General features: G+C 39.9%; 732 protein-coding genes, 5 tRNA genes, 1 other RNA gene and 1 pseudogene (1 of these 739 cut by a window edge). 350 read left to right on the top strand and 389 right to left on the bottom strand.

Features of this window, described 5'->3' with window-relative positions; translation table 11 throughout:
- Window positions 1–192: 192 nt before the first annotated feature.
- Window positions 193–603, top strand: coding sequence for an acyl-CoA thioesterase (locus HW120_RS17665; RefSeq protein ID WP_177736084.1), 411 nt, complete (start codon window positions 193–195; stop codon window positions 601–603).
- Window positions 604–619: 16 nt separating this feature from the next.
- On the opposite strand, the gene HW120_RS17660 is transcribed toward HW120_RS17665, so the two are convergent.
- The 3 genes from HW120_RS17660 to ribD are packed head-to-tail and all read right to left on the bottom strand — an operon-like array spanning window position 620 to window position 2,873.
- The gene (locus tag HW120_RS17660; RefSeq protein WP_177736081.1) at window positions 620–1,228 is read right to left on the bottom strand and encodes an IMPACT family protein; all 609 of its coding nucleotides are present in this window, start codon (window positions 1,226–1,228) and stop codon (window positions 620–622) included.
- Between the two features lie 9 nt (window positions 1,229–1,237).
- On the bottom strand, window positions 1,238–1,837 hold the full coding sequence (locus tag HW120_RS17655; protein ID WP_177736078.1) for an HAD family hydrolase: 600 nt from the start codon (window positions 1,835–1,837) through the stop codon (window positions 1,238–1,240).
- Entirely contained in the window at window positions 1,830–2,873 is a 1,044-nt protein-coding gene (ribD, locus tag HW120_RS17650; protein WP_177736075.1) for a bifunctional diaminohydroxyphosphoribosylaminopyrimidine deaminase/5-amino-6-(5-phosphoribosylamino)uracil reductase RibD, read from the bottom strand. Before ribD ends, HW120_RS17655 begins: the two co-directional genes overlap by 8 nt.
- A 141-nt stretch (window positions 2,874–3,014) precedes the next feature.
- Here ribD and HW120_RS17645 point away from each other — a divergent pair, with 141 nt between their 5' ends.
- Complete coding sequence (locus HW120_RS17645; RefSeq protein WP_177736072.1) at window positions 3,015–3,500, top strand: GNAT family N-acetyltransferase; 486 nt, start codon at window positions 3,015–3,017, stop codon at window positions 3,498–3,500.
- Between the two features lies 1 nt (window position 3,501).
- The gene (gene prmC / locus HW120_RS17640; protein ID WP_177736068.1) at window positions 3,502–4,356 is read left to right on the top strand and encodes a peptide chain release factor N(5)-glutamine methyltransferase; all 855 of its coding nucleotides are present in this window, start codon (window positions 3,502–3,504) and stop codon (window positions 4,354–4,356) included.
- Window positions 4,357–4,361: 5 nt separating this feature from the next.
- Here the strand turns inward: prmC and HW120_RS17635 are convergent, their stop codons facing one another.
- Complete coding sequence (locus HW120_RS17635; protein WP_177736065.1) at window positions 4,362–5,603, bottom strand: ABC transporter permease; 1,242 nt, start codon at window positions 5,601–5,603, stop codon at window positions 4,362–4,364.
- 243 nt (window positions 5,604–5,846) lie between these two features.
- On the opposite strand from HW120_RS17635, the gene hisS reads away from it, so the two are divergent.
- A complete protein-coding gene (hisS, locus tag HW120_RS17630; RefSeq protein ID WP_177736062.1) occupies window positions 5,847–7,217 on the top strand; it encodes a histidine--tRNA ligase in 1,371 nt (456 codons plus the stop codon).
- Window positions 7,218–7,256: 39 nt separating this feature from the next.
- On the opposite strand, the gene HW120_RS17625 is transcribed toward hisS, so the two are convergent.
- The 3 genes from HW120_RS17625 to HW120_RS17615 all read right to left on the bottom strand — a co-directional run bounded on the left by HW120_RS17625 (window position 7,257) and on the right by HW120_RS17615 (window position 16,685).
- The gene (locus HW120_RS17625; RefSeq protein WP_177736059.1) at window positions 7,257–7,940 is read right to left on the bottom strand and encodes a carboxylesterase family protein; all 684 of its coding nucleotides are present in this window, start codon (window positions 7,938–7,940) and stop codon (window positions 7,257–7,259) included.
- A gap of 96 nt (window positions 7,941–8,036) precedes the next feature.
- Complete coding sequence (locus HW120_RS17620; RefSeq protein ID WP_177736055.1) at window positions 8,037–12,578, bottom strand: LamG-like jellyroll fold domain-containing protein; 4,542 nt, start codon at window positions 12,576–12,578, stop codon at window positions 8,037–8,039.
- Between the two features lie 81 nt (window positions 12,579–12,659).
- Window positions 12,660–16,685, bottom strand: coding sequence for a M14 family zinc carboxypeptidase (locus HW120_RS17615; protein ID WP_177736052.1), 4,026 nt, complete (start codon window positions 16,683–16,685; stop codon window positions 12,660–12,662).
- Window positions 16,686–17,421: 736 nt separating this feature from the next.
- On the opposite strand from HW120_RS17615, the gene HW120_RS17610 reads away from it, so the two are divergent.
- The 7 genes from HW120_RS17610 (at window position 17,422) to HW120_RS17580 (ending at window position 23,648) form a co-directional block, all read left to right on the top strand.
- Complete coding sequence (locus HW120_RS17610; RefSeq protein WP_177736049.1) at window positions 17,422–17,988, top strand: hypothetical protein; 567 nt, start codon at window positions 17,422–17,424, stop codon at window positions 17,986–17,988.
- Between the two features lie 99 nt (window positions 17,989–18,087).
- On the top strand, window positions 18,088–19,299 hold the full coding sequence (locus HW120_RS17605) for an ankyrin repeat domain-containing protein (protein ID WP_177736047.1): 1,212 nt from the start codon (window positions 18,088–18,090) through the stop codon (window positions 19,297–19,299).
- Window positions 19,300–19,315: 16 nt separating this feature from the next.
- On the top strand, window positions 19,316–19,852 hold the full coding sequence (locus HW120_RS17600) for a hypothetical protein (RefSeq protein ID WP_177736045.1): 537 nt from the start codon (window positions 19,316–19,318) through the stop codon (window positions 19,850–19,852).
- A complete protein-coding gene (locus HW120_RS17595) occupies window positions 19,852–20,466 on the top strand; it encodes a hypothetical protein (protein WP_177736042.1) in 615 nt (204 codons plus the stop codon). Before HW120_RS17600 ends, HW120_RS17595 begins: the two co-directional genes overlap by 1 nt.
- Before the next feature lie 2 nt (window positions 20,467–20,468).
- Window positions 20,469–22,124 (top strand): hypothetical protein, encoded by a 1,656-nt coding sequence (locus HW120_RS17590; RefSeq protein ID WP_177736039.1) that lies wholly within the window; start codon window positions 20,469–20,471, stop codon window positions 22,122–22,124.
- Window positions 22,121–22,795 carry a hypothetical protein gene (locus HW120_RS17585; protein ID WP_177736036.1) on the top strand — a complete coding sequence of 225 codons (675 nt, stop codon included), beginning with the start codon at window positions 22,121–22,123 and terminating at the stop codon, window positions 22,793–22,795. Before HW120_RS17590 ends, HW120_RS17585 begins: the two co-directional genes overlap by 4 nt.
- Window positions 22,796–22,898: 103 nt before the next feature.
- Window positions 22,899–23,648, top strand: a complete 750-nt coding sequence (locus HW120_RS17580; RefSeq protein ID WP_177736035.1) for a hypothetical protein — start codon at window positions 22,899–22,901, stop codon at window positions 23,646–23,648.
- A 243-nt stretch (window positions 23,649–23,891) separates the two neighbouring features.
- On the opposite strand, the gene HW120_RS17575 is transcribed toward HW120_RS17580, so the two are convergent.
- Window positions 23,892–23,965 (bottom strand) — tRNA-Met (locus HW120_RS17575).
- A 148-nt stretch (window positions 23,966–24,113) separates the two neighbouring features.
- Here HW120_RS17575 and HW120_RS17570 point away from each other — a divergent pair.
- Window positions 24,114–24,506 carry an START-like domain-containing protein gene (locus HW120_RS17570; RefSeq protein WP_177736033.1) on the top strand — a complete coding sequence of 131 codons (393 nt, stop codon included), beginning with the start codon at window positions 24,114–24,116 and terminating at the stop codon, window positions 24,504–24,506.
- Window positions 24,507–24,558: 52 nt separating this feature from the next.
- Complete coding sequence (locus tag HW120_RS17565) at window positions 24,559–25,398, top strand: aminotransferase class IV (protein ID WP_177736031.1); 840 nt, start codon at window positions 24,559–24,561, stop codon at window positions 25,396–25,398.
- Here the strand turns inward: HW120_RS17565 and HW120_RS17560 are convergent.
- The 5 genes from HW120_RS17560 to HW120_RS17540 all read right to left on the bottom strand — a co-directional run bounded on the left by HW120_RS17560 (window position 25,395) and on the right by HW120_RS17540 (window position 29,970).
- Complete coding sequence (locus tag HW120_RS17560) at window positions 25,395–25,955, bottom strand: YqgE/AlgH family protein (protein ID WP_177736029.1); 561 nt, start codon at window positions 25,953–25,955, stop codon at window positions 25,395–25,397. The two genes, HW120_RS17565 and HW120_RS17560, sit on opposite strands and share 4 nt — an antisense overlap.
- 118 nt (window positions 25,956–26,073) lie before the next feature.
- Entirely contained in the window at window positions 26,074–26,349 is a 276-nt protein-coding gene (locus HW120_RS17555; RefSeq protein WP_136402359.1) for an HU family DNA-binding protein, read from the bottom strand.
- Window positions 26,350–26,527: 178 nt separating this feature from the next.
- On the bottom strand, window positions 26,528–27,475 hold the full coding sequence (fmt, locus tag HW120_RS17550) for a methionyl-tRNA formyltransferase (protein WP_177736027.1): 948 nt from the start codon (window positions 27,473–27,475) through the stop codon (window positions 26,528–26,530).
- The gene (locus HW120_RS17545; protein ID WP_177736025.1) at window positions 27,475–29,367 is read right to left on the bottom strand and encodes a RecQ family ATP-dependent DNA helicase; all 1,893 of its coding nucleotides are present in this window, start codon (window positions 29,365–29,367) and stop codon (window positions 27,475–27,477) included. The genes fmt and HW120_RS17545 overlap by 1 nt, the downstream gene beginning before the upstream one ends.
- A gap of 63 nt (window positions 29,368–29,430) precedes the next feature.
- On the bottom strand, window positions 29,431–29,970 hold the full coding sequence (locus HW120_RS17540) for an AAA family ATPase (protein WP_177736022.1): 540 nt from the start codon (window positions 29,968–29,970) through the stop codon (window positions 29,431–29,433).
- Between the two features lie 147 nt (window positions 29,971–30,117).
- Between HW120_RS17540 and HW120_RS17535 the strand changes: the two genes are divergently transcribed.
- The 4 genes from HW120_RS17535 to HW120_RS17520 all read left to right on the top strand — a co-directional run bounded on the left by HW120_RS17535 (window position 30,118) and on the right by HW120_RS17520 (window position 33,300).
- On the top strand, window positions 30,118–30,402 hold the full coding sequence (locus HW120_RS17535; protein WP_177736467.1) for a DUF493 family protein: 285 nt from the start codon (window positions 30,118–30,120) through the stop codon (window positions 30,400–30,402).
- A gap of 12 nt (window positions 30,403–30,414) precedes the next feature.
- Complete coding sequence (locus tag HW120_RS17530) at window positions 30,415–31,140, top strand: DUF4290 domain-containing protein (RefSeq protein WP_177736020.1); 726 nt, start codon at window positions 30,415–30,417, stop codon at window positions 31,138–31,140.
- Between the two features lie 14 nt (window positions 31,141–31,154).
- A complete protein-coding gene (gene murA / locus HW120_RS17525) occupies window positions 31,155–32,462 on the top strand; it encodes a UDP-N-acetylglucosamine 1-carboxyvinyltransferase (protein ID WP_177736018.1) in 1,308 nt (435 codons plus the stop codon).
- Window positions 32,463–32,529: 67 nt separating this feature from the next.
- The gene (locus HW120_RS17520) at window positions 32,530–33,300 is read left to right on the top strand and encodes a sulfite exporter TauE/SafE family protein (RefSeq protein WP_177736016.1); all 771 of its coding nucleotides are present in this window, start codon (window positions 32,530–32,532) and stop codon (window positions 33,298–33,300) included.
- A gap of 44 nt (window positions 33,301–33,344) precedes the next feature.
- On the opposite strand, the gene HW120_RS17515 is transcribed toward HW120_RS17520, so the two are convergent.
- From HW120_RS17515 to HW120_RS17505, 3 genes are all read right to left on the bottom strand, one after another.
- Entirely contained in the window at window positions 33,345–35,828 is a 2,484-nt protein-coding gene (locus tag HW120_RS17515) for a DUF5686 and carboxypeptidase regulatory-like domain-containing protein (protein ID WP_177736014.1), read from the bottom strand.
- A 75-nt stretch (window positions 35,829–35,903) separates the two neighbouring features.
- Window positions 35,904–36,317 carry a type II 3-dehydroquinate dehydratase gene (locus HW120_RS17510; RefSeq protein WP_177736012.1) on the bottom strand — a complete coding sequence of 138 codons (414 nt, stop codon included), beginning with the start codon at window positions 36,315–36,317 and terminating at the stop codon, window positions 35,904–35,906.
- Between the two features lie 107 nt (window positions 36,318–36,424).
- Window positions 36,425–36,979: a porin family protein gene (locus tag HW120_RS17505; RefSeq protein ID WP_177736010.1), complete on the bottom strand. Its 555-nt coding sequence runs from the start codon at window positions 36,977–36,979 to the stop codon at window positions 36,425–36,427.
- A 172-nt stretch (window positions 36,980–37,151) separates the two neighbouring features.
- Between HW120_RS17505 and HW120_RS17500 the strand changes: the two genes are divergently transcribed.
- The 3 genes from HW120_RS17500 to HW120_RS17490 all read left to right on the top strand — a co-directional run bounded on the left by HW120_RS17500 (window position 37,152) and on the right by HW120_RS17490 (window position 41,139).
- Window positions 37,152–37,739, top strand: coding sequence for an outer membrane beta-barrel protein (locus HW120_RS17500; protein ID WP_177736008.1), 588 nt, complete (start codon window positions 37,152–37,154; stop codon window positions 37,737–37,739).
- Window positions 37,740–37,889: 150 nt separating this feature from the next.
- Window positions 37,890–40,349 carry a T9SS type A sorting domain-containing protein gene (locus HW120_RS17495; RefSeq protein ID WP_177736005.1) on the top strand — a complete coding sequence of 820 codons (2,460 nt, stop codon included), beginning with the start codon at window positions 37,890–37,892 and terminating at the stop codon, window positions 40,347–40,349.
- 241 nt (window positions 40,350–40,590) lie between these two features.
- Window positions 40,591–41,139, top strand: a complete 549-nt coding sequence (locus tag HW120_RS17490) for a porin family protein (protein ID WP_177736002.1) — start codon at window positions 40,591–40,593, stop codon at window positions 41,137–41,139.
- Window positions 41,140–41,191: 52 nt separating this feature from the next.
- Here the strand turns inward: HW120_RS17490 and HW120_RS17485 are convergent, their stop codons facing one another.
- Window positions 41,192–41,779, bottom strand: coding sequence for a porin family protein (locus HW120_RS17485; protein ID WP_177735999.1), 588 nt, complete (start codon window positions 41,777–41,779; stop codon window positions 41,192–41,194).
- 89 nt (window positions 41,780–41,868) lie between these two features.
- On the opposite strand from HW120_RS17485, the gene xerD reads away from it, so the two are divergent.
- Window positions 41,869–42,768 (top strand): site-specific tyrosine recombinase XerD, encoded by a 900-nt coding sequence (gene xerD, locus HW120_RS17480; RefSeq protein WP_177735996.1) that lies wholly within the window; start codon window positions 41,869–41,871, stop codon window positions 42,766–42,768.
- 81 nt (window positions 42,769–42,849) lie between these two features.
- On the opposite strand, the gene rny is transcribed toward xerD, so the two are convergent.
- The 4 genes from rny to HW120_RS17460 all read right to left on the bottom strand — a co-directional run bounded on the left by rny (window position 42,850) and on the right by HW120_RS17460 (window position 45,219).
- The gene (rny, locus tag HW120_RS17475; protein WP_177735993.1) at window positions 42,850–44,415 is read right to left on the bottom strand and encodes a ribonuclease Y; all 1,566 of its coding nucleotides are present in this window, start codon (window positions 44,413–44,415) and stop codon (window positions 42,850–42,852) included.
- 50 nt (window positions 44,416–44,465) lie between these two features.
- Window positions 44,466–44,571, bottom strand: a non-coding RNA gene (gene ssrS, locus HW120_RS17470) — 6S RNA.
- Window positions 44,572–44,626: 55 nt separating this feature from the next.
- Window positions 44,627–44,920, bottom strand: a complete 294-nt coding sequence (locus HW120_RS17465) for a cell division protein ZapA (RefSeq protein WP_177735990.1) — start codon at window positions 44,918–44,920, stop codon at window positions 44,627–44,629.
- A gap of 8 nt (window positions 44,921–44,928) precedes the next feature.
- Complete coding sequence (locus HW120_RS17460) at window positions 44,929–45,219, bottom strand: hypothetical protein (protein WP_177735987.1); 291 nt, start codon at window positions 45,217–45,219, stop codon at window positions 44,929–44,931.
- A gap of 190 nt (window positions 45,220–45,409) precedes the next feature.
- On the opposite strand from HW120_RS17460, the gene HW120_RS17455 reads away from it, so the two are divergent.
- From HW120_RS17455 to HW120_RS17445, 3 genes are read left to right on the top strand one after another with little or no spacing between them, the layout of a single operon-like run.
- Window positions 45,410–47,128, top strand: a complete 1,719-nt coding sequence (locus HW120_RS17455) for a M23 family metallopeptidase (RefSeq protein ID WP_177735984.1) — start codon at window positions 45,410–45,412, stop codon at window positions 47,126–47,128.
- Entirely contained in the window at window positions 47,112–49,583 is a 2,472-nt protein-coding gene (locus tag HW120_RS17450) for a TonB-dependent receptor (RefSeq protein ID WP_246297013.1), read from the top strand. The genes HW120_RS17455 and HW120_RS17450 overlap by 17 nt, the downstream gene beginning before the upstream one ends.
- Window positions 49,584–49,630: 47 nt before the next feature.
- Complete coding sequence (locus tag HW120_RS17445) at window positions 49,631–50,353, top strand: hypothetical protein (RefSeq protein WP_177735981.1); 723 nt, start codon at window positions 49,631–49,633, stop codon at window positions 50,351–50,353.
- Between the two features lie 3 nt (window positions 50,354–50,356).
- On the opposite strand, the gene HW120_RS17440 is transcribed toward HW120_RS17445, so the two are convergent.
- The 5 genes from HW120_RS17440 to HW120_RS17420 are packed head-to-tail and all read right to left on the bottom strand — an operon-like array spanning window position 50,357 to window position 56,156.
- Window positions 50,357–51,061 carry a hypothetical protein gene (locus tag HW120_RS17440; RefSeq protein ID WP_177735979.1) on the bottom strand — a complete coding sequence of 235 codons (705 nt, stop codon included), beginning with the start codon at window positions 51,059–51,061 and terminating at the stop codon, window positions 50,357–50,359.
- Between the two features lie 10 nt (window positions 51,062–51,071).
- Complete coding sequence (locus HW120_RS17435; RefSeq protein WP_177735976.1) at window positions 51,072–52,898, bottom strand: ABC transporter ATP-binding protein; 1,827 nt, start codon at window positions 52,896–52,898, stop codon at window positions 51,072–51,074.
- Window positions 52,899–52,900: 2 nt separating this feature from the next.
- Window positions 52,901–54,628: a phospho-sugar mutase gene (locus HW120_RS17430; protein ID WP_177735973.1), complete on the bottom strand. Its 1,728-nt coding sequence runs from the start codon at window positions 54,626–54,628 to the stop codon at window positions 52,901–52,903.
- Between the two features lie 32 nt (window positions 54,629–54,660).
- Window positions 54,661–55,617, bottom strand: coding sequence for a glycosyltransferase family 2 protein (locus HW120_RS17425; RefSeq protein ID WP_177735970.1), 957 nt, complete (start codon window positions 55,615–55,617; stop codon window positions 54,661–54,663).
- Between the two features lie 8 nt (window positions 55,618–55,625).
- Window positions 55,626–56,156 (bottom strand): DUF4199 domain-containing protein, encoded by a 531-nt coding sequence (locus HW120_RS17420; RefSeq protein ID WP_177735967.1) that lies wholly within the window; start codon window positions 56,154–56,156, stop codon window positions 55,626–55,628.
- Between the two features lie 237 nt (window positions 56,157–56,393).
- On the opposite strand from HW120_RS17420, the gene HW120_RS17415 reads away from it, so the two are divergent.
- From HW120_RS17415 to aspA, 3 genes are all read left to right on the top strand, one after another.
- The gene (locus HW120_RS17415) at window positions 56,394–56,645 is read left to right on the top strand and encodes a type B 50S ribosomal protein L31 (protein ID WP_177735964.1); all 252 of its coding nucleotides are present in this window, start codon (window positions 56,394–56,396) and stop codon (window positions 56,643–56,645) included.
- Between the two features lie 106 nt (window positions 56,646–56,751).
- Complete coding sequence (locus HW120_RS17410; protein WP_177735961.1) at window positions 56,752–57,927, top strand: GlmU family protein; 1,176 nt, start codon at window positions 56,752–56,754, stop codon at window positions 57,925–57,927.
- A 151-nt stretch (window positions 57,928–58,078) separates the two neighbouring features.
- The gene (gene aspA / locus HW120_RS17405) at window positions 58,079–59,470 is read left to right on the top strand and encodes an aspartate ammonia-lyase (RefSeq protein WP_177735958.1); all 1,392 of its coding nucleotides are present in this window, start codon (window positions 58,079–58,081) and stop codon (window positions 59,468–59,470) included.
- Between the two features lie 59 nt (window positions 59,471–59,529).
- Here aspA and HW120_RS17400 read toward each other — a convergent pair whose 3' ends face one another.
- From HW120_RS17400 to HW120_RS17385, 4 genes are all read right to left on the bottom strand, one after another.
- The gene (locus HW120_RS17400; RefSeq protein WP_177735955.1) at window positions 59,530–59,982 is read right to left on the bottom strand and encodes a PepSY-like domain-containing protein; all 453 of its coding nucleotides are present in this window, start codon (window positions 59,980–59,982) and stop codon (window positions 59,530–59,532) included.
- A gap of 87 nt (window positions 59,983–60,069) precedes the next feature.
- Window positions 60,070–61,362, bottom strand: coding sequence for a sensor histidine kinase (locus HW120_RS17395; protein ID WP_177735951.1), 1,293 nt, complete (start codon window positions 61,360–61,362; stop codon window positions 60,070–60,072).
- A 2-nt stretch (window positions 61,363–61,364) separates the two neighbouring features.
- Entirely contained in the window at window positions 61,365–62,036 is a 672-nt protein-coding gene (locus tag HW120_RS17390) for a response regulator transcription factor (protein WP_177735947.1), read from the bottom strand.
- Window positions 62,037–62,095: 59 nt separating this feature from the next.
- Entirely contained in the window at window positions 62,096–63,715 is a 1,620-nt protein-coding gene (locus tag HW120_RS17385; RefSeq protein ID WP_177735944.1) for an ABC transporter substrate-binding protein, read from the bottom strand.
- A gap of 170 nt (window positions 63,716–63,885) precedes the next feature.
- On the opposite strand from HW120_RS17385, the gene mtaB reads away from it, so the two are divergent.
- Window positions 63,886–65,214, top strand: coding sequence for a tRNA (N(6)-L-threonylcarbamoyladenosine(37)-C(2))-methylthiotransferase MtaB (gene mtaB / locus HW120_RS17380; RefSeq protein ID WP_177735942.1), 1,329 nt, complete (start codon window positions 63,886–63,888; stop codon window positions 65,212–65,214).
- A gap of 57 nt (window positions 65,215–65,271) precedes the next feature.
- On the opposite strand, the gene HW120_RS17375 is transcribed toward mtaB, so the two are convergent.
- Window positions 65,272–65,553 carry a GNAT family N-acetyltransferase gene (locus HW120_RS17375; RefSeq protein WP_177735940.1) on the bottom strand — a complete coding sequence of 94 codons (282 nt, stop codon included), beginning with the start codon at window positions 65,551–65,553 and terminating at the stop codon, window positions 65,272–65,274.
- A 147-nt stretch (window positions 65,554–65,700) separates the two neighbouring features.
- Between HW120_RS17375 and HW120_RS17370 the strand changes: the two genes are divergently transcribed.
- Complete coding sequence (locus tag HW120_RS17370) at window positions 65,701–66,372, top strand: alpha/beta fold hydrolase (RefSeq protein WP_177735938.1); 672 nt, start codon at window positions 65,701–65,703, stop codon at window positions 66,370–66,372.
- A 9-nt stretch (window positions 66,373–66,381) separates the two neighbouring features.
- A complete protein-coding gene (locus HW120_RS17365; protein ID WP_177735935.1) occupies window positions 66,382–67,278 on the top strand; it encodes a lytic transglycosylase domain-containing protein in 897 nt (298 codons plus the stop codon).
- On the opposite strand, the gene HW120_RS17360 is transcribed toward HW120_RS17365, so the two are convergent.
- Both HW120_RS17360 and HW120_RS17355 read right to left on the bottom strand, forming a co-directional pair.
- On the bottom strand, window positions 67,275–67,976 hold the full coding sequence (locus HW120_RS17360) for a TlpA family protein disulfide reductase (protein ID WP_177735933.1): 702 nt from the start codon (window positions 67,974–67,976) through the stop codon (window positions 67,275–67,277). The two genes, HW120_RS17365 and HW120_RS17360, sit on opposite strands and share 4 nt — an antisense overlap.
- A 149-nt stretch (window positions 67,977–68,125) precedes the next feature.
- Entirely contained in the window at window positions 68,126–68,641 is a 516-nt protein-coding gene (locus HW120_RS17355; RefSeq protein ID WP_177735931.1) for a DUF2892 domain-containing protein, read from the bottom strand.
- Window positions 68,642–68,900: 259 nt separating this feature from the next.
- Here HW120_RS17355 and rpmH point away from each other — a divergent pair, with 259 nt between their 5' ends.
- Entirely contained in the window at window positions 68,901–69,062 is a 162-nt protein-coding gene (gene rpmH / locus HW120_RS17350; RefSeq protein WP_026979292.1) for a 50S ribosomal protein L34, read from the top strand.
- A gap of 102 nt (window positions 69,063–69,164) precedes the next feature.
- Window positions 69,165–72,017 carry a carbamoyl-phosphate synthase large subunit gene (gene carB / locus HW120_RS17345; protein WP_177735928.1) on the top strand — a complete coding sequence of 951 codons (2,853 nt, stop codon included), beginning with the start codon at window positions 69,165–69,167 and terminating at the stop codon, window positions 72,015–72,017.
- A 45-nt stretch (window positions 72,018–72,062) separates the two neighbouring features.
- On the opposite strand, the gene HW120_RS17340 is transcribed toward carB, so the two are convergent.
- Window positions 72,063–72,380, bottom strand: coding sequence for a hypothetical protein (locus HW120_RS17340; RefSeq protein WP_177735913.1), 318 nt, complete (start codon window positions 72,378–72,380; stop codon window positions 72,063–72,065).
- Between the two features lie 97 nt (window positions 72,381–72,477).
- Here HW120_RS17340 and HW120_RS17335 point away from each other — a divergent pair, with 97 nt between their 5' ends.
- Entirely contained in the window at window positions 72,478–73,434 is a 957-nt protein-coding gene (locus HW120_RS17335; RefSeq protein WP_177735910.1) for an ion channel, read from the top strand.
- An 82-nt stretch (window positions 73,435–73,516) separates the two neighbouring features.
- Window positions 73,517–75,715 carry a B12-binding domain-containing radical SAM protein gene (locus HW120_RS17330; protein WP_177735907.1) on the top strand — a complete coding sequence of 733 codons (2,199 nt, stop codon included), beginning with the start codon at window positions 73,517–73,519 and terminating at the stop codon, window positions 75,713–75,715.
- Window positions 75,716–75,778: 63 nt separating this feature from the next.
- Here the strand turns inward: HW120_RS17330 and HW120_RS17325 are convergent, their stop codons facing one another.
- The 3 genes from HW120_RS17325 to HW120_RS17315 form a co-directional block, all read right to left on the bottom strand.
- On the bottom strand, window positions 75,779–78,040 hold the full coding sequence (locus HW120_RS17325; protein ID WP_177735904.1) for a T9SS type A sorting domain-containing protein: 2,262 nt from the start codon (window positions 78,038–78,040) through the stop codon (window positions 75,779–75,781).
- Between the two features lie 96 nt (window positions 78,041–78,136).
- A complete protein-coding gene (locus HW120_RS17320; RefSeq protein ID WP_177735901.1) occupies window positions 78,137–78,898 on the bottom strand; it encodes a LytR/AlgR family response regulator transcription factor in 762 nt (253 codons plus the stop codon).
- Window positions 78,898–80,928 carry a tetratricopeptide repeat-containing sensor histidine kinase gene (locus HW120_RS17315; protein WP_177735898.1) on the bottom strand — a complete coding sequence of 677 codons (2,031 nt, stop codon included), beginning with the start codon at window positions 80,926–80,928 and terminating at the stop codon, window positions 78,898–78,900. Before HW120_RS17315 ends, HW120_RS17320 begins: the two co-directional genes overlap by 1 nt.
- A 221-nt stretch (window positions 80,929–81,149) precedes the next feature.
- Here HW120_RS17315 and HW120_RS17310 point away from each other — a divergent pair, with 221 nt between their 5' ends.
- The gene (locus HW120_RS17310; RefSeq protein WP_177735895.1) at window positions 81,150–82,493 is read left to right on the top strand and encodes a T9SS type B sorting domain-containing protein; all 1,344 of its coding nucleotides are present in this window, start codon (window positions 81,150–81,152) and stop codon (window positions 82,491–82,493) included.
- A gap of 16 nt (window positions 82,494–82,509) precedes the next feature.
- Here HW120_RS17310 and HW120_RS17305 read toward each other — a convergent pair whose 3' ends face one another.
- Together HW120_RS17305 and HW120_RS17300 are read right to left on the bottom strand one after the other, a co-directional pair.
- Window positions 82,510–83,199 carry a response regulator transcription factor gene (locus HW120_RS17305; RefSeq protein WP_177735892.1) on the bottom strand — a complete coding sequence of 230 codons (690 nt, stop codon included), beginning with the start codon at window positions 83,197–83,199 and terminating at the stop codon, window positions 82,510–82,512.
- Window positions 83,199–84,458, bottom strand: a complete 1,260-nt coding sequence (locus HW120_RS17300) for a sensor histidine kinase (RefSeq protein WP_177735890.1) — start codon at window positions 84,456–84,458, stop codon at window positions 83,199–83,201. Before HW120_RS17300 ends, HW120_RS17305 begins: the two co-directional genes overlap by 1 nt.
- A 170-nt stretch (window positions 84,459–84,628) precedes the next feature.
- Here HW120_RS17300 and HW120_RS17295 point away from each other — a divergent pair, with 170 nt between their 5' ends.
- Window positions 84,629–85,033 carry a DUF1573 domain-containing protein gene (locus HW120_RS17295; RefSeq protein WP_177735887.1) on the top strand — a complete coding sequence of 135 codons (405 nt, stop codon included), beginning with the start codon at window positions 84,629–84,631 and terminating at the stop codon, window positions 85,031–85,033.
- A 172-nt stretch (window positions 85,034–85,205) separates the two neighbouring features.
- On the opposite strand, the gene rimO is transcribed toward HW120_RS17295, so the two are convergent.
- The 3 genes from rimO to HW120_RS17280 form a co-directional block, all read right to left on the bottom strand.
- Entirely contained in the window at window positions 85,206–86,522 is a 1,317-nt protein-coding gene (gene rimO / locus HW120_RS17290) for a 30S ribosomal protein S12 methylthiotransferase RimO (RefSeq protein ID WP_177735884.1), read from the bottom strand.
- A gap of 154 nt (window positions 86,523–86,676) precedes the next feature.
- Window positions 86,677–88,203, bottom strand: a complete 1,527-nt coding sequence (locus tag HW120_RS17285; RefSeq protein WP_177735882.1) for an OmpP1/FadL family transporter — start codon at window positions 88,201–88,203, stop codon at window positions 86,677–86,679.
- Window positions 88,204–88,234: 31 nt separating this feature from the next.
- The gene (locus HW120_RS17280; protein WP_177735879.1) at window positions 88,235–89,320 is read right to left on the bottom strand and encodes a hypothetical protein; all 1,086 of its coding nucleotides are present in this window, start codon (window positions 89,318–89,320) and stop codon (window positions 88,235–88,237) included.
- A gap of 101 nt (window positions 89,321–89,421) precedes the next feature.
- On the opposite strand from HW120_RS17280, the gene proS reads away from it, so the two are divergent.
- The 6 genes from proS to typA all read left to right on the top strand — a co-directional run bounded on the left by proS (window position 89,422) and on the right by typA (window position 93,536).
- Window positions 89,422–90,900 (top strand): proline--tRNA ligase, encoded by a 1,479-nt coding sequence (gene proS / locus HW120_RS17275; RefSeq protein ID WP_177735877.1) that lies wholly within the window; start codon window positions 89,422–89,424, stop codon window positions 90,898–90,900.
- Between the two features lie 91 nt (window positions 90,901–90,991).
- Window positions 90,992–91,063: transfer RNA gene (locus HW120_RS17270), tRNA-Glu, on the top strand.
- Between the two features lie 44 nt (window positions 91,064–91,107).
- Window positions 91,108–91,179: transfer RNA gene (locus HW120_RS17265), tRNA-Glu, on the top strand.
- A 43-nt stretch (window positions 91,180–91,222) separates the two neighbouring features.
- A tRNA-Glu gene (locus HW120_RS17260) sits at window positions 91,223–91,294 on the top strand.
- A gap of 42 nt (window positions 91,295–91,336) precedes the next feature.
- A complete protein-coding gene (gene rpsT, locus HW120_RS17255; RefSeq protein WP_177735875.1) occupies window positions 91,337–91,591 on the top strand; it encodes a 30S ribosomal protein S20 in 255 nt (84 codons plus the stop codon).
- 145 nt (window positions 91,592–91,736) lie between these two features.
- Entirely contained in the window at window positions 91,737–93,536 is a 1,800-nt protein-coding gene (typA, locus tag HW120_RS17250) for a translational GTPase TypA (RefSeq protein ID WP_177735873.1), read from the top strand.
- A gap of 196 nt (window positions 93,537–93,732) precedes the next feature.
- Here typA and HW120_RS17245 read toward each other — a convergent pair whose 3' ends face one another.
- The 17 genes from HW120_RS17245 to HW120_RS17165 all read right to left on the bottom strand — a co-directional run bounded on the left by HW120_RS17245 (window position 93,733) and on the right by HW120_RS17165 (window position 115,550).
- The gene (locus tag HW120_RS17245; RefSeq protein ID WP_177735871.1) at window positions 93,733–95,622 is read right to left on the bottom strand and encodes a DUF349 domain-containing protein; all 1,890 of its coding nucleotides are present in this window, start codon (window positions 95,620–95,622) and stop codon (window positions 93,733–93,735) included.
- Between the two features lie 241 nt (window positions 95,623–95,863).
- A complete protein-coding gene (locus tag HW120_RS17240) occupies window positions 95,864–96,616 on the bottom strand; it encodes a shikimate dehydrogenase family protein (protein WP_177735870.1) in 753 nt (250 codons plus the stop codon).
- 72 nt (window positions 96,617–96,688) lie between these two features.
- Window positions 96,689–98,092 carry a tetratricopeptide repeat protein gene (locus tag HW120_RS17235; RefSeq protein WP_177735867.1) on the bottom strand — a complete coding sequence of 468 codons (1,404 nt, stop codon included), beginning with the start codon at window positions 98,090–98,092 and terminating at the stop codon, window positions 96,689–96,691.
- Between the two features lie 118 nt (window positions 98,093–98,210).
- Window positions 98,211–99,398 (bottom strand): aspartate aminotransferase family protein, encoded by a 1,188-nt coding sequence (locus tag HW120_RS17230; RefSeq protein WP_177735865.1) that lies wholly within the window; start codon window positions 99,396–99,398, stop codon window positions 98,211–98,213.
- Between the two features lie 49 nt (window positions 99,399–99,447).
- Complete coding sequence (locus tag HW120_RS17225) at window positions 99,448–101,103, bottom strand: OstA-like protein (protein ID WP_177735864.1); 1,656 nt, start codon at window positions 101,101–101,103, stop codon at window positions 99,448–99,450.
- Window positions 101,104–101,231: 128 nt separating this feature from the next.
- Window positions 101,232–102,503, bottom strand: coding sequence for an adenylosuccinate synthase (locus tag HW120_RS17220; protein ID WP_177735862.1), 1,272 nt, complete (start codon window positions 102,501–102,503; stop codon window positions 101,232–101,234).
- Between the two features lie 59 nt (window positions 102,504–102,562).
- Window positions 102,563–103,012, bottom strand: coding sequence for a Fur family transcriptional regulator (locus HW120_RS17215; RefSeq protein ID WP_177735860.1), 450 nt, complete (start codon window positions 103,010–103,012; stop codon window positions 102,563–102,565).
- A 188-nt stretch (window positions 103,013–103,200) separates the two neighbouring features.
- A complete protein-coding gene (locus HW120_RS17210; RefSeq protein WP_177735858.1) occupies window positions 103,201–105,420 on the bottom strand; it encodes a RelA/SpoT family protein in 2,220 nt (739 codons plus the stop codon).
- Window positions 105,421–105,548: 128 nt separating this feature from the next.
- A complete protein-coding gene (locus HW120_RS17205; RefSeq protein WP_177735856.1) occupies window positions 105,549–107,093 on the bottom strand; it encodes a serine hydrolase in 1,545 nt (514 codons plus the stop codon).
- 18 nt (window positions 107,094–107,111) lie between these two features.
- Window positions 107,112–107,909 carry a TrmH family RNA methyltransferase gene (locus HW120_RS17200; RefSeq protein ID WP_177735854.1) on the bottom strand — a complete coding sequence of 266 codons (798 nt, stop codon included), beginning with the start codon at window positions 107,907–107,909 and terminating at the stop codon, window positions 107,112–107,114.
- Window positions 107,910–108,073: 164 nt separating this feature from the next.
- Window positions 108,074–109,291 (bottom strand): porin family protein, encoded by a 1,218-nt coding sequence (locus HW120_RS17895; protein ID WP_177735852.1) that lies wholly within the window; start codon window positions 109,289–109,291, stop codon window positions 108,074–108,076.
- A 25-nt stretch (window positions 109,292–109,316) separates the two neighbouring features.
- Window positions 109,317–110,648: a DUF58 domain-containing protein gene (locus tag HW120_RS17190; RefSeq protein ID WP_177735850.1), complete on the bottom strand. Its 1,332-nt coding sequence runs from the start codon at window positions 110,646–110,648 to the stop codon at window positions 109,317–109,319.
- Window positions 110,649–110,685: 37 nt separating this feature from the next.
- Entirely contained in the window at window positions 110,686–111,705 is a 1,020-nt protein-coding gene (locus HW120_RS17185; RefSeq protein WP_177735848.1) for an AAA family ATPase, read from the bottom strand.
- 1 nt (window position 111,706) lies between these two features.
- Window positions 111,707–112,900: a DUF4350 domain-containing protein gene (locus HW120_RS17180; protein WP_177735846.1), complete on the bottom strand. Its 1,194-nt coding sequence runs from the start codon at window positions 112,898–112,900 to the stop codon at window positions 111,707–111,709.
- Window positions 112,900–113,661: a DUF4129 domain-containing protein gene (locus tag HW120_RS17175; protein WP_177735844.1), complete on the bottom strand. Its 762-nt coding sequence runs from the start codon at window positions 113,659–113,661 to the stop codon at window positions 112,900–112,902. The genes HW120_RS17180 and HW120_RS17175 overlap by 1 nt, the downstream gene beginning before the upstream one ends.
- Window positions 113,642–114,586, bottom strand: coding sequence for a hypothetical protein (locus tag HW120_RS17170; protein WP_177735842.1), 945 nt, complete (start codon window positions 114,584–114,586; stop codon window positions 113,642–113,644). The genes HW120_RS17175 and HW120_RS17170 overlap by 20 nt, the downstream gene beginning before the upstream one ends.
- A complete protein-coding gene (locus tag HW120_RS17165) occupies window positions 114,570–115,550 on the bottom strand; it encodes a stage II sporulation protein M (RefSeq protein WP_177735840.1) in 981 nt (326 codons plus the stop codon). The genes HW120_RS17170 and HW120_RS17165 overlap by 17 nt, the downstream gene beginning before the upstream one ends.
- A gap of 27 nt (window positions 115,551–115,577) precedes the next feature.
- Between HW120_RS17165 and HW120_RS17160 the strand changes: the two genes are divergently transcribed.
- Together HW120_RS17160 and HW120_RS17155 are read left to right on the top strand one after the other, a co-directional pair.
- Entirely contained in the window at window positions 115,578–116,321 is a 744-nt protein-coding gene (locus tag HW120_RS17160; RefSeq protein WP_177735838.1) for an RDD family protein, read from the top strand.
- A gap of 40 nt (window positions 116,322–116,361) precedes the next feature.
- Window positions 116,362–116,973, top strand: coding sequence for a trimeric intracellular cation channel family protein (locus HW120_RS17155; RefSeq protein WP_177735836.1), 612 nt, complete (start codon window positions 116,362–116,364; stop codon window positions 116,971–116,973).
- Here HW120_RS17155 and HW120_RS17150 read toward each other — a convergent pair.
- Entirely contained in the window at window positions 116,970–118,754 is a 1,785-nt protein-coding gene (locus HW120_RS17150; protein ID WP_246297012.1) for a T9SS type B sorting domain-containing protein, read from the bottom strand. The two genes, HW120_RS17155 and HW120_RS17150, sit on opposite strands and share 4 nt — an antisense overlap.
- 141 nt (window positions 118,755–118,895) lie before the next feature.
- On the opposite strand from HW120_RS17150, the gene HW120_RS17145 reads away from it, so the two are divergent.
- From HW120_RS17145 to HW120_RS17125, 5 genes are all read left to right on the top strand, one after another.
- Window positions 118,896–119,873, top strand: a complete 978-nt coding sequence (locus tag HW120_RS17145) for a GNAT family protein (protein WP_177735834.1) — start codon at window positions 118,896–118,898, stop codon at window positions 119,871–119,873.
- Window positions 119,870–120,967 carry a DegT/DnrJ/EryC1/StrS family aminotransferase gene (locus HW120_RS17140; RefSeq protein ID WP_177735832.1) on the top strand — a complete coding sequence of 366 codons (1,098 nt, stop codon included), beginning with the start codon at window positions 119,870–119,872 and terminating at the stop codon, window positions 120,965–120,967. Before HW120_RS17145 ends, HW120_RS17140 begins: the two co-directional genes overlap by 4 nt.
- A 22-nt stretch (window positions 120,968–120,989) precedes the next feature.
- Entirely contained in the window at window positions 120,990–122,240 is a 1,251-nt protein-coding gene (locus HW120_RS17135) for an O-antigen translocase (RefSeq protein ID WP_246297011.1), read from the top strand.
- Window positions 122,241–122,321: 81 nt separating this feature from the next.
- On the top strand, window positions 122,322–123,251 hold the full coding sequence (locus HW120_RS17130; protein WP_177735828.1) for a hypothetical protein: 930 nt from the start codon (window positions 122,322–122,324) through the stop codon (window positions 123,249–123,251).
- A 2-nt stretch (window positions 123,252–123,253) separates the two neighbouring features.
- Window positions 123,254–125,068, top strand: a complete 1,815-nt coding sequence (locus tag HW120_RS17125) for a S8/S53 family peptidase (protein ID WP_177735826.1) — start codon at window positions 123,254–123,256, stop codon at window positions 125,066–125,068.
- A 19-nt stretch (window positions 125,069–125,087) separates the two neighbouring features.
- Here the strand turns inward: HW120_RS17125 and HW120_RS17120 are convergent, their stop codons facing one another.
- A complete protein-coding gene (locus HW120_RS17120) occupies window positions 125,088–126,242 on the bottom strand; it encodes a glycosyltransferase family protein (RefSeq protein WP_177735824.1) in 1,155 nt (384 codons plus the stop codon).
- Window positions 126,243–126,286: 44 nt separating this feature from the next.
- Here HW120_RS17120 and HW120_RS17115 point away from each other — a divergent pair, with 44 nt between their 5' ends.
- Entirely contained in the window at window positions 126,287–127,132 is an 846-nt protein-coding gene (locus HW120_RS17115; protein ID WP_177735822.1) for a glycosyltransferase family 2 protein, read from the top strand.
- The gene (locus HW120_RS17110) at window positions 127,125–127,535 is read left to right on the top strand and encodes a sugar 3,4-ketoisomerase (protein ID WP_177735820.1); all 411 of its coding nucleotides are present in this window, start codon (window positions 127,125–127,127) and stop codon (window positions 127,533–127,535) included. The genes HW120_RS17115 and HW120_RS17110 overlap by 8 nt, the downstream gene beginning before the upstream one ends.
- On the opposite strand, the gene HW120_RS17105 is transcribed toward HW120_RS17110, so the two are convergent.
- The 5 genes from HW120_RS17105 to HW120_RS17085 form a co-directional block, all read right to left on the bottom strand.
- Window positions 127,521–128,444 (bottom strand): glycosyltransferase family 2 protein, encoded by a 924-nt coding sequence (locus HW120_RS17105; protein ID WP_177735818.1) that lies wholly within the window; start codon window positions 128,442–128,444, stop codon window positions 127,521–127,523. The two genes, HW120_RS17110 and HW120_RS17105, sit on opposite strands and share 15 nt — an antisense overlap.
- Before the next feature lie 8 nt (window positions 128,445–128,452).
- Window positions 128,453–129,337 (bottom strand): glycosyltransferase family 2 protein, encoded by an 885-nt coding sequence (locus HW120_RS17100; protein ID WP_177735816.1) that lies wholly within the window; start codon window positions 129,335–129,337, stop codon window positions 128,453–128,455.
- Between the two features lie 108 nt (window positions 129,338–129,445).
- Window positions 129,446–130,753, bottom strand: a complete 1,308-nt coding sequence (locus HW120_RS17095) for a hypothetical protein (RefSeq protein ID WP_177735814.1) — start codon at window positions 130,751–130,753, stop codon at window positions 129,446–129,448.
- Window positions 130,746–131,477 (bottom strand): glycosyltransferase, encoded by a 732-nt coding sequence (locus HW120_RS17090; RefSeq protein ID WP_177735812.1) that lies wholly within the window; start codon window positions 131,475–131,477, stop codon window positions 130,746–130,748. The genes HW120_RS17095 and HW120_RS17090 overlap by 8 nt, the downstream gene beginning before the upstream one ends.
- 6 nt (window positions 131,478–131,483) lie before the next feature.
- A complete protein-coding gene (locus HW120_RS17085; protein ID WP_177735810.1) occupies window positions 131,484–132,167 on the bottom strand; it encodes a cell division ATP-binding protein FtsE in 684 nt (227 codons plus the stop codon).
- Between the two features lie 195 nt (window positions 132,168–132,362).
- Here HW120_RS17085 and HW120_RS17080 point away from each other — a divergent pair, with 195 nt between their 5' ends.
- The 14 genes from HW120_RS17080 to HW120_RS17015 all read left to right on the top strand — a co-directional run bounded on the left by HW120_RS17080 (window position 132,363) and on the right by HW120_RS17015 (window position 151,650).
- On the top strand, window positions 132,363–135,377 hold the full coding sequence (locus HW120_RS17080; protein WP_177735808.1) for a tetratricopeptide repeat protein: 3,015 nt from the start codon (window positions 132,363–132,365) through the stop codon (window positions 135,375–135,377).
- A gap of 42 nt (window positions 135,378–135,419) precedes the next feature.
- Window positions 135,420–137,174: a porin family protein gene (locus HW120_RS17075; protein WP_177735806.1), complete on the top strand. Its 1,755-nt coding sequence runs from the start codon at window positions 135,420–135,422 to the stop codon at window positions 137,172–137,174.
- A gap of 125 nt (window positions 137,175–137,299) precedes the next feature.
- Window positions 137,300–137,749 (top strand): hypothetical protein, encoded by a 450-nt coding sequence (locus HW120_RS17070; protein ID WP_177735805.1) that lies wholly within the window; start codon window positions 137,300–137,302, stop codon window positions 137,747–137,749.
- Between the two features lie 11 nt (window positions 137,750–137,760).
- Window positions 137,761–139,389, top strand: a complete 1,629-nt coding sequence (locus HW120_RS17065) for an amidohydrolase (protein ID WP_177735803.1) — start codon at window positions 137,761–137,763, stop codon at window positions 139,387–139,389.
- 29 nt (window positions 139,390–139,418) lie between these two features.
- Window positions 139,419–139,673, top strand: coding sequence for a DUF6576 domain-containing protein (locus HW120_RS17060; RefSeq protein WP_177735801.1), 255 nt, complete (start codon window positions 139,419–139,421; stop codon window positions 139,671–139,673).
- A 273-nt stretch (window positions 139,674–139,946) separates the two neighbouring features.
- Entirely contained in the window at window positions 139,947–141,566 is a 1,620-nt protein-coding gene (gene asnB, locus HW120_RS17055) for an asparagine synthase B (protein WP_177735799.1), read from the top strand.
- 220 nt (window positions 141,567–141,786) lie between these two features.
- Window positions 141,787–143,727, top strand: a complete 1,941-nt coding sequence (gyrB, locus tag HW120_RS17050) for a DNA topoisomerase (ATP-hydrolyzing) subunit B (RefSeq protein WP_177735798.1) — start codon at window positions 141,787–141,789, stop codon at window positions 143,725–143,727.
- A 152-nt stretch (window positions 143,728–143,879) separates the two neighbouring features.
- Window positions 143,880–144,815 carry a malate dehydrogenase gene (gene mdh, locus HW120_RS17045; RefSeq protein ID WP_177735797.1) on the top strand — a complete coding sequence of 312 codons (936 nt, stop codon included), beginning with the start codon at window positions 143,880–143,882 and terminating at the stop codon, window positions 144,813–144,815.
- A gap of 139 nt (window positions 144,816–144,954) precedes the next feature.
- On the top strand, window positions 144,955–147,912 hold the full coding sequence (gene secDF, locus HW120_RS17040) for a protein translocase subunit SecDF (protein ID WP_177735796.1): 2,958 nt from the start codon (window positions 144,955–144,957) through the stop codon (window positions 147,910–147,912).
- Between the two features lie 178 nt (window positions 147,913–148,090).
- On the top strand, window positions 148,091–148,795 hold the full coding sequence (locus tag HW120_RS17035; RefSeq protein WP_177735795.1) for a MotA/TolQ/ExbB proton channel family protein: 705 nt from the start codon (window positions 148,091–148,093) through the stop codon (window positions 148,793–148,795).
- A complete protein-coding gene (locus HW120_RS17030; protein ID WP_177735794.1) occupies window positions 148,795–149,190 on the top strand; it encodes an ExbD/TolR family protein in 396 nt (131 codons plus the stop codon). The genes HW120_RS17035 and HW120_RS17030 overlap by 1 nt, the downstream gene beginning before the upstream one ends.
- Before the next feature lie 209 nt (window positions 149,191–149,399).
- Window positions 149,400–150,296 (top strand): ATP-grasp domain-containing protein, encoded by an 897-nt coding sequence (locus tag HW120_RS17025; protein WP_218618734.1) that lies wholly within the window; start codon window positions 149,400–149,402, stop codon window positions 150,294–150,296.
- Between the two features lie 41 nt (window positions 150,297–150,337).
- Window positions 150,338–150,943 carry a hypothetical protein gene (locus HW120_RS17020; RefSeq protein ID WP_177735793.1) on the top strand — a complete coding sequence of 202 codons (606 nt, stop codon included), beginning with the start codon at window positions 150,338–150,340 and terminating at the stop codon, window positions 150,941–150,943.
- Window positions 150,940–151,650: a hypothetical protein gene (locus HW120_RS17015; protein ID WP_177735791.1), complete on the top strand. Its 711-nt coding sequence runs from the start codon at window positions 150,940–150,942 to the stop codon at window positions 151,648–151,650. Before HW120_RS17020 ends, HW120_RS17015 begins: the two co-directional genes overlap by 4 nt.
- A 105-nt stretch (window positions 151,651–151,755) precedes the next feature.
- Here HW120_RS17015 and HW120_RS17010 read toward each other — a convergent pair whose 3' ends face one another.
- From HW120_RS17010 to HW120_RS16985, 6 genes are all read right to left on the bottom strand, one after another.
- Window positions 151,756–153,198, bottom strand: a complete 1,443-nt coding sequence (locus tag HW120_RS17010) for a hypothetical protein (RefSeq protein WP_177735788.1) — start codon at window positions 153,196–153,198, stop codon at window positions 151,756–151,758.
- Between the two features lie 149 nt (window positions 153,199–153,347).
- The gene (gene tpiA / locus HW120_RS17005; RefSeq protein WP_177735786.1) at window positions 153,348–154,100 is read right to left on the bottom strand and encodes a triose-phosphate isomerase; all 753 of its coding nucleotides are present in this window, start codon (window positions 154,098–154,100) and stop codon (window positions 153,348–153,350) included.
- Entirely contained in the window at window positions 154,100–154,600 is a 501-nt protein-coding gene (locus tag HW120_RS17000; protein ID WP_177735784.1) for a TlpA family protein disulfide reductase, read from the bottom strand. Before HW120_RS17000 ends, tpiA begins: the two co-directional genes overlap by 1 nt.
- 60 nt (window positions 154,601–154,660) lie before the next feature.
- On the bottom strand, window positions 154,661–155,737 hold the full coding sequence (locus tag HW120_RS16995) for an ABC transporter permease (RefSeq protein ID WP_177735782.1): 1,077 nt from the start codon (window positions 155,735–155,737) through the stop codon (window positions 154,661–154,663).
- Window positions 155,738–155,749: 12 nt separating this feature from the next.
- Window positions 155,750–156,850, bottom strand: a complete 1,101-nt coding sequence (locus tag HW120_RS16990; protein WP_177735780.1) for a BT_3928 family protein — start codon at window positions 156,848–156,850, stop codon at window positions 155,750–155,752.
- Window positions 156,851–156,911: 61 nt separating this feature from the next.
- A complete protein-coding gene (locus HW120_RS16985; RefSeq protein ID WP_177736454.1) occupies window positions 156,912–157,454 on the bottom strand; it encodes a DUF1599 domain-containing protein in 543 nt (180 codons plus the stop codon).
- A 111-nt stretch (window positions 157,455–157,565) separates the two neighbouring features.
- On the opposite strand from HW120_RS16985, the gene folP reads away from it, so the two are divergent.
- Both folP and HW120_RS16975 read left to right on the top strand, forming a co-directional pair.
- Window positions 157,566–158,387, top strand: a complete 822-nt coding sequence (folP, locus tag HW120_RS16980; protein WP_177735778.1) for a dihydropteroate synthase — start codon at window positions 157,566–157,568, stop codon at window positions 158,385–158,387.
- 3 nt (window positions 158,388–158,390) lie between these two features.
- Window positions 158,391–159,035, top strand: a complete 645-nt coding sequence (locus HW120_RS16975) for a hypothetical protein (protein ID WP_246297010.1) — start codon at window positions 158,391–158,393, stop codon at window positions 159,033–159,035.
- Here HW120_RS16975 and rlmH read toward each other — a convergent pair.
- From rlmH to HW120_RS16945, 6 genes are all read right to left on the bottom strand, one after another.
- Window positions 159,029–159,502 carry a 23S rRNA (pseudouridine(1915)-N(3))-methyltransferase RlmH gene (rlmH, locus tag HW120_RS16970; protein WP_177735776.1) on the bottom strand — a complete coding sequence of 158 codons (474 nt, stop codon included), beginning with the start codon at window positions 159,500–159,502 and terminating at the stop codon, window positions 159,029–159,031. The genes HW120_RS16975 and rlmH overlap by 7 nt on opposite strands.
- A 70-nt stretch (window positions 159,503–159,572) precedes the next feature.
- Window positions 159,573–161,054 carry an XAC2610-related protein gene (locus tag HW120_RS16965; RefSeq protein ID WP_177735774.1) on the bottom strand — a complete coding sequence of 494 codons (1,482 nt, stop codon included), beginning with the start codon at window positions 161,052–161,054 and terminating at the stop codon, window positions 159,573–159,575.
- A 69-nt stretch (window positions 161,055–161,123) separates the two neighbouring features.
- Window positions 161,124–161,507, bottom strand: coding sequence for a response regulator transcription factor (locus HW120_RS16960; protein ID WP_177735772.1), 384 nt, complete (start codon window positions 161,505–161,507; stop codon window positions 161,124–161,126).
- 104 nt (window positions 161,508–161,611) lie between these two features.
- On the bottom strand, window positions 161,612–162,874 hold the full coding sequence (locus HW120_RS16955) for a YaiO family outer membrane beta-barrel protein (protein WP_177735770.1): 1,263 nt from the start codon (window positions 162,872–162,874) through the stop codon (window positions 161,612–161,614).
- Window positions 162,861–164,315: a glycosyltransferase family 2 protein gene (locus tag HW120_RS16950; protein ID WP_177735768.1), complete on the bottom strand. Its 1,455-nt coding sequence runs from the start codon at window positions 164,313–164,315 to the stop codon at window positions 162,861–162,863. The genes HW120_RS16955 and HW120_RS16950 overlap by 14 nt, the downstream gene beginning before the upstream one ends.
- Window positions 164,312–165,367 (bottom strand): HEAT repeat domain-containing protein, encoded by a 1,056-nt coding sequence (locus HW120_RS16945; RefSeq protein WP_177735766.1) that lies wholly within the window; start codon window positions 165,365–165,367, stop codon window positions 164,312–164,314. The genes HW120_RS16950 and HW120_RS16945 overlap by 4 nt, the downstream gene beginning before the upstream one ends.
- 489 nt (window positions 165,368–165,856) lie before the next feature.
- On the opposite strand from HW120_RS16945, the gene HW120_RS16940 reads away from it, so the two are divergent.
- The 3 genes from HW120_RS16940 (at window position 165,857) to HW120_RS16930 (ending at window position 169,203) form a co-directional block, all read left to right on the top strand.
- On the top strand, window positions 165,857–166,321 hold the full coding sequence (locus HW120_RS16940; protein ID WP_246297009.1) for a glycosyl-4,4'-diaponeurosporenoate acyltransferase CrtO family protein: 465 nt from the start codon (window positions 165,857–165,859) through the stop codon (window positions 166,319–166,321).
- A 318-nt stretch (window positions 166,322–166,639) separates the two neighbouring features.
- Window positions 166,640–167,581, top strand: coding sequence for a helix-turn-helix domain-containing protein (locus tag HW120_RS16935; protein WP_246297008.1), 942 nt, complete (start codon window positions 166,640–166,642; stop codon window positions 167,579–167,581).
- A 152-nt stretch (window positions 167,582–167,733) separates the two neighbouring features.
- The gene (locus tag HW120_RS16930) at window positions 167,734–169,203 is read left to right on the top strand and encodes a serine hydrolase domain-containing protein (RefSeq protein ID WP_177735762.1); all 1,470 of its coding nucleotides are present in this window, start codon (window positions 167,734–167,736) and stop codon (window positions 169,201–169,203) included.
- A 127-nt stretch (window positions 169,204–169,330) separates the two neighbouring features.
- Here the strand turns inward: HW120_RS16930 and HW120_RS16925 are convergent, their stop codons facing one another.
- Complete coding sequence (locus HW120_RS16925) at window positions 169,331–170,125, bottom strand: TIGR02757 family protein (RefSeq protein ID WP_394353032.1); 795 nt, start codon at window positions 170,123–170,125, stop codon at window positions 169,331–169,333.
- Between the two features lie 7 nt (window positions 170,126–170,132).
- Window positions 170,133–170,795, bottom strand: a complete 663-nt coding sequence (locus tag HW120_RS16920; RefSeq protein WP_177735760.1) for an ABC transporter ATP-binding protein — start codon at window positions 170,793–170,795, stop codon at window positions 170,133–170,135.
- Between the two features lie 161 nt (window positions 170,796–170,956).
- Between HW120_RS16920 and msrA the strand changes: the two genes are divergently transcribed.
- Both msrA and HW120_RS16910 read left to right on the top strand, forming a co-directional pair.
- Window positions 170,957–171,601 (top strand): peptide-methionine (S)-S-oxide reductase MsrA, encoded by a 645-nt coding sequence (gene msrA / locus HW120_RS16915; RefSeq protein ID WP_177735758.1) that lies wholly within the window; start codon window positions 170,957–170,959, stop codon window positions 171,599–171,601.
- A 46-nt stretch (window positions 171,602–171,647) separates the two neighbouring features.
- Window positions 171,648–171,941 (top strand): hypothetical protein, encoded by a 294-nt coding sequence (locus tag HW120_RS16910; protein WP_177735756.1) that lies wholly within the window; start codon window positions 171,648–171,650, stop codon window positions 171,939–171,941.
- Window positions 171,942–171,968: 27 nt separating this feature from the next.
- On the opposite strand, the gene HW120_RS16905 is transcribed toward HW120_RS16910, so the two are convergent.
- From HW120_RS16905 to HW120_RS16875, 7 genes are all read right to left on the bottom strand, one after another.
- Window positions 171,969–172,274 carry a DUF6787 family protein gene (locus HW120_RS16905; protein WP_177735754.1) on the bottom strand — a complete coding sequence of 102 codons (306 nt, stop codon included), beginning with the start codon at window positions 172,272–172,274 and terminating at the stop codon, window positions 171,969–171,971.
- A 32-nt stretch (window positions 172,275–172,306) separates the two neighbouring features.
- Window positions 172,307–172,753: a DUF6146 family protein gene (locus HW120_RS16900; protein WP_177735752.1), complete on the bottom strand. Its 447-nt coding sequence runs from the start codon at window positions 172,751–172,753 to the stop codon at window positions 172,307–172,309.
- Between the two features lie 103 nt (window positions 172,754–172,856).
- Window positions 172,857–173,414: a DUF937 domain-containing protein gene (locus HW120_RS16895; RefSeq protein ID WP_177735750.1), complete on the bottom strand. Its 558-nt coding sequence runs from the start codon at window positions 173,412–173,414 to the stop codon at window positions 172,857–172,859.
- Window positions 173,415–173,463: 49 nt separating this feature from the next.
- Window positions 173,464–174,429 carry a D-2-hydroxyacid dehydrogenase gene (locus HW120_RS16890; RefSeq protein ID WP_177735748.1) on the bottom strand — a complete coding sequence of 322 codons (966 nt, stop codon included), beginning with the start codon at window positions 174,427–174,429 and terminating at the stop codon, window positions 173,464–173,466.
- A gap of 23 nt (window positions 174,430–174,452) precedes the next feature.
- Window positions 174,453–175,523: a 3-phosphoserine/phosphohydroxythreonine transaminase gene (gene serC, locus HW120_RS16885; protein ID WP_177735746.1), complete on the bottom strand. Its 1,071-nt coding sequence runs from the start codon at window positions 175,521–175,523 to the stop codon at window positions 174,453–174,455.
- 8 nt (window positions 175,524–175,531) lie between these two features.
- The gene (locus HW120_RS16880) at window positions 175,532–175,933 is read right to left on the bottom strand and encodes an LNS2 domain-containing protein (protein ID WP_177735744.1); all 402 of its coding nucleotides are present in this window, start codon (window positions 175,931–175,933) and stop codon (window positions 175,532–175,534) included.
- A 66-nt stretch (window positions 175,934–175,999) separates the two neighbouring features.
- Window positions 176,000–177,058 carry an acyl-CoA reductase gene (locus HW120_RS16875; protein ID WP_177735742.1) on the bottom strand — a complete coding sequence of 353 codons (1,059 nt, stop codon included), beginning with the start codon at window positions 177,056–177,058 and terminating at the stop codon, window positions 176,000–176,002.
- A 60-nt stretch (window positions 177,059–177,118) separates the two neighbouring features.
- On the opposite strand from HW120_RS16875, the gene HW120_RS16870 reads away from it, so the two are divergent.
- Window positions 177,119–177,469 carry a 4Fe-4S dicluster domain-containing protein gene (locus HW120_RS16870; RefSeq protein ID WP_177735740.1) on the top strand — a complete coding sequence of 117 codons (351 nt, stop codon included), beginning with the start codon at window positions 177,119–177,121 and terminating at the stop codon, window positions 177,467–177,469.
- A gap of 45 nt (window positions 177,470–177,514) precedes the next feature.
- On the opposite strand, the gene HW120_RS16865 is transcribed toward HW120_RS16870, so the two are convergent.
- A complete protein-coding gene (locus HW120_RS16865) occupies window positions 177,515–178,054 on the bottom strand; it encodes a hypothetical protein (protein WP_177735738.1) in 540 nt (179 codons plus the stop codon).
- 181 nt (window positions 178,055–178,235) lie between these two features.
- On the opposite strand from HW120_RS16865, the gene ychF reads away from it, so the two are divergent.
- From ychF to HW120_RS16835, 6 genes are all read left to right on the top strand, one after another.
- Window positions 178,236–179,330 carry a redox-regulated ATPase YchF gene (gene ychF, locus HW120_RS16860; RefSeq protein ID WP_177735736.1) on the top strand — a complete coding sequence of 365 codons (1,095 nt, stop codon included), beginning with the start codon at window positions 178,236–178,238 and terminating at the stop codon, window positions 179,328–179,330.
- 112 nt (window positions 179,331–179,442) lie between these two features.
- Window positions 179,443–179,970 carry an NADPH-dependent FMN reductase gene (locus tag HW120_RS16855; protein ID WP_177735734.1) on the top strand — a complete coding sequence of 176 codons (528 nt, stop codon included), beginning with the start codon at window positions 179,443–179,445 and terminating at the stop codon, window positions 179,968–179,970.
- 75 nt (window positions 179,971–180,045) lie between these two features.
- Window positions 180,046–180,732 carry a TIGR02117 family protein gene (locus HW120_RS16850; protein ID WP_177735732.1) on the top strand — a complete coding sequence of 229 codons (687 nt, stop codon included), beginning with the start codon at window positions 180,046–180,048 and terminating at the stop codon, window positions 180,730–180,732.
- Between the two features lie 6 nt (window positions 180,733–180,738).
- Window positions 180,739–181,044 carry a hypothetical protein gene (locus HW120_RS16845; RefSeq protein ID WP_177735730.1) on the top strand — a complete coding sequence of 102 codons (306 nt, stop codon included), beginning with the start codon at window positions 180,739–180,741 and terminating at the stop codon, window positions 181,042–181,044.
- A 107-nt stretch (window positions 181,045–181,151) separates the two neighbouring features.
- Window positions 181,152–183,008 carry a DNA topoisomerase IV subunit B gene (locus HW120_RS16840; RefSeq protein ID WP_177735728.1) on the top strand — a complete coding sequence of 619 codons (1,857 nt, stop codon included), beginning with the start codon at window positions 181,152–181,154 and terminating at the stop codon, window positions 183,006–183,008.
- A 40-nt stretch (window positions 183,009–183,048) separates the two neighbouring features.
- On the top strand, window positions 183,049–185,694 hold the full coding sequence (locus HW120_RS16835) for a DNA gyrase/topoisomerase IV subunit A (protein ID WP_177735726.1): 2,646 nt from the start codon (window positions 183,049–183,051) through the stop codon (window positions 185,692–185,694).
- A gap of 32 nt (window positions 185,695–185,726) precedes the next feature.
- On the opposite strand, the gene HW120_RS16830 is transcribed toward HW120_RS16835, so the two are convergent.
- The 7 genes from HW120_RS16830 to HW120_RS16800 all read right to left on the bottom strand — a co-directional run bounded on the left by HW120_RS16830 (window position 185,727) and on the right by HW120_RS16800 (window position 190,127).
- The gene (locus tag HW120_RS16830) at window positions 185,727–186,497 is read right to left on the bottom strand and encodes a TerC family protein (protein ID WP_177735724.1); all 771 of its coding nucleotides are present in this window, start codon (window positions 186,495–186,497) and stop codon (window positions 185,727–185,729) included.
- A gap of 52 nt (window positions 186,498–186,549) precedes the next feature.
- The gene (locus HW120_RS16825; RefSeq protein WP_177735722.1) at window positions 186,550–186,921 is read right to left on the bottom strand and encodes a DNA topoisomerase IV; all 372 of its coding nucleotides are present in this window, start codon (window positions 186,919–186,921) and stop codon (window positions 186,550–186,552) included.
- Window positions 186,918–187,493 (bottom strand): DUF1572 family protein, encoded by a 576-nt coding sequence (locus HW120_RS16820; protein ID WP_177735720.1) that lies wholly within the window; start codon window positions 187,491–187,493, stop codon window positions 186,918–186,920. Before HW120_RS16820 ends, HW120_RS16825 begins: the two co-directional genes overlap by 4 nt.
- A 2-nt stretch (window positions 187,494–187,495) precedes the next feature.
- Window positions 187,496–187,723 carry a DUF6095 family protein gene (locus HW120_RS16815; RefSeq protein ID WP_177735718.1) on the bottom strand — a complete coding sequence of 76 codons (228 nt, stop codon included), beginning with the start codon at window positions 187,721–187,723 and terminating at the stop codon, window positions 187,496–187,498.
- A gap of 21 nt (window positions 187,724–187,744) precedes the next feature.
- A complete protein-coding gene (gene murQ / locus HW120_RS16810; RefSeq protein WP_177735716.1) occupies window positions 187,745–188,560 on the bottom strand; it encodes an N-acetylmuramic acid 6-phosphate etherase in 816 nt (271 codons plus the stop codon).
- Window positions 188,561–188,695: 135 nt separating this feature from the next.
- The gene (locus HW120_RS16805; RefSeq protein ID WP_177735714.1) at window positions 188,696–189,394 is read right to left on the bottom strand and encodes a ZIP family metal transporter; all 699 of its coding nucleotides are present in this window, start codon (window positions 189,392–189,394) and stop codon (window positions 188,696–188,698) included.
- Window position 189,395: 1 nt separating this feature from the next.
- Window positions 189,396–190,127 carry a class I SAM-dependent methyltransferase gene (locus HW120_RS16800; RefSeq protein ID WP_177735712.1) on the bottom strand — a complete coding sequence of 244 codons (732 nt, stop codon included), beginning with the start codon at window positions 190,125–190,127 and terminating at the stop codon, window positions 189,396–189,398.
- 196 nt (window positions 190,128–190,323) lie between these two features.
- On the opposite strand from HW120_RS16800, the gene HW120_RS16795 reads away from it, so the two are divergent.
- The 10 genes from HW120_RS16795 to HW120_RS16755 all read left to right on the top strand — a co-directional run bounded on the left by HW120_RS16795 (window position 190,324) and on the right by HW120_RS16755 (window position 203,295).
- A complete protein-coding gene (locus tag HW120_RS16795; RefSeq protein ID WP_177735710.1) occupies window positions 190,324–191,490 on the top strand; it encodes a THUMP domain-containing class I SAM-dependent RNA methyltransferase in 1,167 nt (388 codons plus the stop codon).
- Between the two features lie 17 nt (window positions 191,491–191,507).
- A complete protein-coding gene (locus HW120_RS16790) occupies window positions 191,508–191,741 on the top strand; it encodes a hypothetical protein (RefSeq protein WP_177735708.1) in 234 nt (77 codons plus the stop codon).
- A 494-nt stretch (window positions 191,742–192,235) separates the two neighbouring features.
- Window positions 192,236–193,762 (top strand): hypothetical protein, encoded by a 1,527-nt coding sequence (locus tag HW120_RS16785; RefSeq protein WP_177735706.1) that lies wholly within the window; start codon window positions 192,236–192,238, stop codon window positions 193,760–193,762.
- An 11-nt stretch (window positions 193,763–193,773) separates the two neighbouring features.
- The gene (locus HW120_RS16780; protein WP_177735704.1) at window positions 193,774–194,394 is read left to right on the top strand and encodes a DUF6705 family protein; all 621 of its coding nucleotides are present in this window, start codon (window positions 193,774–193,776) and stop codon (window positions 194,392–194,394) included.
- Between the two features lie 125 nt (window positions 194,395–194,519).
- The gene (locus HW120_RS16775; RefSeq protein ID WP_177735702.1) at window positions 194,520–195,137 is read left to right on the top strand and encodes a DUF6705 family protein; all 618 of its coding nucleotides are present in this window, start codon (window positions 194,520–194,522) and stop codon (window positions 195,135–195,137) included.
- A gap of 18 nt (window positions 195,138–195,155) precedes the next feature.
- On the top strand, window positions 195,156–195,329 hold the full coding sequence (locus tag HW120_RS16770) for a hypothetical protein (RefSeq protein WP_177735700.1): 174 nt from the start codon (window positions 195,156–195,158) through the stop codon (window positions 195,327–195,329).
- 4 nt (window positions 195,330–195,333) lie between these two features.
- On the top strand, window positions 195,334–195,522 hold the full coding sequence (locus HW120_RS17775; protein WP_246297069.1) for a hypothetical protein: 189 nt from the start codon (window positions 195,334–195,336) through the stop codon (window positions 195,520–195,522).
- Window positions 195,523–195,790: 268 nt separating this feature from the next.
- Entirely contained in the window at window positions 195,791–196,234 is a 444-nt protein-coding gene (locus tag HW120_RS16765; protein ID WP_177735698.1) for a T9SS type A sorting domain-containing protein, read from the top strand.
- A gap of 3 nt (window positions 196,235–196,237) precedes the next feature.
- Window positions 196,238–202,750 carry a polymorphic toxin type 23 domain-containing protein gene (locus HW120_RS16760; protein ID WP_177735696.1) on the top strand — a complete coding sequence of 2,171 codons (6,513 nt, stop codon included), beginning with the start codon at window positions 196,238–196,240 and terminating at the stop codon, window positions 202,748–202,750.
- Window positions 202,744–203,295 (top strand): hypothetical protein, encoded by a 552-nt coding sequence (locus HW120_RS16755; protein WP_246297007.1) that lies wholly within the window; start codon window positions 202,744–202,746, stop codon window positions 203,293–203,295. The genes HW120_RS16760 and HW120_RS16755 overlap by 7 nt, the downstream gene beginning before the upstream one ends.
- Before the next feature lie 112 nt (window positions 203,296–203,407).
- Here the strand turns inward: HW120_RS16755 and HW120_RS16750 are convergent, their stop codons facing one another.
- From HW120_RS16750 to rlmD, 3 genes are read right to left on the bottom strand one after another with little or no spacing between them, the layout of a single operon-like run.
- Window positions 203,408–204,121 (bottom strand): DUF6048 family protein, encoded by a 714-nt coding sequence (locus HW120_RS16750; protein WP_177735694.1) that lies wholly within the window; start codon window positions 204,119–204,121, stop codon window positions 203,408–203,410.
- Complete coding sequence (locus HW120_RS16745) at window positions 204,093–204,623, bottom strand: DUF6452 family protein (RefSeq protein ID WP_177735692.1); 531 nt, start codon at window positions 204,621–204,623, stop codon at window positions 204,093–204,095. Before HW120_RS16745 ends, HW120_RS16750 begins: the two co-directional genes overlap by 29 nt.
- A 10-nt stretch (window positions 204,624–204,633) precedes the next feature.
- Window positions 204,634–206,046, bottom strand: a complete 1,413-nt coding sequence (rlmD, locus tag HW120_RS16740) for a 23S rRNA (uracil(1939)-C(5))-methyltransferase RlmD (RefSeq protein ID WP_177735690.1) — start codon at window positions 206,044–206,046, stop codon at window positions 204,634–204,636.
- A gap of 128 nt (window positions 206,047–206,174) precedes the next feature.
- Between rlmD and HW120_RS16735 the strand changes: the two genes are divergently transcribed.
- A complete protein-coding gene (locus HW120_RS16735) occupies window positions 206,175–207,239 on the top strand; it encodes a sensor histidine kinase (RefSeq protein ID WP_177735688.1) in 1,065 nt (354 codons plus the stop codon).
- Entirely contained in the window at window positions 207,232–207,783 is a 552-nt protein-coding gene (locus tag HW120_RS16730; RefSeq protein ID WP_177735686.1) for a DUF1697 domain-containing protein, read from the top strand. The genes HW120_RS16735 and HW120_RS16730 overlap by 8 nt, the downstream gene beginning before the upstream one ends.
- Here HW120_RS16730 and HW120_RS16725 read toward each other — a convergent pair.
- Both HW120_RS16725 and HW120_RS16720 read right to left on the bottom strand, forming a co-directional pair.
- Window positions 207,780–209,564, bottom strand: coding sequence for a cytochrome c peroxidase (locus HW120_RS16725; RefSeq protein WP_177735684.1), 1,785 nt, complete (start codon window positions 209,562–209,564; stop codon window positions 207,780–207,782). The two genes, HW120_RS16730 and HW120_RS16725, sit on opposite strands and share 4 nt — an antisense overlap.
- Before the next feature lie 73 nt (window positions 209,565–209,637).
- The gene (locus HW120_RS16720; protein WP_177735682.1) at window positions 209,638–211,092 is read right to left on the bottom strand and encodes an alkaline phosphatase PhoX; all 1,455 of its coding nucleotides are present in this window, start codon (window positions 211,090–211,092) and stop codon (window positions 209,638–209,640) included.
- A 228-nt stretch (window positions 211,093–211,320) separates the two neighbouring features.
- Here HW120_RS16720 and HW120_RS16715 point away from each other — a divergent pair, with 228 nt between their 5' ends.
- The 5 genes from HW120_RS16715 (at window position 211,321) to HW120_RS16695 (ending at window position 215,229) form a co-directional block, all read left to right on the top strand.
- The gene (locus HW120_RS16715) at window positions 211,321–212,268 is read left to right on the top strand and encodes a helix-turn-helix transcriptional regulator (RefSeq protein WP_177735679.1); all 948 of its coding nucleotides are present in this window, start codon (window positions 211,321–211,323) and stop codon (window positions 212,266–212,268) included.
- A gap of 80 nt (window positions 212,269–212,348) precedes the next feature.
- Window positions 212,349–212,846, top strand: coding sequence for a DinB family protein (locus HW120_RS16710; protein ID WP_177735677.1), 498 nt, complete (start codon window positions 212,349–212,351; stop codon window positions 212,844–212,846).
- Window positions 212,847–213,065: 219 nt separating this feature from the next.
- Window positions 213,066–214,310, top strand: coding sequence for an ornithine--oxo-acid transaminase (gene rocD / locus HW120_RS16705; protein ID WP_177735675.1), 1,245 nt, complete (start codon window positions 213,066–213,068; stop codon window positions 214,308–214,310).
- 189 nt (window positions 214,311–214,499) lie between these two features.
- Window positions 214,500–214,682 carry a hypothetical protein gene (locus tag HW120_RS16700; protein ID WP_177735673.1) on the top strand — a complete coding sequence of 61 codons (183 nt, stop codon included), beginning with the start codon at window positions 214,500–214,502 and terminating at the stop codon, window positions 214,680–214,682.
- The gene (locus HW120_RS16695; RefSeq protein WP_177735671.1) at window positions 214,675–215,229 is read left to right on the top strand and encodes a Smr/MutS family protein; all 555 of its coding nucleotides are present in this window, start codon (window positions 214,675–214,677) and stop codon (window positions 215,227–215,229) included. Before HW120_RS16700 ends, HW120_RS16695 begins: the two co-directional genes overlap by 8 nt.
- 60 nt (window positions 215,230–215,289) lie before the next feature.
- Here the strand turns inward: HW120_RS16695 and HW120_RS16690 are convergent, their stop codons facing one another.
- The gene (locus HW120_RS16690) at window positions 215,290–216,249 is read right to left on the bottom strand and encodes a hypothetical protein (protein WP_177735669.1); all 960 of its coding nucleotides are present in this window, start codon (window positions 216,247–216,249) and stop codon (window positions 215,290–215,292) included.
- Between the two features lie 123 nt (window positions 216,250–216,372).
- Between HW120_RS16690 and HW120_RS16685 the strand changes: the two genes are divergently transcribed.
- The 4 genes from HW120_RS16685 (at window position 216,373) to HW120_RS16670 (ending at window position 220,958) form a co-directional block, all read left to right on the top strand.
- Window positions 216,373–218,133, top strand: a complete 1,761-nt coding sequence (locus HW120_RS16685) for an MFS transporter (protein WP_177735667.1) — start codon at window positions 216,373–216,375, stop codon at window positions 218,131–218,133.
- Between the two features lie 75 nt (window positions 218,134–218,208).
- Complete coding sequence (locus HW120_RS16680) at window positions 218,209–219,111, top strand: EamA family transporter (protein WP_177735665.1); 903 nt, start codon at window positions 218,209–218,211, stop codon at window positions 219,109–219,111.
- A gap of 2 nt (window positions 219,112–219,113) precedes the next feature.
- Entirely contained in the window at window positions 219,114–220,238 is a 1,125-nt protein-coding gene (locus HW120_RS16675) for a cysteine desulfurase family protein (protein WP_177735663.1), read from the top strand.
- A 78-nt stretch (window positions 220,239–220,316) separates the two neighbouring features.
- On the top strand, window positions 220,317–220,958 hold the full coding sequence (locus tag HW120_RS16670; RefSeq protein ID WP_177735661.1) for a porin family protein: 642 nt from the start codon (window positions 220,317–220,319) through the stop codon (window positions 220,956–220,958).
- A gap of 53 nt (window positions 220,959–221,011) precedes the next feature.
- Here the strand turns inward: HW120_RS16670 and HW120_RS16665 are convergent, their stop codons facing one another.
- The 3 genes from HW120_RS16665 to HW120_RS16655 form a co-directional block, all read right to left on the bottom strand.
- Window positions 221,012–221,461 (bottom strand): GNAT family N-acetyltransferase, encoded by a 450-nt coding sequence (locus HW120_RS16665; protein ID WP_177735659.1) that lies wholly within the window; start codon window positions 221,459–221,461, stop codon window positions 221,012–221,014.
- Between the two features lie 19 nt (window positions 221,462–221,480).
- Entirely contained in the window at window positions 221,481–222,149 is a 669-nt protein-coding gene (locus HW120_RS16660) for an ATP-binding cassette domain-containing protein (protein ID WP_177735657.1), read from the bottom strand.
- A 374-nt stretch (window positions 222,150–222,523) separates the two neighbouring features.
- On the bottom strand, window positions 222,524–222,817 hold the full coding sequence (locus HW120_RS16655) for a DUF3861 domain-containing protein (RefSeq protein WP_177735655.1): 294 nt from the start codon (window positions 222,815–222,817) through the stop codon (window positions 222,524–222,526).
- 88 nt (window positions 222,818–222,905) lie between these two features.
- Here HW120_RS16655 and nadC point away from each other — a divergent pair, with 88 nt between their 5' ends.
- The 4 genes from nadC to priA all read left to right on the top strand — a co-directional run bounded on the left by nadC (window position 222,906) and on the right by priA (window position 227,731).
- The gene (gene nadC / locus HW120_RS16650) at window positions 222,906–223,763 is read left to right on the top strand and encodes a carboxylating nicotinate-nucleotide diphosphorylase (RefSeq protein WP_177735653.1); all 858 of its coding nucleotides are present in this window, start codon (window positions 222,906–222,908) and stop codon (window positions 223,761–223,763) included.
- Window positions 223,764–223,813: 50 nt separating this feature from the next.
- Entirely contained in the window at window positions 223,814–224,737 is a 924-nt protein-coding gene (locus HW120_RS16645) for a YihY/virulence factor BrkB family protein (protein ID WP_177735651.1), read from the top strand.
- 22 nt (window positions 224,738–224,759) lie between these two features.
- The gene (locus HW120_RS16640; protein ID WP_177735649.1) at window positions 224,760–225,191 is read left to right on the top strand and encodes a DUF2147 domain-containing protein; all 432 of its coding nucleotides are present in this window, start codon (window positions 224,760–224,762) and stop codon (window positions 225,189–225,191) included.
- 89 nt (window positions 225,192–225,280) lie between these two features.
- Entirely contained in the window at window positions 225,281–227,731 is a 2,451-nt protein-coding gene (priA, locus tag HW120_RS16635) for a replication restart helicase PriA (RefSeq protein ID WP_177735647.1), read from the top strand.
- On the opposite strand, the gene HW120_RS16630 is transcribed toward priA, so the two are convergent.
- Window positions 227,728–228,423, bottom strand: coding sequence for a LytR/AlgR family response regulator transcription factor (locus HW120_RS16630; RefSeq protein WP_177735645.1), 696 nt, complete (start codon window positions 228,421–228,423; stop codon window positions 227,728–227,730). The genes priA and HW120_RS16630 overlap by 4 nt on opposite strands.
- A 176-nt stretch (window positions 228,424–228,599) precedes the next feature.
- On the opposite strand from HW120_RS16630, the gene rpsF reads away from it, so the two are divergent.
- From rpsF to HW120_RS16600, 6 genes are all read left to right on the top strand, one after another.
- Complete coding sequence (gene rpsF, locus HW120_RS16625) at window positions 228,600–228,941, top strand: 30S ribosomal protein S6 (RefSeq protein ID WP_177735642.1); 342 nt, start codon at window positions 228,600–228,602, stop codon at window positions 228,939–228,941.
- A 4-nt stretch (window positions 228,942–228,945) separates the two neighbouring features.
- Window positions 228,946–229,242: a 30S ribosomal protein S18 gene (gene rpsR / locus HW120_RS16620; protein ID WP_035132889.1), complete on the top strand. Its 297-nt coding sequence runs from the start codon at window positions 228,946–228,948 to the stop codon at window positions 229,240–229,242.
- Window positions 229,243–229,257: 15 nt separating this feature from the next.
- Window positions 229,258–229,701: a 50S ribosomal protein L9 gene (gene rplI / locus HW120_RS16615; protein WP_177735640.1), complete on the top strand. Its 444-nt coding sequence runs from the start codon at window positions 229,258–229,260 to the stop codon at window positions 229,699–229,701.
- 114 nt (window positions 229,702–229,815) lie between these two features.
- Window positions 229,816–230,289 (top strand): DUF6495 family protein, encoded by a 474-nt coding sequence (locus HW120_RS16610; protein ID WP_177735638.1) that lies wholly within the window; start codon window positions 229,816–229,818, stop codon window positions 230,287–230,289.
- 83 nt (window positions 230,290–230,372) lie between these two features.
- Complete coding sequence (gene ligA / locus HW120_RS16605; protein ID WP_177735637.1) at window positions 230,373–232,373, top strand: NAD-dependent DNA ligase LigA; 2,001 nt, start codon at window positions 230,373–230,375, stop codon at window positions 232,371–232,373.
- A 224-nt stretch (window positions 232,374–232,597) separates the two neighbouring features.
- Window positions 232,598–233,233: a lysoplasmalogenase family protein gene (locus tag HW120_RS16600; protein WP_177735635.1), complete on the top strand. Its 636-nt coding sequence runs from the start codon at window positions 232,598–232,600 to the stop codon at window positions 233,231–233,233.
- Here the strand turns inward: HW120_RS16600 and HW120_RS16595 are convergent.
- Together HW120_RS16595 and HW120_RS16590 are read right to left on the bottom strand one after the other, a co-directional pair.
- On the bottom strand, window positions 233,223–234,140 hold the full coding sequence (locus HW120_RS16595; RefSeq protein WP_177735633.1) for a metallophosphoesterase: 918 nt from the start codon (window positions 234,138–234,140) through the stop codon (window positions 233,223–233,225). The genes HW120_RS16600 and HW120_RS16595 overlap by 11 nt on opposite strands.
- Before the next feature lie 12 nt (window positions 234,141–234,152).
- Window positions 234,153–234,935 carry a 5'-nucleotidase C-terminal domain-containing protein gene (locus HW120_RS16590; protein ID WP_177735631.1) on the bottom strand — a complete coding sequence of 261 codons (783 nt, stop codon included), beginning with the start codon at window positions 234,933–234,935 and terminating at the stop codon, window positions 234,153–234,155.
- 48 nt (window positions 234,936–234,983) lie between these two features.
- Between HW120_RS16590 and HW120_RS16585 the strand changes: the two genes are divergently transcribed.
- The 14 genes from HW120_RS16585 (at window position 234,984) to HW120_RS16520 (ending at window position 247,489) form a co-directional block, all read left to right on the top strand.
- Complete coding sequence (locus tag HW120_RS16585) at window positions 234,984–235,502, top strand: DUF6913 domain-containing protein (RefSeq protein ID WP_177735629.1); 519 nt, start codon at window positions 234,984–234,986, stop codon at window positions 235,500–235,502.
- Window positions 235,503–235,513: 11 nt separating this feature from the next.
- Window positions 235,514–236,395 carry a 4-hydroxy-tetrahydrodipicolinate synthase gene (gene dapA, locus HW120_RS16580; RefSeq protein WP_177735627.1) on the top strand — a complete coding sequence of 294 codons (882 nt, stop codon included), beginning with the start codon at window positions 235,514–235,516 and terminating at the stop codon, window positions 236,393–236,395.
- A 24-nt stretch (window positions 236,396–236,419) separates the two neighbouring features.
- Window positions 236,420–236,932, top strand: coding sequence for a ferritin (locus HW120_RS16575; RefSeq protein ID WP_177735625.1), 513 nt, complete (start codon window positions 236,420–236,422; stop codon window positions 236,930–236,932).
- A gap of 166 nt (window positions 236,933–237,098) precedes the next feature.
- Entirely contained in the window at window positions 237,099–237,908 is an 810-nt protein-coding gene (locus tag HW120_RS16570; protein ID WP_177735623.1) for an outer membrane protein assembly factor BamD, read from the top strand.
- Between the two features lie 7 nt (window positions 237,909–237,915).
- Window positions 237,916–238,233: a DNA-directed RNA polymerase subunit omega gene (locus HW120_RS16565; RefSeq protein WP_177735621.1), complete on the top strand. Its 318-nt coding sequence runs from the start codon at window positions 237,916–237,918 to the stop codon at window positions 238,231–238,233.
- Between the two features lie 8 nt (window positions 238,234–238,241).
- Complete coding sequence (coaBC, locus tag HW120_RS16560) at window positions 238,242–239,453, top strand: bifunctional phosphopantothenoylcysteine decarboxylase/phosphopantothenate--cysteine ligase CoaBC (RefSeq protein ID WP_177735619.1); 1,212 nt, start codon at window positions 238,242–238,244, stop codon at window positions 239,451–239,453.
- Window positions 239,446–240,333 carry a type IX secretion system protein PorD gene (gene porD / locus HW120_RS16555; protein WP_177735617.1) on the top strand — a complete coding sequence of 296 codons (888 nt, stop codon included), beginning with the start codon at window positions 239,446–239,448 and terminating at the stop codon, window positions 240,331–240,333. Before coaBC ends, porD begins: the two co-directional genes overlap by 8 nt.
- A 31-nt stretch (window positions 240,334–240,364) precedes the next feature.
- The gene (gene recN, locus HW120_RS16550; protein ID WP_177735615.1) at window positions 240,365–242,020 is read left to right on the top strand and encodes a DNA repair protein RecN; all 1,656 of its coding nucleotides are present in this window, start codon (window positions 240,365–240,367) and stop codon (window positions 242,018–242,020) included.
- An 11-nt stretch (window positions 242,021–242,031) separates the two neighbouring features.
- The gene (locus HW120_RS16545) at window positions 242,032–242,556 is read left to right on the top strand and encodes a tetratricopeptide repeat protein (RefSeq protein ID WP_177735613.1); all 525 of its coding nucleotides are present in this window, start codon (window positions 242,032–242,034) and stop codon (window positions 242,554–242,556) included.
- Between the two features lie 10 nt (window positions 242,557–242,566).
- Window positions 242,567–243,394: an enoyl-ACP reductase FabI gene (locus HW120_RS16540; RefSeq protein ID WP_177735610.1), complete on the top strand. Its 828-nt coding sequence runs from the start codon at window positions 242,567–242,569 to the stop codon at window positions 243,392–243,394.
- Window positions 243,395–243,526: 132 nt separating this feature from the next.
- Window positions 243,527–244,525: a glycosyltransferase gene (locus HW120_RS16535; RefSeq protein ID WP_177735608.1), complete on the top strand. Its 999-nt coding sequence runs from the start codon at window positions 243,527–243,529 to the stop codon at window positions 244,523–244,525.
- 3 nt (window positions 244,526–244,528) lie between these two features.
- A complete protein-coding gene (coaE, locus tag HW120_RS16530) occupies window positions 244,529–245,113 on the top strand; it encodes a dephospho-CoA kinase (protein WP_177735606.1) in 585 nt (194 codons plus the stop codon).
- A 71-nt stretch (window positions 245,114–245,184) separates the two neighbouring features.
- On the top strand, window positions 245,185–246,768 hold the full coding sequence (locus tag HW120_RS16525) for a sensor histidine kinase (RefSeq protein ID WP_177735604.1): 1,584 nt from the start codon (window positions 245,185–245,187) through the stop codon (window positions 246,766–246,768).
- Window positions 246,769–246,772: 4 nt separating this feature from the next.
- Window positions 246,773–247,489: a response regulator transcription factor gene (locus HW120_RS16520; protein ID WP_177735602.1), complete on the top strand. Its 717-nt coding sequence runs from the start codon at window positions 246,773–246,775 to the stop codon at window positions 247,487–247,489.
- A gap of 53 nt (window positions 247,490–247,542) precedes the next feature.
- On the opposite strand, the gene HW120_RS16515 is transcribed toward HW120_RS16520, so the two are convergent.
- The 9 genes from HW120_RS16515 to HW120_RS16475 all read right to left on the bottom strand — a co-directional run bounded on the left by HW120_RS16515 (window position 247,543) and on the right by HW120_RS16475 (window position 255,818).
- A complete protein-coding gene (locus HW120_RS16515; protein ID WP_177735600.1) occupies window positions 247,543–248,289 on the bottom strand; it encodes an acyl-[acyl-carrier-protein] thioesterase in 747 nt (248 codons plus the stop codon).
- A gap of 2 nt (window positions 248,290–248,291) precedes the next feature.
- A complete protein-coding gene (gene miaA, locus HW120_RS16510; RefSeq protein ID WP_177735598.1) occupies window positions 248,292–249,221 on the bottom strand; it encodes a tRNA (adenosine(37)-N6)-dimethylallyltransferase MiaA in 930 nt (309 codons plus the stop codon).
- On the bottom strand, window positions 249,214–250,053 hold the full coding sequence (locus HW120_RS16505) for an ion transporter (RefSeq protein ID WP_177735596.1): 840 nt from the start codon (window positions 250,051–250,053) through the stop codon (window positions 249,214–249,216). The genes miaA and HW120_RS16505 overlap by 8 nt, the downstream gene beginning before the upstream one ends.
- Window positions 250,054–250,066: 13 nt before the next feature.
- A complete protein-coding gene (locus HW120_RS16500) occupies window positions 250,067–251,428 on the bottom strand; it encodes an exonuclease domain-containing protein (RefSeq protein WP_177735594.1) in 1,362 nt (453 codons plus the stop codon).
- A 29-nt stretch (window positions 251,429–251,457) separates the two neighbouring features.
- Window positions 251,458–252,117 carry a YggS family pyridoxal phosphate-dependent enzyme gene (locus HW120_RS16495; RefSeq protein WP_177735592.1) on the bottom strand — a complete coding sequence of 220 codons (660 nt, stop codon included), beginning with the start codon at window positions 252,115–252,117 and terminating at the stop codon, window positions 251,458–251,460.
- 31 nt (window positions 252,118–252,148) lie between these two features.
- Window positions 252,149–253,369 (bottom strand): DUF1015 domain-containing protein, encoded by a 1,221-nt coding sequence (locus HW120_RS16490; protein ID WP_177735590.1) that lies wholly within the window; start codon window positions 253,367–253,369, stop codon window positions 252,149–252,151.
- 71 nt (window positions 253,370–253,440) lie between these two features.
- Entirely contained in the window at window positions 253,441–254,328 is an 888-nt protein-coding gene (locus HW120_RS16485; protein ID WP_177735588.1) for a 3-hydroxyacyl-CoA dehydrogenase family protein, read from the bottom strand.
- Window position 254,329: 1 nt separating this feature from the next.
- Window positions 254,330–254,842, bottom strand: coding sequence for a mechanosensitive ion channel family protein (locus HW120_RS16480; RefSeq protein WP_177735586.1), 513 nt, complete (start codon window positions 254,840–254,842; stop codon window positions 254,330–254,332).
- 10 nt (window positions 254,843–254,852) lie between these two features.
- A complete protein-coding gene (locus tag HW120_RS16475; protein WP_177735584.1) occupies window positions 254,853–255,818 on the bottom strand; it encodes a Gfo/Idh/MocA family protein in 966 nt (321 codons plus the stop codon).
- A 168-nt stretch (window positions 255,819–255,986) separates the two neighbouring features.
- Here HW120_RS16475 and HW120_RS16470 point away from each other — a divergent pair, with 168 nt between their 5' ends.
- Complete coding sequence (locus HW120_RS16470) at window positions 255,987–256,628, top strand: protein-L-isoaspartate(D-aspartate) O-methyltransferase (protein WP_177735582.1); 642 nt, start codon at window positions 255,987–255,989, stop codon at window positions 256,626–256,628.
- Window positions 256,629–256,662: 34 nt separating this feature from the next.
- On the opposite strand, the gene HW120_RS16465 is transcribed toward HW120_RS16470, so the two are convergent.
- Together HW120_RS16465 and smpB are read right to left on the bottom strand one after the other, a co-directional pair.
- Window positions 256,663–257,715 carry a Fic family protein gene (locus HW120_RS16465; protein WP_177735580.1) on the bottom strand — a complete coding sequence of 351 codons (1,053 nt, stop codon included), beginning with the start codon at window positions 257,713–257,715 and terminating at the stop codon, window positions 256,663–256,665.
- Between the two features lie 67 nt (window positions 257,716–257,782).
- Window positions 257,783–258,235 (bottom strand): SsrA-binding protein SmpB, encoded by a 453-nt coding sequence (gene smpB / locus HW120_RS16460; protein WP_177735578.1) that lies wholly within the window; start codon window positions 258,233–258,235, stop codon window positions 257,783–257,785.
- A gap of 150 nt (window positions 258,236–258,385) precedes the next feature.
- Between smpB and HW120_RS16455 the strand changes: the two genes are divergently transcribed.
- The gene (locus HW120_RS16455; RefSeq protein ID WP_177735576.1) at window positions 258,386–259,075 is read left to right on the top strand and encodes an OmpW/AlkL family protein; all 690 of its coding nucleotides are present in this window, start codon (window positions 258,386–258,388) and stop codon (window positions 259,073–259,075) included.
- Between the two features lie 64 nt (window positions 259,076–259,139).
- Here HW120_RS16455 and HW120_RS16450 read toward each other — a convergent pair whose 3' ends face one another.
- Window positions 259,140–259,622, bottom strand: coding sequence for a phosphoglycerate mutase family protein (locus tag HW120_RS16450; protein ID WP_177735574.1), 483 nt, complete (start codon window positions 259,620–259,622; stop codon window positions 259,140–259,142).
- A 179-nt stretch (window positions 259,623–259,801) separates the two neighbouring features.
- Between HW120_RS16450 and HW120_RS16445 the strand changes: the two genes are divergently transcribed.
- Window positions 259,802–261,322, top strand: a complete 1,521-nt coding sequence (locus HW120_RS16445) for a S8 family peptidase (protein WP_177735572.1) — start codon at window positions 259,802–259,804, stop codon at window positions 261,320–261,322.
- 54 nt (window positions 261,323–261,376) lie between these two features.
- Here HW120_RS16445 and HW120_RS16440 read toward each other — a convergent pair whose 3' ends face one another.
- The 14 genes from HW120_RS16440 to HW120_RS16375 all read right to left on the bottom strand — a co-directional run bounded on the left by HW120_RS16440 (window position 261,377) and on the right by HW120_RS16375 (window position 275,162).
- Complete coding sequence (locus HW120_RS16440) at window positions 261,377–261,928, bottom strand: GNAT family N-acetyltransferase (protein ID WP_177735570.1); 552 nt, start codon at window positions 261,926–261,928, stop codon at window positions 261,377–261,379.
- A gap of 61 nt (window positions 261,929–261,989) precedes the next feature.
- Entirely contained in the window at window positions 261,990–264,314 is a 2,325-nt protein-coding gene (locus HW120_RS16435) for a T9SS type B sorting domain-containing protein (protein WP_177735568.1), read from the bottom strand.
- 16 nt (window positions 264,315–264,330) lie between these two features.
- Complete coding sequence (locus tag HW120_RS16430; protein WP_177735566.1) at window positions 264,331–265,170, bottom strand: ABC transporter permease; 840 nt, start codon at window positions 265,168–265,170, stop codon at window positions 264,331–264,333.
- Between the two features lie 23 nt (window positions 265,171–265,193).
- Window positions 265,194–266,090, bottom strand: a complete 897-nt coding sequence (locus HW120_RS16425; protein WP_177735564.1) for an ABC transporter ATP-binding protein — start codon at window positions 266,088–266,090, stop codon at window positions 265,194–265,196.
- Between the two features lie 71 nt (window positions 266,091–266,161).
- Window positions 266,162–268,018 carry a BamA/TamA family outer membrane protein gene (locus HW120_RS16420; protein ID WP_177735562.1) on the bottom strand — a complete coding sequence of 619 codons (1,857 nt, stop codon included), beginning with the start codon at window positions 268,016–268,018 and terminating at the stop codon, window positions 266,162–266,164.
- Between the two features lie 108 nt (window positions 268,019–268,126).
- Window positions 268,127–269,185 carry a nucleoid-associated protein gene (locus tag HW120_RS16415; protein WP_177735560.1) on the bottom strand — a complete coding sequence of 353 codons (1,059 nt, stop codon included), beginning with the start codon at window positions 269,183–269,185 and terminating at the stop codon, window positions 268,127–268,129.
- 217 nt (window positions 269,186–269,402) lie between these two features.
- Window positions 269,403–269,948: an IS1096 element passenger TnpR family protein gene (locus HW120_RS16410; RefSeq protein WP_177735558.1), complete on the bottom strand. Its 546-nt coding sequence runs from the start codon at window positions 269,946–269,948 to the stop codon at window positions 269,403–269,405.
- Between the two features lie 153 nt (window positions 269,949–270,101).
- Window positions 270,102–271,331 (bottom strand): T9SS type A sorting domain-containing protein, encoded by a 1,230-nt coding sequence (locus HW120_RS16405; protein WP_177735556.1) that lies wholly within the window; start codon window positions 271,329–271,331, stop codon window positions 270,102–270,104.
- Window positions 271,332–271,407: 76 nt separating this feature from the next.
- Window positions 271,408–271,797 carry an SMU1112c/YaeR family gloxylase I-like metalloprotein gene (gloA2, locus tag HW120_RS16400; RefSeq protein ID WP_177735554.1) on the bottom strand — a complete coding sequence of 130 codons (390 nt, stop codon included), beginning with the start codon at window positions 271,795–271,797 and terminating at the stop codon, window positions 271,408–271,410.
- A gap of 51 nt (window positions 271,798–271,848) precedes the next feature.
- Window positions 271,849–272,160: a hypothetical protein gene (locus tag HW120_RS16395; RefSeq protein WP_177735552.1), complete on the bottom strand. Its 312-nt coding sequence runs from the start codon at window positions 272,158–272,160 to the stop codon at window positions 271,849–271,851.
- A gap of 317 nt (window positions 272,161–272,477) precedes the next feature.
- Window positions 272,478–273,077 (bottom strand): HPP family protein, encoded by a 600-nt coding sequence (locus HW120_RS16390; protein WP_177735550.1) that lies wholly within the window; start codon window positions 273,075–273,077, stop codon window positions 272,478–272,480.
- Between the two features lies 1 nt (window position 273,078).
- Window positions 273,079–274,341 carry a chloride channel protein gene (locus HW120_RS16385; protein ID WP_317168397.1) on the bottom strand — a complete coding sequence of 421 codons (1,263 nt, stop codon included), beginning with the start codon at window positions 274,339–274,341 and terminating at the stop codon, window positions 273,079–273,081.
- A gap of 87 nt (window positions 274,342–274,428) precedes the next feature.
- On the bottom strand, window positions 274,429–274,800 hold the full coding sequence (locus HW120_RS16380; RefSeq protein WP_177735545.1) for a VOC family protein: 372 nt from the start codon (window positions 274,798–274,800) through the stop codon (window positions 274,429–274,431).
- A gap of 17 nt (window positions 274,801–274,817) precedes the next feature.
- The gene (locus HW120_RS16375; protein WP_177735543.1) at window positions 274,818–275,162 is read right to left on the bottom strand and encodes an MmcQ/YjbR family DNA-binding protein; all 345 of its coding nucleotides are present in this window, start codon (window positions 275,160–275,162) and stop codon (window positions 274,818–274,820) included.
- A gap of 165 nt (window positions 275,163–275,327) precedes the next feature.
- On the opposite strand from HW120_RS16375, the gene HW120_RS16370 reads away from it, so the two are divergent.
- The 7 genes from HW120_RS16370 to HW120_RS16340 all read left to right on the top strand — a co-directional run bounded on the left by HW120_RS16370 (window position 275,328) and on the right by HW120_RS16340 (window position 281,517).
- The gene (locus HW120_RS16370) at window positions 275,328–277,478 is read left to right on the top strand and encodes a TonB-dependent receptor (RefSeq protein WP_177735541.1); all 2,151 of its coding nucleotides are present in this window, start codon (window positions 275,328–275,330) and stop codon (window positions 277,476–277,478) included.
- Between the two features lie 135 nt (window positions 277,479–277,613).
- On the top strand, window positions 277,614–278,243 hold the full coding sequence (locus HW120_RS16365; RefSeq protein WP_177735539.1) for a tetratricopeptide repeat protein: 630 nt from the start codon (window positions 277,614–277,616) through the stop codon (window positions 278,241–278,243).
- A gap of 1 nt (window position 278,244) precedes the next feature.
- Window positions 278,245–278,691, top strand: a complete 447-nt coding sequence (locus tag HW120_RS16360) for a GNAT family N-acetyltransferase (RefSeq protein ID WP_177735537.1) — start codon at window positions 278,245–278,247, stop codon at window positions 278,689–278,691.
- Window positions 278,692–278,694: 3 nt separating this feature from the next.
- Complete coding sequence (locus tag HW120_RS16355) at window positions 278,695–280,035, top strand: 2TM domain-containing protein (RefSeq protein WP_177735535.1); 1,341 nt, start codon at window positions 278,695–278,697, stop codon at window positions 280,033–280,035.
- A 28-nt stretch (window positions 280,036–280,063) separates the two neighbouring features.
- Window positions 280,064–280,369, top strand: a complete 306-nt coding sequence (locus tag HW120_RS16350) for a 2TM domain-containing protein (protein WP_177735533.1) — start codon at window positions 280,064–280,066, stop codon at window positions 280,367–280,369.
- Window positions 280,370–280,381: 12 nt separating this feature from the next.
- Window positions 280,382–280,717 carry a 2TM domain-containing protein gene (locus HW120_RS16345; protein ID WP_177735531.1) on the top strand — a complete coding sequence of 112 codons (336 nt, stop codon included), beginning with the start codon at window positions 280,382–280,384 and terminating at the stop codon, window positions 280,715–280,717.
- 44 nt (window positions 280,718–280,761) lie between these two features.
- Entirely contained in the window at window positions 280,762–281,517 is a 756-nt protein-coding gene (locus HW120_RS16340) for a LytR/AlgR family response regulator transcription factor (RefSeq protein ID WP_177735529.1), read from the top strand.
- 5 nt (window positions 281,518–281,522) lie between these two features.
- On the opposite strand, the gene HW120_RS16335 is transcribed toward HW120_RS16340, so the two are convergent.
- The 3 genes from HW120_RS16335 to HW120_RS16325 form a co-directional block, all read right to left on the bottom strand.
- Complete coding sequence (locus HW120_RS16335; RefSeq protein ID WP_177735527.1) at window positions 281,523–282,539, bottom strand: COX15/CtaA family protein; 1,017 nt, start codon at window positions 282,537–282,539, stop codon at window positions 281,523–281,525.
- A gap of 81 nt (window positions 282,540–282,620) precedes the next feature.
- Window positions 282,621–284,054 (bottom strand): CCA tRNA nucleotidyltransferase, encoded by a 1,434-nt coding sequence (locus HW120_RS16330; RefSeq protein ID WP_177735525.1) that lies wholly within the window; start codon window positions 284,052–284,054, stop codon window positions 282,621–282,623.
- A 37-nt stretch (window positions 284,055–284,091) separates the two neighbouring features.
- On the bottom strand, window positions 284,092–284,652 hold the full coding sequence (locus HW120_RS16325; RefSeq protein WP_177736438.1) for an L-threonylcarbamoyladenylate synthase: 561 nt from the start codon (window positions 284,650–284,652) through the stop codon (window positions 284,092–284,094).
- Window positions 284,653–285,236: 584 nt separating this feature from the next.
- On the opposite strand from HW120_RS16325, the gene pseB reads away from it, so the two are divergent.
- Genes pseB through HW120_RS16290 form a run of 7 tightly spaced genes read left to right on the top strand, consistent with a single transcriptional unit; the run spans window position 285,237 to window position 294,381 of the window.
- Window positions 285,237–286,247, top strand: a complete 1,011-nt coding sequence (gene pseB, locus HW120_RS16320) for a UDP-N-acetylglucosamine 4,6-dehydratase (inverting) (protein ID WP_177735523.1) — start codon at window positions 285,237–285,239, stop codon at window positions 286,245–286,247.
- Window positions 286,248–286,249: 2 nt separating this feature from the next.
- Window positions 286,250–287,440 (top strand): UDP-4-amino-4,6-dideoxy-N-acetyl-beta-L-altrosamine transaminase, encoded by a 1,191-nt coding sequence (gene pseC, locus HW120_RS16315; protein ID WP_177735513.1) that lies wholly within the window; start codon window positions 286,250–286,252, stop codon window positions 287,438–287,440.
- 2 nt (window positions 287,441–287,442) lie between these two features.
- Window positions 287,443–288,291 (top strand): aldo/keto reductase, encoded by an 849-nt coding sequence (locus HW120_RS16310; RefSeq protein ID WP_177735511.1) that lies wholly within the window; start codon window positions 287,443–287,445, stop codon window positions 288,289–288,291.
- Window positions 288,288–290,378 carry a glutamate-1-semialdehyde 2,1-aminomutase gene (locus HW120_RS16305; protein ID WP_177735509.1) on the top strand — a complete coding sequence of 697 codons (2,091 nt, stop codon included), beginning with the start codon at window positions 288,288–288,290 and terminating at the stop codon, window positions 290,376–290,378. Before HW120_RS16310 ends, HW120_RS16305 begins: the two co-directional genes overlap by 4 nt.
- A 2-nt stretch (window positions 290,379–290,380) precedes the next feature.
- Window positions 290,381–291,814 carry a UDP-2,4-diacetamido-2,4,6-trideoxy-beta-L-altropyranose hydrolase gene (gene pseG / locus HW120_RS16300; RefSeq protein ID WP_177735507.1) on the top strand — a complete coding sequence of 478 codons (1,434 nt, stop codon included), beginning with the start codon at window positions 290,381–290,383 and terminating at the stop codon, window positions 291,812–291,814.
- A 2-nt stretch (window positions 291,815–291,816) separates the two neighbouring features.
- Window positions 291,817–292,875 carry a pseudaminic acid synthase gene (gene pseI, locus HW120_RS16295; RefSeq protein ID WP_177735505.1) on the top strand — a complete coding sequence of 353 codons (1,059 nt, stop codon included), beginning with the start codon at window positions 291,817–291,819 and terminating at the stop codon, window positions 292,873–292,875.
- A 24-nt stretch (window positions 292,876–292,899) separates the two neighbouring features.
- The gene (locus tag HW120_RS16290) at window positions 292,900–294,381 is read left to right on the top strand and encodes a capsular polysaccharide export protein, LipB/KpsS family (RefSeq protein ID WP_177735503.1); all 1,482 of its coding nucleotides are present in this window, start codon (window positions 292,900–292,902) and stop codon (window positions 294,379–294,381) included.
- A gap of 3 nt (window positions 294,382–294,384) precedes the next feature.
- Here HW120_RS16290 and HW120_RS16285 read toward each other — a convergent pair whose 3' ends face one another.
- The 7 genes from HW120_RS16285 to HW120_RS16255 all read right to left on the bottom strand — a co-directional run bounded on the left by HW120_RS16285 (window position 294,385) and on the right by HW120_RS16255 (window position 302,127).
- Window positions 294,385–295,395, bottom strand: a complete 1,011-nt coding sequence (locus tag HW120_RS16285) for a glycosyltransferase family 2 protein (protein ID WP_177735501.1) — start codon at window positions 295,393–295,395, stop codon at window positions 294,385–294,387.
- Between the two features lie 31 nt (window positions 295,396–295,426).
- Window positions 295,427–296,614 carry a glycosyltransferase family 4 protein gene (locus HW120_RS16280; RefSeq protein WP_177735499.1) on the bottom strand — a complete coding sequence of 396 codons (1,188 nt, stop codon included), beginning with the start codon at window positions 296,612–296,614 and terminating at the stop codon, window positions 295,427–295,429.
- Between the two features lie 9 nt (window positions 296,615–296,623).
- Window positions 296,624–297,616 (bottom strand): hypothetical protein, encoded by a 993-nt coding sequence (locus HW120_RS16275; RefSeq protein ID WP_177735497.1) that lies wholly within the window; start codon window positions 297,614–297,616, stop codon window positions 296,624–296,626.
- Between the two features lie 62 nt (window positions 297,617–297,678).
- Entirely contained in the window at window positions 297,679–298,452 is a 774-nt protein-coding gene (locus HW120_RS16270) for a glycosyltransferase family 2 protein (RefSeq protein WP_177735495.1), read from the bottom strand.
- Between the two features lie 11 nt (window positions 298,453–298,463).
- The gene (locus HW120_RS16265) at window positions 298,464–299,351 is read right to left on the bottom strand and encodes a glycosyltransferase family protein (protein WP_177735493.1); all 888 of its coding nucleotides are present in this window, start codon (window positions 299,349–299,351) and stop codon (window positions 298,464–298,466) included.
- A gap of 60 nt (window positions 299,352–299,411) precedes the next feature.
- Window positions 299,412–301,307 (bottom strand): glycosyltransferase, encoded by a 1,896-nt coding sequence (locus HW120_RS17825; protein ID WP_177735492.1) that lies wholly within the window; start codon window positions 301,305–301,307, stop codon window positions 299,412–299,414.
- Window positions 301,308–301,311: 4 nt separating this feature from the next.
- Window positions 301,312–302,127, bottom strand: coding sequence for a 2,3,4,5-tetrahydropyridine-2,6-dicarboxylate N-succinyltransferase (locus tag HW120_RS16255; protein ID WP_177735490.1), 816 nt, complete (start codon window positions 302,125–302,127; stop codon window positions 301,312–301,314).
- A 131-nt stretch (window positions 302,128–302,258) separates the two neighbouring features.
- Between HW120_RS16255 and HW120_RS16250 the strand changes: the two genes are divergently transcribed.
- The 3 genes from HW120_RS16250 to guaB all read left to right on the top strand — a co-directional run bounded on the left by HW120_RS16250 (window position 302,259) and on the right by guaB (window position 305,939).
- Window positions 302,259–303,278: a quinone-dependent dihydroorotate dehydrogenase gene (locus HW120_RS16250; RefSeq protein WP_177735488.1), complete on the top strand. Its 1,020-nt coding sequence runs from the start codon at window positions 302,259–302,261 to the stop codon at window positions 303,276–303,278.
- 202 nt (window positions 303,279–303,480) lie between these two features.
- Window positions 303,481–304,344, top strand: coding sequence for a hydroxymethylglutaryl-CoA lyase (locus HW120_RS16245; protein ID WP_177735486.1), 864 nt, complete (start codon window positions 303,481–303,483; stop codon window positions 304,342–304,344).
- Between the two features lie 122 nt (window positions 304,345–304,466).
- Window positions 304,467–305,939 (top strand): IMP dehydrogenase, encoded by a 1,473-nt coding sequence (gene guaB / locus HW120_RS16240; RefSeq protein ID WP_177735484.1) that lies wholly within the window; start codon window positions 304,467–304,469, stop codon window positions 305,937–305,939.
- Window positions 305,940–305,996: 57 nt separating this feature from the next.
- On the opposite strand, the gene HW120_RS16235 is transcribed toward guaB, so the two are convergent.
- From HW120_RS16235 to HW120_RS16215, 5 genes are all read right to left on the bottom strand, one after another.
- Window positions 305,997–308,237: a cation:proton antiporter domain-containing protein gene (locus HW120_RS16235; protein WP_177735482.1), complete on the bottom strand. Its 2,241-nt coding sequence runs from the start codon at window positions 308,235–308,237 to the stop codon at window positions 305,997–305,999.
- 189 nt (window positions 308,238–308,426) lie between these two features.
- A complete protein-coding gene (purB, locus tag HW120_RS16230) occupies window positions 308,427–309,770 on the bottom strand; it encodes an adenylosuccinate lyase (RefSeq protein WP_177735480.1) in 1,344 nt (447 codons plus the stop codon).
- Window positions 309,771–309,837: 67 nt separating this feature from the next.
- Window positions 309,838–310,539 (bottom strand): SIR2 family NAD-dependent protein deacylase, encoded by a 702-nt coding sequence (locus tag HW120_RS16225; protein ID WP_177735478.1) that lies wholly within the window; start codon window positions 310,537–310,539, stop codon window positions 309,838–309,840.
- On the bottom strand, window positions 310,540–311,328 hold the full coding sequence (locus tag HW120_RS16220; RefSeq protein ID WP_177735475.1) for an anti-sigma factor: 789 nt from the start codon (window positions 311,326–311,328) through the stop codon (window positions 310,540–310,542).
- Window positions 311,328–311,858: an RNA polymerase sigma factor gene (locus HW120_RS16215; RefSeq protein ID WP_177735473.1), complete on the bottom strand. Its 531-nt coding sequence runs from the start codon at window positions 311,856–311,858 to the stop codon at window positions 311,328–311,330. The genes HW120_RS16220 and HW120_RS16215 overlap by 1 nt, the downstream gene beginning before the upstream one ends.
- 59 nt (window positions 311,859–311,917) lie before the next feature.
- On the opposite strand from HW120_RS16215, the gene HW120_RS16210 reads away from it, so the two are divergent.
- Window positions 311,918–312,586: a TrmH family RNA methyltransferase gene (locus tag HW120_RS16210; protein ID WP_177735471.1), complete on the top strand. Its 669-nt coding sequence runs from the start codon at window positions 311,918–311,920 to the stop codon at window positions 312,584–312,586.
- A 32-nt stretch (window positions 312,587–312,618) separates the two neighbouring features.
- On the opposite strand, the gene HW120_RS16205 is transcribed toward HW120_RS16210, so the two are convergent.
- The 5 genes from HW120_RS16205 to HW120_RS16185 all read right to left on the bottom strand — a co-directional run bounded on the left by HW120_RS16205 (window position 312,619) and on the right by HW120_RS16185 (window position 317,719).
- Window positions 312,619–313,488 (bottom strand): YARHG domain-containing protein, encoded by an 870-nt coding sequence (locus tag HW120_RS16205; RefSeq protein WP_177735469.1) that lies wholly within the window; start codon window positions 313,486–313,488, stop codon window positions 312,619–312,621.
- Complete coding sequence (locus HW120_RS16200) at window positions 313,485–314,132, bottom strand: DUF2306 domain-containing protein (protein WP_246297006.1); 648 nt, start codon at window positions 314,130–314,132, stop codon at window positions 313,485–313,487. The genes HW120_RS16205 and HW120_RS16200 overlap by 4 nt, the downstream gene beginning before the upstream one ends.
- 18 nt (window positions 314,133–314,150) lie before the next feature.
- Window positions 314,151–314,912 (bottom strand): carboxypeptidase-like regulatory domain-containing protein, encoded by a 762-nt coding sequence (locus tag HW120_RS16195; protein WP_177735466.1) that lies wholly within the window; start codon window positions 314,910–314,912, stop codon window positions 314,151–314,153.
- A 78-nt stretch (window positions 314,913–314,990) separates the two neighbouring features.
- Entirely contained in the window at window positions 314,991–316,868 is a 1,878-nt protein-coding gene (locus HW120_RS16190) for a DEAD/DEAH box helicase (RefSeq protein ID WP_177735464.1), read from the bottom strand.
- Between the two features lie 278 nt (window positions 316,869–317,146).
- The gene (locus HW120_RS16185; protein WP_177735462.1) at window positions 317,147–317,719 is read right to left on the bottom strand and encodes a non-canonical purine NTP diphosphatase; all 573 of its coding nucleotides are present in this window, start codon (window positions 317,717–317,719) and stop codon (window positions 317,147–317,149) included.
- A gap of 182 nt (window positions 317,720–317,901) precedes the next feature.
- Between HW120_RS16185 and HW120_RS16180 the strand changes: the two genes are divergently transcribed.
- From HW120_RS16180 to HW120_RS16145, 8 genes are all read left to right on the top strand, one after another.
- Window positions 317,902–318,759, top strand: coding sequence for a bifunctional helix-turn-helix domain-containing protein/methylated-DNA--[protein]-cysteine S-methyltransferase (locus HW120_RS16180; RefSeq protein WP_177735460.1), 858 nt, complete (start codon window positions 317,902–317,904; stop codon window positions 318,757–318,759).
- The gene (locus HW120_RS16175) at window positions 318,759–319,472 is read left to right on the top strand and encodes a 2OG-Fe(II) oxygenase (protein WP_177735458.1); all 714 of its coding nucleotides are present in this window, start codon (window positions 318,759–318,761) and stop codon (window positions 319,470–319,472) included. The genes HW120_RS16180 and HW120_RS16175 overlap by 1 nt, the downstream gene beginning before the upstream one ends.
- A 7-nt stretch (window positions 319,473–319,479) precedes the next feature.
- The gene (locus tag HW120_RS16170; RefSeq protein ID WP_177735456.1) at window positions 319,480–319,728 is read left to right on the top strand and encodes an Ada metal-binding domain-containing protein; all 249 of its coding nucleotides are present in this window, start codon (window positions 319,480–319,482) and stop codon (window positions 319,726–319,728) included.
- A complete protein-coding gene (locus HW120_RS16165) occupies window positions 319,728–320,336 on the top strand; it encodes an alpha-ketoglutarate-dependent dioxygenase AlkB family protein (protein WP_177735454.1) in 609 nt (202 codons plus the stop codon). Before HW120_RS16170 ends, HW120_RS16165 begins: the two co-directional genes overlap by 1 nt.
- Before the next feature lie 214 nt (window positions 320,337–320,550).
- Window positions 320,551–320,973 carry a hypothetical protein gene (locus tag HW120_RS16160; protein ID WP_177735452.1) on the top strand — a complete coding sequence of 141 codons (423 nt, stop codon included), beginning with the start codon at window positions 320,551–320,553 and terminating at the stop codon, window positions 320,971–320,973.
- 2 nt (window positions 320,974–320,975) lie between these two features.
- Window positions 320,976–321,623 carry a hypothetical protein gene (locus tag HW120_RS16155; protein WP_177735450.1) on the top strand — a complete coding sequence of 216 codons (648 nt, stop codon included), beginning with the start codon at window positions 320,976–320,978 and terminating at the stop codon, window positions 321,621–321,623.
- A 98-nt stretch (window positions 321,624–321,721) separates the two neighbouring features.
- Window positions 321,722–322,384 carry a sensor histidine kinase gene (locus tag HW120_RS16150; RefSeq protein ID WP_246297005.1) on the top strand — a complete coding sequence of 221 codons (663 nt, stop codon included), beginning with the start codon at window positions 321,722–321,724 and terminating at the stop codon, window positions 322,382–322,384.
- 13 nt (window positions 322,385–322,397) lie between these two features.
- On the top strand, window positions 322,398–323,033 hold the full coding sequence (locus HW120_RS16145) for a response regulator (RefSeq protein ID WP_177735446.1): 636 nt from the start codon (window positions 322,398–322,400) through the stop codon (window positions 323,031–323,033).
- Between the two features lie 53 nt (window positions 323,034–323,086).
- Here HW120_RS16145 and HW120_RS16140 read toward each other — a convergent pair whose 3' ends face one another.
- From HW120_RS16140 to HW120_RS16065, 16 genes are all read right to left on the bottom strand, one after another.
- On the bottom strand, window positions 323,087–323,911 hold the full coding sequence (locus tag HW120_RS16140; RefSeq protein WP_177735444.1) for an N-acetylmuramidase domain-containing protein: 825 nt from the start codon (window positions 323,909–323,911) through the stop codon (window positions 323,087–323,089).
- A gap of 39 nt (window positions 323,912–323,950) precedes the next feature.
- Window positions 323,951–326,122 carry a hypothetical protein gene (locus HW120_RS16135; RefSeq protein ID WP_177735442.1) on the bottom strand — a complete coding sequence of 724 codons (2,172 nt, stop codon included), beginning with the start codon at window positions 326,120–326,122 and terminating at the stop codon, window positions 323,951–323,953.
- An 85-nt stretch (window positions 326,123–326,207) separates the two neighbouring features.
- The gene (locus HW120_RS16130) at window positions 326,208–328,229 is read right to left on the bottom strand and encodes a hypothetical protein (RefSeq protein ID WP_177735440.1); all 2,022 of its coding nucleotides are present in this window, start codon (window positions 328,227–328,229) and stop codon (window positions 326,208–326,210) included.
- Window positions 328,230–328,307: 78 nt separating this feature from the next.
- The gene (locus tag HW120_RS16125; protein WP_177735438.1) at window positions 328,308–328,526 is read right to left on the bottom strand and encodes a hypothetical protein; all 219 of its coding nucleotides are present in this window, start codon (window positions 328,524–328,526) and stop codon (window positions 328,308–328,310) included.
- A gap of 396 nt (window positions 328,527–328,922) precedes the next feature.
- A complete protein-coding gene (locus HW120_RS16120) occupies window positions 328,923–330,650 on the bottom strand; it encodes a HAMP domain-containing sensor histidine kinase (protein ID WP_177735436.1) in 1,728 nt (575 codons plus the stop codon).
- Window positions 330,651–330,700: 50 nt separating this feature from the next.
- Window positions 330,701–331,828, bottom strand: coding sequence for a sensor protein KdpD (locus HW120_RS16115; RefSeq protein WP_177735434.1), 1,128 nt, complete (start codon window positions 331,826–331,828; stop codon window positions 330,701–330,703).
- Window positions 331,829–331,848: 20 nt separating this feature from the next.
- A complete protein-coding gene (locus tag HW120_RS16110) occupies window positions 331,849–332,940 on the bottom strand; it encodes a porin (RefSeq protein WP_177735432.1) in 1,092 nt (363 codons plus the stop codon).
- A 1-nt stretch (window position 332,941) separates the two neighbouring features.
- Window positions 332,942–333,502: a K(+)-transporting ATPase subunit C gene (locus HW120_RS16105; protein WP_177735430.1), complete on the bottom strand. Its 561-nt coding sequence runs from the start codon at window positions 333,500–333,502 to the stop codon at window positions 332,942–332,944.
- Between the two features lie 71 nt (window positions 333,503–333,573).
- Complete coding sequence (gene kdpB, locus HW120_RS16100; protein WP_177735428.1) at window positions 333,574–335,619, bottom strand: potassium-transporting ATPase subunit KdpB; 2,046 nt, start codon at window positions 335,617–335,619, stop codon at window positions 333,574–333,576.
- A gap of 40 nt (window positions 335,620–335,659) precedes the next feature.
- Window positions 335,660–337,348: a potassium-transporting ATPase subunit KdpA gene (gene kdpA / locus HW120_RS16095; RefSeq protein ID WP_177735426.1), complete on the bottom strand. Its 1,689-nt coding sequence runs from the start codon at window positions 337,346–337,348 to the stop codon at window positions 335,660–335,662.
- Between the two features lie 79 nt (window positions 337,349–337,427).
- Window positions 337,428–337,505, bottom strand: a complete 78-nt coding sequence (locus tag HW120_RS17875) for a potassium-transporting ATPase subunit F (RefSeq protein ID WP_177736432.1) — start codon at window positions 337,503–337,505, stop codon at window positions 337,428–337,430.
- An 84-nt stretch (window positions 337,506–337,589) separates the two neighbouring features.
- The gene (locus tag HW120_RS16085; RefSeq protein ID WP_177735424.1) at window positions 337,590–337,871 is read right to left on the bottom strand and encodes a DUF7674 family protein; all 282 of its coding nucleotides are present in this window, start codon (window positions 337,869–337,871) and stop codon (window positions 337,590–337,592) included.
- A 173-nt stretch (window positions 337,872–338,044) separates the two neighbouring features.
- Window positions 338,045–339,397: a sigma-54-dependent transcriptional regulator gene (locus HW120_RS16080; protein ID WP_177735422.1), complete on the bottom strand. Its 1,353-nt coding sequence runs from the start codon at window positions 339,395–339,397 to the stop codon at window positions 338,045–338,047.
- 153 nt (window positions 339,398–339,550) lie between these two features.
- Window positions 339,551–340,966, bottom strand: a complete 1,416-nt coding sequence (locus tag HW120_RS16075; RefSeq protein WP_177735420.1) for an alkaline phosphatase — start codon at window positions 340,964–340,966, stop codon at window positions 339,551–339,553.
- Between the two features lie 123 nt (window positions 340,967–341,089).
- Window positions 341,090–342,301, bottom strand: a complete 1,212-nt coding sequence (lysA, locus tag HW120_RS16070; RefSeq protein WP_177735418.1) for a diaminopimelate decarboxylase — start codon at window positions 342,299–342,301, stop codon at window positions 341,090–341,092.
- Between the two features lie 286 nt (window positions 342,302–342,587).
- A complete protein-coding gene (locus tag HW120_RS16065; protein ID WP_177735415.1) occupies window positions 342,588–343,613 on the bottom strand; it encodes a threonine aldolase family protein in 1,026 nt (341 codons plus the stop codon).
- Window positions 343,614–343,662: 49 nt separating this feature from the next.
- On the opposite strand from HW120_RS16065, the gene prfB reads away from it, so the two are divergent.
- Window positions 343,663–344,761 (top strand): peptide chain release factor 2 gene (prfB, locus tag HW120_RS16060; RefSeq protein ID WP_177735413.1). Its coding sequence is split into 2 segments (ribosomal slippage): window positions 343,663–343,725 and window positions 343,727–344,761, totalling 1,098 coding nucleotides; the frame shifts between segments, so codons are not numbered across the junction.
- A gap of 40 nt (window positions 344,762–344,801) precedes the next feature.
- On the opposite strand, the gene HW120_RS16055 is transcribed toward prfB, so the two are convergent.
- Window positions 344,802–345,872, bottom strand: coding sequence for an endonuclease (locus tag HW120_RS16055; protein WP_177735411.1), 1,071 nt, complete (start codon window positions 345,870–345,872; stop codon window positions 344,802–344,804).
- A gap of 260 nt (window positions 345,873–346,132) precedes the next feature.
- On the opposite strand from HW120_RS16055, the gene HW120_RS16050 reads away from it, so the two are divergent.
- The 4 genes from HW120_RS16050 to HW120_RS16035 all read left to right on the top strand — a co-directional run bounded on the left by HW120_RS16050 (window position 346,133) and on the right by HW120_RS16035 (window position 349,458).
- A complete protein-coding gene (locus HW120_RS16050; protein WP_177735410.1) occupies window positions 346,133–346,627 on the top strand; it encodes a hypothetical protein in 495 nt (164 codons plus the stop codon).
- A 4-nt stretch (window positions 346,628–346,631) separates the two neighbouring features.
- Complete coding sequence (locus tag HW120_RS16045) at window positions 346,632–348,419, top strand: tetratricopeptide repeat-containing sensor histidine kinase (RefSeq protein WP_177735408.1); 1,788 nt, start codon at window positions 346,632–346,634, stop codon at window positions 348,417–348,419.
- A gap of 3 nt (window positions 348,420–348,422) precedes the next feature.
- The gene (locus tag HW120_RS16040; RefSeq protein ID WP_177735406.1) at window positions 348,423–349,034 is read left to right on the top strand and encodes a response regulator transcription factor; all 612 of its coding nucleotides are present in this window, start codon (window positions 348,423–348,425) and stop codon (window positions 349,032–349,034) included.
- Between the two features lie 184 nt (window positions 349,035–349,218).
- Complete coding sequence (locus HW120_RS16035; protein WP_177735404.1) at window positions 349,219–349,458, top strand: hypothetical protein; 240 nt, start codon at window positions 349,219–349,221, stop codon at window positions 349,456–349,458.
- 101 nt (window positions 349,459–349,559) lie between these two features.
- On the opposite strand, the gene HW120_RS16030 is transcribed toward HW120_RS16035, so the two are convergent.
- The gene (locus tag HW120_RS16030) at window positions 349,560–350,441 is read right to left on the bottom strand and encodes a T9SS type A sorting domain-containing protein (RefSeq protein WP_177735402.1); all 882 of its coding nucleotides are present in this window, start codon (window positions 350,439–350,441) and stop codon (window positions 349,560–349,562) included.
- Window positions 350,442–350,604: 163 nt separating this feature from the next.
- Window positions 350,605–352,311: a tetratricopeptide repeat protein gene (locus tag HW120_RS16025; protein WP_246297067.1), complete on the bottom strand. Its 1,707-nt coding sequence runs from the start codon at window positions 352,309–352,311 to the stop codon at window positions 350,605–350,607.
- A 130-nt stretch (window positions 352,312–352,441) separates the two neighbouring features.
- Between HW120_RS16025 and HW120_RS16020 the strand changes: the two genes are divergently transcribed.
- Window positions 352,442–352,963: a hypothetical protein gene (locus HW120_RS16020; protein WP_177735400.1), complete on the top strand. Its 522-nt coding sequence runs from the start codon at window positions 352,442–352,444 to the stop codon at window positions 352,961–352,963.
- A 65-nt stretch (window positions 352,964–353,028) separates the two neighbouring features.
- Here HW120_RS16020 and HW120_RS16015 read toward each other — a convergent pair whose 3' ends face one another.
- A complete protein-coding gene (locus HW120_RS16015; RefSeq protein ID WP_177735399.1) occupies window positions 353,029–353,577 on the bottom strand; it encodes an inclusion body family protein in 549 nt (182 codons plus the stop codon).
- A gap of 321 nt (window positions 353,578–353,898) precedes the next feature.
- Here HW120_RS16015 and HW120_RS16010 point away from each other — a divergent pair, with 321 nt between their 5' ends.
- The 15 genes from HW120_RS16010 (at window position 353,899) to HW120_RS15940 (ending at window position 368,615) form a co-directional block, all read left to right on the top strand.
- Window positions 353,899–356,088: a glutamine synthetase III family protein gene (locus HW120_RS16010; RefSeq protein WP_177735398.1), complete on the top strand. Its 2,190-nt coding sequence runs from the start codon at window positions 353,899–353,901 to the stop codon at window positions 356,086–356,088.
- Between the two features lie 306 nt (window positions 356,089–356,394).
- Window positions 356,395–357,213 (top strand): hypothetical protein, encoded by an 819-nt coding sequence (locus HW120_RS16005; RefSeq protein WP_177735397.1) that lies wholly within the window; start codon window positions 356,395–356,397, stop codon window positions 357,211–357,213.
- A 64-nt stretch (window positions 357,214–357,277) separates the two neighbouring features.
- The gene (locus tag HW120_RS16000; protein ID WP_177735395.1) at window positions 357,278–357,766 is read left to right on the top strand and encodes a hypothetical protein; all 489 of its coding nucleotides are present in this window, start codon (window positions 357,278–357,280) and stop codon (window positions 357,764–357,766) included.
- Between the two features lie 4 nt (window positions 357,767–357,770).
- Entirely contained in the window at window positions 357,771–358,493 is a 723-nt protein-coding gene (locus HW120_RS15995) for a CsgE family curli-type amyloid fiber assembly protein (RefSeq protein WP_177735393.1), read from the top strand.
- A 17-nt stretch (window positions 358,494–358,510) separates the two neighbouring features.
- Window positions 358,511–358,963, top strand: coding sequence for a curli production assembly/transport component CsgF (locus HW120_RS15990; RefSeq protein ID WP_177735391.1), 453 nt, complete (start codon window positions 358,511–358,513; stop codon window positions 358,961–358,963).
- 1 nt (window position 358,964) lies between these two features.
- Window positions 358,965–360,401, top strand: coding sequence for a CsgG/HfaB family protein (locus tag HW120_RS15985; RefSeq protein ID WP_177735389.1), 1,437 nt, complete (start codon window positions 358,965–358,967; stop codon window positions 360,399–360,401).
- Window positions 360,402–360,412: 11 nt separating this feature from the next.
- The gene (locus tag HW120_RS15980; RefSeq protein ID WP_177735386.1) at window positions 360,413–361,900 is read left to right on the top strand and encodes a carboxypeptidase regulatory-like domain-containing protein; all 1,488 of its coding nucleotides are present in this window, start codon (window positions 360,413–360,415) and stop codon (window positions 361,898–361,900) included.
- A gap of 148 nt (window positions 361,901–362,048) precedes the next feature.
- Entirely contained in the window at window positions 362,049–362,876 is an 828-nt protein-coding gene (locus tag HW120_RS15975; protein ID WP_177735384.1) for an OmpA family protein, read from the top strand.
- Between the two features lie 86 nt (window positions 362,877–362,962).
- The gene (locus HW120_RS15970; RefSeq protein WP_177735382.1) at window positions 362,963–364,141 is read left to right on the top strand and encodes an AIR synthase related protein; all 1,179 of its coding nucleotides are present in this window, start codon (window positions 362,963–362,965) and stop codon (window positions 364,139–364,141) included.
- Window positions 364,142–364,262: 121 nt separating this feature from the next.
- Window positions 364,263–364,703, top strand: coding sequence for a hypothetical protein (locus HW120_RS15965; protein ID WP_177735380.1), 441 nt, complete (start codon window positions 364,263–364,265; stop codon window positions 364,701–364,703).
- 54 nt (window positions 364,704–364,757) lie between these two features.
- Window positions 364,758–365,321: a Crp/Fnr family transcriptional regulator gene (locus HW120_RS15960; RefSeq protein ID WP_177735379.1), complete on the top strand. Its 564-nt coding sequence runs from the start codon at window positions 364,758–364,760 to the stop codon at window positions 365,319–365,321.
- Window positions 365,322–365,390: 69 nt separating this feature from the next.
- Window positions 365,391–365,717: a DMT family transporter gene (locus tag HW120_RS15955; protein ID WP_177735377.1), complete on the top strand. Its 327-nt coding sequence runs from the start codon at window positions 365,391–365,393 to the stop codon at window positions 365,715–365,717.
- 106 nt (window positions 365,718–365,823) lie between these two features.
- Complete coding sequence (locus HW120_RS15950; protein WP_177735375.1) at window positions 365,824–366,567, top strand: class I SAM-dependent methyltransferase; 744 nt, start codon at window positions 365,824–365,826, stop codon at window positions 366,565–366,567.
- A 10-nt stretch (window positions 366,568–366,577) separates the two neighbouring features.
- On the top strand, window positions 366,578–366,994 hold the full coding sequence (ruvX, locus tag HW120_RS15945) for a Holliday junction resolvase RuvX (RefSeq protein WP_177735373.1): 417 nt from the start codon (window positions 366,578–366,580) through the stop codon (window positions 366,992–366,994).
- A 106-nt stretch (window positions 366,995–367,100) separates the two neighbouring features.
- A complete protein-coding gene (locus tag HW120_RS15940) occupies window positions 367,101–368,615 on the top strand; it encodes a malate:quinone oxidoreductase (RefSeq protein WP_177735371.1) in 1,515 nt (504 codons plus the stop codon).
- Window positions 368,616–368,664: 49 nt separating this feature from the next.
- Here HW120_RS15940 and HW120_RS15935 read toward each other — a convergent pair whose 3' ends face one another.
- Complete coding sequence (locus tag HW120_RS15935; protein ID WP_177735369.1) at window positions 368,665–370,884, bottom strand: FUSC family membrane protein; 2,220 nt, start codon at window positions 370,882–370,884, stop codon at window positions 368,665–368,667.
- A 201-nt stretch (window positions 370,885–371,085) separates the two neighbouring features.
- On the opposite strand from HW120_RS15935, the gene def reads away from it, so the two are divergent.
- The 5 genes from def to HW120_RS15910 all read left to right on the top strand — a co-directional run bounded on the left by def (window position 371,086) and on the right by HW120_RS15910 (window position 374,485).
- Window positions 371,086–371,673 (top strand): peptide deformylase, encoded by a 588-nt coding sequence (def, locus tag HW120_RS15930; RefSeq protein WP_177735367.1) that lies wholly within the window; start codon window positions 371,086–371,088, stop codon window positions 371,671–371,673.
- Window positions 371,674–371,733: 60 nt separating this feature from the next.
- Entirely contained in the window at window positions 371,734–372,168 is a 435-nt protein-coding gene (locus HW120_RS15925) for a DUF5606 family protein (protein WP_177735365.1), read from the top strand.
- Between the two features lie 73 nt (window positions 372,169–372,241).
- On the top strand, window positions 372,242–373,015 hold the full coding sequence (gene mazG, locus HW120_RS15920) for a nucleoside triphosphate pyrophosphohydrolase (RefSeq protein WP_177735363.1): 774 nt from the start codon (window positions 372,242–372,244) through the stop codon (window positions 373,013–373,015).
- Window position 373,016: 1 nt separating this feature from the next.
- Complete coding sequence (locus HW120_RS15915) at window positions 373,017–373,334, top strand: antibiotic biosynthesis monooxygenase family protein (protein ID WP_177735361.1); 318 nt, start codon at window positions 373,017–373,019, stop codon at window positions 373,332–373,334.
- 14 nt (window positions 373,335–373,348) lie between these two features.
- On the top strand, window positions 373,349–374,485 hold the full coding sequence (locus tag HW120_RS15910) for a PI-PLC domain-containing protein (RefSeq protein WP_177735360.1): 1,137 nt from the start codon (window positions 373,349–373,351) through the stop codon (window positions 374,483–374,485).
- A gap of 78 nt (window positions 374,486–374,563) precedes the next feature.
- Here the strand turns inward: HW120_RS15910 and fabF are convergent, their stop codons facing one another.
- From fabF to HW120_RS15885, 5 genes are all read right to left on the bottom strand, one after another.
- Entirely contained in the window at window positions 374,564–375,802 is a 1,239-nt protein-coding gene (gene fabF / locus HW120_RS15905) for a beta-ketoacyl-ACP synthase II (protein WP_177735358.1), read from the bottom strand.
- A gap of 50 nt (window positions 375,803–375,852) precedes the next feature.
- Window positions 375,853–376,398: a TetR/AcrR family transcriptional regulator gene (locus HW120_RS15900; protein ID WP_177735356.1), complete on the bottom strand. Its 546-nt coding sequence runs from the start codon at window positions 376,396–376,398 to the stop codon at window positions 375,853–375,855.
- A 102-nt stretch (window positions 376,399–376,500) separates the two neighbouring features.
- Window positions 376,501–376,935 (bottom strand): PaaI family thioesterase, encoded by a 435-nt coding sequence (locus tag HW120_RS15895; protein WP_246297004.1) that lies wholly within the window; start codon window positions 376,933–376,935, stop codon window positions 376,501–376,503.
- An 18-nt stretch (window positions 376,936–376,953) separates the two neighbouring features.
- Complete coding sequence (locus HW120_RS15890) at window positions 376,954–378,132, bottom strand: acetyl-CoA C-acyltransferase (RefSeq protein ID WP_177735354.1); 1,179 nt, start codon at window positions 378,130–378,132, stop codon at window positions 376,954–376,956.
- 44 nt (window positions 378,133–378,176) lie between these two features.
- Entirely contained in the window at window positions 378,177–378,761 is a 585-nt protein-coding gene (locus HW120_RS15885; RefSeq protein ID WP_177735352.1) for a TetR/AcrR family transcriptional regulator, read from the bottom strand.
- Between the two features lie 126 nt (window positions 378,762–378,887).
- Here HW120_RS15885 and HW120_RS15880 point away from each other — a divergent pair, with 126 nt between their 5' ends.
- On the top strand, window positions 378,888–379,490 hold the full coding sequence (locus tag HW120_RS15880; protein WP_177735350.1) for a DapH/DapD/GlmU-related protein: 603 nt from the start codon (window positions 378,888–378,890) through the stop codon (window positions 379,488–379,490).
- 34 nt (window positions 379,491–379,524) lie between these two features.
- Here HW120_RS15880 and HW120_RS15875 read toward each other — a convergent pair whose 3' ends face one another.
- The 8 genes from HW120_RS15875 to HW120_RS15840 all read right to left on the bottom strand — a co-directional run bounded on the left by HW120_RS15875 (window position 379,525) and on the right by HW120_RS15840 (window position 386,406).
- Complete coding sequence (locus HW120_RS15875) at window positions 379,525–380,175, bottom strand: DUF6705 family protein (RefSeq protein ID WP_177735348.1); 651 nt, start codon at window positions 380,173–380,175, stop codon at window positions 379,525–379,527.
- Window positions 380,175–380,819: a DUF6705 family protein gene (locus HW120_RS15870; RefSeq protein WP_177735346.1), complete on the bottom strand. Its 645-nt coding sequence runs from the start codon at window positions 380,817–380,819 to the stop codon at window positions 380,175–380,177. Before HW120_RS15870 ends, HW120_RS15875 begins: the two co-directional genes overlap by 1 nt.
- On the bottom strand, window positions 380,819–381,469 hold the full coding sequence (locus tag HW120_RS15865; protein ID WP_177735344.1) for a DUF6705 family protein: 651 nt from the start codon (window positions 381,467–381,469) through the stop codon (window positions 380,819–380,821). The genes HW120_RS15870 and HW120_RS15865 overlap by 1 nt, the downstream gene beginning before the upstream one ends.
- The gene (locus HW120_RS15860) at window positions 381,469–382,083 is read right to left on the bottom strand and encodes a DUF6705 family protein (protein WP_177735342.1); all 615 of its coding nucleotides are present in this window, start codon (window positions 382,081–382,083) and stop codon (window positions 381,469–381,471) included. The genes HW120_RS15865 and HW120_RS15860 overlap by 1 nt, the downstream gene beginning before the upstream one ends.
- Window positions 382,083–382,691, bottom strand: coding sequence for a DUF6705 family protein (locus tag HW120_RS15855; RefSeq protein ID WP_177735339.1), 609 nt, complete (start codon window positions 382,689–382,691; stop codon window positions 382,083–382,085). The genes HW120_RS15860 and HW120_RS15855 overlap by 1 nt, the downstream gene beginning before the upstream one ends.
- On the bottom strand, window positions 382,691–383,305 hold the full coding sequence (locus HW120_RS15850; RefSeq protein WP_177735337.1) for a DUF6705 family protein: 615 nt from the start codon (window positions 383,303–383,305) through the stop codon (window positions 382,691–382,693). The genes HW120_RS15855 and HW120_RS15850 overlap by 1 nt, the downstream gene beginning before the upstream one ends.
- Window positions 383,306–383,312: 7 nt before the next feature.
- Window positions 383,313–384,821 carry a hypothetical protein gene (locus HW120_RS15845; RefSeq protein WP_177735334.1) on the bottom strand — a complete coding sequence of 503 codons (1,509 nt, stop codon included), beginning with the start codon at window positions 384,819–384,821 and terminating at the stop codon, window positions 383,313–383,315.
- Window positions 384,822–385,227: 406 nt separating this feature from the next.
- Window positions 385,228–386,406, bottom strand: coding sequence for an MFS transporter (locus HW120_RS15840; RefSeq protein ID WP_177735332.1), 1,179 nt, complete (start codon window positions 386,404–386,406; stop codon window positions 385,228–385,230).
- Window positions 386,407–386,710: 304 nt separating this feature from the next.
- Here HW120_RS15840 and HW120_RS15835 point away from each other — a divergent pair, with 304 nt between their 5' ends.
- The 15 genes from HW120_RS15835 to HW120_RS15765 all read left to right on the top strand — a co-directional run bounded on the left by HW120_RS15835 (window position 386,711) and on the right by HW120_RS15765 (window position 400,399).
- Entirely contained in the window at window positions 386,711–387,115 is a 405-nt protein-coding gene (locus HW120_RS15835; protein WP_177735330.1) for a hypothetical protein, read from the top strand.
- Window positions 387,116–387,320: 205 nt separating this feature from the next.
- Window positions 387,321–388,031 carry a hypothetical protein gene (locus HW120_RS15830; protein ID WP_177735328.1) on the top strand — a complete coding sequence of 237 codons (711 nt, stop codon included), beginning with the start codon at window positions 387,321–387,323 and terminating at the stop codon, window positions 388,029–388,031.
- A gap of 108 nt (window positions 388,032–388,139) precedes the next feature.
- Window positions 388,140–388,469, top strand: coding sequence for an ArsR/SmtB family transcription factor (locus HW120_RS15825; protein WP_177735326.1), 330 nt, complete (start codon window positions 388,140–388,142; stop codon window positions 388,467–388,469).
- A gap of 62 nt (window positions 388,470–388,531) precedes the next feature.
- Window positions 388,532–389,005, top strand: coding sequence for a DUF6428 family protein (locus tag HW120_RS15820; protein ID WP_177735324.1), 474 nt, complete (start codon window positions 388,532–388,534; stop codon window positions 389,003–389,005).
- A 12-nt stretch (window positions 389,006–389,017) separates the two neighbouring features.
- The gene (gene arsB, locus HW120_RS15815; protein WP_177735321.1) at window positions 389,018–390,079 is read left to right on the top strand and encodes an ACR3 family arsenite efflux transporter; all 1,062 of its coding nucleotides are present in this window, start codon (window positions 389,018–389,020) and stop codon (window positions 390,077–390,079) included.
- Entirely contained in the window at window positions 390,042–390,470 is a 429-nt protein-coding gene (locus HW120_RS15810; RefSeq protein ID WP_177735319.1) for an arsenate reductase ArsC, read from the top strand. The genes arsB and HW120_RS15810 overlap by 38 nt, the downstream gene beginning before the upstream one ends.
- Window positions 390,471–391,328: 858 nt before the next feature.
- On the top strand, window positions 391,329–391,505 hold the full coding sequence (locus tag HW120_RS15805; RefSeq protein ID WP_177735317.1) for a histone H1: 177 nt from the start codon (window positions 391,329–391,331) through the stop codon (window positions 391,503–391,505).
- Window positions 391,506–391,746: 241 nt separating this feature from the next.
- Entirely contained in the window at window positions 391,747–392,157 is a 411-nt protein-coding gene (locus HW120_RS15800) for an HYC_CC_PP family protein (protein WP_177735315.1), read from the top strand.
- A gap of 76 nt (window positions 392,158–392,233) precedes the next feature.
- The gene (locus HW120_RS15795; protein WP_177735312.1) at window positions 392,234–393,619 is read left to right on the top strand and encodes a TolC family protein; all 1,386 of its coding nucleotides are present in this window, start codon (window positions 392,234–392,236) and stop codon (window positions 393,617–393,619) included.
- An 11-nt stretch (window positions 393,620–393,630) separates the two neighbouring features.
- Window positions 393,631–396,780, top strand: coding sequence for an efflux RND transporter permease subunit (locus HW120_RS15790; RefSeq protein WP_177735310.1), 3,150 nt, complete (start codon window positions 393,631–393,633; stop codon window positions 396,778–396,780).
- 4 nt (window positions 396,781–396,784) lie between these two features.
- Complete coding sequence (locus HW120_RS15785; protein ID WP_177735308.1) at window positions 396,785–397,873, top strand: efflux RND transporter periplasmic adaptor subunit; 1,089 nt, start codon at window positions 396,785–396,787, stop codon at window positions 397,871–397,873.
- A 105-nt stretch (window positions 397,874–397,978) separates the two neighbouring features.
- The gene (locus HW120_RS15780; RefSeq protein WP_177735306.1) at window positions 397,979–398,413 is read left to right on the top strand and encodes a hypothetical protein; all 435 of its coding nucleotides are present in this window, start codon (window positions 397,979–397,981) and stop codon (window positions 398,411–398,413) included.
- Between the two features lie 199 nt (window positions 398,414–398,612).
- Complete coding sequence (locus HW120_RS15775; RefSeq protein WP_177735304.1) at window positions 398,613–399,185, top strand: Crp/Fnr family transcriptional regulator; 573 nt, start codon at window positions 398,613–398,615, stop codon at window positions 399,183–399,185.
- A 65-nt stretch (window positions 399,186–399,250) separates the two neighbouring features.
- The gene (locus HW120_RS15770; protein WP_177735302.1) at window positions 399,251–399,667 is read left to right on the top strand and encodes a VOC family protein; all 417 of its coding nucleotides are present in this window, start codon (window positions 399,251–399,253) and stop codon (window positions 399,665–399,667) included.
- A gap of 183 nt (window positions 399,668–399,850) precedes the next feature.
- Window positions 399,851–400,399, top strand: a complete 549-nt coding sequence (locus tag HW120_RS15765) for a GNAT family N-acetyltransferase (RefSeq protein ID WP_177735300.1) — start codon at window positions 399,851–399,853, stop codon at window positions 400,397–400,399.
- Window positions 400,400–400,431: 32 nt separating this feature from the next.
- Here the strand turns inward: HW120_RS15765 and HW120_RS15760 are convergent, their stop codons facing one another.
- Entirely contained in the window at window positions 400,432–400,911 is a 480-nt protein-coding gene (locus HW120_RS15760; protein ID WP_177735298.1) for a DUF1572 domain-containing protein, read from the bottom strand.
- A 168-nt stretch (window positions 400,912–401,079) separates the two neighbouring features.
- Between HW120_RS15760 and HW120_RS15755 the strand changes: the two genes are divergently transcribed.
- The 3 genes from HW120_RS15755 to HW120_RS15745 all read left to right on the top strand — a co-directional run bounded on the left by HW120_RS15755 (window position 401,080) and on the right by HW120_RS15745 (window position 403,084).
- The gene (locus HW120_RS15755) at window positions 401,080–401,619 is read left to right on the top strand and encodes a DUF2975 domain-containing protein (RefSeq protein WP_177735295.1); all 540 of its coding nucleotides are present in this window, start codon (window positions 401,080–401,082) and stop codon (window positions 401,617–401,619) included.
- Between the two features lie 3 nt (window positions 401,620–401,622).
- The gene (locus HW120_RS15750) at window positions 401,623–401,838 is read left to right on the top strand and encodes a helix-turn-helix domain-containing protein (RefSeq protein ID WP_177735293.1); all 216 of its coding nucleotides are present in this window, start codon (window positions 401,623–401,625) and stop codon (window positions 401,836–401,838) included.
- A 220-nt stretch (window positions 401,839–402,058) separates the two neighbouring features.
- Window positions 402,059–403,084, top strand: coding sequence for an NAD(P)-dependent alcohol dehydrogenase (locus HW120_RS15745; RefSeq protein WP_177735291.1), 1,026 nt, complete (start codon window positions 402,059–402,061; stop codon window positions 403,082–403,084).
- A 107-nt stretch (window positions 403,085–403,191) separates the two neighbouring features.
- Here HW120_RS15745 and HW120_RS15740 read toward each other — a convergent pair whose 3' ends face one another.
- The 5 genes from HW120_RS15740 to HW120_RS15720 form a co-directional block, all read right to left on the bottom strand.
- Window positions 403,192–403,965, bottom strand: a complete 774-nt coding sequence (locus tag HW120_RS15740) for a phosphatase PAP2 family protein (RefSeq protein WP_177735289.1) — start codon at window positions 403,963–403,965, stop codon at window positions 403,192–403,194.
- A 26-nt stretch (window positions 403,966–403,991) separates the two neighbouring features.
- Window positions 403,992–406,445 (bottom strand): outer membrane beta-barrel family protein, encoded by a 2,454-nt coding sequence (locus tag HW120_RS15735; RefSeq protein ID WP_317168392.1) that lies wholly within the window; start codon window positions 406,443–406,445, stop codon window positions 403,992–403,994.
- A 62-nt stretch (window positions 406,446–406,507) separates the two neighbouring features.
- A complete protein-coding gene (locus HW120_RS15730; RefSeq protein WP_177735287.1) occupies window positions 406,508–407,794 on the bottom strand; it encodes a sensor histidine kinase in 1,287 nt (428 codons plus the stop codon).
- Window positions 407,791–408,465, bottom strand: a complete 675-nt coding sequence (locus tag HW120_RS15725; RefSeq protein WP_177735285.1) for a response regulator transcription factor — start codon at window positions 408,463–408,465, stop codon at window positions 407,791–407,793. Before HW120_RS15725 ends, HW120_RS15730 begins: the two co-directional genes overlap by 4 nt.
- 98 nt (window positions 408,466–408,563) lie before the next feature.
- Window positions 408,564–409,301 carry a hypothetical protein gene (locus tag HW120_RS15720; protein WP_177735283.1) on the bottom strand — a complete coding sequence of 246 codons (738 nt, stop codon included), beginning with the start codon at window positions 409,299–409,301 and terminating at the stop codon, window positions 408,564–408,566.
- A gap of 723 nt (window positions 409,302–410,024) precedes the next feature.
- On the opposite strand from HW120_RS15720, the gene HW120_RS15715 reads away from it, so the two are divergent.
- The 12 genes from HW120_RS15715 (at window position 410,025) to HW120_RS15660 (ending at window position 429,266) form a co-directional block, all read left to right on the top strand.
- Window positions 410,025–411,494, top strand: a complete 1,470-nt coding sequence (locus HW120_RS15715) for a transcriptional regulator (protein ID WP_177735281.1) — start codon at window positions 410,025–410,027, stop codon at window positions 411,492–411,494.
- A gap of 15 nt (window positions 411,495–411,509) precedes the next feature.
- A complete protein-coding gene (locus tag HW120_RS15710; RefSeq protein ID WP_177735279.1) occupies window positions 411,510–412,979 on the top strand; it encodes a transcriptional regulator in 1,470 nt (489 codons plus the stop codon).
- 376 nt (window positions 412,980–413,355) lie between these two features.
- On the top strand, window positions 413,356–413,493 hold the full coding sequence (locus HW120_RS15705; RefSeq protein WP_177735277.1) for a hypothetical protein: 138 nt from the start codon (window positions 413,356–413,358) through the stop codon (window positions 413,491–413,493).
- A 971-nt stretch (window positions 413,494–414,464) separates the two neighbouring features.
- On the top strand, window positions 414,465–417,599 hold the full coding sequence (locus HW120_RS15700; RefSeq protein WP_177735275.1) for a hypothetical protein: 3,135 nt from the start codon (window positions 414,465–414,467) through the stop codon (window positions 417,597–417,599).
- A 213-nt stretch (window positions 417,600–417,812) separates the two neighbouring features.
- Window positions 417,813–419,879 (top strand): hypothetical protein, encoded by a 2,067-nt coding sequence (locus HW120_RS15695; RefSeq protein WP_177735274.1) that lies wholly within the window; start codon window positions 417,813–417,815, stop codon window positions 419,877–419,879.
- Window positions 419,880–420,052: 173 nt separating this feature from the next.
- Entirely contained in the window at window positions 420,053–421,519 is a 1,467-nt protein-coding gene (locus tag HW120_RS15690) for a thioredoxin-like domain-containing protein (protein ID WP_177735273.1), read from the top strand.
- 42 nt (window positions 421,520–421,561) lie between these two features.
- On the top strand, window positions 421,562–422,782 hold the full coding sequence (locus HW120_RS15685) for a gliding motility-associated C-terminal domain-containing protein (protein WP_177735272.1): 1,221 nt from the start codon (window positions 421,562–421,564) through the stop codon (window positions 422,780–422,782).
- Between the two features lie 63 nt (window positions 422,783–422,845).
- The gene (locus HW120_RS15680; protein WP_177735270.1) at window positions 422,846–423,760 is read left to right on the top strand and encodes a PorP/SprF family type IX secretion system membrane protein; all 915 of its coding nucleotides are present in this window, start codon (window positions 422,846–422,848) and stop codon (window positions 423,758–423,760) included.
- A 21-nt stretch (window positions 423,761–423,781) separates the two neighbouring features.
- Window positions 423,782–425,995, top strand: a complete 2,214-nt coding sequence (locus HW120_RS15675; RefSeq protein ID WP_177735268.1) for an OmpA family protein — start codon at window positions 423,782–423,784, stop codon at window positions 425,993–425,995.
- A 413-nt stretch (window positions 425,996–426,408) separates the two neighbouring features.
- Window positions 426,409–426,813: a hypothetical protein gene (locus HW120_RS15670; protein ID WP_177735266.1), complete on the top strand. Its 405-nt coding sequence runs from the start codon at window positions 426,409–426,411 to the stop codon at window positions 426,811–426,813.
- 283 nt (window positions 426,814–427,096) lie between these two features.
- A complete protein-coding gene (locus HW120_RS15665) occupies window positions 427,097–428,626 on the top strand; it encodes a hypothetical protein (RefSeq protein ID WP_177735264.1) in 1,530 nt (509 codons plus the stop codon).
- Window positions 428,627–428,639: 13 nt separating this feature from the next.
- The gene (locus HW120_RS15660; protein WP_177735262.1) at window positions 428,640–429,266 is read left to right on the top strand and encodes a DUF6705 family protein; all 627 of its coding nucleotides are present in this window, start codon (window positions 428,640–428,642) and stop codon (window positions 429,264–429,266) included.
- 195 nt (window positions 429,267–429,461) lie between these two features.
- Here the strand turns inward: HW120_RS15660 and HW120_RS15655 are convergent, their stop codons facing one another.
- Window positions 429,462–430,589 carry an AraC family transcriptional regulator gene (locus HW120_RS15655; RefSeq protein WP_177735260.1) on the bottom strand — a complete coding sequence of 376 codons (1,128 nt, stop codon included), beginning with the start codon at window positions 430,587–430,589 and terminating at the stop codon, window positions 429,462–429,464.
- 10 nt (window positions 430,590–430,599) lie between these two features.
- Window positions 430,600–431,757 (bottom strand): AraC family transcriptional regulator, encoded by a 1,158-nt coding sequence (locus HW120_RS15650; RefSeq protein ID WP_177735258.1) that lies wholly within the window; start codon window positions 431,755–431,757, stop codon window positions 430,600–430,602.
- Between the two features lie 1,359 nt (window positions 431,758–433,116).
- Between HW120_RS15650 and HW120_RS15645 the strand changes: the two genes are divergently transcribed.
- The 7 genes from HW120_RS15645 (at window position 433,117) to HW120_RS15615 (ending at window position 444,971) form a co-directional block, all read left to right on the top strand.
- Window positions 433,117–434,613, top strand: coding sequence for a hypothetical protein (locus HW120_RS15645; RefSeq protein ID WP_177735256.1), 1,497 nt, complete (start codon window positions 433,117–433,119; stop codon window positions 434,611–434,613).
- Between the two features lie 127 nt (window positions 434,614–434,740).
- Window positions 434,741–436,237 (top strand): hypothetical protein, encoded by a 1,497-nt coding sequence (locus tag HW120_RS15640; RefSeq protein ID WP_177735254.1) that lies wholly within the window; start codon window positions 434,741–434,743, stop codon window positions 436,235–436,237.
- A gap of 181 nt (window positions 436,238–436,418) precedes the next feature.
- On the top strand, window positions 436,419–438,443 hold the full coding sequence (locus HW120_RS15635) for a DUF6630 family protein (RefSeq protein ID WP_177735252.1): 2,025 nt from the start codon (window positions 436,419–436,421) through the stop codon (window positions 438,441–438,443).
- A 194-nt stretch (window positions 438,444–438,637) separates the two neighbouring features.
- Entirely contained in the window at window positions 438,638–439,069 is a 432-nt protein-coding gene (locus HW120_RS15630) for a hypothetical protein (RefSeq protein ID WP_177735250.1), read from the top strand.
- 169 nt (window positions 439,070–439,238) lie between these two features.
- Window positions 439,239–440,324: an efflux RND transporter periplasmic adaptor subunit gene (locus tag HW120_RS15625; RefSeq protein ID WP_177735248.1), complete on the top strand. Its 1,086-nt coding sequence runs from the start codon at window positions 439,239–439,241 to the stop codon at window positions 440,322–440,324.
- A 23-nt stretch (window positions 440,325–440,347) separates the two neighbouring features.
- Entirely contained in the window at window positions 440,348–443,539 is a 3,192-nt protein-coding gene (locus HW120_RS15620) for an efflux RND transporter permease subunit (RefSeq protein WP_177735246.1), read from the top strand.
- Entirely contained in the window at window positions 443,532–444,971 is a 1,440-nt protein-coding gene (locus HW120_RS15615) for a TolC family protein (protein ID WP_177735244.1), read from the top strand. Before HW120_RS15620 ends, HW120_RS15615 begins: the two co-directional genes overlap by 8 nt.
- A gap of 128 nt (window positions 444,972–445,099) precedes the next feature.
- On the opposite strand, the gene HW120_RS15610 is transcribed toward HW120_RS15615, so the two are convergent.
- Window positions 445,100–445,504 (bottom strand): nuclear transport factor 2 family protein, encoded by a 405-nt coding sequence (locus tag HW120_RS15610; protein WP_177735242.1) that lies wholly within the window; start codon window positions 445,502–445,504, stop codon window positions 445,100–445,102.
- A 126-nt stretch (window positions 445,505–445,630) separates the two neighbouring features.
- On the opposite strand from HW120_RS15610, the gene HW120_RS15605 reads away from it, so the two are divergent.
- The 7 genes from HW120_RS15605 to HW120_RS15575 all read left to right on the top strand — a co-directional run bounded on the left by HW120_RS15605 (window position 445,631) and on the right by HW120_RS15575 (window position 450,974).
- Entirely contained in the window at window positions 445,631–445,948 is a 318-nt protein-coding gene (locus HW120_RS15605) for a winged helix-turn-helix transcriptional regulator (RefSeq protein WP_177735240.1), read from the top strand.
- 3 nt (window positions 445,949–445,951) lie between these two features.
- The gene (locus HW120_RS15600; protein ID WP_177735238.1) at window positions 445,952–446,815 is read left to right on the top strand and encodes an AraC family transcriptional regulator; all 864 of its coding nucleotides are present in this window, start codon (window positions 445,952–445,954) and stop codon (window positions 446,813–446,815) included.
- Window positions 446,816–446,906: 91 nt separating this feature from the next.
- A complete protein-coding gene (locus tag HW120_RS15595; RefSeq protein ID WP_177735236.1) occupies window positions 446,907–447,131 on the top strand; it encodes a hypothetical protein in 225 nt (74 codons plus the stop codon).
- 108 nt (window positions 447,132–447,239) lie between these two features.
- Window positions 447,240–448,148 carry an NAD(P)/FAD-dependent oxidoreductase gene (locus HW120_RS15590; protein WP_218618732.1) on the top strand — a complete coding sequence of 303 codons (909 nt, stop codon included), beginning with the start codon at window positions 447,240–447,242 and terminating at the stop codon, window positions 448,146–448,148.
- A gap of 11 nt (window positions 448,149–448,159) precedes the next feature.
- A complete protein-coding gene (locus HW120_RS15585; RefSeq protein WP_177735231.1) occupies window positions 448,160–448,798 on the top strand; it encodes a class I SAM-dependent methyltransferase in 639 nt (212 codons plus the stop codon).
- A gap of 15 nt (window positions 448,799–448,813) precedes the next feature.
- Entirely contained in the window at window positions 448,814–449,407 is a 594-nt protein-coding gene (locus HW120_RS15580) for a short chain dehydrogenase (protein ID WP_177735229.1), read from the top strand.
- A 202-nt stretch (window positions 449,408–449,609) separates the two neighbouring features.
- Entirely contained in the window at window positions 449,610–450,974 is a 1,365-nt protein-coding gene (locus tag HW120_RS15575; RefSeq protein WP_177735227.1) for a hypothetical protein, read from the top strand.
- 114 nt (window positions 450,975–451,088) lie between these two features.
- Here the strand turns inward: HW120_RS15575 and HW120_RS15570 are convergent, their stop codons facing one another.
- On the bottom strand, window positions 451,089–451,469 hold the full coding sequence (locus HW120_RS15570) for a hypothetical protein (RefSeq protein WP_177735225.1): 381 nt from the start codon (window positions 451,467–451,469) through the stop codon (window positions 451,089–451,091).
- A 103-nt stretch (window positions 451,470–451,572) separates the two neighbouring features.
- Window positions 451,573–452,202: a hypothetical protein gene (locus HW120_RS15565; RefSeq protein WP_177735223.1), complete on the bottom strand. Its 630-nt coding sequence runs from the start codon at window positions 452,200–452,202 to the stop codon at window positions 451,573–451,575.
- 727 nt (window positions 452,203–452,929) lie between these two features.
- On the opposite strand from HW120_RS15565, the gene HW120_RS15560 reads away from it, so the two are divergent.
- The 3 genes from HW120_RS15560 (at window position 452,930) to HW120_RS15550 (ending at window position 458,450) form a co-directional block, all read left to right on the top strand.
- A complete protein-coding gene (locus HW120_RS15560) occupies window positions 452,930–455,560 on the top strand; it encodes a T9SS type B sorting domain-containing protein (protein WP_177735221.1) in 2,631 nt (876 codons plus the stop codon).
- Between the two features lie 74 nt (window positions 455,561–455,634).
- Window positions 455,635–456,555 carry a PorP/SprF family type IX secretion system membrane protein gene (locus tag HW120_RS15555; protein ID WP_177735219.1) on the top strand — a complete coding sequence of 307 codons (921 nt, stop codon included), beginning with the start codon at window positions 455,635–455,637 and terminating at the stop codon, window positions 456,553–456,555.
- Window positions 456,556–456,575: 20 nt separating this feature from the next.
- Complete coding sequence (locus HW120_RS15550) at window positions 456,576–458,450, top strand: OmpA family protein (RefSeq protein WP_177735217.1); 1,875 nt, start codon at window positions 456,576–456,578, stop codon at window positions 458,448–458,450.
- Between the two features lie 205 nt (window positions 458,451–458,655).
- Here HW120_RS15550 and HW120_RS15545 read toward each other — a convergent pair whose 3' ends face one another.
- Window positions 458,656–459,426 (bottom strand): class I SAM-dependent methyltransferase, encoded by a 771-nt coding sequence (locus HW120_RS15545; protein ID WP_177735215.1) that lies wholly within the window; start codon window positions 459,424–459,426, stop codon window positions 458,656–458,658.
- 447 nt (window positions 459,427–459,873) lie between these two features.
- Here HW120_RS15545 and HW120_RS15540 point away from each other — a divergent pair, with 447 nt between their 5' ends.
- The 5 genes from HW120_RS15540 (at window position 459,874) to HW120_RS15520 (ending at window position 469,626) form a co-directional block, all read left to right on the top strand.
- A complete protein-coding gene (locus HW120_RS15540) occupies window positions 459,874–461,478 on the top strand; it encodes a T9SS type A sorting domain-containing protein (RefSeq protein ID WP_177735214.1) in 1,605 nt (534 codons plus the stop codon).
- 3 nt (window positions 461,479–461,481) lie between these two features.
- A complete protein-coding gene (locus HW120_RS15535; RefSeq protein ID WP_177735213.1) occupies window positions 461,482–464,754 on the top strand; it encodes a hypothetical protein in 3,273 nt (1,090 codons plus the stop codon).
- Between the two features lie 4 nt (window positions 464,755–464,758).
- Window positions 464,759–468,286, top strand: coding sequence for a DUF6443 domain-containing protein (locus HW120_RS15530; protein WP_177735212.1), 3,528 nt, complete (start codon window positions 464,759–464,761; stop codon window positions 468,284–468,286).
- A 4-nt stretch (window positions 468,287–468,290) separates the two neighbouring features.
- Complete coding sequence (locus HW120_RS15525) at window positions 468,291–468,917, top strand: hypothetical protein (RefSeq protein ID WP_177735211.1); 627 nt, start codon at window positions 468,291–468,293, stop codon at window positions 468,915–468,917.
- Between the two features lie 223 nt (window positions 468,918–469,140).
- Window positions 469,141–469,626: a hypothetical protein gene (locus HW120_RS15520; RefSeq protein ID WP_177735210.1), complete on the top strand. Its 486-nt coding sequence runs from the start codon at window positions 469,141–469,143 to the stop codon at window positions 469,624–469,626.
- A gap of 97 nt (window positions 469,627–469,723) precedes the next feature.
- Here the strand turns inward: HW120_RS15520 and HW120_RS15515 are convergent, their stop codons facing one another.
- On the bottom strand, window positions 469,724–470,290 hold the full coding sequence (locus HW120_RS15515) for a hypothetical protein (RefSeq protein WP_177735209.1): 567 nt from the start codon (window positions 470,288–470,290) through the stop codon (window positions 469,724–469,726).
- Window positions 470,291–470,711: 421 nt separating this feature from the next.
- Here HW120_RS15515 and HW120_RS15510 point away from each other — a divergent pair, with 421 nt between their 5' ends.
- Genes HW120_RS15510 through HW120_RS15490 form a run of 5 tightly spaced genes read left to right on the top strand, consistent with a single transcriptional unit; the run spans window position 470,712 to window position 474,193 of the window.
- Window positions 470,712–470,897 (top strand): hypothetical protein, encoded by a 186-nt coding sequence (locus HW120_RS15510; RefSeq protein ID WP_177735207.1) that lies wholly within the window; start codon window positions 470,712–470,714, stop codon window positions 470,895–470,897.
- Complete coding sequence (locus HW120_RS15505; protein ID WP_177735205.1) at window positions 470,897–471,466, top strand: ABC-three component system protein; 570 nt, start codon at window positions 470,897–470,899, stop codon at window positions 471,464–471,466. The genes HW120_RS15510 and HW120_RS15505 overlap by 1 nt, the downstream gene beginning before the upstream one ends.
- A 1-nt stretch (window position 471,467) precedes the next feature.
- Window positions 471,468–471,971 carry an ABC-three component system middle component 5 gene (locus tag HW120_RS15500; RefSeq protein ID WP_177735203.1) on the top strand — a complete coding sequence of 168 codons (504 nt, stop codon included), beginning with the start codon at window positions 471,468–471,470 and terminating at the stop codon, window positions 471,969–471,971.
- Between the two features lie 10 nt (window positions 471,972–471,981).
- Window positions 471,982–473,859 carry a hypothetical protein gene (locus tag HW120_RS15495; protein ID WP_246297003.1) on the top strand — a complete coding sequence of 626 codons (1,878 nt, stop codon included), beginning with the start codon at window positions 471,982–471,984 and terminating at the stop codon, window positions 473,857–473,859.
- Between the two features lie 4 nt (window positions 473,860–473,863).
- Window positions 473,864–474,193 carry a hypothetical protein gene (locus HW120_RS15490; protein WP_177735199.1) on the top strand — a complete coding sequence of 110 codons (330 nt, stop codon included), beginning with the start codon at window positions 473,864–473,866 and terminating at the stop codon, window positions 474,191–474,193.
- 82 nt (window positions 474,194–474,275) lie between these two features.
- Here HW120_RS15490 and HW120_RS15485 read toward each other — a convergent pair whose 3' ends face one another.
- The 5 genes from HW120_RS15485 to HW120_RS15465 form a co-directional block, all read right to left on the bottom strand.
- Entirely contained in the window at window positions 474,276–474,545 is a 270-nt protein-coding gene (locus tag HW120_RS15485; RefSeq protein ID WP_177735197.1) for a hypothetical protein, read from the bottom strand.
- A gap of 34 nt (window positions 474,546–474,579) precedes the next feature.
- A complete protein-coding gene (locus HW120_RS15480; RefSeq protein WP_177735195.1) occupies window positions 474,580–475,008 on the bottom strand; it encodes a hypothetical protein in 429 nt (142 codons plus the stop codon).
- 16 nt (window positions 475,009–475,024) lie between these two features.
- Entirely contained in the window at window positions 475,025–475,318 is a 294-nt protein-coding gene (locus tag HW120_RS15475; RefSeq protein ID WP_177735193.1) for a hypothetical protein, read from the bottom strand.
- Between the two features lie 123 nt (window positions 475,319–475,441).
- Window positions 475,442–475,690, bottom strand: a complete 249-nt coding sequence (locus tag HW120_RS15470; protein WP_177735191.1) for a hypothetical protein — start codon at window positions 475,688–475,690, stop codon at window positions 475,442–475,444.
- Between the two features lie 71 nt (window positions 475,691–475,761).
- Window positions 475,762–476,319 (bottom strand): hypothetical protein, encoded by a 558-nt coding sequence (locus tag HW120_RS15465; protein ID WP_177735189.1) that lies wholly within the window; start codon window positions 476,317–476,319, stop codon window positions 475,762–475,764.
- Window positions 476,320–476,894: 575 nt separating this feature from the next.
- Between HW120_RS15465 and HW120_RS15460 the strand changes: the two genes are divergently transcribed.
- Together HW120_RS15460 and HW120_RS17890 are read left to right on the top strand one after the other, a co-directional pair.
- Window positions 476,895–477,200, top strand: a complete 306-nt coding sequence (locus HW120_RS15460) for a hypothetical protein (RefSeq protein WP_177735187.1) — start codon at window positions 476,895–476,897, stop codon at window positions 477,198–477,200.
- A gap of 155 nt (window positions 477,201–477,355) precedes the next feature.
- Window positions 477,356–477,532 carry a transposase gene (locus HW120_RS17890; RefSeq protein ID WP_317168391.1) on the top strand — a complete coding sequence of 59 codons (177 nt, stop codon included), beginning with the start codon at window positions 477,356–477,358 and terminating at the stop codon, window positions 477,530–477,532.
- A 483-nt stretch (window positions 477,533–478,015) separates the two neighbouring features.
- Here HW120_RS17890 and HW120_RS15450 read toward each other — a convergent pair whose 3' ends face one another.
- Both HW120_RS15450 and HW120_RS15445 read right to left on the bottom strand, forming a co-directional pair.
- On the bottom strand, window positions 478,016–478,450 hold the full coding sequence (locus HW120_RS15450) for a DUF1801 domain-containing protein (RefSeq protein WP_177735185.1): 435 nt from the start codon (window positions 478,448–478,450) through the stop codon (window positions 478,016–478,018).
- 18 nt (window positions 478,451–478,468) lie between these two features.
- Window positions 478,469–478,651, bottom strand: a complete 183-nt coding sequence (locus HW120_RS15445; protein ID WP_177735183.1) for a hypothetical protein — start codon at window positions 478,649–478,651, stop codon at window positions 478,469–478,471.
- 346 nt (window positions 478,652–478,997) lie between these two features.
- Between HW120_RS15445 and HW120_RS15440 the strand changes: the two genes are divergently transcribed.
- The gene (locus tag HW120_RS15440) at window positions 478,998–479,426 is read left to right on the top strand and encodes a lipocalin-like domain-containing protein (protein ID WP_177735181.1); all 429 of its coding nucleotides are present in this window, start codon (window positions 478,998–479,000) and stop codon (window positions 479,424–479,426) included.
- Window positions 479,427–479,600: 174 nt separating this feature from the next.
- Here the strand turns inward: HW120_RS15440 and HW120_RS15435 are convergent, their stop codons facing one another.
- From HW120_RS15435 to HW120_RS15425, 3 genes are all read right to left on the bottom strand, one after another.
- Window positions 479,601–480,722: an ankyrin repeat domain-containing protein gene (locus HW120_RS15435; protein ID WP_177735179.1), complete on the bottom strand. Its 1,122-nt coding sequence runs from the start codon at window positions 480,720–480,722 to the stop codon at window positions 479,601–479,603.
- A 32-nt stretch (window positions 480,723–480,754) separates the two neighbouring features.
- On the bottom strand, window positions 480,755–481,261 hold the full coding sequence (locus tag HW120_RS15430; protein ID WP_177735177.1) for a hypothetical protein: 507 nt from the start codon (window positions 481,259–481,261) through the stop codon (window positions 480,755–480,757).
- 87 nt (window positions 481,262–481,348) lie between these two features.
- Window positions 481,349–481,663 (bottom strand): aminoacyl-tRNA hydrolase, encoded by a 315-nt coding sequence (locus HW120_RS15425; RefSeq protein ID WP_177735175.1) that lies wholly within the window; start codon window positions 481,661–481,663, stop codon window positions 481,349–481,351.
- A 433-nt stretch (window positions 481,664–482,096) separates the two neighbouring features.
- Here HW120_RS15425 and HW120_RS15420 point away from each other — a divergent pair, with 433 nt between their 5' ends.
- From HW120_RS15420 to HW120_RS15360, 13 genes are all read left to right on the top strand, one after another.
- The gene (locus tag HW120_RS15420) at window positions 482,097–483,092 is read left to right on the top strand and encodes an RNA ligase family protein (RefSeq protein WP_246297002.1); all 996 of its coding nucleotides are present in this window, start codon (window positions 482,097–482,099) and stop codon (window positions 483,090–483,092) included.
- A gap of 4 nt (window positions 483,093–483,096) precedes the next feature.
- Complete coding sequence (locus tag HW120_RS15415; RefSeq protein WP_177735170.1) at window positions 483,097–484,230, top strand: WG repeat-containing protein; 1,134 nt, start codon at window positions 483,097–483,099, stop codon at window positions 484,228–484,230.
- Window positions 484,231–484,331: 101 nt separating this feature from the next.
- Entirely contained in the window at window positions 484,332–485,462 is a 1,131-nt protein-coding gene (locus HW120_RS15410) for a WG repeat-containing protein (protein WP_177735168.1), read from the top strand.
- 340 nt (window positions 485,463–485,802) lie between these two features.
- Entirely contained in the window at window positions 485,803–486,516 is a 714-nt protein-coding gene (locus HW120_RS15405; protein ID WP_177735166.1) for a phage tail protein, read from the top strand.
- Window positions 486,517–486,543: 27 nt separating this feature from the next.
- Entirely contained in the window at window positions 486,544–487,233 is a 690-nt protein-coding gene (locus HW120_RS15400) for a hypothetical protein (RefSeq protein WP_177735165.1), read from the top strand.
- A gap of 145 nt (window positions 487,234–487,378) precedes the next feature.
- Window positions 487,379–490,645: a DUF6603 domain-containing protein gene (locus HW120_RS15395; protein ID WP_177735163.1), complete on the top strand. Its 3,267-nt coding sequence runs from the start codon at window positions 487,379–487,381 to the stop codon at window positions 490,643–490,645.
- 28 nt (window positions 490,646–490,673) lie between these two features.
- The gene (locus tag HW120_RS15390) at window positions 490,674–492,872 is read left to right on the top strand and encodes a hypothetical protein (RefSeq protein WP_177735161.1); all 2,199 of its coding nucleotides are present in this window, start codon (window positions 490,674–490,676) and stop codon (window positions 492,870–492,872) included.
- A complete protein-coding gene (locus tag HW120_RS15385; protein ID WP_177735159.1) occupies window positions 492,865–496,422 on the top strand; it encodes a hypothetical protein in 3,558 nt (1,185 codons plus the stop codon). Before HW120_RS15390 ends, HW120_RS15385 begins: the two co-directional genes overlap by 8 nt.
- Window positions 496,423–496,432: 10 nt before the next feature.
- Window positions 496,433–498,229: a hypothetical protein gene (locus HW120_RS15380; RefSeq protein WP_177735157.1), complete on the top strand. Its 1,797-nt coding sequence runs from the start codon at window positions 496,433–496,435 to the stop codon at window positions 498,227–498,229.
- A 23-nt stretch (window positions 498,230–498,252) separates the two neighbouring features.
- Window positions 498,253–500,295, top strand: coding sequence for a PQQ-binding-like beta-propeller repeat protein (locus HW120_RS15375; RefSeq protein ID WP_177735155.1), 2,043 nt, complete (start codon window positions 498,253–498,255; stop codon window positions 500,293–500,295).
- Window positions 500,296–500,324: 29 nt separating this feature from the next.
- Window positions 500,325–501,218, top strand: coding sequence for a tail fiber domain-containing protein (locus HW120_RS15370; protein ID WP_177735152.1), 894 nt, complete (start codon window positions 500,325–500,327; stop codon window positions 501,216–501,218).
- Between the two features lie 68 nt (window positions 501,219–501,286).
- Window positions 501,287–501,811 carry a phage tail protein gene (locus HW120_RS15365; protein WP_177735150.1) on the top strand — a complete coding sequence of 175 codons (525 nt, stop codon included), beginning with the start codon at window positions 501,287–501,289 and terminating at the stop codon, window positions 501,809–501,811.
- 210 nt (window positions 501,812–502,021) lie between these two features.
- The gene (locus tag HW120_RS15360) at window positions 502,022–503,008 is read left to right on the top strand and encodes an SH3 domain-containing protein (protein ID WP_177735148.1); all 987 of its coding nucleotides are present in this window, start codon (window positions 502,022–502,024) and stop codon (window positions 503,006–503,008) included.
- A gap of 42 nt (window positions 503,009–503,050) precedes the next feature.
- Here the strand turns inward: HW120_RS15360 and HW120_RS15355 are convergent, their stop codons facing one another.
- From HW120_RS15355 to HW120_RS15330, 6 genes are all read right to left on the bottom strand, one after another.
- The gene (locus HW120_RS15355) at window positions 503,051–503,977 is read right to left on the bottom strand and encodes a hypothetical protein (protein ID WP_177735146.1); all 927 of its coding nucleotides are present in this window, start codon (window positions 503,975–503,977) and stop codon (window positions 503,051–503,053) included.
- A 69-nt stretch (window positions 503,978–504,046) separates the two neighbouring features.
- Window positions 504,047–504,340, bottom strand: a complete 294-nt coding sequence (locus HW120_RS15350; RefSeq protein WP_177735144.1) for a type II toxin-antitoxin system RelE/ParE family toxin — start codon at window positions 504,338–504,340, stop codon at window positions 504,047–504,049.
- Window positions 504,333–504,581: a type II toxin-antitoxin system ParD family antitoxin gene (locus tag HW120_RS15345; RefSeq protein WP_177735142.1), complete on the bottom strand. Its 249-nt coding sequence runs from the start codon at window positions 504,579–504,581 to the stop codon at window positions 504,333–504,335. Before HW120_RS15345 ends, HW120_RS15350 begins: the two co-directional genes overlap by 8 nt.
- 203 nt (window positions 504,582–504,784) lie before the next feature.
- Window positions 504,785–505,387 carry a hypothetical protein gene (locus tag HW120_RS15340; protein WP_177735140.1) on the bottom strand — a complete coding sequence of 201 codons (603 nt, stop codon included), beginning with the start codon at window positions 505,385–505,387 and terminating at the stop codon, window positions 504,785–504,787.
- Window positions 505,388–505,424: 37 nt separating this feature from the next.
- The gene (locus tag HW120_RS15335; protein WP_177735138.1) at window positions 505,425–505,895 is read right to left on the bottom strand and encodes a hypothetical protein; all 471 of its coding nucleotides are present in this window, start codon (window positions 505,893–505,895) and stop codon (window positions 505,425–505,427) included.
- A 141-nt stretch (window positions 505,896–506,036) separates the two neighbouring features.
- Window positions 506,037–506,447, bottom strand: coding sequence for a hypothetical protein (locus HW120_RS15330; protein WP_177735136.1), 411 nt, complete (start codon window positions 506,445–506,447; stop codon window positions 506,037–506,039).
- 183 nt (window positions 506,448–506,630) lie between these two features.
- On the opposite strand from HW120_RS15330, the gene HW120_RS15325 reads away from it, so the two are divergent.
- The 3 genes from HW120_RS15325 (at window position 506,631) to HW120_RS15315 (ending at window position 508,776) form a co-directional block, all read left to right on the top strand.
- Entirely contained in the window at window positions 506,631–507,176 is a 546-nt protein-coding gene (locus HW120_RS15325; protein WP_177735134.1) for a hypothetical protein, read from the top strand.
- Window positions 507,177–507,244: 68 nt separating this feature from the next.
- Window positions 507,245–507,880, top strand: coding sequence for a hypothetical protein (locus HW120_RS15320; RefSeq protein WP_177735132.1), 636 nt, complete (start codon window positions 507,245–507,247; stop codon window positions 507,878–507,880).
- Between the two features lie 116 nt (window positions 507,881–507,996).
- The gene (locus HW120_RS15315) at window positions 507,997–508,776 is read left to right on the top strand and encodes a hypothetical protein (RefSeq protein ID WP_177735130.1); all 780 of its coding nucleotides are present in this window, start codon (window positions 507,997–507,999) and stop codon (window positions 508,774–508,776) included.
- Window positions 508,777–509,078: 302 nt separating this feature from the next.
- Here the strand turns inward: HW120_RS15315 and HW120_RS15310 are convergent, their stop codons facing one another.
- The 4 genes from HW120_RS15310 to HW120_RS15295 all read right to left on the bottom strand — a co-directional run bounded on the left by HW120_RS15310 (window position 509,079) and on the right by HW120_RS15295 (window position 512,933).
- Window positions 509,079–509,501: a hypothetical protein gene (locus tag HW120_RS15310; RefSeq protein WP_177735128.1), complete on the bottom strand. Its 423-nt coding sequence runs from the start codon at window positions 509,499–509,501 to the stop codon at window positions 509,079–509,081.
- Complete coding sequence (locus HW120_RS15305) at window positions 509,498–510,328, bottom strand: DUF4747 family protein (protein ID WP_177735126.1); 831 nt, start codon at window positions 510,326–510,328, stop codon at window positions 509,498–509,500. Before HW120_RS15305 ends, HW120_RS15310 begins: the two co-directional genes overlap by 4 nt.
- Before the next feature lie 518 nt (window positions 510,329–510,846).
- Window positions 510,847–512,016: an MFS transporter gene (locus HW120_RS15300; RefSeq protein WP_177735124.1), complete on the bottom strand. Its 1,170-nt coding sequence runs from the start codon at window positions 512,014–512,016 to the stop codon at window positions 510,847–510,849.
- A complete protein-coding gene (locus HW120_RS15295; protein WP_177735121.1) occupies window positions 512,013–512,933 on the bottom strand; it encodes an alpha/beta hydrolase in 921 nt (306 codons plus the stop codon). Before HW120_RS15295 ends, HW120_RS15300 begins: the two co-directional genes overlap by 4 nt.
- A 96-nt stretch (window positions 512,934–513,029) precedes the next feature.
- On the opposite strand from HW120_RS15295, the gene HW120_RS15290 reads away from it, so the two are divergent.
- A complete protein-coding gene (locus tag HW120_RS15290; RefSeq protein ID WP_177735119.1) occupies window positions 513,030–513,413 on the top strand; it encodes a winged helix-turn-helix transcriptional regulator in 384 nt (127 codons plus the stop codon).
- A gap of 469 nt (window positions 513,414–513,882) precedes the next feature.
- On the top strand, window positions 513,883–515,316 hold the full coding sequence (locus HW120_RS15285) for a S41 family peptidase (RefSeq protein WP_177735117.1): 1,434 nt from the start codon (window positions 513,883–513,885) through the stop codon (window positions 515,314–515,316).
- 32 nt (window positions 515,317–515,348) lie between these two features.
- On the opposite strand, the gene HW120_RS15280 is transcribed toward HW120_RS15285, so the two are convergent.
- The 4 genes from HW120_RS15280 to HW120_RS15265 form a co-directional block, all read right to left on the bottom strand.
- A complete protein-coding gene (locus HW120_RS15280; RefSeq protein WP_177735115.1) occupies window positions 515,349–515,741 on the bottom strand; it encodes a DUF6966 domain-containing protein in 393 nt (130 codons plus the stop codon).
- 164 nt (window positions 515,742–515,905) lie between these two features.
- The gene (locus tag HW120_RS15275; protein ID WP_177735113.1) at window positions 515,906–516,280 is read right to left on the bottom strand and encodes a hypothetical protein; all 375 of its coding nucleotides are present in this window, start codon (window positions 516,278–516,280) and stop codon (window positions 515,906–515,908) included.
- 787 nt (window positions 516,281–517,067) lie between these two features.
- On the bottom strand, window positions 517,068–517,598 hold the full coding sequence (locus HW120_RS15270; protein ID WP_177735111.1) for a hypothetical protein: 531 nt from the start codon (window positions 517,596–517,598) through the stop codon (window positions 517,068–517,070).
- Window positions 517,599–517,775: 177 nt separating this feature from the next.
- Complete coding sequence (locus HW120_RS15265) at window positions 517,776–518,612, bottom strand: hypothetical protein (RefSeq protein WP_177735110.1); 837 nt, start codon at window positions 518,610–518,612, stop codon at window positions 517,776–517,778.
- Between the two features lie 31 nt (window positions 518,613–518,643).
- On the opposite strand from HW120_RS15265, the gene HW120_RS15260 reads away from it, so the two are divergent.
- The 4 genes from HW120_RS15260 (at window position 518,644) to HW120_RS15245 (ending at window position 525,441) form a co-directional block, all read left to right on the top strand.
- Window positions 518,644–519,426, top strand: coding sequence for a protein rep (locus HW120_RS15260; RefSeq protein ID WP_177735108.1), 783 nt, complete (start codon window positions 518,644–518,646; stop codon window positions 519,424–519,426).
- 130 nt (window positions 519,427–519,556) lie between these two features.
- Complete coding sequence (locus tag HW120_RS15255) at window positions 519,557–521,674, top strand: hypothetical protein (RefSeq protein ID WP_177735106.1); 2,118 nt, start codon at window positions 519,557–519,559, stop codon at window positions 521,672–521,674.
- Between the two features lie 23 nt (window positions 521,675–521,697).
- Entirely contained in the window at window positions 521,698–524,745 is a 3,048-nt protein-coding gene (locus HW120_RS15250; RefSeq protein WP_177735104.1) for an Eco57I restriction-modification methylase domain-containing protein, read from the top strand.
- Window positions 524,746–524,757: 12 nt separating this feature from the next.
- Window positions 524,758–525,441 carry a hypothetical protein gene (locus HW120_RS15245; RefSeq protein ID WP_177735096.1) on the top strand — a complete coding sequence of 228 codons (684 nt, stop codon included), beginning with the start codon at window positions 524,758–524,760 and terminating at the stop codon, window positions 525,439–525,441.
- 79 nt (window positions 525,442–525,520) lie between these two features.
- Here the strand turns inward: HW120_RS15245 and HW120_RS15240 are convergent.
- From HW120_RS15240 to HW120_RS15160, 17 genes are all read right to left on the bottom strand, one after another.
- Window positions 525,521–525,605 (bottom strand) — tRNA-Ser (locus tag HW120_RS15240).
- 146 nt (window positions 525,606–525,751) lie between these two features.
- Window positions 525,752–526,888, bottom strand: a complete 1,137-nt coding sequence (gene ribB / locus HW120_RS15235; protein WP_177735095.1) for a 3,4-dihydroxy-2-butanone-4-phosphate synthase — start codon at window positions 526,886–526,888, stop codon at window positions 525,752–525,754.
- Window position 526,889: 1 nt separating this feature from the next.
- Window positions 526,890–528,326: an LptF/LptG family permease gene (locus HW120_RS15230; protein WP_177735091.1), complete on the bottom strand. Its 1,437-nt coding sequence runs from the start codon at window positions 528,324–528,326 to the stop codon at window positions 526,890–526,892.
- A gap of 7 nt (window positions 528,327–528,333) precedes the next feature.
- Window positions 528,334–528,978, bottom strand: coding sequence for a LolA family protein (locus tag HW120_RS15225; RefSeq protein WP_246297001.1), 645 nt, complete (start codon window positions 528,976–528,978; stop codon window positions 528,334–528,336).
- A 1-nt stretch (window position 528,979) separates the two neighbouring features.
- A complete protein-coding gene (locus HW120_RS15220) occupies window positions 528,980–531,493 on the bottom strand; it encodes a DNA translocase FtsK (RefSeq protein ID WP_177735087.1) in 2,514 nt (837 codons plus the stop codon).
- A 34-nt stretch (window positions 531,494–531,527) separates the two neighbouring features.
- Window positions 531,528–531,896 carry a diacylglycerol kinase family protein gene (locus HW120_RS15215; protein WP_177735085.1) on the bottom strand — a complete coding sequence of 123 codons (369 nt, stop codon included), beginning with the start codon at window positions 531,894–531,896 and terminating at the stop codon, window positions 531,528–531,530.
- 8 nt (window positions 531,897–531,904) lie between these two features.
- Entirely contained in the window at window positions 531,905–532,402 is a 498-nt protein-coding gene (tpx, locus tag HW120_RS15210) for a thiol peroxidase (protein WP_177735083.1), read from the bottom strand.
- Between the two features lie 421 nt (window positions 532,403–532,823).
- A complete protein-coding gene (locus tag HW120_RS15205; protein WP_177735081.1) occupies window positions 532,824–533,327 on the bottom strand; it encodes a hypothetical protein in 504 nt (167 codons plus the stop codon).
- A gap of 432 nt (window positions 533,328–533,759) precedes the next feature.
- On the bottom strand, window positions 533,760–534,344 hold the full coding sequence (locus HW120_RS15200) for a hypothetical protein (RefSeq protein ID WP_177735079.1): 585 nt from the start codon (window positions 534,342–534,344) through the stop codon (window positions 533,760–533,762).
- A gap of 130 nt (window positions 534,345–534,474) precedes the next feature.
- Window positions 534,475–535,059, bottom strand: a complete 585-nt coding sequence (locus HW120_RS15195) for a hypothetical protein (protein WP_218618731.1) — start codon at window positions 535,057–535,059, stop codon at window positions 534,475–534,477.
- A 207-nt stretch (window positions 535,060–535,266) separates the two neighbouring features.
- On the bottom strand, window positions 535,267–535,620 hold the full coding sequence (locus HW120_RS15190; RefSeq protein ID WP_177735075.1) for a DUF1493 family protein: 354 nt from the start codon (window positions 535,618–535,620) through the stop codon (window positions 535,267–535,269).
- A 234-nt stretch (window positions 535,621–535,854) separates the two neighbouring features.
- Window positions 535,855–536,292, bottom strand: a complete 438-nt coding sequence (locus HW120_RS15185; protein ID WP_177735072.1) for a hypothetical protein — start codon at window positions 536,290–536,292, stop codon at window positions 535,855–535,857.
- A 6-nt stretch (window positions 536,293–536,298) separates the two neighbouring features.
- Complete coding sequence (locus HW120_RS15180) at window positions 536,299–539,925, bottom strand: DUF6443 domain-containing protein (RefSeq protein WP_177735070.1); 3,627 nt, start codon at window positions 539,923–539,925, stop codon at window positions 536,299–536,301.
- Between the two features lies 1 nt (window position 539,926).
- Window positions 539,927–543,211, bottom strand: coding sequence for a hypothetical protein (locus tag HW120_RS15175; protein WP_177735068.1), 3,285 nt, complete (start codon window positions 543,209–543,211; stop codon window positions 539,927–539,929).
- Between the two features lie 13 nt (window positions 543,212–543,224).
- Window positions 543,225–544,829 (bottom strand): T9SS type A sorting domain-containing protein, encoded by a 1,605-nt coding sequence (locus HW120_RS15170; protein WP_177735066.1) that lies wholly within the window; start codon window positions 544,827–544,829, stop codon window positions 543,225–543,227.
- A 736-nt stretch (window positions 544,830–545,565) separates the two neighbouring features.
- Window positions 545,566–546,024 (bottom strand): GyrI-like domain-containing protein, encoded by a 459-nt coding sequence (locus HW120_RS15165; protein ID WP_177735064.1) that lies wholly within the window; start codon window positions 546,022–546,024, stop codon window positions 545,566–545,568.
- A gap of 56 nt (window positions 546,025–546,080) precedes the next feature.
- On the bottom strand, window positions 546,081–546,710 hold the full coding sequence (locus tag HW120_RS15160) for a hypothetical protein (protein WP_177735062.1): 630 nt from the start codon (window positions 546,708–546,710) through the stop codon (window positions 546,081–546,083).
- 136 nt (window positions 546,711–546,846) lie between these two features.
- Between HW120_RS15160 and HW120_RS15155 the strand changes: the two genes are divergently transcribed.
- A complete protein-coding gene (locus tag HW120_RS15155) occupies window positions 546,847–547,659 on the top strand; it encodes a helix-turn-helix transcriptional regulator (RefSeq protein WP_177735060.1) in 813 nt (270 codons plus the stop codon).
- A 65-nt stretch (window positions 547,660–547,724) separates the two neighbouring features.
- Window positions 547,725–548,645, top strand: coding sequence for a tetratricopeptide repeat protein (locus HW120_RS15150; RefSeq protein ID WP_246297000.1), 921 nt, complete (start codon window positions 547,725–547,727; stop codon window positions 548,643–548,645).
- Window positions 548,646–548,808: 163 nt separating this feature from the next.
- Here the strand turns inward: HW120_RS15150 and HW120_RS15145 are convergent, their stop codons facing one another.
- The 3 genes from HW120_RS15145 to HW120_RS15135 form a co-directional block, all read right to left on the bottom strand.
- Entirely contained in the window at window positions 548,809–549,681 is an 873-nt protein-coding gene (locus HW120_RS15145) for a cation diffusion facilitator family transporter (protein ID WP_177735058.1), read from the bottom strand.
- 120 nt (window positions 549,682–549,801) lie between these two features.
- The gene (locus HW120_RS15140; protein ID WP_177735056.1) at window positions 549,802–550,614 is read right to left on the bottom strand and encodes an alpha/beta hydrolase; all 813 of its coding nucleotides are present in this window, start codon (window positions 550,612–550,614) and stop codon (window positions 549,802–549,804) included.
- Window positions 550,615–550,712: 98 nt separating this feature from the next.
- Window positions 550,713–551,204, bottom strand: coding sequence for a DUF2867 domain-containing protein (locus tag HW120_RS15135; protein ID WP_177735054.1), 492 nt, complete (start codon window positions 551,202–551,204; stop codon window positions 550,713–550,715).
- A 74-nt stretch (window positions 551,205–551,278) separates the two neighbouring features.
- On the opposite strand from HW120_RS15135, the gene HW120_RS15130 reads away from it, so the two are divergent.
- A complete protein-coding gene (locus HW120_RS15130; protein ID WP_177735052.1) occupies window positions 551,279–551,899 on the top strand; it encodes a TetR/AcrR family transcriptional regulator in 621 nt (206 codons plus the stop codon).
- 48 nt (window positions 551,900–551,947) lie between these two features.
- Here the strand turns inward: HW120_RS15130 and HW120_RS15125 are convergent, their stop codons facing one another.
- From HW120_RS15125 to HW120_RS15085, 10 genes are all read right to left on the bottom strand, one after another.
- The gene (locus HW120_RS15125) at window positions 551,948–552,319 is read right to left on the bottom strand and encodes a nuclear transport factor 2 family protein (RefSeq protein WP_177735050.1); all 372 of its coding nucleotides are present in this window, start codon (window positions 552,317–552,319) and stop codon (window positions 551,948–551,950) included.
- 78 nt (window positions 552,320–552,397) lie between these two features.
- Window positions 552,398–552,835, bottom strand: coding sequence for an SRPBCC family protein (locus HW120_RS15120; RefSeq protein ID WP_177735048.1), 438 nt, complete (start codon window positions 552,833–552,835; stop codon window positions 552,398–552,400).
- Window positions 552,836–552,976: 141 nt separating this feature from the next.
- Window positions 552,977–553,105, bottom strand: a complete 129-nt coding sequence (locus HW120_RS17800) for a hypothetical protein (RefSeq protein ID WP_262888425.1) — start codon at window positions 553,103–553,105, stop codon at window positions 552,977–552,979.
- Between the two features lie 116 nt (window positions 553,106–553,221).
- Window positions 553,222–553,680: an SRPBCC family protein gene (locus tag HW120_RS15115; RefSeq protein WP_177735045.1), complete on the bottom strand. Its 459-nt coding sequence runs from the start codon at window positions 553,678–553,680 to the stop codon at window positions 553,222–553,224.
- An 18-nt stretch (window positions 553,681–553,698) separates the two neighbouring features.
- Complete coding sequence (locus HW120_RS15110) at window positions 553,699–554,562, bottom strand: alpha/beta hydrolase (protein WP_177735043.1); 864 nt, start codon at window positions 554,560–554,562, stop codon at window positions 553,699–553,701.
- 33 nt (window positions 554,563–554,595) lie between these two features.
- Entirely contained in the window at window positions 554,596–555,078 is a 483-nt protein-coding gene (locus tag HW120_RS15105) for a VOC family protein (RefSeq protein WP_218618730.1), read from the bottom strand.
- Window positions 555,079–555,276: 198 nt separating this feature from the next.
- On the bottom strand, window positions 555,277–555,789 hold the full coding sequence (locus tag HW120_RS15100) for a VOC family protein (RefSeq protein ID WP_218618729.1): 513 nt from the start codon (window positions 555,787–555,789) through the stop codon (window positions 555,277–555,279).
- Window positions 555,790–555,865: 76 nt separating this feature from the next.
- On the bottom strand, window positions 555,866–556,795 hold the full coding sequence (locus HW120_RS15095) for a helix-turn-helix domain-containing protein (protein WP_177735041.1): 930 nt from the start codon (window positions 556,793–556,795) through the stop codon (window positions 555,866–555,868).
- Between the two features lie 119 nt (window positions 556,796–556,914).
- Window positions 556,915–557,508, bottom strand: coding sequence for a CHAP domain-containing protein (locus HW120_RS15090; protein ID WP_177735039.1), 594 nt, complete (start codon window positions 557,506–557,508; stop codon window positions 556,915–556,917).
- 176 nt (window positions 557,509–557,684) lie between these two features.
- Complete coding sequence (locus tag HW120_RS15085) at window positions 557,685–558,626, bottom strand: NADP-dependent oxidoreductase (RefSeq protein WP_177735037.1); 942 nt, start codon at window positions 558,624–558,626, stop codon at window positions 557,685–557,687.
- Between the two features lie 89 nt (window positions 558,627–558,715).
- Between HW120_RS15085 and HW120_RS15080 the strand changes: the two genes are divergently transcribed.
- On the top strand, window positions 558,716–559,555 hold the full coding sequence (locus tag HW120_RS15080; RefSeq protein ID WP_177735035.1) for an AraC family transcriptional regulator: 840 nt from the start codon (window positions 558,716–558,718) through the stop codon (window positions 559,553–559,555).
- On the opposite strand, the gene HW120_RS15075 is transcribed toward HW120_RS15080, so the two are convergent.
- The 4 genes from HW120_RS15075 to HW120_RS15060 form a co-directional block, all read right to left on the bottom strand.
- Entirely contained in the window at window positions 559,544–560,125 is a 582-nt protein-coding gene (locus tag HW120_RS15075; RefSeq protein WP_177735033.1) for an AAA family ATPase, read from the bottom strand. The genes HW120_RS15080 and HW120_RS15075 overlap by 12 nt on opposite strands.
- A 121-nt stretch (window positions 560,126–560,246) precedes the next feature.
- Window positions 560,247–560,690 (bottom strand): hypothetical protein, encoded by a 444-nt coding sequence (locus tag HW120_RS15070; RefSeq protein ID WP_177735031.1) that lies wholly within the window; start codon window positions 560,688–560,690, stop codon window positions 560,247–560,249.
- A 279-nt stretch (window positions 560,691–560,969) separates the two neighbouring features.
- Window positions 560,970–563,375: an alpha-ketoacid dehydrogenase subunit alpha/beta gene (locus tag HW120_RS15065; RefSeq protein ID WP_177735029.1), complete on the bottom strand. Its 2,406-nt coding sequence runs from the start codon at window positions 563,373–563,375 to the stop codon at window positions 560,970–560,972.
- 199 nt (window positions 563,376–563,574) lie between these two features.
- Window positions 563,575–566,355: a gluzincin family metallopeptidase gene (locus HW120_RS15060; RefSeq protein WP_246296999.1), complete on the bottom strand. Its 2,781-nt coding sequence runs from the start codon at window positions 566,353–566,355 to the stop codon at window positions 563,575–563,577.
- Window positions 566,356–566,662: 307 nt separating this feature from the next.
- Between HW120_RS15060 and HW120_RS15055 the strand changes: the two genes are divergently transcribed.
- Complete coding sequence (locus HW120_RS15055; RefSeq protein ID WP_177735027.1) at window positions 566,663–568,627, top strand: endonuclease; 1,965 nt, start codon at window positions 566,663–566,665, stop codon at window positions 568,625–568,627.
- Between the two features lie 78 nt (window positions 568,628–568,705).
- Here the strand turns inward: HW120_RS15055 and HW120_RS15050 are convergent, their stop codons facing one another.
- Together HW120_RS15050 and arsC are read right to left on the bottom strand one after the other, a co-directional pair.
- On the bottom strand, window positions 568,706–571,183 hold the full coding sequence (locus HW120_RS15050) for an outer membrane beta-barrel family protein (RefSeq protein ID WP_177735025.1): 2,478 nt from the start codon (window positions 571,181–571,183) through the stop codon (window positions 568,706–568,708).
- Window positions 571,184–571,279: 96 nt separating this feature from the next.
- Window positions 571,280–571,621: an arsenate reductase (glutaredoxin) gene (gene arsC / locus HW120_RS15045; protein ID WP_177735023.1), complete on the bottom strand. Its 342-nt coding sequence runs from the start codon at window positions 571,619–571,621 to the stop codon at window positions 571,280–571,282.
- 117 nt (window positions 571,622–571,738) lie between these two features.
- Between arsC and HW120_RS15040 the strand changes: the two genes are divergently transcribed.
- Both HW120_RS15040 and HW120_RS15035 read left to right on the top strand, forming a co-directional pair.
- Window positions 571,739–572,644 (top strand): CPBP family intramembrane glutamic endopeptidase, encoded by a 906-nt coding sequence (locus tag HW120_RS15040; protein WP_177735021.1) that lies wholly within the window; start codon window positions 571,739–571,741, stop codon window positions 572,642–572,644.
- 11 nt (window positions 572,645–572,655) lie between these two features.
- Window positions 572,656–573,696, top strand: coding sequence for an AMP-binding protein (locus HW120_RS15035; protein WP_177735019.1), 1,041 nt, complete (start codon window positions 572,656–572,658; stop codon window positions 573,694–573,696).
- Between the two features lie 90 nt (window positions 573,697–573,786).
- Here HW120_RS15035 and HW120_RS15030 read toward each other — a convergent pair whose 3' ends face one another.
- The 3 genes from HW120_RS15030 to HW120_RS15020 form a co-directional block, all read right to left on the bottom strand.
- Window positions 573,787–574,212 (bottom strand): DoxX family protein, encoded by a 426-nt coding sequence (locus HW120_RS15030; RefSeq protein ID WP_177735016.1) that lies wholly within the window; start codon window positions 574,210–574,212, stop codon window positions 573,787–573,789.
- Between the two features lie 117 nt (window positions 574,213–574,329).
- Window positions 574,330–575,961: a M1 family metallopeptidase gene (locus tag HW120_RS15025; RefSeq protein WP_177735014.1), complete on the bottom strand. Its 1,632-nt coding sequence runs from the start codon at window positions 575,959–575,961 to the stop codon at window positions 574,330–574,332.
- A 133-nt stretch (window positions 575,962–576,094) separates the two neighbouring features.
- On the bottom strand, window positions 576,095–577,723 hold the full coding sequence (locus HW120_RS15020) for an acyl-CoA carboxylase subunit beta (protein WP_177735012.1): 1,629 nt from the start codon (window positions 577,721–577,723) through the stop codon (window positions 576,095–576,097).
- Between the two features lie 181 nt (window positions 577,724–577,904).
- On the opposite strand from HW120_RS15020, the gene HW120_RS15015 reads away from it, so the two are divergent.
- On the top strand, window positions 577,905–578,549 hold the full coding sequence (locus HW120_RS15015) for a DUF47 domain-containing protein (protein WP_177735010.1): 645 nt from the start codon (window positions 577,905–577,907) through the stop codon (window positions 578,547–578,549).
- Between the two features lie 30 nt (window positions 578,550–578,579).
- On the top strand, window positions 578,580–579,647 hold the full coding sequence (locus tag HW120_RS15010; RefSeq protein WP_177735008.1) for an inorganic phosphate transporter: 1,068 nt from the start codon (window positions 578,580–578,582) through the stop codon (window positions 579,645–579,647).
- A gap of 71 nt (window positions 579,648–579,718) precedes the next feature.
- Here the strand turns inward: HW120_RS15010 and HW120_RS15005 are convergent, their stop codons facing one another.
- Entirely contained in the window at window positions 579,719–580,135 is a 417-nt protein-coding gene (locus HW120_RS15005; protein WP_177735006.1) for a hypothetical protein, read from the bottom strand.
- Window positions 580,136–580,273: 138 nt separating this feature from the next.
- Between HW120_RS15005 and HW120_RS15000 the strand changes: the two genes are divergently transcribed.
- The 3 genes from HW120_RS15000 to HW120_RS14990 are packed head-to-tail and all read left to right on the top strand — an operon-like array spanning window position 580,274 to window position 583,004.
- Window positions 580,274–581,290 (top strand): DHH family phosphoesterase, encoded by a 1,017-nt coding sequence (locus HW120_RS15000; RefSeq protein ID WP_177735004.1) that lies wholly within the window; start codon window positions 580,274–580,276, stop codon window positions 581,288–581,290.
- Window positions 581,291–581,294: 4 nt separating this feature from the next.
- Window positions 581,295–581,873: a gliding motility-associated peptidyl-prolyl isomerase GldI gene (gene gldI / locus HW120_RS14995; protein WP_177735002.1), complete on the top strand. Its 579-nt coding sequence runs from the start codon at window positions 581,295–581,297 to the stop codon at window positions 581,871–581,873.
- Window positions 581,874–581,903: 30 nt separating this feature from the next.
- Complete coding sequence (locus HW120_RS14990; RefSeq protein WP_394353031.1) at window positions 581,904–583,004, top strand: peptidylprolyl isomerase; 1,101 nt, start codon at window positions 581,904–581,906, stop codon at window positions 583,002–583,004.
- A gap of 106 nt (window positions 583,005–583,110) precedes the next feature.
- On the opposite strand, the gene creD is transcribed toward HW120_RS14990, so the two are convergent.
- From creD to HW120_RS14970, 4 genes are read right to left on the bottom strand one after another with little or no spacing between them, the layout of a single operon-like run.
- On the bottom strand, window positions 583,111–584,448 hold the full coding sequence (creD, locus tag HW120_RS14985; RefSeq protein WP_262888424.1) for a cell envelope integrity protein CreD: 1,338 nt from the start codon (window positions 584,446–584,448) through the stop codon (window positions 583,111–583,113).
- Between the two features lie 15 nt (window positions 584,449–584,463).
- Window positions 584,464–584,919 carry a hypothetical protein gene (locus HW120_RS14980; RefSeq protein ID WP_177734998.1) on the bottom strand — a complete coding sequence of 152 codons (456 nt, stop codon included), beginning with the start codon at window positions 584,917–584,919 and terminating at the stop codon, window positions 584,464–584,466.
- A 53-nt stretch (window positions 584,920–584,972) separates the two neighbouring features.
- A complete protein-coding gene (locus tag HW120_RS14975; RefSeq protein WP_177734996.1) occupies window positions 584,973–585,269 on the bottom strand; it encodes a winged helix-turn-helix domain-containing protein in 297 nt (98 codons plus the stop codon).
- Between the two features lie 5 nt (window positions 585,270–585,274).
- Complete coding sequence (locus HW120_RS14970) at window positions 585,275–585,883, bottom strand: hypothetical protein (RefSeq protein WP_177734994.1); 609 nt, start codon at window positions 585,881–585,883, stop codon at window positions 585,275–585,277.
- Window positions 585,884–586,023: 140 nt separating this feature from the next.
- Here HW120_RS14970 and HW120_RS14965 point away from each other — a divergent pair, with 140 nt between their 5' ends.
- Both HW120_RS14965 and HW120_RS14960 read left to right on the top strand, forming a co-directional pair.
- Complete coding sequence (locus tag HW120_RS14965) at window positions 586,024–586,290, top strand: hypothetical protein (RefSeq protein WP_177734992.1); 267 nt, start codon at window positions 586,024–586,026, stop codon at window positions 586,288–586,290.
- A complete protein-coding gene (locus HW120_RS14960; protein ID WP_177734990.1) occupies window positions 586,290–586,643 on the top strand; it encodes a DUF1801 domain-containing protein in 354 nt (117 codons plus the stop codon). Before HW120_RS14965 ends, HW120_RS14960 begins: the two co-directional genes overlap by 1 nt.
- Window positions 586,644–586,691: 48 nt before the next feature.
- Here the strand turns inward: HW120_RS14960 and HW120_RS14955 are convergent, their stop codons facing one another.
- The 4 genes from HW120_RS14955 to HW120_RS14940 form a co-directional block, all read right to left on the bottom strand.
- Window positions 586,692–587,537, bottom strand: a complete 846-nt coding sequence (locus HW120_RS14955) for a hypothetical protein (protein ID WP_177734988.1) — start codon at window positions 587,535–587,537, stop codon at window positions 586,692–586,694.
- A gap of 15 nt (window positions 587,538–587,552) precedes the next feature.
- The gene (gene kdsA / locus HW120_RS14950; RefSeq protein WP_177734986.1) at window positions 587,553–588,371 is read right to left on the bottom strand and encodes a 3-deoxy-8-phosphooctulonate synthase; all 819 of its coding nucleotides are present in this window, start codon (window positions 588,369–588,371) and stop codon (window positions 587,553–587,555) included.
- Between the two features lie 94 nt (window positions 588,372–588,465).
- Window positions 588,466–588,930, bottom strand: coding sequence for a 2-dehydro-3-deoxyphosphooctonate aldolase (locus tag HW120_RS14945; RefSeq protein ID WP_177734984.1), 465 nt, complete (start codon window positions 588,928–588,930; stop codon window positions 588,466–588,468).
- Window positions 588,931–588,932: 2 nt separating this feature from the next.
- Window positions 588,933–589,418, bottom strand: coding sequence for a DUF4199 domain-containing protein (locus HW120_RS14940; protein ID WP_177734981.1), 486 nt, complete (start codon window positions 589,416–589,418; stop codon window positions 588,933–588,935).
- A gap of 119 nt (window positions 589,419–589,537) precedes the next feature.
- Between HW120_RS14940 and HW120_RS14935 the strand changes: the two genes are divergently transcribed.
- Complete coding sequence (locus HW120_RS14935; protein ID WP_177734979.1) at window positions 589,538–590,095, top strand: YeeE/YedE family protein; 558 nt, start codon at window positions 589,538–589,540, stop codon at window positions 590,093–590,095.
- 9 nt (window positions 590,096–590,104) lie between these two features.
- Complete coding sequence (locus HW120_RS14930) at window positions 590,105–590,518, top strand: DUF6691 family protein (RefSeq protein WP_177734977.1); 414 nt, start codon at window positions 590,105–590,107, stop codon at window positions 590,516–590,518.
- A 45-nt stretch (window positions 590,519–590,563) separates the two neighbouring features.
- Here the strand turns inward: HW120_RS14930 and HW120_RS14925 are convergent, their stop codons facing one another.
- Entirely contained in the window at window positions 590,564–590,839 is a 276-nt protein-coding gene (locus tag HW120_RS14925; RefSeq protein ID WP_177734975.1) for an ATP-dependent Clp protease adaptor ClpS, read from the bottom strand.
- A gap of 28 nt (window positions 590,840–590,867) precedes the next feature.
- On the bottom strand, window positions 590,868–591,701 hold the full coding sequence (prmA, locus tag HW120_RS14920; RefSeq protein ID WP_177734973.1) for a 50S ribosomal protein L11 methyltransferase: 834 nt from the start codon (window positions 591,699–591,701) through the stop codon (window positions 590,868–590,870).
- Window positions 591,702–591,790: 89 nt separating this feature from the next.
- On the opposite strand from prmA, the gene HW120_RS14915 reads away from it, so the two are divergent.
- The gene (locus tag HW120_RS14915; protein WP_177734970.1) at window positions 591,791–593,008 is read left to right on the top strand and encodes a porin; all 1,218 of its coding nucleotides are present in this window, start codon (window positions 591,791–591,793) and stop codon (window positions 593,006–593,008) included.
- A gap of 261 nt (window positions 593,009–593,269) precedes the next feature.
- Here the strand turns inward: HW120_RS14915 and HW120_RS14910 are convergent, their stop codons facing one another.
- Entirely contained in the window at window positions 593,270–596,332 is a 3,063-nt protein-coding gene (locus HW120_RS14910; protein WP_177734968.1) for a choice-of-anchor I family protein, read from the bottom strand.
- Between the two features lie 314 nt (window positions 596,333–596,646).
- Here HW120_RS14910 and ccsA point away from each other — a divergent pair, with 314 nt between their 5' ends.
- Window positions 596,647–599,778 (top strand): cytochrome c biogenesis protein, encoded by a 3,132-nt coding sequence (gene ccsA / locus HW120_RS14905; RefSeq protein ID WP_177734965.1) that lies wholly within the window; start codon window positions 596,647–596,649, stop codon window positions 599,776–599,778.
- A 169-nt stretch (window positions 599,779–599,947) separates the two neighbouring features.
- Window positions 599,948–600,235 (top strand): hypothetical protein, encoded by a 288-nt coding sequence (locus tag HW120_RS14900; RefSeq protein WP_177734955.1) that lies wholly within the window; start codon window positions 599,948–599,950, stop codon window positions 600,233–600,235.
- Between the two features lie 32 nt (window positions 600,236–600,267).
- Here the strand turns inward: HW120_RS14900 and HW120_RS14895 are convergent, their stop codons facing one another.
- Together HW120_RS14895 and HW120_RS14890 are read right to left on the bottom strand one after the other, a co-directional pair.
- Window positions 600,268–601,500, bottom strand: a complete 1,233-nt coding sequence (locus HW120_RS14895) for an MFS transporter (protein ID WP_177734953.1) — start codon at window positions 601,498–601,500, stop codon at window positions 600,268–600,270.
- A gap of 93 nt (window positions 601,501–601,593) precedes the next feature.
- Entirely contained in the window at window positions 601,594–602,787 is a 1,194-nt protein-coding gene (locus HW120_RS14890; RefSeq protein ID WP_177734951.1) for a thioredoxin family protein, read from the bottom strand.
- A gap of 460 nt (window positions 602,788–603,247) precedes the next feature.
- On the opposite strand from HW120_RS14890, the gene HW120_RS14885 reads away from it, so the two are divergent.
- The gene (locus HW120_RS14885) at window positions 603,248–603,988 is read left to right on the top strand and encodes a hypothetical protein (protein ID WP_177734948.1); all 741 of its coding nucleotides are present in this window, start codon (window positions 603,248–603,250) and stop codon (window positions 603,986–603,988) included.
- Between the two features lie 98 nt (window positions 603,989–604,086).
- Here the strand turns inward: HW120_RS14885 and HW120_RS14880 are convergent, their stop codons facing one another.
- From HW120_RS14880 to clpB, 7 genes are all read right to left on the bottom strand, one after another.
- Window positions 604,087–604,884 (bottom strand): alpha/beta hydrolase, encoded by a 798-nt coding sequence (locus HW120_RS14880; RefSeq protein WP_177734946.1) that lies wholly within the window; start codon window positions 604,882–604,884, stop codon window positions 604,087–604,089.
- Between the two features lie 75 nt (window positions 604,885–604,959).
- Window positions 604,960–605,535 carry a Crp/Fnr family transcriptional regulator gene (locus tag HW120_RS14875; RefSeq protein ID WP_177734944.1) on the bottom strand — a complete coding sequence of 192 codons (576 nt, stop codon included), beginning with the start codon at window positions 605,533–605,535 and terminating at the stop codon, window positions 604,960–604,962.
- 23 nt (window positions 605,536–605,558) lie between these two features.
- A complete protein-coding gene (locus tag HW120_RS14870) occupies window positions 605,559–606,059 on the bottom strand; it encodes a GyrI-like domain-containing protein (protein WP_246296998.1) in 501 nt (166 codons plus the stop codon).
- A complete protein-coding gene (locus tag HW120_RS14865) occupies window positions 606,043–606,423 on the bottom strand; it encodes a VOC family protein (RefSeq protein WP_177734942.1) in 381 nt (126 codons plus the stop codon). Before HW120_RS14865 ends, HW120_RS14870 begins: the two co-directional genes overlap by 17 nt.
- A 45-nt stretch (window positions 606,424–606,468) precedes the next feature.
- Window positions 606,469–607,095: a hypothetical protein gene (locus HW120_RS14860; RefSeq protein WP_177734940.1), complete on the bottom strand. Its 627-nt coding sequence runs from the start codon at window positions 607,093–607,095 to the stop codon at window positions 606,469–606,471.
- 23 nt (window positions 607,096–607,118) lie between these two features.
- A complete protein-coding gene (locus HW120_RS14855) occupies window positions 607,119–607,796 on the bottom strand; it encodes a hypothetical protein (protein WP_177734938.1) in 678 nt (225 codons plus the stop codon).
- 170 nt (window positions 607,797–607,966) lie between these two features.
- Window positions 607,967–610,579, bottom strand: a complete 2,613-nt coding sequence (gene clpB / locus HW120_RS14850; protein ID WP_177734936.1) for an ATP-dependent chaperone ClpB — start codon at window positions 610,577–610,579, stop codon at window positions 607,967–607,969.
- Between the two features lie 157 nt (window positions 610,580–610,736).
- Between clpB and ytxJ the strand changes: the two genes are divergently transcribed.
- The gene (gene ytxJ / locus HW120_RS14845) at window positions 610,737–611,126 is read left to right on the top strand and encodes a bacillithiol system redox-active protein YtxJ (protein WP_177734934.1); all 390 of its coding nucleotides are present in this window, start codon (window positions 610,737–610,739) and stop codon (window positions 611,124–611,126) included.
- 51 nt (window positions 611,127–611,177) lie between these two features.
- On the opposite strand, the gene HW120_RS14840 is transcribed toward ytxJ, so the two are convergent.
- From HW120_RS14840 to fahA, 14 genes are all read right to left on the bottom strand, one after another.
- Complete coding sequence (locus tag HW120_RS14840) at window positions 611,178–612,329, bottom strand: hypothetical protein (RefSeq protein WP_177734932.1); 1,152 nt, start codon at window positions 612,327–612,329, stop codon at window positions 611,178–611,180.
- The gene (locus tag HW120_RS14835; RefSeq protein ID WP_177734930.1) at window positions 612,313–613,308 is read right to left on the bottom strand and encodes a DUF2157 domain-containing protein; all 996 of its coding nucleotides are present in this window, start codon (window positions 613,306–613,308) and stop codon (window positions 612,313–612,315) included. Before HW120_RS14835 ends, HW120_RS14840 begins: the two co-directional genes overlap by 17 nt.
- 120 nt (window positions 613,309–613,428) lie before the next feature.
- Window positions 613,429–614,709 carry an argininosuccinate lyase gene (gene argH, locus HW120_RS14830; RefSeq protein WP_177734928.1) on the bottom strand — a complete coding sequence of 427 codons (1,281 nt, stop codon included), beginning with the start codon at window positions 614,707–614,709 and terminating at the stop codon, window positions 613,429–613,431.
- 11 nt (window positions 614,710–614,720) lie between these two features.
- Entirely contained in the window at window positions 614,721–615,794 is a 1,074-nt protein-coding gene (locus tag HW120_RS14825) for a M20 family metallo-hydrolase (RefSeq protein WP_177734926.1), read from the bottom strand.
- A 3-nt stretch (window positions 615,795–615,797) separates the two neighbouring features.
- Complete coding sequence (gene argB, locus HW120_RS14820; protein WP_177734924.1) at window positions 615,798–616,586, bottom strand: acetylglutamate kinase; 789 nt, start codon at window positions 616,584–616,586, stop codon at window positions 615,798–615,800.
- Window positions 616,573–617,526 carry an N-acetylornithine carbamoyltransferase gene (locus tag HW120_RS14815; protein WP_177734922.1) on the bottom strand — a complete coding sequence of 318 codons (954 nt, stop codon included), beginning with the start codon at window positions 617,524–617,526 and terminating at the stop codon, window positions 616,573–616,575. The genes argB and HW120_RS14815 overlap by 14 nt, the downstream gene beginning before the upstream one ends.
- A gap of 6 nt (window positions 617,527–617,532) precedes the next feature.
- Complete coding sequence (locus HW120_RS14810) at window positions 617,533–618,669, bottom strand: aspartate aminotransferase family protein (protein WP_177734920.1); 1,137 nt, start codon at window positions 618,667–618,669, stop codon at window positions 617,533–617,535.
- A gap of 98 nt (window positions 618,670–618,767) precedes the next feature.
- Entirely contained in the window at window positions 618,768–619,733 is a 966-nt protein-coding gene (gene argC / locus HW120_RS14805; RefSeq protein WP_177734918.1) for an N-acetyl-gamma-glutamyl-phosphate reductase, read from the bottom strand.
- Window positions 619,726–620,940, bottom strand: a complete 1,215-nt coding sequence (locus HW120_RS14800; protein WP_177734916.1) for an argininosuccinate synthase domain-containing protein — start codon at window positions 620,938–620,940, stop codon at window positions 619,726–619,728. Before HW120_RS14800 ends, argC begins: the two co-directional genes overlap by 8 nt.
- Before the next feature lie 4 nt (window positions 620,941–620,944).
- Window positions 620,945–621,562, bottom strand: coding sequence for a GNAT family N-acetyltransferase (locus tag HW120_RS14795; protein ID WP_177734914.1), 618 nt, complete (start codon window positions 621,560–621,562; stop codon window positions 620,945–620,947).
- A gap of 462 nt (window positions 621,563–622,024) precedes the next feature.
- Complete coding sequence (locus HW120_RS14790; RefSeq protein ID WP_177734912.1) at window positions 622,025–623,488, bottom strand: N-acetylmuramoyl-L-alanine amidase; 1,464 nt, start codon at window positions 623,486–623,488, stop codon at window positions 622,025–622,027.
- A 4-nt stretch (window positions 623,489–623,492) separates the two neighbouring features.
- Window positions 623,493–624,341 (bottom strand): TolB-like translocation protein, encoded by an 849-nt coding sequence (locus HW120_RS14785; protein WP_177734910.1) that lies wholly within the window; start codon window positions 624,339–624,341, stop codon window positions 623,493–623,495.
- Window positions 624,342–624,518: 177 nt separating this feature from the next.
- Complete coding sequence (locus HW120_RS14780; protein ID WP_177734907.1) at window positions 624,519–625,703, bottom strand: hypothetical protein; 1,185 nt, start codon at window positions 625,701–625,703, stop codon at window positions 624,519–624,521.
- 114 nt (window positions 625,704–625,817) lie between these two features.
- Complete coding sequence (gene fahA, locus HW120_RS14775) at window positions 625,818–627,101, bottom strand: fumarylacetoacetase (RefSeq protein ID WP_177734905.1); 1,284 nt, start codon at window positions 627,099–627,101, stop codon at window positions 625,818–625,820.
- A 110-nt stretch (window positions 627,102–627,211) separates the two neighbouring features.
- Between fahA and glyA the strand changes: the two genes are divergently transcribed.
- Together glyA and HW120_RS14765 are read left to right on the top strand one after the other, a co-directional pair.
- On the top strand, window positions 627,212–628,486 hold the full coding sequence (gene glyA / locus HW120_RS14770) for a serine hydroxymethyltransferase (RefSeq protein WP_177734903.1): 1,275 nt from the start codon (window positions 627,212–627,214) through the stop codon (window positions 628,484–628,486).
- 594 nt (window positions 628,487–629,080) lie between these two features.
- Complete coding sequence (locus HW120_RS14765; protein WP_177734901.1) at window positions 629,081–629,773, top strand: hypothetical protein; 693 nt, start codon at window positions 629,081–629,083, stop codon at window positions 629,771–629,773.
- Window positions 629,774–629,812: 39 nt separating this feature from the next.
- Here HW120_RS14765 and HW120_RS14760 read toward each other — a convergent pair whose 3' ends face one another.
- From HW120_RS14760 to truA, 8 genes are all read right to left on the bottom strand, one after another.
- Window positions 629,813–630,256, bottom strand: a complete 444-nt coding sequence (locus HW120_RS14760) for a carboxymuconolactone decarboxylase family protein (RefSeq protein ID WP_177734899.1) — start codon at window positions 630,254–630,256, stop codon at window positions 629,813–629,815.
- A 76-nt stretch (window positions 630,257–630,332) separates the two neighbouring features.
- Entirely contained in the window at window positions 630,333–630,908 is a 576-nt protein-coding gene (locus HW120_RS14755; RefSeq protein WP_177734897.1) for a Crp/Fnr family transcriptional regulator, read from the bottom strand.
- A 107-nt stretch (window positions 630,909–631,015) separates the two neighbouring features.
- Window positions 631,016–631,468 (bottom strand): GNAT family N-acetyltransferase, encoded by a 453-nt coding sequence (locus HW120_RS14750; RefSeq protein ID WP_177734895.1) that lies wholly within the window; start codon window positions 631,466–631,468, stop codon window positions 631,016–631,018.
- Window positions 631,469–632,647, bottom strand: coding sequence for a retropepsin-like aspartic protease (locus HW120_RS14745; RefSeq protein ID WP_177734893.1), 1,179 nt, complete (start codon window positions 632,645–632,647; stop codon window positions 631,469–631,471). It abuts the gene before it with no gap.
- 151 nt (window positions 632,648–632,798) lie between these two features.
- Complete coding sequence (locus HW120_RS17760; protein ID WP_246296997.1) at window positions 632,799–633,359, bottom strand: DUF4377 domain-containing protein; 561 nt, start codon at window positions 633,357–633,359, stop codon at window positions 632,799–632,801.
- A 270-nt stretch (window positions 633,360–633,629) separates the two neighbouring features.
- Window positions 633,630–635,018 carry a dihydrolipoyl dehydrogenase gene (gene lpdA / locus HW120_RS14735; protein WP_177734891.1) on the bottom strand — a complete coding sequence of 463 codons (1,389 nt, stop codon included), beginning with the start codon at window positions 635,016–635,018 and terminating at the stop codon, window positions 633,630–633,632.
- 188 nt (window positions 635,019–635,206) lie between these two features.
- Window positions 635,207–636,955, bottom strand: a complete 1,749-nt coding sequence (locus HW120_RS14730; RefSeq protein ID WP_177734889.1) for an ABC transporter ATP-binding protein — start codon at window positions 636,953–636,955, stop codon at window positions 635,207–635,209.
- A 2-nt stretch (window positions 636,956–636,957) separates the two neighbouring features.
- Complete coding sequence (gene truA, locus HW120_RS14725) at window positions 636,958–637,704, bottom strand: tRNA pseudouridine(38-40) synthase TruA (protein ID WP_177734887.1); 747 nt, start codon at window positions 637,702–637,704, stop codon at window positions 636,958–636,960.
- A gap of 153 nt (window positions 637,705–637,857) precedes the next feature.
- Between truA and HW120_RS14720 the strand changes: the two genes are divergently transcribed.
- Entirely contained in the window at window positions 637,858–638,355 is a 498-nt protein-coding gene (locus HW120_RS14720) for a metallophosphoesterase family protein (protein ID WP_177734885.1), read from the top strand.
- Between the two features lie 2 nt (window positions 638,356–638,357).
- Here the strand turns inward: HW120_RS14720 and HW120_RS14715 are convergent, their stop codons facing one another.
- From HW120_RS14715 to HW120_RS14700, 4 genes are all read right to left on the bottom strand, one after another.
- Window positions 638,358–640,112, bottom strand: coding sequence for a tetratricopeptide repeat-containing sensor histidine kinase (locus HW120_RS14715; RefSeq protein ID WP_177734883.1), 1,755 nt, complete (start codon window positions 640,110–640,112; stop codon window positions 638,358–638,360).
- Between the two features lie 2 nt (window positions 640,113–640,114).
- Window positions 640,115–640,396 (bottom strand): hypothetical protein, encoded by a 282-nt coding sequence (locus HW120_RS14710; RefSeq protein WP_177734881.1) that lies wholly within the window; start codon window positions 640,394–640,396, stop codon window positions 640,115–640,117.
- Window positions 640,397–640,408: 12 nt separating this feature from the next.
- Window positions 640,409–641,071 carry a response regulator gene (locus HW120_RS14705; RefSeq protein WP_177734879.1) on the bottom strand — a complete coding sequence of 221 codons (663 nt, stop codon included), beginning with the start codon at window positions 641,069–641,071 and terminating at the stop codon, window positions 640,409–640,411.
- Window positions 641,072–641,264: 193 nt separating this feature from the next.
- The gene (locus tag HW120_RS14700) at window positions 641,265–641,675 is read right to left on the bottom strand and encodes a DUF4293 domain-containing protein (protein WP_177734877.1); all 411 of its coding nucleotides are present in this window, start codon (window positions 641,673–641,675) and stop codon (window positions 641,265–641,267) included.
- Window positions 641,676–641,860: 185 nt separating this feature from the next.
- On the opposite strand from HW120_RS14700, the gene rho reads away from it, so the two are divergent.
- A complete protein-coding gene (gene rho / locus HW120_RS14695; RefSeq protein WP_177734875.1) occupies window positions 641,861–643,597 on the top strand; it encodes a transcription termination factor Rho in 1,737 nt (578 codons plus the stop codon).
- Window positions 643,598–643,667: 70 nt separating this feature from the next.
- Here rho and lgt read toward each other — a convergent pair whose 3' ends face one another.
- From lgt to HW120_RS14670, 5 genes are all read right to left on the bottom strand, one after another.
- The gene (gene lgt, locus HW120_RS14690) at window positions 643,668–644,597 is read right to left on the bottom strand and encodes a prolipoprotein diacylglyceryl transferase (RefSeq protein WP_177734872.1); all 930 of its coding nucleotides are present in this window, start codon (window positions 644,595–644,597) and stop codon (window positions 643,668–643,670) included.
- Window positions 644,598–644,682: 85 nt separating this feature from the next.
- On the bottom strand, window positions 644,683–644,910 hold the full coding sequence (yidD, locus tag HW120_RS14685) for a membrane protein insertion efficiency factor YidD (RefSeq protein ID WP_177736405.1): 228 nt from the start codon (window positions 644,908–644,910) through the stop codon (window positions 644,683–644,685).
- 57 nt (window positions 644,911–644,967) lie between these two features.
- On the bottom strand, window positions 644,968–646,449 hold the full coding sequence (gene cysS / locus HW120_RS14680) for a cysteine--tRNA ligase (RefSeq protein ID WP_177734870.1): 1,482 nt from the start codon (window positions 646,447–646,449) through the stop codon (window positions 644,968–644,970).
- Between the two features lie 49 nt (window positions 646,450–646,498).
- Window positions 646,499–647,170 carry a GTP cyclohydrolase I FolE gene (gene folE, locus HW120_RS14675; RefSeq protein ID WP_177734868.1) on the bottom strand — a complete coding sequence of 224 codons (672 nt, stop codon included), beginning with the start codon at window positions 647,168–647,170 and terminating at the stop codon, window positions 646,499–646,501.
- 171 nt (window positions 647,171–647,341) lie between these two features.
- Window positions 647,342–647,782, bottom strand: a complete 441-nt coding sequence (locus tag HW120_RS14670) for a hypothetical protein (RefSeq protein WP_177734866.1) — start codon at window positions 647,780–647,782, stop codon at window positions 647,342–647,344.
- Between the two features lie 210 nt (window positions 647,783–647,992).
- Between HW120_RS14670 and HW120_RS14665 the strand changes: the two genes are divergently transcribed.
- Window positions 647,993–654,268 carry a T9SS type B sorting domain-containing protein gene (locus HW120_RS14665; protein WP_177734864.1) on the top strand — a complete coding sequence of 2,092 codons (6,276 nt, stop codon included), beginning with the start codon at window positions 647,993–647,995 and terminating at the stop codon, window positions 654,266–654,268.
- A 149-nt stretch (window positions 654,269–654,417) separates the two neighbouring features.
- On the opposite strand, the gene HW120_RS14660 is transcribed toward HW120_RS14665, so the two are convergent.
- Entirely contained in the window at window positions 654,418–655,611 is a 1,194-nt protein-coding gene (locus tag HW120_RS14660; protein WP_177734862.1) for a pyridoxal phosphate-dependent aminotransferase, read from the bottom strand.
- A gap of 125 nt (window positions 655,612–655,736) precedes the next feature.
- On the opposite strand from HW120_RS14660, the gene HW120_RS14655 reads away from it, so the two are divergent.
- Window positions 655,737–657,065, top strand: coding sequence for a PDZ domain-containing protein (locus tag HW120_RS14655; protein WP_177734860.1), 1,329 nt, complete (start codon window positions 655,737–655,739; stop codon window positions 657,063–657,065).
- A gap of 49 nt (window positions 657,066–657,114) precedes the next feature.
- Here the strand turns inward: HW120_RS14655 and HW120_RS14650 are convergent, their stop codons facing one another.
- Window positions 657,115–657,549, bottom strand: coding sequence for a DUF1573 domain-containing protein (locus HW120_RS14650; protein WP_177734858.1), 435 nt, complete (start codon window positions 657,547–657,549; stop codon window positions 657,115–657,117).
- Between the two features lie 301 nt (window positions 657,550–657,850).
- Here HW120_RS14650 and HW120_RS14645 point away from each other — a divergent pair, with 301 nt between their 5' ends.
- Window positions 657,851–660,484: a valine--tRNA ligase gene (locus HW120_RS14645; protein WP_177734856.1), complete on the top strand. Its 2,634-nt coding sequence runs from the start codon at window positions 657,851–657,853 to the stop codon at window positions 660,482–660,484.
- Between the two features lie 155 nt (window positions 660,485–660,639).
- Complete coding sequence (uvrB, locus tag HW120_RS14640) at window positions 660,640–662,628, top strand: excinuclease ABC subunit UvrB (RefSeq protein ID WP_177734854.1); 1,989 nt, start codon at window positions 660,640–660,642, stop codon at window positions 662,626–662,628.
- A 30-nt stretch (window positions 662,629–662,658) separates the two neighbouring features.
- Here the strand turns inward: uvrB and HW120_RS14635 are convergent, their stop codons facing one another.
- Window positions 662,659–663,060 (bottom strand): TerB family tellurite resistance protein, encoded by a 402-nt coding sequence (locus HW120_RS14635; RefSeq protein WP_177734852.1) that lies wholly within the window; start codon window positions 663,058–663,060, stop codon window positions 662,659–662,661.
- A gap of 89 nt (window positions 663,061–663,149) precedes the next feature.
- Here HW120_RS14635 and HW120_RS14630 point away from each other — a divergent pair, with 89 nt between their 5' ends.
- Together HW120_RS14630 and HW120_RS14625 are read left to right on the top strand one after the other, a co-directional pair.
- Window positions 663,150–663,578 (top strand): DUF1456 family protein, encoded by a 429-nt coding sequence (locus HW120_RS14630; RefSeq protein WP_177734850.1) that lies wholly within the window; start codon window positions 663,150–663,152, stop codon window positions 663,576–663,578.
- A gap of 4 nt (window positions 663,579–663,582) precedes the next feature.
- Entirely contained in the window at window positions 663,583–664,107 is a 525-nt protein-coding gene (locus tag HW120_RS14625; RefSeq protein WP_177734848.1) for a DUF4269 domain-containing protein, read from the top strand.
- A 51-nt stretch (window positions 664,108–664,158) separates the two neighbouring features.
- Here HW120_RS14625 and sucC read toward each other — a convergent pair whose 3' ends face one another.
- From sucC to HW120_RS14605, 4 genes are all read right to left on the bottom strand, one after another.
- On the bottom strand, window positions 664,159–665,352 hold the full coding sequence (gene sucC, locus HW120_RS14620; protein ID WP_177734846.1) for an ADP-forming succinate--CoA ligase subunit beta: 1,194 nt from the start codon (window positions 665,350–665,352) through the stop codon (window positions 664,159–664,161).
- Between the two features lie 253 nt (window positions 665,353–665,605).
- Window positions 665,606–665,863: a DUF6952 family protein gene (locus HW120_RS14615; protein WP_177734843.1), complete on the bottom strand. Its 258-nt coding sequence runs from the start codon at window positions 665,861–665,863 to the stop codon at window positions 665,606–665,608.
- 2 nt (window positions 665,864–665,865) lie between these two features.
- Window positions 665,866–666,174, bottom strand: a complete 309-nt coding sequence (locus HW120_RS14610) for a thioredoxin family protein (RefSeq protein ID WP_177734841.1) — start codon at window positions 666,172–666,174, stop codon at window positions 665,866–665,868.
- Window positions 666,175–666,191: 17 nt separating this feature from the next.
- Complete coding sequence (locus HW120_RS14605; protein ID WP_177734839.1) at window positions 666,192–666,827, bottom strand: peroxiredoxin; 636 nt, start codon at window positions 666,825–666,827, stop codon at window positions 666,192–666,194.
- A gap of 264 nt (window positions 666,828–667,091) precedes the next feature.
- Here HW120_RS14605 and HW120_RS14600 point away from each other — a divergent pair, with 264 nt between their 5' ends.
- The 3 genes from HW120_RS14600 to HW120_RS14590 all read left to right on the top strand — a co-directional run bounded on the left by HW120_RS14600 (window position 667,092) and on the right by HW120_RS14590 (window position 670,332).
- Window positions 667,092–669,044: an amino acid permease gene (locus HW120_RS14600; RefSeq protein ID WP_177734837.1), complete on the top strand. Its 1,953-nt coding sequence runs from the start codon at window positions 667,092–667,094 to the stop codon at window positions 669,042–669,044.
- A 66-nt stretch (window positions 669,045–669,110) separates the two neighbouring features.
- Window positions 669,111–669,956, top strand: a complete 846-nt coding sequence (locus tag HW120_RS14595; RefSeq protein WP_177734835.1) for a BadF/BadG/BcrA/BcrD ATPase family protein — start codon at window positions 669,111–669,113, stop codon at window positions 669,954–669,956.
- Window position 669,957: 1 nt separating this feature from the next.
- On the top strand, window positions 669,958–670,332 hold the full coding sequence (locus HW120_RS14590; RefSeq protein ID WP_177734833.1) for a methylglyoxal synthase: 375 nt from the start codon (window positions 669,958–669,960) through the stop codon (window positions 670,330–670,332).
- Here the strand turns inward: HW120_RS14590 and HW120_RS14585 are convergent.
- On the bottom strand, window positions 670,313–670,696 hold the full coding sequence (locus HW120_RS14585) for a RidA family protein (RefSeq protein ID WP_177734831.1): 384 nt from the start codon (window positions 670,694–670,696) through the stop codon (window positions 670,313–670,315). The two genes, HW120_RS14590 and HW120_RS14585, sit on opposite strands and share 20 nt — an antisense overlap.
- An 18-nt stretch (window positions 670,697–670,714) precedes the next feature.
- The gene (locus HW120_RS14580; protein WP_394353030.1) at window positions 670,715–673,249 is read right to left on the bottom strand and encodes a putative LPS assembly protein LptD; all 2,535 of its coding nucleotides are present in this window, start codon (window positions 673,247–673,249) and stop codon (window positions 670,715–670,717) included.
- A 270-nt stretch (window positions 673,250–673,519) separates the two neighbouring features.
- Here HW120_RS14580 and HW120_RS14575 point away from each other — a divergent pair, with 270 nt between their 5' ends.
- From HW120_RS14575 to bshA, 8 genes are all read left to right on the top strand, one after another.
- Window positions 673,520–674,686, top strand: a complete 1,167-nt coding sequence (locus tag HW120_RS14575; protein WP_177734827.1) for an N-acetylmuramoyl-L-alanine amidase family protein — start codon at window positions 673,520–673,522, stop codon at window positions 674,684–674,686.
- A gap of 53 nt (window positions 674,687–674,739) precedes the next feature.
- A complete protein-coding gene (locus HW120_RS14570) occupies window positions 674,740–675,708 on the top strand; it encodes an MlaD family protein (protein ID WP_177734825.1) in 969 nt (322 codons plus the stop codon).
- A gap of 20 nt (window positions 675,709–675,728) precedes the next feature.
- Window positions 675,729–677,057, top strand: a complete 1,329-nt coding sequence (locus HW120_RS14565; RefSeq protein WP_177734823.1) for a (Fe-S)-binding protein — start codon at window positions 675,729–675,731, stop codon at window positions 677,055–677,057.
- Between the two features lie 42 nt (window positions 677,058–677,099).
- Complete coding sequence (locus tag HW120_RS14560; protein ID WP_177734821.1) at window positions 677,100–677,891, top strand: (Fe-S)-binding protein; 792 nt, start codon at window positions 677,100–677,102, stop codon at window positions 677,889–677,891.
- A 2-nt stretch (window positions 677,892–677,893) separates the two neighbouring features.
- Complete coding sequence (locus tag HW120_RS14555) at window positions 677,894–678,376, top strand: ABC transporter ATPase (protein ID WP_177734819.1); 483 nt, start codon at window positions 677,894–677,896, stop codon at window positions 678,374–678,376.
- 82 nt (window positions 678,377–678,458) lie between these two features.
- Entirely contained in the window at window positions 678,459–681,362 is a 2,904-nt protein-coding gene (locus HW120_RS14550; RefSeq protein ID WP_177734817.1) for a glycoside hydrolase family 3 N-terminal domain-containing protein, read from the top strand.
- Window positions 681,363–681,394: 32 nt separating this feature from the next.
- Entirely contained in the window at window positions 681,395–681,850 is a 456-nt protein-coding gene (locus tag HW120_RS14545; protein ID WP_177734815.1) for a DUF1801 domain-containing protein, read from the top strand.
- Between the two features lie 84 nt (window positions 681,851–681,934).
- The gene (bshA, locus tag HW120_RS14540) at window positions 681,935–683,068 is read left to right on the top strand and encodes an N-acetyl-alpha-D-glucosaminyl L-malate synthase BshA (protein ID WP_177734813.1); all 1,134 of its coding nucleotides are present in this window, start codon (window positions 681,935–681,937) and stop codon (window positions 683,066–683,068) included.
- 35 nt (window positions 683,069–683,103) lie between these two features.
- On the opposite strand, the gene HW120_RS14535 is transcribed toward bshA, so the two are convergent.
- The 3 genes from HW120_RS14535 to HW120_RS14525 all read right to left on the bottom strand — a co-directional run bounded on the left by HW120_RS14535 (window position 683,104) and on the right by HW120_RS14525 (window position 685,374).
- The gene (locus tag HW120_RS14535) at window positions 683,104–683,598 is read right to left on the bottom strand and encodes a hypothetical protein (protein ID WP_177734811.1); all 495 of its coding nucleotides are present in this window, start codon (window positions 683,596–683,598) and stop codon (window positions 683,104–683,106) included.
- Window positions 683,599–683,704: 106 nt separating this feature from the next.
- Window positions 683,705–684,499, bottom strand: a complete 795-nt coding sequence (locus HW120_RS14530) for a hypothetical protein (protein WP_177734809.1) — start codon at window positions 684,497–684,499, stop codon at window positions 683,705–683,707.
- 44 nt (window positions 684,500–684,543) lie between these two features.
- Entirely contained in the window at window positions 684,544–685,374 is an 831-nt protein-coding gene (locus HW120_RS14525; protein WP_177734807.1) for a UDP-2,3-diacylglucosamine diphosphatase, read from the bottom strand.
- Window positions 685,375–685,518: 144 nt separating this feature from the next.
- Between HW120_RS14525 and aroC the strand changes: the two genes are divergently transcribed.
- Both aroC and HW120_RS14515 read left to right on the top strand, forming a co-directional pair.
- Window positions 685,519–686,568: a chorismate synthase gene (aroC, locus tag HW120_RS14520; RefSeq protein WP_177734805.1), complete on the top strand. Its 1,050-nt coding sequence runs from the start codon at window positions 685,519–685,521 to the stop codon at window positions 686,566–686,568.
- Window positions 686,569–686,734: 166 nt separating this feature from the next.
- Entirely contained in the window at window positions 686,735–687,571 is an 837-nt protein-coding gene (locus tag HW120_RS14515; RefSeq protein ID WP_177734803.1) for a T9SS-dependent choice-of-anchor J family protein, read from the top strand.
- 42 nt (window positions 687,572–687,613) lie between these two features.
- Here HW120_RS14515 and HW120_RS14510 read toward each other — a convergent pair whose 3' ends face one another.
- The 3 genes from HW120_RS14510 to HW120_RS14500 all read right to left on the bottom strand — a co-directional run bounded on the left by HW120_RS14510 (window position 687,614) and on the right by HW120_RS14500 (window position 690,416).
- On the bottom strand, window positions 687,614–687,757 hold the full coding sequence (locus HW120_RS14510) for a hypothetical protein (protein ID WP_177734800.1): 144 nt from the start codon (window positions 687,755–687,757) through the stop codon (window positions 687,614–687,616).
- Between the two features lie 70 nt (window positions 687,758–687,827).
- On the bottom strand, window positions 687,828–688,241 hold the full coding sequence (locus HW120_RS14505) for a thiol-disulfide oxidoreductase DCC family protein (RefSeq protein ID WP_177734798.1): 414 nt from the start codon (window positions 688,239–688,241) through the stop codon (window positions 687,828–687,830).
- A gap of 3 nt (window positions 688,242–688,244) precedes the next feature.
- Window positions 688,245–690,416, bottom strand: a complete 2,172-nt coding sequence (locus tag HW120_RS14500) for an endonuclease MutS2 (RefSeq protein ID WP_177734796.1) — start codon at window positions 690,414–690,416, stop codon at window positions 688,245–688,247.
- Between the two features lie 91 nt (window positions 690,417–690,507).
- Here HW120_RS14500 and HW120_RS14495 point away from each other — a divergent pair, with 91 nt between their 5' ends.
- Window positions 690,508–691,173, top strand: coding sequence for a uracil-DNA glycosylase (locus tag HW120_RS14495; protein WP_177734795.1), 666 nt, complete (start codon window positions 690,508–690,510; stop codon window positions 691,171–691,173).
- Here HW120_RS14495 and HW120_RS14490 read toward each other — a convergent pair whose 3' ends face one another.
- From HW120_RS14490 to HW120_RS14480, 3 genes are all read right to left on the bottom strand, one after another.
- The gene (locus HW120_RS14490) at window positions 691,174–692,106 is read right to left on the bottom strand and encodes a transglutaminase-like domain-containing protein (RefSeq protein WP_177734794.1); all 933 of its coding nucleotides are present in this window, start codon (window positions 692,104–692,106) and stop codon (window positions 691,174–691,176) included. It lies immediately after the preceding gene.
- Between the two features lie 24 nt (window positions 692,107–692,130).
- Window positions 692,131–692,976 (bottom strand): substrate-binding domain-containing protein, encoded by an 846-nt coding sequence (locus HW120_RS14485; RefSeq protein ID WP_177734793.1) that lies wholly within the window; start codon window positions 692,974–692,976, stop codon window positions 692,131–692,133.
- Between the two features lie 153 nt (window positions 692,977–693,129).
- Window positions 693,130–694,641: a succinate CoA transferase gene (locus HW120_RS14480; RefSeq protein WP_177734792.1), complete on the bottom strand. Its 1,512-nt coding sequence runs from the start codon at window positions 694,639–694,641 to the stop codon at window positions 693,130–693,132.
- Between the two features lie 158 nt (window positions 694,642–694,799).
- Here HW120_RS14480 and HW120_RS14475 point away from each other — a divergent pair, with 158 nt between their 5' ends.
- Entirely contained in the window at window positions 694,800–695,630 is an 831-nt protein-coding gene (locus HW120_RS14475) for a helix-turn-helix domain-containing protein (protein WP_177734791.1), read from the top strand.
- Here HW120_RS14475 and HW120_RS14470 read toward each other — a convergent pair.
- From HW120_RS14470 to HW120_RS14450, 5 genes are all read right to left on the bottom strand, one after another.
- Complete coding sequence (locus tag HW120_RS14470; protein WP_177734790.1) at window positions 695,627–696,160, bottom strand: GNAT family N-acetyltransferase; 534 nt, start codon at window positions 696,158–696,160, stop codon at window positions 695,627–695,629. The genes HW120_RS14475 and HW120_RS14470 overlap by 4 nt on opposite strands.
- Entirely contained in the window at window positions 696,144–696,599 is a 456-nt protein-coding gene (locus tag HW120_RS14465; RefSeq protein ID WP_177734789.1) for a DinB family protein, read from the bottom strand. The genes HW120_RS14470 and HW120_RS14465 overlap by 17 nt, the downstream gene beginning before the upstream one ends.
- Window positions 696,600–697,472 (bottom strand): nucleoside phosphorylase, encoded by an 873-nt coding sequence (locus tag HW120_RS14460; RefSeq protein WP_177734788.1) that lies wholly within the window; start codon window positions 697,470–697,472, stop codon window positions 696,600–696,602.
- A 14-nt stretch (window positions 697,473–697,486) separates the two neighbouring features.
- Window positions 697,487–697,837, bottom strand: a complete 351-nt coding sequence (locus tag HW120_RS14455) for a translation initiation factor (protein ID WP_177734786.1) — start codon at window positions 697,835–697,837, stop codon at window positions 697,487–697,489.
- A gap of 118 nt (window positions 697,838–697,955) precedes the next feature.
- The gene (locus tag HW120_RS14450; RefSeq protein ID WP_177734784.1) at window positions 697,956–698,906 is read right to left on the bottom strand and encodes an isopenicillin N synthase family dioxygenase; all 951 of its coding nucleotides are present in this window, start codon (window positions 698,904–698,906) and stop codon (window positions 697,956–697,958) included.
- 219 nt (window positions 698,907–699,125) lie between these two features.
- Between HW120_RS14450 and HW120_RS14445 the strand changes: the two genes are divergently transcribed.
- The 3 genes from HW120_RS14445 to HW120_RS14435 all read left to right on the top strand — a co-directional run bounded on the left by HW120_RS14445 (window position 699,126) and on the right by HW120_RS14435 (window position 702,204).
- Window positions 699,126–701,102, top strand: a complete 1,977-nt coding sequence (locus tag HW120_RS14445) for an alpha-ketoacid dehydrogenase subunit alpha/beta (protein ID WP_177734783.1) — start codon at window positions 699,126–699,128, stop codon at window positions 701,100–701,102.
- A gap of 195 nt (window positions 701,103–701,297) precedes the next feature.
- Window positions 701,298–701,792: a hypothetical protein gene (locus tag HW120_RS14440; RefSeq protein ID WP_177734782.1), complete on the top strand. Its 495-nt coding sequence runs from the start codon at window positions 701,298–701,300 to the stop codon at window positions 701,790–701,792.
- Window positions 701,793–701,919: 127 nt separating this feature from the next.
- A complete protein-coding gene (locus HW120_RS14435; protein ID WP_177734781.1) occupies window positions 701,920–702,204 on the top strand; it encodes a hypothetical protein in 285 nt (94 codons plus the stop codon).
- Between the two features lie 100 nt (window positions 702,205–702,304).
- Here the strand turns inward: HW120_RS14435 and HW120_RS14430 are convergent, their stop codons facing one another.
- The 4 genes from HW120_RS14430 to HW120_RS14415 form a co-directional block, all read right to left on the bottom strand.
- Window positions 702,305–702,757 carry a GNAT family N-acetyltransferase gene (locus tag HW120_RS14430; RefSeq protein ID WP_177734780.1) on the bottom strand — a complete coding sequence of 151 codons (453 nt, stop codon included), beginning with the start codon at window positions 702,755–702,757 and terminating at the stop codon, window positions 702,305–702,307.
- A 282-nt stretch (window positions 702,758–703,039) separates the two neighbouring features.
- A complete protein-coding gene (locus HW120_RS14425; RefSeq protein ID WP_177734779.1) occupies window positions 703,040–703,492 on the bottom strand; it encodes a RidA family protein in 453 nt (150 codons plus the stop codon).
- A 115-nt stretch (window positions 703,493–703,607) separates the two neighbouring features.
- Window positions 703,608–705,914, bottom strand: coding sequence for a hypothetical protein (locus HW120_RS14420; protein WP_177734778.1), 2,307 nt, complete (start codon window positions 705,912–705,914; stop codon window positions 703,608–703,610).
- A gap of 189 nt (window positions 705,915–706,103) precedes the next feature.
- The gene (locus tag HW120_RS14415; protein WP_177734777.1) at window positions 706,104–706,760 is read right to left on the bottom strand and encodes a suppressor of fused domain protein; all 657 of its coding nucleotides are present in this window, start codon (window positions 706,758–706,760) and stop codon (window positions 706,104–706,106) included.
- A gap of 669 nt (window positions 706,761–707,429) precedes the next feature.
- Between HW120_RS14415 and HW120_RS14410 the strand changes: the two genes are divergently transcribed.
- Entirely contained in the window at window positions 707,430–709,061 is a 1,632-nt protein-coding gene (locus tag HW120_RS14410) for a SulP family inorganic anion transporter (protein ID WP_177734776.1), read from the top strand.
- 56 nt (window positions 709,062–709,117) lie between these two features.
- On the top strand, window positions 709,118–709,447 hold the full coding sequence (locus tag HW120_RS14405; RefSeq protein WP_177734775.1) for a DMT family transporter: 330 nt from the start codon (window positions 709,118–709,120) through the stop codon (window positions 709,445–709,447).
- A gap of 2 nt (window positions 709,448–709,449) precedes the next feature.
- Here the strand turns inward: HW120_RS14405 and HW120_RS14400 are convergent, their stop codons facing one another.
- The 3 genes from HW120_RS14400 to HW120_RS14390 form a co-directional block, all read right to left on the bottom strand.
- On the bottom strand, window positions 709,450–709,833 hold the full coding sequence (locus HW120_RS14400) for a DUF3037 domain-containing protein (protein WP_177734774.1): 384 nt from the start codon (window positions 709,831–709,833) through the stop codon (window positions 709,450–709,452).
- Window positions 709,811–710,593: a HipA family kinase gene (locus HW120_RS14395; RefSeq protein ID WP_177734773.1), complete on the bottom strand. Its 783-nt coding sequence runs from the start codon at window positions 710,591–710,593 to the stop codon at window positions 709,811–709,813. The genes HW120_RS14400 and HW120_RS14395 overlap by 23 nt, the downstream gene beginning before the upstream one ends.
- Window positions 710,594–710,719: 126 nt before the next feature.
- Window positions 710,720–711,277 carry a helix-turn-helix domain-containing protein gene (locus HW120_RS14390; RefSeq protein WP_177734772.1) on the bottom strand — a complete coding sequence of 186 codons (558 nt, stop codon included), beginning with the start codon at window positions 711,275–711,277 and terminating at the stop codon, window positions 710,720–710,722.
- 197 nt (window positions 711,278–711,474) lie between these two features.
- On the opposite strand from HW120_RS14390, the gene HW120_RS14385 reads away from it, so the two are divergent.
- On the top strand, window positions 711,475–713,451 hold the full coding sequence (locus HW120_RS14385; RefSeq protein WP_177734771.1) for a PKD domain-containing protein: 1,977 nt from the start codon (window positions 711,475–711,477) through the stop codon (window positions 713,449–713,451).
- Window positions 713,452–713,520: 69 nt separating this feature from the next.
- Here the strand turns inward: HW120_RS14385 and HW120_RS14380 are convergent, their stop codons facing one another.
- From HW120_RS14380 to HW120_RS14335, 10 genes are all read right to left on the bottom strand, one after another.
- Entirely contained in the window at window positions 713,521–714,198 is a 678-nt protein-coding gene (locus HW120_RS14380) for a type 1 glutamine amidotransferase domain-containing protein (protein WP_177734770.1), read from the bottom strand.
- Between the two features lie 110 nt (window positions 714,199–714,308).
- A complete protein-coding gene (locus HW120_RS14375; RefSeq protein WP_394353029.1) occupies window positions 714,309–715,277 on the bottom strand; it encodes an aldo/keto reductase in 969 nt (322 codons plus the stop codon).
- A gap of 8 nt (window positions 715,278–715,285) precedes the next feature.
- Window positions 715,286–716,407 carry an alkene reductase gene (locus tag HW120_RS14370; RefSeq protein WP_177734769.1) on the bottom strand — a complete coding sequence of 374 codons (1,122 nt, stop codon included), beginning with the start codon at window positions 716,405–716,407 and terminating at the stop codon, window positions 715,286–715,288.
- Entirely contained in the window at window positions 716,397–717,395 is a 999-nt protein-coding gene (locus tag HW120_RS14365; RefSeq protein ID WP_177734768.1) for a TIGR03571 family LLM class oxidoreductase, read from the bottom strand. The genes HW120_RS14370 and HW120_RS14365 overlap by 11 nt, the downstream gene beginning before the upstream one ends.
- A gap of 2 nt (window positions 717,396–717,397) precedes the next feature.
- Window positions 717,398–718,621, bottom strand: coding sequence for an MFS transporter (locus tag HW120_RS14360; protein ID WP_177734767.1), 1,224 nt, complete (start codon window positions 718,619–718,621; stop codon window positions 717,398–717,400).
- Between the two features lie 239 nt (window positions 718,622–718,860).
- A complete protein-coding gene (locus HW120_RS14355) occupies window positions 718,861–719,430 on the bottom strand; it encodes a Crp/Fnr family transcriptional regulator (RefSeq protein ID WP_177734766.1) in 570 nt (189 codons plus the stop codon).
- 179 nt (window positions 719,431–719,609) lie between these two features.
- A complete protein-coding gene (locus HW120_RS14350) occupies window positions 719,610–720,980 on the bottom strand; it encodes a T9SS type A sorting domain-containing protein (RefSeq protein WP_177734765.1) in 1,371 nt (456 codons plus the stop codon).
- Window positions 720,981–721,128: 148 nt separating this feature from the next.
- Window positions 721,129–725,052: a Dyp-type peroxidase gene (locus HW120_RS14345; RefSeq protein WP_177734764.1), complete on the bottom strand. Its 3,924-nt coding sequence runs from the start codon at window positions 725,050–725,052 to the stop codon at window positions 721,129–721,131.
- Between the two features lie 532 nt (window positions 725,053–725,584).
- Window positions 725,585–726,280 (bottom strand): LytR/AlgR family response regulator transcription factor, encoded by a 696-nt coding sequence (locus HW120_RS14340; RefSeq protein WP_177734763.1) that lies wholly within the window; start codon window positions 726,278–726,280, stop codon window positions 725,585–725,587.
- Window positions 726,277–727,290 carry a sensor histidine kinase gene (locus tag HW120_RS14335; RefSeq protein WP_317168390.1) on the bottom strand — a complete coding sequence of 338 codons (1,014 nt, stop codon included), beginning with the start codon at window positions 727,288–727,290 and terminating at the stop codon, window positions 726,277–726,279. The genes HW120_RS14340 and HW120_RS14335 overlap by 4 nt, the downstream gene beginning before the upstream one ends.
- Before the next feature lie 167 nt (window positions 727,291–727,457).
- Here HW120_RS14335 and HW120_RS14330 point away from each other — a divergent pair, with 167 nt between their 5' ends.
- Genes HW120_RS14330 through HW120_RS14320 form a run of 3 tightly spaced genes read left to right on the top strand, consistent with a single transcriptional unit; the run spans window position 727,458 to window position 733,217 of the window.
- Window positions 727,458–728,843 (top strand): TolC family protein, encoded by a 1,386-nt coding sequence (locus tag HW120_RS14330; protein ID WP_177734761.1) that lies wholly within the window; start codon window positions 727,458–727,460, stop codon window positions 728,841–728,843.
- A gap of 11 nt (window positions 728,844–728,854) precedes the next feature.
- A complete protein-coding gene (locus HW120_RS14325) occupies window positions 728,855–732,139 on the top strand; it encodes an efflux RND transporter permease subunit (RefSeq protein ID WP_177734760.1) in 3,285 nt (1,094 codons plus the stop codon).
- Entirely contained in the window at window positions 732,129–733,217 is a 1,089-nt protein-coding gene (locus HW120_RS14320; RefSeq protein ID WP_177734759.1) for an efflux RND transporter periplasmic adaptor subunit, read from the top strand. The genes HW120_RS14325 and HW120_RS14320 overlap by 11 nt, the downstream gene beginning before the upstream one ends.
- Window positions 733,218–733,264: 47 nt before the next feature.
- On the opposite strand, the gene HW120_RS14315 is transcribed toward HW120_RS14320, so the two are convergent.
- Window positions 733,265–733,675 (bottom strand): SRPBCC family protein, encoded by a 411-nt coding sequence (locus HW120_RS14315; protein WP_177734758.1) that lies wholly within the window; start codon window positions 733,673–733,675, stop codon window positions 733,265–733,267.
- A gap of 26 nt (window positions 733,676–733,701) precedes the next feature.
- On the opposite strand from HW120_RS14315, the gene HW120_RS14310 reads away from it, so the two are divergent.
- The gene (locus HW120_RS14310; RefSeq protein WP_177734757.1) at window positions 733,702–733,839 is read left to right on the top strand and encodes a hypothetical protein; all 138 of its coding nucleotides are present in this window, start codon (window positions 733,702–733,704) and stop codon (window positions 733,837–733,839) included.
- Window positions 733,840–733,851: 12 nt separating this feature from the next.
- Here the strand turns inward: HW120_RS14310 and HW120_RS14305 are convergent, their stop codons facing one another.
- The 4 genes from HW120_RS14305 to HW120_RS14290 are packed head-to-tail and all read right to left on the bottom strand — an operon-like array spanning window position 733,852 to window position 736,531.
- Entirely contained in the window at window positions 733,852–734,529 is a 678-nt protein-coding gene (locus HW120_RS14305) for a response regulator transcription factor (protein WP_177734756.1), read from the bottom strand.
- Between the two features lie 8 nt (window positions 734,530–734,537).
- Entirely contained in the window at window positions 734,538–735,287 is a 750-nt protein-coding gene (locus HW120_RS14300) for a sensor histidine kinase (protein WP_177734755.1), read from the bottom strand.
- Complete coding sequence (locus HW120_RS14295; RefSeq protein ID WP_177734754.1) at window positions 735,245–735,910, bottom strand: hypothetical protein; 666 nt, start codon at window positions 735,908–735,910, stop codon at window positions 735,245–735,247. Before HW120_RS14295 ends, HW120_RS14300 begins: the two co-directional genes overlap by 43 nt.
- A gap of 3 nt (window positions 735,911–735,913) precedes the next feature.
- On the bottom strand, window positions 735,914–736,531 hold the full coding sequence (locus HW120_RS14290) for a hypothetical protein (RefSeq protein WP_177734753.1): 618 nt from the start codon (window positions 736,529–736,531) through the stop codon (window positions 735,914–735,916).
- Between the two features lie 345 nt (window positions 736,532–736,876).
- Between HW120_RS14290 and HW120_RS14285 the strand changes: the two genes are divergently transcribed.
- Window positions 736,877–737,362: a DNA-deoxyinosine glycosylase gene (locus tag HW120_RS14285; RefSeq protein ID WP_177734752.1), complete on the top strand. Its 486-nt coding sequence runs from the start codon at window positions 736,877–736,879 to the stop codon at window positions 737,360–737,362.
- A gap of 93 nt (window positions 737,363–737,455) precedes the next feature.
- Here HW120_RS14285 and HW120_RS14280 read toward each other — a convergent pair whose 3' ends face one another.
- The 6 genes from HW120_RS14280 to HW120_RS14255 all read right to left on the bottom strand — a co-directional run bounded on the left by HW120_RS14280 (window position 737,456) and on the right by HW120_RS14255 (window position 743,014).
- Complete coding sequence (locus tag HW120_RS14280; protein WP_177734751.1) at window positions 737,456–738,142, bottom strand: CPBP family intramembrane glutamic endopeptidase; 687 nt, start codon at window positions 738,140–738,142, stop codon at window positions 737,456–737,458.
- 79 nt (window positions 738,143–738,221) lie between these two features.
- Window positions 738,222–738,803 carry a Crp/Fnr family transcriptional regulator gene (locus HW120_RS14275; protein ID WP_177734750.1) on the bottom strand — a complete coding sequence of 194 codons (582 nt, stop codon included), beginning with the start codon at window positions 738,801–738,803 and terminating at the stop codon, window positions 738,222–738,224.
- 151 nt (window positions 738,804–738,954) lie between these two features.
- Window positions 738,955–739,347, bottom strand: coding sequence for a hypothetical protein (locus tag HW120_RS14270; RefSeq protein WP_177734749.1), 393 nt, complete (start codon window positions 739,345–739,347; stop codon window positions 738,955–738,957).
- A 16-nt stretch (window positions 739,348–739,363) separates the two neighbouring features.
- Entirely contained in the window at window positions 739,364–740,458 is a 1,095-nt protein-coding gene (locus tag HW120_RS14265) for a hypothetical protein (protein WP_177734748.1), read from the bottom strand.
- A gap of 3 nt (window positions 740,459–740,461) precedes the next feature.
- Window positions 740,462–741,055 carry a hypothetical protein gene (locus tag HW120_RS14260; protein ID WP_177734747.1) on the bottom strand — a complete coding sequence of 198 codons (594 nt, stop codon included), beginning with the start codon at window positions 741,053–741,055 and terminating at the stop codon, window positions 740,462–740,464.
- A gap of 3 nt (window positions 741,056–741,058) precedes the next feature.
- Window positions 741,059–743,014, bottom strand: a complete 1,956-nt coding sequence (locus tag HW120_RS14255) for a hypothetical protein (protein WP_177734746.1) — start codon at window positions 743,012–743,014, stop codon at window positions 741,059–741,061.
- A 285-nt stretch (window positions 743,015–743,299) separates the two neighbouring features.
- Between HW120_RS14255 and HW120_RS14250 the strand changes: the two genes are divergently transcribed.
- The 4 genes from HW120_RS14250 to HW120_RS14235 are packed head-to-tail and all read left to right on the top strand — an operon-like array spanning window position 743,300 to window position 745,990.
- Window positions 743,300–743,923, top strand: coding sequence for a hypothetical protein (locus HW120_RS14250; RefSeq protein ID WP_177734745.1), 624 nt, complete (start codon window positions 743,300–743,302; stop codon window positions 743,921–743,923).
- Window positions 743,916–744,560 carry a hypothetical protein gene (locus tag HW120_RS14245; RefSeq protein WP_177734744.1) on the top strand — a complete coding sequence of 215 codons (645 nt, stop codon included), beginning with the start codon at window positions 743,916–743,918 and terminating at the stop codon, window positions 744,558–744,560. The genes HW120_RS14250 and HW120_RS14245 overlap by 8 nt, the downstream gene beginning before the upstream one ends.
- Entirely contained in the window at window positions 744,550–745,320 is a 771-nt protein-coding gene (locus HW120_RS14240; protein WP_177734743.1) for a sensor histidine kinase, read from the top strand. The genes HW120_RS14245 and HW120_RS14240 overlap by 11 nt, the downstream gene beginning before the upstream one ends.
- 10 nt (window positions 745,321–745,330) lie before the next feature.
- Window positions 745,331–745,990 (top strand): response regulator transcription factor, encoded by a 660-nt coding sequence (locus tag HW120_RS14235; protein WP_177734742.1) that lies wholly within the window; start codon window positions 745,331–745,333, stop codon window positions 745,988–745,990.
- 48 nt (window positions 745,991–746,038) lie between these two features.
- On the opposite strand, the gene HW120_RS14230 is transcribed toward HW120_RS14235, so the two are convergent.
- Window positions 746,039–746,728, bottom strand: coding sequence for a Bax inhibitor-1/YccA family protein (locus HW120_RS14230; RefSeq protein ID WP_177734741.1), 690 nt, complete (start codon window positions 746,726–746,728; stop codon window positions 746,039–746,041).
- Window positions 746,729–747,216: 488 nt separating this feature from the next.
- Here HW120_RS14230 and HW120_RS14225 point away from each other — a divergent pair, with 488 nt between their 5' ends.
- Entirely contained in the window at window positions 747,217–747,447 is a 231-nt protein-coding gene (locus HW120_RS14225) for a hypothetical protein (protein ID WP_177734740.1), read from the top strand.
- Between the two features lie 64 nt (window positions 747,448–747,511).
- Here HW120_RS14225 and HW120_RS14220 read toward each other — a convergent pair whose 3' ends face one another.
- The 6 genes from HW120_RS14220 to HW120_RS14195 form a co-directional block, all read right to left on the bottom strand.
- Entirely contained in the window at window positions 747,512–747,850 is a 339-nt protein-coding gene (locus tag HW120_RS14220) for a hypothetical protein (protein WP_177734739.1), read from the bottom strand.
- A gap of 248 nt (window positions 747,851–748,098) precedes the next feature.
- Window positions 748,099–749,160: an NAD(P)/FAD-dependent oxidoreductase gene (locus HW120_RS14215; protein WP_262888441.1), complete on the bottom strand. Its 1,062-nt coding sequence runs from the start codon at window positions 749,158–749,160 to the stop codon at window positions 748,099–748,101.
- 26 nt (window positions 749,161–749,186) lie between these two features.
- On the bottom strand, window positions 749,187–751,061 hold the full coding sequence (locus tag HW120_RS14210) for a LodA/GoxA family CTQ-dependent oxidase (RefSeq protein WP_177734738.1): 1,875 nt from the start codon (window positions 751,059–751,061) through the stop codon (window positions 749,187–749,189).
- Between the two features lie 9 nt (window positions 751,062–751,070).
- Window positions 751,071–752,093 (bottom strand): catalase family protein, encoded by a 1,023-nt coding sequence (locus HW120_RS14205; RefSeq protein ID WP_177734737.1) that lies wholly within the window; start codon window positions 752,091–752,093, stop codon window positions 751,071–751,073.
- A gap of 201 nt (window positions 752,094–752,294) precedes the next feature.
- Window positions 752,295–753,278 (bottom strand): alpha/beta hydrolase, encoded by a 984-nt coding sequence (locus HW120_RS14200; RefSeq protein ID WP_246296996.1) that lies wholly within the window; start codon window positions 753,276–753,278, stop codon window positions 752,295–752,297.
- A gap of 106 nt (window positions 753,279–753,384) precedes the next feature.
- Window positions 753,385–753,795, bottom strand: coding sequence for an OsmC family protein (locus tag HW120_RS14195; protein ID WP_177734735.1), 411 nt, complete (start codon window positions 753,793–753,795; stop codon window positions 753,385–753,387).
- Window positions 753,796–753,931: 136 nt separating this feature from the next.
- On the opposite strand from HW120_RS14195, the gene HW120_RS14190 reads away from it, so the two are divergent.
- The 3 genes from HW120_RS14190 (at window position 753,932) to HW120_RS14180 (ending at window position 756,341) form a co-directional block, all read left to right on the top strand.
- Window positions 753,932–754,078: a hypothetical protein gene (locus HW120_RS14190; RefSeq protein ID WP_177734734.1), complete on the top strand. Its 147-nt coding sequence runs from the start codon at window positions 753,932–753,934 to the stop codon at window positions 754,076–754,078.
- Between the two features lie 156 nt (window positions 754,079–754,234).
- Window positions 754,235–755,695 (top strand): glycosyltransferase, encoded by a 1,461-nt coding sequence (locus HW120_RS14185; protein WP_177734733.1) that lies wholly within the window; start codon window positions 754,235–754,237, stop codon window positions 755,693–755,695.
- 241 nt (window positions 755,696–755,936) lie between these two features.
- Entirely contained in the window at window positions 755,937–756,341 is a 405-nt protein-coding gene (locus tag HW120_RS14180) for a DoxX family protein (RefSeq protein WP_177734732.1), read from the top strand.
- Between the two features lie 91 nt (window positions 756,342–756,432).
- Here the strand turns inward: HW120_RS14180 and HW120_RS14175 are convergent, their stop codons facing one another.
- Together HW120_RS14175 and HW120_RS14170 are read right to left on the bottom strand one after the other, a co-directional pair.
- Window positions 756,433–756,942 (bottom strand): contractile injection system tape measure protein, encoded by a 510-nt coding sequence (locus HW120_RS14175; RefSeq protein ID WP_177734731.1) that lies wholly within the window; start codon window positions 756,940–756,942, stop codon window positions 756,433–756,435.
- 74 nt (window positions 756,943–757,016) lie between these two features.
- The gene (locus HW120_RS14170) at window positions 757,017–757,391 is read right to left on the bottom strand and encodes a hypothetical protein (RefSeq protein WP_177734730.1); all 375 of its coding nucleotides are present in this window, start codon (window positions 757,389–757,391) and stop codon (window positions 757,017–757,019) included.
- A gap of 205 nt (window positions 757,392–757,596) precedes the next feature.
- Here HW120_RS14170 and HW120_RS14165 point away from each other — a divergent pair, with 205 nt between their 5' ends.
- The 6 genes from HW120_RS14165 (at window position 757,597) to HW120_RS14140 (ending at window position 767,966) form a co-directional block, all read left to right on the top strand.
- Window positions 757,597–758,091, top strand: a complete 495-nt coding sequence (locus HW120_RS14165; protein WP_177734729.1) for a T9SS type A sorting domain-containing protein — start codon at window positions 757,597–757,599, stop codon at window positions 758,089–758,091.
- Between the two features lie 186 nt (window positions 758,092–758,277).
- The gene (locus HW120_RS14160) at window positions 758,278–762,531 is read left to right on the top strand and encodes a T9SS type A sorting domain-containing protein (RefSeq protein WP_177734728.1); all 4,254 of its coding nucleotides are present in this window, start codon (window positions 758,278–758,280) and stop codon (window positions 762,529–762,531) included.
- A gap of 650 nt (window positions 762,532–763,181) precedes the next feature.
- A complete protein-coding gene (locus HW120_RS14155) occupies window positions 763,182–765,173 on the top strand; it encodes a GAF domain-containing hybrid sensor histidine kinase/response regulator (protein ID WP_177734727.1) in 1,992 nt (663 codons plus the stop codon).
- A gap of 77 nt (window positions 765,174–765,250) precedes the next feature.
- Window positions 765,251–765,616, top strand: a complete 366-nt coding sequence (locus HW120_RS14150; RefSeq protein ID WP_177734726.1) for a response regulator transcription factor — start codon at window positions 765,251–765,253, stop codon at window positions 765,614–765,616.
- A 93-nt stretch (window positions 765,617–765,709) separates the two neighbouring features.
- A complete protein-coding gene (locus tag HW120_RS14145; protein ID WP_177734725.1) occupies window positions 765,710–766,531 on the top strand; it encodes a hypothetical protein in 822 nt (273 codons plus the stop codon).
- A gap of 4 nt (window positions 766,532–766,535) precedes the next feature.
- On the top strand, window positions 766,536–767,966 hold the full coding sequence (locus HW120_RS14140; protein WP_246296995.1) for a glycosyltransferase family 2 protein: 1,431 nt from the start codon (window positions 766,536–766,538) through the stop codon (window positions 767,964–767,966).
- 49 nt (window positions 767,967–768,015) lie between these two features.
- Here the strand turns inward: HW120_RS14140 and HW120_RS14135 are convergent, their stop codons facing one another.
- The gene (locus tag HW120_RS14135) at window positions 768,016–768,726 is read right to left on the bottom strand and encodes a transglutaminase-like domain-containing protein (RefSeq protein ID WP_246296994.1); all 711 of its coding nucleotides are present in this window, start codon (window positions 768,724–768,726) and stop codon (window positions 768,016–768,018) included.
- A gap of 217 nt (window positions 768,727–768,943) precedes the next feature.
- A complete protein-coding gene (locus HW120_RS14130) occupies window positions 768,944–769,309 on the bottom strand; it encodes a winged helix-turn-helix transcriptional regulator (RefSeq protein ID WP_218618728.1) in 366 nt (121 codons plus the stop codon).
- A gap of 90 nt (window positions 769,310–769,399) precedes the next feature.
- Between HW120_RS14130 and HW120_RS14125 the strand changes: the two genes are divergently transcribed.
- The 3 genes and pseudogenes from HW120_RS14125 to HW120_RS14115 form a co-directional block, all read left to right on the top strand.
- Window positions 769,400–770,260 (top strand): DsbA family oxidoreductase, encoded by an 861-nt coding sequence (locus HW120_RS14125; protein ID WP_246296993.1) that lies wholly within the window; start codon window positions 769,400–769,402, stop codon window positions 770,258–770,260.
- Window positions 770,244–770,528: an NAD(P)-dependent oxidoreductase gene (locus HW120_RS14120; RefSeq protein ID WP_317168389.1), complete on the top strand. Its 285-nt coding sequence runs from the start codon at window positions 770,244–770,246 to the stop codon at window positions 770,526–770,528. Before HW120_RS14125 ends, HW120_RS14120 begins: the two co-directional genes overlap by 17 nt.
- A pseudogene (locus HW120_RS14115) lies at window positions 770,504–771,097 on the top strand (5-methyltetrahydropteroyltriglutamate--homocysteine S-methyltransferase); the annotation flags it as partial. The gene HW120_RS14120 and the pseudogene HW120_RS14115, both read left to right, overlap by 25 nt.
- 304 nt (window positions 771,098–771,401) lie before the next feature.
- On the opposite strand, the gene HW120_RS14110 reads toward HW120_RS14115, so the two are convergent.
- The 4 genes from HW120_RS14110 to mnmE all read right to left on the bottom strand — a co-directional run bounded on the left by HW120_RS14110 (window position 771,402) and on the right by mnmE (window position 775,377).
- Window positions 771,402–771,686, bottom strand: a complete 285-nt coding sequence (locus tag HW120_RS14110; RefSeq protein ID WP_177734723.1) for a hypothetical protein — start codon at window positions 771,684–771,686, stop codon at window positions 771,402–771,404.
- Window positions 771,670–772,299 (bottom strand): nucleotidyltransferase domain-containing protein, encoded by a 630-nt coding sequence (locus tag HW120_RS14105; RefSeq protein ID WP_177734722.1) that lies wholly within the window; start codon window positions 772,297–772,299, stop codon window positions 771,670–771,672. Before HW120_RS14105 ends, HW120_RS14110 begins: the two co-directional genes overlap by 17 nt.
- Window positions 772,296–773,366 carry a pentapeptide repeat-containing protein gene (locus tag HW120_RS14100; RefSeq protein ID WP_177734721.1) on the bottom strand — a complete coding sequence of 357 codons (1,071 nt, stop codon included), beginning with the start codon at window positions 773,364–773,366 and terminating at the stop codon, window positions 772,296–772,298. Before HW120_RS14100 ends, HW120_RS14105 begins: the two co-directional genes overlap by 4 nt.
- Window positions 773,367–773,985: 619 nt before the next feature.
- Window positions 773,986–775,377: a tRNA uridine-5-carboxymethylaminomethyl(34) synthesis GTPase MnmE gene (mnmE, locus tag HW120_RS14095; RefSeq protein WP_177734720.1), complete on the bottom strand. Its 1,392-nt coding sequence runs from the start codon at window positions 775,375–775,377 to the stop codon at window positions 773,986–773,988.
- Window positions 775,378–775,554: 177 nt separating this feature from the next.
- On the opposite strand from mnmE, the gene HW120_RS14090 reads away from it, so the two are divergent.
- From HW120_RS14090 to HW120_RS14070, 5 genes are all read left to right on the top strand, one after another.
- Window positions 775,555–776,385: a universal stress protein gene (locus HW120_RS14090; protein WP_177734719.1), complete on the top strand. Its 831-nt coding sequence runs from the start codon at window positions 775,555–775,557 to the stop codon at window positions 776,383–776,385.
- A gap of 175 nt (window positions 776,386–776,560) precedes the next feature.
- Entirely contained in the window at window positions 776,561–776,785 is a 225-nt protein-coding gene (locus tag HW120_RS14085) for a hypothetical protein (protein ID WP_177734718.1), read from the top strand.
- Window positions 776,786–776,970: 185 nt separating this feature from the next.
- Window positions 776,971–778,269 carry an anthranilate synthase component I family protein gene (locus tag HW120_RS14080; protein WP_177734717.1) on the top strand — a complete coding sequence of 433 codons (1,299 nt, stop codon included), beginning with the start codon at window positions 776,971–776,973 and terminating at the stop codon, window positions 778,267–778,269.
- A gap of 88 nt (window positions 778,270–778,357) precedes the next feature.
- Window positions 778,358–779,671: a tRNA lysidine(34) synthetase TilS gene (gene tilS, locus HW120_RS14075; RefSeq protein WP_177734716.1), complete on the top strand. Its 1,314-nt coding sequence runs from the start codon at window positions 778,358–778,360 to the stop codon at window positions 779,669–779,671.
- A gap of 57 nt (window positions 779,672–779,728) precedes the next feature.
- On the top strand, window positions 779,729–781,732 hold the full coding sequence (locus tag HW120_RS14070) for a protein-disulfide reductase DsbD family protein (RefSeq protein WP_177734715.1): 2,004 nt from the start codon (window positions 779,729–779,731) through the stop codon (window positions 781,730–781,732).
- A gap of 42 nt (window positions 781,733–781,774) precedes the next feature.
- Here the strand turns inward: HW120_RS14070 and HW120_RS14065 are convergent.
- Both HW120_RS14065 and HW120_RS14060 read right to left on the bottom strand, forming a co-directional pair.
- Window positions 781,775–783,000, bottom strand: a protein-coding gene (locus HW120_RS14065; RefSeq protein WP_394353028.1) for an IS3 family transposase whose coding sequence is annotated in 2 segments (ribosomal slippage) — window positions 781,775–782,652 and window positions 782,652–783,000 — 1,227 coding nt in all. Because the reading frame shifts where the segments join, the coding sequence is not laid out codon by codon here.
- 77 nt (window positions 783,001–783,077) lie between these two features.
- A complete protein-coding gene (locus HW120_RS14060; RefSeq protein WP_177734713.1) occupies window positions 783,078–783,455 on the bottom strand; it encodes a PH domain-containing protein in 378 nt (125 codons plus the stop codon).
- 160 nt (window positions 783,456–783,615) lie between these two features.
- Between HW120_RS14060 and HW120_RS14055 the strand changes: the two genes are divergently transcribed.
- The 3 genes from HW120_RS14055 (at window position 783,616) to HW120_RS14045 (ending at window position 786,970) form a co-directional block, all read left to right on the top strand.
- On the top strand, window positions 783,616–784,266 hold the full coding sequence (locus HW120_RS14055) for a DUF6624 domain-containing protein (RefSeq protein WP_177734712.1): 651 nt from the start codon (window positions 783,616–783,618) through the stop codon (window positions 784,264–784,266).
- A gap of 227 nt (window positions 784,267–784,493) precedes the next feature.
- Window positions 784,494–785,060: a YdeI/OmpD-associated family protein gene (locus HW120_RS14050; protein WP_177734711.1), complete on the top strand. Its 567-nt coding sequence runs from the start codon at window positions 784,494–784,496 to the stop codon at window positions 785,058–785,060.
- A gap of 374 nt (window positions 785,061–785,434) precedes the next feature.
- Window positions 785,435–786,970 (top strand): YifB family Mg chelatase-like AAA ATPase, encoded by a 1,536-nt coding sequence (locus HW120_RS14045; protein ID WP_177734710.1) that lies wholly within the window; start codon window positions 785,435–785,437, stop codon window positions 786,968–786,970.
- 34 nt (window positions 786,971–787,004) lie between these two features.
- Here the strand turns inward: HW120_RS14045 and ypfJ are convergent, their stop codons facing one another.
- From ypfJ to panB, 5 genes are read right to left on the bottom strand one after another with little or no spacing between them, the layout of a single operon-like run.
- Complete coding sequence (ypfJ, locus tag HW120_RS14040) at window positions 787,005–787,859, bottom strand: KPN_02809 family neutral zinc metallopeptidase (RefSeq protein ID WP_177734709.1); 855 nt, start codon at window positions 787,857–787,859, stop codon at window positions 787,005–787,007.
- Between the two features lie 18 nt (window positions 787,860–787,877).
- A complete protein-coding gene (locus HW120_RS14035; RefSeq protein ID WP_177734708.1) occupies window positions 787,878–788,663 on the bottom strand; it encodes a DUF2189 domain-containing protein in 786 nt (261 codons plus the stop codon).
- Between the two features lie 42 nt (window positions 788,664–788,705).
- Window positions 788,706–790,034, bottom strand: coding sequence for a hypothetical protein (locus HW120_RS14030; protein ID WP_177734707.1), 1,329 nt, complete (start codon window positions 790,032–790,034; stop codon window positions 788,706–788,708).
- Window positions 790,035–790,079: 45 nt separating this feature from the next.
- Window positions 790,080–790,775, bottom strand: coding sequence for an RluA family pseudouridine synthase (locus HW120_RS14025; RefSeq protein ID WP_177734706.1), 696 nt, complete (start codon window positions 790,773–790,775; stop codon window positions 790,080–790,082).
- A gap of 27 nt (window positions 790,776–790,802) precedes the next feature.
- The gene (gene panB, locus HW120_RS14020; RefSeq protein ID WP_177734705.1) at window positions 790,803–791,621 is read right to left on the bottom strand and encodes a 3-methyl-2-oxobutanoate hydroxymethyltransferase; all 819 of its coding nucleotides are present in this window, start codon (window positions 791,619–791,621) and stop codon (window positions 790,803–790,805) included.
- Between the two features lie 100 nt (window positions 791,622–791,721).
- On the opposite strand from panB, the gene HW120_RS14015 reads away from it, so the two are divergent.
- The 4 genes from HW120_RS14015 to HW120_RS14000 all read left to right on the top strand — a co-directional run bounded on the left by HW120_RS14015 (window position 791,722) and on the right by HW120_RS14000 (window position 794,420).
- Window positions 791,722–792,153, top strand: coding sequence for a nuclear transport factor 2 family protein (locus HW120_RS14015; RefSeq protein WP_177734704.1), 432 nt, complete (start codon window positions 791,722–791,724; stop codon window positions 792,151–792,153).
- Window positions 792,154–792,358: 205 nt separating this feature from the next.
- Window positions 792,359–792,766, top strand: coding sequence for a hypothetical protein (locus HW120_RS14010; RefSeq protein ID WP_177734703.1), 408 nt, complete (start codon window positions 792,359–792,361; stop codon window positions 792,764–792,766).
- A 638-nt stretch (window positions 792,767–793,404) separates the two neighbouring features.
- Entirely contained in the window at window positions 793,405–793,992 is a 588-nt protein-coding gene (locus HW120_RS14005; protein WP_177734702.1) for a bacteriocin fulvocin C-related protein, read from the top strand.
- Window positions 793,993–794,009: 17 nt separating this feature from the next.
- Complete coding sequence (locus HW120_RS14000; RefSeq protein WP_177734701.1) at window positions 794,010–794,420, top strand: DUF1573 domain-containing protein; 411 nt, start codon at window positions 794,010–794,012, stop codon at window positions 794,418–794,420.
- Window positions 794,421–794,515: 95 nt separating this feature from the next.
- Here the strand turns inward: HW120_RS14000 and HW120_RS13995 are convergent, their stop codons facing one another.
- Window positions 794,516–795,937 (bottom strand): L-serine ammonia-lyase, encoded by a 1,422-nt coding sequence (locus HW120_RS13995; protein ID WP_177734700.1) that lies wholly within the window; start codon window positions 795,935–795,937, stop codon window positions 794,516–794,518.
- A 130-nt stretch (window positions 795,938–796,067) separates the two neighbouring features.
- Here HW120_RS13995 and HW120_RS13990 point away from each other — a divergent pair, with 130 nt between their 5' ends.
- The gene (locus HW120_RS13990; protein WP_218618727.1) at window positions 796,068–797,324 is read left to right on the top strand and encodes an NHL repeat-containing protein; all 1,257 of its coding nucleotides are present in this window, start codon (window positions 796,068–796,070) and stop codon (window positions 797,322–797,324) included.
- Between the two features lie 168 nt (window positions 797,325–797,492).
- Window positions 797,493–799,088, top strand: partial view of a molecular chaperone DnaK gene (gene dnaK, locus HW120_RS13985; RefSeq protein WP_177734698.1) — the 5' portion only. 294 nt of this gene lie beyond the right edge of the window; only the first 1,596 of its 1,890 coding nucleotides appear in the window; the start codon lies at window positions 797,493–797,495; its stop codon lies off the right edge, out of view.

The raw sequence follows: 799,088 nt of genomic DNA, 5'->3' as shown, positions 1-799,088 counted from the left end.
ATATTCGGGCATAATTAATGTTTTTTTAAAAAGTTGAATTCAAAAAGTAAGTCAGATACTTTCATTGAAATTGGGAAGACAAATATGTGGACAATTTTTTTCAAAAAAAAATATAACGTGTATTGATTTTATGAAAAAAATATTGTAAGTACATTTAAAAATGTTTTTAAAATAAATTAACAAAAAATTAATATGAGAGATTATCAATTTCAGGTTCGTGTCCGATACGCCGAAACAGACCAGATGGGAGTGGTTTATCACGGAAATTATGCACAGTATTTTGAGATGGGACGTGTGGAATGGCTTAGAAACCTTGGGCTTTCTTATAAATGGATGGAAGAAAACGGAATTATGCTTCCGGTGGTTTCTTTGAGCATGAGTTACAAAAAACCGGCACTTTATGACGACCTGCTAACGGTGAAAACAATATTCAAAAGTCAGACCTCTGTTAAGATAGAATTTGACTACGAAATCTACAATGAAGCAGGTGAGTTATTAACAACGGGGAACTCCATTCTGGTGTTTGTAGACATGAAAACCGGAAAGCCGACTTTGCCTCCGGCGTATGTTACCGAAAAGTTAACGGCGTTTGTTGAAAGCTAAAAAGCAACATTGAAAATTACTCTTTTTCAAGAATAGTTACTTCATAAAGATTGGAAAAAATGTCGAAAATCATTTCGGCATTTTTTTTGCGCGTAGCGATTTCAATCTCACAACTCATTTCCATTTTCTGAGCGATAATGTCCAGATTTTTTTCTTTGATAACCCGCATCACTTTGTTCATATTTTTATAATCAAAACGAATGAGGTAATGAATGTCGATTGTCTTTTCGATTATTTCGGAAACTTCCAGCGCCATCTGGGCAGCTGTTTTGTAAGCGGATATTAAACCGCCTACGCCGAGTTTTACGCCACCGAAATACCGTACGACTACTATGAGTACGTTTGTTACGTCAAACGACTGTATCTGACCGTAAATGGGCATTCCTGCCGAGTTATTGGGTTCGCCGTCGTCGTTGGCACGGAAGTATATTTTTTCGGTTCCGGTCTGGAAGGCATAACACCAGTGTCGCGCGACATGATGCTGCTTCCGGAGATCTTCCAGAATCGGTTTGACATCCTCTTCTGTTGCTATAGGAAAGGCATAGCCGAAAAATTTACTGTTTTTTTCTTTGTAGAGAACTTCTTCGGACGGTATGGCTAAGGTTTTGTATGTGTCTTTTTCCAATGCTGTTAATTACCATTTTTTATCCAGCAAATCTACAACATCTTCTTTACCCACCTGCAGGTTCCAGATATTTAATCCCAGGTTGGCAGCCACTTCGGTATTGTGCTTGTTGTCGTCCACAAAAAGGGTTCTTTTAGGGGATAACTCGTGTTTCTTGATGATGTAGTTGAAGATTTCCGGATCGGGTTTTCTAAGGCCTATTTCGAACGAAAAATACACCTTTTCAAAGCATTGGTAAAACTCGCGGCTGAATGTTTCGCCCACTTTGCTTTCAAATTTTTCAATATGGGTAGCATCGGTATTGCTCAACAGGAATAAACGGTACTGCGACGATAAACGCTGTAAAAACTCCAGGCGGTAAAGCGGGAAATCCAGCAGTATGGCATTCCAGGCATCGCGAATCTCTTTTAAATCTTTGTTCGGGATGTATTTATGAAGACCGTTGAAAAAATCAGCTTCTTTGATTTTTCCCTTTTCATATCTTTTGTTCAGATTGTCTAAATCCTCGTTCCAGCAAACCAGTCCTAATTTTCGCATGTGTTCAAAAGGGGCTTCTTCTGCCAGATTAATAAAAACATTGCCAAAATCGAATATGATAGTATCAATCATTGTGTGTGAAAATTAGAAGTTCGTCGTTTAGTATCGTCTGTTTCTCTTGTAATGTACCGGTTATAAACGGTGCTGCTGTGCCGCTTTGCAGTGTTACAGCGCCTTTAAAAACCCGTGCTTCATCCCATAATCCTGCGTCGATAAAGGTTTGCAGCGTCTGCTTTCCTCCTTCAATAAGTAAGGATTGAATATCGTATTGCTGTAAAATCGATACAATTGAAAAAGGGAGCGTATTATCAAAGATACAATTTTCGAAAAAAACTGATGTAGAATTTTTTAAATTTTGATTTTCCGTGATGATTATGGTTTTTACACTGCCGTCCTTTACAAAATAATCTTCCGGAATCCTTCCGGATTTATCCAGCACGATGCGCACAGGATTTGTACCGGTCCAGTTCCTTACATCCAGTTTGGGATTGTCGTCAATAACGGTTTGGGTTCCCACTAAAATAGCCTGTTCCTCACTGCGCCATTTGTGAACCAGCTGGCGGGAATATACATTGGAGATCCATACCGGTTTTTGCTCCGCTCTGGTTTCCGGCGCAATAAAACCGTCACTGCTTTCTGCCCATTTCAGGATGATATACGGGCGCTTTTTCTGGTGGAATGTAAAAAAACGTTTGTTGAGCTCGTTACAGGCGTCCTCCAGTATACCAACGGTAACATTTTTACCGGCTTCGATCAGTTTTTTGATGCCGTTTCCGGCAACTTTGGCAAACGGATCAATGGTGCCGATGACAACGTTGGGGATTTTATGCTGAATGATCAGATCACAGCAGGGAGGTGTTTTGCCAAAATGACTGCAGGGTTCCAGACTTACATAAATAGTAGCTTTGGATAGAAGGGATTTGTCCTTAACGGAGTTTACCGCATTCACTTCGGCATGCGGTTCGCCGGCTTTCCGGTGCCACCCTTCTCCGATAATTTCATTATTGTATACGATAACACTGCCCACCAAAGGGTTGGTGTATGTTGTGCCCAAACCGTTTTTAGCCAATTCAACACAGCGGTTCATGTAAAATTCATGGGTGTTCAAAAGCGTATCGTATTAAATTTGTAAAATTATTCTAAATGTTTATGAACTGTCAGGGAAGCTGCTTACATTCGTCCTGATTTTGAACAAATCGAACAGTATTCCTGTTGTCCGGAAGCTGCAAAAATAAACTATTCCTTAAAAATGGATACAATCGAGATACGGGAAATTCAAAAAAATGACAATGAGGCGGTCGCAGCCTTAATACGAACAGTATTAGTGGAGCATGAAGTGCCTAAAGTAGGCACGGCTTATGCCGATGCTTCGCTGGACAGGATGTTTGAAACGTATGCGACTCCGCAGTCGGCTTATTTCCTGGTTGTCAAAGACGGGGAGATTATTGGCGGTGCCGGAATTGCACCATTGGAAAATGGAGCGGCCACGATTTGTGAGCTGCAAAAAATGTACTTTTTACCCGTGTCCAGAGGTTTGGGACTGGGAGCAAAAATGATCGGGAAGTGCCTGGAACAGGCAAAAGCTTTCGGCTTTAAACAATGTTATCTGGAAACACTTCCAAACATGACGGCTGCCCGGAAATTATATGTAAAATCCGGATTCCGGTATCTGGAGGCTCCGTTGGGAGATACCGGTCATAACTCCTGTCCGGTATGGATGCTTAAAGATTTATAAGATGCTAATCAAAGACTATCGCAATTATTTTAAAGAAGAACTGTCGGCTCTTTATGATGAAAAAGAGATCGAAAGCTTTTTCTATATCATTTTAGACGCTTTTCACCAGATGAAACGGGTGGATATGGTGCTGAAAGCCGATTTTGAACTGGATGCCATGCAGTTGCTGCAATGGGAAACAGTGCTGCATCAGCTGAAAGCGGAAAAACCGATCCAGTATATTTTTGAGGAAACCGAATTTTTCGGACTGCCTTTTTATGTCAATGAAAACGTTTTAATCCCGCGTCCGGAAACGGAAGAACTGGTGGAGTGGATCCTGCAATCCGTTTCGGAACTGCCCAAAGAACAGCCGCTTAAAATATTGGATATCGGAACAGGCAGTGGTTGTATTGCCGTTTCGCTGGCTAAAAAGCTGCCGCAGGCCCGGGTATTTGCAATCGATGTTTCCGAAAAAGCACTGGAAGTAGCCAGAAGGAATGCAAGGCAAAACCAGGCAAACGTGGTGTTTTTACACAAAAACATTCTTGAAACCAGTATGTTGCCGGAACAGTTTGATATTATCGTGTCCAATCCGCCCTATGTGAGAAACCTGGAAAAAGAGGAAATAAACAAAAACGTATTGGAATTTGAACCGCATTTAGCCTTGTTTGTTGAAGACCATGACCCGTTGCTTTTTTACCGCAAAATCACGGAATTAGCCGCGCAGCATTTGGTAAAAAGCGGGCAGCTGTATTTCGAGATCAATCAGTATCTCGGGCCGGAAATGCTGGCATTGCTAAAGGAATACCATTTTAAAAACGGAGAACTGCGTAAGGATATTTACGGCAATGACCGCATGACAAAAGCAATACTGTAAACGGATTATTCGTACCGTAAAGCTTCTACCGGATCCAGTTTGGATGCTTTGATGGCCGGGTACAATCCGGAAACAATAGCTACAAGGAAAGTCGTGGCAAAGGCGGCAAAAATAGCCTGCCACGGAATCACAAAGCTGAATTTAATCGCAGCGGATATTCCGAAACCAACCAAAATTCCGAGGATAATACCTACTAATCCGCCCAACTGACCGATTACCAGGGTTTCGGTAAAAAATTGCCAGGCAATGGTACTTCTTTTGGCTCCTAATGATTTTCGCACGCCGATTTCACGGGTTCTTTCGGTAACGGAAACCAGCATAATATTCATCAGGGCGATAGAGGAACCAAAAATGGTAATTACCCCGACAGCCCAGGCGATATAGCCTAAAAACTGGGTATTGGAAAGTAAGGTGTTTATCAGGTCGTCACTGCGCTCAATCCCGAAGTTATTCTTTTCTACCGGATTGAGTTTTTTAATTTTTCGCATGGTAATAATGGCATCATCAACCGCCTGGTTGATCATTTCTTTCTGCCCGATCATCACACTTAAATCGTAGTTGATGTTGGGAGCCGAAAAGATGGAACGGGCAATCTGATTCGGGATCAATACCCGTAAATCCTGGCTGTTGCCGAAAGTGGATCCCTTTTCTTTCAGGATCCCGATTACTTTAAATTTGGCCCCGCGAATCGATATGGTTTTGTCTATGGCATTGATATCTTTAAAAAGCCCTTTTTCGAAATCGGATCCTAAAATGCAGACATAATTATTGTTTTTAATATCAAATCCGGTAAAGTTACGTCCTCTTGTGGTTTCCAGTCCTTTGTTAGGCAGGAAGTTTTCATCAACACCTACGATGCTTATTTCCGGGTCGGTTTTTTGCGCTTCATATTTTACTTCGGCCTTGGTGGTGGCGGTAAACGAAAGGGAAGAAGTCGATAAAGGATATTTGTATTTTTCCTGAAAAGCACGGGCTTCCGGATAGCTGATAATCGGATTGATTTTCTGGTTGGAATTCTGGTTGTTGATCTGTGAGGATAAATCATACTGACTGATGGAAAAGGTATTGGCACCCATGGATGCGAAATCTTTCGCAATGGTGTTTTCCAATGCCGAAACCACGGTAAGTATTCCAACGAGCGCGGTGATCCCGATGGCTATGATCATTACGGTTAATATCGTACGAAGTAACTGACTTTTAATTGCGTCTAAAGCAATTTTAGTATTTTCTCTGAATAGTCCAAGCATAATGCTAATTTGTCACTAAAGTACAGTTTTTGTTACATATTTTTTTGGAAAAACAGGAAGAATATTAAAAGCGGGAAAGGGAGTTGTAAAACAGGGAGCTGCTTCCGGAATAAATTATCACAGTATTTTATTGAAAATGGATGAAGATAATTTTAAAAAGTAAGATATTTGCAGTGTAGTGAAAAAGAACGACGCTTTTTCAGATGTAGCTGGACAGTTTAAATTAAATTTTCAATTCTAAAAATGGCACAAAAACCAAGTATACCGAAAGGGACCCGTGATTTTTCACCAATTGAGGTGGCAAAGCGTAATTATATTTTTTCGATCATCAAATCGAATTTCGAAAAATTCGGCTTTCAGCCTATTGAAACACCGTCTTTTGAAAATTCCGAAACCTTAATGGGGAAATATGGCGAAGAAGGGGACCGGCTGATTTTTAAGATTTTGAATTCGGGCGATTTTTTAGCCAAAGCAAATGAGGCTTTTTTAGAGGCGAAAGACAGTTTGAAACTTACCGCACAAATCTCGGAAAAAGCCCTGCGTTATGATTTAACGGTTCCTTTTGCCCGTTATGTGGTGCAACACCAGAATGAGATAGAATTCCCGTTTAAACGCTACCAGATCCAGCCGGTATGGAGAGCAGACAAGCCGCAGAAAGGCCGTTTCAGAGAGTTTTATCAGTGTGATGCCGATGTGGTTGGTTCTACCTCATTATGGCAGGAAGTGGAGCTGGTACAGTTGTATGACAGTGTGTTTTCGGCTTTGGGACTGGAAGGGGTGACAATAAAAATCAACAACCGGAAAATCCTGTCCGGTATTGCTGAAGTGATCGGTGCCAAAGACAAGCTTATTGATTTTACGGTGGCTTTGGATAAACTGGACAAAATTGGGGAAGACGGAGTAAAGAAAGAAATGTCCGGTAAAGGCATTTCGGAGGAAGCGATTGCAAAAGTACAGCCGTTATTTAATTTCACCGGTTCGATTTCGGAGAAAATAACCAAACTGGCAGCCTTATTGGCTTCTTCGGAAGAAGGTATGAAAGGAGTGGAAGAGCTGACGTTTATTTGTGATAACGTAGCGGCATTAGGTCTGGATAAAGCAATCCTGGACCTGGATGTAACACTGGCAAGAGGACTGAACTATTATACGGGAGCTATTTTTGAAGTGGCTGCCCCGAAAACCGTTGCGATGGGTTCCATTGGCGGGGGCGGTCGTTATGATGACCTGACCGGAATTTTCGGATTGAAAAATATGAGTGGCGTGGGAATCTCTTTCGGACTGGATCGTATTTACCTGGTACTGGAAGAATTGAACCTGTTCCCGGAAACGGTTACCGCTACTTCTAAAGCCATATTCCTGAATTTTGGCGATGCAGAAGCATTATATTCGATGAAAGCGATTATGCAATTGCGCAAAGCCGGTATAAAAGTGGAATTGTACCCTAGTAATGCAAAAATCGGAAAGCAGTTTCAACATGCCGATAAAAGAGGTATTCCGTATGCTGTGATTGTAGGTGCCGAGGAAATTGAAAGCAACCAGTTTGCTTTGAAAAACCTGGGTTCAGGCGAACAGCAAAAAGTAAGTCTGGAAGAACTGAAAACAATATTACAATAACAAAAAAGGCTATCGTGAGATAGCCTTTTTTGTTTGATATTATTTTTTGACCTGTTTCAGCATCCAGTCGTAGACTTCGTCTTTTCGGAAGATGTTCTCCACATTGCTGTGATTGCCTCCGGGGATAACAGTAAAGGTTACATCGGCATCCGGTTTGCAGGCTTTGATTGCTTTTACAATTTTTTTCGACTCCGAAATCGGTACGATAAAATCCCTGTTGCCATGCTGGATCCAAAGCGGGATCGTTGCCAGTTTGCAGGCATCATTTACATTTCCGCCGCCGCATATCGCTACAGCTGCCGTGATCTTATCGGCATATTTTCCGGCAAAATGCATGGTTCCGTAACCGCCCAGACTCATACCGCATACATAAACGCGGGACAAATCAGTATTGTAATGTTGCTGTACATATTCGAGTACGTTCAATACTTTATCCGGATTCCAGGGACCGGAAGGCAGCTGCGGGGCAACAACGATGGCCGGAATCTTTTTCCCGTTTTCTATTGCTTTCAGTACGCCGTATCGTTTCACTCTTTCCAGATTGGTACCGGATAAACTTCTGCCATGCAAAAAGAGAATAACCGGGGCTTTATTGTCCAGTACTTCCTGTTCCGGAAGGTGAATGTAGAACGGATAATCGGCTTGATCGGTAATGGCTTGAAGTTGTGCGTGTGAAAGGGATATACAGCAAAAACAAAGAAGGAATAAAAAACAGGCTTTCATGCGGATAAAAATATATAGAAAGACAAAGTTACTTTTTTTAAAGCAGAATTAAAATCTAAAAATGACAACAGCCCCAAAACGGGGCTGCTGTTTTTATTATCTGATGATTGTTTTCTGGCTGAGCGAACCTTTGTTAGTGTCGGCTTTTATAATATAGGTACCGGTGCTTACATTGCGAACCGGCAGCAGGATTTCCTGCTGGTCCATGTTGTCTGTTTTCCACGTGCCAAGCAGCTGTCCAGTTATATTGTAAAGCATTACTTTTTCGATACGGGTGCCATCTGTAAGCCCGTTATTGATCTTAATCTGGTTGTTCCCCTGAAGGTAAGTCATCTTAACCGCGCTCCAGTCAAATTCTGTAACGGCAAGTTTTTGTTTTTCAAAACGTAATGAAAAACGGCTTGTGTTTTCTCCTGCCGGAATTTCAAGAGCAAAAGGAGCATTTCGGATATCATGGTATCCATTTGTAACGTTGTCATAAATATAGATAGGCTGATTCGGGTTAAAGTTTTCCAGTTCATCGATCATGAATTTTACTTCACCGGCAACATCGGTTCTGACCAATAACGGGTAAATAGCGCTTGCATTGAAGTAACCGACACCCTGGATAACTAATTTTTTATCGTCCAGAAGGAATAACATATCCTGTACTAAATCGTCGTCAAGAACAATGCCGTCGTAACCGTAATCCCATCCGTCTGTTGCATGTTCTTCCATAAAGGCAAGTAATAACTGTCTGTGATTACCATTGTGGGAAGTGAAGCCCAGGCGTATTCTGGCAAATGTGTCTTCGGCGGTAGTGCTGTCATTCGTATTGTCGTTAAAATGATCTGAAGTCGACATCTGGGTATTGGCGCCGGAAGCGTTTTTAAACATGATGTTCGATGTTGGGGCATCTTCTTTAACAAAGGTTCTTTGGTTATTGTCGAACACAATAGTTCCTCCGGTAGCATTTGCCTGTATAAAGAAGCCCTGCCCAACCGGGATATAACGGTTCGGAACCCTTGCGCTGGATCCTAATCCGCTGATGCCAAACGGCGCTACCGGCGGTGTTCCGCCAGAAAAGTTCCGGGTGGCATAACCGCCCTGATACTGAAGCAATACATGGGTGTTGTTCGTAGGATAGTGTTCCCAGAAGTAAATCGATCCGTTAATAACAGCAGCATTATCGGTAATGAACTGTTGGGCATCTAAAGCTGAGGCATAAGGGTTTCCGCTTAAATTAATATTGTTGGGCGAAACGGTGCCGTTTATTCTGCCGTTGTATGGTTTTCCGACAAACACATAGTTTTGTGTTGCAGTAGCCGTTCCGCTGCCTTTCATGGTAAATCCGTTTGAAGGCGCCAATATTCCGGTTTCGAATATTTGTGTCCAGTTTGCATAAAGGTCAGAAAGGTTCTGGAATTTATAAATCCAGCGTCTTGCCAGGTTAATTGGTGTTCCTGTGGAACCGTCCATACCGTTTACCCAGTTTATGGCAACTGGTGTTGCGGTGTTTGTTCCGTCTCTTAGAACACCATTTACCGTATAGTTATTGTTGTTGGTCGTGCTGTTGATCGCGCCAACGGGTGACGACCAGTAGTTGTAGTTGTAAATGCTTTTCTGTCCTTGCTGATCGCGTTCAATAGAACCGGAACTGGTAGGGTCAAGATCGGAATTAAAGGTTTGCACCAATTGGGATTTGCCCTGTAAGTCAATTTTTCCGTTTAGCCTTAAAAAGTGGCTGATCTCTATTTTGGAATCGTTGGCAGCATTAACGGTATTGGCGTTTACAAAGAATCCTAACAGCGTTTTGTTACCATTGGAAGTAATGGTGTGTGAGGTTCTCACAATGTTCCAGTCAATGGTCGTGCTGTTGTCTATTATCGACAATGCCGACGGTAAGGCAAAGGTGGTTCCGTTAGTCCATGTTGCGGTATCCGACCAAAGACCATTGGCAGCACTGTCATAAGGCATTGGTGCTGTCTGGGTATTGACACCGGTTTTATCCGGAGTAACCAGGCTTCCTCTGTTGTTGTTTACAGAATCGTCATTAATATGGGTGCCAATGTAGGTATTCATCGAATAATAAGCGGTCAGGCTCGCCCATGTTAGTGCGCTGATGTCATTTTTGGTAACCGTTGAAGGCATGATTTTACCAATCGTATTGGCTCCGGAGTTATTGATCTCCTGGTTCATGATAAAGCGCAGCTCGGCTAAAGTGATGGCTCTGTTCCAGAAACGCAGCTCGTCTATGTCTCCTTTAAACACATTTACGGTGCTGCTTTTACTTCTGTATTCGGCACCGATGGTAAAGATGCTTGTTGTAGCCGTTGGTGCCGTTATGCTTCCGGATTTGTCCAAAACACCGTCAATGTATAAGGACAGCGTCCCGGAATTGTAAATTGCGGCAATATTGTGCCATTCGTTATTCGGTAAAGTGGTATTGGAAACCAAAGAAGTTCCGTTCCACTCCATTCTGATTTTATTATCGTTTTGTATTACCAGACGATATCCGGTTGTTCCGTTGTGTTTGGAAACAATTGTTTTGTCGGAAAGCGCAGTGTTCGCTCCTGTAGGTCTTGCCCATACCATGATACTGAAAGCTCCGGTAAGGTCGTTTGCGTTGCTTACTTTTACGGCATCATCAACGCCGTCAATAGTAATGTGTCTGGACGCAATTACTTCGTGGGCTACCCCAAACGCAATATATTTTGTACCGTCAAAATCGTAAAAACATTCCTGATTGGATCCGTTTGTGTTCAGGAAAACGGTTTCTACGCCGGTTGTAAATGCCGCATCGCTGGCAACGATCATTACATAGGCATCGTTTCCGGATAGAGCCGGTAAACTGGCCAGATCTGTTGTAGCCAGCGAAACCTTAACGGTAGCAACATCACCGCCGGTTTCCACAACCTTCCATTTTTTATTGGTAACATCCGTTGAGGTGGTAACGGTTGAAGGACCGAAGCTTACGGTTACCGGAGAACCGCTGTTGGTCATCGCAAGTCCGTTACTGCCCCATACAAGGCATCTTCTGTCGGCGCCAAAAGTATTGGTGTTTGCAGCGTTGGTCGTAAAGATATCTCCGAGTCCCATTGTGATGACCGCTCCGGAGTTTATACTTTTGGATTGTTTCTGATTTAATTGTGCGGCATCGTCTCTTCCGATTCCGGCAATGTCATAATTGAATCCTGTTGGTGCGATGTTCCATATTGTCGTACCGGCAGAGTTCACATAGTTTTGACTGGTACCGTTAGTGCCTAAAGTGATACCGTATTTAATGGCTAAATAGGATTCAATTCGGTTGCGTTCTGTAGCGTCATTTTTTCGGGCAGAATAGGAGATTACTTCTGCAATCCTGCCGCCGAAACTACCATCAAAAAGCTGGCTTCTGCCCAGCCAGAATCTTTTGTTTTGTACTGCAACCCAGGCAGGCGTACCTACTTCTGTATTGGATATGCTCAGGGCATTGCTGTGTAATTCCTGTTTGGTATTGGTGCTGTTGTGCCGGCTGTTGATGATGTTAACGCCGGAAAAGGTTCCGTTTACCTGGGCCAGACCATATCCTCTTGTATTAACATCGGGATCTACGGGATCCGGCGTGGTACCAATACAGTAGCTTACTACTTCATTGTCAAGACGAATAGAATACTGTCCGAAACCAATTCCGGTACCATCTTTGGCATAAGTGGTCGAAGCCGGGGACTGGGAACAGAATAAATCGACACTGGATGAAGTGGATACAAGGGAAGCCGGGTTGTCGTTAATGACTACAATAAAGAGATCGTTACTGTAAAAACCGGATGTTCCCTGTAATTCGGCTTTGTTCGATAAATAGGTATAATTGGATGCCGATGCGGAAGGCGTGTTGCCAAACTCAACCACCGGATTGAAGTTGATATTTTTGGAGGCGTTATTTCGGTAGACAGGTTTTACGGTCAGGGCAGCGTTAGTGGCGTCAATAACTTTGGCATCGTGACCTTTTCCTTTGTCGGTCCAGATGTTCACGTTTGCACCGTCGGTACCGATAGTGACCCCGTCTACCAGGTCGGCTCTCAGCCACATTTCCAGATTGCTGGTAATGCCGCCGGGTCCGGTAGCAATGGTATTGTCTTTTGTACCGCTAACCGTGATGTAGTCAATGTAAAACTGCCGGGAAGAAGATCCTGATGTGGTTACAAAACGGAATTGCGAGGTGGCGGCAAATGTGGAGCTGGTTGAAAAAATAGTTCCGACAAGCGCATGGTAATTGGTGTTGTCATTGATATCTCTATAGGAGATTCCGCTTGGGGTTCCTTTTTCGACAACTCTGACGTCCGACCATGAGGCAAGGGAATTATCCCTGTATTGCAGCGTTATTTTGTCACCGGCGTTTGCATTGTTGCTTTTCACAAAGAAGCGAACATCGATTTTGTTGTAGCCTGTCGTGTTAATAACAGGCGAGGTAATGGAACTTCCATTAACCGGGATGACAGCTTTGTAAGTGCCGTTGTAGGCATTGGTTGTGGTAAAGGTAGCGCCAGAAGCTGTCCAGGTACTTGCTGATTCAAAGTTTTCCTGCTGTAATTGTGTGGTCTGTCCCGATAAAAAATTGGGAAGAAAACTAAGTCCTACAATCAGTAAGTGTTTTACTAATGTGGTCATTGTTGCTTTCATAGTTGTAAGTAGTTTTTTTCATTTTGTAGAGGATGGATTGTTAATAATTTTATTTGGCTCCTAGTGGAAGAGCCAAATAATCTAGATTACTTTTTTAAAAATGGGTTGATTGGTCTGGGTAATTACTTTCACTAATAAAACGGCTTTGCTTGTCATTAAATGGGCCGTAAATAGCGGTGTGTCAATATTGTCAGCCTGGTAAATGACTCTTCCTAATAAGTCATAAACCGCAACTGATTTTAAATTTTCTTTAGACGATTTTACCGTAAGAACACCGTCGGTTTTGCTGATGCTGATTGTTCCGTTATCGGCAGCAGGATCGATAGTCCCTAAGATGCTGTTTTTAAAGATTAATTCAAACCGGTTGTTGAATGTCCCTTCGTTTGCAGCGAAAGTATAATTACCGGTTTTAAGATTGTGTACAGTATTTAAAACGTTGTCTTTAATAAAAATGACCTGATTGTCCGTGAAGATACCGTCAAAGTGATCAAGGGAAAGCGTGTAATTTCCGGCTGCCGGAACGTTAATTCCTAAAGGAACGATATCGTTCTCGGTAAAAGGAACGGCACGGCCCTGAATGGCATAGGCTTCATCGTTAATAACATTGTATAAGGAAGCACCGGCAGTTCCGAAATCTTTGGCGTCTATTCCATAGTCGATATTGTTGGTTGCTCCGGTCATGTACCCGATCAGGATTTGACTGAAAGCGTCGTTATCGCCGCTTAAATTCAGCCAGATACGGTGTTTTTCAATGGTTTCGTCTGCAGTAAAGGCAGGCAGGTTGTTTACTTTAAAGAACTGATTGGCATTGTTAATGAGTCTCATGCTGTTTCTGAAAGAAACCGTTCCGTTGGTTACCGCATTCACAATAAAGCCCTGTCCGACCTGTATGATTCCGTTTGGTGTGGCTCCGCCGGCTTGGGCAGCGGTACCGCCTAATTTTGTGAATTTAGCATAGTTGTTTAAAGGGTATAAACCGGTTGTCGGACTGGACGGCGTAGCATGTGTCCAGAAATACAGACTGCCGTCAATAGTCGTGTTGATTGTTCCGGTGCCGCTGATGTTGGCATTGATAAAGTCTACAGCATTAATAGTGGATGGATAAGGGTTACCAATTAAATTGTACCCGGTAGTGGTTCCTTTAACGGCGTTGATATTGATTGCACCATTATTCAGCACTCCGGTGAAATGTCCCGGGAAAACCGCAGGAGTTGTACTCCAGCTGTTTGGTGTGCGTATCAGGTAGCCTTTGGCTGCCGTAAACTGGTTTGTAGCCGGATTAATGGTTTCGTAAGCGCCGATAGAACCGTTTAAAGGATTGTAAACATAAAAACGGTTGGTCAGCGTTTGTGGTGAAAAAGCCAGCAGGTTTTGTGCCGCTACCGGTGAGGACCAGTTGGTATAGTCTAAACGGATGGCCGGAGCACTATTCCGGTAAACATTACTATTTCCGGTATTGGTGCTGTTTTCAAGCTGTACCAGATTGGCATTATTCTGAATAACAAGATTGGCACCCGAAGCAATCGTAACAGCTCTGGTGATTATAAAGTTATGCCCGGACTGAACGGTAACCGTTGCGGTTCCGTTGATGGTTAAAGAACAGGCTTCCAGATTGGCCGATGAGGTATAGTTTCCGTTGATAACGGCATGAACATCGTTATTCGGAGCGCCGTTATTCCAGCTGCTGCCACTCCATGTTGTGGTGGTTGCACACGGTACTCCCTGAATCGTGAAATTGGTTACCGGTGATACATAATTGTTGCAGTTGTTCAAAACGGTTACCGGAACCGTTCCGTCGTTTGCAATATCTGCCGCCAGGATTGTAGCCGATAATTGGGTATTGCTGATAAAAGTCGTTGTTTTGTTCACACCGTTCCATTGGATGATCGATTCGCCGTTTACAAAATTTGTTCCGTTTACGGTCAGGGTGAAATTTGCACTTCCTTCAAGAGCGGTGTCAGGAGTAAGGGTGGTGATGGCCGGATCGGGTTTTACGATAACCTGTACTTCTTTCCGGGCACTTTTTGCCGGGGCAAATTTCCAGTTAAAGAACTGAAAAAAGGTACCGGTTCCGCTGTTGCTTTTTATCGAAACGGTTCCGTTAGACATCGGGTAGGTAATTCCGCTGGTGGCAACAGTAAGATTGTAACCGTTAATTTCTCTTGAAATCAAGCGAAGGTTGTTTTGTGCCGGAAGGAAAAAATCCAGATCGATGTCCTGTTCTCCGGTTGCCGTTATACGGATCATTTTGGATTCCAGCATTGCTCCGGAACTATCCTGTAATTCTACCATGATTTCTCCGGTAGCACTGGTTTTAATCGCAACCGATTTTAGTTTTGTAGGTTTGGTACAGTCAAAAGTCAGGTATTTGTTTGCAACGGTAGCTTTTGCGGTAGCGGTTCCGGTGGCACTGGCAGGGCCGATGTTTGCCAAAGGGATTTCTCTTTCTGCAAAGTAGGATCTTGAAGCGTTTAATACAGGTGTGGTATAAGAACTTCCGGTAGCTAAAGCGGTGGTACTGTTTGCGGTGTCATACCATCTGATGGTTCCGCTGTCGGCAGTGGTAAGACTGGCAGTTTTTCCTTTACAGATCGTTGCATTGTTTACGGCGGGTTCTGCCGTTACAGCCACCATCTGCACATTTAAAACCGTGGTGTTGTTATTGGTTACGGTTACCGCAATTGTCTGCGACGTATAGCCCGGCGCTTCAAAAATAACATTGTAGCTTCCGGCGATCAATAGTTTGTAGTAATCGCCATGTAAGGTGCCGGTTTTTACCCAGGCGCCTTTTAAATCGTAGTTGCTGATGTATACTTTTGCACTTATCGGGTTTCCGGAAGCATCGGTAACTTTTCCCTGCAAACCGTAATTGGCCTGTTTGATATAGTCTAAAAAGGCTTGCTTATTGTAATTCCAGTAATTCGGAAGTTCGGAAGAAGCCGGGAATTTTGTTGTCGAAATTTCAATGGTCACTTCTTTATTGTGCATAAAGTAGTTGTTGTAATCCTGTCTTCCGCCGCTAACGGTGTACCAGAGTGAACCGTTTGTGGTTCCCGGAAACTGACTGGCAAATACATCGTCCATATAGCCGTTGTTGTTGCTTGCCGTCTGGCAGGACTGTGCATAGTTTTTGGCAATAAACTTAAAGTGATTGTCATGCGGATGCAGGTGATTGGGCGAAGAATAAGCATCCCACGGATAGTTAACGACTTCTACACCACCGTGAAAGTTGGCGGCCAATACAAAATTTCTCGTTTTTTCAAAAGCTAAAAAAGCTAATGTTTCCGGCTGGTAGGCAAAGGTGTCCGAATGCAGTCCGTTTACCGGATCGGGGTAATTACGGTTTAAATCCCTGCCGTTTGCATTGGCACGGGTCGCAGCATTACCGGCAGAGTTCATTACGTCATTACCGGCGGTTTTAAAGGAGCCGTCAGGATTGGACAGCGGACTGATATAGATCTCTGTTGTGTTGACAAGATTCGTTACTTCGGTATCGGTTCCGTAACGGGTAACCAGATAATCAATAAGCCGCATCATTAAAGGGAAGCCGGTTATTTCATCCCCGTGCATAGAAGAAGAATAGAAAAATTCCGGTTCTGCTTCATCGCTCTGGCAATTGTCGGATATTTTTAAGATATATAGATTTCGTCCATTTGGAGTACTGCCTATGTTTTCCAGTTTACAAAGGTTTGGATAGGTGGTGGCATAATATTGCATTTTAGCGACATACTGGGAGTAAGTAGGATAGGCATCCCAACTGGTGTCCCACTGCGCATTTGGAGCCAGGGCGCTTTTGTTTTCTTCTGAAGGAATCTCGTTATCAGTCGTACTAACTTCAAAAGGGATGTTGTATTTCAGGAATTTTTGAAAAGCTTCTTTGTCGGCATAAGCCTCGACTTTTAAGTCCTGCGGGTCTACTCGTTTGTGGCTGATAGATAAAAAGCCGGCTAATTTTTTAAATTGCTGCTGATTGGCAGCTTTAAAAGTGAAGATTACTTCTCCTTTAGTGTTTAAATAATTCTGTGCTTTTTTAAGATTGGGTTCGGTTTGGGCAAATACAGTAGTTAATACTAATAATAATAAAATTATTAATGTAGTTTTTTTCATATAATTGGGCTTTTGGGTCTTCAAAATTAATGAAAAAAAATTAACATAACTTTATTAATTAATATTGTTTATTAAATAAAATGATATTAAATCTTTTTGTTTTTATCTTAAATAGTGACTAATCGTTATTTTAAGGTTAATTTATGATTAAACAAATGATAAAAATCATCATTTATTTATAACATTTTGTTACTACAAATTGTAGGTAATTAGCATGTTGTGTTGGATTTTTAAAAGAATTTTAAGGTTCAGTGAAAATTAACAAAGTGATAAATTAAAAGGCAGCTAAAATTTTTCCTGAAAAAAGAAGCTGATTGTTTTGTAAACGTATATCGGCGGATTAGCTGCGGTTTGCTTTTTACATACAACTATTTTGCGGAATTAATTTTATATTGTATTTTCAGCAGGAAATTTCTGAATTCTTTAGATGTAGAAATAAAAAAATAAAGAGAAGAAAAAAGAGACCTTACATTTTATTAATAATAATGAATGTGATGGTAAATTTTCGGATTTGTCATATTCAGCTTATTGCTGTTAAGGATTAAGCAAATATTTCACATTTTCATTACATTTTGTTATAGGAGTTTTCCTATTTTTGTTAAGGGTAATTTTTAACGCCCGATAGATTTTTATTCAATTAACAATAGCTGCTATTGTTCAGGCACGATTCGCATAAAGATTCCCGCATTCATTTTAAAAAAGCTTACCCGAAACCAATAAAACTATAATAATAAACATGAAGAACAAAAAATTCCTTCTTTTGGCAGCCATCGCGACGCTTGCCATCACGACTTACAGCTGCAACGGTAGCAAATCTGAAGGCGCAGCAGCTGCAACAGAAGAAACCGCTGCTCCTGAAAAACCGCTGGTATTCGCTGAATTCGTTGATCTTGATTTGAGCAGCTACGGAATTCCTGTTGTGACAAAAGCTCCGAAAGATGCAAAAGTTATTAAAAGCACTACAGAAGGTGAAATCTTCGTGTACGGCGGAAAATTGTTCAAGCTGACTTTTTCGATCCGCGAAGGAAATGCTGAAGAATCGGTAGGACTAATCAAGGAAATGACAGGCGATAAGGAAATGAATCCTGGCTTTGACAAATTCGTGACCGAAGACCCGACCGGTTTTGTGAAACAGAACAATGAAGGTAAACTGGCTTTCACTTATGGTGTAACCACCGGCCAGTCTTCCGTTGTTATACAGGAAGGAATGAGCCACGACCAATCTCCTGACCAATTCACGGATTACAGTGCTGATGATGTTAAGTTAATGTACGAAGCAGCAAAAGCTACTGTGGCAAAATAATTTCAAATACATCTTACTTTTTCAGGCCTCGGATAAAAATGCTGTCCGGGGCGGGGCTTCCATTTGAACAACCAAACCAATCAAAAAACAAATATGGATATGAACAAAGAACTCGTAATCGCCTCTGAAGCAGGTGATCTGGAAACTGTAAAGCAAATGCTCGCCAAAGGGGCAGATGCAAGTGCCATGGGACCAAATTCAGGCGCTTTGCATTGCGCGGCGGCAAACGGCCATCGCGAAATCGTACAGCTTTTGCTCAAACACGGTGCTAATCCGAACGTGGCCGACAACCAATCGTTTTATCCGATCCACTTAGCGGCAGCTTACAAACATCTAAATGTCGTACGGGATCTAATTGACAACGGCGCTAAACTCGACGTGGTGACTTCCAGCCTTGGAACGGTACTACACGTTGCTGCGGCAAACAACTTTTTCGAAATACTCGACCTGCCTGAAATCAAAAAAGCCCCGATCGAAGCCAGAGATCAGGAACAGAAAACGGCCTTGAACGTAGCTGCTTCTTTTGGCAGTTATGCGATAGGATGGCGACTTGTCGACGCCGGTGCAGACGTAAATTCTCTGGATGATTTCGGATTTTCACCTTTACTCAACGTTTTGCTGCGTATGGGACAAGCCAAAGTGGAACATTGGGAATCTGAAGGAACAAATTCCGGTATACACGTGAAATACCAGATAGACAATGGCTGTTTCCGCTATATAAAACCGTTCAATGGCGGGGCAAACGAAAAGGGACGTGTGCTTTCGCTTATGGATCAATACGACATCTCCGGATATTCCTGGGGACCAACCCAGCATCGCAACTATGTGGAATGCATCTATCTTGCCCAATATTTGATCAAAAAAGGTGCAGACGTAAACGCCCGTGGTAACAACGGCAATACGCCAATGATCATGGCGTGTTCTGTAGGAGAGCCTGAAGTGATGACGGCATTGGCCAAAAAAGGCGCGTCTTTTGAAATTAAGAACAATGAAGGAATCGCGTCCTTGCATTACATCGCACGCAGCAAACGCCTCGACGGGTTGAAAGCTTTTTTCAAACTCCACCCGGAACAGGACATAAATGCAGTCGACGAAAACGGATGGACAGCCGGGCATTACCTGGGCGATATTGGCGGACCTGCCGAAATGGCTAAAATCCTGGTCAAAGCCGGTCTCGACACTTCTGTCGGAAGTACCAAAGGTTTAGGACCGCTTTCTCCCGGAATCACCGCAAAAGAGGTAGCCGAGCATTGGAACGACGCCGAAATTGCGAAACTGCTAACTCCGAAAAAAATAAAACCGAAAGCATAAATAAGCCCCTGAAAACATGGAAAATATTACTTATAAAATAAATCCCAACGCAAACACAAACACAGCGTTGAAGCAAGCAGCAAACGACATAACATCAATACTTCAATCTAAATTCGGTTCGTCCTACGCCATTTCGGCCGATGATTTCACGGATGCGGACAAAAATTGGTCACACGAAATAAAAGTGCGCCAAGGCAACAAAATAGGAGCCGCCGTCGGTTTGAAATGGGAAAAATCAACTCGGGATGTCTTGAAACTCGATGTGAGCGAATCATCCAAAATGGGTAACATGATCACGTATTCGGTGCTGCTTTTGTTTTTGGCGATCGGTGCGTATATGGGTTACAACAATATCGAACCGCTTGCGTTTTTGCCGGGACATAAAATCGCTGCCGGTTTGGGTGGTCTGATTGCTCTTATTCCGGGGATTATCCTGGTTGCCATTTTGAAATCGATATTACTCAAAGGCGAAAAAGAGCAGAATGCAAAACTCGTGCACGAAGTCAGACAAGCGCTTCAAAGCATATCCGGTAACAATTTACAATCAAAGTAATGGCAAGATCAAAACCCATCGGACTTAGGCAGGTTGCCCAACCGGAAGACCTGAGCAAAATAATCGTCTCTTTTCCGAAACCCGCAGACGTCCTTGCCGAGCCTGAACATTTCGAACAGCAAATCCTGTTGCCGCAATACAGTATTCCGGGGCATTTTATAAAACCGGAATTCACCGATCTTGTGTTCCATTTTATCGTGACGCCGGTTTTTCTGGATTATGCCGATTTCAGGCTTACCGCTGACAACAAATACGAAATTGTATCGTACAGCGAAACCCCGATCTCGGATTTCGATGAGAAGTTTCTCAAATGGTGTGCCGATGAAATGGAGGACAATTTTTACGGATACAAAGAGGAGCCGATCTATTTCGAAGTTGACAAATCGGTAAAAAGCGAAAGCATTTACATGGGAGGGGAACCTATTTGGGATCAAACCACCTACGAAAAGGATAATGTGCGCAAAACCGATTATTCGCTCGACATCTTTAAAGATGAAAACGGCGAGGTGATGGAATACATCGCTACACTTTACGACGATGAAGTCTATGGTTCGTACAATCTGTACTATTCGCCAAAGACGCGTTTACTGCGTCAATTCCACCAATCGACCTAAAAATGATACAGTTAAATAGCTTACAAGCCGAGCTAAGTCGCCTGTATGAAGGACAGGAAACCCGGGAGGCATTAAAAATCGAATTCAACAGGAAGGGAAGTCTGCTCAAACAGATGCGCATGTTTGAAAACGGATTCTGGTTTCTGGCTCCTTTTGCGTTCGAACCGGCATCCGGCAGCACCTTAGCGGTATCGCTTTCGCCTCGTATGACGTCTTTGAAAGACGAACCCGTGGTAAAGGTTTATACCGGGTTTTACAGTGATGTGGCTGCCATCACCCAGGCACCCAACCTGAAAGCGATGATTCCAATGGCATACCTAAAACTGATGGAAACCGCTACCGCAATCAAAGCTTTAAAATCCAACATGGATGCCGCGATCAGTCAGTCGAAACCGCTTTTTGATTATCTGGGAGAAGGGGATCTCGATTTTCTCAAGTCCTATCTGTTGGATGAGGAAAATCAGGAGCGTTTTAAAAAAGCAAAGAAAAACCGTGACGTTTTTTTCTGTGATTTCTGGAACCATTATTACGACACGCCCGAACACAAAAAAGCGTTCGATCTTTTCGCTCAGTTAATTGCCGACAAGAAATTTCTACCCGAATTCCAGGAGGAAGACTATGGTATCTGGAATGCATACGTGCGTAGTGCGCTCACGGAACGGGCTTACGATCTGGAGCCTAAGAATAAAACTCAAATGGAAAAGCAGTATTGGCATCTTTGGAAGTATGCGCGCATGCCGCTTGGATTGGACTGCGATGAGATGGGCTTCAAAAAATATGAATACCACTATGGTGAATCTAAAAGCATGATGTGGGGCGTGAGCCTCTCGATCAATTCAGCTCGTGATCATGAAGGTTTTTTGCCAGAAGAAGTAGCCAACCATCCGCTGTATGAAGCTACAAGCCTGATCGAAGGCAAACAATACGCAGGAGAGCACCACTGGATGGCTGCAAAGCGTTTTGATGAAGAATACAACGATGCCGAATCCTGCTGGAATGCCTTGATAGCTGCGGCCTATTGGGCGGGTCTTGCAAAACGTTTGGACCTTGTGGAAGCCTCGTGGCAATATGCGATCGACTTGTCGCAAAGACAAGGCTGGAACGTGTTGAACGAAGTACTTAAAGACCAATGGACTTTTTATGAGTATCACAAAAACGACAGACGCATCAAAATGGATAGCGTCAGGAATTTTTTAGAAGATTTCATCAAAATCGAAACCAAAGCCTTGCGCTCTAACGACACTTCCATGAAGGACCAATTACATGCGATGACGGATTTAACAAGGAGTTATTATAGCGAAATCGATTTCGGGTGGGAAAAAGTTCGGACATCTGAAAACGAACAACCAAAACCGCGTTACCTGTATGAAATCGTACAGTATGACCATCGTCATTACGAAGAAATATGGGTATGCTACCTGTCGGCCGCCAATCCGAAAGATATGACGTTGGACGATTGTTTTATACTGGCACAAATTAACGGCGAACCAAAACTAATCGCACGTTATATTCCAACGGAAATCGATTACGACAGATGGAAACTCGTTTCAGGCGACTCAGACGTCTCAGGTTACACAAGAAACACTTATATAACACAAAAACATTTTAATACGCCCATTGATGCAAAATGGGAACGTGACTTACTTCGAAAATTATGAAAAAATTTTTTAAAATCGGCTGCCTGGCGTTTATCGCTTTAATAGCTATCGCCTATGTAATTTATTATATTCAAAACGGAAGCACCGGGCCAACTCAGGCTATTAAATTCATGAATACGGGAACAGAATTGCGATCCGTGACTTTTGAACAAATAATGGCCGACGGGAAACTGGAGAAAATATACACCATCGACAGTAAAATCAAACCGGACGAATCGCTTATTCAGCAAGTTCCGACAGGTAATTATAAAATTTCGGTTTGGGATTCGAACGACAGTTTGGTTAAATCTTCGGAGTACCAGCTCAAGCTTCCAAAACCGGATGAATCGAATTACGAACTGATGCGTTTCGATCTGGCTGTAGACAAAAATTTCGTACTCGTTAACATGAACAGTATGTACGGAGGCAATGCAATCGCCGAACACATGTCGAAAGCGATGGGTACGAAAAGCGATGGGATTAGGATTGCAAAGATCTATGACGGACAGTTACCGTTTCTACTCGATGAAAATTATACAATACGTACAATAATCGACCTCGAAGAGGATTTTCCGGACAGAATAAAGTACGGTAATGTTGTCTACGGATTGTTTGCGATTCCAAAAGAACTACCGAAAGAGCAATTTCAGCAAGCTTTAATGGAACAGATTGTCAAAAAAACAAAAAATTAAGGGTATCAAAATGCAACGCGTCTGAAGTTCAGGGTAAACAAACCGACCCCGACGCGTTGTACTTCGATTACAACATAAGTGAAAACTATCCTAAACGGAATATATGAAAGAACAAATACTTGAATTACTCAAAAGTGATTCGCTCCAGGGTTATTTCAGCGGAATCGATCTTTTCCTCGACAGCTACCGCAACAATTCACTCACCAGTGCCCACCTGGACCACGAGATGATCGAACGCACCTGTGCTGTTTTCCTGATCGAGCGATGGGCGGAACATGAAGATTGGAACGTCGCTCTCGATAAATTTATGGAAGTATTGCCAGGGTATAACGAATATCTGTCCCATGAGGACGTCGGACATTATTTGCGGGGACTTGCAATATTTATTGACGGGATTTACGGAGGCGAAATCGACCTTTCTGGGTTTATTTATCCGTCCGGAAATGTTTATATCAATGCGCAGACCGCGGCGCAATCGCTCAAAGAATTTTTCAAGGAACAAAATGACGAAGCATCGGCCGGATTGTTCGAAGAAATCGAGACGTTTTTTGACAGTATCGCTTCCGGTCAATTCGGCGCAGCGCGAATTCTGACTGAATTGCGCGATTGGTCAGTAGAAATGGCTCAGGGCTTTTACGTCGTGATGTCGCGTACGGAATACAACCGTGTCTGGATGTTACGCAGTCTGTACAAAGTAGTCGATTCACCGATCATCCGGGAACATGTTTTCGAAAAGTTCCTGAATGTCCTGCGTTCGATGCGCGTCCAATATGAAGAAAATGGTGAAAACGAAAAACTCGAACAGATGGACGAATTTATCGAAACGGTCGTTGCAGCAAGCAAAGGCGACTAAATTTCTCTTCTCAGGTGCTTCGCTTTATTCCTGTAAAGGGGAGCACCTTTCTCTTTACCCGGATACAGAAATAGTAATTTTCCTGCTATCTTTTTATTTTTTTTATTGTACGAAAAGAATTAAAAAGAACACCAATGTCTTATGTTTTAACCGATTAGTTAAAATGTTTTTTTATAGATCTGACTCGTTATACCAAATGCAAAAGGGCTGATAGAATTTTCTATCAGCCCTTTATTTTCCTTGTAGCGAGGACGGGAGTTGAACCCGTGACCTCAGGGTTATGAATCCTGCGCTCTAACCAACTGAGCTACCTCGCCATTTCGTCTTTCGTGTTACATCCTTGAATGCGGGTGCAAATATAAGACTAAATTCGAAGCTTCCAAATATATTTTTAAAAAAAATATTTTTTCTGAAATTCTTTTTTTTTGTATGTATTATTCTATATATTTCCGAAAAATTTAATATATGGAAGGTAAAGTAAAATACGAATTAGAATTTCCTATAATGTCATCCCCCCAGTTATTGTATCAATATATTTCAACGCCTTCCGGTTTGTCAGAATGGTTTGCAGATAATGTAAACTCAAGAGGGGAGTTTTTTACCTTCATTTGGGATGATTCTGAGGAGAAAGCACGGCTGGCTTCAAAAAAGTCAGGTGAAAAAGTGAAGTTCCGCTGGGTTGATGATAATGATAAGGATAGCGAATATTATTTTGAGTTGCGCATATTGGAAGATGAAATTACAAAAGACGTTTCGTTAATGGTTGTTGATTTTGCCGAACATGGCGATTTGCACGAAGCAAAGCTGCTGTGGGAAAATCAGATTTCCGATTTAAAACATGTAATCGGTTCTGTGTAGTTTCGGTTTATATAAAGTATATTTGCCCTGAAATAAAATCAGGGCTTTTTTTATGATTAATTATAATGGTTTAATAGTTGAAAATTCGGGGATTCAGATTCAGGAAAACAGAGGTTTTCTGTATGGCGATGCCGTTTTTGAAACGTTGAAAGTATTAGATAATAAAATTCTTTTCCTGGAAGATCATTATTTTCGGTTAATGGCTTCCACAAGAATCCTTCGTATGGATCTTCCGATGAACTTTACGATGGAATATTTTGAAACACAGGTGCTGGAACTTTTGAAAACAAAAGAGCAGGTCGCTTCCTACAGGGTACGTTTTTCTGTATTCCGGGAAAATGGCGGCTTTTACCTGCCTAAAACCAATGAAGTGGCTTTTATCGTTACTGCCGAGCCGCTTGAAAATGCACTGTATGCTTTTGATGCTGCGGCTTATGAAGTAGAATTGTTTAAGGATGCCTATGTGACCAGGCAGTTGTTTTCGACTTTAAAGAGTACGAACAGAATGGTGCAGATAACCGGAAGTATTTTTGCTTATGAAAACGGTTATGAAAACTGCCTGGTGATGAATGATGAGAAAAATGTGGTGGAAGCACTGCAGGCAAATCTTTTTATGCTGATGGATGGCAAATTAATTACACCACCCATTGCAGACGGATGTTTGAACGGTATCATGCGAAAACAGGTGCTGGCGCTTTCCCGAAAAATGGAAGGACTGGAAGTGGTGGAACAATCTATTTCTCCTTTCGATTTACAGAAGGCAGACGAGTTGTTTCTTACGAATGTGATAAAAGGTGTTCAGCCCATCACGAAATACCGTAAAAAGGACTATAAAACAGAATTTTCAGCAGATTTGGTTAAAAAGCTAAACGCCTTTATCCGTTTGAATTAATTTAATACAGGATTTTCGGGAGCATTGGACCAGATTAAGTAATCGCCTCCCTGCTCCATGATTTTTTCTTTCCAGAAGTGAACAGTGGATTTTCCAATGATTTTATTTTTATGACTGTTCTCACTCACAATCCAGGAATTTTCTTCAAGTTCGTGTTCCAGCTGATGGATATCCCAACCGGTATAGCCCAGGAAAAAACGGATATTCCCTTTTTTTATCTTTCCGGCGTTGATCAGTTCTTTGGTTAACTCGAAATCGCCGCCCCAATAGATTCCATTGGAAATTTCAATACTGTTGGTAATTAATTCAGGAACGTTGTGGATAAAATACAGGTTGTCCTGCTCAACCGGACCGCCGTTGTAGATCTTAAAATTCGAATGGATTTCAGGGATTAAATCCTGTATGGAATATCCCAGCGGTTTGTTTAAAATAAATCCTACCGAACCGTCACTGTTGTGGTCGGCTAATAATATCACGGATCTGTTAAATGAAAGATCTCCTATAATTGAAGGCTCTGCAATGAGCAGATTTCCTTTTTGAGGCTTAATTGAAATCATTTCCTGAGAGTTTAGAATTAAATTTAACAAAAAAAATAGAATCGGTCAAAAAAAAATCGTTTAATGCATAAAAAAAACCTCTCAACGAGAGGTTTTATTATTTTTGTCTAACAAATTATTATTTGTTTACAGAACCTTCTAATTCAGCACCAGCTTTGAATTTTACAACATTTTTAGCTGCAATTTTGATCGTTTTTCCTGTTTGAGGATTTCTTCCCTCTCTTGCAGCTCTTTTAGAAACTGACCAAGAACCAAAACCTACTAAAGATACTCTTCCACCTTTAGCTAAAGTACCTTCAACATTATTTAAAAAAGACTCTAAAGCTAATTTAGCAGCTGCTTTAGTAATACCTGCGTCTGCAGCGATTGCATCGATTAATTCTGATTTGTTCATAATTCTAGTTATTAATTGTTTGGTTAAAATTAATTAATTGTCTTACAAAATTATGTGGATTTCCCAATTACACAAGTCTTTTGGCTGTTTTTACGGTAAAATGTTGATAACTAAGTGCGATTGTTAATAAACTTAGTTGTTTTTCTCAAATTTTTGCAAATATTAGTGTTTACGCCACTTAAGAAGCGATTGCGTTTTCAGAAAAAACAATTCCGTTTAAGAGTTCGGATGTCTTCATTCGCTTCTTTCCGGGAAATTGTAATTGGTGAATCTGAACGTAACCGTTTTGTACAGCGACCTTTAAATCTTTTTTTGTTGCCAGAATCTTTCCGGCAGCAAAATCATGGTTTGCCGCTTCAAAAGAAGTCTCATAAAGCTTCACGTTCCATTCCTGTTCTTTGTCGTTTATAAAACACCAGGCAGCCGGGTAGGGACTTAAACCTCTTACCAGGTTGTGAATTTCTTCTCCTTTTTTGCTCCAGTCTACTTTGCAGTTTTCTTTATTGAGTTTATAAGCGGTTTTAATGTCGCTGCTTTCGGCCTGTATGGTTGTGGTAACGTCGCCTTTTTCAATTTGCTGTAAAGTCCGGATCACGGTGTCGCTTCCCAGGTGCATCAGCCTGTCGTGCAGCTCGCCGGCAGTTTCATTGGGTTCAATTTCGGTTTCGGAACTTAAAATCATAGCACCGGTATCGATTTTATCATCAATAAAAAAAGTAGTCACTCCGGTTTTGGTTTCACCGTTAATGATTGCCCAGTTAATCGGGGCAGCACCACGGTATTCCGGCAGCAGGGAGGCATGAAGGTTAAAAGTCCCCAGGCTTGGCATTTTCCAGACTGCTTCCGGCAGCATCCGGAAAGCCACCACGATCTGCAGATTGGCATTCAGACTTTTTAATTCGCTTAAAAAAGACGGGTCCTTTAAATTTGTCGGCTGCAGTATCGGAAGGTTTTTTGCTAATGCATATTCCTTTACGGCAGAATATTTTAATTTTTGCCCGCGTCCGGCAGGTTTGTCCGGAGCTGTGATTACAGCGGCAATTTCATAATTGTTTTGATATATAGTGTCCAGAATTCCGACTGCAAAATCGGGAGTTCCCATAAAAACGATTCGTAGCGTATTCATTATTTTAAAAGGTATTGATTTTTAGTGTTTAGGGTAATGCTGTTGTATTCCAGCAGCAGCTGAATTGCAAATATAGTTTCCTCCGGCGTTAAATTAAGCCTGTTTTCAATTTCTCTTGACGTTAGCGGACTATTTTTTAAAAGCGCCACGATCTCCTTTGCGGTGGCTACAGGATCGGACGGTGCTTTCTTTCTGGTGATGCAAACGGAGCAGCTGCCGCAATCGGTAGTGTTTTGCTCGCCGAAATAGTTTAGAATAAAACGGCTCTTGCATAGTTTTTTATCGGTCATATAGGCAACAACCGCTTCAAATTGGGCAATTTTCAGGTCGTTTTGCTTTTCTAAAAACTTGGAAAGCCTGTTAATGGTAAGGCTGTCTTCCCGTACTTCGTTAAAAGTGAGCTGGCTGTCGTTTGCCTGGCTGTTAAAGCTTATGATTTCTTTTTCGTGTAAACGCTTTAAAATCTGAAAAACGGTATCTTCAGAGGTACCTGCCTTACGGGCGATCAAACTGCTGTTAATAGGGGTTTCCATATCGTAAACACCCGGGTAATTCCGCAAAACAGCAACAATAACCGCTTCGTCTGCACTGTTCAGGCTGATATACCGGATGATCTCCTTGCTGGGTAACAGGAACTGGATGGTCACTTTTTCGGAGAAAGTCGCCGATAAGGTAATCACGCCCTGGCGGTCTAAAAACTGTAGGGCATTAAAGGTTTTTAAAACCGGGAATTTATAATGCAGGCAAAAATGATTCAGATTGAACGAAAAGGAATCGTTAAAGCCTTCGCCGTAAGCAATCTGGAAATAGTTGTTGAGCTTGATATAGACTTCCTTTAAAAAAGTTTTGTCTGGCAGTACTTCTATAAACTGATTTTTGGTGGTGCCAATGTCGGAAGGTGCGATCAGGGTAACCGCAAACGCTTTTTCACCGTTTCTTCCGGCTCTTCCGGCCTCCTGGTAATAATTTTCAAGATTTTCGGGCAGCTGAACGTGGATTACCGTTTTAACGTTGGGCTTGTCAATGCCCATTCCGAAAGCATTGGTGGCAATAATCACCTGTGCGCTTTCTTCCATCCAGAGCTGCATTTGCCGTTCCTTGTCCTTGGTGGATAATCCGCCGTGATAAAAAGCGGTACGGAATCCCAGCGAGGTGAGCTGTGCGGCTATATCGTGGCAGGATTTCCTGTTGCGGACGTAAATAATGGAAGGCCCCGGATTTTTGGTCAGCATCTGGGTTATCCGGTGTAATTTGTCTTCGGCCTCAAAGACCATATAGGCGATATTTTCCCGGGCAAAGGATTTTTTAAAAAGAACGGGATTGTCCAGGAGCAGTTCTTTACAGATGTCTTCCTGTACGCGTTCGGTTGCCGATGCGGTCAGTGCCAGGAAAGGAACTTTTGGAAAAAAACTTTTTAAAGTTGCAATTTTAAGATAGGCCGGGCGGAAATCATGTCCCCATTGGGAAACACAATGTGCTTCGTCAATGGCAATCAGGTTAATCGGCAGTCCTTTGATTCTTTCGATAATCCAGTCCGACTGCAGTCGTTCCGGAGAAACATACAGGAATTTGTAGTTTCCAAACTGGCAGTTGTCTAACAGGTCGATAATTTCATCGGACGAAATTCCGCCGGTTAGGGCAATTGCTTTAATGTTTCTTTTTTGCAGGTTTTGTACCTGGTCCTTCATCAGGGCTACTAAAGGGGAAATAACAAGGCAGATACCCGGCAGCATAATGCCCGGAACCTGAAAGCAAATTGATTTTCCGCCTCCGGTTGGCAATAGTGCAAACGTATCTTTTCCGTCAAGGACAGACTGAATAATCATGTCCTGAGGATCCCGAAAACTGTCGTACTTCCAATATTTTTGAAGAGTTTTTAGAGCTTCAGACATCAAATAAATGTTAGGAGTCCTGCTGCGTCAATACCGGAAAGTATTGCCGTGCCTGATTCGTAATTATTTTGAAAGTTTGTCTAATATAAAAAGAATTCTGCTATCTACAGTGTCTTTTGGTACTTCGATTAGATTGTAGCCGTATTTTTCATAGGTTTCTACAAGGTGTTCGTGAATTAAAACAGCCTGTTCGTAGTTTTCATAGCGCGCATCGTCGCTGATGTAAATGTCTTCCCAGGGTGGAAGGATAAAAATTTTGGAATATTTGTGTTCTTTGCAGGCGTTGTCGAAAAAAGCGGGATAAGCATCGCCAATGTAGTGCATATAAGCCAGTACATCGGGAATACCGCGGTCTAGAAAAACAATTTCAGCTGCTTCATTGGTTGCACTGACAAATTGTTTTTTTCTTCCTTCCAGCAGTAATTCACTGAAAAGCAGCGGTCTTTCCAGGAAGAGTTGTTCAATTCCCTGTTTACGGGCCTCCAAAGTTACCTCACGGGAAATTTCAGGATAACAAGTATATCCTCTATCCGTTAAACCATCAATAAGTGTGGTTTTCCCCGAACCCGGTCCTCCAATTATAACAACAATTTCCTTATTCACTTTTTAAAAATAAGGCGCAAATTTACATTTTTTTGTTTAATCAAAAGAATAGTTTTTAATTTATAATTTCAGAGTTATCGGATTTATCCTGTTTGATGCTTCATAATTCATAACTCTAATGTATATTTGCTTTTATTTTGTATGAAGATGGATAAGAAAACAGAAGAATTTTACCACAGACTTAAAGAAGAATTAACCAATTCAACACTTTGGCCTTCAGAATATTTGTTTAAATTTATTGTCCCTACCGATACTGAAAAAGTGGCGATAATAGAGAAATCTTTCGACGGAGTAGGAGCCGTTATACAAACGAGTCAATCCAAAACGGGAAAATATACCAGTGTGTCCATTAATGTTACAATGAACAGCGCACAAAGCGTGATTGATAAGTATCTTGAACTATCAAAAATTGAAGGAATTATTTCTTTATAAATTCAAAAAAGAATGAAGTACAGCCCAGAAGAAGCTATTGGTTTTCTTGAATACAATGCCGAGCGCCCGCATTTGATTATTCCGGAATACGGACGTCATTTGCAGAAACTGATCAACCAGGCAACGGTAATTGAAGACAGGGACGAACGAAACAAAGCGGCAAAATATATCATTACGGTAATGGGAAGTTTGAACCCGCACCTGAGAGATGTGCCGGATTTCCAGCATAAATTATGGGATCAGCTTTTTATAATGTCCGATTTTACGCTGGATGTAGATTCGCCGTATCCGATTCCGAATAAAGAAGTATTGAATCAGAAGCCGGACAGATTAGCCTATCCTCAGAATTTTCCGAAATATCGTTTCTACGGAAATAATATTAAGTACATGATTGATGTTGCTAATAAATGGGAAGAAGGAGAGCTGAAAAACGCTTTGATTATGGTTATTGCCAATCACATGAAAAAGTCCTACCTGAGCTGGAATAAGGATAGTGTGAAGGATGAAGTTATTTTTGAACACCTCTATGAACTGTCCGGAGGTAAAATTAACCTGCTGAAAACAGATGAGGAGCTTTCAAATACAACCGATCTAATGCGGGTGAACAAAAAGCAGTCCAACAAAACACAATTTGGCAGCAAACAAAAGAATGGCGGAAATGCGAACAGCAATAAAAATTTCACCAATCAGAAAAATAGTAACAACAATAACAATAAAAATAATAACCGAAAAGCGTAATTTTCTTTTACCATATGGGAACATTCAAAATTGAAGGAGGTATAAAATTAAAAGGAGAAATAACCCCTCAGGGAGCAAAAAATGAAGCATTACAAATTTTGTGTGCGGTGTTGCTTACACCTGAAAAAGTAACGATTTCTAATATTCCCGATATTATCGACGTTAACAAACTGATTACGTTATTAGGGAATTTAGGTGTTAAGATTCAGAAAATAGGGCCAAATGCCTATACTTTTCAGGCAGATGACGTTAATTTAAACTATCTGGAGTCGGTTGCTTTTAAAGATGAAGGAAGAGCATTAAGAGGATCTATCATGATTGTCGGGCCGTTATTGGCACGTTTTGGGAAAGGATATATTCCGAAACCGGGAGGTGATAAAATCGGACGCCGTCGTTTGGATACCCATTTTGAAGGATTCATCAGTTTAGGAGCAAAATTCCGATACAATAAAGAAGACCATTTCTATGGCGTGGAAGCCGAAAGACTAAAAGGAACCTACATGCTTCTGGATGAGGCTTCGGTAACCGGGACGGCAAATATTGTTATGGCCGCAGTTTTGGCAGAAGGAAAAACAACCATTTATAACGCAGCCTGCGAACCATATTTACAACAGTTGTGTAAAATGCTGAACGCTATGGGCGCCAAGATTCACGGTGTAGGATCTAACTTATTGGAAATTGAAGGTGTTGAAGCACTTGGCGGCTGTGAGCACAGAATCCTTCCGGATATGATCGAGATCGGTTCCTGGATTGGTCTGGCAGCGATGACCCAAAGTGAGATTACGATTAAAAACGTTAGCTGGGATAATTTAGGAGTGATTCCGGGTACTTTCCGTAAATTAGGAATTACGCTGGAACGAAGAGGTGACGATATTCACATACCGGCTCACGTTGACGGATATGAAATTAAAACGGATATTGACGGTTCAATATTAACTATTGCCGATGCACCATGGCCTGGATTTACACCGGATTTATTAAGTATCATCCTTGTTGTGGCAACACAGGCAAAAGGAGAAGTGCTGATTCATCAGAAAATGTTTGAAAGCCGTTTGTTCTTCGTGGATAAACTGATCGATATGGGAGCGAAAATTATTCTTTGCGACCCGCACCGAGCGACGATTATCGGACATGATTTCAAATCGCAGTTAAAAGCGACCATAATGTCTTCTCCTGATATCCGTGCCGGAATTTCCCTTTTAATTGCAGCCTTATCGGCAAAAGGAACCAGTACGATCCAGAATATTGAACAAATTGACCGCGGTTACGAAAAAATCGACGAGCGTTTAAGAGCGATCGGAGCCAAAATAGTACGCGTTTAATATTTAGATAAGAATAATATTGAAGAGCTGAGTTCTGTTAGAATTTAGCTCTTTTCTTTTTAAAACCATGGAAATAACGACCTTACTGTTTCTTTGCCTGGCGGCTTTTGCCGCAGGGTTTATCGATGCCATTATTGGCGGCGGCGGTTTGATACAAACACCTATAGCGCTGGTTTTATTACCCAATTATGCCGTGTCGTCGGTGATAGGGACGTTAAAGATTCCGGCTTTCAGCGGCACCAGTTTTGCGGCCTATCAGTACCTGAAAAAAGTCACGATGAACTGGCGGTTATTGCTGTTAATGGCTGGTCTGGCATTTTTAGCGGCTTTTGCGGGTTCTACCCTGTTAACGATGGTGAGCAATGATTTTATGAAACCGCTATTGTTGGCTGTACTTGTTTTTCTGGCGATTTATACGTTCCTGAAAAAGGATTTCGGACAGCGGCAGGAAAAGGCACTCAGTTACAAACGCCAGGTAATTTATGCCGCATTAATAAGTGTGGTTGTGGGATTCTATGACGGGTTTATTGGTCCGGGAACCGGAAGCTTTTTTGTGGTAGCCTTTATTTCCCTATTGGGATTTGATTTTTTACATGCTTCCGCAAATGCTAAAATGGTAAATCTGGCAACAAATTTCGGATCGATCTGCCTGTTTTTGCTGAAAGGAAAGATAATCTGGATGGTTGCGCTGCCAATGGCTGCCTGTAACGCTTTGGGCGGTTGGGTTGGTGCTAAACTGGCGATCAATAAAGGAAATGGTTTTATCCGGATTTTCTTTTTAATAGTCGTGATCGGAACCCTGATCCGTTTTGGATATGATGTTTTTATGAAAAAATAGCAAAATCAAAAAGCCGGATAAGAGATTATCCGGCTTTTTGATTTTTAGTCAATAATATTAAGGAATTTTAATCCGAAAACGATACCGTCTGTCTGGAATCCGTTTTGATAAGAACGGACATAATCCACGCGAAGCATACGGAATTTACCCCATCCTATATTGTCAAATCCGGCTGTGAATTCCTGGTAAGGTTTTGTTGTTGGCGTATTGATCTGGTGGAAACCAACAATCAGGTTCCATTGCAGTTTGTTTAACAACGGAATTTTATTCATGATATAACCGTTGAAATTGTGCTCGATATGTGTTTCCAGATAAGCATCGTTAGTACTGTTTGAGTAATAAGGAAGCAGGTTGAAAACATTCAGGTAACGGTCTGTGGTCCCGATGTGGGTCTGGTTGCCGTTAAAATGTTTGTAATCGATAAATGAAATATTGTCGGCATTGAAAAATTTACCGGCTTTTAAGCGTATTCCCAGATCACCTTTGTTTCCTAATGTTTTGCCATAATTAACGGCACCGGATAGCAAATCATAATTATAGTTGTCGGCACTGCCGGCAAATGCTTTTTCATACGTTAGCAACAGGGACGGATATTTATCATTCGGGATATTTACCTTTCTGTCCGGTCTGGTGATGTATTTTTGTCCGAAGCGGATTCGGGTGGATAAGGACGCTTTTACAAGATTATGCTTTTCAAACGGAGCAACCGTATTGTCTTCCGGTAGTAACGGATTGTTGGACGTGTAGTCTTTATCCCGTTTGAGCAATACATAATCGGTATTGTTGAACAGTGGTTTTCGGGCGGAATATTCTACTTTACCGGTAAGTGTTACACCGTTAACAACCTCCTGGCCGTAGCTTATGCGGATCGCTTCTTTGTTGTAGTATTTTGCAAAGTTGTTTTTGAAAAATAAAGTGGTCACAGAGTTGAGCAGGTTGCTGATAGGGTTTTCCGGGTTGAACTGTTCGATACTGCTTCCGCCGCTAATGTCCAGTACGGCATAGTTCGTGGCATTAAAATGGTGGGTGAAAGAACCGGTTATACGCAAACGGTCTTCTGCAAAACCATAGTTCAGTTTGGTGCCAATGTAGGTTGATTTTCCTGTTTCCTGATCCCATTTGCGGTAGGAAAAGCCGGAACCAAGATTCCATCCCTGAACTGTATTAAAGCCTAATGAGGTAATGTCTAAAATACCATCGTAGTTGTAGGTTTCTTTTTTAAAGGAATTGCGGTGTGTATAGCCCAGAAGAATGTCTGACGGACGGAATTTATTTTTCTTGGCATCAATAGAATCCAGGTATACTTTTGATGTTCTTAAGGTTTGAATACTGTCTTTCTTTTTATAGTCGGTAACCTCTTCTTCGGTTAACGGAACCGGACGGAAAGTATTCCAGTAGTCATTGTCTTTTTTATTCGCTTCTTTTTGAATCGTTACGATTTCGTTAGAAAACGTTTTTTTCTCAAATTGGTCTTTAAAGATATAGTTGCTGAAGACATGGGTGAACTTTCCGGTGAATTTCACACCAAAAAAGCCGGCACTGAAATCCATGGTCTGTATGTTTTTTGCCCAGATGGCAGAATGGGTATTGTAGGTAAAACTCTGTGTCAGTTTCATGGTTTCGATAACCGGTTGCTGCATTCTGTAGCCTTTGATGTCAAAATCTACCGCATAAATGGCCCAGCTGTCTTCTACAATATAAATGTATCCTTCAAAAACAGGTTCTTTATCCCTTTTTGGAGTAACCTTGATTTTGTTGATCAGGTGATTGTAATTGTCAAAAAAAGTACTTTCCAGTGTGTACTTATAATAGTTTAAGGCGTTATTGGCTATAGGGGAAACCATGTTAATGCCGAGGCTCACATAGTTTTCGTAAAAATCATAATGCGTACCGCGGGCGGTATTATAACTGAAACCGTTGTCGTTTCCGCTTATTTTGGAAGCGATGATCTCTTCCCGAAGCTTGTTGGGTTTTTCGAAAGCTACTTTGGAAACCGTTTCCGAAAGGTAGATAATACCGGTTCCGGTGGAATCGACCGAACCGTTAAAGTCGCCTACTTCCTGTCCGAGAATTTTTTTAGGCATGTCCTTAACGCGAAAAATACCGCGGGAATAAAAATCGGCTTCAAACTTATCCGTTTTGGCCATATTCTTTTTTCTGCTGGCTATCGCATTCCGGATTATCGGATAAGCCGGATTCTCCTTATTATTAATGACTACTTCGTTAAGCGTGAAATTTTCATCTTCAAGGGCAATGTTTTCCAGGGTGTATGGGAAATCGGAAATGGTAACGGTAGCCTTTTTGGTTTTAAAACCCAGGCACTGAAAGATAATTGTATATTTTCCTTTCTCTTTTACATTCAGTTCATACATCCCGCTGTCGTTCGTTGACGTACCGTTATAGGTGTTTTCAATAAGAACGCTGGCATAAGGCAGGGCCTGTCCGGATGCTGTGGTCACTTTTCCTCTGATTTGTGCTAACAAAACGGTAGAGAATAATAAGGTAAGCAGGGTAATTGTTTTCTTCATGTAATGTAATTTAAGGCTGTTGATAAGGTGTCTTATCTGATAAGACGATTTAAAACAAAAAATGGTTGCATGGCGTTATAAAAAAGATTGAATTGCCAGATCGTAGCTTTTTAAGCCAAACCCGATCAGGATGCCTTTTACATTAGGAGAAATATAGGATTGGTGGCGGAAGCTTTCCCTGGAGAATGTATTGGAAATGTGAACTTCTATAACCGGCGTGGTTACGGCCTTAATCGCATCGCCAATGCCTATGGAGGTGTGCGTATAGGCTCCGGCGTTTAAGATGATACCGTCATAGTCAAATCCTTTTTCCTGAATTTTAGAAATAAGCTCGCCTTCAATGTTGCTCTGGTAGTATTCCAGTGTGATATCCGGGAAGTTTTTTTTCAGGATTTCAAGATAATCTTCAAAAGACTGGGAGCCGTAGATTTCCGGTTCGCGTTTGCCAAGAAGATTCAGGTTAGGGCCGTTGATGATGATGAGTTTCATGGGATACAGTTTTTGTAAAAATACAGAAAAATCCGATTCTGCTGCCTGTCCGGAATAAAAAAGCCATTCCCTGGAGAATGGCTTTACTAACTAACATATGAGTGATGTTAAAATAAATATCCTAAAGAAAACTGAATTGTAGAGTTTTTCACATCAGCATCTTTAGAAACTTCGGTTAGTCCGAGAGCATAACGGCCCTGAACGAATATACTGTTGGTTATTTTATAGCCCAGACCTCCGGCAACAGCAAAATCAAAGGATTTGGTATCGCTACCGCTGAATTCATTGCGTTTGCTTACTAAAAAGGATGCCTGCGGACCTAATTCAAGACTTAATTTATTACTGGTTAGATAAAACTTCGCCAGAATGGGGATGGAAATATAACCCAGCTCGCTTTTGATCTGTTCTCCGAGTCCTTTTAGTTCGGCTCCCTGAGTGGAATATAAAAGTTCCGGCTGAATTGAAAAATTTTCCAGAATTTTTACTTCTGCAACCACTCCGGCATGATAGCTGGTTATGGTTTTGAAGTCATAGCCTTCGATGTCACCTCCGGTAAAATTCGAAAAATTTACACCGGCTTTTACTCCAAACTGGAGCAATTGTGCATAAAAAGGAGTGCTAAAAAAGGTGAATAATACTAAAAACAAGAGGTTTTTTTTCATAAAAGTAGATTTTAAGGTTTTTTTAATATTCTTGTAATATATTGCTTATCAAATATATAACGTTTTTTTATGAAAATTAGTATTAAAATTGATTTCTTTTGGACAAATGTCATGATTGCGATATAGTTTTTTTTATACATTTGTCCCGTTAATTTTAATAAACAAAACAATCATGAAAAAGATTATTTTAACAGTAGCAGCAGTATTCGCTTTCGGATTTGCTAATGCACAAGAAGAAGCTAAAGGTGAAGGTTTCTCTAAAGGAGATGTTTTTATTTCTGGTTCAGTAGGAGTTAATTCTGCTAAACAAGGAGATGTTAAAGAAAACGGATTCGACATCAGCCCTAAAGCAGCTTACTTTGTAACTAACAATATTGCAATTGGTGCTAAAATCGGATACGAAACTTTGAAAAAAGAAAATGAAGTTGCTACAACTTTAGATCAAAATACTTTCAAAGTAGGTGTTTTCGGTAGATATTACACTACTCCTGCAACTAAATTCTCTTTATTCGGAGAACTAGGAGCTGAGTACTGGATGGGTAAAGATAAATTAACTGATACAAAAGTTAATACATTCGATATCGGTTTCAGACCAGGTTTAAGCTATTTCGTATCTAACAACTTCGCTTTAGAAGCTACTTTTGGTAACTTATCTTACAACAGTGCTAAAGTTGATGTTGATGGTGCAGAAGCGAAAAACACTTTCGATTTAAACCTTAACTTATCAAGCATTAAGTTTGGTGTAGTTTACAAATTCTAATCTGACTTAGATTTTATAGATTAACCTCCCTTTCGGGAGGTTTTTTTATACTTAAAGAGTTTTTTGGAACTTATTGCCTCCTATTCTGTTGAGAATCAGGAGATTTTTTTTGGAGAGATTTATTTTTTTAACAGTAAAATTATTATTAAAATGAAATTAAAAATTACATTGCCAATACTTTTTGTTACGAATTTACTTTTTGCCCAGAGTTTTTGCCCTCCCAACGGTATTTCTACCAATCCGGCAAACCCTGTTAATCCCCAGCAATCCAATTACCTGAACTTTTTTAATTGGGCTACTGCCAATCCTTTCTATTCCATCAATTCCTTTTGCAATCCAAACGCAGCAACACCCAATCCTTTCGAATCGAACCAGCTGGAAATGCTGCCATTGTCTTTGAATAAAGATATGAAACCGGAAAATGGCTGGGAAATGGTTGCCTACAATATGGGATATGATAATAATAATGTCCCTTTGGCCGCCCGTCCGGAGCATACGTACATCATGATGTATAATAAATATACGGGCATGATGCGAATTTTGGTGAAATGGTGTCGCAATGTTAACTATAACGGAGCGATGTTAACATTGAAATTTGCACCAGGTTTTCAGACCAATCTTTTGGATATGGCCTATAATGAAAAAACATTAGATACGCCGCATATCCAAAATCCTTCCTTCAGTACGGCGCTGAAGTTCTACAACGATAATAATTCCTGGGCGTATGCCGACTTTAAAATGAATTATGATCCTTGTACCTGTAGCTTTACAGAATCATCGCGATTATTGCTTTATTCGGAGCTAATCAGCAACTCTTCGGTAGAATTGACCGGGAAAATCACCGGAACAATTTCGTCTATATCGCAGGGACAGGGTAGTGCTGCTTCCGATGGAAATTTCTGGAAGACTGCCAACAATATCAATAGTAAAATGATGAAAGCTCATAAGGGAATTGAGTCATTTACAAAAGATTACGAAAAAATTTATAAGAACCTTGCAGACGGAGGTATCACAATCAATGCGATCAACTCGATTGGTAATTTTATGAAAAATAACCAATTCATGAAAGCCGGTTTAAAAGCGATTCCTTATGTAAGTGAAGGAGTTAAGTTTCTTTCCGGTCTTTTTGGAGGCGGAGGCAGCGGTAATGGTCCGTTACAGCTTGCTCCTTTGAGTGTAAACCTGGATGTAGCCATTAAAGGATCGATCACAACACAGGATCCGATGCACAATCAGACTATCGGGTTGCCGGGTTCTCAAAAACAGAACACGCTGGCGGGAACTATCGGCGGACAACCGTTGTATAATGAAACATTAGGAGTGTTTTCGTTAATTAATGAACCGGTTATGTACTATACGGAAACCAAGGTTCAGAAAGAGTTTATTAACAGAGAGACCGTTGGTAATTTTGATAAAACAGAATATTGGGAGATAAAGAATAAATATGATTTTACCAGCAGAAATTATAAGTTATCCGGTGATGCACTTAAATATGCAATTAACCCGGCAAGCGGACTGATTTTACAGGATGCTGAAGTCATGCTGATGGTAGAATATGAAAAACCTTCAATTAAATATTCAAGACAGTTTCCGAGTCCTAAGGTGATCAATGTTGATGTGGATATGGACAACGGGCAGGACATTGCCGGAACATCCAAAGGTCCTGTTGTAGATGATGAAGAAGCGATTTTTCAAAATGCCTATAAAGCCATTGGAATTAATAATTATAAAAATGATTATTCCTTTTCCTTCCTATACACTGTTGCCAATACACCGGGTGGTAGTGGTAAGAGACGTTTAAAATACAATCAGTTTGCGTCAGCATTCCAGAAGTTTACATGCTATAGTTCTTCTATTGGCCCGTGTGACTGGGATTTCGGCGGATCAAGACCTTTTAGCTATAAGCAGAACGATCCGACATCCAATAGTTTTAGTTTCCTGAGTACATCCCATTTTAGATACAATACATCAACATTAGTTAATCCTTATTCTGTAACGCCTAAAGATGATTTCTTAACGCCAAGAGTTAAAGGGTTTAAGCTTAAGTTTATCCTGAATTTAAAGCGTACGGATAATCCGGATGCGCAAAATGTATTGTATGTGGTAACTTACCCGGTGGCTATCAAAGCGGCTCCGGCCGGTTATAATATGACGGGATCTAATTATATTACAGATGCGCAGGTTTATGCGGCTCAAAACGGTGCTAATCCGGCTGTACCAACCAATAAAGTTGTTCCGGTAACACAGGCAGAACTGGCTACTATTTGTGCAGCAAACAGCTATAAAAATAACAGAAACTCCGTGAGCGGTAAAGTTGCTGCTGATGATGCACTTTTATTGGGAGAATTAAAAGAAGTTAAGGAAAACAATAAACCGTTACTATATCCTGTACCGGCTAAAGATAAACTGAATATTGCCGTTAATAATTGTGAAATTCTTTCCGTTATTGATTCGTTTGGTAAAACAGTCTATACTTTTCAACCGGGTTCCGGTTCGGAAAAGAACAGCGAACTTGCACTGGATGTTTCCAGATATGCTACAGGGATCTATATGTTAACCTATAAAGATGCTTCCGGTGTTTTGAAAAGTATCAAGTTTACTATCGAATAACCGGATAAAAACAATACCTGATAAAGCCTCCTTTTGGGAGGCTTTATGCATTATACTGGCTATCAATATCTAGCAAATTGTTGTATAAAAGCAGATTATATTGTAAAATTCACAAAAAGAGATTTTTTTGTTTGTATTTTTAACGTTAAGCATGGGTATTCGTGTGTTTTTTTGCTTTTTAATTTGATAATTGGTAAGTTTTTATATTTTTGTTAGACAAACTTGTAAAAAATTATTACGTATGAAAAAAGTATTACTTTCTGCCGTGGCTTTAATGGCTTTCGGTTTTGCATCTAATGCACAAGAAGTTAAATTTGGTGCTAAAGCCGGATTAAACTTATCTTCAATCACTAACCTGGATGGTGGAAAAACAAGAACCAGTTTTCACGTTGGGGCATTGGCTGAAATAAAAGTTGCAGATAAATTTGCGGTTCAACCGGAAGTTTTGTACTCTTCTCAGGGGGCAAAAGGTGAGGGAGATGTGTCGTTAAAAATGGACTACATCAATGTTCCGATTATGGCAAAATATTATGTTGCAGACGGATTCAGTATTGAAGCCGGACCACAGGTTGGTTTCTTAATGAGCGCAAAATTAGAGTCGGTGGATGTAAAAGATACATTCAATACGGTAGACTTTGGTTTTAACGCTGGTATTGGTTATGAATTAAAAGAAGGTATCTTCTTTCAGGGAAGATATAATTTAGGCTTAACAAACCTGGCTAAGGAATCAGGAGATCAAAGCCGAAAAAATAGTGTTTTCCAGGTATCTGTAGGTTATAAATTCCTATAGTATTTAAAAAAATGCTGCCCAATAAAAACCTCCCATTGGGAGGTTTTCTTTTTTAAAATTTAAAACCGATTCCGGCTTGTAATACCTTGTTCTTGGCATCGGTGTCTTTTACCACTTCATTTAAGCTGTAGGTGTAGCGGCCAAAGATAAAAATACCGCCAGACAGGTTAAAGGTAGCTCCCAGTGCCAAAGCGGTGTCAAACTTGTTGACTTCGTTGGTTGTGATGGAACTGTTGTTGCTGTCGTGGCTTTCATTCAGTTTAAAACCAAATTGCGGACCGGCTTCCAGGCTTAACCCTTTAACAAGATATAATTTTGCTAAAACGGGAATGTTTAAATAATCAATTTTGTGTGTGGTTGTGTAGGTATTTCCCAATAGTGTTACATTACTTTCAAAACCCTGCTGGGAGTATAGTACTTCCGGCTGGATCGAAAATATGTTCGGAACAATAGGGACTTCGCCAACAACACCAATGTGAAAACTGGTTCTGGCATCCGGGCCTTCTTCAAACTTACCTTGTGTAACGGTGGAGTAGTTCAAACCTCCTTTTATACCAAAACTGGCTTTTTCCTGGGCATTGGCTGCTGTTAGTGTTACTAAAAATAATAAACCGGCGGGCAAAAAATTTACTAATTTCATAAGGTTAAATTTTTAAGTTTAATAACTTTATCCAGAAATCGTGCCAATCTGGATTTTAACAGGGCAGTATTTAAAGCAGTTTAAAAATTATGACACTCTGGAGATCTTACATAAATGAGTATAAGGCGTATTTGAAATTGGAAAGGGGATTGTCAGAGAATACCATCATGAACTATGTTTATGATATTGAAAAGCTGCTGGCCTATCTGGAAACGAGCGGTCTGAGCATTTCTCCGGTAAATATTGACGAACTGACGATACAGGAATTCATATATGCCATTTCCGGAACGGTTAATGCCCGTTCGCAGTCAAGGCTTATTTCGGGATTAAAGAGCTTTTTTAATTATCTGATCTTTGAAGGGTATCGGGAAACAACACCTTTGGAACTGATTGAAATCCCCAAAGTGGGGAGAAAATTACCGGACACGCTTTCCACTATTGAGATTGATGCGTTAATAAAAGCGGTTGATCTGTCCAAAAATGAAGGAGAACGCAACCGGGCAATGCTGGAAACGCTTTATAGCTGCGGTTTGCGGGTTTCGGAACTGGTCGGGTTGAAAATTTCGGATCTCTTTTTTGACGAAGGCTTTATTAAAGTTACCGGTAAAGGAAATAAACAGCGTTTTGTCCCGATCGGGGCTTCTACTCAAAAATATATTGTGTTCTATCAGGAAGGCATCCGGAACCACCAGCAGATCAAAAAAGGATTTGAGGATACTTTGTTCCTGAACAGAAGAGGAGGGCAGCTCACGCGGGCGATGATCTTTACGATAATTAAAGACCTGGCCGTGAAAATAAATCTCAATAAAACAATCAGCCCGCACACGTTCAGGCACTCCTTTGCGACACATTTGCTGGAAAACGGGGCCGACTTACGTTCGATCCAGATTATGCTCGGACATGAGTCGATAACAACTACCGAGGTCTATATGCATCTAGACCGGAAACATCTTTCGAAAGTACTGCATGCATTCCATCCCCGGAAATAACGGTACCGATTATAAATAAAAAAGCATTTCAAAATTTTGAAATGCTTTTTTTATCATTTAATGTAAAGTGAATGCGATTTGTTATTTGGCAATATTTACCGCTCTTGTTTCACGGATAACAGTAATTTTTACCTGACCCGGATAGGTCATTTCTGTCTGGATTTTTTGAGAAATATCAAAAGAAAGTGTTGAAGCCATTTCGTCGCTCACTTTTTCGCTCTCTACAATAACACGTAGTTCACGTCCGGCCTGGATAGCATAAGCGTTTTTAACACCGTTGAATCCGTAAGCGATATCTTCAAGATCTTTCAAACGCTGGATATAAGAATCCAGTACCTGACGTCTTGCACCTGGTCTTGCTCCTGAAATAGCATCACAAACCTGGATAATCGGTGCGATTAACGATTTCATTTCGATTTCGTCGTGGTGTGCTCCGATAGCGTTGCATACTTCTTCTTTCTCACCGTATTTTTCAGCCCACTGCATCCCTAAGATAGCATGCGGAAGTTCGCTTTCTGTTTCCGGTACTTTTCCGATATCGTGAAGTAATCCGGCTCTTTTTGCCAGTTTTACATTTAAGCCCAATTCAGCTGCCATGATACCGCAAAGTTTTGCTACTTCTCTGGAGTGTTGTAATAAGTTCTGTCCGTAAGAAGAACGGTATTTCATACGTCCGACGATTTTGATCAATTCAGGGTGTAATCCGTGAATTCCTAAATCGATAACGGTACGTTTACCAACTTCGATGATTTCATCGTCAATCTGTTTAGCAGTTTTAGCTACCACCTCTTCAATACGTGCCGGGTGAATACGTCCGTCTGTTACCAGTTTGTGTAATGCCAAACGGGCAATTTCACGGCGAACCGGGTCAAAACAGGAAAGGATAATTGCCTCAGGAGTATCATCAACGATGATCTCTACTCCGGTAGCAGCCTCTAATGCTCTGATGTTACGGCCTTCACGTCCGATAATACGACCTTTTACATCGTCCGATTCAATGTTGAATACAGAAACGCAGTTTTCTACAGCCTCTTCTGTTCCGATACGCTGGATCGTGCTGATGATGATCTTTTTAGCTTCCTGCTGTGCGGTTAATTTAGCCTCTTCAATAGTCTCCTGAATGTGGGACATTGCGCTGGTTTTTGCCTCAGCTCTCAGACTCTCCACCAATTGATTTTTAGCTTCATCAGCAGAAAGACCGGAAATTACCTCAAGCTGTTCTACCTGGCTTTTGTGTAATTTTTCAATCTCCTGTTGTTTTTTGTCTAATACGTCAATACGGTTGTTGTAATCTGTAGTTTTGGTCTCTAATTCTTCGTTAGCTTTTTTGGCTTTTGCTAATTCGTTTGATACTTGTGATTCTTTGTCGCGTGTTCTTTTCTCTGCTTCAGCAATTTTCTTGTCGCGACCTAAAATTACCTGTTCGTGTTCTGCTTTTAATTCAATGAACTTTTCCTTAGCCTGAAGGATCTTATCCTTTTTTAGGGCTTCCCCTTCTGTTCTTGCGTCTTTTAGGATGGATGAAGCATCTTTTTTTGCATTTTTAATCAATGTGGAAGCATTGATCTTTTCTAAATATTTTGCAATTCCAAAACCTATCCCTGTTCCTGCGATACAGCAAATAATTATTATCAATGTTGTGCTCATAGTATGTTGAAAATTATATATAAAAAAAGCCTACATTAGGGTTATTGCATAAACTCGTAAAGACAAGTTTTGAGTTAACTCGTTGTTCAAGGATCTGTTCTGGACAGCTTGCTTTAGAAACGATGATTCACCCATTTTAATTTGTTAGTGTTGAGTTTATCAAATAGGTACTAATGTAGGCAGTATCTTAATCTATTTTAAAGAACGTGATTTATTTAGACAGAATCGAATCCAATTTGTCATTCATGTTTTTTAGGCGTTCAAAAGCTTCCTGAAAATCAACTGATTTGTCAATCTGTTTTTGTTCTACCTGCGAAGCAAATTGTAAGGCACACATGGCTAAAACGTCCTGTTTATCGCGCACGGCATAGTTTTCTTCAAATTGCTTGATCATTGTATCTATCTTGCGGGAAGCACTTCTGAGTCCTTCTTCCTGGGCATAATCTACTGTTAGCGGATATACCCTGTCTGCAATTGATATTTTTATTTTTAGCTTGTCATCCATAAGGCTTTCTAATCAGAAAGTTGTGCTATACAATAATCAATTTCGCGTATTAATGAATTTATTTTGAGTTTCGTTTCTCGTTTATTTTCTTCACTGCCCAATAATGAATTCACCATTTTTAAATTGTCGTATTGTTCTTTTAATACGGTAATTTCTTCTTTCTGGCGATTGATTAGCGCTGTTGATTTCGATATTTCATTGCGTAACTCCTGGTTTAATTTTTCCAGCCCTTCGATTTTAACGATAAGCTTGGAAAATTTATATTCAAGAGAATCAATAATTTCCGACAATCCATTCATTGCAGACTAATTTCATTATATGATTTTACAAAGTTAGTATTCCTGATGAAAAAACCCAATAGTTTTACTAAAAAAAACGAAAAACTTTAGCGGGTTTTGATAATAAATTGTTTTATAGTTAGTTAAGTTTTTGCGGTATTTTCGAATTGTTTTATATTTGTTTTTTATTATATTAGCCTAAATTCGAGTTATGAGACTGCTGTTATTTTTACTGTTCCCCTTTTTATGTTGCTTTAGCCAGAATCAATATCCGAAAGATTATTTCAGATCGCCGATGAACATTCCGTTGTTTTCTTCCGGTACTTTTGGAGAATTAAGAGGCAATCACTTTCATTCCGGATTGGATTATAAAACACAGCAGCGCATCGGATTGCCCGTTTTTGCAGTGGCAGACGGCTATATTTCCCGGATAAAAGTTTCTACATTTGGCTACGGCCACGCACTTTACATTACCCATCCGAACGGGTTTACTACCGTTTACGGGCATCTATCGGCCTACGAAGGCAAGATCAGGGAATATGTAAAAAAGAAACAATACACCCAGAAAAAATTTGAAGTGGAATTTTTCCCCACAGCAGCCGAATTACCGGTTGTTAAAGGCGATCTGGTCGCTTTTTCCGGAAATACCGGAGGTTCCGGCGGGCCGCACCTGCATTTTGAATACCGGGATACCAAAACAGAAAAAACACTGAATCCGCTTTTGTTCGGGTTAAATCAGGAGCTGGTCGATACCAAAGCACCATCCGTAAACGGTATCGTGGCCTATTCGGTTAGCGATGATGCCGTGGTTAACGCTTCGCAGCGTCCGATAGTCGTTGCGCTTTCGCTGCAAAAAGACGGAACCTATCTTGCCGGTAAAATTGCTGCCAAAGGCGACATTGCTTTTGCGCTGGATGCTTACGATACTTCAGATAACAACTACAGTAAAAACGGAGTTTATAAAGTGGAAACTTTTTTAAACGGAGCCAGGCTGTACGGTTACCAGTTTGATGCCTTTTCGTTTGACGAATCGCGCTATATCAATAACTTCATCGACTACGAAAGGTATAAAAGGACCAAGCAGCGCTATCAGAAATTGTTTTACAAAAACAGTTACCCTTTTTCGATTATTAGCGGAAATGCTAAAAACGGACAGATCAGCGTTAAAGACGGGGACAATTTTACCTATAGAATTGAAGTGTCCGATTTTAATAACAACAAAACAATTATCAACATTCCGATTGCCTATTCCGGCCTGGAAGCAAAGTATTTAAGGGAAGATGTTAAAACGCCTTACTTTATTAAAGCCAGTAACGACCATAACTACACCAGGGACAATATTTCCGTTTTTATTCCGGCAAATGCCTTTTACGATGATTTCTACCTGAACTTTGATGTGAAAGACAATGTGCTTGACCTGCATGACGATACGGTGCCGGCGCATAACAATATTACGATAACCTTTGATGTGAGCGGGATTCCCAACCTGGATCAGAAAAAAACATTTATTGCCCGGATGGACGGTGCCAAAGCGGAATATTTTACAACGACCAGAAAAGGCAACCTGTTTTCGATAAAAACAAAAGATCTGGGTAAATTCCTTCTGATGACGGATACCGCCGGACCGCGAATCTATAAACCGAATTTCGCAACAGGAAGTACAATTGATAAGCTGGACACGATTAGTGTTTACATTCAGGACGATTTGTCGGGTATAAAAGAATACAACGGTTACCTGAACGGTAAATGGATACTGATGAAATATGATTACAAAACCAAATTGTTAGTACACGATTTAAGCGATATGATTTATGATGAAGGACGGAATGATTTAAAAATTATTGTTTCTGATAATATTGGAAATTCTACTACCTTTGAAACTCATTTTTTTAGAAATTTAAAAACTACCCCACTTGAGAAAAATAATTAATTTCCTTGTTATCTGTGTTTTTTTTATTGGTTATGCCTCCTATTCACAAACGGGACGTGTAAAAGGAATTCTTTTAGATGAAAACAATAAGCCTATTGAAAAAGCAACTATAAAAGCCGGATCTGCCTCTTCACAATCGAATGCCAACGGTTTTTTTCAGATAACGATACCCGCACATCAGAAAATAACAATAGAAATTTCGCATGTGAGCTATAAAAAGGCGACAACGGTTATCGAATTGAAACCCAACGAAGATTATGAACTCAATGTGGTTTTAAATCAGCGTCAGGAACAATTGGGAGAAGTGATTGTTACCGGTGGCGGACGAAAAAGAGTAGAAGGGATAACGGTAATTACACCGGAAGTAATACGAACCATACCGGGGGCTAATGCCGGAATTGAAAACATCCTGAAAACATTACCCGGCGTCTATTCGAACAATGAACTGAGTACCCAGTATGCGGTTCGCGGCGGGAACTACGATGAGAACCTGGTTTATGTAAATGAAATTGAAGTATACCGTCCGTTTTTGATCCGTTCCGGACAACAGGAAGGATTGAGTTTTACCAATACCGAGATGGTACAAAATGTGGATTTCTCTGCCGGAGGTTTCCAGGCAAAATACGGCGATAAATTATCGTCTGTTTTAGATATTACCTACAGAAGACCAACGAAATTCCAGGCGGCTTTGGATGCCAGCCTTTTAGGCGGAAGTGCCACAGTAGATATGGTTTCCAAAAACCAGAAATGGAGCAGTATTACAGGAGTGCGTTACCGCGACAACAGCCTGCTGGTAAAAAGCCAGGAAACGGAAACAAACTTCCGGCCTACCTTTGTGGACGTTCAGACTTTGGTTAATTTCGATGCCTCTACAAAATGGCAATGGAGTTTCTTGGGAAATATATCGCAAAACCGTTACAACTATCAGCCGATCTCACGTCAGACGAACTTTGGAACAATAGATAATCCTATAGCCTTGCAGGTTTTTTATGACGGACAGGAGAAGGACCGTTATCTGACCCTTTTCGGCGCTATCAAATCGGTTTATCAGGTGAGTGATGAATTCAAACTGAAATTTATCGGTTCAACCTACCACACACAGGAACAGGAACATTTTGATATACAGGCACAATATGCTCTGGGAGAAGTGGACAGTAACATTGGTTCGGATACTTTTGGCGATGTGGTGTATTCCCGTGGTGTCGGTTCGCAGCTGAGCCATGCCAGAAACGATCTGGATGCATTAATTGTAAATGCAGAAGTAAAAGGTTTTCACGCTCCTAAAGAAAGTGACCACCAGGTAGAATGGGGGCTTAAATATACCCGTGAAGATATCCGGGACAGAATAGTGGAGTGGGAAGCGATCGATTCGGCAGGTTTTTCATTGCCGGCGCCTATTTTGGGTATTCCGCACGACCAGCCATACACACCTTATACCGGGCCGTTAGCGCCTTATCAGAACATCAGAGCGACAAACTTTGTGAAGATCAACCGTTTTTCAGGGTATGCCCAATGGAATTACCGTGGCGAAATGGGAAGCAGCCAGTTTTGGGTGAATGCCGGAGTGAGAGCACATCAGTGGCAGGTTTCCGGTGATAATATTACCGATGGTGACAGCCAGTTTGTAATTAGCCCGCGCGCACAGTTTGCCATAAAACCGGATTGGGATATGGACATGCTTTTCCGTTTATCGGGAGGATTATACCATCAGCCGCCTTTCTACAGGGAATTGCGGGATGCTAACGGTGTGGTACAGCCCAATGTGAAAGCGCAGCAGTCCGTACATATCGTGTTGAGTAACGACTACAGTTTTAAAATGTGGGGAAGACCGTTTAAGCTGGTTTCGGAAGCCTATTATAAGAATCTGACAGATGTGAATACCTATACCATTGATAATGTGCGGATTCGTTACAGTGCTAATAATGACGCGACAGCCTATGTGTATGGAGCCGATTTCCGACTGAATGGCGAGTTTGTTCCGGGAACGGAATCCTGGTTCAGTTTCGGATACCTGAAAACAGAAGAAAATCAGGATGGAAAAGGGTATATTGCCCGTCCAACCGACCAGCGTTTAAAATTCGGATTGCTTTTCCAGGATTATATGCCTACGATTCCGAACCTGAAAATGTACCTGAATATGATTTACAATACCGGACTTCCGGGCGGTTCTCCTGCCTATGCCGATCCGTATGACTACCAGCTGCGTTTAAAAGACTATAGAAGAGCAGATGCCGGTTTTTCGTATGTATTTAAAGATGCAAATATAAAATCGGCTAAAACCTGGCTAAAACCATTTAAAGAGTTTACACTGGGCTTTGAAATCTTTAACCTGTTCAATAATCAGAATGCGATTACCAATACCTGGGTTCGCGATGTTTATACAAAAAGCCAGTACGGAATCCCGAATTATATGACCACAAGAACTTTTAATTTAAAGTTGAATGTAAGATTGTAGTTCCAGCTTAAAAGTTTTATATTTGAATGACCATTTAATTTCAGAAGATGAAAAAGATTGTAACATGTGCCGTTTTGCTTTTGTCGTTTCTTTTTATAAGTTGTAAAGAGGAAGTCAAAAAACCTAAAGTAATTTATGAAGAAGCTAAAAGTGCTGTGAACGGTCAGGTGAAAAGGGATTCTTCTCAGATTAAGATAGCTGATTTGCCCATTTATATGGAGGGAACCAAATACCTGATCCATGCTATTGGCGATATCCGTGTATACGATGGACCAAGCAGCAGTTATGGTTCCAGTAAAACCAACTCGGTGAGCTATGCGATTTCAAATTACAACCGTTTTGAAATCACCGGTTATTTCCAGAATCTAAAATTTCAGCACATTGACTCTACCGCGCTGCATTCGTTAACGGACAAGGCGATTCAGATTCAGACCGCTACTTATCTTAATACAATCGCTGATAAAACCAAAAAACAGATCCTGGTTTATTCGTTGGTAGATGCCGATACGAACCGTGATAATAAAGTAGATGCCAATGATATTAAAGCGTTATACGTGAGTAATATTAACGGAACGAACTTTACCAAACTGTCTGACGATTTACAGGAACTATTGGACTGGAATATTGTGGAAGTTCAGAACAGGCTTTATTTCAGAACCATTGAGGATATCAATAAGAATGGTGCTTTCGATAAAAAAGATACCGTACACTATTTTTATGTAAACCTGTTGGATAAAGAGTGGAAAGTAGAAGAGTATATGCCGATATAAAACCTAAATCAGGATATCGCTTTCCAGATCCGATTTTTCAATCGTAATATAATCATAACCGAGTTTGGTAACCAGTTCGATTACCAGTTTCTTATACCAGTTTTCCGATTTAGGATGAATGTAAACCTTTTCAATCAGGGTGTTGATGTTTACATTTATCTTTAAACCTTCATTAATGGACATTTTTTGGGAGGTAAGATCCGAAATGATCCGGATTTCCTTTTCATACTGAAAACTTTTTCTTTTAAACAAAAAAGGGAAGAAAGCATCGTCAAAAGGAATGTACTCCTTTTTATAGTCAATATAATTCACCTCGCCAATATACTGCTCAAAATGCTTTTCCGGAGCCAGCGCTTCTTTAAGCCTGCCGATGGTAGACTGGATGGCTAAACCTTCGTTGTTTTTGGTAAAAATTTGCCACATCGCGAAAGATTCGTATTCGTTGGTGTGCCAACTGCTGATAACGACATTTTCACGATGTGACTTATAGTATTGCAGAAATTTAGGATTGTTTTCTGCTATTTTTTTAATCTCTTCAAAAGTCGGTTCACTAAAAGTACCTTCATACTGATCTTCAAACTTATCGGAACGCGACATAAACATTTTTTGATACAGTAGTAAATCCAGAAATTTCGACAAGTCCAGATATTTCCAGATAATAGTATCCGGATCTTCAGGAAGCGTTATGTTCGGAGCGTTTCTGTACATTAAAAATGTTTTATTCGAAGGACTGCATCATAACCAGTTTGGAATACGTACCGTTTAAGGCTAAAAGCGAGTCATGGGTACCTTGTTCTACAATTTCTCCTTTTTGCATTACCACGATCATGTCTGCTTTTTGAATCGTAGACAAACGGTGGGCAATAACAACCGAAGTTCTGTTCTGCATCATGTTTTCCAGTGCCTGCTGTACCAGTCTTTCGCTTTCGGTATCCAATGCGGAAGTCGCTTCATCCAGGATCATGATCGGAGGATTTTTCAATACGGCTCTGGCAATAGATAAACGCTGTTTCTGTCCGCCGGATAATTTGTTACCGCTGTCCCCGATATTGGTTTCGATACCGTTAGGAAGATCTTTTACAAATTCATAAGCGTTGGCAATCTTTAAAGCGGCAATGATTTCATCATCGGTAGCGTCCAGTTTTCCTAACAGGATGTTGTTTTTAATGGTATCGTTAAACAAGATACTGTCCTGGGTTACCAGTCCCATCAAACCGCGCAGCGAATGCAGGTCGTAATCCTTAATATTGATATTGTCAATTTTTACAGAACCTTCCTGTACGTCATAAAAACGCGTCAGCAAATTGGCAATAGTACTTTTTCCGCTTCCCGACTGTCCAACCAAAGCAATGGTTTTTCCTTTCGGCACTTCAAGGGAAAAGTTTTTCAGTACATTCTCCTCTTCATAGCGGAAGTTGATGTTCTGTATGCTTATTTTGTCTTCAAAGGTATCTTTCTTAATCGCTTTGGCGTTATTTTCAATAGGATTTTCCTGTTCTAAAATTTCAAGCACACGTTCTGCAGCAGCATTCCCTCTTTTAATATCGTAAGAAGCTTTGGAAATCGCTTTGGCAGGCGTTAAAATGTTGTAGGCAAGTCCCATATAGGCGATGAATTGCGCGCCTAATAACGTTTTTTCTACTAAAACCATGTGTCCGCCAAACCATAAAAGAATCGCAATGACCATGATTCCCATGAATTCGCTCACCGGGGAAGCCATATTCTGACGGTTCATGATTTTGTTTGAAAGTTCAAAATAACGATCGGTCGAAGTACTGAATTTTTTATTGAAATAACTTTCGGCTGTAAACCCTTTAATCACTTTCAGTCCGCCTAAGGTCTCTTCAATAATGGAAAGAAAGAAACCCTGTTCCTGCTGGGCTACAGAGGACTGCTTTTTTAAACGCTTTCCGATCAGAGAGATGATAAAACCCGATACCGGAATAAAAATAAAGACAAAAATGGTTAGCTTAACGCTGATCACCAGCATGGCAACAATTGTGAAGATAATCGTTAGCGGCTCCTTGATAATTAATTCCAGGATGGATAAATAGGAACCCTGTACTTCCGCCACGTCCCAGGTGATTCGGGATATGGTGTCGCCTTTTCTTTTTTCTGAAAAAAACGATAACGGCAGTTCCACTGCTTTTTTATACATGGCATTTCTTAAATCGCGCAGCATTCCGTTTCGAAGGAAGGTTGCGAAAAAAAGTGCCATATAATTGAACAGGTTTTTAAGTAAGAAAATCGAGATAATGATCACCACCAGTACACCCAGTGTATAATCCAGACCTTTGGCTTCGGAGGTGGTGGTGACGAAATAATTAAAATAATTTTCTGCGTACGCTTTAATGTTTTCAATTCCGGTGTATTGCGGTATTTCGGTAACTTTTTTGGTTTCACCGAATAAAACCGATAACATTGGAATTAATGCCATAAACGAAACAGTACTGAATAAGGCATACAGTACGTTGAATAAAATATTCAGGTACGCATATTTTAAGTACGGAATCGCAAAGCGGAATATTTGTTTAAAGTAAGTCATTTTTAAGATAAATTCATTCCTGATATTATATTCTTGATTTTGTCGTCCAGGAATGCTTCAGCTTCAACAACATCATCAATGCTTTCTATGGCAGCATTTACGCTGAAATAGAATTTTATTTTTGGTTCTGTACCGCTTGGTCGGGCACAAATTTTACTACCGTCTTCCAGATAATAGATTAAAACATTCGATTTGGGAATACTCAAGGTTCCTGTTTCGTCTGTAAAAAGATTTTTTGTTGTCGAATTTTGATAATCTTCAATAAAAACCACGCGCTCTCCGTTAATTTCTTTTAGCGGATTCTCCCGTAAAGCAACCATCATTTGTTTGATCTCGTTAGCGCCTTCAATACCTTTTTTCGTGATTGAAATTAAATGTTCTTTATAGAAGCCAAAATCAACATACATCTGCAGCAGTTCCTCATATAGGGAAGCGCCTCTTTCTTTTGCCTGAGCGGCAATTTCGCAAACCAGTAACGTAGCGGTAACGGCATCTTTATCGCGAACGGCATCGCCCACCATAAAACCGAAACTTTCTTCGCCGCCGCCAATAAATTTCTGATCCGGGAAGTCTTTGATCATTTTAGCGATCCACTTGAATCCGGTAAGTCCTACTTTGCATTCAATGCCATAGGCAGAAGCTAACTCCAGCATCATTGGTGTGGATACGATGGTAGAACCAATAAATTCGGTTCCGGTTATTTTGCCCTGTTTTCGCCATTGTTTCAAAAGGAAATGGGTCATAACCACCATGGTCTGGTTACCGTTTAATAAGATCAGTTTGCCTTCGGTATTTCTAACGGCAACGCCTAAACGGTCACTGTCCGGATCGGTTCCGATAACAATATCGGCATTTGTCTTTTCGGCCAGTGCCATAGCCATTGTTAAAGCTTCCGGTTCTTCCGGGTTTGGTGATTTTACCGTTGGGAAATTCCCGTCCGGTTCGGCCTGTTCCTTAACGATCTCAACATGAGGGTAGCCGGCTTTTTCCAAAACATCCGGAACTAATTTTATAGACGTTCCGTGCAGGGACGTAAAAACTATTTTCAGCTTGTCTTTTGCCGTAGCCGGAGTGTTGAAACTGGCATTTTCGATAGCGTTATTGATAAAAGCATCATCAATGGCGGTATCGATATATTCAATTAAATCGTTATTGGCTTCAAAGCGGATCTGATCGTAATTCAGTGCTTCAATGGTTTCAATGACCTCCTTGTCCTGAGGTGGAACCAGCTGACCTCCGTCCTGCCAGTACACTTTATACCCGTTGTATTCCGGCGGATTGTGTGAAGCGGTCAGTACAATTCCGGCATGACAGCCAAGATGTTTCACCGCAAAAGACAATTCGGGAGTGGGACGCATGTCTGAAAATAAATAAACTTTAATTCCGTTGGCAGAAAAAACATCGGCAACCACTTTTGCCAGAGTATCGCTATTGTGGCGGCAGTCATAGGCAATCGCAACTTTAAGGGCTTCACCCGGAAAAGAAATCTTCAGATAATCCGATAATCCCTGCGTGTTTTTCCCTAAGGTATATTGATTGATACGATTGGTTCCTACGCCCATAATCCCTCTCATTCCTCCGGTTCCAAATTCCAGGTTCTTGTAGAAACTGTCTTCCAGCTCTTTCGGAGCCGAAGTCATCATTTCTTTGATTTTTTCCTGGGTATGCTTGTCAAATGTTGGCGTTAACCAGACATTTACTTTATCTAATATGTTTTGTTCAATGTGCATTGCTGTTCAACTTTAAAGTTTGTAAACAAGAATCAGGTATTCACTTCATTGGAAATTTTATACCGCTCTTCATTGTTTTTGGTACGGAGAATAATTTCGCCTAAAAATCCGGCTAAAAACAGTTGTGTTCCGATAATCATCGTAGTCAGCGCAATATAAAACCAGGGATTGCTGGTTACTAAAATGGTGTGCTGATGGTGGTACAGCCTGTAAAGCTTTATAAAACCAATGTATCCGGCCGATAAAAAACCAATCAGGAACATTAAAACTCCTAAAGCGCCGAAAAGGTGCATCGGGCGTTTTCCGAAGCGGGATAAGAACCAGATGGTAATCAGGTCCAGAAAACCGTTGATAAAACGTTCCATACCAAATTTTGTCGATCCGTATTTACGGGCCTGGTGAATAACGATTTTTTCACCAATTTTTCCAAAACCGGCGTTTTTTGCCAGAACCGGAATGTAACGGTGCATTTCGCCCGAAACCTCAATATTTTTAATAACGATGTTTTTATAGGCTTTTAGTCCGCAGTTAAAATCGTTCAACTGAACGCCCGATGTTTTTCGGGCAGCCCAGTTGAATAATTTTGAAGGTAAATTTTTGGCTACCACAGAGTCGTAGCGCTTTTTTTTCCAGCCCGAAACCAAATCGTAGTTCTGGCTGGTAATCATATTGTATAATTCGGGAATCTCGTCAGGACTGTCCTGCAAATCGGCATCCATAGTGATGATAACATCACCGGCTGCTTTTGCAAAACCGGCATGCAGCGCCTGCGATTTTCCGTAATTTCGTAAAAAACGAATTCCTTTTACATTCGGATTCCGGGCAGCTAACTGCTCAATCAATTGCCAGGAACTGTCGGTACTGCCATCGTCTATAAAGATAACTTCATAGGAGTAATGGTGGGCAGTCATAACTTTTGAAATCCATGAATGCAATTCCGGAAGTGATTCACTTTCGTTTAGTAAAGGAATTATAATGGATAAATTCATTTATTTTATTATTCTAAAGTATTGGTTCTATTCTTAAAAATCAGCGCTAAAATTGCTCCAAAAATGGCACTGAAAACAAGACTGAATACCAAACCTTTTAATTGGCTTACAATACTATAGTTGTCTGATTCTTTTAATTTTTCAACCGTTTCTTTTATCGTTGCAGTCGGAGTACTGAATTTTCTAAGCATGTCAACCGTATAATCAATAGTCAACTGGCGAATAGTGTCTTTAGCAGCAGGATCGATATAATTAAATAAAATAATATTGAATACTACAGAAAGCGTTGCTCCTATAGCGGCCGCTAAAAAATAAACGGTAAAAGCCTCTTTAAAAGTGATACTTTTGTTAAGCTCTTTTTTTGTTTTGGAAACAACCCATATTCCCAGAATCAGGTATATCACAATACTTGAAATGCCAATCATCGGATTCACAAATAAAGAAATGTCGATAGCGTATATCAGAGTTGTTACTAAAATGGAAAAGATACCCATTATCAGGCCGAAATTAATCCCGTTTTTTTTAATGATACTATTCATAAATTTTGGTTTAGGTTAATTAATTTACAAATATAAGAATTACCTTTATAGGATAGCTAAAAAATATAGCTGGCAGCTACTTAAAAAAATAGGGCTAAAGATTTGATATTTCAAAATTAGTTGTACATTTGCAACCTGAAAATAAAAAAGTTTATAAACAAAAAGTTGTGAGACGTTTATACCTTTTTGAAAAATAGAAGCTTCAAAACGGATTACAGCCACAAATAAAGATTTATCATGAAAAAAGGAATTCACCCAGAAAATTACAGATTAGTAGCGTTTAAAGATATGTCTAACGAAGATATCTTCATCACAAAATCTACAGTAGAAACTAAAGAAACTATCGAAGTTGATGGTGTTGAATACCCGGTGTACAAAATGGAGATCTCCAGAACTTCTCACCCTTTCTACACAGGTAAATCTAAACTTATCGATACTGCAGGACGTATTGATAAATTCAAAAACAAATACGCTAAATTTAGTAAATAATAAGTGTTCAAAAAATAAGAAAGCCTTCCATTCCGGAAGGCTTTTTTTATTTTTATCTGACCGAAACTTTGTAACTTTGGTACATTCTAATCTTGAACAGATACAAATGAACTACATACTTTTTGATGGAACGGTTCGCGAAGCGTTACTTCCGTTTACTTTTACCCGTCCGGTAGCCGATATTCGAATCGGGATTCTGACCATTAGAGAAAAATGGGAAAAACACCTGGGGTACACTACGACCACCTTAACGGAGGAATATTTAATGGAAAAATTCCCGATGGTGGAAATGGAAGCGAACATTATGATTAATGCTTCCTTTTTGCCCAATGAGATACTGACGGAAATGGTGGTGAATCTGGAACCGAATCAGGCTATTTTTCACAAGGATGATGTAATCGCTTTTTATACGCAGGATACTCAGGAAGAAGTAGATTTTGATTCGTATGAAATTATCGAATACACAAACGATTGTATCAAAATAGAACACACCTGGGATATTTTTCAGAAAAACGATATTGCCCTTCGTGAAGATTTCGAATTGTTAACCGAAGGCAGAACATCACAGCCCATTCCAAAAAGTGTGAATGTTATTGCGCCGGAAAATATTTTCCTGGAAGAAGGCGCCAAACTGGAATTTGTAACATTAAATGCAGCAACCGGTCCTATTTATATTGGTAAAAATGCTGAAATAATGGAAGGTTCGGTTATTCGTGGTCCGTTTGCTCTTTGTGAAGAAGCACAGGTAAAACTGGCTACCAAAGTATATGGCGCAACAACTGTTGGGCCGCACTCCAGAATTGGAGGAGAAGTGAATAATTCGGTACTGTTTGGCTATTCGAATAAAGGACATGACGGATTTTTAGGAAATTCGGTTTTGGGAGAATGGTGCAATATTGGTGCCGACAGTAATAACTCCAATTTAAAGAACAATTACGAAGAAGTAAAACTGTGGAGCTATGAAACGGAAGGATTTGCTAAAACCGGACTACAGTTTTGCGGATTGATGATGGGCGATCACAGCAAATGCGGGATCAACACCATGTTCAATACCGGAACGGTTGTGGGGGTGAGTACAAACATCTTCGGAAGCGGTTTCCCGAGAAATTTCGTGCCGAGTTTTTCATGGGGCGGAGCAGCCGGTTTTACCACCTATATTACCAAAAAAGCTTTTGATACGGCTAAAATTGTAATGTCAAGACGCAATGTGGAATTCACAGAACAGGATGCGGCAATTTTAGAACACGTATTTGAGGAAACCAAAAAATGGCGAAAAGAATAATAGGATAGTAAGACCTTAAAAATAGGAAACCACAACTGTAATAACGGTTGTGGTTTTTTATTTTACGGCTGTAAATTTAACGATTCATAAAGAAGTATCTCTAAAATAAAAAGTACCTTTAATGTAATTTTAATACTAAAAATAGCATAAAATGTATAGAATTGAAAACGACCTGTTAGGGGACTTAAACGTTCCTGAAAATGCATATTATGGGATTCAGACCCAAAGAGCGATTGATAATTTTCATATTTCGGGCGTGAAGCTGTATCAGTTTCCGGAATTTATAAAAGGACTGGCTTATGTGAAATGGGCTGCTGCCGAAACCAATTTTACATTGGGACTATTGGAAGAGAAATTAAAAGAGGCGATTGTTAAGGCTGCCAAAGAAGTGATAGACGGGAAGTTCGACAAGGAATTTCCAATCGACATGATTCAGGGTGGTGCCGGAACATCGACAAATATGAATATTAACGAAGTGATTGCCAACAGGGCTTTGGAGCTGTTGGGGCACCAGAAAGGCGAATACCAGTACTGTTCCCCAAATGATCATGTTAACCTTTCGCAATCAACCAATGATGCGTATCCGACATCGATAAAATTAGCCACGATAAATGCCAATATCCAGTTAATTGAACATTTAAAATTACTGATTGCCGCTTTCCGTAAAAAAGGAGAGGAGTTCAAAACGGTATTAAAAATGGGAAGAACCCAGTTACAGGATGCGGTTCCAATGACCTTAGGGCAGGAATTTGAAGCGTTTGCGGCAAACCTGGAAGAGGAAATTGCCCGGTTAAACCAAAATTCGGCGTTGTTTTTTGAGATCAATATGGGAGCGACAGCCATTGGAACCGGATTGAATGCCGTTCCGGGATATGCCGAGCTTTGTGCGGAGAACCTGGCGAAAGTTTCCGGGCATCCGTTTGTTTCGGCGCCTAACCTTATTGAAGCCACACCGGATACCGGTTCGTATGTGATCTATTCTTCGGCATTGAAAAGAATGGCCATTAAAATTTCTAAAATCTGTAACGATTTGCGCTTGCTGTCTTCCGGACCGCGCTGCGGATTTAATGAGATCAACCTGCCACCCATGCAGCCGGGTTCGTCCATTATGCCGGGGAAAGTAAATCCGGTAATTCCGGAAGTGATGAACCAGGTTTGTTACCGTGTTATCGGGAACGACCTGACGGTAACGATGGCTGCCGAAGCGGGTCAGCTACAGCTGAATGTTATGGAGCCGGTGTTAACCTATGCCATTATGGAATCGATGGCTTTACTGGCGAACGGTATGGACACACTGCGTCTTAAATGTATTGACGGTATTACGGCAAATGTGGAGCATTGCCGCGAAATGGTACTGCACAGCATTGGTATAGTAACCGCATTAAATCCGTATATCGGGTATAAAAACAGTACCAAGATTGCCAAAGAAGCTTTAGAATCTGGTAAAAGCGTGTATAATCTGGTTTTGGAACACAACATCCTTTCCAAAGAACAGCTGGATGATATTTTAAATCCGGAAAACATGCTGGCACCCAAACGATAAATCCGGGTCATAAAAAAAGCCTCATCTTTTGATGAGGCTTTTTTTATAGGAAGCGGTTATTATTTATCAATTCTAAGGAATTCACCGCTTTTGTTGAATTTCAATTCAAGACCGTTGTCCAGATCCACTTCATAATCCCAGGTACCTTTGTCGATTTTTACAATCGAAGCCCCTTTGTAGTTTTTCTGGATATACGTTACAATCGTAGCAGGTACTACAGTGTTTGGGATAGGTCTTTCGTTTCCGTCAATTTCTTCCCAGTTGCCTTTTCGGTCAAACTCGATTTCGGTACCATCAGCAAGCTGTACTTTATAATCCAAAGAGAACGTTTCTTCGTCTTTTAAAATATAATTAGGCGTTTGCTTCGGAAAATGTTTCTTCAGGAAATCCTGTGCGGTAGCCGGTAACTGAGACAGTGTGATGTTCGATTTTTGAGCATTTGCTGTTACTCCTGTAAAAAGCGTAAATAAAATAATAAGGCTTGCAAAACGGAAATTTGATAATGTTTTCATATTTGATTGATTTTAATATTTGATACAAGATTACAATCGGAATTAGGAAACAATTGGGAAAAACCGGAAAAATGTTTTTTTATTTATTTAGGGGAACGTAATGGTAAAAAGATGTCCTTCTTCAAATTTATAACAAATTTTTAGATTATAGGTCGAAATAATTGATTTTACGATGGCTAAGCCCAAGCCGGTGGAATGCTCGTTTGTGCTGTGTCTGGAAAACCGGTTAAAAATAAAATTGGCATCCAGTGCCTTTTCTGTGCCCGAATTCCGGATACTCAGCTGGTTCTGGGAAAGCGAAATGGCTACAGTACCGTTGGTGTGATTGTGCAGGATGGCATTTTTGATAAGATTGCTGAGTAAGGTTACAGCCAGTCCTTTATTCATGGTGAAAAGCAACGGTTCCTGTTGGGTGATGCTGATGGTTACCTGTTTGAAATCGGCAAAATCCTCAAAATCGGATACAATTTTAGCCGTCAGATCATTAAAATCAATGCGTTCTTCATCCGGAAACTGTTTGTTTTCAATCTTGGAAAGCATCAGCAGCGATTTGTTCAGTTTGACCAGACGGGAAAGCGTGTCGGTTATTTTTCCGATATCGTCCATCTGGGCTTCCGTTAAAAGATTGTTCTCGGCATACAATTCCAGGCGGTTGATGCTGATCGCCAGCGGAGTCTGTAATTCGTGAGAAGCATTTTCTATAAATTGTTTCTGGCTCGCATAGGTGGCTTCATTTCGCTGTAACAGTCCTTCCAGTTCCTTGCCAAGTACTTTAAATTCGTCAATAGGGGAATGTGGTGCCGTAAAAGCGGTTCCGGTTCCCAGTTTGAAATTTCGAAGCTTTTCCAGTAACGCATGAAAGGATTTCCATACTCTTTTTAAAATAAAATAATTAATAACGATGATGCTCACGACCAGCATGATATACAAAGCGATCAGCGCTGCCATCAGGTCTTCGAGCAATTCATCCTCTTCCACCATGGAAGCGCTGATGGTGAGCGCATACGGATTGCCGTCGGCAGCAATGAACATTGTTTTTAAAAGGCGTACCGGTTCGTAATCGTCGTCATATTCCATATACTGATGGGAATTTACAAACACATCGTTAGGATCGTCATCGTCGTCGTCATTGTAAACCGGGTAATTGTCTTTGGGCAGCGGTTTTATCGTGAACTGGTTGATTTCCGATTCGTAATTCGTTAAAAACTTCGGGTTTTCATTCACTTTCCGGATAATCAGCAGCTTGGAGTTTTTCAGGCCGTCGTCTATATTGTCATACACTTCTTCCAGGATAACCATATAGAAAAGGCTTGCCCAAAGTGCGATAACACCCAGTAAGGCAATGAGCAGATAGCGTAATGTATAGACCTGAAGTTTCATGTTTAGCTCATTCTGTAACCGATGCCGTAAACAGCCTGTATGTCTATCTCGGCAGCGGCATCTTTTAATTTTTTACGCAGGTTTTTGATCTGGGAATACACAAAATCCAGATTGTCTGCCTGGTCGATATAATCACCCCATACATATTCCGCCAGGGCGGTTTTGTTGATCAGGCGGTTCGGATTGATGATAAAATAATACAAAAGGTCAAATTCTTTCCGGTTTAGCGTTAGCTCTTCGTTGTCTACCTTTACCAGGCGTTGCTCCGGTGATAGGGAAATGTTGTTCCAGCGCAGCAGCGTATCGCCGTTATGGCTTTTTCTGCGTATCGCCGATTTGATACGCGCGTGTAATTCTGCCAGGTGAAAAGGTTTGCTCAGGTAGTCGTCGGCGCCAATGTCCAGCCCTTTTACTTTATCGTCTACCGCATCTTTGGCCGAAATGATAATGATAGCCTCTTTTTTATGAATTGCCTTGATTTCCGAAATTAAATCAAGACCGTTGCCGTCCGGAAGCATGATGTCCACCACAACACAGTCGTAATCGTAACTGCCCAGTTTGTCCAGTCCGTCGTTAAATGTCGCCGCAGTTTCAACAATAAACTTCTCTTTTTCGAGCGATTGCTGTATGACTTCTCGAAGCCCTTTTTCATCTTCTATTATTAGAATTTTCATCCTTTTGCTTATAAAAATTAAATAAATGGAGGCAATCTAATCCGGAATTTCGGAAAGAATTAGGAATTGTCCGGCGGTAGCTTTTTTACTCTTTTCAGCTGTAATAAATTTAAAGGATTAATTCCTAAGTTTTGTACGTTTTTGCGCGTAAAACGGGCTACCCTGTCATAGAATAAAGGAATGATGGGCGCTTCATTAATAATGATGGCATCCATTTTCTGGTATAAAGCATAGCGCTTTTCGTTGTCGGTTTCTAAAAAAGCCTGCTCGTAAAGCGCATCGTATGCCTCATTTTTAAAATGGGTATAATTCGGGCCGTTCGGGGCAAAGTTTTTACTGTAAAACAGGGAAAGGTAATTTTCGGCATCCGGATAATCGGCTATCCAGCTGGCGCGGAAAAAGCTAACTTTTCCGGTGGCAATCGCCTGGCGCAATGTTGCCGGCGGCGTGACATCGACCTGGACGTCCAGCCCGATTTTCTGCCATTCCCGCTGCAGGTATTCGGTAATGTCAATATAAGACGCATTGGTCGTTAAAAAAACGGTCGGTTTGGTATTTCCGGTCGCCTTCCTGTATTCCGAGATCAGCTGTTTTGCTTTTGCAGGATTGTAATCGTATCCTTGCTGATGGTTATAACCCGGTAATCCGGCCGGAATGATTCCGCTGGTTGCCGGCGTACCCATGCCGTTTCGGAGGTAAAGGATCATCTTTTTACGGTCAAAACCGTAATTCATCGCCTGGCGGATGCGTTTGTCCAGAATTGTTTTGTCGGTTCCGTCCATTCGGAAGCCAAGGTATTCGGTGTTCAGGTAGGCACCGGTAATCAGGTTGACATCATTTTTATATTTGGGCTGTAAAGTGCCGTCCTGGGTGAGGATCTCGTCTTTATAGGAAGGATCCAGACCGGAAACAAAATCCAGTTTTCCCTGGACAAACTGTAAAAAGCCGCTTTGTTTGTCCGGCAGGAAAGTGACCGCTACGGCTTCGAGGTACGGAAGCGATACGCCTTTTTCATCTTTTTCAAAATACAGCGGGTTTTTGCGCAGTACCAATTTTACGTTTTCTTCCCAGAGTTTTAACCGGAAAGGTCCGGTGCCAACCGGTTTTGCCCGGAAATCATAACCCGGTGTGTCAACTATCTCTTTCGGAACTACTGATGCATATTTCATCGATAATAAACCTAAGAAAGCAGGAAACGGTTTTTTTAACCGGATTTCGAAAATACTGTCGTTTTTTGCCTGCATACTTTCCACCGTTTGCAAGATCCATCCGCCGGGTGAGGCTACTTTTTCATCCAGCAGTCGTTTCAGGCTGTATTCAAAATCGGAAGCCTTAACGGTGCGGGTGCTGTCTTTTCCGAAAAGACTGTTTTTATGAAAGTAAATATCGTTTCGCAGGGTAAATATATAGGTTTTTCCATCATTGGAAATCATCCATTTTTTGGCAAGGTCAGGTTGAATGTGCAAACTGTCGTCCAGTTGCACCAATCCGTTAAAAAGCAAATTACAAGGCCAGATGATTGCCTGGCTTTTGGCAAAAGCCGGATCAAGGGAGCTCACATTTGCACTTTCGTTATACCGGAAAACCAGATGTTCTTTTCCTTCGGTGCTGTTTTTTCCGCAGGAAACAAGGAAAAGGGAAAGGCAAAATGTTGATATGTAAAAGATTATTGATTTCATTAAATAAAAAATACAGTGCTGTTCTTGTAAAGTCTTAATATGTTGTGAATTAGTCATACAAATGTCCTTATGGATTTTACCAAACCGAAATTTGTATGTAAATTTGCAAACTCTTTTTTAAAAAGATGTAAATATAACTAAAGTTACTACTTCATAAGTAGCTTATCATTATGGAAAACAGAAAAAAAGTTGCTTTTTATACGTTGGGATGTAAACTGAATTTTTCAGAGACATCAACAATTGCGCGCAGTTTTCAGGACGAAGGCTTCGATCGTGTGGATTTTGAGGATATTGCCGACATTTATGTGATTAACACCTGTTCGGTAACAGAGAATGCAGACAAGCAGTTCAAGCAGATTGTAAAAAAAGCACTTAAGAATAACGATAAAGCTTTTGTGGCGGCTGTGGGTTGTTATGCCCAGCTAAAACCGGAAGAGCTGGTTGCGGTGGATGGAGTGGATCTGGTTTTGGGTGCCACCGAAAAATTTAAGATTACCGATTATATCAACGACCTGTCCAAAAACGACATGGGGGAAGTGCATTCCTGTGAGATTGAAGATGCCGATTTTTATGTGGGCAGTTATTCTATTGGCGACAGAACGCGTGCTTTCCTGAAAGTTCAGGATGGTTGTGATTATAAATGTACCTATTGTACGATTCCTTTGGCAAGAGGGATTTCCCGTAGCGATACGATGGATAATGTGTTGAAAAACGCCAAAGAAATATCGGAACAGGGCATTAAAGAGATTGTGCTTACCGGTGTTAACATCGGGGATTACGGAAAAGGAGAGTTTGGGAATAAAAAACACGAACATACTTTTTACGAATTGGTGCAGGCACTGGATGAAGTAGCGGGAATTGAACGTTTGCGTATTTCGTCTATCGAGCCGAACCTGCTGAAAAATGAAACGATTGATTTTGTGTCGAAAAGCAGAACTTTTGTGCCGCATTTTCACATTCCGTTACAGTCCGGAAGCAATACGATATTGAAAAAAATGAAACGAAGATACCTGCGGGAATTGTATAAGGACCGGGTTGCTAAAATCCGGGAAGTGATGCCGCATGCCTGTATCGGGGTGGATGTTATTGTTGGTTTTCCGGGCGAAACAGATGAGCTTTTCCTGGAAACCTATAACTTCCTGAATGAAATGGATATTTCTTACCTGCACGTGTTTACATATTCGGAAAGGGATAATACCGAAGCGGTGATGATGGAAGATGTGGTGCCGATGAATGTGCGAAGCAAAAGAAGTAAAATGCTGAGAGGACTATCGGTTAAAAAAAGAAGAGCGTTCTATGAAAGCCAGCTGGGAACCAACCGTACCGTGTTGTTTGAAGGAGAAAATAAAGAAGGCTATATCCATGGATTTACAGAAAACTATGTAAAGGTGAAAACGCCATGGAATCCGGAACTGGTTAATACGCTGCACGATATACACTTAACTAAAATTGACGAAGACGGAATGGTTCGTATGGAATTCCGGAATGTCCCGGTATAAAACCCGGTTTTTAAGATAAAAGAAAAGCTCGTGATCAACACGAGCTTTTTTAATGTTTTATATTTTAATTCCCGGCGGAAGCAATTCCTTGTAAACCGGATTTTTTCTAAAAAAAGAAGTAATCTTGGGATGTGTGGGTACGACACGAAGTTTTCTCTCTTCGGCAATGGACATAACGCTTTTTAAAAACTCATTGATGGATTCGGGATCCTGATTTTCGGCATGATTGAGTTTGGTTAAAAATAATTTTCGTTCTTGAATAGCATATTCAACGGCTAATAGCCCGGTTTCGGTGTGATTCTCGAATTGTCTTAATAATTCGTTGTCTTTAATTTCCATAATGTAGTGTATTCATATCGAAGAAATAAATTGATAATAATTTAAAGCGAAATGAGATTGTAAAATCATTCGGAATGAATTATTTTTATGCAAAATTCGGAAAAAATCATCAGAATTTGCGTTAGTAAAGCGTTAAAACATCAGATAATGAGTAAAATACCTGTTTATTTTATGCCCGGATTGGCCGCCAATCCATCTATATTTGAACATATCCAATTACCGGAAGATCAGTTTGAAGTGCATTTACTGGAATGGTTTTTGCCGGAGCCTAAAGAAAGCCTGCAATCCTATGCGAAACGGATGGCTGAAAAAATAACGGAAGCGCAGCCTGTTTTGGTGGGTGTTTCCTTTGGCGGGATACTGGTGCAGGAAATAGCGAAAATAATTCCGGTTAGACGAACGATCATTATATCCAGTGTTAAAACAAAGATTGAATTTCCGAAACGTATCAAACTTGCAAAAACAACCAGAGCTTACAAACTGGTTCCGACGAGTTTGTTCGGGAATATTGAAGTACTGGCAAAATATGCTTTTGGCGAAACGGCAAAAGGCCGGATAAAGCTTTACGAAAAGTTTTTGTCCATGAGGGATAAACGCTATCTGGACTGGGCATTGGAACAGGTGGTTACCTGGAGCCGGACAGAGTGTGACACAACGGTGATTCACATTCACGGTGATGCCGACGAGGTGTTTCCGATAAAAAACATACAGGATGCTATTGTTATTAAAGGCGGAACACATGTGATGATACTGAATAAATTCAGGTGGTTAAACAGTAATTTACCTTCTCTGATTGTAGAGGGAAATGTAAAAAAATAAAAAAGCAAAATGAACAGAATCAAAAGAACGGCTATAGTAGCAGCAGTAATAATAACCAGTGGTGTTTTAATCCACTGGACCTCCACCGGAACCGGAACGGAAGTAGATGTAAAGAACCATGTGTATTTACCGGCTAATATTGACTTTGCCGGCGAACAGGTGCCGATGTCGCTTTCGGATGTAAAAGAAAGACTGGACAGGGAATTGCTGGTAAATGTGAACCTGCATGCAACAACAGCTTTGGTGATTAAAAGAGCCAACAGGGCTTTTCCGGTAATTGAGCCGATACTGAAACAGTATGGTGTTCCTGATGATTTTAAATACCTGGCGGTTATTGAAAGCGGACTGGTAAATGCCGTTTCTTCTGCGGGAGCGCGTGGCGTATGGCAGTTTATGCCGGAAACCGCCAAAGAAAAAGGAATGGAAGTGAACGAATATGTAGACGAACGTTACCATCTGGAAAAATCAACGGAAGCGGCTTGTAAATACCTGCTTTCGGCTAAAGATAAATTCGGTAACTGGACGCTGGCTGCGGCTTCCTATAACGGCGGTATGAACGGCGTGAACAAGCAGATCGAGAGTCAGAAAGTAACGGATTATTACGATTTGCTTTTAAATGATGAAACATCCCGTTATGTTTTCAGGATTTTAGCCCTGAAAGAAATCATGAAGAACCAGGTGAAATACGGCTATGATTTGCCTAAAGAGGTATTGTATCAGCAAATACCGGTAAAAAAGGTTGAGGTGATGGCTACTATTGATGACCTGGCTTTGTTTGCGATAGAGCAGGGCATTAATTATAAGATCCTGAAAATTCACAATCCGTGGCTTCGCGATAAAAAACTGGTCGTAGCTCCGAATAAAAAATATATCATTGATATCCCTTTGGAAGGCTATAAGCGTTAGTGCTTAGCCAGTCTTTGGGAATGGGAATCGACATTAATGAGCAGGCAGCTCAGTCCTTCCTGGAATGTTCTGTAGTTTAAATCAAGCGCTTTGGTAAAGGTTGCTTTTTCGGTAAGGATGGCACCGCCGCGCTTGATATTGACTACTTTTAAATTCTCATCCAGAAAATAAGATGTAGGAAAACCTAAAGTATGTTTCAGGGTAGATACCAGGTAAGCATCCTTGTTATAGGTTTCGTGGGCATAGCACACTTCAATGCGGCTGTTGAATTTTTTGGCAATCTTCTTAATATTGTTTTTACGGTCCCAGTACAGCACAATAAACTGGATGTCTTTTCCGTATCGCTGTGCCAGTTTGTTTAAGGCCGGAATTTCTCCTTTAGACGGAACACACCACGATGCATACGTAATCAGGAATACAGGTTTTTTAATGCTGTTTAAGTACAGGCGGCTTTTTTTGAGGCGCTTAAAGCTGAAATTGTCGAATGTTGTTCCGGTTAATTGGTTCTTAACCAGAGAATCAAAAAGAAAAGTACCCCGGTCAATATCACCTTTGGTATAGGCTAAATCAGATTTTTTAGAATACAGCCGGATGTTTTTGTGCAGGGTATACGAAAACAAAATAGTGCCGTTATCTTGAGCAGGAACTGTAGAAGATAGAAGAAGTAAAGCTATGTTTGTTACGTAAAATTTATTCATAACCAACGCTTTAAGTAGTAAAGTTAGGCATTTTTTGCCGTAAATAAACGTATCTGACTATAAGATGTTCCTAAAACCGTTTGGTTGCGTGCCGGGCATAAAAAAAACGCCCGAAAAGGCGTTTTATATTTTTGATAATCAAAATGTTATTACATTTTTTTCATCTGATCTTTCATCATTTTAATCTGGTCTTTCAGCATGTTCTGTTTGTCCAGTTTTTTAGCCTCGTTAAGAAGATTGGTTGCTTCCAGTTTTCGTCTTCTGGTCATTGCAATTCCGGCAAGGTTTAATTTCGCTAAAGCTAAATCCTGATCCATGTTTAAACCTAATTCAATCGCTTTTTTGAAATACTTTTCAGCCGCCGATAAATTTGTCTGCGAAACCATTAATCCGTGTAAATAATTGTAATACCCCTGTTGTTTTTTAATTAAAGCAGTTTCCGGGTTTTTAATATAGGAAAGCCATTTTTGTGCTCCTGGAAAATCCTGTTTTCTAAGTTTTAAAAAGGCTAATAATATGAATTCGTTTTTGAAATATAGTAAAATAAAGATGGAGGAAAAAAGTATTAAAAAGATACCGTTTCCAATATTGTTTTCGGTGAATTGCCAGATTCCTAATGCAATGATTAATGCAGCTAAGATTAGTTTGATATTTCTGTGAAACATAGTATTTTTGTATTTAGGTTTGCAAATGTAATAAAATGAAATGAGCAGGCGAAATAAGTTTGTTCAAAGAAGGTTAAAAAACCTTGATATAGCAGGCAGAATTGCTTAAAAGATAATATTATCAAAAGGAATTTAAAATATTTTTTTAAAAGCACTTGTCAGAAATAAAAGTCTTTGTATATTTGCACTCGGTTTTGAAGCGACAGAATTTTCAAAGCTGACCTGTTATTTTAAAAACACGATTTAAAGATAAAAAGCAATGAGTAAGAGAACGTTTCAACCATCAAAAAGAAAAAGAAGAAACAAACACGGTTTCATGGAAAGAATGGCTTCTGCTAACGGAAGAAAAGTATTAGCGCGTAGAAGAGCTAAAGGAAGACATAAGTTAACGGTTTCTTCTGAGCCAAGACATAAAAAATAATGATTTATTAAAATCGTTAATAAAGGTGTTACTAATTCATGGTAACGCCTTTTTTTATATCTTTTCGTTAAAAATAAATACAACTACATACAACACAACACAATGCCTAAAGACAATTCAATAAAATCGGTTTTAATTATTGGTTCAGGACCTATCGTTATCGGTCAGGCCTGCGAGTTTGACTATTCCGGATCACAATCGGCGCGATCGCTTCGTGAAGAGGGAATTGAAGTTATTTTGATTAACTCAAATCCGGCAACGATCATGACGGATCCTTCCATGGCGGACCATATTTATTTAAAACCACTAACTACAAAATCAATAATAGAAATCCTTAAAGCGCATCCGCAGATCGATGCTGTTTTACCGACTATGGGTGGACAGACAGCGTTGAACTTATGTCTGGAAGCAGACGAAAAAGGAATTTGGCAGGATTTTAATGTAAAATTGATTGGTGTTGATGTCAATGCCATTAATGTTACAGAGGACAGAGAGCAGTTCAAACAGCTTTTAGAAAAAATTGAAATTCCGGTAGCGCCGGCAAAAACAGCAAACTCATTCCTTAAAGGAAAAGAAATTGCTCAGGAATTCGGCTTTCCGCTGGTAATCCGTCCGTCCTTTACCTTAGGAGGAACCGGAGCCGCTTTTGTACATAAAAAAGAGGATTTCGACGATTTGCTGACAAGAGGACTGGAAGCGTCACCTATCCACGAAGTGTTGATTGATAAAGCACTTTTGGGATGGAAAGAATATGAATTGGAATTGTTACGGGATAAAAACGACAACGTCGTAATTATCTGTACGATCGAAAATATGGACCCGATGGGTATCCACACCGGCGACAGTATTACCGTTGCTCCGGCAATGACCTTATCAGACAGAACGTTCCAGAGAATGCGTGACATGGCAATTTTGATGATGCGCAGCATCGGAAACTTTGCAGGAGGATGTAATGTGCAGTTTGCCGTTTCTCCGGATGAAAAGGAAGATATCGTTGCCATTGAAATTAACCCGCGTGTGTCCCGTTCTTCGGCATTGGCTTCAAAAGCAACCGGTTATCCGATCGCTAAAATTGCAACCAAGCTGGCATTGGGATATTCATTGGATGAATTGGAAAATCAGATTACAAAATCAACATCGGCCTTATTTGAGCCTACATTAGATTATGTAATTGTAAAAATACCGCGTTGGAACTTTGATAAATTTGAAGGAGCCGACAGAACCTTAGGATTGCAGATGAAATCCGTAGGGGAAGTAATGGGAATCGGGCGTTCTTTCCAGGAAGCATTGCACAAAGCAACACAATCGTTGGAGATCAAACGCAACGGATTGGGTGCAGACGGAAAAGGATATACCAATTACGACCAGATCATTGATAAGCTGACGCACGCCAGCTGGGATCGTGTATTCGTAATTTATGATGCGATTGCAATGGGAATTCCATTGAGCAGAATTCATGAGATTACCAAAATTGACATGTGGTTCTTAAAACAATATGAAGAACTGTATGCTTTAGAAAAAGAAATTTCAAAATACAATATCGATACCTTATCCAAAGAACTGTTGCTGGAAGCAAAACAAAAAGGATTTGCCGACAGACAGATCGCACACATGTTAGGCTGTCTGGAAAGTCAGATTTACAGACTTCGTGAGGATTTGGGCGTAAAACGTGTGTACAAACTGGTAGATACCTGTGCGGCCGAGTTTAAGGCAAAAACACCGTATTACTACTCTACATTTGAGGCAGAAATTGAAAAAGCAGACGGAACCCGTTATGTAGACAATGAAAGTATTGTAACCGACAAAAAGAAAGTAATTGTACTGGGCTCGGGACCAAACCGCATCGGACAGGGGATCGAATTCGATTATTCCTGTGTACACGGTGTATTGGCAGCAGCAGAATGCGGTTATGAAACCATCATGATTAACTGTAATCCTGAAACGGTTTCAACCGATTTTGATACGGCCGATAAACTGTACTTCGAACCGGTTTTCTGGGAACATATCTACGACATTATCCGCCATGAAAAACCGGAAGGAGTGATCGTACAGTTAGGCGGGCAGACAGCCTTGAAATTGGCTGAAAAACTGTCTAAATACGGCGTAAAAATAATCGGAACCAGTTTTGATGCACTGGATCTGGCTGAGGACAGAGGACGTTTCTCGGAATTACTGGAAGAATTAAAAATTCCTTTCCCGCAATTTGGAGTAGCAGAAAGTGCAGACGAAGCATCAAAATTAGCCGATAAATTAGACTTCCCGTTATTGGTAAGACCATCTTACGTATTGGGAGGACAAGGAATGAAGATCGTTATCAACAAAGAAGAACTGGAAGAGCACGTGGTGGATTTACTACGCAAAATTCCAAATAATAAACTGTTGTTAGACCATTATCTTGACGGAGCTATTGAAGCGGAAGCAGATGCTATCTGCGACGGAGAAAACGTGTACATCATCGGAATCATGGAGCATATCGAGCCATGCGGAATCCACTCGGGAGACAGTAATGCGACATTGCCGCCTTTTAACTTAGGAGAGTTTGTGATGCAGCAAATCAAAGACCATACCCACAAAATTGCCCTGGCACTAAAAACAGTAGGTCTGATCAACATACAGTTCGCTATTAAAGACGATACCGTATACATCATTGAAGCAAACCCGAGAGCGTCCCGTACCGTTCCTTTTATCGCTAAAGCGTATGGGGAGCCGTATGTAAATTATGCGACAAAAGTAATGCTGGGTGAAAAGAAAGTAACCGACTTTACCTTTAACCCGCAGTTAAAAGGATATGCCATCAAGCAGCCGGTATTCTCTTTCAGCAAATTCAAAAATGTAAACAAAGCTTTAGGACCGGAAATGAAATCCACAGGAGAAAGCATCTTGTTTATCGATGACCTGAAAGACGATCAGTTCTACGAATTGTACTCCAGAAGAAAAATGTATTTAAGTAAATAATACGACAATATATATTTGAAGAGTCCCGATTTATCGGGACTTTTTTTATTCTTTATTTAGATAAGTTAGAGTAATTAAACCATTATTGATATCTAATTTAAAAATTAATTTAGTTGGCTTTCTGGGGATGTATTTATGAAATGAATTATCTATAATCCACTGATGAATTGCAGTTTCACTCAAGTCAAAACCTTTGTTTAAAGGAGGACCACAAGTAGTTTTTGTGTTAATTGTTTGGTCTTCAATTTTTAGAATCACTTCTCTATGTCTTTTGACAAAATAGGTTCTTGAATCGTCTAATTTGATTCCTAATCTGTATTTTGAATTTCCAAATGGTTGAACAGACAATGTAATATTTTTCATATTTAGAGGTGTTTACATTAAATGTATAAAAAAAATATCATGTCTTTTAAAATATTTTGAAATCGGATTTTTTTTAGCTTTACTTAAAATATACCTTATGGCTTTTCTAAAGAAAATAAATTCCAGGGCTAAAGCGGATGAGAACACCGGCTTTGGAGTGAATGCCTCCGGTTATGCCGGGCGTTTTGTAAATAAAAACGGAAATGCGAATGTGAGGAAAGTCGGTATCGGACGGGCGGAAAAAATAAGCTGGTACCATGCAATGATCGAAGTGAAGCGCTGGAAATTCATGTTTATCATTTTTGCCTTTTACCTGGCGGTTAATTTTCTTTTTGCCTGTATTTACTATGGCATCGGGGTGGAACACCTGCAGGGTATCAATGCCGTCACACCGCTCAATCAATTCGGTCAGGCATTCTTTTTCAGTGCACAGACTTTTACGACTGTGGGCTACGGACACATCAGTCCGACCGGATTTGCCTCCAGTTTTGTCGCTTCCGTGGAAGCGCTGTTCGGATTGCTGAGCTTTGCCATAGCGACCGGCTTGTTTTACGGAAGATTCAGTAAGCCGAAAGCACTGGTCCGTTTTTCGGATATTGCGGTAATTGCTCCCTATAAAGACTCCAAAGCCTTAATGATCCGGCTAACACCTTATAAAAATACCAACCTGATGGAAGCGGAAGCAAAAGTTACGTTAGGGCTGAATTTTGAAGAAGACGGAAAGAAAGTAAATAAATTCTTTACGCTGGATTTGGAACTGGATAAGATCAATATGCTGACGCTGAGCTGGACTCTGGTGCACCCTATCACGGAGAGCAGTCCGCTGGCGGCTTTTAGTAAGGAAGACTTTGAAAAACAACAGGGTGAAATACTGGTTTTTATCAAGGTTTTCGACGATATGTTCAGTACTACGGTTGTTAAACGGACATCTTATACTTTTAAGGAGATCGTCTATGGCGCGAAATTCCTGTCAATGTTTTCCGGCGATCATGAAAATCAGGAAACGGTTTTGTATGTCGACAAACTAAACGCTATAGAAACGGTGGCATTATAAGCAGCCGCTGATGTATCGTTGATAAAGCTGATTTATTTTTAAAAATGTGATACTTTTGCAGTCTCAATGAAGTAACGTAAAGATGCCGACAACAATTTTCCTAATCACACCGCCTTTTACACAGCTCAACACACCCTATCCGGGAACGGCTTATGTGAAAGGTTTTCTGAATACCAAAAATATCTCCTCTTTCCAGGCGGATTTGGGTATCGAAGTGATCCTGAAATTGTTTTCCAAAGAAGGACTTATCCGCCTGTTTGTCGAAATTGAAGGCAAAGCCCAGCAATATTCTGAAAACAGTCAGCGTATTATTGCTCTACAGGACGAATATATCAAGACGATTGATCCGGTTATCTTATTCCTGCAAGGGAAAAATCCAACTTTATCCCATTTGATCTGCCAGGAAGATTTCCTTCCGGAAGCGTCCCGCTTTGCACAGCTGGAAGAACTGGACTGGGCTTTTGGTACGATGGGAACACAGGACAAAGGGAAGCACCTGGCAACGCTCTATCTGGAAGATATTTCAGATTTGATAGTGGAATGTATCGATCCGCATTTTGGCTTTAGCCGTTATGCTGAACGCTTAGGCCGTTCCGCCAATTCTTTTGACGAACTGCATGCCACGCTTCAGCAGGAATACACCTATATCGATCAGATCACCTTACAGCTTCTGGAGGAAAGACTACAGGAGATTCAGCCGGAAATAGTGGCTTTCTCTGTGCCGTTTCCCGGAAATCTGTACAGCGCTTTTCGTTGCGCACAATGGATCAAAAAGCACCATCCGGAAATCAAGGTCGCCATGGGCGGCGGTTTTCCCAATACGGAATTGCGCTCCCTTACAGATACGCGGGTGATGGAATTCTTTGACTTTATAACATTGGATGACGGAGAAGCGCCGGTGGAAAACATGATCGCTTATGTGGAAGGCAAATTGCCGAAAGAAGCCCTGAAACGGACGTTTGTCTTATCGGAAGGGGAAGTAACCTATATCAATAATCCTGCCTGCCGGGATTATAAACAATCCGAAGTAGGAACACCGGATTACAGCGATTTACTGCTTGATAAATACATTTCGGTTATTGAAATCGTGAACCCGATGCACCGTATGTGGAGTGACGGACGCTGGAATAAGCTGACGATGGCGCACGGCTGCTACTGGGGGAAATGTACTTTCTGTGACATATCATTAGACTATATAAAGGTTTACGAACCAATTGCCGCCAAAATGCTGGTTGACAGAATGGAGGAACTGATGGCGCAAACAGGACAGAACGGGTTTCACTTTGTAGACGAAGCCGCACCGCCGGCATTAATGCGAGCGGTAGCCCTGGAAATCCTGAAACGAAAACTGGCAGTTACCTGGTGGACGAATATCCGGTTTGAAAAAAGTTTTACCAAAGACCTTTGCCTGCTGCTAAAAGCTTCCGGCTGTATTGCCGTTTCCGGCGGACTGGAAGTTGCTTCGGACCGTTTGCTGGAACTGATCCAGAAAGGAGTAACCGTAGCGCAGGTGGCAAGAGTGAACCGCAATTTTACCGAAGCCGGTATCATGGTACATGCTTACCTGATGTATGGTTTCCCGACGCAAACAGCGCAGGAAACAATAGACAGCCTGGAAATGGTGCGCCAATTGTTTGAATTGGGAATCCTGCAATCCGGATTCTGGCATCAGTTTGCAATGACGGCCCATAGCCCGGTTGGAATGTATCCTGAAAAATTTGGCGTACAGAAAGAAACGGATACCATCGGTTCTTTTGCCAATAACGATATTGTACATATCGATACAACCGGCACCGATCACGACCGGTTTAGTTTCGGACTGAAAAAATCCCTGTTCAATTATATGCATGGGATTTGTTTTGATTACCCGTTGCAGGACTGGTTTGAATTTAAAATACCGCGAACGAAAGTTCCCCACGATTATATCTACAATGCATTGCAGGATGAGGATAACTTTACCGTAAAATCCAGCGCCAAGATTGTATGGACAGGAGGGAAGCCGGCAGTTTCCTATTTTACAAAAAACAAAAAAGGACGACAGTTTGAAATGGCAAGCCTGACTTTTCACGATAAAAAAGAAAGCTTTACAATACAGGTAAATAAAGAAGAAGCCGACTGGCTCAAAGAGCTGCTGCCTAAAATTTCGGTAGCGAATACCAAAGTATTTACGTTTAACGAAGTGAAAAGTGATTATGAAAACTCGGATAAGGAAGATTTCGAACTCTTCTGGTACTCCAAGCCAATCAATACGCTTCGGGACTTCGGACTACTGGTCCTATAATAAAAGCGCCAATCCTCAGGATTGGCGCTTTTGTCACACTTAATTAACCGTAATTAACACACTTTATTGCTTCACAATTTTTTCGATTTTGCTTCCGGATTCGGAGATAACTTTAATGAGGTATATTCCGGAAGATTTATCAGTGATGTTTAAATACGTTTCTGTTGCATTGTGAAGACTGGTCATTAAAAGTCTTCCCTGCAGGTCATACAATAGGATGGATTTAATAGTGTTGTCTGCTTTGATATTCAGGATATCGCTGGCAGGATTTGGAAAAATACTGATGCTTTTATCGATAGTGAAATCCTGACCTCCTAAAAGATTTTCAACCACTGTTCGGGCTTCATCCGTGTTGATAGGGTGGTTGTAGTCAAAATAGATAGCGGCTTCATTGGTAATCACATCCCCTATAACCAGGTTGTTTTTGGATCTTATCTTGAAAAGGATATTTCCATGTGCTCCTTCCGGATACAGATTGGCAGAAGAAAGGTTGATGTTCTCAAAAATGAATTCTACCTTATTGCCTCTGATTTGTGTGTTAACCGGATGGGAGTTGTACAGTACCTGTAAAGAATTAATATCCAACTTGTCTAAATCGATCATGTCTTTTACCACTACATTAATAGCGGAAGCAGAACCGGTATTTTCAAAACGAATGTTATAGTGCAGGTAATCGCCCACTTTTGTAAGGGCAATACGATTGCCTTCCAGACAGGTTTTGTCATTCGGATCAAAAGAATTCACGACCAGCTGGTTCAATACAAAAGTATTGTCTGCCGGAGTATCATCGGCTGTAACCGGATTGATTGTTACTGTAAAAGGAAGGCTATCACCGCTGTTAACCGGTGGCGTGGCAGTAGGAGTATTAATGGTAAATCCTATTTTTATAATGCGTGTTTCAAATGGTAACAGGTTGGTGTAATTCCAGGATAGCGAACCGGTTGCTGGTGTGGCGGCCTGGTTGCTGTACATAAAATCCATAAGAGTATCGTCAAAAGCCAGGTTGATGGTGCCGGATGCTATTTCGGTTCCTTTATTTCTGTAAACCAGGTTGTAATAGGCGTCAAATCCCGGTCGGGCATCGTTATCCGGGCTGAGTACGATTTCCAGGTCCGGATGTACCCCATTGGCAGTAATGCAGAAATCCTGTGTTTGAGTGGAATTGTTGTTAACCGGGAAGTTTACTGTTGCTGTTGCAGCAGGAGAAACGGTAAAATAAGGAGAATCAAACTGAGGTGTCAGTGTCAGATTCGGTTGTGTTACATAAAAAGTATAATTACCGCTGCTATTGCTAAAAGTAGCTCCGGAAGTTGTTCCGTCATTAATACTTACTTTGATATTCTGGAACAGGCCGTCGTTAGCATCACAGCCATTATTATTGGCATCGTATGTTAATGTTCCGGTGATGGTGTTGTAATTGCCGCCCGGTGTAAAATTACAATAGGTTGAAAACTGTGAATCGGTATTGTACCAGGTATTGTTTGCAATAATAGTGTCGTTTTCGTCCGTACAGATATATTGCGGCAGATCGGCTAAATTGGAAGACATCAGTTCTACTTGCGGATTCGGGAAGCCGTTCTTTAAATTGATATAGATTAACCCTAAATTATTATTACAGCCAATATCATATACCGAAGCATTCGAAACATTATTCAGGTAAGGCTCATAAGCGCAGGATGACAGATCCAGGGAAGTAAGCTGGTTGTCCTGAACATTGATTTTATAAGCGTGCGGAAGGTTTGTCAGGGTAACAGAAGTCAGCTGATTATAACCTAAATAAAGCGTAACCAGGTTGGGCTTGTCTGCAACGGTAATGGTGGTCATGTTGTTAAAGCCGGCATCCAGATGGCGCAGTGCCGTCAGGCCGGTTGTATTTAAAACGGTTAGCTGATTGTGTTTGATGGACAGGAATTCTAAATTTACAAACAGCGAAAGATCAATACTGGTTAAGGCATTGTTATAACAGGACAGCGTTTTAAGATTAGGAGAAGCTACCGCAGTGATCGCTGTAATATTGTTGTCAAAACAAATCAGGTTAACCAGATTTGCTAAGCTGCTGATGTCTAGGGTTGTCAGGTTATTGGCAGAACAGCTAAGTGTCTGTAAATTGGTGAATGCTGCGATACCGGTAAGAGAAGCAATGTTCGCATTGGTCACATTTAAGTTCGTTACGGCCTGAGCTTCCGTTAGCTGGATATTCCCGTCGTTATTTGTATCTATTCCCGATGCGATCAGCTTATTTTTAAAATTAGCATCCGGAATGGTTACAATCTGGGCAGATGCGATACCGGAGTATAGCAATAGAAAGAGTAAAGTTTTTTTCATAAATGTATTGGGGTTGGTTTGTTTCTCAAAATTAGGAGCTATTACAGTTTCATTTTGGATGATTAAGAATTCGACGATTATGACTTAGAATTTGATTTAGAATGATTTAATCAGTTCCTGGAGCCTTTCTTTTTTGCGTTGTGCAATAGGCAGGTTGCTGTTGTCGGACATGATCACATAGCCGCCGTCATTTTTGATATACGATTTCAGATAGGCAAGGTTGATTAAATGCGACTGATGAATGCGCTCAAAGCCATGCTGGGTGAGCAGTTCTTCATACTCTTTCAGTGTTTTGGAAATGAGCAGCGTTTTATGGTCTTTGATATAAAACTTGGTATAATTGTCCTGGGCTTCACAGCGGATAATATCGCTGATGTCGAAAAGATGAATGCCGGTAGAGGTCGAAAGCGCGATTCGTTTAAAATTGTCTACTTTTTTGCGGATATTCTCCAGCAGTAGATCAATATGGGCAAAAGACGTATTTTTCTCCATAGCGTCTTTTACCTTTAACACGGCTTTTTGAAGCTCTTCGGGATCAACCGGTTTTAGCAGGAAATCCAGCGCGCTGAATTTAAAAGCCTTTAAGGCATATTGCTCATGAGCGGTAATAAAAACAATATGGGAGGTGGTTTTTTCATTGGTTTTGGCAACCTGTTCCAGGATGTCAAACCCGGTACCGTCCGACAGATGGATATCAAGGAAAACAACCTGTGGTTTGTATTTTTCGAGTGCGATAATGCCTGTTTTTACGCTTTCGGCTTCCCCGATTATAGTAATTTCGGAAGCATAGCGGTTCAAAAGGCTTTTCATGCCTTTTCGTAAATGTTTGTCGTCGTCGATTAATAGTGCTGTTATCATTAGATTCTGATTTTAGTGTCTGAAGTGTATTGAATGGGCAGGTAAATAACCACCCTGGTCCCGTAAGGTTCTTTGTTCTCATCCAGGAAGTCGGAAATACTTACGTGTGCCGACTGTGATGTTGTGGCTTCCATCATTTCCAGTCTTTTCTTGGTGATCTCCAAAGCCATCGATTTGTGTGCGGTCACGGAATTTTCCTTCATGGCTTTCGATTTGGAAATACCGATTCCGTCATCGGTAATGCTGCAGACCAACTGGTTGTTTTCTACATTGAAACTGATCTCAATTTTACCGCTTCCCTGTTTGGGCACCAGGCCGTGAAGAATGGCATTTTCGACAAACGGCTGGATCAATAAAGGCGGTAAAGCCATATCGTCCTCGATGAGCGGACTTGTTGTAATGGCAAAATCAAATTTTTTATTAAAGCGCAATTGTTCCAGTTCCAGGTAATTCTGAAGGCTGTCAATCTCTTTGTCGATCGGGATCAGGGAACCTTTGGAATATTCCAGGGTGAGGCGCATTAGCTTGGAAAATTTGGATAAATATTTTATGGCAGAATCCGTTCCGTTCTGAACAATAAAGCTGGATATGGAACCGAGACAGTTAAAAACAAAATGCGGGTTCATTTGAAGGTGCAGTGCTTTTTGTTCGTATTCGGCTACTTCTTTTTGCAGGGTTAAACGGCGTTTGATCTGCAGTCTGTTGTAGGTAACGAAAATCAGCCCCAACAGCAATAAGGTACCAATCACGGAGAACAGCGTAAACAATTTATGGCTTTTGTTTTGTTCCACTAATACGGCTTCCTTTTTCTCCATTTCAATTTTTTGCAAAGCCTCTTTTTTCTGAAACTCGGCATTCAGCTCTACGCGGAGTAATTTTTTGGTGTTTTCTTTATTGTCAATACTGTCTTTGGCAGCAACATATTCTTTATAATGCGATAAAGCATTTTTGTAATCCTGCTGTAAAGCATAAATATCACTCAGCTGTTTTTCGGAGGACTTTACCTGTGCCAGCATGTTGATTTCTCGGGCGGTCATTAACGATGCTGAGGTGTAGGATAATGCTTTTGAAAGGTCTTTTTGTTCCAGATAAAGTGTCCCGATGTTGTATTGTACGGAAGCTGTTCCCATTTTATTGTCCAGTTCCGTATACAAAACCATGGCTTTGTTGTAAAAATCCAGCGCTTTAGCATACGATTGATGGCTGCAGTAGAATTCTCCCAGGTTGTTGAACAATAATGCTTTCCCTCTGTTGTTGTTTGTTTTTTCAAAAAGGGACATGGCGGTATTGTAATACTGTAAAGCCTGCTTGTCTTTTTTCTGTTTGAAATAAATCGTTCCGATATTCATTAAGGTTACGGGAGCCGATTCTTCTCCCATTTCCGTTTGCAGCGCATAGGCTTTCGATAAATAGGTGAGTGCCTTGTTGTTTTCTTCCAGGACCTTATAGATAATCCCGATGTTGTTGTACACTTTGGAAATGCTTTTTTTCTCCCCGGTTTCCTGATACATTTTTAAAGCCTTAAAATAATGCTGTAAGGCATTGGAATAGTCGTTCTGTTCGGAATAGACAATGCCGCAGCTGCCGTAGGATCTTGCCAGACCGTTCCTAATCTGGTTTTGGGTTACGGCCGTTGCCGCCGGATGGGTTAACAGGTCGGTAAAAAGTGCTTTGGCCTGTTCAAAATTTTTCAGTGCCTCGGCATAATTACTGCTGATAATGTTAGCATTGCCAATATTAATACAGGCGATGGCCAGACCGTAATGATCGCCGTTTTTTTGCGCCAGTGCCGCGGCTTTTTTAGCGTAAAAAAGCGTGGAGTCGGAGTTGCTTTCCCGGAATATATGGGCTATTTTATTGAGAATAGTGACTTTGGCAGTGTCCGTTTTGACCGTTTTTAAACCGGATTTCAGTTCCGGAATCGTATTTTCCTGGGCAAATCCGGAAGACAGCACGTTCAGTAGCAAAAACGCGGCAACGGCGATTCGTAAAAATGGCTTTTGGGTTGCTTTAGCTGGGGTGTAATGCATTTTGAGAATCTTTATATGCAAATATAAAATAAGTTGCGACCTGAGCAGATGTGAATTAGAATTTGATCGTTTTGACTTAGGATTTGGGAAAAGTGCTGTAAAACGGGCTTTTGAAAAGGAGTGCTGCAACTTTTTTTAGCAGTTGTGTAATTTTGAGTAGGTAGTTTTTTAGGTGTGTATTGAAAAAATGTTTCATTTTGTATGGTATAAAACGTTAGTATATGCCATTTTTATTCATTATCAGCCGTAAAACCCTGATCGGGTTATTTTTTGTTTGGTTACTGCCTTGTTTTAGTAGTATGAAAGCAAACATATTGAGTGTTTATCCGTTGTGGGAACACAACCGGAATGTCAGCAGAGGAACAGACAGGGAACCTTTGGAAATAGTGGTCGTGCAGCCCAGCTGTGAATGGCAGACCGGAAGCATAATCATCGCAACCATTGCTTTGGAATATTCCATAGACGGCGGACTGAGCTATTCACCGGATAATATCTTTCCGAATCTTTTGCCGGGAATATACAGCGTAATCGTCAGGAAAATGGACGGTTCGGTTTCCGGGCTGTTTCCGGTAACGATCAGTAAAGCTCCGGAAATCCCTGAACTGGAACTGATCGATATTCCGTTATACGATTGTCATTCGGTGGAACTGAGAGATGCCTTAAACACGGCAACTCCGGGTTTGGAATATGTTTTCTATGATACAGACGGTACCACTGTTCTGGAAAATACCGTTGTGAGCCTTTCCGGGATCTATTTTATTGAAGGGTTCAGCATTCAGGGCTGTTCTACCGGGAAATTAACGGCAGAAGTGATCATAGGCGCAACACCGCAGGTTATATGGAGTGTTTCAAATCCTTTTATCTGTATTGATAATAACGATAATACCGTCAGGACGGTTCTTCTTGATTCCGGTTTGCCGGAAGAAGCGCATGCCTTTAAATGGTTTTATAACGGAACTGTCATTCCGGCAGCCGCGGGAAGAACTGTTGCAGCAGACCGCCCGGGGATGTATCGTGTTGAGGTGCTGAATTTCGAATCGGGTTGCAGGGCTGTTAACGATACAATTGTACTGGAAACGGCTTATGAACCGGTTATTGCCCGGATCAGGACAAGAATAACGGGAGTAAATCTGTTTACTGTTCAAATTGTCATGCTGCGGGAAAGTGTTTATCAATACCAATTGGGCAACAGCGGTTATCAGGAAAGTAATCTTTTTGAAAATGTGAGCGGCGGCGGGTATATTGTAAGGGTAAAAGACAATTCTGGCTGCCGCACGGCTGTAAAACGGCTTTTGCTGTTGGATTATCCGCTTTATTTTACGCCCAATGGTGACGGTTATAACGATGTCTGGAATATTCCTTCGTTATCAGGGAAAAAAGAGGTCATCATCCAGATTTTTGATCAAAAGGGAACATTCATAACGCATATTGCTCCGGACGGGAAAGGCTGGGACGGTACCCATAACGGCAAAGCGCTGCCGGAAAACGACTATTGGTTTGTAGCGCAATACAACGATAACAATATTATCGAAGAAGTGAGCGGGCATTTTTCGTTAAAGCGGTAAGAAGCAAAAGACCGGTTTATTCCTTAACGGTAAATTTAAAACCGATGCCGTGCAGGTTCTCAATTCCGATTTCTTTTTCTTCCGATAGTATTTTTCGCAGGCGGGAGATAAAAACATCCAGGCTTCTGCCCATAAAATAGTCGTCATTTCCCCAGAGCGATGTTAAGATCTGCTCTCTTTTTAAAACGGTGTTTTTGTTGTCCAGGAATAGTTTAAGCAGTTCGGCTTCGCGTTGCGTTAAAACCGTTTTTTTATCGGCTTTTACCAGCGAATAGTTGTCGGCATCAAATTCAAAACCGCCAACGGTATAGCGTTCTTTTTCGGGTATGCTTTTCTTTTGTGAACGTTTGAGGAACACTTCAATTTTTAACAATAGCTCTTCAATACTGAAAGGTTTTACCAGATAATCATCAGCGCCCAGGCGAAGTCCTTTGATGCGGTCTTCTTTTAGTGTTTTGGCGGAAAGGAAGATAATCGGGATGTGGTGGTCGATTTTCCGGATTTCCACAGCCAGTTCAAAACCGTCAATTTTCGGCATCATAATATCTAAAATACAGATGTCGAAAGATCCGCTCCTGAAAGCTTCCAGACAATGCTCTCCGTTGTGACAATGGGTTACGGCATAATCGTTTAACTCCAGATTGTCTTTGGTTAAGAAAGCAAGCGTTTCATCGTCTTCGGCATAAAGAATTTTGAATTTCGACATTAATTTTCAGGTATTAATAAGGTTATGACAGTTCCTTTTTCGAGGTTGCTTTTGGCTGTGATTTTCCAGTGGTGCAGTTTACATATTTTTTTGACATAATACAAACCCAGACCAAAACCGGTTACTTCATTGCTTTTTTTACTCGGAATTCTGTAGAACTTATCAAATATAAAGGAAATATTCTTTTGAGAGATCCCAATCCCGTTATCGGCAAATTCCAACCGGATCTTTTGCGCTTCTTTGGTAATGGAAATGATGATTTCAGGAGTGCCTTCACAGTATTTAACGGCATTGTCGATCAGGTTGTAAACAATGTTGGTGAAATGGAATTCATCGCCATAAATAACAAGTGCTGTTTCCGGGTTATTCACGATTATGCGAACATCCGGATAGCGCAGTCGGGTGTTTTCAATCACGTCAGACAGGATCGCGGCAACCGCAATAGGTTTCTTATTCAGCTTTAAAGGCGTGTCGTCCGATTTGGCGATATTTAATATTTTCTCGATATGATGGTTGAGCTTTTTGCTCTGATCGATAATAATGGTCGCATATTTTTCCAGTTTTTCATCCTGTAGTATCGGTTCCTGTTTGCTCAGGTAATTGGAAGCAATCAGGATGGACGACAACGGTGTTTTAAACTCATGGGTCATGTTGTTGATAAAATCACGCTGCAATTCGGAATATTTCTTTTGCTGTAATAAGGTAAAGATAGAGTAGACGTAGACCACTAAAATAATGATCAGGACAAAAGAGAGCATGAACCAGAATTTTAACGAACTGAACAGGTAGGAGGTTTCATTCGGGAAGCGGATGGCAAAATAATAGACCAGATTTTTGTGCTTCGGAAAATAAACGGAGCTTTCTTTTTTTGAAGTATCGGAAAGGGCAACATAATTCCCGTAGACCATTTCATCGCTTTCGCAATTGTACATTGCATATTCAAAGTCGGTGGCGATATTGAATTTCTTAAAAACGGTTTTTAAATAATATTCCAGAATTTCCGGTTCAAAGTCGTTATCGACATTAACAATATAATAATCGTTGGATACTTTATTAATGGGGCTGCTGGCCGGTAATTCGTGATTTTTCCCTTCATATAGTTTTTTGGCTACTTCTAAAAGGGCGATGTGTACTTTTTGGGTAAACTTTTTCTCTTCTAAATTAAAAGCTTCTTTCGTCCAAAGCAATTGTGCTATAATAATACCTACTATAGCAATGAGTCCGAGGATGATGATACTGTTTAACCGGTTTATTTTCAAAATATACAATAGATTTTAGAAGTGTAATATTACTGAAAAAAAAACTTTTTTCGCGCTGTTAACAAGTCGTTAACAAACATTTGAAAACGGTTAACAGCTGATTTAAAAAGACTGAAATACATTTGAATCAGGTAATCAAAACTATAAATAACCATATAAAATAAAAAATTATGAAAATTATCAAACTTTCAATTTTGGCTTTAACATTAGGTTTAATGTCTTTTTCTGTTAACCCGGTTAAAACGGCTGAAACGGTAAAAACAATTGTTGGTTCTCCGGTACAATGGAAAGCAGAAACAGTTGAATTGGGTGAAATTCCTCAGGGGAAACCAGTAAAAATTGATTTCGAATTTAAAAACACAGGAAAAACAGCTGTAATCATCACAAATGTAAAAGCTTCTTGCGGATGTACAGCTACAGATTATACAAAATCTCCGGTAGCTCCAAATGAAACAGCTAAAATTACAGCTACTTTCAATGCTGCTGCTAAAGGAGTATTTACAAAAACAGTAACAGTTACTACAAATGCTGAAGAGGCACCAAAAGTGTTGGTATTTAAAGGAACTGTTATCTAGTTCATAATTATTAGATTTAATGTTGTAAAACAGTTTAAGGGGTTAGTTACTTTAAACTGTTTTCTTTTTTGAACCGCCGGATGCCGGCAGTTCCTGATAATTATATTTTGAGTTGAGGTTATAAAAAAACCGCCTGTAAATTTTACAGGCGGTTTTTATTTATTGTGAGATCTTATTGTACCGGTTCTCCGTATAGGTCAAACTCGGTAGCATCAATGATTTTTATAGTTGCAAAATCACCGGTTTTTAAATAGAACTGTGTGGCGTCAATTAAAACTTCGTTGTCAACATCCGGGCTGTCAAATTCGGTACGGCCAATGAAATAACCGCCTTCTTTTCTGTCGATGATACAACGGAAAGTCTGTCCGATTTTTTCCTGGTTCAAATCCCATGAAATCTGCGCCTGAATGTCCATGATCTCGGCAGCACGCTGTTGTTTTACTTCTTCCGGAACATCGTCTTCCAGCAGGTAAGCATGGGTGTTTTCTTCATGCGAATAAGCAAAACAGCCCAAACGCTCAAAACGCATTTCTTCTACCCAGTTTTTCAGGATCTGGAAGTCTTCTTCCGTTTCGCCTGGATATCCCACAATCAGTGTGGTACGGATAGCCATTCCCGGAACGGCTTCGCGGAAGTCTTTTAAAAGTCTGGTCGTTTTCTCATAAGTGGTACCACGACGCATCGATTTTAAAATGTTATCGGAAATATGCTGTAACGGAATGTCGATATAATTACAGATTTTCGGCTCTTTTTTCATCAGATCCAGAACATCCATCGGGAAACCTGTCGGGAATGCATAATGCAGACGGATCCATTCGATACCTTCTACTTTAATCAGGTTTTCCAGTAATTCGGCAAGGTTTCTTTTTTTGTATAGATCCAGACCGTAATAGGTTAAATCCTGAGCGATCAGGATCAGTTCTTTTACGCCTTTGGCAGCCAGACCTTCGGCTTCTTTTACCAGTTTTTCAATTGGCTGGGAAACGTGTTTTCCTCTCATGATAGGAATCGCACAGAAACTGCAGGGACGGTCACAACCTTCGGCAATTTTCAAATAGGCGAAATTCTTCGGAGTAGTGGTTAAACGTTCTCCTAATAATTCGTGTTTATAATCGGCTCCTAAAGCTTTTAATAATAAGGGCAATTCGGTTGTTCCGAAATAACGGTCCACATCCGGGATTTCTTTTTCCAGATCCGGACGGTAACGTTCTGACAAACATCCGGTAACAAAAACTTTGTCTACAATACCTTGTTCTTTTTTGTCAACGTATTCCAAAATCGTATTGATGGATTCTTCTTTTGCATTATTGATAAATCCACAGGTGTTGATTACAATAATGTTCCCTTCATCATTTTTAGGTGCTTCATGCTCGACCTCTTTTCCGCTGGCTTTTAACTGCCCCATCAGAACTTCACTGTCGTATACATTTTTTGAACATCCTAAAGTGATTACATTGATTTTGTTTTTCTTTAAAGACTTGGTTCTCATATAATTGTAAAATTGGAGTGCAAAATTACGCTTTTTATAATTAGAAGCATCATCGTTTTATAAAATTTATGAAGATTTCGTTTGGTTCTAAGCGTATTATTCAATGAAAAAGCCGCTTTGTGAGCGGCTTTCGGGTATTTTTCAGGGTTTATTTTTAAAAACCTATGGTATAAGAAAGACTGATGTTGTTTATTTTACTGTTCACTCTTGCAGAATCGGTCATGCTGGAAAGTAAGGAAACATCCATATCTCTTTGGGTATGCGTATAGGAAAGGTCTAAACGGGCAGAGCCGAAGTTATAACCGATACCGCCGGAATAACTTTTTAAGTCGCCGATAACCTGTTCGTCTTTGTATGGGCTTTGTTCAAAACGATACCCGCCGCGAAGGCTTACCTGTTTGATTTTATATTCTGCACCCACCCGGAATTCCTGTGCACTGCGAAGTGTATTGGAATAAATATCGTTTAAAGAACTGTTATAGGAGTTGTTCGGTTTGAAAGCAATATTGCTGTAATCTTTTATGCCGTAATCAAAACTGATCAATCCGGTTTTGCCAAAGATATACGCTAAACTTCCGGTGAATTTACCAGGAGTCTGTAAAGTATAGGTCGGGTAAACGTTAATGATGTTCGGGTTTAGCGATGCATATCCCGCTGTGTTTGTTCCGGAATTGTTTGTCGTGTAATTCGTGGAAATACTTTGCGCTAATTCATCGGTCAAACGGTACCAGGTAGGCGATTCGTAAGATACTCCTAAACGTAATTCGTCGGTTACTTTTGCAATGGCACCCAAATTGAAAGAGAATCCGCTTCCGTAAGTGTGCATGTCGTTGTTAAACTGGATCTGGCGTACTGTGGCTCTTCCCGGATCGGTATTAACAGGGCCGTTGTTTGATTCGTAAACCGTTGAATTTTTGGTATAATCGGTAAAATGAGCATTCAGGTTAATCCCCAGATAAAGTTTGTCGTTATAAGACGTTGCAAAGTTGAAAGCCAGTTTACCGTTGTAGCCGTTTGTGGAAACATAATTGGTATGGGCATAGCTGCCGGTGTTAGGCACGCCCGAAATATAATTCGGGTTGTTAGGATCAAGCGGAAGCGTACTGGTGTCGATAATATACGTCTGGTATGCTAATAATGCCTGCTGATCCTGGAAAGACAGCTGGTCGTAACGATAGTTGTTGTCGATAACGCCTACGGGCAGTCCGTTAGCCTGATTCAGGAAATACTGGTCTATAGAACGGTTTCCGGTACCTCTGAAAGTGATGGCATTGTCAAAATTATTGGCATTGTCATAATTAATGGCAAAGGTAAATTTGTTCCATCCGCTGTTCGGGTTATGGTTGTCGAATACAAAAATGCCACCTGCCTGATTCAGGTCCAGGGTACTTTTGTTATCGGAAGTATTCGTGCCAAAATAACGGGCATTGTTTTTAGTGTTGTAGCTGCTCAGGGTAACGGTAGCGGTATTGTAATTGAATATGGCGCCACCGGCAGGATTTACGTGAATCGCAGAGAGATCACCTCCAACAGCTCCGAAAGCACCGCTCATCGCGCGGAATCGTGCTGTACCGTTTAGATTGTCAATCGCATAGCGCAATCCGTCTGCAGGAGCTAGCTCTTGTGCTGATGCTATTGTTGCCGATAAGGCAACAATAGCTGTTACTATATGTTTTTTCATGGGATTTTGACTTTATAGCTTATAGGGATTATTAACGTCTGCCGCCTCCGCCGCCTCCGGATCGGGTTCCACCACCGCCACCGCCGTAGCTTCCGCCACCTCTGGAGCCTCCGAAACTTCCTCCGGAATTGTAGCTTCTCGATGGAGCGGAATAGTTGTTGTTACGCGTTCCGCTGTTATTGCTGGAGTTGTTATAGTTGTAGTTACGGGTTCCGGAACTGTTACTGTTGTTATAGTTTCGGGTGCCGGAATTGGTGTTATAATCTCTTGTGCCACTATTGTTGTAATTACGGGTTCCGCCGGAGTTGTAATCTCTGGTTCCGGTATTGTTATAGTTACGGGTGCCACTGTTATAGTTTCGGGTACCGCTATTGTAATTACGGGTATTGTTAAAGTCTACATTTCTGCTGGATGAATAATTTCGGGTGCCATAGGTACCGTTGTTGTATCTTCCGTTATAGTAAGCAGAACCGCCTCTCGGACCGGCATTGTATACTCTGTCATTTCGGTAGTAACCGTTATACCATCCGTTTCCGTAGTAATAGTTGTTCCAACCCCATCCCGGGCCATACCAGGAGTTCCATCCCCAGCCCCAGTTTGGACCGTACCAGGAATTCCATCCCCATCCTAAACCAACACCCCAGCCCCATCCGGAGCCGTAGTAACCGCCATAGTAAGGAGTATACCAGGAATTCCAGTAACCTCTGTTCCAGTACCAGGGATCGTTGTTGTAAACGTTAACGGTTATATTGCTTGAATTTTCGCCCCAGCCGGCATACCCGGTTGTATTGGCATATTGATTCTGATTGTTGTTATTATTGTAATTGGAAACAGAGTCCTGACCTTGTGATGTATAGCTGTCCACATCTGTAAAAATACCGTTATTAGCGTCTTTTTGAAGGTCACTGAAATAATCTTTGTAATTGGTCGACTGAGCCATGTTTTGCTCACTGTATCTGTTGTTGTATTCTCTTCTTGGTCGTTCTGAACCGTAAACCCCGTCATTGTCATAATAAGACGAGTTTTGATAGGAGCCACAGGACGAAGCCAAAAGTCCGACTAATCCAATTACTGCGTAAATGGATATTTTTCTGTTGGATAGGTAATAAGTTTTCATATCTCTAGGTATTTTTATTGTTGGACAACACAAAAATAGTTAGTTTTGCCAAACTATTTAGTTAAAATAAGTTAAACAATATTTGTGCCAAACTGATAAAAATGAGTAAGAACTTAACAAAACGATCGGAAGATTATTCGAAATGGTATAACGAACTGGTTGTCAAAGCAGATTTAGCGGAGAACTCCGGTGTTAGAGGGTGTATGGTTATTAAGCCCTACGGTTATGCTATATGGGAAAAAATGCAAGCAGAATTAGACAGAATGTTTAAAGAGACTGGACACCAGAATGCTTATTTCCCCTTGTTTGTTCCGAAGAGCATGTTTGAAGCAGAAGAGAAAAATGCAGAAGGATTTGCGAAAGAATGCGCGATAGTAACCCATTACAGGCTGACTAACGATCCTGAGAATAAAGGAAAATTAATAGTAGATCCGAATGCAAAACTGGAAGAGGAATTAATTGTTCGTCCTACCAGTGAAGCTATTATCTGGAGTACTTATAAAGGTTGGGTGCAATCGTACCGTGACTTGCCGTTATTGATAAACCAATGGGCAAATGTGGTGCGTTGGGAAATGAGAACCCGTTTGTTTTTGCGTACGGCAGAGTTTTTATGGCAGGAAGGGCATACCGCTCATGCTACCAAACAGGAAGCACTGGCAGAATCAGTACAGATGATGGATGTGTATGCTGATTTTGTAGAGAACTTTATGGCCATTCCGGTTGTGAAAGGAGTGAAGACGGAAACAGAACGTTTTGCAGGAGCAGAAGAAACCTATTGTATTGAAGCTTTAATGCAGGATGGAAAAGCGTTACAAGCAGGAACTTCCCATTTCTTAGGGCAGAATTTTGCTAAAGCTTTTGATGTTAAGTTTTCAAATGCCGAAGGAAAGCTGGAGCACGTTTGGGGTACTTCATGGGGGGTTTCGACCCGTTTAATGGGGGCTTTGGTAATGACGCATTCCGATGATAACGGATTGGTTTTACCGCCAAATTTAGCGCCTATCCAGGTGGTGATTGTGCCTATACATAGAACCGATGAGCAATTAGAGGCGATTTCCGCCCAGGTTAATGATCTGGTGAAGCAATTGCGCAAATTGAAGATTTCGGTTAAATATGACGACAGAACGACGCATAAACCGGGATGGAAATTCAATGAGTACGAATTGAAAGGAGTGCCGGTGCGTATTGCTATTGGTCCGAATGATCTGGAAAACGGAACTTACGAAGTGGCAAGACGGGATACTTTAACAAAAGAGGTGGTTTCTAAAGAAGGTATTGCCGGGTATTTACAGAACCTGTTGGAGACAATCCAGGAGGAAATGTTTACCCGTTCCCTGAATTACAGAGATACGCATATCACGGAAGTGAACAGTTTTGAGGAGTTTAAAGAGGTTCTTGAAAACAAGGGCGGATTCGTGTCTGCACACTGGGATGGGACAGCTGCTACCGAAGAACGCATTAAAGAACTTACGAAGGCAACAATACGTTGTATCGCGTTAGATCGTAAAGAAGAGGAAGGAATTTGTGTTTTTACAGGTTCTCCTTCAAAAGGTAGAGTGCTGTTTGCCAAGGCCTATTAGAAAAAAAGTGAAAAAAAAGTAAAAAAAAATAAAGTTGTTCTTGCGAGATTGGAAAAATGTTGTACTTTTGCATCCGCAATAAAGCAATAAAGGTCCGTTCGTCTAGGGGTTAGGACGCCAGGTTTTCATCCTGGTAACAGGGGTTCGATTCCCCTACGGACTACAAAAAAAGTATTAAGCGATTAATACGGTTTTTATTGAGATTACGGTCCGTTCGTCTAGGGGTTAGGACGCCAGGTTTTCATCCTGGTAACAGGGGTTCGATTCCCCTACGGACTACGAAAGTATTACGCGGTTAATACGAAATTTATTGAAACAAAATGGTCCGTTCGTCTAGGGGTTAGGACGCCAGGTTTTCATCCTGGTAACAGGGGTTCGATTCCCCTACGGACTACGAAAAAAAGAAATGTAAAAAGACTTAAATCAATTTAAGAAAATGGCAAATCATAAGTCAGCTTTAAAAAGAATCAGAAGCAACGAAAAGAAAAGAGTATTAAATAGATACCAACATAAAACAACTCGTAACGCAATCAAAGCTTTGCGTCTTGCAACTGATAAATCAGAGGCTTCTGCTAAGTTGTCTGCTGTAGTATCAATGATTGATAAATTAGCTAAGAAGAATATTATCCATGATAATAAAGCTTCTAACTTAAAATCAAAATTAACTAAGCACGTTGCTAAATTAGCATAAGGTTGTTTAGACAGAAATATAACTAAGCTCTCTTTCATGAGGGCTTTTTTTGTTGTTATCATTTTGTTATTTTTTGCTAACTGCTTAAAAATTAGTGTGTTTATATAAAAAATAAATTGTAATTTCGCACCCACAAAAATTATTTATGACTTCTATTAGAAACATTGCAATTATCGCTCACGTTGACCACGGTAAAACAACATTGGTTGACAAAATTATGTATCACTGTCAGTTGTTCCGTGAAAACGAGAACACAGGAGATTTAATTCTTGACAACAACGATTTAGAACGTGAAAGAGGAATTACCATCACTTCTAAAAACGTATCCGTTACCTATAAAGGAACCAAAATTAATATTATCGATACTCCAGGCCACGCGGATTTTGGTGGTGAGGTAGAACGTGTATTAAATATGGCGGATGGTGTGTTGTTATTGGTGGATGCTTTTGAAGGACCAATGCCGCAAACTCGTTTCGTATTGCAGAAAGCAATCGATTTAGGTTTAAAACCATGTGTGGTAGTTAACAAAGTTGATAAAGAGAATTGTACTCCGGAAGAAGTTCATGAAAAAGTATTTGACTTGATGTTTGAATTAGGAGCTGAGGAATGGCAGTTAGACTTCCCTACAGTTTACGGTTCTGCAAAGAATAACTGGATGTCAACCGACTTCAGAAATCAGACTGAAAACATTGAGCCTTTATTGGATATGGTTTTGGAGCACGTTCCAAGCCCGAAAGTATCTGAAGGTACTCCACAGATGTTAATCACTTCTTTGGATTTCTCTAACTTTACAGGACGTATCGCTATCGGTCGTTTACAAAGAGGAGAATTAAAAGAAGGAATGAATATATCTTTAGTGAAAAGAGATGGTAAGATCATCAAATCTAAAATTAAAGAATTACACGTTTTTGAAGGAATCGGAAGAAAGAAAGTAGAGCAGGTAGTGGCAGGAGATATTTGTGCTATCGTAGGTCTTGAAGGATTTGAAATTGGTGATACTGTTGCTGATTTTGAAAATCCGGAAGCTTTAGCGTCTATTACAATTGATGAGCCAACAATGAGTATGTTGTTCACAATTAATGACTCTCCGTTCTTTGGTAAAGAAGGTAAGTTTGTAACTTCCCGTCACATTAAAGACAGATTAAACAGAGAATTAGAGAAAAACTTAGCACTTCGTGTTAATGAAACAGACAGTGCCGATAAATTTTTAGTTTTCGGTCGTGGTGTATTGCACTTGTCTGTATTGATTGAAACAATGCGTCGTGAAGGATATGAATTACAAATTGGTCAGCCGCAGGTAATCATTAAAGAAATTGATGGTGCTAAATGTGAGCCGATCGAGGAATTAACAATCGACTTACCAGAAAACGTTTCCGGTAGAGCGGTAGAGTTTGTAACGGTTCGTAAAGGTGAAATGTTAAGCATGGAGCCAAAAGGGGAGCGTATGATCATTAAATTCAATATTCCATCCCGTGGTATTATCGGATTGAGAAATCAATTGCTTACAGCTACTGCCGGTGAAGCAATTATGTCACACCGTTTCCTGGAATACCAACCATTCAAAGGAGAGATTCCTGGACGTACAAACGGATCTTTGATCTCTATGGAGAACGGAAAAGCAATTCCTTATTCTATCGATAAATTACAGGACAGAGGTAAGTTTTTCGTAGATCCTAACGAGGATATCTATGAAGGACAGGTAATTGGTGAAAACTCCCGTGGTGATGATATGGTTGTTAACGTTACCAAAACGAAAAAATTAACAAACGTACGTTCTTCAGGAGCAGATGATAAAGCAAGAATCATTCCTGCTATCAAATTCTCATTAGAAGAAGCTTTGGAGTATATCCAGAAAGATGAGTATGTTGAAGTTACGCCAAAATCGATCCGTTTACGTAAGATTTACTTAAATGAAAACGATAGAAAACGTTTCAAAATAGACTAAACTAATAATAGTTGTCATATCATAAAAAAAGCCGCTTTTTTAAAGCGGCTTTTTTATTTGTGGTTGTTTACGGTTCTGGTACGATTGTTTTTATACGTTTTGCTGACGGTAATGCTAACGTAGCAGAAAACGGACGGAATGAACGGGAAATAAGGTTGTGAAATAAAAAAGCCGGATATTAATCCGGCTTTCGTTTTTATTCCTGTTTCAGGCTTCTGATTTGTTTCAGCTTGTCTTTCCAGGTTTTTAATTCTTCCTTGTGACGGTCGATGTTTTTGTAAACTTCTTTTACAAATGGATTGTCGGCTTTGGCATTCGAGATAAACTGGATGTTATTTTCCAATTGGAAAATTTCGCCTTGTACTTCATCAATCTTGCGCATAATGAAGATCTGCTCATTCTCTAATTTTCTGGAATCGTCACTTTCTGCCAGCTGCTCCAAGCGGTTGTTGAATTTAACCATTTCCGCTTCTTTTTTAGATAAGCTTAATTTGTCAAACAGGGCATCCAGTATTTTGTTGAACTTGCCTTCGATATGTCTGCGGGCATGCGGTACTTTTCCAAAAGTTTTCCAGTTCTCTATGTGTAATTTGATAGCGTCCAGATCGGTTTTGTGTTCACCGCTTAGCTGGAAGTCTTTCAGACTTTCCAGATAGTCTTTTTTCTTATCAAAAGCTTCAATCTCTTCGGAGTTTGCTTCGTTGCGTTTGGCGTGCAGGCGGTCAAAATAATGATTGCAGGCATCTTTAAAATCTTTCCATACGCTGTCGGAATATTTTCTCGGCACATGACCTATTTTTTTCCAGTCTTCCTGGATCTGTTTCATGATTGGCGTCGTAGCGTTGAAATCTTCATTTTCTTTCAAGGCATTCGCTTTTTCCACTAAAGCCAGTTTTTTATTCAGGTTGTCCTGCTGGTCTTTTTTAATGTCTTTGTAGAAAGAGTTCTTCTGAGTATTAAAATTGCGTACGGCGTTTTTAAAAGCCGCCCAGGTGTCTTCGTTTACTTCAAGCGGAACTTTTCCGGTTTGGAAGAAAGCGGCTCTCAGGCTTTCTATTTTGTCAATCTGACCCTGCCAGGCACTGTGTGCTGTTATCTTTTCGTTAGCGATACCGTCAATCTGAGTGATAATTTCTCTTTTCCTGATCAGGTTTTCTTCTTCTTTTTCTTTTGCCTTCGCTAATAAGGCTTCCCGTTTGTCGTGTAGTTGTTTGGTTAAGTCGCTAAACTTGTTCCATAATTCTTCACGGTGCTCACGTGATACCGGTCCGATTTCCTCTTTCCAGATTTTGTGTAACGATTGTAATTCACGGAATGCTTTGGAAATATCACTTTCATTAACCAGTTCTTCAACACGGGCAATGATTTTCTGTTTTTGCTCCAGATTGTGTTTGAAATCCAGATCGCGGGCTTCTCTGTCCAGATGCAGGTGATCGTAAAAACGCTCAATATGAAAATGGAAGTTGTTCCAAACGTGGTTGTATTTGTCCCGTGGTATTGGTCCGGCGTTTTTCCAGCGCTCACGCAGTTCATTAACTGTTTTTAAAGTTTCCTGAATGCTTTCGGCAGGATTGTCGATCAGACTTTTTAGTTCTTCAATAATTGCAAGACGGTTATCAAGATTGCCTTTTAAATTGTTTTGCAGTTGTTTGAAGTGCTGATTTTTAAAATCCCGGTATTTATTGTAGATATTGTCGAATTTGTTCTTTAAAGGAAAGTGATAATCGAAATCCGAAACATCTCCATTGTTGTCATGGCTGTGTTCGTCACGCTTCTCATCAATAAAATGCGTGTATTTCGCCATAAAATCTTTACGGATCTCTTCGACGTGATTTCTGATGGACATTACTTTCTCATTCGAAACTAATTTTTCAAGTTCCGCTGTCAATTCTTCCATTGACATTGCTTCATAGTTGAGCATTGGGATATCGTGTCCTTCAGAAATAGAAGCGTCTTCGCTTTCTTCTGCATTCGTACTTTCAATCGCTTCAATTGCGGATTGATTTACGGTAGGAACGTTTTCCTCGTTTGTAATTTGTTCCTGTCCATCTGCCTCCGGCAGGTTATCATTCTTTTCTTCTAACATTGTTGAAATGCTTAAGTTTAACATAAATTGAGTGGAAAGATACTAAAAGCAAGTGGATAATTCAAAAGAAAGTTACCTAAAAGTGCTTATTTTTCTGTTTAAATAGCAGAATAACGCCTTATTTTTCGTGCTTTTGGAAGATAATGACTATCAGGAGACTATAAAAGGAATGCCGGGCAGAGGCGTTAACCGGACCGTGACAGCTGTATAAAACAAAAGGCTGTCCGGACAGCCTTTTGTTTTATTTGTTATTCCAGATTTCCCAGGCCTTTTCTGCCTGAAAGACCAGCATGTCGTAACCGTTTTTGGTTTTGGCACCCTGTTCTTTTGCAAGACGTAGGAATTCGGTTTCTTCCGGATTGTAGACCAGATCGAAAGCGATGTGCTTATCGGTAAAAAGCGTATAATCCAGTTCCGGACAATCCTTAATATTCGGGAAAGTGCCCAGTGGTGTGGTGTTGATGATAATCTGGTATTCGTTAAAAACATCCTGATTCAGCTCGGAATAGGAAAACTCGCATTCCGATGCATTGCGGGAAACAAAATCATATTCTATTTTTAATTTCTGCAGCGCAAAAGCAATGGCTTTACTGGCGCCGCCGGTTCCTAAGATCAATGCTTTTTTATGGTGTTTTTTCAGTAAGGGCTTTAGCGATTTTTTAAAACCGTAAAAATCGGTATTGTATCCTTTTGCTTCTCCTTTTTTGTTGAACCGTATGGTATTGACAGCGCCGATAAGGGTGGCATTTTTGGATGTTTTTTTCAGAAAAGGAATAACGGCTTCTTTATAAGGAATGGTAACGTTCATTCCTTTCAGGTTTTTTGTACCGGAAACGATGGCCGGGAAGTCATTGATGGTTTCAGCATCAAAATTGGTATAACTGCAATTCTCTAATCCGGAAACTGAAAATTTTTCGGTAAAGTATTTTTTTGAAAAAGAATAGCTGATATTCTTTCCGAGCAATCCAAATCTCCTTTTCTTTAATTTTTTCATAATAAAAAAACGGTCAATTAATACAATAATTAACCGTAAAGATAATAGGAAAAAGTGGTATTTGGAACCGGATTATCCGTTTAATTTCTGATACTTCTCTATTTGAGATTGTATTGTTTTTGTGTTCCACACCACCGGGAACAGTTCTTTCAATACAGTGCGGTTATTGAAGTTTAAGCGCAAACCGTTGCTAAGGTGAACTTTTCCTTTTGCTTCGTCGTGCAGCATATAGTATAATCCGGCAAGACGGTATTCTACTTCATATTCTTCCGGGAAATATTCGGAAGCCTGTAATAAGGTTTGTACAGCACTTTCAAATTCTCCTAAAAACTGAAGGATGTCTACCCAGAACAACCAGGTGTCTAACTGGTAATCGCCAAACTCAACCGCTTTTCGGTAGCCGTATTCGGCCTCTTCAAAGAAACTTAATTGTTTGTTGATCGCCCCGTAGCGTTTCCAGTACAATTTGTTCTCGTTGTCAATTCCAATAGCTTTGTTAACATAGTACAGCGCTTTCTGGAAATTTTTCTGACGGATATAAAAATCGGTGATCGCAATCCAGGCTTTATCCAGTAACGGATCTTCATGTACCGTTTTCAGGTAAAACTGTAAAGCAATATCGGTATTGCCAAGACGCTCGTGACATTTTCCAATGCGCAACAGGGCAAAGGAAGTAGGATCGTCAAGCTCCATGGTAATGTTATAGCAATCGATGGCCTCCTGGTATTTTTTTAATTTTTCCAGGGCTTTTGCCTTTTCTAAATAAGCACCCAGAAAACTATCGTCAATCAGGGTGGCATAATCAAAGGCACGAACGGCCTGTTCGTAATTTTTTACGGTGTAATACTGACGTCCGAGCTGGTGCCATGCCACTTCGCTGTACGGATTGCGGTCAATAAACCCGTTTAAGAAATTTATAGCGTCTTCGTTCTGATCCAGGAAATCAAAACAGTACACGACATTGTATAAGGCAGAATGGTCTTCTGTATCGTTTTCAAGACATTTAATGAAGTTCTCTTTTGCCATTTCCAGATCGTCCATGAACAGGTACTCCATACCAATCAGCGAATAGACATCCGCATAATCATCGGTATATTTAAGGGCGACTTTTAAAAGTTCAACGGCTTTGTCGTGCTGATCTTTTTTGGAATAAATGTTGGCTTTCTGAATGTAGATTTCTTCGTTGGTCGGTTCAATAGCATACAAATCGTTTAATAATTTTTCGGCTATTTCAAGTTTGTCGTCAAAAACTAAAAGTTCTACCTGAACCAGTTTTAAACCGGTGGATTTTGGGTGCTGCTCCAAGCCTAGTTTAAGGGCTTTTTTGGCTAAATTAATTTTACCCGTATCGAGATAATGAAGAATGATATCTTCAAACTCTTCGGAGTCAAAGAAGAATACCTTGTTGGTTTTCAACATTGATTCGAACTTTGATAAGGATAAACTATTTTCTTCTTCCTCGTGACTCAAATTCATACTCCTTTTGTTTAAATTATCCTTATTAAAATTAGGAAAGGTTTATTTGCTTTTTAGAAATGAAAGCTATTTGTTGTGAACAATTTAATTAACAATTATTTGTTTTTTACCGTGTTCTCTAGCCTTCGTTCATTACTTCGTTCATAGCTTCAATAATGATGCCACACCCTTCTTCTATTTCAGCATTTGTAAGGGTTAACGGAGGAGTAATGCGAATAGCGCAGCCTTCAAACAATAACCAGAATAAGATCAGTCCTTTTTCCTGACATTTAAAGATAATTTTATTGGTAATTTCAGGACTTTCTGTCATGGGAGCCAGCATTAAGCCCTCTCCGCGAATTTCTTTGATAAGCGGATGTACCAGTAGTTTTCTGAAAAGTTTTTCTTTTTCGAGTGCCTGTTCCATAAGGCCGGTTTCCACCAGTTCCTGTAAGGTTGCCAGACAGGCAGCGGCAATTACCGGATGCCCGCCAAAAGTGGTGATGTGTCCCAGTTTAGGATCATGGCTCAGCAGGTCCATGTGTTTTTCATTGGCTGTAAAAGCGCCCACAGGCATTCCGCCGCCCATACCTTTGCCCATTACCACAATATCCGGAACGATATCGTAGTTTTGAAAGCCGAACAGTTTTCCGGTTCTTCCGAAACCGGGCTGGATCTCGTCCAGTATCATCATCGCACCAACTTCATCACAACGTTCGCGGACTTTTTTCAGGAATCCGTCATAAGGCTGTATGAATCCGGCACCACCCTGAATGGTTTCCAGGATGATTCCGGCAGTTTTGGTGGTTATTTTTTGCAGGTCTTCTTCGTTGTTAAAGGTGATGAAATCCACGTCCGGAATTAAAGGTCTGAAAACCTGTTTGCGTTCCTCAAATCCCATAACGCTCATCGAGCCCATCGTATTCCCGTGGTATGCGTTAAAACAGGAAATAAGCTGACTTCTTCCGGTTACCCGCCGGGCCAGCTTTAAAGCGCCTTCGGTGGCTTCCGTTCCGGAGTTAACCAGGTATGTTTTGTTGAGCTGTTCCGGCATGTTTACTGCCAGTAATTTGCATAAAGCAACAGCAGGATCCTGTGCATATTCTCCATAAACCATTACGTGGGCATATTTGTCCAGCTGGTCTTTAATGGCGTTGGTTACGCGCGGATGCTGGTGTCCTAATGTGCAGGCCGAAACGCCGGCTACGAAATCTAAATATTTTTTTCCGCTGGTGTCGTAAATGTAAGCACCTTTGGCGTGGGACACTTCCATTCCTAATGGATAGGGAGAGGTTTGTGCCTGGTATTTATGGAAATCTTTAATCATGATACTCTTGCATTGTCAGCTACGATTTTTTGAAACCGCAATTGCTGGTTTATTTCTTCGTCTTCTTCGTTGTTTTGGCGTTCTCTTTTTTTACCGGTTTGCCATATTCAAGCGTTTCTTTACGGGCTTCCATCGGTGTTTCGTTTTCCAGATCCTTGGCAGCACTTTGTTTCTGAATCTTTTCATCGATGAGATTCTCTTCCGGTGGAAAGATCTCTTCTTTCGATTTTATCCGCTCGTCTCCGCGCCACACGAATCCTCTTAATTTCCGGGCATTTTCCGGAAAAAGGTCGGGTGGGTAGCTTTCGCTCTCCGGATTAACAATGGAAGTCATGGAAACGATCTTGTTGTCTTCGAGTTCCAGGTGTATTTTACTGCTTACGCCTTTGTCGATCATTTCCAGCTCGTTTTTGTCGTTATACATGTAGTATATCTTTTCCGTGTTTTTGATTAAATCAACAGTGGAAAGTTTGTTGTCTTTGAATTTGCCAAACAGATCCTGTCCTTTAACCTGGTTGTAACCGGTGCCAAGGGTGTCTTTCTGGACAATAAAAGCATTATTCAATACTTTCAGGGAATCCAGTTTTTCGGTTTGGTTGTTTCCGATAAGGTGAATTACATCACCGGTCATCTGGTTTTCATTGTTCCAGAGAATCGGTCTTCCGATCATCTGGGTTAATCCTTTTTTCTGGTTGGAATGAATAGAGTCGCATTTTCCGCTCATATCCGTTTTGTAAATACGGGCATTGCTGAAACCGCGAATGATTCGTTCTCCCTGTTTTCCGGTAATCATCAGCTTTTTGGCGTGAATGTAAACCGAATCGTTTTCAACAAAACTGGATGCAATGGCCCGTTTTGTGATAAACATGGAATCCTGGTTTTTGTAGACTTCCGCATAATGACCTTTGATGATCATTTTGTTAATGGTATCGGTAATCTTGACATTATCGGTGGCAGAAGAAAATTCCCGCTTCCGGTCATAAAATATCTTATCGCCTTTGATGAGTCGGTTGTTATATTTTATCGTGGAATTTTTGGTTAAAGTAGCAATATCTTTTTTGGTGTCATAAAATCCTCTTTCGGTATAGATGACATTTTCTTTGCTGGTAATCGTAGAAGGTCCGAAAACATAGGCATGCCCGGAATTGTCGAAAAAGTCCAGGTGATTGGATTTGATGACGCATTGCGGATTGGTTACGGTAACAGCGGTAAGAAACTGGTATTTCTTTTCGTTTAAATAATAACGTCCGGATTTACTTTTCAGGGTATTTTCCTTGTTGATAATCGTTCCGTAAGAGTTGTAAAATGCCTGCTGGGTATTCCGGTCAAAATTTAAGGTGTCGGTTGTTAAGGTAGATTCCGGAGAACGCAGCGAAACATCGCCCGAAGCATAGGCGAACTTTTCATTGCCGTTGTATTCGGCATAGCGGCTGTTCATATAAATGGTATCCCCCTGGTTCATAACCACATTACCAAAGGCTTTGGCATAATTCTGATCTTTGAAGAAGTAGAGTTTGTTGCAGTTAATCAAAACACCATCGTGTTCCACCTGAACATTTCCTGTAAGAATTGAAGCACCCGGTATTTCATTCTGATTACTGTCGGTAAAATCAGTATGGATGATCTGGATGGTTTTTTTTTGCTGTGCAGTAACCGTTGTGCACAAAAAGCTGAAACTTATAAGGAATAAAAATAATTGCTTCAAAGTGTAAAATTTTGTGCCAAATTTAAGTAAAATCTACGAATAGGATTTTTAATTAAGAATAATTTATTAAATAAATAAAGAAGGGTTAAAAAGTAAAAACGCTCCCGGATGAGAGCGTTTTTTATGGATTATTTATGAATTGTCTGGGTTCTGTCCGGTCCTACCGAAATCACTTTAATAGGAACTTCAACCTCTTTCTCTATAAACTCAATATATTCTTTTAATTCTGATGGTAATTCTTCGTATGAAGTCATTCCGGTCAGATCTGCTTTCCATCCTTTTTTCTCAACATATACCGGTGTTACGTTTTCCGGTTCGATGTTGTAAGGTAAATGGTCGATTACTTCGCCTTTGTAGTTGTATCCGGTACATACTTTCAAGGTATCAAATCCGGAAAGTACATCGCCTTTCATCATGTATAACTGGGTAACCCCGTTTACCTGAACGGCATATTTTAAGGCTACCAGATCTAACCATCCGCAACGACGTGCTCTTCCGGTTACCGAACCGAATTCATTACCAACTCTGGCCATTGTCTGACCGATTTCGTCATGAAGTTCTGTCGGGAAAGGTCCGCTACCAACACGGGTTGTATAGGCTTTGAAAATACCGAAAACATCTTTTACCTTGTTAGGTGCAATTCCTAATCCGGTACAGGCTCCGGCAGCAGTGGTATTTGAGGAAGTTACAAATGGGTATGTTCCGAAATCAATATCCAGAAGTGATCCCTGAGCGCCTTCAGCCAAAATGGATTTTCCTTCTTTCATGGCTTTGTTCAGGTATTCCTCACTGTCCACAAAAGTTAGTGTCTGTAATACTTTAACCGCTTCGAAGAACTCGTCTTCCAGTTCCTGAAGGTTGTACTGCATGTCTACATCATAGAACGAAATCATCGCTTCGTGCTTGTCTGCCAAAGTTCGGTAACGTTCTTTGAAATCTGCCAATTCAATATCACCTACTCTTAATCCGTTTCTTCCGGTTTTGTCCATATAAGTCGGTCCGATCCCTTTTAGTGTGGAACCGATTTTGGCCTTACCTTTTGAGGCTTCCGAAGCAGCATCCAGTAAACGGTGTGTTGGTAAAATTAAATGTGCTTTTCTGGAGATGATCAATCTGGATTTGATATCCATGTTGAATTTTTCCAGACCTTCCAGTTCTTTTTGGAAAACGACAGGATCAATAACAACACCGTTTCCGATAATGTTAATGGAGTTCTGGTGAAAAATCCCGGAAGGGATGGTTCTCAAAACGTGTTTAATTCCGTCAAATTCTAATGTGTGTCCGGCGTTTGGTCCGCCTTGAAAACGAGCAATAATGTCGTATTTTGAAGTGAGTACGTCAACGATCTTTCCTTTTCCTTCGTCTCCCCACTGTAATCCTAGTAGCAAATCTACAGTCATTCCGTTGTTGTTTGTTGTTTTGTGTTTATATAGTTATTTGTCGTATGCGTGTGAAAAAATTATTCTTCCGTATGTTTCTTTTTCTGACCATACAGGTATAAAGAATGGTTGTGGATTTCAATATTAAAAATTTCTTCGATGGTTTTTTTAATCGTCTGTATTCTCGGATCACAGAATTCGATCACTTCTCCGGTATCGGTCATGATGATGTGATCGTGCTGTTTGTCAAAATACGATTTTTCGTAATGTGCCTGATTTTGTCCAAACTGATGTCTTCTCACTAAACCGCATTCCAATAATAATTCGATCGTGTTGTAAAGCGTTGCTCTGCTCACACGATAATTTTTATTTTTCATTTTGATGTATAACGATTCAATGTCAAAATGCTCGGCACTGTCGTAAATTTCCTGTAAGATAGCATAACGCTCAGGCGTCTTGCGATGCCCTTTTTCTTCAAGATATTTCGTGAATACGTTTTTTACAATTTCTTGATTTTTATTATTTTCCATTATGGTTTAATATGAAATACCCGCAAAGATAAGTTTTATTTTTTGGAGATTAAAGTTTTCGTAAAGTAATGTTGACTGAGGTGAAAATTTTAGTTTTTTATTAACGAAACCGGAAGGCGTAATCATAAAAATAAACACCTGGCGTTGAATCCAGGTGTTTATTTTAAGAATACGAATCGTTTTGTAGTTTAATTTTTGTGGACGCGTGTTACCTTTTCAATACCGTCTATTTTTTTAATATTGTCAATTAATTTTTTCAGGATGGTATTGTTTTGTACCACAACGGTAACCTGTCCGTTGAATATTCCGGCTTCTCCGCTCAGCGCAATGCTCTGGATGTTCACGTGCATCTGGTTGGAGATAACTTTTGTCAGCTCATTGGTTAGTCCTAAAGTGTCCATACCGGTGATCTTGATCACGGCTTTAAATTCTTCCTGTGACGAATCAATCCATTTGGCCGGAATAATCCTGTAGGCAAAATTGGATTGCAGGCTGATGGCATTCGGGCAGTCTTTCCGGTGAACCTTGATACCTTCGTTAATGGTGATAAAGCCAAATACATCATCACCCGGAATAGGGTTGCAGCAGGTGGACAGTTTGTAATCTAATTTATCCTGTTCTTTTCCAAAAACTAAAAGGTCATAGTTTTTGATGATCTCGTTGCGGTGTATCTGTTCAGACGGAACATTAGGCGAACGCTTGATCTTGTTTTTGAAAAAGTTGATTAACGTATTGTTCTTTTGTGCCGCAAAATCTTTGAGCTGCTGGTTGTCTATTAATCCGGCACCCACACGGTAAAAGAGATCCAGACTGGTTTGCAGTTTGAAGTAGTTTACCAGTTCGTTGATTGAGGACTCGTTTAAAGCAATCTTTAAATGTCTCAATTTTCGGGTTAGTAATTCTTTTCCGTCTTCGGCAATTTTTTTGGTACTCTCGTTGAGTACGTTTTTAATTTTATTACGGGCGCGCGATGTGGTCACATAGTCCAGCCAGTTCGGGCTGGGTTTCTGGTTCGGCGAGGTGATGATCTCTACCTGGTCACCGCTGTTTAATACGTGATTGAGTGGTACTAATTTACCGTTAACCCGGGTACCACGGGTGTGAATGCCCACTTCGGAGTGAATGCTGAAAGCAAAGTCAAGGGAAGTGGCACCTTTGGGCAGGGATTTGATTTCTCCTTTTGGCGTAAAAATGTATATTTCCTTGGAATACAGGTTGAGTTTGAAGTCTTCTACAAAATCAACAGCATTGGTTTCGGAATTTTCGAGTGCTTCTTTCAGCTGGTTTAGCCAAACGTCCAACCCGTTTTCTTCCGTAGCGCCCTGTTTGTATTTGTAATGGGCTGCATATCCTTTTTCGGCGATTTCATCCATACGTTCACTTCGCACCTGAATTTCCACCCAGCGGCCTTTTGGCCCCATCACGGTAATGTGCAGGGCTTCGTATCCCGTTGATTTGGGAGAAGAAATCCAGTCGCGCAAACGGCTCGGGCTCGGGCGGTAGTGATCGGTCACTATGGAATAGATTTTCCAGGCCAGGAATTTCTCTTCCTGTGGTTTGGATCTGTAGATGATTCTCAGCGCGAATTTGTCATATACTTCATCGAAGGTAACGCCCTGAACCAGCATTTTTCTCCGGATGGAGTAAATGGATTTGGGACGGCCTTTCATCGTGTATTCTATTCCTTCTTCGTCCAAGGATTTTTTCAGGATCTCGGAAATGGACTTGATATAGGCTTCCTGTTCTTCTTTGGTTTCCTTCATTTTGCTTACAATATCCATGTAAACATCCGGTTCGGTATATTTTAGTCCTAAATCCTCAAGCTGGGTTTTGATGTTGTAAAGCCCTAAACGGTGCGCTAAAGGGGCGTATATGTACAGGGTTTCGGAAGCGATCTTGGCCTGTTTGTAATCGACCATGCTTTCCATCGTTTGCATGTTGTGCAAACGGTCCGCAATTTTGATTAAAATTACCCGGACATCATCGTTTAAGGTCAGCAGCATCTTACGGAAATTCTCCGCCTGCATCGAAATTTCCTGATCGGTTTTTACTTTTGCTATTTTGGTTAATCCGTCAACAATTTTAGCAATTTTCGGATTGAACATCTTTTCGATATCGGCAACGGTAATGTCTGTGTCTTCAACTACATCATGCATTAAAGCAGCGGCAATGGAAGTGGCGCCCAGACCGATTTCGGAGGCCACGATTTTAGCAACGGCAATAGGGTGGAAGATATAGGCTTCTCCCGATTTGCGACGCTGGTCTTTATGGGCATCAACAGCAACGTCAAAAGCCTTGCGTATCAGTTTTTTGTCTTCTTCGGTAAGGGTTTGGTAACTAATGCGAAGAAGTTCCTTGTATTCGCGGGCGATGGCTTTATTTTCTTGTTCTAAATCAATCTCTGTCATAACAATTCATTCAATTCCTAAATTTAATGTAAAGAATTGACTTTTGCAAGAGGGAAACTCCGATTGTTTGATAAAATACGTTAAAGCCTGAAGGAATAAAAAAGCACCCTGAAAAGAGTGCTTTGGTGTTATTTGATACGGTTAAAGTCCAGATCCTGGAAATCGTAACTGAAATCGGTTAACGGCGATATGGCATCCATCTTAATGTTGTTTAATTGCCCGTTTTTATCGAAAGTCAGGTACATGAAAGCATCGGCATGGAAATAGCGGTTAAACCATTTTACGGCAAAAGTATTGTCTTTATAAAAGAATATTTCACCGGATAACTGAGGAGAGCGTTTGGAGATAAAACATAGTTTTCCGTTTTTCTTCTCAATCGAAATTTCACCCAGCCAGTTGTCTTTGTAGGTACCGATGAGTTTTTTATCATCGATTTTGATCTTTTTGTCTTTTTTGTTTTTTACGACAGTACTCCATACTTCATCGGTTACTTTATCCGCTTCGGCTTCGCTGGACATTTTCTGATGGCTGTATTTGGTCACGTAGTCAATATAGGGAATGCCGAGATAGCTGTCTTTAATAGTGTTGGTAATCGCATTGAAAGCTGCACCGGATTGCTGGTTCGTGAATACGATAATGCCAAGCTGTAATTCCGGAATTAAGGTAACCTGGGTTACAATACCTTCCAGTCCGCCTGTATGGGAAGCCTGTAATTTTCCTTTTACGTCGTTTAACTGCCAGCCCAAACCGTAGGCTTTGAATAAAGTATTGTAAGGAGGTGTGGTATTATTGGGTAAAATGGTTTGCGGTGTCCACATTTCGGTGTGTTCTTTTTCGCTGAACAATTGCTTTTCTTTATTCGGACCGTATTTCCCTTTTTGCAATTGTACCATAGCCCATTTGCTCATGTCGTTCACGCTGGAATAAATTCCGCCTGCAGCGTCCAGTATCGGGCTTTTATAGCGTTTGATCACCTGTAGTTTTCCGTCAATAGGCACATGGGGAACTATCGTGTTGGTGGTGTCCTTTAACCGGGACCAGGTACCCACACTGTTGTTCATGGCAAGGGGTTTCATGATGCGTTGTTCTATGAATTCCGCCCAGGTTTGCCCGCTTATTTTTTCAATGACTTCTCCGGCAATAACATATAACAGGTTGTCGTAATCGTATTTTGTACGGAAACCGGAAACCGGCTTCAGGTACTGGATGTTGTTCACGATATCCTGAGGCGTAAAATTATGACCGTCCGGCCAGATCATCAAATCGCCTGCGCCAAGGCCTAAGCCGCTGCGGTGTGTCAACAAATCCAGAATGGTGAATTCATTGGTCACATAATCGTTATACATTTTAAATTCCGGGATGTATTTTTTGACCTTGTCATCCCAGTCCAGTTTTTTCTCATCTACCAGGATTGCCAAAGCGGCACTGGTAAAAGCTTTACTGTTTGAGGCAATACCAAAAAGGGTATTTTCATCTACCTTTTCTTTGGTAATGATGGATTTGACACCATATCCTTTAGAATGGATTATTTTTCCGTCTTTTACTACAGCTACGGCAATTCCGGGTACATCGAAAGTTGTAAGTGTTTTGTCTACCAATTCGTCGATTTCAGGTGTCGTAATCTGGGCACCAATCGAAAAGCTTGTTAACAGTAAAAAGAAAAATCTATTCATAGTAAATGGTTAATTTTTTTATTCAATATTAAATCCTCGTTGTCTTTTGGCCTCAAAAATGAGAATGGCAGCAGCAACGGATACATTCATAGAGTCAATTTCTCCCTGCATCGGGATGATAATGTTTTGCTTGCTGGCGTTTCGCCAGTTATCGGTAAGACCGGTTGCTTCTGTTCCCACAACTAACGCGGTTGCCGTGGTGAAATCCTGGGTATGATAGGAAGTGGAATCCTGCAGGGTAGCACAATATATGGCAATATTTTTTTCCTGCAAAAAAGCAATTACTTCTGCTGTCGTTCCGGTAGCGATCTGTCTTGTAAACAAACAGCCCACACTGGAGCGAACGATGTTCGGGTTGTATAGATCGCTTTTGGGATTGGCGATAATAACGGCGTCAAGATTGGCTGCATCTGCTGTGCGCAAAAGAGCACCGATATTTCCCGGTTTTTCAGGCGCTTCCGCTACAAGAATCAACGGATTCTTTTTTAATTTTAAAGCGGATAAGGCCAGGTTTTTAGATTCGGCAATAGCAATAATGCCTTCGGTAGTGTCGCGGTAGGCCAGTTTTTGGTACACCTCTCTGGAGATTTCAATAATCTCGATATCCGTATGGGTTAGCCGGTAGATTTCTTCCGGAGTGATAATGTCGGGCAGAAACAGTACTGTCTGTATTGCATAACCGCCTTTCTGAGCCAGCATGATCTCTCTTTGCCCTTCAATAAGGAAGGTTCCGGATTGTTTTCGTGCTTTTGCTTTTTCCTGTAATTGTACTAAAGACTTGATAAAAGGATTCTGAATACTGCTTATTTGTTTCAATGCCTGGTCACTTAAATGGATGGTAAATTTAACTATATTTTGATTTTTAAGACTAAAAAAATCACAAAATGATATTTTTTTACATACAGTTATTGTAAAGTAAGGATTTTCATAAAAAAAGATACCCGGAGGAATGACAGGTATCTTTTATAGGATAGTATTTTTTAGAATAATTTATATCCTAAAATAAAAGAGGTTGAGTTGAATTTGTTCTCCCAAACACGGTCTTCATTGGTTAAGTCACGATTTAAGGCATATCGCAGCTCAAAGCTGTATCGGTCTTTAAATTTGTATCCTACACCGATGGCAAAATTATAGTCCGGTTTAACGTCTGCTTCCAATGGTCTTCTGAAAATCGTATAGTTTAATTTCGATCCTAAATCGATATTATAACTGAATACTCCATTGAAGAACATTTTAGAGTCATCGTTTAAGAATAAATAATAACGAACACCAACCGGAATGTCAAAAGATTTGTAATCTACAGTATGGTTTCCGTCTGCTGTTGTAGCATCCGATTTATACGACTGGTAACTAGGTTCTGCTATAATGGACCATTTGTTACGGTATAATGGCAATACATATTCAAATTCAGCCCCAATCCGGATCGAAATTTTGCTTCCAAAGTCAATATTCGGATAACCATATTGCGTGGCAATACTTTCCGTTTTAAGGATGGAATTGCTTAAACCAAGTCTGATTGACATATGGAAAGGATTTGGTCGTACAATTTCTTCTTTAAAGCTTGTAGCTTCTGCAGCAGCAGGGTTTTTACATTTGTTGTATTTTTCAAAGAAAGAAATTAAGCTGTTTTTTTCATATTTCAGTACGTTCACATCTTTCATGCTGATACCCTCGCATTTTAAATCCATCCACAATTGCTGCTTGTACTGGTCATTAGTGTCTATTTCTAAATTTGTATTTAAAAAAGATTTGAAAATCAGCGGTTCTACTTCCGAATTGTTATGGGTATAGAAGAATTTATAAGCATTTTCATCTTCAAAAAGGTATAAATTGGCATCGCCTTCAAGAAGTACTCTAAGGAATAAATTTTCGGTACTGAACTGTGGTGCTCTGTCTCTGCCCAAAGAATTCAATTTTTCCGAAGAACGATCCAGTTTTACCGTAGCACTGATAAATTTTACTTTATGGCCGGTTAATCCGAATTCTTTGACGGTAGTGGTATTCTCTTTTTTAATTTCCGGATTGTCGCCTAATTTGTATTCGATCTCTTTAGGATTGTTTCTCCAGTCTAAATTTTTAATCAGGCAAGAAACTTTTTCATTGTTCTTTCTAATGATGTAGCCACTTTCAAAATGTATCTGAGAATGGATTGAAGCGCTTGTAAGTAGCAGTAATGTAATTGCTAAAATTTTTTTCATGGTTTAGATTTAATTTAATTGTTATTTATAGTATTCCTCTTGATTTAATTTCCAGGTATTTATTGATGGTATCTAAGGTTAGGTGTTCCGGTTGGGTTAGAACGGAATAGATACCGTATTTTTTAAGTTCGTTTACAATCAGACGCTTTTCAAAAGCAAATTTTTCAGCGATAGTCTGGTCGTAAACATCCTGAACATTGGTGATGTTCTTATTGATTAATTCGTTTAATTCGGTATTGTTGAAGAATACCACAACCAGTAAATGGCTTTTGGCAATTCCTTTAAGGTATGGAAGCTGGCGGTGCAAGCCATCCAGTGTTTCAAAATTGGTATACAGGACAATCAGGCTTCGCTGGCTGATATTTTTCTTAATATCCACATATAACCGGCTGAAATCACTTTCAAAGAAATCGGTTTTGATATTGTAAAGCGATTCCATAATCAGGTGCATTTGCGACTGTCGGCGCTCTGCAATAACGCGGTTTTCAATCTTTTTGGAAAAAGTAAGCATTCCTGCTTTGTCGTGTTTTTTTAAGATGACATTTGATAAAGCCAGTGTGGCATTAATGGCATAATCCAGCAGGCTTAAGCCGTTAAAAGGCATCTTCATCACACGGCCTTTATCGATCACCATGTAGACGTTCTGTGACTTTTCATCCTGAAACTGGTTGACCATTAGCTGATTTCTTTTGGCTGTGGCTTTCCAGTTTAACGTCCGGATATCATCACCCTGTACATATTCCTTGATCTGTTCAAATTCCATCGTATGCCCGATACGGCGTATTTTTTTGACACCATACTGGAATAAGTTGTTGGAAAAAGCCATCAGATCATATTTGCGCAGCTGGATAAACGAAGGATAAGCAGGAACCTGCTGATGCTGATCGAAGGCAAACCTGCGGGAGATTAATCGCAAAGGCGAGGCAACATAGATATTCAGGTTGCCGAAAAAATATTCTCCGCGTTCCGTTGGATGTAAAAAATACTGAAACTGATCTTTTTGACTGCTTAGCAGTTTTCGGTTAACTTCAAAGTTGCGGACCTGGAACTGAAAAGGGATTTCATCAATTATTTTCAGGGAAACGGGAAAAGAATAGTCGTTTCTCAGTTTTATGGTAATGGTGTTATCGTCTCCGTTAGAAAGTTTTTCCGGAACTTCCCGTGAGGCCTTTATGTTTTGTCTGGCAGTGAATAACAGCAGGATGTCAATACCGGTAAAAGCAGCCAGTATGAGCAGGAACAGCCAGCAGGCACGATACAGGGCCGGGAAAAAATAGGCCAGCACAAAGCTTACTATGATTCCTAACAGAATATAGAAAAAGAGATTGTTGAGGTATAACTTTTTAAAGAAATTCAAGGCTGCTGCTGTATAAATTAAAAAACGAAACTAAGGTTTATCGCGGAATTTCAACGGTATCGACAATCTGTCGGATAATTTCGGTACTGGTAATACCTTCCATTTCACGTTCCGGTGTAACGACCACACGATGCTGTAATACCGGTATGGCGGCTTCTTTGATGTCTTCCGGCGTTACGAAATCCCGTCCGCGAAGCGCAGCAAAAGCTTTCGATGCGTTTAAAATGGCAATGGAAGCACGGGGAGAAGCACCCAGATATAAAAAGGCATTTTCACGGGAATTCATCACGATTTTGGCAATGTATTCGATCAGGTTTTGTTCGATGATAATCTGTTTTACCAGGCTCTGATAATTCAGGATATCGCTTTTAATGACCACCTGTTTAACCGATTCCAGTTTGTTTCGGTCCTGTAATACATTCTCCCGTTGAATAATGGCAATTTCTTCGTCCAGATTAGGGTAATCAATATTGATTTTGAAAAGGAAACGATCCAGCTGTGCTTCCGGTAAACGGTAGGTACCTTCCTGTTCAATCGGGTTTTGGGTTGCAATTACCAAAAACGGCGTATCCAGGACATAGGTTTTGCCATCAATGGTTATCTGGCGTTCTTCCATAACTTCAAAAAGTGCCGCCTGTGTTTTTGCCGGGGCACGGTTGATCTCGTCAATCAGGATGAAATTTGAAAAAACAGGTCCTTTTTTAAACTCAAAAGCCGATTTTGACAAATCGAAAACAGAAGTTCCTAAAATATCAGAAGGCATTAAATCCGGTGTAAACTGGATGCGGCTGAAACCCAGATCCAGCGTTTTGGAAAGCAATTTTGCCGTAATTGTTTTGGCAACGCCCGGAACACCTTCCAATAAAACGTGACCGTTGGAAAGGATCGCGGCTAAAAGCTGGTCAATGATTTTTTCCTGACCGACAATTACCGTTCCCAATTCTTTTTTAATATTGTTTACACTCTCTAAAAGAGCGGTAAGATCCAGTCGTGTCCCGAAATTTACATTTTCGGTTTGTTCGGTTTGCTCGGTGTGATTATTGTCAAAAGTATCCATATTACTTTAATTTTTCTATTGCTTTACTGATTTCGATAACGTCCTTTTGGGAGCTTTCTAAATGATTTCTGTGTTTTTTGATCAATCGGACAACATTTTCGATCAGGGCTTTGTCCTTTCCTGTTTTCTGATGCAGGCGCTGTATAAAATTCTCGTCTAAATCAAAAGTATCCAACATATAGTCATTGCGCACTTTTTCAAGGAAATAAATGATCTTTTTTTCAATGATCAGGTGGTGATTGCCTTCCTGTAAATACAAATTACCAATTGTTTTTGTAAAATCTACAGTGGTATTTTGCAGCGGTATTTTGATCGGGATGACTCTTTGGCGGCGTTTGGCGTTAAAAATCATAAAGATCAGCATGCCGATAAGGAAAAGATACCAGGCCCATTTTAAAGCAGGCTGACTGAGGATGTAGCGCATCGGTGAGCTGGATATATTGTTGTCGTTATAGCTATAAGACTGCCAGTACAGGCTTCCTGTTTTGGGGATTTTTCCCAGTATTGCAGCACAATAAGCCGCATTATTGCCTTTCAGCAAACTGTAATTTGAAAAAACAGTGGGCTGCGTGTGCAGGTAAAAATAACCCATCCCATAAGGTACCTTGATAAAGTTAACCGTTTTTACGGCATTGGTTTCCTGATAACCTAATATCTGGGTACTTAAGGTGTCAATGGAATTAAAATATACGGAGCCGGCTCCTCTGTCGAACTCAAATGACTGCTGTCTGACATTTTTAGCGGTCAGGCTGAATTTTATTTTATCTGCGAAAGCAAAATCGCTCTCCAGGCTGAATTTTAAAGTGTCGGCAATTTTTTCCGGAAAGCTTTTCATACTCAGGAAAGCCGTATTTCCGTGATCGACAAAATATAATAATTCCTCTGTCGAAGTCGGGTCAAGATCACTTCCTTCGGCAATGATCAGGACGGTTCCTTTGGCATTATAGGTGGAATCGGCAAAATTGTATTTCGGGTCAAAATATTCATAAACGGAAGTCCCGAAACGTTCGATCTTCTGTTTGGGAAATAAATCTTTAATCTCGTGGTCCAGGACATATAAACCCAGCGGAATTTTGTCCTGAGTGGCATAGGTTGGTGCCCAGTTGATCGGTTTTGACCGGTTGGTATCCAAAGCGATTATTCCAGCGATAATCAGTACCAAAAATGCGATATATATTTTCAGTGTCCTGTTCATCAGATGGAGTTTATTGTGTTTACGAATGCTTTTTCCGATTTTTCAAATACCGCTTCATTCAATTCGAATTCCCCATACCAGCTGTAGTCATAGATATACGACAGGTATTTGAAATCCTGGCGGAGCTTTTCGTCTTTAAGTTCATACAGGTAGTCGGAATTGGTTTTTTCGATGTCCCATTCTATCAGCGTTCTGTCAGATAGTCGTTTTAGCAGCCACAGGTAATAGTACCGGATGCTGAGACGATAATCCTGTTTGTTCTTGGAATCGCGGATCATTTTTTGAAAATCGATATTGTGAATGTCTTCTTCCGTGATATTGGCCGTGGTAATTTTCTTTTTGGATGATTTTCCAAAAATCCATTTCCCTTCTTTGTTAAGGATTGTTTTAACGATCAGGTAAACGATAAAAATAATGATTGCAAAAACCAGGATTTTAACAATGATCTCAAAAGCCGTTAAGTTTCTGCCATTTATGCCTGAGGAGAAGATGCGTTCAAGCCAATGCAGCAGCCAGGCTTTAAAATTATCCCAAACGGTAGGCTCTTTTACAATTGTTTCATACTGAAAATCGTCGCCCTGGTAATGTTCTTTAAAATCTTTTTTAAACGGTATTATTGTGGTCACCGAAGAATCGATCCGAACCGGAGCTGTTTCTTTTACCACAGCAGCATTCGTTCCGGTTTTCGGTTGTGCCGAAAGCGGTAAGCAAAGAAAGAAAAGTAATATGTATGCGATGAATTTATTCACGGTCTGTTCCAATCAAATCAATTTCACTTTTTGGGGTATTGTTTTCCGATTCTTCCCGGAGGCTATAATAAACGATGCCATGATTAACGAGAAGCAGATTCTGAAAAATAAAGTTCAGTAAAATGGAAAGTACCATTACCAGAACCATCATCATCATAAAAAAGGAAAATTTTTCGGGATTCGGTACGGCATTGGGATTATCCAGATCTGTAAATATCGAGGCAACACCCATAACATAAGGAATCATGGTGATAATTCCCATAGCGACCTGTATAATGATATACATGATGATGGTGGAGCCAACCACATGCCATATTTTCGGCTGCATCATTTTCCATCCTCTTCCCAGGGATTCAAAATAACCGTTGTCTGTTGAAAGGTAATCATAAAAACTTAACGAATACCAACTGATAAAAGCCGGGATAAAAATCATGATTATCGGTACCCCGATGATAATGAAGATCAGGGCGAAACACAGGGCAAGCCCGACTGCCAGAAGCGGGAAGACGATGACCAGTGAGGCCAGGAAAAAGGTTATTACCTTACCGGTTTTGGCTTTAATGGCATTAACAATATCCCCTGTTGAAAAAGCAGTGTTTTTCTCAGACAGGTTTAAATAGACTACAGGATAAGTATAGCTCAGTAAGCTGATGAGCAGGATCAGTATCATTGCGAAGGCTCCGGAGCCGATAAACAATCCGATATTGTTATTGATAATGGCATCCAGCTGGTTGTCTGAAAATCCGGTGCTTATATTGGAAAAAAATCCTTCAAAGAAAATTTGCGACACAAAATAAACCAATACTAATAAAATGAGCAGTAAGCCGCCGTTTATGATAAGGTAGTTTTTGAAATAATGTTTCCCGTAAAGATTAAAAAAGGTAAACGTGTCACCTACAAATTCACTGAAATTTCTTCGTTTAAAAAGTTGGAACATGTTTTCTATGGTGTTTTTTATGGAGAATAAAAGGATAGATCAGGTAATAATATGAAATAAGTGCCAGCGTGCCTACAATGATCAGAACATTCAATGCTCTGGGCATATCAATGGAATAACGGGTAATAAAACCTTCCAGAAATCCTGCTGCGATGGTAAAAGGAATCGTACTCAGGAATATTTTCAGACTGTTTTTAAAACCGGTTTTAAAAGAATTCAGTCGGGAGAATGTTTTCGGGAATAAAATACTGGCACCCAAAATAAAACCGGCGGCCGATTCGATCACGATACCAAAAATTTCCATTGCGCCGTGAATCCAGATACCGCGTACACTTTCCCAAAATACTTTTTCCTGATAAAAAAAGTATTGGAAAGAACCCAGCATAATGGCGTTTTGGATCAGCACAAAAAAGGTACCGATACCGGCAAAGATCCCGTAAATATAGCAGCGCATGCCCACCATCAGGTTGTTTATGGTGATCCCGATAAAGGTCGACCAGTTGCTGCCGCTTTTGTATATCGCAACGGGATTTCCGTCTTTTATGTTTTCAAGGGTCTGATTGACATAGCCATCACTCAGTATCAGTCGTACAAAAGTAGCGTCATTTTGAGCCGAAAGCACTCCGATACCCACACTCATAAAGAACAGGATAAAGGCATAAAGCAGGTAACGGCGGTATTCGTAAACGAGTAACGGAACTTCGGTTTTAAAGAAATAAACCAGCCGGTTCGTTTCTTCTCTTTTGTTCTTGTAAATTTTCTGGTATATCTGAGAAGCCAGGTAATTCAGGTAAACAACGGTCTTGCTTTTAGGATAGTACGTTTGTGCATAGGAGAGGTCATTCATTAAATGAATATACAAACTGGCCAGCTCATCCGGATTTTTTTTAGATTTACCGAAGATTGCTTGCTCAAATTCAAGCCATTTTTCTTTATTTTGTTTTATAAACGCAACTTCTCTCATAATTCACAAACAGCTAAAATATAAAATATGTCAGAATTATCAATAGTTACTACGCAAAATGTTAATATAAGTTTCAGGACTGCTTCCGTGGGTGACCGGATTGTTGCGCAAATTCTGGATACGGTTATTAAAATAGCGTATGGTATTGCCGTTTTTTATATCTTTTTTTACTGGCTGGGCATTAGTGAATTTCTGAGAAATGCGGATATGTGGACGAAAGGAGCTGTGATCATGCTTTTTGCACTGCCGGTAATGCTGTATTCCCTACTTCAGGAAAGCCTGATGGAAGGGCAGACGTTCGGTAAAAAGATCCTGAAAATTAAAGTCATTAAGATTGACGGCTATCAGGCTGGTTTTGGCGATTACTTAATGCGCTGGCTTTTTCGTATTGTAGAATTCAGTATCGGATACGGCCTTATCGGGCTGATTGCAATTGTAGCCACTAAAAAGAACCAGCGGTTGGGCGATATGGCCGCCGGAACAGCGGTGATCAGCTTAAAGCAAAATGTCAATATCAATCATACGATCCTGCAGGAAATCGATAACGATTATGTGCCGACATATCCGTTGGTAATCAAACTTTCGGATAATGATGTCCGGATTATTAAAGAAACCTTTGAAGCGGCTTTACGCGGGCAAGACTTTAATATTATATACAAATTAAGGGAAAAAGTGGAATCGGTTGCCGGAATAAAAAGCCAGTCCGGGAACGACAGTGATTTTATACGGACAATTTTAAAAGACTACAACTACTACACCCGCAATATGTAGGCAGTATTGGTGTTTATCAAAGAATAATAAAAAGAAAAGAATGTTTCAGCTACTTGATATTTTAGGGACTATGGCTTTTGCTTTATCCGGAGCCTTAACGGCAATGAATAAAAAAATGGACCCGTTTGGTGTTTTTATAATAGCGTTTGTTACCGCTGTTGGCGGCGGTACGCTGCGGGATGTCCTCATTGGACGCACGCCTGTAGGGTGGATGCAAAATCTGGACTATGTTTACATGATTACCTTAGGGTATTTTTTAGCCTTAGTGTTCCGGAAAAGTCTGGACAAATTAAGAACTTCTTTATTCCTGTTTGATACGGTCGGTTTGGGTGTTTTCACGTTAATCGGACTCGAAAAAGGGATTGCGATCCATCTTCACCCCATTATTTGTATCGCTTTGGGTACGATGACAGCTTGTTTCGGCGGTGTTATCCGGGATATTCTGTGCAATGACATTCCGGTAATTTTCAGAAAAGAGATTTATGCTACCATTTGTATTATTGGCGGTGTTGTTTTCTTTCTTTTAAAAAAATGGAATGTAGCAGAGGATGTGTTGTATCTGACCACTTCCGTTGTGATTATCGTTATCCGGTTAATGGCTGTAAAATTCCAATGGTCGCTGCCCACTCTGGAGCACAAGGAAAACCGCTAACGCGTAAGGTATAAATACCCCGTTAACGCATCGGGATAATCCGGGTCGTTTAGTTTTAAGATATAAAAATAGGTCCCTTCCGGAGCCAGTTGATGTCCTACGCCGTCTTTAATAAAACCGCTCCAGTCATCGGAAGCATGATTGCCGCTCCAGACTAATTTACCCCATCGGTTGTAGATAAAAAGCTCAAAATTCAAAAAGATATTACGCAGCCCGTCAATAAAAAAGGTGTCGTTAAGATTGTCTCCGTTTGGCGATACGGCATTATAGACGTTAGGAGGACAGTTATAGGTGTTTAGCGTGAAAGAAGTAATGGTGTGGCAGTTTTCATCTGTAACGCGCACAAAGATTTCTTTAGGGGCATGGGCTACAAAATAATGAAACGTATTTGTTATCGGATTGATGATATTCTCCGCATCGGCACTGCTCTCATAAAAGCTGACAGTCTGATTGGGGTTGGTCTTGACGAAGTTTTCATAATCTGAAAAATCAAAATAACCGGAACCCAGACCTTTATTGCAGACTTTTAAAGGTTCCGGAGTATTGATTTTTGGTGATATAATCGTCGTAATGCTGGTGTGGAAAGTATTGTTGTCTTCGTTAATTTCTATAACCTGTTCATCCGGATCTACCACGATTTTCAAATCGAAAGGCGAAAAAACGGTTTCGGGAATCTGAACGGTTACCAACTGGCTTTCCTGTCCGTCTACCGGGATAGCGTGCAGGGTGGCAAAAGTACCAACCAGATTGTCATTGGCATAGATCTTAACTTTGGTTCCCTGCGGCAGCGCATTGGTGCTTTCCAGGTTGTAAACGGTAAAATCTATGGTTACCGCTCTGGAATTACAGGTCAGGCCAATATCGTCAATGCTTACCGTAGCGTCGGGAAGCTGGCTGTTTAATTTGGTAACGATGGCATTGACCATTACAAAATCCTGGCCGGAAGTAAGCTCTATAGCTGCTGTGGTATCGCCCACATGAATATTGTCCTGAATATCATAAATGTCCAGATCCATATTGTAAAGCACAGAACTGCCGGTGATACTGTTTGTGCCGTTAAAAGCATTGTTTGCCGGATTTAAAGGCGGATTGCTCAGTACATTACCATTAATGCGCAGGGTTTCGTTCACAGCAATATCCCTATCGCCTTCCCAGGCTAAAAACCCGATCCGGGCATTTTGATTGTCAATTACATTCAGGCTGGAAAGGGTAATGTTAATGATGTCCGGAACAGCCTGCATACCGTCATAAATATTTAACTGGTTTAACGGGAGACTGCTGTTTTCATAAACAATGATGATGGCCCAGCCGGCAAAGTTTGTTTTTCGCTGAAAATGGGCAGCGATATAGTCCGATACATCCAGGTCGGACACGGTATATTCGCCGTTTCCGGACTGCTGTACCAATGTGGTCACATCTTTAAAAGCACTGAAATAGCCCAATGTAATCCCCGATGTGGTTCTTTCATGGCTGAATGTCCGGTCGGCAGTGATGGGCTGATTGTTTAATTTGATGTTGAAATCTCCCGGACCGCAGCCTGCCCAATACAGATACGCCTTTTTAATACTATTTCCGGGTGCTAAATTTAAACTGGCCGATGAGGTAGTGTAAACCGCCGGAACAGTCTGAAAAGAATTCTCCTGCGGATTCAGGGTATTGCCTATAAATGTAAAGTCATAACGTCCGTTGAATTGATGGTACAGACTGATGTCCTGACTCTTTGCGGAATCAGGTAAAAACAAGGAAAGAAATAAGATAATAAGGTGTAATTGTCTTATCACCGGCATTTTAATTAGCAATTAAATGGTTCTAAAAATACTAATTATTTGAATACCAAAATACTAATATGTTGTAAAATGGATGAATTCTAAAACAAAAAATTCATAAAAAAGTAGTACATTTCCAAAGTTTATAGGACTTGCGTGGAAAATTACATTATAAGAAAATACAGTAAAAAAGATTTTATTGCATGGAATGATTTTATAAATCAGGCCAAGAATGCCACATTTCTTTTTCACCGTGATTTTATGGAATACCATCAGGACCGGTTTGAAGACCATTCCTTATTGGTTTTCGAAAAAGAAAAACTTGTGGCCGTTTTGCCGGCTAATATTGCTGGTAATGTACTGCATTCCCATCAGGGGTTAACCTATGGCGGACTGGTTTATTCCGATAAACTGAAACTGGAAAAAATCCTGAAAATTTTTAAAGCGGTTTTACAATTCCTGCATGAAAACGGGATTGCCACGCTTTATTTAAAAATACTGCCCCACATTTATACGGCATATCCTTCGGAAGAGCTGGAATACATATTGTTTCTGACTGAAGCCGAACTGATTCGGAGAGACAGTATGGCGGTAATACAGATGAACAACCCGGTCAGATTGGATAAAGGGAGGAAAGAAGGGGTGGCAAAAGGGGTGAAAAATCAATTGATCGTAAAAGAAACAACCGGTTTTGAATCGTTCTGGAACGAAATACTGGTACCCAACCTGCAAAAAAAACACGGCGCAAAACCCGTGCATTCTTTGGAAGAAATAACCGGTTTACAGGCGAAATTCCCTCAGAATATCCGGCAGTTTAATGTGTATTCCGGAGAGCAGCTTGTAGCCGGAACTACCGTATTTGAAACACCGGAAGTTGCGCATCTGCAATATATATCGGGGAATGAAACTAAAAATGAGTCGGGTAGCCTGGATTTCCTGCACCACTATTTGCTGACAAGCGTGTTCCGTAATAAAAACTATTTTGATTTTGGTATTTCCAACGAAAACCAGGGGAAAAACATCAATCAGGGCTTATCCTTCTGGAAAGAAAGTTTTGGAGCCAGAACGATTGTTCAGAATTTCTATAAAGTGAATACCGCCAATTTCTCTAATCTTGACAACGTACTAATATGATACCGTTTTTAGATCTCAAAAAAATAAACCAGCCTTATGAACCGCTTCTGAAAGAGAAATTCGAATCTTTTTTAGCAGGCGGATGGTATATTTTAGGAAATGAAGTGAAAACATTTGAAACCGGTTTTGCAGCCTACTGCGGTGTGAAATACTGCATAGGCGTTGGAAACGGACTGGATGCTTTAACGCTTATTTTAAAAGCGTATATCGAATTGGGAAAACTCCGGAAAGGGGATGAGGTTATCGTACCGGCGAATACATATATCGCCAGTATTTTAGCTGTTTTGCAGGCGGATCTGGTTCCGGTATTGGCAGAACCCGATCCGGATACATACAACATTAGCCCGATAGCGATGGAAAAAGCGGTCAGCTCGAAAACGAAAGCCGTTTTACCGGTTCACCTGTACGGGCAATTGGCGGATATGAACCGGATTATGGAACTTGCGGAAAAGCATGACTTATTGGTCATTGAAGATGCAGCCCAGGCACATGGTGCCGTTTTAAACGGGAAAAAAGCGGGTAATATCGGTCATGCTGCCGGATTTAGTTTTTATCCCGGGAAAAATCTGGGCGCTTTGGGCGATGCCGGTGCGGTTACTACAAATGATGAAGCCCTGGCTAAAATGATTTCCGCTTTACGGAATTACGGCTCGGAAGTGAAATATATCAACGACTTTATAGGCGTTAACAGCCGTTTGGATGAATTGCAGGCCGGCGTTTTAAATATAAAATTACCAGCTGTTGATGCCGAAAATCAGCAACGAAGAAAAATCGTAAAGCGCTATCTGGCGGAGATTAACAACCCGAAAATTGCATTGCCTTATTATGACGGTTCTGAAAATCATGCCTTTCATCTGTTTGTTGTGCAAACAGCAAACCGGGATATGTTGGCAGCATATTTAAAGGAAAACGGTATCGGTACGCTGATACACTATCCGGTTCCGCCGCATCAGCAAAAAGCATTGCCGCAGTTTCATGGTTTGTCTTTCCCGATCACCGAAAAAATACACCGGGAAGTTTTGAGTATCCCGCTCCATTCGGCTTTGACCGATACGGAGATTACACATATTATTCAGATGTTAAACCAGTATTAGTTTGCGGTATAACAAAGAAATATTGAAGTCCACCTTGTTTAAAGTAACCTCTTTAAACAGTATCAGCGTATTATTGAAAATAGGCATAGGACTGATTACTTCAAAAATTATTGCTGTTTTCGTAGGGCCGAACGGCATGGCGCTCGTGGGGAATCTCCGGAACTTCCTGTCATCAATAGAAACGGTTGCTACCCTTGGATTTCAAAACGGAACGGTAAAATATGTAGCCGAAAATAAAGAGGATAATGAGGCGCTGAAAAAGATCATTTCAACGGTTTTTATAACCTTGGTGTTTACCGCATTGGCAATCAGTTTAATCCTGTTTTTCGGAGCAGATTACTGGAATACCCGTTTGTTTGGAAGCAGTTTTCAATATAAAGCTATTTTTAAGGTACTGGCATTGGCCTTGCCCTGGTATATAGTAAATGTATTGCTGGTTTCGATCATTAATGGTCTCGGGCAGTTTAAACGGGTGATTTATATCGCAATATTCGGCAACCTGATCGGATTGCTGTTATCTGTAGTACTGATCAGCCAGTTCCGGACTTTCGGGGCTTTATTGTCGGTTGTGCTCACGCCGTCTTTACTGTTTTTCGTTTCGTTTTATTACATCAATAAAGAATATGCGTTTCTGAAAAATATAACTTACCGGTCATTTGATTCCGGAGTTATCCGGTTAATGTCGTCTTATACTTTAATGACATTGGTTTCGGGCTTTGCCGGACCTTTGGTGTATCTGGCAATACGGAATAATGTTATTGAAACGATTGGGATCAAAGAAGCCGGATATTGGGAAGCGATAAGCCGGATATCGTCCTATTATTTAATGTTTATCGGGACTTTATTATCGGTGTATTTCTTACCGAAACTGGTCGAAGCACAGGATAATACCGAAACGAAAAAAGTGTTTTGGAGCTATTATAAAACCATTATGCCGTTGTTTGGTTTAGGACTGTTACTGGTTTACGGGCTAAAGGATTTTCTGATTACTCTGCTGTTTACAGCTGATTTTAAACCGGTTTCCGAATTGTTTTTCTGGCAATTGGCCGGTGACTTTTTTAAAGGTGCTTCGCTTATCCTGGGTATGCAGTTTTTTGCAAAAAAGCTCACCAGGGATTTTATCATTACCGAGATTACCTCACTGCTGATTCTTTATATCGCCAGCATTTACTGTATCAACGCTTTTGGTATCAAAGGAGTGGTTATAGGGCATACGATAACGTATTTTGTTTATTTATGTGTTTTGGGTGTTTATTTTAGGAATAAACACTAATATTAATGTATAAATATTCTCATTTTGTGCTTTTTGTTTGAAATATTAAGTTTATTTGTGATACTAACCTTAATAAAAAAAATGAAAAAGTATTTACTTATTAGTTTGATTTCTGTGTTGTCTGTATCGGTTTTGAAAGCACAGAATAATGTTTTTCCAATCAATGGAAACGTAGGAATAGGAACTACTTCTCCTCAATCAAAATTAGAAGTGATTGGAAATGTTAGAGCCACTTCAGTGACTGCAGATCAAAATTTACCTGACGGACAAAACTTTATAAATGCAGATGAAAGATTTAATAAATCTTCTGTATTGAATTTTGGTCAATTGGTTAACGGATCTACAACATGGAGAACATTAAAATATTTTGATTTTCCTAAATCCAATTTTGATACTAAATCGTCGGTTTATTTTGGTATAGAAGATAGAGGTAATTTTGGAAGGTACCGATTTATTGCTGAAACAGGCGGGAATACCCAGATGATTATGTTGAATAAAGCGCAACAGGAAACAATGAAAATTTTTGAAGATGGAAATGATAATGTATATATGCATTTTCCTAAGACAAATTCGAGAGTAGTGATAGGTGGTTTTGGAGATTATTTGCCACAACATAAGTTTGTGGTTAGAGGAAGCTCAAAAATTGAAGGGAATATATTAACTGATGCTAATATAGGAATTGGGTCTAGTAATTTCACTGATGGTGTTGATACTTACAGGTTATCGGTTAATGGAGCCGTAAGAGCACATAGGGTAAAAGTATATACTACTTGGGCAGATTATGTTTTTGAGTCGGATTATAATTTACCTACTTTGCAACAAGTGGAAAAACATATTAAAGAAAAAGGACATTTAAAAGATATCCCATCTGCTAAAGAGGTAGAAGAAAATGGAATAGAATTAGGTGAGATGAATAAATTATTACTGCAAAAAGTAGAGGAACTTACTTTGTATATAATTGAAATGAATAAAGAATTGCAAGCTGTGAAAAGTCAATTAAAGAAAGACTAATCATGAAAAAGCATTTATTAATATTTTTAGTTATATTTTTTATTACCTCAGATTTATATTCACAAGGCGATAAAGAAATAAAGGCTTATTATCTTGAGATTCCGAATCTCAATAATGTACCTAAAGTAATTGCACAAAATGGAAAAATCTCTTTAAACTTTAAAGATGTAACGTTAACAGAATTATTCAGCAATTATACAGTAACGGATTTTAAACTGGCGTTTCCAGGAGCAAATAGCGAATTACTGAAAGTTGTATATGTAATTGGGTGCAATCCTGCTTTAATTGAAAAAATTGAAGCTGATTACAGTAGTTATTTTGGCAGACATGAAGCGATAAGGCCTATTGAACTATTGTATATTCCAAATGATATGGTGGTTTCTGGAAGTTCTGCGATGGCACAGCCAGAACTTAGTTTTGTTGGTGCTCCCCAAGCTTGGGACATCTCTAAGGCAAATAATGTGGCTATTGGTATAGCGGAACAGATGAACGTGAGCCATGAAGATCTGTTGGGAAAAAGCGTTAATGTAATTGGATCCAATCCTTCAGCTTTATCAATGGGACATGGAACGCAGGTAGGACTAATTGCCGGCGCGGCGACAGATAATGGTGTCGGGATGGCAGCGATGGGATTTAACGCAACTATAAAATCTGGGGAGGGATTTTCAGCACTTATCCCTATCGCAAATAGTGGAGCAAGAGTCATTAATATGAGTTGGGGGAGCTGTAATAAACTGCCTTTAGAGTCTCAATATGGGCAATTAATAATTGATCAGGTTTGGAATAGTGGAGTTGTACTTGTTGCTGCTGCTGGTAATGGACAGCATAGCTGTTCTCTTGGCCCGGATATAGATCATTATCCGGCATCATTAAATCATGTTATTTCTGTAACAGTTGTTGGGCATGAATTTAATATTGGTACAGCGGGAACGGAGCCTAAAAACTGGAAAGATGTACATTTGAACCCATATCCTCCTTATAACGGAACCCATAATATTAATGTGGATTTATCAGCTCCAGGTAGAAACATATTAACCGGAGGGGCCTATTCAAATAATACGGCAACTTATGCTTATGGAGGAGGAACTTCTTTTTCTGCACCTATGGTTACCGGTACCGTTGGTTTAATGTTTGGGATTAATCCGTGTCTTTTTCCAGATGAAATTGAAAGTATTTTAAAATTGACAGCTTTTAAAAATGATACGATTCCAGATAACTTACCATATTTGGGGAGATTAGGAGCAGGAAGATTAGATGCTTACCAAGCAGTAAAAATGGCAAAAGATATGGGATTACCTTTGGGGACGGTTGAGGTAAAGAATAGAATAATTGATAGATGGGATTTTAATCTAAGGACAGCCCCTTATAAAATTAAGATGCAGGATAATTATGTCACCGGTAATGCAACACTTGATTTTACTTCTAGAAATAATATTGAAATTTTAAGTGGCGATTATTATCCAGGTAGTACAGGATTTGTTGACTTGAAAGTGAAATCTGTTAATGAAATCTGTAATGTGCCAACACAAATAAATCCAAAACAGCGTAATCTTGATAAAAATGTAAATACAGGATTAGGAAACTTAACTAATTTATACCCTAATCCAAATAACGGCTCTTTTACAATTAGTTTAAGTTCAGAAACAAAAGAGGAAATTGTTTTAGAAATTTATGATATTTATGGAAAATTAGTTTACAGTTCTGTACAAAAGGGAACAACTTTTGACGTAAATGTTTCTAATTTATCTGCCGGAATGTATTTGGTAAAAATGCTGGGTGATAGTTATAATGAAACAATTAAATTCATGAAAAAATAATGAAAGAAAGAGAAGTAATTTACTTCTCTTTCTTTTTTTTCCATTCGGAAATATACCTCTCAGCAATCATTTTATAATGGTGCTCCTTTTCAATAAAAGAACGGGCTCTTTTTCCAATTGCGGTAATCTCTTCCGGATTTTGAATCAGGCAGGTTAATTCATTTACAAGCTCGTCAACATCAGGCGTTGCATTGATCGCTACTTTTTCATGGAGGTGGAAATAGGCGGTAAACTCTGATTCGGCTCCGGTAAAGACCACTTTTCCTTTGGTCATCGCTTCCAGGGCATTATATCCCTGGTCGAATCCGTACACCTGGTCCAGTACGATATGGGCGCGGTTATAGGAATTGATATAGGTGCTGTAAGGAACGTTTTCGGTAATGAGCAGTTCCACCTGTTCCGGGAATCGTTGCTGGATAATGGCCAGTGCCTCTTCAAAATAGGAAATGCCCTTTTTGATATAACTGAGCCTGTTGATCCCTAAAAAGATGACCACCTTGCCGCTGATCTCGTTTTCCCGGAATAAAAGCGTATCGGTATTGATCGGATTCGGAATAAAAGCAACGGAATACTGCATTGCTTCCATCGGAATCTTATAATCCATATCGGAAACAATTATGCTATTGCAATGAGTTGTCAGCCAGTTGAATACTTTCCGGTAATCGGGACGGGTATATTTTAAAGAAAATGCGAACTGTTTTTGTAACGAACGGTCTTGCAGATAGGGGGTTAATACCGAATAGCGGAGTTCGTCTTTAAGCAAATAGTCGTTCACAGCCGTTTCATCACCACAAACCAAAAGGGAAACACTGTTTCTGTTTTGGGAGAACAACTTTTTGTACAGCCATAAACTTGCTTTGGGATGTGTTTCTAGTGCATCGGAATTAATCAGCTGAATATGGTCGAAACCTTTCAGTTTGGGCAGGAGAAAATAAAAGCGGATGGCCCGTTCGGTCTTTTCCAGGTCGAAACCGGTAAACCGGTAAACCGCATTCTTGAATTTCCGGACTACCCAATAACGGGTTGTAAACTGAGCGCGGAGCGAAAAATCTACATCATAATTTTTGAAATTATCTCCGGAACCGATTAAAGTAACGTCATGTCCTAAAGCAGACAGTCCTTCCTTTAAAGAATTGTGAAGCCGGCTGTATTCGCCAATTAAAAGTATTTTCATTACCGATGTAGAAATTTTTATATTTGTGTAAATATAAAAACAAATTGGAGAACGCATTTAAAAATGAAGATTTAGAAATTTTGATTGCCACGATGAATCGCAATTCACTGGATTTCTTAAATCAGCTGTTTCCGTTTGCTTCTTATACCGGTTTTCGGCTGCTGATTGTTAATCAGACGGATGAAAACTGTTTGCTACACTCCGATTATCCAAATGTAAGGGTGATCAATTCGTTTGAAAGAGGACTTTCAAAAAGCCGTAACCTGGCACTTCAAAACGCGCTTGGAAAAATTGTACTGATTGCCGATGACGATGTGATTTACCCGGAAAATTTTCAGCAAAAGATCATTCAGGCTTATAATAACAATACGGAAGCTTCCATTATCTGTTTCCGGACCCAGACCAAAGAGGGTAAACTGTACAGTAAATACCCGGCAGAAGGGAAGGAACTGAACAGCCGGAAGCTCAATAAAATACTGTCCATTGAAGTTACGGCAAACCGGGAGGCGCTACAGGCAAAGAATTGTGTGTATAACGAGTGGTTTGGTCTGGGAGCAAAATTTGAAGATGCCGAAACGCTGTATTTTCTTCGCCGGGCATTTTATAGTGGTTTGAAACTGTTTTTCTGCCCGGAAACCATTGTTGTGCATGAAAGCTATTCCTCCAGTGATGAAGTGGCTTCCGACAGGCTGATCTATGCGAAAATGGCCGGATTTTACAAGCGGTTTGGTTTTGGCGCCTATTACTATCTTCTAAAGTATATGTTCTTCCTGATCCGGAAAAATTATACCCCATTAGCACAGATTAAATCAAAATTTTTAGTAGGTTTAAGAGGAATTAAAGACTATAAATTTCTCCTTAATACGAAAGCAGATAAAGTATATGAATAAGAATACACCCATAGCAGTATTTATCGATATTCCTAAAATAACAGACCCCAGAGGGAATCTTGCGGTTATTGAGAAAAACACGGTACCGTTTGAAGTAAAGCGTATCTATTATCTGTTTGACGTTCCGAGCGGGGCATATCGCGGCGGACATTCGCATATTGAGCAAAAAGAGTTTTTAATAGCGCTTAGCGGCAGTTTTGACGTGGTTCTGGATAATGGCAGCCACAAAGAAAAAGTAACGCTAAACAGACCGGATAAAGGCCTGCTGATCCGGGAAGGTATCTGGCGTGAACTGGAAAATTTTTCTTCAGGAGCAATATGCCTGGTGGTTTCTTCCGATGTTTTTGCCGAAGAAGATTATATACGCGAATACAAGGACTTTTTGGAATCAAAAAGCCGTTAAACGGATATTCTTTCGTTCCAGAAACCCTTTGAATTGCTGTAGTAAAACTAATATTTGCGGCGGAAGGCGCAGCAACAAATGCTGTTTCGCCGACAGGCTTTCCCTGTTAATGCTGTTTGTCAGCATGCGGTAGTTTTCGGTGTCCCGATTGATCTTGCATTGAAGGGCTAATGAAAAACGATTGATATCGATCATTTTTTTGGCCGGCGGATTATTTTTTTCCATTTCGGCAAACTGCTCAAAATGACAATGCTTTTTCATATCAAAGGTATGATGGGACAAGCTTCCGGATACATAAACGTGCCGGGCGGTAATGGCATTGTAAACCCCTATTTTATAGTTAAATCCTATGCGGATCCAGTACTCGGTATCTTCACCGTTGGACAACTGCTCGTTGAAAGGACCTATTTTTTGACGGACATTTTTATGGATAACAGTTGTAGAACCCGATAGAATAGTACGGGCAAGACTGGTTTCAAATAAATCGACTTCCTGAATTTCGGCTTCGGAAAGATGAGTGTAATTGCCGGGAAAAACACCATTTTGGGTTTCCACTTCCAGTAAGGTCGTAAAAACGCTCAGGTGATTGTATTTTGATAGGGTATAGGCAATTTTTTCCAGATGCTGCGGATACCAGAAATCATCGGCATCCATAAAGGCAAAATATTCTCCGGTAGCGTTGCTCATGGCAAAGTTTCTGGCTGCAGAAACACCGCGGTTTTCAGTAGAAAACAACCGTATCCTTTTATCGGATAATGATTGGACAAGATTATAGCTGTTGTCGGTAGAGCCGTCATTAACAATGATGATTTCAAAATCAGTAAAGGTCTGATTGAAAATACTTTTTAAGGTGTTTTCAATATAGTCCTGTTTGTTATAGAGCGGTATGATTATCGAAAAAAAAGCCATGCCCGGAATCACTTTAAAGAACAAATATAACCCAAACGGTATAAGTCAAAACAGAACAGGTTTGATTTCTTCCCTAAAATCATTTTTTTTAGCAGCGGTTCCGTAAGCAAAAAGCCTAATTTAACAATGCCGTCGAGGTAAAAACGTTTCAGCATGCGGTAGTTTTTCAATAACGAATTGATATCTTCATTCCCAACCAAATCAGGGAGATAGTGTTTTCGTATTCTAACGGATTCCAGTGATTTCGAGAAAAACACCTCATTTTTTTCTAATCCTAAATGCCATATCGGATTGTTAATATGAAAAACAGTTCGCTGCTGTTTGTAGAGCTGGTAGGAGAAATAATTATCCATACCGTAAAAATTCTCATTGGGCAATGCTATCGAACGAAAAACAGCCTTGCGGATCATCAGGTTTCCGGAAAAGATATAATGATAAGGCCGTTCATTTCTGACAATAGCAGCATGCGACTCCCGGTATGTACCGAATTTCCATCTCAGGTGTGTTGCGGCATCATCATGCGTACGGGCATATTGGTAGCCTCCGAAAACCACATCGTTAGACTTACTGATCGCATTGATATAGTTTAGCAGAAAAGTGTCCGAAACCGGCAATACATCAGCATCAAGCAGCAATAGCCAGTCATATTCTGCTTTTTCAGCAAGTAAATTACGGGTGTGCGTACGGCCTAAGTTTTTCTCATTTTTATAATAACGGAAACAAGAATATTTGTCTGCTAAAGAACTGTTTTTAGCGGTACTGTTTTCATCATTGGAACAATCATCCCAGCCGATTATTTCGAAGGGAATATTTATGACTTTTCCCTGTCCGGCAATAGCGTCAACTAATTTGCTGATATCATAATTGTATATTGGGATAAGTATTGAGAGCATGATGAATGGTAATGGACGATAATTTTACAAATAAAGTACTTTTTTTAATAATCCGGGCCACTAAAAGGGAAAGAACAGGCTGCCGATAAGACTTTACGCTATTGCGGATTATCCGGCTTTGATTTTAAACTTCTTTTTCTCGAAATACAAAAACACGACCAGTACCATTAAAAACTCAAAAGGATAGCTGAACCTTGCATTCGTTCCGTAGGTTACAATTGCCTGCAGGATTGATGTACATAAAATGATCAGGGTAATCACCAGTTCATGTGTTATTTTCCGGTTGCGCAGGAAATTATAAAGCTGAACGGGAATGAGCAGTATAAAAGCAATTTTCAGGAACTGCAATACCGTACTTTGGATATACCAGATGCCAATAAAAAACTTGTTGGAATAAGGAACTTTAAAATCGCGGTAATTCCAGTACATATCTACTTTCCAGAAATCGGCCCAGGAAACCAGTACCTGGTAGCAATATTCCTTCGGATTGTCGCGAATGGCTTCTTTGCTGAATTCGTTTAACTGATAGGATAAATCAACAAAAGATAAGCCGGTCGTAGCAATCAGCTCGTCGTAAGCATACCAGATGCTCATCGAAACATCTTTGTTCTCTTTTTTTGCGATCTCACGGTGCTTCACGTAGATATCGCGGATTGTTTTGTATTTATCAGGCGTTTTTTCGGCAAAATGCACACAGTTCTGTGCAATGTTTATGCCGTAAAAGGTTGTAGGAACAAAATAACCGGTATTGATTTTATTGACATAGGACCAGCCGAAGAAACACATCAGCGGAAAGATCAGGATAACGATTCTTTTGTTGATGATCCGGCGGAGCGTAAAACCTTTCAGTACAGAAAAAGCATAGAAAAGAAAAGGCAGGAAAAAATAAAAAGGCTTGATCAGCACCAGGAAGCCAAACAAAAAGCTCAGCAAAAACATCATTTTTAACGAACAATTCTCAAAAAAATACTTCAGATAAATATAGAAAATCAGCGTGATCACGAAAAAAGTGAGGGATTCGGTCAGGATTGCCGTTTCATAAAAAAGCACATGTAAAATACTGTTCAGGAACAGCGCTATAAAAAACGACTTCTCAGGGCTGAACTTTAAAAGCAGTACATTCCTGTAAACCAGTATGCAGCTGAAAATACCAAGTATAAATTGCAGTAAAACGGTAAGACTTAAACTATTTCCGGCCAATACCAAAAGCAACGGATATCCCGGACTTCTTTGTCCGTTATAACCGGAAAGCTGGTTGTTTGCCAATAGATCGGCTAATTCGATATACCCTTCAGAATCGGGAAATATGGTAATGTGCTGGTAAAGGCTGATAATAAAAATACGGATTAAAATACCCGACAGGATCAAAGCACTAACGGGATTTTTTAAAGCAAGATTTAAAAGCCTTTTAATCATATTTTTGGTAAATTTTGAGCAGCTGAAAAGGAAAGCCGAATAAATCTTTCAGGGTAATTTTACTGGCTCCTTTTTCAATCCAGGTATTTAAACTGTATTCATATACCTGGTTGGTGAAATTTTTATTCCCTTTTTTATACCGTAAAAGCAGTTCCACATCAAAAAGCCATCGGGTCAGGAAAGGCTGTTCGAATAATTGTACGGCTAACTGCCGATCGATTATTTTTGCACCGCACTGTGTATCGTAAATGGGCGTTTTTAAAATAAAATTGCTGACGATTGTTGCAAAAACACGTCCGAAATAATGACGGTACTGGTAGCGTACAATCTGGCTTCCCATTTTTTTAATACGGCTTCCCATAATAAAATGATACTCCGGATTTTCACCGGCAAAGGCAAGCATTTTAATCAGTTCCGTTATGGGTGTGGCTAAATCGGCATCAAGATAACCGATATAGGCATATTGATTCGTTGGCGCATTCAGAACAGCGGTGCGGATTGCTGCTGCTTTTCCAGCATTTTCCGGCAAAAGCAGTGTGCTCACATTAGCGTATGCCTGCTGAAAAGCCATTAAAACGGAAGCAGTAGTATCGGTACTGCCGTCATTAACTAATAAAAAATCGGTTGAAGCATATTCCTGAAAGGCCGTGGTATAGTCATGTATTGCAATGCGCTCGCTTTCATTGTAAAACGGGATTATCAATAATGCTTTGGGTATCTTCATGATATTTTAAACCGTTCTCTGAACTACTTCAAACAACGTTTGGTCTTCACATTTCAGTGTTTTAGACGGGTATTTCATCAATAAAGCATAGTCGTGGGTAGCCATCAGGATCGTTTTTCCGTTCTGGTTGATTTTCTTTAAAACTTCCATCACTTCCACACTCGTTTGAGGATCCAGATTTCCGGTAGGCTCATCGGCAAGGATTAATTCCGGATCATTCAGCAATGCTCTTGCAATTGCAATACGCTGCTGCTCTCCTCCGGATAACTGATGCGGCATTTTTTTACTGAAATTTTTCATGCCCACTCTGTCCAGCACTTCATCAATCTGTACCCGCATTTCTTCTTTTTCAATCCAGCCGGTTGCTTTTAAAACAAACTCAAGATTGTCAAAAACATTTCGGTCCGGAAGCAATTTAAAATCCTGGAAAACAATCCCTAACTTACGTCTTAAGTAAGGAATATCTTTCTCTTTTAAAGTCTTCAGATCATAGTCTACAATCGTTCCTTCACCTTCCGTTAAAGGCAGATCGGCATATAACGTTTTCATAAAACTACTTTTCCCGGAACCTGTTTTTCCAATGATATAAATGAAATCACCATTTTTTACATCGAGATTCACATTGGCTAAAACCACATTATTTTCTTGATAAATAGTTACATCTTTTAGGGAAAGAATCGTTTGCGACATAATCAGAATGTTTTATTTTGGTAAAAGTAATAAGTAAACATACTCAATCAAAATTTAAAATAAAAATTAAGCCGATTTTATTTTTGAAAGAATTTATTTGGTTTGGTTTTTGTGGGAAACTCTTGCAATAAACAAAAGTAGACCCACGTTAATACAAGTATATTTTGATATATTTGATTTTTAAAAAAAGAAACAATGCGAAAATTAGATAGGCTGTTATTTATTTCTCTCACATTAGGTGCAATGAATCTTGCTGCACAACAATCCAACATCTATACCCATGATTTAGTCGATTATCAAAGAGCGCTAACGCTTTATAAAGACAAACAATATCAGGCGGCTCAGATTCTTTTTGACCGGGTGAAAAGCAACAATGCAAACACCGATGTAAAAGCGGATTGTGCTTACTACAGCGCTAATTGTGCGATTCGACTGGAACAGACAGGGGCAGACCAGTTAATGGAAGATTTTGTAGAAGACTATCCAACGAGTACCAAACAAAATCAGGCCTATATTGAAGTGGCCCATTATTATTTTGACCAGGGAAATTATGTTCAGGCATTGAAATGGTTTGATAAAGTGGATGAAAATGCCATGACAGTAAGCGATAAGGAACGCTACAATTTCCAGAAAGGATACAGCTATTTCACCGCAAAAAATAAAAAAGAAGCCGAAAAATACTTCAATAAAGTGGTTAATTCCAAAGAATACGGCTCGCAGGCGAAATACTATTTAGGCTATATGGCCTATGAAACGGATAACTATAAAGATGCCAATCAGTATTTCGACCAGGTAGCCGATAAAGATAAATACAAAGAGAAAATGTCCTACTTTCAGTCGGATATGAACTTTAAGCTTGGGAATTTCCAGAAAGCGATCGATCTGGGTATCCCGCAATTGTCAAAATCGGATGCCAACGAAAAATCCGAACTGTCCAAAATTATCGGCGAAAGTTATTTCAACCTGAAACAGTACGATAAAGCCCTTCCGTACCTTTTGGAATACAAAGGAAAAAAAGGAAAGTGGAACAACACCGATTTTTACCAGCTGGGGTATGCCTATTACAAAGCCGGAGATTATGAAAATGCCATTGCGCAGTTCAATAAAATCATCAACGGTCAGGATGTTGTAGCGCAAAATGCATACTACCATCTGGGAGAAAGTTATCTGAAAACCGATAAAAAACAACAGGCCTTAAATGCATTCAAAAATGCCTCCGAAATGGAATTTGATACCAAGATCCAGGAAGATGCCTATCTGAATTATGCCAAACTGAGCTACGATATCGGGAATCCGTACCAAAGTGTGCCGGAAGTACTGATGGCGTATCTGAACAAATACCCGAATACTTCCTATAAACAGGAAATAGAATCCCTGCTGATCAACTCGTATATCACCTCCAAAAACTATAAAGAAGCTTTGGTACTGCTGGAAAAGAGCAAAACTCCGGAAAACAAACTGGCGTATCAGAAAGTAACGTTTTACAGGGGATTGGAGTTGTATACAGACGGAAACTACAATGAAGCACTGGCGCTGTTCAAAAAATCAATCGCAGAACAAAGAGATGCTAAATTTACCACACGGGCAACTTTCTGGAAAGCGGAAACGGAATATGTGCTGAATCAGTTTAGTGAGGCATTGATCAGCTTTAAACAGTTTTTAGGGAGTGCGGAAGCAAAAGGCACACCCGAATATAAAAATGCCAATTACGATTTAGCCTATACCTATTTCAAAACGAAAGAATACGAACAGGCGGCAAAATACTTCCAGGAATACATCAATATGGCCAAAGACGATAAGGTTCGTTTAAATGATGCCTATCTGCGAATGGGTGACAGCTATTTCGTGACAACAAAATACTGGCCGGCTATGGAGGCCTACAATAAGGTAATCGACCTGAAAAGTGTGGATGCGGATTATGCCTACTTCCAGAAAGCCATTTCATACGGATTTGTTTCCAGAAATGATAAAAAAGTAGAAGAACTGAACGCCTTTTTAAAAGCCTATCCAAATTCTAAATATGCCGATGATGCCCTGTATGAGTCAGGAAATACCTATGTAACGCTTAACAATACCGATAAAGCGCTGCAGGCATACGAGCGCCTGATTACGGATTATAAAACCAGTTCGTATGCTGCAAAAGCGATTTTAAGACAGGGACTGATTTACTATAACGCCGAAAAAGACCAGCAGGCATTAACAAAACTGAAAAAAGTAGTTGCCGAATATCCGAGAACACCGGAAGCATTGGAAGCCGTTTCCACCGCCCGTTTGATCTATGTAGATACCGGAAAAGTAGACGAATATGCAACCTGGGTGAAAACACTGGATTTTGTGGACGTAACCGATGCCGATCTGGATAAAACATCCTATGAAGCAGCCGAAAAACAATACCTGCAAAACAACCTAAAACCGGCAATCTCCGGATTTACAAGCTATCTGGCTAATTTCCCGAACGGAATTTCGGCCCTGAAAGCCAATTTCTACCTGGCACAGGCTTATTTTGCCGAAGGTTTGGGCAATAACGCCATTCCAAACTACGAATATGTAATTGGAAAATCCCGTAACGAATTTACTGAACAATCCCTGGCAAGACTATCGGAAATCGTATTGAAGAAAAACGATTACGCAAAAGCGATTCCGGTTTTAAAACGACTGGAAACGGAAGCAGACTTCCCGCAAAACGTCACTTTTGCCCAATCCAACCTGATGAAGTCGTATTACGAGCAAAAAGACTATCCGAACGCGGTAATTTATGCCGATAAAGTTTTGGCAAACTCCAAAATAGAAGACAGAATTAAAAGTGATGCCCAGATTATCGTGGCCCGTTCGGCTATCAAATCCAATGATGAGGCAAAAGCAAAAGTAGCCTATGCAAAATTGCTGACCATTGCCAAAGGAGAACTGGCAGCGGAAGCCTTGTACTATGATGCCTACTTTAAAAACAAAGACGGAAAATTTGAAGCCTCCAATACTGCTGTTCAGAAACTGGCAAAAGACTATTCCGGATACAAATATTTTGGAGCAAAAGGACTGATTATTATGGCTAAGAACTTTTACGGATTAAAAGACAGTTTCCAGGCAACCTACATACTGGAAAGCGTGGTGAAAAACTTCGCCAATTACCAGGATGTAGTGGATGAAGCTAATAAAGAACTAACATTCATTAAGTCGGAAGAAGCAAAACGTAACTCATCAATTACCAATTAAGCCTGTAAAAAAAACAGCGTCTTAATAGTAAATATTCAAAATATGACAAAGACATTTCAATATAAAATCGCAGTAATACTACTTTTAACAGGAGGGCAAGCCCTGTTTGCTCAGAAAAAAGATGAAAACCTGGGAACAGAAGTGGTAAACGTAGTAAAACCCTATACGCCTACAATATCGGATGCTTTTAAAGTAAAGGAAACCCCGACAATTGAGGATGAAGACAATACTCAGAAAAAAGAAATCCAGTACAACATTTTCTCTTTTCCGGTAGCGTCCACTTTTACGCCATCCAAAGGGAAAGCGGCAGGTGTGGACAAAGCGCAAAAAGAAAAACTGTACAACAACTACGCTACCTTGGGCTTTGGAAACTACGCCACGGTGAACGGAGAATTGTTTGTAACGAAGAACCTAAGCAATACCGAATATGTGGCCGGAATGTTCCGCCACCTGTCTTCACAGGGTGGTATTAAAGATGTGATTCTGGATGACAAATATTCCAAAACATCTTTGGACCTTACTTACGGAAGCAAGCAGCGGGATTTTAACTGGAATGCCGATCTGGGGTACCAGCATCAACTGTACAATTGGTATGGCTTGCCAACCGATTTCCTGCCGTTTGATGAAGCGGCAATGGCCGGTGTGAATGCACAGCAAACCTACCAGACACTAACTCTGGGCGCAAGACTGGGCATGAAAGACAGCTACTTCAACGAAGCATCGTTACAATTCAAACGATTCTGGGATGCCAAAGGAAGTGCGGAAAACCGCTTTTTTGTAAAACCGTCAATTGACTTTGATTTCAAAGACCAGAAATTCAAAGCCGATTTTGTAGTGGATTATGTGGGCGGAAATTTTGAAAAAGACTACTACAACCTTCCGGAAAGCGAAATGAAATACAGCTACCTGAATTTTGGAGTACAGCCAAGTATCTTATTGCAGCAGGGCGACCTTTCGGTACAGGCCGGTGCCGGACTTTTTTATAACGTTGGTAAACTGAATAATGAAAGCGAAGGCAAATTCTATATTTATCCGCAGGTAAAAGCATCCTATAAAGTTGTTGGCGATGTAATGATTGCCTATGCCGGAGCGGAAGGCGGATTAAAACAAAACACCTATGCCGATTTCGTAGGCGAAAACCAGTTTGTAGCCCCTAACTTAGTTATTGCGCCCACAAGTGAGCAATATGATATCTATGTGGGATTAAAAGGAAAACTGGCAAATAATGTAGCCTATAACGTGAGAGGTTCCTATAAAAGTGACGATGATAAAGCCTTTTTTACCAGCAATATTTACGACACTGCGAACACTAATACCGAAGGATATGTGTACGGAAACTCATTTGGAGTGGTTTACGATAAGCTAAAAACCATCAGCTTCTTCGGGGAATTGAAAATGGACTTCTCTAAAAACGTAACATTCGGTATTAACGGTACCTTCAACAGTTTTACAACCGATTTGCAGGAAGCATGGAATATGCCTACAGTTAAAGTAGGAGCCGATTTCGATTTTAATATCACTGAAAAATGGTATGCCGGAACCAACATATTCTTTGTTGGAGAACGCAAAGACCAGTTCCTGTACAATGACATCGCTCTAACGGAGCCTACAGTTAAAACGGTAACACTGGATAGTTATTTCGACTTAAATGCCCACGTAGGTTACAAGCACAACCAACGCCTTACGGGTTATCTGAAAGCGAATAACCTGGCAAGCCAGAATTACCAGCGTTGGCTGAACTATCCGGTACAGGGATTCCAGTTCCTGATCGGGGCAAGCTACAAATTCGATTTCTAAACCGGAAAACATACTACGAAAAGTCCTGTAAAGCACCATGCTTTACAGGACTTTTGTTTTTAAAGCGATTCCCTGAAAATAAATCAGATATTTTGTTTCTTTGTATTTCACCGTAATACCTGAAAATGACATTCAAACAAAAAATACTCCAACACCATATCGTTTTATTACAGGACAAAATCGATGTTTTTCGGGACATGATTTCCGGATTGGCAGAAGATGCACAAAATGATGCCAAAGGATCTGCAGGAGACAAACACGAAACCGCCCTGTCCATGATGCATCTGGAACAGGAAAAATTAAGTGCAAAACTCAAGGAAGCCATCAGCCAGAAAGCCATCCTTGAAAAAATAGACGGTACGCTGGTAACGGCTAAAATAACCGTAGGGAGCCTGATTAAAGCAAACGGAATGTACCTGTTTATGAGTGCGGCACTGCCCAAAATAACCATAGATGGCACGACCGTTATTGCCCTTTCGCCCCAATCGCCTTTAGGGAATAAACTGATGGGCGGAACCGTTGGCGAAACCTTTGAAATCAATACTTCCCGGTACACTATCGAAAGTGTGGCATAAATAAAATAAGAATGAAGATACAATACATTATAGCTGCCTTTTGTGCAGTCACAACCCTGGTAAATGCGCAAAAAAAGCAGGAAGCCGATTTAATTGTTTCGGATGCGAAGATCTATACGGTAAATAAAGACTTCCAATTGGCGGAAGCATTAGCGGTAAAAGACGGAAAAATAATTGCAATCGGAAACAAAGCGGATATCGCTAAAAAATTCAGTGCTAAGAAAGTTATCGTTGCCAAAGATAAATTCATCTATCCCGGATTCTATGATGCGCATGCCCATTTTTACGGACTGGGGATGAACATGCAGGCGGTTAACCTGAGAGGAACGCAAAGCTATCAGGAAATTATAGACCGCATCCTGGCTTTTCAAAAAGAGAAAAAACAAACCTTTATTCTGGGAAGAGGATGGGACCAGAACGATTGGAAAGTAAAGGAGTTTCCAACAAAAGAACTGTTGGATAAACACTTTCCCGATACACCAGTTGTGCTCACCAGAATTGACGGACACGCCATGCTTGTTAACAGCAAAGCACTTGAACTGGCAGGTATTACAACCAAAACCAAAACCCAGGGCGGACAGATCGAAATAAAAGACGGTAAACTCACCGGGATTCTGGTAGACAACCCGATGGAACTGATCTCGGCAATTATTCCGAAACCTTCCCGTAAAACGCAGATCAGCGCTTTGGTAGATGCTCAGAAAGAAATGTTCAAATACGGGCTGACCACCATTAACGAAGCCGGATTGGAAAGAGAGGTAATCGATTTGATCGACAGTTTGCAGCAGGAAAAAATTCTGGATATCAACATTTATGCAATGGTAATGGCTACCCGCGAAAATGTGGACCATTATACCCAATTGGGAATCTATAGAACAGACAAACTGAATGTCCGTTCGTTTAAATTTATGGGCGATGGCGCATTGGGTTCCAGAGGAGCCTGTTTGCACCTGCCGTATTCCGACAAGCCGAAACAATTTGGAGCATTGCTGTCGCCAATTCCGGCCATTAGGGAAATAGCCCGGCAAATTGCCGGTTCCGATTATCAGATGAATTCCCATGCTATTGGCGACTCTACCAATACGGTATTGCTGAAAATCTATAAAGAAGTACTGGAAGGAAAACCGGATCGCCGCTGGAAAATAGAACATGCCCAGATCATGAGAGAACAGGATTTCGACTATTTTAAACTGGGAATCATTCCTTCCGTGCAGCCTACGCATGCCACTTCCGATATGTACTGGGCAGAAGACCGCCTGGGGAAAAAACGGCTGAAATATTCGTATGCCTATAAAACCATGCTCGAAAAAGCCGGATTGATAGCTTTGGGAACAGATTTCCCGATTGAAGAAGTAAACCCGATGTACACGTTCTATGCCGCAGTGGCGCGTAAAGACCTGAAAAACTTTCCGGATAACGGATTTCAGATGGAAAATGCGCTAACGAGGGAGCAAACCTTAAAAGGAATGACCATCTGGGCAGCTTATTCGGATTTTGAAGAAAACGAAAAAGGAAGCCTGGAAGTAGGAAAATGGGCGGACTTTGTTATTTTTGATGTGGACATTATGACCATGGATATTGACGGAATTCCGTATGTACAGCCTGTAAACACTTTTGTACAAGGAAAACAGGTCAAATAAATTGTGCGGTTATTTTATTTACAAAAGACATGATAACATTAACGATCATTTTGATTTTTTCGGGCGTGACCTATTTCTTTATGAAGAAAAATAAAGAAAATCCTTCTGTGAAACAGCATACGGAGGAACGGAACTATACCATTGACGAACGGTATAATGCCGAAAAAGTACGCAAACAAAAAGAAGTCGACCGTATACTTGAAAAAATAAGCCGGAAAGGAATGGAGTCGCTCCATGCGGACGAAAAGAAGCTGCTGGAAGACTATTCCAAAACATTAAAATAAATCCTTTTGACGGAAAATAACCCCGTAATAGCCAAAGCCCCGACAATCGTCCGGGCTTTTTGATTTTAAAAACACTAAAGTGAACCCGGAACCGGGCAGGAGTAAATTATAATCTATAATCAAAACATGCTGTAAAGAAAGCTTTATGTTTTGATTTAACTCTAAGTATCTTATTTTGGTTTTAAATTATAACTATATAATTGTTTTTACTTTTTAATTAAAACTAATAAAGGCAATTTTGTTTCGTAATAATAACCAATTAAAGATAAAGTTATGTGCGGGATATTAGCAGTTATAGGAAAAGGGACAGAAGCGGCATTGGTAAAGCAATTGTCGAAAAGAATGTCCCATCGCGGACCGGATGAAAGTGATTTACACCTTACCGAAAAAGGACATTTTTTAAGTCATGAGCGTTTGTCGATTGTCGATTTGCATACCGGAAAACAACCCATTCAGGGAACCGGTTCGGCGTGGATGGTTCACAACGGGGAAATCTATAATCACCAGAAACTGCGTGATACTGTTTTAAAGCACCATACTTTCCGCACAACTTCCGACTCGGAAGTGATTGTACATCTTTATGAAGAATACGGCTATGAATTTTGCGATATGCTCGACGGAATTTTTGCCTTTGTGGTTATTGATGGCGATGATTTTATAGCCGGGCGTGATCCGCTGGGCGTAAAGCCGTTATATTACGGGATTGATGCACACGGGGCGATCTATTTTGCTTCCGAAATGAAAGCATTGGCAGACCAGTGCAAGTCGTTTGCCGCCTTTCCGCCGGGACATTATTATTCCCCTAAAACCGGGTTTGTAAAATACTACCAGCCGCAATGGGAAGACCATACCAAAGCGGTTGAAAAACTGGATTTAAAAGCAATCCGCGAAACACTGACGGAAGCCGTTCGAAAAAGACTGATGAGTGATGTGCCGATAGGTGTATTGCTTTCCGGAGGCTTGGATTCCTCGCTGACATCATCCATCGCTTCCCGGCTGATACAGGAAGCCGGCGGACAAAAACTGCATTCGTTTTCGATCGGGCTGGATGCCGATGCACCCGATGTAATTGCAGCAAGAGCGGTAGCGGAATACCTCGGAACCGAACACCATGAAATCTATTTTACCATAGAAGAAGGAATTGAAATACTGGATACCCTGATCTGGCATCTGGAAACGTATGATGTGACCTCTATCAGAGCCAGTACGCCTATGTATTTTCTTTCCAGAGCCATAACCGAAAAAGGGATCAAAGTAGTGCTGTCAGGAGAAGGAGCTGATGAGATTTTTGGGGGCTACCTGTATTTCCGGAACGCGCCTTCGGCTGTAGATTTTCAGAAAGAAACGATTGAAAGAGTTCAGAAACTGGCTACTGCCGATTTGCTGAGAGCGGATAAGTCGACCATGGCACACGGACTGGAAGCGAGAGTACCGTTTTTAGATAAAGCCTTTTTAAACCTGGCCATCAAAATAAAACCGGAAGAAAAACAACCGGCGACCTATGGCGGTGTTGAAAAATACATTTTGCGAAAAGCCTTTGATACTCCTGAAAAACCATATTTGCCGGAAAGTGTTTTATGGCGTCAGAAAGAACAGTTTTCAGACGGGGTGGGCTACAACTGGATCGATAAGTTGATTGCTTACGGTTCTGCCCGGGTAACCGATCAGGAAATGGAAAAAGCAGCGGAATTGTTTCCGCACAACACACCGGCCACCAAAGAAGCGTATTTCTACAGAACCATTTTTCACAAGCATTTCCCTCAGGCAAGTGCTGCCAAAACAGTTCGTAAATGGATACCGAAATGGCAGGAAAATCAGGATCCGAGCGGACGGGCGAATACCGCTCACGTTAAAGCCGATCCTACGATTGCAACGATAAAAGCCGAAGTATGATCTTTTCATATGTGATTAGTTTGTTTGTTTGAAAAACGCCGGTAATTTGCCGGCGTTTTTTTTATTTCGGGAATTGCGGAATACAGGACTTTTTTAAGGATTATAAACCCTTTTTGTTGATAACTTACACCCTAATGTGGGTTATTTTTAGTGTATTATCCTCTGCGTTTTCATATATTTGCTCGTTAGACGAAAAATTACATTTTTTAGAAAATAAATTATGAGCGAAGAAGTAAAGAAAAACAATTATTCAGCAGACAGTATTCAGGCCCTTGAGGGGATGGAGCACGTTAGAATGCGTCCCTCAATGTATATTGGCGATGTAGGAACGAGAGGTCTTCACCACTTGGTTTATGAGGTTGTGGATAACTCGATCGATGAGGCATTAGCTGGACATTGTGATACTATACACGTAACCATTAACGAAGATAATTCCGTTACCGTTGAAGATAACGGTCGTGGTATTCCGGTTGATATTCATAAGAAAGAAGGTGTTTCTGCATTGGAAGTTGTCATGACGAAAATCGGTGCAGGAGGTAAATTTGATAAAGATTCCTATAAAGTTTCCGGAGGTTTACACGGGGTTGGGGTATCGTGTGTTAACGCATTATCCGACCATTTGCGTGCGACTGTTCACAGAGAAGGAAAAATATACGAGCAAGAATACGAAAGAGGTAAAGCCGTTTACCCGGTTAAACAAATAGGGGAAACCGAAAAAAGAGGTACTATCGTTACCTTTAAACCGGACAGAACCATTTTTACACAAACAACAGAGTATTCTTATGATACTTTGGCGGCACGTATGCGTGAATTGTCTTTCCTGAACAAAGGAATTACAATCACACTTACTGACAGAAGAGAAACGGATAAAGACGGGAATTTTGCCGGAGAAACGTTTCATTCCAAAGAAGGTTTAAAAGAGTTTGTTAAGTTTTTAGATGGTAACAGAGAGCCTATTATCGGGCATGTGATCAGTATGGAAACCGATAAGGGAGAAGTTCCGGTTGAGGTGGCGCTGATTTACAACAACAGCTATTCTGAAAACATTTTCTCTTACGTGAACAATATCAATACACACGAAGGAGGAACGCACTTACAAGGATTTAGAAGCGGTTTGACAAGAACCCTTAAAAAATATGCAGATGCATCCGGATTATTAGAAAAATTAAAATTCGAAATTTCCGGGGATGATTTCCGTGAAGGATTAACGGCAATTGTATCGGTTAAAGTTTCGGAACCTCAGTTTGAGGGACAGACCAAAACAAAATTAGGAAACAGGGAAGTGGTTTCGCCGGTAAGTCAGGCGGTGGCAGAAATGCTGGAAAACTATCTTGAAGAAAATCCTAATGATGCGAAAATAATTGTTCAGAAGGTAATTTTGGCTGCACAGGCACGTCATGCTGCTAAAAAAGCACGTGAAATGGTGCAGCGTAAAACCGTTATGGGCGGTGGCGGATTACCGGGTAAATTATCCGACTGTTCTGAGCAGGATCCGGCAAAATGTGAAGTATTCCTTGTCGAGGGAGACTCGGCGGGTGGAACGGCAAAACAAGGTCGTGACCGTGCTTTCCAGGCGATTTTACCATTGCGTGGTAAGATTCTGAACGTTGAAAAAGCAATGCATCACAAAGTATTTGAAAACGAAGAGATCCGAAATATCTTTACCGCTTTAGGAGTGACCATTGGTACTGCTGAAGACAGTAAAGCATTGAACCTTGAAAAATTACGTTACCATAAAGTAGTGATCATGTGTGATGCCGACGTTGATGGTAGTCACATTTCTACACTTATTTTAACGTTCTTCTTCCGTTATATGAAGGAGCTTATCGAAAACGGTTATGTATATATTGCTACCCCACCTTTATATATGGTGAAAAAAGGGACCAAAAAAGAATATGCGTGGACGGATGCGCAGCGTGATGAAATTTCAGAAAGAATGAACGGTGGAACCAATATCCAGCGTTATAAAGGTCTTGGAGAGATGAACGCGGAGCAGTTATGGGAAACAACCATGAATCCGGAATTCCGTACGCTGCGTCAGGTATCTATTGACAGTCTGGCGGAAGCCGATAGGGTTTTCTCGATGCTGATGGGTGATGAAGTACCGCCTCGTAGAGAATTTATTGAGAAAAATGCAGTTTACGCTAAGATTGATGCTTAGTGAAAGAATAGAAAAAAGGGTGTCAGAAAATGACATCCTTTTTTGTTTAAAAAAACCGGTATTTTTTTGGGGTTATGTGTTTTGCGTACATAAAATTTGTATATTGGTTTTCTCAATAAAAACATATTAATTTAATACTTATTTAGAATATTATGAAAGTAACAATAGTGGGCGCAGGTAATGTAGGAGCGACTTGTGCGGACGTTATCTCTTATAGAGGAATTGCAAGCGAAGTGGTTCTTTTGGATATCAAAGAAGGTTTTGCCGAAGGTAAAGCGATGGATATCATGCAATGCGCCACAACAACAGGATTTAATACAAAAGTTTCAGGAAGTACAAACGATTATTCGAAAACAGCAGGAAGTGATGTTGTGGTGATTACTTCGGGAATCCCTAGAAAACCGGGAATGACCCGTGAGGAATTAATCGGGATTAATGCAGGGATTGTAAAATCGGTTGCGGAAAATGTACTGAAATATTCTCCGGATACCATTATTGTAGTGGTTTCCAATCCTATGGATACGATGACCTATTTAACGCTGAAAGCTACCGGATTGCCAAAAAACAGAATCATTGGTATGGGTGGTGCGCTGGATAGTTCCCGTTTTAAATATTATTTGTCCAAAGCTTTGGATAAGCCGTCAAATGACGTTCAGGGTATGGTAATAGGTGGTCACGGCGATACAACGATGATTCCGTTAACCCGTCTGGCTTCTTACAACGGTAGCCCGGTTTCCGACTTTTTAGCTCAGGATGTGCTGGATAAAGTTGCGGCCGATACTATGGTAGGCGGAGCGACTTTAACAGGATTGCTGGGAACATCTGCCTGGTATGCGCCGGGAGCTTCTGTAGCCTTCTTAGTAGACAGTATTCTGAATGATCAGAAGCGAATGATTCCTTGTTCGGTATATCTGGAAGGAGAATACGGTCAGCAGGATATTTGCATCGGTGTTCCGTGTATCATCGGTAAAAACGGTGTAGAAGAAATTGTGAATATCGCATTAAATGATGCCGAAAAAGCACTTTTTGCCAAGAGTGCCGATGCGGTTCGTGCGATGAACGCCGATTTAAAATCAGTTTTAGTATAAACATTCATTCATAAATACCGAAAGGCTGCCGAAAGCAGTCTTTTTTTTTGATAATATTAGCAAATTAATTGGTTAATCTTTTGGTAAATTATATATTTGCTCGTTTTTGAAAAAAATGAATAATTAATTTTTAGTAATAATGCAGAATAAAGGACTCATTAAATTTTTTGCAATACTTTTTGCATTGGTAAGTATTTACCAACTTTCCTTCACATTTGTTACCAATAATATCGAGAGCAAGGCTAAGGCGTTTGCTAATGGCGATTCTAAGAAAGAATTGTCTTACCTTGATTCTATTAGTAAAGAAAAAGTTTTTTTAGGTCATACTTTTGATGAAGTAAGAGCTAAACAAATTAACAAAGGTCTTGACCTTGAAGGAGGAATTAACGTAATTCTTCAAATTTCAGTTAAAGACGTATTGAAAGGATTGGCGAATAATTCAAAAAATCCAGTTTTCAATAAAGCGATTGCTGAAGCAACTAAAAACAGAGAAGGAAACCAAAGTTATCTGGATGCTTTCTTCGTTGCTTTTGACAAAGAGGCAAACGGAACAACAAAATTGGCTTCACCGGAAATTTTTGGAAACAGAAATTTAAGTGATGTAATCAAATTTGATATGTCCGACGCTCAGGTGAAAACAGTACTTAGAAAAAAAGTTGACGAGTCTGTAGAAAGTGCTTTTAGAGTATTAAGAGAGCGTATCGACAAATTTGGAGTAACACAGCCTAATATCCAGAAATTAGGAGAATCTGGAAGAATCTTAGTAGAGCTTCCGGGAGCAAAAGATGTAGATCGTATTAAGAAATTATTACAAAGTACTGCACAATTAGAATTTTGGGAAACATACAAGTCTGACGAAATCGGAAACTTCCTTTTAGCAGCTAATGAAGTACTGAAAAAAACAGAAAAAGCAACAGTTGAAACGAAAGAAGCACCAAAAACTTCAGATATCGATTCATTGTTAACCAATAAAGCAAAAGATTCTGCAGCAGCTAAAAAAGGAAACAATCCTTTATTGGATTTGGCTGTAGGTGGAGGACAACAGGGAAGCCCGGTATTGGCTTACTTTAATCCTAAAGATACTGCAAAAATCAACTCTTATTTAAAAAGAGATGATATCCGTTCTTTATTACCGGCAGAGCAACGTTATGTTCGTTTTGCATGGGGTAAATTAAACCCTAAATCACCAAACGTAATTGAATTGTATGCTTTAAAAGCAAACAGAGAAGGTATTCCTCCAATGAGTGGTGGTGTTATTACGGATGCAAGAGAATCATTTGACCAGATGGGTCGCCCGTCTGTAACAATGCAGATGAATGCAACCGGTGCAAGAAAATGGGAAGAACTAACAGGAAAAGCATATACACAACAAAGTAATATTGCGATTGTTTTAGACAACATCGTTTATTCTGCTCCGGGAGTATCTTCAGGACCAATTGCAGGAGGACGTTCTGAAATTTCAGGTGTATTCGACGTAGCTGAGACAAAAGACTTAGCAAACATTTTAAGAGCAGGTAAACTGCCGGCTTCTGCAGAAATTGTACAATCGGAAGTGGTAGGTCCGTCATTAGGACAGGAAGCTATCGATAACGGTATTACATCCTCATTAGTAGGTTTATTATTAGTATCCCTATGGATGGTATTCTATTATGGAAAAGCAGGTTGGTTTGCAAACATCGCGTTGATCGTTAACTTATTGTTCTTATTCGGAATTTTGGCAAGCTTAGGTGCGGTATTAACCTTACCGGGTATTGCAGGTATCGTATTAACGATGGGTACGGCAGTGGATGCGAACATCATTATCTATGAAAGAGCAAAAGAAGAATTAAGGCTTGGAAAATCGTTAGATGAAGCCGTTCGGTTCTCGTTCACATGGAGAGGAGCAATGTCGTCTATTACCGATGCAAACGTTACACACATCCTTACCGGTTTAGTACTATTGATTTTTGGAACAGGACCTATTAAAGGATTTGCTACAACATTATTAATTGGTATTATTACCTCATTATTTACGTCGATCTTCATTACAAGAATGTTATTAGACTGGAGCGTTAGCCGAGGTGATAAATTGCATTTCTCAACATCAATTACTAAAAACTGGTTTACAAACTTCCATTTCGATTTCTTAGGAATTAAAAAATGGACGTATTTATTCTCTGGTTTAGTAGTGGTATTAAGCTGTGTGTCGTTCGCGATTAACGGATTGGATGAAGGTGTTGACTTCGTAGGAGGTAGAACATTCCAGGTTAAATTTGAAAAAGTAATTGAGCCTTCTGAAATTGCGGATGCTTTATCGAAAGAAGAAGTTTTTGGTAGTGCGGAAGCAAAAGTATTCGGTGATGCAAATCAGCTGAAAATTACAACGAAATATAAAGTACAGGAAACCGGTTCTGAAGTTGATAAAGAAGTAAATGAAAAATTATACAACGCCTTGAAGAAATACTATTCTCAGGACTTAACGTATGACAAATTCATCAATACTTTCGACGGTAAGAAAATCGGGGTATTACAGGCTTCAAAAGTAAGTGCGGCAGTTTCAGACGATATTAAAACAAACTCTTACTGGGCAGTTTTAGGATCAATGGCAATTGTATTCCTTTACTTAATGGTTTCTTTTAGAAAATGGCAGTACTCATTAGGAGCTATTGCAGCGGTAGCACACGACGTTATCTTCGTATTGGGTATCTACTCTTTCTGTTATAAATTCATGCCATTCCACATGGAAATGGACCAGCACTTTATCGCTGCGATTCTAACAGTAATCGGATACTCGATGAACGATACCGTAATTGTATTCGACAGGGTACGTGAGTATATCGCAGGTAATACGAAAGGACATTTCAACGATATCGTAAATACCTCTATTAATACTACATTGTCCAGAACAATCAATACATCTTTAACAATGATTTTGGTATTGTTAATCATGTTCATCTTCGGAGGTGAGTCAATCCGTGGATTTATCTTTGCAATGTTAGTGGGTATTACAGTGGGTACTTATTCTTCATTATTCATCGCTACACCGGTTCTTTGTGATACGGTTACGAAGAAAGAAAGAGAAGAAATTGAAGTTCGTCACAACAAAACGGAAGAATAATAACGTATTCCGTTTATCAATAATAGAAGAGCCCGTTTTATACGGGCTCTTTTTGTATGTGAAATTTTTTAAACGGAAAAATACGCTTTGGCATTAAATTTCGTTATTTATGGTATAGTAGTTGCTATTTTAAAAAGCAAATACTTATATTTAACCCAAATAAAACGACTTATAAAACATGATTTTTAATTTTTTATTGCAAGCTAATCCTGTTTCCGCCGAACCAGTTGTAAATGAACCAGTAGTAGCCAATACAGCGGTTGAATCGGTTAATTTTTTCCAGCTGATCATGAAAGGCGGGGTCATGGTACTTCCCATTTTCATTCTTTTCTTCCTGACACTTTATATCATCATCGAACGATATTTATACATTAAGAAGCAAACCAAAATGGACAATTCGTTGCTTAATGAATTAAAATACCAGCTGAACTCCGGTAATATACAGTCGGCAGCGATGATCTGTGAAAAATCAAATACAGCCTACGGAACCGTTCTTAAGAATGGGGTGAACACTATCGGGCGTCCGATTAATGAAATAGATCTGGCCATTGAAAAAAGCGCCAATATTGAAATGGGGTTGATGGAAAAGAAATTAGGATACCTGGGTATTGTAGCCGGTATTGCACCAATCTTAGGATTTATCGGAACGATTTCCGGGGTAATTAAAATTTTCTATACGATCTCCATTACTGAAAATATCAGTATCGGTAATATTTCAGGTGGTTTATATGAAAAAATGATCAGTAGTGGTTTAGGATTAATTGTTGGGGTTATTGCGTATGCAGCCTATCACTTTTTCAATATGATGATCGACCATTTTTCATTAAATGTACAACGTCAGGGATTAGAGTTTATTAATATAATTCAACAGCCGAATAAATAATGAGAATTAAAAGAAACAGACGTTTTCACGCCGAAGTAGCTTCCTCTGCTTTGAGTGATATTATGTTCTTTTTACTGTTGTTCTTTTTGATTATCTCCACTTTGGCAAATCCGAATGTTATCAATCTGATGCTGCCCAAAGCAGAAGCAAAAGAAACAACGAACAAGCAGTTTATCAGCCTTTCCGTAACCGAAGACAAGCACTATTTTGTAGACAAACAGGAAGTGCCGTTTGAGGAACTGGAAACAAAGCTGCTGGAAAAGCTTGGAACACAGAAAGAACAGACCATAGTAGTAAGAATACCGTATAATTTACAGGTTCAGGACCTGGTGGACTTGTTACAGATAGGTGTGCGAAACAAACTCAAATTTGTAATTGCCACAGCAAAAAGCTAAAGAAAATCCCGTTTAAACGGGATTTTTTTATTTTAGAATGGTACCCTTTTTTTTCTGTTACAGAACCGGAAACCACTTCCGTTAAATGCATATCCGGAAACCGCTTTTTTATAGAAAAAAACGTATAAAATAGCAAAAAATGTCAGAACTTTATAGATGGAGGCCGGCAACGGTATGGCGGTGTTTAAAACCATACAATACTCCGTTTAATGCTTACTATTAAGGAAGACAATATGAAAATAGCTTACGTTTGTTATGAAATTCAGCAACGCTATATAACGGCAGATGTTGCAGATGAAGACACACTTTTATTACACTATCTGCAGGAAAAAGGGCTGGACATTACCCGCGAAATATGGACCGATTCTAAGGTGAATTGGGCAGATTATAAAACGGTTATTCTGAAAGCGCCCTGGGACTATCACGACAAGATCCGGGAATTTACAGCCTGGCTGGACCGGTTGCACAACCTTGGCATACAAATACTCAATCCGTACACCGTTGTAAAATGGAATAGCGACAAACATTATCTGAATGATATTGCAACAGCCGGGCTCGGCGTTATTCCGTCACTTTTTATAGAAAAAGGAGAAAAACCGGATTTTGAAATGTTTTTCAGACACTTCAACAGTGATAAAATTATCTTCAAACCCTGCATCAGTGCCGGAGCGAAAAATACGATGGTGATTACTCCGGAAAATTGTGCGTCAATTCAGAAAGACGGTCATGCCTTGTTAGTAGAGGAAGCTTTTATTGCCCAGCCTTTTATGAAAGAAATCCAGACGGAAGGCGAGTGGTCCTTTTTGTTCTTTAACGGAAAATACAGTCATTGTATTGTAAAAAAACCAAAGTCGGGCGACTTCAGGATACAGCATTATTACGGCGGCACGATCCATGACGAAGCAATCGATAAACAGTATATTGAAACGGCACAGCTATATGTCGATAAATTTGCAAAAGGATGCCTGTATGCCCGTGTGGATGGTATTATTGCAAACGGGACCTTTTTGTTAATGGAATTGGAACTGATCGAACCGTTCCTGTTTCTGGAAAAACATCCGGAAGGCTTAGCACTGTATTATGAAGCGCTAATGGCATTGTTATAGTTGCTCACAGTCTAAATTATAGTAAAAGGAAAGGAATAATAATGAGGAAGGAAATAATCGGGAACGGCTTTTTTACCGTTCCGGTAGTGTTTTCAAGCACTGCAATACAACTATTGCTGGTGGTGATGCTTTTGGTTACGGCGAATAAAACACTAGGACAGGAAAATACAAAAACAATACTTGACAGGCATATCGCAAAAGGTTATGTTGGACTTTCCTATCTGAGATATGCACCGCGTGGTTTTCAGGATTACTACCTGTCCATACAGGTCAGGGAAGGAGGCGGAGCCAAAGCACTGTTGTTACAGCGCGTAAACGGAGCATTGAAGGAAATTGCAAACAACGACAAGATGTTTAACAGGGAATACCGCCCGATGCCGTCTTTTGGCGGAACGAATGAAGGCGGCGTAATGAGTATGGATCAGGATATCGTTATCTATTACAACGTATTCAATAAAGGCCAGTTTTTTGCTGTTTTCAGCCCGGATCAAAATGACGGAATGTTATACCTGGAGCGGTTCTATTCGCCGGAAGTCGGCAATATCTTTAAAACACAATGTGGCACCCTGAGCTTTAAAGATTTTGATATTACCGCATTTGCAGAAAAATACCTGCTTAGGCCGGTAAAGAATAACAATACCCAATGAAAATGAAAAGCAGCAATAAAATTGCCGTCCTGTTGTTTTGGATACTCGCGATTACCGGTTTACAGAATACCGGAGCACAAACCAGAAGTGTGTTTCAGGAAAACTTCACAAAGCAGCAGCTTAGCAAAAAATGGAATACAGTAAATGGCGATTGGCAGGTTAAAGAAGGGGCGGTTATAGGAACCCGAAACAAAGAGTGGGCTATACTGGTCAGTAATAAAACATTACCTGAGAATTATATCCTGACCTTTTCGACCTTAGTCGATCCAAATGCCTATTTGTTTGAAGTGATTACCAACCTTCACGAAGAAAAATATGTGGGGATATTGTTAAACCAGCTTGAAGACCGGGTAGCGATAGAAGATCGTTCGCTGTATAAGCATCCTGCAACACGATATATCGAAAGTACCGGAAATATCGGGAAACTTCCCAAGGTGAAATTCCTGATGGAATACCGCTGGCTGGACTGGAAAATTCAAAAAGCCGGAAACCAGCTGTTTGTATGGCTTAATAACGAAGCGGTAATAGTGTATACCGATACGGCTGCGATTCTTAAAGCAGGAGGGAAATTTGGTTTTGCGGTTAACGGTGCCGTTACACTAAAAAATATAGCCTTGTATAAAACAAAAAAGGAAGCCACATTGCCGCCGGCAGATTTTCAGATGAAAAACCCTTTTGAAAAACCGTTCTTCCTTTTCTCAGAATAAACAGGGAACGAGGGTTTTTGTTTTCTGAAATTCCGATAAATGAAATTGTATTTTTAATAAAAAACGCCCGTATTTACGGGCGTTTTTCAGGAGGGTGTTAATTTTTTATTTGCAATCATTGTATTCGTTAACAATATTAATAAGATTTTCTGTGTTTTTCAAATCAAAAGCACCATTTTTAATCTCTGCAGCTAACTTTTTACAACCGGACAGGTATTCTGCCAGTTCTGTCGACAATTTATCGTTGTTTCTTTTGTCGATCATCTGACCCACATCCTTGTTCTTTAACCGGATTACAAAACGGTCTTCTTCAACCGGATCCACCAAAAGAGTGTTGTCTTTACTGGTGTATAAAGTTTTGTAGAAATAAGCATTGTTAAAACCCAATGACATCGCGTTCGATAACTTTTTCATGGCATCCCCTTTTACTTTCATGCCCTGGTAACGGGTTTCGGTACCGTCTTCATTGATAACATAAAATGTAGTATTGTCTTTTGCCGATAGGGTAATGGTACGCTCTTTTCCTTTTTCATTCAGGTATTTAACCGAAACGTTTTTACCATAATTGTCAATAGCATCCACTACCTGGGTATCGCCGGTCTGGTTAATATCCAGTTTTTCAAACTGGGCGGTTAACGTACCGCTGTATTTTACCCCTTTTTCATCAATGGCATAACCTTTCACGTTGTAAATGTTTTTACTTCTGTCTTTCGCCAGCTTTATTTTTTCATTCATCAGGTTGCGGTTGTAGGTTTTCGCCTGATGTCCTAAAGTAATATCGCGGTAAACCAGTTCGCCTACAAGGTCTTTAATGAAAATGGTATTATCGGGTCCAAAACGCTTTTCTGCCTGATAGGTAAACTTACTGTCGTTAAACAGGGTTACGTTTACATCATTATTGGCATTACCGGTAGCATTAGCCGTCGCCACCAGAACGTTGTCCAGATCGTAAATGCTGATGGTGTTATTGCTGCCAAAAGCGGTATAGCCAGACGAAATTGCTTTTCCTACAATAGTGGTACCGGCTGTTCCGCCAAAAAGGATCGTACCGTCGTTTTTAACAAAAGGTTTGTATCGGGCTATTTTATCCTGTTTGTCTTTTTTGGAAGCCACCGCTTCTACTTTTGCTTTCAGGGATTTATCGCTGATGCTTTCTCTTTTCGTGGCAAAGAAAGCCTCTATTTTCTGTTTGTTGAAACCGTTAGCGTCAAATAAGCCGTACTTGACAGTTAGTAAATGCAGTACTATTTTCGTTGGGCTCAACGAATTGATCAATACCTCATAAGGGATTTCTGTTTGCTGGGAACCGTCGGCAGAAGTAACAAGCAGCCATTGGTTGATAATGGTTTGCCCTTCCGACATACCTTTGTATTCCACGGTAAATTGTTTTACGCCGTTTAAGTCGAATAATTCATACTGGTCACGAACCTGATCTTTCAGGATGGCAACTTCTTTTTCATCAATCAGAACACGGTCTTTTTTTGTTTTGATCTTTTGGGAAAAAGAAATCAGGGGGCATAAAAGAAGGAGAAGAATAATTTTTTTCATGTTTGGATTTTAGGATTAATTGAGGATAATAACTAAAGCACCAAATATAGGATATAAAATTTCATAACATATTGATTTATATGTAGAAATAACGAAAAAAAACACTCGCGAATAACGAGTGTTTTTTAATATTGTATTTTGAGTGGCCTTTATACCGCGCTGGCTATTGCTGCAAAATCGTCAGCTTTTAATGCCGCACCGCCAATCAGTCCGCCGTCTACATCCGGTTTCGAGAAAATTTCTTTCGCATTTTCAGGTTTAACGCTGCCACCGTACAAAATAGATACGTTTTCTGCCACTTCCTTGCCGTATTTGTCGGCTATGGTCTGACGGATAAACTGGTGCATTTCCTGAGCCTGATCCGGTGTTGCTGTTTCTCCGGTTCCGATAGCCCAAACCGGCTCATAAGCCAGCACAATGTTTTCCCAGGCTTTGGCATCCAGATGGAACAAACCGTCTTTCAGCTGGTTTTCAACAATATTGAAATGCTGTTTGCTTTGGCGGTCTTTTAGTTCTTCTCCAAAACAAAAAATAATACGCATGTCGTGTTTTAAGGCTGTATCGGCCTTATTGGCTAATAACGCATCCGTTTCATGGAAATAAGCACGTCTTTCGGAGTGCCCCAGTATCACAGTGCTCACACCGATGCTTTTTAACATGTCGGCAGAAATTTCGCCGGTAAAAGCACCACCTTCAGCCTGGTGCATGTTTTGTGCAGCCACGCCAATATTGGTGAATTCTAAATGTTGCACGGCCGAAGCCAGGTTTACAAACGTTGGCGCAACAATAATCTCTACCTCTTTATCAGCAGGAAGTTTGTCGATTAATTCGTTTAATAAGTCTTCGGTTTCAAATGCATTTTTGTGCATTTTCCAGTTTCCTGCAACAATACTATGTCTCATTATTTTAAAGTTTTTAATGTCGTAATCAGCGTTTCATCGTCAGCTTCAATAGCTTTGAATAACGCAATTTTTCCTTTTTTGTCCACTACCATATAGCGGGGAATCCAGTCCAGTTTTATCGATTTGCCAAAAGCACCTTTCATACCGTCGGTTAACAGGTAGTGTTCACCTTTTACATTGTATTTTTCAATACCTTTTTTCCAGGCTTCCGGTGTTTTATCGGCAGAAATGAAAAGGTACACTACATCTGTAAATTCATTTTGTAGGTTCACCACTTTCGGCATGCCTTTAATACAGTCCGGGCACCAGGAAGCCCAAACGTCAACCACTACGGTTTTGCCTTTGTATTTCTTTAAAACATCTTTAAAGCTGATCTCGCTACCCTCCGGGGTAACCATTTTGTAATCCAGACTCTCTTTGGAGAATTCTTTCGGTGTTTGTGCATTGGTACAGCCAATTGTCATAAACAAAGTTAAAACGAAGGCAATTATGTTTCTCATAAAATGGGGTTTAAAATTTATTTCAGCTATAAAAGTATAAAATCTTATGTGAAGAAAATGTTATTGTAATTTGATTTTCGGATCCAGATAAGCATAAATGATGTCTACCAGGATGTTGATCACGACAAAAGTTGCCGCAATAACCAGAACAGCACCCATAATTACCGGTAAATCCAGGGTATTCAGGGCATCAACAATTTCTTTTCCAAGACCGTTCCATCCGAAGATATATTCGACAAAAACGGCTCCGGCCAACATGGAGGCAAACCAGCCGGATATAGCGGTAACTACCGGATTTAAAGCGTTTTTCAGCGCGTGTTTCCGGATAATGCGGATTTCACTTAAACCTTTGGCACGGGCGGTACGGATGTAATCCTGGCTCATGACTTCCAGCAAAGAGTTTCGCATCAGCTGAATCACAACACCCAAAGGGCGGATTCCTAAAACAACAGCCGGCAGTATAATGTTTTTCCACTGAATGTAAGTTCCGTTTCCAAAATCGTCTACTTCATACAGGCTTCCGGTCATGTTTAAATGCGTATAACGGTGCAGCAGAAAACCAAAAAACCAGGCAAATAAGATAGCACTGAAAAAAGAAGGAATACTCATTCCTAAAGTGCTCACCAAAGCAATAAAACGATCCAGCCAGGTATCTTTATAAATGGCGGAAACCACACCCAGTATGATTCCGATAACGATCGCGATCACAATGGCAAAGAAAGCCAGAACTGCCGTATTGGGCAGGGTATCTCCGATAACCTGCGATACTTTTTTTCCGCTTTTCTGGAAACTTTCCCTTAAATAAGGGGTTTTTAAAACCACCTGGTTGCTGCCAATGGCAAACAGGGAAACAGCATTGTATTTTCCTTCGGAAAGGAAGGTGTATTCATCGCTGTTTTTGCTGTGAAACGAAATGGGGGACAAGTCGTTCAGATAGTAAAGGTATTGTGTTCCAACCGGTTTGTCGAAACCGTATTTCTTTTTAACCAGCGCCAGCTGCTCTGAATTTTCATTCTGATCGAGCATCATTCGTGCCGGATCGCCGGGCAGGACATTGAATAAAAAGAATATGACTGTTATCACTCCGAAAAGTGTTAACAGTGCATATCCGATTTTATGGAACAGGTATTGTATCATGTAAATGCTGTTTTATTTCAAAACAACATCGGCAATGTCATTCCAGTGCAGTTTCTGTACGATGGTTCCTTTTTCGAGAACAACAATGCTCGGGTTCGCTCTTTCAATTGTTTTTAAAGCGGTACCGTCACAGAAATAATAGTCAAATGTTAATTTGTTATCGGCTTTTGCTTTTTGGATCGTTTCATCATTTGAAGCAGTCATACCAATAACTTTATAGCCTTTTGCTGCCGCTTCTTTAGAGAATGCTTCCACTCTTTTTAAGCCTTCCGCATTTGCTTTGGTCAGATCATAAGAAATAAACATAATCAGTTTTGGCTCGTTCAGCATGGCTTCGGTAAAATTCTCCCCGTCTTTTTCAATGGAAAAATCGTGAATAGGCGGTTCGTATCCTTTAGAGATCAGTTTATCGTCACGACGAACAAATTCGGCACCAGCCGGCAGGCTCATCAGCTGTTTGTCTGTAAAAGTCTGTTCCGCTCCGTTTACTTTGTACACAAAATTCATTTCATAAACCGATTGTGGAGCGCCTTCCGGAATTTCCATTCCTTTCTGAATGTTGGTTCCTACTTTATAGGCTCTGAAATCTTTTAACGGTAAATGGTTCAGTACGTAATACCCCATAAACAAACACAGCGAATAGCTCACAAATACGGTTAGTGCACCAACAGTACTGCTAAACAGCGGTTTGATCAGTTTCTGGTTAAAGAATAAAATCAGGATGAATACTAACAGTACAATATCTTTAGTAAAGGATTCCCACGGTGTCAGTTTCAGGGCATCTCCAAAACAACCGCAATCGGTTACCTTGTTGAAATAAGCAGAGTAGAAGGTCAGGAAAGTAAAGAAGACAATCATGAGTAGCAAACTCCACATGGTAAACTTCGGTTTAAAGCCCAGAAGCAGCGCGATACCCAGAACCACTTCAAAAACCACTACAAAAACGGCAATGATTAAAGCGTAGGGAATCAGGAAAGGCATATTCAGGACATTCTCAGCAAAATATTCTTCCAGCTTGAAGGAAAACCCCATAGGGTCGTTTAGTTTTATTAAGCCGGATATGATAAATAAAATGCCGACGAACAGGCGTGAAAAGGAAACTAAATATTTCATAACGGTATCTAAAAATTAGTGTATTCGGTTGGATTTGGAAGGCATTGTAAAGCCATCCGTTTTAAGCTGCTTTTCCCAAATGGATTAACGCAAAAACAGCATAGTTCAACATGTCCTGGTAATTGGCATCAATACCTTCGGAAACCAGTGTTTTACCTTTGTTGTCTTCAATCTGCTTCACACGCAGCAGTTTCTGTAAAATCAAATCGGTTAACGAGCTCACCCGCAAATCGCGCCACGCTTCACCATAATCGTGATTTTTGGCTTCCATCAGTTCTTTGCAGATCTTTACTTTTTCATCATACAGGACAACCGCTTTGTCAACATCCAGGTCCGGCTGGTCGGCAACGCCTAAATCCAGCTGAATCAAAGCCATAATCGAATAGTTGATGATTCCGATAAATTCGGAGGTTTCATCTTCATTGACTTTTCGAACCTCATTTTCCTGAAGACTGCGGATTCGCTGGGCTTTAATAAAAATCTGATCGGTCAGGGAAGGCAAACGCAATATACGCCACGCACTTCCGTAATCTTTCATCTTATTGCTGTATAGATTTCTGCAAATTGTAATAACCTTATCAAATTCCTGAGAAGTATTGCTCATTTTCTGTATATCTTTGTATGATAATTTTTTCAAAAATAAGGATTTTTTTCAGACGAAAGGAAATACTAAATCCGGAACGGCCTTTCTTTCCTGAAATCAAATTGTAATTAAATGACAATCAACTGTAAAGGTAAACTTATTGATTTGACTTCCCCGAAATGTATGGGGATTTTAAACAGTACGCCCGATTCGTTTTTTGACGGTGGAAAATATAAAAGCGACGCTGATTTTTTAAATCAGGTAGATAAGATGTTTACTGAAGGCGCAACGTTTATTGATATCGGTGCCTATTCGTCCCGTCCGAATGCCAATTTTGTAACAGAACAGGAAGAAATTGACCGTATTGTTCCGGTGGTTCGTTTAATTACCAGCCGGTTTCCGGAAGCAATACTTTCTATAGATACTTTCCGGGCTAAAGTAGCCGAAGCAGGTGTGGCACATGGTGCTGCAATCATTAACGATATATCCGGCGGTTTGCTGGACGAAAAAATGCTGGAAACGGCGGCAGCCTTACAGGTTCCGTATATCATGATGCACATGCGGGGTACGCCGCAAACGATGCATTCGCTAACGGAGTATAACGATATTGTGAAGGAAATGCTGCTGTATTTTTCCGAAAGGATAGCCCGGGCCAGAAGTCTGGGCATAAACGATATTATTATTGATCCCGGTTTCGGTTTTGCCAAGACCGTGGAACAAAATTATGAAGTACTGCAAAAACTGGAATTATTCCGGATTTTAGAATTACCTTTAGTATCGGCAATATCCCGGAAATCGATGATTTATAAAACATTGGATACTACTCCAGCGGAATCATTGAACGGAACTACCGTTTTGAATACGGTTTCCCTGCTGAAAGGAGCAAAAATCCTGAGGGTTCACGATGTTAAAGAAGCAATGGAATGCATACAACTGGTTGGTAAAATACAATAAGATATGATGAAATACGGAATGATTTTAGCGTTTTTGATGTTGTTGTCCTGCGGAAAGGACAAAGAGATTTTGTTACCCAAATCGAATACAACACTGGTTAAGGATATCGAAGATATTTCTCCGATTTATATTTTATTCCAGAAGAAAGGCAACGATACGATAGCCGAAGTAGACAAACAGACCATTATTTCCACTACAAACTGGGTATTCAATGTAGACAAGCGTCTTCCGTTGAAACAGGTGTTGCCGGAAGTGATCAAACTGCAAAACAGAAAAGGGCAGCAAAGCGGTAAAGACAAAAAGGAAAACTATTATTCGTATGCCGACAGTATCGGTAAGAATATGGCGTTTATTCCTTTTACCCAAGTGGTTTATTCTCTGGAAAAACAAAAAGAATTTGAAGACCAGCAGGCGGCTACTCTGATTGTAAGATTTGACAAACACAATAAGCTGACCTGTAACGGCAGTGATTTGAAACTGTCAACCTTTAAAGAAAGCCTGCAGCATTTTTACAGTGACAAACCCATTGTTATTTACCTGCATTTTGACAAAGAACTACCGTATGAATTTTATATAACCGATAAAATATTCCTGGCTGGTTTAAAACTGAACAATGTTACGTTTTCGGCTAAGGAGTATGTTTATTGATGGTGATATGGCTCGTTGCGTAAAATGGTAAAACCCCTGTACAATTGCTCAATAAAGAACAGGCGCACCATTTGATGCGAAAAGGTCATGGAAGAAAGCGATATCTTTCCCTGTGCTTTTTTGTAAACTGTTTCGGAAAATCCGTAAGGACCGCCAATAACGAATACTAAGGTTTTAACACCGGAATTCATCTTTTTCTGCAACTCTTCGGAAAAACCGACACTGGAAAACGTTTTTCCGTTTTCATCCAGTAAAATCAGCTGATCGGTTGCCGAAAGCCGCGCTAATATCAGTTCACCTTCTTTTTCTTTTTGCTGGCTTTCTGATAGATTTTTGACATTTTTGATATCCGGAATGATCTCCAGGTCAAATTTGATATAAAACGATAAACGTTTGATATAATCGTCAATTAAAATCTGCAGGGACTTGTTGTCGGTTTTGCCAATAGCAAGAAGCTTTATATTCATTTTAGCGGTATTTCTGCAAAAATATAAAGAAGTTGGTCTTGAACCATATTCCTGCTGTAAAATCGTTGGTTTAGTTCGTGATGTGAACTTTTCTGGCAGCTTTTATCCATTTGCCTTTAACCAGTTTTTCCTCTGTTATCTCAAGGGTGTTATCTTCAGAAAGGGAAAAGGATTCTTCATAGAAGTACACTTTAACCAGTTCTCCGTTCCGGTATTTATAATGCTCTGTTCCGTGAGTTCCGGCACTGGCCCGGTAAAATGATAGTATTGTTTTGGTTTTGCTGTCAATCTGCAACTGCGGTAAGTAGGAAAGGATTTCATCAAATTCGAACTGTTTGGTTTTGGGATTGAAGATAAAGATGTTGGAGATATTGTTCGGGCCGGCTCCGCCAGTGTAAGCGCTGGTGAGGATGTCGGGATAACCGTCAAAATTACAATCGATTAAACGGATAAATCCGCTGATGTTCTCTCCGGAATAACTGATTCCGCATGCAATGTCGAATTGCTGTACCCGTTTGTTGGTTTTGGTATCCATTACTTTGACGGCAATAGGAAGCAGCATGCCTTCTTCGGCGGTATCTGTCGTGGTGTTGACAAAGAAATAATAATCGGCTGTTTTTTCATTTTGGACAACCCAGTGTGGCGGGTACATGTCATCTTTCAGGATATAGCCGTTTGTTTCCACTAAATAGCTGCGGTATTGCGGTTGCTGATCATATAAATATCGCCCTACCGGACTGTCATCCCATTCTGTTTTTTGCGTAAACATACTCACGCTGAACCAATCGTCATCGGCTTCTTTTACAGCCATATAGTCACCGTATTTAAGACTGCCGATTTTAGGTCCGGTATTGCTGCGGTGCTGGTATACCGGGACTTGAAGAGTATCGTTGTTTCTGAGGATATCAATAAAACGGTGATTGAAACCGGTATGCTGTTCAAATTTTTCGGTAGGCTGGTTGATCGTCAGGTGGTAACGCTGTTCGACCGTTTTGCCTTTTGGCGTGACAATTGTATCCTGAGTGATTGTCTGTACAAGTGTATTGTTTTGGTCGTAGTAGTCCCCTTTTTTCAGCGGAACCCGGCAGGCTCCGATCCGGAAAGTATTTGGATAAAGCCTGAAATAGCAGGCGTCGCGCCAATAGTGATAATTAAAGTTCTGGTCGGCGGAATAATTCGTCAGTGTGGTGTCTTTAAGTGTGGTATAAAGACCTCCCAGGGTGTAATGTAACTGTTGCTGACTGCCGTCTTTTAATGTGGCAAATCCCAGATCGGTCTGTCCGTCATACGGAACTTCCGGATCAATAATAAAAAGGATCTTTAATTGTTTTTTAAGGGAATCTACCGCTACTATGGCATGCTGAATGTTTGCTTCTGTAAAACCGGGAATGTGCATGGCATTATAGGTAACCGAAGTATAATCGCGATAGATGGATTTTTTAGAGGGAACAGCGCTTAATTCCTGAATGCGGTAAATCCCGGAAGCGGGTATTTGAGAAAAAGCGGAAAAGGCAATAAAAAGCAGGCAGAATGAGTATAAAAATGATTTCATGGCATTTACGGATATAGTACTATAAAGATACTAAAAAGGAATCTTTTATTGTACTGTAAATGCTAAGAATTAGCGTTCCGCCTCAATGATAATCAGTCTTTTAACACGAAGGATCAGTTCTTTCGGATTGAATGGCTTGGCAATGAAATCGTCGGCTCCTAACTTGAAACCGTTGGTAACCGTATTTTCTTCTTCTCCTAAAGCGGAAAGGATGATAACCGGAATGTTTTTGTAGTTTTCTTTTACAAAATTAGTAACCTCAAGCCCGGATTTAAAAGGAAGCATTACATCGGTAATGACTAAATCGGGTAGTAAGGACGGGATTTTTTCAATAGCCTCAGCACCATCTTTGGCTATCGTCAGGCTGTAACCTTCTTTTCTGAGGATAAACTCAAGGATATTAATAGTAAGATTGTCGTCTTCGACAATTAAGATTTTCTTTACAGAACTCATGGGGTAAATCTGTTAAAAATAATTGTGGTTTTATTTTTTGCAAAAATATAGCTAATTAACGTAAAGGAGGGCGCTTTTTTGTTAATTAACATAATGTTAGTGCATTAAAAACGATATTGCAGGCTAAAGTTGATTTCGGTTTCGTTTTGTTTCCGTCCCGGTGCATATTCCTGGTTGTTGTAATTTACCAGTATGCCGGTCAGGTAATGTTCCCCGAAAACGCGGTAATAGCCGGCTCCGATTCTATAGGAATTCAACGCAATCCGCTGTTCCAGCTGCCCTTGTATGGATCGTTCATCCGGAGAAGTACCGTAACCCAGTAACACGGTGGCATAATCAAATCGCGTATTGAAATAGTAACGGGAAGTCAGCGTAAAAGCCGGGTATACTTTGCTGTCCTGGTTTTGAATATAGGTTCTTAAATTAAGCCAGTAGGAGCCCAGGTATTTGCCGACACCAATAACGGCAGCCTTTAGATTTTCGTCTATGGTCTGGGTGTAGCGGATGCCTAAATCAGCCTCCCAGCCTTTTTTGAAGTTGTAGTAAAAAGAATAGCCCAGTCGCCATTTCGGAAAAACAATATCGTCGCTATAGGCCACTCCGGCATAGGAATAGGCATTCTTTCCGGTAAAGAAATAGGTTTCCCCTTCATATTGTACACCGTTGGCTATGGAAGCGCCTTCAGACAGACGATTGGCATAATTCACCCGTCCGATCAGTGAGCCCCATTTGCGTTCCCGGATGTATTGCAAACTTCCCAGGTGCCACGGACCTACACCGGCACGGTCAAAAACAGTCAGGCTGTAATTCACGCCAATGCGGTCTGTATTGTTCTTGGTATCCATCAGGAATAACTGCTGTCTGATACCGGCATCGGCAGGAAATTTCTTTTCCAGCACTTTCAGGTAATCATGAACTTTGTCATCCTCTTTTTGTAACTGGTAGATGGCCAGTTTTTTTAAATAGTAATTTTTATTTTCCGGATACAGTTCGATTGCCCGGTCTGCTACTTTTTCGGCAGCGGTGTAATTCCTGGCATCGATCTCCAATTGCGTAAGGTAGCCGAAAGCCTCTTCATATTTTTCATTTTTGGCAAGCACGTGCTGATAGTAAAACCGGGCACTGTCAACTGCCTGCGTCAGCTGGTAAGCGCGTCCCAGTAATAAATGGAAATCGAGATAATCCGGCGCTAATTTGATTCCCAATTGCGCTTTTCGGATGGCTTCGGTATAATTTTTATTCGGATTGATTTCTTTGGCGGTACGCACCAGTAAACTGTCTGTATCGATTTTCTGAGCCATGGTTTTACCGGCTGTGAAAATAAAAACAGTTATAAAAAGTATCCTGAAAAATTTAGTTTGTTTCATGCTCTTTTGTTGTTTCACTTTTAAAACCCAGTCGGGGCATATCACCCCATTTTTGTTCTTTCTGTCTGAAAAATTGCCAATATCCTTTCAGGGAAGCATAAATGTTTACCGGATGGTAAGCAAAAGGCTCTATAAAAGCCATTCCGATCAGGATCAGTATTTCTTTTAAATTGGCATAATTGCGATACAATATTTCATCTAAAAAGATAGAAACCAGGGTTAGTATCAGATAGAATAAATATACAAATAAAGTAATGTAAAACAGAAAAATATAGTCAATATCCAGGATGTAAAAGCCTATTAATAATGAGAAAATACCCAAAACTTCGAGGATGGGAACCATGAACTCAAACGTAAAGAAATAGGGCAGTACCAGGAAAGCGGTTCTTCCGTATTTCGGGTTGAAAAACATGGTGCGGTGAATGTAAAGGGTCTGAACCAGTCCTCTTGCCCATCGGCTACGTTGGCGGATCAACACCTTGGCAGAAGCCGGAACTTCGGTCCAGCAAAGGGATTCCGGAATGTATTTGATGGCAAATTTTTGTTTGGTGTCATACATATACTTACGCATACGGGTAATTAACTCCATGTCTTCCCCCAGTGATTTGTGCCAATAACCGCCGGCTGCAACGGCAACTCCCTTGTCAAACATCCCCAGTCCGCCGGAAACAAGCAGTAGCCCGTTAATCTGGCTCCAGGCCATTCTTCCGAACAGGAACGCACGAACATATTCCAGCTCCTGGAAACGGGCGAACCAATTGGTCGGGAAATGGATTTTAACCAGAAAACCGTCTTTTACTTCGCAGGAATTGGAAATCCGGATACCGGCTCCGGTTGCGATCACTTTGCGCTTGCTTTCCATGAACGGTTTTGCCAGCTTGATAATGGTATCTTTCTTTAAAATACAATCCACATCGGTACACAGGAATAGCGGATGCTTGGCGGAGTTAATCCCGGCATTGGAAGCATCGGCTTTACTTTTTCCGTTCTTTTTGTCCACTACCAGCAATTTGGAATAAATCGGGTTGGTAGATTTGTAATGGCCGTAAACTTTCTGGGTTTTTATTTTTTCTTCATAGTAAAAATCGACCTTAACAAGCTGAAATTCACGGATGAGTTTTTCTAAGGTGTCGTCTTTACTGCCGTCATTTACAATGATTACCTCAAAATTCGGATAGGTAAGGGAAAGCAGGGATTTTACATTGGAAACAATGGTAGCCCCTTCATTATATGCCGGAGCCACTACCGAAACACCAATCATGTTATTGGATTTTACCAATAAATCGTCATGAATAAAATATTTGGCATTAAGGTGTTTCTTAATGGCAAAATAGGACAATATCGCCAGAAAGAGGTAAAACAGTATATAACTGGACGAAAAAACCGCGACAAATGTTTCGTAGAAATTTTCGAAAATCTCCAAATAAACTCTCGAAATCATAGGTAAGGGTTTTTAACGTGTTTTTTAATTTTAATGACCTCAAAATTTTCTTTGAAGTTTGATTTCAGGTAAGAAGAATCAATCGCATCCAATGTCCTTACGGCGTGTATTTTTGTTTCGGCATTAATGGAGCGGTGCAGGTAATCGTCTATAAAGGCAATGGTTTTGGAACTGCCGATAACAGCCAGAGTCTGCAAAATGGCAATTTTATTAGCATTATCCTCACTGCCGAACAGATCGATAAGCCTGGATTCGGCTTCAAGAAGATACAGTTCCTTGATGGCAATAATAACTTCCTGCCGGATCATTTTATTTTCGGAGTTCAGTAATTCCAATAATGCCTCCTGTTCTGCCGTATAGTTGTAATACACCATAAAACGGATGCCTAATTTCACGATAGATGGGTTTTGGGCCGTAATCCAGTCCTTGATGTTTTTAGGAATCGGGAACTTTTTATGATGGAGCAGGTCCATTACTTTCAGCTCATCAATAAGCGAGATCTCGTATGGATAGGTGCTTAAAAAATCCAGTTTTTTTGAAGTCAGGGAAATAAAGGCGATAAAGGCATTCGAACGCAGTATCGTGTTTTTATGATCCAGGAATTTTTTAACGTAATTTTCTCCTTCTTCATATTCCAGGATCTGGTAATGGTAAATTCCTTTGCATTTCACATACCAGCGGCTACTGTGAATCAGCTTTTTGCTGAAATGCTGCAGGCCGAAACTTTTGTAAATATCCAGGATTGGAGCGGTTACTTCGCCTTTGATGTTTTGTTTCAGTTCAATGATACAGTTGGTCACCATACTTTTGCACCAGGCCTTGCGAAACGGGATTTCTTTTTTAAAAGCGGCAATCCGGCTGTCGTAGTTTTCGGCATCGGTAAAAAGCAGCTCCGTCAGGAAATCGTTTATCTTTTGTTTTATGGCTTTCCGGTACTGCCGGTTATAGCCATAGGCAATACGATCGCTTATCGTTACCGTTATTACAATAATAAGAAACAGAACTAAAACGGGGACTAAAAAGTTAATTAAATAGTATTTAAATACTTCCAAACTAATAATTTAGGTGAGCGGCAAAGATAGTTAATTTTAGCGTTTTCCGGCGTTAAAATTTTCTAAAAAGCCCTGAATTATACAGCGGAATGCCCTATTTTACTGGAAATGAATAAAACATACTGTCGTTGGTGAAAATATGAAATTGAAAGATTTTACTTATTTGTGAATATATTGTGAGTTAAGAAAAGGCTTTGTTACAGATGAAACTGTTTTTTAGATATTACCACTTTTAAACGAATCAATATAGAGGCAATTCCGGAACATTTCAATTTGTTGTAAAGCAAGATAAATCCTTGATTGATCGTAATATTTATACAAATATAAGTACGAAAAATATTTATAAATAAAAGATGCCTTTTGATGAGTTCCATTTTTTTTGAATATTTTTGGAACAATAAAACGCAGGAACCTTTATAAATCTATCGCACGAATGGGTTTATTACAGGAAGCGTTGTTTGGTGTATATAAATTAGCTTCAATTTTAAAATGATGATATATAAATATCTGACATTTGGTATTGCCATAACGTTTATTTCCTGGATAGTGGGAATGGCTGTAAATGCTGTTTTGAGAAAAACGGAATACTACAATAAAAGCCTGTCAAATCTGAATTTCATTGAAAATGAAAAATGGAACAAGTTTATTGGACTTGGCATTTTCAAGTGGATTGTAAAGAATACATTTTTTAAATTTTTCAATCAGAAACTGAAGCTGAAAAAGAAAATTGAAAAGACCGAATTAAATAATTTACGGAATGAAATGACCATTTCTGAAATAGACCATTTAATCGGATTTGGTTTTGTCGCTGTTTTCGCCTTAGTGAAAGTCTGGAATTCCTACTATTTATTTGGCTTGGTTATTATGATCGTTAATATATTGATGAATTTATATCCGTCTTTATTGCAACAGGAAAATAAAAGAAGAATTGACAAACTGATGAAAAAACTGTAGCCGGCAGGAGGTAGGAGTACTTCTGTTAAGCATTTGTACAAATTAACACCGGTTTCCGCTACATTGCCAAACGGCAACGCTGACAATATTTATGAACCTATAATATTAAAATAAAAAATGAATGATAAGATTAATGTATTAATTATTGTGACGATAATCTCCTTGTTCATTTCATTATTTCTTGTCTTTTTTCTGCTTACAGTGAAAACAAAGCACAAGATAAGTAACACTCTTTTTGCTGTTTTTTTACTACTAACCGCACTGGATAGCATTGATCCTTTATTAAGCTTAGTGGTTAATAATCCTTCAAATCCGGGAATGCTTAAAAATACATTTGCGTTTCTGCAGCTTCCTGTTTTTTATCTGTATGTGTTATCGGTTAGTTATTCCGATTTTAAGCTTAAACCAAAAGATGCAATACACCTGCTTCCGTTTTTAATTGTAAATGGAATTTTGCTGCCTCGTTTTTATACGGTAGACCTTGCTTCTAAAATTAGTTTTCTGAAGCATCGTCAGGATATGATCGAACTACAGCTCACGCATATTCTATTTCATATTCAGGTTGTGGTATACATGATTGCCGTTTTTATGATATTACGAAAAACCAAAAAACTATATCTTGAAAATAATGCCGGCACAAACATCAATTCCTATAACTGGTTGTTTCAGTTTACGATTGTGCTGACTGTTTTATACCTGATTACCCTTGTAAAAAACATTTTTAAATTTTCGGATTATCCAGACATCTCCGAGTGGATCAGAATCGGACTCTTGTTATTCCAGCTGTTTATCATTTGCTGGTACTTATATAAAGCACTGAACAATCCCGGTTTGTTCCGGAATATAGATTCAAAACTAAAACTGGTCAAGGATATCATTTCGGAAGAAAAAAAGAGTGAGCAGGTAACGGTAAATGAAAAAGAGTATGATGAAGAGTTGCTTAAATTAAAGAAGTATATGCTTGAAAAAAAGCCATTTCTCAATCCTTCATTAACAATTCAGGATGTTTCTAAAGATATTGAAATTCCTGTCCGGGAGTTGTCGCTTTTAATCAATCATAAATTAGAACAGCATTTTTACGATTTCGTGAATACCTATCGCATCGAGAATGCGATGGAAATTTTAAAAGATGTTACAAAAAGTAAGCTGACTATTTTAGAAATTCTATACCATGTAGGTTTTAATTCAAAATCTTCTTTTAATACGGCTTTTAAAAAACACACCGGTAATACACCTACGGCTTATCGTAAGGGTTTGTAAAACAGGTTTTTGTAATTATTCGTACGGTTGTTTTGAGCTACTCGTACTTATTTTTCCGGACAAATGCGTTCGACTGTTTTTATTCGGTCGCATAGTTTTCGTTTCCGTCACATATTTGTATCGAAATAAAATTTTAACTAAAACACGATACAATGAAAACAACTATTTATTTACTGACTCTCTTAGTAATAATTTCCGGATGTCAAACGACCCATATAGGATCCTCAAAAAAACGGGACTATAGCTTTCTTACCGATAGTTTGAAAATTGAACAGCAATTGGAGAAATATAAACTGGCAGGATTTAGCCTTGTTGTTTTTGAAAATTATAACATTGTCTATTCCAGTCAATTTGGGGTGAAATCAATTGATTCTAAAGAAAAGATCGATGAAAATACGGCATTTTCTACAGCATCAATTGCAAAACCAGTAACAGCACTTCTTTGTCATATACTGGAAGAGAAAGGATTAATTAATTTAGATACTCCTATAGACAATTACCTGAAACGCTGGCATTTGCCAAAAAGCAGGTTTACTGAAAATAATAGCCCAACCTGGAGACAATTTCTTAACCATACAGCGGGCACAAGTCAGAGTGGATTTGAAGACCATTATGAAGGGGAAACAATTCCAACCATAAAACAAAGTCTTTTAGGACAGATACCAAGGTATAATAAAGAAATTGAATTCCTGTTTACGCCAGGAACCGACTGGAATTACAGCGGCGGCGGTTATGTAATTATCCAGATGGGATTAGAAGACACTTTTGAGAAACCTGTTGCGGAACTTGCACAAACCTATATTTTTTCACCTCTTGGTCTGAAAAATACAACAATGATACAGCCTGATGAGAATGGATTTCTGAAAAATGTAGCGATGGTTCACGATAAGGATGGAAAAGTTATTAAAACAGGCTTGCCAATCACGCCGCAAGTTGCAGCATCAGGATTATGGTCTACACCGGGTGATTTAGCAAAACTTGCTATTGAGATACAAAATGCTTTGCGCAATAAAAATAACAAAGTGATTTCTCATAGTGTTGCAAAAAAAGTAACGGAAGTAACTGCTTTAAAAAATGCTGTTGGCGGCTGGGGATACGGCTGGCAAAAGTCCGGTGGTTATAATAATTACGATTGGTTTATGTGTAACGGTTCCAATACCGGAGTTGGAGGTAGTGTTTTTGCGACTATGACAGATGGAAACGGCTTTGTGTTTCTTGCGAATGGTGAAAAACCGAATCGTATTCCTGTGATGAATCATACTCAAAGAAAGATTCTGACACTGATGGACTGGAACAATAAAACGCCTGATGAAGCGACTCAGGAAATACCCTTGAGTTTAAAAGAAAAACTAATCGGAACGTATGACGATTTCCTTTACCAGCAGGGAATGGAAACCAAAATAGTAGAAAGAAATAACCGTCTTTATGTTGAATCGCCAATTTTAGAACATTTTAAAGGAAAAAATGATAATGAATTGCTTTATCTGAAAAACGGGTTATTTAAAATTGTAGATTATCCGAACGTATTAAAGTTCGAATTTAATAATGGAAAACCACATTCCGTTATTTTAACAAGAAATAATCTGAATGCTAAAGTTGAACTGGATGCTAAAGTAAAATAACTGTTGCACCAAGGTTTGGTAATGGGCGTTTTGTTATGTTTTTATGGCATATAAAACGCTCATTGAGTGATTTTGGTTTTATTTCTAAAAGACTTAAACGTAATTGTTTAAGTCTTTTGTTGTATTGTTAAAACCCTTCAAAAACGCCTAATCCAAACAAAGCGAAATCATATTTTACAGGATCCAGAGGATCCATTTTTCGAAGATTTAAATCGAGTTCTGCCAATGCTTTACCATCGTTTTGCTTTCGCGAAAGCAGGGCTAATTTCCGGGCTACGTTTCCTGAATGTACGTCAAGCGGACAGGAAAGTTTAGCAGGCGGAATATTTTTCCATATTCCTAAGTCGACACCTTTATTGTCCTGGCGAACCATCCAGCGCAGGTACATGTTGATGCGTTTGGCTGCGGAATTGTTTAACGGATCGGAAATGTGTTTTTGTGATCGTGGCAAATGTTCAATTTCGAAGAAAACTTTTTTGAATTCGTGTATGCTTTTTTGCAGACTGTCTTCTTCCTGATTTTTTGAAAAAACAGTTTCCAGACCGCCATGATTTTTATAGATGTGCTGCAATCCTTTTACAAAACTGCCAAAGTCTTTTCCGTTAAAGGTACGATGCACAAAGCTCTCAAGCCTTGCGATATCGTCATCGGTATGGCTCATGATAAAATCATACGGCGAGTTGCCCATCAGTTCCATCATGCGGTGCGCATTTTTAATGATCATTTTGCGGTTTCCCCAGGCAATGGTAGCACTCAGGAAGCCGGCAATTTCGATATCTTCTTTTAGCGAAAATAAATGCGGGATCTGCACCGGATCGCTTTCAATAAAATCAGGATTGTTGTATAAAGCCACCTTTTCGTTTAAAAAAGACTGCAATTCCAAAAAATCCATAGGCAATGCACCGGTATTGATTGTCGACATTTGAAGGCTATTTACTGATTAAACCGTCGACCATCACGAGTTTGCGGTCGGCCATATTGGCAAGTTCTTCATTGTGGGTAACAATAACGAATGTCTGTCCGAATTCATCCCGTAACTTAAAGAAAAGCTGGTGCAGGTTTTCGGCAGAATGAGTGTCCAGGTTTCCGGAAGGCTCATCGGCAAAAATAACGGCAGGCTTGTTAATTAACGAACGGGCCACGGCAACACGCTGCTGTTCCCCGCCGGAAAGTTCTCCCGGTTTGTGGTGCATGCGGTGGTACAATCCCAGATAGTTCAGCAATTTGGTCGCTTCTTCTTCTGTTTCCTGTTTGTTTTTTCCGGCAATAAAAGCGGGAATACAAACGTTTTCCAAAGCTGTAAATTCCGGCAGCAGCTGATGGAACTGGAAAATAAAGCCCAATTGCAGGTTGCGGAATCTGGAAAGTGCTTTGTCATTCATTTTTAAAACCTCCTCATTGTTGATAATCAACGAAGTTCCGCTTTCAACGGTAGGTTTGTCCAGGGTGCCTAAAATTTGCAATAAGGTCGTTTTTCCGGCACCGGAAGCCCCGACAATGGAAACAATCTCTCCTTTTTGAATGTGTAAATCCACACCCTTCAATACATGAAGTTTATCGTAATATTTATGAATGTTTTTTGCCTGTATCATTTTCTGGAATTTGTACAAAGAAACAAAGATTTTGAGTAAAAAGAAATCTAAACAGGGATATTATTCCGTAGATATGGAAACCGGTAGCCGGCGAACATAAAGTTTCGTTAACAAACAAAATCGGATTTTTTAATTGGTTAATTTTGATAAAAAGTAACGTTATGAAAAGTATTTTTGCCTTATTATTTGCATTGACGGCGGTTTCGTGTCAATCCAAAGAAAAAAAACTTTCAGCAGAAAAAAACAAAGAAATTGAAATTATGGATGAACAAAAAGGATTAGAAGTGGCTACGGTAGCCGGAGGTTGTTTCTGGTGTACAGAAGCTGTTTTTCTGGAGTTAAAAGGAGTGAAAAAAGTGGTTTCCGGCTATATCGGCGGTAACCTTAAAAATCCAACCTATAAAGAAATCTGCACCGGAACAACCGGACATGCGGAAGCCATTGCAATTACCTTCGATCCTAAACTGATTTCGTATGACGATATTCTGGAAGTGTTTTTTGCTACGCATGATCCCACAACATTAAACCGTCAGGGTGCCGATGTGGGTACGCAGTACCGAAGTGAGATTTTCTATAACAGCGAAGCGCAGAAAAATGCGGCTGAAAATTTTATAAAACTGCTGAATGACCAGAAAATTTATGGTAAAAACGTGGTAACTGCCATTTCCAAAGCCGGTATTTTCTATCCGGCAGAAGATTACCATCAGGATTATTACAACCAGAATAAGTCCCAGCCGTACTGTATGGCAGTCATTAATCCGAAGCTGGAAAAGCTCCGCAAAAACTATCCGTCGAAGCTGAAATAATTTTGGCACCGAATTTGCTTTATTAACTGTAAATTAATACTATAAAATGGCTGATATTCAGGTTAAAACGGCTTCCGACAGCAAACAGCAAAAACTAATGCTCAGCATTTTGTTTGATGCCATCGGCTGTATGACGTATTTACTTCCTTTTCTGGGAGAATTTGTAGACATCGCGTGGGCGCCTGTAGCCGGATTTTTGCTGGCAAGGATGTATAAAGGAACCGTGGGAACCGTTGGAGGTATCTTTGCTTTTGTTGAAGAGTTAATGCCCGGACTGGACTTTATTCCCACATTTACACTCACGTGGATTTATACGTATATGATTAAAAAACAGGAATAAAACAAAAGAGGCTGCAAAGCCTCTTTTTTATTGTTTGAAAAGGAACCCGAGTCCCATATGACGGAGCATTTTTTTTACAAAATTCCAGAAAAAAGTAAACTGCCCGAAGAGCGTTCCGATAATCACCAACAGTACTTTATAAACCGGAAGTATGATGATAAGCCGCAAAGGCCAGTACAGCCACGGCGTTAAATTGTCTTTGGTGATACCCAGCCATTCTACTAACGGTTTTGAAAGATAAGAAGCTGTTGACCCGGTTATCGCAAATACAATAAAGATGATGACTATCTGAAAGTTAGAGGAAACACCCCATCGCTGTTTTAATTTTTCCATGGCTATTAGAAATAGGCTCAAAAATACAACTTTTATGGTCGCGGAGCAAAGACTCCAAGCCGAATATTGTTTTTTAATTGGAAATAGACTAAATAATTATAAAGCATGTAATTCACTTCATAGCCGTAATCGGTACCGCTTCTGTAATCAATAGCCATCTGGAATAAATCTTCCTGTCCTCTTCTGGGGGAAATCACATGGGTATTCCATTCGGTTACCCACGGAATGTTGCGGCTTTCCAGATAGCTTTGGGTGTAAAATCCTCTTGGTTTTGCTCTGCCGATCAGCCAGGAATTAAAACCGGGATCAATAATGATGATTTCATACTGCAATTCGTCATTAGCAATACGAATCGTGTCGTTGTTCGCTGCAGCTGCGGTAGTTCCGGTTTGGGATATTCCGGTAGGCTGCCTGGGTGTACTGCAACTGAACACGCCGATGCATAAAACGATAATTCCGATGATACCAAAGTTTTTCATAAGACAGAATTTCCTATAAAGTTACCAAAAAGATGCCGGAAGCGCTATTTTTTTAACAAAAAAGCCTGGCGTATGCCAGGCTTTTGAAACGTATGTGTTTTGCTTATTTACCGAACAATTTTCCTAAAAGTCCGCCAATACCGCCTTTTTTACTAACAGCTGCCATGGCATCGCTCATATCGACTTTTCCGTCGTTATTCTGGTCCAGGCCAAATTGCCCGCCATATTTTGAAATGGCGTCCATCAAACCGGAACTGCCGTTTCCGCCGGAAATAGCGTTAACAATATCCGAAATCTGAAACCCTTGTTCATTCGGATCCTTTGCCTTGTTCACTAAGGAGCCTAATACATTAGGGATCAAACTGCCTGCCACACCGGAAGCCGCTTCGGTACTCAAACCGAATTTCTGACCTAAATCGCCGGTTAACTGTTCGGATAATTTCTGAACAACAGGATTGGAACCGGACGAAGCATTGTTGCCCTGGAACAAACCGGCTAACTGGTCAATTCCGCCTTCGGAAGCAATTTTCTGTAATCCCGAAAAAATAGAACTGCCGGCTTCAGCCATCACGCTTTCGTTTAATTCGTTAGGAACGGCATTGTTTTTTACAATGGCATCGCCTCCGTATTGCTGTACTAATTGGGTTAATTGTTCAAGCATATCGTTTGATTTATAGTTGGTTATCAAATGTAAACAAAAAAAAGTTCTGTTAAGATTGTGAATTTGTTTTTAATAAACTGATAATCTGTTCTGCCAGTTCGGTACCGATGCGTTCCTGCGCTTCAATGGTAGCCGCACCAATGTGGGGCGTCAGTGAAATTTTAGGATTCATCAAAACCTGGATAGCAGGAGTAGGCTCTTCTTCAAAAACATCCAATCCGGCAAAAAGCACCTTTTCATCATCCAAAGCATCAATTAAAGCGACTTCATCGATCACACCGCCACGGGCGCAATTGATGATGCCGACACCTTCCTTCATCAGGTCAAATTCTGCTTTCCCGATAACATAGGTATCCTGAGCCGGTACATGCAGGCTGATAAAATCGGAATGTTTCAGAACATCTTCAATCGGTTCGGTTTCAATGTCCACATTGATAAACTGGCCGTTGTAAAAGTCCACTTTAATGGTCGCTTCATCCACATATTTATCGGTTGCGATCACTTTCATACCCAAACCTAAAGCCATACGGGCAACTTCACGGCCAATACGGCCGAAGCCGATAATACCGATCGTTTTGCCACGTAGTTCAATTCCGTTTGCATACGCCTTTTTTAGGTTATTGAACTGAGTGTCGCCATCCAGCGGCATGTTCCGGTTAGCATCGTGAAGAAAGCGAACGCCGGAAAATAAATGTGCAAATACCAGTTCTGCTACAGATTCCGAAGAAGAAGCGGGTGTGTTGATAACGTGTATTCCTTTTTCGCGGGCATAGGCAACGTCTATATTGTCCATACCTACACCGCCGCGCCCCACCACTTTAAGCGTCGGGCAATTGTCGATAATATCCTGGCGTACTTTTGTCGCGCTGCGAACCAGCAGTACGTCGATTTCGTTTTTATTAATGTAATTAGCAACCTGTTCCTGTGCAACTTTTGTTGTGATTACTTCAAAGCCTCCTTTTTCCAAAGCGTCAATACCGCTCTGCGAAAGGCCGTCATTAGCTAATACTTTCATTGTAAATAATGTCGTTAATTTTTTTAAGCGATTCTTTCTAATTCTTTCATGGCGTCTACCAAAACCTGTACGCTTTCCAGCGGAAGGGCATTGTACATGGAAGCGCGGTATCCGCCTACGGAGCGGTGACCGTTTAGTCCGGAAATTCCGGCTTCTTTCCACAGTTTGTCGAAAAGTTCTTTATGTGTGTCATTTTCCAGAAGGAAAGTCGCATTCATGATCGAACGGTCTTCGGTAGCGGCCGTTCCTTTAAATAACGGATTGCGGTCTATTTCGCCATATAATAAAGCGGCTTTGGCTTCATTTACTTTTTCGATAGCGCTGATTCCGCCCAGGTTTTTAAGCCATTGCAGCGTTAATAAAGAAGTGTAAATAGAAAAAACCGGCGGCGTGTTGTACATGCTTTCCTTGTCGATATGCTGCTGATAGTTCAGGATATTGGGAATGGCTCGGCCGGTATGGTTCAGGATACTTTCTTTAACAACAATCAGGGTCGTTCCGGCTGGTCCCATATTTTTCTGGGCGCCGGCATAAATCAGGTCAAATTTTGAAAAATCGATTGTACGGGAAAAAATATCGGAACTCATGTCGCATACCACCGGAACCGATGTTTCCGGGAACATTTTCATTTGGGTTCCGAAAATGGTATTGTTGCTGGTACAGTGAAAATAATCCGAATCGGCAGCAATAGTATAGTCTTTGGGAATATGATTGTAGTTTTCCGGTTTTGAAGACGCTGTGACAATCGTTTCTCCGAAAGCTTTGGCTTCTTTAATCGCGCCGCTTGCCCAGGTACCGGTATCCAGATAGGATGCTTTTCCGTTTACTTTCATCAGGTTATACGGGATGCGAAGGAATTCCATACTGGCACCGCCCTGTAAAAACAAAGCCTGGTAGCCTTTTCCCTGTAAGCCTAAAAGTTCAAGAGCCAAAGCCCTTACTTCTTCCATAACGGCAACAAATTCTTTACTTCTGTGGGATATTTCCAATATGGATAAGCCGGTATTGTTAAAATCTAAAACGGCTTGTGATGCTTTTTGAAAAACTTCTTGTGGTAAAATGCAGGGACCTGCGCTGTAATTGTGTTTTTTCATTGGGGAAACTAATCTTTAAAAACTTGAATAACGACTTCTTTGTCTACTAAATCGGTAAATTTACCATTGTAACGGGTGGCTTTAACCAGATGGTTATCAATCCAGTGATAATTACCGCCCCGGGGTTTGCCCATCAGGATACTGTGGTATTTAAAACCGTGCTTTATCAGCCATTTTTCCGTAACCTCACGGTGTTCTTCGGTGCGCGAGGTGAAAAAACAGATAATATGACCTTCATCATACCATTTGTTGATTGTTTCAAGAGCATCCGGGAAAGGAAGACAAGTTTCCATTCTTTCAGGTTCTTCATTGGGAATATCGTCGGTAATGGTACCGTCAATATCAATGAGATAGTTCTTAATCCCGTCTTTGAGTACAGGACTAACATTGTTTTTGTGTTCTAGTTGCATTGAGTGTGTTTAAGACTGTAAATTTCCTAAAAAAAATAATCTTAATCACAAAAGAAAACGAGAAAGTTAGATTTTTATTAAAAAAGCAATCGTGTCCACATTATCTGCATAATCCCAAAGTTTAGGCTTCTGGGTTTGCCCGAAAATAACACTATCCTCAATAATGCCATTTGATACAATGCACTGAAGCTGATCTTTTTCGGAGTTGAGTTTCTCTGTTAAAGCAGCAATGGAATCGTAATATTCATAGAAAACAGACGAAATAGGAGAGGCATAGCTGGAATCTTCCTTGATTGTCAGGAATTCATTGTCCAGAAGTTTGAAGCCGCTCATCAGAAAAACCGCCTTGTTATAATCGTAATTGTTGGTGTATTTTTCATAATAAATAACATCCCTGTATTCATACATGGCTTCAAAGAAAAGCGTGAAATCATAGTCTTTCGGTACAAATAATTTCGAAACGTTACGGCAGCCCAGACCGAAATAACGGAAAATATCTTCACCAAGCCCGATCAGGTCTTCTTTGCTTTCCTTTCCGTTTAAAATAGCAACGGAATTTCTGTTCTTGCGAATGATGCTCGGCTTGTCTTTAAAATAGTATTCAAAATAACGGGCCGTATTGTTGCTTCCGGTAGCGATTACCGCATCGAAATTTTCCAGCTTCCCGTCTGTAAAAGTGATATAATCGGCTAATTCCGGCTGTATGGCAATCAGATAACCGGCTAAAAAAGGAAGCAGCTTCTGATCGTTGGATGATGTTTTAATCAAAACCTTGTGGCCGGACAGGATAACCGACAAGAAATCATGAAAGCCAACCAGCGGAATGTTTCCGGCAAGAATTAAGCCCACCGTTTTGGGTTTTACGGCAGTGAAATCATAGCGGGACAACCATTTGTCAAGCTGTTCTTCGGTCAGGGCTTCTGCCCATGACTGTATTGCAAAATAAACCTGCTCCGGAGTGAACCAGCCATTATGGGATTGCGATAATTCAATTAGTGTGATAAAGTTATCATAGAATAAGGCATTGTTCTTCACATCCGGTTTTTGCTCATTTCCGTTTATCGAAAACTGATTTAAAAACTTTCCTAATTCAATAAAACTTGTTTTTTTATCGCTTTGTGTCATGAGTGGCTTGTTTATGAATGGTTTTGATTGTAATTTTGTGCAAAAATAATAAAATTAGCTATGGCAATCATTATAACAGACGAATGTATCAACTGTGGGGCTTGCGAGCCTGAGTGTCCAAACACGGCTATCTATGAAGGGGCAGACGATTGGAGATATAAAGACGGTACCAAATTAACCGGTAAAATAGTGCTTCCGGACGGAACAGAAGTGGATGCGGAAGCAGCACAGACGCCCATTTCGGATGATATATATTATATTGTTCCGGGCAAATGTACGGAATGTAAAGGTTTTCACGAAGAACCGCAATGTGCGGCAGTATGTCCGGTGGATTGCTGTGTTCCGGATGATAACCATGTGGAAAGTGATGAAACACTTTTACAGCGACAATCCTTTTTGCATAACGAATAAAAAAAAGCCTCAAGATTTCTTGAGGCTTTTTTTATGCTTTCCGGATTAGTTACGAATGATTTCTGCTTTTTCAAACGTTACCGTATCGGCTTTTTCATCGTATGTTTCCATGATCAAATCACCGTTGGTATCAAAATGGCCAATGGAAATTTTGTTTTTATTTTTTACAATATACGTATTGTTAGACGTTTCTCTAAGAACTGCCAACTGTTTTTTTGTATCCGGATTGATAATAGTGTATCCCACTTTATCAAGCAATACCTGGTATTTCTGTCCTTTGTAGGTGTAATAAGCAGAGCGGTCTACATCTACATAACGGGTAATACCGTCAACAGTAACTTTAACTTTAGAAACAACCTGGGTTGGTCCTAACTGCATTTCTTTGTTTAAAGATTTGGAATTGGCATCTTTTAATTCAACGTCCTGAACTTTTTCTAATTCCTCGGTTTTAACGATTTTTTTCTCGCCTTCAGAATCCTTTATTGTTCTTACGGTTGTTTTAACTTCAGACTGAACATTGGTGTTTTGGGCGTATATACCCGCAGAGAAGAATAGTATTATTAAACTTAAAATTGATCTTTTCATAATATTTTTTATTTTAAGGTTACTATTTAACAAATATAAGCTTTAAAAACGGAAATATTAAACAATTTGTATTAAAAAATTTATAAAAAAACGTTTTTTTGCCAATAAAATGTTAAAATAAAAGTAGGTTGAAGTTTGGCTAATAATCAATATATTTGCAGACTTTTAAAAACTCATATACATGAAAGCTGGAATCGTAGGATTACCTAATGTTGGGAAATCAACCTTATTCAATTGTTTGTCGAATGCAAAAGCACAAAGTGCTAACTTTCCGTTTTGTACTATTGAACCGAATATCGGTGTGGTAAATGTTCCGGACCCGAGATTGGAAAAATTGGAGGAATTAGTGAAGCCGGAGCGTGTACAGCCAGCTACAGTGGATATTGTGGATATTGCCGGTCTTGTAAAAGGAGCCAGTAAAGGAGAAGGTTTAGGAAACCAGTTTTTAGGAAACATCCGCGAGTGTAATGCGATCATACACGTTTTGCGTTGTTTTGACAATGATAATATTGTTCACGTAGACGGTAATGTAAATCCTATCCGTGACAAAGAAACAATTGATATCGAATTGCAGCTGAAAGATCTGGATACCGTTGAAAAACGTTTGGAAAAAGTAAAAAAAGCGGCAAAAACAGGAAATAAAGAAGCACAGGTTGAGGAAGCATTGCTAACCCGAATCCGTGAAACATTATTGGCAGCGAAATCTGCCCGTACAGTTGTACCGCAAAATCATGATGAGGAGGCTTTAATGGAAGGTTTTCAGCTGATTACGGCAAAACCGGTTTTATATGTATGTAATGTAGACGAAGGTTCTGCGGCAACAGGAAACAGTTATGTAGATCAGGTTAAAGAACTGGTAAAGGATGAAAATGCGGAGGTTATTGTTCTGGCAGTAGGAACGGAAGCGGATATTACAGAATTGGAGAGCTATGAGGAACGCAAAATGTTCCTGGAAGATTTAGGTTTAACAGAACCGGGTTCGTCAGTATTGATCCGTGCGGCTTACAAATTGTTAAACCAGCAGACGTATTTTACGGCTGGTGTTAAAGAAGTACGTGCCTGGACGATCAACGTGGGTGATACGGCACCAAAAGCTGCCGGAGTAATTCACACTGATTTTGAAAAAGGATTTATCCGTGCTGAGGTTATTGCTTATGATGATTATGTAGCCTTTGGTTCGGAATCAAAAGTAAAAGAAGCCGGAAAATTAAGAGTGGAAGGAAAAGAATATATCGTTAAAGACGGTGATGTAATGCACTTTAGATTTAATGTCTAATTAACGGAGTAAAATAAGATAAAAAGCGAAACAATTGTTTCGCTTTTTTTATGGCGTCAGCTGAAATCGGTATGGCTAATTTTAGTAATTTTAGACGGAAAAAAATATACCTATGAAAATTATCGCTTTCGCTGGCAGTAACAGCCATAACTCTATAAATAAGAAACTGGTAACCTATGTTGCAAATTTGTTTGAAGATGCAACTGTTGAGGTACTTGATTTAAACGATTATGCCCTGCCGGTATTCAGTGTCGATTTAGAGCAGGAAATAGGGAAGCCGCAACTGGCAACGGATTTTTTGGAGAAGCTGGCTTCTGCAGAAATGATCGTGGTTTCACTGGCCGAGAATAACGGTAATTATTCCGTAGCGTTTAAAAATATTTTTGACTGGAGTTCCCGACAGCTTAAAGATGTTTTCCAGCAAAAAGCGGTTTTGCTCATGTCGACTTCTCCGGGTGCAAGAGGCGGGGCAAGTGTATTGGAAATAGCCAAAAACAGCCTGCCGAGATATGGCGCTAATATCGTGGCAACATTTTCATTACCGGGTTTTTATGAAAATTTCGATGTGGATAAAAAGCAGATCTCCAATCCGTTGTTTGACAACCAGATTAAAGACATTGTAAAAGAATTCAGTTTTTAATAGAAATGGTCTTTAATTTGATAGTATTTCCTGTAATAGTGAAATAGTATTAACAAAACCGGATTTTTATCAGGAATGGTTGTATTTAAAAAATGCCTCAGGATTTTGGGCTGGACAGTTGCCGGAATCACAGGATTTCTATTGCTGTATGTCATAGCAGTATTGGTATTGTCCCGGATTACTGTTAACGGTGCGGAAGCGGCTAACGGACAGCGGGATATCGCTGTTTATATACTGACCAATGGGGTGCATACGGATATCGTGGTACCGGTAAAAAATGAGGTCAGGGACTGGACAAAAGAAGTGTCTTTCCGGCAAACCAGATCTAAGGATAGTATTATGAATTACCTGGCTTTCGGATGGGGTGATAAAGGGTTTTACCTGGATACGCCCGAATGGTCCGATTTAAAAGCCGGTACGGCTTTTAATGCTGTTTTTAACCTGGGAAGTTCGGCTATGCACACCACTTTTTATAAGAAAATGACGGAAGGGGAAGACTGTAAAAAGATAATGCTGTCCAAAGAAGATTATCGGCAGCTGGTTGCTTATATTGCCGGTAGTTTTCAGCGGGATGCGAACGAAAAAGTACTCTGGATACAGCATCGGAGTTACGGCAAAAACGATGCTTTTTATGAAGCTAACGGTGCTTATAACCTGTTTTATACCTGTAATACCTGGGCAAATAATGCTTTAAAAGCGGCACGGCAGAAGGCAAGCTGGTGGACCGTTTATGACAAGGGAATATTTTGCCATTATAACTAATATACTATGAAATTTAAAAAAAATATCAGAAACATACTGTTGCTGTTTATAGCCAGTTTTATCGCGTATTTTCTAGGCGCAGATTTTCAATATAACATAAAGTACAACTGGATACATAAAACAGGTGTTTATTTAGGATATGCCTTGTTGTTTCTTTCGGTTTTTGCTTCCGTAACCACAACGCTGGAAATTGCAAAATCGGATGAGGTAAAACCTAAAATGCTATGGATTTTGCTTGCGGGAATTCCGATTTTATTCTGTTTTGTAATATTTATACTATCTTTAGTAGCGTTTGATCTGAAGCTTTTTTGATTGTCAGAGAATCAGTTGTTTACAAATTCTGTTTGATAACTTTATTGCTGCGCTCTTTCATTTTTTCGGCAGAAATGCTATATTAGCAGAAAATCCAAAATTTCTTTATGCTAGAGCAAAATCAGTACACCGAAGACAATATACGTTCACTCGATTGGAAAGAGCATATCCGTATGCGTCCTGGAATGTATATCGGAAAACTTGGGGACGGATCTTCACCTGATGACGGTATTTATATTCTTCTGAAAGAGGTTCTTGACAACTGTATCGACGAGTTTGTAATGGGCGCCGGAAAAACCATTGAAGTCACGGTAAAGGACAAAATGGTAACAGTACGCGATTATGGCCGTGGGATTCCATTGGGTAAAGTGGTCGATGTTGTTTCGAAAATGAATACCGGGGGAAAATATGACTCCAAAGCGTTTAAGAAATCGGTAGGTCTGAACGGGGTTGGTACCAAAGCCGTAAATGCCCTTTCCAACTATTTCCGCGTGGAATCTGTCCGCGACAACCAGCAGAAAGCAGCCGAATTCTCTGCCGGAAATTTAACGCTGGAAGAAGAGATTGTAGAAACAACCAAACGCAAAGGAACAAAAGTGTCCTTTATTGCGGATGAAACCATATTCAAGCATTACAAGTACCGTAACGAGTACATTGTTAAAATGCTTAAAAATTACTGTTACCTGAATACCGGATTAACCATTATTTACAATGGCGAAAAATTCTATTCGGATAACGGTCTGAAAGACTTACTGGAAGAAACCATTTCGGAAGAAGACATGATCTACCCGATCATCCACTTAAAAGGGGATGATATTGAAGTCGCATTAACCCACAGTAAAACACAATATTCAGAAGAATACTATTCGTTCGTAAACGGACAGAATACCACTCAGGGAGGTACCCACTTAGGGGCTTTCCGTGAAGCTATTGTGCGAACGATCAAAGAATTTTACAATAAAAACTTTGAAGCGTCCGATGTGCGGAAATCCATTGTTTCGGCTATTTCGGTAAAAGTTGAAGAGCCGGTTTTCGAATCGCAGACCAAAACCAAACTGGGATCGACCGATATGGGACCAAATTCACCGTCGGTACGTACCTATGTCAATGATTTCGTAAAAACAAACCTGGATAACTTCCTGCATAAAAACCCGGAAGTAGCCGATTTGTTACTGCGCAAGATTCTACAGGCGGAAAGAGAACGTAAAGAACTTTCCGGAATCCGGAAATTAGCCAAGGACCGTGCGAAAAAAGCCAGTCTGCACAACCGTAAACTACGCGATTGCCGCGTGCATTTAACCGATATTAAAAATCCGCGTTATCTGGAAAGCACCCTGTTTATCACTGAGGGAGATTCCGCATCGGGTTCCATCACCAAATCAAGGGATGTGAATACGCAGGCGGTATTCAGTTTGCGTGGAAAACCGCTGAACTCGTATGGGATGACTAAGAAAATCGTATACGAAAATGAAGAATTCAACCTGCTTCAGGCAGCCTTGAACATTGAAGAAGATATGGGCGACCTGCGGTACAACAACATTGTAATTGCTACCGATGCCGATGTCGATGGTATGCACATCCGTTTGCTGCTCATCACGTTTTTCCTGCAATTCTTTCCCGAACTGATTAAAGCGGAACATTTGTATATTCTGCAAACGCCGTTATTCCGGGTGCGTAATAAAAAGGAAACAATTTATTGTTACAGTGAAGACGAACGCGTAGCCGCGATAGAAAAATTAAAACCGAAACCGGAAATAACCCGATTTAAAGGATTGGGAGAGATTTCTCCGGATGAGTTCAAACACTTTATCGGCGAAGACATCCGTCTGGATCCGGTAATGCTGGATAAAGCAACATCCATAGAAAAATTACTGGAATTCTATATGGGAAAAAATACACCCGATCGTCAGGAATTTATCATTAAAAACCTGAAAGTAGAATTGGACGTGGTTGAGGATAAATAAAAATCGAGTTTCAAATTTCAATTTTGAATTAAGCATATAAATGGACGAAGAAAATTTAGATCCAATAGAAGAAGGGCAGTCACAAGGGGAACAGTTTTATAATAATCAGGAAACAACTGATAACGATACGATTACGAAAGTAACCGGAATGTATAAAGACTGGTTTCTGGACTATGCTTCCTATGTTATCCTGGAACGTGCAGTTCCGGCAATTGAAGACGGTTTTAAACCGGTACAGCGCCGTATCATGCACTCTATGAAAGAGTTGGATGACGGGCGTTACAATAAGGTTGCCAACGTGGTAGGGCATACCATGCAGTATCACCCTCACGGAGATGCGAGTATTGGTGATGCGATGGTGCAGATTGGTCAGAAAGATTTATTGATCGACACGCAGGGGAACTGGGGAAACATCCTGACCGGCGATGGTGCGGCAGCTTCGCGTTATATTGAAGCCCGTATCAGTAAATTCGGATTGGAAGTATTGTATTCGCCAAAAATTACCCACTGGCAGCTGTCCTATGACGGACGTCGTAACGAACCGATCAATTTACCGGTAAAATTCCCGTTACTGCTGGCGCAGGGTGGTGAAGGTATTGCCGTAGGTCTTTCTACAAAAGTACTGCCGCACAACTTTAACGAACTGATCGATGCTTCGATAAAAATATTAAAAGGAAAACCGTTTACCCTGTATCCGGATTTTCCAACGGCAGGTATCGCCGATATGTCGGCCTATAACGATGGTGTTAGAGGCGGGCGTGTACGCGTACGTGCCAAGATTTCACAATTAGACAAACAAACACTGGTTATTTCCCAGATTCCTTTCTCGACCAATACCACAACACTGATTGACAGTATTTTAAAAGCGAATGAAAAAGGGAAGATAAAAGTTAAAAAAATTGAAGACAATACGGCTGCCGATGTTGAAATATTGATCCATCTTCCGCCGGGTGTTTCACCGGATAAAACAATTGATGCGCTTTATGCCTTTACCGGCTGTGAAACATCTCTGGCGCCTTTAGGCTGTGTGATCCAGGATAACAAGCCGTTATTTATCGGTGTTTCAGAAATGTTGAAAATCTCAACAAACAGAACGGTAGAATTACTCAAGCGAGAACTGGAAATCCAGTTGGAGGAACTTGAGGAACAATGGCATTTTGCTTCTTTGGAACGTATTTTCATCGAAAACAGGATTTACCGTTTAATTGAGGAAGAAGAAACCTGGGATGGTGTGATTAAAGCTATCGATAAAGGGCTGGCACCACACGTTACCCATTTGAAACGTGCGGTAACCGAAGAAGATATTGTTCGTTTAACGGAAATCCGGATCAAGCGTATCTCGAAATTCGATATTGACAAAGCACAGGAAAAGATCGAAGCTTTGGAAGGAGATATCGCACAGGTAAAATATGATCTGGAACACCTGATCGATTTTACGATTGCCTATTTTACCCGATTAAAAGAACGTTACGGAAAAGGAAGAGAACGCCAGACCGAGATTCGCAGTTTTGACACCATTGAAGCTACGAAAGTAGTGCTTCGAAATACAAAACTATACGTAAACCGTGAAGAAGGGTTTATTGGTACCGGACTTAAAAAAGACGAGTATGTTGCGGATTGTTCCGATATTGACGATGTGATTGTTTTCCTTCGCGACGGTAACATGATGATCTCCAAAGTAGACGATAAAAAGTTTATCGGGAAAGACATTATTCACGTGGCGGTATTTGACAAAAACGATAAAAGGACAATATACAATATGATTTACCGCGATGGTAAATCCGGGCCTTCCTATGTGAAACGTTTTAATGTTTCCGGGGTAACCCGTGATAAAATGTATGATCTTACGAATGAAACGAAAGGATCGCAGGTGTTGTACTTTTCCCACAATCCGAATGGAGAGGCCGAAGTAGTGACCGTATTGCTGCGTCAGGTGGGCAGTATTAAAAAACTGAAATTCGATCTGGATTTTGCAACCCTGACCATAAAAGGACGGGGCAGTAAAGGGAATACCGTTACCAAATATCCGATTAAAAAAATAGAACTGAAAGAAAAGGGCATTTCCACCTTAAAGCCGCGACGCATCTGGTTTGACGATACCGTACAACGATTGAATGTCGATGGAAGGGGAGAGCTTTTAGGAGAATTCCGTCCGAATGACCGGTTGCTGATCATTAATCAGTCCGGAAAACTAAAAACCATCGTACCGGAGCTTACCACGCATTTTGATGAAGATATGGTGGTACTGGAAAAATGGGTTCCTAAAAAACCGGTTTCGGCAATTTATTATGACGGCGAAAAGGAACGTTATTATGTGAAACGATTCCTGATTGAAAACGAAAATAAAGAAGAGGTGTTTATTTCCGAGCATCCTAACTCGCAGCTGGAAATTGTTTCGACTGATTACAGACCGGTAGCAGAGATTGTTTTTGCAAAAGTAAAAGGTGTTCAGAAAGAAAACCAGACGATCGACCTGGAGCAGTTCATTGCGGTAAAAGGTATAAAAGCCTTAGGAAACCAGCTAACGACAGACAAGCTCAAACAGGTTAACCTGCTGGAATCGCTGCCGTATGATCCGCCGGCGGAAGAAATCCCGGAAGAGATTGAAGTTCGCGGCGAAGAAGATTTATCGGATGAAAATGTACAATTGGAAGACGACGGTCAGATTACGCTGACGTTAGACTAATAAAAAAGCCCTCAATTGAGGGCTTTTATTTTTTATTTGCGTTTGCGGATTTTCATGTTGACAAATTCTACTGCCAGCGAGAAAGCAATGGCAAAATAGAGGTAGCCTTTCGGAACCGCACCAATGTGCTGTCCGGCTAATGTAGCCTCCGATAAGTGCATACTTTCCGTGATCAGCATAAAACCGATAAGGATTAAGAATGCCAGTCCCAGAATCTGGATAGAAGGGTTTGAGTTCACAAAGTTTCCAACAGGAACTGCGAACAGCATCATCACCCCGACAGAGATAATTACCGCAGTAATCATAATAACTAAGGCACCGTTAAGACCGTTTGTCATTCCCACAGCAGTAAGGATACTGTCTACAGAGAAAATAAGGTCAATCAGTAATATCTGGAAAATAACATTTCCAAACGATTTGGCCGCAGCCGTTTTGATGTTGTGCTCTTCTTCCCCTTTGTGGTCCACTTTTTCATGGATTTCTTTGGTACTTTTATAAATCAGGAATAAACCTCCTAATAATAAAATAAGCGCCTGACCGGTAAAATGCCCGTTAAACCAGCCCCAGTTTACACTGAATAAAGGTTCTTTCATGGCAATTAGCAACGTGATCCCGAATAATAAGCCTATTCTCATGAACATGGCTAAGAACAATCCGATCCGGGTAGCTTTTTTTCGTTTCTCTTCCGGTAATTTTCCGGTAACGATCGAAATAAAGATAATGTTGTCAATACCCAATACGATTTCAAGGAATGTTAAAGTTAATAAAGCGATCCACGCATCCGGATTTAAGAATACTTCCATTTTAGTTTTTTGTTATTTGGTTTTGGTTTAAAATACAGCTGTTAAACGTAAATTAATCGATTTTTGTTACAGTTCCCTTCTGTTTTTTTGGATCGCCCACAAAAGAGTACTCAAAAGTATAGCCTTTGTTGCTGGTAGTCAGTATTTTCATACTGATGGCTTTTTTATCCTGCATGTTCTTCGGATGCAGTTTTTGCAGGACAAATTCACAATCATTGGTCCAGCGAACGGAAGCCGTGTCGGTTTTTCCGTTAAAGGTCTCGATTTGCAGGCTGTCGGTTCTTTCAAATACGGATGTCATGTGTTTGCCGTCTATTTCCTGGGAAAATTCAAATTTTCCGGTTCGGAAATCCTTGCAGTTACGTTCCTGGTTGTAGCAGGAAACAAAAACAATAATAAAAGAAAGTAGTGCTATTTTTTTCATTGTAATTTTTTTAACTCTTCGTCGGTAAAGTTTCGTATGGTTTTTTCTTTGGAGAATTTTTCGGCATTATAGGCGTTGGATTTGTTTTTAGGAATCGAAAGACTGTCCCAGTTTCCTTTTTTCAGCATTTTAGCATAAAAAACAATTTGTCCAACATGGTAAGGATAATGGGCTAACTGACGGTTGATCGCTTCCGTAACGGTATGCCCTTCATTGCGGATATAGATAATTTCCGAAAGCTGTTCCGGCTGCAGGCTGTTTAAAGTGTCAAGCAGGCAATTCCAGCCTTTGTCCCAGGCTGCCTGCAACTCTTCTTTGGTCATAACCGATTCTTCAAACTCTTCATCACGGTTGCGCCACGCTTTCTCCCCATCAGTGTTCAGGAAGTCGGTCCATCGGGAAAGCATATTGCCGGAAAGATGTTTGACAATCATGGCAATGGAATTGGTATCGTCATTTAAAGAAACAAAGAATTGTTCCGGTTCCAGCTGCTCCATGGCTTTTTCGCCTATAGTCTTGTAGTATAGAAACTGTTTTTTGACACTTTCCAGATAGTTGCTGTTGATTTCCATGATTATGATTCTTTATCAAACATGCTGCTGGTAATGGTTCGCAGTCCCAAAAACATAAACCACATTGCGGTAATGCAAACTAAAATCCCCAAACCAAGTACCGGATAAAACAAGGGATTATTTTGATTTTTAAAAGAGCTGTTGATAATAACAGGTCCTAAAAACAGTAACGGTAAGGCTCCGGCCAGATACCGGATCCCTCTGCTTAATACTTTTTTGTTGGTATGCATGATTTTGTGTGTTAAGTTTCGCTAAATACGATTGTAATTGTCAATGGCTTTGCGGACGTTCTGGTGTTCTTCCAGCAGTTTTTGCGCCTCTTCATAGGTAACATTAATCTCGCTCATAATCATCCGGATACCTCTGTCTACCAATTTGTGATTGCTCAGCTGCATGTCCACCATTTTATTGCCTTTCACTTTGCCCAGCTGAATCATCGTTGCGGTAGAAAGCATGTTTAAAACCAGTTTCTGTGCAGTACCGGCTTTCATACGGGAGCTTCCGGTAACAAATTCCGGCCCTACAACAACTTCAACAGGAAATTTTGCTGTTTCGGCTAAAGGACTTCCCTGGTTGCAGGTAATGCATCCGGTGGTAATATTCAGCTGATTGCATTTTTCCAGGCCGCCAATTACATAAGGAGTCGTTCCCGAAGCGGCAATGCCAATCACGACATCGTTTTCGGTCATGTTCCATTCCGACAGGTCTTTCCAGGCCTGTTCGCGGTCATCTTCGGCAAACTCCACCGCTTTCCGGATCGCAGTGTCGCCACCGGCTATTAATCCGATTACCAGGTCGAAAGGAACGCCAAAAGTTGGCGGACATTCGGAAGCATCCACAATTCCCAAACGACCGGAAGTTCCGGCGCCTATGTAGAACAAACGGCCGCCGTTTTTCATTTTGGCAACAATCTCGGTTACCAGAACTTCAATTTGCGGCAGGGCTTTTTCAACAGCCAAAGGAACGGTTTTGTCTTCGTTGTTGATGTTTGTCAGTAATTCCGAAACGGACATTTTTTCTAAATGTTCATATTTCGAAGCTTGCTCGGTGATGCGTGTAAATGACATTGGTGAAACGAAATTAATAGTATTGCTATATTTTATTGATCAGGCTAACAAGAGGGTTAATTGCCCTTTGCCTATTGCTTATTGCTTTTGCCTTTTATTTATTGCTTATTGCCTTTTTATTACCAGTTATCAAATTTACATAAAATAAGCCAGGATTATCCCTAATATAATGGCCGTTAACTTAGCCATATTGAATTTATGGCCTTCGCTGCTTTCAAAAATAATAGTGGACGAAATATGGAATAAGATACCAATTACAATAGCGGTAATCTGACTGTAATATTCGCTGATAAACGGTAAATATCCTGCTAAAAGGGTTCCCAGTGGTGTCATGGAGGCAAATACCATCATGAAAATAAAGATGGCCGTTTTATTCAGGTGCGAATTGATAAAAAAGGTGGTTAATATAATCGCTATCGGGAAATGGTGAATGGCAATTCCCCAGGCTAGATCATGGTGATGGCTCACCGGTAAACCTTCCAGTAAGGCGTGTAAGCACAAACTGATGAATAACGACCACGGAATGTGATGCATGGTTTCATGTCCGTGAACATGCCCGTGTTCGGCACCTTTCGAAAAATATTCCAGTACGATCTGGAAGACAATCCCGATCATGATAAAAATCCCGACAGGACTGTGGGTGTGATCGTGGCCTTCGTGGGCATGGTTGCTGGCTTCATAAACTTCCGGCAGCAAATGGGAAACCGTCAGCGCCAGCAGGAATGAGCCGCTGAACGCTAATAATAACTTTAGATTCTGTTTATTTTTCGGACGGAAAAAGGTTGCCGCAACATACCCTATAATTACCGATAGTAAAGGAATTAAGTATAGCATATTATTTGAAAATCATTATAAGTCGTTCGGAATCGTTTTTTAAAAATTTACGCAGTTTGTAATCGCCAAATACATCCAGTAAGAATATACCGGCTTCTTCCATCATGGCTTCAAAATCGGCAAGTGTAAGTGCCTTTACTTTTTCTGTAAAATGGAACTGTTCGCCATTGTCTTCAAAGCGGATTTCTTTATAAATATGATTGTCCTTTTCATAACGCTGAATGTGGAAATCGATGCCTTCCACTGTTTTTACTTCTTCCGGCACCAGGTTATTGACCACATGTGTTACGTTCATAAAATCAATAACGGCAAAACCATATTCCGATAAGCTGTCTTTAATTGCCTGTAGCGTAGTCAGGTTGTCGGCATCACTTTCAAAATAGCCGAAGCTGGTAAAAAGATTAAAAATAGCATCAAATTTTTGTTCAAAAGGCAGACGCATGTCGTGTACCTGAAAATGCAGCGTGTCGTTGGTGTATTGGGAAGCGCTTTTAATGCTGTTTTCGGATAAATCGGCTCCGGTCACATCATAACCCAGTTGATTCAGATAAACCGAATGACGTCCTTTACCGCAGGCTAAATCAAGGATTTTAGCATTTTCCGGCAGGTTAAGGTAGTGGGTCAGGTTATCCATGAATACTTGCGCTTCAGAGTAGTCACGATCCTTATACAGTATGTGATAATAAGGGGTGTCAAACCAGGAAGCATACCAGGTAGTTGTATCTTTTTGCATTTTTTTAGAATTTCAAAATAGTTTAATCAGCGTACTAATTAAAATTAATAATTATTGAGTGTGGTAAACGAAAGTGTAATAAGTTTTACACAAGCCAACAAATTTAGTGTATTTTTGCGGATGTAATTCCAAAATTGCAGTAATTGCAGTATTTGATTTTGAAATTATGATTTGTTTATAGGAATTTTAGTAGAGAATGAAAGACTTTAAAATGGTAGCCAAAACTTTTTTTGGCTTTGAAGAAATATTAGCCAAAGAATTAACGGTTCTTGGAGCGCAGAAAGTGGAACAGGGAACCCGTATGGTTAGTTTTGTCGGAGATAAAGGCTTCCTATATAAGGCAAACCTGGCGTTGCGCACGGCTTTAAAGATTTTAAAACCGATTTATCATTTTCGTGCGTTTAACGAACAGAGTCTGTACAAAGGGATTCAGGGTGTTGACTGGTCGAAGTATATGTCTGTTCACCAGGCATTTGTTGTGGATGTAACCCTGCATTCGGATTATTTTAACCATTCGCAGTTTGTATCACTGAAAGTAAAAGATGCTATTGTGGATCAGTTTCGTGAAAAATTCGGAAAACGTCCGAATATCAACAAGGATTTTCCGGATCTGAGAATTAATATTCACATTCAAAACGATCAGTGCTCGGTTGCTTTAGACAGTTCCGGGGATTCGTTACACCACAGAGGATACAAGACCGCAACGAATATTGCTCCTATCAATGAAGTACTGGCAGCAGGAATGCTGTTGCTTTCCGGTTGGGAAGGGCAGGGCGATTTTTTAGACCCGATGTGCGGTAGTGGTACCATAGTGGCAGAAGCAGCAATGATTGCCTGTAATATTCCGGCAAACATTAACCGTAAGGAATTTGCTTTCGAACGCTGGAATGACTGGGACAATGATTTGTTCGATCAGATCATGAATTCCCTGATGAAAAAGACCAGGGAATTCCATTATACAATCAAAGGATACGACAAGGCGCCTTCGGCAGTTGCCAAAGCAAAAGACAATATCATCAATGCCAACCTGGATGATTATGTAACCATTTCGCAGGCAAACTTTTTTGAAACCGAAAAAGAAACCCGCGGACCGTTGCACATGGTGTTCAATCCGCCTTACGGCGAAAGACTGGATATCGACATGGAACGTTTTTACAGGGAAATCGGCGATACCTTAAAGCAAAATTATCCGGGAACACACGCCTGGTTTATCACCGCTAATATTGAAGCCCTGAAATTCGTAGGTTTAAAACCTTCGCGTAAAATCAAGCTGTTTAACGGTAAGCTGGAAACCCGTTTCGTAAAATACGAAATGTATGAAGGCAGCAAAAGAACAAAATTTCAAAATCAGAATAACGAATAAAAACCTATAGTATGGCTATGAAACCACAAGTAAAAGCTTTTATATTTCAGTTAACAGGATTTGCTGTTTTGTTTATATTGTTTCGTTTTTTAATAGACGCCTATACTAACCTGCAGGGATTCTGGATTCCGGTTACGGCTTTTGTAGTATCAACTTTGCTGGCACCAAAATTTCAGGCTGTTAAAACCAATGACGGCGAAAAACTTTTTATGAAATGGATTTTTATGAAAGGTATCCGAGAGATTAAATAAAAAGCCAAGGCTTTTAAAGTTATATAAAATCCCGATAGTACTGCTGTCGGGATTTTTGTTTTTATCTTCAAAACTTTTTATAATTTGTAATTATATGTTGAAATGTTATTGAAGACAATCGAAATTATTCATTACTCTATTCAAACGAAAACCCCGATACTTTTTATAATCGGGGTTTTATTCTTAACCTGATTGATTTTAATACTGGCAGGAAGCGAATTGTTTTGTATCCCCCTCAACTTCACACAGACTGGTTACTATAGACAGGTATAGACCGATATATCCGTTTTGCATTTTAAATAGAGCTAAACCGAAAATCCAGGTCATAAATACATAGTTTTATAGCATCAATATCCGTAAATAAAACACCAAAAGTCCGTAAGACGCATGCTTATAAATACGTATTTTTATACGTATTGTAACATTTTATGGGAAGCCATAAATATTTTTATCTGGAGAAACATAATATTTGCGATTATTAATAATTTAAGAAAATGAGCCATAGAAAATTACACGCCTGTTTTCCTGTAATGATTTTGATTGTATTTGTCCTGTTCGGTTGCGAACTGGAACGGGATGCAATCAACAAGAAAAGCTATCAGGAAAAGATAAGCATAAGAAACAGTACGTTTGATATGCTGCTGAAAGAAGAACAATTTAGTACAGCCCTTTCAAAACTAAATAAAGGGAAACAGAAAAAAGGAAGTATCGAAAAAACTGTTATGGAAGATGCACACGGATTTTCGATTATGCCTGATATTGCTAAAGTGATTCAGGACGATGCATATACCACCTATACATTTCAGATCAAACGCGAAATCAGCAATCCCACTTTTTTTGAAAACCTTGTCATTAGTATGGATTCATTGAATCAGGCGAATGCGTATCTTGTCAAGTATACACCTACAGTACCATTAACACCAAGTGAGGAACATCATTCTTTTCATTTCAAAGGCACGGTTAATATTACGCAGATTGAATATGACATCACGCCAACTGCAAAAGAATTAAATTGCGTAACGGCAACTGTTTGGATGTGCAATCAGGCATGGACAGCAGGAGGGTCAACAGAACCGCATGTAGCTACACAGTATTGCAATGACTCAAGTCACCTTTTTTCAGTTACGACTGTGGATTGCAGTATGTCTATAGGCGGTGGCGGCAATAGTAGTGCAGGTGGTTTTGGCGGCGGCGGCTTGGGTGGTGATGGCGGCTCAACAGGTGGAAATACCGGGGGTGGTCATTCCGGCGGCGGAAGCGGAGGTAGTAATAGCAATACAAATCCTCCAGTTGTAACAACACCCATATTAGACGAAATTGAAAGTACTGCTCCACCGTCAGGATGCAAAACGATTACGAAGCAATTGGAAAAATTTCCGAACCTGAAAGAAAAACTTATCGACCTTGCAGGAACAACATCACAAAGTAACGAAAACGGCATATTTATTGATAAATCAGCAACAACACAAACATCCAATCCCGTACAGACAATTCCGCAGGGTATTGGCGGTATGATTGATATTAATATGAATCCAAGTCAAAAATACGTGATGCTGGCACATACGCATGATGCATACGGAGGAAATGGAAACGGCACATATTCTATATTTTCGTGGGATGATATGGCTGTTTTAAGTCGCTTGGTACAAAATGATAAAATTGATACAGGTGATTTTGTTTTCTATGTTATAACAGCAGATGGAACAAGATATGCTCTTACAATTGATTGCACACTCTGTATTGACAGTTTTAGGTATCCACGCACCAATGCACAAGGAACCATACTGGACATGAAAAAAATTGCAGAAATGGAAAAACTATTTAAAAAATATTATGGAGCCAATGGAACCATTAAAGTAAATTCAAATGTCGAAGATGATAAAAAATCATTTTTAGAGTTTATAAAAGAAGCCAAGTTAGGACTTAATTTATTTGAAGTTGATGCAACATTTTCAGATTTTCAAAAACTGGAATTTGATAGCAAAACATCAAATATTATTAAAAAGCCTTGTTCCAACTAAAATATTCAATTATGAAAAAAATATTTAAATTTAGTGTGTTGTTTTTTCTTTTTTCTTTGTCCGTACAGGCACAACAGGAAAAAATTGAAGCAATTAGCCAATATTTCAATCCCAATTTTAAAAAGAGTATTCTGCTCACTTATTACTATAAGGATATTAATGATTACTTTACTCCATTCATAGGTAAGTGGATTTATCAAAACGGCAGTCAAACCTTTGTTGTGCAATTCACTAAGCAGGAAAAGGTACTTTATCAATCCAGTGGTAATTCAAAATATTTCATGGATGAATTGATCGGACATTACAAACTGGTTCAAAATTATGGGGCTACAAATGAACAAATCATATATACATCTCAAATCAATGCAGGAAATTCAATAACCCCTTGGGTGACGATTATATTTGGTGCGCCATTACAACAATATCTCTTGGATGGTACTATTTATGACGTGAATACACCTTATACGGATGATAATCCACTTGGTTTAAAAGGCATACTTAAAATGAGTATCAGCCCATCCAATACAAACAGCGCGCAATGGAATATTACACTTCCGTCCGGTCTTCATAATTCGGCTAATACAGGTATATTCACAATACCAACCAATGTCACATTAACAAAGGTCAATTAGATATATAAAGTTAGCCCAAATTTTTTGAGCTATTTAAAGTTGATGAAATATTTCCAAAAACTGGAACTTGAAAGCAAGACATCAAACATAATTAAAAAACCATGTCCAAATTAAACATATACACCATGAGAAAAATATTCAGTCTTGGTTTGCTATTATTCGTTGCTTCTTTCTCTTATGGCCAAGTAGAAAAAGTGGAAGAAATGCGGCAACACTATAATCCAAACTTCAAAAAAAGCTCTTTATTCATTTATTACTACAAGGACATCAACAACTATTTTACGCCATTCATTGGCACATGGATTTACCAGAACGGCAATCAAACCTTTGTTATACAGTTCTGGAAAGAAACCAAAGTTGATTATACTGAGGAAGCCCCGAAATATTATACAGACGAATTGCGAGGGCATTACAAGCTTGTACAAAATTACGGTCAGATGAATGAGCAAACCATTTACACATCTGAAATCAACATTGGAAATTCTCCCACTCCATGGCCGACTATAGTAATAGCAAATCAGCCAGTCCAACCTCATATTATGAACGGGAATATTTTTGACGTTACCGGCCCGGTAAATCCTGCATATCCAACAGGAGTAATGGGAGATTTGGATATGAGAATAAATCCTGCAAACCCAAATACAGCACAATGGAAAGTTACATTACCCCAAGGGATGCGTGGCATGGACCAGCCAAGCACATTTACAATTCCGACCAACGTCATATTAACAAAGGTGAATTAGAAATTCTTATTACTCCGGATGAAAAGATTACTATTTTTATTGGTATTGTTTTTATTTTCGTGTACATCACAGGAAAAAATCGTTTCTATAAAAGATCGTTATACTGTAAACACCCAAAAAGACCGTAAAATACGTTACTACTTTAAAGACACTCAAAATTATTTTGAACCGTTTGCCGGTACTTGGATTTAACAGGATTTGCTGTTTTATATTGTTTCGTTTTTTTATAGACGCCTATACTAACCTGCAGGGATTCTGGATTCCGGTTACGGCTTTTGTAGTATCAACCTTGCTGGCACCAAAATTTCAGGCTGTTAAAACCAATGACGGCGAAAAACTTTTTATGAAATGGATTTTTATAAAAGGCATCCGAGAGATTAAATAAAAAGCCAGGGCTTTTAAAGCGATATAAAATCCCGATAGTACTACTGTCGGGATTTTTTTATGGATTTAATATAACGTATTGTGAATTTATGAGGTGTTGTAAGCAAATACAACAGTTATTTTAACGGGTGTTTTATTTGTAATTATTAGTGATGATTTGTTGGTAGACTTGAAAAAAGTATGAAAAATTTTAAATAATTTAAAATATATAAGAAAATTACAACAAAATAAATTAGATTTACGTTAAAATTAACAAATAACAAGTTGGCATGAAAAAGCTTCTTCTTTTTTTATTAATTCTTAACGGAGTGCTCTTAAACGCACAGAACGATAGAATACTTTTTACTTACGATGCGGCCGGTAATCAGATTAAACGAGCCATTTGTATTAATTGCAGTACAGGAAAACAAGCAATTAATAAATCGGATCTGACAGCTGCAGATTTAATTAAAAGCGATATCTCCGATAAAATTTTCTACTATCCGAATCCGGTTCAGGAGGAATTATATGTAAAATGGATTTTAATAGAAGATAAAAAAGTTGAAAATATTTCGGTTTACAACATGAACGGGGCATTACTTCAAAAATTCACTGATTTTAAGACCGATAATTTGCAGCGTATTCCATTTTCGGATTATCCGGGAGGAATGTATATAGTAGCAATACTATATAATAACGGCGAAAGGAAAGATTTGAAAATTTTGAAAAGATAAGTAATGAGAAAAATTATATTTACCACATTAAGTATTGTTTGTTGTTTGGCTGTTAATGCTCAGGATTTAGGCGGAACAAAAGTTGCCGGAACCAGGCCTATTGAAAGAAAATCCACTACTATCGAAGAGGGGCAGATGGATGCAACGACAGCACTAACGCCAAGCTTTCCCGGACCTACTGGCAACTCAGCAGAAGTGGGAATTACTGAAGGAGCATTGTCGGTTTCATTAACAGGAGCGGCAACCTATAATATACCTATAGCAGTTCCGCCGGGAATTAACGGAGTGGTTCCCCAGATCAGTTTAACTTATAGTAGTCAGGAAGGAAATGGACTTGCAGGTTATGGCTGGAATATAACAGGGATTTCCAGTATTACAAGAATTCCTTCTAATAAATTTCATGACAATAATATTAGTGTGATTAATGGCGGTACCGGCGATCGGTTTGCATTAGATGGACAAAGATTAATCCCTAAAGATGGCGGAAATTATTATAAACTCGGAGGCGGACAGGGAGTAAAATATGAAACCGAAAATTTCTCCAATATTAAGGTTACTTCTTATAATATAACAAACAGTCCGGTAAGTGTGGCGGAGTTTAAGGTTGAATATCCTGACGGGTCTGTTGCCATATATGGTGGCTTTTCTACTCATGTGTCAACCACCACCTGGGCCTTGAAGTATTGGGAAAATCCACAGGGAGTACGCATTAGTTATAGTTATGTGCTGGAAAACAATAATTTAAGGATAGCCAGTATAAAATATGGAACTATGGGCACCATTGCTCCTATAAACGAAATACAGTTTGTATATCAAAACCGGCAGCGACCGGAACAAGCTTATATTGGAGGACAAAATATTCTGAATGACAAAATACTTAAAGAAATTAAAGTTATTGGAAACGGGATCGGATTCCGAAACTATTATTTGGCTCATGATATTACCTCATTGGGATATGAAAGACTGATCAGCATTACCGAAAAGTGCGGAGATAATTCAGCAGGTTACAATCCTACAGTTTTTAGTTATGATAATACACCTGAATCTATTGCATATAGTGCTATGACAACAAGTTTGTCTGTTGGTAGTATAAGAGTGGATAATTCGGCAACGGTTTCCGGAGATTTTGACGGTGATGGCAATATGGATTTTTTATTATATCCGACAAACGGGGATAATGCCAAGAAAAAATTCTGGCTTTTTACAGAAATAGCCGGCGGATCGTTAAACATGGGATGGGAGGTGCCTTGTGGATCTTTTGAAGAAATTTTTCCATCAACATGGTTAACATGGAACAACAAGCTGGCTCCGTTTCAGGGTATGACAGCAGTTCAGAGCGCACCGATGGTACCCTATATCAATAATCTGAATATAAATACGTACTATCTTGCTCCTTATGGGGTTTACCTGCAATATCAAAAAGCAATTCAATTTCCGGATTTATTAAAGCGAAAGTACCTTAGTGGCGATTTTAACGGCGATGGACTTACAGATGTTATTGCTGTAGACTGGAGTGGAACGTCATCCAATAGAAATGCTTATTTTATTGATTTAGACAGAAGGAAAACGACAAATTATATGAACCTTGCAGGGGTTATTGCCAATGTTTCATCTGAAGATAAACTTGAAACCGGGGATTTTAACGGGGATGGAAAAACAGATATATTGTTTATAGATGGCAATAATGCTAATTATTCTGCCAAGGTGTATACGTTGAATAGTGATAATCAGCTTGTATTGTTATGGAGTACAGTCATTAAAAATCCGACAAAAATAGTTTTATTCGGGGACTATAACGGAGACGGAAAAACGGATTTCATGCTTCCTAACGGGAATGCTTCGTCATCCTCATATTGGTATAAATATACTTCCACCGGAACAGCGTTTATTGAGGAAAATCAAAGTTATCCCGGATTAGAATATTGGACTCCTTATGGTATAGACATCTATCATTATATTCCATCGGATATTAATAATGATGGAAAAACAGATATACTTTATGTTACTTGTAGCGGCGATTCAACAAGCAGTTCCGGATTAGGAAATATAAGAGTTCGTCCTTTTATAAATAAAAATGGAGTTTTTGGTCAGGTATACGGGCAGTATTATGCCGGAAATACAGGAAATATACCAGGAATTAACAAATTTGCTCTTCCGATTTTTTATACATCAAATCAGCCCAATAAGAAATTGGAAATTGCCTTTGCAAATTATAATAAGCTGCATTATTTTAAATCTCAGAAAGATTTTGGTAAAGAACGGTTATTAAGAGCAATCACTACCGGAAACGGCGTTAAGGAGATTATTAGTTATAGTCCTTTGGTAGGGGCAACCACATCTCAAAACGGATATGACATTCCTTACAGAGCCAGCGGTTATACCGAAAATTATCCTAATACGGATATTATTATGGCTCCGACTTTTCAAATTGTATCACAACTTGAAAAAGTCAGTAAATCGGTTTATAAAAAGCAATTGTTCAAATATTATGGAGCAGTAACAAATCTTGAGGGACTTGGATTTCTTGGATTTCGTAGTGTAATGCGTACAAACTGGTTTGATGATAACGGTACGCAAATCATTTCGACTGTTTCTAAAAATGATATTGGTTTAAGAGGAACAAATATTGAAAACTATTCCCTGCCGGGCATTGTTCTTCCGGGTGATTTAGCACCCATAACAAATTATATCTCAAAAAGCAGCAATACATATAATATGGTTAATGGCGTATTTGAGGATCCATTACAGTTTAATAAAGTTTACAAATTAAAAAGTACCATTACTCAGAACTTTAACGGATTAGATAATACCCGTAGTGAAACGGAAACTACTTATGATGCATACAATAATCCTGTAACATCCGTAACAAAACTATACAAAGAAAATGTACACGAGCAAACTGCTGTAGGTTCAATAGCTTATAATGCTCCTTCCGTAACGCCTCATATTATCGGAAGACCCATGAGCAAAACTCAGGCGATAACCATATATCCCGGTCAGGGATTACCGAATGAAGACACCAGCAGTTCGGAAGAATTGTACACCTATACAAATAACCTGCTCACACAGGTAAAGAAAAAAATAAACAGTACGCCTCATGTTACTGAGGATAATGAATATGATTCTTTCGGGAATATCAAAAAGAAAAAAGTAACGGCTGGATCCCTTACTCCGAGGGAAACAAAATACGATTATGATCCGTCGGGACGTTTCCTGATAAAAAGCTATGATACGGAGAATCTGATTTCAGAATTTGAATTCAATACAAGTAATGGTGTCCTGAATTGGGAGAAGAATCCATATTTACTGCAAACGAAATTTTTCTATGACAAATGGCTTAAAAAAATAAAGACCACAGATTATTTAGGTGTTTCCAAGAATTATACCTATTCTAAAAATGCGGAAAAAACGTTTATAACTGAAACCAAAACACCTGATGATGGCAGTGCCAGTAATGAAGTTTATGACGATTTGGGAAGGAAAATTAAATCGGGAGCGAAAAATATAAACGGAAATTGGGCCTGTATCGATTATTTATATGATATCTACGATAGAAATTTCAAGGTGAGTGAACTGTATTTCGGAGACCCTGCCACCGGTAATTCCGGAGCAACGCAGTGGAACGAAACGCAATATGACATGTATGGAAGAGTAAGTAAAAATATAACCTATACCGGTAAAACGATTACGATGACTTATGCCGGTTTAACCACAACAATTAATGATGGGGTGAAAACCAAAACATCGGTTAAAAATGCTATCGGACGTGTGGTTGCTATGACTGATGCTCCGGGAGGAACGATTAATTACACCTATTTTGCCAACGGGAATTTAAAAACGTCAGATTACGGAGGGGTGATTACAACGATAACATTGGACAATTGGGGAAGAAAAAAGACCTTAACAGATCCGGCTGCGGGAACGTATGAATATACCTATAACGATTTTGGAGAAACCCTGACGGAGAAAACACCAAAAGGAATTACAACTTATGATCTTGATGCCGTTGGAAAAGTTAACTGGAAAACAATCGTAGGCATTAATGGGGATAATACCAATTCCAAAACCACAAATACGTATGATCCTGCTACAAAATTGCTGACAGCAGTGAAGTTTGAAAATCTTTCTGAAGGGTATGTGATAAATTATTCTTACGGTTATGACCAATACAAAAGACTGAACTTTAAGGATGAAAGCGGTTATCTGGCCTATTACCAGCAAGCGACCCAGTTTGATGCTTTTGGCCGTCCGGAAAAAGAATTATATACCGCAATCAATACTTCCGATTTAAAGCGTTCGGATAAATGGATCAAGAAAACCTATAAAAATGGCTATCATTATCAGATTGTAGACGATGCAACGCAGAAGGTTTTATGGCAGGCCAATACTGTAAACGAAAGAGGACAATTGCTTACTGCACAGTACGGATATGATAACGGTAGCTTTGTTGGTCAGGAGACACATAGTTATGACACCTATGGACTACCGGCATCAACAAGTTACAGAACAGCAAATGGAAGTTATTCTTCGGCAGTTCCGTTCATGACGCTTACCACAGCATTTGATCCGCAGCGGGGTAATTTATTAAACAGAACGAATAGTATGTTTGGCTGGAGTGAAGATTTTTCAAATGCCTACGACCAACAGGATCGGTTAATCAAGTATAAAGACGCTAATGGGGTTTATGTAACTCAGAGCTATGACGATCGTGGCAGGATAACAGCGAACAATATCGGAACGTATAATTACAATGTTATTAATAGCACAAGTGGTGTTTCAAGTCCGTATCAGGCCAGTTCCGTAACACTTGCAGATGCTGCAACAACGGCATATTATAATGGAAGGGAACAGAATATCGGGTATAATGCTTTTAAAAGCCCTGTTTGGATAACGGAAGAAGGAAAGGAAAATATAGATTACCAGTATAATGCCTTCGATGGCAGATGTACAATGTATTATGGCGGTTTAGAAGCTGATAAAACAGCAAGGAAATACAGGAAATTCTATTCTGCCGACGGCAGTATGGAGATAAAACGAAACCTGCTCACCGATACCGTTGAGTTTATAACCTATATAGGCGGTAATGCCTATACGGCTCCGGTAGTTTTAAAAAGTGACGGAACAACTCAAAATTACCTTTACCTGCACAGGGATTATCAGGGAAGTATTTTGGCAATAACAAATGCTAACGGACAGGTTCTGGAAAAACGACTTTTTGATGCCTGGGGTGCTTTGATAAAATATAACAATATAGCAGGTTCCACGACTGTTCCAACGACATCTGACGGACTGCTGCTGGACAGGGGATATATCGGTCATGAACACTTGTTAGGAGTAGGGCTGATTAATATGAACGCAAGGCTGTATGATCCTAGATTGCACCGTTTTCTGTCGCCGGATAACTACGTACAGGATCCTAATAATACGCAGAGTTATAACAGGTATGCCTATTGCTGGAACAATCCGTTAAAATATGCCGATTATAACGGAGAATGGTTTGGATGGGACGATTTAATAGTGGCTGCGGTGAGTTTTGTTGTTGGTTATGTATCAAGTGGTATTCAAACCGGGCAATGGGGATGGAGTTCTGTACAATCCGGACTTATCAGTGCAGCTGTCGGCTGGGTTGCCTATAATACCGCCGGAAGTTCATCGGGGATTACCGCCGGAAGCGGCTCCCTGAATGCCCCGATGTGGGATTTCCTGGCCACATCTGCTGCCAGTTCGGCAATTAGTTTGCTGTATCCGCCTATAGGAATTCAGATCAATAATTTCTCATTTAGCATTTCACCGGCAATTGCTTTTGGAAATACATCCGGTGTGGGTGTTAATTTAAGCGCAACTTTCAGTAATGGCGATTTTAGCCTTTCGGGAGGGATTGGTATTATGAGTAATAGTAATTATAACGGATTAGGGAAAAATGGATATGAAATCAGAAAATCAATTTTAGCCAGTTATGATAACGGGAAAAACGGATTTAGTTTAGGATTTAATAAATGGGAAGGTGATTTTGCCCAAAGAACCGGCGTTGTAGGTCTTCATTTTGGCGATTTCAGAGTAATGTATGAAAATGACGGTTCAATAGGCGGTTTAGGAGATGGAGGAGATAGTTATAGGACTGCAGCATTAAATTTATCCTTGGGTGATTTTACAGCCGGATTTAATTTAATGACAGGATATCGGGATTATGAAGGAGAAGATGGCTCGGTAAAGACCCATAGAGACCCTTTGTGTGTAGACGATTTTGGCAGAAGAATGCCTAATGGATTAGCAAAAGAAGAAGGACCAAAATACAGACTTGGCGCGCTCACTGTAGGCTATAAAGGGTATAGAGTTGGAGTGAATAGCGAGCACATTCGTCATGCTATTCAGGATCAGGCGATACATAACCTTAGAATACCATGGTTTAACGGGAAATCTATTTTTGATAAAAGACAAATGGGGTTTGAAAACCAGTCATGGGACTGGAAAGGCTATGGTCAGTATAGAACACAAAATATATTTACATCATGGTAACCAGAGTGTCGGTGGCCTTTATACTGCTGTTGACTGTTTCAGGCTGTTGCTATAATGGCAAATTGTCAGATTATGGACTGCCGAGGAAAGCAATTGCTAAATTGAAAAATAGTACCATCGACTATAGTAAAATTGATACTATGGCTTTGTATAAAGCAGAAGCCGGTTTCAATATTAACAGCCTGACAAAAGAATACACATATTATGAAAAGGATGTGAATAATAGTTACCCTTATGTTTCCTATCTGAAATTTTACCAGGATGGTAAATTGGGAGTGTTTATTATTCCAAAGACAGATACATTAGCATTACAAAGAGACTTTTTTAATCCGGTAAAAGCAAAAATGGGCTATTATAATATGAACGGAAAGGTTCTCAAAATCAGGATAGCCACTATAGGGGATTGTACATTATATATTAGCGATAGCGAAGGAACAATTCAAAATGATACTCTGAAAATGCTGAATAAAAATTATTCGGGCAAAATTTATAAAAAAGTAACCGTACCCAAAAGCCTGTTAGAAAAATGGAAGCCGGATTGGTAAACCATTTATTGGTGTAGCAGGTAGATGAGGTAACTGTTCGGAGATTGATCTAAAAAAAGGGGAATGTATTACCATTCCCCTTTTTAGTATCATCTGTACTGTAAACGCTGTATTATTTCTTTTTCGTTTCCGCCGTTTTCTTCGCCGTTTTATACAGCGGTATAAAATAGGAAACGGTATAATTAAATCCGGCACCGAAATTCCCTTCATAGGTTCGGTTAAATCCGGGAATATAAAGGTTGTCGAATCCTTCCGGTTTTTTGTTTGATGCTAAATAGTTCAGTCGGACGCTGAAACCTAAAAACAGGTTGTCAAAGATTTCGGCTTTAACACCGGCAACCACTTCCAGCCAATGTGCCGTCAGACCGTCAAACTTTTGCCCCGGTGCTACTATGGTCTGTCCGAAATAAGGATTGGTGTCATAAATAGCATAGGTGTTTAATTCCTGGCTAAAAGTACTCACACTATAACGCACCCCTGCATAGATCATGTTTTCCATATCCAGCCAGTTCTCATAGGCATTAAAATCGAAACCAACTTTAAAATAACTGCCTTTAGTGGTATAATTCAACTGACTTTCGGCTTCTGTACGGTCTTCATTTCCGATTTCGCCGGCAAGGAATATCTTTTTTGACAAACGGTAATCGCCCACAATCTCAAAACCCCGGTAGTCTTTTTGGTAAAAAGAGCGGGCCAGCCTGTTTAAATCGGCTCCCACACGAATACCGTAACGCTCTGTTTTTTTAGGGATGGAATCCTGTGCAAATGATGCCAGTGAGGTCCACACAAAAAGAATACTAAAAATATATTTTAAGGTGTGTCTCATTTGGGTTTTCAATATTAGATTGTACAGTTACGATATTGGAGATCCATTTGTCGGTGTCTCCTTCCGGAATTACCGGATTATTAGGTGCCAGCTTGAACGTGGTTTTATATCCGCAGGCTCTCGATACATACTGGTCGGTTCTGGAATAATTAAAAACCATGTGGTCTTCATTGCTTATAGCGGGATTGGCCGCATTCTGGGTAAAATGATAGGACGTAATATCCTCGGTTGTCTTTAGCGGAATCTTGATCTTATTGGCAGTGGTCAGATACTTTGTATCTTCGTTTCCGGTAGCATTAAAGATTATCGGTTCCGTCATACCATCAGCTATTACTCTCAGGTTGGTAACGCTTTTTAAAACAGTAGGATCGTTTTTATCATAAAATTCAATTACAACGCTCGGTGTCGTTGGTGTTCCATCGGCACAGATATCATCCTTTTCGCAGCTCCAGAAAGCATTTGCGACGATAAAAGCAACTAATAATGTTTTAATTTTTTTCATCAAAAATTGATTAACGTTTTTCCAAAAGTACTACATTTTCCACATGGTGCGTTTGCGGGAACATATCAACCGGACGAACACGGGTAACCGTATACATTTCATCCATTAAAGCCAGGTCACGGGCTTGTGTAGCCGAGTTACAGCTCACGTAAACCACTTTGTCCGGTGCGATTTTTAAAATTTGCTCCACCACATCTTTATGCATACCGTCACGAGGCGGATCGGTGATAATCACATCCGGTTTTCCGTGTGTAGCAATAAAGGTTTCGTTGAAAACAACTTTCATATCGCCCACAAAGAAATCACAGTTCGTAATTTCGTTGCGTTTGGCATTTTCCTTAGCATCGGCAATGGCTTCCGGAACGGCTTCCACACCAATTACTTTTCGGGCCTGTCTGGAAACAAACTGTGCAATGGTTCCGGTTCCGGTATATAAATCATATACCAGTTCGTTTCCGGTTAGTCCGGCAAACTCACGGGTAATCTTGTATAGCTCGTATGCCTGATCGGAATTGGTCTGGTAAAAGGATTTCGCATTGATGCTGAATTTTAACCCTTCCATTTCTTCCAGGATATAATCCCTTCCTTTATAAAGGATGATATGCTGGTCGTATAAAGTGTCGTTGGCTTTACTGTTGATCACATACTGTAAGGAAGTAATTTCCGGAAAACGTTCGGCAAGGAAGTTCAACAACAACTCGCGCTGTGCCTGGTCTTCTTCAAAAAACTGTACCAATACCATGATCTCACCGGTCGAAGCGGTACGGATCATCAGCGTACGCAATAGCCCGTCGTGATTTCGGGGATTGAAAAACGGCATGTTGTGCTCGTTGGCAAATTGCCTGATTTCATTACGGATGGCATTGGAAGGATCTTCCTGTAAATGACATTTGCTGATGTCCAGGATTTTATCCCACATTTTCGGAATATGGAAGCCCAAAGCATTCTGATTGCTGTAGTCTTCCTCACTCTGAATCTCTTTTTCCGTTAACCAACGGGAATTGGAAAAGGAGAACTCCATTTTATTACGGTAGAAAAACTGCTTTTCCGAACCTAATATCGGCTCGAAATCGGGTAACTCAATTTTTCCGATTCTTTTTAAATTATTATAAACTTCCTGATTTTTGTAGAACAACTGGCGGTCATAGTTCATATTCTGCCATTTGCAACCACCGCAAGCACCAAAATGCTCACAAACAGGTTCCACACGGTGTTCGGAATATTCGTGAAAGTTTATGGCTTTTCCCTCATAATAGGATTTACGTTTTTTGAATGTCTGTACATCAACAACGTCACCCGGAACAACATTTGGAATAAAAATTACTTTTCCATCGGGAGCTTTCGCAACCGAAACGCCTTTTGCACCTGCATCAAGGACTTTTACTGTATCAAAAACGATTTTGTCTGTTCTTTTTCTTCCCATACGGCAAAAATAAGGATTGTTGTGTTTTGAAAAGTATAAAACTATATTTTTTTATCAAAGGGATTATCTTGTATGAATAAGATTACTTACATTTGAGTGGTAAACCTCCTAATATATTAAGGTATAAAATGAGATTGTATACGCGATTATCTAAGATACCCTTTTTAAGGAAAAGCTATGCCTTAAAATTCCTTTTTATAGCCTTTCTCGGGATTCATATTCCGCTGATTGGTATCGTCGTTTATATTCTTTTCGGTCCTAAAGACATCTCGGTAATAACCGTTTTTAGCGTTACACTAATATTAACCTTACTGGCAACCGGAGCCACCTTATGGATACTGAAAAAACTGGTTACCCCTATAGAAATCGCTTCGAAATCACTTCTGGACTACAGTGAAAAAGGTGTTATTCCGTCATTGCCCACAAAATATACCGATGAAGTAGGACTGCTGCTAAGCAATCTGCAAATGCGGATTAACGAAAATGAAGATTTGCTGAATGAAAAAAAGGATCTGATTTACCTGCTTTCACACGATCTGAGGAATTTTGCCACCACACCGCAGTTTTTATCAAAGTTTATACTGGAAGAAGAGCCTTCGGAGAAAGTAAGGGGTTATGCCGAACTGATCCTGGAATCGACCACCCATCAGTTTGAGTTTCTGGAAAGCTTTATACTATTACTGAAAGAAGAAGAACTGATTTCCAGATCCACGCTGGAATTACACGAATATGAGCTGGATGAAATTTTACAGCTTGTTGGAAAAGTACTGAATCAGAAACTGGACAACAAAAGAATCCACCTGATCATTAATAATGAAACGGATGCGGTGGCTTTGCTGATAAAAGAAGAATACCTGCAGCGGGTGTTGATAAACCTGGTGGATAATGCCATTAAATTTTCCTATCCGGATTCCGAGATTTATTTAACGGTCATGGAAGAAAACGACAGTGTTGTTTTTGTGGTTGTCGACAACGGAATGGGATTTGAACCGGCTAAAAAAGACGAATTGTTTCATAAATTCACCAAACAGGCGCGTGTGGGGACCCAAAAAGAATCATCCACCGGTATCGGACTATATTTGTGCAAAAAAATAATCGAACGCAATGGCGGTACCATTTATGCCGAAAGCTTAGGAATCGATAAAGGTTCCCGTTTTACCTTAATTCTCAAAAAAAGAAGCCAGCATGTATAATCATTTAGTTTTACTCAGAGGGATCAATGTTTCCGGGCAGAAGCTTATCAAAATGGAAGAGCTGCGAAACCACCTCACGGATAATGGTTTTCAGAATGTACAGACCTATATACAGAGTGGTAATGTTTTTGTAACCACTGCCGAAGCCGATCCGAATGTGGTAGAGCAACAGGTGGCAGCGCTGCTGTTGGATAAATACGGTTTTCAGGTTACGGTTGTGGCTATATCGGAAGCCGGATTGAAAAAGGTTTTTACGAATAATCCGTTTTTGGCCGATGCAGCTATCGGATTAAAACAACTGTATGTTGCCTTTTTAGCGGAAGTGCCGCAACAAGAAAATGTTGGAAAACTGGATGCCTCTTTCGTACATCCCGATACGTTTACAATGGGCGACCGTGCATTGTATCTATGCTATCACAATAATGCCGGTAATTCCAAAATGACCAATAACTGGATTGAAAACCGGTTAAAAGTAACGGCAACCTCAAGAAACTGGAATACCGTTACCAAACTGGTGGCACTTTTTGAAGCCAGAAAAGGTTAATGCTTCCGGGCCGTTAGCGGATTGTTTAACGTTTTCAGGAAAGCGGTCAGGTCTTTAATCTCTTCTTTCGTTAAATGCAATTCATCCGGTGGCAGGGTCTGGTTGTCAACAGTAATGCCAATTCCGGCACCGCCGCCCCGGTTATAAAAATCAATTACTTCTTCCAGTGTGTTGTATACACCATTGTGCATATAAGGAAATGTGATCGCTGCATTCCGTACAGTAGGCGTTTTAAAAGCATACTTTTTTAACGGTGCTTTCGTGATCAGGAATTCTCCCATATCCGGATCGATTACAGCGTTTGCCGTAACGTTTCTCGACGGGACACCCAGAACTTCACTTTCTGTTTCATTATAAAAAGGAGGAACGCTTCCGTTGAATAAAGGAAAGAAATGGCAGGTAGCACATTTTGCTTTTCCCATATAAAGATTAAAACCGTTTTTCTCACTTGCGGTTAAGGTCGTTTTTCCTCTCAGGTAGTTGTCAAATTTAGCATCCAGTTTCGATAAGGAACGAACATAGGACGCTAACGATCTTAAGAGATTCTGCTCGCTGATTTCAGTAGTTTCCGGAAATACTTTTTTAAACCCGGATTGGTAAACCGTACTGTTCTTTACTTTCGCCAGGGCATTGGCAAAACTGCCATGCATTTCATCCTTGTTGTTGATTACATTCCTTGCCTGATCTTCCAGATAGGTAACGCGGCCGTCCAGGAAAAGTACATTCTGGTAAGCCGATTGTAATAAGGTAGGCGTGTTCCGGGAAAGGGAATTGCTTTCCACGGCTTTTGTTCTATGATCGGCATAAGCCTGATCCGGAATATGGCAGCTGGCACAGGAAACTTTATTGTTACCGCTTAATATAGGATCAAAAAACAACTGTTTTCCCAGATCTTTCTGGGCATCGGAAGGATTTTTGTTGGATGCCGGGGCAAAGAAGTTGACGTCAAAAGCGCCTTCGTCAAAAACGGTAGGATTGTTAAAGTTGAGGGCTGTTGGAGTAGGATTGTTCTTGATTTGCAGCTGTTTCTGGATGGTATGGATCTCTTTCGAAACCGGAATGCAGTACGTTACAATAAAAGTAGCCCTGTCAAAAAGATTAAAATCTGTGTTTTGGTCAATATAGGCTGTACTTTTTGCAATAATGCTGTCCAGCTGCGTACTGTTGGTGTACAGGGCCATTATGGCATGAATACTTTGCAGTGTTGCTTTGGTTTCCGGCAACGAATGGAAGGCAACCGGCGAATCGAATCCGGTGATTCCCAGACTCATCATGCGGAGCAGTTGTAATTTCTGGGCTTCAAAAACATTGCTGTCGGTTAGCTCTAAATTGGAAAAATCATCCTTAAGCGACTGAACAATTCCGTTCAGGATCCCGATTTGTTTCTGAAGTTCCGGTTTGTTGATGGCGTCTGTAAACAACTCTTCTTCTACTTTCTGGAAACCGGTGGCTTCTTCTACCTTTCTGCTGGTTTCGTGTACGTCGTTTTTGTCAATCGCCGCCCCGTTTATTGTTTTGGAAGCTTCCGGATAATAGAACGTTACCAGGCTTTCCACGTTTTTATAGCTCAGACGGGCTTTTTTGAATTGCTTTTTTAAGGCGTTAGCGCTGCTGTTTTTGAGTGCCAGGTTTTGAAGTGCTTTTACATCGGTGGCAAAAACAGCATACTGTGTTTTTAAAAAATGCTGTGTTTTTTCGGTGGCAATGAGCGGTTTCGGCGTCGAATTGTTGCAGGCGGTAAAAAGGAAGAGCAGATTAATAAGAATAAGCAAATTTCTCATAATGGTATAATTGAAATTAGGAATGCAAAACGGGTCTGCATTCCTAATGTTTTTTATATAAAAATTGTAGTGATTATCTTGGTAGGCCTTTAATTAAGATTACCTGACTGCCCTGATTTTCATTCGGACGAACCGTTCCGCCGTCTACACCTTTAAAAGCATCTTTTTTCCAGCTGTGTGTCTGGATGCTTAGCATAAAAGTGTCCGGAATCCCGATAACATCGGAAACATCAATTAAAGCACCGTATTCCCATGAACCCAAAGCCGAGCTGGCACTAAGGTATTTGTTCGTCGGGTCGTTGCGTTTGTGATCCAGTTCGAATACTTCTTTTAACTCACCGGTAGCAATGTTGTACTGATAAATGTAGGCATCGTGGGTCTCATCGCCATAACCGTTTGAATCCTCCTGTAGGTACACAAAGTTTTTAGTAACGCAGATGTTATCCACATTCTGGAATTTTTTGGCTTTTCCCTGTCTGTTGTCACCGTCTAAAACCAAAGTCAACTGACCTGCTAACGGGTTGTTCTGGTCTAAAACCAATTTGTAAACACGACCGTATTTAGATCTTGAATAATCGGCATTTGCACCGGAATTATCCTGTCCGGTAACGTTGAAATATACTTCACGCTCTTTTCCGGCTTCTTTTCTGTAATCAATATCTTCCACACGTCCGAAAGGAATGGCTTTCAGTGTTTGGGAAAGGATGTTGTTCTGGTCGCCGGTATTTGTTTTGGCATTCGGAACTTCAACAAACTGTACGGCATAAGAGTTGCCTTCGGTCATGTTTCTTTCCACCATATTCTCATCCGTTCTTTTCATAACATATACTTTTCCGTTGTTTAGATCTCCGGTAGTACTTTTATACATCACGAACTGACCGCCGTAAGTTCCGGAATCGTCATCCCCGATTAAAATAACGGTTTGCCCGGAATAGGCAGTTTTAGGTAACGGAACGGCATTTTCGGAACTCCATCTTCCCAAAGCAGCTAAAGGTCTTGGTGTGCTGTTGTTCGCTTTAGTGTCAAAAGGAGTGATCCCGATGATTTGCGATTCGGCGCCGCTTTCTCCGGCTGTTAAGAATAAAGGTCCGAATCCGTGGATTTCAGGAGTTGCCAGTGAAGCAGAACACAATCTGTTTCCGGCACCGTTGGAATTCAATACATACTCTCCGGCTACCGGTTTGAAATGATTGTCGAACGTGATTTTGGAAACGGCAAAGTTATCTTCGTTATTTACCAGGAATGTAAAGGTACCGTCGCTGTTTTTAAATAAACCGGAACCGTCTGCAGAACCTCCGAAAACATAACCGGGAGTGTTGATAAACGTATCTTCACTTGAAAAAAGAGCAAATGTCTGTAAGGAAGGGAAGCCCGGCATGTTTTTAATAAGCGCCGGAGTAATGGAATAATTCTTTAACTCAATAGGGGAAGTGTTGCTGCCCGTATCGTTTGTTGTTTCATCGTCTGAGTTGCACGACAGCATGGCTGTAAGCACGGCAAGGCTCAGGATACTTTTGTTAATTTTCATGTGTTTTTGTTTTTGTGTTAGACCCGGCAAACTTAAACATGCTGTGTTAGCATAAATACATCGAAATATTCTCAAAATGTTACTATTGCTTTTTATGAAGTAAATTTTTGTTAATAAATTGTGAAAGGAGTGTTAGCGGTGGTGCAGGAGGAACCTGCCGGATGATTCTTAAAATAAAAATTTGCTGTCGGCTTTCTTTGTTTTATTTTTGACAACTAAAGTGTTGTTATGAACCGTTTTGACCGTATTACCGCGATTTTAATCCAGCTGCAATCCAGGAAAGTTGTAAAGGCTCAGGATCTTGCCGATAGATTTGATATTAGCTTAAGAACGGTGTACAGGGATATCCGGACACTGGAAGAAGCCGGAGTACCGTTATACGGGGAAGCCGGTGTGGGCTATTCCATTGTGGACGGTTACCGCTTGCCTCCGGTCATGTTCACGCAGGAGGAAGCAATGGCTTTTATAACGGCAGAGAAACTAATGGAAAAACTTTCCGATTCGGCAGTTCAGAACAATTTTCAGTCGGCGATGTATAAAATCAAATCCGTTTTAAGAGGAAGTGAAAAGGAACTGGTTGAAGGTTTGGAGCGTCACATTCATGTTCGGGAAAAGAAAAAGAATAATACGGCACCCGGCAACAGTCTGGATGTGCTGCTGAAAGCCATATCGGAAAAGCGGATCGTAAAAATGACGTACCGGGCTTTCGGAAACGAAGAAAATACGGAAAGGCTGATGGAACCCATCGGAATTTATTATGAAAATGAATACTGGTATACGGTGGGATATTGCCATTACCGGAATGCCTACCGCCATTTCAGAGCCGACAGAATGGTGGATATTTTCCTGACGGAAGAAATATTCCGTATGGAACACGCTTCGCTTCAAAAATACCAGGAACAGAAAAAACAGGATCTCAATTTCAGAAGGGAGCGGGTAATTATAAAAGTCGATAAAAACATTGCCATGTACCTGCAGGAACGAAAACACTATTACGGTTTTGTTAGTGAGGTTATAAAAGGAAATGAAATAGAGATGACTTTTTTAACCGATTCGCTGTATGAAGGCTTTGCCCGCTGGTATATTATGTTTGCCGATTATGCCGAAATCATAGAGCCGGCATCGCTGAATGAACGGATTATAGAGCTTGCCGAAAAAATTCTTCAAAAAAAATAATTTCTTAAAAATCTACTGACACACTGTTGTCACAACACGGTTGTTCCTTTGTATTGTTAAACAATAAAAGCAAAACAATCATGAAACTAATCACGTTATTACAAGACGAAATGGCGCAGGAAGCGGCAACAACCAGAAAAATGTTATCCTGTGTGCCAACAGAAAAACTGGACTGGCAGCCACATCCGAAAAGTATGAAAATGAAAGTACTGGCTGCCCATATAGCCGAACTTCCGGCATGGGTAAACATGGTGCTGAACACCAACGAACTTGATTTTGCGAACAATCCGTATGAATCCCAGGATGTTAAAAATACGGAAGAGCTACTGGCGTTTTTTGAAAAATCCTTAAAAGAAGGAGAGCAGTCGCTGGTGGCAACAGATGAAGAAGAATTCTGGGAAGAATGGACCCTGCGAAACGGTGAACAGATTTACAGTACTTCTTCCAAATATGAAGTAATCCGGATGAGCTACAGCCAGATTGTACACCATCGTGCCCAGCTGGGAGTTTACCTTCGCCTGCTGAATATTCCTATTCCGGGAAGTTACGGACCAAGTGCCGATGAGGTGATGATGTAAACGGACAGCATTTCTATGATATTTCAAACGCCGTTTTAGCAATAGTTTTATTTGTTATAAAAAACACAAATAAACGATTGAATTGTTATAATTACACATTAAAGATTCTGTTTTGTGTTACTTTTTTAAAATAGAATTAGTAAATTGCACAACTCTATAGGATGATTTCTCTCCTGAAAAAGAAGGAATGTAAGATATAGCAAACAAACTAAATTGAAAATGTCAGTTATAGAAAAAATGAGTTCAGCCGAAGCGATTGCTTTGGAAGATAAACACGGAGCGCACAACTACCACCCGCTTCCGGTAGTGTTAAACAGAGGAGAAGGTGTTTTTGTGTGGGATGTTGAAGGTAAAAAATATTACGATTTTTTATCGGCATATTCTGCGGTTAATCAGGGACACTGCCATCCTAAAATTATCAGTGCCATGACAGAGCAGGCGCAAACGCTGGCGTTAACGTCAAGAGCATTTTATAATGATAAGTTAGGAGCTTACGAGAAATTTGTAACCGGTTATTTCGGTTTCGACAAAGTACTTCCTATGAATACCGGGGCTGAAGCTGTGGAAACGGCTTTGAAGCTAACGAGAAAATGGGCTTATGAGAAAAAAGGAATCGCCGAAAATGAAGCGCAGATAATTGTTTGCGAGAACAATTTTCACGGAAGAACCACTACGATTATCTCTTTTTCGAATGATGAGAACGCCAGAAAGAATTTCGGGCCGTATACGGAAGGATTTATTAAAATTGCTTACGATGACATCACTGCGCTGGAAAACGCTTTAAAATCGACTAAAAACGTTGCTGGCTTCCTTGTAGAACCTATTCAGGGGGAGGCAGGAGTATATGTACCGTCCGAAGGTTACCTTGCAAAAGCAAAAGCATTGTGTGAAGCGCATAATGTATTGTTTATTGCCGATGAGGTTCAGACCGGAATTGCCCGTACAGGTAAACTGCTGGCTGTTGAACATGAAAATGTAAAACCGGATGTGCTGATTTTAGGAAAAGCCCTTTCCGGAGGTGCCTATCCGGTATCGGCAGTATTGGCAAATGATGCGATCATGAATGTGATCAAACCGGGACAGCACGGATCTACTTTTGGTGGAAACCCGATTGCAGCCGCTGTCGCTATTGCTGCTTTAACGGTAGTGGAAGAAGAACAGCTTGCCGAAAATGCAGCGGTACTTGGAGACCTGTTCCGCGCTAAAATGAATGACTATATTGCCACAAGCAGCATCTGTACTTTAGTAAGAGGAAAAGGGCTGTTGAACGCTATTGTAATTAACGATACGGAAGAAAGTGATACCGCCTGGAACATCTGTTTGGCATTACGCGATAACGGATTATTGGCTAAGCCAACGCATGGAAATATCATTCGCTTTGCACCGCCTTTGGTCATGAATGAAGAGCAGCTGCTGGACTGTGTCCGAATCATTACAGACACTTTAAAACAGTTTGAAAAATAATATAAAGGTCCGCTAAGCGGACCTTTTTTTATGGCTGTATCGGAAATGTAGAATAGAATGTTGTTGGTGTTGTTTTGAAAAGAATAGGAAGGTGCTGCTGTTTGGAAAATGAGCGCCGGAAGATATTCGGCCGAAAAGAGATGCGGTGTTTGTAAAGTTTCCTATTTTTGAAAAAGTAAACTAATAGCGATGAAAACAATTTTTATAATAGTAATGTTTGGAATGGGAGGCTGGGGACTGTACGAACAAACGCAGCCACATCCCAATGTCTGGATTCAGGTTATAGCCGTGGTTATTTTCTTTTACGGGATGATGCGGCTGATGGCTAAAGTGCCAAGTGAAAATCAGGAAAGAGAAGAAGAGGATGTTTAACATAGGGGACCAGGTTGCCGTGCTCGACGACAACATAAACGGAGTAGTTGTAGGATTCCAAAAAGAGCAGATTATAGTGGAAACTACCGACGGATTCACGATGACATATTTTGTCAACGAATTGGTTAAAATAAATAATTCCAGTAAATTAGAGGTGTTTAATTCAGGTCAGACTTTAGATGCCGTTTTGAAGGAGAAAGAGCTGCCTAAAAAGCGTTCTTTTGTTAAGGAAAAGCGTTCTAAGAAGGATGATTTTGTACTGGAAATCGATTTGCATATCGAAAAACTGGTGCCGTCTAAAAGAGGAATGTCGAACTATGATATTCTGACATTACAGACGGAAACGGCAAAAAGACAAATTGAATTTGCGATGCGAAACAGGATACCGCGGATCGTTTTTATTCATGGTGTAGGCGAAGGGATCCTGAAAGCAGAACTGGATTTTCTTTTGGGACGATACGACAATATCGTGTTTCAGGATGCCGATTATCAGAAGTACGGATTAGGCGCAACGGAAGTTTATTTCAAGCAAAACGCAAACCGCTAAGCAATAAAAAAGCCCAAACATCATGTTTGGGCTTTTTAGTATAATTAGAATACTTTTGTCTTAATTTGTTCTGTAGTCACCAAAGGTATATTCCGGATGCAGGAACGACTGACTTCCTTTTTTGTATCGGATATTGGTGAATTTGATATTGTGTTTGTAACCGATTATTGTCGTGTTGTCCACTCCAAAAATAGCAGTGGTCACTATGGTAACAGTACCTTCGTTGGCGATCCATTCTTCACTCAGCATGATAGGAGTTGCCGGAGTACCGGAGCAGATTAAATCGGTAGTATAATCGGCAGCAGCACCTCCTGTATAAAGTCGGTATATTGCCCTGTTGGTTCCGTCTAAAGTAATGGTTTGTGTTCCTGCGTCACTCGGATAGGAAGCTGCCGGTAAATCCAATAATAAGGCCTGGTTGCTGCTTTGCAGGAAGATCTTATTATCCGTACAGTTCTTGATGGTCGGATCGGTGAAAGAGAACGAAAGCGTATTAGTGGTCGGGGTATAGGTACCGAAAAGATATTCCTGGAAAGAGATCGTGGAAGCCCCGTTTGAAAACTGTACGTTCTTGAATTTTATCTGGTGGTTATAGCTAACGCTTGTTGCTAATGATGACGCATTTACATTCGGAAGCATGGATGTTACGATCTCGATTGTACCGCCGGGAAGCACCCGGTATTCTTCCGCTACTACCGGACTTACCGGAGGAATGGTCGAGCAAACCGCTGCAGAAGTAACATCGTCACTGTAGGAACGGTATATGATTTCCGATCCGGTTGTGGTAATGGTTATCGGGGTGCCGGCCACAGTTTCCTGGTTCTTGAAATTAGAAGCCGCCACATTGATCAGCATTAGCTGGTTTTTGTTGGTTCTGGTAAGAATGGTCTGGGTGTCCGTACTGTTGCTGCATTTCTGGATGCTGCTGCTACCAAAATCAAAAGTTTCAACAACGATATCGCCATCGTCACATCCGTTCAATAAAAACAGGCATACAAATGCTCCAAATATTTTTTTCATTTTATCATAGAATTTGTAACAAAAGTAACTTTTTTTACATTTACTACTAAGCGGATTGAATCAAATTCAACTTAATTGTTATATTTGAAATCCTAATAACTAACCAACCAAGTTCCTGTATATATGGAAGTATCACCAACTAAGACCAATTATCCGGCTCTTTATACCCTTATTACGGTATTTTTTTTCTGGGGTTTTATAGCGGCTGGAAACAGCATTTTTATTCCCTTTTGTAAAAATTATTTTTCATTAGATCAGTTCCAGTCCCAGCTAATTGATTTTGCCTTTTATACGGCGTATTACCTGGGCGCTTTGCTCTTATTTATTTTTGGTGCTTCAAAAGGAAAGGATATCGTTGGGAACTGGGGTTATAAAAAGAGTATTGTCTACGGATTATTGTTCTCTGCTTTGGGAGCGGGAGCCATGATAATAGCGGTACAGTGTAATGTCTATCTGGGAATGCTGGTGGGCTTGTTTATCGTTGCGCTGGGCTTTTCATTGCAGCAAACGGCAGCCAACCCTTTTGCCATTTCACTGGGCAACCCGAAAACAGGGGCAAGCAGGGTGAACTTAGGTGGAGGAATTAACTCCTTTGGAACAACTATCGGTCCCATAGTCGTAGGACTGGCTTTATTTGGTACTACAGCGTCAATTACAGACGATCAGATCAAGCATCTGGAACTGGACAAGGTAATCGTGCTTTACATCTGTGTAGGGCTTTTATTTTTAGCGGCTGCGGCATTGTTCTATTTTTCCAAAAAGGTTCCGGCCGGTATATCTGACGAACCGATGGAAAAAGCCAACAAAGCGATCCGTACACTGGTTGTCATGACGGTACTTCTGGCGGTGATGTTTATCCCGGTTTTCAATAGCTACAAAAGTGATGATGCTTTGAAAATTGAATCGTTGGAAAAAGAAATTAAAAACGTAAAATCAAATATTTCGATTGATGACAATGCTGCTCTGGCAGAAAGTGTTATTAAAAACATAGAAACGGAAGCCCATGAATTAAAATCGGCTTTGGAGAAAACCAGAATGTACTGGCTTTCCGGAGCACTGGTTGTGATTGTAGGCGGATTGCTGCTGGCCAAAAGAAATGCCAAAAAAAGCAGTGAAGGCTGGGGCGCGATGCAGTACCCGCAGCTGGTTTTAGGAATGCTGGCCATCTTTACCTATGTGGGTGTCGAAGTGGCTATCGGGAGTAACCTGGGAGAATTGTTAAAACTGCCGGAATTCGGGAAACACCAGTCTTCCGAAATTGCCCCTTATATTTCCATGTATTGGGGAAGCCTGATGATTGGCCGCTGGGCAGGCGCCATCAGCGTTTTTAACCTGAGTAGAAATAAAAAGAATCTGGCGCTCATTGTTGTGCCGTTGCTTGCATTCTCCATTATCATCGGCGTGAATACGCTGGCAGAAAAAGATATGTCGCCGTTGTATTATTATGTGGTTTGCGTATTCGTACAGATTGCCGCTTTCTTTTTGAGTAAAGACAAACCGGCAAGAACCTTAATGATTTTCGGCTGTATCGGATTAGTAGCGATGCTAACCGGATTGCTTACGGAAGGTACGATCGCCATTTATGCTTTCCTGGCAGGAGGATTGGCCTGCAGTATCATGTGGCCGGCCATTTTCAGCCTTTCCATTATGGGATTAGGGAAATATACCGCACAGGGTTCAGCCTTTTTAATCATGATGATTTTAGGAGGCGGAATCATTCCGCCGATCCAGGGAAAACTGGCCGATATTATCGGGATTCACAATTCCTATATTATCCCGGTAATCTGCTTTGCCTACCTGACATTCTTCGCCATCATTGTAAAATCCATTTTGGCGAAACAAAAGATCGACGTGGATTCCATAGAAATTGAAGGTGCCCATTAATAAAGATTAAGAAAAAGATAAAATAAAATTCGGAGCAGGGGAAATTAGTACCTTTGCTCCGAATTTTATTTTCTGATGAAAACAACAAAATACTACCTGGCTGCTTTTGTAGCCTTTTTGATCTGGGGATTCTTCAGTTTAGGATTAAAACCCATTCATCATTACCCGTCGCTTGATATATTATTTTACCGTGTTTTCCTCGGAGTAATTTTAATGACGGTCGTTAATGTGGTGTTTCGCGGTAATGTTGTAAAGCAGAATTGGTCGGACTTTAAAAATATGCTGCCCAACCACAAGCGGCAGATATTGTTTCTGACGTTCGGCGGATCGATATTGCTAATGGCGAACTGGTTCTTTTTTATTTTTGTGATGAACCACGTTAGTGTAAAGGCGGCCTCGTTTGCCTATATGGTATGCCCGATCCTAACCACCGTTTTTGCCTATTTTATACTGAAAGAAAAGTTGAGTAAGTGGCAGTGGGCGGCGGTAGGAATCAGTGTTTTCAGCTGCGTGTTGTTGTCCTATAATCATTTTATGGATATCTTTTTCAGCCTGATCGTGGCGGCTACTTATGCCCTGTATCTGGTGAGCCAGCGAAAAAACAGCGAAATAGACAAATTCCTGTTGCTGAACATTCAGCTGCTGGTAGCGGGAAGCATCATGCTGCCGTTTTACCCGAAATACAGCGGCGTACTGCCAACGGAAGGCTTGTTTTACATTTGCCTGCTCATTATTGTAGTGCTGTTTACCATTATACCATTGTTCTTAAATTTGTATGCGCTCAAAGGAGTAAGTTCCGCAACGGTAGGAATCATGATCTATATCAACCCGATCATCAATTTCCTGCTCGCGATTTTCTATTTTAAAGAACAGGTGAGTCTTTTACAGCTGACCGCCTATTTTTTAATTTTGGTTTCCATTGTGGTTTTTAATGAAAAACTGCTTTTTAAGCGCAATAAAAAACATTTAGAGATTTAGTTATGAAAAAAGTTTATCTGGATAATGCGGCTACTACGGCGGTCAGACCGGAAGTGGTTCAGGAAATGATAAAAGTTTTAGCGGAAGATTACGGGAATCCGTCCTCGACACATAGTTTTGGACGTAGTGCCAAAGTATTGCTGGAAACAGCCCGGAAGTCCATTGCAAAACAGCTAAATGCCAATGCGCAGGAAATTATCTTTACGTCCTGCGGAACGGAAGCCGATAACTGGATTATCCGCTCGGCAGTAAGGGATTTGGGAGTAACACGGATTATCACCTCTAAAATAGAACACCATGCAGTTTTGTATGCCGTGGCGGCTGTTCAAAAAGAATATGCTGTTGCGGTGGATTATGTCAGTATTTTGCCGAATGGTGAGATCGATTATACCCATCTGAGCGATTTACTCGCGCAGGATAAAAAAACGTTGGTTAGCCTGATGCATGTAAATAACGAAATAGGAACGGTACTTGACCTGGAGCGGACAGGACGCATCTGCAAACAATACGGAGCCTATTTTCATTCCGATACCGTACAGTCGGTAGGGAAAACAACGTTCGATCTGCAAACGCTGCCGGTTGATTTTATTGTTGGCAGCGCTCATAAATTCCACGGACCAAAAGGAGCCGGTTTTGCTTTTATCCGGAAAAATACCGGAATTCAGCCTTTGTTTTTTGGCGGGGAACAGGAAAAAGGACTGCGTGCCGGAACGGAAGCTGTTCATCAGATTGCCGGAATGGCAAAAGCCCTGGAGCTTTCGTATGCAAACCTTGAAGCGGAACAACAGCATATCACTGACTTGAAAAACTATCTGATAGCGGCGTTAAAGGAAGCCTTTCCGGAAACCGGAATAAACGGAAGCGAAAAAGGATTTTATAATATTGTGAATGTGCTGCTGCCGTTTTCGGACGATAAAACAGCGATGATACTGTTTAATCTCGATATGAAAGGAATTGCTGTTTCCAGAGGAAGTGCATGCCAATCCGGAAGTATCAAACCTTCTCATGTACTGGCGGAGATTCTTTCTGATGAAGCCATTAAAAAACCGAGCCTTCGCATTTCCTTAGGTCATGACAATACTAAAGAAGATATCGACCTGTTTGTGGAAGCCTTAAAAGCTGTCTGATTTTTGTAATACTATTTTGTGAATTTTTTGCAAAGTATGCTTTAAATAGTATTTTTGCCGAAATTTTGAAAAAATAAAATGAAAAAAGTATTATTTGCAGCAATTGCTGTTTTCGGTCTTGTTTTTAATGCAGGCGCTCAGAGCAAAGGAGATGTTGAATTTGGCGCAAATATCGGCGCGAATTATGCCTATATCGGAGGGAAAGACGGTACTTCGGATGCCCGTTTTAACTGGAATGCCGGTATAGCTGCAGATTACTACTTTTCGGATAGATGGAGTGTTAAAGCCAAATTGATCTATGACAGAAAAGGATGGAATGACGGTTATCTGCTGTTTGGGAATGATGCCTTCGATCCGGTTCATGCAACGGTAATATACAATACCCACTTTAATCTGGACTATTTGACCATTCCGGTAACGGCAAACTGGCATTTTGGAAAGAAAAGAAACTGGTATCTGCATTTTGGACCTTATGTTGGTTTTTTAGTTAACGCAAAAGACACAAGGTTTAAAAACGATGTAAAAGATTTCTTTAAAACAACCGACTTTGGTGCGAATGTCGGTATAGGGGTTAAGATCCCGGTTACCGATAAGCTGAAAATATTTGTTGAATATGATGAGCAGGTCGGTTTGACTGAAATCTATGAAACGAATAAATTCTCTAAAGTAACGAACTCAAGAGGAGCGCTGAATGTGGGTATAAACGTGATTTTAAAATAATAACGACAAACATAATAAAGAAGGCAGTATTGAAAAATACTGCCTTTTTGTTTTTAGGATTCCCGGAAAATATCCGGACGGTGAATCTCTATCCATTTTTCCGGGCTGGCTATAGGTTGCCATCCGAATTTTTTATACAATTCATGAGCATCGGAAGTGAGTAATATCCAACGGCGCAGGCCGATTAATTCCGGATGGGACATGATGGTTTCCATCAGCCATTTGGAAAGCCCTTGTCGGCGATAGTCTTCCAGTACAAAAACATCGCCCAGATAGGCCATAGTTGAAAAATCGGAAACCACTTTGGCATAACCGATTTGTTTGTCTTTATAATAAATGCCGAAACATAAAGCATTGGCAATGGATTTCCGGATACGTTCTTTGGGAATGTTTTTACTCCAGTAAGATTCGTTGGCTAAATAATCATGAATAACAGTCAGATCAAGTTTTGATTTGTCGGTTGAAATCGTGAAGTCGCCTTTGGTTGTTGTGATAATGTTCATGGAAAAAGTATTGTTCAGTTCAGAGCATGTTGCGGTTTAAATAGCCCATGGCAACAAGCTGTTGTTTGTCCTGTATAAGATAGGTTTGCCGGTCTTTTAACAGGTATAGTTTTGTAGCAATTTTTAAAAGACTTTCATAATGATGGTCGGTAATGATGATGCCTTTCTCTTTTGATTCTGTAATAATCAGGTTGTTGATGTCTTCAATCAGCATCGGGGATATGCTGGAATAAGGTTCGTCCAGCAAAACAAATTTCGCCTTGCTGAATAAAACCAGCCGTACATCAAGATAGCGCAATTCTCCTGCCGAAAGTTCCCGGATCTGCTGGTTTTTAATCGCGTTAATCAGCGAATCGTCATAGAAATCTTTTTGTTTTTCAGCGGGAACAAACAGGCGTATCGCTTTGGCTACGCTGAAATAATTGGGAATAAAATGGTTTTGCGGCAAAAAAGCAACGAGGTCGTTTTCTTTATAAGGCTCGTTATAAACCTGGTTGTTAATCCGGATAAACTTATTTTCGGCTTCCAGAGTGCCGAAAAGAATTTGCAATAAAGTGGATTTGCCCGTGCCGTTTCTGCCGAGAATACCAATGATGTCGTTTGTTTCACATTTCAGGTAAATGTCCGAAAGAATAGGTTTGTCATCATAGGATTTTATAATACTATCTGCTTCAAGGCAATATTTCATAGCTCAGTATTTTAAAAATTAGGCAGACAAACAGGTTGGTGATAAAGCAAAAGAGAAAAAGACTGTTCCGGCTGATATGGGTATTGTAATAAAAAAAGTAATCGTTTTTGCGGTAATACTCCTTAAAGATAAAGGCAGCCAGCAGTCCGAAGGTACAAAAGGATACAAAGAAAGTCCCTAAGCTATTGAATATCCATATCAGCGAAATAAAGAGATTAATAGCCAGTGTACTTTTGTAAAATTCAAAGTAGAGCCTTAAATTTTTGCTGTGCCACATAAGTCTGAAATATGAACCGGTTGCTCCTATAAAGTTAGGCAATTCTTTGCATAATTTTAGCGGCGATGACAGATTTTTACCATTAAAATTTAAAAAATCAGGAAGCTTTTAGTTTTTTCATAAAAGCAGCAATGGCAGGACTTAACTCTTCAAATAGAGGCTGTTTGCGATTGCGGAGCATTACTTCGGTAAACAACTTTAAACCCAGTGCAAATTCTGTGGTGTCGCCCGGGTTTTCAAAAAGGGCTTTTTCGGTCAGTATTTCAACGATGCTGAAAATATCATCGTGATTGTGAAAGGTAAATTCAAGCGGTTCTTTTTCCGGATTTTCTCCTTTTATATCAGAAAGATACTCCAGTTTTAAGCGATAGGTATTGGTTTTCTTTTCCATTTGAGTCAGCGTTAATAAAGGCTTAAAGTACTTATAAATTTTCAAATCTTCAAATGAATCCTTATTTTAGCATCTCAATAGTAGATACATGATTTCAGAAGCACAATTTCAGCACGAATTAGATTTAATAATTGCCAATGCCATCCGTGAAGACGTTGGTGACGGCGATCACAGTTCTTTAGCCTGTATTCCGGCAACGGCACAAGGCAAAGCAAAACTGCTGGTAAAGGACGAAGGGATTCTGGCAGGAGTGGCATTTGCCCAAATGGTATTTCAGTATGTTGATCCCGGACTTCAGATGGACGTTTTTATAAAAGACGGAACACCGGTAAAATATGGCGATGTCGCTTTTCACGTTTCCGGAAGTTCGCAATCGATCTTAAAAGCCGAAAGACTGGTGTTGAATGCCATGCAGCGTATGAGTGCCATAGCGACCAAAACAAAAGTATTTGTGGATTTGCTGGAAGGAACCAATACCAAAATACTGGACACCCGGAAAACAACACCCGGAATCAGGGCTATTGAAAAATGGGCGGTAAAAATTGCCGGAGGCGAAAACCATCGCTTTGCCTTGTATGATATGATCATGCTAAAGGATAATCACAATGATTTTGCCGGAGGGATAACAAAAGCCATCGAAAAAACAAATGCCTATTTAAAAGAAAAAAATCTGGATCTTAAAATTATAGTAGAAGCCAGAAACCTGGATGAAGTTCAGGAAATTTTGCAGAATGAAGGAGTTTACCGGATACTGCTGGATAATTTTAATTATGACGATACCCGGAAAGCGGTTGAAATGATAGGAGGGAAATGCCTTACGGAATCATCAGGCGGTATTAATGAAGAAACGGTGCGCCGTTATGCCGAGTGCGGTGTTAATTATGTTTCTTCCGGCGCCCTGACCCATTCAATTTACAATCTTGATTTGAGTCTTAAAGCGATTTAATTTGTATATTTCATCCAAATAATCCACAAACCTAATCCCAATTAACAAAGGTGTCAAAAGAAATCGAAGATCAGATTGAAAAAATACCGGTACTGAACAAGCTTATGGCTTTTATTAAAACAATAAAAGTTCCGGGACTTGGAGGTTTGTCTTTATACGATTTGCTGGAATTGTATGGAATCGGTATTGCAAAAGGAGCTTTTTCCTATAGAGCCGGGGCAATTGCTTTTAGCTTCTTTATGGCACTGTTTCCTTTTGCACTGTTTATATTAAACCTGATTCCGTATATCCCGCTGGAAGGTTTTCAGGAAGATTTTCTAAAGTTTGTGTCCGATAGTGTTCCGCCCAATACCTATGGTGCGATAGAAGCTATTTTGAAGGATATTATGAATAACAGTTACAAGAGCTTGCTTTCGTCGGGTTTCTTTTTGTCGATATTTTTAATGTCAAACGGATTAAATGCGGTTTTGGGCGGCTTTGAATCGTCTTACCATATTACAATTACAAGAGGATATTTCAGGCAGTATGCGGTAGCAATAGGCTTGTCTATTATTTTCTCCATGCTGCTGCTAATCACGGTATCGGCGATAGTGGTTTCGGAAGTAATTATCCAGAAACTGTCCAACCGGTTGCTGCTGGACGATGTGTTCTTTATACAGCTGGCCCGGTATGCTTTTATCCTGATCATGCTTTTTGTTTCGGCTTCCTTTCTTTTTAAATTCGGGACAAGGGAAACCAAGCAGATCCCTTTTTTTAATGCGGGGGCTATCTTTACAACCGTTTTAGTAATTATCTCTTCCTATGTGTTTGGTATTTATGTAGTTCGGTTTGCCCGTTATAATGAATTGTACGGATCAATTGGTACACTTCTTGTATTGATGTTCTATATATGGATTAACTGTATGATTTTATTATTAGGATTCGAATTAAACGCAACTATTAATAAATTAAAAAGAAAAAATTTATATATTTAACAAAACGTAAAAACAGCAAATTATGAGAAAACAATTTTTGACGGTATTGTTTGTGGCATTTTTGGGTCTTTTTTCAGCACAGGCGCAAAGTGTGGTAGGAAAATGGAAAACGGTTGATGATGAAACCGGAGAAGCGAAATCAATTGTGGAAATCACCGAATCCGGAGGAAAGATTTATGGTAAAGTAGTGGAGATTTTAAATCCGGCTAAAAAGAATGCCAAATGTAAAGATTGTTCCGGTGAAGATAAAGACAAACCAATTTTAGGACTGACAATCATAAAAGGACTTAAAAAATCCGGTAACGAATATACCGACGGTAAAATCCTGGATCCTAACAAAGGGAAGTTGTACAAATGTACTGTGAAACTGGACGGGAGCGATAAGCTGGATGTGAGAGGATATGTTGGAATATCATTAATAGGCAGAACACAAACCTGGTCAAGAGTTAAATAAAATATACCTGTACTATAAGGTGAAAAACACTTCTTTCGGGAGTGTTTTTTTTATGTATAGCCATTATCTTTGTATATCAAAATTATCCCATGTTGCATTTCGTAGAAGTCGTTTTACCATTAGCCTTAAACAAAACATTTACCTATTTGGTTTCTGAAGCAGAATTTCAGTATATCAAAAAGGGCATGCGTGTGGCGGTACCTTTTGGAAAAAACAAAGTGTACACGGCTTTAGTGATCGACCTGCATCAAAATGAACCGTTGCTGTACAAGGCAAAAGAAATTCACCAGATTCTGGATGAAGCACCGCTGGTAAACGAAAAGCAGATTGAACATTGGATGTGGGTTGCGTCCTATTATATGTGTGCCATCGGCGATGTTTTTAAAATGGCACTGCCTTCCGGATTTTTGCTGGAAAGCGAAACAATCATTTCTTCCAAAACAGATTTGGCTGTTGATGAAAAAGAACTGGACGATGAAGAATTTCTGATTTACCAGGCATTACAGCAGCAATCGTCTTTAAAGGTTGAGGATATCGTTGCAATCCTGGGAAAGAAAAATGTCTTTCCGGTACTGAACAGGATGCTGACGAAAAACGTTTTGATCTTACAGGAAGAAGTAACCGAAAAATACAAACCGAAATTAACCCGTTATATCCGTCTGCATTCCGAATTTTTGCAGCAGGAACAACTTGCAGAACTATTGGAGCTGTTGTCCAGAGCACCTAAACAACGGGAATTGGTGTTGCAGTATTTTCAGTTGCAGGTCACGGATAAAAAACCGATATCGGTCAAAAAACTGACAGAAGCGGCAGGAAGTACGGCAACAGTCGTAAAATCACTCGTTGATAAAAATATTTTTGAAGAATATTACCTGTCGGAAGACCGGGTGCATTTTGAAAAATCGGAAAATGCCGGTTTTGAACTGAGCCTTCCGCAGCAAAATGCTTTGGATGCCATTCAGGAAAGTTTTCAGCAAAATGCGGTTACCTTGCTGCATGGTGTTACCGCTTCGGGAAAAACAGAAGTTTATATAAAACTGATCGAAGCTTACCTGTATCAGGAAAAACAGGTGTTGTACCTGCTTCCGGAAATTGCCCTGACGGTTCAGTTGGTCAGCCGGCTGACGGCTTACTTTGGAAATCAGGTAGCGGTTTACCATTCCAAATATACCAATAACGAACGCATCGAGGTGTGGCAGCAGGTGTTGCAGGGTTCCGAAAAAGCAAAAATTGTCATCGGGGCACGATCGGCTTTGTTTCTGCCGTTTTCAAACCTGGGGCTTATTGTTATTGACGAAGAACACGAGCAAACGTATAAGCAATTTGATCCGGCACCGCGATACCATGCGAGGGATGCGGCAATTGTGCTGGCTTCTGCTCACGGGGCAAAAGTGCTTCTGGGTTCGGCAACGCCAAGTCTTGAGACCTATAATAATGTACAATCCAATAAATACGGTTTGGTCAATCTTACCGAGCGCTATGGAAAAGTCTTTTTGCCGGAAATTTATTTAGTCGACATCAAAGACAAATACAAGCGGAAAAGAATGAAAGGGCATTTTAGCGATACGCTCATTGAAGCAATGGCAGAAGTGCTGGCGTTAGGCGAGCAGGTTATCCTGTTTCAGAACAGGCGCGGCTATTCTCCTTTTGTGGAATGTCTTACCTGCGGACACGTGCCGCAATGTCCGAGTTGCGATGTGAGTCTTACCTATTATAAGTATAAAAACCAGCTGCGGTGTCATTATTGCGGATACACCATTGCGAATCCAACCCATTGCCATGCCTGCCAGTCGGTCGATCTGTCGACCAAAGGTTTCGGAACCGAGCAGATAGAAATGGAATTGAAAGAACTTTTTCCGGACAAAACCATCGGCAGAATGGATCAGGATACCACACGCGGAAAATTCGGATATGAAAAAATCATCGATGCTTTTAAGGAAAGGGAAACCGATATTCTGGTGGGAACACAAATGCTGGCAAAAGGACTGCATTTTGATAATGTAACGCTGGTGGGTATTATGAATGCAGACAATATGCTCAACCAGCCTGATTTCCGGTCACACGAAAGAGCTTTCCAGATGATGACGCAGGTTGCCGGCAGGGCGGGCAGGAGTGAAAAAAAAGGAAAGGTGATGATCCAGACCTATAATCCCTACCATAATATTATACGTCAGGTTACCGAACACGATTATAGCAGTATGTATAAAGAGCAGATCTATGAAAGGCATAACTTTAAATACCCGCCTTTTTACAGACTGATAAAGCTTACTTTAAAACACCGGGATTATGACCGGCTTAAAGAAGGTTCGATGTGGATGTATAACGTACTGACCCAATCACTGCAAATTCCGATACTGGGTCCTGAAGAACCGGCTATCAGCAGAATCCGGAATGAATATATCCGTACCATACTGATCAAGATTCCTCAGAAGAACCATTTGGGAAACACAAAAAAAACTATCCAAAAAATATTGAATAGTTTTGAAGCGGTTGCCCAGTACCGGGCGATAAAAGTTACGGTTAATGTCGATAATTACTAAGTATTTTCGATCGCTTTAACCAGGTCTTCTTTTTTGTTTCGGCTTAACGGGATCTTGTTTGTGCCAATCTCGGCAAACTTACTGTTGAATTTGTCAATCTTGTCAATGTTTACAATAAACGATTTGTGAACCCGGATGAATTTATCTTTCGGCAGTTCTTTTTCAAAGGCTTTCATTGTGGACAGGACAAGGTGATTGTCTTCATCGGTGATCACTTTAACATAATCGCCGTAAGCTTCAATCCATTTGATTCTGGAGATGTAGATTTTTAATTTTTTGAGATTACTTTTAATAAAGATGTAAGGACTTTCTTCCTCCGAGTTTTCTTTTCCGAGCAATACAAAGTTCATCGCCTTTTTGACAGCAACATTAAATCGTTCTCTGGTAATGGGTTTGTGTAAATAGTCGGTAGCAGCATAATCAAAAGCTTTGACCGCATATTCCGTTTTGGAGGTAATGAAAATCACCTGCGGTTTTGCTTTTAAACCATCTAATAAGTCGAATCCGCTGATTATGGGCATCTCAATGTCCAGAAAAACCAAATCTACATTTTTGTTGGTGATGCAATTCTTTGCCTCAATGGCATTTGAGAATTCACCTACAAGAGTTAAATTTGGATTTTCGTTTACTAATTTGGTTATGGTTAATCGCTGAATACTACTATCGTCAACTACTATACAGTTTATCTTCATATTCTAAAAAAAATGAAAGGGTTATTTTAGTAATAAAAATAGCAAAATTGTTCGGAATGACAAAGCAGAGTTGGGATAAAATGTACAGTAGGTGTAAAAAAAGGGAAATGACGTTGTAGATTAAATATAAATCACTATTTTTGCACCCAATTTTATAACAAATAAATTTTTTTATTATGAATCATTATGAAACTGTTTTCATCTTGAATCCCGTTTTATCTGAACAACAGGTAAAGGAAACAGTAAGCAAATTTGAAGATTTTCTTACTTCTAAAGGAGCAGAGATGGTAGCGAAAGAGGATTGGGGCTTAAAAAAACTAGCTTACGAAATCCAACACAAGAAAAGTGGTTTTTATCACTTATTTGAGTTTAAAGCTGCTGGAGAGATCTTAGCTGGTTTTGAAACTGAATTCCGTCGTGACGAGAGAATCATGCGTTTTTTAACTGTAAGTTTAGATAAGCATGCAGTATCATGGGCTGAAAGAAGAAGAGCGAAATTAAAATCTACAAAAGCTTAATTATATGTCAAGTATTGAGCAATCTGCAAAAGGAAAAAAAGACGGAGATATCAGATATCTAACGCCTTTAAATATAGAAACTAACAAAACTAAAAAGTATTGTCGTTTCAAAAAATCTGGAATCAAATATATCGATTATAAAGATCCGGACTTTTTATTAAAATTCGTTAATGAGCAAGGAAAAATCCTTCCTCGTCGTTTAACAGGAACTTCTTTGAAATACCAAAGAAAAGTATCTGTAGCTGTGAAAAGAGCACGTCATTTAGCATTAATGCCATATGTGGCTGATTTATTAAAATAAAAAAGAGGCGAGATTATGGAACTTATATTAAAACAAGACGTACAGAATTTAGGTTTTAAAGACGATGTGGTATCTGTTAAGCCAGGTTACGGTCGTAACTTTTTAATTCCTCAGGGTGCTGCTATTTTAGCTACACCTTCAGCTAAAAAAGTATTAGCTGAAAACTTAAAACAAAAAGCTCACAAAGAAGCTAAAGTTGTTGCAGATGCTAAAAACTTAGCAGAAGCGATCAAAGCTTTAGAGATCAAAATCACTGCTAAAGCAGGAGGTGAGAAATTATTCGGTTCAGTTACTAATGCTGATATCGCTCAGATTTTAGAGAATAACGGTCACGCTATCGATAAAAAATTCATCACATCTGGTATCGTTAAACGTACTGGTAAATACACTGCTTCAGTGCGTTTACACCGTGATGTAATCGTTGATTTACCGTATGAAATCGTTGCTGAACAAGCATAAATTTCTTAAAATATCCTAAAAGCCTTCCCTGTCGGGAGGGCTTTTTTTATATCTTTATATTGACACAAATGGCTGCTCCCATTAGCGCTGCGCCTGAGAATTAAATACAAAAAAATGAAGTATACCAGACTAACAAAAGAACAGCTGGAGGAATTGCACCCGGAATTTACGAACTTTTTAGCAACTCAATCGGTAGATAAAGCCGAATGGGACAAGATAAAGGAAACCAATCCGGAAGTGGCAGAACAGGAAATTGATGTCTTCTCCGATTTGATCTGGGAAGGCGTACTGACGAATGCAAAATACCTGGAACATTATTCCAAAAATCATATTTTCCTGTTTCATTGCAGTGAAATCCACATGCAGACAATTGTAATCCATTCTTTGGTAGCAGAAGCCGACTTTTTGTCAAAAGACGGACTGGAATGGCTGAGCGATAATTTGTTTACCGATAATGTGGAGATCCAGCGGGGACAAAAAGTATTTGCCGGTGAACGGAATGATGAAATTTTTAACCTGATTCAGCAGGGAACTATCCTGAGTGATGGCGAATTGTACAAGCAAATGGAAAATATTCTGGAGCAGTAGAAATTTCTGTATTTCCCCGGAAAAATTATAAGAAATTGGTTAAATTAGTTCCTTGAAATTAATTTTCCCAATTTTTTTACTTTATGGACGTTTTACAAACTATTCAGGCTCTCAGAGAGGAGTTAAATAAACACAATTATAACTATTATGTTTTGGATAACCCTACGATTTCTGACTACGAGTTTGATGTAAAACTAAAGGAACTCCAGGAACTTGAAGCAAAACATCCGGAATATTTCGATGAAAATTCTCCGACACAGCGTGTGGGCGGGGCGATTACCAAAAATTTCGAAACCGTATTGCACGAATCCCGTATGTATTCGCTGGATAACTCGTATTCCAAAGAAGACTTACTGGATTGGGAAAAAAGAGCCCAGAAAATATTGGGTGATGTACCTTTGGAGTACACCTGCGAGCTAAAATACGACGGTGCTTCAATTAGTATTACCTACGAAAACGGAAAGCTGAAACGCGCGGTAACCCGCGGTGACGGATTCCAGGGGGATGATGTGACAAACAACGTTAAAACCATAAAAGCGGTTCCGATTCAGCTAAAAGGAGACTTTCCTCCGAAATTCGATATCAGGGGGGAAATTATCCTGCCTTTTGCCGGATTTGAAAAAATGAACCTGGAACTGATCGAAATAGGCGAATCACCCTATTCAAATCCCAGAAACACGGCTTCAGGCAGTTTAAAACTACAGGACAGCTCGGAAGTGGCAAAACGACCGCTGGACTGCTTGCTGTACTCGCTAATTGGTTCCAACCTGCCGTTTGCTTCCCAGTTTGAAGGACTGGAAAAAGCCCGTCAATGGGGGTTTAAAGTCCCGAAACAGGCGCAGCTGGCTAAAAGTATGGACGACGTTTTTGCGTTTATTGATTATTGGGACATCCACAGACATGACCTGCCGTATGAAACGGACGGTGTGGTAGTAAAAATAAACAGCCTGCAGTATCAGGATGAGCTGGGCTATACGGCCAAATCGCCGCGCTGGGCAATTGCCTATAAATTCAAAGCCGAACAGGTTGCAACACGATTGCTGTCTATTGCCTACCAGGTGGGAAGAACCGGAGCTATTACTCCGGTGGCAAATCTCGAACCGGTACAACTGGCAGGAACCATAGTGAAAAGAGCGTCCTTGCACAATGCCGACCAGATCCAGAAACTCGATATCCGGGTGGGTGATGAAGTTTTTGTGGAAAAAGGAGGCGAAATAATCCCTAAAATCATAGCGGTTGACCTGGACAAACGTCCGCAGGATTCAGAACCGACAATTTATATTCATAGCTGTCCCGAATGTGAAACGGAATTAGTACGGAAAGAAGGAGAAGCACAGCATTATTGTCCGAATTTCTATGGCTGTCCGCCGCAGATTATCGGGCGTATCCAGCATTATATTTCCCGAAAAGCCATGGATATTGAAGGTTTGGGAGGAGAAACAGTTGCCTTGCTGTTTAATAACGGCCTGGTGAAAAACTATGCGGATTTGTACGAACTGAAAAAGGAACAGATCATTCCTTTGGAGCGCATGGCGGAAAAATCGGCTGACAACCTGATTAACGGTATCGAAAAATCAAAAGAAGTTTCCTTTGAACGAGTACTGTTTGCTTTGGGGATTCGTTATGTTGGCGAAACGGTTGCCAAAAAACTGGCAAAACACTATAAATCGATAGATGCGATTGCTAAGGCTACGCTGATGGATTTGGTGCTGGTGGATGAAATCGGGGAGAAAATAGCGCAAAGTGTTGTGGAATTCTTTGAAAACACGGAAAACAGCATCACTATTGAGCGATTACGGGGATTTGGGGTGCAGCTGGAAATGGGTGCGCATCACGATACGACCGTTTCGGATCTGCTGGCCGGAAAAACATTTGTGGTTTCGGGTGTTTTTGAAAAATTTTCCAGGGATGATCTGAAAAAAGCGATTGAAGACAACGGTGGAAAAGTGGGCAGTTCGATCTCTAAAAAAACCGATTATGTTATTGCGGGCGAAAATATGGGGCCGGCAAAACTGGAAAAAGCCAGCCAGTTGAATGTAAAGATTATCAGTGAGGACGACTTTATTGCGATGCTCAACGGTTAGTCTTTCGTAAAGGATTTTTGGACTGTTCGGGTTTGAAAAGTCCGGTTTTTTGCTTTAAAACGACAGAATATGCTTTTCTCGGGATTTCTGTATTTTTTGGGGCAGTTTGTTGTATCTTTAATTTGAATGCTTCTTTTTTGGGTTTTTACAGTTTATAGTGCTGAGTTATGGAGCAAAAAGCGAAAGATTATACAAGCAGGTTTTTAGTAATATTTTACTTTTTTATGAGTTTGCTGGTGATTTTGAGCGAATACCAGCAGGATACACTCTTGACCTATATAACAAAGCCGTTTTTAATGCCGCTGTTGTTTTATCTGTACTATATCAACTCGGCATCCAATAACCGGAATTACGGTTTTATCCTGGCGCTTTTGTTTAACTGGGTTGCCAATATTGCTTTTGTGGCAGCCACTAAGGAAACCGTCTTTTTTGGCTCCCTGTTTTTCTTGCTTTACCGGATTATGGTGGTGTATATTTTAGTGGAACAAATCGTGTTTCCTAAGGTTTTCCCCTTTCTGGTAGGCTGTATTCCTTTTTTCTTTATTTATATTACGGTCACGAACCTTGTCAATGCCGAAATAGAAAACGGAATTTATCTTTTTTGGGTTAACGGGATTTTTATGATTTTTCTGGGCGGATTTACCCTGGCGAATTATATACTGGATAACAATAAGGTAAATACCCTCTTATTGATAAGTACCTTATTGTTTACTTTTATACAGTTTATCGTAACGATTAATTTGTATTATCTGACTTTAGTGGTGTTTAAACCAATAGCGATGGCGATGTTTGTTGTCGCGCAATTCCTGCTTTATAAGTCGGTATTATTGATGGATGAGCGGAAAAAAGCTATACCGTGATACTTCTTCCGGAATGTGATTTTGATTTATCGGCATCAAAATAAAAATCGATTCTTCCCAGATTGATACCGTAGCAGCCTACCTGGTTAACCAGTACCTGTTTTCCGTCGGCATTGGTTTCAATGACCGGTTTGTCCAGGAAAGTATGCGTGTGGCCGCCAATAATCAAATCGATATCTTTAGTTCTTCTTGCTAAAAGAACATCGCAGATCCTGTCCGGTTCGTCTTTGTATTTAAACCCGATGTGGGAAAGACAGATCACCAGATCGCATTTCTTTTCGTGTTTCAGGATACGGGTCATTTCTTTTGCCGTTTCAACCGGATCGTTATAAACGGTTTCCTTGTATAGTTTTTTGTCGACTAATCCCTGTAATTCCACGCCAAGGCCAAAAACACCTATTTTGATGCCGTCTTTAACGAAAATCTTATACGGTTTTACGATGCCGTCCAGAATAGTGTTCTTAAAATCGTAATTAGCGGAAACGAAATCAAATTTGGCATGCGGCAATTGGGCATAAAAACCATCGATACCGTTGTCGAAATCGTGGTTTCCAAGTGTTGCCAGATCATAATCCAGCATGCTCATCAGTTTGAACTCCAGTTCGCCGCCGTAATAGTTAAAATATGGTGTGCCCTGGAAAATATCTCCGGCATCCAGTAATAATACATTAGGATTCTCTTTTCTGATTTCCTGGATCAGCGTAGCGCGTCTGGCGACACCACCCATATTCGGGTTTCGCGGATCGCTTGCCGGAAACGGATCGATATGACTGTGAACATCGTTCGTGTGAAGGATGGTTATTTTTTTAATATCGGGAGCAGTTGTAAAGCTGCTTAATGATAAACCTCCCAGAGTAACTAATGCCGAACTGGCTGCTGTTCCTTTTAAAAAATCTCTTCTTTTCATTTTCTTTTATCTTTATTCCAGGATTATTCTTTCTGACGTGATTACCGAGATGGTGTCTACTTTTTTGAAGTAGTCAATTAACAGGTTTCGTAGCTTGTAGTCCATGTCATAAGCTTTAACGGCTTTTTTGAAGAAATTCATGCTGTCGCCTCCATTCGATAAATAATCGGAAGTGGCTACATAATAACTCTGGTTGTCTTCAACAGGTTTTCCGTTTACACTTAACGACTTAACGATTAGATTGTTTTTATCGGCAACGATTTTTAAACCGGAAAGCGGATGCGGTTTCTTTTCTTTCATGATGTAAGCGGCCATTTCCCGGATCTGAGCGCCTTTTAATTCAATTATAATCAGGCTGTTTTCAAACGGCATGATCTCAAAAGCGGTTCTTGTAGTTACATTTCCTTTGGGAAGTACGGCGCGGATTCCGCCATGATTTAAAAGACAGATGTCAATATTTTTCTTTTCACGGGACTGGAAAATCGGGTTGGCCATTTCGATGGTAACATCGGCTAAAAGATTTCCGATTGTCGTTTGCCAGGTGCCTTTGCTTTTGTCTAATGTTTCCGGGCAGTAAGCCAGAACATTGTCTAAATCCTTGTCAATATGGGTGCGGTAAGGTGCTATATAATCTTCTATGGATTGAACATCCCTGTACGCATTTGTGATACCAATTTGTTTGCCTTCAATTTTTGTGTTCTGGTATTTTTGACCGGCGCAGGAAGCCAATAAAAAAATACCTGTAAGAACAATAAATGGCGTTAAAAAATGGTTATACTTTCTTAATTTTGTCATTTGTTATAAGCCTTATTTAATTAACTTTGTATTTCAAGTAAAATTACTATGTTTTTAAAAACAATAAAGGATTTTTCATTAAAAAAAATCATTAAAAAAAGATTACCCAATTATAAACTTACCGTTACGGAAGGGGCAATACAAACGGTTGGTCTGTTGATAGATGAAAGCTATTTTGTGGCTCAGAACGATCTGATTCAGGAGCTTGTTGCCAATGGAATTCCCCGAAAAAATATAGAGATCCTGATTTATAAAGACAGAATTAAGAAGAAAGAAACCTTCGAGTATCCTTATTTCAGCAGAAAGAACATTGCAATGAACGGGGAATTTCTAAAACCGGAGGTTGCCGGTTTTGTAAACAAACCGTTTGACATGCTGATCAGCTACTATGATGTGGAAAAAGCACCTTTACTGCTGCTGACATTGCAGTCCAAAGCAAAATTCAAAGTAGGTTTTTCAACGATCGACAAACGTTTGAATAACTTTATGATTACAACCGTTGCGGAAAAATACCAGGAATTTGTTTCCGAGCTTTTTAAATATTTGAAAATTTTAAATAAAATATAATCTAAATAATCATGCAATCATTAATAGGTACCGGTGTTGCACTTGTTACACCATTTAAAAAAGACTTTTCGGTAGATACGGAAGCTTTAACAAGAATTGTAAATTATGTTATCGACGGAGGTGTTGAGTATTTAGTGGTTTTGGGAACAACGGCAGAGTCGGCAACATTAAACCAGGAAGAGAAAGAATTAGTGATTCAGACAATTGTGGCTGCTAACAATGGCAGACTTCCGTTGGTTTTAGGTGTTGGAGGGAACAATACAATGAAAGTTGTTGAAGAATTGAAAACCAGAGATTTTTCGGCATTTCAGGCAATTCTTTCGGTTTCTCCATACTACAATAAGCCAACTCAGGAAGGAATTTACCAGCATTTTAAAGCCGTGGCGGAGGCTTCTCCGGTTCCGGTATTGTTATATAATGTGCCCGGAAGAACAGCAAGCAATGTATTGCCGGCTACGGTAATCCGTTTGGCAAACGATTTTAAAAATATTGTCGGTATAAAAGAAGCGGCAGGAGATATTGTTCAGGCAATGAAACTGATTCAGCAAAAACCAAAGGATTTCCTGGTTATTTCCGGGGATGATATGGTGACGTTACCAATGGTTTTAGCCGGAGGAGCTGGGGTGATATCGGTAATCGGGGAAGGATTTCCGAAAGAATTTTCCGAAATGGTCCGTTTGGGATTACAGCGAAAAGTAGATGAAGCATACCAGCTGCATTACCTGTTAGCGGACAGTATTGATATGATTTTTGAACAGGGTAACCCGGCGGGTATAAAAGCGATATTCAAAGCCCTGGGATTATCAGAAGATACGGTACGTTTACCGCTGGTAAATGTTAACGAAGATTTAGCAAAACGTATTAACGATTTTGTAAAGAAAATAGTAAATTAGCCTTTCACTAAAAAAAAGAATTTTATGTTATCAAAAACTATTGAAGCAGCTGTTAATAATCAAATTAAAGTTGAGGCGGATTCTTCTCAAATATATTTGGCAATGGCATCTTGGGCTGAAGTTCAGGGTTTTGAGGGGATTGCAACATTTATGTATGCGCAGTCGGATGAAGAAAGAATGCACATGCTTAAACTGGTAAAATATGTCAACCAAAGAGGAGGGCAGGCACAGATTCCATCGGTTATTGAGCCGTCTTTGGACTATTCTTCATTCAAAGCATTGTTCACGCAATTGTTTGAGCACGAAGTAATGGTGTCGGAGAGTATTAATAATCTGGTTCATGTTTCCTTAGGCGAGAAAGATTATGCGACACACAATTTCTTACAATGGTATGTGTCGGAGCAGATAGAAGAAGAAGCAACAGCAAGAACAATCCTGGATAAAATCAATCTGATCGGTGACGATAAAGGAGGATTGTACCTGTTTGATAATGATATGAAGAATTTCAACGGAAATCAGGCTGCAAAAGTGCAATAAATTTGCAGAATAAGAGTTAAAGAAAAGATGTCGGTTTTACAGGCATCTTTTTTGTTTTTTTACCATGAAAAAAAAGATTTTGTAATCTCTAATTAATAACTAAATTTGCATTTGCTTTTAAAACAAGACTTTTGGCTGTTTTAGAAGCATAAAAACTGAAAATAAAATGAGTAAATTTCTATATATTTTTCTTTTTGCTGTTCTGTTAACGTCTTGTAGTCAGTATCAAAAAGCACTCAAATCGGAAGATTTGGCAATGAAATACGAAGTGGCTACCAAAATGTATGAAGCAGGGAAATATTCCAAAGCTATCCGATTGTTTGAACAGATAGCAGCGCCAAACAGAGGAAAACCTCAGGCAGAAAAATTATTTTATATGTTTGCTCAGTCTTATTATAAGACAAAACAATACTATTTGTCAGGATACCAGTTCGAATCGTTTGTTGCCGGATATCCGAAAAGTGAAAAAAGAGAAGAAGCAGCCTTTTTGGGCGCAAAAAGCTTTTACCAGCTTTCACCGATCTATTCTATAGACCAGACCGATACACAAAAAGGAATTGATAAATTACAGGATTATATCAATACCTATCCGGATTCTCCAAACTTTGCCGAAGCGAATAAAATGGTTACGGAATTACGGGAGAAATTAGAGAAAAAAGCTTTCGAAATCGCAAAACAATACAATACCATCGGGGAGTGGACCAGAGATTACAATGCCGCTATTAAAGCATTGGACAACTTTATTACAGACCATCCCGGAACAATATATAAAGAAGATGCTTTGTTTTACAAGTTTGATGCCAGCTATAAACTGGGAATCAATAGTATTAAACCTAAAATGGAAGAGCGTTTAAACAATGCTAAAGTGGCTTACACTGCTTTGATCCGTTTTAAAGGCGATACAAAATACAAAGCAAAAGCTGACGAAATGTTAGCAAACATAGATAAAGAATTACAACAATTTTCTAAACAATAAGAACGTCATGGATTTAAAGAAGACTACTGCTCCAGTAAACACGATTACCTACAATAAGAGTACGATAGAAGAGCCGACAGGAAACGTGTATGAAGCAATAACTATTATGGCAAAAAGAGCAAATCAAATCAACTCTGAAATTAAAAAGGAATTGATTGACAAGCTTGATGAGTTCGCGACTTACAATGATAGTCTTGAGGAAATTTTTGAGAATAAAGAACAAATCGAAGTTTCTAAATTCTACGAAAAACTACCTAAACCACATGCTTTAGCAGTACAAGAGTGGTTAGAAGGAAAAATCTATTATAGAGATTCAAATAAATAATACAAACAATGTCTGTTTTAAGCGGTAAAAAAATAATACTGGGTGTTTCTGGTGGAATTGCCGCGTATAAAACGGCCACATTAGTTAGACTTCTTATAAAAGCAGGTGCTCAGGTTCAGGTAATCATGACACCTGCTTCTAAAGATTTTGTTACGCCCTTAACATTATCAACACTCTCTAAAAATCCGGTCTATTCCTCTTTTTTTAATGAAGAAGATGAGAATGCCCTTTGGAATAATCATGTCGATTTAGCCCTTTGGGCCGATTTAATGATTATTGCACCGGCTACAGCCAACACCCTTTCTAAAATGGTGAGCGGCAACAGCGATAATTTACTTTTAGCAACCTATCTTTCTGCAAAATGTCCTGTTTACTTTGCTCCGGCAATGGATCTGGATATGTACAAACACGCTTCCACACTGGCAAACTTTCATGTTTTAAAAGAGTTTGGCGATACGATCATTCCGGCGGAAAACGGCGAATTGGCGAGCGGACTTTCCGGCGAAGGAAGAATGGCGGAACCTGAAAATATCGTGGCATTTTTAGAACGGGACCTGGAAAGCAAACTGCCCTTGCGGGGAAAAAAAGTTCTGGTTACGGCAGGACCCACTTATGAAGCGATCGATCCGGTACGTTTTATCGGGAATCACTCTTCCGGCAAAATGGGTTATGATATTGCCAAAGCCGCTGCCAATCTGGGTGCGGAAGTAATATTGGTATCCGGTCCGACGCATCTGGACCTGAAACATCCCCTGGTGCAACTGGAAAGAGTAACATCGGCTCAGGAAATGTATGATGCCTGTCACCGGTATTTTAATGCGGTAGATGTGGCCGTTTCGGCAGCAGCCGTAGCCGATTACCGTCCGAAAAATGTAGCCAGCCAGAAAATAAAAAAGAATGAAGCTACGTTTTCTATTGAACTGGAAAAAACAAAAGATATACTGGCTTCTTTAGGAGAAATCAAGACCAGACAGTTTTTAATTGGATTTGCACTGGAAACGGAGAATGAAATTGAGCATGCAAAGCAAAAAATTCAGAAAAAAAACTTAGATTTGATAGTTTTAAACTCATTAAATGATTCCGGTGCCGGTTTTGGAAAGCCCACCAATAAGGTTACATTTATTGATAAGAACTTTTTAGTGGAGCCGATGGAACTCAAATCAAAAGAAGCCGTCGCTCAGGATATTGTCAACAAAATAATAGCTCATTATCATGCGTAATTGGATTTTACTTTTACTTACTTTTTTATCAATAAACAGCTTTGCTCAGGAACTTAATTGTAGCGTAAATGTAAATTACAGCCAGATTACGAACGTTAATCCGCAGATATTTAAAACACTGGAAAAGTCCGTTACGGAATTTATGAACAATACCAAATGGACGACCAAGACGTTTAAAAACAATGAAAAAATCAATTGTGTGGTCTTTATAACGGTTAACTCGTTTGAATCCAATAATTTTGATGCAACCGTTCAGGTGCAGTCTTCGCGCCCGATATACAATTCAACCTATTCCTCACCGGTTTTAAACTTCAATGATAAGGATTTTAAATTCCGTTATGTAGAATTTGAAAACATGTATTTCAATCCCAATAGTTTTGATTCGAACCTGATTTCCGTTTTAGCTTTTTATGCGAACATCATTATCGGTCTGGATGGGGATACCTACCAGAATTTAGGAGGAACAAAATACCTTGAAGTCGCTTCAGCTATTGCGAATGTAGCACAGTCAAGCGGTTTTGACGGCTGGATACAATCGGAAAAAAGAAATAACCGTTATTACCTCATTAACGATATGCTTTCCAATACCTATACACCGTTTCGTGAAGCGATGTATCAGTACCATTTCCAGGGAATGGATCGAATGGCGGAAAACTTAAAAACAGCCAAAGAAAAGATTGCGTCTTCTATAGAAACGCTTTCGAAGGTACACGATGTGCGTCCGAATGCTTTTCTGACCCGTGTTTTCTTTGATGCTAAAGTAGATGAAATCGTTAGTGTTTACTCCGGTGGACCGAATGTGGACATCGTTCCGTTAGTAGACAGATTAAATAGAATATCTCCGTTAAATTCTTCTAAATGGAGTAATATAAAATACTAAATTTGTGTTTTAATAAATCTACGCACAAATTATGTTAGCATCTTTATCGATTAAAAATTTTGCTCTGATTGAACAATTAGATATCCGTTTTTCCAATGAGTTTTCAATCATTACGGGAGAAACCGGAGCCGGAAAATCAATATTGTTGGGAGCATTGGGTTTGGTGCTGGGCAGACGTGCCGATTTAACGTCGCTAAAAGACAAAGAACAAAAATGCATTATCGAAGCGCATTTTGAAATCAAAGCCTATACGCTCCAGCCGTTTTTTGAGGAAAACGATCTGGACTATGAAGATACGACCATTATCCGCAGGGAAATCCTTCCTTCCGGAAAATCACGAGCTTTTGTAAATGACAGTCCGGTAAACCTGCAGGAATTGCAGCAGCTGGGCGATTTTTTGCTCGATATCCATTCGCAGCATCAAACGCAGGAATTGTCCAATGAAGAATACCAGATACAAATTCTGGATGCTATTGCAGGACAACAGCCGCTGTTGCAGGAATACAAAGGCAACCTGTCTACATATAAAGCCGTAAAAGCCAGGCTGAAGAAACTGCAGTCAGAAAAAGAAGCCCTGGTGAAAGAACAGGATTACAATAGTTTTTTACTGGAGGAACTTTTGGCAGCCAATTTAAAAGAAGGCGAACAGCAGGAATATGAAGCGGTATTTGAAAAACTCAATAATGTTGAGTTCATCAAAGAATCGCTGGATAAATCATTGGCTGTAGCCGATGAGGAACAAATAGGGGTTACGCAAAATCTGAAAGAGATTAAGGCGTCCCTTCAAAAAATTGCCGGATTATCGGCAGAATATCAGGAATTATTTGACCGCGTATCCAGTGTGCTGATTGAATTTGATGACGTATCGGATGAAATACGCAAACATGCCGAAACTCTGATGAGTGATCCGGAACAGCTGGAACTGGTAAATCAGAAACTACAGCTGATCTATTCGCTTCAAAAGAAGCACCAAGTGGGTACGGTGGAAGAATTGCTGGTCATTCAGAATGACCTGGACAATAAAGCTGTTTTTGCAGACGATCTGGAAGCAATGATTCATTCGCTCGAAAAAGAACTGGAAGCAACCATCGTGGTTTTAGATGCCAAAGCTGCTGCGATCTCAGAAAGCAGAAAGCAGGCTGCTCCGGTACTGATTGAAAAAATTATCGCAATATTATCAGAATTGGGAATGCCGAATGCCCGTTTTGAATTTGAAATAAAACAAACGGACACCTATTTGCTGTCCGGGAAAGACGAAGTACAATTACTGTTTTCGGCCAATAAGGGAACCAGCTTCGGTTTGCTGAAAAAAGTAGCTTCCGGAGGGGAAATGTCCCGTATTATGCTTGCTGTAAAAGCCATTCTGGCAAATTATACCAAACTGCCAACGATTATCTTTGATGAGATCGACACCGGAGTTTCGGGTGAAATTGCTCATAAAATGGGCGATATCATGAAGAAAATGAGCAAGCAGATGCAGGTTTTTGCCATTACCCATTTACCGCAGATTGCCGCGAAAGGAAACCAGCACTATAAAGTGTTTAAATCCACTCAGGGTGAAAACACTGTTTCGGAATTAAAATTGTTAGGGAATGAAGAGCGAATTGTAGAGATCGCAGAAATGCTGTCTGGAAAAGATATATCCGATTCGGCTCTTAACCATGCAAAATCATTATTAATTGAATAAAAAGAATTGTTTTGGAAGAGAATATCAGTTATTATGAAAACCAGTTTATCAGGGCTGATGCTTTGATATCTGACGGGAATGTTTCGGAGGCAAAAGAAATTCTTGAAGAAATTCTGACGCAATATCCGGATTTTGGAAAAGCACACAACCACTTAGGGTGGATCTATTATACCAAGCTGAGCAATTATGAAAAAGGGATTTATCATTATAAGCTGGCGATGCGGTTTGACCCTAAATACCCGGCGTCCTATCTGAACTATGCTTATCTTTTGGTAGACCTGCGCAGGCTGGAGGAAGCAAAAGAACATATTGACGAAACGCTGAAGCATCTGGAAAATGCAGACGGTGCTTCTTATTACAGCGAATTGGGAAGGATTTACGAAATGGAATTTAATTTTATCAGATCCTATGAGTTTTATAAAAAAGCCATGTCCTACGGCTTTGGAGCGCAATTTATAGAGAATATGAAGATGAATATGAATAGGGTGAAAGATAAAATGACTATTTTTGAAAAATTAAAATTGAAATTTATTTAAAAACATAGCTATGTATAATTTATTAAAAGGAAAAAGAGGAATCATTTTTGGAGCTTTAGATGAAAATTCAATTGCTTGGAAAACAGCGGAACGTGTACATGAAGAAGGCGGAACTTTTGTTTTATCAAATGCTCCGATCGCTATGCGTATGGGTACCATTAACCAACTGGCTGAAAAAACAGGTTCTCAGATCATTCCTGCCGATGCTACTTCTATTGAAGATTTAGAGAATTTAGTAGATAAAGCGGTGGAAATCCTTGGCGGTAAAATTGATTTTGTTTTGCATTCAATCGGAATGTCGGTGAATGTTAGAAAAGGAAATCACTATACAAACCAGAATTATGACTATACCCATAAAGGATGGGACGTGTCTGCGGTTTCTTTTCATAAAGTAATGCAGGTGTTGTATAAAAAAGATGCCATGAGCGAATGGGGAAGTATCGTAGCGCTGACGTATATGGCAGCACAACGCGTATTCCCGGATTATAACGATATGGCCGATAATAAAGCATATCTAGAGTCGATTGCCCGTAGTTTCGGATACTTCTTCGGAAAAGATAAAAAAGTAAGGGTAAACACGATTTCCCAGTCTCCGACACCTACAACTGCCGGACAAGGCGTAAAAGGTTTTGGTGGTTTTATCGCTTTTGCCGATAAAATGTCTCCGCTTGGAAACGCTACCGCTTTAGACTGTGCAAACTATACGGTAATGATGTTCTCCGATTTAACCCGCAAAGTAACATTACAAAACTTATTACATGACGGAGGTTTCTCTAACATGGGAGTAAGTCAGGGAGTAATGGAAGCTTTTGAAGAAGGATTGGAAAAAGAGCAGTAAAACTTCTTTAACGGCTTTTTAAGCCGCTGAATAATATCATAAAGACAGAATCTTCTGTTTCGGGAAAACCACCTTATTTGAGGTGGTTTTTTTATTTTTATAAAGTTTATCTTTGTTAAAAAAAAGGAACCCATGTATTTTTCATTTATAATTCCTGTTTACAACAGGCCTGATGAAATTGAAGAGCTGCTTAAAAGCTTAACAGAACAAAACTATCGCGAAGATTTTGAAGTTGTGGTTGTAGAAGACGGTTCTACAATACCCTGCGAGCACATTGTGAATGCCTATAAAGGGAAACTGTTTCTCTCCTATTATAACAAGCCGAATTCCGGTCCCGGTGATTCCAGGAACTACGGAATGCGGAAAGCTATCGGACAGTATTTTATTATTTTGGATTCCGATTGCATTTTGCCGGAAAATTACGTAACTTCAGTTGCTGAGAATCTGGAACGAAACTATGTGGACTGTTTCGGAGGTCCGGACAATGCGCTGGACTCTTTTTCCGATATTCAGAAAGCAATTAATTTTACAATGACCTCTTTCCTTACTACGGGAGGCGTTCGCGGCGGATCTGAAAAAATAGGTAAATTTCAGCCGCGCAGCTTTAATATGGGGCTTTCTAAAAAAGCATTTGAAGCTTCCGGCGGTTTTGGGAACATTCATCCCGGAGAAGACCCGGATTTGTCCATACGCTTATGGGAAATGGGTTTTCAAACCAAACTGTTTAAAGATTCGTATGTATATCATAAAAGAAGAATCGATTGGTCAAAGTTCTATAAACAGGTCAATAAATTTGGAAAAGCAAGGCCCATACTGGATTCCTGGTATCCGAAGTACCGGAAAATAACCTTTTGGTTTCCGTCTTTGTTTTGCCTGGGCTTTTTGGTTGCTTTGGGATTATATGCGTTTGGAATACCGGTATTGTTTCAGTTTTATGTGCTTTATATTGCTATACTGTTTTTGTCCGGAATCATTGAAAATGCCAGTTTAAAAATAGGATTTTTGTCCGTTATTGCCTTTTTTATCCAGTTTTATGGGTACGGAATGGGCTATTTTAAGTCATTTTTTAAAGTTATTTTGTTAAAACAGCAACCGGAAAAAGCATTTCCTGAATTATTCTTTAAAAAGTAAACGATGACAAAGATAATTGGACTTACAGGAGGTATCGGAAGTGGTAAATCGACTATAGCGGCTTATATCGCTGCTCAGGGAATTCCGGTATATATCGCTGATGATGAGGCAAGGAAAATCATGGAATTGCCCGAAATTATACATAAAGTTCAGGAAATTTTTGAAGTGAATGTTATTGAGAATGGAAAATTAAATCGCAAAAAAATTGCGGATCTGGTTTTTTCTGCGCCCAATTTATTAAAAAAACTGAATGAAATTATTCATCCTGCAGTTGATGAAAATTTTAGTATTTGGTTAAAAAACAACGAAAAACACCGTTATATTGTTAAAGAAGTTGCGATTCTTTTTGAAAGTGGCGGCTATAAAAAATGCGATAAAATTATACTGGTTACCGCTCCGGAAGTGGTTAGAATTGAGCGTGTTATGGGTAGGGACGGCGTGATAAAAGAACAGGTGCTGGACCGGATGAAAAACCAGTGGAAAGACGAAGATAAAGCCGTTTTGAGCGATTATATAGTTGTAAACACCGATTTGACCGCTGCTAAGAAAGATGTCGATAAAATTCTTAAAGAATTGAATAAAATTTAAAAACAGGTCAAGATGTTAATCTTTGGTTAATGTTTTTAAGCAATAAATGTTAAAATGTTAATTTTGTTTTGATGAATAAAACGAGATTCCTCTTATTGATAATATTGATGAGCCTATCGCTGGTAGGAATCATATTAGTACAATTATTCTGGATAAATACTTCTTATAAAAATAATGAAGAACAGTTTAAGTATCACGTACAACAAGTTATCGGTAGCGTAGCTAACAAACTACAGCAACAGGAGTATTTTGAGTTCTATGAAAAGTTCAATAAATTAAAGGATAGTATCGGTAAGGTACCGAGACAAAGCGATTTGTTAGAGTATTTCTACGTAAAACGCGACCCGAAAACGAATGAACAGATCATTTACTCGAATACTATCGTTTTAGAAGATTATAATTTAAATCGTTCGTTCTTTGATAAAAAATCGGATTCCGTTTCGCTGAAAAGTTTTGTAGCGAAACGAAAGACAGAAATTTACAATGGAAATGTAGTGGATAATTCTTCTTTTCAAAAAGCACCGATGCCGGATGTTACGATTGAAAAAGAAGGAAATCTGGACATTCTGGACAAAGCACAGTTTGAGATCTATTTCAAGGATATCGTCGGACTGAAACCCATTCAGGAGCGGGTATCGAAAGATAAACTGCAGCTGATGCTTCGTAATGAATTGAATCAATATGGGGTGAACACGCCTTTTGAGTTCGGGATTTACAGTAATATGCTGGCTACAAAAGTGAAATCGGAGAATTTTAATTACGATAAAAATTCAACCTACAGTATTCCGGTTTTCCCGGATAACGAAGGACAGAGCAAATACCAGCTTTTGCTGAGCTTTCCTCAAAAGAACAAGTTTCTTTTCTCGTCACTGGTCGGAATTACCTCACTGTCCATCATTTTTACACTGGTTATCATCGTGGCCTATTTTAGTGCCCTGAACCAGTTGATCAAACAAAAGCAGATTTCGGAAATTAAAACCGATTTTATCAACAACATGACCCATGAGTTTAAAACACCCATTGCAACGATTAACCTTGCTTTGGATGCGATTAAAAACCCAAAAATCATAGACGATAAAGAAAAAGTACAGCGGTACCTGCAAATGATAAGGGATGAGAATAAAAGAATGCATGCCCAGGTTGAAAACGTACTGCGTATTTCGAAATTAGAAAAAAGAGAGTTGGAGATCAGTAAAGAGCCAACAGACGTTCATACTATAATTGAAGATGCTATCGAGCATGTTAACCTGATTGTTGAAGACCGTGGCGGTGTTATTAAAGAACACCTGAATGCAAAACGGACAACAATACTGCTGAACGATGTTCACTTTACGAATGTAATGGTTAACATACTGGACAATGCGATTAAATATTCGCCTGAGGCACCAATAATCGATGTTACAACAGAAAACGTAAAAGATTTTGTGTTGATTAAAATAAAAGACAACGGCGCCGGGATGAGTAAAGTCGCTCAAAAGAGAATTTTTGAAAAATTCTACCGCGAGCACACAGGCGATTTACATAATGTGAAAGGACACGGGCTGGGATTAGCCTATGTGAAAAGGATTATTGAAGACCATAACGGTCAGATATTTGTAGAAAGCGAGAAAGGTAAAGGAAGTACCTTTATAATTAAAATGCCACTAATAAATTAATGATATGGATACGACTAACAAAAAAATTCTTTTAGTAGAAGATGACCCCAATTTTGGAGCAGTGCTCAAAGATTACCTTTTAATAAACGATTTTGAAGTTACTTTAGCCAAAAATGGTATGGAAGGTTTCGAAAAATTCAAGAAAGATAATTTCGATTTATGCATTCTTGATGTGATGATGCCTTACAAAGATGGTTATACACTAGCGAGAGAAATCCGCGAAAAAAATAAAGAAGTGCCTATTATCTTTTTAACGGCAAAATCCATGAAAGAGGATGTGTTAAAAGGATACAAAGTAGGAGCAGATGATTATTTGAACAAACCTTTTGATTCGGAAGTATTGCTGATGAAAATCAAAGCAATTATCCAGCGTAAAGCATCGGAAGTTAAAACAGATAATACGAAGTTTGAATTTATCATCGGTAAATTCCATTTGAACTCAAAATTACGTTTCTTATCTTTCCAGAATGAGGAGCCGATCAAATTATCTCCAAAAGAGAATGAATTGCTTAAAATGCTTGCTTTGCATGAAAATGACTTAATGCCAAGAGAGTTAGCACTAACAAAAATCTGGAGAGACGACAATTACTTTACCTCAAGAAGTATGGACGTTTATATCGCCAAATTGCGTAAATACCTGAAACAGGACGAAGATGTTGAGATTCTGAACATCCACGGTGAAGGTTTCCGTTTGGTAATCAAAAATAAAGTTGCAGAATAACACCCTATCTACTCTGAAACAAAAAAGCTCCTGTAAAGGAGCTTTTTATATTTTTATGCTTTCCAGTCCAGCAATAAAGCAAAACTTACTTTATTGTCTTTAGTAACCGAAAAATATGTCTGATCTGCTTCCTGATCCCGGTGAATCGTTACCTGATCGTTTAAATTGAGCTCTCTCAGAAAATTCATTTCAAAACTTTTGAGGCCCTGTTTCAAGACCTGTCTGGCATCCAGGGTGTCGAGGCACCATTCCAGATATTTCACATTGTTTACGTGATTAACGATATCCAGGTCGGAGAGTACAATGGTCCGGTTGGTCACTTTTTCGGCTTCCCGGGTCACGTTAATCCGTGAAAAGCTGTGTTCGGTAGCGTGGCGGTCGGGATATTTTTCAAAATGCTCGTGCGGTAAAGCCAGCGCTTCCGCTTTTCTCAGTTTGGTATTAAAAACAGCCCAATAGGTGGTGGCACCGGCTATTTTTTTACCATTCAGGTACATTTCAATATTACGGATAGAGCGGGAGCCCTGTAAATCTTCAATCCATGTTTTTACGATTACCTTGTCCATCCATTTGGGTAAAGTATCGGTTATTTCCACGCGGATCCGGCTTAAAACCCAGGCCTGATCGTGTTCCTGCATGTCGTTAAAGCTCAATCCGCCATGAATGGAATGCTCGGCGGCGGTTAGCTGCAGTATGTTACAAAGGTCTACATATTTCAGAAGCCCGTATGGAGTACATTGGGTAAAATTGATCTCCCATTCGTGTTCATAAACGGAAGTAAAATCGGGTGCTATTGGCATGATTATGAATTTTGAATTTGCTGCTTCACATAATCGATAATGTTTTCGGGCGAAGCTTTAAAATCAAACCATTTTGCATTTTCCGTCCGTTTGAACCAGGTCATCTGACGTTTTGCGAAACGGCGTGTATTCTTTTTTATTTCTTCAACAGCAAAATCGAATGTGAAATCGCCGTCAAAGTAACTAAATAATTCGCGATAACCCACCGTTTGTAAAGCGTTTAACGCTTTATTAGCATAAAGCGATTCGGCTTCTTTTAAAAGCCCGGCCTGCAGCATGAGGTCAACTCTTTGGTTAATGCGGTCATACATGAGTTCCCTGTCGGCTTCCAGACCAATCACTATAGGCGTGAAATTACGGCTGTTTTTTTTCTGATTCAGGAAAGAAGAATAGGTCTTGCCGCTGCCAATGCAAACTTCCACAAAACGCATCATGCGCTGGGGATTTTGCAGGGTTTGCGGATTTTCCTGAAGGATTTTGGTATAATAGTCCGGGTCGCGTTGCTGTAACTCGTTTTGCAGGTATGTTATGCCGTGGTTTTCGAAGTTTTCCCGGATGTTCTCCCGAACGGAAGGAGCTATGTCCGGAAAATCATCAAAGCCTTTTAAAACGGCATTAACGTATAATCCGGAACCGCCAACCATAATCTGGATGTTGTTCCTCAGGAATAGTGTATCGAGTAAAGTAACGGCTTCCCTTTCGAAATCGCCCACCGTATAGTCGTCAAATACCGATTTGTTCTGGATAAAATGATGCGGTGCTGCCGCTAATTCTTCAGCAGAAGGCACGGCCGTCCCGATGGTCATTTCTTTAAAAAACTGACGGCTGTCGCAGGAAAGGATCTCACAGTTAAAATGCTTTGCGAGTGTAATGCTCAAAGCGGTTTTACCGATAGCGGTCGGACCGATTATGGTGATTAAATAGTTAGTCATTACTTAATTTTTCCCCGCAGTGATGACAATAGCGGGAGTCTTGATTATAAATTATAGTCGTACAGGAAGGACATACTTTTTTACCTTCCGTGTCGGTGGCATTTCTTTTGGCATTGGCAAACTCGGCCGTTACTATTCCGGTAGGAACCGCAATAATGCCATAACCCATGATCATGATAAAGGCGGCAATAATCTGCCCTAAGGTCGTTACCGGGGCAATATCGCCGTAACCAACGGTCGTGAGCGTAACCACACACCAGTAAATGCTCACCGGAATGCTGGTAAAACCGCTTTCCGGACTTTCAATAACATACATGATGGCACCTAAAAGAATGGAAACCACCAGGATAAAATAGATAAAAACAATAATTTTGGTACGGCTGGCTTTTATGGCCAGTTTAAGCTGGGATTCCTGTCCGGTGAAATGCACCAGGTTTAAAATACCGAACAAACGCAGTAAACGCAAAGCCCGTACCACCGATAGTATTTTGGATCCCGGAATAAAAAAGGATAAATACATCGGTAAAATGGAAATCAGGTCGACCAGGCCGTAAAAACTGAAAATATATTTTAAGGGACGCTTGTTGCAAATGATCCGGAGGGCATATTCAATACTGAAAAAAACAGTAATGATCCATTCCGAAACCACGAGAAAAGTATGGTATTTGGCATCCAGTTTCTGTACCGATTCAAGCATGACCAAAAGGACACTCAACAAAATCACACCCAGAAGGGCTAAGTCAAAAAGACGTCCGCCAAAAGTGTTGGAACCGTAAATAACAATATACGTTTTCTGCCTGAAAATGTCGTATTTGGTTTTTAATACCCTCATACTCGCACTGGATTTAAAAGGTGACTACTTTGCTAACTTTCTTTTTGCGCAGGTAATTCTGAATGATATTCCGGGTATCCCTGTTGTGCTGCATCGGGATAATGATCTTTTTAAGGATGTCAATATTGTTAATCTGGTAGTTAAGATCGTAAAAGCAATAGCCTTTGTAGATCCCGTTTTCAACTAAAATAGCACTTCTTTCATCAATGCTTCTTCCCCGGTCTACAATAACCATATTCTGATTCTGGAACTGGTGGTTGTTCAGGAAATCCTGAACCCTAACATTGTAATCGGCAGCAGCTTCTTTGCCAATGCAGGCACCGTGGCATTGCTTGATATCGTACTGAAAGCAGCCTTTTTTAGTGTCGTATAAACCGTTTATTTTCTGGCATAACTGGTATTCGGCAGTTATTTTATGCAAAAAATTCTTGCCTTCAACCAGCGTAGCAAAAGAAGTGACTTCTTTTTTGCGCCCGTCGGCTTTGGCGAGGCGTAAGGCCAGATAGCCTCCCTCATTTTTTTCGGCATATAAAGCCCAGGGAAAAATTGTTTTTCGCTGTGATCTGTTGTAAACGGGCTTGTTTACTTTTATTTCCTCGCTTTCTTTTAGCAGCGCAACCAGTTCGTTTCCGGTTTCTTCAAAAGTAACCGCAAAAACTTCCTGCTGTATTCGCTTTGCTTTTCGCGAGGTTCCTGTAAAGTGCTGGTTAACGCGTTTTTTGATGTTTTTGCTTTTGCCGATATAAATAATGGTTCCGTCTTCACGGTGAATATAATAGATACCGGTTTTGGCGGGAATCGCTTCCACGATGTCCAGTAATTTCGGGGAAATTCCGGTTTTTATTTCTTTTTTGACAAAGCTTGTAATAATTTCCTTTTTGACATCTTTTGCCAAAAGCATTTTAAAAAGCTTAACGGTTGCCATCGCATCTCCGGTAGCCCGGTGCCTGTCGGCAATAGGAATACCAAGGCTACGCACCAGTTTTCCTAAACTATAGGAAGGCTGGTCCGGAATTAATTTTTTAGATAATTCAACGGTACAGATGGTATTGCTGTTGAAGTCATATCCCAGGCGTCTGAATTCCGTACGCAGGATGCGGTAATCAAAAGAAGCATTATGGGCTACGATGATGCAATCCTGGGTAATTTCAATGATCCGCTTTGCAACTTCATAAAATTTAGGAGCAGAACGCAGCATAGCATTATTGATCCCGGTAAGTTTTACAACAAACGGCTGAATTGGTATTTCGGGATTAATAAGGCTGATAAACTGATCGACAACTTCATGTCCATCAAATTTATAGATGGCAATTTCCGTTATTCCTTCTTCGTTAAATTGCCCTCCGGTTGTCTCTATGTCTAATATAGCGTACAAATTCTGTTCTTAGTTTATAACGTTTTCTATTATCGCGTTCCAAAGATACTGCTTCCTATCCGAACCATGGTGCTTCCGCAGGCAATGGCGATTTTATAGTCGCCCGACATTCCCATGGACAATACCGATAGATCAAAATTGGCAGCGGTAATTCCTTTTGTGCTGTCAAAAATAGCTTTTAAATTTTGAAACTCCTTTTTTATTTGTGCTTCGCTGTCGGTAAAAGTGGCCATTCCCATTAATCCGATCACGCGAATGTGCTGTAATTCCTTAAATGTTTCCGACTGCAGCAATTCGTTTAACTCGTTTACATCCAGTCCGAATTTGCTTTCTTCCTCAGCGATATATATTTGCAGCAGGCAGTCAATAACACGGTCGTGTTTCTTGGCCTGTTTGTTGATTTCCTGTAATAATTTCAAGCTGTCTACTCCGTGAACAAGGGTCACATAAGAAGCCATATACTTGACTTTGTTGGACTGTACGTGACCAATCATGTGCCATTGAATATCTTTTGGCAGCTGTTCCCATTTGTCCGTCATTTCCTGGATCTTGTTTTCTCCGAAAATGCGCTGCCCGGCTTCATAGGCTTCCATCAGATCCGATACCGGTTTGGTTTTCGAAACCGCTACCAGGGTAACCGGTTCCGGAAGCGAATTTTTTATAGCGAGTAGGTTTTCTTTTATTGTCATTTGCTGTAACATTATAATTTACAAAGGATCGTTATATCTCATAAACAACCAGTCCGCTCCTGAACTTGGGTTCAATATAGGTGCTTTTTGGCGGCATGATCAGATTGGCATCGGCCAGATCCTTAATTTCCGAAATATTGGTAGGAAACAGCATAAAACCAATTTCAAATTCGCCGCTGTCTACCATTTCTTTAATGTTGGTGATCGATTTACTTCCAGCAATGTAGGCAATACGGTCGTCGGTACGCAAATCGTCAATCCCTAAAATCGGCTGTAAAACCGTTGTATATAAAATCTGGGCATCCAGTCCGGCAAGAGCATTATCAAAGGTAAAGTTTTCTTCCTTTAATTTCAGGGTATAAAATTCTCCATCAAGATACATACCAAACTCAAATTTGTGCTTGGGTTTCCATAATTCCTGCTTCTTGCTTTTGATGACAAAATTGTCGGCTAATTTTTTAATAAAATCCTCTTTGGTATAACCGTTCAAATCGCGGATCAGGCGGTTGTATTCGTATATTTTTACATTACTGTCGGCAATTAAATAACTCATAAAGTAATTCAGGTTTTCATTGCCTGAATCTTTATCCTGTTCGTATAATAACTCGGCAGAAGCAGAGCGGTGGTGCCCGTCTGCGATGTAAAAATCGCCAACCGTCGTGAATTGCTCCTGTAACCACTGAATTTCCTTTTCATCTGCAATTTTCCAAAGGGTGTGTTTCTCCTTATTGGTTGTTGAGAACTCCAGTAAAGGACGTTCTGCTGTTTTGGATGTTATCCATTCGTTTAAAACGGAATTGTCCTGATAGGTCATCAAAACGGGTTCGGTATTGAATCCGGTCTGATGCAGGTAATCCTTAAACAGATCCACGCGGTATTGCAGCGTGTCTTCGTGTTTGCGGATATGATTTTGCTGGTAATCTTCTACCGAGGTTCCGGCCAGGATTCCGGTAAAAATGTGGTTTTTGGTTTCAATCCGGTAAACATACAGTACTGCTGTTTCTTCCTGAACCAGAATGCCCTCTTTTTTAAAATCGGCATATTTATGGGCGACCATTTTAAAGCGTTTGTCAAATCCGATCTTTTGCTGGTTCACATAAGCCGGATTCAGGATATGCAAAAAAGAAAACGGATTGAATTCCAGGTAAGCCGCCAGTTCCGCAGCCCCATAATCGTCGTAGGAGCGGGAAGTAACCAGGCTTACTTTGTCTGCTGTGGGATGAACTGCTTTAAAAGGTTTTATTATCGCCATTTTGTGTTTAAATTAAAAATTGACAATTGATAACCTGCCGGATACCAATTGTCAATAGTGTATCGTTGTGATTATGCGAACATTTTCGCTACTTTCTCTGCTTTTTTGCTTTCCGAATAGTCATAGAATCCTTCTCCGGATTTTACGCCTAATTTTCCTGCCATTACCATGTTTACCAATAAAGGACACGGAGCATATTTAGGATTTTTGAATCCGTCGTACATTACGTTTAAGATTGAAAGACAAACATCCAGACCGATAAAATCTGCTAATTGTAATGGTCCCATAGGGTGTGCCATTCCCAATTTCATAACGGTGTCGATTTCCTGTACGCCGGCCACACCGTTGTATAAGGTTTCGATAGATTCGTTAATCATCGGCATTAAAATTCTGTTGGCTACAAATCCCGGATAATCGTTTACTTCAACCGGTGTTTTTCCTAAAGCTACCGATAAATCCATAATGGTTTTGGTCACTTCGTCTGTAGTATTGTAACCACGGATGATTTCTACCAGTTTCATGATAGGCACCGGGTTCATAAAGTGCATACCGATTACACGCTCCGGATTTTTAACCACAGAAGCGATTTGTGTAATGGAAATAGAAGAAGTATTGGACGCTAAAATGGTGTTTTCACCGCAAACTTCACTCAGTTGTTTGAAGATGTTTAGCTTTAAAGTTACATTTTCTGTAGCCGCTTCTATCACTAAATCAGCATTTACCACTCCGTCTGCAATGTCGGTATAGGTAATGATGTTTTCAATTGTTGCTTTTTTATCGGCTTCGGTAATGGTTCCTTTTGCAATCATTCGGTCTAAATTCCCAACGATTGTTGCCATTCCTTTTTCTAAAGATTTTTCAGAAATATCAATTAATAATACTTTAAAACCGCTTTGTGCAAAAGTATGCGCAATTCCGTTACCCATTGTTCCAGCTCCGATTACAGCTATGTTTTTCATTTTATGGTTGTTTTTTAATGTTTGTTATTATTCCGTTGGATAGTAATGTGTTCGGGATTACTATTGTATTGCCGGCATCATCCTGAATAATGGTATCGTGAAGGTTGACTTCCATAACCCGTCCGGATTTTCCCTGAAATTCAATATAATCGTTTACCCGGAACGGTTTGAAAATCAGTATGAAAATTCCGCCTACAATATTACTCAGAGCCTGCTGTGAGGCAAAACCGGCAATCAGGGTGGTTACACCTGCTCCGGCAAGTAATGAATGACCGTATGTTTTGGCAATTGGCAGTGTTAGTAAAGCCCATCCGAAACCGAAAAGATAGATGACCGCCGTTGCAAAATGTTTGAAAAAAACATAATTGGTAGGATCATTATCGATAATGCCGGATTTTTTAAGGATGAGTCTTTTCAGATACAAATTGAAAAAATACGAAAAAAGCAGGGTCGCTCCGCAAATTATAGCGAACCGAATCAGGGTTTCCGTATCGGATAATACTGTATCGATCATGTCCTGCTGCTTAGTTACCGAAACAGTTGATAATCTGGTGGGCTACACGCAAAGCTTCCGTTCCGTCTTCCAACGTTACAATTGGTGTTGTATTGTTGTTGATGGCATCGGCAAATGTTTCCAATTCGTCTAAAATAGCATTGTTTTGTACTACAGACGGATTGTCGTAATAGATTTGTTTTTTAACTCCTTCTGCATTTTGTAAAATCATATCGAAATCACCCGGAATTTCCGGTGCATCTTTCATTTTTACCACTTCACATACTTTGTCCAGGTAATCCACAGAAATATAGGCATCTTTCTGGAAAAAACGGGCTTTACGCATGTTTTTCATCGAGATACGACTGGAAGTGACATTGGCCACACAGCCGTTTTCAAATTCAATACGGGCATTGGCAATATCCGGAGAATCACTAATTACCGATACACCGCTCGCACTGATGTTTTTTACTTTCGATTTCACGACGCTTAAAATAGCATCGATATCGTGGATCATTAAATCCAGCACCACCGGAACATCCGTACCGCGCGGGTTAAATTCGGCTAAACGGTGGGTTTCGATAAACATCGGATTTTCAATTTTATCTTTAACCGCTTTAAAAGCCGGATTAAAGCGTTCCACATGACCTACCTGACCTTTTACCTGGTATTTGTTTGCCAGTACAATGATTTCATTGGCTTCTTCCACGGTGTTTGCAATGGGTTTTTCCAGGAAAACATGCTTCCCGTTTTCAATGGCTTCTTTGGCACATTCAAAATGAGAAAGGGTAGGCGTAACGATATCGACTACATCGACAGCGTTGATTAAAGCAGTTATAGAGTCGAATTTTGTATAACCAAATTCCTGAGCCACTTTTTCAGCATTTTCGGCATTCGGGTCATAGAATCCTATTAATTCGTATTTTTCAGATTGATTGAGTAATCGCAAATGTATTTTTCCAAGGTGACCGGCACCCAATACGCCAACTTTTAGCATGATTATCTATTTTCAACAAAAATAAACCATTTAGATTTAAAATCTTATATTTCAAATTCAAAAGTTGGATGATTTTTTAAAGCGAAATAGGCTGTTAATAATTTCAGATGATGGATTTCAAATTGTAAATTTGTTTGCTATTTTTACCGATAATTAATTGCCATAAAATTGAAAGATACTGCCAAACATCAAGGACTTCGTAATCAGTTAGTAACCGTTTTACAACAGAAAGGTATCACGGACAGAAACGTATTGGATGCCATCAAGAAAATTCCGAGACACTTATTTTTAAACTCCAGTTTTGAAGATTTTGCCTATCAGGACAAAGCTTTCCCGATTGGTGCCGGGCAGACGATTTCGCAGCCCTATACGGTAGCTTTTCAGTCGGAATTATTACAGGTGAAAAAAGACGATAAGGTATTGGAAATCGGTACCGGTTCCGGCTATCAGACGGCTGTTTTGTGTACGATGGGTGCCAAAGTGTTCAGCGTGGAGCGTCAGAACGAACTGTTTAAAACCACTTCGTTATTGCTGCCAAAACTGGGAATGCGTCCGAAACATTTGTCGTTTGGCGACGGCTATAAAGGGCTGCCTAATTTTGCACCTTTTGACAGTATTATCGTAACTGCCGGAGCGCCGTTTATTCCGCAGCCTTTAATGGCACAGTTAAAAATAGGCGGAAGGCTGGTAATTCCTTTGGGCGAAGATGTTCAGGTCATGACGCTGCTGATCCGCAAAAATGAAACACAGTTTGAAAAACACGAATTCGGCGATTTCCGTTTCGTGCCTTTACTGGAAGATAAAAACTAAAATATAGAAAACGCCCGATTAAGTATCGGGCGTTTTAATTTTGTACCAGTACGTTCAGGTAGCGTTCCAGGCTTTCTTTTTCGGCCAGCGCAATAAACACCAGTAAAGGTTCTTTGTCTTTCGTAAGCGCCGCCGTTTCGCATATTTTAGCAAACAGCATACGGTATTCCGGATTGCCTTTAATATTGGTAACTACAAAACCGTTTTGCAGTAAAATGAAGTTCATGAACAAACGGGCTACTTTTCCGTTTCCGTTAAGGAATGGCTGGATGGAAAGGAGCTGTTCCAGCATTTCGGCAGCTAATACTACCGGATGCAGTTTGTTTTTATTGGTTTCATACCACATAAAACTATCGGTGATTTGTTTCTGAATCAATGCCGGTGCCGGAGGAATATAGGCACTTTCCGGCGTGTTCAGCATTTCGGTACGGTATTTTCCGGATGCTTCCGGATGAATACCCCTGATAATCATATTGTGGAGCGAGAAAAGATCTTTTTCAGACAGGGCACCGTTTCGTTCAACAAGCTGTTTTAAATGACGGATGGCTTCCTGATGGTTGATGGTTTCCAGGTGTTCGCGCATGCTTTTTCCGGCTATGGTGAGGCCCTGGAAAAGAACTGCACTTGTTTCGTCCAGCGAAAGGGTGTTGCCTTCCAGCTGATTGCTTTCAAAGGTGTATTCCAGTTCCAGTATGCGGGTAACTTTTTCCGTTTCAAATTGCCGGAACCGGTCTGCTTTTTCTTTCAGATTGTCAATTTCATTCAGTAAAAGCTGAAGCCGTGCCGAAATGGGATAGGCTTTTTGGAAAGCATTGAATTTGATCTCTTCTTCGGCAAGCTGAATGGCTTTCAGGGCATATTCGTCCTGTCCGATCTCGTAGAGGATCTTTTCTTTCAGCCATGCCACCAGCAGGGTTTCAAAATCGATTTCCAGTAAGGCAGCCAGTTTGGAGAGCTGTTCCCGTGTTGGTTTGCGCAGGCCGTTTTCGAATTTACTAATCAAAGCCTGGTCAATATGAAGCAATTGTGCCACTTCCCGTGTTTTGAGTCCTTTTTGTTCCCGTGCGTTTTTGAGAAGTGTTTTCATGGTTGTTGAATTTCATGACAATTTTAGTCATAAAATATCAATTTAGAAATAGCTTTTCCGGTAAAATTTAGTGTACTTTTTTAATACGGTCTAAGTCACGCTTGTTGTCGCGGTCTTTTATCGTTTCGCGCTTATCAAAGTTTTTCTTACCACGGCAAAGGGCAATGTCTAATTTGGCCAGTCCTTTTTCGTTGGTAAAAAGACGCAACGGAATAATGGTAAGCCCTTTATTCTGCATACTTTTTAAAAGACTTTTCAGTTCTTTCCGGTTTAATAACAGTTTGCGCTCGCTTTTTGCTTTGTGGTTGTAGTGCGTGCCGTAAAGGTATTCTTCAATATGGGAATTGATCACAAAAAGTTCATGACCGTGAAATTCACAGAAACTTTCGGCAATAGAAGCTTTTCCCAAACGAATAGACTTGATCTCAGTCCCGGTTAATACAATACCGGCGGTATACTTTTCGAGTATTTCGTAGTCGAATTTCGCTCTTTTATTAAGTATGTTGACTGTTTTTAGCATAGGATGGCAAATGTAAGAACAAAAAGCGAATCAGGAAAATTTTAAAGTTTTAATTCCATTCGAAAATAATTTTTATACTATGATTTTTGTCAGTTTTTATTGGATTCAATGGGGCTAATTTTGTCTTGTAAATATTAAACAATCACTGAAATGAAAAAAATAACTTTTTTAGCAATTATCTTTACTTTTCTTGGTGTAAACTTTATGCAGGCACAGGAAAAAGAAAACACACAGCAAGATTTTAAAAAATGGCAGGTTAGACTTAGAGGTATCGGAGTAGTGCCAAATGAAAGTGCAGATATTGGTATTATCGGAGGGGATGTTTCGCTTTCCAATACGATCGTTCCGGAGCTGGATTTCTCATATTTCTTTACTAAAAATATTGCTGTAGAATTGATTTTAGGAACTACAAAACACGATGTACATACAGTAGGTTCGGATATTTCAGCTGTTGGCGGTCCGACTAAAGCAGATGTCGATTTGGGTTCTGTTCGTTTACTGCCACCTACTTTGACTGTTCAGTATCACTTTTTCCCATTGGGCGAAAAAGTATTCAAACCTTATGTAGGAGCAGGATTGAACTATACGTTCTTCTATGATGTAAAAGAAGGAAATACTGTAAAAGATGTAAAATATGATAATGCATTAGGGTATGCGGTTCAGGCTGGTTTTGACCTGATGCTTGATGATACTTTCTTCATAAATGCCGATGTAAAACGTTTGTTCCTGAAAACGGACGTAACGGTTGATGCTTCAAACCTGGCACCAGGGCTGAGTATTCCGGCAGATGTAAAAATTAATCCTTGGATATTGGGATTAGGGGTTGGAATGAAGTTCTAATATCCGGGATATAATAGTTGGTTTTTTGATCAAGAAGACTGCCATACGGCAGTCTTCTTCTTTTTTATAATTTCAGAAGGGAATGTGTTACCTTACCGTTTAACAAGGTTACCATATAAAGGTTGCCAAAAATGGTTTCGTCAATTTCCGTATATTTTTGCTCCCCGATCAGCAGGTTTACAAAATTGGGTATGGAATTGCTGTGGCCGACAACTAAAACGGTTTTGCCTTTTGTTTCCTGTTTAAACTTTTCAATGTCCACGTTCTTGTGGTCGTATACCCGGATGGTCGTTTTGTTCTTTTCCGCCGTTGGTGCGGCCGTCTGTCTGGTTCGTTTAAAATCAGAACTGTACACGGCGTTAAACGGAATATCCGAAAAAATAGCACGCCAGGCCAATGCTCTTTCCCTGCCGGCTTCCGATAAATCCGGATCTTTGGAATTATCGACCTTTTCGGCATGCCGGATCAAAAAGTAGGTCGTGGGATTATCCTGCGAAAAACCGGTCTGAACGATGCATAATACAAGAAAAAGGAATAGTTTTTTCATGGTTTCGAATTTTGGTTAAAGGTAGCATTATTTTAGGAGTGCCGCCTGTTGAAACCTCACAAAGCGCGAGCTTTTATTGGATTAAGATGCTTTTTTGGTAAAAATTGTTACATTTCAATAGTGTTTGTGTTAAAATTATTGTTATTTTTAGAAAATGTAACCCTTAAATCTAATGAATAATGAAAAAAAACTATTTTAAGTTAGCTTTATTAGGCATGATCATTTTTACCGCCTGTTCCAGGGACGAAACCAGTTCTACAGCACAGGACGAAAGTTTGCTAACCTTTCAAAAAGACACGCTGTCGAGGGCAGTGATCAATTCCCGGATTGATGCCATCAGCAGTACCAAAGGAAGCTTCCACTGGAAAGATGGCGGCTATCAGTTATTGTGGAGTGCTATAATCAGAGGCGATAATATGGTTACCATTGGTTTTGGCGAAAATGCCGATGATTTCGTCGGACAGACCTCCAAAAAAGGAAAAGAGATCAAAACACGTTTAAAAAATATTATTCTGGACTCTGAAAAACGTTCGGAGCGGGAAACAATTATTAAAGAAGATGCCGATCTGAACCAGATTGATGTGGTTATCAAAAAAAGAGAAACACTGGAGGCTTTACTAAAAGAAGCGAATATACGCTATATCGAACCGGCGAATTACCGTTATTTTGATGCGGCACAGGAACGTCCGGTTTATGGCGCAGAAGTGAGTTCCAGTTCCGGATGCGGATTTGCTTCGGCTACGATCGCTACAGCCGATTATACTACGATTGCTCCCAATGCAAGAGTGCCGTGGAATTTTTACAAACACAATATTCCGGGTGCCTGGAGTTACAGTACCGGAAGTGGTGTTACCATTGGTGTGGTGGATACCGGATTGTCGCCACAGCAGACTTTAATGGGCAGCAGCTTTAATACCGGCTATTCTTCCGGAAGAACAGTACAGCGTTTTGGCGTTTATGTGGATTCGGTTTGGCCATGGTCTACAGGATTTGACGGTCCGGACGATCAGTGTGGTCACGGAACCAGTATGGCCTCTGTTGCCACAGCACCCAGAAACAACAGTGGTTTACCGGTGGGTGTAGCCTATAATTCCAGCCTGATCGTGTACCGCGCGGCATCGAATGTGGTCCTGGACGGTTATCATGAGCAGGAAGGCGTGAAATTAGCCTTTACAGCATTAGGCAATAACAGTAATGTGAAAATCATTTCCATGTCTATGGGGCATATTATTTCCATTGGAAAAATTGAAGACGGTGTGAAATATGCCTATGGCAAAGGCAAACTTATTTTCTGTGCCGGAGGAACTTCCACGAGTTTTACCAATTTTGCAGGCGTTATTTTCCCGGCTTCCATGAATGAAGCAGTTGCCGTAACCGGAGTGAAAGAAGGGCAAACGGTTCAGGAGTGTGATGTGTGTCATAAAGGTGGTAAAATCGATTTTACCATTGTAATGGAACGAACAGGAACAAACAACAATGTTCCGGTATTGAGCTATTATAACAATCAGGCTAATTATGTGGGCGGTTCTTCGGTAGCAACAGCAACTACAGCGGGTATCGCGGCTTTGGTCTGGGCTAAAAACCCGGGCTGGACAAGAGATCAGGTACTGAATAAAATGAAACAGTCTTCCAGTTTCTATCCGACTAAAAATGCTAATTTCGGCTATGGTAATATCAATGCACAGTTAGCAGTACAATAACAAAAGAAACAATATCCATAAAAAAACCATCATATACTTATGATGGTTTTTTGTTTATGATTTATTGCGTAATGCATAAATATAACTGTCTGAAAAACGTCCGTTCCAATAAGTGTCTTCCCTGAAATGACCTTCTCTTACAAAGTTGTTCTTTTCAAGCAGTTTCCAGGAGGCATCGTTTTCCGTATCGGTAATGGCAATAATGGAATGCAGTTTCAAGTCGTCAAAGCCATAGGTAATTGCTTTTGTCAAGGCTTCCTGAATGATCCCTTTTCGCTGATGATCCGGTGAAAGCATATAACCTATTTCTGCTCTGTGGTTTTCCGGCTGCGGACGGAAGTATCCGATCAGACCAATAACTTTATCCTCGCCTTTTAGCGTAATGGCCCAGTTCAGACATTCGTTGGTTAGCCGCAATTCTTCCATATATTGAATATGCGCAATGGCATCATCAATATTTTTAGGCAATTCCCGGGGGATATATTGCATGGTTTCCGGGTTGGAACGAAGCAGGAACATCTCCTGGCCATCTTGTTCTGTGATTTGTCGCAATCGTAATCGTTCCGTTTCCAGTATCGGGAAAGGGGAAAAGTTCAAATCGAGCATATTAAACGAATTTAAATTGGAACTAAAATTAGTAAAAAACAGGCTCGTTTGGACAATTTTTTTAGCGTAACATCGAAAAATGTCCTTTAACAACTCTTCCGGTATCGAATGTAATTGTAAACCAGTAATCGGTCGAAGGAAGATCCCGTCCGTTATACACTCCATTCCAGCCGCCGCCGCCTTTAAAGAAATACAACAGCTTGCCGTATCGGTCAAAAATAGCCACTTTGGCATTCGGATACCGGCTCAGGTACGGAATTCGCCATACGTCGTTATAACCATCACCATTGGGTGTGAAGAAACGGGGATAGTCTAAAACAAAGAATGTTTTATTTACGGTAGCACATCCTTTGGTGTCTTTTATATATACGATATATTCTCCGGGTTCAAGATTGGTAAATGTAGGCGAACTCTGGAAAGTAGCATTATCTAATGAAAATTCATAAGAACCCGGTCCCTGGTAGTTAACTGTTGCCGAATTCTGGTTGAAATTAAAGTCATTTACCGTTATTGAAAGTATCGTTGCCGGAGCAGAGGCCGCCACGGTAAAGGTCTTGGTAACACTGCAACCGTCGGCATTGGTGATTTTAACGGCATAACTTCCTGTCTGGTCTACCGTGATTGTCTGGGTAGTTTTTACCGGATTTGTATTCCATTCGTATGTAAATCCTGCCGGAGCACTTAATATTACGGTACCGCCCGGACAGATGGTTTTTGTTTCATTCTGAATATTGGCACCGTTAAAACTGTTTACAACTAAGGTTACCGGTGAAATACCGTAACAGTCGGAACCGTTAACCACGCGGGCATAAATAACCTGCTGATTCGGAGTGGTATTGATGTATGGGGAGCTTAACGGGCTGGTAACAGACAAGGCATTGTCTATGGTTGCAAAATACTGAACATTGGCACCGGCCGGTAATCCTGTAAATAATGGCGTTATGGCATTCAGGTCGAAAGCGGTTCTGCCGTCCAGGGTACCATCGTTATCACATTGTTTTTGTGGCGGTAAGGTTGCAATTGTATTGTTCGCTACCTGTAGCGTTACAGTGGCATAAGCCACGCAGTTATACTGGCTGATAATTCGTGCTGTAACTGTATCGGTATTGGCTGTAGTATTCTGATATGCCGTAGGATTAGCAATTAACCCGGTTAAATTCTGGGCATCCTGAAGCGTAGGGTAATAATTTATGGATGTGGTTGTTCCCGCAGCAATAGTGCTTTTAATATCGTTATCGGCAAGCGTTAAATTGAATTTTGTGATACCGTTCTGGGTAGCATCGTCACATTGTATTAAAGTGGCATTATTCGGGGTTAACGGATCGGTATATTCAATGACAATCTGGCTGCTGGAAGTACAGTTGCCGCCTGCTGTTGTAATGGCTGTTTCCACGCGGTATGTTCCCGGCTGCGTTACGGTATAAGTAGGGTTGGTTGCTCCGGGAATGATGGTTGCAACATTATTCTGAACGGTATACCACTGGTAAGCGTTTACTCCGGTTTGGGTTGCATCTATAGTGACATTTTCACCGTGACAAACCGGATTTCCGGTTGCGATTAAGCGATCCGGACCCAAATCGGTTTCAATATTAAAACTACCGCCTTTCAGGAAGATAGCCGAGTCATAGTATTGATTTCCCTGATCGGCTATTACAAGCTTGATGTGATAGGTGTTTCCGGGAATTACGGTTGCTTCCGCTCTTAGGGTTGCTGTCTGGCCGTTGTAGTTAGTAGGACTCTGTACCTGGTTGAAGCCGCCAAAATACTGGGCATTGGCTTCCGGGCAAATGGTTCCCGGACCGCGAACGGTGGTTACTTTTACCGGAATACTGGTACCCGGTACAACCGCTAAGTTCTGGTATTGCTGGGCTCCGGTTTCTTTTAACAGGAAAGCAAAACCATCGGAATAATTACATTGATTCGGACTCGGGCTGGTTAAATACTGTTCGGATGCAAAAACATAGTCGAAACTCATTTTATTGGAAATCGGAATAAAATCAAATTCCAATACCGTAGCATTAATCGTGTTGTTTTCGCCAATAGCCTGCTCCAGATCCTGATCGCCTGCCCAACCGGAAGGCCCTTCGCTCAGAATAGAAGCATTGGGGCCAACAGCCGAAACTGCTTTTCCGGTAGTAATGATAATACCGTCATTGAACGGGAAACCATTGACTCCCTGGAAATAGCCGTAACTTTTTTTTCCGTCATTAAACGTGTAACCGTTTATGGAAATATTGGATACCTGGGCACAAGAACTGTTAAAAAGCTTGTCCCGGACTAACTGGTCGTCTGTGTAATTTTCAGTTACCTGAATATATTGAGCAAAAATTGTTGTTGAAAACAACAGTAAAAGTGCTGTTAAGTAGCGGTTTATATATACATGCATAGTAACCGCAAAGATACTATAAATCTCGTTTTTTCAGAATTTTATAGGACATTAACATAAAAATAACGGTCCAGGTAATCACAATGATAATGTCGCCGATTTGCACGCTATAGTCTTTTTCAAGATTTGCCCCGCTTATTGTTGCTCCTAACTGGTTGATTACGGAAAGCCTGGTAAACGGTTCTTTGATCAGGTTGCTCATGGATTCCAACGGGAAAAAACGGCTTACTTTTTCGTAAATATCGGTACCCTTAAAGATTTGCCATCGCATTAACCCAATCGCTATGGATTCGATGATGCTCCAAACCAGCAGGAAACCCAAGGCAAAAGCGGAACGTTTTACCAGTATTCCTAAGAATAAACAGAAAGAAAAGAAAGCGGTCAACCGGATGAAATAGGCAAAAAGGTATTCCATGTCTGAAAAAACAATGCTAAACTCATTGTAGGAAGAATAGCTGTATCCCAAAATAAGCGACAGTACAAACACAAAAACAGTGGAGCCGAAAGCAAAAAGCAGTACGGTCAGGAATTTGGATTTGATGAATTCTTTTTTGCTTAAACCATCGATGAGGTTTTGTTTTAACGTACCGTAGCTGTATTCGTTTGCCATCATGGAAACGATTACAATGGCTAAAAACAGCTTTAAAATGGAGGCAATCCAGGTGTTGAAGTGCCAGATATAAGGGAAATTAAAAATACCCTGTTCGGCAATATGCAATTTGAAATTCCCAAATTCAAATTTTATCGTAGCAATCAGGGCTATAAAGGAAAGCAGAATAAAGTAGCACAATATTAAAACCCTGCTGGCTTTATTTTTCCATAGTTTTTGAAGTTCGATATCTAAAAGACGTTTCATAATGTTGATTTGTTGATTGATGATTAACGGTTGCTGGTTAGTTGTAAAAACTGTTCTTCAAGACTGTGTTTGCGTTTAACCAGGTGGTTCAGTACAATGTTGTTTTGAAATAAATGCTGGTTAAGTGCCGAAGCTTCCAGCGGAGCTTTCAGGTAAACAAAAAGTTTTCCGTCTTCTTCATCAATTTTTTCAACGGCATCAATTTTTTCTAAAACAAGTTTTAATGTGCTGTTGTTTTCAGACTGTAATTCGAAAAAGCCTTCATTGGAAATAATTCCGTCAACCGTTCCGGTATATAGTATTTCCCCTTTGCGAAGGACTACTACATGCGAACATACTTTTTCCACTTCGTCCAAAAGGTGAGAGGCTAAGAGAATAGTGGTGCCGTTAGCGGCAATAAATTTGATAATATCCCTGATCTGGCGGATTCCCTGCGGATCCAATCCGTTTGTCGGTTCGTCCAGGATCAGGATTTCCGGATCGTTCAATAAGGCCGAAGCAATGGCAAGCCGCTGTTTCATACCCAGAGAGAACGTTCTGAATTTGCTGTCTTTTCGCTCCAGTAGTCCCACGACTTCCAGCTTTTCTTTTACCTTGTCATAATGAATGTCTTTTATCTTGCAAACCAGTTTCAGGTTTTCTTCAGCGGTCAGGTACGGATAGAAGTTCGGACGTTCGATTATAGCGCCTACTTTTTTTAATGCGTGGTGCGTATCTAATTTTCCGTCAAACCATTTGTAGCTGCCGGAGGTTTTGTTAACAACATTCAGGATGATTCCCAGGGTTGTGGATTTTCCGCTGCCGTTAGGTCCTAAAATGCCGTAAACATTTCCCTTTTTAATTTTGAAAGAAACGTTTTTAACAGCATGTACACTGCCGTAGCGTTTGTCTAAATTTTCAATGGTAAGTATTGTTTCCAAAATGGTGCTTTTTTGATTGATTAGAGATAAGACGAGGCACTTTGCAATTTGTTACTTAAAAAAGTAAGATATTATTGGTAAGGAATTACTGAAGGATTTCCGATCTGGAAATTCTGCAGTCCAAAATCATTATTCTTAAAAGAATTGGTTTTGAAAATATTGTCGCCGGCACCCGGAATACTTGGGTAAAAGGCAAACGACAGCTGAAAGCTGTTAAAAACAAGGTAGTCGTTACTGATCAAAACACCCAGTCCGAATTTGGAGTACAAACGGTTGGAAAAAAGGTGATCCTGATCCCCCAGCATTCCGAATGAGAAGTTCGCAAAGGGACTGAAACGGAAGCCGTACCAGCTGCCCGGCATATAGGACTGGGTTTGGAAAGTCATCTGGATTTTCCGGTTTCCGTAAAAATCAACACTGTCAAATCCCTGAATACCGTTGTTTCCGGAAAGCGTCAGCAAATCGCGGTCTGTTTGCAAACGGTGGCTGCCAATGATAAATTCGGGTTTGATGAACTGCCGGAATTTCCAGCTGCCGTATTCGATGAGTTTTGTGAAATAGTTGATTTCAAAACGAAAAACACTCTGCTGGGTCAGTGAACCGTTAAAATACCCGCCCCATTCCACAGTGGTGCCTAAAAAGCCGAAATCATGGTAGTCGCCAAAGGATACCCGCGATCCCAGATACAATCTTTTAAGGCCGTTTTTCTGATGTATACCGGTCGTGATCGAATAAACCCTTCCAACCGGAACGTCTTCAATAATACCATAGTTAAACAGATAGCGTTCCTGTACGAAGCTTCGGGTTGTGATACCGATACTGGTGAGGTACAATTTGGTATTGGCAAAATAGTTGATGGAATCGTATTTTACATCGGGTTTCTCAATAAATTTTGAATTGTAAAAACGGGCGGTCGTGACCAGATTGGTAATGCGGTTGTCTTCCGAACGTCCTTTAAAGATCCGGAAAGCATGTCCGCCCCAGAAATTTTGGGATTCGGTTTTAAAGTTTTGAAAAATGGTATTTGCCGTACCGTTTTCATCAAAAGTACCGTCTTTGAACTCTTCCTTGTGGAAGTTCTGTTCGAAGCTGTAACCGCCTGCCCAGCGCGTTAACGGGGAGAAAAAACTACGTTCTACGGCAAATCCCTTGATGTAGTCGTCCTCCAGTCCGTATTCATAGCGCAATACCGTATTGATATAGGTATTCCGGATATTGGGAATCGTATATTTCGCACTGTAAGCACTTTTATTATCGGAAAAACGCTGCTTGAAGTTGTTCTCAAATTCATGTCCGAGGCCTAAAAAGTTTCGCTCGGTTATTTCCAGATTGCTCTGGGAACCGGTAAAGGCTCCGGTAGGGATAAAACTCCAGGAATCGAGTACGCGTACAACCACGTCAATAGAATCGGGGCTGTTGGTGGCAACCGGTTTGATCGTAACGCTTCTCACGTACCGCTGACGACGAACCAAACGTTCCGATTCCCGCATTTTAAGGGAATCGACAGTTTCATATTTTTTAAAGAGCAACAGGTTGCGAACCGTCCAGTTTTTGGTTTTAATGTGAATCCTGTTACCAAAACGTTCAATCCATTTATTGGGCGTTTCATCCTCATTGGTAACTGAATAGCCGAAAGGATCCAGTGTTTCAATCCTGATCTTACGGATAACTTTTCCTTCAAACGGCAGGTAAGACATCGGTTTAGCCGGCGGTGCGGCTTTGATTTCTTTTCTGGGCGTGGTAACGCTTCGGGTTGGCCGGAAGATCAGCCGGTGTATAAAACGGGTAAATTTTTTCTTTTTGGAAAACTTCTCAATATCCTGGTAAATAGCCTTGGAAGAGTCTACTTTGGTTTTTGTGTCCTGAGCATAACCTTGTGGCAGCAGCACAAAAAAGAGGAATAGGATAGGGAGTGTTTTTTTTAACATTTGCAGAAAAACCTATATTTAAAGATATAAAAATAAATTTAGGAACGAAAAAAAATGAATGTTGTTATGCGGGAAATAAAAAAGAGGCCGAATCCGACCTCTTTATTTTTAGCTTTTTTGTTCTTTATTGAAGTAAACAAGGTAGTAATACATCTGTTTTTCTTCGTCCCAGCCTTTTTCTACAAATTTTTCAGCACTTTCCGGATTAATGAAATCCAGTTTGATTTGAATGTTGGTATCCAGCTGGATAGTGTTTTTCATTTTTTTACGGGCATCGGAAACCGCTGCATTCGCAATCGGGAAATTGGTCAGGTCTTCAATACTGTATTTTTCCCCTTTGTCTACTTTGTAGTTTTTGAACTCCGAAATCAAATCGGGATTGTCAATTACTTCATTTAAAAAGTTGGTTTCTTCAAACTCGTCATTTTTAGCGAAGTAGTTTACCGAACGGTTCATGAACATTACCTCTTCTTTTTTGTCTTCTGCCGGAAGTACTACTTCTTTTGCAAAATCCTGGCAGAATTTCAGGTATTTTTTAGTCTTGAAGTTTTCATCCTGAAACGCATCTACAGAAAGGAAATGCTCCAGCCAGTAACGCGCATCATAACGGTTGCTGTCTATGGTCAGGATTTTGTATCCTTCTTCTTTTTTGTAGTTGAAAATGATACAGCCTTTATCCAGTTTGTTCAGGTTGATACCTTGTTGCAGTATCATTTCCAGAGTAGATTCTCTTTCTTCAAACTGAAGGAAATCGGCTTTTAACTCACTTTTGAAAATACCGATAGCATCCACCACATTGTTATCGATGGACACATTGGTTAAATACGTTACATATACCTCTCCGTTTTTAATGTGCGGGTGGTTGGACTGTTCAAATAAGTGTCTTGTTATTTTTTTAGAAACGTCGTGTATGCTTCCCGGATTAGTGAAAATCTCGTTGGAAAAATTGAACATTTCATTATAATCCAAATCAACATCATGGGCAAACTGAAAATAATTTTCTTCTTTTTCCCGGAATGGTTTAAAGAAATATTCCTTTAGTAAAGGCATGATCTCGTCATCAATACCATAAGGTGTTTCGGATAAAAAGATGGCTTCGTTACGGCTTTTATTTCCTACTCTGTGAATAGAAAGATTGTCGATGTGGGTGTTGAATAAGTTTATCATTGTTGTTAAATTTGGTACAGGGCAAACGGGATCAGGTCAGAAAATAACGGTTGTTATTTCCGTACTTATTGAGGCATGAAAAAAATATGCCGCCGTCTTTGCTGTGTATTTTGCTGAATTGAGATTTGTTATAATAATATATGCCGCCATAACGGCATTCGAATTTCGGAAAGCGACCGGTTATCGTTTGGAAACAAGCTTACAGGCCGCAGTGAAATTAGTTCCAGTTTTCTTCAAACCCCATATCGTTGAAACTGTCGTCTCCGTCGAACATGTCGAAATCTTCGTCGTCAAAATCATCTTCAAATTCTCCATACATATCATCGTTGGATACAATTGGCGAATTAAAATCTTTTGTAGGAGCATCTGTTGGAAGTTCTCCGTGAGCGAATAATAAATCAGGATACGTCACACCGTTTTCTTCGTCTTCAACAGCAGCCAGTTCCACAAAGAATGTCCACATATTAAGGAAATCGTAAACGTAAATGATTTTAGTACTGTTTTCATCTAAAATAGAAGAAAGCGGGTAATCAGCCATGGTTTTTTGTTCACCGGGAACATCTCCGGTATCAAATAATGGAATTTCATCTTCCTGTGTCCATTCGTCATCACAAGTGTAAAAAGAAGCAATTTCCATTCCGTCAAAGCCAAAGGCATTAACAATAGCGTTGTGTAAATCCTCTAAAGAATTATCTTCAAGGATCGCAATATCTCTGAATATATCTTCCTCAGCATCGAGTATTACTCTGAATTTATAAACCATAACCTTTTTTGTTTTTTAAAAAGCCAAAGTTACGTTTAATCCTTTTTAATCCAATTAGTGTTGATAATTTTTTAGTTAAGTTTTATAAGTTTCTTGTTTACAGTGTTTTATTGGCTAAAAGGGATGAGCCGGTACAAACGGAAAAGAAAGGGTTTACGACTTAATAAATTTATACACAGCCTGATTATCGGTAATTATAAAATAAATTCCGGTGGCATATCCGGAAACGTCAATTTTCCAGTCGTGCTGCTGTTGGGCATTGCGGTACATTTCCTGTCCGACAGTATTCACAATACGAATGCCGGAAGCCGGTTCATTATTGGTAATGTTCAGTACCGTTCCGGCAGGATTGGGATAGAGCATAAGCCCGGCTGTGGTAAATGCAGCAGAGGTTAACGTTCCCAGGTCGATTTGTTTTTCGATGATTTCCACACAACCGTTACGAAGCGCTTTTAAGGTGACGGTTTTCTGTCCGCCGCTTGTAAAAAGGTGCACTGGATTGTTTTCGGAAGAGGTCGTCCCGTCTCCGAAATCCCATTCGAGTGCTGTAAAGTTTGCGGCAGTATTGGTGAAATGTACCGTATTGTTATTGTGCTGGTATTCAAAATTAGCGTGAAGGTCGAACGTATTGATGCGCCATTGCGGTTTATTCGGTAACACAACCTGATCGGCAATATTGTGAAAATTGGCCGCAGTATTAGGGTTTACATTGCCAAAGGCAGTGGTTCCGGTTACCGGTTCCTGGAAAATGGCGGCAAACATGGTTGCTGCAACAAGATAAGAGCCGTTCAGATTCGGGTGGATATCATTGTACGTTCCGTGCAAAAGCAGATCCTGCTGGGCGGTATAATGCATCCGGGCACTTTCTCCTGCCGGAACAAACGGAACGTGCAGGTTATCGGCCATTTTGGTAAGCGAATCTTTGATGCGGGTCTGAACGGTAAAATAGGTTGCGTAGTTGTTAGCGGAAGGAACGCCATACGGGATTTCGTATAACAGTACTTTGGCACAGGGACTGTATTTTTTTATGGAATCGATCAGCATCCGGCCTCTTTGGATGGTCTGGTTTACAGATGCAGTGGCACCGGCCGATTCTCCGGAACCCGGTTGCAGCACTACCGCATGCCATACTTTTTCCCGGAAAAGATTGTACACGGCAGCATTGGCAGCATGATCTGCAAATCCGGCACCGCCAACGGCATGCATTTGTGTGGTTACATTTTTTCCTTTATTGTTAGCGATATCTTTAAACAATACCGGCATATCGTTAAAGTAAGTAATGCTGTTACCGACAAACAGGATGTTTCGGGATTCATTCTGGGCATGAACAGCCGTATAAAACAGCAATAACAGTACAGCCGGGAAATGTATTTTTAGTTTCATTAATGCGTTTTTATTGAATTTTGGTTTACAATTATAAGGTTTTTGTATGTAAAATTTGGTAAAAACGGATTTTTATTTATTTTTCGTAAAACTCAACCGGCAGTAAATCAGGATCGGCAATAAAGAAAAAGCGTTTTCCGGTATATTCATCGACTCTGATCGCTTCACAATCGATTTCTTTTTGTGTTAAGTATTCGTGGGTATCGTGAATGTCATTTACTTCAAAAGCAAGATGGCGCAGTCCGGCGGCTTCCGGCCGGGAAGGACGCAGCGGCGGATCCGGGAAAGAGAAGAGTTCCAGGCAGTAATTACCGTTGATGGCTAAATCCAGTTTATACGATTGCCGTTCGGCTCTGTAAACTTCCTGCAGGACGGTTAAACCCAGGATTTCGGTGTAGAAATGTTTGGATCTTTTATAATCGGAACAAATCAGGGCAATGTGATGCACTTTGTTGAGGCTAAGCATGGGATGTCATTTAGAAGCATAAAAAAAGCCTAGTTAACTAGGCTTTTTTTATTATTTTTTTGCTGGTTTGCTACTTGGAGCGTTTAACGCTTTGTTCGTCGCATTCAGTTTATTGAAAGCTTTCATGATCGCATCGTTTGTACCTTTGCTGTTGATGATATCATTAAGCGCTTTGGTATCATTTTTTAAAGCAATGATTTTATTAGCTAATTCTTCTGTTCTGGCAATATGATCCGGGAATTTGTATTCGTTAAGTGCTTCTGAAAACTGAACCAGTGTTTCAGCATTTCCTTTAATAGGCTTCAGGTCACCTTTTAAAGCATCACGGTAAGTTTTAGTCAATAAATCCTGGTAATCTCTCATTTGAGGCCATTTATCAGAAATTGATTGTGCTGAAATTGAATTTATCGCGAATAAAGCAACGATAACTAATAAAGATTTAAAGTATTTCATAATTTTAGGTAGTTAATATTTGTATTTGCAATACTAAGAAATTTAATGTAATAATTATAATATTTTAGCAGTAATTAAAATATTGATATCTTTTTGTTATTTATTCTCGTTTTTTCAGAATTATGGAGCGATACTATTTAGCGCAGGTAAATCATTTCCGGCAGGCTGGCTTCCGGATATCCTCAAAAAGAACCTTTTTTAAAGTGGCTAAAACGTGCGGCATATTGCTAGTTGTTTTTTAAACGCTCTTTTATCCTTTTTCTAAAATGGGTAAACTTTTGATGCGACGGATACTGCCTGTTGGACGTCATATTATTGAACAACAGCGCTACCGCCAAAAGGATCAGGGCACCGCTTAACACCGGAGAAATAACATACCAGTATCCCAGAGCTTTAATATCTGCCGATCCGGTAACTGCAATCAGGGCAGTGGCACCGCCGGGCGGATGAAGTGTTTTGGTAATCTGCATAAAAACAATGGACAGGGAAACGGCCAGCGGGGCAGCAATCCAGATCACATCGGGGATCAGTTTTTGAATGGTCACGCCAATTATGGCAGAAATAAGATGACCGCCCACCAGGTTACGCGGTTGTGCCAGCGGACTTTGAATCACGCCATAAACCAGTACACAGGAGGCACCGAATGAACCAATCAGGAAAACATAATCCTGAACGGAGTACAAACCGTATTGCAGGTAGCTGATAATTCCCAATCCGACGAATGAACCGGTAAATGCCCAAAAGTGCTCCTTGAAATCGACTAAAGTCTCTTTGTAAAGGACATATTTGGCTTTGCGGTAATTCCGTTTTATTTTTTTTGTAGGCATATTATACTCGCGAATAACTGTAAACAGTATATGGGTAAATCAGTTTGGCTGTATATTTTGAAATTAAGCACACAATCAGGATTGGTACAAACAACGTATAATCGTTTATGGCTTCACAAACTAAAAATAAGGCGGTAAACGGTGCATGGATACTGGCGCTCAACATGGCCGCCATTCCGATTACCATAAAATTGATAGGCAATACACCGGCATTAAAAAAAGTATTCAGAACGGAAGCGGTCAGCAATCCTAAAAAGGCGCCGATAAAAAGACTTGGCGCAAACACACCGCCGTCACCACCGGAAACCAGAGTAAGCGAAGTGACAATCGGTTTGATCAGGATTACCATAATTAAGGTCAGGGCAAAGGATAGTGTTAATTTCAGATTGCTGGAATAGTGTATCAGTTGCTTTACAGCATGATATCCTTCTCCGTATAACTGTGGTAACAGCAATAATGCCAAGCTGACGAAACCGGCACCGATTAAAATTCTTAAATGCTGTTTGTCTATTGTCGCAAATTTTTGTTTGAAAAGTAAAACGCAGCGGTTTAAATACACCGCATTCACGCCGGCTATTATGCCTAACAAAATCATGTATGGCAAAGCGTGCAGGTGCCAGGGTAAAACTGCGATGTTAAACATGGGCTGGCTGTCTACAAAATGAGTGAAGGTGAAAGCAACAGCTACGGCAATTCCGTTGGTCAGTAAAAAAGATCTGGAAAACTTTCCGGAAATCACTTCATAGGCAAAAATCAGCCCGGCTATCGGACTGCCGAATAAAGCGGTGATTCCGGAGGCAATTCCGGCGCAGATGAGCTGTGTTTTATAACGTTTGAAAACATTTTCCTTTTGCTGTACCACCGAACCGATTGCTGCGGAAGCGACAACGGTAGAAACCTCAATCCCGGTAGAACCGCCAAAAATAACGGTAATTAATCCGTTAAGGAAATGAGAGGAAACTTTATAGGCCGGGAGGTTTTTGGTTTTGGAATCGGTACTTTCATAAATCTCCTTGATACCCTTGTTCTCCTTTTTCTTGAATAACGTTTGCCTTAAAAAATAAATGATTGAAAAACTCAGAATCGGAAACAGCAGGTACAACATCCAGTTGTTTTTTGCCAGGGCGAAGAAAATTTCTTCATAATGTTCCGTTATTTTTTTTAAAGTGTTCCCTAATAAGGCACTTAAAAAGCCTATTATGGCTGAGGTGATAATCAATTTCTGAAGAATAATCCAGCGATGATTCTTCTTGATTAAGGACATTTTTTTCATTGGGAGAAGTTCGCAAACTGATTTAGATTTACAAAAGTAGTTATTGCGATGCTAAAAATGGTATTGAAAAAGTTAAAATTAGGCATTTACAATCCACCACTGGTTGCCGAAAGGATCTTCAAAACCAGCAGTATAACCATAATCCTGCTGTACAGGCGGCATTAAGGAAACGGCTTTGTTTTCGATAGCCTTTTTATAAACAAGGTCCACATTGTCAATATAGATAAACATTCCGCAGGGCCGCGCATCAAAACCATCGGGTTTCTGAGCAAACATAATCACGGCGTCAAAAATCCTGATTTCGCCATGCATGATGGTTCTGCTGCCTTCACCTGGAACGATAAGCTGTTCCTGTGCATCCAGTACTTTTTTGGTAAAGTTTAAAAAAGCTTCGGCTTCTTCAATAATGATATAGGGCATAACCGGAAGATACTGATCTGGGATTTTCATGATGACCTTATTTTGAGTTATTGCAATTCCTTTTTGACTTTCGCCGGTAGTTTGTCTTTGACCAAGTGATACGACTGCTGTATATAATGCTGCCATTCTTTTGGCGATAACAGTGCAATATCTTCAACCAAAACCCATTTGTAACGGGCGACATAAGGCGCCGGCTTGATTCCGTTTCTATGAATGAGTTCTGAAAATTCTTCGGCTGTTACTTTAAACGATGCGGTAACCGGAACCGTATTGAGGCCAATTACACAAAACATTTTGTTTCCGATATGAAAACACAAATCATCTCCCCATTTAATGTCTTCTGTGACACCCGGAAAAGAAGTGCAAAGTATTTGTAATTCAGTAATATCCATACTGTTTTTTTAGGTGTTCAGGCTAAGTTACGTCATTTTGCAGTTTTAAGAGCAGTACGTCTTATTTTAATTTACAGTTCGTCCGCTATATTTTACAATTCAGTATTCTTTTTTATGATACGGCAGTCAGGTGCTGCAAATTTGTCCTATCAAAATACAGAAATAATGAAAACAATAATTACTATTTTTTGCTTTTTAAGTTGTCTGGCTATCCAGTCACAAACCAAAATTTCCGGTAAGGTGGTCGATCAGAAAGGGAAACCGCTTGAAGGAGCGAACGTGTTTATTGAAGGAACCTATGACGGGGCTTCCTCTGATGCTAGCGGCGCTTTTACCTTTGAAACGGATGCGAAAGGAAACCAGACACTTTTAATTAGTTTTCTGACTTTTGAAACCACAAAAGAAGCAATTGTAGTGGAAAGCTACCAGCCAAGATCGTTTAAGCTGAAAGAAAGCGTGAATGCGCTGGATGCTGTGGTTATTTCGGCAGGAACTTTCCAGGCGGGCAGCAATGCAAAGGCAGCAGTGCTAAAACCGTTGGATATCGTTACTACAGCGGGTTCTGCCGGGAACATCATCGGAGCGCTGCAAACCTTACCAGGGACGCAGATTGTTGGCGAAAGCGGACGTTTATTCGTGAGAGGCGGGGAATCGGATGAAACGCAAACCTATATTGACGGTATTCGTGTGGCACAGCCTTATGGCGCATCGGCAAACAACTTGCCTACCAGAGGGCGTTTTTCACCTTTTTTATTTAGCGGGATCTCTTTTTCTACCGGTGGTTATTCTGCCGAATATGGCGATGCCTTATCGAGCGTATTGCTTTTGAGTACCATTAACGATCCCGATCAGGAAAAAACGGATGTTGCTTTTATGACCGTTGGTCTGGGTGTGGGAAATACCCAAAAATGGGAAAAAAGCTCGCTGAGTTTTAATATGAACTATATCAACCTGGAACCGTACCAGAAGCTGATCAAACAAAATGTAGACTGGAACAAGCCGTACCAGTCCATGTCGGGAGAAATGGTGTACCGCCGTCATTTTGAAAACGGGCTGTTTAAGTTTTATGCGGCTTTCGACCATGCAAGTTTTGACCTGAACCAAAAAGATGTGAACTATGCCGATCCGGTTCGGGTAGACACAAAGAACAGTAATTTTTACCTGAACTCGTCCTATAAAGGCAATTTTGGAGCAAACTGGACGATACAGACCGGAGTGGGATTAGGATACAGTCAGAATAAAACGGATCTGAATGCCGATTTTCTAAAAAACAGGGAAAATGCAGCGCACCTGAAATTAAAATTGTCCAAGAAGTTTTCAAATAAAGTGCGTTTCACTTTTGGCGGGGATTATTTCCTGACCGATTTTAAAGAGCATTTTTTCCAGGATGTGAATGCCTTTCAAAGCAGCTACACCAGTAGTATTGGTGCCTTGTATGCCGAATCGGATATTGTATTGTCTAAAGACTTTGTCGCTAAAGTTGGGGTACGCGGGATGTACAGTGATTTATTGGAAAAAAGTACGATCGATCCCCGGATCTCATTTGCTTACAAAACCAGTAAAAACGGACAGCTTTCTGTTGCTTACGGGGATTTTCATCAGCTGCCAAAACAGGATTATCTGAAATATACGTCGGGTTTCGAACCGGAAAAAACAGCACATTATCTGTTGAATTATAATTATGCGGCGAACGGGCAAACCTTAAGAGCGGAGCTTTTTTATAAAGATTACGAAAATCTGGTAAAATACAATACTGACTTACCGCAATACAACAGTGTTTACAATAACAACGGTAGCGGTTTTGCCAAAGGGCTGGATATTTTCTGGAGAGACAGTAAATCGATTAAAAGCCTGGATTACTGGGTTTCCTATTCCTATATTGATAGCAAAAGGGATTATAAAAACTATACCGCTTCGGTTACACCGGGTTTTGTTGCAAAGCATACGCTTTCGGTGGTTGGGAAATACTGGATTGACGATTTGCGTTCCCAGCTGAGTGTAACCAACAGTTTTGCAACCGGAAGACCATACAATAATCCTAATGAAACACTTTTTATGAATGGCAAAACCAAAAGCTATAATAGCCTGAGTGTGAGCTGGGCCTATTTGTTGTCCCAGCAAAAGATTTTGTTCTTCTCTGTTTCCAACGTATTGGGGAATGACAATGTTTTTGGTTACCAATATGCCAATTCACCGGATATGAGCGGGCAGTTCCAGCGTCAGGCGATTACGCAGCCGGCAGACCGTTTTTTCTTTGTGGGCTTCTTCTGGACGATCAGCCAGGACAAGAAATCAAACCAATTGGATAACCTGTAACAATTCATCCCCGAAAAACAACAGTTGGGTAACGATAAGTTTTCCGGGTGTTAAAACAGGGCTACTTTTGAACTGTAAATAAAGAAGTTTTAATCATCAATCTGAATAGTAACCAATAACTAAAAAAATCTAAAAATGACAAAAATTATCACCGCATTAGCATTATTCGTTTGTAGTATGACATTTGCTCAGACGCAGTATGAAAAAGGAATGGGCAAAGCGTTAGGGCTTTGGGGAGAAGGAAAACCGGCAGAAGCATCGGCTATGTTTGAAAGAATTGCCCTGGTAGAAAAAGACAACTGGCTGCCGGACTATTATATCACGCTGATAAACACTACAGAAGCTTTTGCAGCCGTTGGAAAAAACAGGGAAAATCTTCCGGCTCTTTTGGAGAAAGCCCAAAAGGCCCAGAACGAGGCTACGGCTTTAAGTCCGAATAACCCGGAATTGATGGTTACACAAGCGTTGATTTATACCGCCTGGATTGTTTATGACCCTCAGGTAAACGGGATGACCCTGTCCGGTAAAACGATGGAACAATATTATAAGGCACTGGCTATTGCGCCAAATAATCCACGGGTGGTTTTCTCAAAAGCGGAATTTGAAATTGGTGGGGCTAAATATTTTGGAAAAGATACCAAGCCAATGTGTGCACAGATTGAAAAAGCAATAGAACTTTTTGCTACTTTTAAACCAGAATCGCCTTTTCACCCAAACTGGGGATTGGAAAGAGCGCAGGAAGTATTAAAAAACTGCCCGAAATAAGATGTTATACCGAGAAGCCCACAGCGATGATATCGCACAAATTCAGATCGTCCGGAATGCCGTAAAAGAGAACCGGCTGAGCAATCCCGATATTGTTCCGGATAAAGACGTCCTTTTTTATATCACCGAAAAAGGCAAAGGCTGGGTTTGTATCGCAGAGGAAAAAATTGTTGGCTTCTCGATAGTGGATTTACAGGAAAATAATATCTGGGCACTGTTTGTTCATCCTGATTATGCCGAAAAAGGAATCGGGAAAGAATTGCACCGGTTAATGTTAGCCTGGTACTTTGACCAGACCCGGAAAACGGTTTATCTGGGCACGGCGCCAAACACCAGAGCCGAAGTGTTCTATACAAAACAAGGATGGAATGCCGTTGGAACCTATACAAACGGTGAAGTGAAATTTGAAATGACCTTTGAGAATTATCAATCAAAGCAAGAAAGCTAAAGCATGAATAAATATCTGAAACATTTTTTTCGTTCACTGATAATAGGAGTGATCATCTTTCTGGTGATGTTTTTCATCCAATTGATTATAGGCGTAAAAATAGCCTTTGATGATAAGCTGCTGCTTGTTTTTGAATGTACAGTGTTGTATTCTGTTGCTTTATATATGGCAAATATGGCAGTGTTTATTGGCTTAGACCGGATTTTTGTAAAAGACCGGTTCTCGCCGAAAAGGATTTTTATAGGTTTCTTTGGCTCTTTTGCCGTTTCGTTGGGAACTATTTTCCTGCTAAGGATCTTTGAGGAAGTTGTTTTAAACAAGCTCACGCTGGACGCGTTTCTGGAAAGGGAAAAAGCAGGGAATTACCTGGTGGCAATTGTGATTACATTTATTGTAACGATCATCATACATGCCATTTATTTTTACCGTTCTTACCAGGAAAACAGGGTCAAGCAGCAAAAAATAATAGCCGGAACGGCTTCGGCAAAATTTGAAAGCTTAAAAAATCAGATTGATCCGCATTTTTTGTTTAACAGCCTGAATGTACTGAGTTCGCTGATAGAAGAAAATCCGGATAATGCCCAGCGGTTTACGGCCTCTTTATCGAAAATATACCGGTATGTGCTGGAACAGCGGGACAAAGAGCTTGTTAGTATAGAAGAAGAACTGGCTTTTGCGAAAACCTATATGAATCTTCTGAAAATGCGTTTTGAAAACAGCCTCTTTTATGAACATCCGGAGCAGCTGGAAAATCCGGACGGCAAAGTGGTTCCGCTTTCGTTACAGTTATTACTGGAAAACACGATCAAACATAATGTGGTGAGTGAGAAAAAGCCGCTTCACATCCGCATTTACGAACAGGACAACTGCCTGGTTGTACAGAATGACTTTCAGAAAAAAGAAGTTTTAAAGGACAGGCAGGGTGTGGGATTGCAGAATATCATCAACCGTTATGCGATACTTACCGACAGAAAAGTGAAAATTGAGCAGACCGATAAAGATTTTATTGTGCGGTTACCAATGTTAACAAAACAAGTTGGAATTATGGAAACCTATCAACATCACGATGATTCGGCTTATTACAGAGCCAAAAAGAAAGTGGAAGCCATCAAAGGGTTTTACGGGAATATGATTTCCTACTGCCTGGTGATTCCTACACTGGTTTTTATTAACCTGACCTTTTCTTCACAATTCCAGTGGTTCTGGTTCCCGATGCTGGGCTGGGGAATGGGGTTGTTCATTCACGGTTTCAGTGTTTTCGGATATGGAGCCAGCTGGGAAGAACGCAAAATCAGGGAATTAATGGACAAGCAGGATAACGACAGCAGAAAAAACTGGAAGTAAAGCGAAAGGCAACTAAAAAAATAATGTTATGGAACGTAATTATAATGAAGAAGAACGCTACCGGTTAGCGAAAAAAAGAGTAGAAGAAATAAAAGGATTTTACGGGAACCTGACGGCTTATATAGCTGTGAACCTTGCTTTAGTGGCAATGAACCTGTTAACCTCACCGGAACATCTGTGGTTTTTTTACCCGATGCTGGGCTGGGGTGTTGGCGTAGCCATTCACGGTATGAAAGTTTTTAATTATATGCCGTTTTTAGGTAAGGACTGGGAGGAGCGCAAAATGCAGGAATTTATTGAAAAAGAAGAAGCACGTAAAAAAAACTGGAAATAAAAATCAAGACCAATGCGAAAAAGATTTGACTCCTGGGATAAGGATTATAGCGCAGACGACCGTTATGCGGATGCTGCGAGAAGAGTAAAAAGAATCAAAGGATTTTACTCACACTTAATCGTTTATATTATTGTTAACCTCTTTATTGTTTTTCTGAATATCCAGGATCTTAAAGAAGGCGAAAGCTATTTTCAGTTTAAAAACTTTTTTACCGCATTTTGCTGGGGAATTGGTCTTCTGGCACATGGATTAAGGGTTTTTGGCTATGATTTTTTCTTTGGCCGTAACTGGGAAGAACGCAAGATCAAAGAGTTTATGGAAAAGGAAAAAAGAGAACGCTGGGAATAATCCTGAAAAGAATCTTGTTTAATTTAGCATTATAAGCACACAAAATGAATATCATTATCATTGAAGACGAAAAACCGGCTGCCCGACTGCTGCAGCGAAAAGTTGAAAAACTGGGATTAAAGGTAGGAACCATGCTCCACTCTGTAGAAGAGGCGTTGGAATGGTTTCACAACAACCCGCATCCGGAGCTGATCTTTTTGGACATCCAGCTTTCTGACGGTTTATCATTTGAGATTTTTGAACAGATTGAAATTAAAAGCGCCGTGATTTTTACAACGGCCTATGATGAGTATGCTTTAAAAGCATTTAAACTAAACAGTATTGACTACCTGCTGAAACCAATCGATGAAGACGATCTGGAAACAGCACTCCGGAAATTTAAAGAAAGACAGCCAAAACCCCAGGATTTGTCACTCGATTTTGAAACCATTAAGCGAATGCTGGTTAACCCTGTTGATAAACAGTATAAAAAACGGTTTACCGTTAAAATAGGGCAGCAGCTAAAAGTAATTCCCATTGATGAGGTAGAATGCTTTTTCAGCGAGAATAAAGGTACCTATCTGCACACGCTTGACAACCGGAACTATTTGCTGGACATTACATTAGAACAGCTGGAAACGGAACTCGACCCGAAGGATTTCTACCGGGTGAGCCGTAAATTTATTATCCCTATGAAAGCGGTAAAAGAAATCATCCTGTACAGCAATTCCCGTTTAAAAGTGATCTTACCCACATTTAAAGAAGAGGAAGTTATTGTAAGCCGGGAAAGAGTCAGTGATTTTAAAGACTGGATCGGTTAGGATTACTACAGCCTATTTTTTCGGGCTTCTAAAATCATATAAAACTGTATTCCGAACAGGATGGAAGCCAGTACTAAGTGTATGGTTTGGCTGCCAAACGGGAAATGAAGGTAGTACATGGCAATTCCGGAAGCTATTTCGGCCAGTAAAAGCAGCATTACCCAGTTAATTTTGTCAAAACCTAATTTGAAACGTTTGTTTCTTAAATATAAAAACAGGTTGGCAAACAAAACAAGGAAAGAGAATGTCCGGTGGAAATAGAAGCTGATTTCCGGGTTGCTCAGCCACAGGGTTTCGTTGCCAATTCCGGATTTTACCTGTTCGTCTACAAACTGGCGCACCTGTGTGCCCAAAACCACCTGTACCAGCGTAAGTCCTAAAGAAACCCACAATACGGTACGGAACATCGGATTGAATATTTTATCGGAACTAACCGGTTTTGCCAACCGGATGATATAGAGTATCACGGCAACAATAACCAAAGCCATTACCATGTGAACGGTAATTTTTACCGGATTCAGTACCGAATAGACCACGGTAGCACCCAGCCACGCCTGGAATCCCATCATAAAGACTACCAGCCAGGACAGCAGTGTGATCTTTTTACTTTGTTTCCAGAGTGAGAAAGAAGCAATAGCCATAACAAAACAGGCCAATCCTGCCAAAGCACCAGTTAAACGGTTAATATATTCTGTCCAGGTATGCGTCGGATTAAAAATCGCATAATCGTGTTTGGTGTATTTTTCCCAATGGGAAGCTTCAAATGTGCTTCCTGTGGTAAAATTATCTTTGGCAACCAAAAGACTTTGGTCTTTAATGATTACCTGTCCTTTTTTAAATTCCCTGTTTTCACTCCACGTCAGTTCTTTAACATCCGTTGGAGGAATATAATATCCAAAACATTTCGGCCAGTCGGGGCAACCCATTCCGGAACCGGTCATACGCACCAGTGCACCGGCAACAATTACAAGATAAACTAAAATAAGAGCCGTTTTTGCGATGGAAGTAAAATGTTTTTTCATGATATTGGAATTCAAATTTTAAAGACAACCGTATTGTCTTTGTATTATTTCGTTACAGTATGCCGAAACATTCCGTAAACATTATTCAGTTACTTTTTTCAGTCCCAGTTTTTCCGCTTTTTGCATCATAAAGTCATAAGCCGGCTGGTATTCATTAGGGATTTCTCCTTCCAGTATGGCTTCCTTAATGGCTTCTTTTAAAAGACCGATTTCACGGGAAGGTTTCAGGTTGAAAATTTCCATGATTTCTTCTCCGGTAATTGGCGGCTGGAAATTACGGACATGGTCGCGCTCTTCCACTTCAACGATCTTCTGGCGGACAATTTTAAAATTATGATGGTATTTTTTAAACTTATTCGGGTTTTTGGTGGTAATATCAGCTTCACACAAGGTCATCAGGTTTTCAACATCCTCGCCGGCATCAAAAACCAGGCGGCGAACAGCCGAATCGGTAACCAGGTCCTGAGCCAATACGATGGGACGGGAACTCATCATGACCATTTTTTGCACAAATTTCATTTTGTGGTTTAACGGCATGTGCAGGCGTTCAAATATTTTTTTGACCATTTTTCCACCCAAAAATTCATGTCCGTGAAAGGTCCATCCCTGTTTTTTATTAAAACGTTTGGTAGGGGCTTTCCCGATGTCGTGCAGTAATGCCGACCAGCGCAGCCAGACATCATCTGTATTCGGGCAGATATTGTCGACAACCTCCAGCGTATGGTAAAAATTGTTTTTATGCGTGTGTCCTTCAATTTCCTCTACCTGGTTCAGCGCGGTCAGTTCCGGCAGGATAATATCCAGAAGACCGGTTTGGTACAGCAATAAGAAGCCTGTTGATGGTTTCTCGGCAAGCAGGATTTTGTTCAGTTCATCGACGATACGTTCTCCGGAGATAATATTGATACGGTCTTTATTCCGTTCGATAGCCTCCAGCGATTCTTTTTCGATCGTGAAGTTGAGCTGTGCGGCAAAACGGATCGCACGCATCATGCGTAAAGGATCGTCAGAATAGGTGATATCGGGATTTAAAGGGGTTTTAATGCATTTGTTTTCCAGATCGGATAATCCGTTAAACGGATCGACTAACGCTCCGAAATTGGCTTGATTCAACGAAAGTGCCAAAGCATTTATGGTAAAGTCCCGACGGTTCTGGTCGTCTTCCAGCGTTCCGTTTTCGACTACCGGGTTCCGGCTTTCAAAATGATAAGATTCTTTACGGGCACCCACAAATTCGATGTCCATGTCCTCATAACGCAGCATCGCGGTACCATAGTTTTTAAAAACCTGGACTTTCGGGTTGTGCGGAATACGTTCGGATACCTTTAAGGCTAATTCGATTCCGCTACCTACCGCAACAATATCGATGTCTTTTTTGTGATTACGCTCAAGTATAAGGTCTCTGACAAAACCTCCGATAACATAAGATTCAACATTCAGTTCTTTTGCAGCATCTGAAATAATTTCAAATATCTTGGATTGTAATGCCTCTTTATAGGAATCTTGCTTTTTCATTAATTTGAATCTACCATTCGCAGGTTGGTGGCCTGTATTATTTTCGTATGATTTTTACCTGACTGTCTGACGACAGTTTTATAATAGTGGAGGGTTTTCCTGCAACTTTATCGTGCTGCAAATTTACAACATAGTCAACGCCTTGCAAAATTGCCGGGCTTATTTCTTTAAATGATTTTGGAGTGGGTTCTCCGCTGATATTAGCCGACGTGGAAACCAACGGCACTTTCATGCGTTCAATCAGTTTAAAACAGAACGGCTCTTTCACGATGCGAACGCCTAACGTATTGTCGGGAGCGATAATGTTTTTGGCTACATTTCTCGGATTGTCGAGTATCAGCGTAGTCGGTTTTTCCGATAAATCCAGAATTTGCCAGGCCACTTCGGGAATATCCTTAAATACATTGTACATCATTTTATCGCCATTCATCAAAACGATCATGCTTTTGCTTTCTTCCCGTTGTTTCAGTTCGTATATTTTTTTTACGGCTTCGGGATTGGTCGCATCGCAGCCAATACCCCAAACGGTATCGGTAGGGTATAAGATGATGCCCCCGTTTTTGATGATTTCGTATGCTTTATGTATTTCTTCCTGCATCATGTACACTGATTTTATTTTGACTACTCTGTTTTTTTACTCATTTCATAAAAGGCATTTCGATGAAAAGACAGCCCGATTGGCATATCAAGATCAAAGGAAAAATTGTTGATGCAATTACAGCCCAATATTCATTGTAAGGTATGTGTCGGAATGTTTTCTATTCCGGTCGCAAAATTAAAAATTATATATAACATTATTCCATGCATTACATAAATACTATAGGTTATTTGACCTGATTTTTTTTAAACCGGCTATTATTAAAGAAAATATTGTTGGCAACGGTATTATTGCAGTTGTCTGATAACCGGGGTAAAAAAGGATTAACAGGCAGCGGGCGTAATGCATAAGCTATTTTTTTTGTTAAGAGACGATTTGAATCAACTGTTTGAAAGGGTTTTAAATACCTGACGGATTGCATTGCGCATTTTTTTTAAAATGAGAATAACACACATATAGGCAATGAAAAAAACAGAAAGCGATACTTTTAAAAATGTTTATTAAGGGCTTAAAAGTTGTGAGATAAAATCGGTATTTTAACTATCGTTTAATTATTATATTTGCATTCATAAAAAGAAAAACAAATGCTGAATAATAAATCAATATTAATCACCGGAGGTACAGGATCTTTAGGGAAGGAGCTTACGAAAACAATCTTACAAAAATGGCCAGATGTTAAGAGACTTGTTATTTACTCAAGAGACGAGCAAAAACAATTTCAGATGGCACAAGAATTTCCGGAATCAGAATATCCTGCAATCAGATACTTCATTGGTGATGTTAGAGATTTAGAACGATTGAAGAGAGCTTTTAACGGGATTGATTATGTAATTCATGCAGCAGCAATGAAGCATGTGCACATCGCAGAATATAATCCGGATGAATGTGTCAAAACAAATATTGGCGGAGCCGAAAATGTAATAAAAGCATGTTTGTCGTCTAATGTAACTAAAGTAGTTGCCCTATCTACAGATAAAGCCTGCGCGCCAATTAATTTATATGGAGCAACGAAACTTACTTCCGATAAACTTTTTATAGCGGCTAATAATATAAAAGGACAGCAGGATATTAAATTCTCTGTTGTGCGATATGGTAATGTAATGGGATCTAACGGGTCTGTGATTCCTTTTTTTATGAATAAAAGAAAAGAAGGAATTTTGCCCATCACGGATGTCAATATGACCCGTTTTAATATTTCGCTTCAGGATGGAGTTGCAATGGTTCTTCACGCTTTAGATACAGCCTGGGGCGGAGAATTATTTGTGCCTAAAATACCGTCATACAGAATTTTAGATGTTGCACAGGCAATCGGTCCGGAATGTGAACATAAGATTTGCGGAATACGTCCGGGTGAAAAAATTCACGAAGAAATGATTACCGCTTCCGATTCTTTTACTACTTATGATTTGGGGAAATACTATGTAATCCTTCCTCAGGTAACCAATTGGGATCTGGATGAGTATAAAACAGCGTTTAATGCAAAGCAGGTTCCTTTAGGATTTAATTATACCTCGGGTGATAATGAAGAATGGGAAACAGTAGAGAGCCTGAGAGAATTGATAAAAGAACACTTATACCCTGATTTTAAAGTATAACGATGATACCATACGGAAAACAAAATATAACAGAAGAAGATATTAAGGTTGTAAGTGAGGCTTTAAAAGGAGATTTTCTTACACAGGGACCTAAAATATTAGAATTTGAGAAAGCTTTTGCAGCATACATTGGTTGTCAATATGCTGTTGCCGTTTCAAATGGAACAGCCGCATTGCATTTATCGGCATTAGCACTTAATGTAGCGCAGGGACAAAAGGTAATAACAGCACCAATTACTTTTGCTGCTTCCGCAAATTGTGTGAGATATTGCGGTGGTGAAGTGGTTTTTTCCGATATAGACGAAGAAAGCTATTTGCTGGATATTGAGAAAGTTGAAAAATTGCTGCAAGCGTCTCCTAAAGGAACTTACCAGGGAATTATTCCGGTAGATTTTGCCGGAAGAGCCGTTAATCTGGAAGCTTTTAGAAAATTAGCCGATGAATATGGTTTATGGATTATTGAAGATGCATGCCATGCTCCCGGTGGATATTTTATTGACAGCAAGGGTACAAAACAAAATTGTGGAAACGGAAATTATGCCGATTTAGCCATTTTTTCGTTTCATCCGGTAAAACACATTGCTACAGGAGAAGGCGGGATGATTACAACGAATGATGAAAAGCTGTATAAAAAAATAGTAGCGCTTCGTACACACGGTATCACAAGAGAGGCGGCGAGCTTTGAGAATTCAGTAGCGTTTGCAGCCGGTCAGCCAGTTCCGGAAGGGGAGAGTTATCCGGGTTGGTATATGGAAATGCAGCATCTGGGATATAATTATCGTTTTACAGACTTTCAGGCGGCTTTAGGAATCAGTCAGTTGTCCAGAGCTGACGAGGGACTTGAAAGAAGAAGAGCGATTGCAAAAAGATATAAAGAAGCTTTTGAAGGTAAAAGCTATATTAAAGGACAATCAGATACTATAGACGGACATGCCTATCATTTGTATGTTATTGAAGTTGAAGATCGCTTAGGTTTGTATAATTACTTAAGAACGCATAATATTTTTGCTCAGATTCATTATATACCATGCCATTTAATGCCATATTACAGAGCTTTGGGATGGAAAGAACAGGATATGCCTTTGGCAGAACAGTATTATAAGCAGTGTATAAGCCTGCCGATGTATCCGACATTAACAGATGAGGAGCAATCTTTTGTGATTGATAAAATAGCAACATATTTTACAAAATAATTTTGAAAATAACACTCGGAACGGTTCAATTCGGTATCAATTATGGTATTGCAAATACACATGGTGTACCGGCAGATGAAGAACTGAAAAGTATTCTTGCAACAGCAAAGGAACATGATATCAACTATTTGGATACTGCGCATGCTTATGGTAATGCAGAGGAACGTCTTGGACTATTTTCAGAAAACAGGTTTAATATTATCACAAAATTCCCGGCTGTAAAAACAAATGATGAATTGCAGAATGTACTTTCGCTGTCTTTAGATAAGTTAAACTGTTCAGCCGTTTATGGTTATCTGGCTCATAACGCTGATACATTAATCGAAAATCCTTTTTTATGGGAAACGTTATTAAAGGCAAAAGAGGAAAAGAAAATTAATAAAATCGGATTTTCACTTTACAGTCCGGAGCAGTTGGAGCGCCTTATAGCCCTAAATTGTATTCCGGATATCGTACAGCTGCCGTATAGCATTCTGGATAGAAAGTTTGCGAATAAATTTCAGGTATTAAAAGGATTTGGGACAGAAATTCATGTTCGTTCCGTTTTTTTACAGGGATTATACTTTATGGATCCGGAAGGATTGCCGGAAAAACTGAGCGATTTAAAACCGGCATTACTGGAATTACATAATATCTGTAAAGAAAATAATGTAACCGTTAGCGATGTAGCTTTGAATTATGCTGTTGCAAACCCGTTTATAGACCAGGTTGTTATTGGCGTTGATACCACTGCTCAATTAAAAGAAAATATCCGGGCAGTTTCAGATTGGCGTTTGGAAAACGACCTGTTTGCAAGGATAGAAACGATTGCGATTAAAAATAAAACATTACTAAATCCTGTTAACTGGTGAAAATAATCGGAGTAACACAAGCAAGAATCGGCTCTTCGCGTTTGCCTGGAAAAGTATTACTGACCATAAACGATATACCCTTATTAGCCTATCATTTAACACGGGCTGGACAATCAGTATTGGTCAACAAATGGTTGGTCGCGACAACAAATGAAGAGGGATCAGATGCGATTTGTAATATTGCGGCAAATCTGAATATTGAAAGCTATAAAGGAAGTTTAAACGATGTTCTGGACAGGTTTTATAGCGCTGTAAAAGATGAAAAACCTGATTATGTCGTTCGCATCACTTCCGATTGTCCGTTGATTGATCCGGTTCTAATAGATGAAACCATCCGGTTTTGTTTGGAAAACAAACTGGATTATCATTCAAATCAATCTCAGGAAGCTTATCCGGACGGACTGGACGTTGAGGTTTTTAGTTTTAAAGCACTGGAAGAAGCCTGGGAGTTAGCTACTGCTATTGCAGACAGAGAACATGTAACACCATACATCAGAAGAAATACACAAACTAAAATTGCCAATGAAAATATCGATAAAGCGTATGCTTCATTGCGAATCACTGTTGATGAGGCATCCGATTTTGAAGTGGTCAGACATTTAATAGAAACTTTAGGATCCGATTTGCCATGGCAGACCTATGCGGATTATTTAGTACAACATAAAACAATTCAGAATATTAATCATTCTATTTTTAGAAACGAAGGTTATATGAAAAGTAAATTTAACGAAATAGCGCTAAGAAATATTACAAATTTCAAAGCTTCAGATGAATATAGAAAAGCAATTCACAAGCTGATTCCCGGAGGAAGTCATACTTATTCGAAAGGAGACGATCAATTCCCGATTTTATCGCCAGCAGCCATTGCAAGAGGCAAAGGCTCGCATATATGGGATGTAGACGGTAATGAGTTTTTAGATTGCTCAATGGGATTAACCAGTGTTAGCTTAGGTCATGCCTATAGCCCGGTACTTGATGCCGTTAAGGAAGAATTGGAAAACGGAGTTAATTTTCAACGCCCTTCTGCTTTAGAAAAAGAAATGGCCGAAACCTTTTTAGAATTGGTTCCCGGGCATGATATGATTAAGTTTTCAAAAAACGGATCTATTGTTACGACTGCAGCAGTTAAACTTGCAAGAGCAAAAACTGGACGGAACCTGATAGTGTTTCCCGGTGATCACCCGTTTTATAGTTATGATGATTGGTTTATTGGTTCTACAGCTTGCAACAAAGGAATACCGGAGGATATTTCTAAACTGTCTGTAACGTTTGAATCGTTTAATATAGAATCCCTAAAAAGGCTGTTTGAGCAATACCCGAATCAAATTGCCTGTGTTATTACCGAACCGGAAAAAGGAAACTATCCGCATTTGAATAATCCGGATTTTAAAGTAGAAACCTTTTTAAAAGAGGCCATTGAACTTTGTCATGCCAATGGAGCATTATTTATTGCCGATGAGATGGTAACCGGTTTTAAAACCGATTTTCCGGGAACAATTACAAAATTCAACCTTGTACCCGATATGGCTACCTGGGGGAAAGGGATCGCAAATGGATTTTCATTTTGTGCCTTGACCGGAACCAAAGAGGTTATGGAATTAGGAGGCATTACACGCGAAGGAGAAGAAAAAGTATTTTTAATATCGACTACGCATGGTGGCGAAACACATGGTTTGGCCGCTGCAATAGCCACAATAAAAGAATACCGGGAAAAAGATGTAATTGCACACAACCATCAAATTGGAAAGAAACTATCCGATTTATGCAAACAATTGGTGATCGAAAATGAATTAACGGATTATGTAGAAGTTGTAGCAGCAGATTGGATGCCATTTTTTGTTTTTAAAGATAATAACAAAGTATTCAGCCAGGGATATAGAACACTTTTTATGCAGGAAATGATAAAAAGAGGTGTATTGTTCCAGGGGGCATTTGTACCCTGCTTTTCTCATTCAGAAGACGATGTGTATTACTTTGCTAAAGCCTTCGGAGAATCATTGGAAATATACAAACAGGCATTAAAAGAAGGATACGAACAATTTTTGATTGGTAATCCTGCAAAAGCTGTTTTTAGAAAAACATTATAAATATGAATATCTATATAAGAGTTGATGGAAATTCGCAAATAGGATTGGGGCACTTAATACGGTGTTTTGCATTGGCACAAATGCTCCAATCCGATTTTTCAATCACTTTTGTGTGTAGATGTATTCCGGATAAAATAAAAAAAGATCTGGAAGAGGCGCGTTTTCAATTGCTGGAAATTGAAAATGAAGCCGTTTTTTTGAGTTTACCAACAAAGAATGACATTGTTGTTTTGGATGGTTATCATTTTGATTTAGCATATCAGGAAAGTATAAAAAACACTGCCGCAACATTAGTTTGCATTGATGATCTGTTTGATAAAGAGTATGTTGCAGACCTTATCATTAATCATGCACCCAATGTTAGTCCGGGTAACTATAATGCACTTGTAACGACTCAATTTGCATTAGGACCGGAATATGCCCTATTAAGACCGTTGTTTTTAGAGCAGGCAAGAAATAAGAAAGCGGTTGCAAACCTGGAAACTGTTTTTATCTGTTTCGGAGGTTCAGACTTTAAAAATCTTACAGAAAAGACAGTCGCTACAATAACGGCATTTCCTGTTTTTAAACGGATTATTGTTGTTACCGGAGTTGCATTTGAACAGATAAACAAGCTGAAAACCGTTATTGATTCTGATAAAAGAATTGAACATTTTCACGGTATTGATGAGAGGAAGATAATGGAGCTTATGGTGGCATCAGATTTGGCAGTTGTACCTTCAAGTGGAATTTTAAATGAAGTACTTTCGGTAGGCTGCAATGTGATTTCCGGGACTTATGTTGAAAATCAGAAATTTATCTATAGTGCATATAAAAATGAAAATTGTTTTTATGATGCCCATGATTTTGAACCAAAGGAATTAAACGAAGCTGTTCAAAAGGCTGTAAACAGGGTACCTTTGAATAAAAATGTTATAGACGGATTATCTGGTGAAAGGCTTTTAAAGATCTTTAAAAGGATAAAGATGCATAAGGGAATGAATTTGCGCCTGGCAACGATTGAAGACGCTGAAACTACTTTTTTATGGGCAAAAGATCCGGAAATACGCCGGTTTTCATTTAATAAAAATGAAATTTTGCGGGAAGAACATGTCGCGTGGTTCCAATCGAAGGTTAATAATCCGGAATGTATATATCTGATAGCAGAAATAGCAAATAAACCCATAGGATCCATACGGTTTGATCGTGTAGCGGGAAATTTTGTTATAAGCTATTTATTGGGAACGGATTATCACGGATATGGATTGGGTAAAGAAATCCTTAAAAAAGGAGTAGATTATCTGAAACAGCTTGTTTCAGAAACAGGATTATCGGGTAATACAATTATTGGTTTTGTTATCAAGGATAATATTCCGTCTTTAAAAGCCTTCAGGGCATTAGGTTTTTTAGAAACTGAAGACAAAGAAAATAGTAAATTTGAAATTTCAATTGAATAATCATGACAAAGTCATTCCATATAGACACTTTTCACATTGATGAAAAAAGCCCGGTTTTTATTATTGCAGAGTTGTCTGCAAACCATAATGGCAGCCTGGATAACGCATTGGCAACAGTAAAAGCAGCCAAAAGAGCGGGTGCGGATGCCATCAAATTACAGACTTATACAGCCGATACAATAACTTTAGATGTTAAAACGGATGATTTTCGTTTAAAACAAGGAACTATCTGGGATGGAAAATACCTTTATGATCTATACAAGGAAGCTTACACACCCTGGGAATGGCATAAGGAAATATTTGAAGCAGCTAAAAAAGAAGGCTTGATTTGTTTTTCATCTCCTTTCGATTTCAGTTCGGTAGATTTACTGGAAGAACTGAATACACCGGCTTATAAAATTGCTTCTTTTGAAATTACAGACATTCCATTAATTGAGTATGTAGCATCAAAGGGAAAACCCGTTATAATTTCAACGGGAATTGCTGTACAGGAAGACATTGAGTTAGCTTTGGATGCCTGTAAAAGAAAAGGAAATACACAGGTTGCCTTATTGAAATGTACTTCCAGTTATCCTGCTCCAATAGAAGAGGCAAACATGTGTATGGTTAAGGATTTAAGCGAAAGATACGGCGTGATCAGCGGTCTTTCGGATCACACCATGGGAAGTACGGTTCCTATTGTAGCAACGGTTTTTGGCGCAAAAATCATAGAGAAACACTTTATAATTGATCGTGCCATCGGAGGACCGGATGCTTCGTTTTCAATGAATGAAGAAGAGTTTACCGCAATGGTAAAAGCGGTTAGGGAAGCTGAAAAAGCTTCCGGTACGGTAGATTATGAATTAACCGAAAAACAAGTTAAAGGAAGAGAGTTCAGCCGTTCTTTATATATTGCAGAAGATATAAAAGCCGGAGACGTTTTTACGGCTAAAAACCTGCGTTCCGTTCGTCCGGGTTTTGGAGTACATCCAAAATATTATAATGAATTAATCGGAACAAAAGCTTTGGTTGATTTAGCTAAAGGAACGCCTATGCAATTAAATTTTGCAGACAATAAATAAAATTACATTTCAATATCTTTTCGAATGACCAATATAGATTCTATTTTCAATAAAACAATCCTTGTACAGACTACCTATCATCCTACGCCGCATTTAGAAACGGAGATGGAAATCGTAGAACGGCTTTTAGAACAAGGAAATACGATATATTGGCTTATCTGTAAAAGCGATTTTAAAGTATGTTTTGAAAACCCCAAACATATTGGTGTTGATTGTAAAGTTTGCTATTCCAGAGTTTTAAACAGCTCTAAATTTATACAGAAGATAAATCAGAAAGGAGAAAATCTACATGTTCTTCACTATAAAGATTTTTTAAATATGGAAGCGTTTAAAACGAAACAATTCCATGCACCTGATGCTTTTGAAGATATTCAGTCATTAAAAAAGTTCACATTCAAAACATACGATTCCGGAATGGCCACTGCTTCGTCTTTGGTTTCATATACAAGAAACCATGAACCGGATGTAAAAGAACATAAGGATTTTATTTTTAGAGGCCTTTTAACCGGAGCCTATTTATATGAAACATTTCAATTAGTTATTGATAAGATTAAACCGGATCTGGTCATCTTCTTTAATGGAAGATTTATAGAAAACAGGCCGCTTCTGAGAGTATGCCAGGAAAGAAAACTGGACTATGCAACTCATGAAAGAGGAGGGAAAATAAATAGATTTCTATTTAGAGTCAATTCCATACCGCATTCCATACAAACCGTTTCTGAGGAAATGGAATATTTGTGGGAGAACGCCATCGATGATAAAGTCGAAATTGGTAAAATGTTCTATTTGAATAGAATAAAAAGAGTAGAAGATGCCTGGTATTCCTTTACAAAGGAACAACAGGAAGGGAATCTGCCAGCGAGTATTAATACCGACAGGAAAATTGTAACGATTTTTAACTCGTCATTAGATGAATATGAAGGTCTTGAAGGTTTCGGACCCTATTTTTACCCTAATGATAATGAAGGTATAAAAAGGATATGTGAAAGCCTGAAGGACAATGATAAGGTAAAGTTATATTTGCGTGTACATCCTAATTTAAAAGGCCTGGATAATAGTCAAAATCGATTTATAGAAAACGAGATTGAGAAAAAATACCCTTCAATAGAAATTATAAAAGCAGAAGACAGTATTGATACTTATGCACTGATTAATAAAAGTGATATCATAATCGTATTTGGTTCTACTGTAGGAGCAGAAGCTGCATTTGCCGGTAAAAATGTGATATTATTAGGGCATGCAGCCTATGAAAAGCTAAATTGTGTTTTTATTCCTAAAAACCATGAAGAAGTAATTTCCGCTATCAACGATGATAATTTTGTTTTTCCGATGATTGATAAAGAAGCGACTTTAAAATATGGTTATTGGAATGAGAGCTTTGGATTCGATTATAAATACTATGAGCCGATTAATATTGCGGGAGGTACTTACAGAGGAAAACGGATACGGGCAAGCCGAATCTGGAGAAAAGCAAGATATTATGTCAAAAAATTCTCCGGACAATAAAAGCTATCGTAACGATTTCAACATAATCACTATTCTGTCGATCCATTTTACTTTCTGATAGAAAACCTTACCGTCGGTTTTCAGATAGTTCAGGAACGATTTGTTGTATTCTTTAGATTTCCGGATAGTTCGCACTACAATTTGGGTAATCTGCTTCTCAAACGCTTTTTCGTTGTAAAGATGCTCCCTGTTGTTAATGGCAAACAAGGCTTTGGCAGCTTCAATGGTACCGATGATCGCTTCGGGCGCTAAACCTCTTTTAAAATCAAGGGCATTCAAAAAACCGTTAATGTTGGGATGGGTAGCGGCAATGCCAAAATTCTTTTCCAGCTGTGCCAGGCGGATTTTCTGTAAGGCGCGATTAACATTGTCAATTTTGGTCTGACTGATGTTCGTGTCATGCCAGCGGTAATCCAACAGAGATTCCGGCAGGTTTATGTATGTGGTTTCATCAAGCAGTCGGTTCCAAAGCTCATAGTCTTCGATAGGAACGAAATCATTGTCAAAACGGAAATCTTTTAACGCCTCTTTTCGAAGCATAATTGTTGGATTTCCAATAGGATTGTAGAAAAGAAAAGCCCTTTTAATGTCGGCATGCTGCGTTGGCACACTGATTAACTGGCGTTTTCCGTTTTCTCTGAAAAGCGTATAAAAAGTTGCGCAAACCCCAATTTCAGGATTTTGGGTTAAAGCGTCTATCTGTTTGGCAAAACGATCCGGTTTGGAAATATCGTCGGCATCCATTAACGCAACAAATGTACCTTGTGCCGTTTCAAAACCTTCATTTCTTAAATTGGCAGGGCCAACATTTACAACCTTATCAATAAAAACAATACGCGGGTCTTTGGCCGCATTCCTTTCAATAATCGCTTTACTGTTGTCGGTCGATTTATCGTTCAGGATCAGGAGTTCAAAATCGGAAAATGTCTGATTCAGGATACTGTCAATAGCTTCCTGCAGGTATTTTTCGGCATTGAAAACCGGCATAATTACGGATAGTGTTGGCTTTGTCATGGTAGGTAAAAGAAAGGTTCGTTTTGGAAAGTTAAGAATGTTTTTGAATTACAGCGGTATAGTAGTCTTCCGTTTCGGTCATCATCTTTTCGATACTGAAGTTTTCCACTACTGTTTTTCGGGCATTTTCGGCTATTTCGCCAGCCAGCGCCGGATTTTTGAACAAATCGCTGATATGTGTTACATAATCGTTTTCGGTTTCACAGATAAAACCGTTATCGCCCGAAACAATTACTTCTTTAAAAGAATCGATACCCGAAGTAACGACCGGTTTGGACAGCGCCAGAGCTTCCAGTAATGCCAGACTGAAATTCTCCCCTTTGGAAGGACAGATAATCACGTTGGCACTGCTGAGCAGTCTGATAATGCTTTCTTTGGGCTGATAGCCGTGGAAAATAACTTTTTCGGTTAAAGCGGCCGCTTTAATATCCTGCTGCAGTTCTTCCTGATAAGGTGTCGCTCTGCCAACATAATGTAAAGTGGCTTCCGGAAACTGCTTTGCCAGAATCTGAAACACTTTAAAAGCCGTATCGGCTCCTTTTTCGACCGAGCAGTTCCCCATATAAAACAGGGAATAGGGGATTGTATTTACAGTCGTATCCCGTTGAAATTCCTGAACATTGATCCCGTTGTAAATCAGTTTGAAATCCGGAACACCAAATAGTTCCCGGTTGACCTGCTCCGAGAATTTTGAAACGGCAATTACGTTTTTAGCCTTTTTAAAAGCCTCTCTTTCGCAATGTTTCCGCCCGGCTTCCACCTTGTAATGGAAATATTTTTCCAGTACCGAAAAAGAACCGTGGCATCTTACAACATAGGGAATGGAGCTGTCCAGAAATAACGAAAGTCCTTCAAAGTCATGATTTTCAATGATATCAACAGCGAGCTGCTGTTTCTTTATAAAAGAATAGAGCTTTTTGCTGATGTCCTTTTTCTCTCTTTCATGTAACTGAAAGTGATACGGCATCAGAAAAGGAATTTTCTGGGTAATGGATCTCAGGAAATTTAAAAAAACATTCCTTTTAAACAGGCTTTTGATATAATGTACCTGAACCCCTTCGTCTTCAAAATCGATATTGGTCTTCAACACACCGAATACCTGAACCTTGTGCCCTCTTTTAACCAGTTCTTTGGCCAGTAATGCATTGAAATTACCGGTTCCGCCGCAGGGTGGCAATAAGGGGTGCTTGTATTCTCTTGTGAGGATCAGGATGTTCATATAGTTGAATTACAGTTTAAAAATTTTATTAACCCAGGTATCTATAGTGTACTGATTGTAGATCTCATCGGGTATGGGCTGATAAGGCGTTTCTAAAAAATCTTTTTCAATAACCGGATTATCCCTGTCCACAATCAGGATGTTCTGCGGATTGTAAAACGGATATTTGGTGATGGATTTATTATCCGTAATCAGTTTTTTCTGCATTCCCATGGCTTCAAAAACCCTGAAACTCAGTCCGGTTTGCCTGTTTTGGACAATGTCAAAAATAACTTCGGCTTCGGCATATAGTTTTAACAGCTGTTTCAGTCTGATTTTTTTAGACTGGAATTTTAAAAGCTTGTTGGTTTTCAGATCTGCTGCTGCTTTAGAATTGAATTTCAGTTTTTTAAACCGCATATTATGGCTCACAAAAATGAAATTGAACGGATACTGCATTTTTTCCAGCTGGTTCGCAATAGCATTGTATACCGGGAAGCGTTTATCGAAAGAAGAAACGGTTATCGCTTTGTATTTTGGTTTTTCGGCAGGAATTTCCTGCTTGTCAAAATAGATGTAGTTATTCATTTTGGTGAAGTTGTTGGCTTTCGCATCTTCTTCATCAAAAGAATAAATCTCATCAAATAAATCGGCTTTCAGCAAATGATCTACAGGACACCGGTGCAGGCTGTCGTATAAATAAGCGATATATTTTTTGGTATGCTGTTTAATTTGTTGGTGATAAGCCAGTTCAATAACATCGGGATTGATAACCAGGATAATATCATGCATACCGTTCTTCTGAAGTTCGGCAAGGATATGTTCCTGTTTTTTCTTTGTCTTTAAGTTTATTCTCAGGAATATTTTAGAGAATGAATTAATGACCCTAGATAATAAATTGGCATGTTTATAACTTCCTAGATTGATATGATAGGCATCAATATTTTTATGCTGTAATGACTTGATAATGTATTTGTCATACTGCCAGTTATCGAAGCTTATCAAACAAATTTTTTTGTTCATCAGGGTATGTTAATTAAAAAAATAAAAGTTTTATTATCTATGACTTATATCGTGAGAATCAGTTATATATTTTGTTTTTGGGTTATTTTTAACGATTTATAGGTGTGGTGTACACTTAAAGCCTGTAAATAGGAAAGAATAAACCCGCTTTTCCCGTCTAAAATTCCCAGACGGAGCAGATATGCTCTTATGAATTTAAAAACGGTTTTCAGGTAATGCGTGAAAATGCTGTATTTTTTTCCTTTCAGGAAAAGCTCTTTCCCTTTTAATATACCGTAATTAATCATTTTCTTTTTATAAACCTCATAGTTGTCGTAGGAATAATGCAGTAGTTTGTTTTTCAATATGCCCACTGTTCCGTCCACTTTTAAGGTTTCATGTACCAGCCTTTCAGGGATATAATGGGCTTTTTCCTTTTTAAAGAGTCTGTAATTTTTATCGGTTTGAGTACCGGAAAAATGTATCGGTTTTTGGTTAAAATAGAATTTTCTCAGGAAAAAATAAGCATCCCTGGTTTCGGGTTTGTTTACCTCATTCAGGATTTCTTCTTTTAATTCCGGAGTAATTCTTTCATCGGCATCTAAAAATAAGACCCAGTTGTTGGAAGCATTTTTAAGAGCCAGATTCCGCTGCGAAGTATAGTCTAAAAATTTGTTCTGAATGACTTTTACTTTTGGATATGAGGCAGCAATTTCAACAGTACGGTCACTGCTGAAAGAATCCAGTACAATAATTTCCTCTACGAAATCCAGACATTCGATAACTTCCCGAATGTTTTTCTCTTCGTTGTAGGTGATTATCAAACCACTGATCTTGACGTTATTGTTTTGAGACATTACAATGTTATTTAACTTCTTTTTACGATGATATAGTTTTTGTATTCAAACAAACGCATACCGGTTAAATCTTCAATTTTAGCTAAAAATTTTCTTCTGAAGTTTAAATTGCTGCTTAATTTTGTCGGATCAAATGAAAATTTCCAGTTGCTGCGGGAAACCCTGTCCTGAAAAACTTTTGGATGGGTGCCTTTAAAGTTTAATAACCTTTCTGCATTTCCATAGTCAAATTGATAATTTTCATTATAGGTTTTGTCAATCCATTCATCATCGCTGTTATAAAAACGACCGGTATTTTTTACTTTTGTTTTCAGGCCGCTTGGCGGTTTTACCCAGCCATAGTGATAAATGGACGCGTCAATATGCTTTACTTTTAATTTTTCTCCTTTATAGCGGAATCCCTGTGCGTCCTTATAAGACTGCATTCCGGGTAAATTCCGGATCACCCTGATCTCTCTGCGGTACCATCTTCTGGAGTGGGCATAATAATCGTAAGAACCGTAAAAATGGGTGTAATTGAATAATAATCCTTGCACCTGATCGTCATTCAGGCAGATCTCCATCTCTTTTTTAATGGTATCCAGGTATTTTTCATGTACACATTCGTCACCCTGAATATAAAATGCCCAGTCCATATCCGGACTGATTGCGTGAAAAGCCTTATCGGTTTCCAGAGCAAACGTTTTTCCGCCTTCACGAACCGTATCATCCCAAACGGTCTGGATGATTCTGATTTTAGGGGAGTTGATACTTTTAATCAGATCTAGTGTAGTATCAGTGGAATTTCCATGTGCTACAACGAATTCATCACAAATTGGCAATATAGACGTGATGGCCTCTACAATGGAGTAATCGTTTTGGACCGCATTGCGGATAAAAGTAAAACCGGCGACTTTCATGTGGGGGGATTTTTTTCTGTTTATGATTCGTTCTGTAAAACGAAACTATTGATTTTTTTTTTAAAGAGAATTATACAACGTTATTATTTTATCAGCAATCACGGAATCGTTAAATTTCTGTACAAACATATAACCTTTTTCCGTTATCTCTTTTCTTAATTCGGCATCATTTAAAAGTAATTCTATTTTTGAGGCTATTTCGGCACTATCTGTCGGATCAGCATAAATACTGTCAGGGCCACCTGCTTCCGGGAAAACACCGGAATTAGTAGTAATAACAGGTGTTCTGGAATATAAAGCCTCTACAATCGGGATTCCGAAGCCTTCAAATAGGGACGGGTAAATAAAAATGGTAGCCAGCTGGTAAGTAATAGCTAATTCTTTGCTGCTTAACCCTTTCAGGAAAATAACTTTTTCCTGGAGCTGATGTGTTTCGATATATTTTTTGACTTCTTTGGTATAAGCCGTTTCACCGCCGATAATAACCAGATGCGTGTCGATATTTTTAATGGCTTTTACAGCGATAAGGACATTTTTCCGGGCTTCCACTGTACCGACATTCAGCACAAACTGTTTGGGTAAATGGAATTTCTCCGCTACAGCCTGTTTTTCCGTTTCGGTAAAGCTTTCTTTAAAGACATCCTGGCAGCCCTGATAGATAACGTCTATTTTGGATGCCGGGACAGACAGGAAACGGATAATATCCTCCTTTGTCTGCTCACTGATGGCAATTACTCTGTCGGCATTTTTAGCCGCCTTTTTGAACTTATAAAAATGTATTTTCCGGTCAAAGTAGGAGTAAAACTCCGGATAACGCATGAAAATTAAATCATGAATGGTCACCGTACTTTTAATACCCGCTTTTTTGAGGCCGGATGGTAATTCGCCGGACAGTCCGTGAAATATTCTGATCCCGTCTTTTTTCAGATCGGAAACAATGGTAAACTGCCGCCAGATATTATAAAATTTGCGGTTGAACCAGCCTGTCGGCAATTTTTCGGAAATATTCTCGGCTTCTGTAGTGAAAAGCTTTTTTCCGGCGGGTTTCGGGTTGTAAAGGAAATAGCTGTTTTCCGGGTAAAAATGACTCAGAATACGCACCAAATCCCGGCTGTAGTTTCCTAAACCTGTCCGGTTGTGAAAAACACGTTTGGCTTCATATCCGATAGCAAGCTTTCCGCCGGACGGAGCCGACAGTTTCTCGTGCAGTTGCTGTAAATAAACATAGCGCATATAAACGTGCTGTGACATTATTTTTGCCAAAGATATTCCCTGGGCTCCATTTAAAAAACCAAACTCGATTATATAATGTTTAAAAAAACGAAAAGCCGGTTTGATATAAAAATGGAAAGCATTCGGTTTTTTATCTCTCAGGAAAAGCTCCTGCGCTCTCAGCCTGGAGTATTGCAGCCGCTTTCCTAAAAAGTTTTCTTTATTTTTAAAAGAATAATGATGGATGATCTCTTTTAAAATACCGGTTTTTCCGTTTGAAATCAGTTGCTCGTGCACTAATTTATCGGAATATTTACACTTTGATTTTTTAAATAAACGAATGGCTTTATCCTGATTCTGACCGCCGTAAAACATGGGCTTTTCAGAATAATAAAACGTTCTTTTTACCCAAAAGGCAACTTCTTCCGTACCGGAAGCAACGATAGATTTAATTTCCCGGATTCCGTTTTCGGTAACGCGTTCATCGGCATCAAAAAAGGTAATCCAGTCGTTTGAAGCTAAGCCGATAGCAAAATTACGCTGACTTGAAAAATCATCGAATTCGCGCTGTACGACCTTAACATGCGGAAAATCTTCGGCAATTATGCTTAAGGTTTTATCGCTGCTGTAGGAGTCAACTACAATTATTTCATCTGCAAAAGACATATTGTGGAGGTAATCCCGAATATTGTCTTCTTCATTTAAAATTATGGCTAACGCCGATATTTTTGGGTTAACATTCATTTCATTATATAGCAACGTCGTACTCTCTAAGGGCGTTGTTCAATGATGTTTTTAAATCTGTTGAAGGTTTTCTTGTTCCGATGATTAAAGCGCAGGGAACCTGGTATTCGCCGGCTGCAAATTTTTTAGTATAACTACCCGGAATCACAACCGAACGCGCCGGAACCACACCTTTCATTTCTACGGGTGTTTCACCGGTAACATCGATAATTTTGGTAGATGCTGTCAGGCATACGTTAGCGCCTAATACCGCTTCTTTTTCCACGCGAACGCCTTCTACAACAATACATCTGGAGCCGATAAAAGCACCGTCTTCAATGATTACCGGAGCTGCCTGTAACGGTTCCAATACACCGCCAATACCAACACCGCCGCTCAGGTGGACGTGTTTCCCGATTTGGGCACAGCTTCCAACGGTTGCCCAGGTATCTACCATCGTTCCTTCATCTACATAAGCACCGATATTAACATAACTCGGCATTAAAATAACACCACTGGAAATATAGGCACCGTGTCTGGCTACGGCATTCGGAACCACACGGATTCCTTTTTCGGCATACCCTCTTTTTAAAGGCATTTTGTCGTGATATTCAAATATTCCTGCCTCCAAAGTCTCCATTTTCTGGATCGGGAAGTACATTACTACAGCTTTTTTTACCCACTCGTTTACCTGCCATCCGTCCGTTACAGGCTCGGCAACTCGTAGTTTTCCGGAATCCAGTAATTCGATAACTTCCCGGATAGCGTTGGTGTTTTTTTCTTCCTGTAATAACGCACGGTTTTCCCATGCTTGCTCAATTATAGACTGTAAGGCATTCATAAAATTCGATTTTTAGCAAATATAGTCCCATTCTTTTTAAAATAAAATAGAAAGCCATAGTTTTTGAAGCCGTCGTTTAATTTCTTGTGCATCGCAAATATTTTCTATTTTTGCACAACAACACAACACTTATGTACAAATCAATTATCAGACCTGTTCTTTTCTGTTTCGATCCGGAAAAGATCCATCATTTTACCTTTTCGGCAATACGTTTTGCTAATAAAATCCCTGGCTTTCCGTCCATAATGAAATCCCTTTACGGGATAAATGACCCGCGGCTTGAACGGGAAGTATTCGGCTTAAAATTCAAAAACCCGGTAGGGCTGGCAGCAGGATTTGATAAAGATGCCCGGTTGTATAAAGAACTTTCCGGTTTAGGATTCGGCTTTATCGAAATCGGTACGTTAACACCTAAAGCACAGGACGGAAATCCGAAAAAACGATTGTTCCGTTTGCAGGGCGACAGTGCGCTGATTAACAGAATGGGATTTAATAATGGCGGTGTTCTGGAAGCGGTTGAAAGACTGAAAAAAAACAATGGGGTACTGATAGGCGGGAATATCGGAAAAAATAAGATCACGCCTAATGAAGAAGCGACAAGCGATTATGAAATCTGCTTTGATGCCTTATTCGATTATGTTGATTACTTTGTGGTTAATGTGAGTTCTCCCAATACACCCAATCTGAGAGCGCTGCAGGATAAAGAACCGCTGACCAATTTGTTGCAGACACTGCAGAACAAAAACCTGACGAAAGCAAAACCGAAGCCTGTTTTGCTGAAAATAGCACCGGATTTAACAAACGATCAGTTACTGGATATTATTGATATTGTTAAGGTAACACAGATTGCCGGCGTTATCGCGACCAATACGACCATATCGCGTGACGGCCTGGTTTCTGAAAACAAAACCGAAACCGGCGGACTTTCCGGTAAGCCGTTAACGCAACGAGCGACCGAAGTGATTCGTTTTCTTTCGGAAAAAAGCGGAAAAGCCTTCCCGATTATCGGAGTAGGAGGAATCCATTCTGCCGAAGATGCCCTGGAAAAACTGAATGCAGGAGCCAGTCTGGTGCAATTGTATACCGGATTTATCTATGAAGGCCCGGCGCTGATAAAGGCGATAAACAAAAAAATACTAAATCAGCAATAATCCTGGATTGAAATATTTAAGGGTTAACGATTAAGGGCAAACCTTGATATGTTAAACTTTGTGGTGCTGTAAAAATTCAAAGCGGCTAACCGGCTGAACGTGATTGTTTTGGATGCGGATGCTTAACAAAAGCAGCCGCAAACCATTCCGGAAGCATGGTCTTATTTGAAAATTGTCAACTTTCCACTATCTTTGAAACATTATGGAACACGTTAAAATCATAGAATGTCCGCGAGATGCCATGCAGGGCATTAAAGAGTTTATTCCTACAGAAAAGAAGGTACAGTACATACAATCCCTGTTGCGTGTGGGTTTTGACACCATCGATTTTGGAAGTTTTGTTTCGGCTAAGGCAATTCCGCAAATGCAGGATACTGCCGAAGTTTTAGCGAAACTGGACTTGTCGCAGACAAAAAGTAAATTACTGGCCATAATAGCAAATACACAGGGAGCGGTAAATGCCTCCCAATTTCCGGAAATCAAATATCTGGGATTCCCTTTTTCCATATCGGAAAACTTCCAGATGCGGAATACCCATAAAACCATAGCAGAATCGTTAGTGACCCTGCAGGAGATCCTGGATATTGCCAAAGCTACCAATAAGGAAGTAGTGGCCTATTTATCAATGGGATTCGGCAATCCTTACGGTGATCCGTGGAATGTGGAAATCGTTGGCGAGTGGACGGAGAAATTATCGGATATGGGCGTGAAAATCCTTTCGCTTTCGGATACGGTAGGTTCTTCCACACCGGATGTGATTTCTTATTTGTTTTCCAACCTGATCCCAAAATACCCGCATATCGAATTTGGTGCGCACCTGCATACCACTCCCGATAAATGGTTTGAAAAAGTAGATGCGGCTTACAAAGCCGGCTGCAGAAGATTTGATGGTGCCATCCAGGGATTCGGCGGCTGCCCGATGGCAAAAGACGATTTAACCGGAAACATGCCTACAGAAAAGATGCTTTCCTATTTCACTTCTCAAAAAGCAGATACAGGATTAAGTCCGATGAGTTTTGAGAGTGCTTATAATGAAGCTTTGAAAATTTTCACCGTTTATCATTAATTCTTTTAAGCGTATACATTTTTTTTAGAAAAACAGCTTGTTTTTTTAATATTTCGTTAAAACCATTTTATCAAAAAGGATAAATGTGTTATATTTGCATGCAATTCAACTACAAATTGCAAATGAAAGCACACACAGCTAAAATTATCGGGGAAGGTCTAACCTACGATGATGTTCTACTAGTTCCAAATTATTCAGAAATACTTCCCAGAGAAGTAAGTATCAAAACGAGATTTTCAAAAAACATCACTTTAAACGTTCCTGTTGTTTCCGCAGCGATGGATACGGTTACCGAAAGTGCAATGGCTATTGCTATGGCACAGGAAGGCGGTATTGGTGTTTTGCATAAAAATATGACCATTGAGCAGCAGGCTGGTGAAGTTCGTAAAGTAAAACGTGCCGAATCAGGAATGATTATCGATCCGGTTACTTTACCGCTTAATGCGACTGTAGGTGATGCTAAACTGGCAATGCGTGAATTCAGTATCGGCGGAATTCCGGTTGTAGATGACAATCAGATTTTAAAAGGAATTGTTACCAATCGTGATTTGCGTTTTGAAAAAGACAATGCCCGTTCCATTATTGAGGTAATGACTTCTCAGAATCTGGTAACGGCTGGCGAAGGAACAACGTTAGCAACTGCAGAAGAAATTTTACAGGCCAATAAAATCGAAAAACTACCGGTAGTTAACAAAGACAATAAATTAGTCGGTTTAATTACTTTCAGAGATATTACAAAATTAACGCAAAAACCTAATGCAAATAAAGACAAGTTCGGGCGATTAAGAGTTGCGGCTGCTTTAGGCGTTACGGCAGATGCGGTAGACAGAGCTACGGCTTTGGTTAATGCCGGTGTGGATGCGGTGATTATCGATACAGCACACGGACATACAAAAGGAGTGGTTGATGTTTTAAAATTAGTAAAACAAAAATTCCCGGAACTGGATGTTGTTGTAGGTAATATTGCAACACCGGAAGCGGCTTTATATTTAGCCCAAAATGGTGCCGATGCTGTAAAAGTAGGTATCGGACCGGGTTCTATCTGTACTACCCGTGTGGTTGCAGGTGTTGGATTCCCTCAGTTTTCGGCGGTTTTAGAAGTAGCTGCTGCTTTAAAAGGAACCGGTGTTCCGGTTATTGCCGATGGCGGTATCCGTTATACAGGTGATATTCCGAAAGCAATTGCTGCCGGTGCCGACTGTGTAATGCTGGGATCGCTTTTAGCAGGAACAAAAGAATCACCGGGTGAAACCATTATTTTTGAAGGAAGAAAATTCAAGTCATATAGAGGAATGGGATCGGTTGAAGCGATGAAAGAAGGTTCTAAAGACCGTTACTTCCAGGATGTGGAAGACGATGTTAAGAAATTAGTGCCGGAAGGAATCGTTGGACGTGTACCATACAAAGGAGAGTTGAACGAAAGCATGCTTCAGTTTGTAGGCGGACTTCGTGCCGGTATGGGATACTGTGGTGCTAAAGATATTGCAACGCTGCAGGAAACCGGAAGATTTGTGAGAATTACAGCCAGCGGAATCGGGGAAAGCCATCCGCATAATGTAACCATTACAAAAGAAGCTCCTAACTATTCCAGATAATATTTACAGGACATAAAAAAAGACCGTTTCAATTTTGAAACGGTCTTTTTTTATGTATTAGTTTTTAAAGAAAGAGGATAATAGTTTTTTATCGCCCACTAACCATAAAATATCATTCTTTTCCAGCACTAAATGCGATTCCGGATTTAAGATACGTTCGCCGTTGCGTTCGATACCCACAACCAGACCACCGGTTTTTTCCCGCAATTGCGATTCGCGGATGCTTTTCCCGATAAAATCTTCGTTATTAAGTTCATATTGCTGTAAAACAATCTGGGCATCGGCTACCGTTTCCGGTACTTCAATTTCGTTCTGGTCCAGATAGGCTTTAAAGTTCTGCACCTGATCGTCTGTTCCGATCACACAGATCTCATCTCCGGGGAATAAACGTTCCGTCCGGGTTGGTATATTGATCATGATTTCCCCACGCTTAATAAAGGCGATATTAACGCCTAATTTTTCACGTACTTTCAAGTCCTGTAATTTCTTACCGGCAAGGTTGGATTCTTTGGCAATTTCAAAATTTGCCATGTGACCATCCCAGGGAGTTAAATCGTCTCTTGTTTTCTGCGCTCTGGCAATTTCCCGGTCGTTGAAATTCTTAAGGAAGTGATTTTCTATTTTTTCATATTGGGCGTGCAGCTTTTTAGGGAAAATAAAATACGATGCCGTTGCGATAATTAAGGCTAAAAAGGCTACTATGGGTGAGAAGAAGTTGTTTAGTAAAAACCCGATAAAAAACAAGGCAAGTCCCATACGGGTTAAGATCAGCATGATTAGCGGACCCCGGTATTTGCGTTCTTTACGCAGTTCATCCATTGCTTTTTCGGCAACTCTTCTCAGTGAAAGCGCCCATAGGAAAGGGGCTATGATCACTAAGGTAATCAGCGCGGCAACGGCATTACCAAATTTGGAATCGGCTACCAGCGGCGAAATATACCTGTCCGATAAGAGTATAATCGCGATGATAATTACCGAGTTGATAACAATCTGTGTCAGTTTTGCTTTTAATACAATCTGCCAGTTGCTGGTCGCTTTAATCGACTGGGAGTTTGTACTGTACGTATCAATGGCTGTAACCCACTTTTGAGGCAGTATCTTTTCCAGTTTTTCATAAACGGGAAGCGACATTTTAATCATAAACGGGGTGGTAAATGTGGTTACGGCAGAAACCGCTACCACTATAGGATAAAGGAAATCGCTGGTTACTTTTAAGGTCATACCCAAAGTAGCGATAATAAAGGAGAACTCCCCGATTTGCGCCAAGCTCATACCGGCCTGTACCGATTGTTTCAACGGTTGCCCGGAAATTAAGGCTCCGGCAGCGGTACTGATGGTTTTTCCAAAGATTGTAATTAAGGTTATCAGGAATACCGGTAAGGCATATTCCACAAGTGTGTCCGGATTGATTAACATTCCTACCGATACGAAGAACACGGCACCAAACAGGTCTTTTACCGGTTTGATCAGGTGTTCGATTCTTTCGGCCTGAGTGGTTTCGGCAATGATGGAACCCATGATAAAAGCGCCCAAGGCAGGAGAAAATCCGGCATTTGTTGCTAAAATAACCATCATTAAACACAAGGCTAACGAGATGATTAACAGGGTTTCTTCGTTTAGTAAATTCTTTGCTTTTTTTAATAAAGTAGGAATGAAGAAGATTCCGCCTACAAACCATAAGATTAAGAAGAATAAGAGCTTTAAAACGGACTCAAACAATTCTCCTCCGGAAAATTGCTGGCTTACCGCAATGGTCGATAATAGAACCATCAGCAAGATGGCAACGATATCTTCTACAATTAAAGCACCAAATACAATTCCGGCATATTTTTTTCCTTTGACATTCAGTTCGTCAAAAGCCCTGAGGATAATGGTGGTGGATGACATGGATAATATAGCTCCCAAAAAGATACTGTCCATTTGGGACCAGCCCATCCATTGTCCGGACAGGTAACCCACAAAAATCATCGAGATGATCTGGACTATGGCGGTTATCGAGGCGGTGCCGCCCACTTTCATCAGTTTTTTAAAGCTAAATTCAAGACCAAGACTGAACAGCAGGAAGATTACCCCGATTTCTGCCCAGACTTCAACGCTTTTGATGTCGGTTATGGAAGGGAAGAAGTCAAAGTTATTTCCGGCTAAAAAACCTGCAACTAAATATCCTAAAACAAGGGGCTGTTTGATCTTTTTAAATAATAAAACCGATACTCCGGCTGTCATTAAGATTAATCCCAAATCACTGATTAAAGGATATAAATGGTGTGAGGCATTAGTTACTGTTTCGGCTGTTAGCATAGGCTTTTTTATAGGGATTTTACGATTTGTGTAAGTTATAAAATAATGCGTATTTATGAAAGTAACCAGAGTTAATATACTGTCATTTTAAGATAAATTTATAATATAAAAGCAGAAATCCCGTCAGCAGAAAATAATTTTCCGCTGACGGGATTTTGGAGTACTTTTTAAAAGTTACCGGATCCGGGATTAAATTCCCAGGTAATTGCTTGGTGTGATTTTTAAAAGCTCTGCTTTAATAGTATCAGAAACATTCAGCGTACCGATGAAATTATGAATCGCTTCTTTGTTGATCACGGTATTGGTTCGCGTTAAATCTTTTAAAGCTTCATAAGGATTCGGATAGGCTTCACGTCTTAAGATTGTCTGTATTGCTTCGGCAACAACAGCCCAGTTTTTCTCTAAATCTTCTTCGAATTTATCTGCATTTAAAAGCAATTTGTTCAATCCTTTTAAGGTCGCTTCAAATCCGATGATGGTATGCCCGATCGGTACACCAACATTTCTCAAAACGGTGCTGTCGGTTAAATCACGCTGTAATCTTGATAGCGGAAGCTTTGCAGAAAGGTGCTCGAAAATAGCATTGGCAATTCCTAAATTTCCTTCCGAGTTTTCAAAATCAATCGGGTTTACTTTATGTGGCATAGCAGAAGAACCAATTTCTCCGGCTTTGATTTTTTGTTTGAAATAATCCATTGAAACATAAGTCCAGATATCTCTGTCCAGATCAATAAGGATCGTATTGATACGTTTTAAAGCGTCAAAAAATGCTGCAAAGTGGTCGTAATGCTCAATCTGGGTAGTAGGGAAGGAATGGTGTAATCCCAGAGCTTCTTCTACAAAATTATTCCCGAATTTTCGCCAGTCGATAGCCGGGTAAGCCACAACATGTGCATTGTAGTTTCCGGTTGCGCCTCCAAATTTAGCCGCAAAAGGAACGTTGAACAACAAACGCATCTGCTCTTCCAGACGCTCTACAAAAACACCGATTTCTTTGCCCAAACGGGTTGGAGAAGCCGGTTGCCCGTGTGTACGTGCCAGCATTGGAACGTCTTTCCACTCGATGCTTAATTCTTTTAATCGGGAAACAACACTAATCAGTGACGGTACATATACCTTTTCGAATGCTTCTTTAGTCGATAAAGGAATAGCGGTGTTGTTGATATCCTGTGAAGTCAGTCCGAAGTGGATGAATTCTTTGTATTGCTGCAATCCCAGTTTGTCAAAAGCTGCTTTTATAAAGTATTCTACAGCTTTTACATCGTGATTGGTGGTTTTTTCGGTTTCTTTAATCCAAAGTGCCTCTTCAGTAGAAAAATCCTCATAGATTTTACGCAGGTCGCCAAACAGGTTTTTATCCACGTTAGCCAGCTGCGGTAAAGGCAACTCACAAAGTGCAATAAAATATTCCACTTCTACCAATACGCGGTATTTGATTAAAGCTTCTTCAGAAAAATAATGAGATAAGGAAACGGTTTTGTTTCTATAACGTCCATCTATTGGCGATATAGCACTAAGTTCGGTTAAATGCATTTGTTGTTGTGTTATTTTCTAATAACCGCAAAGATAAGCTTTTACAAAAACTTCTGGAAAAACATTTTTAAATCTTTTTGAGTGCACTTAAAAGCTCGTCCTGAAGCACTTTCATCCCTTCGGAACCGGATAGCGGAATCACTTTCAGCGGATTACTGAGGCTGCCGATCGAAGCCGGTTTCGGGTCGATATAATAAACGGGAGTGGTATTCCGGGTGTAATGCATCAGCCCTGCGGCTGGATAAACCTGTAATGAAGTCCCGATAACCAGTAAGTAATCGGCCTGTTCAACGATTGGAACGGCGGTTTCGATGGCCGGTACTTCTTCTCCGAACCACACGATATGCGGTCGCAGCTGATTGCCTTCCGGATCGGTATCACCGATATTCAAATCGGTTTTCCAGTCCAGGATGTAATCGGGATTCCGGGTACTGCTCACTTTGAACAGTTCGCCATGAAGATGCAATACGTTTGTACTGCCGGCACGTTCGTGAAGGTCGTCTACGTTTTGAGTAATAATGTGTACCTCAAATTCCTGTTCTAATGCGGCAAGAATCTGGTGGGCTGTATTGGGCTGCACCGCTAAAAGCTGTGCCCTGCGTTTGTTGTAGAAATCTAAAACAAGTGTTTTGTTTTTTGCCCAGCCAATAGGGGACGCCACTTCCATGATGTCGTGTCCTTCCCATAGACCGTCGGCATCGCGAAAAGTTTTAATTCCGCTTTCTGCGCTGATTCCGGCACCGGAAAGAACCACCAGTTTCTTTTTCATTTATACTTTTCCTAAGGTGTACAATTGTTCTAATGTTGGCGAAGCACTACCGCCGGCTGGTTCTAACGTGATACCAAAAGCTTCGGCTTCGGCTGCATTGTCAACTTTGTATATTTTTGAGTTCCCTACAATTCCGGTTTGCTCTAATAATCCGATGCTGGTTGGCGTTAAAGGATTCAGTTTTAATGCCCAAACCTGGTAAACCATTCCTTTAGGCGGTTCCGGTAAACCGGCAGCATCTACATATACGGCCTGATTTTCTTTGTTCCAGTACACTTTTGCTTTGGCTTCCGGTACTACTGTTTGACCGGCAAGTGCCACTACGGTGTTTTTATCGTCCTGGATAAGGTTTAAAACGGTTTCGGTAGCTTTATTCTTTTCTTCCAGGGTAACTACTGATTTCTGTAACGACTGATTCTCCTTTTTGCTGTCTTTCAGTAAAATATCCCTTTGATTCATTTCAAAGTATAAAAATCCGGCTCCTAACAGTAATACGATGGAAGCAGCCCAGCCCAGATATTGTGTCCAGGCCGATTTTGGTTTCATGGTCACAACAGTGGCTTCTCTTTCTAAAAGCTGTTCCCTGATGGTATTGAAGTTGTCCAACGACAAATTAGGGGCAACACTATACGATAAATTGATTACGGCTTGTTCGATACTTTCAATTTCCTGTTTTACTTCCGGAAATTCATTTGCCATTTCCTGAACATTACGGTTTTCTTCTTCGGATAATTTTCCGAAAACGTACAATTCAAGGGTTCCAGACGCTATATATTCTCTCGTGTTCATTATACTCCAAGTAAGTTTCTTAATTCATTAATACAATTTCTGTTCTGCGTTTTAACCGTACCCAAAGGTATTTCCAGTTCTTCGGATGCTTCCTGCTGGGTGTAGCCTTTAAAAAACAGCAAATCAATCAGCTGGATGCATTTCGGCTTTAGTTTTTTGACAAACTCCTGAATTCCAATAGTATCAATTTTGTTATTTGTTTTCGAACTGTCATCGAGTATATGTACGAAATTGTCAGAAGATAAGTTTTTCTGATTATTGTTAAAGTTTTTAGAACGTAATTTGTCGATAGCGGTATTACGGGCTATGTTGAGAATCCAGGTAAAAAAACGCCCTTTGCTTTCATTGTAGCTGTCCATATTTTTCCAGATCTTCACAAAGGTTTCCTGAAGGACATCTTCTGCCTCTTCACGGTCTTTTATCAGATTATAAATGATGCCGTAGAGACTTTTGGCATACATCTCATACAAAAGAGTGAACGCTTTGTCGTCTTTTTTGTAGATTTGTGGCAATAATTCTTCTTGAGTCATAGGAGCAAATTAACTCCGACTAAGTTAATAAACAAAATTTATAATCACACCCTTTTTTAATGGAATCTCTTTTTTTAGATACAGCATATCTGGCCTACCTCGAAAATTTCATGACAGAAAACCGTAAGGATGGCTTTGTTAAAGTTTTGGAAAACAGAACCAAGCATTTTACTGTGGCTGTAGAAGACCTGTTCCAGCTCCACAATACAAGTGCTGTAATGAGAAGTTGTGAAGTGTTTGGTATTCAGGAATTAAACGTGGTAGAACAGCGTTTTGGAAAGAAAATTGACAAAGAAATTGCGATGGGCGCCGAAAAGTGGGTGGATATTCACCGTTTTAATTCGAATCAGGATTGTATTGACAACCTGAAAGCACGCGGTTATCAGATTATTGCCACGACACCTCACGATGATGATTGTTTGCTGGAAGATTTTGATATTACAAAACCGTCGGCTATTTTTTTCGGAACGGAACGGCTTGGATTATCGGAAGAAGTGATGCAGCAGGCAGATGGCTATCTTAAAATTCCAATGGTTGGTTTTACGGAAAGCCTGAACATCTCCGTTTCGGCGGCGATTATCCTTCAGAATATATCTACGCGATTGCGGAAATCGGATATTGACTGGAAGCTGACGGAAGCCGAAGTTTTGGAAAAGAGAATCGACTGGGCCCGGAAATCCATCAAGGATATTGATTTTATTACCCGGAAATACCTGGAGAAACAATAAAAAAGGAGGACATTAATTCCTCCTTATTTTTATTATCTGCCAAAAGTGTCGTAATTGTCTTCGGCATATTTTTCAAAGCGTTTTAACGAAACGATATTTTCTTTTTCCAGTGCCGTCAGTTCGTTGTCGACATTCTCGGATACCGGAATATACCATTCCACCGGATCAAAAAACTGGCGGATGCTTTTTTTCTTAAAAGTATAACCGTGACGCGCATAAATGGTATTGCGGATGATTTCCAGATCCAGCTTTTTCAGGTTTTTTAAATCGTTATCGCTTAGCTTTTGTGTGGAAGCGTTAAGAATGGTGATGTTTTCGGATGCCTGCCGGTAATAATCTTCCGGATAGGTTTCTTCTTCATCGGTTACCTGAACCGTTTTCGGATTGTACCAGTCAATGTATTCCTCTTCGTCCGGCAGCATTAATTTCGGGTCGTATACAAATTGCTTTTTGGTCAGTTTAAAACTTCTTTTGGTAACATTCAGTTTTTTGTCGTTTGCCGTCCAGGTTCCGGTGAGTGTATCGTTTGTAATGGTAAATGCAAAGGAGCCGTCATATTTGTGATCTCCCGGTTCTTTAAGGCTGAAAGAAAACGTATTGCCGTTTTGGGTCAGGGTTCCAATGAGCGGGCGGTTGTTTCCGGCAACCACACTTTGTCCGATAACCTGATCCGGAGTGATTTTTTTTAGGATAATATTAATCTTGTTGGTCGGTGAAAATTCTTCCGGATTGTTTTGCTCTTCGGGAATAAAATCACCCACCCACGAGCCGTACAGTTCCGTGTTGGTTTCTTTTACAACTTCGTTTGCAGCGGTCTTTTCTATGGAATTCTCAACTTTCTTTTCTTTGGAATTACAGGCGGTTATGATTATTGTAAGCGCTAAAAAAATAAATTTCTTCATGTTTTACGTTTTTTAGATTGAATATACCATTCGATGAGCAATATGTTAGGAATCCATCCCAGCCAGGCAATTACCTGATACACTTCCATAGGATTGGGCTGGAAAAGAAAAACCAGAATCACTTTCCATAGTCGTAAAGTTATGGCAGAAAATGCTAAAGCAAAACTTCTGAGCATAAAATTCTGATGGGCAATGCGATTCTTTTTATAGATTTGTAAAATGCCCAGCAGGGTGAAGCTGAACCATAGTGTGCCTAAAAGGATAAAGGATACTTTGGCTGAAAATCCGCCATTGGCATGATAGCCTATAAACAATCCGGAAGGAGCGGCACAAAATAAAACGGTATACACGTATATTTTTCCAAAGAGCCGGTGGACTTTCGGGTAGCGCTTTAAAAGGGTATCGTTAAATTGTGTAAAACCGGCTATTAATACAAAAATAGCGCTGTAAACATGCAGGTAAAACAACGGCAGGTAGCCGGAAACACTTGTTACTTCGTGTTGTTTGATCTGTAAAAAGGCGCTGTCAGACCGGTAAGGAATATACCGGAGCGTGATGTCCAGCATCAGGTAAAAGAACCCGCAAAAAACAACCAGCCAAAGCCATTTCCAATAATTAAATGCTTTAGTGATTTTTTGCTCCATATTGCGGTAAAGCGTGTTTTATTTTCTTTTCAGAATCTTGTAGTCTTCATAACAACTGCTGATGGCTTCCATGATCTGGAGGTCATTTGCGGTTTGTATAAACGTTTCGGAATAGTTGCAACGCTGTAAAATTTCACCTATTTCTTTAACATCAATACCTAAAAGTGCGGCTAGCGTTTCTTTGTCAAACTTCGATGCCAGCAGGTTTTTGATTACATCATCCTTTTTCATCTCCTTAAGTTTGTTCATTTCTTTCGGTTTCTTTCCGAAGAAATTGTACAGTAAATCGGCAGGATTGAACAGGGAGCCTAAAACGCGGCTGATTTTGTTTGGAGAGTGATCTCCGGCTTCATATCCGTACGGAAGACCGGAAATAGGGTAACGGAAATTCTCGTTGAGCGGAAGTATTTTGGTGTCGACTTCCAGATATCCGGTTAAGATGTATTTGTTGATGATAACTTCTTCCAGAGCATACGCTTTTTCGGTAAGTCTGATTTTTGTGTTTTTATTTTTAAGCCAGTCGTTGGTTACCCGAACCTTAATGGATTCAAAACCCAGGAACGAAAAGTGAAGGGTATCGTTAGCTTTCGCTTCGATGGTAAATTCACCATGACCGTTAGATGTAGTTCCTTTAACGGTATTGATATTCACAACGTTTACGTTGCTTTTGGGAAGTAAAGTCGTAGCATTCACGACAATTCCGGAAACAGTTGTTGGTGTTTCCTGTGCTTGTACTACCAGTGAAAGTAGTGAAAATAAAAAAACTGCAAAAAATCTCATACGGGTCATTAGATTGGTCTAAAAGTAAGGGATATTTTGCAGTTTCTACATTATATTACAAGAAAATTAACAAAAGAATTAGCTTCTTCTTGGGCGTCTTCCTGTTGAGTTGTTCGATGAGCCTTCAGAACGACGTGGAGAACGGTCTGACGATGTTCTTCTTTCGTTTCTTGCCGGTCTATCGGAAAAGTCATCTCTTCTTTCTGAGCGTCCGCCTCCGAAACCTCTGTCTCTTCTGTCGCCGCCTCTGTCGCGATCACCACCTCTGTCACGATCACCGCCTCTTGAACGGCTTCTGTCTCCGCCACCGCTTCGGCCATTGTGATCTCTTCTTCGGGTATTGCTGCCACCATCATTTTTAGAAATCTCAACATTGATTTTTCTACCTTCTAAATGGATGTTGTTTAATACGTCCATTACTTTTTCGGCATGTTCAGCATCAGTGTTGAAGAAAGAGAATCCTTCTTTAACATCCACTTTGAATAAATCGTCACGACCTAATTCTAAAGTATCACGTAAGAAGTCTTTCAGGGTCATCCAGTCAAAATTATCTCTTGATCCGATGTTGATGAAGAAACGAACAGCTCCGTCAGATGGAATAGAACCACCTTCTTCACGACGCTCTCCCGCGTTTTGAGCGGTAAGATCTCTTGATTTTTTATAATAATTAATGAAACGGTTAAATTCTACTGAAACCATTTTCTTAATCAATTCCTCTTTTGATAAATCCTTCATTACTTCATAAATGGCTGGAAGATAAGCGTCGATTTCGTGATCAACTTCTACATCTTTAATTTTGTTAGCCAGGTGGAATAACTGGATTTCGCAAATTTCAATTCCGGAAGGAATTGGTTTCTCTTCAAATTTCGTTTTAATAATACGCTCGATCTGCGATATTTTACGTAATTCACTTTTTGTAATAATTACAAGTGATGTCCCTGATTTCCCGGCACGACCAGTTCTACCGGAACGGTGTGTGTAGGTTTCAATTTCATCCGGTAACTGATAGTTGATAACGTGTGTAATGTCGTCAACGTCAATTCCACGAGCCGCTACGTCTGTAGCTACAAGCATCTGAATTTGTCTTCCGCGGAAGGATTTCATAACGCTGTCACGTTGTGCCTGTGATAAATCACCATGTAAAGCTGCTGCATTATAACCGTCTTCGATTAATTTTTCGGCAACTGCCTGCGTGTCACGCTTGGTTCTACAAAACACAACTGAGAAAATATCAGGATTAGCATCGGCTAAACGTTTTAAAGCCGAGTAACGGTCACGAGCATTTACCAGGTAAAATTCGTGCGATACATTTTGTGAACCTGAGTTTTTGTGTCCAACAGTGATTTCAAGAGGTTTTCTCATGAACTCACGAGCTATTCTAGCTACTTCTTGTGGCATAGTTGCAGAAAACAACCATGTGCTTTTATCTTCCGGTGTATCGGATAAAATAGCTGTAATATCTTCATAAAATCCCATGTTTAACATCTCGTCAGCCTCATCAAGAACACAGAAATTAATGTTCTTAATGTTAACCATACCTCTGTTAATCATGTCTTGCATTCTTCCCGGAGTTGCCACAATAATTTGTGCTCCTCTTTTTACATCTTTCGCTTGTTCAGTGATGCTTGCACCGCCATAAACAGCTACAGTGTGAATTCCTTTAACGTATTTTGAATATTGTTTAATCTCATTGGTGATCTGTAAACAAAGTTCGCGTGTTGGCGATAAAATTAATGCCTGAGTATTTCTGTTATCAGCATCAATTTTTTGAATCAGTGGGAAACCAAACGCTGCAGTCTTACCAGTCCCGGTCTGCGCCAATGCTACAATGTCTGTGTCTTTTTCCAATAATAGGGGAATCGCCTTTTCCTGTACCTCCGACGGATTTTCAAATCCTAGATCTTTAATCGCCAGCAGTAGCGATTCATTCAATCCTAATTGTTCAAATTTATTCATTCGTTATTTTTAAATTGGGGGCAAAGTTACTGTAAATTAACGATATATGCTAATGTGTTTTGCATATTTGTATTTTTGTTTTTTGTTGATTTTCAGGTAGTTATTCCGGGAGGTCAGGCGCTCACTCATTTCTGTATCGAAATATGATGTCAGATTGCCGTAATATTGGCGTATAATTATGAAAACTTTATGAAGATTTTTCGTTGTTTTAACATTTACCGCTTTCTCTTTCCTCCGGTTTAGTACACTGATTTTATAGTGAATACAAAAATTCCGGTTTATTTATTTAGAAAATCAACCAATTGTTTTACGGCCTTGCCGCGGTGGCTGATGCCGGACTTTTCTTCCATTGTTAATTCAGCGAAAGTGCGGGTATCGTTTTCGGCTATAAAAACCGGGTCGTAACCAAATCCGTTTTCGCCTCTTTTTTCCGTAATGATCACACCGTTGATAATTCCGGTAAAAAGATGTTGTTCCCCATCGATATTCAGGGCAATAACGGTTTTGAAATTGGCATTTCGGTTGTTTTTGCCATCCAGTTCAGCCAGTAATTTGTCCATATTATCGGCATCGCTTTTGTGATCTCCGGCATAACGGGCAGAGATTACTCCCGGAGCACCGTTTAAAGCGTCAACTTCCAGTCCGCTATCGTCTGCGAAACAATTGTAACCGTAATGTTCCGTTACATAATTTGCTTTTAAAATAGCATTGCCTTCAATGGTGGCAGCGGTTTCGGGTATATCAACATCGCAGTTGATGTCAGTAAGGCTTAAAATCTGGATATCTTGTGGAAGTAATTGCTGAATTTCCTTAATTTTATTGCTGTTATTGGATGCAAAAACTAATTTCATAGGTAGTGTGTTGTCGTTTAAGCACACAAAGATACTTCAAAAGTATTTTAAGCCGAAAAAAAACAACCTTAAAAAGCGGCTTTCGGAAAAATTTCAGAACCGGGTAAACTCCGCAAGTTTCGGGTCGGATACCGGTTTGCTGCCAGCTACCTTTGTATCGTAATCATAAAAGAATTGTAAAAATGAAAACACAGGAAGACATTCATTTTGACCGTATTGCAAAGGCCATCACATTTTTGCAGGGCAATTTTAAGACACAGCCCACTTTGGATGAAGTGGCGGCCTATGTGCATTTAAGTCCTTTTCATTTCCAGAAAATGTTTACGGAATGGGCAGGCGTGAGTCCGAAAAAATTTCTACAGTATTTAACGGTCGAACACGCCAAAAAAATGCTGAAAAACAATCAGTTTACCTTGTCGGAAACGGCTTTTGAAACCGGACTTTCCGGAACGGGCAGGCTGCACGATTTGTTTGTGAATATTGAAGGGATGACCCCGGGTGATTATAAAAACGGAGGGGCTTTTCTGAACATCAATTATAGTTTTGAAGAAAGTCCGTTTGGCTTGCTGCTGATCGCATCAACAGCCAAAGGAATCTGCCATGTGGCTTTTGCCGATAATCCGGAAAGTTCGTTACAGGATATGAAACATACTTTTCCGAATGCTGTTTATACCGAGGCTTCCGATTCGATTCAAAAAGGGATCATGACGTTTTTCAGAAAAGACTGGACAGCGCCTCACCAGCTGAAATTGCATCTAAAAGGAACCGATTTTCAGCTGAAAGTATGGGAAACACTGCTAAAAGTACCAATGGGGCAATTAGTTACTTATGGCGATATTGCCAGAGCGATTAACCGTCCGAAAGCTTCGAGAGCGGTAGGTACGGCTATTGGAAACAATCCGGTGGCATTTTTGATTCCCTGCCACCGCGTGATACAGGCTACCGGAGTGATAGGAGAGTACCATTGGGGCAGTGCCCGTAAAAAAGCGATCATCGGCTGGGAAGCCAGTCAGGCAGATATCTTTATAAGCGAATCGTAATGGAAGGGATAACGGAACGAATAGCGGCAATGGATTGGGAAAAAGTAACTCTATCCATGCACGAAAAAGGCTATGCAGCAGTATCGGGTGTACTTACGGATGAAGCGTGCCGTTTTTTAATTGAAAATTACGACAATACCGGCTGGTACCGGAAAAAGGTGGTGATGGAACGGTATCGTTTCGGATTGGGCGAATACCAGTATTTTAAATATCCGTTACCGGAATTACTGCAAAATATCCGGGAAGCGGTGTATCCGGAACTGGCATCCATTGCCAATCTATGGATGAAAGCACTCCATATAGATACGGTATTCCCGGCTGCTCATCAGGATTTACTGGATTTGTGTGCCGAAAAGAACCAGCTAAAACCCACGGTGCTGATCCTGACTTATGGAAAAGGCGGTTACAACACCCTGCATCAGGATTTGTACGGGGAGGTTTATTTCCCGATTCAGATGGTCTTGTTTTTAAATGAGCCGGATGAGGATTATACCGGCGGGGAGTTTGTGCTGACCGAGCAAATTCCGAGAGCACAGTCACGGGCAATCGTGCTGAAACCCAAAAAAGGGGATATCCTGTTTTTTACGACCAATTTCAGGCCGGTAAAAGGAACAAAAGGGTACTACAGGGTGAACATGAAACACGGTGTCAGTGAAGTGCAAAGCGGGAAGCGGCATACTTTAGGGATTATTTTTCACGATGCTTTAAGCTAATAGGTGTATGATGGCACATTGTTCGTTAACCGATTCCGAATTGCATAGCGGGATACGGAAACAAAGTATTATTTTTGGAGGTAATAAAAAGTTACGGATTTACGGGCTTTTGCGCTGTGCGTCCGGAAAGCGGATGAAAAAGGAAAACAGGGTGTTTTTTGCCACGGAAGCCATGGCGGTAGCGGCAGGATTTCGCCCCTGCGGACATTGCATGAAAGCACAGTACCGATTTTGGAAATTAAACAACTTACAGTAATGGACTTATTCAGTACCGGAGCAATAGAAAATTTACTGCCTTATGACGGGGAAGTGAATTACTACGGAAGAATTATGAACGGAAGTGAAGCACAGCATTATTATGACCGCCTGATGGAAACCATTGCCTGGCGGAATGATGAAGCCATCATTTTCGGGAAACTGATCCTGACCAAAAGAAAGGTCGCCTGGTATGGCGATAAGGAATTTCTGTATACCTATTCGAATACGACCAAAAAGGCACTGCCGTGGACACCGGAATTGTTAGCCTTAAAAAAAATGGCCGAAACACAGTCCGGAACACAATTTAATTCCTGCCTTTTAAATTTATACCATGACGGACAGGAAGGAATGGCCTGGCACAGTGATGATGAAAAATCACTGGGCGCTAATACCGTTATTGCTTCGATGAGTTTTGGTGCCGAACGCAAATTCTCGTTCAAACATAAAACAACCAAAGCGACCACCTCGCTGCTGCTGGAAGCCGGCAGTCTTCTAATCATGAAAGGCGCTACGCAAACCAACTGGCTGCACCGGCTGCCGCCCACTACAAAAATAACACGTCCCCGTGTGAATCTTACTTTCAGAACCATTGTAGACCAGTTCTGAGATCGCGTTTTATAAAAACTTTTAACGGTGCGTAAATAAAGTCAATCATTATTTTATGATTAATTTTATATTCATTTTCTTTGACATCCGTGAAATAACATCCTTATCGTAATAGACAGGGAAAAATTGTGGTATATAAAAAGGGGGGAATTTCCCCTTGTAGCCTGCAAGTGTTCACTATAATTTTGTCACAAATCAATAATCAATCTAAAAAATGAATGCAACAGTTAAACCTACGCAGCTAATTTCTTTTGAAAAAGGAAAAGAACTGAATAAAAATTACAATGAAAAAAGAAGCGCAATGCTAATGGAAAGAATGGGTATGGAAGATGCCAATGCTTTTTGGTTTTCCATCGAGGAATTAGAGCGCTATATTACTTATGTAAAAGAAACAGGAGAAGCGAAAGGCTATACTGTTGACGGAATCCGGGTTTACCTTGGTGTATATTCTTCTGAAGAAGCAAAGAATGCGGATTATACGACTGTCTTTTTAGCGCCAACAGGAGCAAAGGGAGCAGCGCAGATCCAGAGAGACGGTACAATACCGGCACCACTAAATCCAATTGATATCACTGAAATTGAACCGTTAAATTATGGATCGATGGGGAATCCTCCAAAACTGAATTACGGGGGATAATAATGTTAGCAGATTTAAGACTATATACTGTGTTTTTAGCCTTATTGGCGGGTATGTTTGGCATCATTTACTGGTACAAGCTTCCCAATAATAAGGCAAAGCTTTTTGTATTGTCCATTTGGCTTTCGGCGATTACAGAACTAACAGGGATTTTTTACACACAGGTTACAGGACAGGTAAACTATATGGTTTTCAATATCTATATGTTTATTATTTTCCCGTACTATATTTTGTTTTTAAAGTCTATTTTACAACAGCCAAAAAATAAATTTGCCGCAAACGTTTGTTTTGCCTTGTTTGCCCTGTCGGTTATCATTAATCCGGTCTTTTTCCAGGATATAGTAGAAGAGGTCTGTTTTAATAATTTTGCCATAGGTGTTGTTATGGTGCTGGTCCTGAGCTGCCTGTATCTCGTAGAGTTATTCAGTTCCAACCTGATATTGTCCTTAAAAGACACTATTTTTTTCTGGTTTGTATTGGGGATACTATTGTTTTATGTACCCTATTTACCCTTTATGCTCTCTTTACGTTGGTTCTTATCCGGAATCCACGAATCGACGTATAGTCTGATAGTATTCTTTTTAAACGTATTAATGAACGGCAGTTTTATTTTCGGTTTTATATGGAGCAAAAAGAGATACCATTATTAATCATTTCGTTCAGTATTGTTCTTTTTACATTATTAGGGACACTGCTTGTTTTTTTCTTTTATTTTCAGAAGAAGAAATCCAAATTTTTAATGGATAAAATGGAAGCCGAACTCTTCTTTAATTCGGAGCTAGCCAAATCCAGGATCGAAATCAAAGAACAGACACTTACCAACATCAGCAGGGAATTACACGATAATATCGGACAGATACTGTCGGTTGCCGTAATGCAGCTCAATTTAATGGCAGCCAGTACAGACGGGAATAGTAAAAACGAGATTGATGAAGTCCGCAAACTGGTTAGTAAATCACTGGACGAAATCAGGATGGTAGCCAAACTGATAAACGGCGATATTGTTTTACAATCCAGTTTTATTGAAGCGGTTACCGAAGATTTAAACCGTATTACAAAGTTAAAGATCATTGACTGCAGGTTAGAGGTAACCGGTACCGTCCGGAAAATAAACTCCCAGCATGAAGTGATTATCTATAGAATACTGCAGGAAGCAATGACAAATGCATTAAAATATTCGCACAGCAAAACCATTGCCGTGTGTATTGACTTTAAGGGATCCAATTGTGTTATTGAAATAGCCGATTCGGGTATTGGCTTTGACAATTCGAAAGTTGAAAAGGGTTCCGGACTCGCTAATATGAATACCAGAGCGAAGCTTATTGGCGCAACCTTTTCTGTTATTTCCAAACAGAATGAGGGAACAAGATTAACCATTAATTACCCTATAACTAAAGAATTAAAAGATTAAAACGCCCCTTACTATGAACAAAATTAAAATTGTAATTGTTGACGACCACTTGTTGTTTTCACAATCACTATCCTTTCTGATAAACAGTTTCAAAGAGTTTGTCGTTGCAGGAAATTACAACAACGGCAAAGACTTTTTAACCGGATTAGTCGCTACGGAAGAATTACCGGACCTGGTATTACTGGATGTAAACATGCCGGTTATGGACGGAGTTGAAACGATGAAACGCCTTAAAGAAAACTATCCCGAACTTAGGGTGCTGGCACTGTCTGTTAATGACGATGAAGATACCATTATCAAGATGATCAGCAACGGCGCTACCGGGTATTTACTAAAGGATACCCATCCTGCCGTTTTTAGGGAAGCGCTTTTAAAAGTACACGAAACGGGTTATTTTTATACCGAAATGGTTTCCGGTGTATTGATTAATAAACTGGGTGCCGCAAGTAAGGCAAGCCTGAAAGAACGGGAGATCGAATTTATCAAACTGGCCTGTACCGAAATGACCTATCGGGAAATTGCCGATGAAATGTGCCTGAGTCCTAAAACGGTTGACGGTTATCGGGAAAACCTGTTTCAGAAACTGGAAATCAAAACCCGCATCGGACTCGTTTTATATGCCATGAAGAATAAAATCGTCTGTATCTAAAAAACGAATGCAATACGGGTAAAAGGAGGAAACGGTTGCGCCATTATGAATGGTCAGGCACTGTATTTTTGATAGGCTCTTGCCAGTTTTTCGTCATATTTATTGGCTTTATAGCCTTCTCCGTTATAGCGGTACGCAAAGGTTTCCCAGTTTTTGGTTTGCAGCGGTCCGATCAGATCGTTCTTCCTTAAAAACTGCCCGAAAGCCTCCAGGTGTTCGCGCTCGTCCATATACATTTTACCCACAAAACTATCGATACTTTCATAGCCCAGTGCTATCGCATTAAAACCCATGATCTGGAAAACGCCCCATGAAGAGGAAGCGTTTGCGGCATCGGAAAGGTTCATTCCCGGAATTAACCGGATTGCTTTTTGCAGCCGGTCGTATTCGCGCTGTCCGCCAAGGTAAAATTTCCGGGTCCATTTTTCATAAAGAATATCCTGGTTGGCAGTACTCGCATACTGCTGCGGATCGATATTTCTTCGCGTGAGCTCTCTCCAGAAAACATGTCCTTCAAAGAGTATTTTCGGCCGGCCGTCAATAAGAAAGCCTTTACCGCTGCTTTCAATTTCATTTACGGCCTTGATAACAGCCAGTTCCAGCTGATACTCACTGGCAAAATCAATTAGATCCTGTTCCGAAAGCAGCTTGTCGTTATAGTTGACAAGCTGGCTGTTCTTTTCAAATAACCGGGACCAGGTTTTGATGCCTGCGATACCGTCAATCACCAGGTTGTTTTTAGCCTGAAAATCTTTTACCGCTTCATCAACTTCCCGGGTAAAGGTATCCGTTACTTTAAGGAGATACCCGATCTTACAAAGCATTTCACACAGGGTAGCCACTTCGGGCGCCCGGGTATTCAGTTTGAGTGTTTTCATAATGTTTACTGTTACGTGAATAATCGTTTAACGGTGTGGCTATTTGTGTTTGGGTATCGTCATAATGGAAGTGTCCGAGAAATCAAAAATGCTGTTTTTGGAAGCAATGATATTGTCGTTCTTGTCGAAATAATTTATTCGGTAAGAAAGTGTTGTTCTTCCCTGCGGAACGGTATTTTTTATGATAAAGTTAAAAAGGACGGGAATTGAAAATTCAGCTTTCAGCTTTTCGATATTGAATTTACTCAGGGTTTCGTCAACCACCAGCTCAATCTGAATTTTACTGATCTTCGTGTTTTGTTTCTGAATCTGCAACTGTATGTATTTGTTATAGTCTGTCGATTTGGAAACGATCTGGCTGAATTCTGTGCTGATGTCTTCAATACTTTCATAATCAAAATACACGTCTTTCAGGTTCAGCATGGCATTTTCGCTGCTAATGGCATTCAGTGCCAGTTCCACAGTTTGTCCGCTGTCCAGTAACGGATATTTGGTAAAGAAAGCATTGTTGAAATAAGGCGCATTATTGTGGTCGATAAAAAGTACCGCATTGATTTTACATTTGGAAATCGACTTATTTTCCGTAGTCAGCTTTTTGGAAGTACGGTCAAAAACGGTATCCAGCAGCTCGCCGTTTGTTTTTTCAATATTCAGTTCGATAATACTGGTATCCTTAATTTCCTTATGCCTGAAATTGATATTGGCAAACTGGGAAACGGAATTGTTCAAAGCATTGATGAGCAGGCTGGCATCGTTGAGGTTTTCGGTGGTAATGGAAAACAGGAAGTATTTCCCGTCTGTCGTCACATCCGATTTCTGAAGGAAATAATTACCGCTGATGTCAAAGTCGGAATCAATATTGTTGGGATATAAAAACTGGATCTCATTCAGGTAGTCGGCCGGATTTCCATCCAGAAAGTTATTGTTTTTCAAATCGATTTTTAATTTGGTAAGATCGTAGTCGGATAAATCCGGGCCCAAAGCAAACTGGAAGCTGATTTTTGAAATATCTTCGGTCAATCCGGTTCCGTCTTCATAGGCATGAAAAATGGTTGAAATACACGGTTTCTTTGTGTCGATTGCTCTGGACAGGCAGTATATTTTTGAGATCAGCAGGAACGTATTCGGCTGAATCGTCGATTTATAAATGGAAAGCTTGTTGTAATTCACTCCCGGAATAAAGATCTGTCTGAATTGGGAAAAGTCGTAATTGGAGTTAAACGGGTTAACGATAAAACCGCCGTCAATTGTTTTATACAGGCTTATTGAAGCGTCTGCGGCTAAAGGATAATTAATGGTTTTGTTTACCTTTAGTAAAAACGTACTTTTTACATATTGTTCCGGTTCTTCGGCAACAATGTTCTGCTCTTTCTGAATCTCGCGCATCGTTTCTTTTGAAATCAGGCTTTTGGCAGAATTGGAACGAATGAGCAACGGACTGTCCAGTAAGGCAGCGGTTTTCAGGCTCATCCGGGCACTGGCAGCCGTATCCGGATCCCGGTTGATGATGGGCGGCGTGGTGGTGCCGTCAATACCTTTGGCATATAGAAATTTACGCCGGAATTTGGTATAGCCTTTAAAATCAAAAAATAAGTCCAGGCTGGATTTTAGTGTTTCGATTTTGGTGACCATATTCAGGAATGCAATTTTTACCGCCTGGTCTTTCAGGTTAAAGAGGATCTCGCTTTTTTCCGGATTGATAAGGCCGTTTATCTTTACGGTTTCCGTTTCTTTATTGTTCTCGACTCTCAGGTTTAGGACCACTTCCCGCAATTGGATCGGGATGTTGCGCAGCGTACTGGTTTCGGGTTTGTTCCGGATGGCATAACGCAGCGTTACATAGCCGTAAAGACCACTGTTCCGCCCGAAAGCGTCCAGAATGTTTTCATAGTAAAAAACGGTATTGTCGTTAGGCGTGATGATCACCTCGGGAAAAGTAAAGAATATCTTGTTGTCGTTATAATCCTGAAAAAGCGAATTTTCCGTGATTAAAATGTTGTTTTCCACAAGAGGCAAACGTTCCCTGTTTACCGGAGTTGTGGGGTTTATATTGATGGAATGAACAACGGGATGTTCAATTACCGTGAATTTCTGAAGGTTGTTTACCGTCACAGCCGAGAAAGAACTGCTCGGTTTGGAGGCTTCCAGGTTGAAGCGGTTAATCGGAACTAATTTTGTTCCGTCCAGTTTAAAAGTATTGTTATCCGGCATGATATTGTTTTTTTGAGTTGAAAAGCATTAAAAAATAAAACTAAAAGGAATGAAAAACACTCCTTTCAGTTTTATCGGGGATGGACTATTCCATGAATGGCGCTCTTATTTTTTCGATGTCTTTATTTTGAGCATCTGTTCCGGTTGGAAGTTCAAATAAGATATCACCTTCCTGGTAGTCAATATTTTGGTAATCGGTAGAAAGGGTGATTTTTTTCGATTTACTGCCTATTTTTCCTTTACAGGTGTATTTCACTTTATATTGTGTCGGCTTGATCTCATAATCAAACTCATACCACGAACGATACGGAATCAGTTCTTCGTAGTTTTCGGCTGTGAACTTGAACTTTTTAGTTGGCATTTTATCCACTTTAAAAGTAACCTCAAGAGTGTCACAGTCAAACAACTGTTCTGTAGAAAGATTATAGTTAATCATGTTCTGTACCGGAAGCGGAATGAACAATTTGGTTCCGTCAAACTCAAATTCGTTAACGGTATCTTTTAATTTGATTCGTTTGTCTTTTTCATACATGATGTTTTGACGTACTTTTATCTTTCCGCCGGTAGTGTTGCGCACAAAGTCGAAAACAAAAGCGTTTTTGTCTTTAGACTTGTCGGTCCAGGTGGCCGGGAAAATAGCGTCGATGTCTTTTCCGGTTCTGCTGGTTGTTTTTACATAAGGAGTTCCTTCCGGCGCAATCATTCTACCGGAACTTTTCCAGACAATTTTTCCTTTGGAATCCGGATACCCAACTTCTAAAGAAACCTGGCTTACCGGGCTGTCGTTCAGGATTTCACCGTCTTTATCCATTTTAATCAAACCTCCGTTTAAAGCGGCAACCACCTGAACTTTGGTAAAGTCTTCATCCAGACGTACTTCGGTAATGTACTTTTTCAGTTCTTCTTTTGCAGCTGCTCCCGATTTTGTGGTCAGCGTATCAAGATTACCACTGATTTTAGAGTCTAAAACCTCAATTGCAGAGAATTTGATTTCATCTTTAAAGTTGATCTCTTTAATGTCTGTAGCCGATTTTAAATTAGCGCCCACACTTCCCGAACCAAAGATAAAACGGAAAATTCCACCTTGTTTTTCCGGATCTTTTACCGCCGTAAACTGTTTGTTCGGTACGTCAAGGATTTGTTTTTCGATCATTTTAAAGGCAAAATCCCTTTGTTTTGATAATAGTGCCTCTTCAATTTTCTTTCTTTCGTCATTTGAAAACTGATTGTCTGTTACGATTTCAGAAATAATGGAACCGTCCGTTACCAGTTTTTCATACTCATTTTCCCAGTTTAAGTCCACAAACGACCAGCTCACGTTTACTTTAGAAGAGAAATAGGTATGCACCTTTTTCATGTTTACGGTCGTTTTGATTGTTGTTGTTGGCAAATAGGCTTTGTATTTAATGTTGTTTTCCACAACCAGATTGTTATTTCCGTTTTCCAAAGCGTTTTTAACAAGGGAAGCACTGTTTCTGCCCATTAGTACAGAAAATGCGTTTTCACCTAAACCGAAAGTACTGCCGTTTCCTTCACCCTGGATGTTGAAGGTCCACGGGTTGGCACCGCCAAACGGATTGTTAGGCGATTTTTCTCCTACAATGTGCATGGCAATAGTATTTTCAACCAGTTGTATCGGGCGTACATTTGTTTCGTTAAAGTCGCGGTCAACGCCTTTCAGGAAAGAAAATAACCCCAGAATTTTAGATTGTCTCTGATTCTGATATTCGGTGTGCAGTCTGGTTTTTAATTTGTCGATCGCTTTTTTCAGTAAAGCTTCCGGTAGATCAATAGTACTGGTCAGTGTTGTATAAGCGCCTGCTTCTTCTTCAAGTCCTTCAGCTCCGATAACGGTTGAAGAATCTCCTTCTGATTTGAAAACCTGCATCGCAAATTTATATTTTCCGTCTTTTCCGGGTTCTTTTGCTAATCTTGGATTTTTCGGATAGTAATAGAATTGCATTGCCTGTCCGTTTTCCCGTAATTCGATATTGTTTGGATCGGGTGAGAACAATACGGCATAATCTGCCCCGTCTACGTCTTCTAAAAGAATTTCTACTGATCCTGCTCCGGCGTGCGGATAACCAAGTGGTGTTACTTGTGCCATAATAAATGTGTATTTTGATATTTTCCTACTCTGTTCCAGGCTTTTCGGATACCGCCATCATTTTTTTAGTGAATAATATTAACGGACATTAATATTTGCTGTTTTGATAAGCTTGTTGTGTACGTTAAGAGCGATGGCGCCTAAAACGACTTCTGCAAAACCTAAAAGGCTCAGGATGTTATCGCCGCATACAATACAAATAGGTTCCGGGATTGGTTTTCTTCCAATGATGATGATGATCCCTCCGATAATGATAATGATTACCATTATTACTCTAAAAATTACTCTGTTGTTCATGATTTCAATTTTTTAGTTGATTAATAAATTTTTCAGATTATTATTCTGATGAATTGTTTTAAGAATAATGCCTCTGATTTTTTACGTTAAATTTTCTGATGTAAAATTGCGTTGGTTTAACTGCTTGAGGTAGAGGATATTCCCTTTTTTTGCACGGGGATTTTTTCGGGTTATTTTATGGGGAATTTTCCCCGACAAAACAGCAATAATTTGGTTAGATCTGAAATTTAAACAATTGTAAATCAGTGTTTTAAGTTTTTGAAGAGAGAAATGGGAAAAGCGCAATGCCGGAAAGACCGCCTTTTAAAAAAGTGCAGGAAAGCGGAAATCAACAAAAAAAGCCTCCGATTTTTGTCAAAATCAGAGGCTTTTATAAGCGTTTGAAAAAAGGGGAAACTAAGCTGTTTTTAACGTGATCGTAAAAGTACTTCCGGAACCCAGTTCGCTGTCAACGGTAATGGCACCGCATTGTGCTTCTATAAATTCTTTGCTGATAGCCAGTCCCAGTCCGGTTCCTTCTTTTTCAGAACCCGGAATGCGGAAGTATTTATCAAAAATTTTGTCTTTGTATTGGGAGGATATACCCAGGCCATTATCTTTTACGGTAATCGTGACCAGGTTATCCCGGTTGGCAGCCGTAAGCAGTATGGCCGAATTTTCATAGGAATACCGGATGGCATTGGTAATTAAATTCGAAATAACCCAGGTTGTCTTTTCCTGGTCGGCTAAAACGTGCGAGACATTTTCCTGAATTTCCGTTTGCAGCAATATATGTTTTTGTTCGGCGAGATTACGGGTTGTTTCTACAGCGTCTTTTATAATTTTTTTGATATTACAGGCTTCAATGTTCAGCTGTGTTTTTCCGGTTTCTACCTGAGTGATGTTCAGCAGCTCGGAAGTGGTGCGCAGCAGGCGTCTGGTATCGTCCTTAATTCCCGAGATCAGGTGTTTCTGTTCGTCGTTAAGAGTACCTATTCCTTCATTTTCGAGTAATTGCAGACTCATTTTCATCGAAGCAATAGGGGTTTTAAACTCATGGGAAACGGTAGCGATAAAATTGGTTTTCGCATAATCCAGTTCTTTGTGTGCCGTTACATTGCGAAGGATAATAAAGGAACCGATTTCTTTTTTCTCGGTTTCGCCGGTAGGCAGAATGATAATCGGAACCAGCTGTTTTTCAAAATAGCTTTCTTTATTGTCCGCATAGATCTTAAGTGTTTCCGGTTTGCTTTCGGCAGCACTGTTATTGGCAAGATGCTGGATCAGCGAACGGATCAGGTCGTTATAAAGCGCGACTTCCTGAACCGGTTTTCCGGTTACGTCCTCGGCTTTTAATCCGGATATCTTTAAGGCTTCTTCATTGGCAAACAATATTTTATTGCTGTCGTCCAGACCGATAACCGGATCGTGCATGTTGTTAATCAGCGTTTCGATCCGCTTTTTCTCCATCATCAGGCGGGCAAGGTTGCTATCGCTGTATTCCTGTAGCTTTTCGGCCATGGTATTGAACGATTTGGCGAGGTCGCCAAATTCGCTGTGGCCTTCAAAATGAACTCTCCGGGAATAGTTTTTTCCGGCAATCTGGCGGATGCTTTCGGTAAGGTCCCTGATCGGGTCGGCAATATTACTCGGAAGATTGATCAGTAGGGTAAAGGCAATAATAAAGCACATGGAACCGGTAATTGAGATCCACAATATGGCTTTGTCTGCCGTGTGGGAAGCGACAATACTTTTCCGCTGGATCGAATCCATATTCAGTTTCATAATGTCGTTAAGGTCATTGCGAATCTGGGCAATAACAACCTTATTATCTGTTTGCTTCTGAAAAGTACGGGCATCTTCCAACAGGTTTTCGGTTAATTCCTTTTCGCCGATTTCCGTGATATTTTTGCTTTGCAATTCCAGGAAGCTGTTAAATTTTGTCAGGGACTGTTTTTCAAGTTCAAACTTATCCAGCTCTTTAAGCATATTTCGGGAATAGTCTAACGAATTGTAGTTGTCCACTAAAATATTTTCGGTGTCATTAGCCAATGTGTGCAGCTGTCTTACTCCTAATGCGACAAGCAAAACGATCAGGAAAAAAAGCAGTCCGACACCTAAGGTTAATTTTGTTTTTATTTTCATTTGCTGATGTGCTAACGTGTTGTTTGAATAACCGGATGATGGTTTGCCGATCAACTTAAAATAATCAGATCAATATCACTCGAAGATAGTTTATTTAATAGTTCTTTGAAAACGTTTGTCGAGAGAATAATTTTGAGAAAGTTCATACGCGGTTTGCCAATGCATACGGTCGTAATCTTTTTAAGTTCGGCCTGTTCAATAATTGCTTTTGCAATCCCGGTATGTTCTATTTTAATCACTTCACCGCCCAGTTCTGTGGCCAGTTTAAAATTGTTAATCAGGTGGCGCTGTTTGTCCAGGGCTATTTTATCGGCACTTTCCTGTGGCAGCTGTACGTAAAGCACAAACCATTTGCTGTTGTAATAATTCGCAAGCCGGGCGGTTTTGCGGATCACACGTTTTGCGGTTTTTTCATTGCTGCTGATGCAGGCCATTAGTTTTTCCTGCCGTACATTTTTACTTTTAATAACTTCGGTTTCAACTTTGCGTTCCACCTGGCTTGCCACTTCTTTCAGAGCCAGCTCCCGCAACTGGAGGATGTGTTCCCCTTTAAAGAAGTTCTTTAAAGCCATGTCAATTTTTTCCGCTTTATAGATCTTTCCTTCTTTGAGGCGGGTAATCAGTTCATCGGCAGTGAGGTCAATATTCACAACCTCATCGGCCTGAGCCAGTACACTGTCCGGAATGCGTTCTTTTACCTCAACGCCGGTAATGTATTTTACCGACTCGTTAAGGCTTTCAATATGCTGGATGTTAACGGCACTGATCACGTTAATACCGGCTTCCAGTATTTCAACAACATCCTGCCAGCGTTTTTCGTTTTTGCTGCCTTCAATATTGGTATGGGCCAGTTCATCTACAATAACCACTTCCGGCCGTAAGTTAATAATGGCCTGTACATCCATTTCTTCCAGCTCTTTTCCTTTGTAGAATAATTTACGACGCGGAATAACAGGCAAACCCTCGAGTAAATCGTGGGTTTCCTTACGGTTATGGGTTTCGATGTATCCGATTTTAATATCGATACCATTTTTAAGAAGGGAATGGGCTTCCTGCAGCATACGGTACGTTTTGCCCACACCGGCACTCATGCCGATGTAGACTTTAAACTTTCCTTTCCTTGATTTTTGAATCAAATCGAGGAAATGCTGTACATTATCTTCTCTGTTGTCTTCCAAAACAGTAGTATTTATGGTTATTAAAATGAGATTGCCAAAGAAGTCACCGCTGCAAAATTTTGCTTTGAAGGTTCGTTGTCTTTAAGGAAAACAGCATCTTTACCGGATAGTCCTCTTGCTTCAATCCGCCAGACGACATTCGGATAAATTGCATAATCCAAATTTAAGGAATATCCGAAGGTTTGAAACCCGTTTGGCGTTTCTGTTGCAATAATAACCCCGTTTTTATCGGAATAATACTCACCGCGGGCAGCCAGGCTGATTTTGTTGGTAGCGGTATATTTTGCAATGATAACCGGCGAATACCAGATGTTGTAACTGTTGCTTCCTTTTTCTTTTTGTTCGGCACCCAGATCCAGCCCGGCGGTCAGTCCCCATTTGTCACTAACCTGGAATTGTCCGTAAAGGTTATGAAAGTAGCGCATTTTTTTAATCGTATCCGGTTTGTCGTTCCCAATGAAAGAGCTACTGTTCAGGGTTATTTTAGCATTCGGTCTGTAGGTTAGCTGATGGCCAAAGGCTAAGGTTTTATTGCCGTCAACGCGTTGAATGCGCTGCCAGCCGTTTAAAACCAATCCGCTCATGAACCATTTGCCGTTGTCTGTTGTATAGGATATTTTGGCACCGCTTTCATAATAGGGAGAATTATCCGCCTGTATGCTTCTGGTAAGTGTCCAGCAGTCTTTCCCCACGGCACTTTCAAATCCGATATGGGATGCAAAGATTCCCGCATCGATCCATAAATTTTTGGTTTTAGACAGTTTTACCCCGGCATTGGCTTCATAAATGTTTTTTAAAACGCCTTGTTCCGCAGCCAGGTTGGCATTGCTATAGGTACCGGCCATGATGGCGAGGTTGGCTCTTACATTGTCTTTTTCATAATTGGCTTTGAGATAACCCAGATTCAGGGCTACTTCGTTGTGTCTGTTGTGGGAATAGATAAAATTGGGTCTTGTGTTGTTTTCCGGTGTTCCAAAATCATAAGCATAGTAGGTTTCGATATAACCGCTGACGGTTAAAGGTGATTTTTTGGTTTTGGTACTGTCGTTTTGTGCCTGTAATCCGAAAGAGGCTAAGGCCGCTAAAGCGGAGCCGAATATTTTTGTGTTCATTTTATTTTAATTTATCAAGGGCGATGTTTAGGGTGAGTACGTTTATTTTTTCAGGACCGAAAAATCCTAAAAGTGGTTTTTCTGTATTTTCAGCAATGAGTTGTTCCAGTTTCTGAGGTTCCAGATTTCTTATTCTGGCAATGCGTTTTACCTGAACTTTTGCTGCCTGTGCAGAGATATCCGGATCCAGACCACTGCCGCTGGCCGTTACCAGATCGGCAGGGATATCCTGTTTTTTAACTTCCGGATTCAATATCAGGAAGGTGTCAATCCGTTTTTGAACTTCAGCCAGATATTCGGGATTGCCTGGGCCTTTGTTGCTTCCTCCGGAACCTGCTGCATTGTAAGCCACGGCAGAAGGGCGGGAGTTAAAATATTTCGGATCGGTAAAAGACTGTCCGATGTTCTGATAGTATTTCTTACCGTTGAATTCCACTACATATCCTTTCCCGTTATTAGGTGCCAGTCTGGCAATACCTAACAGGAACAGGGTGTACACACCGCCAAATAAAACGGCACACAATACGGTTAATTTTGCTCCGGCTATAAGATGATTTTTCATTTTTTTAAATTTTAATATTTTGGAAGCAGCCTAAGATGCAACCGGAAAACAGTTCCATCTTAAGCGCTTTTTTACATAAATAAGGCAACTATAATATCAATCAGTTTGATTCCGATGAACGGGACGATAATCCCTCCCAATCCGTAGATAAAGAGATTTCTTCGCAGCAGGGCAGAAGCGCCTATCGGTTTATAGGTCACTCCTTTTAAAGCCAGCGGAATTAAGAACGGAATTACAACAGCATTGAAGATCACGGCCGAAAGGATGGCACTTTCCGGGCTGTGCAGCTGCATAATGTTGAGCCCTTGCAAGGCCGGTATGGCAGTAATGAACAAGGCCGGGATGATTGCAAAATATTTGGCAACGTCGTTGGCAATACTGAAAGTGGTTAATGTACCTCTTGTCATCAGTAATTGTTTCCCGATTTCTACGATTTCAATAAGCTTGGTCGGATCGTTGTCCAGGTCGACCATGTTTCCGGCTTCTTTGGCTGCCTGTGTTCCGCTGTTCATGGCTACACCAACATCGGCCTGAGCCAAAGCCGGTGCATCATTGGTGCCGTCACCCATCATCGCTACCAGTTTACCCTGCTGCTGTTCGGCTTTGATATAATTCATTTTGTCTTCCGGTTTGGCTTCGGCAATAAAATCGTCCACACCGGCTTTTTCGGCAATGAATTTCGCTGTCAGCGGATTGTCACCGGTAACCATTACGGTTTTAACACCCATTTTGCGCAAACGTTCAAAACGTTCCTGTATTCCGGGTTTGATAATGTCCTGTAATTCAATTACGCCCAGTACTTTTTCGTTTTCCGACACTACCAGCGGCGTTCCTCCGTTACTGGAAATTTCGGTCACTTTACCGGCTGTTTCTTCCGGGAAGGCAAAACCGGCATTTTCACTTAGCTTGCGGATGGCGTCAAAAGCTCCTTTTCGGATTTTGGTACCGTTGGGCAGGTTAACACCGCTGCTTCGGGTTTCGGCTGTAAATTTGATCAGGGTAGCGCCCTGTATCGATAAATTACGGGTAGTGTCTTTTCCGGCCAGTTCAACAATCGATTTTCCTTCGGGAGTTTCATCGGCAAGGGAAGAAAGGGCACAGGCTTTCACAAAATCATTTTCATTTACGCCGTTTGCCGGATAGAAATGGGTGGCTTTTCGGTTACCGATCGTGATCGTTCCCGTTTTATCCAGCAGTAGTACGTCAATATCTCCGGCAGTTTCTACTGCTTTCCCCGATTTGGTAATCACATTGGCCCGTAAGGCTCTGTCCATTCCGGCAATACCGATGGCGGAAAGCAGCCCGCCGATAGTGGTTGGAATCAGGCAGATAAACAACGAGATAAAAGCGGCTATCGTGATGGGAATATTGGCATAATCGGCAAAAGGTTTCAGGGTCACACAAACAATGATAAACACTAAGGTAAATCCGGCTAAAAGGATGGTTAAGGCGATTTCGTTTGGTGTTTTCTGGCGGGAAGCCCCTTCAACCAAAGCAATCATTTTGTCCAGAAAGCTCTCGCCGGGTTCGGTGGTTACCTGTACTTTAATTTTGTCCGACAATACTTTTGTCCCTCCGGTTACCGAGCTTTTGTCGCCTCCGGCTTCGCGGATTACCGGCGCACTTTCCCCGGTAATGGCACTTTCGTCAATGGTTGCCAGTCCTTCAATGATTTCACCGTCGGTAGGAATTGTATCGCCGGCTTCACAGACAAAAAGGTCGCCTTTTCTCAGGCTGGATGAAGGAACAATGGTAATTTCATTGACATAGAGTTCGCCAACCTGCTCTATTTTTTTCGCAGGGGTTTCCTCCCGGGTTTTTCTTAAACTGTCGGCCTGTGCTTTACCGCGTGCTTCTGCTATGGCTTCTGCAAAGTTGGCAAATAACAAGGTGAAAAACAGGATTAGAAATACCGTAAAGTTATAGGCAAAACTTCCTTGCGACTGTTCTCCGGTGGCGATCCACAGGCAAACGCCCAGCATGATTATAGTCCCTATTTCTACAGTGAACATAATAGGGTTTCGGAAGAGTGTTACCGGATTGAGTTTCACAAAAGACTGCTTGAATGCTTCTCGCATCAGCTCTTTTTGAAACAGTGATTTATTTTTGGTTTTCATTACAGTCTTTATTTTATAATGGAGAGATCAATTGTAAATGTTATTTCATTGAAAAATATTCGGCTATCGGTCCTAAAGTCAGGGATGGGAAGAAAGACAAGGCAGCAATAATAGCAATCACGGCAAAAATCATTAATCCAAAGGTAGCCGTATCGGTTTTTAGTGTTCCGGCACTTTCCGGGATGTGTTTTTTACCGGCTAAGATTCCGGCAATCGCTACCGGGCCAATAATTGGTAAGAAACGGGAAAGCAGCAATACGATACCGGTAGTAATGTTCCACCACGGATTATTATCGCCCAGGCCTTCAAATCCGCTGCCGTTATTGGCTGCCGATGAGGTAAACTCATACAGGATCTCACTGAAACCGTGGAAACCGGGATTGTTTAAGGTACTGGCTCCCTGTTCCGGAAAAGCGGTCGATAAGGCAACGCCAACAAGAATAAGGAAAGGGTGCAACAAGGCAATGATCATGGCAATTTTCATTTCCCGGGCTTCAATTTTCTTTCCGAGAAATTCCGGTGTTCTTCCCACCATCAGTCCGCTGATAAAAACTGCCAGGATAATAAAGATATAAAAGTTAAGGATTCCAACACCGCAGCCGCCATAGAAGCAGTTGACCATCATGGCTAATAATTCGTTCATTCCGGATAACGGCATAGCACTGTCGTGCATGGAGTTTACAGAACCGGTTGAAATAACCGTTGTGGCAATGCTCCAGTAACCGGAAGCAGTGGCACCAAATCGTACTTCTTTCCCTTCGGTAGCTCCGTTTGCAGTGTTGATACCCATTTGGGTTATTGCCGGATTTCCGTTCATTTCGGTAATGACTGTCGGTATCGTTAAGGCTAAAAATCCGATGGTCATAACGCTAAAAATCATCCAGGACAGTTTTCTGCGGTTCAGGTAGAAACCAAGGGCGAATATCATTGCAAACGGGATAATCATCTGCGCGATCATTTCGACCGTATTTGTCAGGTAATTCGGATTTTCAAACGGATGTGCCGAATTGGCTCCGAAGAATCCGCCTCCGTTGGTTCCCACATGTTTGATGGCTACAAAAGCAGCAGCGGGTCCCGTTGAAACCTGTACCGTATCGCCCTGCAGGGTGGTCATCGTGTCTTTACCGTCAAAAGTCATCGGTGTACCGTTAAACATCAGGATAACAGCCACAATAACCGATATGGGTAATAATATACGGGTACAGGATTTGATGAAATAGTTGTAAAAGTTTCCTAATTTATCGGTTGTGCGCTCTTTTAGCGCATTAAAGAGTACTGCCGCGGCAGCAAGTCCGATTCCGGCAGAAACAAATTGCAGGAACATTAAAAAGAGCTGACTCAGATAGCTCACGCCGGTTTCCCCGGAATAGTGTTGCAGGTTACAGTTTACTAAAAAGGAAATGGCGGTATTAAAGGCCAGATCGGGCGTCATGTTCGGGTTGTTGTCCGGATTGAGCGGCAGCCAACCCTGGCAGAGCAGTATGAGCATTCCCAAAAGAAACCAAATGGTGTTTAAGGCTAAAAGCGCTACCAGATGCTGTTTCCAGTTCATTTCCCGGGAAGCGTCTATTCCGCTTGCTTTGAAAAATAGTTTTTCAATGGGATTAAAAACAGGGTCTAAAAATGTTTTTTGTCCTAAATATACTTTTGCAATGTATCTTCCCAAAGGTATGGCTAACACCAGTGTGAGGATAAACATCATTACAATTCCTGTAATTTCTGTATTCATTTTTTAAATTGTTTGGTTTTTTGAAGCAGCACAGAAGGTTTAAAAAGATATGACCGCTTAAACCTTCTGTGTTCTTGAATTAAAATTTCTCGGGTTTCAGCAGTACGTAACAGATGTAGGCAAATACAGCCAGGGCAATAATAAATAGCAGTATCATTTCTTTAAATTTTATCAAAATAGTAAATCGATGCATAAAAAAGTGCAAAGCACACCAGTCCGGCTAAGGTTAAAACAGCAGTTATCATACTCCGGAAGTGTTAATTTGTTTTACATACTCTTTGTGAAGGGATACCGGAAGCAGTTTGGCCATGGCGTAATGATTGAGTTCCATGTAATGTGAAACCGAATACAAATACACATTGGTAATGGCATTTTTCATTTCGGCATTGCCTTTGTTTAACAGTTCTTCAGCCAGATTCAGGCATCTTTTGGTTCGGGCTGTTTTCCCTAATTGCAGACTACTGATCGTAATGTTTGCCAGGCGCTCCATTTTTTGAACAAGTGTGTCGTTGAATTTTTTCATAATGGTTAAAATTATTTGATAACCATAAGCCAAATCAGAGACCAAAAAATCAGGAATGCTGCTAAGGTGCTGATTTTGTTGGGAATATTGTTTTCTGGGCGTTGTGCCAAAAGAAAAACCCTATCAAAACGATAGGGTCAGGGCTTTCAAAACGATAGTATTTTTAGCAGAAATCAGGATATTTTGTATTCGTCCAGCTTCCGGTACAGGGTAGTCAGTGCAATATTTAATAAACGTGCCGTCTCGGTTTTGTTTCCGTTAGTATAGTTGAGTACTTTCTGTATGTGAATTTTTTCGGCGGAAGCCAGCGAAAAAGCAGAAAGTATCGGAAGTGCTCCGGTTTGACCGTCTTCCTGTAATTGCTGTATTTCTATGGGCAGGCTGCTGCGGGTGAGTGTGTCACCGGTTTCCAGGATAACACTGCGTTCCAGTACGTTTTTCAGTTCGCGGATGTTGCCCGGCCAGTTGTGCAGTTTTAAAAGACTGATAAAGTCGTCGGATAGTGTTTTTATTTTCTTATTCATTTTCAGACTGAAAATGGCTAAAAAATGGCTGGCTAACAATGCAATATCGGAAGTGCGCTCTTTTAAAGACGGTAACTGTATCTGGAAAACAGACAGGCGGTAATATAAGTCCTGACGGAAATGACCGGTTTCGATTTCTTTTAACAGATCTCTGTTGGTAGCAGCAATAATGCGGACGTCGACTTTGGTGACCTTGCTTTCGCCTACTTTAATAAATTCGCCGTTTTCGATAACACGGAGTAATTTCGCCTGCAGGTCCAGTGGCATTTCGCCAATTTCATCTAAAAAGATGGTACCGTTATTCGCTTCTTCAAACAATCCTTTTTTGTCTTTTGTCGCACCGGTAAAAGCACCACTGATATGACCGAACATTTCGCTTTCCAACAGGTCATGGCTAAAAGCAGAACAGTTTATCGCCACAAAGTTTTTGTTTTTCCGGTTGCTGGACTGGTGGATTGCCTGTGCAAAAACTTCTTTTCCGGTTCCGGTTTCGCCGGTTAATAGTACCGTGGTATCGGTTACCGCCACTTTTTTTGCCAGTTCGATCGCCTGTTGCAGCATTTTGGAGGTACCGATGATTCCTTCAAAGGAAAATCGGGTTTCCAGCTGGGCTTCCAGTTGTGCCACTCTCCGGGTAAGGTTGCTCTTTTCTATCGCACGATGCAGCAACGGAATGATCTTGTTGTTGTCGTCGCCTTTTACAATATAATCGAACGCTCCGTTTTTGATGGCCTGTACGCCATCGGGAATATTGCCGTAGGCGGTGAGCAGGATAACTTCGATGTGCGGGTATTTTTCCTTGATCTGCCGGGTTAGTTCAACGCCGTTGCCATCGGGTAATTTAACGTCACACAGTACAATGTCGATACTGTTCTGTTCCAGTTTTTTTAAACCTGTTTTACAGTCGCCGGCCTGAAAGACTTCAAAATTTTCCAAACCAACAATACGCGCCATTAAGGAACGCAGTTTTTCTTCATCGTCTATAATCAGTATTTTTTTCAATGGAGGAGTAGATTAAAAGTATAACAAAGTTACAATAGAAATTAAATATCCGGCATCTTTGCCAGTAGATTTTGCAGGATTCAGATTGGCATAAAAAAAATCAGGAAGAACTATTTCTTCCTGATTTTAAGCGGTTCCTGTCCGGTTGCCGGATCAGAATTTATTTTCCACTTCTGCTGCCTGTAGCATCAGGTAGTGTAAGTCGGTGTTCTTAACGAAAGGTTTTAACAGATCGCTTCCCGGTCCGAACATCGCTAATTCAACGTAATCGGCAGAGTGATCCATACTGATCCATCCCACAGAGTTTGTTTTTTGCTGCATTTCGGAAAACGCTTTATACGGTAATTTTTTATAGTTATACAAACCGTCTTCTTTGTGTAATCCGTCATAATAGCTTAAAACGGTTTTTGCATCTTCATCGGTAATAGTTTTTCCGTTTGCATGTTCAATGATTTCATGAACCTGTTTAACGGTCGACTGCGGACTGATTGCATTTAAAATCCATTCGTTTGTCTGGGTATAGTTCTGTATGCTGTCGAAATTGGCATTTGCATATTTGCCATAAATCACACCCGGATTGGCATTTCCGTGGTCGGTTGTAATGATCACCAGTGTTTCTTTGTCTTTTTCAGCAAAATCAATGGCTACTTTTACCGCTTCGTCAAAACCTACCTGGTCGTATATCAACGCGCTGATATCGTTTGCGTGTGCTGCCCAGTCTACTTTTCCGGCTTCAACCTGCAATACGAATCCGTTTTTGTGGTTTTTCATCCGGTCAATAGCTTTTTGTGCCATTTCTGCCAGTGTAGGGATCTGTTCGGTTAAATCTTTACTGCTTTTTCTGTCGATATTATACGGCAGGGCATCGTCATAAAAAACACCCAGAACAGGCTTGTTATTGTCGGTATCCAGCATTTCTTTACGCGTTCGGGCTACCTGGTAACCTTTTGCTTTAAATGCGGCATACATGTCTTTTTTATCTTTTCTGATTTCCGGGCTGAAATAGTTATTTCCGCCGCCCATCATGATGTCAAAACCTAATTCCAGGTATTGCTCGGCAATGTCTTCCTGAGCATTTCTGCTTTTGCTGTTTACGCAAAAACCGGCCGGCGTTGCATGGGTGATCGGAACGGTGGTTACACAACCGGCCATTTTACCGGCTTTTTTGAATTTTTGCCAGATCGGCATGTGCACTTCCCCTTTCGGACCCACATTTAAGGAACCGTTGTTTACTCTGAAACCGCCTCCCCAGGAAGAACTTCCTGCCGAAGAATCGGTTACAATGGAACTGGCCGAAGCCGTATCCATTAAAGCGCGGTTAATGCGGTTGTCACGGTAAAGCTGTAACCAGTTTGAACCGTTTCCTGTTTTTCTGTTAAGGTATAGATCGGCCATGTTTAACGTTCCGGTACTCATACCGTCGCTAACAAGGAAGATAATGTTTTTGGCTTTTTTATTTTTTCTTACGGTATCGAAATCAAGTGTGTTCGAAACGGCATCCAAAGGATTCATTAAAGCTGTGCCTAAGGTTAGAATTGAACCGTTTCTGAAAAATTTCCTTCTGTCCATGTTGTAAAATTCTGTAATTAAGGACACAAAGGTATAAAACAATTGGGGAAGCCGTTTTATGTTAGTGTTATTTTAAGCAAAAAGAGCCATAAAATACGGCTCTTTTCTTAATTGCTTATTTATTTAGTATTCAAACTCGAGTACTACCTGATTTCTGATGATATCTTCAAAGGTTTCACGCTCTCTGATGAGGTGTGCTTTTCCGTTATACCACAGTACTTCGGCAGGACGCACGCGGGAATTATAGTTGGATGCCATAGAGAAACAATAGGCTCCGGCGTTGCGGAAACACAGGATATCGCCCTCTTTAATTTCGGCAATTTTCCGGTTGCTGCCAAAAGTATCCGTTTCGCAGATATATCCCACAACCGAATAGAAACGCTCTTTTCCTTTCGGGTTGGTGATGTTCTCGATATGGTGCTGTGAACCGTAGAACATCGGGCGGATCAGGTGGTTGAAACCACTGTCTATTCCTGCAAATACAGTAGATGTGGTTTGTTTGACCACATTTACTTTGGCCAGGAAATAACCGGCTTCACTAACCAGAAATTTACCCGGTTCGAAAGCAAGTGTCAGCTCTTTGCCGTATTCTTTACAAAAGGCATTGAATCTTTTGGTTAGTTTTTTACCCAATTCTTCCACATTGGTTTCGATATCGTCTTTTTTATAAGGTACTTTAAAACCGCTTCCAAAGTCGATGAAATCCAGTTCTTTAAAGTGTTTTGCCGTTTCAAATAATATTTCGGCGGCATAAAGGAATACTTCGATATCCAGAATATCCGAACCGGTATGCATGTGGATTCCGTTAATGTGCATCTGTGTATTCTCGATGATGCGGAGCAAATGTGGAATCTGATGTATCGAAATACCGAATTTACTGTCGATATGGCCTACGGAAATATTCGAATTACCACCCGCCATTACGTGTGGATTGATACGGATACAAACCGGAGTGGTTGGATGCTTCGCGCCGAATTGTTCTAAAATGGATAGATTGTCAATATTTATCTGAACGCCTAATTGTGCTACTTCTTCAATTTCTTCCATCGAAACACCGTTTGGTGTATAGATGATCGTTTCCGGAGAAAAGCCTGCAAGTAGACCTAACTGCACCTCCTGAATGGATACAGTGTCAAGTCCGGACCCCATCTTCTTCAGTAGCTTAAGAACAGATAGGTTTGACAATGCCTTGACTGCATAATTGATTCGCAGGCTTTCCACCTTGGAAAAAGCATTGGTTAAACGTTGGTACTGTGATTGAATTTTGTCGGCGTCGTATACATAAACAGGACTGCCAAATTCTTCCGCTACTGAAAGTAAATGATTGATTTGCATGCTATATAAATTTGTTAATAACAACAAAGATAAAAATCGTCCCTTTCCAACCTTAACAGATGTGAATAATTAACAAAAAAACATTTAAAGCTGATAAAAATGAATAAATGAGGGTTTTTAAGGTGTCTTTTTTGAGGAAAAATAAACAAAAATGGATTTTAACAAAGTTTGGAATGCCGGAAGCAGGCTTTTGCAGGTTGCCGTACTGTACCTTTTGGGCCAAAAAAGATAAAACCTTTAAAAACAGTTGTCTTTAAAGGTTTTAGGTTGAACAGAACTAAGAATATTATATTATTATTTTTTGAAGTGTTTCAATAACATAGGAATGCATTACTTCCCGATAGTCCAGATGGGTTACGATTCGCAGTTTTCCTCTTCCCATCGCGCTGATAAAGATGTTTTTTTGTTTCAGCTTTTCAATGATGGAGGCTTCGTCATATTGTGGTTTTACAGAAAAGATCAGAATATTGGTTTCAACAGGTTCAACCGTATCGACCCAATGCAATTCTTTTAGCACAATACCAATTTGTCTTGCCCGGCGGTGGTCTTCTTCCAGTCTTCCCACATGATGCTGCAGGGCATATAAACCGGCTGCTGCCAGATAGCCTGCCTGGCGCATACCGCCTCCGAAAATTTTACGGATTCGCAAGGCCTTATGAATGGCTTCATGACTGCCTAAAAGTACGGAACCTACCGGAGCGCCCAGTCCTTTGGACAGGCAAACGGATATGGTGTCGAACAATTCGCCGTATTGTTTCGGGTGCTGACGTTTGGCAACCAAAGCATTCCACAAACGGGCACCATCCAGGTGATAGTTTAAATTGTGGTCCTGGCAGACCTGTTTGATTCTTTTTAATTCTTCAATATCATAACAGGCACCGCCGCCTTTATTGGTAGTATTTTCAATGCTGACCAAACGGGTTAACGGGCTGTGGTAAAATTCAGGATCGTTAATATTCTCCACCACCTGACGGGCAGTGATCATACCGCGGTCGCCATCTACAAGACAGCAGGAAACCCCGCTGTTAAAAGAAGCACCGCCGCCTTCATAATGAAATATATGGGACCATTTATCGCAGATGATCTGCTCACCGGGATTCGTATGCAATTTGATTGCGGTTTGGTTGGCCATCGTTCCCGAAGGGAAAAATAAAGCGGCTTCCATACCAAATAAATCGGCTACGGTTTCTTCTAATTCGATGACCGTAGGATCTTGCTTATACACATCATCGCCCACTTTTGCGCGAAACATTTGCTGCAACATTTCGGGTGTAGGTTTGGTAACGGTATCGCTAACTAAATTTATTTCCATATAATTAAAAAGGAATGTCTATTTTTGCGGGTATAAAACTACAATATTTATGGTAAATACCGAACAGATTAAGGATATTATTGAGCGTCTTGGTGCGTTAAGGAGGTATCTTTGACGTCGATAAGAAACTAATAGAGATTACAAACGAGGAAGAGAAAACCTTTTCACCAGATTTTTGGAATAACGCAAAGGAAGCGGAACTTATTGTGAAGAACCTGCGATCGAAGAAAAAATGGGTGGAAGACTATGAAAAAGGCGTAGCATTGGCTGAAGAACTTCAGATAATCTATGAATTTTTTAAAGAAGGTGATGCTACCGAAGCGGAACTGGATGCCCATTATGAGGTAACGAATACTCATATTGAAAATCTGGAATTCCGTAATATGCTTTCTGACGAAGGAGATAGTATGAGCGCGGTACTGCAAATCACTGCCGGTGCCGGAGGTACCGAAAGCTGTGACTGGGCTGCCATGCTGATGCGTATGTACCTGATGTGGGGAGAGCGGCAAGGTTATAAAATTAAAGAACTGAACTTCCAGGAAGGTGAGGTTGCCGGTGTTAAAACGGTAACACTTGAATTTGAAGGGGATTATTCTTTCGGGTATTTAAAAGGAGAGAACGGCGTACACCGTCTGGTTCGGATTTCTCCTTTCGACAGTAATGCGAAACGACATACGTCATTTGCTTCTGTTTATGTATATCCTTTAGCAGATGATACGATCGAGATCGAGATCAGTCCGTCTGATATTTCCTGGGAAACCATGCGTTCCAGCGGTGCAGGAGGGCAGAACGTGAACAAGGTGGAAACCGCTGTTCGTTTGCGTCACCATCCAACCGGAATTATCATTGAAAATTCGGAAACGCGTTCCCAATTGGATAATAAGACCAAAGCCATGCAGTTGCTAAAGTCGCAGTTATATGAGATCGAATTGAAAAAACGCCAGGCGAAGCGGGATGAAATTGAGGCGAATAAAATGAAGATCGAATGGGGTTCACAAATCCGAAACTATGTGATGCATCCTTATAAACTGGTAAAAGACGTCAGAAGCGGTTATGAAACCAGCGATGTTGATGCCGTTATGGATGGAGAACTGGATGAGTTTTTAAAAGCCTACCTGATGATGATGGGACAAAAAGGTGACAATTAAATAAAAAAAGCCGTTACACTGTAACGGCTTTTTTATTGCTTTAGTTTATGATGACTTTCTTAGTAGTCGATTGATTTTCGGAGGACATTTTTACTAAATAAAAACCTTGCGGAAGGTTTTCCATAGTATAGGTCCCCTGGTTGTGAGCGGGTTTCTTAATTTGCTGGATGATTTGGCCGTTAATAGCAATCACTACAATTTCGTCCAGTTCTTTTTCCGACTGGATATTGATACGGTGGTCATTTGACGGATTCGGATAAACCGAGATATTCGCCAAAGCTTCAAATGTATCGGTTGCCAATGGCGATCCCCAGATCATTTGCACATATTCCGGGTGATCGATAAACGGGTTCCGGTTTCCCTGAAAAGCATAAATGGCATTGTTGCGGGCAATTTCTCTCGGACTCACCGGATCCTGGTTGTGCCAGGTTAACAGGATTTCCTTAAACCAGTCGCTTACCGCCTGATTGCTGGTGTGGTTTAGCATCGCGTGATTCCAGCCGGCTACCTGGTTTTCATAACGGGTTACGAAATACAAAAGACAGCGGGCAACATCCCCTTTAAATTCATCGATTGGCTCAAAGGCTTTACCGGAATATCCGGCTGTAGCGTTGTTGCCTAATTTGGATCCGTTTTTGGATGTCCAGGTCGGGGAATTAACTTTTCCGAAAGGATAGTTGCTGCGCATACCGTTTACTTTTCCGTCTGTAGGAAGAATGTGGTGTGCATCCGAAACCATCGGTGCATTTTCATTGAAAACACTTTGAGGCATTAAATGTTCCCTGTTGAAACAGTTTCCTTCAACACTGTAGCTGCCGCAACGGTCGCCGGTGCTTGTCGCAGAATAATTGTAGAAATCGGCACCATTGGGCACTTCAGAATAAATATCGAGAATAGTTCCGTCATTTTCATAGAAATAATCGCGATCGGAAGTCTGGTAACAGGTATAAAGCTGATTATAACCTTTAGCATTGTGCCCTTTGATAATGTTGTACAATTGGGTTTTTAAGGTATAACCGGTTCCGGTAGCGGAATTGTAATACCCGGGAGGAATCTGGGCATAGCCGGTTAACACTGACATTAAAAACGCAGTGAGGTAAATTTTTGTCATAGTGGATTAATTTTGGACGCCAAATGTAAGTCCTTTATTTAGAACTCAAAAGAAAATTAACTAATTATAAACGAGTTGCTTAGGTACTGTTTTCGATTTTAAAGCGGCAGTGCCGGATGTTGTAGTTGCTGTATCTGCAAAAAATGAAAAGCGATGTCTTTTTTTATCATTTTTTAATATTGTAAAATCCCTATTGTTAGGGATTTTTTTAATAATTTAATATCTGAATTTTGAGTAGTTTAACATTAAATCTATCAAAAATGAAAGTGTACCAATCTTGCGGAACAATAAGTTTTCAGAAAAGCGATGCCGGGAGAGAGCAGCGGGCTACGATAAAAACGATGCTGCCCAATTTAAAAACCGGTACTTACCGTTATGCTGAATTTTACAATATATCCAATGAAAAGTATTTTGGGTTGCTGGGAATATTGGTCATGGATGGCGAGGATAATGTTAATTTACGACAGTATCCCACTACGGCAAGAAACCTGAAGAGCGTTAAAAACAGTACGGTAAACCTGTTGCAATATAAGCCGGTTAGCGGTGAAGGAAAGTCCTTTTCGGAACTGAAAGAGGACGATAAGATTCATTTTATGTGCCTGCACGACGACCGGTTTAAAGGCGATTCGGAAGATCTGGAATATTTTCAGGCAAACTTGCCCAATTTTCCGGCTTTAATGGAAGCCTTGTCGGAAGAGATCAACAGAGAACCTAAGGTTGGCGATGGCGGAATCCTGACAGCAAACGGATGTTGATACCATGTCGGGGATAAAAAGCATACGATACAGGCTGTTAACGGTACTACTTTTTGTGGTAAGCTTTTCCTTTGGACAAACGGCTACCTTAAAAGAGTTTGAAAAATACGTTAAAGAAAAAGATATAGCCAGGGCATCCTTTATTTCGGACAAGCTGCTTACTGCAAAATTCACAGCTGCCGAAACAGCCCGCTACAACTATCTTAACGCCAATTTGTATGCCCTGAACAATAAGGATAATCTTGCCTATCGTTACTATATAGCAGCGAAAGACCAGTATAAAGCCATCGACAGCCTTGACCAGGAAGCACAGATCAATATTGAGCTGGTTTCGTTATTGCTGGCGATTGATGGAAATACTATGGATTACCAGACTTTTTTACACGAATATATAGCGTATGCCCAACGTAAAAAGAATCCGGATTATCTGAGCAACGCCTATATGCAGGCGGGAAAATCTTTTTATGACCGGCAACCCCTGGTAGCGGTACAGTATTTTAAAAAAGCAGAACGGGAAAATTTAAAAACAACAGATGATATCTTCCGGGCGCGAATACTGCTCAATATGGGCGCCACCTATGCTACCGATAGTCTCCGGAAATTTGACCTGGCGTTAAATGCCTATCGGGAAGCCCTCAAAATATACGAGAAACATCGGTTAACAGATTATATTTCCTATGTCTATATTAATTATGGGGTAACCTACACCAAAATGAAAGCGTTTGACAAAGCGCTGTTTTATTTTTTTAAAGCTGATTCCATACCAAATAAAGAGTTCAAGGCAAAAACAAAAGAAGCATTGTATGGTTATATGACCAAGGCTTATGAAGGCAAAGGGGATTATAAAAATGCCCTGGCGTTTGTTTTAAAGCAAAAAGAGCTCAAAGAGCAACTGGATGAAAAGGAACAGAAAAAAGCGATCAATGAAAATTATATCTGGTATAAAACCAAAGAAAAGGAGAAAGAAAACCTGGCTTTAAAAGACCGGCTGCAAACGAACAGGATCATTGTTTATGCGGCGATCGGGCTGTTACTGCTAACCTTGTTGTCCGGTATTTTAATTTTTAAGAATATATCCAAGAAAAAGAAAATTGCGGTTCAGGAGAAACTGATCGAAACCCAGAAACTGGAAAAAGTACTGAAAGAGCAGGAACTTGCCGTAATTGATTTAATGCTGGAAAGCCAGGAGAAAGAGCGGCAGCGGATTGCGAATGAACTGCACGATAATTTAGGAAGTTTGCTGGCTACGCTGAAACTGAATTTTCAAAACATCAGCAGAACGAATCAGCATGCTGCCGAAAAAGAAAATCAGTTATACCATAAAACGGATGCTTTAATAGAAGAAGCCTATCAGGAAGTCCGGAATATTTCCCATTTAAAGAACCTGGGTGTGGTGGGGAAAGAGGGATTGCTGCTTTCCGTTAAAAAAATGGCGGAAAAGATGAGTATCCTGAATAAACTGCAAATGAATGTCATTCCGTTCGGGTTAACGGAAAGACTGGAAAATTCGGTGGAAGTAATCCTGTTCCGGATCATTCAGGAATTGTGCACGAATATTATAAAACACTCGGAAGCGACAGAGGTGAATATTTACCTTAATCAGCATGATGAAAAAGGAATCAATATCATGATTGAAGACAACGGTAAAGGCTTTGTGCCGGCAATGAGTGGCAAGTCGGCCGGAATCGGACTGAAAAGTATTGAGAAAAAAGTAGAACAGATGAACGGAACGTTTACAATTGATTCCGTAATTGGGAAAGGAACGACAATTATTATTGATATACCATTATAATATATGATACGGGTAGTGATAGCAGAAGACCATCAGTCCCTTATTGACGGGATAAAACTTTCGCTGGAATATGAAGAAGATATATCCGTTGTGGGAGAAGCGAATGATGGCGAGGTTTTAATAGCGCTGGTAAGAGCCAAAAGGCCGGATATTGTAATTACCGATATCCGGATGCCAAAATGTGACGGTATCTGTGCGACGAAAACCATTAAAAAAGAGTTTCCGGATATAAAGGTCATTGCTTTCAGCATGTTTGACCAGTCGGAAGCGGTAACCCAGATGAAGTTAGCCGGTGCTTCCGGTTATATCATGAAAAATTCATCCCTTAAAAAACTGGTTGAAGCCATCCGGGAAGTGGCAAAAAACAATTTGTTTTTTGACGATGCCATCATGTCGAAAGACACGGTTACCAAAGAAGATATTATTCTGAGCTCCCGTGAAAAAGAAATTTTACGGTTAATCGGTGAGGGGAAAACATCCCAGGAAATAGCCGACCTGCTGTTTATCGGGAAAAGTACCGTAGATACCCACCGGAAAAATATCCTGAAAAAAATGAGCATTCAGGGCAAAACCGATCTGATCCGGTTTGCGGTAGAACGCAAATATGATTTTTAAAAATAAAAGTATGAAACTGTGTAAAATCCCCATTGTTGGGGATTTTTTTTTGTGGCTGTTTCCGGAATTTTGAGTAAGAAAATTAACGGGTTTTCGAAAAGAGGTAACTGTGGACCTTCTCAAAAAAAACAGGGCGGAACCGAAAAGCCATACGAGTAGGACAAACCAAAAAATAGAAAACATTATGGAAGAACAAACACTTTATTTAAGTGAAGACAAAGAAAATTTGTTGGATGAGGCGGGCAATATTGTCGCTGTAAAAAAAGAGAAAGACGGAAAGGTTTTTTACCAGGAGGCAAATGCGACTACAAGAGGGGAAATTTGCCTGACATGGAAACCGAAAAGAGTATGTCTGAGCTGGAACAACAATATGGTGTGCCTTGGTTGGGATACCGTTCAAGTTTGTGCTAAATGGTCTAATTAAAACACTAAAGGATAACCTTTTTCGGGTTATCCTTTTAGTATTTAAGGAGCCGTTTTGTGTACTTCTTATTTAAAAAGACCTCAATTGAGGTCTTTTTTGGTTTATTCTTTAATCAGTTTTACTTTTTTGCTGCTTCCGTTAGCAGAAACTTCCACTATGTAAACACCGGAAGACAAAGCGGAAGTGTCCAGGTTTGCTTCGGTTGTGTTTATTTTTGTTTTGGAGATCAGCTGACCGGTCAGGCTGTAAATTGTTACCGACTCGATGATCTGGTTGTCAAAAGCAATGGTTAGTTTGTCTTTTACCGGATTCGGATATAGTGTCACGGTTTTATTAAGGGCCGGATTATCCACGCTCAGATTACAATCCGGATTCATCGCGACTCTCGTTGGTGTTCCGGCAGTGGAACTGGTGCTGTTCGGGCAAAATGCCGGTGCGGCAACAACGTGAAATTCCCCGGCTCCCGAAATGGTCAGTACGGGATTATTGGCACCAACAATCGGTTCGCCGTTTTTATACCATTGGATATTCGCATTATAAGGCGGATTGTTTACCTGCAGGTCAAAAGAAGCACCGTTGCAAAGCAACAGGCTTTCTGTTTGAGGATCAAAAGACATGATGTTTTCATCATACTGGTACATGGTTCCCAGACCTACCCAGGCATAACTGTCAACCTGGATCGTGTTGGATTCAAACGTTTGCCCGTTTTTAGTAACCACCACTTTCAGCAAAGCCTGGTCGTAAGTGTACCAGTCGTAGGTAAAACTTGCAGCAGTAGCATCGGGTATGGCTTCAAAGCTGTCGGAAGTAAACCAGTATTTAAAATACCACTGGTAGGTAGTATAGCCTTCGTTGTTATTGATAACAGCGGTACCGTTTGTCCACGGACATAACATTAAATCGCCGCTGATGGCCGGAGCATTCTGACTGTTCCCTTTCCAGAGAATAAATAAGGTAACAAGTAAAAGTAGTTTTGATCTCATAAATAATAGATTGATATATAGGTTAGCATTTTCAAAAAAACCGGTTCGGGCAGTTTGTCGAAACGATTTTATTTGGAACCGCTAAATAACAGCGTGCAAGGCTAATCTCCTATTTATGAAGCGATACAAGGTGTGACACCTGGCGTGACATTGTGTGACATTGCTATAAAGCCGACAGGAATTTGAACAGCGATATATCCGGATCTATGGCTAACTTCTTGGTAATGCGTTCTTTTCTTTTGCGGCAGCTTTCCGGGGAAATATGCAGTAAAGACGCAATTTCCTTATTGCTTAAATTCAGGTACACAAACGAGAGAAAACGAATGTCATTTGCCGTAAGGGAAGGATGTTTTGTTTTCAGCCTGTTGATAAAATCGTTGTTGATGTTTTCGAAACTGGCTGTAAATTCCTCCCATTTGGAATCTTCTTTCAGATGGCTTTTGAGGTTGTGGATTGTTTGTATCAGGGCCTCATTATGGGTAATGTTCGGAAGGTTCGGGATGGATTCGATAATTTCTTCGATCAGTTCGTTTCGTGTGGACTGGAACAGGATCTTATCGGATATCTGTTTGTTCTTCTGCTGAATTTCCTGCTGCAGTAAAAATTCTTTTTCTTTCTGGCGTTCCTGCTCCAATGCGGCAAGCAGTTCTTTTTCTTTTAATTCCTTTTTTAAGATACTGCTGTTGTTCTTTTCTTTTTCCAGTTCCAGGTCAATAATTTTCAGGTTGTTTTCGGCAATGATCCTTTTCTGTCTGGCCATTTCCGTTCTTTTGTAAAAAGCCCAGATCAGTATGGAAACCAGCAGGATTAAAAACGCAGTAATGGTAAAATACAATTTTCGGGAACTGGCAACCAGGGCTTTATTGATGCGCAGATCGTGTTTGGATTCCGATAGTTCAAAACGCAGCTTGGAATATTCGAGTAATTCTTTGTTCTTGTTTTTGTTGATGAGGTTTGTCAGCGTCAGGATGCTGTCTTTGGCGGTAACCAGTTTACGGATATTGTTCATGTTAAAAGCAATAACCGATTGCTGTTCCAGCACCTTAATCCGCATTTCATCATCCGTACAGCTTTTTAATGCTTCTTCTACATAGAATGCTGCTTTGGGCCATTCTTTACTTTTGGTATAAGCTATTGCCAACAGGGTTTCTAATTCGGTAACGGCTTCTGTATAGTTCTTTTTTTTAGCCTGTTCCAACAGGGAAAGACAATCGGGGATAGCCTCTTTAAAGCGTCCTGTTTCGATCAGGATATTGTTTTTGGTTACAAAGGCATTAAGCTTGTTTTTGGGATCTTCGTCCAGATTGGCAATCGCCTCATTGACATATTTGGTAGCAATATCGGTTCTTTTAAGTTCCAGATTGAGCTGCGCCAGGTTGGAAGCATAAATGCCTACACGGGACTGAATGTTGTTTTTCAGGGCAATGTCATAAGACTTTTTAAAATATTCTTCTGCCTGACTGAAATTTTTATCCTTAATATATAGTAGCGCAATATTATTCAGGACGATCATTTCATCTGTAGGAGCATTGTTTTTTAGCGCCAGTTCATAGGCTTTTAAATAATAGGCAATGGCATTGCCATAATCGAGCATTTTATAATAGGTAAGCCCGAGGTTATTAATGGCCAGAAATTCCTGCCGGTATAAGTTTTTTCGTTTGGCGGTTTCCTGTGCTTTGGATAAATACTCTATGGCCGAACCGTATTGTTGTTCAAACATTTTTGCAATTCCGGTAGTGATCAGTGTATCACACGCGGTATCGGTCTGGGCAGATGCGGTAAAAGAAAAGAGGGTTATGATTAATGCTGCCCAAAAGCGGACAGCCGTGTTTTGATTACAGTCAGATGATTTTGTTTTTCCCGATTCCATTTTCAAAAGTAAAGAGATTTTCAATAGAATTACTAAAAATTAAAACGTAAGAAAAAAGATAGTATTTGGATTAAAGATTTTTGGCTTGATTATTGTTTATATTTGTTAGAATCATTTAAATCAAAAAAATATGAAAAAGATACTTTTACTTTTAACGGTTGTAGCAGCTTTTGCTTTTCAGGGATGTGAAGGTCCGGAGGGACCGCAAGGACCACAGGGACCATCTGACGGAAATACGATTAGTGAAGTTTTTGAAGTTACCAGATCTTTTAATGCCGGTAATAATTTTGGCAGTATCGTACCGCTGAATCCACAAATATATGCTTCCGATGTTGTTTTGGTTTACCTGCTTTGGGATACGGTTAATCCGACAACCCCAATCTGGAGATTAATGCCGCAAACAGTACAATTAAGCGAAGGTGATTTATTGTATAATTTCGACTTTACAAGATCGGATGTCAACATCTTTTTAAGTTCGGCCGATCTTGATCTGAATATGCTGGCACCGCAATGGACACAAAATCAAACGTTTCGTATTGTAATTGTTCCGGGGTATTTTTCTAAAAATGCTCAGCCGGTTGACTATTCCGATTATAATGCGGTAATTAAAGCCTATAATATTGATGAATCAAAAATTAAAGTATTGAAATAATTCGATACCTGATATAAAAAAAGGGAACCAATTGGTTCCCTTTTTTTATATCAGGTGCTTTTACATTATTTACTGGCAATAATTGTAGGGCTCCAGCTGAAATAGCCATATAATTTCTGGTCCATAGCGTTATCTGCCAAGGTATAAAGGGCAAAATAAAAGGATAGTTTTTCTTCACCGGTTCGGAGTATCATGGAATCGAAGGACATTGTACGATTTGCAGTTGCAATTGCCGGTAATCCATTAATCGTTTTTGTATTACTGGATACCGCTCCCAGTCTTTCGGTAATCCAACCTGAAAAATTTCTCATAACGGCATCACCGGACTGATGTCTGGCATTATAAAAAAGGACGGCGTCGTCAGTGTTCAGATAAAGGCTGGTACCTCTGAAAGTAATATAGTCAGCTAAATCAGCTTTAAGATTCAGGCAGGATGTCCCCTGTCCGCTGATGATTAGCTGGGGCAGGTTACTCAGTATATAATGATTTTCGGCGCTGACCTCGGTGGGTTCATGCTGGTTTTGACTCGGATTGGGATATTTCGATTTAATATATTCGGTATCTATAACCAGTAAAAGTTCTATTAAATTTACGTCTTTTCTTGCGGTATCCATGATTTTCGGGATTTGGGTTGTTTTTTTATCGGGTTTCAATAGTATTGTTTACTATAAACTATTGGATGGTACAAAGTTTTGATTCTAAAATTAAACCCGGGCAGGTGTAATTACTTGTTTTTGTTCCGGAAAACAGCAGCTGCGGCATTAGTAAAACGGGATAAGGCTGCGGGTTACCCCTCTTTTGTTTCGTTATTTTTGCTTTAAAACGATTTTTTTTAACCGTACCCCTAAAAAAATAGGGGGTATTGTGTTTTGTTTTTTAAAAATATTTACATTTGCAGTGTAAAACAATAGGTATAAACAAAAAAACACAACTTTATGTCAACATTTCGTTTTCAGGCACTAAAAGAAGCAAGCGGTAGAAAACCCGTATTGGTAGAAGAATTGGACAGAAAATCTTTGATTTTTGGAAGTAATGTATTCAACGATAAGGCGATGCGTCAGTTTTTGACGTCGGAAGCATATCAGGCAGTAAAAAATGCAATCCAGCACGGTACAAAGATCGAAAGACGTTTTGCCGATTATGTTGCTATGGGAATGAAAGAGTGGGCATTGTCTAAAGGAGTGACCCATTATACCCACTGGTTCCAGCCTTTAACCGGAACAACGGCAGAAAAACACGATGCGTTTTTTGAAACAGCTGTTGACGGTAGTGATCCGGTAGAAAAATTCGGCGGAAGCCAGTTAGTACAACAGGAACCGGATGCCTCCAGCTTTCCGAACGGCGGAATCCGTAACACTTTTGAAGCGAGAGGATATACGGCCTGGGATCCGACATCTCCGGCATTTATTTTCGGAACGACTTTGTGTATTCCAACTGTTTTTATCTCCTATACCGGAGAAGCCCTGGATTATAAAACACCTTTGTTACGCGCTTTGCATGCAATTGATCAGGCGGCTACGGATGTTGCCAAATATTTTGATAAAAATGTAAAGAAAGTAACGCCTACATTGGGTTGGGAGCAGGAATACTTCCTGGTAGACAGCGCTTTGGCTGCTTCAAGACCGGATATTTTAGCAACCGGAAGAACCTTGTTAGGACACACTTCGGCTAAAGGACAGCAATTGGAAGACCACTATTTCGGTTCTATCCCAACACGTGTACTGAACTACATGAGGGATTTGGAAAACGAATGTATGTTGTTAGGTATACCGGTGAAAACACGTCACAATGAAGTAGCACCTAACCAGTTTGAGCTGGCACCTATTTTTGAAGAAACCAATTTAGCGGTTGACCATAACTCTTTATTGATGGATGTTATGCAAAAAGTTGCAGAACGCCACCATTTTAAAGTATTATTCCATGAAAAACCATTTAAAGGTGTAAACGGATCGGGTAAACACAATAACTGGTCATTGGCAACAGATACCGGAATCAATTTATTGAGCCCGAGTAAAACGCCTATGAGTAACCTGCAATTCCTGACCTTCTTTATCAATACGATTAAAGCGGTATACAATAATGAAGAACTGGTGAGAGCTTCTATTGCTTCGGCAAGTAACGACCACCGTTTGGGAGCTAATGAAGCACCACCGGCTATTATCTCTGTATTTATCGGTCAGCAACTAACGAAAGTACTGGAAGAACTGGAAGGCGTTTCCAAAGGGAAATTATCACCGGAAGAAAAAACAGACCTGAAACTGAACGTTGTTGGTAAATTACCGGATGTATTCCTGGATAATACCGACAGAAACAGAACATCGCCTTTTGCCTTTACAGGAAATAAATTCGAATTCAGAGCCGTTGGATCTTCTGCGAACTGCGCGAACTCCATGACAATCCTAAATACCATCGTTGCAAAGCAGTTAAAAGACTTTAAAGTAGAAGTTGATGCTTTGATCGAAGGAAAAGACATGAAAAAAGACGATGCTATTTTCAACGTATTGAGAGAGTACATCAAACAATTCAAGAAAATCCTTTTTGAAGGTGACGGTTATAGCGAAGCCTGGGAAATTGAAGCCGGCAAAAGAGGTTTAAGCAACCACAAAACAACTCCGAAAGCCTTAAAAGCAAAAGTTTCCAAACAAGCTTTGGCACTATTTGAAGAAATGGGGGTAATGAACCATGTGGAAATGGAAGCCCGTTATGAAATCGAACTGGAAGAATATGTGAAAAAGATCCAGATTGAAGGAAGAGTTTTGGGCGATATCGCAAGAAACCATGTTATCCCGACAGCGATCCGTTACCAGAATACGTTAATTGAGAACGTAAAAGGATTAAAAGAAATTTTCGGAAAAGAATTTGAAACCATCGGAAAAGAGCAGATCAATCTGATAAAAGAAATTTCCAGCCATATCGCAAGTATCAACGAAAAGGTTGAAGAAATGACGGAAGAGCGAAAAATTGCGAACGAATTGACCAATATTGAAGCGCAGGCTGATGCGTATTGTGAAAAAGTAAAACCGTTTTTCGATGTAATTCGTTACCACAGTGATAAATTGGAACTTTTAGTAGACAATGAGATCTGGACCCTAACCAAATATAGGGAGTTACTTTTCACCAAATAAGGTTAGAAAAATAAAAATACAAAATAAATAAGCCTCAGTAAAATGAGGCTTATTTTGTTAAAATAATTGTTGTTTATCTGATATTTTATTCATTTCGTAGAAAATTGGCTGTTTTGTTGAATAAAAATAACAGCCGGTTTACCCGTGAAAGATAATTTGGCTATCTTTGAAATGGAAAATAACCACAATTTTTCCACACTTCCATAACAATAATTTCCGTGTCTGACGAAGTCACCGAAATCCCATTTTACAGTATTGCTTCCTCATAATAAGAAAGAAATTTTTAACCAATTAAATATTTTTATTATGAAAAAAGTGATTTTATGCATCTCCGCGATGCTATTAACCGCAGGAGCTTTTGCTCAATTTAACCTTAGTACCGTAGGCCAGGTTGGTATCGGTAATATGTCGAACGTAAATCAGGCAGGATTATTAAATATTTCAGATGTAGATCAATTGGGCTTTTTCAATAGTGCCGATGTGGATCAGCTTGGAATCCTTAATATGTCTGACGTAGCACAAATAGGATTTGCCAACGAAGCTACTGTAGCACAGTGGGGTATTCTTAATCAATCTTCTGTTTTCCAGCTGGGAGCATTTAACGAAGCTTCTGTTGCCCAAATTGGAATTGCCAACAGTTCTGATATTCAACAATACGGAATTGCCAATTCGGCTTCAGTATTACAGGTAGGTGCCTTAAACGATGCCAATGTATTGCAAATCGGTATTGGAAATGACGCTGCTATTATTCAGGGTGGAACCGGTAACGTTGCCGATCAGACACAACTTGGAGACGGAAACGCTGCTTTAGCGGTGCAATTAGGAACTGACAACTACTCTTCACAAATGCAGGTAGGATCTGATAACACTGCAGTTGCTTTTCAAACCGGTACCGGAAACCAATCTTACCAATTACAATTGGGTGAAGATAACGTAGCGGTTCATACTCAGGACGGATTCTATAATATGGCAATAACTACACAAGCGGGAGATGCTAACCTGTCTTTAATTGATCAGGACGGTGCTTTAAACTTTGCATGGACCAACCAATCCGGTTTAGGACACATGAGCTTTGTAAATCAGGCAGGTATAGCTAACGTTTCATTAGTAAACCAATCAAATTAAATCCCATAGAAAAGAGGAGAGGTAAACACTTTCTATCTCTCCTTTTTCCTTTATAATACCGGTTATGAAAAAAGTGATGCAATATGGATTTTGGGCACTTGTTTTAGTTTCCTTCGGGCTAAAAGCACAAGAGTTCTCCGGTGATAACGAACTGGAAATGGCTGTCAAGCAACATTATGCCGGACAAGCCGATAAAAAAGCCATGACACTTTCTGCCGGCAATATTGTTACCATACAGCAGATAGGCACCCGGAACTTTTCAAACGTAAACATAAAAGCGGCAAGCGCTATGGTAAACGTACAGCAATTGGGAGCGAACAACTATATGGAACTGTATAAAAGTGCTCAGGATATTAACCAGACGGTTATCCAGCAGGGAAGCAATAATATGGTGAACGATTATTCGATGAATCCGTATTATTCGGTTAATAACCAGGTAATTCAATATGGTAATAACCTGAATTACACGAGCTACGGTACCAATTCCATTTCAGATGATATGAGAATTATACAAAGAGGAAATTCAGGTTCAGTACTCATTTTTAACAGATAAAGCCATGAAGCCATATTACACTGCAATCGTTACCGTGCTCATCTTCACCTTTTCCATTCCTTGCGAAGCACAATTTATAAACAAAGAAGTGAAAGCAAAAATAGAAACAAGTGTCGTAGAGAACATACTATCTGTTACCGGAACAGCAGAGAATGTGACCGAGGTGCACAAAAGCCTTCGTTACAAACTGTCTGTTATCAAAAAAAGTAAAAGAACCAAGAATTTATCGAACAATTCACAGGACGGCCGCTTTACATTGGGCCCTAACGAAAAGAAAATATTATCCAAAACACAGGTAAATATTTCCAGTGATGATGAAACCATCATTTTATTACTGCTCTATGATGAAGATGACAAAATCATCGGAAAAGACAGAATCGTTGTGGGAGAAGATGTAAAAGCAGACAAGCCGGCGGATGGATTGGAACTTTTGGGAATTGTATCGGACGATACAAAAACAAAGTTCGGAAAAGATTTCTATGATTTTTTCTATGGAAAATATCAGGAAAAAAAATTAAATGCCAGAAAAATAGTGCGAATTGAAGAAGAACTCAGTTTTGGGAGAACAACCAGAATAAGAGTAGTTATAGATAATGATTTAATCAATGAATTTGTTTCCAGACCTGATGAAGATTTTTTAATGTACATGGCCGATGATTCCATTGCCAGACTCATTAAATACCTGCAGGATATAGAGAAACAGAAACAATATATAACACAGTATTAATTCTATTTTTTTGCATCATGAAGACAATCGTTTTTTTATTCGTAATGGTCTCTTTGGGAATGCGTGTAAACGCTCAGGATTTGGTGTATAAACCCATCAATCCCGCTTTCGGAGGCGATACCTTTAACTATCAGTGGCTGCTCAGTTCGGCCGATTCACAGAATAAGTTCAAAGAAGAAAACGATCTCTACAAGCCGCAAACAGCACTAGAACGATTCAGAGATAATTTAAACAATCAGTTGTTAAACTATATATCCAGATCGCTGTTTCAGCAACAGTACGGCGATGGAACCACTACAGGAACAGGAACGGGAACGGGTACAGGAACCGGCTCGGGAGGACTTCAGCAGGGAACGTTTGTTTTCGGCAGCCTTTCTGTCGAAATCTATCCGTCAAATTTAGGAGTTGTGGTAAACATACTGGATATAACAACAGGTGAAGAAACTCAAGTAATCATTCCAGGGAATTAATATGAAAACAGCAAAATTACTTTCGTTATTGCTGGCGCTGACTTTGTCTGGCTGTGGTGCCTATTTTAATCAGCCCGTGAGTGTGGAAAAAGCCTCAATAGGGGAACCTACACCATCAACGAGTGCTTTAAAAGCATTACCGCCACCAAAAGAACCAGTAGTCGTGGGTGTCTATAAATTTAGGGACCAAACAGGGCAGTATAAACCTTCAGAAGCAGGAAGTACTTTTAGTACCGCTGTTACTCAGGGAGCGACCTCAATCTTAATAAAAGCATTGGAAGATTCAAAATGGTTTACTCCGATTGAAAGAGAAAACCTGGCGAACCTGATGAATGAGCGAAACATTATCCGCTCTACCAGACAAGAATATACCAAAGATCCCAATAATCCGGAAATGCAGCTGGCTCCCTTGCTCTATGCAGGTGTTCTGCTGGAAGGAGGCGTTATTTCCTATGACTCCAATATTATCACCGGCGGATTCGGTGCCCGTTACTTTGGCGCCGGCGGATCTACAAAATACAGACAGGACAGAATTACCATTTACCTCAGGCTGGTGTCTACCTCCAATGGTAAAATCCTGAAAACGGTTTATGTTTCCAAAACCATACTTTCCCAGTCGGTTGATGCCAGTTTGTTCCGATATGTCGACTTTAAGCGACTATTGGAAGTAGAAACGGGATTCACAAAAAACGAACCGATACAAATGGCCATTACAGAAGCGATAGAAAAAGCGGTTGAAGGCCTTATCATTGAAGGAATACGCGATAATATCTGGGAAGCCAAAGCACCGATAGCCAAGCTGACCGAGCTGATCAACAACTACGATTATGAAAAAAGAGAATCGGAAGTTTCCCAGCTATACGGACGGCATCTGAATGAAAGACGTGCCAAATTCGGAATTGAAATCGGCGGCGGAACCACATTGATGAATGGCGATTATCCCAATCCGGAATTCAAACCGATGATACGCGGCGGATTAAAATATTTCTTCTGGCCAAACTTTAACATGAGTGCTTCAGTCAGCCCGTCATGGTTTGGCAACAAAGACAAGCTGGATGTGGGTTACCTTACCGGCGATCTGAATATGGAACTGCTGATTCTGCCTTATGACCGGTTCACACCCTATATTTATGGCGGCGGCGGAATGGGCATAAACAGTGCCTATAAAAACGTACATACGAAAATACAGTTTGGCGTTGGCGTAGAGTATTTGCTGACGGACAGCGTCGGACTCAAACTATATGGTGAAAATAACGTCACCTTCTCGGATAACGTAGATTATCTGATTATGGGAAAAAGAGATGATTATTATTGGCGTTTTGGAGCGGGAATAACCTTTTACTTCCCGAAACAGAAATACCCCAATAAAGCGGTAAAAAAACATGTAGAAGAAAAAGCGAATGCTGCAGGTTATACTATTGGTTTTCCGGATAAATAAAACTGAGGAATATGAAAATTATAGCCAGAATAGGATTCGCGCTTTTAGTATTCAGCATTGCGTGGTCCTGCAGTCAGGAAGAGTTTATAGAAAAAGGACAGGGAACCGTTAGGGGACGGGTTGTAGAATCGGAAACCTTTACACCCATTCCGAACGCCAGAGTCTCTTCCAGCCCGAATACCAGTACTGTTTTTACAGACTCATCCGGATATTATACCGTTACCCAGGTCAATGAAGGCGATTATTCCTTTGAAGCCAGAAAAGACGGTTATATAGCAAAATTTGAAGCCGTACACGTAAATACGGGCGGAACAACCGAAATGGTATTTGAACTTGTCAAACAAACGGTGGAAAATTTACCGCCAACGGTACCGGTACTGACCGCTCCGGTGGATAATGCTACAGACCAGTCGTTAGAAGTCAATCTGACCTGGACCTGTACCGATCCGGAAGAAGACCCGATAACGTACAAAGTGACATTGCGAAACGATACCAATAATAATGTGGTGGTTTATGACGACATCACAACCACCAGCTTTACGCTTACCAATTTAAATTACAGTACAAAATATTACTGGCAGGTAACGGCAAACGACGGAATCAATCCGGATGTAAACAGCCTGACCAGTTCTTTCAGAACACTGATGTTTCCAAACGCCAGATACCTGTTTGTAAGGAAAACGGGCGATAATAACGTTATTTTTACAGCCGATGATGCCGGGAATGAACTGCAGATCACCTCGGATGCGACAAACAGTTTCCGTCCAAGAAAAAATACCCAGGCGAATAAAATTGCCTTTATCCGGACAACCGGTGGTCAGGGACATATTTACACCATGCGTCCGGACGGTTCCAGTGTTTTTAAAGTGACCAGTAATGTACCGGTAGCGGCATTCAATGGCGATTATTATAACTATTGCTGGCGAGCAAACGGCAGTCAGCTGATCTACGCCAATTTTGATAAACTCTACCGCATTAATGCTGATGGCAGCGGACTGGTACTGCTCTTTCAGACACCTAACGGTAAGTTTATCTCGGAATGCGACTGGAGTTATGACGGCACCAGGATTGCTCTAAAAGTAAATGACCTGAGCGGATACAGCGTAGAAATATATGTGATTGATATGTCCGGAAATGTCATTGCCAATGTATTATCCGGAGTAAACGGAGCGGCAGGCGGTCTGCACCTGTCGGTTAACAATACGAAACTCGTGTTTACCCGCGATGTTTCCGGATACCAGAGCAGCGATTACAGACAATTGGACAACAGAATATTTATGTATGATTTTACGGCCAGTACAACAACAGAAGTACCGGTTCAGCGGCCTGCCGGGTATAACGACCTCGATGTGCGTTTTTCGCCCAATGAAGCAGAACTGATTTTTGTGAGCACCTCAAACGACGGCGTTTCTCCGAGAACCATTACAAAATATACGATGGGAACAAGCGGTTCCCGTACGGCACTGTTTAGTAACGGACTAATGCCCGATTGGAAATAAAAGATTCACCTCTTTCTTTTTTTAAAGGCGTATCGCTCTTGTATGGAGGATACGCCTTTATTAATGTGACCGGTAACACAAGAAAAATAAAGGAAGACTTTTAAAAGTCAGGGGAAAGTTGTTAATTCGTTGTAACTAATTACAACACATGAAACCATTCGTATTACTGCTTTTCGTTGCTTTATTTGGCGGAACAACTTTTGCACAGGAATCTGTTGCGGTGTATTTTGAAAGTAATAAACACGAACTCAATAAAAAAGAACTGCTGCGGCTGGAAGAATGGATGCATAAAAACAAAACGTCCAAAATTGTAGCCATCAACGGATTTACCGATGAGGACGGTACGAATAGTTATAACGACACCTTAGCCCAGAAAAGAGTTACGTATGTTTTCAATACGGTCCGGCATACGGTCAGAACAAGAGACGATTTTAAGACCAGAAGCTTCGGGGAAAGCCACAAGCAGTCTAAAATAAAAGCCGAAAACAGGAAAGTCATGATTCATTATATTGAAGCAAAAGACCTGTCCCGTGAAAATGAAATACTGGGAATCAAACCGGTAACCGAAATTAAAAGAGTAGACGTTCCGGCCGATGCGCCGCTGGCATTAAAAGTAAAGCATGCTTTGGTGGGCGATAAACTCAAACTGGAAAACCTTAATTTCTACGAAAATACCTTTGCCATACTGCCGGATTCGCGGCCCAAAATGTTTGAATTGCTGGAGATCATGAAAAGCAATCCGAAACTCCGCATTCAGATCCAGGGACATATCTGCTGCATGCCTAATGACAGAGCCGATTTGTCGACCAAACGCGCCAAAGCCATCCGCCTGTTTCTGGAAGCAAACGGTATCGATAAAACCAGAGCCACCTTTAAAGGATTTGGCAGTACGCAGCCCATTAATCCGCTGCCGGAAAAAAACGAAGAAGAAAGAGCAGCAAACAGAAGAGTGGAAATTGAAATTATTGAAAATTAAGTAAAAAACGATTTTCAAATCTTCATTTTTTCAAATTCCCACATTTTAGAGTATCTTTGCCCGACAACAACACACACTACCATTTCATGAGTTCCGATACTAGTAAACGTTACAGTTTGAGAGGCGTTTCTGCCGCAAAAGAAGATGTGCATAACGCCATTAAAAACATTGATAAAGGGCTTTTTCCAAAAGCTTTCTGTAAAATTGTTCCCGACTATCTTACCAACGACCAGGATTACTGCCTTATCATGCATGCCGATGGTGCCGGTACCAAATCGTCCCTGGCTTACCTGTATTGGAAAGAAACCGGTGATACTACCGTTTGGAAAGGAATTGCACAGGATGCCCTGATCATGAATATTGACGACCTGTTATGCGTGGGGGCAACAGACAACATCATGCTGTCGTCTACCATTGGCAGAAATAAAAACCTGATTCCGGGTGAGGTTATTTCGGCAATCATTAACGGTACCGAAGAATTAATAGAAGAATTAAAAACATTTGGTGTAACCATTCATTCTACAGGCGGGGAAACAGCCGATGTGGGCGATTTGGTTCGCACACTGATAGTGGATTCTACCGTAACGGCAAGAATGAAACGCTCGGATGTTATCGATAATGCAAACATCAAAGCAGGCGATGTAATCGTAGGATTAGCCTCTTTTGGTCAGGCAAAATATGAGAAATCCTATAACGGCGGCATGGGCAGCAACGGACTGACCTCGGCCCGTCATGATGTTTTCCATAAATACCTGGCAGCTAAATATCCGGAAAGTTTCGACGCTTCTGTTCCGGAAGAACTGGTATATTCCGGTAATGTTAAACTAACGGATGCTGTAAAAGACGCGCCTATTGATGCCGGAAAACTGGTTTTATCACCAACGCGTACGTATGCACCGGTCATTAAAAAGATTTTAGAAAAATATACGGCAAACGAAATCCACGGTATGGTACACTGTAGCGGAGGAGCACAGACCAAAATATTACATTTTATTGATAACCTTCACGTAATCAAAGACAATCTGTTTCCGGTTCCGCCGCTGTTTAAACTAATTCAGGAGCAGTCCAAAACCGATTGGAAAGAAATGTACCAGGTTTTCAACTGCGGGCACCGTATGGAAGTATATGTTCCGGCAGCAATTGCCGAAGATATTATTGCCATTTCAAAATCATTCGACATCGATGCCAGAATTGTAGGAAGGGTAGAAGAATCCGAACATAAAAAACTGACGATTAATAGCGAATACGGACAATTCGAATATTAAACAATCACCATAACAATTTAAAAAATCCCTTGAATAAGGGATTTTTTTATGCTAATAATAGCAGCATTCGTAATGCCATTTAAAAGGAAATAAAATATCTTTGATAGAAACAAAAACAGGTATGAAAATCAATTTGAAAACAGGAATAGACGAACTTATTTTCGGGATGACGCAAAAAAACGTTATGGCCGTTTACGGAGAACCGGACAGACAGTATAAAGACGATGAAAACAACATCATTTATCTGTATAACGATAAAAGAATCCGCGTAACATTCTATGAAGATGAAGATATGCGAATGGGGTATCTTATCTGTTCGCATCCGGATCTGGAATTGTTCGGTAACAGGATTATCGGCAGGCCAACCGCACAAGTTCAGGAAGAAATTACAGAAAAAGGCATCAAAAGCTGGGAAGTGGAAACCTTCGATTCGGTCGATAATGTCTTTAATGAAAGCAACTGGCTGATTTTACAATCGGAATTTGAAAAAATAATCCGGGTTGAGGTGGGCGCAACGATCAATGACAATGATGAGTTCGACTGGAAATTTAAAGCCAGATAACAGCACTGTTTTTCGAAACACTTGCTTTGGTTCTATAAACACGCCGCCCCAAAAATGACAGCAAAAGAAATACTACAGTCCATTCATCCGTTGCCGGAAAAAGCACTGCATAAAATTTTAGAACGCCTTTCGGAAGTACACTATCCCAAAGGGCATTATTTAATTGAAAGCAACAAAACGGAAAACGATATTTACTTTATAAAAGAAGGAATGGCGCGGGCATTTTGCTATAATAACGATACCGAAGTTACCTTCTGGTTCGGGAAAGAAGGCGATGTCGTATTGTCGTTTAACAGCTATATTTTTAACAAACCGGGCTATGAAACGATAGAACTTCTGGAAGCTTCCAGGCTTTACCATATCAAGGCAACGGAGCTGAAAGAACTCTATCAGGAAGATATTGATATTGCCAACTGGGGCAGGAGGCTTTCGGAATATGAACTGGTTAAAACCGAAGAAAGGCTCATTTCCCGGCAGTTTAAATCGGCGTTGGAACGCTATGAAGAACTGATAAAAGGTGATCCGTCCCTTTTGAACCGGGTTTCTTTGGGGAACATTGCTTCCTATCTGGGCGTAACTCAGGTAACTTTAAGCCGGATCCGTGCCGAAATAAGATGAATTTTTTATCATTTGTTAAAGGATGCCATGCTGCGGTACCCGAAATTTGCAGTCTAAAAATAATAAAAAATGAACTGGATTTTAATCATTATTGCGGGACTTTTTGAAGTAGGATTTGCTTCATGTCTGGGAAAAGCCAAAGAAGCAACCGGAAATGCAGCCATTATGTGGTATTCCGGATTTGTGATCTGTTTAACCGTTAGCATGCTGCTGCTTATTAAAGCCACACAAACCCTGCCTATCGGGACCGCTTATGCCGTTTGGACGGGAATAGGAGCAGTAGGAACCGTTTTAGTCGGCATTATTTTCTTTAAGGAACAGGCAGATTTCTGGAGAATCTTCTTTATCTGTACCCTGATCGGATCGATTATCGGTTTAAAGTATGTATCCCATTAAGCCGTAAAACTTTAAGAAATATTTAAACCGGTCTTGGATATAATTTTACATTGTTGGGAGTAACTTTGTAAAGCATTACTATTCGGTAATGTTTAAAGAAGAAGAGATGAAAGACAATTTTTCCAAAATGGCAGTAGAATATGCTGCTTACAGACCGGAATATCCAAAGGAAATTATTGATTACATTGTTTCATTTGCTACCCATAAAAAACAGGCGCTTGATATAGCCACCGGCAACGGACAACTGGCAAAAAAACTGGCAAAACATTTTGAACAGGTAGCGGCTATCGACATTAGTGAGAAACAACTGAAAAATGCCGCAAAAGTTCCCAATCTGGCATATAGTATACAGCCGGCCGAACAAACAACATTCCAGGACAAACAATTCGACCTGATAACGGTGGCCCAGGCAGTGCACTGGTTCGATTTCAGCCGCTTTAACAGGGAGATTTACCGTGTGCTGAAAAATGACGGCATCTTTGCGGTTTTGGGATATGCGTTGCTAAAAACCAACCCGCACACGGATGCCATTATTAAAAGGCTCTATAAAGACATACTGGGCGGCTACTGGGATAAAGAACGGGCTTATATTGATAACAATTACAGCACAATACCGTTTCCTTATGACGAGATTAAGACAAAATCTTTTGAGAATCACGTAACCTGGGAATTTGAGGCGCTGATTGGCTATCTTGAAACCTGGTCGGCAGTACAGCATTATAAAGATAAAAACAATACGAACCCGATAGCACTCATTCGGGAAGACCTTAAAACATCGTGGGAGAAAAGCGATAAAAAAGTTACTTTTCCCTTACTTTTGCGAATAGGAAAATTACAGAAAACCCTTTAATAAAAAACAAATGCCGAGAATTGTAGCGATAGATTACGGACAGAAAAGAACAGGAATTGCAGTTACCGACGAACTGCAGATTATTGCCTCGGGCTTAACCTCCATCCCGTCAGCCGAAGTGATTCCTTTCTTAAAAGACTATTTTTCGAAAGAAAATGTAATCAAAGTACTCATTGGAGAACCGATACAAATGAACGGTCAGCCTTCCGAAAGTACGCCCGTAATAGAGGCTTTTGTCGCTAAATTTACGGCTGCTTTTCCCGATATGAAGGTGGAAAGGGTAGACGAACGTTTTACTTCAAAAATGGCTTTTCAGACCATGATCGACAGCGGACTTAAAAAGAAACAGCGTCAGAATAAGGGCTTGATTGATGAGATTTCCGCAACAATTATGCTTAGAGATTATCTATCTCGAAAAATGATTTAGAAAAATTTTATAATTTACTAAAAATGTAATCTGGATTGTAAAGGATCAGGAAAAGTAATAGTTTTTCGAACTTTACAAACTAAATTTGCACTTTTAAAATATTGCGATGACTACTACGACACACAAAACTGAGGCTGATGTGGTTTTAATAGGAGCAGGAATAATGAGCGCAACATTAGGACTACTACTGAAAGAACTGCAACCAAACTTAAAAATTGAAATTTTTGAACGTTTAGATGTCGCTGCTGCCGAAAGCTCGGATGCATGGAACAATGCAGGAACAGGACACTCAGCGTTTTGTGAATTAAACTACACACCGGAACTGGAAGACGGTTCGGTAGAAACCAAAAAAGCCGTTAAGATTGTTGAATCTTTTGAAGTTTCAAGACAATTTTGGGCCTACCTGGTAGAAAAAGGATTACTCAACAATCCGGAAAGTTTTATCAGAAGCGTTCCCCACATGAGTTTTGTATGGGGAGAAAGAAATGTAAAATACCTTAAAAACCGTTATCAGGAACTTCAGAAATACCACCTTTTCAAAGGAATGGAATATACGGAAGATGCCAGTCAGATTAAAGAATGGGCACCGCTGATCATGGAAGGGCGTAAAGGAGCTAAAAAACTTGCCGCTACTTCAATGAAAATCGGAACCGATGTTAATTTCGGGGCATTAACCCGAAGCATATTCAGCTATCTGCAAACACTGGAAGGTGTGAAAATGCATTTCCACCACGAAGTAAAAGACCTGAAAAAATATGAAGACGGTACCTGGAAAGTAAAAGTAAAAGACCTGGAAAACGGGGGTAAAAAACGCGTAAAAGCGAAATTTATCTTTATCGGAGCCGGAGGAGGATCGTTATTGCTGCTTGAAAAAGCCAATATTCCGGAAGGCGACGGATTTGGAGGTTTCCCTGTTAGCGGACAATGGTTGAAATGCATCAACCCGGAAATAATCGAAAAACACCAGGCAAAAGTATACGGAAAAGCCTCTGTTGGCGCACCGCCAATGTCGGTACCGCATATCGATACCCGAATGATTGACGGGCAGAAAGCCTTGTTATTCGGACCCTATGCCGGATTTTCGACTAAATTCCTGAAAAACGGATCGTATTTTGATTTGGCACAGTCCATTAAACTGAATAATATTAAACCGATGCTTTCTGCCGGAATGAAAAACATTCCGTTGACCAAATACCTGATCGATCAGGTGTTCCAGTCTTCTGAAGACAGGATGAAAGCCTTGAAAGAATACTTACCGGATGCTAAAAAAGAAGACTGGGTATTGGAAAATGCCGGTCAGCGTGTACAGGTAATTAAAAAAGACAAGCAGGGACGTGGCGTGTTGGAATTCGGAACAGAAGTGGTTAATGCTGCCGATGGTTCATTAGCCGTATTGCTTGGCGCTTCTCCGGGTGCTTCTACCACCGTGTCGATCATGCTGGATCTGATAGGACGTTGTTTTCCGGAACAACTGGCAACAACCGAATGGCAGCATAAACTAAAGGAGATGATTCCTTCTTATGGTTTGTCGCTGAATGATAATCCGGAATTAGCCGATACCTTAAGAGTACATACCGCTAAAATCCTGAAACTGGAAAACAATATAACTGTAAATGCGTAGGCATTTCAGTATTAGCAATAAAAAAAGCGCACTATTCAGTGCGCTTTTTTTATTGTTGTTTTAACGTGATAATTGCTTTTAAAATGTTTTCCGACAGATTGGTCAGCCAGATCAGCTGCTCGATAACCAGCTGGGATTCTTCCAGCTGCAGGCGGAAATCTTCATCATCCGTAACGGCTTCGTGCAGTTCCCTGGCCCGGATGCTTTTTAATTCTGAAAAGCTGATTTCCAGGCGTTTCTTTTCATCTTCCGTTAAGGAAACAATATCTTTTTTATTGTTCAGTATCGCTATCGCCTGATCCAGATTCCGCACCACGGTATTCACCACGATATTAAAGGCTTCGGAAGCTTTGGTTGTTTTGTGGGATTGTACATAAGTCCCTATGGAAGCAAGCGAAGACAGCAACGTGTGATTCAGTACCGCCAGCTTAAAAACCTGCGATTTCTGCCGTTGTTTCGATTTGGGCTCCTGTATCATACGCTGGAATGAAGCCATAAGGTTCCCGATCTCAATAAAAGCATGCTTTCGGGCGAGTTTATACGAAGTGGTAACTTCCCCTTTCTGATTGTAAAAAACGGCAATTTCTTTCAGGTAATCCCTGTTTGCCGCAATTGCCTTTTCCAGAAAAGTACGCACATTTAAAAACTCCCATGAAGGCCATAGCAGGTAACTTGCCGTAAACGAAAGTACCGCGCCTACCAGAGTATCTAAAATACGGTATTGGATCACTTCGTTCACATTGGGCGTTAGTATCCCGTAAATAAAAATCACATACATGGTCACAAAAGTGGCGCCAATCTTATAATTCGTATTCGAAAAAGTGAAGCCCAGCAGCATCGAAATAATCGATAAAACCCCTAAAGCAGTATGATTGTTCGTTATGTATAAAAAGCCGAAAGCAATCACCCCGCCGATAACGGTTCCCAGAATACGTTCAATAGACCGCTGTTTCGTCAGTCCATATCCGGGACGCATGATAACCACTATTGTTAACAATATCCAGTAAACATTCTGAAACGGAAGAAAACGGCCGATAATATAGCCCAGCAGCAGTGTAATGGTCATACGAAGCGCATGGCGGAAAAAAGTAGAGGAAAAACTCAGGTTTTCCACTAAAGTATTCCAGCGGTAATTTTGCGGCGTTAAGAATTTTTCAATGTCCTTATTCCGGTTTTTATAATCCTGGAGATTAATATTGATGGAACCGGAGAAAACCCGTTCCAGTGTCTTGATCTTTTCAATCTGTCTTTCGGCATAATGCAGCATGTTGGTGAGCATTAAAACACCTTCGTAGGCATTTTCCTTACCAAGCGTTTTTTCATAATTGGCAATGACGCGTTCCAGCGCTTCAAGGTCTTCCTGTAACGAATGCCGGGAAGTGTATTTTGAGCCGTTTTCGATGCTTTTTGCAATTTTTTTCAGGCTGGCAGCAAGATTATACGCCAGGTTTTGGTAAGTAGCCAGTACCTTTTGGTGGGCAGCAAATTTTTTATGCAGCTTGTCGTAATCAAAAGAAGTCGAAAGCGCTAATTCCAGGATATCCACCATGGTGGTAAAAACAATCAGCATTTTCCGGTTGTGATTGGAGTTACTGGAACTGCTTTGCGCACCAATTAAAAACTCCCGCAGATTCTCGTGTATGGTATTGATCTCTACCTGCAGGTGCAGCTGTTTCTCAATGATCTTGGATTTATTGGCATCAATATTCCACAAATCCCCTCGCAGTTTCAGGTATTTTGATGTCAGCCGGATACAATCAACCGTCAGTAATTCAACATAACGTTTGGGCCGTATAAAATAGAAAAGCAGGGAAATAAGAATATAAAACAACCCTCCGGCAGCAATCCAGGTACTGTGTACGATCAGATCCCAGCCTTTGTAATCATGGCTGAAAGCCAGGGCTATTGCAATTAAACCCGAAAACGAAACCAGGTTGGCACGCTGGCCGTAAGCTGATAACATCGAAAGGAAAAAGAGCGAAAAAGCCATGACCGGATACAATATCCACGGGTGCGAACTGCAGGCGCTGATGAGCAAAGTACATCCGGCGGCTAATAAAACAGCGACGAGTAAACCGTTGATTTTGTGTTTTAAATTACCGTGAATATCACTGGGGAAAGCGAGTATGGCACCCAAAGCAACGGTAAAACCGATATTGAAATACCCCAGATTGGCTAAAGCTAAAAACGGGATTACGGCGGCAAGCGTTACTTTTATGGCATTGGTGAAATTGGTGCTGTCTATGAATTTTCTGATTTGATATAGCATCGTCACGGTGTTAAAAACAAAGGTAGAAAATGTAAAAAAAGTAGGAGTAAAATTAAGAAGGATTTTGCAAAAAAACGGTTAAAAAAAGCCAAAACAAAAGAATACATCCTGCAATGTGTATTTTTTCATTACTTTTGCGCTCGAATTAAAAGTCTTTTAAAAGAGGTTTAATTCTTTTTGAATCCTTATAAATTAAAAACAATGATTTTACCTATTATTGGATACGGAGATCCCGTTTTGCGTAAAGTATGTGAAGAAGTTTCAAAAGATTATCCAAATCTGAAAGGAACCATTGCAAGCATGTACGATACCATGTATAATGCTTATGGCGTTGGTTTGGCAGCACCACAGGTAGGGCTGGCTATTCGTATGTTTATTATAGATTGCGAACCGTTCAGTGATAGTGAAGACCTTACACAGGAAGAACAGGAAATTTTGAAAAACTTCAGAAAAACATTCATCAACGCCAAAATTGTAAAAGAAGAAGGCGAAGAATGGGGCTTTAACGAAGGCTGTCTGAGTATTCCGGATGTAAGAGAAGATGTTTTCCGCAAAGAAAAAATCACTATTGAATATTACGACGAAGAATTTAACAAGCATACAGACGTTTACGACGGATTGATTGCCAGAGTTATTCAGCATGAATATGATCATATTGAAGGAATTCTTTTTACCGACAGAATATCATCGTTAAAAAAGCGATTAATCTCTAAGAAATTACAAAACATCATGGAAGGAAAAACTCGTCCGGATTATAAAATGAAATTTATTGCCAAAAAAGGGCGATAATTTTTGTTTTTCAAATCAAAGATTAGATATTTGTCTTCCTCTAAAAAAAATAATATAAAAATGAGTATCGAAAGAATATTAGCAATTTCAGGAAAACCGGGTTTATACGCGTTAAAACTACAAACAAGAACAGGATTTGTTGCCGAGTCATTAATTGACGGTAAAAGAATCACGGTAGGATTGCGCAGTAATGTGAGTTTATTATCGGAAATTTCAATTTATACGTATGAAGGAGAAGTTCGTCTGGCTGAAGTTTTCAGAGCTATTGCTGAAAAAGAAGATAACGGACCGGCACTTTCTCATAAAGAAGATAATGCAAAATTAGAATCATATTTTAGAGAAGTTTTACCACAATTTGATGAAGACAGAGTATATGCTTCCGACATCAAAAAGGTGTTAAACTGGTACAATATGTTACAGGCTAAAGGATTGGTTTCTAAAGACGCTCCTGCAGAAGTGGAAGCTACAACAGAAGAAACAGCTACAGAAGAATAAAATTCTGAAAAGTACCTTATAAATAATCCTGCCTTCGGGCGGGATTTCTTATTTTTACACAAATTCTAAAGCAATGAACACACGTCAATTACAACTGGATGCTTTCAGCCGGTTACTCGATATCATGGAAGACTTAAGAGCGCAATGTCCGTGGGATAAAAAGCAAACCATGGAAAGCCTGCGCCACCTTACCATTGAAGAAGTTTACGAACTGGGCGATGCCATTCTGGATAATGATCTGGACGAAATCAAAAAAGAATTGGGTGATGTATTGCTGCACATTGTTTTCTATTCCAAAATTGGCAGTGAAAAAGGTGCTTTCGATATAGCCGATGTTGCCAATTCCATTTCCGACAAACTCATAGAGCGCCATCCGCATATTTACGGCGATGTGGTTGTGGAAAATGAAGAACAGGTAAAACAAAACTGGGAAAAACTAAAGCTCAAAGAAGGCAAAAAATCTGTTTTGGAAGGCGTGCCCAAAAGCCTGCCGGCCTTAGTGAAAGCCAGCCGCATTCAGGATAAAGTGAAAGGCGTTGGATTTGACTGGGAAGAACCGCATCAGGTTTGGGAAAAAGTACAGGAAGAATTAGAAGAACTGCAGGTGGAAGTTGCAAAAGCCGATCAGGATAAAATCGAATCGGAGTTTGGTGACGTACTGTTTTCGATGATCAATTACGCCCGCTTTTTAAACGTAAATCCGGAAGATGCTCTGGAAAGAACCAATAAGAAATTTATAAAACGCTTTCAGTACCTGGAAAGTAAAGCCGGTGAAATGGGCAAGCCTTTGGCAGACATGACCTTAGCCGAAATGGACGTTTTCTGGGAAGAAGCTAAAAAATTATAAAATGATAGCCCAAACACCCGAACCGCCGTATTATGCCGTTATTTTTACTTCCGAAAGAACCGCTCTCGAAGAGGGTTATGAAGAAACGGCCACCCGGATGGTGGCTCTGGCAAAGGAACAGCCGGGATTTTTAGGAGTGGAATCCTCCAGAACGGAAATAGGAATTACCGTTTCCTATTGGAAAGATCTGGAAGCGATAAAGCACTGGAAAATGAATATGGAACACAGCGTGGCCAGGGCAAAAGGAAGAACCGACTGGTATAGTACTTTTAAAGTGCGCATTGCCAAAGTGGAACGCGACTATGAATTTGAAAAATAAACCAACAATTAAAAATGAATAAAATTACCCTGCTGTTTGTAATGATGGCAAATTTAGTTTTGGCTCAGAAACCGATAACCGTAGCCGAAATAACCTTAAAAATAAAACCCGATTCCTCCGAAGAATTGCTGTACGGATTTGCAGAAGGGGACCAGCTGCTGTTCACTTTTGAAGAAGATAATAACAAAAAGATCGGCGAAGTTGCCGTTTCGGAATTTCCGGACGTAGTCAAATTCAGGACAATAGATACCAAAAAAGTAAAAAAACAGCTGATAACGGTAAATCATAAAGCCGTTTTTAAATTTCTGTTTAAAAACAACGATGCCGAAGAAAAACTGGCAAAAGTACTTATCCAGCGTATTCCGGCTGCAGAAGAAACCAAAAACTTTACCACCACGGTAAAATGGGTAACAGAACAGGATACCACCTGGAATTCGTTTACGAAAGATGTCGTAACCGGCTATGATACGTTACTGGTACAGAAAACCAGAAAGGTCGTAACCTACGAAAAGAAATATGAAGAAATGGTTTTGGATAAAAGCCAGCGGGTGAATGCGAAAACCAGCCTGGATGCGAGCCAGTCAAGCGTTTTTTTCAGCCTGCCCAACAATGCTGTTACCGCTAACGAAACCAAAAAAGTGGTAGCCTGGGCATACTGGGTTGGCGTAGGAAAAGAAAGTAATGACTATTGGCAGCAAAACCGGAAGATGATTGTGGGCGCTGTTCAGGGAGCAACGACCATTTTTACCAGTCCGTTAGGCGGAATTGCCGCCGGAGCAGTGACCAATCTGGCTTTGCCGTCTATTGGTGAAGATGTGGAATATGCATTGGTAAATGAAGAAAACAAAAAACTGTTTTTACAGGACAAGCCTATTAAATCCTATGATTTCGGCAGGGGCGTAGCCACCTTTAAGCGCTTTACCGAATCGGGTATGCTACAGGGAAAATTCTATGTAATGCTTAAAAATGACAACTATGTACAGCCAATCGATGTGAATGTAAAAGTATCGGCTATAGTAGAGCATAAGAAGTTTAAAGACGAAACGTTTATGGACAGGCAGATCAACCCGAAATATGGCAAAAAAATCATCACCGAACCGAATATCGTTACCCGTAAATTCCCGGCCACATTCGATTATAAAAGAAAATAAGGCTGTTTTTTTAAGACAGTTCCAGGCAATAAAAAAGGCTAAAATTCAATGGATTTTAGCCTTTTTTTATGGTATTTATCAGATCTTTTTGAGGACAATGATGCCGTTATGGCCGCCAAAACCAAAAGCATTGCTCATGACGGCAGTTACTTTTTTCTCAATGGCAGTATTGGCAACAATATGAATATCGCCCGGGATATTTTTATCCGGTTCGTGCAGGTTAATGGTAGCCGGAATAATATTGTGATTAATGGCTTTTATAGACAGGATCGCTTCAATAGCACCGGCAGCTCCCAATAAATGCCCGGTCATGGACTTCGTGGCGCTGATGCTTAAATTGGAACTGTTTGTAAACACTTTTTTGACCGCATTTAACTCGCTGATATCGCCAACAGGAGTAGACGTAGCATGCATGTTGATATAATCAATCTGTTCCGGATTCAATCGGGCTTCTTCCAGAGCCAGCTGCATGGCTTTCGCAGCACCAATACCTTCCGGATGCGGAGAAGTCATGTGGTACGCATCGGCTGTCATTGAAGCGCCTACTACTTCTGCATAGATTTTGGCACCTCTTTTAACAGCATGTTCATAATCTTCCAGGATCAGGGCTCCGGCACCTTCGCCCATTACAAAACCATCCCGGTTACTGTCAAAAGGCCTGCTGGCTGTTTTTGGGTCGTCGTTGCGTGTCGACATCGCTTTCATGGCAGCAAAACCACCCATTGAAGCCGGTGTGATAGGCGCTTCGGAACCTCCGGTTATAAATACTTTGGCTTTGCCAAGCTTGATGTAATTATAAGCATCCATAATGGCTGTATTAGAAGTGGCACAAGCCGAAACGGTGGTATAGTTAATGCCCTGTAAACCATATTTCATCGAAATCATACCGGAAGCCATATTGACAATCAGCTTCGGAACAAAAAACGGATTGAAACGCGGTGTACCGTCCCCTAAAGTGAAATCGCGCACTTCGTTTTCAAAGGTTTCCATTCCGCCCTGGCCAACGCCCCAGATCACCCCGATATCAAACGGATCCATTTTGGCAACATCCAGCCCGGAATCTTCCATGGCCTGTGCAGCGGTGTACAAAGCATATTGCGTAAACAAATCACTTCGTTTGATCTCATTGTGGGTTAAGTATGTTTCCGGTTTGAAATCCCTGACTTCACAGGCTAACCGTGTTTTGAATTTTTCGGCATTGAAACGGGTGATTAATCCGGCACCGCTTACGCCGTTGATACTGTTGTTCCAAAAGGTATCGATAGTATTTCCAATGGGTGTTAAGGCACCCAGACCTGTTATTACGACTCTTTTCATTTTTATTCCTTTTATGGTGAGCTCACCGGAAACGGTAAGCGGGTTAAAAGCTAAACAGTTAAAATAGTATTCTGAATGACCTGGTACACATCATTTTTGAGTACTTTATTCAGTAATAGTGATGCTAAAAGGGATGACTGAATGCAATAAGCTTTGGCTTTGGCTTCTTCGGTAAAATGAAAAACGCCTTTTGCTCTTCCGTTTTCTAATAAACCGGTCAGCCATATAATGATGTTGTCTGCCAGTTCCTTCAATTGGAGCTGCATGCTTTCAGACAGGGTATCATAAGTGGGTGATAAAGCGCCCATCAGGCAGACCCATTCGTTCTTTTGGGTTTTCTGATGCATGGTCACAAAATGCTGAAATTGCGTTTCATAGGGCAATTGTTCCCAGGATCGGATCGTCTGTTGGAATTTTTCTGCGGTATTGTCAATCACAGCAACACCCAGATCCGATTTGGAAGGAAAATAATAATGGATGGCAGCATTCTTAACGCCCAATACTTTTGAAATATCGGCATAGCTGAAAGCATGGTATCCTTTTGAGCGAATCAGCTCATCTGCAATACGGATTATTTCTTCTCTGGTAGCATTCATGGTACAAATATAAAAATTTTACTTACTAGTAAGTAAAATTTAAGAATACTTTTGCTTTTACATAAAAACAGCCCTGCGTGTAAAACAGGGCTGCTCATTGGGTTATTTCATTCCGGTCTTTAAAAGATTCGTATATCCTTTGGCCAGGAGCTTTGATTTGTCGTTATTCCAGATCTCACATTGTGCATTGACAATCTGGTTGCCTTTTTTAATAATACTTGTTTCGGCGATGATAATATCGTTTTCTCTTGCTGAGGCAAAATAATCGATAACGTTATTGATCGTGGGATAAAAATAGGGCTCTCCGTAGCAGATTAAAGTTGCGCCAATCGCATCGTCAATCATGGCTGCTACGATGCCGCCATGCAGGGTTTTATAGGGATTGGTCATTTCGTGGCGAATGGTGTACTGAAAGGACAAACGGCCTTCTTCCACCGCCAGCATGGTCGGTTTGAGCCAATTCATAAAAGGGGAAGGAGAAGTACTCACTTCTTTTCCGATATGTTGTTTTAAATATTCGAATGCCTCGTTTTTCATTGGGATAATGTTTTGGATTTAGCGGGTAATGTTTTCAATCACGACTGCCGATGCGCCGCCGCCGCCGTTACAAATAGCGGCTACACCATATTTACCGCCTTCCTGTTGTAAGACAGACAATAAGGTGGTGATAATCCTTGCGCCCGAAACGCCTATAGGATGTCCCATGGCGACACCGCCGCCATATACGTTGACTTTGTCCGGATCCAGGCCTAAGATTTTCTGGTTGGCTAAAATCACCGAAGCATAGGCTTCGTTAATTTCAAAATAATCGATTGCATCAAGGGTTAGTCCGGCTTGCTGTAAAGCTTTCGGAATCGCAATGGAAGGGGAGGTGGTAAACCATTCCGGCGCCTGTGCCGCATCGGCATAACCGATAATTCTTGCTAAAGGCTGTAGCTGGTATTGTGCAACCATTTCATCGGAAACCAGTAATATCGCACAGGCAGCATCATTAAGATTGCTGGCATTGGCTGCGGTAATGGTTCCGTTTTCTTCAAAAGAAGGCGCTAATTTCCCGATTTTCTCCGGAATGATCTTGTAAATGTCTTCGTCTTCCTGGAAAATAAGTGTATCGTTTTTTGTTTGGATGCTTATCGGGATAATTTCATTTTTAAATTTTCCGGATTGGGTGGCGTCGGTCGCTTTTTTATAGGAAGCAAGCGCATAAAGATCCTGTTCTTCGCGGCTGATCTGGTATTTTCGTACACAAATCTCAGCGGCATTGCCCATGTGGAAACCGTTGTAAACATCGGTTAAACCGTCTTTCAGTAAACCGTCTACCAGAGTGGAATTGCCCATTTTATTGCCTTTTCGCTGCTGGGTATAGTGCGGCACATTGCTCATGCTTTCCATACCGCCGGCTATTACCGCCTGGTCAATGCCCAGCTGAATCTGCTGTGCGCCCAGCATAACGGCTTTCATCCCGGCGGCGCAAACCTTGTTAACGGTAGTACAGTCGGTTTCGTTGGGAATACCGGCAAACAGTGCTGCCTGGCGTGCCGGTGACTGCCCCAGATTTGCCGATAATACATTGCCCATATATACCGAATCTATGGCAGCTGCCGGAACCGCGGTATGGTCTAAAACAGCTTTGATGGCAATGCTTCCTAATTCGGTGGCACTCAAATGTGAAAGACTGCCGAGAAAACCTCCTGTCGGGGTTCTTTTTGCGAGAATAATATTGACGTTTTTCATAATTTTATTTTATACCGATCGGTATATTTTTGGTTAAAAAATTTTTATAGTGCGGTTATTACTTTTCGGAGGGTATTCATCATCGATTGATGATAGTCCAACTTGCCGGTCAGGTTGATCATCATTATTGCGCCTTCAATCAGGGCGATAATGGTCAGGGCATTTTCATCGGCGTTAGTAGTGCTTTTGAATTCGTTCTTTTCGATACCTTTATTGATCAGGCGTACCAGGCTGTCTTTCCAGAACAGCATGGCTTTTTTTGCCAATGCTTTGAGCTGCGGATGGGTATCGTCTGCTTCAATTGCGGTATTCATAATCGGACAGCCGCCCAAAGGAAATCTTTCGGTGGCGAATTTTTCATACAGTTCCGGATAGCTCATTAATTTTTCCCGGTAGGTAGTCTTTTTGCTGATCTCCTGTATAAACAAAGTCTGCATTTTTTCATAATTGTACTGAAAAACAGCCAGTGCCACTTCGTCTTTATTTTTAAAGTTCCCGTATATACTGCCTTTGGTCAGTCCGGTGGCTAAAGTGATATCCTGCATGGACGTGCCGGAATAGCCCTTCATATTAAAAATAGGAGCGGTCTTCTCAATAATAAACTGCTTTGTTTTTTCGGCTTTGTTCATGACGATAAAAAATACAATACAAATATATACCGATTGGTATAATTTTGCAACATTTTAATTCGATTATATAGTCTGAGGAAATAAAATGATTTTGTACTTTTAAATCACTGTAATTACAAAGACAAGATGTTATCACATTATACCGCCGATTTTATCAAACATTTTCCTTTTCAAAAAGATTGGAAACCATGGGAAGTAACTTCTAAAATTCCGGATAGTATTTATGCTAAAATAGCCACATTACCGGAAAAAGAATATACCATTATTGACGGTATTGCGATTCATAAAACGGCTGTTATCGAAAAAGGCGTAACCTTAAAAGCACCGGTAATTATTGCTGAAAACTGCTTTATAGGCGCGCATGCATACCTGAGAGGCGGTGTTTATCTGGCGAGTTCCGTAAAGATCGGTCCCGGTTGTGAGATTAAAACCAGCATTCTCCTTGAAAATACAGCGGCTGCCCATTTTAATTTTATAGGCGACAGCATCGTGGGCAGTAACGTAAATTTTGAAGCGGGTTCGGTAATTGCGAACCATTATAACGAACGGGATAACAAACTGATTTTTGTTATGCATGACGGCAGTATAGTCGCGACCGGAGTTGAAAAATTTGGTGCCTTGGTGGGCGATAATACAAAAGTAGGGGCTAATGCCGTTTTATCACCCGGAACATTATTGATGCAGCATAGTGTTGTGAAACGGCTGGAACTGGTTGCCCAGGTTCCTTAACCCATGCTTTGGGATAGACAAGAGTGCCCAATAATTACGGTTGTTTTATCAAAACATATTCACCGTAAGGAACACTAAAGCTATTTACATTTGCTGGAGGTCCGTCTATAGTATTCAAAGATTCAAGTCCATTACCGGTATAAACAAATTGAACTTTTAATTTGGTTACCCCATTTTCAGTAAATTTTCTAATAACAAAATCATTACTAATCCCATTCCAAATATTTCTTCGGCTTGGCTCATTAAAATCTAGTAATAAACGCTTTTCATCCTCACTACATTCTGGACATGAAGGAGGTGAATATTTCTTAGCCATTGCAACTGAATAAAGATTATAATCTGTAATATCAGTATAAGTATTGCTCAAGTTTGAAAGGGTATTTACTTTTTCGACTCCATTCTCAATATATTGGTATTCTCCTATCAAATAATCCTCATAATAATTTTTAAACCCTGTTACTTTGTAAAACATAAGCTTTTTAACAAGTACTATTTTTAACAACGCATTGTCATTCATATAGAGCCAAGTACCTGCGTATTGGTCAAGAAAACCATTTATATCTTTATAGTAGGCTCCTTCAACTCTCCCAACACTTTCACTACCAAATCTTGGAATTATCGGGCTTTGTGAATAAACACTTGATAAAACAAAGCCTAATATCAGACTGTATATAGATGCTTTCATTACAGCTGTTTTACTAAAATATATTCTCCATAAGGCACACTAAAGCTATTTACATTTGCTGGAGGTCCATCCATAGTATTCAAAGATTCAAGCCCGTTACCGGTATAAACAAATTGAACTTTAAGCTTTGTTTGTCCGTCAAATGTTCTAATAACAAATTTATTACTTATTCCATTCCAAATATTTCTCCTGCTGGGCTCATTAAAATTCAATAATAATCTTCTTTCGTCTTCTCCGCATTCAGGGCATAATGGATACGTTGATTTAAAAATTCTTGCTTGAGAATAAAGATTATAATCTGTAATATCCGTAAAAGAATTGTTCAAATTTGAAAGGGTATTTACTTTTTCAACTCCATTCTCAATATATTGGTATTCTCCAATTAAATAATCCTCATAATAATTTTTAGGACCAGTAACATTATAAAACATTAGTTTTTTAACAAAGGTTATTTTGAAAGAGTTACCATCATTTGAATAAAGCCAAGTGCCTACATATTGGTCGTTAAATCCGTTGACATCTTTGTAATAAGCTCCTTCAATACCTCCAAATTTTTCATTACCATACATATCAATTATTGGCGTTTGAGGATAAATATTAAATATAGTACATACAAATATCAGACTGTATATAGATACTTTCATTACGGTTGTTTTACTAAAATATATTCTCCATAAGGTACACTAAAGCTATTTATATTTGCTGGAGGTCCATCCATAGTATTCAAAGACTCAAGCCCGTTACCGGTATAAACAAATTGAACTTTTAATTTTTCTTGTCCGTTTTGCATAAATCTTCTAATCACAAACTTATTACTTATACCTCCCCAAATATTTCTACGGGAAGGCTCATTGAAGAACAATAATAAACGTCTTTCATCTTCTTCACATTCGAGGCATAATGGATACGTTGATTTATATATACGTGTTACACTAACAATATTGTAATCAAATATGTTACTATATGTTTGGTTAATATTTGAAAACGTATTTACCTTCTCGATTCCGTTATCAATATATTGAAATTCGCCTATTAAAAAATCAGCATAATAATTTCTGACATCCGTAGTTACATGGAAACTATCTTTTGGTTTAAAGACAACTTTAAATGTTGTATTGCCATTATTGTAAACCCACGTTCCTATATATTGATTGTGAAATCCATTTATATCCTTGTAATATGCCCCTTCTATTCTACCGTATTTTTCTACACCGTACCTGTTTATGATAGGTGTTTGAGAATAGGTATTAAAGACGATAAATCCTAATATTAAACTGTATATATATGCTTTCATTACAGCTGTTTTACTAAAATATATTCTCCATAAGGAATACGCATTTCATCCGGAGCGTTATCTGGAGGCATAAATGAAGTACCATTTTTTAAGATTTTTGCAATTATCTTTTCTGTGCCATTTTCATTTTTATATCGTAAAATAATAGCATTTGAAAGATATTCTCTTAATGGATCGGAGATAAATAATTTTATCCGCCTTTCATTTTCATCGCATTCTGAACATTTTGGATACAAGTTTTTTGTCCAGATTAAGTTTCCTGAAATATTATATTCACTCGTATTATTAGGCTGTGTAATCATTTGCTGTAGCGTGTTTACTTTTTCAATTCCGTTTTCAATATATTGATATTCACCAACCAAAATATCCTGGTAATAATTTTTATATTCAGTCACAAAATGATCAAATGTTATTTTTTTTAATACTATTTTTAATGATGTATTACCTTGTTGGTGCTTCCAGGTTCCAACATATTTATCAAAATCGTTATCTATATCCTTATTATAGGTACCGCTTTTATATGTCATATCACTATCACTTGCAAGAGGTACTACAATCTGTGCCTTACAGGATAAAAAGAAAAAAACTAACAGTATTATCAATATGCTTTTCATTACGGTTGTTTTATCAAAACATATTCACCATAAGGAACACGCATCTCATCAGGGGAGTCATCAGGCTGCATAAATGAACCATCACTTTTATAGATTTTAGCGATTATCTTCTCTGTTCCATTTTCATTTTTGTAACGTAGAATAACAGCATTCTCAAGATATTTTCTTAATGGATCAGTAATGGATAGTTTCACCCTTCTTTCGTTTTCTAAACAATCGTTACACTTTGGATATAAATTGTTTGTCCATAATAAATTTCCCCAAACATTATGATCTCCTGTCTTCGCTGGTGGATTAATAATCTGGTTTAACGTATTTACCTTTTCAATACCATTTTCAATAAATTTATATTCACCTATTAGCAAATCTTCATAATAATTCATTTTTTGGTAGTACGTAAACGTTATCTTTTTTAACACAAAAGTCAAAGACATATTTCCTTGTTGAAACTTCCACGTTCCCACATATTTATCAAAATCATTGTCAACATCTTTATTATAGGTTCCGTTTGTAAACGCCAAATCACTATCATCCGCAAGAGGTACTATGACCTGTGCTTTACAGGATAAAAGGAAAGAGACTAACAGTATTATCAATATGCTTTTCATTACGGTTGTTTTGTCAAAACATATTCACCGTAAGGAACCCGCATTTCATCAGGGGAGCCATCAGGCTGCATAAATGAACCATCACTTTTATAGATTTTAGCAATTATCTTCTCTGCGCCATTTTCATTTTTGTATCGCAAAACAATAGCATTACTTAAATATTTCCTTTCAGGATCTCTATATCGTAGTTTTATTCTTCTTTCATTTAAATTACATTCAGAACATTTTGGATATGTATTCTTGCCGATGATCAAATTTCCAGAGATATTATAGCCACTTGCTTCTGAAGGCATTAACTCCATTTGCTGTAAAGTATTGACTTTTTCAATTCCGTTTTCAATATATTGATATTCACCAACCAAAATATCCTGGTAATAATTTTTATATTCAGTCACAAAATGATCAAATGTTATTTTTTTTAATACTATTTTTAATGATGTATTACCTTGTTGGTGCTTCCAGGTTCCAACATATTTATCAAAATCGTTATCTACATCCTTATTGTAAGTTCCACTATTATATGCCATATCACTATCACTTGCAAGTGGTACTATAACCTGTGCTTTACAGGATAAAAAGAAAGAAACTAATAGTATTGTGAGTATATTTTTCATAACTATCTTAATTACAATTGGTTGTTATTATAGGATTGTTGATATTTGTATTTGAATCAGGATTTAATGCTAATTTAGTCCATTTAGTCAAATCATCATCTGCTTTATACATTGAGATATTTAAATTATATTTTTTCAGAAACTCCAAAAAAGCTTTTTGATAGTCTACAGCGCTAATATTATCTCTATTCTCTGTTTTTGTATATCTTTTCTCCAAATCTTTATCGAAATCATCTCTATTACTATCATTCAAATAAATAGAAGTTAATTTTTGCAAACTTTCAACATCATCAGCACTAATGGCATATACTCCCATTTCGGATACTAAAATATGTACCGGAATAGTAGGATCCGGCACCCCGTTATTTCCTGAATAATTATGACGGGTATAAAAACCACTTAGTATCGCTACATCTGCATGAGAGAACATCGGAAAATGTGTAAACAAATGACAATGAATCCCTCCAAAAAGCATAGCAGACTGAGAATACCGAACAGAACTCTCTCCTGTACTCTGATAAGGCACTTCGGTTGCTATTAGTTTATTTTGTGGGTTCAGCGCCAGGTTATAGCCTTTTTCTTTAGTGCCGCCAAAAACCTGTTCACTATTCAGGGCACGAATAGCATTTTTAACGGCTGCACTTTTTAAAAGCTCTTTTAATTTATCGCAATGTACTGCTGGTTCCGATGGTTCCAACACCGGAACGGTTGTAAAATCAGGACAACGCGGACAAGGATTCGGCGGTGTCAGTCCATCATCGTTACCGGGTTCGCCATCACCGCCACCTCCTCCGGTACCTCCCATACCGTCACCACCGGAGTATTGTCCGGCGCCGGCGCCAAAACTGCCGCCTCCGGCCACCATATCGCAGGTCGTGGTGGTTACCTCAAACAAATGGTTCGGGTTGTTGCAATACTGGGTCGCCACATGCGGTGTGGTCGATCCGCTTCCCGACCAGGACTGGTCACACATCATCACCGTTGCCGTAACACAGACTATTTTTTTCCCTGCCAGCTCAGCATTGTATTCAATCGGTGTGATGCGGATTGCTCCGCTAAAATAAAAGGATTCGTGTGTGACACTCGGAACGATGGGGACTTCCGGAGTGTATTTTACGATAAAAGCCCTGGTAGAGCCGGGATTATCCGTATGGATCACCAGGTTTTCAAAACAGGTGCTGTCCGGTGTTTCCCGGACGATCTGAAAGGTATAGGAGGTTTTCCCTTCTTTTTCGATCACAACCGCTTTATCCGGTAAAATCGTAAAGCCGTATTGAGCTTCCATGATTGTTCCGGAGAAGCTGCCTTTGCCATGTTTGCCTCTGTTTAAGCCGGAAAGTGCCTGTACAAAAGGCTGTTCCTTTGAGAGTGCGTCAAAAGTGCTGTTGCGGATGGCAAGCCGTTCCCGGTAAGCATTCTTCTGAATAACATCTTCTTCCAATTCACATCCGGTGAGCAATCCCCCAAGTATAAACAATACGGCATAACAAATGGTTTTAATTTGTTTTTGATTCATAATCTCGCTTTTAGATTTACAAATAGTACCTGTTTACCGGGCAGTTTTTTTGTGGGTTTACACAAAAAACACCCAGTGCAGCAAAAGGCTATTCCTGTTGCTGTTTGTTTTGGTTATATGGGGAGTGATAACCGTATGTTATTTTAATGGGGAGCGTATATTGTTGTATTACAACAGGATAAACATAAAACTTTATTTTGAGATATACAAATAAAATTTAGAATAATGTTTGAAAAAGTAGTGTTTAATTCTAAAAAAAGCCAATTGTCCGTTATGTAAACGTAGTTTCAGACAAAAAGATACGGAAATCAGCCCGGGGAAAATTTGCTGTTTTTCAGGCGTGCCTGTCCAAAAAAAAACGGGCAGCTATATAGCCGCCCGTTATCATTTTATCAGGAAATAATAGTTATTCTGTTTTCAGTTCCGTTTTTGTACGCAGCAGCATGTATAGCAGTGCCAAAACGGTAATTCCAGCCGTTACATACATAATGACCGGTATTTTAGCAATCACGTCCTGATAGTACCAACCGGCACACAGGGCGCCCAGTCCGATTCCGGCCTCCAAAGCAATATACATGGTAGCCATTGCTTTACCGCGGTGATCGGCATGACTCATATCGACCGTCCAGGCATTTAAAGCCGGCGATAAGATTCCGGTTGCCACTCCGTAAATGGTGGATCCGAGCATTAATCCGGTAAAGCTTTCGGAGTAGCCGATAACAAAGAGCGATATAAAGAGGAGTACCAGACCGATTTTTATAACGTGGATACGGCCGTATTTATCGGAAGCCTTACCGGCAACAAAACGGATAACCAGCGAGGCAATGGTATAAACCATAAAGAACAAACCTTTGTTGGCAATTCCCATGTGTTCGCTCCAGTCCGGGATCAGTGTCAGTATGGCACCATAGGCAACATAAGATAAAAAGGTAACAATTGCTGCCGGTAAAACCTCTACGGCTATAATGTCTTTTCGGGATATTTTAAGAATGGAAAACCGGAAACGCTCTTTATTTTTAAGCGTTTCTTTCATATTCATCAGAATAAGAATTGATAATAAGGCAAATACGGAAGAAGCATAAAACAGCATATTCATGGACGAATATAACTTAATGGAACTTCCTATGGCGGGACCTATTGCCATTCCGGTGCTAAAACACAGCCCGTGAATACCGAGTGCTTCGCCCCAGCGTTCCCGCGGAATAATATCGGCCACATAGGCAGCGGTGGCGGTAGGCTTAAAACCGGTGGAAAAACCATGAAGCAGTCGTAAAAACAGGAATCCGGAAACGGTTCCCAATACCGGGTATAAAAAGCCGCAGATAAAACATACTATCGAACCGGTTGCCATTACCGGCACTCTCCCTAAGGTATCGGTCAGCCTGCCGCTAAAAGGTCGGGAAATCCCGGCGGTTAACGTAAATAAGGCAATGATCAATCCTTTGTATTCTGCTCCGCCCATACTGCTCAGATAATCCGGCAGCTCGGGAATGAGCATGTTAAAACTGGCAGAAAATAACAGGGAGCTTAAGCAAACCAAACCAAAATGAATATTGTAGATTGGATGGGAAGGTTTAGTAATCATTAGGAAAGGACTTTAAGCACACAAAAATACCGACTAATTGTGAAACAGGAAAAGAATAAAGCAGTAAAGTGTGCCGGAAATATAAAAATCCGATATACGAAACCGGCATTGCTGTTTTGAAACAGCAGTCCATTGTTGATGCATATTAAGGAATAGAGAAAGAAATATTTAAAAACAGCTGCTTAAAAAAGTATTTATCATTTGTTTTTTATTAAAAAATAATGATTTACACTGAAAATAAGTGAATTGATTTATTTTTTTTATAATTTTAGGAATAAGTTTAAACCATAAAAATTATAGATCAATGAAAAAGCTAACATTAACCCTGGCATTATGCGGATTATTATTTGCAACATCTTGTAAAAAAGAAACGCCAAAACCGGAAGAAGAAACTATGGAAGTAGCACCGCCGCCGGCACCTGAGGTAGCTCCTGAAGCAAATCCGGAGGAAACAAAACTGCAGGAAGATTTAAAAGCCGCTGAAAAATCCTTAGAGGAAGCTAAAGCAAAAGGCGATAAAGCTGCTGAAAAATTAGCTCAGGAAGCTGTTGATAAAGCGAAAAGCGCCTGGGATGCTGCTAAAGCAAAAGCTACAGAAGCTGCTGGTGAAGTAAAAGACGCTACCAATAAAGCAGTGGAAGATGTTAAAGCTGGTGCTGAAAAAGTAAAAGAAGACGCTAAAGGTGCTTTGGACAAAGCCAAAAAATAGTGTTTAAAAAATAAATTAGAGAAGCTGGAGTTTTTAAACTTCAGCTTTTTTTATGGTGTACTGCCAGCTATCGGCTGAACCGTTCCGAACAAAAGCATATTAACGTTTTTTCGATTCCATAAACAAAACCATTTTTAACCGGGATTTCAGGGAAAAGCGCTATTTTAGTCTGCTTTTTTTCCGGTACCATTAATATAATAAGCAGATGAAAAAACTACTGATTTTAGGATTACTTTTTTTAGCACATTACTCTTTTTCACAGCATATCGAGTTTCTCCGGAAAAATGATTCTATTGAAGACCCTAAGTACAGGCAGTTTATTTATTTAACGGAAAAAACGGATCTCGCCAATGCCCGGTTAATTGCTACAGTAAAAGCAACAGGGGAACTTAAAAATGTAGTCCGGCTGTTTGATAAGATAAAAAGCGAAACCCAGAAATATGGTGCCAATGCTTTTAAATTTGAAAGTTTTAGAAAATTAGACAATGCCACCGGGGAATTGATTCTGAGCACTTTTTTTTGTGAGGATGCCCTTTTTGAAGCTAACGTTATACACATTCCTAAAAATAAGATTTTTGTTTATGGCAGTCAGGACCTCACCGAAAACAAAACACAAAGCTATAAAGTTCAGGGAGAAAAATATGAAATCGGCAACGGGCAGTTTAAAGTATTCGATGTAAAAATCGGTGAAGAAATTAAAGTGAGCAAAGGCGGTTTTACCGGGATGGCTTTGTGGATTAAAAGAAGAGAAAACGAATACAGTACTTTCCTTAGTTTTTCGGGTATCGGCATGACCGGGATAGGGATAGGGCCTGCTAATGTAGGTGTCGGGGTGAATATTACTACCGGAAGAATCACCCGTATTGAACCGAATCTGGCTTTAGCATTATTAAAAATATACAGCGAAAAGCAATAGATACAATCCGGGAAATAGTAGTATTCGGGAAAAGACAGACCAAAAAAAGGAGGAATTGATTTTAAATCAAATTAATTATCGTAATATTGCGATGTAATAAAAGTAAAAATGGGCGTAACCAAATCCGACATATTTAACGAAGAACAAAACCGGCTGGCAACCATACTGAAAGCATTGGCCCATCCGGCGCGGATAGCGATCCTGCAGCATATCATTAAAGCAAACAGCTGCATTTGTAATGATTTGGTCGGAGAGTTAGGACTGGCACAGGCAACGATATCCCAGCATCTGAAAGAATTGAAAAACATCGGGATTATAAAAGGAAATATTGAAGGAACCAGTGTTTGTTATTGTATTGACGAACAGAGCTGGAAACAGATCAAAAGCGAACTCAATAACTTTTTTATTGAAAACGCAGGAATAGAAAAATGCTGTTAGCATTTTTTTTAAAACAAACCATCGTAATAATGCGATATTACAATTAAATAAAACAACCATTTATGAAACTATCACAAGTAAAAGAAATGCTGCCGGCATTGGATAATGTCGCTTTTCAGCTCGAAAACGGAAGTTTTGTACCCGAGCACTTTCATGTAACAGAAGTAGGAATCATTACCCGCCACTTTATAGATTGCGGCGGTACCGTTCGTCATGAAAAAGTAGCCAACTTCCAGTTATGGGATGCTGATGATTATGAACACCGTTTAAAACCGGCTAAACTGCTTCATATTATAGAACTTTCCGAAGCAAAACTACAAATGGAAGACCTGGAAATTGAAGTGGAATACCAAAGTGAAACGATCGGAAAATATGATCTTGATTTTAACGGGAACAATTTTATACTGAAAAATAAAACAACGGCCTGTCTGGCCAACGATGCCTGCGGAATACCGCCGCAAAAAACAAAAATAAAACTTTCAGAAATCCATTCCGGAACAGCTGCCTGTTGTTTTCCGGATTCCGGATGCTGCTAATTAGAACCCGTGATGCAGACCAAACTTCGTTTTTTAGACCGGTATCTGACCCTGTGGATTTTTCTGGCAATGCTTTTCGGTATACTGTTGGGGAATATCTTTCCGGGTATAACCACGCTAATCGACAGCCTGTCCTGGGGAACTACCAATATTCCGCTGGCAATAGGTTTGCTGTTAATGCTTTATCCGCCGCTGACAAAAGTAGAGTATGGCTTATTGCCGAAAGCGATTAAGAACAAAACGGTATTATCCGTTTCTTTGATACTCAATTGGATAGTCGGACCATTACTGATGTTCACCTTGGCAGTCATACTGCTGCGGGATGAACCGGCCTATATGACCGGCCTGATATTAATCGGGTTAGCCAGGTGTATTGCGATGGTCATTGTCTGGAACGATCTGGCAAAAGGCAATAGGGAATATGCCGCTTTACTAATTGCTTTAAACAGTATTTTTCAGATTTTTTCCTATAGTTTTTATGTATGGCTGTTTCTGAATGTGCTACCGGAAAAATTAGGAATCGGTAGCTTTAATATTGCGGTTCCGATGCGGGATGTAACCGAAAGCGTATTGCTGTACCTGGGATTGCCTTTTGTACTTGGTTTTTTAAGCCGGTACACTTGTATAAAAATGAAAGGAAAACACTGGTTTCAAAACCGGTTCCTGCCTTTTATAAGTCCCTTTACGCTCTATGCACTGTTGTTTACAATTGTATTGATGTTCAGCCTGAAAGGAGAAGCTTTTTTAGCACTTCCCAAAGACGTAATTAAAGTGAGCATCCCTTTGCTGCTCTATTTTGTACTGATGTTCCTGATCAGTTTTTTTACCGGCAAAGCTTTTGGCATTCCTTACGATAAAAATGCTGCCGTGGCGTTTACCGCAACAGGAAACAACTTCGAACTCGCTATCGCTGTAGCCATAGGTGTGTTTGGAATCCATTCTCCGCAAGCCTTTGCTGGCGTTATCGGGCCTTTGATAGAAGTTCCCGTCTTGATCCTGTTAGTCCGAACAAGTTTATACCTTAAAAAACAATTTTATGACCCCAAAAAAAGTACTCATACTCTGCACCGGTAATAGTTGCAGAAGCCAGATGGCAGAAGGTTATTTACGTCATTTTGCAGGCAATACTGCCGAAATTTACAGTGCAGGCGTGGAAACCCACGGTGTGAACCCTTTGGCTATTGCCATAATGAAAGAAGACGGTGTGGATATCAGCGGGCATACATCAAATAGTATTGATGAATATGCCGGCATCGCTTTCGATTTTGTAATTACCGTTTGTGATAATGCAAAAGAACGCTGCCCGTTTTTCCCGACAAAAGCGCAAAAGCTGCACCAGAACTTTCCCGATCCGGCTCAGGCTACCGGAACGCTTCCGGAGATACACCGGCAATTTCGGGAAGTAAGACAAAGTATTAAAGAATACTGCTGGCAATTTGTTCAGGACAATCTAAAAACGGATTAAAACAGCACACGATATTTTTCAAAGCAAACCGCCTTTTCTAAAAGAGGCGGTTTTTTAATGCCGCATATTAGCACCATTAAACAGTCCTTTTCCGGTTCCATCCTACGCAATTGTACACAAAACATTTTTTGAGTATCACTCGCCTCAAAACACTTGCGGGCTGGGATATCTGTATAGATAAGGGTTCAAAAAAAAGTTTCCGGATTGAGTATAATTGTGTAGTGTAATTTTTTGTTTTCAGCATTATTTTTTCTCCATTTGTAGTGTCCTGATGCTGAAACTAAAGCTGTAGAAATGCTAAAAAAGGGTGAAAGTATCAGGAAGGGAAAAAAGCTTAGCGATAGCTTTTTTAAAGAAAATGATTGTTTAAAAAGTGTAAATAGATTTAGGAACGTAGATAATTGAAACGGATGTCGCCGTGTCGTTATTGAATTAAAAACAGTTAGTTAACAAAAAAGGAAGCAAAAGCCAATGACAGTGCTAATAATGTTGTAGTCATAATTATCGGTTAAATTGAAAACAAAGATTATTACTTGCCAAGAATTTTGTGAAGTTGTTTAATTTGATTGGTAGGGCGTTTACAAGTGAATTGAAAGTAATCTTAAGTAAATTATTACTTCCTTGCAGAAGGAGAGGGGACGTTTGCATTCCCTCTCTTTTATTTTTACGGTAGCATGCTGTAAAAGAAGCGGTTGCTGTTTTAAAATACCGACAAGTTGAATATCGTGCCGGCTGCTTACTGTAAAAGTTATTGTTTGATAGCCGTATGATGCTAAATAAATTAGGAGATAATTCCTTTCAATAGCCCGTGAATTAAGAGGAATTAGTATTTTTGCAGCTTAATTTTAATATATTATCATGAAAGACTTATTAGTTAAAATCAACGCCGAAATTGAGACATTCAAAGCTGAATCTGAAATTCAAGTAGAAAAAGGAAATAAAGCAGCCGGAACAAGAGCCCGTAAGTCAGCTTTAGAATTAAGCAAACTTTTAAAAGAATTCAGAAAAGTATCTGTAGAAGAATCAAAAAAATAATTCATTTATTTTATAATGATCGTGTACTGCTTCGGGTTTCGGAGCAGTATTTTTTTTGCCGGTATGGCAGCACCGGATCAGGGCGTGATATGGACAAGAGTGAAAGTGAAATATGTCTGTTTTAAGTAGTAATGTTGCTGTTTTGATCCGGTAAATGTCCGAATCGTATAAACAGAAGCGTGATTAGTAAAAAGAGAACAGGATAAATAACAGTAGCTTTGTGAACCGATAATTGCGAAAATTGAAAAGAATAGTTCTCCTGTTTTTAGCCACTTTATATATGGTAGTATCCTCCGGATTTACTACCTATTCGCATTTATGTAAAGGAGTAACGCAAAACATCACGTTACATCAGGAAAACAATCCAACAGCCGAAAATTGTCCGCACTGTATTAAGAACAACAAAAAACACCAGAAGGATTGTTGTAAAAAAGCGCAGCAGGAATTTAAGCTGAATGAAAAAACGGTATTGGCAAAACAGTTAGATGTCAGCCATAAATACTTAGGTGAGGCAGTACCGCACCGTTTTTTCGGAGCTGTGTTCGAACCGGCAGTAACTGTTGAAACAACAGCGACCCCAAAGTTCGTTTATCACTCCAAACCCCTTCCTGCCAATCCCCTCTATATTTTTTATTGCGTTTACCGTATTTGATTGTTAACAATTGAATTGCGTGGTATTTCCGGTATTTACCACCGAATTTCTATTGTTTAATTTTAAATAATCATGTATGAAAATGCAATTCTTTGCATGGTCAGTGCTATGCTTTGTCGCAGGATCCGTCCAGGGACAAACCACAAAACTGGCTGATGCGCTTGAACGTTCTGTTCAGAATTTCGAAAAAATAAAAGCCAAAGAAGCGGTACAAAAAGCTTCAAAACAAACGATACAGTATCAAAAAAGTCAGTATTTACCAGATCTGACCCTGGTAGCCCAACAAAGTTTCGGGACTATTAATGCCCAAAACGGACCTTTATATGGCTATGGCGGTTTGGGAGTCGCCTCGACATCCATGCCGCTGGCCGAACAAAACTGGAATGCCGCTTTCGGATCACTTTATTTAGCCAATGTAAACTGGAATCTCTTTACTTTCGGCAAACTCAAAAACCAGGTTGCCATTGCAAAAGCAGATGAAAGTGTAGCAAACAAGGACTTAGAACAAACCAAGTTTCAGCATAAAGTCAAAGTAGGCGCTGCCTATTTTAATCTTTTGGCAGCACAGCGCATCAAGTATGTACAGGAGAAAAACCTGGAACGGGCCAAAGTTGTTGCCGAAACGACCGAAAGCCGTGCGAACAGCGGATTGATTCCCGGTGTAGACTTTTCGGTTGCCAAAGCTGAAGTAGCCAATGCACAGTCGGCGAGGATAAAAGCGTTTGACATGGAGCTGGAATATTCCAAAACCTTGGCGGTCATGCTGGGTGAGGAGTATGCGCATTACCAACTGGACAGTGTTTTTACCACTACGATGCCGCTTTTTGCATCGGAAACAGCGTTAGACCTAACGGCGCACCCGGTACTTGAATGGCAAAAAAGTGTTGTTACAAAAAGCGGGCAGCAGGAAAAACTGCAATCGGCTTTGGGACTTCCCACGCTTGCCGCATTTGGGGTATTGCAGGGACGCGGTTCGGGTTTTAATTGGAATTATGTACAGGATAACAGCGCTTTTTCCAAAACCTATTCGGATGGCGCAGGGATCGACCGCAGCAACTATATTGTAGGGCTGACGATGAGCTGGAACCTGACCAGCCTGTACCGGCAATCTTCGAAAATACGGGAACAAAAATTCATAACGGAATCCCTGCAAAAGGAATACGATTATACGCAGCAGGAGCTTAAAGCGCAGCAGTTATGGGCAGCCGATAAACTCAAAAATGCCCTTGAGAATTTTGAAGAAACGAAAACCCAGGTAAAAGCGGCAGACGATGCTTATCGTCAGCATACGGCTTTGTACGACAACGGACTAACAACCATTGTCGATTTGACCCAGGCATTCTATATGCTCAACAGAGCAGAAATCGAGTATGAAATCGCACAGAACAATATTTGGCAGGCCTTATGGATCAAAGCGGCCGCTATGGGCGATCTGAACATTTTACTGAACGCTATACACTAAACCCCGAAATTATGAATTTAATACGCTTTGCCTTGCGCAAACCCATTTCCGTTATGGTAATGGTATTAGGGCTTTTATTCTTCGGGATTAAAGCTACTAAAGAAATAAAAGTCGACATCCTGCCGGATATGAATCTTCCGGTTGTTTATATAGCCCATTCCTTTAACGGTTATACGCCGCAGCAAATGGAAGGCTATTTTACCAAGATGTATGTGAACATGATGCTGTTTACCAGCGGAATCGAAAGCATTGAAACAAAAAATACCCAGGGATTGACGCTGATGAAAGTTAACTTTTATGAAGGAACCGATATGGGACAGGCAATAGCCGAAATCAATGCACTTTCCAATCGTTCGCAGGTATTTTTACCGCCGGGTGCCCCACCGCCGTTTATCATCCGTTTTGACGCTTCTTCCCAGCCGGTAGGCCAATTGGTTTTCAGAAGTCCGGATAAAACCAATAATGAATTGCAGGATATCGCCAATTTTACGGCACGTCCGTTCCTGATTAAGATTCCCGGTTTAACAACTGCTCCGCCTTTTGGAGGAAGCCCGAGAACGATTGAGATCAATATCGATCCGAATAAACTGCGTACCCACCAGTTAACACCGGAACAGGTGGTAGAAGCGATAAACCGCAACAACATCACTTCGCCGTCCGGAAATATTTATATAGCGGACACGAATTACCTGACGCCGACAAACAACACGATTAAAGATGTGGCCGATTTTGGAAACATCCCGGTTTTTAAAGGCGGTGTGGATAATATTTATATCCGTGATATTGCAACGGTAAAGGACGGTGCCGATATTACAACCGGATATGCCTTGATTAACGGTGTCCGTTCCGTTTATATCAATATTGCCAAATCGGGGAATGCCTCCACCTGGGACGTGGTCAGGAATCTGAAAAAAGCGATCCCGGTCATCCAGAACAATTTACCGGAAAATGTAACCATTTCGTATGAATTTGACCAGTCGGTATATGTGATCAATGCCGTAAAAAGCCTGATTGTTGAAGGTATTTTAGGAGCCATCCTGACCGGATTAATGGTGTTACTGTTTCTGCGTGACAGGAGAGCCGCTTTAATTGTGGTGCTGACCATTCCGATATCGGTTATTTCCGGAGTATTGTTCCTGAAACTATTCGGGCAGAGTATCAATATCATGTCCCTGTCCGGACTGGCACTGGCTATCGGTATACTTGTGGATGAAAGTACCGTTACCATTGAAAACATTCACCAGCACCTCGCTATGGGCAAAACCAGGGCAAGGGCCATTCTGGATGCCTGTAAAGAGATAGCCTTTCCTAAATTGCTGATACTGCTTTGTATCCTGGCGGTATTTGCCCCGGCTTTTATGATGACGGGCATACCGGGTTCATTGTTTATGCCATTAGCACTGGCTATTGGATTTTCAATGGTATTTTCCTTTATATTGTCCCAGACGTTTGTTCCGGTAATGGCGAACTGGCTGATGAAAGACAAGGCCGGACAGCACGAACAGCAGCCGGATGCATTCGATCGGTTTAAAAACCGTTTTGTACAGTTTGTACAGCGGTTGATGCCAAAGCGGAAACCGGTTATCATTGGCAGTTTTGTACTGGTATTGCTGAGTGTTTTTGTACTGTTCAGCCTGACCGGGAAAGACGTTTTGCCAACGGTTAACTCCAGCCAGTTTCAGGTGCGCATCAAAGCACCGGAAGGAACCCGTATTGAAAAAACAGAACGGATAATCAAACAGTCTTTACGGGAACTGGAAACCCTTATCGGGAAAGAGCACATTGCTATTTCTTCGGCTTTTATAGGACAGCATCCTTCGTCCTTCGCCGTAAGCCCGATCTATCTCTACAATGCCGGTCCGCACGAAGCCTTAATGCAGGTGGCATTAAAGGACTTTAGCGGAAACACCAATGCATTAAAAGAAAAAATCAGGAAACACATGAAAGAGAAAATGCCGGCGATACAATTTTCTTTTGAACCGATAGAGCTGACCGAGAAGATCCTGAGCCAGGGAACGAATACGCCTATTGAAGTTCGTTTTTCGGGAATGATGAAAAAAATGAATGTGATGTATGCGAATAAATTACTGGCAAAACTAAAAGAAATCGACTACCTGCGCGACCAGCAGATTCCTCAGTCGTTGCAGTATCCTGCATTTGAGATTAATATAGACAGGATACGGGCGGCACAACTGGGGATTGATGCGCAGGATATAAGCCGTTCGCTGATTCCTACAACGGCATCCTCCCGCTATACCAGTAAGAATATGTGGGTAGGCGGTATGATGGGAATTGCCTATGACGTACAGGTGCAAACGCCTCAAAACCTGCTGAACAGCAAAGAAGCATTGCTGAATACTCCTCTTGGGAAAAACGGGGACCGCCCGGTTTTAGGAGATGTTGCCACCGTTACGCCAACAAAAGTAATGGGCGAAAGCTACAATCTGGGAACGATGGGCTACACTCCGGTAACGGCAAATATCCACCAGTCCGATCTGGGAAGAGCTCAGAAAGACGTACAGGCTGCTATTGCTTCTTTAGGAGAACTGCCCAAAGGCGTGAATGTTCAGGTGTCCGGTATGGTGCCGGTACTGGATGAAACCATGAACAGTCTGGCTGCCGGATTATTAATTGCAATTGTGGTGATTTTCCTGATGCTGACTGCAAATTTCCAGTCTTTTAAAGTGTCGTTTGTAATCCTGACGACGGTTCCTTTTGTAATCCTAGGATCGTTGCTGCTGCTGAAAATAACCGGCTCAACACTGAATCTGCAATCGTATATGGGAATCATTATGTCTGTTGGAGTTTCCATTGCCAATGCTGTTTTACTGATCAGTAATGCCGAAGCCTTACGCCTGCAAAATGGCGATGCCATGCAGGCGGCGCTACAGGCGGCATCTTTACGGATCCGTCCAATTATAATGACCACTTTGGCGATGATAGCCGGAATGCTGCCAATGGCAATTGGTCATGGAGAAGGCGGTGACCAGGTTGCTCCGTTGGGAAGAGCGGTGATTGGCGGATTAATAGCCTCTTCCTTCAGCGTATTGGTCTTATTACCGTTGGTTTTTGTGTGGATCCAGCATAAAACCGCTACAACATCTCCGTCACTGGATCCGGACGATGAAAACAGTATTCATTATTTAACATTAGAAAAGTAACATCATGAAGTTAATCTATTATACGCTTATAGGAATAGTATTGGTATCCTGTAATTCCAACGATAAAAATAAAGCAGCAGCACCGGCAAAGCCAATGATGATGCAAAGTTTTGAAACGGTTGCCGTGACGAAACAAAATCCGCTGATTCCGCTAAAACTGGCCGGGGAATTAGCAGCCGACCAGAAAACCGCGATTTATGCCAAGGTAAACAGCTATGTTAAAAAACTGGCGGTCGATATTGGAACTACGGTAACGAAAGGCCAGGTTTTAATGACACTGGAAGCACCGGAAATCCAGGCACAGTTAGTTGCGGCCAAATCGAAATGGAAAGCCCAGGAAGCGATTTATATTGCTACAAAAGCCAATTATGACCGTTTGTTTAAAGCCAACCAGACCGTTGGAGCTATTGCCAAAGATGCATTGGACCAGATTACCGCCCGGAAGTTAGCCGATCAGGCGCAGCTGGAAGCAGCAAAATCAGCCTGTCAGGAAATACAGATTATGACGGATTACCTGGTTATTCGGGCGCCGTTTGACGGTATCGTAGCGGAACGGAATGTGGATCTGGGTTCCTATGTGGGCCCTATGGGCAAAGGTTCCGATAAACCGTTATTGGTTTTGCAGGATCTAAAAAAACTAAGGGTATCCTTTTCGGTGCCGGAAGCCCATACGCCTTATTTAAATCTGGGGGATTCGATTCCTTTTAAAGTGGTGTCACTACCCGAAAAGAAATATACCGCAAGAATTTCCCGTAAATCCGGTGTGCTGGATTTCAAACTGCGTTCCGAACGCATTGAAGCAGACATCCTGAATCCGAACAATGATTTAAAACCGTTGATGGTCGTAGAAGCCGTATTGCCGTTACAGGCAAAAACAGCAACCTTTTTTGTCCCGAAAACAGCTTTGGTGGAAAGCAATACGGGATTGTATGTGATTGGCGTGGCTAACGGGAAAACAAAGCACATCACCGTATCAAAAGGGCGTTCGCTGCCGGAGCTGGTTGAGGTTTTCGGAAGCCTGAAAGAAGGCGATAAGATACTGCTGAAAGCAACGGAAGAAATTGAGGAGGGGATGATGGTTAAGAGGGAATAAGGAAGAGGCAAAAGGCAAGGGGCAAAAGGCAAGGGGCAATGAGCAAATGCAAATGCAAATGGCAATAAGCAAAAGGCAATGAATAATAATTAAAAAGCAATGCGTATGAGAACAATAAAAAAATACGGGATATTTTTCTTTACAGGTATCCTAATGATAAGCTGTAATCCGAAAGAGAAGCCTGTAATACCTGAAAAGAAAACAGCGGTTACGGCAGTAACACCCGATAAGGGGGCTTTACCGGTAATCTATAAAAAAGGGGAGCAGGTTCCGAATGAACTGGTGTGTATGGTTAATGATGCCTATATGGGCAAAAAGCAAATGGAAGTTCCTTTTGACGGGAAAATGTACTACGGCTGCTGCGATATGTGTGTCAAGCGAATTCCGGAAGATGCCACTGTCCGCATGGCTGTTGATGCACATACCGGCGCAAAGGTGGACAAAGCCACGGCATTTATTGTACTGCTGGATGAAGTGCACGGCAATGTAGCCTATTTTGAAAGTGAGAAGAATTACCAGGATTTTATAGCCGGGCATTAGTTTATATACACATTAATCCTAATAATTGGTCTTGTCAATACTATTTTGGCAGGACTTTTTTATGCTCAGAATAAGCTTACTAACTGTTACAATGCGAAAAGATGTTGTAGGATAAATTAAAAAATCCGTAATTAGCAGAAAATAAGTATTGCATATTGATTATCAGACCCAATAAAAGAAATATATAATAAGTAACCGGATGGATAGCCTTTTAAAATATATACATTTTCTGACAGATTTTTCAGAGGAAAGCTGGGAAAAACTGCAACCGGCATTAACCAAAAAGAAGTTTCATAAAAATGAGTTGTTATTACAGGAAGGACAGGTTTGTGATACGTTATTTTATGTAGAAAAAGGCTATTGCAAAAGTTACTATGAGATAGACGGTATCATTAAAAATACCGGTTTCTTTTTTGAAAATGAGATCGCTACCAATATAACCAGTTTTGGCACCGGTTTGAAATCCGAATTCAATATTATAGCCTGCGAGCCGCTAACAGTGGTGCTTTTTGATAAACAAAAGCTGCTGCAAATAGCCCGGCAAACTCCCGAGGTTGATGCACTGGGGCGCAATTGCCTTCGCTTACTGGCGACCAAACAGGAGGAATTTGCAACGCTATTTAAATTGTATGCAGCCAAGGAACGATTGCGCTATGTCGAGATCAATTATCCGTTGATGCTGCAGCGTATTCCGCTGACGCAACTGGCTTCCTTTCTTGGTGTGACACGCGAAACGTTAAGCCGGATCCGGAAACGCAGTCTGGAAATGTAATTATGTGACAATTGTCACAGGATGAAATCCCGGGCCTTTTTGAACTTTGCAGAAACAAATAGATCATGCAACAGTTACAAAAAATCAATCCCAAAACGAATGTCATTACCTGGTTTGAGATCCCGGTTTCGGATATGCAGAGCGCCAAAGCGTTTTATGAAACGATTCTGGACATTGAAATGACCACAAGGACTTTCCCGGAAACAGCCGAGGAACTTTGTTTCTTCCCTTATGATCCGAACGTTATCCAGGCTACATCGGGCAGGGTAACCGGCGTACTCACAAAATCCGATACCAATTCCCCGTCACAAAACGGTTCCCTGCTGTATATCAATGCCAGTCCGGAAATACAACCGGTACTGGACCGAACGGAAAAAGCAGGCGGAAAAGTGATCGTACCCAAAACGCGCATCAATGCCGGATATATAGCTGTTATTTTAGATTCCGAGAGTAACAGGATTGGACTTCATGCCGAAAAATAAAGAGGCAAAAAGCACCGGCAAAAAGCATTATAAGCTGAAAAAAGTCCTGTTGTCGTGCAGGATTTTTTTCAGTTTTATTCCAATGAATACCACAACATTTCCGGATTTTAGTATAAATTAAAGTATCTTTGATATACAGGTTTGCATTTGTAAAACCAACGGACATTAATACGATTTGTAGTTATGAATTTTTCGATACAGCCAATTTTAGAAAACGATAAGGTAATCCTTTTTCCTTTGCTTAAAGATGATTTTGACGCTTTGTATGCAGTAGCATCCGATCCCAAAGTATGGGAACAGCATCCCAATAAAGACCGTTGGCAGAAAGATATTTTCCAATCCTTTTTTGACGGCGCCATGCAGAGCAAAGGAGCTTTTAAGATTGTGGATATCCAAACCGGAGAAGTGGCCGGAAGTACTCGTTTTTACGATTATAATGAAAAGGACAACAGTATTCTGATTGGTTATACTTTTTACGGAACAAAGTTTTGGGGCAAAGGGATGAACCCGTCTGTTAAAAAGTTAATGATGGAGTATATCTTTCAGTATGTAGATAAGGTATATTTTAATATAGGAGCCTTGAATGTACGATCGCAGATAGCCATTTCGCGATTAGGAGCGGTTAAAATAGCCGAAGAAGATATCGCATATTACGGAGAAGCTCCCAAACGCAATTTCGTTTATGAAATTAAAAAAGAAGATTGGGAAATGGCCATGGATGCAGCGGATTAAGCTGCGCTAATGCACCGTTCCGGCATTGCGATTCAGACATCCTGATTCATTTCGTTTACTATTTTCCTGATCAGCACGATCTGTCCGAGGTGATAGTGCGTGTGTTCGGTAACACCCTGCAAATTCCTGTAGTAGCTTCCATATTTCGGATCGGTAAACGCTTCGGATAATTTTAAATCGGCTATATTTTCAATAAGCGAGGCCAGCTGTTCCGCCTCGGCATAGGTTTTATTTACCAGATCCTGCCATGCTGCTTCCGAAGTGATTTCCGGGACATCAAAACTGAACTTATCGCTGGCTTCCAGCGGCATTCCCTGCATTACCCTCGAAATTGCGCCCACATAATAGTTAATGTGAAAAACCAAAGCCGCTATAGTGTTGAGGTTGTATACCGTTGTAGTGGCCTGCTGCCAGTCTACATTTTCCAGAGTATCTTTCATGTTCACACAGGTCCAGTTACCTCCAAAATGAACGTCTTTAAAATGTTTTGCGATTTGTGCTGCTGTTGTCATAATGCTGATTTGTCTGTCGTTAATCGGTTAACATAAAGATACCGTTTTTTAAACAGGGATTTACAAACAGTGATTGCGGATTATAGGATATATGTTTTAAAAATAAAAATTTATTGTTTTTCGATAAATATTTATTTATATTTGGCATGTAATTCTAAATTCTCCGTTATGAAAAAAAATACAAAACAAATTTTATCGGTATTGCAGGTTGCTACCTGGATTATATTTATCGGTTTGTGTATTAAAGCCGGTGCTATACTTTTCTCTTTTTTAGTAAGCCTTTTTATAGATCCGGCAGGAGCAAAAAATCTGTATCTGGAACTTAATCTGTATGCGCTTAAAGATTATAGCACCTTCCATTATGTGCGGCTGGGATCCTTACTTGTTTTGTTGTGGATTCTAAAAGCCTATCTGTTTTATTTTGTGATTAAGATCTTTCTGAAAATAAATTTTGTCCATCCTTTCAGCACGGAAATCGCAGCACTGATTTTAAAGATCAGCTATGTTGCCTTAGCGATCGGGGTTTTTAGCGTAACGGGCAACGCTTATGCGGAATGGCTAACGGAAGAAAGTGTTGTGCTGCCTGTTTTGGATGAACATTTAGGCGGTGGTGCCGAATACCTGTTTTTTGCAGGGATTATCTACTTTATAGCACAAATCTTTAATAAAGGAATCGAAATCCAGTCAGAAAACGAACTAACCGTATAAATCATGCCGATAATAGTAAACTTAGATGTAATGATGGCGAAAAGAAAGATGTCTTTAAATGAGCTGTCTGAAAAAGTAGAACTGACATTGGCTAATCTTTCCATACTTAAAACCGGTAAAGCCAAAGCAATACGGTTTAGTACGCTGGAAGCGATCTGTAAAGCACTGGACTGCCAGCCGGGTGATTTATTGGAATATACAAAAGACGATGTCTTATAGCTGAAAAGCCACTTCAGAATACCGTAAAACCCTTGTAAACGTAATGTTTGCAAGGGTTTTGTTATTCTGGAAACGTAAAATAAGCCGGAGATTGAGCAGCAAAATTGCAATACAATACTTGCAAATATTTGAAAATAAAACAGAATTATAAGAATGTATTAACTTTTTATACGGTCTGTTTTGAGTAAATTTATAGGATAAAACATTTAAAAACAATATCATGAAAGCAGTACGATATTATGGACACAAAGATGTAAGGATTATAAATGATTTAGAAAAACCGACTCCGTCCGGAGATGAAGTATTATTAAAAATCGGGGGAGCCGGTGTGTGCCATTCCGATTTGCATATCATTGACGACGGAATCGTTTCCGGTGTTACGTTTACATTGGGACATGAAAATGCAGGATGGATAGAGGAGATCGGGCAGGATGTAAAAGGATTTAAAAAAGGAGATGCGGTTTTGGTTTACGGGCCTTGGGGCTGCGGACATTGCAAGCCTTGCCAGCATTCGCAGGAAAACTATTGCGACCATCAGTCGGAACAGGCTTTTGGCGGCGGATTAGGACTTAACGGCGGTATGGCCGACTATATGCTGGTGCCATCTTCCCGTTTATTGGTGCCTATCCATGATTTGGATCCGGTTATTGCCGCACCGCTAACCGATGCCGCACTAACGCCTTATTCGGCTATTAAACGCTCTCTGCACAAATTAATGCCGGACGAGTATGTGGTGGTTATCGGAGTTGGCGGATTGGGGCATGTTGCGTTACAGATTTTATCGGAAATGAGCGGTGCTACGATCATTGCCTGCGATATCACTCCGGAAAGACTGGAATTTGCAAAACAACTCGGTGCCGGCTATGCGATTAATTCAACCGATAAAGATGCTGCCGAGCAGATACAAAAGATCACCGGCATTAAAAAAGCAAAAGTTGTGATCGATTTTGTGGGTGCTTCTTCCACAATCGATCTGGGAACAAAAATTGTTGGGCTTGACGGCGATTTAACCATTGTTGGATTAGGCGGCGGAAAATATGAATACAATATGAACGGACTGCCTTTCGGCGTGAGTTTAACCAATCCGTATTGGGGTTCCAGAACTGAGTTAATCGAAGTGATAGGTCTTGCCAGACAAAAGAAAATCCATATTGAAGTAGAAAAATACAGCCTGGATCAGGCACTTGAAGTGTATGATAAATTACGACATGGCCAGATAAAAGGAAGGGCAGTACTTGTTCCTTAATGTTTGCCGGTATTCGATATAAAACGAAAAACCTTGCCGCATGGACAAGGTTTTTTTATTGCGGAAAAAGAAAGCCGATCTGGTGACGTATGCCAAACCGGATTGGCTTATTTAAAATTGTAAATCAGTCCCATTCCATACTGATGATCACTGTAAAAGGGAGCAATCATTGCCGCTTCTTTCTTTTTTGATTTAAAGATTTTGTTGTTTACATACGGAAAGATCCAATAGGCCACTTTGGTACTCAGTATACCAATACCGGCTCCCATGGCCACATCGGTAAGCCAGTGTTTGTCGTTATACATCCTGAAAAAACCGGTACCGGCGGCTACAGCATATCCGGAAAGGCCATACCAGATGGAAACATCCTTATATTCCTGCCATAAAAATTCTGCTCCGGCAAATGCAGTTGCCGTATGCCCGGAAGGAAAGGAATTGTTTCCGCTTCCGTCCGGTCTTTCAATCTTTGTAAGGCTTTTTAAACCCAATACGCTGCCCGACATCAGTAAATAGGAAGTCCCCAGAATAATGCTTCGGTCCTTTAGATTGTGCTTCCCTTTTACACCCATCAGGTTTAAACCGTATACGGCTGCGGCAGGTGCATATTGGCTAAAATCGTCAATGGTGATTTTTTTATCAATGTTTTCCGTTACTTCATCCTTTAATTCGGAATTCCAGTATTTTATGGCGTCACTTTCAATACCAATAATACCGTATGTCATTAAAGCTGCCGGAATGATGAGCTGTTTGTAATTGAACTTTAAAGCCTGCGGCTGCGGAATAGCAGTAATAGCAATACTGTCGGTTTTAACCTGTGCGCATCCGGATGCAACTGTAAAAAAGCATCCGATAAACAAGACGGAAATGGAGAAAGCTTTCATGGGGTATCCTTTAAAATTAAGTATTGTTAGAATTTATAGTTGTAACCAAGGCGGATTACCTGTGTTTCATAGTAATCGCGGCTGGTATAATTAAAACCGTCACCTTGTATCTCTTTTTTGATAACTAAAGTGCTGAATAGATCGGAAGCATTTAAAAACAATTCGCCTTTGCCTTTCTGTATGCTTTTTTTGATACCCATATCAACAGAAAACCGGCTTTCAATTTTTCCCTGCGGAATAATATCCGGTAACAAATAGGTTGTGGTGAGCTGCAGATCGAAATCTTTCGGCAAATTGAAAATGGTGTTCAGCTTCGTATTCCCGGAAAATTGCTGCTGTTTTTCGGCGCTGAAAGTATGCGTAACAGGATATTTATTTGTTACGGTAAAAGCATCGATCTGATTTTCATAAAAATTAGCATTGAGGTTAAACTTCAGCCATTGTGTGACTTCCTGGGATATCACCGATTCGATACCGGTATTATAGCTTTTGTTTACGTTTTGAAAAATATTATAAATCAGATTGCTTCCCGGAACGGTACTGGCAATACGGGTAATGGTTCCATTGGCAAACCGATGGTAGAGCGCCGTATAGAAACTACCGCTTTTCCAGTTGTTTTTATAACCAAGTTCCAGCGTATTGGTAAACTGCGGACGCAGGTCCGGATTACCGACTTTAATGATTTCGGCATCATCATATTTCGGGAAGATACGGATATCGATTTCATTCGGACGGTCCACGCGGCGGTTGTAAAAAAACGACAGCTTGTTTCGGGTATTGATTTTATAGGCAAACCGGACATTCGGAAAAGGCTGTGTATAATTGTACCCGTTACTGGTATAGGTATTGTGTTCCGGATTTACATCATATTGCAGGTTTACATATTCCAGGCGCAAGCCAATTTCGGCTTCCAGTTTTTTATTTTCAAAAATATAGTTTCCGTACAGGGCGGGAATCGTTTCTTTATAGGTTGCCCATCCGCCGGCATTAACATCCAAAGGCGAATTTAAACCCGGAAAAAACTGCATGTTCGTTGGGATTTCCCGTCTTCTGAATTTCAGACCGCCTTCAATACGGCCATATTTTAGCGGACGGATATAATCGGCTGTAAAATCGGTTACATGTTCGTCCGACAGTAATTTAAAGGCATCTTTCCCGGTAAAATCCGGCATAATGTTGTCGAAAAAATATTTTTCATCTTCGCGGTGGAAGGTATAATGAAGTCCGATATTCAATAAATGCCCGGCTTCTTTAAATTTATGCTGATAGGTACCGGAAAACATCGCGGTTGTTTTTAATTCGTCTTCCAGAAACTGCCATAAACGATGGCGTTCGGTTAAATCGGCATTAAAGAAAGGTTCGTCACCGCGATCAATTATTTTCTCACTGCTGAATAATCCGGAAACGGTTAGCGTATTGCGATCGTCAATATTCCAGTCTGTTCCGGCTTTTAGTGTTAGAAATCCGGTATTGCGATTCCGCTTTGTATGCTGGTTAATAACCGTTCCGTCATTGTATGTACGGGTAACAAACTCGTTTTTATTTAAGGTATGGGTGTACAGGTAATCCCCCTGGAAGAAAGCATTAATGTTGTTTTTGCGGTAGTTCAGGGAAACGGAAGGATTTATTTTTGGCGTTGCCTGATACTGCGGACGTATGGAAGGCAAATTTTCATGTCGCTCCCATAAAGCTCCCAATCCGGTTGTAAAACCCACTTTCCCGTTAAAGCCCTGTTGCTTGTTCTTTTTATAGATGATGTTGATAATACCGGCATTACCGTTAGCATCATAGCGGGCAGACGGATTGTTGATGATCTCGATTTTTTCAATAGCAGAGGAAGGAATATTGTCCAGCCCGGACTGGCCGCCAAAGCCGGTCATGGCCGTTTGTTTGCCGTCGACTAAAACGGTAACCTTTTCATTTCCCCTAAGCTGTACCTTTCCATCCTGGACGGTAATTCCCGGTAAATTTTGCATCGCCTGTAGTACCGAACCTCCGGCCTGGCTGATATTGTCTTTTACGGCATAGGATTTTTTGTCCATTTTTTCCGTATTGTCATCCGGTTTCGCCGCCGTTACGATCACTTCATTTAAAGCGGTTACGCTTTCTTCCAGTTCCACGGCAGGAATATCGAGATAATCACTGAGAGTTCCCACAAAAAGCGGTACCGTTCTGGACGTATAGCCAATAAAGGAAACCTCCAGGATATAGCTTCCGGGACTAAGGTCGGTAAGCTTGAACCGTCCTTCTTCACTGGTAACGGTTCCGGTTACAAAAACAGCTTCTTTTTCTGTTTTAACAACAACATTTACAAAGGGTAAAGCTTTTTTATGCGAATCGTTTACAACACCGGAAACAGTAACTTTTACCGTTTGGGCAGTACATAAGGTTGTTCCGCCGGGTATAAAAAACAGCATAGCGGATAAGGCTAAAATTTTGAAGAATGATTTTGGAATAGCAAAACATTGGAGGGCTTTCATAGTCTGATCATATTAATTTACAGACCAAAGTTCCATACCAATTTAGAAGATATTCTGAATTCTTAGAATGTTACCGAAAACAGATGCTTATTTTTTTCGAAGGAGTAAACAATCTGCCAATGGTAACGGTTGCAGATCTCTTTGACAATTGCCAGTCCCAAACCGCTGTTTGTCGTAGCCGATGAGCTCACGGAAAAACGTTGGAATAATGTATTTTGCCGTAGCGGATTATCTCCGGAGTTTGAAAAAGTCAGTTTCCCGTCTTCGATGGTTATTGTAATGCTGCCATTGGTGCTGTTATGGCGGATTGCATTGGTTAGCAGGTTATTGATTAGTATTTCCAGCAGCGATTTATTGCAGGAAATAAGTACGGAAGCCTTATTTTGAAAGTGTAATGCGATGTTTTTATCGGTAATATAATCAGCCAGCATTTCGATACTTTCATCCAGAATGGCGGTAATGTTTACCGTTTCGATATCTTCAAACTGCTGGTTTTCAATTTTGGCAAGCAATAAAAGGTTCTTATTGATCCGGCTCACTCTGGATAAAGGCACATTAATGGCATTCAGGATCAGCAATTGTTCACTGGTAATATCTTTGTTTTGCAGTAATAAATCGGTTTTGGATTTCAGCACTGCCAGCGGTGTCTGCAGTTCATGAGAAGCATTTTCAATAAAGGTCTTCTGTAAATGATAGGCGGTAATATTTTTAGCAATGAGTTTTTCCAGCTCTTCGTTGAGTTCTTCAAATTCGGCAATATCAGATTTTTCAAACTGAATGTTTTTGTGCTTTGTTAAGTCAAAGGCTTTTAATTGGGTGAGGGTGTTTTGGAAAGGGCGCCAGATTCCTTTGGCAATTTTTTTATTGAGTACAATAAAGCCAATCACCAGTAAGCTAAAAAAAACGAAAGTAACCAGGGCAATCGCCAGCAGTGTTTCATCGGTTTCTTCAACATTGGTTTCGACTGTTAACCGGTAATGTTTCCCGGCAATGGAAACGGGAGCGACAAGACCTCTGAAACGATCTTTTTCGAGTATATTACCGTGTTTGTTTTCCCGTATCACGGTATAAATACTGTCCCGGATAAGGGTATTGTTTTCAGACGGAACCAAAGTGGTCCCGGGCTGCATGATATTCCAGAATTTCAGGATGGTATCCATTTTTTGTTTTTCGATGCTCACGGTTTGCAGCCGTTCGTCAATACGGTCTTTTATGATCTGGTTGTGTTCGTCCAGTTCTTTGATCCAGATATAATCCACAACATAGTAGTAAACAGGAATACTGCCTATCAGCGTAAGCAGTGCATATAGGGTAAATGCCTTAAAAGGTTTGTTTAATAATTTACTCATATTTCCCATTTATAACCGGTTCCGTAAATCGTTTTTAAATAGTGATCACAATTGGCTTCCAGCAGTTTCCGTTTTAGATTTTTGACATGCGCATAGACAAAATCATGATTGTCGAACATGTCGGCTATATCGCCGGATAAGTGTTCTGCGAGGGCACTTTTGGAGATCACTTTGTTTTTGTTGCCAATAAAGAAAATCAGCAGGTCAAACTCTTTTTTCGTTAACGTGATTATGGTGTCGTGAATGTGAACGGTTTTGGCGAGTAAATCGATACGCAGCTCATTGAGTACAATTGTATTGGAATTGTCAAACTGTTTTCGTCTGATAACAGAGTGGATCCTTGCGGCCAATTCGGAGTGGTGGAATGGTTTGGCGAGATAATCGTCGGCACCAAGCTGTAAGCCTTTTATTTTGTCCTCTAAGGAATTCTTAGCCGAAAGTATAATAACACCTTCCGATTTGTTCTCGTCTTTTAAAAAATCCAGTATTTTAAGGCCGTCACCGCCGGGCAGCATTAAATCCAGTAAAATACAATCATAATTGTAAAACCGGATTTTGTCAAGTGCCTGATCATAAGTAGCCGCTATCTCACACAAATAGTTTTCCCCGGACATATATTGTGCTATATCCAGAGCCAGTTCCTTTTCGTCTTCGATAATAAGAATTTTCATGTAGCTAAGATACGGGTTCAATTTCGAAGAAATTCTGAAGAAGGCAAATTGTTATTGTAAAATGAAGCGATTAGCCGATAAGGAATTACTGTTTTTTATTATTTAATATCCACGAGACTGTATTTTTCCACTTCTTTCGTTTTGTCATTAAAGATTAATTTGAATTTGGAAGTGCTGCGGATATAATAATGTGAAATATCATCTTTGCTGATCAGAACAGAATCCGTTTTATTCGAAATAACGTCCATGCTCAGGTGACTTTCTTTTGCTGTACGGGCATCATTCTGTGCCGCAGTACTAAGGAAAAGCACTAAGATAAACAGGTAACCGTATATGGCATGTTTGTTATAAAACACAAACACGGTACTAACGGTAAGCAGCAGTAATGAAAAAAACAAAACCTGTAAATTGTTAAAACCGGTTACTTTCAATACGGCTGTAGTGGCAATCAACGCCAGGCCAATAACAGCCAGAACAGTCCTGTGCCATTCGGGGCGCAGGGTTATCAGTACGGTTATGGCCATTGGAACGGCAATTAAGATACTTTGTAAAAAGAATACATCTTTGTCAAACATCAGATAGACAATGTCGTCAAAGCAATAGCAAAAGCGGAAGTAATTGGTATGGAAATAGGCAAGAAACTGACTCCAGTACAGCAATATACTTAAAGGAAGTATGGCTGTAAAAGCGATAAATACGTTTGAGAAATTCAGCGTTTCAAGATCTATCCGTAAATTTTTTATCTGCTTATCTATTCGTACAAATTTAAGGCGTGATTCCTTATTGAATTTTTTGAAATAACCGAAGAAACGGTTAGTTTGGTTTAAAGATTGCATGGCAATAGCGTTAAGTTGTGTTAGGTTCTTTTGGGGCAAAATAGTTATATTGATCACCAGCTATTTTTCTTTTTGTTATTTCTGTAACAAAAAGAAATAATAATAACTTGCGATTACAATATTAACTTTAATCGTGCAATTATTGAATTTATTATACAAAATGTTAAGAAAAATATTTTGGTGTAATTCCTGACATTGAGTATGAATAAAAACAGTACCGATTTATTTTGATAGCGATGCAACCAATTCGTGCTTTAGAATACCATCCTTAAACGGATTTAATCGAAAATACAGAAAATATTCCGTCGATTTAGGATATTGTCGCCTGAGGGCATGTAAAATTAAAACATTTTTTTTAAGTAAAAAAATAGTAATTATTACAAACAGGTAGGTTTTTATTAACTAAATTTGTCACCATTATTATATTTACTGTTATTTAACGGCACAAATTAACAATTTGCGTAGCTGTAAGTAGGTAAAAAGGTAAACAATATTTCCCCCCTCGTTTACCCCTTAAATCTACAATTTGAAAGAGTCCGGAGTGTTTTATTCAGACAAGCTGTCTTGATCAGGTTGTTTTTATCATTGTTGTTACGCTGAAGCATATATCCTCAGCACTTCCCCCCAATAACGGTTTGATAAAAAGTGTTTTAAAGATTAAAGCACAAGAAAGTATTGGGAAATTCCCTTGGAACAGATTAATTAATAAAAGAAATAATTCCTATGAAAAGAGCCCTACTTTTCATGCTGTTATTCGTGTCAGTAGATGGTATTCCCCAGAATAACATTAATGCCATTGACCGTTTGTTTAAACATGCAGTTAATATCGAGAATGAAAACCCGCTTCTGGCGCAATCGGAAGCTTTAGAAGTTATTTTGCTCTCCCGCCAGCAGCACTATAAAAAAGGGCTGATGCTGGGTAACCTTTTTATAAGTGAGAGCTATGTTCGGAGTAAAGATTGGGAGAAAGCACTCTTTTATGCTACAGAAGCCGAGAAAAACACTGCCGCTACGGACAGCTATTATATGTCAAAAGCACTGCGCTTAAAAGGCCTGGGGCTTGGTCAGCTGGGATTTTACCAGACCGCAACAACGCAGCTGGATAAAGCGGTGTATTATGCGAATAAAATAAAAAATGAAAATGATAAAAACAGGAGTCTGGGGTTTATTTATGCCGATTTTGCGATCAATCATGAAGAAAAAGACCAGCAGGAAGATTCGGTAAAGTTTTTTTATGAAAAGAGCCATACCTTTTTTATGAAAATGGGTGCTACCAACCCTCATAAAAACAGGTGCCTTGCCTTTTCCAATGTAAATTTAGGTTCCTTTTACCTGAAGAAGCGGCAGTTTCAAAAGGCTGAAACCCATCTGCAATTTGCTGCGGAACACGCAAAAAAGCTAAAACTGGACTTTATCAAAATTCAGGCGCTTTCCGATCTGGGTTCGCTGCACTATTACCAAGAAGACTATCTAGCTGCTAAAGAATATTACCTGCAAGCCCTTTCGGAAGCGAAAAAAAAGCAGCGTACCTTTTATATAAACGACCTCTATTACAACCTTTTCCGGGTATATGCCGAGCTCGAGGTTCCGGATAGTTCGAAATATTACCGCATACAATATATCGCGCTGAATGACAGCCTGGCAAACTTTCACAAAAGAGCTGTTAAAACATCATTACGGCTCTTTTTAGATGAGGAACAGGATCACATGCAGCTGAGCTTTAAAAAACTATCTTTTATTATTGTTATATGTGTATTGGTTATCCTGTTATCCTGCATTTACATTAAAATCAATTATAAAAAATTCAGTAAGACGCTGCTGAAAAAGTGGGAAATTGAAAAACTTTTAAAAGAAAAAAGAGAACTGATAAAACAACTGAAATCCAGGAGTAAGAACAAGGAAGCAGACACCAAAAAAATAGTACAGCTTGCCATTGAGGGCAGTCCGCTTTTCTTTGTAAAATTTAAAGAAATGTATCCGGAATTTTGCGATAAAATAACCGAAAAATCACCTGCAATAGTGTACAATGAATTGAAATTCTGTGCCTTGCTAAAGCTTAGGTTTTCAACAAAAGAGATTGCAACCTATACAAAAAGTACGTTAAAGGCTGTTGAATCCAAAAAATACAGGCTCCGGAAAAAATTAAACATCCCATCGGAGGTAGACCTGTATGAATGGATCGCAGAAATGTAATTTATACAACGGAACATGAAAAAGAAATACTTGATACTGTTATTTATTCTCGGAACAATATACAGTAGTACGGCTCAAAATTATACCAAAAAACAGGTTGACAGCCTGCTAATAGAGGTACAGCGGCTGGGCGACAGTATTCCCGACAAAGCCATCCTGAAAAGCCTGGAATGTTACAGTTATGCCCTGAAAATAAACTACAAAAAAGGTATGGCACTCAGCGCCCTGCTTGCCGGGAAGAATTTTTTCGATACCAGCCAGTATGACAAAGGGCTTCATTATACCATTAAAGCACAAAAAGCACTGGAAGAAGTAGACGATTACAAACTGTTATCGGAAGCATTCCGGCTAAAAGGCATTTGCTATACGGCGCTGGGATTGTCCCGGGAAGCCGGTATAGAGCTAAAAAAAGGACTGGCTGCGGCAAATGAAATTAGGGTAACGGACGATGCTTTACGGCAAAAAGGACTGATCTATACCGATATGGCGGTAGACTTTGACCGGAACGGCAAGCCAATCGATTCTGTTGTAAAATACTTTACACTGAGTTACAGGCAGTTTGACAAGATCAAAGAAGGAAAAACAAGGGCAGTAACTCTGTCGTTGGCGAGTGCCAATGTGGGCGCCTGCTTTTTAGCCTTAAAACAATACGATTCTGCAAGGATCTATCTTGAAAAAGCAATCTGGCTGGCAGATGAGATACAATACAACTCGGCAAAGCTGTATGCCCTGATTGATTTTGGGAACATGGAACTGGAACGCAAAAACGATGAAGCGGCAGTAGCGTATTACCTGCAAAGCCTTACGCTTGCCAAAAAGCTGAAAAAAGCAGAACTCCTGCGGGATGTTTACCTGAACCTTTCAAAAGCGTATGGCAGACTGGGAGCAGACAAAGAGGAAGAACGGTATTCGGATAACTATATCCGCCTTAACGACAGTATTTTAAAAACACAAAAAAGAGCAGTGGAAGTACCGGTCAGGGAGATTCTACAGACCCGGTATTCCAAATTTGAAAAAGTCAGAACAATAGCAACTGTTGTGGTAATCATCATTGTATTGCTGGCTTTGTTTTTATTCTATTTAACCGTCCGGTTTCACCGTAAGATAAAAAGAGAAAGTAAGGTCATCACCGAAAAAAACGAACGATTGCTGGCCAAAGAAGAGCTATTGCAGAAAGAGGTGATCCTGAACCAGGTGAATCTGGAAAAAATAGCCCAGTTGGCCAAAGAAAATGATTCCGAATTTCTGAACAATTTTGTGGTCATCTATGCCGATTTCTATGATAAACTGGTCAAAGAAGTACCCAACTTAACGGCAGCCGAATTTAAAATCTGTGCGTTGTTAAAATTAGGATTCTCCATTAAAGAAATTGCCTTATATACGGATGTAACGGTTCGTTCCGTTGAGTCAAGAATATTCCGGATACGTAAAAAAGCGGCTATTCCTTCCGATAAGGACATCAGCTTATGGATCGCAGAATTTTAAGCACAGATGGTACCGGTATGTTTATCGGGTAAACAACTTTCAGGGCTTCCGGTATTGTTTTTTAAATAACATTTCGGCTATATTGTCACCAAAAACAGGATTTGACGTACCGGAAAATTGCTATAAAACACTTATTTGTTCCCGGCCGGCTTCTTTTATACAGGAAGCCGGCTTTTTTTTAGCGTTATTTTCAGGATAATCCAGAAAAGAAAAGAAATTTTTGGGACAATAAGCTTTGCAACTATTTGTAATACTGTTTTTTAAGTTTGTGAGTAGATGTGAGGGCGTGAAATGTGAGTGTTGAATTAAAAATTTACTCACATTTGTTATGAATTCACCGAAAGAGTGTTTCGAAAATGTAATCAGAAATAAAAAAATGAAAAATTTTATTGTTTGGCTTTTTTTTAATGTTTTTATGGTTTCAGTGATGAGTTACAGTTTTGCTCAGGGAACGAATTTCCCGGACAGCAATGCCGGGATCCGTTTCAATGCGAAAATGGCTGGTAATGAGTAAAGTGGAGCTTTTAGGGGATCATGCTTCTGGGAGAGGCAAAGGAAAAAAGGCAAATAGCAAAGGGCAATAAACAAAGGGTATCTATCGCAGGTATTATGGTTTGTTTACGCTTTGAATAGTATTTTGTAGCAGGAATTGCAATAGTAATGCAGCTGTAAATAGGATACAATAGAACAAAGGGATTTCCCTTAAAAATATTTAAAATATAGACAGGGGAGTGTATAAACTGTTTATGAGATTTAATGACTTTTTTTATTATCTCCGGATAAGATTATTGAATAATGGCAATCCGCTATGCCTTTCTACTGTATGAAAATAAGGCTTTAGTGTGTTTGATAATTGATTCCGGAGATTTTTAACTATCAGGAGTGCGTTTCGTTATGGCTTTATGTGCTATTGCGAAGCTGTAAGCAGGGATAGTAAAGGATGAGTATTACTTTTTTTATACATTAATTTTTATTTTTTTGTTTGAGAGCAGCTTATGGATGGGGAATAAGCTGCTCTCTTTTTTTTACAGCAAGATATATAATCTTCTGGCTGCGTATTTGAAAACAATACGTTATCATAAGCTGATTGCATAAAAATGACTGTCAGTGTGTTAGTGATATTGTCAGAACTGTTTTACATTAAAAATAGCTGTAAAATGCTAATGTTTCGGCTGTATTTACCGCACTTTTTTTGCCTGAAGAGTATAAGGATGGCATAAATTCCTTTTTTTATCCGGACAACGTTACTTTTTTACTCCTTTTTTGGTACTCAAATGGCATTGTTGTGAGGTTTTGAGTATAAAGAAATAAGATGTTATTGTATTGGTTTTCAGTGTTTTTGTGTTTTTTTTAAGCGTTGCGTATATAAGTGGGGATGCTTATGCGGTATATCTTGTTTAGAATGGCTCACTTTGCATCGAGAAGTTAATGTAATTAGGTGCGGCATCTGGAAAGTGCGGCACTCTTTTTTAAAATCATGAATGTATGAAAAATAAATTTTTACCCTTACTTTTTTTATTGTTAGGTGGTTATGTGACTTATGGGCAGGTTGGTATTGGAATCCAGTCACCTGATGTGTCTGCACAATTGCATGTTGCAGCAACTAATAAAGGGGTTTTAATTCCTAATGTGTCGCTTCAAAGTTTAACGAGCAGCAACCCGATATTAAATAATGGAGGAATACCGAACAGTTTATTGGTGTTTAACAGTGCTACGGCAGGGACGGCACCCAATAATGTGACACCGGGGTATTACTACTGGTATGATAACAAATGGAATCGAATCGTTATTTCCAGTGAAGCAACCCCGTCTGAAGGTGTGGTGATCTATAATCCGACAACAAATATATTTACCTATATTGATGAAAACGGAAACCCGGTTGTAATTGATTTTGAGGCAATTGTTAAAACCTATGAAACGATTACCACATTGGTCAATACAGCCAGTGGTGTGTATATATATACGAGTGAAAATAATACGACAACCACCATTGATGTGGTCGCTGATGTGATTAACAATGCGAATACGATTCTAAACAGTTCAAACTTTTTAACCGAGTTAACGACTATTATCCAGAGCCAAGAAACACTGACCCATTTGGAGTATGATTCAACGGCGAATACGCTGACGTATACGGATGAAAATAATCAAAATACAGTAATCGATCTGGCTACTCTGGTAGGTGCACTGGACACAAACAACATCAACCAGACGTTGGCAATCGATACAAATGACAATCTGGCTCTGACCGATAATCAGGGTGTGGTAGTAACGATGCCGGTTACGGATATCGCCAGTAACACTACGTTTATTGATAACCTGACGCAGAACTCAGAGTTTATTACAAACCTGACAACGATTATCCAGAGCCAGGAAACGCTGACCCATTTGGAGTATGACGCAACGGCCAATACGCTGACGTATACGGATGAGGATAATCATGATACAGTAATCGATCTGGCTACTCTGGTCGGTGCATTGGACACAAACAACATTAACCAGACGTTGGCAATCGATACAAATGACAATCTGGCTCTGACCGATAACCAGGGTGTGGTGGTAACGATGCCGGTTACGGATATCGCCAGTAACACTACGTTTATTGATAACCTGACGCAGAACTCAGAGTTTATTACGAACCTGACAACGATTATCCAGAATCAGGAAACGCTGACCCATTTGGAGTATGACGCAACGGCCAATACACTGACCTATACGGATGAAGATAATCAAAATACAGTAATTGACTTGGCAGCTTTGGTAGGTGGACTGGACACAAACAACATCAACCATACGTTGGCAATTGATACAAATGATAACCTGGCCTTGACCGATGATCAGGGTGTGGTGGTAACGATGCCGGTTACGGATATTTCCAGTAACACTACGTTTATTGATAACCTGACGCAGAATTCAGAGTTTATTACAAACCTGACAACGATTATCCAGAGTCAGGAAACGTTGACCCATTTGGAGTATGACGCAACGGCGAATACGCTGACGTATACGGATGAGGATAATCATGATACAGTAATAGATCTGGCTACTTTGGTAGGCGCACTGGACACGAATAACATCAACCAGACATTGGCAATCGATACAAATGATAATCTGGCTCTGACCGATAACCAGGGTGTGGTGGTAACGATGCCGGTTACGGATATTTCCAGCAACAATACCTTTATTGATAACCTGACGCAAAATTCGGAGTTTATCAATGATATTACGAATATTATTACCACGGAAGGATTAAACAACATTAACCAGAGTTTGGCAATCGATACAAATGATAACCTGGCTTTGACCGATAACCAGGGCGTGATAGTAACGATGCCGGTTGCAGATATTGCCAGTAACAATACCTTTATTGATAACCTGACACAGAACTCAGAGTTTATTACAAACCTGACAACAATTATCCAGAATCAGGAAACGCTGACCAGTTTGACGTATAACCCAATGGCTAATACACTAACGTATACGGATGAAGATGGTACTGCTAATACACTGAATCTGTTAAGTCTGGTAAGCGGAGCGGAAACCTTAACCACTTTGGTGTACAGTTCAGCAAACGGTACGTTGACGTATACCGATGAGAATGGAGATTCTACTGTAGTTGACTTGACCGCTTTAATAAACGGGTTGGATACAAACAACATCAACCAGAGTTTAGCGATTACCAATGATAACCTGACGTTGACCGATAACCAGGCGGTAGCGGTAGCGATGCCGGTAACGGCTATTTCGAGCAATCCTACGTTTATTTCAAACCTGGTAACAAATCAGCAGTTTGTAAATGAAATTACCCAGATTATCGATGCCGAAGAGACCACCACAACCATAACCGGTACTGTTCCCGGGCATCAGATTGCCGTTTATACGAATGAAGACGGTGCCACAACAAACATCAATGAAACGGTAACAGCATTAGCGTACAACGACACAACACATAAACTGGTGTATACAGATGAAGCGGGTACGGCAAACGAACTGGCAATGCAGGATCTGGTGGGCGATGCTGAAACCTTAACCACATTAACGGTAAACGCTTCCGGTAATAGCGGGGCTGGCAGTCTGGATTATAAAGATGAAGACGGAACAACCAATGTACTTGATTTAAGACCGTTAATAAAAGAACCGTGGTTTAGTGTGACGAACAGCATTGGCGCAACATCCAATATGGAAGATGTGTATACTATGGGTTGGGTTGGTATCGGACATGCCGCGCCGTCCGGCTCTTTAAATGAAAAGCTGCGCGTAAACGGGGCGATCACCACGACAAACGGATACTATGCCGATTATGTTTTTGAAGATTATTTTGATGGTGCTTCCGATCTAAAAGCAGATTACAAATTCAAATCGCTGGAAGAAACGAAGGCATTTATAAACAAAAACAGACACTTGCCGGGCATTACTCCAATCACGAAGCTGGAAAAAACAAAAGAAGGATACTCCTTTAACATCTCGGAACTTTCCATACAATCGTTGGAAAAAATCGAAGAATTGTACCTGCACATTATTGAGCAGCAGGGACAGTTGGATGCCAAAGATCAGGAGATAAAAGCATTGCAGGAAAGAATGGACAGCCTTGAAAAAAAGCTGACAAAACTAGGAATGTGATTTGAGGTAGTTTTTCATTTTGGGGAAACTGGTGTTGGTAATAACACTGGTTCCCCGGAGTGAAAGAATATCCGGATAGAACAACAACGGTGAAGAGTCTGCCGGATGGAATAGGAATGAGCAGTTTAGCAGAAAAAGAGGCAGACGCTTTTGTTGTTTCGGTTTGTTTTTCAAACCATATAATTAAGAAGGAGTATGAATAAAACATATATTATGAGGAAATTAAATACTATAAAATCAAATTTTATTCTGGTTTTGCTAATCGGGCTGATTAGTTTGACAGTCTCAGGACAGGTTGGTATTAAAATCAGAGATAACAGTGTTCCGGGCACTCCGAGTAATCCGGCACCTGGCGCTTTATTTGAGGTCGAAAGTAATATGAGAGGAGTATTGCTGTCCCGTATGACAACAGCAGAAAGGGATGCTATTCCAACGAGCTCGCTGATTAACGGGTTGACGATTTTCAATACCACAACCAACTGTTATAATTATTATCAGGAAAGTATACATACCTGGCTGAGTATGTGTGGTACGCTGCCACAGGCAAATTTAGCGGTAGCACAATGTAGCGCCGTAACGGTTCAGGGTGTTTATAAAGCGGGCGAACCATTAAACCAGACCCATTTTATAACGGTTCCGGTAACGGTAACCCAGCCGGGTACCTATGAAATAACAGGAACAGCCAATGGCTTTTATTTTGAAAAAAGCGGGACTTTTCCAACGACCGGGACTTATACTTTAACGCTACAGGGTGTTGGAACACCGGTAGCGGCAGGAACAGAAACCGTGACGATCTCGATCAATAATGTGGTACAATCCTGTACATTCACGATTACCGTGATTCCGGCTGCTACAGAATTTTCCATGCTTTGCCCTTCAATAACGGTGGGGGGAAGCTATGTACAGGGTGTGGCGCTGAATGCTTCGAATACGCTAACGCTAACGGTAAATGTTACCGCAGCGGGTAATTATATGATCAGTACCAATACCGTAAACGGCTATTCGTTTAGCGGTTCGGGTAACTTTACCACTTTAGGCAGCCAGACGGTTGTGCTACAGGGAAGCGGTACTCCGGCAGCTCCGGGAGCCAATACAGTAACGCTAACCGGAAGTGCCACTACAGCTGGTAGCTGTACGGTTAACATTACGGTAGCGGTACCACCGGTATCTTATACCATCAATTGCGGCGGTATTACGGTAAGCGGCAGTTATATGACGGGAACCGCAATGACAGCGGCCAACAAAATGACAGTACCGGTAACGGTGGCCAGCGTTGGAAGCTATACCATTTCTACTGATGTGGTTAACGGTATCTCTTTTTCCGGAAGCGGAACCTTTTCAACGGTAGGAACCCAGGTGGTAACACTCATGGCAACAGGTGTACCGGTGGCGGCAGGTTCGTTTCTGTTTACCGTAAGCGGTGTGGGTAACTCCGGAGCCAGTTGTACAAAAAGCATTGCCTTTACCAATATGTACCGTACAATGCGGGTATTGGGATTAGGAATAGGATTAGGACAGCCGGCAACAGCGCAAACAGGCTATTCACCTAAAGAAATACTAATGTCGACGGTAAATTTCGGACCAAGCGGAACGGTACCGGTTCAGGGAATAAGCTTGTTTAATGGCGGTACAAACCAGGGATATTCTCTGAAAAGCACTATCAACACTTATAATATTGATATTGTTATTGTAGGAACAGGATATAGCCCTTCAGCGGAAACGACTTCAGTATTGAACAATTTTGTCAAAAATAAAAAAGGAGTACTGATCTATGCATCAAATGAAAGCAATTTTACACAGGAGCAGAATTTGGTAAACACCATCTGTGGAGCTTCGGCAACCATTAATGCGCAGGGAGGAGGTTCTATTTCGGCAACTGTTACAAGTGTATCCGATCCGATACTAAACGGTCCTTTCGGAAATATTCAGGGATTAAAATTAGGTCAGGATGGAAGTGCCCAGCGTAATTACATTATAAGCGGACTGCCGGCAACGGTAGCACCACTGGCAATTCATCCGACATTGGCAGGTGTATTTGCATTCAAACATAATACATTAGGATTCTTCTACTGCGGAGACGGAGTCTGGGCGTCAGGAAGTTCAACCCACGAAAATTTATATAGTTATCCGGCTAAAATTGATGCAAGCGGCAGACCGCAGCCAAAAGCCTATGCTCCTCCGGGAACCACAGTATACAACAGTTTACTTTATGCAAATACATGGGCATGGGCAATTAAATATGTTCAGGAAAATACAGATTCAGGCTATTTGATTCCTTAATTGAATTTAATGGAATCAGAGCAAAGCGTTGCTCTTCCGGCGGGCTGTCAATACAGTACCCGGTTGTGAGGAGCAACTGCTATAAATCCGGCGGGCAACAGGAAGATGGAAAGTTCCGGTAAAGTAAACCCAAAACAATACTTTAATTCAGGCTAACTAACTAAAAAATAATTATGACATCTTCTTTGGAAAAAACGTTTTGGATGCTTTTCGTCTGTCTGACCTCTTTTTTTATAAAAGTGAATGCTGCTGTTAAAAAAGAGGAAAAGAAGATCCCGTTAAGCATCACGCTGGCCTCTGGTTACAGCATCAGTATTACCATTCTGGTCCAGGACGGCATCGGGCAGAAAAAGATTATCTCCGGTAAAACCATTCCGAAAGGAAAGAAAGAGATTTTCAGGATACCCGATAAATACCTGCCCGGAGAGGTGATACTCCAAACGGAATATGTGAAAACAAAAGGAGATGTCCGAAAGAAGAAAATGCATTTTTTAATTGTAAAAGAAGCTTTGAATATCGTGATAGACCCGTTAGGAAGTGCTTTTTTACAGTTTGAAATGTCCGATCTGGAAAACCCGGTTTTTTCCGGTTTTTTAAAAGAGCAGGAAAACAGAGTGGAAGCCATACAGGCACTGGAACACGTGCTTGCAGGGAAGACAAAACCGGTAAAAGAAAGACAGGCTCAGGAGCCGTATGAAAAATACCGGCAGGCGGTAGCGGAATACAATGACTGGATTAAAAAAGAAGCAGCAAGGCACCGGGAACTGTATGTTTCGCATCTGTATGTTTTTTTCCGGTATCCGGAGTATCGTTTTGATAAAAAAGGAATCAGGATTCCGGACAGTATTGTGGAACAGTATTTTGACAATATGGATTTTGAAGATCCGCTGTTGGTCACCACCAACCGGCTGTCAAAGTATTTCCAGAACTATATTGACCTGTTTACGTTGCAGTATCCGGAAGATTATGATGTTCAGGACAGCCTGGTGCTGGAAGTTTCCCGCAATATCGTGGGAAAAGTATATGCCGGGCATCCGTTAGTATACGGCTGGGCAGTGGATTTTTTATATAAAGGCATTGAAAGGGGGCAGTACCCCAGAGCGATGTCCTACATTGAAAAAGTAGCCATGGAAGGGAATTGTTGGGTAAACAATGTGGAACTGGTCCGGTTAAAAGTGAAAGGATCCAAGTATTTGAATGTGGGCGATAAAGCGCCGGATTTTGTTTCCAGAACAGAGCCCCGGTCGAATTACATGAGTCCGAAATTCCAGTTGTACGCAACCCTGCCCACAAAACCGTACCGGCTGATTATTTTCTGGCTGGCGGGCTGCGGACATTGTCTGGATCAGATCAGGGAAATGGCTTCCTTTACCAAGCTAAAGAAGAACAGTGATTTGCTGGAAATCATCGCCATTAATATTGACGAAGATGAGGAAGCCATTCCTTTAAGAAACAATGTTATAACCGCTAATCCGGATTGGGTGCAGCTGGTGCTTGATGGCGGCGTTTCAAATGAAATTGCCAGAAATTATGTGGTCTATCAAACCCTGACAATGGTACTGCTGGACAGTAAAACCAATGAAATTAAAAGTATTCCGAATGATCTGATCGAACTGGAGGAAAGCCTTCCGTACAATTAGTCAGATAGGACATAATGATAGTTAACTTTAAAAAATAACAGAATGAAATTTTATTTAAGTGCCGTTATTTTATCACTTTTTTTTACCGGCAGTGTTGCTGCCCAGACCATCAATACCGGTGATCTGAAAATCAACCCGGGAACGGTTTTTTCAACTCATTTTGATTTTGACAATGAAGTAACCGGTGATGTCGTAAATGACGGTGAATTGATACTTCATGGTAATTTCAATAATGACGGTTTATTCACCTTTACGCCTTTATCCAATTCGGGATTTACCCGTTTTGAAAGCAGTTCGGGCGCGCAGACCATTTCCGGCTCGTTGCCCAGTGAATTTTACAGTGTGCTTTTTAATAATAATACCATACAGCCGGCCTTTCTGCTCACCGGGGCTATTTCTATAGCCGGAAATGCAGATTTCTATGAAGGTATTGTAGATGTAGACGGTTCCGGCGGAGAAATTGTTTTTGAAGCGGAGGCTACCCAAAGCAATACAAGCGACGACAGTTTTGTGGACGGTACCGTAGGGCGGAAAGGTAACAATGCGTTTGAATTTCCTTTTGGTGATGCCGGTTATTTCAGACCGATGGCCATTAGCAGCAGCGGTAGTCCCGGTAATAGTTTCGAAGGGCATTACTACCTGGAAGGTTCCGATGCTTTATATCCGAACAACCAGCGGCAATCCATTATCGAACAGATAGACAAAACGGAATACTGGAAATTTGAAAGCCAGGAAACCAGTATTGATCTGGCTTTGACCTTAACCTGGAATGAAAATACTACTCCGGCAACCTTTATTAACGGAAACCCGGATACGGTATTCGCCATTGTGCGCTGGGACGTAGCGGATGCCGAATGGAAATTCTATCCGTCGGCAGTAGATCCGGCCAATAAAACGGTAACGGCAGCCATCAGAAATGACGGGATTTTCACGCTGGCACGGGTTTATGAAGACACACCGGACAACATCGTTATCTACAACGGGGTTTCCCCGAATGGCGACGGGATGAACGATTACTTCTTTATTGACGGTTTAGCCGATTTTCCGGATAACTCGCTGGAAATCTATAACCGATGGGGTGTGAAAGTATATGATACGCAGGCGTATGGAATTAATAACAACTGGTTTTGGGGTATATCAGAAGGAAGAACAACAATTAATAAAGGAGAGAAACTGCCAACGGGCACTTATTTCTATGTGCTGAAATATGTCACCTTAATGGGCAGAACCAAAGACAGGGTGGGCTATTTACAGATAAATTAACTGTTTCCGGGAAAAGTAAAGAAGCAAGAATATACTGTATTCCGGATTCAAAAAGAGAAACCTATGAAAAAAAATATTATGCTGCTGTTAATCGCTGTAATGGGTATGAATAGTTACGGGCAACAGGATTCGCAGTACACACAATACATGTACAATACAATGAATATCAATCCCGGTTATACAGGAACCAGGGGAGTAATGAGCATACTGGGACTGTACCGCACCCAATGGGTAGGGCTGGAAGGCGCACCTAAAACCGGTACGTTTACGATTCATTCCCCCATAACGGCCAGTGGTCAGGGATTGGGATTTTCGGTAGTTAATGATCAGATTGGCGTATCGAAAGAAACAACGGTATCGGCCAGTTATTCCTATCCGATTCAACTGTCCGCTACGGTAAAACTGTCGTTAGGGATCAGTGTTTCCGGTAACTTTTTGGAAGTCGATTATAACCGGCTGACCATTCACGACAATCCCGATTCGGAATTGCGGGGAGTGATCAACCAGACGTCGCCGAATGTTGGAGCCGGAGCCTATTTTCATGCCGAAAAATGGTATGCCGGACTATCGGTTCCCCGTTTTCTGGAAACCGAATTCTATGACGATATACAAACTTCTGTAGCGACAGAAAAAATGCACTTTTATGTGATGGGAGGGTATGTTTTTGACCTGAATGAAAGCCTTCAGTTCAAGCCGGCAGCGATGGTTAAAGCCGTTAACGGTGCTCCGCTGGCGGTAGATATTTCAGCCAATTTCCTGTTTAATGAAAAATTCACTTTAGGAGTGGCGTACCGTTGGGATGCTTCCGTGAGTGGTATGGCAGGTTTTCAGATCTCGAGAGGACTGAATATTGGCTATGCCTATGATTTTGATACCGAGAGACTGGGGAAATACAATTCCGGATCGCATGAAATTTTCCTGCGCTTTGATTTGATTTCGCCTCTTAAAGCCAGAATGATGTCACCAAGATTTTTCTAACTAACATGTAATTCAATAGATATGATATTAAATAGAAATCTGGTATTGGTTTTACTTTTCGGTTTAAGCAGTACTGTCGGATTCTCACAAAAACCGGATAAAAGACTGGAAAAAGCCAACAAAAAATATGAGGAGTTTTCCTTTATTGAAGCCCGGAAATTATACGGACAACTGGTTGAAAAAGGCTATACGACCAAAGAAGTATACGGCCGTTTGGGCGACACCTATTATTTTAATTCGGACTATACCAAAGCCCTGGAATGGTATGCCAAACTAATGGACCTGGGCGGAACACCGGCTCCGGAATACTATTTCAGGTATTCGCAGGCGTTACGCGCCAATCAGGATTATTCCCAGGCATTAACGGCTATGGAAAACTATTATTCCAAAATGGGAAAAGAGGAAGAAGCTAAAAAATGGCGGTTAAAAGAATATATGGCCGCAATAGCGGAACAGTCCGGAAGGTATGATGACATAACGGAAGCAAGGATAAATTCCGGTTTGTCCGACATGGGGGCGGCTTTAGTACCCAACGAAGAAACCATAAAGCAGGCGGGAGAAATTGCCCAGTTTGAAAAAGAAGAAAAAGCAAGAATAGCCAGAGAAAAAAAAGAGCAGCGAATGGATGACGACGAGCGTGCCCTGGCAGCAAGAAGCGAAACCGCTGCAAAAAATAAAAATAAGGAAGATGTGCCGGTAAAAGTATTTGAGCAGCTGCCCAAATACAAGGAAATTATCTATGCAACAGCAAAAGATTCCGGCGTTTTTATCAAACGCAAACACAACTGGAACGAAAAGCCGTTCCTGAAATTATATACCGCAACGATTAACAATGAAGGAAGACTGGAAAATGAAAAGAAGCTGCCCGGCGATATTAATGCCCGGTACCACCAGAGTACACCGGTAATTACGAAAGACGGCACCATGATGTATTTTACCCGTCTGGAATTGTATCACAACAAAAAAACAGCCGGAAAAAATAAAAAGGAAGTCAGTCAGCTAAAACTTTATCAGGCACAGAAAATCAACGGGGTCTGGACAAATATTGTGCAGCTTCCGTATCCGATAAATGTAGATGGCGCTTCTTCCGGACATCCGGCTCTAAGCCCGGACGACAGCCAGTTGTTTTTTGTTTCCAACCGGAAAAATAAGATGGGAAATACCGATATCTATGTGGTAAACAGGAAAAAAGGCGGCGGTTTGGAATCAAAGGTGGAAGCACTGGACGACAAGATCAACACACTGGGCAGGGAAACCTTTCCTTTTGTAGACGATAACGGAATATTATATTTTGCTTCAGATGGGCATCCCGGTATGGGTGGTCTGGACATTTTTGCTGCGGCAAAAGACAGTAACGGTACCTATGTGGTGGTCAATATCGGCGAACCGGTTAATTCGGTCTATGACGATTTTGCCTACGTGATTGACAACGAAACAAAAAGAGGCTTTTTTACCTCGAACAAACCGGGCGGCAGCGGCGATGATGATCTGTATGAATTTCTGGAAAACAAGCCGATCCGCTTTCCGTTTAACCTGAATGCCGTTTATTTCGGTACGGTAAAAGACAGCATGACAACGGAGCCGATAGCCGGCGTGAGCGTGGTTATTTTCAACGAACGGAATGAAAAAATCAAAACGGTTTTAACGGATTCACTCGGAAAATATACACTGGATCTGCCACCGCTCAGAAACCATACGTTCCTGTTTAAAAAGAAAGGATATGCTTCCGAGAAAGTGCTTGTGGACGGGGTGAAAATTTCAGAACGTAAAGAAATATCGGTAGCCTTGTTTAACGAACTGTCGGTAATTGTGGATGATAAGGTCGTAACCCTGAAAGAAGGGGATGACCTTACGGAAAAACTAAAACTGAATCCGATTTATTTTGATTACGGAGGCTACAGCATCCGGAAATCATCCGAAAAAGAACTGGATAAAGTGATTGACCTGATTAAGAACCGTCCGAGTATTTCCATTGAGGTCCGTTCGCATACAGACAGCAGAGGGAAGGATGACTTTAACATGAGGCTATCCAAAAACAGGGCAAAAGCGACCATCGATTATATTATCCATAAAGGTGCTATTTCTCCGGAAAGAATTTGGGGTGACGGTTATGGAGAGTCACAGCTGATTAACAATTGCGGTAATGGTGTGAAATGTACAGAAGCCGAACATGAGCTTAACCGGCGTTCCGAATTCATTATTATCCTGAAAGATCAGGCACCGGAAAAAGAATAAATAAAATAGACTGTATTAGTAAGATTTACCAATCTGTTGTTTTGATATAGCCTTCTTTCCTGCATTGTCTTGATTTATGGTACCATCGCGGTTTTTTAATGGGGGTTTAAGAAATCAATTTGTTTGGCCATAATAGTATGATGTGATCTTAGAAGAACGTGACAGGGAAGAGGTGCTATATTTATGAGGACACTGGAGATCTTAGTAAGAATAGTGTTGACCGGTAGGGTCACACAAAGTGAATAGCTTTAGCAGGAAGTTAGTTTTTTTTGGTTTTTAGGATTTACCACGGGACTGCAACCAGTGGTAAATTAAAGAAGGGGCTTTATGCCCCTTCTTTTAATAAAAGTGGTTGGTTATAACATGACGTTTAAAAAGGAATTACAGGTAGCAATACGAAAAAAGAGATTGATATGGAAGCTAAAAGGGTTAGGGTAACGGGGAAATTAGGGCGGTATATCAGCATATTGCTCACGGTATTTTTAGTAATTGAAGAACTGTTCAAAGGCATTGACCTGATTACCGGAAAGCCCAGCCTGGTTGCCATTTTTTATGAATGTGGTTTTTCTACTGAGGGGATTATGGTATTGGGAATCGTGACCGTTTTAAATACTGTTATAATATTGTTTCCGGCTGCATTTGTATGGGGCTGTTTTTTAATGGCCTCACGATTTGTGGTCATAAGCGGCTTCTATTTGCTGGAACACCATGTCAAAGCGGCGGTTGCAGAAGGAATCTTACTGCTTTTGGTCTTGCTGCTGCTGCGGTTGGGGCATCCTTTTTCGCTTTATTACCGGAATAAGAAAAACCTCCGCTAAAAAAATACCTGTAGAAATGTAATAACTATAGCGCAGTATTTTGTTTTTTTTAAACATTATTCTAAATATTATTTGTATATCTCAAAATAAAGCTTTATGTTTATCCTGTTGTAAAACAACAACATACACTCCCCATTAAAATAACATACGGTTATCGTTCCCCATATAACCGAAACAAACAGCAACAGGAATAGCCTTTTTGCTGCACCGGGTGTTTTTTGTGTAAACCCACAAAAGTACTGCCCGGTAAACAGGTACTATTTGTAAATCTAAAAGCGAGATTATGAATCAAAAACAAATTAAAACCATTTGTTATGCCGTATTGTTTATACTTGGGGGATTGCTCACCGGATGTGAATTGGAAGAAGATGTTATTCAGAAGAATGCTTACCGGGAACGGCTTGCCATACGCAACAGCACTTTTGAAGCGCTCTCAAAGGAACAGCCCTTTGTACAGGCACTTTCCGGCTTAAACAAAGGCAAACACGGCAAAGGCAGCTTCTCCGGAACAATCATGGAAGCCCAATACGGCTTTACGATTTTACCGGATAAAGCGATTGTCATCGAAAAAGAAGGGAAAACCTCCTATACCTTTCAGATCGTCCGGGAAACACCGGACAGTACCTGTTTTGAAAACCTGGTGATCCATACGGATAATCCAGGCTCAACCAGGGCTTTTATCGTAAAATATACTCCGGAAGTACCTATCGTTCCGAGTGTCACGCACGAATCCTTTTATTTTAGCGGAGCGATCCGCATTACACCAATTGAATACAATGCAGAGCTGGCAGGGAAAAAAATAGTCTGTGTTACGGCAACAGTGATGATGTGTGACCAGTCCTGGTCGGGAAGCGGATCGACCACACCGCATGTGGCGACTCAGTATTGCAACAACCCGAACCACTTGTTTGAGGTAACCACCACGACCTGCGATATGGTAGCCGGAGGCGGCAGTTTTGGTGCCGGCGCCGGACAATATTCCGGTGGTGATGGTATGGGCGGTACCGGAGGTGGCGGCGGTGATGGCGAACCCGGAAATGATGATGGGCTGACACCGCCGAATCCTTGTCCGCGTTGTCCTGATTTTACAACAGTGCCGGTGTTGGAAGGGGAAGAAGAAGTACTTTCTAATTGTAAAAAAATCAATAAGCAATTGGCAAAATTTCCGGAATTAAAACAGAAATTAATAAACTTGGCAGAGACTACCTCGGAAAATCATGAAAACGGTATTTTTATAGATAAGAGTGCTACAGCAACTTCTGTAAATCCAATTCAAAACATACCATCAGGAACTGCAGGAATTATTAATATTGATATAAACCCGGCATATAAATATGAAATGCTGGCACATACTCATGATGCTTATGGTCCCGATGGCAATGGCACATATTCTGTTTTTTCTTGGAATGATATTGCCACAATTAGTAGATTAGTGCAAAATAATCATATTGATGCTAATGAATTTGTTTTTTATGTATTTACAGCTGATGGCACGCGATATGCAATGACTATAGATTGTGTCTCTTGTCTAAAAGAATTTCATTATTATCCATTTGATCAACCAGTAGGAACCGTTGTTGATACAAAAAGACTGATGAAAATGAAGATGATAAAAGATAAGTACTATGAAATTGAAGAAGGAAGTATAAAAGTAAATAGTAATCCTAATGACGATAAAAAAGCATTTTTGAATTTTATAAAAGAGGCAAATTTAGGAATATCATTATTTGAAATAAATGCAGATTTTACAACCTTAGAAAAACTGGAGGTTGATTCTAAAGGAGTCGTGAAAAATAAACCATGTACAGATTAAAAAATAATATATTATGAAAAAGATATTAAAATTATTTGTATTGTTGTTTGCTTTACAATTTTGTCATGCACAGCAAGAGAAGATAGTAGAGTTAAAACAATATTATAATCCTAATAATAAAGAAGGGAATTTATTCACATATTATTATAAAGATGTAAATAATTATTTTACCCCATTTATAGGTACATGGATTTATCAAAATGGTAATCAAACTTTTGTATTACAGCTATGGAAGAAAACGAAAGTTGAATATCCGGCAACAAGTACTTCAAAAAAAATGTTTCATGATGAATTAAGCGGCCATTACAAAATGGTTCAGAATTATGGGCAACCCAATGAGTCAGTAATATATACCTCACAAATTAATATAGGTAGCTCTTCGACACCATGGCCAACAATTATTGCTGCTGGAAAAGCATTGGAGAGTTATAAGATGACAGGAACAATATTTGATGTTGCTGGGTCATTACATCCTAATTATCAAATGGGGATAGAAGGTAATCTTGTATTTACAATAAATGCGAATTCTAATCCACTTACAGCAAAATGGAAAGTAACTTTACCTATGGGGATGCGGGGATCAGATGAACCGAGTACATTCACAATTCCAACCGATATAATATTGACTAAAGTGAATTAGTAACGATAGAAATCTATATAGCAACTATTTAAGGGCAGGAATGAGTATAAATATTATGTCGGGAAGTTAAAAGTAGGATTACAAGAAGACGTATATTTATCAGAAGAATTACCACCAATACCTTCAAATGAGAAAGTATATTTTGATAAAACAGCCGTAATGAAATATCTTTTTGATTACTGCTAAAGCGATTCTCTAAGAAACCGTTTCAAAAAGTTCTTTTGTTCTTTTATAGCCACGGTAATTACTAAATCCGGACAGGTAGATCAGTTCGATTTCCGGAAGGTCGGCATAGGCGGGATCTTCCCGCATGATTTCCAGTTCCGCTATACGGCATTTGTTAATGTAAGCACTAAAATTCATGTTGTAATTGGTATTGATAAAGGCAGAAAGATAGCTGCGGTTGGTACCCAGTTCCAGTGTCAGATCCGTAATTTTCAGCTTAGGTTCCAGATAGGGTTTCTTTTCATGAATATATTTTTCAAAATGCTGCCGGTCGATATTGGTTTTGCTATTGTCCTTGTCTTTATCTTTCGCTTTAAATTGCTTGACCACAATATTTTCTGTGAGCAGTATAAAATTATTGGTAAAGATATTGTAGCACATAACCACATTTAAAAATATGGTAAAAAAATTAGGCAGGATAATCAGCAAATACTCTGTTGTACTACCGCTTTTAGAGAAATAATACAATAGCGGAACCGGTAACAGGATAATGATACACAGGAATATCTGATAGACCCATCGCAGGGAAGTCTGCCCGATATCGGCAGAGTAATTAATGATGTTCTCCTGGTATTTCCGGGTTCTTTTAACCGATAACAACAGGTAAAAAATCCCGATCACTGCCCGGATAAAAAAACGAAAACTGTCAAAAGCCGAAAACCATTCGTATTCTTCAACAAAGAAAACCCTTTTTTCTACCAGTAACAGCTTTACATCCAGCGGGATAAAGGTGAGCCACAAGGTGTGTACGATATACAGGATAATGGGAAAAACATAGTGCAGTATCGGGAAAGGCTCCTGTTTCCGTACTCGGGTGAGCTTAAAAATAATATGGTATAGCATTACAGGAAGCAGCAAACTGGACAGGAAATCAATCGAAACCATATACAGATAAGCCATTCTGTTAAAATAGTATAAAGCCATAATAATAAAGAACAGTCCTAACAGGGTATAGAAAAATACCAGCAGCCGGATGAGCCTTCTCAGTTGAGCGGTATTGGTTTTGTTTAATTTAAACAATAGCAGTACAATACAGAACAACGCTGAAAAGACAGGTGCCGAAAAAGACATGATCAGTATGGTATTCTTTAAATCCATCTTTTAAAAATTAGTATTGGTCGTTTACAGGATTATTATCGGAATCTTCCGCTTTTTTCACCCTCAGGTAATTTCGGAAACTTCCAAAACCGGCTTCTGCGACCAGTTCTGCAATATCCCTGTCTTTATTTTGAGGCAGCCGGGCAAGCCGTTTGACTTCCATTAACCGCCAGTTATTGACATAATTGCTAAAATTCATGCCATAGGTTTTATTAATAAAAGTGGAGAGATAGGTCCGGTTTACATGGAATGGAAAGATTAAATCCGTGATTTTAAACTGAGGATCCAGGTACGGCTTGTTTTCTTTAAAGTACTTTTCAAATTCAGATTGCACAATCAGCCGCTCTCCTAAAGCCATGGCTTCTTTTTCGGAAATATCCCGTTTTCGTTTCCTCTTTTTGATTTGCAGTACATTGCCGGAAGTAACCAGTATGGTCTGGGTTTGCTTCGGGGTATACAGCAGGTAATTACGCTGGATAATATTATAAACTATAAGTATGTGCTGTAACGGTGTCGAAATAAATGAAATGAGTAACGCGAAATTCCTGATATGAAAAATAAGGTCTATAATAAAAACAACGAAAAACAGGACTCTCAAACCAATTACTAAGGACAGCCAGTGCATGGATTCCCATTTCTCTTTTCCGTATTGCAGGATAATGCTTTGGCGGTATTGATAAACCCGTTTTACACACAAGCCGATATAGATTATCATATAGACAATGGTGGAAATAACGATATACGGACGCAGGAATATAAAAGCATCTTTTCGGGGTATAAACGATTCCGGATCATGGATATAGTGAGCAAAGGTGATAACAGACACTATCACAAAGAGAATACAGGGAATCAGGTAATGAAAAAGAGGAATGGTTTTCCGTTTGCCCAAAGGCGTTAAGGCATAAATAAAATTATAAAAAACAACATTGATGGTTTGTAAAACAAGGCAATACAAAGGGATGATATACCGGAGTGTTTGCTGTAGCGATACATAGATCTCAAACTTAAACCATAAGAAAATCATCATCAGAAAATAGCAAACCAACAGCTTTTTAATGGTGTTTTCAACCGGGGTAAGCTTATCCTGATAGGAGACAAAAAAAATGGCACCACATGTCAGTGAAGAAAAAATAGGAACTGAGAGCAATATGACATCAAAAATCTTCATGAACAGATCAGAATATTACGTAAATATAAATTTTTTTGAGACAAAATGTAAATTTTTTGTTAAAAAATAATGTTTATAAATAACTGTTTTTCAAGTAGTTAAAATTATTTTTTTACTTATTTGAAAATATTTTACAATTTGTCACTTGAAGTGTTTATGATTTTGCAGGTAGTTTCTTTTTAAAGGCTATAGTTTTGTTAAAGAAATAAGCTCTTTACGTATTTATACTGAACAGTATTGTAAGTAAATACCTTTATGTTTTATTACGTATTTACAGGTAATAAAATCTTCATTAGCAAGAAATTTTGTTCCTGAAAAAAGTGAAAACAACATCCAGCTAACAAGTAAAAAGAGTAAACCGGTTAGCTTACCGGGATCAATATAAATAATGATTATAAGAAAGGGTTATTCTCATTATTTGGTTATATAGTAAAAAGGAGAGTCCTGAAAATTTTTTGAAGAAGGGGGGCTTTATTCAGAAAATGGGTTAAATAAACAGTCGTTGTTTGGCTCTTCTTCTTTACTGTATTTTAAAAGAAAGTTCAAGTCACGATTATATTTTTTATAAGCCAATAACTGTCATTATTAGTTGGGAAGAGGAAGTGAAGAAAAGTCTGGTGTTTTTAAGGTTGAAATTGGGAAATTTAAAAACATTGGTTAAATGCCTGTTTGAGTGCGGCTTTTCTTTTCTTTCCTTACAAATAACAGGTTTTGTGATGTAAAAAAGAGATCCTTTCGTGGCAAAATTCCATTAGAAAAAATAGTTGAAATTCAGGAGGTAAATCCTTGATGGTTAGTAGTGTAGCATCCGGAATATTATTTTGCGTATTTCCGAGTGCTTGGCTTGTTGTGCATTGTTGTTTCGGATAAAAAACAGGGTTTTTTAGGCTTGTTTTAAGATTATAGTCTTGATTAATAGTTGTTTAGTGATGTTTTAAAGTGATTTTACTATTTGTCATCCAAAGTATTGACCTTTTTGTCGGCTGGTTTTTTTAGGTGGTTTTACCTTTGATCGTAAATAGTAAAAAAATTATGTGTTAACCGTATTGAAAAACACAGTTAGACAGTTTGGAAATAGCTCATTTTGACAATGATATTGATAAAAGAATACAGGCGGACTACTTTAAATAATAAGGATTGGATATGAAAAAAAGCACGATTACTAAATCTTTACGGTATGCTGGTTTTATGGACTTAGTCAGGCAGCTACCGGAACTGCGACACCGGATTCCGTAAAAGATAAAAACTAAAACAGCATTTGAATCACCAGAGATTTTAAGAATAAAGAAACAAATAGCAGTATACCAAACTGCTAAAGACAATATCGCGCAGATAAAAAACAAAATGAAAAACATTTATATGAAAAAGTACATTATGATGGCGGTTATACTGTTGGGGTATACTGCCAATAGCCAGATCGGGATCGGAACGACCACACCGGAAGCCTCTTCAGCTTTGGATGTAAGCAGTTCCGACAAAGGGTTTCTGGCTCCGAGAATAGCCTTGACAGGTAGTACGGATGTCACAACCATTGCGGCACCGGCAACAGGATTACTGATCTACAATACCGCTACAGCCGGTACGGCGCCCAATACCGTTGTACCCGGATATTACTATTGGAACGGTACAAAATGGGCAACATTAGACAATGGCGCGACCGCTGCGAATAGCTGGAATACAACCGGTAACAGCAGTACAACGGCAGGAACCAACTTTATAGGAACAACAGATAATACAGATGTGGTACTAAAACGAAACAACATTGTTTCCGGATTTATCGGTTCAACCAATACCGCTTTCGGGAACAGCGGTTTATCGTTAGCGGCAACCGGAACCGGAAATACCGCAATAGGAAGCAATGCGCTGACAGCGGTTACTACCGGAGGAGGGAATACAGCTATAGGGTATAACACACTGAGCAAGAACACAGCGCCTTATAATACCGCAATCGGAAATACCGCTTTATATAATACAACCAGTGGGGACTCCAATACTGCTGTAGGTAATATGGCTATGGTGGACAATACGACCGGGCGTATGGGTACAGCCTTAGGGTTTCAGGCTTTGAATCACAATACAACAGCGTCTTATAATACCGCAATGGGAGGTAATGCCGGTTTTAGTAATATCACAGGAACTTATAATGCTGCGGTAGGCTATCAGTCATTGTATAATAGTAGCGCAGGAAACAATAATGTAGCGATAGGATCCGGCGCACTCTTTAGCCTGCAGGATCCGGCAGGAACAAACAGCCATAACAATGTTGCTATTGGTACTAATGTGGGGATGGATTTGTTTATAGGCAGCAATAATATTTTAATCGGAGCGAATGTGATGTCTGCGGCTCCGGGCGGTATTGGCAGTAATATATTGAATATTGGCAGTAATATTTACGGAACCAATGTCAATAACGGTGGTTATGCGAATATCGGGATTAACACTGCAAATCCCGGTAATGCTTTGGAAGTAAGAAGCAGTGCTGCCAATACTTCCGGTTTACGGTTAACGAATTTTCCGAATGCCGGTATGTTGGGAACAAACAGTCAGGGGGATATAATAGAGACTTTTAGTGCCATTAAAATCGTAACGGTTAGCTATTATGAAGTGCAGCTGGCGGATGAAACCATTCTGATGAATGTTGCCGCACCGGTGGCAGTGGTGCTACCAGCAGGAGCGGTATCCGGTAAAAGGTTTATTATTAAAAAGATAGATGCCACGTCAAGCAATATGGTAATAGCAGCAGCAGGAGGAGCAACGATAGATAACCAGGCAAGCATCACGATAGGCACCTCCATGGCAGGTATAGTGGTACAGTTTGACGGCATTAGTAAATACTGGATTGTAAACAGGATGTAAGGATCCTTCCGGAGGCAGGACAATGCTCTTTTGGTCTTGTTCCGGTTTTAATGGTTGGATTTTACCGCTTTTGGAATAAAGCTAAAAATGATGACTTACGCGATCATAAACAAATTGAAATTAGGGTATGAGAAAATATTTTATAATAGCAGCCATGCTGCTAAACTATACGGTTTATTGCCAGGTGGGTATCGGGATAGCGGCTCCGGATCCGTCAGCTGTTTTGGATGTCAGCAGTTCCAGTAAAGGCTTGCTGATTCCAAGGATCGCTTTGACCGGTACTACAGATGCTGCGACCATTACGGCACCGGCAACAGGTTTACTGATTTACAATACCGCTACAGCCGGTACGGCACCCAATACCGTTATGCCCGGATATTACTACTGGAACGGCACGAACTGGACAACAATGGACGGCGGTTCGGCTTATACCTGGAATACAACAGGCAATAGCGGCACGACTGCCGGAACCCATTTTATCGGAACCACAGATAATACGGATCTGGTATGGAAACGGAACAATGCTGTTGCCGGAACATTAGGTACAACCCGCACTGTTTTAGGTAGCGCAAGTCTGCCTTTAGCAGCTACAGGAGTTGGGAATACAGCTATAGGGAGTAATTCCCTGCAATCGGTTACTACCGGGAGTGAGAATACAGCAATAGGTTATTATACATTAAATACTGTTACTACAGCGGCCTATAATATAGCTATCGGAAATAATACTTTAGCTAATGACACTTCTGGCGACAGTAATACCGCAGTAGGAAATAGCGGGCTGGTAAATAATACTTCAGGACGTATGAATACTGCTATAGGGCATGATGCTTTATATTATAATACTACGGGGAATTATAATACCGGAATAGGAGTATATTCCGGTTACAATAATAGTTATGGTGCAAATAATGTGGCTATTGGAACTTCTTCATTGAATAAGAACGTGAGAGGTGATAATAATACAGCTATCGGAGCAAAGGCGTTGGAGAATCTGGCAGGAAATCCGGCGGCAAACAGTAGTAATAATGTTGCTGTCGGTACCAGTGCCGGCGATAATCTGCTATCCGGTGCCGGCAATATTTTTATCGGTAACCTGACGAAAGCTGTGGTTACTACCGGCAACAATCAGTTGAATATCGGTAATACTATTTACGGAACCAATGTGAATGCTGCTGGTTATGCGAATATCGGAATCAATACAACAACTCCGGCAAATACACTGGAAGTAAAAAGTATTGCGGGCGGTACTTCCGGTGTGCGTATCACCAATTTACCCGGTACGAGCCTCTTGGGAACGAACAGTCAGGGCGATATCATTCCGGCATTCAATGCCATGACCAGCCAGGCACCGGTAACCAGTTATACCGCACTGGAATCGGATGAAACCATACTGATCAATGCTGGTTCCGGAGCAGTGACCGTTTTTTTACCGGTTGCTCCCAGAACCGGCAAAAAATTTACCGTAAAAAAAACGGATGCGACGGCCAATAACGTTTACCTGTCTGCACCAACGTTGCTGATCGATAACCAGGCGGGACCTACCAGTATTTTTATAAATGTATCGATGAAAGGACTTGTCGTACAGTTTGACGGGACGCAATACTGGATCATCGGTAGAATATAATAACAGAAAAAGATGTCTTATACATAATGCTGTTCTTTTTAGTACGGCATATCCGGTTGCAGCAGCTGGGATGGATTACCATTCACTTTTCAGTAAACCTGATTGAATACCTCCCTGTCAATTCAGCTTTTACAGATAACCTGCCCCCATTTCTCATATAGAATAAAAACAAACATAAGAGATGGAACACAAGAATTGCAGCATCGTAAAATATGATGAAATCAGACACCTGATACCGGAAAAATCCATGTATGCGCCTTTCAATGGAAGTGAATCCGAAATTGCAGAAGAATATGTTTTTTATTGTGAAGGGGATCTTGATCTGGAAGTGCTGCTGGATCTGGATGATCCGCTAAAGTGTCTTATCGGGGAAAATGCCCCGGATGTCTTTATATACTTTATACTGGTCACCGGTAATTGCAGGATTCGTAATAGCTGTAACCGGGTAACGGACGGTGCTACCGGTCTGGTCGTTTTAGGAAACCTGAAAGCCGATAATATCGTTGTTGGTGGCCAGGAAATCTATGTAGTCGGACACATGACCTGTAAAGAATTGTTCTGGGGCGACTATAACCACGGAAACCTGAATGTTGAAGGGGCAATCCGGGCAAAGGTATTGTTGATTACCGATTATGGGGTAGATTTTGAACGATTCACCAGCGGGGAACATATCACCACCGAATGCCTGCTGTGGGATGAAATAGCCGATACTGACGATTTTGAGAACCCCGAACCCATTCGGAGCACATTTCTTCCGGAGTTTGTAGCCGAAGAAATCGAGGTAATCGACGATCTGTACTCCTGGAAGGACCGTCTTAATTATTGTAAAATATTCGAAGCGCTGGAATCCGGAAAACCGCTAATCCGGGAAAAGATCGAAAAGGAATCCAAAGAGACTGCCATTCCGTTTTTCTTTACGGATGATGCGATCAGTGCAAAAAACCTGCAGCGTTTTGGCGATAGCAATGTGTTGACGGGATTTGTGCCGCAAAAAGGGCAGGAGCAAGTTCTGGAATATTGGGAAGGGGATTCTTTTTACAGGGTATTGGTAGAGATCGGGCAGCCGTTTTCATACTGTGTGTATGTACAATACAAACAGGAACATGTCTGCATGGTATATTTCAGCAACCATAAGGGTGGACTCTGGGAAAAAATCATGGGTAAAAAGCACTATAAACTTGCTATGGCATTCCGTCAGTTTCCGGACGGAGACTGGCTGTTGCTCAATAATAGCGCTCCGTTAACCTACCGGCTTTTTTTGAAAGATCGTTGGAAAAAACTGTTGGAACACTATTCTGAAATGGAGTGGTACCGGAAACAGTTTGACAAAATAGTTAGCCGGGAGATTCTGGAATCCATATTAAACCTGCCGTTAATCAGGGAAAAATACAGTAACTATTATTCGGTTGAAGAAGACAGCAGAATCTGGTTTCGTGATTTTCAATGGCAGTTCCGGCAGCAGGATGCAGAACCGGGTGCGTGCCCGAGGATAGGGATCATCAAAGAAACACAGGATGGAAGCTTTGACTTTTACCATTTTGATTTAATAGAAACGATAGACGGCCGTCTGGCTCCTGTTTTATTCACCCAGGATCAGAATGGATATGACGCGGAAGCTTATGAGGTGCTGATTTTAGAGCGGGAAAAGTACAAAAAGGCCATCCGCTATTTTGAAATACTCGAGCGGGTCATTTTTGAAATGAACAAACAATATCTGCAGGAACAGGAAGATATCGCCTGCGGAAAGATCTGTTCGCTACTGGGCGCCATGCCGATGTGTCTGGGACCGGAGTATATCGCCTTGCTGCACCACCTTATGACCAATCAGCAAAAGGACAAAGACGACCCGCTGTATGAAATCATTTACCTCTGTGAAGAACATAACATCCCGTTTTTGTGGCGTATGGACTGGAAGCAGGAAATAGGGGATTTGGAATGGGCTATAAAACACAGTCTGAAAACAAATTTCGATATCGATGTTATCCTGCCTTCTGCATCAGACTATCCGGAGGAAGCGGCCATCAGCTATGGAACTGTTTTTATAGACTTTGACAAGGCACTCCATTTTTATAATCTCCAGCTGGGGTTTGTGAACACCCAATGTGATGAATATGTGTTTTTTATACATCCGCTGGCGCTCAGAATAAAACTCGAAAAAGAATTTGCCAGATTGGGATACCAATACGAACAGGCAACAGACCTCTGATTGTGAATATCCCGGCGGCTATATTTTTTCCTGCGGAGTAGGTGTAAAACAGGCTTTTTACGGGGCTTTTTTCAGTAATAGTGCGTTTTGACGGCATTTGTTACTTTTTGACGGTTACATTAAAATTTTAACAAATTATTAAAGTGAATAGTGCTTGCTGGTGTAAGAACTTTGTATAATTTTGGTGCCGTATTATGAAGTTAAAAATTAGCATTTTTACATCGCTGTTAATTTTCCTGTTGAGCGGATATGTGCAATCCTTTGCCCTAGCTGGTCAGGGGGAGTATATTAACTATACGACTGTAAAAAATATTGAGCAGTTTCAGGCAGCAGGCATATCCGGTTCACAAAGTGATGTGACCAATTATGCTTTGTGCTATTTTGAGAAACTAAACAATAAAACCTATTCTCATCATGACCACAACGATAATGAGAATGAAGAAAATGAGTTAGCTGCCTCAAAAAAAATAATCGCTTCAGGTGCACTCTTTACCACCCTTTTATGTATTCAGGTACCGGAAATCGGTTCCCGCGATATAAACAAACGCTTATCTTTTCTGGATAAGCATTTTTCTTTTCTGCCCTCTTGTAAGAAGTACATCGTATTTCGGGTAATCAGGATTTGATTTAATACACTACAGGCAATTCTATATTGCCCTTTATTTCCGTTTCAGTTTGTCACTGCCCGATCCGTCATTCTTTGGTGTTAACACTAATTAGGAATGCTGGCCGTGTTTGCTGTGACCTGTCTAAAAAAAATCAATAAAAACCATACTGCTTAAAAGCAAAATTACTATGAAGAGAATCCTCATGCTCTCGGGGTTGTGTGCCTTGATGTGCACAATTGCCTGTACGTCAAAAAAAGAACAAGAAAAAGAAGAACAAGTAAAATTTTTAGTTACGAATCCCATCCAAAAGGATACCCTGATTACAAAAGACTATGTCAGTCAGATTCATTCCATTCGTCATATTGAGCTGAGAGCTCAGGAAAGAGGTTATCTGGAAAAAATTTATGTAGACGAAGGACAGTTTGTTAAAAAAGGACAACTGTTATTCCAGATCATGCCTAAACTGTATCAGGCAGAAACGCAGAAAGCTGCGGCTGAAGCCAGCTTTGCTGAAATTGAATATAAAAACACCAAACGACTTGCCGATAAAAATGTAGTCGCTCCGAATGAGCTGGCTATGGCTAAAGCCAAATTCGATAAAGCGAAAGCCGAATTAGCGTTAACGCAGGTTCATCTTGGATTTACCGAAATCAGAGCACCGTTTGACGGGATCATCGACCGTTTTCACGTAAGACCGGGAAGTCTTGTTGAAGAAGGTGATTTGTTGACAAACCTGTCTGATAACAGTAAAATGTGGGTGTACTATAATGTACCGGAAGCAGAATATCTGGATTATAAAGCCAAGGTAAAAAGCGATAATGCACCAAAAGTAAACCTGTTAATGGCAAACAATAAATTGTTTGACTATTCCGGTGTGGTGGAAACTATTGAAGGAGAATTCAATAATGAAACCGGAAACATTGCGTTCAGAGCAACTTTCCCTAACCCTAAAGGACTGTTACGACACGGTGAAACCGGTAATATCAAAATGGGAATGCCGCTTAAAAATGCTATCCTGATTCCTCAAAAGGCAACTTTTGAAGTACTTGACAAAAAGTATGTGTATGTAGTGGATAAAAACAATGTATTGCGATCAAGAGAGATTGAAATTGGAGCCGAATTGCCGCATCTTTTCATCATCAAAAACGGTTTGTCGCTAAACGACAAAGTACTTCTTGAAGGAATACGTCTTGTAAAAGAAAATGAAAAAATCAACTACAAATTAGAGAAGCCTGAATATGTTATGTCGCATTTGGAGCTATATGCAGAGTAATCGAATAACTAAAAAGAGAAAACATGTTTAGTAAATTTATACATAGACCTGTATTTGCGATTGTAATTTCGATTATGATTGTCTTTATGGGTTCCCTGGCAATTAAACAATTGCCAACATCGCAATTTCCGGATATTGCACCAACGACAGTAAATATTTTTATTGCCTATCCGGGATCCAGTGCAGACGTATTGGTAAAATCAACATTGATCACCTTGGAGAATGCCATCAACGGTGTTCAGGATATGCGTTATATGGCTACCGATGCCACCAGTGCAGGGGAAGCCACATTAAGAATCATTTTCGAACCGGGTACCGACCCGAACCAGGCGGTAGTAAGGGTCAAAACAAGGGTGGATCAGGTAATGCCGTTACTACCCGAACTGGTACAAAGGGAAGGGGTTGTTATTACACCGATCCAGCCCAGTATGCTGATGTATATCAACCTGTATGCTAAAGGCAAAAACATGGATGAAAAATTCCTGTACAACTATGCCAACGTTAAAATGCTTCCGGAGATCAACAGGATCAAAGGGGTAGCCCGGTCTCAGATATTGGGTAGTAGAACCTATGCAATGCGTATCTGGCTGAATCCGGACCGTATGAGAGCTTATAATGTTTCTGTAGATGAAGTGATGAAGGCGCTCGGCGAGCAGAGTATCGTTGGTCGTCCGGGACGTATCGGGCAGAGTTCCGGTATCCAGGCACAATCGCTGGAATACGTTTTAACCTATAAAGGACGATATAGTGAGCCTTCGGAATATGAAAATGTAATTATCCGTGCTAATGCCGAAGGAGAAAGCATACGCCTGAAAGATATCGGAAGAGCAGAGCTGGGTAGTGAATTCTTCGATATCTATTCCAATTTAGACGGACACCCTTCTGCCTCAATCGTATTAAAACAAAACTACGGAAGTAATGCAAACGATGTCATCAAACAGGTAAAAGCCAAACTGGAGGAAATGAAAGAAACCTTCCCTCCGGGACTGGATTATAAAATCAGTTATGACGTATCGAAATTCCTGGATGCCTCTATGGAGCAGGTAATCGATACCTTAAGAGATGCCTTTATACTGGTTGCTCTGGTGGTATTTATCTTCCTCGGTGACTGGCGTTCCACGCTGATCCCGATATTAGCGGTTCCGGTTTCCTTAATCGGTGCCTTCTTTGTTATCCAGTTTTTCGGAATCTCGATCAACCTGGTAACCCTGTTTGCATTGGTACTGGCCATTGGTATTGTGGTCGATGATGCGATAGTCGTCGTCGAGGCAGTGCATGCCAAATTTGAAGAATATCCGCACATAACGCCATACCAGGCTGTTAAAAAAGTGTTGGGTGAAATTAGTGGAGCTATTATCGCGATTACTGCCGTAATGGTGTCTGTATTCGTACCGATATCCTTTATGTCCGGTCCGGTAGGAACGTTCTACCGCCAGTTCTCTATTACGATGGCCAGTTCAATTGTTATTTCGGCCTTGATTGCGCTTACCCTTACACCGGTATTGTGTGCGATGTTGCTGAAAAACAACCATGGAAAAGAAACCAAAAAGAATTTATTGACGAAAGGTTTGGACAGTTTTAACCGTGTCTTTGATAAAATGACCGGAAAATATGTAACCTTACTGAAATCGATCGTGAGCAGAAGATGGCTGACATTCGGAGTATTGATTGCATTCTGTGCAGGTACTTTCTATGTGAATAAGATTCTTCCGTCCGGATTTATTCCAAGTGAGGATCAGGGTACTATTTATGCGATTATTCAGACACCTCCGGGATCGACACTGGAAACAACCAACCAGGTATCGCAGCGATTACAGAAAATTTGTGAGCATGTAGATGGTGTAGAATCAGTATCTTCTCTTGCCGGTTATGAGATCATGACAGAAGGTAGGGGATCCAATGCCGGTACCTGTCTTATTAACCTTAAAGAATGGTCAGACAGGGATCATACGGTTACTGAAATCATGGAAGAACTGGAAGAAAAAACCAAAGGACTTGGTGCGAAAATTGAATTTTTCGAACCACCGGCAATTCCGGGATTTGGTTCTTCGGGCGGTTTCTCGATGCGTCTTCTGGATAAGAGTACTACGGTAGACTATAAAGACTTTGATAAAGTGAACAAACAGTTCATGGAAGACTTGGGTAAACGCAAAGAGCTAACCGGTCTGTTCACGTTCTTCGCGGCCAACTATCCTCAGTATGAACTGGAAATAGACAACCAGCTGGCGATGCAAAAAGGAGTGTCTATCGGTAAGGCGATGGAAAACCTTGACATTCTGATTGGTAGTACTTACGAACAGGGATTCATTAAATTTGAACGTTTCTTTAAAGTTTACGTGCAGTCGGATCCTAAGTTCAGAAGACTTCCGTCGGATATCTTAAACCTGTATATTAAAAACGATCATGGCGAAATGGTACCGTATTCGGCATTTATGCGATTGAAAAAAACACAGGGACCAAATGAGATTACCCGTTATAATATGTACAACTCGGCAGCGATACAGGGACTTCCGGCAAAAGGTTATACTACAGCCGAAGCCATTCAGGCAGTTCGTGAGGTTGCTAAAAAATCATTGCCAAAAGGTTATGACATTGCCTGGGAAGGACTTTCTTATGACGAAGCGGGTAAAGGAAATGAATCGATTTACATCTTTTTAATTGTATTGTCGTTTGTGTACTTTGTTTTAGCGGCACAGTACGAAAGCTTTATTATTCCGTTAGCGGTGGTTTTCTCGCTTCCGGTTGGGGTTTTCGGTTCGTTTTTACTGCTGAAACTTATGGGACTTCAAAATGATATTTATGCTCAGATCGGGCTTATCATGCTTGTCGGACTGCTCGGTAAGAACGCCGTACTGATCGTCGAATTTGCCGTCCAGAAGCACCATGAAGGTGCCACGATACTCGAAGCGGCGATTGAAGGAGCCAAAGTGCGTTTCCGTCCGATCCTGATGACTTCATTTGCCTTTATCGCCGGATTAATTCCGTTGATGGTTGCCAGCGGAGCCGGAGCTATCGGTAACAGAACACTTGGTTCTGCGGCACTGGGTGGTATGCTTTTCGGAACAATTTTCGGGGTAATTATCGTACCGGGACTGTATTATATTTTTGGCTCATTTGCCGATGGCAGAAAATTAATACGGGATGAAGAAGACAGTTCTTTATCACAGGAATTTGTGCATCAGATAGATAACTTTACAAAAGAAGAAAATGAGTAAGCGATTAAATATATATATTGGTATAGGCGTAAGCTGTTTACTACTAACTGTTGCGGGGTGTAAAGCCCCTGCAACATTGGGAAGACCGGAAAACAAAACGGTTCCGGCAGCCTATAACAGTACCGCAGTACAGGATAGTGTGAATACCGGTAAAATGAAGTGGAAGGAATATTTTACAGATAAATACCTGATAGCACTTATTGACACGGCACTGGTGAAAAACCAGGAACTGAATGTTACCCTGCAGGAAATCGAGATCAGCAGAAACGAAATCAGAGCCCGAAAAGGAGAGTATTTACCGTTTGTAGGACTTAAAGGTTCTGCCGGTTTTGATAAAGTGGGCCGTTTCACAAACATTGGTGCCCTTGAAGCCAATACCGAGATCAAACCGGGTAAAGAAATGCCGGAGCCGTTACAGGATTATGCGGTAGGCGCTTATGCTACCTGGGAAATCGATATCTGGAACAAGCTGCACAATGCTAAAAAAGCGGCTGTAAGCCGATACCTGTCTTCCGTTGAAGGTAAAAACTTCACGGTAACAAACATGATTGCCGAAATCGCGAATTCCTATTATGAATTATTGGCTTTGGATAACCAGCTGGCTATTGTAAAACAGAATATTGACATTCAGACCAATGCGCTGGAAATTGTAAAACTGCAAAAACTGGCTGCCAGAGTAAACGAACTGGCTGTCCGCAGATTTGAAGCACAGGTTTTGAATACCAAAGGCTTACAATATACCATTCAGCAAAAAATTACGGAAACGGAAAACAGGATCAACTTCCTGGTGGGCAGATTCCCGCAGCCGGTTGAAAGAAGTTCTGTGACGTTCAGCAATCTGACACCTGCGGTTACGCATGCCGGACTACCGTCGCAGTTACTGGAAAACCGTCCGGATGTAAAACAGGCCGAACTGGAACTGGCAGCAGCCAAACTTGATGTAAAAGTGGCCAAAGCGAGATTCTATCCTTCATTGGGAATTTCGGCCGGAATCGGGTACCAGGCATTTAACCCAAGTTACCTGATAAAACCGGAATCATTGCTTTACTCTTTAGCAGGTGATATTGCCGCGCCGTTAATCAACAGAAATGCGATAAAAGCGACTTATTATACCGCTAATGCAAAGCAGATTCAGGCGGTTTACAACTATGAGCGTACTATTTTAAATGCTTATGTGGAGGTTGCGAACCAGCTGGCTAAGATCCAGAATACCGAAAAAATGTTCGATTTAAAATCCAAACAGGTAGAAGCGCTGAACCAGTCCATTGAAATTTCAAACGATCTGTTCGGTTCGGCAAGAGCGGACTATATGGAAGTTTTAATGACTCAGCGTGATGCTTTGGAATCGAAATTTGAACTTATAGAAACCAAAATGAAGCAGATGAATGCCATGGTTAACATTTACCGGGCATTAGGTGGCGGATGGAATTAAGCACTGCCGTCTGAAAATTCAGAGCGTAGTATATAAAAAGCCTTCGAAGTATTTCTTTGAAGGCTTTTTTAATTTCAGGAACTATCGCTTTAGCAATACCGGTCTTCTGTTTCTACAGGTTATCCGGATTAGCTGGCGGAAGCACTGTTCCAGAAAGCATCTTCTTCTTCAATTCTTTCAGAAAACAACCAGACTTCTTTAATGACATCACCTTCAATCCGCAATAGATCAACACCTTTCATGGCAAGGGATTGCCCGTTTTTCTCGGCCTTAAAGTGAATCGCCGCCGTAACCAGTTCGCCATTGTCTGCAAGATAGTCCACATGATCTATGGCAAAAGTACCGTTGCTCCATTTGGCAAAATTTCCAAGATGTGCAAACAGCTCGGCTTTACCGCTGTATGTTCCGGACTGTATGCCTTTTCCAGGCTGGTGCCACACCACATCGTCCGACAGCAACGCGCCTACAGTATCAAAATCGCCTTTTGAAACCGCAGTAAAATAAGACCGGACAATTGTTACATTTTTTGACATAAGATATATTTTTAGGGGTTAACAATACCGGACAAATTTCTATATTTGCTTTCATCTGGACAAGTACTTACAAAAAAGTAGGGTACTTACCAAAAGTAAAAAAATGCTGATTATCAATAGTATAAAATGGAAATAAATATTTCGGATGAAAACTGTCCGTTGCGAAAAACGCTCGAGATCATCGGTGGAAAATGGACAATGCTGATTATCTTTCAGATCAATTCCAGAACCATCCGCTATGGAGAACTAAAGCGCTGTATTGTTGGAATCAGCGAGAAAATGCTGATCAATCAGCTGAAATACCTGTGTGAAAAAGGAATCGTCAGCAAAAAGGCTTATCCGGAAATTCCGCCGCGGGTGGAATATACCTTAACACCTTTGGGAAAGGAATTACTGCCCATTATAGATGAAATCATTACATTTGGTCTTAAGCATAAACTATAAAAAGTGAAGAACATTCCTGTCAGACATCTTGGTGCCGTGATCAATGAACCGCATTTTTCCGAAGGTTTCAACATTCGGGATGTTGCCACATTGTTGTCCGGCAGCGATATGGTACAGGAACTTCACCGTCATAGTTTCTTTTATATCCTGGTTCTTGAAAAAGGAGAAGGCATGCACAGCATTGACTTTGTAGACTATCCGATCGGGAAACAAACGGTTTTCTTTATGCGTCCGGGACAGGTGCATCAGCTGGTTTTAAAAAGCGGAAGTTCGGGTTATTTAATCGGATTTACTCCGGACTTTTATGTACCGCTTGAAAAATCGGCCAGTCAGGTTTTAAGAAAAGTCAGCGCGAAAAATTACTGCTCGGTTACTGCCGGCAGCTTTACAAAACTACTGGCGATCCTTGCTAATATTTTAGAAGAATACCATAAAAAAGAAGAACGTTATGAAGCGGTTATACGATCCAATCTGGATATCTTTTTTATTGAATTGCTGCGACAAAGCAAAAATCCTCAAAAATCCGCAAACGAAGGTAGCGAATACCAGCAGGAACGGTTTGAAGAACTGCAGGAACTGCTTGCCGTTCACATTGCGGAACAGAAACAGGTTTCGTATTATGCCGGAAAACTTAACCTTACAGCCTATCAGCTGAATGGGATTACGAAAGTGACGCAGAACAAAACCTGCTCGGAAGTGATCAACGATTATATTATCCTGGAAGCCAGACGAAACTTGCTGGCAACTTCCGGTTTGATCCACCAGATCGCCTGGGAATTGGGATATGAGGATGTATCCTATTTTATCCGTTTCTTTAAAAAACAAACCGGTTACACACCGGATGCTTTCCGGCAGCATTTTAAATAAGTCCTATACAACTTCATTTTTATCCTATAACAGCACTTTTCAATCAGGATACCTTTGTCACAGAAAATGTTTCAGACAAAAGTAATGCGATATGAAAACAAAAGTCCGGTTCCAGACTGCCTTAAAAATCTGGATAGTCATTTACCCGTCCATCACCTTATTTCTGTACCTGTTTAACGGCGCAATGGTCGGTTTGCCTTTGTACCAGAGAACACTCATCCTGACGATAATTCTGGTTCCCTGGATTGTTTTTCTGGGTGTACCGCTGGTGGATTTTATCATCGGCCGGATCGCATCCGGAAAGAAGAACACTTAAAAACGGATGGCGGTGTTTTCACGACGGACTTTCCTGCAAAAAAGCGGATTTGCTTTAGCAGCTATGGCATTGCCAGTAAACATACATGTTGACTTAAAAAATAATACGATGAAAAAGAACAGTGTTTTTGATGTGATGATCATAGGCGGAAGCTATTCCGGATTAGCCGCAGCGATGGCGTTGGGCAGAGCCCTGAAAAATGTTTTGGTGATCGACAGCGGTTTGCCATGTAACCGGCAAACGCCGCATTCTCATAATTTCCTGACACAGGACGGACAAACCCCGAAAGAAATTGCTGCAATAGCAAAACAGCAGGTGGCAGTGTACGATACCGTTTCATTTGTTGCCGGTAAAGCGGTAAGCGGGGAGAAGACGGCAAACGGTTTCGGCATACAAACGGAATCCGGGGAAATATGGCAGGCCAGCCAGTTGATTTTTGCAACCGGTATTCGGGATGTATTGCCTGCGATTAAAGGAGTGGCCGAAAGCTGGGGCATATCGGTACTGCATTGTCCCTACTGCCACGGATATGAAGTACGAAACCGGAAAACGGGTATAATCGGGAATGGGGAAGTGGCCTTCGAACAGGCAAAACTCATTGCCAACTGGACAAAAGAGCTGACCGTATTTACAAACGGAGCGGCAACATTTACCGGAATACAACGGGAAAAGCTTATACAGCACGGCATCAGCATTGAAGAAAAGGAGCTTGGGGCATTGGAGCATACTAACGGTCAGGTACAAAATGTGGTATTTGAAGACCATTCAAAGAAAGCAGTCGATGCGCTGTATATCCGGAGTCCGTTTGAACAGCATTGTAACATACCGGAAATGCTGGGATGCGAATTAACGGAAGAAGGCTATCTGAAAACCGATGCTTCACTGGAAACAACCGTCAGCGGTATTTATGCCTGCGGGGATAACGCTTCCCGTATGCGGACAGTGGCCAATGCTGTAGCAACGGGAACAGCTGTCGGGATGGGATTAAGCCGGAAAATGATAATGGAACAATTTTAAAACGACCGGAAATGAACGAATCATTTGATGACGAATACAGAACATTCTGGAACAGCAGGTACCAAAATCCGGAATATGCCTATGGCAAAAATCCCAACCGTTTTTTTAAAGAGCAGCTCGCTCAATTAACGCCCGGAAATATTCTGCTGCCGGCCGATGGTGAGGGACGTAACGGAGTATTTGCTGCCCGGTCCGGGTGGCAGGTTACTTCGCTTGACCTGAGTGTGGAAGCAAAAAACAAAGCCTTGCAGCTTGCCGCAGAATGCGGTGTATCCCTTAATTATCACGTTGGCGATCTGGAAGTGCTGCATTATGAAAAAGAATCGTTCGATGTGATTGCCCTTATCTATGCTCATTTTTCGGCAGCAAAAAAGGCGGCATTGCATCAAAAACTGCTGGAATGGCTCAAGCCCGGCGGAACGATAATTTTGGAGGCATTCAGTAAAAACCACCTGGAGCTTGTACACAGCAATCCGAAAGTAGGCGGACCCAAAGACGCGGGTATGCTGTTTTCTACGGATGAAATACAAAAGGATTTTGAGCATTGTGCCATAACCATACTGGAAGAACAGGAAATAATGCTGGAAGAAGGGCTTTACCACATTGGTAAGGGCGCTGTCATCCGGTTTGTGGGCAGGAAACAAGTATAACTTAATATATAAAATATGAAAATTATTATCGTAGGTGCGTCGGGCACCATGGGGAAATACCTTACCGAAGCCTTTCAGGAAGAACATGAGATTATTACCGTCAATACCAATAGCGGTGCTATTCCAACCGATATCACCGATGTCGCTGCTATTGAAAAGATGTACCGGGAAGCTGGTGCTTTTGATGCTCTTATCTGCACGGCCGGACCAACGTTTGTAGGTCCCTGGAGCCGTCTGACCGATCAAGAATTCCGGAAAGGAATAGAAGGAAAGCTGATGGGGCAGGTAAACCTGGTACTGATCGGACAGCATTATATCAATCCCAAAGGCTCTTTTACCCTTATAACCGGAGCTTTAACAAAAGAACCTCAACGCCATTTTGCCAATGCCTCAGCGGCTAACGGAGCGGTTGAAGCCTTTGTCCGCGCTGCCGCCATTGAATTGGAAAACGGTATCCGCATCAATGCTGTAAGCCCAACCGTTATTGAAAACTCACCGCAATATTTCCCGTTCTTTCCGGGTGAAATCCCTACTACAATGAAAGCTTTGGAAGCAGGCTTCCGCAAAAGCCTGTTCGGAGCAGGAACCGGACAGGTGATCGTGCCTTAAAAATGACCGGGATAGTATAAAGATATGCCTGATGCACCCCATTGTAATGGAGATAGTCAAATCAGATTTATGAACCGGTTACTTTTTGAATACCAATAAATTAATGAATATGTGACGATTTGTGATTTTTTAAAGAGAGTGGATTTTATTTGATGGTAAATTGCGTACATTTACTATTGCGCATCACCAAATAAAAATTCTCATGTCATTCTACCCATTCAATAATGAGGAAAGGAATCATAACCGGCTACCATCTGGAAGTAAAAGAAATTTTAAGGTATCTGAGAGTGCTTCCAGGAGCGGTAACGCTTCTTCGGCCATTACGGTCAGTCTTGTTCTGTTTCTGATATTCTGTTTAAAAGTTGATTTCGCTGTAAATAAGACGGATATTCAGAGTATTGTACAGATTGTTGCCGGTTTGGGAGGTTTTGCTTTGGCAGTACCGCTATTTCTAAAAGATTTTGAAAGTAATTCGACTTTTTGGAGGCAATTCTATATTACCGCTTTAACTTTTATGCTGGCAACCTTTATCGGGCTGTTTGCATTTTTAACGATGAATAATGACCTGATAAAGACAGGGTTGAACATTTGGTTTGTTGTCCCTGTTTGTGTCTCCTTTGTTATACCCTTAATTAAATACGGTAAGCGGGAGGTGAAACAATCTTTGGGTTTATGGGTAGCAGGCTCTTATGGATGCCTTTTTCTTTCATTGATCGATTCAAATGGTAGTTTGCTTGTAAATATTGTAATGCTTTTTACAATTTACGGAATGTATTTAATGTTGGGACTTATGTTTGCGGTACTGGCCGAGCTGCTAATGGCAGGAAATGAAACGAATAATTATGACCGGAAAATAAAAATGGTAATTGAGGAAGTGGTATTGGAGCATAAGGGAGAAGCCATTAATGAAAACAGTCTTTTAGAACTTTTAAAATTGAAGTTTCAGGATAATATGGAGATTTTAAGTCGGAATAAAATCAAAATGCTCGTTCTTGAAATGGATATGGAAACGTTACCGGATCAGCCAAAAATCACTATAACTGAGGATCGTGAGTATGTAATACCTAGATGGAGAAAGGAGTTTGATGTTATTTTAAGTGAAAAAGCTCCGAATATCATTATCACTGATTTTTATAAACAGAGTATCCTGAACTCGATTGACAATTTATTAAAAGAAAGAACATTTGGTGGGTATACCGATAAAATTTACAATTTATTATCAAGATATACCGGACTTTCTGCAGCATTATTGAAAGAAAACGCTGTAATACCTTTACTATATAAGGGCATGGTTGTTTTTAAATATGGAACGGTCATAAATACGCATACAATGCTTATGAAATGGGCAGATATGATAAAATTTAAAGATGAAAATAAAGAAGGATTATACCTGACAACTGAGGAAGAAAAAGTGATTTTTGATGAAATTGATAGGAATAGACTGGCTTTTGCTAGTGAAACAGAATGGATAGAAAAAGAAATAAATCGGGAAAAATTAAATTTAAAATCTCAGGATTTAACAACAGACAGGGCTATAAAAATTAGAAGAATGAGACCAGCAAAATAATTGATTTACAAATTGATCCTTATTTTAAAGGCAACTATATACTTGGATATTCATCCGGTTAAAATATAGTTGCCTTTAATTTTTTCTGCTGATAGGAATTTTTCATCCGGACAATTACTCCAGACGTTTCAGTCGGAATAACAACTGGATAACGGCCTCCTGGAAATCATCAACAATGGATTGCGAAAAAGACTCCTTAAATACGGAACGATTTGTTTCAACATATTGATAAAAATCTTCGATGTACGGGATATATACTTTAGGACGGTGGGTTTCCGGTATCACGATATCAAGGGTACCCAACAGGGCGAAACTGGTTTCAACCAGCCTGTCTGTAACACCGGTTAAGGTATCGATCGCCTGGTCTAAAGAGATATGGGTTTCATAACTCCCTTTTCCGGTAACCGACCAATGAATTAATTTTAACGATTGTCTGAAAGAAACAATTTTACCTAAGAATTCAGCTGTTTTAGCCGACTGCTCTTTGTTTGCCATAATAAATATTTTTTAATTAGTGACTTGCTATTTGTTTGTCTGTGACAATTTTAGAAGTACTAAATTTACAATATTTCTATGGATTATGGCCGCTGTTTAGTCTTTAAACTAATGTGTCGGTTTTAAGCTGAGGTTTAAAATCTTCCGCCTTTGTAAAATAATGCAGTCCTAAGATTAAAAGCAGGGTTGCGGCAAACAGTATTTTCTGGCCGGTTGGTAAATATTCCCGCAAATTCCCGGAACCGTGAATGTAAAGTGTACTGTAAAAAAAGAGGAGGTACAACGCACACAGCACTTTAAACAAATGCAGCTTTGATATAAAAACAAAAACGGTAATATAAAATACACTTACCAGGAAGATAGTACTGGCAATAGTGACCATGATATCGTGCAGCGGGGTCGCGATTAAAAAGGTAAACAGCATACCGGTAATTCCAAAATAGCGGATCACATTGGCGGCGCCCTTTTTCGGGATTCTTTTTGAAAACCCGGCAAAAAACAGCGAACAGCTTACCGACAGGAAAATCATTCCGCCCATAGCCCAAAAACGACCCGCATTGGGCAGGCCAATCAACGCTTTTTCTCCGAACAGGTCGCTGATGTAGTTGTTCGTCCAGCTGTAGCCAATGGCCGTTTTATCAAACTGGGAACCGCCGGGATAATTCAGCGTGGCAATGAGTAGCAGCAATATGGAAACAGAGAAACCAAGTAGTACGGAATGTTTTTTCAGCATCTGTAATAAAATTTAAAGGGATCGGTTTGATTACCAATGGGTTTGCTGCGCTAAGATATAAACTTTAACAATTAAATAGGAATCTGCTGTAAAAATACCCCAAAAGGACTGTGAGCGTTGCTGCTGCCGGAAAAGCAGGCTTATGGTATCGCAAAGAGTAAAGTTATGACGACAGGCTGAAATGTTAATAATCCAAAAATTATGATATGAAAATTCTGATATTCTTGAAATTAATATACATTTGCCGGAAAAGATACAGTAATTATACCTTATGATAATGATTTGATAAATACGAAAAAGGATCAATTCACTTAATTTAGCAACTTTTCACAGGCTAAATTTTTATGATGAATGACGTTTCTAAATCCATTACAAAAACGACCTGTTTGTTTTTAGAATATTTTTTACAATACTTTGAAAATAAGTGTTTTGTGATAGAGGGGAGTAGTGCTGGCAGCAGCAGAGGATTTAAAACTGATTTCCGGTTAAAGCGTAACAATAAAATTAAAATAATATTCAGTGCATCGTCTAGAAAAGAACACTTTTTAGACGATTTTTTTTCGAAAACTCTCAATTAAATATGTAATTAAAAAAGAAAAGAGCAGCCGGTAAAAACCAGGAATGCAGCCTTGAGGTGTGTGCTATTTTAATATAAAAAGGAATTTTAGCACTTGTTAAAAGCAGGCATGCCCGGTGAGCTTCCCTTTTCACAATTAAATTTTATCAAATGAAATTAAAAACTACGTTAAAACAAATTTGCTTTCTGCTCCTTTTTTCACTGTTGTCACAGCAACAGGCATTTTCGCAATGTTTCGAGATTGAAAGTATCCTGGTAGATGCCTGTGGGGTAGATGAAGGTCTCAATGAAATGGTCCGGTTTAAAGTGGGAACTGCCAGCATTAACACGAATAACTTAGTCGTAAGCTGGCCGAACAATACCTGGAGAGGACTGATTAAAAATACAGTTACTGCAAATAAAGTAGCACAGTTAAATGCCGATATTGTTGCAGCCGGCGGTTGCGGACAGTTATTGGAACCTACAGGCGGTGTGCTTCCGGCTAATGCCCGGGTAATTCTGGTAACCAGTTTTAACATGGATACCGCCTTAAACTCTTTTGGCGCCCTAACGGAAACGTTTTATATTATATTTCAGAATAACCCTTCTACTGTTGCAGGGCACTTCGCTAATTTCGGTTCCGGTTCCCGAACCCTTACCATGTCTTTTAACAGCTGTGTGGATACGGTTACCTATAACAGAGCATTACTGATTGATACCGACGGTGTTCCCGGAGCAGCAGATGGTGCGACGGTATTGTTTACACCTGCCGGCGTTGCGACCTATATTAACAACGGTTGTGCGGCACCGGTACCGCCATTCACGGTAGACGGCGGCCCTCAGACCATGACAGCCTGTGCAGGAGCTACGATTAATTTAAGCGGAACCGCTCAGGGACAGCAATCAGTACAATGGTCTGCTGCAAGTGGTACTTTTGGAACGCCAGCAGCCCTGACAACCACCTATACGATCAGTCCGACAGCAACCGGAGTAATTGTCCTGACATTAACGGCGACAAACAGCTGTGGTGCTACCATAAGCGATACGATCAATCTAACGATTTCGAACAGTACAACCCCTAATTTTGCAACGACTTTAGCGTTATGTAACGGAGCAACCGCACCAACTCTGGCAACTACGTCACCAAACGGAATCACGGGAACCTGGAACCCGGCAGTGATTAACAATACCACCAGTGGTAATTATGTGTTCACGCCCAATGCAGGTCAGTGTGCCGTACCGGTAACCTTAGCAGTAACCGTAACGAATGGTACTACACCAAACTTTGCAACGACTTTAGCTTTGTGTAACGGAGCAACAGCGCCAACACTGGCAACCACATCACCAAACGGTATCACAGGAACCTGGAACCCGGCAGTGATTAATAATACCTCCAGTGGTAATTATGTGTTCACGCCCAATGCAGGTCAGTGTGCCGTACCAGTAACTTTAGCGGTAACGGTAGCCAATAGCATTACGCCAAACTTTGCAACCGCTTTATCTTTTTGTAACGGAGCAACGGCACCGGCTTTGGCAACGACATCACCAAACGGTATCACAGGAAGCTGGAACCCGGCAGTGATCAGCAATACCACCAGTGGGAATTATGTGTTCACGCCTAATGCAGGTCAGTGTGCTGTACCGGTAACGTTAGCCGTTACGGTAACAAATAACACTACACCAAACTTTGCAACGACTTTATCCCTGTGTAATGGAGCTACGGCACCGGTTTTGGCAACCACATCACCAAACGGAATCGCGGGAACGTGGAATCCGGCAGTGATCAGCAATACTGCCAATGGTAACTATGTGTTTACGCCCAATGCAGGTCAGTGTGCTGTACCGGTAACGCTGGCCGTTACGGTAACGAATAACACTACCCCTGATTTTGCTACGACTTTAATCCTGTGTAACGGGACTAATGCACCGGTTTTAGCGGCAACTTCACCAAACGGAGTGACCGGTACCTGGAATCCGGCAGTGATTAGCAATACTACGAGTGGTAACTATGTGTTCACGCCTAATGCAGGTCAGTGTGCTGTACCGGTAACCTTGGCGGTAACGGTTACAAATAGCATTACCCCTGATTTTTCAACGGCTTTAACCTTATGTCACGGAGCTACGGCACCGGCTTTAGCCACAACATCACCAAACGGCATAACAGGAAGCTGGAATCCGGCAGTGATTGACAATACTGCTAACGGTAACTATGTGTTTACCCCAAATGCAGGACAATGCGCTGCACCGGTAACCTTAGCCGTTACGGTAACTAAAATTGATTTTACCCTGAATGATAACTGTGTTAACGGAAATTATATTGTAGAAGCTACGCCAAACGCCGGTTCCTATAATGCCAGTAATGTGGACTATGTTTGGAAAAACAGCCAGGGGAATGTTGTGGGAACAAACGAAGCGACTTTAAATGTAACAGAAGTATTGAACGCTGTTGCTGCTCCGGTATTTCCAATGACATTTACGCTAACGGTTACAACACCGGAAGGATGTACCGAAACAGGAAATGTAGTTGTTTTAAGCACATTCTGCGCAATCCAGAAAGGTATTTCACCGAATAATGATAACAAAAATGATTTCTTTGATTTAGTAGGATTAAATGTAAAACACCTGACAATCTTTAACCGCTACGGAACAAAAGTGTACAGTTATGCCAACTATAGTAACCAATGGTACGGACAATCCGATAAAGGAGACGAACTGCCATCTGCAACCTACTATTATGTAATTGAATTTGACGGCCAGCCTTCAAAAACAGGATGGATTTACATTAACAGAGAAAGAAGCTAATCAAGAACAAACAGCAATGCTTACGGCAGTTACAGGCCGTAAGCAGCTTAAAACATAAAACGATAAAGTTACCCATGAAGAAAATATACCTGACAGCCCTGATTGCCCTTATGGCGCTGATGGATGTCCAAGCCCAGCAAGACCCGCATTATACTCAGTATATGTATAATATGAACGTGATAAATCCGGCCTATGCCGGTTCGAAAGAAAACCTGTCTTTTGGACTTTTATACCGCAAGCAATGGGTTGATATTGAAGATGCACCAACCACAGGAACCTTCTTTGTACACAGCCCGACAGGCAAAAACGTAGGATTGGGACTGTCTGTGATTTCCGATAAAATTGGTCCGGTAACGGAGAATAACGTATACGGGGATTTCTCTTATACGCTGAATTTAGGAGGCGAACACCGACTGGCTTTAGGACTTAAAGCCGGAGCAACCTTCCATAAGGTAGGATTGTACAGCGATATTTACCATACGCTGCCCGATGCAGATGACCCGGCTTTCGGACAGGATATCAGTAAAACGTATTTTAACGTCGGATCCGGATTTTTCTACTATACCAATAAGTATTATGTAGCCTTTTCGGTACCGAATATGCTAAAATCCAAACACCTTGATTTTGACGGCCGAAAATTCGGAAGTGAAGTAAGCCATTACTTCTTAACGGGAGGATATGTATTTGAATTATCGGAAAACACCAAATTCAAACCGTCGTTTATGTTGAAATCGGCTTTTAAAGCACCAACATCCCTGGATGTTTCGGCGAACATGCTATTCTTTGATAAATTCGAAATAGGAGCTACCTACAGATTAGAGGATTCTTTTGGCGGAATGGTTAACTACGCGATTAACCCAAGTGTACGTATCGGATATGCTTATGACCGTATCGTATCGGATTTAAAAGTAACAACACCGGCTTCCCACGAAGTAATGCTGTTGTTTGACCTGAACTTCCCGAAAAAAGTATCGCGTTCACCACGTTATTTCTAATCTAAAAAACCACCGGAAACATGAAGAATCTATATATTACATTAAGCCTGGTTATTGCGGGTGCAACGATGAATGCACAAAATTCCGCGACAGCTAAAGCCGACAAACAATTCAATCGCTTTGAGTATGTTTCTGCCGCAGCAGAATACCTGAAATTAGTCGATAAAGGTAAAGCCGATGCCTATGTGTATAAACAACTGGGCGATGCGTACTATAACGTATTCAATACAGCCGAATCGGCAAAATGGTATGCCAAAGCAATCTCTGAAAAGAAACAGGATGCAGAAACATATTTCCGTTATGCACAGATGCTGAAAGCCAATGGCAAATATGATGAAGCCAACAAACAAATGCAGCAGTTTGCCGGTATGGCTCCAAACGATTTAAGAGCGAAAGCCTTTAAAGAAAACCCGGATTACCTGCCAAAATTGCTGAACAAACAAAAGATGTACACAGTGAAATCATTGGACATCAACAGTGATAAATCCGACTTTGGAGCGTTTTTATCGGAGAACAGTTTTTATTTTACCAGTGCGCGTAATACTGCCAGAAAAACATACAAATGGAATGACGAGCCTTTCCTGGATATTTACCGCGCCAGCTATAATGCAGACGGAACCATTACCGATGCCGTAGCCCTGGATGAAATTAACAGTAAATACCACGATGGTCCGGTAACGATTACAGGTGATGGGAACACTATGTATTTTGCCAGTGAGAGCTTTAAGGAAAACAGCTTTGAAAAAGACAAAGCCAAAAAACTGAAAATAGGGCAGGTTAACCTGTTTAAAGCGACTAAAGACGGCAATAAATGGGGGAATGTAACGGCATTGCCATTTAACAGTAACCAATATTCTACCAGCAATCCGAGTATCAGTAAAGACGGAACTACCTTGTACTTTTCATCGAACATGCCGGGATCTGTCGGAGGAATTGATATCTGGAAAGTAGCGGTAAACAAAGACGGAAGCTACGGTACGCCGGAAAACTTAGGAAAGAAGGTAAATACCGAAGGCGATGAATCGTTCCCGTTTATTACAGAAGATAATGCAGTATTGTATTTTGTATCCAACGGCAGACCTGGTCTGGGCGGATTGGATGTGTTTATGATCAACCTGAACAAAGGAACCGAAGCGGTAAACCTGGCCAAACCGATCAACAGTGAAAAAGACGATTTTGCCTTCACGTTTAACCAGTCTAAAAACATCGGATTCTTTTCCAGTAACCGTACCGGAGAAGACAACATCTATCAGGCAACACCAAACTGTGATGTTGCTGTAATTGCCGTGGTGAGTGATGCCAGGACCGGCGCTATTCTTTCGGGTGCCAAAGTAGCGATCCTGGATGAGAAGAAAAATATCATCGGAAATGAGGTAACTGCTGCCAATGGAGAAGTGGCCTATCATGTGGAATGCGACAAGGCATATACGTTACAGGTAGAAAAAGACGGATTTGAGAGCAATACTTTTGTGGTAACAAAACAAAAAGGCGGCGAACAAAAAATCGATGCGAAGTTGAACCCTATTGACGTTATTGTAACGGAAAAAGAAATCGTATTGAAAGACATCAACTTTGAATTCAATAAGAGCAACATCACCCAGGAGGGTGCTTTTGAACTGGATAAATTGGTACAGGTGATGCAAAACAATAAACAAATGGTTATTATGGTGAAGTCGCATACAGACAACAGAGGAAATGACCACTACAATATAAGGTTATCAGACCGAAGAGCCAAAGCGACAGTTCAGTATATTATTTCAAAAGGTATCGCAGCAAACAGAATCTCCGGAAAAGGATATGGTGAGAGCGAGCCAAAAACAGACTGTAAAGAAAACTGTACCGAAGCAGAACACGCAGCAAACAGAAGAAGTGAATTCTTAATTATCAAAAAATAAGAAATCAGAAATAATAAAAAAAGGGAGCCGGCAGGCTCCCTTTTTTTATTATGCTGCGTTGTAAATCTGTGTGGAATACTAACAAACACGGTTATTTTGCTACGGAGAGGCCTGCAATAAATCTTTCCGCTACTGTAGAGGCATATTAAACAGACACCGGCATTGCCGTTTTAACCGGGAATGACTTTTCGCATTTGATGGTTGCTTATGCTTTCCGGGCGATAAGTACCGGCTGGTAATACCCGGATTCGTCCGGCATCAGCCATTTTATACCGGTATATCCGGCTTTTTCAAAGATAGCCGTCATTTCACTTCTTTGATAGGCTTTGTATTTTGTTGTCCGGAGCGAGGTATGGAAGTTTTCATCTTTGCCTTTCAGCATAAAATGGTTAACGGTATAAACATTGTCTTCCGTCCAGTCCCATATCTGAAAAGAAATTGCTCTCTGATCGCCGGTTTCCTTTACGGTAGGCTGGATGCTGAGTGGTTTTTGTTCCAGTACTTTGTCATAATCCCTGATGCTGGCAAGGAATACACCGCCGGGTTTCATTTTGGACAGTATGTTTGCAGCTGCTAAAAGCAGGTCGGCTTTGTCCAGTAAATGCGGTAAAGCATTATCGCAGGCAATCACCACATCAAAAGTACCTTCAACATCGGTGTTCAGGGTTTTAAAATCGGCTACGCCAAATGATAGCGCCACATTCAGCCTGTCGGCCTCAACACGGGCTCTTGCAACTGCTTTCGGACTTAGATCGGTTGCCTGTACCTGATATCCGAGATTTGCCAGGCCAATAGCCTGAGTACCTATGCCGCAGGCACAATCCAGTAAGGTCACCGGTTCCGTTTTGGTAAAATGCCGGATAATATTGTCCAGCGTTTTTGCCTGGCCCGTTACGGCACTTTCCCAGTCGTCAAAGATTAAATGATAATCTTCCGACAATTCATCATAGAATTTTATATTCAGGTCGCTTCCCATATTTATTATACTTCGTTACTCTAAATTGATCCTGATTTCAAATGTACGATTATTGGCGGCATATAAAATAGTAGTGTATGGGAATAATGAATTTTAAAGCAAACGGGCTTAATTGCTGTAATGAGATGCTTTTGTTTTATTGATTCAAAACAGCCATTATTCTATTTTATTTCGAAAAAAATGCGGTGTAAAAATCAGTTAAAAAAGCTAAATCGTTTATTTATAGCGTATTGTTTGTTGAATAAACAATGATAAAAATAAAAATACAGCCATTTTTTTAAAGAAAATGGTTTAAAGTGTTCAACTATAAATAGTTAAAATCGGTTTTTAATGTATTAATTGTAAAAAGTAAACACTGTTCTGTTTTTTATAAAAAACACTCCCGATGTTTAAAATATTCTTTTTACTTTGCGAATGAGATTATAACTAACTATAATTGAATGTTTTATGATACAAAATTACTTAACCGGTAGCAGGCTGTATGCGCTGCTGCCCCTGCTTCTTTGTGCCTATACGGTTCAGTCCCAGGACCTCATCTGGGAAAAATCGTATGGCGGCAAACATGCCGAGTTTTTAGCCCATGTTGTGCCCACACCCGACTATGGTTTCTTACTGGCAGGAAGCTCTCTTTCCGACAAGAACGGAAACAAGCAAACACCATCCGGTGGCAATTTCGATTACTGGCTCTGGAAAATGGACGAACACGGCAGTCCCGACTGGCAAAAAAGCTTTGGCGGCAGCGGACTGGATTTTCTGCAAAGTGCCCGAATCACAGCCGATGGCGGTTTTATCCTGGCCGGAGTGTCCAGCTCTCCGAAAGGCGGCGATAAAAAAGAAGATTCCCGCGGTCAGGACGACTACTGGATCATCAAGCTCGATGCCAAAGGCAATGAGCAATGGCAGCGCACCATTGGCGGCAGCGGTCAGGAACAGCTGGCCTGCATCAGCCCTGCAAAGGACGGCGGGTACATCGTTGGCGGATCTTCTTCTTCGGGAAAATCCGGTGACAAAACCGAAGCTAATCAGGGGAACTTAGACTACTGGATCGTAAAGCTGAATGCTTCCGGAACGATCGAATGGCAAAAGACCTACGGCGGCCGTTATATGGATCAGCTGAAAACGGTGGAACAAACCAAAGACGGCGGCTATATCCTGGGCGGTTATTCCAACTCTCCGGCTTCGGGCGACAAGCAGAGCGACAACATCGGTACCGGCGGGGATTACTGGATCATCAAAACCGACAAAGCCGGTGCTATCGAATGGCAGTGTACCCTGGGCGGTGATGGCGATGACAACCTGAGTGCGCTGATACAAAGCCGTAACGGCGGCTATGTGCTGGGCGGCAGTTCCAATTCCAATCCTTCGAACGACAAGAGCCGGGCGAATACCAAAGGAACCGATTTCTGGATCGTCCGTCTGGATGACGACGGACAAACACTCTGGCAGGAAACCTACAACTACGGAGCGGTAGATTTGCTGACCTCGATAGTGGAAAATGAAGACGGTACGCTACTCCTTGGCGGTTATGCCCGGACAGAAGTATCGGACGGAAAGAAAGACAAAAAAGACATCAACGATTATATAGCTTTAAAGATCAATGCCAAAGGCGAAGAGCTCTGGAGCAAGACCGTGGGCAGTGATGGCGAAGACATCCTGAACGGACTGATTGAAACCCGCGATGGCGGTTACCTGCTGGCCGGAACCTCCAAAGGCAAACCGTCCCGCGATAAAAGCAGCGGACATGGCGGAAATGATTTCTGGGTGGTAAAACTCAAAGACCGTTATAAAAAAGAAGTGGAGAAATCAGCTATTGAAGCCTTGCCGAATCCGGCACAAAACTTTACCAATATTGTGGTGGGCTATGAATTTCAAAGCGGTACTGCTTCGGTATTTGACCTGTCCGGGCGTCAGTTGCAGCAGTTTGCTATAGACAGCCGGACTGTTCCGGTGGATTTAAGCCATTACCCGGAAGGGATTTATATTGTGGAGATCCGTACCAATCTGCAAACGGATTCTGTAAAAGTGATTAAAGGGATTAATCCAAATAAATAATTTATGAAAAGCATTACTACATTTCTGAGAGCAGCACTTCTTTTCGGTATGTTGCTGTGGAAAAGCACAGGTCTTCATGCGCAGGATGAGAGCACAAATTATCTGCCCAATATCGTTCCGCCATCGCCAACGGCGTATGCTTTGGGCAATTATGGCAATATTCCTGTTGGAATGGTCACAGGCGCACCCAACATGGATATCCCGCTTATCGCATTCAAAAACAGGAACATCAATGTATCGGTCAATATTTTTTATGGTTCTAATGGCATCAGGGTCGATGATATATCCTCTAAGGTAGGATTGGGCTGGAATATCAACGCAGGCGGGGTTATTACACGAATGGCAAACGATATAGCCGATGAAAAGGATCACAGTTACAATATTGTTCCCCCGGACGGAGATCTGATTGAAGGGATTTTTTCGAGTGCGGCAATCAATTATATCTATGATATAGGGAACAACAATGCTGTAGATTCCGAGGTTGATATTTTTTCGTTTAATTTTAATGGTGTAGCAGGGAAATTTGTACTTGACCGCAACGGGAACCCGTTACGGGTGGAAAACCAAAACGTCAGGATTGAAAAGGTACAGAATGGTACTCTTCTAACGTTTATCATCACAACAAACGATGGGATAAAGTATTACTTCGGGGAAACCGAATCTACAATGTTCCGGGCACAGGGAGCAGGACATTCCACTCCCGAAACCTATACAACGGTTTGGTACCTGACGAAGATCTTACATCCGTTAGGAGATCAGGTAAACTTTGAGTATGAAGCTCACGGTTATCGTTATACGGCATCGCAATCGCAATCCTTAACGTTGACAAGCCCGTATATTCAGGCAAGCTGCAACTCTTCAAACTATACCTATGGACCTGTTCTAAGTATGCCGGTTAATCATGTAATGACAATTAATGGCAGGCGTTTGACCAGGATATTTTCCAATAATAGCTTAGACGGGCAACTGGTGTTTGTTTACGAAACCGGAAATGATCCCGAAATGAACTATGGAAACAATAAGCTTCAGAAGATACTACAGCGCAACGCGTTATTTGAAACAGTTGAGGAGCTTACCTTTACCTATAATGTTACAACAAATAAACGAACATTTCTTAGTCAGATTGTCTATAAAGACCCTGCCAGGAAGTATGGTTTCGGTTACTTAAATCCCGAAGCGCTGCCTTTGAGATTAAACATGGGACAAGACCACTGGGGGTATTTTAACGGTGTATCAAATCTAAGTCTGATTGCCAAAGTTCCCGGTCTTGAAACAGCAAATTTCATTGCAGCGAACCGGGAGCCGAATTTTATCACGGGGCGTTCCGGGCTTTTAAACAAAATCTGCTATCCCACAAAAGGCTGTTCAGAAATAGAATATGAATCTAACAGACTGTTGGGACCCAAAGTGATTCCTCCGCACATGGTTTCCGATGCGATGTACATTTATAATGGACCGCATGGGGCGATGCCCGGCTTTGCGACGATGAACTATAAAACCATGACCGTCCCTTTTGGACAAATGGTCGCCGTTGGTGGCTATGGCGAGTTTAATTATGATGAATGTAATGAATCGCAAAATACCGGTTTCCATCATGTAACCAATATATCGGTCTGGAATGTCACGGATAATCAGAATACACCATTGTATGTACTTAATCAGGGTGGATATCAGTATTATGGTACCGGGGCGCAGTTATCGGTTAACAGTACCTACAACTCGTTCTATTTTTCTGCGCAGGAGGGTAAAACCTACCGGATTGGATTTGTGGGTACCTACCGTTGTACAGGGGGAACCTGCACGATAACCTGGGCAGATGCGCCTCAACAAACAGTTTACGTAGATCAGGATACCGGCGGTTGCCGGGTGAAGAGTATAAAAGATACGGATAACAATAATGTAGCAACTTATAAGCGTTACTACTATAATTCTCCTGCCGATCTGAGCAAGTCATCGGGTGTTGCTTCGGGACTGCCTTATTATTCAAATTACATCACCAGAAGAAATGTTTGTAACGGGGCTCCCGGATCGGGAGGCGCTCCGGGCTGTGCTTATACAGATATTTCGTTACGGGTGATTTCTTCAAGCAGTATCATTCCGATATTCGAGAAAGGGAATAACATTTTCTATCAAAAAGTCACGGTCAGCCATGGTGACGATACCTTCGGGAATGGAGCCGAAGAACATCAGTATACGATCAATTTCGACTTGCCGGGTGAGGTTGTCAACGGCATGTTCTTTAGTAATGCCGCAAGAACCAATTCGGGCTGGAACCACGGATTAGAGAAAAAAACAATACACTATAAAAAGGCTGTAGCAGGAAACCTGTTACCTTTAAAAGAGTACAGCTATACCCACTTTTTAGATAACGGAATCAGTACGGGAATTTATAGTTATCCGGTTCGGAAAAATTTTAATCTGTTATGTTACACTTTAGGGCAGCTCAGCAGTATTGAGAACATTGATGTTATGGGAGTTTATATCCGTTCCAACTGGTCCTATCTGAAGTCTTCGGAAGAAAAGAGTTTTTTCTATGATGCTTCCGACAATCTGAACGGAACCACAATGGTCACGAAGACATTTAACTATAATAACCCGCTACATGCTCAGCTTTCGGAGGAAATAACCAGTGTGCTGTCCGGCGAAACAACAGCGGTAAAATACTATTATTCTCAGGATAATGAACTGAGTACGGAACCGTATCGGAATGATTTGATTGCCAGGTTTATGACGGGTATTCCCTTAAAAACGGAACGTTTTAGAAATACAGAAAAACTGGGAGTAAAAAAAACGGAATACGGAATGTTCACAACGGATTTACTATTGCCGAAATTTATCTATACGGCAAAAGGAACTAACGGTACTCTGGAAAAGAAGGTAACATTTGCTTATGATGCTATAGGCAATATCCGGCAGTATATTCCTGAAGACGGAAAACCAACAACTTTTCTATGGGGATATAACAGCAGTTTACCGATTGCTAAAATAGAAAATGCAACCAGTAGTGAAGTTGCTGACCAGTTAGGGACAAATGTAGCCGGATTGTCTAGTCTGAATGAATCCAATATGGCTGCAATTGATGGTCTGCGAAACAGTCTGCCAGGTGGATTGGTAACGACTTTCAGTTATTTCCCTCTCATTGGTATCGCATCCGTTACCGATCCTAAAAGAATAACTATTTCTTATGAATACGACCAGTATAACCGACTGCAAAAAGTAAAAGATAAAGACGGTAATACGGTAAATGAGAACCAATACAATTATAAACCGCAATAAAAGAATGATGAAAAAGATATTACGCTATATAGTCTTGTTTCCTGTTTTTATTTGGGGACAGGATACCGGTCAGAACTTTGTAAAGACAATTACTTACAGAGAAGCAAATGCAGCAAGACCGCAGGCCAATGTGATGTACTATGACGGTTTTGGAAGAGCAGTTCAGCAAATCGGGAATAAGCAGTCCGCTTCCGGTAAAGACATGATTATCCATTTTGAATATGATATGAACCGGCAGACTAAAGAATATCTGCCTTATCCGGCGACTACTGACGATATGAGTTTTCAAACCGGAGCCCAGCAGGCAACACTAAATTACAGTCAGTATAACGGTCAGTATCCGTTTCGTGAAAAATTATATGAGAACGCAACACTTGATCGTGTCTTAAAGCAGGGCGCTCCCGGTATGGTATGGCAGCTCAATCCGTTATCGGATAATGACCATAGTATAAAAATGGTTTACCAGACCAATGGTGTGAATGAGGTGAAATATTACCGTGCCTTAACCACCTGGAACAGTACACAGCAAATATATGATATACAGCTTATCGATAATGGGAATTATGCCGGAAACGAGTTGTATAAAACCATCACCAAAGACGAGAACTGGACTTCCGGTACAAACAATACGACCGAAGAGTTTAAAAATAAGGAAGGACAGGTTGTGTTAAAACGGGCTTATAACAAAAATCCGGTTACAAACAGCAGCGAAAAATATGACACTTATTATGTGTATGATATTTACGGTAACTTAACGTATGTGATTCCACCATTGGTCACCAATCCGTCGGCACAGCTTAATGATTTGTGTTTCCAGTACAAATACGATGCCCGCAACCGCCTGGCAGAAAAGAAGATCCCAGGGAAACAATGGGAATTTATTGTTTACGATAAAGGAAACAGGCCTGTTGCTACAGGTCCGGTGTTTTCACCTTTTAGGAATACGATAGAAACCGGCTGGCTGATTACAAAATATGACGGATTGGATCGGGTAGTCTATACCGGCTGGTATAACATTACTGTAAATCGCAGGACATTGCAGGATGCTTATAACGGAAGTGCCGCTTTGTCCGAAACAAGAAGCCTGAGCAATACCATCGGCGGAGTGGCTGTAGGGTACAGCAATACCGTTTTTCCTACTTCTGGACTGCACATCTTAACGGTTAATCATTATGACGATTATAATTTTCCGGGTGTGCCGGCACTGCCGTCTGATATTGAAGGCGAACCAGTACTCATAAGGGTTAAAGGGCTGCAAACCGCTGCCTGGTCCCGAATGCTGACGATAACCAGCCAGTACAGAGGACAATTATCGTATACTCTATATGACGGAAAAGGCAGAATAATCAGTACGTATATGCCCAATATCTTTGACGGCTATACCCAAACGGACAATAAGCTGGACTTTATGGGAAAAACGGACTATACGAAAACCTATCACAAACACGATCCGGTAGCAAACCTGCTGAAGGTTACCGACTGGTATACCTATACCGATCAGGACCGGCCGGAAACCCATATACACCAAATTAACGGAGAACCGGAAGAACTGATTGCAAAAAACACTTATAGTGAGATTGGAGAGCTGATTTCTAAAAATGTGGGTGGCCCTGATGTTACCGGTACGACAGGTTATCAGAAAATAGATTACCGGTATAATATCCGCGGCTGGCTGACCGATATTAATAATGAGGCTGCAGCAGATAGTGCCGATTTTGTTCTGGCATCAGACGATTTGTTTGGTTTTAAAATCAATTATAACCAGGTAACGGAGAGCCAGAATGGCGACATTATTTTTGCACCAACCAGTGCCGGCGGTAATGTGGTGCCGTTATACAACGGTAATATAGCCGAGACTTTCTGGATTACTTCCGGGGACAATGTGCTTCGGAAATACGGCTATCAGTATGATAACCTTAACCGGTTAAATACGGCGATATACCAGAAACCGAAAACCGGGACACCAATTCCCAATTCCTATAATGAAACGATTGCCTATGATAAAAACGGGAACATTACTTCCTTACAGCGTACCGGAAATCTGGATAACCCGATTTTTACCATCGACATGGATAATCTGGCCTATACCTATAACGGCAACAAACTGATGCGGGTAAACGATGCCACGAATAATCCGGGCGGATTTTCCGATAACGGCTACGGGAATACCTATGACGATTATGCCTACGATGCCAATGGCAACATGACTAAGGATGAGAATAAAAGGATTACCAAAATTACTTATAACCATTTGAATCTGCCCACAGTAATTTTGTTTTCCGATGGCAATAAAATTGAGTATATTTACAATGCAACCGGAGTAAAGCTGCAGAAAAAAGTAACTGCTACGCAAAGTTCGGTGATTGATTATTGTGATGGTTTTCAATATGAAAACGATGTATTGGCATTTTTTCCGCATGCGGAAGGTTATGTTGCGGTTACCGACGGAACGTATTACAATTATGTGTTTCATTATACCGATCACCTGGGCAACATCCGAACCAGCTGGACGTATAATCATAAATCCGGAGCAGTACAGATAATGGAGGAAAACCATTATTACCCTTTTGGATTAAAACATACGGCCTATAATACCGAAGAGTATACCTATACAATGCCAATGGATGGTTCTCCGGGATATAATACTCCGGCTTTGGAGCAGGAAGGTACCCGTGGCCTGCAAAATCCGTATCAGTATAAATATAACGGAAAGGAATTGCAGGTTGAATTAGGATTAAATTTATATGATTATGGAATGAGAAATTATGATGCGGTAATTGGGCGTTTTCATAATATGGATAGATTTGCAGAAAAATATTATGATGTGAATCCATATCAATACTGTGTAAATAATCCAATACGCTTTATTGATATAAAAGGAGATTCTATAAGTGTTCATAAATCTATAACTAACAATTGGGCTTTAAATAAAGCGATGACATTATTTGCATCTACAAAAGCGGGATATAAATTTTTGTCAAAGTTTGCAAGTAAAGGACAAACAATATTTGGGCAAACATTTGATAAGGATGGAAAATATGATAAAGCAGGCTTAAATCTTGAATTTACTTCTTATAGAGAGGAAGATTCTGGTGACAGAGGAGAAACAGATACTGATGGGAAAAATACAATTATTGTCGGACTTAATTCATTTGAAGGAGTTGATGCTCAGGATGGTAAAAGTTATGATTCTCGGAGTCCTAATGCAGTCATGTCTGCAAAAAATATGTCACGTTGGATTTTTAGCAGAACAATGTCGGCTTTTCATGAAACATTTATTCATGCTGATTTGTTTGCAAAAGATTATATGGATAACAAAAAATTTGATAATAGTAACATTCTCTATAAGCCAGGCGGATATGGAAGTCATTGGCACCATAGTCAAGTTTTATATAATAATGGAAATAATACAAGTTGGCCAAATGATGCTTATAGCGGTATTAAAGAAACAAATTCCGTATTTGGGCGATTTTATACCAATGGCCAGTTAAAAACGATGATGTGGAAATATAATGGAGGTAAATCTAATTAAAAACATGAAAGCAATTATCACTATTTCAATAATTAGTATTTTTTTTATTGGTTGTAAAAATCAAACCGATAATAAAACAACAACTAAAACTTTTAATTTATTTGGAGCAAATAATGAACTTTTAGTCAAAAATTATCAAAGTTTTCAAAAAACTTCTTTAAAAAATTATGACTCAATAAATGTTTTTAATGGTAATAAGTTAGTTTTTAGTTTTAATGAAAAGCAAAATTCTTTGGGGATATTTAAAAGTTGTAATTCAAAATTTATTCAATCACATTCATTTGATACTATATCTCTTGCTAATAGCAGCTGTATAAAACCTTTTCTTATTAGTAGAAAAACAAAATTGATTAATCAAAAAGAATATGTTTTCAAAGGAGAAAAATATCATCTCTTTCATTATTCTGAAGAAATTAACTCACATAAATCTTTTGATAGTTATTATATAAAAGGTATTGGGTTTATTTGTTATTATAATTTTGATACAGACAGATACATCTTTGCAAATGATATTTCCAAAGATCTTAAGAATGACCTTATATCAGATAGTACTTTTTTTGCTCGCTATACGGTTTCTAAACTCTTTCCAAAATATTATAGAGTTAGTCATAAAGAAGGAACTTTTTGGTAATATAGGGATGTTTTTTTGAGATTTTGTTATTAGTATTTCAAAGTCATTAATCCGTTTCCAACGGCATTAGGGATACAGGGATGGGCGATTCGTCCATCCTTTTAAATATAAAAATACTGTATAAAAGGTATTTATTCTCAGGTGAGAAAACGACTTTTTTAAATTTTTCTGCATGTAGAAGGTTATGTTATGGTAACCGATGGAACCCTATAAAAAATTGATTATGAAAACATTATTTGTAATTATTGTTGCTGTTTTCTTCACTAGTTGTAGGGAAGAAAAACTTTTTAATGACGTATTGGATAAAGTAATAATTGATTATCAAGAAAAATTCCCAATACCTGACGAAACTATTATAAAGGATAATCATAAGTCATTCAAACCTATTTATTTATATGTTGTAAAATTCTATTTGCAAAATAATGATACTTTAATTAGCATTATGAGGCCATCGTCGGGATTAGTATCTCCATTTAAAGGATATGGAATTTATCAGAATGATAAATTAGCACCAACTGCTATTATAGATGAAAATAAGTTAAGTGATAAATTTGTTTTAAAGAAAGAATATAATCAAATGATTAATGAATATAAACCTTTAATTGATAAGGACTATCCTGAAGGTTTTCCACCGGTTTATAATTACATAGTTAAAAATGGAAAAGTTAAATTAATAAAGATTGATACTGTTTGGAACAAATGGGATTGATTCAATGATTAATAGATTTATCTTTAGAATTGCTTTTAGTAATTATTTAATTATTTCAGTTTTATTTTTTTACCAAATCATAAATTAACATTTTAATTTAAAAAGTACTTTCTATAATTTGACGTATTTCTTGAAAGTATGATTTATACCTTTCAAGTTTAACTGAAGCTGACTGATGTTCCTTATGGTAAGTACTGAACAATTCATCGTAATTCTTAATATCGTTGAACATTCCAGTGAAGTCTTCGTGCGGTTCATTAATAATTTTGTGCATTATACTTTCAAGTTCAGATGCATGTCCAATGTAATGAATAAGTTTATAAATGTTCTTGCAGTAATCACCAATGAAAGTTATATATTCAGCGTGTAATGAATTACTGAATTTAATTTCATCATGATGTCTTTGTAAATTCGAATCCTTTTTGTTATTTTTTTTATTAATCACCGCTAATTGATAGTAATATTCAATAGTCATTCCCACTTGTGTATAATTAACCTGATTTAATAAAATCATATAAGTTAATTTTCGCTCTTCTGCGATTAAATCAATTTTCGTTTTTTTATTATCACTTTTATCTTTTAAGGTATTTGCAATAAAATTGGATAATAACCCAGCACTAGCTCCGATGCAGGTTGACAGTAAAGCGATTTCAGATGTAGTCATTTTTAGTTTTTTGTGTTAATGAATTTGCTATTGTCCATAAAGTGTAATAAAGCTAAACAAAAACTTTTAAAATCTGTAAGGCATTCTGAATTGGGTGAATTTGTCCATCCTTTCCTTTTTCTTCAAAGCCCAAACCAATTAAAATTCAGTATAAATACGTATTGTAAAATATTTTAAAATTCATTTTCTTGTTTTCTGGATTTCCGTAATAAAATAATTGATTTATTCAAGTTATTTGTTATTGAGAATGTAAATGTATCACAAGATCTTAGTGAGAGAAATATCACTAAAATTAGGGATTGATTAAATGTTTCTTTTAGCTTATATTGTTTGTGAAAATTTTACTAGAAAAATAAAATTGAATACTAATTAAACCTCTGATTTAATTGTAAATATAAAATTGAGGTTTCAAAAATGAAATATGAATTTAGACAATAACATTACACAAATCCTTTTAGCGTTAATTGCTTTATTTGCTGCAGGAGCTGTTATAACGATTACTTTCAAAAGTATCAATAAAAGAAAATCAAAGGACACAAATTTAAAAAATGTCAAAGCTGGTGGAGATATTGTTTTTGGTAATAAAAAGACAAGTGTTAAAAAATAATGGGTGACGAATTCAAATTAAATGATGTCAAGGCTGATGGTGACATTGTTTTCGGAAATAAAGAAACTACTGAAATCCATTACCATCAACAAAATAAAAGCAGATTGTCAATCTTGTTTGAAAAATTAAATTCTGAATTTGAAAACAATGAAGAAATCACTGGACTGATTGACGATTTGAATAGATATACCATTCAAAGAGATGTTATTGGTCTTGAACAAAAATTGGAAGACGGAAATCGTACTGATTTGATTGATGATGCTCTTTGGCTCAAAGAAGAGTACTATAAGAAATTAACTAAATTTCAATTATATCAATCTGCTCAAAAAATACAAGCTCATCTGTTGGCTACAATATTAGAAAAATTCAGAAATAAAATCCGTCCTCTCATTCAGGCAAATGCAAGTGATATAGAAGTTACTTGTTCTATTTCAGATGAAATTATCAACCCTTTAGTTACTTTGATTGAACAAGAGGGGATTGAAGATAACATTCTTGGTTTTTCAGCTACTGATATTGAAGGAATGATTTATTATTTAACAGGTCGTTGTCACATAAAATGGTCATAATATGCTAGTATATCATTCAGCTTTTGATATGTATCACTGCGTTTACAGATTGATACAATTACTCTCAAATCTTAAAGAAGAATATGTTGAATTGGAAAGATTAAGAATGTGGGATTATTATTTAGCGTTTCCAAACGAAATGACTAAAATTAGATATGAAAAAGGAAATAATGATATACAAAATCTTTTTCCGAAAAAAGAAAATCCTTACGAGATAGTTTTAGACAGTAAGATTATTTTTGAAAAAATGAAGCCATATCAACTAACAGCCATAAAAACATTAGCCTCTTATGGGTTAGTTAAAAAGGATTATTTGACAGAAAACAGAATTACAAAAATTGACAAAACTCTATTCGAAGATATTTTAAAAAACTATGAGCCTTTATCAGATAGAGAAAGTAACATCATAAAAATCATGACCACATATTTTTATAATATGCCATTATATGGCGAAAAAGGATTTAAAGACAGAACTAACTTGTTAGAATTTAGATATGATGCATAACAATTTATTCTTGAACAGACTTGTTGTCTTTACTTCAGATGGGAATAAAGCCTATGATGAAAAGTTCCATAAAGGAATCAATATCATTAGAGGTGATAACAGCAGTGGGAAGTCAACTATTTCACATTTTATTTTTTACATTTTAGGCGGGAGTTTTACTGCTTGGACACGAGAAGCAAAAAAGTGTTCGTTTGTTTATGGGGAAGTAGAATTAAATGGTGCGACTTTAACCTTAAAAAGAGAAATTGGTGATTCTCCACAAATGCCAATGTATATTTATTGGGGAAATTATGCCGATGCTATAAAAGTAACAATTGAAGGTCAATGGCATAAATTTCCATATAAAGTTTCTGATAAAAAAAGTTTTTCAAATGTTTTGTTTGAACATCTTGAAATCCCAATAGTTGTTGGAGATAGCAATATAACAATGCATCAATTATTGCGATTGATGTATGTCGACCAAGAATCTCCAACAAATTCTTTATTCGTTTATGAACCATTTGATTCACCTTTAACTAGACAAACGGTTTCAGAGTTATTACTGGGAATTTATGATGAAACATTATATGAAGACAGAATTAATAAAAAAAATTCAGAGAAAAAATTAATTTCTCTGAAATCTGAAATTGATGCTATTAGAAGTTTGTTTGATGATAAAAGATTGCTAAACCCAGAATATGTAAGAATTTTAATAAGTAATGCGGAGCTTCAAAAATCCAATATAGAATCTGAAATAATAAACTTAAAACACAACAACAAGAAGGTTAACTATACTCTTAAAACAAATTTGAGTTTTGAAACAATTAATGTTGATGCATTAAAGCAAAGAGAGAAAGTAAACAGATTAAAGAACGAAATAAATAATTTAAGTTACGAAATAACTGATTCTGAATATTTTTTACAAAGCTTACACCATAAAAGAAAATCAATCAAAAACTCAATTGCTACACGTGAAAATTTAGGTAGTTATCATTTGGACTATTGCCCTGAGTGCTTGTCAAAATTAAATTCTGTACATGAAGGAAGTTGTAGGCTTTGTAAACAAGAAGTTGATGATAGCTTTGGGGTTACACAAGCTAGGAGAATGGAACAGGAATTAACTTTTCAAATCAGGGAATCGGAAAAATTAATGGAGATTAGAAGGGAAAATTTTCTAGATTTAACGTCAAAATATACTGCCGAAAAAGCAAAACTTAAGGAAACCCAAGATAAGGTAAATTTTGCATTAAAAGATGTAACTTCTTATCGTGATGAAAAAATTGATTTGTTACTTGTTAGAAAAGGGGAAATGGACGGGGAAATGAGCCAATTTCTAACTTTTTTAGAAACTGCAGAGAAACAAGCTCTTTTAATAGTGGAAAAAGATAATTTAGACTCTAATATTAAATTTTTAAATGATTCGATTGAAGCTAAAGAAAAAGCTCAGTTAAATAAAAAAAATGAGATAAAAAGCAAAATTGAAGTATCTGCATTAAACTTCCTAAAGAAAGATTTCGAAAGAGAAGATGTCTTTAAGAAAGCTGCAAATCTTGATATTAATTATTATGACAATGCAATATATGTTGATGGCGATGTGAGGAATTTTTCTGCGAGTTCAAATTTTTATCTAAAAATTGCTGCACGTTTTTCGATTTTCTTTGCTTCTTTAGAGATAGAATCAATGAGGTACCCTAGATTTATTTTATGTGACAATATGGAAGATAAAGGAATTGAAAAAGAAAGAAGTCAGAATTTCCAAAATCTAATTGTTGAGACAGCCAACAAATTCCAATTAGAAAACTATCAAATAATATTTACAACTTCTATGATTTCTGAAGAATTGAAAAATAGTAGTTATTTGGTAGGCAATCACTATATGATAGATAATAAAACCTTAAAACACGTGTAAAGTTATGCATTGGACAATAAAGAGAAAATTAGCAACGGCTACAAAACTCTATTTAGTTGAACCCGAAGATAATAAAGCGATTGAAATTAAAATTCAATTGCCAACGGGGGAATATGTTGAAATCGAATTAAATCATCCATTCCCTAAAAATGTTTACTATAAAAGTCTTGCTAATGGGGGCTTTAATTATGACCCAATTATTGACATGCCAATAACTCATTATTCTAAAAGAAATACTTTGAGAAATTTGAGAAATTCAATAGCATATCGAAGCAATAATTCAGATACTATTGACAAATTAATCAATTTAGTTAATACAATGTCAGATATATAAGTAAAACCCTAACAGTTTTGTTAGGGTTTTTATTTTGGGCGGAATTCAAGTGTTGTAATTCTGCTCTTATTTTATGAATAAATTAATCAAATGGATTAAGCATTAAAGATCTGAAATTTAAGAACAGTTCTTTAATATTATCTTCAACATCAGTTTTAGTGATTGTTGGATTTTTATCAAAATAAGCATTTGACTTTGATATTAATTCATCAATGAATTCATTGTTAATTCTACCAAAATTTTCACCATTATTAACCTTACTTTGTAAGCCATCACTATCGTCAAAAACAGTTTTATATTCAGTTTTATACTTTTCGAAAATGCTTTCCAATTCTTGTTTTAACTCTATCATAATTATATTTTATTTTTTGAATAACTACTTAAAATTAAAAAATATCTTCAACTTCAATTTCTGAAATATGTTTTGTTAGCTTTGTTGAAACCATAAAATCGAATCTCTTTACACATTTAGTGAAAGATTCATACTTTACTGAAAAGTGAATTTGTTTGGCTTTTGCTCTTCCGCTTTTAGAAGCTAAGTTTTTTTGTATTTCATCAAAACTATTGCCATATCTTGATGTTTCTAAAACCAGAGCTCTGCAATTTACATCTCTCTGACCAATTCCGTTTATAGTTGACTCACCACAACCGAATCCAATCAGGAAATACTTATCTCTACTAACACCGTGGTCTTCGCACAATTTAAAGAAGTCAACTCCACTGTGTCCATCAATTTGTATGTAACCACCATAATCACCATATTGGGTAGAAACTAAAGATTCGATAATGTCAAGATTGTAATCTGCTTTGTTCATGTATCTTGTTTTTATGTTAAAGATTTATTTCGTGTTCAGTGCTAATACTATCTAAACTTGCGTGAAGGAAAATTCCTTGAGCATTTATCCGTCCTTTTTCAATGATAGCAAAAACATTTACATCTTGGTTCCTATAAGGCTGTATCGAAAGATTAGCATTCCCAGATTGGATGTATGATGTTACAAAATTATCATACGATTCTTGTTCAGTTGGATGAATTACCAATTCATCTATTATTCCACCTTTAATAGTTTTACCAATTAAATGTTGATTATTAGTTACAATTTCTTGTGCTTTTTGATATTCCATAATAGCTGAATTATTAAAATTCCTTATTTATCAAATATAAGAAAATATCCACAATGGAAAACCTATTTCGGCTTTTGAATAGGTTTTTGTTTTGATTCAATTTTAGGGATTACCAAGGCAATATTACTTTTTCGCCATCATCATAAAGATTTCAATATTATCATCTATATCGTAACCAACTGTTGCATCAATTTCAATGTCGGTCATTTCACTGGTTGAATCTTCCAATAATGTCTTTACATGAAGATTTGGACTCACGCCATACATACTAATGGTATTTTGGTTGAAAACATCAATGATTATCTGGATTTCACTTTCCTTACATACAAACGAATCATGAATCGTAAACGGTTTGATTCCAAGGTTACCCAACGCTGGCAATATAACGCTGATGATGGTTGTTGATTCAATAGTTGAAAGCTTGTTTGCCACAATCGAATTGTTCACAGCATTATTTTCATTGATATATTGCATAATGTTTGGAAACAGGCCCCGAAAAACTCTTTTACTTTTGGGAACGAGCTGGGTTTTGAAAAGAAAATCTTGAAAAGAAACCCTTTCATGTAGTCTCTAGTTTTACTTTTTCCAGTTAATTTGTAATATTCATCGGCTAAGTATTCATAAAAAGTGCCTTCGATTACCAGCTTGCCGTATCGTTCTAGTTCCTCTTGTGGTATCGCTTTTTCAACTTTCAAAAGACTGTACAAAAAGTACGGCTGTGAATTCTTAATATCGATGTTGTATAGCTTTTCATCTGAAATCAAGAATTGTCTTAATTCAGTTGGCAAATTGGTTAGGTTGGTGTCCAGCCTTCCGTTGGTTTTGTTTCTTTTAAAATACAGATACCCGTTTTTGATACAAAGAATTTTGAATTGGTTTCTGGTGAAATTATGCAAGATATTATGCAATTCTTTGCCTCTTAACAGCAGATGACCACGTGTCGACTTCCAGTTACCTTTGCAATCAATCACGTTTTTAATATCTGCATCAGATAAGGTCATTTTACCGTTGATTGCAAGAATTTTAATGCTTGACACTGCTTCGTTATAAAGATAGGTGTAAGCGGCTTCATAATCGATTTTAAAGGTGTTGTAGTAATTGGTTTTGGAAAATTGTAAGCGTCTTTCAACGAACTTTTTGTTTTCTTTTTCAATTGCCTCAATTCATTTGTTGATGTTTTTGTCTTTGATTACAACTTCAAGTTTTGGCGAAAGTAAATTGCCGTTGATTTTGTAAGATTTTGGGAAAACTGACGGAACATAATGTTGATTTGATTGAATGATGTTTTCCGATATTAAAATCTTTAAAGCGTCATTCAGATAATTGCTGTTGGCAATCAATTTTTTAAATACAGAATTCGGAATCTCAACATAACCGTATATTTTCTGTAATTCTGTTTTGTAGTTGCATAGTTTTTCTGTAAATTAGGTCGATAATACAGTATAAGTCTTCTTTTCTTTGATATTCTAAAGCGTCTAATTCCTGTTTAACTAATTTTGGAATAAATCGGGTGTATTCCTTTGGTTGGTCTGTGTTTTTGTTTTCAATGTATGGAATTAGAAACATTGGAAGTGCATTGAAACAATGGAATAAAGAATTTAATACAATATACGGTTTAATTTCTGAAGACAAAAGAACTAAATTTCCGGTTAATTTTGTTCGTTTCTTAGGTTATACAATTTATAATGCAAAAAAATATTCTGGTATAACTCCTTGGGATTTGGCATTAGCACATTACAACTATGCTAAAAGAATTCCCGAAACTATTGAGGAATTTATAAGCCCTGAAGTACGAAATCATTTGACGCCAGAGCAGGCTAATACCCGATGGCGCGGATTACAAATCCGCGCCAATAAAGAGAAGCAAACTACAACTTTTTAGGGTTGTAGTTTTATTTTTTATTTACCAGCCATGTCAACAAAATATAAAGCCACAGCAATCGAAAATACTTATTTTATTACCTTAACTGTAGTCGGATGGATTGATGTTTTTACTATAGTTAATCAGAAAAAAGGTATTATAAAAGCATTACAGTATTGATAGGAAAAAAAGGATTGGAAATATATGAATACTGTATTATGTCAAGTCATATACACATGCTCTGTAAGGTAACAGATGGTTTTACACTGTCGGATGTAATAAGGGATTTTAAAAAATTTACTTCCAAGAAAAAGCTTTCGGGATTGGCAAAAAAATTGATTAAGGCCATCTGACTTCAGGTTATTTATGGTTATTAATTCAGGACTCATCTCAAAGATAAAAGGATGCCTTTTTATGCGATAAGGTGTAAATACCTGATGTCGTAAAACCGTATAAATACCTGATTTTTGATTGGTTTATTTATGATTTAAGAGGTGTTAATGTATTGTTTATGAGTGTTGTAGTTCGGTAGTGTGGGTTTCCTTTGACCGTTATTTTGTTCGTGTGTCATTCGGGAAAAACAAAAAAACCGATACTAAAAGTTATCGGTTTTTGTAGTGAAAAGTGATTGTTCGTTTTGATGATTGACGGGCAAATAAACAAAATAAAACGATAACAGGATTATATACTTTTGGGTGTTGTATCTTAAAATTTGAAGTGTTGCGTGGATGTGCCTGATTGTGTGGTTATAGTGATTATTCCAGAGGATCAGGATGAAAAATTACGGCTGGTTTGCCCGATACAATTTGCTGACCAATTACCGTTAACAGATTTGCTTAATTGTTTTGATTCTGTGCCTCAAAACCGTATCGTATAGCGGCCAGAAGGGTTTCGATGTGTATGTCTTTTAGCGCTTTGAATTTAATGCAATATCCGGTCACGCTCGCATTGCCTATTTCTTTTCCATACGTTTTGGCTAAGTAGGTCTTGTCATCAATACCAAGGATATAGACCGAGATTCCGGTTTTGTTAGCACTGATACCAACCTGGTAAAATTCCCTGGTTTTTCCGTCGGCATATTTTATTGTGTAGAAGCCGTATCCTATATTCGGATTAGCAACCGTTTTGTTTTCACTGTTTTTACCATCGAGGAACCATAATTTACATGCCGGCATGATTTCCAGAATGAGGAGGTGCAACGTTTGCATGTCGCTGCGTTTTGGTTCCGGCTGACTGCCGATATATGCTTTGATCTGCTCTTGTATGTCCATATAAAATGAGGATTGCTGTTATTTCTTTTTATAATGCTTTAAAAGGAATGTGATGGAAATGATAAAGGTGATGCCATACACAACAGCTAATGCCGGTTTTTCAAATTTCAGATTCTGAAAGTCGAATTGCTTAAACAATATTACCCCTAAAATGATTGCTATAATGGTAAAAACAAATACTAATGTGTTGTTCTTTTTCATGTTTTAATAGTTTTTCATTAATTATTGTTTAGTTGCAGTACAACAAAAATATACAAATATGCTAACTGTCGGCAGGGTGGGAGGGCATTATTTTTTAGTGTATCAATGCCGGAAGCCGGGCTATATTGGAATATATTACCGGCTGACAGTGGTTATTTGGCTTTAGCATAACAGCCTGATCCGATACAGCAGCACGTTTTTTGGGATAGAAAAAGCAATATTCTTAAAATTAGCATTGATTAGAACGACAACGGATAAAAAACAGGTTGCCTGTTTGATTATATATTTTATTTTTGTGCGATTAAAAATCAGAATAAATAAAAGAAAACTCTTAAAAAATAAAATTATGTTTAAATTAAAAAGCCTGTCTTTATCTGCAATTGTATTAATTTTTGGTTTATTCTCTTGTAGTAACGACGATTCCTCGCCGGAACAAGCTCCCGTTCAGATTGAAGGTAAATGGCAATTTACAAAAGAAGGAAAAATAACAAACAGTCAGGAAGTTTTAAATGATTATCAGCATACTTCAGGCTGTTCCAAAGATTACACAGAAATACTTGCCGGTAATGTCATCAAAGATCATTATTTTGACAACCCAAACTGCCAGGAAACAATTGATACCGGAGTTTGGAATAAAAGTAACAATTCGATGACATTAGTATATCCAAACGGGTCTGCAATCAATGCCGAAATTATGGAATTGACCAATACTACTTTGAAAATGAAATATGTACTTTCCGGAGATACAAAAGTGGTCATTTTAACTAAGATTTAATCGTAAGTTAAACCACAGGTTTATACGACTGCTTAGTATAACTCAAAAAACAAAAAAGCGCTGAATCCATTCAGCGCTTTTTTTTAATTCAAAACGGATGCCTTTTTACAGCATCAAAATCCACCGTTTTTTAGCCTGTATTTTATAGAAGCCCTTCAGCCGGGTGGAGATTTTTTAATTTAAAAGCTCAATTATTTGTTTGTTTCCCCTTCCAATAGCCAAAGTCAATGCTGTGTGGCCTTCTGTTTGAATATTCTTATCAGCACCATTCATCAGTAGCAATTCTACTATTGCTGTATGCCCCATTTCTGCAGCCCTATGCAAAGCTGTAAATCCTCTGTTGTCTTTTGCATTTACCAACGCTCCAAATTTTAATAATAGCTTCAGGTGTTCTATTTTATTAGATTGTGTTGCGTTCATAATAGGGGTTGCACCCTGGATTGTCGTGACATTTGGGTCTGCGCCTAATTCTAATAGTTTTTGCATGGGTTCAACACCTTCTGTTACAATTGACCAATGCAGCGTAGCCAATCCGTCACCAGCCAGAGAATTGATATTTATTCCATTATTGACCTGCGCTACAATTCCATTGATATCAGATTTTGCTGCCGCAATATGCAATAAAGAATGGGAACGCAATGTTCCTGTTGTCGGGGCCACAAATGTTTCATCGAAAACTCCTAAGTGTGCCATATTGCCATAACTTGAAAATGCCCAGAGTCCGGCATTTCTGGTGTTCAAATTTAATTCTTCCGGCAAAGGTGCAGGAATAACTTCTCCGATAGCATGGCTGATCAATAGAAAATTTAAATATGAATTCGTGAATGCTTCTGTTTCGCCTTCCGTAAATTCTCCGATTATATTCTCGATAATTAAGGTGTTATTTCTTTGTGATGTTTTAGCCAAAACAAAAACTTCCCTTAACCAGCTGCGAATAAAAATTAAAAATTCGCCATCAAAATAAATGGCCCATTTATGCTCCATTGCCTCAGGTTTAAATAATACTCCCGGTGCTAAAGAACCATCAATAGGAAATGTCAGGTTAGATACGATTGTTCTGTTGCTTTTTGGCTTTTCTCCCCAAAAAGATGTTCCGTCCTCTCCTCCGTAAGAAATGGCGTTGGTAGCCATTTGTGAGTTTTGCGAACTCGAAAGCATTGTCTGACTAATAGGTCTTAAGTCAAGCAGTTTTACGTTCCAGGGGTTTTCTGAGGGTTCTATCCAGGGCAAAATCGCCTCTGTAGTTTCAGGTTCCGGTTTATTTTCTTTACCAAAAAGTTTCTTGAAAAATGACATATTCTTTTGTTTGTTATAGTGTCTTATTAAATTTACGCCAAATCCGTGTTATGGCTGTTTCCTTTTGTCTCAGAATTATCGATTTCTGAAAGGTTAAAGTCTTGTTCCGTCAGGAATATCGCTTTAATTAGTTTGACTGCTCCAATAGGTTTAAGTCTTAATAGATCGTCGTCGTCGTTTAATTCGGTTAAAAATCCGGTTTCAGAATTTGCTGTACCAAGAATAATCCATGGCCACCCGGATTCTGTCGCCATATAGTAAATATTCAGTTCAATATTTCCTTTGTCAGCATATAACTTGTCACCAATTGGATAGCCTTGAAATTCGCCAATAAATTCAAAGTTTGTCTTGTCATTCCGGTTATAATTTTTTCCAATTTGGGTCAGAATATATTCCCGTTTATTCTGCTCGATTTTGTCGGCTGCATTTTCCTGAATTTGGGAAGCATTCGAAAACCCCGGTCGTTCCGTTTGAAGTAAGAAGTATTTTTCCTCCTTTTGAATGCTGTAAATGGTAAAAATTTTCAATTCACTTGCCATAAATCAGTTGTCTTTTTAGCATGATTGGTTATCGTGTCGCAGCGTTTTCAGGCTTTGCGTTCGAACGGGAAATTTAAGGATTCCATTCTATATATTTTGTGGTGTCCACATTTTTAGAAACTTAAACTTTTTCGGATATTCCTCTCTTGGGCAAAATGCCAAACCAACTTCTTTATTATCGAGAGAAGATTCCGTTAAGACTACAAAATCAGTTTCATTTTTAAGGTTATCAAATTCCGTCTCATTCGCCAGGCAGATTACTTTTTTAAATATCCCATTGATCCATTTTATCATATTTTCATTTTCTTCAAATTTTCGGTAACAGGCTAATGAGGCGTGTGCTGTTATTACAGGAACTAGTTTGTCAGGAATATTGTCTTTTACGATAATGTACATTTTCATACGCTGCTGTTGTCAATATGGTGTCTAAACATTGTTTTTTACAAGGCTTTTACCTGTTTTCGTGAAAAGCGATAGAGCCGTATTTCGTAAAACGGGTTTGCTAATGTAATTAATTTTGCCCCTTATATTCAGGGATCAGGCATAATTTTTCCATGTTAATTATGATCAATATGATTATGGATATTGGTAAATTAAAATATATAGTTGTTTATATTTCCTGACAAAATGCTTCGGGTGTGATCCATTCCTGCTAAAAAAACGACAAGAAAAGAGACTGTTTTTTTGTTTGCATATTCCGTTTTTTCTTTCTGATCTTTCCAATATATTTGTAAGCATCAGTAATAAAGTGTTGCAACTTTAACAGGCAGCAACACGTTAGCATAAATTAAAAATAATGAGTGAATTTTCAGGATATGAAAAGATGCCTAGTAGCATGAAAAAACTAGGGCTAAGTGAAAAAGATTTTTCCGAAATGGAAAAATTAAAATGGGTTGTTACAGAAAAAGTCCATGGAGCAAACTTTAGTTTCATCTATGAAAAGGGTACTTTGAAATTTGCTAAAAGAAAAGAATACCTGAAGTGGACAGACGATTTTTTTGGTTTTCAATTGGTTGTAAACAAATTAGAAGATGCCATACTTCGCCTCTTTGAGCAGCTGAGCAACGAAATAATCGGGGAAAAATATATTGTTTACGGTGAATTGTTTGGCGGCAAATATCCGCATCCGGAAATCAATGTTATAAAGGATTTATATGCTATTCAAACCGGAGTGTATTATACGCCTGCAATTGAATTTTGTGCCTTTGATATTGCCATTGAAACAAATGGTTCCGATTCGAAATATTATCTGGATTATGAAACGTCACTGGCGTATTTTAAGCAGTTTGGAATATTTCATGCCAAACCATTATTCATTGGAAAATTTACTGAAGCGATGAACTTCAATATCAGAATGAACTCCACGATTCCGAAAGAATTTCAACTTCCGGAATTACAGGACAATTTAATTGAAGGTGTGGTGATCAAACCCTTTAATCGAATCGATCAGAGCACACTTTTATCAAGACCGATAGTAAAACTTAAAAACGCCGAGTTTGACGAAGAAGATAAATTCCATGAGGCCGAAAAATGGTCGTTCGTTCCGGATATTTCCTCTAAAACAGAAGATTTGTCTTTTATTGTAGCGGAATTAAGGAATTATGTCACTCAAAACAGATTGGAAAGCGCCGTCTCTAAAATTGGTCCGTTAGACAGGAGTAATCCGCTTCGGGTTTCTGAAATTAAAACCGAATTTTTAGATGATGTGCTCATCGATTTTAATGAAAATAACAACAATCTTTTAAACGATTTACTGCTTAGCGAAAAAGAGTGGATTATCGAAAGAGTGGATTTTGAAATCAATAAAATAATGGCTTCTGCTAACGGATAAACAGATGAATATTTTAAACAAGATAATGGCACTGTGCTCCGTTATGACGCTTTTTAGCTGTGTACAGGGCAATACTCAGATAAACAGGAACGAAAATCCTTTGGCCAGCTATACCAAACTGGAACCGTTCCAAAATGGATTTGCCCCGGTGGAAATGAATAAACTATCTGGATATATCGACAAAAAAGGGCGTAATGTTGTACCCTGTAAATACAACTTTGTATACGGATTCTATAAGGGGTTGTCGGTGGTTGAAGTGAATAAAAAACACGGTGTTGTAGATAGTACAGGCCGTGAAATAGTACCCCTCAAATATGATTTTATTGATGGTTTTGACGAGAGTAACAGAGCGTTGGTAAAATTAGCAGGAAAATGGGGCTATATCGACAGAAAGGGAAACGAAGTTATTCCTGTTATTTATGATCATGCCAGTTACTTTCGTGAGGAAATAACTACCGTTGAAGAAAACGGACAATGGTATATCATGGATACTATGAATAACAGAAAGCCGGTTCAATACGATGTTTACAAACTGGGGTCTTTTAATGACGGATTGGCCTCCATTAGCCTTTACGGACAATCGGGCAAAGGGTATATCAATAAGCAGGGGAAAATCGTTATTGCGCCTCAATACGACTATGTTTATGATTTTAAGGAGGGTCTTGGAATGGTAAAACGCGATGAAAAAGCTGGTTTTATTAATAAAAAAGGCGAAGTCGTGGTGCCTTTGCTTTATGATGGTTATCCTGATTTTATTAACGGAATGGCGGCGGTACACCTGAAAGACAGTGAAAACTATGGGTTTATCAATAAAAAAGGAACCCAGGTTATCCCGATGAAATACACGGGTCTACATGACTTTTATGACGGTTTGGCCATAGTCAGTGTGTCAGGAAAATATGGTTGCATTAACAAAAAAGGAGAAACAGTCATTCCTTTTAGCTATGATCAGATGTATTCAGGTGAAGGAAACTTTGCAGTGATGAAAGGCGGAAAAGGATATTATATAGACACTAAGGGAAAGGTACTGTTTCCGGAAGTGTATCAGGATGTGTATGCCTTTAAAGATGGAGTAGCCCTGGTAAAACAAAACGGCAGCTGGTTTTATATAGACAAAAAAGGAAAACGGTTATTTTAAACAGGACAGAAGGCAAGCCTAAAACAGATGGCGCAGATTTGCAATCCGTTGAACAACCGGTATCGTGACGGGTAGGCCACATTAAATTAAGAAAAAAAGATATGTACGATTACAAAAAGACAGCCGTTTTGCTGATAACTGTTATGATATTTTTCAGTTGTTTGAAAGGCAATTCCCAGGCATACAAAAGCGAAAATCCCCTGGCTGACTATACTGAATTCTATCCGTATAAAAATGGATATGCCACAGTGGGAATCAAAAGGAAATATGGATTTATCGACAAAAAAGGACGCAATATTGTACCCTGTAAATACAACTTTGTATACGAATTTTATAAGGGGCTGGTAGTTGTTGAGCTGGACGGAAAACACGGGCTTGTTGATACTGCAGGTCGTGAGGTCGTGCCGCTGAAATACGATTTTATCGGTGGTTTTGAAGAGAGCAACAGAGCCATCGTGAAATTGAATGGCAAATGGGGCTATATCGATAAAAAGGGCAACGAAATTATTCCCGTTATTTATGAAAGTTCCAATCAGTTTTATGAAGACAAGACTACCGTTAAAGAGAATGGGCAATGGTACATTATAGATACCCTGAACAACAGAAAACAGGTCCAATTAGATGTGGACGGGCTCGGCTCTTTTCACGAAGGACTGGCAGCCATTAACTTACGCGGAAAACCGGAAGAAGGTTATATGGATAAGCAGGGAAAAATTGTCATTTCTCCTCAATATCAGAGTGCTTCTCATTTTCACAACGGTCTGGCATGTGTGAAGCGCAATGAAAAAAGAGGTTTTATAAACAAAAGCGGTAAAGTAGTTGTGCCGCTGCTTTATGATGGATATCTTCATTTTAAAGATGGAATGGCGGCTGTAAGTAGCAATGACCGATATGGATATATCAATACAGAAGGAACCCTGGTAATCCCAATGAAATACACGAATTCCTATGGCTTTTATCACGGTTTAGCAATAATCAGAGAGTCAGGAAAATATGGCTGTATCAACAAAAAAGGGGAAACGGTTATTCCGTTTAGCTATGATGAGATGTATTCTGGCGAAGGAAATTTTGCAGTGAAGAAAGACGGAAAAGGATATTTTATAGATGCTAAGGAAAACGTGCTGTTTCCGGAAGTGTACCAGAGTGTGGATGCCTTTAAGGACGGAGCAGCCCTGGTAAAACAAAACGGGATCTGGTTTTATATAGACAAAAAAGGAAAACGGCTATTTTAAACAGAACCGGATAATTAAAAAAGAAGTCTTAAAAAAAATCATAGACAACCACAGATAGCGTGAATTTACGTCGTCAGTTTGGCTAAAGCTGTACTTCTTGTTGTATGATTATTACATAATTAAAAAAAACCTGTAAATTTTGATTTACAGGTTTTTTTTATAGCCTTTTGCGAATACGGATACCGGACTTTGTATCGCTGTTGTCATAGGATAGCAAGAGAGTAACATTCGCTGCCGGAATAGGTATTTTTACCTGTAAGAAATCTGTGAAAATTTTATAGGTTCGGCATTCGAATAGGGAATGATTAAAAAGCGTATAAAAGCACTAAAAAAGCAACAGATGAAAAAAAAGGACATTATACTATTTCTGGTTTGTCTAATGGCAAATGTTTCGGTATTGTTTTCTCAAAATGATGCTTTAAAAATACTTCCGAACGGGAATGTCGGTGTAGGTACAACCAATCCGAAGGAGAAATTACAGGTAGCCGGAAACATTAAATCCGATGGGCGGATCGAGGATAAAACCGGAAGTCTGACGCCGGTAGGTTCCGTCATTGCTTTTGCCGGAACGCAGGCGCCGGATGGCTGGCTGTTGTGCGACGGAAGATCCTATCCGGTATCCGGCGATAAAAATGACCTTTTTAAAGTGATAGGAAATACGTATGGAGGCGCTAGCGGTCAGTTCAATGTACCCGATTTAAGACAAACCTTTGTTATGGGCGCAAATCCGGCAAACGGAAACGAACAGTTGGGCAGAAAAGGAGAAGCCGACAGGCATAGTCACAGTATAAATCCTCCAGCCCAGTCCTTTACCACATCAACAAACGGGGCGCATACCCATAAATTTAATTCCGGCTGGTATAAAAGAAATTTTGGAGGAGGAGGTTATTCCGGGATCGATACCAATGGTACAGATATTAAATACCAGACAACAGAAAGTGATGGAAATCATTATCACTCGGTTTATGTAGCGCTGCCCACTTTTACAAGTGGGGAATATACGGGACAAAATCGACCGAAATGGACAGCTCTGAATTATATCATTAAATACTAAACATTAAAAATTAAAAAACTAATCATTATGGCAGTAACAATCACAGAAATTAAAAACCTTACTACTTCGGCCACTGTTGATGCAGCAGCTTTGGCAAACTTTAGTTTTAAAGGGACATCAACCGATACCATTACGATTAAAGGAGATGCACCGGACTGGAAACCTACAGACAACATTCAGGTAACCTGGACCGATGGCACTAAAGCAGGAGGAAGAGCTGTTAGCGGAATGCTGGATAAAGAAAATAAAGCAATAACCGGATTAGTGGATGTTTCCAAATACAGTGTGAGCGTTAACGGACAACTTGGAATTGGCCCGGAAACAAAACCGGATGCCGTTTTAGTGAGTGTACGAATTGGAAATATTCCGTCTGAAAAAAATCCGAAAGGCGACTTGATCATCGATTTTAGCGATAAACAGGACGGAGCACCGGGTACGTCTATTAAATTAAACGAGTTGGTAGGCTGGATTCAGGGCAAATCAGGTGATAAGACAGCTGTTAGTTTTCCTCCGGGTCAGGGCGATGGTAAAGACGTCAAAGATTATGAAATCGAATTTAAAGAGTTTTACTACAACGTGACACAAAATACGTTCGATTTTAATGTACAGTCAAAAGAGGGGAATGAAATAAAATTTGGAAATTTTACCATTAAAAAAGCAGGTTTCAGAGTAACCAATACGCCCGTTACAGTCGCAACCAAAGCAATTGAAAAATAATATTCCCGTAGGAAAAAGATTTTAAAAATATAACATTACCATTCAAAAGGGATCCGGTTTATTCTATAAATTAAGGGTCCCCTTTGTATTGACTGACCTGTTGTTTTCTGATCAGGTTGATCAAATAGTAGCATTGCAGTTTATTATGGCAGCGAGTAACTCTTTTTTAGTAGAAATCACAGGGCAGACGGAATTTCATTTAGGAAATCCGGCTGCTCCGATTGCTGTTGCTATTGCTCTTGGTTACAGAAGCAGGATTACAGAAAATACAAAAGAAGAAAGTTTTTTATATGCCACCCTGACATCCGGAAATAAAAACGGGATTAGCGTACAGGATATCATGAATTGCTGTACGGCAAAACAGGAGGTCATACCGGAAATTCTAAATGCCGTTACGTTTAAACAGTTTTCGGTAACCTATGGTTCCGGCGGAATGGATGCCACGGAATTTAAAATAGAATTTAATTGTAAGATCAATATCAACGGAAAGTATTTTGATGCCGTTATAACGATCGATTACCAGAAAAACGGTTCGCAGTCACGTTTTGCCTTCGGAGGCGTTTTATTGGTAGACGAGCACCGTTTTACCTTAAACTTTGTCCAGGAAACAGCGACCGCTTATCTGTATGCCGCTTATCAGCATTCCGGTAAAACAACGATCGATTTACGCGCTTTGGCCACGAAATTCTTTGGCGAAAGTGCGACCGGTAAAATGCCGGCTCTTTCCTTTACACTCGAAACATTTAAGGCCTTTTTACTGTATAAAAAAGAAAAAGACACCTCCGGTCTGTTCTTCGGAATGGGCGCCGGGCTCAACCTGGATGTAAAAGAGCTGCCTCTGGCCGGACCTGTTTTAACACAGGGCAATGCCTTTGCTTTTAAAGAAGTACTGGCAATTTATGCCAGCGGAACTTTTGAAAAAGAAGAATTAGAACGCTTTGACGGATTACCGCCGGTAGCGATTAGTTCCGGTTTTAATATTACCACACAACTGGAAATTAATGGCAATGAGGAATATTATGCTTTAAATGACGGAACAGCTCAGGAGTATAAAGAACCGGAGCAGCCGCAGCAAACAAATGTTACAACGGTAGCACCGTTAGGCGACGGCATAATCGCTAAGGCGAAATGGAAAAAATTAGATAAAAAAATCGGCCCGGTAACGTTGCAGCGATTAGGCTTTGCCTACCAGGACAGTAAAGTTGTTTTGCTGCTTGATGCCACGATGGAAATGAAAGGTATGGGCATGCAGCTCATGGGATTCGGTCTGGGCTTTAAGCTCCAATGGCCACCCGGAACACCTGATTTCTACCTGGAAGGCCTCGGACTTTCCTATAAGGCACCGCCAATCGAGATATCAGGAGCCTTTTTACATACTACAGCATCCTACAACGGAAAAACCATTGATGTCTATAATGGCGGCGCGATCATAAAAGTAAGCCGTTTTACCATCTCGGCCATCGGATCCTATGCTAAAGTAGCCGATGAGGCGTCCTTATTTATTTATGGTGTATTTGACGGCCCTATTGGCGGTCCGGCTTTCTTTTTTGTCACCGGAATTGCCGCCGGATTTGGTTATAACCGCAAAATAAATGTGCCTTCAATTAACGAAGTAGCGCTATTCCCATTGGTGGCTTTGGCCATGCGACCGGAAGAAGATAAGGGATTATTACCCTTGCTGGCTTCGCTGGAAACACCAATGAAAAACGGTAAAAAACCGATAGAGATTTCCATTGGTGATTACTGGCTGGCTGTTGGAATTAAATTTACCTCATTCAAACTCATTGAGTCGTTTGTACTGCTAACGGTTAATTTCGGAACACAGCTTGAATTTGCAATCCTCGGACTTTCCCGACTGAGCTGGCCGGAAAAATCAATGGCTCCGGAACCGATAGTTTATGTAGAGCTCGCTATTCTGGCACATTTCGGACCGGGCAGTGATGTCATCTCCGTAGAAGCCGTTATTACACCAAATTCCTATGTCCTTTCAAAAGACTGTAAGCTATCCGGAGGATTTGCTTTTTATACCTGGATAAAAGGACCTCATGAAGGCGATTTTGTCATTACGCTGGGTGGATACCATCCGAAGTTTATAAAACCAGCACATTATCCTACCGTACCGCGACTGGCATTAAGCTGGAAAATAAGCAACCTGCTATCCATTAAAGGAGAAATGTACTACGCGCTTACCGCTTCAGCAATTATGGCAGGCGGTAAATGGGAAGTACTTTTTAAAACCTCAATTATTAAAGCGTCAATTGTTATCTGGGCCGATATGCTCATTTCCTGGGCACCGTTCCATTATTATATCGATATGGGCATTACGGTTAAAATCGAGGCCGATATTAAAATTGCCTTTATACGGATTCATTTCAGTTTCGAAATGGGAGCGGAGCTGCATATATGGGGACCGCCATTTGCCGGAGAAGCCTATGTGGACTGGACGATCTTTTCCTTTACCATTCCTTTTGGCGATCATTCCAGAAAAGAACCGAAAAAGCTGCAATGGGATGAATTTGCAACCGGTTTTATACCACAGAAAAAAAGCAATACTGCAACCAATGCACGACTTAAAGAAGGTAAAACAACAGCGGTTTCCAATCCTGATCCAACCAATATAACCATCAGCAACGGTTTGATTGAAGTAAAAGGAGAAACCAAATTCCCGGTAATCAATCCGCAACAGCTGGCCATTACAATTGATTCTTTTATTCCGGTATCGCAATTAAAAATCAATAATAAAGAAGTGTCCGGAAGTACCGTGATAAAATCGGAAACGGGTACTCTTGTTTATGCTGACAGAGAAAAAAATATCGGAATCCGTCCGTGTGGCTTTACAAAAGGCACCGTAGCATTCGAAATGAATGTGGATGTTGTGCTGGGTAATACAAAAATGGATGTAACGGTTTCCGGTATCGCAAAAGGAGTCGCCGAAGCGTTATGGGGAGGTGAGGAATCGAAAAGCAATAATGCCAATCCGGGAACCTCGAAAGTACTGACCAATGTGTTGAGTGGTGTTATCATTCAGCCACCGGTGCTGCCGCAGGTTGCCCAGATACGAACGTTTGATTTTTCAGCCTTATTCGATGCTTCAAACGGAACATTCGACTGGAAATTCACGCTGGCTAAAACAGCAGAAGCCTATCATGCTGTTGAGGTTTTAGGCTATTATGATGAAATCAATAATATCAGGGTAACCGGTATTCTTGAAAAAACGTATGAAAAAAGCAGTGTAAAAGAAAAACGGGAAAACATTGTTGCCCTTCTTAAAGCTGGGTTTGACGAAAGCTTCCCGGATATTGAGGAGGAAGCAATAAACAGAAATATGACCAATGAAGATAATTATTTTACCGGTATTCCGGTGATATGCGAAATAGGTGAACTACCGCAATATAGTACCGATGTAAAATAAAAACGAAGAGGGTAAAACGTAAAAAAGAATGAGCGAGAATACGAAAATAGTGCAATGTTTTTTACCGGCTATGGTTGCCGGAAAATATACTACGGAAGTCAGTCAGCGGGTTATAAAAGACAAGGCAAGCATTCAGGATATAAAAAAAACATTCGATTTTGGTGTCGATGCGGCCCGGTTTACGCTTAATCCGAATGATATTTATTCCGTTTATCCGCCGGCCAATAAATCGGGAAACTATTCGGAATCATTGCCCCATTTGGTATTTACCCGGCGGACATTGCCATGGGAGCGTACTCTGGACGGAAAGCTTCCGGTTTTCCAGCGGGCATCAACCCCGGAAAACAAGCGTAATCCACAGGAATCACCACCGGTTCCCTGGATGGCATTACTGCTTTTTGACGAGGAAGAAATGAAAGGCTTGCCGATCAGTAAAAACACCATTGCTGCCGTTATCCAGCCGAATCTTTCCGATGGCATTATCCGCCCGGAAATTTTTGACGCTAAGGCGGCCGGAAAAGAGGGATTAAAACTAATGGAATGGGAAAAAACGACCGATGGTTGTTTTACAATGGACCTGACAAAAGAACAATTTGAACACTATATTCCGTCCATGAAAAGCCTTTCCCTGCTGGCACATGCCAAAGAGGTAAGCATTGATAATAAGGACAAAGAAGGAATTACAGATATAAATACCGACGGAACCGGCGTTTTTGCGGTTATCGTCGGAAATCGCCTGCCGGCAAAAGGAAAGCAGCATACCGCCATTCTGGTATCGCTGGAAGGCTATACCGACTATTTAAAAGGCACCAGTTCAAAAAAGAACATTCCGGACGATCATAAAGCCCGGCTGGTTGTACTGGCCAGCTGGAATTTCAGCGATTCGGGAAGTTCCAGCTTTTCGCAGCTGGCAGACGGACTGGAGTTGAAGAGTATCAAAATTCAGCGGAGTAACGAAGCTCCGGAACTGGTATCGTATTTTGATTCGGGTTATGTCCCGCTGGAACATGTAACACGAACCGGTGCGGGCACGATTTCCTGGTATCATGGTCCGTTTGTACCGAAACTATTTCCGGCGACTTCAAAGTGTATTTCATTTGCCTCATCCGATGCGGCATTGCGATATGATAAAACCACCGGTTTTTTTGATATTTCCTTTGCGGCAGCCTGGCAATTGGGGCGTATACTAGCTTTACAGAACCAGGAGTTTTCCAAAGCCATTCTGAATTGGCGTATGGCACAAAATCAACTGGAAGCCGAAAAGTTAAGAAACAATACGCTAAATGCCATTTTGGAAGATGACAGTGAAACAGCAGCAAAAGATAAAGTAATTCGCTATCTGGGTAAATTACATGCGGTAGAAACGACAGTACCGGCAGAAAAAATTACCGATTTACCGACAACTGTACCGCAGGAGGTGAAACACTTTTTAGGCAATTTGTACAAATTAAACGGAATCCCGTTTTCGTATATCGTTCCCCATGAATTGCTTCTGGAAAAAGAGCATCAGAAAAATACGGGAACCTATACCGGAACACTTTCCCTGTTTTATGTCGATCCGAACTGGATAGAAGCCTTGCTGGACGGTGCGCTTAGCATTGGCAGGATCCATAAAAGTGATGCCTTACTGGAACAGGCGGTGAACGGTAATTTTATAGACGGTTATCAGACACAGGCAATCGATATCAGCAGTGAAACAATCACAAGAAAAGGACGACGACTCAATACCACCGGATTCCTGCTTCGGTCGGATCTTGTTTCCGGTTGGCGCGGACTGGAAATTACGGCTTTTGATGCCGGTGGTCAGCTGCTTCCCGCTCTGCGTTTTGAACGTATCGATTCGGATATCTTCCTGGGTATTTTTGACGGTAACATTGCCGGCATCACGATAAAACAGCCTTATGAAGGATTGCATTTTGGTATCAAAAACAATAGTACTTATATCAAAAATCTAAAAAATGAAGACGGTACCAATCAGGAAATAACAGATGGTACGGCAGATGTTAACGCCGAATTAAATGACGGACTGATTCAAAACGGCGTTATCGATATAGCCGGTTTAGCCGGTGTGATGCAGGAAAAATTAACCGCTAAACACTGGATGAATACAACCGGTGAAAGCAAAGGTATCTATTTTACATCGGCAGAATTCGCCTATCAGATGATCGACAGTCCGGTAAAAAAGAGTATAACAATTAACATCCTAAATACCGATAGCCATGCATAATACTTCCAGACTTTTGGTACCCATGTATATGGAAGCCCTGGCATTGGGTAGTGATAAAAACGATTGCATGGATCTGGGTCCGCAATTGCAACAATACAATCAGAGTATTCTGGGGAATGTTTTACAACCGGATACGAACAAAACAATATCGCTTAAAAAAGGAATACACCTGCATTGGACCTTACCCAAGGCATTAAAACACGCTTTTATAAACGAAGGGGAAGACGTGCAGTTTCCGTATACCCCTAACCGGTGGATGGTTATCCGGATCCGGACGGACAAAGGGATAAAAAGTATGGAATCCCGCATGTGGATCGTTAAAAGTGATGAAAAAAATAGAATTAAAAGTAATAAACCGATACCAAACTGGGTCACGATACAGAATGACAAGCTGGATTTCGGCAATCTCGGAAAGGTTGTCGAATGGTCTGAAGCTTATGAGGACACTGTAACACCACCTGTTTTAACCGGTGTAGGCGCAGTAAACCCGTATTTTGCTTCCTTGTATCAGAGTAGCAAAAATGTTTTTGCGTTCCACGATGATATGGCCGACATCGATTCCGATTGTACGGTTACGTATGTGGTTACCGGTTGGTATAATGATCCTGCCACCGATCCGCTGGCACCATTCGATTTTGACGAGGCAAAGGCAACAAGCGAACAGATCCGTCAAAAAAGAACACAGGATTGGTTTAAACAACAATGGAAATGCGATCAGGAAACCTATCCGGAATCCTGTTTACTGCATGCGTCCATCCATAGTATTCAGTGGGACAGCGCGTTAAAAAGCGGCGTTCCGGACGGAGCGGTACAGGTTTATGCCGGCAATACGGCTATTGAATCGTTAAGTGCTCAGATTATCAAAAGCAGTGCGATTGAAAAACCGGGCGTGGAAACCCTGTTAAATGCCCTGCAATACCAGTTTCTGGAAGACAGCAAAAATGAACCGGGCCTGAAATCCATTCAGACAGAAATTCATAAAAGAGGCTTTACGCCTAAAAACAGGAGCTCAGTCTGGGAAATCACCCGGGTTGAAGCGGCCGATTCGGCATTGGAAAACAAGCAGGACGACAGACCGCACTTCCCTGAAAACAGGGCTGTTCTACAAGAACTGAATGAACTGAACACAACTCAGATTAGCTGTAATAAAATCAAACAGGAGATAGTAAGCCTGCAACAGGAATACTATTTCCTGTGGTACAAACAGGCTTATAAAACGGTAAATGATTATACGGTTCCCAACTTTGATTACAATGCCTCCAGGGAAATTATACTGGATTTGCTTGTCAGTAAAAAAGTGGAAGCAGATGTACTGGACCGGGAAATCCAGCATCTTGTTTCGGGCTTAAGACAATATAAAGAATTCGCAGCAACAAATCCGGAATTTGAACTAAAGGAAACTCTGGAAGACCGTTTTTGGGAGCCTAATGATCCCGTTTTGCTGTTTTGCGGATCGGGTATCGGAAATACCGAAAAACCGACTTTTCAGGCCACCGATAAAGAAATCAACTGCAGACTGGAAGGCCAGTTGCTTACGAAGCTTTATCTGAACGTTCCTTATAACGATACCAGCATTCCGGTAACGATACCGGCTGCCCTAATTAACGTTCCGGGAGTAAATGCATTGCAGCATCCCAAATTGCCTTTTGCCGCTATAAAAACATTGGTGTCTGAAACACTTTTACTGGATCATTCGCTTTCGCTGGATATCGCGCTGCAAGCCTATATTGAAGCACAACTGGCAGAAGGAAAAGACAAAACCAGTGCGGTTATCAGGGCTTTTAGCCAACAAGTAACAGCCGTACAGGATAAACCGGATTACAGGGAAAAAGAAAAGGCACACGAACGTTTTGCCATTATCCGATGGGAACAGGCATGGACACCGTTGTTTATGGTCTGGGATATTGTTTATACGTCCAATAATCCGGATATAAAGGATCTGGACCTTGTGGAAGATACAGCAAAATGGAAACTGGAAGAAGGGCTGTATTTTAAAAAACAAGCTGCGAAAGAGCAGGGAGCGCCTGTTGCGATTAGCGGCATAAGTCCGTTTTCCAATTCGGTTTTTGCGAACCTGAAAAAGACGGTTCCGGAAGCTATTGTGGATAAATACGGAGAATTAAATCTCATTGCACAGGCATTAGGTGGTTTGCATAAAAATTTACTGATGCAGCGAACCGATATTCAGTTACCGCCCTTTCAGTATAGCAGTGATCCGGATTATAATTTTAATACGGAATATCAGCTTGACCGGAACGAGTTAAATGTGATCGGGGAAGACGGCTATAAGCTGGGTTGCGATCCCGGGAATATAAACGGAACGGATGCTGCTGTTTTTAATCCGTTGCGTTCGGGAGCACTGAAAATAAAAAACCTTTCGATAGTGGATGCTTTCGGTCAGGTAAAAAAAGTAATCGTCGAAAACGATACGAATAGTACAGATATAACCTGTTCGGCTACGCTACAAGGTAGTGAAAAAGAATCGGATATGATCATTCCGTTACCGCCAAGGATCATTCAGCCTTCCCGTTTGCAGTTCAATTGGTTAAACACGAGTGACAGTATTATTTATCAGGATACCGGAAAAATGGACAGTCCGGTTTTGGGATGGCTCGTTCCCAATTATCTGGATAATAGTATCCTGGTTTATGACGGGGACGGCAATGAAGTGGTTGTCCTGCAAATAGCATCGGATCTTACCGGAAATAAAGGACTTAAATTAATTAAACAACCTTTTCCGGGTGGAAATGGAATACCGGAACTCACTGCAAATCCGCAGCTGAAAAAACTGCTGGAGGTTCTCAATAGCGGGAGCAGGGTTTCGGGCATTATGGACCTGGCCTATAAAGTGAGCATGCATGCCATCGGGAATGCGGCCTTGCAGAATACAACATCGGCCTTGTTATACGGGCAGCCTTTGGCTTTAGTGCGTTGTTCGGTAGGTTTGGAATCGTTGGGACTTCCGTACTATGACCAGCGTTGGAGTCAATCCGGGAAAGAAGATACCGGGAATATAGAAACCGTCAAATTCCCGCTTACAATAGGGGATTACGATATGGAAAAGAATGGCGTGATCGGTTATTTTACCGATGCGGAAGCGGATGTATTTCACACTGTTGCGAATGCACCGGAATTTAATTTCAGCGATTCGGATTCCTTTTTCACAAAGAATACAACATTAAAAATAAACCTGAATCAGGAGCCGGTAAAAGCAACTTTACTGCTGTATCCTTCGGCCGGGGTACATTTGGCAACCGGGATTCTGCCCACAAAGTTTGTGGCATTATTTAACCATAATTCGGAGCGTTTGTTATCGCAACTGGACATTGGTTTCCGGGTAGCCCCTTTTATAGCCGAAAAAGTGGCTCCCGATATTCCGATACCGGCCGGGATTAATGCCAACTGGAAATGGACCCATAAGTCGGATGTGATAACCTGGCAGAATGATGAAGCTTTGGCCGAAGGAAAAAACAAGCAGGTTTCCGGTTTTAAAAAACAACAGGTTTACGAAGGATGGCTGCGGCTAAGCAATTTAAAAACGAATAATTAAAACATAAAATATGGGATATGTAACTACAGGCAGCAGTAATTCGGTCACGAATGGGGAAGCGCTGGCGTTGGATATAATGATCGCTCAGGAGGAAAAAAAAGCCATCTTACTGATGGGGGTTTTTACGGTTGAAAATTTGGATACACTGGTCGCGGCAGCCGATTTAAAAAAGCTGAGTTGTGAGCTATGGGCCAAAACGGACGACGGAAATAAAACAACGACTTTTCCCGTGAAAATCTGTGAGTTTTTATACGATAACAATAACCTGGGCAAACGGACCTATAACTTTCCGAGAGATTATAGCGATGCCTATACCTATCTGATCGTAAAAATAAGAGCGGTAAAATGTACGGTTACGACACCATCGGCGACTTTACAACTAAGCTTTAAAGATAAAAACGTTACCACCGATCCGAAACCGCTGGTATCACTTCCTTTTACAGTGATCGCAGAAGAGGCCAAACCGGAAATTAACGGGTTTGAATCGGATAAAACCGTGGTACAGCGCAACGCACCGGTTACTTTATCCTGGAATGTTAAAGGTTCCCAGTATATTTTAAGGGAAGGTCTGGAAGAATTAAAACGAGGTACTGCCGAAACGGATTACCATACCATAGCCAATATTGCTAACGGGGATCATTCGTATACCTTAGAAGTACAGAAGGGGACTGTTTCCATCACCAAAACGATATTGGTCCGGGCGTTAGGGGAATCAAAATTATATTCCAATGCGAACCCGACCGGAGCGTTTGCGGCCTATAAAATAGGCAATTTTTGTGCGGCTCAGGATGCATCCTATCTGTATAGTGTAATGTTGAAAACCGAAAATAAAAAAACGCAGATCGATCATATCGGCTATACGAATACGAATGAAGGTTTTTCGGAGAACTGGCATAGAATAACCCTTTCCGATGAGGAGAAAAACAAACTGAAACCTTTTGCTACGGCTCCTTTATTGCACATGAAAAGTGCGGGAGAATTATACGGACGCCTGTTTTTTATCGGCGGCAGCTATATTAAACCGATGGAGTCCGGTAATGCCGTTGCCATTGTTAATATGGATGCCGAAACCGGTTCCAGAGTAATGGTTGTCGAAAATCGACCGTGGGCTTCCCGTACGGGGCATTCCTGTGCGATTTTCCCTCATGGTGATCAGGATAAAATCTGGCTGATGGGTGGTGTGGACGAATGGGGCGCTGCGTTAAACGATATCTGGGTATCGGGTGATGGTAAAGTATGGGACAACATCGGCACAAACGGAAATGTAAATCCGGACAAAACCAGTCCTGTAAAAATGCCGTGGAAATCAAGATGTCTTAGTGGTGTTGCCACTGAACTGGATGCCAACGGAAGTAAAAAAGTCTTATGGATGGGCGGTGGTTTTTCCGAAATAGGCGGGACGGAAACCCCGGATATCTGGAAATGGGACAAAAATAACTGGACTTTGATCACACCATTGACCATCAATAATAATTCGTATTTGTCTTCCGGTTTGTCCTTTTTAGGTAAGGATACGATAGACAGCACGGGAATTTTTTTATTGGGAGGTTATCAGGAACAGGAAAACAAGAAGAAATATTTTTACAGAGTAACCTTAAACAATGGTAAATATGGCAGCAATCAGATGGATACGGCTGCCGGTGTGGACAGTTTTGCGACAACAAAACAGTCCAAGATTGTAACAGGCTTTTTTAAAGGCTGTTTATGGTATATGGTCTTTACCAACGAAGGTGATCTGGGGATTACCTATTCTGACTTGTTTTACTGGGTACCGGTAGCAACGGGTCAGACTTTAATTTTAACATAGTTTACCAACTTAAAAGAACGATTATGAATAAAATAGGGTATAGCTACGTGCTTTTGTTGCTGTTACTGCTAACGAAATCGCAGGCACTGTTTGCGCAATCCAGGTATACCGCTTTATTGCCGGAAATTGATAAGGCAGTACCGGCGGAAAGTAATGGCGATTTACGGGTTGCGGCAGATGACAAAGGAAACGAAACCAATAAGTCATTTTTTAAATTCGACTTTAGAAATTTGCCGGCTAGCGCAAAGATTGAAACCTTGAATCTGAAATTATACAACAGGCCGAATGTTAATATGTCTGATTTTTTGGTGCAGCTGATAACGGCTTTACGAGGTACAAACGAATGGACCGGAAGTGAAACGGGTTTAACCGACCCGAAATTAAGCTGGGCCATTTTAAAAAATAATACAGAAGGACCGATAGGTCGCGCCGAGATCCGGAAGAGCACAACAGCCATAACGATGAAACTCAAATTGCCGGGTGCCCTTAAACCGGTTACGGATTTTCTGCCGGACGGTATTTTATCCCTGGCAACACGATCGCCGGAAAAAGGGCAGGATACCCGGTTTTTCTCTTCCATAACAGCCGAAACGCCTTTCAATTTTTCCAAAAAACCGAAATTACTGGTGTCTTACGAAATTGATCCGTATCCGTTTCGGGAAGACTGGGCACAGCCTTTTGGAAATGCACAGCACAATAGTTTGCTAAACTGGAAGAGCAATGCTGTTGTTCAGGAAGCGCAAATCCGTACACTTCCTTATGGTGGCGGGTATCTACAGGAAATCGGTCCTACCGGAGCTCTTGCAATCTATAAAAATCTACCGGTAGTGTTTACACAGGCAACTTCGGGAACATCGGCTGTTTTTTATGTAAAGCAACTGGATTCGAAAGGAAATGTTTTATGGCAGCAAGGAGTTGACGATGTGGCAAAATCATGGCCATTGATTGATGAACAGGGGCGTTTATATTATATTTCCAAATCCGGAAAACTGAGCATATTGGATTTAAACAATGCCGGAAATACACTGTTCAGTAAATCCCTTTCGGAGATTACGAACAAACAGCTCACAACGATCAACAATAATGCGGCTATAGGATATGACGGGACGCTTTACCTGCCATCGGATACCGGTATTGTTGCGCTTTCGGCTTATCCGCAATGCAAAATACGTTGGAAATACGAACCGAAGACCAATGAAATTAACGGTCCGGTTTCTTTAAGTCCGGATGAAAGCAAAGCGTTTTTTATAGCGGTCGATACCCAGCAAAAAAAGAGCCGCCTGGTCGTACTGGATAATATGGACGGAAGTATAACAGCCACATCCGATTATGTTTTGGACGGGTATCAGAACGATACTAATTTTTATATTCCGGCACCGGTTGTCCGGGATAATGCTAAAGTTTTTGTGCTTAATGGTTTTGACAACGGTAACAAACTCTTTGTATTTGATATTGACGATAAAGGCGGTATTGCCCAAACGCAGTTTATAGCATCCGGAAGTTCCGTCAATACAGGGATTTCCCAGCCGGTAGTTGATGCCGGATCGAATGTCTTTTTTGTTTTCAACTCAAAATTAGCAAAGTATAATGCGGATTTGAATAAAGCTGAGGTTTTCGAAAAATCGGCAGCTTTGGATAATGCTTCGGTATTGCTGACAAATGCCTCGTCCCATATTTATGCGACAGATCCTTACCGTACGCCAAAAAAGATACTGGGATTTCAAAACGATACAGAAAACCCGAATGCCTTTGCAGTAGCTGTCGATACGGCTATTGGCAATACAAAGAAAAATATAGTCCTGGCTCCGGACGGAACGCTTTATACGGTTACGGCTACGAATCTGATAGCGGTTACCGCGGCTAAAGTTGCTGCAAACGATATCGTTATCAGTCAGACGGATTTAAAAACGAATACCGTTTATCGTGCCACGAATAGCATTACGGTCGAAGGCATTACGGTGGCACCTTCTGTAAATACCATTCTTAATTCCGGCGGAAGTATTTCTTTTAAACCGGGATTTACCGTGACCAAAGGAGCACAACTCAATTGTAAAACAGCTAATTAATACAACGCTTATCTAAATATATACCTACCATGAAAAAAAATTATCGGTTATTAGGAATCCTACTCTTTATCCTTTCGAATCCATTATATGCACAAAGTACAGATGCTATGAAAATTCTTCCGAATGGAAACGTTGGTATCGGCACATCTACGCCCACACAAGCCAGATTGGTCGTTTCCGGAGAACAAAGCTCTAATATGGGCGGGATTTTTGTTTACGGTTACAGAAGTTCCAAAGTTATGGACTCGGGGACTGTGAAAAATTCGATATATGCGACAGACGGTGTAACCGCGCAACAGTTTAATGTGGTTTCAGACGCGCGTATCAAAAAGATATTGGGTGTGAGCAACAATGCCAATGACCTTGATATTCTTTCAAAGATTGTTATCACGGATTATAAAATGATCGATTCGGTACAAAGAGGGAATCAGCTATATAAAAAAGTGATTGCTCAGCAGGTGGAACAAGTATATCCGCTGGCAGTGGCTACTAAACAGACCGAGATTATTCCGAATATTTATCAGTTAAGTACCATTCAAAACGGATGGATACCGGTCAACACAAAAGACCTTGCGGTTGGTGATAAAATCAAACTGGTTTTTAGCGGAGATGCAATACTAACCGATATTTTAGCGATTAACAGAGAGGGAATCCGTGTTAATTGTACCAAAGAGGGAAGTGTTTTTGTGTACGGAAAAGAAGTTCATGATTTTCATTCTGTGGATTACGAAGCGATTGCGATGCTCAATGTAAGTGCTACCCAGGCATTATTAAAGCGTATCGAAATGCTGGAAAATAAGAATACCAATCTGGTTCAAACGGTAAGCAAACTGGAAAAAGAACAGCTAAAAACAAACGATCGCCTTAAAGCAATAGAGCAGTTGCTATTACCGGCAGTCGCGGAAAACGAAACTGTAAGATAATAAGAGGCAAGAAGCAAGAGGCGAGAAGCAAGAAGCAAGAGGACCATTAACAACCTAAAAATAATACTATGACAATTACAGATTTTACACAGGTTCCGTTGGGAACAATATTACCATTTGTATTTAATGATTCTTTAATACCGGATGGCTGGTTAAAATGTGATGGCAGTGAAATACCGGAAAAATATAAAACCTTAAGAGAATTGTTAAAGGGATATACCCCTAATTTTGCAGGGAGAACATTAATTGGTGGCGGAATTTCGAATGATGGCAGGCAGTCCGATGGGACCTCTCCTAATTTTGGAGCTACAACAAGATGGCCTTTAGGGAAAACAGGTGGAGAGTTTCAGCACAAATTAACGGTTGGTGAAATGCCAAAACACAGACATACTATAAACGGAGGTGATTTTGGATTGCACCATAGAAGTTTTGATGGTAGTGGTGGTTCCGATTTTCCATTTAAAACGAATGCGGGTCTTTATGAAGGTGATAAAAAGTTGTACGGTGTTGATACTGAAGGTGGCGACGGATCCCATAATACCATGCAGCCGTATTATGTGATTAATTATATCATTTATGCAGGAAGTGAATAAAGAATAAAGAGTAAAGAGTAAAGAGTAAAGAGTAAAGAGTAAAGAATAAAGAATAAAGAATAAAGAATGGGGATATTATGCCCCATTTTTGCTTCGTTACCATACTGGTCAAAGATAATCGGGTACTAAAAATCACGTATTTTTTCGTATTGACCGGTAAAGGCTAAGTTGTTAATTTATATAGTCTTAAGAGATCAAAAAAGCTGTGCTATGGAAGCAAAATACGGATTTACCAAAATGACCGTTGCAGAATTTGAAACCTGGATTTCAAATCTGAGAGTCGGACGGACTATTTTAAAAATTCAACAGCATCATACTTATGTGCCCGGTTATATTCATTTTACGGGAAACAATCATTTTGACCGGCAATTAGCGATGAAGAACTATCATGTCAATCAAAACGGATGGCAGGATATCGGGCAGCATTTTACCATTTTTCCGGACGGAACGGTTGTGACCGGCAGAAGTATGGAAAAGTCACCGGCCTGTATTACAAACCAGAATGCGAATGCGATTTGTATCGAGAATTTCGGAAACTTTGATCATAATGCCGATGTGATGACGAATCTGCAAAAGGATGCGATTATCGCGATTACTGCGGCTTTATGTAAACGGTTTAATCTTCCGGTTAATTCCAATACAATAGTCTATCACCATTGGTTTCGCCTTGATAACGGTGTCCGGAACAATGGAACCGGAAACAATAAATCGTGCCCGGGAGCCAACTTTTTTGGCGGCAATAAAGTACCCGATTTTGAAAACCATTTTGCCCCTTTAGTAAGAGCAAAACTAGGCAGCCATCCGATTAAAACCGACAGCAGTGCTATCCGGAAATATGTATACGTAACGGCTAACAGTCTTAATGTGCGTACGCAACCGGATGCCGGAAGTCCGAAAGCCGCCGATCGTCCCGGTATTCCTTTGGGAGCTGTTTTGCGTGTGTATGAAGAAAAAGACGGCTGGCTGAAAATATCCAATACCCAATCCCACTGGGTTGCGGCCAGATATACGGTTGCGGTGAAAAGAGCCACCGTAAATGCTACGATTTTAAATGTGAGAACGGGTCCTGGTACCAACTTCCCTAAAATTGACCGGATTGAAAAAGACGAAGAAGTTTTTGTTTTTGAAGAAGTAAACGGCTGGTGTAAAACTGACCTCGGTGAAAAGTGGGTGACCCGATCTTATTTGAATTTTTAAAGGTAAATATAAATCAGTCTGCCGGATCCAAAAACCGTGTTCTCAGGAGTTTTCCCAACTTTTCATATTAAATGGTGTTTGTATTGAACCTGGTTTTAGGGAATTCAGGTCATGCAATAGTTCCAGATCAGTGTAGTCAACGGAACCGTCGGCGGCTATTTTTGAAGCATATAATTTTCCTTCCTTAGTAGCAATTATTCTGTTGCTATTATCAATGTCTGCCCATGTAATGTCTTTGAGTTTCGTTTTCCCGTCCTTTCTTCCTATATAAAACAGATCCACGTTTTTGCGCTGTTCAGGATGGTAAAAGGTGATCATATACAAAGCAGCACTATTGGTGATTGGTTTTTTCCAAAGTTTCGGAACGATAGGTTCTATATTTTTCGGGTCTGCTTTCGACCAGCTATCACTGACTACAGTTAATTGTTCCGTTTCTTTTTGAATAAAACCGGTATCATTTTGTTCTGTCCATCCGTTCATTTCCAACCGATGCCCGTGCCATAAATTGACATGTCCTTTCCGTAGCGAATATTCTTTTTGTGTGTGGAAAGTAGAAACGTTAAGGTGAGACGGTACGGGATATTTTTCAAGTGCCTGCACGGAATCTAAATTGAGCAATACCGTTTTTTCGTCAGCGAATAATCCGCCTCCGGTGTCAAAAAGTGCATCGCCGTGTTCCCAAACGGTAAGCGCGGTCCAGAATGGCGGTTTACTAATGATTGTTCTGCTGTTTCCGTATTCAAAATTATCGACAAAGTAAATCAGGTATTTTCCGGAAGGCGAGACATCACAATTTCGCATCGGTACTTTTTTATTGATCCATTGCCCGGGTTCCAGCGTGTCGTTATCCAAATTCCAGACACTCATCTGAATCCAATCGGTAGGCCCGCGTCTAAAAACAATGGCATTGTTCGTTATTCGTGATTTCAGAAAGAAAATCCTTGCGCTGATAGTACCTGAATGATTCAATTTAAAATGATTTTTTTGTTTTTCTATTTTTTAGTTGATTAAGCAATCCGCAGTCTCGTCAAACCATTGTTATAGGTGGTTTTTCATGTCCATCATACCGTGTGAAATTCTAATAACTTCGATTTCTCTTTCTGTCACAATTCTGTAAAAAATTACATGTTGTCCGGTTTTATAACCTAAAACATTTCTTTCTACTACATCATATGATTTTCCTTGATTTGGCTTACTCGCTAATTCCTGAAAGGAATCTATAATTAAGGAATAATAAATTTCTGCTTGATTTTCTGACCATGCTTCTACGGTGTAATTCCAAATGTCACCCAAGTCTTCTACAGCTTTATTGGTCAAGTAAAATTTAGCCATTCTTCTTTTTTGACTTTAAAGTTTCCAGATGCTTTTTAGGATCAAAGTTTTCGGCGCGTCCACTTTCAATTCCTTCTTGAATGGCATTTCTTAAAACAGTAATTCTGTTTTCTTCTTCTTCTAATAGCCTAAGTCCGGCTCTAACAACTTCACTTGCGTTGCTAAAGCGCCCTTTCGAAACAGTTGATTCAATAAAACTTTCGAAATGAGGACCTAATGATATAGATGTGTTTCGTCCCATGATTATTCCTTTTTGGTAAAGTTACCAAAATTTGGTAATCATACGTTTTTTTTAACGTAAACTGTAGAAAAATTAGTTGTAATGGTTTGTGGCCTGGCGAAGTGGTGAAACCAGCGAATCGGTTAATTTCTGTTAAAGATAGCGCTTTTTCGGGATGAAAGAACGTAAACTACCCATTTCGTAATCCTGTGTTAGCCACCGTTTTATCGCCACGCTGTTACCTTGTAATTACTATAATTCAAATCCATATCTTTTATTCTGTTGTTGAGACTATTTATGCCATCCCGCAGATAACCTTCCTGCTCTTCTTTTGATAGCTGGTAGTAAACATCTAAACCGATTCCTATATTTTTACTGATTGAAACAGCATAGGTTAAGTCGGGGTTTTTATAGATCATATAATCCATGCCTTTATAGTCAATTACAATTGGATGAGCAGGTTTAATGGTTTCCATGTCGATTAAATCTTTTCTGATAACCCGATATCTTTTTTGGGCTCCATGTCCGCCTAATTCCAAATAGTAAAAGAAAACAGTATTGCATTTTTGACATTGAAAAATTTCGCAACCGTAATACGGGTAACGGTCTAATTGAATTTTAGCATCCTGTCCCCAATATTGGGAATCCCATTGTTTTTCGCTTGGCTGAATTGCAATTTGTCCAATCTTCGTTAAGCTCGTTTTCAATTCTTCCGTTTCGTTATGCCACTCCAAAAAATCGGTATGACCACCACAGGAATCATCAACTTTTGTTGAGGTCAAAAAATGTAAAAGTTTCTGGTCGTTAATTTCAAATGCTGTTTCCATAAAATTGTGGCTTATGTTTCGATGTTTCGTGAAGTAGTTATTTTTTCCACTCGTAAAATTGCTCTGAATCCCATTTATAAAAGTTGCTGATTACGTCAAAAAACGCTTGCCTTGTTGGATTGGCAGGTAATACTTGTTTCGGGAATATTCTATTTAAAAAAACAGTATAGTCGTTAACCAGTACTTCAAAGTCTTCTTCGCTTAGTTTTTCAATATCCGCAACACTATCCGGAAAAGCGTTACTTGCTATTTTATCCCGTACATTTTCATGATTTGGTCCGCTCCAATGATCACCATTCGTTTCCCAAATCGTAATGATTCCTAATAATTGTAGCGGATCTTCAGCAATAAAATCCCGGTTTTCTTTTATCGCCCAGTACATACCGTAAAGGTCATCACTTTGGTCGGGATATAAAAATATTTTGTAACCTTTGGATTTTATAATCCGTAATGCCGGATTATAGGTATTTGCTTCTGCCGATAATCTGAAACTTTCATTTGAATCCATATTTCCGATATTAATAAAACTGTTTTTGTTTCTAACGTTTGAGGTTTAAAAACGATGCGTCAATTTACAAAATATTTGTTGTGAAACAGGATACCCGAAAACCCGAAGAATTAAACAGTAATGATTTATATCGCTGTTAATTTATTTAGAGTAATCAAAAACGTTTATATATTTTTCCAGAACCGGATCCTGTATCAGTTCACAAACATATTCAAAGATACTTTTCATTAGCTCCGATTCATTTGTATCTGCATAATAGCTATCCTGAAGAACGAGATGGATGGGAACAGTATCTTGCAGACTGATTTTTCTAATGATACCATCATTAATTGTTATGCCTTCGGGGACGGATGGAGTAGTATAACATGCTTTTATAAGGTCAGCAATTTTGATTATCGTTTGATTGTCTTCAATTTTTTTATGCCAGGATCTACCGTTTTCCTGGAAGTATTCCGATTTCGACATGATGACGATCAGGTTATAGTGATTGTCATTTTTTTTGATTTCGATGTCAAGTTCGCCTGCAAGAGCATTTATGTTTATTTTAATCATGGTTGATCTTTGTTTGCTGTTAACAGAAAAAGTATTGGCAAAATACTAATTGATTACCAATTTTTGCTATCAATTTTATTTATGTAATCGTCTGGTATATAATAGAAATCGTTAATAAGTTCTATTTTTGTAAATGCTTTAGTAATAAACTTCTTTATCCTTAAAACATTTTATAGAATCATCATGTCTTTTTATATTGAAAAAACAACGAAATGTTTACTCTGTGCAGCATTGATAGATAATTTCAAAGAATCTGTATTATTGCCTCACATAATTGCAGATCAGAGTTCACCTCTTAATTATTATGTGAAAAATTATGTTCATCGTAAATGTTTTGATACTTGGAGTAAACATGATGAGTTTGTTCAAAGTTCATTTAATTTAGGAGAAAGAATGATACAAGGAGGCTGTTATGAAAATGTAATTCTGTATGATAAATATTTTATAATTGACTATAAAAAACAAGAAAACGTTTATCATATTAGAGATTTTTACTCAATATTTGAAATAAATATAAATATCGAACAAGCAAAAAAAGCATATAATTTTTTTGAAAAAGCATGTGTGGGAGATAACGCTAAATTGGAGTTTGGAAATATCGTGTTCAATGTAAAAAACAGAGATGTTTTGGTTACTGATTACGATGGGGGTAAAACTAATGATGAAATTACAATACCCCATTCCCGAATCAATGATTACATAACAGCTCTAAAATATATATTACAATAAAAGGAGTATGAAATATAGGAAACGGAATATTTCTTATATTATTGAAATCATTAATAAAACGTAATTAAATGAATAACGAAATACATGAACTTCTTTATCACTATAATGAGGAAGGATACGAAGGATACGATTTAAGCGAAGTACAACTCCTTGAAAAAACAGATTTTGACAGAGTTGAAAAATTAAAATTGCTTCTTCACAATGACAATCAATATATTGCTTATCAGGCCATGCTTATTTTACTCGCATGGTCTATACCGGAAGGATTTGATTTACTTGACAGGTTCATAGCTGAAAAATGGGACGAAAAAGAAAATTTTGAACCTCACAGACTATATAATGAAGATAACGTATATGATGTAATCACAAATGCCTTATGTATTGCTACGCTAAAAGGAAAAACCGAACAGGAACTTTATCCATATATTAAACATTTTTTGGATATTTATGGTGATAAATTTTTTGAATCCAATCTAAAAGATTTTCTTTTAAAGAAAAATTGCCTGCTGCTTTTAAAAGAAATCGAGCAAGCGATACAAAGTGCTTTAAAAAATAAAAGATATTATCAGGCAAGTCAACTGTTTCCTGTTATTGTTCATTATGACAAAGGAAGCTTTAATAAGTACCTAGATATTTTTAATGACTTAATCAGTCAGGATGATAGAATTGTATATAATATAGAAGAAGCAGAAAAAAGCATTTAACAGACTATTATACAATTTAATGTCAGTTTAAAAGCATTTTGATTTATAATACTAAACCACACGAAAGGATTTGTGCGGTAACAATAAAATTATCACTTTGACTTCAAGAAATATGAATGGAAACACCTGGCAGGAGAGCAGACAAAGCAAAAACAATAAAATATGCAGGTTCATTCTCTACTGACTATGTGGTGAAGAAAGGCAAGAAGCAGATTGAAGAAACATACAAAGGCAGTTGGTATATAGACACCCCAAAAACACACTTTATGAATATCAAACGAGAATTTAATTACTCTATGGATTGCTTTGATGCTACATGTGAAGATTCAGGTATTCTATTCTATTATGCAAAGGACTTTGGCTATGAGAAGATAAAAGATATTTTTGGAATAAGCTTAGGATGGGGAGGAGTAGCAATAATCTTTTTACCAAAAATTGAAAATGTGCAAAATTTTTGGCCTCCTATTGCAAATTATGATCTTCATGAACAAGCAGAGGATATATATAAAGCAATGTTGTATGACGAATCTTACATTGTCATTCCTTGCAATGAATGGGCAGGACAAGTAAAAATTTTAGAACCCAGTATTAAGAATTCTTTAATTCAGTCTGAAAAAGAAATTATATTTAAATATAAAAGTTCTGTTTTTTTTATTAGTGACGAGGAATATGAAATTTATAAACGAGAAGCAAAAGAAATACAAGAACTAAATACTCTAGAAGAGGAAAAAGAATATTTAATTATAAGTCATACCCGAACAGAAGATCTGGAAAAACGTATGAAAATTCCTGTATTCATTAAAGAGAAGATCATTCCTTGTTTTGATAAACATGATCTTCATGCCATAGAAAGAACAAGAGATGAAAACGATAACATTATCTTTACAAGATATTAATTATGATTGCGTAAAATACTATCTTCAGGTTTTAGATTGAGAGCTTTTTTAAAGTCCGAATTTTTCATAGGTATTTGCTTAGATTAATCGTGATTGTGTTGGTGTTAACGTCACGTAGCTTTAATAAGTTGGGAATTTTTGTTCCCAAGCCATTCCATTAGGGCTAAAGTCAAATATATAAAATTGCCTTAAAACCCCAATTTCTAAAACCGCTGTTGGCGACAGTTTTAATTTTTCTCTTTATTTTTTTTTAGAAAAAGTGCTCGATATTTTGAAAATTTTACAGTATCAATTATGCAAAATCATGTTGCCAATATACCATAGAGAAAACAGAATTCTAATGTTAAAAACAATATTGATTTTTGTAGCCAAACATCTCTATAATTTGTTTCTAACCAAAATGAAGTCCCATTATATAGTATAATAGATAGGACAAGGCTTGTGAATAAAATGAATAAGGTAAATTTAAAAGACCAAAGTAATTCAGTAAATGTATTTCTTTCCTCTAAAAATTCAATAAAATCATTATCTGATGATGACATTAAGATAGCCATAGCAGTAAAGAATAAAGAAAAAATTATTGAAAGAACCGTCATTGCAACATTATAAAAAGATAGTGCAAATTTCATATTTACATAATCAGGTAATAGTAAATATGTTGTGATAGTACTCAAAAGAGCTATCACAAAATCCCAACTTTTTATTACTGCCTTTATTCTCCTCATTCTTGATGATTTGTTCTTTGTTTTATTCTTTCAAATGTTCTACTAAGGTAATTAATTATGTTTGGTATTCCAGTTCTTTCAATGTTATCTGGTAAATTTTGAGTTATTTCTTGATTTCTTGTTTTGGTAGTTATAGTCATTTGGTGACCATTTTCATCTCTTCCACGTGCTTCAGCAATTCCATAGCCATCCTCAGACATAGCCATTTTTGCAATAGTTTCGTCGTCAATTACCAATCCTTCTGCGTTATTTGATTCTTGAATTTCTTTGTATTTTGTTATATTATTATTTTGTAACCTTTCATCGGTTTCTCTCCAAAGATCTGCATTATTAGGATTTGAAGGAACTAATGATATAGAAACTCTATTAATTTCACGCATAGTTCGAACTTGTTCTATGAAGGAATATTGCTCTCTTATGCTAGATATTGAAAACTCAAAATCTTGTCCTTCATGATTAATATGGAAAAGTTCTGTAAACATTCTAACAAACATCGTTTTAGAAATTAAATTTTGAATTTCTTCATATGCTATTATCATTTCGTCAGTGTTTATTAAAAACATTGACTTAGCTACTATGTTATTTACAGTTCCGCCCGGTCTAGCTGTACCTGTTACTTCGTCTAAAATTTCTCCACGGCCATATGGGTCATATTTTACTAAATAACCTAAAATGTAATTATCGAGAGTTTCAATACCAATAATTTTATAGGAATAAGCATTGTAACCAGCAGCTGCTACACTTCTAATTCCGTCTATTATAAAAGGTCTTTTTAACCTATTGTCAGGCAAGTTTAGATGTAGCCTGTTAAAAAACATTTTTGACATAAATTTTATTTTCTAAGATTATTGATTCTCCTTTTTGAGCAAAATTATCGCCAACATCGTTTTTTAAGAAACTTTCCACATAGTTCATTATGTGGAAAAAACGATAAAACCCCATTCTGCAAATCCGAAAGAAAGCAATTTATACCCAAAAAAGCAATACGTGTTTTTACTTAATTTATAGGCTAAGGAAAGGAGTTTTTAGGGATTGAATTAGAAATTCTAATAAAAGAAGAATAGTATAAATATGATAAAAAAGCCCTGATACTATATTATCAGGGCTTTTTATAAAATTGCGAATAAAGAGGGACTCTAACATTCCTTCTCTAAGCTTTTATGTATAATGTTTTTCAAATTTTTCAGACTAAAAGAATAACGATTCTTGATCCCTTTTGTACTATTTCAAGTTAAAAATGACTATTACTTAGCACTAATTACAATTGAGAGCAAGTAATCAATATGACTAAGTATGTCGATATCCGGGGAGTTTTATAATAATATATTAAATCACCCAATCTTACTTAATATGATGCTATGTTTTGTACCGGTATATTCCTTTTTTCCAAATATTTTCGCAGTATGATCATCGCAAATGCTAATATTCCAAATAGTAATGTAAGCCAGGGAGTGTATTGTACTCCTTTTGTAGCAATAATCCATCCTCCAACGGTTGTGCCTACGGTAATACCCAGATTCCCAAATGAAGTGGCAAGACTATTGGCAAATTCCAAAGAGGTTGGTGCCGATGAGATCATATAGGTTGAGGCATTCAGAAAGCTTGGTGAATACAGAAAACCCCAAAGCGCAATAACAAAAATTAGGGTAATGGTGTTGGTACCTGAAAAATACAACAATAACGGCATAAGGATTGTACCCGATAAAAACAAGGCTGTGGTATTGGCTATATCTTTATTGAGCATTTTTCCCGAAACACGATTGGTGATAACGCCAATTATACCAAACAAAAACAGCATATAACTAACCGCCGTACTATCCATGCCTTTAGCTTTGTTCAGGTATTCGGCAAAATAACTGTAGGTAGAAAACCACCCGGCAATCATAAAAAAATTCATAGCCGTACTGACAATAAATGTTGGCTGAGTCAATATTTTTAACTGACTTCCATACGATTTTTTCGCTGTTACCGGCATATCAGGTAGGAAGAAATAAATGGCTAAAAGAGCTATAATGCTTACTATCGATTGGATAATAAATGAATATTCCCATGAAAACTGACTGGCTAACCAGGTGGCAAACGGAACGGTTGACACCATCGCAATTGCTACACCACTAAAAACAATGCTCATTAGTTCGTTTTCGTACTTCTTATTACCGTTTGTTATCGCTACCGCTAAAGCGGTGGAAATATAAACAGGTTGTAAAAACGCGGGTAATATCCGTACCAGCATCAGTAACCAGAAAGGTGGTGAAAAGGAGGAGATAACACCTGTTAGCAGAAAAATAAAGATAGCCGTCAGCATTATCTTTTTGCGATCAATTCCGGAAACCAATAAGGTCATAAACGGACCGGTCAATGCGATGACCAATGCAAAGGCACTGAGCAATATACCGGCTTTATCAATAGAGATGTTGTAATGTGCTGCAATTTGTGGTAAAATACCGATAACACCGAACTCGGTTGTGATAACGGCTATAAACCCTAAACAACCTATATAAGCGTATTTTTTCATTTTGTATTACTATAGGTTTTAAAAAAATCGGACATATTCTGTATTAATACTTCTGTATCATCAATATATCCTCCCATTTGGAAGAACCCGTGCGTAGTCCCTTTATACAAGTTTAGGGTTACATTTACTCCATTTGTTTTTAACTTTTCGGCATATTGAACAGCTTCATCCCGCAACGGATCGTACTCTGCAACGGCTATAAATGTGGGAGGTAATGCCTCAAAGTCATTTGCCAATAGGGGAATGGCATCGGGATTATTTTGATCTTCTATGTTGGGTAAGTACCAATTCCAGGCCTGAATACCGCCTTTTAAATCTAATAGCGGACCATTTTGAAATTCAATCCAGGAAGCTGTTTTCAGCGAATTATCGGTAACCGGATAAATAAGGAGCAGTGCCATAGTATGCTGACGGAATTTTCTTGTGACAGTTGCTGCTAAAGCGCCGCCCGCACTATCACCGGCAATCGAAATCTTGTTGGTATTGATACGAAGTGATACTGCATTATCGATAATCCACTGCATCGCAAATTCGCAATCATTTAATCCGAATGGAAACGGATATTCCGGTGCCAGCCGGTAATCAACTGCAATGATGATTGCCTGTAAACGATTGGTTAGCTGGCGTAGTGGCGTATCGTGCGTTTCCAAACTTCCGGCGTTAAACCAACCTCCGTGGAAATAAATGATAACGGGGAGTTTTTCAGTATCATTCGGGCGATAAATCCGTAACCGGATTGGATGGTTGTCTTTTAACAGGGTTTGTTCTTCAATTTGAAAAACAGTTTCCTTTTCTCCTGCCAGGGGGACAAAATTTTCATAAAAAGCTCTTCCTGTTTCCCAGGGAGTAAGATTTGCCGGCACTTCAATGTCCTGAATATAGGCCAATACTTTATTTACTTGTTCTGATAATGTCATATTAATTTATGTTAAGATATACGGCAAATGTATCGGGTAATTACTACTTTCGTATGCTACACATTCAATTGTATGGTACTAACAAATTTGTAAGTAATGGGAAAAAGAAAAGAGAATTCAACTAATATGTTGAATGAGACTTATATAGTAGAAAGCTGTAATCTGACTTATGCAGTATGCAAAATAGGCGGTAGGTGGAAACTACTGATCCTGTGTCAACTTGAAAAGGGGAAGTTACGATTCAGTGAATTGCGGAATCAGATCAATGGTATTACAGAACGTATGCTTACGCTTCAACTACGGGAGTTGGAAAAGGAAGGGTTGGTAAAGCGAACTGTTTACGCAGAAGTTCCTCCAAGAGTAGATTATGAGCTGACAGACATTGCTCAGGAATTGGTACCTATATGGAATCAATTGAGCGAATGGGGGGCAAAACATAAAAAAATAGTTCTCGAAAAGGAGCCGGTTAATGGGATTTGATCTCCCTCTGAACAGGAAATAGTATGTATTCTTTAAATGTAAGTTTCGGTAAAGTGATTGCCATATTTTATCTCAAACAGATTGATTGGCAATCAGATCCTATGTTTATCGCTCAATTATTCTGACCTTATAAAATACATATATATTTCCGTCTTCTTTCTCCTCTGTAACCAATTTGAAGTAGAGCATATTATCATCTGTCCAGAATTCCTTTTCTATAAAGCAAAGCCATTCTCCGGTTTTATTTTGTAATCCGGTTCAGTCGATTTATTGATTAATATTGAAACAGGATTTCGTGTATTTCGTCCGGACATTGCAGACTCTTTATTATATCTTCTGTGCGGTTAACAACGATTTAAAGTAAAACAAAAGACAACCAGTGTATTTATATTTGTATCATAGTAACGCAATGTATATATTTGGTTTTAAGTGTCATTCAATAATAATAAGCCTGAATAATAATTAGATAATGAATTTGAAAATAATATTCCCGTTTTTATGCTTTGTGATGAATTTCAGTTATGGACAACATAAATCATTGTTAGATAAAACGTTAAAAAAAGATAGTATTTCTTCAGAATTTACGCAGCTATATAACTTGACAAATACGATTCATCCGGGACAGTTTATGTTTTGTTCGAAAAAAGAATTTGACAAAACCTATTTTGACTTGAAGAATTCGATCAAAGGAGATCTTTCCATTGTAGATTATTACAAACTCACAGCCACCCTAATGGCAAAAATCAAAGATGGGCATACAACCGTTGATAGAGGACAAATTACGGCATTGTTAAAAGAAAAACCCGTTTTTCCATTCAGTATTTATCAGATTAAAAATAATTATTATTTTGATAATTCAATAAAGGAAAACAAGACTTATTCAGGTTTACAGATTCTTAAAATAAACGGAGAAAATATTGATGCGATAGTAAAAGATGTCAAAAAAATTATTCATCTTGAAGGTCGAAATGAAACAGGATTAAATACGAAATTTAAGAATTTTCCTTTTTATTATTTTATTTACAACCAAAGTGAAAAATTTGAAGTTGAATGCATAGACAAAAATAACCAAAAGCAGAAAGTAGTATTAAAAGGAATTACTTTTGACAACTTCACAAAAAGCACCACCGAAAACATTCAACCTTTAACAACTGAAATTAGAAAAGATAAAATTGCTGTTCTCAAGTTTCATTCCTTTGGAAATGGTTATAATGAGGCCGATAGAAAGATTGCGCAAAATCAATTAGATATTTTTTTCGCAAAGCTTGACAGCCTGAAAACTAAAAATCTAATTATTGATTTACGCGATAACAGTGGTGGAGCTGCGGAAATTGCCAATTATTTGTTTTCTTATTTAATCGATAAACCCTATTACTATTTTGATTATGTTGGCGCAAAGTATAATAGTGTGAAAAGCTGGAAGCATTATGCGCAATATCCCGAAAGCATTGAAGAAATAAATTTAGCTGAAACTAAGAAAAGAAACGGACTGAATTGCAACTCAACAACCAATAGTGCAGCTGATTACTGGTGGTTTAAAAAACAACAAAATAAACCAAATTTTTACAAAGGGCATATTAGTGTTTTGATTAATGGAGGTTGCTTTTCAACCACCGGGCATTTATTAGCATTAATGCGGGAATATAAAATTGGAAAATTTTATGGAGAATATTCTCAGGGAAGTAATTATAGTAATTCGGGTGGTCGGGCATTTGTTCTGCCTTATTCTAAAACATTGGTATGGATACCTGTATTTCAGTACAAAATGAAAACTCCGAATTTTAAAAATGATCCAAAAGGAATAAAGCCAGACGTCGAAGTACAGCTTCTGGCTGATGATTTAAAAACGGGGTTTGATAGACAAATGGATTTCATATTAAAAACACTTTCAAGAGTAGAATAGAAGCGAGTAAAGCCCATGTGCTACGATGAACGTTATTTATCTTTCAAATAGTCATTATGTGAAAAGTGATCATAGTTTCCGGGTTCGAAATACCTTTCTGTTTCAATAAATTTACCAGGTTTTTTGATATCTGAATCGGATGGATTATAAACACTTTCTTTCCAACTGGTCATTTTCTTGTATAATTCCTTTTTTAATGTATGTAAAGTGTCGTTTTCTTTTTGGCAGAGGACACCGTCTTTATATAGTATTAAATCATCAAAAGACCCCATTCCTCCATATATTGAGATTATTTTTCTATAGGCTGAATTATCTTTTGATAGTTCCAATTCTGATATGAAATTTTCAAAACATTTTGCCCAATTTAATTCCCCGACTTCCGTTAAGAGTTTTTGTATTTCAATGCAATAATCTTTTGCTGTCATATTATTAAATTTCGATGTGACTATGATTTGTTAAACGTACTTGTAACGAATTTATAGTAGCATACATCCGATGTCATATATTTCAATTCGTTTCAATAATCACATAAATTTTTTGAAATTCACTTTGACTATACTTTGCTAAAATATTAATAGAATCATTTTTTTTATTTTAAATATTTTCGAATTTCTTCTATCTTTTCAATTTCCAATTTATAAGAATTTCCATTTATTCTTTCATAAAGATTTTTACAGGCATTTAAAAATTCTTTAATAAATATATCCTTGTATAGAAAAACGGGATTTTCATTACCTATTTTGATACTTATAAGTTCTTTTTCTTTTGTTAAAGTAACTTCAACAGGTTGGTCTGGGAAACAAAATTTCTCAAAATCTTTATTCTTTATTGTTATCTCATAAATAGAATTAATAAAATAGGAACATAATTGATCTATTAAATCCCAATGTTTAAATCCGATGAGTTCTTTTCCATAATATGCTATATACATAGCACCTTCTATATAAAAACTGTCTTTAGCCAAATATTAGTCTAATTCGCTTTCGTTTAATTCATTAAACCGAAAAAAATAAAGTTCCCAATTATTCGAAATGGTTTTTAAATCATTAACAATAATATCTCTCTTTTTTAGGAAAAACTCGATATGAATTTCTGTATTTTGTATAAAACGGACTGATTCTTCCACCTTTATGTTCTGTTTTTATGTTCAGATCTTCTATAATTTCTCCCTGCCGCACGAAGTATTATAAATCAAACATTTTAAGAGCAACAATATTATATAATTTTTTCATTATAATAGTCTAAAGATAATTTTTTGAGAAAGTGATAAAAATGCCACACGATACAATCGTACGGCAGCGAAGGGGAGTTTTATTGAATGCAACAAAGCAAAATTCAAATGAAGTTCCAGATAGTGCGATTTATAATCCTGTCTATCATGAACGACAAAAAAAGCCCTGATAAGGTTATCAAGGCTTTTATAAAGCTGCGGGCCGTGAGGTATCACAGTCGAACACCTGATGCCGCTTTTGTTGTATTTTGATAGGGGTTGGGTGATTGGAAATAGATTAGTATAGGCTAATTATTTATAACGTTTCAGGGCTTGACGTAGTGGTGGATTAAGGAAGCCTAAAGTTTTCGGTTAAACACAGACTTTAAAAGTACAAAGTTAACTTTAAATTAAGCCTAAAACCCGCCATTTTGTCAAACTGCTTAATCTTTCGGCAAAGGAGTTTGGTCTTCAGATTTTTCTCTTCTGTCTTCTGGAAAACTTGGTCTTTCTAAAGGTTGGTTTTCTGGTTTTTCTTCGTCTAACATAATTGAGTATTTTTAGTGATTAATATTATAGAAATTATGAATAATGATATTAAAGTTAAAATAATAAAGGTTTTTGATAGATACAAATTATATGAACGTGTGTCGTTTATTTTGGTATTTTCATCAGTAATAATTATCAATCTTTCAATTAAATCGTCATCAAAATTTATCTTCATGTTTTCTTCTACTTTTTCGTTATAATTTGGAATAGTTATAATTTGGAATTCTCTAATTTGTTTTAGATAAGCAAAATTTGGATAGTTAAATCCTCTTAAATAATTATTATATGATTTTATAAGAAAGAAAATGCTAATTCCAATTAAAAGTATAGATATAATAAAAAATATCCATAAAGTTATATTACATTCAATATGTTTAAAATATTTTTTATTTGAAAATATAAACGAAACAAAACCTATTAATAAAGAAATTATACCAACAATCGGATTTATAGAATCATCTAATTTTGAACGTCTATTCAATTCTCTATCATAAATGTATTTATAAAATTCGAAATGATTCATTTTGATTAGGTTTAGTTTTTCAAAGCTTACTATTAACGTCCTTCGGATTTAAGAAGTTGAGGATTTTTATCCCCATACCTTTCCACCAAGACTGAAGTCAAATATACAAAAAGACCGTTTCATTAAACACTCAAACCCAATTTCTTAAAACCGCTGTTGTGCGATGTGCTTATTTTTTTACAAATACAATTTTTTTATCTGATCACTATTAATTATTACATTTTCTTCATTCTTTAAGTCTCTGAAAAAATAATATTTTTCGGTATTGCCGATAAAAATTTGATTAGAATTAAATTGTAAAGTTTCTTCTTCGGTTTCAAAACAAATTTCCTTATATTTTAAATTATTCATTACTTTAAAATACTCACTGTATATATTGATTGTGAATATTCCAATTAATCCAAACGTAAACAATATTTCAAAGTAGTATTTTCTTATTTCATATTTAGTATTATCAAAACTTTTAATTACACAAATTGGAATAAGAGTAGCAAAAGGCAAATAAAGTGCTATTATTGTTAAATTCTGTTTTAGGTTGAGCATATAGATTAATACAGAAAATAAAACAATTGTAACAATCAAACTGTAATATGTGTATTTTTGTTTAGTAATTGGGATTTCTTGATTTTCTTTTGTTTCTCCACTATAATTTGGCAGTTTATCTAACATTTTTCCAAAATCGTTGCCAGCTTTTTTTAAAACTTTTGTTCTTTCCTCTTCTCTTATTTTTTTCTCATTAATTTCTTTTTCATCATCTGGAACTAAATTATTTATTATTGCAAAAATTGGTGCTAATAATGAAATGCAAATAGAAATAGAATCGCTTAAAAATAAATTTATAACATCACTTATGTTTATGAAACCCGTAATGTCTATATCGAAACTCGAATAGTAGAATTTAAATACATTAGGACAAAACGGGACAAATAAAACGGGACAAAAGCCTATTTTTATTTCAGGAAATGGCTCTGACCTCAGCAATGATGAGACTTTGAAAGGAAGGGCAAAACGCAAATTTATCACACAAAGTATGATGCTAAGCCTTATGGATGTAGCAAAAGAAAAAGGCGATAATGAAAAGCAGAAAAGTTATTGGAACAGTTATTATTGCCAAAACCGAGTTACAAGTGTTGATGGTCGTTTGTATGGCAACTATTGCAAAAATAGATTTTGCACCCTTTGTTGCAGCATCAGGAAAGCCGAAATCATAAACAAATATTATCCGATCATTGAGCAATGGGATGAGCCTTGTTTTGTAACGTTAACTGTCAAAGCCTGTTCAGCTGCAAGGTTAAGGGTAATGGTCAAAAAAGTTATGCAGGGATTCCAACGGATAAAAGACAGGCATAAAAAGAACTATCTGAGAGGAAATGGAATTAAGCTGATTGGCGTTAAATCATTGGAGTGTAATTTCAATCCGGCAAAAAAGACTTATAATCCTCATTTACACCTTATCGTTGCCAATAAGAAAATGGCGGAAATATTGATTCAGGATTGGCTAAAACTATGGACACCAAAATTTGCAAAAAGACAGGCACAGGATATGAGAGAAATTTTCAACGCTGAAACAGGGTTGATAGAGATTATAAAATATGGAAGTAAAATATTTACTGAGCTGGATATAAAGAAAAAAGGTGAAAATGCTTCCTATCAAATCTATGTTTCAGCTTTTGATAATATTCTAACTGCTATGAAAGGCATCCGCATTTTTGAGCGTTTTGGATTCAACGCTGAAAAGAAAGCTGAGGTAATAGTTAAAGAACCTCAACCGGTTACTAATTATCAGGAATGGGAATTGCTTCGATTGGCAAAATACAACAACAACTGAGGTATTAACCGGTTACAAACCAAAACCTCAACTTACTGCTATATTATCAAACTGTATTGATATTAACTCTCAATAAAGCTATTTCCATTCTAAGCGATAATGTAATAAATTATCAGGGAAAACACTTTTTATGAATGAGAATTTGAAATGTATTTTGATTACATTTGAAAAAATTCTAAAAATTATGGAAGGTTTGGAAATATTAGAGCAGAAAGTTAATTATAAAGGACTTATAAATAGTATTGATATTAAACCGGATGAATTTTTATTGCCCTTACACGAAGTAATTGTCAACGCAATACAGAGTATTGAGGATAGAATTAACCCATCTGATAATGGCTCAATTATAGTTAAAGTCCATAGAAATTTTCAAGCCAAACTTAATTTAGAAGAAAATGAAGAGGAGTATCATCCAATTTCCGGTTTCACGATAATTGATAACGGCGTTGGTTTCACTAATAAACGAGAAACAGCATTTAGCACCCCTTTTACAAATTTCAATTATGAAAAAGGTGGAAAAGGAATGGGAAGGTATACCGTTTTAGCTTGTTTTGGAAGTATGGATATTGATAGCTCTTTTCAAAGTGATAATAATTGTTATCAGCGAAAATATAGATTTGATAATGTCACAGGGTTACAAAAATATCCTGAACAAGTAAAGGATTATAACTCTAACTTTAAAAACAGTACAATCATAAAACTAAATAATTTTTTGCCTGAATATTATGAATTTGCCAAAAAATCTGAAATCAAAATTAAGGATATAGCAGATAGTATTATTCAACATTGTTTATTATTTTTTATCGATTCTAAAAACTCACCAACTATAAGAATATTGCACGAAGAAGATGATATTAGCAATGCCATAGTCTTAAACGATATATATAAGTCTGTTATAGAGATTGAAAAAATCGAAAAAGACATAAAAATTGAAAATGTGCCGGAAACCTTTAATCTGAGTTACATAAGAAATTATGACGGCGTACATTCCCATTCTATACATTTATGCGCTAATAAAAGAGAAGTTGGTAAAAAGCAATCTCTAACAAATTACTTGCCTTCATTTAAAGAACTTCATAAAGATGAGAGAAAATATCATTTATCAATATATGTTGAAAGCGATTTTTTAGACAGAAAAAACCATCCGCAAAGGAATAAGTTTATGCTTCCTGAAAACTCTGCTAAGAAAAATGATTATGATGAGGTTTCTTTAGATGAATTATTCAAAGATATTTCCGAAAGCGTAAGAGCAAACTACTCTGAGCATATTCAAGAAGCTGAAAAAGAAAAAAGTCAAAGAATAGAAAAATATATACTCAATCCAAGTAAACCACGATTAAGATACAGGCATTTATTAAATGTTAAAGATGCGTTTTCAGATATTCCAATTAACGCATCTGATGAAACATTAGAAGCAAGATTGCACGAGAAAGAATTTAAGTTAGAGCAAAAAAGAGAGAAGATTTTTGAAAGAGTTTTCAAAAAGAAAGAATACGATAAAGAAGAATTTGGAAACATCGTAAATAATATTTTAAAAGAAGAAGCAGCATTTTCTAAAGACAAACTTGCCGATTTAATGATTAAAAGAAAATCAGTCATTAAATTATTTCAAAAATATATTCAATGGAGAGAAGATGGTAATTTTATGCTTGAAGAAGATTTGCATAATATCATTTTTACGATGGGTGCTGAAACAGATAATATGCCCATTGAATACCATAATTTATGGTTGTTAGATGAAAGATTTACTTTCCATACTCACACATCATCAGATATAAAAACTAAAAGTAATAAAAATCTCGAAAGTGAAGGAAATAAGGAGCCTGATGTTTTAATTTATGATGTGCCTTGGGCTTACTCTGATAATATTGATAAAATCAATTCCTTAGTTGTTTTTGAGTTTAAAAAGCCAGGAAAAGAAATTAGTAACAAATTGAATTTGGATGAATTAATTTTAAAGTATTTCCAAGATTTAATGAGTAGTAAGGCGAGAAGTAAAAAAGGAACTCTTTTAAATATTGAGGATGATACACCAAAATTTGGATATGTAATTTGTGAACTAAATAAAGATAATATTGAGCATAATTGTAAATGGAACGGATTTAAGAAAACTGCTCACGGTCATTTATATAAAATAAATCCCGACCTAAATATGCATATAGAAGTAATGACTTATGAGCAAATGTTAGATTTTTCAGAAAAAAGGCATCATACATTTTTCAGAGCATTAGGAATTGACACTTTATAATATAATTTCAACATATAGAATTAATGTCTTTATATCAGGAATCTGTACTTATTAGTTATCTCAAACTTCAAGATAATGAAGTAATTGCTAAAGCATATAAGAAATATGCTAAATACTTTCTTAACGCTAAAATTCAGGAAAACATTAAAAGGTCAAAAGAAGAGCAATTCCAAGCAATTTTTTTGACTGAATTATTTGTAAATGTGTTAGGATATGTAATTAATCCTAATCCAAGTTTCAATCTTACTACTGAGTTTAAAAATCAAAAAAATGCCGGTAAAGCAGATGGAGCAATTATTAAAAATGGTGCTGCAATTGGAGTAATTGAGCTAAAAGGAACCAAAACAAAAGACTTAGAGAGTATAAGGAAACAGGCTTTTGATTATAAGTCAAATCAAAAAGGATGTACATATATAATCACATCGAATTTTGAGAAGTTAAGATTTTATATTAATGATGCTACTGAATATGAAGAATTTAATCTTTTTTCGCTAACGGAAGAAAGATTCTCGATTATGTATTTGTGTTTAGCTAAGAGCAATGTATTTAATAATATTCCATTGCGTTTGATGCAAGATTCAATTACAGAAGAGAAAAAAATAACAAAGAGATTCTACGATGATTATTCACTATTTAAGAGAGAATTGTTTAGAGATTTGGTAAAACGAAATACTAAACGATTCAAACATTTCAGAGAAGAAAATCGAGAAGTATTTGACAAAGAATTTGAATTAGAGTTTTCAAGTTTTGAAAAGAATTTAAAGCTTTCATTATTTAAAAAATCTCAAAAACTAATAGACCGTTTTTTATTCATTTTTTTTGCCGAAGATAGAGGGCTTTTATTACCTAATACAACGAAGAAGATTGTAAACGATTGGAATAAGTTAAAGGAATTAGATGCTAAAGTTAGCCTTTATGATAGGTTTAAACTTTTTTTTGACTATTTAGACAAAGGAAGAAAACAAACTGATGGAAAAGATGAAGTTTTTGCTTACAATGGTGGATTATTCAAGCCTGACTTTATTTTGGAATACTTAGAAATAGATGATGATTTACTTGATAAGTATACTTTAAAATTATCAGAATACAATTTTAGAAGTCAAGTTGATGTAAATATTTTAGGTCATATTTTTGAAAATTCTTTAAATGAAATAGAGAGTATAAATGCAGAGATTATCGGTGGACAATTTGATAAACAGAAAAGTAAAAGAAAAAATGACGGGGTATTTTATACACCAAAATATATAACAAAATTTATTGTTGATAGCACCCTCGGAAAATTATGCAACGATAAAAAAAATGAATTAAATTTTAGGGAAGAAGAATATTTTAAAAGTAGAAAGAGTAGAAAAGAAACTATCCTTCAAGCTTTGTTAGATATATTGTCGGAGTATAGAGAATGGCTACTTGACATTAAGATTTGTGACCCTGCCTGTGGTTCGGGTGCGTTCTTAAATCAAGCTTTGGAATTTCTAATTAAGGAACATCGATACATTGACGAACTAAAAGCTAATTTGTTGGGTGGGGCTTTAGTTTTTAGCGATATTGAAAATCAGGTTTTAGAAAGAAACATTTTTGGAGTTGACCTAAATGATGAATCCGTTGAAATCGCAAAATTGTCATTATGGTTAAGAACCGCACAACCAAAAAGAAAACTAAACGATTTAAGCAATAATATACGTTGTGGAAATAGTTTGATTAGTAATAAGACATTAGGCGGTGAAAAGGCTTTTAAATGGTCTGAAATGTTTCCTGAAATATTAAATGACAAAAAAGGTTTTGATGTAATAATTGGAAACCCTCCTTATGGTGCAAAATTAGACCAGCAAACGCAATCATATCTCAATAAAACTTTCATTAGTGGTGGGTCTGAAACTGTAATTTCTTTTCTGAAATTATCTTATGATTTATTAAAAGAAGGTGGACATTTAGGATTTATTATTCCTAAGTCTTTTTCATTTTCTTCAAATTACAAGCCCATCAGGGAATTTCTTGTAAATGATATAACTGAAATTGTTGATTGTTCAAAGGTTTGGAACGAAGTTAAATTGGAACAAGTAATAGTCGAATTTACTAAATCAATAAATTCAGAATCTTATACCTCTTCAATAAGAAATAACCAAGAAATATCAAAAATCGGTGAGATATCCAAAACGACTTTTAGGGAATTTGGATTTTTATTAAATGGTATTGCTACTGAAGAGTTAAAGATTGGAAAAAAAATGATTCGTAAAGTCCAGTTTCTAAACGACATTTCAATTAATCAAAGAGGGGGCAGCTTTCAAAGTCAGGTTTCTGAAGAAGGTGATACTTTTGTGTTGGGTGGGGCAAATATTCAACGAGAAGGATTGCGGGGTTATAAAGGGAAAATTAATTATTCTGTTATTCAAAACGACAAAAAAAACTTTATTAATCCAAATTCGGTATTAGTCCAAAATATCGTTTCTCACATTCAAAATCCGGTAGAACATATCAAAATAATTTCTTGTTCTCCCGATGGAGCAAAGGATAAATATTCAATATTAGATACTATTAATCAGCTAACAATAAAAGAAGATTTTAATTCCAAAGTTATTTCAGCTTTATTAAATTCTAAAATAATCAATTGGTTTGCATATCGATTTATATTTGGAAAAGCTATAAGAACGATGCACTTTGATAATGCAATTACTCAAAGAATTCCTATTCCAAAAATTGATAAAAAATCAAATGATGAATTACTAAAACTGATTGAAAATCAAAAATTGATAATAAATGAAATCTCTATGACCCAAAAGAATTTCATAAAATATTTTTCAAAGTTATTATTCAAAAATGAACAGTTAACTTCTAATCTAATTAAATGGGATGAATCAGATTTTAAAGCTTTTATAAAGAATGTAAATGCTAATAGAAATAAGAAATTAACAGCCGATGAGGAATACAAATGGTTTGAATTATTTTCCGGTAGAATCAATGAAATTAATGAATTGAAAAGCAAAAAGAATACGATTCAAAATGAAATTGATATAATTTTCTGTAACTTGTTTACCCTTAACGAGAATGAGGTTAAATTAGTTATTGATAATTAAACAATTAGTATTATGCCAAGAATTACAAGAATAACACCCCAAGCCAGTAATCCTGATAGGGTGAGCGTTTTTATTGATGGAGAATTCTGTACCGGAATTAGAGCACGAACTTTTCAAGCAATGGGTTTGACAGTAGGTTCTGAAATCACTTGTGCTCAGTTAAAAGAAAATGAAAGTTTCTTTTGGAAAAAAGCTTATGGAGAAGATGCTTGGGAAAAAGAAAAAGTCAGACTGAATAAAATAAAGGATATTATTGAATCTATTGACGACAGGCTTCAAGTCAAAATAGTCGGATTTGGTGCAGATAGCAATAAAATTATAAAGGAGCACGCAGAGGAAAAAGGAGTGCCGGATTTAGATGTTGTATTAAAATCTAATCCAAGCGAAGTTATAATGAAAGTGGAAGTTACAGGCACAGAAGTAATGAGAGGTGAAGATTATTGGGTTAGACCTGACAAATTGGAGTACTCTGAAAATCATCCTGAGCAAAATGTATGGACTGCTCTACATTATGCAAAACCTAATGAGCTTGTCCGGTTTCTGAAGCATACCGAAGGAAAAAAGTATGAAACAGTTACTAAAGAGATAAAAGGGGCTGATGAAATATATTCAGTTTTCAACGATGGCGACGATGAGGTTTTTGATTTTGATTCTTTCAAAGAGGAAGTAAAAAAAATATTGGATAAAAAGGATTAAAAACCCCGCTTCTGTCAACTACATTGTCAACTAAAAAACAAAAGCCCCGTCATTCGGGGCTTTTTGTTGTTTTGTTAAGCGGAGAAAGAGGGATTCGAACCCCCGGACCTGTTACAGTCAACAGTTTTCAAGACTGCCGCAATCGACCACTCTGCCATTTCTCCAATATGTTACAACCACTTGTGGATTGCGGTTGCAAATATAGTGCGTTTTTCGGTTTTTACAAGCCTTTTTTGCTTAAAACTATCGAAAAAACAAGTGTTTTGATATAACTTGCTTACAGTGATAGTTTTAGAAAGGTAAATAAAAATTAAAAACCTATGTATTCCGTGATTTCAAGTCCGTATCCGATCATTCCCACACGTTTTGTCTGCTCGGAATTGGATAATAAACGGATTTTACAGATATCCAAATCGTGTAACATTTGCGCTCCGATACCAAAATCTTTAGCGTCAATTTTAATTTCCGGCGCTTTGTGTACGCCCTGTGACTGCAGATTTTTAAGTTCCGACAAACGGTTTAGCAGGTCGGAGGACTGTATTTCCTGGTTGATAAACAAAATAGCGCCCTGTCCTTCTTCGTTAATACGTCGGAACATATCGTCAAGACGTTTGTCGGCATTATTGGTCAGCGTACCTAAAATATCGTTGTTAACGTGTGTAGAGTTGATTCGGGTCAGTACCGGCTCACCGGCGCTCCAGCTTCCTTTTGTCAAAGCAATATGTACCTGTTTGTTTGTGATTTGCAGGTAGGCTCTTAAACGGAAAGTTCCGAAACGGGTTTCGATTTCAAAATCCTCTTTTTTCTGGATCAGACTGTCGTGCTGCATTCTGTAGGCAACCAATGCTTCAATAGAAACGATTTTAAGGTCAAATCGTTTGGCTACTTCCATTAATTGCGGCAAACGGGCCATAGATCCGTCTTCGTTTAATATTTCAACCAGTATTCCGGCCGGTTTTAAGCCTGCCAGACGCGCTAAATCGATAGCAGCCTCTGTATGTCCGGTTCTTCTCAATACACCGCCCTGTTTGGCACGTAAAGGGAAAATATGTCCCGGACGACCCAGGTCTTCCGGTTTGGTTTCGTCATCTACTAAAGAAAGGATGGTTTTGGCTCTGTCATGTACCGAAATACCGGTAGTACAGCCGTGTCCTTTTAAATCTACCGAAACGGTAAACTGTGTTTCGTGCAGTACGGTGTTGTTCGTAACCATCAGGTTAAGATCCAGTTCCTTACATCTTGCTTCCGTTAGAGGAGCACAGATCAAACCTCGTCCGTGAGTAGCCATGAAGTTGATCATTTCCGGAGTTACTTTTTCTGCCGCAGCAATAAAATCTCCTTCGTTTTCACGATCTTCATCGTCAACAACAATAATAATTTTACCTTGTCTTATATCTTCAATAGCTTCTTCTATAGTGTTGAGTTGTATGTGTTCGTTAGTTGCCATTTTAGTTGTTATTATTTTTAAATATTTTTTCTGCAAGTTTCTGGAACGGAACGGTAATCCAGTCAAAATTAATCATCACGCCAATATCGTTGGTTGCCCTGTAGGTCAGGAATATTGCCAGCGGCGTTAAAACCATCGAAGCCATCCAGGTTCCAAGGAAAGGAGGGATCCCGTTTTCCTGTGCTACTTTCTTTCCAAAAGTATTAATGAAGTGGTAGATAATGAAAATCAGTACCGCAAATACAATGGGCAGTCCCAAGCCTCCTTTACGGATAATGGCTCCCAGCGGTGCCCCGATAAAGAACATCAGCAGACAGGAGAACGCCACTACAAATTTTTCATGCAATACGATCCAGTGTACGTTGATGTTTTTTTGTTTTTCCAGCAGGTCATTACTGTTACTGTCTATAGAGTAGATCAGGCTGGTTACGTTATTTTTTGAAATTTCCAGTACTTTATATTGTAAATCCAGAGGCAGCAGCGCCATCATGTCTTTGGTTTTGTTGGATGCTGTATTGGAACCGGAGAATTTGGGTTTCAATGCAAAATCAGTGCCCTGAACAATATTATCGGCAAAGGATAATTTATCTTTTTTAATATTCGATTCTAAAGAGTCAATGGTAAAATTCAGCTCATTTACCGTAAGCATGGTATTGGTATTCGTGATCTTTTCATCTTCATCAACAGGGTTTAAGGCTGTTAAATCGATATTGACACGGTATTTTTTAAAGGCCGCTTTGGCAAACGGTTCCCGTTTCCGGTCTTCATAATTTTTTGGCATCACATCTTCGTAGTAATAGCCGTCAATTAAATCCAGTTTTAAAATATTGGAATTGGCATCGTTAATTAAAACGCCTCTTTTGGCTTTAATAACCGATTTATTCCCGGTTCCCAGATTCGATTTCTCGTGCATGGTAACGCCCTGCAGCTGTTCGCCTTTTTCCCCGGATTTCTTATCGACTTTAATGGAGAAATTCCCGATCTTGTTAAAAAGACCTTCCGCAATGGCCATGGCCGGTTTGGTATGGAAAATCTCTTTACGAAGGTTTACAAAGTTATATTCTGCTTTAGGAATAACATTATTGGCAAAAAAGAAAGAAACAAAGCTTAAAATCACGATAAAAATATTCAGACTCTGCATCGCTCTTTTTAAGGATATCCCGGAAGATTTCATCGCTGCAAATTCATAATTCTCCGAAAAACTTCCAAAAGTCATGATCGAAGCAAGCAGGATGGAAAGCGGTAAAACGAGCGGAATCATTTTTGGCGAGTAGAAGAGTAGGAACTGGAATACCAGCCAGGCGTCCAGGTCTTTACCGGCTAATTCGGCAATGAACAGCCAGATTCCCTGCAAAATGAATATAAAAAAAAGGATTACAAATACAGTAGCAAATGTAATCAGGAAGCTTTTAAGAATGTAACGGTCTAATATTTTCACCCGATAATTAATCTAATTTATTGATGTAGTAATTAGGATATTTACTTTCGGTAAAGGTAAAATGATTTTTCGAAATAGGCTGATTCGTTTTAAAAGAATTAACAGTCAAAGTGGTTTTTGTACCGTCTTTCGCGATTTCGATCTTATTGTAGATGTGTTTTGTCTGAGTATCAATGCCTAAGTAAATTTCTTTGGTTTTATCTTTGGCGCTAAGCGGCGTAAGTTTGATGTATTGTATCTTACGGCCTCTGATGTTTAGCAATTTGTCCCAGGCATATTTGTAGCCGGAATTGAAGAAGGTCAGTATTTTAGACGGCGTAATGGAATTTTCATCATTCTCGTCATATTTGGATACGGTAATTTCTTCGTCTTCAGGGATGATCGTATAGTTTTTCTTTCCGTCAAACATTTTGGTAACGCCCATAAAGTTCAGTACGAATAAATTGCCTTTAAGGGTCACGTTTCCTTTACTGTCCTGATCCTGGTTTTGTTTGGTGTTTTGAAGCGTAAAGCGGAAATCAATAACAATATTGTCATAGCTTTTCGCTTTGGTATAAACTTCATCCAACAGGTCTTTTGCCTTTTTGGCTTCCTGTGCCTGTAGGGTTAAACCAAAGAGTAGTAAGGTGATAAACTGAAAAAAAGTACGCATTTTAAAAATCATTTTGTTCATTAGCAAAGAATTGATCCAGGGATGATAAGTCCGGAATGAGTACACTTCGGGCTTTACTGCCTTCAAAAGGACCTACAATTCCTGCAGCTTCCAGTTGGTCGATAAGGCGTCCGGCTCTGTTGTATCCCAATTTCAGTTTTCTTTGTAATAAAGAAGCCGAACCTTGCTGTGCGGTTACAATAATTTCTGCGGCTTCTCTAAATAAAGAATCTCTGTCGGAAATATCTATATCAAGACTTATGCCACTTTCTTCACCAATATATTCCGGAAGCAAATATGCATTCGGATAGGCTTTCTGAGAACCGATGAATTCCGTAATTTTTTCTACCTCCGGTGTGTCAACAAAGGCACATTGCACACGAACCAGGTCATTTCCCTGCGTGTATAGTAAATCCCCGCGGCCAATTAACTGATCGGCTCCCTGGCTGTCCAGAATGGTTCTCGAGTCAATTTTTGAGGTTACACGGAAAGCGATACGTGCCGGGAAGTTGGCTTTAATGATACCGGTAATAACGTTTACCGACGGACGTTGTGTTGCGATAATCAGGTGAATACCAATGGCACGGGCAAGTTGTGCCAGACGCGCAATAGGCGTTTCCACCTCTTTACCGGCGGTCATGATCAGATCGGCAAACTCATCCACAACCAGAACGATATACGGCAGGAAGCGGTGTCCGTTTTCCGGATTTAATTTTCGTTGTCTGAATTTCTCGTTATACTCTTTAATGTTACGCACCATCGCATCTTTCAGCAGGTTGTAACGGTTGTCCATCTCGATACAAAGAGAATTCAGTGTGTTGATAACTTTGGTATTATCGGTAATGATCGCATCTTCCGTGTCCGGAAGCTTGGCTAAATAATGTCTTTCAATTTTATTAAAAAGGGTCAATTCCACTTTTTTAGGATCGACCAATACGAATTTTACTTCTGCCGGATGCTTTTTGTATAAAAGCGAGGTCAATACGGCATTTAAACCAACCGATTTACCCTGACCCGTTGCACCGGCCATTAAAAGGTGAGGCATTTTTGCCAGGTCAACCACAAAGGTTTCGTTAGAAATGGTTTTTCCTAAAGCGATTGGCAGTTCCATTTCTGCTGTCTGGAATTTCGGAGAAGCGATAACGCTTTTCATCGAAACCATAGTAGGGGAGTTGTTCGGAACTTCGATACCAATGGTTCCTTTACCCGGAATTGGAGCTATAATACGGATTCCTAAAGCGGCAAGCGATAAGGCGATATCATCTTCCAGGCTCTTGATTTTGGAAATCCGGATCCCGGCTTCGGGTACAATTTCATATAAGGTAACTGTAGGACCAACGGTTGCTTTAATCTGGGCAATGTCGATTTTATAGTTACGAAGGGTTTCAACAATTTTGTTTTTGTTTTCTTCCAGCTCTGCCTGATTGATGGTGATGCCGCCGGATGTATATTCCTTTAACAGGTCAATGGATGGCAGCTGGTAATTGGATAATTCCAATGTGGGATCAAACTCCCCGAAATCACGGACAAGTCTTGCCGCCAGATTTTCTTCCACCACAGCTTCTTCTTCGATTTTTTCGATTACAAAATGCTCGTCATCGGTTTTTATAATTTCCGAAACAGGAGCTGTCGGGATTATGGCTGCCGGCTCCGGTTCGACAGGTTTAGTTTTCAGACTGATTTCCGAAGGGTGTGCGATAGTGGGTTTTAAAGCTTCTTTATTGATCTCAAATGCAGAAGGTTTGGTCTTTAATTCAATATTGGACAATACTTCGTCGTCCTCTTCATCGTTAAAATCAAGACTTGGATTAGAAGTAATAATGGTGTCGTCAATTATTTCATCGGCTAAGGCTACCGGTGAATTGTTCTGGTTTTCGGCAACCGGCGTGTCCAGATTTAACTCGTCTGTAAAGGATTTGTTCGATTTTTCAAAGAAATCTTTAATGCCTTCGGTGGAAATTTTTATTTTGAAGATCAGGTAAATGATAACGCCAAACAGCAATACTAAAAAGGTTCCGGTTTTGCCCAGGTAATCCTGTACAAAAAGGTTCATTTCATACCCGATGATACCGCCTAACTGCGGTACTACATTCCAGAAAAAACCAAAGAGTACAGAAAGGATAACCATTACAAAAAGGTCCCAGAAAATAGTTTTTTTAAGTTTGGTTAGCGACAGGTCGACCAAAAGATAGGTTCCGGCTAAAAAGAACAGGCGCACAAAAAGAAAAGAAGCCGCTCCGAATCCTCTATACAGGAAAAAATCGGACAGAAAAGCCCCGAATTTCCCTAACCAGTTGTATGTTTTCTCACTTCGGTCACCAAAGCTTGTTAACGAACTCTGGTCGTAATCACCATAGATATAATAGGAGATAAAAGAGAGCAGCAACGCAACCGAAAATAAAACAAGTAAAGCCCCGAACAGGACTTTGTACTGACGTGAAATTTGCCAGGAGAATTTCGGTTTTGCTGTTTTTTCTCCTTTATCCGGAGTTTCTTTTTTTGTTGATTTTGCCATTTACAATAGTCAAATTTTGTCGCCGTACGGTGAATCAGATTATCCGTGGCAAATATATAATTAATCCCACAGCAATAGCGGCAAGGGCTGCAAAAAATACAGCACCTGCGGCTATGTCTTTTATAAAACCTATTTTTTGATGGTAGTCCGGATGAATAAAATCGGCAATTTTTTCAACAGCCGTATTCAATCCCTCGATACTTAAAACCAGTCCGATTGCCAGTGTCTGCACCAGCCATTCCACCTGCGATATTCTGAAATAGAATCCGGCCAGTGTAACCAAAACAGCCAGGCTGAACTGAATCATCACGCTGTGTTCGGTTGTGATTAGTTTGTAAGCTCCTTTAAAAGCATACACGACACTTTTCAGCCTACCGGTAAAAAAGGAATTATCTTGTTTCATTTAAAATTTTAAAGTGCTGCCAAAGCATTTTCGTAATTAGGTTCGTCCACAATATCCGGAACCTGCTCACTGTATTTTACCACGCCGTTTTCGTCCAGAACAATAACAACGCGGGAAAGCAAACCAGCTAAAGGTCCGTCGGCAATTGTCAGGCCGTATTCTTTACCGAAGCTACCGTCTTTAAAATCAGAAAGATTGATCACGTTCGATAATCCTTCCGCTCCGCAAAAACGAGCCTGTGCAAATGGTAAGTCACGTGAAATACACAATACTTTTGTGTTTTCCAGATTGCTTGCTTTTTCGTTGAATTTTCTAACAGATGCCGCACACGTACCGGTATCCACACTCGGGAAAATGTTTAAAACAACTTTACTTCCTTTAAAATCGGATAGGGAAGCTAACGAAAGATCGTTTTTAACTAATTGAAAATCTTTTGCCTGTGTACCAACCTGCGGTAATTCTCCGGTAGTGTGAATTGTATTTCCTTTTAATGTGATTTGTGCCATTTTTTTAATTTTTTTAGTACTCCAAAAGTATGAAATTATATCGAAAATACGAAAGTGTACCGGATTTGCCTGCTGAATTTACACAAGGGGTAATTTTCAGGCGGTTATGGAGTGGGCGTATGGCGTTTACCGGCTGGGGAATAAAGAGGTGCGATTATTATAGGTGTAATTAAAGAGTGTTTCTCTTTTGGGATTCTGAGCCCAATAGCCGCATTGTCATTATGTGTTATTAATATACTCCTGAGCATTACAGGCCTTATGTTTTAAACCAAACCTCTTCCATAATGGAGGACACTCCTGTAAAACTATTCTCCGTATAGGACATCCCCAAATCCATAGGTAGCACTAACATAACCCTCTGCATGCTGGAAAAACTTTAAAACATCTTTTTTGTGCTGAAAGCCAACTAAATAAGAAGTGTTTACCAATGTTTTTTAGTCTTAATAATATTTGTGACCATTCGATCAATTTCATTACTAAAAGTTTTTTTTGCATCGGGATTTGGTAAAAGAAAAACAAATCGGCTAAGAACATCATTCTCCGTTGAGAGATAGACGATTCCTCTTACGAATTCGCTATCATTGTAAGAAAAATAAATCTTTAGATTTCCATCCTGTTTTTCAATGTCCGTAATAACCAGCTCATACAAATCCGTTAAAAAATCTTCAAAGTTATTCTCATCAACTTTTACTGCTCCGCTCATCTTATTAGACATCAGATACAATAAATATTTAATCTTGCCATCTGCTCCAAACTCATAGATATCAATATTTGCTTCTGCCTCACGGGTAGTGTTAAACATCGTATAAGTTGTATTTTCTGGGACAGTAACGGTATAAAACTCAGTTTTAAATTTCGTTTGCGAATAAATTCCGGTTACAACTAACAGCGATATACCTGTAAAAAATAGTTTATACTTATTCATCCATCATGTACTTACTAATATTTATATTATCTGATGTTGTCAATATAAAACGAATATAACGATTCTTTTTTTTATCTCCGAAAGTTGTTATACAAGTCAGAGAAGACAGAAAAAGAACTGTCTTATTTATTTTTGAATCATCTTTTTATACGAACTATTGATAATCATAGTTTTAATTAGGGATTAAATTAAGGAGACTATACTTAGAATAATTTTATAAAATAGTTCTTTTAATAATTCCTTTATTCTTAATAAACTTGGCAGTCTTTGGTAAAGGATAAGCATTATAGGTAGGATCTACTAAGGTGACCTTTTCTAAAATTCTCACCATTTTTCTCCATTAATAATTGGATTAACATAAGGATGGACACATGTGTTGCGCCCATCCCTGTATTCCGAATACTGAAACGAGTTTCTGACTTTTTATGAATCTTAATGTTTTATTAAGCTTTTATAGATTTTATATGCGCTAACATTATCAATTTCAAAATTTGGTATCTCTTCAATATTATTTTTAATTAACAGTACAGAATCGTTATTATTTTTTGAAGCACTTATGTTGTCTAAAATGCCAGAACAAGCTGTACACTTTATTAAAACATAATAATAATCAATTTTTGATTGAATGATTTTTTTTGATTTTACATTAACGGAAAATAATGTCTTCTTGTTTTTTAAAATTTCATCAATTTTCTTCCTATTTGCTTCTCCATATTTATTGTCAATATTAAAAGAATCATTACTATAATTGAATGTCAAATATATCGAATCTCTTTTTTGACATGATTCAAAGTGACCGTCTGAAAAATCTTTTAAAAAAACATCTGAAATTTTAAAATCATCTTTTAACTCCACAGAAGAGTCATATTTAATTGCCTTCAAAGAAGCTTTATATTTATCAATCTTGGTTTTCTGTTTTGTTTCAGAAAAAATTAATAAAAATTTTTGTTCAGCAGATTGACCCAATACGCATTTGGGAATTAAGAACAATAAAATTAGAAATAATAACTTTCTCATAATATTAATTTGCTTTATAACTATTTTGAATTATTTGATCAACTTCTGATGTTTTTAAACTCTCAGGAGGACTTCCTAAAACATCACCACTCGTATTCGTATATCCATTGTCAGGGATTGTAAATTTGTATTATTGGGTATTATCAATTACGATCACTTTATGAGAAGCTCGAAATTCATTTGTTATTATTCGCATGGGTTCTTCTCCCTTTTCATTCTTTTTTTCTAATTTTATATAGCCCTGATCATTTATAATACCATCTATATAGAATACTCCTGTTTCATTGAATTTTATGTCATAAAAAGGAATAGTATTATTATCAATTGCCCCAAAAGTATCTTTAACTATTTTATGAAGATAGCTTTCATCATAATCAATATTTTTAGTCCTGGCCATTGCGAAAATAATATATCTATTATTCTTTTTATTTATATCATTATCTAAATCGGTCGTAATAGTATCTAATATATTTCTATAAATTATTTTTCCATTATAACTTTTCCCTTTATAAATAGTATCTGGGAAATCTATTTTAAATTCAACCCCCTTGTTATAAAAAATAGTCTTTTTATTGATATTATTGGCTGGTTGTTTTTTCACGTCTTTACAACCAATATATAATAATAAGATTAATATTGCTCCTAAAATTTTACCTGTTGTTCTCATTGTTTGCTTTTTCTTCTGCTTCTCTTTTTCTTTCTGCATTTCTTTCAAAAATCAATGGTATATCTACTTACTGCTAACGACAGAGTTTTTTACTTGAATAGTTATATTGTACTTCGTTTTGTTAGTATGTATCTCCTTGTAATTAGTATTTGGCACTACACATTTTAATACTACAGCTAATTGATTACACGAGGATATTGGTTTTTTTAGAGTTGTAATTTGCTTCTCTTTATTGGCGCGGATTACAAATCCGCGCTATCGGGGTTTATTTTTATTCAAAACTTCTTCATCCAATTTACCAGCAATTACCGCTTTCTCAAGGTCTCCAATTGTAAGTTCTTTATAGCCTTTATTTTTTTTAGGGAACAATTGAGCTATAACTGGTGGCAGATTTATTCCTCCTTCGGCACGGAAATAATCTGCTGCCATAAAATTTGAAACATTTACACTAAATTCCTTTCCAAACTTAACTATGAATTCGACAGCATCATCACCGTAAATAAGTAAATCTTCTTGTATTGAAGTATCACGTGTCAAGGGAAAATCATATTCCCAGCGTTCTCTAATTATGAATTGCTTAATATTTTCAAAAATTCCAGTCTTACTCATCAGATTTCAATTTTTCTAATTTACAATACAGATTGGATATCTTCCATCTGGATCATCAAAACTTATAGGGTTATTGTAACCACATCCGTATGGTCATCTTTTTATACGAACTATTGATAATCATAGTTTTAATTATGGATTAAATTAAAGAGACTATACTTAGAATAATTTCACAAAATAATTCTTTTAATAATTCCTTTATTCTTAATAAACTTGGCATTACTGCATCATATATTAATTAGAATCAATATCTACATCCAACTTTTTTTCTTGTTTTATGACTATAAAAAAAAGAACAATATAAGCGATAAGCACAGCTAATTGACCTATCAAAACATTTTCAGAATAAAACAATGCTTTCTTAATAGGAGTATCGGCTACAATAAAAGTTATGATACCAGTCAAAGAAGATAGAAAAATAATTAGCTTATTTCTTTTCGAATCACCTTTAATTATTAGAAAAACACAGAATATAATCATTAAAATAACGGGTATGTTAAACGTAAATAAAAGATATTCTTCAATTTTAACTTTAAACCCTTCAAGCTTAAAATCCATATTACGGAAGTAAGGGTCTGATATTATCAGATATATTAATAATAGTAAACTGCTTAGTCCTCCAAATAAATAAACTTTAATATAGTTTAATATAAATTTTAATATTTTTTTCATACTGTTTTATTTTCTTGTTTTATTAATTTCATGTTCATTATATGTTTTTTCTTGGTCAAAAGTTCTTTGCACAGTACTTTCAACATGTTCTGCAGAATTATTAGGTATAGCTTTACTATTATTATTTACTTCATTTGATACTGCCGCTTTAAGTGATTCTGGTGCATATGAAAGTTCCATTGTTGAATTTGAACTATTTGTTTTAGTTTTTCCATTTGTCAATTGCAAGCCTCCAAAGTCTGCCATTCCTGACTTACCCGAAACATTATATGTTGTAACATTAGTAATATTTGTTACATTAACTGTATCAGAAGCACCTGTTACACCTACATTTACTGTCATTATTTTTGTATTAGTTGTTGATACAAAAGTATTAGCATCTGAAATACTTGAGACTACCTTGCCATCGGAATTATAATATGTTCCTGTAGCAGTGGTAGTTTTTAAAGATACTGAAGTTGTTATGTCATTACCAATTATTTGACTACCGGCGTATTTAGCACTTAACTCAGTTGATGACCCAGTCGAATTTCCACCTGAAGTCGGTATAGTATGTGAATGTTGTAATTTAGTCATACCAGGAAATATAACTTTATCCGCATTTCTTCCTATATCATTCTTAAAATTACCATGACCTATAAAAGTACGAGTTGTTGTCATATTTACATTTCCTCGGTGAGAAGAGCTAATAATTTTCTTGCCATCACTAACCCACATTCCATCTGGATCAATAAAGTAAACGGGGTTATCCATTGCATAAGTATAAGGAGACCATCTGCGCCCTTGTTCTGCTAATGGGTCAATATTCATCCATCTTCCAATCGTAGGGTCATAATTCCTTGCACCATAGTCATAGACATTAAGACCTAATTCATCCTGTAATTCCTTTCCGTTAAATTTATACTGATAAGGATTAGGCATACTATTTAGCTGTTCTAAAACAGGGGCGTTATAACCCGGTGACCCGTCCATTGGCATGCTGAACAAATACTCCTGTGTATTATAAGCCTTATGTTTTAATCCAAACGGATAATAATGACTTTCCTCCATGATCTTTACACGGTCAATCACCTTGTCATAGGCCCAGCTTACCCGTATATTCCCCAAATGGTCAGTATAATTAAAGACATAGTTAAAGTGAATATCATCAGTAACCTTAACATAGCCTTCTGCATGCGGGAAAAAAGCCAATTTACTGCTAATATACTGAAATCCGTCTAAATAATCGGTTTTGCTGACATCGCTGCCGTCAGTCACTTTTTTCTGTACCTTAACCCCGGCAGCACTGTAAAGATAATTGATTTTATTTCCGCCGGAAAACGTTATTTCCATTGGTAAGTTCAGATGATTGTACACAATATTCGTAATCTTTTTATTTTCATCTTGAATCATATTCCCGTTAGCATCATAGGCATAATCATTATATGTATTATTGTATCCATTGTCTTTAAATCCTTCCGGATTATTGGTAGTATCGTTTACACGCATCAAACGGTTACCGTTATAAGTATAGGCTAAATCATCGATATCGATCGTAATATTGGGATGATCCAAATTACCGGTACGTTTTAATTTTGTTATATTACCATTTTTATCATAACTGACGGATTCATCATAAGAGTTCGATATTGGTTCATTCGATAATGGTTTTTGATAATAAGCTCCCAATAAGCGGTTTAAATTATCATAACGATAACCATATTTTCGTAGAATGTTGTCACTGGTTGTCTTCCAGAAAGTTTCAGAAATATTCCCGTTATAAAGAGGTTTTACCTGACCATAGACACTTGCTGTACCATAATACACAGTGCCATCTTCGTCTGTTTCGGTTACCTGATTATAGTTGATTTTATAACCAAATAAATCGGTCTCTTCCATTCGCAGTACCGGATCTCCCACAGGACTGATGTTATTGATATCGGTCAGCCAGCCACGAACATTGTAACGGTAATCGACTTTTTGATATCCTATAGCTCCTGTTGCATCCGGACCTCCTATATTCTTAGAAATTAACAACCCTAATTCATCATAAGTGTTTTTAGTAATTAACTCTTCAGGACCACCATTAATTTGCTGTTTGTGTAATAATAACCGATCCTGATTTGTATAGGTGTAAGTATCTGTGATTAGAATCTCGGTATTAGTATTACTCCTTTTATGAGTGGTTTTACTATACTCTGTTTTTCCTGTGAAATCGACTTTTTTATCAATTTGAGTATAACCACCGAAATGATTGTTAATACGATTTCGAATTGACCTTTCTTTTTTATCATAAAAATCATAGGTAAGCTGGTTGTTGGTCTCATTCGTTGAGGTTAAAATCCTGTTCCAGGTTCCTGTTATATGCCCCTTAACATTTTGTTGAACCGACTGTCCTTCTATTTGCTGCGGAACTACAGGTGCATTCGGATAGGTATAGTTATCATAATAATTAATACTTAATATATGGTATGAACCTGTAGGGAAAACAGTATTGGTATAAGCTATAGACACATTGTTGATGACACCTGTACCTGTTTTATTTTCATTTAATACCGTTGCAGCATTATGGATGTCTTGCACTGCTTTTCTACCTGTAGTATTAGCCGGATGACCGGTGTACCAACCGGTGTAGATATTCTTATTGTAAGCATCATATTTATTTATGATCCATCCTTCTGTATTATTATTTGTAAATGGAGAAAAAACAGGCCCTGTAGCTACAATCCGGTCCAATTTGTCATATATAATGAATTCCCATTGTTTTCCCGGCATTTTTTTCTCTATAAGCCTGTTGTTTTTATCATGTTTATACTGATAACACAAATCATTTAATTGCGTTAACGGGGCAGTCGCTAACGGAGGGATAACGTAGGTCAGGTTGCCGTAAATATCGTACACATAATAAGTGTCATGTGCTCCGTTATTGTACGATCGTTTTAAAATTATCCTGTCTTCTTTGTCTTTATACTCTTCTGTTGTATTGTTAGTGCCAGATATCCAGTTTTCATTTTTTATAACCTTCTTATAAAGTTGACCGGGGGAATACGTACCGCTTTGAACCAGATTAATATCATAAAGACCTTTAGCATTATCCCATGTTGTTACTGCTTTGAAAAAAATTACAGCATCAGTACTTTTATTAAAAAAGTAACTATTTCGTATCTCATGTCCGGTGCCGACTGCCCAGGTGTTACCCGAAGCCGACTGTACCATAACCTTATCTAAAGAAGATTCCTCATATACCTTTTCGCTATAGGGATAGGCAGTCGTTTCGAAATAAGGATTACCTGTTGCCGAAGACAGTACGTTGTAATAATTATGGGTGTCATTCTTTGCTGAAGTAATGAAATTTAAAGATGGAGCTTGATTGACATAAGATAAATATTCTTTTGATTGTCTGAAAAATGTATCATACTCAATATGGGTAATAATATCGTTTCCTGAGGCCGACTGTTTGTGGCTAATTTGCTGTATTGGTCTGCCAAGTCCATCAATATAACTAAGGTCAATTTTTGCCTGACTCAAAGCAGGTGTAGCGATTCCGTTTAAAACCGGAACTTTATAACGGGTTGTTTTTATCCAATTTTTATCAGGACTCTGCCCAAAAATAAGAATCGGAAACAATAATAAATAGTAAAATATCTTTTTCATATTAATTCTTATAATGGTATTCATTTTCTTTTAAAATATACTTATCATCGTCTTTGGTGTTTTTTAGCCTGCCATAAGGATCATATTCATAATAGGTAGTGTTACCTTTGGGATCGGTTATAGAACTCACACCAATTAAAGGCTTATGGGTATAGGTTGTTACCATACCATTTGGTAATGAATTTCTAAGATTATTCAAAGCAATAATTAAGTTTGCTTCTGTATCACTATTTGATTTAGATTGCAAATTGTTTATTGTAGTAAGCGGAATATCAGTATATGCTGCATTTTCAATTTTTGCAATCAACAATGTTTTATTGTATCCCCATATATAAGAGATTTTAGCTCCGTTTTGCTGTTGTGCTTCCAAATAGTTACCGTTAGAGGTGTCCACCAAATTGTATATAATCTTATCTTCCAGATTATTCGCAGCTTTTGCTGTTTGTACAATACACGGAAGAATAATGTTATTCCCCCAGTTTTTATATAATGCCCGTTTGGTAAAAATCAATTGGTTGTTTTTAAAGGTATTGATCTGCACGGGTGTATTGATGTTATTTTTCTGTTTTAATGCGATAAAAGCATTAAACGGCGCTGTGGCCAACGATCCGTTTGGTAAACTATTAATGGTTGTGATATCATCCGGATAGTACACATTTGTCATTTTAGTTTCACCAATACCATTATCTATATTTTCCAAAGATGATTTAATTAGACCCCTGTTGTTATAAGTATATTTTATCCCTTTACTGAGTTCATCACTTTCTGAATATTCTTTTATAGTTTCTGACGCTAACAGGTAATTACTTATTTTATACTTCTTCTTTACGGCAAAAAGTACTCCGATGTTATTTTCATTTTGCACACGCCATGGATGTGTAATTGGCTGATAAAATGATTTTTCATTATAGACCACATCATTGTATGTATTTACCGTTTTCTTGACCAGAAGATTGCTCTGATTGAAAATATTTTCTTCTAACAATTTTCCTCTTTTATAAGAATTATCAGTGAAAATATTCCCTCCCATACCGCTATTGGCTTTAATAAAAGGACTCATACAAATATTGGTTGTAGCCAGATAGATTTCACAGATGCTTACAGGCAGATCGTATGGATCGGCTTTAAAAATTTTATTTTTAAAATTATTGGTCTCGCTTGATGTATAAAAAAATTCTTTGTATCCATTGCCAGTTTCTCTTTCAATAACTCTGGAGTACCCTACAAAAGCACCCGAAGTGATATCTTCTGCCAGGTTACTCTTATCTAATAGTTTCCATTCATTAGTGTCATAAACCACATTTCCAATAGTTGTTATTGTAGCAGGGATGTCTTCATCAAGTCCTTGATTAGTTTGATACTGTACATTAAAAGCCTTTACTAAAGGATGCCCAAAAAATGGAAAATTGTCGAGATTTCCTGAGCTCAGTTGATTATCTTTTTTATACTCATATTCCAAGTATCTGCTATTCCCTGAACCATCGTTTAAAATTTGTTTTTTTATCCTTATTCCTCCACCTTTAATATCAATACCATTAATATTAAAAGTATTCGACTCATATTCGAATTCTGAAAAACCTCCTGTTGGATATTCAACTTTTTTAAGCGACCATGCTTTAGAGAATTCATTTGCCTCTCTATTAAAATAGCCATTTATAGTAGCATTTGGAATATTAGGTATCAGGAAAGGTAAAAGCGATTGCTCTTCTTTATTCGGATAATAATATAGTTTAGGATTAGGCGTAAGGCTTAATAGCGTTGGTATATTTGAAACGTCAGCAGAATTATTATAATACCCGAGAAAATCAACTGAAAAGGAGTTAATAGGAGGTAATTTTATGTTTTCAATATAAGTAAAAATGTATGGTTTTTTTCCAGATTCTTCAATACTTGACAGTTTTAGCCTTTTGTAACGGTAAGGATTATATTCATTATCTGGATTAAACTCTCCTACATTATAACTGGAATTAAAATAATCATACTTGAAAGCTACTGTTTTAATAATTTCGTTTTTGAAATTTTTCACGGTCATCTGTGTTAAAAAATCACCATTATAAATATCTTCCCGAGTATTCCCAATCCCCGAATTTGCACCTTCATTATTGTTATACTTAAAAGTGATTTCTCCTTTATCAAAAACAATTCTGCTTAATCGTTTTTTTTGAACATCAACTCTACTATCACTATTTAGTGTATAGTCTACGATACTTGATCCTCCTCCTGTCCAATAACGGGTACAGTTGTTAACCGTAAGTGCATCAGAATATGGTATTCTGAAATAGTTAAAAAAGCGCTGGGTTCTTTTTATAGTATTCTCATAAAGAATATTTTCGTTGAAAGGATTGGAATGAGTGGTGTCATAATAAAATTGGACTTTCTTACCTGTATTGGTATCCTCTATTTTTGTAATATGCCAAGCAGAAATCTGGGCTGGATATTGATTTATAAAACCTCCGGGTGTAAAAGAGTACTCACCAAGGAAACCCGTTGCAAAAAAAGTCGCAGATAAATCGAAATCACTGAATGTATATTTAATTCCATCCGGTGTGGTAACTATTATTGTAAAAAAATCCTGAGTTGGAAATTCATATAAATAGATATTACCATTAGGATAATTTTTACCGTAAAAATTGGTGTTGAATAAAGCTTTTCCTTTAACTGCCGAGATTATTGTTCCCTTTGGCGCTAACTCCACAGGTGTATTTATATCCTGAAATATAAAACTAGTACTGTAATTATTGGAATGGAAGTTATAAGTATCAGGTAAAAAATCAACCTTTCTTCGATCAAAAGTCATCTCACTGTTAGTTTTCTGAATCAAAAAGTGACCTAAATTGCCTCTTACTGAACTTGCACTACCAACATTAAAATTTTTATTCTGTTCTACCGCATCAGTGAATACATAATCTGTGTCAATCTGATTAAAACCAATGCTGTTAAAATCATTGGCTTGATTTACAATTCTGGTGATTACCGTTTTTGATAAATTCCACCCGAGTCCAACATCAGAAGCAGACTGATCAACTTTAATACCTCCCGAATCATAAGATAAAGTTATCGGGTAGTTAATATTTCCCGTTTCAATATTATAGAGTGGTATTGATATATCTGCTTTGCCAACATAATGGTTTACTTTTTTTAAATTATGCTTTTCAAAACTAAAAACATCAGGATTGGAGATTGTAGCATAATTAAGTTTATCATTAATATCTTTTACAGTTTGTGAACGTAAACTGCAGACTACAAGTAGTAACATAACCACTTGGACTATTATATGTTTTTTCATAATTATCTATTTACTATTTATTGTGGCTTATACTTTTAATCACTTTTACAGAATCCGTTTGCAGATTGGTACGGATCTCTATAATATAAATCCCTTCCGGATAACGGCTTAAATCTACAGGGACAGTCCGGCTATCAATGTTGAATTGTTGAAGCTGTCTCCCGGACAGGTCAAATACCGAAGCGGTACCGCTTTGAAATTCATAGCCCACCACGATATTGGTAAAGTTTTGTGCCGGATTCGGCAGTGCTTCAATAACCGGTTTCTCTACTTCTTTTTTATAGCGGTCTTTGAGTTTTACCACCCAGAAATCATTCCCGCCATGTCCGCTGCTTTTATCACGGGACGGCTTGCCTTTGGAGGTTCCGGCCAGCAGGTAACCGCCGTCGCGGGTTTCAATCAGTCCGTTCAGAATGTCTTCGCCATCACTGCCCACGGTTTTGCTCCAGAGCTCTTCGCCTTTGGCATTGATCTTTAAAGCAATATAATCGTTGATGTCTTTTTTGTCTTTCTTTCCGTCCGATACTTCTGTCCGGGCATAACCGCCAAGGAGCAGCGTACCGTCTTCATTTTCTACTATCGAGGTCAGCAAATCTACCGCTCCGTAGTTGTAGGTTTCCTGCCAAAGCGTTTGTCCGTTGTCATCCAGACGGACGATCCAGAAATCGGTACCTTTGGTATTCGCTCGGCTCTTGTCGTTTGAAGGATTGGAATTGGAACTGCCGCCCAGCACGTAGCCGCCGTTACGGCTTTGTATCAGCGCACTCAGGTTGTCATCGCCATCACCACCCAGGGTACGCTGCCATTCGATAGCACCGGCTTTGTCGGTTTTGATGATCCAGTAATCCCCGCCGGTACCGATGTTGTCGCTCTGCTTGTCGCCCGAAGCCGGAGAATTGGAATAACCACCCAGGATATAGCCGCCGTCTTTGGTTTGTTCCACCGTTTTCAGCTGATCCATATAACGGCCGCCATAGGTCTTTTGCCATTCGATGGTTCCGGAAGCATTCAGTTTTACGATCCAGTAGTCTAAGTTACCCTGATTAGCTTCGGTTTTGTCGCCGGATTTTCCTGAGGAAGAAGATCCGCCAACGATATACCCGCCATCCTTAGTGGGGCTGATGCAGGCCAGCTGTTCCTGACCGCTGCCGCCAATGGTGCGCTGCCATTGCTCATTGCCTTTGGCATCGAGCTTGATGATCCAGTAGTCGTCCTGACCGCGGGAATCTTCTTTTTTATCGCCGCCTTTCGGTGAGTTAGACACTCCGGCCAGGATAAAACCGCCATCGGCTGTGATCCGGGCACTTTGCAGGAAATCCAGTCCGCTGCCGCCAAAGCTTTTTTGCCAGTCGGGACTGCCGTATTCGTCCATTTTCCAGAGCCAGTAATCGAAATTGCCACCGGATGGTGTTTGCTTGTTTCCGTTCTTGTCGGAAAGAGAGCTTCCTGCGAGTAAGAAACCATAGTCGGGTGTGGGCACAACATGGGCTAAAAACTCGGCATGTTTGCCGCCATACGATTTTTCCCAGATGAGGTCCTGGGAATGGGCCGTATAAGCACAAAGAAGTAAGGGCAACAGGGCATACAGCCTGCTACCGGTGCGGTAATTTTGTGTCATATACTGTCTAATTAATATTACAGGAAAAATTATACAGACAATTTGGTACTGTTTTTTTTAGAGAGACTTCCCTTTGGGCATTCATACTTTGCAATTTAGCCCACATAAGGGACTTGTTTTTCAGTAATGCTAAAGGTAGTTTCTTAATAATCGGGCGTATCCCGAAAAAGACGGATACAAAACACGGGGAGTAAAGCACTCCTGGCTTTTTGACTTTTTGTTGCATGGCGTTTAATTTTAAATTTATGATACAAACAAGTATTTAGAATACTGTTTTATTTCTTTATTCTTCTTGGGGGAGGTATTATATAGGAGGGATATTTTGTAAACCTAAATAAAAAATAATAAAAAAACAATTTTTTATGTGAAAAAAAATGAAAAAATAATGTTTTTGTCTTTAAAAGTACGATATATAAGGGTTTTTTCTGTAAAAATATTTTAGCAGACAATAAGTAATAGCTTGATTATTGCCCAGGATATTGCCTTTTTTATGCAGATAACAGAATAATGTATAGGGGGATAATGCGAAAAAAGGAATAATCTTATTGGATTGGGAGGAAGGGAGGATATTTTTTTGACCTACATACTTGAATCTGCAAAGTAAAAAAACGCTACTTCATCCGATAAACAATAAAACGCACTCAATACCAAACACCATACCTGCTTTATAGCAAAAATAATACTTCCTGATCCTAAAAGACAACCCCAAACCGGGTTGCCTTTTTTGGATGAGACCTTATTGTACCGCAATAAAAATGGCTACAATGGCATTTTCGGGATCCTGTGCTCTTTCGTCATAAACCTCAAAGTCGGCCGTATAGGCACGGTCAATATCGGTATTCCATATTTTGACCCAGGCATCGGCAACTGCTCCCTGGAAAATATTCCCTTCGGCGGTAAATTGCTGATAGTGTCCGGCAGGAATTGTTTTTCCGGTCATGCCTTCCGGAATATCGGTTAAACCGGATACGGCACAGCCTAAAATAGCAGTATACGGTTTGGTGTAATCCTTTTCATAATCGGTATAGATACAGTAAATACTGTCCGAAATTTTGTTCGGAATGTTGGCCGCAATTCCTTCCGACATAAATCGCTGCCAGAGTTTGCCGATATCGGTTGCGGCTTGCTGGTTCTCATTGGTCGTTCTGACGGCTATTCCGATAATGTGGAATGCGGCTGTTGGTTCGGTTTTCATCTTTATTGGAATTTAGTTGCGTAGTCTTATTTTCAAAAGTACTGTTTTTAGAAATATTAAGCGATTACGGTCCAGAAATCCAGCGTCATTTTCGTTTCGTCGATCATTTCCATAAGCGGAGTACAGCTGTCGTGGATCAGGTAACCGCCGCAGATTTCCTGGGTTTTCTGAAGGTCTTTCCCAAAAGTTACTTCGGCGTAATGATCGTTCGGAAGGGAGCCTATAAAATGCAGCTGGGTGTTTTCAAAAGAATTAAGATATTCGGTTTCTATAGTGTCGGATATTTTAAGCAAGGTTTCCCGGTCACCGCTTTTTAAGGCAAAAGTGCCAAATTCGATACAGGAAATCGTATCCGGCAGCCGGACTGCCGCTTTTTCGATATCCATATAGTTTACGGTCACCGTTTTTCGGTCAATAGCATTCAGGAAAGTCAAAAAAGGAGCTTCTGCCGCAAGCTGTTCGGCTATGTCTTTCAGCACTGCCGCGTTTTCTGCAAAAAGCACATTGGCATATTCGTCTTTGGAATTCTTAACAAGGCAATGCATGACAATTCCTTTTTGCAAATCTAGGAAACCGGCTTCAAAATCGGCTACGGCTTTTAAAAGTTCCTGTTCGGTTATATGTTCCGCTTTTTTAAAACTGGTAAATTCCATTACTTCCGGATTTACTTTTTTTCCTTTTATCATGTTTTGTAGATTAGAATGAATAACAGGACAAAAATAACAGCGACAGGTGACAACAGTATGTCAGCTGTGCTTTCAAAATTTTAAAAAACAGGGAAGATTTTTGTACATTAGTTCGAAGAATTTTACGAAGGAAAGAATGGCAGTAATTTTTGAAACATTTAAGCCTAAAAACAAGGTCATCGCTACGTATGTGGATTATTATTATCTGGATATCAAACCCACAAACGATATTGCCGGATTTACCTGTTTCCCCCATTTCAATAATACCATTTCCTTATACCGTTCGCATAACAGAATGCCGGATGGTACTATCGTGTATGATAAAGCCGCAAAGGCATTTCAGATATTCACACCGGTCAGGGAAAAGGCACTGCAGGTAAAACAGGCAGGAACAGTACACCGGGTTGCCATTGTTTTTAATCCGTTGGGAATACAGCAGTTTTTCCGTGATCAGGATTTTGCAGGTTATATAACCGATTTTGATTTTTTTACCGGCAGCGAACTGGATACACTCTTTGCAACGGACAACGTGAGTACACTGGCCAACCTGCTGGATCAGTTTTTACACAGCAGGTACCGAGAATATAAAAATGAAGTCCTGGAACAAGCCATTGCTTATATTTTCAGGCATTATGATGATTTTTCCATTGAAGATTTAGGGAAGGAACTGCAGTTGAGTCGCAGGCAGCTGGTCCGTATTTTTAAAACACATTTGGGCATTTCCCCGAAGAAATTCCAGCAGATTGTGCTTTTTAGAAAAACAATGGTGCATAAACTTGCTGCAAACAACAGCCAGAGTTTTACAACATTGGCACATGAATATAATTTCAGTGACCAGGCGCATCTCAACAAAACGTTTGAAAAGTTTACAGCGCATTCACCGAAGCAGTTTTTCAGCAAAGGAACCGTTTTAGGAAAAGAAGACACTTTCTGGCATTTACAGGAATAATTTTCCATGTCCCATTTTTACAAGTTTGTTATACTGAAAAAAAATACCTTGCCGAAAAAAATACAATGAAAAATCCGACTATTCCAAACAAACTACGCTGTATACAGCCGCAAGCCGGTTTTCTGGCAATCCTCTTATGCTTTTTTTCGTTTCAGACCTTTGCACAAATAAAAGACAACGAAGAACTTCAAAAAATGGCCGATGACGACCAGTCGGAAAGAATGGTCGCTAAAATAGACTGGGCGGTGCTTAATAAAAAAGACAGCCTGAGACGGAGCAGGGTGACCCGGCTTTATGCGGAAGACAAGGTCAAAACGGCTAAAGATTACCTGAATGCCGGAATCGTGTTCCAGCATGGTAACGATACCGTTGCTTCGGCCATGGCAGTAAAAAGTTTTGATAAGGCAATAAAACTGGATTCCACATTAAACAGATGGTGGTATGCGGCAGCAGTTGACAGGGATTTGATGCGAAGAGGAAAACCACAGCTTTACGGCACGCAGTTCATAAAGAACAAAGCCGCTGATGGTAAGTGGGTCAGGTATAAAATTGACACGACAAAAGTTACCGATGAAGAGCGAAAATACTACCGTGTGGAAACCCTGAAGGAACAGGAAGAAAAGGAGCGGACAATGAACCTGAAAACAATTTCGTCGTATTATGCCAATCACAATTCTGCCGGTAAAACGGTCGGCCATATCCGGCAGGAATTCAAAAAAGGAAAAAGCTCGGATTATAATATTAATGAAGAGGCGGTAAACAATTTTGCTTACGAACTGCTGAACAGGAACAAGGATGAAGAAGCGCTGCAGGTTTTTAAACTAAACACCGAACTTTATCCAAAAGCCTTTAACACCTTCGACAGTTATGGCGAAGCACTGATGAAAACCGGGCAAAAGAAAAAGGGACTTAAAGCCTATAAAAAATCATTGGAACTGAATCCGGCTAACGATAATGCAAGGGAAATATTAAAAAATAACAGCTAATACAAAGGTTATACCCGATAGTTTATAAAACAAGCGGCGAAATACGATAACATTATCGGGTTTCGTCGTTTTTTATTTCTGTTACCAACGCAGAACGATATTGTTTCCCATTTTTATATTGAAACCGGCAGCCGGTTATAAGAAAGTATTCGGTTTTCTGACCTTATTCGTCATTGGGTTCTATATGAATAAGGATGTGCCCCAGTTCCGGGATCTTATACTTTAAAGTGTCCTGTAGCCGGTGGGAAATCGCATGTCCTTCTTTTACCGAAATGGTAGCGTCTACAATAGCGTGTAAGTCCACATGGTATTTCATACCGGATTTGCGGATATAACATTTTTCGGTATCGATAACGCCTTCTACGCCTACAGAAACGGTACGGATCTCTTCGATCAGGTCGTCATAAAAATGCTCGTCCATGATCTCGCCCAAAGCCGGCCTGAAAATCAGGTAGCTGTTATAGATAATAAAGAAAGAAGCAAATAATGCAGCCCAGTCGTCAGCCGATTCATAACCTTTACCGAAGATAAGGGCAATGGAAATTCCGATAAAAGCGGCCAAAGAGGTAATGGCGTCGCTTCTGTGGTGCCAGGCATCGGCTTTTAAGGAAGAACTGTTGGTTTCGATTCCTTTTTTATACACCATCCGGAATGAAATTTCTTTCCAGATAATAATGGCGCCTAAAACGATAAGGGTATAGGGTTTCGGAAGGTCGTGCGGTGTCCCGATATTGATGATGCTTTCATAAGCAATAACCGTAGCCGAAGTGATCAGAAAGCCAACCACCAGGAAAGTGATTAACGGTTCTGCGCGTCCGTGTCCGTAAGGATGGTTTTTATCGGCCGGCCGGTTGGCGTATTTTATGCCGAATAAAACCAAAAACGAGGCAAAGATATCGGTAGTCGATTCGATCGCATCGGCAATAAGGGCATAGGAATTACCAAAATAACCGGTAAATCCTTTTATTAGTGCCAGGCATGTATTTCCAATGATACTGAAGTAAGTGGTTCTTATCGCGGTTTGTTCGTTCGTCATCTTAATACATCCAAATTTGCTTCAAAATTACACAAAATATTTAAGCACTATTGTCGCGTTTCGAAATTAGCAACACGATTTTTTGTCCGGTTCCGTTAACTTTTTGAATAGCAGGAGTCGTTAGTTCCCGTTCAGGAAAGCATCCATTTGCCGGACGTAAAGATCTCCGAATTGTTCTTTGGTTAGTTTGCTAAAACCTTCCAGATGGTTTCCGTCAAATTCAGATAATTTCCTTTTGGGTGCCATCTGAACAAATTTTTTGCTGTCTTCGGCAGTCGTCATTTTGTCCTGTGTTCCGACAAACAACAGGTATTGGCAATCAATTTTAGCCGATAGCTTCTGGATGTCAAACCGGTTGTCGGGCAGTATTATTGTTTTGTTTTTGAGAGCCTTTATTTTTTGTGCAATTACAGCCGGATCATAAACCAGTCCTTCTGCAATAACAAAATCAACTTTTTGATGCTGCAATGCCATATTGGTCATGATGGTTCCCATTGATAACGCCCAGATCCCGGTTTTTGGGTTTTTGATAGCGGTTTTGGTCCATTGGATCACCGCTTCAAGATCGGTGGCAAACTCGTTATAATACAAATAATCGTTGTTGATGTCAAAAGCATCACTATGCCCGAAACCGCGGTAATCGAACAGTACTACCGTATAGCCGCTATTGGACAATACCCATGCCTGGTTGAGCCAGTAGGACATATTGCCGGAATCGCCATAGGTTAAAATGACGGTTGTTTTTTTATCGGCGGTTTTGTCCGGTGCAATAGTCCAGGAAAGCAGGTTCAGTCCGTCTTTGGTGCTTATTTGCTGTTCTTTATAAGACAATTGCAGGTCTTCCGGTTTGGAAATATAATTCTTGTCCGGTTTTAATGCCCAGCAGTTTGTCATGCTGATTAAAAAGAGGAGTAGGGCAGTCGTTTTCTTCATAAGAATGGATTGTAAAGCAATTGTACTCCTTAAAATTATCAATTATTCTGAATTGTACGACATTGAAACACTTTTTTATAAAGGATTAAAGTGCGCAATTAAGGGTTAGCCCTGTATGCCTGTCTGACCATGTTTTTTACCACTAAACGGTGAAACGGTTTTATCAGGGCCATATAATACCGGCCTTTATTGTTGTGGTATTGTACTAAGGTTGTCACCTTTATGTTGTATTGCGGTTCCCGCGTATCGGTAATGACAGCCCTGAAATTAAGATGGCTGTCATCGGCTCCCAAAATGATTTCCTGATTTTCGACGGTATAAACCGTAAAAAAGCCGATCGTGCTTCCAGCCCGGACTCCGGCTACCGGTTCTTGGCGGGGAAGCGGCTTTAATCCGATACATTTCACTAAAAACTGACGGATGACAAAAAGGAACTGTACCCATTTGGGTCTGGTTCCAAAAATTATTTTTGCAATTTCCGAAAGGGAGTCTTTATGATTAGTAGTGGAAAATGTATCTTTAAAATCGATTTGAGCCAGGCTTTTTTGCGCCAGCTCACTGTTAATAATTTGTTCTTCTCTAACTTTCATTGCTTTAAATTTTAGCTAAGATAGCCATAAAATCTGAATTAGTACATGTGTACTAATTTTTCTATTTTTGTACTATGAATAAAACAAAACGAAAAATACTGGATGCCGGTTTATTGTTGTTCAACGAATATGGGCTTTCCAACGTAAGCCAGCGAAAAATATCCGATTACCTGGGAATCAGCCCCGGAAATCTGACCTATCATTTTAAGAAAAAAGAAGCAATAGAGGAAGCTTTATACTTCGAATTGGTTGTGATGATCAGGGATGAATATAAAAAAATGGAGCTGAACGCCGTGAGTTTATCTAACCTGACGGCTTTTGTACACCGGTTTTTTGCGTTGATTTATGAATACCGTTTTGTTTTCCTGGACATTGTTCATATCATGCGTACCAATGAAATCATTGCGGCACATTACCGGCAATTGATCATTTCCCGTAAAATGCAGTTTCTGGAAACAATAGAACATTTTATTGCTTCCGATTTATTCCGGGCAGCGGAACTGCCGGATGAATATGCATTCTTATATAAAAGAGTTCAGATCATTTTTGATTTTTACCTTTCTTCGATAGAAATTTCAGAAAAAGGCGTGAATAAAACGCATATTGACCGGCACACAACGATCTTTCTGTATGCTGTCTATCCGTATTTGTCAGCAAAAGGGAAGGAACAGTTTTTTGAGCTGCTGCCGAAATAGCAGTCCTAAAAGAGGCATGCTCCGTTTGTTGTCATTGGAGCATTGCTATCAGGAAACGGTAGTAATATGAGGGAAATTACCAATTACGGTCCATTCGTTGTTTTCATCCATTACTAAGGAAATAAAGGAGGTAAAAGACAATTTTGAACTCTTTAAAAGGGCTTTTACCATAGCAATGGAACCCACATGATCAAGCTGCACTATTTCCAATGTTCTGGGATTACCGCCAAAGGTTTTTGCTGCCACCAGGGCTATATATTTCTGTTTGTCAAAGATCACGACACCTTTATTTTCGAAAAAACCATGCTGCGTATTTTTAAAATCGGGATGTAATATTCCGGATAATTTTTCGGTATCGCTGTCGTCGCCGGCTTTGATGAATTCGGTTACGGCATTCCGGATTTTTTCATGTTGTTCCATGTCTTGTTTTATTTTGAATATGCTTTAATTGCTAAATGGTTCCTGCTTACCGGATCTGCTAATGCAAACGATTGGTTATTATTGCTCTGCCAGTTCCTTTACGATGTTCAGGGCTTTTGGAAATGTCCGGCTAAAATAATCGGAAAAGTCTTCCGTAATATCCAGAGCGGCCACTAATTCCGTTGTATTACCGGTTTCGGTCAGCGTATAGTTTTCGGTATCGCCCGAACATTTTTTAGCTTCTTCGGCTATTGGCTGTTCAACACCGTTTTTAACGTTCCCGATATGGGTAAACGAAATAAACTGCTCCGGAATTAACCGGGTGATGGTGCTGTATATGCCGTTTTTTTCTTCATTCAGGAACAATATTTTACTACCTTCTTTCCAGTCGGAAACCGCATAAGAACCTTCACTAAAAGCAGCGGTCCACAGGCGGTAAGTACTGTCATCCCATAACACAGCCCATACTTTGCTTGCGGGAGCATTGATGCTGACTTTAAATTGTATCGTTTTCATTGGATAGTGTTTTACGGTTACTGATTAGTCTTTCCAGATCCGTTTTTTGCATGTACCGGTAGGGTTTATCATGCCGTTAAAACGGTAAAGGAAAGGTACGGAATATTTGCTAAAGTGTTGCTGTATATCACATTAAGTGGATTATTCTATTTTAACCGATTTTGTACGGGTAACTATATCATCATCCGTCAGTTCGCTGTAACGGATCAGGACATGCCCTTTGTGTTTTTTGTCAATTTCAATCGGAACCACTTCCTCTTCCCATTGCATGCAATGGGTCGAAAACGGTTTTACAGCATAAATCCATTGTCCGGCTTTTTACAGGCAAAAAGCGAACAGCAGAGCAGTAATCCAAAGCAGGTGAGGAAAATATTTCTCATATAATGCTAATCGGGCTGTTGGTTGAAATCCGGGAAACGATCGGCAACCAGCTGTAAGGCAATGTTGTGTTCCAAAAGTGCCTTTAACGCAGCCAGAACCAAAGTAAAACCTTCGGTGGCGTTGCGCACATAGGCTATTTTTTCTTCGGCTGTACCGGCAATACCGGAATCGGTAATGCTCACAAAAGTAGTGTTGTCCTCACGGGCCGTAAATACCCATTCCACGGTGGTTGGCCATTCAATAACAATACGTTTGTCCGGTTCTACCGTCTTGACGGTTATCCTGGCAGCATGGTTATACATTTCCCAGTCCCATTGTATTTGTTTGCCGGCTTCCAGCGGACCACTGCTTTTGGTAAACCAGAATTTAGTGGTAATTTCCGGATTTATAAAGGCTTCAAAAACGTCTGAAACCGGTTTGCGGATCAGCATTTCCGCTTTGGCATGGTATATACTTGTTTCCATGATACCGTTTTTTAGTTGTTATTCCGGCTTAACAGGATTTAGTAACCGGAAGGCATTGTAAACCGCCTGGTGTGTTACCGTGGCGTGGTTTTCTTTCGGAAGAAAATCGAAAAAGACCGTCAGGTTTTTGTTTTTGCCTTTTTTCAGATTTTCCGCCAATTTTTTAGCAGTATCTTCCATCACTAATTTTTCTCTTCCGGGCATAGCGCCTTCTTTGCCGACACCAACATACACTTTTGTATTCGGATCGAAATTCAGGGATGCAATACCGCCTGTAACAGCACTTTTGTGCAATAAAGAACCGTTATCCCACCATAAACTCGGACTCATAATGATATAGGTATTGAACAGTTTTGGCTTTGTCAGCAGTATTTCGGTTGCCAGTAAGCCGCCCAGTGATTGCCCGATAATGGTTTTAGAAGTGCTCACTTTGTAATTGTTTTCAATATACGGCTGTAATTCTTTTTCGATAAAAGCAATGAACTTGTCCGAACTTCCGGAAGTAGGGGATTCCTTTTTATCAAGCGGAACGGTACTCGGATAGGTAAAATCTCTTCGTCTGTCTACATTGGCAATGCCCACAACAATGGATTTTGGCAATTGGTTGATCCAGGGAAAACTGAAATTGTGCACCAATCCGGTGATGTGGATAAAATCTTCATCGGCCGAACCGTCCAAAAGATAGATTACCGGGTATTTTATAGTATCGTTTGCAGTATAGCCTTCCGGCAAATAAATGTTTAATGTTCTGCTTTCTGAAAGAATGGCGGATTGTACGGCATCGATAGTGCCCAGAATAAACGGTTTACGTTCCTTTTGCTGTGCTATCAGCATTCCGTTGAATCCAAGTATAATTGCCAGTAGTAAGCTTGCTTTTTTCATAAATTATGAGGTTGTTATTTGAATATTTGGCGCTTACGCATCGTAAGCATCCTGCAGGGTTTTAATATCGAGTTTGTCCATTTGAAGCAGCGCCATCATAACGCGATGGGATTTTTCGGCATCACCGGAGCTCATTAAGGTTTCAAGCACTGTCGGAACAATCTGCCAGGAAAGCCCGAATTGATCCAGCAGCCAGCCGCATTTTTGTTTTTGGCCGCCTTCGGAAAGTTTATCCCACAGTTCATCAATTTCTTGCTGTGAATGACAGTTAACCACAAAAGAGACTGCCGGAGTAAAGGCAAATTGCGGTCCGCCGTTCAGGGCAATAAATTCCTGACCTTCCAGCTGGAAACTGGCGGTCATTAATGTTCCGGCAGGAGCGGGTCCGCCTTCACTGTAATAGCTGGTTTTCAGTATTTTTGCATTGTTGAAAATGCTGATATAAAAATTCATGGCTTCTTCTGCCTGATTGTCAAACCAAAGAAAAGGGGTAATTTTCCGGATTAGCTTGTCCATGGGGAAGTTTTTTGATTGTTTTCTCAAAATTAAAGAAATTTCCTAAGGAGTGAAAATATTTTTATGCGGTTTAAACGTTAAAAAATAATCCGGGATAATAATAATAACAAAAAAAGGAGCGCTGCAAAGGCTCCTGATTTTTAGGTATAGTTGCCGGTTCCGGAATGATGATCATAGAAACAACAACAATATCGGACGTTATTTACCGGATTTAAAAGTACCGTTGTAGAAGATAATGCGCCATTGGTCCGGATCTTCATAGGTCTGGCTTTTTCCTTCCCAATACGGATTTTCGGGTGCAACTGCGGGAACACCGGTCGCGGCCATTTTCTGTACCGCTTTTTCATATTTTTCCGGAGTGTCAAAATAGAAAACCAGCAGGTTCTCTTTGGTAGGTTCCGGTAAGGGTGCCTTATCCGCATGCTGCGTAAATTCAAGATGGTATTTTTCATCCGGAAGCCCCAGCATTACACCGTCATATCCCTGATGTCCGCTGAAAGCGCCCAGTTCTTTTAATCCGATAACTTCTTTATAGAATTTTACAACCTTCTGTAAATTGTTGGTAGGTCTTGCTATCCGGAACTGTATGGCTCCGAGGCTTTCGATGGATGGTGTCATAGGGGATTCGGTTTTGGTGTTGCAGGAATGCGTCAGTATAGCCAGCCCGATAAGCAGGGCGGCTTTTGTTTGAAGAATGCTCCTTTTTTTCATAGTGAATATTTTAAGGCAAAATTCGTTTGAAAACAAAAGCCCGTCAATGGCAATATTCCCTATTAAAGAACCAATTTTACGGTAGCAGGCGGTATTCGGACGGGGTGCATTTTTTTTGCGCTTTAAAAAAGCGGCTAAAATGGGAAAGAGTGTCAAAAGACAAAGCCGTGGCAATCTCCTTGATGCTTAGTTCCGAATAGCGAAGCAGGAATTCCGCTTCCAGTGTTATTTTCTGGTGGATGATGTCGATAGCCGAAAATCCGGTTTGCTGCTTTACACATTCACTTAAATATTTGGGGGAAATGTGCAGTAAATCGGAATACTCCTTAACCGTCCGGAATAGCGCAAAATGCTTGTCGACCAGTTTCCGGAATTTATGCACGATCTGGAACTGCCGGTTCATGCTGGTTGTCGAATTGAGCAGGCAGATTTCGCAAACCCTGTTGTAGTCATATAAGATCTGGATCAGATACAGGCGGATCATGTCCAGGTAAAACGGACTGGCCTTATAGTATTCGGCTTTGATTTTTTCAAACTTATAACGATTGGATTCAAAAAGAGCGGCATCCAATTCGAAAACAGGCGGGTATTCGGGGTTGATAAAGAGTAACTCTTCTAAAATGCTGCTGTTGACAAAGCCCTTCTTCAGGAAATCCGATTTAAAAACGACCATATAGGCTTTAAAATCGTCTGAAAAGGAGGAGAGTGAATTAATGGATTCTGCCGGAATAATGGAGATATCCTGTGCTTTCAGCGAGTAGTGGTGCTGACCGACAATCATGTCCAGCTGCCCGGAAATGCAAAGCAAAATGGTTGTAAAGCTAAACCGGGTAACGCCTACAGTTTTTGTAGTATTGTCGATTTCAAGCAGGATAAAATCCTCAAGACACAGGTTGTTAACTTCTGTAGCCGCAGTATTTATATAAAGGCTTATAAAAGTTTGAATATCTAAAAGCTGCGTGGTCAGGGATGAGGATGGCCTTATGATACTTCTGTTCGGTTCCAATTAATTAAGATTAAGTTCGTACTTCATGACAATGAAGGGGGCGTAATGATAGCATAAAGATACGATTTTTTAAATACGGCCTGCCGGAAAATAACAACGATGCGGATTCGTTTTTCCGGTTATTCTTTTCGCAGCCAGCCGATTATTCGTTTGTTGTCAATTACCCACATGTCATTGCGCAACTGTAACGAGAATCTGGCTCTGGAAGCAGCAAACAGTCCGGGATTTTGCTGGATAATCTCAATCTCGTTATCATGAACTTCCGAAACGATGGCCACATGTCCGAAGCGGTTCAGCAATGAACCGGAATACACTAACAGGTCGTTGACCTTGGGTTTGGACTCACTCGGATTATGGTATTGCAGCAAAGCGCGTTTGGTGTTGAACCGGCCGTCCGGGATTTCCGGATCAAAAAAGTCTTTTGCATGGCCGTAACTGTCCGGCATCTTGTGGTCTAAATGTTCACAATAGTAGCGTTTTACAAATTCCACACATTGGTATTTTAATCCTAAATTATAATTGTCGGCAGTCAGGTTACGCCCGGAAACATTATCCACTCCGCCATTATAATAGACATTGACCCCGTTGAACTGATCAACAACCTGGCCGGTAGTGTAGGAGCTGTTGAAGTTGTAGTTTTTAAGGCAGTATACAGTCCCTATGGTGAGTACTGCAATACATCCGGCGATGGTGTAAAGGCGTTTCTTTTTCATGGTTACTGGCAGAGAAATTAAAATATAAATATAACATAAATTTCAGTCTTTTGCAGCCGCAGCCGGATTTATATTCAATACCGGTAATGGCTTCCGATGCGATTTTCCTGAACATAAAAAAACGGACCCGGAGTATTCTCAGGATCCGTTTTGGATAGAGCCGGATTCCAAAAAGATTACAGGGTAATCACAATTTTACCCACGATTCTTCCGGTTTCAATATCGTGATGGGCCTGTGCCATTTGTTCAAACGGATATGTTTTGGAAACATGGGCTTTTATGCTGCCGTTTTCCAATAAGGCAGCCAGGGATTTCATGTCGTCTCCGTTTGAAGCGACCAGCATAAAAGAGCCGTTAATACCTTTTGAGCGTGCTTTTTCGGTTACCTGTTCGTTCAGACCGGACGGAATACTAATCAGGGTTCCCTGCTTTCTGATGACTTCAAGGGAACGGTCAATGTTATTTCCGCCGATGGTGTCCAAAACAAAGTCAACATCCGAAACGGTTTCTTCAAAACGTTCCGTGTTGTAGTCAAGGTGTCTGTCTGCACCCAGTCCTAACACAAAATCCCTGTTTTTAGCAGATGAGGTTCCAATCACATGAGCACCCAGGTGTTTGGCAATCTGAACGGCAAAATGCCCGACACCACCGGAAGCGGCGTGAATTAAAACAGTATCGTCTGGCTGTACTTTGGCATGGTGTACGATGGCCTGCCAGGCGGTCAATGCCGCTAAAGTTGCCGCAGCGGCTGCTTCAAAAGAAATGTTGGCAGGTTTTAAGGCCAGTTGGTCTTCGGGCGCACTTACATATTCGGCATAGGCTTTTCCGTGTCCCGGGAAATTAACCATACCGAAAACGGCATCCCCTTTTTTAAAAGCCGTTACTTTTTCTCCTACCGCAGTAACAATACCGGAAATATCCCAACCCAGAATTAAAGGCTGTATTTCTTTTAACCTGCCATACATGCCATTTCCGTTTCGGGTTTTGGCATCAACAGGATTAATGCTGATGGCTTTTACCTGTATGAGTACTTCGTTATCGTTATAATCGGGAAGCGGTAAGGTGGTGAACTGTAAATTTTCCGGAGCTCCTGTATTTTCTAAAATAAATGCTTTCATACTATTACAATTAAAATGTAAAGCAAAATTATACAATATATTGGCTATTTTTATGGTATAAATTTTCTTTTATTTGGTATTTTTGTGCCATGAAGCGAGAACATTTGTACGAACCGTTTTCAATTAGTTTTGAAACGCTGACGGAATATCCCAAACCGGCACACCAGCACAGCTATTTTGAACTGGTATATGTGCTGGACGGAAACGGGATGCAGTGCATCAATCAGAATAACTTTGCCTACCATCCGGGGCATCTGTTTTTAATTACGCCCCAGGATTGTCACTCTTTTACAATCGATACACCAACGCAGTTTTTCTTTTTGCGCTTTAATGATATCTATATCCGTTCGAATGCTTTACAAACGGATAATATCAAACGGCTGGAATTTATTTTGCAAAATGCCAACCATCAGCCGGGCTGTATTTTAAAAAATCAAACGGATAAAAGCCTGGTACGGCCGATGGTCGAAGCGATCATACGCGAATATGTCAACCGGGACCTGTATAACAAAGAAGTCATCCAGCAGATCATCAATACGCTGATCGTGATTGTAGCACGCAATATTGCCAAATATTTACCGGAGCAGGTGACTGAAAAAAGCGATGAGAAATTTTTAGCAATCCTCAATTATATACAGCAGCATATTTATGAGCCGGAAAAGATCCGTACTGAGGTAATGAGTGCGCATTTTGGCATTTCGGAAGGGTATTTAGGGCGGTATTTTAAAAAGCACTGTAACGAAACGATGCAGTCGTATATCACGAATTATAAGATCAGTTTAATCGAGTACCGCCTGAAACACAGTGCAAAACGGATTAACGAAATTGCGGTTGAATTAGGATTTACCGATGAAAGCCACCTGAATAAGTTTTTCAAAAAACAGAAGGGAATTGGTCCCAGACAATACCGGAGCAGGCTATTTTCTTAGCAAGTCCGGGATGTGGGACAACAAAAAGGCAAGCCTTGTTTCAATATCCGCTTTCGGAATTTCAATGATCTGATAGTTGTATAACTGGTAAGTTGCCACCATTTTGTCATAAGTACGAACCGCTTCTTCCCAGGTTTGTTTCCGTTCCGTATCTGTTTGGTATATTTCCTGCCAGGGCGGCAACAGGAATACTTTTGGGTTGTAAGTAAACTGCCGGGCGTTGAGATCCATGGCTTCGGATATTCCCAGATTGATTAACTGCGCATAACACAGGGTGTCGGGAATGCCCCTGTCGAAAAAAACTGGTTCATTGCCGGGATGTGAATTAAATGTTTCGATATAGCTGCTAACGGAGCGTTCCAGCATCAGCCGGGTGTACAGCGCGGTGTCTTTCCAGGGTAAAGCCGTTCCGCCGGACTGTAGCTGTTCCTGTATGATTTCCCGGGCTGCTTCCGGAACACAACGATAGTGCTGCCGGGCTAAAGCATTCAGTAAAGTGGTTTTTCCGGCTCCGGGACCGCCAGTAATCACAAAGAAGGTATCGGAATGCCAGGGTTGTTGCAAGGTCATTTTGTTTTAAGGTATAATGTTTTTGGGATCAATGAACCTGCCGTGAAGCCGGCAATACCGGTATCCTGATAATCGGACCGTATGTGAATCCCGTTTTTATGAAATGCGGGTGTTATCCTTTTTAAATGGATGTTAATTTAAGTAAAACAGGAAAAATAAAGGTAAGCATTAAATGGGTATAAAGCATTTCTTCGAGGCTTGTTTTTTGCAGTAGCATCAGGATAAGAAAAAACAGCGATTGCGTGATCGTAATACAATACCCGATCATAATGACCTTTTCGCCGGTATTAAACAGCAGAACTGCCATATAACCGGTTATTATCGCAATCAGGGTTTTTGAGGTCATATTGAAGATATGGTCAATTTGTGAGGTTCCCTTTTGATAAAAAGACTTCACAATGGAATAGGGATAATAATAAATAGTGATGCCGGTTAATATTGCCGATACGGGATATTGGATAACAGGAATGCCGTTATTGTTGTTGCTGATCAGTATTAAAACCGACAATAGTAATAGTAACAGATTCAGCCAGTATTTTTCTTTTAATTTTATGAAATGGAACATCAGGATAAGTATTATTGGTTAGGTATATTCCATGTGCATGATTGGCTAATGAAGTAAAAATAGCCCAAAAAAGAGTTGCCTGTACAAAAAGGAATTACTCATTTATACTCAAAATTAAATTTTTAAAGGAATAATAAGAAAGAACCTTTTTTACTGTTGAAAACGGAGAAAAAGTAACCCGATTATGGCTGCTGCTTAATAAGTTTTTGGTGCTTTTTAGCGGGTGATACAAAAAAAGCCGGACATTGTCCGGCTTTTTTAATGTTATAGATGTGTTTATTAGTATAAACTTGGATATTTGGAAGGATTCGCCTCATTCATAATTTCGTACACTTTTTCGAAAATATCTTCGGCTGAAGGTTTGGAGAAATAATCCCCGTCTGTTCCGTAAGCAGGACGGTGCGCTTTGGAAGCCAGTGTTTGCGGCTGACTGTCTAAATGCATATATCCTTTTTGCTCATCAATGATTTGCTGCAGGATGTATGCAGAAGCACCACCCGGAACGTCTTCATCAATTACCAGTAAGCGGTTTGTTTTGGCTACGCTTTTCACGATATCGTGATTAATATCGAAAGGCAATAACGACTGAACGTCGATGATTTCGGCATCAATACCCACTTCCAGTAATTCTTTGGCTGCCTGCTCGATTAAACGCAGGGTAGAACCGTAAGAAACCAAAGTGATATCTGTACCTTCTTTGATGGTTTCCACCACACCGATTGGCGTTTTGAAAGCTCCGATATTGGAAGGCATTTTTTCTTTTAAACGGTAACCGTTCAGACATTCTACTACTAAAGCCGGTTCGTCGGTTTCCAGTAACGTATTGTAGAATCCTGCTGCTTTAGTCATGTTTCTCGGTACTAAAACGTGTATTCCGCGGATCGCATTCAGGATCATCCCCATTGGCGATCCGGAGTGCCAGATACCTTCCAGTCTGTGACCGCGTGTTCTGATGATCAGCGGTGCTTTCTGACGTCCGGCAGTTCTATACTGTAAGGTCGCCAAATCGTCACTCATGATCTGGATTGCATATAAAAGATAATCCAGGTACTGGATTTCAGCGATCGGACGTAATCCTCTCATCGCCATTCCGATTCCCTGTCCTAAAATGGTTGCTTCACGAATACCGGCATCGGCAACACGGAAGGCACCATATTTTTCCTGCATACCTTCCAATCCCTGGTTCACATCGCCGATAGTACCGGAATCTTCACCAAAAATTAAGGTTTCAGGATATTTAGCGAAAATAGCATCAAAGTTATCGCGGATGATTAAACGGGCATCCACTTCTTCGGCTGCTGCATCATAAACAGGCAGTACTTCTGCACTGTTCAATACATTTTTATCCGATTGGGAGAACAAATGCGAGCTGAATTTAGGCTGTATTTTGGCAGTATAGCTGGTAATCCAGGTGGCTAACGAACCTTTTCCGTTTTCGTTTACGATCAGGCGCAATACTTTACGCGCAGTCACTAAAATGTCTTTACGGATCGGTTCTTTAATTGCGGCTAAATCATTTGCATATTTTTCAATGAAAACTTTGTTAGGACTGGAAGCAGCAATACTGTTTAAGAAAGCAGCTAATTCCTGCTGTTCTTCTTTTATCGGGTTCAGGTAAGCGCTCCAGGCTGCTTTTTTGCCTTCCAGCACTTCTTTTTTAGCGGCAGCATCCATTGCTTCAATTTCTTCGGCTGTAGCAATGTTGTTTTCAATCAGCCATTTGCGGAATTGCGCCAGACAGTCAAATTCTGCTTCCCATGCCAGACGATCGGCATTTTTGTAACGTTCGTGTGAACCGGAAGTAGAGTGTCCCTGCGGCTGGGTTAGTTCTTTTACGTGGATTAATACCGGCACGTGCTCTTCACGGGCAATAGCCGCTGCTTTCTGATAGGTTTCCACCAAAGTAGGGTAATCCCATCCTTTTACCGTGATGATCTCAAAACCATTGTTGTTTTCATCACGCTGGAATCCTTTTAATATTTCGGAGATATTCTCTTTTGTAGTCTGGTAGCGGGCGTGAACGGAAATTCCGTATTCATCATCCCAAACGCTCATCACCATTGGTACCTGAAGTACTCCGGCAGCGTTAATGGTTTCAAAGAACAAACCTTCCGAAGTGGAAGCATTACCGATTGTTCCCCATGCGATCTCGTTTCCGTCAATTGAGAAATTGGTGTTATTTTCAATTCCGGATACATTACGGTATATTTTTGAGGCTTGTGCCAAACCTAATAAACGAGGCATTTGCCCGGCTGTTGGAGAAATATCGGCACTTGAATTTTTCTGAGCAGTAAGGTTTTTCCAGTTTCCGTTTTCGTCAAGGCTGTGTGTGGCAAAATGCCCGCCCATCTGACGTCCGGCACTCATCGGGTCATGAGCCAGATCGGCATGACCGTATAAACCGGCAAAAAACTGTTGAATTGTCATTTGACCTATTGCCATCATGAAAGTCTGATCACGGTAATAACCCGAACGGAAATCGCCGTTTTTAAAAGCCTTTGCCATCGCAAGCTGTGGCACTTCTTTACCATCACCAAAAATCCCGAATTTCGCCTTACCGGTAAGTACTTCACGTCTTCCCAATAAGCTGCATTCTCTGCTGATGGTTGCAATTTTATAATCGTTAAGCACCTCTGTTTTGAAATCTTCAAAAGAAAGAGCTTCTTTAGCGGCCGTTTGATTCATAGTCAAATAATAATGAGATTGGGACAAATTTAATTATTTAGTCAATACAAAACAAAGGATTGTGAAAATAACAATTCAACATTTGGTAAAAAAACTATGGGTTTGTCTTGTTTTGTTGAGGATATTTTATTGAAAATAGTGTTTTATCAAAGTTTTTTTAATAAAATAAAATAAAAATGCCTGTTTTTTTATCGTTTATTTAGAACCACTTTCTGGTAAATAGCGAAACCAGGGTTTTGGCACTCAGGGTTACGACAAACCGGATGCGCTGTCCGTAATTAGGATCGTTTACTTCCCAGCCGTTATTGGAATACACCGGGAAATAGAGCTCGAAATAGTCCTGAACCAGATTCAGCCGAATTCCGCTGTCGTAAACAAACTGCGGATTGGAGAAACGGTTTTTAATGATTCCGGCATCGGCATAGGCTTCCACCCAGTTCCAGATACTGAAACTGGCATTGGTGGTGGTCATCCACTGGTTTGCATAGCGGTTTTTTAATTTGGATTTAAAACCACCGTCGGCCATTACAAACTGCTGGCTGAAAAGTCCGGTCGATTCCGAACGGCCAATAAGGTTGTAACCGAAAAGATAATCGGAAGGGCGGTCCAGTCCGAAGCTAAAGAAATCGGTTCCGGTTTCGTTATACATAAAGGTACCGGCAAAAAAACGAACGGTGACCTGCCGCCTGTCGTCAAATAATTTCCGGTACTGCATTTCGGCGGAAAGCCTGCTGAAATTGCTGGCAATCTGCAAATCGGTTAAAAAGCTGTACAGTCTTGCGGTTTCTGCTTCCCCTATGGAATAACGGGCGTTAAAAACAGAATAGTTTTCTTCTTTTTTGTTTTTAAGCAGCGGTGAATCTTCTTTTTCTACAAAGACATGGCGTATCAGGATGGTCTCTTTTCTGTTTTCGCGGTAATCCGGTTCCCGGAAACGGAACTGTACCGAAGGCATGATCTTCGTATAGGAAGCATTCGGCGCATAATGGAGCGTTGAACCGGAAATGGAATAACGGATGTTGTACAAACGTTCGTCCCGGATATTCTGGAAATAGGAGAGTGTCGCACTTCCTACCAGTTCTTTGGTATTCGTGGAATAATCAGGGATAATATCAAACTGAAACGGCTTGTCCAGCAGGGTTTCATTGTGAATGCGCATGCCGAGCATCAAACCGTCATACAGGTTGTAATTGAAATCCGGAACATAAAAAAACTGGTTGTATTGCGGATCTTCAAGGTCTTTAAAGAAGTTGAATTTTACCGGACGGTTCAGCGAAGGAAATCCTTTTAGCGTTTTATAGTTGTTCCGACGGTTAAATTCGGGCACTTCATTGGTGTGATTAAGTGCCAGTTTGTCAATCCCTTCTTTCGGAACGGATACGATGGTGTCCTTAGCTATATTTTCCAGCCAGGTTTTTGAAACTATCTGACCGTTTTTCATACCGTATAACGGAACGGGAACGGTTGCCTGAGCATTGTTTTTGACTTCAACCTGTATGTTGCTGCCGTCGTCCCGTACTTTTCCGAATTTATAATCGATCAGGTCCCTGGAATTGATAACGGATTTGAAAAACCAGTCGATATTTTTGGGTGTTTTTGATTTTAGTATGGTTTCGATATCGTTTCGTGAGGTCTGCTGACTTTTGTTTAAGGTCACGAAATCATAAAGCGCACTGTCTACGCTGTCGTGCTGCAGGTAGGAATCCAGGTAATTCAGGGCTAAGCCGGCTTTGTATTTTCCGGATATTTGTTCGTTGAATTTTACAAAGGTGTTTTTCGGATTCCCGATAGGCTGGTCGAGGTTCATACGGGCCATCATCAGGTACAGATAGCTGTATTGCTCGTTAAACCCGGTGGTAAAAAGGCTAAAGCCTCTCAGGAATTTATAGCGTGCCAATGTTCCGGTCATTTTCACATTGGGGTAATTGTCTTCAATATACTTCATCATCGTGTAGACCTGAATACCGTCGTATATCCAGTTGTCTTCCCGGTGATTGACCTGTAAGGTGTTTTTCAGGTAGTTGTTTACGTATGTTTTCAGGAATTTGAGTTCATAGACAAATTCATCCGGAAAGGGTCTGAGAAATTTGGGCAGCTGGTTTAAGCCGTAAAACGGGTTGCGGTCATAGTCAGTCTGGCTGATAACCATTTTGTCCTGTGCCGGATTGCCCAGGTGTTCGGCTACATAGTTAACGACACGGTCAATAATAATGGCTTTTTGAACTTCACTGAGCTTGTTTTCTTTAATGTTGCTCGTTATTTCCGTTTTGTCGTTTTTGTAATTGCCGTATGTTAGCGTGTTTTCCAGTGCGAGGATAATGTCCTGCCTGTTTTTTCCGGTCAGGGTATAGTTTTTAAAGCCGTCTTCTTCGGTAGTGGCGGTAATGTCCAGGTCGGTGGTGAGCGATAGTGCTGCCGGTACTTTTAGCTGAATATCAAAATCGGAAATTGCATTTGAAATATCGTCCAGGTTTTCATTGCTGTATTTTACAAAAGTGTTTTTTTCGTATCGTGCAGGTGTCAGAAACCAGTTTTTAATATAGAAATCACCCGCATTATTAAAGCCGTAACGGGTAAAACGGTCGTTGGGTATTTTTACGGAATAGACGATGTTAATCCGGAATTTCTGCTTCGGATATACCGGATTCAGCAAATGAATGTCGACTAAATCGGGCTGGTTGGGAAGGCGGGACCATTCCAGTCTTCGCTGGTTCTGATCGATAACGGAAACAATATTGGTGTGTCCTCTGTCGCTCTCGCCGGCAAGATGGAAAATCCGGGTAAATTCGTCCGAAAAACGTTTGGCCAGCGGTGTGCTTCTATCGGAATAGGCATTATTCCAGTCGTTTAGGATATAGTCTTTAAGCGTGTCTTTGGTGTTGTTATAATAGGTTATTTCCTGCTGTATTTTAAGCATTTTCGACTCCGGATCAACGGTAATACTCATTGCGCTGTGGTGCTGGGCACTCACAGAGTACATTCCAAATAATAAAAAGGGGAGAAGGTATTTAATGGCTTTCAAAGGGTTCTGGCAAGTCTTATGGATTAAACCTGGTTTTTTAATTATAACAGTATGTATTCACAATGTTACAATTTTAATTCAAATTATTAGCGAAAATTTTCAGTAGTAATGAAAAATAATATTCCATGAGTTGGCATACGCTTTTTTAGCTGTGGTGTTGTGAATGTTAAAACAGTGTAATTTTTTGATATACAGTGAAGTATTAATAATTATGCTGCCTTTAGTTTTTTGTTTATAATTAACTTTGTCGCTAAACTTAATAGGAATGACAAAAAAATTACTAATTATTTTACTCTTTTTAGCGTCAAATGTTATCTTTTCTCAGGTAGTAATCAATGAGTTGGATTCCGATACGCCTTCAACAGATGATAAAGAGTTTATTGAACTGAAATCCACTGTTCCGAATTTTTCTTTGAACGGTTATGTACTGGTTTTGTTTAACGGCGGTAGTACGGGAACCTCTAACCTGAGCTATTATGCCATTGACCTGGACGGATTAACGACCGATGCAAACGGTATTATCGTGTTGGGAAATACGCTGGTATCTCCTGTGCCGACGTATATTTTTTCTAATAATGTCGTGCAGAACGGACCGGATGCGGTTGCGATTTATCAGGCGAACGGTTCCGATTTTCCAATGAACACACCGGCATCAACAACCAACCTGATCGATGCGCTGGTATACGGAAACAACAATACGCAGGCAACGGCTTTGCTGTCGGCATTGGGAGTGAGCACGCAGATTAATGAAAACATGAACAGCCAGGGTACGGTACAGTCCATTCAGCGAAAAGCGGATGGAACCTATGAGGTTAAAGCGCCTACACCCGGAGCGAATAATGATGGCAGCGGTATTGTTTTTAACGGGATTACGATAACAGCACCCACCACGCACCTGAATGAAGGGGATAGTTTTGTTATTACGTTTACGACACAAACCAATGTAGCGAATAACCTGACGTTTAATTTTTCTTTGCATAACGATAGTTTTACAACAGCAGATTATACCGGTAATACCACGGTCTTGATTCCTGCAGGATCCAATTCTTTTTCGACCACGATCCAGATCATCGATGATGCAATTGATGAAGGGGATGAGGTGCTGAAAATAAAATTCGGGACCCTTCCTGCCGGTTATGTGCGCATGAACGACAATATTGAAATCCGTGTAATCGACAACGATTTTACGGTTTCGGCATGGGGAACGCCTTTAAATCCTACGCATGGGGTGGTTACAAGTACGGCACCAGCCGGTTATTACAGTTCACTGGAAGGATTGAGCGGAGCGGCGTTAAAACAGGCTGTCCAGAATATTATTGCCAATCCGGCGGTAGTGAGAGCTCACAATTATGGCGACATTGTTGAAATACTTAAAAAAGCAGATCAGAATCCGCTGAACAGTAATCAGGTCTGGATGATGTATGTTGAGTCCCCGCGGGCGAAACTGGATTATCAAACCGGCAGCAGTAACGTAGGAACCTGGAACCGGGAGCACATTTATCCGCAGTCAAGAGGCGGATTTTCAAACGGTACTTCGTCTACTCCGGACGGGATCAATGTCTGGCTGCCAACCAATGCCGATGATATCAATGCGGCACATGCCGATGCGCATCATTTAAGAGCAGAGGACGGTCCGGAAAACAGTTCCCGAAACAACCGTGATTACGGCGGTACGGACTATAACGGTCCTGTTGGTACTCAGGGTTCGTGGAAAGGCGATGTGGCGCGTGCGGTATTCTATATGGCAGTTCGTTACAATGCTTTGGATGTGGTAAACGGTAATCCACCGGATACTACCGTAGGGCAGCTGGGTGATTTAGCGTCTTTACTGGCCTGGAACCACAGCGATCCGTCGGATGATTTTGAAATGAACCGCAACAATTATATTTATACCTGGCAGGTGAACCGCAATCCGTTTATCGATCATCCGGGTCTTGCCGATTATATCTGGGGAACGCATGTAGGGGAACCCTGGTCGGCTACTTTGAGTACACCGGATGTGAACGCATTGCAGGTATTGTTATATCCGAATCCTGCGAACGATTATCTGTATATTGACGGTGTTCAGGATCGCGGACAGCTGGAAGTGTACACAATTACCGGGCAAAAAGTGAAAACACTGGATTTTGAAGGTACAACAAAAGTATTCCTGGATTTGTCTTCCGGAATGTACATTACAAAAATTACATCCGATAATAAAACGGTAGTGAAAAAGCTGCTGATACGATAAGTAAAAAAGTCATAAACATAAAAAAAACCTTCAAAGCTAACTTTGAAGGTTTTTTTATTGGGTATTCCGGTTATGGGATTATCCGCCCATATATTCGTCACCACCGTTATTGTCGTCTCTTTTTTGTTGTTTTTCTCTTTCGTTTTTGCTTTTGTTAAAACGGTAAGTGAAAGACAGGTTGATCTGACGCTCTCTCCATTGCATTTCACTGTGTGAGTTTAATTGTAACGGGATGTTGGTATCGCTAATTCTTTTACGGGAATTGAATACGTCGTTTACGTTTAAGGCAATGGTAGCTTTGTCTTTCAGGATGTCTTTGCTGAATGCCAGGTTAGCTGATAGAATTCCTTCACTTCGTCCCTGCGACGTGTTTTGCGGCGCATTGTAAGTAGCGTTGGTCTGCCAGTCAATTCCATACGGTAAAGTAACTTTAGAGCTCACTCTGGTAAACCAGCTGTAGGCAGTATTGCTTAAATCCTGTAATACTTCAACATTATTGGCATCGGTATAGGTATAGCTTCCGTCCAGTTCGTTTCTGAAGAAGTTGAAGTTACCGTTCAATTTCCACCATTTGTACGGATTGTAGTTTAACGTAAATTCAAAACCAAAACGGTATTCTGTCGCTAAGTTTACTGGTGTACTCACATAAACAGGTGTTCCTTCAATGGAATTACCGGTTGCTTTTTTGATAAACTGGAAGCTGTCATCCGTTTTGTTGAAATAAGCAGAAGTGCTTAATGTAAGTTTGTCCCAACGTTTTAAATAACCTAAATCGAAGGAATTGGTATAGGAAGGATTTAAATCCGGATTTCCTTCAAAAACGTTGATGTTACTCGAAAGTCCGCTAAACGGGTTTAAGAAACGGCCTCTCGGACGGTTGATTCTTTTACTGTAGCTCAAACTCACGCTGTTGCTTTGAGAAAACTCATACGTCAGGAAAACACTTGGGAAAAAGTTATCGTATTTTTTAGTGTTGAAATCGCTGTTTTTCAAAAAGTTGATGTCGATATTGGAGTTTTCATAACGCAATCCGAACATATAGCTGAATTTCTTGATTTTTGAACCAAACTGTGCATAAAGGGCATTGATTTGCTCTTTATATTCGAAAACGTTTGTTAAATCACTGTTGTTCTGCCAAACGTTATTGGTAAAGTTGTCCACTCTGTAATCGGTTGTCAGGTCGGTAAAATCACCACGGTAACCGGCTTCAAACTGGCTGTTTTTTCCAATTGGCAATACATAGTCGGATTGAATAAGGCTACGGTTTTGTTTTTGTTTGTTGAAGGTTCTGTCAGCACTATAGATGTTGTCATTCAATTGAATGTCGCTAATGGTAGCATCGTCATTGTCTCTGTTTGAAGAAACGGAAGCATCAACGGTTAATTTATGACCGTCTTTTTTAAATTTCTTTGTAAAGTTGGTTGAATATTCCACGTTCTGGGAATCATTCGTCTGATCGTTAAAACGATTTCGGGTAAAAAGATAGTTGTGATTTGCATCGAAATTATCGAAATACACATTGTCCGGATTACCTCCGGTATTTTTTCGGATACCAACAGAGTTAGTCCAGGTTAATGATTTGGTCAGGTACCATTCCATACCGAAATTCGTATTGTATCCTTTACGCTCTCTTCTGTTGGCTCTGCTCTCGTTGATATATCCGGTAACAGCTCCGGTGTTTTTATCTAAATATTCCGAATTGGTAAATGAGTTTCCGGGACTATCGCTATAGTTATAGCCGGAAGTAGTGAACAGGTTGAAGTTTTTACTTCTGTAATTCACACTGGCATTCACACCAAAGTTATCCGGATTACCGGCAACAGCCGTAACACTTCCGTTAATGCCCTGTGCTTTTCCTTTTTTAAGAATGATATTAACAATACCGGCTCCACCTTCGGCATCATATCTTGCAGACGGATTGGTAATAACTTCCACTTTATCAACAGAATCTGCCGGAAGCGTACGCAACGCATCAGCAACATTGATTCCGGCAAGACCGGATGGCTTTCCGTCAATAAGGATGCGAACATTGTCGTTTCCTCTAAGGCTTACATTACCGTCTGAATCTACAGAAACGGAAGGAACATTATCCAGAACATCACTCACACTTCCGCCTTTAACGGTCATGTCTTTTCCAACATTGTATACTTTTTTGTCCAGTTTGATATCAACAGTAGATTTTTCTGCTACTACGGTAACCTCCTGAAGCAATTTGGCATCAAGCGACAGGGTAATCATGCCCAGACTAGTGTCTTTTGTCAGCTCTTTTTGCTTAATTTCCACGGTTTTAAAAGACAGGAATTCTACTTTTATATAGTAATTGCCGGCAGGAACTTCAAAGCTGAATTCTCCTTTGTCGTTTGTCATCGCACCGGAAACGGTAGAAGGGTTTTTTAGATTTTGTGCATAAACATTGGCATACTCCAAAGGCTGTTTGGTTTCACCGTCTACAACTCTACCGGTAACGGTAACTTTATTACCATCAGGTTTTTGGGCAAAAGAGACGAATGATGTCAAAAACAATAGCATTACTATTGCAAGATGAACTCTTTTCATGAATAATTAGTTTGGTTTTCTTCTTAAGACTGCAAAAGTAACCGTAGGTTTAAGCGCGAAATCACAAATGTTTGTTAAAACGAAGCTATAATTATTCTAAATAATGTCCAGTATTTTCGCCGTCGGACGGCCAATTACGGCTTTATCGCCATTAATAACGATCGGACGTTCAATCAGTTTCGGATGTTCTGACAGGATTTCAATTACCGCTTCATCACTTAACGTTTTGCCTTTGTAATTGTCAATCCATAAACTTTCTTTCTGGCGTACCAATTCAATGGGTTTGATGTTGAGCTTGCCGATAATAGACCGTAATTCTTCTTTGCTTAAAGGCTGATCCAGGTATTTAACCGTTTCAAATGTGATGCCTTTGTCTTCCAGCAGGCAAAGTCCTTCTCTGGATTTACTACAGCGGGGATTGTGATAAATAGTGATCATAGCAGAATATTTTTTACAAAGGAAATGATATTATTTGAAAATTGAAGTAACTTAGTGGTAACAAATTATTAACCCGTGAACCGGTGTCACGGACCTAACCCATAACACTCCCTCAATATGTTTATTGAACAAGTAAAGACCGAAAAGTTTAATTTTTTATTGTACCTGCCCATTCCTGTTTTGTTTTTAGTGTTAATGCTGGCTAATTATTTTGCTTCTATGGATGTGAATACTGAAGAGGTGATGCATCAGACCATTGCGGCAATAGGCGTGAACGCTACTTTTGTAGCCCTGATTATTCCGCTGTCGTTAGCCTGTATCTTTTTACTGATCTGGGTAAAAGTGGTCCACCGCCAGAGCATTACCAGCCTGACCACATCCCGCGTAAAAATTGACTGGAAACGGGTGTTTTTCTCTTTCGGTTTGTGGGGTTTTGTTAGTGTTGGGTTGACGTTACTGGTTTACTTTTCACATCCTGAAAATTTTAAAATCAATTTTCAGCCGGTTCCCTTTTTTTCCTTTCTGATCCTGGCGGTGATTTTAGTACCGCTGCAAACCAGTTTTGAAGAATACCTTTTCCGGGGCTATTTAATGCAGGGCCTGGGTGTGGTGACGAATAGTAAATTAATACCGCTGCTGGTTACGTCCATTATGTTCGGACTGATGCATATTGCCAATCCGGAAGTAGGCAAAATGGGCTATATCATACTGATCTATTATATTGGTACCGGTTTCTTTTTGGGAATCATTACCTTAATGGATGAAGGCATGGAACTGGCTTTAGGCTTCCATGCGGCAAATAATCTGGTCGGAGCGCTTTTAATCACGTCGGACTGGACTGCATTCCAGACCCATTCGATTCTTAAAGACTTGTCGGAACCTTCTGCCGGATTTGATGTGATTTTGCCGGTATTTGTGGTTTTTCCTTTGCTTATTTATGTATTTGCAAAAAAATACCAATGGAATAATTGGTCAGATAAGCTAACCGGAAAATTACAATTTAATACTACCGAAACATTATAAACTTGCAGTATATGGAAAAGCTGACTTATAAAAAAGTGCACAACAGGTTCAAATTGAATGGTACCCATTTTAACGGTAAAGAACTTTACCAGCGTGCTTTTGTTTTTATCAAGGAAGGGGAGGAGCATGAAAAGGCTTTGGGAAACTTTATACTGGAATGGTTTGATGAAAAAGATTTTATCGAAATAACCACTTCCGGCACTACCGGTACGCCCAAAGTGATCCGGTTGCAAAAGGATGCGATGGTAAATTCGGCATTGGCAACCGGCGATTTTTTTAAGTTAGAACCGGGTAATAAAGCGTTGCACTGCCTGCCTATTCAGTATATCGCCGGAAAAATGATGCTGGTGCGGGCTTTTATTTTAGGGCTGGAACTCGATTATGTGGCGCCCAGTTCGAATCCGCTGGCAGGAAATGAAACGGTGTATCAGTTTGGCGCCATGGTACCGTTGCAGGTTCAGTATGCTTTAGGGCAGTTGCAGCAAATTAAAACAATCATTATTGGCGGTGCTAAGATCAATACGGTTCTGGCGGCTGCCCTGAAAGAAATTCCGGTTGCGGTTTATGAAACCTACGGAATGACCGAAACCATCACGCATATTGCCGCAAAATTAGTGCAGGAAACCGCGTTTACGGTTTTGCCGGGAATTACCATCAGTACGGACAACAGAGGCTGTTTGCTGATTGATGCGCCGAGGGTTTGCGGGGAACAGCTGGTTACAAACGATATGGTCGAGCTTGTTAATGAAAAACAATTTATATGGCTGGGACGTTTTGACAACGTTATCAACAGCGGCGGCGTAAAGCTGTTTCCGGAACAGCTGGAGGAAAAATTAGCGGCCGTTATTCCGCATCGTTTTTATGTGATCGGGAAAGAAGATGAAACACTGGGGGAAAAACTGGTTCTGGTAATTGAAAGTGAACCGTATCCCATTGATAATGCGATTTTCGATTTTTTAGGGAAATTTGAGAAACCTAAAGAGATCATTTTTGTTCCGGCATTTAAGGTAACAGACACCGGTAAAGTAAAAAGGCGGGATACGATTCAATAAAAAAACCACAAAGTCACCTGTTTTGATGTTCACAACACGTTTCTGAATACACGTTGGTTCAAGTGGTCTTTGTGGTAGGGATTTTCTAGGCTACTTATTCATCTTAAAATAGTAGTCAGCCGAATGTTTTCCGCTTCCGTAAAAAAGGAAAAAGATACAGACTAACAGGGTTATTGTTGCCATGATAAAGTTCTGGACATTCATCTGCCCTAAAAAGTTAATCATTACCGCACCGATTAAAATAGGCAATTGCACCCAGATGGACCAGCGGGTAAGTAAACCAAAAACAATCATGATACCGCCAACCATATGTGCAGAAGCAACATAGTGGATGAGTAGCATTTCACTGCCGAAATTTCGATTCATGTGGCCTAAAATTTCATGCAGATATTGTCTGTTTGCAACAAAAAAGGCACCTCTCAAAAACAAAAAGACACCAAGAGCAATTCTAACTAGGTCTAGCGGATAGCTGGTATGCGCATTGGCCCATTTGTTTAAACTTTTAACTCTATCCATAACAAATGACTATTTGATTTAGGATGAAAGTTACTAAATAAAAATTAAAATGTATAATTTTTTAGTTAAAAATAAGTGTTTTAACGATGTTAAATGTTAAAATAAATAATTTAATATTTATTTTACTACAGTATAATACATTTTCTGGGTATTGAACTTCAATTTATTCAGGTCTGTTTTTTTGTCAAACTGCTGCCATTCTTTGGTGACATTCACCCTGCTTGTTTTTCCGTTGTAGGAATATTCAATAGGCATCTGAAAATCGGTTACATTGGTTTTCCAGCGGTATTCCACTTTTTGGTTCTCAGTGCGCAATTCTAAAGCCGGAATATCTTTATAGCGAAGGTACTGGTCAAAAAGCGGCGTCAGGTTCATACCGGTTTCTTTGTTGAAAAAGGCAATAACCGTTTCGGTATCGATAATTTGTTTTTTATAGGTTTCGGAATAATCCAGTAACAGCTTCCACCATTTTTTATCATTGTTGATAATGTGGCGGATGGTATTCAATAATAGGGAGCCTTTGTAATACATATCGCCGGAACCTTCTTTATTAACTCCGTAGAAACCGATAATCGGACGGTCGTTACGAACGTTTCTTGACTGACCGTTCACGTAAGCCAGTGCTTTGTCATAGCCCAGCGTACATTCCACAAAAACAGCTTCTGTATAGGTAGTGAAGGCTTCGTGTATCCACATGTCTGCGATGTCTTTTGAGGTGATGCTGTTCCCGAACCATTCGTGCCCGGATTCGTGTATGGTGATAAAGTCAAACGTCATCCCAATTCCGGTACCGCTGTTGTCACGTCCTAAATAGCCTTTTCGGTATTTGTTACCATAGGCAACGGCACTTTGATGCTCCATTCCCAGATAGGGTGTTTCGACTAATTTATAGCTGTCTTCCCAGAACGGGTATTTCCCGAATTTCGACTGGAAGCAGTCCATCATGGGTTTTACTTCTTCAAAGTGTTTGCGGGCTTTGCTTTCGTTTTCACGCAATACGTAGTAATCCAGATCCAGACCTTTATAATTGTCGTGAATATGGGCATAATCGGCAATATTTACCGTAATGTCGTAGTTGTTAATCGGGTTAATCACTTCCCAGTCCCATCGGGTATAACCGTTTTTCAGGTCTTCACTTCCCAGGAACCTGCCGTTGGAAACATTCATCAAGCCGTTTGGAACGGCCACTTTAATGGTAGCGCCTTTATCCGGTTCGTCTGTTTGGGAATCTTTTACCGGATACCACAAACTGGCTCCGGTTCCCTGTACTGCAACAGCGATCCAGTCTTTTCCCTGGGCATCTTTGCTGAAAACAAAACCGCCATCCCACGGTGCATTTTTGGCAACCGTTGGTTTACCGGAATAATAAAAACGTATTTTATGGGTGCTGTCTCTCGTTAACCGGTTTGGAAAGGCGATAAAAACAGCGTCATTATCGCGGATATAGTCCAGTTTTTTCTTTTCGAATACGATACTGTCTACTTTCATGTTTTCAAATAGATCCACCTGGATTTTATTGGTGTTGTATATCAGTTTGAAAGTAATATCATTATAACCCGTGATGGAACGCTCTCCGGGATTGATGGTAATGTTCAGGTCGTAACGCTGCACATCATAATCGGTTCGCTCCGGACGAAGTCCGCCATGCAGCGAATCGCGTCTGGTAAAAGTTTCTTTTTCCGTGATAAGCTGTGCAGAAACCTGCTGCATTCCTAATACTACCATTGCGGAGAGAATAATGTTTTTCATAGCTTATAAATTGGGTTATAATAATAGTGCTAAATTAATAGTAAAACGGGTATCTATTGTGTTTTTTGGGCATAAAAAAAATCTACTGCCTGAGAATAAGTAGTAGATTTTTGAATTTGTTACATTTTAACGGTTATACCTGGATTACGCCAAGGTTAAACGGTTTTTCAATAGGGGCGTGGTTGGCAGCCTCAATTCCCATGGAGATCCATTTACGGGTATCCAGCGGATCGATAATGGCATCGGTCCAAAGTCGGGAAGCGGCATAATACGGAGAAACCTGAGCATCATAACGCGCTTTGATTTTATCGAACATCTCGGCTTCTTTTTCCGGTGTTAATTCTTCACCTTTGGCTTTTAAGGAAGACGCTTCAATCTGCAATAATACTTTAGCAGCCTGCGCACCGCCCATTACTGCCAGTTCGGCACTTGGCCATGCGAATATTAATCTCGGGTCGTAGGCTTTACCACACATGGCATAGTTTCCTGCTCCGTAAGAGTTTCCTACTACAACGGTAAATTTAGGTACTACAGAGTTGGAAACAGCATTAACCATTTTGGCTCCGTCTTTAATGATACCGCCGTGTTCGGATTTGGAACCTACCATAAATCCGGTAACGTCCTGTAAAAACACCAATGGAATTTTCTTCTGGTTACAATTGGCAATAAAACGGGTGGCTTTATCGGCACTGTCGGAATAAATTACCCCGCCAAACTGCATTTCTCCTTTTTTGGTTTTTACCACTTTACGCTGGTTGGCCACAATGCCCACAGCCCAGCCGTCAATACGGGCATAACCGGTAATGATCGTTTGTCCGTAACCGGCTTTGTATTCGTCAAATTCCGAATTGTCCACCATACGTTTGATGATCTCCATCATGTCATATTGTTCCGAACGTGCTTTTGGAAGTATTCCGTAGATCTCGTTTTCGTCTAAAGCCGGTTTTGCCGGTTTTTCACGATTGTATCCTGCTTTTTCAAAATCGCCTATTTTACCCACAATGTTTTTGATGGTGTCCAGAGCGTCTTTATCATCTTTTGCTTTATAATCGGTAACGCCTGAGATTTCACAGTGTGTAGTTGCACCGCCCAGTGTTTCATTGTCGATTGTTTCGCCAATAGCGGCTTTTACCAGATAGCTTCCGGCCAGGAAAATACTGCCTGTTTTGTCCACAATAAGTGCTTCGTCGCTCATGATCGGTAAATAAGCTCCACCGGCAACACAGCTTCCCATTACAGCGGCAATCTGGGTAATACCCATGCTGCTCATGATGGCGTTGTTACGGAAAATACGCCCGAAGTGTTCTTTATCCGGGAAGATCTCATCCTGCAACGGTAAATAAACCCCGGCACTATCCACAAGGTAGATAATAGGAAGTTTGTTTTCCATGGCGATTTCCTGGGCTCTCAGGTTTTTCTTTGCGGTAATCGGAAACCAGGCTCCGGCTTTTACCGTGGCATCATTGGCTACAACGATACATTGTTTCCCTTTTATATATCCTATTTTAACAACGACACCTCCCGAAGGGCATCCGCCGTGTTCTTTATACATACCATCGCCTACAAATGCGCCGATTTCCACGCTCTTTGCTTTTTCGTCCAGTAAATAATCAATACGCTCACGGGCAGTCATTTTTCCTTCCGAATGTAATTTTGCGATGCGTTTTTCTCCACCTCCAAGTTTAACTTTCGCTAAATTTTGTTTTAATTCTGAGACTAATAGTTTGTTATGATCTTCGTTTTTGTTGAAGTTTAAGTCCATTATGTGTTGTGTTTATGCTTTTTATTTCCTTTGTTGGCGCGCTAATTTACGATTTAATTGCCAATAAAAAGTAGTGTCTGCGCCGAAGTTTTTGAATGGGATTTATTAAACATGAATTGTTGTTTAGTTAACGTTAACTTAACACTACGAGGGTAATTTCGCGTCATTAAATTAACATACGATGTCATTAAACAACATTTTCCAGTTTTTAGTACCGAAAGATAAGAAATTTTTCCCTCTTTTTGAGCAGGCTTCGTTGAACCTGATTCAATTGGCTGAAACACTTCATGAAGCAGTAAACGCTTCTAAAAATGAACGTGAAGAGTACTATAAAAAGATCGAAGAATTAGAAGCAAATATTGAAGAAATTACGCATAAAACAAACTTAGAGTTAAGCCGAAACTTCATTACTCCTTTTGACAGGGAGGATATTCACGCTTTGATCACGGCAATTGATGATGTGGCAGATTATATGCACGGTGCAGCAAGCAGAATGCGTTTGTACCAGGTTGAAAAAATTACAAAATCAATCCGTAAATTAACAGAGATCAATCTGGAAGCATGTCAGCATATTGGTGTTGCCATTAAAGAGCTTAAAGATTTGAAAAACCTGAAAGCGATTGCTGATGCGTGTAAAAAAATCAACAAATTAGAAAGTAAAGCAGATAATGTATTTGATAAAGCGGTAGCCGATATTTTCGAAAACGAAACGGATGCTAAAAACATCATTAAATATAAAGAGGTTTTATCGGCATTAGAAACTGCATCAGACAAATGTAAGAGTGTTGCCAATGTATTGGAATCGGTAACGGTTAAATATTCTTAACAGCATTCATTACTTTAGAAACGAAATTCTATGGATTTTACATTACTTATCATAATCATTGTACTGGCACTGATTTTTGATTATATCAACGGTTTTCACGATGCGGCAAATTCCATTGCAACTATCGTGGCAACAAAAGTTCTGACACCTTTCCAGGCAGTATTATGGGCCGCAGCATTTAACTTTGCAGCCTATTTTATTTCCCGTTACTGGATAGGGGAGTTTAAGATCGGTAATACGATTGCAAAATCGGTTAACGAAAACTTTATTACACTTGAAGTTATTCTTGCCGGGCTTATTGCAGCGATTATCTGGAATTTACTAACCTGGAAGCTGGGTATTCCCTCTTCTTCATCCCACACGTTATTAGGTGGTTTTATGGGAGCAGCTTTGGCACATGCCGGAGCCTTATCAGAAAACGGAGTAGACGTTATTAACTATGTGAAAGTTATCCCGACGTTCCTTTTTATCTTCTGTGCCCCTTTGATCGGTATGTTAATTGCCTATCTCATCACCATACTCATTATGAATATCTGCCGGAAGGCAAACCCGCATAAGGCTGATAAATGGTTTAAGAAATTACAGTTGGTTTCTTCGGCATTATTCAGTTTAGGACATGGTGGTAATGATGCTCAGAAAGTTATGGGTATTATCGGAGCAGCGGTAATCTGCTACCACATGAACATGGGTGACGTAGCCTATACTTCTTTAGAGTCTGCCGATCGTTTTGCGCATTTCGTAGACGACTGGGCCTGGGTTCCTTTTGTCAGCTTCCTGGCTATCGGTTTAGGAACATTGAGCGGCGGTTGGAAAATTGTGAAAACAATGGGTTCTAAAATTACCAAAGTAACGCCGTTAGAAGGTGTTGCGGCAGAAACTGCCGGAGCGGTTACGTTATATTTAACGGAGCACATGGGCGTTCCTGTATCGACAACGCATACCATTACCGGTTCGATTATCGGGGTTGGGATTACCAAACGTATCTCGGCGGTAAGATGGGGTGTAACGATTAACCTTTTATGGGCATGGATCTTAACCATTCCGGTATCGGCTTTAATCGCAGCTATTATTTATTATATCCTGAAAATGATCTTTTAAGCTCTGCTTAAAGTAATTATATAAAAAAAGCGCTATTCCCGGAATAGCGCTTTTTTTATGCTGGTTATTTTTTAGTTCTTAAGATATTTCATGTTGTACACGATAATTCTGTCCTTATAATAGATGTACAGTTGTTTCCGGTTACCCTGGTTTTTCCGGGTATAAATGCTGACAACACAGTTCTCACCGTCATTTGTGACACACTGAAACGAAGCGATATCATCTGTAGGAGTTGATTTTTTGTCATAATACTCAACGATCTTGAATAACTGCTCCACATTGGAGTAAATCATGATCCTGTTTTTGTCGGTGTTCAGGTTGACAATAATCTCGGCCTTTTTAAAATCGGTATAATCGCTCCATTTTCCTTTTTTATCTTTTTCAGATACGCTCACGCCGGTTGTTATAAAGCGGTAATCCTGACTGTATAGCTCGTTTCCGCCGGCAATCAGCAATAAAAGAATAAAAGCTTTTTTAATAGTTTTCATTGGGTTGAATTCATTTAGCAGTGACAATAATACAAAAAAACGTATCGAAGCACATTATATTTTAAGAGTTTTTTTAAAACCGTATTTTTTAAGAAGTAGGAATTATTTTTGTGAACCAAAAAACTGTAAATTCGCAGCATGATGAATAAAAATGAAATTGAAGCTGTAAAAACGCTGCTTGCTTCACCTAAAAAGATTGTGATTATTCCGCATAGAAATCCTGATGGTGATGCAATGGGGTCTACTTTAGCCCTGTATCACACGTTTCAGAAGTTAAACCATGAAGCGGTTGTGATTTCTCCGAATGATTTTCCCGATTTTTTAAACTGGCTTCCGGCTTCGGAAACCGTAATGATTTATGAAACGGATAAAAAAGCAGCCGAAGAACGGCTAAAACAGGCAGATATCGTCTTTACACTGGATTTTAATGCGCTGCACCGCGTTGGGGAGCAAATGGAAGTTTTCTTAAAAACGCTGGAAGACAAAACCTTTGTAATGATCGACCACCACCAGCTGCCGGATACTTATGCACAATATACTTTTTCCGATACCGGTTACGGTTCTACCTGCGAAATGGTGTTTACCTTTTTACAGGAACTGGGGTATGGGGATTTAATAGACAAAACCATTGCGACCTGTATTTATACCGGTATTGTAACCGATTCGGGTTCTTTCCGCTTTCCATTAACAACCAGTACCACCCATCGTGTAGTGGCCGATTTGATTGATAAAGGTGTGGAAAACAGTAAAATTCACAATTTATTGTTTGATACCAGCTCTTATAACCGTTTGCAGCTGCTGGGAAGAGGACTTCAAAACCTGAAACTGCTGCCGGAATATAAAACGTCCTATATTACCTTAACGCAGGAAGAACTGGATATGTTTGATTATGCCAAAGGCGATACGGAAGGCATTGTAAATTATGGCCTTTCGATTAAAGGGATTGATTTCACCGCTATATTTATTGAAAATAAAGAAGAAGGAATCGTTAAGATCTCCTTCCGATCGCAGGGCGGTTTTGATGTGAATCAATTTGCAAGAAAGCATTTTAACGGCGGCGGACATATAAATGCAGCCGGCGGAAAATCCTTTTTGCCATTAGAAGAAACGATACAACAATTTATTGCTATTTTAGCAACTGAAAAGACATCATAAGTTTATGAAAAAAGTATATTTTTTAAGTCTTGCCGTTTTCGGTTTCGTATTTGCCGGTTGTTCCCAGCAACAGGCAAGACAGCCCATTTCGCACAGTTCGGGGACTTTTATTAAAGAATCGATCAAGCGGAACAAAAAGCTGATTGCCAATGAGGAATCGCTTATAGATGCCATTATCGATAAGGATACGGCCAAAACCTATATTGCTTCGGCTAAGGGGTACTGGTACCGTTATGACATTAAAAATGAGATGGAAACAGTAACACCGAAAAAAGGTGATATCGCTTATTTTGATTACCATATCAGTGATTTGCAGGGAAAAATCATTTATACGGAAGCCGATCTGAAAGCCCAGGTGTATCTTGTTGACAAACAAAACATCATGATGGGACTTCGTGACGGTATTAAGTTAATGAAAAAAGGAGAGAAGGTAACGTTCTTATTTCCTTCCCACATGGCTTACGGTTATCACGGTGATAATGATAAAATTGGTACTAACGAACCGTTAATGTGTACGGTAACGTTAACTGATATTAAAGCAGATCCGAAAAGCGCTGTAAAAACAGAACCAAAAACCAATTAAGAAACCAGTAAATAATTATCAATTTAAAAAATGAAATCAATGACAAGTTTATTTTTAGGCCTTATTGCTTTATTTTCATCTTGTACTTCGTCTTACGATAAATTAGGCGACGGACTATATGCAGATATCGAGACGAATAAAGGTAACATAATCGTTAAATTAGAATACCAGAAGACGCCGATTACGGTAGCCAACTTTGTTTCTTTGGCAGAAGGAAAAAATCCTTTTGTAACGGCACAATATAAAGGAAAACCTTTTTACAATGAAGTGAAATTCCACAGAGTAATCAAAGATTTTATGATTCAGGGTGGTGATCCGGAAGGAAGCGGAAACGGCGGACCGGGTTATAAATTTAAAGACGAGATCGTTCCGGAATTAAAACATGCGAAAGCCGGTATTTTGTCTATGGCAAATGCTGGAGCCGGAACTAACGGAAGCCAGTTTTTTATTACACACAAAGCAACACCTTGGTTAGACGGGAAACACACTGTTTTCGGAGAAGTTGTGGAAGGAATGGATGTTGTGAACAAAATCGAACAAAACGATGTGATTAAAAAAGTTACGATTGTTCGTGTTGGTAAAGATGCCAAAAAATTTGACGCGCCTAAAGTATTTAAAAGTTACTACGATACAGAATCGGTAACCCAAAAGAAATTAGCAGAGAGCATGTCGAAAGTAAAAACGGATAAAGTAGCTGAATTTGCAGCAGCAAAAACAGGAGCTACAAAAACACAATCCGGATTGGAATATAAAATTGTTACTAAAGGAAACGGTAAAAAACCGGCTGCAGGAACTCAGGTATATGTAAACTATGCGGGATATTTCGAAAGCGGAGAATTATTCGATACCAGCTATGAAGAAATTGCAAAACAATTCGGAAAGCACGATGCTAACAGAGCTGCAGCGAACCAGTATATCCCGTTCCCATTCCCTTATGGTCAGAAAGAAGGTCTGATCCCTGGATTTATTGAAGGATTGGAAAATATGTCTTTTGGAGATAAAGCGATCCTTTTTATCCCATCGCATTTAGCTTACGGAGAACGTGGTTATGCAATTATCCCACCAAATACTAATTTGATTTTCGAGATCGAAATGTTGGAAACACAACCGGCTCCGAAAGCAAAAAAATAATACTAAAGTCTGTCATAAACAGAACTTTTAAAAATATAAAACCAGGACTTGTGTCCTGGTTTTTTTATGGATATTGATGCCGTATAGGGCATATTGTTTAATAACTTTAATTGTTGTTCCAGTCGATTCTTCGGGAGAAATACATCACTAATCCCAGGATGATGAACAAACCGATACTGCCTACTAATAACAGGGCATAATTTTCCAGTTGTATGATCACAAAGATAAAAGCATACAGGGCAGTGAGGGATAACCCGATAAACGCCGGAAACTTATAATTTTTCAGTATGGAAACGGAATAGATGGTTATCATCGCGACTACGGCAGCTCCGGAAATAATATAGGCTTTCAGGAAACTGCTGTGTTCGGTGATGGCTATTAGTAGGGTATAGAACATAATAAGGGCAATACCGATCATGCTGTATTGGAAAATATGGATTCTGATTTTACTGATGGACTGGATTAAAAAGAAGATCAGAAAGGTCAGCCCGATTACAAGGAAGCCGTATTTGGACACTCTTTCGTTTTTTTGATACTCGTCTACCGGGATGACAAAATTAACGCCGAAAGCGTAGGCTTTTAAATCGGGTAACAGGTCAAAGTACTGTTGTGAAAAAGCCCTGTTGATGTGCAGGATTTTCCATTTTGCCTGAAAACCGTTTTGGGTAACCGTTTTGGTCTTGTCATTTGGCAGGAAATTCCCGGTAAATCCCGGACTGTGCCAGTTCGATTTCATGCTCACGTCTGTTGTTTTTCCGATAGGTACGAATTTAATCTGTTGGCTGCCATCGTATTTTACCTTAAAGTCAAAATTAAGCGGGTAGACCCCGTCCGGAGAAAGATGGATAAAAGCGGTTTCCAATGCCTGTATTCCGGTATTGGAATTGGTATAAATCGGTTCAAAAATAAAATGCTGATTTCCGATCGCAATTTTCACCTCGTCCTTAATGCTTTTTAAATTACTGGTCTGTATCAGTATCGTGGCTTTGTCCCAGAGAATATCGCTTTGCGGAATGCCCTTTACACTAAAATCCGGTTTTGAATAAGTTCCTTTAAAATACATATCGGCCGTAAAAACGGAAGCATTATAGTTGCTCCTGTTTAGCGGTTTGGTTTCCACATCGGTGGTGTTTTCCAGTTTTTCCGGAAAGATATAGGCATATTTATAACTGTTCGTAGCCGGAACTTTATAGGGAACTTTTAGCACCGGACCGTAGAAATAAACATCGGTACCCCATTTGTCGTTAATTTCCGTGATGACTTCCTTTTCTCTTTGAGAGCGCTCCGCAATCAGGTCTTTTACAAACTGCAGCGGAATTAAAAGCACTAATGTGAGGAAGCCCACAACCAGCATTTTGACTGTTGTAGTCTGAAAAAAAGGAGTTACGTCCGGAATGCCGGGAGTCTTCGGTTGGGAAGGCTGCTGTTCGAATTGATTTTCCATAAAATAGAGGTTTGATTAATGAATTTTAAAAATGTTGCGTATGGTGCTCACGGGGAATAAGAGCAATTTGGAATAGTCCAGGTAATGGAAGGACAAGGCTTCTTTCCCGCGTTTGTAATAGTGTCTGTATGTTTTTAGCCGGTGCGGATAACACAGTACTCCGGATAATATGACCATCAGTAAATAAGCACTTCTTTTACCGTTACCCAGCAGGTAAAACTGCATGGCAATTTCGTCGCTAACCGTAGTGCCGGTGCCGGTTAGTACATGAATGACATCGTGATCTTCAAATTTCGGTTCCATTTCAAACTGATTTTCCTGTAAAAATGTTCCCAGATGAAACCCTAAGGAGTCTTCCGGGTAGGTTAGTAATTCCTCTTTTGTAATATCCCATGGTTTATTCTTTTTAAAATAGCGCTGATAGGGGATCTTTGTGATTTTGTAGAACCGCTCGAATAGAAAATCTCTCATTTTTAGTTTTTAAAAGTACTTTGAATTTCAAAGTAAATGGATAAAAAAATAGCTTAGTTTTTTTGAATCAATTTTTCAAGTGCGTCAATATGGTCCTGAAAGGCTTTTCGGCCTTCTTTGGTAGCGATGTACCGGGTGTTGGGTTTCTTTCCGATAAACTGTTTTTCAATCGTAATATACTGTTCTGCTTCGAGTGCTTTAGCATGGCTCGCCAGGTTGCCGTCGGTTACCCCTAAAAGTTCTTTCAGAGTCGTAAAATCAGCATTTTCATTGACCATCAGTATCGACATGATGCCCAGCCGGATGCGATGGTCAAAAGCTTTATTTATATTTTCGAGTATACTTTTCAAAACAATTATTTTCTATCGTATTTGTAATACATTACGGTACCATACAGGATATGACACACGCCAAATCCGAGCACCCAAAAATACAAACCATATCCGGAAAATTCAACGGCAAACAGTCCTAAAATAATTTCCGTTAAACCCAGGTAACGAACATCTCTCAAAGTGTATTTACTGGTGTTAAGACAGGCCATGCCGTAAAAAAGCAGCATGATGGGCGCTACCAGACCGTAATAGCCGTTTTTTAATAATAATAAGGCAAAGATTCCTCCGGTAACTAACGGAATGGCAAAGTTGATCAACAGTCTTTTGGAAGAAGCATTCCATACTTTTTCGCCCATTTTTTTCGCTTTATTCACCGTCAGTAGATAGGCGGTTATTAGAGATGCCGCTAAAACGCAGCCGGCTATCAGTAATATCTGTTTAAAAAGTACGCTTTCCAGCGTGATATAAAGCCGGGTATTGTTTTCAATCAGCGCATTAGCAATCCAGGCTCCGATTAATGCGTAAACTCCCGCCAGTATCCCGGAAAGACCACTTAATGAAATAAACTGTGACGATTTATTCATTAAATCTTTAATGTCTTTCAAATCCTGTAAATAATTATTTGCCTCCATTTTTAAAGTACTTTGAAATACAAAGTAAAATATAAATTTTGTATTGTACAATACTTTTTTAAAATTATTTTGAGATTAAAAAGATTGGGAATGGGAAATCCGGGAAACAAATAATAAGTTTGTAGTTAAATACAGGAGTTATGAAAACAGGAGGTAGGTTGTTACTGCTAACGGGAATACTATTTGGGATCTTAATTTTATTAGCCATTGCAGGCGTTTTACTGGATACCAAAACCATCGGGAAGCAGGGGTCGGAGTATGCTTTAGGGTATTATTCCGGTATACTGGTAGGGATGATTTTGTTAATCGGGCTGGATTATGTCTTGATCCGCTACGGACTTCATTATATCCGGAAAGCAAAGCGTAAAAAGCTGGAAGAGCAACCGCTGACGAAAACAGGAAAGTAGTGAAACCGGCCGATAATTATATTCTGAACCAGCCGGAACCGTACCGGTCAATGTTGCTGCACATCGTTGCGGTTCTGGAAAGCAGTGTAACGGAATTTGAAATGCAGTACCGGTGGAAAATACCGTATGTATATCATAAAGGAAAACCGTTCTGTTATTTGAATGCCAGCCACAAAAAACAATTTGTAGACGTTGGTTTTTCCAAAGGTTTTAAACTGGAAAAGAACCAGGATGTTTTGGTGGCAGACGGCGGCAGGAATACCATAAAATCATTGCGGTACACCACGCTGGAAGCAATTGATAACGCTGTATTGCTCGATGTTGTAAAAGAAGCCATGACGTTATATCCATAAAAAAACCGCACTTAAACAAGTGCGGTTTTTTATGTAAAAGTAATTTTTTTAGATTCTGAAAATACCTCCAAAAGCGATAACTCGCTGTAAAAAGAAGAAATCCTGCGACGCTTTATCATCAGCACTGTAGGTTGTCCGGATATCGTTCATGTTGATATAACCGCCTTTCAATTCTGCCTGTACAAAGAAATATTTAAAGAACGTTAAGTTGATACCTGCTTTGGCAGAAACCCCGAATCCGGAAATGTGGAAATCGTCATGACGCTCTTTGTTGAACAGTTTTGCATTGGTTTTTGGAAATAAAACACCGCCGCCAACACCTTCTGTGATGTTGATCTGGAATTTATCGGTATCGTTAATCCCAAACCATTTTGAAATATCATCAACTCTTGAAAATTCCGTGTTGATGTAGTTCAGTCCGTCTGTGTGTTCAAAAGTAAGGAAGCTCTCATCAGATAGATCCACCATACCGTTGTTCACTACTGTCTGGTCGTAATTGGAAGGATACGTTCCGGAAATTCTCGCCAGCTGATCCTGCTGCATTACATATTTCATGTGGTCAACCCCAATGGAAATATTGTATTTGTCGGTAATAAAATACCCGATACGGAAGTTGGTTTGTGGTATCGTCATCCTTCCCGGATTAATATAGTCCACATGCCATCCTTTCGGTTTGTCCTGAGCGGCAACATCATAAAGGGTGAAGTCATAATCTGCTCCTTTAAAATGAATGTCGGAGTCAGTGAAATTAGCCCGGTTACCTCCCCAATAGAAATAAAATTTTCCTTTATTGTGAGCCGTGTATTTTTCAGGTGTAATTGCTTCTTCCTGAGCAAAGGCGTACTGTGAAAAAACACAAAAAGTTAGCACAGCCATTAAAAATGGATGTTTCATTATTGTAGTAAAAAATTAAAATGAGTTTACTGTTTTACGAATCGCAACCAGCTTGGTCATTAATCCTTCAAAGTAATCCAGATGTAGCATGTTTGCTCCATCGCTTTTTGCATTTGCAGGATCAAAATGGGTTTCGATGAAAATACCATCAACGCCAACGGCAATTCCGGCCTTTGCAACGGTTTCGATCATGTCCGGTCTTCCTCCGGTTACTCCTACAGTTTGATTGGGCTGCTGTAGCGAGTGGGTTACATCCAGAACCGTAGTGGCATATTGCTGCATGGTAGGTATTCCTCTGTAATCCACAATCATGTCCTGGTAACCAAACATCGTACCTCTGTCGGTAACCATTACGTTTTCATTATGGCAGTCCAATACTTTCTGAACAGCATGTTTCATGCTTTCCGGACTCATGAATTGTCCTTTTTTTAAGTTTACCGTTTTTCCGGTATTGGCTGCAGCGACAACCAAATCCGTCTGGCGTACTAAAAAGGCAGGAATCTGAAGGATATCTACATATTCTGCTGCCATAGTCGCATCGTGGATTTCGTGAATATCGGTTACTGTTGGCACACCGAATTCCTGAGATACCTTTTGCAGTATTTTTAACGCTTTTTCATCACCAATACCTGTAAAACTGTCAATTCTGGAACGGTTTGCTTTTTTGAAAGAACCTTTAAACACATAAGGAATTTCCAGTCTGTCGGTAATGGTTACTAATTTTTCGGCAATGCGCATTGCCATTTCTTCTCCTTCAATAGCACAAGGCCCGGCAAGTAAAAAGAAGTTTCCGCTGTTGGTATGTTTGATTTGCGGTATATTTTGTAAGTTCATAGTTGTTGTTTTCTTAAAAGTGTAGCAAATATACAACAAAAAAACCTTCTAATGAACGCATTAGAAGGCTGTAAATCTTATAAAATTCTTAAAATTATTGTGTTCTGGATGGGGATTTTTTAATAGATAGTCCTTTGGGGCACATTATTTTACCTTTTTCGAAAGTGTTAAAATAAAGCAGCAACGGCGTTTTCAATCCTTCCCAGCTTACGGAGTAGATGTTCAGCATTCCGGCACCCACACGATTGTGCTTGGTTGGAAACGGGCAGCAGGTGCCTTTTTTCTCAAATACCAGTTTTTGGCCATCAGGACCTTCCAGTCCGTTAAAGAAGAAGGCAACATTGGTTTTTTCCTGTGCTTCGGGTATAAAACCTATATTCACAGGATAATCCTCGTCATAACCGTATTTGGCATTATCGCTGTATTCGGTCAGCAGGAAATAATTATCACGGACAACAGGGCGCTGTGCCGTATCGTCAATATTTTTAATAGTGGATTTTGTACTGATGCAGGAAGTAAGAAGCGTGCATCCCACGATGGCAAACCATATTTTTTTCATACTTATTTCGTGTTTTTGGTTTGGGTAAAATAGGCAACAATGGCAGCGGTTAAAACACCAATGGACAGTATGTTGAATATTCCCTGTGTTATAAAACTCTGCAGGTTAAAATAGCCGGTGGCAAAAGCACTGTTTTCAGGCTTTGATTTGGCCGCATTGGCAATAGCATTTTTAAAGAAATCAGGAGAAATAAATTCGTGGAAAATAAGCTGAACCAACGGACTGAAAGCACCAATCAGCAGGGTTAGGATCGCTCCGGAAATAAACGCCTGTTTGTAGGTAATCGTACCGTTATAGAAACGGGTCTTTTTTTCTTTTAAAGCCAGGGTGTACAGGATAGCATAAACCAGTCCGAACGGAAGACAGATAAAAAAATAGCTGCTGATTTTTTCATCGTGAAAACCGGCCATTTTTTCAAAAACAATCCATAAAACGGCGATTACAGAAAAGATAATACTCCATTTTATTTCTACAGAAAACTTTTTCATCAAAAAGATAATTTAACGAATTCAAAGGTAGCAGAATATTTTGTTTGTAAAAAATTATGTAATCATTGTTACACAAAATACTGATTGAATAAGTACTTTTGCTGCAAATCAGTTTATTTATGGAAGTTATTTATGGAACATGGCCTTGGTATATTTCAGGTTTTTTGATCGGAATGATTATGCTGACGCTTATTTATTTTGGAAAAGCATTTGGAATGTCGTCCAATTTACGAACCCTTTGCAGTATTGCCGGAGCCGGAAGATTTGCTGAATTTTTCCGTTTTGACTGGAAATCGCAGCGATGGAACCTGGCCGTAGTTTTTGGCGCAATACTGGGCGGATTCGTTGCCGTACATTTTTTGAGTGACGGCAGCGGGGTAAACATCAATCCGCAAACAATCGAACAGCTGGCAGCTTTAAATATAGAAGCACCAAACGGGAAACTGGCTCCGGATTCGTTAATGGGATTTGAAGCAATGAAAAACCCTAAAACCTTTATTATCCTTTTGGCCGGCGGATTGTTGATCGGGTTTGGAACGCGTTATGCCGGCGGATGTACTTCCGGACATGCCATTTCCGGATTGAGTAATTTACAGCTTCCTTCGCTTATTGCCGTTATCGGATTTTTTATTGGTGGTTTAATTATGTCCCATTTTCTTTTACCTCTAATTTTTTAAGACAGCAGCATGAAATATTTAAAATTTATACTTGTAGGCTTTATTTTCGGAATTGTATTGACAAAATCGGAAGCCGTGTCGTGGTACCGCATCTATGAAATGTTCCAGTTTCAGTCTTTCCACATGTTTGGGATCATTATGGTTGCTATCGTAACCGGAGTGATCGGTATCCAGATCATCAAAAGAAAAGAAGTGAAAGATTTTAGCGGTGCGCCGATAAAAATTGAAGATAAAGAAAAAGGATTTACCCGGTATGTTATCGGTGGGGTTCTATTCGGATTAGGATGGGCGATGGTAGGATCTTGTCCGGGACCGATCTTTATCCTTATCGGAGCCGGATTCTGGGGTGCGGGAGTGATCCTTTTAGGAGCGCTTCTGGGAACGTATATCTACGGTTTGTTAAAAGATATACTGCCGCATTAAGAAGTAATAGTCATATAAAAAAGTCCCGGATTATCCGGGACTTTTTTATTGTATTTCAGCGCTCAAACCAGCGTCGAGTAATTGCAGACATTGTGGCTTTAAATCGGAATAAGCACCGGTTTTAACGGTACACTTTCCTGTATAATGCACTAAAATAGCACATTGTTCCGCTTGTTCAGAAGTGTGGTCGCAAACCTGAATCAACGTGTCGATTACGTGATCAAAAGTATTGACATCGTCATTAAACAAGATAATTTCATTGTTTAAGGATATCAATTCTTCAACGGCTACTTCTTCTAAAACTTTTTCTTTAACACTCATAATCAGAAGCTTACTTTAATTTTTTTAGCTAATTTACATATTTTAAAGATACCCAATTATTCTTTTGCAACTTTTTAACATACGTCAGTCCTTTTTCGGTACAGCTGGCATCGATAAACGGAATGTCCTCTTCATAGAATCCGCTTAACAGCAATATTCCGCCTTTGTTTAAACAGTTCACATACGCCTGCATGTCGTTTAAAAGGATGTTGCGGTTAATGTTGGCAATGATCAGATCATATTTCTGATCGGTTAACAAAGACGCATCCCCTTCATAAACAGTAATGTGTTTGCAGTTGTTACGTTCGGCATTTTCAATGGAATTCAGGTAACACCAGTTGTCAATATCGATGGCATCAATTGGCTGTGCGCCTTTCATTTCTGCCAGGATGGCAAGAATTGCCGTTCCGCAGCCCATATCGAGTGTTTTTAAGCCGGTAACATCCATTTCTAACAAATGCTGTGTCATCATAAAAGTGGTTTCGTGATGACCGGTTCCGAAACTCATTTTAGGTTCGATCACAATATCGTACTGCGCATCCGTTTTTTCGTGAAAAGGAGCACGGATATGACAGATGCCGTCTACATCGATCGCTTCAAAGTTTTTCTCCCATTCTTCATTCCAGTTTACCTGTTCGATCTCTTCCATCGTGTATTCGATTTTGAATTCTTCCGAATGTAAAATCTGGATATCTTCCAGGATATTTTCGTGCCAAAGCTCTTTTTGAACGTAAGCAGAAAGCCCGTTTTCGGTTTCGATAAAACTTTCAAAAGCCGTTTCTCCCAATTCTGCAATCAGAATTTCGGAGCCTAACTCTTTGGGTTCCACAGTAAAATGGTATCCTATATAGTTGTTTTGCATAACATTAATTTTTCGCAAAGGTAACATTATCTTAATATCACAACGCAATAAATAACATTAGTTTTGCTCTCAAATAACACAACACTAACATGAGAAAATTACTAATAATTGTTTTGCTGCTCTTTGCTGTAGGTTTACAGGCACAGGACATCAAGATTTCTACCAAAGATAACGATTTAAAATTAGCGGCGCTTCCGTACTATAGCTATGGAAAAGGACTTGGAATTACTTCTGCCGACAGTTTATTTCAGTTAAACATCCGTTTCCGTATGCAAAACCGCATCGGGTACATCCAGAATGAAGGCGAAGATGCAGCCTATGACGGACAGATCCGCCGTTTGCGTCTGCGTTTTGACGGTTATGTTGGGAATCCTCACTTTTTATATGTGTTGCAATTATCGTTTGCACCGGGTGATGTAGGAGAAATTCATGAAGGCGAAAACATCAACATTATCCGTGATGCGGCCGTGATTTACCGTCCCAACAGAAACTGGAGTTTTACGTTCGGGCAAACGAAGATACCGGGGAACCGCCAGCGTGTGAACTCTTCGGGAGCTTTGCAGTTAACGGATCGTTCCATTAACAATGCGAAATTCAATATCGACAGGGATTTTGGTATTCAGGCATATTTCCTGAACGAGAAAAAAGATGCGTTTTCGTATAATATTAAAACAGCCGTTACTACCGGCGAAGGGCGTAACTGGACCAAAAGCCCGGATAACGGAGTGGCTTTGACCGGTAAGATCGAATTGTTCCCGTTAGGATCGTTTACAAAAGACGGATCTAACTTTGAAGGGGATTTAGCGCGTGAAAAAACACCAAAACTATTGCTTTCCGGAGCTTTTCACCAAAATAACCATGCCCGCAGAACACAAGGGCAGCTGGGTGACGACTTGTACCAGCAAAAAACAATGAAATCCTTTTTTGCAGATGCGATGCTGAAATACAACGGCTGGGCTGCTATGGCGACCTATATGTCCCGCACGGCTAACAATCCGATAGCCATTGATCCGCTTGATCCAACGCTAAGCAACTATGTTTATACCGGTAAAGGGATGGATTATCAGCTGAGTTATACGTTCCCGACAAATTATGAAATCATCGGGCGTTTTTCTACACAAACGGCTAATAAGGATATTAAGGCATTAACGCCGGATACGAATGAATATACCATCGGGGTGACGAAATACCTGTGGGAGCATGCTTTTAAGCTGCAAACGGAGCTAACGTATGACCAGTTGGATTTTGCGAACGGAACAACTAAAAATAACTGGTATGTCCGTTTCCAGATAGAAATAGGAATTTAAAAAAAGAACCTCAGTGTAAGCTGAGGTTTTTTTTATATTTTATCTTAACCGGTGCCTGGATAACAGGGTAGTGTATGCGGGCTGTTTTGGTAAGTTGATTTTCCCAGTTCATGGTGTATCTTTTTAAATGGATTTGACACTCAAATTTAAGGAATCACGCTCAAAACCCTTGTAAATTTGTATTTGTTTAACGTTGGCTAAAAACCAAAAACCGGATCAGAAATGAATCCAATCCGGTTTTCTTCTAAAAATATAAATAAACTACTTCACAATTAATTTCTGTGTAATACCCTCAGCAGTACGGATAAGGTAAATACCCGCTGTTAGTTTTGAGGTGTTGATGGTTAAGGCATTTTTCTCCGACTGAATCAGTTTTCCGGAAAGATCGTATAACTGATAATCGGCTACACGGTTAAAATACACCAGACCTTTGTTTGACGGATTCGGGAATACCGTGAATGTTTTCGGTGCATTCGTGAAATCGTCATTGGAAAGGTTGGCGGTATTCACTTCATACATGCTGATCGTACCGCTTATTTCATTGGCTACAGCCACATAATTTTTCCCGGTAGGGCTGTTTGCTGCTTTAATGAACGTTACGCCTTCCGGACCTAAATCGCCGGAATAAGCAGAAACGCTGCGGCTGTTTTTATAGTCTACAAATTTCACATCGGCAGGATTGGTTACGTCATATACCATAACACCACCCACGCGTTCCAGTGTGATAAAGGCAAATGTTTTACTGGCAATTTCGGCTATGGTGATACCTTCCGGCTCCGGACCTTTGGCGCGGCTTCTTCCTTTTTTAACGTTGTCCCCGTGATCGGCATTAAAAATAGGGTTGATGGAAGGGGTCATTGCAGTGTACATTTCAAAATCGTCACCACTGTCAAATACGATGGCTTTGGTATCGGCATTGAAAATAGAGAACGAACGGGCTCCTAATATTCTGATCTGTTCATAATCGGCATCGGCATCGGTGTTTCCGTTCAGGTTGGTCGCACGCAGTCTTCCGGCATTATGATTTTGCTTTAAAACGGCAGCATTCGGGAAAACAGCCGGATCTAAAGTATAGGTATTGGCACCAATGGTTGTTCTTTCGGTAAGGCCGCTGTATTCTTTTTCATCACCCTCATTAGCTGTCAGCAGGTAAGTGGTTCCGCCAACGGTGTAGTTGGCAACGGCATCCGGAATATAATAGGCTTCAACCGGCCAGTTGGCAATCAATACTTCGCTGTTGTTATCGGAAATGTCCATTCCGTTACCCGGAATACGAAGGTCTTTGGTGCCCAATGCCCAAACATCGGCAATGGATTTGGTGTTTAAATTGATTTCTGCAATAGCGTTGTTTTCCTGTAAGGTAACCCATGCTCTTTGAGAATCGGCGCTGATGGTAATGTATTCCGGTTCGAAATCCTGCGACAAAGTACTGCTGCTTTTGGTTTTACGAACACCGGAAGCAATCAGGGCACTTTCCTGTGCATTATAGGCCGTGAACAATAAGGTCGTTACATCGGACTGAGACAAGCTTGCGATTCCGCCGGAAATGTCAATGATGGAAACAGAACCTTCCGGATCTACCGTATAGGCATCGTTTGGCTGTCCTTCGTTAGCAGTCAGTACTTTGGTACCGTCATGTGAAAAAGTAACCATATCCGGTAAGGCGCCTACTGTAACCTGTTTTAAAAAGTTTCCGTTCGTGTCAAAAAATACTACGGAACCGTTTAGTTGTTCGTTAGCGTTTGGAGAAGCCACAGCTACTACGCCATTCTTAACGGCTACGCTGGTGATTCCGCCAAAAGACGCCATATTGATGGAGTTTACGACACTTAACGCTGCCGGATTGGAGAAATCGATTATTTCCAGCTTGTCGGCAATAGCACTAATGGTAAACAAACGCTGCGTGGCCGGGTCGTGTACCACAATTTCACAGGAACTGCTGCTGGCTCCGGAAGGGTCAAAACTTCCGATGTATTCCAGCTGGATGTCATTATTCGCTACAGGTGCCTGTTTGTCGTTATCTTTAATATACACCGTAGTCATCGGGTTACCGGTAATGCTTAATCCTACCGGGTTTTCAAGACTCAGCACAAAATATTCGGCATGCTGCTCTTCCAGAGTGTCGTCGATAATGGGAATCGAAACGGTCTGTGTAGTCGCACTGCCGGCTGTAAAATGCAGGGTCTGCGTGGCCAGTGTGAAATCTCCGGTATCAGCGGTACTAAAGGGGGCGGCTTTAACAACTAAATCTACCGAAGCATTGGATGGTGCGGTAAGGTTCAGGTTAAAGTTTAAAGTACCGTGGTTTTCATTTACCGTGATAAAATTGGAAGCCATTGCGATTTTGGTGTCAAAGGCAACGGTTGTAAATACGGACGACGGAGTAGTGGTAATCGCATTATCGTTAGTGTCTTCTATAGTGTTGGGTACAACCGCCACATAGTAGTTCTGACTGTTTGTTAAAGGTTGTGCAGGGGCAATGGTGATCACATTATTGCTGATCGTGGCATCAAAAGGTACCGGAGCTCCGGAGGCATTTCCCAAACGCAATTCCACAAGGGCATCAACATTTGTATTGTTGATAGGGGAATTATCTGCCAAACGGATAGCCTCATTGAAAGAGATCGTAGGTTGGGATGTTATGGCAACGTTTGTGGCATTGTTTGCCGGTAAAAAGGTGGCTACCGGAGCCGTAGTGTCTGTACCTCCTGCAATTGTTCCGGTGATGGTCAGGTTATCGAAACGGTTGTTTCCGCTGGATCCTGCCGCAGTTGTTCCGCCAAAATCTATTTTAAGGGCAAAGTTGGGATTGTTGGCAACACCTGTAATTCCCGAAAAGTTAAGTGTGACCACTTCATATGTAGGTTCTGTTTGAGGCGAATAGGAAGTAACGGTTAATCCGGTGGTGATAAAATCGGTTCCGTTAAGCGTATAGGAATAATTCTGAACAGATGCTCCCTGTGTTGTTCTGGTCGTTGCAAATTTAATGATGATGTTCTGATAGCCGGTTGTTGGGGCTGTTACCAAAAGCGAACGGGTATTGCTGGGATTTCTGGGACGTAATCCCAATCCGGCAGCATCACCGTTTTGTGCATTCAGAACGGATCCGGCCACATTGTCCATATATCCTGCTCCGGTTCCGGGATAGCTAATCGCGGTTCCGGTTGGCAAAAGGGAAGCATCCGGAGCAACAGTATTCAGGTTACCGGAAGGCAGCGCATTAAAGTTCCAGTAATGGAGCTGCGTTTGTCCCCAGGTAAAGGTCGTTCCCATAAAGAGAAATAACCGTAGTAAATTCTTTTTAGTAGTGTAGTGTTGTGTCATTTGGTTGTGTGTTTTTTACTGGCTACAAAAGTCAATGCTTCAGGTTATGTAAATATTACCGAATAAATAAATGGATGTGACGGAATGTTTAAGAATAGGTTAGCAATGTAAACAGACCGTTTTAAGGTAAGCCGGTTGTGATAATTCTGTGTAAATGAATCCGGAAATGTTATAAGACTTTTTTTATTAAAAGAAGGCTTTAAGAAAGCTTTATGATTTTTAACAGCTACTAAATATTAAGTTAAAAAGCGTTAATCAGATTTTGTTTTTAAGTACTTTTGCGACAATTTATAAAAAAACAAATCCAACTTACCATGGGTAAAAAAATATTCTCTTTTTTGTCTTCCACGCGTTTAATGGCTTTCTTATTTGTTTTTTTTGCAGCGGCAATGGCTGTAGGAACTTTTATTGAAAGCGAATATAATACCACAACGGCCAGAATCCTGATTTATAATACCAAATGGTTTGAGGGAATCATGGCAATCTTTGTGATTAATTTCTTCGGAAATATTAAACGTTACCAGCTGCACAAAAAGGAAAAATGGGCAACATTACTGCTTCACCTGTCTTTTATTTTTATTATTCTGGGTGCTTTTATCACCCGTTATATCAGTTATGAAGGGGTGATGCCAATCCGTGAAGGAGAAACTGCGAACCAGATCTTTTCCGATAAAACCTATTTAACGGTTTTTGTAGACGGTGATTATCAGGGTGAAATGAGAAGACGAACCTTTGAAAAGCATTTGTTGTTGTCGCCGGTTACCAATAATGATTTTTCTATTGATAAAAAATTCAACGAAACACCTTTTGAAATCGAATATAAAGATTTCGTAATGGGTGCTAAAGAGGTGATCAAACCTTCCGAAAACGGAACCTTATTCCTGAAATTAGTTGAATCGGGCGATGGAACCCGTCATGAACACTACCTGAAAGCAGGAGAAGTTCAGAACATCCACAATGTATTATTTGCGTTTAACAAACCTACTGACGGTGCGATCAATATTGCTTTGGAAGGGGATAAGTATACAATTAAGTCACCTTTTGAAGGCGATTTTATGCGAATGGCAGACCAGATGAAAGGGAAAGTGGCTAAAGATGCTACGCAGGACCTGATGTTCCGTTCGTTATACAATATGGGTGGTACGCAGTTTGTATTGCCGGAACCGGCTATGAAAGGAGTTGTCGCTTTTGAATCGAACAACGATTTTAAAGATGATAAAAAAGACGATGCTTTGGTATTAACGGTTCGTGTGGACGGTAAAGAAAAAGAAGTGACCTTACTTGGTGCCAAAGGTAAAATGGGAGTTCCGAACTCTTTTAAACTGGGTAACCTGGAGTTTACAATGATGTATGGTAGTAAAGTGTACCAGACACCTTTCAGTATTAAATTGAATGATTTTATTGCCGATAAATATCCGGGAACAGAAAAAAGCTATTCTGCTTTTGAAAGTAAAGTTACCGTGATAGACGGCGCCGAAAACTTCGATGCCCGTATTTATATGAATAATATTCTGGATCATAAAGGATACCGTTTCTTCCAGGCTTCTTTTGACCCGGATGAAAAAGGTACCGTACTTTCTGTAAACCACGATAGCTGGGGAACGAATATTACTTATTTGGGTTACTTCTTACTATACATTGGTCTTATGGCAATTTTATTTGATAAAAACACCCGTTTTGGCGATTTAAAACGCAAATTGGAAAAAGTAAAAGCGAAAAAAGCCAAAATGCTTTCGCTGATTGCTTTGTTTGTTTCGTTTGCCGGTTTTTCCCAAAACCACATGCACCAGAAACCTACAGACAAGCAGGTGGATTCTTTACTGTCTAAATACAAAGTGAGTGAAGAACAGGCAGAAAAATTCGGCCGATTGGTCATCCAGGATCTTGGAGGGCGAATGAAGCCTATCAATACCTTCTCTTCGGAATTATTGCGAAAAGTGAGCAAACAGGATCATTATAAAGGAATGAATTCCGACCAGACATTCCTTTCCATGACGCAATTCCCGCAGGTGTGGTACAATGTTCCGATGATCTACCTGAAGAAAGACAATGACAGTATCCACAAACTGATCGGGGTTCCGGTTGGTGAAAAATATACTTCCCTGGTAAATTTCTTTGACGATAGAGGAAACTATAAACTGACAAAAGTATTGGATGAAGCTTATAAAGCGGCTGTACCAAATCAGTTCCAGAAAGACTTTATCGAAACCGATAAAAAAGTAAACTTATTGTATTCGGCGTTAAGCGGACAGATTCTAAAAGTATTCCCTGTTCCGGGTGATGCAAATAATAAATGGGTTTCTTACCTGGAAATAAACGAGCACACCAATTCGGCTCTGGATTCCATTAAAAACGTTATTCCGTATTATCTGAGCAGTATTGATAAAGCTGCCGTTACCGGCGATTATAAGCTTTCCAACAGCCTGTTGAAAGGATTGGAAAACTACCAGATAAAATACGGCTCAAAAGTGCGTCCGAGTGAAAAGAAAATCGATTCGGAGATCCTGTATAACAAATATGATATTTTCAAGAAACTGTTCTCGTGGTATATGTATGCCGGAGTATTGATGTTCCTGTTTGTAATCATCAAAATTTTCAATGCGAATAAAACGGTTAACATCCTGGTTAAAATCAGCCATGCGATCATTGCCATATTGTTTGTGCTGCACACCGTAGGTTTGATTTTCCGTTGGTATATCTCGGGGCACGCGCCGTGGAGTGATGCTTACGAGTCGATGATATACGTAGGATGGGCGACCATGCTGTTCGGACTTGTTTTCGGAAGAAAATCGGAATTAACGGTAGCTTCTACAGCTTTTGTGGCGGCAATGATATTAATGGTGGCACACTGGAACTGGATGGATCCTGCTATTGCCAATTTACAGCCGGTACTGAATTCGTATTGGTTAATGATCCACGTAGCGGTAATTGTAGGTAGCTACGGACCGTTTACGCTGGGAATGATATTAGGTTTGGTAGCGTTATTACTGATGATCTTTACCAACGAGAAGAACAAAGCCAAAATGGATCTGAATATTAAGGAGATTACCTATATCAATGAAATGGCCTTAACAGTTGGTCTGGTTATGCTTACTATCGGTAACTTCTTAGGAGGACAATGGGCAAATGAAAGCTGGGGACGTTACTGGGGATGGGATCCGAAAGAAACCTGGGCTTTGGTGAGTATCATGGTATATGCCTTTGTGATTCACATGCGTTTTGTTCCGGCTTTAAGAGGAAAATGGATTTATAACCTGATTAGTGTATTAGCGTTCTATTCGATCTTAATGACCTATTTCGGGGTGAATTTCTACCTGACCGGATTGCACTCTTATGCGAAAGGGGACAAAGTGGTAACACCTAATTTTGTGTACTATTCCGTTGCTTTTGTAGCCATACTGGGAACAGCGGCTTACTTTAAAAACAAAAAATACCTGCATAAATAGCCCGTATTTTAAAACGATAATTCCAAAAGCTGCCTGAAAAGGCGGCTTTTTTTATATGTGTTAATTAAAAAGAGTTTGTTTTTTAATAGTGTTAATTTAATTTATTATTAACATTTTATGAAGTATAAACGTTTTAATTTTATGCTGCAAATCACAAAACAACAACATTATGAAAAAAGTAGTTTATTTAGGTCTGGCTTTGTTATTTTCAATGGCGGTATCGGCTCAGGAAACTGAGAAAAAAGCCGAAAAGAAAGTGAATGAAGCGAAAAAGGAAATGAAGCAGGAAATGAAAAAAGCTGATAAGAAAATGGATAAAGCAGCTAAGGATATGAAGTCGGATGCGAAAGATATGAAAGCAGACATGAAATCGGAAGCAAAGGACATGAAGAAAAAAGCCGATAAGAAGGCGGACAAAATGACTTCTGATGTAAAAGAAGAAATGAATAAGAAATAATAAAAGAAAAAGCTACTGATCAGTAGCTTTTTTTATTCGGTATAGTCCAGATCTTTATTGTGTGTTTCGGCTATCGTAAGGGTCGCATAAATGGCCAGTGTGAACACAACCAGACCAACTATAGCGGCGGCGGCAATTACCCCGTTACCAACCTTCAGATGGTCGAATGCCAGCAGCATTACCGGAAGCAGGCCGCGAACCATATTGGGTATCGTGGTGGCCGCGGTACTCCTGATGTTCGTTCCGAACTGTTCGGCACCTACTGTGACAAACATCGCCCAGTAGCCGGTTCCCAGTCCAAGCCAGGCACAATAAAAGTAATACATATTCTCCGATTTTGTTCCGCCAAAAAGCATCAGCAGTACGCCGATTATGGTAAACAGCATCATATAAAAAATAGCTTTCTTCCGGGAACGAAGCAATTGCGAAATGATACCGCTGGCAAAATCGCCGGCCGATATTCCCACATAGGCCCACATAATGGCTTTTCCGGGTACTATTTCCCCAATGCCGAAAGACGGGGCAAACTGATTACCCATTACGGCCAGTATGCCTACACAAAACCAGGTGGGCAGTCCGATCGCAATACACTTTACATATCGTATAAAGCGTTCTTTATTGGTGAAAAAAGAAAGGAAATTGCCTTTTTGTATGTCGGCTTCGTGTTCAATATCTTTATAAATACCGGATTCCATAACGCCCACGCGAAGGAATAACAGGAACAGGCCTAAGGAACCGCCGATAAAATAGGCATACGTCCAGTCGCCGGCAAGTTCTACCGTTAATTGGGCAACTACGGCACCCAATAAGCCAAATCCGGCAACAATGGACGTTCCGATAGCCCGAAGCTCCTTTGGAAGCGATTCCGATACCAGCGTGATTCCGGCTCCGAGTTCACCGGCTAAACCCAATCCGGCTATAAACCGTAAAATGGCATAGGTGGTGGCTTTATCCTGAAAAGGAAGTATCGGCAGGAAACCGCAGAGAATGTTTGCCAGGGAATATACCAATATGGAACCAAAAAGTACGGACAGTCTGCCTTTTTTATCACCCAGCATTCCCCAGACAATTCCGCCTATCAGCAGGCCTACCATCTGAAAATTCAGGATCATCGTCCCGACATTATCCACATCCAGTCCGAGGGCTTTTAAACTGGGCACCCGGACAATCCCGAACAGCAGTAAATCATAAATGTCTACAAAGTAGCCTAAAGCGGCAACAATTACAGGAAAAGAGAGTAAATGTTTAATTTTTTCAGAGTCCATTTATATTTTTCGGTTAATTACTACCAAAAATATAAATTATTGTTATCCGTGATTCTTTTTTAGCCGGATATTTTTTGGCTGTTTTCCAAACCGTTAATTGGATCGGAACACACTCAACCGTGCCATGTCAAGTTTATTTTCTTTATAGAAATCCGTTGCTTTGGGAAGCAGCTTTTTAAGCTCCCCGGTATTGTTTGTTTTCTGATTGTAGAGCAGCTCAGAATACAGTATGTCGGCTTTGTCGTCGTTGTCTTTAGTGCTGCTGCGCAATTTGTCTATTTTGGCTTTGATCGCTGCAAAACTGTTTTTGTCTTTTACGATATCCAGAAAATTATTGATGATATAAGTCGCCCCGCCAATTTCTTCACCTTCTGTCATTTTTGTGAAAAGCGCTAAGGCTTCCGGTTCGCGGCCTTCTTTTATCAGTACTGCGGCTTCCTGCTGCCATAAAAAAGCATCCGGATTGGTACTGAGCCCTGTTTTCAGAATAAGCTCTTTAGCGGACTTTATTTTAGCGAGATTCCAGTTCTTTTTGTCGTCGCTGTTAATCGTTTTTAAGAGAATATCCTGCAATACTTTAATTTCGGTGCCTTCTTTGGCACCTTTTTCAAATCCCTTTAGCTTATCGGTATTGTTTGCCCAGTAGGTGAAAAATCCGTTATCGATCGAAGTGACACAATTTTTCATGATGGTATAGCTTTTTTGGGTCGCCAGCTGGTCTTTTGGAAAAGCATCGTAAAGATTTTCGGCAAGACGTTTGGTCAGGCGGTCGTCTTTATAGAGCTGTGCCAGGTTGGAATAGGCGTAGAGCGTTCGCACGCTTTTATCACCGGAATTGTATTTTTTGGCAAGACTTCCGGTGCGTTCTTCCGGATTCAGGGCTATTTTTCCCACCCCATTGATCAGGTAATCCGTATCCGGTTTGGCACCCGAACAATGTACCAGATTGTCTTCCGTATCGAAAAACAGAAAATAAGGAACACTTTCCAGCTGCAGTTTGGATTTGGCAATGTATAAACTGTCTTCCTTTTTCATGTTCTCGGTATTCATCCGGTAGTTCACAAAATTACTGTTGTAAAAATCACCCATAGCGGCTTCTTTAAATACCGGATCGAGTGTTTTGCATACGGTGCAATTGGAATTGTAATATTCTATAAACAGGAGTTTGTTTTCTTTTCTGGCTTTACTGAGTGCGCCGTTAAGATCAGGCTCAAAGCTGATGCCCTGCGCGCTGGCAGTTAATAACGTGCATAAAAAAAGAATAGCCGAAGTTATTGTTCTGATCATGTGATAACGGTTTTGAATGTTGAAAGTAGTGCCTACTGAAAAGCAGTATAAATTTACCATTATCCTGAGAAATAAGGGGAATGATACGGATGGATTAACAGTTTTTTAGGATAACCCGGCCAAAGTTCCGTTTTTTTTTAATCCAACTGCCAATGCGCTTTGTTTGCCGGTAAGGACACTGGCTACTATTTTTTATAGCAGCGGTATAATATTATTTTTATCATAACATCTTGTTAATGTGTATACTAAAAGTATAATTCCTGACGTTTTTACAGGATGGATTTGCCTGATATTGACAGGTGAATTTTTAAAGTTAGTTTCCTGTTACCGGCATAATGAGGAATTCAGCTTTACTACATCTTTTCTTCGTTATGTTACATAATTGAACAGGATGCTTTCAAGGTTATTTTTTGAGATCATTCAAACGGTAATTTTACGGTAATCAAAAAACGACATTACGATGGAAACCAACTTCAATATACTGTCCATTTGGGATGGGGAAACAAAAGCGAGGACCTTTTTTCAGAGGCTTTTCTTCAGGCGGACTAAGGAGGAAAACAAGCCGCTTAGTACGCCAAAGATCATAGGGAAAGCTTGTGAAGGAATCGTCCTGGGCGGAAAAACAATAAAATCGGTGTTGTTTTCTACGGATATGGCACTGATTGAAAATAATGATGCCGATGCGGTATTGGCAGTTTATCCTTTTGCTCCTTCTCCAAAAATTATGAAGGCATTAATTGACTTCTCAGACAAACCGGTAATCTGTGGTGTAGGAGGAGGACTAACACAGGGGAAGGTAGCAATTGGAATGGCCATAGAAGCGGAAGCATTGGGCGCTGCCGCGATTATTGTTAACCAGCCTTTTAAAAATGAGCATATCGCCGCCATCAGGAAAAAAATCAGCATACCGATTATTTCCAGTGTTTCGGTAGCCGATTTTTCGTTTCAGGACCGCGTGGATGCGGGCGTGGATATTTTTCACATTACCGGCGGAAAAAACACCAGTAAAATCTTAGAGCATATCGCTTATGCCGTTCCGGGTTATCCGGTTATGGCAACCGGCGGAAAAAGTATGGACAGTATTGAAAGTGCCATCGAATCGGGAGCCGACGCCATTGTTTTAACACCACCTTCCAGTGGCGAACTGTTTAAGAACATCATGGATCAATACCGGAAAGGACTCAACTTTTTAAGGAAATAGCCGCAACAGACAGCTTCATTGCATTGCATTGCCCCTTGCCTTTTCCCCTTTTCCCTTTTCCTTTTCCCCCTTGCTTTTTTCCTTTTCCCCTTTCCCCGTTACTTTCCATTAAAAAACCTGTTAAAATACAAAAGCTGTATTTCCGCTGCTTCCGACCAATAGGCGGTGTCGTGTTTGCCCAAACGTTCCATATATTCGTGTGGGATTGCCTGATCCGTCAGCAGCTGGTGGAAAGTCCTGTTTTGGGTAATTAAGGGGTCTTCGGTACCGCAGTCCAGAATTAGCAGCTGGTTGCTGGTCTTAAAATAGGCTATTCGGTTGCTGATGACATATTGCTCCCAAAGTTTGCCTTTTGACCCCAACACTTTATCCACCTGGTAATCGTTTCCGAACGTTCGAATATCCAGGGCACCGCAGATGCTTCCTAAAATTCCAAAGGTCTGGCTGTACTGACTGCCGATCAACAGCGTGCCGTATCCGCCCATGCTCCAACCCAGTAACCCTCTGTTGCTGCGGTTTTTCAGCGTTGGATAATGCTTGTCGATATAGGTTACCAGTTCCGAACCGATAAACGTTTCGTACTGAGAAGCCTGATTTACCGGACTATTCACATACCAGCTGTTGTAGTTGCCATCGGGCAAAACAAAGATCGTTTGTTCCTTATCGGCACGGTTTACCAGTGTCGGGATGTCTTTTTCAAGAGTTCGCTGCGGATTGCCGGTGTAACCGTGAAGAATGTAAATCGTGTTGGAAAGCTGTGTGGTAACGGATGGCGATATTACAATCACGCTGATTTCCTTTTTCATCGAAGGGCTGTAAACCTTAATGGTTTCGGTTGTACTGGCCTGGATGGTGATTCCTGTCAGGAAAAGAAGAAAGCTGAAAAAATGTTTCATGACTTTATAATTTGAATTAGTATTACCGCAAAGTTCCTGCGATTTCAATTGTAAAGCCTTTACATATGTTGAGGTTTATAAACTTAATTCTTTTCGGATCCGGCTGAGCTGCGTGGGGGTGATTCCCAGGAAAGAAGCGATATGGTGTTGTTTGATCCGGTTTTGAATGGCTTTGTATTCCTCTAAGAAGCGCAGGTAGCGTTCTTTGGCAGTGTCATATTTTAACGAGATTTCGAGGTTCTCTTTGGCAACGACCCAGTTTTTTTCCAGATACCGGAGCTGGAACATCGCCAGATCGTGGTGGGTATCAAATAAGGCTCTGAATTTTGCCGCCGGAAATTGTATATAATCACAATCTTCGAGCGCAACAATAGCGAACTGGCTGGGCGTTTCCTGAATAACTGCCGATGTTGAAGCTACTAAAGAATGTTCGGCAAAGAATTTTTTGATAATGCTGTCCCCGTTACTGGCAATAAAATAATAGGCGAGTAGTCCCTGGTTGATAAAATAATAATGCTTCGGAACTTCTCCGATCCTTAGCAGGTAATCATTTTTTTTGATTTTCTTATGCTGAAATAAAGAAAGTAATGCCGCTTTGGTTGTTTCCGACAGGGGATAGTATTCCGACATTTTTTGCAACAACTCTTCCATAGTAACAGCAAATTTACGGATAACTATTGTTCCGCTTTAACCGGAATCCAGATTTCTTCTTCCGAATCGGGAGCATTGTTTTTGTATTTTGCTCCTAAAATCTCAAAATGAGGCCGGTTGTCAAGGGCGTATCCGGATGTGGGAAACCAGGTTTCAAAAATATACCGGAACGTTACCGGGCCGGTATTGGCGGCGCCTTTATGAATAAATACGGCATACAAGCCTTCGGCCAGGGTAAAGGCCTCCATGTCGTGCGGTATCGTATTGAAATCGGTTACAGCTACGGCTGCCCATTTTTCAAAAAGGGTATCCGGGTTATAATTGAAAGGACCATCATAGACCTGCATCGAAAAAAGATCAGCATTGATGTTGTTCCGGATTTCCTTTCGCCGGGGCATAAAGCTGCTCCATAGCGGGAACGTTTTATTATCGGATAAAGACATCTGCATCCGTTTGCCGATAAGCTTTGTTTCGGGCAGGGATTCGATACGGAGAAAGATATCGGGACTATCGGGCATTTTCATTCACTTCAAATATTCCGAATACGTTGTTGTCGGTATCGATAAAATAACCCTGCCAGCATCTGCCCGGTATTGCAAATTTAGGCATGGCCACCTGTCCGCCGTTTTCCAGGATCAAAGCCGCTGTTTTATCAAAGTTTTCAACTATCAGGGAACAGGTATAGGCATTGGTACCGCATCCTGTTGGCGGCACGGCTACCGGACGTTTTAAAAGACCGCCGTGAATGGTACCGTTGGTTTCGATCCGGAAGTATTCATACGGAACGGATTCTTCGCGTATAATGTTCCATTGGAAAACATTGGTATAAAACTGAATGGCTTTTGCCGTATCGGAAGCCTGAATTTCGAAATAACTGATGGTATTCATCGGGTATGCAGTTTAAGTTGTAATGACGAAGTTAGGAAATAAAAGTTATGCTTTTTTATACTTTTTAAGGATATCCGGACTGATATTGTTCTCTTTTAAAATGGCAAGGATCAGGTCTTTTGGCGCTTCTTTGCCGTTCAGGCTGACCAGTATTTCCAACGTCATGTTGTTGTTCAGGCTGATAAAGAGCAAGCCGTAATCCGGGCTGAAATAGGTGATTCCGGTACGGAATGTTATATGATCGTGGCGGCTTCCGCATAAAGAGTCGTAGCAGTTGTAATCAACGTGTTTGTACACGGTGTACTTTTTATCTTTCAGGGTATAGGTAACTTTTTCAGAATAATAGCGGTCGCTGACTGCTGTGTTCAGCCCCGGTATGACTTCCGTTTTCGGGATGGAATCTTTTGCTTTCAGGCTGTCGGCTTCCTGTTTGGTAAACGGAAACCAGAACTTTCGTTTGTGGCCATGGATGATCATCTCAATGTCATAGTTCGTTTTTCCGGCAAGAATAGTACCGCCGGAGTAATTAAACTCCTGCACTTTTTCGCCGTGAAAACCGATATATTTGGCACTGGAAAACCGGTTGACCAATTGAGTACTGGTTGATTTGTTTTGAGAATAAACCAGCAAAGAGTTTACGAATACGCTTAATATAAGAAGATGTTTTATCATCGGATCAATCAAAATTATGTTGTTCAAATATAAAGATTATCTTCCATAAACCGTTTTAGAATAAGGTCCGAATAATAACTGCCGATACTGCGGATGTGCAGGGAATAGGCGTCATCATAGGCGTTATAGGCAACGCAGATAATATCGAAATCGGTCTGCCAGTAAAGCTGAATGCTATCGGAACACTCTTTTAGAAAGGAATACTGCCGGTGCATGTTGTTTTTAAAGGTTTCAAGATCCGTTATTTGTAAATCTTTTACGGGTGCTGTTACATAATGCCTGTATGCTTTTTCCAGAGCTAAGATCTCAATCATGACTTCAACGGATTCATACAGGCAGAAATGGGTATAGGCTTCGTCATCGTAATAGGCGATAGCCCCATCTTCGGTTAACAGGTAATCGGGAGTTTCTTTTCCGTTATCCATAGCGAAAGCGGCTTTGCCATTAACCGTGGTATAGTATATTTTTTTGTTTTTAGCGATAATGACATCCGACAAAAAACGGAGCCGGACGGTATAATCCTGATTTTCATATTCCGTAAAAGTATAACCGGAATATTGCTGCTGGATATGCAGCAGCCGGCCGGAATCCGTCAGCCGGTATTTGGATAAATACTTTTCTGCAGCCGCAGCTGCCGTAATCCAGGCAGGATCTCTTTTGAGGGTGCTGAGGTAGTTTCGGGCTCGTTCCGTTAATTGCATAATGACATGAAAATAAGCACCAATTTATAAAAACTTTGGATTGCCCCATAAAAAAACACCGATTCAGATCCTGAACCGGTGTTTCCAACCAAAAAATCAACCCTGTACGGGTAATTATGAAAACTACTTTATATTGTTAATCTGAACTGATTTCAGATTTTTTGTAACGGTTATTCCGTATCCGCTTTTAATTCGGTCTGATTGCGGAATACTAATTTTCCATCGAAACTGTCCAGTAAAATAATACTGTCGGTAGCGACTTTTCCGGCAAGGATTTCTTTGGATAATTCGTTTAAGACCTCTTTCTGGATCACACGTTTTACCGGACGTGCCCCAAAGTGAGGATCATAACCTTTTACCGCCAGATAATCAATGGCTTCCGGTGTTGCATCCATCGTGATGTGCTGCTGTGCCAGCATTTTAATGACACTTTTTAATTGCAGACCAACAATTTCACGGATATCGGCATTGCTTAAAGGCGTGAACATTACAATCTCGTCGATACGGTTAATGAACTCCGGACGAACGGTTTGTTTCAGCAAGCCTAAAACTTCCACTTTTGCAGCTTCCGTAGCGGCTTCCACACTGCCTTTCAGGTTTTCGAATTTTTCCTGTATGATATGGCTTCCCATATTGGAAGTCATGATGATGATCGTGTTTTTAAAATCGGCCAAACGTCCTTTGTTGTCTGTTAGGCGTCCTTCATCCAATACCTGTAACAGGATGTTGAAAGTATCCGGATGGGCTTTTTCAATTTCATCCAGCAGAACCACCGAATACGGTTTTCTACGAACAGCTTCCGTTAATTGACCGCCTTCATCATAGCCCACATATCCCGGAGGCGCACCAACCAAACGACTCACACTGTGGCGTTCCTGGTATTCACTCATATCGATACGCGTCATGGCATTTTCATCGTCAAACAGGTATTCTGCCAGGGCTTTTGCCAATTCGGTTTTACCCACACCGGTTGTTCCCAGGAATAGGAAAGAACCAATCGGTTTTCTCGGATCCTGTAATCCGGCACGGCTTCGGCGAACGGCATCACTGATCGCAATGATTGCTTCTTCCTGTCCGACAACTCTGTTGTGCAGTTCGTTTTCCAGTTTCAGCAATTTCTCACGCTCGCTTTGCAGCATTTTGGTTACCGGAACTCCGGTCCATTTGGCAACCACTTCGGCAATATCATCGTGGGTAACCTCTTCTTTAATCAGCGAATGACCGGATTGATTTTCCTGTAATTGTTTTTGTAAAACATCCAGACGTTCCTGTGCTTCTTTGCTTTTTCCGTAACGGATCTCGGCTACTTTACCGTAATCACCTTCACGTTCTGCACGTTCTGCCTGCATTTTAAGGTCTTCAATTTCCTGTTTTGTCGCCTGGATATTATCCACAACATCTTTTTCCGATTTCCATTTGGCGAAAATCTCGTTGCGTTCTTCTTTCAGATTGGCTAAATCCAATCCTAATATTTTTAATTTGTTTTCGTCATTTTCACGTTTGATCGCTTCAATTTCGATTTCCAGCTGCATGATCTTTCTGTCCAGTACATCCAGTTCCTCCGGTTTGGAGTTGATTTCCATTCGCAGTTTGGATGCTGCTTCGTCCATTAAGTCAATCGCTTTATCCGGAAGGAAACGGTTGGTGATATAACGCTGTGACAGTTCTACCGCCGCAATGATTGCATCATCTTTGATACGCACTTTGTGGTGGGTTTCATATTTTTCCTTGATACCACGCAAAATAGAGATCGCACTTTCCGTATCCGGTTCGTCTACCATTACTTTCTGGAAACGACGCTCTAACGCTTTGTCTTTTTCAAAATATTTCTGGTATTCGTCCAGAGTTGTCGCACCAATAGCTCTTAATTCACCACGGGCCAACGCCGGTTTTAAGATATTGGCAGCGTCCATTGCGCCTTCACCGCCTCCGGCACCAACCAGTGTGTGGATTTCGTCAATGAACAGTACAATATCCCCTTCTGCTGAGGTTACTTCTTTCACAACGGATTTTAAACGTTCTTCAAATTCACCTTTGTATTTTGCTCCGGCAATTAAAGCACCCATGTCTAACGAATAGACTACTTTGTTTTTTAAGTTTTCCGGAACGTCGCCCTGTACGATACGGTGTGCCAATCCTTCGGCTATAGCCGTTTTACCTACTCCGGGTTCTCCCACCAGCATCGGATTGTTTTTGGTACGTCTGGAAAGAATCTGTAATACCCGGCGGATCTCTTCATCACGCCCGATTACCGGATCCAGTTTCCCGTCGTTTGCCAGCTGGTTTAAATTTTTGGCATATTTGTTTAAGGCATTATAGGTTTCTTCGGCCGAGGCAGAAGTTACCCGTTCGCCTTTACGGATTTCATTGATAGCACTTTCCAGACCTTTTTCGGTTACTCCCTGGTCTTTCAGGATTTGCGCTATTTTACTTTTTGATTTAAAAATTGCCAACAGTAAATGTTCGATGGAAACATATTCATCGTTCATTTTTTTAGCAATGTTGGTTGCTTCATTCAATGTTGTTCCGGCTTCACGGGAAAACATTAATTCGCTTCCGCTAACTTTAGGAAAGCTTTGTAACGTACTGTCCAGAATTTGTTTGAACAGGTTTACATTCACATTCAGTTTTTTCAAAATGAATGGCGCTACATTTTCATCAACCTCAAGAATACCTTTGAAGATATGTTCGTTCTCGATTTGCTGATGGCCTGAACCCTGCGCAATTTGCTGCGCTTGTTGCAGGGCTTCCTGCGATTTGATGGTTAAATTATTAAAGTTCATATTTTTAAATGTTGTTTGTCGTTTGTGATCGTTATTTTCTAACTTTGGTTGGTATATTTCAATTTGTATTCCAATACAACAAAACAAGACAATTTGGCGTTTTTATGCTCCTGTTTGGAGAATTTGAATGTCAAAATGGCGCAAAATCGGACAAAACATGAGTTTTTTAGACAAACTATTCGGGGAGAACAAGAAGGAAGAAGCCCTTCCAAAAGTACATTGGCTGTATTTAGAGGAAACGCCTCTGGATGAAATTGAAAAGATTTCTTTTGAAAAGCCTGTAGCTATTTTTAAACACAGCACCCGTTGCAGTATCAGCAGAATGGCATTAAAGCAGTTTGAAAACGAATATGACGTGCCGGCAACAGCGATGGAGCTTTATTTCCTGGATCTGTTAGCACATCGTTCGCTTTCGAATGAGGTAGCACAACGTTTCGGAGTGGAACACCAGTCGCCGCAATTGGTACTGATTAAAAATGGAAAAGCAATATATGATGCTTCCCACAGCGATATTGATGCTGAGGTATTGAAACAAAAAATAGCATAAGGAGCTAAATAAGAAATCCCGGATTTTTGATTTGCGGATTTCTTATCCTTTTTAAAAACTTCCGCCCGATCCGCCACCGCTAAAACCGCCATCGCCGAATTCCATCGGCGATTCTTCCGCTTTTATTGCTGGTTTTAAATCAAAAGTAGAAGCGATAATCAGCGTTTCCACATTTAACAAGGCATTGGAATTATCAAAGCGGTCCGGTTTGAAAGTAAAGCCTGTAGCATTGTTTTTTATCTTTTTGATAGAAAAATACGTAAATGCAAAAAGGAATAAGCCTCCAAGAGTCAGTGCAAACTCCGTTGGCAAAACATGATGGTAATTCCGGAAGCTGAAAATCGAAAAACAAAATGCCAGCAAACCGATCCAAAGCAGCATCCTGTTTTTGTTTTGTAATGCAAAAACGATATAAAGAACAGGAATGATAAAGGTAAAGCACCAGAAGAACCATGACAATGGAATTTCCGGACTATAATCGTAGGTATCGGCCGAAAGTTCCCTTACAACAAAATAATTCCCTGATAAATAAAATAAGACCAGACTGAAATTTCTGATCAGCAGGATTCCGTTGTAATAAAAAGGTTCCGTCAGTTTTTTTAGAAGCTGTACACTGGCAACATACATTCCAACTGCAAAAAGCATCATCGCAAAAGGCAATATCGCTTTTCCATATACCAAAAGATTAAAGACAGCATAAGCCAGTGTGGCCGTTAAAGCCAGGAAAAAAACAACCATGGAGGGTAAATGTACATAACGCAGATACATGATTAAAGCAGCTATCGTGACCGTACCTGTAATAACCAGGATGTTGCCTTTTGTAGAAAAAGTAACGGCTATGCCCAGAGCAAACTGCGTTCCCAATATAAAAGCATCGTCCAGTCCGAAACCATAATATTTTTGTCGTGCCAATAATTCAGATCCTACCAGGCCAATTGCCGCAAAAAGATATACCAATCCAATAGCGAGATCTACATTGACCAATCCGAATAGCGCTAATACACCACTAACAGACGAATACAGGAAAACACCCAATATGAAAAATCCTGAACGGATTAAGATGTTATGCTGGCTTTTCAGTGCGGGTAATGCTTTTACCGCATTTTGGAACTGTTCTTTAGTAATGAAACGGGCTTTCTCTAAAGCCTTCGCTTCGGTAACCAAAAAAGTGTTTTTCAATAAATTCTTATCGTATGCGATCATTTGCTTTATGTTTATTGAAATTTTTAATTAACCCGATAAATAAAATAATAGAAACAATTATATAAAAAGGAGAGGCCAGTAGTATTATTTCATAAAAGTTATCGGCTCTGACAAAAATCAGAAACTTAAACAGCAGGAGGTTTAGGCCTATATAGGCGTATATAATTGTAAAAGCAAATAACGAAACCGAAGGAATCTGATAGCTTGTTTTGTAAAAATAATAGGAGGAAACGCTTAAAAGTATCGTTGCCATCAGCCAGTTATCAAATAAATTATTGATCGTTGCAATACTGATTAAATGCAAAGCATACGTGAGGAAGATAAAATTGAAATGTACTTTTAAGTGAATCTTTGCGCTGTAAACAGTCCAGGCAATTAATAAAACGCCGAGTAAAATTGCCGAATAGCTTAATGTTGCTGTTGAATAAAGATTATTGCTTAGCAATGCCTGAGGACTAACCGAAAGACCAATATAGGCCGCTAAACCGGTTACCGCAATGGTTAACACGCCTTTATGGTCAAAATAATAGGCGCAAAAGAAACTGATAATTGTAGGGATTAATGTTGCTAAACCGTAATGGGTTCCGAAAAGGGTGTATTGAAATTGTATGTATCCTACAAAAATGCAGCTTAAAAGGGTTGCCGCAAGCACTAAATACTGCCATAAAGGATTCTCAAAACCGGACTCTTCTTTTTGAAATCCTTTCGAATTTTTAAAGCAAAAGTAGAAACAGCATATTGTGATGAGCAGCAGCAGCGACAAGATAACAACGTGTCCGATACTGTCAATATTCTGATAAATTAAAATTCCGATTCCTGAAGTGAATAATAAAACCGACAGGTACAGCAATAGTTTTAATTCGGAATAAAGTGAAAAAATAGCCAACCGGCGATATTCCTTTATTTGGTCGGATTGTTTTGCTGTAATTAAATTTTTCTTAAAAAGAGTTTGGGTAGCCTCATCTTCAAATTGTGCCATACTATTACTTTAAGATAACTTATACTCAAATATATACATTTAGTATGGATTTTTTGGTTTCCGGATAAAAGGATTTCATTTAAAAAAAATACGTTATGCAGCCACAACGTATTTTCTAAATTAATAAGCATTCTCCATTTTTGCCTGAATCTCTTCCAGGCAAAGATTGTTGATACTGCCTTCATGGGTATGTTTTGTTTTTTCTGGAGCTTTGAAAGTTCCGTTTTCCAATTGCCCGGCTATTATTTTATAGGCATCCCGAAACGGGATTCCCTGAACGACCAATTCGTTTAAGGCATCTACCGTAAAGAGGTAGTTGTATTTCGGATCGTTTAGGATTGTCTCTTTTACTTCAATATCCTGCAAGGCATAACGGGTCATTTCCAGACAGGATTTTAAATTTTGAATAGCCGGAAACAAACCTTCTTTCAGCAGCTGGAATTCCCTGTGGTAACCACTGGGCAGATTGTTCGTTATTAAGGTCAGTTCATACGGCAGACTCTGGATTTTATTCGCTTTTCCCCTGATCAGCTCAAAAATATCCGGATTTTTTTTATGCGGCATAATACTGGAACCGGTGGTCAGCTGTTGCGGTAACGTCATAAAATCAAAATTCTGACTCACATACAGGCAGACGTCCATTGCCAGTTTCGACAAGGTTCCGGCAACGCTGCTCATCGCAAAAGCCAGCGTTTTTTCCGATTTTCCACGGCTCATCTGCGCGGCAACGACATTGTATTTTAGTGTTGCAAATTGCAGGGTTTCGGTTGTATGCATTCGGTCGATAGGAAAGGAGCTTCCATAACCGGCCGCAGAACCTAACGGATTCTGGTCGACAACCTGTAAGGCGGCATTCAGCATCGTAATATCGTCAATCAGACTTTCGGCATAGGCAGAAAACCACAAGCCAAAAGAGGAGGGCATGGCAATTTGCAGATGCGTATAACCGGGTAATAAAACCTGCTGATTTTTATCGGCTAATGCCATCAGCAAATCAAAAAGTGCTTTGACCAATGCTTTTATAGCGGTGATTTCGTCTTTAAGGTACAAATGCAGGGCTACCAAAACCTGGTCGTTTCGGGAACGCGCCGTATGGATCTTTTTTCCGGTGTCGCCCAGTTGTGCAATCAGCATGGACTCTATTTTGGAATGTACATCTTCAAAATCGGCTTCAATGGTAAACTGTTCTTTTTCAATGGTCAGCAGTATCGCTTCCAGTGCCTGAATAATGTCCGCTGCTTCCGTTTCGGTCAGTAATCCTGTTTTTGCCAGCATTTTGGCATGACCGATGGATCCCAAAACATCATATCGGGCTAAAATAATATCCAGTTCCCTGTCATTGCCTACGGTAAACTGTTCAATTTTCTGATCCGTAGGGATACCTTTTTCCCATAATTTCATGTTTCGTGTTTTTATGTGGTTAGTAAATAGCCTTCGAGTATGTTGATGTATAATTGAATTCCTTCTTCAATTTCCCGGCGATAGATAAACTCGTTAGCCGTATGGGAACGCAGGGAATTTCCCGGTCCTAATTTTAAGGACTGACAGCTCAGTACCGACTGGTCGGAGAGCGTTGGAGAACCATAGGTGCTGCGTCCTGAAGCGATTCCGGATTGCACTAACGGATGCTGTGGTGCAATCGAAGAGGCATTTAAATTCATCGAGCGCGGTTTTATAACGGCCGATACCTGCTGAACCACCGTGTCCAGTATTTCCTGGTTGCTGTAGCGGTCGTTTACACGGATATCCACGACCAGCCGGCATTCGGCAGGAACAACATTATGCTGCTTTCCGGCATTGATCTGGGTTATTGTCATTTTAACCGGTCCCAATATGTCGGAAACCTTTTCAAAGCGGTAATTTTTAAACCAGTCGATAACGGCAAGCGTTTTGTAAATAGGGTTATCATCGTTGTGATGTGCGGCATGACTGGCTGTTCCGTTTACCGTAACATCCAGTACCAAAAGTCCTTTTTCGGCTATGGCCAATTGCATTTCGGTGGGTTCGCCCACAATTGCACAATCCAGCGGAGGCAAATGTTGCAGGACGCTGTTTAAGCCGTTCGGTCCGCTGCTTTCTTCTTCGGCGGAAGCCACGATCACAATATTGTGCGACAGGTTTTTGTGTGTATAGTAATAGGCAAAGGCAGCCAATAGCGAAACCAGGCAGCCACCGGCATCATTACTGCCGAGGCCGAAAATTTTGCCGTCTTCCTCAATAGGGGTAAACGGATCAAGGGTATAGCCCTGATTGGGTTTTACGGTATCGTGATGGGAGTTGAGCAGTAATGTCGGTTTGGAAGCGTCGAAATGCTGGTTGTAGGCCCATATATTATTGTTTTCCTGTTTAAAAGGAATATTATTTTCCTGAAACCAGTTTTGGAGTAACTGTGCCGTTTGCTGCTCTTCTCCTGAAAAAGAAGGAGTGGCAATGAGCTTTTTTAATAATTGGATGGCTTCGTTTGTTAGCGTTGGTATTGTTTTCATAAGTTAAAGGCTAATTGTGGTACATCGTGTATCTGGATCTTCAAGAACTGCCGGGTTTCCAATAATGACCCGGTCAACTCCTTTGGACAATGCCAGGAAGCAGTTGTCGAGTTTCGGGATCATACCGGAATGTATCGCACCGATTTCCAGCAGATCCCTGTATTTGGATCGGGTGATGGCCGGTATAACGGAATCGTCATCATTTGAGTTGATTAAAACACCTTGTTTTTCAAAGCAATAAATCAGCTTTACCGTATAGATTTCCGATAGGGCGCTGCCCAGTTCCGATGCAATGGTATCGGCATTGGTGTTTAAAAGCTGCCCGTTTCCGTCATGGGTAATGGCGCAGAAAACCGGTACTATATTTTGGTCCAGTATTTTTGTGAGTGGTTCTTTATTAACGGCAATGATGTCCCCCACGAAACCAAAATCGATGTCCGGATTTTTTCTTTTTTCGGATACGATCGTGTTCCCGTCGGCTCCGGAAAAACCAATGGCTATTGACTGCTCCGCGTTCAGCTGTGCAATAATTCTTTTATTAATCAGTCCGGCATAGGTCATTACAACGACATCCAGCATGTGCTGGTCGGTAATTCTCCTGCCGTCAATCATTTGCGGTTCCAGACCTAAGGACATGGCGATTTTACTGGCTTCTTTTCCGCCGCCGTGAACGAGTATTTTAGGCCCGTCTGTTTTGGAAAAAGCGGTTAATACTTTCGATAAAGCAACCGGATTATCAATAACATTGCCGCCGATTTTAACGATGGTTATATTGGGTTTACTGGCTTTCATGTGCTAATATTTTGGTTAGAACGGCCTGTGCCGCATAGGTTCTGTTGTTTGCCTGCGAAATGACGATGGAATCGGCACCGTCTAAAACGGCATCACTAACAACCTGGTTTCGTCTCACCGGAAGGCAATGCATGAATTTTGCCTGTTTGGTCAGTGCCATTTTTTCCGGGGTTACCATCCAGGCAGCATCCTGCGACAGTATCTGTCCGTAATCGTTATAATTGCTCCAGTTTTTGGCATAAATAAAATCAGCATCTTTAAATGCTTCCTCCTGGTTGTGGGTAACGGTACTGTTTTTGGTCACTTCCGGATTGAGCTCATAACCTTCCGGATGTGTAATAACAAAATCAACATTAGCGAGCTGCATCATTTTTATAAAGGAATTGGGAACCGCATGTGGCAAAGCTTTCGGGTGCGGTGCCCATGTTAAGACCACTTTCGGTTTTTGGGTCGTCTTGTATTCCTGTATGGTCAGTATATCGGCAACCGCCTGTAGCGGATGTTCCGTGGCGCCTTCGAGGCTGATTACCGGCACCGAGGCATACTGGACAAAGGCGTTGATGACATGTTCTTCTTCATCTTTTTCCTTATCGGTTAACGAAGGGAAACTGCGAATGGCGATAATGTCGCAATACTGGGAGATTACCTGTGCCGCTTCTTTTATATGTTCGGCTTTGTCGCCGTCCATAACCGCACCGTCTTCAAATTCCAGGCTCCAGCCTTCGTTGTTGAGGTTCATGGTAATGCAGTTCATGCCCAGATTAGCGGCTGCTTTTTGAGTGCTCAGTCGCGTTCTTAAGCTGGGATTGAAAAATAACAGTCCCAGGGTTTTGTTTTCGCCTGCTGTTTTGTTGGCATAAGGATTGGATTTGATCTGTTTGGCTAATAGAAGCAACTCGTCCAGATCGTCAATATGGTTTACGGATGTGAAATGTTTCATGTTGTTTTAGGTTAAGGTTGCGAGCGCATTTTTGAGCCCTTTTACAAAATAATCAGTGTCGTCTTTGGTGATGGATAATGGCGGCAGTATGCGCAGCAGGTTTTTTTGTGCGGCATTGCCGGTAAAGATGTATTCTTCATAAATGAGCTTTTGACGCAGTTTGCTAACGTCAAAATCAAATTCCAGTCCGAGCATTAGTCCTCTGCCTTTCACTTTTTTGATTTCGGGAAATTGTTGCATCTGATCGCAGAAATAATCATGCTGAAGACGGACATTGTCAATCAAAGCTTCTTTTTCGATGGTTTCCAATACCGAAAGAGCCGCAGCACAAGCCAGATGGTTGCCGCCAAATGTGGTTCCCAGCAAACCATAGGAGGCTTTGAATCTGGGACTGATTAAAATACCACCAACAGGAAAACCGTTGCCCATTCCTTTTGCCATCGAAATGATGTCCGGCTGAATTCCGTGGTGCTGATGGGCAAAGAATTTACCGGAACGACCGTAACCGCTTTGGATTTCATCCAGGATCAGGATAACGTTATGGGCTTTACAGAGCTGTTGCAATGCCTGAAAGAAAGCGGTTGTACCTTCGTCCAGCCCGCCAACACCTTGGATGCCTTCGATAATTACGGCACAGACGTCGCCTTTGGCAATTTCATCGGTCACCGAACCGATGTCGTTTAACGGTAGGAATACGACTTCGTGCTTATTGTTAACCGGCGCTATGATAGCGGGATTGTCGGTTACGGCAACCGCGGCAGAAGTACGTCCGTGAAAGGCTTTTTGAAATGCAATGATTCTGGATTTTCCATTGTGGAAAGAAGCGAGTTTTAAAGCATTTTCGTTGGCTTCCGCGCCGGAGTTGCACAGAAATAAGGAATAGTCGGGATAACCGGAAAGCTGTGCCGTTTTTTGTGCCAGTTGTTCCTGGATAGGGTTTACTATCGAATTGGAGTAAAATCCTATTTTCTGTACCTGTCCGGTAATTGCACTAACATAGGCTGTATGGGAATGACCAATGGAAATAACACCGTGGCCTCCGTAGAAGTCAAGGTATTCCTGGTTATTGGCATCCCATACTTTAGCGCCCATGGCTCTGGTTGGGGTTATGTTGTATATGGGGTAAACGTTGAATAGATTCATTTTTTTAGTTTTTAAATAGTGAAAAGTAAAGGGCAATTAGCAAAGGGCAATTAGCAAAAAGCAAAAGGCAATTAGCAAAGGGCAAAATGTAAATGGGATTAGAAATTACCGGATTTTAATTGCAAGCCTGTTTTTTCATCTAAGCCGAACATCAGGTTCATGCTTTGAATTGCCTGACCGGATGCGCCTTTGATGAGGTTATCAATAATGGAAGTTACCAACAGGTAATCTCCTTTTTTGGTAAGGCTGATCAGGCATTTATTGGTCTGTACCACTTGTTTCAAATGGATGTTTCCGGTGGTGACCACAACAAACGGTTCCTTTTCGTAAAAGGCCTGAAACTGTTTTATATGTGTGTCCAGTGATTTGTCGGTTTTGGTATACAGCGTTGCAAAAATGCCTCTGGTAAAATCGCCACGGTTGGGTATAAACAACAGTTCCTGATAGAAACCGGTCTGTGTGATGGCCAGACTTTGCTGTATTTCATCCAGATGCTGGTGTTCAAAGGCTTTGTAATGGGACATATTGTTGTTTCGCCAGCTGTGATGCGTTGTTTCCGAAGGCTGTACGCCGGCACCGGTACTTCCGGTAGTGGCATTAATATGAATACTGTTTTGCAGTTCCTGGTGCTGTGCCAACGGTAGTAAAGCGAGCTGAATAGCCGTAGCGAAACAGCCCGGATTGGCAATAAACTGTGCTTTCTGTATGGCTTTTTTGTTCCATTCCGGCAGTCCGTAAACGAAGGCTTCCGCATCTTTTTGCAAACGGAAGTCATTCCCCAGGTCGATGATACGGGTGTGACCGGCAAAAGAATGTGCCGCTAAAAAGGCTTTCGATTTGCCGTGTCCCAGGCAAAGGAACAAGACATTGATTTCCGGGTTTACCGTATCGGTAAATAGTAAGTCCGTTTCACCAAGGAGGTCCTGATGCACATCCGTTACCGGTTTACCGGCATTGGTGGTGCTGTAAACAAAGTCGACTACAGCCTTAGGATGGTTATTCAGTAAACGCAACAGTTCTCCGGCAGTGTAGCCGGAACCTCCGATAATACCAACATTAATCATAATCCAGATAATTTACATGTGAATAAATAGTTTGTGCATTGCCCAGGATTTTAATGAATCCTTTGGCTTCTTCGGCCGTCCAGGCGTTGTTCATTTCGCCATATTGCCCGAACCGGGAATTCATCAGGTCGTGAGCCGATTCCACTCCGTCCAAAGAGAAATGGTAGGGCTTTAGCGTTACGGTCACTTTTCCGCTGACTGTTTTTTGAGAGTCCGTCAGGAAGGTTTCGATATTGCGCATAACCGGATCCAGGAATTGCCCTTCATGAAACAACATGCCGTACCAGTTGCCCAATTGTTCTTTCCAGTACTGCTGCCATTTTGTGAGTACGTGTTTTTCCAACAGGTGATGGGCTTTGATAATGAGTAAGGGTGCCGCGGCTTCAAATCCGACTCTGCCTTTAATACCGATGATGGTATCGCCCACGTGTATGTCTCTGCCAATAGCAAACGCGCTTGCCAGAGCTTCCAGTTTGAGGATATTGTTCGCCGGAATGTCTTTTTGATGATTGATGCCGACCAATTCTCCTTTTTCAAATTCAAGGATCACTTTTTCGGGTACGGTTTTTTGTAATGGCGAGGGATAAGCTTCTTCCGGTAACGGCAGGTGAGAGGTTAGGGTTTCTTTTCCGCCCACACTGGTTCCCCAGATCCCTTTGTTGATAGAGTATTGCGCTTTTTCCCAGGAATAGTTGATGCCGTTTTGCTGTAAAAATTCCACTTCCTGCTGACGGGACAATTGCTGGTCTCTGATGGGGGTGATAATTTCAATCTCGGGGGCGATGGTTTGAAAAATAAGGTCAAAACGAATCTGGTCGTTTCCGGCTCCGGTACTGCCGTGCGCAATTGCTGCCGCTCCGTTTGCTTTGGCATATTTTATGACTTCCAATGCCTGGAAAACACGTTCGGCACTGACCGAAAGGGGATAGGTGTTGTTTTTGAGTACGTTGCCGAAAATCAGGTATTTAATGGCTTTGTTATAGTATTTTTCAACAATGTCCAGGTTGGTATGCTGTGTGCTGCCCAATGCATAGGCTCTGGCCGTAATGGTTTCCAGTTCGGCTGTGGTAAATCCTCCGGTATTTATCAGCACTGTATGTACTTCGAAACCGTTTTGGATTAAATACGTCAGGCAGAAAGAGGTGTCCAAACCACCGCTATAGGCCAATACTACTATTTTGGAATGATTGTTCTGAGTTTTGTTCATGGTATTATTTTTTTAAGAAAAGTGCCTGTTTGATGCTTTTTAATCTGCCCAGCACTTTTTTGTTAAAGGTGTATTCCTGTTCCTGGTTTTTCTTTTCTTTCGGGTCGTACAGCATTCCGGTGCAAAGGCACATTTTGTTTTCTTTGCGTTGCAGGATATCGAAATTCGCACAGGTTTTGCAGCCTGCCCAAAAACTGGGATCATCGGTTAGTTCCGAAAAAGGAACGGGACGATACCCGAGGTCGGAATTGATTTTCATAACCGCTAAACCGGTGGTTATTCCGAAGATTTTTGCTTCCGGATACTTTTTCTGGGAATACTCAAATACAAAAGTTTTGATCTTTTTTGCCAATCCGAGATGCCTGTAGCCGGGATGTACGATCAATCCGGAATGGGCTACGAATTTTCCGTGCTGCCAGCTTTCGATATAGCAGAATCCGGCAAATTTTCCATTCTCCAAAGCGATCACAGCTTCCTGTAAATCGATCTTTTTATGGATGTATTCCGGAGTTCTCTTGGCAATTCCGGTACCTCGCTGCAGGGCAGATGTTTCGATGGTGTCGCAAATTTCCTGCGCATAGTGATAATGCTCCTTTTGAGCAATAACAATGATTACATTCATTTCTAACAATGATGAATAAAGGATTAATAGAAAATAAAAAATAGGGGGTGTGGTTCGAGCCTAAAAGAAATTAGTGTCGAAAAGAGCAGGCTTTACCGTCGTGTTGTCAGTATTACAGACTGTAATGCTAAAAATATAAATGTGTTGTTAAGACTGTTTTGTCCTGATACAAAAATTACTGGTTCCAAAATGGGAAATATGAGAAATGAATAACAATATGAAAAACTCGGGTACTAGAAAGTCGACCGCTCTGTCCGGGAAGATAGGATCAGGGTTTTCCGTGTAGAAAAGTTACTATGTAACATTGTTGTTTTCATTGCTGCAAATGTAAAAGATTTTGTAATAGGATGTGTTAAAAAATACAGAAAGTGATTTTTTTAACAATAGAAGTCCCTGTTTACAGGGCTTTACACTAAAAAAAATCCGGAGCATTGCCCCGGATTTAAACAAAAAAGAAAGGATTTATTTCTTAATAATCTTACGAATGTATTCTTTATTGTCTGCTGTAATCTTGACAATATAGATTCCCGCAGCAAAATTACGAATGTCAATCTGCTCGGATACGGTGTTGTCTGCCGGTGTCAGATTGTTTTCTAATACGATACGTCCGTTGGTATCGATCAGCATCAGATGAAGCTGTTTTACGGCTATATTTTCAATGGAAAGGTTGATTATTCCGTCTGACGGGTTAGGGTATAAGTTTAAGCTGTCAAATCCGTTCGGAGCTGTTTCACCAGCCATTTTCGCACCACAGCTGGTTGCTGTTACGCTGCGGGTACCGTTCGAATTACTGATTGTTCCCACACTGTTTTTGGCAACCATCGAATACGTATAGGTAGTACCGGCAGTGATCAGGTAAGTGTTTAAGAATGATGTTCCTGTAACATCCGGAGCATACAGGTTACCGTTTCTGTAAATATCATAAGTAGTGGCATTGGCAGATGCGGTCCAGGTAACGTTAATGGCACTGGTAGTACCGCTGCAGGTTGCTGTTGCAGTTACCGTAAAGGCTCCCGGAGTACTGCAGGATGGCGGTGTAGCCGACAGGGTTCCGTTTGAATTATTGGTACTGCTGCTGGCATTTTTAGCTTTTACATAGTAGGTATAGGCTGTTCCGGCGGTAACGGCGGTATTCAGGTATTGTGTTCCTGTAATGCTGCTGGCATATAGAGCACCGTTTCTGTAAATATCGTAGCTGGTGGCATTGGCAGAAGCGGTCCAGTTCAGTCTTACGCGGGTAGCTGTTCCGTTGCATTCCGGTGTAGCGGTCAATGTGAATGCGCCCGGAGCGGTAACGCTGCAGGTCAGGTTCAGGTTGGATTTTAAAGCATTAAAGTAGGCAGACGCAAAAGAATCCCTCCAGGTGGAGCTTGTTAGTTTTGTAGCATCGGCAGAATCCACAAAACCGATCTCATTTAAGCATCCTGTAGCGGAAGAATAGCGTAAAACACCCAAATGATAGGCCAGGAAGCTATTGTCTTCCACGCAGCGTCTGTTTGTCCAGGAACCGTAAGAAACCATATCGGCCTGGATTTTTTGTGCAAAAGCAATATCCGGAGCGGTATTGGTATCGTCATAAGTACAATAGAAAGTCTCGGTTCCGGTACCACCGCCGGCGTTACAGTGAACGCTCAATAAACGGTCAGCATTCCAGTTATTGGACATCGTTGCTCTTTGGGTAACGGATGTCCAGCTGTTTAGGTTTGTGGTTCGGGTCATGTATACGGTCCACGTACAACTGTTCTGGATCAGGGTACGGGTTCGTAAACCCACTTCCAGTGAAGTTTCTATTTCGGTTGCGGTTCTTCCGTCGGGATTGTCACTGGTTGAGGTGCCATATCCGTGACCCGGATCGATAACGATTATCTGAGCGTTTGCCATAAAGGTCACTACTAAGGCAAACAGGAGTGCAGTTATTTTTTTCATGTGTTTAGTTTTTTAGTTGAGAAGTGAAAATTCTACCGGTTTTATCATCCGAAAACATTATCTGGTTTTTGCCGTAAAATGTTGGGAACATTTCGGTAAAAACTTCTGTATTGGTGATTTTTTTCGGTCTGAAAGCGCTGGTGTCAAAAAGGTATATCTCGGAGTTGCTTACCGTATGCCCGTCTTCACTTTCGTCTAAAAAGCCTAATAAGTATTTGTCGTCTGCCGACCAAGAAGTTGCGATTCCGGTGCCCACTTTTGTTCCTTTTCCGTCTCCGTTAAGGTCGTAAACAAAAATGTCCGGACCGTTGTGTACCGCTACTTTTTTACCGTCATTGGATAAAATAGCGTTGTAGAATTGTCCTTCATCGCCGGTAACTACCCAGCTTTTATCGCTGGCCAGATCTTTGGCTTCGATTTTTAAAGTCGTCAGGTTGGTGTAAACAACTATGTTTGTTGTTTCACCCTGAAACGAAGGCAGGAAGTTGTGATTGATGTTTGTTTTACGTTCCAGTTGTTTGGTGGCAACATCATAGGCCATAACTCTGGATTGTGAGAAATATTCTTTTTCTCCTTTTTCCTTGAAATAAAAAACGGTACCGTTCTTATCCCAGCTGTAACCATAACCGCTGCCGTCCTTATCGGAAATTTTGACAACAGTGTTTTTTTTCAGGTCTAAAAGATAGAGCCCTTTAAAATGCTCGCCTGTTAGCAAGGCATAGTCTCCGTTTGGAGCTACTACGGGATTGGTGTAAAATCCCTCAACATTAATGCGATTGAATTCGGATAGTTTCTGGGCATGGCCGCTGATGCCTAAAAACAACATCGAAATGAAAAGTAGGTTTTTTTTCATAATGTATAGATTTGATTTTCATAAAATTAGCATTTATATTTTATAAAACGTCAAATTTTTATTAACAAATAATTAATATTATAATGCTTGTTAATATTTTAATGCAGCCTTTCGGAAATAAAAAAAGTGCTTTAATTACTAAAGCACTTTGGTTGGTTCAGCCTGAAAACAGGGGTATTATTTACGGAATTTATTCCGGGTGATAATGTTCTTTAATTTGGATTTAAGATCTTCGCCGGTGTCAAAAACCATTTGTTCGTTGCTTGGGAACGGCACGGCTTTGCGGTCAAAATACTGGTAGTAATTTTCATCGCTGGCACGTCGGTCTCCGTTATAATTGGCATAGATGTTCTGGAAAACAAATTCACTGCTCAACGGGAAAGTTTCGATCAGCTGGTTGGTTTTAAAATCGATATAATCAACTTTAGCCGTTATCTGGCAGGCTTTGAATTGTGTAAATTCATAGATGTTGATTTTTATCGTACGAAAGTTGTCTACTTTAATCGGTTTGCCCAAACTGTCTCTTACCACACGTCCGTTAGCATCCAACAGGTTTTTTACGCCGTCTTTGATCTGTTTTTCCTTGATGAATTGTTTTTCTTTGATTTGTTCCGGAGTGATTTTAATGTCCCTGAAGTTTACAATTAAACCAAAATCGTAAGTCACTCCTTTTTGCCGGTTACTGTGGTAAACGGTCCATTTGTCGTTCAATCCCAGCGTGCTGAAATCCAGAAGATCGTTTTGCAGACCAACCGGAATGACCATATTGGTTTCGTTTTTTGTATAGACGTTTACAAAGTCGGTACCTTTAAATTGTGCCTCATCCATTAATTTTTTGACATCTTTAAAGCCCGGGCTTAAGGTTTCCAGATAAGCGAAATCGTCGTAAGCTCTTCTGAAATTCATTTTGTCGTTGGTAGCCAACAAAGCTTTGGAGTTGTTATACAGGTGTTTGGCAAGTGCATTTTTGCTGCTTATGATCTGATCGGAATAATCGTCAAAAGGGAAAAGGGCATTGCGTTTTTCTTTCAGCAACTGCAAAGGCAATAGCGGGCGGATGCGTTCCTGGCGGTTGTTAAGCTGCAAATAGGTATTGTACAGTTTTTCCAGTTTGGAAGGATTGGCATCTTTTATCAGTAAATCGATAGTCCGTAAATCACGTTCTTTGGCTTTGGCAAACGCTTCTTCCAGTAAATAGACATAATCTTGTTTACCTTTGGCATTTTTGTTATTGCTCAGTCCTTCGATAGCGCGGTTAATAGCACCGTCATAATCGCCTTCGCTGATCATGCTTTGGGTTTGTTTGACACCACAGGAATAAACAAATGCTATTACGGAGAACAGCGCTATAATTTTCTTCATAAATCGGACATTTTACTTTGGGTCAAAAATATAATTTTTTTAAGAGGTATTTTCGGTCAGGACATAAAAAAACTCCGAATTTAATCCGGAGTTTGATTTTGATTCGGAAAGAATCTATTTTCTTTCGAAAGCGGGAAGCAGTTTACTGGAAACTTCTCCGAATCCGATTCTTACATTGTTATTCTGGCAGTATCCTTTCATGATTACAGTATCGCCGTCATTGATAAATTTACGCTCGGAACCGTCATTCATTTTAATCGGGTTTTTTCCGCCCCAGGTTAATTCCAGCATCGAACCGAAACTGTCTTCTGTTGGACCGGAAATAGTACCGGAACCCATCATATCACCTGAATTCACACGGCAACCGTTGATGGTGTGGTGTGCCAGCTGCTGACTCATTGTCCAGTACATGTATTTGAAGTTGGATTTACTAACGCTGGTTGCTTCTGCATTTTCCGGTGCAATTAATACTTCCAGGTTAATATCGAAAGCATGATCGCCGGTTTGCTGTAAATAAGGCAGCGGAGCCGGTTCCTGTACAGGACTTGCCACGCGGAAAGGTTCCAAAGCATCTAAGGTTACAATCCACGGAGAGATGGAAGAGGCAAAGTTTTTCGCTAAGAATGGTCCCAGCGGCACATATTCCCATTTCTGGATGTCACGGGCACTCCAGTCGTTTAGTAAAACCATACCAAAGATATAGTCTTCGGTTTCACCAACAGGGATATTTTCACCCATGATATTGGCATCGGTTGTGATGAAAGCGGTTTCCAATTCGAAATCCACCGTACGGGAAGGTCCGAATATCGGTTGTGTTTCCCCGTTTGGAAGGGTTTGTCCCATCGGGCGGTGAATCGGGATTCCGGAAGGAACTATCGTTGAACTTCTTCCGTGGTAACCCACCGGAATGTGAAGCCAGTTTGGCAATAAGGCATTGTCCGGATCACGGAACATTTTACCAACATTGGTAGCATGTTCTTTACTGGAATAGAAATCGGTATAATCACCGATTAAAACCGGCAATTGCATTTCAATATCGTTAACATTGAAAATCACAACTTCTTTGTGCGCTTCATTATCTCTTAATTGCGGATTTACGGCATCAAAAATTTCAGCCAGGCGATTACGAACCAATCGCCATGTTTTTTTTCCATCGGAGATAAAGTCGTTCAGCGTATCCTGCATGAACATATCGTCTGTTAATTCTATTCCTTCAAAGTACCCTAATTGTTGTAAGGCTCCCATATCGATCGCAAAATCACCAATACGAGTTCCTATGGTTACGACATCGTCTTTTGTTATGAAAACTCCAAATGGAATATTTTGGATTGGGAAATCGCTGTTTTCAGAGACGTGTAACCACGATTTTCTGTTAGGGTCATTGGCACTTATAGGCATATTGTTTGTTGTTTTTGTTGTTGAAAAATTCGAAATCAAATATAGTCCCTATTGTGAATTTAACAAACGATTTTCGTATTTTTGAACTCAATTTAACGAAATATTATAAAATGCAACGCGACGAACAAATTTTCGACTTAATTCTTGAAGAACAAGATAGACAAATTCACGGACTGGAACTTATTGCTTCTGAGAATTTCGTGAGTGATCAGGTAATGGAAGCAGCGGGTTCTGTTTTAACAAATAAATATGCAGAAGGATATCCCGGAAAAAGATACTATGGCGGATGTGAAGTAGTGGATGTTATTGAGCAGATTGCGATAGACAGAGCGAAGGCTTTGTTTGGAGCGGCTTATGTGAATGTACAACCGCATTCCGGTTCTCAGGCCAATACAGCTGTTTTTGCTGCCTGTTTAAAACCGGGTGACAAAATATTAGGTTTTGACCTTTCACACGGTGGTCACTTAACACACGGTTCACCGGTTAATTTCTCCGGAAAATTATACAATCCTGTATTTTACGGAGTAGAGCAGGAAACAGGAATGCTGAACTATGATAAAATTCAGGAAATTGCTACGAAAGAGCAGCCTAAATTGATCATTGCAGGTGCTTCTGCGTATTCCCGCGATATGGATTTTGCGCGTTTCAGAGCAATTGCAGACAGCGTTGGGGCTATTTTAATGGCGGATATTTCACATCCTGCCGGATTAATCGCGAAAGGATTAATGAATGACCCGGTTCCGCATTGTCATATTATTACAACTACGACACACAAAACATTAAGAGGTCCGAGAGGAGGAATGATCATGATGGGGAACGATTTTGAGAACCCATTCGGAATCAAGACACCTAAAGGAGAAATCAGAATGATGTCGTCTTTATTGGACGGAGCTGTTTTCCCTGGAAATCAGGGCGGACCGTTAGAGCATATCATTGCCGCTAAAGCGGTTGCTTTTGGTGAAGCTTTAACCGATGAGTTTTTCACTTATGCAATGCAGGTACAAAAGAATGCCAAAGCGATGGCTGCTGCCTTTGTGAAAAGAGGGTATAACATCATTTCCGGAGGAACGGACAATCACATGATGTTAATTGACCTGAGAAATAAGAATATTTCCGGTAAAGAGGCTGAAAATGCTTTGGTAAAAGCGGAAATTACCGTTAATAAAAACATGGTTCCTTTTGATGATAAATCACCATTTGTAACCTCTGGTATCCGTGTGGGAACTCCTGCCGTTACTACCCGTGGATTGGTGGAAGCCGATATGGAAACAATTGTTGCTTTGATTGATAAGGTAATTATGAACCATACAAACGAAGAGATTCTTGAAGAAGTTGCCGACGAAGTAAACGATATGATGAGCGAAAGAGCGATGTTCGTTTTTTAATAAGCGATCAGTAAATATTAAAAATCCCTCTTTTAGGAGGGATTTTTTGTTTTTATTCCGGTAACAAAATTAAATGATAAAAGAGTTGACATCTATATTGAATCCCATTGTAAAAAGGGACTAAAAATAGTCTGGAGTAGTGTAAACGTTATAACAACTGGCTGAAGTTAATTATCAGCACAATCAGTTGTCTTATTAGCATAATCATTATCTGTACCATAAGTAAATCAATGACTTTATAAAGGTTTAACGGACTGCAAGTTACAAAAAAAGGAATAAACGTTTTACGGTTTTTCCTGTTATTTTTTATGGATATTCTTAATAAAATCATAAATTTTGCAGTGTAATGCCGGCTATATTCCGGTTCCGGGTTTCCGATGAATGCCCGTCTAAACAGGTAAAACGATAAACCGGCACTACAAATCAAAACTTCCGCTGTTTTTAGGGCATGGTTGTTTTCTTTTTTTGAAAAAAATAGAAAAAGCAGCTAAACAGGCATTGTGTTTGATAATTAAAATAGCGTTAAAAAGCGGCATAATATTTTTATGTCGTCCTTAATTTGTTATTTTTAAACTTTAAAAAAATTTCAGCCTGGTGAAATCGTTATATTTATTATTTCTTGTAATCGGATTATCCGTAAATGGTTTTGCGCAAAATGATTTTATCATCAAATCCAAACCGATACCGCGTTTGAAGATACCCATCGCCGCTCCGGACAAAGCATCGAATACCACTGCTTTTCCATCGATGAATTTTGGTGCTTCCATTTTTGATACTCCCGTGAATCCTTTAGATGCTTTAAAACCAAATACGTCTTCTTTTCAGATTGGCGATACTAATAATTCCGGTTTTGGCAGCGAAAAAGAGAAGTTCGCAAATCCGGGAGAGGTATATGTAGACAGGCTGAAACAGGATTTTAAAGGAGAAGGCAACGGCGATTCCAGGATTTTTAAAAGAGATCAGTCTTTTGGTGAGATCAGAACGAAATCGGAATTTGTAAAAATACTGTACCGTGACCATGAATATGTAGACGGGGATATGATTAAGGTACTGGTTAACGGTAAGATTGTGGTTGCCCAGGTAATACTACAGGGCGATTTTAAAGGAATTACACTGGGTCTGGAAAAGGGATTCAACAAACTGGACTTTGAAGCACTAAACCAGGGAAGTTCCGGTCCCAACACAGCGGAGTTTAATATCTTTGATGATAAAGGACAGACGCTGTCGGCAAACCGATGGGATCTGGCCACCGGCTTTAAAGCAACAATAATGATTATCAGAGAATAATATAAAAATAAAAAATCCCTTTTTAAAGGGATTTTTTATTTAGTCTCTTTCGGGCTGCAAACCACTTGCAATCGCAATCCGGTTCCAGCTGTTAATGGTTACTATGGCAAACATCACCTGGGCAAGATAGTTGTCGTCTTTTAAAGCCTCCTGTGCTCTTTTAAAGGTAGCATCCGATACATGGTGCTGGATCAGGGTCATTTCTTCCGTTAATGCTAAAATAGCCTGCTCTTCTTCGGTAAAGAAAGGCGTGTCTCTCCAGGCATTCAATGCATAAATCCGTTGTTCCGTTTCGCCGGCTTTTCGGGCATCTTTGGTGTGCATGTTAATGCAGAATGCACAGCCGTTAATCTGGGAAGCTCGGATTTTTATCAGCTCTTTGTGGGTAGTGGTCAGTTTGGAACTGCTTAAATATTTTTCAAAGGCATACATTATTTTATATGCTTCCGGTTCTACCTGACTAAGGTTTATTCTAATGTCCATAACTATTGATTTTTAATATTATAGGACAAAGTTATGGGCTGCAAACCGGAAAAAAATTAAGAAAACCTAAGAAATACTATTTTGTGTTTTTTTTTCGGATTTCACTCAGGTATTCCGGTGTCAAGCCCAGAAAGGACGCCAGCATGTATTGCGGTACGCGCTGGATAAAGCCCGGATACAGTTTGGCGAACTGGGAGTAACGTTCTTCTCCCGATAAAGCAAATATATACTGGATCCGGATTAAAGAAGCGGTATAGGCTCTTTCCAGGTTTTTACGGAAATAGCTCTCTATTTTAGGAACCCGGAGAAACAGTTCTTCTTCTTTTTCCTTGCTGTAATACAACACTTCCGAGCGTTCCAGTGCCTGGATGTAAAACTTTGACGGCTGTCCGGATGAAAAGCTGACATAATCAGTTATCCACCAGTTTTCAAGTCCGAACTGAATAACCTGTTCCCTTCCGTTTTCGGTTATGATATACAAACGAAAACAGCCTTTAACGATAAAATAGTTGTATTTGCAAAGACTGCCTTCCTGTAGCAGAAAGTCTTTTTTGGCAATATCTTTGGAACTGAAATACGTTTTTATGATGTTTTCGTCTTCAGCAGTAAGGGATACGGATTTTTTAATATGAAGAAAAAGTTGTTCAAACATAGCAGGAGCTTTGGTATAAAGATAATCGATTCTTAGCGGATAGCTTTGGTTTTAAGGATAGTATTTTGCCGGAACAATGGTTTCCGGAAAGGTACTCTCTTTAATCGTTATAGTTCTTTTGAAAGCCGGATAAGGTGTCTGCACTTAATCCCGTTTTCATAAATAGGCTCTTTATAGTTTGTGGTGAAGAAGTCTTTTTCAATATTAAAAATGTCAAATCCCTGTTTCTGGTATAAATACAGCTGACCGATGCTGGAATTGCCGGTAGCAATTTGAATGGTCCGAAAACCTTTTTTCCGGGCTTCTCCGGCGGCATGGTCAAGCAGCTGCTTTCCAATTCCTTTTTGCTGACAGGCTTCCTGTACGGCTATGTTTTTGATCTCTGCCGTTGCGGTATCTATGGGAAACAGTACATAAACTCCAACGGCGGCCGTTCCGGCATACATGACAAATACAAACGACTGATGGATATAACTGTCAATCATTGCTTTTGACGGATCGGCCAGGTATAATAAATCATACGGCAGCGGTTCGGTCTTATCCAGCTGTTTTATGGTCATTTAGTTTTTGTTTAAGGTCAGCTTTGTTAAGTCTTCTGCGCTGTTTCTAAAAGTTACTGTAGCGGAATCTTTATTCTTTAATGGTGAAGGTTGGGTCACAATATAACAATGATCGATGTTCTCGTAGTTGATGTCGTCAATCTGAACGATTTCGTCACCAATGCCCACGGTTCCTCTTATGGCATCGTCCCAGATAATCCCCACGACTAATTTGTCATTAACGATAGTGGGCTTGAAACCAAATTGTTTTTCCTTTAGGTCATAGCTTTCCCTGAAAGGCTCAAAATAGAAGTATTTGTTCTTATAATCGATGGTTACGATACCGTGATTGAGCAGTTCGGCACCAAATCTGGAGTTTTGATCGCTGGTGGTTTCAACAGTTGCGTTTTTAAAAGGAATACCGTTAATTTTTATTTCCGGAATGGTAAAGCGGTAATTTTTGGTACCGCCGGCATTGCCAAAAATACCGATGGTGGCATTGCCATAGCCTTCCTGTGTATTGGTAAAGAGGTTTTCATTTTTAAAAATATCATAGGCTCTTAGTGACATATCGTATAAATTGTTCATACCGGTATCGAATAAAAGCTGTTCTCTGGCACTTTTTTTATTTCGAAGCTCAATGGTAATATACGGACTGCTCTGATTGTCCACGAGTATTAATTTTGAAGCGTGTTTTTTATTCAGGTTTAATTTGGAATGATTGTCGGTTATGACAATGGTTTGCTTTGTAGAAGAAAGATGCAGGATGGAATTTCGCAGCATGTTACTGCCGATGAATCCATCAATGTTCATGCATTCGGAAATCAGTTTGTTGTCGCTAACCAAAGCCGGAACATCATTAAAGGCAATATTGCCCAAGGTGACTTCCGGTAAAGAAACCATTTTCAGGCTGTCGATTGTTCCGTTGGCATCTGTAATATTGGCATTGGTAAGCACTGCCGGTTTGAGATGGTCATATAGTTTTTTTGTGATAATGCAGGGCGCACCGGTATCCAGCAGGAAACGATAGGTTTTATTCTGGATGACAACCGGTATGATAATCTTATTGTTTACATTTTCGTATGCAATCTCCGCATGATAATCCTTTTGACTGGTTCCGCCCTGGTTAAAGGTAAACTGCTGGGCAGTGGTTGTAAATGGAATGAAGCATAGCAACAGGAGGCATAGGTAATGTTTCATAGAATTTGGTTTTATTTCGATAAATATACAAATTCACGGTTAACGATTAATTCCGGAAAATGTTAAACTCAAAAAAATGATATCCGGTTTATAATAAAAAAAACAGCCTCATTGTTGTAATGAGGCTGCGCTGTAAAACGAATTACGGTTTTTATTTTTTTGGTTTGGGAAGATTATCAGACGTTTTTTTCTGTTTGGAAATCTCTTTTACCAATACATATTTTAAAGATGAGGCATCTGCCGGCGGATTGTCAATTTTTTCTTCTTTTACTTCCAGCACATATTCATTTCCTTCTTCATACTTGAATCCTTCAATACCGCTGTACCAGAACTCCCAGTCTTTTTGACCGTCTTTTTTGATCAACAGGCATTTCTGTGGGGCTACTCCGGTACAGTCTGCCTGTTGCGAAGCGATTGTGAGCTGGAAAGTTGCCGCCACTTCGGCTTTTTGCGGTAATCCTTCCGATACTTTAGCTGTTTTGGAAATTTCCTTTACCAAAACATATTTCATAGCGGGTGCATCTGCCGACGGATTGTCGATTTTTTCTTCTTTTACTTCCAATACATATTCATTTCCTTCTTCATAGTTGAATCCTTCAATTCCGCCATAAAGATTTTCCCAGTCTTTCTGATTTTCTTTTTTTATCAACAGACATTTTTGAGGGGCTACTCCAACACAATCTGCTTCCTGTGAAGCAATTGTTAGTTTCATCACTTCGTTTTTGTTACAGGAAGTAAACAAAAATAGTGACAGTAAAAAATACATTACAGGTCTAAACATAAAACTTGATTTTAAGATTATTGATTTTGTTGAATGCTATTTTATCCGATCGATGCGGATAGAAACGAATGTAGTAAAGTGGATGTATATTACAAATATAGCATTTTTTGTTATAAAAATCGGATTAAATGTGGGAATACCGGCTATAAAAAAACCGTCTTGAATTTCAAAACGGTTTTTTTATAGGTATTGTAATGTATATTATAAGTGAATCACTTCGCCATAAGCATCGGCAACAGCTTCCATTACAGCTTCACTCATGGTTGGGTGAGGGTGGATAGCTTTCAGGATTTCATGTCCTGTAGTTTCCAGTTTACGCGCTACAACTGCTTCAGCAATCATGTCGGTAACACCGGCTCCAATCATGTGGCATCCTAACCATTCTCCGTATTTAGCATCGAAGATCACTTTTACAAAACCGTCCGGAGTACCGGCAGCTTTTGCTTTTCCTGATGCAGAGAAAGGGAATTTACCCACTTTGATTTCATATCCTTTTTCTTTAGCCTGTTTTTCAGTCAATCCAACGGAAGCAATTTCCGGAGTAGCGTATGTACAACCAGGAACGTTTCCGTAGTCGATTGGCTCTACATGTAATCCGGCGATTTTTTCAACACAAAGAATACCTTCAGCAGAAGCAACGTGAGCCAAAGCCTGTCCCGGTACAACATCTCCGATAGCATAATAACCCGGAATGTTTGTTTGATAGTAATCGTTTACTAAGATTTTATCTCTGTCTGTCGCAATTCCAACTTCTTCCAAACCGATGTTTTCAATGTTGGATTTGATTCCTACAGCAGAAAGTACGATATCGGCTTCTAAAATTTCTTCTCCTTTAGCTGTTTTTACCGTTGCTTTAACACCCGTTCCGGTTGTATCAACTTTTTCAACAGAAGCATTTGTCATGATTTTGATACCTGCTTTTTTCAATGAACGCTCAAATTGTTTTGAGATATCTTCGTCTTCTACAGGAACAATATTTGGCATGAACTCTACAATAGTAACATCGGTTCCCATTGCATTGTAAAAATGAGCAAACTCAACACCAATAGCACCGGAACCAACAACAATCATCGATTTAGGCTGCTCGGCTAAAGTCATTGCCTGACGGTATCCGATTACTTTTTTACCATCCTGCGGTAAGTTTGGCAATTCACGGGAACGGGCTCCGGTAGCGATGATAATATGATCTGCTGTATATTCCGTTACTTTTCCGTCTTTATCCGTTACGTCAATTTTTTTACCCGGTTTTACTTTACCGAAACCGTCAATAACGTCAATTTTATTTTTTTTCATCAAGAACTGAATCCCTTTGCTCATTCCGTCTGCAACACCACGGCTGCGGGAAATAATAGCATTGAAATCTTTATCAAATTCTTTGATTGTTAATCCGTAATCTGAAGCGTGTTTTAGGTAATCAAAAACCTGAGCAGATTTTAATAATGCTTTTGTTGGAATACATCCCCAGTTTAAGCAAATACCACCTAAGTTTTCTTTTTCGATAATGGCTACTTTAAAGCCCAATTGTGATGCTCTGATAGCTGTTACATATCCACCCGGACCACTTCCTAAAACAATAATATCGTATTTCATAAAAGTATAATTTCTAATGAATTTTCTGCGTACGAAAATAGGGATTTATTTGTTTATTGAAAAGTTTCGTACTATCAATTTTTAAAACGTGTGGAAAATTAATAGCCTAAAAATATTGTTTTAATAGCTTTTAAAAGAAATTTCTAGCAATTTTTCAACTTTTCAATCATAAATCACGGTTGTCGTATTTATTCCGTAATGGCAAACTGTGAATAATAAAGGTTTTTATAGAAACCGTCTTCCTTATTGAGCAGTTCATAATGGGTGCCTTCTTCTACAATTTCTCCTTTGTCCATTACGATGATTTTATCGGCATTGATAATGGTTGCCAAACGGTGTGCGATCACAATGGAGGTTCTTCCCTGCGTGATGGTTTCGGTTGCCCGTTGTATCAGTTCTTCCGAATAGGAATCGATGGAAGAAGTGGCTTCATCAAGGATCAAAACGCTTGGATTGCTCACAAAGGCTCTTAAAAAGGCGATAAGCTGACGTTGTCCGGAAGACAGCATCACACCGCGTTCTTTTACATTATAGTCATAACCTTCCGGCAGGCTCATGATAAAATCATGTACGCCTATTTTTTGTGCTGCGTTAATAACATCTTCGCGGCTAATGGCCGGATTGTGCAGGGTAATATTGTTTAAGATCGAATCGGCAAATAAAAAGACATCCTGTAATACAATGGCAATTTGTTTGCGAAGGCTTTCGATTGTAAAATCATGTATATCGGTATTGTCAATGCTAATTTTCCCGCTGTCAATTTCATAAAAGCGGTTCAAAAGGTTGATAATGGTGGATTTTCCGGCTCCGGTTGCTCCAACGATGGCTATGGTTTCGCCGGCCTTAACTTTCAGGTTGATGCCTTTGAGGACTTCTTCGCCCTGTATGTAGCTGAAGTGTACTTTTTCAAACTGGATATCTCCTTTAAAATGGGTCGCTTCAACGGTTCCGGATGTTTGTAAATGGTCGTCAATGTCCAATACTTCAAAAACCCTTTCGGCGGCGATTATCCCCATCTGCATCACATTGAATTTATCCGCAATCTGGCGCAAAGGATTGAATAGCATGTTAATCAGCATTGTGTAGGCAAATAAATCCCCGAAAGTAGTAGTATTGTCACCATTCAGGATGTTCAGTCCGCCATACCAAACGATACAGCCTAACGTTAGCGAAGAAACAATATCGGCTATCGGGAAGAAGATGGAATTATACAGGATATTTTTAAGCCACGCATCATTGTGTTTTTGGTTGATGACCTTGAATTTTTCGAATTCAATTTCTTCCCGGTTAAAAAGCTGTACGATTTTCATACCGGTAACGCGTTCCTGTACAAAGGTGTTCAGGTTGCCCACCTGATTACGAACTTCTTCGAAAGCAATTTTCATTTTTTGCTGGAAAACACGCGTTGCATATAACAAAATTGGCATTCCTAAAACAACAATACAGCTTAATTTCCAGTTCATATAGAACATGATCCCCAGAATGACAACCATTTTGAGTAGGTCACTCACGATCATAAACAATCCCTGGCTGAAGATACTGGCTATGGATTCGATATCGGAAACGGAACGGGTCACTAATTTTCCAACCGGTTCGTTGTCGAAATATTTCATCCGGAAATTCGAGATATGGCGAAACAGTTTTTCACGGATATCTTTTACAATATCCTGACCTAACCAGTTTGCCCAGTAAACAAAGTAAAACTGCGAAGCGACTTCCAGAATAAGGATCAGTGCCATTAAAAGAATATACAGCAGCAATCCTTCTGCATCGTGGGTTTTCAGGTACTCATCGACAGTTTGTTTTAGTAAATAGGGACGAAGAGCAGCAAAGATGGAAAGGGATACAGCCCACAATATAACGCCGTTAAAGCGGTTTTGATAAGGCTTTGCAAAGTGCATTACTTTTCGTAAAGAAATAGATTTTATGGCTTTCATATTTATGGGCGCTCTTGGATATACGGATAGATAACTTTCGTCAGGTACAAACCGTGTGCCGGTACTGAAAAACCTGCTTCACTACGATTTTTGCTTTCAATTATTTTTCTGAAATCATCCAATGTAGTTTTACCTAATCCAATTTTTATTAATGTCCCGACAATAGCTCTGACCATGTTTCTTAAGAAACGATCAGCGGTAATTGTAAAGACTAACCGTGTTTCGTTTTGCTGCCAATGGGCTGCCGTGATTTTGCAATTAAATGTCCTAACATCGGTATGTACTTTTGAAAAACATTCAAAATCGATGTATTCAAACAGTATTTCGGATGCCTGATTCATCGCAGCGACATCAAGCGCGTGGAAATGATACCAGCTTCCTTCATTTTCAAAGGCATCTTTGAAAGTGTGGATATGATATTCATAGGTTCTGCTTGTGGCATCAAAACGGGCATGTGCCTCATCATGCAGCGGAATAAGACGGTAAACCACGATATCTTTCGGTAAAAAAGAGTTTAATTTTTGTACCCAGTAATCGGAATTTAAGGTTTCTTCATAATCAAAATGGGCATACATTTGTTTGGCGTGTACTCCGGAATCGGTTCTTCCGGCTCCAACAAGGTCGATAGGCCTGCGCAATAAAACCGTTAAAGCTTTATTTAAAGTTTCCTGAACCGATATAGCATGAGGCTGATATTGCCAGCCGTGATAGTTTTTTCCGTTATAAGCAAATTCTATGAAATATCTCAAAGTTTAATTTCCTAAATTATATAAGAAACAAAGATAAGTTAATTCGATAATTGGCAAATTTGAAAATGCTATAATTTTAAGTTAAAACATGGTAAAGTATGCTTATTTTTGTGTTTTAACAAATCGCACTATACTTCTTTAAACCTTTTCCTTTTGAAAAAAATTCTGTTACTTTCCGATACGCACAGCCATCTTGATGATACGATACTGAAATATGTTGATCAGGCCGATGAAGTCTGGCATGCCGGTGATATAGGAGATTTATCGGTTACGGATGCCATTAAGGAACGCAAACCTTTGCGGGCGGTTTACGGCAATATTGACGATGGGAAAGCGCGGCTGGAGTTTCCGTTAAACAACCGGTTTTTCTGTGAAGGGGTTTCGGTCTGGATAACCCACATTGGCGGTTATCCCGGAAAATACAATCCGGCCATTCGTGCGGAGTTAAAACAAAATCCACCGAAACTGTTTATTTGCGGGCATTCCCATATTTTAAAAGTGCAGTTTGATAAAGAACTGAATTTGCTGCACATGAATCCCGGAGCAGCTGGAAAACACGGTTTTCATCAGATGAGAACCATGCTGCGTTTTGAGATTGACGGGGATAAAATCCAGAAACTGGAAGTGATTGAGATCGGGAAAAGAGTCTGATTTTAGTCCGGTAATTCCACTTTGATGTAAATCAATGTCCCGGTATTCGACTTGGAGTTGATATTGATGTTTCCATTCATACTTCTTATCCGCGCTTTAATTTGTGTGAGTCCGAATCCTTCTTTGTGTTCGGTGTTTTTGGTGTCAAATCCGATACCGTTATCTTCAATATTGATAAACAGCTGGTTGCGGTTCTGGTCGACAGAAAGGTAGGCTTTTGTGGCCCGGCTGTGTTTGATGACATTGTTTAAAAGCTCGGCAACAATAAAATAGATCTTCATTTCAAACTCGCTGTTGTAGCGTGAATCTTTAGGGGTATAATTGGTAAACTCGAACTGGATCAGGGTATTCGAATTTTTTTCACAGAGATCCTGCAGCGCGGCAAACAATCCCAGTTTTTCAAGTACCGGCGGAATCAGGGTGTGTGACAGATCCCTGATTTTGTCGTGGGCTTCCTTAATGATGGCTCTTGTTTTGGTGAGTTCCGGTGAGGATTCGGTTAAATTGGTTGTTTCGTAGGCCATGAGGTGTAAGCTGGCCGAAGAGAGCAGGGCGCTGATGCTGTCGTGCAGTACGCCGGCAAGTCTTTTTCGTTCAAATTCCTGACCGTCAATGGTTGCGTTAATGATGTTTTGCTGGATTTTATTGTTGACGTCTTTAAGCTTGTTTTTTTGTTTAAGGCGCAGGTTCTGGTAAAAAAAATAGAACAATATGCTGCAAAAGGCAAACAGGGTGATAAAGATATACAGCAGTTTTTTGTTCCGGGCTTCCTTGTCTTTTAGCAGCTGCTCTTTGGTTTTGTAATTGTCTTCAATTTTATAGATTTTATATTTGGTTTCGGTATCTCTCAGCTGCGAGCTAACCCGTTCGTTAAACAGTGCTTCCGTAATGTCTATGTATTTGTTGAGATAATAATTGGCGGTTTTGTAGTCGTCCATCTTTTCGTATACATACGATAAATTGAGGTAGGTATCGGCGGTTTTAATCGAAAGTGTGTCGTTGGGCTTGGACGCTAAAATTTCAAGAAAAATATCCCGTGCTTTTTCGTTATCGTTCTTAACCTGCAAATAATAATAGGCGAGGTTGCTGCGGGTGTTGTTCATGTAGTTGGTATTGCGCGATGTTTCGGCATAGAATAAAGTCGTATCGAGGTATTTTTTAGCCAGATCATAATTGGCGGTTTTGAGGTAAAATGCCGCACAGTTGCTGTAACCCAGATATTTTTGATTGGTTGTTCCGTTGTTTTTGGCAATGTTCAGAATCCGGTTCATATAATAACGGGAGCTGTCCATTTTGTTTTTTTCGGTAAAGATTTTGAATAATCCCTGTTGTGCCCAGGCAGCAAGGGAATCGTTTTTTTGATGAATAGCGGATTTTTCGCTTTTTCGAAGGTAATCAATCGCTTTTTTGATGTTTTTTGTTTCTTCAAAACATATTCCGATATATTTGAGAATGATGGCTTCCTGAAGATGAAGTTTTTGTTTTTCGGCTATTTGTAAGGTACTAAAAAGGGTAGTTATGGCTATATTATAGTCTTTAAGACGGATGTAGATCCGGGCTTTCTGAATGTTTTTGTTGCATAAAGCGGAATAGTTTTTATTGTAAAGATGGTATTCCGATTGTTTTTTGAGGTATTGCAACGCTTTCAGATCCTGGTGCGTGTTACTGTAATAGTCAGCCGAGTCAATTCCTGTTTGGTTTTGTGCCCAAAGAGTCTGACCTATAAAAAACAAGAGTAGAAAAGTAATTTTTTTCAATATCAGATTTCGATTACGATTTTAGGTTTTGTTGCGGTTAAGCCGTTTTCTGTTTGTTCCATGTCAATATTGAGTCTGCTGCTGCCGGAAGTAGGGATGTTTTCATCTCTTACAATATAACGGGAGGATGGTTTTTTGTCCATGTCCAGTTTTATTTCTACCCGGTGGGTATCGGTTGTTCCGTCATAAGTGTAAAGGTAATCACAGTTGTCGGGAATCGTGATCTTTAAATTAAAAGAATCATTTCCATTATCACGCACTTCATATTCTTTAAGTAAGGCCATAATTATGTAGATTTATTGGTTAATCAAATTATTCCGGATAGCAAATTTTACTAGTCCTATCGTGTTTTTTACGTTGAGTTTTTTGATTAGATTTTTCCGGTGTGTTTCTACAGTGTTGGTGCTTATAAAAAGTTCTTCGCTAATTTCCTTGCCGCTGTATTCTCTGGAAATGAGTTTTAAGATTTCCAGTTCGCGGTCGGTAATGAGCATTAATAATTCGCTATTTTCAATGGATTTATCGTTGTTGATACCGGTAAAAGAAAGAAATATCTTTTCACGGATGGCTTTGGAATAGTATTCTTCTCCTTTGCTCACGCAGGTAATGGCATCTACGATGTGTTCGCTTGCGCATTGTTTGGTGAGGTATCCTTTTGCGCCCAGCTGTATGACCTCTTTGATTAGCTTGGCGTCGTCATAACTGGATAAAACAATAACATGGCAGGGGAAACCTTTTTCCGAAAATTCTTTTAAGACTTCTATTCCGTCTTTGCAGGGCATGTTGATGTCGATTACCAGGACGTCTACATTCTGATTGTAGATGTTTTCCAATAGTTCAACACCATTAAGGGAGTAGCCTACCACTTCGAAATTCTTGTTTGTTTTTAAAACAGCAAGAATTCCTTCTATTAAAACCAAATGGTCATCGGCTAAATGAATTCGTATTTTGGTACTCATCGCCACTGTTTTTATTCAAATTTAACACTATTTGCAACATGTATTTATTTTAAAGGTAAATATTTTGAGATATCTATAATTAAAAACGATAAAGTGTTTGAAAAAAACGATAAAAAAGATTTGGGTATAAATAAAAAATCCGGATCAAATTTGATCCGGATTTTTAACGCACTAATAAACTAAGATGATAGGTTTATCGTAATCGGTCTACAGATTTTACGAGATCATCATCCTTCTTGATGGCTTTATTGGCTAAAACCAAAAAGACGATAGAAACAATAGGAAGAAGCATCCCAATACCTTTCTCAGAAACTTCCGTTTCTCCAGATAAATTTAGTGAACGATACACAAATAATCCTAGTAATATAACGTTTAATATCATGTTCAACCGGTTCATAACAAACTGGTTTTGTCTGTTTTTAAAGCTAAATATACTAATCAATGAAAGCGTGGTGCTCAGGCCGCATAAAGATACGTATACCAGGTTTGACATAAAGAATACTTTTTCTCCCGCAGCATTTATCCATAAAGGGAATACGAATGGTAAAACCCCCGAAAAGATAAAAGCGATTAAAAGATATACGGACTGAATTCTCTGTATCATTTTGATTTCATTGTGGCACAAAAATAGTATTTCTTTTTTGAAAAAAAATGATACGGTATAAAATAAATTCGTATTATTGCATAGTTAAACCGTAAGTACTTCATTCTGCGGTTCTTTCGTTTCAAAAAAAATACTACCCAAAAACTTAGATCTACATTACATTTAATTTAACTAGAAAACGATTCATGTTTGATATTTCTGTATTAAAAGAAATGAAGCTTGCTGAGCTTCAAGAGATTGCGAAAATTGCGAAAATTAATAAGTACCGAAACCTTAAAAAAGACGAATTAATTTACCAGATTCTCGATCATCAAGCGACAAACCCAGAAGTCGTAAAACCAGCTTTAAAAGAAGAGGCTCCGAAACCGGAGGAAAAGGTAAAAAGAACGAGAATTGCACCGGGAAAGCCTCTGAAAAAAGAAAACAAAGCAGAAAATAAGCCTGCTGTACCAGTCAAAGAAGTGCCTAATGTAAAAGAAGCGGTTCAGTCGGTTAAGAAAGAAGAAGTTATGCCAGCTGCTGTTGAGGAAAAAGAAGTGAAAGCTTCGGAAACTGCAGCAAATAAAAAAGAAAATACTTTTACCAAGAAAAAAGAATTTCAGCAAAAACCACAGCGTTTTACCAAAGAGAATAATCAAAATACACAGGCTCCTGTACAGGTGCGTTCTCAGGTAAAACAGGAGACTACTCCGGAAGAAACAGTTTCTGTTTCGAAACCTCAAAACAGTTCTAATCAGAACAACCCGCAAAATCCAAATCCAAACCAGAAGAATAAAAAACAAAATTTCAGAGAACCTGATTATGAGTTCGATGGTATTATTGAAAGTGAAGGTGTATTGGAAATGATGCCGGACGGTTATGGCTTTTTGCGTTCTTCCGATTATAATTACCTGGCATCGCCGGATGATATTTATTTGTCACAATCCCAGATTCGTTTGTTCGGACTGAAAACGGGTGATACGGTTAAAGGTGTGGTACGTCCTCCGAAAGAAGGAGAGAAGTATTTCCCGCTGGTAAGAGTGTTGAAAATTAACGGACATGATCCGCAGGTGGTTCGTGACAGGGTTTCTTTTGAACATTTAACTCCGTTGTTTCCGGAAGAAAAATTCAATCTTGCTGAAAAACAAAGTACCATTTCAACCCGAATTATTGATTTGTTTTCACCAATAGGTAAAGGACAGCGTGGTATGATCGTGGCGCAGCCAAAAACAGGTAAAACGATGTTGTTGAAGGATATTGCCAATACCATTGCAGCAAATCATCCCGAAGTATATTTAATTGTTTTGCTAATTGACGAGCGGCCGGAAGAGGTTACCGATATGCAGCGCAGCGTTAGGGGAGAAGTTATTGCTTCTACTTTTGATGAGCCAGCTGAGCGCCATGTTAAGGTAGCGAATATTGTTCTGGAAAAAGCAAAACGTCTGGTAGAATGCGGACATGATGTTGTTATTCTGTTGGATTCAATTACCCGTCTGGCAAGAGCTTATAATACCGTTCAACCGGCTTCCGGAAAGGTATTAAGTGGTGGTGTGGATGCCAATGCATTGCAAAAGCCAAAACGTTTCTTCGGAGCTGCCCGTAATATCGAAAATGGCGGTTCGTTGAGTATTATTGCTACAGCATTAACAGAAACCGGTTCTAAGATGGACGAAGTTATCTTTGAAGAGTTTAAAGGTACCGGTAATATGGAGTTGCAATTGGATCGAAAAATTGCAAACAAACGTATATTCCCTGCAATTGATCTTACGTCGTCAAGCACCCGTCGTGATGATTTATTATTGGACGAAGGTACGATCCAGAGAATGTGGATCATGCGTAAATATCTGGCGGATATGAATCCTGTTGAAGCAATGGATTTTATTAATGACAGGTTTAAAAAGACCCGAAATAACGAAGAGTTTCTGATCTCAATGAATGATTAAGAAATGATATTTATATAAAAAGGGCGTTTACAATTTGTAAACGCCCTTTTTAATTATTGGAAGTTTTATTTTAAACAGCCGAAGCCGGTTTTTTAGCTCTTATTAATAATATAAAGCCGATAATGATAAAAGGAATGCTCAGCCATTGTCCGGTCGAGAACATGCCTAATTCGTTTTCAAATCCGCCCTGGCTTTCTTTAACGTATTCCACTACAAAACGAACGGTCCAAAGCAATACCAGGAAGATACCGAAAAGGTAGCCTAATTTCTCTCTGGCATTGGTTTTCCAGTATAGGAAGAATAAGATCAGGAATACGAAAACATATCCCAATGCTTCATATAGCTGTGCCGGATGTTTCGGGATTACGCTTTCCAGCAAAGGTGCAAACTGCGGATTGGTTTCAATGGCTTTGTAAGCTTCTGCTGGGTTGTTGATGTTTGTTAGCTGCATGGCTTCTCTCGGACTGAATTTGTCCTGTATAAAACGGATTCCTAAAGAAGAAGTGGTTTCATGTCCTATGATTTCCGAGTTGAAAAAGTTTCCAAATCGTACAAAAATACCGCCACAGGTAACCGGAATAACGATCCGGTCTAAAATCCAGAGAATCGGTTTGTGGATTATTTTTTTGCTGTAATAATACATGACTAATATGATGGCAATTGCCGCGCCGTGACTGGCTAAACCGGCAAATCCGGTAAATTCAAAGGATGGCTCAAATCGGAAAGGTAATAGTATTTCCAGTTTGTGATCTTTGAAATAATCCCAGTCATAAAAGAAAACGTGTCCTAAACGGGCTCCGATTAAGGTTGCAAAAACGGTATAAATAAATAAGGAGTCAAGTTTTTCGATGGAGATCCCTTCTCTCTGGTAGATGTGCTTCATAAGGTACCATCCTAATCCAAAGGCAACTACGAACATTAAGCTGTAATAACGAACGGTGAAAAAGCCTAAATCGATTCCGTGTGAAGGATTCCAAACAAACTGTAAAGCGTGTGTCATAATTAATTCTGTACTTTTTATTTCGGTAAAAATAGATAAATGAATTTTAAGGAGTATAATAATTAAGGTAAATTTAATTATAAAGTTACGGAACGGGATCGTAACCTTTTCCGCCCCAGGGGTTGCAGCTTATAATGCGTTTTGCGGCCAGCCAGCTTCCTTTTAGCAGGCCGTGTTTTTGCAGGGCTTCAATGGAATATTGAGAGCAGGTGGGAGAGTAGCGGCAGACGGATGGTGTGAATGGTGATATTGCCGTCTGGTAAAAGCGGATTAAAAAAACGAAAGGGAATATGATGATTTTTTTGAAATTCATTTTGCGGTAAATAAAAAATGATGAAGTTTTGGGCTTCATCATTTGGTGTTTGTATTTTTAACTAACGGTAAAGGAAGTGCCTTCTTTTCCGTCTTTTAATTGTATTCCTAAAGTTAACAACTGGTCGCGTATCTGGTCGGAGAGCTGGAAATTTTTATTGGCTCTCGCTTCATTTCTCATCCCAATCAACATGTTGATCACGCCTTCCAGTTTGTTGTTTTCATCGGCACTTAGTTTTTCGTTTTGCAATCCTAAAATGTCAAAAACAAAAGCTTTTATGGCCTTTTTGAAGCTTTCTAAATCAGCGGCATTCAGGGTTTCCTTGAATTCTTTCAGCAGGTTGATGTAGCGAACGGCTTCAAAAAGCTGTGCAATCAGTATCGGGCTGTTAAAATCGTCGTTCATGGCATCATAACAAGCCTGTTTCCAGGATTGAATGTTGATTGAAGAGGTGGCAGCCGGTTCAATTTCGTTTAGATTGTCAATAGCTTCCATTAAACGGTTGAATCCTTTTTCGGAAGCTAAAATGGCATCATCGGAAAAGTCCAGTATGCTTCTGTAGTGTGCCTGTAATATGAAAAAACGGGCTACTGCAGGAGAGAATGCTTTGCTCAGGATGTTGTTTTCACCCGAAAAAAGTTCTCTTGGCAGGATGTTGTTTCCGGTTGATTTTGCCATTTTTTTACCGTTAAGGGTAAGCATATTGGCGTGCATCCAGTAATTTACCGGAGAATGGCCGGTGCAGGCTTCATTTTGTGCGATTTCACATTCGTGGTGCGGGAATTTTAAGTCCATTCCGCCGCCATGTATGTCAAATCGTTCTCCTAAATATTTTGTGCTCATTGCGGTACATTCCAGGTGCCATCCCGGGAATCCGTCACCCCAGGGTGAAGGCCATCGCATGATATGCTGTGGTTCTGCATTTTTCCAAAGCGCAAAATCCTGTGGGTTCTTTTTGTCGGATTGTCCGTCAAGTTCCCGTGTGTTGGCAATCATGTCTTCGATATTTCTACCGCTTAAGATACCGTAATTATTGGTTTTGTTGTATTTGATAACATCAAAATAGACGGAACCGTTTACGATGTAGGCAAATCCGTTATCGATGATCTGTTTGATGATTTCGATCTGTTCAATAATATGCCCGGTTGCCGTTGGTTCGATACTTGGGGCAAGGTTGTTGAATAATTCCAGGATCTGGTGAAAATCAACGGTATATTTCTGAACGACTTCCATCGGTTCGATCTGGTCGATACGTGCTTTTTTGGCAATTTTGTCTTCGCCTTCGTCTTCATCGTCCACTATGTGGCCAACGTCGGTGATGTTACGGACATAACGAACTTTGTATCCAAGATGTTTCAGATATCGGTATATTAAATCAAAAGAGATAAAAGTTCTACAATTCCCAAGATGTACATTGCTGTAAACCGTAGGTCCACAAACATACATTCCAACATTTCCCTCATGAATAGGAGTGAAAAGTTCTTTTTCTCCGGAAAGAGAATTGTAAATTTTTAAATTTTGATTCTGATATAAATGCATCTTTTGTCTATTCGTTATTTGGTTATTAAACTATTTAATAAGTAACAAACTAAAACTGAGTGTCTAATTTAATGTAGTCCAGGAATTCTCTGCGTACTTTGTCTTCTTTGAATTTTCCTCCGAATTCTGCTGTTACGGTGCTGCTTTCGATGTCGCGGATTCCTCTGGAATTCACGCAAAGGTGTTTGGCATCAATAACGCAGGCAACATCCTGAGTGTTTAGTACTCTTTGTAGTTCCTGTACAATCTGGATTGTTAGTCTTTCCTGAACCTGAGGCCTTTTTGCAAAGAAATCCACGATACGGTTCATTTTGGAAAGTCCAACAACGGTACCGTTTGAAATATAGGCTACATGGGCACGGCCTACTATTGGAAGCAGGTGGTGTTCGCAGGTTGAATAAACAGTGATGTTTTTTTCAACAAGCATTTCGCCGTATTTGTATTTATTGTCAAAAGTAGAAGAGCTTGGTTTTTTGGAAGGGTTTAAACCGCCAAAAATTTCTTTTACAAACATTTTGGCAACACGGTTTGGTGTTCCTTTTAAGCTATCGTCTGTTAAGTCTAATCCTAAAGTGTTTAGAATGCTCTCGACATCTTTTTTAATTGCGTTTATCTTTTCTTCGTCAGATATGTTAAAAGCATCCGGACGTAATGGGGTTTCAGCACTTGATGCTATATGATTGTCTCCCATTTCGTCATGCAAATCATCACTATGAATCATTATATAAGTTTTTAATGTAAGAAAATTTAGTTTGCAAAGATAACTAATAAACTTGATTCTGTATTCTGAATATAGTTGTAAATTAAGGATAAAATGTTAATCATTTAATAAAATAAAAAAGACCAAACCGGAGTTTAGTCTTTCTGAAATATTTTATGAGGAGATTCCTGTTTATTTTTTACAAGAACCGTCTTTATTCAGGAAAGTGGTGCAATAGTCACTCCATGAATAACACATCCATTGGGAAGTTACTCCTTTATTATCGATTACTCTCCATCGAAACCATTTTGAAGATAACATTTCCAGGGTAAGTGGTGAGGAAAAGATATAGTCATTATTTGATTTTGTGAAGTTGTTAGCATACTTGCTGTCTGTTGATTTGAAAAACACCGGTTTTTCTAAATATTCAGAAGGATTAATACCGCATGCGTTATTTTGTACCTCTATAGTATAGCCTTGTGTTAAATCTTGCGTCGTTGTTACCTTTAATATAGCATTTTCAGCAGAATTTACCGAAGTAAGTGTCAGGGTAGATTTTGCATTCTGTGCAGATAAAGAGGTAATGAATAATAGAAATAATCCTATAATGCTTTTGGAATAAAATTGTTTCATATGAAATTTCAGGTTGGTTATAGGTTGTAAAACTATAAAAAAAATCGAATAATTGTCAATGTAACAGAGTTATTTAACTATAAGCTGGTTTTTTGTTAGGAGATTTTGGTTAAAATGTTAATTTTCATAGTAAAAACTTTTTTTTTCTTCAATAAAGTTAATTGTTTCTTAATTTTATGTAAATTTCGCGTTCCAAAAAACTAATTCATAATGAGAAATAATTACCTGTTATTGTTATTATTTTGCATTTTCTCGGTCAACATGTTTGCGCAAGCCCCCGGCTGTGCCAATGTTCAAGGAGGAGATGTTAACGGTAATCCTGTCGCTCCTATCTGTAATCCGGGTGAGTGTAGGGATCTTACAGCAACATTTTTACAAACCGGAGGAACCAATACTTATGCGGTATCCTCTGTAAATTATGCCCCGCCATTTCCGTTTACCGGTGGAACTCCTGTTTCAGTGAATGTTGACGATGTTTGGTCAAACGCTATTACACTGCCATTTAAATTCTGTTATTTCGGAGTAAATTACACAACTTGTTATGTGGGGTCAAATGGAATTATTTCATTTACAGCGCCTGCTAATCCTTTGTTTTGTGATTATGCTATACCGAATGCGCAGCTTCCAACTACGGCAGCGGGTATGCACCGTAATGCGATTATGTTGTATCAGGATATCGATCCAAGATTTTCAAGACCGGCAAATCAACCACAAATTTCGGTTAATTATCAGGTGTTAGGAGCGTATCCATGTAGATCGCTTGTTGTGAATTTTACTAATGTACCTTATTATTCTAGTGGGAATGATTCACATGTGGATAATACTTTTCAAATAGTATTGTATGAAACAACAAATGCCATTGAGTTTTATGTAAAAGCAAGACCAAATCCTGCTTCGGTAATATCAAGTCCTATTAATGGAGGACGAGTAGTTTTAGGTATTCAGAATGCTGCGGGTACTGTTGGTTTTACACCTCCGGGCAGAAATACGGGGACCTGGACAGTAACCACTCCTGAGGCATGGCGTTTTACTCCGTCTGGTCCTTCAAATGTAACATTCCAATGGTTGTTGAATGGTGATCCAATCAGCACCAATACTTCTATTACCGTATGTCCGACGGCTTCAACAACGTATACCGCTGAAGCGACTTATACGGCCTGTGATGGAACCAAAACAATTATTCAGGATAATGTAGATGTTATTTATGCTCCTTTTTCAGTTAACGAGCCTAATGATTTATATAAATGCCCGGGAGATACTTCTTGCTGGGATTTGACAGTTAATAATCCTGTGGTTTTAGGTGCACTGAATCCTGCGGATTATCCGGTCACTTATTATCCGACTTTGGCGGATGCCCAGATTGAAGCGAATTATATTCCGACACCGGACTGCTATTTCCCAGCAGCTGGTAATAATACAGTATATGTAAGAGTTAATAACCCTAGCTCTGATTGTTATGATATAAAAAGTTTTGAACTATTAATAGGAGGAACAACACCTCCCGATTTTACACAGGTTGGACCATATTGTATCGGGTCTAACCCGGCACCACTTCCTACAACTTCTAATGATGGTTTTCAGGGAACCTGGAATCCGGCGACTATTAATACGACTGCTGTAGGAACGACTACTTATACTTTCACACCTGATCCAGGTCAGTGTGCATCTTCTACAACTATGGATATCCAGATTATTGATGCACCAACGGCTGCTATAGCTAATGGAGCAACAGTGTGTTCCGGTACGTCTACAACATTAAACGTTAGTGGTACACCAAATGCAACAGTAGACTATACTGTTGGTAATAACCCTACAACTATTCCATTGACTTTAGATCCTTCCGGAAATGGAACGATTACAACACCGGTTCTAACAGCAGATACTACCTTTACTATTGTAAATGTTACTTCTGCAGGAACGCCTTCATGTTCTCAGGCAATGTCCAGTTCTGTACTGGTTTTGGTAAAACAATTACCAACAGCTACAATTTCAGGAACAGCTACAATCTGTTCCGGACAAACAGCTGTTATCACCTTTACAGGAACGGCAGGTGCTACCGTTCATTATACTGCAGACGGTAACCCGGCAGATATTACATTGGATGCTTCTGGAAACGGAACAGTAACTACTCCTGTATTAACTGCAGATAGTACTTACACTTTAGTAGATATCGATTCTAATGGTACGCCGAACTGTTATAATACGTTAACAGGTAGTGTAACAATCACTGTCAATGCATTACCAACGGCTACAATCAGCGGAGCGACAACAATCTGTTCGGGTGACACAGCAGTATTGACCTTTAACGGTACACCAAATGCTGTAGTTACCTATACCAATGGTACGACCAATGCGACAGTAACCTTAGACGGTACCGGAGCAGGAAGTGCAACAGTTGGTCCGTTAACGGCTACAACTACTTACGATTTAGTGAGTGTTGCTGTTGCAGGACCACCGGCTTGTTCACAACCACAAACAGGAAGTGCTACGATTACTGTAAAAACATTACCGACAGCTACGATCAGCGGACCAGCTTTAGTATGCTCCGGCAGTACTGGTGTGGTAACGATTAACGGTACACCAAACGCTATCGTTACGTATACAGACGGTACGACAACTTATACCATCGCTTTAGATGCAGCGGGTACGGCTACCTTTACAACGGCGCCATTAACAAACCCGACGACTTATACTTTAACCAGTGTTGTAACTACTGATGTACCGGCTTGTACAAAAGCCTTAACCGCTTCGATTACTATCGGTATCCAGCCATTACCAGTTGCTACGGTAACCGGACCAGCTTCAGTATGTTCCGGCAGTACAGCAGAAATTGTGTTTAACGGTACGCCAAATGCTACCGTGACTTATACTACTGATGGCGGTACTACTACACAAACGGTTACCCTTAACAGTTCCGGAACAGCTACGGTAACTTCACCGGCATTAACCGGCCCGATTACTTACCAGCTAATCAATGTTGCCTCTAACGGTACACCAGCTTGTAGCCAGCCACAAACCGACAGCCATACGGTAACTACCGTTGTGGCTCCAACAATCAATAACCCGGGTGTATTGGAAGTATGTGATGCTAATAACGACGGCTTCGAAACCTTTAACCTGAGTACTGTAATTCCTCAGATAACAGGTGGTGATCCGAACTTAACCGTTACTTTCCATGAAACCCCGCAAGATGCGCAGTTAGGAAACTATCCTATCACGATGCCATTGTATACGAACATTAACCCGAACACACAGATTCTGTATATCAGAGTGGTGAATACCGGTGTTAATGCCTGTGCTTCCTTTACAACCCTTACTTTGGTTGTAAACCCACGTCCGATCATTGCACCAGTTGTAACGGATTATGTATTGTGTGAAACCAGTACTCCGGGCGACGGCTTTGAAGTATTTAACTTAAACACTAAAGATACTGAAGTAATTAACGGACAACCAGGCGTTACCGTTACGTACTATACCAATCAGGCAGATGCCTTAGCTGGAAATAATGCTATCGTTACCCCGGGAACGTATACCAATGCGACCAATCCGGAAACGATCTGGTACCAGTTGAAAAACATACACGGTTGTATCGCAGTAGGCTCATTCAAACTAATGGTTAACCCATTACCGGTTGTGCCAATGCCAGTACCGGCTTACTCATTATGTGACTATACCGGACTACCATTACATGAAGAATTTGATTTATCGACTAAGATTCCGGAAATCATCGGAACCACAACAGGATTGAATGTAACGTTCTATTTCAGCCAGGCAGATGCTCAGGCAGGAGTAGCCGGTACCGAATTACCATTGTTGTATACCAACCAAGTACCTACAGTACAAACCATTTTTGTACGTGTAGAAAACACCACCACACATTGCTTTAGCGTAACAGCTATGGATTTACGAGTAGAACCGCTTCCGGTTTTAGTCATGCCAACAGCAGCCGTGATGGTATGTGATACCAACAGTAACGGCTTTAGCAGCTTTGACCTGACGGCTTTAATTCCGAACATGTTAAACGGAGAGCCAAACGTAGCGGTAAGCTTCTACGAAACCCAGACCAATGCAGAAAACGGCTTAGACCCTATTACAACGAACCCTTACGACAACATTAACCCGTTCACCCAAACCCTATGGGTATTGGCCACCAACACGGTTACCGGTTGTAAGAGCGTTTACTCGTTCAACCTTCAGGTAAACTCCGCACCGGAGATCCCAACGTTGATTGACTTAACCAAATGTGATGAAGACAATAACCCTCATGACAACCAGACCTATTTTGACCTGACGGTACAAACCCCAATCCTGTTAACGGCACAAACCGGTCCGGCAACAGACTATGAAGTACGTTACTTTGTATCTCAGGCATTTGCCGAGGCAGGAACACCGTTTATCGTTAGTGATGCTAACTTTATGGGAACAGACGGTCAGGACATCTGGGTGCGTATCAATAACCTGGTAACAGGCTGTCATAACATCACGCGCTTCAAATTACATGTGAACAGTCCGTTACTGTTAACCCAGCCGGATCAGATCACCAAATGTGATGAAGCCTTACCGAATGACCAACGCACAGAATTTGACTTAACCATCAGAGAAAACCAGATCACAGGCGGAGCAACAGGTTATACCTTTGCTTACTATGCCAGTACGGTTATTCCACCAGCAGCGGGTACTTTAATTACCACTCCTACAGCTTATACGAACACCGCTACAGCCCAATCGATCGTGATTGGTGTGACCAGCAACGAAGGCTGTACGAGCTATATTCGTATGACGATCCGTGTGACTCCGTTACCGGAACCGAAATTCGATCCGCAGCCAATAGTAACCTGTGATGATGCTTATCCAAACGATGGTATCACCACTGTAGATGTAACAGTTAATGCGACCTATATCCAAAACGGAGACCCTACTTATGTATTGACCTACCATGCGAGTCAGGCCGATGCAGAAGCAGGAGTAAACCCAATTGCTACACCAACCAACTGGTCTAACCAGGATGCTAACGGAAACGCGCTTCAAAGCGTATGGATCCGCGTAACTACGGCTCCGGCAAGTGCGGCAGACAGATGTTCTTTAGTTGTAGAACAACCAATCGTGGTAAACCCATTACCGGCAGTTGGTCCGATGACTACGTATTACCTGTGTCAGCCAGGCACCAGCGGCAGTGGCATCTTTGATCTAACCACCAAAGACCCGCAAGCCTTGGCAGGTCAGAACCCGGCCGACTTTACGGTAACTTACCATGAAAGCCATGCCGATGCACAAAACAATACCGCTATTATCACTACGCCATCGAATTACCCGTATACGAATGTAATTCCGGCGAAAGTTATCGGTGTTCGTATCGTGAACAATGCAACAGGATGTGTGAACACGGCCTTCTTTGAACTGTTAGTAGAAGAGGAAGCAACAGCCACGGCTCCGGATCCTGCAGATACAACAGTTTGTGATGAAGACGGTACCAACGATGGCTTCCATACCTTTGACCTTACAGACTTATTGGATGCTCAGATCATGAACGGTCAGACCAATCCGGATTATGTGATTCATTATTATGCCAATGCTCAGGATCTGATCAATAACAACCCGATTCCTGCCAGTACAAACCCGGCGGATAACGGACATGTTATTTTCACCAATACGATTGCTTACCAGCAAACGATAATCGCTCAGGTTACCCATACGACAACCGTTTCCGGCTGTCCTGCAAATGTAGATGTGATCCTGGTTGTTAACCCGCTACCGGAACCAACACCAAACGGCGGATTTGTATGTATTGACCAGGAAACCGGAACAGTACTAAGCACCCATATCATCAACAGTGGCCTGGATGCAGCGACTTACAGTTTTGAATGGTTTGATGGCACAACGCTAATTGCAGGAGAAACCGGACCGACATTAGAAGTGAACCACCCGGCGACTTACTCAGTGGTAGCTACAAACATTGCTACAGGATGTCAGAACCTACCGGTATCGGTAACGGTAACCCAATCGGAACCGGCAGCAGTTACAGCTTATGTATCGAATGCGTTTACCGATAACCAGACCATTACGGTTGAAGCGATCGGAATCGGAGAATATGTTTACCAATTGGATGAAGGCGATATTCAAACGAGCCCTGTATTTGAGAACGTAACCCATGGTTCCCATACGGTAACGGTATATGACAATAAAGGTTGTGCGAGTGTAACGATCCCTGTAACGGCGATCAACTATCCGCATTACTTTACTCCAAATGGTGATAATTACCATGACACTTGGAATATTGGCGATTTAGAGAATGATGCAAGCGCAAAAATTTATATATTTGACCGATACGGAAAATTATTAAAACAGATCAAACCATCAAAAGTTACGGGTTGGGATGGAACGTTAAACGGTCAGCCGTTACCATCTACGGATTACTGGTTTACAGTGACCTATACCGAACAAGGACAATTAAAAGAATTTAAAGCCCATTTCTCATTAAAACGATAATTAGCTTTAGATTGTGATAATAATGTAAAAAGCCCGCTCAAAAGAGCGGGTTTTTTATGTTTGTTAGCAAAGGTTATCACCATAAAAAAAGGCAACCATAACGGTTGCCTTTGAGCTAAAAAAAGCCTCACTTAAATGAGGCTTTTATATTATTTATTGTTGTAAGCCTGAAGTGCTTCTTTTAGAATTTTAACAGACTGAATTAAATCTTCTTTCTTTAAAACATAAGCAATTCGTACTTCGTCAAGTCCTACATTTGGTGTAGAGTAAAAACCTGCAGCTGGAGCAACCATAACGGTCTCTCCGTTTAAATCATAGCTTTCCAGTAACCATTGTGCAAAATCATCAGCGTTCTTAATCGGTAGTTTTGCAATGCAGTAAAAAGCTCCTTTTGGAGTTGCTACTTTTACACCTTCAATCTTATTCAATTCGGCAATTAAAGTGTCTCTGCGATCTTTATATTCCGTAATTACATCATCAAAGTAACTTTGAGGAGTTTCTAAAGCAGCTTCACTGGCAATTTGAGCAAAAGTTGGCGGGCTTAAACGCGCCTGTGCAAACTTCATCGCAGTTGCCATTACTTCTTTATTTTTAGAAACAATACAGCCGATTCTTGCTCCGCACATACTGTATCGTTTCGAAACAGAATCAATCATAATTGCATTCTCTTCTAATCCTTCAATATTCATTACCGAGTAATGTTTGTCTCCGTCATAAGTGAATTCACGGTAAACTTCATCAGCAATCAGGAAAAGATCATGTTTTTTAACCAATTCGGCTAACTGCATTATTTCTTCTTTAGAATACAGATAACCGGTTGGATTACCCGGATTACAGATTAAGATTGCTTTTGTTTTCGGAGTAATCAATTTTTCAAAATCACTGATCGGAGGTAAAGCAAACCCGGTATCTATAGTAGAAATCACAGGTACTACCTTTACGCCGGAAGCAGTAGAAAAACCATTGTAATTTGCATAAAAAGGCTCAGGGATAATGATTTCATCATTAGTATCCATAGTACTTCCCATTGCAAAAAGCAAGGCTTCAGAACCACCGGTAGTAATAATGATATCTGCCTGGTTAATAGGAAGACCGTGATCCTGATAATACTTTGAAAGTTTATTTCTGTAGCTTTCAAAACCAGCAGAGTGGCTGTATTCTAAAACAGTGATATCGGTGTTTTTTACAGCATTCAAAGCTACTTCCGGAGTTTTGATATCCGGTTGGCCAATATTTAAATGATATACTTTATGACCTTTCTTTTTAGCAATTTCTGCATAAGGAACCAATTTTCTAATTGGTGATTCAGGCATCTGTTGCCCTTTTAATGAAACTTTAGGCATGGTTAATATTTTTGATGCACAAATTTGCGACTTTTTTTAGGAAATTCATAAAAATATCGGGGCTAAAATCCTTTATTAATAGGAAATATCGGAACTATTTCTTAGATTTAAGAAAAATTTAATTTATGCGATTAATCTTTTTTCTTTTTTTGTTAATCACATATCCTAATTCCATCGCCGCCCAGGATGGATTTCAGTGGAAATCTTCAAAAGATAAAATCACGATACCTTTTGTCTTTGTTGATAACCTGATTATTATTCCCGTTGAAATAAATAACACCAGGCTCAATATGTTACTGGATTCCGGATCGGAACCTTCCCTGATTTTCAGTTTTCCGCAAAATGATACCGTGCAGCTTTTCAATACTAAAAAAATAAAAATATCCGGTTTGGGAAATGAAGAAGAAGCGGAAGGATTGTTGTCACAGCGTAACAAAATGAATGTGAGTGATTATGTCGATACAAATTTTGAGATATTGGTAATCCTGGACGACAATCTGAATTTTTCCTCCAGAATAGGAATACCGGTTAATGGGATATTGGGGTACTCTTTTTTTAGAAATCACCTGGTAGAGATTAATTATATTAAAAAGAAGATTACTCTATATAAAAATAGGGATGTATTGAAAAAAAGGAGATTAAAATCGTTTACCAGTATTCCTTTGAGCATTGTTAACGGAAGACCTTATGTGGATGTTCATGCCCGGCTGGATCAGAAAGAAATGCAGCTAAAGTTGTTATTCGATACAGGACTTACAGACGGACTGTGGCTGTTTGAAGATGACAGGATAAAGTGTAATGATAAATATTTTGAAGATGTGCTCGGAGAAGGAATAGGCGGTACTATTCACGGTAAAAAATCACGTTTATCAGAAATCAAAACGGCACATTTCACCTTTAAAGACCCTTTGGTTTCTTATCCGGATACGACATCCTACAGGCAGCTGCGGATCATTAAAGACCGGAACGGCTCTTTGGGCGGGGAAATCATTAAGCGGTTTACGGTCATGGTGGATTATGAAGAATCCAGGATTCTTGTAAAGACAAACAATATGTATGAAGATCCGTTTAACTATAATATGAGCGGAATCGAAATACAGCACAATGGAGTAGAATGGGTGCAGGAATCAGCCAAAAGCCAGGTCGATAAAGCCTTACCGATGGGAGCGATCAATATGAATGATATTGTTTTTGATAATTCCAGTTTTAAATACAAATTCATTTTGAAACCGGTATTTGAGATCGCCAGCGTCCGGAAAAAATCACCCGGAGAGGAGGCCGGTCTGAAAGCCGGAGACAAGGTTTTAAAGATTGATAAAAAGAATGTTCACAACCTTTCGAAACAGCGCATAAACGAGTTATTGCAGTCGGAAGAAAATAAAATAATAAAGATTCAGGTGGAGAGGGATGGAAAAATTCTGGATTATGAAATTAAGCTCAGAAAGCTCTTGTAATAAAAAAAGCCCTGTATTAACAGGGCTTTTGTATCAATAAGTAATGTTGTTACGATTGTGGAGTTGTTTTAGGTTTTTCAAGAACTCCAGCCTCTTGTTTTACGATTACTTCACCTTTAATTCTTAAAGCAACTTTACCACCTTCATAGTTAACAGCATTTGATTCTACAGTGATGGTTTTGCTGATTTTACCAGGATTCATGTTGTATTTTACATCAATTTTTCCGGTTTTACCAGGCATAATAGGCTCAGTCGGTTTAGATGGAACAGTACATCCGCAAGTAGATTGTACATTCGTAATAATTAGAGGAGCATCACCAGTGTTTTTGAACTCGAAAGATCTGATACCATTGTCAGAATCTTTAGATACTACACCATAATCAATAGTGTTGTCTTTTGCTTTAAATTCGATTTTTGGTCCTTTTTGAGCATATGAAGCAACACTAAATGCTAATACTGCAACTAATCCTAATAATTTTTTCATTTTTAATTTAGTTTTTTTTATTGTTATTGTAAAATTACATTGTTTTAATAAATGAACAAATATTTTAACGCTCTTTTTTTATTTGCTCAGATATAATTACTTTTGCGAGATAATTTGCAAAAAGTGTACCAAAAAAGCAATATCTTTTTTGGAATCGAAACGTCAGTGCTTTTTTTAAAGCCATTTTCTTACTGCCCGTTTTCTATCTTTGAATTTGCGAAAAAGATTTTTATTGCCATCATTGCTAAGCGATTAGCCGATGGATTATTATAAACACAAGAAAAATAAACGAAGACTATATATGACAATTCCAGCTCAATTTGACGCCAAGGCAGTAGAACAGAAATGGTACGACTACTGGATGAAGAACAATTATTTTCACTCGGAACCTGACCACAGAACTCCGTACACAATTGTAATTCCGCCGCCAAACGTCACAGGAGTACTGCACATGGGACATATGCTGAACAATACGATCCAGGATGTATTGATTCGTAGAGCTCGTTTAAAAGGATTTAATGCCTGCTGGGTTCCCGGAACCGACCATGCTTCCATTGCTACTGAAGCTAAAGTAGTAGCCAAGCTAAAAGCAGAAGGGATTAATAAAAACGATTTATCCCGTGAAGAATTCCTGAAACATGCCTGGGAATGGACCGATAAATACGGTGGCGTAATCCTGGATCAGCTGAAAAAACTGGGTGCTTCCTGCGATTGGGAAAGAACCAAGTTTACAATGGATCCGGATATGTCGGCTTCCGTTATCCGTTCTTTTGTTGATTTATACAATAAAGGACTGATTTATCGTGGTTACCGAATGGTAAACTGGGATCCGGAAGCGAAAACAACGTTGTCGGATGAAGAAGTTATCTACGAAGAACGCCAGGGGAAATTATACCATTTACGATACCAGATTGAAGACAGCGAAGAATATGTAACGATCGCGACAACACGTCCGGAAACTATTTTAGGCGATACAGCAATCTGTATTCACCCGGAAGATGAACGATATTTCCACTTAAAAGGGAAAAGAGTAATTGTGCCGATTTGCAACCGCGTTATTCCGATTATTTTCGACGAATATGTGGATATGGAATTTGGTACAGGCTGCTTAAAAGTTACACCGGCACACGATGTAAACGATAAAGAATTAGGCGAAAAACACAATCTGGAGATTATTGACATCTTCAATGATGATGCCACATTAAACGCTTTCGGATTACACTATCAGGGGAAAGACCGTTTCGTTGTTCGTGAGGAAATTGCTCAGGAACTGGAAACGCTTGGTGCTTTGGTAAAAGTGGAAACACATATTAATAAAGTAGGTACTTCCGAAAGAACCAAAGCGGTTATTGAACCGAGATTGTCAGATCAGTGGTTCCTTAAAATGGAAGATTTGGTAAAACCGGCAATAAAAGCTGTTTTGGAAACCGAGGATGTAAAACTATATCCAAGCCGTTTTAACAATACATACCGCCATTGGATGGAAAACATCCGTGACTGGAATATTTCCCGTCAGTTATGGTGGGGACAACAAATTCCGGCATACTATTATGGTGACGGAAAAGAAGATTTTGTTGTTGCAGAAACCAGAGAAGAAGCGTTGGCGCTGGCAATACAAAAAACAGGTAACCAGATTTTAACAGCCGATGATTTAAGACAGGATGTAGATGCTTTGGATACCTGGTTCTCGTCCTGGTTATGGCCGATATCCGTTTTCGGAGGCATCATGGATCCTGAAAATCCGGAGTATAAATACTATTATCCTACCAATGACCTGGTAACCGGACCGGACATTTTGTTCTTCTGGGTAGCCCGTATGATCATTGCCGGTTATGAATATGCCGGAGAAAAACCGTTTACGAATGTATATTTAACCGGATTGGTACGTGATAACCAACGCCGGAAAATGTCGAAATCGCTTGGAAACTCACCGGATCCGTTGGATTTGATTGAGAAATTCGGAGCCGATGGTGTTCGTGCAGGATTATTGTTAAGTGCAGCTGCCGGAAATGATATCCTGTTTGATGAAGAACTGTGCAACCAGGGGAAAGCATTCAGTAATAAAATCTGGAATGCATTCCGTCTGATCAAAGGATGGGAAGTAAGCGAAAGCATTGCCCAGCCGGAATATGCTAAAGTTGCTGTAGAATGGTATGAAGCCAAATTACAGAAAACATTAGCTGAAATTGAAGACCATTTTGAGAAATACAGAATTTCCGATGCTTTAATGGCAACGTATAAGCTGGTTTGGGATGATTTCTGTTCGTGGTTCCTGGAAATGATTAAACCGGGTTATCAGCAGCCGATTGACAGTGTTACTTTTAACAGTGCGATTGAAATGCTGGAAGCGAACCTGAAATTATTACATCCGTTCATGCCGTTCCTGACCGAAGAAATCTGGCAGCACATTGCTGAACGATCAGAGAAAGAAGCCCTGATCATTGCAGAATGGCCGAAAGCACAAACCGTAAACGAAACGCTTATTGCAGAATTCGACTTTGCTACGGAAGTAATTTCCGGTATTCGTACGATCAGAAAAGACAAAAACATTCCTTTTAAGGATACAATTGAATTGAAAGTAGTGAACAATGAAAATGCAACGACATTCTTTGATGTAATTATCACAAAGCTTGGAAACATCAGCGCTTTGGAATATGTTACGGACAAAGTTGACGGAGCGTTATCCTACCGTGTGAAATCCAATGAATATTTTATTCCGATTACCGGAAATATTAATGTGGAAGAAGAGATCACAAAATTAACGGAAGAACTTAACTACAATAAAGGATTCCTGAAATCGGTACAGGCGAAACTCGCAAATGAAAAATTTGTGAATTCGGCACCGGAAAAAGTTGTAGCGATCGAACGCCAGAAAGAAGCAGATGCTTTGGCTAAAATTGCAACGATAGAACAAAGCTTAGCCGGTTTACAATAAAAATTGGCATAACTACATAAAAAGAGGTCTGAATTTTCAGGCCTCTTTTGTTTTTAGAAATAAAAGAAAAGACACTAAAAGCATCCTTTCATTTTATAATTGAATTAGTATTTTCCTTTGTACCTTTGTGTTTGTCAAATACTTCAAATTAACAGATGAAATTCCAAGTTGTTTCCGATTATAAGCCAACAGGTGATCAGCCGCAGGCTATAGATAAACTGAGTAAAGGAGTTGATAACGGAGAGCGTTTTCAGACTTTGTTAGGGGTAACGGGTTCCGGAAAAACGTTTACGGTAGCCAATGTTATCCAGGAAGTGCAGCGGCCTACATTGGTGCTGGCACACAACAAAACACTGGCCGCACAGCTGTATTCGGAATTCAAGCAATTCTTCCCGAACAATGCTGTGGAATACTTTGTTTCTTACTACGACTACTATCAGCCGGAAGCTTTTATTCCGGTAACGGGAACCTATATTGAAAAGGATCTGTCCATTAATGAAGAACTGGAAAAAATGCGATTGAGTACCACTTCATCACTGTTATCCGGTAGGAGGGACGTGTTGGTAGTGGCTTCGGTTTCCTGTTTATACGGTATTGGTAACCCGGTGGAATTCCAGAAAAACGTGGTTTCCATCGAACAGAATCAGACCATTTCCCGGACCAAATTATTGCACCGTTTGGTTCAGAGCTTGTATGCCCGTACCGAAGCAGAATTTACGCCTGGGACTTTCCGGATCAAAGGCGACACGGTAGAAGTATTTCCAAGTTATGGTGATGAACCGTTCCGGATTCACTTCTTTGGTGATGAAATTGAAGAAATAGAAGCTTTTGATGTCAAAACAGCTCAGGTTTTGGAGAAATATGACAAACTGAATATCTACCCGGCCAATATGTTTGTAACCTCGCCGGATGTTTTGCAGAATGCTATCTGGGAAATCCAGCAGGATTTGGTAAAACAGGTCGATTATTTTAAAGAAATAGGCAAGCATCTTGAAGCAAAACGTTTGGAAGAACGTACGAATTTTGATTTGGAGATGATCCGTGAACTGGGTTATTGCTCCGGAATTGAAAACTACTCCCGTTATCTGGACGGAAGAGCGCCCGGAACACGTCCGTTCTGCTTACTGGATTACTTTCCGGATGATTTCCTAATGGTTGTGGACGAAAGCCACGTAACCATTTCGCAGGTTCATGCCATGTATGGCGGGGATCGTTCCCGTAAAGAAAACCTGGTGGAATACGGCTTCCGCCTTCCGGCAGCAATGGACAACCGACCGTTGAAGTTTGAAGAATTTGAAGGCATGCAAAACCAGGTGATTTATGTTTCGGCAACACCGGCAGATTATGAATTGCAAAAATCGGAAGGGATTTATGTAGAACAGATCATTCGTCCTACAGGATTGCTCGATCCGATTATCGAGATACGGCCAAGCCAGAACCAGATTGACGATTTAATAGAAGAAATTCAATTGCGCTGTGAAGCCGATGAAAGGGTTTTAGTGACAACGCTGACCAAACGTATGGCGGAAGAACTGGCTAAATATTTAGCCAAAGTTTCAATACGCTGCCGTTATATTCATTCGGAAGTGGACACACTGGAACGGGTGGAGATCATGCAGGATTTACGAAAAGGACTGTTTGATGTATTAATCGGGGTAAACCTGCTGCGTGAAGGACTGGACTTACCGGAAGTTTCCCTGGTTGCTATTCTGGACGCCGATAAGGAAGGATTCCTGAGAAGCCATCGTTCACTGACGCAGACGGTGGGACGTGCTGCGCGTAATGTGAACGGGAAGGCAATAATGTATGCCGATAAGATTACGGCAAGTATGCAGAAAACAATTGATGAAACGAACTACCGCAGACAAAAACAGATTGATTATAACACCAAGCACAATCTGGTTCCGAAAGGACTGAATAAAAAGATTGAAAGCGCGCTGATGAAAAATTCGGCTGCCTCTTACGAACAGGAAAAGACTGCCGCACGTGCTGCGGAACCGGAAACAGCCTATCTGTCTAAACCGGAAATTGAAAAGATCATACGTGAAAAACGCAAAGCCATGGAAAAAGCGGCTAAAGATCTGGACTTTATGCAGGCCGCAAAATTAAGAGACGAAATAAAAGTATTACAGGAAAAAGTATAAGAGTTATGTGTTTTTAAAGAACAGCATTGTTTAATTATGCTGTTCTTCAAAGGCGCAGATCAAAAACTCCGCGGCCACCATTTTATTAGGAGAATCTTCCATTGCTTTTAATGTTTTGCGAATGCCCATTGGATTCAATCCCATCTTAATGCCAATCTCATTAATCGCTCTTACTTCCCGTTCGTGTAAAACATCATCAACATGCATCAGCAACGCCAAACGGTAGAATTGCATAATGCGCTGGTGCTCGTCTTTTATAATGACAATCTCTTTCTGCTTGTCGAAAAGACTTAAAAAAACGGACTTCTCAATGCCAAGCTCTTCGGCAACGATGGCTAAAAAGTCGTATTCATTGTCGTGTAATTCCCCATCGACTATAGCAAAAGCAATCATTTCTGAGAGAAGACTGATTCTTTCTTCGTAAGTATTCATGATAATATTTTTTGCAAAAGTAAATTAAAATCGGAATCAAAAAAGGGACCGTTGATTTTATGTATCTTTGAAGGATAATTTTTCGACTAATGAACAATAATGATATCTTTAAAAAGCTTCGTGTAGCTTTACAATTACGGGATGATCAAATCGTAGCCATTTTAGAACTGGTGGATTTTAGAATTTCCAAAGGGGAAATCGGTAACTTTTTCCGTAATGAAGACCATCCTAAATTTATGGAGTGTGGTGATCAGGTTTTGCGTAACTTTTTGAACGGATTAGTTATCCATCTTAGAGGAACGAAAGAAAACCCTAAAAACCCGATGGAAGTTTTGGAGAAAAATAAAGAAGGCGTTAAAACGGCCGCAACAGCTGTGAAAAAACAGGAATTTACGCCAAAACCAAAACAGGAAGAGAAAAAGAAACCTGCACCTAAAAAAGCACCGTTCAAGCAGAAAAAGCAACAGCCTATCGTAGAAAAAGTAAGGTTTAAAAACGGAAAGAATAAGAATTCATAAGCCTTTGGATCAATTTGATACCCTTGACTATCTGAAAGCCGGAAACGAGCTGCAACGACGAAGTTATGATGTATTAACAACCCATACGGTTTTCGATAAGCTTGCCGGTTTTACACCCGTTTTGGTAGGAACAATCCCGATTGATATTGCGATAGCTTCAAGCGATCTGGATATCGTTTGCTGCTGGAATGTAAAAGAAGACTTTATTGAAGTGTTAAAGCATAGCTTTTCCGGATATCCCGGTTTTACATGGTGCAATACAGTCATTAATGGAGAAGATACGGTAATTGCGAATTTTTTTGCTGATGGCTTTGAAATTGAAATCTTCGGACAGCATTTGCCGGTAAAAGAACAAAACGGCTACCGCCACATGCTAATCGAATACCAGATTCTTCAGGAAAAGGGGAGTGCTTTCAGAGATAAAATAATCGATTTGAAAAGCACAGGAATGAAAACAGAACCTGCTTTTGCAAAATTGCTGCATATTGAAGGAGATCCTTATCTTGGATTGCTGAATTATAAGAAATAAAAAAGCCTGAGTTTAACTCAGGCTTTTTGTATATAGAATGGTGTTTCTCAATTATGATAAAGCAGCTTTCACCTGGTCTGCAGCTTCCTGGAATTCAACAGCAGATAAGATTGGCATACCGGAATTATCGATTAATTCTTTTGCAATCTCTGCATTAGTTCCTTGTAAACGAACAATGATTGGAACATTAATGTTGTCTCCCATGTTTTTGTAAGCGTCAACAACACCTTGAGCAACACGGTCACAACGAACGATTCCTCCGAAGATGTTAATTAAGATCGCTTTTACATTCGGATCTTTTAAGATGATACGGAAAGCCGTTTCAACACGTTTCGCATCAGCAGTTCCACCCACGTCTAAGAAGTTAGCCGGCTCAAATCCTGCATGTTTGATTAAGTCCATAGTCGCCATAGCTAAACCAGCACCATTAACCATACAGCCAACATTACCATCTAAATCCACGTAGTTTAATCCTACTTCTTTCGCTTCTACTTCAATTGGATTCTCCTCACGGATATCACGCATTTCAGCATACGTTTTTTGTCTGAATAAAGCATTGTCGTCAATAACAACTTTTGCATCAACAGCTAAAATTTTATTATCAGAAGTTTTTAATACCGGGTTGATTTCAAATAAAGAAGCGTCAGCACCAACATAAGCTTTGTATAAAGCGTCTACGAATTTGATCATTTCTTTAAAAGAATCTCCTGAAAGACCTAAGTTAAAAGCAATTCTTCTTGCCTGGAAACCTTGCAGTCCAACAGCAGGATCAATTTCTTCTGTAAAGATTAAATGAGGTGTTTTTTCAGCAACTTCTTCAATATCCATTCCACCTTCAGTAGAATACATGATCATGTTACGTCCTTTTCCTCTGTTTAATAAAACAGACATATAAAATTCTGAAGTTTCGCTTTCTCCAGGATAGTAAACATCTTCAGCAACAAGTACTTTGTGTACTTTTTTACCTTCCGGCGGAGTTTGTGGAGTTATTAAGTCCATTCCGATGATTTGTTCTGCTATTTCTTTTACCTGATCCAGGTTTTTAGCTAACTTAACACCACCACCTTTTCCACGCCCACCTGCGTGAATTTGAGCTTTGATTACGTGCCAACCTGTTCCGGTTTCAGCAGTCAGTTGTTTTGCTTTTGCTACAGCTTCCTCGGCATTGTTAGCAACATAACCACGTTGTACTCTTACCCCGTGACTGGCTAATATTTCTTTACCTTGATATTCGTGTAAATTCATAATTTGATACGTTTAGCTTTATTATAAAGTGCCACAAAAATAGCAAACTTGATTTAAAGTGCCTAATTAAATTTAGAGGAGTTTGTTATTATCCGCTTAAAAATAAAAGACTTTGTATTTTTTTAGTGCGATTTCAATTTTGCGAACACTTTTAACGCTGTTTTTTGATGATTTCCGGTTTGAAAAATGACTTTAAAATAAAAAAAACGCTTTCCGTACGGAAAGCGTTTTTAGATTCCTTCTGGTAAAGGATTTATTTGTCGATGGATCCCAGAACACGTTTCATAAAACTGTTTAAAGCTTCTTTTTTATCGGTTCCGTCTTTAACCATTTTGTTTACTTCAAGAGCACCGTACATATTGGAAATTAATTCCCCAATAACATCCAGTTCTTCATCTTTCAGGGAAGGCACTTCGGTTAGTGCTTCCAGTACTTCAATGGTTTCAATGATGTAATCCTGATCGTTTTCTTCAATAAACTGCGTTAACTGTTTAATTACCGGTAATTTCATAGTTAAGCGATTTCGTTTACTAATTCTGTTAATACCTCTGCTTTATTGGTTTGTGTCTGATTTACCAATCCGCCGTTTACAAAAGTTGCGAATGTAGGTAAGTTCGAAACATTAGCCAGTTTTCTTGATTCCGGAGAATTTTCCGCATCTACTAAAACAAAAGTGATGTTTTCTTTTTCGGAAGCCAGTTTTTTAAATTTTGGCTTCATGATACGGCAATTTCCACACCAGGAAGCAGAAAATTGTACAACTACTTTTTCATTAGTATTTACTAATTCCTGTAGTTTATCTTCATTTAATTCAATTAACATAGCAATTTTTTTTAATATTAGTTATTCAGGTAGTTAGCAACACCTTCTCTGGTAGCAAACATAGCCTCTTTTCCTTCTTCCCAGTTAGCAGGACATACTTCTCCTTTAGTTTGTACGTGTGTGTAAGCATCTACTAAACGTAAATACTCCGCAACATTTCTTCCTAACGGCATATCGTTAACACTTTCGTGGAAAATTTTTCCGGTCTCATCAATTAAGTAAGTAGCACGGTAAGTTACATTAGATCCTTCAATGATTACGGTATCCAACTCATCGTTGTAAGCAGCTGTTTCGATATCTAAAATACCTAAGATGTTTGCTAAGTTACGGGTTGTATCGGCTAAAATAGGGTAAGTAACACCTTCGATTCCTCCGTTTGCTTTTGGCGTGTTTAACCAGGCAAAGTGAACTTCGTTAGTATCACATGAAGCACCGATTACGATAGTGTTTCTTTTTTCAAATTCAGGTAAAGCAGCTTGAAAGGCGTGTAATTCTGTTGGACATACAAAAGTGAAATCTTTTGGATACCAAAATAATAATACTTTCTTGTTGTTTTTTGTAGCTTCTTCAAAAATGTTGATTTTTAAATTGTCTCCCATTTCAGAAATAGCGTCAATTGCAATGTTTGGAAATTTTTTACCTACTAATGACATAACTTGTATAAATTTTAAGATTATTATTTTTTTACAATGCAAAAGTAGCCAATATAATGTGTACTGAGTATTAAGTTTGATTATTATTATTTATTTTTAAATAGGTAATTTCTATTTGGAATAATGGCTTTCACTTTATTTAAATGGAAGAGATTGATTTAAGAATTGGTTTTATATATTTGTTTTTATTAGCAAATTGAATAAATAATATTTAATTTATTATTAATTAGCCTAAAACTAACCGATTACATGCAAAAATAATTTATGAGTTTTTCAAATTTATTTCGAAAAAAGTCTGTTGAAGACATCTTAAAACAAGTAAAACAAAACGCCGCCGATGGACATGGAGCATTAGGTAAGCATTTAACTACAAAGGATTTGACAGCTTTTGGTATTGCGGCCATCGTTGGTGCCGGAATTTTCAGTACTATCGGTAAAGCCAGTTCCGATGGTGGTCCGGCTGTAATATTCTTATTTTTATTTACTGCTGTAGCCTGCGGTTTTGCGGCTTTTGCCTATGCCGAATTTGCTTCAATGGTTCCGGTTTCCGGAAGCGCATACACCTATTCGTATGTGGCTTTTGGCGAATTGATTGCCTGGATAATAGGTTGGGCTTTAATTATGGAATACGCCATCGGTAATATTACCGTAGCCATATCGTGGAGTGATTATTTTACCGGACTGCTCGATAGCGGAGGGATTCATCTGCCGCAATGGATACAAATGGACTACCTGACGGCTTCCAATGGTTTTAAAGAAGCAACCGCTTTAATGCAGGGCGGAAAATCGTTTGAAAACCTGAGTGCTGCGCTTCAGGCAGCGCATACAGCCTGGACTACCGCTCCTACAATCGGGGCATTTCACTTTGTAGCAGACTTACCCGCTTTATTTATTATTATCATTATTACCTGGTTGGTTTACAGAGGGATGAAAGAATCCCGAAATGCCAGTAACCTGATGGTAGTCGTGAAATTAGCGATCATTTTATTGGTTATTGCAGTGGGAGTATTTTATGTAGATGTTGAGAACTGGAACCCTTTTGCACCCAACGGAATTAACGGAGTGCTGAAAGGTGTTTCTGCGGTTTTCTTTGCATATATCGGGTTTGACGCAATTTCAACCACTGCAGAAGAATGTAAAAATCCACAGCGTGATTTACCGAGAGGGATGATGTGGGCGATTATTATCTGTACCGTTCTTTATATTGTTATTGCCTTGGTATTAACAGGTATGGTGAGCTATAAAGACCTGAATGTGGGTGACCCGCTGGCCTTTGTTTTTGATAAACTGAATTTAAAATGGCTTTCCGGAATTATAGCCGTGAGTGCCGTTGTCGCGATGGCGAGTGTATTGCTGGTTTTCCAGATGGGACAGCCTCGTATCTGGATGAGTATGAGCCGTGACGGATTGCTTCCGAAGCGTTTTTCTAAGGTGCATCCGAAATATAAAACCCCTTCCTATGCAACCATCGTAACCGGTTTTGTAGTAGCCATTCCGGCTTTATTCCTTAACTTAACAATGGTAACCGATTTGTGCAGTATCGGAACCCTGTTTGCCTTCGTACTGGTTTGCGCCGGAGTTTTGGTATTACAGGACAGAAAAGATATTCCGAGAGGTAAATTTAAAACCCCTTATATCAATGCCCGATACATCGCGCCGTTATTGCTGGTTGCCGGTTTGGTATTTGCCTTTACAGTGAATAAAAAACCGACGATGGATTTTATTACCAATGTAAAACAGGTAAACGAACCTTCGGCAATTGTAACCGCTTTATCAAAAACGGAAACCGAATTGGTTTACAATCATTTGCTAAAAGGAGAGAAGGCACATATTGCCAGTGAAACACAGGATCTGGAGCATATCCTGAGCAATTACAGAGAAGAGAATAAGGATAAATATGACGAAGTTGTTGCGGCTTTACCCATTGGTGAAAACGTAAAATACGAAAGCGGCTTGGCACTATTCAAACACAAAATTCCGATGTGGATCTTTTTAACGGTACTTGTTGGATTAGTGGTTTGGGCGTATAGAAAGCGACTTTCTTTAATTCCATTGCTGGGATTGGTATGCTGTCTGTACATGATGGCAGAATTGAGTGTGTGGAACTGGATTTACTTCACCATTTGGTTGTTAATCGGTCTGGCTATTTATTTTGGCTACAGCCAGAAAAACAGTAAATTGAATTACAGTAAAATAGAACCGACCATACACGACTAAAGGTTCGCCGGAACAGCAGAAGTGTTTACCTCGTGATAGTTATTGATTTTAACAAGATAAAGGCAAATGAAATTAGTAGTAGATAGTGGCTCTACAAAAGCCGACTGGATTGCATTGGACGAAAACGGAAGTATTCAGTTTACGGCAACCACTTTAGGATTAAATCCGGAAGTACTGGAAAGGGAAGATGTATTATACCGGATCGACCAGCGGTTTGACATCTCGCATAACAAAGACAAGGTGACACACCTGTATTTTTATGGAGCCGGCTGCGGAACCGACCGGATGAAAAACTTCCTGACCGGTGTTTTTAAAGAATACTTTACAAATGCCGAAATCGTAGTTCACGAAGATACCTATGCCGCCGTGTTTGCCACAACACCGCGCAATGAAAAAGCCATCGTTTGTATTCTGGGAACAGGTTCCAACTGCAGTTATTATGATGGTAAGGAACTGCACCAGAAAATACAGTCGTTAGGCTATCTGGCAATGGACGATTGCAGCGGTAACCAGTTTGGGCGCCACCTGATACGGGCGTACTATTTCGGAAAAATGCCGCAGGAACTGGCTAAAGAATTTGAAAAAGAGTATGATCTGGATGCCGATGTGCTGAAACACAACTTCTATAAAGTACCCAATCCGAATGCCTTTCTGGCAACCTTTGCCAAGTTTTTAATCAAGCATAAGGATCATGAATTCATCCGGAAGATCGTTTTGCATGACATGCAGGTTTTTGTGGACAATTACATCACCCAGTTTGATGACTGCCGTGAGATCCCAGTGCACTTCATCGGTTCGATTGCCTACTATCTGAAAGAAGAACTGGAAATGGTCTTAAACGAGAACGGACTTACACTGGGGAATGTGTATCGCAAACCCATAGACGGATTAATTAATTATCACACAGTATAAAATGGAAATAGCTGTTATTGCCCATGATGGTATGAAAGCCGATCTGGTTCAGTTCCTGAACGAACACAAAGCTTTTCTGAAATCGGAAAACATTACTTTAATCGCAACGGGAACTACCGGAAACAAAGCGGAAAATGCGGGATTTAAGGTGTTGAAAATGCTGTCCGGACCATTGGGAGGAGATGCGCAGATTGCGGCCCGTGTGGCAGAAGGAAAATGCAATATGGTCCTGTTCTTTAAAGACCCTTTAGCAAAACACCCTCATGAGCCGGATATTAACATGCTCATAAGGGTGTGTGATGTGCATAATGTGCCGTTAGCAACCAATCAGGCAACTGCCGAATTGCTGCTGAAAGCTATTTCTCTGCAATCATAGAGATTTCTACATTAACGTTTTTTGGCAAACAAGCCACCTGAACCGTTTCACGAGCTGGAGCGGTTTTTTCATTAAAATAAGCACCGTAAACAGCATTTATTCTCGCAAAATCGTTCATGTCGCTAATAAAGATTGTGGTCTTTACAACGTTCTCAAAGGTCATTCCTGCGGCTTCAAGAACAGCGGTCATGTTCTCCATAACCTGTTTGGTTTCCACTTCTATGGAATCCATTACTAAATCTCCTGTAACCGGATCCAAAGCGATCTGGCCGGAAGTATATAATGTGCTGTCATTAACAAGGACTGCCTGGCTGTAAGGTCCGATAGGAGCCGGAGCCTTAGCTGTAAAAATGATTTTTTTCATACTATGTTAGGTGAATTTTTATCGTAAACGACGATCCGGAACACTACGTTTATCCCATTTAATATCGCTAAGAACAGAAGAGCGGATTCCGATAAAGAAGCCCCAATAGGAATAATCTCCGAAAGGAACCCAGTTAAAACTCATACGCCAGCTCAATAAATCCCTTTCAAAACGCAGCTGGGTAAAGGTAACCCCTTTTCGGGCAAAGTCATATCCGGAAGAAACACCCACTTTCCATTTTGGAGTCAGGTCTACGTTTCCGGAAACCATTAACGAGTTGGTTGAAATCTGACTTTCACGGTTGTTATTTGCATAGGTCAGGGAATAAGCAAACTGTAAATCCCAGGGCAATTCCAGCTGGTAAAACCCTTTAAAATTGTCCTTTTTTTCTACGTCATCATCCTTAAACAAACTCTGACGGTTATCGCTCAAATCGGTAGAACGGCCAAATAAATCATCCGGACGCCCGCCGTTCATAACATTCTGATCGTTATCTTTTTTGTTTTTGTCGCTGCTTGGTCCGAAATCGGAACTGGAAACGCTATAGTTAATGGTAATGTTCGCACTCGTCATACGGAACAGGCTGCCACCATTGTCGATGTTATAAGTGTTGATACGTTTTCCGGCATTGTCAATGGCATACATGTCCAATGTAGTTCCGAAATTCACATTCATTTTATTGTTTAACAACTGTGTTCCTCCGGAAACCACTACCGGTGACCACGCAAGTGAATCGGCAGCAATATTATAGTTGGTCGAGAAGTTAAGGTTGTTTAGCAGCATTACTTTTTTAGGCTCTGTTTTTGCCGGATCGGAATCGCGGACTTTGGCTTCAAAAGTATTGCTTAAGCTAAGACCAATGTTGTTGGAATAGTTTTTACCCGGCGCACCGAATATTCCGTTTTCAAACCGGGAATAATCTTGGCGTGTTGCTCCGGTGGCATCAATAGCATAAGTGTCGTAATATTTCTCAAAACTCGGTGTGTAGGAGTAGGATACACTCGGACGCATTACGTGGCGTATTGCCTGGATTTTTTTATCATCACCAAAATTAAAAGTACCGTAAATAGTGGTACCCACGTTCGATGTGAAATTATAGGTTCTGTAAGAGTCGAAACCGTTTACATCGTTAGTGATCACTTTGTTTTGTGTGGCGTCAAACTCTTTGTTGATCGTTTTTAAATACCATACCTCGCTATAGTTTGTTCCGGCAGTTACACTGAAATATTTAAAAACTTTAAAGTTGGTACTGATCGGAATGCTGTGTTGAAATCCGGATTTGGCATCGCGGAACATCTGCGACGTAAAAAACAGGGAATCTGTCGTTTTAATACGGTTTTCAGCTCTTAAATTATATTGGAAGTTGATATTTTTAAAAATACCTTTTTTGATTTCATCTTTTTTGGCAAAAGGGAAAATACGGTCAACACTTGCCTGGAAAGTAGGCAGGGTCATGTCGATTGCCTGTGTGTTGGTGTTTTGGGAGTGGGTTGCCGTAACGGAAAAGTTTACCTGTGGAACCGTTTGCAGCGTTTGCGAGTAGGAAACCGAGGAACTCATGTTGTTGTTCAGGGAAGAACCTACGTTGATCATGTTAAGCGAGTTTCTGAAATACTGGCTACTACCTAAGTTAACAGAAGCCGAAAACCGGGAATTGGGACTTGCTTTGGAATCCTGGGAGTGCGACCATTGGATATTGTACTCCCGCCTCTTGCTGTAATTCGGGAAACCACGCTCGTTCTGGATCTGATTCTCAAAACGGATGTTTACACGGCCGTTAAAATCATAACGCTTGGCATAGTTGCTTTCAAAACGCAGGGCATAACTTCCGTTCGTATAATAATCTCCTAAAACTGCCAGATCGTAATAATCGCTCAAAGCGAAATAATATCCTCCGTTTTGAAGGAAATAACCTTTGTCCCGGGTATCTCCGAATGAAGGAATGATAAAACCGGATGCTGCTTTTTCACTCATCGGGAAATAACCGAAAGGAAGTCCGATTGGTGTTGGAACATCGGCAATAACCATATTCGTTAATCCCACAACAACTTTTTTACCGGGTACGAACTTGATTTTTCGTGCCAGGAAATAATATTCGGGATCTTCAATATTTTTAGAAGTTGTAAAACGGGCATTTTTCATGAAATAAACCGAATCACTCTCTTTTTTTGAAATTTCAGCCTTGATTCTAAAATCCTGCTGCTCCGTCCGGGAATTCCAGACCTTTGCTTTTTTGGTTTTGATATTAAAACGGATGGAATCCGGTTCAACCACATTCTGTCCTTGCTTAAAAACCGGAAATTGTGAGTAATTTCCTAAACTATCTTTGATTCTTCCGGCATATACTTCGTCTTTTTCATAGTCTAAAACGATAATTCCGGACTTTAAATCGATGTCTTTATAGATAAGTTCCGCTTCGTTGTATAGCGTTAACTGCTTCTTTTTTTGGTCAATTTTTTCATAGTCTTTCGCTTTTCTCTTCACAATTCCGTCAAGAGAAGACTTCTTTTTTTTGACAGAATCATTTTTTGTTTCTGCTGAAAGTTTTTTCATGCTTTCAGTGCCCAAATGAATGCTATCTTTCTGTTTTTCAGCAGGTATCTTTTTGGTTTGGGATTTGATTTCCTGGGAATAGATTTCATGTTTTCCGGCAAACAGAAAAAATGATAATAAAACGATATGAAATAAGTTTGTACGCAAAGGTTTTAATACTATTTTTGTAAAAATATGGCTCAATTTTTGACGGTTCAAACTTACATATATTTTTTCTCAAAAATAAGCATTTAATAAAATTATAACCATTATCGATAAATTACAAAGACTATGACAGGGAACATCAAGACTAATTTTATAAGCTCACTATTTTTGATACTGTTTTTTCAGGTCGCATTTGCTCAAAATAACTCGAAATTTAAAGTAGTTCTGGATCCCGGTCACGGAGGAAATGATTTCGGTGCGGTCTATCATGGATTTGTAGAAAAAAACAATGCTCTGAATGTAGCCTTAAAAGTAGGGAAGATCTTAGAGAAAGACCCGAATATTCAGGTTATTTACACCCGTAAGACCGACGTATTTATCGAATTGGATGAAAGAGCCAATATCGCAAACAGAAATGATGCGAATATTTTTGTGTCAATCCACTGTAATGCCAATAAAAATACGGTAGCTTCCGGAACGGAAACCTATGTAATGGGGGTTACCCGTAACGCTTCGAACTTGGAAGTGGCGAAAAAGGAGAATGCCGTAGTGACGATGGAGAGTGACTATAAGATGAAATATGACGGTTACGATCCGAATTCTCCGGAATCATTAATTGGAATGACACTTTTACAGGAAGAATACATCGAACAGAGTATTGACCTTGCTGCACGTATTCAGGACGGATTTGAAAACGGACTGGGCAGAAAGAGCAGAGGTGTAAAACAGGCCGGTTTCTTAGTATTGCGAAAAATCTACATGCCGCGTGTTTTGATCGAAATGGGATTCGTGTCCAATAAAGAAGAAGGCGCTTACCTGAGTTCGGATAACGGACAGGAAGATCTGGCAAAAGCCATTGGTGATGCTATCCTGAGCTATAAAAAAGAATACTTCGTACCGGGTGTTTCAGTTGGTCGTGAGGACAAACCGACACCTTCTAAAGTAGCAGAAAAAGATACCAGAGAAACCAAAACAAAAGTAGACACTGCTAAAGTAACTAAGGAAATTAAAAAAGAAATAAAACCGGTAGCTTCTAATAAAGGAGTGGTTTTTAAAGTTCAGATCTCTGCCAGCGGAAAGAAATTGGATTTAGTACCCGGTAACTTTAAGGGACTAAACAATATTTCCATGGAAGAAGATAAGAACATTATTAAATATTTTTACGGACAAACCAAGGAGCATTCTGAGGCAAAAGAACTTTTAGCACAAGCTAAGGATAAAGGATTTACGTCGGCATTTATTGTTGCCTACAAAGACGGTAAAAAGATCACTATTCAGGAAGCCTTAAAATAAATCCCGTAATTGAAAATATTTATTTTTAATTTTGCTCATTAAATAATTGAATTTTGAAAATAACAAGAGAAATAAAAACGGCAATTTTAGTCATTACCTCAATCGTAGTATGTTTATGGGGGTACAGTTTTCTAAAAGGTAAAAACCTATTTGATTCCAATCGTAATTTTTATGTAGTATATGACAACGTGGAAGGATTATCACCTTCGGCACCCATTACGATCAACGGATTGGTGGTTGGTAAAATCAACAGTATCGAAATTCAGAAAAATACCGGGAAATTATTGGTAGAAATGCAGATTAAAAATGATTTCGCTATTTCGAAGTCCAGTATTGCCAGTATTTACGAACCGGGATTCATCGGTGGAAAACAAATTGCTATTATTCCTAACTTTAAAGATACTTCCATAGCACAATCCGGCGATTATTTACAAGGAGATGTAAAACAGGGATTAACAGCGAAACTGGAAGATAAATTAGCACCCATCCAGGAAAGACTGGATAAAGTTCTGGCAAATGCCGATGTAATGTTAACCAGTGTAAACAACGTTTTGGACCCGGCTACACAGGCTAACCTGAAAAGTACTGTAGCGGAGCTAAACAAAACACTGACCCATTTTAGTGCGGCTTCTGCTAATGTTGACAAATTATTAGCCGATAACAAAGGAAAACTGGATCATACCATTACCAATATTGATAAAGTGTCGACCAACTTTGCAAAAATGTCCGATACACTGGCTAAAGCAAACCTTGGAAAAACAATTAAAAATCTTGAAACCACATTGGCAAATGTAGACAAGATCATGCTGGATTTACAGGCAGGAAAAGGAACAATGGGTAAATTGTTAAAAGACGAAGCCATGTATAAAAACTTGGCAGGTGCTTCCAAACAATTGGAATTGTTACTTGGCGATATGAAGTTGAACCCTAAACGATATGTACATTTCTCTTTATTTGGTAAAAAGGCAGCGCCTTATGTAGCCCCTGAAGAAGAAAAGGCTAATTCGGAAGATAAAAAATAATAGCATTAATTACTATTTATATGAGTTATTTAGACAATATACTATTTGCCATCATTCTTATATTAGGAATTGGTTATTTTGCTAAAAATGTAAAAAAACTGATTCGTAATATCAAATTAGGACAGGATGTAGACCGATATGATAATCCTAAAGAGCGATGGAGAAACATGGCAATGATTGCTTTAGGACAATCAAAAATGGTTAAAAGACCTATTGCCGGTGCACTGCATATAGTAGTTTATTTAGGCTTTATTATCATTAATATTGAAGTGCTGGAAATTCTGATTGACGGATTATTCGGAACACACCGGGTTTTCTCCTTTCTGGGCGTTTTCTATAACATCCTGATCGGTTCTTTTGAAGTACTGGCATTATTGGTAATCGTTGCCATTGTCACGTTCTGGATCAGAAGAAATATTGTTAAGCTAAAGCGATTCATCAGCAACGACTTAAAAGGCTGGCCAAAAAGCGATGCAAACAACATCCTGTATTTTGAAACCGTTTTAATGGTTTTATTCCTGGTTTTAAATGCGGCCGATCTGCATTTACAAACATTGGGAGTGGGGCATTACAGTCAGGCGGGAGCTTTCCCGGTATCGCAGTTTATTGCGCCAATATTCAACGGAATGTCAGAAGGAGCAGTAGTGGTAATTGAAAGAGCGGCCTGGTGGTTGCACATCGTTGGGATCCTGATCTTCCTGAACTACCTGTACTTCTCAAAACACTTGCACATCCTGTTGGCTTTCCCCAATACCTATTTTGCGAACTTAAAACCTCAGGGGCAATTTGACAACCTGGAATCGGTTACCAAAGAAGTAAAATTAATGATGGATCCAAATGCCGATCCTTTTGCTGCACCGCCGGCAGACGAAACGGCAGTGCATTCTAAATTCGGGGCAAGTGATGTTCAGGATTTAAACTGGGTACAGCTAATGAACGCTTATACCTGTACGGAATGCGGACGTTGTACGTCTTCTTGTCCGGCAAATCAGACAGGTAAAAAACTATCACCAAGAAAGATCATGATGGATACGCGTGATCGTCTGGAAGAAGTTGGAAAAAATATTGATGCCAATAAAGGTGTTTTTATACCGGATGGCAGATCCTTATTGAATGATTACATCACTACAGAAGAATTATGGGCTTGTACGTCCTGTAATGCCTGTGTGGAAGAATGCCCGGTAAATATCAGTCCGCTTTCCATTATTATGGATATGAGAAGATATCTGGTGATGGAGCAAAGTGCGGCACCAACAGAGCTGAACAGTATGATGACCAACATCGAAAACAACGGAGCGCCTTGGCAGTACAACCAAATGGACCGTTTGAACTGGAAAGACGAAAATTAATTTAAAAACAACATTGCAAGTTTTGCAACTATTATAAAAGATATGTCAGCAAATTTAGTAGTTCCTACAATGGCCGAAATGATGGCCCAAGGCAAACAGCCGGAAGTGCTCTTCTGGGTTGGGTGTTCAGGAAGTTTTGACGATAGAGCTAAAAAAATTACAAAAGCATTTGTAAAGATATTAAACCAGGCGAATGTTCCTTTTGCTGTTTTAGGTACGGAAGAAAGTTGTACCGGCGATCCTGCAAAAAGAGCCGGAAACGAATTCCTGTTCCAGATGCAGGCAATGATGAATATCGAAGTCATGAATGCCTATGAAGTAAAGAAAGTCGTGACGGCTTGTCCGCATTGCTTCAATACGATTAAAAACGAATATCCGGGACTTGGAGGAACGTATGAAGTGGTTCACCACACGCAGTTTTTAAAATCCCTTCTGGACGACGGGCGTTTAACTATTGAAGGAGGACAATTCAAAGGAAAAAGAATTACGTTCCACGATCCGTGCTATTTAGGACGTGCCAATAATGTTTATGAAGCACCCCGTGAATTAATCCGGAAACTGGATGCCGAACTGGTAGAGATGAAACGTTCCCGTGCAAACGGACTATGTTGCGGAGCCGGTGGCGCACAGATGTTTAAAGAACCTGAAAAAGGAAACAAAGATATTAATGTGGAGCGTACGGAAGATGCTCTTGAAACCCAGCCTGAAATTATAGCAGCAGGTTGCCCGTTTTGTAATACAATGATGACCGATGGTGTGAAGTTTAAAGAAAAAGAACACGAAATCAAAGTTATGGACGTGGCAGAATTAATTGCTAATGCTAAAGACTTATAATTATGTATGTACCTTTTGATACCTTGCCGGAAGAATCCAAAATCTGGATTTATCAGGCAAACCGAAAATTCTCAGAAGAAGAAATTGCCGAAATAGAAGCTTCTCTTGAGGGTTTTATCAGCAATTGGGCTGCACACGGAACCGGACTGGAAGCTTCCTTTGTAACCAGATATAACCGTTTCATTATACTGGCCGTTAATCAGGAAAAACAATCCGCTACAGGATGCTCCATTGATGCTTCGGTTCAGTTCATCCAGGATTTAGAGAAAAAGTACAGCGTTGATCTTTTAGACAAGATGAATGTTACTTTTAAACTGGGCGAGCATATTGCTCACAAACCGTTGATCGAGTTTAAGAAAATGGCAAAGGAAAAAGCGGTTTCCGAAAACACTATTGTTTTTAATAATCTGGTTAATACCATTGGGGAATGGCAGGATTTTTGGGAAGTTCCTGCTAGCGAAAGCTGGCACAGCCGCTTCTTTTAAAACAAAAAATAAAATACTAATATTAAAAATCATCATGCGGCAATTTGTGCATGATGATTTTATTTATTTAAAAAATACGTTAATGAGATATTCGGTTTTTCTAATATTATTTTGCAGTCAGTTGCTCTTTGCTCAAAGCCCTAAACCTGTTTCAGACTTTTCTGAAGAGCGTGAGAAAACCTGGGTGGATAGTATCTACAATCAATTGACTTTTGAAGAAAAACTGGGACAACTTTTCATGGTAGCGGCTTATTCCAATAAAGATGCAGCGCATGTGAAATCGGTTGAAAAACTCGTTACAGACTACAAAGTAGGCGGACTGATCTTTTTTCAGGGTGGCCCGGTGCGTCAGGCAAGACTAACGAACTTTTACCAATCCAAATCCAAAGTACCGCTGTTCATGGGTATTGATGCCGAATGGGGATTGAGCATGCGTCTGGACTCTACCTATCGTTATCCGTGGAATATGACCTTGGGTGCTATTCAGGATATAAAACTGATAGAGAAAATGGGACAGCAAATGGCCATACAGGCAAAACGTATGGGACTGCATTTCAATTTTGCACCGGTGCTGGATATCAATACAAATCCCCGTAACCCTATTATCGGCAACCGTTCATTCGGGGAAAACAAAGAAAATGTAACCAAACGGGCATTGGCGCTGATGAAAGGTATTCAAAGCGAAAATGTATACGCCACCGGAAAACACTTTCCCGGACACGGCGCTACCGAAAACGACTCACATTACACCCTGCCGCTCGTAAACTTTACAAAAGAACGACTGGAAGATGTTGAATTTTACCCATATAAAAAACTATTCAGGGAAGGACTTTCCAGCGTTATGGTCGCCCACTTAAATGTGCCGAGCCTGGAACCGCGTCCGAATTATCCGAGTTCTATTTCGTATGAAGTGGTAACAAACGTACTGAAGAAAGAACTGGGCTTCGACGGATTGATTTTTACCGATGCGCTGAACATGAAAGGCGCCAGCAATTTCAAACAGCCGGGCGATATTGATCTGGAAGCTTTTTTAGCCGGAAACGACGTTTTGTTATTTGCAGAAAACGTTCCGGTTGCCATCGAAAAATTTTGCCAGGCATACAACGACTCGATTTTATCCGATGACCGTATTGAATATTCGGTAAAAAAGATCCTGAAATACAAATACAGAATCGGGCTGAACAAATACAAACCGATTGATTTAAACAACCTGGTTAGCGATTTGAATGCGCCGGAGTTTGACGATTTAAACTACCAGCTGTATGAAAATGCCATTACGGTTTTAAAAAATGCCGATAATGAACTGCCGATTGGCGCGCTGGAAAATGAAAACATCGCCTATATAAAACTGGGTGATGATAAGAACGAAACATTCCTGAATACGTTGCGAACCTATGCGCCGGTCACGGAAATCGCATTGGATTCTGTTCCGTTAATGCTGGATAAATTAAAAAACTACAACAAAATAATTGTCGGATTCCACAAAGCGGACGGTGCCTGGAAGAAACATGATTTCACGCCAAAGGAACTATCCCTGTTAAACCTGTTTGCCGGTAGTAATAATGTGATCCTGACCGTTTTTGCAAAACCGTATACGCTGCTGTCCATTGAAAGCTTTGATGTTTTTAAGGGAGTAGTGCTGGCGTATCAGAATAATGACATTGCGCAGACGGTAGCGGCAGAAGTGATCTTTGGCGGAATCGGAGCCAAAGGAAAACTTCCGGTTTCGATTAACAATGCATTTAAGGTTAACGACGGACTGAAAACCAACAAAATTAACCGTCTTGGATTTACAACACCGCAAAATGTGGGAATGAATCCGTACATCCTGGCTAAGATCGACAAGCTCGCTCAAAAAGCAATCGACGGAAAAATGACACCGGGATTACAGATAGTAGTAGCCAGAAAAGGAAAAATTTTCTACCAGAAATCGTTTGGATACCGCGACTATAAAAACACCGACAAGGTAACGAATCAGGATGTCTATGATCTGGCTTCATTAACGAAAATATTGTCGACATTGCCTAATGTTATGCAGTTGTACGATAAGAAAAAACTGGAAATGGATGCTAAACTGGGAACAATGCTGCCGGTTTTTGCCGATACCGATAAAAAGAACATTACTTTAAAAGACATGCTGACGCACCAGGCTCGTTTTCAGGCATGGATCCCTTTTTATCAGAGTACGCTGGACAGCACCAAACGCCCTTCCAAAAAATATTACCGTTTGACGTATTCCCCGGAATTTCCGCTTCAGGTTGATGAAAACCTGTATTTGAGAAAAGACTATTCGGACACAATCATCAAACGAATTGCGATGAGCAAATTGTTGCCGAAAAAAGAATACAAATACAGTGACTTTTCGTTTATCCTGCTTAAAGATTATTTGGAGAAAACCACCCATAAAACATTGGATGTGCTAAGTGATGCCGCTTTCTACAAACCGTTGGGAGCAAGCACTATGACCTATAACCCGTTGCGAAAAATGGATATGGATATTATTCCGCCAACAGAGATTGACAAATACTACCGTTACACCAAAGTTCAGGGCTATGTTCACGATATGGGTGCGGCAATGCAGGATGGTGTAGCCGGACATGCCGGATTGTTTGCCAATGCGGTTGATGTGGCCAAAATGATGCAGATGTACCTTCAAAAAGGAAACTACGGAAACCATCAGTATTTCTCTGAAAAAACCTTTGACGATTTTAATAACTGTGCTTTTTGCAAAGAAGGAAATAGAAGAGGAATAGGATTTGACAAACCGCAATTAGGAAAAGAAGGGCCAACCTGTGGCTGTGTGTCGATGACCAGTTTCGGACATACCGGATTTACCGGAACCATGGCATGGGCCGATCCGGATAAGGAAATTGTATATGTTTTCCTTTCAAACAGAACATTCCCGGAAAGTACGGTAAACAAACTTTCCAAAGAGAATATAAGAGAAGATATTCAGAAAGTGATTTATGAAGCGATAACCGATTAAGCAATCCGATTTCCGTTCTAAAAACAAGTTTTATGCAATCTAAAGCAACAACAGCAGACGCGTATTTTGACGCCTTACCGGACGACCGGAAAGCAGCAATGAATACATTGCGAAAAATTACCAAAGAAAATCTTCCGGAAGGTTTTGAGGAAACCATGAGCTATGGTATGGTAACCTATGTGGTTCCGCATAGTATCTATCCGAACGGTTATCATTGTGATCCCAAACAGGCTTTGCCGTTTTTGAGCATTGCTTCCCAGAAGAACTTTATTGCGGTGTACCACATGGGGCTGTATATGGATAAAAACCTGCTGGATTGGTTTGTGGCCGAATATCCCAAACATGTTAAAACAAAACTGGATATGGGGAAAAGCTGTATCCGTTTTAAAAAGATGGAGGCGATTCCGTATGATTTACTGGCGGAACTTTTTACAAAAATGACGGTTGCCGAATGGATTTCAGGCTATGAGAAAGTCTTAAAACGATAACCTTTTTATTTCGTTAATTTTATCTAAAAATCGGTTTTACCTTACTTTTTTACTGTACTTTAGTTTCACTTTTAAAATTAAAAAATGAAAATTGCTATAGTATGTTATCCAACCTTTGGAGGTAGTGGAGTAGTGGCTACAGAGCTGGGCCTGGAACTGGCGCGGAGAGGACACGAAATACACTTTATAACTTACAGTCAGCCGGTTCGTCTGGCCTTATTAAATCACAATATACACTATCACGAAGTACACGTTCCGGAATATCCTTTATTTCATTACCAGCCTTATGAATTAGCGTTGTCGAGCAAGCTGGTGGATATGGTAAAACTGCACAAAATTGAATTGCTGCACGTTCATTATGCCATTCCTCATGCCTATGCTGGCTATATGGCTAAAAAAATGCTGGAAGATGAAGGAATCCGTATCCCGATGGTAACCACCTTACACGGAACGGATATTACTTTAGTGGGAAATCACCCTTTTTATAAGCCTGCTGTAAGTTTTAGTATCAATAAATCGGATGTGGTAACTTCGGTTTCCCAAAGCCTGAAAGACGAAACCTACCGGTTGTTTGATATTGAAAAAGAAATTCAGGTAATTCCCAACTTCATTGAAATTGACAAAAACAGGATAGATGTAAATTCTCCCTGCCATCGTTCTTTAATGGCAACTAAAGAAGAGAAAATTATTACCCATATCAGTAACTTCCGAAAAGTAAAACGTATTCCGGATGTGGTGAAAATCTTTAATGAAATTCAGAAACAGATTCCTTCCAAACTAATGATGGTTGGAGAAGGACCGGAAAAAGAGGTAGCCGAAAAACTATGTGAAGACCTGAACATTACCGATAAGGTTATTTTCTTCGGAAACAGTAATGAGATCGATAAGATATTGTGCTATTCCGATTTGTTCTTACTGCCGTCGGAAACGGAAAGTTTCGGATTAGCTGCCCTGGAAGCCATGGCTTGCGGCGTACCGGTTATTTCTAGTAATTCGGGAGGATTGCCGGAAGTGAACAAGCAGGGATTCTCCGGTTACCTGAGTGATGTGGGTGACGTTATGCAGATGTCTGAAAATGCTGTGAAAATATTGTCGGATGACGAAACCTTACTGCAGTTTAAGAAAAATGCCCTCGAAGTTTCCAAAGAATTTGATATCATGAATGTTTTACCGCTGTATGAGAATTTATACCTCAAGGCCGTAAAAGATTTTTCATAAAAAAAAGTCCCGAATACTATTCGGGACTTTTTTATTTAGAAACGGTAACGAATACCTAATGCGATATCCGGACCAAAATTGTCTCCTCTGTAATCATCATTAAAATAAAGTTCAGGACGGAAGTCTAATGATAGCTGTAACGGAATATCGAATACATACTCAATTCCGATATCACCGGCTGCAAAAACGAAAGTACCGCTGTCTTTTACATCAACATGGTAATCGTTTTCATAACTCCAACTGCCCACTCCGGCACCAACACCAGCATACCAGTTAAAGCCACCATCAATGTTCCAAACCCATTGATATAAGCCTGATAGTTTGAAAGCATCGGTGTGCTTGCTGTTTCTCCAGCCTAAATCCACTTCAAGACGATTGTTTTTTGAAAGACCTCTCTGATAAGATACTTCTCCACCAAAACCATCATTGTCTCCTAAACGCAGACCTAATGCATTTTTAGAAATTTCCTGAGCTTGTGCGCCAAATGCTAATCCGATTAGCATAAAGGCAGAGAAAAATAGTTTCTTCATAAATAAATAATTTAACAAATAATACCACTCTGCGGTTAGTTTTTTATAAAACCATTTGTAATTCTTTAACAAACGATTTTATGAAGTTACAGAGTGATTTTTCTTTTTAATTAATATGATAAACGTCTAAATATTCCTGTTGCGTTTGATTCGCCGAACTCGGTATTGGTAAAGAGATTCCCGGGGGAAGACCTGCTGCTAACTGATAACTTAAATTGGTATTCGTATGCACCACACCAATGTCTTTTGAAAAATACTGCGTAGAAATAAGAACGTCCTGCGACGGTAGTACTACAAAAGTTATGCCAAAAACCACAGTCGAAACTTTTAAATTAACAATTGTGTTAACAGCTTTTACATTGGTATACGGATCTCCGTTGGGAGAAATATAGTTGGAAAAGGAATTGCCTGCCTTTGAAGTAACCTTATATTCTATTGTTAAGGGGTATTCCTGAACGGTTTGCTGCATTACGCCGGTAACCGTACTCAAGAGCTGATTGGGAGCAGCATTTTCTTTAAATATGATAAAATCACTCAGGTTTATATTAATGGGCAGCTGTGCGGCCGGAGTGATCCCTATGATTCCCGATGCCAGTAACTGGTCACCGGATTTCCGGACACCGTTTTTGTTTAAGGAATTGGAATAAAATCCGGTTGGAAAATCTTTCGCTTTAAACTTTTTATAAGCAGTGCTGGCAATAAGGGTATCATTAGAAATGTACAAGGAATCTTTTACAGTATTCCCGCTTGCATCGTTGATTTCGTAGGTCCAGTAATTACTGCTTCGCAAGGGAAAATAATCGGAAGCCGACGGGTTATCTGTAGTGCCTTCTCCTTCAGAGGAAGAGGAACATGAAGCCAGAAATGCAACAGCAATCAGGGGCAGGTATCGTAATTTCATTTTAGTAAAATGTTTTAGCTAATTTACTAAAATTTGTTAAATAATTAACTTTTCATCAGTATTTTTAGAGAAAGGATTTCCTGGCTTAATTTTGTTTCCAGCTCGAAATAATCCTCTTCATCATCAGCAAAAGCCTCTTTGGTGTGCTGATACAGTTTCCATCGTTTCTTGTTGTATTCCAAAGCGGTTAAATTTTCAACCCAGTCACCGGAATTCAAATAAAGCGTTTTCCCTTTTTTATTTTCTTTGGCTTCGATCTTGGGTTCGTGTATGTGTCCGCAGATCACATAATCGTAATTCTTTTCAATGGCAAGATCGGTAGCGGTGGTTTCAAAATCCGAAATAAACTTCACGGCTTTTTTTACGCTGGCTTTTATCTTTTTGGATAACGAATACGGCTCTTTGCCCATTTTTATCAGGCACCAGTTGATAAAACGGTTCAGCAGGATTAAATAATCATAGCCAATCCCGCCCAGTTTGGCTATCCATTTGGCATGATGAACGGAATTGTCGAAAATATCACCGTGAAAGATCCACGCTTTTTTATCATGCAGCGGTAAGACCAGTTTGTCTACTATGGAAAAATTCCCCATAGTGGTATCGCTGAACTTCCGCAGCATTTCATCATGGTTTCCGGTAATATAATAAACTTTGGTTCCTTTGGAAGAGAAATCAAGTAACCTTTTGACAACCTTTAAATGGGATTTGGGAAAATAAGATTTTCTAAATTGCCAGATGTCAATAATATCGCCGTTTAAGATTAGTATTTTTGGCTTGATACTATTCAGATATTCCAATAATTCTTTGGCATGACAACCATAAGTACCTAAGTGCACATCGGAAATCACTACAATATCAACAATTCTCTTTTTCAATGAATTGAATTTTAAGTTTAACAAATAAACAGGTTTGTTGTTATTAAATATTTAGTGAAACATTAAATAATTATTAGTTTTTTGAGAAAAGTTTATTATTGATAAGCTAACGGAATACCTTATTTTTGTATAAAAATTATACTCATGGCAGGAAATACATTTGGAACACTATACAGGATCACAACTTTTGGAGAATCACATGGAGACGCATTAGGAGGCATTATCGATGGCTGTCCTGCCGGAATAACTTTGGATTTTGATGCGATTCAACAGGAAATGCAAAGAAGAAAACCCGGTCAGTCGGCTATTGTTACCCAACGAAAAGAAGAAGACGAAGTACAGTTTTTATCCGGAATATTTGAAGGAAAAACAACAGGCACTTCCATTGGGTTTATAGTACCGAATACCAACCAGAAATCAGACGATTATTCACATATTAAAGATACTTACCGTCCAAGCCATGCCGATTATGTGTATGAGCAGAAATATGGAATAAGAGATTACCGCGGCGGCGGAAGGAGCTCGGCAAGAGAAACCGTGAGCAGAGTAGTGGCTGGAGCTGTTGCAAAACAGGCAATGCCGGAAATTAAGATTAATGCTTTTGTTTCTTCTGTTGGCGATATCTTTATCGATAAACCCTACCAGGCTTTGGATTTTTCCTTAACGGAGTCAAATGCGGTGCGTTGTCCGGATCTGGCAACGGCTCAGAAAATGGAAGACTATATTAAAGAAATCCGTAAAGACGGGGATACCGTTGGCGGTACGATAACCTGTGTGATCCAGAATGTGCCGATTGGCCTGGGAGAACCGGTTTTCGACAAGCTTCATGCCGAATTGGGTAAAGCCATGCTTTCTATTAATGCCGTTAAAGGATTTGAATACGGAAGCGGTTTCTGCGGGGCTAAAATGAGAGGAAGCGAACACAATGACCTGTACAATGCCGACGGAACAACAAAGAGCAACCTTTCCGGCGGAATCCAGGGAGGCATCAGCAATGGAATGGATATCTATTTCAGGGTCGCTTTTAAACCGGTAGCCACCATTATGCAAAAACAGGAAGTTCTTGATAATAAAGGCAATCTGATCGAACAGCAGGGGAAAGGACGTCATGATCCGTGTGTGGTGCCGCGTGCAGTACCTATCGTTGAAGCAATGGCAGCCATTGTTTTATTGGATTTTTACCTTAGAAAATAAGAAAATTAGTAAAAAAAATAGCTTTTATCCAAAACCTTAAGTTAATCTTAAGGTTTTTTTATAGGTATTAACGTTGCTGTAGGGATTTTCCGAATTAACATATTTGTAGTTTTTTACTTAAATTTTAGTCGTTAAATTTACTTTTATTAATCTAAAAATATATTTAATGAAAAGAACATTACTTTTTGCAGGTCTGCTATTTGGAACGCTATTTAGTGCGAATGCACAAACTACTATTTTTCAGGAAAATTTTGAAAACAATGCCACTTTAGCGGGATGGACACTTCATAATGTAGACGGATTAACGCCAAACGGAACCTATGCGGGAGTATTTGGAACAAATGCCTGGGCTGTTGTTTCCTGGACTTCAGAAGCGGGAAATAAAGTAGCTTCTACAACATCATGGTTTAATCCTGCCGGACAGGCAGACAGATGGTTAGTGTCGCCGCAAATTGCAGTGCCGGCTAATAATGTAGTTGAATTAAAATTCAATGCGAAATCCGGAGATACCGATCCTGCTTTCAGAGATGGTTATACCGTATATGTTTCTACCACCGGAACCAGTATTGCAAATTTCGGGACTACCGTTTATAATATCTCAGCAGAGGTGAATACCTGGCAAAATAAAACGATAGATCTATCCCAATTTGCCGGACAGAATATCTACATTGCCTGGAGAAATAATAATAGTGACAAGAATTTGCTGAGCATCGATAATGTTGCGATTACCGCTACAGCAACGGCTTCAACTGCCGATTTCTTAGCGTCTAAACTATCCGTTTTCCCTAACCCGGCTAATGATGTGGTAACGATTACGAACAATGCGAATCTTTTAATCAATGCTGTTCAGGTTAACGACATCAATGGCAGAACTGTAAAAGCTGTTAAACTGGATGCGGTATCTGAAGCTCAGGTAAATGTTTCGGAATTAAACGCAGGTGTTTATTTTATGAATATCACGACTAACGAAGGTGTTAGCACTAAAAAGATCGTTAAAAAATAATTTAATTTTTTTTCTGAATGTAAGAACGGGATTAGAAATTTTCTAATCCCGTTCTTTTTTCTTTTTATCGGTATTCATCATAAAGAATACAATCCCTATAAGACAAAATACAACCAGTGAAAAGATACCAATCATAATAAAGGCACCGTTTGACCAGGAATATAAGGGCATTGCCAGTTTTTCCATAAAGTATAAGATTTAAGTTTCAATCAAATATATACTTTAAAAAAAGATAAAATAATGATAATTATCAGTTTTACAGGAATTTAGCCTTTAGCTCCGGTGTAGGCATCATACAGCTTTCTTTTTTGCCGTACCATTTGTAGCGGTTTCGGGCAACATAATCGTAAACGGCATTGGCGATGGCTTTCGGAACCAGTGAAAACACGCCCATAAGAGCATATACGCCACCTATTGTTTTAGCAATACTAATAGCCGCATCTGCCTTGTAATGATAGGCAATTCCCGGTTCGTATAAAATAATACTGTCGGTTTTGGCAGTATCAATACCGATATACCGGATCACCTGCTGTCCCAGCTCCGATTGTAACGGAAGAAAGCGGAAAACATCATTCTTGTCATGCCTGATGATAAACTGCACAGAACTGTCACACAGGTTGCAGTAACCGTCAAAAAGCACAATCTTTTTATCTTTAGGTAAACCTTCCATTTGTTATTTTTTTCTTTCCACAAGCTCTAAACTGTCCAGATCCACTTTGGAAGTGAAAATCCCGTAGTTAACCGTTGCTTTATTTTTTTCAATAGCATCAATACTGCCCACGGCTTTACCGTCAAGCATGCGCACGCGGTCGCCTACTTTTAAAGGGATCTTAGGCTTATTGCTTTCCTCTTTGATGGCTTTTATCTTCTTTTCTTTTTTCTCTTTACGGATTTCTTCAACCTTGACTTTTACTTCTTCGATGATCTCTTTCTGAACGGTTTCCTTCGCTTTTTTCTCTTTAACGGTAACTTTTTTACGCTTGGAATTTTCAATTTCCACCATTTTCAAAAACTCACCGATAAGCTCTTTTTTGTTCTTGTTGTTAAAGTATTTTTCCGAAATATCGTCCATCTTCTGACCCATATAGATCAAACGCTGGTTAGCATCATACAATTCCTGGTAGCTTTCCAGTTTTTGCTGGATCTTGGTGTTGATGCCTTCCATTTTCTTGCTTTCCTCACGGGCTTTGCTCTCTTCTTCCTTCAAATTCTGAGAGGTTTTTTCAAGCTTGGAACGCTCTTTCTGTAAGTTGGCTATGGTTTTGTCAAAACGCACTTTATCGCCTTCAACTTTCTTCTTGGCACGATTGATCAATCCGTATGGAATACCGTTTTTCTGGGCTACTTCAAACGTAAAGGAACTTCCTGCCTGACCCAGATGCAGTTTGTACATCGGCTCTAAGGATTTCTCGTCAAAAAGCATGTTGGCATTTGTGGCAAACGGCAATTCGTTCGCCAGGATTTTTAAATTCGTATAATGCGTGGTAATGATTCCGAACGCTTCCCGGTGGTAGAACTCTTCCAGAAACGTTTCGGCCAAAGCACCACCCAGTTCCGGATCGGAACCCGTTCCGAATTCGTCAATCAGGAATAAGGTCTTGGAATTACATTTTTTAAGGAAGTAATTCATATTCTTCAAACGGTAGCTATACGTACTCAAATGATTTTCAATCGACTGATTATCGCCGATATCGGTTAATATCCTGTCAAATAAGAACGTTTCACTGCGCTCGTGTACCGGAATTAAAATCCCGCTTTGCAGCATTAACTGCAGCAAACCGATGGTTTTTAGGGTAATACTCTTTCCGCCGGCATTAGGACCGGAAATCACGATGATCCGGTTCTCATCATTCAGCTCAATGGTCTGCGGATAGGTAGGCGCATTTTTCTGCTTGTTGTTCAGGTATAAAATAGGATGGTAGGCCTCGCGGAAAAACAATCTTTTTTCATTGGTGATTGTAGGCAGGATACCGTTGATTCTATAGGCATATTTGGCTTTTCCGGCAATAATGTCAATATCGCTCAGAAATTCCTGGTACTGTTTTAAAAGCTCCAGATACGGACGGATAGTGTTCGTCAGCTGTTTTAAAATACGTGTTATTTCCTCACGCTCTTCATATTCCAGGTTGCTTAATTCACGGGAATAGCGCAAAGTCGCTTCCGGCTCGATATAGGTAATGCTTCCGGTTTTGGAATTGCCCAGTATCGTTCCTTTTACTTTACGGCGGTACATGGCCAAAACGGCAAGAACACGGCGGTTATCGACGATCGTTTCGCGGATGTCGTCCAGGTATCCCAGGCTGTTATAACTGGAAAGTGCCGTTCCGAAACTCTGGTTGATTTTTCCGCGCACCAGGTTCATATTGCGGCGGATTTCCACCAGCGCCGGGGAGGCATTATCCTTAATTTCCCCGTATTTGTCAACAACCTCATCAATTTTCTGAACGATGAATTTTGTCAGCTCCACTTCCGAAGCCTTTTCGTTTAACTTGGGATAATAATCCTCAAATTTTCTGAAAAACAAAAGCAGCGTATTAACGGTTTCCGACAAAGCACTTATTTTTCTAAAGCTGCTCAGCTCCAGAAAACTGTCCTCAATGGCCAGAAACTTAAGCTCATTGGTAATGGTATCGAAATAATGATTCGGTATGGCGTTGTTATTGGTAAACGAAGAAACGTACTCGGATGTCTGCAATAACGCATCCATCAGGGTTTCCTGATCTTTATAGGGTATAATTTCAAGAGCTTTATTTTTCCCGATTTCGGTATTGCAAATATCCGAAATGGTATTCAGTATCGTTCTGAATTCTAAATCTTGAAGGGTTTTATCGGTAATTGAAATCATTTTAAAAAGTTGAATTGCAAATTTACAAAGAAGCCCAATCGCTAAGGCTAAATGTCTGCTAAAAATACTATTTTTGATAAAAAATAAAAAAATGCAAGTAAATATACATCCTTCCTGGGGAAATGTACTCGCTTCTGAGTTTGATAAGCCATATTTCGAAAAATTAATCGCCTTCGTAAAGAACGAATATTTGCAATTTAAATGTTATCCGAAAGGAAGCCATATTTTTTCAGCTTTCGACCATTGTCCTTTCGATAATGTAAAAGTCGTTATCATTGGTCAGGATCCGTATCACGGACCCAATCAGGCAAACGGACTTTGCTTTTCGGTGAACGATGGTATTCCTTTCCCGCCGTCGCTGCAAAACATTTTCAAGGAAATTGAAAGTGATCTGGGCATCGGCACTCCGAAAACCGGAAACCTGGAACGCTGGGCAGACCAGGGTGTACTGCTTTTAAACGCAACTTTAACCGTAAAAGAAAGCCTGGCGGGCAGCCATCAGAATCAGGGATGGGAAGAATTTACCGATGCCGTGATTCAGAAAATCTCCGATGAAAAAGAAGACGTTGTTTTCTTACTTTGGGGCGGATTTGCCAAGAAAAAAGGTGCCAAAATAAACCGGAACCGTCACTTTGTGCTGGAAACCGGACATCCTTCGCCATTGAGTGCGAACAGGGGATTATGGTTTGGAAACCGTCATTTTTCGAAAGCCAACGCCTTTCTGAAAGGAAAAGGAAAACCGGAAATTAACTGGTAATCAATTAAAGGTAAGCTCACCCAGAATTTCTTCCGACATAAACGGACCACCCGGATATTTGGCCGTATAATCAAGATTCAGCCAGATCTGACCGCGTTCGTCTATGTGGTAATTAATGTCTTTACCTTTACTTTCCTCTTTAAAAAGAACCTCTTTGATCAGGTAAATCACGTTTTCAAGATCGGCTTTGGTACCAATGAGCATTTCCGGATACAAATGGCCTCCGGTATGGATCACTCTTGGCGTACCGCCAATGGCGCGTATCAATGCCGACATCAGGATGGCGTGGTCATCACAATCGCCGGAAAAGTGCTGCAGCGATTCACTGGCCGAAGCGATATATTCCCGGCCTTTCGGATCGTTAACATAATTCCATCGTTTTTTAACCTCCGCAAAAACGGCAAAGCACTGAATGATCTGGCGGTATTCCCGGAATCCTTTTACATCCTGAAAATGCAAGGTAGTGGCTTTTAAGGCAAAATTGCGGACTTTAGGATTCGTATAATCTACAGCATCTATAATCTTGGATTTGTTGGGAAACGGCAGTAATTTAGAGATAATGATATCCTGCGGATTGGCATCTTCCGACATGGTGTAGATCATGGCACGATAATCTTCAAAAACGGAATTAAAACCGTAACCGCCAAATAAAGTCCCCCAGATCAAAGCCAGCAGGTACAGGAAAATACAGATAATGATAACCGTTTTGAGCAGGCGGAGTGCCAGCTGAACCAGTACCAGTATCACCACAAACAGCAATACTCTGTCGATATGTAAAAACCATTCCGGATCAATTAAATTCTGATGGGCAATAATAAAAATCGGAATGGTTATTAAGATATTCAGTAAAAAAATGACAATATTATCCCATGGCTTTGGCAAAGAAAGCTTTTCTTTTACTTTTTTTAAATTTGTTGCCGTGGGTGAAGTCATTTTAGCGTCAATAAAACTGTAAAATTATTTTACAACCATTTCATAACCAATTTTCGTACTGATAATGCCCAGATCGAATAATTGAGACTGTACTTTTTCGAACGTTTTTTTATCGAATTGTTTTTGTGACCATTGTGTCAGTTTCAGCCATTCCTGTATGTCTTCCGTTTTTTGATTAAAGCGGCTTGCCAGTGTCCGGTCAATACTCGGAATTTCTTTAAACTCACGGGTAGTTGTATTGATAATTTCCAGAATCTGGTCGATTACATGTTTGTCTTTTTCCAGAACTTCATTGCGCACGGCAATAACAAAGCAGGGCCATGGCGTCGGGCAATCGGCGATTCTTCGGAAAGTACCGTTATCGACAAGTGGTTTTGTCATAAAACGTTCCCACATAAAATAATCTGCAGTACCGTTTGTCAGGGCTTCTACCGCACCGTCAATGGTATTGACAATTTCAAAGGAAAGGGCATCGGTATTCCAGCCTTCGTTTTTAGCATTTACGATAGCCATTAAATGCGAGCCCGAACCCATACGGCTGATGGCTGCTTTTTTTTGTTCTAAATCGGATAAGTGGTTGTAAGGAGCATTTGCGGCAACGTGAATACCCCAGATCAAAGGCGACTGCACATAGGTTTGCACGATACTGCTCGGATTACCTCCGGCTATATCTTTTACAATCCCTTCCGTTAATAGTATCGCTATATCTGTTTGATTATCACGAAGCATCTGGCATAGCTTTCCGGTTCCTTCCGGAACATCAACCCATTGTAAGTCAATATCTACTTCGTTAAATTCGCCGTTTTCAATGCACAAATGCCAGGGTAAATTAAAATGCTCCGGCACTCCAGCAATTCGAATTGTTTTCATGTGAAAAAATTAATTGCTAAGATAGTAAGAGAAAATAGATTTTTAAGACAAGAAGGGGTTAAAAATAAACATTCCCCGTATAATAAATAAGATTTACTACCGGGGAAAGTTTTTCGCAAATAAACAAAGAAAACAACACAAATGTTATTGTTTTTAATAGGTTACGAGACAGTTTTGCTTCATGGAGCCTGTTTCGGTATATCTGGTGTGAAAAAGAAATGATTCTTCCAGCAGGTGCGGGGTGTGGCCGCCTCTAAGGCAGGCTCTTTCAAAATAATCCTGCAGCTGGTCACGGTATTCCGGATGCGCACAGTTTTGAATGATTACCCGGGCTCTTTCTCTTGGAGCCAGGCCTCTCAAATCGGCTAATCCCTGTTCGGTTACCAGAATGTCCACGTCGTGTTCCGTATGGTCTACATGCGAAACCATTGGCAGTACATGGGAAATAGCATTGAATTCTTTAGATGAGGACTGGGTTACAAAAATGCTCAGGTAGGCATTTCGAGCAAAATCGCCGGAACCGCCAATACCGTTCATCATTTTTGTTCCCGATATATGGGTGGAGTTTACATTACCGTAAATATCAAATTCAATGGCCGTATTAATCGCGATGATGCCCAGGCGGCGGATCACTTCGGCGGCATTGCTGATGTTTTGAGGGCGTAAGATGATCTTGTCTTTGTAGTTGTCAAAATGCTTCAGTATGTGCTTGTAGCAGTCTTCGGAAACGGTAATGGACGATGCCGAGGCAAAGGTCATTTTGCCGGTATCGATCAATTCGAAAGTACTGTCCTGAAGCACTTCGGAATACATAACCAGGTTTTCGAAGTTTCCTTTGGCAAGTCCCGACATTACAGCGTTGGCAACTTTTCCGATTCCGGCTTGTAGCGGCATTAACGAATTGGTTAAACGTCCGCTTTGAATTTCTTTTTCAAAAAAGGCCAGCAAATGATTGGCTATAGCGGTGGTTTTTACATCGGGAGCGGCCGTTTGTGCCGGGCTGTCCGGAATTTCCGTAAAAACAATTCCAACTACTTTTTCCGGGTTGATCGCAATCACATCAGAACCAATTCGTTCGTCGGAAGTAGTGATGTGGATCGGATTGCGGTGCGGATAGGCATCGGGAATAAAAATATCGTGTATTCCTTTAAATTCAAAAGGGATGGAGGTATTGATCTCAATAATGATCTGATCGGCTAAATGCGCAAAAGTGGCCGAGTTGCCAACGGAAGTAGTGGGAATGATGTTTCCGTTCTCGTCAATATAAGCTGCTTCAATAATAGCGAAATCCAGCTTCGGAAGGTGTTTGTTTTCCAGTAATTCAGCAGTTTCGCTAAGATGCTGGTCAATAAAAAGAATGTCGCCGCTGTTGATTTTCCCCCGCATTACCGGATCTACCTGGAAAGGCATTCTTTTATAAAGGGCATTGCTTCGGGCCAAATCGGCATCGGTAGTGTGTCCTAAAGAAGCGCCGGTAATCAGGGTAATGCCGATGTTTTCATGTTCTGCCCGAAGGGCAAAGGCAGGAAGTACCGCTTTGCTGTCGCCGGCTTTGGTGAATCCGCTGGAGCCAATAACCATTTTGTCTTTGAAAAAACCGGCGGCCTGATGTGCGGATATCACTTTGTCTTTGTAATTTTGAAATCGAATTCTATCTGAGTTCATAAATTGATATTTTGATAAAAAATAAAACCAAAAAATAAAGTTTTAATAACAAAAGCTTTTTATTAATTTTAATATTATTGGTTTAGATTACAATTTTAGAGAAATAATATAGCAGCTTATTATTGTTATAAGCCAAAAACATATTCATTTCAGACACTATGGAGCAAAACAATCAGGTCATTGAAAAATACTATACCAAAGATGTCGATACCGATAAGAGCAGTATTTACTGCCATCATGATTTGATGGGCGAATTGCTCATTCCAACGCACCGGCACGAAAAAGCACAGCTGTTGTATACGGAAGGCGGGATTGTATATGTGACCACCGAAACCAAAACCTATTTTCTTCCGGCACGCCATTTTATGTGGATACCGAACAATATCAGGCACAGTATTCATCCCAGTTCGGAAAATGTAATGATGCGGAATCTGTATTTTCCGATAGATAAGAATGAACATTCCTTTTATAATAATGAAGGGATTTACCCGGTAAATGATTTGTTGTTGCAAATGATGCTTTTTACAAACCGGTGGAATGGCAATCTGAAAAAAGGCAGCCGGAATTTTGTGATAGCAAAAGCCATTAAAGCGATCTTGCCGGAAATATGTGAAACCAATCTGCCGCTGGCATTACCTTCGGCAAAAGACAAAAGGCTGATTAAGATTGTAACCTATCTGGATGAAAATTTAGACGAAACCATCTTTTTTTCGGATCTGGCAGCAAAATTCGGATTCAGTGAGCGTTCCTTATACCGCTTGTTTCAAAAAGACCTCGGCATGTCGTTTATCCAGTTTTTTACAATCCGAAGAATGCTAAAAGCAATTGAGTTGCTTTTGGAAAAAAGACTTCCGGTAAACGAAGTGGCGCAGGCGGTTGGTTACAACAGTATCCCGACTTTCAGCAATACTTTTTATAAACTGTTAGGGCAGCGTCCGTCCGATTATCTAAACGGTGTTGAAATTCTAAAAAAAAGCCAGCAAAGTTAATTGCCGGCTTTTTTATTGGTGTATTCAAACCAGATGCATTCATCCCCGTCATCCGAGAAAAATTCGGTATGCGACGGTTCCAGCTTTTGAAGAATAGCCCGCGATCCGGTATTGCCAATCATGGCATAAGCATAAATTTTATCCAGCTGCATGGTGTTGAATCCGTAGTTCAGACAGGCTGTTGCCGATTCCAGACCATATCCTTTTCGCCAATGTTTTTTAATAATACGATAACCCAGATCGTAGAATTGAACATGCTGATTGAGAGGCTCGGTAATCAGTTTTAAACCTGTCCAGCCAATAAACTCATTGGTATCTTTTAAAACCATTGCCCAGCGGCCAATGCCATTCGTCTGATATTGGGTTCGGATATACGCAATGGCATTTTGGGCTTCTTCCATTGTTTTTATAGGTTTTTTGCCTAAAAATTCATGCACGTCAGGATCGGAATCCAAACGGAAAATACCGGCAGCATCCTCAGGAACTAACTCCCGGATGTACAATCTTTCGGTTTCAATTATTGGCTTCATTTTTTATTGCTTTAAGATGGTGTTCCAGATGTACAACATAATCGGTCATTAAAAAACGGAGATCCCGCTGCTGATTATCCGGTAATAATAGCGGATAAGCGAGGGTGTCTTCTGTCTGATTGAGCATCACAAAGGCAATCTGCCTGTTTAGCTGTGCCCAAAGCAGCAGTAAATCGGGACTGTCTTTTTCCTGATAGCGATTTGCTTTTACCAGTTCATCCGGATTGTATGGCCTTATGGAATACGGTTTCTCCAGGTACTGAATTTCTGTAAAACGCTGTAGGTTATTAATAGCCGAATCAATCAAATGGCCTAAAATTTCTTTTTTAGACCATTTGGTACCGGAAATTTTACGATCGAAATCAACAAGCTGTTTGTGGTGAAATAAATCCTCAATCTCCTGAATATTCTTTTGCAGCTGCGCGGCAACGGTGTTCATTTATTCTGCCAGTTTGTTCAGGGTGTATAGGATGAGCTCATCCACCGCTTTATACGGATCTTCACTAAAAGTTCCGTTGGCTCTGTTGGCAATAATGGCATTTAACGATAAGGCTTCGTGACCCAGTAAGCGGGCTAAGCCGTAAATTGCTCCGGTTTCCATTTCAAGATTGGTCATTCGGGTGCCGTTATAGTTAAAGCTGTCCATTTTGGCATTCAGCTGTTCGTCCTGGATCGGTAAGCGCAGTACACGCCCCTGCGGGCCGTAAAAACCACCTGCCGTTCCGGTAAAGCCTTTGTGGATCTGGCTGCTTTCTACTTTTTTTGATAGCGCAGCACTTCCTTTTACAACATAAGGTCTTCCTTTTCTCAGATCCCAGTCGGTATGTTTGATAAAAGCCTCTTCAATTTCTTTTTCGGAAATAGTATCTATAATATAGGAGCGAAGCATATTGTCCAGTCCTAAACCGTATTCCGACATTACAAAACTGTCTACCGGAATATCAGCCTGTAAGGAACCGGAAGTCCCGATGCGGATAATATTAAGGGAAGTCAGCTGTTTTTTAATCGTACGGGTTTCCAGGTCAATATTAACCAGGGCATCCAGTTCGTTCATAACAATATCGATATTGTCGGGACCGATTCCTGTAGACATTACTGTTAATCGTTTGCCTTTGTAGGTACCGGTTTCGGTTTTGAATTCTCTTTTTTGAGTCGAAAATTCAACCGTATCAAAATGCTTGGTGATTTTAGAGACCCGGTTCTGGTCTCCCACAAATATAATATCTGTAGCGATGTTTTCCGGTTTAAGGTTTAAGTGGTAAACACTACCGTCCGGATTCAGGATTAATTCTGATGATTCAATTGTTGTCATTCGTTTTAATTTTATTAACCGCCTACGCGTTTTACTTTATAGCCTTCTTTTACAAGGAAATCCATGATTTTATCACGGAAATTACCCTGAATGATGATTTCTCCGTCTTTGGCAGCCCCGCCCACACCACACAGTGTTTTTAATTGCTTGGCCAATGTTTTTAAATCGTCTTCACTACCGGCAAACCCTTTGATGATGGTTGCTGTTTTACCGCCTCTGTTTTTTTTATCCAGATGGGCTTCCAGTTGTTGTTTGTCAGGCGCTAATGTTTCTTCCTGTTCCTGCTCGTCATGGAACTCAAAATCTTTATTGGTGGAAAATACAAATCCGCCAAGGTCTTCTAAACTGCTTATTTTCTTTGCCATAAAAAAATTATAGAGGTGATGCCAAGCCGGTATAACCGTTTGCATCACCGATATTGTAAAACATAAAAGACATTAAGTATCGAACTTAATGTCTTTTACAATACTATAAAAATAGCGATTATTTTTTAATTAACCCTAAATCTACCAAACGTTCGTATAAGAAATCACCGGCGGTAATATCGTCATAGCGTTTCGGATTTTCGGCATCAATGCAGTTTTCCAGGCAGTCCAAAGGCATTTCGCTTATCGGGTGCATAAAAAACGGGATTGAATAGCGGGAAGTTCCCCATAATTCTCTTGGCGGGTTCACCACCTGGTGAATAGTGGATTTCAGTTTGTTATTCGTGTGACGGGATAACATATCGCCCACATTAATAACCAGTTCATCATCCTGGGCAATGGCATCAATCCATTCGCCGTTGTGATTCTGAACCTGTAATCCTTTCCCTTGCGCTCCCATTAATAAGGTAATCAGGTTGATATCGCCATGTGCTGCTGCACGAACGGCATTTTCCGGTTCTGACGTGATAGGAGGATAGTGAATAGGTCTTAAAATACTGTTTCCGTTTTTGATGTAATTGTCAAAATAGAACTCGTCAAGCCCTAAGTATAAAGCCAGTGCTCTTAACACGTATACACCTGTTTTTTCAAGCATCTGATAGGCTTCTTTACCTACAGTATTAAATTTCGGAAGCTCATCTACAACTACATTAGCAGGATATTCCGCTTCTAATTTCGGGTCATTTTCAACGTATTGGCCAAAGTGCCAAAACTCTTTTAAATCCCCTTCTTTTCTGCCTTTGGCATGTTCTTTTCCAAAAGAAACATAGCCACGCTGTCCACCAATACCCGGAATTTCGTACTTTTCTTTAACCTCAAGAGGCTGGCTGAAAAAGTTACGAACTTCCCCATAAAGTTCATCAACTAAACGGTCATCTAAAAAATGACCTTTTAATGCTACGAAGCCGATGTCTTCGTAGGCTTTTCCGATTTCATTTACAAATTTTTGTTTACGTACCGGGTCACCCGATAGGAAATCACGCAAGTCAACACTGGGAATGTTTTGCATCTTGAAAAATTTTGTTAATAACTTTTTGGTCGTGAAACCATTATAAAACAAAAGTAAATAATAATTTTTAGATAAAATTCATAAAGTTATTAACAATCGGATCCGCTGTAAAAGTATTCCGGAAACACGGTAAATTTTGGGAAAATATTTTGATAACAAATAAATGTGTGACTGTTATTTTTTTATACTTTTGGGAGCGTTTAATCAAAGCAAAACAACATGAATTTTGATAAAAAAAATCTAAGTGACGACAAATTATTAGATTTATATAAAAAATTAATAAAACCAAGATTGATAGAGGAAAAAATGCTGATTCTGATCCGTCAGGGAAAAGTATCAAAATGGTTTTCCGGAATAGGACAGGAAGCAATTTCTGTTGGAATTACCTCGGTTTTGGACAAAGACGAATACATACTGCCGATGCACCGTAATTTAGGTGTGTTTACAACAAGAGAAATCCCTTTATACCGTTTATTTTCACAATGGCAGGGTAAAGCTGATGGTTTTACCAAAGGACGTGATCGTTCTTTCCATTTTGGAACACAGGAATATAAGATTATAGGAATGATTTCCCATTTGGGACCACAATTAGGGGTTGCCGATGGTATTGCTTTGGCGAACAAATTAAAGAAAAACGGAAAAGTTACAGCGGTATTTACCGGTGAAGGAGCAACTTCTGAAGGTGATTTCCACGAAGCTTTAAATATTGCTGCCGTTTGGGACTTACCGGTATTGTTTGTTATTGAAAATAACGGCTACGGTTTGTCTACACCAACAAATGAACAATACCGTTGCGAAAACCTTGCCGATAAAGGCGTGGGTTACGGAATGGAAAGCCATATCATTGACGGTAATAACATACTGGAAGTTTACACCAAAATAGACGAACTGGTAGCTTCGATGCGCACTAACCCGCGTCCGGTTTTACTAGAATTCAAAACATTCCGTATGCGCGGACACGAAGAGGCGAGCGGTACAAAATATGTTCCGCAGGAATTAATGGACATGTGGGCAATTAAAGATCCGGTTGATAATTTCAGAAAATACCTGACAGAGTTAGGCGTACTAACGCCGGATTTGGATGAGGCATACCGTGCGGAAATCAAAAAAGAAATAGACGAACACTGGGCTAAAGTTCAGAAAGAACCTGAAATTGAAGCAAGTCTGAGCGAGGAATTGAACGATGTTTACAGACCGTATGCGTTTGAAGCGTTCGACCATTCCGATGCGGTAGAGAACATCCGTGTGGTAGATGCTATTTCGCAGGGACTAAAACAATCAATGGAGCGTCATGATAACCTGGTTATTATGGGGCAGGATATAGCCGAATACGGTGGAGCCTTTAAAATAACGGATGGCTTTGTAGCGCAATTCGGGAAAGACCGCGTACGCAATACGCCAATCTGCGAAAGTGCTGTTGTTTCAGCCGGAATGGGATTGTCGATTAACGGACATAAAGCGGTTGTGGAAATGCAGTTTGCCGATTTCGTTTCTACAGGATTCAACCCGATTGTAAACTACCTGGCAAAAGTGCATTACAGATGGCAGGAAAATGCCGATGTGGTAGTGCGTATGCCTTGCGGCGGCGGAACACAGGCAGGTCCTTTCCATTCGCAGACAAATGAAGCCTGGTTTACCAAAACACCGGGATTAAAAGTGGTTTATCCGGCATTTCCTTATGATGCTAAAGGCTTACTGAATACAGCGATTAACGACCCGAATCCGGTAATGTTTTTTGAGCACAAACAATTGTACAGAAGTGTTTACCAGGATGTGCCTAAAGATTATTACACCATTCCGTTTGGAAAGGCTTCTTTAATAAAAGAAGGCGATCAGGTAACGATCATTTCTTTTGGAGCGGGAGTACACTGGGCCTTGGAAACATTATCGAAACATCCGGAAATTAAAGCGGATTTAATCGATTTGCGTACGTTACAACCGCTGGATACGGAAACAATCTACCAGTCGGCTAAGAAAACCGGTAAAGTGATTATTTTACAGGAAGATTCACTGTTTGGCGGAATTGCAAGTGATGTTTCTGCGATGATCATGGAAAACTGTTTTGAACATCTTGACGGTCCTGTAAAACGCGTGGGAAGTCTGGAAAGTGCTATTCCTTTTGTAAAAGCACTGGAAGATCAATATTTGCCTAAACAACGTTTTGAAAAAGACTTATTGGAATTAATAGCCTATTAACAGGTACAGTATTATAATTGTAAAGCCTCATTTTAATGGGGCTTTTTTTATGGTCTGAAAATAACTTTGATAGCAGTGTAATTATTTTTTTGTTAATGCAAACAAGATGTAGGTTTTGTTTGTAATTTTATGTGAAAATTAAATGTATTTTTAATATAACTGTTAAATTTAATATTAATTGTAAAACGTAATTGTATGAAAAAAGTAATTTATCTTAGTTTGGCATTATTGGTTTCATTAGGTGTTTTTGCCCAGGAAACAGCAGCAAAAAAAGCCACCAAAAAAGCCGATACGGAAATGGCTAAAGCAAAGAAAAATGCGGCTGATGCAAAAAAAGAAGCTAAGGACGATACCAAAGCGGTAAAAGACAAAACAGCTAAAGCCGTAAAAGATACTAAAAAGGATGCTACAGCAGTAAAGGATAAAACAGACAAAGCTGTAAAAGATACCAAAGCGGAAGCAAAAGAAGTGGCTAAAAAAGCAGAGAAAAAAACGGATAAAGCTGTAGCCGATACCAAAGAAAAAGCTGCCGCAGCGAAAAAAGACGTTAAAAGTAAAGCGGCAACAACCAAAGCAGCTGTTACAGAAGACAAGGTAACCGGTACCTATAACGGTAAAAAAGTATATACCGGGCCAAGAGGCGGTAAATATTACATTAACGATAACGGAAATAAAACATATATAAAATAATCGAAATCAGACAGATAAAAAAGCCATACGGAAGTATGGCTTTTTTTAATACTTTTTTAGGAAAACTGTAAGGATTTTTTTTTAATTTAGTTAATATATGTGAGTATTATTTAAATGAAATGAATTTATGGATGCAAATTTTGAAATAGTTGACAAAGAACTAATAGAGGCCTTATCATTCCCGGAAAGTGATGTTTTAGATGATGATAAAGTAGCCATTACAAGAAGAATGGAAGATTTGAACAGAGCTTTAACCTTAGGTAATTTGGAGCATCTGAAAATTAAGATTTACTTTGAGGATAATGTTTCTAAAAAAATGGTGGAAACTACTATTTGGGGTGTAACGGATGAACGTATTATTTTGAAGCAAGGAGTCGTAATCCCTGTAAGAAGAATTTACAAAACAATATAGTATTACCCTTATATTATGGCACTAGAGTAGTCAATAAAAAAAGAAGTTTTTTAAGCTTCTTTTTTTATTGTAAAAACTATCGAGATTGTATATAAACAAATTATAAGATAACTTTTTTCATACAAACACTACTCTCTATACCTTCATATTGTCCGAAATTCGGGATAATATGATAACCGGATCTTTCATAAAGGCGAATGGCTTCAGGTTGTTTTTTCCCGGTTTCTAAAATGCATTCGGAAAAAAATAATTCAGTAGCCCATCGTTCTAATTCCTTTAGAATTTCACCGGCAATTCCTTGACCACGAAAATCAGGATGAACATACATTCGTTTAATCTCAGTAATATCGTCAGAATACTGCTTTATAGCACCGCAACCAACAATTTTGTCTTCTTTGTACGCTAAAACGACATGTTTAATTTTGTCGATTTTATTAAACTGAGCAAAAAACAAATGCTCCTTCCCATCTCTTATTTTAAGGTCCTGGTCAAGTAACACAACAAGATTTTTAAAATCATTATTGTTTGAAGTCGTTCTAATTAAAACTGGCATAATTTAAATTATTTGGTCAGAATTTTAAAAAGACGTGAGGCTTGGTAAAGATACGAATGTTTACCAAAAAGGAATATATTTTATTTATTTACTTTCTAATAATGTATTATAAATTTAAAAAAAAGTTAAAAAAATAGTATTTTAAGTCAAATAAACACATTTTACGGGGTGTAAAATGTAAGAAATATGCGAATATTTATAGTGATTTTCACTTTATGTGAATTTTTTCAAATAAAAGGATTTCTTCTTTTAAATAGCCTGTACTTTTATAAATAATGTTATTTATTTGACTGCTGTAGCATCAATTTCAATCTGCATTTCCGTGAGTGCCAGTCTGGGAACGGGAATCAGCGTGTTTACCGGGAATTTTTTATCGGTCCATATCTTTGCCGATTCTTCAATAAGGATTTGGTGTTTCTTCTCGTCATAGTCAACGACAAGCGTGGTCAGTTTTACAATGTTTTTAAGGCTTAATCCTTTCGATTGCAATGCCAGTTCCAGGTTTTTAAAGGATTGCTGTACCTGCTTGCGGAAATCATGGCTAATAACACCCTCTTTAGTATGGCCGCCCTGTCCGGCAACAAAAACCTGCACACTGTTTGCAGGAACTACGGCAACGTGGGAATACCCGTGTATCGTTGGGTCATAAAGGGTTTCGGGATTGGATATTTCCTGAGAAAAGCTGTTGTGCAGACTCAGCGATAGAAAAATCGGGGTCAGTATTCCGGGTTTCATGATAACTTTTTTAGAATTAGAAAACAAAATTCGGTATAAAAATTAGCGGGAATGTTTACATATGTTGATGTTTTACAGCCTATAATTCCGTAAAGAAGAGGATGTAAGAATAAAATCATTTTAATTTTCCGGAAAGCTCTTCTAATGATTTCCAGTCTTCCCGGAGGATCTTTGCATAATCGTTGTACAGCGTGGCCAGCCATAACAGCTTTAATTTTTCTTCATCAATGTTGTAGAGGTACATCTTGAGGGGCAGCGAAGAATACCGCATTTCATCCAGTTCTTTATTTTCAAAAATAACAAGGCCGGATATACTGGCAGCAATGGCCCATCGTTTATTGTAAATAGTAACTTTAAATTCTGCATTTTCCCGGTCTATAGCATACTTTTCGCTCTTTAATTCGTCAATCAGCAAGGTCATGATATCGTTGATGGTATAGGGGCCGACAGCGCCAAAATCATGATAGTTGGATTGGTAAAACGCCATGGGTACCGGCTCCAAAAGCGTCTTCTCGGCACTGTCAAAAGCGTGTTTTCCCGTTTTGGACAGAATAGTGTTTTCGATAATCGGGATAATATGGTTTAGCTTGAGGGTTTTGTTATCCGGTTCATAATAATTAATAATAATATTGAAGCTGTTGGTCAGTAAATTACGGATAATGCCCACAAAATAATTATTCGCGGTATGATGCTGTCCCACCACCTGATAGGTCCTGCCGTTGTAATTTTTGATTAAATAACGACACAAAACCAGCTGACCGTCCGCTGCGATAGTGTGGGAATTCTCACCGGATTGCTTTAGAAAATTAAAAATAACATCAAACCGCTTGGTGATCGTTACAGGAAAGCCGGAGTAATTGGGATTATAATCGGGATGCAGTAACGAAAGACCGTTTTTGATCCGGGATATTATTTTAGATACATTTTTCAATGCCATCGGCGCGTTGAAAAGAGTAGCATGAAGGATGTTTTTCAGGTAATGGGTATCGGGAAAGCTATAGTATTTTAAAAGGACTTTGTTGTTTTCTTCAACGACGATTTTTGAAAATTTGATCATTCCGTTTCCAATTAGCGCGGCTACATACAAATCGGAAGTATAAACGGTCATTTCTTCTGAAAGCAGGCATTTTGCGGCCAGTTTGCCATTTACATAAAAGGAACCTTTATACCCCAGGCCGATAAAAAATTCACAATTGAGATTCCCTTGTATATAGTGTGTCTGGCTGTCCAGCAAGATGTTTTTGGTATTCAGGTTGCCCAATACGATTAACGGCTTTGTATAGCAAAAATCGTCAGATAGGATATAGGAAGCCACATTCAGATCTTTAAGAAAAATAAAGCCCAGGATATTCAGTTCGTCTTGATAATCCGATAGAATCTCTTTAAAATTCAGATAGCTGAGATGGACATTTTTTTCGGCAAGTATAAACACATCCGGAACAACACTGTCTTTGCGGATCGGAAATTGTAACGAATCGGTGAGCTCATACAATTTACCGGAATAATCGGCATTCATAATATTTTCCAGATACCGTTGTGCCTGTCCCGGATCGATCAGCCGCAATTTGTTTCCCTGGATAGAAACATAATTGTTCTTTAAAACCGGTTTGGATATGGGAATCGTATTCCCGTGCTGCGCGGCAGCTTTTTGCAGGTATAGGTCGTTTTCGGCCGTAATGCAGATTTCCATAGCCTGCCATAATTCCAGTGCTTTTTTCAGATAATCGGTTTCAAAGAAATCAATTGCCCGCGACTCGGATTCTATACCGTTATGATGCTGTAACTGCAGGCTGATGGTTTTGTCTTGTAGCTGCGTTGTTTCATATACAAAAAGAAAGGAATACCGTTTCGGGTTGTTGTGCAGCTCCGTAATGATAATGGTACTTTTGCTCCCGTTATCGGTACGGAAGCAATCAAACTGAAAAGAAAGATTGCTGCCGGTAATTGTTTTTTTGCAGTTTGGTATAAAAGGACCGGAAGCATTAAATACAACGGGAAGGGAGCAGTAATGGACTATTTTTTCAACAGTGATATTTCGGGAAATGATAGTGCGCCAGTAGGAAATGATTTCCGGGGTCAGGGTATCCCTGTGTGCCAGTTCCCGGATCAGTTTCGGCCAGTATTGGTTTAAAAAACGGATTATACTTTCCGGCGGAACACTGTTCATTTCATTCCAGACCGTACTGTTTACAGTCTTATAGGTATATGTTATTCTGGAAGTGGTCCAGAACAGGTACTTTCTTTTCTGAATGGAAATAAACAAGCTAAAATCGCCGCTTTTGTTGATATAAATACTTTTGAATTTATGAATTACAAAATATGCCGTATCAAGATATAAACTATAGGTTTCTTTGGTGGCAAACAATGGAAAGTCAAACAATTCTTCCAGTTTTTCCAGGGGTAATAATGTCGTTATTTTCATAGGCAATCATTTTAAAAAAGCATTCCGTAAAATAGGCAACAGGTACAGGATGTGTAGTCGTAAAGACAAATAAAATAAAGATTTACAGAAAATGCTAAAAAAGAACTACTCATAGCTACACAGAACAGCAAAATGCAGTTTTTGAGTAACTATGAGTAGTAATAATGGGTAATCGAAACGATTTGGGTACTATAAATAATCGTGTTCTCTGTTTAAATCGGTAATCAGCAGCGGATTGGTTTCCTTTGCTTTATTGATCAGTTCTTTGGGGGTATATTGCCCGTCGAGAATTTTTTGATATTCGGTTTCGGTAATGCCGACCATCTGTAAGAACTGAAGCTTTCCGTATAGGGTGTCAATCTCACCAAGTTCCGGATCCATAACAAAAAGCAATGCTTTAATCTTGGTGTCGCTGTCCAGCCGGATACTGCTGTTAAGCGGTATATAATGATACGGTTCAAACCAGCGTTCACTTTCATAGACATAACGTGCCAGATTTTGCATTACATTACCGGCATAAAAAGGGAGTTCTTTGTCCAGATGATATGGAAAGGTACGGTAAGTGAGTTCAAATCCCCATTTGCTGAATTCGCCACCAAGGGCTTTTTCATCGTAATACAGGTTGGAAAAACCATAACTGACCGCGTGATAATGAGGTAAATGGGTGTCACTATGATAATAACTGATGCCGTCTAAAGGGTCATTGCCGCCCAACATATATTTGATCATTGGAGCGTAGTGACTGGGTTCCTGCTCCGGATAAAACGATTCTAATTTGCTGTCAATTTCCATCCATCCGACAGCATCTTCCTCAGAAAATTTTTGCCTGAATTCTTCTAATGTCATAGTGTGTTCTTTTTAGCTGTTATTACTTTAAAACCGACAGCATGAGACTAAGGCATGTAGTACTGTATAGGAATGGATTTCTCAGTACTGCCGGTTTTTTTTAAATTATCAGCTTTCAAATTACTAAGTAAAAATGAATGAAAATAATGTTTTAACAGTATCTTTAGATTTCAAAGAATACCGTCTTTAGTTTCTGAAAAGAAAACTCAAAAAACACAAAATGACAAAGTATACTGCTTTAAAAATGACAGGCAGTATTGATAAACAGTTTAAAAATAGACAGTCAAAAAGTGTTAGGGGTATTTCATTGCTCCTGAACAACTGTTCTGACTGTCCGGCATTCATGGTATATAAAAAAGCACATTATATGTAAAAAAAAACAGGCGTATAAAATTCAAATCGACACTGAAAATCCGGATAAATGACAAATCCGGAAATTGTTGTTTCGAATTGTTGAAACAAATTAAAAACATAGTCTGAAGAAAAACTAATATTTTACTACGCACATCTACGCACGTGGCTAATTATGTATTAATGCGTATTAAAAAACAAAAAATGAGGTGTAAAAAGGGCAAAAAAGTAATGGATTTATCGAAAAATAGTATCCGATAAGTCCTGATGCAGAGAAAGTATGTATCTTTAATTGAGTGATAAAAACAGAATATCGGTATGAATAAGCGTATCTTATCCGGATTAAACCTGCAGGATATTATCGCCGGCTTATCAATTGCCGGACTTTTACTGCCCGAAGCCGTTGCCTACTCCGGATTGGCGAATATGCCGCCGCAGTCGGGTATCATAGCCCTTTTTGCCGGTTTATTATGTTATGCGCTGTTTGGAACAAGCCGTTTTGCCATTGTTTCGGCAACCTCTTCATCGGCTGTAGTAATGGCAGCTGCTTTAGCCGCTTACGGAAGTAATGCTTCCAGCCTCACTTTTGCCATTGGTTTGGTATTCATTACCGGGCTGTTTTTCTTAATCGCATCATTGATTCGTATCGGTACAATCACCGATTTTATAGCAAAGCCGGTATTAAGAGGCTTTACATTCGGTTTGGTTATTACGATAATTGTCAAACAATGGAGCGGTATAACCGGAATTAACACGTCACATTCCAATTTTTTCCGGTATTTGCCCGATGTTTTTTTACAATATAAAGAATGGAATTACTGGAGCATCTTAACAGCCGTTATCGCCTTATTGCTGTTAACGGTCTTTTCCCGGATTAAATATTTTCCCGGCGGTCTGGTCGTCATCGGATTAAGCATTATCATCGGGAAGGGGATTGACTTTCCGGCTTATGGGATAGCAAATGTAGGAACGATTCACTTAAAACCGGAGCTGCCGGATTTACCGGAGCTGTCCTATAATGACTGGCTGCGCCTGGTAGAACTGGGACTGGCTTTGGTAATGGTCTTATATTCGGAATCTTACGGATCAATCAGGAGTTTTGCCCTGAAACATGGCGATAGCATACAGCCCAACAGGGATTTATGGGTATTGGGTGTGTCCAATATCGTTTCGGCTTTATTTCACGGCATGCCTGTGGGCGCCGGATATTCTGCAACTTCTGCCAATGAAGCCGCTGGGGCAACATCAAAAACAGCCGGTATGGTTGCTGCCATAACACTACTCCTTATTATTGTCGGGATGTTACCGCTCATCGGATATACACCTCAGCCCGTTCTGGCGGGGATTGTTATTCATGCTGTGGGACATAACCTGAATCCTGCCGTATTAAAACCGTATTTTGTATGGAAAAGAGACCGTTTTCTGCTTGTCTTTTCCATTATGAGTGTCCTTTTGTTAGGCGTATTGGACGGCTTGTTAGTGGCTATCGGAACCAGCGTGATTTTATTGCTGAAACAGTTTTCAGAATCCACCATATCTATTTTAGGACGTCTGGACAACAGCCACGATTTTGTGGATATTAAAAAACATTCCGATGCACTTCCCGTTACCGGGATTCTGATTCTCCGACCGGATCAGCCTTTGTTTTTTGCAAATACCGAACGCATACTGAATCAGGCAAGAGCGCTGATAATAGCCGACAGGAACAGTATTCATACCGTTATTATCAGCCTGGAAGAATCCCCGGATCTGGACGGTACGGCTCTGGAAACGATAAAAGATTTCTGGGAATTCATGACAAAAGAAGAAAAGAAACTCGTTTTAACACGCCTTAAAGACCCGGTTTACCGGGTGCTGAGCCAGTTGCTCTCACCGGAATATCCAACGGTTTTCTTAAGCTTTCTGAGTGTTGACGATGCCGTAAATATTGCCGGAAAAAGCTATAAATAAGAATAATCCGATTGAGTTTTAAAAAATATTCAGGAAGAAAACCGTAAATTTGAAAGATGAAGTACCTCTTTTTGTTAATCGCCATCTTCTTTGAAGTGATTGCGACCAGTGCGCTCAAATCATCCGAACAGTTTACAAAATTATGGCCGTCGCTGATTGCTGTTGCGGGGTATGCTTTTGCCTTTTATTTCCTGTCGTTAACCTTAAAAACAATCCCCATCGGAATAGCCTATGCAATCTGGTCCGGTTTGGGAATCGTGTTAATATCGGCAATAGGGTATTTCGCGTATAAGCAAACACTGGATTTTCCGGCGCTGATCGGGATTATCTTTATTATTATCGGTGTATTGATTATCAACTTGTTTTCAAAAAGTGTTTCCCACTAAAATTACAGCACCAGTTCGGTAAACAGGCGTTCGATTGTTCCCTCCAGGTTGCCGCAAAAACCGGGATGCGGTCTTGACGTTTGTATAACGGAACTTCTCACGGCAGTTAACCAGCGAAAACGGGAAGGGATATCCATTTGCGCAATAGGGCCGCCGTCTTTATCACCACGGGCAATTTTTTCAAAAGATTCCATATTCAGGCGCAGCTGATCCACATCCAGATCGTCAGCAAACAATCTGAGCTTTTCTTCATCAATGGTATATAATACTTTGATGAATTTAGCGCCTTTTGAAAATAAAATAATGCCGACATTCAAAAATTCTTCACGCTCAACCCTCGGCAAAACGCGAATCACAGCATATTCATATAAGTGTTTCTCTTGCATTTTGAGCTTCTTTTATAAAAATTTCGGAATGACTTTTTCGTAATAATAAAAACTGAACATATACTTCTCTTAAATCTTCCGGACTGTCCCGGTTATCATCCCATAATAACCATTCGTCCGGTATTAAAGCAACTATTTCGCGGATCTTTTCCTCGGTTAACAGGGCTTTGTATGCGGTGTCTACGGTTTCCAGTAACGTTGCCTTTGGCAGTAGAACATGATCTTTTATCAGTGCAAAAGGGCTTTTGGCATGATGCTCCCAGTTGTTCCAGGAATGATGAAAATAGAAAGAGGCACCATGATCGATTAACCATAACTCTTTGTGCCAGATTAGCATATTCGTATTTCGGAAAGTCCGGTCAACATTAGTGATAAAAGCATCCAGCCACACAATCTGTGACGCCAGTTCGGCATCAACATCTGTAACCACCGGATCGAAAGTAATGGCACCCGATAAGAAATGCAGTGCCAGATTCAATCCCTGGCTGAACTGTAACAGGTCCTGGATTTCTTCATCGGCTTCGGTACGTCCGAAAGCTTCATCCAGATTGGCAAATACAATTTCGGGCAGGCGAAGCCCCAAAGCACGGGCAATTTCACCGCCAAGCAGTTCTGCTATCAGTGCTTTCGTACCGTGGCCGGCACCTTTAAATTTCAGAACGTATTTAAAATCATCATCAGCTTCTGCCAGGGCCGGGAGAGAACCTCCTTCCCGAAGCGGAGTGATATATCGTGTTACATTTACTGTTCGTAGTTTCATGGATGCATTGAATTTTTAATTTCAACAGCTACAAATGTACTATTCCGGATTTAATTGGAACGATTTGAAGCTGCAAAATCTAAAGGCAGGACGGAAATAAATTCCGGAACCGGCCGGAGATCTGGATTAGCGGTTTTGAGAATTTTTCCGGTATGCTTTTGGCGATAACTGATGCCGGCTGGAGAAAACTTTATTAAAGTGGCTCACATCGTTAAAGGCTAAGGTATTGGCTATTTCCGTTATGCTGCTGTCACTTTGTTTTAAAAGGCGTTCGGCTATTTTTAGTTTGGACTGTATCAGAAACTGCTGCAGGGATTCTCCGGTATGTTTTTTAAAAAATTCACTGACATAAGTGGGAGACAGGCCAAAAACCACAGCCAGATTTTCAATACTGGTTTTCTCTTTATCGGTAAGATGTTCCCGCAGATAAGCCAGGATAGCGTGGATTTTATCCCCGGTAGCGGTGGTGATTTTTTTGCCGGCGTCGTCTCTGATAATGCTGTTCCGGTTGATAATAAGCAGCATGGCGCTGAATAGATCCAGTAAAATAAGCCTGTTGGATAATTTGTTTTCCCGGTATTCCTGCTGCATTAGCCGTAACAATACAAACATTTTACTGCGGTCGCTTTCCTCGCCGATAATTTCCTGCCCCATAAAATTAAAATGCTGCAGGGCGGTCTTCATTCTCTTTTGCCAGATGATATAGTCTAAATATAACCATTTTTCCCCGACATGGCTTCAGGAATAAGGAGCTGCTTATGGACAGCGTGATAACAATAATAAAGAAAGAATCTTCTCTTTTTGATGTTGATAATTAGCATGTTGTGGTTTTATATATAAGAAAAATAATATATTTGAAATATAAAATAACCGGCAACCACATGAAGCAGCTATTACTCGTTTTCGGAATCATCCCGTTTTTTTCATTAGCACAGCAAAACCCGCAGTTACAATGGGGAACAAGTGGCGGAAGTGCAGACGGCGGACAGATTTCACTGACGGAACGGGTGGAAGAAATGGATACGGATGCCGAAGGGAATGTCTATTTGTTTTCTCCGGTTTTTCGGAACAATATCAAATTCGGGGAAGCGGCACCGGGTGACGGGCATGATGCATTACACACTGATATACTTTTCGGAAGCCTTAACTGTAACGGCGAACACCGGTGGAGTAAAATAATTGGCGGAACAGCCGGCGATCAGGCCAAAACGCTGCGCGTTTCAAAGCAGGGAAAAGTCTACCTTACCGGTATGGTGAACAGAAACGGCTATGCAGTTGATTTTGGTAATGATCTGCAACTGCCGGCAGCCGGATTTCAAACCTTGTTCCTGAGCCAGTATGAAACAAACGGTACAATGAACTGGACAAAAATGATACAGTCGGATACCGTTTCCGGATGGTCCTATAGCCGTACGGCCATTATTGATATGGATCTGGATGAACAGGGTAATGTTTACCTGTTTTCGCTGTTTCCGCCGGGCAGTAAGCTGGCAGAAAGTAATATTAAGATTCCGGACGGCAGCGGGGAAAATAAAATATATGTACTCCGATACAATACGGCAGGTGTGTTGCAGCAGGTTCAGCAACTGGACATTAATTTTTCTGGAAACGACCAGGCATTTATTGTATACGGTATGCATTTCAGACGGCATCCGCTCACCGGGAATTATTATGTGAACGGAAGCCTTGTTCCGCCGCAAACGGGTGTTGGCAACGATGTTTTGTATTTAGGGAATCAATTGGTCAGTTCGAAAATGTATGTTGGCTGTTTTAGCCAGTCGGGGCAATACCTCTGGCACAAACAGAGCGATCTGTCTGGTGTCATGAATAATACGATGACACAATCTCCGGTTGATATAGATGAGGATGGCAATCTTTATTTTTTTGGTCAGGGATCGTTAGGAGATAGTTTTAACGGTTTTATTTTTGAAAACCCTTTGGGGCTTAATTTTACGAATGTTGCCAATTTTGTCATGAAAATGGATGCCTCAGGTAACTGTTTGTGGGCAAAAAGCGGCTATTCGATGCCGGTTAATTTTACGCAAACCGGAACGGTCAATTACAATAAAGTGGCAATAGGCGGCTATTTTGCAACCGAAATGCATTGGGATAACGAATCCATCAGCAGTACGGGGCAGGATGGCTGGTTTGCAATCCTGAATAAAAATACCGGAACGCTGGAAAAACTGGGCAGGGTGGAAGGAACGGGATTCTACGACGGGATTACAGCAATGCGCTTCTATAAAAAGGACTTGTTTTTAGGCGGTTATTTCGCGAATGAACTGCTGATAGGCAATCAGACCATCAATAATTTAGGTGGTTCTTCCGATTTTTTTGTTGCCAAATACGGCTACGACTGTGATTGTCCTCTGCCAACGGCTTCCTTTACCCAGCACACAACGGCACAGCAGGTTGCTTTTACAAACCTTTCCGATACATCGGTTCTCAGCCAGGAATGGGATTTCGGAGACGGACAAACCGGTACCGGGATTCATCCGGTACACCACTATGCGGCTAATGGTACCTATACGGTTTGTCTGGAAACGACCAACAATTGCGGAACGGATACGACCTGTAAAACCGTTACGATAGGACCACTTTCGGCAACCGACTGGAACAGCATTTTCCCGAATATAAAAATGTATCCTAATCCTGTAAAAGATACCTTTTATATGGATAACGCCAGTTCGGGGATGGTTATTTCCTGCTATACCCTGACCGGGCAGAAAATCATGCAGCACACGTTATCAAGCGGACAGTACCGCTGGGATACGTCCGGTCTGGCTTCCGGTGTGTATATCATAAACCTGCAGCATACTGATGGCAGTAGCGCCCAACAGAAATTATTGAAATTATAGCCATTAAAAAAACGCACAACAGACCGAGATCCATCGTGCGTTTCCACCATTAAAAAATCTGAAATCAGATTATAATTTTTGAAGTTCTGCCAAAACTTTTTTACCAACAGCTTCTGCAGAAGCCGGATTTTGTCCGGTCACCAGACGTTGGTCGGCAACGGCATGTGACTGCCATAAGCCGGTTTTTTCAAATTTAGAACCCCGTTCAATTAATTTGTCTTCCAGCATAAAAGGAACTACTTTTTCCAGTCCTACAGCAATTTCTTCTTCATTGGTAAAACCGTTTACTTTTTTACCGTCAACAAGGTATTTGCCGTTTGTTAGCTTGATGTTCACCAATCCCGCAGGACCGTGGCAGACAGCGCTTACAATACCGTTGTTTTCATAGATTTTGGCAGCCAGTGCCGCAATCTCTTTGTTTTCCGGTAAATCCCACATCGCTCCGTGTCCGCCGGCAAAATGAATGGCAACATAATCCTTCGGATTAACTTCGGAAGGTTTCATGGTATTTTCAACTTTTGCATGATAGGTTTTATCGTCCCAGAATTTTTTGTTGATCGGATCTTTTAAATCAAATCCGTCCACCGGGGCTTTACCGCCTTTCGGGCTCACGAAATCAATTTCATAACCGGCATTGTGCAGTACTTCCCACGGATGGGAAACCTCGCTCAGGTAGTAACCGGTAGGTTCGCCGGTGCTGCCTTTCTGACCATGACTGGTAACTACAAATAAGATTTTCTTTTTCATTGGTACTGATTTTTTAGTTTGTGCGGTTGCTTCATTTCCTGTCAATAGGATGGTGCAGCCCGCGAATACCATCATACTTAATGCCAATAGGTGTTTTAATTTCTTCATCATTATATAAAAATAGTTAGTTCCTGATTAATAAGATTTAATTCGTCTGCTGTCAGTTCAAAATGCAGTGCCTGTGCATTGGAAACTGCCTGTTCGGCATTTCTGGCTCCGGCTAAAACTACTGTAATTCCCGGTTGTTGTACCGTCCAGCGTAGAACCAGTTGTGCCAGCGTGACATTTTTACTGTCGGCTATCGGTGTTATTTTGTCAAGGAAGCTCTTTACCTTTTCCAGATCATATTGCCCGAAGTAGCCGTTTCGATGATCGCTTTCTGACAATTTACCGTCTTTAAAGTATTTACCGGTTAACAGGCCTCTTTCCATAGGGCTGTATGCAATGATACCCATGTTGTTTTCAAGGGTATAGGGTACCAGCTCTTTTTCAATCGTGCGGTTCAACATGCTGTAAGCAACCTGATTGGAAGCTAAAGTTACGGTTTTTTTAGCTTCTTCTAATTGGGAAGCGTTGTAATTGGAAACACCGGCAGTTTTAATTTTTCCCTGCTGTATCAACAATTCCAAAGCTTCCATGGTTTCATCAATTGGAGTAGTACTGTCCGGCCAGTGCAGTTGCAGCAGGTCGATATAATCGGTTTTCAAACGTTGCAGGCTTTCTTCTACCTCTTTGATCACATTGGCTTTGGAAGCATATTTGTATATCGGGGTACCGTCGGCATCAAAGAAGTGTTCACCTTTTCCGTTATTGCTGCCATCCCATACCAACCCGAACTTTGTCAGGATTTGTACGCTGCTTCTGTCCCTGTCTTTTAAAGCTTCACCAATCATTTCTTCACTGAGTCCGAAACCGTAAAACGGAGCCGTATCAATACTGGTAACACCATTATCAATAGAAGCGCGGATGGCTGCGATGGAATCGTTTTTTTCATTTCCGCCCCACATCGTTCCGCCAATGGCAAAGGCACCAAGCGTGATAGGGGATACTTTAAGGTCTGTTTTTCCTAAATTTCTCATAGCTATAATTAAAGTGTATGTATTGTTGTTGGGGTATAAAACGGATAATCGGTATATCCGGCTGCATTACCGCCAAAGAACTGTTCGCGGACGGGTTCGTTGAGCGGCAGGTTGTTTTCCAGGCGGTATGGCAAATCGGGATTGGCAATAAACGGCCGGCCAAAACCAATTAAGTCTGTCCAGCCTTCCTGTAACGCTTTTTCGGCTCTTTCTTTGGTATATTTTCCGGAATAGATGAGTGTTCCGGAAAAATGACTGCGGATAGCCTTTTTAAAAGCAACCGGCATTAGCGGAGCATCTTCCCAGTCGGCTTCGGCAATATGAATATAAGCGACCTTTAAGGCTTCCAGTACTTTTACCGCTTCCGTATAGGTTTCCTCCGGGTTATCGTCAACGGCACCTTGCAGTGTGGTTAGCGGTGCTAAACGAACGCCGGTTTTTTCACTGCCTATAGCCGCGGTAACAGCGGTAACCACTTCTTTCAGGAAACGCAGCCTGTTTGCTAACGAACCGCCGTATTCATCCGTACGGTTATTAGCCTGCGAATCGATAAACTGGTTAATCAGATAACCCTTGGCACCGTGTATTTCAATACCGTCAAATCCGGCTTCCAATGCATTTTTAGCCGCCTGTGCATATTCGGAAACGATGTCCTTGATTTCCGGAACCGTTAAGGCTCTCGGTCTGGAGTGCTGAACCATTTCGCCCACACCGTTCTCAGGACCTTTTCCTTCGGCATCCACAAAAACTTTAACCCCTTCGGCAACCAGTTCGCTGGACGAAACCGGAGGCTGGTTGTTTTCCTGCAGCGCAATGTGCGACACACGGCCCACATGCCATAGCTGGGCAAAAATGATCCCGTTATGCTGGTGAACAGCATCGGTAACCTGCTGCCATCCTTTGATTTGTTCCGGGGTATAAATTCCGGGTGTCCAGGCATAACCCTGTCCCTGGCGGCTAATCTGGGTTCCTTCGGAAATGATCAATCCGGCTGAGGTTCTTTGCTTATAGTATTCTGCCATAAGCGGAGTGGCGACATCGCCTTTTCCGGCTCTGGAGCGGGTCATTGGCGGCATCACAATCCGGTTTTTCAATACAATGTTTCCGAGGGTATGATTTTTAAACAACATGTTGATATTCTTTATAATTAAAATGGGGGATTACTTTTTGAGCTATTTTTTCCAGTGCTTCCTGAACCGGAGTTTCCGATTTGCGCAAGTGCAATGCCATGTGGTTGACACCTGCTTCTTCATATTGTTTGAGCAGCGGCAACAAACCGTTTATACCGACCGATCCGCCAAAACGATGCGGTTTGAACGGGGCATCATCATCGGCTGAAAGATTCAGGTGAAAAGCCGTGATATACGGTTTGGATGCCTGGTCGTTATCGTATAGAACGTTGCGCCAGTCGATTACCATTTGTGCGGTTTCTTCCACCGGACGCGGGTAGTTGAACCAGCCCTGCATGTTTCGGGCAATCCAGTCCATATTTTGCTGTGCCCTTCCGGCAATAATCCACGGAATCGGGTTTTCCGGTTTCGGATAAATTTGGATCCGGTTGTCCAGGTTTTTATAGAACCGGTTCAGTTCGCTATGCTCTTTCCAGGCTTCCAGCATGATCTGGTGGTTTTCGATAAAGCGTTCCGCCCTGTTTTCAAAGTCATAACCGAATAACGGAAATTCAACAGGTCGGTCGCCTAAACCCACTCCCAAAAGCAACCGGCTTCCGGACAGGTTTTCTATCGTAGCAACAGCTTTTGCGAGTTGCAGCGGATCGTGCAGCGGTAAAACTACCGCAGCGGTTCCCAATACGATCGATTTTGTAATTCCGGCGATATAGCCCAGGTAGGCCATAGTGTCAAATAACTGGGCACCGTCACCAAAATCCGGATCATAAACAGGGACTTCACGCATCCATAGGGCTGCAAATCCCAGTTGGTCAGCCAGTTTGATGTATTCGGTATGCTGGCTGATGTCCGGTATACCGAAAGGACGTCCTGCTGCATTGCGTTTCTTTTCTCCGGCAAGTGACCAATCGTTATCCAAAGGAAATTCGAGTCCGATGGTCATTTTTCCGGGAACGTGTATTTTACAGATTGTTTCACATATCGTTTCCATAATCAATTCTTTTTTTCTCTTTTAAAACTGATAAAGCTTACCACAAAACCAATGGCAACCAGAATAGCGCCTACCCATGGAGTAGCCTGGATACCTAATGAAGATTCCACAATGGTTCCGCCAATAAAGGCACCGATGGCGATTCCGACATTAAAAGCGGCAATGTTCAGTGCCGAAGCGACATCTTCCGTTCCGGGTAAATATTTTTCGGCCATCTGAACTACATATAGCTGTAATCCGGGTACATTTGAAAAGGCAAGGATTCCCATAGCAAACAGGGTCATTACCGCAGCTGTTTTGTTGTAAACGGTAAAGGATAATACCAGTAAAACAATGGCCTGTAGTATAAACATGATCATTAAGGCTTTGGCAGGCTTATGATTTGATACTTTACCGCCAATGACATTTCCTAAAGCAATCGCAATTCCGTAGATCAGTAACAATAAACCGGTTACATCGGCAGAAAATCCGGTAATGTTTTCCAGTAAAGGCGCCATATAGGTAAAGGTTACAAAAGTCCCGCCATATCCTAAGGCTGTTATTGCCAATACTAAAAGGATGGACGGATTTTTCAATACTTTAAGCTGATCGCTCAGTTTTAAGGCTTTGCTTTTCTGAATGGTGTTTGGTACCAGCAGGCTGCTGGCTATAAACCCGATGATTCCCAATAATGCCACACCAATAAAAGTCGCTCTCCATCCGAAATGCTGTCCGATATAAGTTCCTAACGGTACTCCGGTTACGATGGCAACGGTTAATCCGGCAAACATAATGGCGATGGCACTGGCTCTTTTATCTTCCGGAACCAATCCGGCGGCGATGGTTGCCCCGATCGAGAAAAAGACTCCGTGTGCAAATCCGGTTAATATCCGGGCGAGTACTAAGGTGATAAATGATGGTGCTACCGATGCCAGACCGTTCCCAATGATAAACAGTATCATAATCCCTAAAAGCAGTTTTTTACGGTTGATATGACCGGTTAAGGCGGTTAAAATGGGTGCGCCAATGGCTACTCCTAAAGCATATAAGCTAACCAGTAGTCCGGCTGAAGCAATAGATGTTCCTAAATCTTTGGCAACTGTGGGCAATAAGCCTACAATTACGAATTCGGTGGTTCCGATACCAAAAGCACTAATGGTCAGTGCCCACAAGGCAGCGGGAAGTTTTGTTGATTTTGCCGGTACTGCTGCAACAGCGGCAGTACTGTTGTTATGTATTGTTTTCATATAATGTTATTATCGTATTAATTAGTAAAGAAATAAAGTGGTATTCCTGCCGCGTAACGGGTACAGGCAGCACTTGATCCTAATAATAATTAGTACACAATAACTTGTAAAAACAACGGGTAAAACAATTTCCTACGGTCATATTTATATTGCTAAAAATAACAGTACAAATGTCCGAACAGGCAGGGAACTGTGCGAGGAGTTAGATCACCGTTTTTTGGTGATGTATATCACACTTTTCAGCTCTTTAACCGGCTGAGTGTTTCCCGGGTTACGCCCAGGTAAGACGCCAGTAGTTTTTTAGGAACGCGCTGGATTAATCGCGGCAGTTTCTTGATCAGGTTGTTATAGCGTTCTTCGGCTGTTTCGGTGAGCAGCGACATGATGCGTTGCTGCAGGGCGATATACCCGTAATTGGCTTTGATCCGGAAGAAGTTTGCCATAGCCGGAATTTCGCAGCATATTTTCTCACGATCTTCCAGTTTTAAGCAAAAGAATTCGGAATCTTCAATACAATCCATAAACATTCCTGCCGGAACCTGGTTCTGGAAGGCGTGGAAATCGCTGGTCCAGTATTCTTCCATAGCAAACTGCAGGATGTGTTCTTTGCCGTCGGTATCGATGGCATAGGTTTTAACCAGGCCTTTGATAATCCAGAATTCGCAGGGAACCATTTCGCCTTTTTGAACCAAAAACTGGTGTTTGCGCAGTTTCCGGTGTGTAAAATACTGGGAAACATATTCCCATTCACTATCCGATAGCGGGCAAATGGCAGCGATATGTTGGCGTAGGAGGTCGTATTGGTTCATAAGAAAATAATTGTCTTACAAAAATAGCTAAAACAGATGAATTCCGCTTTGCCTGACCGGTAGGAACGAAGTCCGGTTTTAATAAGGATCAGGATGCTCCGGATTATTGTTTGTTTGTATAGGTTTCTGCTTTTCAATATTGTTAAAAAGTGAAAGGGATAAAGACAACAAATTGGTCATTACAATTTCATGATTTTTTGCCTTACTGTGGAATTGTCGTACAGGATCTCTATCGTATACATTCCTTTTGCTAAAGGATTTAAAGATAATACAGCTGTGTTTCCGGAATAGTTACGGATTAATTTTCCGGACAGGTCATAGATGTTGATTTTGTTTACAGGCTGATTATTGTCAGGAATATTTATGATGTCCGATGTTGGATTGGGATACACTAAAACGTTCATTGGCTGATGATCCTTTATACTGAGTGACGTACACGGGATTATCACGGGGATATTGGTGTTTGTTGCGGTTCCGTTACCCAATTCCCCTTCGGCATTAATGCCAAAACCGAATAAGGTACCATCATTTTTTAAAGCAAAACTGTAATGCCATCCGGCACTGATTGCCGACCAATTATTTTGAATGCCAACCGTTACGGGTATTGAGGAATTTTGATTATTGCCGTTTCCTAATTCCCCGTAATAATTATTGCCCCAGGTCCATAATGTACCGTCGCTTCGGAAGGCGATTGTTTGTGTGCCGCCGCATTCGATGCCCTGCCAGTTATTTGCCGAGCCTATCTGAGCCGGAATATTGGTGTCGTTTGTTGTTCCGTTTCCTAACTGACCGGAAATATTATATCCCCATGTCCATAAAGTACCATCCTGTTTTATTGCTAAGGAGTGTGCATTGCCGGCTGCAATAGTCTTCCAGTTATTGGCATTGCCTATTTGTGTCGGAATATATTTGTGAATCACTGTTCCGTCGCCTAATCCACCTTTGGTATTAGCGCCCCATGCCCATAAAGTACCGTCTTTTTTAATGCCTAAATTATACCAGTGCCCGGCAGCTATCTCTTTCCAGTTATTATCAGTGCCAATTTGTACGGGAGCAGTGCGGGAAGTGGTCGTTCCGTCTCCTAATTGCCCGTAAAAATTGCTGCCCCACGACCATAGGGTACCGTCTTTTTTTAAGGCAATGGCATGGCTGTTTCCAGCTGCTATTTTTTCCCAGTCGTTATGAGTGCCTATCTGGTGCGGTGTTGGGACATTATCTTCGGAAGTATTGGTTCCCAATTGCCCAAAATAATTATTACCCCAGGACCATAAGGTATGGTCTTGGCGGATCGCAAGGGAGAATTGTTCGCCGGCCGCTACAGCTTTCCATTGGTTCTGACTGTTTACGAGGGTGAACAGACTGTAGTATACCTGATAATTGCCGACACCGATCTGTCCGTTTGCATTAAATCCCGATGCCCAAAGACTTCCGTCCTGCCGAATAGCTAAAGTATGATTCCCGCCTGCCGAAACAGATTGCCAGCATTGGGCAAATAGGGAGGAGGTTAATAATAAGAAGGATAAGAAAAAAAGGGATGAAATTTTTTGCATAAGTAAAGAGGATAGGAACGAAGTAAGGATTGCTCTTACATTTTACAAAAGTAATATTTTAGTGGTTATTTTAGATAAGCTGGGGTGCGATATAAATAAAAAACACCCCGGTTTCCCGGGGCGCCTTTCACCACTTTTTTTAAAACGATTATTCCTGAACCATTTTTTGATGGAACGGACAGCCTTTTGCGGCATTTTTGTCTTTTTTGACTTCCACCGGAGTTGAAACCGGGCGGCGGCGGTGCTGATCCTGGATAATCGGGAATACCGAAGTAAAGAAGTTTGTCCAGCCTCCGGTACGCACACGAAGTAAATCGTATTGTTCCGGTGAATCTACTGCTTCACTAAACGTATCCGGATTGGCTACCGTAACCGTTAGTATATTTGAGGATTGCCCCTGAGCAAACTGCTGCATTACCTGCACCAGTTTTTCTACAGGGAAGTCTTCGTCAATGTTGAAATCTGTCGGCGCACCGTCTGTCATCATTTCGGCTCCTTTTCCGTCAAATCCGGCCAGGGCTTCTTCAAATCCGGCAAACTGGTGTTCGATTGGTAAATCGGCAGGACTTGGTGCTGCACTCAAATCGGAAGCAACGGTAGTTCCCAAACGACGGCCATCGGCACTGGCACCATTCCAGGCACCCATTTCCACATGGTTTTCAAAGGTTCCCACACCCGGCTGTATCTGGATTCCGAATGGAAACTCTTCCGAACCAAAGCGGGAAGCCATATTTTTAAGCGTATCGCGTAACTGCGTCCAAGGCTGGGTGAAGGTTTCTACCGAGATTCGGGCAATGCCTTCCAGGATAGTGTTTCCGAAAGCATCGATCTCTTCGTGGCCTCTTCCGTAACGCGGTAAGGATAAGGCTATTTCACGCAAACGTTTGAAACGGTCCGAACGGCTGGCAATACGGGATTCACCTGCCAGGTTACTGATAAACGGTTCGGTCATTTTATAACCCCAGTCACAGCACAGGCATTCCAGTAATTCCGGTAAGGTTGTTACCGCATTTTTATCGTCAAATACCATCGATTTAATGGCATAAAGCGAGTTGATGGTACTGCTCAGGGAAATATAGCACGGTCCGTAAATATTGTATTTGGTTCCGCCGCTGTAAAAATCCTGTCCTTTAGCCAGACAGTCATCCATCAATACATTCAGTATCGGGGAAGGGCAGAATTTGGTGTTGGCACCATAACCCATTAACTGACCGTTAAAGGCTTTTCGGTTTAAAAGGTTGAAATGTTCAAAATAAATTTTTACCAGTTCGTCAAAGCTTTTGATCTGATCGGCCGGTTTTGAGGTTAAAGAAACCACCTGTCCGAATAAATAGGACTGACCGGCAGAAGAGTAGGTTCTGCCCTGGTTTAAGGCACATTCTAACGGTTGTAAGGTAGAGAATCCGCCCAGAGAGAACCAGTTTTCACCCGGGAACTGCGGTTCGTAGCAACCGTCGCAGGCATAATTTTGTGCCGATTGCAAGCTCACTCTGGAATCCCAGTTTTTGTTTTCATCACCTAAGGATCCGCCTACGTTGTCACCGCTGCGGTATAAACCGTCAATAATTTTTTCGTCGTTTAACAATATCGGATGCGCACCTCCGGAAAGCAGGGCATGCGCCGCTTCTTCCAGGATTTCACGCGGAATATCTTTACGCGTTCTCAGGGACAGACATGGCGCATTGAGCGGCAAACGTCCGGAAGAACGGATAAACAGTTTGGTCATGTAATTATAAGCCGGTTTGGAATCGTCAAAAGGAGTTCCGTCGGCAACAGTTCCACCCACGGTGATCTGCTGGATCCATTGTCCTAAAGAAGCACCTTGCGGATAAGGACCGGAACTTCCGCCCATGGCAAGGTTACCAAACGGCTGATGATCTTCCATAAAGATACGGTTCTGCTGTACTTTTTCGTCCAGTTTGATATAGAATGCATCGATTATTTCCTGTGCTTCTGTTTCCGAAACATCGTCTTTTTCATAGAAAGGCTGTAACAGCTGATCCATTCTTCCGATCGCTGTAGGTTCACCGTTTAAGTGCAGACAGCTGTGCAGGGTGAAGATAAACTGAACGGCTTCTACCAGAGTATCCGGTTTTTCTGTTGCCAGTTTTGTCATACGATAGGCAATAGATTCCAGGTTTTGTCTTTCCCATTCCTGGCCAGCTGTCATTTTTGCTGCTGTTTTACGAGCCAGATCGGCATAGTTTAAGCAGTATTCGGAAATACCTTTTAAAGACAGGTAAGCAGAATGGTACAGTTCTTTTTTCTCGGTATTGTCGGTTTGTTTTTCATAGGCAAGGATTTCTTCCTGCATGGTCAGTAAACCTTTCTGTAAGGCTTTTTCATAATGTGGAATCACGTGTCCCACACCGGAAGCTTCACTCAGGTTGCTCAGGAAACCGTCCAGACGTTCTGCATCCGAAAGATACTTCATCACATAGCGGCCTTCACCCAAAGATAAATTCGGCATGGCGCCCACAATGATCTCTTCGGGAGAAATACGGTAAGTATCGGAACCGTAAACGATTTCGCCTTCTTTTTCACGGAAAGAGGAATACGGAATCAGGGTACCGTCGCTCAAACGGATTCTACGTCCTCTAAAGCCATAGTTGGCAGAGCTGAATAATTGCAGGCTCAAACGAATCGCCCAGCCTTTCCGAATCATGATGGATTCGCTCATAATGTCGGCAGGTTTGTCGGTTCCGTTATACTGGTCGATATAATGGCGGATGTCTTCTTTGATTTCTTCCTGTTTGCGGTTAAAGTACCAGTTATCCTGCCAAAGGGAGAAAATGTTCTCTAACAGGCTTAAAATACGGTTGGAAGGAACATTGAAATATTTGTTGTCGCGGTTGATTTCGGTCGACATTGTAAACAGGTAATTCTGATGGCTGTAATACATCAGCCCGTTTTTGGACGCATTGCGATAATGGCGGTCCAGACGGGTCCAGTCTACACCCGGAAAACGGGTCCAGTCGCCTTTTTCCATATAGGAAAAGTTGTTTTTGTAATCTTTCATCATGTCCAGATCCAGGTCATCCACACTCGGGATATAGAAGAAACCGCCCAAATCGGATTTTAAGTGATTGAACAAACGGTCGTTCATAAAACCGCTGTCCGGACCAATCTGATTGAACATGATGTTTTCCAGTATGCCTACTTCTCTGGAGAAACCGGCAAAGTAGATTCCTTCTTCATCCGAAACGGTAACCGATTTCGGCGTACGGAATCCGCTTCCGGTTTGTTTGGCTCTGCCAAAAGGCAGTCCTAACCGCAGTACCGGGGTTGTATTTCCGTTTTCGTCCTGGATTCGCGCCGATTTAATATGGGAACGGGAATCGCGGTCCGGAATGATCGTATCGTCTGTTTTACGGCCGATCAAGTCTTCGATCTGGTCTTCCGTCATCATGTTGATCTGATTCCAGTTGATCAGAAAGCGTTGTGCCAGAACAAAGGAACCTCCAAAGTGTTCCATGTCGTCACAGCCTATTAATGTATGTTTTGCAATGGTAATAGGATCGGAAGGGTTGTTGAGGTTTTCCGAAAAACGACAGCCTAACACTTTCCCGCGATGTCCGTCTTCTTCGTTGGATTTTGAAGCAGCAGCCTGTGCATAGTAATCGGAAGTGTCTTTCTCCAAAGCTTCTATCAGCATTTGTAATACAATGTCGCAAGCCTCTTCCTTGTCACTTTTAATGTGAAACCAGATATCGCCGTGAGAATCGTCGAAAACATCGTTGGATGTTTTAAAAACGCTCGAATTATAGGGATTGCCACTTTCCGGATAGTTGAATTTCATTCCCTTAGGTAATGTCATCCCTTCATGTTCGCAGATTTCCGCCCAGTTTTTAAACGAAACCCCTAATACAACTGTAGTGTTCTTATCCTTTAACGCTTCATGCGTGTTGATTGTTGCACGGACAGAAGCCATTAAAATGGACAACTGTAATTTGCTCACCGGCTTATTAAGCCAGAAAGTTGCGAAAATTGCAAACGGAGACGGATACACCAGACCTCGTTGGCAATGTTTCCAAACTTCGTCAAATCTTTCTTCGTAGTTTAGTGTTTTCATGTTGTTTTGTTTGTTGGTTAATGCCTTTATAGTTGTTATTTTAGAAAGCAACGGCGATCCTTTAAGAACATAACGATGCAGTCTTAATAACAGAGAATCTGTCTTCAAAATAAGATATAGAGGATTATAGTGGGAAATCGCTGACTTCAAAAGTATTGAAAAGGACGGTCAGGGCTATACGTACAAACACCTGTTTTTTTGGAGGGATGAGGTGAGAGGTGAAGGGGCAAGGAGCAAAAGGCAAGGAGCAAAAGGCAAGGGGCAAAAGGCAAGGGGCAATTGGCAAGGAGGAAGAAGCAAAGAGCAATTGGCAAAAGCAAGAAGAAAGAGGCAAGGGATAAAGGGGAAGAGGCAATTGGTAAAAGGCAAGGAGCAATGTGCAAGAGGCAAAATGTGCTTTCTATTTATTGAGGATGTTGTAGTATTTGACAATATCATATATCGAATATCAACCTTCATAGATCAAAAATCAACCTTCAAATATCATATTTCATACCTCGTATATCAAAATCGTATATCGTAAATCTCCCCTCTAAAGTTCTCTAAGGCGTTCGTTGAGTTCGCGTCGGAAAGTGATGCCCAAAGGGATTTTCTCGTCCTGAATAACGATGTGTTCTTTTTCGTGCAGGTCGATTTTGTTGATGGCAATGATATAGGATTTGTGAACTCTCATAAAGTTGTCCGATGGGAGCTCCTGTACCAGCTGGTTGGTTGTGATTGCAGTTACAAATGTCCGCTGTTTGGTGAATATCTTTACATAGTTTCCGTAACTCTGGACGTATAGGATATCTTCCAGGCGGATGTCTATGTTTTTTCCGTTCACTTTAACCGATAGTGAAGTAGGGGTAACCGTTTCTTTTTCGGGCATTTGTAAAGAAAGGTAGCGCTCTATGGATTTTAAAAAGCGCGGGAAATAAATCGGTTTTAAAAGATAATCAATCACACCGTAGTCATAGCTTTCCAGTGCAAATTCCGAATAGGCTGTGGTGAGGATCGTTTTGGGCGGCTGTTGCAGGGTTTGCAGCAATTCCAGTCCGCTGATCTCGGGCATGTCGATATCGAGGAACATCAGATCAACCGGATGCAGGCGCAGGTATTGCAGGGCTTCCACGCCGTTATAGCATTGGGCAACCAATTCCAGCTGCGGATTCTGATTGATGTAGTTCGTCAGTACATAATGTGCTGCCGGTTCATCGTCAACGATAATACATTTTTTAGGGGCTGTCATATCAAATCCATTTCCAAAATTACACGATATTGTTTTTCTTCCTGTTTGATCTGTAAATGATGTTTTTTAGGGTAGAGGATCCGCAAACGTTCGGTGGTATTGCTCAGACCTATTTTGGTGGAAATTATTTTTCGTTTTTTATCCGGTATCGAATTTAAGGTTTCCAGACGGAGTTTTCCTTCGGTTACCGATAATTTTATTTTTACAAAACAGTTTTCAATCGCACAGGTGCCGTGTTTGAAGGTGTTTTCAATAAACGGAATCAGCAGCATGGGTGCAATCATATAGTTGGTATCGGCATCGGTTTTATAGTCGAATTCGATCTCACAGCGATAGCCTACACGTTCTTTTTCCAGTTCGATATAGCTGGTGATAAAGTCAACCTCATCCTCCAGCGATACATATTCTTTCTGGGTGTTTTCCACCTGGTAACGCATTAACTGGGAAACACGCATGATCATGTCGGATGTGCGTTCCGGATATTGCAGACTGATGCCGTAAAGCGTATTGAAGGTGTTGAACAGAAAATGCGGGTTTAACTGTCCTTTCAACGCGTTTAACTGTATCTGGTTGTAGAGTAATTCTTTGTTGGTTTTTCTCTTTTGTTCCCGGTAATGTTCGATAAGCTGGAAGCCGCCCAAAATACAGATCAGCGTTCCGGCAAGGGTGCCTAACTGGAAGTGATAGGTTTTTTGTAAAGACGTTTTATAGAGGAAACAGTTTTTATAAAGTATCTCATTTGATGCTTCATGTAAAATAACGGAAAATATTAATATTAAGACGATTGTCGAAAAAATATAGGTGAGTGGCTGGTGTTTTTTAAGCAGGATGGGTAGCAGGAAAAAACGGTTTACCTGGGCATGGCTGTACAAAATCATAAAGTACAGTATGCCGGTCCAAAAGCCTCTCCAGCTCAGGATAAGGATCCAATCGTTTAGGGTGAAAAGAATAAATGAAAATACCAATATGGCAAATTCCTGCAACCATTTGTTCTCTAAAATCTTCTTCATGCTCATTCCGGATATATAGCTGGCAAAATAAGGATAAAAATATGAATAAATAGGGAGATTAAATGACCAATGCAATTGGTCATTTTTTGTGCGGAATTAGTCATTTTTTAAGACTTCATCTTCGGGATGTGTTGTAGTTTCGCATGATCAAAAATCTTACTACACTAATGATATCACGAAAAATGCCTTTATTATTCCTGTTATTGTGCTTTTCCGGCGGATTTTCCCAATCCCTCACGCTGAAAGAAGCTATCGATAAAGGAGTTGAAAATTATGGCACCATCAAAGCCAAGCAAAAGTATGCGCAGGCTTCGCAAGAGACCGTGAAACAGAGCCAGCGGGACTATTGGCCCAATCTGACTCTGGCGGCTCAACAGGATTACGGAACGGTAAACGGACAAAACGGTCCCTTATACGGTTTCGGAGGATTGGGAGTGGCTTCTTCCGGATTACCCTTGCCGGAACAAAACTGGAATGCTGCCTTCGGGGCTTTGTACCTGGTGAATATGAACTGGGACTTTTACAGTTTCGGGCGTATCAGGCAGCGGATCGCGGTGTCTAAAGCGGATGCCGACCGTTTTGAAAAAGACCTGGAGCAGGAGAAATTCCAGCATAAAATCAAAATCGCAGGCGCTTACCTGAACTTATTAGCAGGGCAGCGTCTTGAAATATCCCAACAGAAAAATCTGGACCGGGCGATCGTTTTTCAAAGACTCGCCGCCGCGCGCGTGAAGAACGGATTGCTTCCCGGAGTGGATTCTACTCTGGCTTCGGCTGAGGTTTCCCGGGCGCGGATTGCTTTAAATCAGATCAAAGATCAGATTAAAGATCAGAACAACAAACTGACTACGCTGATGGGTATAGATATTGTTGATATTAAAATCGATACTACACTGGTAATCAAATCACCCAATAAAATAATCGGAAGTGATACTTCAATCGATAATGCTAATCCGATACTGCAATATTACAAGAGCCGGATGGATTACGGACAGCAGCAGCTGAAGCTTTTCAGAAAGGAATATTACCCGACGTTCAGTTTGTTTGGGGTGTACCAGACGAGGGCTTCTGGATTCAATTCCGATTATGCTGTCGATCAGCATTCGTTTACCCATAACTATTGGGATGGTGTTGACCCTACCCGTCAAAACTACCTGTTTGGAGTGGGCGTAAGCTGGAATCTGACCAGTATTGCCCGTGCAGCCAAAAAAGTAAGCGCCCAGAAATTTGTTTCCGAAGCGTTACAGGAGGAATACATCGTTATGGAACAGCAATTTAAAGCACAGTCGGATGCGGCAAATGTAAAAATGCAGCTGGCTATGGAAAGCGACAAAGAAGCGCCAAGACAGGTAAAAGCAGCCGCTCAGGCTTATTTGCAGAAAATGACGCTGTATAAAAACGGGCTGACCAATCTGGTTGATGTAACCCAGACACTGTATACTTTAAACCGCGCAGAAACCGACCGTGATATTGTTCACGTGAACGTTTGGCAGTCCTTGTTACTGAAAGCAGCCGCTACAGGTGATCTGGATCTTTTTATTAACGAATTATAACCCAATAAGAAATGAATTTAATACGATTTGCACTTCGTAAACCGATTTCGATTATCGTTTTGGTATTGGGGCTTATCATCTTTGGTATTGGTGCCGTAAAAAGCATTAAAGTGGATATTTTACCCAAAATGAACCTGCCGGTAATTTACCTGGCACACCCTTTTGGAGGCTATACACCCAACCAGATGGAGTCCTATTTTGCCAAAAACTACGTGAATATAATGCTGTTTGCCAACGGCGTTAAGTCTATAGAAACAAAGAACATACAGGGACTTACCTTAATGAAAATTTCGTATTATGAAGATACGAATATGGCACAGGCAGCGGCAGAGCTGAGTGCTTTGTCCAATAGAATCCAGGCGGCTTTTCCACCCGGATCGCAGCCGCCGTTTATTATTCGTTTTGACGCGTCTTCACTTCCGGTAGGACAGCTGGTATTGAGCAGTGCGACGCGTTCCAACAATGAATTGCAGGATTTGGCGAATGTGTATGTAAGGGCTTCTTTTACGTCTATTCCGGGACTATTGTCACCGCCGCCATTTGGAGGAAGCCCGAGAACCGTAGAGGTGAATGTGGATCCCGATTTACTGCGTTCGCACAATTTAACTCCGGACCAGATCGTGGAAGCCATCCGTTTAAATAACCAGACGGCACCGTCAGGAAACGTGAGGGTAGGCGATAAAAATTATATTACGCCAACGAATAATACAATCAAGGAGATCAGGGATTTTGAAAAGATCCCGTTGTTTAAAGGCGGTGTTCAGAATTTATATTTAGGAGATGTTGCCACGGTTAAAGACGGTGCAGATATTACTGCCGGTTATGCTTTGGTAAACGGAAAACGTTCGGTATATGTGAGTATTGCCAAAGCCGGTGATGCCTCTACCTGGGATGTGGTGCAAAAGCTGAAAGCCGAATTGCCGCGTATTCAGAGTACGCTTCCGGAAGATGTGAAACTATCCTACGAATTTGACCAGTCGGTTTATGTGATCAATTCTGTAAAAAGCTTGATTACCGAAGGGCTTATCGGAGCGATATTAACCGGATTGATGGTGCTTTTGTTCTTAGGTGACAGAAGAGCGGCTTTGATTGTGATCCTGACCATTCCGATTTCGATTATTTCCGGGGTATTGTTCCTGAAATTATTCGGACAGACGATCAACCTGATGTCGTTGAGCGGATTAGCGCTGGCTATTGGTATCCTGGTTGATGAAAGTACGGTAACGATTGAAAATATCCACCAGCATCTCGATATGGGGAAACCCAAGGCGCTCGCCATCTGGGATGCCTGTAAGGAAATAGCCTTGCCGAAATTATTGATTTTGCTGTGTATCCTTGCCGTATTTGCACCGGCGTTTACCATGACCGGAATACCGGGATCGTTATTCCTGCCATTGGCCTTATCCATTGGTTTTTCAATGATTGTTTCGTTTTTGCTGTCGCAGACCTTTGTGCCGATTATGGCAAACTGGTTAATGAAAGATCATGCAAAAGTGCCGCATCAGGAAACAATATCCGATGATGAAGCTGTATTTATGGCTTCGGGACTGACTCCGGAATCGGAAAAAGACACGATGGATCAGAAGAAAATACTGGTTAGCCGTAAAGATTTTAATAATGATGGAAAAATCAGTCCGTTTGAGAAGTTCCGTAACCGATTTATGAGGCTAATCAACCGCCTGTTCCATTTTAAAAAGCCAATTACGATTGCTTACCTTGTTGGGGTAACCGCTTTAGCGATATTGCTGCTAAACATTATCGGGCAGGATGTATTTCCGAAAGTAAATTCCAGTCAGTTCCAGATGCGTTTAAAAGCACCGGACGGAACCCGTTTGGAGCGCACGGAGGAAAAGGCTAAAATAGCTTTAGCCGAACTGGAAAAGATTGTCGGAAAAGAGCATGTATCGATTTCCTCGGTTTATGTAGGGCAGCACCCTTCGCTGTTTTCCGTATCGCCCATATACCTGTTTATGGCAGGGCCGCACGAAGCGGTGTTCCAGGTAGCCTTAAAAGACTACCACCGGGATATGGATGATTTTAAAGACGAATACCGCCAGCATCTTAAAAAGCTGTTGCCGGATGTAAAAGTGTCTTTTGAGCCTATCGAATTAACGGATAAAGTATTGAGTCAGGGATCGCCAACGCCGGTTGAGATTCGTATTGCCGGAAAAAACAAAAAGAAAAACGAGGAGTATGCGAACAAGATCATGGCGCAGCTGGGAGAGAAATCGTATTTCAGGGATATACAATTGGCACAGCCTATTAAATATCCGGCACTGGATATTAATATTGACAGGGTAAGAGCAGCACAATTGGGTGTGGATATGAGTGAAATATCCCGTTCCTTGATTGCGTCAACATCGTCTTCCCGATATACCGAAAAGAATACCTGGATAGACGAAAAGGCAGGTTTGTCCTATAATGTACAGGTTCAGGTGCCTTTGGATAAAATGACGGATGTTAAGGAAATAGGGGAAATTCCGTTGCTTAAAAATACGGCACGTCCGGTATTGAGCGATGTGGCGACCATTACACCATCTTTTACTTATGGTGAGAATGACAACTTAGGAGCGATGCCGTATATTTCGGTTACGGCAAATATTGATCATACCGATCTGGGTACTGCTTCAAAAGACGTACAGCAGGTAATTGGTTCGCTGGGCGAATTGCCAAGAGGTATGTTTATTGAGCAGATCGGATTGGGTAAAGTACTTAAAGAAACAATGGGCAGTCTGGAATCCGGATTACTGGTAGCGGTAATCGTGATCTTCCTGATGCTGTCAGCCAACTTCCAGTCGTTCCGTATTTCCTTAGTGATTTTAACTGCGGTTCCGGCGGTGGTATTGGGTTCCTTGCTGTTGCTTTTGGCAACCGGGTCCACGCTTAACCTGCAGTCCTATATGGGAATCATCATGTCGGTGGGAGTATCCATTGCCAATGCCGTATTGCTGGTCACCAATGCAGAACAATTGCGAAAGCACAATAATAATGCCCTGGCATCGGCAAGAGAAGCAGCTTCTTTGCGATTACGACCTATCATTATGACGAGTATCGCAATGATTGCCGGGATGCTGCCAATGGCAATCGGACACGGAGAAAGCGGTGAGCAGGTTTCGCCGTTGGGAAGAGCGGTAATCGGAGGATTATTATTCTCTACTTTTACGGTATTGGTTATTTTACCGGTTATTTTTGCCTGGGTTATGGGTAAAACAGGAACACAGTCGGTATCGTTAGATCCGGAAGACAAAGAAAGTAAACATTATATAGCGGCATTAGCACAAACAGATGAGAAATAATTTAGCAAAAGCAATCGTATTTTTAGGAACGACAGCACTGGTAGCAGGTTGTCAGACTTCGGCAAAGCAAAATGACGCGGTAGCAGAAAAACTACCGGTTATAGAGACCTTTGTCCCTAAAAAAGAAATATTAACTACAGAACTTCGTATGCCGGCAGAAATTACAGGATTTCAGCAGGTGGATATTTATGCGAAAGTGAGCTGTTATGTAAAAGAGTTAAAAGCCGACATTGGTTCGCAGGTTAAAAAAGGGCAGCTTTTAATGCTGCTGGAAGCACCCGAACTGAGTTCGCAGCTTGCGGCCGCCCAATCGCGTTTGCGTTCGCAGGAAGCGGTTTATACGGCCAGCAGAAGTACTTATAACCGTTTGTTTGAAACCAGCAAGGTGGAAGGAACGGTTTCCCGTAACGACCTGGAAGTGGCCGAAGCGCGAAAGAATTCCGATTTTGCCCAATATCAGGCCGCAAAAGCGGCTTATACGGAAATACAGACCTTATTGGGGTATTTGCAGATCAGAGCGCCGTTTGACGGAGTAGTGGCAACACGTAACGTAAACCACGGAGCTTACGTTGGTCCGGCAGGGAAAGGTTCGGAAGCGCCGTTGATGACGATTCAGCAGCAAAACAAACTGCGTCTTTCTGTATATGTTCCGGAGCAGTATTCCGGGTATTTAAAGAACGGTAGTGCGTTGCAGTTTTCGGTTAAATCGCTGCCGGGACAAACCTTTTCGGCAACGATTGCGCGTATGTCCGGTGCTCTGGACAGCAAGCTGCGCTCCGAAAGAGTGGAAATGGATGTGATCAATGCCGGCAACAAGCTGCTTCCGGGGATGGTTGCCGAAGTACAGCTGCCGTTAACGGCAAAAGACAGTACGTATGTAGTGCCTAAAACTGCTGTGGTAACTTCCAGTGAAGGTACTTTTGTGATTGTTGTAGCAGACCATAAAACCAGCCGTTTACCGGTTCAGAAAGGACGTGTCCTGGAAGATCGGGTAGAGGTATTCGGAGCGATTTCGGATAGTACGCAGCTGGTGAAACTGGCAACAGAAGAAATACCGGACGGAACTTCGGTTAAATAATAAAAAAGGGAACGTTAGCGTTCCCTTTTTTGTTGAATTCCTAATTCTTAATTACTTTCCGCGTATTTTTTAAAGTTATCGAGTATTGCCTGCCATCCACCTCGCTGCATGTCCAGAGGATTGGTGTTTTCGGCTTCAAACGTTTCGGTTATTTTGGTTGTATTTCCTGAACCGGAAAACGTAATGGTTACTTTACGGCCGTCGGCAATGGTGTATGCGATGTGTTCGTGCAGGTTAACAGCATCATAGCTGCCGTTGAAGTCAAAACCGAAGCTGCCGTCTTTTGCTTCCATCCGGGATGAAAAGCTGCCGCCGGCGCGTAAATCGTTTTCGGCATGGGTTGTATGCCAGCCTTCGGAAGCCGTATTCCAGTTTTTGATGTGTTCGGGGCTTGTCCAAAGTGTCCAGACCTGTGCTACAGGAGCATTGATCGTACTTTCAACTGTGATTGTCTGCATGGTGATGTGTGTTTAGGGGTTAACAGATGTTAAAAATAACAAATAAATGCTGTGGAATGAGCAGTGCTTTGCGTCTTTTTACAGCTGAAATACCGATGTGGTTTTCGGATACTTCAAACAATACACAGGAACCGGACAGCTATTATCCGGAAAGGCAATGGTAAAAAAAGGAACTATTAGATCATTGGCAGGTCTTCTACCGTGATATAGTTGTTCTGGATGGCATAGATAACCAATCCGGCGATGTTTTTTGCCCCGGTTTTTACAAAGAGATTGTTTTTGTGCCCTTCAACAGTTCTTGCGGTAATAAAAAGGGTGTCGCCAATTTCTTTGGCTGTTTTTTGCTGGCTTATTAGCTGCAGGACTTCAATTTCGCGTTTTGATAGTTCCGATCCGTTGTCAAAGATTGATTTTTGGGTGGATTTGGTTGCGATCTGTTCCCGGATGGCTTCCATCTGGTCTTCCATAAAAAAGACGCCTTTTTCATGAACAACCGGGATAATTTCGGTTAACAGTGTAGGGGAAACGCCTTTTGGTAAAAAAGCGGAAGCACCGGTTTTCAGCATGAAATTCATAAAGGATCGCTGGTAATGGGACGAAACGATAATGACTTTTATACTGGAAAAGTTGGTTTTAAGATGGCGGGTTACTTCCACACCGTCCATACCTTTCATCTTTAAATCCAGTAGCAGGACATCTGGCAGTACCGAAGCCGATTCGAGGAATGCTATCAGGTCGTCGCCGCTTTCTGCTGTAAAAATAACCTCAAAGCCTTTTTGAGTGCTCAGGTAGCTTTCCAGCAGTTTTACAATCAGTCCGTCGTCATCTGTTATGGCAATTCGAATCGTATCCATTTTATGTCTTATAGTTTTAGCAGCAATAAGGCTGTTGTTCCTTTTTGATGTGGTTTAATGTGGTGGTGTCCGTTCAGGTATACCATCCGCAGTTCAATATTTTGCAGGCCAAGCCCTTTTTTACCGGTTTTAGGGTCAAATCCTTTTCCGTCGTCACTAACCTGAAGCGCTAACCACTGGTCGGTTTGACGCAGGTGGATCGAAATGGTTGTGGCTCCGGCATGTTTGTAAATATTCGTAATCAGCTCCTGAAGGATACGTGTAAACTGAATTTTGATGTTGTTCGGCAAAGCAGCATCTGTTCGCACATCATGAAAGAAAACGACCTGGATATTTTTCTTCCACGGGTTAATGATTCCATCAATAAGCTCGTACAAAGATATAAATTCCAGCATAGGTGGACTCAAATCGTGGGAAATTCTTCGCGCTTCGGCTATACTTTCTCCTAAAAGATGGTCCACTTCGTCATAATTGTATGCTAATTGGTTCTTGAGTTTCAGGGAAGTTAGTTTTCCGATCAGGGAATCGTGTAAATCTGCGGCAATCCGCGTGCGTTCCTGTTCCTGAACCAATATGCCGGTTTCCAGCAATTTTTTCTGATGTTCGAGTTTGAGGCGTGATTCTTCCAGCTGGGCTTCTGCCATCTGTTTGAAATTGAGGTATGCAAGTCGTATAAATGAAAAAACCAGTATAAAAACTACCGAAATAGCAATTATTATCCAGAGCATAATGGTTTTCGGCTCAATCCATTTTTCCATATTTCCCAGTTTAAAAAGGCGTAAAATAAAAGTGTGATTACCAAATTGGCACACCAAAAGTAAAACTTAAGTTCGGAACTTACATTAATCAGGAAGTTAATTGGCAGAAAAAATAAAAGATGGAGTGAAAAAAAGATCAAAATCACCGCATTCATCCGTAAAACATCTTTTGGCGTTTCTTTATTCCTGCCGACTTTCTGGAAAAAATAGGTAATGGCCAGGAGTATGATCACAAAGGCGTCCATTACTTTGGAGTAGGACTGAAACTGCTGCGGGGAAATGGTTTGCAATGAGAAAAGCTCCCAAATGATAAAACCGATTGCGACAGCGATTAAGGCAAAAAGAGTTCTGCTTTTCTTTTCAAAAAAGCAGAACTGATATAGTATCGAAAAAACGATAAGTTCCAGTAAACTGAATACGATTATGAATATCAGGTTGTTACCAAAAAGCTGCCCGTAAATACGGCTTACCAGATCGGTACATAGCGCGGTGGCAAAATACAGCATTATTAATTTGTGTGAGGTATCCAACGATTTGTAACGGAATAATCCAATTCCGATTCCGGACAGTAATAAAGCCGGAGACAAATAGGTTAAATAATCCAATACCTGATAAAAAGTCATAGTTTAAGCAGTAACTGTAGCAAGTTGTAATAAATAGAATTCTCCTTCAAGCGGTGCGAACGGCGGAACCGGTCTTACCGTATCGTAATAAACGGTTTTCTGATCTGCCTGGTCAACAATAACAAGGTCGGCAGTGAAACCGGATGCCTTTTCAGGGCTTGTTCTCAAAGCAAAATTCGCATTGTAAGGTATTTTCGTGGCATCAACAAGATAATCGGTTGGCATTGCAAAAGCCTGGAAAATTCCTTCAGGAGCATCAATCTGCGTTTTGATCCATTTGTTTAGGTTTTCATCCCAGTTTTCAATTCGCTGCTTAGCTTCTTTTTCCGGAAGTTCCTGACCGTTTCCTAATCCGTTTTCTACAGGGAAAGCATTGATGTACTCTGTAATCGGCACAGCAGATTTTTGTTCCGTATCAAATTCCGACGGGATTAAGAAGAAGAAAAGTTTGTCATTCATGATACCCGGATAAGCATGCAGGTATTTTGAAGCACCTTTGTTAACACATTCGAAAGGGAAAAATTTTCCTTGATTTAAATAGAAAGTTACTAATTCACGATCTTTACGTACTCTGTTCCATTCTGCGATACTATCAAGAACTGTTTGTAGTGGTAATGGCATAATTTTGGATGTTTTTAGTTAATAAATAAACTGTTTGAGTCGTTCAAAATTAGATTTTTGATGCATAAAAAGCAAATTATATCCACTTATTAGTAACAATACTTTAATAGGATTATTTTTATTTTGAGAATATGGTTGATAATCCTGCTATTAGCACAGAATAAGAGAAGTTTTACAACAAGTGGAAACGCAGCAACAGGGGCGAAATAAGGGGTGCTGAGGCTGTTTTTTGACCGCTAAAACAGGGAACGGATCGTTTGCTGTTTTTTTATTTGGACGATTGCTGCTAATTTGCAGCCAAAACAGGCACTCTAATTTATCAAAAGCTGTTAAAAAAAGGAATCCATGATACTTTATTCTTTTCCATCCATATCCGATGTTAATGCGAAAATCCTGATCTTAGGAACCATGCCCGGCGTACAGTCGTTACAGGCCGGGGAATATTACGGAAACAACCGGAATCATTTCTGGAAAATACTTTTTACGCTTTTTGAGGAGCCTTTCTCTACCGATTATACCACTAAAAAGGAATTGCTGCTGCAACATAAAATAGCGCTTTGGGATGTTTTGCAGGCCTGTAAAAGGGAAGGCAGTCTGGACAGTGCGATAGAAGAAGAGGTTCCTAACGATTTTACCGGTTTTTTAGCCGCTCATCCTGCAATAGAACATATTTTCTTTAACGGACAGAAAGCGGCAGCCTATTTTAAAAAATATGTCAAAACAGCAAAAGCATACCAATTGCATACATTACCCTCAACCAGTCCTGCCAATGCCGGTAAAAATTTTGAAGCAAAACTGGAAGAGTGGAAGGTGGTGAGGGTTGGAAGTTAAGATGCAAGTTTGTTTTTTAACGAATAGTCTTAAGCGGTTGAACTGATTTTGACACAAAAAGCTATATTTCCAACCAACATAAGGATATGTTTTTTATGATACAGTAACACTTTTCTTTAATTGCCTTTTTCTGATTACCAGAGCAATTACCCAAACAGACAATAATGTTACCAGTATCACTGTTTTTGTTGTATTCATCTCCTGGAAAAAGTTATTAAGCGAGTGGATAGCGGCTACCGCTAATAAGGAATGGGTATTGTCTGCTACTTTTCCGATTCCCCAGGTTCCAAGAAGTAATATCCCGAAAAACAGCAGGTTTGCGCTTGTAAAATCAAAGTTTAAATGCCAGATAAACCACAATGCAGCAACAATTACGATATTCAGAAATGCCGGTAAGGCTTTCAGTTCCTGCTGTAAAAAGCCACGCCATCCGATTTCTTCCAAAAGGCCGTAAATTAAAATTGCGGTAACGGCTGTAAATGAAATTGTTCCTTTTGTACAATATTCAACACCTAAGATTAAAGCAATTGGAAGTCCCCAATACAGCAGGAAAGGAAAAAGTGTTTTTTTATAATTCCCTTTTAGGGTAAGTGTGGGTTTTATCTTAAAAACAGAAAATGCGACAACAGCGCCAACAGCCGGACCAATACCCTGTAAAATTACTTTTAGAAAATCACCGGACACACCGTTTAACAAGTCGGTTTTGTTTGTGAGATAGCGCAGTAGTATTGCAATGGCGTAAAAGGTAAGGATAGCGAAATAGTTGATTTTGGTTTTCATTTTTATCGGTTTGAATTATACTCCAAAAGTATAAAGATGGTTTCGCTAAAAAATTGACGATGGGTAAGAAATGATATTGTCAGATAATTTTTTTCCGGATCCTGCTCAGGCTTTCGGCTGTAATGCCAAGATAGGAGCAGAGTATCTTTAAAGATGTTCTCTGGAAAATTTCAGGACGCTCTTTTATTAATTTCAAATACCGTTCTGTAGGGGAAAGGGTCAGTAGATTTATCTGTTCGGATTGTTTCCGGATAAACATCGCATCGGAAATTGCCTTGCCGATAAAAAGGCCTGTCTGGGATTTGGAATATAATTCGTTCAGATCATGATGGCTAATTGACCAAATGACTGCGTCTTCCAAAGCCTGGGTTTTAATAACCGTTGCCGATTGCGTTAAAAACGACAGATAGTCGCTAAAGATTTGATTCTCATAATACAGGTTAATACAAACATCTTTTTCGTTAGCCAAAACAAAGTGAGCCGCCGAACCAGAAATTAAGGTGTTGATGTATTTTTCGGTTTTATCGTAATCTTTTATGATTTCATTCTTTTCAAAAGTGCGTATGTGTAGGAACTTTGTAAATGCGGTCCATAAATTGATATCGGCTTTATAAAACGGATCAAATATTTCTTTTATTCTTTCGGGTGTTGGTTGTTCCATACAATAGCAGCTAATATAGAGCGGTGTGTTATACGACAAATATAATGATTTAAAATGCGGGTTTAATGATAGTAACGTTTAGCCTGATAATTAAAGAAGCTACAGCATCACACTGTAGCTTTTTTAAATAGTACTTCTTTGCATCTGTTAATTAAGTATCAAGTCTTATTTCTGCTTCATTGACAACTACCGTATTCGAGCTAAAAGCTACTGTATAAAGCCATTTTCGGATGTATTTATGGTACTTTACAAAGGTTATGGTCCCTTTTCCGTAAACGGCATGAATGACCTTGTCGTTTTCCTTATATTTTGCCGGTTCGATAGCGAGCAGCGTTTTTGCGGCAAGCAGATTCTGAAATTCATTTTCTTCCATCTGATAATGACCGTTCAGGTTTTTTAATTTGATGTTGACGATAGTCGGTAGTTCTTTATCCGTTTCGTCAAAAAGATTGCTGATCTTTAGCAGGTTTCCCTTTTTAACCATCAGGTTGTCTTCTTTTAAATCCAGGTTTTTGTTCAGGATATAAATACTGTCTTTTTTCATGATTGCAGGTTTTAAGTTATTCGTTGAGTTTTGCTTTTAAGGTTGTCCAGAATTCGGTTACCCGTCCTAAAGCGGCTTTTTTATCGTCACTGTCTTTTCTGCCGGTCACATTTTCAAGCTGAATTTTAGCCAGCAGCAAGGCTTTACTGTCTGCTATGAGCTGTTGCTTCTGAGCCAGTTTTGCCCTGTCGGAATGAATGTTTTGAATGATTGTATCTTCAGTACTGGTGGCGGTAGTCGTTGTTGTTGTGGCTTCAGAACCGGATTGTCCGAGCGGTAATCCGTAAGTGCTGGCAATAAAATGCATGGTTTGTGTCAGTCCGTTAAAGGTCGCATTTGTGGCATCGGCAGCATCCATCCGGACCCCTTTTATCGTAAAATTGTTATTGTAATCGCCGCTTTTTAATTCCCGTTCAGTAGGATTGGAGCGCAATATCACGGCAACATCCGAATTGCCCAAAAGATTAAATGAAACCGTTTTATTGAATACACCTTTCCACAGATCATGGTCTTTACTTTTGCCCTGAGTAATAAACGAAGTCATTTCGTCGCCCAATAGCGGGAAACGGGTACGCTCTGTGCCGTTTAAAGGTTCTTTTGCCTGACTGATCTGTTGCAGGCTTTCATTGATAACCGGGATTTTTTCGTCAGCGACAGCCTTTTTGGACTCTTTTAAAAACTGTTCGAATTCCGTAACAACCAGATAAGCTTGTTTAATCAGTTTTTTGGCTTCCGGATTGTTATGGTTCAGATAGGCAATATTGGCTTGATCCTGCAGGTTCGCTATTGTATTGATGGTAGTATCAATATAATCTTTAATATCTTTTTGAACTTCCGGGCTGACTTCAGCAGCACGCATATCCTTTTTCAGGGTCGTTAAGGCTGTGATCAATGCGGCATTACTGTTTTCACTATGTTTGGCTGTAAAGTTTTGCAAAGCCACAATGGCGTTTAGAATTTTCCGGTCACCGGAACTGTTCTTTTCCTGTTGCAGCTCTTTGTGTTTGGCTAAAACAGCATCCCTGTTTGCTGCTTCCACAGTTACTTTTAGCCTGCTCATACAGCCTGTTAGCAGCATACAGCCTAAAAGGAGAATTAGAATAGGTTTCATCTTTTATTTTTTTAAGGTTTCTGTAAGTTCACGTATGGCTTTGTTGATATCGGCATCCGATTTTGTATCGATTTTATCCAGGTACATATCCGTTGTGGCTATCAGTTTTTTTATTGCCCGATCTGTACTGGCGATATCGGTTTTAACGGTGTGCGCTTCAAGGATCTTTTCTTTTTTTACAACCTGGCTTATTGAGTTTAAAATGGTCTGGCTTTTGGTGACATTGCCCAGCTGATCGGTAATTGCCTTGGCATTTGTCGACAGGATCAGTATGAGTTCATTTCCGTCTTCATTGGTCACTAACGGAGTAAAGAGCTTACCGTTTTCCGGCTGTGGAATTTCATTAAAATACATGTTAACGGCATTCTGGTTAAAATAACCCGATACATAACGGGAACTGGACAGAAACGAAAAACCCCTGACTTTGACTCGATAGTAATTGGAAACAGTTTCTTCTTCATCTGAAAGAAAGTAGTCATTGTCTTTTGGTTTGAGCTTAGTGCCCACCTCATCTTTAAAATAGTGCTCTTCAGATATCGTGGAGCAGGAGCATAATGTGGCTGCTAACAGCACAAGATGCAGATAATACGTTTTCATAATTTAATTTTTAGTGTTTGGTTGTAGTGTTGCAAGCATATTGCCGGAATTATTTTTTGTATCCGCTTTATAGTGTGTGAATTGTATGGAATGGGCATTCCAGTACACGAATGCTTTTTTATCGTCACTTCCGTTGATACGGAAAACAATGGGTTTAAAAGGGATTGTAACCGCATCTATCCCATATTTGCCTTTGGTTTTTCCCATTAAAAGCAACTCCTGTTCCGGGGCAAGTTTTATCATGTCTAAAAAGTTTGCCACGGCAGCACCGGCAGCAATAGCTCCTATCAGACTGCTTATCGGACATTGAACGGCAAAGCGCGGATCGGATAACAGGCTGTGTAAAGGACTTGGATTGATCGAAGCGGTATAGTCTATTTTTTCCGGTTTTATGGTCAGCAATACGTTTTCCTGGTCTCTTGAAGTGCCAATTGCTATAGCATTGGTAGCCTGTGGAATATTGAGGGAAACATTACTGCTCGTGTTTTTGCCATAGTTGCTGTAGCAGAAAAAAACATATCCTAAATCGGTTGGATTCAGTTCGAGTTGCGATTGCAGTTTTGCATTGACATCGCCGGAATACTGTAAGGTCAGTTCGGACAGGTCCTCATTAAACCGGAAGGAATTAAAATTTACTGTCGCTGCTCCGCTGCCGGAAACGCTGCCTTTAAATTTACCCAGCGACATAAAATCCATCGCTTCACGCTGTACATTGCAGGCAGCTACTTTTGCTTCATTTTCAAGCTGATGGGCAATCCGGGCAGTTTCCCTGGCGGCCTGCCAGGCAATCCTTTCGGCTTCTACACGTAGTCGGCAGGCTCTTCGGGTAGCGGCACAAACCGGATCTTCAACGCGGACGCCAAGTACTCTGCGCATACAGTTCCAATTACAACTGGCACCATTAAAATCCGGATATTTAAAATTGGTTCGCACCTTTTGGCAGTCAATATCCCCGCGTTTAACTTCCAGTTTTTCATTAAAAGCCATTTCGGGCAGTGTAAACTGTTGTTTCAGAGCGATAGGAGCGGAAAGTGCCTCGTTAAAAATACCGGCTATTTCCGCTTTACTGATCTGCACGCTGATAGCGCTGTTTTCAGGAACAGGTTCAAAAACGTGCTGCCACTTTTTAGTAAAAGCGGTGTTGTAAACCGCAAACAATTTAGAAACCTGTGAAGCAGTTGCAGCAGCCGTTTGTGTTTTGGGTAACGTTACCGGAGCGGACTTTTTTGCCGTTAATTCGGCTAATACCGAAATCCCTTCAGTAGTAATCAGAACAGCATTTCCTTTGATGGCGCGGGAAATCGTTTTTGGTTCGGCAATAACTTCGGTATTAGGATCTTTAAACAGTTCTTTGGGATCTAAAGAATAGCCTTTTTCCCAATTGGTCTGGAATACAACCGGATTTTTAAACAGCATCCCGTTAATATTGTCAATATAATGCTTTAATATCGGGCTTATCAGTTTGGCTAAAGCGCGTTTGTGCAATCCGGTTTTTTGCGTAAACGTAATGTTCTTGATTTTCAGGGATTGTAAAGCACTCCTCAGATAAACCGTGTCACCGCGGGTAGCGACAGCGGTTAAACCGGCCAGTGTTCCTTTGATTTCTGCATGATATTCCGGAATATCGATTAAAAAATCAGCATTTGTTAAAATGCCCTGCTTGTCTAAAAGTATTTCTGGCGTAACACTTTTAATGACAATGTTTTGATCTGAAGCATTTTCTGCCGCTTTTTTCAGCGCATCAGGAAGGTATTCCTGAACCATTCCTTTGTGGATATAAACACCTATATGCGGATTCAGCGTATCCATACTGCGAAGATTATCGGTAATGGAAGCATATTGCTGATCTGTTGCCGATATGGGCGGGAACTGCTTGTTTACCAGTGTTCGTACAGATTCACAACTTATAAAAAGCAATGAAGCGGTCCCTAATAAAAATAGTTTGTAACGATTTTTCATGATATGAATGTTTAGCAGGTTAATGATTGAAGTAGTTTGGTCATTTCAAAGCTAGGGCAGCTATATACCGGAAACAATGGGGGAAACCCTATAAAGAAGCTGTTTTTTGCCTAATTGGTTATAAATGAGGCGGATTGATAAATTATTAAGAAAAAAGTGATATTTTAGTAGTGTCTTATAAATATAGGGTATTATCCCGGGCTGATTAGGGGTTTACCTATTGATTGGAGATAAAGAATAGTTAACCTTTGATGCAAACCAAGTAACCTCTAAATCTACATAGCCATGAAAAAAACGACACTATTATTAGTCCTGCTTATTGCTTTTTACAGCTGTACCGAAAAAAAGACAACTGATCGCAGCGTAGCAACTACTGAAGCGACGGCTTCCAAGCGAACAACATTTCAAGATTCTGTTCCGCAAATCATCAGAGATTTACAGTTTTTAGCCTGTAAGGCGAATGATTATTCCGTTATTGAAAAGTACCACAAGATCGATATGGGACTGTTTGAAAGCATGCTGGTCAATTACTGGGGAGATGTTAATGCTGCAAAATACAAGGCTGTATCGTGGGAAGAAATTAAAAAAAAGCTGGACAGCGTTAGCTGTAATGAAAAGTATCTGTCATTCAAATATAATAACAGCGGAATGAGTAATGCCGATGATATTGAACCGGTCCTGGTGAGCACCTTCAGTGATAAGACAACCTGTTTTTCGGTACCGCTTTTTAGAAGCATCATGCAAAATCACGATGTTATGGCATCGAAACATACTATTGAGTTTACCAAAGGAAAAATGGATCCTGGTGCCGATGTGAATATTATTTTCAGAATAAAAGGCAGTGGCTTTACCGGATATTACGATATCTCCCTTGATCCGACCTTTATAGGTTTAAAAGAAAATGAGTAATATACTGGCAACCATAAACAGTATCAAGCTGCTTGTACTGGCAACATTTATTTATGCCTATTTTAACCTTAAATTGAAAAAGCATAATATACTGTTGTTTCTGATCATCACGGTGAGCTTTTGTACAGAAGTGCTGACCTCCATATTGCTGTATGGAGGTATCAGTTTTTCTTTTTTAACAACGCTGAGTATCATTATCCACCATGCCTTATGGCTGTATCTGATAACGGTGATCTGCAGCAATACTGCAAAAGGATATGTACCGCTTTTCTTTTTCCTGGTTTTTGCTTTTGTAAACCTGTTTTTTATTGAAGGCGTGCAGACCTTCAATGCCCGGACATTTATCTGTGGTGCCTTACTGTATGTGCTGCTTTTTTTATACTGGAGCTATTACCATTTACGGAAAGAGAATTTCCCGTTTTTTACGTCCAATAACTACTTGCTGTTAGCCAGCCCGATCTTGTTTTTTCTGGGGTTCAGTTTTATTTTCGGATTTAAGAACAAAATGCTGAATACAACGATAATTTTCGGTGATATAAAGCTCTATTCCCTGATTAGTTATTTCGTAAACATCACTTATTATTCATTGGTAAATATTTATATTTATCGTAACAAGAAAGAACAATATGCTGAATGATATCGCTTTTGGCATCATCATAGGACTCCTTTTTATCAGTTTGCTGCTATTGTTCTGCATCCTGATAATCAAGCTGTATATCAATAAAATAAAGAACTATACCCGGCTCATTTATCAGAAAGATATCGACTACCAGAAAACGCTTAATGCAGCCATAATTGAAACCCAGGAACAGGTGTTAAACAATATTTCAGCAGATTTGCATGACGATGCCGGACAACAGCTTACGTACATCAACTTTCAGCTTGAAAATCTTAAACTGGATGCTCCCGGACTACAGGAAACATTAGCGCCGTTATCGCAGTCGGTCGGGAGCCTGTCCCAATCCATACGGAGTATAAGCCATTCGCTGAACAATCAGCTGCTTTTACAGCAGGATCTGCTAAAAGCGATTGCGATAGAAGCAGAGCGCTTAAACAAAAATCCTAAAATTGACATCAACCTCAGCATATCGGAACAAAAAACAAAAGTATTTACCGTCAATGAAAAAATCGTGATCTACAGGATTTTTCAGGAAACGATAAACAACACGCTAAAACACGCAAAAGCCACACAGATAACGATTGCAATCAAAACCAGTCCGTTATTTACACTGGAAATAGCCGATAACGGAAAAGGATTTGATATCGCAAAAACGAAGGACAGTAAAACCACCTTAGGTTTGCAAAATATGGAACATCGGGCAGACATGATCGGTTACGGTTTTGAGATCCGGTCCGGTATAGGAACGGGAACCACTATTATCATCACGGAAAAATAATCATTCAACTATGCAGTACACGACCATTTGTATTATAGACGATCATGCCATTGTCCGGCAGGGACTGAAAGAACTGTTACAGAAACTCAGCAATTATAAGGTTGTGGCAGAGTTTGATAACGGTGAAGATTTTTTAGCAGCCCTGCCACTGGATGCGAAACCGGATTTGTATATACTGGACTATTCCATGCCGAGCAAAAACGGGATAGAAGTATTGCAGGAACTTGAAGAACTGGACGATGAATATAAAGTATTGCTGCTTACCCAGCATTTTGACGAACAGCTCATCAACGATGCCTATCATCACGGAGCAAGGGGTTTTTTACATAAAAACTGTACCGCCCACGATTTAAAATTTGCGATAGACAGCATTGTCAAAATCGGGTATAACAACGTATCCGAAATATTGAAACGTATCCGGAATTATGAATCGCCCACAGAAAAAGAAAAGCAAAACATCGTGTTGTCGGAAAGGGAACGCACCTTTTTAGAACTCGTTTGCGATGAACAGGAATATACCTACGAACAGATGGCCGATATTATGCAGCTGTCTGTAAAATCAATAGAAGCTTATCGTGCGGCACTTTTTGAGCGATACGGCATCAAATCCAAAGTGGGCTTGGTATTGTTTTCCTATAAATACCGTCTGACAGCTCCGTTTTTAACATAAAAAAGTCCTGATGAAGATCAGGACTTTTTATTATAAAGAGAGCATATATTAGCTTCTTCTGCTCATTAAAATTCGTAACACATACCAGAACAAAAGCATAACAGAGGAGAACAACTGTAAAGAAGCGCCCACATATTGCTCGGTACCGTATTGGTTTTTGATTTGGTGTGTCTGGTATAAAATACTTCCTGATGCTAAGATTACCATACCTACAGAGAACCATAATCCCAGATTAAATCCGAAAATAGCGCCTGCAACGATTAAGCCTAAGGAAACAAAACCACCTACAATCAGGGCTGTTCTTAAAAAGGAAAAATCGGTTTTGGTAAAAAATACAACAGCTGTTAGTCCGGAGAACATGAATAATGTGATAACCGCTGCCTGAGTAATCATATCAGGACCGGAATAGGCTACGGCAATCGCGATCATCGGAAGGAAAATAATAGCTTCCAGGATCACATACAGTCCTAATCCTAAATATTGCTGCTGACGGGAAGGATTAAAGCTCATCTTTTCTGATAAAGTCGTTCCCAGCCAGAAAAGACCAATAATAAACAACCAAATGAATTTTCCGCCCATCATGGCATATATCCATTCCGCCGGAACAGTTTGCAGTAAAATGGTTTCTACAACAATAAAAGCCAATATGGCTAAAGCTACGTGTAAATAGGTTTTTTTGTAAAAAGTCGCCTTTTCAAGGTCCGTTGCATGGGCAACAAGAATGTTTTCCGGTTCCATAATCTGTAACTATTATTTTAATTGTTAAAAAACAAATATAAGATTTTTTTTAAAAAGCAGATGAAGTTAAGAATTACGAGTTAAGAATTACGAGTTAAGAATTACGAATTAGGAATTACGAATTAGGAATTACGAATTAGGAATTACGAATTAGGAATTACGAATTAGGAATTAGGAATTGTCCTTTCATAATGACGTTTTCCTTTTTCTCTTTGCCTTTTGTCTATTGCCCTTTGCTTCTTGTCAATTGCCCTTTGCCTTTTGTCTATTGCTTTTTATTCTCAATTTGAACACTAAATCATTTATATAAACATCCTTAACGTGACTTTTTTTCATGTTTACAAAGAGTTGTAACTTTAAAATGTACTATTTTTCTTTAAGGTGCTCACAATAAATAGATATTAATCGCGTAATAGTATTATAATCCAGTCGGAAAACTCAACCGACTTTAATGATTGAGTAAACCAAACAACTTAAATCTATCAATTATGTTAAAAAAAATTTTAAATCTTGAAGGTGTTCAAAAAGTAGAAAAGCAACAGCAGGTACACATTACCGGAGGCGGCAGAGGAGATGGCGGTTTTGAAGAAGTTTGTGCTTATGATAACGTTAGTGCGGTAAACAATGGCTGTCCGGCACAAAATACGGATTTGTCATGGGGGATGCCAACCTGTATTTATGTATGTGTTTCCGGTCGTTGGGTAAGACAACCGTTCTAAACAATATAAAAAAGCTTATGCAGGGAAGTTTCGCTGCATAAGCTCATTAATAGTGTATTTGCTTTTAAGCTACAGTTTCTTCTGCTTTTAAAACATTAGGTCCCATTGCGCTGGTTGTTGTCAGCTGAATAAAATAAGTATAAGGACCATTCGGGCTTTTTTCAGCAATGTAGGCACAATTCCATCCGGTGCCCCATTTTTGTCCGGTATCCCAGTTTCTGTTGTTTTCATTATCCCACGACCATGCTTTTGTTTCTTTTGTAGGATCGGAAGGGAAGCCAGCGTTGTAAACGTGAATCTGACCTTGTTGTGCTCTGAATGGTGCATTGCTGCTCCATCGTAACCATAAATTTCCACGAGACTCATAAGCCTCTAAAGACCAGGTAAATGATTGTTGTGACATAGTAAATAGTATTTGGGGTTTTCCTACTCGTTTAAGGTTTTTCGGATGCTACCTTTCTGTGGTAAAATAATTTTATCACACAGCTAAAGTAATCGGATCTATTGTGTTGGATATGAGTAGTTTCACCCCTTTTGTAAAAACAGGTAGTAGCACTTCCGTAATTACTTACACTATCAAAATCAAACCTCGTAAATCAAACTTCATACCTCCAAGTCATACCTCAACCCTCAAATATCATAAATCACCCCTCAAACCCGTCGTCTTTCCCAAAACGGATGTTCCGGCCAGCGCTGTTCCGACTGATACTGGTTTTGTAACAAGGCAACCGATTTATTGAATAATGCCATTTGAGAAGTGATATAGTCCGATAAAGCACCGGTATTACCCTGTAAAAATGAGGCGATTGCATTTGCTGCATGGTGACCGCTAACCAGGGCGTTGGTAATCCCGAAAGAAGTGAGCGGATCATAGGTGCACAAAGCATCACCCACGGCTATCCATTGTTTGCCGCCCGGTTTTTCCAGCAGCGAAGTGGTGGCGGTTTTAATACCTGCCGTTGGTATTGCCGTTGTGGAAATATATGTTTTTAGATGTTCGGTAGCGGCTACTTTCCGGAGTAACCAGTCCGTAAGAGAAGCTGTTTTGGCAGGATGTAAATCGCTGTCCGACATGAAATTGACGATAATCCGGTTGTTTGCTATCGGTGCGGCATACCACCAGCCATCTGCTGCCGCTTCGATAAAGGTCATGCCTTTTAACGGATTTGCCGCCGGTTCTGCAATAAAATAATAGGAAGCCAGATTGTCGACAGTCTGTTTTTTTATGCCCATTTTTTTAGCTACTATGGAAGCTCTTCCGCTGCAATCGGCTATAAAATCGGCCGTAATTGTATAGGGGGCAGCATCGCTATGCGAACAACTTACTATCATTTTATCGTCCCGTGCCGTGATTTCCGATAAGCGGTAATTTTGCAGCAATGGAATTCCGTGGCTGATAACCGTTTCCCGGAGCTGTTTTTCAAATAAGCTGCGGTTTAAATGCCAGCCATCGCCATAAGGCTCGTGTAAAAAATAACGTTGGCGGAGCGACGAATCGCCCCACACAACATTATTACCCACATACAAGCTGTGTTGTCCGGAAGTCAACACTCCTTCCAGACCTAATTTCCGAAAAACGGCATTGGCACTGGGAGCCAATGATTCTCCTAATTTAACGGCATTTTCGGTATGATTGTCAATTACGATAGACGGAATGTTATGACTGTGCAGCGTTAATGCGGTCGCTAATCCCGCAGGACCGCCGCCAACGATAACTACCGGTATGGAAACGGACGTTGCTATAATTCGTGACGTTTTAATGGATGACTTTCACGTGGCACTTCTCTTAATAATCGGCCACTCACGATACTTTCTCTTTCGGCATGTTTTACCTGTTCAAAAGTAGGATCCGTACCTTTAGGGCCTTCGCGGTCGGTTTCTACCCATAAAGCATCGGGTAAAAACTGCGATTGCGTTTCCAGTTCCTGTTTGGTAATGATTCCCAACTGATGCCATTTGGCGATCATATTGTTAATACGCGGAACGTAATTTGAAGTGAAATCACGCATCCAGTCCACACGGTATGAGAAATGCTTTAATTTCTGACCGTCGTTTGTCGTTTTCGATTTCAACCGCTCGTAGCTGTCCATTGATAATATCGTATTCGGAACTCTTACCGACCAGAAAGAAGGCAACGGCAGGTAAAGGGTTACATCATAACCCGACATACAGCTGGCTTCATCCGTTTGCCACGGCACGCCTAACCATCGGGTAAGCGATCCCGGTCCGGTTCCGTCCAGCGGTCCGTTTTCCGATAAGGCTATTTCGGAAGTGATCATGCCGCCGTAATCGTCTCTTACTTTTTCATTTTCGGCTAAAACTTTTAAGCGGAAAGGTTCTTCCCACATCATCAGGTGTCGGAAAGGCCAGGTAATCTCGATGCCCGGGTGGAAAGGTCCGCCCAAACATTCTTCCAGCGGTGCTTTTAACAAGGCATCCACCTGTCCGGCTACCGGTAATTCCTCAAAGGGAATGACCTCTTTCGGTTTTCCGGTAACAAAATTACCTTCAGCCCATAGTCGTAACCGTTCATATTGTGTCGCAGTTACCGATAGGTCAACCGCCGGCAGATCGTCATAATCGCCAAATAAATCACCGTAATGCGGTGGCAGTTTGGTCGGCTCATATTCCGTAGACTGATGGTCCCGGAACCATTCGAATACCCGTTTTCTCTCGGATTCATATTGTGCGTCCGGACTTTCCAGCTGGCGGATAAAATCAGGATTGTTAAAATCACTAGGGGAATTGGTACCGAATAAAACAAAGAAACCTTCGTTTACCCATTGTGTCGTACTCATCCGAGACAGTATCGGGTGAATGTCTTCATAGAAATTGACCGTTTCCTTTGGAGCCATCCAGCCTTCACGCAGGTACAGGTCCTCAACCACATCCAGCATGCTTACGACCGGGAACAATCCCTGTCCGAAATTTGGCGGCGTACAGGCTACCACAGCAGGTTTGGCTTCAAATGTTTGTCCGCCAATGGTCACTTTGGCGCGTACGGTACCGTCTGAAGTATCATCGTGCCAGTCGTCGTTATTGGCAAAGGTTATTGCGCGGTTCCCAAGATGGGAGGCACTTTTTCCATCACCACCAAAGAAGAGTAACCGGCCTTTTTCGTCTGTTTTGATCTCACCCAAAGAAACTTCCTTGTCATAGAACTTTCCGGTATTGAACTGGTAGGCGTCACCGGATATTTTTCTTCCGCTGATGGTTCGCGTTCCCGGGTCAATTACAAGCTGATTCCTGTCGGCACCCATAACGGCTCCGTTACGCTTGGTACTCGGAATACTGTATTCGCCCAGATCCAGAGCGTTGTTAAACTGGTACCAGGCCGCTTTTCTGTTGGCTACATGCACCCGCCATTCGATATTGACATCGGCAGCGGTGTCCATGTTAATTTCATATAACGGTTTGTCGTTTTCGTCCAATGCATAAATACGGAACAGAGGCACCTGCTTTTTAAACAGATTGTCACCGTCTTTAAAACCGCCTTCCGAAACCGGAGTAACTCCCGGTAAATCGGAAGCCAGGTAATATTCTTTTGAATTTCCTATTCGCGCTATTCCGATGGCCGGATAAATAGCTACTTTTTGTATCTTTTTAGTATCCATAACGCTGTCTTATTGGTTGTTTAATTGTCTTGGCAGATTGGGTTCTACGGCTGGAACACCGTTTTTAAAACGTCTTAAATCGGCTCCGGCCTCATACACAATTTTACGGGCATCGCTAATGCTGCCCTGCGGTTTGTGTACTTCCAGGGTCCGCCAGGGATTAAAAGAAAGGTTCTCGCCATATTCGGCCTGTCCCTGACTGGTTATGTCCTGTTTGCGGATAACGAGCGTAGCGATATGAAACGGAACAGACTCTGTTTCGTCCCAGGGAACCATGGCTTTGTCCAACGGCATTTTATCCGGATCGGTACGGAACTGAACCATAAATTTAAATTGGGCTTCTCCCATATTCAAACGGGCCTGTAAATCGGCCTGTAGGTAGTCTGCTGAGTTTTGAGACGGCGGCGCACTAAACGGCGGACTGATTGGCTCCAGTTTGTATTTTACAAAGCGGTCTTCGCCAAAAGAATAGGGCAGTCCGCTCCAATAAGGTGTTGTAAGGCAGCTCGGAACGACTTTTTGCATTTCGTTTAAAATGCGTTTGGTTTCCGGATGGTCTTTCAGGTACAGGTTATAATCGTGGTCTACAACGCCGGCTTTTGTGAATTTGCACATTTCGGTAGCATTATCTACAAAAAACACATTCATATTCTGCAGGATAAAATCGGCAGTAGTGGCGTGCTCACTGGATTCCAGCAATTTTTTGCCTGGTACTCCAAACAGTTTGATCCCGATGCCAACCGTTGTTTTCATATCGGGTGCATGTGGAACGGTATCGCTTGAAAAACGTACCCAGGCTTCAAAATGATCGTGTGCAAAGATCCCGACTCTGTATTCCGGAGGTAATCCCGGCATCATGATAAAATCGGCTTTGGCAACACCATGGGGTTTTAAGAATACCCCTCTGCGCACCGGACACTGTCCGGCAATGATACGGTTCCCCATAGTCGTATCGACAAACATTTTTTTAAGGGATAAAGCAGGATTGGTTTCGCAATCAATAGCTGCTTTTTTTGATGATTCGTTTTGCATGGTAGTTGAGTTGTAAGTTTGTTACTGCAATATAGAAAATCGCCAAAGCCCAGGGTCAGGTAGTAATACGTGATTTTAAACAGAAACAAGAGCCTGCGGCAACCGGATGGTTTAAGGGTAAGGCTGTTGCTAAAACGAATAAATAGCCCTGGAGCCGATTACTATAATCGGCTCCAGGGCTATTGTAGCATTAATTGTGGTTTATTTATTCAGGGTTGTCTTGATAACCACAGCTGCCTGTTGTATTGCTGTTTGTACAGCAGGAATAGTGGCAATAGGGTTTAAAAGTCCGTAATCGTGTATTAAACCGCTATACCGGGTAAGGGTTACCGGTACGCCGGCTTCGTCAAGTTTTCGGGCATAGGCTTCTCCTTCATCTCTGAGTACATCATTTTCTGCCGTTTGAACAAGTGCCGGTGGCAGGCCTTTAAGCTGAGCCAAACCGGCTTGCAATGGTGAGGCATATATTTCTTTTCTTTTTGCAGGATCCGGCAGGTAATTGTCCCAAAACCATTTCATCATGTTTTTAGTCAGGAATCGTCCGTTTGCAAATGAGTTATAGGAATCCGTTTCAAAATCGGCATCGGTTACCGGCCATAACAGCACCTGTAATTTGATTTCCGGTCCTTTTTTGTCTTTTGCCATCAGGGCAATTACTGCCGCCATATTTCCGCCAACACTATTACCGACTACTGCGAGGTTTTTACCGTTCACACCGATTTCCTTGCCGTTTTTTGACACCCATTCGGCAGCGGCATATATTTCATTAATAGCCGTTGGGTATTTTGCTTCGGGCGATGGGGTATAGTCCGGGAATACAGCCACCGCACCACTTGCAACGACAAGGTCACGTACCAGTCTTCTGTGGGTAGGATAGTCGCCCAGTACCCAGCCGCCGCCGTGGATAAAAATAAATACCGGAGCATTGTTCTGTACGCCTTTGGGCTTTGTGATATGGATTTTTACGGTGTAACCGTTTTGGGAAATACTGCGTTCCGTTTCTTCAATTCCGGAATAATCTACGGTAACCGATTGCTGCGCGCCCACCAATACCTGTCTTGCATCGGCCGGGGATAAGGTTTCCAGTGGTTTGCCATCGCCGGAATTAAGCGCTTTTAAAAATGATCGTACGTCCTTAAAAATCTGTGGATCACTTTCTCCTTTGTAAGCTCTTTCTTGTGCCATAACTGTTGAATTTAAGGTTACTATTAAAATGAGGGATACTACCCGTTTGAAAGAAAATATTGGTTTCATAATAAAAATGAACTTAAAAGTTAAGTATAAAAAACGATTAAACAAGGTTTGCCTGCAGTATGATTTCAAAATTAAAAGCCTGACTAACAGGGCAGGTAGCTTCCGCCTGTCTGGCTAATTGCTGAAATTCTTCATCGGATATTCCGGGTACTTTTGCAGTAAGAATGAGTAGTGACTGTGTAATTTTTCCGTCGTTAAGCGTAACGGTTGATTCTGTGGTTAACTCTTCGGCAGTATAGCCGGCAGTAGTGAGATCCAGGCTTAATTTCATGGTAAAGCACCCGGCATGTGCCGCTGCTAGCAGTTCTTCGGGGTTTGTACCTATTCCTTCGGCAAAACGGCTGTTAAAGGAATATTGGGTTTTGTTTAAAACAAGACTGTTTGTGGTTAGGTGTCCGTTACCTTCTTTGATGTTACCGTTCCATACGGCTTTTGCTTTACGTTTCATGTTGTTTATTTTTTAAAGGATTAATTTGATAGGACAAAGGTATGGGCGTAAAGCGCCTCCGGAAAGGTATAAAAGGCTATTAAAATTGTACATTTTTCCTTTTATAGTATTTTTGATGTTGTTTTAAGCGGTTTATATGGCTTTTTTGGTTGACAGCCTGATAGAATTGTCTTTTCCAATGCTGATTTGTATCTGGCCGCAGGGATGGATTGTTTTTCCTGTTTTCCGGAAACTGTGGCAGCCGGTTGAAGAATCCGGATGTGGTTGGGGAATTGGGTATTGAATTGGGGAATTTCCACACTTTTATTTTAGGGTTTTCAGCGCTAAAGCCTTCATTATCATTTGAAAGTGTAAATGGCATACCGCTTGTTTTGTTGTGACTGTGCAGATTCCTCATCAAATGTGTGGAATCGCGATAGTAACGAATAGTACAACAAATATGAAAAGCGAATCAATTACTTCCGAACAATTATATTTTGCCAAAAACGATAGGGCTACAGCGGTACCCGGTATAGGCAATCCTGTTTTTTACAGCAATAAAAAAGCATCCAAAAAGACGGCAAAGGGATCATTAAAGCCTTTGGGTATTGCAGTACTCGTGAGTACTTTTGTACTGTTGCTTGGCTCGACTTTCCTGGTGTATGAATTGCAGCCGGAGTTTGATAAAGTCAATCTGGAGCGCCTGAATACTACAGGATGGTTTTGTTTTATTGTACTAAGCACTTCACTGCTGTTGTTCCGATTGGGGTTTTTCCTGTATAATTTGTTTTTATATTTTAAATACAAACCCGTTGAATCTGTTACAGACGCGTTACTGCCTACCTGTACGGTGATCGTTCCGGCTTATAACGAAGGCAAGCAGGTGTGGGATACTTTAATGAGCCTGGCAAACAGCGATTATCCGCAGGAGAAGTTACAGTTGCTGGCAATAGATGACGGAAGTAAGGATGATACCTGGTACTGGATGCAGCAGGCAAAAGAAAGGTTAGGGGATCGGGTGTCGATCTATAAGCAACCGGAAAATAAAGGAAAGCGTCATGCGCTTTACCGCGGGTTCAAGCTTGGTACCGGGGAGATTTTTGTGACGGTCGACAGTGATTCGATTGTAAAGGCAGATACTTTACGAAATTTAGTCAGCCCGTTTGTTACTAACGAGAAGTGTGGTGCCGTTGCCGGGAATGTCCAGGTTTTAAATAACAACAGCGGGATTATTCCGAAAATGCTGAATGTTAGTTTTGTATTGAGTTTTGAGTTTATGCGTTCTGCCGAAAGTGCGCTGGGATCGGTAATGTGTACTCCGGGAGCTTTATCGGCTTACCGCAGTGATGTGGTGTTTGCGTGTCTTCCGGAATGGATCAGCCAGACGTTTATGGGGCAGCCTTCCGATATTGGCGAAGACCGTGCGATGACCAATATGATCCTGAAGCAGGGGTATCATGTTCTGTTTCAGAGAAATTCGTATGTTTTGACGAATGTACCGGAGCAATACAGCGGTTTGTACAAGATGTTTATCCGATGGGACCGAAGCAATGTGCGTGAAAATATCATGATGTCCAGGTTTGTGTTTAAAAAGTTTAGAAACGGTTCTACAGTGGGAACCCGGCTTTTATTCTTAAACCAGTCGTTAAAGATCGTTATGGCCTATCCGTTTATTATAGCGATGTTACTTTTTATATTCACGCATCCGGTGTTGTTTCTGAGTGCCACACTTTCCGGTATCCTGATTATGTCCAGTTTTTCCGTTTTCTTTTATGCGAAGCGGTATAGTATATCCGAGTCGTTCTGGGCTTATTCCTATAGTATTCTATATACTTTTGGCTTGTTCTGGATCACTCCGTATGCCATTGCTACAGCAAACAGAAGAGGCTGGCTGACGCGTGGTTTAGTGGAGAAGAAGTGAGAGGTAAAAAGCAAAGGGCAAGAGGCAAAGGGCATGGTATTATTGGGGATAGTCTGGGATATGCAAGCTTGTGATTGTATTAATGAAACCATAAATTATCGTTATTTGAAAATTGGGTTTTATTAATATTGTGTTGATTATGAGTTGTTTGATTTATTTTTAGTATATTGAAGGAAATTTCAAACAGTGTTTTTTATTTGTATTAAAAAGCATATTTCCTAACAATATATATTCCTGAATCATGAAGTGTATTCCTTTAATCGGCCGGTTTCTTTTCAGCATGATCTTTATGTATTCTTCCATTGCTAAATTTTCGGACAGTTATGTCTATGAAGCAGCAGTCAAGGGAATACCGTTATCCTATATCCTTATTCCGCTGGTTGGAATATTCGAATTGCTGGGCGGACTGAGTATTTTATTTGGTTTTATGGCAAAATGGGGTGCCTGGCTCATCATTCTGGTATTGCTGCCGGTAACTTTTATCATGCACAATTTCTGGGCTGTTGAAGATAGCATGCAGCATCAGCTGGTTTTGATGACCTTTATGAAAAACATGTCTATTGTTGGCGGTGCGCTGATGATTTCCTATTTCGGAGCAGGACCATATAGCATTGATGCCGTTAAGAAGCAGCAAATTAAAGCATAAACCGGCTTTTAAGTTAATTGCCTTTTTGAAATGGTGTTTTTATGTTGCAGAATCGGCTAAAAATAATGCACTATTCCTTGTGAAAAGGCTATTAATAAGGCCAGTTGACATATAAAGGTTTATTCATCCAGGGATGTTTTATAATTGAAAAAGAAAAAGGAGATTTATTAAGTAATAGATCGTAAACTCTTTTTTCAACGGTGAGTTCCCATTTGTCTTCATGTTCTGTTAGTATTCCATCCCGGATAAGCCAATTACCCCTGAAAGCATCAACAGAACAGCGGCCAATGGCTGTCCAGTGTGAAATGGCAGCTTCTATTAAACCGGTCATTAGCAATTGGTCTTCATTGGAGATCTCCATTTGATCAGCTAAGTCTTGATTTACAGGCAATCCGCAAAGAACTTTATTCAAGGACAAATAAACCTCATCTGTTTTCTGTAATCCTGTAATCAGATATTGTAAATAAAGGGCTGCATTATGCTGGTTTTCTGGACTGGTAAATTGTTTGCCGCTTACTAAATGAAGGCGTTCCAATAAAACTGGGATATAATTAGTCAGGATTACCATTCCTGCGTTTTCTACCTTAATCGCTTCTTTCATAACAGTTGTTTAAATTGTTTTTGGTTGGATGTATTTATCCCAGTCAAAATAAGCAACAGCCGGTTTTTGCCCATCTATTCATGGATCATAACAGACTTTACACTGTCGTTTTCTTTTAGTTTAATGACTAATGTTTTGGTATGCAAAGGAAAAAAATACAGCCTTTGTTGATTTATCCTGTAGAACAGATAGGCACTGTCAATCCGGTCCGGTTGCCCAAGCAGGTTCAGTACTTCCTCTTTTTTTAATTTTTTCAGGGTATCGCTTGTCATTAAATAGTCAAGCATTTTGTCCCTATAGGGATAATCCCGATTTTCTTTTGTTTTCCATTTGATTTTATCAAAAGCAGCCACAGGTACGGTTTCCTTTTTATCGGTTTCCGTACGATCCTCTTTTTTGCAGGACAAAAAACACAAAGAAAGGAATACTATTAAAAATCGTATTGGCATGATTCGCTGTTTAATAACAATTAAGGTTGTAGTAAATTTAATAAAAGATTCCATGTAAGCCTAAGAAGACAATGAATAAGATAAATTGAAATGAAAAGCTAAGGCAATGTTTGGATAATATAGGTTCATTATTAGTGTAATTTGATTACTTTAACACTATGGCTGGGATATATTGTGTGATTGTATTGCATTAATTTTAATTAAAATGAATCAATATGAGAAAAATAGTACGCTTTTTTTGAAAAATAACATAAAAAATCAAAAGGTTTGTTTTTTACTTTTAGTAATATTCATTAGCAATTTAACTTATGCTCAATGCTGGCAAAGTATAAGTGAAGGACATGGTCACACGGCTGCAATAAAAACAGACGGAACTTTTTGGACCTGGGGCTGGAATCAAAGCGGACAATTAGGCAACGGTACCAATACCAATTCGAATGTTCCAATATCGTTAAGCTGCGGTGTGCTATCAAACAAGGAAGTTGCTTTTCAAAATGATTTAACGATATATCCCAATCCGGTAAATAATATTCTTAATATTGAATCCCAATCAAACATTTTTTCTATAGAGATTAAAGATATCAAAGGAAGAGTAATTTTAAAATCCAAAGAGAACAGTAATCGGGCTTCTTATCAAAAGGAGTTTCAAATAATTTTCTGGTCGCAACAGAAGAAGGGAAGGCTCTGTACCGTTCTTTAGGCTGGGAGCTTTACAGCTTTTATACCTCTGTGGTTATTCGGGATTAAAACGAGATAAGCTTCTTAAAAAAAGCTATGTGTGTAAAAAGGTCATTAAAAAAGCAATGTTTGCAAATTGCGACTTTTTCTTTTTGGAATGTTAAAATGTGGATGTGTTTTCGTTATTTTAGCATTCTAAATATTTTTTATGACAAAAAATAAACACATAGGTAAAAATTTTTCATTACTATTTCTGGTATTGATAACCTTTTTAAAGGGGTATTCCCAGCAAAAACCTTCATTGGGGAAAATATATGATCGATATGGAAAGCAGTATACTCTTAATGACATAACAATCAATACTCCGGATAGATCGTTAAATAGATCACCGCAGCTGACATGTTCATCAACGTCTTATTTTAATTTGTTTTTCGAAACAGGATCAGGAATGGAAAATACTTCAAACCCGGTTCATAATGCCCGCAGGCTTGTAATCTGTAAAGTTTTTGAAGACTTGTCTAATTTTATTACTTCTCCACTTACTGCTACCGGTAAGAAAGTAAATATTTTGGTTAAGAATTTCAACAATACTTCTGCTCCGGCAGGAGTTTTAGGTATGGCATCTTCATATTACATTGCACCTTATAATCCAGGTATTTTTGCAGGAGGTATTTTGGATGGGGAAATGTGGAAGACAATACATCTGGGAAATGATTCTTATACTAATATGGGAAATTTAGGTAATTTTTACCACGGTGAGGTTGCTTTTAACTTCACCGATTCAAATATATTGTGGCATACAGATCTGACAATAAATGCACCAGGTAATTTATATGATTTATATACCGTTATGTTGCATGAGATAACGCATGCCCTGGGCTTTAATAGCTTTATAGATCAAAATGGAGCTTCAATAACCGGAATGGGGTATTATACCAGATATGATACTTTTTTAAGATCCAATACAAATCAACCGTTGCTGACTATGGGGAGTTGTACAATGTATGACGTTAGTTTTAACCCAATCGTACCGCTTTCAATTTTACGGCCGGGATGTACTTCACCAGACAATTTAAGCAGTGGTTCACTTAACAGTACGGTCTGTATTAATGCCGTAAAATATGTAGGAACTTCTACTGTACCGGTTTATACTCCAACCTGTTTTGAACCGGGTAGCAGTTTAAGTCATTTTGAAGATCAGTTATATCCAACCTGTACAAGTCCTTATGGTAATGATGCCTATTTTGTATTGAGTAACAATATCAACAAAGGAATTACCAAAAGATATTTAAAAAACGAAGAACGTAAAACCTTATGTGATATAGGTTATAATGTAAAAACTACTTTTGGTTCAAGTACTACAAGTAGTGGTTTTATTAATTATGGAGGCACGGCTTGTAGTGGTATTACAGTTGCTGGTCTTAATGATGGGATAAATGCAGATGGTACCTATACATTTATAGGCTCGATTAGTACAGCTGGTGCTACCAGTACCAACGTAATCCTATCAGGAATTTTATCCAACGATGTAAATGCTACTAGTTTTGAATGTCTGCAGGATATCACAGCAGCAGCAACACTTTCGGCAACAGCAGGGACAGCAGGAACAACAATTAATTTTACAACAATAGTTCCCGGTTTACACCTGTTGCGCTATGTACCGGTTAATGGTACACAACGAGGGAATATTACTTATATGTATGTATATATTTTACCACTACCTAACCCGGATAGCTGCAGTCCTGTACCTACAGCCTGTAATTTGGTAATGAATGGTGATTTTGAGCAGTATTCCAGTTTGCCAACAAGTGCTTATCAAATAACAAAAGCCTGCGGATGGAATTATCCAAGTTCTCCTGTAATGGCTCCTTCCTACTTTAATGCGCTTGCTGCTCCTAATTCAACTTCTCATACACCAGGTGTTCCTTGTAATATGCGTGGCTATCAGACGTCTAATAATAATATTGGTAATGGATATGCAAATATCATCGTTTCCAAGCATAATCTGGGTAGAGCACATTTGTATACAACGTTAAAAACACCTTTGCAGCCTAACACTACTTATCAATTGAGTTTTGACGCATCGCTAGCTGAAGGATCTAGTGCTTTTGCAAGTAGCTTACAGGCTTATTTTTCGAATATTGAAGTAGTCCCTCTAAATCCTACGACAGAGATTAGTATTACAAATACAGCTAATCTATTTACATCACCAGGAATAATAAGAAATACTAATGGCTGGGATACCATAACATTTAATTTTACCACGACTACGGGTGGTGAGCAATTTTTGTATTTAGGAGCATTGAATAACGAAACAATAGTGACAAATACTCCTGCTTCGAATATTCCAGGATGTGAATATTATAATTATGCGAATGAAGAATTAAACTCACCACAAACTTTTCGTAGAAGTTATTATATAGATAATGTTGTTTTAATTCCTACTAACGGGAAGAAACTGGAACTACCTACAGCTATTTGTACTACTCAAAAGCTCAATGATTTAAGAGCTTATTTGTCTGATGTACCTGAGAATGGCGTTTTTTCAGGTCCGGGCGTAACGGTAACCAATGGCGTTTATTCTTTTAATGCCTCAGTAGCAGGTGTTGGTATTATAACCATTGGCTATACATTCACTAATTCAAATGGTTGTGTAACAACTTTATATGGAACGATTAATGTAACAACCACAGTGGCTAATACGATTGCAATAGATGCTATAAACGATGATTTTACCAGTGCACCCATATACAGTAATACTGGTGGTACTACTATTAGCGTATATGCAAATGATAAGTATAATGGCGTGCTTTCTAGTCCAGAATCGTTATCCAATGTTTCTATGGCATTAGTTGCACCGGTTTCTATTGCAGGTGCAAGTATTGATAGTATGGGAGCAATTACTGTTCCTGTAAATACTCCGGCTGGAACTTATGTTTTAACTTATTCATTAAGTGTTTTTGGGAATTGCAATATTACAGACACTGCTACAGTTACTATTGTTGTAAGTAGGGCAAATGAGTCTACGCTGCCTGCTAATGTAAGAGCTAATAATTTGGTTAGGAATATTGGGCAGCAAAATACCAATAAAATAATTATTGCAGGTCACTTTTCCACGTACAATAATATTTCAAAACCTTATATAGCCAGACTTAATACCGATCTAACATTAGACCCAGGCTTTAGTTATACAGGTAACCAGGGAGGAAATGGATTAGCAATACAATCGGATAATAAAATCATTGTAGTGTCGACTAATTCAGTATTTAGCAGCACGACTTCATGTGTTACCAGATTATTGCCGGATGGAGGTGTCGATCCAGGTTTTAATGTGGGTGGTGTAGGTACTGCGGGAATGTCTGGTCGTACAAACCATAATGGTTATGCCTGTGCAATACAATCGGATGGTAAAATATTAGTGGGAGGGGATTTCTATTCATATAATGGAGTACAAAAAGAAGGTATAGTAAGGCTTAAGACGGACGGGACTTTAGACCCTACTTTTAACCCTACAGAATTAAATACATATTATTGGGCTATTGTTCAGTCCATATTGATACAACCGGATGGTAAAATTCTCTTATTGGGTAGTTTTTCATCACCAGTTGCAGGTACTACAGTAAAAAATATCATTCGATTGAATGCCAACGGTACACTTGATAGTAGTTTTTTTGCTGGAGATACCATAGGCTCAATAAGTTATAATGATCTGAATGTCTCTATTTTTGGTCCTTTAACTAAAATGGTGTTACAGGCAGATGGTAAGATCATAGTTGTGGGAGGTTTTACAAAATATAATGGTACTAATGTAAAATGTATCGTAAGGTTATTAAATAACGGGCAAATTGACCCTAATTTTAATATTACTATGGGTGTAGAAAGAGGTATAAATGACATACTCTTGGAACCGGGTACTAACAAAATAATCATTGCAGGAGAGTTTACTACTTTTAATGGAAATCCGGTGAAAAAGATGATACGCCTTAATCCAAACGGAGCATTAGACTCTACGTTTTCTATTGGTGAAGGAACTACAGATTTGCCAGGTATAACCAATAATTATATTAAAGCGTTAAAATTACAGAGTGATGGTAAAATAATAGTGGGAGGGAAATTCCTGACTTTTAATGGACTACCGGCTGGAAATATTACCAGAATATCTGGTACGGCAGGCTTCCAGGCTAAAGTTGGTGAACCTGAGATTGAAATGAATCAAAGCTATAGCAATATTAAAGTTTATCCAAACCCAAGCAAGGAGTTGTTTAATATTGATTTAAGCCAGGAAAAAGAAGCCTATTATTTGGTTTCTATTTATAATATTTTAGGCGAAAAAATATATTCTACGAGTTTAACTCCAAAAGAGAATAATATAATAAATCTGCAACATTTGGCAACGGGTTATTATTTGGCAAAACTGGAAAATGGTATACAGACAGTAACTCTTAAACTAATTAAAAACTAATAAACATGATTATAACGAAAAGCATACAATTGTTATGCACATAAAATAGCACGGATATTTGATGAAATCAATATGAATCATCAACCTAAAAATGATCTTTAAAAAAATCTCAAAAGTATAAGTTGCTTTTGAGATTTTTTATGTGATTCAACCCTATCTAAAATAATTTTCAGTTTTGATTTTAGGACAATATTGTTAGGGGCTTTATTAATAGCTATTTAAAATGTAGCCAATCATATTGTTCTTGTCGATGATTTAGCTGTTTACGACAGTATAGTAACAGAAAGCAGTCACAGGAGAAAACACCTCGCCGCTTTTTTGATGAAACAGTTTGAACAGCTGTCCTTATAAAAAGGAGGTTCGAATAAATTTCTGGTCGCAACAGAAAAAAGGAAGGTATTGGACTGCTCTTTAGGCTGGTAACTTTGCTGCCTTTATACCACTGTAGTGATCCTGGATTAGTGCCAATAATTACCCGAAAAGTCAAATGCCCGAAAAAATAATTTGATCTGGATGAATAAAAAGGCGGCAATAAGTTTAGGCAGGTACAGGTACAATAACCGGTCCTGATTTTTTTTAGGTTACAAAATCCTTTAGCAGGGTTTTATCTCGAATTATTTTTGTACTTATGCATTTTTCCTTTTGATAAAATGAATAATCAACAATATCCGATTCCACACAACGAATTAGAACGTTTAGCCGCATTAAAGCGTTACAATATCCTGGACACATTGCCCGATCATGCTTTTAATGATGCAACAAAACTGGTATCCTACATCTGCGGCGTACCTATTGCCCATATTTCATTTATAGATGAGAGCAGGCAGTGGTTTAAATCCGAAATAGGAATTGGAGTGTCGGAAGTTCCGCGTGAAATTACGTTCTGCCAGTATACCATTATGGATTCCAAAATGGTTGAAATAAGCGATACCTTTTTAAACGACCAATTTAAAGACGATCCGAATGTAACCGGGGGCTTTAAAATCAGATTTTATGCCGGTATTCCGCTTACCACGCCTGATGGTTACAACATAGGCACCATCTGCGCGATAGACCACGTTTCTAAAGAGCTTAACGAAAACCAGCGGAATGCCCTTTCAATCGTGGCAAAACACGTTATAAACCAACTGGAACTAAGAACCAAAAATATTGAACTGGACGCTCAGAGAAAAATTGCCGAAAGAGCGGTATTGGCCAAAGATAGTTTCCTGGCCAATATGAGTCACGAGATCAGAACACCGTTAAATGCGATAATTGGCTTTACGGATCTTCTTGCCCAGACAAAACTGGATGCTACCCAGCATGATTATATCGATAGTGTACAGATAGCCGGGGAAAACCTGCTGCTGATCATTAATGATATTCTGGATCTTTCTAAAATTGAATCCGGTAATTTAACCATTGAGACAGAACCATTCAATTTAAAAAAGACACTTAAACACGTTTATAATTTACTAAAAGTAAAGGTTCCGAAAGATATTGAATTCAATCTCTTCCTGGATGCAGATATGCCGGAAATGGTGGTTGGCGATCAGGGAAGACTAAACCAGGTGCTGGTTAACCTTGTGGGTAACGCTCTGAAGTTTACAGAAGATGGAGAAGTAACGGTTTCTGTAAAAATGGTTGAAGAAACAGACAATCATTATGCACTTCGGTTCTCGGTTAAAGATACCGGTATTGGTATTCCGGAGAATAAGCTCAAAACTATTTTTGAACGCTTCACGCAGGCAGAAGAAAGTACTACGCGAAGATTTGGCGGTACAGGACTTGGTCTCAGCATTGTAAAGCAGTTAATTGAATTACAGAACGCCGAAATCCAGGTGAAGAGTAAGGAAGGAAGAGGTTCCGAATTTTTCTTTGTACTCACCTATGAAAAAGCAGCTTATACGGAAACAAAAACGGAAACATTATCCGGAGAAAATCTGGGCAGACTTAAAATACTGCTTTGTGAAGACAATGTTTTAAATCAAAAACTGGCGAAGAGTGTTATCAATAACTTTGGTTTTGAATTAGACATTGCCGAAAACGGAGAAGTAGGGATAGAACTCTTATTAAAAAACGAATACGATCTGATACTGATGGATCTTCAGATGCCGGTTAAAGATGGTTACCAGACCACCGAATATATCAGGAATGACCTGAACTCATCGATTCCTATTGTTGCCATGACGGCACACTCCCTCATTGGAGAACAGGAACGTTGTTATGATGTGGGGATGAATGCTTATGTACCCAAACCGTTCAAACAGGCAGTCCTTTTAGAAGCTATAAAAGCGGCATTGAGCCCGGATAATAAACTTAACCGTAAGCGAAAGGTCGATTTGTCTTTTATCGATGAAACATCAAGCGGAGACCAGAACTTCAGAAAAGAAATTATAGCTCTTTTTATAGAAAAAATTCCGGCCGATGTAGCACAGCTGCAGGAAGCCTTTCATAATAATGACCACGATATGGTAAAGCGGCTGACGCATAATATGAAATCCAGTTTAGACATGTTCATGCTGGAAGACCTTAGTCACTGTTTGTCCGCTATCGAGATGGAAGCCGGATTGGGTCAGTTTACCTCAGCAACAGCCGGGGAAATCGATACCCTGCATTCCGGAATTGTAGAAGTAGTTAAATATTTAAAAGAGCTGTTGTAAAAAAATATTATATATGGTTTTACATCATTTTTGGCTCGAATAAAATACAATTTGCCCCCAAGACAAATATTAAATCAATGAGAATAGTTTTAGCAGAAGATAATGATATCCTACGCAAATCATTATCTTTTTTCTTAGAGTCTAAAGGATATACTGTTGACCAGTTTTCTGATGGTAAGGATGCACTGGATGCTATTGAAACCAATAGTTACGACCTGATCCTTACCGATATCAACATGCCCGGCATCAGCGGAATGGAAATCACGCAGTATGTAAGACAGCGCCTGAATTCAGATATTCCTGTAATTATACTGACTTCTTCAGGGGTGGAACAGACCGAACTGGATTCTTTCGACATCGGAGCCAACGAATTTATAGCTAAACCGGTCAGTCCGGCGGTGCTTTTGGTGAGAATCAATAAGCTGTTGAACATCCGTGTTTGATGACGTTTAGATACGATTTTATTTTTCTGCCGGTGTACAGATAGTACAGAAACAGGTTTACTTTTCAGCTAATTATTACGAAATATTTCTAAAATGATACATTTCCGGGAACTTTATACAAGCGGTACATGGAGCGAGCCTTTTTTAATCCTGGCAACCGGCTTGTTTATAACGGCATCATTTTTCCTGTACCTGTTCATTATTAAAAGCCGAAGCGGCAATATAAAAAGAGAAAGGCTCCGGATTGTATACAGTAGCTGTATTGACAAATTACTGTTTGCCGTGGCTTTCCAGGACATTCCTTTTTCTGTCGTTATGCAGGACGAAGAGTATGCGGCGAAAGCAGATAATCGTTTTTTCCGGGAAGTGATAACGGAGTCGGTTATCAACCTCCATAAAAATTATGATGGCCTTTATGCACAGAAGCTGGAACAGTTTTATAAAGAATCCGGATTAATCAATGATTCCTTAAAAAAGCTTAAAAGCCTCAAATGGGATGTCCGCTGTAAAGGGATTACCGAACTGGCGGAGATGAACGTTAAGGACGCTTTCGATACGATCATAACATATTCCAAAGCCCGGAATAAAACCTTGCAGATTACCGCCATAAATGCGGGAATCAAACTGGGTGGGACAGAAGGGATCGTACACCTCACAGCACATCCTTATCCGATTGATGACTGGACGCAGGTGAATATTATAGACGCTTTTAAAAAACATGATTTAGGCGATACCAAAGGGATTGAGTATTTACTGGAATCACAGAATACAACGGTTATCGCTCTCGGCTTAAAGCTTATTAAAGAACTTAAGCTGTCACAAAAAGTGCCGTATGTAGCACAGTTGGCCGAAAGAGCGCCCAATACCGCAATAAAATATGAAGCGCAAAACGTATTACAGACATTAACAATATAAGCAGATGACTTTTTTGAATAATGAAATAGCATTGTTTTTTGACCTGTATTTAGTCCTTATACTGGCCTATGCGGTATTGATTATGTCGTCCTATCTCATATTGGCATACCTTTCTGCCAAAGAGCTGAGAGGCTATCTTAAAAAGAATAGTTTTGTAGACTATAACGTACTGCTTACAAGCGAATTTGCGCCGAAACTTTCCCTGATCGCACCGGCATACAATGAAGGTTTCACGATTGAAGAAAATGTAAAATCGTTACTTTCCCTGAATTACAACAATTATCAGGTAATCGTAGTGAATGACGGGAGTAAGGACAATTCGATGGAGATCCTGATCAGGACGTATGATCTTGTCCTAACGGAACTTGAGGTGCATTCAAAAATTGAAACAAAAAAAATAAAAGGCCTGTACCGCTCCCGGAATGCAGCGTTTAAAAAACTGATTGTAGTTGATAAGGAAAACGGAGGCAAAGCCGATGCCCTGAATGCAGGTCTTAATATAGCAGAATATCCATACGTGGTATGTATTGATGTGGATTGTATCCTTGATAAAGATTCACTGCTCAAACTGGCAAAACCTTTTCTCGAATCGCATGGCAAGCGCATTATTGCGACCGGCGGCGTAGTGAGGATAGCGAACCAGTGCATTATTAAAAACGGACGTCTGGTTGAGGTAAATGTTCCGGATAGCATGCTGTCCCGCATACAGGTTCTGGAATATTTAAGGGCTTTTCTTTTAGGAAGAATGGCCTGGGGCAGGCTTGACGGATTATTATTAATCAGCGGTGCTTTTGGAGCCTTTGATAAAGAAATAGCCTTATTGGCTGGTGGCTATAGCACCAAAACGGTAGGAGAGGATATGGAACTCGTGGTACGCATGCGGCGTTATATGCTCGAAAACAAACTGCCTTATGCGGTTAGTTATATACCCGATCCGCTGTGCTGGACCGAAGCACCGGAAGAATTCAAAATATTCAAAAAGCAGCGCAGCCGCTGGATGCGGGGAACAATCGAAACCCTTAGCATTCATAAAAAAATGTTCCTGAATCCGAATTACAAACTTTTGGGACTAATCAGCGTACCATACTGGACACTATTTGAATTTTTGGCACCGGCAATAGAGTTTATAGGGTTTATCATGACCGTTATTTTCCTGATATCCGGTATGCTCAACTGGCATTTCTTCTTTTTACTGATATTGTTTGTCTATTCCTTTGCTATTTTCTTTTCGGTTATTGCGCTGTACTGTGAAGAGCTTACGTACCACAAATACCCCAAACAAGCCGATTTTGTAAAACTGTTACTGGCTGCTTTTATAGAACCGTTATATTTTCACCCGATAACGGTTTATTCCGCTTTGGTAGGGTATAAAGAAAAAATTATGGGTACCAAAGGCTGGGGCGAAATGACAAGAAAAGGGTTTACGAAGAAGTGATAATAAAGTAACGGCTTTCTAAACACTTGGTACTTTACCAAATAAAATATCAATTTCCTTTTCTGATGCGTTCTACATTTTTGTTCATGATGTGCCGTACTATGTTGCTGAAAATAAACCGCTTTAAGGGGCTTAATTGTTGCTGGTGCCGGGCATAAAAATCATCGGGCGTATCAAAAAGTCCAAAGTCCTGATTGATTCCTTTGTCCTGAATGTAGGTATGGTTAAGGTTCCATTCGATCGGTGGGGTTTCAAAATTGGATGTGTACGCACCAAATCCACAAAAAGTTGCTTTGCAATCTTTGTATAGCTGCTGCAATCTGGACAAATATGGCTTATCCAAGATCACCCCTTCCATAAAATACCATTGTCCGTCTACCCAAACTTCTACCCAACTGTGTAGGATATCGGAAGGCGAAAGCCGATACCAAATTCCTGTGATTGCTCCTTTTTGTAATGCTTTATCAATGGTAAAGCCATGAATGCGGTTTGGTATATCCGTTGCCCGAAGTAAAGCCATCAGCAAGGTGGCCTTGGTATTGCATTGTCCGTAACCATCTTTCAGGATTTTGGATGCCGGGATAGCGTCAGATGTATTGTATCCAAATTTTATTTCATCCCGTACAAAATTGTAAACAGCCTTTACCCGGGCAACTGTTTCGAGTGGCATCCACTGTCTTTGTTCCACCAATTCCCGGATAGTGGTATGTGAATAATCCAGCAGGGGAGTTTCTTTTAAATAGTTGTTCATGTCATTCATATCTGTATTGCAAAATTGAACAATATAAATGAGATAGACTTGTATAAACTGGCTATTTTAGTTGGGATAGGATTTTTGGGGTCAATCCAAAGTTTCCTTAAACAACCTGTTGTAATGCGGACTGTCTATAAATCCAAACTGGTGTGCCGTTTCCGTGTTATACCAAAACTTAAACATGTCTTCATTTTACAGGGAGATGTTTTCTTATTCTGGCAAATTACTGTTGCTTAATCACATTCTGCCGATGCTCAATCCCCCAGACAATCATGGCGTCTATTACATTCTTAAATGATTTTCCGGACTCTGTAAACTCATATTCCACTGTAATGGGGAAGGTGTCGTAAACGGTTCGTTTTACCATACCATTCAGTTCCAAATCCCGTAATTCTTTGGAGAGCATTCTGGGCGTGATTTTCGGAATTTCTTTTTCCAGGTTTTTAAAACGCTTTTTGCCAAACTGCAGGGAAGCCATGATGCGTAATTTCCATTTGCCGGCCAACACATTTAATGTATCGTTGACCGCCATCATATACGATTCAGGGCATTTTTTGATGCGATTGATGTCGATTAATTCCATTTCCATACCTTATCTTTTACTGCGATACTATACAAAAGTAAGTATTTGTTTTGTAAATTTGCATGATAAAGCAATTAAAAAAAGTAACAGGCTTCGATGAATCGAATCAAAATGAATAAAAAGATATTTTCCTTCCTGACTGTAATCGTTGCCCCGACCGCTGGTTGGCTTTATGCTCACAACCAACAGTCCGCTAAAGAATTTCCAACAGCTCAGGAAGATTTGATCAGGATAAAATCAGAAAATAAAATGAAGATAGAAATTTGGAGCGATGTGATGTGTCCGTTCTGTTACATCGGAAAAGCAAAATTTGACACGGCTCTGCAAGATTTTGCAGATAAAAATAACGTGGAAATCGAATGGAAAAGTTTCCAGGTTATGCCCGATTTACAGACACAGCCTGGCAGAAGCATTCACGATATACTGGTAGAGAAAAAAAGAATAAGCCTTGCAGAGGCCAAACAATTGAACGGCTATGCTACACGGATGGGAAAGGAGGTGGGCTTGACCTACAATTTTGATAAGGCCATTCCTGCCAACACCTTGAGAGCGCACCAGTTTCAGCATTTCGCCAAAGCCAATGGCAAAGGAATTGAAGCGGAAGAGGTAATGTTTAAAGCCTACTTTACAGATGGCAAAAACATTGACGACATCAATACTCTATTGGACTTGGGTAAAACCATTGGCTTGAATGCAGATGCGCTGAAAAAAGCATTAGACGGGCAGACATATTTACCAGAGGTACAAGCAGACTTTAGAGAAGCACAGCAGATCGGCGTAACAGGCGTTCCTTTTTTTGTGTTCAATAGAAAATATGCGGTTTCGGGAGCTCAGGACCCTAAGTCGTTTTTGGACGTATTGGAAAAATCATTTGCCGAATGGCGCAAGGACCATCCGGAAACAAAATTAGAAATCATCGAAGGAGCTTCCTGCAAACCCGATGGCACGTGTGAATAATGAATCATCAAATAATACTATTAGGACAATGAAAATAGCAGTTATCGGGGCTACCGGTTTTGTGGGCAGCCAAATTACCAATGAATTAGTGAACAGGAATCTGGATGTAGTGGCTATTTCCAGAAAGGAAAACACGTCGGACAAAAGTAATCTTCAGTTTGTGCAAGTGGACGTTACGGATGTAAATACCTTGACAGAAACTTTAAAGAGTGCAGATGTAGTGGTGAATGCCTTTAGCGCTGCAGCCGGTGTGTCAAACTGCTGGTAATTTTTGGAGATGTCAGCCGGCCAGAGCCGATGACGGTATTCTGGACACAGTATGCCTAGTCATTAACAGATAAGCCTGTAAAAGGCATGCTCACAGGTCCTGTTACAATATTACAATGGTCTTTTGTAAGGGACGACCGGCCACGTTCGCAAACCTGTCTTCAGATTGCGCTGGCAATAAGGGATGAGGTAGCCGACCTTGAAAAAGCAGGTGTAAAAGTAATCCAGATTGATGAGCTGGCAATAAGAGAAGGACTTCCTTTGCGAAAGGCTGAGTGGCCGCAATACTTTGAATGGTCAATCAAAGCTTTTAGGGTTTCTGCCGCTGTAGTTAAAGATACTACCCAGATACATACCCATATGTGCTATTCTGAATTTAATGATATCATTGAAGATATTGCAGATATGGATGCCGATGTAATCACTATTGAGTGTTCCCGTTTGCAAATGGAACTTCTGGATACCTTTGCACATTTCAATTATCCAAACGATATTGGTCCGGGCGTATATGACATCCACTCACTAAGGGTTCCGTCTCAGGATAAAATGGTGAACCTGCTCAATAAAGCCGAAATGTTAAACGCCGCAAAAGCAATGCTTGAAAAAAAGGCTGTTGAAGTGTAGCAGATACTTAGTTTTACGTTTTAAATTAAAGATCCGGTTAATAGCTGGATCTTTTTTATTGGAATTAAGAATGGTATTGATTTGGTTGGTACACATTGCTTAGCAGTTTCCTTTTCTCTACATACTCCTGACTACTGATTTGTTGATGGATAAATTCCAATAGAATATCTTATTAAGTGCTCGAAAGAATTATGAGGAGTGGAAGTGGTGAGATTTTTTATATTAATCTAAATAAAAAGAATCTTTTTTATTATAGCAATTCTTTAAGTTCTTCTATATTCTTTCGGACACTTACCTGTAAGTCTTTATACTCCTCCGTAATCTGATCTTGACTTTTATTTGCAATAAAAAACAGCTTTTCAGAAATAACAAATAAATTACATTTTAACAATCCATCTGAAACATTATTATTCATACACCAAATATCAATCGCAGGTTTTGATAAACCAGTCAATTGATGTTTAAAAGATTTTTTATTAATGATTTTAATAACCTCTCTTTGTAAATCCACTCTACTGTTAAATTCTGCTCTCATAACTTTCTAAAATTTCATTGAACCATCTATCTATTCTCTCTATTTCTAATAGAAATATGGCAAACGATTCTTTACTAATATAATAATTAATTCCTCTTGTTGAACTAATTCTTGACATCATTAACATCTCTTTAATACCATTATCTAATATCAAAGGGTAATCTGTTAATTTTTCAAATGACTGTCTGCTAAAGATAGGCTTCTCATAACATCCAAGGGTATAGCAAGTCGCAAAATTTCTAATCGCTAAAAATATCATTGCCAAATCAAAAATAATAGACAATTCATTATCCTTCATAGAGTCAATACTATCCTCAAAAAGCTTTTTAAACTTCAGCAAATCAGATTTACAATTTGTATAAATCGATGGTTTACTTAAACTTTCTAAAAAATCTTTATCAGATGTATAAACTAATTTTGATTCATAATATAAATGCCATGCAAATGGATTACCCTCCTTATACATTTGCTCTATTCTACTTGGGGTATAGATAGAGTATTTATTAGTATCGATATTTTGTATGTTTTCATCACTAATCAATAACAAATCAATATCTGAATATTGATCAACTTCTCCACGAACTACTGAGCCGAAAATATAAATATTCCTCATCGTCTATTATATTTTTTAATAATTATTGACATAAGTAATCCAAAACTAATCATACGTACAATAATTAAAAATAAGTTTAGAGAGTTTGGGTAGTATGAAAAATATTCTATATTACTCTCATTCTTTACAGTTATGCCTAAATATTGACAAGGAACTTTTATTAAGAATGTATTGATAAATTCAAAAAAACCATATTTGTTTTTACTTATAGTAGCATCTACTAAAGTCAAAATGAAGAAAATTATTATATTAAATCTGATTAATCGTTTTAGGCTTTCACCATTACCCCAAACAAAATCAAGAGCACAAACTTTACACCATTTAATAAACTGTTCTGTTCTTCGTTTAATCCCTCCATATTTTTTTTTATACCATTCATCACCAGATAGCCAACTATCTTTTAAATGACTTTTGGTTGCGTCTAATTCAATGCTGACAGCTTTAGATGCTTTGATATAATCACCAATTGAAGCGTAATTTAATTTCAACGAACGTGCAAATTTATATTTTAAATTATCTTTTTTTGGAGCACATTCAAAAATTTCATCATCAACAAAAGTTTTTTCAAAAATTACATAATCAAAATTACATAACTCAAAATAAGAACCTTGTAAATTACAATTTATAAACTTAGCTCCTTCAAATTTACAATTAATAAAGCGACAATCTTTTAAATAACAACTATCAAAAATTGTTTTTGAAAAATCTATGTTTTCAAATAAAAAATTTGTCGCTACACATCTTACAAGTAAATAATTCACATACTGAATATTTTGAATAAAATAAATTCCATTCTTTTTGTCAGAAGTGTAAAACATAAAGTCCTTTATTTCTTTTCGATTAGTTGGTTTAAATTTCTGTTCAGCATGTTTTCTCCTTTCATCTTCTTGTTTTCTCTTTTCATCTTCTTGTCTTCTCTTTTCATCTTCTTGCTTATTTAATTTCTGAATTATAATATCGATAATTGCTTCTTTGTCGAAATTGCAACAAGATATCTTTTCTTGTTTAGAAGTATTCTCCGTATTGTTTTTGAAATTATCAACTTTGATTTTCTTTTTCTTAGCCATATTAAAACAATATATTTTATGAACGAGCTTATAAACTCTAATTCTATTAACATCGTCAATGTTTTCTTTGTATTCAAATTGGCTAAAAAAAATAATTTTTTTTACCATTCTAAATCTTTCATCAAGATATATTGATGGTCTAATTACATCAAATACAAAAAAAAGTTATTTTAAATTTTGAATCTTTATTGGATTTTATGAAAATTATTATGATTAAAGTAAATATAAGTAAATGTTGAACGTAAAAAAAGAAAAAATAATGAGTAAATCTATAAGTGAATTGTTTTGTTGATAAAATTGAAATTATTTAAATAATCGAAGAAATTAAATTGAATATCACAATTTTTAAAATATTGGTTACAAGTTTTTATAGAGTAATTCCCAATCTTGAGCTTGGGCTAATTTTTTTAAGATGTGTACCTCTAAACTGAAGTTCCATTTTAATGATGCTTAGAAATATCGAATCATAATTTCTTCTTTTTGAACAGACAATTTTGAGTCAAGTGCTTATGAATTATTTCTTTAATTATAAAGATATATATGATGTAATGAGTATATTAGTTGAGCTGATTACAGGAAACTAATGAGAGAGAGGTTTTTAAAAGCAAAAGAAATATATTTACTTCCCAATACAAAAATTCGCAAAAATATTCCCCAATAACTCATCATTCGTTACCTGTCCGGTGATTTCTCCAAAATAATATAGAGCCTGCCGGATATCGATTGCCATCAGGTCGCTGGACAGATTGGACTGTAAACCCCATTGTACCTTTTGGATCTCTTCCAGAGCTTTTAAAAGGGAATCATAATGACGGGTATTCGTTACGATGGTTTCATTATTGCGCAAAGCACCGGTATTTACAAACGATAAAAGCTTGTCTTTTAATTCCTCAACGCTAATATTTTCTTTGGCACTGATTAATAGAATATCCGGAATTTCCGACTGTATCTGAGCGGTTTGTGCCGCGGTTAGTTTATCGGCTTTATTACCAATGATTACCAATGGTTTTAACGGAAACTGGTTGCGGATCTTTTCGATTTCAACCTGAACGGAATTCAGATTTTCGCCAAGGATTGCCGAACTGTCTACCAGGTACACCACTACCTGTGCCTGCTCCATCTTTTCAAAAGTCTTTTTGATACCGATACTTTCTACATAATCGACCGTTTCACGGATACCGGCTGTATCAATAAAACGGAAACCGATTCCGTTGATCACCAACTCATCTTCAATGGTATCACGCGTTGTTCCGGCAATGTCCGATACAATTGCACGCTCCTCGTTTAAAAGCGCATTCAGTAACGTCGATTTCCCCACATTCGGTTCACCGACAATCGCTACCGGAATACCGTTTTTAATCACATTCCCCACAGCAAACGAATCGATCAGACGTTTTAAAACAAACTCGATACGATTCAGTAACTCGTGAAACTGTGTTCTGTCGGCAAACTCCACATCTTCCTCTGCAAAATCCAGCTCTAATTCAATCAGGGAAGCAAAATTCAGCAGCTCTTCACGCAATTTGGCTATCTCGTTGCTAAAACCGCCGCGCATTTGCTGCATGGCTATCTGATGGGAAGCCTCGTTGTCGGAAGCAATTAAATCGGCCACAGCCTCTGCCTGCGACAAATCCAGCTTACCGTTTAAAAAAGCACGTAGCGTAAACTCACCGGCATTTGCCATACGGCAGCCTTTGCGGAGCAATAATTGAATAATCTGCTGCTGTATATACGTAGAACCGTGACAGGAAACTTCCACCGTGTTTTCGCCGGTATACGAATTGGTACCCTTAAAAAGAGACAGCAATACCTGGTCCAATACCTTTTCACCGTCAACAATATGCCCCAAATGCAGGGTATGCGTACGCTGCCGGGTAATATCCTTTCCGGAAACCGATTGAAAAACAGACGCAGCAATGCTGATCGCCTCTTTTCCTGAAATTCGAATAACGGCAATGGCACCTGCTCCCGAAGGAGTTGCCAGGGCAACAATAGTATCTTGTGGAATCATAAGTATGCTCAAAAACGAAATAAGACAGCAAAGGTACAAAAGAAATACTGTTGAAATCAAAACCGGCAGCAACAGCATTATTTTGTAGGGTTAAATAATTGTGAAACTGGTTTTTGCCCGGTGTTTTTTGTAATTCTTTTACTAACTTTATAGAAAATAAATTCAAAACTATTAACCATGAAAAAGATCCTTTTCCCTACAGATTTTTCAGAAACAGCTAACAATGCATTTATTTACGCCTTAAAATTCGCGAATAAACTTCAGGCTGAAGTACTGGTTTTGCATGTATATGATTTACCGCCCATTTCCTATGAAGGACATGCCACCGCTATTGTAGAAGTGTTTGAAACCATTGAGCTCGATAAATTCGAAAATTTTAAAGATCAGATACCTTCCCTTAGAAAAATAGCGGAGGATAATGATTTGGGTTATATCAAAATGCAGCATCTGTTAAAACAGGGCGATTTGATTCATGTAATAAAAGAAGTTGTAAAAGAAGAAGAAATCGACATGGTGGTGATGGGAACAACCGGAGCAACCGGCTGGCAGGAAACCTTTTTTGGATCCAATGCAGGAAGTGCCATTACGAACGTCAGCAAAAATATTCTAAGCGTACCCAATGATGCAAAATTTGATATTATCAGGAATATTGCGTTTACAACACGTTTTAGAGAACAGGATAAAGAAGGATTGTACGAGGTGATTAAGTTTGCCAAAATGTTTAATGCGAAAATTAAATGTCTGGCAGTGAAAACTAAAAATTTCGAAGGCACGGAAGAACTAATAGAACAATGGCGACAGGAATTTGAAAAGCAGCCGGTTGAATTTTTCGTCGTTCCGGATGACGATGTCAAACAAACCATTTTTGACTTTCTGGATAATCAGCATATTGATATCCTGTCGATGGTGACCTATAAACGTTCTTTCTTTGAAGAGTTGTTCAGACAAAGTCTGACTCAGAAATTATCGTATCATTCCAAAACACCGATTTTAGTATTGCACGAATAAAATTACAAACAGTATAGCCGTATTGTTTGGTAATTGGAAAAGTAAAAATCACAAAACGCTTTACAAAAAAGTGATCAGGGAGTAGGAAATAGGAATGGAAATATACGATAACAGTAGAAATAGTGATTATTATCCGAAGTTATCGTATATTACAAATCAAATAAGTATAGCAGTTATGGGAACGATAGAAATAAAAAACGAGCTTCACAAAATTATTGAGAATAGTGACGCGACTTCAGTGAGTGATTTTTACATGCTGGTAACGGATTATATGACACAGGCGGAGAAATGTATTATTACCATTGCTGAAGAAAACATCAGTGATGCCAAGATCAACTGCCATCAGCATTTAAAAGAAATCATGTCCGGATGGGAGGGATGGTCCAACCTGTTCTTCTAAGCATCATGCGTATGTAGCATAACGACAAAGTAAAAATGACAATATAATCAGCAAAGCCGTATTTATTTACGGCTTTATTATTTTAGCACAGCGATAATTCAGGATATGCTATAAAGCCTGACTGATAAAAACGATGTTGAACGGCAGTCAGGTTTTTTGTACTTTTGGAATCTTAATACCGACTTTTGAGAACAGCAATTGCAAAACAGATCCCTAATCCGGAAGCCTTTAAAAGACAGTTATTACTTTGGGCGCGACAATTCCGGGAAATTATATTTTTAGACAGTAACGATTACCCGCAGCAATACGGTAGTTATGATGCTGTTCTGGCTGCAGATGCGTTTACGTCCATCAAAACCGATTATCAGAATGCTTTTGAAGATTTAAGACAATACCAGTCGCAGGCAAAAGACTGGCTGTTTGGCTATCTGGCTTACGATCTGAAAAATGATACGGAACAACTGCATTCGAACAATCATGACGGCTTACATTTTCCCGATTTGTTTTTCTTTCAGCCTAAAAAACTGTTCTTGTTAAAAGGAAACGATCTGGAAATCCGCTATCTGAACATGTGTGATGATGAAGTCGATTCCGATTGGGATGACATACAGTCCGTTACGGAATATCAGGAGGTAATTCCTCAAAACAACCGTATTCAGCAGCGTATCAGCAAAGTGGAATATGTAGATAAGGTTAGTACAATGCTGCATCATATCCATAGAGGGGATATTTATGAAGCCAACTTCTGTATGGAATTTTTTGCTGAAAACGCAACAATAGAACCGTTTGAAGTGTACCGTAAGCTAAATGCCATTTCCCAGCCGCCATTTGCTGTCTTTTTTAAAAATAACAGCCATTATCTCTTGTCGGCTTCACCGGAAAGGTACCTGCGGAAAGAAGGAACCAAAGTAATTTCCCAACCGATAAAAGGAACGGCTAAGCGCCATACTGATATACTACAGGACACCGAAGCTAAAACAATACTGGCACAGCATCCGAAAGAACGTTCAGAAAACATCATGATTGTCGATCTGGTACGGAACGATTTATCCCATACGGCCGAAAAAGGCAGTGTAAAAGTTGAAGAACTCTGCGGAATTTACAGCTTTAAACAAGTACACCAGATGATCTCTACCGTTGTTTCGGAAGTCAGTAAGGCAATTTCACCGGTCGAAATAATAAGAACCACCTTTCCGATGGGCAGTATGACCGGAGCACCAAAAATATCGGCTATGGAAATAATCGAAGCACTCGAAGAAACCAAAAGAGGACTGTATAGCGGTGCTGTAGGTTATTTTACACCCGAAGGCGACTTCGATTTCAATGTGGTCATCCGGAGTATTCTATACCATGCAGCGGAACAATATGTTTCGTTTTCTGTGGGCAGTGCCATTACAGCGGCGGCTTTACCCGAAGATGAGTATGAAGAATGCCTGCTGAAAGCCAGAGCCATGCGGGAAGTACTGGAAGGAAACAGGGAATGAGTCCTGTAAAGGAGCCAAACAAACCCCGATATCTTTTTGTAAATTTGTATTCATTGTTATCATTCAAAACCTGACATTTTAAAATATAATGCTGCCAAAACTCCAAAAAATCATTACAACCGATTTTCCTTTTCTGCAGGAAAAGAAATTGCTGCTTGCGGTAAGTGGAGGAGTAGACAGCATCGTTATGATCCGGTTATTTCATAAGCTTAATTACCAGCTTGCCGTGGCTCATTGCAATTTCGGACTGAGAGGAGCGGAAAGTGATGGGGATGAAGCTTTTGTCATGGAAACTTGCCAGGCGCTGGATATACCGCTTTTTACGACGCGTTTTGATACGACCGGATATGCAGAGCAGCATAAATTATCGATTCAGCTGGCCGCGCGCCAGTTGCGTTACGACTGGTTCCATACGCTATTGGAAAACGAAGGCTATGATTACCTGCTCACAGCGCACCATGCAGATGACGCCATCGAAACGTTTTTGATCAACCTGACCCGTGGAACCGGATTGGAAGGACTAACCGGAATTCCGAAACAAAACGATAAAATCATAAGACCTTTATTGGCGTTCAGCCGGAAAGAAATTGAAGAATATGCCCGGGAACATCAGATTTCGTGGAGAGAAGACAGCAGTAATGCATCCGACAAATACCAGCGAAACCGCCTGCGCCATCAGCTTGTTCCGGTACTGAAAGAACTCAACCCGAATTTCCTGAACAGCTTTCAGGAAACATTACAGCATTTGCAGCAGGCAGAAACCCTGATGAAAGATGCCGCTGCGCAGATGTACAAACTGATCGTAACCGAAAAAGAAGAACAAAAGCTCATTTCGATAGAAAAATTAAAACTGTTATCAGACTATAATGCGTATCTGTATCAGTGGTTAAAACCATTCGGATTTACCGCCTGGAATGATATTTACGATTTAGTGGAAGCACAATCCGGGAAACAGGTGTTTTCTGCCGGTTACCGCCTGCTGAAAGACCGTGAATTTTTAATCCTGGAAAAACAGAAAAAAACAGAAAACCGCACCTATGAAATTGCGGAAAATCAGGAAATAAAACCCGATGATTTTAGTATCGTCATGGCGTCCGTAACAAATGTTACAGATAACGAAGACAGCAGGGTTATCTTTGTTGATAAAGATAAGTTAAAATTACCCTTAGTTTTGCGTAAATGGGAAGAAGGTGATTATTTTTACCCTTCTGGAATGAATGGCCGGAAAAAACTGAGTAAATACTTTAAAGACGAAAAATTTTCGTTAATAGATAAAGAAAAATGCTGGCTTTTATGTTCAGACAATCAGATTGTATGGGTTGTCGGAAAACGTTCAGACCGCAGATTTAAAGTAGAACCAATAACCAAAACCATTATAAAAATTGAATTACGCTTATGGTAATTGCCCCAAAAAAGAAAGAAGGCGATTGTCTGTAATTCGAAAGCAAATAAAAATTACATGAAAAAATTAACCTCCTTACTACTTCTTTTTTTTACTTTTTTAAGTACGCAGGCACAGATTTTAGACCCCGTTAAATGGAAAACTTCCGTAGAGAAAAAATCCGATAATGAAGTTGTCCTGGTATTTGAAGCCGCTATCGATAACGAATGGCATATGTATTCACAGTTCACTCCGGATGGAGGGGCATTGCCAACCGTTTTTACCTATAAAGACAGTAAAGGGAACTACGAAATAGTAGGAAAAACAAAAGAAAGCGAATATAAAAAAGTCTTTAATGATGTTTTTGAAGTAGACGAATATTACTTTGCCAATAAAGCCCGTTTTACACAAACGATAAAAGTAACCAATCCGAACTTAAAATCGGTTAAAGCGGCAATTTCATACCAGGTTTGTAAAGAAGCCTGTATCCAGCAGGATAAAACCTTCGAATTTGTACTTCCGGCTTTAAAGATTGCAGCTTCCGAAGCAACAGCAGGTTCTGTATCAGACACACTCCAAACGGCAGCAACAGTGGATACGGCAGCAGTAAAAGAAACCGTAGCAGCAGTTGATACAGCAAAACCAATCGGTAAAAAAGAAGAACAAAAAGGACTGTTTACCATTTTTATCATTGCCTTTTTCTCCGGATTCGCAGCGTTGCTAACACCTTGTGTATTCCCGATGATTCCAATGACGGTAAGCTTCTTTACCAAACAAAGTAAAACTAAAGCGCAGGGAATCAAAAATGCCGTGATCTACGGTATCTCGATCATCTTGATTTATGTATTATTAGGCTCATTAGTAACCGCAATATTTGGAGCAGATGCCCTAAATGCACTGTCTACAAACGTTTGGTTCAACATTATATTCTTTATCCTTTTAGTGGTATTTGCCTCTTCATTTTTAGGAGCATTCGAAATCATGTTACCCAATTCATGGGCGAATAAAGTAGACCGCCAGGCAGACAGAGGCGGTATAATTGGAATCTTGTTCATGGCACTGGCACTGGCAATTGTTTCATTCTCCTGTACCGGACCTATCGTAGGAACGTTATTGGTTGAAGCCGCATCTAAAGGTGGTATCGCGCCAATTGTAGGAATGTTAGGATTCTCATTGGCACTGGCATTACCGTTTATGCTATTTGCAATGTTCCCGGGCTGGTTAAACTCCCTGCCAAAATCGGGCGGCTGGTTAAACACCGTAAAAGTTGTGTTAGGATTTTTAGAATTGGCATTAGCGTTTAAATTCCTTTCCAATGCCGATTTGGTATTGCAATTGCATTTGCTGGAAAGAGAAGTATTCTTAGCGATCTGGATCGCCATTTTCGGAGTTCTTGCCCTATACTTATTCGGGAAAATCACCTTACCGCATGACAGTCCGTTATCGCACATTTCTGTAGGAAGATTGTATATGGGACTTTTGGTATTAATGTTTACGGTCTATCTGATTCCGGGACTTTGGGGAGCGCCTTTAAAACTGATTTCAGGATTCCCACCGCCAATGACCTATAGCGAAAGCCCGTATGGTGTTGGTAATGCCAAAGGCGGAAGCAGCACAGCAAGTGAAAAACTGCCGGATGGTGCTAAATTAGGCGCACATGATATTATGGCATTCACCGATTATGAAAAAGGAATGGCGTATGCCAAATCGGTAAACAAACCGGTATTACTGGACTTCACCGGGTTTGCCTGTGTGAATTGCAGAAAGATGGAAGACTTCGTATGGTCCAAACCGGAAATACTTGCTGTACTGAAAGAGAAAGTGGTTTTAATTTCGCTATATGTAGATGACAAGCGTGAATTACCTGAAAACGAACAATATGTTTCCAAAGAAACCGGAAAAGAAATCGTAACGGTAGGAAACAAATGGAGTGACTTCCAGATTACCCATTATAAAGCCAATGCGCAACCGTATTATATTATTTTAGACAATCAGGAAAACAGACTGTCAGAACCGGTGGGCTATACTCCGGATGCAGAAGAATATAAACTATGGCTGGATACCGCTATAGCCAAATACTGAGTCGTCCTAAAATAGGTTGACAGATTTTAGAATAAAAATATATTAACCAGTCAGGTTTACCTGGCTGGTTTTTTCATGTATAAAATTAGGCGTTTTCATCATTAAACTCAAATGAGGTCTTTTAGCATTATACGTTTCTATCGCTGTTTTTATAAGCTTTCCTAAAGTCTGACCATCTTTGCATTTATAAAACAAGAATTCGTTTTTTAAAATTCCATTTATTCTTTCAGCTAAAGCATTTTGATAGCAATCATATCCGTCAGTCATAGAGAGCGTAATACCGTTTTTAGCTAATACTTCCTGATAAATTTTAGAACAATATTGTAATCCTCTATCGGAGTGATGTATCAGTGGTAATGTTGATTTTCTATTCTGTATAGCCATTTTTAATGCCTGTACCACATTTTCAGAACTCATATCATCACTCAGTTTATACTCCATTATTTTTCTGCTATAAGCATCAGTAACTAAAGACAGATAATGGGTTTTCCGGGATGATTTGACATAAGTGATATCACTTACATATACCTGTTCAGGACGTTTAATCTCACACTCTTTCAAAAGATTTTCGTACTTGTGTAGCCAATGTTTAGAATGTGTAATTTTAGTGTAACTCTTCATTGGTTTAACAAGTAACTTCTCCCTTCTTAGATAACCAAATAAGGCATCACGACCTATCTTTACACCCTGTTGATCAAATTGCTTCGAAAGTAGGTAATATAGTTTACGTGTCCCTATACGTGGCATTTCCAATCGCAAAGAAAGAACCAGATGCTTTACTTTGAGTAACTCAGATTCCCGATCGAGGATTCTTTTTTGTTCCTGATATATAGCTTGCCTACTTATCCCAAACAATCGGCAACTTTTGGACAAACTTATTCCTGCTCCTTCCCGGAGTCGGAAGATGGTTTGGGAGAAAACTTTTTTCGGATCTGGGTTCCGTACTGACTATCAGAAATGTCGATCATCGTATTGAGGATCTTATTTCGAAGCTTCTCATCTGCCAGTTCTTTCTCTAATCGTTTAATAATCTGAGCCGGGGTTTCTTTAGATTTAGACATAAATAACAGATTTGGTTTACTCCAGTCTAAGTTACCATATTTTCGCAGCCAAACCAAAACAGTACTTCTGCCTTGGATACCGTAAACAGTTTGAGCCTGTTTATAGGTCATTTCGCCTTGTTCAACTCGGGAAACTACAGCTAATTTAAAAGCCATATTATAATCCTTTTGAGTACGCTTAATTGGCCTTGTTGTTGTGTCTTTCATAATAAGTCGATTTTGTGTCAACTTATTTCAGGACGGGACATACAAATAAAAAAAGCCACTCAATTGAGTGGCTTTTTTTATTTTAATATATGCTGACTTAATATTTGGTAAACTTCATTGATATTGTTGTCTTTACCGAATTGCTTTTTAATCGGAGCCGCTTCACCGGTAATCCAGATTTTTAAATCGGCATCCAGATCCATTAATCCGGCACTTTCTTTAGAAAACTTTTTAATGCTGGTATACGGGATGGACTGATAATCTACTTTTGATCCTGTTAAACCTTGTTTATCAACCAGGATAAGACGTTTGTTCGTGAATACAAACATATCTCTGATCACTTTAAAAGCCTTTTCGATATGTTCCCCCTGAATTAAGATCGGGTCGAACTCTTTTGCTATTTTCTCTGTGCTTACTTCCGAAGCGTTGCCCATAATGGCGTTAAATAATCCCATAATTGCTGTATGAATAAAAACTCGCCAAATGTAGAAATTAGATTTGATGTTTGGGCTTCTTTTATAAGAAATGTTTTATCGGTTTTTCGCGATACCGCTTTTTTCCGGGAGAATGATTATGTTTGTGATAAGAAGCGGTATCCTCTTGAATACGAATAAAATGAGAAAAATATTTTTGCCTTTAGTTTTCCTGCTTACTGCGATGACAGTTTCGGGACAAAACGCCCGCAATGAAGCGCTGATAAAGGAACTCGTGGGTATCAGGGATAGCGATCAGCTGGAAAGGGGACAAATGGAATTTGTTCAGGATAAATATGGCGGAAATTCTGCCGAGATGAAAGCATTGTTGACCAATATGCGCAAAAGCGATTCCATAAACCTGATCAAAGTAAGCCGTATTTTGGATAGCTACGGCTGGCTGGGTGCCGATGAGGTAGGAGAAGAGGGGAACAGTACCTTGTTCCTCGTGATTCAGCATGCCGATCTGGAAGCTCAGGAAAAATACTTACCGCTGATGCGAAAGGCAGTAAAAAAGAAAAAAGCAAAAGGAAGCAGCCTGGCACTGCTGGAAGACCGCGTGGCCTTGCGGCAGGGACGAAAACAGATTTACGGCTCACAGGTGGGTTGGGATATGAAAACAAATGAATACTATATGCTGCCGCTTGAAAATCCGGATAAAGTAGACCGGAGAAGAGCGAAAGTAGGACTTCCGCCGTTGGCAGATTATATTGCCCACTGGAATATGAAATGGGATCCGGAACAATATAAAAAAGACTTACCGGCTATAGAAGCAAAATACCGGAAGCGGTAAAGCCTAACAAACGGAACAGGTTGCTAAAAAAGCTGATATTTAATTGATAAATGCGTATAAGCCATGTTAGTAAAAGTTTTTGGAAGTGCCGTTTTTGGCGTAGATGTATATGCTTTTATTTGTTTTACTTTTTATATTTTATTGATGAATATCCAAAATAAAGGGATAAAATTACAATAGGGTAAAATTTATTGAACTTTGTAGAATCATATAAACCTTAATAAATTATGTCTAAACCCCAATTTTACTTCAAAAATGACAAGGAATGGCGCGAATGGCTTCATGAAAATCATGCTACTTCTCAGGGGGGTGAATTGATATTTTATAAAGTGGGAAGTATTTTTGAAAGCATGCGTTGGGAACAGGCGGTGAAGGTTGCCATTTGTTACGGATGGATTGATTCTACTGTAAAGAGAATAGATGACGAGCGTCGCAAACAAACTTTTAGCCCTCGAAAAGATAAAAGTGTTTGGAGTAAACTCAATAAAACCTATATCGAAAAGTTAATTGCAGAAAACTTAATGCATGAAAGTGGTTTGGCTAAAATTGAAACAGCTAAGCAAAATGGCTCGTGGACTTCGCTTGATGCAGTTGAAAATCATGAAATTCCTGAAGATTTACAATTGGCATTCAACCAAAATAAAGTGGCATACACTAATTATCAGAACTTCAGTCCTTCATATAGGAAAGGCTATCTCTATTGGTTAAATCATGCTAAACGAGAGGAAACAAGGAATGCCAGAATTGTAGAGATAATCAAACTTTGTGAACAAAACTTGAAGGCAAGACCATAATCAGTCGAATAGAATAACTGCTTTTTAGTATTAGTTTTGCATAAATACTAACATAAAACCGAAGAGAATTATCGTTAATGAATTAGAAGGATTTTCAGATTTGATGATTTATTAGATGATACTTCTTGTATTGGAAGTAAAAAGATTTGGGATCAGTTTGTAAAAGACGCAATTACAGAATGGGGGATACCAAAGCTTATTAGGTAAAATACTTAAAATAATAGATTTAAAAATTATATAATGACAGTATACTTACCAGGGTTAAGAACGGTAAAATATCTAAAAGAAGAAATAATTAGAGATTTTTGAAAATCAGATTTATTTTTAAGTTTTTTTGAAAAGGCTTATATTTAGTTGATAAATACGTATAAGCCATGTTAGTAAAAGTTTTTGGAAGCGCCGTTTTTGGCGTAGACGCCACGACCATTATTATTGAAGTCAATATCGACAAAGGCATTGGTTACCACCTGGTAGGACTGCCGGACAATGCCATAAAAGAAAGCAGTTACCGGATTGCCGCTGCTTTAAAAAACAACGGCTACCAGCTTCCCGGAAAGAAAATCACCATTAATATGGCGCCAGCCGATTTGCGTAAGGAAGGCTCAGCTTACGACCTGCCGATAGCGATTGGTATCTTAGCGGCTTCCGGTCAGATAAAACCGGATAATATCGATCAGTATATGATTATGGGGGAACTCTCCCTGGACGGAAGCTTACAGCCCATCCGGGGCGCTTTATCCATTGCAATCAAAGCAAAGGAAGAAGGATTTAAAGGATTCTTCCTGCCAAAACAGAATGTAAAAGAAGCGGCTGTGGTGAGCGGAATCGATATTTACGGTGTGGAAAATGTCATGGAAGTGCTGGATTTCTTTGAAGGTAAAAGCACCATACTCCCGGAAACGATCAATATAGAAGACGAATTTTATAAACCGCTGGACTATCCCGAATTTGATTTTGCAGAAGTGCGGGGGCAGGAAAGCATTAAAAGAAGCATGGAAATTGCGGCTGCCGGCGGACACAATATTATACTGATCGGACCGCCCGGTTCCGGTAAGACGATGCTCGCCAAACGACTGCCCGGCATATTGCCGCCAATGACAATGAAGGAAGCCCTGGAAACGACTAAAATCCACAGTGTGGCAGGTAAGATAAAAGAAGCCGGATTAATCAGCCTGAGACCTTTCCGAAGTCCGCATCACTCTTCTTCTGCCGTTTCGTTAGTAGGCGGCGGGAGTTATCCGCAGCCCGGTGAAATTTCACTGGCTCATAACGGGGTATTGTTTTTAGATGAATTACCCGAATTTAAACGGGAAGTACTGGAAGTCATGCGGCAGCCACTGGAAGATAGGGAAGTCACGATTTCAAGAGCAAAATTTACAATTACTTATCCGTCATCCTTTATGTTGGTAGCCAGTATGAATCCCAGTCCCGGAGGCTATTTTAACGATCCGGATGCACCGGTAACAACTTCGGCAGCCGAAATACAGCGCTATTTAAGCAAAATATCCGGACCGTTACTGGACCGGATCGATATACATGTGGAAGTTGCTCCGGTTCCTTTTGAAAAGCTTGCCGATTCGACTAATGCCGAAAGCAGTATCAGCATCCGGAAACGGGTTACAGCAGCCAGAAAAATCCAGTCGGAAAGATTCCGGGATTCGGAAAGTATCCATTATAATGCACAGATGACGACCCGGCAGATCCGCGAATATTGCGTTTTAGACGATAGCTCATTAAGTCTTTTAAAAGCAGCAATGGAACGTCTAAACCTGTCGGCACGTGCCTATGACAGGATTTTAAAAGTTGCCCGGACCATTGCCGACTTAGCGGCTTCGGAACAGCTTACATCTGTTCATATTTCCGAGGCGATTCAATACCGCAGCCTGGACCGGGAAGGATGGCTGGGATAAAAAAACGTCCGGTATTACCGGACGTTTTTTTTATTTAATTCAATTCGGCAAAGGTATCGCCTTTACGGATATCTCCGGTTTCATAACCTCTTTTAAACCATTCGATTCGTTGGGCTGATGTTCCGTGTGTAAAAGAATCCGGGGTTACGTGTCCCTGCATTTTTTTCTGGATAGCATCATCACCTACGGCCTGAGCAGCACTCAAAGCTTCTTCAATATCGCCGGCTTCCAGATATTTCTGATTGTAATGTGCCCATAATCCGGCATAAAAATCAGCCTGTAGCTCTAAGGAAACCGATAATTTATTAGCAGCAGTCTGACTTAAGCCCTGTTGCAGTTTATGAACCTTACCGGATGTGCCCAATAAGGTCTGAACGTGGTGCCCGACTTCGTGTGCGATAACATAAGCAATGGCAAAATCACCGCCCTGAGCACCGAAACGGGTACGCAATTCATCAAAAAAAGCCAGATCCATATATACTTTTCGGTCGGCCGGACAATAAAAAGGACCGGAAGCAGCAGTAGCACTTCCACAGGCTGTTGTAACATTATCAGTAAACAAAACCATGCCCGGGTTTTCGTATGTCATCCCGTTTTCCTGAAAAACTTTTGCCCAGGTCGTTTCTGTGAAAGCAAAAACAGTCGAAACAAATTCTCCCATTTCTTTTTCTTCCGCAGTTAACTCTCGTTGCTCCGTTTGTTGTGTGGACTGTCCTTGTTGTAATTGTTCTAAAATAGGAGCTAATTGCTGAGCGTTTTCGCCTCCAAACATATTGAGAAGCAAAACGATAATACCAATAATTCCGCCTCCGGCAACTACTTTACCACCTGTAGACATCCCGCGACGGTCTTCTACATTATCACTCTGGCGATTACCTTTCCATTTCATATGTTTAGATTTTAGAGATTAAAAATGTTCGTGATTCCCTATTTCTTCTATTTCGTGTTGTTCTGCTCCGAAAATATTTTTGTAAATCGTATAATACATAGAATAAATATAAGGAATTGTAAAAAATATTCCTAAACAGAAAGCAATTATACCTACGCATGAACCTATCGCAGCAACAAATATTGCTAACAGTATGGTTAATGGTTTTTTATTAATTACAGTAATACTGATAGCAATGGCATCTTTAACGCTCAGATCTCCGAAAATAATTAACGGAATGGTCAGGAAGGTCAGGAAACTAATGATAAAGCTCACAAAAGTCCCTACAAGATTCATGTTAACAAGCTGTAAAAGGGTGCTGGCTAAAACCGATAGCAGCGCGATTAAAAAGCTTGCCAGGAAAATATTCTTGAATTTAGGGGACTTGTAATAGTCAAAAGTAGTGCCGATGCTTAGTTCCCGGTTCATATCCGCATCATGTGCCAGTTTAAGGATACCGGCAATAAAAGGAGCCATAATAGCCGACATAAGCGTGTTGACACCGGCAGAAATTAACAGGAATTCTTTCGAAAGCGCTTTTTGCTCGATTTGTGTAAAATCCTGAACATAGCGCTCTATTCCGTAAAATACCGATATTCCGCTGATCACAAGAGCCGCTAAAATAACGGTAACGATAAGAAAAGCCAGACCGGCAGTTAAGGCTATTTTTTTATAATTTTCAAAACTCTCGTTAATCAGTTCACCCGTATCCAGGTGTAATCCTTTCTGGTTAATTTCTTCGAGTCTTTTTTTAATAGTTGTCATCGTATAATTTTTAAATAATAAATTTGATTTCTGGCGGGTAGCTTAAAAACCGATTCGGAAGCCTAAATAGGCATCAGCCTGTTTGGTATCGTTTACCAATGCGGTAATAATGGAACCGGAACCGATAAAGAATCCCTGATAACGAAATCCGATACCACCCGTTAAACCGGAGATTTCATTACTGGACCAGGGAGAATAAATCTCATAGGTTTCTGCCGAAAAGCGCGGCGTTATTGTAATAATATTTTGAGCGGTTGCCAGATTGTTTTCACTGTCGTTTACAATTTTTTGCTGGGTGTAAACGGTAGCATACCATTTTTCATGTAAACGCACATCGGCATAAGCCGATAAAACCGTTGGTGTTTTTACCTTAAAATCCTTTTTGGTATCCACTACGGTTGCATAGCCGCTATTCAATAAAATCTGTTCAATTTCTTTGATGTTGTCAACGCCTTCAAACTGGTTCAGATCGAAACTCTGTAAGCCCTGAACGGATAAACTGTAATCGCGGGACACATTATTATCTGCTTTGAACGTCATGCTTCCCAGGTTGCGAACTGATAATCCGGCATTGATTTTATAACTGTCGTCGCTGGTGTCTTTCCATTGGTAATTAACGCCCAGATCCACAGCATAACCGTTTATACCGTTTCCGAAAAACTGGTTGAAATTACTACTGTCGGTAAATCCGTCTGCCAGGGAACCGGAATAGGCAACATTCAGTGCGGCATGCGCATTGGTTAATTCCACATCACCCAAAACGTTGGTAACGGTACCGGTAAACTTATCGGCAGAAATATTGGCATAAGAACCCGGAAACAATAATTTAAAAGTAGCCCCGCCGCTAAATTTGTGTACATCGTCTTCAAAAACAATGCGTGAAGCGGAAAATCCGATCTCTCCCCAGGTTACCGCATTGACTCTTTGGTTGTTCGCAGAAGCGATCATGGCTGAGCCGATAAAGGAGTTTCTCAGGGCATTCCCCAGATTGACATCCACATCAATAAGATTGGCTTTTACTTTGGCAGAGGAAGTAACCGCAAACGTCCATTTGTCTTTTTTCATGGCAAATGAAGGCCCTAAAATTTCGGCATCCAGACGCATGTTCACCGGTTTATCGCCTTCAAAGATCAAATCTTCCACATTGTTTCCTTTGACAATATCTTTAAAACTGATTTTGTTATTGGAAACGTTAAGGCTGGTGTTAAAAATATTCACTTCATACCGGTTGGAAAGATTGCTCAGTTCGGCCGGATTCACAGATGCATTCAGGATACCGGTCCGGCGTGTTGTATTAATACCGCTGAAATGTTCCTGTGCATACAGAGATGAAATAAATAAACTGCAGGTTATGATCAATACTTTTCGCATAAATGGGGTGTTATTAACTTTTAAATGTTAAAAATAGTAAAAAAATTAAATGCTTTTCCAAATAGTATCATCAGGAACCGGAGCAATTAATGTTAGCGGTTCTTTGGTGACCGGATGCTGTAAAACCAGCTTACGGGCGTGAAGGTGAATACCGCCGTCCGGATTACTGCGGTCGAAACCGTATTTCAGATCCCCTTTTATTGGACTTCCGATAGCTGCCAGTTGACTGCGGATTTGATGATGCCTTCCGGTATGCAGATCGATTTCCAATGCAAAATAGTTGTTTAGTGCCTTAATTACAGTATAGGTAAGGCTGGCTTTTTTGCTGTCGGGAACTTCTTTTACATGTGCTTTTGAAGTATTGTTTTTAGGATTTCGTTTTAAAAAGTGGACTAAAGTGTCTTCTTCTTTTGAAGGACGGTTTTTAACAACCGCCCAATATGTTTTCTGGGTTTCCCGGTTTTTAAACAAATCATTCAGGCGGGTGAGCGCTTTAGAAGTACGCGCAAACACTACGATTCCGGTAGTGGGGCGGTCCAGACGGTGCACCACACCTAAAAAAACCTCACCCGGTTTGTTGTATTTCTCTTTAATATATTCTTTAACAACGTCACTTAACGGTTTGTCACCGGTTTTATCGCCCTGGACAATGTCGCCCACGCGTTTGTTGACGACAATAAGATGATTGTCCTCATAAATGACCTGAAGATTATTTTTTGTAGAAACTATTTTTTCTGACACAAAAAAGAATGTTGGTTAAACGGTAAATTAATATTGCTCGTTGGCATTTGGAAAATCCTCTGATTTCACATCGGTAACATACTGGCCGATGGCTTTGGTCATGTCCTCATAAAGGTTCATATAGCGTCTTAAAAAACGCGGACTGAACTCATGTGTCATGCCAATCATGTCGTGTAAAACAAGAACCTGTCCGTCTACACCGCCTCCGGCACCGATTCCGATCACCGGAATAGAAATGCTTTCGGCTACTTTTTTAGCCAATGCAGAAGGGATTTTTTCCAGAACCAAAGCAAAACAGCCTATTTTTTCCAGCATTTTAGCATCTTCAATCAGCTTTTGTGCTTCGGCTTCTTCTTTGGCACGAACGGTATAAGTCCCGAATTTATAGATAGACTGCGGTGTTAAACCCAAATGTCCCATTACCGGAATACCGGCATTCAGGATACGTTTGATACTGTCTTTTATTTCACTTCCGCCTTCCAGTTTTACTGCGTGTCCGCCGCTTTCTTTCATGATTCTGATCGAAGAACGCAAGGCTTCTTTCGGATCCGACTGGTAGGCACCGAAAGGTAAATCTACAACAACCAAAGCTCTTTCTACGGCTCTCACAACCGAAGAAGCATGGTAAATCATCTGGTCAAGGGTAATGGGTAAAGTGGTTTCGTGTCCGGCCATTACATTGGAAGCGGAGTCGCCAACTAAAATAGCGTCAATTCCGGCACTGTCCACAATTTTAGCCATAGTATAGTCGTAAGCCGTTAGCATGGAGATTTTTTCACCATTGGCTTTCATTTCAATCAATGATTTTGTCGTGATTCTTTTGTAGTCTTTTTTTGCAACTGACATAGTTTTAAAAATTTTAGGAAATGTAAAAGTACTATAATTTCTAGGATACTGTAACATAATAAAGATTAATACTACTGATAAGGTATCTAAATTCCTTGTTATGAAAAACTTTTTAATACTGTTGGTATGTGGTTTGTCTTTCGGTTTACAGGCACAGCAAAAGGATGTTGAAAACACGATAAAGACCTTTTTTGAAGGTTTTCACGCAAAAGATACCCTAAAAATCAAATCGGTTTGCCATGATAAAATGATTTTACAATCCATTATGGAAGGAGCGAAGGGAACAAAGTTCCTGAATGAAAAAGCGTCCGATTTCTTTAAAGCCATTGCCACCTTTCCTTCCGATAAAAAGTTTGAAGAGCGGCTGCTGAAATTTAATACGCAGATCGACGGTGCGATGGCACATGTCTGGACGCCGTATGAGTTTTATATTGACGGTAAGTTAAGTCATCATGGCGTTAATTCGTTTCAGCTGTATAAGGACAATGGCAGCTGGAAAATTATTTATGTGGTGGATACGAGGAGGAAGTAGGAAGTTTGATTGGGGGTATTTGATGTTTGATATTTGATATTTGAATTGGGTATTCGCTTTTTGGCTGTTCGCTTTTTGGCTGTTTGGTTTTTTTGCTTTTTGCTTTTTTTGCTTTTTGCTTTTTGCTTTTTTGTAAAATTTGTCTTATTTTTCTTTTTCAAAACGAATATTTAGGTATATATTGAGCACTGAAAAAAACAAAAAAATGGAAACACAATTTTCAGGTAACCCGAAACCGTTTGGTATCATAGGATTGGTTATTGCAATATTCTCACTGCTATTTTCGATTATTCCCTGCATTGGATTTTATGCCATTATTCCCGCTTTTATAGCATTTGTTTTTTGTACGATCGCTTTTTTATATTCAAGACAACAAAAGCAGAACGGTAGTGTACCTTTGGCAGGAATGATCATTGCGGTTATTACTATTTCGATTGGTATCTTCCAGTATGTGAATTATAAATCGGTTTTTGAAGCCAAAGATGAGATTAATGCGATCACAGACGAAGCCTTCGAAACCATCACGAAGGAAGCTCTGGACAATGCTCTTGAAAAAGATAGTTTAAAAAATGATTCCATTCAGAAAAGTAAGGCAGATTCTCTTCAATTCTAAATTTGCGGAATACCATCTCCTAAACATTGTCATCATGACCGTCATACTGGCCATGTTTTTACTGCTTCAATACAATGTTGTTTCGTTTAAATGTGTCTATTCCGAAATAGGATCAAGTTGTAAAACATGCGGACTAACAACCAGTTTTAAAGACATTTTAAACGGTAATTTCAACCATATAAAACCAGCCAACGGGATTATTTTTATAGTGTTCTGTTCCCAGTTACTAATTAGGCCGGTTATTAGTGTGCTGCTATATTTTACGGAAAGAAAACAATTGATCAGAAATGCTGATACCATAAGTTCCTTGTTGCTTTTCGGAATTTTTGTGTATGCTGTGTCAGCCGGGTGATGCAATAGTTAAATTAGGATATATTTTACAAAAGGACGGGTAGAGCACTCGTCTTTTTTTTGTGGATATTTTTAAAAAATTAAACAATTAGTAGAGTATTGTTTGTGTTTTAATATTGTTTATTTATTCTAAAATATTGTTTATTATGTTATTTTGTTTGTAAAAATAGAATATAGTTTGTTTTTGTGGTATAATTTGTTTAAGTTAGTCAAATATTTATTGCCGCCACAAAAGCGTTGCATTTTGCCACGGAAAAATTTTTATAAACCATAAATAATTAACTGCCATGAAACAACGATTTTTTTTATCGTATTTATTGTTCAGTGTTCTCACTTTTACTTTGTTTACCTCTTGTGTAAAAGAAGATTCTAAGGAGATCGTATCGTCCGCCATTGATCTGAATAAAATTAAGAGTGTGATCGCAATGAATGGGGAAAGCCAGATTATTGCATATAATATGCTGACAGCCGCCGACAAATTTTACATTTGGAATACCAAACTGAAAATATTGCAGCGCACCGGTGAATTAAATGCCAAACAACAGCATTTTGTCCGGGAATTGCAGGAAACGCTACGGGTTGATTTTTTTGAAAAAGAACGTTCCCGTACCGCAAAAGAATATTACAACAGTTACCTGCCGCAGATGAAGCGGATAGGATTAAGCCTGTTTACACCGTCTGAAATGGTTGCAAATTTTGCAAGCATTAACAGTAAAATCATTGTTGCCGGTCCGCCCGAAATACATTGCGGCTGCAATACAAGTGATAGCTGGTGTGTTACCGGCGATTGTTATTCTTTTTATTGTTCCTCTGCCGATTCCGGCTGCGGATGGTGGCTGGGAGAAATATGTAATGGATTTTGTGCCCGGAAATAAGATAAACTATGGATACCATGAAAAGGAAAATAATAGAAGTTTCAGTAGTCTGTCTTGTATTGGTAATTGCGATATGTTATATAGGGAAATGTAGGGAATGGAATAATGTTTTCAGTTTGTCGAATGCAACAATTGAAGTTACCAACACGTTCGATTTTGAAAGCATGCATATAAAAGATACCTTAAAACATACTTTTTTAATCAAGAATACCTCTGATAATGTGTTGAATATCGTTGCCGTTCACAGTAATTGCGGCTGTACGATCACAAGCTTTAGCAGGGAAAAGATTAAGAAAGGCGAATCGGCTGAAATAGCCGTTACGTTCGTGCCGCAGCAGGTAGGCAGAACCGAAAAAAGTATCGTGGTCGAGGCTAATACAGCGCCTCCTTATACCGTTTTAAGTTTACACGGAATTGTTAAAAAATAAAGTTTAGAGTTTTTTTACTTAATTAGTTGTTAGTTGCAAAAAAAGCGGAATACTTATGTCAGTTCCGCTTTTTTATTGGTATTATAAAGAATGGTTTAACAGTCTGACATATTTACGGCAACAGCCAGACCACCTTCTGAGGTTTCTTTATATTTATTGTTCATGTCTTTGGCGGTTTGCCACATCGTATCGACAACCTTATCCAATGGTACTTTCGCATTTTTAGGATCGGTTTCCAATGCTAATTCGGCAGCATTAATTGCTTTAATGGCACCCATCGTATTTCTTTCAATACAAGGAATCTGCACCAGTCCGCCAATAGGATCACAGGTTAGCCCCAGGTGGTGTTCCATCGCAATTTCGGCAGCCATTAAAACCTGCTCCGGTGTTCCGCCCATCAATTCACACAAAGCACCTGCGGCCATAGCAGAAGAAACGCCGATTTCTGCCTGGCATCCGCCCATTGCAGCCGAAATAGTAGCACCTTTTTTAAAGATACTGCCAATTTCTCCGGCAACCATTAAAAACTGTTTGATCTGGTCTTCGTTGGCTTTGTGATCTTCAATAACCATATAATACATCAGCACGGCAGGAATAACACCCGCGCTGCCATTGGTAGGAGCGGTAACCACACGACCTAAGGAAGCGTTGACTTCGTTTACCGCTAAAGCGAAACAGCTTACCCATTTCAGGATCTGGCGGAATTTTACTTCTGTCATACGGATGATTTCCAGCCAGGATTGCGGATTGTCATACGGCAAAACGCCAATCAGGTTTTTGTGCATGTCATAAGCACGGCGGCGTACGTTTAAACCTCCGGGTAATGTCCCTTCACTATGACAGCCAATATACATGCATTCTAACATGGTATTCCAGATACGAAGCAATTCATGGTGAATTTCCTCCTCCGTACGCATGGATTTTTCATTTTCATATACGATTTCCGAAATCTTTTTTTGCTCCGCCTGGCAATAGGTTAGTAATTCTTCGGCTTTATCGATCGGGAAAGGAAAGGTTCTTTTGATTGTTTCTTTTTCTATATTCTCTTCTGCCTGTTCTTTTACTACAAATCCGCCACCAATGGAATAAAAAGTGGCGCTGTATTCCTGACTGTCCGTATACACGGTAAAAGTCATCCCATTGGAATGAAACGGCAGGAAATTTTTATTAAAAACAATGTCGGTTTCCGTATCGAAAGGAATGATAATTTCATTTCCTAAAAAGATCTCTTTTTTGTTTTTAATGGCCGAAATGATAACGTCAATGCTTTCTACGGGAATATATTCCGGATCGGCACCGCTTAATCCTAACATGACAGCAAGATCTGTAGCGTGTCCTTTTCCGGTTAATGATAAGGAACCGTAAAGGTCCACTTTGATTCGGTTAATGTGGTCAATAAGATTGTGATTTCTGATTTCAACAAGAAACTGTTCGGCTGCACGCCAAGGACCTAAAGTATGGGAACTGGACGGTCCCACACCAATTTTAAGCATATCAAATACAGAAATACATTCCATAAAGTAATCTAAATGTTTAGTTTGTTAAAGCAAAGATAGCCCGATAATTCAATAAATAAAACGGACCAAACATATTTTGATCAGTATAACCTGCTTTATGGTATCTTTGATCGTATAAATACTTCAAAACATGCGTCATATCATCATTTTCATAGCGCTGATAAGCTTTGTTTTTAAAGCAAATTCACAAAATTTACAGGAAATGTATAATAAAAGCAAATCGGCTTATGAGAACAAAGAATACGCATCGTTTTTAAAAATAATGAAGCAGCTGGACAGCCTTCGTCCTTCGCATCCTGTTTTTACATATAATCTTGCAGCTGCCCAGGTGTTGAATGGGAAAACAGAAGAAGCTTTGCCGGTAATGGCAAAAAGTATCCTGATGGATAACGGAGTCGATTTTGATCAGGACGCCGATTTTGAACCGGTGAGGAGTAAGCCCGGTTACCAGCGTATTTTAGCATTAAAGCAGCAGCAGAACAAGACCGTAACCGGTTCCGGAAAAGTAGTGGTTTTAAAGGAAAAGGACTTGCATCCGGAAGGATTGACATATCTGCCAAAAGCAAAATTATGGCTGGCAGCCAGTATCCATAAAGGGAAAATAATTGCTTTCGACAGCCAGACAGGAGGGTGTACGGATTGGTTTATAGCCGACAAGGGATTTGCTGTTTTTGCCATGAAACCGGATAAAAACGAAAAATATTTATGGGTTGCCACTGCGGCCATTCCGGAAGCACAATCGTTCACTAAGGAGCTGGAAGGTAAGGCGGTAATATTGAAAATTGATATTGCCGGGAAGAAAATCACCGCACGGTTTTCGGTTAACGGGAATCATTTGTTTGGAGATCTCGCAGTTACCAGGGAAGGAACGGTATATGTATCGGATAGTGCACAGCCGGTACTCTATAAAATTGAAAACAATACAATGGACGTTTTCCTCGATTTGTCACAGGAAGCGTTTAATTTACAGGGAATAACGCTCAATACCGCAGCATCAAAGCTGTTTGTTGCCGATTACTTAAAAGGGATACTGGCTGTCGATATAAAGAATAATAACCGGAAATGGCTATCCTTCCCGGAAGGAACTACAGGGAAGGGGATAGACGGGCTGGCATATTATAAGCAATCCTTAATAGCCATTCACAATGGTATAAAGCCGGTCAGGCTGATGCAGTACACGCTCGATGATAGCGAAAATACAATAACCGGCTGTAAAGTTCTGGATAGTAACAGACCGGAATTTAACGAGCCGGTTTTAATGACAGTACAGGATAAGCAAATATACTTTTTTGCCAATGCTCCCTGGAATGCCTATAAAAAGGATCACACATTAGACTTGCAACAGTGTGATAATCCGGCATTATACCAATATCGTTTAAAAGAATGACAGTGTTGTTATGCCTGATAAAGTGTCAACTTGTCAGTGTTTGAAAATCAAAATAAATAGAATTATGACAATTTTCATGTCTTTTTTGTAATGGCACAATGATTGACTTATACCAAGCAAGTTGAAAAAACGAAACGACAAAATTGATATAATAAAATAAACTTAGTTATGAGTAAAATTATTGGAATTGACTTAGGAACGACTAACTCTTGCGTTTCTGTAATGGAAGGTAATGAGCCGGTAGTAATTCCTAATGCAGAAGGAAAAAGAACAACACCATCTGTAATTGCTTTTGTAGAAGGTGGTGAAATCAAAGTAGGAGATCCTGCCAAAAGACAAGCAGTGACCAATCCAACGAAAACAATTGCTTCTATCAAACGTTTTATGGGTAACAAATACTCAGAAAGCCAAAAAGAAGCAGGAAATGTAGCGTACAAAGTTGTTAAAGGTGATAACGACACACCACGTGTGGATATCGACGGAAGACTTTATACACCACAGGAATTATCAGCAATGACACTTCAGAAAATGAAGAAAACGGCTGAAGATTATTTAGGTACTACAGTAACGGAAGCGGTTATTACAGTACCGGCATACTTTAATGATGCACAACGTCAGGCTACTAAAGAAGCCGGAGAAATTGCAGGATTAAAAGTACGTCGTATTATCAATGAACCAACAGCTGCAGCGTTAGCGTATGGTTTGGATAAAGCAGGAAAAGATCAGAAAATTGCGGTTTATGACTTAGGTGGTGGTACTTTCGATATCTCTATCCTGGAATTAGGAGATGGTGTATTTGAAGTATTGTCTACAAACGGTGATACACACTTAGGAGGTGACGATTTTGACCAGGTAATTATTGACTGGTTAGCAAACGAATTCAACAGCGAAGAAGGTGTGGATTTACGTAAAGACCCAATGGCTTTACAACGTTTGAAAGAAGCTGCTGAAAAAGCTAAAATTGAATTATCGGCATCTGCTCAGACAGAAATTAACTTACCGTATGTAACGGCTACTGCTTCAGGACCGAAACACTTGGTAAAAACCTTAACAAGAGCTAAATTTGAACAATTGGCAGATGAATTAATCCGTCGTTCAATGATTCCTTGTGAGAAAGCGTTAAAAGATGCTGGTATTTCGAAATCAGAAATTGATGAAGTAATCTTGGTAGGTGGATCTACACGTATGCCGAGAATCCAGGAAGAAGTTGAAAAATTCTTCGGTAAAAAACCGTCAAAAGGAGTAAATCCGGATGAAGTTGTTGCCGTAGGTGCAGCGATTCAGGGTGGTGTATTAACAGGTGATGTAAAAGACGTATTATTATTAGACGTTACACCGCTATCTTTAGGTATTGAAACTATGGGTAGTGTAATGACAAAATTAATCGAGTCGAATACAACAATCCCTACTAAAAAATCACAGGTTTTCTCTACAGCAGCAGACAACCAACCATCGGTAGAAATCCACGTTTTACAAGGAGAAAGACCAATGGCTAACGATAACAAAACGATCGGACGTTTCCACTTAGACGGAATCCCGCCAGCACCAAGAGGAGTACCTCAAATTGAAGTAACTTTCGATATTGATGCGAATGGTATTATCAAAGTTTCCGCAACAGATAAAGGAACCGGAAAATCACACGATATTCGTATTGAAGCTTCTTCAGGTTTAACACAGGAAGAAATCGAAAGAATGCGTAAAGAAGCAGAAGCAAATGCTGAAGCAGATAAATTAGTAAAAGAAAAAGTTGATAAGCTAAACGAA

This window comes from Flavobacterium inviolabile, assembly GCF_013389455.1.
Taxonomy (GTDB): Bacteria; Bacteroidota; Bacteroidia; order Flavobacteriales; family Flavobacteriaceae; genus Flavobacterium; species Flavobacterium inviolabile.
Note: the sequence above shows the minus strand (reverse complement) of the source record. Positions and strands in the feature narration are given on the sequence as shown.

Excerpts from the sequence above, each read along its gene's own strand:
- HW120_RS17665 (WP_177736084.1), top strand. The coding sequence starts at position 193 with ATGAGAGATTATCAATTTCAGGTTCGTGTCCGATACGCCGAAACAGAC.
- HW120_RS17655 (WP_177736078.1), bottom strand. The coding sequence starts at position 1,837 with ATGATTGATACTATCATATTCGATTTTGGCAATGTTTTTATTAATCTG.
- HW120_RS17645 (WP_177736072.1), top strand. The coding sequence starts at position 3,015 with ATGGATACAATCGAGATACGGGAAATTCAAAAAAATGACAATGAGGCG.
- prmC (WP_177736068.1), top strand. The coding sequence starts at position 3,502 with ATGCTAATCAAAGACTATCGCAATTATTTTAAAGAAGAACTGTCGGCT.
- HW120_RS17635 (WP_177736065.1), bottom strand. The coding sequence starts at position 5,603 with ATGCTTGGACTATTCAGAGAAAATACTAAAATTGCTTTAGACGCAATT.
- hisS (WP_177736062.1), top strand. The coding sequence starts at position 5,847 with ATGGCACAAAAACCAAGTATACCGAAAGGGACCCGTGATTTTTCACCA.
- HW120_RS17625 (WP_177736059.1), bottom strand. The coding sequence starts at position 7,940 with ATGAAAGCCTGTTTTTTATTCCTTCTTTGTTTTTGCTGTATATCCCTT.
- HW120_RS17620 (WP_177736055.1), bottom strand. The coding sequence starts at position 12,578 with ATGAAAGCAACAATGACCACATTAGTAAAACACTTACTGATTGTAGGA.
- HW120_RS17615 (WP_177736052.1), bottom strand. The coding sequence starts at position 16,685 with ATGAAAAAAACTACATTAATAATTTTATTATTATTAGTATTAACTACT.
- HW120_RS17610 (WP_177736049.1), top strand. The coding sequence starts at position 17,422 with ATGAAGAACAAAAAATTCCTTCTTTTGGCAGCCATCGCGACGCTTGCC.
- HW120_RS17605 (WP_177736047.1), top strand. The coding sequence starts at position 18,088 with ATGAACAAAGAACTCGTAATCGCCTCTGAAGCAGGTGATCTGGAAACT.
- HW120_RS17600 (WP_177736045.1), top strand. The coding sequence starts at position 19,316 with ATGGAAAATATTACTTATAAAATAAATCCCAACGCAAACACAAACACA.
- HW120_RS17595 (WP_177736042.1), top strand. The coding sequence starts at position 19,852 with ATGGCAAGATCAAAACCCATCGGACTTAGGCAGGTTGCCCAACCGGAA.
- HW120_RS17590 (WP_177736039.1), top strand. The coding sequence starts at position 20,469 with ATGATACAGTTAAATAGCTTACAAGCCGAGCTAAGTCGCCTGTATGAA.
- HW120_RS17585 (WP_177736036.1), top strand. The coding sequence starts at position 22,121 with ATGAAAAAATTTTTTAAAATCGGCTGCCTGGCGTTTATCGCTTTAATA.
- HW120_RS17580 (WP_177736035.1), top strand. The coding sequence starts at position 22,899 with ATGAAAGAACAAATACTTGAATTACTCAAAAGTGATTCGCTCCAGGGT.
- HW120_RS17570 (WP_177736033.1), top strand. The coding sequence starts at position 24,114 with ATGGAAGGTAAAGTAAAATACGAATTAGAATTTCCTATAATGTCATCC.
- HW120_RS17565 (WP_177736031.1), top strand. The coding sequence starts at position 24,559 with ATGATTAATTATAATGGTTTAATAGTTGAAAATTCGGGGATTCAGATT.
- HW120_RS17560 (WP_177736029.1), bottom strand. The coding sequence starts at position 25,955 with ATGATTTCAATTAAGCCTCAAAAAGGAAATCTGCTCATTGCAGAGCCT.
- HW120_RS17555 (WP_136402359.1), bottom strand. The coding sequence starts at position 26,349 with ATGAACAAATCAGAATTAATCGATGCAATCGCTGCAGACGCAGGTATT.
- fmt (WP_177736027.1), bottom strand. The coding sequence starts at position 27,475 with ATGAATACGCTACGAATCGTTTTTATGGGAACTCCCGATTTTGCAGTC.
- HW120_RS17545 (WP_177736025.1), bottom strand. The coding sequence starts at position 29,367 with ATGTCTGAAGCTCTAAAAACTCTTCAAAAATATTGGAAGTACGACAGT.
- HW120_RS17535 (WP_177736467.1), top strand. The coding sequence starts at position 30,118 with ATGGATAAGAAAACAGAAGAATTTTACCACAGACTTAAAGAAGAATTA.
- HW120_RS17530 (WP_177736020.1), top strand. The coding sequence starts at position 30,415 with ATGAAGTACAGCCCAGAAGAAGCTATTGGTTTTCTTGAATACAATGCC.
- murA (WP_177736018.1), top strand. The coding sequence starts at position 31,155 with ATGGGAACATTCAAAATTGAAGGAGGTATAAAATTAAAAGGAGAAATA.
- HW120_RS17520 (WP_177736016.1), top strand. The coding sequence starts at position 32,530 with ATGGAAATAACGACCTTACTGTTTCTTTGCCTGGCGGCTTTTGCCGCA.
- HW120_RS17515 (WP_177736014.1), bottom strand. The coding sequence starts at position 35,828 with ATGAAGAAAACAATTACCCTGCTTACCTTATTATTCTCTACCGTTTTG.
- HW120_RS17510 (WP_177736012.1), bottom strand. The coding sequence starts at position 36,317 with ATGAAACTCATCATCATCAACGGCCCTAACCTGAATCTTCTTGGCAAA.
- HW120_RS17505 (WP_177736010.1), bottom strand. The coding sequence starts at position 36,979 with ATGAAAAAAAACCTCTTGTTTTTAGTATTATTCACCTTTTTTAGCACT.
- HW120_RS17500 (WP_177736008.1), top strand. The coding sequence starts at position 37,152 with ATGAAAAAGATTATTTTAACAGTAGCAGCAGTATTCGCTTTCGGATTT.
- HW120_RS17495 (WP_177736005.1), top strand. The coding sequence starts at position 37,890 with ATGAAATTAAAAATTACATTGCCAATACTTTTTGTTACGAATTTACTT.
- HW120_RS17490 (WP_177736002.1), top strand. The coding sequence starts at position 40,591 with ATGAAAAAAGTATTACTTTCTGCCGTGGCTTTAATGGCTTTCGGTTTT.
- HW120_RS17485 (WP_177735999.1), bottom strand. The coding sequence starts at position 41,779 with ATGAAATTAGTAAATTTTTTGCCCGCCGGTTTATTATTTTTAGTAACA.
- xerD (WP_177735996.1), top strand. The coding sequence starts at position 41,869 with ATGACACTCTGGAGATCTTACATAAATGAGTATAAGGCGTATTTGAAA.
- rny (WP_177735993.1), bottom strand. The coding sequence starts at position 44,415 with ATGAGCACAACATTGATAATAATTATTTGCTGTATCGCAGGAACAGGG.
- HW120_RS17465 (WP_177735990.1), bottom strand. The coding sequence starts at position 44,920 with ATGGATGACAAGCTAAAAATAAAAATATCAATTGCAGACAGGGTATAT.
- HW120_RS17460 (WP_177735987.1), bottom strand. The coding sequence starts at position 45,219 with ATGAATGGATTGTCGGAAATTATTGATTCTCTTGAATATAAATTTTCC.
- HW120_RS17455 (WP_177735984.1), top strand. The coding sequence starts at position 45,410 with ATGAGACTGCTGTTATTTTTACTGTTCCCCTTTTTATGTTGCTTTAGC.
- HW120_RS17445 (WP_177735981.1), top strand. The coding sequence starts at position 49,631 with ATGAAAAAGATTGTAACATGTGCCGTTTTGCTTTTGTCGTTTCTTTTT.
- HW120_RS17440 (WP_177735979.1), bottom strand. The coding sequence starts at position 51,061 with ATGTACAGAAACGCTCCGAACATAACGCTTCCTGAAGATCCGGATACT.
- HW120_RS17435 (WP_177735976.1), bottom strand. The coding sequence starts at position 52,898 with ATGACTTACTTTAAACAAATATTCCGCTTTGCGATTCCGTACTTAAAA.
- HW120_RS17430 (WP_177735973.1), bottom strand. The coding sequence starts at position 54,628 with ATGCACATTGAACAAAACATATTAGATAAAGTAAATGTCTGGTTAACG.
- HW120_RS17425 (WP_177735970.1), bottom strand. The coding sequence starts at position 55,617 with ATGAATTTATCCATTATAATTCCTTTACTAAACGAAAGTGAATCACTT.
- HW120_RS17420 (WP_177735967.1), bottom strand. The coding sequence starts at position 56,156 with ATGAATAGTATCATTAAAAAAAACGGGATTAATTTCGGCCTGATAATG.
- HW120_RS17415 (WP_177735964.1), top strand. The coding sequence starts at position 56,394 with ATGAAAAAAGGAATTCACCCAGAAAATTACAGATTAGTAGCGTTTAAA.
- HW120_RS17410 (WP_177735961.1), top strand. The coding sequence starts at position 56,752 with ATGAACTACATACTTTTTGATGGAACGGTTCGCGAAGCGTTACTTCCG.
- aspA (WP_177735958.1), top strand. The coding sequence starts at position 58,079 with ATGTATAGAATTGAAAACGACCTGTTAGGGGACTTAAACGTTCCTGAA.
- HW120_RS17400 (WP_177735955.1), bottom strand. The coding sequence starts at position 59,982 with ATGAAAACATTATCAAATTTCCGTTTTGCAAGCCTTATTATTTTATTT.
- HW120_RS17395 (WP_177735951.1), bottom strand. The coding sequence starts at position 61,362 with ATGAAACTTCAGGTCTATACATTACGCTATCTGCTCATTGCCTTACTG.
- HW120_RS17390 (WP_177735947.1), bottom strand. The coding sequence starts at position 62,036 with ATGAAAATTCTAATAATAGAAGATGAAAAAGGGCTTCGAGAAGTCATA.
- HW120_RS17385 (WP_177735944.1), bottom strand. The coding sequence starts at position 63,715 with ATGAAATCAATAATCTTTTACATATCAACATTTTGCCTTTCCCTTTTC.
- mtaB (WP_177735942.1), top strand. The coding sequence starts at position 63,886 with ATGGAAAACAGAAAAAAAGTTGCTTTTTATACGTTGGGATGTAAACTG.
- HW120_RS17375 (WP_177735940.1), bottom strand. The coding sequence starts at position 65,553 with ATGGAAATTAAAGACAACGAATTATTAAGACAATTCGAGAATCACACC.
- HW120_RS17370 (WP_177735938.1), top strand. The coding sequence starts at position 65,701 with ATGAGTAAAATACCTGTTTATTTTATGCCCGGATTGGCCGCCAATCCA.
- HW120_RS17365 (WP_177735935.1), top strand. The coding sequence starts at position 66,382 with ATGAACAGAATCAAAAGAACGGCTATAGTAGCAGCAGTAATAATAACC.
- HW120_RS17360 (WP_177735933.1), bottom strand. The coding sequence starts at position 67,976 with ATGAATAAATTTTACGTAACAAACATAGCTTTACTTCTTCTATCTTCT.
- HW120_RS17355 (WP_177735931.1), bottom strand. The coding sequence starts at position 68,641 with ATGTTTCACAGAAATATCAAACTAATCTTAGCTGCATTAATCATTGCA.
- rpmH (WP_026979292.1), top strand. The coding sequence starts at position 68,901 with ATGAGTAAGAGAACGTTTCAACCATCAAAAAGAAAAAGAAGAAACAAA.
- carB (WP_177735928.1), top strand. The coding sequence starts at position 69,165 with ATGCCTAAAGACAATTCAATAAAATCGGTTTTAATTATTGGTTCAGGA.
- HW120_RS17340 (WP_177735913.1), bottom strand. The coding sequence starts at position 72,380 with ATGAAAAATATTACATTGTCTGTTCAACCATTTGGAAATTCAAAATAC.
- HW120_RS17335 (WP_177735910.1), top strand. The coding sequence starts at position 72,478 with ATGGCTTTTCTAAAGAAAATAAATTCCAGGGCTAAAGCGGATGAGAAC.
- HW120_RS17330 (WP_177735907.1), top strand. The coding sequence starts at position 73,517 with ATGCCGACAACAATTTTCCTAATCACACCGCCTTTTACACAGCTCAAC.
- HW120_RS17325 (WP_177735904.1), bottom strand. The coding sequence starts at position 78,040 with ATGAAAAAAACTTTACTCTTTCTATTGCTATACTCCGGTATCGCATCT.
- HW120_RS17320 (WP_177735901.1), bottom strand. The coding sequence starts at position 78,898 with ATGATAACAGCACTATTAATCGACGACGACAAACATTTACGAAAAGGC.
- HW120_RS17315 (WP_177735898.1), bottom strand. The coding sequence starts at position 80,928 with ATGCATTACACCCCAGCTAAAGCAACCCAAAAGCCATTTTTACGAATC.
- HW120_RS17310 (WP_177735895.1), top strand. The coding sequence starts at position 81,150 with ATGCCATTTTTATTCATTATCAGCCGTAAAACCCTGATCGGGTTATTT.
- HW120_RS17305 (WP_177735892.1), bottom strand. The coding sequence starts at position 83,199 with ATGTCGAAATTCAAAATTCTTTATGCCGAAGACGATGAAACGCTTGCT.
- HW120_RS17295 (WP_177735887.1), top strand. The coding sequence starts at position 84,629 with ATGAAAATTATCAAACTTTCAATTTTGGCTTTAACATTAGGTTTAATG.
- rimO (WP_177735884.1), bottom strand. The coding sequence starts at position 86,522 with ATGAGAACCAAGTCTTTAAAGAAAAACAAAATCAATGTAATCACTTTA.
- HW120_RS17285 (WP_177735882.1), bottom strand. The coding sequence starts at position 88,203 with ATGAAAAAACATATAGTAACAGCTATTGTTGCCTTATCGGCAACAATA.
- HW120_RS17280 (WP_177735879.1), bottom strand. The coding sequence starts at position 89,320 with ATGAAAACTTATTACCTATCCAACAGAAAAATATCCATTTACGCAGTA.
- proS (WP_177735877.1), top strand. The coding sequence starts at position 89,422 with ATGAGTAAGAACTTAACAAAACGATCGGAAGATTATTCGAAATGGTAT.
- rpsT (WP_177735875.1), top strand. The coding sequence starts at position 91,337 with ATGGCAAATCATAAGTCAGCTTTAAAAAGAATCAGAAGCAACGAAAAG.
- typA (WP_177735873.1), top strand. The coding sequence starts at position 91,737 with ATGACTTCTATTAGAAACATTGCAATTATCGCTCACGTTGACCACGGT.
- HW120_RS17245 (WP_177735871.1), bottom strand. The coding sequence starts at position 95,622 with ATGTTAGAAGAAAAGAATGATAACCTGCCGGAGGCAGATGGACAGGAA.
- HW120_RS17240 (WP_177735870.1), bottom strand. The coding sequence starts at position 96,616 with ATGAAAAAATTAAAGAAAAGGAGATTTGGATTGCTCGGAAAGAATATC.
- HW120_RS17235 (WP_177735867.1), bottom strand. The coding sequence starts at position 98,092 with ATGAATTTGAGTCACGAGGAAGAAGAAAATAGTTTATCCTTATCAAAG.
- HW120_RS17230 (WP_177735865.1), bottom strand. The coding sequence starts at position 99,398 with ATGATTAAAGATTTCCATAAATACCAGGCACAAACCTCTCCCTATCCA.
- HW120_RS17220 (WP_177735862.1), bottom strand. The coding sequence starts at position 102,503 with ATGACTGTAGATTTGCTACTAGGATTACAGTGGGGAGACGAAGGAAAA.
- HW120_RS17215 (WP_177735860.1), bottom strand. The coding sequence starts at position 103,012 with ATGGAAAATAATAAAAATCAAGAAATTGTAAAAAACGTATTCACGAAA.
- HW120_RS17210 (WP_177735858.1), bottom strand. The coding sequence starts at position 105,420 with ATGACAGAGATTGATTTAGAACAAGAAAATAAAGCCATCGCCCGCGAA.
- HW120_RS17205 (WP_177735856.1), bottom strand. The coding sequence starts at position 107,093 with ATGAATAGATTTTTCTTTTTACTGTTAACAAGCTTTTCGATTGGTGCC.
- HW120_RS17895 (WP_177735852.1), bottom strand. The coding sequence starts at position 109,291 with ATGAAAAAAATTTTAGCAATTACATTACTGCTACTTACAAGCGCTTCA.
- HW120_RS17185 (WP_177735848.1), bottom strand. The coding sequence starts at position 111,705 with ATGGATACTTTTGACAATAATCACACCGAGCAAACCGAACAAACCGAA.
- HW120_RS17180 (WP_177735846.1), bottom strand. The coding sequence starts at position 112,900 with ATGAACAGGACACTGAAAATATATATCGCATTTTTGGTACTGATTATC.
- HW120_RS17170 (WP_177735842.1), bottom strand. The coding sequence starts at position 114,586 with ATGTTCCAACTTTTTAAACGAAGAAATTTCAGTGAATTTGTAGGTGAC.
- HW120_RS17165 (WP_177735840.1), bottom strand. The coding sequence starts at position 115,550 with ATGAGAGAAGTTGCGTTTATAAAACAAAATAAAGAAAAATGGCTTGAA.
- HW120_RS17160 (WP_177735838.1), top strand. The coding sequence starts at position 115,578 with ATGTCAGAATTATCAATAGTTACTACGCAAAATGTTAATATAAGTTTC.
- HW120_RS17155 (WP_177735836.1), top strand. The coding sequence starts at position 116,362 with ATGTTTCAGCTACTTGATATTTTAGGGACTATGGCTTTTGCTTTATCC.
- HW120_RS17140 (WP_177735832.1), top strand. The coding sequence starts at position 119,870 with ATGATACCGTTTTTAGATCTCAAAAAAATAAACCAGCCTTATGAACCG.
- HW120_RS17130 (WP_177735828.1), top strand. The coding sequence starts at position 122,322 with ATGAAAAAGTATTTACTTATTAGTTTGATTTCTGTGTTGTCTGTATCG.
- HW120_RS17125 (WP_177735826.1), top strand. The coding sequence starts at position 123,254 with ATGAAAAAGCATTTATTAATATTTTTAGTTATATTTTTTATTACCTCA.
- HW120_RS17120 (WP_177735824.1), bottom strand. The coding sequence starts at position 126,242 with ATGAAAATACTTTTAATTGGCGAATACAGCCGGCTTCACAATTCTTTA.
- HW120_RS17110 (WP_177735820.1), top strand. The coding sequence starts at position 127,125 with ATGAATAAGAATACACCCATAGCAGTATTTATCGATATTCCTAAAATA.
- HW120_RS17105 (WP_177735818.1), bottom strand. The coding sequence starts at position 128,444 with ATGGCTTTTTTTTCGATAATCATACCGCTCTATAACAAACAGGACTAT.
- HW120_RS17100 (WP_177735816.1), bottom strand. The coding sequence starts at position 129,337 with ATGCTCTCAATACTTATCCCAATATACAATTATGATATCAGCAAATTA.
- HW120_RS17095 (WP_177735814.1), bottom strand. The coding sequence starts at position 130,753 with ATGATTAAAAGGCTTTTAAATCTTGCTTTAAAAAATCCCGTTAGTGCT.
- HW120_RS17090 (WP_177735812.1), bottom strand. The coding sequence starts at position 131,477 with ATGAAGATACCCAAAGCATTATTGATAATCCCGTTTTACAATGAAAGC.
- HW120_RS17085 (WP_177735810.1), bottom strand. The coding sequence starts at position 132,167 with ATGTCGCAAACGATTCTTTCCCTAAAAGATGTAACTATTTATCAAGAA.
- HW120_RS17080 (WP_177735808.1), top strand. The coding sequence starts at position 132,363 with ATGCGAAAATTAGATAGGCTGTTATTTATTTCTCTCACATTAGGTGCA.
- HW120_RS17075 (WP_177735806.1), top strand. The coding sequence starts at position 135,420 with ATGACAAAGACATTTCAATATAAAATCGCAGTAATACTACTTTTAACA.
- HW120_RS17070 (WP_177735805.1), top strand. The coding sequence starts at position 137,300 with ATGACATTCAAACAAAAAATACTCCAACACCATATCGTTTTATTACAG.
- HW120_RS17065 (WP_177735803.1), top strand. The coding sequence starts at position 137,761 with ATGAAGATACAATACATTATAGCTGCCTTTTGTGCAGTCACAACCCTG.
- HW120_RS17060 (WP_177735801.1), top strand. The coding sequence starts at position 139,419 with ATGATAACATTAACGATCATTTTGATTTTTTCGGGCGTGACCTATTTC.
- asnB (WP_177735799.1), top strand. The coding sequence starts at position 139,947 with ATGTGCGGGATATTAGCAGTTATAGGAAAAGGGACAGAAGCGGCATTG.
- gyrB (WP_177735798.1), top strand. The coding sequence starts at position 141,787 with ATGAGCGAAGAAGTAAAGAAAAACAATTATTCAGCAGACAGTATTCAG.
- mdh (WP_177735797.1), top strand. The coding sequence starts at position 143,880 with ATGAAAGTAACAATAGTGGGCGCAGGTAATGTAGGAGCGACTTGTGCG.
- secDF (WP_177735796.1), top strand. The coding sequence starts at position 144,955 with ATGCAGAATAAAGGACTCATTAAATTTTTTGCAATACTTTTTGCATTG.
- HW120_RS17035 (WP_177735795.1), top strand. The coding sequence starts at position 148,091 with ATGATTTTTAATTTTTTATTGCAAGCTAATCCTGTTTCCGCCGAACCA.
- HW120_RS17030 (WP_177735794.1), top strand. The coding sequence starts at position 148,795 with ATGAGAATTAAAAGAAACAGACGTTTTCACGCCGAAGTAGCTTCCTCT.
- HW120_RS17025 (WP_218618734.1), top strand. The coding sequence starts at position 149,400 with ATGCTTACTATTAAGGAAGACAATATGAAAATAGCTTACGTTTGTTAT.
- HW120_RS17020 (WP_177735793.1), top strand. The coding sequence starts at position 150,338 with ATGAGGAAGGAAATAATCGGGAACGGCTTTTTTACCGTTCCGGTAGTG.
- HW120_RS17015 (WP_177735791.1), top strand. The coding sequence starts at position 150,940 with ATGAAAATGAAAAGCAGCAATAAAATTGCCGTCCTGTTGTTTTGGATA.
- HW120_RS17010 (WP_177735788.1), bottom strand. The coding sequence starts at position 153,198 with ATGAAAAAAATTATTCTTCTCCTTCTTTTATGCCCCCTGATTTCTTTT.
- tpiA (WP_177735786.1), bottom strand. The coding sequence starts at position 154,100 with ATGAGACATAGTATTGTTGCAGGAAACTGGAAAATGCACAAAAATGCA.
- HW120_RS17000 (WP_177735784.1), bottom strand. The coding sequence starts at position 154,600 with ATGAGAAACATAATTGCCTTCGTTTTAACTTTGTTTATGACAATTGGC.
- HW120_RS16995 (WP_177735782.1), bottom strand. The coding sequence starts at position 155,737 with ATGATACAATACCTGTTCCATAAAATCGGATATGCACTGTTAACACTT.
- HW120_RS16990 (WP_177735780.1), bottom strand. The coding sequence starts at position 156,850 with ATGAAATATTTAGTTTCCTTTTCACGCCTGTTCGTCGGCATTTTATTT.
- HW120_RS16985 (WP_177736454.1), bottom strand. The coding sequence starts at position 157,454 with ATGAGCAATACTTCTCAGGAATTTGATAAGGTTATTACAATTTGCAGA.
- folP (WP_177735778.1), top strand. The coding sequence starts at position 157,566 with ATGACAATCAACTGTAAAGGTAAACTTATTGATTTGACTTCCCCGAAA.
- HW120_RS16975 (WP_246297010.1), top strand. The coding sequence starts at position 158,391 with ATGATGAAATACGGAATGATTTTAGCGTTTTTGATGTTGTTGTCCTGC.
- rlmH (WP_177735776.1), bottom strand. The coding sequence starts at position 159,502 with ATGAATATAAAGCTTCTTGCTATTGGCAAAACCGACAACAAGTCCCTG.
- HW120_RS16965 (WP_177735774.1), bottom strand. The coding sequence starts at position 161,054 with ATGAAATCATTTTTATACTCATTCTGCCTGCTTTTTATTGCCTTTTCC.
- HW120_RS16960 (WP_177735772.1), bottom strand. The coding sequence starts at position 161,507 with ATGAGTTCTGTAAAGAAAATCTTAATTGTCGAAGACGACAATCTTACT.
- HW120_RS16955 (WP_177735770.1), bottom strand. The coding sequence starts at position 162,874 with ATGAAACAAACTAAATTTTTCAGGATACTTTTTATAACTGTTTTTATT.
- HW120_RS16950 (WP_177735768.1), bottom strand. The coding sequence starts at position 164,315 with ATGATTTCGAGAGTTTATTTGGAGATTTTCGAAAATTTCTACGAAACA.
- HW120_RS16940 (WP_246297009.1), top strand. The coding sequence starts at position 165,857 with ATGATGATATATAAATATCTGACATTTGGTATTGCCATAACGTTTATT.
- HW120_RS16935 (WP_246297008.1), top strand. The coding sequence starts at position 166,640 with ATGCTTAAAAATACATTTGCGTTTCTGCAGCTTCCTGTTTTTTATCTG.
- HW120_RS16930 (WP_177735762.1), top strand. The coding sequence starts at position 167,734 with ATGAAAACAACTATTTATTTACTGACTCTCTTAGTAATAATTTCCGGA.
- HW120_RS16925 (WP_394353032.1), bottom strand. The coding sequence starts at position 170,125 with ATGTCGACAATCAATACCGGTGCATTGCCTATGGATTTTTTGGAATTG.
- HW120_RS16920 (WP_177735760.1), bottom strand. The coding sequence starts at position 170,795 with ATGATACAGGCAAAAAACATTCATAAATATTACGATAAACTTCATGTA.
- msrA (WP_177735758.1), top strand. The coding sequence starts at position 170,957 with ATGAAAAGTATTTTTGCCTTATTATTTGCATTGACGGCGGTTTCGTGT.
- HW120_RS16910 (WP_177735756.1), top strand. The coding sequence starts at position 171,648 with ATGGCTGATATTCAGGTTAAAACGGCTTCCGACAGCAAACAGCAAAAA.
- HW120_RS16905 (WP_177735754.1), bottom strand. The coding sequence starts at position 172,274 with ATGGAAAAATTAAAACAGCGATGGGGTGTTTCCTCTAACTTTCAGATA.
- HW120_RS16900 (WP_177735752.1), bottom strand. The coding sequence starts at position 172,753 with ATGAAAAACTTTGGTATCATCGGAATTATCGTTTTATGCATCGGCGTG.
- HW120_RS16895 (WP_177735750.1), bottom strand. The coding sequence starts at position 173,414 with ATGCTTGAACAATTAACCCAATTAGTACAGCAATACGGAGGCGATGCC.
- HW120_RS16890 (WP_177735748.1), bottom strand. The coding sequence starts at position 174,429 with ATGAAAGTATTAGCTAATGACGGCCTTTCGCAGAGCGGTATTGACGCT.
- serC (WP_177735746.1), bottom strand. The coding sequence starts at position 175,523 with ATGAAAAAACACAATTACAGCGCAGGTCCCTGCATTTTACCACAAGAA.
- HW120_RS16880 (WP_177735744.1), bottom strand. The coding sequence starts at position 175,933 with ATGCAACTAGAACACAAAAACAATGTTAGTCCTGTACTCAAAGACGGG.
- HW120_RS16875 (WP_177735742.1), bottom strand. The coding sequence starts at position 177,058 with ATGACACAAAGCGATAAAAAAACAAGTTTTATTGAATTAGGAAAGTTT.
- HW120_RS16870 (WP_177735740.1), top strand. The coding sequence starts at position 177,119 with ATGGCAATCATTATAACAGACGAATGTATCAACTGTGGGGCTTGCGAG.
- HW120_RS16865 (WP_177735738.1), bottom strand. The coding sequence starts at position 178,054 with ATGAAAAGATCAATTTTAAGTTTAATAATACTATTCTTCTCTGCGGGT.
- ychF (WP_177735736.1), top strand. The coding sequence starts at position 178,236 with ATGAAAGCTGGAATCGTAGGATTACCTAATGTTGGGAAATCAACCTTA.
- HW120_RS16855 (WP_177735734.1), top strand. The coding sequence starts at position 179,443 with ATGAAAATTATCGCTTTCGCTGGCAGTAACAGCCATAACTCTATAAAT.
- HW120_RS16850 (WP_177735732.1), top strand. The coding sequence starts at position 180,046 with ATGGTTGTATTTAAAAAATGCCTCAGGATTTTGGGCTGGACAGTTGCC.
- HW120_RS16845 (WP_177735730.1), top strand. The coding sequence starts at position 180,739 with ATGAAATTTAAAAAAAATATCAGAAACATACTGTTGCTGTTTATAGCC.
- HW120_RS16840 (WP_177735728.1), top strand. The coding sequence starts at position 181,152 with ATGCTAGAGCAAAATCAGTACACCGAAGACAATATACGTTCACTCGAT.
- HW120_RS16835 (WP_177735726.1), top strand. The coding sequence starts at position 183,049 with ATGGACGAAGAAAATTTAGATCCAATAGAAGAAGGGCAGTCACAAGGG.
- HW120_RS16830 (WP_177735724.1), bottom strand. The coding sequence starts at position 186,497 with ATGGAAGTATTCTTAAATCCGGATGCGTGGATCGCTTTATTAACTTTA.
- HW120_RS16825 (WP_177735722.1), bottom strand. The coding sequence starts at position 186,921 with ATGAAAAAAATAGCACTACTTTCTTTTATTATTGTTTTTGTTTCCTGC.
- HW120_RS16820 (WP_177735720.1), bottom strand. The coding sequence starts at position 187,493 with ATGGAAATCAACAGCAACTATCTGGAAAGTGTCAAAAAACAGTTTCTA.
- HW120_RS16815 (WP_177735718.1), bottom strand. The coding sequence starts at position 187,723 with ATGCATACCAACAAAAAAGTATTAAGCAGAGGGATCCGGTATCTGGCC.
- murQ (WP_177735716.1), bottom strand. The coding sequence starts at position 188,560 with ATGTCATTTACACGCATCACCGAGCAAGCTTCGAAATATGAACATTTA.
- HW120_RS16805 (WP_177735714.1), bottom strand. The coding sequence starts at position 189,394 with ATGCTATACTTAATTCCTTTACTATCGGTAATTATAGGGTATGTTGCG.
- HW120_RS16800 (WP_177735712.1), bottom strand. The coding sequence starts at position 190,127 with ATGCAAAAAGATACAACTACCTGGTATGCTTCCTGGTTTGACACCCCT.
- HW120_RS16795 (WP_177735710.1), top strand. The coding sequence starts at position 190,324 with ATGAAAGACTTTAAAATGGTAGCCAAAACTTTTTTTGGCTTTGAAGAA.
- HW120_RS16790 (WP_177735708.1), top strand. The coding sequence starts at position 191,508 with ATGAAACCACAAGTAAAAGCTTTTATATTTCAGTTAACAGGATTTGCT.
- HW120_RS16785 (WP_177735706.1), top strand. The coding sequence starts at position 192,236 with ATGAGCCATAGAAAATTACACGCCTGTTTTCCTGTAATGATTTTGATT.
- HW120_RS16780 (WP_177735704.1), top strand. The coding sequence starts at position 193,774 with ATGAAAAAAATATTTAAATTTAGTGTGTTGTTTTTTCTTTTTTCTTTG.
- HW120_RS16775 (WP_177735702.1), top strand. The coding sequence starts at position 194,520 with ATGAGAAAAATATTCAGTCTTGGTTTGCTATTATTCGTTGCTTCTTTC.
- HW120_RS16770 (WP_177735700.1), top strand. The coding sequence starts at position 195,156 with ATGAAAAGATTACTATTTTTATTGGTATTGTTTTTATTTTCGTGTACA.
- HW120_RS16765 (WP_177735698.1), top strand. The coding sequence starts at position 195,791 with ATGAAAAAGCTTCTTCTTTTTTTATTAATTCTTAACGGAGTGCTCTTA.
- HW120_RS16760 (WP_177735696.1), top strand. The coding sequence starts at position 196,238 with ATGAGAAAAATTATATTTACCACATTAAGTATTGTTTGTTGTTTGGCT.
- HW120_RS16755 (WP_246297007.1), top strand. The coding sequence starts at position 202,744 with ATGGTAACCAGAGTGTCGGTGGCCTTTATACTGCTGTTGACTGTTTCA.
- HW120_RS16750 (WP_177735694.1), bottom strand. The coding sequence starts at position 204,121 with ATGAGACACACCTTAAAATATATTTTTAGTATTCTTTTTGTGTGGACC.
- HW120_RS16745 (WP_177735692.1), bottom strand. The coding sequence starts at position 204,623 with ATGAAAAAAATTAAAACATTATTAGTTGCTTTTATCGTCGCAAATGCT.
- rlmD (WP_177735690.1), bottom strand. The coding sequence starts at position 206,046 with ATGGGAAGAAAAAGAACAGACAAAATCGTTTTTGATACAGTAAAAGTC.
- HW120_RS16735 (WP_177735688.1), top strand. The coding sequence starts at position 206,175 with ATGAGATTGTATACGCGATTATCTAAGATACCCTTTTTAAGGAAAAGC.
- HW120_RS16730 (WP_177735686.1), top strand. The coding sequence starts at position 207,232 with ATGTATAATCATTTAGTTTTACTCAGAGGGATCAATGTTTCCGGGCAG.
- HW120_RS16725 (WP_177735684.1), bottom strand. The coding sequence starts at position 209,564 with ATGAGAAATTTGCTTATTCTTATTAATCTGCTCTTCCTTTTTACCGCC.
- HW120_RS16720 (WP_177735682.1), bottom strand. The coding sequence starts at position 211,092 with ATGAAAATTAACAAAAGTATCCTGAGCCTTGCCGTGCTTACAGCCATG.
- HW120_RS16715 (WP_177735679.1), top strand. The coding sequence starts at position 211,321 with ATGAACCGTTTTGACCGTATTACCGCGATTTTAATCCAGCTGCAATCC.
- HW120_RS16710 (WP_177735677.1), top strand. The coding sequence starts at position 212,349 with ATGAAACTAATCACGTTATTACAAGACGAAATGGCGCAGGAAGCGGCA.
- rocD (WP_177735675.1), top strand. The coding sequence starts at position 213,066 with ATGTCAGTTATAGAAAAAATGAGTTCAGCCGAAGCGATTGCTTTGGAA.
- HW120_RS16700 (WP_177735673.1), top strand. The coding sequence starts at position 214,500 with ATGAAAACAATTTTTATAATAGTAATGTTTGGAATGGGAGGCTGGGGA.
- HW120_RS16695 (WP_177735671.1), top strand. The coding sequence starts at position 214,675 with ATGTTTAACATAGGGGACCAGGTTGCCGTGCTCGACGACAACATAAAC.
- HW120_RS16690 (WP_177735669.1), bottom strand. The coding sequence starts at position 216,249 with ATGAAAAAAATATTTGGAGCATTTGTATGCCTGTTTTTATTGAACGGA.
- HW120_RS16685 (WP_177735667.1), top strand. The coding sequence starts at position 216,373 with ATGGAAGTATCACCAACTAAGACCAATTATCCGGCTCTTTATACCCTT.
- HW120_RS16680 (WP_177735665.1), top strand. The coding sequence starts at position 218,209 with ATGAAAACAACAAAATACTACCTGGCTGCTTTTGTAGCCTTTTTGATC.
- HW120_RS16675 (WP_177735663.1), top strand. The coding sequence starts at position 219,114 with ATGAAAAAAGTTTATCTGGATAATGCGGCTACTACGGCGGTCAGACCG.
- HW120_RS16670 (WP_177735661.1), top strand. The coding sequence starts at position 220,317 with ATGAAAAAAGTATTATTTGCAGCAATTGCTGTTTTCGGTCTTGTTTTT.
- HW120_RS16665 (WP_177735659.1), bottom strand. The coding sequence starts at position 221,461 with ATGAACATTATCACAACAACCAAAGGCGACTTCACGATTTCAACCGAC.
- HW120_RS16660 (WP_177735657.1), bottom strand. The coding sequence starts at position 222,149 with ATGAAATATTGCCTTGAAGCAGATAGTATTATAAAATCCTATGATGAC.
- HW120_RS16655 (WP_177735655.1), bottom strand. The coding sequence starts at position 222,817 with ATGGAAAAGAAAACCAATACCTATCGCTTAAAACTGGAGTATCTTTCT.
- nadC (WP_177735653.1), top strand. The coding sequence starts at position 222,906 with ATGATTTCAGAAGCACAATTTCAGCACGAATTAGATTTAATAATTGCC.
- HW120_RS16640 (WP_177735649.1), top strand. The coding sequence starts at position 224,760 with ATGAGAAAACAATTTTTGACGGTATTGTTTGTGGCATTTTTGGGTCTT.
- priA (WP_177735647.1), top strand. The coding sequence starts at position 225,281 with ATGTTGCATTTCGTAGAAGTCGTTTTACCATTAGCCTTAAACAAAACA.
- HW120_RS16630 (WP_177735645.1), bottom strand. The coding sequence starts at position 228,423 with ATGAAGATAAACTGTATAGTAGTTGACGATAGTAGTATTCAGCGATTA.
- rpsF (WP_177735642.1), top strand. The coding sequence starts at position 228,600 with ATGAATCATTATGAAACTGTTTTCATCTTGAATCCCGTTTTATCTGAA.
- rpsR (WP_035132889.1), top strand. The coding sequence starts at position 228,946 with ATGTCAAGTATTGAGCAATCTGCAAAAGGAAAAAAAGACGGAGATATC.
- rplI (WP_177735640.1), top strand. The coding sequence starts at position 229,258 with ATGGAACTTATATTAAAACAAGACGTACAGAATTTAGGTTTTAAAGAC.
- HW120_RS16610 (WP_177735638.1), top strand. The coding sequence starts at position 229,816 with ATGAAGTATACCAGACTAACAAAAGAACAGCTGGAGGAATTGCACCCG.
- ligA (WP_177735637.1), top strand. The coding sequence starts at position 230,373 with ATGGACGTTTTACAAACTATTCAGGCTCTCAGAGAGGAGTTAAATAAA.
- HW120_RS16600 (WP_177735635.1), top strand. The coding sequence starts at position 232,598 with ATGAGTTTGCTGGTGATTTTGAGCGAATACCAGCAGGATACACTCTTG.
- HW120_RS16595 (WP_177735633.1), bottom strand. The coding sequence starts at position 234,140 with ATGAAAAGAAGAGATTTTTTAAAAGGAACAGCAGCCAGTTCGGCATTA.
- HW120_RS16590 (WP_177735631.1), bottom strand. The coding sequence starts at position 234,935 with ATGACAAAATTAAGAAAGTATAACCATTTTTTAACGCCATTTATTGTT.
- HW120_RS16585 (WP_177735629.1), top strand. The coding sequence starts at position 234,984 with ATGTTTTTAAAAACAATAAAGGATTTTTCATTAAAAAAAATCATTAAA.
- dapA (WP_177735627.1), top strand. The coding sequence starts at position 235,514 with ATGCAATCATTAATAGGTACCGGTGTTGCACTTGTTACACCATTTAAA.
- HW120_RS16575 (WP_177735625.1), top strand. The coding sequence starts at position 236,420 with ATGTTATCAAAAACTATTGAAGCAGCTGTTAATAATCAAATTAAAGTT.
- HW120_RS16570 (WP_177735623.1), top strand. The coding sequence starts at position 237,099 with ATGAGTAAATTTCTATATATTTTTCTTTTTGCTGTTCTGTTAACGTCT.
- HW120_RS16565 (WP_177735621.1), top strand. The coding sequence starts at position 237,916 with ATGGATTTAAAGAAGACTACTGCTCCAGTAAACACGATTACCTACAAT.
- coaBC (WP_177735619.1), top strand. The coding sequence starts at position 238,242 with ATGTCTGTTTTAAGCGGTAAAAAAATAATACTGGGTGTTTCTGGTGGA.
- porD (WP_177735617.1), top strand. The coding sequence starts at position 239,446 with ATGCGTAATTGGATTTTACTTTTACTTACTTTTTTATCAATAAACAGC.
- recN (WP_177735615.1), top strand. The coding sequence starts at position 240,365 with ATGTTAGCATCTTTATCGATTAAAAATTTTGCTCTGATTGAACAATTA.
- HW120_RS16540 (WP_177735610.1), top strand. The coding sequence starts at position 242,567 with ATGTATAATTTATTAAAAGGAAAAAGAGGAATCATTTTTGGAGCTTTA.
- HW120_RS16535 (WP_177735608.1), top strand. The coding sequence starts at position 243,527 with ATGTATTTTTCATTTATAATTCCTGTTTACAACAGGCCTGATGAAATT.
- coaE (WP_177735606.1), top strand. The coding sequence starts at position 244,529 with ATGACAAAGATAATTGGACTTACAGGAGGTATCGGAAGTGGTAAATCG.
- HW120_RS16525 (WP_177735604.1), top strand. The coding sequence starts at position 245,185 with ATGAATAAAACGAGATTCCTCTTATTGATAATATTGATGAGCCTATCG.
- HW120_RS16520 (WP_177735602.1), top strand. The coding sequence starts at position 246,773 with ATGGATACGACTAACAAAAAAATTCTTTTAGTAGAAGATGACCCCAAT.
- HW120_RS16515 (WP_177735600.1), bottom strand. The coding sequence starts at position 248,289 with ATGCCAATAGCACCCGATTTTACTTCCGTTTATGAACACGAATGGGAG.
- miaA (WP_177735598.1), bottom strand. The coding sequence starts at position 249,221 with ATGACTAACTATTTAATCACCATAATCGGTCCGACCGCTATCGGTAAA.
- HW120_RS16505 (WP_177735596.1), bottom strand. The coding sequence starts at position 250,053 with ATGAGGGTATTAAAAACCAAATACGACATTTTCAGGCAGAAAACGTAT.
- HW120_RS16495 (WP_177735592.1), bottom strand. The coding sequence starts at position 252,117 with ATGACAATAAAAGAAAACCTACTCGCTATAAAAAATTCGCTTCCGGAA.
- HW120_RS16490 (WP_177735590.1), bottom strand. The coding sequence starts at position 253,369 with ATGGCGATAATAAAACCTTTTAAAGCAGTTCATCCCACAGCAGACAAA.
- HW120_RS16485 (WP_177735588.1), bottom strand. The coding sequence starts at position 254,328 with ATGAAAAACATAGCTGTAATCGGAGCTGGAACAATGGGTAACGGAATT.
- HW120_RS16480 (WP_177735586.1), bottom strand. The coding sequence starts at position 254,842 with ATGATCGATACAGTATTATCCGATACGGAAACCCTGATTCGGTTCGCT.
- HW120_RS16475 (WP_177735584.1), bottom strand. The coding sequence starts at position 255,818 with ATGCTAAAAGTTGGCGTATTGGGTGCCGGTCACCTTGGAAAAATACAT.
- HW120_RS16465 (WP_177735580.1), bottom strand. The coding sequence starts at position 257,715 with ATGAAAACACTTCTCAAAAACGCACGGGAACAAAAAGGACTCAAAACA.
- smpB (WP_177735578.1), bottom strand. The coding sequence starts at position 258,235 with ATGCTAAAAACAGTCAACATACTTAATAAAAGAGCGAAATTCGACTAC.
- HW120_RS16455 (WP_177735576.1), top strand. The coding sequence starts at position 258,386 with ATGAAAAAAATAACTTTTTTAGCAATTATCTTTACTTTTCTTGGTGTA.
- HW120_RS16450 (WP_177735574.1), bottom strand. The coding sequence starts at position 259,622 with ATGAAAAAACTATTCCTTTTTCTTGTATTATGCATCGTTCAGACCGGT.
- HW120_RS16445 (WP_177735572.1), top strand. The coding sequence starts at position 259,802 with ATGAAAAAAAACTATTTTAAGTTAGCTTTATTAGGCATGATCATTTTT.
- HW120_RS16440 (WP_177735570.1), bottom strand. The coding sequence starts at position 261,928 with ATGCTCGATTTGAACTTTTCCCCTTTCCCGATACTGGAAACGGAACGA.
- HW120_RS16435 (WP_177735568.1), bottom strand. The coding sequence starts at position 264,314 with ATGCATGTATATATAAACCGCTACTTAACAGCACTTTTACTGTTGTTT.
- HW120_RS16430 (WP_177735566.1), bottom strand. The coding sequence starts at position 265,170 with ATGAAACGTCTTTTAGATATCGAACTTCAAAAACTATGGAAAAATAAA.
- HW120_RS16420 (WP_177735562.1), bottom strand. The coding sequence starts at position 268,018 with ATGTTAAAAAAAACACTCCCTATCCTATTCCTCTTTTTTGTGCTGCTG.
- HW120_RS16415 (WP_177735560.1), bottom strand. The coding sequence starts at position 269,185 with ATGATAAACTTATTCAACACCCACATCGACAATCTTTCTATTCACAGA.
- HW120_RS16410 (WP_177735558.1), bottom strand. The coding sequence starts at position 269,948 with ATGGTTTATAAATTCAGAGTAATACTCGATGCTGAGGAAGATATATTC.
- HW120_RS16405 (WP_177735556.1), bottom strand. The coding sequence starts at position 271,331 with ATGAAACTAAAAATACATTTCCCGGCTGTACTGTTATTGCTGTTTTAT.
- gloA2 (WP_177735554.1), bottom strand. The coding sequence starts at position 271,797 with ATGCTTAGCCTCAACAAAGTGCATCACATTGCCCTGATTTGTTCCGAT.
- HW120_RS16395 (WP_177735552.1), bottom strand. The coding sequence starts at position 272,160 with ATGAGAGATTACCAGGATTTATTGACTAAAACTTACCGTGATGCTTTA.
- HW120_RS16390 (WP_177735550.1), bottom strand. The coding sequence starts at position 273,077 with ATGCCTACAAAAAAAATAAAACGGAATTACCGCAAAGCCAAATATGTC.
- HW120_RS16385 (WP_317168397.1), bottom strand. The coding sequence starts at position 274,341 with ATGTCCTTAATCAAGAAGAATCATCGCTGGATTATTCTTCAGAAATTG.
- HW120_RS16380 (WP_177735545.1), bottom strand. The coding sequence starts at position 274,800 with ATGAAAATCCCAGATCAGTATCTTCCGGTTATGCCCTATATCATTATT.
- HW120_RS16375 (WP_177735543.1), bottom strand. The coding sequence starts at position 275,162 with ATGGATATTACTGAATTACAAATACTTTGCACTTCTTTTCCGGGTGTC.
- HW120_RS16370 (WP_177735541.1), top strand. The coding sequence starts at position 275,328 with ATGAAAACAATAATTACTATTTTTTGCTTTTTAAGTTGTCTGGCTATC.
- HW120_RS16365 (WP_177735539.1), top strand. The coding sequence starts at position 277,614 with ATGACAAAAATTATCACCGCATTAGCATTATTCGTTTGTAGTATGACA.
- HW120_RS16360 (WP_177735537.1), top strand. The coding sequence starts at position 278,245 with ATGTTATACCGAGAAGCCCACAGCGATGATATCGCACAAATTCAGATC.
- HW120_RS16355 (WP_177735535.1), top strand. The coding sequence starts at position 278,695 with ATGAATAAATATCTGAAACATTTTTTTCGTTCACTGATAATAGGAGTG.
- HW120_RS16350 (WP_177735533.1), top strand. The coding sequence starts at position 280,064 with ATGGAACGTAATTATAATGAAGAAGAACGCTACCGGTTAGCGAAAAAA.
- HW120_RS16345 (WP_177735531.1), top strand. The coding sequence starts at position 280,382 with ATGCGAAAAAGATTTGACTCCTGGGATAAGGATTATAGCGCAGACGAC.
- HW120_RS16340 (WP_177735529.1), top strand. The coding sequence starts at position 280,762 with ATGAATATCATTATCATTGAAGACGAAAAACCGGCTGCCCGACTGCTG.
- HW120_RS16335 (WP_177735527.1), bottom strand. The coding sequence starts at position 282,539 with ATGAAAAAACATTTTACTTCCATCGCAAAAACGGCTCTTATTTTAGTT.
- HW120_RS16330 (WP_177735525.1), bottom strand. The coding sequence starts at position 284,054 with ATGAAAAAGCAAGATTCCTATAAAGAGGCATTACAATCCAAGATATTT.
- HW120_RS16325 (WP_177736438.1), bottom strand. The coding sequence starts at position 284,652 with ATGCAGGAAGAAATACATAAAGCATACGAAATCATCAAAAACGGGGGC.
- pseB (WP_177735523.1), top strand. The coding sequence starts at position 285,237 with ATGCTGAATAATAAATCAATATTAATCACCGGAGGTACAGGATCTTTA.
- pseC (WP_177735513.1), top strand. The coding sequence starts at position 286,250 with ATGATACCATACGGAAAACAAAATATAACAGAAGAAGATATTAAGGTT.
- pseG (WP_177735507.1), top strand. The coding sequence starts at position 290,381 with ATGAATATCTATATAAGAGTTGATGGAAATTCGCAAATAGGATTGGGG.
- pseI (WP_177735505.1), top strand. The coding sequence starts at position 291,817 with ATGACAAAGTCATTCCATATAGACACTTTTCACATTGATGAAAAAAGC.
- HW120_RS16290 (WP_177735503.1), top strand. The coding sequence starts at position 292,900 with ATGACCAATATAGATTCTATTTTCAATAAAACAATCCTTGTACAGACT.
- HW120_RS16285 (WP_177735501.1), bottom strand. The coding sequence starts at position 295,395 with ATGACAAAGCCAACACTATCCGTAATTATGCCGGTTTTCAATGCCGAA.
- HW120_RS16280 (WP_177735499.1), bottom strand. The coding sequence starts at position 296,614 with ATGAACATCCTGATCCTCACAAGAGAATACAAGCACCCCTTATTGCCA.
- HW120_RS16275 (WP_177735497.1), bottom strand. The coding sequence starts at position 297,616 with ATGAACAAAAAAATTTGTTTGATAAGCTTCGATAACTGGCAGTATGAC.
- HW120_RS16270 (WP_177735495.1), bottom strand. The coding sequence starts at position 298,452 with ATGTCTCAAAACAATAACGTCAAGATCAGTGGTTTGATAATCACCTAC.
- HW120_RS16265 (WP_177735493.1), bottom strand. The coding sequence starts at position 299,351 with ATGAAAGTCGCCGGTTTTACTTTTATCCGCAATGCGGTCCAAAACGAT.
- HW120_RS17825 (WP_177735492.1), bottom strand. The coding sequence starts at position 301,307 with ATGAATGTTAACCCAAAAATATCGGCGTTAGCCATAATTTTAAATGAA.
- HW120_RS16255 (WP_177735490.1), bottom strand. The coding sequence starts at position 302,127 with ATGAATGCCTTACAGTCTATAATTGAGCAAGCATGGGAAAACCGTGCG.
- HW120_RS16250 (WP_177735488.1), top strand. The coding sequence starts at position 302,259 with ATGTACAAATCAATTATCAGACCTGTTCTTTTCTGTTTCGATCCGGAA.
- HW120_RS16245 (WP_177735486.1), top strand. The coding sequence starts at position 303,481 with ATGGAACACGTTAAAATCATAGAATGTCCGCGAGATGCCATGCAGGGC.
- guaB (WP_177735484.1), top strand. The coding sequence starts at position 304,467 with ATGAAAGCACACACAGCTAAAATTATCGGGGAAGGTCTAACCTACGAT.
- HW120_RS16235 (WP_177735482.1), bottom strand. The coding sequence starts at position 308,237 with ATGCTAACAGCCGAAACAGTAACTAATGCCTCACACCATTTATATCCT.
- purB (WP_177735480.1), bottom strand. The coding sequence starts at position 309,770 with ATGCATTTAACCGAACTTAGTGCTATATCGCCAATAGATGGACGTTAT.
- HW120_RS16225 (WP_177735478.1), bottom strand. The coding sequence starts at position 310,539 with ATGAAAAAGAAACTGGTGGTTCTTTCCGGTGCCGGAATCAGCGCAGAA.
- HW120_RS16220 (WP_177735475.1), bottom strand. The coding sequence starts at position 311,328 with ATGAACACGAGAGAATATATAGCGTCTGGAACCCTTGAATTGTACGTT.
- HW120_RS16215 (WP_177735473.1), bottom strand. The coding sequence starts at position 311,858 with ATGACTCAAGAAGAATTATTGCCACAAATCTACAAAAAAGACGACAAA.
- HW120_RS16210 (WP_177735471.1), top strand. The coding sequence starts at position 311,918 with ATGGAATCTCTTTTTTTAGATACAGCATATCTGGCCTACCTCGAAAAT.
- HW120_RS16205 (WP_177735469.1), bottom strand. The coding sequence starts at position 313,488 with ATGAAGAAATTTATTTTTTTAGCGCTTACAATAATCATAACCGCCTGT.
- HW120_RS16200 (WP_246297006.1), bottom strand. The coding sequence starts at position 314,132 with ATGGAGCAAAAAATCACTAAAGCATTTAATTATTGGAAATGGCTTTGG.
- HW120_RS16195 (WP_177735466.1), bottom strand. The coding sequence starts at position 314,912 with ATGAGATTTTTTGCAGTTTTTTTATTTTCACTACTTTCACTGGTAGTA.
- HW120_RS16190 (WP_177735464.1), bottom strand. The coding sequence starts at position 316,868 with ATGAATAAATTTGAACAATTAGGATTGAATGAATCGCTACTGCTGGCG.
- HW120_RS16185 (WP_177735462.1), bottom strand. The coding sequence starts at position 317,719 with ATGAAATTAGTTTTTGCATCCAATAACAGCAATAAAATTAAGGAAATT.
- HW120_RS16180 (WP_177735460.1), top strand. The coding sequence starts at position 317,902 with ATGAAAACACAGGAAGACATTCATTTTGACCGTATTGCAAAGGCCATC.
- HW120_RS16175 (WP_177735458.1), top strand. The coding sequence starts at position 318,759 with ATGGAAGGGATAACGGAACGAATAGCGGCAATGGATTGGGAAAAAGTA.
- HW120_RS16170 (WP_177735456.1), top strand. The coding sequence starts at position 319,480 with ATGATGGCACATTGTTCGTTAACCGATTCCGAATTGCATAGCGGGATA.
- HW120_RS16165 (WP_177735454.1), top strand. The coding sequence starts at position 319,728 with ATGGACTTATTCAGTACCGGAGCAATAGAAAATTTACTGCCTTATGAC.
- HW120_RS16160 (WP_177735452.1), top strand. The coding sequence starts at position 320,551 with ATGAATGCAACAGTTAAACCTACGCAGCTAATTTCTTTTGAAAAAGGA.
- HW120_RS16155 (WP_177735450.1), top strand. The coding sequence starts at position 320,976 with ATGTTAGCAGATTTAAGACTATATACTGTGTTTTTAGCCTTATTGGCG.
- HW120_RS16150 (WP_246297005.1), top strand. The coding sequence starts at position 321,722 with ATGGAAGCCGAACTCTTCTTTAATTCGGAGCTAGCCAAATCCAGGATC.
- HW120_RS16145 (WP_177735446.1), top strand. The coding sequence starts at position 322,398 with ATGAACAAAATTAAAATTGTAATTGTTGACGACCACTTGTTGTTTTCA.
- HW120_RS16140 (WP_177735444.1), bottom strand. The coding sequence starts at position 323,911 with ATGAAAACACTCAAACTGAATACCCGGGCGCCCGAAGTGGCTACCCTG.
- HW120_RS16135 (WP_177735442.1), bottom strand. The coding sequence starts at position 326,122 with ATGCCGGATAACAATACTTTTAAACTGGACGGAACAAAATTAGTTCCG.
- HW120_RS16130 (WP_177735440.1), bottom strand. The coding sequence starts at position 328,229 with ATGGCACAAGTAACACCACTTGGTTATCCGCACGCCGGAGCAGGATCA.
- HW120_RS16125 (WP_177735438.1), bottom strand. The coding sequence starts at position 328,526 with ATGAACAACAGAGTAATTTTTAGAGTAATAATGGTAATCATTATCATT.
- HW120_RS16120 (WP_177735436.1), bottom strand. The coding sequence starts at position 330,650 with ATGAAAATAAAAACAAAATTAACCTTAGGTGTCGGACTGCTTTTTTTC.
- HW120_RS16110 (WP_177735432.1), bottom strand. The coding sequence starts at position 332,940 with ATGAACACAAAAATATTCGGCTCCGCTTTAGCGGCCTTAGCCTCTTTC.
- HW120_RS16105 (WP_177735430.1), bottom strand. The coding sequence starts at position 333,502 with ATGAAAAATCATCTTATAGCCGGAGCAAAATTAACCGTATTGTGTGCC.
- kdpB (WP_177735428.1), bottom strand. The coding sequence starts at position 335,619 with ATGAAAACCAAAAATAAATCACTGTTTCAAAAAGAGCTGATGCGAGAA.
- kdpA (WP_177735426.1), bottom strand. The coding sequence starts at position 337,348 with ATGAATACAGAAATTACAGGAATTGTAATGATGTTTATCCTCACACTG.
- HW120_RS17875 (WP_177736432.1), bottom strand. The coding sequence starts at position 337,505 with ATGATACTGCTATTTATTATTGCCCTGGCTGTATTTGCCTACATCTGT.
- HW120_RS16085 (WP_177735424.1), bottom strand. The coding sequence starts at position 337,871 with ATGAAAAAATTCAACGACACACTTGTTCAAAAAATGGAGCGCCTGGCA.
- HW120_RS16075 (WP_177735420.1), bottom strand. The coding sequence starts at position 340,966 with ATGGACAGAAGGAAATTTTTCAGAAACGGTTCAATTCTAACCTTAGGC.
- lysA (WP_177735418.1), bottom strand. The coding sequence starts at position 342,301 with ATGCAAATCAATCATTTACTTTCAGTAGCGGAAGAATTTGGCAGTCCT.
- HW120_RS16065 (WP_177735415.1), bottom strand. The coding sequence starts at position 343,613 with ATGGAAATAAATTTAGTTAGCGATACCGTTACCAAACCTACACCCGAA.
- HW120_RS16055 (WP_177735411.1), bottom strand. The coding sequence starts at position 345,872 with ATGACAAAAATTTACCTCACTGCGTTTTTAATGTCAGTGTTAACCGGC.
- HW120_RS16050 (WP_177735410.1), top strand. The coding sequence starts at position 346,133 with ATGAAAGTGTACCAATCTTGCGGAACAATAAGTTTTCAGAAAAGCGAT.
- HW120_RS16045 (WP_177735408.1), top strand. The coding sequence starts at position 346,632 with ATGTCGGGGATAAAAAGCATACGATACAGGCTGTTAACGGTACTACTT.
- HW120_RS16040 (WP_177735406.1), top strand. The coding sequence starts at position 348,423 with ATGATACGGGTAGTGATAGCAGAAGACCATCAGTCCCTTATTGACGGG.
- HW120_RS16035 (WP_177735404.1), top strand. The coding sequence starts at position 349,219 with ATGGAAGAACAAACACTTTATTTAAGTGAAGACAAAGAAAATTTGTTG.
- HW120_RS16030 (WP_177735402.1), bottom strand. The coding sequence starts at position 350,441 with ATGAGATCAAAACTACTTTTACTTGTTACCTTATTTATTCTCTGGAAA.
- HW120_RS16025 (WP_246297067.1), bottom strand. The coding sequence starts at position 352,311 with ATGGAATCGGGAAAAACAAAATCATCTGACTGTAATCAAAACACGGCT.
- HW120_RS16020 (WP_177735400.1), top strand. The coding sequence starts at position 352,442 with ATGAAAAAGATACTTTTACTTTTAACGGTTGTAGCAGCTTTTGCTTTT.
- HW120_RS16015 (WP_177735399.1), bottom strand. The coding sequence starts at position 353,577 with ATGGATACCGCAAGAAAAGACGTAAATTTAATAGAACTTTTACTGGTT.
- HW120_RS16010 (WP_177735398.1), top strand. The coding sequence starts at position 353,899 with ATGTCAACATTTCGTTTTCAGGCACTAAAAGAAGCAAGCGGTAGAAAA.
- HW120_RS16005 (WP_177735397.1), top strand. The coding sequence starts at position 356,395 with ATGAAAAAAGTGATTTTATGCATCTCCGCGATGCTATTAACCGCAGGA.
- HW120_RS16000 (WP_177735395.1), top strand. The coding sequence starts at position 357,278 with ATGAAAAAAGTGATGCAATATGGATTTTGGGCACTTGTTTTAGTTTCC.
- HW120_RS15995 (WP_177735393.1), top strand. The coding sequence starts at position 357,771 with ATGAAGCCATATTACACTGCAATCGTTACCGTGCTCATCTTCACCTTT.
- HW120_RS15990 (WP_177735391.1), top strand. The coding sequence starts at position 358,511 with ATGAAGACAATCGTTTTTTTATTCGTAATGGTCTCTTTGGGAATGCGT.
- HW120_RS15985 (WP_177735389.1), top strand. The coding sequence starts at position 358,965 with ATGAAAACAGCAAAATTACTTTCGTTATTGCTGGCGCTGACTTTGTCT.
- HW120_RS15980 (WP_177735386.1), top strand. The coding sequence starts at position 360,413 with ATGAAAATTATAGCCAGAATAGGATTCGCGCTTTTAGTATTCAGCATT.
- HW120_RS15975 (WP_177735384.1), top strand. The coding sequence starts at position 362,049 with ATGAAACCATTCGTATTACTGCTTTTCGTTGCTTTATTTGGCGGAACA.
- HW120_RS15970 (WP_177735382.1), top strand. The coding sequence starts at position 362,963 with ATGAGTTCCGATACTAGTAAACGTTACAGTTTGAGAGGCGTTTCTGCC.
- HW120_RS15965 (WP_177735380.1), top strand. The coding sequence starts at position 364,263 with ATGAAAATCAATTTGAAAACAGGAATAGACGAACTTATTTTCGGGATG.
- HW120_RS15960 (WP_177735379.1), top strand. The coding sequence starts at position 364,758 with ATGACAGCAAAAGAAATACTACAGTCCATTCATCCGTTGCCGGAAAAA.
- HW120_RS15955 (WP_177735377.1), top strand. The coding sequence starts at position 365,391 with ATGAACTGGATTTTAATCATTATTGCGGGACTTTTTGAAGTAGGATTT.
- HW120_RS15950 (WP_177735375.1), top strand. The coding sequence starts at position 365,824 with ATGAAAGACAATTTTTCCAAAATGGCAGTAGAATATGCTGCTTACAGA.
- ruvX (WP_177735373.1), top strand. The coding sequence starts at position 366,578 with ATGCCGAGAATTGTAGCGATAGATTACGGACAGAAAAGAACAGGAATT.
- HW120_RS15940 (WP_177735371.1), top strand. The coding sequence starts at position 367,101 with ATGACTACTACGACACACAAAACTGAGGCTGATGTGGTTTTAATAGGA.
- HW120_RS15935 (WP_177735369.1), bottom strand. The coding sequence starts at position 370,884 with ATGCTATATCAAATCAGAAAATTCATAGACAGCACCAATTTCACCAAT.
- def (WP_177735367.1), top strand. The coding sequence starts at position 371,086 with ATGATTTTACCTATTATTGGATACGGAGATCCCGTTTTGCGTAAAGTA.
- HW120_RS15925 (WP_177735365.1), top strand. The coding sequence starts at position 371,734 with ATGAGTATCGAAAGAATATTAGCAATTTCAGGAAAACCGGGTTTATAC.
- mazG (WP_177735363.1), top strand. The coding sequence starts at position 372,242 with ATGAACACACGTCAATTACAACTGGATGCTTTCAGCCGGTTACTCGAT.
- HW120_RS15915 (WP_177735361.1), top strand. The coding sequence starts at position 373,017 with ATGATAGCCCAAACACCCGAACCGCCGTATTATGCCGTTATTTTTACT.
- HW120_RS15910 (WP_177735360.1), top strand. The coding sequence starts at position 373,349 with ATGAATAAAATTACCCTGCTGTTTGTAATGATGGCAAATTTAGTTTTG.
- fabF (WP_177735358.1), bottom strand. The coding sequence starts at position 375,802 with ATGAAAAGAGTCGTAATAACAGGTCTGGGTGCCTTAACACCCATTGGA.
- HW120_RS15900 (WP_177735356.1), bottom strand. The coding sequence starts at position 376,398 with ATGAATGCTACCAGAGAAGAAATAATCCGTATTGCAGATGAGCTGATT.
- HW120_RS15895 (WP_246297004.1), bottom strand. The coding sequence starts at position 376,935 with ATGAAAAACGAGGCATTCGAATATTTAAAACAACATATCGGAAAAGAA.
- HW120_RS15890 (WP_177735354.1), bottom strand. The coding sequence starts at position 378,132 with ATGAAAAACGTCAATATTATTCTCGCAAAAAGAACCCCGACAGGAGGT.
- HW120_RS15885 (WP_177735352.1), bottom strand. The coding sequence starts at position 378,761 with ATGAACAAAGCCGAAAAAACAAAGCAGTTTATTATTGAGAAGACCGCT.
- HW120_RS15880 (WP_177735350.1), top strand. The coding sequence starts at position 378,888 with ATGTTATCACATTATACCGCCGATTTTATCAAACATTTTCCTTTTCAA.
- HW120_RS15875 (WP_177735348.1), bottom strand. The coding sequence starts at position 380,175 with ATGAAAGCATCTATATACAGTCTGATATTAGGCTTTGTTTTATCAAGT.
- HW120_RS15870 (WP_177735346.1), bottom strand. The coding sequence starts at position 380,819 with ATGAAAGTATCTATATACAGTCTGATATTTGTATGTACTATATTTAAT.
- HW120_RS15865 (WP_177735344.1), bottom strand. The coding sequence starts at position 381,469 with ATGAAAGCATATATATACAGTTTAATATTAGGATTTATCGTCTTTAAT.
- HW120_RS15860 (WP_177735342.1), bottom strand. The coding sequence starts at position 382,083 with ATGAAAAGCATATTGATAATACTGTTAGTTTTTTTCTTTTTATCCTGT.
- HW120_RS15855 (WP_177735339.1), bottom strand. The coding sequence starts at position 382,691 with ATGAAAAGCATATTGATAATACTGTTAGTCTCTTTCCTTTTATCCTGT.
- HW120_RS15850 (WP_177735337.1), bottom strand. The coding sequence starts at position 383,305 with ATGAAAAATATACTCACAATACTATTAGTTTCTTTCTTTTTATCCTGT.
- HW120_RS15845 (WP_177735334.1), bottom strand. The coding sequence starts at position 384,821 with ATGAATCAAAAACAAATTAAAACCATTTGTTATGCCGTATTGTTTATA.
- HW120_RS15840 (WP_177735332.1), bottom strand. The coding sequence starts at position 386,406 with ATGATTACTAAACCTTCCCATCCAATCTACAATATTCATTTTGGTTTG.
- HW120_RS15835 (WP_177735330.1), top strand. The coding sequence starts at position 386,711 with ATGAAAAAGCTAACATTAACCCTGGCATTATGCGGATTATTATTTGCA.
- HW120_RS15830 (WP_177735328.1), top strand. The coding sequence starts at position 387,321 with ATGAAAAAACTACTGATTTTAGGATTACTTTTTTTAGCACATTACTCT.
- HW120_RS15825 (WP_177735326.1), top strand. The coding sequence starts at position 388,140 with ATGGGCGTAACCAAATCCGACATATTTAACGAAGAACAAAACCGGCTG.
- HW120_RS15820 (WP_177735324.1), top strand. The coding sequence starts at position 388,532 with ATGAAACTATCACAAGTAAAAGAAATGCTGCCGGCATTGGATAATGTC.
- arsB (WP_177735321.1), top strand. The coding sequence starts at position 389,018 with ATGCAGACCAAACTTCGTTTTTTAGACCGGTATCTGACCCTGTGGATT.
- HW120_RS15810 (WP_177735319.1), top strand. The coding sequence starts at position 390,042 with ATGACCCCAAAAAAAGTACTCATACTCTGCACCGGTAATAGTTGCAGA.
- HW120_RS15805 (WP_177735317.1), top strand. The coding sequence starts at position 391,329 with ATGAAAGACTTATTAGTTAAAATCAACGCCGAAATTGAGACATTCAAA.
- HW120_RS15795 (WP_177735312.1), top strand. The coding sequence starts at position 392,234 with ATGAAAATGCAATTCTTTGCATGGTCAGTGCTATGCTTTGTCGCAGGA.
- HW120_RS15790 (WP_177735310.1), top strand. The coding sequence starts at position 393,631 with ATGAATTTAATACGCTTTGCCTTGCGCAAACCCATTTCCGTTATGGTA.
- HW120_RS15785 (WP_177735308.1), top strand. The coding sequence starts at position 396,785 with ATGAAGTTAATCTATTATACGCTTATAGGAATAGTATTGGTATCCTGT.
- HW120_RS15780 (WP_177735306.1), top strand. The coding sequence starts at position 397,979 with ATGAGAACAATAAAAAAATACGGGATATTTTTCTTTACAGGTATCCTA.
- HW120_RS15775 (WP_177735304.1), top strand. The coding sequence starts at position 398,613 with ATGGATAGCCTTTTAAAATATATACATTTTCTGACAGATTTTTCAGAG.
- HW120_RS15770 (WP_177735302.1), top strand. The coding sequence starts at position 399,251 with ATGCAACAGTTACAAAAAATCAATCCCAAAACGAATGTCATTACCTGG.
- HW120_RS15765 (WP_177735300.1), top strand. The coding sequence starts at position 399,851 with ATGAATTTTTCGATACAGCCAATTTTAGAAAACGATAAGGTAATCCTT.
- HW120_RS15760 (WP_177735298.1), bottom strand. The coding sequence starts at position 400,911 with ATGACAACAGCAGCACAAATCGCAAAACATTTTAAAGACGTTCATTTT.
- HW120_RS15755 (WP_177735295.1), top strand. The coding sequence starts at position 401,080 with ATGAAAAAAAATACAAAACAAATTTTATCGGTATTGCAGGTTGCTACC.
- HW120_RS15750 (WP_177735293.1), top strand. The coding sequence starts at position 401,623 with ATGCCGATAATAGTAAACTTAGATGTAATGATGGCGAAAAGAAAGATG.
- HW120_RS15745 (WP_177735291.1), top strand. The coding sequence starts at position 402,059 with ATGAAAGCAGTACGATATTATGGACACAAAGATGTAAGGATTATAAAT.
- HW120_RS15740 (WP_177735289.1), bottom strand. The coding sequence starts at position 403,965 with ATGAAAGCTTTCTCCATTTCCGTCTTGTTTATCGGATGCTTTTTTACA.
- HW120_RS15735 (WP_317168392.1), bottom strand. The coding sequence starts at position 406,445 with ATGAAAGCCCTCCAATGTTTTGCTATTCCAAAATCATTCTTCAAAATT.
- HW120_RS15730 (WP_177735287.1), bottom strand. The coding sequence starts at position 407,794 with ATGAGTAAATTATTAAACAAACCTTTTAAGGCATTTACCCTATATGCA.
- HW120_RS15725 (WP_177735285.1), bottom strand. The coding sequence starts at position 408,465 with ATGAAAATTCTTATTATCGAAGACGAAAAGGAACTGGCTCTGGATATA.
- HW120_RS15720 (WP_177735283.1), bottom strand. The coding sequence starts at position 409,301 with ATGCAATCTTTAAACCAAACTAACCGTTTCTTCGGTTATTTCAAAAAA.
- HW120_RS15715 (WP_177735281.1), top strand. The coding sequence starts at position 410,025 with ATGAAAAGAGCCCTACTTTTCATGCTGTTATTCGTGTCAGTAGATGGT.
- HW120_RS15710 (WP_177735279.1), top strand. The coding sequence starts at position 411,510 with ATGAAAAAGAAATACTTGATACTGTTATTTATTCTCGGAACAATATAC.
- HW120_RS15705 (WP_177735277.1), top strand. The coding sequence starts at position 413,356 with ATGAAAAATTTTATTGTTTGGCTTTTTTTTAATGTTTTTATGGTTTCA.
- HW120_RS15700 (WP_177735275.1), top strand. The coding sequence starts at position 414,465 with ATGAAAAATAAATTTTTACCCTTACTTTTTTTATTGTTAGGTGGTTAT.
- HW120_RS15695 (WP_177735274.1), top strand. The coding sequence starts at position 417,813 with ATGAGGAAATTAAATACTATAAAATCAAATTTTATTCTGGTTTTGCTA.
- HW120_RS15690 (WP_177735273.1), top strand. The coding sequence starts at position 420,053 with ATGACATCTTCTTTGGAAAAAACGTTTTGGATGCTTTTCGTCTGTCTG.
- HW120_RS15685 (WP_177735272.1), top strand. The coding sequence starts at position 421,562 with ATGAAATTTTATTTAAGTGCCGTTATTTTATCACTTTTTTTTACCGGC.
- HW120_RS15680 (WP_177735270.1), top strand. The coding sequence starts at position 422,846 with ATGAAAAAAAATATTATGCTGCTGTTAATCGCTGTAATGGGTATGAAT.
- HW120_RS15675 (WP_177735268.1), top strand. The coding sequence starts at position 423,782 with ATGATATTAAATAGAAATCTGGTATTGGTTTTACTTTTCGGTTTAAGC.
- HW120_RS15670 (WP_177735266.1), top strand. The coding sequence starts at position 426,409 with ATGGAAGCTAAAAGGGTTAGGGTAACGGGGAAATTAGGGCGGTATATC.
- HW120_RS15665 (WP_177735264.1), top strand. The coding sequence starts at position 427,097 with ATGAATCAAAAACAAATTAAAACCATTTGTTATGCCGTATTGTTTATA.
- HW120_RS15660 (WP_177735262.1), top strand. The coding sequence starts at position 428,640 with ATGAAAAAGATATTAAAATTATTTGTATTGTTGTTTGCTTTACAATTT.
- HW120_RS15655 (WP_177735260.1), bottom strand. The coding sequence starts at position 430,589 with ATGGATTTAAAGAATACCATACTGATCATGTCTTTTTCGGCACCTGTC.
- HW120_RS15650 (WP_177735258.1), bottom strand. The coding sequence starts at position 431,757 with ATGAAGATTTTTGATGTCATATTGCTCTCAGTTCCTATTTTTTCTTCA.
- HW120_RS15645 (WP_177735256.1), top strand. The coding sequence starts at position 433,117 with ATGAAAAAGTACATTATGATGGCGGTTATACTGTTGGGGTATACTGCC.
- HW120_RS15640 (WP_177735254.1), top strand. The coding sequence starts at position 434,741 with ATGAGAAAATATTTTATAATAGCAGCCATGCTGCTAAACTATACGGTT.
- HW120_RS15635 (WP_177735252.1), top strand. The coding sequence starts at position 436,419 with ATGGAACACAAGAATTGCAGCATCGTAAAATATGATGAAATCAGACAC.
- HW120_RS15630 (WP_177735250.1), top strand. The coding sequence starts at position 438,638 with ATGAAGTTAAAAATTAGCATTTTTACATCGCTGTTAATTTTCCTGTTG.
- HW120_RS15625 (WP_177735248.1), top strand. The coding sequence starts at position 439,239 with ATGAAGAGAATCCTCATGCTCTCGGGGTTGTGTGCCTTGATGTGCACA.
- HW120_RS15620 (WP_177735246.1), top strand. The coding sequence starts at position 440,348 with ATGTTTAGTAAATTTATACATAGACCTGTATTTGCGATTGTAATTTCG.
- HW120_RS15615 (WP_177735244.1), top strand. The coding sequence starts at position 443,532 with ATGAGTAAGCGATTAAATATATATATTGGTATAGGCGTAAGCTGTTTA.
- HW120_RS15610 (WP_177735242.1), bottom strand. The coding sequence starts at position 445,504 with ATGTCAAAAAATGTAACAATTGTCCGGTCTTATTTTACTGCGGTTTCA.
- HW120_RS15605 (WP_177735240.1), top strand. The coding sequence starts at position 445,631 with ATGGAAATAAATATTTCGGATGAAAACTGTCCGTTGCGAAAAACGCTC.
- HW120_RS15595 (WP_177735236.1), top strand. The coding sequence starts at position 446,907 with ATGAAAACAAAAGTCCGGTTCCAGACTGCCTTAAAAATCTGGATAGTC.
- HW120_RS15590 (WP_218618732.1), top strand. The coding sequence starts at position 447,240 with ATGAAAAAGAACAGTGTTTTTGATGTGATGATCATAGGCGGAAGCTAT.
- HW120_RS15585 (WP_177735231.1), top strand. The coding sequence starts at position 448,160 with ATGAACGAATCATTTGATGACGAATACAGAACATTCTGGAACAGCAGG.
- HW120_RS15580 (WP_177735229.1), top strand. The coding sequence starts at position 448,814 with ATGAAAATTATTATCGTAGGTGCGTCGGGCACCATGGGGAAATACCTT.
- HW120_RS15575 (WP_177735227.1), top strand. The coding sequence starts at position 449,610 with ATGTCATTCTACCCATTCAATAATGAGGAAAGGAATCATAACCGGCTA.
- HW120_RS15570 (WP_177735225.1), bottom strand. The coding sequence starts at position 451,469 with ATGGCAAACAAAGAGCAGTCGGCTAAAACAGCTGAATTCTTAGGTAAA.
- HW120_RS15565 (WP_177735223.1), bottom strand. The coding sequence starts at position 452,202 with ATGCTGAAAAAACATTCCGTACTACTTGGTTTCTCTGTTTCCATATTG.
- HW120_RS15560 (WP_177735221.1), top strand. The coding sequence starts at position 452,930 with ATGAAATTAAAAACTACGTTAAAACAAATTTGCTTTCTGCTCCTTTTT.
- HW120_RS15555 (WP_177735219.1), top strand. The coding sequence starts at position 455,635 with ATGAAGAAAATATACCTGACAGCCCTGATTGCCCTTATGGCGCTGATG.
- HW120_RS15550 (WP_177735217.1), top strand. The coding sequence starts at position 456,576 with ATGAAGAATCTATATATTACATTAAGCCTGGTTATTGCGGGTGCAACG.
- HW120_RS15545 (WP_177735215.1), bottom strand. The coding sequence starts at position 459,426 with ATGGGAAGCGACCTGAATATAAAATTCTATGATGAATTGTCGGAAGAT.
- HW120_RS15540 (WP_177735214.1), top strand. The coding sequence starts at position 459,874 with ATGATACAAAATTACTTAACCGGTAGCAGGCTGTATGCGCTGCTGCCC.
- HW120_RS15535 (WP_177735213.1), top strand. The coding sequence starts at position 461,482 with ATGAAAAGCATTACTACATTTCTGAGAGCAGCACTTCTTTTCGGTATG.
- HW120_RS15530 (WP_177735212.1), top strand. The coding sequence starts at position 464,759 with ATGATGAAAAAGATATTACGCTATATAGTCTTGTTTCCTGTTTTTATT.
- HW120_RS15525 (WP_177735211.1), top strand. The coding sequence starts at position 468,291 with ATGAAAGCAATTATCACTATTTCAATAATTAGTATTTTTTTTATTGGT.
- HW120_RS15520 (WP_177735210.1), top strand. The coding sequence starts at position 469,141 with ATGAAAACATTATTTGTAATTATTGTTGCTGTTTTCTTCACTAGTTGT.
- HW120_RS15515 (WP_177735209.1), bottom strand. The coding sequence starts at position 470,290 with ATGACTACATCTGAAATCGCTTTACTGTCAACCTGCATCGGAGCTAGT.
- HW120_RS15510 (WP_177735207.1), top strand. The coding sequence starts at position 470,712 with ATGAATTTAGACAATAACATTACACAAATCCTTTTAGCGTTAATTGCT.
- HW120_RS15505 (WP_177735205.1), top strand. The coding sequence starts at position 470,897 with ATGGGTGACGAATTCAAATTAAATGATGTCAAGGCTGATGGTGACATT.
- HW120_RS15500 (WP_177735203.1), top strand. The coding sequence starts at position 471,468 with ATGCTAGTATATCATTCAGCTTTTGATATGTATCACTGCGTTTACAGA.
- HW120_RS15490 (WP_177735199.1), top strand. The coding sequence starts at position 473,864 with ATGCATTGGACAATAAAGAGAAAATTAGCAACGGCTACAAAACTCTAT.
- HW120_RS15485 (WP_177735197.1), bottom strand. The coding sequence starts at position 474,545 with ATGATAGAGTTAAAACAAGAATTGGAAAGCATTTTCGAAAAGTATAAA.
- HW120_RS15480 (WP_177735195.1), bottom strand. The coding sequence starts at position 475,008 with ATGAACAAAGCAGATTACAATCTTGACATTATCGAATCTTTAGTTTCT.
- HW120_RS15475 (WP_177735193.1), bottom strand. The coding sequence starts at position 475,318 with ATGGAATATCAAAAAGCACAAGAAATTGTAACTAATAATCAACATTTA.
- HW120_RS15465 (WP_177735189.1), bottom strand. The coding sequence starts at position 476,319 with ATGACCTTATCTGATGCAGATATTAAAAACGTGATTGATTGCAAAGGT.
- HW120_RS15450 (WP_177735185.1), bottom strand. The coding sequence starts at position 478,450 with ATGGACATACAAGAGCAGATCAAAGCATATATCGGCAGTCAGCCGGAA.
- HW120_RS15445 (WP_177735183.1), bottom strand. The coding sequence starts at position 478,651 with ATGAAAAAGAACAACACATTAGTATTTGTTTTTACCATTATAGCAATC.
- HW120_RS15440 (WP_177735181.1), top strand. The coding sequence starts at position 478,998 with ATGTTTAAATTAAAAAGCCTGTCTTTATCTGCAATTGTATTAATTTTT.
- HW120_RS15435 (WP_177735179.1), bottom strand. The coding sequence starts at position 480,722 with ATGTCATTTTTCAAGAAACTTTTTGGTAAAGAAAATAAACCGGAACCT.
- HW120_RS15430 (WP_177735177.1), bottom strand. The coding sequence starts at position 481,261 with ATGGCAAGTGAATTGAAAATTTTTACCATTTACAGCATTCAAAAGGAG.
- HW120_RS15425 (WP_177735175.1), bottom strand. The coding sequence starts at position 481,663 with ATGAAAATGTACATTATCGTAAAAGACAATATTCCTGACAAACTAGTT.
- HW120_RS15420 (WP_246297002.1), top strand. The coding sequence starts at position 482,097 with ATGAAAAAACTAGGGCTAAGTGAAAAAGATTTTTCCGAAATGGAAAAA.
- HW120_RS15415 (WP_177735170.1), top strand. The coding sequence starts at position 483,097 with ATGAATATTTTAAACAAGATAATGGCACTGTGCTCCGTTATGACGCTT.
- HW120_RS15410 (WP_177735168.1), top strand. The coding sequence starts at position 484,332 with ATGTACGATTACAAAAAGACAGCCGTTTTGCTGATAACTGTTATGATA.
- HW120_RS15405 (WP_177735166.1), top strand. The coding sequence starts at position 485,803 with ATGAAAAAAAAGGACATTATACTATTTCTGGTTTGTCTAATGGCAAAT.
- HW120_RS15400 (WP_177735165.1), top strand. The coding sequence starts at position 486,544 with ATGGCAGTAACAATCACAGAAATTAAAAACCTTACTACTTCGGCCACT.
- HW120_RS15395 (WP_177735163.1), top strand. The coding sequence starts at position 487,379 with ATGGCAGCGAGTAACTCTTTTTTAGTAGAAATCACAGGGCAGACGGAA.
- HW120_RS15390 (WP_177735161.1), top strand. The coding sequence starts at position 490,674 with ATGAGCGAGAATACGAAAATAGTGCAATGTTTTTTACCGGCTATGGTT.
- HW120_RS15385 (WP_177735159.1), top strand. The coding sequence starts at position 492,865 with ATGCATAATACTTCCAGACTTTTGGTACCCATGTATATGGAAGCCCTG.
- HW120_RS15380 (WP_177735157.1), top strand. The coding sequence starts at position 496,433 with ATGGGATATGTAACTACAGGCAGCAGTAATTCGGTCACGAATGGGGAA.
- HW120_RS15375 (WP_177735155.1), top strand. The coding sequence starts at position 498,253 with ATGAATAAAATAGGGTATAGCTACGTGCTTTTGTTGCTGTTACTGCTA.
- HW120_RS15370 (WP_177735152.1), top strand. The coding sequence starts at position 500,325 with ATGAAAAAAAATTATCGGTTATTAGGAATCCTACTCTTTATCCTTTCG.
- HW120_RS15365 (WP_177735150.1), top strand. The coding sequence starts at position 501,287 with ATGACAATTACAGATTTTACACAGGTTCCGTTGGGAACAATATTACCA.
- HW120_RS15360 (WP_177735148.1), top strand. The coding sequence starts at position 502,022 with ATGGAAGCAAAATACGGATTTACCAAAATGACCGTTGCAGAATTTGAA.
- HW120_RS15350 (WP_177735144.1), bottom strand. The coding sequence starts at position 504,340 with ATGGCTAAATTTTACTTGACCAATAAAGCTGTAGAAGACTTGGGTGAC.
- HW120_RS15345 (WP_177735142.1), bottom strand. The coding sequence starts at position 504,581 with ATGGGACGAAACACATCTATATCATTAGGTCCTCATTTCGAAAGTTTT.
- HW120_RS15340 (WP_177735140.1), bottom strand. The coding sequence starts at position 505,387 with ATGGAAACAGCATTTGAAATTAACGACCAGAAACTTTTACATTTTTTG.
- HW120_RS15335 (WP_177735138.1), bottom strand. The coding sequence starts at position 505,895 with ATGGATTCAAATGAAAGTTTCAGATTATCGGCAGAAGCAAATACCTAT.
- HW120_RS15330 (WP_177735136.1), bottom strand. The coding sequence starts at position 506,447 with ATGATTAAAATAAACATAAATGCTCTTGCAGGCGAACTTGACATCGAA.
- HW120_RS15325 (WP_177735134.1), top strand. The coding sequence starts at position 506,631 with ATGTCTTTTTATATTGAAAAAACAACGAAATGTTTACTCTGTGCAGCA.
- HW120_RS15320 (WP_177735132.1), top strand. The coding sequence starts at position 507,245 with ATGAATAACGAAATACATGAACTTCTTTATCACTATAATGAGGAAGGA.
- HW120_RS15315 (WP_177735130.1), top strand. The coding sequence starts at position 507,997 with ATGGAAACACCTGGCAGGAGAGCAGACAAAGCAAAAACAATAAAATAT.
- HW120_RS15310 (WP_177735128.1), bottom strand. The coding sequence starts at position 509,501 with ATGAGGAGAATAAAGGCAGTAATAAAAAGTTGGGATTTTGTGATAGCT.
- HW120_RS15305 (WP_177735126.1), bottom strand. The coding sequence starts at position 510,328 with ATGTCAAAAATGTTTTTTAACAGGCTACATCTAAACTTGCCTGACAAT.
- HW120_RS15300 (WP_177735124.1), bottom strand. The coding sequence starts at position 512,016 with ATGAAAAAATACGCTTATATAGGTTGTTTAGGGTTTATAGCCGTTATC.
- HW120_RS15295 (WP_177735121.1), bottom strand. The coding sequence starts at position 512,933 with ATGACATTATCAGAACAAGTAAATAAAGTATTGGCCTATATTCAGGAC.
- HW120_RS15290 (WP_177735119.1), top strand. The coding sequence starts at position 513,030 with ATGGGAAAAAGAAAAGAGAATTCAACTAATATGTTGAATGAGACTTAT.
- HW120_RS15285 (WP_177735117.1), top strand. The coding sequence starts at position 513,883 with ATGAATTTGAAAATAATATTCCCGTTTTTATGCTTTGTGATGAATTTC.
- HW120_RS15280 (WP_177735115.1), bottom strand. The coding sequence starts at position 515,741 with ATGACAGCAAAAGATTATTGCATTGAAATACAAAAACTCTTAACGGAA.
- HW120_RS15270 (WP_177735111.1), bottom strand. The coding sequence starts at position 517,598 with ATGAATCATTTCGAATTTTATAAATACATTTATGATAGAGAATTGAAT.
- HW120_RS15260 (WP_177735108.1), top strand. The coding sequence starts at position 518,644 with ATGGATGTAGCAAAAGAAAAAGGCGATAATGAAAAGCAGAAAAGTTAT.
- HW120_RS15255 (WP_177735106.1), top strand. The coding sequence starts at position 519,557 with ATGAATGAGAATTTGAAATGTATTTTGATTACATTTGAAAAAATTCTA.
- HW120_RS15250 (WP_177735104.1), top strand. The coding sequence starts at position 521,698 with ATGTCTTTATATCAGGAATCTGTACTTATTAGTTATCTCAAACTTCAA.
- HW120_RS15245 (WP_177735096.1), top strand. The coding sequence starts at position 524,758 with ATGCCAAGAATTACAAGAATAACACCCCAAGCCAGTAATCCTGATAGG.
- ribB (WP_177735095.1), bottom strand. The coding sequence starts at position 526,888 with ATGGCAACTAACGAACACATACAACTCAACACTATAGAAGAAGCTATT.
- HW120_RS15225 (WP_246297001.1), bottom strand. The coding sequence starts at position 528,978 with ATGCGTACTTTTTTTCAGTTTATCACCTTACTACTCTTTGGTTTAACC.
- HW120_RS15220 (WP_177735087.1), bottom strand. The coding sequence starts at position 531,493 with ATGGCAAAATCAACAAAAAAAGAAACTCCGGATAAAGGAGAAAAAACA.
- HW120_RS15215 (WP_177735085.1), bottom strand. The coding sequence starts at position 531,896 with ATGAAACAAGATAATTCCTTTTTTACCGGTAGGCTGAAAAGTGTCGTG.
- tpx (WP_177735083.1), bottom strand. The coding sequence starts at position 532,402 with ATGGCACAAATCACATTAAAAGGAAATACAATTCACACTACCGGAGAA.
- HW120_RS15205 (WP_177735081.1), bottom strand. The coding sequence starts at position 533,327 with ATGAATAAGTATAAACTATTTTTTACAGGTATATCGCTGTTAGTTGTA.
- HW120_RS15200 (WP_177735079.1), bottom strand. The coding sequence starts at position 534,344 with ATGAGAAAGTTATTATTTCTAATTTTATTGTTCTTAATTCCCAAATGC.
- HW120_RS15190 (WP_177735075.1), bottom strand. The coding sequence starts at position 535,620 with ATGAGTAAGACTGGAATTTTTGAAAATATTAAGCAATTCATAATTAGA.
- HW120_RS15185 (WP_177735072.1), bottom strand. The coding sequence starts at position 536,292 with ATGAAAAAAATATTAAAATTTATATTAAACTATATTAAAGTTTATTTA.
- HW120_RS15180 (WP_177735070.1), bottom strand. The coding sequence starts at position 539,925 with ATGAAAAAGATATTTTACTATTTATTATTGTTTCCGATTCTTATTTTT.
- HW120_RS15175 (WP_177735068.1), bottom strand. The coding sequence starts at position 543,211 with ATGAAAAAACATATAATAGTCCAAGTGGTTATGTTACTACTTGTAGTC.
- HW120_RS15170 (WP_177735066.1), bottom strand. The coding sequence starts at position 544,829 with ATGACACAAAATTACCGCACCGGTAGCAGGCTGTATGCCCTGTTGCCC.
- HW120_RS15165 (WP_177735064.1), bottom strand. The coding sequence starts at position 546,024 with ATGAAAACCGAACCAACAGCCGCATTCCACATTATCGGAATAGCCGTC.
- HW120_RS15160 (WP_177735062.1), bottom strand. The coding sequence starts at position 546,710 with ATGATAAAAGGAAAAAAAGTAAATCCGGAAGTAATGGAATTTACCAGT.
- HW120_RS15155 (WP_177735060.1), top strand. The coding sequence starts at position 546,847 with ATGGCAGTAATTTTTGAAACATTTAAGCCTAAAAACAAGGTCATCGCT.
- HW120_RS15150 (WP_246297000.1), top strand. The coding sequence starts at position 547,725 with ATGAAAAATCCGACTATTCCAAACAAACTACGCTGTATACAGCCGCAA.
- HW120_RS15145 (WP_177735058.1), bottom strand. The coding sequence starts at position 549,681 with ATGACGAACGAACAAACCGCGATAAGAACCACTTACTTCAGTATCATT.
- HW120_RS15140 (WP_177735056.1), bottom strand. The coding sequence starts at position 550,614 with ATGAAGAAAACGACTGCCCTACTCCTCTTTTTAATCAGCATGACAAAC.
- HW120_RS15135 (WP_177735054.1), bottom strand. The coding sequence starts at position 551,204 with ATGAAAGTTAGAGAAGAACAAATTATTAACAGTGAGCTGGCGCAAAAA.
- HW120_RS15130 (WP_177735052.1), top strand. The coding sequence starts at position 551,279 with ATGAATAAAACAAAACGAAAAATACTGGATGCCGGTTTATTGTTGTTC.
- HW120_RS15125 (WP_177735050.1), bottom strand. The coding sequence starts at position 552,319 with ATGGAACAACATGAAAAAATCCGGAATGCCGTAACCGAATTCATCAAA.
- HW120_RS15120 (WP_177735048.1), bottom strand. The coding sequence starts at position 552,835 with ATGAAAACGATACAATTTAAAGTCAGCATCAATGCTCCCGCAAGCAAA.
- HW120_RS17800 (WP_262888425.1), bottom strand. The coding sequence starts at position 553,105 with ATGCAATGGGAAGAGGAAGTGGTTCCGATTGAAATTGACAAAAAACAC.
- HW120_RS15115 (WP_177735045.1), bottom strand. The coding sequence starts at position 553,680 with ATGGAAACAAGTATATACCATGCCAAAGCGGAAATGCTGATCCGCAAA.
- HW120_RS15110 (WP_177735043.1), bottom strand. The coding sequence starts at position 554,562 with ATGAAAAAAGCAAGCTTACTACTGGCAATTATACTTGGATTCAACGGA.
- HW120_RS15105 (WP_218618730.1), bottom strand. The coding sequence starts at position 555,078 with ATGGACAAGCTAATCCGGAAAATTACCCCTTTTCTTTGGTTTGACAAT.
- HW120_RS15100 (WP_218618729.1), bottom strand. The coding sequence starts at position 555,789 with ATGAAAAAAAGGAGCATTCTTCAAACAAAAGCCGCCCTGCTTATCGGG.
- HW120_RS15090 (WP_177735039.1), bottom strand. The coding sequence starts at position 557,508 with ATGAAAAAGAAACGCCTTTACACCATCGCCGGATGTATTGCAGTACTC.
- HW120_RS15085 (WP_177735037.1), bottom strand. The coding sequence starts at position 558,626 with ATGAAAGCATTTATTTTAGAAAATACAGGAGCTCCGGAAAATTTACAG.
- HW120_RS15080 (WP_177735035.1), top strand. The coding sequence starts at position 558,716 with ATGAAGCGAGAACATTTGTACGAACCGTTTTCAATTAGTTTTGAAACG.
- HW120_RS15075 (WP_177735033.1), bottom strand. The coding sequence starts at position 560,125 with ATGACCTTGCAACAACCCTGGCATTCCGATACCTTCTTTGTGATTACT.
- HW120_RS15070 (WP_177735031.1), bottom strand. The coding sequence starts at position 560,690 with ATGTTCCATTTCATAAAATTAAAAGAAAAATACTGGCTGAATCTGTTA.
- HW120_RS15065 (WP_177735029.1), bottom strand. The coding sequence starts at position 563,375 with ATGAATCAAACGGCCGCTAAAGAAGCTCTTTCTTTTGAAGATTTCAAA.
- HW120_RS15060 (WP_246296999.1), bottom strand. The coding sequence starts at position 566,355 with ATGTACTCTGTGAGTGCCCAGCACCACAGCGCAATGAGTATTACCGTT.
- HW120_RS15055 (WP_177735027.1), top strand. The coding sequence starts at position 566,663 with ATGACAAAAAAATTACTAATTATTTTACTCTTTTTAGCGTCAAATGTT.
- HW120_RS15050 (WP_177735025.1), bottom strand. The coding sequence starts at position 571,183 with ATGAAAAGAGTTCATCTTGCAATAGTAATGCTATTGTTTTTGACATCA.
- arsC (WP_177735023.1), bottom strand. The coding sequence starts at position 571,621 with ATGATCACTATTTATCACAATCCCCGCTGTAGTAAATCCAGAGAAGGA.
- HW120_RS15040 (WP_177735021.1), top strand. The coding sequence starts at position 571,739 with ATGTTTATTGAACAAGTAAAGACCGAAAAGTTTAATTTTTTATTGTAC.
- HW120_RS15035 (WP_177735019.1), top strand. The coding sequence starts at position 572,656 with ATGGAAAAGCTGACTTATAAAAAAGTGCACAACAGGTTCAAATTGAAT.
- HW120_RS15030 (WP_177735016.1), bottom strand. The coding sequence starts at position 574,212 with ATGGATAGAGTTAAAAGTTTAAACAAATGGGCCAATGCGCATACCAGC.
- HW120_RS15025 (WP_177735014.1), bottom strand. The coding sequence starts at position 575,961 with ATGAAAAACATTATTCTCTCCGCAATGGTAGTATTAGGAATGCAGCAG.
- HW120_RS15020 (WP_177735012.1), bottom strand. The coding sequence starts at position 577,723 with ATGGACTTAAACTTCAACAAAAACGAAGATCATAACAAACTATTAGTC.
- HW120_RS15015 (WP_177735010.1), top strand. The coding sequence starts at position 577,905 with ATGTCATTAAACAACATTTTCCAGTTTTTAGTACCGAAAGATAAGAAA.
- HW120_RS15010 (WP_177735008.1), top strand. The coding sequence starts at position 578,580 with ATGGATTTTACATTACTTATCATAATCATTGTACTGGCACTGATTTTT.
- HW120_RS15005 (WP_177735006.1), bottom strand. The coding sequence starts at position 580,135 with ATGAAAACTATTAAAAAAGCTTTTATTCTTTTATTGCTGATTGCCGGC.
- HW120_RS15000 (WP_177735004.1), top strand. The coding sequence starts at position 580,274 with ATGATGAATAAAAATGAAATTGAAGCTGTAAAAACGCTGCTTGCTTCA.
- gldI (WP_177735002.1), top strand. The coding sequence starts at position 581,295 with ATGAAAAAAGTATATTTTTTAAGTCTTGCCGTTTTCGGTTTCGTATTT.
- HW120_RS14990 (WP_394353031.1), top strand. The coding sequence starts at position 581,904 with ATGAAATCAATGACAAGTTTATTTTTAGGCCTTATTGCTTTATTTTCA.
- creD (WP_262888424.1), bottom strand. The coding sequence starts at position 584,448 with ATGGAAAATCAATTCGAACAGCAGCCTTCCCAACCGAAGACTCCCGGC.
- HW120_RS14980 (WP_177734998.1), bottom strand. The coding sequence starts at position 584,919 with ATGAGAGATTTTCTATTCGAGCGGTTCTACAAAATCACAAAGATCCCC.
- HW120_RS14970 (WP_177734994.1), bottom strand. The coding sequence starts at position 585,883 with ATGGAGGCAAATAATTATTTACAGGATTTGAAAGACATTAAAGATTTA.
- HW120_RS14965 (WP_177734992.1), top strand. The coding sequence starts at position 586,024 with ATGAAAACAGGAGGTAGGTTGTTACTGCTAACGGGAATACTATTTGGG.
- HW120_RS14955 (WP_177734988.1), bottom strand. The coding sequence starts at position 587,537 with ATGAAACATCCATTTTTAATGGCTGTGCTAACTTTTTGTGTTTTTTCA.
- kdsA (WP_177734986.1), bottom strand. The coding sequence starts at position 588,371 with ATGAACTTACAAAATATACCGCAAATCAAACATACCAACAGCGGAAAC.
- HW120_RS14945 (WP_177734984.1), bottom strand. The coding sequence starts at position 588,930 with ATGAAAAAAATATGGTTTGCCATCGTGGGATGCACGCTTCTTACTTCC.
- HW120_RS14940 (WP_177734981.1), bottom strand. The coding sequence starts at position 589,418 with ATGAAAAAGTTTTCTGTAGAAATAAAATGGAGTATTATCTTTTCTGTA.
- HW120_RS14935 (WP_177734979.1), top strand. The coding sequence starts at position 589,538 with ATGGAAGTTATTTATGGAACATGGCCTTGGTATATTTCAGGTTTTTTG.
- HW120_RS14930 (WP_177734977.1), top strand. The coding sequence starts at position 590,105 with ATGAAATATTTAAAATTTATACTTGTAGGCTTTATTTTCGGAATTGTA.
- HW120_RS14925 (WP_177734975.1), bottom strand. The coding sequence starts at position 590,839 with ATGAGTGTTAAAGAAAAAGTTTTAGAAGAAGTAGCCGTTGAAGAATTG.
- prmA (WP_177734973.1), bottom strand. The coding sequence starts at position 591,701 with ATGCAAAACAACTATATAGGATACCATTTTACTGTGGAACCCAAAGAG.
- HW120_RS14915 (WP_177734970.1), top strand. The coding sequence starts at position 591,791 with ATGAGAAAATTACTAATAATTGTTTTGCTGCTCTTTGCTGTAGGTTTA.
- HW120_RS14910 (WP_177734968.1), bottom strand. The coding sequence starts at position 596,332 with ATGACACAACACTACACTACTAAAAAGAATTTACTACGGTTATTTCTC.
- ccsA (WP_177734965.1), top strand. The coding sequence starts at position 596,647 with ATGGGTAAAAAAATATTCTCTTTTTTGTCTTCCACGCGTTTAATGGCT.
- HW120_RS14900 (WP_177734955.1), top strand. The coding sequence starts at position 599,948 with ATGAAAAAAGTAGTTTATTTAGGTCTGGCTTTGTTATTTTCAATGGCG.
- HW120_RS14895 (WP_177734953.1), bottom strand. The coding sequence starts at position 601,500 with ATGGACTCTGAAAAAATTAAACATTTACTCTCTTTTCCTGTAATTGTT.
- HW120_RS14890 (WP_177734951.1), bottom strand. The coding sequence starts at position 602,787 with ATGATCAGAACAATAACTTCGGCTATTCTTTTTTTATGCACGTTATTA.
- HW120_RS14885 (WP_177734948.1), top strand. The coding sequence starts at position 603,248 with ATGGAAACCAACTTCAATATACTGTCCATTTGGGATGGGGAAACAAAA.
- HW120_RS14880 (WP_177734946.1), bottom strand. The coding sequence starts at position 604,884 with ATGAAACATTTTTTCAGCTTTCTTCTTTTCCTGACAGGAATCACCATC.
- HW120_RS14875 (WP_177734944.1), bottom strand. The coding sequence starts at position 605,535 with ATGGAAGAGTTGTTGCAAAAAATGTCGGAATACTATCCCCTGTCGGAA.
- HW120_RS14870 (WP_246296998.1), bottom strand. The coding sequence starts at position 606,059 with ATGAAAATGCCCGATAGTCCCGATATCTTTCTCCGTATCGAATCCCTG.
- HW120_RS14865 (WP_177734942.1), bottom strand. The coding sequence starts at position 606,423 with ATGAATACCATCAGTTATTTCGAAATTCAGGCTTCCGATACGGCAAAA.
- HW120_RS14860 (WP_177734940.1), bottom strand. The coding sequence starts at position 607,095 with ATGATAAAACATCTTCTTATATTAAGCGTATTCGTAAACTCTTTGCTG.
- HW120_RS14855 (WP_177734938.1), bottom strand. The coding sequence starts at position 607,796 with ATGCAATTAACGGAACGAGCCCGAAACTACCTCAGCACCCTCAAAAGA.
- clpB (WP_177734936.1), bottom strand. The coding sequence starts at position 610,579 with ATGAACTTTAATAATTTAACCATCAAATCGCAGGAAGCCCTGCAACAA.
- ytxJ (WP_177734934.1), top strand. The coding sequence starts at position 610,737 with ATGAGTTTTTTAGACAAACTATTCGGGGAGAACAAGAAGGAAGAAGCC.
- HW120_RS14840 (WP_177734932.1), bottom strand. The coding sequence starts at position 612,329 with ATGATCGCATACGATAAGAATTTATTGAAAAACACTTTTTTGGTTACC.
- HW120_RS14835 (WP_177734930.1), bottom strand. The coding sequence starts at position 613,308 with ATGGCACAATTTGAAGATGAGGCTACCCAAACTCTTTTTAAGAAAAAT.
- argH (WP_177734928.1), bottom strand. The coding sequence starts at position 614,709 with ATGAAATTATGGGAAAAAGGTATCCCTACGGATCAGAAAATTGAACAG.
- HW120_RS14825 (WP_177734926.1), bottom strand. The coding sequence starts at position 615,794 with ATGAAAACAATACCAACGCTAACAAACGAAGCCATCCAATTATTAAAA.
- argB (WP_177734924.1), bottom strand. The coding sequence starts at position 616,586 with ATGAAAGCCAGTAAACCCAATATAACCATCGTTAAAATCGGCGGCAAT.
- HW120_RS14815 (WP_177734922.1), bottom strand. The coding sequence starts at position 617,526 with ATGAAACATTTCACATCCGTAAACCATATTGACGATCTGGACGAGTTG.
- HW120_RS14810 (WP_177734920.1), bottom strand. The coding sequence starts at position 618,669 with ATGAATCTATTCAACGTTTACCCCATATACAACATAACCCCAACCAGA.
- argC (WP_177734918.1), bottom strand. The coding sequence starts at position 619,733 with ATGATTAATGTTGGTATTATCGGAGGTTCCGGCTACACTGCCGGAGAA.
- HW120_RS14800 (WP_177734916.1), bottom strand. The coding sequence starts at position 620,940 with ATGAACAAAACTCAGAACAATCATTCCAAAATAGTAGTATTGGCCTAT.
- HW120_RS14795 (WP_177734914.1), bottom strand. The coding sequence starts at position 621,562 with ATGAATGTAATCATTGTTATTGCTCAAAAGGAGCATTATCACTATGCG.
- HW120_RS14790 (WP_177734912.1), bottom strand. The coding sequence starts at position 623,488 with ATGAAAAAAATAACTGCACTCCTGTTTGCCTTAGTAGTGACCTTTATG.
- HW120_RS14785 (WP_177734910.1), bottom strand. The coding sequence starts at position 624,341 with ATGAAAAAAAACCTACTTTTCATTTCGATGTTGTTTTTAGGCATCAGC.
- HW120_RS14780 (WP_177734907.1), bottom strand. The coding sequence starts at position 625,703 with ATGAAGAAAATTATAGCGCTGTTCTCCGTAATAGCATTTGTTTATTCC.
- fahA (WP_177734905.1), bottom strand. The coding sequence starts at position 627,101 with ATGCCTATAAGTGCCAATGACCCTAACAGAAAATCGTGGTTACACGTC.
- glyA (WP_177734903.1), top strand. The coding sequence starts at position 627,212 with ATGCAACGCGACGAACAAATTTTCGACTTAATTCTTGAAGAACAAGAT.
- HW120_RS14760 (WP_177734899.1), bottom strand. The coding sequence starts at position 630,256 with ATGGACATTAGAATAAACCTTAGTCAGGTAGAACCGGAAGCATATAAA.
- HW120_RS14755 (WP_177734897.1), bottom strand. The coding sequence starts at position 630,908 with ATGTTTGAACAACTTTTTCTTCATATTAAAAAATCCGTATCCCTTACT.
- HW120_RS14750 (WP_177734895.1), bottom strand. The coding sequence starts at position 631,468 with ATGACCATAAAACAGCTGGATAAGACCGAACCGCTGCCGTATGATTTA.
- HW120_RS14745 (WP_177734893.1), bottom strand. The coding sequence starts at position 632,647 with ATGAAACATTACCTATGCCTCCTGTTGCTATGCTTCATTCCATTTACA.
- HW120_RS17760 (WP_246296997.1), bottom strand. The coding sequence starts at position 633,359 with ATGAAACTAACAATTGCTTCACAGGAAGCAGATTGTGTTGGAGTAGCC.
- lpdA (WP_177734891.1), bottom strand. The coding sequence starts at position 635,018 with ATGAAATACGATATTATTGTTTTAGGAAGTGGTCCGGGTGGATATGTA.
- HW120_RS14730 (WP_177734889.1), bottom strand. The coding sequence starts at position 636,955 with ATGAAAGCCATAAAATCTATTTCTTTACGAAAAGTAATGCACTTTGCA.
- HW120_RS14710 (WP_177734881.1), bottom strand. The coding sequence starts at position 640,396 with ATGGCCTTACTTAAAGAATATGAAGTGCGTGATAATGGAAATGATTCT.
- HW120_RS14705 (WP_177734879.1), bottom strand. The coding sequence starts at position 641,071 with ATGAGTACCAAAATACGAATTCATTTAGCCGATGACCATTTGGTTTTA.
- HW120_RS14700 (WP_177734877.1), bottom strand. The coding sequence starts at position 641,675 with ATGATACAGAGAATTCAGTCCGTATATCTTTTAATCGCTTTTATCTTT.
- rho (WP_177734875.1), top strand. The coding sequence starts at position 641,861 with ATGTTTGATATTTCTGTATTAAAAGAAATGAAGCTTGCTGAGCTTCAA.
- lgt (WP_177734872.1), bottom strand. The coding sequence starts at position 644,597 with ATGACACACGCTTTACAGTTTGTTTGGAATCCTTCACACGGAATCGAT.
- yidD (WP_177736405.1), bottom strand. The coding sequence starts at position 644,910 with ATGAATTTCAAAAAAATCATCATATTCCCTTTCGTTTTTTTAATCCGC.
- cysS (WP_177734870.1), bottom strand. The coding sequence starts at position 646,449 with ATGCATTTATATCAGAATCAAAATTTAAAAATTTACAATTCTCTTTCC.
- folE (WP_177734868.1), bottom strand. The coding sequence starts at position 647,170 with ATGATTCATAGTGATGATTTGCATGACGAAATGGGAGACAATCATATA.
- HW120_RS14670 (WP_177734866.1), bottom strand. The coding sequence starts at position 647,782 with ATGAAACAATTTTATTCCAAAAGCATTATAGGATTATTTCTATTATTC.
- HW120_RS14665 (WP_177734864.1), top strand. The coding sequence starts at position 647,993 with ATGAGAAATAATTACCTGTTATTGTTATTATTTTGCATTTTCTCGGTC.
- HW120_RS14660 (WP_177734862.1), bottom strand. The coding sequence starts at position 655,611 with ATGCCTAAAGTTTCATTAAAAGGGCAACAGATGCCTGAATCACCAATT.
- HW120_RS14655 (WP_177734860.1), top strand. The coding sequence starts at position 655,737 with ATGCGATTAATCTTTTTTCTTTTTTTGTTAATCACATATCCTAATTCC.
- HW120_RS14650 (WP_177734858.1), bottom strand. The coding sequence starts at position 657,549 with ATGAAAAAATTATTAGGATTAGTTGCAGTATTAGCATTTAGTGTTGCT.
- HW120_RS14645 (WP_177734856.1), top strand. The coding sequence starts at position 657,851 with ATGACAATTCCAGCTCAATTTGACGCCAAGGCAGTAGAACAGAAATGG.
- uvrB (WP_177734854.1), top strand. The coding sequence starts at position 660,640 with ATGAAATTCCAAGTTGTTTCCGATTATAAGCCAACAGGTGATCAGCCG.
- HW120_RS14635 (WP_177734852.1), bottom strand. The coding sequence starts at position 663,060 with ATGAATACTTACGAAGAAAGAATCAGTCTTCTCTCAGAAATGATTGCT.
- HW120_RS14630 (WP_177734850.1), top strand. The coding sequence starts at position 663,150 with ATGAACAATAATGATATCTTTAAAAAGCTTCGTGTAGCTTTACAATTA.
- sucC (WP_177734846.1), bottom strand. The coding sequence starts at position 665,352 with ATGAATTTACACGAATATCAAGGTAAAGAAATATTAGCCAGTCACGGG.
- HW120_RS14615 (WP_177734843.1), bottom strand. The coding sequence starts at position 665,863 with ATGAAATTACCGGTAATTAAACAGTTAACGCAGTTTATTGAAGAAAAC.
- HW120_RS14610 (WP_177734841.1), bottom strand. The coding sequence starts at position 666,174 with ATGTTAATTGAATTAAATGAAGATAAACTACAGGAATTAGTAAATACT.
- HW120_RS14605 (WP_177734839.1), bottom strand. The coding sequence starts at position 666,827 with ATGTCATTAGTAGGTAAAAAATTTCCAAACATTGCAATTGACGCTATT.
- HW120_RS14600 (WP_177734837.1), top strand. The coding sequence starts at position 667,092 with ATGAGTTTTTCAAATTTATTTCGAAAAAAGTCTGTTGAAGACATCTTA.
- HW120_RS14595 (WP_177734835.1), top strand. The coding sequence starts at position 669,111 with ATGAAATTAGTAGTAGATAGTGGCTCTACAAAAGCCGACTGGATTGCA.
- HW120_RS14590 (WP_177734833.1), top strand. The coding sequence starts at position 669,958 with ATGGAAATAGCTGTTATTGCCCATGATGGTATGAAAGCCGATCTGGTT.
- HW120_RS14585 (WP_177734831.1), bottom strand. The coding sequence starts at position 670,696 with ATGAAAAAAATCATTTTTACAGCTAAGGCTCCGGCTCCTATCGGACCT.
- HW120_RS14580 (WP_394353030.1), bottom strand. The coding sequence starts at position 673,249 with ATGAAAAAACTTTCAGCAGAAACAAAAAATGATTCTGTCAAAAAAAAG.
- HW120_RS14575 (WP_177734827.1), top strand. The coding sequence starts at position 673,520 with ATGACAGGGAACATCAAGACTAATTTTATAAGCTCACTATTTTTGATA.
- HW120_RS14565 (WP_177734823.1), top strand. The coding sequence starts at position 675,729 with ATGAGTTATTTAGACAATATACTATTTGCCATCATTCTTATATTAGGA.
- HW120_RS14560 (WP_177734821.1), top strand. The coding sequence starts at position 677,100 with ATGTCAGCAAATTTAGTAGTTCCTACAATGGCCGAAATGATGGCCCAA.
- HW120_RS14555 (WP_177734819.1), top strand. The coding sequence starts at position 677,894 with ATGTATGTACCTTTTGATACCTTGCCGGAAGAATCCAAAATCTGGATT.
- HW120_RS14550 (WP_177734817.1), top strand. The coding sequence starts at position 678,459 with ATGAGATATTCGGTTTTTCTAATATTATTTTGCAGTCAGTTGCTCTTT.
- HW120_RS14545 (WP_177734815.1), top strand. The coding sequence starts at position 681,395 with ATGCAATCTAAAGCAACAACAGCAGACGCGTATTTTGACGCCTTACCG.
- bshA (WP_177734813.1), top strand. The coding sequence starts at position 681,935 with ATGAAAATTGCTATAGTATGTTATCCAACCTTTGGAGGTAGTGGAGTA.
- HW120_RS14535 (WP_177734811.1), bottom strand. The coding sequence starts at position 683,598 with ATGAAGAAACTATTTTTCTCTGCCTTTATGCTAATCGGATTAGCATTT.
- HW120_RS14530 (WP_177734809.1), bottom strand. The coding sequence starts at position 684,499 with ATGAAATTACGATACCTGCCCCTGATTGCTGTTGCATTTCTGGCTTCA.
- aroC (WP_177734805.1), top strand. The coding sequence starts at position 685,519 with ATGGCAGGAAATACATTTGGAACACTATACAGGATCACAACTTTTGGA.
- HW120_RS14515 (WP_177734803.1), top strand. The coding sequence starts at position 686,735 with ATGAAAAGAACATTACTTTTTGCAGGTCTGCTATTTGGAACGCTATTT.
- HW120_RS14510 (WP_177734800.1), bottom strand. The coding sequence starts at position 687,757 with ATGGAAAAACTGGCAATGCCCTTATATTCCTGGTCAAACGGTGCCTTT.
- HW120_RS14505 (WP_177734798.1), bottom strand. The coding sequence starts at position 688,241 with ATGGAAGGTTTACCTAAAGATAAAAAGATTGTGCTTTTTGACGGTTAC.
- HW120_RS14500 (WP_177734796.1), bottom strand. The coding sequence starts at position 690,416 with ATGATTTCAATTACCGATAAAACCCTTCAAGATTTAGAATTCAGAACG.
- HW120_RS14495 (WP_177734795.1), top strand. The coding sequence starts at position 690,508 with ATGCAAGTAAATATACATCCTTCCTGGGGAAATGTACTCGCTTCTGAG.
- HW120_RS14490 (WP_177734794.1), bottom strand. The coding sequence starts at position 692,106 with ATGACTTCACCCACGGCAACAAATTTAAAAAAAGTAAAAGAAAAGCTT.
- HW120_RS14485 (WP_177734793.1), bottom strand. The coding sequence starts at position 692,976 with ATGAAAACAATTCGAATTGCTGGAGTGCCGGAGCATTTTAATTTACCC.
- HW120_RS14480 (WP_177734792.1), bottom strand. The coding sequence starts at position 694,641 with ATGAACTCAGATAGAATTCGATTTCAAAATTACAAAGACAAAGTGATA.
- HW120_RS14475 (WP_177734791.1), top strand. The coding sequence starts at position 694,800 with ATGGAGCAAAACAATCAGGTCATTGAAAAATACTATACCAAAGATGTC.
- HW120_RS14470 (WP_177734790.1), bottom strand. The coding sequence starts at position 696,160 with ATGAAGCCAATAATTGAAACCGAAAGATTGTACATCCGGGAGTTAGTT.
- HW120_RS14465 (WP_177734789.1), bottom strand. The coding sequence starts at position 696,599 with ATGAACACCGTTGCCGCGCAGCTGCAAAAGAATATTCAGGAGATTGAG.
- HW120_RS14460 (WP_177734788.1), bottom strand. The coding sequence starts at position 697,472 with ATGACAACAATTGAATCATCAGAATTAATCCTGAATCCGGACGGTAGT.
- HW120_RS14455 (WP_177734786.1), bottom strand. The coding sequence starts at position 697,837 with ATGGCAAAGAAAATAAGCAGTTTAGAAGACCTTGGCGGATTTGTATTT.
- HW120_RS14450 (WP_177734784.1), bottom strand. The coding sequence starts at position 698,906 with ATGCAAAACATTCCCAGTGTTGACTTGCGTGATTTCCTATCGGGTGAC.
- HW120_RS14445 (WP_177734783.1), top strand. The coding sequence starts at position 699,126 with ATGAATTTTGATAAAAAAAATCTAAGTGACGACAAATTATTAGATTTA.
- HW120_RS14440 (WP_177734782.1), top strand. The coding sequence starts at position 701,298 with ATGAAAAAAGTAATTTATCTTAGTTTGGCATTATTGGTTTCATTAGGT.
- HW120_RS14435 (WP_177734781.1), top strand. The coding sequence starts at position 701,920 with ATGGATGCAAATTTTGAAATAGTTGACAAAGAACTAATAGAGGCCTTA.
- HW120_RS14430 (WP_177734780.1), bottom strand. The coding sequence starts at position 702,757 with ATGCCAGTTTTAATTAGAACGACTTCAAACAATAATGATTTTAAAAAT.
- HW120_RS14425 (WP_177734779.1), bottom strand. The coding sequence starts at position 703,492 with ATGAAACCCGGAATACTGACCCCGATTTTTCTATCGCTGAGTCTGCAC.
- HW120_RS14420 (WP_177734778.1), bottom strand. The coding sequence starts at position 705,914 with ATGAAAATAACGACATTATTACCCCTGGAAAAACTGGAAGAATTGTTT.
- HW120_RS14415 (WP_177734777.1), bottom strand. The coding sequence starts at position 706,760 with ATGACATTAGAAGAATTCAGGCAAAAATTTTCTGAGGAAGATGCTGTC.
- HW120_RS14410 (WP_177734776.1), top strand. The coding sequence starts at position 707,430 with ATGAATAAGCGTATCTTATCCGGATTAAACCTGCAGGATATTATCGCC.
- HW120_RS14405 (WP_177734775.1), top strand. The coding sequence starts at position 709,118 with ATGAAGTACCTCTTTTTGTTAATCGCCATCTTCTTTGAAGTGATTGCG.
- HW120_RS14400 (WP_177734774.1), bottom strand. The coding sequence starts at position 709,833 with ATGCAAGAGAAACACTTATATGAATATGCTGTGATTCGCGTTTTGCCG.
- HW120_RS14395 (WP_177734773.1), bottom strand. The coding sequence starts at position 710,593 with ATGAAACTACGAACAGTAAATGTAACACGATATATCACTCCGCTTCGG.
- HW120_RS14390 (WP_177734772.1), bottom strand. The coding sequence starts at position 711,277 with ATGAAGACCGCCCTGCAGCATTTTAATTTTATGGGGCAGGAAATTATC.
- HW120_RS14385 (WP_177734771.1), top strand. The coding sequence starts at position 711,475 with ATGAAGCAGCTATTACTCGTTTTCGGAATCATCCCGTTTTTTTCATTA.
- HW120_RS14380 (WP_177734770.1), bottom strand. The coding sequence starts at position 714,198 with ATGAAAAAGAAAATCTTATTTGTAGTTACCAGTCATGGTCAGAAAGGC.
- HW120_RS14375 (WP_394353029.1), bottom strand. The coding sequence starts at position 715,277 with ATGAGAAATTTAGGAAAAACAGACCTTAAAGTATCCCCTATCACGCTT.
- HW120_RS14370 (WP_177734769.1), bottom strand. The coding sequence starts at position 716,407 with ATGTTGTTTAAAAATCATACCCTCGGAAACATTGTATTGAAAAACCGG.
- HW120_RS14365 (WP_177734768.1), bottom strand. The coding sequence starts at position 717,395 with ATGGAAACGATATGTGAAACAATCTGTAAAATACACGTTCCCGGAAAA.
- HW120_RS14360 (WP_177734767.1), bottom strand. The coding sequence starts at position 718,621 with ATGAAAACAATACATAACAACAGTACTGCCGCTGTTGCAGCAGTACCG.
- HW120_RS14355 (WP_177734766.1), bottom strand. The coding sequence starts at position 719,430 with ATGAACCAATACGACCTCCTACGCCAACATATCGCTGCCATTTGCCCG.
- HW120_RS14350 (WP_177734765.1), bottom strand. The coding sequence starts at position 720,980 with ATGCAAAAAATTTCATCCCTTTTTTTCTTATCCTTCTTATTATTAACC.
- HW120_RS14345 (WP_177734764.1), bottom strand. The coding sequence starts at position 725,052 with ATGAAAACACTAAACTACGAAGAAAGATTTGACGAAGTTTGGAAACAT.
- HW120_RS14340 (WP_177734763.1), bottom strand. The coding sequence starts at position 726,280 with ATGACAGCCCCTAAAAAATGTATTATCGTTGACGATGAACCGGCAGCA.
- HW120_RS14335 (WP_317168390.1), bottom strand. The coding sequence starts at position 727,290 with ATGAAGAAGATTTTAGAGAACAAATGGTTGCAGGAATTTGCCATATTG.
- HW120_RS14330 (WP_177734761.1), top strand. The coding sequence starts at position 727,458 with ATGATATCACGAAAAATGCCTTTATTATTCCTGTTATTGTGCTTTTCC.
- HW120_RS14325 (WP_177734760.1), top strand. The coding sequence starts at position 728,855 with ATGAATTTAATACGATTTGCACTTCGTAAACCGATTTCGATTATCGTT.
- HW120_RS14320 (WP_177734759.1), top strand. The coding sequence starts at position 732,129 with ATGAGAAATAATTTAGCAAAAGCAATCGTATTTTTAGGAACGACAGCA.
- HW120_RS14315 (WP_177734758.1), bottom strand. The coding sequence starts at position 733,675 with ATGCAGACAATCACAGTTGAAAGTACGATCAATGCTCCTGTAGCACAG.
- HW120_RS14310 (WP_177734757.1), top strand. The coding sequence starts at position 733,702 with ATGTTAAAAATAACAAATAAATGCTGTGGAATGAGCAGTGCTTTGCGT.
- HW120_RS14305 (WP_177734756.1), bottom strand. The coding sequence starts at position 734,529 with ATGGATACGATTCGAATTGCCATAACAGATGACGACGGACTGATTGTA.
- HW120_RS14300 (WP_177734755.1), bottom strand. The coding sequence starts at position 735,287 with ATGGAAAAATGGATTGAGCCGAAAACCATTATGCTCTGGATAATAATT.
- HW120_RS14295 (WP_177734754.1), bottom strand. The coding sequence starts at position 735,910 with ATGACTTTTTATCAGGTATTGGATTATTTAACCTATTTGTCTCCGGCT.
- HW120_RS14290 (WP_177734753.1), bottom strand. The coding sequence starts at position 736,531 with ATGCCATTACCACTACAAACAGTTCTTGATAGTATCGCAGAATGGAAC.
- HW120_RS14285 (WP_177734752.1), top strand. The coding sequence starts at position 736,877 with ATGATACTTTATTCTTTTCCATCCATATCCGATGTTAATGCGAAAATC.
- HW120_RS14280 (WP_177734751.1), bottom strand. The coding sequence starts at position 738,142 with ATGAAAACCAAAATCAACTATTTCGCTATCCTTACCTTTTACGCCATT.
- HW120_RS14275 (WP_177734750.1), bottom strand. The coding sequence starts at position 738,803 with ATGGAACAACCAACACCCGAAAGAATAAAAGAAATATTTGATCCGTTT.
- HW120_RS14270 (WP_177734749.1), bottom strand. The coding sequence starts at position 739,347 with ATGAAAAAAGACAGTATTTATATCCTGAACAAAAACCTGGATTTAAAA.
- HW120_RS14265 (WP_177734748.1), bottom strand. The coding sequence starts at position 740,458 with ATGAAACCTATTCTAATTCTCCTTTTAGGCTGTATGCTGCTAACAGGC.
- HW120_RS14260 (WP_177734747.1), bottom strand. The coding sequence starts at position 741,055 with ATGAAAACGTATTATCTGCATCTTGTGCTGTTAGCAGCCACATTATGC.
- HW120_RS14255 (WP_177734746.1), bottom strand. The coding sequence starts at position 743,014 with ATGAAAAATCGTTACAAACTATTTTTATTAGGGACCGCTTCATTGCTT.
- HW120_RS14250 (WP_177734745.1), top strand. The coding sequence starts at position 743,300 with ATGAAAAAAACGACACTATTATTAGTCCTGCTTATTGCTTTTTACAGC.
- HW120_RS14245 (WP_177734744.1), top strand. The coding sequence starts at position 743,916 with ATGAGTAATATACTGGCAACCATAAACAGTATCAAGCTGCTTGTACTG.
- HW120_RS14240 (WP_177734743.1), top strand. The coding sequence starts at position 744,550 with ATGCTGAATGATATCGCTTTTGGCATCATCATAGGACTCCTTTTTATC.
- HW120_RS14235 (WP_177734742.1), top strand. The coding sequence starts at position 745,331 with ATGCAGTACACGACCATTTGTATTATAGACGATCATGCCATTGTCCGG.
- HW120_RS14230 (WP_177734741.1), bottom strand. The coding sequence starts at position 746,728 with ATGGAACCGGAAAACATTCTTGTTGCCCATGCAACGGACCTTGAAAAG.
- HW120_RS14225 (WP_177734740.1), top strand. The coding sequence starts at position 747,217 with ATGTTAAAAAAAATTTTAAATCTTGAAGGTGTTCAAAAAGTAGAAAAG.
- HW120_RS14220 (WP_177734739.1), bottom strand. The coding sequence starts at position 747,850 with ATGTCACAACAATCATTTACCTGGTCTTTAGAGGCTTATGAGTCTCGT.
- HW120_RS14210 (WP_177734738.1), bottom strand. The coding sequence starts at position 751,061 with ATGGATACTAAAAAGATACAAAAAGTAGCTATTTATCCGGCCATCGGA.
- HW120_RS14205 (WP_177734737.1), bottom strand. The coding sequence starts at position 752,093 with ATGCAAAACGAATCATCAAAAAAAGCAGCTATTGATTGCGAAACCAAT.
- HW120_RS14200 (WP_246296996.1), bottom strand. The coding sequence starts at position 753,278 with ATGGCACAAGAAAGAGCTTACAAAGGAGAAAGTGATCCACAGATTTTT.
- HW120_RS14195 (WP_177734735.1), bottom strand. The coding sequence starts at position 753,795 with ATGAAACGTAAAGCAAAAGCCGTATGGAACGGTAACATCAAAGAAGGT.
- HW120_RS14190 (WP_177734734.1), top strand. The coding sequence starts at position 753,932 with ATGGCTTTTTTGGTTGACAGCCTGATAGAATTGTCTTTTCCAATGCTG.
- HW120_RS14185 (WP_177734733.1), top strand. The coding sequence starts at position 754,235 with ATGAAAAGCGAATCAATTACTTCCGAACAATTATATTTTGCCAAAAAC.
- HW120_RS14180 (WP_177734732.1), top strand. The coding sequence starts at position 755,937 with ATGAAGTGTATTCCTTTAATCGGCCGGTTTCTTTTCAGCATGATCTTT.
- HW120_RS14175 (WP_177734731.1), bottom strand. The coding sequence starts at position 756,942 with ATGAAAGAAGCGATTAAGGTAGAAAACGCAGGAATGGTAATCCTGACT.
- HW120_RS14170 (WP_177734730.1), bottom strand. The coding sequence starts at position 757,391 with ATGCCAATACGATTTTTAATAGTATTCCTTTCTTTGTGTTTTTTGTCC.
- HW120_RS14165 (WP_177734729.1), top strand. The coding sequence starts at position 757,597 with ATGAATCAATATGAGAAAAATAGTACGCTTTTTTTGAAAAATAACATA.
- HW120_RS14160 (WP_177734728.1), top strand. The coding sequence starts at position 758,278 with ATGACAAAAAATAAACACATAGGTAAAAATTTTTCATTACTATTTCTG.
- HW120_RS14155 (WP_177734727.1), top strand. The coding sequence starts at position 763,182 with ATGAATAATCAACAATATCCGATTCCACACAACGAATTAGAACGTTTA.
- HW120_RS14150 (WP_177734726.1), top strand. The coding sequence starts at position 765,251 with ATGAGAATAGTTTTAGCAGAAGATAATGATATCCTACGCAAATCATTA.
- HW120_RS14145 (WP_177734725.1), top strand. The coding sequence starts at position 765,710 with ATGATACATTTCCGGGAACTTTATACAAGCGGTACATGGAGCGAGCCT.
- HW120_RS14140 (WP_246296995.1), top strand. The coding sequence starts at position 766,536 with ATGACTTTTTTGAATAATGAAATAGCATTGTTTTTTGACCTGTATTTA.
- HW120_RS14135 (WP_246296994.1), bottom strand. The coding sequence starts at position 768,726 with ATGAATGACATGAACAACTATTTAAAAGAAACTCCCCTGCTGGATTAT.
- HW120_RS14130 (WP_218618728.1), bottom strand. The coding sequence starts at position 769,309 with ATGGAAATGGAATTAATCGACATCAATCGCATCAAAAAATGCCCTGAA.
- HW120_RS14125 (WP_246296993.1), top strand. The coding sequence starts at position 769,400 with ATGAATCGAATCAAAATGAATAAAAAGATATTTTCCTTCCTGACTGTA.
- HW120_RS14120 (WP_317168389.1), top strand. The coding sequence starts at position 770,244 with ATGGCACGTGTGAATAATGAATCATCAAATAATACTATTAGGACAATG.
- HW120_RS14110 (WP_177734723.1), bottom strand. The coding sequence starts at position 771,686 with ATGAGAGCAGAATTTAACAGTAGAGTGGATTTACAAAGAGAGGTTATT.
- HW120_RS14105 (WP_177734722.1), bottom strand. The coding sequence starts at position 772,299 with ATGAGGAATATTTATATTTTCGGCTCAGTAGTTCGTGGAGAAGTTGAT.
- HW120_RS14100 (WP_177734721.1), bottom strand. The coding sequence starts at position 773,366 with ATGGCTAAGAAAAAGAAAATCAAAGTTGATAATTTCAAAAACAATACG.
- mnmE (WP_177734720.1), bottom strand. The coding sequence starts at position 775,377 with ATGATTCCACAAGATACTATTGTTGCCCTGGCAACTCCTTCGGGAGCA.
- HW120_RS14090 (WP_177734719.1), top strand. The coding sequence starts at position 775,555 with ATGAAAAAGATCCTTTTCCCTACAGATTTTTCAGAAACAGCTAACAAT.
- HW120_RS14085 (WP_177734718.1), top strand. The coding sequence starts at position 776,561 with ATGGGAACGATAGAAATAAAAAACGAGCTTCACAAAATTATTGAGAAT.
- tilS (WP_177734716.1), top strand. The coding sequence starts at position 778,358 with ATGCTGCCAAAACTCCAAAAAATCATTACAACCGATTTTCCTTTTCTG.
- HW120_RS14070 (WP_177734715.1), top strand. The coding sequence starts at position 779,729 with ATGAAAAAATTAACCTCCTTACTACTTCTTTTTTTTACTTTTTTAAGT.
- HW120_RS14060 (WP_177734713.1), bottom strand. The coding sequence starts at position 783,455 with ATGGGATTATTTAACGCCATTATGGGCAACGCTTCGGAAGTAAGCACA.
- HW120_RS14055 (WP_177734712.1), top strand. The coding sequence starts at position 783,616 with ATGAGAAAAATATTTTTGCCTTTAGTTTTCCTGCTTACTGCGATGACA.
- HW120_RS14050 (WP_177734711.1), top strand. The coding sequence starts at position 784,494 with ATGTCTAAACCCCAATTTTACTTCAAAAATGACAAGGAATGGCGCGAA.
- HW120_RS14045 (WP_177734710.1), top strand. The coding sequence starts at position 785,435 with ATGTTAGTAAAAGTTTTTGGAAGCGCCGTTTTTGGCGTAGACGCCACG.
- ypfJ (WP_177734709.1), bottom strand. The coding sequence starts at position 787,859 with ATGAAATGGAAAGGTAATCGCCAGAGTGATAATGTAGAAGACCGTCGC.
- HW120_RS14035 (WP_177734708.1), bottom strand. The coding sequence starts at position 788,663 with ATGACAACTATTAAAAAAAGACTCGAAGAAATTAACCAGAAAGGATTA.
- HW120_RS14030 (WP_177734707.1), bottom strand. The coding sequence starts at position 790,034 with ATGCGAAAAGTATTGATCATAACCTGCAGTTTATTTATTTCATCTCTG.
- panB (WP_177734705.1), bottom strand. The coding sequence starts at position 791,621 with ATGTCAGTTGCAAAAAAAGACTACAAAAGAATCACGACAAAATCATTG.
- HW120_RS14015 (WP_177734704.1), top strand. The coding sequence starts at position 791,722 with ATGAAAAACTTTTTAATACTGTTGGTATGTGGTTTGTCTTTCGGTTTA.
- HW120_RS14010 (WP_177734703.1), top strand. The coding sequence starts at position 792,359 with ATGGAAACACAATTTTCAGGTAACCCGAAACCGTTTGGTATCATAGGA.
- HW120_RS14005 (WP_177734702.1), top strand. The coding sequence starts at position 793,405 with ATGAAACAACGATTTTTTTTATCGTATTTATTGTTCAGTGTTCTCACT.
- HW120_RS14000 (WP_177734701.1), top strand. The coding sequence starts at position 794,010 with ATGAAAAGGAAAATAATAGAAGTTTCAGTAGTCTGTCTTGTATTGGTA.
- HW120_RS13995 (WP_177734700.1), bottom strand. The coding sequence starts at position 795,937 with ATGGAATGTATTTCTGTATTTGATATGCTTAAAATTGGTGTGGGACCG.
- HW120_RS13990 (WP_218618727.1), top strand. The coding sequence starts at position 796,068 with ATGCGTCATATCATCATTTTCATAGCGCTGATAAGCTTTGTTTTTAAA.